The organism is Carnobacterium sp. FSL W8-0810 (assembly GCF_038007125.1).
Taxonomy (GTDB): Bacteria; Bacillota; Bacilli; order Lactobacillales; family Carnobacteriaceae; genus Carnobacterium_B; species Carnobacterium_B inhibens.
In genome coordinates this window covers 989213-1911958 of record NZ_JBBOWO010000001.1, presented here as the reverse complement: position 1 = coordinate 1911958, position 922746 = coordinate 989213, and the positions used below count along the sequence as shown (strand labels likewise).

Annotated in this window: 845 protein-coding genes, 27 tRNA genes, 6 rRNA genes, 11 pseudogenes, 1 riboswitch and 3 other annotated features (2 of these 893 only partly in view); of the genes and pseudogenes, 255 read left to right on the top strand and 634 right to left on the bottom strand. The window is 34.9% G+C overall.

Annotated features, from left to right (window positions below; all coding sequences use genetic code 11):
- The 3 genes from deoC to dtd form a co-directional block, all read left to right on the top strand.
- Nucleotides 1-167 carry the final stretch of a deoxyribose-phosphate aldolase gene (gene deoC / locus NST49_RS09260; RefSeq protein WP_023177867.1) on the top strand. The gene continues 484 nt to the left of window position 1, outside the view, so the window shows 167 of its 651 coding nt (coding positions 485-651); its start codon lies beyond the left edge, outside the window; its stop codon occupies nucleotides 165-167.
- A gap of 277 nt (nucleotides 168-444) precedes the next feature.
- Nucleotides 445-2655 carry a RelA/SpoT family protein gene (locus tag NST49_RS09255; protein ID WP_034536634.1) on the top strand — a complete coding sequence of 737 codons (2211 nt, stop codon included), beginning with the start codon at nucleotides 445-447 and terminating at the stop codon, nucleotides 2653-2655.
- A 108-nt stretch (nucleotides 2656-2763) separates the two neighbouring features.
- Nucleotides 2764-3210: a D-aminoacyl-tRNA deacylase gene (gene dtd / locus NST49_RS09250; RefSeq protein WP_023177869.1), complete on the top strand. Its 447-nt coding sequence runs from the start codon at nucleotides 2764-2766 to the stop codon at nucleotides 3208-3210.
- Nucleotides 3211-3268: 58 nt separating this feature from the next.
- Here dtd and NST49_RS09245 read toward each other — a convergent pair whose 3' ends face one another.
- On the bottom strand, nucleotides 3269-4585 hold the full coding sequence (locus NST49_RS09245) for an N-acetylmuramoyl-L-alanine amidase (RefSeq protein WP_341048233.1): 1317 nt from the start codon (nucleotides 4583-4585) through the stop codon (nucleotides 3269-3271).
- A 206-nt stretch (nucleotides 4586-4791) separates the two neighbouring features.
- Nucleotides 4792-5003: a binding site (T-box leader), on the top strand.
- A gap of 72 nt (nucleotides 5004-5075) precedes the next feature.
- Between NST49_RS09245 and hisS the strand changes: the two genes are divergently transcribed.
- The 8 genes from hisS to truA all read left to right on the top strand — a co-directional run bounded on the left by hisS (nucleotide 5076) and on the right by truA (nucleotide 13738).
- Entirely contained in the window at nucleotides 5076-6401 is a 1326-nt protein-coding gene (gene hisS / locus NST49_RS09240) for a histidine--tRNA ligase (RefSeq protein ID WP_251166039.1), read from the top strand.
- Between the two features lie 31 nt (nucleotides 6402-6432).
- Entirely contained in the window at nucleotides 6433-8202 is a 1770-nt protein-coding gene (gene aspS, locus NST49_RS09235) for an aspartate--tRNA ligase (RefSeq protein WP_187948595.1), read from the top strand.
- A 157-nt stretch (nucleotides 8203-8359) separates the two neighbouring features.
- Nucleotides 8360-9397: a signal peptide peptidase SppA gene (gene sppA, locus NST49_RS09230; RefSeq protein WP_341048231.1), complete on the top strand. Its 1038-nt coding sequence runs from the start codon at nucleotides 8360-8362 to the stop codon at nucleotides 9395-9397.
- Between the two features lies 1 nt (nucleotide 9398).
- Complete coding sequence (locus tag NST49_RS09225; protein WP_341048229.1) at nucleotides 9399-10172, top strand: RDD family protein; 774 nt, start codon at nucleotides 9399-9401, stop codon at nucleotides 10170-10172.
- Nucleotides 10173-10265: 93 nt separating this feature from the next.
- Nucleotides 10266-11156 carry a deoxyribonuclease IV gene (locus NST49_RS09220; protein WP_341048227.1) on the top strand — a complete coding sequence of 297 codons (891 nt, stop codon included), beginning with the start codon at nucleotides 10266-10268 and terminating at the stop codon, nucleotides 11154-11156.
- 233 nt (nucleotides 11157-11389) lie between these two features.
- Nucleotides 11390-11974 (top strand): LemA family protein, encoded by a 585-nt coding sequence (locus tag NST49_RS09215; RefSeq protein WP_023177876.1) that lies wholly within the window; start codon nucleotides 11390-11392, stop codon nucleotides 11972-11974.
- A 32-nt stretch (nucleotides 11975-12006) separates the two neighbouring features.
- Nucleotides 12007-12846: a TPM domain-containing protein gene (locus tag NST49_RS09210; RefSeq protein WP_341048224.1), complete on the top strand. Its 840-nt coding sequence runs from the start codon at nucleotides 12007-12009 to the stop codon at nucleotides 12844-12846.
- Between the two features lie 151 nt (nucleotides 12847-12997).
- Complete coding sequence (gene truA, locus NST49_RS09205) at nucleotides 12998-13738, top strand: tRNA pseudouridine(38-40) synthase TruA (RefSeq protein WP_341048222.1); 741 nt, start codon at nucleotides 12998-13000, stop codon at nucleotides 13736-13738.
- Nucleotides 13739-13930: 192 nt separating this feature from the next.
- Here the strand turns inward: truA and NST49_RS09200 are convergent, their stop codons facing one another.
- Entirely contained in the window at nucleotides 13931-14764 is an 834-nt protein-coding gene (locus NST49_RS09200; protein WP_023177879.1) for a pyruvate, water dikinase regulatory protein, read from the bottom strand.
- A gap of 171 nt (nucleotides 14765-14935) precedes the next feature.
- Here NST49_RS09200 and NST49_RS09195 point away from each other — a divergent pair, with 171 nt between their 5' ends.
- The 3 genes from NST49_RS09195 to NST49_RS09185 all read left to right on the top strand — a co-directional run bounded on the left by NST49_RS09195 (nucleotide 14936) and on the right by NST49_RS09185 (nucleotide 16179).
- Complete coding sequence (locus tag NST49_RS09195) at nucleotides 14936-15349, top strand: Fur family transcriptional regulator (protein WP_023177881.1); 414 nt, start codon at nucleotides 14936-14938, stop codon at nucleotides 15347-15349.
- Between the two features lie 176 nt (nucleotides 15350-15525).
- Nucleotides 15526-15699, top strand: coding sequence for a 30S ribosomal protein S21 (gene rpsU / locus NST49_RS09190; RefSeq protein ID WP_007725241.1), 174 nt, complete (start codon nucleotides 15526-15528; stop codon nucleotides 15697-15699).
- Nucleotides 15700-15732: 33 nt separating this feature from the next.
- Nucleotides 15733-16179 carry a GatB/YqeY domain-containing protein gene (locus NST49_RS09185; RefSeq protein WP_023177883.1) on the top strand — a complete coding sequence of 149 codons (447 nt, stop codon included), beginning with the start codon at nucleotides 15733-15735 and terminating at the stop codon, nucleotides 16177-16179.
- A gap of 339 nt (nucleotides 16180-16518) precedes the next feature.
- Here the strand turns inward: NST49_RS09185 and NST49_RS09180 are convergent, their stop codons facing one another.
- Nucleotides 16519-17364, bottom strand: a complete 846-nt coding sequence (locus NST49_RS09180) for a hypothetical protein (protein ID WP_341048214.1) — start codon at nucleotides 17362-17364, stop codon at nucleotides 16519-16521.
- A gap of 278 nt (nucleotides 17365-17642) precedes the next feature.
- Between NST49_RS09180 and NST49_RS09175 the strand changes: the two genes are divergently transcribed.
- From NST49_RS09175 to NST49_RS09105, 15 genes are all read left to right on the top strand, one after another.
- The gene (locus tag NST49_RS09175) at nucleotides 17643-18062 is read left to right on the top strand and encodes a MerR family transcriptional regulator (RefSeq protein WP_023177887.1); all 420 of its coding nucleotides are present in this window, start codon (nucleotides 17643-17645) and stop codon (nucleotides 18060-18062) included.
- Nucleotides 18063-18148: 86 nt separating this feature from the next.
- Entirely contained in the window at nucleotides 18149-19000 is an 852-nt protein-coding gene (locus NST49_RS09170; RefSeq protein ID WP_023177889.1) for an aldo/keto reductase, read from the top strand.
- A gap of 347 nt (nucleotides 19001-19347) precedes the next feature.
- Nucleotides 19348-20016 carry a flavodoxin gene (locus NST49_RS09165; RefSeq protein WP_251166033.1) on the top strand — a complete coding sequence of 223 codons (669 nt, stop codon included), beginning with the start codon at nucleotides 19348-19350 and terminating at the stop codon, nucleotides 20014-20016.
- A gap of 137 nt (nucleotides 20017-20153) precedes the next feature.
- Entirely contained in the window at nucleotides 20154-21137 is a 984-nt protein-coding gene (locus tag NST49_RS09160; RefSeq protein WP_023177893.1) for an aldo/keto reductase, read from the top strand.
- Nucleotides 21138-21868: 731 nt separating this feature from the next.
- Nucleotides 21869-22888 carry a PhoH family protein gene (locus tag NST49_RS09155; protein WP_341048209.1) on the top strand — a complete coding sequence of 340 codons (1020 nt, stop codon included), beginning with the start codon at nucleotides 21869-21871 and terminating at the stop codon, nucleotides 22886-22888.
- 11 nt (nucleotides 22889-22899) lie between these two features.
- Entirely contained in the window at nucleotides 22900-25107 is a 2208-nt protein-coding gene (locus NST49_RS09150) for an HD family phosphohydrolase (RefSeq protein WP_034536643.1), read from the top strand.
- 50 nt (nucleotides 25108-25157) lie between these two features.
- Nucleotides 25158-25634, top strand: coding sequence for an rRNA maturation RNase YbeY (ybeY, locus tag NST49_RS09145; protein ID WP_023177898.1), 477 nt, complete (start codon nucleotides 25158-25160; stop codon nucleotides 25632-25634).
- A complete protein-coding gene (locus tag NST49_RS09140) occupies nucleotides 25618-26013 on the top strand; it encodes a diacylglycerol kinase family protein (RefSeq protein ID WP_023177900.1) in 396 nt (131 codons plus the stop codon). The genes ybeY and NST49_RS09140 overlap by 17 nt, the downstream gene beginning before the upstream one ends.
- Nucleotides 26014-26028: 15 nt before the next feature.
- Complete coding sequence (locus NST49_RS09135; RefSeq protein ID WP_023177902.1) at nucleotides 26029-26439, top strand: cytidine deaminase; 411 nt, start codon at nucleotides 26029-26031, stop codon at nucleotides 26437-26439.
- The gene (gene era / locus NST49_RS09130; protein ID WP_023177904.1) at nucleotides 26439-27347 is read left to right on the top strand and encodes a GTPase Era; all 909 of its coding nucleotides are present in this window, start codon (nucleotides 26439-26441) and stop codon (nucleotides 27345-27347) included. The genes NST49_RS09135 and era overlap by 1 nt, the downstream gene beginning before the upstream one ends.
- Nucleotides 27348-27425: 78 nt before the next feature.
- On the top strand, nucleotides 27426-28223 hold the full coding sequence (gene recO / locus NST49_RS09125; protein ID WP_251166030.1) for a DNA repair protein RecO: 798 nt from the start codon (nucleotides 27426-27428) through the stop codon (nucleotides 28221-28223).
- Nucleotides 28224-28289: 66 nt separating this feature from the next.
- Nucleotides 28290-28467: a binding site (T-box leader), on the top strand.
- Between the two features lie 91 nt (nucleotides 28468-28558).
- Nucleotides 28559-29479, top strand: coding sequence for a glycine--tRNA ligase subunit alpha (gene glyQ, locus NST49_RS09120; RefSeq protein ID WP_023177907.1), 921 nt, complete (start codon nucleotides 28559-28561; stop codon nucleotides 29477-29479).
- Complete coding sequence (gene glyS / locus NST49_RS09115; RefSeq protein ID WP_341048204.1) at nucleotides 29472-31556, top strand: glycine--tRNA ligase subunit beta; 2085 nt, start codon at nucleotides 29472-29474, stop codon at nucleotides 31554-31556. Before glyQ ends, glyS begins: the two co-directional genes overlap by 8 nt.
- 93 nt (nucleotides 31557-31649) lie before the next feature.
- On the top strand, nucleotides 31650-32024 hold the full coding sequence (locus NST49_RS09110) for a DUF488 domain-containing protein (RefSeq protein ID WP_341048202.1): 375 nt from the start codon (nucleotides 31650-31652) through the stop codon (nucleotides 32022-32024).
- A gap of 41 nt (nucleotides 32025-32065) precedes the next feature.
- Nucleotides 32066-33778: an ABC transporter ATP-binding protein gene (locus NST49_RS09105; RefSeq protein ID WP_251166028.1), complete on the top strand. Its 1713-nt coding sequence runs from the start codon at nucleotides 32066-32068 to the stop codon at nucleotides 33776-33778.
- A 62-nt stretch (nucleotides 33779-33840) separates the two neighbouring features.
- Here NST49_RS09105 and NST49_RS09100 read toward each other — a convergent pair whose 3' ends face one another.
- Nucleotides 33841-34677, bottom strand: a complete 837-nt coding sequence (locus NST49_RS09100) for a metallophosphoesterase (RefSeq protein ID WP_341048199.1) — start codon at nucleotides 34675-34677, stop codon at nucleotides 33841-33843.
- A gap of 198 nt (nucleotides 34678-34875) precedes the next feature.
- Here NST49_RS09100 and NST49_RS09095 point away from each other — a divergent pair, with 198 nt between their 5' ends.
- From NST49_RS09095 to addA, 11 genes are all read left to right on the top strand, one after another.
- Nucleotides 34876-35394: a transcription repressor NadR gene (locus NST49_RS09095; protein WP_023177915.1), complete on the top strand. Its 519-nt coding sequence runs from the start codon at nucleotides 34876-34878 to the stop codon at nucleotides 35392-35394.
- A gap of 95 nt (nucleotides 35395-35489) precedes the next feature.
- Nucleotides 35490-36056: a hypothetical protein gene (locus NST49_RS09090; RefSeq protein WP_023177916.1), complete on the top strand. Its 567-nt coding sequence runs from the start codon at nucleotides 35490-35492 to the stop codon at nucleotides 36054-36056.
- 433 nt (nucleotides 36057-36489) lie between these two features.
- Nucleotides 36490-38340 (top strand): DNA primase, encoded by a 1851-nt coding sequence (dnaG, locus tag NST49_RS09085; protein ID WP_236620757.1) that lies wholly within the window; start codon nucleotides 36490-36492, stop codon nucleotides 38338-38340.
- 53 nt (nucleotides 38341-38393) lie between these two features.
- A complete protein-coding gene (gene rpoD, locus NST49_RS09080) occupies nucleotides 38394-39518 on the top strand; it encodes an RNA polymerase sigma factor RpoD (protein ID WP_023177919.1) in 1125 nt (374 codons plus the stop codon).
- Between the two features lie 117 nt (nucleotides 39519-39635).
- A complete protein-coding gene (locus NST49_RS09075; RefSeq protein WP_251166026.1) occupies nucleotides 39636-40103 on the top strand; it encodes a hypothetical protein in 468 nt (155 codons plus the stop codon).
- Between the two features lie 32 nt (nucleotides 40104-40135).
- Entirely contained in the window at nucleotides 40136-40840 is a 705-nt protein-coding gene (locus tag NST49_RS09070) for a tRNA (adenine(22)-N(1))-methyltransferase (RefSeq protein WP_034536659.1), read from the top strand.
- Nucleotides 40837-41961, top strand: coding sequence for a Nif3-like dinuclear metal center hexameric protein (locus NST49_RS09065; RefSeq protein WP_034536660.1), 1125 nt, complete (start codon nucleotides 40837-40839; stop codon nucleotides 41959-41961). The genes NST49_RS09070 and NST49_RS09065 overlap by 4 nt, the downstream gene beginning before the upstream one ends.
- A gap of 28 nt (nucleotides 41962-41989) precedes the next feature.
- On the top strand, nucleotides 41990-43225 hold the full coding sequence (pepT, locus tag NST49_RS09060) for a peptidase T (protein ID WP_301426330.1): 1236 nt from the start codon (nucleotides 41990-41992) through the stop codon (nucleotides 43223-43225).
- Nucleotides 43226-43227: 2 nt separating this feature from the next.
- Nucleotides 43228-43488, top strand: a complete 261-nt coding sequence (locus NST49_RS09055) for a DUF1294 domain-containing protein (RefSeq protein ID WP_023177928.1) — start codon at nucleotides 43228-43230, stop codon at nucleotides 43486-43488.
- Between the two features lie 301 nt (nucleotides 43489-43789).
- Nucleotides 43790-47410 carry a helicase-exonuclease AddAB subunit AddB gene (addB, locus tag NST49_RS09050; protein ID WP_341048191.1) on the top strand — a complete coding sequence of 1207 codons (3621 nt, stop codon included), beginning with the start codon at nucleotides 43790-43792 and terminating at the stop codon, nucleotides 47408-47410.
- Nucleotides 47407-51210, top strand: a complete 3804-nt coding sequence (addA, locus tag NST49_RS09045) for a helicase-exonuclease AddAB subunit AddA (RefSeq protein ID WP_341048190.1) — start codon at nucleotides 47407-47409, stop codon at nucleotides 51208-51210. Before addB ends, addA begins: the two co-directional genes overlap by 4 nt.
- Before the next feature lie 155 nt (nucleotides 51211-51365).
- Here the strand turns inward: addA and NST49_RS09040 are convergent, their stop codons facing one another.
- Nucleotides 51366-52187: an endonuclease/exonuclease/phosphatase family protein gene (locus NST49_RS09040; RefSeq protein ID WP_023177933.1), complete on the bottom strand. Its 822-nt coding sequence runs from the start codon at nucleotides 52185-52187 to the stop codon at nucleotides 51366-51368.
- A gap of 3 nt (nucleotides 52188-52190) precedes the next feature.
- A complete protein-coding gene (locus NST49_RS09035; RefSeq protein WP_023177934.1) occupies nucleotides 52191-53852 on the bottom strand; it encodes a PTS transporter subunit IIBC in 1662 nt (553 codons plus the stop codon).
- 295 nt (nucleotides 53853-54147) lie between these two features.
- Between NST49_RS09035 and NST49_RS09030 the strand changes: the two genes are divergently transcribed.
- The 7 genes from NST49_RS09030 to NST49_RS09000 all read left to right on the top strand — a co-directional run bounded on the left by NST49_RS09030 (nucleotide 54148) and on the right by NST49_RS09000 (nucleotide 61624).
- Complete coding sequence (locus NST49_RS09030; RefSeq protein WP_341048187.1) at nucleotides 54148-56433, top strand: glycoside hydrolase family 65 protein; 2286 nt, start codon at nucleotides 54148-54150, stop codon at nucleotides 56431-56433.
- 22 nt (nucleotides 56434-56455) lie between these two features.
- The gene (gene pgmB / locus NST49_RS09025) at nucleotides 56456-57127 is read left to right on the top strand and encodes a beta-phosphoglucomutase (RefSeq protein WP_341048186.1); all 672 of its coding nucleotides are present in this window, start codon (nucleotides 56456-56458) and stop codon (nucleotides 57125-57127) included.
- A complete protein-coding gene (locus NST49_RS09020; protein WP_023177940.1) occupies nucleotides 57114-58121 on the top strand; it encodes an aldose epimerase family protein in 1008 nt (335 codons plus the stop codon). Before pgmB (NST49_RS09025) ends, NST49_RS09020 begins: the two co-directional genes overlap by 14 nt.
- A gap of 37 nt (nucleotides 58122-58158) precedes the next feature.
- The gene (locus NST49_RS09015; RefSeq protein WP_023177941.1) at nucleotides 58159-59184 is read left to right on the top strand and encodes a LacI family DNA-binding transcriptional regulator; all 1026 of its coding nucleotides are present in this window, start codon (nucleotides 58159-58161) and stop codon (nucleotides 59182-59184) included.
- Between the two features lie 505 nt (nucleotides 59185-59689).
- Nucleotides 59690-59866 carry a hypothetical protein gene (locus NST49_RS09010; RefSeq protein WP_251166016.1) on the top strand — a complete coding sequence of 59 codons (177 nt, stop codon included), beginning with the start codon at nucleotides 59690-59692 and terminating at the stop codon, nucleotides 59864-59866.
- Nucleotides 59867-60125: 259 nt separating this feature from the next.
- Complete coding sequence (locus NST49_RS09005; protein WP_251166015.1) at nucleotides 60126-60617, top strand: hypothetical protein; 492 nt, start codon at nucleotides 60126-60128, stop codon at nucleotides 60615-60617.
- Between the two features lie 650 nt (nucleotides 60618-61267).
- Nucleotides 61268-61624 carry an MmcQ/YjbR family DNA-binding protein gene (locus NST49_RS09000; RefSeq protein ID WP_034536672.1) on the top strand — a complete coding sequence of 119 codons (357 nt, stop codon included), beginning with the start codon at nucleotides 61268-61270 and terminating at the stop codon, nucleotides 61622-61624.
- Between the two features lie 144 nt (nucleotides 61625-61768).
- On the opposite strand, the pseudogene NST49_RS08995 reads toward NST49_RS09000, so the two are convergent.
- Nucleotides 61769-61915 (bottom strand): annotated as a pseudogene (locus NST49_RS08995) (Txe/YoeB family addiction module toxin); the annotation flags it as partial.
- A gap of 359 nt (nucleotides 61916-62274) precedes the next feature.
- On the opposite strand from NST49_RS08995, the pseudogene NST49_RS08990 reads away from it, so the two are divergent.
- A pseudogene (locus NST49_RS08990) lies at nucleotides 62275-63957 on the top strand (IS1182 family transposase); the annotation flags it as partial.
- Between the two features lie 374 nt (nucleotides 63958-64331).
- On the opposite strand, the gene NST49_RS08985 reads toward NST49_RS08990, so the two are convergent.
- The gene (locus NST49_RS08985; RefSeq protein ID WP_251166014.1) at nucleotides 64332-65225 is read right to left on the bottom strand and encodes a LysR family transcriptional regulator; all 894 of its coding nucleotides are present in this window, start codon (nucleotides 65223-65225) and stop codon (nucleotides 64332-64334) included.
- A gap of 440 nt (nucleotides 65226-65665) precedes the next feature.
- On the opposite strand from NST49_RS08985, the gene NST49_RS08980 reads away from it, so the two are divergent.
- Nucleotides 65666-66784 carry a lactate oxidase gene (locus NST49_RS08980; RefSeq protein ID WP_251166013.1) on the top strand — a complete coding sequence of 373 codons (1119 nt, stop codon included), beginning with the start codon at nucleotides 65666-65668 and terminating at the stop codon, nucleotides 66782-66784.
- A gap of 156 nt (nucleotides 66785-66940) precedes the next feature.
- Nucleotides 66941-68488, top strand: coding sequence for an L-lactate permease (locus NST49_RS08975; RefSeq protein WP_251166012.1), 1548 nt, complete (start codon nucleotides 66941-66943; stop codon nucleotides 68486-68488).
- A gap of 278 nt (nucleotides 68489-68766) precedes the next feature.
- Here NST49_RS08975 and NST49_RS08970 read toward each other — a convergent pair whose 3' ends face one another.
- The 3 genes from NST49_RS08970 to NST49_RS08960 form a co-directional block, all read right to left on the bottom strand.
- Complete coding sequence (locus NST49_RS08970; RefSeq protein WP_341048180.1) at nucleotides 68767-68964, bottom strand: hypothetical protein; 198 nt, start codon at nucleotides 68962-68964, stop codon at nucleotides 68767-68769.
- A 165-nt stretch (nucleotides 68965-69129) separates the two neighbouring features.
- On the bottom strand, nucleotides 69130-69954 hold the full coding sequence (locus NST49_RS08965; protein WP_251166011.1) for a hypothetical protein: 825 nt from the start codon (nucleotides 69952-69954) through the stop codon (nucleotides 69130-69132).
- Nucleotides 69947-70279 carry a PadR family transcriptional regulator gene (locus NST49_RS08960; protein ID WP_251166010.1) on the bottom strand — a complete coding sequence of 111 codons (333 nt, stop codon included), beginning with the start codon at nucleotides 70277-70279 and terminating at the stop codon, nucleotides 69947-69949. Before NST49_RS08960 ends, NST49_RS08965 begins: the two co-directional genes overlap by 8 nt.
- Nucleotides 70280-70569: 290 nt before the next feature.
- On the opposite strand from NST49_RS08960, the gene NST49_RS08955 reads away from it, so the two are divergent.
- From NST49_RS08955 to NST49_RS08875, 17 genes are all read left to right on the top strand, one after another.
- Complete coding sequence (locus NST49_RS08955; protein ID WP_341048176.1) at nucleotides 70570-70773, top strand: helix-turn-helix transcriptional regulator; 204 nt, start codon at nucleotides 70570-70572, stop codon at nucleotides 70771-70773.
- A 3-nt stretch (nucleotides 70774-70776) separates the two neighbouring features.
- Entirely contained in the window at nucleotides 70777-71244 is a 468-nt protein-coding gene (locus NST49_RS08950; protein WP_341048174.1) for a hypothetical protein, read from the top strand.
- A 181-nt stretch (nucleotides 71245-71425) separates the two neighbouring features.
- A complete protein-coding gene (locus tag NST49_RS08945) occupies nucleotides 71426-71557 on the top strand; it encodes a helix-turn-helix domain-containing protein (RefSeq protein WP_445662732.1) in 132 nt (43 codons plus the stop codon).
- A gap of 59 nt (nucleotides 71558-71616) precedes the next feature.
- Complete coding sequence (locus tag NST49_RS08940) at nucleotides 71617-72039, top strand: hypothetical protein (protein WP_341048172.1); 423 nt, start codon at nucleotides 71617-71619, stop codon at nucleotides 72037-72039.
- Between the two features lie 197 nt (nucleotides 72040-72236).
- A complete protein-coding gene (locus NST49_RS08935) occupies nucleotides 72237-72557 on the top strand; it encodes a hypothetical protein (RefSeq protein ID WP_341048171.1) in 321 nt (106 codons plus the stop codon).
- A gap of 100 nt (nucleotides 72558-72657) precedes the next feature.
- Nucleotides 72658-73005, top strand: a complete 348-nt coding sequence (locus NST49_RS08930) for a DUF4288 domain-containing protein (RefSeq protein WP_251166006.1) — start codon at nucleotides 72658-72660, stop codon at nucleotides 73003-73005.
- A 758-nt stretch (nucleotides 73006-73763) separates the two neighbouring features.
- Nucleotides 73764-74258, top strand: a complete 495-nt coding sequence (locus NST49_RS08925; RefSeq protein WP_041556326.1) for an RNA polymerase sigma factor — start codon at nucleotides 73764-73766, stop codon at nucleotides 74256-74258.
- Nucleotides 74255-74803 (top strand): zf-HC2 domain-containing protein, encoded by a 549-nt coding sequence (locus tag NST49_RS08920; RefSeq protein WP_341048162.1) that lies wholly within the window; start codon nucleotides 74255-74257, stop codon nucleotides 74801-74803. The genes NST49_RS08925 and NST49_RS08920 overlap by 4 nt, the downstream gene beginning before the upstream one ends.
- Before the next feature lie 2 nt (nucleotides 74804-74805).
- Complete coding sequence (locus NST49_RS08915; protein ID WP_251166004.1) at nucleotides 74806-75489, top strand: YfjL-like protein; 684 nt, start codon at nucleotides 74806-74808, stop codon at nucleotides 75487-75489.
- Between the two features lie 1014 nt (nucleotides 75490-76503).
- Complete coding sequence (locus tag NST49_RS08910; protein ID WP_341048160.1) at nucleotides 76504-77247, top strand: DUF975 family protein; 744 nt, start codon at nucleotides 76504-76506, stop codon at nucleotides 77245-77247.
- A gap of 823 nt (nucleotides 77248-78070) precedes the next feature.
- Nucleotides 78071-78352: a DUF2089 family protein gene (locus NST49_RS08905; protein ID WP_341048158.1), complete on the top strand. Its 282-nt coding sequence runs from the start codon at nucleotides 78071-78073 to the stop codon at nucleotides 78350-78352.
- A 2-nt stretch (nucleotides 78353-78354) separates the two neighbouring features.
- A complete protein-coding gene (locus NST49_RS08900) occupies nucleotides 78355-78654 on the top strand; it encodes a hypothetical protein (protein ID WP_023177955.1) in 300 nt (99 codons plus the stop codon).
- 200 nt (nucleotides 78655-78854) lie between these two features.
- Nucleotides 78855-79757: an ABC transporter ATP-binding protein gene (locus NST49_RS08895; RefSeq protein WP_251166002.1), complete on the top strand. Its 903-nt coding sequence runs from the start codon at nucleotides 78855-78857 to the stop codon at nucleotides 79755-79757.
- Nucleotides 79758-79770: 13 nt separating this feature from the next.
- Entirely contained in the window at nucleotides 79771-80760 is a 990-nt protein-coding gene (locus NST49_RS08890; RefSeq protein WP_023177958.1) for an ABC transporter permease, read from the top strand.
- Nucleotides 80761-81211: 451 nt separating this feature from the next.
- Nucleotides 81212-81400 carry a hypothetical protein gene (locus NST49_RS08885; RefSeq protein WP_023177962.1) on the top strand — a complete coding sequence of 63 codons (189 nt, stop codon included), beginning with the start codon at nucleotides 81212-81214 and terminating at the stop codon, nucleotides 81398-81400.
- Between the two features lie 253 nt (nucleotides 81401-81653).
- Complete coding sequence (locus NST49_RS08880) at nucleotides 81654-81965, top strand: hypothetical protein (RefSeq protein ID WP_023177964.1); 312 nt, start codon at nucleotides 81654-81656, stop codon at nucleotides 81963-81965.
- A gap of 286 nt (nucleotides 81966-82251) precedes the next feature.
- A complete protein-coding gene (locus NST49_RS08875) occupies nucleotides 82252-83859 on the top strand; it encodes a Mur ligase family protein (RefSeq protein WP_341048152.1) in 1608 nt (535 codons plus the stop codon).
- A 137-nt stretch (nucleotides 83860-83996) separates the two neighbouring features.
- On the opposite strand, the gene NST49_RS08870 is transcribed toward NST49_RS08875, so the two are convergent.
- From NST49_RS08870 to NST49_RS08860, 3 genes are read right to left on the bottom strand one after another with little or no spacing between them, the layout of a single operon-like run.
- Nucleotides 83997-85208: a putative glycoside hydrolase gene (locus tag NST49_RS08870; protein WP_341048150.1), complete on the bottom strand. Its 1212-nt coding sequence runs from the start codon at nucleotides 85206-85208 to the stop codon at nucleotides 83997-83999.
- A 6-nt stretch (nucleotides 85209-85214) separates the two neighbouring features.
- Nucleotides 85215-86084, bottom strand: coding sequence for a polysaccharide deacetylase family protein (locus tag NST49_RS08865; protein ID WP_341048148.1), 870 nt, complete (start codon nucleotides 86082-86084; stop codon nucleotides 85215-85217).
- A gap of 26 nt (nucleotides 86085-86110) precedes the next feature.
- A complete protein-coding gene (locus NST49_RS08860; RefSeq protein WP_341048146.1) occupies nucleotides 86111-86752 on the bottom strand; it encodes a YkyA family protein in 642 nt (213 codons plus the stop codon).
- 254 nt (nucleotides 86753-87006) lie between these two features.
- On the opposite strand from NST49_RS08860, the gene lspA reads away from it, so the two are divergent.
- The 10 genes from lspA (at nucleotide 87007) to pyrE (ending at nucleotide 98251) form a co-directional block, all read left to right on the top strand.
- Nucleotides 87007-87468 (top strand): signal peptidase II, encoded by a 462-nt coding sequence (gene lspA, locus NST49_RS08855; protein WP_034536683.1) that lies wholly within the window; start codon nucleotides 87007-87009, stop codon nucleotides 87466-87468.
- Nucleotides 87469-87516: 48 nt separating this feature from the next.
- Nucleotides 87517-88422, top strand: coding sequence for an RluA family pseudouridine synthase (locus NST49_RS08850; protein ID WP_034536686.1), 906 nt, complete (start codon nucleotides 87517-87519; stop codon nucleotides 88420-88422).
- A 232-nt stretch (nucleotides 88423-88654) separates the two neighbouring features.
- On the top strand, nucleotides 88655-89206 hold the full coding sequence (gene pyrR / locus NST49_RS08845; protein ID WP_023177971.1) for a bifunctional pyr operon transcriptional regulator/uracil phosphoribosyltransferase PyrR: 552 nt from the start codon (nucleotides 88655-88657) through the stop codon (nucleotides 89204-89206).
- A gap of 203 nt (nucleotides 89207-89409) precedes the next feature.
- A complete protein-coding gene (locus tag NST49_RS08840) occupies nucleotides 89410-90345 on the top strand; it encodes an aspartate carbamoyltransferase catalytic subunit (protein ID WP_023177972.1) in 936 nt (311 codons plus the stop codon).
- A gap of 41 nt (nucleotides 90346-90386) precedes the next feature.
- Complete coding sequence (locus tag NST49_RS08835) at nucleotides 90387-91679, top strand: dihydroorotase (RefSeq protein WP_341048140.1); 1293 nt, start codon at nucleotides 90387-90389, stop codon at nucleotides 91677-91679.
- Nucleotides 91676-92764 carry a carbamoyl phosphate synthase small subunit gene (locus NST49_RS08830; protein WP_023177974.1) on the top strand — a complete coding sequence of 363 codons (1089 nt, stop codon included), beginning with the start codon at nucleotides 91676-91678 and terminating at the stop codon, nucleotides 92762-92764. Before NST49_RS08835 ends, NST49_RS08830 begins: the two co-directional genes overlap by 4 nt.
- Nucleotides 92757-95936 (top strand): carbamoyl-phosphate synthase large subunit, encoded by a 3180-nt coding sequence (gene carB / locus NST49_RS08825; RefSeq protein ID WP_341048137.1) that lies wholly within the window; start codon nucleotides 92757-92759, stop codon nucleotides 95934-95936. The genes NST49_RS08830 and carB overlap by 8 nt, the downstream gene beginning before the upstream one ends.
- 45 nt (nucleotides 95937-95981) lie before the next feature.
- Complete coding sequence (locus tag NST49_RS08820) at nucleotides 95982-96908, top strand: dihydroorotate dehydrogenase (protein ID WP_341048135.1); 927 nt, start codon at nucleotides 95982-95984, stop codon at nucleotides 96906-96908.
- Nucleotides 96901-97617, top strand: coding sequence for an orotidine-5'-phosphate decarboxylase (pyrF, locus tag NST49_RS08815; protein WP_034536694.1), 717 nt, complete (start codon nucleotides 96901-96903; stop codon nucleotides 97615-97617). Before NST49_RS08820 ends, pyrF begins: the two co-directional genes overlap by 8 nt.
- Nucleotide 97618: 1 nt before the next feature.
- Nucleotides 97619-98251: an orotate phosphoribosyltransferase gene (gene pyrE, locus NST49_RS08810; RefSeq protein WP_043945303.1), complete on the top strand. Its 633-nt coding sequence runs from the start codon at nucleotides 97619-97621 to the stop codon at nucleotides 98249-98251.
- Between the two features lie 76 nt (nucleotides 98252-98327).
- Here the strand turns inward: pyrE and NST49_RS08805 are convergent, their stop codons facing one another.
- Nucleotides 98328-100037 (bottom strand): NFACT RNA binding domain-containing protein, encoded by a 1710-nt coding sequence (locus tag NST49_RS08805; protein ID WP_023177978.1) that lies wholly within the window; start codon nucleotides 100035-100037, stop codon nucleotides 98328-98330.
- Nucleotides 100038-100234: 197 nt separating this feature from the next.
- Between NST49_RS08805 and NST49_RS08800 the strand changes: the two genes are divergently transcribed.
- From NST49_RS08800 to NST49_RS08765, 8 genes are all read left to right on the top strand, one after another.
- A complete protein-coding gene (locus tag NST49_RS08800; protein ID WP_023177980.1) occupies nucleotides 100235-100927 on the top strand; it encodes a carbonic anhydrase family protein in 693 nt (230 codons plus the stop codon).
- Nucleotides 100928-101355: 428 nt separating this feature from the next.
- The gene (trpX, locus tag NST49_RS08795) at nucleotides 101356-102333 is read left to right on the top strand and encodes a tryptophan ABC transporter substrate-binding protein (RefSeq protein WP_341048126.1); all 978 of its coding nucleotides are present in this window, start codon (nucleotides 101356-101358) and stop codon (nucleotides 102331-102333) included.
- 32 nt (nucleotides 102334-102365) lie between these two features.
- The gene (locus NST49_RS08790; protein ID WP_341048124.1) at nucleotides 102366-103256 is read left to right on the top strand and encodes an ABC transporter permease; all 891 of its coding nucleotides are present in this window, start codon (nucleotides 102366-102368) and stop codon (nucleotides 103254-103256) included.
- 1 nt (nucleotide 103257) lies between these two features.
- Complete coding sequence (locus NST49_RS08785; RefSeq protein ID WP_023177986.1) at nucleotides 103258-104082, top strand: ABC transporter ATP-binding protein; 825 nt, start codon at nucleotides 103258-103260, stop codon at nucleotides 104080-104082.
- 142 nt (nucleotides 104083-104224) lie between these two features.
- Nucleotides 104225-104665, top strand: coding sequence for a MarR family winged helix-turn-helix transcriptional regulator (locus tag NST49_RS08780; protein ID WP_023177988.1), 441 nt, complete (start codon nucleotides 104225-104227; stop codon nucleotides 104663-104665).
- A gap of 74 nt (nucleotides 104666-104739) precedes the next feature.
- A complete protein-coding gene (locus NST49_RS08775) occupies nucleotides 104740-105054 on the top strand; it encodes a hypothetical protein (RefSeq protein WP_023177989.1) in 315 nt (104 codons plus the stop codon).
- A gap of 75 nt (nucleotides 105055-105129) precedes the next feature.
- Nucleotides 105130-105648 (top strand): type 1 glutamine amidotransferase domain-containing protein, encoded by a 519-nt coding sequence (locus NST49_RS08770; protein ID WP_023177991.1) that lies wholly within the window; start codon nucleotides 105130-105132, stop codon nucleotides 105646-105648.
- Nucleotides 105649-106007: 359 nt separating this feature from the next.
- The gene (locus tag NST49_RS08765; protein ID WP_187948613.1) at nucleotides 106008-106601 is read left to right on the top strand and encodes an ECF transporter S component; all 594 of its coding nucleotides are present in this window, start codon (nucleotides 106008-106010) and stop codon (nucleotides 106599-106601) included.
- Nucleotides 106602-106647: 46 nt separating this feature from the next.
- On the opposite strand, the gene NST49_RS08760 is transcribed toward NST49_RS08765, so the two are convergent.
- Nucleotides 106648-107625 carry a diaminopimelate dehydrogenase gene (locus NST49_RS08760; protein WP_341048118.1) on the bottom strand — a complete coding sequence of 326 codons (978 nt, stop codon included), beginning with the start codon at nucleotides 107623-107625 and terminating at the stop codon, nucleotides 106648-106650.
- Between the two features lie 630 nt (nucleotides 107626-108255).
- Here NST49_RS08760 and NST49_RS08755 point away from each other — a divergent pair.
- The 3 genes from NST49_RS08755 (at nucleotide 108256) to NST49_RS08745 (ending at nucleotide 111256) form a co-directional block, all read left to right on the top strand.
- Entirely contained in the window at nucleotides 108256-108897 is a 642-nt protein-coding gene (locus NST49_RS08755) for a YrrS family protein (RefSeq protein ID WP_341048116.1), read from the top strand.
- 197 nt (nucleotides 108898-109094) lie between these two features.
- Nucleotides 109095-109964: a KPN_02809 family neutral zinc metallopeptidase gene (gene ypfJ, locus NST49_RS08750; protein ID WP_341048114.1), complete on the top strand. Its 870-nt coding sequence runs from the start codon at nucleotides 109095-109097 to the stop codon at nucleotides 109962-109964.
- A 44-nt stretch (nucleotides 109965-110008) separates the two neighbouring features.
- Nucleotides 110009-111256 carry a GTPase gene (locus tag NST49_RS08745; protein WP_341048111.1) on the top strand — a complete coding sequence of 416 codons (1248 nt, stop codon included), beginning with the start codon at nucleotides 110009-110011 and terminating at the stop codon, nucleotides 111254-111256.
- 653 nt (nucleotides 111257-111909) lie between these two features.
- Here the strand turns inward: NST49_RS08745 and NST49_RS08740 are convergent.
- From NST49_RS08740 to parE, 5 genes are all read right to left on the bottom strand, one after another.
- Nucleotides 111910-112839 carry a manganese-dependent inorganic pyrophosphatase gene (locus tag NST49_RS08740; RefSeq protein ID WP_341048109.1) on the bottom strand — a complete coding sequence of 310 codons (930 nt, stop codon included), beginning with the start codon at nucleotides 112837-112839 and terminating at the stop codon, nucleotides 111910-111912.
- 169 nt (nucleotides 112840-113008) lie between these two features.
- Nucleotides 113009-113770 carry a pyruvate formate-lyase-activating protein gene (pflA, locus tag NST49_RS08735; RefSeq protein ID WP_341048108.1) on the bottom strand — a complete coding sequence of 254 codons (762 nt, stop codon included), beginning with the start codon at nucleotides 113768-113770 and terminating at the stop codon, nucleotides 113009-113011.
- 28 nt (nucleotides 113771-113798) lie between these two features.
- On the bottom strand, nucleotides 113799-116027 hold the full coding sequence (gene pflB, locus NST49_RS08730) for a formate C-acetyltransferase (RefSeq protein ID WP_341048107.1): 2229 nt from the start codon (nucleotides 116025-116027) through the stop codon (nucleotides 113799-113801).
- A gap of 266 nt (nucleotides 116028-116293) precedes the next feature.
- Nucleotides 116294-118747 carry a DNA topoisomerase IV subunit A gene (gene parC, locus NST49_RS08725; RefSeq protein WP_341048105.1) on the bottom strand — a complete coding sequence of 818 codons (2454 nt, stop codon included), beginning with the start codon at nucleotides 118745-118747 and terminating at the stop codon, nucleotides 116294-116296.
- Nucleotides 118737-120737: a DNA topoisomerase IV subunit B gene (gene parE, locus NST49_RS08720; protein WP_023178007.1), complete on the bottom strand. Its 2001-nt coding sequence runs from the start codon at nucleotides 120735-120737 to the stop codon at nucleotides 118737-118739. The genes parC and parE overlap by 11 nt, the downstream gene beginning before the upstream one ends.
- A 476-nt stretch (nucleotides 120738-121213) precedes the next feature.
- Between parE and plsY the strand changes: the two genes are divergently transcribed.
- Nucleotides 121214-121819 carry a glycerol-3-phosphate 1-O-acyltransferase PlsY gene (gene plsY, locus NST49_RS08715; protein ID WP_341048706.1) on the top strand — a complete coding sequence of 202 codons (606 nt, stop codon included), beginning with the start codon at nucleotides 121214-121216 and terminating at the stop codon, nucleotides 121817-121819.
- Between the two features lie 78 nt (nucleotides 121820-121897).
- Here the strand turns inward: plsY and NST49_RS08710 are convergent, their stop codons facing one another.
- The 16 genes and pseudogenes from NST49_RS08710 to obgE form a co-directional block, all read right to left on the bottom strand.
- Nucleotides 121898-122773: an aldose 1-epimerase family protein gene (locus tag NST49_RS08710; RefSeq protein ID WP_301426351.1), complete on the bottom strand. Its 876-nt coding sequence runs from the start codon at nucleotides 122771-122773 to the stop codon at nucleotides 121898-121900.
- A gap of 99 nt (nucleotides 122774-122872) precedes the next feature.
- Nucleotides 122873-123682 (bottom strand): GTP-sensing pleiotropic transcriptional regulator CodY, encoded by an 810-nt coding sequence (gene codY, locus NST49_RS08705; RefSeq protein WP_023178010.1) that lies wholly within the window; start codon nucleotides 123680-123682, stop codon nucleotides 122873-122875.
- Nucleotides 123683-123702: 20 nt separating this feature from the next.
- Nucleotides 123703-125124 carry an ATP-dependent protease ATPase subunit HslU gene (gene hslU / locus NST49_RS08700; RefSeq protein WP_341048704.1) on the bottom strand — a complete coding sequence of 474 codons (1422 nt, stop codon included), beginning with the start codon at nucleotides 125122-125124 and terminating at the stop codon, nucleotides 123703-123705.
- A 15-nt stretch (nucleotides 125125-125139) separates the two neighbouring features.
- Nucleotides 125140-125679 (bottom strand): ATP-dependent protease subunit HslV, encoded by a 540-nt coding sequence (hslV, locus tag NST49_RS08695; protein WP_023178012.1) that lies wholly within the window; start codon nucleotides 125677-125679, stop codon nucleotides 125140-125142.
- A 29-nt stretch (nucleotides 125680-125708) separates the two neighbouring features.
- Complete coding sequence (gene xerC, locus NST49_RS08690; RefSeq protein WP_034536726.1) at nucleotides 125709-126608, bottom strand: tyrosine recombinase XerC; 900 nt, start codon at nucleotides 126606-126608, stop codon at nucleotides 125709-125711.
- Between the two features lie 218 nt (nucleotides 126609-126826).
- Complete coding sequence (gene topA / locus NST49_RS08685) at nucleotides 126827-128905, bottom strand: type I DNA topoisomerase (RefSeq protein WP_023178015.1); 2079 nt, start codon at nucleotides 128903-128905, stop codon at nucleotides 126827-126829.
- A 276-nt stretch (nucleotides 128906-129181) separates the two neighbouring features.
- Nucleotides 129182-130051 (bottom strand): DNA-processing protein DprA, encoded by an 870-nt coding sequence (dprA, locus tag NST49_RS08680; protein ID WP_341048099.1) that lies wholly within the window; start codon nucleotides 130049-130051, stop codon nucleotides 129182-129184.
- Nucleotides 130052-130193: 142 nt separating this feature from the next.
- Nucleotides 130194-130706 carry an adenine phosphoribosyltransferase gene (locus tag NST49_RS08675; protein WP_023178018.1) on the bottom strand — a complete coding sequence of 171 codons (513 nt, stop codon included), beginning with the start codon at nucleotides 130704-130706 and terminating at the stop codon, nucleotides 130194-130196.
- 23 nt (nucleotides 130707-130729) lie between these two features.
- Nucleotides 130730-132781, bottom strand: a pseudogene (gene recJ, locus NST49_RS08670) (single-stranded-DNA-specific exonuclease RecJ); the annotation flags it as partial.
- Nucleotides 132782-133611: 830 nt separating this feature from the next.
- Nucleotides 133612-133932 (bottom strand): single-stranded DNA exonuclease RecJ, encoded by a 321-nt coding sequence (locus NST49_RS08665; protein ID WP_341048091.1) that lies wholly within the window; start codon nucleotides 133930-133932, stop codon nucleotides 133612-133614.
- Between the two features lie 188 nt (nucleotides 133933-134120).
- A complete protein-coding gene (locus NST49_RS08660) occupies nucleotides 134121-134987 on the bottom strand; it encodes a DegV family protein (RefSeq protein WP_251165983.1) in 867 nt (288 codons plus the stop codon).
- Between the two features lie 24 nt (nucleotides 134988-135011).
- A complete protein-coding gene (locus NST49_RS08655) occupies nucleotides 135012-135572 on the bottom strand; it encodes a DUF1836 domain-containing protein (protein ID WP_023178022.1) in 561 nt (186 codons plus the stop codon).
- A 246-nt stretch (nucleotides 135573-135818) separates the two neighbouring features.
- Nucleotides 135819-136232, bottom strand: coding sequence for a LapA family protein (locus NST49_RS08650; protein WP_034536733.1), 414 nt, complete (start codon nucleotides 136230-136232; stop codon nucleotides 135819-135821).
- Nucleotides 136233-136331: 99 nt separating this feature from the next.
- On the bottom strand, nucleotides 136332-137135 hold the full coding sequence (locus NST49_RS08645) for an SDR family NAD(P)-dependent oxidoreductase (protein ID WP_023178025.1): 804 nt from the start codon (nucleotides 137133-137135) through the stop codon (nucleotides 136332-136334).
- 93 nt (nucleotides 137136-137228) lie between these two features.
- Nucleotides 137229-138167, bottom strand: a complete 939-nt coding sequence (rnz, locus tag NST49_RS08640) for a ribonuclease Z (RefSeq protein WP_023178026.1) — start codon at nucleotides 138165-138167, stop codon at nucleotides 137229-137231.
- A gap of 161 nt (nucleotides 138168-138328) precedes the next feature.
- Entirely contained in the window at nucleotides 138329-139642 is a 1314-nt protein-coding gene (gene obgE, locus NST49_RS08635; RefSeq protein ID WP_023178027.1) for a GTPase ObgE, read from the bottom strand.
- A gap of 479 nt (nucleotides 139643-140121) precedes the next feature.
- Between obgE and NST49_RS08630 the strand changes: the two genes are divergently transcribed.
- The 4 genes from NST49_RS08630 to NST49_RS08615 all read left to right on the top strand — a co-directional run bounded on the left by NST49_RS08630 (nucleotide 140122) and on the right by NST49_RS08615 (nucleotide 144720).
- Nucleotides 140122-140829, top strand: a complete 708-nt coding sequence (locus NST49_RS08630) for a peptidylprolyl isomerase (protein WP_445662731.1) — start codon at nucleotides 140122-140124, stop codon at nucleotides 140827-140829.
- Between the two features lie 306 nt (nucleotides 140830-141135).
- Nucleotides 141136-141888, top strand: coding sequence for a DeoR/GlpR family DNA-binding transcription regulator (locus NST49_RS08625; protein ID WP_341048083.1), 753 nt, complete (start codon nucleotides 141136-141138; stop codon nucleotides 141886-141888).
- Nucleotides 141885-142802, top strand: coding sequence for a 1-phosphofructokinase (gene pfkB, locus NST49_RS08620; RefSeq protein ID WP_023178030.1), 918 nt, complete (start codon nucleotides 141885-141887; stop codon nucleotides 142800-142802). The genes NST49_RS08625 and pfkB overlap by 4 nt, the downstream gene beginning before the upstream one ends.
- 22 nt (nucleotides 142803-142824) lie before the next feature.
- The gene (locus NST49_RS08615) at nucleotides 142825-144720 is read left to right on the top strand and encodes a PTS fructose transporter subunit IIABC (protein ID WP_341048079.1); all 1896 of its coding nucleotides are present in this window, start codon (nucleotides 142825-142827) and stop codon (nucleotides 144718-144720) included.
- 199 nt (nucleotides 144721-144919) lie between these two features.
- Here NST49_RS08615 and NST49_RS08610 read toward each other — a convergent pair whose 3' ends face one another.
- Together NST49_RS08610 and NST49_RS08605 are read right to left on the bottom strand one after the other, a co-directional pair.
- A complete protein-coding gene (locus tag NST49_RS08610; protein ID WP_023178034.1) occupies nucleotides 144920-145645 on the bottom strand; it encodes an amino acid ABC transporter ATP-binding protein in 726 nt (241 codons plus the stop codon).
- Complete coding sequence (locus tag NST49_RS08605; RefSeq protein WP_034536738.1) at nucleotides 145638-147119, bottom strand: ABC transporter substrate-binding protein/permease; 1482 nt, start codon at nucleotides 147117-147119, stop codon at nucleotides 145638-145640. The genes NST49_RS08610 and NST49_RS08605 overlap by 8 nt, the downstream gene beginning before the upstream one ends.
- A 227-nt stretch (nucleotides 147120-147346) precedes the next feature.
- On the opposite strand from NST49_RS08605, the gene NST49_RS08600 reads away from it, so the two are divergent.
- Nucleotides 147347-147520 carry an SPJ_0845 family protein gene (locus NST49_RS08600; RefSeq protein WP_341048075.1) on the top strand — a complete coding sequence of 58 codons (174 nt, stop codon included), beginning with the start codon at nucleotides 147347-147349 and terminating at the stop codon, nucleotides 147518-147520.
- A 28-nt stretch (nucleotides 147521-147548) separates the two neighbouring features.
- Here NST49_RS08600 and NST49_RS08595 read toward each other — a convergent pair whose 3' ends face one another.
- From NST49_RS08595 to NST49_RS08565, 7 genes are all read right to left on the bottom strand, one after another.
- The gene (locus tag NST49_RS08595; protein ID WP_023178039.1) at nucleotides 147549-147866 is read right to left on the bottom strand and encodes a nucleoside triphosphate pyrophosphohydrolase family protein; all 318 of its coding nucleotides are present in this window, start codon (nucleotides 147864-147866) and stop codon (nucleotides 147549-147551) included.
- A 23-nt stretch (nucleotides 147867-147889) separates the two neighbouring features.
- Nucleotides 147890-149185: a glutamate-1-semialdehyde 2,1-aminomutase gene (hemL, locus tag NST49_RS08590; protein WP_034536740.1), complete on the bottom strand. Its 1296-nt coding sequence runs from the start codon at nucleotides 149183-149185 to the stop codon at nucleotides 147890-147892.
- Complete coding sequence (gene hemA / locus NST49_RS08585) at nucleotides 149172-150584, bottom strand: glutamyl-tRNA reductase (protein WP_251166127.1); 1413 nt, start codon at nucleotides 150582-150584, stop codon at nucleotides 149172-149174. Before hemA ends, hemL begins: the two co-directional genes overlap by 14 nt.
- Nucleotides 150585-150709: 125 nt before the next feature.
- Nucleotides 150710-151297, bottom strand: coding sequence for a ribosome biogenesis GTP-binding protein YihA/YsxC (gene yihA / locus NST49_RS08580; protein WP_023178044.1), 588 nt, complete (start codon nucleotides 151295-151297; stop codon nucleotides 150710-150712).
- Nucleotides 151298-151654: 357 nt separating this feature from the next.
- The gene (clpX, locus tag NST49_RS08575; RefSeq protein ID WP_341048072.1) at nucleotides 151655-152902 is read right to left on the bottom strand and encodes an ATP-dependent protease ATP-binding subunit ClpX; all 1248 of its coding nucleotides are present in this window, start codon (nucleotides 152900-152902) and stop codon (nucleotides 151655-151657) included.
- 219 nt (nucleotides 152903-153121) lie between these two features.
- Entirely contained in the window at nucleotides 153122-154402 is a 1281-nt protein-coding gene (gene tig, locus NST49_RS08570; RefSeq protein WP_023178046.1) for a trigger factor, read from the bottom strand.
- Between the two features lie 160 nt (nucleotides 154403-154562).
- The gene (locus NST49_RS08565) at nucleotides 154563-155519 is read right to left on the bottom strand and encodes a hydrolase (protein ID WP_341048070.1); all 957 of its coding nucleotides are present in this window, start codon (nucleotides 155517-155519) and stop codon (nucleotides 154563-154565) included.
- Nucleotides 155520-155808: 289 nt separating this feature from the next.
- On the opposite strand from NST49_RS08565, the gene NST49_RS08560 reads away from it, so the two are divergent.
- Nucleotides 155809-156096 carry a hypothetical protein gene (locus NST49_RS08560; protein ID WP_341048068.1) on the top strand — a complete coding sequence of 96 codons (288 nt, stop codon included), beginning with the start codon at nucleotides 155809-155811 and terminating at the stop codon, nucleotides 156094-156096.
- A 63-nt stretch (nucleotides 156097-156159) separates the two neighbouring features.
- On the opposite strand, the gene NST49_RS08555 is transcribed toward NST49_RS08560, so the two are convergent.
- The 26 genes from NST49_RS08555 to NST49_RS08430 all read right to left on the bottom strand — a co-directional run bounded on the left by NST49_RS08555 (nucleotide 156160) and on the right by NST49_RS08430 (nucleotide 178443).
- Complete coding sequence (locus NST49_RS08555; protein ID WP_034538600.1) at nucleotides 156160-156930, bottom strand: acetyl-CoA carboxylase carboxyl transferase subunit alpha; 771 nt, start codon at nucleotides 156928-156930, stop codon at nucleotides 156160-156162.
- A 53-nt stretch (nucleotides 156931-156983) separates the two neighbouring features.
- Nucleotides 156984-157832 (bottom strand): acetyl-CoA carboxylase, carboxyltransferase subunit beta, encoded by an 849-nt coding sequence (gene accD / locus NST49_RS08550; RefSeq protein WP_034536744.1) that lies wholly within the window; start codon nucleotides 157830-157832, stop codon nucleotides 156984-156986.
- A 61-nt stretch (nucleotides 157833-157893) separates the two neighbouring features.
- Nucleotides 157894-159261 (bottom strand): acetyl-CoA carboxylase biotin carboxylase subunit, encoded by a 1368-nt coding sequence (locus NST49_RS08545; protein ID WP_341048067.1) that lies wholly within the window; start codon nucleotides 159259-159261, stop codon nucleotides 157894-157896.
- A gap of 4 nt (nucleotides 159262-159265) precedes the next feature.
- Nucleotides 159266-159688, bottom strand: a complete 423-nt coding sequence (fabZ, locus tag NST49_RS08540; protein WP_176944148.1) for a 3-hydroxyacyl-ACP dehydratase FabZ — start codon at nucleotides 159686-159688, stop codon at nucleotides 159266-159268.
- 21 nt (nucleotides 159689-159709) lie between these two features.
- Complete coding sequence (accB, locus tag NST49_RS08535; RefSeq protein ID WP_023178053.1) at nucleotides 159710-160198, bottom strand: acetyl-CoA carboxylase biotin carboxyl carrier protein; 489 nt, start codon at nucleotides 160196-160198, stop codon at nucleotides 159710-159712.
- Nucleotides 160199-160200: 2 nt separating this feature from the next.
- Entirely contained in the window at nucleotides 160201-161442 is a 1242-nt protein-coding gene (fabF, locus tag NST49_RS08530; protein WP_341048065.1) for a beta-ketoacyl-ACP synthase II, read from the bottom strand.
- A 15-nt stretch (nucleotides 161443-161457) separates the two neighbouring features.
- On the bottom strand, nucleotides 161458-162195 hold the full coding sequence (gene fabG, locus NST49_RS08525; RefSeq protein WP_023178055.1) for a 3-oxoacyl-[acyl-carrier-protein] reductase: 738 nt from the start codon (nucleotides 162193-162195) through the stop codon (nucleotides 161458-161460).
- A 21-nt stretch (nucleotides 162196-162216) separates the two neighbouring features.
- Complete coding sequence (gene fabD / locus NST49_RS08520; protein WP_187948620.1) at nucleotides 162217-163161, bottom strand: ACP S-malonyltransferase; 945 nt, start codon at nucleotides 163159-163161, stop codon at nucleotides 162217-162219.
- Nucleotides 163162-163319: 158 nt separating this feature from the next.
- Nucleotides 163320-164279, bottom strand: a complete 960-nt coding sequence (gene fabK, locus NST49_RS08515; protein WP_034536756.1) for an enoyl-[acyl-carrier-protein] reductase FabK — start codon at nucleotides 164277-164279, stop codon at nucleotides 163320-163322.
- A 25-nt stretch (nucleotides 164280-164304) separates the two neighbouring features.
- Entirely contained in the window at nucleotides 164305-164535 is a 231-nt protein-coding gene (locus NST49_RS08510) for an acyl carrier protein (protein WP_034536759.1), read from the bottom strand.
- Nucleotides 164536-164607: 72 nt separating this feature from the next.
- The gene (locus NST49_RS08505; protein ID WP_341048061.1) at nucleotides 164608-165582 is read right to left on the bottom strand and encodes a beta-ketoacyl-ACP synthase III; all 975 of its coding nucleotides are present in this window, start codon (nucleotides 165580-165582) and stop codon (nucleotides 164608-164610) included.
- A gap of 17 nt (nucleotides 165583-165599) precedes the next feature.
- Nucleotides 165600-166049, bottom strand: a complete 450-nt coding sequence (gene fabT / locus NST49_RS08500; RefSeq protein ID WP_023178060.1) for a fatty acid biosynthesis transcriptional regulator FabT — start codon at nucleotides 166047-166049, stop codon at nucleotides 165600-165602.
- A gap of 275 nt (nucleotides 166050-166324) precedes the next feature.
- Nucleotides 166325-166669: a DUF2187 family protein gene (locus NST49_RS08495; RefSeq protein WP_023178061.1), complete on the bottom strand. Its 345-nt coding sequence runs from the start codon at nucleotides 166667-166669 to the stop codon at nucleotides 166325-166327.
- A 154-nt stretch (nucleotides 166670-166823) separates the two neighbouring features.
- Nucleotides 166824-167261 (bottom strand): MarR family winged helix-turn-helix transcriptional regulator, encoded by a 438-nt coding sequence (locus NST49_RS08490; protein ID WP_023178063.1) that lies wholly within the window; start codon nucleotides 167259-167261, stop codon nucleotides 166824-166826.
- 890 nt (nucleotides 167262-168151) lie between these two features.
- Nucleotides 168152-168718: an NADPH-dependent FMN reductase gene (locus tag NST49_RS08485; RefSeq protein WP_034536764.1), complete on the bottom strand. Its 567-nt coding sequence runs from the start codon at nucleotides 168716-168718 to the stop codon at nucleotides 168152-168154.
- Nucleotides 168719-168908: 190 nt separating this feature from the next.
- On the bottom strand, nucleotides 168909-169466 hold the full coding sequence (locus tag NST49_RS08480) for an AAA family ATPase (RefSeq protein WP_034536766.1): 558 nt from the start codon (nucleotides 169464-169466) through the stop codon (nucleotides 168909-168911).
- A 32-nt stretch (nucleotides 169467-169498) separates the two neighbouring features.
- Nucleotides 169499-170176, bottom strand: a complete 678-nt coding sequence (locus tag NST49_RS08475) for a CBS domain-containing protein (protein ID WP_251165977.1) — start codon at nucleotides 170174-170176, stop codon at nucleotides 169499-169501.
- A 21-nt stretch (nucleotides 170177-170197) separates the two neighbouring features.
- Nucleotides 170198-170752: a CDP-alcohol phosphatidyltransferase family protein gene (locus NST49_RS08470; RefSeq protein WP_251165976.1), complete on the bottom strand. Its 555-nt coding sequence runs from the start codon at nucleotides 170750-170752 to the stop codon at nucleotides 170198-170200.
- 187 nt (nucleotides 170753-170939) lie between these two features.
- A complete protein-coding gene (locus NST49_RS08465; protein WP_341048056.1) occupies nucleotides 170940-171596 on the bottom strand; it encodes a lipoprotein in 657 nt (218 codons plus the stop codon).
- Between the two features lie 73 nt (nucleotides 171597-171669).
- Nucleotides 171670-172827, bottom strand: coding sequence for a hypothetical protein (locus NST49_RS08460; RefSeq protein WP_251165974.1), 1158 nt, complete (start codon nucleotides 172825-172827; stop codon nucleotides 171670-171672).
- A 275-nt stretch (nucleotides 172828-173102) separates the two neighbouring features.
- Entirely contained in the window at nucleotides 173103-174017 is a 915-nt protein-coding gene (locus NST49_RS08455) for a DUF975 family protein (RefSeq protein ID WP_187948624.1), read from the bottom strand.
- 139 nt (nucleotides 174018-174156) lie between these two features.
- On the bottom strand, nucleotides 174157-175119 hold the full coding sequence (nrdF, locus tag NST49_RS08450) for a class 1b ribonucleoside-diphosphate reductase subunit beta (protein ID WP_023178074.1): 963 nt from the start codon (nucleotides 175117-175119) through the stop codon (nucleotides 174157-174159).
- A 15-nt stretch (nucleotides 175120-175134) separates the two neighbouring features.
- Nucleotides 175135-177318 (bottom strand): class 1b ribonucleoside-diphosphate reductase subunit alpha, encoded by a 2184-nt coding sequence (gene nrdE, locus NST49_RS08445; RefSeq protein WP_051932631.1) that lies wholly within the window; start codon nucleotides 177316-177318, stop codon nucleotides 175135-175137.
- The gene (gene nrdI, locus NST49_RS08440) at nucleotides 177305-177670 is read right to left on the bottom strand and encodes a class Ib ribonucleoside-diphosphate reductase assembly flavoprotein NrdI (protein ID WP_023178076.1); all 366 of its coding nucleotides are present in this window, start codon (nucleotides 177668-177670) and stop codon (nucleotides 177305-177307) included. The genes nrdE and nrdI overlap by 14 nt, the downstream gene beginning before the upstream one ends.
- Complete coding sequence (nrdH, locus tag NST49_RS08435; protein WP_023178077.1) at nucleotides 177667-177900, bottom strand: glutaredoxin-like protein NrdH; 234 nt, start codon at nucleotides 177898-177900, stop codon at nucleotides 177667-177669. Before nrdH ends, nrdI begins: the two co-directional genes overlap by 4 nt.
- A 469-nt stretch (nucleotides 177901-178369) precedes the next feature.
- Nucleotides 178370-178443: transfer RNA gene (locus NST49_RS08430), tRNA-Arg, on the bottom strand.
- A 159-nt stretch (nucleotides 178444-178602) separates the two neighbouring features.
- Here NST49_RS08430 and NST49_RS08425 point away from each other — a divergent pair.
- A complete protein-coding gene (locus tag NST49_RS08425) occupies nucleotides 178603-178980 on the top strand; it encodes a PH domain-containing protein (RefSeq protein ID WP_023178078.1) in 378 nt (125 codons plus the stop codon).
- A gap of 198 nt (nucleotides 178981-179178) precedes the next feature.
- Here NST49_RS08425 and glnA (NST49_RS08420) read toward each other — a convergent pair whose 3' ends face one another.
- The 8 genes from glnA (NST49_RS08420) to NST49_RS08385 all read right to left on the bottom strand — a co-directional run bounded on the left by glnA (NST49_RS08420) (nucleotide 179179) and on the right by NST49_RS08385 (nucleotide 187319).
- Entirely contained in the window at nucleotides 179179-180519 is a 1341-nt protein-coding gene (gene glnA, locus NST49_RS08420; protein ID WP_023178079.1) for a type I glutamate--ammonia ligase, read from the bottom strand.
- Between the two features lie 43 nt (nucleotides 180520-180562).
- Nucleotides 180563-180955 (bottom strand): MerR family transcriptional regulator, encoded by a 393-nt coding sequence (locus NST49_RS08415; RefSeq protein ID WP_341048052.1) that lies wholly within the window; start codon nucleotides 180953-180955, stop codon nucleotides 180563-180565.
- Nucleotides 180956-181190: 235 nt separating this feature from the next.
- Nucleotides 181191-182525: a type I glutamate--ammonia ligase gene (gene glnA, locus NST49_RS08410; RefSeq protein ID WP_341048050.1), complete on the bottom strand. Its 1335-nt coding sequence runs from the start codon at nucleotides 182523-182525 to the stop codon at nucleotides 181191-181193.
- 71 nt (nucleotides 182526-182596) lie between these two features.
- A complete protein-coding gene (locus NST49_RS08405; protein ID WP_034536774.1) occupies nucleotides 182597-182962 on the bottom strand; it encodes a MerR family transcriptional regulator in 366 nt (121 codons plus the stop codon).
- A gap of 120 nt (nucleotides 182963-183082) precedes the next feature.
- Nucleotides 183083-184339: a methionine gamma-lyase family protein gene (locus NST49_RS08400; protein ID WP_034536775.1), complete on the bottom strand. Its 1257-nt coding sequence runs from the start codon at nucleotides 184337-184339 to the stop codon at nucleotides 183083-183085.
- Complete coding sequence (gene hflX / locus NST49_RS08395; RefSeq protein WP_034536776.1) at nucleotides 184336-185598, bottom strand: GTPase HflX; 1263 nt, start codon at nucleotides 185596-185598, stop codon at nucleotides 184336-184338. Before hflX ends, NST49_RS08400 begins: the two co-directional genes overlap by 4 nt.
- A gap of 43 nt (nucleotides 185599-185641) precedes the next feature.
- Entirely contained in the window at nucleotides 185642-186595 is a 954-nt protein-coding gene (gene miaA, locus NST49_RS08390) for a tRNA (adenosine(37)-N6)-dimethylallyltransferase MiaA (RefSeq protein WP_341048044.1), read from the bottom strand.
- A complete protein-coding gene (locus NST49_RS08385; RefSeq protein WP_251165971.1) occupies nucleotides 186582-187319 on the bottom strand; it encodes a glycerophosphodiester phosphodiesterase in 738 nt (245 codons plus the stop codon). Before NST49_RS08385 ends, miaA begins: the two co-directional genes overlap by 14 nt.
- A 147-nt stretch (nucleotides 187320-187466) precedes the next feature.
- Here NST49_RS08385 and NST49_RS08380 point away from each other — a divergent pair, with 147 nt between their 5' ends.
- The gene (locus tag NST49_RS08380; RefSeq protein WP_034536779.1) at nucleotides 187467-187697 is read left to right on the top strand and encodes an excisionase family DNA-binding protein; all 231 of its coding nucleotides are present in this window, start codon (nucleotides 187467-187469) and stop codon (nucleotides 187695-187697) included.
- A 137-nt stretch (nucleotides 187698-187834) separates the two neighbouring features.
- Entirely contained in the window at nucleotides 187835-189109 is a 1275-nt protein-coding gene (locus NST49_RS08375) for a Y-family DNA polymerase (RefSeq protein WP_285836206.1), read from the top strand.
- A 54-nt stretch (nucleotides 189110-189163) separates the two neighbouring features.
- Here NST49_RS08375 and NST49_RS08370 read toward each other — a convergent pair whose 3' ends face one another.
- The 7 genes from NST49_RS08370 to NST49_RS08340 form a co-directional block, all read right to left on the bottom strand.
- Nucleotides 189164-189559, bottom strand: a complete 396-nt coding sequence (locus NST49_RS08370) for a rhodanese-like domain-containing protein (RefSeq protein ID WP_023178096.1) — start codon at nucleotides 189557-189559, stop codon at nucleotides 189164-189166.
- A 107-nt stretch (nucleotides 189560-189666) separates the two neighbouring features.
- Nucleotides 189667-189876, bottom strand: a complete 210-nt coding sequence (locus tag NST49_RS08365; protein ID WP_445662725.1) for a hypothetical protein — start codon at nucleotides 189874-189876, stop codon at nucleotides 189667-189669.
- Nucleotides 189857-190777, bottom strand: coding sequence for a YqgU-like beta propeller domain-containing protein (locus NST49_RS08360; RefSeq protein ID WP_341048038.1), 921 nt, complete (start codon nucleotides 190775-190777; stop codon nucleotides 189857-189859). Before NST49_RS08360 ends, NST49_RS08365 begins: the two co-directional genes overlap by 20 nt.
- Before the next feature lie 556 nt (nucleotides 190778-191333).
- Entirely contained in the window at nucleotides 191334-192476 is a 1143-nt protein-coding gene (tnpB, locus tag NST49_RS08355) for an IS200/IS605 family element RNA-guided endonuclease TnpB (RefSeq protein WP_251165969.1), read from the bottom strand.
- A gap of 16 nt (nucleotides 192477-192492) precedes the next feature.
- Nucleotides 192493-192897 (bottom strand): IS200/IS605 family transposase, encoded by a 405-nt coding sequence (tnpA, locus tag NST49_RS08350; protein ID WP_341048695.1) that lies wholly within the window; start codon nucleotides 192895-192897, stop codon nucleotides 192493-192495.
- Nucleotides 192898-193018: 121 nt separating this feature from the next.
- On the bottom strand, nucleotides 193019-193387 hold the full coding sequence (locus tag NST49_RS08345) for a hypothetical protein (protein ID WP_251165968.1): 369 nt from the start codon (nucleotides 193385-193387) through the stop codon (nucleotides 193019-193021).
- A gap of 121 nt (nucleotides 193388-193508) precedes the next feature.
- Nucleotides 193509-193664, bottom strand: a complete 156-nt coding sequence (locus NST49_RS08340) for a hypothetical protein (RefSeq protein ID WP_341048034.1) — start codon at nucleotides 193662-193664, stop codon at nucleotides 193509-193511.
- A gap of 284 nt (nucleotides 193665-193948) precedes the next feature.
- Here NST49_RS08340 and NST49_RS08335 point away from each other — a divergent pair, with 284 nt between their 5' ends.
- The 5 genes from NST49_RS08335 (at nucleotide 193949) to NST49_RS08315 (ending at nucleotide 195435) form a co-directional block, all read left to right on the top strand.
- Entirely contained in the window at nucleotides 193949-194191 is a 243-nt protein-coding gene (locus tag NST49_RS08335; RefSeq protein WP_341048032.1) for a hypothetical protein, read from the top strand.
- Between the two features lie 150 nt (nucleotides 194192-194341).
- Entirely contained in the window at nucleotides 194342-194563 is a 222-nt protein-coding gene (locus NST49_RS08330) for a hypothetical protein (protein ID WP_341048029.1), read from the top strand.
- A 55-nt stretch (nucleotides 194564-194618) separates the two neighbouring features.
- Complete coding sequence (locus tag NST49_RS08325; RefSeq protein WP_341048027.1) at nucleotides 194619-194861, top strand: hypothetical protein; 243 nt, start codon at nucleotides 194619-194621, stop codon at nucleotides 194859-194861.
- A gap of 52 nt (nucleotides 194862-194913) precedes the next feature.
- A complete protein-coding gene (locus tag NST49_RS08320) occupies nucleotides 194914-195156 on the top strand; it encodes a hypothetical protein (protein ID WP_341048025.1) in 243 nt (80 codons plus the stop codon).
- Nucleotides 195157-195258: 102 nt separating this feature from the next.
- Nucleotides 195259-195435: a hypothetical protein gene (locus NST49_RS08315; RefSeq protein WP_023178115.1), complete on the top strand. Its 177-nt coding sequence runs from the start codon at nucleotides 195259-195261 to the stop codon at nucleotides 195433-195435.
- Nucleotides 195436-196102: 667 nt separating this feature from the next.
- Here NST49_RS08315 and NST49_RS08310 read toward each other — a convergent pair.
- The 5 genes from NST49_RS08310 to NST49_RS08290 all read right to left on the bottom strand — a co-directional run bounded on the left by NST49_RS08310 (nucleotide 196103) and on the right by NST49_RS08290 (nucleotide 199456).
- Nucleotides 196103-196261, bottom strand: coding sequence for a hypothetical protein (locus NST49_RS08310; protein ID WP_341048023.1), 159 nt, complete (start codon nucleotides 196259-196261; stop codon nucleotides 196103-196105).
- A gap of 202 nt (nucleotides 196262-196463) precedes the next feature.
- A complete protein-coding gene (locus tag NST49_RS08305) occupies nucleotides 196464-196871 on the bottom strand; it encodes a hypothetical protein (protein WP_341048021.1) in 408 nt (135 codons plus the stop codon).
- A 136-nt stretch (nucleotides 196872-197007) separates the two neighbouring features.
- Nucleotides 197008-197397, bottom strand: a complete 390-nt coding sequence (locus NST49_RS08300; RefSeq protein WP_341048019.1) for a hypothetical protein — start codon at nucleotides 197395-197397, stop codon at nucleotides 197008-197010.
- A 1158-nt stretch (nucleotides 197398-198555) separates the two neighbouring features.
- On the bottom strand, nucleotides 198556-198996 hold the full coding sequence (locus NST49_RS08295) for a hypothetical protein (protein WP_187949193.1): 441 nt from the start codon (nucleotides 198994-198996) through the stop codon (nucleotides 198556-198558).
- 247 nt (nucleotides 198997-199243) lie between these two features.
- Entirely contained in the window at nucleotides 199244-199456 is a 213-nt protein-coding gene (locus NST49_RS08290; RefSeq protein WP_034536790.1) for a hypothetical protein, read from the bottom strand.
- A 351-nt stretch (nucleotides 199457-199807) separates the two neighbouring features.
- Between NST49_RS08290 and NST49_RS08285 the strand changes: the two genes are divergently transcribed.
- Nucleotides 199808-200125 (top strand): helix-turn-helix domain-containing protein, encoded by a 318-nt coding sequence (locus NST49_RS08285; RefSeq protein ID WP_341048014.1) that lies wholly within the window; start codon nucleotides 199808-199810, stop codon nucleotides 200123-200125.
- Between the two features lie 286 nt (nucleotides 200126-200411).
- Here the strand turns inward: NST49_RS08285 and NST49_RS08280 are convergent, their stop codons facing one another.
- From NST49_RS08280 to NST49_RS08240, 9 genes are all read right to left on the bottom strand, one after another.
- Nucleotides 200412-200894: a GNAT family N-acetyltransferase gene (locus NST49_RS08280; protein WP_341048011.1), complete on the bottom strand. Its 483-nt coding sequence runs from the start codon at nucleotides 200892-200894 to the stop codon at nucleotides 200412-200414.
- Nucleotides 200895-201156: 262 nt separating this feature from the next.
- The gene (locus NST49_RS08275; protein ID WP_023178142.1) at nucleotides 201157-202131 is read right to left on the bottom strand and encodes an ROK family glucokinase; all 975 of its coding nucleotides are present in this window, start codon (nucleotides 202129-202131) and stop codon (nucleotides 201157-201159) included.
- A gap of 24 nt (nucleotides 202132-202155) precedes the next feature.
- Nucleotides 202156-202368, bottom strand: coding sequence for a YqgQ family protein (locus NST49_RS08270; protein WP_023178144.1), 213 nt, complete (start codon nucleotides 202366-202368; stop codon nucleotides 202156-202158).
- 11 nt (nucleotides 202369-202379) lie between these two features.
- Nucleotides 202380-203069, bottom strand: a complete 690-nt coding sequence (locus NST49_RS08265; RefSeq protein WP_341048009.1) for a rhomboid family intramembrane serine protease — start codon at nucleotides 203067-203069, stop codon at nucleotides 202380-202382.
- 246 nt (nucleotides 203070-203315) lie between these two features.
- Nucleotides 203316-203618 (bottom strand): hypothetical protein, encoded by a 303-nt coding sequence (locus NST49_RS08260; RefSeq protein WP_034536794.1) that lies wholly within the window; start codon nucleotides 203616-203618, stop codon nucleotides 203316-203318.
- 169 nt (nucleotides 203619-203787) lie between these two features.
- Nucleotides 203788-203937 carry a 50S ribosomal protein L33 gene (gene rpmG, locus NST49_RS08255; protein ID WP_034536796.1) on the bottom strand — a complete coding sequence of 50 codons (150 nt, stop codon included), beginning with the start codon at nucleotides 203935-203937 and terminating at the stop codon, nucleotides 203788-203790.
- Between the two features lie 144 nt (nucleotides 203938-204081).
- On the bottom strand, nucleotides 204082-204594 hold the full coding sequence (locus NST49_RS08250; protein ID WP_023178152.1) for a hypothetical protein: 513 nt from the start codon (nucleotides 204592-204594) through the stop codon (nucleotides 204082-204084).
- 24 nt (nucleotides 204595-204618) lie between these two features.
- Nucleotides 204619-204969, bottom strand: coding sequence for a hypothetical protein (locus NST49_RS08245; RefSeq protein WP_023178155.1), 351 nt, complete (start codon nucleotides 204967-204969; stop codon nucleotides 204619-204621).
- Nucleotides 204970-205179: 210 nt separating this feature from the next.
- A complete protein-coding gene (locus NST49_RS08240) occupies nucleotides 205180-207300 on the bottom strand; it encodes a peptidoglycan D,D-transpeptidase FtsI family protein (RefSeq protein ID WP_341048003.1) in 2121 nt (706 codons plus the stop codon).
- Between the two features lie 153 nt (nucleotides 207301-207453).
- On the opposite strand from NST49_RS08240, the gene NST49_RS08235 reads away from it, so the two are divergent.
- A complete protein-coding gene (locus tag NST49_RS08235; protein WP_341048001.1) occupies nucleotides 207454-210213 on the top strand; it encodes a YfhO family protein in 2760 nt (919 codons plus the stop codon).
- Between the two features lie 12 nt (nucleotides 210214-210225).
- Nucleotides 210226-210864 (top strand): pentapeptide repeat-containing protein, encoded by a 639-nt coding sequence (locus tag NST49_RS08230; RefSeq protein ID WP_341047999.1) that lies wholly within the window; start codon nucleotides 210226-210228, stop codon nucleotides 210862-210864.
- A gap of 48 nt (nucleotides 210865-210912) precedes the next feature.
- Here the strand turns inward: NST49_RS08230 and NST49_RS08225 are convergent, their stop codons facing one another.
- Both NST49_RS08225 and NST49_RS08220 read right to left on the bottom strand, forming a co-directional pair.
- Nucleotides 210913-211449 (bottom strand): hypothetical protein, encoded by a 537-nt coding sequence (locus tag NST49_RS08225; RefSeq protein ID WP_341047996.1) that lies wholly within the window; start codon nucleotides 211447-211449, stop codon nucleotides 210913-210915.
- 148 nt (nucleotides 211450-211597) lie between these two features.
- Nucleotides 211598-212206 (bottom strand): superoxide dismutase, encoded by a 609-nt coding sequence (locus tag NST49_RS08220; protein WP_034536807.1) that lies wholly within the window; start codon nucleotides 212204-212206, stop codon nucleotides 211598-211600.
- Nucleotides 212207-212451: 245 nt separating this feature from the next.
- On the opposite strand from NST49_RS08220, the gene NST49_RS08215 reads away from it, so the two are divergent.
- On the top strand, nucleotides 212452-213222 hold the full coding sequence (locus NST49_RS08215; protein WP_341047994.1) for a DUF1189 domain-containing protein: 771 nt from the start codon (nucleotides 212452-212454) through the stop codon (nucleotides 213220-213222).
- A gap of 72 nt (nucleotides 213223-213294) precedes the next feature.
- Here NST49_RS08215 and NST49_RS08210 read toward each other — a convergent pair whose 3' ends face one another.
- Nucleotides 213295-214644: a DEAD/DEAH box helicase gene (locus NST49_RS08210; protein WP_034536810.1), complete on the bottom strand. Its 1350-nt coding sequence runs from the start codon at nucleotides 214642-214644 to the stop codon at nucleotides 213295-213297.
- Between the two features lie 359 nt (nucleotides 214645-215003).
- Here NST49_RS08210 and zwf point away from each other — a divergent pair, with 359 nt between their 5' ends.
- Nucleotides 215004-216500: a glucose-6-phosphate dehydrogenase gene (gene zwf, locus NST49_RS08205; protein WP_023178173.1), complete on the top strand. Its 1497-nt coding sequence runs from the start codon at nucleotides 215004-215006 to the stop codon at nucleotides 216498-216500.
- Between the two features lie 54 nt (nucleotides 216501-216554).
- On the opposite strand, the gene NST49_RS08200 is transcribed toward zwf, so the two are convergent.
- The 3 genes from NST49_RS08200 to argR form a co-directional block, all read right to left on the bottom strand.
- Entirely contained in the window at nucleotides 216555-217415 is an 861-nt protein-coding gene (locus NST49_RS08200) for an aldo/keto reductase (protein WP_023178175.1), read from the bottom strand.
- 63 nt (nucleotides 217416-217478) lie between these two features.
- The gene (locus NST49_RS08195; RefSeq protein ID WP_034536811.1) at nucleotides 217479-219011 is read right to left on the bottom strand and encodes a phosphoglucomutase; all 1533 of its coding nucleotides are present in this window, start codon (nucleotides 219009-219011) and stop codon (nucleotides 217479-217481) included.
- Nucleotides 219012-219037: 26 nt separating this feature from the next.
- A complete protein-coding gene (gene argR / locus NST49_RS08190) occupies nucleotides 219038-219493 on the bottom strand; it encodes an arginine repressor (RefSeq protein ID WP_023178180.1) in 456 nt (151 codons plus the stop codon).
- Nucleotides 219494-219664: 171 nt separating this feature from the next.
- Nucleotides 219665-219903: a binding site (T-box leader), on the top strand.
- 101 nt (nucleotides 219904-220004) lie between these two features.
- Between argR and argS the strand changes: the two genes are divergently transcribed.
- Nucleotides 220005-221699: an arginine--tRNA ligase gene (gene argS, locus NST49_RS08185; protein WP_341047992.1), complete on the top strand. Its 1695-nt coding sequence runs from the start codon at nucleotides 220005-220007 to the stop codon at nucleotides 221697-221699.
- 132 nt (nucleotides 221700-221831) lie between these two features.
- Here the strand turns inward: argS and NST49_RS08180 are convergent, their stop codons facing one another.
- The 5 genes from NST49_RS08180 to NST49_RS08160 form a co-directional block, all read right to left on the bottom strand.
- Complete coding sequence (locus tag NST49_RS08180) at nucleotides 221832-222365, bottom strand: acyl-CoA thioesterase (RefSeq protein ID WP_341047990.1); 534 nt, start codon at nucleotides 222363-222365, stop codon at nucleotides 221832-221834.
- Nucleotides 222362-223618, bottom strand: a complete 1257-nt coding sequence (locus NST49_RS08175; RefSeq protein WP_341047987.1) for a thiolase family protein — start codon at nucleotides 223616-223618, stop codon at nucleotides 222362-222364. The genes NST49_RS08180 and NST49_RS08175 overlap by 4 nt, the downstream gene beginning before the upstream one ends.
- Before the next feature lie 189 nt (nucleotides 223619-223807).
- Nucleotides 223808-224317 (bottom strand): tRNA (uridine(34)/cytosine(34)/5-carboxymethylaminomethyluridine(34)-2'-O)-methyltransferase TrmL, encoded by a 510-nt coding sequence (trmL, locus tag NST49_RS08170; protein WP_187949201.1) that lies wholly within the window; start codon nucleotides 224315-224317, stop codon nucleotides 223808-223810.
- Nucleotides 224318-224356: 39 nt separating this feature from the next.
- A complete protein-coding gene (queG, locus tag NST49_RS08165) occupies nucleotides 224357-225523 on the bottom strand; it encodes a tRNA epoxyqueuosine(34) reductase QueG (RefSeq protein WP_341047985.1) in 1167 nt (388 codons plus the stop codon).
- A gap of 361 nt (nucleotides 225524-225884) precedes the next feature.
- On the bottom strand, nucleotides 225885-226733 hold the full coding sequence (locus tag NST49_RS08160; RefSeq protein ID WP_341047983.1) for a methyltransferase domain-containing protein: 849 nt from the start codon (nucleotides 226731-226733) through the stop codon (nucleotides 225885-225887).
- 203 nt (nucleotides 226734-226936) lie between these two features.
- On the opposite strand from NST49_RS08160, the gene NST49_RS08155 reads away from it, so the two are divergent.
- Nucleotides 226937-227371 (top strand): DUF2188 domain-containing protein, encoded by a 435-nt coding sequence (locus NST49_RS08155; RefSeq protein WP_341047982.1) that lies wholly within the window; start codon nucleotides 226937-226939, stop codon nucleotides 227369-227371.
- Nucleotides 227372-227431: 60 nt separating this feature from the next.
- Here the strand turns inward: NST49_RS08155 and NST49_RS08150 are convergent, their stop codons facing one another.
- The 21 genes from NST49_RS08150 to NST49_RS08050 form a co-directional block, all read right to left on the bottom strand.
- A complete protein-coding gene (locus NST49_RS08150) occupies nucleotides 227432-227941 on the bottom strand; it encodes a YtxH domain-containing protein (RefSeq protein WP_023178195.1) in 510 nt (169 codons plus the stop codon).
- 141 nt (nucleotides 227942-228082) lie between these two features.
- Nucleotides 228083-229342: an aminotransferase class I/II-fold pyridoxal phosphate-dependent enzyme gene (locus NST49_RS08145; RefSeq protein ID WP_341047980.1), complete on the bottom strand. Its 1260-nt coding sequence runs from the start codon at nucleotides 229340-229342 to the stop codon at nucleotides 228083-228085.
- 321 nt (nucleotides 229343-229663) lie between these two features.
- Nucleotides 229664-229747 (bottom strand) — tRNA-Leu (locus tag NST49_RS08140).
- A 33-nt stretch (nucleotides 229748-229780) separates the two neighbouring features.
- Nucleotides 229781-229851: transfer RNA gene (locus NST49_RS08135), tRNA-Cys, on the bottom strand.
- A 33-nt stretch (nucleotides 229852-229884) separates the two neighbouring features.
- Nucleotides 229885-229956 (bottom strand) — tRNA-Gln (locus NST49_RS08130).
- Between the two features lie 11 nt (nucleotides 229957-229967).
- Nucleotides 229968-230040 (bottom strand) — tRNA-His (locus tag NST49_RS08125).
- Nucleotides 230041-230075: 35 nt separating this feature from the next.
- A tRNA-Trp gene (locus NST49_RS08120) sits at nucleotides 230076-230149 on the bottom strand.
- Nucleotides 230150-230182: 33 nt separating this feature from the next.
- Nucleotides 230183-230266, bottom strand: a tRNA-Tyr gene (locus NST49_RS08115).
- Nucleotides 230267-230271: 5 nt separating this feature from the next.
- Nucleotides 230272-230347: transfer RNA gene (locus NST49_RS08110), tRNA-Phe, on the bottom strand.
- Nucleotides 230348-230386: 39 nt separating this feature from the next.
- Nucleotides 230387-230459, bottom strand: a tRNA-Asp gene (locus NST49_RS08105).
- Nucleotides 230460-230470: 11 nt separating this feature from the next.
- A tRNA-Val gene (locus tag NST49_RS08100) sits at nucleotides 230471-230543 on the bottom strand.
- Nucleotides 230544-230594: 51 nt separating this feature from the next.
- Nucleotides 230595-230666: transfer RNA gene (locus NST49_RS08095), tRNA-Glu, on the bottom strand.
- A gap of 12 nt (nucleotides 230667-230678) precedes the next feature.
- A tRNA-Ser gene (locus NST49_RS08090) sits at nucleotides 230679-230767 on the bottom strand.
- A gap of 60 nt (nucleotides 230768-230827) precedes the next feature.
- Nucleotides 230828-230901, bottom strand: a tRNA-Asn gene (locus tag NST49_RS08085).
- A 16-nt stretch (nucleotides 230902-230917) separates the two neighbouring features.
- Nucleotides 230918-231033, bottom strand: a 5S ribosomal RNA gene (rrf, locus tag NST49_RS08080).
- 91 nt (nucleotides 231034-231124) lie between these two features.
- Nucleotides 231125-234045 (bottom strand): 23S ribosomal RNA (locus NST49_RS08075).
- Nucleotides 234046-234261: 216 nt separating this feature from the next.
- A 16S ribosomal RNA gene (locus tag NST49_RS08070) occupies nucleotides 234262-235823 on the bottom strand.
- The 16S, 23S and 5S rRNA genes sit together here with 12 tRNA genes alongside, the layout of an rRNA operon.
- Nucleotides 235824-236242: 419 nt before the next feature.
- On the bottom strand, nucleotides 236243-236962 hold the full coding sequence (locus NST49_RS08065) for a GntR family transcriptional regulator (RefSeq protein ID WP_034536825.1): 720 nt from the start codon (nucleotides 236960-236962) through the stop codon (nucleotides 236243-236245).
- Between the two features lie 237 nt (nucleotides 236963-237199).
- Nucleotides 237200-238549, bottom strand: coding sequence for a PTS sugar transporter subunit IIC (locus NST49_RS08060; protein WP_251166443.1), 1350 nt, complete (start codon nucleotides 238547-238549; stop codon nucleotides 237200-237202).
- Between the two features lie 213 nt (nucleotides 238550-238762).
- On the bottom strand, nucleotides 238763-240055 hold the full coding sequence (locus NST49_RS08055; RefSeq protein WP_445662724.1) for a PTS sugar transporter subunit IIC: 1293 nt from the start codon (nucleotides 240053-240055) through the stop codon (nucleotides 238763-238765).
- 62 nt (nucleotides 240056-240117) lie between these two features.
- The gene (locus NST49_RS08050) at nucleotides 240118-241017 is read right to left on the bottom strand and encodes a DUF7916 family protein (protein WP_034536829.1); all 900 of its coding nucleotides are present in this window, start codon (nucleotides 241015-241017) and stop codon (nucleotides 240118-240120) included.
- A 363-nt stretch (nucleotides 241018-241380) separates the two neighbouring features.
- Between NST49_RS08050 and NST49_RS08045 the strand changes: the two genes are divergently transcribed.
- Nucleotides 241381-242568 (top strand): ROK family transcriptional regulator, encoded by a 1188-nt coding sequence (locus NST49_RS08045; protein ID WP_341047976.1) that lies wholly within the window; start codon nucleotides 241381-241383, stop codon nucleotides 242566-242568.
- Between the two features lie 204 nt (nucleotides 242569-242772).
- On the opposite strand, the gene NST49_RS08040 is transcribed toward NST49_RS08045, so the two are convergent.
- The 26 genes from NST49_RS08040 to NST49_RS07915 form a co-directional block, all read right to left on the bottom strand.
- A tRNA-Leu gene (locus tag NST49_RS08040) sits at nucleotides 242773-242856 on the bottom strand.
- Nucleotides 242857-242889: 33 nt separating this feature from the next.
- Nucleotides 242890-242960, bottom strand: a tRNA-Cys gene (locus NST49_RS08035).
- A gap of 33 nt (nucleotides 242961-242993) precedes the next feature.
- Nucleotides 242994-243065: transfer RNA gene (locus NST49_RS08030), tRNA-Gln, on the bottom strand.
- 11 nt (nucleotides 243066-243076) lie between these two features.
- A tRNA-His gene (locus NST49_RS08025) sits at nucleotides 243077-243149 on the bottom strand.
- A 35-nt stretch (nucleotides 243150-243184) separates the two neighbouring features.
- A tRNA-Trp gene (locus tag NST49_RS08020) sits at nucleotides 243185-243258 on the bottom strand.
- A gap of 33 nt (nucleotides 243259-243291) precedes the next feature.
- A tRNA-Tyr gene (locus NST49_RS08015) sits at nucleotides 243292-243375 on the bottom strand.
- 5 nt (nucleotides 243376-243380) lie between these two features.
- A tRNA-Phe gene (locus tag NST49_RS08010) sits at nucleotides 243381-243456 on the bottom strand.
- A 39-nt stretch (nucleotides 243457-243495) separates the two neighbouring features.
- Nucleotides 243496-243568 (bottom strand) — tRNA-Asp (locus NST49_RS08005).
- Nucleotides 243569-243579: 11 nt separating this feature from the next.
- A tRNA-Val gene (locus NST49_RS08000) sits at nucleotides 243580-243652 on the bottom strand.
- 51 nt (nucleotides 243653-243703) lie between these two features.
- A tRNA-Glu gene (locus NST49_RS07995) sits at nucleotides 243704-243775 on the bottom strand.
- 12 nt (nucleotides 243776-243787) lie between these two features.
- Nucleotides 243788-243876 (bottom strand) — tRNA-Ser (locus tag NST49_RS07990).
- A gap of 60 nt (nucleotides 243877-243936) precedes the next feature.
- Nucleotides 243937-244010: transfer RNA gene (locus NST49_RS07985), tRNA-Asn, on the bottom strand.
- Between the two features lie 16 nt (nucleotides 244011-244026).
- A 5S ribosomal RNA gene (rrf, locus tag NST49_RS07980) occupies nucleotides 244027-244142 on the bottom strand.
- A 91-nt stretch (nucleotides 244143-244233) separates the two neighbouring features.
- Nucleotides 244234-247154 (bottom strand): 23S ribosomal RNA (locus NST49_RS07975).
- A gap of 216 nt (nucleotides 247155-247370) precedes the next feature.
- Nucleotides 247371-248932, bottom strand: a 16S ribosomal RNA gene (locus tag NST49_RS07970).
- A gap of 549 nt (nucleotides 248933-249481) precedes the next feature.
- Nucleotides 249482-251110, bottom strand: coding sequence for a glycoside hydrolase family 13 protein (locus NST49_RS07965; RefSeq protein WP_341047973.1), 1629 nt, complete (start codon nucleotides 251108-251110; stop codon nucleotides 249482-249484).
- Nucleotides 251111-251122: 12 nt separating this feature from the next.
- Nucleotides 251123-251782, bottom strand: a complete 660-nt coding sequence (gene pgmB / locus NST49_RS07960; protein WP_034536840.1) for a beta-phosphoglucomutase — start codon at nucleotides 251780-251782, stop codon at nucleotides 251123-251125.
- Nucleotides 251783-251893: 111 nt separating this feature from the next.
- On the bottom strand, nucleotides 251894-254173 hold the full coding sequence (locus NST49_RS07955) for a glycoside hydrolase family 65 protein (RefSeq protein ID WP_341047970.1): 2280 nt from the start codon (nucleotides 254171-254173) through the stop codon (nucleotides 251894-251896).
- A complete protein-coding gene (locus tag NST49_RS07950) occupies nucleotides 254166-255026 on the bottom strand; it encodes a DUF1189 domain-containing protein (RefSeq protein WP_341047968.1) in 861 nt (286 codons plus the stop codon). Before NST49_RS07950 ends, NST49_RS07955 begins: the two co-directional genes overlap by 8 nt.
- A gap of 41 nt (nucleotides 255027-255067) precedes the next feature.
- Nucleotides 255068-255919 carry a sugar ABC transporter permease gene (locus NST49_RS07945; protein WP_023178217.1) on the bottom strand — a complete coding sequence of 284 codons (852 nt, stop codon included), beginning with the start codon at nucleotides 255917-255919 and terminating at the stop codon, nucleotides 255068-255070.
- A 1-nt stretch (nucleotide 255920) separates the two neighbouring features.
- Entirely contained in the window at nucleotides 255921-257231 is a 1311-nt protein-coding gene (locus NST49_RS07940) for a sugar ABC transporter permease (RefSeq protein WP_023178219.1), read from the bottom strand.
- 82 nt (nucleotides 257232-257313) lie between these two features.
- Nucleotides 257314-258594, bottom strand: a complete 1281-nt coding sequence (locus tag NST49_RS07935) for an extracellular solute-binding protein (protein ID WP_341047965.1) — start codon at nucleotides 258592-258594, stop codon at nucleotides 257314-257316.
- 196 nt (nucleotides 258595-258790) lie between these two features.
- Nucleotides 258791-260065 (bottom strand): extracellular solute-binding protein, encoded by a 1275-nt coding sequence (locus NST49_RS07930; protein ID WP_341047964.1) that lies wholly within the window; start codon nucleotides 260063-260065, stop codon nucleotides 258791-258793.
- Nucleotides 260066-260190: 125 nt separating this feature from the next.
- A complete protein-coding gene (locus tag NST49_RS07925; protein WP_341047962.1) occupies nucleotides 260191-261972 on the bottom strand; it encodes a glycoside hydrolase family 13 protein in 1782 nt (593 codons plus the stop codon).
- Nucleotides 261973-262029: 57 nt separating this feature from the next.
- The gene (locus tag NST49_RS07920; RefSeq protein ID WP_341047960.1) at nucleotides 262030-263709 is read right to left on the bottom strand and encodes an alpha-glucosidase; all 1680 of its coding nucleotides are present in this window, start codon (nucleotides 263707-263709) and stop codon (nucleotides 262030-262032) included.
- A 123-nt stretch (nucleotides 263710-263832) separates the two neighbouring features.
- Nucleotides 263833-265536, bottom strand: a complete 1704-nt coding sequence (locus NST49_RS07915; protein ID WP_341047958.1) for a glycoside hydrolase family 13 protein — start codon at nucleotides 265534-265536, stop codon at nucleotides 263833-263835.
- A 227-nt stretch (nucleotides 265537-265763) separates the two neighbouring features.
- On the opposite strand from NST49_RS07915, the gene NST49_RS07910 reads away from it, so the two are divergent.
- Complete coding sequence (locus tag NST49_RS07910; RefSeq protein WP_341047956.1) at nucleotides 265764-267143, top strand: D-serine ammonia-lyase; 1380 nt, start codon at nucleotides 265764-265766, stop codon at nucleotides 267141-267143.
- 365 nt (nucleotides 267144-267508) lie between these two features.
- On the opposite strand, the gene NST49_RS07905 is transcribed toward NST49_RS07910, so the two are convergent.
- From NST49_RS07905 to NST49_RS07895, 3 genes are all read right to left on the bottom strand, one after another.
- Complete coding sequence (locus NST49_RS07905) at nucleotides 267509-268399, bottom strand: diacylglycerol/lipid kinase family protein (RefSeq protein WP_341047954.1); 891 nt, start codon at nucleotides 268397-268399, stop codon at nucleotides 267509-267511.
- A 42-nt stretch (nucleotides 268400-268441) separates the two neighbouring features.
- A complete protein-coding gene (locus NST49_RS07900) occupies nucleotides 268442-269395 on the bottom strand; it encodes a LacI family DNA-binding transcriptional regulator (RefSeq protein ID WP_187949081.1) in 954 nt (317 codons plus the stop codon).
- Nucleotides 269396-269564: 169 nt separating this feature from the next.
- Complete coding sequence (locus NST49_RS07895; protein WP_023178235.1) at nucleotides 269565-270029, bottom strand: Fur family transcriptional regulator; 465 nt, start codon at nucleotides 270027-270029, stop codon at nucleotides 269565-269567.
- Nucleotides 270030-270262: 233 nt separating this feature from the next.
- Between NST49_RS07895 and NST49_RS07890 the strand changes: the two genes are divergently transcribed.
- Entirely contained in the window at nucleotides 270263-271555 is a 1293-nt protein-coding gene (locus tag NST49_RS07890; protein WP_341047949.1) for a glutamate-1-semialdehyde 2,1-aminomutase, read from the top strand.
- A 126-nt stretch (nucleotides 271556-271681) separates the two neighbouring features.
- Nucleotides 271682-272779, top strand: a complete 1098-nt coding sequence (locus NST49_RS07885; RefSeq protein WP_301426455.1) for an FUSC family protein — start codon at nucleotides 271682-271684, stop codon at nucleotides 272777-272779.
- Nucleotides 272780-272848: 69 nt separating this feature from the next.
- On the opposite strand, the gene NST49_RS07880 is transcribed toward NST49_RS07885, so the two are convergent.
- The 9 genes from NST49_RS07880 to NST49_RS07840 form a co-directional block, all read right to left on the bottom strand.
- Nucleotides 272849-273691 carry a hypothetical protein gene (locus NST49_RS07880; RefSeq protein ID WP_341047946.1) on the bottom strand — a complete coding sequence of 281 codons (843 nt, stop codon included), beginning with the start codon at nucleotides 273689-273691 and terminating at the stop codon, nucleotides 272849-272851.
- A 193-nt stretch (nucleotides 273692-273884) separates the two neighbouring features.
- Nucleotides 273885-274421: a nucleoside tri-diphosphate phosphatase gene (gene ntdP / locus NST49_RS07875; protein WP_023178240.1), complete on the bottom strand. Its 537-nt coding sequence runs from the start codon at nucleotides 274419-274421 to the stop codon at nucleotides 273885-273887.
- Nucleotides 274422-274667: 246 nt separating this feature from the next.
- Nucleotides 274668-275882, bottom strand: a complete 1215-nt coding sequence (gene mutY / locus NST49_RS07870) for an A/G-specific adenine glycosylase (RefSeq protein WP_034536860.1) — start codon at nucleotides 275880-275882, stop codon at nucleotides 274668-274670.
- Entirely contained in the window at nucleotides 275879-276733 is an 855-nt protein-coding gene (gene recX, locus NST49_RS07865; protein ID WP_051932639.1) for a recombination regulator RecX, read from the bottom strand. Before recX ends, mutY begins: the two co-directional genes overlap by 4 nt.
- A gap of 139 nt (nucleotides 276734-276872) precedes the next feature.
- Nucleotides 276873-277814 (bottom strand): general stress protein, encoded by a 942-nt coding sequence (locus NST49_RS07860; RefSeq protein ID WP_341047944.1) that lies wholly within the window; start codon nucleotides 277812-277814, stop codon nucleotides 276873-276875.
- Between the two features lie 157 nt (nucleotides 277815-277971).
- Complete coding sequence (locus NST49_RS07855; protein WP_034536862.1) at nucleotides 277972-278841, bottom strand: SDR family oxidoreductase; 870 nt, start codon at nucleotides 278839-278841, stop codon at nucleotides 277972-277974.
- Nucleotides 278842-279076: 235 nt separating this feature from the next.
- Nucleotides 279077-280015 carry a general stress protein gene (locus NST49_RS07850; RefSeq protein ID WP_341047941.1) on the bottom strand — a complete coding sequence of 313 codons (939 nt, stop codon included), beginning with the start codon at nucleotides 280013-280015 and terminating at the stop codon, nucleotides 279077-279079.
- A 173-nt stretch (nucleotides 280016-280188) separates the two neighbouring features.
- Nucleotides 280189-281292: a cation diffusion facilitator family transporter gene (locus NST49_RS07845; RefSeq protein WP_341047939.1), complete on the bottom strand. Its 1104-nt coding sequence runs from the start codon at nucleotides 281290-281292 to the stop codon at nucleotides 280189-280191.
- A gap of 125 nt (nucleotides 281293-281417) precedes the next feature.
- A complete protein-coding gene (locus NST49_RS07840) occupies nucleotides 281418-282173 on the bottom strand; it encodes a hypothetical protein (RefSeq protein WP_251165366.1) in 756 nt (251 codons plus the stop codon).
- Nucleotides 282174-282545: 372 nt separating this feature from the next.
- Between NST49_RS07840 and NST49_RS07835 the strand changes: the two genes are divergently transcribed.
- From NST49_RS07835 to NST49_RS07820, 4 genes are all read left to right on the top strand, one after another.
- Nucleotides 282546-282749 (top strand): DUF1659 domain-containing protein, encoded by a 204-nt coding sequence (locus NST49_RS07835; protein ID WP_023178248.1) that lies wholly within the window; start codon nucleotides 282546-282548, stop codon nucleotides 282747-282749.
- Nucleotides 282750-282795: 46 nt separating this feature from the next.
- Nucleotides 282796-283020 (top strand): DUF2922 domain-containing protein, encoded by a 225-nt coding sequence (locus NST49_RS07830; protein ID WP_023178249.1) that lies wholly within the window; start codon nucleotides 282796-282798, stop codon nucleotides 283018-283020.
- Nucleotides 283021-283094: 74 nt separating this feature from the next.
- Complete coding sequence (locus tag NST49_RS07825; protein WP_341047932.1) at nucleotides 283095-284195, top strand: peptidoglycan-binding protein; 1101 nt, start codon at nucleotides 283095-283097, stop codon at nucleotides 284193-284195.
- A gap of 107 nt (nucleotides 284196-284302) precedes the next feature.
- Nucleotides 284303-284971 carry a deoxynucleoside kinase gene (locus NST49_RS07820; RefSeq protein ID WP_341047931.1) on the top strand — a complete coding sequence of 223 codons (669 nt, stop codon included), beginning with the start codon at nucleotides 284303-284305 and terminating at the stop codon, nucleotides 284969-284971.
- A gap of 35 nt (nucleotides 284972-285006) precedes the next feature.
- Here the strand turns inward: NST49_RS07820 and NST49_RS07815 are convergent, their stop codons facing one another.
- The 4 genes from NST49_RS07815 to NST49_RS07800 all read right to left on the bottom strand — a co-directional run bounded on the left by NST49_RS07815 (nucleotide 285007) and on the right by NST49_RS07800 (nucleotide 290271).
- Nucleotides 285007-286155, bottom strand: a complete 1149-nt coding sequence (locus tag NST49_RS07815) for a mannitol-1-phosphate 5-dehydrogenase (RefSeq protein WP_341047929.1) — start codon at nucleotides 286153-286155, stop codon at nucleotides 285007-285009.
- A gap of 1 nt (nucleotide 286156) precedes the next feature.
- Nucleotides 286157-286597 (bottom strand): PTS sugar transporter subunit IIA, encoded by a 441-nt coding sequence (locus tag NST49_RS07810; protein WP_034536877.1) that lies wholly within the window; start codon nucleotides 286595-286597, stop codon nucleotides 286157-286159.
- Nucleotides 286598-286618: 21 nt separating this feature from the next.
- A complete protein-coding gene (locus NST49_RS07805; RefSeq protein ID WP_341047927.1) occupies nucleotides 286619-288712 on the bottom strand; it encodes a BglG family transcription antiterminator in 2094 nt (697 codons plus the stop codon).
- 98 nt (nucleotides 288713-288810) lie between these two features.
- A complete protein-coding gene (locus NST49_RS07800; RefSeq protein ID WP_341047926.1) occupies nucleotides 288811-290271 on the bottom strand; it encodes a PTS mannitol transporter subunit IICB in 1461 nt (486 codons plus the stop codon).
- Between the two features lie 395 nt (nucleotides 290272-290666).
- Between NST49_RS07800 and glmS the strand changes: the two genes are divergently transcribed.
- Nucleotides 290667-292475, top strand: coding sequence for a glutamine--fructose-6-phosphate transaminase (isomerizing) (gene glmS, locus NST49_RS07795; protein ID WP_341047924.1), 1809 nt, complete (start codon nucleotides 290667-290669; stop codon nucleotides 292473-292475).
- A gap of 115 nt (nucleotides 292476-292590) precedes the next feature.
- On the opposite strand, the gene NST49_RS07790 is transcribed toward glmS, so the two are convergent.
- The 10 genes from NST49_RS07790 to NST49_RS07745 all read right to left on the bottom strand — a co-directional run bounded on the left by NST49_RS07790 (nucleotide 292591) and on the right by NST49_RS07745 (nucleotide 302610).
- The gene (locus tag NST49_RS07790; RefSeq protein WP_341047923.1) at nucleotides 292591-293136 is read right to left on the bottom strand and encodes a dihydrolipoamide dehydrogenase; all 546 of its coding nucleotides are present in this window, start codon (nucleotides 293134-293136) and stop codon (nucleotides 292591-292593) included.
- Between the two features lie 151 nt (nucleotides 293137-293287).
- Nucleotides 293288-294679 carry a dihydrolipoyl dehydrogenase gene (gene lpdA / locus NST49_RS07785; protein ID WP_251165372.1) on the bottom strand — a complete coding sequence of 464 codons (1392 nt, stop codon included), beginning with the start codon at nucleotides 294677-294679 and terminating at the stop codon, nucleotides 293288-293290.
- Nucleotides 294680-294871: 192 nt separating this feature from the next.
- Nucleotides 294872-295831, bottom strand: a complete 960-nt coding sequence (locus tag NST49_RS07780; protein WP_251165373.1) for a glycosyltransferase family 2 protein — start codon at nucleotides 295829-295831, stop codon at nucleotides 294872-294874.
- Nucleotides 295832-296187: 356 nt separating this feature from the next.
- Entirely contained in the window at nucleotides 296188-296511 is a 324-nt protein-coding gene (locus NST49_RS07775) for a four-helix bundle copper-binding protein (RefSeq protein ID WP_341047920.1), read from the bottom strand.
- A 320-nt stretch (nucleotides 296512-296831) separates the two neighbouring features.
- Entirely contained in the window at nucleotides 296832-297641 is an 810-nt protein-coding gene (locus NST49_RS07770; RefSeq protein WP_251165375.1) for a Cof-type HAD-IIB family hydrolase, read from the bottom strand.
- Nucleotides 297642-297685: 44 nt separating this feature from the next.
- The gene (locus NST49_RS07765; protein WP_251165376.1) at nucleotides 297686-297943 is read right to left on the bottom strand and encodes a hypothetical protein; all 258 of its coding nucleotides are present in this window, start codon (nucleotides 297941-297943) and stop codon (nucleotides 297686-297688) included.
- A gap of 192 nt (nucleotides 297944-298135) precedes the next feature.
- A complete protein-coding gene (locus tag NST49_RS07760) occupies nucleotides 298136-298993 on the bottom strand; it encodes a MurR/RpiR family transcriptional regulator (protein ID WP_034536892.1) in 858 nt (285 codons plus the stop codon).
- A 127-nt stretch (nucleotides 298994-299120) separates the two neighbouring features.
- A complete protein-coding gene (locus NST49_RS07755) occupies nucleotides 299121-300620 on the bottom strand; it encodes a PTS transporter subunit EIIC (protein ID WP_034536894.1) in 1500 nt (499 codons plus the stop codon).
- 18 nt (nucleotides 300621-300638) lie between these two features.
- A complete protein-coding gene (murQ, locus tag NST49_RS07750; protein WP_034536896.1) occupies nucleotides 300639-301529 on the bottom strand; it encodes an N-acetylmuramic acid 6-phosphate etherase in 891 nt (296 codons plus the stop codon).
- Between the two features lie 4 nt (nucleotides 301530-301533).
- Entirely contained in the window at nucleotides 301534-302610 is a 1077-nt protein-coding gene (locus tag NST49_RS07745) for a DUF871 domain-containing protein (RefSeq protein WP_341047914.1), read from the bottom strand.
- A 280-nt stretch (nucleotides 302611-302890) separates the two neighbouring features.
- Here NST49_RS07745 and NST49_RS07740 point away from each other — a divergent pair, with 280 nt between their 5' ends.
- A complete protein-coding gene (locus tag NST49_RS07740) occupies nucleotides 302891-303514 on the top strand; it encodes a histidine phosphatase family protein (protein WP_341047912.1) in 624 nt (207 codons plus the stop codon).
- A gap of 63 nt (nucleotides 303515-303577) precedes the next feature.
- Here NST49_RS07740 and NST49_RS07735 read toward each other — a convergent pair whose 3' ends face one another.
- The 10 genes from NST49_RS07735 to NST49_RS07690 form a co-directional block, all read right to left on the bottom strand.
- Nucleotides 303578-304198, bottom strand: coding sequence for a VanZ family protein (locus NST49_RS07735; protein WP_341047910.1), 621 nt, complete (start codon nucleotides 304196-304198; stop codon nucleotides 303578-303580).
- A gap of 618 nt (nucleotides 304199-304816) precedes the next feature.
- On the bottom strand, nucleotides 304817-305578 hold the full coding sequence (locus NST49_RS07730) for an alpha/beta hydrolase (RefSeq protein WP_341047909.1): 762 nt from the start codon (nucleotides 305576-305578) through the stop codon (nucleotides 304817-304819).
- Nucleotides 305579-305891: 313 nt separating this feature from the next.
- Nucleotides 305892-306830 carry a D-ribose ABC transporter substrate-binding protein gene (locus NST49_RS07725; RefSeq protein ID WP_034536905.1) on the bottom strand — a complete coding sequence of 313 codons (939 nt, stop codon included), beginning with the start codon at nucleotides 306828-306830 and terminating at the stop codon, nucleotides 305892-305894.
- A 14-nt stretch (nucleotides 306831-306844) separates the two neighbouring features.
- Entirely contained in the window at nucleotides 306845-307816 is a 972-nt protein-coding gene (locus NST49_RS07720) for an ABC transporter permease (RefSeq protein WP_251165381.1), read from the bottom strand.
- Between the two features lies 1 nt (nucleotide 307817).
- Nucleotides 307818-309299 (bottom strand): sugar ABC transporter ATP-binding protein, encoded by a 1482-nt coding sequence (locus NST49_RS07715; protein ID WP_341047906.1) that lies wholly within the window; start codon nucleotides 309297-309299, stop codon nucleotides 307818-307820.
- Between the two features lie 12 nt (nucleotides 309300-309311).
- Nucleotides 309312-309710 carry a D-ribose pyranase gene (gene rbsD, locus NST49_RS07710; RefSeq protein WP_023178303.1) on the bottom strand — a complete coding sequence of 133 codons (399 nt, stop codon included), beginning with the start codon at nucleotides 309708-309710 and terminating at the stop codon, nucleotides 309312-309314.
- Nucleotides 309685-310590, bottom strand: a complete 906-nt coding sequence (gene rbsK, locus NST49_RS07705; protein WP_341047904.1) for a ribokinase — start codon at nucleotides 310588-310590, stop codon at nucleotides 309685-309687. The genes rbsD and rbsK overlap by 26 nt, the downstream gene beginning before the upstream one ends.
- On the bottom strand, nucleotides 310583-311566 hold the full coding sequence (locus NST49_RS07700; protein WP_341047902.1) for a LacI family DNA-binding transcriptional regulator: 984 nt from the start codon (nucleotides 311564-311566) through the stop codon (nucleotides 310583-310585). The genes rbsK and NST49_RS07700 overlap by 8 nt, the downstream gene beginning before the upstream one ends.
- Nucleotides 311567-311822: 256 nt before the next feature.
- The gene (locus NST49_RS07695; protein ID WP_341047898.1) at nucleotides 311823-312344 is read right to left on the bottom strand and encodes a dihydrofolate reductase family protein; all 522 of its coding nucleotides are present in this window, start codon (nucleotides 312342-312344) and stop codon (nucleotides 311823-311825) included.
- A gap of 58 nt (nucleotides 312345-312402) precedes the next feature.
- On the bottom strand, nucleotides 312403-313284 hold the full coding sequence (locus NST49_RS07690; RefSeq protein WP_341047896.1) for a VOC family protein: 882 nt from the start codon (nucleotides 313282-313284) through the stop codon (nucleotides 312403-312405).
- Between the two features lie 283 nt (nucleotides 313285-313567).
- Here NST49_RS07690 and NST49_RS07685 point away from each other — a divergent pair, with 283 nt between their 5' ends.
- Nucleotides 313568-314500 (top strand): competence protein ComK, encoded by a 933-nt coding sequence (locus tag NST49_RS07685; protein WP_341047895.1) that lies wholly within the window; start codon nucleotides 313568-313570, stop codon nucleotides 314498-314500.
- 41 nt (nucleotides 314501-314541) lie between these two features.
- Here the strand turns inward: NST49_RS07685 and NST49_RS07680 are convergent, their stop codons facing one another.
- From NST49_RS07680 to NST49_RS07665, 4 genes are all read right to left on the bottom strand, one after another.
- Nucleotides 314542-315087 carry a sigma-70 family RNA polymerase sigma factor gene (locus NST49_RS07680; RefSeq protein WP_341047893.1) on the bottom strand — a complete coding sequence of 182 codons (546 nt, stop codon included), beginning with the start codon at nucleotides 315085-315087 and terminating at the stop codon, nucleotides 314542-314544.
- 145 nt (nucleotides 315088-315232) lie between these two features.
- The gene (locus NST49_RS07675; protein WP_341047892.1) at nucleotides 315233-316624 is read right to left on the bottom strand and encodes a hypothetical protein; all 1392 of its coding nucleotides are present in this window, start codon (nucleotides 316622-316624) and stop codon (nucleotides 315233-315235) included.
- Between the two features lie 141 nt (nucleotides 316625-316765).
- Complete coding sequence (locus tag NST49_RS07670) at nucleotides 316766-318211, bottom strand: amidase (protein WP_445662730.1); 1446 nt, start codon at nucleotides 318209-318211, stop codon at nucleotides 316766-316768.
- A 462-nt stretch (nucleotides 318212-318673) separates the two neighbouring features.
- A complete protein-coding gene (locus NST49_RS07665) occupies nucleotides 318674-318898 on the bottom strand; it encodes a hypothetical protein (RefSeq protein ID WP_023178320.1) in 225 nt (74 codons plus the stop codon).
- A gap of 229 nt (nucleotides 318899-319127) precedes the next feature.
- Between NST49_RS07665 and NST49_RS07660 the strand changes: the two genes are divergently transcribed.
- A complete protein-coding gene (locus NST49_RS07660; RefSeq protein ID WP_341047887.1) occupies nucleotides 319128-320048 on the top strand; it encodes a helix-turn-helix domain-containing protein in 921 nt (306 codons plus the stop codon).
- Between the two features lie 261 nt (nucleotides 320049-320309).
- Nucleotides 320310-322028, top strand: coding sequence for an IS1182 family transposase (locus NST49_RS07655; protein ID WP_341047884.1), 1719 nt, complete (start codon nucleotides 320310-320312; stop codon nucleotides 322026-322028).
- Between the two features lie 45 nt (nucleotides 322029-322073).
- Here NST49_RS07655 and NST49_RS07650 read toward each other — a convergent pair whose 3' ends face one another.
- The 10 genes from NST49_RS07650 to gnd form a co-directional block, all read right to left on the bottom strand.
- Nucleotides 322074-322355, bottom strand: a complete 282-nt coding sequence (locus NST49_RS07650) for a hypothetical protein (protein ID WP_341047882.1) — start codon at nucleotides 322353-322355, stop codon at nucleotides 322074-322076.
- A 326-nt stretch (nucleotides 322356-322681) separates the two neighbouring features.
- On the bottom strand, nucleotides 322682-323602 hold the full coding sequence (locus NST49_RS07645; protein WP_341047881.1) for a nuclease-related domain-containing protein: 921 nt from the start codon (nucleotides 323600-323602) through the stop codon (nucleotides 322682-322684).
- Between the two features lie 493 nt (nucleotides 323603-324095).
- Nucleotides 324096-324545, bottom strand: a complete 450-nt coding sequence (locus NST49_RS07640) for a PTS sugar transporter subunit IIA (protein ID WP_341047879.1) — start codon at nucleotides 324543-324545, stop codon at nucleotides 324096-324098.
- Nucleotides 324542-325444 (bottom strand): hypothetical protein, encoded by a 903-nt coding sequence (locus NST49_RS07635; protein ID WP_341047877.1) that lies wholly within the window; start codon nucleotides 325442-325444, stop codon nucleotides 324542-324544. The genes NST49_RS07640 and NST49_RS07635 overlap by 4 nt, the downstream gene beginning before the upstream one ends.
- Before the next feature lie 19 nt (nucleotides 325445-325463).
- Nucleotides 325464-325967, bottom strand: coding sequence for a PTS system mannose/fructose/N-acetylgalactosamine-transporter subunit IIB (locus tag NST49_RS07630; RefSeq protein ID WP_341047875.1), 504 nt, complete (start codon nucleotides 325965-325967; stop codon nucleotides 325464-325466).
- A 44-nt stretch (nucleotides 325968-326011) separates the two neighbouring features.
- Complete coding sequence (locus tag NST49_RS07625) at nucleotides 326012-326890, bottom strand: PTS system mannose/fructose/sorbose family transporter subunit IID (RefSeq protein WP_341047874.1); 879 nt, start codon at nucleotides 326888-326890, stop codon at nucleotides 326012-326014.
- 29 nt (nucleotides 326891-326919) lie between these two features.
- Complete coding sequence (locus NST49_RS07620) at nucleotides 326920-327750, bottom strand: PTS mannose/fructose/sorbose/N-acetylgalactosamine transporter subunit IIC (protein ID WP_341047873.1); 831 nt, start codon at nucleotides 327748-327750, stop codon at nucleotides 326920-326922.
- A gap of 14 nt (nucleotides 327751-327764) precedes the next feature.
- The gene (locus NST49_RS07615) at nucleotides 327765-328865 is read right to left on the bottom strand and encodes an iron-containing alcohol dehydrogenase family protein (protein ID WP_341047871.1); all 1101 of its coding nucleotides are present in this window, start codon (nucleotides 328863-328865) and stop codon (nucleotides 327765-327767) included.
- A gap of 15 nt (nucleotides 328866-328880) precedes the next feature.
- Nucleotides 328881-329882, bottom strand: coding sequence for a D-isomer specific 2-hydroxyacid dehydrogenase family protein (locus NST49_RS07610; RefSeq protein WP_341047869.1), 1002 nt, complete (start codon nucleotides 329880-329882; stop codon nucleotides 328881-328883).
- A gap of 2 nt (nucleotides 329883-329884) precedes the next feature.
- Nucleotides 329885-330790 carry a phosphogluconate dehydrogenase (NAD(+)-dependent, decarboxylating) gene (gene gnd, locus NST49_RS07605; RefSeq protein ID WP_341047868.1) on the bottom strand — a complete coding sequence of 302 codons (906 nt, stop codon included), beginning with the start codon at nucleotides 330788-330790 and terminating at the stop codon, nucleotides 329885-329887.
- A 131-nt stretch (nucleotides 330791-330921) separates the two neighbouring features.
- Between gnd and NST49_RS07600 the strand changes: the two genes are divergently transcribed.
- Nucleotides 330922-331800: a MurR/RpiR family transcriptional regulator gene (locus NST49_RS07600; protein WP_341047867.1), complete on the top strand. Its 879-nt coding sequence runs from the start codon at nucleotides 330922-330924 to the stop codon at nucleotides 331798-331800.
- A complete protein-coding gene (locus NST49_RS07595; protein ID WP_341047865.1) occupies nucleotides 331797-332690 on the top strand; it encodes a Cof-type HAD-IIB family hydrolase in 894 nt (297 codons plus the stop codon). Before NST49_RS07600 ends, NST49_RS07595 begins: the two co-directional genes overlap by 4 nt.
- Before the next feature lie 207 nt (nucleotides 332691-332897).
- On the opposite strand, the gene NST49_RS07590 is transcribed toward NST49_RS07595, so the two are convergent.
- The 3 genes from NST49_RS07590 to NST49_RS07580 form a co-directional block, all read right to left on the bottom strand.
- Nucleotides 332898-334100: a MalY/PatB family protein gene (locus NST49_RS07590; RefSeq protein WP_341047863.1), complete on the bottom strand. Its 1203-nt coding sequence runs from the start codon at nucleotides 334098-334100 to the stop codon at nucleotides 332898-332900.
- A 19-nt stretch (nucleotides 334101-334119) separates the two neighbouring features.
- Nucleotides 334120-335682 carry a maltose/glucose-specific PTS transporter subunit IIBC gene (malX, locus tag NST49_RS07585; protein WP_341047861.1) on the bottom strand — a complete coding sequence of 521 codons (1563 nt, stop codon included), beginning with the start codon at nucleotides 335680-335682 and terminating at the stop codon, nucleotides 334120-334122.
- 121 nt (nucleotides 335683-335803) lie between these two features.
- Nucleotides 335804-336586, bottom strand: a complete 783-nt coding sequence (locus NST49_RS07580) for a MurR/RpiR family transcriptional regulator (RefSeq protein WP_034536926.1) — start codon at nucleotides 336584-336586, stop codon at nucleotides 335804-335806.
- Nucleotides 336587-336740: 154 nt separating this feature from the next.
- Between NST49_RS07580 and NST49_RS07575 the strand changes: the two genes are divergently transcribed.
- Complete coding sequence (locus tag NST49_RS07575) at nucleotides 336741-337136, top strand: PTS transporter subunit EIIC (RefSeq protein ID WP_341047857.1); 396 nt, start codon at nucleotides 336741-336743, stop codon at nucleotides 337134-337136.
- 408 nt (nucleotides 337137-337544) lie between these two features.
- Here NST49_RS07575 and NST49_RS07570 read toward each other — a convergent pair whose 3' ends face one another.
- From NST49_RS07570 to NST49_RS07560, 3 genes are read right to left on the bottom strand one after another with little or no spacing between them, the layout of a single operon-like run.
- The gene (locus NST49_RS07570; protein WP_341047855.1) at nucleotides 337545-338558 is read right to left on the bottom strand and encodes a sugar kinase; all 1014 of its coding nucleotides are present in this window, start codon (nucleotides 338556-338558) and stop codon (nucleotides 337545-337547) included.
- A gap of 1 nt (nucleotide 338559) precedes the next feature.
- The gene (locus NST49_RS07565; RefSeq protein WP_341047853.1) at nucleotides 338560-339210 is read right to left on the bottom strand and encodes a bifunctional 4-hydroxy-2-oxoglutarate aldolase/2-dehydro-3-deoxy-phosphogluconate aldolase; all 651 of its coding nucleotides are present in this window, start codon (nucleotides 339208-339210) and stop codon (nucleotides 338560-338562) included.
- Between the two features lie 35 nt (nucleotides 339211-339245).
- Nucleotides 339246-341075, bottom strand: a complete 1830-nt coding sequence (locus NST49_RS07560) for a glucose PTS transporter subunit IIA (protein ID WP_341047852.1) — start codon at nucleotides 341073-341075, stop codon at nucleotides 339246-339248.
- A 264-nt stretch (nucleotides 341076-341339) separates the two neighbouring features.
- Between NST49_RS07560 and NST49_RS07555 the strand changes: the two genes are divergently transcribed.
- The gene (locus tag NST49_RS07555; protein ID WP_341047850.1) at nucleotides 341340-342539 is read left to right on the top strand and encodes an enolase C-terminal domain-like protein; all 1200 of its coding nucleotides are present in this window, start codon (nucleotides 341340-341342) and stop codon (nucleotides 342537-342539) included.
- 59 nt (nucleotides 342540-342598) lie between these two features.
- On the opposite strand, the gene NST49_RS07550 is transcribed toward NST49_RS07555, so the two are convergent.
- The 9 genes from NST49_RS07550 to NST49_RS07510 form a co-directional block, all read right to left on the bottom strand.
- Entirely contained in the window at nucleotides 342599-343309 is a 711-nt protein-coding gene (locus tag NST49_RS07550) for a GntR family transcriptional regulator (RefSeq protein ID WP_341047849.1), read from the bottom strand.
- A gap of 223 nt (nucleotides 343310-343532) precedes the next feature.
- Entirely contained in the window at nucleotides 343533-344384 is an 852-nt protein-coding gene (locus NST49_RS07545; protein WP_341047847.1) for a MurR/RpiR family transcriptional regulator, read from the bottom strand.
- Nucleotides 344385-344437: 53 nt separating this feature from the next.
- Nucleotides 344438-345574, bottom strand: coding sequence for an anhydro-N-acetylmuramic acid kinase AnmK (anmK, locus tag NST49_RS07540; protein WP_341047846.1), 1137 nt, complete (start codon nucleotides 345572-345574; stop codon nucleotides 344438-344440).
- Nucleotides 345575-345587: 13 nt separating this feature from the next.
- Nucleotides 345588-345908 carry a PTS lactose/cellobiose transporter subunit IIA gene (locus tag NST49_RS07535; RefSeq protein WP_341047844.1) on the bottom strand — a complete coding sequence of 107 codons (321 nt, stop codon included), beginning with the start codon at nucleotides 345906-345908 and terminating at the stop codon, nucleotides 345588-345590.
- Nucleotides 345909-345922: 14 nt separating this feature from the next.
- Nucleotides 345923-347017: a DUF871 domain-containing protein gene (locus NST49_RS07530; RefSeq protein ID WP_341047842.1), complete on the bottom strand. Its 1095-nt coding sequence runs from the start codon at nucleotides 347015-347017 to the stop codon at nucleotides 345923-345925.
- Between the two features lie 24 nt (nucleotides 347018-347041).
- Nucleotides 347042-348217: a GNAT family N-acetyltransferase gene (locus NST49_RS07525; protein WP_341047841.1), complete on the bottom strand. Its 1176-nt coding sequence runs from the start codon at nucleotides 348215-348217 to the stop codon at nucleotides 347042-347044.
- Nucleotides 348218-348263: 46 nt separating this feature from the next.
- Nucleotides 348264-348566 carry a hypothetical protein gene (locus NST49_RS07520; RefSeq protein WP_034536950.1) on the bottom strand — a complete coding sequence of 101 codons (303 nt, stop codon included), beginning with the start codon at nucleotides 348564-348566 and terminating at the stop codon, nucleotides 348264-348266.
- An 89-nt stretch (nucleotides 348567-348655) separates the two neighbouring features.
- Entirely contained in the window at nucleotides 348656-349978 is a 1323-nt protein-coding gene (locus tag NST49_RS07515) for a PTS sugar transporter subunit IIC (RefSeq protein ID WP_341047837.1), read from the bottom strand.
- A 58-nt stretch (nucleotides 349979-350036) separates the two neighbouring features.
- On the bottom strand, nucleotides 350037-350342 hold the full coding sequence (locus NST49_RS07510; protein ID WP_341047835.1) for a PTS sugar transporter subunit IIB: 306 nt from the start codon (nucleotides 350340-350342) through the stop codon (nucleotides 350037-350039).
- 365 nt (nucleotides 350343-350707) lie between these two features.
- Here NST49_RS07510 and NST49_RS07505 point away from each other — a divergent pair, with 365 nt between their 5' ends.
- The gene (locus NST49_RS07505; protein WP_341047833.1) at nucleotides 350708-350857 is read left to right on the top strand and encodes a hypothetical protein; all 150 of its coding nucleotides are present in this window, start codon (nucleotides 350708-350710) and stop codon (nucleotides 350855-350857) included.
- Between the two features lie 60 nt (nucleotides 350858-350917).
- Here NST49_RS07505 and NST49_RS07500 read toward each other — a convergent pair whose 3' ends face one another.
- The 4 genes from NST49_RS07500 to glpK all read right to left on the bottom strand — a co-directional run bounded on the left by NST49_RS07500 (nucleotide 350918) and on the right by glpK (nucleotide 356180).
- Complete coding sequence (locus tag NST49_RS07500; protein ID WP_341047831.1) at nucleotides 350918-351733, bottom strand: SGNH/GDSL hydrolase family protein; 816 nt, start codon at nucleotides 351731-351733, stop codon at nucleotides 350918-350920.
- Between the two features lie 372 nt (nucleotides 351734-352105).
- A complete protein-coding gene (locus NST49_RS07495; RefSeq protein WP_341047829.1) occupies nucleotides 352106-352822 on the bottom strand; it encodes an MIP/aquaporin family protein in 717 nt (238 codons plus the stop codon).
- Nucleotides 352819-354657, bottom strand: coding sequence for a type 1 glycerol-3-phosphate oxidase (gene glpO / locus NST49_RS07490; RefSeq protein ID WP_341047827.1), 1839 nt, complete (start codon nucleotides 354655-354657; stop codon nucleotides 352819-352821). The genes NST49_RS07495 and glpO overlap by 4 nt, the downstream gene beginning before the upstream one ends.
- A gap of 17 nt (nucleotides 354658-354674) precedes the next feature.
- The gene (gene glpK / locus NST49_RS07485; RefSeq protein ID WP_341047826.1) at nucleotides 354675-356180 is read right to left on the bottom strand and encodes a glycerol kinase GlpK; all 1506 of its coding nucleotides are present in this window, start codon (nucleotides 356178-356180) and stop codon (nucleotides 354675-354677) included.
- A 472-nt stretch (nucleotides 356181-356652) separates the two neighbouring features.
- On the opposite strand from glpK, the gene NST49_RS07480 reads away from it, so the two are divergent.
- A complete protein-coding gene (locus tag NST49_RS07480) occupies nucleotides 356653-357570 on the top strand; it encodes a nuclease-related domain-containing protein (protein ID WP_341047825.1) in 918 nt (305 codons plus the stop codon).
- 270 nt (nucleotides 357571-357840) lie between these two features.
- Here the strand turns inward: NST49_RS07480 and NST49_RS07475 are convergent, their stop codons facing one another.
- The 15 genes and pseudogenes from NST49_RS07475 to rfbB form a co-directional block, all read right to left on the bottom strand.
- The gene (locus tag NST49_RS07475) at nucleotides 357841-359310 is read right to left on the bottom strand and encodes a helix-turn-helix domain-containing protein (protein WP_341047823.1); all 1470 of its coding nucleotides are present in this window, start codon (nucleotides 359308-359310) and stop codon (nucleotides 357841-357843) included.
- Nucleotides 359300-360640, bottom strand: a complete 1341-nt coding sequence (locus NST49_RS07470) for an FAD-dependent oxidoreductase (RefSeq protein ID WP_341047820.1) — start codon at nucleotides 360638-360640, stop codon at nucleotides 359300-359302. Before NST49_RS07470 ends, NST49_RS07475 begins: the two co-directional genes overlap by 11 nt.
- Nucleotides 360641-360897: 257 nt before the next feature.
- On the bottom strand, nucleotides 360898-361074 hold the full coding sequence (locus NST49_RS07465; RefSeq protein WP_341047818.1) for a hypothetical protein: 177 nt from the start codon (nucleotides 361072-361074) through the stop codon (nucleotides 360898-360900).
- On the bottom strand, nucleotides 361059-361346 hold the full coding sequence (locus NST49_RS07460; RefSeq protein WP_341047816.1) for a hypothetical protein: 288 nt from the start codon (nucleotides 361344-361346) through the stop codon (nucleotides 361059-361061). Before NST49_RS07460 ends, NST49_RS07465 begins: the two co-directional genes overlap by 16 nt.
- 380 nt (nucleotides 361347-361726) lie before the next feature.
- On the bottom strand, nucleotides 361727-361855 hold the full coding sequence (locus NST49_RS07455; RefSeq protein WP_341048691.1) for a type II toxin-antitoxin system PemK/MazF family toxin: 129 nt from the start codon (nucleotides 361853-361855) through the stop codon (nucleotides 361727-361729).
- Nucleotides 361856-362316: 461 nt separating this feature from the next.
- A complete protein-coding gene (locus NST49_RS07450) occupies nucleotides 362317-363003 on the bottom strand; it encodes an SIR2 family protein (RefSeq protein ID WP_341048689.1) in 687 nt (228 codons plus the stop codon).
- A gap of 46 nt (nucleotides 363004-363049) precedes the next feature.
- Nucleotides 363050-363238 carry a hypothetical protein gene (locus NST49_RS07445; protein WP_341047815.1) on the bottom strand — a complete coding sequence of 63 codons (189 nt, stop codon included), beginning with the start codon at nucleotides 363236-363238 and terminating at the stop codon, nucleotides 363050-363052.
- Nucleotides 363239-363474: 236 nt separating this feature from the next.
- Complete coding sequence (locus NST49_RS07440; protein WP_341047812.1) at nucleotides 363475-364557, bottom strand: hypothetical protein; 1083 nt, start codon at nucleotides 364555-364557, stop codon at nucleotides 363475-363477.
- 267 nt (nucleotides 364558-364824) lie between these two features.
- The gene (locus tag NST49_RS07435; protein WP_341047810.1) at nucleotides 364825-366723 is read right to left on the bottom strand and encodes an ATP-binding protein; all 1899 of its coding nucleotides are present in this window, start codon (nucleotides 366721-366723) and stop codon (nucleotides 364825-364827) included.
- Nucleotides 366724-366799: 76 nt separating this feature from the next.
- On the bottom strand, nucleotides 366800-367870 hold the full coding sequence (locus NST49_RS07430) for a DUF4062 domain-containing protein (RefSeq protein ID WP_341047808.1): 1071 nt from the start codon (nucleotides 367868-367870) through the stop codon (nucleotides 366800-366802).
- A 352-nt stretch (nucleotides 367871-368222) separates the two neighbouring features.
- Nucleotides 368223-368639, bottom strand: coding sequence for a hypothetical protein (locus NST49_RS07425; protein WP_341047806.1), 417 nt, complete (start codon nucleotides 368637-368639; stop codon nucleotides 368223-368225).
- 491 nt (nucleotides 368640-369130) lie between these two features.
- Nucleotides 369131-369712 carry a hypothetical protein gene (locus NST49_RS07420; RefSeq protein ID WP_341047804.1) on the bottom strand — a complete coding sequence of 194 codons (582 nt, stop codon included), beginning with the start codon at nucleotides 369710-369712 and terminating at the stop codon, nucleotides 369131-369133.
- A gap of 156 nt (nucleotides 369713-369868) precedes the next feature.
- Nucleotides 369869-372301, bottom strand: a complete 2433-nt coding sequence (lexA, locus tag NST49_RS07415; RefSeq protein ID WP_341047802.1) for a transcriptional repressor LexA — start codon at nucleotides 372299-372301, stop codon at nucleotides 369869-369871.
- 195 nt (nucleotides 372302-372496) lie between these two features.
- The gene (locus NST49_RS07410) at nucleotides 372497-374554 is read right to left on the bottom strand and encodes a hypothetical protein (RefSeq protein WP_341047800.1); all 2058 of its coding nucleotides are present in this window, start codon (nucleotides 374552-374554) and stop codon (nucleotides 372497-372499) included.
- Nucleotides 374555-374722: 168 nt separating this feature from the next.
- Nucleotides 374723-375642 (bottom strand): annotated as a pseudogene (gene rfbB / locus NST49_RS07405) (dTDP-glucose 4,6-dehydratase).
- 859 nt (nucleotides 375643-376501) lie between these two features.
- Between rfbB and NST49_RS07400 the strand changes: the two are divergent.
- A complete protein-coding gene (locus tag NST49_RS07400) occupies nucleotides 376502-376726 on the top strand; it encodes a transposase (protein ID WP_341047797.1) in 225 nt (74 codons plus the stop codon).
- A gap of 222 nt (nucleotides 376727-376948) precedes the next feature.
- Nucleotides 376949-377083, top strand: a complete 135-nt coding sequence (locus NST49_RS12685; protein ID WP_445662723.1) for a transposase — start codon at nucleotides 376949-376951, stop codon at nucleotides 377081-377083.
- Between the two features lie 932 nt (nucleotides 377084-378015).
- On the opposite strand, the gene NST49_RS07395 is transcribed toward NST49_RS12685, so the two are convergent.
- From NST49_RS07395 to NST49_RS07290, 22 genes and pseudogenes are all read right to left on the bottom strand, one after another.
- Complete coding sequence (locus tag NST49_RS07395) at nucleotides 378016-378333, bottom strand: hypothetical protein (protein ID WP_341047795.1); 318 nt, start codon at nucleotides 378331-378333, stop codon at nucleotides 378016-378018.
- Between the two features lie 77 nt (nucleotides 378334-378410).
- Nucleotides 378411-379937 carry a lipopolysaccharide biosynthesis protein gene (locus tag NST49_RS07390; RefSeq protein WP_341047793.1) on the bottom strand — a complete coding sequence of 509 codons (1527 nt, stop codon included), beginning with the start codon at nucleotides 379935-379937 and terminating at the stop codon, nucleotides 378411-378413.
- Between the two features lie 1472 nt (nucleotides 379938-381409).
- Nucleotides 381410-382414 (bottom strand): glycosyltransferase, encoded by a 1005-nt coding sequence (locus tag NST49_RS07385; protein ID WP_341047791.1) that lies wholly within the window; start codon nucleotides 382412-382414, stop codon nucleotides 381410-381412.
- A gap of 414 nt (nucleotides 382415-382828) precedes the next feature.
- Nucleotides 382829-384052 (bottom strand): annotated as a pseudogene (locus NST49_RS07380) (IS1380 family transposase).
- Nucleotides 384053-384216: 164 nt separating this feature from the next.
- Nucleotides 384217-385527 carry an O-antigen polymerase gene (locus NST49_RS07375; protein ID WP_341047789.1) on the bottom strand — a complete coding sequence of 437 codons (1311 nt, stop codon included), beginning with the start codon at nucleotides 385525-385527 and terminating at the stop codon, nucleotides 384217-384219.
- Nucleotides 385528-385609: 82 nt separating this feature from the next.
- Complete coding sequence (locus NST49_RS07370; protein WP_341047787.1) at nucleotides 385610-386797, bottom strand: glycosyltransferase family 4 protein; 1188 nt, start codon at nucleotides 386795-386797, stop codon at nucleotides 385610-385612.
- A gap of 60 nt (nucleotides 386798-386857) precedes the next feature.
- Nucleotides 386858-387832 (bottom strand): SDR family oxidoreductase, encoded by a 975-nt coding sequence (locus tag NST49_RS07365; RefSeq protein WP_341047786.1) that lies wholly within the window; start codon nucleotides 387830-387832, stop codon nucleotides 386858-386860.
- Nucleotides 387833-387834: 2 nt separating this feature from the next.
- Nucleotides 387835-389148, bottom strand: coding sequence for a nucleotide sugar dehydrogenase (locus tag NST49_RS07360; protein WP_341047785.1), 1314 nt, complete (start codon nucleotides 389146-389148; stop codon nucleotides 387835-387837).
- Entirely contained in the window at nucleotides 389141-390244 is a 1104-nt protein-coding gene (locus NST49_RS07355) for a glycosyltransferase family 4 protein (protein WP_341047783.1), read from the bottom strand. The genes NST49_RS07360 and NST49_RS07355 overlap by 8 nt, the downstream gene beginning before the upstream one ends.
- 10 nt (nucleotides 390245-390254) lie before the next feature.
- Complete coding sequence (locus tag NST49_RS07350) at nucleotides 390255-391406, bottom strand: DegT/DnrJ/EryC1/StrS family aminotransferase (RefSeq protein WP_341047781.1); 1152 nt, start codon at nucleotides 391404-391406, stop codon at nucleotides 390255-390257.
- Between the two features lie 19 nt (nucleotides 391407-391425).
- Complete coding sequence (locus NST49_RS07345) at nucleotides 391426-392043, bottom strand: acetyltransferase (protein ID WP_341047779.1); 618 nt, start codon at nucleotides 392041-392043, stop codon at nucleotides 391426-391428.
- A gap of 18 nt (nucleotides 392044-392061) precedes the next feature.
- Nucleotides 392062-392664 carry a sugar transferase gene (locus NST49_RS07340; RefSeq protein ID WP_341047777.1) on the bottom strand — a complete coding sequence of 201 codons (603 nt, stop codon included), beginning with the start codon at nucleotides 392662-392664 and terminating at the stop codon, nucleotides 392062-392064.
- Nucleotides 392665-392784: 120 nt separating this feature from the next.
- Nucleotides 392785-393489 carry a CpsD/CapB family tyrosine-protein kinase gene (locus tag NST49_RS07335; protein WP_341047776.1) on the bottom strand — a complete coding sequence of 235 codons (705 nt, stop codon included), beginning with the start codon at nucleotides 393487-393489 and terminating at the stop codon, nucleotides 392785-392787.
- Between the two features lie 21 nt (nucleotides 393490-393510).
- Nucleotides 393511-394248 carry a YveK family protein gene (locus NST49_RS07330; protein ID WP_341047774.1) on the bottom strand — a complete coding sequence of 246 codons (738 nt, stop codon included), beginning with the start codon at nucleotides 394246-394248 and terminating at the stop codon, nucleotides 393511-393513.
- Between the two features lie 108 nt (nucleotides 394249-394356).
- A complete protein-coding gene (locus NST49_RS07325; RefSeq protein WP_341047773.1) occupies nucleotides 394357-396273 on the bottom strand; it encodes a polysaccharide biosynthesis protein in 1917 nt (638 codons plus the stop codon).
- Between the two features lie 16 nt (nucleotides 396274-396289).
- The gene (locus tag NST49_RS07320) at nucleotides 396290-397057 is read right to left on the bottom strand and encodes a tyrosine-protein phosphatase (RefSeq protein WP_341047771.1); all 768 of its coding nucleotides are present in this window, start codon (nucleotides 397055-397057) and stop codon (nucleotides 396290-396292) included.
- A gap of 312 nt (nucleotides 397058-397369) precedes the next feature.
- Nucleotides 397370-397876, bottom strand: a complete 507-nt coding sequence (locus NST49_RS07315; protein ID WP_341047769.1) for a hypothetical protein — start codon at nucleotides 397874-397876, stop codon at nucleotides 397370-397372.
- A 56-nt stretch (nucleotides 397877-397932) separates the two neighbouring features.
- On the bottom strand, nucleotides 397933-398844 hold the full coding sequence (locus tag NST49_RS07310) for a hypothetical protein (RefSeq protein WP_341047767.1): 912 nt from the start codon (nucleotides 398842-398844) through the stop codon (nucleotides 397933-397935).
- 17 nt (nucleotides 398845-398861) lie between these two features.
- Nucleotides 398862-399521, bottom strand: coding sequence for a class D sortase (locus NST49_RS07305; RefSeq protein WP_341047765.1), 660 nt, complete (start codon nucleotides 399519-399521; stop codon nucleotides 398862-398864).
- A 500-nt stretch (nucleotides 399522-400021) separates the two neighbouring features.
- Nucleotides 400022-400906, bottom strand: coding sequence for a UTP--glucose-1-phosphate uridylyltransferase GalU (gene galU / locus NST49_RS07300; protein ID WP_341047764.1), 885 nt, complete (start codon nucleotides 400904-400906; stop codon nucleotides 400022-400024).
- A 67-nt stretch (nucleotides 400907-400973) separates the two neighbouring features.
- Nucleotides 400974-401388 (bottom strand): annotated as a pseudogene (locus NST49_RS07295) (UDP-glucose 6-dehydrogenase); the annotation flags it as partial.
- Between the two features lie 305 nt (nucleotides 401389-401693).
- Complete coding sequence (locus NST49_RS07290; protein ID WP_341047761.1) at nucleotides 401694-401996, bottom strand: LCP family glycopolymer transferase; 303 nt, start codon at nucleotides 401994-401996, stop codon at nucleotides 401694-401696.
- A 23-nt stretch (nucleotides 401997-402019) separates the two neighbouring features.
- On the opposite strand from NST49_RS07290, the pseudogene NST49_RS07285 reads away from it, so the two are divergent.
- Nucleotides 402020-402535, top strand: a pseudogene (locus tag NST49_RS07285) (NAD-dependent epimerase/dehydratase family protein); the annotation flags it as partial.
- A gap of 102 nt (nucleotides 402536-402637) precedes the next feature.
- Here the strand turns inward: NST49_RS07285 and wecB are convergent.
- The 15 genes from wecB to map form a co-directional block, all read right to left on the bottom strand.
- Entirely contained in the window at nucleotides 402638-403780 is a 1143-nt protein-coding gene (gene wecB / locus NST49_RS07280; protein ID WP_341047759.1) for a non-hydrolyzing UDP-N-acetylglucosamine 2-epimerase, read from the bottom strand.
- 203 nt (nucleotides 403781-403983) lie between these two features.
- Nucleotides 403984-404916: a glycosyltransferase family 2 protein gene (locus tag NST49_RS07275; RefSeq protein ID WP_341048687.1), complete on the bottom strand. Its 933-nt coding sequence runs from the start codon at nucleotides 404914-404916 to the stop codon at nucleotides 403984-403986.
- A gap of 11 nt (nucleotides 404917-404927) precedes the next feature.
- Nucleotides 404928-406619 carry a DUF6541 family protein gene (locus tag NST49_RS07270; protein WP_341047757.1) on the bottom strand — a complete coding sequence of 564 codons (1692 nt, stop codon included), beginning with the start codon at nucleotides 406617-406619 and terminating at the stop codon, nucleotides 404928-404930.
- Between the two features lie 192 nt (nucleotides 406620-406811).
- On the bottom strand, nucleotides 406812-407978 hold the full coding sequence (locus NST49_RS07265) for a glycosyltransferase family 4 protein (RefSeq protein ID WP_341047755.1): 1167 nt from the start codon (nucleotides 407976-407978) through the stop codon (nucleotides 406812-406814).
- Between the two features lies 1 nt (nucleotide 407979).
- A complete protein-coding gene (locus NST49_RS07260; protein ID WP_341047753.1) occupies nucleotides 407980-411477 on the bottom strand; it encodes a CDP-glycerol glycerophosphotransferase family protein in 3498 nt (1165 codons plus the stop codon).
- A 101-nt stretch (nucleotides 411478-411578) separates the two neighbouring features.
- The gene (locus tag NST49_RS07255; RefSeq protein WP_341047751.1) at nucleotides 411579-414236 is read right to left on the bottom strand and encodes a CDP-glycerol glycerophosphotransferase family protein; all 2658 of its coding nucleotides are present in this window, start codon (nucleotides 414234-414236) and stop codon (nucleotides 411579-411581) included.
- 202 nt (nucleotides 414237-414438) lie between these two features.
- Nucleotides 414439-417825, bottom strand: a complete 3387-nt coding sequence (locus tag NST49_RS07250) for a GW dipeptide domain-containing protein (RefSeq protein ID WP_341047749.1) — start codon at nucleotides 417823-417825, stop codon at nucleotides 414439-414441.
- A 160-nt stretch (nucleotides 417826-417985) separates the two neighbouring features.
- Nucleotides 417986-419164 carry a CDP-glycerol glycerophosphotransferase family protein gene (locus NST49_RS07245; RefSeq protein ID WP_341047748.1) on the bottom strand — a complete coding sequence of 393 codons (1179 nt, stop codon included), beginning with the start codon at nucleotides 419162-419164 and terminating at the stop codon, nucleotides 417986-417988.
- A gap of 22 nt (nucleotides 419165-419186) precedes the next feature.
- A complete protein-coding gene (gene tagD / locus NST49_RS07240; protein WP_341047746.1) occupies nucleotides 419187-419633 on the bottom strand; it encodes a glycerol-3-phosphate cytidylyltransferase in 447 nt (148 codons plus the stop codon).
- A 38-nt stretch (nucleotides 419634-419671) separates the two neighbouring features.
- Nucleotides 419672-420481 carry an ABC transporter permease gene (locus NST49_RS07235; RefSeq protein ID WP_341047744.1) on the bottom strand — a complete coding sequence of 270 codons (810 nt, stop codon included), beginning with the start codon at nucleotides 420479-420481 and terminating at the stop codon, nucleotides 419672-419674.
- A 16-nt stretch (nucleotides 420482-420497) separates the two neighbouring features.
- Nucleotides 420498-421667 (bottom strand): CDP-glycerol glycerophosphotransferase family protein, encoded by a 1170-nt coding sequence (locus NST49_RS07230; RefSeq protein WP_341047742.1) that lies wholly within the window; start codon nucleotides 421665-421667, stop codon nucleotides 420498-420500.
- A gap of 22 nt (nucleotides 421668-421689) precedes the next feature.
- Nucleotides 421690-422799, bottom strand: coding sequence for an ABC transporter ATP-binding protein (locus tag NST49_RS07225; RefSeq protein WP_341047740.1), 1110 nt, complete (start codon nucleotides 422797-422799; stop codon nucleotides 421690-421692).
- Nucleotides 422800-422972: 173 nt separating this feature from the next.
- Complete coding sequence (locus tag NST49_RS07220) at nucleotides 422973-423914, bottom strand: YihY/virulence factor BrkB family protein (protein WP_341047739.1); 942 nt, start codon at nucleotides 423912-423914, stop codon at nucleotides 422973-422975.
- Between the two features lie 83 nt (nucleotides 423915-423997).
- Nucleotides 423998-425041 carry an acyltransferase gene (locus tag NST49_RS07215; protein WP_341047737.1) on the bottom strand — a complete coding sequence of 348 codons (1044 nt, stop codon included), beginning with the start codon at nucleotides 425039-425041 and terminating at the stop codon, nucleotides 423998-424000.
- Nucleotides 425042-425174: 133 nt separating this feature from the next.
- Nucleotides 425175-425930 (bottom strand): type I methionyl aminopeptidase, encoded by a 756-nt coding sequence (map, locus tag NST49_RS07210; protein WP_341047735.1) that lies wholly within the window; start codon nucleotides 425928-425930, stop codon nucleotides 425175-425177.
- A gap of 230 nt (nucleotides 425931-426160) precedes the next feature.
- Here map and NST49_RS07205 point away from each other — a divergent pair, with 230 nt between their 5' ends.
- From NST49_RS07205 to NST49_RS07195, 3 genes are all read left to right on the top strand, one after another.
- Nucleotides 426161-427090 (top strand): RluA family pseudouridine synthase, encoded by a 930-nt coding sequence (locus NST49_RS07205; RefSeq protein WP_341047734.1) that lies wholly within the window; start codon nucleotides 426161-426163, stop codon nucleotides 427088-427090.
- A 51-nt stretch (nucleotides 427091-427141) separates the two neighbouring features.
- Entirely contained in the window at nucleotides 427142-427876 is a 735-nt protein-coding gene (locus tag NST49_RS07200; protein WP_341047732.1) for a WecB/TagA/CpsF family glycosyltransferase, read from the top strand.
- Nucleotides 427877-427983: 107 nt separating this feature from the next.
- The gene (locus NST49_RS07195; protein ID WP_034537042.1) at nucleotides 427984-428439 is read left to right on the top strand and encodes a flavodoxin; all 456 of its coding nucleotides are present in this window, start codon (nucleotides 427984-427986) and stop codon (nucleotides 428437-428439) included.
- Between the two features lie 40 nt (nucleotides 428440-428479).
- Here NST49_RS07195 and NST49_RS07190 read toward each other — a convergent pair whose 3' ends face one another.
- Complete coding sequence (locus tag NST49_RS07190) at nucleotides 428480-429037, bottom strand: TetR/AcrR family transcriptional regulator (protein WP_341047729.1); 558 nt, start codon at nucleotides 429035-429037, stop codon at nucleotides 428480-428482.
- A gap of 543 nt (nucleotides 429038-429580) precedes the next feature.
- Between NST49_RS07190 and NST49_RS07185 the strand changes: the two genes are divergently transcribed.
- A complete protein-coding gene (locus tag NST49_RS07185) occupies nucleotides 429581-430819 on the top strand; it encodes an aminopeptidase (RefSeq protein WP_341047727.1) in 1239 nt (412 codons plus the stop codon).
- Nucleotides 430820-431270: 451 nt separating this feature from the next.
- Here NST49_RS07185 and NST49_RS07180 read toward each other — a convergent pair whose 3' ends face one another.
- Nucleotides 431271-432158: a hypothetical protein gene (locus NST49_RS07180; protein WP_341047725.1), complete on the bottom strand. Its 888-nt coding sequence runs from the start codon at nucleotides 432156-432158 to the stop codon at nucleotides 431271-431273.
- A 337-nt stretch (nucleotides 432159-432495) separates the two neighbouring features.
- Between NST49_RS07180 and NST49_RS07175 the strand changes: the two genes are divergently transcribed.
- Nucleotides 432496-433119, top strand: coding sequence for a TetR/AcrR family transcriptional regulator (locus NST49_RS07175; protein ID WP_341047724.1), 624 nt, complete (start codon nucleotides 432496-432498; stop codon nucleotides 433117-433119).
- A gap of 88 nt (nucleotides 433120-433207) precedes the next feature.
- Nucleotides 433208-433281, top strand: a tRNA-Arg gene (locus tag NST49_RS07170).
- Nucleotides 433282-433365: 84 nt separating this feature from the next.
- On the opposite strand, the gene NST49_RS07165 is transcribed toward NST49_RS07170, so the two are convergent.
- Genes NST49_RS07165 through NST49_RS07150 form a run of 4 tightly spaced genes read right to left on the bottom strand, consistent with a single transcriptional unit; the run spans nucleotide 433366 to nucleotide 436551 of the window.
- Nucleotides 433366-434625 (bottom strand): hypothetical protein, encoded by a 1260-nt coding sequence (locus NST49_RS07165; RefSeq protein WP_341047723.1) that lies wholly within the window; start codon nucleotides 434623-434625, stop codon nucleotides 433366-433368.
- Between the two features lie 18 nt (nucleotides 434626-434643).
- Complete coding sequence (locus NST49_RS07160; RefSeq protein ID WP_034537052.1) at nucleotides 434644-435477, bottom strand: hypothetical protein; 834 nt, start codon at nucleotides 435475-435477, stop codon at nucleotides 434644-434646.
- The gene (locus NST49_RS07155) at nucleotides 435474-436163 is read right to left on the bottom strand and encodes an ABC transporter ATP-binding protein (RefSeq protein ID WP_301426513.1); all 690 of its coding nucleotides are present in this window, start codon (nucleotides 436161-436163) and stop codon (nucleotides 435474-435476) included. The genes NST49_RS07160 and NST49_RS07155 overlap by 4 nt, the downstream gene beginning before the upstream one ends.
- The gene (locus tag NST49_RS07150) at nucleotides 436156-436551 is read right to left on the bottom strand and encodes a GntR family transcriptional regulator (protein ID WP_341047720.1); all 396 of its coding nucleotides are present in this window, start codon (nucleotides 436549-436551) and stop codon (nucleotides 436156-436158) included. The genes NST49_RS07155 and NST49_RS07150 overlap by 8 nt, the downstream gene beginning before the upstream one ends.
- Nucleotides 436552-436756: 205 nt before the next feature.
- Between NST49_RS07150 and NST49_RS07145 the strand changes: the two genes are divergently transcribed.
- Nucleotides 436757-437179 (top strand): hypothetical protein, encoded by a 423-nt coding sequence (locus tag NST49_RS07145; protein ID WP_301426514.1) that lies wholly within the window; start codon nucleotides 436757-436759, stop codon nucleotides 437177-437179.
- Between the two features lie 48 nt (nucleotides 437180-437227).
- Here the strand turns inward: NST49_RS07145 and NST49_RS07140 are convergent, their stop codons facing one another.
- A complete protein-coding gene (locus tag NST49_RS07140; protein WP_341047718.1) occupies nucleotides 437228-437698 on the bottom strand; it encodes an SRPBCC family protein in 471 nt (156 codons plus the stop codon).
- A gap of 47 nt (nucleotides 437699-437745) precedes the next feature.
- The gene (locus NST49_RS07135; RefSeq protein WP_023178450.1) at nucleotides 437746-437907 is read right to left on the bottom strand and encodes a hypothetical protein; all 162 of its coding nucleotides are present in this window, start codon (nucleotides 437905-437907) and stop codon (nucleotides 437746-437748) included.
- 303 nt (nucleotides 437908-438210) lie between these two features.
- Between NST49_RS07135 and NST49_RS07130 the strand changes: the two genes are divergently transcribed.
- A complete protein-coding gene (locus NST49_RS07130) occupies nucleotides 438211-438804 on the top strand; it encodes a hypothetical protein (protein ID WP_341047715.1) in 594 nt (197 codons plus the stop codon).
- A 196-nt stretch (nucleotides 438805-439000) separates the two neighbouring features.
- Here the strand turns inward: NST49_RS07130 and NST49_RS07125 are convergent, their stop codons facing one another.
- The 12 genes from NST49_RS07125 to NST49_RS07070 all read right to left on the bottom strand — a co-directional run bounded on the left by NST49_RS07125 (nucleotide 439001) and on the right by NST49_RS07070 (nucleotide 454219).
- Complete coding sequence (locus NST49_RS07125) at nucleotides 439001-440311, bottom strand: DEAD/DEAH box helicase (RefSeq protein ID WP_341047714.1); 1311 nt, start codon at nucleotides 440309-440311, stop codon at nucleotides 439001-439003.
- Nucleotides 440312-440515: 204 nt separating this feature from the next.
- Nucleotides 440516-441517, bottom strand: a complete 1002-nt coding sequence (locus NST49_RS07120; protein ID WP_341048685.1) for a Gfo/Idh/MocA family protein — start codon at nucleotides 441515-441517, stop codon at nucleotides 440516-440518.
- A 425-nt stretch (nucleotides 441518-441942) separates the two neighbouring features.
- Nucleotides 441943-442833, bottom strand: coding sequence for an aldo/keto reductase (locus NST49_RS07115; RefSeq protein ID WP_341047713.1), 891 nt, complete (start codon nucleotides 442831-442833; stop codon nucleotides 441943-441945).
- A gap of 152 nt (nucleotides 442834-442985) precedes the next feature.
- Nucleotides 442986-443831 carry a metallophosphoesterase gene (locus tag NST49_RS07110; protein WP_341047711.1) on the bottom strand — a complete coding sequence of 282 codons (846 nt, stop codon included), beginning with the start codon at nucleotides 443829-443831 and terminating at the stop codon, nucleotides 442986-442988.
- A 168-nt stretch (nucleotides 443832-443999) separates the two neighbouring features.
- Nucleotides 444000-444692 carry a hypothetical protein gene (locus NST49_RS07105; RefSeq protein ID WP_341047710.1) on the bottom strand — a complete coding sequence of 231 codons (693 nt, stop codon included), beginning with the start codon at nucleotides 444690-444692 and terminating at the stop codon, nucleotides 444000-444002.
- Nucleotides 444693-445012: 320 nt separating this feature from the next.
- Nucleotides 445013-446803 (bottom strand): hypothetical protein, encoded by a 1791-nt coding sequence (locus NST49_RS07100; RefSeq protein ID WP_341047708.1) that lies wholly within the window; start codon nucleotides 446801-446803, stop codon nucleotides 445013-445015.
- A 117-nt stretch (nucleotides 446804-446920) separates the two neighbouring features.
- Nucleotides 446921-447595 carry a hypothetical protein gene (locus NST49_RS07095; RefSeq protein ID WP_341047707.1) on the bottom strand — a complete coding sequence of 225 codons (675 nt, stop codon included), beginning with the start codon at nucleotides 447593-447595 and terminating at the stop codon, nucleotides 446921-446923.
- A gap of 603 nt (nucleotides 447596-448198) precedes the next feature.
- The gene (locus tag NST49_RS07090) at nucleotides 448199-448699 is read right to left on the bottom strand and encodes a signal peptidase I (RefSeq protein ID WP_341047705.1); all 501 of its coding nucleotides are present in this window, start codon (nucleotides 448697-448699) and stop codon (nucleotides 448199-448201) included.
- Between the two features lie 99 nt (nucleotides 448700-448798).
- The gene (locus NST49_RS07085) at nucleotides 448799-449923 is read right to left on the bottom strand and encodes a carbohydrate kinase (protein ID WP_341047703.1); all 1125 of its coding nucleotides are present in this window, start codon (nucleotides 449921-449923) and stop codon (nucleotides 448799-448801) included.
- Nucleotides 449924-450493: 570 nt separating this feature from the next.
- Entirely contained in the window at nucleotides 450494-451162 is a 669-nt protein-coding gene (locus NST49_RS07080; RefSeq protein WP_341047701.1) for a P-II family nitrogen regulator, read from the bottom strand.
- Nucleotides 451155-452645: a DUF1538 domain-containing protein gene (locus NST49_RS07075; RefSeq protein ID WP_341047700.1), complete on the bottom strand. Its 1491-nt coding sequence runs from the start codon at nucleotides 452643-452645 to the stop codon at nucleotides 451155-451157. Before NST49_RS07075 ends, NST49_RS07080 begins: the two co-directional genes overlap by 8 nt.
- A 338-nt stretch (nucleotides 452646-452983) precedes the next feature.
- A complete protein-coding gene (locus tag NST49_RS07070) occupies nucleotides 452984-454219 on the bottom strand; it encodes a mechanosensitive ion channel (RefSeq protein WP_341047699.1) in 1236 nt (411 codons plus the stop codon).
- 228 nt (nucleotides 454220-454447) lie between these two features.
- On the opposite strand from NST49_RS07070, the gene NST49_RS07065 reads away from it, so the two are divergent.
- Nucleotides 454448-455797, top strand: coding sequence for an MATE family efflux transporter (locus NST49_RS07065; protein WP_341047698.1), 1350 nt, complete (start codon nucleotides 454448-454450; stop codon nucleotides 455795-455797).
- Nucleotides 455798-455847: 50 nt separating this feature from the next.
- On the opposite strand, the gene NST49_RS07060 is transcribed toward NST49_RS07065, so the two are convergent.
- The 4 genes from NST49_RS07060 to NST49_RS07045 all read right to left on the bottom strand — a co-directional run bounded on the left by NST49_RS07060 (nucleotide 455848) and on the right by NST49_RS07045 (nucleotide 458355).
- Nucleotides 455848-456717: a DegV family protein gene (locus NST49_RS07060; RefSeq protein WP_341047697.1), complete on the bottom strand. Its 870-nt coding sequence runs from the start codon at nucleotides 456715-456717 to the stop codon at nucleotides 455848-455850.
- Between the two features lie 60 nt (nucleotides 456718-456777).
- Nucleotides 456778-457206, bottom strand: coding sequence for a DUF1801 domain-containing protein (locus NST49_RS07055; RefSeq protein WP_341047696.1), 429 nt, complete (start codon nucleotides 457204-457206; stop codon nucleotides 456778-456780).
- A gap of 42 nt (nucleotides 457207-457248) precedes the next feature.
- Nucleotides 457249-457815, bottom strand: coding sequence for a hypothetical protein (locus tag NST49_RS07050; protein ID WP_341047695.1), 567 nt, complete (start codon nucleotides 457813-457815; stop codon nucleotides 457249-457251).
- A gap of 117 nt (nucleotides 457816-457932) precedes the next feature.
- Entirely contained in the window at nucleotides 457933-458355 is a 423-nt protein-coding gene (locus tag NST49_RS07045; RefSeq protein ID WP_341047694.1) for a VOC family protein, read from the bottom strand.
- Nucleotides 458356-458623: 268 nt separating this feature from the next.
- Between NST49_RS07045 and NST49_RS07040 the strand changes: the two genes are divergently transcribed.
- On the top strand, nucleotides 458624-459463 hold the full coding sequence (locus tag NST49_RS07040; RefSeq protein WP_341047693.1) for a glycosyltransferase family 8 protein: 840 nt from the start codon (nucleotides 458624-458626) through the stop codon (nucleotides 459461-459463).
- Between the two features lie 46 nt (nucleotides 459464-459509).
- Here the strand turns inward: NST49_RS07040 and NST49_RS07035 are convergent, their stop codons facing one another.
- The 3 genes from NST49_RS07035 to NST49_RS07025 all read right to left on the bottom strand — a co-directional run bounded on the left by NST49_RS07035 (nucleotide 459510) and on the right by NST49_RS07025 (nucleotide 461820).
- The gene (locus NST49_RS07035) at nucleotides 459510-459791 is read right to left on the bottom strand and encodes a DUF503 domain-containing protein (RefSeq protein WP_023178487.1); all 282 of its coding nucleotides are present in this window, start codon (nucleotides 459789-459791) and stop codon (nucleotides 459510-459512) included.
- 117 nt (nucleotides 459792-459908) lie between these two features.
- Nucleotides 459909-460628 (bottom strand): pseudouridine synthase, encoded by a 720-nt coding sequence (locus NST49_RS07030; protein WP_187948964.1) that lies wholly within the window; start codon nucleotides 460626-460628, stop codon nucleotides 459909-459911.
- A gap of 109 nt (nucleotides 460629-460737) precedes the next feature.
- Nucleotides 460738-461820: a S66 family peptidase gene (locus NST49_RS07025; RefSeq protein WP_341047691.1), complete on the bottom strand. Its 1083-nt coding sequence runs from the start codon at nucleotides 461818-461820 to the stop codon at nucleotides 460738-460740.
- A 340-nt stretch (nucleotides 461821-462160) separates the two neighbouring features.
- Between NST49_RS07025 and NST49_RS07020 the strand changes: the two genes are divergently transcribed.
- Complete coding sequence (locus tag NST49_RS07020) at nucleotides 462161-463342, top strand: hypothetical protein (RefSeq protein WP_341047690.1); 1182 nt, start codon at nucleotides 462161-462163, stop codon at nucleotides 463340-463342.
- Nucleotides 463343-463528: 186 nt separating this feature from the next.
- Here the strand turns inward: NST49_RS07020 and NST49_RS07015 are convergent, their stop codons facing one another.
- From NST49_RS07015 to NST49_RS07005, 3 genes are all read right to left on the bottom strand, one after another.
- Nucleotides 463529-463720, bottom strand: a complete 192-nt coding sequence (locus NST49_RS07015; protein WP_034537087.1) for a hypothetical protein — start codon at nucleotides 463718-463720, stop codon at nucleotides 463529-463531.
- A gap of 96 nt (nucleotides 463721-463816) precedes the next feature.
- Nucleotides 463817-464203, bottom strand: a complete 387-nt coding sequence (locus NST49_RS07010) for a hypothetical protein (protein ID WP_341047689.1) — start codon at nucleotides 464201-464203, stop codon at nucleotides 463817-463819.
- A gap of 22 nt (nucleotides 464204-464225) precedes the next feature.
- Nucleotides 464226-464381, bottom strand: coding sequence for a hypothetical protein (locus NST49_RS07005; protein ID WP_187948962.1), 156 nt, complete (start codon nucleotides 464379-464381; stop codon nucleotides 464226-464228).
- Nucleotides 464382-464788: 407 nt separating this feature from the next.
- On the opposite strand from NST49_RS07005, the gene NST49_RS07000 reads away from it, so the two are divergent.
- Nucleotides 464789-465046 (top strand): hypothetical protein, encoded by a 258-nt coding sequence (locus NST49_RS07000; protein ID WP_341047687.1) that lies wholly within the window; start codon nucleotides 464789-464791, stop codon nucleotides 465044-465046.
- Here the strand turns inward: NST49_RS07000 and NST49_RS06995 are convergent.
- The gene (locus NST49_RS06995; protein ID WP_341047685.1) at nucleotides 465036-465209 is read right to left on the bottom strand and encodes a hypothetical protein; all 174 of its coding nucleotides are present in this window, start codon (nucleotides 465207-465209) and stop codon (nucleotides 465036-465038) included. The genes NST49_RS07000 and NST49_RS06995 overlap by 11 nt on opposite strands.
- A 241-nt stretch (nucleotides 465210-465450) precedes the next feature.
- Here NST49_RS06995 and NST49_RS06990 point away from each other — a divergent pair, with 241 nt between their 5' ends.
- On the top strand, nucleotides 465451-465864 hold the full coding sequence (locus NST49_RS06990) for a hypothetical protein (RefSeq protein WP_341047684.1): 414 nt from the start codon (nucleotides 465451-465453) through the stop codon (nucleotides 465862-465864).
- Between the two features lie 256 nt (nucleotides 465865-466120).
- On the opposite strand, the gene rlmD is transcribed toward NST49_RS06990, so the two are convergent.
- From rlmD to gatC, 5 genes are all read right to left on the bottom strand, one after another.
- The gene (gene rlmD, locus NST49_RS06985; RefSeq protein WP_341047681.1) at nucleotides 466121-467497 is read right to left on the bottom strand and encodes a 23S rRNA (uracil(1939)-C(5))-methyltransferase RlmD; all 1377 of its coding nucleotides are present in this window, start codon (nucleotides 467495-467497) and stop codon (nucleotides 466121-466123) included.
- Nucleotides 467498-467863: 366 nt separating this feature from the next.
- Nucleotides 467864-468919 carry a diacylglycerol kinase gene (locus NST49_RS06980; RefSeq protein ID WP_341047679.1) on the bottom strand — a complete coding sequence of 352 codons (1056 nt, stop codon included), beginning with the start codon at nucleotides 468917-468919 and terminating at the stop codon, nucleotides 467864-467866.
- 30 nt (nucleotides 468920-468949) lie between these two features.
- On the bottom strand, nucleotides 468950-470380 hold the full coding sequence (gatB, locus tag NST49_RS06975) for an Asp-tRNA(Asn)/Glu-tRNA(Gln) amidotransferase subunit GatB (protein ID WP_301426634.1): 1431 nt from the start codon (nucleotides 470378-470380) through the stop codon (nucleotides 468950-468952).
- A 15-nt stretch (nucleotides 470381-470395) separates the two neighbouring features.
- Nucleotides 470396-471850: an Asp-tRNA(Asn)/Glu-tRNA(Gln) amidotransferase subunit GatA gene (gene gatA, locus NST49_RS06970; RefSeq protein WP_341047677.1), complete on the bottom strand. Its 1455-nt coding sequence runs from the start codon at nucleotides 471848-471850 to the stop codon at nucleotides 470396-470398.
- A gap of 1 nt (nucleotide 471851) precedes the next feature.
- Complete coding sequence (gene gatC, locus NST49_RS06965) at nucleotides 471852-472157, bottom strand: Asp-tRNA(Asn)/Glu-tRNA(Gln) amidotransferase subunit GatC (protein ID WP_023178511.1); 306 nt, start codon at nucleotides 472155-472157, stop codon at nucleotides 471852-471854.
- Between the two features lie 154 nt (nucleotides 472158-472311).
- Between gatC and NST49_RS06960 the strand changes: the two genes are divergently transcribed.
- Nucleotides 472312-473052, top strand: a complete 741-nt coding sequence (locus tag NST49_RS06960) for an alpha/beta fold hydrolase (protein ID WP_341047676.1) — start codon at nucleotides 472312-472314, stop codon at nucleotides 473050-473052.
- A 524-nt stretch (nucleotides 473053-473576) separates the two neighbouring features.
- On the opposite strand, the gene NST49_RS06955 is transcribed toward NST49_RS06960, so the two are convergent.
- The 9 genes from NST49_RS06955 to NST49_RS06915 all read right to left on the bottom strand — a co-directional run bounded on the left by NST49_RS06955 (nucleotide 473577) and on the right by NST49_RS06915 (nucleotide 485519).
- Nucleotides 473577-474683, bottom strand: a complete 1107-nt coding sequence (locus tag NST49_RS06955; RefSeq protein WP_023178517.1) for a CamS family sex pheromone protein — start codon at nucleotides 474681-474683, stop codon at nucleotides 473577-473579.
- Between the two features lie 4 nt (nucleotides 474684-474687).
- Nucleotides 474688-476709 (bottom strand): NAD-dependent DNA ligase LigA, encoded by a 2022-nt coding sequence (gene ligA / locus NST49_RS06950; protein WP_341047675.1) that lies wholly within the window; start codon nucleotides 476707-476709, stop codon nucleotides 474688-474690.
- Nucleotides 476710-477210: 501 nt separating this feature from the next.
- Entirely contained in the window at nucleotides 477211-479478 is a 2268-nt protein-coding gene (gene pcrA, locus NST49_RS06945; RefSeq protein ID WP_445662722.1) for a DNA helicase PcrA, read from the bottom strand.
- Nucleotides 479479-479668: 190 nt separating this feature from the next.
- Entirely contained in the window at nucleotides 479669-480319 is a 651-nt protein-coding gene (locus tag NST49_RS06940; RefSeq protein ID WP_341047672.1) for a GntR family transcriptional regulator, read from the bottom strand.
- A 319-nt stretch (nucleotides 480320-480638) separates the two neighbouring features.
- Nucleotides 480639-481532: a DMT family transporter gene (locus NST49_RS06935; RefSeq protein ID WP_187948955.1), complete on the bottom strand. Its 894-nt coding sequence runs from the start codon at nucleotides 481530-481532 to the stop codon at nucleotides 480639-480641.
- Between the two features lie 108 nt (nucleotides 481533-481640).
- Complete coding sequence (gene purB, locus NST49_RS06930) at nucleotides 481641-482936, bottom strand: adenylosuccinate lyase (RefSeq protein ID WP_023178526.1); 1296 nt, start codon at nucleotides 482934-482936, stop codon at nucleotides 481641-481643.
- Nucleotides 482937-482951: 15 nt separating this feature from the next.
- Entirely contained in the window at nucleotides 482952-484073 is a 1122-nt protein-coding gene (purK, locus tag NST49_RS06925; protein ID WP_023178528.1) for a 5-(carboxyamino)imidazole ribonucleotide synthase, read from the bottom strand.
- Between the two features lie 150 nt (nucleotides 484074-484223).
- Nucleotides 484224-484784, bottom strand: coding sequence for a DUF2179 domain-containing protein (locus NST49_RS06920; protein WP_023178529.1), 561 nt, complete (start codon nucleotides 484782-484784; stop codon nucleotides 484224-484226).
- Between the two features lie 156 nt (nucleotides 484785-484940).
- Entirely contained in the window at nucleotides 484941-485519 is a 579-nt protein-coding gene (locus tag NST49_RS06915; protein WP_341047669.1) for a xanthine phosphoribosyltransferase, read from the bottom strand.
- Between the two features lie 334 nt (nucleotides 485520-485853).
- On the opposite strand from NST49_RS06915, the gene NST49_RS06910 reads away from it, so the two are divergent.
- On the top strand, nucleotides 485854-486525 hold the full coding sequence (locus NST49_RS06910) for a hypothetical protein (protein WP_341047667.1): 672 nt from the start codon (nucleotides 485854-485856) through the stop codon (nucleotides 486523-486525).
- A 317-nt stretch (nucleotides 486526-486842) separates the two neighbouring features.
- Here the strand turns inward: NST49_RS06910 and NST49_RS06905 are convergent, their stop codons facing one another.
- From NST49_RS06905 to NST49_RS06885, 5 genes are all read right to left on the bottom strand, one after another.
- Nucleotides 486843-488189, bottom strand: a complete 1347-nt coding sequence (locus NST49_RS06905; protein WP_301425935.1) for a hemolysin family protein — start codon at nucleotides 488187-488189, stop codon at nucleotides 486843-486845.
- A gap of 88 nt (nucleotides 488190-488277) precedes the next feature.
- Nucleotides 488278-490329 carry a penicillin-binding protein PBP4(5) gene (gene pbp4, locus NST49_RS06900; RefSeq protein ID WP_341047664.1) on the bottom strand — a complete coding sequence of 684 codons (2052 nt, stop codon included), beginning with the start codon at nucleotides 490327-490329 and terminating at the stop codon, nucleotides 488278-488280.
- A gap of 15 nt (nucleotides 490330-490344) precedes the next feature.
- The gene (locus tag NST49_RS06895; RefSeq protein ID WP_187948951.1) at nucleotides 490345-491067 is read right to left on the bottom strand and encodes a hydrolase; all 723 of its coding nucleotides are present in this window, start codon (nucleotides 491065-491067) and stop codon (nucleotides 490345-490347) included.
- A gap of 343 nt (nucleotides 491068-491410) precedes the next feature.
- Complete coding sequence (locus NST49_RS06890) at nucleotides 491411-492043, bottom strand: glycoside hydrolase family 73 protein (RefSeq protein ID WP_023178540.1); 633 nt, start codon at nucleotides 492041-492043, stop codon at nucleotides 491411-491413.
- A gap of 29 nt (nucleotides 492044-492072) precedes the next feature.
- The gene (locus tag NST49_RS06885; RefSeq protein ID WP_341047663.1) at nucleotides 492073-492885 is read right to left on the bottom strand and encodes a M15 family metallopeptidase; all 813 of its coding nucleotides are present in this window, start codon (nucleotides 492883-492885) and stop codon (nucleotides 492073-492075) included.
- A gap of 140 nt (nucleotides 492886-493025) precedes the next feature.
- Here NST49_RS06885 and NST49_RS06880 point away from each other — a divergent pair, with 140 nt between their 5' ends.
- Nucleotides 493026-494039: a PTS sugar transporter subunit IIC gene (locus tag NST49_RS06880; protein ID WP_023178543.1), complete on the top strand. Its 1014-nt coding sequence runs from the start codon at nucleotides 493026-493028 to the stop codon at nucleotides 494037-494039.
- Between the two features lie 250 nt (nucleotides 494040-494289).
- On the opposite strand, the gene NST49_RS06875 is transcribed toward NST49_RS06880, so the two are convergent.
- Nucleotides 494290-494808, bottom strand: coding sequence for a hypothetical protein (locus tag NST49_RS06875; protein WP_341047661.1), 519 nt, complete (start codon nucleotides 494806-494808; stop codon nucleotides 494290-494292).
- A 195-nt stretch (nucleotides 494809-495003) separates the two neighbouring features.
- Between NST49_RS06875 and NST49_RS06870 the strand changes: the two genes are divergently transcribed.
- Complete coding sequence (locus NST49_RS06870; RefSeq protein WP_341047660.1) at nucleotides 495004-495972, top strand: Gfo/Idh/MocA family protein; 969 nt, start codon at nucleotides 495004-495006, stop codon at nucleotides 495970-495972.
- 82 nt (nucleotides 495973-496054) lie between these two features.
- Here NST49_RS06870 and NST49_RS06865 read toward each other — a convergent pair whose 3' ends face one another.
- The 8 genes from NST49_RS06865 to NST49_RS06830 form a co-directional block, all read right to left on the bottom strand.
- A complete protein-coding gene (locus NST49_RS06865) occupies nucleotides 496055-497032 on the bottom strand; it encodes a DUF1002 domain-containing protein (RefSeq protein ID WP_034537117.1) in 978 nt (325 codons plus the stop codon).
- A gap of 675 nt (nucleotides 497033-497707) precedes the next feature.
- The gene (locus tag NST49_RS06860) at nucleotides 497708-498367 is read right to left on the bottom strand and encodes a CBS and ACT domain-containing protein (RefSeq protein WP_187948949.1); all 660 of its coding nucleotides are present in this window, start codon (nucleotides 498365-498367) and stop codon (nucleotides 497708-497710) included.
- A 3-nt stretch (nucleotides 498368-498370) separates the two neighbouring features.
- The gene (locus NST49_RS06855) at nucleotides 498371-499075 is read right to left on the bottom strand and encodes an ABC transporter ATP-binding protein (protein WP_187948948.1); all 705 of its coding nucleotides are present in this window, start codon (nucleotides 499073-499075) and stop codon (nucleotides 498371-498373) included.
- Between the two features lie 2 nt (nucleotides 499076-499077).
- Nucleotides 499078-499851: an ABC transporter ATP-binding protein gene (locus tag NST49_RS06850; RefSeq protein WP_187948947.1), complete on the bottom strand. Its 774-nt coding sequence runs from the start codon at nucleotides 499849-499851 to the stop codon at nucleotides 499078-499080.
- A complete protein-coding gene (locus tag NST49_RS06845; RefSeq protein ID WP_341047658.1) occupies nucleotides 499848-500822 on the bottom strand; it encodes a branched-chain amino acid ABC transporter permease in 975 nt (324 codons plus the stop codon). The genes NST49_RS06850 and NST49_RS06845 overlap by 4 nt, the downstream gene beginning before the upstream one ends.
- Nucleotides 500823-500831: 9 nt before the next feature.
- Nucleotides 500832-501710 (bottom strand): branched-chain amino acid ABC transporter permease, encoded by an 879-nt coding sequence (locus tag NST49_RS06840; RefSeq protein ID WP_023178556.1) that lies wholly within the window; start codon nucleotides 501708-501710, stop codon nucleotides 500832-500834.
- Nucleotides 501711-501792: 82 nt separating this feature from the next.
- Nucleotides 501793-502941, bottom strand: coding sequence for an ABC transporter substrate-binding protein (locus NST49_RS06835; protein ID WP_341047657.1), 1149 nt, complete (start codon nucleotides 502939-502941; stop codon nucleotides 501793-501795).
- Nucleotides 502942-503260: 319 nt separating this feature from the next.
- Nucleotides 503261-504214 (bottom strand): aromatic acid exporter family protein, encoded by a 954-nt coding sequence (locus NST49_RS06830; RefSeq protein WP_341047656.1) that lies wholly within the window; start codon nucleotides 504212-504214, stop codon nucleotides 503261-503263.
- 156 nt (nucleotides 504215-504370) lie between these two features.
- Here NST49_RS06830 and NST49_RS06825 point away from each other — a divergent pair, with 156 nt between their 5' ends.
- Nucleotides 504371-504874, top strand: a complete 504-nt coding sequence (locus NST49_RS06825; RefSeq protein ID WP_187948944.1) for an FUSC family protein — start codon at nucleotides 504371-504373, stop codon at nucleotides 504872-504874.
- An 879-nt stretch (nucleotides 504875-505753) separates the two neighbouring features.
- On the opposite strand, the gene NST49_RS06820 is transcribed toward NST49_RS06825, so the two are convergent.
- From NST49_RS06820 to NST49_RS06805, 4 genes are all read right to left on the bottom strand, one after another.
- Nucleotides 505754-509065 carry an FtsX-like permease family protein gene (locus NST49_RS06820; RefSeq protein WP_341047655.1) on the bottom strand — a complete coding sequence of 1104 codons (3312 nt, stop codon included), beginning with the start codon at nucleotides 509063-509065 and terminating at the stop codon, nucleotides 505754-505756.
- A 13-nt stretch (nucleotides 509066-509078) separates the two neighbouring features.
- The gene (locus tag NST49_RS06815) at nucleotides 509079-509780 is read right to left on the bottom strand and encodes an ABC transporter ATP-binding protein (RefSeq protein ID WP_251165479.1); all 702 of its coding nucleotides are present in this window, start codon (nucleotides 509778-509780) and stop codon (nucleotides 509079-509081) included.
- Between the two features lie 153 nt (nucleotides 509781-509933).
- A complete protein-coding gene (locus tag NST49_RS06810; RefSeq protein WP_341047654.1) occupies nucleotides 509934-511310 on the bottom strand; it encodes an amino acid permease in 1377 nt (458 codons plus the stop codon).
- 32 nt (nucleotides 511311-511342) lie between these two features.
- Nucleotides 511343-512200 carry a GRP family sugar transporter gene (locus tag NST49_RS06805; protein ID WP_034537131.1) on the bottom strand — a complete coding sequence of 286 codons (858 nt, stop codon included), beginning with the start codon at nucleotides 512198-512200 and terminating at the stop codon, nucleotides 511343-511345.
- A 168-nt stretch (nucleotides 512201-512368) separates the two neighbouring features.
- Here NST49_RS06805 and NST49_RS06800 point away from each other — a divergent pair, with 168 nt between their 5' ends.
- The 3 genes from NST49_RS06800 (at nucleotide 512369) to NST49_RS06790 (ending at nucleotide 514990) form a co-directional block, all read left to right on the top strand.
- A complete protein-coding gene (locus tag NST49_RS06800) occupies nucleotides 512369-513664 on the top strand; it encodes a BaiN/RdsA family NAD(P)/FAD-dependent oxidoreductase (RefSeq protein ID WP_341048683.1) in 1296 nt (431 codons plus the stop codon).
- A gap of 21 nt (nucleotides 513665-513685) precedes the next feature.
- Nucleotides 513686-514234, top strand: a complete 549-nt coding sequence (locus NST49_RS06795; protein WP_187948940.1) for a 5' nucleotidase, NT5C type — start codon at nucleotides 513686-513688, stop codon at nucleotides 514232-514234.
- Between the two features lie 306 nt (nucleotides 514235-514540).
- The gene (locus NST49_RS06790) at nucleotides 514541-514990 is read left to right on the top strand and encodes a VanZ family protein (RefSeq protein WP_341047653.1); all 450 of its coding nucleotides are present in this window, start codon (nucleotides 514541-514543) and stop codon (nucleotides 514988-514990) included.
- Between the two features lie 100 nt (nucleotides 514991-515090).
- Here the strand turns inward: NST49_RS06790 and NST49_RS06785 are convergent, their stop codons facing one another.
- The 8 genes from NST49_RS06785 to NST49_RS06750 all read right to left on the bottom strand — a co-directional run bounded on the left by NST49_RS06785 (nucleotide 515091) and on the right by NST49_RS06750 (nucleotide 522962).
- A complete protein-coding gene (locus tag NST49_RS06785) occupies nucleotides 515091-515657 on the bottom strand; it encodes an NADPH-dependent FMN reductase (RefSeq protein ID WP_341047651.1) in 567 nt (188 codons plus the stop codon).
- Nucleotides 515658-515830: 173 nt separating this feature from the next.
- A complete protein-coding gene (locus tag NST49_RS06780) occupies nucleotides 515831-516886 on the bottom strand; it encodes an LLM class flavin-dependent oxidoreductase (RefSeq protein ID WP_023178577.1) in 1056 nt (351 codons plus the stop codon).
- A gap of 48 nt (nucleotides 516887-516934) precedes the next feature.
- Nucleotides 516935-517378, bottom strand: a complete 444-nt coding sequence (locus NST49_RS06775; RefSeq protein ID WP_034537136.1) for a MarR family winged helix-turn-helix transcriptional regulator — start codon at nucleotides 517376-517378, stop codon at nucleotides 516935-516937.
- Nucleotides 517379-517518: 140 nt separating this feature from the next.
- Nucleotides 517519-518007, bottom strand: a complete 489-nt coding sequence (gene ybaK / locus NST49_RS06770; protein ID WP_034537138.1) for a Cys-tRNA(Pro) deacylase — start codon at nucleotides 518005-518007, stop codon at nucleotides 517519-517521.
- 39 nt (nucleotides 518008-518046) lie between these two features.
- Nucleotides 518047-519228, bottom strand: a complete 1182-nt coding sequence (locus tag NST49_RS06765; RefSeq protein WP_034537139.1) for a class I SAM-dependent rRNA methyltransferase — start codon at nucleotides 519226-519228, stop codon at nucleotides 518047-518049.
- Between the two features lie 277 nt (nucleotides 519229-519505).
- Nucleotides 519506-520072, bottom strand: coding sequence for a DUF488 domain-containing protein (locus tag NST49_RS06760; RefSeq protein WP_081901356.1), 567 nt, complete (start codon nucleotides 520070-520072; stop codon nucleotides 519506-519508).
- 72 nt (nucleotides 520073-520144) lie between these two features.
- The gene (locus NST49_RS06755) at nucleotides 520145-521056 is read right to left on the bottom strand and encodes an EamA family transporter (RefSeq protein ID WP_187948937.1); all 912 of its coding nucleotides are present in this window, start codon (nucleotides 521054-521056) and stop codon (nucleotides 520145-520147) included.
- A gap of 313 nt (nucleotides 521057-521369) precedes the next feature.
- A complete protein-coding gene (locus NST49_RS06750) occupies nucleotides 521370-522962 on the bottom strand; it encodes an ABC transporter ATP-binding protein (RefSeq protein WP_341047646.1) in 1593 nt (530 codons plus the stop codon).
- Between the two features lie 185 nt (nucleotides 522963-523147).
- Here NST49_RS06750 and NST49_RS06745 point away from each other — a divergent pair, with 185 nt between their 5' ends.
- Nucleotides 523148-524044: an Rgg/GadR/MutR family transcriptional regulator gene (locus tag NST49_RS06745; RefSeq protein WP_341047645.1), complete on the top strand. Its 897-nt coding sequence runs from the start codon at nucleotides 523148-523150 to the stop codon at nucleotides 524042-524044.
- 216 nt (nucleotides 524045-524260) lie between these two features.
- Complete coding sequence (locus tag NST49_RS06740; protein ID WP_251165488.1) at nucleotides 524261-524848, top strand: GNAT family N-acetyltransferase; 588 nt, start codon at nucleotides 524261-524263, stop codon at nucleotides 524846-524848.
- A gap of 260 nt (nucleotides 524849-525108) precedes the next feature.
- Here the strand turns inward: NST49_RS06740 and NST49_RS06735 are convergent, their stop codons facing one another.
- Entirely contained in the window at nucleotides 525109-525951 is an 843-nt protein-coding gene (locus NST49_RS06735; protein ID WP_341047644.1) for a peptide transporter, read from the bottom strand.
- A gap of 4 nt (nucleotides 525952-525955) precedes the next feature.
- Nucleotides 525956-526846 carry a peptide ABC transporter permease gene (locus tag NST49_RS06730; protein WP_238336954.1) on the bottom strand — a complete coding sequence of 297 codons (891 nt, stop codon included), beginning with the start codon at nucleotides 526844-526846 and terminating at the stop codon, nucleotides 525956-525958.
- 367 nt (nucleotides 526847-527213) lie between these two features.
- On the opposite strand from NST49_RS06730, the gene NST49_RS06725 reads away from it, so the two are divergent.
- The gene (locus NST49_RS06725) at nucleotides 527214-527627 is read left to right on the top strand and encodes a hypothetical protein (protein WP_301425920.1); all 414 of its coding nucleotides are present in this window, start codon (nucleotides 527214-527216) and stop codon (nucleotides 527625-527627) included.
- A 160-nt stretch (nucleotides 527628-527787) separates the two neighbouring features.
- Here NST49_RS06725 and NST49_RS06720 read toward each other — a convergent pair whose 3' ends face one another.
- The 4 genes from NST49_RS06720 to NST49_RS06705 form a co-directional block, all read right to left on the bottom strand.
- Nucleotides 527788-527952 (bottom strand): hypothetical protein, encoded by a 165-nt coding sequence (locus tag NST49_RS06720; protein ID WP_023178590.1) that lies wholly within the window; start codon nucleotides 527950-527952, stop codon nucleotides 527788-527790.
- Between the two features lie 85 nt (nucleotides 527953-528037).
- Nucleotides 528038-528541 carry a DinB family protein gene (locus tag NST49_RS06715; protein ID WP_081701921.1) on the bottom strand — a complete coding sequence of 168 codons (504 nt, stop codon included), beginning with the start codon at nucleotides 528539-528541 and terminating at the stop codon, nucleotides 528038-528040.
- A gap of 568 nt (nucleotides 528542-529109) precedes the next feature.
- Nucleotides 529110-529388: a hypothetical protein gene (locus tag NST49_RS06710; RefSeq protein ID WP_023178593.1), complete on the bottom strand. Its 279-nt coding sequence runs from the start codon at nucleotides 529386-529388 to the stop codon at nucleotides 529110-529112.
- 453 nt (nucleotides 529389-529841) lie between these two features.
- Nucleotides 529842-531038, bottom strand: coding sequence for an MFS transporter (locus NST49_RS06705; protein ID WP_341047643.1), 1197 nt, complete (start codon nucleotides 531036-531038; stop codon nucleotides 529842-529844).
- A 465-nt stretch (nucleotides 531039-531503) separates the two neighbouring features.
- Here NST49_RS06705 and NST49_RS06700 point away from each other — a divergent pair.
- A pseudogene (locus NST49_RS06700) lies at nucleotides 531504-531755 on the top strand (tyrosine-type recombinase/integrase); the annotation flags it as partial.
- A 28-nt stretch (nucleotides 531756-531783) separates the two neighbouring features.
- On the opposite strand, the gene NST49_RS06695 reads toward NST49_RS06700, so the two are convergent.
- Complete coding sequence (locus NST49_RS06695) at nucleotides 531784-532122, bottom strand: hypothetical protein (RefSeq protein ID WP_034537169.1); 339 nt, start codon at nucleotides 532120-532122, stop codon at nucleotides 531784-531786.
- A gap of 906 nt (nucleotides 532123-533028) precedes the next feature.
- Here NST49_RS06695 and NST49_RS06690 point away from each other — a divergent pair.
- Nucleotides 533029-533343, top strand: coding sequence for a helix-turn-helix domain-containing protein (locus tag NST49_RS06690; RefSeq protein ID WP_023178598.1), 315 nt, complete (start codon nucleotides 533029-533031; stop codon nucleotides 533341-533343).
- A 393-nt stretch (nucleotides 533344-533736) separates the two neighbouring features.
- Here the strand turns inward: NST49_RS06690 and NST49_RS06685 are convergent, their stop codons facing one another.
- Nucleotides 533737-534384: a VanZ family protein gene (locus tag NST49_RS06685; protein WP_023178600.1), complete on the bottom strand. Its 648-nt coding sequence runs from the start codon at nucleotides 534382-534384 to the stop codon at nucleotides 533737-533739.
- Between the two features lie 321 nt (nucleotides 534385-534705).
- On the opposite strand from NST49_RS06685, the gene NST49_RS06680 reads away from it, so the two are divergent.
- From NST49_RS06680 to NST49_RS06670, 3 genes are all read left to right on the top strand, one after another.
- Entirely contained in the window at nucleotides 534706-536832 is a 2127-nt protein-coding gene (locus tag NST49_RS06680) for an LTA synthase family protein (RefSeq protein ID WP_251165941.1), read from the top strand.
- A gap of 173 nt (nucleotides 536833-537005) precedes the next feature.
- A complete protein-coding gene (locus tag NST49_RS06675; RefSeq protein WP_341047642.1) occupies nucleotides 537006-537770 on the top strand; it encodes a hypothetical protein in 765 nt (254 codons plus the stop codon).
- Nucleotides 537771-537802: 32 nt separating this feature from the next.
- Nucleotides 537803-538345 (top strand): hypothetical protein, encoded by a 543-nt coding sequence (locus NST49_RS06670; protein ID WP_023178605.1) that lies wholly within the window; start codon nucleotides 537803-537805, stop codon nucleotides 538343-538345.
- Between the two features lie 47 nt (nucleotides 538346-538392).
- On the opposite strand, the gene NST49_RS06665 is transcribed toward NST49_RS06670, so the two are convergent.
- From NST49_RS06665 to NST49_RS06555, 23 genes are all read right to left on the bottom strand, one after another.
- Nucleotides 538393-539802 carry a sensor histidine kinase gene (locus tag NST49_RS06665; RefSeq protein ID WP_023178606.1) on the bottom strand — a complete coding sequence of 470 codons (1410 nt, stop codon included), beginning with the start codon at nucleotides 539800-539802 and terminating at the stop codon, nucleotides 538393-538395.
- The gene (locus NST49_RS06660; protein WP_023178608.1) at nucleotides 539799-540515 is read right to left on the bottom strand and encodes a response regulator transcription factor; all 717 of its coding nucleotides are present in this window, start codon (nucleotides 540513-540515) and stop codon (nucleotides 539799-539801) included. The genes NST49_RS06665 and NST49_RS06660 overlap by 4 nt, the downstream gene beginning before the upstream one ends.
- Nucleotides 540516-540700: 185 nt before the next feature.
- Nucleotides 540701-541573, bottom strand: coding sequence for a 3D domain-containing protein (locus NST49_RS06655; protein WP_341047641.1), 873 nt, complete (start codon nucleotides 541571-541573; stop codon nucleotides 540701-540703).
- A 391-nt stretch (nucleotides 541574-541964) separates the two neighbouring features.
- Nucleotides 541965-542300, bottom strand: coding sequence for a single-stranded DNA-binding protein (locus NST49_RS06650; RefSeq protein ID WP_301425912.1), 336 nt, complete (start codon nucleotides 542298-542300; stop codon nucleotides 541965-541967).
- A 188-nt stretch (nucleotides 542301-542488) separates the two neighbouring features.
- The gene (locus NST49_RS06645; RefSeq protein WP_341047640.1) at nucleotides 542489-542881 is read right to left on the bottom strand and encodes a hypothetical protein; all 393 of its coding nucleotides are present in this window, start codon (nucleotides 542879-542881) and stop codon (nucleotides 542489-542491) included.
- 122 nt (nucleotides 542882-543003) lie between these two features.
- Complete coding sequence (locus tag NST49_RS06640) at nucleotides 543004-543207, bottom strand: DNA-directed RNA polymerase subunit beta (RefSeq protein ID WP_023178616.1); 204 nt, start codon at nucleotides 543205-543207, stop codon at nucleotides 543004-543006.
- An 18-nt stretch (nucleotides 543208-543225) separates the two neighbouring features.
- Nucleotides 543226-544218, bottom strand: coding sequence for a rod shape-determining protein MreB (gene mreB / locus NST49_RS06635; RefSeq protein ID WP_023178617.1), 993 nt, complete (start codon nucleotides 544216-544218; stop codon nucleotides 543226-543228).
- A 414-nt stretch (nucleotides 544219-544632) separates the two neighbouring features.
- Entirely contained in the window at nucleotides 544633-545943 is a 1311-nt protein-coding gene (gene murA, locus NST49_RS06630; RefSeq protein WP_023178619.1) for a UDP-N-acetylglucosamine 1-carboxyvinyltransferase, read from the bottom strand.
- A gap of 139 nt (nucleotides 545944-546082) precedes the next feature.
- Entirely contained in the window at nucleotides 546083-546316 is a 234-nt protein-coding gene (locus tag NST49_RS06625) for a DUF1146 family protein (protein ID WP_341047639.1), read from the bottom strand.
- A 162-nt stretch (nucleotides 546317-546478) separates the two neighbouring features.
- Nucleotides 546479-546901, bottom strand: a complete 423-nt coding sequence (locus NST49_RS06620; protein WP_023178622.1) for a F0F1 ATP synthase subunit epsilon — start codon at nucleotides 546899-546901, stop codon at nucleotides 546479-546481.
- A 12-nt stretch (nucleotides 546902-546913) separates the two neighbouring features.
- Nucleotides 546914-548320: a F0F1 ATP synthase subunit beta gene (gene atpD / locus NST49_RS06615; protein WP_023178624.1), complete on the bottom strand. Its 1407-nt coding sequence runs from the start codon at nucleotides 548318-548320 to the stop codon at nucleotides 546914-546916.
- Between the two features lie 20 nt (nucleotides 548321-548340).
- Nucleotides 548341-549255, bottom strand: a complete 915-nt coding sequence (locus NST49_RS06610; protein WP_034537181.1) for a F0F1 ATP synthase subunit gamma — start codon at nucleotides 549253-549255, stop codon at nucleotides 548341-548343.
- 15 nt (nucleotides 549256-549270) lie between these two features.
- A complete protein-coding gene (gene atpA / locus NST49_RS06605; RefSeq protein ID WP_023178627.1) occupies nucleotides 549271-550818 on the bottom strand; it encodes a F0F1 ATP synthase subunit alpha in 1548 nt (515 codons plus the stop codon).
- Between the two features lie 24 nt (nucleotides 550819-550842).
- Nucleotides 550843-551385, bottom strand: a complete 543-nt coding sequence (gene atpH, locus NST49_RS06600; RefSeq protein ID WP_023178629.1) for an ATP synthase F1 subunit delta — start codon at nucleotides 551383-551385, stop codon at nucleotides 550843-550845.
- Nucleotides 551372-551887, bottom strand: a complete 516-nt coding sequence (gene atpF / locus NST49_RS06595; RefSeq protein WP_023178631.1) for a F0F1 ATP synthase subunit B — start codon at nucleotides 551885-551887, stop codon at nucleotides 551372-551374. Before atpF ends, atpH begins: the two co-directional genes overlap by 14 nt.
- 110 nt (nucleotides 551888-551997) lie before the next feature.
- Nucleotides 551998-552210, bottom strand: coding sequence for a F0F1 ATP synthase subunit C (gene atpE / locus NST49_RS06590; protein WP_007720713.1), 213 nt, complete (start codon nucleotides 552208-552210; stop codon nucleotides 551998-552000).
- Between the two features lie 78 nt (nucleotides 552211-552288).
- On the bottom strand, nucleotides 552289-553032 hold the full coding sequence (gene atpB / locus NST49_RS06585; RefSeq protein WP_341047633.1) for a F0F1 ATP synthase subunit A: 744 nt from the start codon (nucleotides 553030-553032) through the stop codon (nucleotides 552289-552291).
- A 794-nt stretch (nucleotides 553033-553826) separates the two neighbouring features.
- Nucleotides 553827-554456 (bottom strand): uracil phosphoribosyltransferase, encoded by a 630-nt coding sequence (gene upp, locus NST49_RS06580; RefSeq protein ID WP_023178635.1) that lies wholly within the window; start codon nucleotides 554454-554456, stop codon nucleotides 553827-553829.
- Nucleotides 554457-554590: 134 nt separating this feature from the next.
- Nucleotides 554591-555832, bottom strand: coding sequence for a serine hydroxymethyltransferase (gene glyA / locus NST49_RS06575; protein ID WP_269465133.1), 1242 nt, complete (start codon nucleotides 555830-555832; stop codon nucleotides 554591-554593).
- A 49-nt stretch (nucleotides 555833-555881) separates the two neighbouring features.
- Nucleotides 555882-556901 carry an L-threonylcarbamoyladenylate synthase gene (locus NST49_RS06570; RefSeq protein WP_445662721.1) on the bottom strand — a complete coding sequence of 340 codons (1020 nt, stop codon included), beginning with the start codon at nucleotides 556899-556901 and terminating at the stop codon, nucleotides 555882-555884.
- Between the two features lie 58 nt (nucleotides 556902-556959).
- Complete coding sequence (gene prmC / locus NST49_RS06565; protein ID WP_341047630.1) at nucleotides 556960-557808, bottom strand: peptide chain release factor N(5)-glutamine methyltransferase; 849 nt, start codon at nucleotides 557806-557808, stop codon at nucleotides 556960-556962.
- Entirely contained in the window at nucleotides 557798-558874 is a 1077-nt protein-coding gene (gene prfA / locus NST49_RS06560; protein ID WP_023178641.1) for a peptide chain release factor 1, read from the bottom strand. Before prfA ends, prmC begins: the two co-directional genes overlap by 11 nt.
- A gap of 67 nt (nucleotides 558875-558941) precedes the next feature.
- Nucleotides 558942-559523, bottom strand: coding sequence for a thymidine kinase (locus tag NST49_RS06555; RefSeq protein WP_023178642.1), 582 nt, complete (start codon nucleotides 559521-559523; stop codon nucleotides 558942-558944).
- A 237-nt stretch (nucleotides 559524-559760) separates the two neighbouring features.
- On the opposite strand from NST49_RS06555, the gene NST49_RS06550 reads away from it, so the two are divergent.
- Together NST49_RS06550 and NST49_RS06545 are read left to right on the top strand one after the other, a co-directional pair.
- Complete coding sequence (locus NST49_RS06550) at nucleotides 559761-561110, top strand: Mur ligase family protein (protein WP_043945393.1); 1350 nt, start codon at nucleotides 559761-559763, stop codon at nucleotides 561108-561110.
- Nucleotide 561111: 1 nt separating this feature from the next.
- Nucleotides 561112-561789, top strand: coding sequence for a type 1 glutamine amidotransferase (locus NST49_RS06545; RefSeq protein WP_251165502.1), 678 nt, complete (start codon nucleotides 561112-561114; stop codon nucleotides 561787-561789).
- A gap of 974 nt (nucleotides 561790-562763) precedes the next feature.
- On the opposite strand, the gene manA is transcribed toward NST49_RS06545, so the two are convergent.
- From manA to NST49_RS06510, 6 genes and pseudogenes are all read right to left on the bottom strand, one after another.
- Nucleotides 562764-563708 (bottom strand): mannose-6-phosphate isomerase, class I, encoded by a 945-nt coding sequence (gene manA, locus NST49_RS06540; protein WP_301425939.1) that lies wholly within the window; start codon nucleotides 563706-563708, stop codon nucleotides 562764-562766.
- A 28-nt stretch (nucleotides 563709-563736) separates the two neighbouring features.
- Nucleotides 563737-564756 (bottom strand): serine hydrolase domain-containing protein, encoded by a 1020-nt coding sequence (locus NST49_RS06535; protein ID WP_301425903.1) that lies wholly within the window; start codon nucleotides 564754-564756, stop codon nucleotides 563737-563739.
- Nucleotides 564757-564920: 164 nt separating this feature from the next.
- Nucleotides 564921-565788: pseudogene (locus NST49_RS06530) on the bottom strand (VOC family protein).
- A 389-nt stretch (nucleotides 565789-566177) separates the two neighbouring features.
- Nucleotides 566178-566792: an MBL fold metallo-hydrolase gene (locus NST49_RS06520; RefSeq protein ID WP_251165504.1), complete on the bottom strand. Its 615-nt coding sequence runs from the start codon at nucleotides 566790-566792 to the stop codon at nucleotides 566178-566180.
- A 107-nt stretch (nucleotides 566793-566899) separates the two neighbouring features.
- Nucleotides 566900-568759 (bottom strand): ABC transporter ATP-binding protein, encoded by a 1860-nt coding sequence (locus NST49_RS06515; protein WP_341047625.1) that lies wholly within the window; start codon nucleotides 568757-568759, stop codon nucleotides 566900-566902.
- On the bottom strand, nucleotides 568759-570480 hold the full coding sequence (locus tag NST49_RS06510) for an ABC transporter ATP-binding protein (RefSeq protein ID WP_341047623.1): 1722 nt from the start codon (nucleotides 570478-570480) through the stop codon (nucleotides 568759-568761). The genes NST49_RS06515 and NST49_RS06510 overlap by 1 nt, the downstream gene beginning before the upstream one ends.
- Before the next feature lie 255 nt (nucleotides 570481-570735).
- Here NST49_RS06510 and NST49_RS06505 point away from each other — a divergent pair, with 255 nt between their 5' ends.
- The 3 genes from NST49_RS06505 (at nucleotide 570736) to NST49_RS06495 (ending at nucleotide 572748) form a co-directional block, all read left to right on the top strand.
- The gene (locus NST49_RS06505; RefSeq protein WP_034537203.1) at nucleotides 570736-571359 is read left to right on the top strand and encodes an NAD(P)H-dependent oxidoreductase; all 624 of its coding nucleotides are present in this window, start codon (nucleotides 570736-570738) and stop codon (nucleotides 571357-571359) included.
- Between the two features lie 203 nt (nucleotides 571360-571562).
- A complete protein-coding gene (locus tag NST49_RS06500; protein WP_341047621.1) occupies nucleotides 571563-571883 on the top strand; it encodes a hypothetical protein in 321 nt (106 codons plus the stop codon).
- The gene (locus tag NST49_RS06495) at nucleotides 571864-572748 is read left to right on the top strand and encodes an amidohydrolase (RefSeq protein WP_341047619.1); all 885 of its coding nucleotides are present in this window, start codon (nucleotides 571864-571866) and stop codon (nucleotides 572746-572748) included. Before NST49_RS06500 ends, NST49_RS06495 begins: the two co-directional genes overlap by 20 nt.
- 256 nt (nucleotides 572749-573004) lie before the next feature.
- On the opposite strand, the gene NST49_RS06490 is transcribed toward NST49_RS06495, so the two are convergent.
- The 3 genes from NST49_RS06490 to NST49_RS06480 all read right to left on the bottom strand — a co-directional run bounded on the left by NST49_RS06490 (nucleotide 573005) and on the right by NST49_RS06480 (nucleotide 575278).
- On the bottom strand, nucleotides 573005-573517 hold the full coding sequence (locus tag NST49_RS06490) for a hypothetical protein (RefSeq protein WP_051932665.1): 513 nt from the start codon (nucleotides 573515-573517) through the stop codon (nucleotides 573005-573007).
- Between the two features lie 158 nt (nucleotides 573518-573675).
- Nucleotides 573676-574881 carry an AI-2E family transporter gene (locus NST49_RS06485; protein WP_023178656.1) on the bottom strand — a complete coding sequence of 402 codons (1206 nt, stop codon included), beginning with the start codon at nucleotides 574879-574881 and terminating at the stop codon, nucleotides 573676-573678.
- Nucleotides 574882-574909: 28 nt separating this feature from the next.
- The gene (locus NST49_RS06480) at nucleotides 574910-575278 is read right to left on the bottom strand and encodes a PTS glucitol/sorbitol transporter subunit IIA (RefSeq protein WP_023178657.1); all 369 of its coding nucleotides are present in this window, start codon (nucleotides 575276-575278) and stop codon (nucleotides 574910-574912) included.
- Between the two features lie 201 nt (nucleotides 575279-575479).
- Between NST49_RS06480 and NST49_RS06475 the strand changes: the two genes are divergently transcribed.
- From NST49_RS06475 to NST49_RS06455, 5 genes are all read left to right on the top strand, one after another.
- On the top strand, nucleotides 575480-577585 hold the full coding sequence (locus NST49_RS06475) for a CDP-glycerol glycerophosphotransferase family protein (RefSeq protein ID WP_301425898.1): 2106 nt from the start codon (nucleotides 575480-575482) through the stop codon (nucleotides 577583-577585).
- 142 nt (nucleotides 577586-577727) lie between these two features.
- Nucleotides 577728-578786 (top strand): lactonase family protein, encoded by a 1059-nt coding sequence (locus tag NST49_RS06470; protein ID WP_301425897.1) that lies wholly within the window; start codon nucleotides 577728-577730, stop codon nucleotides 578784-578786.
- A gap of 147 nt (nucleotides 578787-578933) precedes the next feature.
- A complete protein-coding gene (locus NST49_RS06465) occupies nucleotides 578934-579839 on the top strand; it encodes a VOC family protein (protein ID WP_034537210.1) in 906 nt (301 codons plus the stop codon).
- 82 nt (nucleotides 579840-579921) lie between these two features.
- Nucleotides 579922-580191 carry a hypothetical protein gene (locus NST49_RS06460; RefSeq protein ID WP_341047612.1) on the top strand — a complete coding sequence of 90 codons (270 nt, stop codon included), beginning with the start codon at nucleotides 579922-579924 and terminating at the stop codon, nucleotides 580189-580191.
- Nucleotides 580192-580371: 180 nt separating this feature from the next.
- A complete protein-coding gene (locus NST49_RS06455) occupies nucleotides 580372-580992 on the top strand; it encodes a flavin reductase family protein (RefSeq protein WP_023178667.1) in 621 nt (206 codons plus the stop codon).
- 56 nt (nucleotides 580993-581048) lie between these two features.
- Here the strand turns inward: NST49_RS06455 and NST49_RS06450 are convergent, their stop codons facing one another.
- The 4 genes from NST49_RS06450 to NST49_RS06435 all read right to left on the bottom strand — a co-directional run bounded on the left by NST49_RS06450 (nucleotide 581049) and on the right by NST49_RS06435 (nucleotide 586603).
- The gene (locus NST49_RS06450) at nucleotides 581049-582704 is read right to left on the bottom strand and encodes a hypothetical protein (protein WP_341047610.1); all 1656 of its coding nucleotides are present in this window, start codon (nucleotides 582702-582704) and stop codon (nucleotides 581049-581051) included.
- Nucleotides 582705-582731: 27 nt separating this feature from the next.
- The gene (locus NST49_RS06445) at nucleotides 582732-583454 is read right to left on the bottom strand and encodes an ABC transporter ATP-binding protein (protein WP_034537215.1); all 723 of its coding nucleotides are present in this window, start codon (nucleotides 583452-583454) and stop codon (nucleotides 582732-582734) included.
- Nucleotides 583455-583789: 335 nt separating this feature from the next.
- The gene (locus NST49_RS06440; RefSeq protein ID WP_023178672.1) at nucleotides 583790-584299 is read right to left on the bottom strand and encodes a PTS sugar transporter subunit IIA; all 510 of its coding nucleotides are present in this window, start codon (nucleotides 584297-584299) and stop codon (nucleotides 583790-583792) included.
- A 123-nt stretch (nucleotides 584300-584422) separates the two neighbouring features.
- The gene (locus NST49_RS06435) at nucleotides 584423-586603 is read right to left on the bottom strand and encodes a glycoside hydrolase family 3 N-terminal domain-containing protein (RefSeq protein ID WP_341047607.1); all 2181 of its coding nucleotides are present in this window, start codon (nucleotides 586601-586603) and stop codon (nucleotides 584423-584425) included.
- Nucleotides 586604-586779: 176 nt separating this feature from the next.
- Between NST49_RS06435 and NST49_RS06430 the strand changes: the two genes are divergently transcribed.
- Together NST49_RS06430 and NST49_RS06425 are read left to right on the top strand one after the other, a co-directional pair.
- Nucleotides 586780-587763, top strand: a complete 984-nt coding sequence (locus NST49_RS06430) for a YeiH family protein (RefSeq protein WP_341047606.1) — start codon at nucleotides 586780-586782, stop codon at nucleotides 587761-587763.
- A 123-nt stretch (nucleotides 587764-587886) separates the two neighbouring features.
- Complete coding sequence (locus tag NST49_RS06425; protein WP_341047604.1) at nucleotides 587887-588711, top strand: undecaprenyl-diphosphate phosphatase; 825 nt, start codon at nucleotides 587887-587889, stop codon at nucleotides 588709-588711.
- Between the two features lie 383 nt (nucleotides 588712-589094).
- Here the strand turns inward: NST49_RS06425 and NST49_RS06420 are convergent, their stop codons facing one another.
- Entirely contained in the window at nucleotides 589095-590450 is a 1356-nt protein-coding gene (locus NST49_RS06420) for an aspartate kinase (protein ID WP_341047603.1), read from the bottom strand.
- A gap of 317 nt (nucleotides 590451-590767) precedes the next feature.
- Here NST49_RS06420 and NST49_RS06415 point away from each other — a divergent pair, with 317 nt between their 5' ends.
- The gene (locus NST49_RS06415; protein ID WP_023178681.1) at nucleotides 590768-591136 is read left to right on the top strand and encodes a DUF4828 domain-containing protein; all 369 of its coding nucleotides are present in this window, start codon (nucleotides 590768-590770) and stop codon (nucleotides 591134-591136) included.
- Between the two features lie 139 nt (nucleotides 591137-591275).
- A complete protein-coding gene (locus tag NST49_RS06410; RefSeq protein WP_023178683.1) occupies nucleotides 591276-591632 on the top strand; it encodes a hypothetical protein in 357 nt (118 codons plus the stop codon).
- 70 nt (nucleotides 591633-591702) lie between these two features.
- On the opposite strand, the gene NST49_RS06405 is transcribed toward NST49_RS06410, so the two are convergent.
- Nucleotides 591703-593376, bottom strand: coding sequence for a peptide ABC transporter substrate-binding protein (locus tag NST49_RS06405; protein WP_187948383.1), 1674 nt, complete (start codon nucleotides 593374-593376; stop codon nucleotides 591703-591705).
- Between the two features lie 201 nt (nucleotides 593377-593577).
- Between NST49_RS06405 and NST49_RS06400 the strand changes: the two genes are divergently transcribed.
- Both NST49_RS06400 and NST49_RS06395 read left to right on the top strand, forming a co-directional pair.
- Nucleotides 593578-594210: a DsbA family oxidoreductase gene (locus tag NST49_RS06400; RefSeq protein ID WP_341047600.1), complete on the top strand. Its 633-nt coding sequence runs from the start codon at nucleotides 593578-593580 to the stop codon at nucleotides 594208-594210.
- Nucleotides 594211-594338: 128 nt separating this feature from the next.
- Nucleotides 594339-595067 (top strand): hypothetical protein, encoded by a 729-nt coding sequence (locus tag NST49_RS06395; protein WP_238336904.1) that lies wholly within the window; start codon nucleotides 594339-594341, stop codon nucleotides 595065-595067.
- An 85-nt stretch (nucleotides 595068-595152) separates the two neighbouring features.
- Here the strand turns inward: NST49_RS06395 and NST49_RS06390 are convergent, their stop codons facing one another.
- From NST49_RS06390 to glgB, 7 genes are all read right to left on the bottom strand, one after another.
- Nucleotides 595153-596430, bottom strand: a complete 1278-nt coding sequence (locus NST49_RS06390; protein WP_034537230.1) for an NCS2 family permease — start codon at nucleotides 596428-596430, stop codon at nucleotides 595153-595155.
- A gap of 244 nt (nucleotides 596431-596674) precedes the next feature.
- Nucleotides 596675-598531 carry a glycoside hydrolase family 13 protein gene (locus tag NST49_RS06385; protein ID WP_341047598.1) on the bottom strand — a complete coding sequence of 619 codons (1857 nt, stop codon included), beginning with the start codon at nucleotides 598529-598531 and terminating at the stop codon, nucleotides 596675-596677.
- Nucleotides 598532-598572: 41 nt separating this feature from the next.
- Complete coding sequence (locus NST49_RS06380; RefSeq protein WP_341047596.1) at nucleotides 598573-601008, bottom strand: glycogen/starch/alpha-glucan phosphorylase; 2436 nt, start codon at nucleotides 601006-601008, stop codon at nucleotides 598573-598575.
- A gap of 123 nt (nucleotides 601009-601131) precedes the next feature.
- Nucleotides 601132-602568 carry a glycogen synthase GlgA gene (gene glgA / locus NST49_RS06375; protein ID WP_023178696.1) on the bottom strand — a complete coding sequence of 479 codons (1437 nt, stop codon included), beginning with the start codon at nucleotides 602566-602568 and terminating at the stop codon, nucleotides 601132-601134.
- Between the two features lie 4 nt (nucleotides 602569-602572).
- Nucleotides 602573-603745 (bottom strand): glucose-1-phosphate adenylyltransferase subunit GlgD, encoded by a 1173-nt coding sequence (gene glgD, locus NST49_RS06370; protein ID WP_023178698.1) that lies wholly within the window; start codon nucleotides 603743-603745, stop codon nucleotides 602573-602575.
- Nucleotides 603735-604883, bottom strand: coding sequence for a glucose-1-phosphate adenylyltransferase (locus NST49_RS06365; RefSeq protein WP_034538640.1), 1149 nt, complete (start codon nucleotides 604881-604883; stop codon nucleotides 603735-603737). The genes glgD and NST49_RS06365 overlap by 11 nt, the downstream gene beginning before the upstream one ends.
- A 54-nt stretch (nucleotides 604884-604937) precedes the next feature.
- Nucleotides 604938-606848 carry a 1,4-alpha-glucan branching protein GlgB gene (gene glgB / locus NST49_RS06360; protein WP_034538641.1) on the bottom strand — a complete coding sequence of 637 codons (1911 nt, stop codon included), beginning with the start codon at nucleotides 606846-606848 and terminating at the stop codon, nucleotides 604938-604940.
- 448 nt (nucleotides 606849-607296) lie between these two features.
- Between glgB and NST49_RS06355 the strand changes: the two genes are divergently transcribed.
- The 3 genes from NST49_RS06355 to NST49_RS06345 are packed head-to-tail and all read left to right on the top strand — an operon-like array spanning nucleotide 607297 to nucleotide 609490.
- A complete protein-coding gene (locus tag NST49_RS06355) occupies nucleotides 607297-607905 on the top strand; it encodes an NfeD family protein (protein ID WP_236620715.1) in 609 nt (202 codons plus the stop codon).
- Between the two features lie 2 nt (nucleotides 607906-607907).
- Nucleotides 607908-608909, top strand: a complete 1002-nt coding sequence (floA, locus tag NST49_RS06350; protein ID WP_023178705.1) for a flotillin-like protein FloA — start codon at nucleotides 607908-607910, stop codon at nucleotides 608907-608909.
- Nucleotides 608909-609490 carry a hypothetical protein gene (locus NST49_RS06345; RefSeq protein ID WP_023178706.1) on the top strand — a complete coding sequence of 194 codons (582 nt, stop codon included), beginning with the start codon at nucleotides 608909-608911 and terminating at the stop codon, nucleotides 609488-609490. Before floA ends, NST49_RS06345 begins: the two co-directional genes overlap by 1 nt.
- Before the next feature lie 49 nt (nucleotides 609491-609539).
- Here NST49_RS06345 and NST49_RS06340 read toward each other — a convergent pair whose 3' ends face one another.
- Nucleotides 609540-611321, bottom strand: coding sequence for an ammonium transporter (locus NST49_RS06340; RefSeq protein WP_285836176.1), 1782 nt, complete (start codon nucleotides 611319-611321; stop codon nucleotides 609540-609542).
- A 147-nt stretch (nucleotides 611322-611468) separates the two neighbouring features.
- Nucleotides 611469-612368 carry an ROK family protein gene (locus NST49_RS06335; protein ID WP_187948389.1) on the bottom strand — a complete coding sequence of 300 codons (900 nt, stop codon included), beginning with the start codon at nucleotides 612366-612368 and terminating at the stop codon, nucleotides 611469-611471.
- A 262-nt stretch (nucleotides 612369-612630) separates the two neighbouring features.
- Here NST49_RS06335 and NST49_RS06330 point away from each other — a divergent pair, with 262 nt between their 5' ends.
- Complete coding sequence (locus NST49_RS06330) at nucleotides 612631-614085, top strand: peptidoglycan DD-metalloendopeptidase family protein (RefSeq protein WP_341047589.1); 1455 nt, start codon at nucleotides 612631-612633, stop codon at nucleotides 614083-614085.
- Nucleotides 614086-614181: 96 nt separating this feature from the next.
- On the opposite strand, the gene NST49_RS06325 is transcribed toward NST49_RS06330, so the two are convergent.
- The 4 genes from NST49_RS06325 to NST49_RS06310 form a co-directional block, all read right to left on the bottom strand.
- Complete coding sequence (locus tag NST49_RS06325; RefSeq protein WP_023178716.1) at nucleotides 614182-614727, bottom strand: hypothetical protein; 546 nt, start codon at nucleotides 614725-614727, stop codon at nucleotides 614182-614184.
- Complete coding sequence (locus tag NST49_RS06320) at nucleotides 614714-615133, bottom strand: DUF4430 domain-containing protein (protein WP_251165520.1); 420 nt, start codon at nucleotides 615131-615133, stop codon at nucleotides 614714-614716. Before NST49_RS06320 ends, NST49_RS06325 begins: the two co-directional genes overlap by 14 nt.
- 227 nt (nucleotides 615134-615360) lie before the next feature.
- On the bottom strand, nucleotides 615361-616011 hold the full coding sequence (locus tag NST49_RS06315) for a CAP domain-containing protein (protein ID WP_251165521.1): 651 nt from the start codon (nucleotides 616009-616011) through the stop codon (nucleotides 615361-615363).
- A 223-nt stretch (nucleotides 616012-616234) separates the two neighbouring features.
- Complete coding sequence (locus NST49_RS06310) at nucleotides 616235-616564, bottom strand: DUF6054 family protein (protein WP_251165522.1); 330 nt, start codon at nucleotides 616562-616564, stop codon at nucleotides 616235-616237.
- A 124-nt stretch (nucleotides 616565-616688) separates the two neighbouring features.
- Here NST49_RS06310 and NST49_RS06305 point away from each other — a divergent pair, with 124 nt between their 5' ends.
- Both NST49_RS06305 and NST49_RS06300 read left to right on the top strand, forming a co-directional pair.
- A complete protein-coding gene (locus tag NST49_RS06305; RefSeq protein ID WP_341047587.1) occupies nucleotides 616689-617423 on the top strand; it encodes a YjjG family noncanonical pyrimidine nucleotidase in 735 nt (244 codons plus the stop codon).
- A gap of 259 nt (nucleotides 617424-617682) precedes the next feature.
- Nucleotides 617683-619047 (top strand): FAD-binding oxidoreductase, encoded by a 1365-nt coding sequence (locus NST49_RS06300; protein ID WP_341047586.1) that lies wholly within the window; start codon nucleotides 617683-617685, stop codon nucleotides 619045-619047.
- Between the two features lie 79 nt (nucleotides 619048-619126).
- Here NST49_RS06300 and gcvPB read toward each other — a convergent pair whose 3' ends face one another.
- The 4 genes from gcvPB to gcvT are packed head-to-tail and all read right to left on the bottom strand — an operon-like array spanning nucleotide 619127 to nucleotide 623483.
- A complete protein-coding gene (gene gcvPB, locus NST49_RS06295) occupies nucleotides 619127-620593 on the bottom strand; it encodes an aminomethyl-transferring glycine dehydrogenase subunit GcvPB (protein WP_023178726.1) in 1467 nt (488 codons plus the stop codon).
- Nucleotides 620590-621936: an aminomethyl-transferring glycine dehydrogenase subunit GcvPA gene (gene gcvPA, locus NST49_RS06290; protein ID WP_023178728.1), complete on the bottom strand. Its 1347-nt coding sequence runs from the start codon at nucleotides 621934-621936 to the stop codon at nucleotides 620590-620592. Before gcvPA ends, gcvPB begins: the two co-directional genes overlap by 4 nt.
- Before the next feature lie 4 nt (nucleotides 621937-621940).
- On the bottom strand, nucleotides 621941-622339 hold the full coding sequence (gene gcvH, locus NST49_RS06285) for a glycine cleavage system protein GcvH (RefSeq protein WP_023178730.1): 399 nt from the start codon (nucleotides 622337-622339) through the stop codon (nucleotides 621941-621943).
- A gap of 34 nt (nucleotides 622340-622373) precedes the next feature.
- Nucleotides 622374-623483: a glycine cleavage system aminomethyltransferase GcvT gene (gene gcvT / locus NST49_RS06280; protein ID WP_202881937.1), complete on the bottom strand. Its 1110-nt coding sequence runs from the start codon at nucleotides 623481-623483 to the stop codon at nucleotides 622374-622376.
- A 276-nt stretch (nucleotides 623484-623759) separates the two neighbouring features.
- Here gcvT and spxA (NST49_RS06275) point away from each other — a divergent pair, with 276 nt between their 5' ends.
- On the top strand, nucleotides 623760-624164 hold the full coding sequence (gene spxA, locus NST49_RS06275) for a transcriptional regulator SpxA (protein ID WP_187948394.1): 405 nt from the start codon (nucleotides 623760-623762) through the stop codon (nucleotides 624162-624164).
- 216 nt (nucleotides 624165-624380) lie between these two features.
- Here the strand turns inward: spxA (NST49_RS06275) and NST49_RS06270 are convergent, their stop codons facing one another.
- Nucleotides 624381-625703 carry an FAD-dependent oxidoreductase gene (locus tag NST49_RS06270; protein WP_341047584.1) on the bottom strand — a complete coding sequence of 441 codons (1323 nt, stop codon included), beginning with the start codon at nucleotides 625701-625703 and terminating at the stop codon, nucleotides 624381-624383.
- A gap of 759 nt (nucleotides 625704-626462) precedes the next feature.
- Here NST49_RS06270 and NST49_RS06265 point away from each other — a divergent pair.
- Nucleotides 626463-627269 carry a MurR/RpiR family transcriptional regulator gene (locus NST49_RS06265; protein WP_023178736.1) on the top strand — a complete coding sequence of 269 codons (807 nt, stop codon included), beginning with the start codon at nucleotides 626463-626465 and terminating at the stop codon, nucleotides 627267-627269.
- 62 nt (nucleotides 627270-627331) lie between these two features.
- On the opposite strand, the gene NST49_RS06260 is transcribed toward NST49_RS06265, so the two are convergent.
- The 3 genes and pseudogenes from NST49_RS06260 to NST49_RS06250 form a co-directional block, all read right to left on the bottom strand.
- The gene (locus NST49_RS06260; RefSeq protein ID WP_301425882.1) at nucleotides 627332-628024 is read right to left on the bottom strand and encodes an N-acetylmannosamine-6-phosphate 2-epimerase; all 693 of its coding nucleotides are present in this window, start codon (nucleotides 628022-628024) and stop codon (nucleotides 627332-627334) included.
- Between the two features lie 3 nt (nucleotides 628025-628027).
- Nucleotides 628028-629566 carry a glucose-specific PTS transporter subunit IIBC gene (gene ptsG / locus NST49_RS06255; RefSeq protein WP_341047581.1) on the bottom strand — a complete coding sequence of 513 codons (1539 nt, stop codon included), beginning with the start codon at nucleotides 629564-629566 and terminating at the stop codon, nucleotides 628028-628030.
- Between the two features lie 646 nt (nucleotides 629567-630212).
- Nucleotides 630213-630527, bottom strand: a pseudogene (locus tag NST49_RS06250) (YrhK family protein); the annotation flags it as partial.
- 199 nt (nucleotides 630528-630726) lie between these two features.
- Here NST49_RS06250 and NST49_RS06245 point away from each other — a divergent pair.
- Nucleotides 630727-632388, top strand: a complete 1662-nt coding sequence (locus NST49_RS06245; RefSeq protein WP_251165528.1) for a peptide ABC transporter substrate-binding protein — start codon at nucleotides 630727-630729, stop codon at nucleotides 632386-632388.
- A gap of 68 nt (nucleotides 632389-632456) precedes the next feature.
- On the opposite strand, the gene NST49_RS06240 is transcribed toward NST49_RS06245, so the two are convergent.
- From NST49_RS06240 to NST49_RS06230, 3 genes are all read right to left on the bottom strand, one after another.
- Nucleotides 632457-633392, bottom strand: a complete 936-nt coding sequence (locus tag NST49_RS06240; protein WP_023178746.1) for a dipeptidase — start codon at nucleotides 633390-633392, stop codon at nucleotides 632457-632459.
- A gap of 132 nt (nucleotides 633393-633524) precedes the next feature.
- Nucleotides 633525-634790 carry an MFS transporter gene (locus tag NST49_RS06235; RefSeq protein ID WP_341047576.1) on the bottom strand — a complete coding sequence of 422 codons (1266 nt, stop codon included), beginning with the start codon at nucleotides 634788-634790 and terminating at the stop codon, nucleotides 633525-633527.
- Between the two features lie 20 nt (nucleotides 634791-634810).
- Nucleotides 634811-636088, bottom strand: a complete 1278-nt coding sequence (locus NST49_RS06230) for an alkaline phosphatase family protein (protein WP_341047574.1) — start codon at nucleotides 636086-636088, stop codon at nucleotides 634811-634813.
- A gap of 578 nt (nucleotides 636089-636666) precedes the next feature.
- Between NST49_RS06230 and NST49_RS06225 the strand changes: the two genes are divergently transcribed.
- Entirely contained in the window at nucleotides 636667-637092 is a 426-nt protein-coding gene (locus NST49_RS06225; protein WP_023178752.1) for a hypothetical protein, read from the top strand.
- A gap of 92 nt (nucleotides 637093-637184) precedes the next feature.
- Here NST49_RS06225 and gloA read toward each other — a convergent pair whose 3' ends face one another.
- The 3 genes from gloA to NST49_RS06210 form a co-directional block, all read right to left on the bottom strand.
- Nucleotides 637185-637565: a lactoylglutathione lyase gene (gloA, locus tag NST49_RS06220; protein WP_023178754.1), complete on the bottom strand. Its 381-nt coding sequence runs from the start codon at nucleotides 637563-637565 to the stop codon at nucleotides 637185-637187.
- 77 nt (nucleotides 637566-637642) lie between these two features.
- Nucleotides 637643-638023 (bottom strand): SMU1112c/YaeR family gloxylase I-like metalloprotein, encoded by a 381-nt coding sequence (gene gloA2 / locus NST49_RS06215; RefSeq protein WP_187948398.1) that lies wholly within the window; start codon nucleotides 638021-638023, stop codon nucleotides 637643-637645.
- 22 nt (nucleotides 638024-638045) lie between these two features.
- Nucleotides 638046-638582 carry a GNAT family N-acetyltransferase gene (locus NST49_RS06210; protein WP_341047573.1) on the bottom strand — a complete coding sequence of 179 codons (537 nt, stop codon included), beginning with the start codon at nucleotides 638580-638582 and terminating at the stop codon, nucleotides 638046-638048.
- A gap of 208 nt (nucleotides 638583-638790) precedes the next feature.
- On the opposite strand from NST49_RS06210, the gene NST49_RS06205 reads away from it, so the two are divergent.
- Nucleotides 638791-639714 (top strand): AEC family transporter, encoded by a 924-nt coding sequence (locus NST49_RS06205; protein ID WP_341047571.1) that lies wholly within the window; start codon nucleotides 638791-638793, stop codon nucleotides 639712-639714.
- Between the two features lie 76 nt (nucleotides 639715-639790).
- Here the strand turns inward: NST49_RS06205 and NST49_RS06200 are convergent.
- Nucleotides 639791-639874: transfer RNA gene (locus NST49_RS06200), tRNA-Leu, on the bottom strand.
- Between the two features lie 212 nt (nucleotides 639875-640086).
- Nucleotides 640087-640998 carry a nuclease-related domain-containing protein gene (locus tag NST49_RS06195; protein ID WP_034537267.1) on the bottom strand — a complete coding sequence of 304 codons (912 nt, stop codon included), beginning with the start codon at nucleotides 640996-640998 and terminating at the stop codon, nucleotides 640087-640089.
- A 1022-nt stretch (nucleotides 640999-642020) separates the two neighbouring features.
- Here NST49_RS06195 and NST49_RS06190 point away from each other — a divergent pair.
- Complete coding sequence (locus tag NST49_RS06190; protein WP_023178762.1) at nucleotides 642021-642332, top strand: hypothetical protein; 312 nt, start codon at nucleotides 642021-642023, stop codon at nucleotides 642330-642332.
- A 103-nt stretch (nucleotides 642333-642435) separates the two neighbouring features.
- On the opposite strand, the gene groL is transcribed toward NST49_RS06190, so the two are convergent.
- On the bottom strand, nucleotides 642436-644061 hold the full coding sequence (gene groL / locus NST49_RS06185; protein WP_023178764.1) for a chaperonin GroEL: 1626 nt from the start codon (nucleotides 644059-644061) through the stop codon (nucleotides 642436-642438).
- Nucleotides 644062-644114: 53 nt separating this feature from the next.
- Nucleotides 644115-644399, bottom strand: coding sequence for a co-chaperone GroES (gene groES / locus NST49_RS06180; RefSeq protein WP_023178766.1), 285 nt, complete (start codon nucleotides 644397-644399; stop codon nucleotides 644115-644117).
- Between the two features lie 355 nt (nucleotides 644400-644754).
- Here groES and NST49_RS06175 point away from each other — a divergent pair, with 355 nt between their 5' ends.
- Nucleotides 644755-645408, top strand: a complete 654-nt coding sequence (locus NST49_RS06175) for a CPBP family intramembrane glutamic endopeptidase (RefSeq protein ID WP_023178768.1) — start codon at nucleotides 644755-644757, stop codon at nucleotides 645406-645408.
- 57 nt (nucleotides 645409-645465) lie between these two features.
- On the top strand, nucleotides 645466-645648 hold the full coding sequence (locus NST49_RS06170; protein ID WP_201768294.1) for a DUF4305 domain-containing protein: 183 nt from the start codon (nucleotides 645466-645468) through the stop codon (nucleotides 645646-645648).
- 22 nt (nucleotides 645649-645670) lie between these two features.
- Here the strand turns inward: NST49_RS06170 and NST49_RS06165 are convergent, their stop codons facing one another.
- On the bottom strand, nucleotides 645671-646312 hold the full coding sequence (locus NST49_RS06165; protein ID WP_034537268.1) for a redox-sensing transcriptional repressor Rex: 642 nt from the start codon (nucleotides 646310-646312) through the stop codon (nucleotides 645671-645673).
- A gap of 310 nt (nucleotides 646313-646622) precedes the next feature.
- On the opposite strand from NST49_RS06165, the gene NST49_RS06160 reads away from it, so the two are divergent.
- Together NST49_RS06160 and NST49_RS06155 are read left to right on the top strand one after the other, a co-directional pair.
- Complete coding sequence (locus tag NST49_RS06160) at nucleotides 646623-648569, top strand: ABC-F family ATP-binding cassette domain-containing protein (protein ID WP_251165588.1); 1947 nt, start codon at nucleotides 646623-646625, stop codon at nucleotides 648567-648569.
- Between the two features lie 69 nt (nucleotides 648570-648638).
- Nucleotides 648639-649181, top strand: a complete 543-nt coding sequence (locus tag NST49_RS06155) for an SF0329 family protein (protein WP_023178773.1) — start codon at nucleotides 648639-648641, stop codon at nucleotides 649179-649181.
- A 141-nt stretch (nucleotides 649182-649322) separates the two neighbouring features.
- Here the strand turns inward: NST49_RS06155 and tsaD are convergent, their stop codons facing one another.
- Genes tsaD through tsaB form a run of 4 tightly spaced genes read right to left on the bottom strand, consistent with a single transcriptional unit; the run spans nucleotide 649323 to nucleotide 652140 of the window.
- Entirely contained in the window at nucleotides 649323-650342 is a 1020-nt protein-coding gene (gene tsaD, locus NST49_RS06150; protein ID WP_034537270.1) for a tRNA (adenosine(37)-N6)-threonylcarbamoyltransferase complex transferase subunit TsaD, read from the bottom strand.
- A 46-nt stretch (nucleotides 650343-650388) separates the two neighbouring features.
- Nucleotides 650389-650853, bottom strand: a complete 465-nt coding sequence (rimI, locus tag NST49_RS06145; RefSeq protein WP_187948402.1) for a ribosomal protein S18-alanine N-acetyltransferase — start codon at nucleotides 650851-650853, stop codon at nucleotides 650389-650391.
- Nucleotides 650854-650864: 11 nt separating this feature from the next.
- Entirely contained in the window at nucleotides 650865-651434 is a 570-nt protein-coding gene (rimI, locus tag NST49_RS06140; protein WP_034537274.1) for a ribosomal protein S18-alanine N-acetyltransferase, read from the bottom strand.
- Nucleotides 651418-652140: a tRNA (adenosine(37)-N6)-threonylcarbamoyltransferase complex dimerization subunit type 1 TsaB gene (gene tsaB / locus NST49_RS06135; protein WP_034537275.1), complete on the bottom strand. Its 723-nt coding sequence runs from the start codon at nucleotides 652138-652140 to the stop codon at nucleotides 651418-651420. The genes rimI (NST49_RS06140) and tsaB overlap by 17 nt, the downstream gene beginning before the upstream one ends.
- Before the next feature lie 230 nt (nucleotides 652141-652370).
- Between tsaB and NST49_RS06130 the strand changes: the two genes are divergently transcribed.
- Both NST49_RS06130 and NST49_RS06125 read left to right on the top strand, forming a co-directional pair.
- Complete coding sequence (locus tag NST49_RS06130) at nucleotides 652371-652568, top strand: CsbD family protein (protein WP_341047567.1); 198 nt, start codon at nucleotides 652371-652373, stop codon at nucleotides 652566-652568.
- Nucleotides 652569-652651: 83 nt separating this feature from the next.
- On the top strand, nucleotides 652652-653401 hold the full coding sequence (locus tag NST49_RS06125; RefSeq protein ID WP_023178784.1) for an NAD-dependent epimerase/dehydratase family protein: 750 nt from the start codon (nucleotides 652652-652654) through the stop codon (nucleotides 653399-653401).
- Between the two features lie 56 nt (nucleotides 653402-653457).
- Here the strand turns inward: NST49_RS06125 and NST49_RS06120 are convergent, their stop codons facing one another.
- Nucleotides 653458-653940, bottom strand: coding sequence for an AI-2E family transporter (locus tag NST49_RS06120; RefSeq protein WP_034537277.1), 483 nt, complete (start codon nucleotides 653938-653940; stop codon nucleotides 653458-653460).
- 178 nt (nucleotides 653941-654118) lie between these two features.
- The gene (locus NST49_RS06115; RefSeq protein ID WP_187948403.1) at nucleotides 654119-655579 is read right to left on the bottom strand and encodes an NCS2 family permease; all 1461 of its coding nucleotides are present in this window, start codon (nucleotides 655577-655579) and stop codon (nucleotides 654119-654121) included.
- Between the two features lie 163 nt (nucleotides 655580-655742).
- A riboswitch (purine riboswitch) is annotated at nucleotides 655743-655843 on the bottom strand.
- 286 nt (nucleotides 655844-656129) lie between these two features.
- On the opposite strand from NST49_RS06115, the gene NST49_RS06110 reads away from it, so the two are divergent.
- Nucleotides 656130-656357 carry a hypothetical protein gene (locus NST49_RS06110; RefSeq protein ID WP_023178789.1) on the top strand — a complete coding sequence of 76 codons (228 nt, stop codon included), beginning with the start codon at nucleotides 656130-656132 and terminating at the stop codon, nucleotides 656355-656357.
- A gap of 423 nt (nucleotides 656358-656780) precedes the next feature.
- Here the strand turns inward: NST49_RS06110 and gorA are convergent, their stop codons facing one another.
- Nucleotides 656781-658133: a glutathione-disulfide reductase gene (gene gorA / locus NST49_RS06105; protein ID WP_023178792.1), complete on the bottom strand. Its 1353-nt coding sequence runs from the start codon at nucleotides 658131-658133 to the stop codon at nucleotides 656781-656783.
- Nucleotides 658134-658191: 58 nt separating this feature from the next.
- Complete coding sequence (locus tag NST49_RS06100) at nucleotides 658192-659046, bottom strand: glycosyltransferase family 8 protein (protein ID WP_341047562.1); 855 nt, start codon at nucleotides 659044-659046, stop codon at nucleotides 658192-658194.
- Between the two features lie 276 nt (nucleotides 659047-659322).
- Between NST49_RS06100 and NST49_RS06095 the strand changes: the two genes are divergently transcribed.
- From NST49_RS06095 to NST49_RS06085, 3 genes are all read left to right on the top strand, one after another.
- Nucleotides 659323-659901, top strand: a complete 579-nt coding sequence (locus NST49_RS06095; protein ID WP_251165591.1) for a chromate transporter — start codon at nucleotides 659323-659325, stop codon at nucleotides 659899-659901.
- The gene (locus NST49_RS06090) at nucleotides 659898-660464 is read left to right on the top strand and encodes a chromate transporter (RefSeq protein ID WP_023178795.1); all 567 of its coding nucleotides are present in this window, start codon (nucleotides 659898-659900) and stop codon (nucleotides 660462-660464) included. Before NST49_RS06095 ends, NST49_RS06090 begins: the two co-directional genes overlap by 4 nt.
- Before the next feature lie 77 nt (nucleotides 660465-660541).
- Nucleotides 660542-661249 carry an MgtC/SapB family protein gene (locus tag NST49_RS06085; RefSeq protein WP_034537286.1) on the top strand — a complete coding sequence of 236 codons (708 nt, stop codon included), beginning with the start codon at nucleotides 660542-660544 and terminating at the stop codon, nucleotides 661247-661249.
- Nucleotides 661250-661290: 41 nt separating this feature from the next.
- On the opposite strand, the gene NST49_RS06080 is transcribed toward NST49_RS06085, so the two are convergent.
- The 4 genes from NST49_RS06080 to NST49_RS06065 all read right to left on the bottom strand — a co-directional run bounded on the left by NST49_RS06080 (nucleotide 661291) and on the right by NST49_RS06065 (nucleotide 666871).
- Nucleotides 661291-664047, bottom strand: coding sequence for a YfhO family protein (locus tag NST49_RS06080; RefSeq protein WP_341047559.1), 2757 nt, complete (start codon nucleotides 664045-664047; stop codon nucleotides 661291-661293).
- 5 nt (nucleotides 664048-664052) lie between these two features.
- Complete coding sequence (locus NST49_RS06075; protein WP_269465134.1) at nucleotides 664053-664460, bottom strand: GtrA family protein; 408 nt, start codon at nucleotides 664458-664460, stop codon at nucleotides 664053-664055.
- Nucleotides 664456-665454 carry a glycosyltransferase family 2 protein gene (locus NST49_RS06070; RefSeq protein ID WP_251165593.1) on the bottom strand — a complete coding sequence of 333 codons (999 nt, stop codon included), beginning with the start codon at nucleotides 665452-665454 and terminating at the stop codon, nucleotides 664456-664458. Before NST49_RS06070 ends, NST49_RS06075 begins: the two co-directional genes overlap by 5 nt.
- A 631-nt stretch (nucleotides 665455-666085) precedes the next feature.
- Complete coding sequence (locus NST49_RS06065) at nucleotides 666086-666871, bottom strand: glucose-1-dehydrogenase (protein ID WP_187948406.1); 786 nt, start codon at nucleotides 666869-666871, stop codon at nucleotides 666086-666088.
- A gap of 228 nt (nucleotides 666872-667099) precedes the next feature.
- Between NST49_RS06065 and gpmA the strand changes: the two genes are divergently transcribed.
- Nucleotides 667100-667786: a 2,3-diphosphoglycerate-dependent phosphoglycerate mutase gene (gene gpmA, locus NST49_RS06060; protein WP_301425863.1), complete on the top strand. Its 687-nt coding sequence runs from the start codon at nucleotides 667100-667102 to the stop codon at nucleotides 667784-667786.
- Nucleotides 667787-667839: 53 nt separating this feature from the next.
- Here gpmA and NST49_RS06055 read toward each other — a convergent pair whose 3' ends face one another.
- Nucleotides 667840-668292: a hypothetical protein gene (locus NST49_RS06055; protein ID WP_034537294.1), complete on the bottom strand. Its 453-nt coding sequence runs from the start codon at nucleotides 668290-668292 to the stop codon at nucleotides 667840-667842.
- 198 nt (nucleotides 668293-668490) lie between these two features.
- Here NST49_RS06055 and NST49_RS06050 point away from each other — a divergent pair, with 198 nt between their 5' ends.
- Together NST49_RS06050 and ndk are read left to right on the top strand one after the other, a co-directional pair.
- Nucleotides 668491-668874, top strand: coding sequence for a hypothetical protein (locus tag NST49_RS06050; protein WP_023178803.1), 384 nt, complete (start codon nucleotides 668491-668493; stop codon nucleotides 668872-668874).
- A 116-nt stretch (nucleotides 668875-668990) separates the two neighbouring features.
- Nucleotides 668991-669392, top strand: a complete 402-nt coding sequence (gene ndk / locus NST49_RS06045) for a nucleoside-diphosphate kinase (protein ID WP_301425861.1) — start codon at nucleotides 668991-668993, stop codon at nucleotides 669390-669392.
- Nucleotides 669393-669479: 87 nt separating this feature from the next.
- Here the strand turns inward: ndk and NST49_RS06040 are convergent, their stop codons facing one another.
- Nucleotides 669480-670277: a nucleotidyltransferase domain-containing protein gene (locus NST49_RS06040; RefSeq protein WP_341047555.1), complete on the bottom strand. Its 798-nt coding sequence runs from the start codon at nucleotides 670275-670277 to the stop codon at nucleotides 669480-669482.
- 349 nt (nucleotides 670278-670626) lie between these two features.
- On the opposite strand from NST49_RS06040, the gene NST49_RS06035 reads away from it, so the two are divergent.
- Nucleotides 670627-672150 (top strand): GIY-YIG nuclease family protein, encoded by a 1524-nt coding sequence (locus tag NST49_RS06035; protein ID WP_341047554.1) that lies wholly within the window; start codon nucleotides 670627-670629, stop codon nucleotides 672148-672150.
- Between the two features lie 325 nt (nucleotides 672151-672475).
- Nucleotides 672476-672796 carry a DUF898 family protein gene (locus tag NST49_RS06030; RefSeq protein WP_341047552.1) on the top strand — a complete coding sequence of 107 codons (321 nt, stop codon included), beginning with the start codon at nucleotides 672476-672478 and terminating at the stop codon, nucleotides 672794-672796.
- Nucleotides 672797-672909: 113 nt separating this feature from the next.
- Here NST49_RS06030 and NST49_RS06025 read toward each other — a convergent pair whose 3' ends face one another.
- From NST49_RS06025 to NST49_RS06000, 6 genes are all read right to left on the bottom strand, one after another.
- Complete coding sequence (locus NST49_RS06025; protein WP_341047551.1) at nucleotides 672910-674448, bottom strand: ABC-F family ATP-binding cassette domain-containing protein; 1539 nt, start codon at nucleotides 674446-674448, stop codon at nucleotides 672910-672912.
- Nucleotides 674449-675000: 552 nt separating this feature from the next.
- Nucleotides 675001-676011 carry a tryptophan--tRNA ligase gene (gene trpS / locus NST49_RS06020; protein ID WP_034537301.1) on the bottom strand — a complete coding sequence of 337 codons (1011 nt, stop codon included), beginning with the start codon at nucleotides 676009-676011 and terminating at the stop codon, nucleotides 675001-675003.
- A gap of 648 nt (nucleotides 676012-676659) precedes the next feature.
- Nucleotides 676660-677028, bottom strand: a complete 369-nt coding sequence (locus tag NST49_RS06015) for a site-specific integrase (protein ID WP_034537304.1) — start codon at nucleotides 677026-677028, stop codon at nucleotides 676660-676662.
- Nucleotides 677029-677067: 39 nt separating this feature from the next.
- The gene (locus NST49_RS06010; protein WP_445662729.1) at nucleotides 677068-677499 is read right to left on the bottom strand and encodes a DUF6933 domain-containing protein; all 432 of its coding nucleotides are present in this window, start codon (nucleotides 677497-677499) and stop codon (nucleotides 677068-677070) included.
- Between the two features lie 31 nt (nucleotides 677500-677530).
- Nucleotides 677531-677695 carry a DUF6933 domain-containing protein gene (locus NST49_RS06005; RefSeq protein WP_156098850.1) on the bottom strand — a complete coding sequence of 55 codons (165 nt, stop codon included), beginning with the start codon at nucleotides 677693-677695 and terminating at the stop codon, nucleotides 677531-677533.
- 37 nt (nucleotides 677696-677732) lie between these two features.
- On the bottom strand, nucleotides 677733-678260 hold the full coding sequence (locus NST49_RS06000; RefSeq protein WP_341047547.1) for a hypothetical protein: 528 nt from the start codon (nucleotides 678258-678260) through the stop codon (nucleotides 677733-677735).
- Between the two features lie 177 nt (nucleotides 678261-678437).
- Between NST49_RS06000 and NST49_RS05995 the strand changes: the two genes are divergently transcribed.
- From NST49_RS05995 to NST49_RS05985, 3 genes are all read left to right on the top strand, one after another.
- Nucleotides 678438-678947: a phosphoribosylanthranilate isomerase gene (locus tag NST49_RS05995; RefSeq protein WP_432803430.1), complete on the top strand. Its 510-nt coding sequence runs from the start codon at nucleotides 678438-678440 to the stop codon at nucleotides 678945-678947.
- Between the two features lie 314 nt (nucleotides 678948-679261).
- Nucleotides 679262-679612, top strand: a complete 351-nt coding sequence (locus NST49_RS05990; protein WP_341047545.1) for a hypothetical protein — start codon at nucleotides 679262-679264, stop codon at nucleotides 679610-679612.
- Nucleotides 679613-679658: 46 nt separating this feature from the next.
- Nucleotides 679659-680156 carry a toll/interleukin-1 receptor domain-containing protein gene (locus tag NST49_RS05985; protein ID WP_341047543.1) on the top strand — a complete coding sequence of 166 codons (498 nt, stop codon included), beginning with the start codon at nucleotides 679659-679661 and terminating at the stop codon, nucleotides 680154-680156.
- Between the two features lie 105 nt (nucleotides 680157-680261).
- Here NST49_RS05985 and guaA read toward each other — a convergent pair whose 3' ends face one another.
- Together guaA and coaA are read right to left on the bottom strand one after the other, a co-directional pair.
- Nucleotides 680262-681812: a glutamine-hydrolyzing GMP synthase gene (gene guaA, locus NST49_RS05980; protein WP_034537308.1), complete on the bottom strand. Its 1551-nt coding sequence runs from the start codon at nucleotides 681810-681812 to the stop codon at nucleotides 680262-680264.
- 110 nt (nucleotides 681813-681922) lie between these two features.
- A complete protein-coding gene (coaA, locus tag NST49_RS05975; protein ID WP_034537309.1) occupies nucleotides 681923-682846 on the bottom strand; it encodes a type I pantothenate kinase in 924 nt (307 codons plus the stop codon).
- Nucleotides 682847-683058: 212 nt separating this feature from the next.
- On the opposite strand from coaA, the gene NST49_RS05970 reads away from it, so the two are divergent.
- The 6 genes from NST49_RS05970 to fni are packed head-to-tail and all read left to right on the top strand — an operon-like array spanning nucleotide 683059 to nucleotide 688886.
- On the top strand, nucleotides 683059-683301 hold the full coding sequence (locus NST49_RS05970; protein ID WP_023178818.1) for a hypothetical protein: 243 nt from the start codon (nucleotides 683059-683061) through the stop codon (nucleotides 683299-683301).
- A 35-nt stretch (nucleotides 683302-683336) separates the two neighbouring features.
- On the top strand, nucleotides 683337-684695 hold the full coding sequence (locus NST49_RS05965) for a tripartite tricarboxylate transporter permease (RefSeq protein WP_034537312.1): 1359 nt from the start codon (nucleotides 683337-683339) through the stop codon (nucleotides 684693-684695).
- 36 nt (nucleotides 684696-684731) lie between these two features.
- The gene (mvk, locus tag NST49_RS05960; RefSeq protein ID WP_251165605.1) at nucleotides 684732-685676 is read left to right on the top strand and encodes a mevalonate kinase; all 945 of its coding nucleotides are present in this window, start codon (nucleotides 684732-684734) and stop codon (nucleotides 685674-685676) included.
- Nucleotides 685669-686655, top strand: coding sequence for a diphosphomevalonate decarboxylase (gene mvaD / locus NST49_RS05955; protein ID WP_341047537.1), 987 nt, complete (start codon nucleotides 685669-685671; stop codon nucleotides 686653-686655). The genes mvk and mvaD overlap by 8 nt, the downstream gene beginning before the upstream one ends.
- Before the next feature lie 44 nt (nucleotides 686656-686699).
- A complete protein-coding gene (locus NST49_RS05950) occupies nucleotides 686700-687776 on the top strand; it encodes a phosphomevalonate kinase (RefSeq protein WP_251165607.1) in 1077 nt (358 codons plus the stop codon).
- A gap of 42 nt (nucleotides 687777-687818) precedes the next feature.
- On the top strand, nucleotides 687819-688886 hold the full coding sequence (gene fni, locus NST49_RS05945; RefSeq protein ID WP_251165608.1) for a type 2 isopentenyl-diphosphate Delta-isomerase: 1068 nt from the start codon (nucleotides 687819-687821) through the stop codon (nucleotides 688884-688886).
- Between the two features lie 72 nt (nucleotides 688887-688958).
- Here fni and NST49_RS05940 read toward each other — a convergent pair whose 3' ends face one another.
- The 3 genes from NST49_RS05940 to NST49_RS05930 form a co-directional block, all read right to left on the bottom strand.
- Nucleotides 688959-689741 carry a GNAT family N-acetyltransferase gene (locus NST49_RS05940; protein ID WP_034537319.1) on the bottom strand — a complete coding sequence of 261 codons (783 nt, stop codon included), beginning with the start codon at nucleotides 689739-689741 and terminating at the stop codon, nucleotides 688959-688961.
- A gap of 105 nt (nucleotides 689742-689846) precedes the next feature.
- Entirely contained in the window at nucleotides 689847-690170 is a 324-nt protein-coding gene (locus NST49_RS05935; RefSeq protein WP_034537320.1) for an AzlD domain-containing protein, read from the bottom strand.
- Entirely contained in the window at nucleotides 690163-690882 is a 720-nt protein-coding gene (locus NST49_RS05930) for an AzlC family ABC transporter permease (RefSeq protein ID WP_341047535.1), read from the bottom strand. Before NST49_RS05930 ends, NST49_RS05935 begins: the two co-directional genes overlap by 8 nt.
- A 178-nt stretch (nucleotides 690883-691060) precedes the next feature.
- Between NST49_RS05930 and NST49_RS05925 the strand changes: the two genes are divergently transcribed.
- Nucleotides 691061-691270 carry a hypothetical protein gene (locus NST49_RS05925; protein WP_023178829.1) on the top strand — a complete coding sequence of 70 codons (210 nt, stop codon included), beginning with the start codon at nucleotides 691061-691063 and terminating at the stop codon, nucleotides 691268-691270.
- Between the two features lie 54 nt (nucleotides 691271-691324).
- On the opposite strand, the gene NST49_RS05920 is transcribed toward NST49_RS05925, so the two are convergent.
- The 11 genes from NST49_RS05920 to NST49_RS05870 form a co-directional block, all read right to left on the bottom strand.
- Nucleotides 691325-692626, bottom strand: coding sequence for a pyrimidine-nucleoside phosphorylase (locus tag NST49_RS05920; protein WP_341047533.1), 1302 nt, complete (start codon nucleotides 692624-692626; stop codon nucleotides 691325-691327).
- A gap of 181 nt (nucleotides 692627-692807) precedes the next feature.
- The gene (gene rpiA / locus NST49_RS05915; RefSeq protein ID WP_341047531.1) at nucleotides 692808-693479 is read right to left on the bottom strand and encodes a ribose-5-phosphate isomerase RpiA; all 672 of its coding nucleotides are present in this window, start codon (nucleotides 693477-693479) and stop codon (nucleotides 692808-692810) included.
- Nucleotides 693480-693908: 429 nt separating this feature from the next.
- On the bottom strand, nucleotides 693909-694982 hold the full coding sequence (locus NST49_RS05910; RefSeq protein ID WP_341047530.1) for an ABC transporter substrate-binding protein: 1074 nt from the start codon (nucleotides 694980-694982) through the stop codon (nucleotides 693909-693911).
- Nucleotides 694979-695812 carry an ABC transporter permease gene (locus NST49_RS05905; protein ID WP_023178834.1) on the bottom strand — a complete coding sequence of 278 codons (834 nt, stop codon included), beginning with the start codon at nucleotides 695810-695812 and terminating at the stop codon, nucleotides 694979-694981. The genes NST49_RS05910 and NST49_RS05905 overlap by 4 nt, the downstream gene beginning before the upstream one ends.
- Entirely contained in the window at nucleotides 695809-696624 is an 816-nt protein-coding gene (locus NST49_RS05900) for an ABC transporter permease (RefSeq protein ID WP_034537326.1), read from the bottom strand. Before NST49_RS05900 ends, NST49_RS05905 begins: the two co-directional genes overlap by 4 nt.
- A gap of 10 nt (nucleotides 696625-696634) precedes the next feature.
- On the bottom strand, nucleotides 696635-697729 hold the full coding sequence (locus NST49_RS05895; RefSeq protein WP_341047527.1) for an ABC transporter ATP-binding protein: 1095 nt from the start codon (nucleotides 697727-697729) through the stop codon (nucleotides 696635-696637).
- A gap of 60 nt (nucleotides 697730-697789) precedes the next feature.
- The gene (locus NST49_RS05890) at nucleotides 697790-698332 is read right to left on the bottom strand and encodes a helix-turn-helix domain-containing protein (RefSeq protein ID WP_301425841.1); all 543 of its coding nucleotides are present in this window, start codon (nucleotides 698330-698332) and stop codon (nucleotides 697790-697792) included.
- Nucleotides 698333-698945: 613 nt separating this feature from the next.
- Nucleotides 698946-699848 (bottom strand): UDP-N-acetylmuramate dehydrogenase, encoded by a 903-nt coding sequence (murB, locus tag NST49_RS05885; RefSeq protein WP_341047524.1) that lies wholly within the window; start codon nucleotides 699846-699848, stop codon nucleotides 698946-698948.
- 273 nt (nucleotides 699849-700121) lie between these two features.
- Entirely contained in the window at nucleotides 700122-700793 is a 672-nt protein-coding gene (locus NST49_RS05880) for a potassium channel family protein (RefSeq protein WP_023178840.1), read from the bottom strand.
- Between the two features lie 12 nt (nucleotides 700794-700805).
- Complete coding sequence (locus NST49_RS05875; protein WP_341047523.1) at nucleotides 700806-702185, bottom strand: TrkH family potassium uptake protein; 1380 nt, start codon at nucleotides 702183-702185, stop codon at nucleotides 700806-700808.
- 141 nt (nucleotides 702186-702326) lie between these two features.
- The gene (locus NST49_RS05870; RefSeq protein WP_341047521.1) at nucleotides 702327-703226 is read right to left on the bottom strand and encodes a Gfo/Idh/MocA family protein; all 900 of its coding nucleotides are present in this window, start codon (nucleotides 703224-703226) and stop codon (nucleotides 702327-702329) included.
- Between the two features lie 150 nt (nucleotides 703227-703376).
- Here NST49_RS05870 and NST49_RS05865 point away from each other — a divergent pair, with 150 nt between their 5' ends.
- The 5 genes from NST49_RS05865 to NST49_RS05845 all read left to right on the top strand — a co-directional run bounded on the left by NST49_RS05865 (nucleotide 703377) and on the right by NST49_RS05845 (nucleotide 710351).
- Nucleotides 703377-704141 (top strand): exodeoxyribonuclease III, encoded by a 765-nt coding sequence (locus NST49_RS05865; protein WP_341047519.1) that lies wholly within the window; start codon nucleotides 703377-703379, stop codon nucleotides 704139-704141.
- A 524-nt stretch (nucleotides 704142-704665) separates the two neighbouring features.
- Complete coding sequence (locus NST49_RS05860) at nucleotides 704666-707302, top strand: cation-translocating P-type ATPase (RefSeq protein ID WP_023178848.1); 2637 nt, start codon at nucleotides 704666-704668, stop codon at nucleotides 707300-707302.
- A gap of 149 nt (nucleotides 707303-707451) precedes the next feature.
- Nucleotides 707452-707985 (top strand): 3'-5' exonuclease, encoded by a 534-nt coding sequence (locus NST49_RS05855; RefSeq protein WP_023178850.1) that lies wholly within the window; start codon nucleotides 707452-707454, stop codon nucleotides 707983-707985.
- A gap of 184 nt (nucleotides 707986-708169) precedes the next feature.
- Nucleotides 708170-709627, top strand: a complete 1458-nt coding sequence (locus NST49_RS05850; RefSeq protein WP_023178851.1) for an amino acid ABC transporter substrate-binding protein/permease — start codon at nucleotides 708170-708172, stop codon at nucleotides 709625-709627.
- Nucleotides 709620-710351: an amino acid ABC transporter ATP-binding protein gene (locus NST49_RS05845; RefSeq protein ID WP_341047515.1), complete on the top strand. Its 732-nt coding sequence runs from the start codon at nucleotides 709620-709622 to the stop codon at nucleotides 710349-710351. The genes NST49_RS05850 and NST49_RS05845 overlap by 8 nt, the downstream gene beginning before the upstream one ends.
- Before the next feature lie 38 nt (nucleotides 710352-710389).
- Here the strand turns inward: NST49_RS05845 and NST49_RS05840 are convergent, their stop codons facing one another.
- The 5 genes from NST49_RS05840 to NST49_RS05820 all read right to left on the bottom strand — a co-directional run bounded on the left by NST49_RS05840 (nucleotide 710390) and on the right by NST49_RS05820 (nucleotide 714127).
- Nucleotides 710390-710914: a GNAT family N-acetyltransferase gene (locus NST49_RS05840; protein ID WP_251165619.1), complete on the bottom strand. Its 525-nt coding sequence runs from the start codon at nucleotides 710912-710914 to the stop codon at nucleotides 710390-710392.
- Between the two features lie 11 nt (nucleotides 710915-710925).
- On the bottom strand, nucleotides 710926-711390 hold the full coding sequence (gene tsaE, locus NST49_RS05835; protein WP_341047513.1) for a tRNA (adenosine(37)-N6)-threonylcarbamoyltransferase complex ATPase subunit type 1 TsaE: 465 nt from the start codon (nucleotides 711388-711390) through the stop codon (nucleotides 710926-710928).
- Between the two features lie 205 nt (nucleotides 711391-711595).
- Nucleotides 711596-712234, bottom strand: a complete 639-nt coding sequence (locus NST49_RS05830; RefSeq protein ID WP_301426739.1) for an NAD(P)-dependent oxidoreductase — start codon at nucleotides 712232-712234, stop codon at nucleotides 711596-711598.
- Nucleotides 712235-712361: 127 nt separating this feature from the next.
- A complete protein-coding gene (gene pta, locus NST49_RS05825; RefSeq protein WP_251165620.1) occupies nucleotides 712362-713342 on the bottom strand; it encodes a phosphate acetyltransferase in 981 nt (326 codons plus the stop codon).
- Between the two features lie 101 nt (nucleotides 713343-713443).
- Nucleotides 713444-714127, bottom strand: coding sequence for a uracil-DNA glycosylase (locus NST49_RS05820; protein WP_301426738.1), 684 nt, complete (start codon nucleotides 714125-714127; stop codon nucleotides 713444-713446).
- Nucleotides 714128-714320: 193 nt separating this feature from the next.
- Between NST49_RS05820 and NST49_RS05815 the strand changes: the two genes are divergently transcribed.
- From NST49_RS05815 to NST49_RS05805, 3 genes are all read left to right on the top strand, one after another.
- Nucleotides 714321-715232 carry a Cof-type HAD-IIB family hydrolase gene (locus NST49_RS05815; RefSeq protein WP_023178858.1) on the top strand — a complete coding sequence of 304 codons (912 nt, stop codon included), beginning with the start codon at nucleotides 714321-714323 and terminating at the stop codon, nucleotides 715230-715232.
- 101 nt (nucleotides 715233-715333) lie between these two features.
- Nucleotides 715334-715498, top strand: a complete 165-nt coding sequence (locus tag NST49_RS05810; RefSeq protein ID WP_169727077.1) for a YvrJ family protein — start codon at nucleotides 715334-715336, stop codon at nucleotides 715496-715498.
- A 124-nt stretch (nucleotides 715499-715622) separates the two neighbouring features.
- Complete coding sequence (locus NST49_RS05805; protein ID WP_023178862.1) at nucleotides 715623-716141, top strand: LURP-one-related/scramblase family protein; 519 nt, start codon at nucleotides 715623-715625, stop codon at nucleotides 716139-716141.
- A 54-nt stretch (nucleotides 716142-716195) separates the two neighbouring features.
- On the opposite strand, the gene NST49_RS05800 is transcribed toward NST49_RS05805, so the two are convergent.
- Nucleotides 716196-716756, bottom strand: a complete 561-nt coding sequence (locus tag NST49_RS05800) for a GNAT family N-acetyltransferase (protein WP_034537339.1) — start codon at nucleotides 716754-716756, stop codon at nucleotides 716196-716198.
- 187 nt (nucleotides 716757-716943) lie between these two features.
- Here NST49_RS05800 and NST49_RS05795 point away from each other — a divergent pair, with 187 nt between their 5' ends.
- Together NST49_RS05795 and NST49_RS05790 are read left to right on the top strand one after the other, a co-directional pair.
- Nucleotides 716944-718395 carry an amino acid ABC transporter substrate-binding protein/permease gene (locus NST49_RS05795; RefSeq protein WP_341047506.1) on the top strand — a complete coding sequence of 484 codons (1452 nt, stop codon included), beginning with the start codon at nucleotides 716944-716946 and terminating at the stop codon, nucleotides 718393-718395.
- Nucleotides 718388-719119: an amino acid ABC transporter ATP-binding protein gene (locus NST49_RS05790; protein ID WP_251165622.1), complete on the top strand. Its 732-nt coding sequence runs from the start codon at nucleotides 718388-718390 to the stop codon at nucleotides 719117-719119. The genes NST49_RS05795 and NST49_RS05790 overlap by 8 nt, the downstream gene beginning before the upstream one ends.
- Before the next feature lie 54 nt (nucleotides 719120-719173).
- Here the strand turns inward: NST49_RS05790 and NST49_RS05785 are convergent, their stop codons facing one another.
- Both NST49_RS05785 and NST49_RS05780 read right to left on the bottom strand, forming a co-directional pair.
- Nucleotides 719174-721987: a YhgE/Pip domain-containing protein gene (locus NST49_RS05785; protein ID WP_341047503.1), complete on the bottom strand. Its 2814-nt coding sequence runs from the start codon at nucleotides 721985-721987 to the stop codon at nucleotides 719174-719176.
- Between the two features lie 33 nt (nucleotides 721988-722020).
- Entirely contained in the window at nucleotides 722021-722491 is a 471-nt protein-coding gene (locus NST49_RS05780; protein WP_023178869.1) for an Rrf2 family transcriptional regulator, read from the bottom strand.
- A 196-nt stretch (nucleotides 722492-722687) separates the two neighbouring features.
- Here NST49_RS05780 and NST49_RS05775 point away from each other — a divergent pair, with 196 nt between their 5' ends.
- Both NST49_RS05775 and NST49_RS05770 read left to right on the top strand, forming a co-directional pair.
- On the top strand, nucleotides 722688-723032 hold the full coding sequence (locus NST49_RS05775; RefSeq protein WP_341047501.1) for an iron-sulfur cluster biosynthesis family protein: 345 nt from the start codon (nucleotides 722688-722690) through the stop codon (nucleotides 723030-723032).
- Nucleotides 723033-723114: 82 nt separating this feature from the next.
- Entirely contained in the window at nucleotides 723115-723462 is a 348-nt protein-coding gene (locus NST49_RS05770) for an iron-sulfur cluster biosynthesis family protein (protein WP_023178871.1), read from the top strand.
- A gap of 191 nt (nucleotides 723463-723653) precedes the next feature.
- On the opposite strand, the gene uvrC is transcribed toward NST49_RS05770, so the two are convergent.
- The 3 genes from uvrC to NST49_RS05755 all read right to left on the bottom strand — a co-directional run bounded on the left by uvrC (nucleotide 723654) and on the right by NST49_RS05755 (nucleotide 727189).
- A complete protein-coding gene (gene uvrC, locus NST49_RS05765; protein ID WP_341047498.1) occupies nucleotides 723654-725426 on the bottom strand; it encodes an excinuclease ABC subunit UvrC in 1773 nt (590 codons plus the stop codon).
- A gap of 345 nt (nucleotides 725427-725771) precedes the next feature.
- A complete protein-coding gene (locus NST49_RS05760) occupies nucleotides 725772-726032 on the bottom strand; it encodes a hypothetical protein (protein ID WP_023178873.1) in 261 nt (86 codons plus the stop codon).
- 26 nt (nucleotides 726033-726058) lie between these two features.
- On the bottom strand, nucleotides 726059-727189 hold the full coding sequence (locus NST49_RS05755; protein ID WP_023178874.1) for a 3D domain-containing protein: 1131 nt from the start codon (nucleotides 727187-727189) through the stop codon (nucleotides 726059-726061).
- A gap of 150 nt (nucleotides 727190-727339) precedes the next feature.
- Between NST49_RS05755 and NST49_RS05750 the strand changes: the two genes are divergently transcribed.
- Complete coding sequence (locus tag NST49_RS05750; RefSeq protein ID WP_023178876.1) at nucleotides 727340-727819, top strand: nucleoside 2-deoxyribosyltransferase; 480 nt, start codon at nucleotides 727340-727342, stop codon at nucleotides 727817-727819.
- 92 nt (nucleotides 727820-727911) lie between these two features.
- Here the strand turns inward: NST49_RS05750 and brnQ are convergent, their stop codons facing one another.
- From brnQ to NST49_RS05730, 4 genes are all read right to left on the bottom strand, one after another.
- Nucleotides 727912-729270, bottom strand: coding sequence for a branched-chain amino acid transport system II carrier protein (brnQ, locus tag NST49_RS05745; protein ID WP_023178877.1), 1359 nt, complete (start codon nucleotides 729268-729270; stop codon nucleotides 727912-727914).
- A 150-nt stretch (nucleotides 729271-729420) separates the two neighbouring features.
- Nucleotides 729421-730101, bottom strand: a complete 681-nt coding sequence (locus tag NST49_RS05740) for an amino acid ABC transporter permease (RefSeq protein WP_023178879.1) — start codon at nucleotides 730099-730101, stop codon at nucleotides 729421-729423.
- A gap of 17 nt (nucleotides 730102-730118) precedes the next feature.
- Nucleotides 730119-730988 (bottom strand): transporter substrate-binding domain-containing protein, encoded by an 870-nt coding sequence (locus NST49_RS05735; RefSeq protein ID WP_251165626.1) that lies wholly within the window; start codon nucleotides 730986-730988, stop codon nucleotides 730119-730121.
- 287 nt (nucleotides 730989-731275) lie between these two features.
- Nucleotides 731276-732238, bottom strand: coding sequence for a phosphoglycerate dehydrogenase (locus NST49_RS05730; protein WP_023178882.1), 963 nt, complete (start codon nucleotides 732236-732238; stop codon nucleotides 731276-731278).
- Nucleotides 732239-732387: 149 nt separating this feature from the next.
- Here NST49_RS05730 and NST49_RS05725 point away from each other — a divergent pair, with 149 nt between their 5' ends.
- Nucleotides 732388-733431: a hypothetical protein gene (locus NST49_RS05725; protein ID WP_023178884.1), complete on the top strand. Its 1044-nt coding sequence runs from the start codon at nucleotides 732388-732390 to the stop codon at nucleotides 733429-733431.
- A 39-nt stretch (nucleotides 733432-733470) separates the two neighbouring features.
- Here the strand turns inward: NST49_RS05725 and NST49_RS05720 are convergent, their stop codons facing one another.
- The gene (locus tag NST49_RS05720) at nucleotides 733471-733938 is read right to left on the bottom strand and encodes a Dps family protein (RefSeq protein WP_023178886.1); all 468 of its coding nucleotides are present in this window, start codon (nucleotides 733936-733938) and stop codon (nucleotides 733471-733473) included.
- Nucleotides 733939-734204: 266 nt separating this feature from the next.
- On the opposite strand from NST49_RS05720, the gene NST49_RS05715 reads away from it, so the two are divergent.
- The gene (locus NST49_RS05715; RefSeq protein WP_023178888.1) at nucleotides 734205-735833 is read left to right on the top strand and encodes an ABC-F family ATP-binding cassette domain-containing protein; all 1629 of its coding nucleotides are present in this window, start codon (nucleotides 734205-734207) and stop codon (nucleotides 735831-735833) included.
- Between the two features lie 204 nt (nucleotides 735834-736037).
- Here NST49_RS05715 and NST49_RS05710 read toward each other — a convergent pair whose 3' ends face one another.
- Nucleotides 736038-737489, bottom strand: coding sequence for a DEAD/DEAH box helicase (locus NST49_RS05710; protein ID WP_023178889.1), 1452 nt, complete (start codon nucleotides 737487-737489; stop codon nucleotides 736038-736040).
- 229 nt (nucleotides 737490-737718) lie between these two features.
- Between NST49_RS05710 and NST49_RS05705 the strand changes: the two genes are divergently transcribed.
- Complete coding sequence (locus NST49_RS05705) at nucleotides 737719-738684, top strand: asparaginase (protein ID WP_034537358.1); 966 nt, start codon at nucleotides 737719-737721, stop codon at nucleotides 738682-738684.
- A 51-nt stretch (nucleotides 738685-738735) separates the two neighbouring features.
- Here the strand turns inward: NST49_RS05705 and NST49_RS05700 are convergent, their stop codons facing one another.
- The 5 genes from NST49_RS05700 to NST49_RS05680 all read right to left on the bottom strand — a co-directional run bounded on the left by NST49_RS05700 (nucleotide 738736) and on the right by NST49_RS05680 (nucleotide 745434).
- Nucleotides 738736-739488, bottom strand: a complete 753-nt coding sequence (locus tag NST49_RS05700) for an acyl-[acyl-carrier-protein] thioesterase (RefSeq protein ID WP_023178892.1) — start codon at nucleotides 739486-739488, stop codon at nucleotides 738736-738738.
- A 196-nt stretch (nucleotides 739489-739684) separates the two neighbouring features.
- Nucleotides 739685-741466: an ABC transporter ATP-binding protein gene (locus tag NST49_RS05695; RefSeq protein WP_034537363.1), complete on the bottom strand. Its 1782-nt coding sequence runs from the start codon at nucleotides 741464-741466 to the stop codon at nucleotides 739685-739687.
- Nucleotides 741453-743213: an ABC transporter ATP-binding protein gene (locus tag NST49_RS05690; protein ID WP_341047493.1), complete on the bottom strand. Its 1761-nt coding sequence runs from the start codon at nucleotides 743211-743213 to the stop codon at nucleotides 741453-741455. The genes NST49_RS05695 and NST49_RS05690 overlap by 14 nt, the downstream gene beginning before the upstream one ends.
- Nucleotides 743214-743587: 374 nt before the next feature.
- Nucleotides 743588-744436, bottom strand: coding sequence for a glycosyltransferase family 8 protein (locus NST49_RS05685; protein WP_023178897.1), 849 nt, complete (start codon nucleotides 744434-744436; stop codon nucleotides 743588-743590).
- Nucleotides 744437-744567: 131 nt separating this feature from the next.
- Entirely contained in the window at nucleotides 744568-745434 is an 867-nt protein-coding gene (locus tag NST49_RS05680) for a glycosyltransferase family 8 protein (RefSeq protein ID WP_341047490.1), read from the bottom strand.
- A 377-nt stretch (nucleotides 745435-745811) separates the two neighbouring features.
- Here NST49_RS05680 and NST49_RS05675 point away from each other — a divergent pair, with 377 nt between their 5' ends.
- Nucleotides 745812-746366 carry a hypothetical protein gene (locus tag NST49_RS05675; protein WP_023178899.1) on the top strand — a complete coding sequence of 185 codons (555 nt, stop codon included), beginning with the start codon at nucleotides 745812-745814 and terminating at the stop codon, nucleotides 746364-746366.
- Between the two features lie 57 nt (nucleotides 746367-746423).
- On the opposite strand, the gene NST49_RS05670 is transcribed toward NST49_RS05675, so the two are convergent.
- Nucleotides 746424-749483, bottom strand: coding sequence for an SMC family ATPase (locus NST49_RS05670; RefSeq protein WP_341047487.1), 3060 nt, complete (start codon nucleotides 749481-749483; stop codon nucleotides 746424-746426).
- Nucleotide 749484: 1 nt separating this feature from the next.
- Nucleotides 749485-750615 (bottom strand): exonuclease SbcCD subunit D, encoded by a 1131-nt coding sequence (locus NST49_RS05665; RefSeq protein ID WP_341047485.1) that lies wholly within the window; start codon nucleotides 750613-750615, stop codon nucleotides 749485-749487.
- A 202-nt stretch (nucleotides 750616-750817) separates the two neighbouring features.
- On the opposite strand from NST49_RS05665, the gene NST49_RS05660 reads away from it, so the two are divergent.
- Nucleotides 750818-751261, top strand: coding sequence for an acyl-CoA thioesterase (locus NST49_RS05660; protein WP_034537373.1), 444 nt, complete (start codon nucleotides 750818-750820; stop codon nucleotides 751259-751261).
- Between the two features lie 65 nt (nucleotides 751262-751326).
- Here NST49_RS05660 and NST49_RS05655 read toward each other — a convergent pair whose 3' ends face one another.
- The 22 genes from NST49_RS05655 to NST49_RS05550 all read right to left on the bottom strand — a co-directional run bounded on the left by NST49_RS05655 (nucleotide 751327) and on the right by NST49_RS05550 (nucleotide 774555).
- The gene (locus NST49_RS05655; RefSeq protein WP_023178906.1) at nucleotides 751327-751887 is read right to left on the bottom strand and encodes a 5-formyltetrahydrofolate cyclo-ligase; all 561 of its coding nucleotides are present in this window, start codon (nucleotides 751885-751887) and stop codon (nucleotides 751327-751329) included.
- A gap of 38 nt (nucleotides 751888-751925) precedes the next feature.
- Nucleotides 751926-752549 carry a cyclodeaminase/cyclohydrolase family protein gene (locus NST49_RS05650; RefSeq protein WP_301426162.1) on the bottom strand — a complete coding sequence of 208 codons (624 nt, stop codon included), beginning with the start codon at nucleotides 752547-752549 and terminating at the stop codon, nucleotides 751926-751928.
- A gap of 34 nt (nucleotides 752550-752583) precedes the next feature.
- Nucleotides 752584-754260 (bottom strand): formate--tetrahydrofolate ligase, encoded by a 1677-nt coding sequence (locus NST49_RS05645; protein ID WP_341047482.1) that lies wholly within the window; start codon nucleotides 754258-754260, stop codon nucleotides 752584-752586.
- Between the two features lie 162 nt (nucleotides 754261-754422).
- Nucleotides 754423-755622, bottom strand: coding sequence for a dicarboxylate/amino acid:cation symporter (locus NST49_RS05640; RefSeq protein ID WP_341047480.1), 1200 nt, complete (start codon nucleotides 755620-755622; stop codon nucleotides 754423-754425).
- Between the two features lie 238 nt (nucleotides 755623-755860).
- Nucleotides 755861-756544 (bottom strand): ABC transporter ATP-binding protein, encoded by a 684-nt coding sequence (locus NST49_RS05635; protein ID WP_187948426.1) that lies wholly within the window; start codon nucleotides 756542-756544, stop codon nucleotides 755861-755863.
- Nucleotides 756544-757668, bottom strand: a complete 1125-nt coding sequence (locus NST49_RS05630) for an ABC transporter permease (protein ID WP_341047478.1) — start codon at nucleotides 757666-757668, stop codon at nucleotides 756544-756546. Before NST49_RS05630 ends, NST49_RS05635 begins: the two co-directional genes overlap by 1 nt.
- A gap of 68 nt (nucleotides 757669-757736) precedes the next feature.
- Nucleotides 757737-758315, bottom strand: a complete 579-nt coding sequence (locus tag NST49_RS05625; RefSeq protein WP_341047477.1) for a TetR/AcrR family transcriptional regulator — start codon at nucleotides 758313-758315, stop codon at nucleotides 757737-757739.
- Nucleotides 758316-758428: 113 nt separating this feature from the next.
- Nucleotides 758429-759766, bottom strand: coding sequence for a C1 family peptidase (locus NST49_RS05620; RefSeq protein WP_023178918.1), 1338 nt, complete (start codon nucleotides 759764-759766; stop codon nucleotides 758429-758431).
- Between the two features lie 372 nt (nucleotides 759767-760138).
- Nucleotides 760139-760348, bottom strand: a complete 210-nt coding sequence (locus tag NST49_RS05615; RefSeq protein ID WP_023178920.1) for a heavy-metal-associated domain-containing protein — start codon at nucleotides 760346-760348, stop codon at nucleotides 760139-760141.
- A 42-nt stretch (nucleotides 760349-760390) separates the two neighbouring features.
- Entirely contained in the window at nucleotides 760391-762850 is a 2460-nt protein-coding gene (locus NST49_RS05610; protein ID WP_341047473.1) for a heavy metal translocating P-type ATPase, read from the bottom strand.
- 21 nt (nucleotides 762851-762871) lie between these two features.
- Nucleotides 762872-763318 carry a CopY/TcrY family copper transport repressor gene (locus NST49_RS05605; protein ID WP_023178922.1) on the bottom strand — a complete coding sequence of 149 codons (447 nt, stop codon included), beginning with the start codon at nucleotides 763316-763318 and terminating at the stop codon, nucleotides 762872-762874.
- A 180-nt stretch (nucleotides 763319-763498) separates the two neighbouring features.
- Entirely contained in the window at nucleotides 763499-764245 is a 747-nt protein-coding gene (locus NST49_RS05600; protein ID WP_034537383.1) for an OmpA/MotB family protein, read from the bottom strand.
- Nucleotides 764242-765048, bottom strand: coding sequence for a motility protein A (locus tag NST49_RS05595; RefSeq protein ID WP_023178924.1), 807 nt, complete (start codon nucleotides 765046-765048; stop codon nucleotides 764242-764244). The genes NST49_RS05600 and NST49_RS05595 overlap by 4 nt, the downstream gene beginning before the upstream one ends.
- Before the next feature lie 129 nt (nucleotides 765049-765177).
- Nucleotides 765178-765672: a glycosyl-4,4'-diaponeurosporenoate acyltransferase CrtO family protein gene (locus NST49_RS05590; protein ID WP_023178925.1), complete on the bottom strand. Its 495-nt coding sequence runs from the start codon at nucleotides 765670-765672 to the stop codon at nucleotides 765178-765180.
- 15 nt (nucleotides 765673-765687) lie between these two features.
- Nucleotides 765688-766743 carry a glycosyltransferase gene (locus NST49_RS05585; RefSeq protein WP_244877153.1) on the bottom strand — a complete coding sequence of 352 codons (1056 nt, stop codon included), beginning with the start codon at nucleotides 766741-766743 and terminating at the stop codon, nucleotides 765688-765690.
- A gap of 65 nt (nucleotides 766744-766808) precedes the next feature.
- A complete protein-coding gene (locus tag NST49_RS05580) occupies nucleotides 766809-768221 on the bottom strand; it encodes an aldehyde dehydrogenase family protein (protein ID WP_034537388.1) in 1413 nt (470 codons plus the stop codon).
- Complete coding sequence (locus NST49_RS05575; protein ID WP_023178928.1) at nucleotides 768214-769716, bottom strand: phytoene desaturase family protein; 1503 nt, start codon at nucleotides 769714-769716, stop codon at nucleotides 768214-768216. Before NST49_RS05575 ends, NST49_RS05580 begins: the two co-directional genes overlap by 8 nt.
- Before the next feature lie 91 nt (nucleotides 769717-769807).
- On the bottom strand, nucleotides 769808-770668 hold the full coding sequence (locus NST49_RS05570) for a phytoene/squalene synthase family protein (protein ID WP_023178929.1): 861 nt from the start codon (nucleotides 770666-770668) through the stop codon (nucleotides 769808-769810).
- Between the two features lie 44 nt (nucleotides 770669-770712).
- Entirely contained in the window at nucleotides 770713-772224 is a 1512-nt protein-coding gene (locus NST49_RS05565; protein ID WP_023178930.1) for a phytoene desaturase family protein, read from the bottom strand.
- A gap of 56 nt (nucleotides 772225-772280) precedes the next feature.
- Nucleotides 772281-772736, bottom strand: coding sequence for a MarR family winged helix-turn-helix transcriptional regulator (locus tag NST49_RS05560; protein ID WP_023178931.1), 456 nt, complete (start codon nucleotides 772734-772736; stop codon nucleotides 772281-772283).
- A 40-nt stretch (nucleotides 772737-772776) separates the two neighbouring features.
- Nucleotides 772777-773448 (bottom strand): ABC transporter ATP-binding protein, encoded by a 672-nt coding sequence (locus NST49_RS05555; RefSeq protein ID WP_023178932.1) that lies wholly within the window; start codon nucleotides 773446-773448, stop codon nucleotides 772777-772779.
- A gap of 15 nt (nucleotides 773449-773463) precedes the next feature.
- Nucleotides 773464-774555, bottom strand: a complete 1092-nt coding sequence (locus NST49_RS05550; RefSeq protein WP_341047466.1) for an ABC transporter permease — start codon at nucleotides 774553-774555, stop codon at nucleotides 773464-773466.
- A gap of 244 nt (nucleotides 774556-774799) precedes the next feature.
- On the opposite strand from NST49_RS05550, the gene NST49_RS05545 reads away from it, so the two are divergent.
- A complete protein-coding gene (locus NST49_RS05545) occupies nucleotides 774800-775624 on the top strand; it encodes an aminotransferase class IV (RefSeq protein WP_341047464.1) in 825 nt (274 codons plus the stop codon).
- Between the two features lie 106 nt (nucleotides 775625-775730).
- Here NST49_RS05545 and NST49_RS05540 read toward each other — a convergent pair whose 3' ends face one another.
- From NST49_RS05540 to NST49_RS05515, 6 genes are all read right to left on the bottom strand, one after another.
- Nucleotides 775731-776174 carry a threonine/serine exporter family protein gene (locus tag NST49_RS05540; RefSeq protein WP_034537400.1) on the bottom strand — a complete coding sequence of 148 codons (444 nt, stop codon included), beginning with the start codon at nucleotides 776172-776174 and terminating at the stop codon, nucleotides 775731-775733.
- Complete coding sequence (locus NST49_RS05535; RefSeq protein WP_341047462.1) at nucleotides 776171-776959, bottom strand: threonine/serine exporter family protein; 789 nt, start codon at nucleotides 776957-776959, stop codon at nucleotides 776171-776173. Before NST49_RS05535 ends, NST49_RS05540 begins: the two co-directional genes overlap by 4 nt.
- 206 nt (nucleotides 776960-777165) lie before the next feature.
- Nucleotides 777166-778716, bottom strand: a complete 1551-nt coding sequence (locus NST49_RS05530) for a gluconokinase (protein ID WP_341047460.1) — start codon at nucleotides 778714-778716, stop codon at nucleotides 777166-777168.
- 508 nt (nucleotides 778717-779224) lie between these two features.
- Nucleotides 779225-780550 carry a 6-phospho-alpha-glucosidase gene (locus NST49_RS05525; RefSeq protein ID WP_023178943.1) on the bottom strand — a complete coding sequence of 442 codons (1326 nt, stop codon included), beginning with the start codon at nucleotides 780548-780550 and terminating at the stop codon, nucleotides 779225-779227.
- Between the two features lie 31 nt (nucleotides 780551-780581).
- Nucleotides 780582-782189, bottom strand: a complete 1608-nt coding sequence (locus NST49_RS05520) for a PTS transporter subunit EIIC (RefSeq protein WP_341047456.1) — start codon at nucleotides 782187-782189, stop codon at nucleotides 780582-780584.
- A 126-nt stretch (nucleotides 782190-782315) separates the two neighbouring features.
- On the bottom strand, nucleotides 782316-783083 hold the full coding sequence (locus NST49_RS05515) for a MurR/RpiR family transcriptional regulator (RefSeq protein WP_023178946.1): 768 nt from the start codon (nucleotides 783081-783083) through the stop codon (nucleotides 782316-782318).
- A 444-nt stretch (nucleotides 783084-783527) separates the two neighbouring features.
- Here NST49_RS05515 and NST49_RS05510 point away from each other — a divergent pair, with 444 nt between their 5' ends.
- Entirely contained in the window at nucleotides 783528-784133 is a 606-nt protein-coding gene (locus NST49_RS05510) for a 50S ribosomal protein L25 (RefSeq protein ID WP_341047454.1), read from the top strand.
- A gap of 293 nt (nucleotides 784134-784426) precedes the next feature.
- A complete protein-coding gene (locus tag NST49_RS05505; RefSeq protein ID WP_034537402.1) occupies nucleotides 784427-785722 on the top strand; it encodes a hydroxymethylglutaryl-CoA reductase, degradative in 1296 nt (431 codons plus the stop codon).
- A 230-nt stretch (nucleotides 785723-785952) separates the two neighbouring features.
- On the opposite strand, the gene NST49_RS05500 is transcribed toward NST49_RS05505, so the two are convergent.
- The 21 genes and pseudogenes from NST49_RS05500 to arcA all read right to left on the bottom strand — a co-directional run bounded on the left by NST49_RS05500 (nucleotide 785953) and on the right by arcA (nucleotide 810136).
- Nucleotides 785953-787125: a hydroxymethylglutaryl-CoA synthase gene (locus NST49_RS05500; RefSeq protein ID WP_341047452.1), complete on the bottom strand. Its 1173-nt coding sequence runs from the start codon at nucleotides 787123-787125 to the stop codon at nucleotides 785953-785955.
- A 198-nt stretch (nucleotides 787126-787323) separates the two neighbouring features.
- A complete protein-coding gene (locus NST49_RS05495; RefSeq protein ID WP_341047451.1) occupies nucleotides 787324-787749 on the bottom strand; it encodes a hypothetical protein in 426 nt (141 codons plus the stop codon).
- On the bottom strand, nucleotides 787746-788102 hold the full coding sequence (locus NST49_RS05490; RefSeq protein WP_341047450.1) for a hypothetical protein: 357 nt from the start codon (nucleotides 788100-788102) through the stop codon (nucleotides 787746-787748). Before NST49_RS05490 ends, NST49_RS05495 begins: the two co-directional genes overlap by 4 nt.
- A 141-nt stretch (nucleotides 788103-788243) precedes the next feature.
- A complete protein-coding gene (locus NST49_RS05485) occupies nucleotides 788244-789662 on the bottom strand; it encodes a glycoside hydrolase family 1 protein (protein ID WP_251165639.1) in 1419 nt (472 codons plus the stop codon).
- Between the two features lie 147 nt (nucleotides 789663-789809).
- Nucleotides 789810-790109 (bottom strand): PTS lactose/cellobiose transporter subunit IIA, encoded by a 300-nt coding sequence (locus NST49_RS05480; protein WP_285836196.1) that lies wholly within the window; start codon nucleotides 790107-790109, stop codon nucleotides 789810-789812.
- 61 nt (nucleotides 790110-790170) lie between these two features.
- Entirely contained in the window at nucleotides 790171-790488 is a 318-nt protein-coding gene (locus NST49_RS05475; protein WP_023178958.1) for a PTS sugar transporter subunit IIB, read from the bottom strand.
- 157 nt (nucleotides 790489-790645) lie between these two features.
- On the bottom strand, nucleotides 790646-793333 hold the full coding sequence (locus NST49_RS05470; protein WP_341047449.1) for a sigma 54-interacting transcriptional regulator: 2688 nt from the start codon (nucleotides 793331-793333) through the stop codon (nucleotides 790646-790648).
- Between the two features lie 34 nt (nucleotides 793334-793367).
- Nucleotides 793368-794084: a GntR family transcriptional regulator gene (locus tag NST49_RS05465; protein ID WP_023178961.1), complete on the bottom strand. Its 717-nt coding sequence runs from the start codon at nucleotides 794082-794084 to the stop codon at nucleotides 793368-793370.
- A gap of 169 nt (nucleotides 794085-794253) precedes the next feature.
- Nucleotides 794254-795534, bottom strand: a complete 1281-nt coding sequence (gene celB / locus NST49_RS05460) for a PTS cellobiose transporter subunit IIC (RefSeq protein WP_034537411.1) — start codon at nucleotides 795532-795534, stop codon at nucleotides 794254-794256.
- 228 nt (nucleotides 795535-795762) lie between these two features.
- Nucleotides 795763-797154, bottom strand: coding sequence for a glycoside hydrolase family 1 protein (locus tag NST49_RS05455; protein ID WP_341047447.1), 1392 nt, complete (start codon nucleotides 797152-797154; stop codon nucleotides 795763-795765).
- A gap of 161 nt (nucleotides 797155-797315) precedes the next feature.
- Nucleotides 797316-798113 carry a histidinol-phosphatase HisJ family protein gene (locus tag NST49_RS05450; protein WP_023178966.1) on the bottom strand — a complete coding sequence of 266 codons (798 nt, stop codon included), beginning with the start codon at nucleotides 798111-798113 and terminating at the stop codon, nucleotides 797316-797318.
- A gap of 216 nt (nucleotides 798114-798329) precedes the next feature.
- Complete coding sequence (locus NST49_RS05445) at nucleotides 798330-798989, bottom strand: undecaprenyl diphosphate synthase family protein (protein WP_341047445.1); 660 nt, start codon at nucleotides 798987-798989, stop codon at nucleotides 798330-798332.
- 124 nt (nucleotides 798990-799113) lie between these two features.
- Nucleotides 799114-800514, bottom strand: a complete 1401-nt coding sequence (locus tag NST49_RS05440; protein ID WP_341047443.1) for a glycoside hydrolase family 32 protein — start codon at nucleotides 800512-800514, stop codon at nucleotides 799114-799116.
- A gap of 40 nt (nucleotides 800515-800554) precedes the next feature.
- Nucleotides 800555-801934: pseudogene (locus tag NST49_RS05435) on the bottom strand (sucrose-specific PTS transporter subunit IIBC); the annotation flags it as partial.
- Between the two features lie 431 nt (nucleotides 801935-802365).
- Nucleotides 802366-803361: a LacI family DNA-binding transcriptional regulator gene (locus tag NST49_RS05430; protein WP_034537420.1), complete on the bottom strand. Its 996-nt coding sequence runs from the start codon at nucleotides 803359-803361 to the stop codon at nucleotides 802366-802368.
- A gap of 34 nt (nucleotides 803362-803395) precedes the next feature.
- Nucleotides 803396-804253 carry an ROK family protein gene (locus NST49_RS05425; protein WP_034537422.1) on the bottom strand — a complete coding sequence of 286 codons (858 nt, stop codon included), beginning with the start codon at nucleotides 804251-804253 and terminating at the stop codon, nucleotides 803396-803398.
- A 211-nt stretch (nucleotides 804254-804464) separates the two neighbouring features.
- Nucleotides 804465-805169 (bottom strand): Crp/Fnr family transcriptional regulator, encoded by a 705-nt coding sequence (locus NST49_RS05420; RefSeq protein ID WP_051932679.1) that lies wholly within the window; start codon nucleotides 805167-805169, stop codon nucleotides 804465-804467.
- 143 nt (nucleotides 805170-805312) lie between these two features.
- Nucleotides 805313-806254: a carbamate kinase gene (gene arcC / locus NST49_RS05415; RefSeq protein WP_034537424.1), complete on the bottom strand. Its 942-nt coding sequence runs from the start codon at nucleotides 806252-806254 to the stop codon at nucleotides 805313-805315.
- 15 nt (nucleotides 806255-806269) lie between these two features.
- Entirely contained in the window at nucleotides 806270-807697 is a 1428-nt protein-coding gene (gene arcD, locus NST49_RS05410) for an arginine-ornithine antiporter (protein WP_341047437.1), read from the bottom strand.
- Nucleotides 807698-807824: 127 nt separating this feature from the next.
- On the bottom strand, nucleotides 807825-808841 hold the full coding sequence (gene argF, locus NST49_RS05405) for an ornithine carbamoyltransferase (RefSeq protein ID WP_034537426.1): 1017 nt from the start codon (nucleotides 808839-808841) through the stop codon (nucleotides 807825-807827).
- Between the two features lie 53 nt (nucleotides 808842-808894).
- The gene (gene arcA / locus NST49_RS05400) at nucleotides 808895-810136 is read right to left on the bottom strand and encodes an arginine deiminase (RefSeq protein WP_034537429.1); all 1242 of its coding nucleotides are present in this window, start codon (nucleotides 810134-810136) and stop codon (nucleotides 808895-808897) included.
- 240 nt (nucleotides 810137-810376) lie between these two features.
- Here arcA and NST49_RS05395 point away from each other — a divergent pair, with 240 nt between their 5' ends.
- Nucleotides 810377-810880 carry an arginine repressor gene (locus tag NST49_RS05395; RefSeq protein ID WP_023178986.1) on the top strand — a complete coding sequence of 168 codons (504 nt, stop codon included), beginning with the start codon at nucleotides 810377-810379 and terminating at the stop codon, nucleotides 810878-810880.
- A gap of 113 nt (nucleotides 810881-810993) precedes the next feature.
- Here the strand turns inward: NST49_RS05395 and NST49_RS05390 are convergent, their stop codons facing one another.
- From NST49_RS05390 to NST49_RS05380, 3 genes are all read right to left on the bottom strand, one after another.
- Complete coding sequence (locus tag NST49_RS05390) at nucleotides 810994-811425, bottom strand: organic hydroperoxide resistance protein (RefSeq protein WP_023178988.1); 432 nt, start codon at nucleotides 811423-811425, stop codon at nucleotides 810994-810996.
- Nucleotides 811418-811861 carry a MarR family winged helix-turn-helix transcriptional regulator gene (locus NST49_RS05385; protein WP_023178989.1) on the bottom strand — a complete coding sequence of 148 codons (444 nt, stop codon included), beginning with the start codon at nucleotides 811859-811861 and terminating at the stop codon, nucleotides 811418-811420. Before NST49_RS05385 ends, NST49_RS05390 begins: the two co-directional genes overlap by 8 nt.
- Before the next feature lie 93 nt (nucleotides 811862-811954).
- Nucleotides 811955-812362: a secondary thiamine-phosphate synthase enzyme YjbQ gene (locus tag NST49_RS05380; RefSeq protein WP_023178991.1), complete on the bottom strand. Its 408-nt coding sequence runs from the start codon at nucleotides 812360-812362 to the stop codon at nucleotides 811955-811957.
- Nucleotides 812363-812483: 121 nt separating this feature from the next.
- Between NST49_RS05380 and NST49_RS05375 the strand changes: the two genes are divergently transcribed.
- Nucleotides 812484-812927 (top strand): YaiI/YqxD family protein, encoded by a 444-nt coding sequence (locus NST49_RS05375; RefSeq protein WP_023178993.1) that lies wholly within the window; start codon nucleotides 812484-812486, stop codon nucleotides 812925-812927.
- 269 nt (nucleotides 812928-813196) lie between these two features.
- Here the strand turns inward: NST49_RS05375 and NST49_RS05370 are convergent, their stop codons facing one another.
- From NST49_RS05370 to NST49_RS05120, 51 genes are all read right to left on the bottom strand, one after another.
- A complete protein-coding gene (locus tag NST49_RS05370) occupies nucleotides 813197-814891 on the bottom strand; it encodes a methyl-accepting chemotaxis protein (protein ID WP_023178995.1) in 1695 nt (564 codons plus the stop codon).
- 235 nt (nucleotides 814892-815126) lie between these two features.
- The gene (locus NST49_RS05365) at nucleotides 815127-816896 is read right to left on the bottom strand and encodes a methyl-accepting chemotaxis protein (RefSeq protein WP_341047432.1); all 1770 of its coding nucleotides are present in this window, start codon (nucleotides 816894-816896) and stop codon (nucleotides 815127-815129) included.
- A 207-nt stretch (nucleotides 816897-817103) separates the two neighbouring features.
- The gene (gene ftsE / locus NST49_RS05360; RefSeq protein WP_023179000.1) at nucleotides 817104-817820 is read right to left on the bottom strand and encodes a cell division ATP-binding protein FtsE; all 717 of its coding nucleotides are present in this window, start codon (nucleotides 817818-817820) and stop codon (nucleotides 817104-817106) included.
- Nucleotides 817821-817935: 115 nt separating this feature from the next.
- The gene (locus NST49_RS05355; RefSeq protein ID WP_341047430.1) at nucleotides 817936-818691 is read right to left on the bottom strand and encodes a flagellar hook-basal body protein; all 756 of its coding nucleotides are present in this window, start codon (nucleotides 818689-818691) and stop codon (nucleotides 817936-817938) included.
- Nucleotides 818692-818703: 12 nt separating this feature from the next.
- Nucleotides 818704-819462: a flagellar hook-basal body protein gene (locus tag NST49_RS05350; protein WP_341047429.1), complete on the bottom strand. Its 759-nt coding sequence runs from the start codon at nucleotides 819460-819462 to the stop codon at nucleotides 818704-818706.
- Nucleotides 819455-820171: a sigma-70 family RNA polymerase sigma factor gene (locus NST49_RS05345; protein ID WP_023179006.1), complete on the bottom strand. Its 717-nt coding sequence runs from the start codon at nucleotides 820169-820171 to the stop codon at nucleotides 819455-819457. Before NST49_RS05345 ends, NST49_RS05350 begins: the two co-directional genes overlap by 8 nt.
- 73 nt (nucleotides 820172-820244) lie before the next feature.
- On the bottom strand, nucleotides 820245-822326 hold the full coding sequence (flhA, locus tag NST49_RS05340; RefSeq protein ID WP_341047428.1) for a flagellar biosynthesis protein FlhA: 2082 nt from the start codon (nucleotides 822324-822326) through the stop codon (nucleotides 820245-820247).
- A gap of 28 nt (nucleotides 822327-822354) precedes the next feature.
- Entirely contained in the window at nucleotides 822355-823422 is a 1068-nt protein-coding gene (flhB, locus tag NST49_RS05335; protein WP_341047427.1) for a flagellar biosynthesis protein FlhB, read from the bottom strand.
- Nucleotides 823423-823442: 20 nt separating this feature from the next.
- The gene (fliR, locus tag NST49_RS05330) at nucleotides 823443-824195 is read right to left on the bottom strand and encodes a flagellar biosynthetic protein FliR (protein ID WP_341047425.1); all 753 of its coding nucleotides are present in this window, start codon (nucleotides 824193-824195) and stop codon (nucleotides 823443-823445) included.
- Between the two features lie 10 nt (nucleotides 824196-824205).
- Nucleotides 824206-824469: a flagellar biosynthesis protein FliQ gene (gene fliQ / locus NST49_RS05325; protein WP_023179012.1), complete on the bottom strand. Its 264-nt coding sequence runs from the start codon at nucleotides 824467-824469 to the stop codon at nucleotides 824206-824208.
- A gap of 11 nt (nucleotides 824470-824480) precedes the next feature.
- Nucleotides 824481-825251 carry a flagellar type III secretion system pore protein FliP gene (gene fliP / locus NST49_RS05320; RefSeq protein WP_034537450.1) on the bottom strand — a complete coding sequence of 257 codons (771 nt, stop codon included), beginning with the start codon at nucleotides 825249-825251 and terminating at the stop codon, nucleotides 824481-824483.
- Nucleotides 825248-825640, bottom strand: a complete 393-nt coding sequence (locus NST49_RS05315) for a flagellar biosynthetic protein FliO (protein WP_034537452.1) — start codon at nucleotides 825638-825640, stop codon at nucleotides 825248-825250. Before NST49_RS05315 ends, fliP begins: the two co-directional genes overlap by 4 nt.
- A 27-nt stretch (nucleotides 825641-825667) precedes the next feature.
- On the bottom strand, nucleotides 825668-826135 hold the full coding sequence (locus tag NST49_RS05310; protein ID WP_034537454.1) for a flagellar basal body-associated FliL family protein: 468 nt from the start codon (nucleotides 826133-826135) through the stop codon (nucleotides 825668-825670).
- Nucleotides 826136-826142: 7 nt separating this feature from the next.
- Nucleotides 826143-826871 carry an OmpA/MotB family protein gene (locus NST49_RS05305; RefSeq protein ID WP_034537455.1) on the bottom strand — a complete coding sequence of 243 codons (729 nt, stop codon included), beginning with the start codon at nucleotides 826869-826871 and terminating at the stop codon, nucleotides 826143-826145.
- A complete protein-coding gene (locus NST49_RS05300) occupies nucleotides 826864-827673 on the bottom strand; it encodes a motility protein A (RefSeq protein ID WP_034537457.1) in 810 nt (269 codons plus the stop codon). Before NST49_RS05300 ends, NST49_RS05305 begins: the two co-directional genes overlap by 8 nt.
- Nucleotides 827670-827933 carry a flagellar FlbD family protein gene (locus tag NST49_RS05295; protein WP_341047419.1) on the bottom strand — a complete coding sequence of 88 codons (264 nt, stop codon included), beginning with the start codon at nucleotides 827931-827933 and terminating at the stop codon, nucleotides 827670-827672. Before NST49_RS05295 ends, NST49_RS05300 begins: the two co-directional genes overlap by 4 nt.
- A gap of 24 nt (nucleotides 827934-827957) precedes the next feature.
- Nucleotides 827958-828827, bottom strand: a complete 870-nt coding sequence (locus NST49_RS05290; protein WP_341047417.1) for a flagellar hook-basal body complex protein — start codon at nucleotides 828825-828827, stop codon at nucleotides 827958-827960.
- A gap of 72 nt (nucleotides 828828-828899) precedes the next feature.
- A complete protein-coding gene (locus NST49_RS05285) occupies nucleotides 828900-829274 on the bottom strand; it encodes a TIGR02530 family flagellar biosynthesis protein (RefSeq protein ID WP_034537462.1) in 375 nt (124 codons plus the stop codon).
- On the bottom strand, nucleotides 829274-829705 hold the full coding sequence (locus tag NST49_RS05280) for a flagellar hook assembly protein (protein WP_341047415.1): 432 nt from the start codon (nucleotides 829703-829705) through the stop codon (nucleotides 829274-829276). Before NST49_RS05280 ends, NST49_RS05285 begins: the two co-directional genes overlap by 1 nt.
- 13 nt (nucleotides 829706-829718) lie before the next feature.
- The gene (locus NST49_RS05275) at nucleotides 829719-831134 is read right to left on the bottom strand and encodes a flagellar hook-length control protein FliK (protein WP_341047413.1); all 1416 of its coding nucleotides are present in this window, start codon (nucleotides 831132-831134) and stop codon (nucleotides 829719-829721) included.
- Nucleotides 831135-831194: 60 nt separating this feature from the next.
- Entirely contained in the window at nucleotides 831195-831629 is a 435-nt protein-coding gene (gene fliJ, locus NST49_RS05270; RefSeq protein ID WP_251165661.1) for a flagellar export protein FliJ, read from the bottom strand.
- Between the two features lie 217 nt (nucleotides 831630-831846).
- Nucleotides 831847-833178 (bottom strand): flagellar protein export ATPase FliI, encoded by a 1332-nt coding sequence (fliI, locus tag NST49_RS05265; RefSeq protein ID WP_445662720.1) that lies wholly within the window; start codon nucleotides 833176-833178, stop codon nucleotides 831847-831849.
- Between the two features lie 2 nt (nucleotides 833179-833180).
- Nucleotides 833181-833939 carry a FliH/SctL family protein gene (locus NST49_RS05260; protein WP_341047412.1) on the bottom strand — a complete coding sequence of 253 codons (759 nt, stop codon included), beginning with the start codon at nucleotides 833937-833939 and terminating at the stop codon, nucleotides 833181-833183.
- Entirely contained in the window at nucleotides 833923-834927 is a 1005-nt protein-coding gene (gene fliG / locus NST49_RS05255) for a flagellar motor switch protein FliG (RefSeq protein WP_023179027.1), read from the bottom strand. The genes NST49_RS05260 and fliG overlap by 17 nt, the downstream gene beginning before the upstream one ends.
- An 8-nt stretch (nucleotides 834928-834935) precedes the next feature.
- Nucleotides 834936-836510: a flagellar basal-body MS-ring/collar protein FliF gene (gene fliF / locus NST49_RS05250; RefSeq protein ID WP_341047410.1), complete on the bottom strand. Its 1575-nt coding sequence runs from the start codon at nucleotides 836508-836510 to the stop codon at nucleotides 834936-834938.
- A gap of 27 nt (nucleotides 836511-836537) precedes the next feature.
- Nucleotides 836538-836858, bottom strand: a complete 321-nt coding sequence (fliE, locus tag NST49_RS05245) for a flagellar hook-basal body complex protein FliE (RefSeq protein WP_341047408.1) — start codon at nucleotides 836856-836858, stop codon at nucleotides 836538-836540.
- A gap of 27 nt (nucleotides 836859-836885) precedes the next feature.
- Entirely contained in the window at nucleotides 836886-837323 is a 438-nt protein-coding gene (gene flgC / locus NST49_RS05240) for a flagellar basal body rod protein FlgC (protein ID WP_023179032.1), read from the bottom strand.
- Nucleotides 837324-837350: 27 nt separating this feature from the next.
- Nucleotides 837351-837728, bottom strand: a complete 378-nt coding sequence (flgB, locus tag NST49_RS05235) for a flagellar basal body rod protein FlgB (RefSeq protein ID WP_341047405.1) — start codon at nucleotides 837726-837728, stop codon at nucleotides 837351-837353.
- Nucleotides 837729-838151: 423 nt separating this feature from the next.
- Nucleotides 838152-838517, bottom strand: coding sequence for a flagellar export chaperone FliS (gene fliS, locus NST49_RS05230; RefSeq protein WP_341047404.1), 366 nt, complete (start codon nucleotides 838515-838517; stop codon nucleotides 838152-838154).
- A gap of 34 nt (nucleotides 838518-838551) precedes the next feature.
- Nucleotides 838552-838917 carry a flagellar cap protein gene (locus NST49_RS05225; RefSeq protein WP_341047402.1) on the bottom strand — a complete coding sequence of 122 codons (366 nt, stop codon included), beginning with the start codon at nucleotides 838915-838917 and terminating at the stop codon, nucleotides 838552-838554.
- Nucleotides 838918-838952: 35 nt separating this feature from the next.
- On the bottom strand, nucleotides 838953-840419 hold the full coding sequence (gene fliD, locus NST49_RS05220) for a flagellar filament capping protein FliD (protein ID WP_341047401.1): 1467 nt from the start codon (nucleotides 840417-840419) through the stop codon (nucleotides 838953-838955).
- A 4-nt stretch (nucleotides 840420-840423) separates the two neighbouring features.
- Complete coding sequence (locus tag NST49_RS05215; RefSeq protein WP_341047400.1) at nucleotides 840424-840795, bottom strand: flagellar protein FlaG; 372 nt, start codon at nucleotides 840793-840795, stop codon at nucleotides 840424-840426.
- Nucleotides 840796-840989: 194 nt separating this feature from the next.
- Nucleotides 840990-841997, bottom strand: a complete 1008-nt coding sequence (locus tag NST49_RS05210; RefSeq protein ID WP_341047399.1) for a flagellin N-terminal helical domain-containing protein — start codon at nucleotides 841995-841997, stop codon at nucleotides 840990-840992.
- A 214-nt stretch (nucleotides 841998-842211) separates the two neighbouring features.
- Nucleotides 842212-843135, bottom strand: coding sequence for a flagellar hook-associated protein FlgL (flgL, locus tag NST49_RS05205; RefSeq protein ID WP_341047398.1), 924 nt, complete (start codon nucleotides 843133-843135; stop codon nucleotides 842212-842214).
- A gap of 3 nt (nucleotides 843136-843138) precedes the next feature.
- Nucleotides 843139-844560, bottom strand: a complete 1422-nt coding sequence (gene flgK / locus NST49_RS05200; RefSeq protein WP_341047396.1) for a flagellar hook-associated protein FlgK — start codon at nucleotides 844558-844560, stop codon at nucleotides 843139-843141.
- A gap of 12 nt (nucleotides 844561-844572) precedes the next feature.
- The gene (locus tag NST49_RS05195; protein ID WP_341047394.1) at nucleotides 844573-844941 is read right to left on the bottom strand and encodes a flagellar motor switch protein; all 369 of its coding nucleotides are present in this window, start codon (nucleotides 844939-844941) and stop codon (nucleotides 844573-844575) included.
- Entirely contained in the window at nucleotides 844941-845246 is a 306-nt protein-coding gene (gene flgM / locus NST49_RS05190) for a flagellar biosynthesis anti-sigma factor FlgM (RefSeq protein ID WP_251165674.1), read from the bottom strand. Before flgM ends, NST49_RS05195 begins: the two co-directional genes overlap by 1 nt.
- Nucleotides 845247-845658: 412 nt before the next feature.
- Complete coding sequence (gene fliY / locus NST49_RS05185; RefSeq protein WP_341047392.1) at nucleotides 845659-846744, bottom strand: flagellar motor switch phosphatase FliY; 1086 nt, start codon at nucleotides 846742-846744, stop codon at nucleotides 845659-845661.
- Nucleotides 846741-847742 carry a flagellar motor switch protein FliM gene (fliM, locus tag NST49_RS05180; protein WP_023179054.1) on the bottom strand — a complete coding sequence of 334 codons (1002 nt, stop codon included), beginning with the start codon at nucleotides 847740-847742 and terminating at the stop codon, nucleotides 846741-846743. The genes fliY and fliM overlap by 4 nt, the downstream gene beginning before the upstream one ends.
- Nucleotides 847743-847758: 16 nt before the next feature.
- Nucleotides 847759-848160: a chemotaxis protein CheW gene (locus NST49_RS05175; protein ID WP_341047390.1), complete on the bottom strand. Its 402-nt coding sequence runs from the start codon at nucleotides 848158-848160 to the stop codon at nucleotides 847759-847761.
- A gap of 13 nt (nucleotides 848161-848173) precedes the next feature.
- Entirely contained in the window at nucleotides 848174-848536 is a 363-nt protein-coding gene (locus tag NST49_RS05170) for a response regulator (protein WP_023179056.1), read from the bottom strand.
- A 14-nt stretch (nucleotides 848537-848550) separates the two neighbouring features.
- Entirely contained in the window at nucleotides 848551-849147 is a 597-nt protein-coding gene (locus tag NST49_RS05165) for a chemotaxis protein CheC (protein ID WP_341047389.1), read from the bottom strand.
- Nucleotides 849137-851212, bottom strand: coding sequence for a chemotaxis protein CheA (locus NST49_RS05160; protein WP_187948476.1), 2076 nt, complete (start codon nucleotides 851210-851212; stop codon nucleotides 849137-849139). The genes NST49_RS05165 and NST49_RS05160 overlap by 11 nt, the downstream gene beginning before the upstream one ends.
- A 41-nt stretch (nucleotides 851213-851253) precedes the next feature.
- Nucleotides 851254-852024, bottom strand: coding sequence for a CheR family methyltransferase (locus NST49_RS05155; protein ID WP_034537509.1), 771 nt, complete (start codon nucleotides 852022-852024; stop codon nucleotides 851254-851256).
- The gene (locus NST49_RS05150) at nucleotides 852025-853047 is read right to left on the bottom strand and encodes a protein-glutamate methylesterase/protein-glutamine glutaminase (protein WP_341047388.1); all 1023 of its coding nucleotides are present in this window, start codon (nucleotides 853045-853047) and stop codon (nucleotides 852025-852027) included.
- A 24-nt stretch (nucleotides 853048-853071) separates the two neighbouring features.
- Nucleotides 853072-853554, bottom strand: a complete 483-nt coding sequence (locus tag NST49_RS05145) for a chemotaxis protein CheD (RefSeq protein ID WP_341047387.1) — start codon at nucleotides 853552-853554, stop codon at nucleotides 853072-853074.
- 28 nt (nucleotides 853555-853582) lie between these two features.
- Nucleotides 853583-854032, bottom strand: a complete 450-nt coding sequence (locus NST49_RS05140) for a chemotaxis protein CheW (RefSeq protein WP_341047385.1) — start codon at nucleotides 854030-854032, stop codon at nucleotides 853583-853585.
- A gap of 89 nt (nucleotides 854033-854121) precedes the next feature.
- Entirely contained in the window at nucleotides 854122-856194 is a 2073-nt protein-coding gene (locus NST49_RS05135; RefSeq protein ID WP_341047384.1) for a methyl-accepting chemotaxis protein, read from the bottom strand.
- Nucleotides 856195-856520: 326 nt separating this feature from the next.
- Nucleotides 856521-857432 (bottom strand): aldo/keto reductase, encoded by a 912-nt coding sequence (locus NST49_RS05130; protein WP_341047382.1) that lies wholly within the window; start codon nucleotides 857430-857432, stop codon nucleotides 856521-856523.
- A 282-nt stretch (nucleotides 857433-857714) separates the two neighbouring features.
- On the bottom strand, nucleotides 857715-859121 hold the full coding sequence (locus NST49_RS05125; RefSeq protein ID WP_156098854.1) for a uracil-xanthine permease family protein: 1407 nt from the start codon (nucleotides 859119-859121) through the stop codon (nucleotides 857715-857717).
- A 222-nt stretch (nucleotides 859122-859343) separates the two neighbouring features.
- Nucleotides 859344-860462, bottom strand: a complete 1119-nt coding sequence (locus NST49_RS05120) for an NADH-dependent flavin oxidoreductase (RefSeq protein ID WP_341047380.1) — start codon at nucleotides 860460-860462, stop codon at nucleotides 859344-859346.
- Between the two features lie 183 nt (nucleotides 860463-860645).
- Here NST49_RS05120 and NST49_RS05115 point away from each other — a divergent pair, with 183 nt between their 5' ends.
- Nucleotides 860646-861059, top strand: a complete 414-nt coding sequence (locus NST49_RS05115; RefSeq protein ID WP_023179074.1) for a bis(5'-nucleosyl)-tetraphosphatase — start codon at nucleotides 860646-860648, stop codon at nucleotides 861057-861059.
- A gap of 65 nt (nucleotides 861060-861124) precedes the next feature.
- On the opposite strand, the gene NST49_RS05110 is transcribed toward NST49_RS05115, so the two are convergent.
- Complete coding sequence (locus NST49_RS05110; RefSeq protein WP_341047378.1) at nucleotides 861125-861544, bottom strand: Hsp20/alpha crystallin family protein; 420 nt, start codon at nucleotides 861542-861544, stop codon at nucleotides 861125-861127.
- Nucleotides 861545-861754: 210 nt separating this feature from the next.
- Here NST49_RS05110 and NST49_RS05105 point away from each other — a divergent pair, with 210 nt between their 5' ends.
- The 6 genes from NST49_RS05105 to NST49_RS05080 all read left to right on the top strand — a co-directional run bounded on the left by NST49_RS05105 (nucleotide 861755) and on the right by NST49_RS05080 (nucleotide 865303).
- Nucleotides 861755-861934 (top strand): hypothetical protein, encoded by a 180-nt coding sequence (locus NST49_RS05105; protein ID WP_187948573.1) that lies wholly within the window; start codon nucleotides 861755-861757, stop codon nucleotides 861932-861934.
- 467 nt (nucleotides 861935-862401) lie between these two features.
- Complete coding sequence (locus NST49_RS05100; protein ID WP_187948485.1) at nucleotides 862402-862737, top strand: hypothetical protein; 336 nt, start codon at nucleotides 862402-862404, stop codon at nucleotides 862735-862737.
- A gap of 76 nt (nucleotides 862738-862813) precedes the next feature.
- Nucleotides 862814-863320 (top strand): hypothetical protein, encoded by a 507-nt coding sequence (locus NST49_RS05095; protein WP_341047377.1) that lies wholly within the window; start codon nucleotides 862814-862816, stop codon nucleotides 863318-863320.
- Nucleotides 863321-863521: 201 nt separating this feature from the next.
- The gene (locus NST49_RS05090) at nucleotides 863522-863848 is read left to right on the top strand and encodes a PadR family transcriptional regulator (protein ID WP_341047376.1); all 327 of its coding nucleotides are present in this window, start codon (nucleotides 863522-863524) and stop codon (nucleotides 863846-863848) included.
- 5 nt (nucleotides 863849-863853) lie between these two features.
- Nucleotides 863854-864837: a permease prefix domain 1-containing protein gene (locus NST49_RS05085; protein WP_341047375.1), complete on the top strand. Its 984-nt coding sequence runs from the start codon at nucleotides 863854-863856 to the stop codon at nucleotides 864835-864837.
- 187 nt (nucleotides 864838-865024) lie between these two features.
- Nucleotides 865025-865303 (top strand): hypothetical protein, encoded by a 279-nt coding sequence (locus NST49_RS05080; RefSeq protein ID WP_034537522.1) that lies wholly within the window; start codon nucleotides 865025-865027, stop codon nucleotides 865301-865303.
- A gap of 351 nt (nucleotides 865304-865654) precedes the next feature.
- On the opposite strand, the gene pepF is transcribed toward NST49_RS05080, so the two are convergent.
- The 3 genes from pepF to NST49_RS05065 all read right to left on the bottom strand — a co-directional run bounded on the left by pepF (nucleotide 865655) and on the right by NST49_RS05065 (nucleotide 870681).
- Nucleotides 865655-867466 carry an oligoendopeptidase F gene (gene pepF, locus NST49_RS05075; RefSeq protein WP_341047373.1) on the bottom strand — a complete coding sequence of 604 codons (1812 nt, stop codon included), beginning with the start codon at nucleotides 867464-867466 and terminating at the stop codon, nucleotides 865655-865657.
- Between the two features lie 299 nt (nucleotides 867467-867765).
- The gene (gene pepT / locus NST49_RS05070; protein ID WP_023179088.1) at nucleotides 867766-868995 is read right to left on the bottom strand and encodes a peptidase T; all 1230 of its coding nucleotides are present in this window, start codon (nucleotides 868993-868995) and stop codon (nucleotides 867766-867768) included.
- 12 nt (nucleotides 868996-869007) lie between these two features.
- Complete coding sequence (locus NST49_RS05065; RefSeq protein ID WP_341047369.1) at nucleotides 869008-870681, bottom strand: peptide ABC transporter substrate-binding protein; 1674 nt, start codon at nucleotides 870679-870681, stop codon at nucleotides 869008-869010.
- A gap of 114 nt (nucleotides 870682-870795) precedes the next feature.
- Between NST49_RS05065 and helD the strand changes: the two genes are divergently transcribed.
- Complete coding sequence (gene helD, locus NST49_RS05060) at nucleotides 870796-873198, top strand: RNA polymerase recycling motor HelD (RefSeq protein WP_341047367.1); 2403 nt, start codon at nucleotides 870796-870798, stop codon at nucleotides 873196-873198.
- 55 nt (nucleotides 873199-873253) lie between these two features.
- On the opposite strand, the gene NST49_RS05055 is transcribed toward helD, so the two are convergent.
- The gene (locus NST49_RS05055) at nucleotides 873254-873673 is read right to left on the bottom strand and encodes a pyridoxamine 5'-phosphate oxidase family protein (protein WP_034537528.1); all 420 of its coding nucleotides are present in this window, start codon (nucleotides 873671-873673) and stop codon (nucleotides 873254-873256) included.
- A gap of 194 nt (nucleotides 873674-873867) precedes the next feature.
- On the opposite strand from NST49_RS05055, the gene NST49_RS05050 reads away from it, so the two are divergent.
- Entirely contained in the window at nucleotides 873868-874731 is an 864-nt protein-coding gene (locus NST49_RS05050; protein WP_341047366.1) for a PPK2 family polyphosphate kinase, read from the top strand.
- Nucleotides 874732-875214: 483 nt separating this feature from the next.
- Here the strand turns inward: NST49_RS05050 and NST49_RS05045 are convergent, their stop codons facing one another.
- Nucleotides 875215-875862, bottom strand: coding sequence for an NAD(P)-dependent oxidoreductase (locus tag NST49_RS05045; protein ID WP_034537529.1), 648 nt, complete (start codon nucleotides 875860-875862; stop codon nucleotides 875215-875217).
- Nucleotides 875863-876124: 262 nt separating this feature from the next.
- Between NST49_RS05045 and spxA (NST49_RS05040) the strand changes: the two genes are divergently transcribed.
- Complete coding sequence (gene spxA / locus NST49_RS05040) at nucleotides 876125-876529, top strand: transcriptional regulator SpxA (RefSeq protein WP_023179095.1); 405 nt, start codon at nucleotides 876125-876127, stop codon at nucleotides 876527-876529.
- Between the two features lie 206 nt (nucleotides 876530-876735).
- On the opposite strand, the gene NST49_RS05035 is transcribed toward spxA (NST49_RS05040), so the two are convergent.
- From NST49_RS05035 to NST49_RS04975, 13 genes are all read right to left on the bottom strand, one after another.
- Entirely contained in the window at nucleotides 876736-877557 is an 822-nt protein-coding gene (locus tag NST49_RS05035; RefSeq protein ID WP_034537531.1) for a manganese catalase family protein, read from the bottom strand.
- A 249-nt stretch (nucleotides 877558-877806) separates the two neighbouring features.
- Nucleotides 877807-878472: a DUF6320 domain-containing protein gene (locus NST49_RS05030; RefSeq protein WP_034537532.1), complete on the bottom strand. Its 666-nt coding sequence runs from the start codon at nucleotides 878470-878472 to the stop codon at nucleotides 877807-877809.
- Entirely contained in the window at nucleotides 878469-879878 is a 1410-nt protein-coding gene (locus tag NST49_RS05025) for a hypothetical protein (protein ID WP_023179099.1), read from the bottom strand. The genes NST49_RS05030 and NST49_RS05025 overlap by 4 nt, the downstream gene beginning before the upstream one ends.
- Before the next feature lie 18 nt (nucleotides 879879-879896).
- Complete coding sequence (locus NST49_RS05020) at nucleotides 879897-880820, bottom strand: alpha/beta hydrolase (RefSeq protein ID WP_023179100.1); 924 nt, start codon at nucleotides 880818-880820, stop codon at nucleotides 879897-879899.
- A 555-nt stretch (nucleotides 880821-881375) separates the two neighbouring features.
- Nucleotides 881376-881741: a DUF2512 family protein gene (locus tag NST49_RS05015; RefSeq protein WP_034537535.1), complete on the bottom strand. Its 366-nt coding sequence runs from the start codon at nucleotides 881739-881741 to the stop codon at nucleotides 881376-881378.
- A 149-nt stretch (nucleotides 881742-881890) separates the two neighbouring features.
- The gene (locus NST49_RS05010) at nucleotides 881891-882103 is read right to left on the bottom strand and encodes a GNAT family N-acetyltransferase (protein WP_341048673.1); all 213 of its coding nucleotides are present in this window, start codon (nucleotides 882101-882103) and stop codon (nucleotides 881891-881893) included.
- A 313-nt stretch (nucleotides 882104-882416) separates the two neighbouring features.
- Nucleotides 882417-883085 (bottom strand): DUF421 domain-containing protein, encoded by a 669-nt coding sequence (locus NST49_RS05005; RefSeq protein ID WP_341048671.1) that lies wholly within the window; start codon nucleotides 883083-883085, stop codon nucleotides 882417-882419.
- Between the two features lie 198 nt (nucleotides 883086-883283).
- A complete protein-coding gene (locus NST49_RS05000) occupies nucleotides 883284-883907 on the bottom strand; it encodes a YesL family protein (protein ID WP_187948493.1) in 624 nt (207 codons plus the stop codon).
- A 53-nt stretch (nucleotides 883908-883960) separates the two neighbouring features.
- Nucleotides 883961-884779, bottom strand: a complete 819-nt coding sequence (locus NST49_RS04995) for a carbohydrate ABC transporter permease (protein WP_301426173.1) — start codon at nucleotides 884777-884779, stop codon at nucleotides 883961-883963.
- Nucleotides 884780-884853: 74 nt separating this feature from the next.
- A complete protein-coding gene (locus NST49_RS04990) occupies nucleotides 884854-885783 on the bottom strand; it encodes a carbohydrate ABC transporter permease (protein ID WP_034537540.1) in 930 nt (309 codons plus the stop codon).
- 142 nt (nucleotides 885784-885925) lie between these two features.
- Nucleotides 885926-887254 carry an ABC transporter substrate-binding protein gene (locus tag NST49_RS04985; RefSeq protein ID WP_341047354.1) on the bottom strand — a complete coding sequence of 443 codons (1329 nt, stop codon included), beginning with the start codon at nucleotides 887252-887254 and terminating at the stop codon, nucleotides 885926-885928.
- 199 nt (nucleotides 887255-887453) lie between these two features.
- Nucleotides 887454-887960: a cysteine hydrolase family protein gene (locus tag NST49_RS04980; protein WP_301426113.1), complete on the bottom strand. Its 507-nt coding sequence runs from the start codon at nucleotides 887958-887960 to the stop codon at nucleotides 887454-887456.
- A 106-nt stretch (nucleotides 887961-888066) separates the two neighbouring features.
- The gene (locus NST49_RS04975; protein ID WP_341047352.1) at nucleotides 888067-888585 is read right to left on the bottom strand and encodes a general stress protein; all 519 of its coding nucleotides are present in this window, start codon (nucleotides 888583-888585) and stop codon (nucleotides 888067-888069) included.
- Between the two features lie 228 nt (nucleotides 888586-888813).
- Between NST49_RS04975 and NST49_RS04970 the strand changes: the two genes are divergently transcribed.
- Both NST49_RS04970 and NST49_RS04965 read left to right on the top strand, forming a co-directional pair.
- Nucleotides 888814-890457: a peptide ABC transporter substrate-binding protein gene (locus NST49_RS04970; RefSeq protein ID WP_251165698.1), complete on the top strand. Its 1644-nt coding sequence runs from the start codon at nucleotides 888814-888816 to the stop codon at nucleotides 890455-890457.
- Between the two features lie 151 nt (nucleotides 890458-890608).
- Complete coding sequence (locus tag NST49_RS04965; RefSeq protein WP_023179113.1) at nucleotides 890609-891454, top strand: DegV family protein; 846 nt, start codon at nucleotides 890609-890611, stop codon at nucleotides 891452-891454.
- Between the two features lie 301 nt (nucleotides 891455-891755).
- On the opposite strand, the gene NST49_RS04960 is transcribed toward NST49_RS04965, so the two are convergent.
- From NST49_RS04960 to NST49_RS04915, 10 genes are all read right to left on the bottom strand, one after another.
- Complete coding sequence (locus NST49_RS04960) at nucleotides 891756-892385, bottom strand: PepSY domain-containing protein (RefSeq protein ID WP_251165699.1); 630 nt, start codon at nucleotides 892383-892385, stop codon at nucleotides 891756-891758.
- A gap of 168 nt (nucleotides 892386-892553) precedes the next feature.
- Nucleotides 892554-893471: an ATP-grasp domain-containing protein gene (locus NST49_RS04955; protein ID WP_341048670.1), complete on the bottom strand. Its 918-nt coding sequence runs from the start codon at nucleotides 893469-893471 to the stop codon at nucleotides 892554-892556.
- Nucleotides 893472-893514: 43 nt separating this feature from the next.
- Complete coding sequence (locus NST49_RS04950) at nucleotides 893515-894768, bottom strand: dicarboxylate/amino acid:cation symporter (RefSeq protein WP_187948504.1); 1254 nt, start codon at nucleotides 894766-894768, stop codon at nucleotides 893515-893517.
- 400 nt (nucleotides 894769-895168) lie between these two features.
- Nucleotides 895169-896092, bottom strand: coding sequence for a 1-phosphofructokinase family hexose kinase (locus NST49_RS04945; RefSeq protein WP_023179121.1), 924 nt, complete (start codon nucleotides 896090-896092; stop codon nucleotides 895169-895171).
- Nucleotides 896093-896548: 456 nt separating this feature from the next.
- Nucleotides 896549-897016, bottom strand: coding sequence for a hypothetical protein (locus tag NST49_RS04940; RefSeq protein WP_023179123.1), 468 nt, complete (start codon nucleotides 897014-897016; stop codon nucleotides 896549-896551).
- Nucleotide 897017: 1 nt separating this feature from the next.
- Entirely contained in the window at nucleotides 897018-897533 is a 516-nt protein-coding gene (locus NST49_RS04935; RefSeq protein ID WP_341047350.1) for a MurR/RpiR family transcriptional regulator, read from the bottom strand.
- Nucleotides 897534-897606: 73 nt separating this feature from the next.
- The gene (locus NST49_RS04930) at nucleotides 897607-897798 is read right to left on the bottom strand and encodes a hypothetical protein (RefSeq protein ID WP_341047349.1); all 192 of its coding nucleotides are present in this window, start codon (nucleotides 897796-897798) and stop codon (nucleotides 897607-897609) included.
- Nucleotides 897799-897885: 87 nt separating this feature from the next.
- On the bottom strand, nucleotides 897886-899229 hold the full coding sequence (locus NST49_RS04925) for a 6-phospho-alpha-glucosidase (protein ID WP_251165701.1): 1344 nt from the start codon (nucleotides 899227-899229) through the stop codon (nucleotides 897886-897888).
- 29 nt (nucleotides 899230-899258) lie between these two features.
- Nucleotides 899259-900881: an alpha-glucoside-specific PTS transporter subunit IIBC gene (locus NST49_RS04920; RefSeq protein ID WP_023179126.1), complete on the bottom strand. Its 1623-nt coding sequence runs from the start codon at nucleotides 900879-900881 to the stop codon at nucleotides 899259-899261.
- A 263-nt stretch (nucleotides 900882-901144) separates the two neighbouring features.
- A complete protein-coding gene (locus NST49_RS04915; protein WP_034537565.1) occupies nucleotides 901145-901783 on the bottom strand; it encodes a YdhK family protein in 639 nt (212 codons plus the stop codon).
- A 457-nt stretch (nucleotides 901784-902240) separates the two neighbouring features.
- Between NST49_RS04915 and NST49_RS04910 the strand changes: the two genes are divergently transcribed.
- From NST49_RS04910 to NST49_RS04890, 5 genes are all read left to right on the top strand, one after another.
- Nucleotides 902241-903299, top strand: coding sequence for a phosphate/phosphite/phosphonate ABC transporter substrate-binding protein (locus tag NST49_RS04910; protein ID WP_341047347.1), 1059 nt, complete (start codon nucleotides 902241-902243; stop codon nucleotides 903297-903299).
- Nucleotides 903300-903539: 240 nt separating this feature from the next.
- Nucleotides 903540-904325, top strand: a complete 786-nt coding sequence (phnC, locus tag NST49_RS04905) for a phosphonate ABC transporter ATP-binding protein (protein ID WP_341048668.1) — start codon at nucleotides 903540-903542, stop codon at nucleotides 904323-904325.
- Between the two features lie 14 nt (nucleotides 904326-904339).
- Entirely contained in the window at nucleotides 904340-905161 is an 822-nt protein-coding gene (gene phnE / locus NST49_RS04900) for a phosphonate ABC transporter, permease protein PhnE (RefSeq protein WP_051932691.1), read from the top strand.
- A gap of 12 nt (nucleotides 905162-905173) precedes the next feature.
- Nucleotides 905174-905983, top strand: a complete 810-nt coding sequence (phnE, locus tag NST49_RS04895) for a phosphonate ABC transporter, permease protein PhnE (RefSeq protein WP_034537569.1) — start codon at nucleotides 905174-905176, stop codon at nucleotides 905981-905983.
- A gap of 29 nt (nucleotides 905984-906012) precedes the next feature.
- Nucleotides 906013-907590 carry a bifunctional metallophosphatase/5'-nucleotidase gene (locus NST49_RS04890; protein WP_341047345.1) on the top strand — a complete coding sequence of 526 codons (1578 nt, stop codon included), beginning with the start codon at nucleotides 906013-906015 and terminating at the stop codon, nucleotides 907588-907590.
- A 545-nt stretch (nucleotides 907591-908135) separates the two neighbouring features.
- On the opposite strand, the gene NST49_RS04885 is transcribed toward NST49_RS04890, so the two are convergent.
- The 4 genes from NST49_RS04885 to NST49_RS04870 all read right to left on the bottom strand — a co-directional run bounded on the left by NST49_RS04885 (nucleotide 908136) and on the right by NST49_RS04870 (nucleotide 912904).
- Complete coding sequence (locus NST49_RS04885) at nucleotides 908136-908630, bottom strand: Dps family protein (protein ID WP_341047344.1); 495 nt, start codon at nucleotides 908628-908630, stop codon at nucleotides 908136-908138.
- Between the two features lie 93 nt (nucleotides 908631-908723).
- Nucleotides 908724-910631 (bottom strand): heavy metal translocating P-type ATPase, encoded by a 1908-nt coding sequence (locus tag NST49_RS04880; RefSeq protein WP_023179138.1) that lies wholly within the window; start codon nucleotides 910629-910631, stop codon nucleotides 908724-908726.
- Nucleotides 910632-911063: 432 nt separating this feature from the next.
- Nucleotides 911064-911285, bottom strand: a complete 222-nt coding sequence (locus NST49_RS04875) for a heavy-metal-associated domain-containing protein (protein ID WP_023179139.1) — start codon at nucleotides 911283-911285, stop codon at nucleotides 911064-911066.
- A 182-nt stretch (nucleotides 911286-911467) separates the two neighbouring features.
- Complete coding sequence (locus NST49_RS04870; RefSeq protein WP_341047342.1) at nucleotides 911468-912904, bottom strand: MDR family MFS transporter; 1437 nt, start codon at nucleotides 912902-912904, stop codon at nucleotides 911468-911470.
- Nucleotides 912905-913107: 203 nt separating this feature from the next.
- Between NST49_RS04870 and NST49_RS04865 the strand changes: the two genes are divergently transcribed.
- Nucleotides 913108-913995 (top strand): fructose bisphosphate aldolase, encoded by an 888-nt coding sequence (locus tag NST49_RS04865; RefSeq protein WP_034537577.1) that lies wholly within the window; start codon nucleotides 913108-913110, stop codon nucleotides 913993-913995.
- A gap of 139 nt (nucleotides 913996-914134) precedes the next feature.
- Here the strand turns inward: NST49_RS04865 and NST49_RS04860 are convergent, their stop codons facing one another.
- The 9 genes from NST49_RS04860 to NST49_RS04820 all read right to left on the bottom strand — a co-directional run.
- Nucleotides 914135-914578: a class A sortase gene (locus tag NST49_RS04860; RefSeq protein WP_341047339.1), complete on the bottom strand. Its 444-nt coding sequence runs from the start codon at nucleotides 914576-914578 to the stop codon at nucleotides 914135-914137.
- Between the two features lie 39 nt (nucleotides 914579-914617).
- Nucleotides 914618-914848 carry a hypothetical protein gene (locus NST49_RS04855; protein WP_187948515.1) on the bottom strand — a complete coding sequence of 77 codons (231 nt, stop codon included), beginning with the start codon at nucleotides 914846-914848 and terminating at the stop codon, nucleotides 914618-914620.
- A gap of 33 nt (nucleotides 914849-914881) precedes the next feature.
- On the bottom strand, nucleotides 914882-916573 hold the full coding sequence (locus NST49_RS04850; protein WP_341047338.1) for an IS1182 family transposase: 1692 nt from the start codon (nucleotides 916571-916573) through the stop codon (nucleotides 914882-914884).
- A gap of 183 nt (nucleotides 916574-916756) precedes the next feature.
- A complete protein-coding gene (locus NST49_RS04845; protein ID WP_187948517.1) occupies nucleotides 916757-917683 on the bottom strand; it encodes a metallophosphoesterase in 927 nt (308 codons plus the stop codon).
- Nucleotides 917684-918086: 403 nt separating this feature from the next.
- Nucleotides 918087-918398 (bottom strand): hypothetical protein, encoded by a 312-nt coding sequence (locus tag NST49_RS04840; protein WP_251165709.1) that lies wholly within the window; start codon nucleotides 918396-918398, stop codon nucleotides 918087-918089.
- A gap of 30 nt (nucleotides 918399-918428) precedes the next feature.
- Entirely contained in the window at nucleotides 918429-918665 is a 237-nt protein-coding gene (locus NST49_RS04835; RefSeq protein ID WP_023179144.1) for a hypothetical protein, read from the bottom strand.
- A gap of 223 nt (nucleotides 918666-918888) precedes the next feature.
- Nucleotides 918889-919332, bottom strand: coding sequence for a PTS sugar transporter subunit IIA (locus tag NST49_RS04830; RefSeq protein ID WP_251165710.1), 444 nt, complete (start codon nucleotides 919330-919332; stop codon nucleotides 918889-918891).
- Between the two features lie 20 nt (nucleotides 919333-919352).
- Nucleotides 919353-921458 carry a BglG family transcription antiterminator gene (locus tag NST49_RS04825; RefSeq protein ID WP_341047335.1) on the bottom strand — a complete coding sequence of 702 codons (2106 nt, stop codon included), beginning with the start codon at nucleotides 921456-921458 and terminating at the stop codon, nucleotides 919353-919355.
- A 50-nt stretch (nucleotides 921459-921508) separates the two neighbouring features.
- Nucleotides 921509-922746: the 3' portion of a PTS mannitol transporter subunit IICB gene (locus NST49_RS04820; protein WP_341047334.1), read on the bottom strand. 229 nt of this gene lie beyond the right edge of the window; only the last 1238 of its 1467 coding nucleotides appear in the window; the start codon falls outside the window, past its right edge; its stop codon occupies nucleotides 921509-921511.

Here is a 922746-nt window from a genome sequence, read left to right as displayed (position 1 = left end):
GTGGAGCAACACTTGAAGACATTAAATTAATGCGTGCAACTGTTGGACCAGAAATGGGCGTTAAAGCGAGCGGCGGCGTTCGTACAACTGAAGATGCACACCAATTTATTGAAGCAGGAGCTACACGTTTAGGTTCTTCAAATGGTTTAGCAATCGTAGAAGGATAATCTGATAGCAGTTAGATGAATAAAAAAGTGAATAGACTATTTGATAGAATACGAGTCTCAAGTACGGCTCGTATTCTATTTTTCTAATTAAAAAAATAAAGACTGTTTTATTTGATTTTTGTGTTTATATTGAAATAAGCGTGTATTATGAGTATAATGTACTGTAAATACATGTGGTAAAGCACTCATTTGGAGTGCTTATTTTGTATTAATCTAGTTATATGAAAAGCAAGATTAGTACTTATAAACTAGTGATAAACGAAAAGAAGGTGGCAAGATGCCCAAAAGTAAAGATTATACTGCACAAGAAGTAATTGCTCTAACCGTTACTTATATGAATAGCAATCATGTAGCTTTTGTCAAAAAGGCATGCGACTTTGCCACAAATGCTCATAAAGATCAGTATAGAAAATCTGGTGAACCGTATATTATTCATCCAATACAAGTTGCAGGGATTTTAGCAGAATTAAAAATGGATCCAGTAACGGTAGCGACTGGATTTCTTCACGATGTTGTTGAAGATACTGAATATACTTTTGAAGATATTTCAAGAGAATTTTCTCCTGAAGTGGCTATGCTTGTAGATGGTGTAACGAAATTAGGAAAAATAAAATATAAATCACATGAAGAACAACAAGCAGAAAACCATCGTAAAATGTTGTTGGCAATGGCTAAAGATTTAAGAGTGATCATGGTTAAACTAGCTGACCGATTGCATAATTTGCGTACGCTAAAGTTTCATAGACCAGAAAAACAACGACGCATCGCAAATGAAACGCTTGAAGTTTATGCTCCGCTTGCTCATCGTTTAGGGATCAATTTAATCAAATGGGAATTAGAAGATACTTCTTTGCGTTATTTGAATCCTCAACAATATTACCGGATTGTTCATTTAATGAATTCTAAAAGAGAAGAAAGAGAAACGTATATTTCTGATTCAATCTCAAAAATTCAAGATTCTATTGACGAATTGAGCATTACTGCAGATATTACGGGTCGACCAAAACACATTTACTCTATTTATCGTAAAATGCGAGATCAAAAGAAACAATTCGATCAAATTTATGATTTGTTGGCTATCCGTGTTATTGTAGATTCAATTAAAGACTGTTATGCCGTATTAGGAGCAATCCATACGCGATGGAAACCTATGCCTGGTAGATTTAAAGATTATATTGCTATGCCAAAATCCAATATGTACCAATCGATCCATACTACGGTTATTGGAGAACACGGTAAACCCGTTGAAGTTCAAATTCGTACTAAAGAAATGCATGAAATAGCTGAATATGGTGTTGCGGCTCACTGGGCATATAAAGAAGGTATCACTAAAAAAGTTGAAGACGATTCTGATGGTAAAAAAATCTCTTGGTTTAGAGACATCATTGAATTACAAGATGAATCCAGCGATGCAAGCGACTTTATGGAAAGTGTAAAAGAAGATATTTTTAAAGATAAAGTCTATGTTTTCACACCAAAAGGAGACGTTAGTGAATTGCCTTCTGGTGCTGGGCCATTAGATTTTGCGTTTAATATTCATACAGAAATTGGCAATAAAACCATTGGGGCTAAAGTGAATGGGAAAATAGTTCCTTTGAATTATAGATTGAAGACAGGAGATATCATTGAAATTTTGACTTCTCCTAATTCATACGGTCCGAGTCGTGACTGGATCAATTTAGTCTCAACGAGTAAGGCTAAAAATAAGATCAAGCGTTTCTTTAAATTACAAGACCGTGAAGTCAATATTGTCAAAGGTCGGGATATGCTTGAGAAGCAATTAATTGACATGCAATTTCAACCTAAAGCGTTTCTTACCAAGAATCATATCAAATTGCTTTTGGAGCGCTTCAATTTCACTTCAGAAGACGACTTATATGCGGCTATTGGTTATGGTGAGTTAACAGCATTAGTAGTAGCCAACCGATTAACTGAAAAAGAACGAAGAGACCGAGACAATGAAAAGAAAATTCAAGATATCGCTTCGATCGAACTTAAAACTAAAAAAGAACCAGAAAAAATCAAAATAAAACATGAAGGCGGCATTGTCATTCAAGGAATCGATAACTTACTGATTCGTATTAGCCGTTGTTGTAACCCCGTACCAGGCGATGAAATTGTTGGATATATAACCAAAGGCAGAGGCGTTTCGATTCATCGGAAAAACTGTCCTAACGTTATCGCAGCAAAAGATGCTGAAAATCGACTAATTGATGTTGAATGGGAAGATACAACTTCTAAAAGCCAAGAGTATAATGCTGAATTGCAAATTGTTGGGTATAATCGTTCTGGGTTGTTGAATGAAGTCCTGCAAGTTGTCAACAGTATGACGAAAAATTTAAATAATGTAATGGGAAAAGTAGACAATAATAAAATGGCCACAATTACGTTAACAGTGGGTATCCAGAATATCCACCAGTTGGATAAAATTATTGATAAAATAAAATCTATTCCTGATGTTTATGGTGTAAAAAGAATGTCTTCTTAAGCACATTAATCAAGTAGAAAACAGAAAATTGCCCGTCCTTGTGGGCGAATTTCTGTTTTCTTATTTTTTTGATCAAAAAATATTAACAATTCAAAAGGTGGTTTAAAAATGAAAGTAGTCATTCAGCGTTCAAAGCAAGCAAGCGTACGTATTGAAGAAACAGTTATAGGAGAAATATCGCATGGGTTTGTTTTGTTAGTCGGTATAGAGGAAGAAGATCAGCAAGAAGATATTGATTATATGGTACGTAAAATCAGCAAAATGCGTATTTTTGAAGATTCTCAAGGGAAAATGAATTTAAGCCTAGCAGAAGTCAATGGAGAAATATTGTCGATTTCTCAGTTTACACTTTATGCAGATACAAAAAAAGGAAATCGCCCCAGTTTCACTAAAGCCGCAAGACCTCAAATTGCTATTCCACTGTATGAAGCCTTTAATGCTGGTTTAAGAGAAACTGGAGTAACGGTTCAAACGGGTGAATTTGGTGCAGATATGCAAGTCTCAATCTTAAATGATGGCCCAGTGACCATTATTATTGATAGCAAACAGCGTTGAGTTAAAGAAAAGAGCTAACAACGATAGGAATATTTCCTCCGTTGTTAGCTCTTTTTATTTATGGGATAAAGTATTGATTTAAAGATTGATAAATGATTTCAGCAATGGATGTTTGGTAGGATGAAGTATTGACAGTAATTTGATCCACATCACTATTTAAATACCCTAATTCAATTAAGATAGCAGGCTGGGTATTTTCTCTCGTAACATAGAAATCTCCAAAACGAACACCATTATTAGGTAGGATCCCATTTTGTTTTAAGTTTCCATTTACGATTTCAGCTAAAGGCATATCTTTGTCATGGTAGTAATAAGTTGTCGTACCACTGATTTCATTAGCGTGTTCCGTTGAATCATAATGTAAACTGATAAAAACATCGGCATTAGCCTGATTGCTGATAACTGTTCGTTCATCTAAGCTAACAAACGTATCATCAGAACGAGTCAATATCACATTTGCTCCCGCATCGCGTAATCGATTAGCAACAAGTTGAGCTGTGTCTAACGTTACTTCTTTTTCATAGAATGTATTGGCTAAAGCACCAGGATCGTTTCCGCCATGTCCTGCATCAATCACGATCGTTGCTTCAGCTAATGAAGTGACATTAGCTGTAGGCGCTGGTTGTTGATCAGCTGATAAGTCTACTACCCAATTGGCTACATAGCCGGTTTGTCCATCTGCTAATGTGATTTTGTACCAATCTCCTTCAGTAGAGAGGTAGGTAAAGCTTTCTCCTTTGTCAACTGTTGTGACAACTGTACTTTCAACTGAAGGACCACTTCGAATATTTGTTCCGGAGCTACGTGTGGTCACTGTTTGAATAGGAGCTGAATTATCTTCGGCACTAGCGACCGTCGTTGTAGCTAATGGTGTTTCATTGATTTTAATCAAATCTGAACTGATCCAAGCGACTTGGCCGTAATATTGAATTTGAGTCCAACCTTCTTGTTGGAATAATACGGTAAGTTCTGTTCCATTGGCTACTTTACCAAGAATTTCAGAATCCAGATTGCTTTCGCTTCGGATATTTACTTCTTCACCGGTTACAATACCTATTTTATTGGTTGCGGCACTTACTTCCGTATTTTCAATCAACCAGCTAGCGATCCATCCAATCTGATCGTTGCTTAGGCGTACTTTGTACCATTCATTTTCTTCGGTAAGCATCGTTACTTTTTCGCCACCAGTGACCTGTGTCATGATATCATAGGAAAGACCTGGCCCTGTACGAACATTGACCACAGTAGCATCAACTTTGATCGTTCCTTGATTAGCAAGAACAACTGTAGCAAATGCAGTTAGTCCAATGAATAGTGTAATGATAAGCAATGAAACCATTTTTTTTATTTTTTTTAATGTCAATTTATTTTCCATTAGAAGTTCACTACTTTCTTAATTACGAAAACGCAATCAATTATAAAATATATGTACTATTTGATTATAGCAATGTTACACTTTAATATGCAATTAAATCCTTATATTCATCAACTTTTTTTAGAATGAGAAAAAAAGTAAGCAAGGATTAAACTTTCTGTCCTTGACAATGTTTAGACTTTCTTGTAATCTTACATTATTATATCAATCACCCAATGAAAGAAAAAGTAAGTAATTCTAGCGTGTGAATAGAGAGGGTTTCCTTAGGCTGAAAGAAATCCCCGTAGACTTAACTGAAAGACATTCTGGAGGGTTAGCAGTGAAAAGCTGCTACGTTACGAGCGTTAATCGTTGAGGAAAACTTAGGTTTTCAAACAAAGGTGGTACCACGTATAATGAACAGTCATTCGTCCTTATTCTATTTAGAATAAGGGCGTTTTTTTGTATTTTTTAATAAAAAGATTTGTAGAAACTAAAGGAGTGTTGAATAATGGCAATTCAAAAACCAAAAGGAACAGCTGATTTATTACCAGAAGAGTCAAGAAAATGGCAATATGTTGAAGAAATTTTAAATATGGTGTTGGCTGACTATCAATTTGGAGAAATCAGAACACCTATTTTTGAAAGTTATGATTTATTTTCTCGTGGAGTAGGCGAAACAAGTGATATCGTTTCAAAAGAAATGTACGATTTTTATGATAAAGGCGAACGTCATATGTCGCTTCGTCCTGAAGGAACAGCACCAGTTGTTCGTGCGTTTGTTGAAAATAAATTATTTGGACCGGAACATGCGAAACCTTATAAAGTTTATTACAAAGGCCCAATGTTTCGTTATGAACGTCCTCAAGGCGGAAGAATGAGACAGTTCCATCAATTAGGTGTGGAAGTATTCGGAAGTACGAATCCTGCAACTGATGTAGAGTCAATGGCTCTTGCAATGGCTTTATTTAAAGAACTTGGGTTAGAAAAGTTGACATTAGTCATCAACTCTTTAGGTGATGCTCAAAGCCGGATTGATTATAAAGAAGCACTTGTTGCTTATTTAGAACCTCATTTTGAAGAACTAAGCAAAGATTCTCAAACACGTTTGCACAAAAATCCATTACGTGTATTAGATAGTAAAGATACAAAAGATAAAGAAATTGTGAAAAATGCGCCTTCTATTTTAGATTACCTCAGTGAAGATTCAAAACAACATTTTGAAGTGGTCAAAGAAATGTTAACGGCACTAGATATTCCTTTTGTGGTAGACAGCAACATGGTAAGAGGATTAGATTATTATACGCATACAATTTTTGAGGTCATGAGTGATGCTCCTGGATTTGGCGCAATCACAACAATTTGTGCTGGCGGACGTTATGACGGATTGGTAGAAGAAGTAGGCGGACCGGCTACACCTGGATTTGGTTTCGCACTAGGCTTGGAACGTTTGATGATGACGTTAGAAGCAGAAGAAATCGAGATTCCAGATCTTCATGAAGTAGACGTTTATGTTGTTGGTTTAGGGGATGCAACGAATATTGAGACTCTTAAAATTGTTCAAGCCGTTCGTGAAGCTGGGTTATCTGGTGAGCGTGATTATATGTACCGCAAAATCAAAGGGCAATTTAAAACAGCGTCAAAAATGAACGCTAAGGTGGTCATTACACTAGGCGATGCAGAGTTAGAAAATAAAGAAGTCAATTTTAAAGTTATGAAGACAGGGAAAGAATTTAAAGTTTCATTAGCAGAAATTTATAAAGACTTTGAAAAATTATTTAATTTAAAACTAGCAGATATGACAGCTTTTAATGATTTTTTCAATAAAGAAGACTAAAACGATTAATTAGTGATAGGAGCTGGAATAAATGGGAAAAAGAACAGAATATTGCGGGAAAATTTCTCGCGATTTATTAGGACAAGAAATAGTGTTAAAAGGATGGGTACAAAAAAGACGAGACTTGGGCGATTTGATTTTCATCGATTTACGAGATCGTGAAGGAATCGTTCAAATCGTTTTTAATCCAACTTTTTCAAAAGAAGCATTAGCTATTGCTGAAGACATTCGCAGTGAATTTGTACTGGAAGTAAAAGGGAAAGTGGTTGAAAGAAAAGAAGCTGTTATCAATAAAAACATTTCAACAGGAGAACTTGAAGTAGAAGTATATGAAGTGACTGTTTTAAACACTTCAAAAACAACGCCTTTTTATATCGAAGATGGTGTAGCAGTATCGGACGATAAAAGAATGCAATACAGATACTTGGATCTAAGACGTCCTGAAATGACACAAAACATGATTCTACGTCACCAAATGACAAAATCAATTCGTCATTATTTGGATGATCATAACTTTATTGACACTGAAACACCTTATTTAACAAAATCAACTCCAGAAGGAGCGCGAGACTATTTGGTACCATCTCGAGTTCATCCAGGTCATTTTTATGCATTGCCTCAATCACCACAATTATTCAAACAACTCTTGATGGGTGCAGGATTTGATCGTTATTACCAAATTGTTCGCTGTTTTAGAGATGAAGATCTGCGCGGGGATCGTCAACCTGAATTTACCCAAGTGGATATTGAAACAAGCTTTTTAGAACCAGAAGAAATTCAATCATTTACTGAAGAATTATTAGCTAAAGTACTAAAAGATACAAAAGGTATTGAATTAACTTTACCATTCCCACGTATGGGATATGACGAAGCAATCAGTCGTTACGGTAGTGATAAACCCGATGTTCGTTTCGGGCTAGAATTAGTAGACGTTAGTGAGTTAGTTAAAGAATCTAGTTTCAAGGTATTTAGTGGAGCAGTAGAAAATGGCGGAGCTGTTAAGGCTATTAATGCTAAAGGCGCTGCAAGCAATTATTCTCGAAAAGACATTGATGCTTTAGGTGAATTTGTCTCTGTTTATGGAGCAAAAGGCCTAGCTTGGTTGAAAGTTGAAGACGATGGCTTAAAAGGACCAATCGCTAAATTCTTTAAAGAAGATGCTGAAGCATTGATTGAAAAAATGGATGCTGAAGCAGGCGATCTATTGTTGTTTGTGGCTGATAAAAAATCAGTTGTCCATGATTCATTAGGTGCGTTGCGTTCAAAATTAGGGAAAGAACTAAAATTGATCGATGAATCAGTTTATGCCTTTATGTGGATCGTCGACTGGCCATTACTAGAGTACGATGAAGAAGCAGGACGCTATTCAGCTGCTCATCACCCGTTCACAATGCCGAAAGAATCGGACATCGAATTGCTTGAAACAGATCCTGGGAAAGTATACGCTCAAGCTTATGATATTGTATTAAATGGATATGAATTAGGTGGAGGATCACTTAGAATCCATACTCGTGAATTACAAGAAAAAATGTTTGCTGCATTAGGTTTCTCAAAAGAAGAAGCAGAAGAACAATTTGGTTTCTTATTAGAAGCATTAGAATATGGTTTCCCTCCTCATGGTGGAATTGCATTAGGTCTTGATCGGTTTGCTATGCTGCTTGCTGGCAAAGAAAATATTCGTGAAGTGATCGCTTTCCCTAAAAACGGAAAAGCAACAGATCCATTAACGGAAGCACCAAGCTTAGTTAGTGAAGCTCAACTTGATGAATTATCGATTACAACAACTAAAATTGAAGATTAAGAGTCAATAAATCGGCTTTGATAGTTAGAAGACGCGAGTACATTAGTTTGCTCGCGTCTTTATTTTTTAAAGAATAGATTAAATAAAAATTTTGCTTGTTATTCATAGGCAGTTTTGACAAAATAGAATCAGAAAACTATTTTATGGAGGTTTATACATGAACGCAAAAAGATGGAGTGCAATCGGGATTGCATTAGGTATATTTATATTCTCATTCTTTTTCAGCAATTATTTTTCTTACGTTGCACAAAAACAAGAAACATCTGAATCCTTAAGTGATAGCTTAGTAGGTTTATTGGGTACAGAAGCGCTTGAAGAAAGAGTGATAGAAGCGGGAGACAGTTCAAATCGTATTGTAGTTCTAACTGTAGATGGAACCATTTTAGCTGGCCAATCGTCTGGTTTAACAGGAGACATTACATATAGTCATGATTATTTTATGCAACAATTGGAACAAGTCTTATTAGATGATACGATCAGTGGGATCGTTTTATCCGTTAATTCTCCAGGTGGCGGAACCTATGAAAGCGCTCAGATAAAAGATAAATTAGTTGCAATCCAAAAAAATACCAATAAACCCATGTATGTTTCAATGGGGAGTATGGCTGCTAGTGGTGGTTATTATATTTCAGCATCAGCTGAAAAAATATTTGCTGCTGAAGAAACGATGACAGGATCTATCGGAGTCATTATGTCTGGTATGAATGTTAGTGAGTTACTGGAAAAACTTGGTGTGGATGATACCACGGTCAAGAGCGGCGAATTTAAAGATATTGGATCTTCTACAAGAGCAATGACTGAAGAAGATACCGAAATATTACAAACAATGGTCAATACTTCCTACGATCGTTTTGTAGAGGTTATTGTCGAAGGTCGTGGGATGTCAGAAGAAGAAGTCAGAAAAATAGCAGATGGTCGTATATATGATGGAGTTCAAGCCGTTGATAATGGATTAGTAGACGAGATTGGCTACCAAGAAGATGCTATTAAAGCCATTCAAAAAGATTATACACTAGAAGATGCAGAGATTTTTAGTTATCAAGTCCCTACATTATCCTTTTCATCATTATTTAGTTCGAAATTAAGCGGATTATTTCAATCAACTAGCACCCAAGAATCAGAGCTTACTGAATTGATCTCCGCTATTGGAGCAGTAGATTCTCCGAAGATGATGTATTATTACGGAGGTGAATAATATGACCACAACTCTTGAAAACAAAGAGCAGGATAAAGCAAAAAAAGGAGATACAAAAGAGTTAGATCTAAATGAGTTGAAAAAATCATTAGCTCAGGAAGAAGCAGAACTTGAAAGATTAAAACGACTAAAACGCTTAAAACAACAAGAAGAAAAAACATCCGAAATAAGTCCAACAGAAGATCAACCAATGGATGATTCTAAAATTGAGACAGATAAGCATGAAAGAAAAAATATGAGTCCTCAAGAACTTAGAGATGCAAGGAGATATTATTGGCAACAAAAGCAAAAAGAAGAAGAACGCAAGAAAAAGCCTTATAATCATTTTCCGTCATTTTTTTATGCGGGTTTTTGGTTCCGTTTATTTGCTTTCATTATTGATATGATTTTGATCTGGAGTATCAATCGATTAGTTGTCCAAACGATCTTTCTATTGTTGCGTTTACCACTTAACGATAATGATTTTTCAGCTTATTCATTAAGTAAATTAGTTGTTTATCTTTTATACTTTGTACTTTTAACAAAAGCTACAAATGGTCAAACAGTTGGAAAGATTATTTTTGGACTTCGATTGATCAGTTTTAAAGAAGAACAGTTAAGTTGGGGAACGGTTCTCATTCGGGAATGTTTTGGCCGCTATATTTTAAAAACATTTCCATTTATCTATTTAATGGTATTGTTTACTCAAGAGAAGCAACACTTAGCTGATTTTTTCAGTGATACAGCCGTTGTTTCTGAAAATCTGATTCGAGCGAGTAAATTATCTTTAGAGTAACAACCTAAATGAAACTAATCTAATCTGGGTTGTTCTTTCGATAAAACTAGCTTAGAATAAAAGAAAATGTACTTAACGTTAGGAGAAAAAAAGATGGTTTTATTAGGTTCACATGTTTCAATGGGTGGAAAAAAGATGCTGCTTGGCTCTGCTGAGGATGCTGCAAGTTATGGTGCTACAACATTCATGATTTATACAGGTGCCCCTCAAAATACAAGACGAAAAGCAATTGAAGATATGAATATTCCTACAGGAACAGCTTTCATGAAAGAAAACAACTTATCAAATATTGTTGTACATGCGCCTTATATCATAAATTTAGGCAATACGATCAAACCTGAAAATTTCAGTTTTGCTATTGAGTTTTTAAGAGCAGAAATTTTAAGAGCTGAAGCTTTAGGTGCAAGACAGATCACAATGCATCCAGGTGCACATGTTGGAGCTGGAGCGGATGCAGGAATCGCGCAAATTATTAAAGGGCTAAATGAAGTCTTGCATAAAAATCAACTAGCTCATATCGCACTTGAAACAATGGCTGGTAAAGGAACTGAAGTAGGCAGAACGTTTGATGAATTGGCAAAAATAATGGATGGTGTGACATTAAATGAAAAATTATCCGTCACACTGGATACTTGTCATCTAAACGATGCAGGCTATAATGTAAAAGAAGATTTTGACGGTGTTTTAAATGAGTTTGATAAAATTATAGGATTAGACCGTCTAAAAGTTGTCCATGTGAACGACTCGAAAAATCCCCAAGGCAGTCATAAAGATAGACATGCAAACATTGGATTTGGAACGATCGGGTTTGAAGCTTTGAATAAAGTGGTTCATCACCCACAATTAGAATTGTTACCTAAAATATTGGAAACACCTTTTGTAGGAGAAGATAAGAAAACTAAAAAAGCACCTTATGCACATGAAATCAAAATGCTAAAAGAGCAAATTTTTAATCCAAAATTATTAGAAGATTGTTTAAATTAAAGAACTAAAGAGTCAGCATAGTATGCTTGCTGAAAAAAGGGAAAAATAAATTTTGTTTTTCTTTTTTTCTTACGCTATTATTTCCTAAAATAAGCATTTTATGTCATACTTAACTTAAAAGGACAGCTTATAAAAAAGGACAGCAATTTCTTTTCATCCTTAAGTCGGATGTGTTGATTTAGGAATTAAAGTATACTTAGTCTATTAAATAACGAAAGAAAGAAGGATGACAAATGAAAAATATGAAGAGTGGAACAAAAGTAATTATAGGGATTATTATAGCTGTCGTTATCATTGCGATACCTCTGATTAGTTCATATAATGGATTGATCAATGAAGAAAGTAAAGTAGATTTAGCTTGGTCACAAGTTGAATCACAATTACAACGTAGAAATGATTTGATACCTAACCTAGTTAATTCAGTTCAAGGAGCTATGGATCAAGAAGAGGATGTGTTTACTGCAATCGCAGATGCACGTGCTTCACTGAGCAGTGCTGGATCAATGGAAGAAGAAGTAGAAGCGAATAATGAAATGAACTCTGCTTTATCTAGATTATTAGTTGTAGTAGAGAGCTATCCAGAATTGAAATCTAATGACAACGTAACCGCATTGATGGATGAACTTGCTGGAACAGAAAATCGAATTGCTGTTGAAAGACAACGTTACAATGAATCTGTACAAGGTTATAATAACAAAGTGAAACGTTTCCCTGGATCTATTATTGCCGGCATAACTGGATTCTCAGAAAAACCTTATTTTGAAGCCGTTGAAGGTGCAGAAATCGCGCCTGAAGTTAACTTTGATGATGAAGAATAATCGTTATGTCTTATGCACGAGGAGGAAATCTAGTGAAAAAAATTAAGCGTATTTCATTTTTGAGCACCTTGTCGCTACTTTTCAGCTTATTGCTTTTAAGTTTATTTCCTCTAACGGTTAAGGCTGCTGTTGATTATCCTGAACCCTCTAATGAATTTTATGTTTTTGATGAAGCAGATTTACTTTCAGAGGAAACTGAAAAATTTATAATAGATGTAAATAAACACTATGAAGATACTCAAGAAAAACCACAGATAGTAGTGGCTACCGTAAATAGTTTACAGGATGTTACGATTGAAGAATATACCGTTGAATTGTTTGAAAAATGGAAAATTGGTGGGGCTGATTTAGATAATGGAGTCTTGATTCTATTATCTGCTGAAGAACGTGAAATCCGATTTGAAATTGGATATGGTTTAGAAGGCGCTCTTACTGACAGTGGAACTGGAGCCATATTAGATCGAAATATCGATGCTTTATCGAACAATGATTTTGATGCTGCTTTGAAAAGTATTTTTACTGAAACAGCTGTAAAAGTTAATGAAGAGTATCAATATGATGATGACACGATTTTTTCTGGTTATAATGTAGATACTTCAGAGTACAATGATGATGATGGAGGTTTTTCATCCATTATTGTTGTGGTGATCATCTTTTTTGTTATCAGCAGCTTCTTTGGCGGTGGCGGATCTGGTGGCGGAAGAAGACGAGGCGGCATGTGGCCTTTATTACTAGGAATGTCTGGTGGAAGTCGTTACCGTGGCGGTGGCGGTTTTGGCGGCGGAGGTTTCGGTGGCGGCGGCTTCGGCGGCGGTGGAGGATTTGGTGGTGGCGGAAGTTCCGGTGGCGGAGGTTCCAGTCGTGGATTTTAAACCATAGCCAAATTCCTTTAACTTAAATCATTAAAATCAAAGATTTAGACTGCGCCCTGTCAAATAGACAGGGCCATGAGAAACTAGAGAACTAATAGTGAAGTATACGGTATGAAAGTAGAAACCGAATCAGATGATTAAGAGGGATAAAATGAGAAATATTAAAATGACAATTGAGTACGATGGTGCCAGATATTTGGGTTGGCAAAGGCTCAGTGATTCAGACAAAACCATTCAAGGAAAAATAGAGAATGTTTTGACGTCAATGACAGGAACTAAAATTGAAATAATCGGATCAGGACGTACGGATGCCGGGGCTCATGCTAAGGGACAGGTGGCCAATTTTAAAACTGAGTCTACCATGGAACTTCAAGCGATGTTGGACCATTTAAATCGTTATCTTCCACGTGATATTGTTGTGAAGAAAATTGAAGAAGTACCAGAAAGATTCCATGCTAGATACAATGCTAGCGGTAAAAAATATAGCTACTATGTTTGGAATAATAATGTGCCTTCTGCATTTGAGCGCAACTACAGCTACCATCTTCCTGTAGAACTTGATATTGACAAAATGAACGAGGCTTGCAGCAAACTTGTCGGAACCCACGACTTTATTGGTTTCTCTTCTCTTAAAAAGTCGAAAAAATCAACTGTTAGAACTATCAATGAAATCACGATCCAAAAGGAAGGCGACTTATTGCACTTTACGTTTATAGGAGAAGGTTTCTTATATAAAATGATTAGAATCATTATGGGAACAATTTTAGAAATCGGTGCTGGAACGACGGAGATAGCATCTATTGATGCTATTTTCAAGAGTGGAATCAGAAGCGAGGCAGGTATGACCGTGCCTTCTCAAGGACTATTCTTAGATGAAGTTTATTACAATTAACAAAGCCGAGATGGTCATCTGTATGAAAGTATACTTCTAAGTAAGCTGCAAAAATATTTACCAAGAAAAATAAAAGAACTTGAAGAATAAAGCTGCTAGGCTATTATTCTTCAAGTTCTTTATTTTAGTGTGCGGGTTGGGTAGAGGAATGTAAAAAATCATAACTTATTGAGTAAACTTTTTTGGCCATGATTAGTTTTGTTCATACTTCTTGTGTTCGATTTGAAGAGTATTGATAATGATGGCAGCCGTTTCTTCAATAGATTTCTTAGAAACATTAATGACCAAACAACCTAATTTTTCGTATAATTCTTTTGCAAAATCTAATTCTCTATCAATGCGATCTAATTTAGAGTACTCTGTATCGGGGTTCATTCCATACGTTAACATTCTTTCTCGACGTATAGAGTTTAAGGCTTCTCTATCACTTGTTAAACCGACTATTTTTTTAGGATCAACTTGCCAAATTTGTTCTGGAATATGCGCTTCTGGGATAAGAGGCAAATTAGCTACTTTATAATTTTGGTTCGCTAAAAACATGCTTAATGGCGTTTTAGATGTTCTTGAAATCCCAAGCAATACGATGTCTGCTTCTAAAAAGCCTTTGGGATCTCGTCCATCATCAAATTTTACCGCAAATTCAATTGCCTTTATTCGATTGAAATAGGTTTCATCTAAAAGATGCAAAGCTCCTGGCTTTTGTATAGGAACCATTTCAGAACGTTTTTCAAGTTCGCTTATGATTGGAGAGAGTGGGTCAAAACAAACCAACTCATGTTTTTCACAAAACGTTTTAGCTGTCTTATTTAATTTTTCATCTACCAATGTATGAAGGACGATCGCATTATCGATTTCTGCTTTTTCTAGAATAGATAAAAGGGTGTCCGATCCGCGAATGAAAGGGTAGGCTGAAACTTTAATATCTGCATCAGGAAACTGAGTCATAGCAGCTTGTCCAAGTTGACTAGCTGTCCCGCCTACTGAATCGGAGATAATATAAAAATTAATAGTTGATTTTGAAGACATGTTTTTCCTCCTTGTAGTTCTGTCTGTATACTTATTAGTATACAGGAACTCTCAACTAAACGACAATGAATCACTTAAATAACTCTCAGATTTACAGCTTGATTATACACCAATAAATACGTTATACTACTTGTTGGTAAATGGATCATGTAAAAGGAGGCGATCACTTATATGACAGCAGTAGAACAAGCCATTGAAACGTTAAAAGAACATGGTTACAAATATACAGATAAAAGAGAAAATATGTTATCTGTATTTGCAGCTGAAAATCGATATTTAACAGCTAAAGAAGTACAGCTTGGATTAAAAGAAAGATATCCTTCTATTAGTTATGATACGATTTATCGAAATATCTATACGTTTGTAGAATTAAATGTGCTAGAAGAAACAGAATTAAATGGTGAAAAAATGTTCCGTTTTGGATGTAAACATACTGGACATCATCATCATTTTATCTGTACAAGCTGTGGGAAAACAAAACAAATTGAAATGTGTCCCATGAATTTTTTTGAAAATCAGCTAAATGGATGTAAAATCGAGTCTCATCGATTTGAAATTTTTGGGAAATGTGAAAAATGTTCTTAAAAAAACAACTGAAAATGCAATAAACTGGTTATTTTTATTAAAATAATGAAATGTTGTATTGACGTGAAAAAATACATTCGATATAATAAGGAAGGACAGTGTTTATGAATACGCTAATAAATTAGTGTGTTCTAAATAACGGTTACTTTTTAAAGCACGGAGGGAGGGAATTTAATATGTCAAAAACAGTTATTAAGAAAAATGAATCTCTTGATGATGCTCTTCGTCGCTTCAAACGTTCCGTTTCAAAAACAGGTACTTTACAAGAAGCTCGTAAACGCGAATTCTATGAAAAACCAAGTGTGAAACGTAAGAAAAAATCTGAAGCAGCTAGAAAACGTAAATTCTAGTAAATTGCTTTTAGGATTGAGGGTGGGAAAGTCTTGTCACTTTTAGAAACCATTAATGAAGACATTAAAACTGCGATGAAAGCCAAAGATAAAGAAACTTTAGCTATTCTACGTATGTTAAAAGCTGCATTGCAAAATGATCAAATCAGCAAAGGTAATGATTTAAGTGAGGATGAAGAGTTAACAGTTCTTTCTCGCGAAATGAAGCAACGTCGTGAATCGCTTGCAGAGTTTAAAGATGCTGGTCGAGAAGACTTGGTTGATCAAACAGAAGCTGCTATTCATACCGTTGAAAAATATTTACCTCAACAACTTTCTGAAAACGAACTTAAAGCGATTATTCAAGATGCTGCTACGAAAGTAGATGCTAAATCTATGAAAGATTTTGGCAAAGTTATGGGAGTTGTTATGCCTTTAACAAAAGGTAAAGCAGACGGTAATGAAGTCAATCGTTTAGTAAAAGAGCAATTGAATGCATAAAGGGTAAGTTATTACCTTTTATAAAAAGAGGAGGTGAGACAATTGTCTCATCTCCTCTTTTTTACATAGTGTACTAAACTATATACGTGACAATAATGAAAGAGTCAGTTTAAGAATCATTCGCCGATTCTATAAAAGAATGCTAGGAACATCTAAATGACTTTAGCTAATATACTCAAAATATTAACATTTAATCAATAAATGAAATTAGATAAAATCATGTATCGAAAAGGAGAAAAAAGCTACCCTGGAAAAGAGTAGCTTTTTTTGCTTTATTCAAATGGATACAATAATTCTATCTATCCACTTTATTATTTTTTGACTGAATATTGAAATAAATTATTCACTTGGCTGTTTCAAGGAGGCTGTTACCTCTAAAGCTTCTAGAGAAGATCTAGTCGTTTTTACTTGATAGACCATCTCTTCATCCTGCCAACGAATAACCATGACTACATCTTCACCACCTGGTTCATAATCCAAATAGACTATTCCTTTACTACGCGGAACTGGAAGTGGATTATCATACAAAAATGTAATCATATCTCTTGCTTCTACTCGCTTACTTAGCTGTTCACCTGCAAAGGAATGAATATTAAAAACCCATTCCTCATCTTCCCATATAAGCCACTTTTGATCTCCTTTTTCGATATCGTATCCCGTAATTCCACTCATTAAATCTTCTCCGCCTTCTGGGACATCCGCTGTCTCAAAAAATCTATTTGGTAACCCAACTGTTAAATCCCCTTCGGCTGCTTCAGGACTACCATAACGAGTTCCAGAAACTTCATCTAAGATTTCGCCTTGATTATTTATATAGGAGACAGTATAGGTGTTTTTTTCATTAGTTTTTATATTTTCAGTAACAGTTTCTGGGGAAAAAGTGGGTAATAAAATTTTTTCTTTATCCATTTGTAATTCAGTAGAAATGGATCCTTCGTTGCTGGAAGAATCCGAGCTACTTTCTTCTGGAATAAGAGAAGATTCAGTGGATTCTCCGCTTTCCGAGTTGCTGCTTTCTTCAGAAGTCGCTGAACTACTTTCACTGTTGATGTAACTACTACTTTGAGTCTCTTCTGATGGTACGGTTGATGTGTTCGTATCCATATTTTCATTAGATGAGCACCCTATCAGTAGTGCTCCGCAAAGGCCAATCATAGTTATCGTGCGATAAGATGGGCGTTTCATAAAAAACCTCCTTTTTCGGTTACCTTTAGAATACCGCTTCCTTTTTTTGAGGTAAACTCAAAAGACTTATCGGTGAAAAAACAAAAGAACTAATTGATACATGAAATTCCATAAAGTCAGGTATCCAGAACCTTGTTAATTCAAGGTTCTTTTTTAAGAAAAAGAGATATGAATACTAGGAACTTTATTAGTGAAAATTATCCAAAATAATTGCTTTGGAGTCAACTTTATGGTTTATAGTAAGTATGTAAGCTGATAAAGAGATGGAGTGGTATTTTATGAATATTAAAAAAGCAGCTGATATGTTTGAATTGACAGTAGATACTTTGCGATACTATGAAAGAGTGGGTGTGATTCCTCCTGTTCACCGTAATAATAGTGGTTATCGGGATTATGCTACAAATGATTTAAACTGGATTTACTTAGTTAAAAGCTTACGTAAGGCTGGTCTTTCTATTGAGTCATTGATTGAATTTTCCACGTTAGCTCAGCTTCGTGAAAAACAAAATGTTGAAGAAGCTCAAAAGAGAGTTTTAGGAGATCAGTTACAGCAACTTGATAATAAAATAGCTGAAATGAACGAGGTACGAGATTTATTAGAGTATAAAATTAACACTTATGATGAACATATTAAGAAGTTTAAAGCAGGAGAAGTAGATCCCGAGAATATAGAAAAGCTATGGGAAAGAAAAAAATAAATTAAAAGATTTGCTATGGAGTGTACTCCATAGTTTATAGTAATCATGTAATCGAAAATAGTTTATCAAAACTGGAGGAATGTTAAATGAAAACTGTAAAGCTGAATAACGGTGTGGAAGTACCTATTTTAGGATTTGGAACGTTTCAAATTACTGATCCAGAAGAAGCTGAAAAAGCTGTAAAAGATGCGATTGAAGCTGGTTATCGTCATATTGATACTGCACAAAGCTATATGAATGAAGAATCCGTTGGTCGTGGAATCGCTAATTCTGGTGTGCCTCGTGAAGATCTTTTTGTTACTACAAAAGTATGGGTAGAGAATGTTAGTTATAATGGTGTAATAGCTTCTGTGGAACGGTCATTAAACCGTTTAAGATTAGAATATATTGATATGTTGTTGATTCACCAACCATATAATGATGTTTATGGTGCATGGCGCGCAATGGAAGAACTTCAAAAGCAAGGAAAAGTTCGATCAATTGGCGTATCAAATTTTGGAGTTGACCGTGCTGTTGATCTAGCTGAATTTAATGAAGTGGTTCCACAAGTAAATCAAATTGAAATTAATCCTTTTCAACAACAAACAAAAAATATTGAAGCGTTAAAAGAAGAAGGAATTATTCCAGAAGCATGGGCACCATTTGCTGAAGGAAAAAACGATATTTTTACTAATCCAATTTTAGAAAAAATCGGAAATAAATATGGTAAATCAGTAGCGCAAGTCATTATCCGGTGGTTAGTTGAGCAAGATATTATTGTATTAGCTAAGTCAGTAAAACCAGAACGTATGGCACAAAATCTAAATGTTTTTGATTTTGAGTTGACTAAAGATGACAAAGCACAAATTGCTACTTTAAATAAGGGTGAAAGCCAGTTCTTTTCTCATTCTGATCCAGAAATGATTAAATGGATGGCAAGTAGAAAAATGAATATTTAAGAAAATAGAGTTATTAAAACGACTTTTGACTTAGAGATTGGTATGACTTTCATAGATAAGTTTGAAGCTAGTAATAAAATTCATGATGATTAAATTTTCCATTACTTAAAAGAAATATTAGATTACTAAATGAGTAATCTAATATTTCTTTTAATATAATTTTTTTGTGCTTCGATTTTAGGTATCTACTGATGAAGTCATTGGAGTATTTAATAAATGGAATGATGGATAAAACTTCTTTTATTAAAAATAACTTATGATTGAACTATCACTCTGTCCAATGAAAATAGTAGTGATTACGGACTTTTTACGAAGAGACTTAATTAAAATTGTGAAAGGAGAACGCAATGATTAAAAAAGTTTTTGGTGCTCTATCCGTTATCGTTGTATTATCAGGCTGCCAAATGAACAACCAAAATGAAGAAAGCACAACAGAAAGCTCAGCTACTACAAGTGAATCAGATAATTTTGGTCGTGGAGCCATATCAGACGGAAAAGATACGAATGCAAATGAAGTCTCCACTAAGAAATTGTCAAACTCAGCAAAATCAATTGTTATTTATTTTTCAAGAAGTGGTCATACAGAAGAGTTGGCAAAAGAAATTAGTGAAACAACAAATTCAGATATTTTGGAGCTACAAGTCAAAGATCCCTATCCTAGCAACTATGAGGAGACGGTGGATCGGGCAACCTACGAAAGAGAAAATGAACTGTACCCAGAATTATCTACTGATATTCCCGATTTAACACAATACCAGACAGTTATTTTGGGTCATCCAATATGGGCAATGACCCTTGCTAATCCTATGGTGACATTTATTCAAAAATACGAAGAAGAACTTGAAGGAAAAGTCATAACTTCTTTTTCAACTAACGCTGGATATGGTTCAGGAAATACGTTTGAAAGGTTATCAGAACTACTTCCACAATCCAAAATAGAGGAAGTTTATACGGTTGAAGATAGAAATGCAGAGAAAGACAAAGATAATCTTAAAAAATGGCTTTCAGACCTATAATACTTTGAAAAAATTTAAGAACTAAGAAATATTTTTAGGAAAACGTAGATTTGACAAGGTGTTTAAAATTGTTTTGTCCAAAGGCAGTATCATTTTATACCTTTTTAAAAACTTTTTTAATGAAAGGAAGATAAACAATGCAAAAGCGTAAATTAGGAAAAAATGGGCTAGAAGTCTCGGCTATGGGACTTGGTTGTATGGGAATGAGTCATGGGTATGGGCCAGCATCAGACAAAAAAGAGATGATTTCGTTGATTCACGCGGCAATTGATCGTGGAGTTACTTTTTTTGACACAGCTGAAGTGTATGGCCCATATGTGAATGAAGAGTTGTTAGGCGAAGCACTTGCCCCATTCAAAGGAAAGGTAGTTATCGCAACCAAATTTGGTATTCAAATGGCAGGCAATAAACAAGTGCTAGACAGTAGTCCAGAACAAATCAGGAAATCTGTCGAAGGATCACTTAAACGTCTTAAAGTTGATACTATTGATCTTTACTATCAACATCGTGTAGACCCAAATGTTCAAATTGAAGAAGTAGCTAGAGTTTTACAAGAGTTAATTAAGGAAGGAAAGGTAAAACATTGGGGGCTTTCCGAATCAGGCATAGAAACAATTCGTCGTGCACATGCAGTTCAACCAGTTGCAGCCGTTCAAAGTGAATACTCCATGATGTGGAGAAGTCCTGAAAAAGAACTATTGCCTACCCTTGAAGAGCTAGGAATTGGTTTTGTACCGTTCAGCCCATTAGGAAAGGGATTTCTTACAGGGAAAATTGATAAAAAAGCAACATTTGATAATTCTGATTTTCGTAGCATTGTTCCCCGGTTTAAAGCAGATAACATGGAAGCAAACCAAGTGTTAATTGAGCTTATAGAAAAGGTTGCTGCGAGAAAAGACGTAACATCGGCTCAAATTGCTCTTGCATGGGTGCTTGCTCAAAAGCCGTGGATTGTTCCAATTCCTGGAACGAGGAAACTAGAACGCTTGGAAGAAAATCTTGGTGCTGCTGAAATTAAGCTAACCCAGATAGAACTGAATGATTTGAACAATGCCCTTTCAAAAATCGAAATTTCAGGGAATCGCTATCCTGAAGAATATGCTAAAAGAGTGGGGAAATAACAAGCGTATCTTTTTATTTCAAGCATCATAACTTTCATTCTTAAATTTTTATACAATAAAGTGATATTGTATAAAAAAATCTATTTTCGTATTTCTATAAATACTATAAGTACGAATACATGAAATTCCATAAAATCACGTGACAAGAATCCTAATAGATTAGAGTTATTTTTTATTAAGGGCTCTAATATACAATTATGAGGTATGCTAAACAAATTCGCGTATCGCTTTTGTGATAGGAAGGGGATTTTATAGTAACCACGAATGTTAGACTTTTTTTGGAGTGGAGAAATCCACTTCTTTTTTTATACATTATTATCCGCAAAGAACCTATCGTTCTAAGAAATGTTTTCAGACGTTTCACTATAGTCGATTGGACTTAACCAATGAGTTTCTGCTTGATTCTTCTGTTATTGTAATAGTCGATAAAGGGAATGAGTGTCCGTCCTATTTCTTCATAGCTATGAAAGACTTATCCATAATCTACTTATTAATTCAAAAATAGGTGTGAATGAATTTCTTCTTTCACATTAAAAATTATACAGCCGTTTATTCCGGAAGAAAATTCAGAAGTAGATGTTAGAGATTAAAATTTAAACACTCTTTTAACTTCCATTTTACCAGTTTTCCTTTTTTTAATTGGTTTTCTACCTAAAGAAGGAAAGCTTCATTTTATACGAAAAATGTGCTATTCTTTAAAGTATAGAAAGATAAAGGAGAGTGTTGTTTGTTTGACTAATTTAACGAACGAAACACGTTTGGTAGACTTGAAAAATGAAAATCATACATCTTTATTATTTGGTGCCCAAGATAAGCATTTAGCTTTATTAGAAGACGCAATGGATGTTGTTATCAACAGTCGTGGAAGTCATCTAGAAATTATTGGCACAGAAGAAAATACAGCTACAGTTGAAGAAATCTTTAATCATTTAGAAGAATTAATTAAACGTTCGATCCAAGTAGGGCCTTCCGACGTTGTAACGGCCATCAAAATGGCAAAAAATAACACTCTACATTTTTTTATTAGTATGTATGAGGAAGAAATTGGAAAAGATCATGCTGGAAAACCGATTCGAGCAAAAACGTTTGGTCAACGTCAATATATCCAATCGATTAAAAAAAATGATGTTACCTTTGGTGTTGGTCCAGCCGGAACTGGTAAAACTTATTTAGCAGTAGTAATGGCCGTGTCAGCAATGAAAAAAGGGGAAGTAAAAAAAATTATATTAACTCGTCCAGCAGTTGAAGCAGGAGAAAATCTTGGGTTTTTACCGGGTGATTTAAAAGAAAAAGTGGATCCTTATCTACGTCCGATTTATGATGCTTTATATAATGTGTTTGGTTTAGAGCATACCACTCGTCTAATGGATAGAAACGTAATTGAAATCGCACCCTTAGCTTATATGAGAGGACGTACACTAGAAGACGCTTTTGTTATTCTTGATGAAGCACAAAATACAACAAAAGCTCAAATGAAAATGTTTCTTACGCGACTTGGTTTTGGTTCAAAAATGATCGTCAATGGTGATGTTACGCAAATTGACTTGCCAAAAGGGGCAATGAGCGGATTAGTCCATGCGGAGAAAGTCTTGAACCAAGTTAAAGGAATCAATTTTGTTCAATTTGATTCAAATGATGTTGTGCGTCATCCAGTAGTAGCAAATATTATAAATGCATACAGCCAAGAAAAAACAATGACTGAAAGTAAAAAATCGGATACTGAAAAAGTGAGTACTGAAAAAAACAATTAGGAAGTGAATGAATGAGAAGAAATTTACGACGCCTCCAGAAAAAAATGGGCAATTTTTATATTCCTTCTATTCTATTACTTTCATCTGTGGCGTTGTTTTTTATTATGTATAGTACGGTTAAACCAAAAGCCTTAGATATTAAATTATTTCAGGTGGCAGAAGAGACCATACGAGCAAATGCAACAGTTGAAGATACAGAAAAAACAGAAGAAAATAAAGAAACGATTGCTGCAACCGTTTCTCCTGTATATACGTACAACTCAGATTTAAAAGACTTGCAAACGTCTAAAATAGAAATACTATTTGCTACAATTGATGAAATAAAACAAGACGCTGATAAGAAATATCAAGATGACCTAAAAGAAGCGAGGAAAAAAGCTTCTGAAAATAATTCATCTATAACCTCTCAAGAACTAGCAGAAATAAAAGTAAATAAACTAACGAATGAGGAATTACTGGGCTTATTTAAAGAAAAATTAAATAACTTAGAAGATTCGACTAAAGAGTTTATTGAAATGCTTCCAGATTGGGCTGTTTTAGATTTAATAGAAATTGATCAATCCGTTTTAACAAGTATGAAAGAATCAATAACTTCAGTAGTTTCAGAGTTTATGTCTCAGCCTATCAAAAATGAAGAATTAAATGACATTAAATTAGAAGCAAATAATAATTTAGATTATTCAGACTTAGATTCTAACAATCAAAGGATAGCTAGTTTGATCATTGATAATGCGATCGTAGAAAACAACATCTACAATGCTAATGCTACTGAACAAAAGAAAGAAGAAGAGAAAGCGAATGTTCAACCTGCTTTGATCTTACAAGGGCAAGTGATTGTTCAAGAAGGCCATGTTGTGGATAGCAATGATATGCATCAACTTGAATTGTTGGGTATGCTGGATGATACTTCATCAAGACAATCCTTATATGGTTTGATCGTATTGATTTTTACACAAGCCTTGTTATTATTTTACTTAGGAAAATTCAAGAAAGAAGACGAAGTTGATCACGGCAGTCAAGTCACATTTTATTCTTTGATTATGATTGCTTCTTTATTATTGATGAAAAGTTTGCAATTGATTCAAGATACTGACTTAGAATATATTGGTTTATTGTTTCCAGCTGCCTTGGGTTCCATGCTACTAACAGCATTTGGATCTCGCAGGTTTGGAATATTGGCGAATGGATTTACTGCAGTATTTTCAATTTTTATTTTTAGCCCAGATTCTGGAACAAGTTTTAGTATTGTCTTAGTGCTATTTTATCTGCTAAGCGGTATGATGGGTACCATGATCACACGAAAAAAGATCACGACTCAGTTTTGGACGAGTTTCATTTGGGTCACTGTATTTAATGCTTTGTTTATCCTTTCATTTATTTTATACTTAAACATACACATCTGGTCGCACCAAGTTTTTCTGATGATCATATATGCACTTTCAAGCGGGATTATTTCATATTTATTGGCTATTCTATTAACACCTTATGTTGAAGTATTATTTAAAGATAATGCTGTATTAACATTGACAGAATTATCCAATCCGAATAGTCCGTTGTTAAAAGAATTGCTGACGAAAGCACCTGGAACCTATCACCATAGTTTAATGGTAGCGAATTTAAGTGCAAATGCAGTTGGAGCTATTGGCGGAGATTCATTATTTGCGCGTGTGGCTTGTTATTATCATGATGTTGGCAAATTACGTCATTCGCTCTTCTTTGTAGAAAATCTACCGCCTGGAATGGAGAATCCACATAATTTATTAACTCCTTTTGAGAGCAAAGAAATTATTTTTGGACATGTTTCTGAAGGCGTAAAGATGTTGGAAAAAGCTAAATTTCCTCAATCTATTATTGATATTTGTGCTCAGCATCATGGAACAACCCTCATGAAATATTTTTATGTTACAGCTAAAGAACAGGATGACACAGTAACAGAAAGTGATTTTAGGTATCCAGGACCAAAACCTCAAACAAAAGAAGCAGCTGTTATTAATATTGCGGATAGTGCTGAAGCGGCCACTAGGGCAATGTCACATCCAACAAAAGAAACTATTGAAAAATTCGTTCATGATTTAATCAATAGTAGGATTACGGATGGTCAGTTTGATGAGTGTTCTATATCATTGCAAGAGTTGAAAATCGTTGAAAAGGCAATTTGTGAAGGGCTGAATGGAACATTCCATTCAAGGATTGAATACCCGGCTTTAAAAAAAGAATAATTAGCTGAATTTGATTATAGTGGAGTAAAAAAGGAGTGAGGAAGTTACTTATGGAATTAGATTTGTATGATGAAACAAACCAGGTTACGCTGGAACAAAAAAAATTAGTGAATTCTTTACTAGCATTCGCAGGGGATCATCTACAGTTGCCGGCAGATACTGAAATGTCGGTAACATTCGTAGACGATGAAAATATTCAAAAAATCAATAAAACATATCGTGGCAAAGATCAACCAACCGACGTGATCAGTTTTGCTATGGAAGATGAAGTTGAAGATGAATTAATGATCAACTTTGATAATTTAGATGAACCCATTCCGAGAAATATTGGGGATATTATTATTTCAGTTGATAAAACAGCAACCCAAGCCGAAGAATATGGACATTCTTTTGATCGTGAATTAGGATTTCTTGCTTTACATGGTTTCTTACATTTAAATGGATATGATCATATGAATCCTGAGGATGAAAAAGAAATGTTTGGGTTGCAGAAAGAGATATTAGAAGCCTATGGACTTAAAAGATAAAGATCAGGTCGGTAAAAACTCAAGCTTCTTTGACTCTTTTAAGTATGCATTTAAAGGAGTTTTAACGGCCTTTCAAGAAGAAAGAAATATGCGATCACATATTTTAATTGGGTCTATTGTCTTAATTTTATGTGCATTCCTTGATCTGACTGTCAATGAATGGTTATGGGTTCTTTTCAGTATTTTTTTAGTAGTAATAATGGAAATTTGGAATACTGTTATAGAGAATGTAGTTGATTTGGTGACTGGTGATATTTTTCATCCTCTGGCAAAAAAGGCAAAAGATATGGCAGCATCGGCTGTACTACTAACAGCTGGTTTTTCAATTATTGTAGCATTGATTATCATTTTACCAAAATTATGGCAAATACTATTCTAAAGGAGATCACTTGTTATGCACTCTACGGATCAAAAAGTAGAAGAACTAATTACAAAAGCAACGGATATGTTAGAAAAGGCGTATGTTCCTTATTCTCATTTTCCAGTTGGAGCAGCACTTTTAACAAAAGACGGGGAAATTTTTTCAGGTTGCAACATTGAAAATGCCTCTTTTGGTTTAACTAATTGTGCCGAACGTACAGCTATTTTCAAAGCAGTGTCTGAAGGGAAAAAGGTGTTCGACTATTTAGTTGTAACAGGCGACACAGATGGCCCAATCTCACCTTGTGGAGCCTGTAGGCAAGTACTCGCAGAATTTTGCGGACCAGACATGCCTGTCTTATTAACGAATAATAAAGGAAATAAACAACTAACAACGGTTAGCGAATTGCTACCCGGAGCGTTTAAATCGGAGGATATGGTTTAATGAAAAATACGAATGAGCACAAATCAGGTTTTGTTTCTATTGTTGGGCGTCCAAACGTTGGTAAATCAACATTATTAAATAGAATTGTAGGACAAAAAATAGCAATAATGAGTGATAAAGCTCAAACAACAAGAAATAAAATACAAGGTATCTATACTACGCCAGAATCACAAATTGTATTTATCGATACTCCTGGTATCCATAAACCTAAACACCGTCTAGGAGACTTTATGGTAGACTCGGCTTTTAGTGCTTTTAGAGAAGTAGATGTTATTTTGTTCATGGTAAATATTGCAGAAAAACGCGGTCCTGGAGATAACTTCATTATCGAAAGATTAAAAACAGTCAAAAGCCCAGTATTTTTAGTGCTGAATAAAATTGATAAAATTCATCCTGATCAATTGCTGCCGATTATTGAAGATTACCGTTCATTAGTAGATTTTGAACAAATCATTCCAATTTCTGCTTCAGAAGGCAATAATGTTGATACATTATTATCAGAAGTAACAAAATACTTGCCTGAAGGACCTCAATTTTATCCAGAAGACCAAGTAACCGATCACCCAGAATACTTTATCGTTTCTGAATTAATCCGTGAAAAAGTTCTGGAATTAACGAGAGAAGAAGTTCCACATTCTGTTGCTGTTGTTGTTGAAAGTATGCAACGAAATGAACTTGGAAAAGTTCAAGTACATGCAGCGATCATTGTTGAGCGTTCAAGTCAAAAAGGAATTATTATTGGAAAAGGCGGGAAAATGTTAAAAGACATTGGTATCCGTGCTCGAAAAGATATTGAAGTTTTATTAGGAGATAAAATTTATTTAGATCTTTGGGTAAAAGTTCAAAAAGATTGGCGTGATCGCCAAACGAATTTACAAGATTATGGTTACCGTAAAGACGATTATTAAAAAAATAGATAAAAAATAAAACCATAAATTTTTGTGGTTTTATTTTTTAAGCGCGGATCGTGTGTAGGAGGTTTTTTTATGGCTCAGGTAGAAGAAGTAGAAGGCATCGTGTTATCTGTGCGAAATCATCGCGAAAATGATCAATTGGTTAAGTTGTTTACAAATCGTTTTGGTAAACGCATGTTTTTTGTTAAAGGAACCAGAAAGCAAGCAAACAAACTAAAAACAGCTGTATTGCCTTTTACAAAAGCGACTTATATCGCTGACATCCGTGACACTGGACTTTGTTTTATCAGAGATGCAAAAGAGGTAGAACAGTATAAAAGCATGCAAACGGATATCTTCTTGAACGCCTATGCTACTTATATCTTAAGTTTAGCAGATTCGGCCTTAGAAGATGGCATAGTGGATAGTACACTCTTTCACAGAATTGATCGCTGTTTGACTGAGATCGATGAAAAAACAGATCCAGAAATTGTGGTAAACATATTCGAAATTCAAATTTTGCCTTATTTTGGAGTTGCACCAGAATTTAGAGGTTGTCGTGTGTGTGGAATAACTGAAGGTGTATTTGATTACTCCGGCAGTTATGGTGGACTGCTATGTCAGAATCATTGGCATTTAGATAAACACCGTTATCATGCCAGTAGGAGAGCCGTTCATTTTGTACGTTTATTTTCAGTCGTTTCTTTAGACCAATTAGGGTCTATCAATGTTAAAGAAGAGACAAAGCGCGAAATTAGAACATTGATCGATATGATCTACGAAGAATCAGTTGGAATCAAGTTGAAAAGCAAAAAGTTTATTGATCAGATGTATTCCTGGGGTGATCTTTTAGTGGATAAAAGAGTTCCACCTGAGGAAACCACAGACTAGGATATAGGATAAGAAAGTAACTATTGACAATAGTTAATAGTGAAGGTTATTATAGGTTTAAGTAAATAACCAGCGATGAAAGAAAAAAGTAAAGACTTTACCTCTATAGGAGCGAATTTGGGATAGTGTGAGCCAAATATAGACAAAGTTTTGAAAGGCATTCTGGAGCTGTTCGATAAAAGAGATGCTAGTTTTTATTAAACTAGAATTAGGGTGGAACCGCGATTGTACTATCGTCCCTATGCTGACACACTTGTTAGCATAGGGACTTTTTTGTATTGTTTTTAATAAAGTCGTTACTAGACGATCTAAAAATTTAAGAGGAGAATGACATTATGAAAGAGAATAGCTTAACATTTCAAGAAATTATCATGACTTTACAGAAATATTGGTCTGATCAGGGTTGTCTACTTCTTCAATCATATGATACAGAAAAAGGAGCAGGAACAATGAGTCCGTACACATTTTTACGCGCTATTGGACCAGAACCTTGGAACGCGGCCTATGTAGAACCTTCAAGACGTCCAGCAGATGGTCGTTATGGTGAAAATCCTAATCGTTTATTCCAACACCATCAATTCCAAGTAGTTATGAAACCTTCTCCAGATAATATTCAAGAACTTTATTTAGAAAGTCTTCGCTTACTAGGAATCGATCCTCTTGAACATGACATCCGCTTTGTAGAAGACAACTGGGAAAATCCTTCAATGGGTTGTGCAGGTCTTGGATGGGAAGTATGGTTAGACGGTATGGAAATTACTCAATTTACTTACTTCCAACAAGTTGGGGGATTAGAATGCAATCCTGTAACCAGTGAGATTACTTTTGGATTAGAACGATTAGCTTCTTATATTCAAGATGTTGACAGTGTTTATGATATTGAATGGACTAAAGGGGTTAAATATGGTGAGATCTTTATTCAACCTGAATACGAACACTCTAAGTATGCTTTTGAAAACAGCAATCAAGAATTGCTTTTAATGTTGTTTAATGAATATGAAAAAGAAGCAACTGCACAAATTGAAGCTGGATTAGTTCATCCTGCTTATGACTACGTGTTGAAATGTAGCCATACATTTAATTTGCTGGATGCTAGAGGTGCCGTTTCCGTTACGGAACGTGCTGGATACTTAGCTCGTATTCGTAACATGGCTCGTGCGATCGCAAAAGCTTTTGTTATTGAACGCGAAAAATTAGGTTTCCCTTTGCTTCAAGCTCAATCTGCTGAAAATAAGGAGGCAAAAGAAAATGACTAAAAATTTATTATTAGAAATTGGTTTAGAAGAAATTCCAGCTCACATCGTAACTCCAAGCAGCAAACAGTTAGTCCAAAAATTAACAGCTTTTCTAAAAGAAAACCGCTTAGAACATGGAGAAGTGATCCCGTATTCTACTCCCAGAAGATTAGCGGTGGTTGTTAAAGATATCGCGGAAAAACAAGAAGATATTCAAGAATCTGTTAAAGGACCTGCTAAAAAAATCGCTCAGGATGCTGAAGGGAACTGGAGTAAAGCTGCTATTGGTTTTGCTCGCGGACAAGGAGCTACTACAGAAGATATCTACTTTAAAGAAATCAAAGACGTTTCTTATGTTTATGTTGATAAATTTATTTCAGGTAAAACCGTTAATGAAATCCTTATTGGTTTAGGTGAAGTGATTGCATCAATGACATTCCCTGTAAGCATGCACTGGGCAAATCATTCATTTAAATACATTCGCCCGTTCCACTGGTTAACAGCTATGTTAGATGAAAAAGTGATTCCATTCGAATTATTAGATATCAAAACGTCTAATACCTCTCGGGGACACCGCTTTTTAGGCACAGATGTCACTTTTGCTAGTGCTTTAGATTATGAAAAAAAATTAGAAGCGGTCTTTGTTATTGCAGATAGCGAAAAACGCAAACAGATGATTGTTACGCAAATCGAAAAATTAGCGAAAGATAATAAGTGGTCTGTTTCTTTAGATGAAGAATTACTTGAAGAAGTAACGAATTTGATTGAATACCCTACTGCTTTTTATGGCACATTTGATAAAAAATATTTAGATTTACCAGAAGAAGTATTGATTACTTCAATGAAAGATCATCAACGTTATTTCGGAGTAAAAAACAATGAAGGAGCTATTTTACCTTACTTTATCTCTGTACGTAATGGAAATGCTGAACACCTTGATATGGTTGCTAAAGGAAATGAAAAAGTGCTGACAGCTCGTTTAGATGATGGTCAATTCTTCTATGAAGAAGATCAAAAATTAACGATTGCTGCTTGTGTTGACCGCCTGAAACAAGTAACTTTTCATGAAAAAATTGGTTCGATTTATGAAAAAATGAACCGAGTGAAAGCAATTGCTCAACTTATCGGGAAAAATGTAGGGTTAAATGATACTGAATTAAAAGATTTGAACCGTGCTTCTGAAATATACAAATTTGATTTAGTAACCAATATGGTTGGCGAATTTCCTGAACTACAAGGAATTATGGGTGAAAAATATGCTATGATGCAAGGTGAAAATCCAGCAGTCGCTGCCGCTATTAGAGAACATTATATGCCTACTTCAAGTGAAGGGGAACTTCCTGAAACGGCTGTTGGAGCGGTATTAGCTATTGCAGATAAATTAGAAAGTGTTCTTAGCTTCTTTGCAGTTGGTATGATCCCGACTGGCTCGAATGATCCTTACGCGTTGAGACGTCAAACATATGGTATCGTGCGTATTATTGAATCAAAAAATTGGAGTTTCCCTATGGAATCTCTTAAAAAAGATATCTTAGCTGCAACGGTTATCGAACAAAGTGCATTAGCCCAAGGGTATGCTTCAAGTAACTTAGAAGTGATCGACTTTATTAAAGCTCGTATTCGTCAGTTGCTAGTTGGGAAAAATATCCGTCATGATGTGATTGATGCTGCATTGCATTCTCGTCAGGAAGATATGATCAAATTGATAGAAGCTGGACGTGAAATCAACCGTCATTTATCAGATACGGTCTTTAAACCAACTATAGAAGCGTTGACTCGTGTATTGAATCTAGCTGCTAAAGGGAAAGAATTGCTTAACCAAACAGAATTAACTGTAAATACCGATTTATTTGAAACAAAATCTGAACATGAATTATATGAAGCATTTAGTGCAATCGAAAAAACTGCTCATGATAGTACTAGCGATCAAAACTATCAAGCGTTTGAACAACTACAACCGTTGATTGATACCTTTTTCAATGAAAACATGGTCATGGCAGATGATGAAGCTGTTCGTAATAATCGTTTAACTTTATTAATGAAAATTTCTAAATTTGTTTTATCTTTTGCAAGTGTAGATAAGTTAGTCGTTAAATAAATTTCCGCAAATAAGTTTACTTTGTGCTCCATTAAGGATAGAATTTTCCTTAGTGGAGTTTTTTTTTAGTCAGCCTTATAAAGGAGTGGAAAAATGGATGATTATCAGTTAAATATGAAGCGAGTCTATGAAAAACCTGAGAAGGAAGACGGTTACCGCATTTTAGTTGATCGAATATGGCCTAGAGGGGTATCAAAAGATAAAGCAGCTATCAATGAATGGGCAAAAGAGATCACTCCAACTTCAACCATTCGCAAAGAGTTTGATCATCAACCTCAAAAGTTTGAATGGTTTAAACAAGCTTACTGGACGGAATTAACAGATAATCCTAGATTAGAGTCATTTCTAATTCATGTATTTGAGCAATTAGAACAGACACCTGTAACATTTGTCTATGCCGCAAAAGATGAAGAATTCAATCATGTGGTTGTTTTGATGGATCACATTAAGACAATAAAAGCGACATGATTTTTTATTATGAAAGTATATAAGCACGTTTGGAGGTCCTTATGTTAAAACGTTTTTTAAGTTATTATAAGCCGTATAAAAATTTATTTATTTTGGATTTTGGATGTGCTATTGTAGCAGCTATCTTAGAGCTGTCATTTCCACTAGTTGTTAATCGAGTCATTGATGATTTACTGCCTTCAGAAAACTGGACACTTATTGTGACTGCATCGTTGTCTTTGCTATTTTTATACATTGTAAATACATCACTGCAATATGTAGTCGTTTATTTTGGTCATAAATTAGGAGTAAACATTGAAACGGATATGCGTCGAGAACTATATGGACATCTACAGAAACAGCCTTTCAGTTATTACGACAATCAGAAAACAGGTAAACTGATGACACGCTTGACGACTGATTTGTTCGAAATATCAGAAGTGGCTCACCATGGTCCAGAAGATGTATTTATCACATTTATTACTTTAGGCGGTGCCTTCGCCCTTATGCTGACGGTACATGTCCAATTAGCTTTAGCTACATTCGTGATGATTCCTTTTATCACGATTGCTTTAGTTTTTTTCAACAAACGAATGACCAAGATCAATACAAAAATCTTTAATGACTTAGGTGAATTTAGTGCTGGAATTGAAGCCTCTGTCAGCGGAATACGTGTTGTACAAGCTTTTGCAAATGAAGAACATGAAGCTGGCAGATTTGAGATTCTGAACCAAGCTTACCGAAAATCAAAAATCTTATTTTATAAAATGATGGGGATCAGTTCTTCATATAATTACTTGCTCATCCGTCTGATTAATTTATTTGCTTTATTTTTTGGGGCATATTACACGATACAAGGTGAAATTACTTATGGTGATTTTGTAGGATTTATTTTATTGTCCAATATTTTTGTTCGACCGATTGAAAAAGTAAATACAATGATTGAAAGTTATCCTAAAGGAATTGCCGGATTTAAACGTTTAACAGAAGAGTTGGATAAAGAACCGGCGATTCAAGATAAAGAAGATGCCATTGAAGTGAAACGATTGAATGGAGATATTGACTATAAGAGCGTTTCTTTTTGGTATGATTCTTCCAAAAAAGTTTTAGATGGAATTGATTTATCCATTCAAGCTGGTGAAACAGTGGCCTTTGTGGGTCCTAGTGGAGCAGGCAAGACAACAATTTGTAATTTATTGCCCCGTTTTTATGAAGTTAATGAAGGTGAGATAACGATTGATGGCATCAATATCCAAGATATGTCGATGCATTCACTGAGAGAACAAGTTGGTGTAGTGCAACAAGACGTGTATCTTTTTCCTGGTAGTATCAGAGAAAATGTCGCTTATGGAAAATTGGATGCAAGTGAAGAAGAGATACGACGTGCTGTTCAATTGGCTCATTTGGAAAAAGTAGTTGCTGATATGCCTGAGGGACTAGATACGATCATCGGTGAGAGAGGCGTTAAATTATCCGGTGGTCAAAAACAACGTCTATCTATTGCTCGGATGTTTTTAAAGAATCCGCCTATTTTGATCTTAGATGAGGCTACTTCTGCTTTAGATACTGAAACAGAACAAGTCATTCAAGAATCCTTAAACTCATTAGCAAAAGGTCGTACCACATTGATCATTGCTCATCGTTTAGCGACAATCAAGCATGCTACACGGATTATCGTTGTCAATGAAGAAGGAATTGCTGAACAAGGCAGCCATGATGAGTTATTAGCAAAAAATGGCGCATACAAAAAGCTGCATGACGCGCAATTTAGTTAATCTACTTCAAAAAAAGAAACCACTAAAGGGAATTTTAATTTTCCTTGTAATAGTGGTTTTTCTTATTTCGTGCGTTCAAGAGTAATGACTAACAAATGAGGTTTGTTGTTGATTCGAAATGGGAATAGGCTATTTCCAATTCCTCGGCTTACCACTAGTTTTTTTGAAGCATCTTGTTCGCTGTCGTAAATGCCAGTTGTATACTTAGGGGAAAATCCTTGGCCAGGAGCGTATAAAGGACCGACAAGGGGTACTCTTATTTGACCACCGTGTGCATGACCGCTGAATGTGATATCTGGCTGAATCAAAGGATTAGAAGTTAAATACTGTTCGAAGTACTCAGGATGATGAGCGAGTAAAAGTATTGGCATATCGTCTAGTGGACCTTGTACAGGTACTTCGCTAGGATAACGTTCATCTCTAACGCCCACTAAAGCTAGTTGAGTACCTTTTAAGTCTAAGGTGATTTGTGTATTGTTTAATAATAGGACACCGCTTTGGCTAATTTCTTTTTCCCATTCTGCCAATTGTCCGCTGCTTGTCTCATGATTTCCTGAAACAGCATAAGTTGGTGCGATAGCCATTAAAGAACTGCCGAATTCCGCTAGAGGGATATTTTTCAAATCAGCTGTACGATCCATTAAATCACCCGTTAGAAAAATTAGATCCGGTTGTACTTTTTCAATTTCAGAAAGTAACGTCTCAATTGAAATGCGATTTCTTTCAAAATGAGTATCTGATAGATGAACAATTTTTAATTGGTTTAATTCTTGAGGAAGGTCCTCTAGTGCAATAGTTTGGTATTCAATGTCTAATGAACGATTCTGGTAATAACCATAGACACAAAAAGAAATAGTTGGAATTATGAGTAAAAATAAAATAAGTTTAAATTTCTTCATTTGGTCTCCTTAGTGAAAACGTTTTTTAAAGTATAGCATATTACGTATTCTTCCTTGTTAATTAAATTAAAAAAAGTTATGGTTGTAAAGATGAAAAATAGTTTTAATAATAAGATGGCTGGTTTTAAAGCTTAAAATTAAATTGACTAAGGTATAATGAACGTAAGAAGAATTCAACAATTGAAAAGGACTGATTTTATGGATGCAACTAAAAGAAGAAACAGTATCGTTTCTATTTTATCACAAGAGAATAGAGCTGTAAGTGCGAGAAAATTAGCGTCAGAACTGAATGTGAGTCGTCAGATCATAGTTGGGGATGTGGCTTTATTGAGAGCAAGCGGAATGGATGTAATCGCTACACCAAAAGGATATGTTTTGGAATCAGAATCTATGACGAATAAATATATTGGCAAATTGGCCAGCCAACATAATGCTGCTGAAACCAAAGACGAGCTGTATGACATAGTAGATAATGGTGGAGAAATAGTAGATGTTATAGTGGAACACCCGGTTTACGGAGAATTGAAAGGACGATTAGCCATTTCTTCTCGTTATGATGCAGATAAATTTTTAGAAGCCATTGAAAATAAACAGGCTAATTTATTATCTGAATTAACAGATGGAGTACACTTGCATACTATTGCTTGTGCAGACAAAAAAGCCTTTGAAAGAATCAAAGATACCCTTGAGAATCATGGGTTTATCTATAAAAATTAAAAGGTGTCTTGACATCTTTTGATAAACGCCTATAATTAAGTTTGCCAACGTGTCAAGACACGTGTAAAGCACATCTGAAATTAGGAGTTGTCAAAATGAAAACAAGTAAAGTTCATAAGTTAACCATAGCAGCACTATTAGTAGCTGTTGGTATTTTAATACCGATGATTTCACCAATCAAAATTGTTTTAGAACCCGCTTCTTTTACATTAGCTAGTCACGTATCCATTTTTATAGCCATGTTTATCTCTCCAATCATTGCTATAACGGTAGCATTAGGAACAGCTGTTGGATTTTTATTGGGTGGTTTTCCCATTATTATCACTTTAAGAGCATTGACGCATGTCGTATTTGCAGGTGTTGGATCTTATATTCTGCTCAAAAAACCTGAGATACTCCAATCAGCCGTAAAAACGCAACTCTTTTCTTTGTTTATCGGCTTCCTTCATGCTGTTTGTGAAGTAATCGTGGTTTCAGCTTTTTATTTTGGTGGAGAAATGACAACTGCTTACTATGTTCAAGGGTTTCTTCAATCGGTCTTCTTATTAGTCGGAGTAGGTACCATTATACATAGCATGATTGATTTTATGCTGGCACATATTGTATGGAAAGCATTAATCAGTCGTAAAACATTTGCAGCAACTGTTGCAAAGTTAAAATAAACAACTCATTCTGTTCAACTAACCCTTATTCTTTAGAAACTTTCTTCGGTTTACTAAAGGATAAGAGTTTTTTATTTTCAGAAAAGTAACTTGATTGATTCAACAAATAAAAAGGGGCGGTAAGGTTGAAATGATATCTTGCAATGAAGAATCTAAAATGTAGATTCTAGAAAAACAGTTATAGGATAAGAAAGCAATAACCATATAAATCCTAACGACTGTTATAAATACTAAATTGACTTTTGTGCATCAATTTTAAAATTTGTTTTATTGTACTAGATGTGCTAATATAAAACATGTATATTTCTGTCTGAGAATAGATTTTGTGAGTAGAGTCGCACTTGTTTTTTTGGTGCGGCTTTTAGAGACTTAATGTTATTTAGGATTAGGCGTAGCGTTCTTTATTTTTTAGTAAGAGGTGAACGAATTGGCAATGATGATTCCAGAAGAAACGGTCAATAAAATACGACAAGAAACCAATATAGCGGATGTTGTCAGTCAATATGTTCAGTTGAAAAAGAAAGGAAAAAACCTATTTGGCTTTTGTCCATTTCATGAAGAACGAACTCCTTCCTTTTCAGTTACAGAAGAAAAACAAATTTTCCACTGTTTTAGTTGTGGACGAGGCGGAAACGTCTTCACTTTTCTAATGGAAGTTGATGGATTAACTTTTCCAGAGGCTGTTATTAAAACAGCTGAAATGAGTCAAGTACAACTAGATGATTCTTTGGTGCAAAACCACGATCATAACAATCAAGCGACTGACTCAACAAAAGAAAAACTTATCCGCGTTCACGAAGATAGTGCTGAATTGTTTCATCACATTTTATTGAATACTAAAATTGGAGAAGATGCTCTAGACTATTTGACTCAAAGAGGATTGACTAGAGACATAATTGATACCTTTAATATTGGTTTTGCTCCACAAGAAAGAACTATGTTGCATCAGTATTTAATTGGAAAAAATAATGAGCAAGAGTTATTGCAAAAAACAGGTTTGTTTGTTGAAAAAGATAATGGAGATCTAATTGACCGATTTTACAATCGAATCATGTTTCCTATTCGAAATCAGCAAGGAAAAACGGTTGGATTCTCTGGCCGGATTTTTCAACAAGACACTGAAGGAGCACCAAAATATTTAAATAGTCCTGAAACTCAGTTGTTTAACAAGCGAAATATTCTTTTTAACTTTGATCTTGCACGAGCCTCTATCAGACGAGAAAAAGAAGTTATCTTATTTGAGGGTTTTATGGATGTAATCGGTGCTTGGCAAGCAGGGGTGACCAATGGAATTGCTTCAATGGGAACCAGTCTGACAAATGAGCAGATTCATTTGATCGATCGAGTAACGGATCACGTATTGATTGCTTATGATGGAGATTCTGCAGGGATAGAAGCCACCAAAAGGGCTAGTGAACTTTTAGCGACAGAGACCAATTTTGACATTGAGATTATTCGTTTCTCTGAAGGTATGGATCCTGATGAATATATCAAAAAAAATGGGTCAGATGCTTTTAAAGAATTGATTGCTCACGGAAGAGATACACTATTTAGTTTCAAGATGGCTTATTACCGCAGATCGCTCAACTTATCAAATGAAAGTGAACGGTTAGGGTATATCGAAAAGATATTAACAGAACTGCTTAGTGTAACATCAGCTGTTGAAAGAGAACTTTATTTCAAGCAATTAGCGAATGAGTTTGAGCTTTCAATGGATTCTTTAAAAGAGCAATTTCAACAAAAGTTTCATGATTCTCGTAAAGAACGAACAAAAGAGAAGCATCAGCAAATGCAACAACGTTCTTCAATCGAGGTAACTGTTCCTCAAGTACAAAGGCAAAAAAGAAAGCCGGATAACATTGAATATGCAGAGCGTTTATTGTTAAATCGCCTATTTCATTTTGAAGAAGCATGGATAATCGTAAAAAACGCTGCAGATGAATTCCACTTTGCACACGATGAGTATCAAATGGTGTTTATTTTGTATGAGAGCTTCCGTGAACATACAAATCATGAAGGTTCGATTGATGCATTCATTGATTTTGTTAAAGAACCGGAGTTGAAAAATTTAATTGTTGAAATTGAACTGTTATCTATCAGTGATGAAATTTCTACCAGAGAAGTTGAAGATTATTTAGATGTGATTTCAAGAAAATCCGTTCTTCAGACGCAGTTAAAGGAAAAACAAGAAGCCTTAACAGAAGCATCACGAAGAGGCGATAAAGAACAACTTCGAGTATTAATGATTGAAGTAGTCAATTTATCTCGATTATTGAAAAATTAATAAAATGAAATTTAATCATAAGTACTAGTAAGATTGAAAGAGGAGGCTTTTTAATGGCTGATAAAAAACCGAAAACAACAAAAAAAGCGTACGATAGTGAAGTAAAAGTGTTAATTAAAGAGTATAAAGCAGCAGGAACGATTCATTACGATGAGTTAACAAATAAAATAGTAACTCCTTTTTCTTTAAGTGTAGATGAAATGGATGAACTTATCCAAACTGTTGAAGATGCAGGCGTTGGGGTAGTTGGAGACGATGGTGGCCCAACAGCTCGTCAATTGAAACTGAAAGAATTAAAAGCAGAAAAAGATGCAGAGAAACCTGAAGACCTAACAGCTCCTCCTGGTGTGAAAATCAATGATCCGGTTAGAATGTATTTGAAAGAAATCGGACGAGTTAACTTATTAACAGCTTCTGAAGAAGTTGAATTAGCAATTAAAATCGAAGAAGGCGACCAAGAAGCTCGTCAACGTCTTGCGGAAGCTAACTTACGTTTAGTTGTTAGTATTGCCAAGCGTTATGTTGGACGCGGAATGCAATTCCTAGATTTGATCCAAGAAGGTAACATGGGATTAATGAAAGCTGTTGAAAAATTTGATTACAAAAAAGGATTTAAATTTTCAACGTATGCAACTTGGTGGATTCGTCAAGCCATTACGCGTGCAATTGCCGACCAAGCTCGTACAATCCGTATTCCAGTTCATATGGTTGAAACAATCAACAAATTGATTCGTATCCAACGTCAATTGTTGCAAGATTTAGGCCGCGAACCAACTCCAGAAGAAATTGGAGCAGAAATGGATCTGCCAACTGAAAAAGTTCGTGAAATTCTAAAAATTGCTCAAGAACCTGTTTCTTTAGAAACACCTATTGGGGAAGAAGACGATTCTCATTTAGGCGATTTTATCGAAGACCACGATGCAACTAGTCCAGCTGAAAATGCTGCTTATGAGTTGTTAAAAGAACAATTAGAAGATGTACTAGATACTCTGACAGACCGTGAAGAAAATGTATTACGTTTACGTTTTGGTCTTGATGATGGACGTAATCGTACTCTTGAAGATGTGGGCAAAGTATTTGGCGTTACGCGCGAACGTATTCGTCAAATCGAAGCTAAAGCTCTTCGTAAATTACGTCACCCTAGTCGTTCTAAACAATTAAAAGACTTTTTAGAATAAAATGAGTGAAGGCCGCCTAAATAAGTTCGTTTATTAGGTGGCCTTTTTCTATGGGAACAGATAAATTGTACGTTTAATAAGAAAAACTGGTATAATAAACGATGTAGGAATGAAGGGATGAATGACATGTTATCATTTGAAGAAAAAAAGGCTATCTTTGATAGTTACGAGGAATTAACGGCAACAAAAGTATCGATGAATCGATTGAACTACCATTTTAAAGACAGTGCAGTACCTAAAACAATGGCGATACGTTTCCTTCACCCGAATGGAAATGCGCTGATTTATGCAGGTTATTTGCCTAAAGAGGAAACAGATAAAGGATATGTTTCTGTTAGAGACGAAACGGAAGAAACGATTCGTTCTATGGTGGATCAAGCAATTGCTCACTTAAAGAAAACAGCTGATGGATATGAAGAAGGCTATACTGAATTATGGTTTGACAATAGAGGCGACATTTTACGGTTGGTTTATGATAATCCGACATGGGTGGTTGCCTTACCAAATGATCAAGTTGAAGGAGTTTTTAATACTAAAGATGCCGCAGAAGGCTATTTGATGGATGAGGAATTCTTCGAAGGATAAAGAAAAATCACTAAATGAAAGAAGTGTTGAGTATGGACGAAAGTCAACTATCCTTGCGTTTAAGTAGTGCTGCGGCTTATGTTGAACCAGGAGATCGTTTAGCGGATATCGGTTCTGATCATGCTTATCTACCTTGCGCTATCGTTAGCAAAGACCCTACTGTTTTTGCCATAGCAGGTGAAGTTGTGGATGGACCATTTCAAGCAGCGAAAAATCAAGTTCAGCGTCTTGGATTAACAGATCAAATCAGCGTTCGGTTGGGAGACGGTTTAGAAGTTCTCTCTTCAAAAGATGAAGTGAGTGTGATTACGATTTGTGGTATGGGAGGATCGTTAATTGCTTCTATCTTAGATAATGGGTTCAATAAAGGTCATTTAACAGGGGCCGAACGCTTGGTCTTGCAGCCTAACGTAGGAGAAAGAACCTTGCGTGAGTGGTTAGTAAACCATCAATATTCCGTCATATCTGAAGAGATCATTGAAGAAAATGATAAGATTTATGAGTTGATGGTTGCCAAAAAAGTACCTTCAAAAAAAATAACCGCAACAGAAACTGATTTAACATTTGGCTTTTATTTAAAAGATGAACAGTCAGCTGTTTTTAAAAAGAAATGGCAACGGGAACTTGAAAAAAACCAATATATTTTAAATAGTTTAACAAAATCAAGTACAGATCAACAAGCTAAAATAAAACAGTTCCAAGCAGAAATTCAAAAAATAGAAGAGGTGCTAAAATGACCGAGACCTATGGAAATGAGTTTGTTCAAAAATTTGAATCATTTGCTCCAAAACAACTAGCTGAATCTGGAGATCCAGTTGGACTAGCTGTCGGAACATTAAATAAACCGATAAAAAAAATGATGATCACATTGGATGTACGTCCTGAAGTGGTGCAAGAAGCGATCGAACAACATGTCGATTTTATCTTTGCTCATCATCCGCCTATTTTTAGACCTTTAAAAAACTTAGCAACTGATGATGCACAAAATAAAATGCTTGCTGATTTACTTAAAAATGATATAACGGTTTATTCCGCGCATACAAATTTAGATGTGGCAACAAATGGTATGAATACATGGTTAGCTGATGAAATTGGGTTAAAAGAAACAGAAATCATGCACGTAACAAAAAGACTTTCTTATAAAAAAATTGCAGTATTCGTCCCGAAAGAAAATGAAGAAGAAGTTCGAAAAGCATTAACAGCTGCTGGAGCGGGTCAAATTGGGCCGAATTACAAAGATTGCACGTATACATTTGAAGGTATTGGACGATTTACACCAATCAATCACGCTAATCCGACTATTGGCGAAATCGATCAAGTTGAACAAGTATCTGAAGCTCGTATTGAAGTCGTTTTTCCAGAACATTTGACACAAACAATTGAGAAAGCTTTATTTGAGGCTCATCCTTATGAAGAACCACCTTACGATTTGTATACCATTGAGAACTTTGTCGATGAATACGGATTAGGAAGGGTCGGAAATCTAGCAGAACCGATTTCAGTTCAGGAATTTGCTCAAAAGGTAAAAGATGTTTTTGGTGTGACTGGTTTGCGCTACATTACACCGGATAATCAAAAATTGATCCAACGCGTAGCAGTTTGTGGGGGAGACGCTGGGAAATATTATCCAGAGGCTCTTAGAAAAAAAGCAGATGTCTTCATTACTGGAGATGTTTATTACCACACGGCACACGATATGTTAGCGGATGGTTTGACGGTTATCGATCCTGGGCATCACATTGAAAGTATTTGCAAGCCAAGATTAGCTGACTTGTTTACACAATGGAAAACCGAAGCAAATTGGAATTTTGATATTATTCAGTCATCAATAAATACTAATCCTTATGAGTTCATTTAAAAACAATGTTGAAAGGAAGTTAATTCTTATGTATGAAAATTTAGTCCCTCGTTTTATTCGTTATGTAAAAACAGAAACACGTTCTGATGAAAATAGCACAACCATTCCATCTACGCAAAGCCAAGTCGCATTTGCTAAAACGTTAATGGAAGAATTAAAAGACCTTGGTTTAAGCGATATTGCCTATAATGAAGCCAATGGTTACGTTACGGCAACTTTGCCTAGCAATACAGAAAAAACAGTTCCCACAGTAGGCTTTATTGCTCATATGGATACGGCCGATTTTAATGCTGAAAATGTGAATCCACAATTTCATGAAAACTATAATGGAGCAGCAATCGTTTTAAACGAAGAACAACAAGTTGTTTTAGATCCAAAAGATTTTCCTAATCTGAAAAATTACGTTGGGCAAACATTGATCACGACAGATGGAACAACGTTATTAGGAGCCGATGACAAAGCAGGAATCGCTGAAATTATGACAGCTATGGAAGTATTGATCAATGATGATTCAATTGAGCATGGTGATATTCGTGTTGGGTTTGGACCAGATGAAGAAATTGGGATCGGGGCAGATCGTTTTGATGTTCCGGGTTTTAATGCAACATTTGCGTACACAATGGATGGCGGACCTGTTGGCGAATTAGAATTTGAAAGTTTTAATGCAGCTTCAGCTATTGTAAAGATTCAAGGTAAAAATGTTCACCCTGGAACGGCTAAAAATACAATGGTCAATGCAGTAAAAATTGGAATGGCTTTTGATGCTTTATTGCCTCAAGATGAAGTACCAGAGAAAACAGATGGACGTGAAGGATTCTATCACTTAGTTGGAATCACTGGTGAAGTAGACGAAGCGACTTTGACTTATATTATTCGCGACCATGACCGTGAGCAATTTGAAGCGCGTAAAGCCTTTATGTTGGAACAAGTTGCAACATTAAATAAAGAATATGGCAGTGAACGAATCACGATCGAATTAAATGATTCTTACTACAACATGGGTGAGATCATCGAAAAAGATATGACTGTAGTTGATATAGCTGAAGAAGCGATGAAAAATCTTTCTATCGAGCCGATCATTGAACCGATTCGTGGCGGTACAGATGGATCTAAGATTTCATTCATGGGTCTTCCGACACCAAATATTTTTGCCGGTGGAGAAAACTTCCATGGTCGCTATGAATTTGTAGCAGTGGAAAGCATGGAAAAAGCGACTGCTGTTATTGTTGAGATCGCTCGTTTGAACGCTTTAAAAGGAGCATAAAGATGATTTTTTTATGGATCTATCTGCTTTTGTGCAATAGTTTATTATTTGTACTGATGCGTGTAGATAAACAAAAAGCCATAAAACATCAATGGAGAATCCCTGAAAAAACACTTTTATTTTTAGGCCTCATTGGTGGTGGAATAGGCGGTATCTTAGGGATGCGACTGTTTCGACATAAAACGACAAAAATTTCTTTTAAGTTTACATTTGCTTTAGGAACGCTTTTAGCTGTTTTAATGTTGGTGTATGTTAATTATTAATAGTAGTGGGGTTGAGACACAAGTCTCAACCTCTTTTTGCTGTGTTATGAATCATTAGCCTAAAACGTGCTCATTTTTATGTGGAATGCCCATCACGTAAAAGTGGGCTTCAAAACTAACGTCACTCTTTCGTCAACTGTAGTTTCACAAAAAAAGTTGAATTGTCTTATTTTTGAAGAGAACTTAATTTTCTGATTCATAAATTAAAGAATGGAAATGATACCTATTTCTCTCCTCATTATTATTTTGCGTATGTTAAAATAAGAGAGAATTGAGTTGAATGAGAGGATGTGTGAATACAATGGGATTGCAATTTGTATTAGGCCGTGCGAACCGAGATAAACGATCTGTACTATTGGATGAAATAGCAGAAAGTCTGACAAAAAATAGTGAAGAGTCTATCTTTTATTTAGTTCCGGACCATATTAAATTCCAAGCGGAAATGACTGTTTTGGAAAATTTAAGTCAATATCCTTATTTTAAAAAGAAACCCATAATGGGTATGATGCATTTACAAGTATTCAGTTTTACACGTTTAGCTTGGTATTGGTTAAAAGATACAGATATTTATGCTAAACCACAATTGACGAACACTGGATTATCGATGCTGATCCGTAAATTGTTGATCGAACATGAAGAAAAAATGACCATTTACCGTGGTGAAGTTCGAAAAGAAGGCTTTGTGCAACAGATGACAGATCTGTTTTTAGAGTTGCGTGGTGGACGCATTAGACAAGAAGATTTGGATCAAATGATGATTAATTTAGGGAATACACCTAAAGAAGCGGATTTTAAATTAAAATTGCAAGATTTATCTTTGATTTATCAAGCATTTGATGCAGCTTTATTGAATAAATATATTGAATCGGAAGACATTGTTTCTGCTTTGATCCAAAAAGTGGAAGAATTGGATTTATCTCAAACGACTATTTATATTGAAAGTTACTATCAATTTACAGCTCAAGAACAAAGTCTTGTGTTAGCTTTAATGAAAGCTGCTAAAAACGTGACAATAGCCTTGACCATAGATAAGGCGTATGCCGTTGAAAGACCTGAAATGTATAATTTGTTCCAGACGACAGGTATGACTTATTATAAATTGTATCAATTAGCTCGCCAGAATAATGTTCCAGTCTATAAAGACAAAATTATTCAAGTAAAAGACCAAGCTTATTGTGAGGAATTGAATCAACTGGAAGAGTTTTGGGTTGAGTCAAGTCAACTTACACCGACGAATACGGATGCTATTAACTCAACTCACTCGATGGGCAACTGTATTGAGGTATGGGCAGCAGAAAATAGACAAGCTGAAGTAACACATGTGGCTAAAGAAATTCGTAAATTAGTCGCATCTGGCAACTATCGCTATAGGGATATTCTTGTTCTTACTCGAAATATGGATGATTATTTATCTATTATAGAACCCATCTTTACGAATCATGCAATTGAGCTTTTTATTGATAGTGCAGAATTGATGAATCAACATCCGTTAATAGAAGTTATTGATGCTTTAGTCAATATTTATAAACGGAATTGGCGGTATGCAGATGTTATGAGACTGCTCAGAACAGAGCTGGTCATTCCAATAACTGAAGGGAAAGAATCACTTTCTAAAGAACGAAGTCAACGAGTGAGTCAATTGGTATACCATACGCAAAAATTTAGAGAACGCGTAGACATAACTGAGAATGTTCTATTGGCGTATGGATATGAAGGCTACCAGTGGACGAAAACCGATCCATGGCATTACACACGCTATTTCTATGAAGATGCAGAATTTCAATCGGATAATGATCAACGTATTGAGCAAATAGCTAACTCCGTCAAAACAGATCTTACAGCATTAATTGTTCCCTTTTTTAAACGTTTAGAAAAAGCTCAAACGAGTAGAGAAGCCGCTAAAGAGCTGTATTTATTTATGGAAAAAGTTGGTATAAAAGATCAAATAGGTTTTTGGAGAGATCAAGCAATTGAAAATAATGATCTTGAAGAAGCACGTAAACATGAACAGACATGGCAGACATTTTTACAGTTGCTAGATGAATATGTGGAAGTATTAGGGGATGAACCTTTCGATTTAGATAGTTTCCATGCCATATTGATGACTGGGTTCGATAATGCTACTTATAGTATGGTTCCGCCAAGTATCGATCAAGTTACATTTTCTGGGATCGAAGGAACTCGTATTGGAACGGCTAAAGTTACCTTTATGTTGGGGGTTACAGATGCTCATTTACCTGCTAAAACAGAAAATAAAAGTATTTTAACGGAAGAGGACCGTGATTTCTTTTCACTTTTCTTAGATGAAACGCAGTATTTAAAACCAACTGTTGAAGCTGTTATGGCATCAGAACCATTTATTGCTTATCAAGCATTTTTAGATTCTTCAGAAAAACTAATATTCAGTTACCCAACGAGCGACGAAACAAAAAATGGACCGAAATTATCGCCTTATGTGGATCGAATTGCTAAAGCATTTGCTCTGCCGATCCAATCGAAATTAATGGATGTTACGTCAGTAGAAACGCCTAGTGAGCGAGACTTAATGGATTTTGTTGGGACAAAGAAAACAACAATGAGTCAGCTCTTAATGGTCTTACGCAAAGAGCAAGATCAAAGAGGCCAATTAACTGCTTTTTGGCAACACTTGTACTATGAGTTTAAAAGAGATAAACAAGTTGCCCGAACGTTTAATCATTTGCTGGTCAGTTTAGTCAAAAAGAATTTGCCAAAACCGCTTAAACCCGAAATCGCAACGGATCTATATGGAAAAGATCTGTATTTATCGGTTTCACGTTTAGAAGCTTTTTATGCAGATCATTACGGACATTTTTTAACTTATGGATTGAAATTGAAAGATCGAGATGTCTTTGAACTTTCTCCAGCAGGTACAGGAGAATTTTTCCATGATGCCCTGGACCATCTTTTTAAAATAGTCATTCAAAAAAATCTAACTCTAGATCAGTTAAACGAAGAAACCCTTGAACAACTGACAACAGAGGTTTTAAATGAACTTTACGGCAAACCAAAGTTCTCAATTCTAACGGCGTCTAACCGTATGAAATACATTCGCGATCAATTAGGCGCAACCATCAAAAAAATGGTGTGGGTCATTGGAAATCAAAGCCGGCGTACCAATATGAAAAATATTCAAACAGAAGTATTGTTTGGACAAGTTGCGAATCAACAAGGGATCAAAGGATTGTCTTTTCCGCTGAACAATGGCGGGACTCTTCATTTGCGTGGGAAAATAGATCGTGTAGACGCTATGACATTAGGCGATGATCATTATTTAAGCATCGTTGATTATAAATCAAGTGCGCATAAATTCAATTATCAAGATGCTTATTATGGCTTAGCTATGCAAATGATCACGTACCTAGATACAGCCCTTCAAAATGCCGTTGATCTGATCGGTCATAAAGCTAAACCTGCTGGAGCTTTTTATCTGCATGTATCGAATCCTTTTATGAAAAAAGGAACGTTCTTAGATGAAACAGCTTATATCAATGAGTTATTAAAATCCTATAAAATGGATGGCCTGCTGCTTGAAGATGAAGAAATGCTGCTTTCATTGGATCCGACAATCGAGCCGACAAAGGCTTCATTGGTTTATCCATTCAATCAATTGAAAAGTGAAGCTTTAAAGTCAAATAAATTTGTTACATTAGATGAAATGACTGCTTTGCGTCAGCACAATCAAAAACTGATTATAGAGGCAGGAAATAAAATAGTGGACGGTGTGACTACATTAAACCCGTTCTATGAAAAAAGACAGTTTATTCCTACTGTGAATGGTCCGTTACGGGCGGTTTCTCAATTCGATGCCATGTTGCCTGAAAATAACTACCGACGAATGGATGCTTTAAAAAGAGAAGATATTCTTAAAAAAATGCAAGAAGAGGAGGAAGATGAAGAATGATGAGCCCACTTCCGCTTAAACCTGATAATAGTCGTTTTACAGATGGACAATGGCAAGCAATCTATGAAGCAGGTCATAATATCTTAGTCTCTGCTTCAGCTGGTTCTGGTAAAACGACCGTTCTTGTCCAACGTGTGATCGAAAAAATAAAATCTGGGACAAATGTTGATGAAATGTTGATCGTGACGTATACCGAAGCTGCAGCAAAAGAAATGAAAGCTCGTATCCAGACTGCTATCCAGGAATCTGTTACTTCTGAAAGCGATATGGAACTGAAGAAACATCTCACCAGACAAGTGACTTTGATCCATCAAGCGTCTATCAGTACGCTGCATGCTTTTTGTCTGCAAGTGATCCGTCGTTACTACTATTTGATTAATCTAGATCCAATTTTCAGATTACTGACAGATGAGACAGAAATACTGCTGTTGAAAGAAAGTGTTTGGGAAGAAGTACGAGAAGAACTATATGGTGAAGAAGAAAGCTTATTCAAATCTTTGACAGCCTCTTATTCGAACGATCGAAGTGATGCCGGTCTAACCGACTTGATTTTCTCATTATACGAATTTTCAAGAGCCAATCCTAGACCAGCTGTATGGTTGGAACAGCTTTCTTATTTGTATCAGGTAGAAGACAATGATCTGACAAAAGGAGTTCTATACAAAGAACTGTTAAAACCGCAAATAATATCGGTGTTAGATAGTCTGGTAGAATTGTCACAAACGGCTGGTCAACTTGGAGAAGGCACTGATGAACTCGACAAACAAACGGAATTAGTAAAAAATGAATGGACCGCGTTACAAGAGATCCAAAATCACATTCAACAAGACAACTATCAAGCTGCGTACAATTGCTGCAAGTCTATTGAATTTGTTCGTTGGAAAGCTGTAAAAAAAGGTACTGATGAAGCAATCAAAGAAACGGCCGAAGAAATGAAGTTGTTGAGAGATGAGTACAAAAATCGGTTCAAAGAATTGATCAATGATTATTTTTCAGCCTCGCCTCAAGAACAAATTGATCTTATGCTGAGTGCTGCTCCGCTGGTAGAGGAAATGGCGCGTGTTGCTCAACTCTTTACGGATGCTTACCGTCAACGTAAAGATGAACGTAATCTACTAGATTTTAACGATTTAGAACATTTGACCCTTCAAATCCTTGCTCAAATCAAAGACGAAGAATGGGTTCCTACAGAAGCTTCTATGCATTACCGAGATAAATTTAAAGAAGTCATGGTTGATGAATACCAAGACATCAACCAGCTGCAAGAAAATATCTTACGTTGGTTAGCTCATGATCAATCCGACCAAGGAAACCTATTTATGGTAGGAGACGTGAAACAATCCATTTATTCTTTCAGGTTAGCTGATCCAGGATTGTTTTTACAGAAATACGAACAGTATGAGCATCATCAATCGGGTGAACGGATTATTTTAGCCGAAAATTTCCGTTCAAGGGGTGAAGTTCTACAATTTACGAACTTGATTTTTGAACAATTGATGGATAAAGCAGTGGGGCAAATGGACTATGATGAAGCTGCTCAGCTCATTCAAGGTTTTACTGATTTTCCAGAGCTGCAAAAGCATCAACCTGAAATTTTGATTTATGAGAAAGGCACTAATGACCGAGAAGATGAGGAAGAAAACACAGAATCGGTCAATTGGGATATGCGGATCGAAGACAAAACGGAAGGCGAATTGTTGATGGTAGGGCAAAAAATACAAGAACTCATCCAATCACAATTCCCGATTTATGATAAACGGTCTAAAACGACTCGACCAATCAGCTATCGTGATATCGTGCTGTTGACTCCTACCAAGAAAAACAATCTGGTGTTGATGGAAATGTTCAAGCGTTTGTCGATTCCACTTCAGGTAAATGACACGCAGAATTATTTCCAAACAACAGAGATCACGATTATGATGTCTTTACTAAAAGTAATCGATAATCCTTATCAAGATATTCCTTTAGCTGCTGTTTTGCGTTCTCCAATAGTTGGATTGGATGAAAATGAATTGGCTTCAATCAGGATCAGCCAAAAAACGGGTGATTATTATGAAGCACTCAAAACTTTTTATCAAACGTATGCCGGTGAAGAAAAAGCCAGTCGATTTACTTCCCACTTATATAAGAAAGTCGATGTCTTTTTGAATCTATTAAATAAGTGGCGCGAACTTGCACGCAGAGACCATCTGGTTGCACTTATTTGGACGATTTATGATGATACAGGGTTTTTAGACTATGTTGGAGGAATGAGTTCAGGGAAACAACGAAAAGCTAATTTACATGCGTTATATGAGCGTGCAGCGAGTTACGAAAAAACGAGTTTTAAAGGATTGTTTCAATTTGTCCGTTTTATTGAAAAGATGCAAGAAAAAGATAAAGACTTAGCCGAACCGACTGCCATCTCTGAAGATGAAAACGCTGTTCGTGTCATGACGATTCATGCGAGTAAAGGATTAGAGTTTCCAGTTGTGTTTGTTCTTGATTTAACGAAGAAATTCAATTTACAAGATATCAAAAAAAGCTATGTGTTTAATGAACAATATGGAGTAGGAACGGATTTTAAAGATCTAGACCGCCGTATCCGATATCCATCTTTACCCGAAACGGCATTAAAAGTAGAAAAGAAAACAAAATTATTATCTGAAGAAATGCGAAAATTATACGTGGCTTTAACTAGAGCAGAAGAAAAACTGTTCTTAGTGGGTTCGTATAAAGATGAGGAAACGGCTTGGAAAGAATGGGGTGTTGTTACTGCGCATGCCTCTACTGTTTTACCAGCCGATATCCGGTTTACAGCAAGCAGTTTAATGAAATGGATCGGATTATCTCTTGTCCGCCATCCTTCAAGCAAAAACGACTATACCTCATTTACAGCCAGAAACGGATCTATTACCAACCATTCAGCACATTTCAGTATTCAATTTTATAATGAGACTGCGATTCAAGAACAAATGCATTCAACAGACACTGAACCAGATGAAGATTGGTTGGAAAAGTTAGATCAGCAGCAGGAGAAGGTAACCGCAAATGATGTTGCTACGCAGACCATCAAACAAGCTGTTGAATTGATGAATTATACCTATGAACATGAAGGAGCAACACACACGACCAGTTACCAATCGGTTTCAGAAATCAAACGGTTATTTGAAGAACCAGGTAGTGATCAAATGGTTAAAATTGATGTTAATCAACCGCGCAGCCGCAATCGGTATGTCGAAGAAACATTAGATAGACCTTTGTTTATGGCTGAACTGACCGCTCCTTCAAGCGCTGAAATAGGGACTGCTACTCACTCAGTTATGCAAGCAGTTGATTTGACTACTTTACCTACGAGAGAGTCACTTGAAACGTTGATTGCTTCATTGATTAAAATGGGTGTGTTAAAAGAAGACGTTGCTTCAAAAATCAAAATAGAACAATTGGTTCAATTTTTTACCACACCGTTAGGAAAAATGATTTTGGCCAATTCAAAAGTGGTTCATCGTGAAGAACCGTTCTCACTTTTACTAGAGGCTGAAAAAATATTTACCGATATGAACGGGGACGCGAATGATAAAATCTTAATCCACGGAATCATAGATGGGTATATTGAGTTGGAAGACCACATTGTTTTGTTTGACTACAAAACAGATAGGGTCAGCCCTTATGGAGCACAAGCTGGAGAAAAGATGTTAGAGAAGTACAAAGGGCAATTAAATTTATACCGCTCTGCATTAGAATCTATTCTAGATAAAAAAGTTACTGAAACGTATCTTTGTTTACTTGAAACAGGAGAGATCGTATCCGTTCCATCATAAAAAACATTCAGTTGTCTTTTTAAGTCTCCGGAAAGAACTATCCAGAGAAAATTAAGCTGACTCCACATGAACAATTAAAAAAAGACTGATTCAAAAATCGAGGAATACTCGAATATTGAGTCAGTCTTTTTTATAGTTATTCAACGAAACACTTTTTAAGTATACGACGCTATTTCGACGACAACGCCAAAGTGATCAGAAACGATCGGTTCATTGATGTTATTAAAAATCACTTGAGAAGAAGTTGTTTTTACCGGTTGATTGGCAAAAATATAATCGATCCTTAACCCACTTTGATTTTCTGCCCATCCATCGATAGCCTCTGCAACTGTCAAACCGTTGTCTTTTTGTTCTGCTAAATGATAGGTATCGAACCAATTTTGTGTGACTAGTTCATAACCTTCGTGTCTGATATGAGCTGGGTTATTGAAATCACCCAATAAAAAAATTGGTCCTTTTAAAGTATCGAAAAGTGCAGTGCATTTTTCCCATTGACCTGGAAAAGAATCGTGTTCATCTTGCCACCAACCCAAATGCAAGTTAAAGAACCACTGATTTTCTGATTTGATGCCAATAACTTTTCGGCTCTTATAGTCAGTATAAGCCGTATTTTCGGAAGCGAAGAAAGAGCGAGTTTCTTGAATAGGCTTCAAACTCAAAACAGCCACACCTTCATCATACCGATCATAACCGATATGTGAAGGTTCCCACGTCCAGTAGTACTCCAATCCATTCTTCTGCAGTTCTTGTTGCAACAAGAATGCGAAGTTATCTTCTTTGATAGGGTGCTCATTGTTCGTAGGTGAAAAAGTAATCAATAATGATTGATCTACTATAGGAGAAGTCATAAGTTGATTGACTTCTTGCAGTGCAATCACATCAAATGAATAGCGAGTAATCGCATCACATAAGTTGTTCAATTTTATTAAAGGATCCTCTTCCATCCAACTGTGTGTGTTTAACGTTAAAAATTTCAAAAATTACACTCCTAATACATCATTGATATCTGATTTTAAAACATCAGCTTTTGGTCCATAAATCGCTTGAATACCAGTTCCTTTTTTTACTAATCCTAAAGCGCCAAGTCTTTTCCAAGCAGATTCGTCTTTAACTGCCTCAGGATCTTTAACCGTTACACGCAAGCGTGTCATACAAGCATCTACATCCGAAATGTTTTCTCTTCCACCTAAAGCTTCGATAATCCCATTAACTTGTGCATCTGCAGTACTCATTGCAACTGCAGGAATTCCTTCAGTTGCAACACCATCTTCGGTAGCACTTTCTTCAATATAATTACCTAAACGACCTGGAGTAGCAATTTTGAATTTGCCGATCATCCAGTAAGAAATAAAGTAAGCTAAGAAGAAGAAGACCACACAAGAGATAATAAAGTTGACAACATCCCAGACTAATCCGGCATTGATAGACATCGGAATACGCGTCAAGAATTCAAGGGTACCGAATGAGTGAACACGTAAAGCAATCACATCTGCCAGCGCAAATGAAATTCCTTGAAGAACAGCATATACTCCGTATAAAGCAGGAGCAGCAAACATAAACATAAATTCAAGAGGTTCAGTAACACCAGTTAAGAAAACAGCTATACCAGCAGATAGAAACATTGATTTGTATTTTGAACGTTTGTCTTTATCTGTACGACGATACATAGCAAATGCGATACCTAATAAAGTACCTGCTGCACCGATCATCTGTCCAACTTTGAAACGAGCAGGAGTAATAGAAGTCAATAATTCATTGTAAGCAGCAGTATCGCCAGCGTTTTTCAAGTTCACTAAGTCGCTGACCCAAGCTAACCACAATGGATCTTGTCCGAATACTTGTCCACCAGCACCAGAGCCTGTTAAGACAGTATAAGTACCACCAAGAGCAGTATAGTTTATTGGAATCGTCAACATATGGTGTAAACCAAATGGAAGCAATAGACGTTCTAATGTTCCGTAAATAAATGGTGCGAATACGGGTGCAGTTTCGCTAGAAGTTGCGATCCATTGCCCAAAGTTGTTGATTCCTGTTTGAATGACCGGCCATACAAGAGCCAATCCTACTGAAATAATTACAGACCATAAAATAACTACGAAAGGTACAAAACGCTTTCCATTAAAGAAAGAAAGGGCTTCCGGTAATTTGCGGTAGTTATAATACTTGTTAAAAATAACCGCTCCCACAAATCCAGAAATAATTCCGACGAATACACCCATATTCAAAGCAGGTGAGCCTAGAACAGAAGTGAAGTAACCATCTACAGGGATTACTTGTCCAAATAGAGTGGATGTTGTAGCGCCTTCAGTTACTAACATATCTGAGGTTACTCCGAAGACAGCACCTGAAGTCATATTAATTAAGATAAAAGCTAAAAGAGCAGCGAAGGCTCCACCGGCACGTTCTTTAGCCCAAGAACCACCAATAGCAACCGCAAACAAGATATGTAGATTGCTAATAACAGCCCAACCTAGATTTTCCATCACACTACCAATGGTCAACACAAGAGTGATATCCCCGCTGAACATGGCAATCATTTTTCCAATACTAATCATTAATCCGGCAGCAGGCATAACAGCCACAACGACCATTAACGCTTTACCTAGTTTCTGCCAAAAATCAAATGAAAAAAATTTTTTCATTTTTTAAATCCTCCTTATGAATCTAAATTCGTTTATGCAAACGATTGCTTTAAATATACGACTTACTTTAAAAAAATGCAAGCGTTTTTAGTGTTCGAAAAATTGTTATCGGTAACATTTCTTTGAAAGTCCTTTATATCAAGCTTTTTTTACTATTGATCTCTTGGAGACAGAGAAATAAACCATTTCAAATTGACAATGCAATCGTTTGCGTTTAAACTTGCGTTAGCCAATAAAGAAAGCAGGAATTGCACTAAGATATTTTTACGCAATCCCTGCGTCAGGAGGAAAAAAAGTGTCACATACACGATTATTTGAAATAGATGAATGGAAAGTTAAAACAACTGATTTGAACAAAGAGGAGCGCCGATTACAAGAAAGTTTAACCAGTATTGGAAATGGTTATATGGGGATGCGTGGTAACTTTGAAGAAACTTATTCAGGAGATCACCATCAAGGTAGTTATATTGGAGGCGTTTGGTATCCAGACAAAACACGTGTCGGTTGGTGGAAAAACGGTTATCCAGAATATTTTGGTAAAGTGATCAACACGATGAACTTTATTCAATTAGATCTATTGATTGATGGAGAAAAAGTTGATTTGTATACGGATAAGGTATCTGATTTTGAAATGGAATTGGACATGCAGCACGGAATTTTGAAGAGAAGTTATGTAGTAGAAAAAGTCGGTAAAGAAGTGCAAGTTGTTGTAGAGCGATTTGTCAGCTTGGATCAAAAAGAACTGTGTGCCATCAAAATGGAAGTTACTAGTCTATCAGATGAAGTGAAAGTAGAATTGATCCCGACTCTTGATGGGAATGTGACTAATGAAGATTCAAATTATGATGAACAATTCTGGCTTTCAGTTTCTCAAGGAACGAATTGTTTAGTGATTGAAACAAAACCAAATGATTTTGGGATTGATCAATTTACAGTAAGCGCTGTTATGTCGAACCACGTTACAAACGTTGAGAAAATATCTGATAAAGTGTCTGAGATGACAGTTGCGGAAACTTATGCTGGAATCTTAGCAGCTGGAGAAAAAGCAGTCATTGAAAAACGTATCGTATTAACGACTTCACGTGATTACAGCAAAACAGATGTGGAGAAGCGAAGTCAGACAATCAGTGAACTAGTTGATCAATTATCATTTGAAGAATTGCGTATGCGCCATGAATCTCTTTGGGTGGAACGGTGGAAAAAGGCGGATATTGAAATTGGTGGCGATCCTGCAGCTCAACAAGGTATTCGTTTCAACTTATTCCAATTGTTTTCTACTTATTATGGCGAAGATACTCGTTTGAACATTGGACCTAAAGGCTTTACGGGCGAAAAATATGGTGGAGCAACCTATTGGGATACCGAAGCTTATGCTGTGCCGTTATACTTAGCATTGGCGGATCCAAAAGTAACGGAAAACCTATTGACGTATCGTCACAATCAATTACCTCAAGCAGAACACAATGCAAGACAGCAAGGGTTGAAAGGTGCTTTATATCCAATGGTGACTTTCACAGGAGTGGAGTGCCACAATGAATGGGAAATCACTTTTGAAGAGATCCACCGGAATGGTGCGATGGCTTATGCCATTTACAACTATACAAACTACACAGGCGACGAAAGCTACCTAAAAGAAAAAGGATTGGATGTTCTAGTTGGCATCAGCCGTTTCTGGGCAGACCGCGTACATTACAACCGCAGAAAAGACCAATATATGATGCATGGTGTGACCGGTCCGAATGAATACGAAAATAATGTCAATAACAACTGGTATACAAATAAGTTAGCAATTTGGACATTGAAGTATACTTTAGAATCTTTGCTGTTGTCAGCAGATAAAAAAGAGAGTTTACAAGTAACCGATGAAGAAACAGCAAAATGGCAAGATATCATTGAGAAAATGTACTATCCTTATGATGAAGAAGAGCAAGTTTTTGTTCAACACGATACCTTCCTAGACAAAGAATTGCGTCCAGTTTCTGAATTGGATCCAGCTGATCTACCATTGAACCAAAAATGGTCATGGGATAAAATTCTACGTTCGCCATTTATCAAACAGGCAGATGTCTTACAAGGAATCTACTTCTTTAAGGAAATGTACTCGATAGAAGAAATTGAACGCAATTTCGACTTTTACGAACCGATGACGGTACATGAATCTAGTTTGTCTCCAAGTATTCATGCGATTTTAGCAGCTGATATCGGTAAAATGGACAAAGCAGTAGAGTTTTATGCTCGCACGGCTCGTTTAGATTTGGACAACTACAATAATGACACAGAAGATGGATTGCACATCACATCTATGACAGGCAGTTGGTTGACGATTGTTCAAGGATTTGCCGGTATGCAGACCGTTAACGGACAGTTATCGTTTAGACCTTATTTGCCAGAAAACTGGACAAATTATGCTTTCCATATCAACTACCGCGGACGTTTACTGAAGATCTCTGTAACAAGTGAAGAAGTATCGATCGTGTTGCTTGAAGGCGAAGCATTGGAATTATCTGTTTATGATGAATCAATCGTATTGAACGATGTTTATACTTCTACAACTAAAACACCCAAAAAAGCTACTAACTAACAAACAGAGAGGAAGATAAAGTATGAAAGCAGTACTATTTGATTTAGACGGTGTTATCACAGATACAGCTGTTTACCACTATGAAGCATGGAAAGCATTAGGAACTAAGATTGGTATCGACATCGACGAAGAGTTCAATGAACAATTAAAAGGTGTTAGCCGGACAGACTCATTGAACCTTATCTTAGAAAAAGGGAACAAACAAAATGCTTATACAGAAGCAGAAAAAACAGCTATGGCTACTGAAAAAAATGATCTGTACAAAACATTGATTGAAAAAATGTCTCCAGCGGATTTGTTACCCGGGATCAAAAACTTGCTAGACGAACTAAAAGCAAAGGATACCTTGATCGGGCTAGCTTCTGCTAGTCAAAACGGACCTGTGATCTTAGATAAATTACAAATTAACGACTACTTTAATGAAATTGTTGATCCAGCCAAATTAAAAGCGGGCAAACCAGATCCGGAAATTTTTGTGACTGGTGCTCAACAACTAGGTGTTGCTGTGAGCGAATGTGTGGGCGTAGAAGATGCGGCTGCTGGTGTGGATTCTATCAATGCTGCCAATATGGTTTCCATTGGTGTTGGTGAAGCTAAGAATCTAGGCAAAGCTACAAAAGTTGTACCAAGTACTGCTGATTTGACAGCAGGATTATTAGAAGATGTATGGAGTGAAACTATTGGACGCGCGTAAACAACATTACGGTTGGTATGAAGAACAAGAAGTTTTTGAATACGTCCTTACCAATGATCACCATGCTGTTTTTCGTTGTATCGATTATGGAGCAGTAGTAACAGGGATCGAAGTGCCTGATCAGTTTGGAAAAATAGAAAATGTTGTGCTTGGCTTTAAACAGTTTGAAGATTATGTAAATGATTCGCCTTATTTTGGTGCTTTTGTCGGAAGAGTAGCAGGGCGTATCGCTGATGGTGCATGGTCTGATTATCAACTAACTAAAAACGAAGGACAACACCATATTCATGGCGGAAATCATACCTTCAGTCAACGTGTTTGGGAAAGTCGAGTGGTGAAAGAACAAGATAAAATCGGTGTTGCTTTTTTGTTGGTCAGTCCAGACGGAGACAATGGATATCCAGGTAATCTCAATGTGACGGTGACTTATTACTGGACTAATGATAATGTTTGGGAGATGCTAGTTACTGCCGAATCGGACCAAAAAACACTGTTTAACCCGACCAATCATACGTATTTTAATTTGAGCGGACACACAAAACGAGACATATTGAACCATACGCTTCAAATGGATGCACAAAATTATGCGGAAACGAATGAGTCTAAATTACCGACCGGGCGCTTACTGCCGGTTGCGAATACAGCTTTCGATTTTAGAAGGGCTAAAAAAATGACAACAGCGATCAAAGAACGGCCTGAAGGATTTGATACACCCTTCAAATTAACAGGAGGTAAAACGATTCAACTTCATGATCCAGACAATGGCCGTACTTTAGTGGTGGAAACCGACCGAGAAGCGGTAGTGGTTTTTTCAACGACGGGTATGGAAGAAGATTACTTGGTGGATGGTGAGAAAATGAGCAGTCATCGAGGAATAGCATTGGAAACACAAGAATTACCTGATGCAATAAATCATCCTGAGTTTCGCACTATTGTCATCGAACCCGAAAAGACATATCGTTATTGGACAAAGTACATGTTTACAACTCAATAGGTATAGCTTAAAATGAAGGCAGAAAGGATGTGCGTAGATGTCAGTCACAATCAAAGATGTAGCCAAAAAAGCTGGAGTAGCCACTTCAACTGTATCGCGTACCATCCAAGATTCTCCCAGTATAAGTGAAAAAACAAAACAAAATGTTCGGCGTGTGATGAAAGAAATCGGATACCGTCCAAATTTAACGGCACGCGGGTTGGTTAATCAGGCTACTCAAACGATTGGAGTCATTTTACCAGTATCTCAAGGGCAAGGTTTTCAAAACACCTTTTTCCTCAGTATGATTCGTGGAATCAGCAAAGCGTGCAACGAAAAGAAATATATGGTGTCGCTTGCTTCTGGAACTACAGAAGCAGAGTTGCTGGAAAGTATCCAAACGATGGCTGAAGGTGGTCGTGTTGATGGGTTTATCGTCTTGTATTCCAAGAAAGACGATCCGATCATTGAATACCTGCATCAAGAGAAAGTGCCTTATGCTATGATCGGAAAACCGTATAAATACGAAAATGAGATGCTTTATGTAGACAATGACAATGTTATTGCTGGAAAAGATGCTGCAAATTATTTGTTGCAATTGGGACATAAAAAAATTGCGTTCATAGGGGAAGATGCCCATCAAATGGTGATTCGAGAGCGTTTAAAAGGCTACACGCAAGCTTTAGAAGATGCTGGAATTCAAGTAGACCAAGATTTGATTCTGGATGTCACTCTCCCCGAAGCAGCTTATCGAAGAAAAATGGAGCAGCTTTTTGGGAACAATGATTTTCCAACGGGCATCGTTGCCAGTGATGATTTGATTGCTTTGAATATGAGTTATTTACTTAGTGGATTTGGTTTGAAAATACCAACAGATGTTTCGATCATCGGATTCAACAATTCGATTTTTGCTGAAAAATCCCGACCAGAATTGACCTCAATCGATCTGCATACAGATTCATTAACTTCTCAGACCGTCTATCAATTGATTGAATTGATGGTAGGTAAACAAACGTTAGCAGTCAAAATCATTTTGCCTCACCAAATCATTGAACGACAATCTTGTATAAGAAACGATAACTAGAAAAATCTCCTACACTCCTTTGTTGAAAAGGAGTGTGAGAGATTTTTTTAATAGGATCTCCTCTCTTTTTCAGTAAGTGATATTGACATGGTAAAAAATTCAATTACAATACATAAAATTGGATAAAGTCGTGCGTGCACTAAATGTAAACCAATGGTTGCTAGATGTAAATCAAATGGTGCGTTACTTTTCAATTAAAATAAGAGATAATAGTATTCGTAAGTATTATATCCGGTATTTTTTTCACTAACTAAAATAATAAGATCTGCTTAAATTATTTTAAAAGGGAATAGGAGAAAATCAATATGAAAACAATGAAAATACTAGTTCATTTGTTTGCAATTGCAATGCTAATCTTCCTTGGATTTTTGTATGCCGCATATGTCAAACGTGATGGTAGCTTATTGTGGATTCCAGGTATTTTATACTTTTTTGGTATTTGTTTTAATTGGTACATCTATTCTAGGTTATTTAATAGATTGAGTAAGCATAAGGGGGTATAACAATGAAAATAACAAAAATATCCATAATAATAGCTATTCTTATTGGAATAGTATTCTTATTTATTATTCCTTCTGCTAAACAAACCCTTTATTTTTTGCCGCTAATAATTATTGTTAATGTAATTAGGATTTGGGAAATGGCTGTAAAAAAAGATACTAACGATCAAACTAAGGATTGATTGTTAGTATTTTAAAACGTATGAATCCTAGTAGTTAACCTTAAGATTAATACAAGAAATTATGTAAATTAACGTATTTAATAATTGAATTAGGAGAAAAAATTATGTTTGAATTTTTTGATTATAAATATTATGTATCAGATAAACTGAAAGTCTATTTAGATCCTGATTCGCTGTTCGCAATTTTAACTAAAAAAGACGATGACATACAAAATACTCTTTTAAAAGAGTGAAATCTTAATTCATGGGAGGTTTTAAAATGAAAACTAGAAAGAGTTTAATTATTTTTTTTATAGGATGTGCAGTAGGATGTATTTTTTACTTAATTGGCAATAATAACACCATATCCAATAACCCATCAGAAGCTAGTGATAACCCTAACAGCATCTCAACAGGAACTTTCTCTGTTAGTGAAGCAAGTAACTCACTTGAAACAGATATAAATTCCGAATTAGATAATACCGCGGATAGTAATACTGAAGTAAACAGCTCATCAGTTAATCCAACAGAATCCACTAGTATATCAGAATTTAGTGATACAACTACTAGTTCTATAGAAAATAAAAGAAAAGATCTTCAACCGAATTGGAAAATTTTTTTTGAAAAAGAACTTAAAGAATCTTACAATGTTACGGTTAAGAAGTATGAAGATCTAGGAGACGGATTGTATGGTGTTTATGTAAATGAAATTGATACTGGCAAGATGCCTTATGTTACAGTGGATTCTCAAACTGGTAATTTTCATGGATAAAAAAGTTACACCAACTGCTGAATAGGGTAGTTGCTTTTGGTTTAAAGATTGACATATATAAAATTAAAATTTAAGGCTTGTTTTTTTTCTTGGGTTATTCCTGTTTTTAATATTATACGACGTAAGAAAAGAGGAATTAATAATTCAATCATAGCATTATTAAGTATGGGAGCTTGTATAATTGCTGTATGATTTCAAATTTCTTATACTAATTATTTAGTTAAAATAAACGATTGGTCTGCACTTATGGATACAACAAATGCTTTAACTTGGGTCGCAGCCATACTTATTTTCGTAACGATTATTTTGAATATCATAAGCTTAACTTTAAATAAAACTGTATAATTAACTTAATTCTCTTAGTTTGAATAATGTACCTATAGCAGAAACAGTAGCTTTTCAGGTTATCAAACTACTTATAAAAGTGCATAATAGATAAAAAATAATCTTGATTTAGCAAGGTTATTAATACACGTTTTTAGATAGAACCGTGTGTTGCTTTAGTAATTACTTTTTTAAGATATACTGGTTAGTATAGAGATTATTTGTGCAGAGGTTGATTGGTTTTTCTATGTTAAAATTTATTGAATACTTTTCCATTTTGTCAAACTGAGATATAGTACATAATTAAATTTGTGGGAGGTAATTGTATGGTCAATCGTTCAGATGTTTTAAGATATGCAGAAGAAATCTATAAAACTATTTCAGAGCATTTGTGGGATAAATATCCAAGTTATGAAGTGTTACGACATAAGCATAATGAAAAATGGTATGCGATTATCATGAATGTGCCTAAAAATAAAGTTGGCTTAGAAGGCGATGAAGTTATTGATATATTAGACATAAAGTGTGAACCTGAAATGGTTGCGCCTTTGTCATCACGAGAAGGATTTTCCCGTGCATACCATATGAATAAGGAACACTGGTTAACGGTTATTTTAAACGGAACTGTTTCGGATGAAGAAATATATAGTTTGATTGGTACAAGTTATAAAATGACAAAATAACCACTTAACTTCGTAAAAGCAATATAAGAAAGCGACACATGCAATTTCATAAAGTTCTGTATTAAGGACCATTTTTGACCAGAGCTTTTTGTCTCATTATTTTAGATAAAAAAGATAGAAACTTACTTTGAAAAAAATAAGTTTCTATCTGTCATCATGTGTCCAAGCAGACCACATGATGACTTTTTTTGCGTCAGTATCAGCAGAGTAAACTACCCGATGCTGGATATTTAAACGGCGTGAATACTTATCTTTTAAATTTCCAACTAACTTATCATAAGACGGTGGATTTTGAAAAGGTTTTTTTTATTACTTCCATTAATCTTTAAATTCGTGATCTAAATAATTCTCTTTTAAATGTCACAGGTCTTTTGTAGTTGATCTTGGCTAAGGTTTACGATCGACATAAGTTATACCTTCTTTTAATTCCGTTTATTAAAACGTACTTATTTAGGTACGTCAAAATTTTGTAAATACACTGAATTGCTTAAAACGTGTATCGGGGCTGGGAAAAAACTCAGTCTCTGAATAAAGAAAATCCCCAACTCTTTCATTTTGAAGGAGTTGGGGATTTTTATCGTTTTAAAAGACACAGTGAGCCAAATACCTTATAATTTAAGTACGACCAAAAACCAAAGGAGTGACTCACCATGTATCAAAATTATAACACAATGGAAACGGCCTTAACACTACAATTGGATTTTACAATCCCGAATGATCATGAAGCCCGCCTCATTAGCCGTTTTGTCGATTCTATTCCTTCGGAATTTCTTCTTGAAGAGACGTCTCATACGGGACGCCCTGCCTTTCATCCCGCCATGCTTTTAAAGATGTGTTTGTTTGCCTATAGTCGCACAACCTTTTCTGGACGCAAAATGGAACGGATGAATGAAGAATCCATTCCTATGAAGTGGTTAACGGGCGATACTTCTGTTAGCTACAAGACAATCAACAACTTCCGTTCAAGCGAGCACGCATCAAAACTCATCAAGTATGCATTCATTCTTTTCACAACACTCTTAAGTGACAACGGCTTGATTCACGAAGACGCGCTCTATATCGATGGTACAAAGATACAAGCCGATGCAAATATTTATAGTTTCACTTGGAAGAAAGCAATCGAACGCTATGAAGCAAAACTCAATGCCAACGTTTCGGAATTGTATGATGAACTCATCCAGGCAAAAGTAAACCTCGCTTTATCGGAAGAGACATTAAAAACGTCGGAAGGCATTGAAGAAATAATCGTTTCCCTGGACAAAGAACTTGTGGCCGTTGAAGCTGCGATTACAGAAGAAAAAGTGATTCCCAAAGGTGGTTCGGAACAGAAGCGACGTCGTCGCATCCTCAAGAAACATCGGAATAAATGCGAAAAAGATTTCTTGCCGCGTAAGCAACGCTATGAAGAAGCAAACGCCACATTTGAAGGCCGCAACAGTTTCTCAAAAACAGATACAGACGCAACGTTCATGTGCATGAAAGAAGATCCGATGAAGAACCGTGAGTTAAAACCGGGTTATAATCTTCAAGTCGCATCGAGCAATCAGTTTGTCATTGCCTATGATATTTTTTCCAATCCGACGGATACACGCACGTTTATCCCTTTTTTAGAATCCATTCAAACGTTAGACTTATTTAAATACATCGCCGCAGACGCCGGTTATGGCAGTGAAGAAAATTACGAGGCGGTTATGGATACCTTTCAGAAAGTACCGCTCATCCCATACGGCATGTATCATAAAGAGAACAGTAAAGCCTATCGCTCGAATCCTAAACACCGCGCCAACTGGGATTATGACGAGATTGAAGATGCTTATACGGATTTAGACGACGTCCGTTTTAGTTTCTCACATTATAGTACGCAAAATGATAAGAATGGTTTCCGCAGACAATTTAAAGTATACAAGGCTGATGTGGAACAACTGGACGAGACACGCAAGCAACTAGCCAAGACACCGAAAGGTGCCCAACGCCAGACAGCGGTCAACTATAACTGGGAATACTTCAAGCAGCATGCAAAAGAGAACCTTGAAAGCGATCGTGGCAAAGCCATCTACGCACAACGAAAAGTTGACGTAGAAACTGTTTTTGGTCGTATGAAAGGTGTATTTGGCATGCGCAGAACCCATGTCAGAGGCAAGCAAGCCGTTCACAATGACATCGGGATCATGCTTATGAGCATGAATCTTACAAAACTAGCCCTTGAGGCTAGAAGAAAAGCGGATGCTTTTTACAAAAAATCAGTCAAAAATAAAAATCGCAATGAAACAATCAGAATTTTGATTATTTCATTACGATTTTTTTATTTGAGGCTAGTTTTTTCCCAGCCCCTTTATTCTAACGGTTATTTAAATTATATACAAAAGCCAAATAAAAATTATAATCATTTTTTATTTATGGTTACTATTGGTTTTAACATTACCACTGTACTAAAAATCAATGTTCAAAATCAATACGTAGTAATTTTTTGTTAGGAATTATTTCCAATTTTTTGGTGAGAAAATAGTAAAAAGTTCCTTTCTATATTTTTTAAAAGATTCTAAGGAAAATATTTTTAAATTAATTATATTAACAGTAGTTATATTCTTTTCAGGAAATTTTATTTCTGATAATAAACGTGATAGCGTTCATAAAATAGACTACTATGTGAATAGCTAAAATACTTGTGCAAAAATTAAGTAGAACTTTTTGCTACATAAATTTAAATTCAACGATTATTGAAGGTCTTAGCGATTTCAATCATTACTTCATTAAATTCCTTTTGGAAATAGGTGATGTTGTTGTGGTCCTTATTCACGATGAGGCTAATGTAAAAGCGCGGCGCATTTTCAATGGGAACTCTGACTAGCCGTGGGCGATCATCTACTAAAATATCGCTCATAAAAGCAACCATGTTAGTGGAAGAAGCAATGGACAATGCTGTTTGGATTTCTTTGGTATAAAGAGTTTGTGGCTGTTTAATTTGGTTGTCTTTAGTCCACTCCTCAAAAATACGTTGGTGGGTGTAACCTTGTGCTAAGGAGATAAAAAGCTCATCTTGAAGCTCCGATGCCATGATAATGCTTTTTTGGGCTAAGGGATTGTCAGGTGATACCCAAAGCGCTATTTCTTCTGTTCGCAAAGGAATTTGCAATAAATTTTCTGCTGAAAAAGTAGGGCAGTCGCTTCCAATAATGGCCAATGGAACTTGACCTTTACATACCAAATCCAACATCGCATCGGAACTTTCTTTTTCAATGAGCTTCATAGAGGCCGAAAACTTTGTTAAGCGTGGCATTAATTGTGCCATAAAATGGCCGCCAATGGTTGGCAAGAAGCCAAAGTATACGACTTGATTTTTTAAATCATGAATTTCTTCTTTAACTTGTTCGACTGTTTGTAAAATATGAGTTGAATGCTTAACTAAAATTTCACCGGTTTCTGTCAAACGTAATTGTTTGTGAAGTCTTTTTCTATCTATTAATACCGTTTCAAGTTCCTTTTCAAGGCGTTGTAAAGCCATCGAAATGGAAGGCTGAGAGACGTAAAAATGTTCTGCTGTTGCAGTAAAGTTCAAGGTTTCAGCCAATTGATTAAAGTAAACTAAATCTTGTAGGTTCATCGTGTCCTCCTGTAGGCTTTTGTGAATTTAATAACATAAGTAAAACGTATACTAAACTATCTTTCCATAAATATTATTTATCATACCATAAAAAAACGATATTTTCTAAGTGTAAAGGAACGTGATAAAGTAATACATGTACCGAAGCACTGAAGCGCTTCCAAAATAATTGTGAAAGGTGTGACATTTTTAAAGTGATTAAACAGTTTAAAAAGTATTCAACATTGGATGACTTAGTTGCTCAAGAGACGCTTTAGGAAGCTCCTCTCATAAATTAAAATGGGGGGATAATCAAGTCGCTATGTCTAGATTACTCTTTAGTAATGGCGAATTGTAGCTAAAATTATAGTTCCGTTAATTGTAATGATCGCCAAATAGCTGTTTTAAACTTAGGTATAAAATTTTTAAACTCATTATATAAAAAGGATGGTTGACAATTTATGGAAATTGAACAAACGATTAAATACGATGCACCAACAGTAGAGCAAGAAATCGAAGTAGTAAGCACTTACCGACTTGAAGACAGAGCTCGTGAAGTCGTTCCAGCTGGCGGATTTGATTATATGTCAGGTGCTTCAGGAGATGAATTCACATTAAAACAAAATAATGAAGCTTGGTCACACAAAGGGATTCTGCCTCGTGTATTAGCTGATGTAGAAAATCCGGATACATCGACTTCTATTTTAGGACATGACATTAAAGTACCTTTTATTATGGCGCCTATTGCAGCTCATGGGTTAGCTCATGAAACAAAAGAAGCAGGAACAGCTAAAGGAATCGCTGAATTTGGCGGTACGATTATGTCTATCAGTGCTTATTCAGGAGCTACATTTGAAGAAATCGAAGATGGCTTGAAAGGCAATCCTCGTTGGTTCCAAATTTATATGAGTAAAGATGATGAAATGAATAGAAATATTCTTGATGAAGCTAAATCTGATGGTGCGACAGCGATCATCTTAACAGCAGACTCAACGTTAAGTGGTAATCGTGAGAAGGATATGCTGAATAAATTTGTTTACCCATTCGGTATGCCAATTGTCTCTCGTTACTTGACTGGATCAGGAAAGAATATGTCTTTGAACAATATCTATGCTCAATCCAAACAAAAAATCACACCAAGAGATGTGAAGTTCATTTCAGATTACTCTGGCTTGCCAGTATTTGTTAAAGGAATTCAAACGCCTGAAGATGCTTCATTAGCGATTGGTGCAGGAGCAGCTGGTATTTGGGTATCCAACCATGGTGGGCGTCAATTAGATGGTGCACCTGGTTCATTTGATACTTTGGAAAGCATTTCTAAAGTTGTTGCTGGTCGCGTTCCAATCGTATTTGACAGTGGTATTCGTCGTGGAGAACACATCTTCAAAGCTTTAGCAAGCGGTGCAGATATCGTGGCTGTAGGTCGTCCAGTATTATACGGATTAGCTTTAGGCGGATGGAAAGGCGTTAAATCTGTTTTAGATTACTTCGAAACAGACCTGAAACGTGTTATGCAATTAGCTGGAACCCAAACGATTGAAGACGTTAAAAATGCTCGTTTGTTTGATATGAAAAAATAAATTTATGTGAATTTGAGGGAGCGGTGCAGACTAAACGGCACCGCTACATATTAAGTGGAGCAGAGGATTTATGGAAGATGAAAAAAATGCACTTATACAAAAGAATCAACTCTGAAACTCACTTAATAAAAAACGGATAATGGAAGGAAAAAAATTATGATATTACAGACATTACTTGCAGTACTGCCTATTGCATGGTTGATCATCTCACTTGGCGTATTAAAGATGCCAGGTACAAAAGCCTGCTTGATCGGACTGCTTCTTACACTTGGAATCAGCATCGTTGGTTTTGATTTCCCAATCATAGATGCATTTACAGCAACATTAGAAGGCGTTATTAATGGCATTTGGCCAATCGTTTATATTATTGTAGCCGCTTTATTTACGTATAATTTAGCTACTTATTCTGGAAGTATGAAAATTATCAACCAAATGTTGACAGGAGTCTCCAAAGATATGCGAGTATTAGTTTTACTGATTGCTTGGGGATTTGGTGGGTTTTTGGAATCAATTGCTGGATTCGGCACGGCAGTTGCAATCCCGGCTGGAATTTTAGCTTCATTAGGTGTAAGCCCAGTTATGGCAGCTGTTATTTGTTTGATTGCGAATACTACTCCAACAGCATTTGGAGCAATAGGATTGCCTGTGACATCATTAGCTCAAGCAGGAGGGCTAGAGGTTATGCAAACATCTTATATAGTCTCATTGCAGTTATTTTTGCTTATTCTAATCGTTCCTTTTATTTTAATTATGCTATCAGGCGAAAGTATAAAAGCATTAAAAGGTGTTACTCTCATTACTCTACTATCAGGGCTTGCATTTGGTTTGCCTCAGATTTTTGTGGCTCGCTACATTGGCCCTGAGTTGCCGGCTGTTATTGGTTCTTTAATTTGTATTTTGGTCACAGTCTTGGCGGCCCGTTTTGTAAAAACGTCAGAAAATTCTCCTTACTTGATCAAAGATAATAATCACGTAGGGAAGTCATCAATTACCTTCTCGGTAGCCTTTAGGGCTTGTCTGCCTTATATTTTTGTTTTTCTATTTATCATTTTATCTTCATCTTTATTCCCGGCCATCAGTGGTACATTGGGTAAAGTACAGTCTTCATTTGTAATCTATTCTGGAGAAGGTGCAAAACCTTATGTGATCAAGTGGTTGACTACTCCAGGGACATTGATTATCTTAGCTACTTATTTAGGTGGATTGATTCAAGGAGTTTCCTTTGGCAAAGTTACTGGTATATTGTGGAGTACGATCAAACAGCTTAAAAATACCGCTGTGACTGTGAGCGCAATTGTAGCCCTTTCTAAATTAATGGGATATAGTGGTATGATCAGTGTGCTATCAACCTCGCTTGTTACATTTACAGGATCTTTATTCCCATTGATATCTCCTCTAATTGGAGCCGTTGGTACATTTATTACGGGTAGCGATACGAATGCTAACGTTCTCTTTGGATCGTTGCAAGTTAATGCTGCTCAATCGTTAGGTGCGAATGAATATTGGTTAGCTTCAGCTAATATGGCAGGAGCAACAGCCGGTAAGATGATTTCTCCTCAAAGTATAGCTGTAGCAACTGCAGCTACAGGTTTGATTGGACAAGAAGGTGCAATCACTAAAAAAGTATTTAAATACTTTGCCTTGTATTTAGGTGTTATTTGTTTGATTGTATTCTTCTTAGGCAAACTGTTAGGTATGATTTAATTTTAAAATCAGGGAGTACTCTTATAAAAAATTTTTAAAATCAAGCTGTTATACATTTTAGAGATGTATAACAGCTTGATTTTTTGTTCTTTCTCAATATATGATGATGTAAGCAATAGTAATCGCGGTAAAGATGTGTTTTTCATCCCTCAAGACTCACAATGAGAAGGCTGATTAATATTATTTCTTACTCTTCTTGGAAAAAAGGAAAAAAGTTATCCGGATTTACAAAGAATTTTTACTTTTAGACGATCATTTTACTATTTCCTTGGACGAATTTATTTTTTTTTCAGGAATAAATTTTTCCATGAATAGAAAAACAATAGAATACCTGTCAACATATTTAAGTTGAAAATGTTGTCTTCAAATAAAACGGCAAATAAAATATTTAAAAAAATAATGATAATACTGCATAAAAAAGTAATGAAATATAGCACAGAATCTTTCTGGTATTCTTTTCCAAATATTCTCATCATTTCAATCCTCCTATTTTTGTATCTTATTTCTGAATCATCAAAAAACAGTGTGTGACGAATAACTTTATAAAAAACACATTTAATTAGATTTTTATTGAAAACAATACATATTTTTATCTTTTCTTAAAATTAGTGATTTACAGTTATTTAAAAATAATTAGAAAATTATTTATTTACCTGTTTACTAGTTAAAAAAATGAATGCGTATTGAAGGAGAAGTAAGATCCCTAAAATAATACCTATACCTATTTTACCTTCTTTTGAACTTAATAATTCTGAAAAAACGCCTATTCTAGTAAGAATTCCTAAAATAGCAGAGGTAACTATAATTGGAAGAAAAGGTGCCCATAATTTTTTATCTTTTTCTTTATAAAACAGATAAAGTACTATTGCAGATATAAGAATGATGGTAGCTATGCCTAAATTTCCACTAAGATTTACTTTTAATGGTGTAGAGACTAAAAAACTAAGATAAAATCCAAATGAGACTCCTAACCCAACTAATAAAAGTAAAACTAGTTTAGATAGTTTGTCTTTAAATCGATATAAGCTAATCCCTAAAAGCCATAGAGCAAAAATAGCCATAACAGTCAAATAGGATCCGTGTATTAATAAGCTTCCAATATCCAAGCCTTCATCTGGAAAAATAAGTTCAGGTAAAATACTAAGAATAATATAAATTGCTAAAGCAGTTAGGACTATTTTTACAGTATCTAAAAGATTAATAGGCAGCTGTTTAATAATGTCGTCAGCAACTTCTTTTGGATTTTCTCCAAAATATTCTTCTGCGGAAAGACCTTGTTCCTGGGCATCTAAAATATCTCTTAAAACTTCTAATAATAATTCTTCACTTTTTTTCACATCTCTGAAAAAAACCATTATTCTAATATAAATAAGTAAGTTTCCATAGTATTTGTCGTTTTCTTTTGTCAACGATTTTTGTAATACAGCATTTGTCTCAATCAATTCATTTTTTTCCAACTCATTCACTTCCTTCTACTAGATTATCAACACTTTTTTTCAACTTATTCCATTGCAATGTAAATTCATTTTTTTCTGTTAGTCCTTTTTCAGTAAGAGAATAATATTTTCTTTTTGGCCCTGTATCAGAGTCTCTCAACGTCCCTTTAATTAATTCTTTTTTTTCCAGTGAGAGCAAAAGAGGATAGATCGTTCCTTTAGGAATATCAGTAAAACCAAACTGTGTAAGCTTTTCGCTCAGTTTATAACCGTATAATTCTTCTTGGTAAAGTAAAAGCAAAATACTACCTGATAAAATTCCTTTCAACATTTGAGAGTTTATTTTATTGTCCATGCTATCCCACCTCTATTATGTTTTACAAGTTAGTTATACCAAATACAAACTAGCTTGTAAAGCATAATAGTTATTTTTATACATATTTTATTTTGATATGAGATAAAAAAACAGCCCAATAATTTAAATTAATAGGTTGTTATTAATACATGAAGTTACATAAAATCATATATCAAGCACCTAAGAAGATTCTATAATGGATTCATATACATCGAAAAGAGTAGTTGACTACACATTTTAAGTGAAGTATATTAAGAATATAGATTGTAAGTAACGTAAGGAGGCTTATTTTGGCAACAATTATAAATAAAGTGAAAGAAAAAAGAAAAGAACAACATTTAACACAGAAAGATCTTGCAAATAAAGTAGGAGTCACAAGAAAAACAATATTATCATTGGAAAAAGGAAGTTATATCCCATCATTACTACTTGCCATGGATTTAGCAAGTGCATTAAATATTAAAATTGATCAATTATTTTTTAAAGGAGAATAACGAATGAAAAAAATTATATTTGAAGCTATTGGAAATTTAATATTCGTCTTATTATTCGCTGCTGTAATTATTGAAGTTTTCGTAACGAATGTTAAATACACAACTGATGGGATCCAGTTTACAACAGGCACTATTTCAAGCATATTTTTGATCTACTTGATTGTTTTTCTAATTAGTAGATTGGTACTTAGCAAAAAAGATAAAAGTTATTCATTGAAGCAAGGTGAGTTTAGTGCTGCTGATGAAAGAGAGAAAAATAATGCTTATTTTGCAAGTATCGTCTCTTATAAGTCTACGATTATTAGTTTATTTATTGCTTTAGGTATTTTTGTATTTATAAATAATCTCCTTAATCCACCGTTTGATATTGAACTAAATTTATTTGTTTCAGGAGTAGTATTATTTACACTTGTAATTTGTATAGGTTTTCTTTCATATGCAATTGCTTGGGTTTTTCAAGATACAAGATGATTATAAATTCACTTAGTTTAAAATCTATTTTTAGAAATATTAATATATGAAATTCTATAAAGTTATGTATCTAGAATCTCGTTAAATTATGGCTTTTTTTTCATAAATATGTTGCTTTTATTTTCAAATATGTAAAGGTATCTTTACTTTAATTGGGAGGTTCAATTAATGAAGGTAATTAATTATATTCGAGAAATCAGACAAAAAAAGGGTAACTCAAATAAAAATGGCTGAGGATTTACAAATTACGAGCCAAACTATAAATGCAATTGAAAAGAGCCAGTATAAGCCTAGTCCAGAATTAGCGCTATAATTAATAGCCTATTTTGATATGCCAATCAAAGAACAATTTATTTTAAAGGAGGATAACAAATGAGTTTAAAAGACAGAAAATCGGTTGATAAACTAATAACAAAGTGGAGTACTTATTTTATTATCAGCTCTACACTTATAGGTTCAATTTTAGGTTCGTTTCTTATTTACTACTTTCAAGGCGAATTTCCATATGAAGTGCTTAATGGTGGTCTAATAGCAACTATCATTTTGACAGTAGTTGAAGTGATTAAACAGAAACGAAAAAAAAATAATTTACCTGAAGTAGATGAACGAGTGATTAGAAATATTTTTCGTTTTTTTACATACTTATCCCATATTTTTTTAGGCCTCTTATTTATAACTTTAGGAATATTCACACTTCTAGGTATTGAATCTATTTCAATTTTTTATTTATGGTTATTTTTCATATCCTATATTTGGATTTCCGGGATAGGTTCTTTTATTATTATGAGAAAGTAATAACATATAGTAAAAATAAATTTTTAACTGATAAAAAAGAATGTTTATTATTTTTGCATATACATAAAATGTTATAAAATCCTGTATCAGGAATCCTATTTCTATAGGGTTCTTTTTTTATATTGATTATCAATACATGATTATATGGTATAGTAAAAAAAATTAGGTATTCAAATTAAAATTATGGGGGATTTAATTTGAAGGAAAAAACAAAAGAAATTTTACTAACAATTGTAACAATTATTTTGGCTATTTTTTTAACCTTTCTCACTCAAAATCAGTTACCTATGCTAGATTTTTTAACTTTAGGGAATAGTTTAGTTCGTTGGGGATACTTTTTAATCTTCTATGTAATTTACTTTTACGTCGTATCTAAAATTATTTTTTTGTTAAAAGTAAGAGGGGGTATCATAATGAGTTGTAACATCCAAGTATTATCTGATGAGTCTAATTGGACTGCAGATCAAATAATCTCTAAAAAGGAAGTATTAGAAGAGGATTTCCTAGTGAATATTTAGGGAAAACGTTAAAATAAATTGATAAGGAAGCAAAGAAAGGAAATATTAGTGCTATAAAGCTAAAAAATTACTACAAGCTACAAGATGGTAGATTTAAAAAATGATTGGTAAATTTTCTATAAATATTTTATTACAGTCATTTGTTCAAACTGATGACACACCTAGAGAAAGTTTTGAAAATAAAATAGTTCTATACGATTTAGAAGAAGAAATTAGTGATAGCGGTCTAAAAGAGCTTATTTATAAAAGTAATTATGAACCAGCATACAAAGCTGCAGATGAGGCAGTCGTGTATTGGCAAGTAGTAAAAATTATTGATCTCTTTGAGATTGATTCAGAAATTACATTTACAAATAATACTGAAGTTTATAGTCGTTTTTTCATTGATCAAGGATCTAAAAAAGAAATTTTAAATAAATTTTTTTCAGATTATATATGGGAAGATTAAAAAATATGAGTGCAAGAGTGACTACTCTTACACTCATATTTTACTAATAACTTTATTTGCTAGTTTTATTGGTATTTCAATAGAGTATCTAGTAAATAAAGACTTCATTGGTATAGGACTATATGGCTCTCTAGGGATTGCTTTAATTGAAATGTTAAGAGTCAGAAGAAAAAAATAATTATTTTTTAATTGTTATTTATAGGAAATACTAATGTAAAATAAATTGACAAAAGAGATAAGCGTCTAAATAATGGCTATATAAATTTTTACTAGTTAAGAAGTGGTATCATTGAAATATATTTTTATAATTATCTGGATTTTCTTAGTTAGTTATATCGGGGATGTATCTAGCCTAAACCAAGAAATATATTATTTTATTATCACAAGAATTTTTAAATTTAGTGGAGCGTTTTTTATACCATATGTTTTTGAAAATAAGAATAACCATTAGGAACTGACTATCAGTTAGTTCTTAAAATAGCATTTTTATCCCAGTATACATAATCTAATCCCGAATTATCAGAAGCTGTTTAAACACGAAGAAAGAGAACTTTGGTACTAGACCGAAGTTCTCTTTTTTACTAAATTAAGGGCGTTTCTTATTAACCTTTGATTGGGGTTCATAAGACATTCTTAAAATTCTAGTTAAGAAAAAAATATGGAATGATAGATAAAAGATAAATTATTTTTAAAAAATTTGTAACGAAGTAGTCAGTCAAGGTATTAATACTATGAACAGCAAGAAAGAGAGGGCAGTTATGAATAGGCTTGAGGAAGAATACGAAAAGATCTATCCAAAAATATATGCGTTTTTCTATGCTAAGACAGGAAATCAGGCGACTGCTCAAGATCTTTGCCAGGACACCTTTTATGAGGCGTGTAAAAATATAACATCTTTTAATAGTCATTCCACCTTATCGACATGGATATTTTCAATTGCCATTAATTTGTTGAAAAAGTATTACCGCAAAAATAAGTATCAGCAAAGCTTAATGCAAAAACTCGCACTAATTCCAGAAACTGAAATTCATTCATTAGAAGGATTGACGGAAATCAATGAAGATACAAAAATACTTTTGCACCATATTTCAAAATTGGATGACGTTGCAAGAGAAATCGTATTGTTGCGTATATATGGAGAGCTGAGTTTTTTAGAGATCGGCGCATTGATCGGTAAATCAGAAAACTACGCGCGTGTGACATTTCATCGCTTGAAATTAAAAATTCAAAAATTAATGGAGGTGACATTATGAACAAGGATTGTGCAATTTTGCAAGATCTTTTACCATTATACGAAGAAAAATTATTGCATCCAGAGACGGAAGATTTTATCGAAGAGCATTTGAAAAGTTGTAAAGAATGCCGCCATATCGCAAAAAATTCCCATATCCCTCTTCCTGCTGAAGTGAAGCCAGGTGAGCCTTCCAAAAAGATGATTCAAAAAATAACCTTACGGTTGACGACGATACAAATATTCTTTGTAACAATTGCGTTTGTATTAGCGCTCGGTACAACAGTTATGAATAATAGCTCAGGATTTATCTTGTCCTATACTATTTTAGGGGCAGTAACCTATCTGTTTTACCGTTCGGCCCTCGTTGCTGTATTACTTGCTGTCGTGCCGACATTCATCTGGAATTGCCTGATATATATGACACATTCGTTGGGTAAATTCTATACTGAAAGTTTTTCGGATGGAGTTCTGATAGTCCTGGTATCACTGTCCATGTATCTAGTGTTTACAATCATCGGAGTCTTCATCGGTTATTGTATTCTTAAAATAAAGGAGGAAAATTAATCATGAAAAAGAAAATAATATACAGTGTGGTGGCAATCTCATTAATTGCTATCGTAGGGTTCGCCTATATACAAATGAGCGGAAATCCAATTGAGAAAAACAAATCAAAGGAGAGCCTAGAGGAGTTTTTAGAACAGACGTATCCGGACATGGACTATGAGATTAAGCGGTCGGCAGATTATGGATGGGTTGATGACACTTTTCGGTTTAATGTAGTGGCAAAGGATTCGATAGGAGTTGAAACCACCTATCCATTCGATGTCTCCGCTTTCGAACCGTATGAAATCCTTGGCGATACGATCCACGTATCCAACATAGACAAAGAGGCGTCAAATAAATTAAATCAAGAGGCAGAGCAGTATATCCTAGCGCTTCTTCAGGAAAAAGTTCCAGAAATCGATGGAGTCTCAACAGATGTAGAGGTTTATGGCAATGTTGCCGAGGAATGGACACCACAATTGCAAACACCGAAGCCCATTCTCATTATGGCTGAAGTAGAAAAAGGTGATTTGACAAAAGAGCAAATGTTGGAACAAAGTAAGGCAATCCAACAACAATTGAATGATGAATCCATTGATTATTATCTAACGGAAATAGGATATCACAGCATTGTTGAAGGTGAAGAAATTTATGCTTATATTAGCTTTACGCCAGAACAAAAACTAACGCTAAAGGATGTCAATTAATAGAAAAGAATAAAATCTCTTAGTTAAACGGCATCTTGAAATAAGATAATTACCTACTCAACATAAAAAAAACATTATATAAGCTAGAGACGTAAATGTACTTATTTGAAGTTTTCGACACACCAGTGAGAAAATCGTGGAACGCTATAGTGAAGTACTATTGGATTTTAGATTTGAAATTCAATAGTAAAATCCATTATCTACTAGATAATATTTAGGGAGAAACTAAGGAAATTAATAGTACGTTGAAAAAGAAAAGAATTAACTTTAACGCAAGAACAAGTTTCCAAAAAATAGCTGTTTCTCAAAAGCCAATTTCAAATTGGGAGGAATAGAAAACATTTCCTGATATTTATAGTTTAATTAGATTAGCTCAATAATAGGACTTATCTTTTGATCATTTATTATTGGAGGAATCAGCTATTGGTGAAGATCGACTTTATTTTTAGCAATGTATGGTTCTCTAACATTTGGGGGCTTTATTTACATATTAATAATCAATACTGTTTTTAATGAACAGGTTATAATTGTACATGTTATACTTGGACTGATTATTTTTAGTGCATCTTATTTCTTTGATAAATACTCAAAGTCAACAAACCATAACTATCTTTTTAATATATTAGTTGCTATTAGTATAAGTGCGTAACTACCGGTGTTATGGAGTTGGATTCGTGGACAGTTATTTCGGATTTGTAAAATTCCCACTTAAATATGGCTATAAAATATTGGTTTACCTAGTAGCAACCACTGGTTGCTACTAGGTAAACCAATAAGTTCTTTTAAAGAGTGAGTAATAAATAGATAATAAGGTAACGCTTAAAAGGAGGATATAATCTAGTTTGAGAAACTACTATTAATCGATTGAATAAAATATAAAAGAGATAAGACGAAGGGTTATTCTTGGTTGCTATTCATAGTAAATAATTAAATCCTTCAAGAAAATATCTTATACCTAGTGCAGTTTAAATAAGAGGCTGTAGTTAAAACAAGTAGTGAGAGGAATGATTTTTTTTGGAAAGATACAAAAGTAGAAAAGAATTAAAAACAGAAGCAAAAGAGTTATTACGTGGTAACTGGAAAGAAGCTATTTTATTAAATGCTATACCAGTAATCTTAACGATAATAGGGGTGGTAATTACTTTAATCTCCTTTTTTATTATTCAACAAAGAACAGATACGTTTTACGATATAGGAATTAACTATAATAGTTACGAAACATCATATACTGAAGATCTTTGGTCTACGATTATTGGTGTCATTTCTACTCTTCTTACTGTGGGTATTTCGTATACTTTCTTAGATTGGTTAAGAAATCCAGCAATGCGTATTGAACCATTTAAACAAGCTTTTCAAGCATTTACCAGAAAATACTTTTTAGGTACGTTACTTATTTATATTTTCACAGGTTTTTTTGTCTTCTTATGGACAATTCTTCTTGTCGTACCAGGAATGATAAAAGCAATTTCTTACTCTCAAGCCTATTTCATTTATAAAGATCGTAAAACACTATCTGAAAATGGAAAAGTATCTTCTCTCGATTGCATAACAGAAAGCAGAAAAATGATGAAGGGATACAAATGGGAATACTTTATACTACAGTTAAGCTTTATAGGATGGGGAATTTTAAGTATTCTATCTTTAGGAATCGGATTTTTATGGTTAAATCCATACGCAAATGCTACGTATGCAGCATTTTATGATAATTTAACTGAAAATAGTACTTTTGATGAATCAGTTGAAAATTTACTAGTTTAACTGACTAAGAGTATGTAGTTATGAAAATCTTTATAATTTGGTATTTGAGTAGCTTTTTTAGGTAGTTCAGCAAATGAAATTTATGTTTAACATTAAGTAATAAAGGGCTAAAAAAGGAGAATACTTATGTACTTAATTTCTGGAACTTTATTTTTCATAACGTCATTTTTTATTTTTATATTTAATTATGTATCGTATAACGATAAATTAAATGGGTTTATTTCATTTTTAGCTTTTATTTCTTTAATTATGGGTGTGGTTTTTTACTATATTCAGTACTCTGAAAATAATACCAAAAAATAGAAAAGTCTCTGCATTAATGGTATGGTAAAAGATACCAAAGTTTAGATATAATTATGATTAAACAAAATTGAGCTCCTATAATTAGGTGCTCAATTTTTTTTGAATAATTCTCACTGCCTATTCGTTATATTCTTAGCAGAAATATATTGATATAAATATAATCAATTTATGCTTTAGTTATATTTTTAACTATGTTAATATATAATTGAATTATGTTTAATAAATGGCATTTTTGTATACGATTAATATTCGGTTAGTTTACTTGGGAAAAGAGTTTATTAGAGAACTTATCTTATCATTGGGTTCGTTAAAAAATCATCAGATTGTATGATGTTAGTTATTTAATAGTAAGAATAAAATTAAATGGAGAAATTAAAAAATTAAATTATATTCTGAATAAGAAAATAATTTATTTGCTAGCTCAAGTATGCAAATAGTTATCGAAGATAAGTCAGTTTAAATGCTGCAAATGAAATTATATAGATTCATGTATTGAAACAATGTTAAAGGAGGTTTTTTTATGGAAAGTAATCCATGGTTTGATTACTTAGAAAACGAAGAAAAAGAATTCATTAGGCAGCTTATATTAGCTTCTGGTTCGTTAAAAGAATTAGCAAAAGTTTATGATGTCAGTTATCCAACAGTAAGACTTAGATTAGATCGAGTAATCAATAAAGTTAAGTTGTATTCTGATCAAGAAAATAATCCTTTTATTAGCTCAGTTATGCAAATGGTTATCGAAGATAAAATCAGCTTAGATAGTGCTAATGAAATTATAAACAACTATAAGAAAGAGGTGTAAGTATGGATTGGGTATATATTAGTAGTTTTGTTACTTTAGTAATGTTAGGGTGTTTCCAATACTATTTTGGGTATAGAGATTATAAAAAATTAGGATGGGTTCTTCCTTTAATTTTTATGGGCCTTGTTATTTATTTTATAATAAAAGGAACAATGGAGTTTTCTGTAAGAGATATTTTAATGCCTTTTTCGGTCTTATTTATGCTTGCTGGCGTGTGGAGTAATGGCTATGAAAGAAAACAAAAGAAAATAAATAAAGAACTAGATAAAATGAAAGCAAAAGATCAGCAAAGTATACAGTAGTGGCAGATACATGAAATTAGTTTGTTTAAGGTATCAATAGGTTAAATAATAGTGGCAACTAGTGGTTGCTACTATGTAAACCAATAAGTTCTTTCAAATAATGACTAAGCATTAGATAATAATGTAACACTTATTAAGAGGAAAATCTTTAATCCTGAAGAACGATAACTAGTCAATTAATAAACTATAAAGGAGATACTATGGAATTTAATGTGGAAATAAATCATTTAAATAAAACAATCGGTAAAAAAAAGATTATTAAGGATTTATCTCTTAATATAAAAAAAGGAGAAGTATTTGGACTTCTTGGACCTAATGGAGCAGGAAAAACGACGACTATAAGAATGATCGTTGGCCTTATTGAAATAACTGCTGGCAGCGTAAAAATCTGTGGTCATGATGTGAAAACTAATCATAAAGAGGCATTGGAAAATGTAGGTGCAATTGTAGAAAACCCTGAAATGTATCCTTTTTTATCAGGTTTAGAAAATTTAAAATATTTTAGCAGAATGCATAAAGATATTTCAACTGAAAAAATAGAGGAAATAGTTAAGTTTGTAAATTTAGAAGGCAGGATAAAGGATAAAGTTAAGACGTATTCTTTAGGAATGAGACAACGATTAGGTATTGCTCAATCTTTATTAAACAATCCAAAAGTTTTAATATTGGATGAGCCAACTAACGGGTTGGACCCAGCAGGTATAAAAGAGTTGAGACAATATATTCAAACGTTAGCTCATGAAAAAGGAGTTACGGTAATTGTATCGAGTCATTTGCTCAGTGAAATAGAGTTAATGTGCGATCGAGTAGCAATTATTAAAGAAGGTGAGTTAATAGCTATTGAAAATTTAAAAGAAAAAACGAGCCATAGAAATTACCAACTCAAGGTATCACCTAATGATAAAGCTCGAGAATTATTAGTAAAAGAATATCAAGTACATAGCCAAGTAACAAATGGATTACTTGAATTTCAATTGTCAGCACCAAATTTAGAAATGCCAGACATTGTTAAGTTATTTGTTGGAAATAATATAGCTATTTACAGTATTGAACCAAAAGAGAATTCGTTGGAAGATAAATTTATGAACCTGACAATGAAATAAAAGGGAGTAAAGTATGTTAAATCTAGTGATTAATGAATGGAATAAAGTTTTTATTAGAAAAAGTAACTACGTAACGTTGTTCATTATTTTAGGGACATCTGCCTTGTTAAGCCTAATGCCATTATTGTTTAATGATGAGTCAGCGTTTGAGGATATTTCGTATGGTAAGGACTGGCAAGATCAGGCAGCAAATCAAATTACTACCTTAGAGGAAGAAAATACCAAACTATTGACTAGTGAATCAAAGGTATCATTTGTCAATGAAATTACAGCCAGCGATAATCAAGATGAAATAGAACGATTAAACTATCACTTAAAAGAAGGCATTAAGCCACCAGCTAACAACAATCTTTATAAATCTTTAGTAGATACATCTGATTTGAATTTATTGGTAGGTATTTTTGTTACGATTATAGCAAGTGCTATGGTTTCGAAAGAATTTTCGATGGGGACGATAAAACTATTGCTTATACGGTCGTACTCTCGATCAAAAATATTAACTTCTAAGTATATTGCTACACTGCTAATAACCGTGACTTACTATATGAGTTTATACATAGGAACAATTGTAGTTGCACTGTTTACTTCGGAAATCAACTCGACTACTGAATATGTCTATCTATCATCAGATTGGACTTATATGCATTCTAATTTTTGGTTCTATTTTTTAGGAATACTAGCAAGTAATTTAATTTATCTCATTATCATTGCGACTATTGCTTTTTCTCTTTCGACGATTAGTAGAAATACATCATTATCTTTAGGTACAACATTAGGAATATTATTTTTAGGACCACTATTAACGCTCTATTTATCCTCAAAAACAGAGTTAGCAAAATATTTATTAATGGCTAATTGGAATTTAACAAACTATTTGCCCGGAAATAATCCTTCAATAGAAGGTATGACGTTTACGTTTTCTATGATAATAAATAGTCTTTATCTATTTTTATTGTTATTTGCAGCCTATTATTCATTTAACAAAAAAGATATATTGGCTTAGGTTTGATTATAAGAACTAATTTATCCTAGTGCGTCTCGTGCACTAGGATAAGATTCAAATAGACAATAACATTAGATAAATTAAATTGATTTCTAGATATTTAAGAGGGGGATTAAATATGAATCGAAGTTTTTCTAATTTTATAACAAGTTTTTTTGATAAAGCGACTCAACTTATGGCGTACCTTTTATTTTTGGTAATCATATATAAATATGCCTTTGTAAGTAACGATTCAATAATGATTATTACGTACAAAGAATTTTATATTATTGAATTTGTAAGCATTATATCCGCCATTTTGTTATCACTATCTAAAAAAGAAAAGAGTAATCTCTAAGCTTATTCTGGATACATAAACTTAGAGAAAGGTTAATTAAAAACGTACCAATGTTTCTATGGTAGATAATACATTTTCAATTGATAAGATCCAAATTAAAAGGAGGGCTCATAAATGGAAGTAAAGCTTACTGTTCAAACAATATTAAATTTTTTTGCGCTTGATTTAATTTTTAATCCTATCGTTAATTTTATCTTACCAATTAATGGTTTAGGAGTTTTTTTAAGTTTCATATATTGGGGTTTACTTTTGGGCCTGTCATATCTTCTATCTGTTTTTTTGAGAAAAGAAAAAAATACATAAAATTTAGTAAGAGTGTGTAGTTAGAATCCTGTCTTAATAAGAATCTTTTTAACTTTTTTTAAAGATTTTAAAGATGTATAGTTCTTTCAAAATAAATAGTATAATGATGAAAATATTTTCGAATTTAAGAGTATAGGAGAGGAAAAATGAAAAAAAAACACATGATTTACAGCTTGATTCTAGGTGTTATTATTGTTGGAATAATGTTCAACACCAACTTGATCTAACAAAGCCAGCAAGTCCAATCGATACATTGCGGGGTAATTTTGCAACTGAACCCGAGGAGTACAACGTATTATTTTCATTTGAAAGTGAAGATCATTCTTTTATTCAATACCATGAAAGTACATTAGTTGACGAGGGAACTTACGTAAAAATAAATGATAACGCTTATTTACTAAAAAGCGATTTGCAAGATACTTATTTTGTACTACAAGAGGATAATTCATTTTACTATTACGACACTATTCTATCTGAACCACGTTTTATAAAAATGATTTACGGGTCATCTGCAACTGTCTATTTTGACCAAACTTATTATGATAAAGACAGTTTAAATGATTAACAACTTGTGAAAAAAGTACAGAGACAACCGCTATAACTATTAAAAAACCTCTTACACAAAATGGTGTACAATTATGAAAAAGATCAATAATAGCAGATAACACTGTCTTCAAATAATGTATGAAATGTATTTAGTAGCATAAAAGGAAAGTGATTCATTCCCAGTGAGCAAATGATATGACATAAAACAGATAAGATAGTAAACTAACTATTAGTAATAGACTTATCTGTTCAAAAATATCACTTATCAGCTATTGCACAAAAACACTGGAGGAGTCACGATCATTATGAAACTAACTGACTTATTGAAATCGGTAGAGATCGACTCTAGCCGTCATAATCAGCTTGAAACAGCATTAGATAAAATCGAGATTAAAAAAATTACTTATCACTCAAAAGAAGTAAAGGCAGATACTTTATTTGTCTGTATTAAAGGACAACAAACAGATGGACATAACTACGCAAAACATGCTGTAAGTCAGGGTGCAACGGTTATTATCGTTGAACAATTTATTGAAGACCTAGATACACTTCAACTTAAAGTCTCAGATAGTCGTGAAACTTTGGCTGTTTTATCGAGTAATTTTTTTGATCATCCTTCTAAGTCTATGAGCCTATTCGGAGTAACTGCTACTAATGGGAAAACGACGATTACCTATATGACTGAAGAGATTTTCAAAGCTTATCAATTGAAATCTGGATTAATAGGAACTATTCTAGTTAAAATCGATAAAGAGATTGAAATGAGTCTATTAACTACTCCGGAATCTTATGATTTACAGCAATACTTTGCGAAGATGAGAGATCGTGAAATCACACATGTTTCTATGGAAGTTTCTTCTTCAGCACTGGAACTTAAACGCGTTTATAATACTGATTTTGATGTTGTAGCCTTTACGAATATCAGTCCAGAACATATCAAACTGCATGAATCATTTGATGCTTACTTTGATGCTAAAGCTTCTTTGATAAGAAAAGCATCTAAAATGAGTACAGCTGTTTTGAATCTTGATGAACCCTTGCTTATCCCTTTAGAAGAAGAGACAGAAGCTCAGGTCGTTACTTTTGGAATAGAAAATAAGACTGGTACGATCACCGCCTCAGATATTCGATTTTCGTCAGGCATCCCATCGTTTAAAGTGACGATTTGTAAACCCTTTAACACCTTGAGCGGAAAAAGAATTGAGACAACAAGTTTCGATTTAGAACTGTCGATTCCAGGCTATCATTCTATCTATAATGCAATTACAGCACTAGTTACTGGATTGGTCAATGATATACCGATTGAGGATGTCCAGCGCGGAATTAAAAATTTCCGAGGTGTAGAGAGGCGATTCCAGATACTCTATGATAAAGAATTTAAAGTGATAGACGATTTGTTATTGAATCAAAATAACATTGATTCATGTATGGAAACCATCAGTCATTTAGATTACAACGAGCTGCACCTTGTACATGCAATCAGAGGAAGCAATGGTCCAGCGCATAGTACAGAAATTGCGGAAACTTTAGCAAAATGGTTCCATAAAATGAAAGTTGCTGAGATTATTTTGACGACGGCGTCATCACATGTAGATAAAAAAGATGAAGTCACAGATGAAGAATTAGCCGCTTTCCTGAAAGTGATGAAACTAAATAAAATTGAAGTTACATTTTTTAAAGAACTTGAAGACGCATTGCGACTTAGCGTTGAAAAATTGAATGCAGAGGACATATTACTGATTTCAGGAGCGCATTCGATGGATCAAGGTGCAAGAAAGACACTAGAACTATTAAAAGAAATCCATCCTAACGTTGATTATGAAATGATTGATCAAGTGTTGGAGAATAAGCTGATTGGATTGAACTCTTTAAAAACAGCTGAAAAAATTAAAAATTTTAATTTAGGAGTTTAAAAACAATCGGTTGTATGTATAAAAAAATCAAAGAACCCTCTTTGTAATTAGAGAGGGTTCTTTGATTACATAGTGTTATTTTCTGATAAGACTTGTTTTTCCAGTTTGATTCAGTATTAAAATTTTTGCCTTATAGGCTATTCCATATTGTAATTTACGCCTGTTGTATAACTATTAGAAGCATCCCAAAGTAAAAATTCATTTACTCCAGCATCGTGCAACGCTCTTACTTGATCTTCAACTTGTGCTGCACCGTATTGTTGGTAATTTCCAGCCCCTAAGTATGAGGCGGTGAAATCTTGCAACCAAGGTCTTGATTTCGGAGGCGTTTCTAAACCTGAAAGTAATTTATTTTCTACTTTCATATACTCAGCGACTAATTTATAAGGTTCTAAGTCTGGCTTACTGATACCGAAGTAAGAGTTCCAATGACTTGGGTAGATCATAGAAGAAATAACATCAACATTTTCAGAGATTTTAGAGAAGTTTTGACCGATTCCGGGGGCTTCTGGAACAGTTGCTGAATACCCAAAGATATCAACAGAAACCTCTACATCATAAGCTTTTAGTTGTTCTCGGGCATAGGCTACAAAGTCACTAACTGCTGAAACTCGTTGTTGAACGTCATCAAGATCGCTTGTTTCGTAATCATCAAGAGTGTAATCTAACGATTTGCTTTCGTTCTCAAAACCTTCGGGGAAACGAACATAGTCAAATTGAATTTCTTTGAAGCCCATTTTTGCCGCTTGTTTAGCAACTTCTATATTGTAATCCCACACTTCTTTAGAAAAAGGATTAACAAACGCATCGCCATTTCCATTTTTCCAAACGGATCCGTCAGCTTTTTTAAAGGACAATTCAGGTCTAGCTTCAGCTAGTAAGGTATCTTTAAAGACCACCACACGGGCAATAGGGTAGATTTCATTTTCTTCAAGTTGTTTCATCATAGCAGTTGGATCAGTTACATAATCATTTGTGCTATCTTGGACGATCTTGTTTTCAGATTTCAAATCCATTGTCATATTTCCAACATCATCTTTGACATCGATAACCATTGAATTTAAACCACTAGAATTGACAAAATTAATCAGTTCTTTCATTTTATCTGTTCCGCCGGCTGAATAGGCTGTAACGTAAATACCTTTTACGCCATTTTCAGGATACTCAATATTAATTCCACTATCGTAAGTAAATTTTGAAGGGAATTCGGCTGGTGTACTTAGAATAGGTTCTGTATTGATCTCTAGTAAAGTTGGTTCAGGATTCTCTTCAGCTGATACAGCAAGAGGGGAGAAACCGATACATGCTGTTGCTAATAATCCTAGCCAGAATGCTGTTTTATTTTTCATACTTGTTTAGTCCTCTCTTTCAGGTGTTTCAATAAGTTTAGGGTCAACTAATGTATACCCTTTGTCAATCAAGCCTTCAGCAATTGGTAAGACGGCTTCATTAGTCCATGTGCGATCATGCATCAATAAATTAGCCCCATCATTCAAATATTCTGTATTTAACATAATATCTGTTAAGGCTTCGCTAGTTTGGTAATCTGCTTCCCAATCGTATCCATAAGTCCAGTTCATTGAAACCATTCCTTCTTCAGACATAATAGCATCTGATGTTTCAGTTGTTACACCATGTGGTGCGCGGAAGAAGTGTGGCTTTTCACCTGTGACTTCATAAATCAATTCATTGGTTTTCAAAATTTCTTCTCGTTGTTCTTCAGAGCTGATCGTACTTAAATTGGGATGCGTTTGAGTATGGTTTCCAATTTCAAATCCCATATCATAAATTTGTTTCAATTTGTCTTTTCCTTCATCTGATTCTATGTACATACCGTTTACAAAGAAGATGGCAGGGGCATTAATAGATTTTAATTGTTCAGCTATATCTACTGCATGTTGATCAGGAGAATCATCAAAAGTTAATAGGGCTACTTTTGACTCAGTTTCTGCATCAATTGGTTCTACAACTGAGGTAACTGGGTTTATTTTATACTGAAATTCTTGTTGTTCATCAGGTGTTTCTTCTGTAGATTCCATTGAACTTTGAGCTGAGCTGCTTGCTTCGCTGGTTTCTGTTTCATCTGTACTACTAGATTGACTTTCAGTTACCTCAGAATTAAGTGAACTGCTAGTGTCGTTATCAGATTCAGATGATGCGGAAGGTTGACAGCCGCTTAAGACAAGTGCACTCATAAGGGATACACCAAGTAAGATAGTTTTCATGTTTTAAGTACTCCTTTACTGTAAGCTTATTTTGATGAGTCGTTTAATTTGTTCAAAGACTCGGTTGTAGCAGTTTGAGAATTTTGTACTTCCACTAGCTCTTTGTCTAATTGTAAAAGCAATTCTTTGGTTTTTGTATCGTGTTCAATGATAGTTTCCATACCTTCAGTAAGCGTATCATACGTTGCTTCTTCTTTACCTAATTCCGTAAAGTAAGTTTTTTGTTCTTCTAGTACTGTTTCATAATGAGTGACATATTCATCTAATGAAGCAGTTAAAGTTTCTATACTAGTGGTTAATTGATCCAATTCATCTTGTGGTAATTCATCACTCGTTTTTTCGTCTAAAAGGGTTTGTTCTTCTTTCATAGCAGTAGTTGCTTCTTTCAGTTCAGAAAGCGAAGTGGAACGTGCATCAACATTTTCAAAAACAGCAGAAGTTCCGTCTGCTAATGTGCTTAATGATTCATCTTCAGAAAGCGTAGTTTCAAAAGTTCCTTGTAAATTCTTTTCTTGCTCTGTAATGGCATTTAAGTCACTCACGATCTGTTCTTCTTGTGTCTTAACAGATGTAGTTGATTCTAAAGCTTCCGCTACGTCATCATTTCCACAAGCGGTTAAGAACAATGATACTGCAAATAGATTTGTTGCTAGATATCTTTTTTTCATTTTTTGCAAAACTCCTTTTTTGATTTAACTAAAATCAATTTAACGATTGAATAACAATACACACTTTCATCCAATCGTAAATAGATAAGCCCTTTACATTATAACAAACATTTACTAGTTTCTAAAACATTACGGTTGGTTATTTAATAAACCAAGAGACAAGACGAGGAAAATAAAAAACTATCTCTTAACTGGAGAATCATGTAAAATGGTAGAGTAAGTGTAAAACAGAATGAAATAAAGAGAGGGCTAATATGTTCATATATTATATCTTAGCTGCTATCATAGTAGCCGTTGATCAGTTTACTAAATTTTTAACCGTGCAAAACATTGACTTATATGAAATAGTTGAAGTTATACCAAATATCTTATCTTGGATGTATATTCAAAATGATGGAGCTGCTTGGAGTATTTTAGAAGGACAAATGTGGTTCTTTTATATTATAACCATTGTAGTCGTAGGTGTGGTTGTTTATTACTTGCAAAAATTCGGCAAACAAAGTCGCTTATTTTCAACTGCTTTGGCCCTTATTTTAGCTGGTTCACTGGGAAATTTTATTGACCGTATTCGATTTGAATACGTTATCGACATGGTTCGCTTGGAATTTATCAATTTTCCAATTTTTAATGTAGCCGATATGTCTTTGAGCATCGGCGTTGTCTTAATGATTATTTTTGTTTTCATGGACGAAAGAAATGAAAAAAAGAAACACTAAACCACCGTTTTATAACTAAAAAGGCGGTTTAAAAAAAGGAGACCCAACATGGTACAGGAACATAATTTTACGATCAAAGAAAAAACAGGCCGTTTAGACAAAGTGTTGTCTGAATTGATGCCGTCCGTTACTCGCTCACACATCCAACAATGGATCAAAGAAGGACATGTGACTGTAAATGGAGAAACGTTAAAAGCCAATTACAAAGTACAAACAGAAGACCACATCCATATCATCGAACCCGAACTTGTTTCTTTAGAAGTCCTTGCTGAAGATATTCCCATTGAAATTGTTTATCAAGATGAAGACGTTGTAGTGGTAAATAAACCTCAAGGAATGGTCGTTCATCCATCAGCTGGTCACCAAACAGGAACATTAGTTAATGCGTTGATGTATCATATCAATGATTTGTCTGGTATTAATGGAACCATTCGTCCAGGAATCGTTCACCGTATCGATAAAGATACATCTGGATTATTGATGGTTGCTAAAAATGACGCTGCTCATGAAAAATTAGCTGCTCAATTAAAAGACAAGACTTCTTTAAGAGAATATGTTGCACTTGTTCATGGTGTGATTCCACATGAAAAAGGAACCATCGATGCTCCTCTTGGACGCTCAAAACAAGATCGTAAAAAACAAGATATTATTGATGACGGTCGTGCAGCGGTGACTCATTTTAGAGTACTTGAACGCTTTAAAGATTTTACATTGGTTTCTTTGAAATTAGAAACTGGAAGAACCCATCAAATTAGAGTTCATATGAAATATATCGGTTATCCTTTAGCTGGTGATCCTGTCTATGGACCAAGAAAAACGTTAGAAGGCAAGGGTCAATTCTTACATGCTAAAACACTAGGCTTTAAACACCCAACAACAGAAGAATTCTTGACGTTTGAAGCACCGTTGCCAAAATTATTTGAAGATACATTAACGAAACTAAGACAGGATTAATTTTTTTATTTGACTTTTATAATCCAGCTCTGTATAGTCATTAATGACAGAAAAATAAACTATCCTTTAATCCTAGTCCTGTGAGACTAAGAAGGAGCATATTAAGAAAGGTGACCGCACCTTTTCTTAAACTTACTCAACGGTAATGTATGCCCTCTTTGACCATTAAAGGTTAGGAGGGCATTTTTTTTGCCAATCCTATTAAAGCGATATGAAAAGTGGAGGGGAAAACATGTCAATCAAATCAGAAGTAGAAGTAGTCGATCAAGCTGCTGTAAAACGTGCTTTAACTCGTATCACCTACGAAATCATCGAGAGAAACAAAGGAATCGATGACTTGATTTTAGTTGGAATCAAAACACGAGGCATTTATCTGGCTCGAAGAATTGCTGAACGTATGAAACAACTTGAAAATGTTGAGATTCCAGTAGGTGAATTAGACATTTCGCTTTATAGAGATGATGTTCATTCAAGTGAGGGAAATAATGACCCTACGATAAATGGATCAGATATTCCAGTATCTATTGAAGGCAAACAAGTGATATTAGTGGATGACGTTTTATTCACTGGGCGGACCATTCGTGCTGCGCTAGATGCTCTGATGGACATCGGTCGCCCGAGAAAAATTTCTGTAGCCGTATTAGTTGATCGAGGACATCGAGAACTCCCTATCCGTGCTGACTTTGTGGGGAAAAACATCCCTACTTCACTAGAAGAACAAATCAAGGTCGGTGTAGCAGAATTAGATGGAGAAGACCATGTGCTGATTCAAAAAATAAATTAAATAACTATTTAAGTGAAACTTTAAATTAGCCCTGTGAGACTAATAAGGTCACTACTATAATTGTACCCTGAATCACTACTGGTGAGTGCAGCCAGCAGAAGGGGGATTATTCTAGAACCTAAAGTTCTCATAAAACTTTAGGTTCTTTTTTTGTACCATTCGCTAAATGAATTAAACTAACCTTGATAAGGGAGGAACAAGAAATGACGGATATGTCTACATCCATTCTTTTAGACCATTTTGTTTCTGTGGAGGATCTAACAAACGACGAGGTTTTACAATTGATTAAACGGGCATCACAATTAAAAAAGGGTTCCGTTTCTCCGAAAGCAAATCCAAACCTATACGCTGTCAATTTATTCTTTGAAAACAGCACACGAACACATAAGAGTTTTGAAATGGCTGAAAAAAAATTAGGGATAGACATCATTGACTTTGAACCTTCAACTAGCAGCATCAAAAAAGGTGAAAGTCTCTACGACACTGTATTGACCATGTCAGCTATCGGTACAGATATCGCAGTTATTCGCGACAGTAAAGAATCTTTCTATACTGAACTCATCAACAGTCCATCCATTAACTGCTCAATTATCAACGGAGGAGACGGAACTGGTCAACATCCCAGTCAATGTTTGCTTGATCTGATGACGATCTATGAAGAATATGGTTATTTTAAAGGCTTGAAAATAGCCATTGTAGGAGATTTAAAGCATTCAAGAGTAGCCAAATCAAATATGCATATGCTGAAACGGCTAGGCGCAGAAGTTCTTCTCTCTGGCCCCGCAGAATGGATGGAAGAGACTTTTGATCAATATGGACAGTATGTCGAAATGGATGATTTAGTTACGCAAGTCGATGTCATCATGCTTTTGCGCGTCCAACACGAACGTCATCAGTCAACCCATGCGTCTCTAATTGATACTTATCTTGATAAATACGGACTTAACGAAACACGTGAAAAGAAAATGAAGCCAACAGCTATTTTGATGCACCCGGCTCCAGTAAACCGAGATGTCGAGTTGCAAAGCTCACTTGTGGAATGCGACCGATCACGCATTGTGACACAAATGTCTAATGGTGTATACGCCAGGATGGCAATTTTAGAAGCTATTATTGCTGGAAGGAACAAAGCTGGATAAAAAAATAAACCGACAATACTGTTACCTCAGGAGATGAAACCATGACGATCTGGATAAAAAATGCCCGAATAGTGAACCATAAAGAAGAGTTGCAGCCAATCGAACTGCTGATCCATCAAGATACCATTCAAGCCATAGGAGAAAACCTTGCATCTTTAAGTTTAAAAGCATATGAGGTCATTGATGCTGGTGGAGCATTGGTAACTCCAGGACTGATCGATGTCCATGTTCATTTAAGAGAACCTGGGTTTTCTTATAAAGAAACGATCAAAACAGGCACGATGGCAGCAGCCCGTGGCGGATTTACGACTGTATGTGCAATGCCGAATGTTGATCCAGAACCGGATACGGCTGAAAAAATGAAACAGCTTCAAGAAAAAATAGCACGAGATGCCGTGGTTAATGTCAAACAGTATGCTCCAATTACGATGGGGTTACGCAGCGAAATGCTCACCAATCAAACAGAATTGTTAGCAGCTGGAGCTTTTGCATTTACCAATGATGGAGTAGGGGTGCAATCAGCAGGTACGATGTACTTGGCAATGAAAGAAGCGGCTAAAAACAAAACAACGATCGTTGCTCATACTGAAGATGACTCTTTGTTATTTGGCGGTGTGATGCATGAAGGAAAACGCAATAAAGAATTAGGACTGCCAGGAATTCTAGCGCTAACAGAAGCCAGTCAAATTGCTCGTGATGTTCTTATCAGCGAAGCAACAGGTGCTCATTACCATGTCTGCCATGTGTCAACGAAAGAAAGTGTACGGGTCATTCGAGATGCAAAACGTGCGGGAATATTGGTTACTGCGGAAGTAACACCACATCATCTCCTATTAACGGAGGATGATATTCCTAATGATTCAAGTATCTATAAAATGAATCCACCACTAAGAGGGGAAGAAGATCGACAATCACTGATTGAGGGATTATTAGATGGCACAATCGACATGATTGCGACAGATCATGCACCGCATAGCAAAACAGAAAAAATGGGTGGCATGATTGGTTCTCCATTTGGAATCGTGGGCAGCGAAACAGCTTTTTCATTACTATACACGTCTTTAGTTGAGCCGGGAGTCGTAACTCTTAGACAGCTTATTGATTGGATGACGATCAAACCAGCCACTGTTTTTAAATTAGAAGGCGGAGCAGTAGAAATTGGACAAAAAGCAGACTTAGCTTTCTTTGACTTAGCAACGACCAAAGAAATCTTGGCTGAAGAGTTTCTTTCTTTAGCAACGAATACACCATTTATAGGGTGGAACGTTAAAGGGACAACGACAATGACGTTTGTCGGTGGGAAATTAGTGTATAAGGAGGGACCAATAAAATGAAACGTTTATTGCTATTAGAAGATGGAAGTATTTTTAAAGGGACTGGATTTGGTTCGGCAAATGATGCAACTGGAGAAGTTGTTTTCTCAACGGGCATGACGGGTTACCAAGAATCGATTACGGATCAGTCATACAATGGTCAAATGCTGGTGTTTACTTATCCATTGATTGGAAATGCAGGGATCAACCGTGATGATTATGAGTCGATTGATCCTACAACAAAAGCCGTTATCGTCAAAGAATTTGCACGGGTTCCTTCAAATTGGAGGAGCCAAATGAGTTTAGATGCATTTTTAAAACATAAAAACATCCCAGGAATAGCTGGTGTGGATACACGTAAACTAACACGGACGATTCGTGAACATGGAACTATGCGAGGGATGATCATTGATGCAGAGGACGACATCAAACATGCTTTTGACCAATTAAAAGCCATCGTTTTACCAACGAATCAAGTTGCACAAGTCTCCACAACGCGTTCATACGTGAGTCCTGGAAAAGGGAAAAATGTCGTCGTGATCGATTTTGGGTTAAAACACAGTATCTTAAACGAATTAAACAAAAGAGATTGTCATGTGACTGTATTGCCTTATCATACGACTGCAGAAACCATCTTAAGTTTAAATCCTGATGGCGTGATGTTGACTAATGGACCTGGAGACCCCTCATCATTACCAGATGTGCTAACGATGATTCAAGGGATACAAGATAAGCTGCCTGTCTTTGGTATTTGTTTAGGGCATCAATTGATTGCTTTAGCAAATGGAGCAAGTACCTTTAAAATGAAATTTGGTCACCGCGGGTTTAATCATCCGGTAAAAGAAATCGCAACAGGAAGAATCGACTTTACATCGCAAAATCATGGTTATGCAGTAGAAGCTGGTTCTGTCGATAAAGATAAATTGATCATCACTCATATCGAATTGAATGACGAAACAGTAGAGGGACTAAAACACCGCTATCTTCCAGTGTTTAGTGTCCAATATCATCCGGATGCTGCACCTGGACCGCACGATGCAGATCACTTGTTTGATCAATTTATGGAATTAATGGATGCTTGGAAGGAGACAAAAAAGAATGCCTAAACGGACAGATTTAACGAAGATTATGGTCATAGGATCAGGCCCAATTGTTATTGGACAAGCTGCTGAATTTGATTACGCAGGAACACAAGCGTGTCTTGCATTAAAAGAAGAAGGTTATGAAGTCGTACTGGTCAACTCAAACCCGGCTACCATTATGACCGATAAAGAAATTGCGGATAAAGTCTACATTGAGCCGATTACATTAGAATTTGTCTCACGCATATTACGTAAGGAACGACCAGATGCCATTGTTCCAACACTAGGCGGACAAACAGGTTTGAATATGGCAATGGAATTATCTAACTCAGGCATTCTTAAAGAATTAGACATTGAATTATTAGGAACAAAATTAAGTGCAATCGATCAAGCGGAAGACAGAGATTTATTTCGGAAATTGATGAATAAACTAAATGAACCTGTCCCAGAAAGCGAGATTGTTCATTCGGTTGAAGAAGCTTTGTCCTTCGCAGAACAAATTGGATTCCCCTTGATCGTTCGTCCGGCATTTACAATGGGCGGGACTGGTGGAGGAATTTGTGATAACGAGGAAGAGCTGAAAGAAATCGTTAAGAATGGATTGAAATTATCACCAGTGAACCAGTGTCTAGTCGAGATCAGTATTGCAGGGTACAAAGAAATCGAGTACGAAGTGATGCGTGATAAACATGATAATGCGATTGTTGTCTGCAATATGGAAAACTTTGACCCTGTTGGGATTCATACAGGAGATTCGATCGTGTTTGCTCCGACACAGACCTTAACGGATAAGGAACATCAACTGTTGCGTGATGCATCATTAAAAATCATCAGAGCGTTAGGTATCGAAGGAGGGTGCAATGTTCAACTAGCGCTTGATCCAGACAGTTTCAACTACTACATCATCGAAGTGAATCCTCGTGTTAGTCGGTCCTCAGCGTTAGCGAGTAAAGCAACAGGCTACCCGATTGCTAAATTAGCCGCAAAAATCGCAGTAGGACTTACACTCGATGAAATGAAGAATCCAGTAACTGGAACAACGTATGCTGAATTTGAACCAGCTTTAGACTATGTTGTTGCAAAAATCCCTCGATGGCCATTTGATAAGTTTGAACAAGGCGACCGCAAGCTAGGGACGCAAATGAAAGCCACCGGAGAAGTGATGGCAATTGGACGGACAATTGAAGAATCTTTATTAAAAGCGGTTCGTTCATTAGAAATAGGGGTATCTCATGTCTTATTAGAAGAAGCTACTTTAGCTACGGATGAAGACTTGATTGAAAAAATGATCAAAGCCGAAGATGATCGCTTATTTTATGTGGTAGAAGGCATCCGTCGCGGATATACGATAGAAGATTTAGCCAACTTAACCAAAATCGATTTATTTTTCTTAGATAAACTGCTCCATATCGTAGAACTAGAAGACGAACTAAAAGAAAATAAAGAAGATATTGATGTGCTGACTACAGCTAAACAATATGGTTTCTCAGATAAAGCTGTTGCGCAGTTATGGGACACCAATGAACAAGCTGTATCTACCTTACGTTATGAACATGACATTGTTCCAGTTTACAAAACTGTTGATACGTGTGCTGCAGAATTTGACTCTAATACACCTTATTTCTACAGTACCTATGAGGAAGAAAATGAAAGCATCGTTTCACCTAAACCTTCCGTCTTAGTTTTAGGATCAGGGCCGATTCGAATTGGACAAGGGGTTGAATTTGATTATGCTACGGTCCATTCTGTAAAAGCGATCCAACAAGCGGGTTACGAAGCCATTATCATGAACAGCAACCCTGAGACGGTTTCAACAGACTTCTCTATTTCGGATAAGTTGTACTTTGAACCGTTGACCTTAGAAGATGTGATGCATGTCGTTCGTCTAGAACAACCGATTGGAGTGATTGTCCAATTTGGTGGACAGACAGCCATTAATTTGGCCGAACCGTTGACTAAAATGGGAGTAACCTTACTCGGGACGAGCGTAGAAGATTTGGATAGAGCAGAAAATCGTGATTTGTTCGAACAAGCGTTGAATGAACTTGAAGTCCCTCAACCTTTAGGAGATACGGCTACCAATGAAAAAGATGCGGTAGTGATTGCCGATCGAATCGGTTACCCTGTGTTGGTTCGTCCCAGCTATGTTTTAGGCGGACGCGGTATGCAAATCGTAGACACGCAACCCGATTTAGAAAGCTACATGCGTAATGCTGTGAAAGCTTCTCCAGAACACCCAGTATTGATCGACCGCTACTTAGTTGGGAAAGAAGTTGAAGTAGATGCAATCTGTGACGGAGAGACCGTTCTGATTCCTGGCATTATGGAACACATCGAACGTTCAGGCGTCCATTCAGGTGATTCAATGGCGGTTTATCCCCCACAATCATTGTCAAAAGAACTGCAAGAGACGATTGTCGATTACACCACACGTTTGGCGCTCGGATTAAATTGTATGGGAATGATGAATGTCCAGTTTGTTATCCATGACAATACAGTTTATGTCATCGAAGTCAATCCTCGTGCCAGTCGGACAGTGCCATTCTTAAGCAAAGTAACCGGTATTCCGATGGCTCAAGTTGCAACTAAAGCCATTTTAGGCCAGTCACTCAAAGATCAAGGATATGGTAATGGTCTGTTTAAAGAATCAAAATTGATTCATGTCAAAGCTCCCGTATTCTCTTTCACGAAGCTGCAAAAAGTAGACGCACTCTTAGGACCAGAAATGAAATCCACTGGAGAAGTGATGGGAAGCGATGTTACACTAGAAAAAGCTCTTTATAAAGCCTTTGAAGGAAGTCATATGCACTTATACGATCATGGAACTGTCCTGTTTACCATTTCTGATGAGGACAAAGAAGAGGCGCTCACATTAGCCAAACGCTTTTATATGATCGGCTATAATGTGGTGACTACTGAAGGAACCGGAGATTATTTTGCAGAGCATCACATTCCAGTAACAAAAGTTGCAAAAATTCAACAACAAACATCTGAGACTGTCTTAGATGTGATTCAAGGAAATACCGTTCAAATGGTCATCAATACTATGACCACAGGAATCGGTGTAGTAAACGATGGAGAACTCATTCGGAAAACAGCGATTGAACAAGGCATTCCTTTGCTGACGTCGCTTGATACGGTATCAGCCATCCTGAATGTACTTGAATCACGTAACTTTATGACTAATCCGCTGTAATAAAATAAGTGACTAGTAAGAATAGAACTAAATGGGGGTTAATAAATGAATCGCTTAGCAGTAAAACTACCAGGATTAAACTTAAAAAATCCTATTATGCCAGCCAGTGGAACTTTTGGCTTTGGTGAACTCTATATGGATCAATATGATTATTCTATCTTAGGAGCTATCATCATTAAATCTACTACTATTGATGCAAAGGTAGGAAATGCTGATCCACGTTACCATCATTTAGATACAGGGGTTTTAAATGCTGTAGGATTGAAAAATCCTGGAGTGGACGTTATTGTAACTGAAAAGCTTCCGCCACTTGCTCAGTACGCTACACCTGTGATAGCAAGCGTTGCCGGAGCAACCATTGAAGACTATTGTGCAGTAGCAAAAAAATTGTGTCAGTCCCCTGTAGTCAAAGCACTCGAAATCAATGTTTCTTGTCCGAATGTGAAAGAAGGCGGCTTAACTTTTGGAGCTGATCCAGAATCAGTTTACGAAATGACAAAAGCGGTAAAAGCAGTTGCAATTGTGCCTATTTATATTAAGTTAACCCCAAACGTAACCAACATTGTAGAAATAGCACAAGCTGCCCAAAGAGGCGGAGCGGATGGAATCAGCATGATCAATACGTTATTAGGAATGAGTATTGATCTAAATACCAAAAGACCTATCTTAGCAAACAAAACAGGCGGTCTTTCAGGTACAGCGATAAAACCGATTGCTATCCGTATGGTCTATCAAGTATCTCGTGCAGTCTCCATTCCGATTATCGGCATGGGTGGCATTTCAACAGTTGATGATGTACTTGAAATGTTTATGGCTGGAGCCAACGCAGTAGCGATTGGAACGGCTAATTATGCTAATCCAATGATTTGTAAAGAGCTCATTGAAGCATTACCTAAGCGAATGGATGAATTAGGGATTGAATCGATTGAAGCATTAATAAAAGAAGTCAAGGAGGGTCAAAGGAATGACTAACAAGCCGATTATTGCATTAGACTTTCCAACTGTCCTTGAAGCTAAAGACTTTCTAAGTCATTTTGACAATGAGCCTTTGTTTGTAAAAGTAGGAATGGAATTATTTTATCAAAATGGGCCAGAGATCGTTACAATGATCAAAAACTCAGGTCATGACGTTTTCTTAGATTTAAAATTACACGATATCCCAAATACGGTTTACCGTTCAATGAAAGGATTAGCTTCACTAGGAATTGATATGGTAAATGTTCATGCAGCTGGTGGACAAATTATGATGGAAGCTGCGCTGGAAGGCCTTATTGCAGGAACAAATGAAGGAAAGAAACGCCCTAAATTAATCGCCGTTACCCAACTGACTTCTACCACAGAAGTCAGTATGCAACAAGAACAACTCATTTCTGCTTCATTAATGGAGAGTGTCGTTCACTACGCAAAATTAACACATATGGCTGGTTTAGATGGCGTTGTTTGCTCGGCATTGGAAGCCTTAACGATCAAACAACAAACCTCGAATAATTTCTTATGTGTGACACCGGGGATACGTCCAGAGGGAACAGATAGTGGAGATCAAAAAAGAGTTGCGACTCCAGCTGTTGCAAAAAAAGAAGGAGCTTCTTATATTGTCGTCGGACGACCTATCACCCAAGCAGAAGACCCCGTTCATATGTACCATGCTATAAAAGAACAATGGAATGGAGTGGGAAAGTAACATGATTAGTGAAAGAAAAATTGCTGAACAATTATTAACTATTAAAGCAGTCAGTCTAAACCCCACTCAACCGTTTACATGGGCCAGCGGAATAAAGAGTCCTATTTATTGCGATAACCGCATTACGATGAGCTATCCGGCCATACGTCGAGATATAGCAAAAGGGCTCGCAAATAAGATCAAACAGCACTACCCAGACGTTGAAGTCATTGCAGGGACAGCTACTGCCGGGATTCCACATGCTGCGTGGGTAGCAGAATTGTTAGACTTGCCGATGGTTTACATTAGAAGCAAAGCAAAAGATCATGGTAAAGGGAATCAAATTGAGGGTCGCATACAAGACCATCAAAAAATGGTTTTGATTGAAGACTTGATCTCTACTGGCGGTAGTGTTCTTGAAGCAGCACAAGCTGCTTCAAACGAAGGTGCACAAGTTTTAGGAGTTGCGGCCATTTTTACTTATGAATTGCCAATAGGGATCAAAAAATTTAAAGAAAATCAAATCGAGTTAACAACCTTAACCAACTATACGACCTTAATTGAAACTGCTTTAGACAAACAATTTATTACAGCAAAAGAGAGAGATTCTTTAGAAGAATGGAAAAAAGACCCTACACAATGGTCAATAAACTAACAAAAAAAGAAACACCAGCCTCTTTAATTTCAAGGGCAAGTGTTTCTTTTTAATTCAATAGATCCATGATCAGATCTTATACTTTTAAACGGTTCACTAATTCTTTATCTGGGGTAACATAGACTGTACGTTGACCTTCATAAATAACAAAACCAGGCTTTGCACCATTTGGTTTTCGTATTTTTTTCACTTCAACATAATCTACTGGAACAGATGCAGACAGCTGAGACTTAGAAAAATAAGCAGCAATATTAGCCGCTTCTAAAAGCGTTTCTTCACTTGGGTCAGCATCTTGAATAATAACATGTGATCCTGGAATGTTTTTTGTATGCAGCCAAATATCTGATTTCCGAGCCGTTTTTAAGGTTAGTTGATCATTTTGCAAATTATTTTTCCCAACTAAGATAGTTGTTCCGTCTGTAGCTTGATAGTGATCAGGTTGATTCAATTTCGCTTGTTTTTGTTTTTTCTTTGTTTTCTTTTTCTTCATATATCCTTGTTGGATCAATTCTTCTTTAATTTCAGCGATATCTTTTGGAGTAGCAAGTTCTAATTGAGTGGATACTGATTCTAAATAATTAATTTCCGCTTCAGTTAAACGCATTTGTTCATGAACGAATGCAATAGCATTTTTTAATTTTTGGTATTTCGAAAAATATTTTTGAGCGTTTTGAGAAGGTGTTTTTCTAGGGTCAAGCGGAATAGTCATCGGCGTTTCATCATCATAAAAATTTGTTAAGGTAACTTCTTTTTGTCCCTTAGTCATTTTATAAAGATAAGCCGTTAACAGTTCACCTCTAACTCTATAATCATCTGCTAATTCTGTTTCGTCTAAAGTATTTTTAAGTTTTTTCATTTTTTTCTTATTCCGTTGGAGCTCGGTTTGAATCAAATGAATAAGGTCTGACCCTTGTTGTTGAACACGATCTCTGTCAGCCTTACTTTCATAATAAGTATCCAATAATTCGCTTAAAGAAGGTTGGCTGACATGTTCTCCTTCGATACTTAAATAGGGAAGGGGAGTAAAAAATTCTTTTTTAGGTCCGATCGTTAACGTAGGATCGATATTTCCATTTCGAACGTTTTCCATAAATGAATCAAATAGGACCGATAAATTTTGAACATTGTTTTCACTACGGTGCATTAATTCTTTAGCTGTATCTGCACCAATACCTTGATACACGTGTTGAAGTCTCTTTTCATAAGACAATTCAGGATCTTCAAATGAGGTTAACAGCTCCTCTAATTCTGAACTGCTTGTTTCAAAAGGATTTAATTTATCTTGGTGTGGCGGTGCTTGATACGTTGCACCAGGCATAATAAAACGATACGAATTTTGACTGGCAGGAACGTGTTTGATCGTGTCTAGAATACGTTGAGTATCTTGTTCAATCAATAAAATGTTACTATGGCGTCCCATTAACTCGACAATTAAAATAACGTTTTGTACATCTCCAATCTCATCTCGGCTTTTGAACCTAAAATGGATGACACGATCATTTCCGACTTGTTGAATGTCTTCTAAGATAGCTCCTTCAAGATGTTTTCTGGTGATCATGCAAAAGTTTGGAGGTGAGCTAGGATTTTCGTAAGGAATCTCTGTTAACTGAATACGTGCGTAACTCGGATGAGCGGATAAGAGCAACTTATGATTTTTTCCATTTGCACGCATAATTATAATGAGTTCATTTGGATAAGGTTGATGGATTTTTGATACTCGTCCATTTTTTAGTGCTTTACTTAATTCATCTACCATCGCATGGGTAAAAATACCATCAAATGACATTTGTTTCCCTTCTTTCCTAATCAATTGGTTCGATTGATTCTAGAGTATTAATAGAGTCAATTCATACTAATAGTGCTGTATTTATCATTATACCATTTTTTAGATAAAAATAGTTGGGAGAAAATTCAGGTCAATTAGTTGCAATCATTTAATAAAAAAAGCTACAATATATTTTGGGAGCTTTAGGAGGGAAACTTATGGAATGGAATTATGAAGGAGATAGAGGACCAGATAAGTGGAAAAATATTTGTTCAGCTTTTTATCAAGCAGAAACAGGAAGTTTGCAATCGCCAATAGCGCTCAATGACGATCCGCAACTATTATCTATCAGTCAGGATCTATTAACTTTTAACTACAGTAAAACGGTTTTTGAAACGTCTTTTTTTAATCACACAGTTCATTTGTCACCAAAAACAAAAGAAAAAACAAATATTATTGAATTTAATCATAAAAAATATTTTTTAGAAGACCTACATTTTCATTTGCCAAGTGAACACGAAATCAATCAAAAATCATTTCCACTTGAATTTCATCTTGTTCATCGTTCGGTACATAATGAGCTTCTTGTTGTTGGAGTAACCGTGTTGCCTTCTGAACGGCCTATAAACACAACTTTAGCAGCATTAGATGACAAAGCTTTAAATGCTGGTGGAGGTTTGAGCGTTCCAATTGATTTAGATCGTTTGTTACCTGAAAACAAACAGTTCTATCACTACACAGGATCGTTAACAACGCCGCCAACTTCAGGTCCAGTTGAATGGATCGTATTCCGTCAGCAATCTTTTATGAGGCAAGGATTGCTTCAAGCTTTCAAGAAGAATATCGGAAAAACAAACCGACCATTACAGCCAATAAAGAATAGACCTATTTATTTATCGATTGACGAATAGTTAGCAAAAGTTTGTATTTCTCTTGACACAAAAGCAATCAACTAGTAAGATTGCTTTAATAGAAAAACGACAAAGGAGTTCTGATGATGCGTATCCACCTATCTAATCGTGTACAAATGAATAGCAGTTGGCAAAGCCAAGATAGATAGGTTGATCCATGAGAACGCTCATAGATACAACCTTCAGTATACTGAATGTATGTATCTATGTTGGTTTATTTGAAGATATATTTTACTTCCGATCCACATAGAGAGAATAGTTATTCTATTTCTATGTGGTTTTTGTTTGCTAAAACAGCTACCACGCATTTTGTGGCAGCTGTTTTTTTTATAATCTACTTTTGGGGTGATGATTAGAATGGAAAAGAAACGATGGCGATTTTGTTGAGCATAATCATATAAGAATGAATAACTACTGGAGGATAAAAAATGAAAAAAATGTTTGGTTTTATTATTTGTTTGACGGCACTTCTAACGGTTGCTTTTTTTACTACTTCAAATGAAACAACAACTCCTGATAATGATGTACCAATGGTTGGGATTTTACAATTAACGAGTCACCCGGCTCTAGATCTTATTTATCAAGGAACGGTAGACGCTTTAAATGAAGCAGGTTATATCGACGGAGAAACAGTGCTATTGGATTTTCAAAATGCTCAAGGAGATCAAAGTAATTTAAATTCTATGAGTACCCGTTTTGTTAGCCGAGGGGCAGATGTTATGGTGGGTATTGCTACTCCATCAGCACAAGCCTTAGCTAATAGTTCAAAAGAAATACCAATTGTTCTTGGAGCTGTTACCGATCCTGAAGGTTCTGGGTTAGTTGAAAGCAATGAAGCGCCTGGTGGAAATATCACGGGTGTTAGTGACCTTACTCCGATTAAAGAACAATTTTCTTTGATCAAAGAAATTTTACCTGATGCTCAAACAATTGGAATTTTATATTCATCTAGCGAAGATAATTCTATTGTTCAAGCCGAACAAGCAATAGATATCGCGACAGAGATGGGTCTTGAAACCCAAATTATGACAGTATCTTCTACAAATGATGTTGCTCAAGTCGGTGCAACTCTAGCTTCTCAAGTAGATGCTATCTGGGTGCCAACAGATAACACGATAGCCAGTGCAATGAATACATTGGTAACGGCTGCCGATTCAAACACGATTCCTATTTTTCCAGCTGTAGATACTATGGTGGAAGAAGGCGGTCTAGCTACTGTAGGATTAGATCAATATGAATTAGGGCGTTTGACTGGGGAAATGGTTGTAGCTATTTTAAATGGCGAATCCGATCCATCGACTACACCCATTCAATATTTAGACCAAGGTGATATTATTATCAACGAAGAAAAAGCTAAGGAATTAGGTATTAAGATACCCACTCATTTATTAGAACAAATGAAATAAACTAGATCACTTATTAGAGCGGAGGAAAGTAAATGGATTTAATCGTTACTGCAACAGCACAAGGGCTATTATGGGGAATGATGGCTTTAGGTATTTTTATTACTTACCGGATTTTAGATTTGCCAGATATGACAGCAGAAGGATCATTTCCTTTAGGAGCAGCTGTATGTGCTCAACTAATCATTTCAGGTATCCATCCTTTAGCTGCAACGGCTGTGGCTTTCTTAATAGGGTCTTTGGCTGGAGCTGTTACTGGTTTCTTAATTACAAAAGCTCATATACCTGGTTTGCTAGCTGGGATTTTGACAATGACCGGGTTATATTCTATTAATTTGCGAATTATGAAGCGTGCCAATTTAAGTTTACTTGGAAAAGCCAAATTAACAGACTTTTTTAATCGATTAAACTTGCCAAATCAATTTGATACAATTTTTATGGGGCTCATTCTTGTGGTGCTTATCATCACATTACTTGTTTTATTCTTTAAAACAGAAATTGGTCAAGCCGTTATTGCTACAGGAGACAATGAAAAAATGGCCCGTTCGCTCGGTATCTCTACTAACCAAACAAAAATGATAGGACTGATGCTTTCTAATGGTTTGGTTGCTGCTGCTGGGGCACTTATTGCTCAAGACAATGGTTATGCGGATATCAGTATGGGAATCGGTACAATAGTGATTGGCTTAGCTTCAGTTATCATTGGTGAAGTTGTTTTTGGAAATCTCTCTTTTGTACATCGACTTATCTGTGTGATCTTAGGCGCTATTATTTATCGTTTTATCATCATGTTTGTCTTGTTGATCGGTTTACAGCCAAATGATTTAAAACTCATCTCAGCGTTTATTTTAGCTATTTGTCTGGCATTACCGAGCATACGTACGAGATTTAATTTGAATTTCTTTCAAAAAAAGGAGCTGATGTAAAATGACCGTCAAACCAGTCTTATCATTAAGGGAAATTACGAAACAATTCAATAAGGGTACAGCTAATCAAAATACTGTATTAAACAAGTTGAATTTAGAAGTGAAAAAAGGCGATTTTATTACAATCATAGGTGGAAACGGTGCTGGTAAGTCTACTTTACTAAATAGTATTGCTGGAAATTTTATGATCGACAATGGAAAAATCTTGTTAGGCGATAAAGAACTAACTACAGTAAAAGAAGAAAAAAGAGCTGGTTTTATCGGACGCGTCTTCCAAGATCCAGTAATGGGAACTGCTCCTCGAATGACAGTTGGAGAAAATCTAGCTATTGCTTATAGAAGAGGCAAGAAGAGATCTTTACGAAAAGGTACAACGGATAAAGAGCGGGAGTATTTTAAAAGCATTTTATTTGAATTAGGTCTAGGCTTAGAAAATAGGTTAGATAGTGAAATGGGCTTATTATCAGGTGGGCAAAGACAAGCTATTGCATTATTAATGGCTACCATGAATAAACCGGAACTTTTATTGTTAGATGAACATACAGCAGCTTTAGATCCAAAAACAGCTAAAGTAGTCTTACAACTTACTAAAAAACGAGTAGAACAAGAACAGTTAACAACTTTAATGATTACTCATAATATGAATGACGCTTTAACGTATGGAAATCGATTGATTATGTTAGATGAAGGACAAGTCATTGTTGATCTTTCTGGTGAAGAAAAAATAAATCTGACGGTTGCTGATGTGTTGGTTCTTTTCCAAAAGGCTACGGATAAAAATAATTCTTCAAGTCAATTAACAGATGAACTTTTATTAAGTCGATAACGCAAGATGAGTTTAATTTATAGAAGAGATTGAGACTGCTGTCTCAGTCTTTTTTTGTATAACTATACTTTTTAATTAGATAGTTGTATAATACATATAAATTAATTGTATATTGCAACGATGTTGAGAAAGGTGGCTTTTAATGGAATCCCAACAAGAAACACCGATTTTTTTATTAATTCAACGTTTTACAGAATTTAACCAGAATTATTCGAAATTGGAAAAAGAGTTGCTCCGAAAACACAACCTTACAAAGTCTGGTTATTCAATTATGACAGTTATTAAAGATGAAAAAATAACGTTAAAAGAGTTAGTAAATCTATCTGAGTTGGATAAATCGACTTTAAGCAGACAAGTGAAAAGTTTAGAAAAAAAAGAGCTGCTTATCAAAGAACTAGGCACTGACAAACGGTATAGTTTTCTTTCTTTAACTTCAGAAGCTCGTCAACTTATATTAACTGTCTCATTTGAACTTGAAAATGCTTATAGTCAAATTTTTAAAAGCTGGCCAGCAGATGAAAAACAACTTTTACTAGTGCTGATGGGCAGAGTTAATCGAAGCATTCAATCTTTTAATAGTTGAAGCAGAAGTATTTTACAAGACAGTTTAAAATCTTTACAATTAAAGAGAGAAAATGGATAAAAGGTGGTTAAGAGATGGATTCGAAAACGCTTAATAATTTATCGAAAGAAGAGTTAATAGAACTTGTCATCAGTCAAAGTGAAGAATTAAAAGAACAAGATGTTCATTTAGAGGCTGAAGTTGAAGAAAATCGGTTTATAAAAAGCCTTGGGTTTGTAGATGGATACAAAGATTACCAATCTTATTTTATCCGTTTTTTTGAAGACGAGAGTGAAGGAACAGCAAAAAAAGGCAGCATTTTCTTAGGCATTTTAGAAGATTTCATTAATGACTATGGTGGTGAACCCGTTCGTGAACTAATCGAGGAATTTACCGAAGATCATATTTGATTTTACAGATGTTTGCACTCTTTTAGCAGAATTGATAGACTGCTAGTAAGAATTAAAAATTTAGGAGGAATAAATGTGCCTTTAGAAAATAAGAAAATCATTGCGTTAGTTAGTGACGATTTTGAAGATTTAGAATTATGGTATCCTGTTTTACGTTTAAGAGAAGCTGGAGCAACCGTTCATTTAGTAGCTGAGAAAAAAGAAACTGTTTATCACGGAAAATATGGTGTACCAGTGACATCGGATTATAGTTTTGACGAAGTGACTAAAGAAGAATATGACGGAATCTTAGTACCAGGGGGCTGGTCACCAGATAAATTAAGACGCTTCCCGAAAGTAATTGAATTTGTTCAATATTTTAATCAACAAAAGAAACCGATTGGACAAATTTGCCATGCTGGTTGGGTGTTGATTTCAGCTGGAATCCTTAATGGTGTAAATGTTACGAGTACACCAGGCATTAAAGACGATATGACGAACGCAGGAGCTATTTGGCATGATATCCCAGCTATAACAGATGGACACATCATTTCAAGTCGCAGACCTCCAGATCTTCCTGAATATATGAAACAATACATTGCTGCATTTGAATAGACCTGCTTTTTGGAGCACTCTTTAGAAACAACATTTATATATATTAGAAGAGGCTGGGATTTTTGTCCTAGCTTTTCTTTTTTTTTTAAATTTTTTTAAAATTAATACATTACATAAGATGTGAAAAAAAGCGATACTATTGGTTTCATTTACTGTTCATTGGTATCGTCTTATACAAACAAATACGAAATACCCTTACTAAAAAAAACAAATCATAGTTACCTTTCAAGGAACAGCATACTTTTTCCAATAGAAAAATCTCTGTCTTTTCGTTAAGAAGAAAAAGAATTATAATGATATTCTTAATCAAATAATGTAAAATAACAATGTATACATTTAGATAGAAAGAAGGGATTAAGGTGTACCAAAAAAATAAAAGCGCTTATAGAACCGCTATTTTAGGTATTCTTACAGCTATCATTATTATTCAAAATTTTGTTCCATTACTGGGGTATATTCCTATTCCTCCTTTAAATCCTACTATCATCCATATTACAGTTATTGTTGTTTCTCTTACACTTGGAACAAAAGATGGTATGATTATTGGTTCTGTTTGGGGTATCACACGAATGGTCAAAGCCTTTACAATGCCTGCTTCGCCATTTGACTATTTTTTATGGCGAAACCCGATTATAGCTGTTATTCCTCGCATTATGGTAGGTTTCGTAGCTGGATATGTTTATAATATATGTAAAAAAAGAATGAAAAATGATTCAACCGCTATGATTATTTCTTCTGTTTTGGCGTCACTAACGAATACTATTATGGTGCTCGGACTGATTTATATTATTTACGGTGAGACTTATGCATCGCTTTTAGAAGTTGATTTTTCAAATCTTTTAGGTGTGTTAGGAACCGTTGTTTTAACGAGTGGAATAGGCGAGGCGATAGCCGCTGCCATTATCGCACCGATCATCGCACGTCCATTAAAGAAATTTAGGCCTCAAAAATAAAAAAGTATCCCATTAGAAGCAGTTGATCTTCTAATGGGATTTTCTTTTATAATAATTCTTTTCTTAGTTGTTCAGGAGATTTATCTGATAAGTAAGCCATAGGGACATCTAATACACTAAATGCACCTGTTTTTGCTTCATTTTTAAGCTTGACTACTGCTCGTGCATAAGCCACTAGAATAGAAGACGTAAATTCTGGATTACTTTCTAATTCAAGTTGGAATTCAGCTTTTTGTTTGCTTCCAGTTTCTGATTCTCCCGTACGGATAACGAATCCACCATGAGGCATTTGTTGGTGATCTGTTTCAAATTGTTCTTCGTCAATAAAATGAACGACTGTTTCATAAGGTTCAAAATAATTTGGCATTGATTTGATTGTTTGTTCAATTTCTGTTTGATTTGCGCCTTCTTCAGAAACAACGTAGCAAATACGCATGTGTTTTTCGCGAGTAGATAGCTCAGGGTTCAGACCTGTACGAACTTCTTCTAAAGCTTTATCCAATGGCACAGTGTATTGAACACCTTTTTTCACTCCAGTTACACGTCGAATAGCATCAGAGTGACCTTGGCTCAATCCTTTGCCCCAAAAAGTATATGTTTGTCCTACAGGAAGAACAGCTTCAAATAATGCTCGGTTGATTGAGAATAAACCTGGATCCCAACCTACAGAGATAATACTGACGTTTTGGCCAATTTTAGCTGAACTATCCATACTTGCAAAGTAGTCCGGTATTTTTCCATGGTTGTCATAACTATCAATGGTTGAAAAATGTTTTGCTAGTTCTGGCCCTTGCTCTGGCAAGTCAGTAGCTGATCCACCACATAATAGTAAAACGTCAATAGCATCTTTGTAATCTAAAATATCGTCTATACTAACTGTAGGCAAGTTTGAGTCTACAGTTGCAGGATTACGTCTAGTAAAGACTGCAACACCTTGCATATCTTTAAATTGTTTAATTGCTAGTTCGACACCTTTGCCAATATTGCCGTAGCCAACTAAACCGATTCTAATTTTTTGAGTCATTTTATTTATCTCCAATCTATAGTTGAAATGTCATCGTTCACTTTTAGTATAATCGATATTAGAACAGATTCCAATAAAGGGATAAAAAAGAACAAACGTTTCATCTTCATTTCTTTTTTGTTTTCACATATGGTATAATTTAAAGCGTAGAAAAGTTTAAGGCGGTGGCTAACTCTTGTAAAATGGGGTGATGCCAATGTTTTTTGTTTGGGCTTTCCCTAGAAAGGAAAACTCATGAGCATTTATGAGGCACTGATGTTTGCATTAGCTTTTGCAACTCTTGTTTTAAAAATCTCGTCAAACAAAAAAAAGTAACCGTCTAAGCTTTAGCGAGTAGGACGATTACTTTTTGTATTAAGTTCTATAGTAGCTGCCGTCTTTAACGGTTCTATTCTAAAGAGGGGTATGTTGACGCATATCTCTCTTTTCATATCTAGTTTAGCATGGATCTTTGGCTTTTTCAAATAAAATCACTATTTTAACCGTATGACAAACAAAAAGAAAAAAATAAAAACGAAACAGAATAGTAATACTAGTTTAACGTTTTTAATCTATTTCAATGTTATACTGGTTAAGAAGTTTTTCAGTAACAAAACTAAGTCAATGACCTTTATAGATTGGAGCATGAACATGAAAGATTCTAAAGATAATAAAAAGAATACTCGTTCAAACAAATACGATAAAGAAAGAAAAACGATAAAGATATTAACCGTAGCAGTGATTATTGCAGCATTAGTTGTAATCGGATTGGTAGTTATGTCACTTTTTAGTGGTGGAGATGAGCCACAAGAGGTAACAAAAGAAAGTTCAAGTGTGATAATAAAAGATACAGAAAGCTCAAAACAAAGTGAATTGACAAGTTCTGAAGCTAGTTCTGAATCATCTGAAAGCGAGTCAAGCGAGTCCGAAGAAAGTCAAGAATCAGAATCTGTTGAAACAAAAGAAACAGAACCAACTGACGAAAATGTAACAGAAGCATATACTGGTGACTGGAAACCAGTTGAAACAGAGCAAGAAGGGGAACACACCACAAATTTTAATGATGGATCTCAAGATCGTATTGAAATCAAAAAAGCTGCTTCAGTTGCAACAGGCTTAAATGAGTCAGATATGATTGAATGGTGGGTCGAAAATAGTGGGGAAGGACAGGTAGTAGCTACTGTTTCAGATAGTGCCCAAACCAAAAATTATCGTGTTTATTTAAAATGGGTAGATGATCAAGGATGGCAACCAACGAAAGTCGAACAGTTAAAAGAAAATGATAAACAATAAACTTAAAAATTAAATTCAAAAACTGGTATTAAAGCGAATGATGGCTTAGTACCAGTTTTTTTCGTGTATTTTAATCTGATTTATTGAATAGGGATAATAAGTAGCTTAACAAGCGCTTTTCATTTCTGTTCTGAGTAGAAAAGATGATATGATAGTCTTAAGTATCAATAACTTAAATGTATGTGGGGAATGAGACTATGCGTTGGAAAGATAGAAGAAAAAGTAATCATGTAGAAGATCGCAGAGGAAAAAGTACTAGTGGTAAGACGTTAGTTGGGGGTGGAATAGGCGGGGTCCTTATTCTGTTGGCGTTCACTTTTTTAAGTGGCGGAAATTTTGGTGATTTTTTAAACTCCGTTGTATCAGATCCTGGTGGAAATACAGCGACTGGTTCCTATCAAGAAACCGAAACAGAATCTGAGCGAGCTGATTTTGTTTCGGTAGTCCTAGCAGATACAGAAGATGTTTGGACGGATGTTTTTCAAGAGTATGGATATGAGTATCAAGAACCAACTTTAGTGCTTTTTTCTGGATCAGTTCAGTCAGCATGTGGTGTCGCAGGTTCTTCAACAGGTCCGTTTTATTGTCCAGGAGATGCTAATTTGTATATTGATTTAAGCTTTTATGATGAATTAAGCCAACAGTTCAATGCTCCAGGAGATTTTGCAATGGCATATGTCATTGCTCATGAAGTAGGTCATCATGTTCAAACTCAGTTAGGACTGACAGAGCAACTAAATATCTTACGGAACGAGCTAAGTGAAACAGAATTTAATAAATACCAAGTTCGGTTTGAGCTACAAGCAGATTATTTTGCAGGTGTTTGGGCAAACTATGCTCAAGGGTTAGGCTACTTAGAAGAAGGAGACTACGAAGAAGCTATCAATGCTGCAGGTGCAGTAGGAGATGATCGTCTTCAACAACAAGCACAAGGATACGTTGTTCCTGAAAGTTTTACTCATGGTACTTCTGAGCAAAGAATGTATTGGTTTGAACGCGGATTTGAATCTGGTAATTTAGAAGATGGAGATACATTTGACGGAAATGCAAAATTTAAACTTCCATAAAAAGTTTCTAGATTTCAGTGTAAAGTCAAACTACGGAGGTTAAGATGAAAAATTTAGATAAGAACTTTAATATGGTACAAGACATCTTAAATAAAACAGAAGAAGAATTAAAAAAAATGAACCCAGTCAATATCATGGTAGTAGGAAAGACAGGGGTAGGTAAGAGTACCTTGATCAATAATTTATTTAGAGAAAATCTTGCCTTAACCGGTATCGGAAGACCGATTACGAAACACTTAAGGCGTATTTCTAAAGAAGGAGTCCCATTAGTGTTATATGATACTAGAGGACTGGAATTAAGTCTTGAAGTACAAAAAGAAATCAAAAGTGAGATTTTTGACACGATCAAAGAAAATAAAAAACTAGGTATTCAAGGAGAAATACACCTTGCTTACTACTGTATTAATGCAAATTCTTCACGAATAGAGCCAACAGAACTTGAACTCATAAGAGAATTGAGTGAAAAACTTCCAGTTGTGATCGTTTTGACTCAATCAATTGGTGAACCGGCAGCAACATTTAAAACGTATATTGAAAATCTTAATTTACCGATTTATGGTGTAGTATCTCTTATGGCTGAAAATTTCAAATTAACGGAAGAAATGTCGATTCCAGCGTTCGGATTAAAAGAATTACTTGAATTAAGTTTTGAAATCATACCTGAAGAAGCAAAAAAGGCTTTTAACAACGCCCAACAAGTAGATATTGCACGAAAAGCGAACTCTGCTCGTAGTTGGGCGACAAGATATATCGCTACTTCATTTGGAGTAGGATTTTTACCGATTCCTTTTTCTGACGCATCCGTTCTTGTACCCATGCAGGTAACGTTATTGGCTCATATTACGGCTATCTTTGGTATTTCAATGGACAAAGCCACTATTGCAAGTCTTGTAGCAGCAATAGGAGGGACTGGGGGAGCTACTTTTGCGGGAAGGTATATCGTTTCAAATGTGATAAAATTTATTCCTGGAGCAGGTACAGTTGTTGGAGGTCTCATTAGCGGTACAACAGCTTCAATCATCACAACGGCGCTTTCTATGAGCTATATTGAAGTGTTAGCAATCATAGCAGCCGGAGAAAAAGATGGAAAATATCCGGATTTAAAAAATATTGAACAGTTAATGAAAGCAAAATTTCAAGAACGTCTTAAAAAAGGCGCTAAAATCAACAAAAACCTTGATTTAACAACAGATTTACCTAAAGAAACAAATGAATTAAAAAAACAATCTAAAAAAGATCAACTTATGAGTAAATTCAAAAAGTTAACTCAACGAAAAAAATCAGATAAATAATGATAAATCGACTAATTTTAAACTCAAAACAAATTAGCTAAACATTGAACCGAAATAATTGTTTATTTCGGTTTTTTTACGAAATTTTTTAATTTGCAGAATTTTTATATCTGACGCTAAAATTAAATCAAAAAATACTTTTTACATTTCATTTAAACCAGTTTGAAAAAATAGTTTCTTAAAGAATGCATTCAGCAATAAAATCAACTGATTAAAATTTAAGTACAAGCGAAAAAAAGAATGAATATAAATAAAAAAATATAAACACACAAAACGAAGAAAAAGAATAAAGAAAAAGATAAAAATCAATATATCTAATAAAAAAGTAAGACCAATCTAAAAAGAGAGGAAATAGACAAAAATAGCTGTCTTTAATAAAAGTGTCTTTTTATCATTTTTCCTAGTTTACATAATATATATTATACAAAGTAGTTATAAAGTGTAGTTTTCCTGTTTCTTATCTTTTTACGTCGATTTTGGACACTTTTAAGCTCAGTTAGCATTTCTTTGGTGATTAACTATCTATTAAATGCTTTTAATAGAGTTTTGAATCTACTATTATTCAATTCGACTATTTTAATCGTGTTTATTTACTTAACTATAAAAAAACAACATTCGCAACTCTGTATTCGTTGTGAATGTTGTTTTGATTATTATTTTGTTAATGCTTCAGTTAATTGTGGTACAACTTGTTTCTTTCTAGAAACAACGCCTTTTAATAATGCACGGTTATTTTCTAAAGCTACATTAAAAGCTTCTTCTACTGCATTGATTGGATTTCCTAATGCTAGGATAACTGAATCGCTGTCTAAGATGTTTGTAACGATTAATACGAATAAATCATAATTTTTAGAATGATTTTCATTTAGCATCTCTTGTTCTAATTCAGCTTGTATAGAAAGTACATCATTTACGTCTACAACATTGATTTGTGCTACACGGACATTTTTATCTCCCATTGGAAAACTTTTAGCATCCATGTCTAATAATTCAGCAGCTGACTTATTGCTTAAATCAGTTCCAGCTTTTAACATTTCAAGACCATATGAATCAATATCAACATCAGCGATTGCAGCAAGTTCTTTTGCAATTGCAACGTCTTCATCGGTACAAGTTGGAGATTTAAATAATAACGTATCTGAAACGATTGCTGATAACATTAATCCTGCAATCTCTTTAGGTATTGCCACTTCTTTTTCTTTATATAATTTAGCTATGATCGTATTTGTACATCCTACAGGTTCTGCACGGTAATACAATGGATTAGCTGTTTCAAAGTTAGAAACACGATGGTGATCGACTACAGATAAAACTTCAACATCTGCAATGTCATTTACGCTTTGTTGAAATTCATTGTGATCCACTAGCATAACTTTATCTGTTTCGTTAGCTACTGTTTCTACTACACGTGGTGCAGGAACACTAAAGTGATCTAAAGCATATTGTGTTTCCTCTCCTACTTCTCCTAATGCAACAGCTTCAGCTTCAAATCCTAATTGATTTTGAAGGTAAGCGTACGAAATGGCAGATGTAATGGCATCTGTATCCGGATTTTTATGACCAAAAACTAATACTTTACTCATGACTGTTATCTCTCCTTTTAAAACTATAACTACTATAAAATTTTATCTCAAATGAGCTTGTTTAGCTAGTATTATGTTAGATTTCACAAAAAATTGAATAAAAAAAGAAGAAATAGCGCTTGAAAAGCATTTGTACCCTCTTTTCAGCTTATTTCTTCTTTAGTCTATATTAGTTTGTTTGATAATCTTTATAATCTTGTACCTTCAATAGCCGATTGGCGTTCTCTACACGTTCAAGAGTTGGCGGTTCAATATCCTTTAGTTTATACGGAATGTTCAAAGCTGCATATTTGTAAACACCAAGTTTATGATACGGTAATATTTCGACTTTGTAAACATTTCCTAGTGATTGAATAAAGTCACTTAATCGCATTAAATCATTATCATCATCAGAACGCTCTGGAACCAATACGTGTCGGATCCAAACAGGTTTATTGATTTTAGATAAATACATGGACATATTCAAAATGTTTTCATTGCCATGCATCGTTAATCGCTTATGTTTTTCATTATCAATGTGTTTGATATCAAATAACAGCAAGTCCGTATACTCCATCAGTTTCTCAAAGCGACTAAAAAAGGGCTCTTCATAAGTGAATGGTTGACCACACGTATCTAAAGTTGTGTGGACTCCCTCTTCTTTCGCCTTTTTAAAGTATTCAATCAAAAAGTCGATATGCAGTAAAGGTTCTCCTCCACTCACTGTAATGCCGCCTTTACTACCCCAGTAATCACGATAAGATAAAGCTTCAGCTAGCAATTCATCAGCAGTATAAGGTGTTCCGCCTCCCATGTTCCAGGTATCAGGGTTATGGCAAAATTCACAACGCATACGACACCCTTGCATGAATGTAACAAAACGAATACCTGGTCCATCTACTGATCCAAAACTTTCGGTTGAATGAACATATCCAATTGCTGGTGTAGTCATATTGACGGCTCCTTTATTTTTCATATTTCTACATACTTTCGTGCATTGTACGATTAATGACATCTAACTGTTGTTCACGTGTTAATTTGATAAAGTTAACGGCATAACCAGATACACGAATTGTCAATTGAGGATAGTTTTCAGGATGGTCCATTGCGTCAACCAATGTTTCTCGGTTAAAGACATTCACATTCAAATGATGTCCACCTTTTTTTGCGTACCCATCTAATAAGCTTGCTAAGTTTTCTTGTTGAATGTCATCTTCTTTACCTAATGCTTTAGGAATAATAGAAAATGTATTTGAAATACCATCCAATGAGTATTTGTAGGGTATTTTAGCTACTGAAGTTAAACTAGCTAATGCTCCGTGAGTGTCTCTGCCGTGCATTGGATTAGCCCCGGGTGCAAATGGCTCGCCAGAACGACGTCCATCAGGTGTATTCCCTGTTTTTTTACCATAAACAACATTAGAAGTAATCGTCAAAATAGATGTTGTATGAACTGCATTACGGTAAGCAGGATGTTTCTTAACTTTTGACATAAATGTCTTCAATAACCAAATCCCAATATCATCTGCACGATCGTCGTTATTACCATATTTAGGATAATCTCCTTCAATCGCATAATCAACTACTAATCCATCTTCATCACGAATTGTCTTTACTTTTGCATATTTGATAGCTGCTAATGAATCGATTGCTACTGAAAAACCTGCGATACCGGTTGCCATCGTTCTCATAATGTCACTATCATGTAGAGCCATTTCAATGCGTTCATATGAGTACTTATCATGCATAAAATGAATAATGTTTAACGTATTTAAATATAAGCCAGCAATCCATTCTAGCATAACATCATATTTTTCCATTACTTCATCATAATCCAAGTATTCAGAAGTAATTGGTTGATATTTTGGAGCAACTTGAGCCTTTGATTTTTCATCTACTCCACCATTAATTGCATATAAAAGAGCTTTAGCTACGTTAGCTCGTGCTCCGAAGAACTGCATTTGTTTTCCAATACGCATAGCAGATACACAACATGCGATTCCATAGTCGTCTCCCCATTCTAAACGCATGATATCGTCATTTTCATATTGGATAGCACTTGAAGCGATAGATGCTTTAGCGCAGAATTTTTTGAAGTTTTCTGGTAAACGTGTAGACCATAGTACAGTTAAGTTAGGTTCTGGAGCTGGGCCAAGATTAGATAAAGTGTGCAAGAAGCGGTAGCTGTTTTTCGTTACCATATGACGTCCATCGTCACCTACCCCGGCGATAGCTTCTGTTACCCAAGTTGGATCACCTGAAAATAGATCATTGTAATCAGGAGTACGTGCGAATTTTACTAAGCGCAGTTTCATAATAAAATGGTCTGTGATTTCTTGTGCCTCAACTTCAGTCAATAACCCTTTGGCTAGATCACGCTCGATATAGATATCTAAGAAAGTAGATGTGCGCCCTAAAGACATAGCAGCTCCATTCTGTTCTTTTACTGCTGCTAAATAACCTAGATACAACCATTGGAAAGCTTCTTGAGCTGTTTGGGCTGGTTGAGAAATATCGAAGCCGTAAATTCTGCCTAACTCATTTAATTCATTTAAAGCACGGATCTGTTCATTTAGCTCTTCACGATCACGTATAATTTCTTCACTCATCGTACCGTAACCTTTATTTGCTAGATCATTATTCTTTTCTTGGATCAAGCGATCTACACCATATAAAGCTACGCGTCTATAGTCACCTATGATACGTCCACGACCGTATGCATCTGGTAGACCTGTGATTACTCCGCTACGTCTTGCAGCTCTAATTTCAGGCGTATAAGCGTCAAAGACTCCTTGATTATGTGTTTTACGGTAGTCTCTAAAAATATGAGATACTTCTGGATCAATTTCATAACCATATGATTCAGCAGCTAGTTCACTCATTCGAATACCACCAAAAGGCTGTAGACCACGTTTAAATGGTTTATCAGTTTGGAATCCTGCGATACGTTCCAATTCTTTATTTAAATAACCGGCTTCATGTGAAGTGATAGAAGAGACTACTTTCGTATCCATATCTAATACGCCACCAGCTTCACGTTCCTTTGTGTTTAATTCCATAACTTGTTTCCATAGTTCTTTTGTTGCGTCTGTAGGTCCTTCTAGAAATTCATCTGTACCATCATAAGGTTTGTAATTTTGTTGAATAAAATCCCGCACATTGATTTCTTCTTGCCACATTTTCCCTTTAAAGCCCTTCCATTGTTCCATAAACTAAATTCCTCCTTTTATCATGTCAAGCAATCTAACAGTTTCTTCATGCTCATTATAACACTAACTTTGTATAAATCAATTGTTTTCCGTCTTTTAAAATGATGGTTTTTAGTTTAATCGCCTTTATTCAAATGATTTTATTCAAAGTTAATAAAAAGGATAAAAATAATGTTTGAACTATTTTTCACATAGTTAGTTGTGAATTTGTTAATTTTAATAAAAAGAACAAAAAAGTGCAACCCGTAAGTTGCACTTCTACTCATTTACTTGTTTTCATTAGATAATAAATCTTTTTTCACTTCAATTGGTGTCCCATCTTCAACTTCATCTACGATAAATGATCCATTTGAATAGCGATCACTTATTGAATAAGAAGCACTAGATAAAGGAATTTCTTTTCCTTTAGACGTTAGGATAGTATAGACATCTTCTTTAGAAGCTTCAAAAGCAAATGCTACACGATGAGGATTTTTCTTCAACTCTCTCAAAATGAGCAATCCTCTTTTAGCTCTTCCTAATGTTTCAAAATCACGAAGATTCATTTTTTTGATTGAACCGCGGTGAGTTAAGATCATTAATTCTGTTTTACCAGTTTCAATGTCAAGCAAGACTCCATTGACGACATAATCGCCTTCTTTAAGGTTAATTGATTTTACACCAGCAGCTTTTGAACCCACAACCGGGACCTCTTCTAAAGAATAGCGCAACCCAAACCCTCGATGAGTCACTAAAAATACGTCTTTCAATAAAGGATTTTCTGTATAAACAATATTTACTAATTCATCAGTAGCCGTTTTTAGCTTGATAGCAGAAAAAGATTTATTTTTATAATTGCGTCCAATGACATAATCTGAAACAGACGTTTGTTTAATATAGCCTTCTCTGGTGATAAATGTGAAGGTTGCATCCGGTGATTGCTTCTCAATGCCAAAGACTTTTATTACTTTTTCATCTGCTTCAAAAGCAATATTTTGAGATAAATGATCTCCCATATCTTTCCATCTCAAGTCAGACAATTCATGAACTGGACGATAGATAATATTTCCCTTGCTGGTAAACAACAATAAATGATTCAACGTATTTAGCTGTTGAATATAAATTGGGTAATCTCCTTCTTTGATGCCGATTTCATTAGGTTTAGATGCACTGTACGAACGTAAACTTGTTCGTTTGATGTAACCTTCTTTAGTAACAGATACAAAGACTTCTTCAGAAGCAATCAAGACTTCAGTATCGATCTTCAACTCTTCAATTTCATCTTGAATAATAGTTAGTCTGGGAGAAGCGTAGTTTTTCTTCACTTCAACTAACTCTTTTTTCATGACTTTATCAAGCTCTTTAGGGCTAGATAAGATTTTTTTGTAACTTGTAATATCCTTATCTAATGAAGCTGCTTCAAGCTCTAATGCCGTGATATCGGTATTTGTTAATCGATAAAGTTGCAAAGAAACAATAGCTTCTGCTTGGATTTCAGTGAAATCAAATTGTTCTACTAAATTCTCTTTTGCGTTTTTCTTATCTTTACTGCTTCGAATGGCATTGATTACTTGATCTAGAATAGATAAAGCTTTAATTAGACCAGAAACGATGTGTTGTCTGCTTTCAGCTTTTCGCAAATTGAATTTTGTTCTTCTGGTAATGACTTCTCTTTTATGCTCTAAGTAGGCTTCTAACATTCTAACGATACCGGATTGCTTAGGGCGTTTCTTATCAATAGCAACCATATTAAAATTATAAGCTACTTGTAAATCAGTATTTTTCAATAAATAATTTAAAATTCCTTGTGCATTTGCTTCTTTTTTTAACTCAATTACGATTTGAAGCCCATTACGGTCAGACTCATCACGTACTTCAGCAATTCCATCGATTTTTTTATTCAACCGAATTTCATCCATTTTGCGAACTAAAACAGCTTTATTTACTTCGTAAGGAATTTCATTGATCACGATTTGTTCTTTTCCGCCTCTAACTTCTTCAATTCTAGTCTTTGAGCGAACAATAATTTTTCCTCTTCCTGTTTCATAAGCTTTCTGAATGCCATCTACACCTTGTACAATAGCTCCAGTCGGAAAATCAGGACCTTTAATGTGTTTCATTAAATCAGTTACATCTGCAGATGGGTGATCAATTAAATGAACGGTTGCATCAATCACCTCTCCTAAATTATGAGGTGGGATATCTGTTGCGTAACCGGCTGATATCCCTGTAGCTCCATTAACCATTAGGTTAGGATAGCTAGCTGGGAATACTGTAGGTTCTTCATCAGTATCATCAAAGTTTAAAATGAAGTCAACCGTTTCTTTATCGATATCTCGCACAAGTTCAGCAGAAATCTTTGATAAACGAGCTTCGGTATACCGCATAGCTGCTGGAGGATCTCCATCCATGCTCCCATTGTTCCCGTGCATTTCAATCAAGACCTCACGTTGTTTCCAATCTTGACTTAATCGTACCATGGCCTCATAGACACTGGTGTCTCCATGAGGGTGGTAATTCCCAATCACATTACCGACTGTTTTTGCAGATTTTCTAAAGCCTTTATCTGCCGTGTTGCCTTCTACGTTCATCGCATATAAGATTCGGCGTTGAACTGGTTTTAAACCGTCACGAATGTCTGGTAAAGCTCGTTCTTGAATAATATATTTTGAATAGCGTCCAAAACGATCTCCCATTACTTCTTCCAGGGTTAATTCCTGAATATCCGCTCTATTCTCCATCTTCGACACTTCCTTCATCTACTGTTTCAATTTGATCCATAATTTGACTATTTTCTAAAATGCTGCCGCCTTCTTCAAACGTAAACTCTACGTGAGACTCGATCCATTTCCGTCTAGGTTCTACTTTATCGCCCATTAAGACAGACACACGTTTTTCAGCTTGAGCTGCATTATCTATTTTTACTCGGATCAATGTTCTGGTCTCTGGATTCATAGTTGTATCCCATAACTGATCAGCGTTCATTTCACCAAGACCTTTGTATCGTTGCAAGATATAATTTTTACCAAAATCCTTGGTGACTTGAACCAATTCATCATCTGTCCATGCATAAGCAATTTTTTCTTTTTTGCCAGTACCTTTTGATAGCTTATACAGTGGCGGCAATGCTAAGTAAACTTTACCTGCTTCAAAAAGAGGTTTCATGTAACGATAAAAGAACGTCAATAATAAGGTTTGAATATGAGCACCATCGGTATCCGCATCGGTCATGATGATGATCTTATCGTAATTGCAATCGGCAATATCAAATTCAGGTCCTACACCAGCACCGATCGTATAGATCATAGTACTGATTTCTTCATTTTTCATTACATCTTGTAATTTAGCTTTTTCAGTATTAATAACTTTCCCACGAAGAGGCAATATGGCTTGGAACTTACGGTCTCGGCCTTGTTTAGCAGAACCCCCCGCAGAATCTCCCTCCACTAAATAAAGTTCATTACGTTTGGCATTTTTACTTTGAGCTGGTGTTAATTTACCAGATAAAAGAGTGTCATTTTTTTTACGTTTTTTCCCGTTACGGCTTTCTTCACGTGCTTTTCGAGCAGCATCTCTGGCTTCACGTGCTTTAAGAGCTTTACGGATCAATTGTTGGCTTAAATCACCGTTTTCGACTAAATAAAAACTAAGTTGGTCACTTACAACGGTCTCTACCGCTGATCTTGCTTGAGGAGTTCCTAGTTTACTCTTCGTTTGGCCTTCAAATTGCAAAAGATTCTCTGGTATCCGAATTGAAATAACAGCTGCTAAACCTTCTCTAAAATCGGTACCTTCTAAATTTTTGTCTTTTTCTTTTAACAGGCTTACTTTACGTGCATATTCATTGAACGTTTTGGTAATGGCTGTTTTCATACCTGATTCATGAGTACCGCCGTCTTTTGTCCGTACGTTGTTAACAAACGATAAAATCGTTTCTGAATAACCATCATTGTATTGAAAAGCAAATTCAACTTCGATCTCATTGGTTTCGCCTTCAAAGTAAGCTACAGGGGTTAATAAATCTTTGTCTTCATTTAAATACCCGACAAATTCCTTAATCCCTTCTTCATAATAAAAAACTTCGGCTTGGTCATTTCGTTCATCTTTTAATTCGATGCGTAATCCTTTTAAAAGAAACGCAGATTCTCTTAAACGTTCTGCTAAGATATCATAAGACAAATTAGTCGTCGTAAAAATAGTCGCATCAGGTTTGAAGTGAACAATGGTTCCATTTTTTTCATTATTCGTTTTTATTTTCTTTAATGATCCTTTAGGTTTTCCACCCTCTACGAATTTTTGTTGGTAATGAACCCCTTCGCGGATGATTGTAACAGTAAGCCATTCAGAAAGAGCGTTAACGACACTGGCACCTACACCATGTAATCCACCGGAAGTCTTATAGCCACCTTGTCCAAACTTCCCACCAGCATGCAGTACTGTAAAAATAACTTGTACAGTAGGGATCCCAGATGAATGCATCCCAATCGGCATTCCGCGTCCGTTATCTTTCACACTAATGCTGTTGTCTTTATGCAAAGTCACACTGATCTCAGTTCCAAAGCCCGATAAAGCCTCATCGACTGAATTATCAACTATTTCATAGACTAAATGGTGTAATCCTCGTGCATCAGTGGATCCAATATACATACCCGGTCTTTTTCGTACCGCTTCTAATCCTTCTAAGACCTGGATCGACTCATCGTTGTAATCTTTATTTAATTCTTTTGGCATACTAAAACTCCTTAATGCATTAAAATAAAGTGATTCCTGCTTACCTATCCACCAAAACAATGCTCATTCTTGTTTGAATGGAACCAAAGGAGGTTCTTTCTTCATTCTAAAGTTTTTCTGATCTCTTTTATTAGTTTGCAATTATGAGTAAAGTCACAAATAGACTCATTGATTGCTTCAGTTTCATAAGCACCTGTTTAATCATACTCTATCTTTTAAGGAATAGAAAGCACTAAACAACAGATTTTTAACAAAAACCGAAAATATGTTCGCCTTAAAATAATAAGTTTTTCTTTTTTATTAAACTATTTATTTTTTTGAAATGCAAGTTTGTTAGAAAAATAATGTCCCTTTCCCCACCTGCTGGAGCGACAGATAAAACGCTTTTTTTCTAGCCTTCTATTACGATAAGTGTTAAAATGATGAATACGTTAGTGTATCTATGTATACTGCAAGTCAAGGAGAGAAGTTTGTTGATTAAAATCATAATTATGTTCATTATTGCTTATTTATTAGGTTCGATTCCTTCAGGTGTTTGGATAGGAACGAAATTTTATGGAAAAGATATTCGTCAATTTGGTAGCGGAAACTCTGGGACGACAAATACATTTAGAGTTTTAGGGAAAACTGCTGGAACCACCGTACTGTTAGCAGATGTATTAAAAGGTACACTGGCTGCAAGCTTGCCTTTGCTGTTCAATATACCCATTAATCCTATGATCATCGGTTTAGGCGCTATCCTTGGTCATACTTATCCTATTTTTGCTGGATTTAAGGGCGGGAAAGCTGTTGCCACTAGTGCTGGAGTACTATTAGCATATAACCCTGTATTCTTTGTTTACAGCGTCTGTATATTTATAGTCATTTTATTTTTATCTCGAATGGTAAGCTTTTCGAGTATGATCTCATTACCCATTATTACTCTTTCATCGTTGTTTATTGGAGATTGGATCTTAACGATCATTGCATTTCTATTAACGATTTTTATTATTTACAGACATAGAGAAAACATCAAACGAATCCGCAATGGTACAGAAAGCAAAGTTCCATTCGGATTAGGCTACAAAAAAGACAAAAAGTAACAATTCAAAACAAAAAACAAGAGGGTTTGAGACGATGATCTCAGGCCCTTTTGTTTTGTTTGCTTGTACTAGAAATATTTAAGTCAGTGAAATCGTGTAATGTGCAGCAAATGTTTCCATTCCCTTTAAGTGTTGAATCCCTAATTTTTCGCTTAACTCACCACTGGCATTTTGGGTATCTGCTATTCCGAACCATGGCTCGATACATACAAATGGTGCTTCTTTTTTAGGTGGTGACCAAATACCTGTATAGGGGAAGCCTTCAAAAGTTAACGCTACTGAACGAGCCGTTTTTTCAGAAGAAATCGAAAAAATATTTTTTCCTTTTGTTTCATAGATGAGTGCGTCATGATCAAATAACGGTCTTTTTAAATCGATTTCCGTATTGGTTTGACTCAGTGTCTTATTTTCTAGATCCAAATAAGAACCGATTAACGGAATCTTTTTACGTGTTTCTCTAGGTAAAAAAGTTAAATAATAATCTTCGAATGTTGTATCGCTTGTCATAGGCACGTTAAACCCTGGGTGTCCGCCAATTGAAAAATACATATCTTCTATTGGGTGAGTGTTGTAGACGCCGTAACTGACCTTAATATCGTTTTTATCCAACGTGTACGTAACGGTCAATTTAAAGTCAAATGGGTAACTCACTTTTGTTTCTGGAGTAGACGATAAAGTGAAACAAACAGATACATCTGTTTGTTCTTCAACTTGGAATACAAGGTCTCTAGCAAATCCATGTTGATTTAATGAATAGGTTTTTCCTTGATAGACATATTCATCATTTTTCAATCGACCAACAATGGGAAATAAAACAGGAGCTTTTCTGCCCCAAAAAGTTGGATCACCTTGCCATAAGTACTCTACTTCTTCGCTATTACTTTTAATGCTTTGCAACTCAGCACCTTTTTGGGAAATATGAACAGTTAATGCGTCATTTTTTAATGTAATCATTGTTAATAGCCTCCTAGTTTATTCAAATGCACGATGTGCTTAAAAAAATAATCCTTTAAGTATACAAACTAAAGGATTATTTCTATGACGAATGACGCATCAATAAATCGATTCTTTTTCTAGTACATCAATAAACTTTGTATTTTGTATTTTGATGTATGTTCCTTTCATGCCTAATGACCGTGATTCAATGATCCCGCCTGATTCTAACTTACGTAAAGCATTAACAATGACAGAACGAGTGATTCCCACTTTATCCGCTACATTGGAAGCAGTAATCCGACCTTCTGTACCGTCTAATTCTTCAAAAATAGCCTTTATCGCCTTTAGTTCACTATAAGACAACGTCTTGATCGCCATTTGAACAGTAGCCATACTTCGAGCTGATTCTGCGATCTGTGTAGACTTTTTATACAAGACTTCTATTCCAACAACAGTTGCGGCATGTTCGCCGAGTATGAGATCATTGTCATCGAATACTTGGTTCAAGCGTGCAAGCAACAAAGTCCCTAACCGTTCTCCTGCCACAAAAACAGGGATAACCGTAGTTAAGCCTTCTACAAACATATCTCTTGTTTCGATAGGAAAGACGGTATAATCGCTTTCGATGCCAATATTTGTTCTGGTCTCATAGATTTCTAGCATGCTGCGGGTATACTTCATAGGAAATTTTTCATCAATAAGCATTTGTTTAACACGCTCGTTATTGATTTCGTGTTTCTCATGGTAGCCTAAAAGTGTCCCAGCGTCGTCGATCAGATACGTGTTGGCATTAAGAATATCCCCTAACACGATTGCCATATCATTAAACGCTAATACTCCTTCGGGTGAAGACTCGGATTTTACTACGCCGCCTTTAGTTTGTAACAAATAATTAATTTTACGCATTTTTTGCAGTAAATCATTCATGTGAAGCCTCCATCGATCTTTTATAAAATGTAGCGACTTAAATCTTTGTCTGCTACAATGTGTTCAATTTTTTCATTTACATAGCTTTCTGTGATGGTGATTTCTCCCATTTGCATATCTGGAGCTTCAAACAATAAATCTTCTAATAATTTTTCTAAAATTGTATGCAAGCGTCTTGCCCCAATATTATCTGTTTCATGATTAACTCGATAAGCTATCTCTGCTAATCGTTCAATGGACTCATACGTAAAAGTGATAGTAACATTCTCAGTTCCCAACATGGCAATATACTGTTTTAACAACGCATTATTCGGTTCGGTTAAAATTTTGACAAAATCTTCTTTTGTTAAATCATCTAACTCTACACGAATCGGGAATCTTCCTTGTAATTCAGGAATCAAATCACTTGGTTTAGCGACATGAAAAGCACCGGAAGCAATAAACAAGATATGATCTGTTTGAATAGGACCGTATTTTGTAGCCACTTGAGAACCTTCTACAATCGGTAAAATGTCACGTTGAACACCTTCTCTAGAAACGGTTCCGCTATTTTCATTTTTAGACGTAATTTTATCAAATTCATCAATAAAAATGATTCCTGCGTTTTGAGCTAAATCAACAGCCATGGATTGAATATCTTCTGGATTGACTAATTTTGAAGATTCTTCTTGAATAAAGAGTTCAATCGCTTTTTTCACGGTAACGGTACGTTTGGTTTTTTGTTTTGGACGTAAAGCACCTAATGTTTCATTCAAGTCAATACCCATTTGTTCCAATCCGGCTCCCATAGGAGAATTCATTGGTTTCTTTTGACTTTCTACTTGAACAGTCAATTCTCTATCATCCAATAGACCATTACGAATTTGTTGTTTCATTTTTTCACGGTCGGTAGAAATAGTTTCGGTTACTTCTTCTTCCTCTTCTTCTGCTTGTGGGTTAACTTGGTTAGGATCAATACCCATATTTTTAAACATGCTTTCAAAAGGATTAGCACTAGTACTTTGTTTCTTTTCTTTTTTGATCCCTGGTATCAATAGTTTTACAATCCGTTCGATGGCGTTTCGTTCTGCTTGAGTGTAGACATTAGAGTATTGTTGTTTTTCTACGATTTGAATAGACGCTTCCACTAGATCACGAACCATAGATTCAACATCTCTTCCGATATACCCGACTTCTGTAAATTTAGTTGCTTCAACTTTTACAAAAGGTGCTTGAACGATCGTTGCTAAACGACGTGCAATTTCTGTTTTTCCTACACCCGTTGCTCCAATCATCAATAAGTTTTTAGGTGTGATTTCTTTTTGCATATCTTCATTTAGTTTTAGGCGTCTTTGACGATTGCGCAAAGCTACAGCAACCGATTTTTTAGCGGTTGCCTGTCCAATAATGAATTTATCTAGCTCGGCTACAATTTCTTTTGGAGTCATATTCTCTTTAGTCATCATTTCGTTCACTCCTTATAATTCTTCCACAATAATATTATGATTCGTGAAAACACAAATGTCAGCAGCTGTGTTTAAGCTCTCTTCAGCAATTTGGGCTGCTGTTAGGTCTTTACCGTGTTTTTTTAACGCTCTTCCAGCTGCAAGTGCAAAGTTTCCGCCTGAACCGATCGCAAGTATTCCATCGTCTGGCTGAATAACTTCACCGCCACCCGAAACCATTAACATTTCTTCTTTATTCATCACGATTAATAAAGCTTCCAATTTTTGCATTGCACGATCTGAACGCCACTCTTGAGCCAATTCTACTGCAGCGCGAGTGAGGTTCCCTTTATATTCATGTAATTTGCTTTCAAATTTTTCTTCTAACGTAAAGGCATCCGCTACACTACCAGCAAATCCAACAAGTACTTCATCATTGTAAATGCGGCGAACTTTGCGTGCCGTGCCTTTCATGATGACCTGTTCACCCATGGTTACTTGGCCATCTCCTGCCATTGCACTTTTTCCATTATGTTGAATCGCGAAAATAGTTGTTGCATGAAATTCTGTCATTATTTTTTCCTCCAGTCAGTTATCCATTCCTAAGCTCTTGGATGAAATTGACGATAATTTTTTTGTAATCGTTCCTTTGTTACGTGAGCGTATATTTGAGTTGACGATAAACTAGCATGACCAAGCAATTCTTGAACGGTTCGCATGTCTGCTCCATTGTTTAATAAATGGGTCGCAAAAGAATGACGCAGCATATGCGGATGAATATCAGATGTTAAACTGCTTTTTTTAATCACTTGATTTAATATATATTCAATTCCAGTAGACGTTATTGGATCGCCATGATGATTCACAAATAAAAAGGAATGATCCTTTTGGTATTTTGCCATTAATGGAGTACGGCTCTTTTCCATATACTCACGTATAGCAACCGCTGCATAATGTCCAAAAGGTACATATCGTTCTTTATTCCCTTTTCCATGGATCAATAGCACACTTAAATCAAAATCAATATCTTTCAATGTGATCCCGCTGCATTCACTCACACGTATTCCTGTTCCATAAAGGACCTCGAGGATGGCTTCATTCCTAAAATCAAGCGGCCTTTCTCCTTTTACAGCTTCAAAAAGAGCATCCATTTCTTTTTCATAAAAGAATTTAGGCAAACGAAGCGTTTTCTTTTTTAAATGAATATAAGAAAATGGATTATCTTGAGTCAATTGGTTTTTTAATAAAAACTGATAAAATGCTCGTAAACTAGAAATTTTTCTTGAAACACTATTGCGGCTTAATCCTTGTTCGTTTAATTCACCTAAATAGATCCGGACATCTTGAAGAGTTACGCTACTAAAATCAGCATCTCCCGTTTGATTTAAAAACAATTCAAAGTGAGTGATATCTTCCTCATAAGCTTTTTTTGTCAGCTCAGAATAATGTCTTTCGGTAATCAAATATTGCAAAAAAGTTTTTTTAATTGTTTGATCTACCAAAAATAATCCCTCCACTCTTACAACAAAGCTACTTTATCATACAAATATTTAGATTACAATCGATAAAGAATTAAATTAATTGAATTTTAAAACAATTCATTTCTGCTTTAATCTTTGCTGTTAAATGAATAATCTTTTATTTTCACATTTAAATATAACTAAAAACTAGTTAAGCAAGAGGAGGTTTACTCTGCCTAACTAGTTCTTTTATGCTTTGGTTATTTTTGCAGTTCTTCTTTATAATCACAATGACTGCAGACCACTTGTTTGCTGCCTTTTGCTTTCTTTTCAACTAAATAATGCTCACATTTAGGACAGTTCCGACCGACCGGTTTATCCCATGAAACGAATTCGCATGTTGGGTAACGATCACATCCGTAAAAAATACGGTTTTTCTTAGATTTTCGTTCAATGACATGCCCTTCACCACATACAGGACAAGTAACACCGATTTCTTTTACGATTGGTTTGGTATTACGACAATCCGGAAAATTGCTGCAGGCATAGAATTTTCCATATCGTCCAAGTTTGATTACCATTGGATGGCCACAAAGATCACAATCAAATCCAGCAGGTTCATCTTTGATTTGGACTTTTTCCATATTTTCTTCCGCTTTTTCAACTTCAACCGCAAAGGGTTTGTAGAATTGATCGATAACTTTAGGCCATTCCTTATTCCCTTCTTCAACTTCATCCAGATCTTTTTCCATATCTGCTGTAAAGTGAACATCAACAATCTGAGGGAAGAATTCATTAATGAGTCCATTAACGATCTCGCCTAATTCCGTTACTTCGAACCGTTTGCTTTGTAGTTTAACATAGTATCTACGTTGAATCGTTTCTAAAGTCGGAGCATAAGTAGAGGGTCTACCTACACCATTTTCTTCTAACACACGAATCAAAGTCGACTCGGAAAAACGAGCAGGCGGTTGAGTGAAGTGTTGTTTTGGTTCAATATCTACTGATTTAACTTGATCACCTTTTTTCATATCAGGTAAAAGATTCTCTTTTTCCTCTTTTCCTTCATCGTTACCTTCAATGTAAACTTTTTGGTAACCAGGAAATTTGATTTTCGAACCATTTGCTCTGAAATACACATCATTTTGTGCAATATCTACTTTCATAGTATCAAATACGGCTGGTGTCATTTGACTAGCTACTAATCGCGACCAAATAAGATTGTATAATTTGTATTGATCTTTTGTCAGGAATTTTTCAATTTCCTTTGGTGTCCTTAACACACTAGATGGTCGAATACCTTCATGGGCGTCTTGATCACCTTCAGCTTTTTTTCCTGTTCGGGGTTTAGAAGCTGCGTATTCAGGTCCAAATTCTTTTATAATGTATTCTGCAACTTCACTTTTTGCGGAAGCAGCGATTCGAGTAGAGTCCGTACGCATATAAGTGATCAGTCCGACAGCACCACCGCGCCCCATTGAGATACCTTCATAGAGTTGTTGTGCAACCATCATCGTTTTACGCGTTCTGAAATTTAATTTTCTTGCTGCTTCTTGTTGCAAACTACTTGTTTTAAAAGGAAGAGCTGGGTTTCTCATCCGTTCTTTTTTAGTAACAGATAGCACTTCGAACTGATCGCCATCTAGTTGTTTGATAATTTCTTGTACATCTTGGGCATTCTTTAAATCCTTTTTCTTGCCTTTTAGTCCATAGAAATTGGCTTTAAATTTCTTTTTGTCTTTTTTAAAGTTGGCACCGATTGACCAATATTCTTCAGGTTTAAATTGATTGATTTCATTTTCTCGATCACAAATCAATTTTAGCGCTACGGATTGAACTCTTCCAGCACTTAATCCTTTTTTTACTTTTTTCCATAAAATAGGACTGATGGTATATCCGACAAGTCGATCTAATATTCTTCGAGCTTGTTGTGAATTGACTAAATCCATATCAATGGAACGTGGTTCTTTAAATGCATTTTTAACGGCATCTTTAGTAATTTCATTAAACACTACACGGTTCTTATCTGTTACATCTAGCCCTAGTAAAAAACTCAAATGCCAAGCAATAGCTTCCCCTTCTCTATCCGGGTCAGCTGCGAGAAAAACTTTTTCAGCTTTTTTTGCATATTTTTTTAACTCTTTGATTAATGGGCCTTTTCCTCGAATAGAAATATATTCAGGTTGGTAGTTATTTTCAACATCCACTGCCATCCGACTTTTAGGAAGATCGCGGATATGTCCTAAGCTGGCGACCACTTTATAATTTCGACCTAAATATTTTTCAATTGTTTTTGCTTTAGCAGGCGATTCAACAATCACCAGGTATTTATATGCCAATGAAATGCTCCTCTCAAATGAGCGTAATTTTTACTGATTCGTTTATTTTCTAAGCTAGAATAGAAATCGTTAATCATCTTATTCCATCTTTAGGTACTTTGTCAACTCTCCTTATTTATTTTTAGTGAGAAAAGGAGTATATAATAGAAGAAAAAGATCGTTTTTTTTATTGAAAACCTTTACTTTACTAGTGGTTAAGGCTCTTTTTTTGTGGCATACAAAAAAACTTTGAAAAAACAGTTCCAATTCTTTCAAAGTTTCTCTTTTTAATTCGTTTTAGTTCATCAATTCTTCTAAAATATGGTTTGCATTTAACACACATTTTGCACCATTTAAAATCAAATCATTGGTTCCTTCATAATAGGGTTTTGTAATATCTCCAGGAATCGCAAAAACTTCTCTTCCTTCTTGAAGCGCCAAATTAGCAGTAATCAAGCTTCCGCTTCGGTATTTTGCTTCTATGACCAGAGTACCTAAGGATACGCCTGCGATAATCCGATTCCGCATGGGAAAATGTTGTTTTAGCGGCTTTGTTCCTAAAGGATATTCTGATAGAAGCAAATGGTTTCGTCCCATTTCCTTTTGCAGTTTTTCATTTTCAAATGGATAATATTGATCTAGTCCTGTTCCAATTATTCCGATTGTTTGGCCACCTAATGCTATAGTCTGTTTATGAACTTCCTGATCGATTCCTTTTGCTAACCCACTCACAGTAACAAAATTTTGACGAATTAAGTCTGGTAATAATAGCGACAATACTTTTGTTCCATAAACACTATTCTGTCGAGAGCCTACAACCGCTAACAAATTGCGGTTTAGTAAATTAAGGTCTCCTTGATAAAATAAAAGTGCGGGTGGGTTATAGGTGTGTTTAAGATATTCTGGATAGTTTGAATCTAAAATAGTGACCCATTTGATGTGTCTATTTTTGTATTCGATTAGTTTTTCTTCTAGGCAGATTGCTGAAAAACTATTCATAAATAATTTTGTATTAGCAGCATTTAACTGCGCACAGTGGGCTAAATCATAGGGGGTCAAATAAGGATTGTCTATTAAAGATGAGAGCATCCGGATGCGACTTGTAGCACCTATCCCTTTACATAATGTTAAATGAAATAACGTTTGATTGAGTTTTGTTGTTTGCATCCTATACGCTCCTTTGTCATTGCAAGATCGTTAACTCTTCTAATGGTAACTTCCGCAAAACAAAGAAAAAAATTTTAATAAAAAACTCTAGAAGAAAATCTTCTAGAGTTCATTGTATATAAATGTGATAGTAGATGAACGATTAATACTCCATTAAAGCTAAAATATCGTAACCTTTAATCTTCTCACGGCCATTCAAGTCTTTTAATTCAACTAGAAAAGCAGTTCCAACAACTATTCCACCAAGTTTTTCAATCAGCTCGATCGTTGCGGCAATTGTTCCGCCTGTTGCTAATAAATCATCACAAACCAAGACTTTTTGACCAGGTTTAATAGAATCTTGATGAATTTGCAACGTATCTTTTCCGTATTCTAAACCATACGTAACTTCGATAGTTTCGCGAGGTAGTTTTCCTTTTTTACGTGCAGGAGCGAATCCAATACCCATTTCATAAGCTACTGGACAGCCTACGATAAATCCACGTGCTTCAGGTCCTACAATCATTTCAACGCCTTTATCTTGTGCATATTTTACAATTTCACTTGTCGCAAAGCGATAGGCTTCTCCATCAGCCATTAAAGGTGAAATGTCACGAAAGACAATGCCTTTTTCCGGGAAATCAGGAACATCTGCAATATAATTTTTTAAATCCATTAAAAGTTTTCCTCCATTCAAAATTAAAGTGATGCGTTTACTTGTTGTTTCATCCAATTCTCCAACTCAGAAAAATGACTGTAAACAAAAAAGTTTTCAGACTGAATTTGTTTTAATCTTTTTTGATAAGCTGCTGCTTGTTCTAATTCTTTCTTATGAACATCTTTAACAACGTTCATTACACCATCTTTTATTGTAACAAATCCGATCTCTAAAAACACTGAAATAATAAAAATTAAATTATTTTCTTTTATATTTAAGTGGGTTGCCAATAACTTTAACTTATTTCTAATATCAATATTAACATGAGTCGCTGTGTATTTAAAAACTTGGCCAAATTGATTGCGACTTGGCATACCATTTAAATACAATTCTTCTCGACTGTAAAAACAAGCGATGATTTTTTCTGGACTAGATCCACTTAACAGATCTTTTACCCAGTCAACATCAGAAGGACAATCGACGAAAATAAGTTGATTGGTTTTCATCGTAAATTGTTCCAATGCATCTATATTAGTCAATTGGTGAGCATAGCTGGTAGTAGGCACATTGCTTACAAATTTTTCGAAGTTTTTTGAATCAAAAAAGACAAAATCAGCCTGTTCTGTGGTCCATAAAGCTGCCGGAATATTGGTACTTCTTGAATCAAAGACTTGAATGCCTTCAATGGCTAAATCTTCTAACATCAATTGCGTTTTTCGAGAACCATTCCATTCATTTATCGCTAATTTTCCAACTACAGAGACTTCAGAATGCAAGCCTATCTCATCAGCAATTGGACCAAATTGAAAACCTATCACATCTAAAAAGGCATTTTCTTCAGCAAGCTTCATTTTCAAATGCGCTTGATCTCCTCCAATACGTCGCACTTCTTGAGACTCAACGTTTTTGAATAGAAAAATAGGTTTAGTATTATCTGTACCAAACGGTGCCAAAAGGTGCAATTCTTCTACTACTTCAACCGTAGCTTCTTCAATTTTCAGTTGCCCATCTATAAGTGTTTCTTCACCTAATTCTTCAGATAGACCATTCGCTACAGCATATTGATTCAGCTCATTTTGAATGTGTTCGATATTTTCTATTGGAATAGTTAGACCAGCAGCCATATGATGTCCGCCAAAAGTAGTCGTAAGATGACGAACATTGTCCAAAGCATTATATAAATGGTATGCTGGTATGCTTCTGCCAGACCCTTTTGCCAGACCTTTGTTTTTGTCAATATTCATGACTATAGCAGGTTTACCAGTTTTGCCAACAATTTTACTGGCAACAATACCTAATACGCCTTCATGCCACTCTTCTTTTGCTAAAACATAAACATCCATTGCGGTATCCATTTTGTCAATCATCTCAAAAGCTTCGTTAGTGATAGTCGATACATAACCTTGGCGTTCTATATTTTTTTCTTGTACCATTTGTGCTAAAGAAGCGGCTTCTTCATCATCAAAAGTTGTTAGTAATTCTACTGCAGGAGAAGCATCGCCTAATCGACCTACAGCATTTAAACGAGGAGCAATAATAAACCCAATCGTTTCCTCATCGATTTCTTCACGTTTTATTTTTGCTAATTTAAACAAAGCAGATAAACCGATACGCTGAGTACTCTTCAATATGACTAAACCTTGCATGACTAAAGCTCTATTTTCATCTGTTAGAGAAACGAGATCGGCTATGGTTCCTATGGCAACTAAATCTAATAACTCAATGGGAATTTCTCCTAATAACGCTGTCGCTAATTTAAAGGCTACTCCCACACCAGATAAATCGCCAAAAGGGTAAGAACCTTGTGGGTGTCTAGGATGAATCACTGCATAAGCATCAGGCAGTTTATCTGGTAATTCGTGATGATCCGACACGATTACGTCTACGCCTAACTCATTTGCTCGATCTATAGCAGCATGCCCTGCTACACCATTATCACAAGTCACAATCAATTGTGTACCTTCTTCAATCAATCGTTCAAAAGCAGCTGTGTTTGGTCCATAACCATCGTTAAATCGATTAGGGATGTAATAGTTAACTTCTCCTCCGATCATTTCAATGGTTTCTTTTAAAACGGCCGTACTTGTTACACCATATAGTGATAGGTAACCCTTTGAGATTCTCTCCGAGTTTTCCCCCACTCCACACCGTGCGTGAGACTTTCATCTCACACGGCGTTCCATCGTTTTTTATTTAAGCATTTTAGATAACGAATAAGGATAGCGGCAAATAAAATAATGGCTATTCTCTATTTTAATAGGATTCATTCACCCATCTCATTCGAATCTACACTTTAAAAGCATATAAGCTTTCCAAAAACGACTTGAGCCCCTCCCTCCACTGCTTATTATCACAGTTTCACTGGTACTATAGCTCTACTTTCACTTAGACAAATTAGCTTATTGTACTCTCTTGAGCTTTTCGACTAAACTGCTTCATCTGCCGGCAAAGGCATCAACATTCTAAGCTTCATACGTTCCAATAAAATTATCTTGTTCTATATACCCTTAGATTTCTTCTATGAGCCGTTGCACTTGATTATCCCTGTAAGATAATATGGTATTTCATAACGCCAGATTCTTACTCTACCACATGCAAAAAGATTGATTTTAGGTGCAATCTCACACTGCATTTCTACACCGTCTATGTGTCGACTCGTACATTCAAAGATTCGTCAGTTCCATTATTAGGAACATTCTAACCATAGGTAATTTATAAGACCCCCAGCCTATGGGATGCGAGATCCACCTCTGGACCTTTTTCGTATAAGAACGTGTCTTATTTACGGCACCTTTCAGCTGACTTCACCGAGCTTTATACTTTTGATCATCTGCCTTATTAAAAGCATATCGGAGGATTAGGGAAGCCGTTTCAAAACGTTACTTTATCATTCCAGCTTTCATTTTATCAGTTCTTCATTTCTTTAAAGAGATGAGCACAAGCTTTTCACTTGTGAACGTATCGCACCTGCATCATAATCACCATAAATTGTGATTTGTTCTCCTCGTTCAACAGATTCAGTAATACGAGAAACAGCTCGCTCCATGTCATGCATCAAGTAAGGATCATAGATCCAAGTTTGATCAGGCAGCAAAAAGCGCTCGATTTTATCTTTTGAATCCAGTCCTCTTTGTAAACACAGTTCAATAAACAAAGGCGACAATTTTAATGCTTCACTTAATTCAGTTACTTTTTCGGTATTCTTTACAGGTGCATTTAATTTCCATTTTGTCCGTGATTTCAACAAATCATATCACTCCTAACTGTACCATTATATCAAAATTGGTCTTGTAGATATAGTTTTTCTTCCTTTATCTATGAACAAAATCAGGAAAATAATGGGCTCATTCACTAGTTTGAGCAGACGTTAAAACACAAAAAAAGGAATCAAAGCTGTTACGCCTCAATTCCTTTCACTCTTTATTTATTTTTTTAATCCTCGATAATCTGTACACCGATTCCGATTAATCCTGGCCCTGTATGGACTCCTAAAGCTGGACTGATTTGATCTTCAAATATTTTAACGAAATTTGGTAGTTTCTTTTTAAGTTCTACTCGAATAGCTTCAACTTGTACTTCGGCCGTTTTTCCGCCAAAAGCAATAGCTAAGTGGTACTTTTTAGCGTTTCCTGCAAATTCAGCTGCCAAATCAATAGCTCTTTGAATACTCTTTTTATTTCCTCGAACTTTAGCCACAGTATGATAGATCCCATTATCGTTACAAGAAATAACCGGTTTTAAATTTAAAACATTTCCTAAAATAGAAGACACTAAACCAATACGTCCTCCTTTTTGCAAATATTCTAATGTTGGAACATGAAAAAATATTTTGGATTTTTTAACGTCCGCTTGTAGTTTCTCTTTGATCGTGTTCCATTCTAGGTCTTTTTCAACATATTCTGCAGCTTTAATAGCTAAAAATCCGCTTCCGATACCAATATTTTTCGTGTCAAGAGTGAAAACGTCTAACCCATCAACATTTTCAGCCATCAAACGGACCATGTTATTTGTACCGCTTAATCCACTAGAAATAGTTACAGCTATCACTTTTTCATAGCCTTCATCTTTAAATTCTTGCAGCATTTCACTAATAACTTCTCCACTTGGTAAAGAAGTTTTTGGAATCTCCTGCTCTAAACGATCGTAAACATCTTGAGCATGAATATCTACTTTATCAGTATACTCTTTATCAGAATAAATGATTTTTAAAGGAATGACTTTCATATTTGCTTTAGTGATGGTTTCTAAGGGGACATCTGATCCAGAGTCAACTAAGAAACCTATTTTTTGTTTGTTCATAATAATGCCTCCAACTTTATGGTTTTATTTCTTTTTTTCATCATGTTTCTGTGTTTCAGCTAAAAATAACAATTTTTCAGTTACAATTTTTGTTGCAACTGCTATCGTAGCTGTACGCACGATAAACGTCGTATTATCCGTGCTATCGGGTAATAAGGGCTTTCTGTCTTTTTGCTGAATATGTGAAGCAACCGCTCTTAAAGCGTATTCTTGCTCAGTACAAAATAAATCATATGCTTCTCTGATCCCACTTATTGAAGCTTGGTAAAGAATGCCTTCTTTTACTTCAGAAATCGTCACTACTTGTTTCAAAATAGAGATAGCAATTAAATAAGCCAAATGTTTTTTAGTATATCTTTTTTTTACAGGAGGAGGAATCAAACCTAATTTTACATAGTTATTGATCATAGAAGAAGTAATGATGTGTTTTTGATCGCTAACTTTAAAAATAGCTAAGTATCGTTCAATTAAGTTTAAAACTTGATCCATATAAAGGTCAAAATCAGGTAGTTCTTTCCATCTTGGAAAGGTATACTGGCTGATTTCATTTGACCATGCTACCAAATCTTCTTCAAGTTTATCCATTAGATCACCTTTTTTCACTCATTTCTGTTAAAAATAGTGTAACACAATTTCACTTACTAGACAATCTAGTTTCTTAGACTAGATTGTTAGACGGCAATAATCTATATGATTATAATAGAAAACGAATACATTTACGCAAAAAAAAGAAAGAATAAACCATATAGTTTGTTCTTCTTTTTGCAACTTTTACTGAGAATCAAGTTACTTTAACACCAGTGTACCATTTTTTTGTATTCATAGAATAAATTATTTGATTTGTTCAGTAGAATTGGCTGGTGTTTGTGTCATTCTGCTAATCAATTCTTTTTCTAAACTACTGATTTTATCTGCCTTTTCACTAATTATTTGGTCTTTTTCGGATAATTTTTCAGCGTAATCTGCTCTAAGTTGTGCTAACGCTTCTTCTTTTCTTTTTTCAGCATTTTCAAGTTCTTTTTGACTATTTTTTAAATCTTTTTTATTTTTATACGTTGTACTCACAGAAATCAGTACAGTAGTTAGAGCTCCAATAAATAAAGATCCTAAAATAATCATAATCAAAGGCCAAGCAACTTCTGTAAAGCCAAAACTAACTGGAACGGATTCAACATTTAAAACAGCAAAGAATGCAACGATAACGATTAAAATAAGTGCTACGATTGTTCCCCATTGTTTTTTCATATACCTTAATCTCCCTTCAACAAACCAAATTTCCTCAATTTTTACTACAGTTATTTTAACACAGAGTTGTGAAAAAACACTATAAAAATGCCTAATCTTCTATTTGTTGTTAAATAGATCTCCAGCTAAATAATCACCAATTCTAGGGAAAAGAGTATACAATTTACCAGCGATTTCTATCATAGCAGGCATATTTAATTCTCTTCGAGGTGTTCCCATTAAGCTCACAATACGATTAGCCACAACTTCAGCATTTAATACATAGCGTCCTATATTATCAAGATAAGTTCCACTTTCATCCGCAATATCAAAAAAGTTTGTCTCTATCGGACCCGGATTTACGGTTGTAACATAAATATTTAATGGCTTCAACTCTAGACGAAGAGCGTTTGAATAGCCAAGTACTGCAAATTTGCTTGCGGAATAAACAGTTGATTTAGGAGTAGCTATTTTTCCAGCTTGAGAAGCAATATTGATGATATGACCTTGTTTTCTTTCTGCCATTTCGATAGCTACTAATTGAGTGACATACATTAAACCTAAAACATTTACACGAAACATGCTTTCAGCTATATCCATTTTAAATGAAAGAGCTTCTTCAAAATGTCCAAATCCAGCATTGTTAACTAGAACGTCCACAACACCAACAGTTTGATAAATTTCTTTAATAACTTTTTTTATTTGATCAGGTTTCGACACATCCAAAGTGAAAGCAAAAGCTTCCTTACCGGAAAATTTTTCACAATTTTCTTTAACTTGCAACAGCATGTCTTCTCTTCGAGCACTTACAATGACGACAGCTCCTTTTTTTGCTGCTTCATAAGCTATTTTTTCTCCTAATCCCGTTGAAGCACCAGTAATAAAAACAACTTTATCTTTAAGTGTAGTTAACTTCTTTTTCATGATAAGCTCCTTTAGTTGAGTTATTGGACGAGCAATAATTGTGTTGATGATTCAATTTTACCAAGGTTAAACAGTACAAAAAAATTTGATTATTTATTTATCTGTTCGAATCAGAGGGACATCGATTTCATCGAAATCATTGGCAATTCGAGTATTAGGAAATACTTTTTGAGCTTCTTTTTCTAATAAGTAAGCATCACGGCCTAAATAACGGGCACTGATATGAGTCAACAATAATTTATCGACGTTCGCTTCTTTAGCTACTTCTGCAGCATCTAAATTAGTAGAATGATTGTAATCTCTAGCCATTTTACGATTTGATCCATCAAATGTACTTTCGTGGACCAATACAGAAGCATTCTCAGCAAGAAGAATGTTGTTTTGCGTCTTTTTTGTATCTCCTAAAATCGTTACTATGCGACCTTTTTGACTTTCCCCAATAAAATCCATTCCATTGAATACACGTCCATCTTCAAGTTTAATGGTTTCGCCTTGTTTTAATTTTCCGAATAAAGGTCCAAATGGAATACCCGCTTCCTTAACCTTATCTGCTTGTAACATTCCTTGGTGGTCTGCTTCTTCGACTCTGTACCCAAAAGATTGGATTCCATGTTTTAATTTACGACAAAATACTTTGAACTGATGATCTTCAAATAAAAGTCCTTCTTCAGTAATTTCATGAAAATTCAACGTATACTTTAAACCGGTTCCTGAGGTTTTTAAGCAAGTCAGAACATAATTTTTTATCCCAACAGGGCCGTATATTGTTAACGGACCATCGCCTCCTTGAAAAGATCGACTACTTAAAAAACCAGGTAAACCAAAAATATGGTCTCCATGTAAGTGAGTAATGAAAATTTTATCTACTTTTCGAGGTTTTAAAGTAGTGTGTAAAATTTGATGCTGTGTCGCTTCTCCACAATCAAAGAGCCAAATACTGTTGCGTTCCTCTAATAGTTTCAAAGCAATACTAGTTACATTTCTATGCTTAGCTGGAACGCCTGCACCTGTTCCTAAAAATAATAATTCCATTTTATCCTGTCCTAACCATTAAGTTAACATCCGTACACTCATTATTTGCGTACACGTGTTTTGTTTATTTTAACAAATATTTCTTAAATAAGCGATAATGAGATGAAACAAAAAAACCAAGCAATTTAATTATTCATTGCTTGGAGTTTCTGATTTATTTTTTATTCAACAAATTCAAATTCATATTTCATTATGCGGACCAAGTCGCCGTCTTTAGCTCCCCGTTCGCGCATTTCTTCGTCTATACCCATTGTTCGTAATTGACGAGCAAATCTTAATACAGAAGCATCGTGATCGAAATTCGTCATCTTGAATAATTTTTCGAGTTTTTCTCCACTCAATACCCATGTAGCATCTGGGTCTCTTGTAATTGCATAACCTTTATCTTCAGCAGTATGTTTGTACAGAACAGTATCTTCTTCTTGATCCAATTCATAGATTGGAAACTCAGAAGTCACATCTAATACGTCAGCTGTTGCATTCAATAGATTAGCAGTACCTTGATGAGTAATAGCTGAGATTGCAAAGATTTGGATGTCTTCTTCAAATTCATTCTCTTTAAGAGCTTGAATTTTTTCTTTGAAGGCAACAAGATTTGCTTCAGCATCCGGCATATCCATTTTATTGGCCACAATAATTTGAGGACGTTCCAATAAACGTAGATTATGCGTTTCTAATTCTTTATTGATAGCCACATAATCCTCAAAAGGATCACGTCCTTCGCTTCCGCTCATATCAATGACATGCAAGATAACACGAGTACGCTCAATATGACGTAAGAACTGTGTTCCTAAACCAATTCCTTGAGATGCCCCTTCAATCAATCCTGGCAAGTCAGCCATAACGAAACTGCGGCCATCTGGTGTTTGAACCATACCTAAATTAGGCACTAAAGTCGTAAAATGATAAGCACCAATTTTAGGACGAGCAGCAGAAACAACTGAAAGCAAGGTTGATTTTCCTACTGAAGGAAAGCCAACTAATCCAACGTCAGCTAGAACTTTTAATTCCATTTCAATTTTATGTTCTTCTCCGGGTTCACCATTTTCAGCAATTTCTGGAGCTGGATTTCTAGGTGTCGCAAAACGGCTGTTTCCTCGACCACCACGTCCTCCTTTAGCCACAACCAGTTTATGTCCATGATGAACTAAATCACCTAATACTTTACCTGTTTCAGAATCGATAACGGTAGTGCCTGGCGGAACTTTGATAACATTGTCTCCAGCTCCACGGCCATGCATGTTTTTACTCATACCGTTTTCGCCGTCTTCAGCTTTAAAGTGACGGTTAAATCGGAAATCCATTAACGTACGAAGACCTTCGTCTACGATAAAAACGACATCTCCACCTTTTCCACCATCTCCACCAGCTGGGCCACCATCTGGTACGAATTTTTCGCGACGGAAAGCGACCATTCCATTTCCGCCATCTCCCGCTTTTACATTGATTGACACTTGATCTAAAAACATTGACATTTATATTTTCCTCCTCATTTTTGAGTGTATGAGATTCAACTATTTTCTAGGTTACTTAATGGATCTGGCACTTTATTTTCATATTACATTTGTTCCAAGATGTAAACAAGAAAGCCAAATTATCACATATCCTCTAAAAATGACATACGTTCAGTATACCCCATTTTAGTCCATTATCTATTGTACGTCTATTTGATGTATTTGTCTATTTTTTTAAGAGGATAATGTCACTTTTATAAGAGTATGATTTTAAATAGTCAATAAATTCCTTTCACTCATTATACCATCATTTCATTTTAACTATTTAATTATTTTCTCATTTGTAGTATAATTTACAAGGAACTTTTTCTATTAAGTTATACAATAACGTAGAAAAATGAATGATAATAATTAAGCAATATTGCTTATAAATTACAAGGACGTGCACCGTGAAAAGAAAGAAAAATATTGTTATTGGCAGTATATTATTTTTTATAGCTATGGGATTAATGATTTTTGGCGTTCATTTATTATCAAAAAGTACTGGAGCAAGCCTCAGTACAGTGTTTACTCCTGAAAGTTCTTTAATTCAATCTTCTACTCTTGATGAGGAACCAACAAATTTACCACAGCTGGCTAAAGAAGTGAAGGAAAATGAAAAAGAAGTTAGAATAACGACTTCTTTAGGAACGATTCGTGCGAAAGTTTTTCCTGAATTGGCACCTAAAGCTGTTGAAAATTTCCTCACTCATGGGAGTGAAGGCTACTATAATGGAACTGTCTTTCATCGTGTTATTCCTAATTTCATGATACAAGCTGGTGACCCTGAAGGCGATGGCACTGGAGGCGAAAGTATTTGGGGTGAACCATTTGAAACTGAGATCTCAAATCAACTGTTCCATATACGCGGCGCAATCGCTATGGCTAAAACAAATGCACCTGTTTCAGTCGGAAGTCAATTTTACATTGTCCAGAACCCTGCAGATATGAGTGAAACTGCAGACCCTACTATTACTCCAAAAGAGATCATCGAAGCGTACAAAAACGGCGGATACCCTTCTCTAGACCAAAACTATACGGTCTTTGGCCAAGTTATTGAAGGGATGGATATTGTAGATGCTATTAGTAAAACAGAAACTGACCAAAACAATAAACCATTACAAGAGATTACAATAGAATCAATAGAAGTAATCAACTCATCTTATTAGTTTACCTAACGATTAATAAAAATAAGAAAGAAGTCAAAATGACTTCTTTCTTATTTTTATTTAATCTACTTTTTTTTAATGGAAACCCTTTTGTATCTTGTATCTGTTAGAGTGAAAAGTGGTATAGCACCTACTTTTTTGCAAATAAAGAACTTTTATTTTCCTTGAATAAATTGGTACAGTCCATTTCGTTTTTTTATTCTCTTTTATCTCTTTTCTCATGCAATTAAAAAACGATGAAATCGGTTTACTTTTGATTGCTTTTGACCGTTTTTGGTGGTAAAGTAGCGTTAATGGAGGGATGGTATGCTTACTGAAGAACGCTATAATTTCATATTAGAACAGTTAACTACTAATGGTGTAATCAAATCCCAAGAACTTATGCTAGAAATGAATTGTTCAGAATCCACTATCAGACGTGATTTAGCAACTTTAGAAGAACAAGGAAAACTTGTTCGTGTCCATGGCGGCGCTAAACGAGTTTATACAATTGAACAGGAACAAACCCTTAGTGAGAAATCAGTCAAAAACGTTCACTATAAGAAAAAAGTCGCAGAATTAGCAGCATCTTTAGTTAAAGCAGATGATGTCATTTTCTTAGATGCAGGGTCTACTACCTTTTTTATGGTCCCTTTCTTAAAAGGTAAGAATGTACGCATTGTAACAAATGCTGTACAGCATGCTCTTTTACTTGCTGATCAAGATAATGACGTTTTATTAATAGGTGGAAAGTTGAAAAATACAACTCAAGCTATTGTAGGCGCTACAAGTTTAGAGCAATTATCCCGTTATCGTTTTACGAAAGCCTTTCTAGGTATGAACGGTATTGATCGAGAGTATGGATTTACCACTCCTGATCCAGAAGAAGCGACAGTTAAGCAACAAGCTTTTGCAAATAGTTCAAAAGTTTATGTATTAGCTGATGAAACAAAATTTAATAAAGTCACTTTTGTAAAGGTATGTAATATAGAAGATGCTGTTATTATTACAGATCATCTAAATCCTAAAAATTATGAAAGCTATTTTACTAAAACAACAATATTGGAGGCAAAAAAATGATTTACACGGTAACATTAAATCCATCAATCGACTATATTGTACACGTTTCATCCGTACAACTAGGTGAATTGAATCGGATGAATAAAGATATTAAACTTCCAGGTGGTAAAGGCATTAACGTTTCTCGTGTTCTAAACCATATCGGTCAGCCTTCTACAGCTTTAGGTTTTCTAGGTGGTTTTACTGGAAACTTTATCTCTGATTGGTTGGAAAAAGAAGGTGTTCATACACAATTTGTCTCAATTAAAGGCGACACACGAATCAATGTAAAATTGAAATCTGATTCAGAAACTGAAATAAATGGCCAAGGCCCTGCTATTACAGATGTTGAAGCAAATCAATTAATGAAACAAATGGATTTAATGACAGATGAGGATATTGTAGTTCTTTCTGGAAACAAGCCCCCTTCTCTACCTGAAGATTTTTATCAAAATATGATTGGAAAAATTGTTTCACGTAATGCTGACTTCGTGATCGATACAACTGGACCAGAATTGAAGAACGCTTTAGTTCATAAACCATTATTGGTTAAACCAAACCATCATGAATTAGCTGAACTTTTCGATGCAACATTCGAGTCTGTTGAAGATATTATTCCTTATGGTAAAAAACTTATTGCTTTAGGCGCTCAACATGCACTTGTTTCAATGGCTGGTGATGGAGCTCTATTCTTTACAGGCGAAAAAGTTTATCAAGCTACTGTTCCTAAAGGTACTGTGAAAAATTCAGTAGGAGCTGGTGACTCAATGATCGCTGGTTTTATCGGTGCTCTAGTCGATACTAAAGATCCGTTAAAAGCTTTCCAAAAAAGTGTAGCTACTGGAAGTGCCACGGCTTTTTCTGACGATTTAGCAACTCAAGCCGAAATCAACGCATTATTAAAAGAAGTTATCGTAACTGAAATAGCTTTATAAAATCGTATTAGGAGGAAAGATAATGAATATTAATGATTTATTGGTTAAAGAAGTCATGATCATGGATTTAAAATCAACAACTAAAGAAGGCGTTATTGATGAAATGATCGCTAGTTTAAAAGAAAACGATCGTATTAACGATGCTGCTTTATTTAAAGAAGGTATTATGCATCGCGAATCGCTTACTTCTACAGGTTTAGGCGATGGAATTGCGATGCCGCATTCTAAAACAACTGCAGTCAACCACCCTACTGTTTTATTTGCTAAAAGTGCAAAAGGTGTCGACTATGATTCATTAGATGGACAACCTGCTTTCCTATTCTTTATGATCGCTGCTCCAGAAGGCGCAAATGACACACATTTACAAGCTTTGGCAAACCTTTCTCGCTTATTGATCCATCCTGATTTTGTTTTATCTTTAAATGAGGCTAAAACACCTGAAGAAGTTCGTTCGCTTTTTGCAGCTGCTCAAGAAGTACAAGAAAAAGAGGCTGAAGAAGAAAACAAAACGAATGCAACTGTAGAAAGTTCAACTGATCATTCCGATAGACCTTTTGTTATCGCAGTCACAGCTTGTCCTACAGGTATTGCCCACACTTACATGGCTGAAGATTCATTAAAGAAAAAAGCAGCTGAAATGGGTGTTGATATAAAAGTTGAAACTAATGGTTCTGACGGAATCAAAAACCGTTTAACTGCTGATGATATTAAAAGAGCAAGCGGCGTTATTATAGCTGCCGACAAAAAAGTCGAACTAGCTCGTTTTGATGGAAAACCTATGTTGCAACGCCCTGTTAGTGACGGTATCCGTAAATCTGAAGAACTCATTACAAAAGCAATGAACAAACAAGCACCTATTTACTCATCAGATGGACAAAAAGACGAATCAGCTGATAATGATGAATCTGGTTCATGGATTAATCGAGTTTATAAAGACTTAATGAATGGTATTTCAACTATGTTGCCTTTTGTTGTAGGTGGCGGAATATTAATGGCTATTTCTTTCCTATTAGAAAGAACGTTAGGTGATACAAATGCCATTTATCTATTTTTAAATACTGTCGGAAATAACGCATTTAATTTCTTAATCCCTATTTTAGCTGGTTACATTGCGTTAAGTATTGCTGATCGTCCTGGTTTAATGCCTGGTATGGTTGGTGGACTCATTGCTGTAAACAGCAACGCCGGTTTCCTTGGTGGTCTTGCAGCTGGTTTCTTAGCTGGTTACACGATTCTAGCATTGAAAAAAGGCTTAAAAGGATTGCCTCAATCACTTAACGGTTTAAAATCTATTCTACTTTATCCTATTCTTGGTTTATTAGTTACTGGTGCATTGATGTTCTTTATTGTTGGACCAATCTTCGCAACAATCAACCTTGCAATGATTACTTTCTTAGAAAATCTTGGTACAGGTAATGCAGTCCTTTTAGGTGCATTATTAGGTGGAATGATGTCTATTGATATGGGTGGTCCTTTTAATAAAGCGGCTTATGCCTTTTCAATTGGGATCTTTACTGATACAGGTGATGGTAGCTTGATGGCTGCTGTTATGGCCGGTGGTATGATTCCGCCATTAGCAATCGCATTAGCTAGCACATTCTTCAAAAATAAATTTAATGAAGATGAAAGAAAATCGGCTATTACGAACTATGTTATGGGATTATCGTTTATTACTGAAGGAGCTATTCCTTTCGCTGCTGCTGATCCTCTTCGTACAATTGGATCTTCAGTCGTTGGAGCTGCTATAGCTGGTGGATTAACTCAATTATGGGATGTTACGATTCCTGCTCCACATGGCGGTATTTTCGTTGTAACACTCTCAAATCATCCTTTCTTGTTCTTAGGAGCATTAGCTATCGGTGCTGTCATCTCAGCTGTTATTCTTGGTCTTTGGAGAAAACCAGTTACAAATGACTAATTGATCTACTAATCAAAAAAGCTTATGGGATTTATTACTTCCATAAGCTTTTTTTGTATCTAAATAACTAACTACTGGTTAGTTAAATGGATTATAGATAAACTAGATTCTATTCTTATTATGAAAAGGACCTACAGAAAATACTGTAGGCCCTTCTTTTTTAATAAGTTAGGTTATATGAACTAATCCCAATACTTTATTATAATATTTTTGCTAAAAAATCTTGCGTTCTTTCGTGTTGAGGATTATCAAAAACAGCTTCTGGTTCGCCTTCTTCAACAATATAGCCACCATCCATAAAAATCACACGATCAGCCACTTCTTTTGCAAATCCCATTTCATGTGTTACGACAACCATCGTCATACCAATTTCAGCTAAATCTTGCATAACTTTAAGCACCTCTCCCACCATTTCAGGATCCAAGGCAGAAGTAGGTTCATCAAACAACATAACATCAGGATTCATAGCTAAAGCACGAGCAATTGCAACCCGTTGTTGTTGACCGCCTGATAAATTAGAAGGATAAGCTTCCGCTTTGTCAGATAAACCAACTTGTTCTAATAATTTGATAGCTGTTTGATGCGCTTCAGATTCTGGAATACCTTTAACTTTTATAGGTGCTACTTTTAAATTTTCTAACACTGTCATATGAGGAAACAAATTAAAGTTTTGGAAAACCATTCCCATTTTTTCACGCAATTGATTCATTTTTGTTTCATTTAAACCAGTTAAAGCAGTTCCTTCAAAAATAATTTCACCACTCGTTGGTGTTTCCAATAAGTTTAAGCAGCGAAGCAATGTACTTTTTCCAGATCCCGATGGACCTATGATCACCACTACTTCTCCTTTTTTAACTTCTTGATTGATATCTGTTAAAACTTCATTAGTGCCAAATGTTTTCTTTAAATGATTGATTTTAATCATGATTCATCTTCCCTTCATAATGATTTAATAGCTTAGTTAAACTAAATGTTAAAATAAAGTAGATGATCATTGTAACCACTAAAGGAGCAATTCCTCTATATGAAACAGAAGTCACAACTCTTGTTTGGAAGATTAAATCACTTACACCAACAATTGAAACAATTGAACTTTCTTTAATAACCGTTATAAATTCATTTCCTAATGCTGGCCAAATGTTCTTAAGTGCTTGAGGGAAAATAATTTGACGCATAGCGATATTTTTACTCATTCCTAAACTTCTTGCTGCCTCAGCTTGGCCTTTAGGTACTGAATTTAAACCTGAACGAATAATTTCACAAATATAAGCTGCACTATTTAGTGAAACGGCAATAATACCAGATGCTAAAGCTGGAATATTAACTAAGTAACCCACTGCAAAGTAAATGAACATGACTTGAATCATCATAGGTGTTCCACGAACAAATTCAACATAAGCGGTAGAAGCATAATGCATAATTTTATTTTTGCTCATTCTCATAAAGGATAATCCAACTCCAAGTATTGACCCAAAGAAGACACTCACAACTGAAATCAGAATCGTATATCCTGTCCCATTTAAAAAGTATTTCCAATAATTAAAAATACTGTTGCTGCTCTCAGTTTCTTCATCTGTTCCAGTTTGCGCAGCTTTCAAATGAGATCCAGCTTCTTCTAGATAACTAGGAATTAAATCTTGCTCATTAATCTCTGTTAAAGAAGCATTTACCACTTCTACTAAAGACTGTGTGTCTTTTTTAAAAGCAATGGCACTACCTTGTTCTCCTTCTTCTAAAAGAAAACCACCATCAAACGTTACGATTTGATTGTCATTTCCTACGTAAGCTTCTGCACTAGGTTTTTCCATTAAGATAGCTTCAATTTTATTTGTCTTTAAAGCTAAAAGCAGATCGGTTGTTTTTGTCAAACTCAATATCTCTGAATCAGGCATTTGTTCTTGAGCGAGTGTTTCTTGTAATGAACCTGTTTGGACGCCAACTTTCAGACCTGTTAAATCATCCGTATTTGTATAAATTTCTTTGTCTGTTTCTCTTACAACGATATTTTGACCACCTGTATAGTAAACATCGGAAAAATCAACACTTTGTCTACGTTCTTCAGTAGGGCTCATACCAGAAATAACCATATCAACTTTTTCTGATTCTAAAGCTGGCAGAAGACTGTCAAAACCGATGTCTTCAATTTTTAATTCTACTCCTAAATCTTCAGCGATTTTTTGAGCAATAGAAATATCCATTCCCACTATAGTATCTTTACCGTTTACTGTACTATGAAATTCATAAGGCGGAAAATCTGCGCTCGTACCAATCACTAGTGTTCCTTTTTCTTGAATATCCTCTAAAGCTGTATCAGCTGCAAATACCGAATCTATTGGTATAAACAAACTAAGTACAGTTACTAAACTTAATACAATCAAATAAAATGATTTCTTTCTCATACTTCTTCCCCTTTTCTAGTCAACGCTACTTTTTTACTTATAAAATATCATAACAGATTAAGAATATTTATACAATATATTTCAGTAATATTAATTAAATTAGTCTTTTGCTCCCCTTTTATGCATTTTAAATGTATATATGAATATTAAAAATATTTTTTTCGAGAAAGTCTTGTTTTCTTTGTCTATTCAGTCTACTATTGGATTACATAAAAAGGAGGTTGAGTATGGGACAAATTCATAAAACGGAGACAAGCTTGGACGATTTATTTAGCCAGTTTGCTATTGATCCTGAAGAAGAAACTCTTTTTCCTGACCCTGAAGAAAAATTTTTTAAAGATGAAGATGAAAAAGAAGCTCTTTTAGCTAAAAATAATAAAAAAAATAGAAACGTTGAATAGCTAATCAGCATTCAGCGTTTCTATTTTTTTATTCGATTCGATTACGACTTCTTTCAGCAGAAAACCCGTCTGGATAACGTCGTTTTAACTTCTCTATATTTTGTACTGCTGCTTCTTCAAAAGGAATGTCAGCCCATTCCGCAATTTGAGATAAGTACCAAAGGACATCCCCAAGTTCTTTGGTTAATTCCTTTTTATCTAAATCATGACCATGAAAAGTATATTTTTTAATTAGATCCACTAACTCACCGGATTCACTAGCTAATCCTAATGCGCAATTAGTCAAAACTTGTTCATTTCCGTATAAAGTACGGCTGGCTAATTTTTGATATTCATTAAATTCCATTTTGAAAATAACTCCTTTAGTCTCTATTCTCTATTTCTCAAGGCATTAAAACTAGCTTCCATAGCATCTAAAGTACGCTCAACATCTTCTAGGGTATGAGTAGTGGATAAGAAGATTCCTTCAAATTGAGAAGGAGGCAACAATATGCCATGATTGATCATTTCTTTATAATACTCAGCAAAAAAAGCTGTATCACTTGCCTTACTTTGTTGGTAATTGGTTACCGGTCCTTCATTAAAGAATAAGCCAATCATACTGCCAGCTCGATTGATTGTAATTGGGATATCAAATAAGGCACTTAATGAAAGAATCCCTTTTTCTAATTCATCACCTAAAGCTTCAAAATGAGCGTAATGCTTTTCAGTCAATTGAGATAGTGTAGCAATTCCAGCGGACATGGCAATAGGATTTCCAGATAACGTACCTGCCTGATAGACACTGCCAGCTGGAGCAATATTTTCCATGATCTCTCTTCTTCCGCCATAAGCTCCTACGGGAACACCGCCCCCGATAACTTTACCTAGACAAGTTAAATCAGGCATGACATTATAGTGACCTTGAGCACTATAGTAGCCAACTCTAAATCCAGACATAACTTCATCAAATATCAATAAAGCTCCATCTTTTTCAGTCAACGTCCGTACTCCTTCTAAAAATCCTTTCAATGGCGGTATAACGCCCATATTTCCTGCTACAGGTTCCATAATCACGGCTGCAATCTCGCCTGGGAATTTTCGGAATAGCTCTTGAATGGCTTCTAAATCGTTATAAGGAGCAACTAAAGTATTAGATGTTGTACTTTTCGGAACGCCTGGTGAATCAGGTAATCCTAAAGTCGCAACTCCAGATCCTACTTTTACTAACAATGCATCATCATGACCATGATAACTTCCTTCTAATTTTATGATCTTATCTCTACCCGTAAACCCTCTTGCTAAACGCAATGCACTCATGGTAGCTTCGGTACCCGAGTTTACAAAACGAACCATTTCTACAGATGGTACACGTTGGATTACTAGTTCAGCTAATTGATTCTCCATAAGAGTTGGCATACCAAAACTCGTGCCTAAACTAGCCGTACTTTGGATATCGTGGATCACTACATCATTAGCATGACCTAGAATTAAAGGGCCCCATCCTAAAACATAGTCAATGTATTCATTTCCGTCAATATCATATACGTGGCTGCCTTTTCCTTTTTGAATAAATACAGGAGGCACATCTACCGATTTAAAGGCCCTTACAGGACTATTTACTCCTCCAGGCATTAATTGCTGTGCTTTTTCAAAAGCTTGTTCAGATTGTCTAGTTTCTCTCAATGCTGATCTCCTCACTTTCGATTGCAAGTACTTCTGGAGATTCTTCTGTATTTTCTATTTCAACAGAAAAACCTAAAGCTCGTGCAAATGACTTCAGTTCATTTTTCGTGTCTTTTGGATCGTTTGAACTTTTTTTCCGGGCAAACTCTTTTAATGAATCAATTGGTTTTCGTTTCATTTGATTAATGACACTTTGCAAGTGTTTATCAATTAAAAGAAGTTGATGTTCCGTTAATTCAGGCAATTTCCTCTCTAAGCTAGCTAGAGTATCTTCTTTGATTTCTATCGTTTGAAGAGCCAATTCTTGCAAATACGGAACAGCTTTTCTTTCTTGGTACCACTGTTTAAAGTCTGCAACTTCTTCACTCAAATCTGCTAAGATTTTTTTCACGATTTTATCTTTGTCAGCATCTACCTCATCTAGTCTGAAACTAATTTGATCCATATCAAAAACTTGGATATCTTCCCTATATTGAATACTAGGTTCAATATTTCTTGGAACAGCTAGATCCATAAACAATTGTCTTTTCTTCGTTAAACGAATCGTAGCTACTTCCTCAATTATTCTCTCCGTTACAAGATAGTGCTGTGCTTTTGTAGCTGCAATAATTCCATCAGCCACTGCCAAGGACATTGGCAAGTGATTAAAATCAGCTGTAAAGAAATAACGAGTCAATTGATCCGCTTTTTTCGCATTCTGTGCCCATAGATTTAGTTCATGTGCCAGATCATTCACTTTTTGTTCATTGCGGCCCGTTAAAGTAATATGGGTAACTCCTTGATAAAATAAGGTTTTAGCTGTTAAACGGATCATTTTTCCGGTCCCTATTAAAAGGAATCGCTTATCTGTTATCGTTTCCCATTCCTCTTTACATAGTTTAACCGCAGCAGTTCCGGGATTATAAGACAATTGATCTAAATTCGTTTTCGTATGCATTTTTTTAGAAAAAGAAATGGCTTTATTAAATAACGAGTTTAGGATCGGTCCGGATGTTTTTTGCTCAATTGCTAACGCAAAGGCTTGTTTAACTTGGCTTAAGATCTGTGTCTCTCCAATGATCAATGAATCAAGTCCAGTAGCCACTTTAAAAAGGTGATCAACAGCATCCTGATTTGATTTTCCGTAGCTTGTTGAGATAACTTCAGAAATCTCGTATCCTGTATGTTTTGAAAGGTAATGAAGCATATCCCCATGCTTAAATTCATCTTGATCAATGTAAAGATAATATTCAGTTCGATTGCAAGTCGAAAGAATGACTGCTTCTTCAACTCCCGAAAAGGATTTGATCACAGCGAGCTGTTCAGGTACTTTTTGTTCTTCAATTGTATAATTCTCTCTAATTTCTATCGGTGTCGTTTTATGACTTACCCCATATAATAAGATTTTCACTACTACCATCCTCTTATTTTCATCATTATAATTGTAAATAAATAGAAAAAAGATAGAATCCATCGTTCTTCTACCCTTTCTATTCTTTAAATCTATCAATTATTCTTGATTTACTCATTTATTCTAAAAAGAAGTTAGTTTTTAATGTAAGACTCAATCAATTTCCATGCTTGTTCTTTTCCTTCGCCAGTTTCGGAAGAAAAAAGAACGAAATCATCTTCTTCTCTTAAATTCAACTTATCTTTTACAATTTTTATGTGTTTATTCCATTTACCTCGTGGGATTTTATCTGCTTTTGTAGCAATAACAATTACAGGAATAGAATGATATTTTAAAAACTCATACATTTGTACATCATCTTCTGTTGGCGGATGTCTTAGATCTACTACAGAAAGAGCTACTTTTAATGTTTCTCTTTGAGTAAAATACGTTTCAAGCATTTGACCCCATTTTGCGCGTTCAGTTTTTGATACCTTAGCATAACCGTATCCTGGAACATCTACAAAATAAAAAGTATCTTCGATAATGTAATAATTTAACGTTTGTGTTTTTCCTGGTTTTCCTGAAGTTCTAGCTAGTCCGTTTCGATTGATCATCGTATTGATAAAAGATGATTTCCCTACATTTGAGCGTCCTGCTAAAGCTATCTCAGGGAGTCCAGTACTTGGATATTGAGCAGGCGAAACCGCACTGATCACAATATCAGCTTTATTTACTTTCATACTTTAATCTCCATCTCTAATTATAAATTCTTTTACCATTCTAACATATTAAAGCAACCAATAACATTCCAATTTTAAAACCTTCTTTAGTTTATTCTTAAGGTCTAATGAAACTATTACATAATTATTACTCAAATAAGCTAAAAAGAGAGTTAAAGCCGCAAGAGCTAGGGCAACTGGAACGAATAAGCGCAGTATGGTCATCGACCATCGAGCATTGAATAAATGCACTTAGGCGTTAGGTCTGCTTTTTGGAGCACGTTTTAGAATAAATATTCGTATAAAAAGAAGAGGCTGGGATTTTTGTCCCAGCCTCCTATCGTTTACTTATTCTATTAAGACTATTGTTATCTCACTCTAGCTGATTTTATTACCTTTAGTATCAAAGAATTCTGGTAACCCTAAGCCGCTTACGGTTTCTTTTGTAATCAAGCACTTAGCGATCTCTGGACGGCTTGGCAAATCAAACATGATTTCTAACATAATAGATTCTATGATAGAACGTAATCCACGTGCACCAGTATTGCGTTCTATTGCTTTCTTTGCAATCTCTGTTAAAGATTCATCTTCAAATTCTAATTCAACTTCATCTAATGCTAATAATTTTTTGTATTGTTTTACAAGAGCATTTTTAGGTTTCGTTAAAATATGAACCAAATCATCTTCAGTTAATTTTTCTAAAGCAGCCATAACCGGAAGACGTCCGATGAATTCTGGGATCAATCCAAATTTCAATAAGTCTTCAGGAATGATTTGTTGCATAATGCTTTGGCCTTCTTCTATTTTTTTCTTAGCAGAACCAAAACCAATGACTTTTTCGCCCATACGATTCTTAACGATCGTTTCGATTCCATCAAAAGCTCCACCAACGATAAAAAGAATATTGCTTGTATCTAATTGGATAAATTCTTGATGTGGGTGCTTTCTTCCACCTTGTGGAGGAACATTAGCAACAGTACCTTCTAAAATCTTAAGCAAGGCTTGTTGAACCCCTTCTCCACTAACATCACGTGTAATGGAAACATTCTCACCTTTGCGAGCGATTTTATCGATCTCATCGATATAAATAATTCCTTTTTGAGCACGTTCTACATCGTAATCAGCTGCTTGCATTAGTTTTAGAAGGATATTTTCAACATCTTCTCCAACATATCCAGCTTCTGTTAAGCTTGTAGCGTCAGCAATAGCAAATGGAACATTTAGAATACGAGCCAAACTTTGAGCAAGGAACGTTTTCCCAGATCCTGTTGGTCCAATTAAACAAATATTACTTTTTTGCAATTCGACACCGTCTTTTTCTTCGCCACCAATTTGATTTACACGTTTATAATGGTTATATACGGCTACAGATAAAGATTTTTTAGCTTGTTCTTGTCCAATGACGTAATCATTTAAGATGCCTCTAATTTCTTGAGGTTTAGGCACTTCTAAAAACTCGCCATATCCCGCATCACTAAATTCTTCGTCAATAATCTCTTTACATAAATCGATACATTCATTACATATATATACACCTGGACCAGCAACAATTTTTTTCACTTGGTCTTGAGACTTGCCGCAAAAAGAGCAGCTCACAGGTCCTTTTGTTTCTTCATCATTAAACATTCCTGTCCACCTCTATTCTCATTCGTACCACTTATAATAGTAGCAGATTTGCCGCTCATATTACAATGAGAATCGTTCAAATCTTAAATAGCATAGCATAATTTATGCTCTAAAGCTAGAATTTAAACCGCTTCTCATTTAGCCAAAAAAGGACTCCAAAAAGAATAACTTTTGAAGTCCTTTTTTGTTTGTTTTAATTTATGCTTAACAAATCAGCAATTATTGTTCTTTAGCTGTTTCAGTAATTAGATCAATTGCTTTTTTCATTGAAATGTCATGTTTCAACATTTCTGGAGTCAATGCAGCACGAACAGCTTTTTCGTCCATACCATATTGTTCTGCTAAGTTTTTGATTTCTTCATTAACTTCATCTTCAGAAGTTTCAAAAGATTCAGCTTCAACGATAGCTTCAAGAACTAAGTTTGTACGTGTTCTTAAGTCAGCATCAGCTTCCATTTGTTTGTGTAAGTCTTGTTCTGTTGTACCAGTAATTTGGTAGTACATTTCAGGAGAAACACCTTGACGTTGCATATCATTTAAGAATACATCCATTTGACGGTGAACTTCGTCGTGAACCATTGCCCATGGAAGATCTTCGATTTTAGCATTATCTACCGCTTGACGGATAGCTGCTTCTTCAACCGCTTCTTCAGCAGATGCAACTTTAGCATCTGTTAATTGAGTTTTGATTTTTTCTTTTAATTCAGCTAATGTTTCAACTTCTTCATCAACGTCTTTAGCGAATTCATCATCTAATGCTGGTAATTCTTTAGCTTTAACTTCGTGTACTTTTACTTTAAATGTAACAGCAGCACCTTTTAAGTCTTCAGCATGGTAATCTTCAGGGAAAGTTAAATCAACGTCTAATTCATCTTCAGCTTTAACGCCAACAAGTTTTTCTTCGAAACCTGGGATGAATGAGTTTGAACCTAATTCTAATGAATGGTTTTCGCCTTTTCCGCCTTCGAAAGCAACGCCATCTTTAAATCCTTCATAATCGATAACAACTGTGTCGCCTTCAACTGCAGCATCTTCTTTCAATACTAATTCAGCTTGTGCAGCACGTTTTTCTTCAATATTTTTTTCAACATCTTCATCTGTTACTTCACGGTCTTGTTTTTCAACTGTTAAGCCTTTGTATTCCCCTAGTTCAACTTCAGGTTTTACAGTAACTTCAGCTTCAATAACCCAAGCTTCGCCTTTTTCCATAGATTTAACGTCAATTTTTGGTTGAGCAACTGGATCGATTCCAGCTTCTACTACTGCAGCGTCATATGCTTCAGGTAATACAGCATTCAATGCATCTTCATATAAAGCTTCTTCACCAAATTGTTTGTTGAAAATAGCACGAGGAACTTTTCCTTTACGGAATCCTGGTACGCTTAGTGTAGATTTCACTTTGTTAAAAGCAGTATCTAAACCTTCTTTAATTTTTTCTTCTGAAATTTCAAATGTTAAGACACCATCATTTGTGCCTTTTTTTTCCCAATTAGCAGTCATGTTATATTTCCCTCCGAAACACTCTATTTTTCGCAATAAAAAAGCAATTGCATACTAATTAATAGTACACTAAAGGCATAAATTTGTAAATAAAAACAACGAATTAAAGGTAAAACAGATTGTCTTTCACTTCATTTTATATTAAGTAACGAATGAACATTTAAGTTAGATCAATCAATTCTTGTTCAACTTTTTGCATCCATCGATTCATTTCATTGGTCTCATAATCAGATTCTTCTATCTGATTGGATTCACTATAACGTTTTTGATAAAGACCAACCCACTCTGTTGGAGAAGTGATAACTTCTTCAATAAAAGGATATAACATAAAGAAATGAAGCGAAACTTCTTGTACCATTGCTTGATATAATGAAGGATTTGTTTGTTCAATGCGTTCAGATAGCAAAAACATGACTTCTTGAACAATTTTATGCTTCTTAATAGAAGTAAGGGTGCAAGGTTGGATAGATCTTTTTTCTTTCATCCAATAAATATCGAAAGACCCCTGTACTTTCTCAAACGCTAAACGTTCGATAGCAGTTGCTTTAACGATCCCGTTTACATATGGATTTGCCAATATGGGTCTTACTGCTTCTATGAATAGTTCTAATGGAATTTCTTCTAGTTCTTTCATAATAGCCGATTGCTTAGCAAAACTTTTGTCGCCTAAGGAATAAGACTCTTTTAAAAGATATTGAATCCTTTGTTGTTTTTCTAATTCAATTTTAGCTTGTTCTTCTTCTAACAACGATTGAACAGCTGTCCAATTTGCTTCAGATGTATCTGTTTGTGGATATTTCTTCTTGCGGAACAATAAAGCTTGCTCAGCCTGAAGAAATAGATGGCACTTTATCAAAATTGCGGTATAAAAAAGGGCTAACGATTCTTCACTTTCATAAAAAGAGTATTTATCATCTGCAATCTCTTTAGCTTTTTCATACTCCCCAATTTGGTATAAAGCAGTTGTATAATTTGTATTAAGCAACTCATCTTGTTCCAATCGGTAAGCTTCCTCAAAAAACGGAATGGAGTCTTCCATTCTACCGGATAGAAAACATTCCATCGCTTCTTTTTTGTACCACTCATAATTTTTTGGAAAGGGTACTGTTTCTCCCATGGTGTCACTCTCCTGCATTCATGTCGTTCAACGTTAACTAGTCCATTCTTTTTTTGTGCTCGGTATCTATTTTAGCATACATTTATTTATTAAAGTCTATCAAAATAGAGAATACGCTTTCCTTTTTAACTTAAAGAAGATTCAAAACTAAAAAATTAATTTATACAATAAACGGCATAAATAATCACGATTCAAAAAAAATTTTGCATTAGATTATACAAACATATGGTAAACTATTTTTGTTATGTTTAATTTAAAACAATCGTTGACTATTTAAGGAGGATCCGTAATGAACCAAGGTTATGTAAAAGATCTTACAACTGAAGAACAAACTGAATTACAATCTATAGCAAATATTATTTTTGTGGAAACTATAGCCAATGGTTTCTATGAATTAAAAAAAGTAACTGCCGCTTTGCCGGACAAATTTCCATTGGGCCGGATCTATTCTAGAGAAATGTTAGGAGCGCTACTTTTAGATGCACATCGCTATAATATTTTAATTGAAACAAATGACAGCAAATATCTTTATCAATCTTCTACAGTTAAGATACCTGAAATCAATTTACCTAAATAAAAAAAGATAGGAAAGCTTTAGATGTAAAAAATCTAGCTGCTTTTCTATCTTTTTTAATAACATTTAGAATTTTCTAAAGCGTTGATAGCGTTCTTCAACAAGTTGTTCAGGTGTTTTTTTTGAGAGTTCTTTTATTGTCGAACCGATATTTTTTTTCAACTCTTCCAAGATGTGCTCATGAGAGAGTAATCCTTCTGAATTTGTTTCTGGTAGGATGTAATCAATCACATCAAGCCCAAATAAATCTTGCGCAGTTAATTTCATCAGTTCTGCGGCTTCTTTCGCTCTCGAAGCATCTTTCCACAAAATAGAAGAAAAACCTTCAGGTGAAAGAACAGAATACATGGTGTGTTCCATCATCCAGACTTGGTTTCCCATAGCTAAAGCTAATGCTCCACCACTACCGCCTTCTCCTATAATGATAGAAAGAATAGGTACTTTTAACTTGCTCATTTCTATTAGGTTGCGTGCAATAGCTTCACCTTGTCCTCTATTTTCAGCCTCTACGCCACAATAAGCACCAGAAGTATTGACAAAGGTTATTACAGGCCTATGAAATTTTTCTGCTTGTTTCATTAAACGCAATGCTTTTCGGTACCCTTCTGGATGAGGAGAACCAAAATTACGAAGAACATTTTCTTGTACTTCGTGTCCTTTTTGATTCCCTATAACCGTTACAGGTTGTCCATTTAAGGTTGCTATTCCACCTACAATAGCTTTGTCATCATGAAAAGATCGATCGCCATGGAATTCAATAAAACCGTCAAAAACAGATTCCATTATTTCTAAAGTTGATAATCGTGATGTTTTTCTTGATAAAGCAACGATTTCCATAGCTTCTTTCAACTTGTTCACCTTCTTTATAAAAATACTTACCTGCCTGTTTTTTACTGATGAATGCGTAAGATATGACTCAGTGTCTGTTTCAATTCTTTTCTTGAAACGATCTTATCGATAAATCCATTTTCTAAAACAGACTCAGCAAGTTGAAAATCATCAGGCAACTTTTCATTAATAGTTTGTTCGATAACCCGTCTGCCTGCAAATCCAACTAAAGCTTGAGGTTCAGATAAGATAATATCCCCTTGCATGGCAAAACTGGCTGTTACACCACCAGTTGTTGGATCGGTTAATACGGTAATGTACAATAGACCAGCGTCACTATGACGAGCAACAGCTCCACTGATTTTAGCCATTTGCATAAGCGATAAAATACTTTCATGCATGCGAGCTCCACCTGAGGCAGTAAAAATAATGACAGGTAGTTTTTCTTCAATTGCTTTTTCAAATGTTCTGGTAATTTTTTCACCGACTACTTTTCCCATGCTTCCCATAATAAAATGAGAGTCCATCACACAAATAGCTGTTTCTAGTCCATCAATTAATCCTTTTCCAGTTAAAACAGCTTCATGAAGGTTTGTTTTCTTCTTAGCTTGTTCTATTTTTTTATCATAATCTGGAAAGTTCAAAGGATTTTCAAAAGGAATATCTTGATTCCATTCTTCAAAGCTGCCTTCATCAACCGTTAATTCAATCCGCTTTTGTGCTCGTATTCTAAATGAATAGCCGCATTGAGGACAGATTTTTTCCGCTCCTAAATCTTTGGTATAAATAGCCTTTTTACAACTTGGACATTGTGCAAACATGCCATCTGGTACCATAGGGGCATCATTTTCTTCATTAATATGTGTGTGTTTGGTAATGGGTATATACGCTCTTTTTTTAAATAACTGCACCTTGTCACCTCTTTTATTTGCGGCTTTTTTAGTGAGATGTTTTTGTTAATCCAAAACAAACTTATTCAACACGTGGTTTCCATTCTTTAAGAAAAACATCTTGTAAAAAGCTTGTATCGTATTCACCATTAACAAATCGTTTATCCATTAATAAATCTTCTTGGAAAAATTGATTGCTAATGATACCATCAATAACCATTTCACCTAAAGCACGCTGCATTTTAGCGATTGCTTCAGCACGATTAGTGCCTTTTGTAATAATCTTCGCAATCATCGCATCATAATAAGGCGGAATATCCGCTCCAGCAAACATCGCACTATCTACTCGTAATCCATTTCCTCCGCTAGGCATCAATAAATAATTAATGGTTCCAGGTGAAGGCGCAAAATTAAAAGCAGGATTTTCAGCGTTTATTCGGCATTCGATCGTGTGTCCAGTTAAACGAACATCACTTTGTTTAATAGATAACTTTTCTCCACTTGCAATTAACAATTGTTCTTTTACGATATCAAACTCCGTAGCCATCTCCGTTACTGGATGTTCAACTTGAATACGCGTATTCATTTCCATAAAATAAAACTGTCCATTTTGATCCAATAAAAATTCAATCGTACCTGCATTTTTATATCCAACATACTTTGCTGCACGTACGGCTGTTTCTCCAAGCGCTTTGCGTTGTTCTTCATTGATGGCAACTGAAGGAGATTCTTCAATAACTTTTTGGTTATTTCGTTGTAAAGAACAATCACGTTCTCCCAAATGGATAACATTTCCATAGTGATCACCTAGTAATTGTACTTCAATGTGTCGTGCATGTTCAATGATTTTTTCCATATACATTTGGTCATCGCCAAAAGCCGCTTTAGCTTCACTTTTGGCGCTGTTGAATGCAGCAACTAAATCGTCGCTTTTAAGAACTTTTCGCATTCCTTTTCCGCCTCCGCCAGCTGAGGCTTTAACCATGACTGGATAACCTAATTTATCTGCCAGTTGTTTAGCTTCATTAGTATCGGTAATAAAGCCTTCACTTCCCGGAATAACTGGTACGTTTGCTTCAATCATAAGAGCACGTGCATTCGCTTTATTTCCCATTTGATCAATAGTATCCGCATCTGGTCCTATGAAAGTAACATTCATTTCTTTACACATAGTGGCAAACGTACTATTTTCAGATAAGAAACCAAAACCTGGGTGAATAGCTTGTGCATTCGTCACAACGGCTGCACTTAAAATACTTTGCATATTCAAATAAGAATCTGTAGCTTTTGCCGGGCCAATACAAATGGCCTCATCAGCTAATTGCATATGCAACGCATCACGATCCGCTTCAGAATAAACAGCAACTGTTTTGATTCCCATCTCACGACAAGCTCGAATAATGCGAACAGCGATTTCTCCTCGATTGGCAATTAATATCTTATTAAACATAGGCTTATCTACCAATGATGAAAGTTAATTCAGCTTCACAAACTTTTTTTCCATCTACGTAAGCTACGCCTTTTCCGATACCAGCATAATCTTTTAATTTAACAATATCAACTTGTAACATTAATTGGTCACCAGGAACAACTTTTTTACGGAATTTCACCTTATTCATTCCACCTAAATAAGCTGTTTGCCCTTTAAAACGGTCTAGCGTCAATAAAGGAATCGATCCTGCTTGAGCTAAAGCCTCTAGAATGTATACTCCGGGCAATACGGGTTCTCCTGGGAAGTGACCTTGGAATACTTCTTCGTTGATTGTTACATTTTTAAGTGCTACAACATGTTCACCAGGAATCATTTCGTCTACACGATCAATAAAGTAGATTGGGTAGCGATTCGGGATCAATTCTTGAATTTCTTTAATATTCATTTTTGTCATTGGTGTTTCCTCCTAGGCAATTCTGAACAACGGTTGATTAAATTCAACGACTTGTTCATCTTCTATTAGTATTTCAGTAATCGTTCCATCTACTTCACTTTTAATTTCATTCATCAATTTCATGGCTTCTACAATACAAAGTGTTTCTCCAACCGTTACTTTATCGCCAACTTTTTTGAAGGCAGGTTGATCTGGTGAAGGCGAAGTGTAGATTACTCCCACAATTGGAGAGTGAACTAATGCACCATCGGCAACAGTTTCAGCAATTGGAGCTGAATTGGAAATTTCTTCGAAAACAGGAGAAGAAGTTTGTAGATTCTCTTTACGAACAGGTTCGTTAAATCTTGTATCTGAATCAGTAAGAACAGTTTGATTGCTGATTTGTTGGCTAGATGTATTTTTACTCATTCGTAAATTAACATTATCCATTTGCAAATCGAATTCAGTTAATTCTGATTTATTTACTAGATCTAGAATTTCCTTAACTTGATTGAAATCCATTATTACTGACCCTCCCATTTCTTAAAGCAGGTTACGGCATTGTGTCCGCCAAAACCTAAAGAATTGTTTAGTGTGTATTTAATATCTGCTTTACGTCCAACATTTGGAATGTAATCTAAATCGCACGCTTCATCCGGTACTTGAAGGCCAATAGTAGGTGGTAAAAATCCGTCTTGAAGAGCTTTCACACATGCTACTGCTTCAATTGCTCCTGCAGCACCTAATAAGTGTCCTGTCATACTTTTCGTACTTGAAATCGCAACGTTTTTAGCTTCATCACCAAATGCATATTTAATTGCCATTGTTTCAGCAGAATCGTTTGCTCCAGTACTTGTTCCATGAGCATTGATATAGCCCACATCAGCAGGTGTTATACCAGCTTCAGCCATTGCGTCTTGCATTGCACGACCTGCCCCACTACCATCTGGTGTTGGCGCAGTCATATGATAACCGTCACCTGTAGAACCGTAACCAACTATTTCAGCGTAGATTGTTGCTCCACGTTCTAATGCATGGTTTAGACTTTCAAGCATTAATACAGCTGCGCCTTCACCCATAACAAAACCAGTACGTTCTTTGTCGAAAGGAATTGAAGCACGGTCAGGATCTGTACTCGTTGATAGAGCCGTTAATGCAGCAAAACCAGAAATACCGATCTCATTGATCGTACCTTCTGCTCCTCCAGCAAGAATCACATCTGAATATCCATGTTTGATGTTACGGTATGCTTCACCAATAGAATTATTTCCAGAAGCACAAGCTGTTACGATAGACGTATTGATCCCTTTAGTTCCAATCGCAATTGAAATATTTCCAGCGGCCATATTTCCGATCGCCATTGGCACGAAGAAAGGTGCTACACGTTGAGGTCCTTTTGTGTTCATCTTAATGATTTGTTCTTGCATAGCATTCAATCCACCAATACCAGAACCAACGATGACACCAAAACGGTTCATGTCTGTTTTTTCACGATCAATGCCGCTTTCTTCTACAGCTTGAACAGCTGCTGCAACACCATATCTTGAAAATTCGTCCATTCGTTTTGAAATTTTACGTTGCATATAGTTTGTTGCATCAAAATCTTTCAATTCACCAGCAACAGTAATGCCAGTTTCAGTTGCATCAAATTTTGTAATAGGAGCAATACCGTTTTTTCCAGCTTTAAGCCCATCCCAAAATTCGTCTACTGTATTTCCTAAAGGCGTAACTGCACCCATTCCAGTAATAACTACACGATTCGTCATTGTTTTTCCTCCTTTTTAACCATTCATAACCATTCCGCCATCTACATTGATGACTTGACCTGTAATGTATTTATTTTCGCTTAAGAAAACTGCTGCTCTTGCAACATCTTCTACGTTACCTAAATGTTTCAAAGGTATCTGACTAACCGCTTGTTCTTTCATCTTATCAGATAACACATCTGTCATTTCTGTATCGATAAATCCTGGAGCAATCGCATTGACTGTTATACCTCTAGCAGCTAATTCTCTAGCTGCGGATTTTGTTAACCCAACAACACCAGCCTTACTAGCTGCATAGTTGGCTTGTCCGACGTTTCCAACAAGACCGACCACACTGGCCATATTAATAATAGTGCCACTTTTTTGTTTTAACATAACTTTAGATGCATGACGGATCGTATTAAAGGTTCCTTTTAGATTAACTGAAATCGTTTGATCAAAGTCTTCTTCCGACATCCGCATTAAAAGCATGTCATTTGTGATACCGGCATTGTTCACTAAGATATCGACGCTTCCAAAAACTTCTTTTGATTCTTCGATCAATTGTTTGGCAAAGTCAAAATCACTAACATCGCCTAAAATAGTGTGCGTTTTAACTCCGTAACCTTCTAATTCACTAATAAGCTCATCTGAAAAAGGTTTACGAGCATTTAAAATGATATTCGCACCAGCTTTTGCAAATTCTACAGCAACCGCTTTTCCAATACCTCTTGAACTCCCTGTGACAATAACCGTTTGATTTTTTAAAGTCATGTGCTCATTCCTTTTAATGTATTAGGCTAAAGCTTTTAGCTCTGCCAGTTTTTTTAATGTTTTTTTTAAAGTTTTTTCATTTTCAACATTTAAAGTGGTAACTGTTTTATCGATTTTTTTGATAAAACTACTTAATGTCTTTCCAGGACCAACTTCAATAAATGTATCCACACCTAAATCAACCATTGTTCGTACACTGTCTTCCCAATACACGGGAGACATCACTTGTTTGACCATCATATTTTTGATCTGTTCTTTGTCTTTGAACACCTCTGCAATTGTGTTGCTCACAACTGGTAATGAAGGTTCATTAACTGAAACAAATTTCAGTGCTTCTTCTAATTGAAGAGAAGCAGGTTCTAATAACTGTGTATGAAACGGTCCACTAACTTGCAATGGAACAACTCGTTTAGCTCCTCTTTCGAGTAAAAGCTCTCCTGCTTTTTCAACAGCCTCTTTGACACCTGCGATTGCAATCTGTCCAGGCATATTATAATTAGCTGGAGAAACGACACCTAATACACTAGCTTCATCACATGCTGCTTTAATTGTTTGACGATCTAATCCCATTACCGCACTCATAGCGCCTTCACCTAAAGGAACAGCATCTGTCATGTACTGTCCGCGTTTTTTAACTAATCTAACCGCATCTTTAAAAGAAAGAACATCAGCTTTAACAAATGCACTGTATTCACCTAAGCTCAAACCAGCTACAATATCAGGTTGAATCCCTTTTTCTTTTAGCAATGCATCAATAGCTAGGCTAACCGTTAAGATAGCAGGCTGAGTGTAGGTTGTTTGATGCAATAAGTCATTTTCTTCAAAACATAGTTTAGTCATATCTAAATCTAGAGACTCACCAGCTTGATTAAAAATGTCTCGGACCACACTGTAATTTTCATACAGTTCTTGTCCCATACCAAAGTATTGAGCTCCTTGTCCACTATACACAAAGGCTATTTTCATACACATTCAATCTCCTTTATACCGGTAATATGGCTATTAAAAAAACCATCCATTTAATAAACATAAATAAGAGAAATAATCGAAAAAATAACTAGAAAACCATTTGAAGCAAAAAGAACTCCTTTTAGCTTTCTAGTTATTTTTCACTTAAGTTCACCTTATTTTGACATTAGGTTGGCTTGTTCTGTAATTACTTCTTTGTATTCATGCATTAATTCTTGGATGATCTCATGACAACTTTGTTCTTTATAAACTAAACCGGCACTTTGGCCAGACATAAATGATCCAGTTTCTTTATCGCCATCTATGACAGCTCGTCTCAAAGCACCTTTTCCAAGTTCTTCTAAACGATTAAAATCTGGGTTTTCGTCACTTGTGATGTCTTTTTCAACTTTTAAGTATTGACGAGTTAGTTTGTTACGTAGGACACGTACTGGATGACCAGTAATCTGACCAGTAACTACAGTATCAATATCTTTTGCTTTTAATATGGCATCTTTGAAATTTTGATGAACAGTACTTTCGTGTGCAACAACAAAACGTGTTCCTAATTGGACAGCTGAAGCGCCTAACATAAACGCAGCTGCAACACCACGTCCATCAGCAATACCTCCTGCAGCAATAACGGGAACAGAAACAGCATCGACAACTTGCGGCACTAAGTTCATAGTGGTCGTTTTTCCGATGTGTCCTCCAGCTTCCATACCTTCACAAATAATCGCATCTGCGCCTTCATTTTCCATTCTTCGAGCTAATGCTACTGAAGCCACAACTGGAATAACGACTGTACCGACACTTTTAAATTGATTCATGTATCTTCCTGGACTACCCGCACCAGTAGTTACTACTTTTACTTTTTCTTCACAGACAACTTTTACAACATCATCTACGTTAGGAGATGTTAATAGAACGTTGATACCGAAAGGTTTATCTGTTAAACTTTTCGTTTCTCTAATCAGTTCTCGCACAATTTCACTTGAAGCATATCCACAAGCTAATATTCCTAGACCGCCAGCATTTGAAACTGCACTCACTAAACTAGGATTAGCAACCCAAGACATTGCGCCTTGTATAATTGGGTATTTGATTCCAAGTTTTTTAATTAATTCAGACTGCATACAGTACCTGCTTTCTTATGAGTGCTTATTTTTTAGCTAATTCAACTTCAACAAAAGTTACGATATCTTGAACAGTTGTTAAACCTTCTTCAGATTCAATTTTAATATCAAATTCGTCTTCAATATCATTGATGATTTGGAATAAGTCTAAGCTGTCTGCTTCTAGATCTTCACGGAAGTTTGTTTCTAATTGTACTTCTTCTTCCTCTTTGTCTAATTGTTCCACGATAATTGCTTGAATTTTTTCGAATGTCATTTTGTATTTCCTCCATTATAGTTGTTTTTTTTGCTTATTTTTTTAAGCCTAAGCGAAGCTGGTATAACCTCATTAAAGTTGAATGAGCATGGAGCCCCATGTGAGTCCTCCACCAAATCCAGTTAGAACGATTTTTTTCTTGCTGCCTAAAACTAACTCTCCGTTTGTTAAAAGTTCATCTAACAAAATCGGAATACTGGCAGCAGAAGTGTTTCCGTATTCGGCAATATTGGTTGCAAATTTTTCAACTGGAATTTTCAGTTTTTTTGCAATAGCCTTTAATATACGGTAATTGGCTTGATGTGCGACGATACAGTTAATTTCTTCTAACGTGCTGTTTGAAGATGCTATAACTGTTCGAATGCTTTCAGGGACACTACGAATGGCAAAATCAAAAATTGACCTTCCGTCCATTTGTAGATAACTATCTTTCATTTCATTTTCTATTTGAAAATTTGAAACGAATCGGCTGCCAGCTGTAAGCGATTCTCCACGACTTCCGTCAGAATGGATATCTTCTCCTAAAAAGCTGCTTTCAGTTTCTGATGCACCTAGCAAGACACCGCCAGCTCCATCACCAAACAAAACAGCAGTACTACGATCTTGCCAATCAATGATTTTTGACATGACCTCTCCGCCAAGAACTAATCCATAGTTAAACGAACCGCTTTGGATTAATTTTTCCGCAATCGATAATGCATAAATGAAACCAGAACATGCTGCATTTACATCAAAAGCCATTACAGGATTTGCTCCGATATAGTCTTGAACTAAACAAGCCGTTGAAGGACTTAATCCATCTGGGGTCATTGTAGCAACAATGATGAAATCAATTTCTTTAGCAGAAATCCCAGCCTTTTCAAGAATATCTAGTGCAGCTTTGCCACATAAAACGGAGGTGTTTTCACCTTCACTAATGCGTCGTGTTTTTATACCGGTACGTGTTCTGATCCATTCATCATTAGTATCCATCATTTTCTCTAACATAGCGTTGGAAACTTTTTTTGATGGAGTATAACTTCCAGCACCCATAATTTTAGCTTTCATTGTATCCAACCCTGTTCTTATAAGTTATTTTTCGTGCGGTCCAAGAAAACATGTAAATTTTGTAACCCTTTGATCAGCATTTCTGCTTCTTCTTTATTTAATCCCTCAAGTGTTTCTTTAACCATGTCTCGGTGAAATTTATTATGGAGACGATACAATAATCGACCTTTTTTCGTTAATCCTAACTTAACTACTCGACGATCATCATCGTTACGAATACGTTCAACATAACCTTTTTTGACTAAATTATTAACAGAAACCGTTAATGTTCCTACAGTCACCGAAAGTTTTTTTGAAACTTCCGTTGTCGTATGAACTCCATACATTCCAATAGCTTCAATCGTATGCATTTCTTTTATTGAGATATCTTTAAATGTGCTGCTTTGAAGAGCACCTTCTTCAATTGTCATAATTTCATTAAATATCGTTACTAAGTAAGAATTAATTTCAGGAATTAATTCGTCCACATCAACTCCTCCGTTCTTTCAAATTAACAAACAACTAATTAGTTTGACCATCAAATTGTTTGACCATCAAACTATATTATTTTTTATAGGAAGTGTCAAGAAAAAATATGCACTGTTTTTTGATTTTTTTATAATAATCCTTTTATATCAGTCTTTTCAATGCAAAAAAATATTTTGATTATCAAAGTAACTCTTAATTAGAAAACGTTTTCTTTTTTTGTATAAAAAAAGAGTTAAGACACTTTTATGTCTCAACTCTCTTTTTATATTTTCTATTAGTCAGCTTCAGCAGATATAAATTCTTCTATATCTTTAAAGTTAACTATAGTTTTACTTTCCATTATGTCTTTCATTTTGTCAGAAGACTTATCCCAATAGATTTCTACAACTGCACTATTATTCAATAACTTGATAATCGTTCCAGCCATTTTTTCGTCTCGGAATGAAAAAATAATTCTATCTCCTACATCTGGTCTAAATGAAGCTTTTATTTCGTCAATAATGACGATTGCTTCGTCATATGGTACGCCTAAAAGGGTCGCAATTCTTGATTTGCTGGCACCTTTTCGAAGTTCAACCTCCACTAAAGATTGAATTTCTTCGGTAATGATTTTCCCCATGTAAATCCCCTCATTTCTTTGGTTCTTATTTGAGCGTATTCCAGTGAATTCTTTTACTAAAGACCATTGTACCACATTTTGGCAATAAAATGAAGCACAAGAAAAACAGAACACATACATAGCTTATACTTCTGGAATGTGTGCATGTCTCTAATTAGTTAAATGAACTAGCATGATACCCTACTTTTTTTAATAATTCTGTTAATGTAGTCATTTCTTCTTGATTAAGGACATTGAACAACTCTGAAATCAATAGTTCATGTTTTGGAAAAGCTTCTTGCATAAACGCTGTCCCTTTTTCAGAGATGGAAATATTGGTTACACGTCTATCCGTAGCTGAAGGGCAACGTTTTATGAACCCCTTTTTTTCCAATTTATCTACGACATACGTAATACTGCTGCTGGCTAATAAAATTTTCTTACCAATATATTGGATAGGTTGATCGCCTTTATTGTATAAAAGTTCTAAAACTGAAAACTCTGTTGAATTTAGACCATATTTTATCATGTCTTTTTTCACAACATCTTGGACACTTGAAGAAGATTTTAATAATACCGTCAAAGTTTTTAATGCTTTAGTTGAATCCGTCATTGTATTTATCACCTTTCCTATTTACTTCTAAATTATCCTTAATTTACTTTTAAAAATAATATTCTTATTTCGAGATAAATATACCATTAAGAGCAGGTAACTGTCAATATTCAGAGATAAATATTCCTGCAAAAAAAAGAAAAACGTTCTCTTAATCAGAACGTTTTTCTTTAATCTTACAGCATGGTTCTAATAAATCTTTGATATCAGCTTCTATCTAGGCCGATCATTTCGATTTGCTCATTAGAACAACATGCTTACTGGATAGGTTCAAACATTTAGTAAATCTGATTGATTTTCTTTTTGATGGGCAATACTTTAACAATCAACTAAATGAATGAACTTGGACAAAGTAGCTTTACTCGGCTACCGTCCTGAAAGCTACTTTCACTAGCTTCCTAAAAGAGCACCATGCTCTCTTTCTTTGCATGTTCTCTTTACACTGTAAATATATCATGCAAGCGTTAACAAGTCAATAGAATTAGCTTAATTCACTCTACTAAAACAAAAAAGAGAGTCTCTCAATAAACAGAGACCCTCTTCCTCATTTTGTAGCTAGTTCCTTTATGATGTTCCTTTATTCTAACACTTTTTTTCTAATCTCTTGATTTACTAGATTGTCATTTTGCACATGAATTCTTTTTCCATCATGTGGGTTTTGGATACTTCAATCTTGACTTATTCTATTTTCAGGAACTTAGCCACGCTATGAAGTTGAGTTAATAGTACTAAAACTACTATTAACTTTAGAGTCGATTGTTACACTGACTCTAGCAAAGAAGACATTGTACCTTGTCCTTCTTTACACCATTATAATAACAACAAATCGCTAAAATTTCAATTTTAAAGATTGGAAATATGTTGTCTCATAAGTTAATTTAATTTTTAGTTTAACCCTTATTTCTTAATGGTTGTAATGTTGTCGACCATGCAACAACTTGATCTAACAACGTACTTACAGTAGCTGCGTGTAAGTCGGCTGGTTTGAATTCATTCATATTCACAAAATCTGTAAATAAAGACATTGCTGGGTGTGTACGGACATCTGCAACTTGCAATTCGGCTAAAACTACACGTAAAGCCTCAGCAGCTCTTACACCACCTGATGACCCATAACTTACGATACCTGCTGCTTTATTATTCCATTCTGGATAAAGATAATCGATTGCATTTTTTAAAGCTGAAGTTATACCATGATTGTATTCAGGAGTAATAAAAACATAGCCATCTAACTCAGCTATTTTTTTAGACCAAGGAATAGCCTCTGGGGTAACATAGTTTTGACTATATGCTGCTGAGATTGGTTCATTGTATAGTGGTAAATGGTATTCTGCAATGTCTACAATTTCGTATTCTGCGTCTCCACGTTTATCCGCTAACTCTTTTACCCATTGTGCTACTTGCAAGCTGTTACGTCCCGGACGTGTACTACCTGTAATTATTCCAATTTTTGTCATGTATTTCTTCCTCCTTCTGATTATCTAAAAATATGAATATATGATTGAGCAGCTAATGAAACCGTTCCATTAACTGACTTAAAATAAGTATAGTGCATACATTTTCAGGTTGCAACTAATTCAATTTCTAACCGTAACCTTGTTTTCTATCCATTCCATTTCCTTTTGTACGCTAGCTTTCCTTACTCTATTATAAATTAAATGTACTCGATATGATTTTTGCTGTTTCTTCAGCACTTAAATTGGTATTTGTTATTCTTGTATAATTTTCTTTTTTTATTTCACCTTCAAAGGAATTCAGTCTGTGTTCTTTCATCGTTGATTTCAGTTCGTTATCTGACCATTCAACGTTTCTCTTCGTCGGTTTATGTTTAAGACGGTTTGCACTTTTATTTCGATCAAGTCTTTCGCTAACATCCGCTTCAAGTTCGACCAAATAAGTCGTTGCGTCTTTAGATTCAAAAATTCCACAGATAGTATCTACAAAATCCCAGTCCGCTTGTTGATCAAATGCCCAAACATACGTAAATATTATTCCTTCTTGATCACTCTCTGATATGGCTTTAAAAATTTCCATTCTAAATAAGTCAGATAACTCCCACATCTTAGGACTAAAATTAAAAAATGGCTCAAGCAATTCGATTGTCATATGATTGTGAAAAAGTTTTAATCCAGATATTTTTTCTAATTCTTGACCTACAGTCATTTTTCCAACAGCTTGAGGGCCAAATATAAGTACAAACTTCATACATTTCCTCCCATACTAATTTCTATATTTGATTATAAATCTGAAGGTGTGATAATTCCCAAAGGAGATTCAGTTACTTTACCATTTTCTGTAATGAATAAGGCTTCTAGCCGACGATCATTTTTCATTAGATCTGCAGCAACTTCAACTGACATAGTTGTCTTAATAAATAAATAATTATTTCTATTTTTATCTTCTGCTACAATTTCTTCTATCAAAATATTTTTCATATTAAGGGGTTCATCTTTTACATGATTTGCCAACCAAACAGCGATTCCTTTTTCCGTTAGCAATCCTACGAGACCTTTATTTTTATAAATAGGGAAATGGGTGAATTTTTTTTCGTTGATCGTTTTTAGAACGTTAGTAAACAAATCACTAGAATTGAAATGGATGACATCTCTTTTGAATAAGGGATAAACTTTCTCAGGACTTTTTAGTTCTTCTTCAATTTGCTCGATATGTTTAACTACTTTAGCTGTCGGTTCAGCAATATAGGTGTTAGGAACTAACTTCTTGTGCACCATAACGTTTCTAAGATCGGCAAAAATCTGCAAATCATTTTTATATTTTTTTACCGCTGGATTACGGTATTCATTTTCATCTAGTAGTCGATAGAAAGGTTTTTTATGTTCATCTTCATTATCTAAAAAACTAAGATAGTTATGAATCCTATTGAAGCTTGCTATAAAACGTTCTGCATTATTCATTGTTCTCTCCTTTGAATAGCATTATTTCCGGTACATATTAAAGAACTCACGTCCATATAATACGAAGGATAACGTTAAGAAAAAGCCGGTAATGATCATTAAACTAATGGCTGCAGGCTGTCCAATTGAAGGAAACGCCACCATAAATGTCATACATGCATAAAAAGCAGCTGTAGATATTTTGCCAAACCATTTTGCTCCATCAAGTTTTTTACCTTGTCGATAGAGAAGAATGTCATTTATCGCCATGAAAAGTTCTTTTGCTACGAAAAGAGTAACAATGATCCACATTTTTTCATAGCGAAACATTAAACAAATGATAACAGCGACTTGAGTAAGTTTATCAGCAATAGGATCAAGCAGTTTTCCTACTTCTGTTATTTGATTAAATTTTCGCGCAATTATTCCGTCCAACAGATCTGTTAATCCCGAAAAAACAATAATCATACCAGATATAAGATAATCTCTCTCATCAGTTGCTGTAAGGTAGTGGACCATAAAAACAGGAATGAGCAGCAACCGTACATAAGATAAAATATTAGGGAGCGTAAAAAAATCTTTACCTCGTAATTTCAATTAACCTCACACCTCTCATCTAAGAATCTATCTAGTGGTTAAGTTAATCCTATCATTCTTACCACTACTTGGACTACTTTTATGTATTATTTTAAACCATTCTTGTAAAAAAAGACAACCTATTTACTGCTTTCATTCAGCGGCAAATAGATTGTCTTTTATCTGTTATCCATTTAAAAAAACTATTTTACTTCTCATCAAAATCGAATTCATCAATCGTATAAACCAAGTCTTCCATGTTTGAAGTGCTGAAGAAATTTTCTTCATTTTCTGGTGGGATATCCAAATAGATTGGCATTGCTGTGTCTGGTTCTAGAATACCAAAAGAGTCTTCGGTTAGGTTGTATTTAGCTTTGTCTAAAATAACGTCACCGTTTACAGTGCTAAAACTGATTGTAACATCAATATTAGTCATTGCTACATCCATTCTGTTTACGATAATAAAGATAGCTTGCATTGCACCTGTTTCACCTAGATACATGCCAGTAAAGTGAATGGCAACATCATTTTCAATACCGATTTCTTCTGATTCAGCCATTCTCATTTCTATTTCTTGCAATACCGAATCATTTTCTAATGTAAGATTTTGATCTAATTCCATTTTTTGCGGTACAAGTGGAATATCCATTTCTGTAGTTGTTGCACCTGAGTTGCTAGAATCTGTAATTGTTTCTTGTGTACTCATAATACTTGATGATTGAGAAGACATTTCTGAACTCATCATTTCACTTGATGCACTAGTTGAACTCACCTCAGTAGAGGAACTTGTCTCACTTTCTCCTCCCATCAAATCACAACCTGCCAATACAACAACTGCTCCTAAAAGCGTCAATATTTTCTTCATTTTAATCATCCTTCCCTTTTTTTATCCTTAATTATCAGATAAAGCCCTTTTTATTTTTCTTATAGATTTTTACTTATAATTCCTCATAAGTAAAATCATCTAACCAAATAGATAAATTCTCATTTGTAATTGAAAAGAATAGATCCACTTTGTCTTTTGGAACAGTCATCGTGAGAGGAAGAACAGCATTTGGTTCTAAAGGACCAAAAATTTCTTCTGCCACTAACGATTCATTTTGATCCCATACCATTTCCCCATCTTTATTGCCGTAACTTAATTTGTAATGTATATTTTTTAACGTTAATTCTGTTTTATTTATGACAAAGAAGTAAGCCAATGTATTCCCATCAACTTCATCATACACACCAGAATACATCACGGTTACGTCGTTATTAAATCCCATGTCAGGATTTTCTGAAACCAATTGTTCAAATTGAGCCATTAATGGATTATTGTCTAATGTTTGACCTTTATCAGCATTCTCTTTAGGAATAACAAATGATAAATCAGCGCCTTCTGTTTGCTTTTGTTCTGTAGACGTGTCAGAAGAAATCGATGTTTCAGATTTATTAGCCTCTTCGTAATCAAATGAGTTGATCTCTTCTACCACTTGAGTAGATTCCATATTTTTCAAGAGATCTTCTTTAGTAGAATCAACCACTAAATACATCGGCATAACTGTATTTGGTTCTAAGATTCCAAAACTTTCTTCGGTCAACTTAAATGCATGTTCATCAAAAACCAATTCATTTTCCGATTTTCCAAAGGTATACGTAAATCGAATATTTTTCATTGCGGTATCTGTTCGATTAATAATAAAAAATATACCTGCAAGATTAGGAGATTCACCAAAAGTTTCCCCAGTATAGATAACGGTTACATCATCCTCGTAACCCATATCTGGATTTTGTTTTACATAATCATCTAGCAATGCCAGAGTAGCGTCTGTTTCAACAGTTAACTCATTTTTAATCTCATCTGCTTGCGGGACTAATCTCAGCTCATCCGAGACAGTCTCCTTCATTTCTTCTGAAGACGATTGTATGGATATAGAAGTTTCTTTTTCTCCAATAGAACTTTCGGGTTCACTTGATTCTTCTCCACTAGAAACAATGGAACCAGCACTTTCAGAAGTAGACGTAATTCCTTCAGTTATTTTTTCAGCTAATTGTCCAACATCACACCCTGCCAATACAACAACAAAAACGAGTAGAAATCCCAACTTTTTCATCTTTCTCTACTCCTTTCTTAAGTACTTATTAGCAACATAAACTAGCTTTTTGCTAAAAACACATACCCTCCGTTTCATTTAAATTTTTAACTCAAAAATATAGAAAGAGTTATACTGCATCTTTATACCTTATTATTGCTACTTTTATTGTATCCTATAAACCTGTATTCACAAAAAGATATACCTTGAATAGGTTATTTTATAAAAAAGGATTAGAAAATAACTGAGTTTATCTTCAACTCCTTTATTTTCTAATCCTTTAGTTTTATAGATAATTAAAAGTCAACATCATCTAATTGTCTGCCTTCGTAATCTTCATTATACTTTTCATCTTGATTATCCTTTTCATGATAGTCAGGATGAAAAGGATCGAAGGTATCTCCATCCGTCAATGTACGATAAAAAACTTGTTGAGCTGTTCTTCGATAAGGTTCGATGTAAAATGACAGTACAAGAGCTAGAAATACGAATACTAAAAACAATAAAAGAAAACCAATAATAATGGCAATTCCTTCATTCGGTCCAGCATCTAGTCTAGCTTCAATCGTTTGGACACTCCCAAACAGGATTAATGCATATACAAGAAATGGAACAATATACAGCCAAATAAATGAAAGCTGCAGTAAAAAGAACGACCATTTTTTGCCTTTCATCATTTTGCGGCTTTGATCTAATGCATCCATGATGCTAATTGTAGGGTTGTCTCTCATGATGTTCAATGCTTGACTATAACTATAACTTTTAATGATTCCTGGTATAATAAATAATAAAGACCACAGCATGATTAAAATAGACATAACAATAATCAAGCCTGTCGTTTTAAAAATACGTTCTTTTCTAAATGTTTGAAACATTCCCTCAATAGATAGTTTAACACCGTCTATTCTATCTAAGATATTCCATGCATACCCAGCATACATCAAAGATGAAATTAACCCTACAAGGGTACTGATAAGTAGGGACAATAAACTGGCTGTAATAGTTGGTTCTGCCATTACTGTTGAGTCATAAACATTTCCTTCTATAACAGATTCAATCATTGTAAACGAGCTGCCTGCTCCTATTACAGTTAATATACCTTGACTAATGACACTTGTTAAAACAGAAATAATAATTAAATTTAAAATAGCAACTTTCCAATTTCCTTTTAACAGCTTTTTTGCTGTTTTTTTTATTTCACGTCTCTTCATACTAAACTCCTCCTTTTTTAACCTGACCCTTAACTTATCATAACCGAAAGTAAGCTTCTTAACAATAATTATCCATTTAACGGCAAGTTAATTTCTCGAAAAAAAAGGTTGATCAGAAGATCTGATCAACCTTTTTTCTTTATACAGTCCATTTTTCGTAATCGTCATTTTCCATTGACTCAACCATTCCAAGTAAATAGCCATTTCCCACCTGTGAGAAAAAATCATGGTTAGATGTACCAGTAGAGATTCCATTCATAATAACTGGATCCACATCATTAGCCGTATCAGGGAATAAAGGATCAAAACCTAAATTTTGAAGAGCTTTGTTAGCGTTGTATCTCAGAAAAACTTTTACACGTTCCGTCCAACCGATTTCATCATACAGATACTCTGCGTATTTCACTTCATTTTGATACAACTTAAACAATAAGTCATATGTCCAATTTTTCAACTCTTCTTTTTCATTATCGGGTAATTGATTATACGCAATTTGAAATTTATATCCGATATATGTTCCATGAACAGATTCATCGCGTAAAATCAATTTAATGATTTCAGCCACATTTGGCAATTTATTGTTTCCTAAATAATGCAACGGAGCAAAAAATCCTGAGTAGAATAAGAAAGACTCCAACATTACGCTGGCAACTTTTCGTTGCAAGTCAGTTCCAGTATGGTAAATCTCATTGATCGTACCAGCTTTTATTTGCAGCAATTCATTCGTATTTGTCCATTGAAAAATTTCATCGATTTCCATTTTGCTATTTAACGTACTAAAAATCGCGCTGTAACTTTTCGCATGCATGGATTCCATAAATTGGATATTGTTGTAAACAGCTTCTTCGTGTTGTGTTCGAATCGATTGTTTCAAAGATTGAACACCATCTTGTGATTGAAGAGTGTCTAGCAGGGTTAAGCCTCCAAAAACTTTCCCTACCATATCTTTTTCATTTTTTGGAAGTCGAGCCCAATCATCTAAGTCATTTGATAACGGAATTCGAGTATCAGTCCAAAATTGCTCAACTAATTTTTCCCATGTTAGTTTGTCGATCATGTCTTCGATATTATTCCAGTTAATTGCTTTATAGTTCGTTGTCATTCTTGTTCTCTCCTTTTAAATGGTGCAGCTTTCACAAGCATTTGAACCAATTTCTTCTGAATTTTCCGTAAACGTACGAACGTAATAAATAGATTTAACACCTTTTTTCCAAGCATAATGACGTAAAATATTTAAGTCACGTGTTGTTTGTTTGGTTGTGCGTCCATTTTTCCATTCATACAACCCTTCAGGAATTTCAGAGCGTAAGAAGAGAGTTAAACTCATACCTTGATCGATATGCTTTTGAGCTGCTGCATAAACATCAATAACTTTACGCATGTCCATATCATAAGCAGACAAGTAGTAAGGCATCGTTTCATTGGATAAGAAAGGAGCAGGATAATAGGTTTTACCAGTCTTTTTCTCTTGACGTTCTTCAATTAAACGTGTAATTGGGTGTAAACTAGATGATGTTTCATTTACATAACTAATTGAACCCGTTGGCGCTACAGCTAAACGATTTTGGTGGTATAACCCATCTTTCATCACTGCTTCTCTTAAAGCTGCCCAGTCTTCTACAGAAGGTACATGTATCCCTTCAAATAACTGTTGAACTTTTTTACTCGTAAAGGCAAAATTTTCGTTAATATAGTGATCAAAATAAGTGCCATCTGCATAAGCAGATTTTTCAAAGTTATAAAAAGTTGTCCCTCTTTCTTTAGCAACTTTATTACTAGAAGCCAAAGTATAATAATTTAATAACTTAAAGTACACATCTGTAAATTCAACGGATTCTGGTGAGCCATAATGAATTTGATTCAAAGCTAAGAAAGTGTGTAATCCCATTGCTCCTAATCCAATCGTATGGTATTTATCGTTCCCATTTTTAATGGAAGGTACTGCATCAATGCTGGATTGATCCGTAACCATGGTTAATGCACGCACCATCGTATCGATCGATTGTCCAAAATTAGGCGATTTCATTAGGTTCACAATATTAGTTGAACCAAGGTTACAGCTGATATCCGTTCCTAAATGCTCATAAGTTTGATCATTATTAATTAATGATGGTTCTTGGATTTGTAAAATTTCACTACACAAGTTACTCATTGTAATAGTTCCGTATACTGGGTTTGCACGATTCGCAGTATCGATATTAATGATATAAGGATAACCAGATTCCTGTTGAAGTTTAGAAATCTCATTTTCTAATTCACGAGCACTGATTTTTGATTTACGGATTTCTTCATTATTCACCATATTATCGTACTCTTTAGTAATATCAATATAAGCAAATGGTTCTCCGTAAATTCGTTCTACATCATATGGACTAAAAAGATACATTTGTTCATCATGAGCAGCTAATTCATAAAATTTATCCGGTACGACTAAACCAAGAGAAAGTGTTTTTACACGAATTTTTTCATCCGCATTCTCTTTCTTTGTCGAAAGGAATGATACGATATCTGGATGAAAAACATTTAAATAGACCGCTCCTGCTCCATTTCGTTGTCCAAGCTGATTAGAATAACTAAAACTGTCTTCTAATAATTTCATTACAGGTACAACTCCGCTTGAAGCATTGTCGATTTTTTTGATTGGATCTCCAGAAGCACGTAAATTAGATAAATTCACACCAACTCCGCCACCGATACGAGACAATTGCAACGCACTGTTCACTACACGGCCAATACTGTTCATATCATCCGTTGCTTGGATCAAGAAACAAGAAACCAGTTCTCCACGTCTCTTACGACCTGCATTCAGGAATGTTGGCGTAGCAGGTTGATAACGTTGATTTACGATTTCATCCGCAAGTTTGCGAGCTAATTCAGTATCCCCATCAGCTAAATATAACGCATTGAATACGATTCGATCTTCATAGCGTTCTAAGAAACGTTGTCCATCATTCGTTTTCAAAGCATATTGTGTATAAAATTTAAAAGCTGACATAAATGAGCGGAATCTAAATTTCCGACTGTAAATATCATCAAATAATGAATGGATGAATTCTCTTTCGTATTTCAATAAAAACTCTTCTTCTATATACTCTTCTTTAATTAGATAGTTCAATTTTTCTTCAAGTGTATAAAAGAAAACGGTATTTGGATTAACATGCTCCAAAAAGTAAGCTCGTACCGCTTCACGATCTTTATTTAAAGGAATCTTTCCATCCACAGGTCTATTCAATTCATTGTTTAATTTAAAATACGTAACCTCTTTTGGTTTTGAGGCTAATTTAGGTTTATCCAATATCATTCACCACTTTCTTTAATTGTGCAACATCTTCCTCATTGCCTTGAAACTCAAAGGTATGTAATAAGGGTACTTGATAATCGTGAGCCAGATCTTTTGCCGTAAAAGCGAATAATTTACCAAAATTCAAATTCCCACCACCAGCTACCCCTTTTAAATACCTTTTATTATCAGCTGTTTCAATAAAATCGTTTAATAATTCAGTTGCTTCTTTATCATACGTTGGTGCAACAATAATGAACGGTTCTTCTAAAACAATATATGGATTCGTTGGCGTCAATTCCAACAAATCCATACTGAGTTTGTTAACAAACTTTCTAGTCTGGCCGGTTAAACTAATATAAACGACTTTCATGCTAATTGATCAAGGAGATCAGGGCGGAATCCATTAAAGGCTTCATGTCCTTCTATAGAAATAACAGGAACAGAGCTAAACCCAAGTTCTTTAACTTCATTTAAAGCTTCTTCTGATTCAAAGATATCTTTTACCTCGTAAGAAATACCTTTATCTTCTAAATATTTTTTAGTGAAATTACATTGCATACAGTTTGGTTTAGAGTAAACAATAATCGTTTTTTGCGTCATAGGTCATTCTCCTTAATAATTCATTTTTAAGTTCGTTTTCATCTATTTCTCTATTCGTATTCTACACTTATTCTCTCTCACTGGCAAATAAAAAAACCACTATATCTAGTGGTTTTCCTATTGACATATTCGTTTTTTCCTATATGTGGTATTTGTCATTCATGCTTGTGAACAATAAACAGTTGAGAAACCTACAGTTATTTGTCTCCAAACCTTTCTTCGTGTAATTTTCACATTTGAAAAAAATCTAAAAAAACTTTTTTTATTTTTTTAATCCTCACGAAATCAATTTATTAAAGATTTTAGAATATTTTTACATTTTTTTGAATAATACTGTATACATCTTTATTTGTTTCATTCGCTTATAATTAATTTTCCTTTTCTGAAAAGAAAAGAAAAATTTTCTATTTTCAACATTAAAAAAAAGTTAGAAAAGCTGAGTAGTCAACTTTTCTAACTTATCAATTTATGTCTCAGGAGAGATTCGAACTCCCGACCGTCCGCTTAGAAGGCGGATGCTCTATCCAACTGAGCTACTGAGACATGTCCTAGCAACAAAATTAATTATATGTAATAATGAATAAAAAGTCAACACTTTTTGCCAATAAATTTTAAATTTAAGAAAGAATGTTATTTTAATCAGTTGAATTTAATAAATACACCCTTTACAATAATTATTAAACAAGTTAGGGAGGTTTTAAAATGGGGTTAATTGGTGGTCTTTTAGGAAACGCCGGGAACATCAGCGAGAATGAGGCTCGAAAAAAACTATCAGGTGTCATTTTGGATACTGAAGAAATCGATTTAGCGTTTAAATTGGTTCGTGATTTAATTATTTTTACCAATAAGCGTTTAATTGTCATTGATAAACAAGGTGTCACAGGTAAAAAAACGACTTATCATTCTTTGCCATATAAGTCGATCAGTCGCTTTTTGGTTGAAACAACCGGCCATTTTGACTTAGATGCTGAATTGAAGATCTTTATTTCCAGTGCTGTTGAACCAGCTATTACGTTGCAGTTTACAAATGATAAACACATTACAGCAATTCAACAAGCTTTGGCACTAGCTGTACTCTAAACCAAGTAAAAAAGAAGAGAGTGAGACAAAAAGCGTTTAGAGCCGAATCACTGGAACGAATAAGCGCAGTATGGTCATCGACCATCGAGCATTGTTCGCGAAGTGGACGTCGGGTCTGCTTTTTGGAGCACGTTTTAGAATGAATATTCGTATAAAAAGAGGAGGCTAGGATTTTTGTCCCGGCCTCTTCTTTTCTTTTTAATACAATTTCAAGTATTGTTCTCTTTCCCATTCAGTCACTTGCTCACGAAAAGCAGCCCATTCGATTTTTTTAGCATTGACAAAGTTTTCATAAATATGATCACCCAAACCAGCTTTAATCGTATTGTCTTTTGCTAAGTATCCTAAAGCTTCATGCAATGTTCCAGGTAAATCATAAATCCCATTTTCATAACGATCTTTTTCGCTCATTACATAAATATTGCGGTTGATAGGTACTGGAGCTTCCATTTTATTTTTCACACCATCTAACCCAGCTTTCAAAAGAACAGCCATCGCTAAATATGGATTTGCGCTAGGGTCGACACTACGTAATTCAACACGAGTAGACATTCCCCTTGATTGCGGTACACGAATTAGTGGTGAGCGATTACGGCCGCTCCATGCAATGTATACAGGCGCTTCATATCCGGGTACAAGACGTTTGTATGAATTTACAGTAGGGTTAACGATTGCTGTAAATGCTTTTGCGTGATCTAAAATACCAGCTAAAAATTGACGTGCTGTATCACTTAGTTCCATATCCCCATCTTTATCGTAAAAAGCATTACCTTCTTTTGTAAATAAAGATAAGTTGAAATGCATTCCAGATCCATTGACTCCATATAATGGTTTAGGCATAAACGTAGCATGTAAACCATGTTTACGAGCGACAGTTTTTACAATCAATTTAAATGTTTGAATGTTATCGCATGCTTCGATCGCACTTGCATATTTCCAGTCGATCTCATGTTGTCCTGGTGCAACTTCATGGTGACTAGCCTCGATTTCAAAACCAAGATCTTCTAATTGCAATACGATATCGCGACGGCAATTTTCACCTAAATCTGTTGGAGCTAAATCAAAATAGCCTCCATCGTCATTCAACTCTAAAGTGGGCTCATTTTTTTCGTCTAATTTAAAAAGGAAAAATTCAGGTTCAGGTCCTAAATTAAACTCAGTAAACCCAAGTTCTTCCATTTCTTTCAAAGTACGCTTCAAGTTAGAACGAGGATCTCCAGCAAATGGTGTACCATCTGGATTGTATACGTCACAAATCAGACGAGCGATTTTACCAGAACCTTCAGTCGTTTCCCATGGGAAAATCAACCAAGTATCTAAATCCGGTCTCAAATACATATCGCTTTCTTCTATCCGTACAAATCCTTCGATTGAAGAGCCATCAAACATTAACTCATTATCCAATACTTTTTTCAGTTGACTAATGGGTACCTCAACATTTTTAATTACACCTAAAATATCAGTAAACATTAATCGCAAGAAACGGACATTTCCTTTTTTTGACGCCTCTTCAATTTCTTTTCTCATAAACTTAGCCATACATTTTTTTCTTCCCTTCTCTTAGCAACTTTTTAGTTTGTTATTACCCTATTCGATTTTGATTAAGAAACGAATTTGCCGTTTTAGCACTTAATCCACTTACCGCTAGAAATTCATCATGCAAGATTTTTCGTACGTCATCATCTGTCATAACTTTATTTACTTCTTGTTCTCTAGCTTTTTCTCTATTCTCCTGCAGCTCATAAATGCGTTTGATACCCGCCATATTGATTCCATCTGATAAATAATCTTTAATCTCAAGAAGAACATCAATATCATTTAAAGAATACATTCGGCGATTTCCTTCATTCCGCAAAGGATGGATTAGATCCTGTTCTTCATAGTAGCGAATCTGTCGTGCAGTTAAATCTGTTAGTTTCATAACTGTACCAATCGGAAAAACCGACCTTGAACGTCTAAGTTCTTTCTCACTCATTTAAGTCCTCCTTTCGATTACTTTTATAGAATAGCAGTCTTTTTTTTCTCTGTCAACAAAAAAATGCATCTTATGTCAGAAAATCTAACACGTCAAAACGAACGTTTCATTTTTTAATCATTCATTTGTTCCGATTAAAAACTCAAAATTGAACTATACCAATTGTATTAGAACGAAAAAAAACCCCAATGGACAGTAAAATTGTCCATTGGGGTTTTTCATTTTGGTCTATTTTTTAATATAAGGTTAGATATTTTTCTTTTTCCCATTCAGAAACTTGTTCACGATAAGCAGCCCACTCTACATGTTTAGCACTGACAAAACTTCTATAGATATGTTCACCCAAAGCTTCTTGAACGACTTTATCTTCTTGCAAGTATTTAACAGCATTATGCAAAGTAGATGGAAGATCTTTGATGCCTTTTTTGTATCGTTCTTCTGAAGACATACGATAGATATTGCGATCTATTGGTTTAGGTACTTCCATTTCTTTTTTCACTCCATCTAGTCCTGAATACAACAATGTTGCAACGGCTAAATAAGGATTAGCACTAGGATCAACACTCCGCAATTCAATACGAGTAGAAACTCCTCTTGAGCTTGGAATACGCACAAGTGGTGAGCGATTACGAGCACTCCATGCGATATAAACAGGTGCTTCGTATCCTGGAATCAATCGTTTATAAGAGTTTACAGTCGGATTACAGATAGCCGTATATCCTAAAGCATGATCCAATATACCTGCTAAGAAATGATAAGCCGTTTTACTTAAACCAAGTTCATCTTCTTCATTACAAAGAACATTGCCCTGATTGTTAAATAAAGACATGTTAAAATGCATTCCAGATCCACTTACACCAAACATTGGTTTAGGCATGAATGTCGCATGCAAACCATGTTTGCGGGCAACTGTTTTTACGATTAGTTTAAACGTTTGGATATTGTCACATGCTTCTATGGCACTTGCATATTTCCAGTCTATCTCATGCTGACCGGGAGCTGTTTCATGATGACTAGCTTCAATTTCAAAACCTAATTCTTCTAGTTGCAACACAATATCACGGCGACAGTTTTCGCCTAAATCCGTTGGAGCAAAATCGAAATACCCGCCATTATCATTTAATTCAGTCGTTGGTTTTCCATTTTCGTCTAATTTAAATAAGAAAAATTCGGGTTCGGGTCCTAAATTAAACTCTGTAAAGCCTTGTTCTTCCATTTGTTTTAGAACACGCTTCAAGTTGTTTCTAGGATCTCCAGCAAATGGTGTACCGTCCGGATTATAAATATCACAAATCAAACGAGCAACTTTTCCGTTTTCAGATTCCCAAGGGAAAATTAACCACGTTGATAAATCTGGGCACAAAATCATGTCGCTTTCTTCAATTCTTACAAAACCATCAATGGAAGAGCCATCAAACATCATTTTATTGTCCATGACTTTTTCTAGTTGACTGATAGGCACCTCAACATTTTTAATGATTCCATCTATATCCGTAAACATCAATCGTAAATACCGAACATTTTCTTCTTTTGCACTTATTTCGATTTCTTTCCTTGTAAATTTTTTCATTTTGTATTTATTTTCTCCCTTTTATTAGACATTTTTTTAGTAATCATTACCTTATTTTAATATAAAAAAGTTTAAAAGAAACGCGAAGGGCCTTTTGTATCAATTCCTCTTAAAGCTAGAAACTCGTCTTGTAAGATTCGCCGGACGTCATCGTCTGTCAAAGCAGAACGCTCATCGTTTTCCTCTTCATTTTCTTTCAATTCATAAATACGCTTAATACCTGCCATATTGATTCCTTCGGCTAAGTAATCTTTTATTTCAAGCAGCACGTCTATGTCATTTAACGAGTACATTCTTCTATTTCCTTCATTCCGTTCAGGACAAATCAGCTTCTGTTCTTCATAATAACGAATTTGACGGGCTGTTAGATCGGTCAAAGTCATTACTGTTCCAATTGGAAATACAGACATGGAACGCCTTAGCTCTTTCTCGTTCATGAGGGTCCTCCCATCCAGCTCTATTACTACAGTAACAAGGTCAATTAAAATTGTCAAAAATCTTACATCATTTAGTGAATATTCTAATGTGCTTCACTGCACAGCTGGTTTTCTTTTTTTCTATCCTTGAAAAAACAGTTCTTCTACAGCTGAACTCACTGCTAACTTAACATGCTCATACGTTAGCCCGCCTTGAACATACAGCGTGTATGGGGGACGGATCGGACCATCTGCTGTTAATTCCATGCTGGAACCTTGTATAAATGTTCCTGCCGCCATAATCACATCATCTTCATAACCAGGCATGTAAGCACCTATTGGAGAAACATGTGCATTAATTGGAGAATATTTTTGGATCGTTTGTGCAAATTTAATCATTTTTTCTTTATCATTCAAAGAAATCATTTGAATAAGGTCTGTTCGCTCATCATCCCACTTGGGTGTACTTTCTATGCCACAAGCTTCTAAAAGAGCAGCTGTGTATACAGCGCCTTTTACTGCTTCTCCAACCGTATGCGGAGACATGAAAAAGCCCTGATACATTTCTTGAAGGCTGTATAAAGAAGCACCTGCCTCTCTTCCTATTCCTGGTGTTGTTAACCGGTAGCCGCAAGCTTCAATCAATTCTAATTTCCCAACAATGTAACCACCTGTTTTAGCCAATCCGCCACCTGGATTTTTGATTAATGATCCTGCCATCAAATCCGCCCCAACTTCAATCGGTTCTTGTTCTTCAACAAACTCGCCATAACAATTATCGACAAAAATGATGACCTCAGGATTGACTGCTTTGACAAATTGAATCATTTCTTTTATTTGACGAATCGTAAATGAAGGTCTGCTTGCGTATCCTCTAGAACGTTGGATAGCGACCATTTTAGTTTTTGCCGTCATTTTTTCTTTTATGGCATCAAAATCTGGTTTTCCGTCTGCCAATAAATCAACTTGATCAAAACCCATTTGGTATTCTTTAAATGAGCCAATGCCGTTTCCAGTCACTCCAACAATTTCAAGCAACGTGTCATAAGGAGCACCAGAGATGTACAATAAATCATCTCCAGGGCGCATAACACCAAATAAGGCTGTTGAGATAGCATGTGTTCCAGAAATAATTTGAGGGCGGACTAATCCTGCTTCTGCTCCAAAAACTTCTGCATATACTTCTTCTAATGTATCTCTCCCGAAATCATCGTATCCGTATCCAGTCGTAGGATTAAAATGTTGTTCCGTAACTTTTTTATTTCTAAAGCTTTGCATGACCTTATTTTGATTGAATAAGGCTATTTCATGTATGCGGTCATGAATCGGTTTTATTTTTTCTTCCACTACTTTTATTTTTTCAATTAATTCTGGTGCATAATGACTGTTCCAACTCATGACGTTTGATTCTCTCCATTCCATTTAGACTCTGCTTTCGCGTAGCCTTTAACAATATAAACATTTTTTTCTTCATCGTATTCTTCTGAGATCACTAATGTTTCTCTTTTCAAGCGCACCAATTTTTCTCCTTGATCTACGTTGATTTCAAGACGATAAGAAACCATCAATTCCTTCATTTTATCCATGATAACGGACAGTAAGTGATCAATGTCTTCAGGATCATTCGCTGAAATCACCACATTAGGAAAAAGAGAGGGGTAAAAAGCATCTTCGACTAGATCTTTTTTATTATATACCGTTAACATCGGTATTTTTGCCATGTCCAGTTCTTTCAACAATTGCATAACCGTTTGTTCATGTCCTGACAAGTTCTCCGCAGAAGCATCAACGACATGCAAGAGAAGATCAACACCTTTTGTTTCTTCTAGAGTCGATTTGAACGATTCAATTAGTTGTGTAGGCAAATCTTGTATAAAACCAACGGTATCGGTAAGCGTCACTGTCATTCCGCTAGGCAGCAGCAATTGACGCGTCAAAGGATCTAGTGTTGCAAATAATTGATTTTCTTCATACGTATCTGCTTGAGTTAACTTATTTAATAACGTTGATTTCCCAGCATTTGTATATCCCATTAAACCAATTTGAAACGTGCCGCTTTCTTTACGCTGTTCACGAGTTCGACTGCGGTGCTTTTCTGTTTCTGTTAAATCACGTTTAATATCTGTGATTTGATCACGGATATGTCGACGATCGGTTTCTAATTTTGTTTCTCCTGGACCACGTGTTCCAATTCCCCCACCTAGTCGAGACAAGTTAACCCCTTGACCAGCTAAACGAGGCAGCAAATACTGCAACTGAGCTAATTCAACTTGTAATTTACCTTCTTTACTTTTAGCACGCATGGCAAAGATGTCTAAAATCAATTGGATTCGGTCAATGACTTTCACTTCATCCATTAAAACTTTTTGAATATTTCTTGTTTGTCCAGGTGTCAGCCCTTGGTTGAAAATAACCGTATCTGCTTCTAACTCATCTACTAAAGCAACCAATTCTTCCATCTTGCCTTTACCTAAAAAGGTACGTGAATCTACTCGTTCTCTTTTTTGAGTTAGTTCTCCAACTACTTCACCTAGAGCCGTTTCCGTCAATTGTTCTAATTCTCTCAAAGAATATTCAAAATCCAGGTTACTTTCATTAGTTTGAACTCCTACAAGGATAACGCGTTCGACTGTTTCAGCGGTTTCTTTTGTTTCCATTACGTTCACCTTCTATTCTAGTATTTTAAACACATTGTACACACTATTTTTCTAAAAATGCTTGGACTTCTTCTACTACTTGTTGTTCTTTCTCAGGATGACTCACTAAATCAACCCACTCCACATTTTCCAATCGGTTTTTAAACCAAGTAAGTTGGCGTTTAGCATACCGTCTTGAATTTTGCTGGATGGCCTCTTTTGCTTCTTGTAAGGTAATCTTATTTTCAAGATATGGAAACAATTCTTTATAACCGATTCCTTTTGCAGCTTGTGCATCGGGCAATTGTTGTTCATATAACCATTTTACTTCTTCAATCAAACCCTTTTCAAACATTTGCTCTACACGAAGGTTGATTCGACTATATAACTCTTCTCGATCAGTTGTTAGACCAATAATTTTCGCATCATAAAGGAGCTCTTTTTCCTTACGTTCACTTTGATAACTAGAAAAAAGTTGACCGGTCACCTGATACACTTCAAGTGCTCGGATAATACGTCTGCGATTGTTAAAATGAATTTTTTCTGCAGCAGCTGGATCTATTTGATTTAATTGTTCCCACAAATAGCGATTTCCTTTTTCTACGGCTATCGCTTCTTGAGCTTCACGAAAAGCCTCATCATTTTCTCCGCTTCCACCAAACGTCACATCATACAATAAGGATTCGATGTATAAACCTGTACCCCCTACAATAATTGGTACTTTCCCTTTAACTGAAATATCTTCAATTAAAGACCGAGCTCTCTTTTGGAAATCAGAAACAGCATAAGGAGTCGTTACATCCACTTCATCAATGAGATGATGCGGTATTTCTCCTTGTTCTTCCTTAGATACTTTAGCTGTTCCAATAGTTAGATTGCGGTAAATTTGCATAGAATCTCCACTGATAATTTCTCCATTTAATTCCCGCGCTAAGGAGAGACTTAAACTTGTTTTCCCAACAGCTGTTGGTCCTACAATGATAATAATTTTTTTCTTTTCCACATTATTCTCCTTCATACTGCCATTTATTTCTTATGTGAAGAGCTCTCTCAGGATAATCTGTGATAATACCTGCTACTTGTTTTTGTAAACAATATTGGATGTCCTCATTCTTATTAACTGTCCAAATGCGTACTGGAATTTCGGAGTTACGAATACCTTTAAACCAGCTTAGTTTCGGATGCCACATTCTAACAGGAATAGTTGGACTTAGAGAAGTAACATTTTCACCATTATTTTCAAATAGTAGCGCTATTTTACAAGTAGGATCTACTTCTTTGAGTTGAACTAATGTTTCATAGTTAAAACTGGAATATTCTACACTAAATGACCAATCCTTTTCAGTTACAAAAGCCCATACTTTTTCTACGATTCCTGGGTAAGAATAATTATCTGTTTTTAATTCGATATTTACAAGGCCTTGATAGTCTACTTCTTCAAGTAAATTAAAAACTTCTCGAAGTGTTGGAATACAGCAATGACTGAATTCAGGAGAATACCAACTTCCGGCATCTAGTTGTTTTAGTTCGGTTAATGTTAAATTTTGAACGTTTCCTTTTCCATTCGTTGTACGTTCTACTGATTCATCATGGATAACAATTAGTTCATTGTCTAAACTTAAATGAATATCTAGCTCAATGCCATCGCTTCCCACTCGAACAGCTTCTCGAAATGCTTCTAATGTGTTCTCTGGATGTGTGCCTTTACTTCCTCGGTGAGCAATAATCTTTGTACGGTCCATAACTTACAATCCCTCCATCGCTTACATTCCTAATAATTATAGCATATTTCTATAATAAGCCCTATAGTCAGCTTTCTTCTCACATGAAACTGTCGTCTTTTCTCAAAAAGTAACGTACAATAGAAACTGTAGTAAGGAGGCAGATAAATGTATTTAACCATCGAAGAAACCGCAGACTATTTAGAACTTTCAACGACTGATATTGTACGTCTTATTCGTGAAAAACAGATTCGTACTTTATCTGATGGCGAAACTATCTTGATTTATAAAGAACAATTCAATTTGTATTTGCGCGAAATTGAAAAATACAAAAAAGAATTACAAGAGTATTTAGATGAACCCATTCCAGAGGATATTGATATAAAGGATGAAGATTAACATAAAACAAGCTTAAGAGAAGTAGACCAAATGGCTATTTCTTGAGCTTGTTTTATTTTTTTCTTATTATTTTCTTTACTAAAGGAACGTATGTTCGTATAATAAGGGTAAGCTTATACGAAAGGATGCCGTTTGGTATGATCAAAATGGATTACTCAAAGGAACCTAGAAGAGATATCTTATGCATTGATGTGACCTCTTTTTTTGCTTCTGTCGAGTCCGTTAGACTTGGCCTCCACCCTTTAGCTTCATATGTTGTTGTGATGAGTAAAGCTGATCAAGATGGCGGACTAGTTTTAGCTGCTGCTCCTAGAGTAAAGAAAGAATATGGTATTAAAACAGGATCAAGACGATATGAGATTCCTAAACATTCCTTTATTCAGATCGTTGAACCTCACATGACTTTGTATTTAAAAGTCAATGCTATGATTAACGCTATCTTTTTGGAATTCGTAGCAGAAACAGATTTGCATCTTTATAGTATTGATGAGTCTTTTTTAGATGTCACCGCTTCGCATGCCTTATATGGTTCTACAAAAGAGATTGCTTTAAAGATCCAAACGACGATCTGGCAACGACTTCGTTTGTTTGTGACGATTGGCATCGGAGATAATCCGCTCATGGCAAAATTAGCCTTAGATAATGCTGCAAAAAAAGAAAAAAACGGCATTGCAGAATGGCATTATAAAGATGTTCCCGAAACCCTTTGGAAAATTCAACCTATTACAGAAATGTGGGGTATTGGATCGCGCACGGCTTCAAATCTTTACCGTTTGGGGATTGATTCTGTTTATGACCTTTCACAATACTCTGTTCATTCCTTAAAAAAAATACATGGAACTATTGGAGAACAACTTTTTTATCATGCTCATGGTATTGATCAAAGTATTATCTCTCAGAAATACACTCCTCTATCTCGTTCATTTGGCAAGAGTCAAATATTAGATCGTGATTACATAGATGCATACGAAATTGAAGTAGTTATTCGAGAAATGGCTGATCAAGTAGCTGCTCGCCTGAGAAACCATCATGCTCAAACGGGTATGATCCATTTAACGATTCGTTTTTCTGGAGAAATTCTGGATAAAGGGTTCAATCAGCAACTAAAAATTTTCCCTACTTCTTCCAGTCAAAAAATCATTGAGACGTGTTTATTTCTTTTTAGAAAACACTACAATAATGAACCTGTTCGTCAATTAGCCATTAGTTGCGGAAAAATACACTACCAATCAGATTTACAATTGGATTTATTCGAATCAGCTGAACAGACCATTAGCCGTGAAGAACTAGAAAAAGTGATTGATCGCATTCGGTTTAAATATGGTTACACTTCCCTTGTACATGCTAGTAGTTTAACCTCAGGAGGAACAGCTATTAAACGCAGTGGCTTAGTCAGCGGACACCAGGGTTAAGTCATATTATAAGAAAAAGAGTTGAGACAAAATGTCTCAACTCTTTTTTACTCATTAATGAGCTGTTTTAGTTTTTCCAGTCCAATCACGGTATCCACCTTTAAGGTGATAAATATCTGTATGGCCCTCTTTACGTAAACGAAGCGCAGCACGTAAACTTAGCGCTTTATTATGATCATAAAGATAAATAGGTTGATCTTTTCTTATTTCAACGCTGCGTGTTTTAAAAGTTGAAAAAGGAATGTTTCTAGCTCCTAAAATGTGCCCTGCATCAAAGTCCTTCTTTTCGCGGACATCAATTAATTGAACTTTACGCATTTCTTTTTTAAACTCTTCTTCTGTTAGTTCCACAGATGCGTTTTTACGTTTGAAATAACTGTAAATTTCGTAACCTGCCCATACTATAATAATAATCCATAAAACTGCATTAATAATTTGACCTATATTCACTTCTTGTGTACCCCTTTCAACTTGTTCTACAGGGATAATTGTACACAAGAATCGTTTGTTTTACTAGCTTTTTTTATATAAGACCTTTTTAACTCTCGTTACTGACTCTAATTAGGCATACTAATTAAGGAATAGATTTTTTGTTGTTCAATATCTATAATACTTTCAAATCGCCAACCATATAAACTATATTTCCCATTATGAGCCATTGAGATTGGCGCATTGTCTGGGAGATCAATAATCGGCTTAATGGTCTTATTCTCAAAATCCAACTCTCCAAACTCAAATTCCCCAGTTTCAAGTTCCAATTGTGCCACTTCTTTTGCAAATACTCCATAGACAGGTGTGTTTCTTGCAGCCTGACTTAAGTAAGGAAAAACAAGACGATTTATTCATGGTCACTTTGGGAATAGACATGAAAGATTGATCAACCATAAATGGATACTGATAACTTAGAAGCAACTCATCTTCAGCAAAGTCTGAAGGTGTAAATGTAATGAATGTATCATCATGTATAAAAAAGCTTGAAACTTGACTCTTTAATCGCAGTGTTTCGTTTGTCCGAATATCTCCCATGTAAAGCTCACCCGTTTCAAGAGAGAAATCCTCTTTATTATCTACATATAAATATAGATTAGCTGAATACCACAAGGGCGTTAATGAAGCAGATGGTATAGAAACAATCTCGTTAGTCTCTGTATTCCAATCACCAACTACCATATTAGAATCGGATTGGTAGTATGAAATAAAGATATGGTGTTGATCTGCTGGATTCCAGTTCACATTAACAAAGCCTTTCGTTTCTAAAGGCAATGTTTGAACAACTGCACCGCTCCTATCAATTACTCTTAACTCCCCACCATTTTCGCTAGCAACTTGAATCACTATCTGTTGTTGATTTTCTGAAATAATAGCTGTTAAAATAATCGATCCGGCTTCATAAATAGGCTCAGTTTCTCCTGTGAAGATATTAAAAAGAGATAATGTATCATTATTTACTTCGCCTGAATGAATCAATACTTCTTCATCAGACATCCATCCAATCACTTTTCTAAAACTTTCATATTCAATAGGAATCTCTTTATAAGACAATGGCTTTTTTTCAGACACAGTTGGTTTATTATCTTGATTTTTGTTGCAACTCAATAAAAATAAGGAAGCAGAAAAAAGCAAAACAGCTAAACTAAACATCATATATTTTTTCTTTTTCCTTTTCATCTCATCACCTTATTTTTTTGATTAATTGACATCGTATGGTTACTTGCTAGTACCATTCCAAAAACTTTCATCTAAAGTATAGCATATGCTACGCCGTTTCACACTTTATTAGCCTACCTCACATTACTAGAGATAACTAAATGAAAACATTTGGAACACTAAAAAAAGAACTACGATACTATTTTAAAAATGGTACCGTAGTTCTTTTTTGCACTCATCTTGAGCAATAAATACTTCTTTTTAAATTGGTATGTAAGTGCGCCTTTTAAATTAAATAGTTAATACCAATCAAATGCTACTTTTCTTTCCAATTCTAAGTTAATATTCTTTGCTTTCATTTCCTTTGAAAATTGTTCTAGTGAATCATATTCGACAACTTCTCTGGTGTCTCTGATAACTAGTGAACTACTCACCACTTAGCTAAACCTAATGATTCTTAGCGCTTGAAGTGGGAGCTTCTTGGGAATAGAGCATACTTGCAAGTGTATTTCTTTACTCACAGCGGTTCCTCTTATTTACCAAGCTATCCCCGTAGTTCCTACGGTTCTTTTTTTAGCTAAACTAATACTTTTATTCTCAGACCTTCGGTCAGAATATTGATACTAGCATTTATGTCTCGGTCATGATAAGCCTGGCAAATAGGACAAGTCCAGTCGCGGATTTCGAGCATTTTCTTGCCATCTTTATGACCACATCTTGAACAAATTTGACTAGATGGAAACCACTTATCTATCTTGATGATTTCCCGACCGTACCAATCAGCCTTGTACTGTAATTTAGTTACAAAACTAGACCACGAAACGTCAGAAATACTTTTTGCTAGCTTATGGTTACGCAACATCCCTTTTGTGTTTAAGTCCTCAATACAGATGTTATCGTGACTTTTGATAATTTCTGTACTCAACTTATTCAAAAAGTCGTTACGTTGATTCCTTACTTTTTCATGCAGTCTAGCAACTTTTCGTTTTTGTTTTTGGTAATTACTTGCCTCAAAAAGATTAATCCCTTTCTTTTTAGCTAAAAGTGCACGTCTTGACAACTTACGTTGTTCACGCTTTAGTTTCTTTTCCATTTTAGAAGTGAATTTATTATTATCAATTTTTTGACCATCAGAAAGAATCGCAAAGTCTGTAATACCAAGGTCTATTCCAATAGCAGTAGTTAGTTTAGGTAATTCAGCTATTTCTTCTTTGCACAACAAAGAAATAAAGTATTTCCCACTTGACTGACGAGATACTGTAGCCGATTTGATCATTCCTTTTGGTTGTCTGTGCAGCTTGATTCTAACGAATGTTTTCACTTTAGGTAATTTGATGAACTTATGATCCACTAAAGCGACTGTTCCATTTTGATTATTGGTTGTATAACTTTGAACAGGATTCTTCTTGCTTTTGAATCGAGGAAATCCAACGGATTTATCACGAAAGAAATTTTTGTACGCCTTATCTAGATTTAGTTGTGCATTCGCTAAAGCGAGGCTATCTACTTCTTTCAAAAACGGGAATTCGCTTTTGTATTTAGCTGGGGTCGGAAAATTCATTTTCTTAGAAGAATCATTTTTTGAGTCTTCATAAGCTTTCATTCGATCATCCAACATGAGATTATAGACCTTACGAACACAACCGAAAGACTTAGCAAAGAAAATTTCCTGTTCTTCTGTTGGATAAATTCTAAATTTATATGCTTTTAGTCGTTCCATAAGGTTCACCTACTCTCTATTTATGGTTAGTGACTTGATTTTGAATATAGTTCTTGATGACCTCAATTGGTGCGCCACCAGTTGTCAAAAGACAAAAACTTTTCGACCAAAACATTTCTTTCCAAAGAAATTGTTTTATTCTAGGATAATCCCGTTTTATTAAGCGTGAACTAGCGCTTTTGTATGCATTGATAAATTTTGTCAATTCTGTTTTTGGTTGAGCTTTGAACAGGATGTGAACATGGTCTTTATCATGATTCCACTTAACTAATGTAATGTGGTACGGTTCAGCAATTCGCTCAAAAGTACTTTTAGCGAATTTGGATAGTTCATCATCGATCACTTGTCTACGATACTTAGTCACTAAGACAAGGTGATCATGCAGTAGAAATACCGAATGATTATTTGTAGCTAATTCTATTGTTATATCATTTCATTCTTTTATAGACAGATTATATCATAAGAATAAAATAAAAAGGCAATAAGCCTGATAAGTCGATTTTCAAGTTACCAAAGGTAACCCTTAGACCAAACGGCATTCATCACCCACCTATGGAGGATGGGCGATGAATGCCTAATTTAGTTAAATAATACACATCTGAATAAACATCCAGATCATCTTTTTTGCTAGAAGCAATAATATAATCATTATTCCAATTTAATTTAACAATACTGTCCGCAAATTCAATATGTATTTCTTCATTTTCATATTGGAGTACTGAAAATGATGCAGACATTGATTGAACACTATAATAGTCATCTATCCCTATTTCATGAGCAGTAGAGGAAGTTCCAGATGCACGATAACGATTGTCAGGGTTTGTTGAAAGTAATTCCCGACCGAAGATCAAAATAAAAGGCAATAAGATTACTAAAAGAAATACTACTGACAATAAACTTTTTTTGGTCATTTTACTTTCTCTTCGAATTTAAGGATAGGCTTAGCTCTTTTTTTTGACATCATTACATAACCTCTATTCATTAGTTTATATATCTTAACCATTATTCAATTTAAAAGATTCATTAGATTGTTTAGCCTTCTAAATCTGATTTGCGAAGAAGACAATAACCTAGAATAATTAAAGTATAGCCAAAAATGATTTCTTTGTTTAATACCGCCAAAATAGCACCACAAAAAGTAAAGTTCGATACAATCTGATAACAATTTTTTTTACTTATTTTTTTCATTATACTATCTCCCATAGCCATTCTTCTAACCAAATAATTCATAATCAAATTATCTATCTCATCTCATAAAATTAAAAGAACGTGTTGGTTTACATAGTAGCAACCAATGGGTGCTACTATGCAACTAATGGTTTATAGCCAACACTCTTCCCTTTTCGTATGATAGAGATAAGAAATAAATAAGGAAGAAGGCAATTGGCATTAGGAGAAAAGTTGAAGGAAAGCAGAACCAATAATTTAAACAAAATAGAACTAATTGAATGATAAAAGGAGTTACTATAAAAATGGAAAAAACTAAATTAATTCGGTTTAAAGAAGGATTTTTATATGCGTTACTCTTTATGGGATTTAATGGACTAAAAGAACTTATTTTTGATTATGTAGAAACGAGTCAGCTTTTTCGTGAATTCAGCCACGCACCCAAGGAAGTAATTGGAGTAGTTGCCATTACTATTTTAGGATTATGGATAGTGCTTGGTTTACTAATTGGATTCGGTTTAATTGTTTCAGATGCCTTGAAAAGATGACGGTCTTAAACTTTTACACAACTATTGTTTCACGCTGCATTGATGTTAAAAACGAGTTAATAGAGAATGAATTATCCCAATCTCCACATGTATTTTACTCATGTCAAGACTGCCTAGCTCTTTTAATTTAGCAGAAAGAAGGAAATCAAATTGTCAGATAAAATTAAAAAATTTCTTAAAACACTTGGTCAATCCTATTTATTATTTGCGGGAATGCTTATAGGCACTAAATTTATTATTATGTTGAACAATAAAGACACTATAAAAAATACATTTACTTCAGAATTTTTTTATAGTTTCATTTGGGCTATTCCATTATTAACTATCATTGTAATGATTAAAGTAGTTGTTAAGAACTACATAAAAAAATAAACTATTTACTTTCTACTAAACAATGTTTTATCAATATATAATAGGAGTTTTGCTGATGATCTATTTATTAATGACAGTAGTGCTAGTTTTAGGAGGACTAACGTATCTTCAAGCGACAGAAATAAACAAATTAAAGAGTCTCTTTTCATATAATCAATCTAAAATGATTAAAGATGCCTTAGAATATTTAAAAGTAATGAATGAAATACAAACTATTAAAAATATTAGACAGGACTATTATCCTATCGATTTAGTTCAAGCGAAAAAAATAGTTGAAAAAGCTAAATCACGTAAATAAACAATGCTTAAAGTATTTCCATTGAAAATAAACTAAAAATAGGAGAACAACAATGAAAAAATTACTAATTACATTTCAATTTTTATCTTTTATAGTTCTAGGAATATCATTAATAGGATTTCTATTAGTTTCCCCCTCTATACTTGCAGTTGGTACAGATAAGTTTGATTTAGGCAGATGGTTAGACGCCGATATCTTTTTAGTTAAGTTTGGGTTAATCTTTTTTGTAATTGGTTTGCTCTTCCATCTAATTGCGCTTATTTTCAGTTTACGGTTAAAAAGTAATTATGATTAAATATAAGGTTGAGCGTGTTACCTATATTAATTACTATAGAAGCAATAAAAAAAGAATTAATTTATACTATATACAAGAATTCACTAATTTAGGAGGGGTTTTTTGAATAAAGAAATTTTTAAACAACCAAATTTTTACCTAGCTCTATTTAACTTTTTTATAGGACTTTTATTTATTTTTCAAGAAGGATCTGTTGCAAGAACAGCTAGTTATATTTTCCAACTAAACTTTATATTCAATATGTATATTATAAATAGTACAAAAAAAAATAAACACTAATATTTCAAAAAGGGTGAAGAAATCAATAATGGTTGGACGTTGCAACTCATTTAAAGGCCCTCTTCTCTCATAAAAATGATATATGATTTTATGGAAACTACTTTGTTTAGTTCTATGTACTATTATAAATAAACAATTAAGTATCAGGAGGAGATAAAATGTTAATAATGCTTTTAGCAGTCATTGGTCTCGTTATCGTTGGTTGGAGTTGGTCTAAATTGGGTGGTATTACCGATTATTGGGTTGATCAAGGAAAAAAATGACAAATAATAAATCTTTTATTAGAACATATAAAAATTTATGCAACACCTGTCACAAAAAAGAGTTAGGATTAGTATCCTACTCTTTTTTTATAAACATGCCCTTCTCTATGTTCCCTAGTTCATCCTATGTCCATTTAAATTCCCCCTTGACAGACAGTTGTCGGTATTTATTTTATTACTTTTATGTTGTCTCTTATATGTGTGTATTAATTTATATAAAATTTATTAGCTGGAAAGCGACTAATCTTATCGAGTAAACATTCTTTAATTCACTCTAAGAGATAAATGGTCAAAAACATTTTCAAACAAACTTTTTCATAATATTTGTCCTCTTTTTGTACCATTCACTAAAACGATTAGATTTTATTAAATCTATCTTGGATTGAAATAAAGAAGAATACAGATCATTGTTTACTTTTTATTGCATTCATGAATTGAATTTTTAGTGAAATTCCTGCTTCTCTCTTAATCTTTATCATATTCCCAAATATATTGACACCTATTTCTAATAAAACAAATAGGGCACTAAGAGCAATACCACTAGCGACTATATATTTTAACATTGGATTATCTCTCCTTATTGTCGAGATTAGAAATAAACACTTCACTCCACAATTATTTTGACACTATTGTAATTTTTTTATTTTGTTTCTTTTTATAAGAACTGGAAGAACCTAAACGGTGTTAGGAAACACATCTATACAATTGCATATATCAATGTGTGATTTTATCTCTAAAACAATTCATGTATTTTTTATCAAGAGATCAATTTTTTATTTTATTATCCAATATCTTTAGATGATATGTATTTACTAAAAAGAAACTACCAAAGAATATGACGAAGCCAAAAACAAGAAAGGTTATATACATTGTAAATGTAAGTGAAGTTGAATGTGCACTAAAATTCAGGATAAGAGTAAAAACAAGTAAGGAGTAATAAAGTATATAACTCCATTTTGCTGATGTTATTTCAACTGTATCCCCGTCTGTAACTTCTGTTTTATTGTTTCTAGATCCGAATTGGGTTACTTGCAAAAGTGCTTTGTCATTTTGAATAATGATTTCTGTTTTTTGAGAATCTGCAATCTTCAATACTTTTTCTCCATTTAATTTTACTGAAATTCTCGAACCCTTACCGAACCAACCAGTGTTACGCTTTATTGTGACAGTCATGCCTTCATTCCTTTCCTCAAAGCGATGAATCTTAACACCTTAGATACAAACATTTTAAAATGTATAATTGAAAATTATGATTGCTTAGCACGTAATTTATCCGCTTTAATATCTAAAGACATTATTTTATCTAATTTCATCTATCTTCTTTTAAAAATATAATGTCAAAAAAAGCAATACAAAAAGATAGACCTGCGCTAGTAGAAAAAATGCTGAATAAATCTATTTTAGAGGGCCTAATGATGTACTCAAAAACATAATTCAAAATACTTAATAAAATAAATAAGGCAATAAATTTAAAGATACTTTTTCTTATATAAACCCATTTATACTTCCTTGTATTCACAATGGCTATAAGAGGAACGTATGCTAGCATGAAGAAAGCAAGAAATAAATATCCTACTAAAAATTTAAAAGAAAGTTCATTGTCGCTATTTTTATAAACAATAAAAAGCGATAGTATAGTCATTATTGTAAATAAACTATAAAGAATTTTTGTGAAAATCAATTGCTTAGATTTTTTCATTTTGTACCTCTCTCAAATAATTACATATCTGACTTTATTATCTAATATTTTTTAAATGAATTATATCATTAAGCGCATTAGTTAACTGGACAATAATGACACATATACTCCTCAAAGTGTGTGTGTTTATTTACATGAATAAGCGGCAGTTAACCAGCCTACAAGTAAGAAATATTTTTTTATCTATATATTTATGGACTTTAACTTTCTAATATAATAATAAACACGCACAAAACCAATCAAAATGAATAGAATTTTAAATAGTAAGTTGTCAGTGTATCCATTTAAAAATTCATTTCCCCACATAATAATAAGGATAATCATACTCATCATATCCGTCGCAGCAACAATTTTTAATAATGTTGGAAGACCCATTCAATCTCTAACTCCTATTAAATTTATTTTTTAAGATCTTGATTTTATTTAACAACAGACAAATTGCTGAACAAATAAAACCAAAGAACCCAATATAGAGCATATTTTTCCCAACTGTATAATTCAATGCTAGCTCTTTTTGTGTTCTTAATAGTTCTTCTCTATCTATATTGAATAGGAATAAGTATGGCCCATAAAAATAACCAATAATGATTGTTACTATAGATAAGAGGAGACATGAAACTAGGATTTAAGTTAAACTAAATTTCATCAATAGTTATTCCTTTCTTATCAGCTTTTATCATTTCATAAATACATGAAATAACAAGATTTTGTATACGTATCAATTCAACTATAAACTAAGTATAAAAGTACAGGAGCAAACATAAGTATAGCCAATATTATCAATGCAACTATCAGGAATTTTTGATATTTTTTCATCTTAACACCTCCGTAAAATAATTAAACACTATTAAAAGTTAATGCTTTATTTATATTGCAGTTGATTAGGAATTATATCCAAATATGACTGTTATAAGTAAAATGTATAAAGAAATTAACGTAAGCAGGCTTCCAGTAATCACACAAATTAAAGCTATTATTCTGTTTTTTTTTTGCAATTTTATTCCGCTAATTAAGAGGAGAATTCCTCCAATCAAGAAAAAAAATTCAACTAGCAATATAGGCCATTTAAGTTCTACTGTTCTTTGTATAAACTTCACTATAAGCCTCCTTTCCCCTTAATATAAACCTTATTTAACATAATTCTTAGCTTGAAGGTCACTACTGGTCTTTATTTCTTTTACTATCTATTCTGTTCCTTATAAAATAGGTTAGTGGAATAGAAACAAACATAAGACCTGAAAATAATTGAATAGCTCCTCTGCCTATCTCCCCATTTATGATTAGTTCTTCAGGAGAAATTAAATAAGTTTGATAAGTTGTATATAAGCCGATTCCACCTATTATTAAAAATAACCAAGAGTAGCTCTTTTTATCATCATTTTTATGAAAGTAAGCATTTTGGTAGACACAGGCATTTGCAAAAAATATTCCTACTACAAACAGTATAATCATGGTTTCTAGCTCTTTAGTTGCTCCCCACTTCAAATTAAAAAATAATCCAAGTAAATAATTTAATACTAATAAGCTATTTAAAAATAGAAAGGAAAAATAGCCATACTTATATCTTATAGATTTTTGATAGTCATCATACTTTTTCATTACTCTGCCTCCTAGTTACTATAAATTAAGAATGGAAAGACTTCATTTATAGCTCTTATTGTCTCTCACTTTGATTGGAAAGTAACGCACACAATGGTTTACATCTAGCAACCAGTGGTTTACATTTATCAAAAATCATAAATAAATACAAATAAGAGCTTTAGCACTTAATCAAAAATGCTAAAGCTCTTATTCTTGCAATACATGATTCTAAGCACTTTTATGTATAAGCAAATAAAAATTCTATCTAATTCTTAAATGCAAGTTTTATACCTAAAACAAAAGAGAATATGGAAAGAACAACATACCTTACTATGTTTAAAACCGCTTCTAGGATATAGAGGTTAATATCCATTCCATCCTCATCAGGCATTGGATAGACCATATTGGGTAAACGAACTAATAGTAATACAGCTACTAAAATTAAAACATAGCCTAAAATCTTTTTATAATTTTTCATAACTACTTCCTTTCAGTTTTCTAATTCATAAAAAAATCTATAGTGACTTTATTTATAAGTAAATTTTTTCTTGCTGACCCAGTACCCGTTTCTGACCTCTTAAAACATTCCAAGCCATTTTTTCTATATTTATAAATTTATTTTAACAAAAAACAGTGGTATAATACATTATTTTATAGAATTTAATGTATTTTAGTGAATGATATGTAATGAACCGATGATGAATCAAACCTACAGCATGTATGCACCAATTCGTTGCGGGTTTGCAACAATTCATTGCTTGCAGAACTAGTTATTTTAAGCGAAACTATTAAATATAGATCTAACTTAACAAACTAGGAGGCTCAATTTATGGAGTTAGCAGAACGATTAAAATATGAACGTGAAGAAAGAAAAATGTCTCAGTCTTTTGTCGCTAAAGAGTTAAATATCTCTAGACAGGTATTATCTAAATGGGAGTTAGGTAAAAGTATCCCCGATTTGGAAATGATCCAACTACTTAGTGAATTTTATAATTTTTCCATAGATGAGTTACTCAATAAAACGCCACCGAAAAAAACAACTAGTAGTATTTTAGAAACCATTTCTAAGATGGAGCCAGAAGATATTATTGAACTACTTATTTTAGGATTTGGTCTACCACTTATTCTTTTTGCTGTCTTTTTTTAACGTATTAGTGAATAAAAAAAGAATTTTACCACAAGGTTCTTTTTTTCATTGAAATTATATTAAAATATAGAATGGAAAATTGTTCCAACTAAATCAAAAAAAGATTCAATTTGCTTTTTTAATGAATACGTTAGCTTTTTTTTCATTATTTATTCCTCTCCCATTGTTTTATTAAATCTCTATTATCATAACTACTTAAAAGCTAGAGTTTGTTATACCAGATCCTTATATATACTCACATAGGAACATAAAAGGATCGGTACAAAAAGCCTTATGGATAACTTAACTATAGATTATTCCATTCTTCACGAAGAATTCCGTACTTGATAGAATCCCAATATTGATTTTGCCAATAACGAACCTTTCTTATTCTTCCTTCTAACGTCATGCCTACTTTTTCACCTACACGCATCATTCCGTTATTTCCAGACCAAGTAGTAAAACCGATGTGAGGTAAATTCGTTACATTTTCAAATAAATGATCAATCCATAACTTTAAAGCAATAGTAGAAATTCCTTTGTTCCAATATTCAGGATTGTATATACAAATTCCAGCTTCAAGCCATTTATTTAAATTTCCATCACCATAATAATAAGAAACTGTTCCAATAATTTCGTTATTATATGTAATGCTCCAAGTATTGTCTTCCGCTATCCATTTTTCCCCAACTTGATTAATAAATGCTGCTTTTTCATAAATAGGATTATTAAAATATGGTCCATTCCAATTCATCCAACTATTTTTTTCTGCCCATAAGCTATTTTCCAAATAACTTCCAAATCTTTTGGCTTAATAGGATAAATGTTTATTTTATGATTAGTTAAATTTTTATTCATAATTCACTCCTATAAACTAATTTTTTCGTTCTTTTGAGGTCCTGAATATACGATCTTTCTCAAAATCATGTATTTTCTTTATTCTCTGTATTTTAGTATATAAAAAAACGATTAACGAAGCCTACCTAAGAAGCCTCGTCAATCGTCTTAAACTAGTGACTTTTTTTAACGCTATTTATTCAATTTTTTAAGTTTTATAATGTACCATTTAAATGTTCTTTAATTAAAGAACTTGCACCAATAACGCCTGCATTATTGCCTAATTCAGCTAATCTGATTTTTGTTGTTTTGCGAATCGTAGGATAAGTAAATTGATCAAAATACGTTTTAATTTGATCAGTTAAAAATACTCCTGCATGCGATACTCCGCCACCAATTACAATAGTAGAAGGATTTAATACATTTGCGACGCTGCCGCAAGCCATACCTAAGTAATAAGCCACTTTATCAATGACTGATACTGCCAATTTATCATTCTCTTTTGCTAAATCAAACACATCTTTAGCCGTGATCAATTGACCATCATCAATACTGTATTTTAATTTAGAATCGCCAGAATACTCATTTGAAAGGTCTCTTGCTAAACGGACAACTCCTGTAGCACTTGCTACTGTTTCGAGACAGCCTTTTTTCCCACATGTACAGTCATATCCTTCTGGGTCAACTGTAATATGGCCTAATTCTCCTGCAGCACCTGCAATACCATGGACCAAACGTCCTCCAGCGATAATTCCTCCACCAACACCGGTTCCTAGAGTAATAAAGACAACATCATCTTCATTTTCTCCAGCCCCTCTCCAACGCTCACCAAGAGCGGCTACATTTGCATCGTTATCGATAGCAAATGGAATACCTGTGCCTTCTTCGATCAATTGTTTAACAGGCTGGCTTGTAGTCCAATTCAGGTTATAAGCACCAATGACGGTTCCCTCAGTACGATCGACCGTACCTGGTGATCCCATGCCGATTCCTATAAAATCTTCAGGAGATAATTGATATTTTTCAAGTTGTTCATTAATAGAGTCCACGATGGCAGGTACAATATGAGTACCTTTATCGGTAATATCCGTTACTATACTCCATTTTTGTTGAATCTCTCCTTCATTTGTTAAAATAGCAAATTTAGCAGTTGTACCGCCTAAATCGATTCCAATAATTTTCTTTGACATTCTAATTCCTCCACATTCAAGTTTCTAATCATTTTTTGTTTCTGATTCTACTTCTTTTCGATGTTCTCGTTTTAAAACAAGTAAAGCGGGTAAATATTCATCATTTTCTATTAAACCATTTTCATGCAATTTCTTTATCTCAACCATCATTAATTCAATATCCCATATCCGTTTTCCGATATAGACAAAAATACCAAATCGCTTCAATAGCTGTTGTACATCATATAATGTTCTCATTAGTTCACTTCCTAAAGTCCAAAGATTGCGGTAGATGCAGAGAGGTATCCTATAAGAGTCAAGATAATAATTATCACAACAAAAAGGCTGCCATAAATTATTCGCTTTTTCCTCCAATGTTTCATTGGATTAGGTACACTGATGGCATGCGCAATCAAAAAACCTCCTGCTAACCCGCCGAGATGCCCAGCCATATCAATAGAAGAACTAAATACCCCAAATACGATATTAATAATGATCAAGGTACCAAAGCTTTTAGCAATTTGCTGGATTGCCGGATTGTTTTTAAATGTTTGACCAAGCATAATAGCTGTTCCAAATAATCCAAACAAAGAAGTACTAGCACCAGCAGATATAGAATCACTGAAGGCAAAACTCGCAAGATTTCCCGCTATTCCACTGAGTAAATAAATACCAGCAAAACGTAAATGACCAAATACACTCTCGAGCTGTTCACCTAAATAATAGAGGGTAACTGAATTCATGAGCAAATGCATAAATCCTATGTGCAAGAATATTGGGGTGATCAATCTCCACCATTCTCCAAATAAAATATAAGGATTAAACTTAGCTCCGTACTTCACTAAAGTAGCAGTATTTGTGCTTCCGCCATCCAAAGTCATCAAAATAAAAGCTAGAATTTGAATAAATAAAAAAGCATACGTTACCACGGGTTTTCTAAAAAAACGCTTTATTTTCATTTTGGTATGATACTCCAAAAAAGTCAACTCCATTCTATTCACTAAAATCATCTACCTAATCGATTTTACATATCTGATAATCAGCAAACTTTACCATTTATTATAACATAAAGGATCTTATTCTTGGCAAAAATACGTAAGTTCCTTTTTAAAACGATAAACTAAAAAATACTGCTCAAGTTTAGCATTTGTATCTAAACTTGAGCAGTATTTTTTCCATTACCTTATTCAGTTGTTTATAAGTTGTTACTCCATGTTTCCAATATCTTTACTTAAGTTTTGGATTGCATCTAAATTTTCTTCTGTATGTTCTCCTTCAGACTCTTCTTTTGAATTGTTCGTATCTTGTTCTGATTCTGATTGAGAAACTGAAACGGTTACAATTTGGTTTGGGTTTAAATAACAAGAAGCTCCGCTTTCTTCTTCTATTAAAACAAGATTCTCTAATAATTCTCCATCTTTATCTGTTACTTTATTCAGCAATTGTTCAGTAGAACAAGTGACTAGTATTGATTTTCCATTACTTAAAAATACTTCACATTTATCCATTCTTAAAACCACCTTTTCATTTTGTTACTTTCAGTATAGCAAATACTCAACATTGAACCTAATACAATGATCTTTTTGTAAAAAATTGGATATAAAAAAAGACTTGAGTTAAAAACTCAAGTCTTAATCTATTTAATCTCATTTTTTGCGAATTGAAATAACAAAAATGTTATTTTGTTTCACGATGTAAAGTTACAACACGTTCGCGCGGGCAGTATTTTTTGAATTCAACACGGTCCGGATTGTTACGTTTGTTTTTCTTTGAGATGTAATTACGTTCTTTACATTCTGTACATTCCAATGTGATGTTTACACGCATGATTTTCCCTCCAAGCATTAAACAGTATTTGAAGACATATTTTCATTGTCTTCCGACTTAAATATCATATCACTTTTTATTTAAACATGCCAGCATTTTTTTAGAGGTTGTAAAGTTTTTTTACTTTACGCTCTTCTTTTTAATTTAATTATTCTCCATCAGCACATTAGCCAACTCATCATAGGTCATTTCACTTGAAACTTCATATGACCCAGGACGGATAAGTGATGCATAGCTGTTAGTTTCTAAAAATTTATCAAAATCAAAGGCATCATCAATCAGGCCTTGTTCAGCTAATTGTTGACTAGCTACGCTGCTTGGATCTCCATCATTGATTACAACCGTAATTTTCTTTTCACTAGGCTCTTCAACCTCAGATTCTGCACTTTCAGCTGACTCACTAGTTGCTTCTTCTTCCACAACTTCAGATTCACTTGTTGTAGATTCTTTTTCTAAATTAGCAACTTCTGTTTCAGCAAGCAATGCTTCATACTTATCTTTATAGGATGCTTCTTCTTTAGTTAATACAACCTCTTGCGTTTCTTCACCTTTTGAAGCAACAGCTGGAGCATCATAAAGGAAAAGTCGATAGCCTGCAAGAACAATCGCCGAGACTAAAAATCCTAATGATAAGTAACGTAATGCCGGTTTACTCATTCTGTCATTCTCCTTCATTAAAGATTAATTACTTTTTACATATTCATCAATAACAACCTTTACAGTTGCTTCAGATAAACGTGTTTGCATAACAATATCTTCTACTGCTACACCTTGGGTATACAAACTGATGACATGTTTTTTTAGAACATCGTGAATTTTAGCTGAAGTAGGAGTTTCTTTGGTTTGAATATTTAACTCTTCTTCTAAAATTGAAACACGTTTTTTCAAACTATAGATATCTTGTAACAATTGCAATGATAATTCTTCAAATTCTTCTTTAATTTTCTCGCCATTGTCTTTTTTATAAAATGACCAGCCCATTAATGCAATTGCAATGACTAATAAGATAATCACTATTATCCATAAGTCCATTAACTTCACCTCTTCTTCTTATTCTCAAAATCAAGTTTAACATACCTAAGTTTAAAAAAATACTCTGTAAAATAAACTTAATAATTTAATCCTTTTAGTTAATTATACCTAAAGGAATAGTGTCCTTGTAAAGGACTCGTTAAATTTGAACCATGTACGTATAAAAAAGGTTTTGCCTATTTGATAGGGCAAAACCTTTTTACATGTTGGTTATTCTGTATCCGACTCATTTTCATCAGCAATTTCTTTTGAAAGATCAGCATAATCGCCAACTTGGAAATAAGCATCAAGAACTTTACGAGCAACAATCGTATTTTCGTGATTACTATTGGTATTTGGCAGATAAGGAATAATGACAAATATCGCAATTTCAGGATCATCATATGGAGCATATCCTACAAAAGTCCTGTTAGTTGTCAGTTCTCCTATTCTGCTTGTTATATCCCCATAGTAAGGAGCTTCAGCTGTTCCGGTTTTACCGGCAATTGTATATTCAGCGCCAGTGAAGTAACTTGTAGCTGAACCGTTAGCGCCATTAGCTACTTGGTACATCCCTTGGTGAACACGGTCCATTTCTTCTTCTCCAACATCGACAATATTCAAAACCTCTGTTTCTAATTGGGTTTGAATAGCGCCTAAATTTCCATCTGCATCTGTTCCTCTAATTTCATCAACTAGACGAGGAGCAATGCGTTTCCCGCCATTTGCAATGGTTGAAACGTATTGCAGCATTTGAATCGGTGTATACGTATCATATTGACCAAAAGAAAACTGTAAAGCCAATCCTGGATTATCAGCTGTTCCTATAAAGCCTGAACCTTCCCCTGGCAAGTCAATTCCCGTTTTCACACCTAATCCAAATTGAGCATAATAATTTCTCATTTTTTTAATAACTGCCTTGTAATCAATGTCTAAGGTCATATTTTTATAATAATCGTATTCTCCACCCATACGCAAAGCTATTTTTGACATGTAAACATTGGAAGAGCGCTCCAACGCTGTAATATCATTTAATGCAATGCTGCCCGAGCGATTAAATACAGAACTGATTGGTTTAGAACTTTTAATTTGTAAAGGTTCATCAACTAATACATTATCCGATAATGTAATGGCTCCATCCATATATCCAGCTAATACGGTTGCTGGTTTTACGACTGATCCCATTTGAAAACTCGAATTAATAATATCTAAAGTGTGATCTTCAATTTTTCCGGTTTTTGAATTCCTTTTTTGACCAGTCATCGCTAAAATTTCACCATTATTTGGATCAGCTGCGACAACATATATGCTATCATTCAGCCCTTCACTCTCGGTAGCTAAAGATTGTTTAGCGATGTCTTGCACAATTTTTTGAAAATCCATGTCAGTCGTTAAGACAAGGTTATCGCCTTTTTCGCCAGCATAACTTTGGATAGTATTGACGATATCCCCATTTTGATTGGTTTCTGTTTCCGATTTTGATTTTGACCCGCTTAACACTTCTTCATATTGCAATTCAAGGTAACTTTTTCCTACCCGATCATTTCGCGCGTATCCTTGTGCTAAATAAGTGGCTGCTTTATTCTCTGGCAGACCTTCAGACTCGCTTGTAACGTCTCCAAGGATACTTTTGAGCATATTCTCTTCTGGATAAGTTCTGACCCAATCCGTACCAGTATCAACACCAGGTAAAGTTAAAAGATTTTCACTCACTTTTGCAATTTCATCATTGGTTACATCTTCACTTTTAATATTAATAGTAGACAAAGCGTATGCGCTATTCATTCGTTTAAAAATAGCTGCCGCTTCTTGTTCTTCTTCAGTAAATTGAATATCCTCATCGGTAACTTTATCCACCTGAACTTGGTACAATTCTGAACCGCTTAATGATTCTTTTTGTTTATCCGAGATACGCTTATTTACTTTTTCTTCATTCAAAGAGATCCAAAAATCTTTTAAGTCTCTTTTCGATAAATCAAAATCACTGTCTTGTTCAAATTCAGTAATATTTGGCATTTCAATATACTTGGCCAAATTCAAAGCAATCTTAGCCATATCTTCACCAGAAACGCCAGTTCCTCTTGTATACGTAATAGCTTGAAGCGCCTCATTGCCAACTAACTTTCGGTGTTGACGATCATAGATTTCGCCCCGTGGCACAGTTCCGGTTGCTAAAGTCGTTTCTGTTCTCTGAACTTCTGTTTCAAATTCCTCACCTTTTACAATCTGCAAATATCCCAATCGTAGGATCAACATAGCAAATAATAAAAATACCGTAAAGAATAAAAAATTCAACCGAAAAGGAATATGTGACTTTTTCTTTTTATTATTGTTCTTTTTATTTGTTTTCAAAAATGACACCTTCCTGTTCAAATTAACTTGTCTCATTGTATCAAATTTGTTCTGAATTAACTACTGATTAAAGAAAACTTTAATTATTTCGCTTCATTCTATGCTATTCTAATACATGTAAGAATTACAAGTTCGTTAATGGAGTTGAAAATTATGCAAAAAACAATGCCGACCTTTATCAAAAAACAATGGCCCTTATTGTTATCTTTTTTTGTCCCCTTTATAATCATGTCGATTATTTATATTTTTCAAGGTGTCTACCCTTTCGGAAATGATTCCTTGCTAACGGTCGACTTAGGACAACAATACATTGATTTTTATTCCTATTACAGACAAACCTTTTTTGAAGATCCTAGTACTTTCTTCTATTCATTTTCTAAAGCTATAGGCGGAGATATGGTAGGGTTATGGGCTTATTATCTGACTAGTCCGTTTAATTTACTGTTTTTACTATTTCCACATACTCAAATCACATTAGCAGTCACCTGCATCACTTTATTAAAAATTAGTCTTTCGGGGCTAAGCTTTGGTTATCTATTAAAAAAAGCATTTAATGGTACAGGTTTTATCTTAGCAGCTTTTTCGATCAGCTATGCTTTGATGGGCTATACTATCGTCAATCAATTAAACATCATGTGGTTAGACGGTCTGATTTTTCTTCCGCTTATTGTATTAGGACTGGAACGCTTAGTCGATAAAAAGAAAGGCTTACTTTATTCTATTTTTCTTGGTATCATGTTGTTCGCAAATTATTATATTGCTTATATGATTTGTTTGTTTTTAATTTGTTATTTTATTTTTCGCTTAGTGAGCGTTTCTTATCCAAAAGAGACTAAATGGAAAACTAAATTAAAAGAAAGTTTTATTACCGTTGGCTTATTCATCTGGCATTCTTTATTAGGAGCTGGACTAGCTGGAATTTTATTGCTTCCAACTTTTCATTCACTTATGGAAAGCAAAGCTAGTTATACAAAATTTGAATTTGAATGGGAGTTAGCTTATCCCTTTCCAGAGATGCTGTCAAAACTATTTATTGGTGCTTTTAATTTTGATCAAATGCCTTCTGGTTACCCCAATCTATTTATTGGAAGTTTAGCATTAGTATCTTTCTTCTGTTACTTCTTTAACCGTTCTTTTTCCAAACGAGAACGGATAACAGCCTTAGCCGTAATGGTGTTTTTTGTAGTTTCGATGAATTTAGAAGCCTTCAATAAAATATGGCATGCCATGCAGTACCCTATTTGGTATCCTTACCGTTTTTCTTTTGTAGTTTGTTTCTTCATGTTGCTAACTGGTTTTCGTAACTTTATGCATTATGAAGGCATGCGGCCAATCAGTACATTTGTTAGTATGGTTGTCACAGCCTCGATTGGCTTTTATGTCTATAATGCAGAATTCGATTTTATCTATACGGAACAAGTCATTTTATCGGTGCTTTTCACTTTTATTATTACCTTTTTATTGATTATCAAGCCGCAAAAATATACGTGGATACCAATTGCTTTCTTTATTTTGACTACAGTAGAAATGGGCTTAAATGCTCAAATCGACTTATCCCGTTTAAGTTATGTCGATCAAGATAATTTTACACTATACCAAACAGGATTAGATACAGATATTGACGCAATTCAGGATATGGATGACCAATTTTATCGTATTGAAAAAAATTATTTACGAACAAAGAATGATAGTTTCCAAGCTGATTATCCAGGAGTCACTCATTTTAGTTCAACTTTCGAACGAACGATACCTGCATTATTTGGCAGTCTTGGATTTCCAGTAGGCGATGGATTCTTGGCTTACTCTAATGGGACATTAGTAACGGATGCACTATTTTCGATTCGTTATTATATAAGTGAAAAAGATAATCTTTATCTTGCTCAAAAAAATCAATCTCTAGGGGCTAAAAGTACATCTTTGAAAGAATCATTTAACCGAACAATGAGAAATTCTACTTTATTAGACCCACTATTGATTCCAATGGTTTCAGAGGAGCAAAAAGCAGTATTCGAGTTAAATGCTATGCAAACGAAACCTGATTTACGCTCTTATGCACAGCTTGGAGAAACAGATAAAACAATTATCTATGAAAATCCAAATGCTCTATCTCTTGCATTTGGCAGCTCTTCTGCTATCTTAGATGTCTCACTATTAGAAGATCAGCCTATAGCATTGCAAGAAAACATCCTCCAGGCTTTAACTGGTAATCAACTTGCAGAAGAATTTTTTGTCCCTACTGAATTTGATAGTACAGTTTATCAAAACGTGACTAGTTCTAACTCAGGTAATGAGTCATTGTATCAAAAACAAGTCTTAAATAATGATGCTTCAGTCAGTTTTCAATTTACACCAGAAACAGATGATTCCTTTTATATAACGTTAAGTCCTAACATTAAAGATGAAGATGTTGAATTATTTTTAAACGGTGAGCCCTTTACGCAATATGAAACTTACCGCGATCAATTAGTATTAAATATTGCTAGCCAAAATAAAGGAGATACCATTACATTTAAAATCGGCTTGAAAGAATCAACGATACGTCTAAAAGATTTTCAACTGTACCGTTTAGATTCCTCTACATTTGACTCAGCCGTTCAATCTTTACAAGCTGGCGGCATGACAATTGAAGATTACAGCAGCACTTACTTCAATGGCAGCGTAGATATCCAAAAAGGACAAGATGTCTTAATGACGACCATACCTTACAGTAAAGGCTGGTCTGTTAAAATCGATGGAATTCCAGTCCAAACGAAAGAAGCATTAGAAGGATTATTAGCTGTTCCTATTAGCGAAGGAACACATAGAATTGAAATGAACTATACGACACCTTTATTTTTAGAGGGTGCGATTCTAACCATTCTTTCTATACTATCGCTGATTGTAAGTGCCGTATTTTTAAAAAAATATTACTAAAGGGGATTGTTTATGAACTCAACAATAAAAATTGCTCAACCTAGGATTCCTAATGAATTAACTCCTTCTCACTTTGATGATATTGAGCATGAATCATACTATACAAATTGTCAGTTTAAAGATTGTACCCTTTCCAATAAACAACTAGAAAATGTGTGTTTTCAACATGTTGTTTTCAGCAATGTTACTTTTGAAGAGTGTCAGTTTACTCGTTTTGAATGTATAGACGTCGTATTTGAAGGATGCAACATGAGCAATAATGAATGGATTGGAGCTACTTTCCATCGTACGACTTTCAAAGAAACCAAACTTCTAGGTTCTAACTTTGCTGAAGCATCAATTGTAGATACCTTTTTTGATCATTGTATTGGAAATTACAGTTCTTTCAATTATGCTTCTATAAAACAAGTACGCTTCCAAGATTGTTCACTTATTGAGAGTAAATTTTTTGAAGTTAATTGGAAAAAACTCGATTTTGTTCGTTGCCAATTAAATAGCATATCCATTATGCGTACCCCTCTTAAGGGTTTAAATTTTAGTGATTCTGAATTTGAAATAATTTCAGTATCGCTTGAGTTGTTAAAAGGCAGCACATTTAATGCAGGACAAGCAATAACTATTGCAAAAAGTTTAGGTATTTTAATCGACTAAATGCTTACTAAAAGAACCTTTAGAACATTTCTGTTCTAAAGGTTCTTTTTAATATTTAGTTGCATTTCTATCTGAACTAGGTTCTAACCAAGGTTGATTAGTGTAGGTGCCGTTGAACCTTGGACTGCTAATATCACTATTAGCTGATCCTGAGTTAATAAAATCGGACTGATGATTAAACTCTTTATTTCCTTCAAGATCTGTAATAGATTGCCCTAACCGTTTCTTTGGATACCAGTAATCGCTATCTGTGGTTTGCCCAAATAACAATACATAGTTCAGTTCAGCCATAGCACGGTTGTATTGTTCTTGTTCTTCCTTTTCGTTCAAATGAAACTTTTCAAATGCAAAAATTTCATCTGCTTCTACATGATGAACTAACCAAGTAACTTTTTCTAAAAGAAGTGGATCATTACCGTAAAGAGCATCCCTATTTGCTGTCTCAAATTCTCTTAAAACCTCTTGTTTGTCCTTATTTGTAACGAGCGTCTGTTGATCGATAGCCAAATTCTTTCCCAGCAACTGTTGCACTTTCTCTAATACTGATTCGATTGATGGATAAATACCTTCAAGCTGTTTGTCCATTCTCTCCACTCCTAACGGATTAAAATGCACCTTCTTCTTATCTCAAAAACTATTTCACCACAAAAGAAAACGATTACATAATATTGACAATATTATTTCATGCTAAAAAAGGCAAGCCATAAAGGCTTGCCTTGAACTATAATAATTATTATTTAGCTGCTTCGTAACGTTTTGCTACTTCTTCCCAGTTAACAACATTCCATACTGCTTTTAAGTAAGCAGGACGTTTGTTTTGGTAGTTCAAGTAGTAAGCATGTTCCCAAACATCTACTCCGAAAAGAGGAGTTTTTCCATCTGTTAATGGTGAATCTTGATTAGCAGTTGCAGTCACTTCTAATTTTCCATTGTTAAGAACTAACCAAGCCCAACCTGAACCAAATTGACCAGCTCCAGCAGTTTCAATTTCTTCTTTGAATTTGTCAAAGCTTCCAAAAGTAGCATCAATATCTTCTTTTAAAGCTCCAGTTGGTTCTCCGCCACCATTTGGTGAAAGAATTTCCCAGAAGAAACTGTGGTTAGCATGTCCGCCACCATTGTTACGGATAGCTGTACGGATCTCTTCAGGAACTGAATTTAAACCCGCTACTAATTCTTCGATTGATTTTTCTGCTAGCTCAGGGTATTTTTCAAGAGCAGCATTTGTTTTTTCAACATAGGTTGCATGATGTTTATCATGATGGAACTCCATTGTTGCTTGATCGATATGTGGTTCTAATGCATCATATGCATAAGGTAATTTTGGTAATTCGTATGTCATTATCCATTCCTCCAATTAACTTTATTAACTTTCCATAATAAATGTAACACCTTTCAATAAAAAATACAAAGTATTCGAGTATATTTTCTATGAAAAAATAACAGAATCGTTTTTTTGTATTCTTTTATCCTATTGAGTTTATCAAATTTAACCGCTACAATAAAACAAAGAGATTCGTTTATAAAAAAAGAACGGTTAAAAAATCAGTTAGTTTAATCAAGTCAGGAGAGATTATTATTCAATTATTGAGTTTATTTAAAAATTCACTGCTTCACCCAGAAAAATTAGTACAGGCTTTATCTTTAAAAAAAGGGAAAATCATTCTGTATTTATTAGTTATCGCAACTATTGCAGCTATTCCAACATGGGTTCAAGGAAGCACTCTTATCAGTGAGTTTGGCCGTGACGGTCAAATTATTGCAGGTAGTATTCCAGAATTCACGATTGAAAATGAACAGCTGGTGACAAAAGAACCCGTAAAAAGTTTTATCTATAAGACTAATTCGATTATTTTTACCTTTGACCCAAATGGAGAAAGAACAGTTGAAGATGTTAACCTAGATCAAATTGGAAATATCGTCGCTATTGCATTATTAGAAGATCGTCTTCATGTTAATCTGCCAGGCTACCCTATTCAATTAACTTATGCTCAATTAAATGGTTTAACAAGCGCAACGTTCATTGATATTCTTTTTAACATTCAGTCCTTTAGTGGAACGGCTGTAATTTTCACTTTTCTTATTTTATGGTTAGCAACTCTTTTTGTTACTGTTCTCTATACTTTGTTGTATACATTATTTGCCAACTGTATTGCTCTGATTACCGGAAAAGCATTGAAATTTGGTGATAATTTCAAAATCATCTTGTTTGCTTCAACATTACCAACATTGTTTATCGCTTTATTGAACACTTTTGGTTTGGTTCCTTCTTTCCAATTGGAGATCAAAGCAATCATGACATTGTTTATTTATTATTTAGCTGTACGAACGATTCCTAAAATTGAACGTTTACCTTAACAAAATGGCATAAAAAAGATCTTGGGATGCTAGTATCCCCAAGATCTTTTTTTGTACTTAACTACTATACACTTATTTTTTCTTATTTGCTTTTTTGATTGCGTTAGCTTGACTACGACGTTCAACACGACGTTTTTTCTCGCTGCTCTCTTTGATAGCCCGTGACATTTTTTTCTTATAGCCCGGTTTTACTTTTTTCTTCGTTTGGCTGATCTTACTTTTCAGTCTAGGGTCAACTACATCTGTAGCCGTGTTTTCACGAGTCGTACGACGTTTTCGGTCATACGTTTCTACAATTTCACCTTTTTGAATCATTTTTGGTTCAAATGTAATCCCTAATTTTTCGATATCAACAATTACATTTTCATCACTTGGAGCATACAGTGTAATAGCTGTTCCTTTAAGATTGTTTCTTCCTGTTCTCCCAACACGGTGAATAAAGAAACTTAAATCTTTAGGTATTTCAGCATTAATAACGTGAGAAACACCTTCAATATCAATACCACGTGCAGCTAGATCTGTTGCTACGACAAATTGATACTCTAAGTTTTGTACTTGTTTCATGACACGTTTTCTTTCACGAGGAGGAATATCTCCATGAATTTTAGCCACTTTGATCCCTCTAGACTTAAGTCCATCAGCTAATTCATCTACTTTAGATTTAGTGTTGGCAAAAATCATCACTAAATACGGTTGGCCAATGTTTAGCAGCTCATAAATAACATCAATTCTATCTTTTCCTTTTGTAGAGATCAGCCAATTTTCAATAGAGGGTGAAATGATTTCTTTCGGCTGGATTTGTTCAAATAATGGATTAGACATGTATTTTTTCAAAAATGGTTGCAATTTTATTGGTATCGTAGCTGAGAAAACCAACATTTGTAATTTTTCTGGCAGTTTACTTGCAATTTTATCGACATCTGTTAAAAATCCCATATCTAATGTCATATCCGCTTCGTCAATAACTAACACTGGAGCAGTATAAATCAATAAAGAATTTTCATTTACTAAGTCTAAAATTCTACCTGGTGTTCCGATAACAATGTGTGGTTGGATACCTACTAATTTAGCCATTTGTCTTTTTTTATCTGTTCCACCTACAAAATTTTGTACAATAATTTTTTCAGGTGCTTTATCAACTAATTGAAGTGCTGCTTGATAAATTTGTTCTGCTAATTCTCTACTTGGTGTAGTGATCACCACTTGCACTTCTTTGCGTGATGGATCTATTTTATTTACTAATGGAAGTAAAAATGTATGGGTTTTTCCCGAACCAGTTTGTGATTGACCAATTACACTTCTCCCGTTTTGGATAGCCGGTATAAGTCTTTCTTGTACTTCTGTTGGTTTTGTAAAACCAATGTCGTTTATTGCGTCAATTAAAAAAGATTGTAACCCAAACTTTTCAAAGGTATGTTCCATTTTATCGCCTCATTTCTCTTGATACTCTTTTGCATCTTTTGTATTATACCATAAACTGAAGGGATACGTTACTTAAATCTGTTTATATAGATCAGCAAAGTAGTCATTTCGTCTCTTCCACTGTATAATGAAGTCTGACAAAAAGTGATAGAAGCATTAAGTATAATTCATACAGTGGACGCTGAACCTGATTTTTGGATCATATTTCAGTAAAAGATTATTAAACTCTACAAGATGAACGATATCTCTTACTTTTTAATAGAAAGAAACAATGAAAGATTGATTCCAAAGGCAGAAACCAGTACAATAGTTTTAGAAAAGATGAACGTCTTTGTTCTAGAAGAGGGGTATTAAGATAGATGACAACTGAACAGAATGTTTTATTTACAATCTTTGGGGGAACTGGAGATTTGGCAAAGAGAAAATTGTATCCGTCTCTTTATCGCCTATATAAAAAAGGCTTTTTAAAGGAACATTTTGCAGTAATTGGTACTGCTAGAAGAGAATGGACAAATGACTATTATCGAGAAATCGTTAAAGAAACACTTACAGATTTGATTATTTCGGAAGAAGATGCGACAGAATTTGCAAACCACTTCTACTATCAATCCCATAATGTAAATGATGCAGAACATTATGTTAATCTTAAAGTATTAGCTGAAAAATTGGATGATCACTATCAAATTAACGGCAATCGTTTATTCTATTTAGCGATGTCCCCTAATTTCTTTGGGACTATTACACAGCAATTGGATCAACAAGGTTTAGTAACGGATAATGGTTTTAATCGTTTGATTATTGAAAAACCTTTTGGACATGACTACGAAAGTGCAGCTATTTTAAATGAACAACTTCGTGAAGTATTCGATGAAAGTCAAATCTTCCGTATCGATCATTATCTTGGAAAAGAAATGGTCCAAAATATTTCTACTGTTCGTTTTGCGAATACTATGATTGAATCCATGTGGAATAATCGTTACATCGATAATATTCAAATTACGTTAAGTGAATCTCTTGGTGTAGAAGAACGTGGCGGTTACTATGATAAAAGTGGTGCTTTAAGAGATATGGTCCAAAACCATATTTTACAAATTGTTTCGCTTTTAGCGATGGAACCCCCAGCACGATTAAAAGATAAAGATATTCGAAATGAAAAAATTAAGGCGTTGCGAGCTGTTCGTCTTTACAAACCTGAAGAAGTAAAAGATTATTTTGTACGTGCTCAATACGGTATAGGATCAACTGAATCTGGTCTATTAAATAATTATCGTAATGAAATGAATGTTGCTGAAGATTCTCAAACGGAAACGTTTGTTGCAGGTAAAGTCTTAATTGATACATTCCGTTGGAAAGGCGTTCCATTTTATATCCGTACTGGAAAACGGATGGGTGAAAAAGGAACTCAAATTAATGTTGTCTTTAAAAATGTACCTCTAAACTTATTTAGTGAAGATGTTGAAGAAGAATTACCACCAAATGTATTGAGTATTTTCATCCAACCTACTGAAGGTTTCTCATTACAGTTAAATACCAAAAAAGCTGGAATTGGATTAGAAACTGATACATTTAATCTTAAACACAAGCATTCAGCTGAAACTGTTGCAAACAGTCCAGAAGCTTATGAAAAATTGATTTTTGACTGTTTAAACGGCGATGCAACAAACTTTACGCATTGGGATGAAGTAGCTTCTTCTTGGAAATTCGTTGATGTTATTCGTCAAGCATGGGATCAAGATCAATCAGAACTTCCTAGCTATCAAAGTGGTTCTATGGGTCCCACAGAAAGCGATGACTTGTTAGCAAAAGATGGCTTTAATTGGCATTGGAATCCAGCACTGCCAAATGATGAAATTTAGTTCGTTAAGAAAACAAAAAAAAGTAGAAAAGCACAATGTGCTTTTCTACTTTTTTTATTCAGGTTTAATAGATGTTTTTTGTAATCTTTCTTGATCATCAGGATCGCTGCCATATCTTGTTCCAGTTTCTAATGAATCAATTTGTTTCATCTCTTCTTCTGTTAAAGAAAAGTTGAATACATCACTATTTTCTAAAATACGGTTATCATGAATTGATTTTGGAATAACTACTTCTCCACGTTCTAAATGCCAGCGGATAATGATTTGTGCTGGAGTTTTGAAGTATTTTTGGCCAATTTCCATCAAGATTGGGTGGTTCAATAATTCAGATTTCCCTTGACCTAATGGTCCCCAAGCTTCATGAATGATACCATTTTCTTTCATGTATTCATGCAATTCATTTTGTGGGAATTCAGGATGTGTTTCAATTTGGTTGATCATTGGTTGCATCAATCCTTGGTTTTTAAGTTCTTCAAGGTGATGAATTTGGAAGTTAGAAACCCCAATTGCTTTGATTTTTCCTTCTTCATATAATTCTACAATTGCTTTCCAAGTTTCAACAAATTTTGGAGCAGCCCAATGAATTAAGTATAAATCTAAGTAGTCTGTGTTTAAACGATCCAAACTTTCTTGAAATGCAACTTTTGTTTGGTCATATCCTTGGTCATAATTCCATACTTTAGAGGTAATGAAAACTTCTTCTCTCTTGATTCCTGCTTCTTTCAAACCGCGAGCTAAGTATTCTTCATTGCCATAGATGGTAGCTGTATCAAAATGACGGTAACCTACTTCAACTGCATATTTCACAGCATTTACCAATTCATCTTCATCTTTCATTAAAAATAAACCTAGTCCTAATTTAGGAATTTTCACTCCATTATATAATTCAATGCTTTCTACTAACGGTTCACCCATTTTAATACACTTCCTTCGCTATCTTTTTTTACATTACTTAGTTTAAACCATTTCTCTTGTTTTTTACAAGCGAGACGAATCTAAGACAGATTGATCATAGAAAAAAGTTTTTAGCTTTTCTCTCACTAATTTTATAGAACCCTCTTGATCGCTTTCAAGATTTAGAACAAGTAAAGGCTCATGCAAACTCATACGCAACAACATCCAACCAATACCATACTGTCCCGAAGTATTAACTCGGACCCCTTCCAAATTAGCGGGTTCAACAGTTAAGTCTGTTGCTGTTTCTATATAAGCTTGAAAATTCTCCATGACTCTTTGTCCAGTTGCTTGTACATCCTGAGATAAGATCTTAAATCGTACTTCATCCGTTTCAACAGGCTGCTTTAGAGAAGTGATCAAATCAGAAAAGTTCTTTCCTTCTTTTTTAAGACCAGCATCTGCCATTAGTATTTTTGCAACTAAATAAGCTCCGTCATCTAAAAAGTAATTTTCTGACAAAGCAGCGTGTCCGCTGGTCTCAATTGCTAAACTGGTAGGTGTTCCCTCTTTGTTTAATTGAATACCACGATTGATTACATTCCGATAGCCGGTGATGTATCGATCCTGTTTGCCACCTAAAGAAGTGATAAACGTTTTGAGGTGTTCTGATGTTGCCGAACTTGTCACAATTGTCGTACCCGGGTTTTCTTTAATCAAAATTGCTGAGATCACTGCGATCAAATTATTTCGATTCAACGTATCCCCGTTACTGTCAACTAATGCTGATCGATCTACATCGGTATCAAAAATAACACCCATGTCTGCATGATGTCTAATTACGGCATCTTGAATGCTTCTCATCGCCTCTTTGTTATCCGGATTGGGAATATGATTTGGAAAATGACCATCTGGATTTAAATATTGGCTTCCGCTGATATCTGCTCCTAATGGGACCAAAACTTTTTCAGCAAAAAACCCTCCTGCGCCATTCCCAGCGTCTACCACAATATGACGACCGGTCAACGGTTGGTCATATTGTTTTGCATCATTGATTCCAAGTCGAATCTTGTTTACCAAATCTTTTGCATATTCATTCAAAAGAGAAGCTTTCGTAACGTTCCCTTCTTTATTCTTCCATGTGATATTTTCCTCATCTGCTTGTTGCAAAATAAAGTCAATATCTTCGTGTTCTGCTCCGCCATCTTTTGTAAAAAATTTTAATCCATTGTACTCAAAAGGCAGATGACTAGCTGTGATCATAACAGCACCGTCACACTTGTAGGCTTCATATTGAGTAGACATAAACATAGCTGGAGTAGTAGACAACCCGACATCTATCACGTCGATTCCTGCCTTCGTCAAACCTTTTATAAAAATAGATTTGATGCGATCCGCTGAAAGCCGGCTATCGTGACCAACAGAAACTTTTGCAGGAGCGTGTTCATCTTCTACTACTATTTTTTTTACTTCTTTCAACCATACCGCAAACCCATAAGCAATTTTTTCAACACGTTCATCGGTCAACGTTACTTCGTGCTCTGGTGTTTCCAAAGCTATTCCACGAATATCTGATCCATTTTGCAAGGATGCTAAATCAAACTCAGGCACATACATACCTCCTATACAGTATTATGCTATTTTTATAATTCAATCCATTTGTTTAAGTAATCATTCATTTTTTTTGCATCTTCTTCATCTTTTGAAATAATTAGACAAGTATCATTTCCGCCTACAGTACCAACCATTTCTGGAAAATCAATGGCATCCAACAATGCAGCCACAACGTGAGCATTACCAGGTATTGTCATCAATACATTCGTAAACTGCACTTGGGTCAACCGAATCACAACGTCTCCTAATGTTGATTGTAATTTTTCTTCATTAGACATACGATTATTTTGGAATATCGTGTACTTAACATTCCCATTTGATGAAGTAGTTTTCACTAAATGCATCTCTTTGATATCTCTTGAAATGGTTGCTTGAGTCGCCTCAACCCCTTCTTCTTTGAGATAATGCAATAGTTCCTCTTGAGTAGCAATATCATGATTTGTAATAATTTGTTTGATTGCTAATTGTCGATTAGATTTTTTCATACTGCAAGGCCTCCTTCTAATTAAACGATTCTTCTTTTTTAGTATAACAAATAATTGATGTATACGCTTATATTTTGCGATATTTTTACTAAAATATGAATAAAAATTCTATTTTCTAAAAACAATGGCATTCTTGTGAGCAATTTGCTATAATAAATAAAGTTCAATTATATAGACTCTATGACGAAGAGAGTACTGATAGAAAACATTTTTAGCGAGTTGGAACGGTGTAAGCCAACAATGGATGCTTTCAGGAACCGCACTTCGGAGAGATTTAAGCTATGATCCTCGTTCATGCAATTTTAGTGAATACTAGCTTATTCGGTTTTGTTTGCCGTTATCTAAAAACAAGTGGTTTCGTCATTTGACAAACAACAAGAGTGGTACCGCGGGAAAACCTCGTCTCTTTTTTGATTAGCATAGAATCAAAAATAGGCGTTTTTTTTATGCCTAAAATACTTAAATATAAAATTTTCGAGCGCAATCAGACGCTCACATAGGAGGAAAAAGAATGGATTACAAATTAACAGTTGCTCAAGCTTTAAACGAGCAAATCGGTGAAGCTTTGTCGATAGAACAAATCGTCAACTTATTAGAAAAACCAAAATCAGTTGAACACGGAGATATCGCTTTTCCTGCATTCGCTCTAGCAAAGGCCTATCGTAAAGCCCCTCAACAAATTGCTGCTGAATTAGGAGAATCGGTTACCTCTCCTATCGTTGAAAAAATTGAAGTTGTTGGACCTTACCTTAATTTCTTTTTAAATAAACAAGGAGTTAGTGCTGCCGTCTTAAAAGAAGTTTTAGAACAAGGCGCTCACTACGGAGACTCTATGATCGGTGAAAATAAAAATGTTCCTATCGATATGTCTTCTCCAAATATCGCAAAACCAATTTCTATGGGTCATTTGCGTTCAACTGTAATCGGAAATGCTTTAGCGAACATCTTAACTAAAGTTGGATTTAACCCAATCAAAATTAATCATCTTGGCGACTGGGGTACTCAATTTGGTAAATTAATCGTCGGTTACAAACTTTGGGGCAGCGAAGAAGCTGTAAAAGAAAACCCTATTGGTGAATTATTGCGTTTATATGTTCAATTCCATGAAGAAGCAGAAGAAAAACCAGAGTTAGATGATGCTGCTCGTGAGTGGTTCAAAAAATTAGAAGATGGCGACGAAGAAGCCTTAGGTTTATGGAAATGGTTCCGTGATGAATCTCTAAAAGAATTTAACCATGTTTATGAACGTTTAGACATTACATTTGATTCATTTAATGGCGAAGCTTTCTATAACGATAAAATGCAAGAAGTTGTAGACTTACTTGAAGAAAAAAATGTGTTAACAGTTAATGATGGAGCTACGATTGTTGATTTAGAAAAATACAATTTAAATTCGGCTTTGATCAAAAAATCTGATGGTGCAACATTGTACATTACTCGTGATTTAGCTGCTGCTATCTATCGTAAACGTACGTATGATTTTGCTTTATCTTTATACGCTGTTGGAAATGAACAAAGCAATCACTTTAAACAATTAAAAGCTGTTTTAAAAGAGATGGGTTATAACTGGGCAGATGATATGTACCATATTCCATTTGGCTTAATTACTCAAGGCGGTAAAAAATTATCTACTCGTAAAGGAAAAATCGTTTTACTTGAAGAAGTTTTAGATGATGCTGTAGCCTCTGCTCTTGAACAAATCGAAGAAAAAAATACGGATCTACCAAATAAAGAAGTCGTTGCAGATCAAGTGGGTATCGGCGCTGTTATCTTCCATGACTTAAAAAATGATCGTTTAAACAACTTTGACTTTACTATTGAAGAAGTTGTTCGTTTCGAAGGTGAAACAGGTCCATACGTACAATACACAAGAGCTCGTGCAATGAGTATTCTTAGAAAATCTGGTATAGCCGGTATCGATACGACTGTGAACTACCATTTGGATGATGCTTACAGCTGGGAAATTGTTAAATTATTGCAAAGCTATCCAACAGATGTCTTGCGTGCTTATGAAAAATTTGAGCCATCGGTTATTGCTAAACATGCAATCCACTTAGCTCAAGCTTTCAATAAATACTATGCAAATAGTAAAGTACTTGCTGATGATGCACAAAGACCTGCACGTTTAGCTCTTGTCCAAGCTGTTGCAACAATCTTAAAAGAAGACTTAAGATTATTAGGTGTAAAAGCTCCAGATCAAATGTAATCCTTTCTCTTCCTAACTGAAAAAAAAGATCAAGACGATAGCCTAATCGTCTTGATCTTTTTTGTATTTATACTCTTTAGTTTTAGTAAAATAGTCCATTTGCATTCATGTAGAGGATTCAATGCAAATTCGTTAGTCTTCATCAAACAATGAGCTCGTTAAAGTAATCTTATCGGCAAATTGCTGATTAAATATACGCTTGATCGAACGATTTTTCTTACGTTCTTCATAGCCGCTACAGACAAATATCTCTTCTTCAGTTTCAGGTTCGATCAACGGTACAATCGCCTTACTCTTATCTGTATTGAATGCAACAAAAGTTAAAAAGGCTGTGACCGCTAAATATTGTTCTCCAGTCAGCAGATTTTCTCCGATAACTTTACAGAATACTTCTACAGATGAGCTGCCTACACCAGATACATAGGTTTCAATTGTGATAGCATCATTTCTTTGGATCGGATGCAAAAAATCTACTGAGTCTGTTGAAGCCGTTACAGATTGTGTACGTGCATGCCTCGTAACAGCTATAGAAGCTGCTACATCTAACATACTCATCAGCTCTCCCCCAAATAACGTTCCGTGATTATTTAATTGATTGGGAAAAATACTATGTGTCTGAATCACTAATGATTCATGACAATTTTTTACAGGTCTTTTTTCTTTCATTCATTAACAGATCCATTCTCTAATAGTAATGCGATTCCTTGACCGCCGCCAATGCATGCTGATGCAATGGCATATTTTTTTTCAGGGTGGTTCTTAAATTCATAACAAAGTGAAGTGATGATACGCGCGCCTGACATTCCTAATGGATGACCCAATGCAATTGCTCCACCATTTGGATTCAATCGTTCATATAACTCAGTTCCAGGATCGATACCTAACTCTTTCATACATCCTAATGTTTGAGCCGCAAATGCTTCATTGATCTCTAAAATATCAATGTCTTCAAGAGTTAGTTTGTTTTGACTTAAAACCTTATTGATTGCATAAACCGGTCCTAAACCCATTACATTAGGATCACAACCAGCTATAGCAAAATCAACGATTTTAGCCATTACATCAAGTCCTCGTTCTTTAGCAACAGATGCTTTCGTAAATACCTCAAAAGCTGCTCCATCATTTAGTCCTGATGCATTTCCAGCAGTAATCGTCCCTTTACCATCTTTACGAAAGGCAGGTTTTAAACGTGCTAAACTTTCCATATTCGTGCCGGGTCTAGGATGTTCATCTTTATCGACTACTGTTACAACGCCTTTTCGACCGATCACTTCTACTGGAACGATTTCTTGATCAAACCGACCGCTTTTTATAGCAGAAGAGGCCTTTCGTTGACTATCAACTGCAAATGTATCTTGTTCTTCACGAGTGATCGCATATCTTTCTGCAACTTTTTCTGCTGTATCCCCCATGTGAGTGATCTCAGAGTAATCCGGATTCGGTTGAGCATGTTTATGAAGTGCTAAGTTTGCATCGATAACAGTGAAGTTACCTGCTTTAAACCCTTCCCATCTTGATTCTAATGGTAAGTAGTACTCCGAACGAGAAAGACTTTCTACTCCTCCAGCTGCAATAAAATCAACGTCCATTGTCATCAATTCTTGTGTTGCTGAAATAGCCGACTGGATACCAGAACCACAGATACGATTGACAGTCATCCCAGTCGATTGCTTCTTTAATCCAGCTTTCAATCCAATGACACGCCCGATATTACTTTCTTCCTGTGTACCCATTGCTTGACCGGCTATCACTTCTTCTATTTCTTCACTCTTTATACCAGCCCGTTTAATGGCTTCATTTAACGCAATAGCACCTAACTCTCCAGCAGGAACTGTTTTTAATCCTCCTAAGTAAGTCCCAATTGGTGTGCGTGCTGCCCCAACAATTACAATTGGATCATCCATTCTCATTCTTGGCATAATAAACCTCTCCTTAACTTATAGGGATGCATTCTTATTCATTATAATTCTTGTAAATAAGATTATCAAATAACATTTCTATGTTTCAGCAATATTAAGAAAAGCTTTACATTTAAGCTGGCCCTCGTCTTTTATCCAGTCCATAAAAAAACAAACTAGTATTTATTGTCCACTAGTTTGTTTTTAGGATTAGTCAAGTTTATCGTTTTCGTAGTGATGCGCTAATTCCATACCACTAAATTCTTGTTGGCGAAGAGCTTCATAGATCAAAATAGCTGCTGTATTAGATAAATTCAACGAACGAACATGCTCATCATTCATCGGAATGCGCAAGCAATCTTCTTCGTGTTCTCTCATGAATTCCTCTGGCAATCCAGTTGTTTCTTTACCGAATAGGAAATAATGATCTCCCGGTGTCGTTGCGTAATCGATATCGCTATACACACGATGACCAAATTTAGTGATCAAATGCAATTGTCCGTTTTGTGCCACTTCCATAAAAGCTTCTAAGTTTTTATGGTAGGTGATGTTCACATCATTCCAATAATCTAAGCCTGCACGTTTCAAATGTTTATCATCTGTTTTGAATCCTAAAGGTTCAATTAAATGCAAGTGAGTATTTGTTGCTGCACATGTACGTGCTATGTTACCTGTGTTAGCAGGGATTTGAGGTTCAAATAAAGCAATATGGTTTGTCATGTTAAGTCATTTCCTCCTAAATAATACAAAAATCGATTATCATTTTCGTTCTTTTTTATTCTTAATCGTTTCTATTGCCTGATTTATCTCATGGTAAGCTTCTTTGTCTTCTTCTTTTGCTAAAGCTTCTTCTAAAAATTCAATCACCATTTCATCTCTAGCAGAAATGATTTTTGCTAAAGACCATGCAGCTGTGCCTCTGATCACAGGTCTACTATCCTCTTCAATGCACCGTAAGAGATCTGGCAAAGCCGATTTATCACGGTAATTACCTAAAGCAATAATCGCATTACGCTGCAAAGGTTTCTTTCCACGCCAAGAACCAGACATGTGACCAAAATTTTCTTTAAACTCACGATTGCTGATGGTGAGTAACGGTTTTAGTTTTGGCATAACACTTTCAGGTTCAGGTTCCATTTCAGGATGAAAATGGAAATTTTTTTCTTTGTTATATGGACAAACAACCTGACAAATATCACAACCATAGATAACATGGCCCATTTTCCGCCTAAATTGTTCGTCCATCATCCCTTTGGTCTGAGTCTGATAAGAAAGGCAGAGTTGAGCGTTCATTCGTCCATCGCCTAGTAACGCTCCCGTAGGGCATGCATCAATACAACGTGTGCATTCTCCACAACCAAAAGGAACAGGTATATCCGATTTAAAATCTAGATTTGTAATGATCTCAGCTAAATAAACATATGAACCAAATTCTTCTGTGATCAATAAGCCATTTCTGCCAATAAAACCTAGACCTGCTCGTTGAGCTACAGCTACGTCAACTAGTTCCCCAGTGTCTACCATTGGTTTGTAGGTGACCGCTTCTCCAGCCTCAGCTTTAATATACTCGATTAACTGATTCATTTTATCTCGTAAGATATCATGGTAATCAGTTCCCCAAGACGCTCGGGAAAATTCTCCACGTCGTTCCCCTTTTACTCTAGGCGGAGGATTTTCTATTTTAGTTGGATAAGCTAAAGCGATTGAAATAATGGAGCGAGGATTTTGAAAAATCATTTCAGGATAAATCCGTTCTTCGATTACTTTATGTTCAAAACCAGAATGATGGCCCAACTCTTTTTGCTGCTTTAACTTCTCTTCAAGATCATCAAAAGGATCAGCAGTTGTAAACCCGATTTTATCAATCCCAATTCGCTTGCTTTCTTCAATGATCTTTTCTTTTAATGAAGTTGCTTCTCCAACCATAAGCTTCACTCCCATAAGATAAATCTTCTTATCTATTTTAGCGCATTTATGCTATGAAAACAAAAAATCTTTAGTCTCTATCTTAAAAAGAACTATCTCTCAACGGTTTAAATAAAAAAGTGCGCAAAAAAAACGCATCGCTTCGGTGTCCAGCACTGCGAAACAATACGTTAGTTAAGACTTTTACAATTCATTAACTTTTATCAAAATCTGATGGATTCCTGATAAAAACGAATGACGTTTAATATCTTATAGGTAATATAACATCGTCATGGTATTGATGCAAGTGTATCAGGCTGAGTTTTTTCATGAAAACGGTATATCAAAGAAAAAAAGTTCACAATTCGTTCACAAACCTGCCTTATTTTTGCCCAATTAAGACACAAACATCAATTGTTACCCTTTTCAAAGGGTGAGTTAATGCGTACTCTTTAGAATCTATACTGGCACCCCAACTTAGCGGTGTCATCTTCATCACGTCATTAAATAGCGCTGGCGTTAGTTCAAATGAGTAATTAACTCGTTTGATTTCCAACTTCGGGAAATGCTCTTTAAATTTAGCAATAACGACATCATTTGAATAGGTTTGTTTTTCTTCTTGATCACGGTAAAATAATTTTCTCAATTCAATCAGATAATCTTTTTCAGGAACGACCTTGATCACCTGTCCGCCCTCTTTTAATAGACGATCAAATTCTTTGTAATTGGAAGGAGAAAAAATATTCAATATTGTATCGTATTGAGCTGAAGCAAAAGGAGACTGCGCCAAATCAGCTACACACCAAAAAGCGCTTGAAAAATGAGTAGCTGCCAATTGAATCGCATCTTTTGAAATATCAAAACCTATTTTTTGTCCTTCCAAACCTAAAGTAGTTAAGTAATCAAGTTGAGAGCCTTCTCCACAACCGACGTCTAAAGTATGTCCGGTTTGTTTTTCAGCTATACTAATATAAAGCTCATCGAGCAAAGGATGAAATAACCCCGCAGTTGCTATGTTAAACCTTGAAGAAAGCATGTCCTTATCGTACTCGTTTTTTGTTCCTTTTAATAAAAAATAAAGAGTCCCTTTTTTTGAAATATCAAAAAGATGACCATTTATACAACTTAAGCTATTGCCATCTACTTGATCAAATGAATCTTTACATATTGGGCACTGAAACAGCTCACTATGCTCTTTCATAAATCCTGCAGCTTTTTCTATTTTTTTCATAATCAACCTTCTTTCAATTCATCTAACTTGAGTGCTTTATATTGTGTATCCTGTTTACATACTCCGCTTAACAATATACCACTATTCAGAAATTATTTCATAAATTCTCTCAAAAAAGCTTCTAAGAACCTTTTTATTTGTTTGAATAGTCTATGAATGGTATAACATAATTAACAAAAGTATCTGAGAGAGGATGATAATTTATGCCATGGGATATGAAAGATTACCCGGCTTCATTAAAGAATTTTGACCCACTGTTGCGCAAAAAGACGATTGAAATTGCAAATGCTCTTTTAGCCAATGGATACGAAGATGATCGTGCGATTCCAATTGCTATTTCACAAGCTAAAGAATGGGTGAATGATGCTTCAAAGGAAGAAAAAGAAGCATTTGATAAAGAAAAAAATCCTAAAAAATCAGATAAACATGATACATCAAGTTCAAATCCAAAACTATTAGACAATGCTGTTGAAGTTTTTTATGAAGACGATCATTGGGTAGTAAAAACAAAAGAAGCTAAACGGGCAAGTGATACATTCGATAAAAAATCGGATGCAGTAGATCGAGCTCATGAAATTGCTGAAAATAAAGATTCTGAGGTCATCATTTACAAAAAAGATGGCTCACGTCAAAACTAAATAAGACACTAACGATAAAAGTTTCTCTTATCGTTAGTGTCTTATTTTATCCAATTATGGTTAAAAATTATCTAATGGTTTATTTTCAGCAGTTGTTTCATCGATTTCCATTTTCGCTTCATCAATAACGGCACGTGAAATGTCTTTTGCTTCAACAGTTGTTTGAGCTACTTGATCTTTTAAACTTGTAGCAGTATATTTTGCTTCATTCAATGCATCACTCAAGTTTGCTTTTAAATTTTCCTTACTTCCTGGTACGCCATCTTTGACGTCTTGCAAGTCAGATTTTAGAATTTGAGAATCCATTTTAATTTGTTCTGATAATTGTTTTGAAACCAATTTCATGTCTGTTTTTAATCCAGCTGCAGCATCTGTTGCAATAGCTTTAAAATCTCCACCGCGTTCTTTTGCAATAGACATATAATCGCTCGATGATTCTTTAAGCATTTCAGCTTTATCTTTCAGCTCTCTTTGGTATTCTTCTCCAGATTTAGGTGCAAACAAGTATGCTGCTGCATAAGCTGCTGCTCCTCCTATTGCTGCTCCTAACCAAAATGTTCCTTTTGACATCTATTCATCTTCCTCTCTATGATAAAACTAACGTTGCTCATATTTATTAAATCCATTTAACTTTTTGCTACTATCCCTATTCTACACTTTTTATACTCAAATGAACAAAGTTAGCCTTTTATTTTCTAAAATTTTCTCTATTTATAAAGATAGTTGTTTTTTTAACGTAATGTATTCAATACACAAACAAATCGCATCCATGGCTGCATCTAAGTCTTCTAACGATACCGGTGTCGGAGCTAAACGAATACTGTTGTCAGAAGGATTTTTACCGTATGGATAGGTGGCTCCCGCATCAGTAACGGCTACTCCTATTTTAGCAAGTGCTCCAACAATCTCTGTTGCGCAACCTGGTTGTGTAGTTAAATGAACAAAATAGCCACCTTTTGGTTCTGTCCATTCGACACAATCTTTACCAGTAAAGTAATGCATTAATTTTTGATTGATCAAATCAAATTTGGGTTTTAAAATAGCAGCGTGCTTATCCATATGTTGAGAAATATGATTTTTATCTTTTAAAAATTTTACGTGCCGCATCTGATTGATTTTATCGAATCCTATCGTTTGATACGAAAGTTCTTTTGCAATGAAATCAATATTCTTTTTGCTTGCTCCTAAAGCCGCTACACCTGCTCCAGGAAAAGTAACTTTTGAGGTTGAACAAAACATCCAAGAACGCTCTGGATTTCCTGCTGCTTTACAAGCTGTTAATATATTTTTAACGGCTTTCTTTTCATTCGTCAAATGATGAACAAGATAAGCATTATCCCATAGAATCATAAAATCATCTGCTTTTGTTTCCATACTAGCCAATTGATCGACTACTTCATCTGAATAGGTTACCCCAGTTGGATTGCTGTACGTAGGAACACACCAGATACCTTTTATAGCAGGATCGTTCGCCACAAGCTTTTTAACTTCATCCATATCAGGTCCGTCATTGTTTAATCCAATGGGAATCATTTCTATTCCTAATTTTTCAGTCATGGCAAAATGACGATCGTAACCTGGACTTGGACATAAAAATTTAACCGGTTTTTTATTGGTTTGATTTTTTATTTCTGTAAATAAGTTTGATGTAATGACTAAGTACATCAAGTTTAAACTGGAATTCCCACCAATCAAGATCTCATCTCGTTCAGTTTCTAATAATTCTGAAAATAACTCTTTAGCTTCATATATGCCGGTTAATTCTCCATAATTGCGAATATCTATTGTACCTTGGCTTAAAAAATCAGTTGGAGAAGATAATACATTTAGCATTGGTTCAGACAACTGTAATTGTTCTTTACTAGGTATTCCTCTTTTTATATTTAAGTTTAACGGATGTTTTAAATAGTCAGTGTATTTTATTTTTAAGTGTTCCAGATGATTCATTGATTCTTGTATCGTTTGTGTCAATTTACTAACTCCTCTCAAGATACTCTTCTAGTAAAAAGTATAGCGAAGAATAATTAAGAAAGCAAAACAAACTTAACGATTCAATTCTTGGCCTACCTGTTATTTTTTCTCAAAGTCCCCATTTGACTAAAAGTGTAGCAGCTAATAAAAATGGTTACCTCTTGAATCTTAATAAAGAACGCTCACAATGAATCGTAAAACTCTTTTTTACACCTTTATCATAACAGATCGTCTTACTATAATGAATGAATCCCTGTAGGGATACTTTATTTTTAGACAAAAAAAGAAACCAACGTTTTATATACGTTGATTTCTTTAGTATACCGGCGGCCGGAATCGAACCGGCACGCCCTCGCGGGCACAGGATTTTGAGTCCAGCGCGTCTACCAGTTCCGCCACGCCGGCATATGGACTGCTTATTTTTCATCTTTAGGCATAAGGCGGTAACCGGATTTGAACCGGTGATGAAGGTTTTGCAGACCTCTGCCTTACCACTTGGCTATACCGCCATCTTTTTAGTTGAATGTATAGATTCAATTAAACTGGGCTAGCTGGATTCGAACCAACGCATGAGGGAGTCAAAGTCCCTTGCCTTACCGCTTGGCTATAGCCCAATAAAAAAAAAGGCGACTGATGGGGTTCGAACCCACGCATGCCGGAACCACAATCCGGTGTGTTAACCACTTCACCACAATCGCCATGGTATTACTTGTTTTATCCACTTCTTAAAAAATGGCAGGGGTAGTAGGAATTGAACCCACACTGATGGTTTTGGAGACCATAGTTCTACCTTTAAACTATACCCCTATCTAAATAATAAGGTTGTTCTTTTTAAAAAAATGGTGGAGGGGGGCAGATTCGAACTGCCGAACCCGAAGGAGCGGATTTACAGTCCGCCGCGTTTAGCCACTTCGCTACCCCTCCATTAATGGTGGCCTGGGACAGAATCGAACTGCCGACACCTTGAGCTTCAATCAAGTGCTCTACCAACTGAGCTACCAGGCCATTATAAGAATGGTTTTTTTATTTTATTTATCAAACCAACGGTCTCGACGGGAATCGAACCCGCGATCTTCTGCGTGACAGGCAGACATGTTAACCCCTACACCACGAGACCTTTTGAAACAATGGAGGTTGACGGGATCGAACCGCCGACCCTCTGCTTGTAAGGCAGATGCTCTCCCAGCTGAGCTAAACCTCCTGAGGATTACTTAGTCACTTCTAGTTAATGAATCAGTAACGTCGTTACTGATGACCCGTACGGGAATCGAACCCGTGATACCGCCGTGAAAGGGCGGTGTCTTAACCGCTTGACCAACGGGCCTTCATGTTCAAACGGAGAGTAAGGGATTCGAACCCTTGAGACAGTGTTCACCGCCTACATGATTTCCAATCATGCTCCTTCGGCCGCTCGGACAACTCTCCAGATTCGGTTCACCACGATATTCTCGTTTGTTTTTTTATTTACATAGATGGACTATGGTACTCCGCAAGTAGGACTCGAACCTACGACATCATGATTAACAGTCATGCGCTACTACCAACTGAGCTATTGCGGAATAATTAATTGAATCTGCGTGGCAGCGTCCTACTCTCACAAAGGGAAACCCTTCACTACCATCGGCGCTAAGAAGCTTAACTGCTGTGTTCGGCATGGGAACAGGTGTGACCTTCTTGCCATCGCCACCACACAAATTTCAATCTAGAGAACGTTGTTCTCTCAAAACTGGATAAGTTAAAAGTTTGTTCTTCGTTTAGAAACCGTCGTACACCGTTTATTCTTTGGTTAAGTCCTCGACCGATTAGTATTGGTCCGCTCCATCTATCGCTAGACTTCCACTTCCAACCTATCAACCTGATCATCTCTCAGGGGTCTTACTCACTTACGTGATGGGAAATCTCATCTTGAGGGGGGCTTCACGCTTAGATGCTTTCAGCGTTTATCCCGTCCACACATAGCTACCCAGCAATGCCCTTGGCAGAACAACTGGTACACCAGAGGTGTGTCCATCCCGGTCCTCTCGTACTAAGGACAGCTCCTCTCAAATTTCCTACGCCCGCGACGGATAGGGACCGAACTGTCTCACGACGTTCTGAACCCAGCTCGCGTACCGCTTTAATGGGCGAACAGCCCAACCCTTGGGACCGACTACAGCCCCAGGATGCGATGAGCCGACATCGAGGTGCCAAACCTCCCCGTCGATGTGGACTCTTGGGGGAGATAAGCCTGTTATCCCCAGGGTAGCTTTTATCCGTTGAGCGATGGCCCTTCCATGCGGAACCACCGGATCACTAAGCCCGACTTTCGTCCCTGCTCGACTTGTAGGTCTCGCAGTCAAGCTCCCTTATGCCTTTACACTCTGCGAATGATTTCCAACCATTCTGAGGGAACCTTTGGGCGCCTCCGTTACACTTTAGGAGGCGACCGCCCCAGTCAAACTGCCCGTCAGACACTGTCTCCCAGCCCGATAAGGGCTGTGGGTTAGAGTGGTCATACAGCAAGGGTAGTATCCCACCAACGCCTCCACCAAGACTGGCGTCCTGGCTTCAATGGCTCCTACCTATCCTGTACAAGCTGTACAAACACTCAATATCAAACTGCAGTAAAGCTCCATGGGGTCTTTCCGTCCTGTCGCGGGTAACCTGCATCTTCACAGGTACTATAATTTCACCGAGTCTCTCGTTGAGACAGTGCCCAGATCGTTACGCCTTTCGTGCGGGTCGGAACTTACCCGACAAGGAATTTCGCTACCTTAGGACCGTTATAGTTACGGCCGCCGTTTACTGGGGCTTCAATTCTGAGCTTCGCCCGAGAGCTAACCCATCCTCTTAACCTTCCAGCACCGGGCAGGCGTCAGCCCCTATACGTCATCTTACGATTTTGCAGAGACCTGTGTTTTTGATAAACAGTCGCCTGGGCCTATTCACTGCGGCTGACCAATTGGTCAGCACCCCTTCTCCCGAAGTTACGGGGTCATTTTGCCGAGTTCCTTAACGAGAGTTCTCTCGCACACCTTAGGATTCTCTCCTCGACTACCTGTGTCGGTTTGCGGTACGGGCAGTTTGTTTCTAACTAGAAGCTTTTCTTGACAGTGTGACATCGGGAACTTCGGTACTTAATTTCCCTCCCCATCACAACTTGTTCTTAAAGAAGCAAGCATTTGACTCACTTCAAAACTTGTTGCTTGGACGCGCATATCCAACAGCGCGTATTCCTTAGCCTACTGTGTCCCTCCATTGTTCAAACAAAACAAACTGGTACAGGAATCTCAACCTGTTGTCCATCGTCTACGCCATTCGGCCTCGACTTAGGTCCCGACTAACCCTGGGAGGACGAGCCTTCCCCAGGAAACCTTAGTCATTCGGTGGACGGGATTCTCACCCGTCTTTCGCTACTCATACCGGCATTCTCACTTCTAAGCGCTCCACTAGTCCTCACGATCTAGCTTCAACGCCCTTAGAACGCTCTCCTACCATAGAACCAATGGTTCTATCCACAGCTTCGGTGTTATGTTTAGCCCCGGTAAATTTTCGGCGCAGGGTCACTCGACTAGTGAGCTATTACGCACTCTTTAAATGATGGCTGCTTCTGAGCCAACATCCTAGTTGTCTAAGCAACTCCACATCCTTTTCCACTTAACATAAACTTTGGGACCTTAGCTGGTGGTCTGGGCTGTTTCCCTTTCGACTACGGATCTTATCACTCGCAGTCTGACTCCCGGATATAAATCAATGGCATTCGGAGTTTATCTGAATTCGGTAACCCGAGAAGGGCCCCTAGTCCAAACAGTTGCTCTACCTCCATGATTCTAATTCCGAGGCTAGCCCTAAAGCTATTTCGGAGAGAACCAGCTATCTCCAAGTTCGATTGGAATTTCTCCGCTACCCACACCTCATCCCCGCATTTTTCAACATACGTGGGTTCGGTCCTCCAGTGCGTATTACCGCACCTTCAACCTGGACATGGGTAGATCACTTGGTTTCGGGTCTACGACCACATACTCATTCGCCCTATTCAGACTCGCTTTCGCTACGGCTCCGTCTCATCAACTTAACCTCGCATGGGATCGTAACTCGCCGGTTCATTCTACAAAAGGCACGCTATCACCCATTAACGGGCTTTAACTATTTGTAGGCACACGGTTTCAGGGGCTATTTCACTCCTCTTCCGAGGTTCTTTTCACCTTTCCCTCACGGTACTGGTTCACTATCGGTCACTAGGGAGTATTTAGCCTTGGGAGATGGTCCTCCCGGATTCCGACGGAATTTCTCGTGTTCCGCCGTACTCAGGATACTGATCAGAGTGGATGTGGTTTCGGATACAGGGCTTTTACCTTCTTCGGCAGACCTTTCCAGGTCGCTTCTCCTACCAAATCCATTTATGACTCTATGTGTTCAGTCCTACAACCCCAGAAAGCAAGCTTTCTGGTTTGGGCTATTCCCGTTTCGCTCGCCGCTACTCAGGGAATCGATTTTTCTTTCTCTTCCTGCAGGTACTTAGATGTTTCAGTTCTCTGCGTCTACCTCTACTAACCTATGTATTCAGTTAGCAGTAACATCCTATCAAAGATGCTGGGTTCCCCCATTCGGAAATCTTTGGATCAAAGCTTACTTACAGCTCCCCAAAGCATATCGGCGTTAGTCCCGTCCTTCATCGGCTCCTAGTGCCAAGGCATTCACCGTGCGCCCTTATTAACTTAACCTATGGTTAATCGTTAATGTTCAATACTCATCTTACGATGAGAACCTTAAAAAACTCATTTTTAAAACTTTTCGGTGTGTTTCTGGTTTCTTACTTGAATTACAATTTTTAACTTTATCCAGTTTTCAAAGAACAACATCTATCTATTGAGAAGATTAGACCTCTCAAAACTAAACAAAGTAAGTACGAATGTGTGGGTTTCCGTTATATTCCTTAGAAAGGAGGTGATCCAGCCGCACCTTCCGATACGGCTACCTTGTTACGACTTCACCCCAATTATCTGTCCCACCTTAGGCGGCTGGCTCCCAAAAGGGTTACCTCACCGACTTCGGGTGTTACAAACTCTCGTGGTGTGACGGGCGGTGTGTACAAGACCCGGGAACGTATTCACCGCGGCGTGCTGATCCGCGATTACTAGCGATTCCGGCTTCATGCAGGCGAGTTGCAGCCTGCAATCCGAACTGAGAATGGCTTTAAGAGATTAGCTTGGCCTCGCGACCTTGCGACTCGTTGTACCATCCATTGTAGCACGTGTGTAGCCCAGGTCATAAGGGGCATGATGATTTGACGTCATCCCCACCTTCCTCCGGTTTATCACCGGCAGTCTCACTAGAGTGCCCAACTGAATGCTGGCAACTAATAATAGGGGTTGCGCTCGTTGCGGGACTTAACCCAACATCTCACGACACGAGCTGACGACAACCATGCACCACCTGTCACTTTGTCCCCGAAGGGAAAGCTCTATCTCTAGAGTGGTCAAAGGATGTCAAGACCTGGTAAGGTTCTTCGCGTTGCTTCGAATTAAACCACATGCTCCACCGCTTGTGCGGGTCCCCGTCAATTCCTTTGAGTTTCAACCTTGCGGTCGTACTCCCCAGGCGGAGTGCTTAATGCGTTAGCTGCAGCACTGAAGGGCGGAAACCCTCCAACACTTAGCACTCATCGTTTACGGCGTGGACTACCAGGGTATCTAATCCTGTTTGCTCCCCACGCTTTCGAGCCTCAGCGTCAGTTACAGACCAGAGAGTCGCCTTCGCCACTGGTGTTCCTCCACATATCTACGCATTTCACCGCTACACGTGGAATTCCACTCTCCTCTTCTGCACTCAAGTTCTCCAGTTTCCAATGACCCTCCCCGGTTGAGCCGGGGGCTTTCACATCAGACTTAAAGAACCGCCTGCGCTCGCTTTACGCCCAATAAATCCGGACAACGCTTGCCACCTACGTATTACCGCGGCTGCTGGCACGTAGTTAGCCGTGGCTTTCTGGTTAGATACCGTCAGGGGATGAGCAGTTACTCTCATCCTTGTTCTTCTCTAACAACAGAGTTTTACGATCCGAAAACCTTCTTCACTCACGCGGCATTGCTCCGTCAGACTTTCGTCCATTGCGGAAGATTCCCTACTGCTGCCTCCCGTAGGAGTCTGGGCCGTGTCTCAGTCCCAGTGTGGCCGATCACCCTCTCAGGTCGGCTACGTATCATCGCCTTGGTGAGCCATTACCTCACCAACTAGCTAATACGCCGCGGGTCCATCCATAAGCGGTAGCCGAAGCCACCTTTTTTCCATCTGTCAGGAGACAATTGGAAATATGCGGTATTAGCATCCGTTTCCGGATGTTATCCCCCTCTTATGGGCAGGTTACCCACGTGTTACTCACCCGTCCGCCACTCTTTTGTCTCGGTGGGTGCAAGCACCCGGTGAAACAAAAGCGTTCGACTTGCATGTATTAGGCATGCCGCCAGCGTTCGTCCTGAGCCAGGATCAAACTCTCATATAAAATGATGCTTGAAGCTCATTATTGATTGCTAGCGAATAATTATTCACTATATTTGTTACTGTTGACTCAGCACTGCTGAGTCACCCTCACATTTGGTTCGTCTTACTTTGTTTAGTTTTCAAAGGTCTAAAGCTTGTTGCACCTGTTCGTGACAACTTCTATATAATAACAAGTTATTTTTAAATTGTCAATATCTTTTTAATAAAAAATTTATAAAAATTGTTTTAATAGAATTTTTATTCATTCTTTTTTCGAACAAGCTGTCTAACAACTCCTATTACTTTACATGGTTTAAATAAAATTGTCAACTCTTTTTAATGGTAAATAGTCAAATAAACGGACGAAAATAAAATAATTGTTTTTTTATTCATTAAATTTACCGCTTTGTTTGAGATACTCAAGTAAAATCAAGACACCATTTAATCTTGTTGCGTATTGTTAAAACACATTTCAACCATATCAAAACGATGTTTTACTTTAGAGTATTCAAACGGTCTGCCGTTTTCTAAAAACATCACTTTTGTAACAACTAGTACCGGTTCAGTGTCTTTACATTTTAAATATTTTTTATCTTCTTCATTAGGAGGAGAAGCTTTTATAAACTGTTGATTGCCTCCAAATACTAGACCTAAGTCTTGACGTATATAATCATACACTGAATGTTCTAATATATCAGCAGTAATATTTGGCACTAATTTTACTGGGAGTAGCGAATACTCTATCGAATACGGTTTATTATTGATAATTCTCAACCTTTTAATTTCATAGACAGGTGTTTCTTGTTTGATCATCAATTGCTCGCATTCTTCATCATTTGGAAAACGTACGTTGAAAGCTAACACTTTATTGACCAATGATGTCTGTTCATCTATTTGATGTGTTAAACCAATATTTTGTCCAATCTTAATTCCTGTATTAGAAAGTTGCATCACATTTTTTTTAACATACGTTCCAGATCCTTGAATTGTAAATATCAAACCTTCAATAGATAACAAATCTAAAGCTTTCTTTATTGTTACCCGGCTTGTATTAAAAGCTATTGCTAATTCATTTTGGTTTGCTAATTGACCGCTTTTAGGGTAGTCACCTTGTTTGATTTGTTTGCGCAGCTCTTCTGCAACTTGTTTGTATTTTGCCATTTCCCTTCACTCGCTTCTTCTTATTCTATATTGTAGTTATCGTATTAATTTTTTATATCTTAGTATAACATACCTGCTAATACCCTTTGTATTCAAATAAAAACTTGAAAAACCCCGTTTTTTTTATAGGGATTTTTCAAGTTTAATCGTTCAACTGATCATTTTTTAACCAGCTTATCGGTATCAAAAAAAATTTGAAACTAGCAAATGCATATTTAGATTATTTCCCTATAGAACTTAATCATGCACAATAACGCCATCCACTTCTTTAGTTTCATTTTCTCGAGTTGGGTCTTCAACCAACTGACGACTGTTAGAGATTTTTACAAATGGTAAATAAATGAGCGTTGATACCACAATACAAATCAATTGAGTTGCAACTGCTCCCAAACTACCTGCTGTTGCTAGATAAGCACTAATAATCGGCGGAGTAGTCCAAGGTATCATAACAACTGCTTTTCCTGCAAAACCAATATAAGTTGCTACATAACCAATAACCCCAGTAATTAATGGTGTGATAATAAATGGAATAGCTAAAATAGGATTTAACATAATCGGCATTCCGAATATAACAGGTTCGTTAATATTGAATATACTTGGTCCCATTGATAACTTAGCAATTTGTTTCATATCGTCTCGTTTTCCAATGATAAAAATAGCAAATAGCAATCCAATCGTTACACCCGAACCACCAATATTCATGTACATATCCCAGAAAGGCATATTAATGATATTTGGTATTTCTTTTCCAGCATTAAATGCATCTGTATTTACTGCTATTGAAGCTAACAATAATGGTTCACGGATTGGTTTGATCATTTGATTTCCATGGATCCCGATCACCCAGAAGAATTGTGCAACAAACATTAGAATAAGCACACCAGGTAAACCTTGCATAACATTTTCTAGAGGTGCTTGAACAATTGTATAGATAATGTCATATAGATACATACCAGACAAACGGTAAACTGCAAATCCAGCTGTTGCAATGATCGTAAACGTTAAGACTGTTGGAATCAATGCTGAAAAACTTCTCGATACATTAGATGGTACACTATCAGGCATTTTAATATTTAATTTATCTTGTTTGCCTAGCCAAGTAAATAATTCAACAGATAAAATAGCGATAAACATACCCAAGAATAATCCTTTGGTATCAGTATAATTTCGTGATAAAACATTTTCAACTACGCGCATTTTATCATCCACTAATAATTCTACAGTGGTAGGATTTACAGATATGTAACTGATAACAGCTAGCAATCCAGGAAAGTACCCGCTCTCCTTATTTAGGTTCCCAACTTCTAAACCAATTAAAAATACTGCACTTATGGTCAACATATTCATTGTCGCGTAATTAATCGACTGAGAAATAGGTTTCAATTGTTCCAAAAATGATAAAGCATCTATTTGTGCCAGACCATTTGTTGAATCAAATACCATATTAGAAAACAGTGTAGCAAAAGCCCCTGTAATAATGATCGGTATTAAAGCAGTAAAAGCATTCTTAATGGCAATAATGTATTTGTAACTGTTGATTTTACTTGCCATATTCCCCAACATTGCAATCCACTTATTATCTTCCATTCTTTTCTCCTCCTTTAGGTATGTTTAATACAAATAAATTGTAACCCTTTTCATTATAAATGTAAAGACAAAATATAAATTTGTATTTACAACTTTATAAAACATGGTAATCTTTAGTTTTATAAAAAATAGGCTCAATTTCTGTCTTAGACAAAAATTGAGCCTGAAAATATACTGAGCATTTTTATTACACTCTTCTATCTCTTATAGTGATTATTTTTGAACCGGTAATTCTCCTAATTCTTCAGCTTTAAATTGTTTCTCTACAGCTAAGAAAAACGGTAGATAAAGCAAGACATCTATAATTATGAGTAAAATTTGCAAGACTGAACCACTCATACTACCTGTTGTTAAGAAACCACTAATTATTGGAGGCATCGTCCACGAAGCAACAGTTCGAGTCAGCGGAACAAGCCCAGACACCATAGCAAGATATGCAACGACCACATTAACCATTGGTGCAAGAATAAACGGTACAAGTAACATTACGTTCAATACTACTGGTAATCCAAACATAGTTGGTTCATTAATATTAAAAATACCTGGTACAACAGTAATTGGAGCTAATACTTTTGTTTGTTGACTTGTTTTTTTCTTGCGGGCTAAATACCCTAATATTAGTACTAACCCGATCGTTGCACCGCCACCACCGATATAGACAAAATTATCCATAAAAGAGATAGTAAAAATATGTTGCAATTCCGCACCAGCTTGATATGCTGCACGATTTTCATCTAAGTTAGCTATCCATAACGGTTGCATCACAGAGTTAACAACATTTCCGCCGTGAATACCAACAAACCAGAATAAACTGTTTAGAGCAACTACAATAACTGTACCAAAAACATTATTGCCTAACAATCCTAATGGCACCCCTAAGACAACTTGGGCAATATCATGAAGATTTGGCAAGTTTAACATAGTTAATACTGCATAAATGATCAACCAGAAAGTAATAATAAAAGCTCCTGGTATAATGGCACTAAAACTTTTTGCGACTGCAGGTGGTACAGTTTCTGGCAACTTAATCTGAATATTATGGTTGATAAACCATTGATAGATATACCCGCTCAATAACCCAATAATAATAGCAATAAATAACCCTTTTGCTGCCATATAAGTTGTGGGCATACCTGCACCAGCTTCAGAAGAAACGAATGGAGTAACTACGATAAAAGAAGATAATGATATAATACCAGATGGAACTCCATCCACTCCAAATTGATTAGTCAAACTGTAGGCAATTCCAAAACTAGCTATTAACCCGATCAAACCGAAACTGCTATCTGTACCTTTCCAAAGAAAGTCTGCAACACCAATCTCACCAAGCCATTGTTCCCAACCCGGAACCGGAAAGCTAGCTACAACCATAAATAAAGAACCAATAATAATCAATGGCATTGACAATGTTATTCCATCACGGATAGCAACAAGTAATTTGTTATTTCCTACTTTTGAAGCAATAGGTAGTAATTTTTCTTCTAAAAACCCATTAATGTTATTCAAACAATTTTCCTCCTCTTTCAACTCATATTTATATTTACTTACTCAAAAGCAACTTATAGAGTCTATCTTTGAATAGATCTTGCCATCATTGAAGCAGTGTGACGCATACCACGTATCGCTTTACTCAAAGCAAAAATATTTTCAACTGGCGCAAGCCCAGCATAACCGGCGTCACCGATATGTTGAATGTCTACACCGCAAATTTTATTTGCTATAGCAATTTGTTTGATTGTATCTTCATCTGAACTTTCTTGACTCGTCCCTATAGCAGATAATACAAGTGCTCCTTCATTATGCACTAACTGAACAATTTCCTTTAAGTCTTTTTCATCAAAACCAGGAACAGTTCCAACTGCAGGAACCAAAATGATATCTGCTCCAGCCTCAATAAATGATTTAACCGTATCTGAATCAACAATACTCTCTGATACTCCTGCTCCGTGCATTTTACCGGCGATAATCAATCCTGAAAATCTCTCTCTGGTAATACGAATCGTTTTTTCAATTTGTGCATTCGTAACACCTGTTCCAGGGTTTCCTGTCAAACAAACAAAATCTAGACCTAAAGCTTCTATTTTAGTAATTGTCTCTAAATTTGCTTGTCTTCCTTGTGCAATAGTCAAACGATCTTCTGCCATAGATGCATCTTGATCAACTGGTTCTAGATTCACTCCAATTGGACGTCCAACTAATTTATGTAGTTGATCCACAAAAGATTCTTCACTTTCGTCTAACCCTGAAACTTTAGGATTCAATACATCTATTCCATTTAATAAAATTAAGTCCGCTCCAAAAGCTCTAGCAATTTCAGCATTTGTAATGTCTTCTATAAACGGTTCTCTTGTTACTACATTTTCAGACATAACAATTCTTCCTTCACTTGCTCGAATACTTTGTTTGAGTTCACTAGCTGTCATTTCTAATATTTCCGAGCTATTTGCACTAATAAATCTTTTTGTCATAATACAACTCCCTAACCTTTATAGTCATTTTTTATATATTTGTCTTCAAATATTGTTACCGCTATCATATTGTTAAAAATAGATCATCCCTAATTTGTAAATGCTCTATCCACTTTATTCTAGATTTATTTATTTTATATTACTTAATAAACCTCACCTTCTCTTTTCTATAATCAATTGATTATATATTATAAATAATGAAACACAAAAACAGTGTTTATTAATTAAATTGATAATAAATTATTATCAATAAACTTATAGTAATCGATTATAATAGCCTTGTCAAACATAATTTGTTGTTTTATTATTTATAAATAATAATTAACGTAGTATAATACTCTTTGTAAAGCAAAGGAGGATTTTATGGGAATTTCAAAAAGACAACTAGAGCTGCAATTTAAAATTTTGGATACTATTTATACAAAAGGGCCGATATCAAGAATTGACATTTCAAAAGAGACAGGGATTACTCCCGCAACGGTAACTGAAATTGCCCGGAAGCTAATCAGTGATCAACTTATCCATGAGTCCGGGGAATTAAGTACTGAACTAAATAAGTCAGGTAGAAAAAAAATTCTGGTGGATATTTCTCCCAATCATAGTTTTTACGTTGGTGTAGAGTTATCTGAAAAATTCTTTTGTTATTGCCTTATAGATAATAAAGGGAATTTACTTAAAGAAAAGATTATACAGCATAACCCATTACTACCAGAAACTAATCTTACTGAATCACTTTTCATTACAGAATTGCATTTATTTATAGACCAAAGTTCTAAGTATTCCCCTCAAGCTATAGGTATCGCAGTACCTGGACATTTTAATGAAGAAACACAGACTATTTTAACTAATAACTTATTCTGGAAAAAGTTCAATTTAACTCAGTTATTATCTACTATTGACCTACCAGTTTATTTTAAAAATAATGTCCAATGTATGGCTTTATTCGAACGATTGTTTAGTCTTAGTAATAAGGATGACAATTTAACTTTTTTACACGTAGGACGTGGTATGTTTTGTTCCTCTATTTACCAAAGTAAGCTATACGGTAGCAATAACCGATTAGTAGGTGAAGTCGGACATATTGTTGTTCATCCTGATGGTGAACTTTGCGAATGTGGCAAAAGAGGCTGTCTACAAACTTATGCTAGTGAATCATGGATCATTAAAAAATCCCAAATTCTTTTTGATAACTCTGATAGCACTTATTTAAGGCAGCTCGTATCTAATCGATCTCACTTAACTATTGATACTATTTTACAAGCTTATAAGTTAGGTGATGAAGGTGTAATAAATATCTTGCATAATGCTATTAAATATCTCTCAATTACAATCAATAATTTATCTATGATGATTGATACCAACAAAATGATCATTCATGGTGAACTATTTAAAGAAGTACAACTCTCAGAGTTAATAAAAGATTATTTGGAAAAAAACGTGACTTTATTGGCAACCGAAAAAAAAATTCCAGTAAAAATAAAAAACTATTCAACTATCAACGGTGCCTTATCAGCTGCTGGTCTTTGCGTAGCCAAACAATTGCTTAATTGATTTTTTGTTAATTAATCAATTTAGAGTTTTTATTAATTTACTAAATTTTATGAACAAGTCACCCTATGAAATGTAGTACTGATCACACGATAGGCGAACTGATGAAAGCTTATAGTAACTTTCTCTACTTAAATGAAGATTTATTGAGCTGATTAAACAAAAAAAAGAGCTTCAAGAACGAAATGTTCTTGAAGCTCTTTAGTATACCGGCGGCCGGAATCGAACCGGCACGCCCTCGCGGGCACAGGATTTTGAGTCCAGCGCGTCTACCAGTTCCGCCACGCCGGCATATGGACTGCTTATTTTTCATCTTTAGGCATAAGGCGGTAACCGGATTTGAACCGGTGATGAAGGTTTTGCAGACCTCTGCCTTACCACTTGGCTATACCGCCATCTTTTTAGTTGAATGTATAGATTCAATTAAACTGGGCTAGCTGGATTCGAACCAACGCATGAGGGAGTCAAAGTCCCTTGCCTTACCGCTTGGCTATAGCCCAATAAAAAAAAAGGCGACTGATGGGGTTCGAACCCACGCATGCCGGAACCACAATCCGGTGTGTTAACCACTTCACCACAATCGCCATGGTATTACTTGTTTTATCCACTTTTTAAAAAATGGCAGGGGTAGTAGGAATTGAACCCACACTGATGGTTTTGGAGACCATAGTTCTACCTTTAAACTATACCCCTATCTAAATAATAAGGTCGTTCTTTTTAAAAAAATGGTGGAGGGGGGCAGATTCGAACTGCCGAACCCGAAGGAGCGGATTTACAGTCCGCCGCGTTTAGCCACTTCGCTACCCCTCCATTAATGGTGGCCTGGGACAGAATCGAACTGCCGACACCTTGAGCTTCAATCAAGTGCTCTACCAACTGAGCTACCAGGCCATTATAAGAATGGTTTTTTTATTTTATTTATCAAACCAACGGTCTCGACGGGAATCGAACCCGCGATCTTCTGCGTGACAGGCAGACATGTTAACCCCTACACCACGAGACCTTTTGAAACAATGGAGGTTGACGGGATCGAACCGCCGACCCTCTGCTTGTAAGGCAGATGCTCTCCCAGCTGAGCTAAACCTCCTGAGGATTACTTAGTCACTTCTAGTTAATGAATCAGTAACGTCGTTACTGATGACCCGTACGGGAATCGAACCCGTGATACCGCCGTGAAAGGGCGGTGTCTTAACCGCTTGACCAACGGGCCTTCATGTTCAAACGGAGAGTAAGGGATTCGAACCCTTGAGACAGTGTTCACCGCCTACATGATTTCCAATCATGCTCCTTCGGCCGCTCGGACAACTCTCCAGATTCGGTTCACCACGATATTCTCGTTTGTTTTTTTATTTACATAGATGGACTATGGTACTCCGCAAGTAGGACTCGAACCTACGACATCATGATTAACAGTCATGCGCTACTACCAACTGAGCTATTGCGGAATAATTAATTGAATCTGCGTGGCAGCGTCCTACTCTCACAAAGGGAAACCCTTCACTACCATCGGCGCTAAGAAGCTTAACTGCTGTGTTCGGCATGGGAACAGGTGTGACCTTCTTGCCATCGCCACCACACAAATTTCAATCTAGAGAACGTTGTTCTCTCAAAACTGGATAAGTTAAAAGTTTGTTCTTCGTTTAGAAACCGTCGTACACCGTTTATTCTTTGGTTAAGTCCTCGACCGATTAGTATTGGTCCGCTCCATCTATCGCTAGACTTCCACTTCCAACCTATCAACCTGATCATCTCTCAGGGGTCTTACTCACTTACGTGATGGGAAATCTCATCTTGAGGGGGGCTTCACGCTTAGATGCTTTCAGCGTTTATCCCGTCCACACATAGCTACCCAGCAATGCCCTTGGCAGAACAACTGGTACACCAGAGGTGTGTCCATCCCGGTCCTCTCGTACTAAGGACAGCTCCTCTCAAATTTCCTACGCCCGCGACGGATAGGGACCGAACTGTCTCACGACGTTCTGAACCCAGCTCGCGTACCGCTTTAATGGGCGAACAGCCCAACCCTTGGGACCGACTACAGCCCCAGGATGCGATGAGCCGACATCGAGGTGCCAAACCTCCCCGTCGATGTGGACTCTTGGGGGAGATAAGCCTGTTATCCCCAGGGTAGCTTTTATCCGTTGAGCGATGGCCCTTCCATGCGGAACCACCGGATCACTAAGCCCGACTTTCGTCCCTGCTCGACTTGTAGGTCTCGCAGTCAAGCTCCCTTATGCCTTTACACTCTGCGAATGATTTCCAACCATTCTGAGGGAACCTTTGGGCGCCTCCGTTACACTTTAGGAGGCGACCGCCCCAGTCAAACTGCCCGTCAGACACTGTCTCCCAGCCCGATAAGGGCTGTGGGTTAGAGTGGTCATACAGCAAGGGTAGTATCCCACCAACGCCTCCACCAAGACTGGCGTCCTGGCTTCAATGGCTCCTACCTATCCTGTACAAGCTGTACAAACACTCAATATCAAACTGCAGTAAAGCTCCATGGGGTCTTTCCGTCCTGTCGCGGGTAACCTGCATCTTCACAGGTACTATAATTTCACCGAGTCTCTCGTTGAGACAGTGCCCAGATCGTTACGCCTTTCGTGCGGGTCGGAACTTACCCGACAAGGAATTTCGCTACCTTAGGACCGTTATAGTTACGGCCGCCGTTTACTGGGGCTTCAATTCTGAGCTTCGCCCGAGAGCTAACCCATCCTCTTAACCTTCCAGCACCGGGCAGGCGTCAGCCCCTATACGTCATCTTACGATTTTGCAGAGACCTGTGTTTTTGATAAACAGTCGCCTGGGCCTATTCACTGCGGCTGACCAATTGGTCAGCACCCCTTCTCCCGAAGTTACGGGGTCATTTTGCCGAGTTCCTTAACGAGAGTTCTCTCGCACACCTTAGGATTCTCTCCTCGACTACCTGTGTCGGTTTGCGGTACGGGCAGTTTGTTTCTAACTAGAAGCTTTTCTTGACAGTGTGACATCGGGAACTTCGGTACTTAATTTCCCTCCCCATCACAACTTGTTCTTAAAGAAGCAAGCATTTGACTCACTTCAAAACTTGTTGCTTGGACGCGCATATCCAACAGCGCGTATTCCTTAGCCTACTGTGTCCCTCCATTGTTCAAACAAAACAAACTGGTACAGGAATCTCAACCTGTTGTCCATCGTCTACGCCATTCGGCCTCGACTTAGGTCCCGACTAACCCTGGGAGGACGAGCCTTCCCCAGGAAACCTTAGTCATTCGGTGGACGGGATTCTCACCCGTCTTTCGCTACTCATACCGGCATTCTCACTTCTAAGCGCTCCACTAGTCCTCACGATCTAGCTTCAACGCCCTTAGAACGCTCTCCTACCATAGAACCAATGGTTCTATCCACAGCTTCGGTGTTATGTTTAGCCCCGGTAAATTTTCGGCGCAGGGTCACTCGACTAGTGAGCTATTACGCACTCTTTAAATGATGGCTGCTTCTGAGCCAACATCCTAGTTGTCTAAGCAACTCCACATCCTTTTCCACTTAACATAAACTTTGGGACCTTAGCTGGTGGTCTGGGCTGTTTCCCTTTCGACTACGGATCTTATCACTCGCAGTCTGACTCCCGGATATAAATCAATGGCATTCGGAGTTTATCTGAATTCGGTAACCCGAGAAGGGCCCCTAGTCCAAACAGTTGCTCTACCTCCATGATTCTAATTCCGAGGCTAGCCCTAAAGCTATTTCGGAGAGAACCAGCTATCTCCAAGTTCGATTGGAATTTCTCCGCTACCCACACCTCATCCCCGCATTTTTCAACATACGTGGGTTCGGTCCTCCAGTGCGTATTACCGCACCTTCAACCTGGACATGGGTAGATCACTTGGTTTCGGGTCTACGACCACATACTCATTCGCCCTATTCAGACTCGCTTTCGCTACGGCTCCGTCTCATCAACTTAACCTCGCATGGGATCGTAACTCGCCGGTTCATTCTACAAAAGGCACGCTATCACCCATTAACGGGCTTTAACTATTTGTAGGCACACGGTTTCAGGGGCTATTTCACTCCTCTTCCGAGGTTCTTTTCACCTTTCCCTCACGGTACTGGTTCACTATCGGTCACTAGGGAGTATTTAGCCTTGGGAGATGGTCCTCCCGGATTCCGACGGAATTTCTCGTGTTCCGCCGTACTCAGGATACTGATCAGAGTGGATGTGGTTTCGGATACAGGGCTTTTACCTTCTTCGGCAGACCTTTCCAGGTCGCTTCTCCTACCAAATCCATTTATGACTCTATGTGTTCAGTCCTACAACCCCAGAAAGCAAGCTTTCTGGTTTGGGCTATTCCCGTTTCGCTCGCCGCTACTCAGGGAATCGATTTTTCTTTCTCTTCCTGCAGGTACTTAGATGTTTCAGTTCTCTGCGTCTACCTCTACTAACCTATGTATTCAGTTAGCAGTAACATCCTATCAAAGATGCTGGGTTCCCCCATTCGGAAATCTTTGGATCAAAGCTTACTTACAGCTCCCCAAAGCATATCGGCGTTAGTCCCGTCCTTCATCGGCTCCTAGTGCCAAGGCATTCACCGTGCGCCCTTATTAACTTAACCTATGGTTAATCGTTAATGTTCAATACTCATCTTACGATGAGAACCTTAAAAAACTCATTTTTAAAACTTTTCGGTGTGTTTCTGGTTTCTTACTTGAATTACAATTTTTAACTTTATCCAGTTTTCAAAGAACAACATCTATCTATTGAGAAGATTAGACCTCTCAAAACTAAACAAAGTAAGTACGAATGTGTGGGTTTCCGTTATATTCCTTAGAAAGGAGGTGATCCAGCCGCACCTTCCGATACGGCTACCTTGTTACGACTTCACCCCAATTATCTGTCCCACCTTAGGCGGCTGGCTCCCAAAAGGGTTACCTCACCGACTTCGGGTGTTACAAACTCTCGTGGTGTGACGGGCGGTGTGTACAAGACCCGGGAACGTATTCACCGCGGCGTGCTGATCCGCGATTACTAGCGATTCCGGCTTCATGCAGGCGAGTTGCAGCCTGCAATCCGAACTGAGAATGGCTTTAAGAGATTAGCTTGGCCTCGCGACCTTGCGACTCGTTGTACCATCCATTGTAGCACGTGTGTAGCCCAGGTCATAAGGGGCATGATGATTTGACGTCATCCCCACCTTCCTCCGGTTTATCACCGGCAGTCTCACTAGAGTGCCCAACTGAATGCTGGCAACTAATAATAGGGGTTGCGCTCGTTGCGGGACTTAACCCAACATCTCACGACACGAGCTGACGACAACCATGCACCACCTGTCACTTTGTCCCCGAAGGGAAAGCTCTATCTCTAGAGTGGTCAAAGGATGTCAAGACCTGGTAAGGTTCTTCGCGTTGCTTCGAATTAAACCACATGCTCCACCGCTTGTGCGGGTCCCCGTCAATTCCTTTGAGTTTCAACCTTGCGGTCGTACTCCCCAGGCGGAGTGCTTAATGCGTTAGCTGCAGCACTGAAGGGCGGAAACCCTCCAACACTTAGCACTCATCGTTTACGGCGTGGACTACCAGGGTATCTAATCCTGTTTGCTCCCCACGCTTTCGAGCCTCAGCGTCAGTTACAGACCAGAGAGTCGCCTTCGCCACTGGTGTTCCTCCACATATCTACGCATTTCACCGCTACACGTGGAATTCCACTCTCCTCTTCTGCACTCAAGTTCTCCAGTTTCCAATGACCCTCCCCGGTTGAGCCGGGGGCTTTCACATCAGACTTAAAGAACCGCCTGCGCTCGCTTTACGCCCAATAAATCCGGACAACGCTTGCCACCTACGTATTACCGCGGCTGCTGGCACGTAGTTAGCCGTGGCTTTCTGGTTAGATACCGTCAGGGGATGAGCAGTTACTCTCATCCTTGTTCTTCTCTAACAACAGAGTTTTACGATCCGAAAACCTTCTTCACTCACGCGGCATTGCTCCGTCAGACTTTCGTCCATTGCGGAAGATTCCCTACTGCTGCCTCCCGTAGGAGTCTGGGCCGTGTCTCAGTCCCAGTGTGGCCGATCACCCTCTCAGGTCGGCTACGTATCATCGCCTTGGTGAGCCATTACCTCACCAACTAGCTAATACGCCGCGGGTCCATCCATAAGCGGTAGCCGAAGCCACCTTTTTTCCATCTGTCAGGAGACAATTGGAAATATGCGGTATTAGCATCCGTTTCCGGATGTTATCCCCCTCTTATGGGCAGGTTACCCACGTGTTACTCACCCGTCCGCCACTCTTTTGTCTCGGTGGGTGCAAGCACCCGGTGAAACAAAAGCGTTCGACTTGCATGTATTAGGCATGCCGCCAGCGTTCGTCCTGAGCCAGGATCAAACTCTCATATAAAATGATGCTTGAAGCTCATTATTGATTGCTAGCGAATAATTATTCACTATATTTGTTACTGTTGACTCAGCACTGCTGAGTCACCCTCACATTTGGTTCGTCTTACTTTGTTTAGTTTTCAAAGGTCTAAAGCTTGTTGCAACTGTTCGTGACAACTTCTATATCTTACAACAGTTTTTTTTGTTCGTCAAGCTTTTTTTTTAAATAAATTGAATATTTATTCAATTTATTACTTTTCACATCGCCTTAGCGACATCTAATAGATTAACACAATTTGTCATATGCTGTCAAACAAATTATTTAATTATTTTTCGGAAAATTGTTAGCATCGTTACTACGATGATGCTTTCAACACCATTTACTATAACAAGTCTATTTGTTTTGGTCAACCATAATCTTTACATTCTTTACATAAAAAACAAAAAAGCGAACATTTTTTTATTTACGAAAAAACAAAATACGTATATATATTCATAACGATCTTAAGTTCGGAACTTTCATAAATAAAAAAGTATTTTCGTTCGCTTTTTTCATTCACCTTTTATGTTCTTAGTCCAATTTATACACCACTGATTCAAATGGTCTTAGACTTAACTGTTCTAAATTCTTTCCGCTATCCGAATAATTACTAATAATAATCGTATCAACTTTCTGATCTTGATTCTTATAAATTGTTGCTTTCTCATAAAAATTAATAATAATCAGCCAAGTTTCATCTTGGTAACTTCTTTCATAAACGAAAAGTTGAGGATCATTCGGCAATAATTCTTTATATGAACCCCATACAATAAGGTCATGTTCTTTTCTTAAACGAATAAGTTCTTTGTAATAGTTGAAAATAGATTCTTTGTTTTGTCGATCTTCTTTTACATTCAATTCTTTATAGTTAGGGTTGAGCTCCAACCATGGCGTCCCTGTGGTAAATCCGCCATTCAAAGAATCATCCCATGGTATAGGACGTCTCGCATTATCGCGACCTTTTTTGTTAATAGATTGGATAATATCTTTTTTATTGTATCCTTCGTTCAATCGTTCTTTATACATATTGAGACTTTCAATATCATTTGCTTCATCTATAGAAGAAATCGGTGTATTCGTTAACCCAATTTCTTCTCCTTGATAGATATAAGGCGTTCCTTTTAGAAAATGTAAAAACGTTGCAAACATTTTTGCAGATACTCTTCGATATTGAGGGCTATCATTGCCCCAACTAGATACGATTCGTGGAATATCGTGATTGTTCCAAAACAAACTATTCCAACCATCTCCATCAAGAGCCAATTGCCATTTGGTAAAAACTTGCTTTAATTTAATGAAATCTAATGGTTGAGTGTCCCATTTTGGTTTTCCCGGTTGTTCATCAAGACTTATGTGTTCGAATTGGAACACCATTGACAACTCATTTCTTTCAGAAGCTGAATACAATTTAGCATCCTCAGTTGTTACTCCCCATGTTTCTCCAACAGTCAAAACATCTAATTTCCCAAAGGTTTCCTGATGCATTTCTTGAAGATAAGTATGAAGCATAGGACCGTTACCCGTAATCAGTTCATCTGGAACTTTTCCAATTAGGTCAATCACGTCCATTCGGAATCCGCCGATACCCTTATCCAACCAAAAATTCATCATTTCCCAAATTTCATTACGGACTTTTGGGTTCTCCCAATTTAAATCTGGTTGTTTCTTACTATAAAGATGCAGATAATATTGATTCGTTTGCTCGTCTAATTCCCAAGCTGAACCGCTGAAAATAGATTTCAACTCATTGGGAACATCATTATTTTGAGCATCGCGCCAAATATAGTAATCGCGGTAGTCATTATCTTTACTTTTAGATGATTCAATAAACCAAGCGTGTTCATCTGATGTATGATTGACCACTAAGTCCATAACAATACGGATATTCAATTTATTTGCTTCGTTAATCAGTTCTTCCATATCGTCCATCGTTCCCAATTCTGAAGAAATAGCCTGATAATCACTAATGTCGTATCCATTATCGTCATTTGGCGATTGATAAACGGGACTCAACCATATAGCATCAATACCTAAATCGGCTAAATAATCCAATCGTTGGATTATACCTTGAATGTCGCCTACTCCATCTCCATTGCTATCTTGAAAACTTCTTGGATAAATTTGATAAACTACTGAACTATGCCACCATTTTTTTTCCAAATTGAATCCTCCTTATTGATTTGCTCTTTTTAGTATTTCTTCCAATTTCAATTCTTGGGTACTCGTTACTGCATAATCGGCTTCTTTCATCATTTCTTTTGTTCCAACTCCGACTGAAAAGATTCCTGCTGCATTGATTGATTCTATTCCAGCTTGAGCATCTTCTACTCCAACACATTCGATTGGTTTTAACTTTAACTGTTGGGCACCTTTAATAAAAATTTCCGGGTCTGGTTTTCCCTTTGCCAAAGTTGCAGGATCGACCACAGTATCAAACATATCCGCAATACCTAATCTTTCCATTATGACAGGACCATTTTTACTAGCAGATGCTAATGCTAATCGGATATCTTTCGCTCTTAGATCCGCTAATAAATTCGCTATTCCAGGCAATAGATCATTTGGCGTGACCTCTAATATCAGTTCTTTATAATCCTCATTTTTTTCATCTGCCAGCTTTTCTTTTTCTTCAAGCGTGTAACGATCCATTTGATTGCCTATCGCTAAAATGCGATCAAGCGAATCCATTCGACTGATTCCTTTTAATTGCTCATTCATTTTACGATCTAATTGAATACCTAATCTATCAGCCAACTTTTTCCAGGCTAGGTAATGGTATTCCGCTGTATCTGTTAGCACACCGTCTAAATCAAATATAAATCCTTTAATCATAGTAACCTTCTCCTTTTTTAGCAATAAGAAAAGCTATCAAATGAATTTATCGATTTGATAGCTTCCTCCTATTCATAGTCATTTAAACTCACTGTTCATTTATTTAATTGTTTAAGAAAAAGAAAGTGAACTGTGAACTTCATTGGTCAACACCATTTCTTTATCATATAGTATCAATTCAATTGGTTCGCCTTCTTCTAAACGTACACTTACAGATACTTGAGTTACACAGACATGCAACAGACGTCCACGATATTTAATCATGAAAGTATACCCATCCCAGTTTTCTGGACAGAATGGATTAAAGGATAAGCGGTTATTAACCGTACGCATACCTGCAAAACCTTGAACGATAGCTAACCATCCGCCACTCATAGAAGTAATGTGTAACCCGTCTTCTGTGTCATTGTTGTAGTTGTCTAAATCTAAACGAGCCGTACGTGCATACAATTCAACTGCTTTTTCTTTTTTGCCAAGTTCTGCTGCTAAAATAGCGTGGATGGATGCAGAAAGTGAAGATTCATGAACCGTCATTGGTTCATAGAAATTAAAATTGGCTTCTTTTTCTTCTAACGTATACTCATCGTTCAAATAGTATATACCTTGCAAAACATCCGCTTGTTTGATAAAACAAGAACGTAAAATCTTATCCCAAGACCAGTTTTGATTTATTGGTCTTTCAGCTGGATCAAGATCATCAGTTGTCAGGATTTCTTTATCTAAAAATGTATCATGTTGAACAAAGACATTTAATTCTTCATCGTGAGGGTAGTACATCTTTTCAACGATGTCTCTCCACTTATTCTTTTCTTCATCTGTTACATATAATTCATTTGCCACTATAGATGAGATTTTTTCAAGACTTTCCAAAGTATAACGCAACGTCCAAGCTGCCATAGTATTTGTATACCAGTTATTATTGATATTATTCTCATATTCATTTGGACCAGTAACGCCATGGATCATATATTGACCGTTGCGTTTAGAATAATGCACGCGATCAGCCCAGAAACGTGATATAGCTACTAACATCTCAATACCTTTTGTGCTTAGGAAAGCTTCATCACCGGTATAGTTTGTGTAATTATAGATAGCATAAGCAATCGTACCATTACGGTGAATTTCCTCAAATGTAATTTCCCATTCATTATGGCTTTCGATTCCGTTAAACGTAACCATCGGATACAAGGCTCCTTGAAGGCCTTGTTGTTTAGCATTATGAAATGCACCTGGAAGCTGATTATGTCGGTAAGTCAACAATTGCTCTGAAACAGATTCATCTGCTATAGATAGATACATCGGCAAAATAAATGCCTCTGTATCCCAATAGGTTGCTCCGCCATATTTCTCCCCAGTAAATCCTTTTGGTCCAATATTTAAACGATTATCTTCTCCATAATAAGTAGAAAACAATTGGAAGATATTAAAACGGATACCTTGTTGGCTTTCAGCATCTCCTTCAATCACTACATCCGCTTTGCGCCAGCGTTCTTCCCAAAGAGCTACATGCTGTGCTTCTACTTGTTCTGCACCTAGTTCAATCGCTTGATCTAAGATAGCCGCAGCCATTGCTTCCTGATTTTCCGGTTGAACATCACGACTGGTCAATACGCTGACAAATTTAGTGACTTTCGCTTTTTCACCAGCTTTCAACGCATAGGTGATTTTTTCTTCAACTTGCATAAAGCCTTCAGAAAACTCTTTATTTTTATAGTTTTCAGTTACATTTTGCATCATAGTGGTTACAGTAAATTGTTCTACACCAAACGGATTTTCAATCGTTTTAGTCGTTAAACTACTCTTTTCTCCTGAAACACGTTTCATTTCCAGCCAAAAATTTTCTTCATAATTGCTGTCTTCATTTGTCACGTTTCCATCCATTTTAGGGATAAATACAATGACAGCGTCACCTTTTATAACTTCAGCGGTGACTTCGATAACGGCCAATTCTTTTAATGCTATACTAACAAAACGTTTAAAAGTGAAACGAACCTCTGTTTCTCCTTCAACCCAAGTATATGAACGATACAAAATCCCTTTTTTCATATCTAATTCAATTTCATACTCTTTTACCTCATCTAGTGCGAGATCAACTTTGCGGTCATTAACCATTAATTCGACTGGAATGAAGTTTGTTGCATTGATCACTTTTCCGAAGTATTCTGGATAGCCGTTTTTCCACCAACCGACTCTAGTTTTGTCTGGAAACCAGACACCTGCTAGATACGTTCCTAGGTGAGAATCCCCTGAATATCCCTCTTCAAAGTTTCCACGCATCCCCATATACCCATTTCCAATAGAAGTTAAACTTTCTTGTAATCTTTTATCAGCTTTATCTAATTTCGTTGATTTTACTTTCCAAGGATCAACATCGAATAAACGCTTAATCATGTACCCTTACCCCCAGTGACTTTTTTACTTTAAACTTTTTTGCTTCATCGTTGTATCTTGTTTGATAGAAGGCAAGCAATAACATGACTACTAATCCTACTGATTGGATCATCAGCATCACAACAATATCGAATTGAATCAACCCAATGATTAAAGCGATTAAAGTTGGTAGTCCCATACAATTCGATATAAAGTTAACTGATTCTTTGTATGTTTTAATAGAAGAATAGTCACTTTTTTTTGTTAAATAGAGGAAGACAGCAGATCCAAAAGTTAGAAAGATCGTACTAACAAATGTAATGCTGAATACTAAAAACATCAACGTAGCAACTACATATCCTCTATTTTTTATAAACCATTGTCTTGAAAGAGATTCTTTTACATCATTGACGTTAGTTACTTTTGATAAATCAAAATCTTTCGTGTAAGGAACAGTGCTTACTGTTTGATCGCCTTCTTTAATGATCACTGCATCTTTTTGGAAAACCAATGCGTTTTCCGCATCCAATGCTTGTTCCATCTCTGTATCTGACAATAAGCCAGCAACCGTTCCTTTATCAGAAGTACGGACAAACGAAGACGGTAAATCTAACGTACCGTTCTCGTATGTGCCTTCTTGCAGATTTAATACGTCAGTCTCATCAATTAAACCAAACGAGTTTGGCAATGTTCCTTCTACAGGGTAAGTATCCATTTCCATGTAATTTAATGACACGGGTATCATCAATAAACTATTAACAAATAGCAAAACAATAAAAATTTGAAACCAGTTTAATTGATGACGATTTTTGAAACTTTTTGTTGGCGACCAAATACTTTTAAAATAATTTAACGGAAATGCATCTGTTTTCATAGGTTCACTTCTTTTCTTTAACTAATTTTAGCTTTTTATGCTTATCCTTTTGTTCCTCCAGTGGTTAAGCCAGAGACAAAATTCTTTTGCAACAAGAAGAATAAGATTGAAATTGGAACTGCAATCAAGATTGCGCCTGCTGCGAATAAAGCAACTTTTTGGTCTTGCGGATTGCTGATAAATGTTTGCAACCCTACAGCAACCGTAATTTTTTCAGGGCTTCTTAATAAGAATCTAGCTAGCATGTAATCACCAAATGGTGTCATAAATGCCCATAGTGCTTGAACCGCAATCATAGGTCTGACAAGTGGAAGAACGATTTGCCAGAAAATTCTAAAATGTCCTGCTCCATCTAATTTAGCTGATTCATCCAAATCTTTTGGTACTGTATCAAAATATCCTTTCATTAACCAAGTGTTCATTGGAATTCCACCACCAATATATAACATGGTCAAGAACCAAAATTGGTCTAAAGCGCCTAATAATAAGGCCATAACATAAAATGCTGTTAAAGCTGCCATAGTAGGAACCATTTGGATAACTAAGAAAAACATCAAACTTTTCTTTCGTCCCATAAAATTGTAACGGCTATAAGCATATCCAGCGATTGTAACAATGCCTACTTGGATCACCATTGTAGCTACAGCGACAATTAAAGTATTTTTATACCAAGTGCCGTAAAGTGTCTCTTGAAATAAACGAGTAAAGTTTGCTAACGTCCATTCCGCATTTAAGTCTAAAGAAAAGGCCGTTATGTTTCCTGATTTAAAGGCTGAACTAGCTGTGATCAGCAATGGATAAATAATAATGATCGACAATAAGATCATGTAGACATACGTAAAGAATTGACTAAAGAAACGAGAAGTTTTTTGTGATTTAACAAATTTCCCCATATTATGCATCCTCCATATTAAATGCATTTGTTTTCTTGAAGATTAACAAGGAAACAGTGATAACCAAAGCTGAAATGATCAACGTGATCGCAGCTGCCATAGAATATTGCGGTGAAGTTCCAGTCGTTAATTTATAGATCCATGAAATCAAGATATCCGTAGCTCCTGCTCCACCACCTACACTTCCCGGCCCACCATTATTGAAGAGGTAGATCATTGAAAAGTTGTTAAAGTTTCCGGTGTATTGCGTAATAAAGGTTGGAGCAGCTACCATGAATACCATTGGCATGGTAATTTCTCTGAACCGTTGAAATGCACTAGCACCATCAATTTTTGCAGCTTCGTATAAGTCTTCAGGAATAGATTGTAAGATACTCGTTGTCATGACGTAGATATACGGGAACCCTAACCAACCTTGGATCATAATGATCGCTGTCTTAGACCAAAATGCATTTGTTTTCCACGCAATTCGCCCGATTTCTACAAATGGAATATTATTCAATAACGGAATAACTTGAGTATTAATGGCTCCGATACTGTCATTAAAAATATTTGAGAACGATAAAATAGTAATAAATGCTGGAACAGCCCATGGTAATAAGAAAATAACTCCAAAGAATCGTTTTCCTTTAATAAATGACTGGTTAGCGATAACAGCTGTAAAGATTCCAATAATAATTTGCAGTGTTGTCGCACTAAATGTCCAAATGATTGTCCAACTGAAAACAGATGTAAATGCATCACGGTATGTGCTCAAGAAGAAAATATTCACGAAGTTTTTTAATCCAATCCAGTCAATTAAATTAGCTGGAGGAATATGGTAAAAGTCGTAATTTGTAAAAGCCATAAATAATGTAACCAACACTGGGAAAATAATCGTAAAGGCCATCATTAAGTATGCTGGTATGATCAGCAGATAAGGAAATCCTGCATTATAGACATTCCACATCACTTCTTTAAGTGTAGTATTAACTTTTTGCCCTCTATTCCAAATGGTTGCTACGCGCTTAGCGTCATAGATATTTAAACCGTAAAAGGCTAAGAAAATGACTGTTATAATGAGTTGGAGTGTGCCTTCAATCATAATAAATAGTGAATGGTCTTCAATAGGAGTACTTCCTAAAGTTATTAGTCCGTTAAACGCATCAAAACCAAAAACAATCATCTCGACAACAAATGCGACTAAGATAGCTAAAAAGACGATCCCTTTGAACCGTTGTCCGTTATAAAATTGACCTAGTCCTGGGATAATTGAATACAGCATTGCTTTTTTTTCATTTTTAATATTCTGAGGTTTTGTCTGAGAAGACATTTTAAACTCCTCCCTTTTCTTTTAACATTTTTCGGCAGAGAACAACTACATTCTCTGCCGAAATCTGTTCATTTTTTAGTAATTAATTTGTGTATTTTTGTTCGATTGATTCTTTGATCAATTTAGCAGAATCATCAGCTGATTCTTTAGGTGTTTTGTTTCCTGATGCTGCATCGAATAACATGTTTTCAGCACCTGTCCAAACTTCAGCCATTTCAGGAATGTTTGGCATTGGTTGTGCATCTTTGTATTGATTGATTACAGCTGTTGTCAATTCATCATCTTGCTCAGTAGCATAGACACGTGAGTCTTGGTTTGCAGGAACTTCATTTGTATCGTCATAGAATTTGTTTTGGTTTTCAGTATTTGTCACATAGTCTAACCATTCTTGAGCAACATCTTTGTTTTCAGAATAGTTGCTGACAACCCATCCTTTTCCGCCGCCAAATGCTTCATATGCTTCGCCATTGTTCAATGTTGGGATAGTTGTAACGCCGTAATTTACACCCGCATCTTTTAAGCTAGCTGCTTGCCAAGGTCCGCCAATGAATGCGCCAACTTTACCGTTTAAGTATTGATCTGTGATAAAAGCATCAGAACTTGTTACATCTTGCATACCTTGTGGCCATGTATTTTTGAACCAATCAGTAGCATATTCAATAGCTTCAACAGCACCTTCATTGTTTAGTCCAATATCAGTTGGGTCAGTTCCATCTTCACCAAAGATGTATCCGCCATAACCCGAAACTAAACCATACGTAAAGTAAAAGTCAGTCCATTTAGCTAAGAATCCTGTATTTTTTCCTTCTTCTCCATCAAAAGCAAAACGTTCATCTTTAGCTAATTCTTCCAAATCTGCAAAAGTAGTTGGAGCTTCTTCTAATAGATCTGTATTGTAATACAATACTAATGTTTCAATAACAGCAGGTGCTCCATAAATTTTTCCATCTAAAGTAACTTGAGCTTTATCTGTTTCATTATATTGAGCATCATTTCCTAATGTTACTTCAGCGATATGTCCTTGTTGTCCTAAAGAACCCATTCGGTCATAAGCTGACATCATGATATCTGGAGCATTTCCAGATGGACCATCAAGTGGCAATGCTTCTAATTGTTCAAACATATCACGTTCTGTTACTTCAATCTTAACCCCGTGTTCTTCTTCAAAAGCCCCTTTGATCTCTTCTACATAGTCAACGTAGCCTTGATCAACAGAAATTTGTAAAGTTGAACTTTCAGCTTCATCTCCACCAGATGTTGAACTGCTGTCTGTCGCTTCTTCCCCACTTCCACAAGCTGCAAGAACCAACGCACTAGCAGACACCAAACCTAAAAGATATTTTTTCCAACCGGTCTTCTTCATTTTATGTATCCCCCTCAAATATGAGTTATTTTTGATTACATCCTTATTATCAGGCATAAGAACGCTTTCTGCAAACGTTTTCCGTATGTTACCGGTAACAGGATTCATTCAAGGGATTTATCCAACCATTTAAAAAAAATGCCGTTCATAATTATTTCTTATAAACGGCATTTTTTATTTTCAATTAGAAGACTTTTTAATTTTGATACTTCTGTTCAATATTTTCTTCAATAAATTGAACAGCATCATCTGCCGCTTGTTGAGGAGATTTATTACCTGAAGCTGCATCAAAAATCATCGTTTCTGCTCCAGTCCACACTTCAGTCATCTCTGGGATATTCGGCATTGGAACAGCTGAATCAAATTGTTCAATCACGGCTTTAGACAATTCACTTCCAGTTTCACTGACCGTTGTTCTAGCTTCTTGATTAGCTGGAATCTCCGAAGTCAATTCATACAATGTTTCACTGTTTTCGGCATTTGTTACATAATCCAACCACTCTTGAGCTAACTCAGGATTTTTGGAATATTTACTGATGACCCATGCTACCCCACCAGCAAAGGGTTCATACTCTTCTCCGTTTGGTAATGTAGGGATCGTTGAAACACCATAATTTATACCGGCTTCTTCATAACCACTCGCGCCCCATGGTCCATTGATGACCGCTGCTGTTTTTCCACTGGTAAACAATTCATTCATAAAGTTCTCTGAACTCGTTGCATCCAACATTCCTTGCGGCCAAACATTTTGGTACCAATCGGTGATATATGTGATGCCTTCAACTGATTCAGGTGAATTCAGTCCGATATCTGACGGATCTGTTCCATTCTCACCAAATACATATCCACCATAACCAGATAGCAGACCTATATATTGATAAGCCGTTGTCCAGTTAGCTAAAAATGCGGTGTTCTTTCCTTCTTCATTTTCAAATGCATATGTGTCATCTTCAGATAAGGCTTCAAGATCCTCAAATGTTTCTGGTGCTTGTTCAATTAAGTCTTTGTTGTAATACATCACTAAGGACTCGATGACAAATGGTGCACCATAAACTTTTCCATCAAGAGTCACTTGTCGTTGATCCATTTCATCATAACGCCCATCATCAGGCAAGGTGACTTCCGCTAAATGTCCTTGCTGACTCAAAGTACCTACTCTATCATAAGGAGCAATAAGTATATCCGAACCGATCTCAGCGGGACCGTCTAATGGCAAAGCGTCCATTCCATCAAACATATCACGCTCAGAAATTTCAATCGTTACATTGTGCTCTTCTTCAAAAGCTGGAATAATTTCATTAACATAATCGCTATACCTTGGATCCACATCAATAGTTAATGTGGTTGATTCTCCATCATCACTGGTCGACCCTGTTTCGTTCGACTCTTCTCCATTTCCACAAGCTGCCAACAACAGGGCACTCATAGATACCAAACCAATAAACCCTCTTTTCCACTCTTTCTTTTCCACACGATCTCCTCCTTATTCTGATGTAACTTTATTATCATACAACCAGCATTCTTTTGCAAACGTTACCATTTGATAACAAAAAAAGACGCTCAATCTTCTCAGATAAGCGCCTGTATCATTTTTAGTTAAGCTTTGTAGATAGCAAATCCATTTTGTTTGATCGATAATAATTTATTATCTGAATAAGCTAAATTTTTAAGCAAGCTTTCTGGTTTTTGTTCTAAAACTAACTCTAAGTCTTTTTCCCCTTGGTTAAAGTAGCAAATAATCTCTTCATTGCCAAATTTCCTTTTGAAACCAACTACTTTTTCATCATCACGAATATCAAACCAGTCAATTTCCCCATAACTTAGCAGACCTTGATTGTTCTTTCTAAAAGCAATCAAATCTTTAGTGAAATCAATCATATTGCTGTCTTGTTTTTCCTCTTCCCAGATCATGCATTTACGGCAATCAGGATCATTGTGTCCATCCATCCCGATTTCAGTACCGTAATAAATACATGGCGAACCATGTTGAGTGAAGACAAATGCTAGCCCTGCTTTGGCTAACTGTTTATTATTATTGCTGATTGTCAATAAACGTGCTGTATCATGAGAATCTAGCATGTTGAACATCACTTCATTGGTTTGTTTGCGGTACAACATTAATTGTTCATTCAATCCGGCCACCATTTTACTTGCAGATATATTTTCTTTCATAAAGAAGTTTTGAATGGTTTCAGTATACGCATAGTTCATGACCGCGTGGAACTCATCACCTTGCAGCCAACTTTGCGAAGAATGCCAAATTTCACCTAAAATATAAAAGTCCTCTTTTAAATCAATAGAAGCTTGATGGAATTTCTTCCAAAAATGATGATCGACTTCATTTGCAACATCTAACCGCCATGCATCAATATCAAACTCTTTGATCCAATATGTGGTAACATCTAATAAAAATTCTTGAACTTCAGGATTACGAGTATTTAATTTTGGCATATGTCCTGTAAATGCAAAAGTGTCATAACTTAGCTCGTCCACATTTTCTAGTTCTTCAAATGATAGATCTGCTAATGATTGAACAGGAAATTCATTGATATGGAACCAGTCTTTGTAACGAGAGTTTTCTTGGTTTTCTAAAACATCTTGCCACTGCATGGAATCCATTCCTAGATGATTAAAGACAGCATCCAGCATGACTCGAATACCACGTTTATGTGCTTCTTGAACCAATGTTTTAAAAAGTTCTTTATCTCCAAAATCAGGATCGATATCCAAATAATCAATCGTATCGTATTTATGATTTGATTTAGCTTTAAAAAGTGGGCAGAAATAAATACCATTGATTCCTAAATCAACTAAATAATCCAAATGATCGATGACACCTTGTAAGTCCCCGCCATAAAAATCATCACGACCTGGATTTTCTTTACTGCCCCATGGCAATGTACCTTCTGGATCATTTTTCTTATCCCCATTAGCAAAACGTTCCGGAAAGATCTGGTACCATACCGTTTCTTTTACCCATTCAGGAGTTTTAACTCGATCGATCTCATGGAAGTACGGCATTCTAAAAAAGGTATTTGCGTCTTCTAAGTATTCATTTGTAAATGGGAATACTCCGCGATCGCCATAAAGTACTTCGCTTTCATCAAAACCTTCTACATGGAAGCAATAAGCAATGCGCTTTGTTTTTTCGTATGTTTCAATTATCCAATAATCATGGATATCCGTACTCGCTGTTAATTTCATAGGTTTGTCCTTCTTAAACCATTTTTCTGTTCCATGAGAATAAGGATCTCCACTGATCAAACTAACTTGTTTTGCATCTCCCTTTTTTGTTCTTAGACGGATATGAAAGTTATCAGCCTCATATAAATAAGCATACTCGCTATCAGGTCTGTGGTAAATTGCTGCTGTTTCCATGTTGTTTTTCCTCTTTTCATTAATTGTTGTCTTCATTTATTATAGTAATAAACATTACTACATAGAGATAACCATTGTTCCATATGGGCTTAAGTTTAGATTTTCCTCTTGTATACTATTTCCTTCATTTGTTAATTTAATGGTATAAGGTTGTGTGATCAGGTCTTTTATAGAAACGACTTGATTTTTCTCTGTCATATTGCAGCAAACGACTGCTTTAGATTTCCCTAACGTGCGTTCGTAGCAATACGTTTCAACACTGCTTTCTAAAAGTTTGTATTTCCCTTCAATAAATAGCGGTTCTCGCTTCAACTTTAATACAGCTCTGTAATACTGCAAAATGCTGGTTTCATCAATTTCTTGATCCATCACATTGTATTTTTCTTCTTGATTAACACCACTCCAAGGAAACTGTTTTGAGAATCCCGCATAAGTTGAATCGTCCCATTGCATGACTCCTCTACTTACATCTTTGCTTCGCGCATTTAAGTGTTCTAAAGCAAATTCTTTTGAGTAACCTAATTCAAGTGCCGTTTCATAAAATAAATCTGCTCCAGGTAAAGCAAATTGTTCTATTGTTTCAATGACTAAATTTTTCATTCCAATTTCTTCGCCATTTAGCAAGAAAGGAATCCCTTTTTGTAAATACATCAACGTGGCTAACATTTTACTGCTATTGTCCCGGTACTGTTTATCATCTCCAAAACGTGAAACGGCACGAGCCATATCATGATTGTTCCAATACAACACAGGTCCGCCAACTGTTGCTAGTTCTTCTTGCCATTGCGCCATAGTCTGTTTGAATTTTATTAGATCGAGCTTTCCATGTTGCAAATTTAATGGCAGCCGTTTATCTTTTGTCTGTTCTGTTTCTGGAAAGTAACGAAAAGTGATAACACTGTCACAAACTTCATTGATAGGATCTGTATAGTTTTTTGCCAATTCAATACTTGCGGATGCCGCTTCTCCTACTAGAAACACATCTGGATGATCTTTGCGAATACGCTGACTAAACTCTTTCATGTAATCCATCGTTTTTGGCAAATTAGCGTAATAGTTCTCTGCCAAAACAATATCATTAGGATTTGCTATATCTACATCAGGAAAACCGGCTTGTTTGTCAACATGAATAAAGGCATCCAATCTCAAAGCATCGATTCCTTTTTTTAGCCAAAAATCAGCACAATCAGCCATTGCCAATCGGACTTCAGGATTTTCCCAGTTTAGATCCGGCATTTCTTTTGCAAACAAATGAAAGTAAAAAGAGTCACCAAGCGGTTCTTTTTCCCAAACAGAACCACCAAAAAAAGAACCCCAATTATTGGGTACTGAACGATTTTTTACTGGTTCATGCCAAATATAATAATCTCGGTATAAGTTATCTGGTCCTTTTAAAGCTTCTTGAAACCAAGGATGTTGATCTGAGGTATGATTCAATACAAAATCAAGCATGACTTTGATGCCTCGTTTATGAGCTTCTTCAATCAACATTTCCATATCCAACATCGTGCCAAACTGGTCATCAATAGCATAATAATTTGCAACATCATATCCGTTATCCACCTGAGGGGAAACAAAAATTGGATTCAACCAAATCATATTTACTCCAATTGATTGGATATAATCCAATCGTTGAATGATTCCTATTAAATCACCGACTCCATCGTCGTTTGTATCTTGAAAACTTTTAGGGTATACCTGATACACAACTGTGTTCTCCCACCACTTTTCTTGCATTTTACTCAACCCACCTTTAATTGTGCTAAATTCCTTTTCACTCAATAGCTTACAGAATCCAGAAAGCACTTACAATTAAAAATCGGTTGTTACCGGTAACAACTTCATTGATCACCTTTTTTATCATTCATTTTCAGGCTGGGCATCATAAGCAAATACAATGGTCCCATATGGAGCAAATGTGATCGCATCTTTATCAATTGAATTGCCTTCATTCTGCAGTATGACTTTCCAACCAGATTTTGAAATTCCATCCTCTTGAATGTGTTCTTCGGTGTCCGATAAATTACAACAAACAATCGCACGCTGACCTTCATAAGTTCTTTCATAAACATAAAGGGTATCTTTGGTCTCATGTAAAGTAAATGAGCCATTTATAAATAAAGGTGTTTTTTTCAATTTCAGTAATGTTTGATAATACATTAAGATACTTTTTGGATCTTTTTGTTGAGCTGCTACATTGTACTTTTCTTCCACATTTACTCCGCTCCATGGTTCGACAGTTGAAAAACCAGCAAATGTTGCATTATCCCATTGCATAGCTCCTCGACTAACATCTCGTCCAGTATGATTTAATTCTTTTAGAATGTGTTCTTCAGAATAGCCTAATTGCTTTGCTTTCTCGTAAAAAGGAACAGCTCCTGGCGTGTCAAAATGATTCCGATCGTTATAGTGCAAATTGCGCATACCAATCTCTTCGCCATTGAAAATAAATGGAATTCCTTTTTGTAGATACATTAAAGTTGCCAGCATTTTACTGCTATTGTCTCTAAACTGTTCGACATTTCCAAAGCGCGAAACTACTCTAGGCATATCGTGGTTGTTCCAATACAATACAGGACCACCAAACGGATCCATTTTATCTTGCCAAGCTGACATTACCTCTTTAAAAGCCTTTTTATTTAATCGACTTGATTGCATATTGAATGGCAATCGCGGATCTTTCATCGTCTCATCTTCAGGAAAAATAAGAAAGGAAACCACGGCATTGCACATATCATTTTCAGGATGCGTGTATTGGAATGCTAGGTCTACATCTGCTGAAGCCGCTTCGCCTAAAATAAAAATATCCTTTTTTACTTTTCGCAGATCCATTGATAAATTTTGAACGTAGTTTTTGATATTAGGCAAAAAAGCATTGATTTTTTGAGCAGATACTAATTCTTGTCCATTTTCCATTTCTACTTGAGAAAAATCATCAGCCTTATCCATATGAATAAATGCATCTAGACGAAAACCATCTACTCCATGGTCCAACCAAAATTTCCCAACATCTAAGATTGCTTTTTCAACTTCTGGATTATCCCAATTTAAATCCGGCATTTCTTTTTTAAATAGATGAAAATAATACTGATCTCCAACCGGTTCCTTTTCCCATACTGAACCTCCAAAAACAGAGACCCAGTTATTTGGCAAATGACCACCTTTTCGTGCATCTTCCCAAATATAAAAATCACGATACGGATTTTCTGGTCCTTTTAACGCTTCTTGGAACCAAACATGCTGATCAGAAGTATGATTGACCACTAAATCAAAAATAACTTTCAGCTCTCTTTTATGTGCTTGTTCAATCAATTCAATAGCATCTTCTACTGTTCCAAAAATTGGATCGATCGTATAATAGTCTGATACATCGTATCCATTATCAACTTGTGGAGATGTAAAAATTGGGTTAAGCCAAATGGCGGTAACGCCTAATTGTTGAATGTAATCTAATTGTTGAATCAGCCCTTTAAGATCTCCAAGGCCATCTCCATTTGTGTCTTTAAAACTCCTTGGGTAAACTTGATAAAAAATTGATTCTTTCCACCAATCTGTTTCTTTCATTACACTCACTCCTCTATTCATTTATAGAAGCTGATCACCATTATTGTATGGAAACAAAAAAAAGATTGCCACTTTTATGATTATTACTTTGTTTTAAGAAAGCATTAAAGTTAGCCTATTCTAATAAACATCTTAGAAATAAGAATGAATCTAGATTTTAACCATTAAAAATGGTAATCTTTGAGTAATTACAATAGGCGTACGCCTATATAGAAAGAGGTAGGATAATGACAAGTATGAGTATTGCAGGTAAAACTGTTGATGCATGGGAAAAAGAAATTCCCCAATTAAAAGACATTCTTTCATTAAAAGAAATCTTTTGGATTAACTCGGCTAAATTGCCTTTTGAAGAGGCTTCAAAATTAGTACCCTATACAAAAGAGAATATCAATGATGCAGAAGCACGCTTAAACCGATTTGCTGCTTATTTAAGAATTGATTTTCCAGAAACTGAAGTATCTAAAGGGATCATTGAATCACCTTTATCCTCTATTCCTTCTATGAAAGAGTACCTTGAAACGGTTTACCATTCTTCAATACCTGGTACCTTTTTATTAAAAAGAGACGATACCTTACCGATTGCTGGAACAATAAAAGCTCGTGGAGCGATCTATGAAGTATTGAAACATGCTGAAACATTAGCTTTAGAACATGGCTTATTGAAAAGCTGGAATGAGGACTATTCACTATTTGCAACGGAAGCCTTTAAAACCTTTTTTTCAAATTACAAAATTGCTGTAGGAACGACTGGAAATCTCGGCATCAGTGTAGGAACAGTTGGCGCTATGTTAGGCTTTGACGTGACAGTACATATGTCTGTAGAAGCCAAACAGTGGAAAAAAGATTTATTGCGTTTTCGTGGGGTAACAGTTATTGAGCACGAATCAGATTTTACAAACGCAGTAAAAAAAGGACGCGAACAATCCGATTTAGATCCAATGAGTTATTATGTTGATGATGAACATTCCATTGAATTGTTTTTAGGTTATACAGTTGCAGCCAATCGTTTGCAAAAACAATTAGAGCAAGAAAATATCCTTGTAGATGAAAACCATCCTTTATTTGTTTATTTGCCTTGTGGCATCGGTGGTTCACCAGGCGGAATTAGTTTCGGATTAAAACAGATCTATGGTGATAATGTGCATTGTTTCTTTGCTGAGCCAACTCACGTTCCGTCCATGACAATGGGTTTGATGACTGGAAAACTCGATCAAGTATCTGTTAAAGATTTTGGTTTAGATGGACTAACTGTTGCTGATGGTTTAGCCGTTCCTCGAACTTCTAAACTAGTAGCGAATATAATGAAACACTTCTTTAGCGGTTCTTATACTATTGATGACTTTGAAACAAATCGCTTGTTGAGTGCTCTCATTGACAAAGAAAAAATTTATCTAGAGCCTGCAGCTTTAGCTGGTGTACCGGGTGCTTTACGATTATGCCAATCTGAAGAAGGCAAATCTTATTTAGAAAAACATGATTTAACAGACAAAATGGATCAAGCTACACATATTGCTTGGGCAACCGGGGGAAGTATGGTTCCTAAAGACGATATGGATCAATTTTATGAAGTTGGCTTACAATCTCACACAATCGCAACATCTAGATAAAGAGCTTTTCTAATAATAAATAGCACTAAAAAAACCTCCAGAATTTTTATACTTCTGGAGGTTTTAAGGTTCTACATAAAGAAGATCGGAGACTTTTCGTTACCGAAAAGTTTTCCATACTTTACTAAATAGTGTTTGCTGCTATCGCAAAGCTGCCTAGTTCATAATTCGGTAAAAAAATGGCGTGAAATGGTGAATAGACACTCTATAGTTCAGGTTCTTTAACAAAATTTGACGAAGAATGTCAGATAGAAAGAGAGATCCGTCTTCTTAACGCTCCCCCAGAATAAAACAAAACAAATAACCCTATAATAGTTTAGGAATAACATTATTCCCACCAACTGCTATAGGGCTATTATTAATAATTAGGCAAAAACAGATAAAGCTTGTGGCAATACTTCTATTTCTAGAGGGAAGGTCTGGCCTTTGTCGCCGTCAACTGTACAATTTATTTCCTTATCTATATCTTCTACTAACCGTATTCTTGCTTTTTTAAAAGAGCGATGTTCTAATTGATCTTTCGTGTACTCTTTATTTTGGAACAATTCAGGCACTAAGCTTAATTTTTCTTTAGCAGTCGTTTCCTTTAATGTAACTAAATGAATCAAGCCGTCATCGATAGCTGCTTCAGGAATGATTGTACCTACACCACCTACAAAATTACTCATAGCAATCAAGAGCAGGCTGTACTCGGCTGTCCATTTTTCTCCGTCAATATCTAATTCAAAAGTATAGGTTTCATCATTTTTTAATGCCTTGATACCTTCTATCAAATAAGCAAATACGCCAAATTTTGTTTTCATATCGACATCTACTTCTTGAACGGACTCAGGTATAGGACCAACGGAAGTCGAACTGATAAAAAATCGATCATTCAACTTTCCTACATCGATTTGCTGAACGGTTAATTGTTCTAATGAATCGATAGCCTTTTCCGGATTCATTGGAATACCTACAGCTCGAGCAACATTATTGACCGTTCCAAGCGGAATGATTCCTAATGGCAGTTTAGACTCATGCAACATCAAACCATTCACTGCCTCACTAACAGTCCCATCTCCTCCCAAAACAAAAACGGCTTCATAATCATTTAAAGCTGCTTCTTCAGCAAATTCTTTAGCATCTCCTGATTTCTTGGTTTTTTTGATGACAAATTCAGAAGCAACTGCTTTTAATTGTTCTTTTAATTGTTCAGTATAGTTCTCAGACTCTTCTGCACCTGAAGAAGGATTTACGATAATCATAGCTTTAGTCATGGTGATCCTACTCTCATATCTAAATTTTAATATCAACAAGATTTATTGTTCAGTGGTTGTTCCTCTTACAATAAGCTCAGGTGTGAAAAACAATTCCCCTTGAGAAGCATTTTTCTTTTCAATTTTGTTTAGTATCATTTTAGCACAAGCTTCACCCATCTTGATAACAGGTTGCTTTACAGTAGTCAATTGCGGAAATGCAATTTGATCCAAAAACACACCATCATGTCCAATGATCCCAAAATCAGAAGGGATTTCTCCGCCCATACTAAGGATCCCTCGTTGTATCCCTATAGCTAAGCGATCTGAGCTGCAAATAAATAGTGTGCTAGGTTCAAAAATATTCCAGTTTTCTTTAATAAAATCAGCTGCATAGCGTGAGCGGTTTTCAAATCGTCGAATCTCTGGATCCAATTTATTTTTTTGAATTGTAGATATGTATCCATTCTCTCTTGAATATTCAAAAGGTTCTTTTACATCGATTCCAATATAAATAATCTTTTTATAACCTAAATCGATTCCATATTGAGTAGCACATGCGATACCTTCTTTATTATTTGAATCTACAAAATCATATCCGTGTCGATTTTCACCAAATAATACAACCGGTTTTGTGGCTCCACTGATCCATTCGTAATCGCTTTCTCGCATGCCGCACATAATGTACCCATCACAGGATCCAATGTCAAAGTTGTTTTTAGTGACCAATTGTAAAGAATAATGTCGATTGTCTAGCTCTCTCGCGATTCCAGTTAGTAAATGCATATAATACGGTTCAGTTGTGTCCATTTCTTCAAGGATAAATAGTTTAATAACTTGCGTGCGATTGTTTACTAATGCTTTCGCAGCAACATTTGGTCGATAGTTGAGTTCTTCCATCGCTTCAAATACAAGTACTTTCAACTCATCTGTAACCTGCTCAGGATGATTGATTACTCTTGATACAGTCATTTTTGATACATTTGCTTTTTTAGCAACATCATTGAGGGTTGACATTACATGCTCCTTTCACATAATTTATATACTTTATAACTTCTAGTTCGTACACTTTAATATCCATAGTATAGAGAATCTATTTTTGTGTCAATATAGCTCCTATTTTTAAAAACTTTATGCGAATAAAAAACCACCCTTATCAGGTGATTTTCCAGTAACTATTCTATCCTTATACAGGAAATGTAGAATGAGTTGTTTCATCTCTCTTTTGTTGACATTCAGGGCAAATTCCATAAATTTCTAATCTATGACGCTTCACTTCAAAACCCGTTAAATTCGTTGTTACTTCACCGATATCTTCTAATCCAGGGTAATAAAGATCTTCGATTCTACCACAAATCTCACAGATTGCATGGTAATGTTGTGCAGATGTAAAATCAAATCGGCTTGAAGCATCGCCATAATTCATCTCGTCTACAAAACCAACTTTAGTAAATAAGCGTAAATTATTATAAACGGTAGCAACACTCATATTAGGAAATCTTGAGGCTAAAGCCTGATAGATTTCATCAGCTGTTGGATGATTATCATTTTCAATTAGATATTCTAATATTCCATAACGTTGTGGTGTGATACGGATATGGGCTCTTTTTAATTTTTCAATCGACTGGGCTACTAAATGATTTGAAGTCATCTTTCTCCTCCTCTCAAAATCAATTAGCTAAACTTTGTTTATAAACTGATATAAAATTTAATTATCACTTAATACTTATTATCATCTTATAATAAGTGTTTACATTTTAATAATAACTTTTCTGTTCAAACTTTGCAAATAAATCCTAGTCCTTTCCTTACAGGAAAGATTGCACTTATAAGATAAGAGTTTTACAATAGTAATGATTTTACTTTTTAAGGAGGCAATTATTTATGTTAAACCATACTCAAAGTGACCGCTTAGCTTTAGAAGCAAATAAAGTCATTGTAGGAGGAGTCAATAGTCCCAGTCGTTCATTTAAAGGTGTTGGCGGAGGAAATCCTGTCACGATGGATCATGGAGATGGAGCTTATTTATATGATGTTGACGGAAATCGTTACATCGATTACTTAGCCGCATATGGTCCTATTATTACAGGATTCAATCATCCACATATTGTAAAAGCGATTAAACATGCTGCAGATACAGGTGTTTTATTCGGGACTCCTACAGAACATGAAGTCACTTTTGCAAAAATGCTGACGGAAGCTATTCCCTCAATGGATAAAGTGCGTTTTACCAATTCTGGAACTGAAGCCGTTATGACAACGGTTCGAGTCGCACGAGCGTATACAGAACGTGAATTGATTGTAAAATTCACAGGTCAATACCATGGTCACTTCGACCTTGTATTGGTTGAAGCAGGCAGCGGACCAGCTACTTTAGGAACCACAGATTCTGGCGGCATCACAAAAGGAACATCTAAAGAAGTCATTACTGTACCGTACAATGACGTTGAATCCTATAAAGCGGTTATGGAAAAATGGGGAGATCAAGTAGCAGCTGTTTTGGTTGAACCGATTGTCGGAAACTTCGGGATGGTTGCTCCAAAACCAGGATTTTTAGAAGCAGTCAATGACATTACACATGAATATGGAGCTTTGGTGATTTACGATGAAGTAATCACGAATTTTCGTTTCCATTATGGTGCGGCTCAAGATATGTTAGGTGTCGTTCCTGATTTAACTGCCTTTGGCAAATCAATTGGTGGAGGATTGCCTATCGGAGCATATGGTGGACCAACTCGTATTATGGATACTGTAGCTCCTCTTGGACCCGCTTACCAAGCCGGAACAATGGCTGGAAATCCTCTTTCCATGCAAGCTGGAATTGCCTGTCTAGAGGTTTTACAAGAACCTGGTATTTACGAAAGAATGGCTGATTTTGCTGTTCAGTTAAAAGAAGCTTTATTAGAAGCGGGAGAAAAATACGATATTCCTACTGTGGTTAACCAAATTGGCGGATCATTGACAGTCTACTTTTCAGAACATCCAATCGAGGATTATGCTGATGCAGAAAATACAGATACCGAGCGTTTCGGAAAATTCTTTAAAGCGATGTTAGATGAAGGTATCAATTTAGCTCCAAGTAAATATGAAGCTTGGTTTTTGACTATCATGCATACTCAAGAGGACATAGATGAAACAAAATGTGCTATAGATAGAGCATTTTCTAAATTAGTTTAATCCTTAAAGTTGCCCTTTTTCTTATTCTCTCAATTTTCAGACTATTTACGCTAAACTCTTTGCTTATTCTAGGCAAAGAGTTTATCATTGAAGTACAACTATCAATAAACGGAGTGAACTTAATTTATGAGAATCGGAGCACGAACGCTCAAAACAGGGATAGCGGTAGCTCTTTCCTTAGCTATTCCTTTATTATTCAATTTTCCATCAGGCAGTGTTTTAGCTGCGATTTCAGCAATTTTTGCTTTGCAGCCTTCTGTCAAGCGATCTATAAAAACACTGAAAGATCGTATTATAGCTAACTTGATTGGTGCATTAGTTGCGATCTGCATAACACTGACATTGGGAAATCATTTTATCATTGTAGGAGTTGCCGCTTGTGTCTTGATCGCTATATTAAACAAGATGAATCTCAGCAGTGTGATTGGCTTAGCTACAGTTACGTTGATTGTTATCATGCAGACGACTGAAGATAACTTTATTCTTTATGCCACTATAAGGGTGGCTGCTACAATTATGGGAGTTTTTATCGCATTTTTGGTGAATACTATTTTGTTCCCGCCTAAATACGAAGAAAAATTGTACCACGTTACAGACTATTCAACTACTGAGATCATGAAATTTCTACGTGCCAGTGTTCGGAAAAACAGCCAATATCCTGTTCTAAAAAAGGACCTGAAATGGATCAAGTCAGAGTTGAATCGTATGGATGTATACCTTTCCTTGTTTAAAGATGAAGGTCTGCTCACAAAAAAAAAAGACCGTGTACAAAAATTGCGTAAAGTTGTTGTTTACAGACAAATTATTGAGACTACGAAAGAAGCTTATAATTTATCGCACACATTTCATAGTTACGAAAACTCATTCAACCATTTTCCAAAAGATTTGCGTATTCTGATACGTGAACGTCTAGAAACATTGTTAACGGCGCACGAACAAATATTGCTAAAATTTAATGGACGTGTTTCACCTGACAGCGTAAATTTCATTTCATATAAAGCACCACTTCGAAAAGAGTTTATGCAATCTTTCTTTGATGAAGCAAGTTTAGAAGAATACATGCATGACGATTATGGCCAAAGCAATGCCGTTATTCATATCATGTCTAGTATTTTAAAATATGAAGAACATTTAGAGCACTTAAATATCTTAGTCAGCAGCTATAAAGGAAACGATTGGAATCCTGATACTGAAATTTCAAATATTGAGCACGTTGAACAATAATAGTACTCAATCCAAACAAAAAAGAGAAGCAATGATTGAATTCATTGCTTCTCTTTTTTTGCAGTTTTTTTACATTCCGCTCGTAGTATCTATTTTTTGATCGAGCGACTCTTCGAATAATGTACTATATAGATCCGTTCCCTCAGTATTCAATGTTCTTCCATTTTCTAATAATGTGCTTTCTAAAGCTACACCATCCGCTTCTAATTTTTCCAGATAACGTTCATGAAGATCAAAACTGATCCATTCATTGTCTTGAATGGTCGACATCATTTCATTTAAATAAGAAGTGTAATCAAGTGTTCTTGAATTATTGTTCCCTTTTTCGCTGCTGCTTGGATTTGGAGAAATAAACACAACTAAAGATTCAGGTAAAGCATCTTTAATAGCTTCATAATTCATAGTTAAATATTCACTAGAGTCAACCAAACTAATGTCTAACTTTTGATCAGCATACGCTGGTAATTGAAAGAAAATAACATCAGGTTTTGTTTCTGCAAGTTTCACTACTTTATTTTCACTGATCAGTTTATAAGAATCATAATCAGGATTTACTAAACGATTTACTTTTATCGTTTTATTCGTTTGTTCATTTATGTATTGTTCTGCTTCAGAGATCCATTGTTCTTCTTCAGCGATATCTCCATAAAAACTTAGTGAAACTTCTTCTTCTTTTACCAAGCTGACATACTTTATGTAATCCAATGCAGACATCTCTTGACGACTATTTTCATAGTTAGCCAATTGTTCTGTTGTATCTTCTTTCGTACTTCCTAGTTCTTGTTGGTCTGTTTGTTCTGAAACAGCCATTAATTCTTTTTGCTGCTTTTTAGAATAATTCATTCCGAAAAGGATCACTCCAGATGCTAAAATAACCAGCAGAACAATAGCAAATCCGCCTTTTTTAGACATATTTATTCACTCCTTAAAATCAAACTTTGTTTTTTATTGACTTCTTCTGTACGTCATCTTTCAACAGTTTACCATATATTCGATAAGATTCACTACCCTTTTTAGTAAAGAATAAAGAGGCTCCAAAGATTTGGAACCTCTTACCCCTTTTACTCATTCAAGAGAACTTGCTCTCATCTTATCCAGTATAAGCTCATTGCTTAAGTGATAACTGTTGATAGCGTTTGTACCATATGTCAACATACTCTTTTGAGAAAGGACCTTTTTCTTCATTGATCCAATCTACTAAGATTTTCACGTTTTCTTTTAATATATGGTCAATATCATCAGGGTAACTCCACTTTTTGCTATGATCTTCATACTCATCTACATCCAATAAGCGTTTTTCGCCATCAGGAAAGACTTTGATATCTAAATCATAATCAATATACTTCAAACCTTCTTCATCTAGTGTGTAAGGCGAAGCAAGATTACAATAGTAAGAAACACCATTATCTCTTATCATTGCAATGATATTGAACCAATAATGCTTATGGAAATAAACAATCGCTGGTTCTCGAGTTAGCCATCTTCGGCCATCCGATTCCGTTACTAGAGTATGATCATTTACTCCGATTAACGATTGATCACTTGTCTTAAGTACCATTGTATCTCTCCACGTGCGATGTAAACTGCCATCATGTTTATAGCTTTGGATCGTGATGTATTCTCCTTCTTTTGGAATATGCATCCCTAACCCAACTTTCTTTTTCTCGCATAAAATCGCAAGAAATTAGTAAATAATAAACCAGAGAATGCCTAAGCACTCGACTCGTATTTATTATATCACAACTCTTAATCTTTATAGTATAAAACCAAATAAATAATGAAAAAAAAATGAGAAAAAATTGATTTAAGAGCAAGATTCCTTTATTCACACAAAAACCCATTCATTTTTTCAATAAATACTGAAAAAATGAATGGGTACTTTTTCGAATTAGTTGTGATTAAACTTAGAAAGATAACTTTGCCACATTTTTGTTTGTGGACCGGGAAATGTATAGTGGTCAAAATCAGAAGGATGCACCCAATAACAATTTTCAGGAATGAACATAGGCTCTTCTTCTTTTACTACCTGTCCATAATAGACAGCTACAAACCATTTTAAATGACTAAAAATATGTTGAACTTCATCAAATGGTTGCTCCATTAACGTTGGCTTGACGGCATATTTTGCCTCTAGCTCAGCCATTACATTTTTTATAACCTGTTCTGTTTTATTTTCATCAGTTACTCCAGTTAAGGTTCCCTTTTTAATTTCTGCTTCATGAGTGACAGATTCTTCTTCAATTAAAGGAAAGGTCCACATATTAGCCAGCAATCCATTTTCTGGCCTCTTTTCTAGCAAAAATGCACCCTCTGCATTTTTAATGATCGCCCCTACATAATAAACTGGTTTGGCTTTTTTCTTTTTACTTTTTACAGGGTATTTATCCCATGTTCCATTTTGATACGATTGATTAAATTCTTTAACCGGGCTTAATTCAGGATGGTAATTTTTAGGTGTACAAATACTTGAACCCAAGTCCATAAATGCTTGATTAAAATCGCCTGGTTTATAGGGATCAATCAGTTCTCGCATAATAGCTTCAAAAATTTTGCGGTTGCCCGGTTTAGCAATATCGGCATCAATTTCAAATAAGCGACTCAATACGCGCATAACATTTCCGTCAACTGCAGGTTCTGGCAAACCAAAAGCCATACTTGCGATTGCTCCAGTAGTATAGGGTCCGATTCCTTTTAATTTACTGATTTCTTTAGGGTCTTTAGGCATTTCGCCATCGTAATCTTCCATGATTTGTTGGGCTGCTTTTTGCATATTACGAACTCGTGAATAATAGCCTAACCCTTCCCAAGCTTTTAACAACACATCTTCATGCGCATTTGCTAATGCTTCTATCGTTGGGAAATTATTCATGAAATTCAAGTAATAAGGGATAACCGTATCTACCCTTGTTTGTTGCAGCATGATCTCAGAAACCCAAATACGGTAAGGATCATTATTTTTACGCCAAGGCAGATCTCGTTTTTCAATATCATACCAACTTAAAAGCGTTTCTCTAAACCGATTGATTTTTTCTTGTGGCCACATGGGTATACCATGAAGTATTTTTTGCTCTTTTTCATCTATCTTCGATTCTATTTCTGTCATTCGTCCTCTTCTTCCATTTCTTTTTCATTGATATACTGCGTGATTAAATCTCCTGCAAAACCTTTTTGAAACAAGGCACTTTTAACTTTTTGAATCTTTTTAGATCCCGTTAATTTGGATTGTTTACGCCAAATTTTATCACCTTGTGTTTTTAATGCATCATATTCATCGTCATCTTCTTTTTCGGTTGTGATCTGCTCCAATACTTGAGTGATCACATCTGATTGAAATCCTTTTTGCATCAAATTTTGACGGATTTTATTGCTTGTCTCTCTTGAAGAATGTTGTGAGGAGCGACGCATAACTTTTTCTGCTAGCGCAACACCATTTTCCACCATTTGATCAAATGGATACTGTTCCATCGCTTCTTCGATTGTTTCCTCTTTAACTCCACGTTTTTTCAATTCTCTTTTTATCACGTAAGGCCCCTTTCCGCTAACATTTGCAGCGGTTCTTGTATAACTTTCAGCATACATTAAATCATTTAAGTAGCCTTGTTCTTTTAATTGTTCAATCACTTGATCAGCTGTTTCACCAGTAAACTCATGGGCAATCAAATCATCTTTAATTTCTTTTATTGAGCGCAAAGAATAATTCAGATATACTAGTGCTCTCGTATAAGCTTTACGGTAGCCATCTTCTATTTCTAATTGCTGCCGGAAGGTCTTTGAAATTTCCATCCCTTTGTGCAAAATATGTTTAATTAAAATAGCTTCATCAACAGGAAAAGCATATTCTTCATCTAAATAAATATTGTAGCGTCCTTTTCGTTTCTGCGCTTCAATTTTTGTAATCTTAGGCAATGTTGATGTTGAAGATGCCTGCTTTTTACTCTCTTTTCCATTTATCATAGACTCACACTCCTGCCTCAGTCTTTCTATTATAGCATAAACCGGATACAAACACACGTTCGAAAAACCAGTATTACATAAGTAGATGCATAACAAAAGCGGCACTGACCTAAGTCGGAGCCGCTTCTTTTTTTATTTTTTAATTTGGAAAATCTCTTTTTGGATCATTTCTTGGTTGGCCAGATAATGTGCTACCATCAAAATTAGGTAAATCTAACTCTTCTTGGTTTTGTGAACTTGGCCCAGTTGGTTCATCTTTTGGTACTGAACCTGTTGGAGGCGTTCCTTGTAATGGATTGTCATTAGGATCGTACTCTTGATGATTTAATGGATCAATAGGAGGAGTCACCACGTCTCTAGTATCGTCTCTTCGATCTTGTTCTTTGCTAAAAGCACCATTCGTAAAGTCGTCCTCTTGATTGTCTTGCAATCTAGGATTTTCTTCATTTCTAATCGAGTCTACCATTAAATCATCCTCCTCAATCGTTTCAGGTACAATCGTTTCTGTTAAACCTGATTGTACTTTTGTATCTTCGTTTAAACTTTCCGTATCTGGAAAATTAGTTTCTAGTGGTACTTCTGCATTATTTAAGCGATCATCGCCATCATTAGCTAAAGTATCATCATCTGTTGGTTGAGAAGCATTTTTTACTACACGTACTCCCTCACCAGCTTGTCCCACAACTTGGTTTGATGTTTCCTTAGGTTCTTGTGTCACTTGATTACTTGAATTTGATCCGGTGGTTTCATCTGAAAGTACAATGTATTCTCCAGCTTTCAAAGAATCAGCATATTGAGCTGCACTAGTCGAATCAACTCCGAATTTTTCTAATTGTGCATTATCGTCTGCGTCTGTATCAGCAAACATATCTTTAAGTTTGTCCCAAGCAGATTTTTCATCATCTTGTTCAGTTGAAACTTTGTTTACTTCTACACCTGATTGCTCTTTAATTGCTGAAAAGTTTTGATTAGTTGTAACAATTTTTATACTGTCACTAGAATGACCTTCTGCTAATAATTGTTCTACACAGGCTGATGTTTCTTGTACATTTGAAAATGAACCAACGACTACTTTACTCATACTTAACACTCCCTTTTATGATTATCGACTTTACATAACGATTTACTATTTCTTATAACTAACTTTAACAAATGAAAAATAAGTTATCAAAATAGACGACTTGAAATGAACTCTAAAGCTCATTTAGTTGCAATTTAACGAAAGTTAAGAATCAATTTTAGCCATTTATGACTACTCCGCCATTAACATGTAAAACTTGACCAGATACATAACTAGAATCTGTACTTGCTAGATAGACATATGTTGGTGCCAATTCGTAGGCTTGACCGGCACGTTCAATTGCTCCGCCTTTGCCCCAACTCTCTAATTGTTCCTCTGTAAATGTTGCGGGTATAAGTGGAGTCCATATTGGACCTGGTGCTACCCCGTTTACACGAATTTTTTTATCGATTACTTCACTATTTTGTGAAAGTGACCTTGTAAAAGCAGTAATTGCCCCTTTAGTAGCTGAGTAATCAAGTAAATGTTCACTTCCACGGTAAGCAGTAATAGATGTCGTATTGATGATAGCCGCTCCTTGAGACAAGTGTGGCATTGCTGCCTTAACAAAATAGAATTGGCTAAAAATATTGGTTCTAAATGTCCGGTCCAATTGCTCCTCTGTTATATCGCCAATTTTTTCTTGAACGTGTTGTTCTCCTGCATTATTGACGAGAATATCTAAATGACCCCATTCTTCCATTACTTTAGAAACAACTTCTTGTGCATATGATTCTTGACCTACATCACCTTTGAATACTAAAGCTTTGCGCCCGATCTTTTCAATTCGATTTTTCGTGTAATTCGCATCGTCCTCAGATTCCAAATAGCCGATAGCTACATCTGCACCTTCTTTTGCAAAAGCAATGGCTACAGCTTGACCGATTCCACTGTCCCCGCCTGTAATAATAGCAGTCTTGCCTTCCAACTTACCCGCTGCTTTATAATTAGGATCTTCCGTTTGCGGTTCAGGATTCATGTTCCCACTATCATCATTGATCAAGTAATCTTTTTTAGGCTTTTGAGTTTCATTTTCATTAGTTGTCATGGTTATTCCCTCCTTGATTTTTTCTACACAACTAGCATATCAACTTAAGAAAACGAATACAAATAAGAAGCCTTGTCCTAGTTTGGATTACAGCGTAGAACTTGCTTCCAATTAACGCTTGTTACCTGATCTGAAACTTAGGCAAAGCTCACGTTAAATACGTAGTTAAAAAAGGGTCAGAACACAAAACAGAGGCTGGAACTATTGTCCCAATCTCTGTTTTGCGTTATTTCGATTATTTTTCTTCCTCATCTTTTTGAATAGACTTTCCGCCTGCTTCTTCATAGTTATCACTATAATAAGCATCACTTTCAGGTTGTTCAGAATTTTTCTCTGGCTTCGTTTCTTCTGATTTTCCAGACCCATTTATATGAGTTGGATCAAGTGAAGAACTTCCGCCATCCACTACACCTTTACTGATATTGTCAGGATATACATGTCCTTCATTTTCAGCAATGACTGTCGATTCATCTCCAGTTAACTCAGGATCTGATTCAAGAGAAGAGCCGTTTACTTCATTCGATGTTGGAGCGTTTTTACTATCTGTTTGCTCTTCGTTTACTGTATTAGGACTAATTGATCCTTCTGTAGCTGTATCCATATTTTCCTTATCTGGAGCTGTAACAGGATTTCCTTCAATGTCTTCCCTTGAAGATTGAGCCTTAGTTGGGTCAAATTGTTCTCCTTCACCAGGAACAGCATCCATTTTTTCTTTAGTTGGAGCTTTAACCGGGTCTTTTGCTATGTTTGATTCTGCTGCACTTTCATCAGTGTTTGTTCCATTTAGAACTTCTTGATTTACTTGAGATAGCTGTTGAGAATTTGATGGACCAGCACTGTTAACTAAAATAACAATTTCGCCATTTTCTAATGCTTCTGTGTAGTGTTCTCCAGAATCTTCTGCGATACCGTATTCTTCAAATGGGCTAGAAGCTTCTTCAGAATTGTAACGACCAAAACTAAATGATTCTTTTAATTTTTCCCAAAGTGACATTCCTTCTCCTGGATCAACCGAATCGACTTCAACCATCGTTAGATCTTCTAATTCATTTTCATGTTTTTCATTTGTTACAATAACAATCTCTTCGGCCACGTAACCTTCATTGATTAATCGCTCTACTGCACTTACTGTTTCTTCTTTTGTTGTGTAAGTTCCTTCAACTCTTCTATCCATTTGAATTCACGCTCCATTTCGTATTAGTAATGCTGAAAGTCATCCTCTTATCTTCAAAGTTGCTAGTGTTAAGATTATTTCATACATCCTTAATGTATCTTTATGATAGCAAAATTTAATATCTCAAGCAAAGAAGAAGCCTTTATTCACGGTATGAATTGAGTTTTTCCATTTTATTGGATAAAAAATTCTTCGTCTACAACAATTTCAATAGTCGAATGTGTTACATTGGCATCCTTTATTAAATAACGTATCTCTTCTTTGATTCGTTCCTGTTCTTTGCTGTCTTTTGTATCACTGTATACTGTAATGGCTAATGCGTTTTCTTCTCCATCTATTGACCATATATGAAAATGAGAAACAGCATGTACATTTGACAGTTGTTTTATTTTTCTTTCTAATTCTTTTATATCTACTCCTCTTGGTACAGCTTCTAAAAAGATAGAGGCATTTTCAAGTAGATTGGGAATAGCTTTTGATAAAATGTATCCAGCAATCAAAATAGATAAGATTGGATCTAAAATAAACCAGTTGCTAAAAGTCAAAACAATACTAACCATTAACACACCAACCCAACCTAATACATCTTCAAGCATATGCAAATTTAGAACTTTTTCATTTTTTGAAGTCCCTTTGCTAATCAACCAGGCAGCATAGCCATTGATTGCGATTGCTACAATTGACAGCCAAAACATTCCCCGCGAATTAACCGGTTGAGGATTGATCAGTAATGGAACACTGTTAACAATGACTAAAATAGAACCGCCTATTAAGATGACCGAAGTAATTAGAGCCCCTAATAGTGAGAATCGTCTATGCCCAAAACTATACCGTTCATTTGCTTCTTTAACGGAGACTTTTTGAAATACCAATGCTAATCCTATAGATAAAGAATCACCTAAGTCGTGTACAGCATCTGATAAAATCGCTGCACTATTAAATAACACTCCAAAAATAAATTCAGCTAATGAAAAAGTTAAGTTTAAAATAAAAACGGTTTTTATATTCTTTATTGCTCCATTACTTCCCGTGAGATCCGCAACGTGATGATGGTCTGATTTGTTTTCAATCAACTCCTGTTTCTCTGACAAGATTTGAATCTTATCTGCTAATAAAATTCTTTTTACTACATCTAGATCCATTTCATCTGGGAGATAAATTCGATTGGTAGAATAATTCAATCGAATCGTCTCGCCATTTTTTAATTGCTGCAGTTGAGCTTCTAACTTTTTAGCGCAATTGGCACAATGTAATCCTTTCACTGCGTACTGTTTCATTTTTTAGTCCTCCTATCTTAAGACGTAAATCAATTTCGTTTTCATATGAATATTTTATCATGTGTTAATGTATAAGAAAAGCCAGAAGATTTTCTGGCTTTTCTTATCTACTATTCTTTACCATTTTACTCACTTTCAGATACCTCTTTTGCGATGGATTCACTGATTTCTTTTGGATTTATAGTATCTATTGTAATAATGATTCCTTCTTTTTGTTCATCTAAGTAGACTTTGTTGCTGATAAAATCCGCTACTTTAAGAACAACTTTTTGACTATAGTACTCTACAGCTAACGCCACCAGCTTAGCTTCCTCTAGTAGGTATTTATTCATAAAGTGGCTAAGTGCATATTCATACTGCAAATTGCTTCCCTTTGCCAAATCATTTTTGATAAGGTCTAACACTTGTAAGTATCGAAAATTTTCAGTTGAAACTGTTGTAGGAGGATTGATCAATTTAAAGTTTATATCCTCTATTTCACAGATTGCATTTCTTTTTGCATTAGTAGCAATAACGACCTCACTTGGTCTATCTGCCAGTAACTTTATTTGATACATGAAAATTTCACCGGTTAAATAGCCAAACACCAACCCTTTTTTATCTTTTATATACGTTCGTTTAATCAATTCCATACTATCTATCCCGTTTTTTTCTGTATTAATAACTTCATCACGATAGTATACACCCGCTCCAAAACGCTTTAAGCATTTGCCTTCATTTACCATTCTCATCAAAATAACATTCACATTTTTCCTTATTTGAGTACAAGGTTTTTGTTCATCATTATATTGAGAAATGTGGTCCATGATATCAGAAATAAAAATTGGACTACCAACTTTTTGATTTAAAATATAGGCTTGGACAAGTTTCCTAAGATTCATAATAAACTCCTTTTTATCATTAATATAATCCTTAGCTGGTTTTTTTTAAAGCCTTTTAATTAAAAAACACTATTTATTTTTATTCTACAGAAACTGCTTTCATCCTGCAAGAGAAACTATTTTTTATTTTGAACTTACTTTTCAGTTTGGTCATTATACCTATAGTAAAATTTATTCCATCATCATCTATTGTATGGCTGTTTAAATTTATCTTCTAACCTTTAGAATTCAAATTGGTCTAGATGGCTATTTTATCATTATTCTATTTAAATTTTTATGGGTAACACTCTTTTACTGCTCAACGTTATTAGAGGTGTAAGATGTCATGACAAAAACTTACACAACAACTTATTTCATAAGGAGGAATATAGAATGCAAAAAGAATGGACAAAGGGGTCAATTGAAGTACATTTTGAAGATGCTGCAAACGAAAAGACACTGAAACGCAGTTATTCTAACACGATTAACAACGTTACACCTGAGCAAGTAGAAGGCTTTACCCTTGCATTAGAATCTCTAACTAATTTCCCTTATCTACAAACGGTTATGGTTGAAGAGTATACCTATACTCGTTAAAAAAAATTGATCTTTCACAACTTATCTACTAAAGGAGGAAAATAATATGGCAAAATCATTGGAATTAAGGTTCGGTACAAGTTTAGGAAAGACAAAAGCAATGAGCGTAAAAGACCCCATTCTTAATTTAACGACTGAAAAAGCTCAGCAAGCAATGAATTCCATCATTTCATTGAATATGTTTCAACTAGAAGGAGCCAACCCATACGCAACTGTTGTAGGAGCTCGTTATGTTGAACGCGTTGTAGAAGACATTTTTGAAGTAGAATAAAAGACCATTCATTGAAAAAGAAGCGGCGCAGTATTTCTGCTCCGCTTCTTTCATTTTTCTATAGGAGGAAAAAAATGAACTATTTGATTGAAAAACAACTCATCCCTCTTTCACAAAAAAAGTTAACCAGCCAAAGTATTGTTATTGCTCACGAGTCAGGAAACGCCAACAATACCGGTCCACTTTCTTTAGAAAATGAGATTGCTTATATGACGCGACAAGCGGCTAACAATGGAGCTTTTACGAGTCATTGGATCGGAGGCGGAGGCCGAATCATCCAAATTGCTCAAGTAGGAAAAATGCAATATGGTGCTGGTAAATATGCTAATCCTCATGCTTATGCTCAAGTCGAATTGGCTCGAACGTCAAATCCAGACTGTTTCCAAAAAGATTACCAAGCTTATATCTGGCTTTTGCGAAAGTTAGCTGGTGAAGCGGGAATCCCTTGTAGATTAAATACGGGCACAGATCTTAATGCGAAAGGCATAAAAACACATCATTGGGTTTCAAAAAATTTAGGCGGCACAACTCACTCTGACCCAGATGCTTACCTAATGCACTATGGTGTCTCTCTAGATCAATTTTCTAAAGACTTATCTTCAAGCCCTACAAAAACGGACATACCTCCCCTTCCTGCTAACGAAAGCGGTCTCTACTATACTGTTGTGAAAGGAGATTCTTTATGGAGTATTTCAAAAAAATACCAGACCACTCTTACGTGGTTAAAAACTGCTAATCGCTTATCATCTGAGACAATAAAAATTGGCCAAAAACTCATTATTTCATTAGATAATAACAAAGGATTAATATTCACTCAAACTGATCGAATAAAAGCAGTCCAACACACTATTGGCATTCCACAGACTGGATTATTTGACACTTTAACCAAAAGAGAATTAATTAAGTGGATTCAAAAAACAACGGGTTCTGAAGTAGATGGTTATTGGGGTCCTAAAACGGCTAGTAAACTACGAACACTAAAAATCAATTCGATTGGATGGGATGTTTATGTGGTCCAAGCTTTCTTATTAGGAAAAAATTTCTTGATCGTTGGCACACCCGATCAGTCTTTTGGACCTAAAACGGTACAAGCAACTAAAGAATTTCAAACCAGCTCTAAACTTTTATCTGATGGCATCGTTGGTCCACTAACCTATCAAAAGTTATTTAACTAATTCTCTCCATTTTCATTTAAAAATAAATTATTTAGTCATTCCAAATATGGTATACTAGAATTCGCAAAAGAAGAAGACATCGGTCTTTGATAGGAGTGTGGCCGTTCATGAAAGGGGAAAATAAAGCTGTGATCGTTTTAGCTGGTATGATTGGTGCTGGTAAAAGTACCTACACAAAATTTATTTCAGAAGCATTAGGAAGTGAGGCTTTCTACGAAAGTGTGGATGACAATCGGATTTTGGAAAAATTTTATAAAGATCCAGAACGTTGGGCTTTTTCATTACAAATTTATTTTTTAAATACACGATTCAGAAGTATAAAAGCAGCTTTCAAACATGAGAACAATGTATTGGATCGTTCTATTTATGAAGATGCCTTGTTTACTCGCATCAATTATGAAGAAGGAAATATGAGTGATGCTGAGATGGATACTTACTTGGATTTATTAGACAATATGATGGAAGAACTTGACAATATGCCTAAAAAATCTCCAGATCTTTTGATTTACTTACGCGGTTCTTTGGATACTGTATTAAATAGAATTGAAAAACGCGGTCGTACCTTTGAACAAGTCGAAGGAAACAATGGGTTACTAGACTATTACACCCATCTTCATAGTCAATATGATAACTGGTTCAATTCTTACGATAAAAGTGCAACTCTAGTTATTGATATTAACCAATATGATTTAGAAAATTTAGCAGATGCTGAAAAAGTCATGGAAATGATTACAGAAAAATTAGCCGAAGTTCGAAATGAAAAATGCGTTGGATAAAAAAATCAGCTGAGCAAATGCTCAACTGATTTTTTTTATTGTGCTAACTGTTTGTATTCTTTAGCAATTCTATCAATCACTGTCTCGTCTTTTAATTGTGTTACTTCACGAATTACTTCTTCAACTGATTTATTTTGTAACAATTTTTCTAATTGTTGGCTTTCCTCATCATTCGAATCTCGATACAAGAGAGCTTTGGCAACTGTTTTGACTAAATATGTTGTTTCAAGTCCTCTTTCATTTGCTTCTCTGATTGGACGTATGAATCGTTCATCATAATCAAGTTTACGTATTGGGGTTCTCGCTACACGAGTTATATCGTCTGATATATAAGGATTGACAAAGCGAGATAGAATTTTAGTGATATATGCTTTATGATCTTCAGCATTGAATTGCCATTTTTCGACCATCAAAGCTCCTGTTTCAGCTAAAACATTTTCAACTTGTTCTTTTACTTTATCATCTTTTAAAGCTTCATCGATCGTTTTGTATCCTTCAAATTTCCCTACATAGGCTGTAGTTGCGTGCCCAGTGTTTACGGTAAATAATTTTCTTTCAATAAAAGGTTCTAAGTTAGGTGCATAATGGACGCCTTTTAAACGCAAATCAGTATTTTTCAATTTAGACTCATCAATGACCCACTCTTTGTACCCTTCAACAGATACAAATAACTTATCTTCATGAGACTGTAAAGGAACGATACGATCAACTGCAGCATCAGGAAATCCAATGTATTGTTCAACGTAGTCCATGTCTTCTTTTTCTAAATGTTTTAACACTTCTTCTTTAAGGAATGTACTTCCCCCAATCATATTTTCACACGCAACAACATCAATCGGCTGAGTTGATTGAGCAGCTTTTCTTTTTTGAATTCCTTTAGCGATTAATGATGCAATATAGGGTAGAATTTTAGGACCGATAGCCGTTGTTATAAGTTCAGCCTTTTCAAATGACGCTACTACTTCTTCTGGATGAGTTCCATTATTGATTCCATAGACATTGTTTACTTTTATTTGAGGTGTGCCTTCTTGAGCCAATTCAATCGTATATTCGTGTTTATCATTTAATGCATCGATAATTTCTTTATTTACATCAACAAAAGCAATTTCAAAGCCATTTTTATTCAAAACTTCTCCGATAAATCCTCGACCAATATTTCCTCCACCAAAATGAATGGCTAACATATTATTCAATCCCTTCTAATAATTCTTTGATTTCTCGTTCAGATGAAGCATCTGCCAACTTAACAACATTCTCAACTTCTGAACAATAAACTGCTATTTTTGAAAGGATATCAAGATGTTCATCGCCTACCCCTGCAATTCCAAAAACAACGGTTACCAATTTTTCTTCTTCAGGAGTACCAAAATCTATCCCTCCAGGAATTTGAATAACTGAAATGCCTGATTGATTGATTAAATCTTTTGAATTTTCTGTACCATGTGGGATAGCAATAAAATTTCCCATATACGTTGATACATTCTCTTCACGCTTCAACATTTCAGCAATATATCCTTCTTCTACATATTGGCCTCCTACTAATACTTGACCAGCCGCACGAATTGCTTCTTCTTTTGTGTTAAATGCTTGATTTAATTTAATGCTGTTTTCTTCTAGAATACCCATAAATGATTCTCTCCTTGATTTTTATTTTTTTAATTTTTCTAAAAAGATGCTGCTTAAATAATTGTTTAACAATTGCTTCGAACCTGAATTAAAGATTTCCATTGTCAAATCACTTTCAACAATGGCTGAACTGATCGAACCTAAAATTTCTTGCGAGTTCTCGCTTAATGGATCTGGACCCAACATCATTAAAATTCGCTGCATCTGTATTGGATTCCGATCGATCCCAAGTACTTCAATAGGTTTTGGCAATTCATAAATTGAAAAAAACGATTGTTTAATAGTTGGATCGATACAATGAAACAATGCCATATTTGTATTAGGAAGTCCAATAGGAGCTAATTCCATTCGATCCATCAATTTATAAACTATATGGTCACTATCTATTAAAATATCGTCTTCCAAACTTTTGCAGATAGCTGAAATAATGGGTTTTAATTCCTTTGTTCCAACCGTTTGATGCACATTGAAATTTTCCAAGATCTCATTTGCAATCGACATTTTTTGATAGAATTCTTTGAATTCTGATTTATCTTTTTGATTTGTAAGAATGTTCTTTTCTTTTTTCTCTTTTATCTTTTTCTTTTCAGAAATAATTTGACGAACGTACAATTGGATACTCTTGATTTCGTTATCCATCAACAATGGGGTCACAACTTTGTATTCTGTTTCAAATCCTTGTAAAAAGATCGTAGATAAAATCAAATCGTATTCATCAAAATCGATCCGATGCAGCTTAGATATTCTAGAAATTTCAATGACGGTTATCTCTGGAATATATTTGCGAATGCGGCTTTCCAATATTTTTGCCGTTCCCACTCCACTTGAACAAATAACCAAAGCTTTTAATTCTTGTACTTTAGGTTGTCTTTCATATGCTGAAGCGAAATGAATCACAATATAAACAATTTCATTCGGTAAAAAATGAATCGTTGGAAAAACATGTGTTAAATTTTCTTTAACAGAAAAGCTCAACTCGCTATAATGAGTCAGAATTTTATCTAACAAAGGGTTGTTACTTTCGGGCATAGGTGCGATTGCTCGTTTAATAGCAGCTGCAATATGCGCCAAAAGGTCATGAAAAAGAGTTTCATCTTGATTGAAGTTCCAATCCAATTCATTCGAAACCAGACGAATTAACTCTCTTACTTTATAGCCTAAGTCTGTATCATACTCTTCTGAGAGAAATTCATTACGCAGTGGGACATTCAGACCTTGGATTTGGAGTCCCAAAAATTGAATCTCTTCCTTCGTTATGGCTATCCCATATAATTTTTGCATAAAATCATAAATAGCGGTTGCCGTTTCGATACTTTTCGTTTGATCGCTATCCGCTAACAAAGTAGAGACTTTAAAAGAATGAATTTGATGTCCTTCACGTAACCTCATAATCGAAACACATAGCAAAATAACTAAACGCTGCAATTGACTATCTGTCACTTCTTCAAAATAATGCTGACCGAATCGCTTAACCACGGCATATACATGGTATAGATCTTCTTTATTTAATTGTTTCAAAAATGGATTTTGACCAGTCTCCCACTCTTTAGCGTCGTTTTTAGTTTCGCTTTCCATTAGTTGAAAGAAATCATATTCATTGATTTCACTATGAATCAATCCACTAATAATCAAGCGACGGCTGCTTTCAGTAGCAATTGCTTGTATGCCTTTAGCTTTTTTTCGCTCGATATCAATTTTGTACGCTTTAAACACTTCTTCAATAGAAACTAAATCTGCTTGAATCGTACTAATACTGACTTGAAGATCCATGGCAAGGGATTCCATTTTAACTTCTTTTTCTTGCATCAATAGCTTGATCACTAAAGCACTTTGCCGTTGTTGAGCCGTTAACTCTTCTGGAGAAGCAGACATTTGCTGCTGTAATTCTTTAAATGAAGCCGGCTTTCCAACAAGACGGTAGCCAATATCTGCTTCTCGTATCAATTTGATTTGATACTTAGCTAACGTGCTTTCAAGACTGGAAAGTTCTCTGTAAATCGTCCGATTGCTAACCTTTAACTCATCACTTAAATAATCTAAAGTGACGCCGTTTTTTTGTTCAAGCAAGATTTCAATAATCTCTTTTTCCCTTTTGGAAATATACAATTCTTTCATCTCGTTTCTAGACAAAATTTAAACAGATAAAAGCAGTGAATCAGCACTCACCGCTTTTATCCCTTTGTTATGTGCATCTTATTGTCTAGATAAGATGCTTATGATTGGTTTCTTAATGTTTCAACAATTTCTTCATATTTAGGACTATTCAAAAAATTATCAACTGAAACTTGTGTTGCATTTGGTGTTTTTTGTTTTGCACGAGGTGTTAATTCTTTTTGCGTAATAACTAATAAGCCGTCTTCATCCGTTAAATTATTGATAGCTGAGTTGGTTACTGAAATATCCAATCCAGCATCTTTTACTTTTTTACGCATAATGGAAGCTCCCATCGCACTAGATCCCATACCTGCATCACAAGCAAAGATAATTTTTTTAACGTCTTTTTGACCTACAACTGCAGTATCATCTGTTACAACTGCTTGAGTTGTTGGAGCTGTTGTTTCTTTGTTTGCTCCTTTTGATTCAGCTTTTAGTGATTGTGTTTCTTGAACTTTTGCTGAGAAGTTGTCCTCTTCAATTGCAACTTCTGATTTATCTGATTTAAGAATCACCATAGCAACTAAGAAGGAAACTGCTGCTGCAACGATAACCCCTAAGATAACACTGATATAACTTCCTCTTGGTGTCATTGCTAAGATAGCAAGAATAGATCCTGGAGAAGCTGCTGCTACTAAACCTGAATTTAAAATCGTATTAGTAAAAGTACCAGCAATCCCACCTGCTATTACAGAAAGAAACAACATAGGTTTCATTAATACGTATGGGAAGTAAATTTCATGAATCCCACCAATCAAATGAATCAGAACTGCACCTGGAGCAGATGATTTAGCAGCTCCTTTTCCAAAGAATGAATAAGCTAGCAATAAACCTAAACCAGGTCCTGGATTAGCTTCAAGTAAGAAAAGAATTGATTTCCCAGCTTCGGCAGCCTGTTCAGTCCCTAATGGTGTCAATATACCATGATTAATAGCGTTATTCAAAAATAGGATTTTTGCAGGTTCGATAAAAATATTTGCTAGAGGTAATAGTCCGGCATTAACGACCCAGTCAACTCCACTTGCAAGAGCGTTTGTTAAAGTTGTTACAAAAGGTCCTACCGCATAAAATGCAAAAATAGCTAAAATAAATCCAATAATTCCACTTGAAAAGTTGTTAACTAACATTTCAAATCCAGCTCTGATTTTATCTCTAAAGATATCATCAAATTTCTTCACTAAGTATCCGCCTAAAGGCCCTAAAGCCATAGCTCCAATAAACATTGGAACACTTGATCCTACGATAACTCCCATCGTTGCAATTGCACCAACAACAGCTCCACGTTGTCCATATACCATGCTTCCGCCTGTATATCCGATCAATGTTGGCAACAAATATTTCAGCATGGGATCGACCATTGTAGCTAAATCAGCATTTGGAAACCAGCCTTTCTCAATGAACAATGCCGTAATAATTCCCCAAGCAATAAAAGCACCAATATTTGGCATAACCATACCACTAAGATAACTTCCTATGCGTTGAATGGCAGCTTTCGCTCCCTTTTTTTCTGTTTGTTCCACGGTAACTCCTCCTCTTACTTTTTTGTTAAATTAAGTTTACCGCGGGTTGTATCCGATTACAATAAAGTGTAGTGATGAGTTTGTCACGACACTTTGTGTCAAAGTCACTCTTACCGAAAAACTTATGTACCCGCTAATAAATCTCGCTCTGATTAAGGCATATATCCCAACTGATATAGACCAATATACCACTTTTCAAAAAAACGTTGACTTTATTTTTTCAATCCTTTATTATTAACCTGCGTAACTGATTATCAACTTTTTTATTGTATATACCAATTTTGATTATACGCAAAGAAATGTATCTAAGTAAGAAATTTTCATCCTAATACTTAAACTAAAAAAGTTAACGTTTCAATGAAATTTATTAAGAAAAAGAAAGTGGGAATTTAAACATGTGTGGAATCGTAGGCTATATTGGAAGACAAGATGCAAAAGATATTTTATTACAAGGACTTGAAATGTTAGAATACCGCGGATATGATTCAGCTGGTATTTACGTAATGGATGATCAAGATAAAGGTCATTTATTTAAAGAAAAAGGACGTATCGCTGCTTTAAGAGAAAAAGTAGACCATAACGTTCCTGCAAAAACAGGTATTGGGCACACACGTTGGGCAACTCATGGAGTTCCAAGTGTAGAAAACGCACATCCTCATCAATCAAACAGCGGTCGTTTTAACCTCGTTCACAATGGCGTAATCGAAAACTACAATGCTGTAAGAGATGCTTTTTTAACAGATACAACTTTGCATAGCGATACTGATACTGAGATCATTGTTCAATTGATCGCTTGGTATGTTGAAGAAGAAGGTTTAGAAACAATCGATGCTTTTAAAAAAGCAATCGTTGCATTAAAAGGATCTTACGCTTTAGCTTTGATCGACAATGAAAACCCTGATGTTGTGTATGCAGCAAAAAATAAAAGTCCCCTACTTTTAGGTAGAGGTGATGGTTTTAATGTTATCTGTAGCGATGCCATGGCAATGATTAAAGAAACAAATCAATTTGTCGAACTGATGGATGGCGAAATTGCTACTTTAACAGTGGATGATATTAAAATTGAAACATTAGCTGGTGATGTGATCACTCGCGCTTCATACACTGCATTATTAGATGCAAATGATTTAAGCAAAGGTACTTACCCTCACTACATGGCAAAAGAAATTGATGAACAGCCAGCTGTTATGCGTAAAATTGTTCAAAACTACCAAAATGACGATGGCGAACTAGAAATCGATTCTACTATTCTTGAAGAAATGATAGCTAGTGACCGTATTTACATCATTGCTTGTGGAACAAGTTACAACGCTGGATGGGTCGGAAAACAAATTATTGAAAACTTGACAAACATTCCAACTGAAGTGCATTTATCTAGTGAGTTCGGCTACAATACTCCAGTACTAACTGCAAAACCATTCTTCATTTTCTTATCTCAAAGTGGTGAAACAGCTGACAGCCGTCAAGTATTGGTTAAAGTTAATGACTTGAAATACCCTTCTCTAACATTAACTAACGTACCAGGTTCTACTCTTTCAAGAGAAGCAAAATATACTTTATTATTACATGCTGGTCCAGAAATCGCTGTTGCGTCAACAAAAGCTTACACAGCACAAATTGCGGTTCTTGCTATCCTGGGTGAACTTGTAGGACGCAAAAAAGGTCTTGAACTAAATGTAGATATGGCACATGAATTAGGTATTGCAGCTTCAGCAATTGAATCGATTATTGATGAAAAAGAAATATTCGAACAATTATCTGTTACGCACTTAAGCATCAGTCGTAATGCCTTTTACATCGGACGCAGCATTGATTACTATGTTGTAATGGAAGCTGCACTTAAATTGAAAGAGGTCTCTTATGTTCAAACAGAAGGCTTTGCAGCCGGTGAATTAAAACATGGTACGATTGCCTTGATCGAAGAAGGCACTCCAGTTATTTCTATCATTACTGATGAAGCAACTGCTGGACATACTCGTGGAAATGCACAAGAAGTAATCTCTCGTGGTGCACACAGCATGATCATCTCTTTAGATGGACTTAACCAACCTGGAGATGCTTATGTTTTACCAAAAGTACACAACTTGTTAACACCTTTGGTTAGTGTGATCCCAACTCAATTGATTGCTTACTACACTAGCTTACACCGCGGAAACGACGTTGATAAACCAAGAAACCTAGCTAAAAGTGTTACTGTTGAATAAAACTTCATTAAAAAAACAATCATTGCAATTTTCGCAATGATTGTTTTTTGTATTTAAATTACATAATACAACAGATCTCCTTATTCTACTCTTCATCGAATGATCCAGTACAACTTTAGACTGTTTCTATCCATACGCATCCGATCGTTTGAGAAGCCGGCAAAATAGCGGTGTATCGCCCATGATTATCATAGGCTTTAAAAAACAATTTATTTTCCTCATTATATCCATAGCCATAGACAACCACCCAGTGATTCTTATAAGAACTTCCAAACAATTTTGTTGTTCCCACTGCAATTGGAATCGGATTTTTTCTATCTAATAAAGAAACAACTTTGCGTTCCGGAATAAGATGCATCTTGACTTTAAAATCAGCATTGTCTTTTAACACCCATTTCAACCCATACCATAAATCCCAAACATAGGTCCCTTTATAAGCAAATGTATCCTCAACAAGGTTTTGTAATCCATTGACCACATTTTCTTTCGGCAAATCGATAGTATACTTTTGATTGAAAGCATCATGAAGTAAAACAGCACTGACATAAGTACCGCAAATTCCAGGCTTAACTGAATTGATCCAATATTTGTATTTACGAAAACGCGCTGGTTTTAAGCCGGTCCATTTTACAGGATAAGCCATTTTTGGTTTTTCAGACATCATATCCCCCTTAATCTTCTCCGATCGATTTTTATTTCTTTTGAAGCGTCAATACTACTCGTCATGTACCTTTTAATCTTATAATTATTTAAATACAAAAAAGCTTGAAAGTAAAGGAAATCCTTTACCTTCAAGCTCTTAGTTTATCATTTTACATGTGGATAGGTAATCCCATAGCTAATTCAGCTGTATCCATTACGGCTTCTCCAAGAGATGGATGCGCATGGATCGTTAATGAAATATCTTCAGCAACCATACCTAATTCGATAGCTAATGCTAATTCAGCAATAACGTCCCCAGCACTTACTCCAATAACTTGAGCTCCAACAACTTTGCCTGTTTTTTCTTCAGTGATCATACGAACAAATCCTTCATTCGCATCTAATGACAAAGCACGACCATTCCCAGCTAATGAGAATTTGCTTACTTTGTACTCTTTGTTGCCTTTTACTTCATCAGCAGCTAATCCTACTGTCGCAACTTCAGGCTCTGTATAAGCAGCAACTGGCATCGTCTTGTAATTCACAATAGAGTCTTTACCAGAAATAACTTCTGCTACGATTTTTGCGTCATGGCTAGCTTTATGAGCAAATGCTGGTCCTGGAGTAATATCTCCGATAGCATAAACCCCTTCAACGCCTGTTCTTAATGATTCATCAACATCGATTCTGCCGTTTTCTAATAATTTAACGCCAACAGCTTCTAAATTCAATTTAGATGTGTTAGGTACACGACCTGCTGAAACTAAAACGTAGTCAGATTCAATTGTTTCTTCTTTGCCATTTTTTTCATAAGTGATTGTTACAGTATCATCTGTTTGAGTAGATTTAGTAATATTTACGCCTTCGATAACGTCAACGCCTTTTTCTGCATAACTTTTCTTAACTAATTTAACCATATCTTTGTCAAAGAAGTTGATGATGCTGTCTTCTTTTTCAAGAATCGTTACTTTAGAACCAAAGTTGTTAAATGCAAATGCTAATTGAGTCGCAACATATCCGCCGCCTACAATCACTAAACGTTTTGGAAGTTCAGTAATGTTCAATCCGCCAGTTGTATCCACAACACGTCCGCCAAATGGGACTTCTGGAACGGCTAATGGTGAACTACCTGTTGCAATAACAACATTTTTAAATTCAAGATCTTGAGATCCATCTTTAGTTTCAACTGTTAAATGTTTTTTATCCGTAAAAGTAGCTGTTCCACGAATGATTTCTACTTTATTTTTTTTCAATAAACCTTCAACTCCGCGAGTCAACATGCTTACTACCTTAGTATCTTTCCATTCTTGCATTTTTGTGATATCCAACGTAACATTTGAAGTTGTAATCCCAAAAGTTTCAGAATGTTGTGCATTATGAAAATGATGTCCAGCAGTGATCAATGCTTTAGAAGGGATACATCCGACATTCAAACAAACTCCACCGATGTATTCTTTTTCAATAATTGTTACTTTTTGTCCTAATTGTGATGCTCTGATTGCTGCAACATAGCCTCCTGGACCTGCTCCAATTATAACGGTTTCTTTTTGATTAGTTGCCAAAATAGGTCAACTCCTTTTCATTTTTATCTACACACTTTTTTAAAGCTAATAGATAGCTTCACATTCCTATTTTACTTGAAACGTAAGAATATTCCAAGTGAAAATACTAAAGTATGTGAATTTAATTCAAAGAGAACACATTTTAAAACCGTTAAATTGGAAAGGAATGCGAAAACTTAGTGTATAATTTAATTAATTTAGTTTAGCGTGCTTTAATTTCCAAAAATAAAAATAGATAAAAGTCATTTTCCGAGCCATCATACATGAGAATATAATTTTATAATTTGTAAGTTCATTCAAGGAAAAGTGATAGAGATTTTGTTTTGCTTCTTTGAGGTGGCGTGTATTTTTCTCCTGTTCGTTTAGAAGATGCATTAGCAGCTGGATGGAGTAATTGATGTAAAGATCTTTTATAACTGAAACATTGAAACGACTCATTTCTTCTGTCAAATCAATGATTTTAAGCAGTGCTTTAGGTCCGGAAAGCTTTTCTTTTGTGAGGTCATTAAAAAAAGAGGCATGTTTATAAGCTAAATAATGGTAATGTAAATTGGGATCATACATAATTTTTTCACTTTTCAAAATACATTGGACCGCCATTAAGTAATCTCCAAATAGATCAAAATTCAAGTCAAATTCTAGAACTGGATTGCTTCTGAATAATTCTATTGAATAAAGTTTGTTACATAAAAAACTTTTGAGCTGAAATTGTTCCGTAATCTTTCGTAAAGCAGTCTCTTTTGTCCAGACGACCGCTTGAGCAGTATTGAATAAATCTATATCTTTTTCAATCAATTCTTCTCCATGATTTGCAATGACCATATCTGCATTATTCCGAATAATAGTCAAAAGTAATTTTTCAAACATCAGACCATCAATACGATCAACTGGATCTACAAAGCTGATATATTCTCCTTTGGCAGAAAGCAACCCTATATTTAATGCTTCGCAAAGACCTCTTGCCTTTTTATTAAGTACTTTAAACCGTGAGTCGATCCGAGCAAAACGTTCACATATAGCAGCACTCATATCTGTAGATTCACCATTAACTAATATAATTTCAATATTACGATAAGATTGAAACCTCAAACTATTCAAACAATGCCTTAATACTTTATCAACGTTATATACAGGAACAACAATTGATAGCATAACGAGTCCTCCTTTCTTCAAAGCGTTATGGTTTTCCTTCTTCATTTATATTTTACCTTAAATGTCCAAAACCTTCACTTTTTAAGCCGCTGTTTGATGTGTTTTAAAAAGGTTAAATTCATTTGTCTTTTTATTAATACTTCCTTATCTCCATCCACTGTTTTCAGAAATAATGGAACAACTTCCAACGACCTTCTGCCAGTTTTCCTTCTGGACGAATACCTGTTACAGGACCGCCTAATTTGAACGGGTACTTAACTTTATGTAAAAAAATATGCACAGCTCTCTTTAAATTACCTATAGTATAGGTAATTAGAGCTGCACAAATTGCTAAACTGATATAGAAAATATTTGGATTACGCATAGCTGCGACAAAGGTCTGCACATTCTAAACAAACTTTTGCACATCGTTGACAGTGATCATGATCGTGTTTTTCACATTCTTTTCCGCAAGCTTGACAGATTGTTGCACATAAAGCAATTAAATCAGCAGATAAAGAACTTTCTCGGGTAATAGACGTTCCAGCAAAAGCACAGATGTCTGCACACTCTCTATCTAAACGAATGCATTCGGCCATCATTTGAACATGATCTTCCTTTAGGCACGCATCAAAACATTCATTACATACACGTTGGCACTCAAACATTTTTTCTGAAATCTTTACTAATTGTTCTTGCATATTATCCCTCCTAAGATTTTTGATCCACATTTAGTATAAGGCTTTTAGAAAGCCCTATCAAATGATACGATCAATCAGTACGTTCCTGAAGCTACGATCCAATTTAGAAATGTACAGCTCTTATAGATTGATTTATTGTAGACGAACGTATATAAAAATGGCTACAAAACTTTTGGTGCAGACAAAAAGTTGTTCACGTCTTTTTTTGCGCAAAAAAAGAAACATATGAACTTTTCAGTTAGAGTAAAGTCGCCACAACTTACTAGAAAGGAAAATCCATATGTTTCTTCCACTACTGTAGAAAAAGTTTTATATACGGCTTATTTCAAGGCCCATTCGTAAATAGCGTGCGCTACTCCGTCTTCTTGATTTGATTTTGATACGTGTTTGGCAATTTGTTTAATAGAATCTACTGCATTTCCCATTGCGACACTTGTACCTGCTGCTTTCATCATATCAATATCATTTTCTCCGTCGCCAATAGCCATTACTTCCTCTTTTGTAAATCCAAGTTTAGTGGCTAATCCTGTCAAAGCTTCGCCTTTATTTGCTCCTTGAGGCAATAATTCAAAAACATAAGACAAACTCCTGATTGGATAAAAGTTTTCAGCAATAAATGCTGGCATAGAAGCAGACAAATGATTTAATTCAGCTTCCTCTGCTACATACATAGCTTTAAAAATCGTTAATTCTGGTGGCAACTCTTCTAATGGCAAATGAATAGCTTCCATTCCCAATAAATCAGCATCAAATTGCAACATTTCAGTTGCTTCGCCAGTATAATAATAATTTTTTTCATCAAAATAAGTAAAATTCATTTTAAACGGTTCAATAAGCTTCTCTGCTCTTTTCAGTTGACTATGATCTAATTGATGTGAGTAAACAATTTCCCAATCGGTTGTTTTCTGAACAACCGTCCCATTTAATGAAATCACATAATCCTCTTCATCTTGCGGTAAATCCAATTCTTTAAAGTAATCATAAACAGCATGCACCGGTCTGCCAGTACATAAAACGATTTTGATTCCTGCTTCACTAGCTTTTTTAATGGCTTGTTTAACTTTTTCTGTTACCAAATGATGTTCATTTAATAATGTACCATCCATATCGATTGCGATTAACTTGATCAAATCTTTCTCCTCCAATTACCTATTCCTTCTCAACAGATACGTCATCAATACTCAACGTATTCGTAATCTACGTCTTTCAATGTTTGTTTTACCCATTGATTGTGTGTGATTTCTTGTTTAGACGCTGACAAATTTTCAATTGATTTTTCAATATCTAAACAAGACTGATAAAATCGCTCTGCATCTTCTTCTAGTTTAAATAAAAACTCTTGAGCAAGTTCTTTTGTGTTCGCATAGTGGATGACGACTTCTTTTTCATTTATATAAACGCTGAAATAAGTTGAGATTTTTCTTTTCTTCACTATAGACACACTCCCTATGTTGCAATTACATACAAACGACCTATCTGCTTTTATCATACCACGATTTCTGAAAAATCAGTAGTGTTGTTCCATTGTATATTTTCCCTATAGAACTTATACACTAGAACAACACTAAAAAGAATAAAAACCTTCTATGTTAGCTACAGGTTTTCATTCTTCTTTATCCAGCTTTTAATCAAATTTTTTATTGTACTGAACTATAGCCGTTTTTGATTTTTCTAAGTTCGATACAGTTAGATCGTAGTGCTTAGAAGCATAATCATAAAATAAGATATCGACAGCATACATTTGAGTTAATAATGAAATTGTTGCGCCACTTCTTAAAGGAGCTTCATGGGCAAAAGCTGTTTTCAATGCAACATCCGCTTCAAGACTTAGAGCATTTTCAGTATTACTTGTGAGCGACACTGTATGCAATCCAAGTTCTTTAGCCATGATCATTAAAGCCAGAACTTCTTTTTTTTCACCACTGTTTGAAACACCAAAAAACACCGCGTTCTTGCCAGCAACTGCCATTGACGTGACCAACAAATGTTGATCAAGCGAACAAACGACCATTTTACCCATTCGACTAAATTTTTGTTGAATATCAGATGCCACAATATGAGAAGCACCTAAACCATATAGATAGATAACAGAACTTTCATGCAGCAATTCAGACACGCGTTCAATTTGTTTTGTATCCAATACGTTATTGGTTTCTTTAAAAAGATGGTTTGTATTGATCAGCATTTTCTTTTTTACTTGCTCCAAATTTTCTTCTGACAAAATATCCGTATATAAATTATCTTTGATGCCTTGCGAATCTGCCGATAATTGTAATTTCAATTCCGTAAAACCTTTCACACCAATTGATCGGCAAAAACGAATCACCGCTGCTGAACTAGATCCAGCTTCAGCTGCCAGATCAGTTGCACTCATTTGGATAACCATTACCGGGTCTTTAAGAATCGTTTCAGCTATCTTTTTTTCTGATTGCGGCAAAGCAGCCATTTTTTCTCTGATAATTAGTAAGACATTGTTCTGCATAACATGCAACCTCCATAGTTATTAAAAATGATTCGATTTTTTTCTTTATAGATAAAAAAGGCATGCAAATCGTTAGACTCACATGCCTTTTTAAATGCTACTGTTATTTTACAATGTATAAATCGAATTAGCCAACAATACTGTCAGCATCAAATTCATCTGAATCATAACCAACTAATTCAGTTGGTTCCATTGCTGATTTCGGAACACCAAAGAAGTAAGTAGCTAAGAATCCACCAGCATAAGCTGCTAATAATCCTACTACATAGCCCCACCATTTGCCGTTAGCAATTAATGGAATCAAAGCTAATCCACTTGGTCCAATAGCTGTTGCGCCAATTCCACCAAATAATCCGATAACAGCACCACCGATACCGCCACCAATACAAGCAGTAATGAATGGGCGACCTAAAGGTAATGTTACTGCATAAATCAATGGTTCACCAATTCCTAAAATACCTACTGGCAATGAACCTTTGATCATGTTTGTTAATTGTTTGTTTTTACGACATTTAACCCACAATGCAATCGAAGCTCCAACTTGTCCAGCTCCAGCCATTGCTAAAATTGGTAATAATAATGTCATACCTTGAGAAGCAATCATTTCAATATGAATTGGTGTTAAGACTTGGTGTAAACCAAACATAACCATTGGTAAGAACAATGCGCCTAAAACAAATCCAGCAAATGCTCCACCGACATTTAGTACCCAAGTAATAGCTCCAACTAAACTAGTTGAGATTGCACCTGCAATTGGCATGATCAAGAAGATAGTGATCAATCCAATCACTAATAAAGAGATTGTTGGTGTCACAATAATATCAATTGAATCTGGAATAACTTTGCGTAAGTTCTTTTCTACTAATGACAATAGGTAAACCGCTAAGATAACGCCGATAATTCCGCCTTGTCCAGCAGACAATGGGTCACCCGTAAAGATATTTGTTAATGGTGCGTCAACCAACATACCTGGAAGATAAATCACACCAGCAATAACCCCACCAAGACCTTCAGTAGCACCAAATACTTTAGCAGCATTGATCCCTACATATACGTTCAGGTAAGCAAACAATCCACTTTTAATGATGTTCAAGACTAAAACGATTGTTACCCAGTTTTCTCCAGTAATCGTTCCAGCAGTAATCATATTTTGGAAAATTGATGCGATCCCACCGATAATTCCTGCTCCAACAAATGCAGGGATCAGTGGAACAAAGATATTTGCAATGTCTTTCAATAAACGTTTGAATGGTGTATTGTTTTTCTTTTTCAATTCAGCTTTATTTGCAGCTGCTTGTTTTTCCGCTTCAGAACGACCAGAATTTGATGCAGTTGCCGTTGATTTTCCAGCTGGAATTTTATCGCCTAAACGAACACCTGCCATGCTTACCATTTGGTTCGCAACTTTGTTTACTGTACCAGGTCCAACAACGACTTGTAAGGTATCATCTTCTACAACACCCATAACTCCGTCAATCTTTTTCAAGCCATCAAAGTTTACTTTATCGTTATCTTTGATATCCATACGAACACGAGTCATACAGTGAATAACAGAATCAACGTTACCCATACCTCCAACTTGTTCATATATCTGTCTAGCCATGCGTTGCTCTTTTGTTTCAGCCATCTTTTTACCCTCCTAGTTTTATGCTAAAGTTTCACGAATGAACCCTTTAGCTTCTGTTAATTTTTGAGTTGCTGTTTCTTTATTTGAATGCGTTAAGATCATAACGATTGCCAATTTTACTTGGTGATCAGCAGCTTCAAATGTTTCACTAGCTTCTTCATACGTACAATCTGTTGCTTGCATGATAATGCGTTTTGAACGTTCTTCTAATTTTTCATTTGATGGTTTAACATCCACCATTAAGTTTTGATACACTTTTCCAGAACCGATCATAGCCCCAGTTGACAGCATATTTAAAATCAATTTTTGAGCAGTTCCAGCTTTTAATCTTGTAGAACCTGTCAATACTTCAGGACCAGCATCTACTTCAATGGGCATTTGGGCAAATTGACTGATTTTAGCATCTTTGTTGCATGAGATAGTCGCTGTTTTTGCTCCAACGCTTGTTGCGTATTCTAATCCGCCAATAACGTAAGGTGTACGTCCGCTTGCTGCGATTCCTACAACCACATCTTTATCTGTTAATTGGATGGCTTCTAGATCTTCTGCTCCAAGTGTTTTTGAATCTTCTGCTCCTTCAACTGCAACGGTCATAGCTTTCATTCCGCCTGCAATCAATCCTTGTACCATACTTGGATCCACACTAAATGTTGGTACACACTCAGCTGCATCTAAAACTCCTAAACGTCCGCTTGTTCCAGCACCCATATAAATTAAACGGCCGCCTTTACTGAATGATTCCGTGATCGTTTCTACAACTTTTGTGATCATAGGCAATTCTTTTTCAACTGCTATTGCAACTTTTTGATCTTCTTGATTCATTAAAGTCATCACTTCGCTTGCTGAAAGCTCGTCTAAGTTCATTGTTTGCGTATTTCTTGTTTCGGTTGTTAATTTGTCTAAATTCATTTTCTTAACCTCTTTCATTGTCTTGTATCGGTTGAAGTTCAAATAATTGACCTTCTTGGCACCAGTCGATCAAAGTAAGATCTTCCGGGATAACATGTGCCACAACAGTTACTTTTTCATCTTTAGGTAACGATTGTTTGACCACTTGGATTTCTCCCATATAACGTCCGTATAGACGATTATCTACTGTAACGCTTCCTTTTACTCGTTCTTGAATGTGTTGTGGTTCGATAGTCGGAATCGTTCTAAAACGTGCATCAGCACTGCGGATCACGTCTCTAGCAGCATCCCAACGATTTTGGTGTTTTCCTACGATGACAGGTAAATAATCAGAACCTTGTATTTCTTTAATTGAAAATAATAACGTTTTCTTTTTAATATAATAAAAAAATTGCTGTTTCGTTCTGTCATCGATCGTTGGATCCCCAATGTAAACATCGTCTACTTCACACTCATTTAATAATTCAATTGCACTAGCTAAAGGATGAACACCACGCTGTTTTTCTAACGTTGGCAGCTGACAAAATAATGGGCCACGTAATATTTCATTTCCTGGAACAAAAGCCATTACGTTAAATCCTAGTGATTTCAACCAGTGATTTTTACGAATAAACAACTCTTTATCCAATCCAGTTTCAGGACGCGGATAATAATTATGCCACGCTTCCATTTGCTGGAAATTTGCATTGTATTGCTTTAATTCATCGATATCTTCTTGAGTAATGGTACTCGCATTAAGAGCAACTGTCATTGAACGACTAACTTTAGCACTAATTTGATTTGTTATATGATAGTCCATTCTTAAGCCTGTAATTCCAATAGCCAGCATTTCTTCAGGCCGGTCAAATGAAAAACCAATTTTATTCAAAGCTTCCCCTGAAATATCGACCATTAATTGCATACCTAGTTCTTGCGTCCATTGACCTAACGTCTTCACTCTAGTTACGTATTGAGACGCATCGTCTTCTGGAATATGCATAGAAGTAAATACTCCTTCAAATCCGCTGTCTTTCATCGTCTGCAGATAGTTTTTTGTTTCAATTGTTAACTCATCTCCAAGAAAGACAGATATACCAAACATATCACCACTCCTTTGAAATCGTTTTAATGACATGACTAATCATAACATGTTAAAATAAAATTTCAATACTTTCTTTAATTTTTATTAAAATTAGACCAATCAACTGAAAACACAGCCAACAGACTTATGTAAAAAGGAAAAATTGTGTATACCTTTACAAAACCTAATATTTTTTCAGCTAATTTATTTTATTTTCCCCAAAAAACTATTCCAAATACATCCGTTTCCAACACTTTATTTGTGTTAAAATGAAATTATATTTTAATACAGGAGGTCTTATATGCAACGTTTATTTTTTGTCCGCCATGGTATGACTGAATTTAATTTAGCTAATCGTGTTCAAGGGGGAGATATTGATTCTCCATTATTGCCACAAAGTTTGGAAGATGCGAAAAAAACAGGTCAACACCTTAAAAAATATAACCTTAAACAGATTATCGCTAGTCCACAAGAACGGGTCGTGGAAACTACTCGATTGATTACTTCTCAATTCGAGCAAGACTTTCAGGTTCAATACACAGATGATTTAAAAGAATTCGGTTATGGTGCTTGGGAAGGAGCATTTATTCCACATTGGCAAAAAACTTCTCCCGATACTTTTTACAATTTACGTCAACGTCCAGATTTATACGATCCTAGTGCATTTAAAGGAGAGACCTACCAAGAAATGATTGCTAGAGGAAGCAGAGCGATCTTTCGTTCTATAGAACAATTTCCTGAACATGATCTTTTATTTGTGGGACACAGCATCACCTGGACGACTACACTTTTGTCATTGATCGGAACTGACTTAAAGGAGCTTCGTTCAAAAGAGCCGTTGGCTAACACAAGTATCTCTGAATTAGGGTATGAAAATGGTCAATTTACTTTAAATAATTGGAACCAAATTGATCATTTACTGTAAAGTAGACTAACCCTCAAAAAAATAAGCTTGGCATCTAGCCGAGCTTATTTTTTATACCTATTTTTAATTATTTTCTGGACCCTTGTTTTGATTTCTTTTTAATAGCAATTTAACGAATAAAACCTGCAACACCATTCCTAGCCCTGCACCGCAACTGTCGATCACTACATCACTTAACTGACCGCCTCTGCCTGGTACTATTAATTGATGGATCTCGTCTGAAAAAGCGTAACCGACACAAATGGCTAACCCAATTCCAATTGCTTTAAAACCCGTTATACCACTATTCATTAAAGCTACTTTCACTAAAACGCCTAATACCAAATAAATAAAAAAGTGAGCATTTTTTCGGATAACATGATGCAAATCTGGTGGAACAAGCATATGTCGCAGTCCAATTGACAATGTATACAACAAATAAGCTGCGATGAGAATAAGCAATAATTCTTTTATACCAATCGTTATACCTCTTTTTTTTAATTTTATAAGAACAAAACCAGCCAAACCGATCACTATGAGAACTTGAGCAATTTTAATAACTTTTACACTGATACCCATTACTGTGTGACTTAAATCCCAGGATTGTTGTTGAACTTGATGAGAAAAATAAAAAATCAAACCCATCCATAACAATACGGCCAACCAAGACAAGCCTTTTTTTAATTTTTTATTTTCAAGAATCATTTCCACACATCCTTTATGTCCAACAGGTATTCCATACCTTTTTTCGCCTAATATGATTTTTCAAGTATACAGATAAGCACTATGAAATTCAATCAAATAATGCTTTCAGTTAGGACATGTTTGGAAACTGATGACTACCCAAATTTTTTAGTATAATAAAAGAAAAGCGGTTTTGAATTAGTCGAATTAAGACTTATTGTTTCAACACAAACGAAAATTGAGTTTGAGTTAAACGAATAAGCGCTCATTGTATCTACTCAAATGGAAATCAGTTCTGAGTTAAACGAATGAACGCTCTTTGTATCTACTCGAATGAAAATTGGTTCTGAGTTAAACGAATGAACGCTCTTTGTACCTACTCAAACGGAAAACGGGTTTGAGTTAGTCAAATTACGGCTAATTCTGTCTACTCAAATGGAAAACGGTTCTGAGTTAAACGAATTAGCGCTCATTCTATCTACTCAAACGGAAAACAGTTCTGAGTTAAACGAATGAACGCTCTTTGTATCTACTCAAATGAAAATCTACGTTGAACCGGTACTTTCCTCTCGGAGAACTAATTTTACAACACCTCTTAATAAAATTCTATATGCAGCAAAAAAAGAAGTTGAGAAAATCTCAGCTTCTTTTTTTTGCTATTATTTCTTGAATCCATTTCAATACAACTTGTATTTCTTGGTCCCAAAATGCCCAATTATGGTCTCCAGGTTTTTCAATAAACGCATAGTCGATAGAGGTTTCTTGGAGAGCCTCTTCAAATTTTAAATTATCTGCATAAAGAGAATCTTCCGTACCGCAAATTTGTAAAATGGTCGGTTGATTAGTTTCTTTTTTTACTTGTTTTAGCAAAGCGTATAAGTCATTTTCGGATCCTACAAACGACTCTTTTGATCCAAATGCCGGTTTAAAAAGCTTGTCTCTACCCGGGTCATCTTGCCATATCCTATAAGGATCTACAGCAGCTGACAGAGCAGCAACTCCCCCTACTTCATCTGGATACGTTAATCCCCATTTTATTGCGCCGTAGCCACCCATTGACAGCCCGGCAACAAAGGTCTCTTCACTATTATGAGAGATATTAAATAAATTTTTCATTTTCCGAGGAAATTCTTTTGTTAAAAAACTCCAGTAATTCGGACCCATATGCATGTCAGTATAGTAGCTCACATGAACTTCAGGCATGAAAATAGCCAAATTGTATTGCGATGCATAACGTGCTATTGAAGAGTTATACAGCCAACTGGAATCATTGTCTGATAATCCATGTAAGAGGTACAAAACGGGATATGGTCCTGTTCGTTCCTCTGGCAGAATAGCTTTATAAGAAATCGTGAATCCTAATTCTGAAGAATTGATTTGACCAGAAATAACACCCATCATTGTACCTCCCACTATTTAATAAGCTTGACTTTTCACTCTCTAGTTCTTTAATAGTATCAATCATTTTATAAAAAAGCTAGGCCTATCTTCCATTATAATTAAATAGCGATAGGATTATTTTCTGCTTTTCAACTTCTTCCTTTGGCTACTGCAAAACCTTATGAACGATACCGATTCGAGTAGTCATCTGCGAAATCCACAACGAGTCATGAAATCTTATCCGTTCATTGAAGTAATCGCAATTGTGACTTAAGGACGAGCATTTTAAAAAGAAAAAGCTTTGAGACAATAGCCTCAAAACTTTTCCTTTATCCTACTCTTCGTTTGTAACTAATTCTAATGGTGAAGCAATGTATTCTTCAATCGTTTCGCCAGAGAAGTAATCGAAGGCAGCTTGCATAGCAAGTTTACCCATTTCTTCTGGTTGTTGAGCAACTGTTGCACTTAATTTGCCATCTTCAACAGCTTTGATGCCATCTTCTGTCCCATCAAAACCGACAACTTGGATCTCACCTGTTTTTCCAGCAGATTGAATCGCTTCAATTGCTCCTAAAGCCATTTCATCGTTTTGGGCAAAAACAGCTTGGATGTCTGGATTAGATTGCAACATATTTTCCATAACGGTTAATCCTTCTGCGCGGTCAAAGTTAGCTGTTTGACTATCTAATACCGTCAATGACTCTTCTGCTATATTCGTGAACCCTTCGCCACGTTCTCGCGTAGCTGATGCTCCTGGTACACCTTCTAATTGAACCGTGTTTGCATCAGTTCCTGAAATTTTTTCGATGTATTCAGCAGCCATTTCTCCACCTTCAACATTATCTGAAGCCACTAATGTAACCACTTCTCCGCCATCACTTGAACGGTCGATCGTAATAACGGGGATACCTGCAGCATTTGCTGATTCAACGGCTGGTGTAATCGCAGCTGAATCCACTGGGTTGATCAATAAAATATCTACGCCTTGTTGGATCAAATCATCCACGTCATTTGTTTGTTTTGCTGTATCATCTTGAGCGTCAACACTTTTCACTTTAGTGCCTTGTTCATCTGCCAAATCAGTAATTCCTTGTTCTAGTGAAACAAAAAACGGATTATTCAGTGTAGAAATCGAGACACCTACGACCAATTCTGAGGTTTCTTTTTCTTCAACTGGGCCACTTTCAGTAGTATTTTCGCCTTCTAAAGTTGCTGCCCCACATCCTGCTAAAAATAACACTGCTGCTGTTGCTAATCCAACCATTTTTTTCATAATTGTAATTCCTCCTATTTTTTGTTTTTTCTGTCTAGTAAAACGGCAATAATGATTACAATACCCTTAACGACTTGTTGGTAGAAACTTGATATACCTAATAAATTCATTCCATTATTCAATGTACCAATAATCAAAGCCCCAATCAGGGTTCCAACTAATCTTCCGCGTCCACCAGATAAACTTGTTCCACCTAATACTACAGAAGCAATGGCATCCATTTCATAAGATGTACCAGCTGTTGGTTGTGCAGAGTCCAATCGAGAGGTAATAATGATCCCTGCTAGAGAAGCCATCAAACCAGATAAAGCATAGATACCTATTTTGATGCGATCATTTTTGATACCCGCAATAAATGATGCTTTTTCGTTCCCTCCTATCGCAAAAGTTTTTCTACCAAACGTCATTTTGTGTAACAGGATATACAGTAAGATAAAACTCACAATCATCAAGACAACTGGGAATGGGATACCAAATAAATAGCCACGTCCAACAAATTTGAAAATAAAGCTGTCACCAATTCCAGTAATTGGATTTCCGTTTGTATAAACCAATGTCAACCCACGGTAAATCGTCATTGTTGCAAGTGTTGCGATAAATGGAGCCATGTTTCCTTTGGTGATCAACAAACCGTTGACTGCTCCAAAAACCGTTCCAACTACTAAACTTAAAATCATTGCCAACAATGGATCCATTCCTGCAGCGATCGTTCCAGCCATTAATGCACTGCTTAACGCTAATGTTGACCCAACAGATAAATCGATTCCGCCTGTAATAATGACAAATGTCATCCCAAAAGCAATCAATGCATTCGTTGATACTTGTCTTAATAAGTTTAATAAATTAGTTGGAGCGATGAAACTTGGATTTACGATACTAACTAAGATGACTAATACGATAAGTGCCAATAATGGTCCTAATTTACCGAGATAATCTTTCGGGCTTCCTTTTTTCTTTTCTGCTTTAATTGCATTCGTTTCTAACATATTAGTACCCTCCCGTTGCGAGTTTCATTATTTTTTCTTCGGTTGCTTCTGTTTTGCTTAATTCTCCTGCGATATGTCCTTCATGAACCACAATGATTCGATCACTTACCCCAAGAATTTCAGGTAAATCACTTGAAACCATGATGATGGCTACGCCTCTATCAGCTAATTCATTCATCAATTGATAAATTTCACGTTTCGCTCCGACGTCCACACCTCGAGTTGGTTCATCCAAGATCAAGACTTTTGATCCGATACCGATCCATTTTGCTAATACCACTTTTTGTTGATTTCCGCCTGACAAACTAGAGACACTGTCAAATTGGTCTTCTGCTTTAACGTGCAAACGTTCCATTAACAGTTGTGCAAAATCTGCTTCTGCTTTTGTATCGATCAAACCTTTTTTACTAAATCCGTCGATCGAAGGTAAGCTGATGTTGTCACGAATTGAATAATCTAAAATCAACCCTTCTTCTTTTCGGTTTTCTGTTAAGAAACCGATGCCTTGTTGAATAGCCATACTTGGATTCTTAATAGTTATTTTTTCACCTTCAAGATAAATTTCACCTTGTTCTAGTTCATCGATTCCAAACAGGCTACGCATGATTTCTGTTCTTCCAGCACCCATTAAACCTGAAAAACCAACGATTTCGCCTGATTTCACAGTAAAGGAAATATTTTCAAATCGATTTTCTTGCGACAAACCTTTTGTTTCAAATACAACTTCTCCAATTTTAGAATGCTTGGATGGGTAATAATCTTCCAAATCACGACCAACCATTTTGCGTACCACTTCATCATTGGTAGTTTTTTTAGTCATGGACGTGTCAATCGATACTCCATCGCGCATAACGGTGATACGGTCACTAATTTTAAAAATCTCTTCCATTCGGTGAGAGATATAAATAATGGCTACTTTCTTCTTTTTCAATGTCGCTATAATACCGAACAACACATCGATCTCTCTTTCAGTTAACGCAGCTGTTGGTTCATCCATAATGATGACTTGCGCATTGGTCATCAATGATTTGGCAATTTCGATCATTTGCTGTTGACCAACTGAGAGTGTTTTGACATCTGTATCTAAATCAATATGGACCCCCAACTCTTCGAACGTCGCGTCAGCAAGCGCTCTCATTTCTTTGGTTTTGATCCATCCCATTTTATTTTTAAGCTCTTTCCCAATAAATAAATTCTCCAATACCGTCATTTCTGGCCAAGTATTCATTTCTTGGTGAATAAAACTTACTCCATGTTCTTCTGCTTCTTTAGGATTCTCAAAGCGTTTGTTTTCTCCATTGATTCTAATTTCACCAGCATCTGCTTTATGCAGTCCAGTCAAAATATTCATTAGTGTAGATTTACCGGCCCCATTTTCTCCCATCAGTGCATGAACTTCGCCAGCTTGAATATCGAAGTACACTCCTCTTAGAACTGAATTGTTGCCAAAACTTTTTTTTATGCCTGTCATTTTCACTTCCATCTGACACACCTCCTAAAATAAAACACCCGATTGCAAGATTATATTGGAATAAGGTGTTGCCTCACCTGTGCGAATAACTGCTTTTACATCTTTTAATTGTTCTTTAAACTCTTCATGGCTAACGTAAGAAATACGTTCATTTTCCGTTAACTCTGCTTTTACTGCTGCAAGTTGGCCGGCATTTTGTTCTTTGATCTCTTCCGCTAATACGACCGCTTCTACTTTCATATCACTTAAGACAACTTGTAAGACAGAGATAAAAGCAGGTTCAGACAACGTCAATGCTAAATCAATTTTTTTCACGCCATCCGGTACAGGTAAACCCGCATCTCCAATCGCGATTTTATCCGTGTGACCTAAGTCTGTTAATACTTTTGCAATCTCACTATTCAATATGCCATGTTTTTTCATAATGTTCACTCTCTTTCATTTCTATTAGTGAAGGCATTCCACCTTGAGCACCAAATTTTTGGATGGATAATGATGCCGCTAAATTTCCGAATCGAATACTGGATTCCAAATCCAGCCCTGCTGTAAGCGCCACTGCAAATGCGCCGTTAAATGTGTCTCCGGCACCTGTTGTGTCGACTGGTGTAACGGTATAAGAAGAAATCTGTTTTTCACTCGTACCATCATGATAATAGACACCCTTAGATCCCATCGTTATGATCAACTGATTCGGATATTTTGCTAGTCCTTCAGAAATCGTTAGTTCTGGGAAAAGCAATTTAAATTCACTTTCATTAGGTGTTAGATACGTTGCTTTTTCTAATACACTTTGGTTAACTTTTCTAGCAGGAGCTGGATTATAGATTACCTTTACGCTAAATTCGTAGCACATTTCAATAATTTGGTCTACCACTTCTTGCGGCAATTCATTTTGAACGACAACGATCGTGCTTGTTTTAATCAGTTCGCTTAGCCCTTCAATTCTTTTGGTACCGATGGCATTATTCGCTCCAGGAATGTACACGATGCTGTTATCTCCATCAACGATCGTGATATGAGCTGATCCAGATGGAACATGTGTAACGGGTTCCACATAGTCTACATGAATATTATTTGTTGAAAGATTTGCCAATAGTTCGGTTGCAAAAATATCTGTTCCAACGGTTCCCGCCATATAAACGTCTCCACCTAAACGAGCACTTGCAACTGCTTGGTTAGCTCCTTTACCGCCAAAGGTCGTATTAAATTCCTTTCCGGTGATGGTTTCCCCAACTTCTGGTCTTTTATCAGCTGTCACTACAAAATCTGTAGAGATGCTTCCGATTACGGTAATTTTACTCATCTTCATCCTTCTTTCTTACTGATTCTCTAATTTTTAATGTTACAGGTAATTGGATACGACTCACTTCAACAAATCCTTTTTCAAGAATATCACATAAAAGCTTTGCACCTCTATACCCAATTTCATAAGCCGGTTGAGCAATAGTAGCCAATCCCGGATACATCATTCTGCTAAAAGGCATATCATCATACCCAATGATTTGAACATCTTCGGGAATACGACGGCCTCTCTTTAAAGCTTCTTTCATCACAGCTATAGCATAAACATCATTAGAAGCAATGACGCTATCAACGTTTGGGTATGTGTCAAAAAATTGTTCAGCAGTCTGTTCGGCTAATTCAAACTTGAAACTAGACGTTTGAAATATCTGATAGTCCAATTGATGGTCTTTTAAAACTTTTTGATTTCCAGCTAAACGAGCAGCTGAACTCGGTACTTCTTTTGGCCCAACCATAATGACGATTTCTTTGGGATCTCTGGAAACAATTGCTTCTGCAGCCATCATTCCGCCTGTATAATCATCTGAATGAACTGAAAAATTTTGATCACTTTCTACTCTGTCTAATAACACAAAAGGCATATTTTGGAGATCTTTTATATCACCTTGAACGGCTGAAATAACTCCCGCTATATTGTTTTGTGCGAAGATCTTTAAGTAATCTTTTTCTTTTTCAAGGTCATCTTCGACATTGCCTAACAATAAGCTATAACCTCGTTGATTAACGCCATCTTCTACCCCTTTAGCAATCAAAGGAAAAAATGGGTTAGCAATATCCGGTAACAATAAGCCTATTAATTTTGATTTCTTTTGGTACAACGACCGTGCCACTTCATTAGGATAAAAGTTCAGCTCTTTTACAGCTGATTCTACTTTTTTTCGAGCTTCTTCACTGACATAGCCACTATTATTCAATGCTCTTGAAACAGTCGCTACCGATACGCCGGCCAATTTGGCTACTTCTTTTATCGTTGTCATGTTTTCACTCACCCTTCTGAACTAATGTGGAACCGATTACATACAAATAATAGCACCTCAATAAAAATTATGCAAGCGTTTTACATAAAAGAATTTTGTTTTTTAATCTATTCCCATTATTATACCTAATTTACCCATTATTGGAAGGTTCTATTTTCTAAACCGATTAAATAAGTCAGTCATTCGACTTTTAACATGAACGGCAGCAAAAAGACATTCAATTACTCTTTTGAATGTCTTTTCATATCTATTAACTTCACCTGTTCACATACTTTAAAATAACAATTCCATTATCTATCATATACTCTTCTAATTTAAGTTCAATTGGAGGGTGGCCGCCATAAAATAAAGGCCTGCCTTTTCCTAAAATCACTGGTATCACCCCAATAATATATTCATCAATACAATCCACTTTTAAAAATGCATTGATCAGTTGACCACCGCCAAATAACATAATATCTTTTCCTAGCTTTTGCTGTTCTTCTTTTATTACTTCAACGATTTCACTGCTGCAAAACTTGAGGTTGTCGTAATCAGAAATACTCGAATGGGTTGCTATATAAACCGTTTTATCTGCAAATTCCAAATGCATATCTTGCTCATAGCATCTTTTTCCCATTACTACAATGTCAATATCCTCTAAAAGCATTTCATAATTATAAGGATTATCTGTGTTTAATGAACTGTCCTCATATCCTTTTATCCAATCGAAGCTGCCATCTTCATTAGCGATAAAACCATCTAGGCTCATTGCTAAATTCATAATGATTTTTCTCATTAGTTCCAACTCCTTTTTAACCACTATCTAATCTCATGTTTTAAATTAGGATGATTTATTACTCTTCGGACGCTCTTTTTAATTCAGCGATATCAAATTTTTTCATTTTAAGAAAAGCCTGTGTTACACGATTCAGTTGCTCCGTATCTTTTGTGCTCATCAACTCATTCATATTAGCTGGGACAATTTGCCACGATACACCAAATTTATCCTTTAACCATCCACATTGCTCCGCCTCAGGTACATAAGATAGTTTGTCCCAATAGTAATCAATTTCTTCTTGAGTCTCGCAGTTTACAATAAACGAAACGGATTCGTTAAATTTATAGTCATGTGTTATTCCGCTATCCATTGCGACGAAATTTTGTCCTTCAAGATTAAATAAGCCATATTGGACTTTTCCGCCTTGCCCTTGCGGATCATCCTCAGCATAGTAGTCAAATCCATCAATCGCAGCATTAGGAAATACAGAGGTATAAAATTCCATGGCTGCTTTAGCTTTTCCATATTGTTCGTCTGTAAACAATATGGAAGGAGTGATTTTTTGCGCTATGGGTTGATCGGGCAAATAAATAATTTGCCATGAAAGACCATATTTATCTTCTGTCCAGCCATATTTTTCACTAAAAGGATAGGCTTCCAGTGGCATAAGAACGTTGCCGCCCTTTGACAATTGTTGCCATAACCGATTGACTTCTGCTAGCGTGCTGCACATTACTTGAAGGGATATCAACGGTGTAAATTTAAAAAATGGTCCAGCTGATATAGACATAAAGGATTGGCCAGCAATTGTCATCGTTACTGTTTCCGCAGTTCCTGAAGGAGTATCGTAAATTTTTGTCTTACTATCAATCGAAGACTGTTCGAATAAAGACGTGTAGAGTTCTGCTGCTTCTCCAGCCTCTTTGTCATACCAAAAATGAGAAACAATTTTTTGCATAAATAAAGCCTCCTTGTATCTATAGTTATGTAGCAACCAAATTTTACTTTTGCATCAACCTAGTTTGATTGAGTATACGGTACATAGAAAAATTTGTAAAAATATCTTTCTTGTTCATTTTAAATCGTTTTCATTTTTAAACAGGAATTAAAGGAAAGGAATTAAAAAACGATAATAATTTAATTATAAAGATGAGAATCTAAGTGCTGCACGATATGAAAACGATTACAATATCAGTATGTTAGTTTTTTAACAAATAGCTTAATGGAATGGGGACAGAAGAATGAAAGAAGATTTTGAACGCAATCAATATCTAACGTATTACAGCAAGTGGCGAAACGGTTATTTTCAACTTAATGATACCATACCCTCAAAGAAACCTGCTTATTATTTAGACGAAGTTTGTGAATCACAGTACTCTTACAAAACGACTTGGTATCGAAATACAATCAATCCATTATCCATTACAGATCATAGTCTTTCATCTTCACTCGCCATTGCTTTTGAGCAAACACATATCTTATTAAATTCAAAATCATTTTACATAAAAGATATTCGAGACGTTCAAGAAACGCCGTTTAATACTATCGTTTTCCAACTAGATGAGCCTCCTTTAAAAACAAAAGAAGAATCACGCACCATCATGAACCGATACTTCAGTCAAAAGCCCTTAGATTACACCTATATTCAGCATATTGGAAAAAGTTTAGGCTTTCATCACCGCTGTCCGTTTGTTTCTGGTGACGAAATATTTGTGCCTGAAAAAGGAGCCGCCAATGTCTCAACCAGTTGGTATGGACTGCACCACGTTCTCACAGCTGTTGAAAATAAAAAAGAAAATTGTATGCAAGTAACTTTTAGAAATCATCATGAATTGCAGCTTATCGTTTCAGCTCATAGTTTTTATGATCAAGTAGAGCGTTCAGCTGTCCTTTCGCATCTTCTGCATGCAGTAGTCGATGAACTGCTCAGCAATTACGGTCATACCCTTGCGCCTTACTTTTCACAAGAACTAAATGTTGTCCAGAGACGCCTGAAGAACCCTACTTTTGCTTCCGTCTTTTTTTCATTAGATAAAGTTATGGTCTTTTTATCCAATTACAAGGCACAAGATATTCTCGTTAAAGTTCTGGGAGAAGAAAATCCTTACCTTGATGAAGTTAGAGATCATTTTAGAGGTACCCTAACAAACAATCCATCCTTTCCTAAAGATTAAACAAAAACGCTTAGACCAAAAATTTGGTCTAAGCGTTTTTTTCAGTCTTTTAAAATAAGTAAAAAGTGGGACAGCTTTTCCGCCACTCTTTTCTTCCATTGGTAGACCGTTTTGCGGCTAACACCTTGTTTTTTTGCGATCTCTGTAACCGATAAACGATAGACGACCGCGTCTAATAAATAAGCTTGTTCATTTTTGGTTAATAACGGCAGCATTTCTTTCAATAGATCCATTTCTTGGTAAGCTTGTTCAAAAGGCGTATGCATATCCGGTTGATTTTTTTCTAGATCTTCTGGCCAAGACATTTCATTTGCCCACTTTCGCTGCTGTTTTCTTAACAAATCGAGCATATGCCACTGTACTTTTTTATAAGCAAATCCGGTAAATTGATACAAAAATTCTGCTTGTTCCAAATCTTGTGGAAACGTTTCATAAGCTTCCATCAACTTTAATAGACCTTGCTGCACAAAATCATCGTAGTCCGAGTGCATTCGACTTACTCCTAATTTCTTCAAAACTCCATGTACGATTCCGGCATGTTGATCGAAAAAAGCTCTTTCGTTGTCTTCGCTTAATGTTCTAATCATTAATTTCAAACCCTTCAAATGGTGTTACAAGGCCTTGTACACGTACAGCTTACCCAGTTTGTGTAAAATCAGCAATGAAACAAACACGACAAAAAAACCTTCAAACTTTCTTTTCTCAGAAAGTTTGAAGGCAAAAGAGCTCGGTTTAAAATTTAAAGATAAATCCATTGATCAGAACAAAAGCTGCAACTACTATCAGCAACGTTCCATTGGAAAAGATCGTCGATTCTGACTCTTCTTGACTGTTTTTTTCTTCGGCTTTAGGAGAAGATTCCATTGATTGGATTGATTCATTTGCTGCTGTCTTTTTTTCACTATTATCGTTTGGCTTCTGTTCTTTTTTTAATACATCATCTAGCACATTTGTTTCTAATAAATCATCTCTTTGCTTCTTGGGTGCAAATGGTTTTACCAATGGAAGGTCTGAATCTTTTTTTCCTACTTGTTCTTCTTGATTCTTTACTGGAACTTCTTCCTCAATGGGTCTAGTGTCTTCTTCTATCGGTTGTTCTACCACTGTAAAGTCTCCAAGTGAAAGATCGGCTTGAAGTAACTTCTCTTTACTGTCCTTTGACTTTTCCAACTGCTGGATGTTTTCAGTTAATTGATTAATTTGTTTTTGTTGTTCAAGCTCATCCAATTCATCTACACTTTGTGCTTCAGCTAGTTGTTTTTTCAGTTCATCAATTTGGACTTGTACGTTCGCTCTATCGTGTTCGATTACAAATTGATTGTATAATATGAACGGATTACCTTTGCCATCTGTGGCTTGAATAGAATCAATCACCCACTCACCTATCATTTCATTGGTGAAGCTGGAAGATTCACCTTCATAAGCTTTCGTTTCTTCGTTATACATTAATTGAAGCGTGAGTTGCGCATGATTGCCTTCTTCATCTATAGAAGCTATTGAGCGAAAAACGACAGCCCCATTTGTCACTACTGTATTTTCATTTGTCTTTAAACTAAACTGGAGCTTCTCACCAACTTTAACGTCTTTTGGTTCAAATTTGATTGAGGAAAGATCCAGTAAGGCAGAAGGGTGCGCAAGAACTTCAAAATCACTTTGCTTTAGCTCTTGATCCTCATTCATTAAAGGAATCGTTTCTAAAATGAGTGGTTCACTCTCTTGATTCATCCCGATCGCTTGTATCAACTGCCATTGACCGACAGATGTTGAGCCACTTTCTAATTGACCTGTATAACGCTGTGTTTCACTATCATAAGTTAACGTTACTTCTTTTTCAGCTTTTGTTTCATTCGAGTAATAGTTTAATACAATCGTTTCAAAAGCTGGTTCTTCCAAAAGAGTTAAGCTGAAAGTCACTTGTTCTCCAAATCGTGCTTTTTTTGGTTCAACTATGACCTTGTCACTCACAATAAGTGTGTTTTCTGTACCTGCTTCTTCTTTTTCAGTTTCCATTGCTGGAGTGCTTTCTATCTCTTCAGACGGAGCAGCCCAAACAGTTTGGTTGCCATAGTTCACCAGTAGCATTAAGCCTAATACTAAAAGTATGTGCACGAACCTTTTTTTCATTTTTTAAGTATCTTCCATTCTTTATGTAGTCTCTTGATCCCTTAGCTAGTTTAACGCATTCAAAAAGTTAATCAATCATTTTGACGCATTTGACACCAAATAGACAAAGAAAAACTGAGACTTTCATCTCAGTTTCATTCATCAAATAAATTGCCCATCTGCTTCTAATGCTTGCCCAATCATTAACAACCAGTCTTCTCTGCCTTTAGGAGCGGTAAATTGCACACCTAATGGTAAACTAGTCTTGGTTAAATGGACTGGCAGACTAATCGAAGGCTGCCCCGTTAAATTAGCTTGCATGCCAAACGGCGTAATCGGCAGACTTTTGTCAAACATGTCCCAAACAATTTGCTGTTGTTGGCCTGTTGAGAATTCGTGAATGCGACGCATCTGGTCAAGAGTGGCTTCGTCTTGCCATTGAACACCAACTTTTGGAGCAGCTTCTGCAGTAGCTGGAGTCAAGTACAAATCATAGGATTCATTGAAGTTTGCCATCACTTCAGCTGCTTGATCCCAAGTCGTTAAGGTATTAGAATAGCTGGCGGCTGAAATAGATTTCCCGGCATTATACAGTACCCATGTTACCAATTCCATGTCATCAATCGTCAATGGCCGCTGCAAACTTTTTTCAATCCCTTCCATCATCGCTGTTGTTTCACCTGAATTCATCATGTAATACGATTCCATCAATTGAATTCCGTCAATTTCTGGCGTTTTCTCGATTACTTGATGCCCATTCGCTTCTAGCCACTTAACTGTTTTTAACACGGCTTGTTTAGCTTCTTGACTTACAGCAGAATGGATCGGAGATTCAAGCGAAAAAGCTATGCGAAAGGTTTTCGGTTGCGCGTTATGAAGTATTTTTAAATACCCGGCTTCAAATAAAGGCGTTTGAAAAGCTGCAGCTGGTTGAATAACTTGTAAAGCGTCTAACATCGCTGCTGTATCACGCATCGATTTTGTTAAAGCAAAACTGATTGAAGCTCCTTGCCAGCTTCTGCCAACTCCCGGCCCAATCGTTGTACGGCCGCGAGTCGGTTTCAAACCAATTAATCCAGTGAAAGACGCTGGGATGCGAATCGATCCCCCGCCATCACTTGCCCCAGCAATCGGGACCATTCCAGCAGCCACACTTGCTGAAGCACCACCGCTCGAACCGCCTGGAGTATGATCAGGATTCCATGGATTGCGGGCTGGTCCGTACAGTTCGGGCTCCGTAATATTTTTAAAAGCAAATTCAGGGACATTCGTTTGACCAATCACCACAAATCCTGCTTTTTGCAATGCCGTTACATAATGACTTGTAGTTTGAGCGACCGTGTTTTTTAATAACTTTGATCCAGATGTATTGGGCTCCCCTACTAACGATTGACCCAATCCTTTTAATAAAATCGGTACGCCGCCATACACTTGATTGGAAAAATTACGTGACTCTGCTTCAGCCAACGCTTTTTCTTTTCTCGTATGTGTCACAGCGTTCAACAACGGATTTTCTTTTTCAATGATTCGAAAAGATTCTTCAATTAATTCTTTAGAAGACAGTTTTTTCTCGCGTAATTGTTGTGCATAATACAAGCCGTCTTTTATTCGATTTATAGTTTCCACTTTGCTCCCTCATTTCTGTTAATGCTCCTTTTCTACTGTAGCATCGCAAAAAGAGAAAAAGAATAGCTGACAGAACAAACGATTAAAAAAGAGCAACATTCTTCTATTCTTTTAATTTCTATCACCTTAAAAAAACAATTTTGCATTTACAAAAAAAAAGAGCGTTCCTAAAACTAGAACAGCCCTCTCTTTGTCAGATTCTTCAATTAATTACATTCCTTACTGCTTATGATGAGCTCCTTATTTTATGCATAATTATTCACTTACCCTTAAAAAATATTTATTACAGCATTGTTTTTTAACAGACAAATAACGCTTTTAATTTTAGAAAGAGCAACCTTTTTTCATTTGTCATAAATTGTTCATATTTACAAATTCCCAATCATATTTTATGAATTTTTAATCTTATTTGTGTTTATTTATGCTAGAATAACTTGAAATCATTCAGAGATTCATATTTAAAGAAATACGATGAATAATCTGCTCCACATCATTTTTAATCATAATAAATTGTATTTCTTTAGCTAGCCAACTATTTAAATCATCAAACGTATAGTTATTTTTGCGCAATACAGTATCTATGGGACAGTCCAAGACGCCATCAGCGTTGACTAGAACATCCGATTCCTCTACATCTAGTTGAATCGTTTCGTCTCTTCCTATAACCACATAAATATATTTTACTTGTTGATGGACTGCTAGTTTGTCTAGCTGATTTTCATTTGTAATATTCTTTCCCTACTTCCCGGTTCTTTTATAAAAATTAACCGTTTTTAATTATTTATACGCTTATATCTTTAGTTAAACGAGTTTGTTTACTGCTTTATTATACCTGTTACAAACTGGTTTATTACAAAAGGTTATCATAATAACTATGCTATTATTAGGAGGCTGTCAAATGTCTGACATACATGTTCCAATTGGTTCGACTTTAAAAAAAATCAGAGAAAATAAGGGGTATACCCAAAAAGAGATTTCGGATGATACTATGGCTCGTTCAACTTACACAAAGTTTGAAAATGATGATATCACACCTACTCTTTCCAAGTATCTTGCTATACTGGATCATATGGATATGACACACGACGAATTTATCTATATCTTAAATGATTGTGAATTAGGACAAAAAGAAACCATTCTCTATTTATTTAAACAATTAGAAAAAAAACCAACTCGTGAATTGCTCGATGAGATTATTGAAAAGGGCGAAGAATTAGTACGGAAGCGTTACGACCAATTGACAATGGATATTCTTGACGCTTGTCGTGGGTACATTGTTTTATTAGATGAACACGACTTAACAAAAGCGAAGGATTATGCAAAGCAAGTCTGGAAACGCATGGAGACGTTGGATAATTGGTACTTAGCAGAATTGCATATCATGAATAGCATTTTGTATTTATTTGACAGTGAAACTGCCTCTCGCTTAACAGATCGGGCCTTGTCAAATTTAGCTCAATACCCAAATATTGAAGAAACGATCACTTTAAAAATCAGTTTTTTACTGCATGTGACCAATTTGCTGATGATAGATAAAAAATACGAACAAGCTTTATTCTATATTAAGCAAATGGAGACAGAAAGCTCACAAAACGACTGCTCGGTCATGTTGGCTATTTCGTTGGTCCGAAAAGAAGTTTGTATGACTAAAACCGGTGATACATCTGAACCAGGACTCATTGACAGAGCCATTCATATTTTAGATAGTTTGAATAAACATGATTTAAAAGCATTGCTTGAAAAAGACCCAGAGAACTTCTTTAATCTCTATTCAAGCTACCCCAAAGATAAAGTAAAAACTGGGATTTTAATAAGTTGAGACTGGTTTGGAATAAAAAATGAACTTAATTTACACTATTAGCGGTACTGGACAAGTTAGCGAGTAAATCCGCAGAACTTGTCCAGTCTTGTGCTTTTTTGGACAGTAAAAAGGGGCTGGGAAAAAACTCAGTCTCTGAATAAAGAAAATCCCCAACTCTTTCATTTTGAAGGAGTTGGGGATTTTTATCGTTTTAAAAGACACAGTGAGCCAAATACCTTATAATTTAAGTACGACCAAAAACCAAAGGAGTGACTCACCATGTATCAAAATTATAACACAATGGAAACGGCCTTAACACTACAATTGGATTTTACAATCCCGAATGATCATGAAGCCCGCCTCATTAGCCGTTTTGTCGATTCTATTCCTTCGGAATTTCTTCTTGAAGAGACGTCTCATACGGGACGCCCTGCCTTTCATCCCGCCATGCTTTTAAAGATGTGTTTGTTTGCCTATAGTCGCACAACCTTTTCTGGACGCAAAATGGAACGGATGAATGAAGAATCCATTCCTATGAAGTGGTTAACGGGCGATACTTCTGTTAGCTACAAGACAATCAACAACTTCCGTTCAAGCGAGCACGCATCAAAACTCATCAAGTATGCATTCATTCTTTTCACAACACTCTTAAGTGACAACGGCTTGATTCACGAAGACGCGCTCTATATCGATGGTACAAAGATACAAGCCGATGCAAATATTTATAGTTTCACTTGGAAGAAAGCAATCGAACGCTATGAAGCAAAACTCAATGCCAACGTTTCGGAATTGTATGATGAACTCATCCAGGCAAAAGTAAACCTCGCTTTATCGGAAGAGACATTAAAAACGTCGGAAGGCATTGAAGAAATAATCGTTTCCCTGGACAAAGAACTTGTGGCCGTTGAAGCTGCGATTACAGAAGAAAAAGTGATTCCCAAAGGTGGTTCGAAACAGAAGCGACGTCGTCGCATCCTCAAGAAACATCGAAATAAATGCGAAAAAGATTTCTTGCCGCGTAAGCAACGCTATGAAGAAGCAAACGCCACGTTTGAAGGCCGCAACAGTTTCTCAAAAACAGATACAGACGCAACATTCATGTGCATGAAAGAAGATCCGATGAAGAACCGTGAGTTAAAACCGGGTTATAATCTTCAAGTCGCATCGAGCAATCAGTTTGTCATTGCCTATGATATTTTTTCCAATCCGACGGATACACGCACGTTTATCCCTTTTTTAGAATCCATTCAAACGTTAGACTTATTTAAATACATCGCCGCAGACGCCGGTTATGGCAGTGAAGAAAATTACGAGGCGGTTATGGATACCTTTCAGAAAGTACCGCTCATCCCATACGGCATGTATCAGAAAGAGAACAGTAAAGCCTATCGCTCGAATCCTAAACACCGCGCCAACTGGGATTATGACGAGATTGAAGATGCTTATACGGATTTAGACGACGTCCGTTTTAGTTTCTCACATTATAGTACGCAAAATGATAAGAATGGTTTCCGCAGACAATTTAAAGTATACAAGGCTGATGTGGAACAACTGGACGAGACACGCAAGCAACTAGCCAAGACACCGAAAGGTGCCCAACGCCAGACAGCGGTCAACTATAACTGGGAATACTTCAAGCAGCATGCAAAAGAGAACCTTGAAAGCGATCGTGGCAAAGCCATCTACGCACAACGAAAAGTTGACGTAGAAACTGTTTTTGGTCGTATGAAAGGTGTATTTGGCATGCGCAGAACCCATGTCAGAGGCAAGCAAGCCGTTCACAATGACATCGGGATCATGCTTATGAGCATGAATCTTACAAAACTAGCCCTTGAGGCTAGAAGAAAAGCGGATGCTTTTTACAAAAAATCAGTCAAAAATAAAAATCGCAATGAAACAATCAGAATTTTGATTATTTCATTACGATTTTTTTATTTGAGGCTAGTTTTTTCCCAGCCCCTCCGGCTTTTCTATAGCAATAAAAATTCAGGTAAATGAAAAAGGCTGAACTAACTTTGAGTTAGGCAGCCTTTATTTCATTTTTTAATAAGAATCACTTTCCCAGCCATTTGCTTTATATGCATTTACCATATTCTTATTGTGTTCATCGGTTGCATAACTAATTTCTACTGGCCTCAAATGAATATCATACGTATCTTCATTTTTATCAACTGAAATCACTTCAATTTTAGCTGGATCCACAAACATTGAATCTTTAATCAAATCGCCTTTTTGAGGAACGTCCTTTGATTCATAAGGCTTTTTCAACGTAATGATTTTTTCAGGGCTTTTTACATTGATTGTACGATATAGTATCATTTCCATTGTCTTTCCTCCAATAGTTCTGTCTTCAAGTAAATCATATCACAACTTTGGGATTGGTACGAATGGAACACTCATCGAATAGATTACTCCCATAGACAAAGCATTTTTAATTCTTCCTACTGTTGGGAGATCAATTAAAGATTACTCTTAAAATCCGTTTCATCCATTTTCATAAACATACCCTTTGATTTCAACTAGTCACAAAAGAAATAAAATTTTGAATGTTTAACTTATGGTTTATTTTGTACATTTATATTTAACGAGTTTATTATTAAAGATGCTTTATTTGTATGTAACTTATCAATTATTTCATATTAAAAATTCGACTAATTTTTTAATTCGTAATATCTCCATCTACCTGTTCCTTTAGCTGTTAAATGTTGGTTGAAAATATATCTAATTCGGCAAGTAGATAACTGGTTATCACACCATTTACAAATAGCTACTGTAGTAATTTTTTGCTCTGGAAATAATCGTATAAATTCTTGTGCATGTCGAATAACAGTTTGTGAGACGACCTCTTCTTTGCTACAGTATTTACATATACACGTCCTATTTTTTGTGAATATTTCTATAAAAGAACCACAATAAAAACAAGTAACTCCTTTCTTTAACAACTCATATTCATAGTAAGGTACATTATGTAAAGAAAAATCTTCCATATGCATAGGTTTGATTTCTTCGGCAAAACGGTAATGTTTCTGATTTAATCTTCCCGAAATTTCATTAACTGTTGAAAAGTGTGATTTCAACATTCCCGGCAGCACTATTCCACTATCTCTTGGAGCTTGAAACAAAGTAAAGTCGCTATTCACAAAGATAACGAACTTTTTAATAATCCAATTATATCCCATTTGTTCCACTAGTTGACGCAATGCTGATTCCGCATTTTTAATTTGATATTGAGGATCAAATACCTCCTTTTTAGTTCGTTCAAAATACATCTTTTCATTTTCGTAATAATATTCACCTTCAAAATTTTTCACTTCATATACAAAAAGACACTTTGCAGTAATTACCAAAGTATCAAGTTGAAATCTCTTCCCTCTCACCGTTAAATACAAATCATTTAGAACTAGACTCTCGCATTTCAATAGTTTTGTTATAGAATCAAACTTTACTTCCCCTTTGTATCCTTTTACCCAGTTCGCATATTTATTACGGTCATCTCTTGACAAATTCATTCGATTTGCCAAAGACTCCATGACTAATAATCGAAATGGTTTTTCTCTCTCTTTAAAAGCCATCTATCCACAACTCCTATTTTTTAATTTTATTTTTCATAGATACTATACGTAATTCAAGCTACTTTTCGATTAAATAACAAATTACCTCATAATGTAAACCCGTTTTCGAGTCCGTTTATGAGGTAAACCGCCTCTAGCTACTAATCAATGCCAGTTTCTAGTAGCACTTATAAGCTAGATAGGCTCTAGCTTATAAATTCCTTTCAAACTCTTATCCAATTATGAACTAAGACACTGCTACTTCGTAATTTACTTAGATTACTATCTCAACTTATGAAGTAGCACGCTTCTAGTAAACAGTTCACACGGATTTTCGTATTCTATTGCGAGGAAGAACCTCTATAGCTCAAAATAGACATCACTTTTCCGTTAACTTTGTACGGTAGGTTAGCCTTTATTCCAAATGTTGCTCTGAAAGGTATCACATGCAAGATAACCTAAAACAAAAAAAACAAACCTTCTATACAGTTTGTATAAAAGATTTGCTTTTGATTTAGAACTCTTCGTCGTCTTCTTCATCATCTGTATTAGAATCTTCAGCTGACCAGGATACAATTCCTTGCTGAGCTTCGTTGATTACCGAAGCAACCGCATCTTGTATGGAAGAACCAATCATTCGTTGATTGATAGCATCAATGACCATTGGTAGATTGACACCTGCGATAACGTGAATTTTCTTTTGTTGTTCATCTGTAAGTGAATTTACAGCTAAAACGGCTTGATTATACAGACTAGCGCCCGCTAAATCTACAAAAATAATAACACCTTCATTTTGATCGATCGCTTTGATTTCTTTTAAAAATTTTTTATTTAATTCTTGAACATCATCCTCTTGAAACAAGTTTAACGTTTTAATATTATCTGTACTGCCAATAATCAAATCTGCTGCGCTGACTATACCATTACTCATCTTTCCATGAGTAGCGATAATGATTCCAATCATTTACTATTCCTCCCAACTAGTTGTTCCAAAAAATGTAATACCTCATTCATATTCGTATCACTCAGTTGATTTTGCTGTAACTCTTTTTTACTCAATATAAAGTGATCTTTTTCTTTGCTGCCGCTGATGACATACAGTAAGCGATCATTTGTGATATCAGTAGTGACAACTGCCTCTACTGAATTACTAGAGATGGCTAATTTGCGATTACTCATCACTTGGTACAAGTCTTTTTCTGAACCAATACTATCTAACATACAAATAACTGCATCACTTTGTCCCATAACTTTTTCTAAGCCAGCATTATTCGTACAACCTGCGTCTAAAAAAGCAAAGGCTAGCTTTTTATTTTTAAACTGTTTTGTACAATAGAGTTGCGCTAAAACGGAAGATGTATTTCGAATCAAATTATGTTTATTCGGCCATCCTCTAGCTACGCTCTTTAAAAAGTAAAAATAGAGAACATAAAATAAAATACAAAGCAGAGAAAGAATGCTTACTAATGTATTTGTTTGAAATACCGGAACAGCCACTTTCCATGTGAAAAATAACCCGAAAATAATGTATAGAGCAGAAGAAAGAAAAATGAACATCATCGTATTCTTTGCTCGATTTTCTACGTTGAAGAATTGATACGGACCAAGATGAGCTGCTGGAGTATCATAATAGGTGCAAATAATCGTATTTGCTTTTTTTATATCACCAACATAAAGATTTTTATATTCTACTATATCTTTTTCATTCAATTTAAAGGTATCTAGCTCAACATCTGATCGAAATTGGCGTATATCAGCTGATAAACTTTCTAAAAAACGATCTTTTCGTTTTCGTGTATAGCGCTTACCAAAAATTGAATGATAGCGAACATACCAATCTTCTAATTGTTCATCTTGTTCCATCAATTATCATCCTTACTTATTATAAATTAAATTTTGCTAAAACTTCTTTTAAATTAGTTTTTGGGGCAGACGGTGTTGCTTGGAAATAGATATTTTCCACATTATACTTTTCATTCAACTCTTTTAATTTTAAAGCGTCTTCTTTATTTAAATAGACGGATTTTGTAACTAATAGATCACTCTCATCTTTTTGAGCAATACCTCCAATATTTACTTCTTTCATTGGAATACCATACTTCACCAACTCATATATAACATTTACTGTTTTTGAAACCAAAATACAACTGTATTCTTTGAACTCAAATTCGTCCCAATAATATTTGCATTTATCTAGAGTCATAACAATCGTTTTCTGTCCTGTACGCCCTCCAGCACTTTTATATAACCCTTTCATAAATTTATCCTTTGCTACAACATCATCTACAACAAACAATGAATTTACTCCATCGCGTCCAGAAAGTGTTAGCATTACTTGTCCATGAATTAAACGCTCATCTATACGTGCTAAGTTTACTACTCCCATTAATTTCATCTTCCTTTCTTATACTTGTTTCTTTTCTTATCTTATTACAAAATTCCAACTGCAGCTAATACAACTAAGATCAAGGTTAGCCATAGCAATGCTCTAGTAACTTTTAATCCCTTCTTGACATAGTACCAATAGACACCCATCACGGTTGCAAGGGGTAGTAAACCTGGCAAGATAGTATCCAGCGTTTCTTGAAGTATAAATGGCCTTCCAGATATCGCAAATTCCAAAGAGGATGAGACAGTTACATAATTTCCAGCTAGAATTCCCATCATAAACAATCCTAAAATAGATAATAATTCAATAGCATTTTGGACTCCTGCACTTTGCATTAATCCTGTTGCACTTCTACCCATGACAAATCCTTGTCGTGCGAAGAATAAACCGATGAATAATTGATATAGGGCAAAGGCGACAAACGGGAATATGGCTCCTAAAGCTAACCCATTTTGAGCCCAAGGAATAGCAATCGCAATAAAGATATATTGGACCGTTCCTGAGTCAATGGAGTCACCAATACCAGATAATGCTCCCATTAGACCCGCTTTGGTATTGTACATTAAGTCATCTGTCATCGTTATTTCTTCGTTATTGTACTCTTGTTTTGCACGTTCTTGTTCCATTGAAGACATTAGACCAGTTATGATCCCACCACCCCATGTTAATTGGGTATTAAAGAATAATAATTGTCTTTTATATGCTGCACGTAAAGCATCATCTTCTTTGTATAATTTTCTCAAAACTGGCATCATACCATATAGTAACGATGGTGCAAGGTAACGTTCAAACGAATGTGGAATTTCATTAGCAAAATGCCATCTTAGGTAGGCTTTAGAAACATCCTTTTTTGAAATTTCTCCCGGTACTGTTTCTTTATTATTTTCAATAGCAGTTGATTTTTGTGTGTCAGTAGTCATTTTTAGTTCTCCTTTCACTTATTGTTTTTTTAGAAATCATCGTCATCATCATCGTCAAATCCATCAGCAGAAGTTGAGTCAGCTGCCGAAGATTTAGTTGCAGTGTTATTACGACTAAGTACAAATATTGCCGCAACCAATGTACCTAAGATAGCATAAGTCACCATTGTGATACCTAAATCTTTGAAGATCACACTTATGAAGTAAGCTAATAAGAAAAATACCATATAATCGCGACGTCCAATAACATAAATAGTTGTAGCAATACCAATAGCTGCTAGTCCGCCACCTACAACTTCAAGAATGTGTAAGAACACAGTACCTTCCAAAGTTACGATTACATCTGCAATTACTGGAGCTCCCCAATACAAAGCAATAAACACTAGTGGGACGAATAAGATGAAAGAAGCAATTGTTGGATAAAGAACAACTGAGCGAGAAATTGCACTGTGATTCAAGCTTTCAACTGCTCTATCCGTAGCTTTCCCAAGAAAAGTATTGATAAAGAAACGGAATTGATAAAGATAAGATCCTAATAAGCCTACTGGAACGGCAACAGCGATTGCTGCCTCAGGCGTAAGTTCTCCCAATAAAGCCACTGACACTGCGATTGCTGCAGCAATTGATGGTTCAGAAGGCATCGTACCACCTGGAGAGAATACCCCCATATAAATCAACTGAATAGCTGCGGTTATAACCATGGCTCCTGCAATATCTCCCATTACGACCCCAACTACTAAACCGGTCATTAATGGAGAAAAACGTAGAGTTAATGTAGCCCCACCTAGAAATGATCTTGACATTATTGCAGCGACCCATAGTGCAATAATCAGACTTTGCCATATTGATAATGTGTCCATTTTTTATTACCTCCTTATTTAGTCAAATAATTTTCTAAATCAATTAGTGCTGTTGTTAATGTTTCTTCATTTACTTGCAACGGCAGCAAATGAACTTTTTTCTTGTTATCAATTAATTTTACAATGTTTTTCAACGTACTTTCAGGCATAGGATAGACACCCATCTCTGTTAATGATTTTGGTAAATGCAACGATTCATAAAACGGAATTAATTCATCAATTGTAGACCATTTTTTTTCTAAAGCTAGCTGATAAAAAATACCATAAGCCACTTTTTCACCATGCAAGTACACATGTACCTCTGGCAGATATGCGGATATAGCGTCATGGATAGAATGCGCAGCAGTGTTTCGTGCATATTTATCACCCAAACCGCCCACTAAACCAGCTATAGCAAAAATAATTTCTGAAATATGAACAAATTCATCTGAAACATTCCCTGCTTTCATGTCCTCAATTGCTTTTTCAGATTCCGTCAACACTTTTTCTTTGCACATACGAGCAGCATAACGCGCCATTTGTAAAAACAGTTCATCACTAAACTCTTCTTGTTCCAAAATTAAATCCGACTCATACCATTTTGCTAAAGTATCTGCAATTCCAGCAATAAAGTAATTAACGGGTGAATCAATCACTAGTGCCGGGTCAGTAATAAGGAAAGCAGCTTGTCGTTTGACATGTTCTGTTTTTCCTTCTGCTAAACCATTGTCTTTATACATAACAGAAAGCGGTGCCCATGGTGCACAATTACTTGCCAGTGTCGGAATAATTCCAAACTGAGTATTGGTTAAATGACTGGCATGTAATACTAAATCGGATAATTTACCTCCACCGACTCCGATGACAAAATCAATCTTATTTTTTTTAATAATTTCTGCAATACGGTAACACTCGTTATAACTGCATTCTCCCTTATATTGCTCATAGATAATTTTTTTATCTAAATTTATCACTTTAGTTAAGAAAGGTTTTGCTTTTTCCCAAGAAATACCTCCATGTACAATTAAGATACGACTTGCAGCATGTTCTTGAAGTAGTTCTGGAATGATGTCTATTGCTCCTTCACTATATCGATAAAACTGTGGTCCAACTTTCACATTTAAGTCTTTAATCATTTATACACCTCCTCTCTATTTTAAATAAGAGCTAATCTTTTGCACTGATCTTTTTGGAAGAAGGCCTTCTGCACTCCTTTCACAATCAGTGGCACATTTATCTCCCATACCTTCAAGACATTCCATTGTATATGCCGAAGTGTGAGGAGTGATGATAACGTTTTCAAATTCAAGGAAAGGATGATCTGCATTTCCTGGTTCAACTTCTAGTACATCTGTTGCAAAACCAGCAATTTTGCCAGCTTCCAATTCATGTATCAGTGCATCCTCCTCAATCAATGCTCCTCTAGCAGTATTAGATAAATAGATATTGTCTTTCATTTTAGAGAACTCTTCTTTAGAGAGCATATGATAGTTATCGTCTGTTAAACTTGCACATATACAGATGACATCAGCTTTTTCTAACAACTCATCCAGCTCCACTTTTTTTGCACCAAATGCTTCAATCTCCACTTTGTCTTTATTGGGGTCATATCCAAGCACTTCACAACGAAAACCATAATGAAGAATTTCAGCAACTCGACTTCCAATGTTCCCTATCCCAATAACTCCTGCCGTTTTCCCTCCAAGAGCATGACCAACAAATTGAGCTCTTTCTTCCCATTTGTCTTGTACAACACTTTGGTAAGATAAGTTTGTTTGTCTCATGACATTTAATAAGTTGGTTATATTATTTTCAGCAACCGCATCTCGTTCAATTAAAGCTGGTACGATAGATACAATGGTGTTGTGTTTCTTGGCTGCTTCTAAATCAATATTATTGTACCCAATTCCATGTCTCGTAATTAACTTTAATTCATCTTTATGGTCAAAAAACTCTTGTGTAAAAAAAGGTGTTACGCTAGCAATGATCATGTTAAAGCCTTTCAATTCTTCTGCTAACGTTTTTCCATCTATATCACCATCAAAAGTAAAGCTTTGTACCTCTCCTAATCGTTGCAAACGCTCTAAATGATCTGGGAAGACTTTTCCAAAACTACTTGAATTTACAATTGCAATTTTATTCTTTCCACTCATCTTTATTGTCCCTCATTTCTCGTAACATCATGGCCACCAAATTGATTACGCATAGTTGCCACAACTTTTGCAGAAAAGCTGTCATCAATTTTTGATGCGTTGCGAGCAAATAATGAACTTGAAATAACTGGGACAGGCACATTTAAATCGAGTGCCTCAGCTACTGTCCATTTTCCTTCTCCACTTGCATCTATGATACCTTTGATATCGTCCAATTTAGGATCACTCTCAAAACTTTCTTCTGCCAATTCCATCAACCATGAACGGATAACTGAACCGTGATTCCATACAGAAGCCACTTTTTCGAAGTTGTAGTCATAGCCACCTGCATTTAAAATATCAAATCCTTCACCAATAGCTTGCATCATTCCATATTCAATACCATTATGGATCATTTTTAAATAATGTCCGCTACCAGATTCTCCTGTATACAGATACCCTTTATGACAAGCTAGCGCAGCAAAAACTTCCTCAGCTTGGTTAAAAACTTCCGCATCTCCTCCAATCATTAGACATGCTCCTTCTTGTGCGCCTTCCATTCCTCCTGACGTACCACAATCTAGAAAACCAATACCTTTTTCTTTAGCTAGTTCATAATTTTTCACACTATCCTTGAAATACGAATTTCCTCCGTCTATCAAAATATCATTTGATTGCAATTCATTAGTAAGCGTTCTCACTAATGTGTTAGTGATTTCTCCTGAAGGTGTACTTAAGAAGATGATTTTTTTATCTTCTAATTTTTGTAGCAACTCTTCTTGTGAATTTACGATAGATAAATGACTCTCAGAAGCTTTTTGGCGTGCTAGGATTGAAACATCATAACCAATAACATCGATATTATTTTCTTGCAAATTCAATGCTAAGTTTAAACCCATCTTTCCTAAACCTATAATGCCTACTTTCAAGACCTCTCCTCCTCTATGACTTTTATAGTTCCAAGTATAACAAATATTTTTTATTTGTAAAGGCTTACTATAAAAAATATTTTTTATTACTCAAAAATGTAGTATACTGTTTTTAAAGGAGTTGAAGCTATATGCCTTACAATTATTTAGAAAAACTACTACGACCGCATATGAAAAGTTTTAATGATACGGAGAAAGTCATAGCAGACCATTTCATTGCACTTGGAAATGATGTCGTGAATAAAACTCTATCCAATTTAGCATCTGACACTGGACTATCTGAAGCTACCATTTTCAAATTTGTTAAAAAAATTGGTTATGACGGCTTCCCTAATTTTAAAATTTCAGTGGCTTCTAATTTCCAAGCAATAGAAGGACGAAAAAACGAATTAACCGTTTTTTCTGACATTAGTAAAGAAGATTCTTCCTACGCTATTGCACAAAAATTAGTTCATTCGAATAAACTCGCCTTAGACAATTTGATTGCATCACTAGATGAAAAGAGAATTAATCAGGCATTAAATTTAATATACGATTCAAAGACCCTTCACTTTTTTGGACAAGGGGCTTCATCAGTAATCGCCTTAGACAGCTACCACAAATTTTTGCGGACAAGGTTTCACTGCAATTACATTTCTGATTACCACATGCAACTAAGCTATGCGACAAAGCTTGGTCCTAATGATTGTGTTTTTTTATTTTCACACTCAGGAGAGACTATCGAAACGATTGAAGTGGCAAAAATTTTGCGAAATAATCAAGTCAAAATTATTATCTTAACAGGCAATCACCACACTGATTTAGTTAAACTTTCGAGCATATCATTTGTTGTAGATTCAGAAGAATCAGCTTTTCAATCAGAAACACTCACTTCACGAATTCTTTATTTAACGATTATTGATATTCTATATGTAGCAATGATGTATCATGATGAAGCAAAAAATAAAGAATCCCTAGAAAAAATCCGAAAAGCATTGGCTGTTACAAAAAAAGGAGGGAAAAAGCGTTGACAATTAAAGCAATCGTATGTGATATGGACGGAACTCTGCTTACTTCTGATAATAACATAGCACCCAAAACGTTCAGTAAATTGATGGAATTACAAACTAAAGGTATCAAATTGATTTTGGCTAGTGGGCGTAGTTATATCCGCTTGTTGCCAGATGCTTTAAAGTTGCGTATGGATGAACATGCTGGTTTGATGATTGATGTTAATGGTACTTCCATTTATCATGTACAAACAGCTAAACGCGACAGAATTGGTCTATTAGAACGGTCTTTTATTAATGAGATCAATCATTTCTTTTCTCTCTTTACGGTAGAATTGCAATACAGTCAAGATGATACAATCTATACTTATTTACCCGATGAAATTTACACCATTAAACGGAATATCCGCGGAGAGATGCGTCTTCCAGATGATTACCCGTGGATGGGTGGAATGCACGGATGGTTATGTGATACTCGTGATGGCTACCCAAATCAATATATGATTCGCAACTTGGCAGATACACCAAGTTCTTGCAATAAAATATCCGTAGTTCAAGAACCAGCTTATATGTCCTTCGTTCGAGATACTTTAAAAAATCATCCTATTTATGACCAGTATGAATATGTATTTTCAGACAAACGTAAAATGGAAATCACAAATAAGAACATTACAAAAGGAAATGCTTTAGATCTCATTATGGAAAAACAAAACTTCCAACAGGATGAAGTAGTGGTATTTGGTGATAGTGAAAATGACATTTCTATGTTCAAAAATAAAAAGTATTCGGTTGCCATGGGTAATGCACTTAATTACGCAAAACAGCAAGCTAATTACACGACCGATAGCCATAACCATGAAGGGATATACAATATGTTAGTTCATTTAGAAAACCAAGGACTCTTCGAATAAGAGAGTATAATATGGCATAAATTGCTACTTCCAATAATTCAATTTTGTTTTTCGTATCCTGTTTCCAAGAAAATATTCATTTCAGAAAGACTAAATTAATTATAATCACTATATTTACTTCTCAATCAAAAAGTACAGTAAAGCACCTACCATAACTTTGTATGTGGTAGGTGCTTTTTACTAATTTTTCTGTTTACTTCTGTCTATTCATAATTGATTTTTATTCATTTTCAAATAATCCACAGCTTTTTTTAACCCTTCTAATCCATCCATTACTTTCTTTCGCGGACAACCGATATTCATCCGAAGGAAGTCTTTTCCTTGTACTCCATAGATTGATCCGTCCATAATAGCAACTTCTCCAATTTCGATAAGAGCCTGTTGCAGATCTTCCATCTCGAAAGGCAATCCACTGATATCGATCCAGGCTAAGAATGTTGATTCTGGGATGGTAAACTTAATTTCTGGAATCTGTAATTTTAAGTAATTAGCTACGACAGTTAGATTACTTGAAATATACTCATTCAATTCGTCTACCCAATTTTGCCCACTGCTATAACCTGCCATGATGCTTTCAATACCCATAATGCTCGCAGATGACAAACCATCTCTATTTTTCAATATTTCTAAAAAATCTTCTTGCAATCTTTTATCTGGTATCAATGCATAGGAACCTATCAGACCCGAAGTATTAAACGTTTTACTTGTGGAAGAACAGATAGCTATTTGTTCAAATTTTGTTGCCACTGAAACAACTGGAAGATGTTGATAAGTTTCTCGAACAATATCCATATGAATCTCATCGGAAATCAAAAATACATCGTAACGATCACATAACTCAATCATTCTAGTTAACTCTTCTTTTGTCCAAACTCTACCTGTTGGATTCTGGGGGCTGCACAATAAGAAAATCGTAGTTTTTTCATCAGCTAATTTTTGCTCTAAATCGTCAAAATCTATTGAATAAATTCCGTTAATATAGTGAAGTGGATTTTCTGCTATCTCTCGTTTATTCGTGCGAATCGTTTTAAAAAAAGCATCATAGGATGGAGTTTGAATGACCACTTGATCTCCTACATCCGATTTTAATTCAATTAAACGTGAGATAGTATAAATGACAGAAGGTGAATAGACGATCCAATCTAAATCAATTTGGGTTGCAAATCGTTCTTTATACCATGAGACAATTGATTGTTTAAAGTCACTATGGTTCCATCTAGTATAGCCGTATATTGGATGAGCCTCTCTCTTTTTTAGCGCGTCATTAATAACGTCAGGGACAGCAAAATCCATATCAGAAATAGTAAAGGGCAATAAATCATTTACCCCAAAACGGTCTTCTATATAATCCCACTGTGTACAGTACGTTCCTTTCCTGTCAATTATTTCATCAAATACATTTTTTCCCAACACTACCGCACCCTTTTCGTTAGATTAATCGTTCTAATTGATTTTTTAATGAAGCTACTTGTGTTCCGATGATGACTTGAAGATTCTGGTCGTCTAATTTCATCACTCCCAATGCTCCATTAGCCTTTAATACTTCTTCATCAACTTCATCCATATTATGAACCACTAACCTTAATCGAGTAACGCAATTGTCCAATGAAGCAATATTTTCGGTACCACCTAAAGCAGATAGAATAACGGGAGCATCATATTTCCCTTTTTTCTTATGACCTAACTCTTTTTCTGAATAATTTGTGTCATCTTTATTAACGAGTTCTCTTCCTGGTGTTTTTAAGTTAAATCTCTCAATAGCAAATTTAAAGACGAAATAATAGATAGCAAACCAAGCTGCTCCTACTAATAAAACTAAATACCATTTTGTTTGGTTTCCTTGTAATACACCAAAAATAAGGAAGTCTAAAATTCCTCCATCGGTATTTCCGATTTTAACATTCAGTAAAGCCATTACCATAAAACCTAATCCAGTCATAATCACATGGAATAAGTACAATAATGGAGAAACAAATAAGAATAAGAATTCAATCGGTTCGGTAATCCCGGTTACAAAAGTTGCTAAAACACCAGAAATCAATAATCCTTTAATTGCAGCTCTATTTTCAGGTCTAGCTGTTTTATACATGGCTAATGCGGCAGCAGGCAGACCGAACATAAAGGTCGGCATTTTCCCTTGTGATAGAAAAGCGGTAGCATCGGCACTGATCGGAAGTCCTTCTTGCAGTTGAGCATAAAAAATATTTAATGCACCTGAGACAGTATTGCCATCTACGATTTGTGTTCCACCAGCTTCTGTAAAACGAATCATCGATACTAGAATATGATGTAATCCAGTTGGTAATAACAGTCTTTCTCCAGCACCAAACAAGAATGGGCCAAAGCTCCCAGCACTTTGAATTAAATTTCCAATACCTGTAATTGCTGCTCCAAATATTGGCCAGATCATTGGCAACAGCAGACCAACTATACTTAAAACTAAAGATGTAATGATTGGCACAAACCTAGCTCCACCAAAAAATGCGAATGCATCTGGCAATTGAATCTCAGAGAACCGTTTATGTAGCGATGAAACAACAATACCTACAATAATCCCACCTAGAACACCCATTTCAATCGTTTGGATGCCCATTACCATTCCTTGCCCTGCTTCTCTCAAAAATTCTGGATCAGCCAAGATATTGGCTTCAGTTAGATAAAAATTAATGGATAAGTTCATGATGATGTATCCAACTAGTCCAGAAAATGCTGCTACTCCTTTATCATAGCGGGCTAGTCCTAAAGGAATCGCCATTGCAAACAAGACAGGTAAATACGTAAAAGCAAATCCGCCTATAGTAGATAAAAAACGGAAGAATAATTGCAAATACTCATTGTTAAGAAAAGGCATGATTTCAAGAGTCGTTGCACTTGTAAATGAGCTGCCTATTCCCAACATCAATCCCATAAACGCTAATAAAGCGACCGGCAACATGAATGTTTTGCCTAAGCCTTGAAAAAACTCCCAAAAACTTCCCTTACCCTTTTTCATTATTTTCTCTCCCTTACTCTTTTGTATCTTCAAGATACCTTTTCGACACGCCTCTAGCAAGCGTTTACATAATTTTTGAAAAGTGTTACAAGAAATGTAAGGATATACAAAAAGCAACTATTTATTTGTTGTGTTGCTTGATGTACTCAATGATTACTAGATCCATTAACAAGTTAAGAGTAAATCTAGAACTCATATCAATTTCATCGTAATAATGACTTTCTGAATAAGCCATAAGGGTTAAATCAGCAAAAGATTCTATTTGACTACCTTGCGTACCTGTTAAAAGAATCAATGGTACACGCCTCTGTTTTAAAATAGTAGCATATTCTATCAGGTGTAGGGTTTCACCACTATGAGATATTAAAATAGCAATATCTGTTGGCTTTAAATGATTAGCAACCGCTCTTAACTCATCCCAGTCATTTCTAGCAGAAGCTATTTTCCCTGCAAATGTCAGCTTTCTTGCAGCCTCACTGCAAAATGAAAAAGACGCTCCTACACCAAAAAACTCCACTAATTGGCTAGCATTTAATAAATCAACTGCTTGTATTATATTTTCTGTATTTAAAGCATTCACCGTTTGATTCATTTCGTTTTTAAAACGGCTAATGTGTCTAGCTATTTCTCCAACTCCTTGTTTTTCCTGATGTTTCTCTTCTTTTGTTCCTTTGTACTGATCTAAAGCATATTTTAATTGTTGGTAACCTTTAAAACCTAATTTCTTACATGTACGGCTAACAGTAGCAGTCGATACATAGATAGTGTTAGCAAAGTCCTCTATGTTTAGTTCTGATACTTTATTTGGGTATTTCAACATGTATTCTAATACTTGAGATTCTAATGTACTCAATTCTTTTCGTTTAACCAATAATTTCTTAAAAAAGAGATTAGCCTCTGACAAACTTTCTCACTCTCCTATGTTTAATTTACTTATTAGTAAAAATAATTTCCTATCTTAATGAAGCCTACATAACATTTATATAACTATTCTATCTAACTCATCATAACTTAAAATAATAAAAATAAAAAATGATAGATTATAAAAAAGAATTTCTTTGATTTCTATTGGACTTCATCATGTATTAAACACGTACATCTATTTTGGTATGGATTCCTACACTACCGCTTCTGGTGAAGTAGTTCATGGTGAAATTACACGTTTCTTAAATGGAGATCCAACAGTGGATTACTTCATTGGCGGATTCTACTTAGTAATGATGTTCGGAGTTCCAGCTATTAAATTTGCAATTTACAAGGCTGCTAGATATGACAAAAACCAAACTAAAACAGTGATGAGTTCTGGAGCTGGTACTTCCTTTTTAACTGGTTTAGCAGGTGCTATTCTTTATTTGTTTAATATACGTCTTAAATTTTCATGGCGCGCAAGTGTGATTGATTATCTTGCAAAATTCGGAATAGCTGATAATCCACTATGGGTCATCCCAATTTGAATTATATTTTTCATACTCTTTTATTTCACATTTTTCTTTGTGATCAAATATAGAAAAGACTCTTCAAACAGAAGTTAAAGGAGTTTTGATGAACGGAAACCATGTTCAAACAATCAAACTAAAGAAACTCAAAAAAGCAGTCAAAAGTGACTGCCTTTTTGAGTTTCTTTATAATATGAGTGTAACATTTTCAGCGGAAACACTCAGTCGTTCATTTATCAGTTCAATTCAAATGCTATAATTTAAGCTACCTAGATGGTTATAATTATTTTGTATCAAATGAGAGGTGTCAATAAGTGACCATTGCTGTGTAAGGCAAACTCAACAATGACCATTTATTATTTACACTTTCTTAGAACTAAAATTTTTGTATTACTTATTAATCTATCCTCTAACTAAATTTAGTCTTCAACGATTTATTTTCCCAGTTCCTGTTTCCAAAAAATTGTTTACTTCAGAAACACTAAATTGATTACAGTCACCATAGACTGTATGTTTCAATGCAGATGCTGCTGTTGCAAAATTTATAATCGTTTGAGGATCATGTTGACATAGAAGTCCATGTAAAACGCCACCAGAAAAGGCGTCTCCGCCTCCTATACGGTCAACAATAGGATTTATATTATGACAATCAGACTCATAATATTTTTTATCCATCCATAAATTACCGGTTAAATCATTTTCAGTTGCTGAATGAATCATTCTTTTGGTTGAGTAAAAAACTTCAATATTAGGGAACAGTCTCTGCATTTCTTGATAGTAATAAACCATTTCATTTTTATCATCTGTATTTCCACTATACGTAGGAATATTTAAAATATATCTGGCATCCATATCTCCAGCTGAACAGTAATCTACATATGGTAGAATTAATTTAATTGTCTCTCTTGCCTCTTCTAAACTCCACATCTTAGAACGGTAGTTGATATCAAAACTGATCTTAACTCCAGCTTTTTTAGCAATTTTGATTAAATCTAATGTCAGATTCTTCCATTCTTTCGAAAGTGCAGGAGTAATTCCAGAAATGTGGAATAAATCAACATCTTCAAAGAGCGCATTTATATCCCATTCAATCTTTTTCATATCGCCAAAACTGGAACCCACTCGATCATAAATCACATTTGCTGATCGCTTTCCTACTCCTGCTTCCAAGTAATACAATCCTAGACGCTGACCACCAAAAAGTAACTGTGTAGTCGATACTCCATAACTATTCAGAAATTTTTTAACGGATTGACCTAAAGCATTATTGGGAACTTTGCTGGCAAAAGATACTTCATGACCATAGTTAGCAAGCGAAATAGCAACATTCGCTTCCCCACCTCCATAACAAACCTCAAATTGTTGAGCATGTGCAAGACGTTCTCCAGGATTTGTTGAGAGTCGCAGCATGATTTCACCCAGTGTTACAACTTTCTCCATATTATTTTAGTCCTTTTATTTCGCGGTATTTATCCATATATTGTGCTGCTAACTCTGTTACTTTATCAAAATCTCCAGTTTTTACTGGCTCTAATAAATTTCCACCAACTCCGACAGCCACTACGCCTTCATTGAACCACTCTGCCATATTGTCTATGCTGACACCACCTGTAGGCATGATATTTAGATAAGGCAACGGAGCTTTAAACGCCTTGACCACACTAGGACCATAGACACTTCCAGGGAATAATTTGACAATATCAACACCGCTTTTAAGAGCTGTTTCCATCTCAGTAATGGTCATACAACCTGGTAAGTATGGAATTTGATAAAGATTACACATTTCCGCAGTAGCTGGATTAAAACTCGGACTCACAATATATTGAGCACCAGCCATAATAGCTAAGCGTGCTGTTGTTGCATCCAGTACAGTCCCAGCGCCTATGACCACATCATCATGGCCTTTATAATAATCAGCCAATTCTTTTATGATTTCATTAGCTTCTGGAACAGTAAAGGTTAATTCTATGCTCCTAATTCCGCCTTTAATAACGGCATGACTCGTTTTTAAAACTTCTTCTTTCGTCTCACCTCTAAGAACAGCTATGACTCCCGCTTCTTCTATTCGTTGCAAAATATTCACTTTTTTCATTCTTTAAACTCCTTTAAAAATTATTATCTCAGTTTTTAAGATAAGGTAGCATTTCCTAATGTACTTCCTGCAAGATGTTCACCTTCAAGATTATTTTCACCTGATAACTTTTGAACTTTGTCCATATTAGTGACAACAACAATGATCGTATCATCTTTTTGAGCTTGTTTAATTTTTTCTAAACTAATATGAGCAATTTTTGTCTTAGGTGTTACGGACTCTCCTACTTTGACAAAAATATCAAACGCTTCTCCATTTAAACTCACTGTATCAATTCCCATATGAACAAGAATTTCAAGTCCATTTTCTGTCACTAGCCCAATCGCATGTTTCGTTGGAAAAATTGTTTTAACTGTACCAGAAACAGGTGAATAAATATCTCCTGAAGTAGATTTCATAGCATAACCGTCACCAATCATTTTTGTTGAAAATACATCATCATTTACATCTTCTAAAGGAACGTACAGGCCATCCGTAACGGCACTCAATTGAACTTCGTTTGAACTTTCCTCTACTATTTGTTTTGGTACTAAAAAACTAGTAATGGCAAACGAAACTCCGATTGCAATGATAATTCCTAATACTGCATAAATAAAATATTGACCAATATAAGCTGGTAGACTGAAAATACTTGATAAAATGTACCCATAAATTCTTACGCCAAAGAAACTTATGAAAGCAGAAGAAACTGCGCTACCAATAGTTGCTGCAAGAAATGCTTTTTTATACTTTGTTAGTACCCCGAATAATGCAGGTTCAGTTATACCTAGCAGTCCTGAAAATGCTGCTGATAAGATAATCGATTTTTCTTCTTTTGTTTGAACTTTTTTATATAAAGCAACCGTTGCACCGGTTATAGCCATATTAGCCATAAACATCATCGGCATTAACATGTCGTAACCTTGATTAGCAAAGTTTTGCAACGCAATTGGCGTCATAGCATGATGTAAGCCTGTAAGGATAGCGATTGGTCTGATCAACCCAACTACCACACCGGCTAAAATTGGCGAAATAGTAAACAACCAACTCACTCCAGCAGCAAGCAGATTACCAGCATGGATTCCGATAGGCCCTATTACCGTTAAAGCAATTAATCCTCCAACAAATAATGAAATCGTTGGTGTAAATACAGTACGCAATATTTCTGGTAAAACTTTGTCAACCCATCGGTAAATATAACTTAATGCTAAAACTGCAAAGATAATAGGAATTACCGTTCCGGCATAGTTAAATACAGGTACAGGAAGAATGCCGAAAAGCATAAAGCTTGAGATTTCGCCTGCTGCTGCAGCTGCAGTCATCGTTGGAAATTGTAATGTTGCAGCAATTGCAATAGCGAGATACTGATTCGTTTTAAAAATGCGTGCTGCAGATGCTGCTACAAAAAATGGCAAGAACGTAAAGACTCCACTAGCTAACATGTCAATTACTTGAAAAGTTGGAGTTTCATTAGAAATAACATTCAAAGCAACCAGACCAGCCATCAATCCTTTTATCATACCAGCACCTGCAATGGCCGGTACTATCGGTCCAAAAACGCCAGAAACCGTGTCCATAAATAAAGAAACTAATCCTTTTTTCTCACTTTGTTGATTATTGTTGCTATCTGATTCATTTTCGATACCTAATTCTTTAGCTAATACTTCATAATAATCCGCTACATTTGTCCCGATAACAATTTGCAATTGATCACTTTGAAATTTTGTCCCTACTACACCAGGTATCTTTTCTAATTCTTTATAGTTTACCTTTTCTTTATCTTTAAGATTAAATCTTAAACGAGTCATACAATGCCAAGCATTATTTATATTTGATTCGCCGCCGACATGTTGAATGATTTGTTTTGCAACGTCTTCTTTTTTCATTTGATTCCCCACCCTTTTTCTCTGTTTATTTTTTGTTTCCGTTTACAACTTGAATAATAGCACAATATGCTAAATTATAAAAACAGTCCTAAATACAGAAAAATTAGAGAAATCCTTTGATATAACAGCTTTTTTAGGTTTTTATTTTATTATTGGTCTGGTTTTTATTCATATACCTCTATCTTTTCATACCAAATTGACAGTCGCTCCTATTACATGTTTCAATATACATGTAGTCTTAAAAAAAGGAAAAGAGGTTTGAACATGAAACCAACGTTAATCACAGATATCAAAAGCTATACCATCAAACCAGATCGCCATAATTTAGTAGTAGTAAAAGTAGAAACAAATAGAGGGGTTACTGGTTATGGTTGTGCAACTTTCCAACAACGCCCATTAGCGGTTAAGGGCATGGTTGACGAGTATTTAAAACCTCTACTAATCGGTAAAGATGCTAATAATATTGAAGATTTGTGGCAAATGATGACGGTTAACTCTTATTGGAGAAACGGACCAGTAATTAATAATGCCATTTCAGGAATAGATATGGCTCTTTGGGATATTAAAGGAAAATTATGTGATATGCCACTTTATCAATTATTAGGTGGAAAATCTAGAGATGCTATTGCCAGTTATACACATGCAGTGGCAGACAATTTAGATGATCTATACGGAGAAATCGACAGTATCCTTTCAGAAGGTTACCAATACATCCGTTGTCAACTAGGTTTTTATGGCGGGCCAGCTACTGAATTGAATACACCTAAAAACACCTCTGAAGGTTCTTATTTTGATCAATACCAATACATGGATACAACCTTGAAAATGTTTGCTGCTATTCGAAATAAATATGGCAACTCTTTCCAAATGCTCCATGATGTCCATGAACGTCTTTATCCAAATCAAGCAGTTCAATTTGCTAAAAAATCTGAAGAATTTAATTTATTTTTCTTAGAAGATCTATTACCACCTGATCAAAATGAATGGTTAAAACAAATTCGTTCTCAATCATCTACTCCAATTGCTACCGGCGAATTATTTAATAACCCAATGGAATGGCAGTCTCTCGTTAAGAACCGTGAAATAGATTATATGCGTGCACATGTCTCACAATTAGGTGGAATCACACCTGCTATTAAGTTGGCACATTTTTGTGATGCTATGGGAATTCGGATGGCTTGGCATACTCCATCTGATATTACGCCAATTGGTATTGCTGTAAATACGCACTTAAACATCCATCTTCATAATGCTGCTGTACAAGAAAATATAGTAGTTCCTGAAAATACAGCTAGCCTCTTTTCACATGTACCAGTAGCTGAAAAAGGCTACTTTTATCCTATTGATAAACCTGGGATTGGTGTTGATTTCAATGAAGAATTAGCTGAAGAGTATCCAATTGTCTATCGACCTCATGAATGGACACAAAGTCGTACACCTGATGGCACAATCGTTACTCCTTAATCAAAAACTAGAAAAGACCCTACTACATATACAAAAATATGTGGCAGGGTCTTTTTCAGTCAATCATTTTGTCTAGTCTGATGGCTTTCCTTATTAAAGGGAATAATATAAGTGCATATATAATCAATAGCTGTTACTTCACTGTATTCATAAACTTGTCCAGTTTTCAAAATACCGCGATTAATAATTTTCATTGCTGGAGTACCTTTCTTGCAAAGCAATAATTCAGATTGTTTCTTAGTGATTAAAACGGGAGTGTAACTCGTTATATAATGTGAAATATCATATCCTGATTGCTGTACATATTTTTGGATAGAGTCTTCAACAATGCTAGAAGTTAAATCAGGAAAAAGTGAAACCGGTAATTTTGATGTTTCAATTTGTGTTATTTTATAGTTTACTATTCGAATACGCTGAAAGACCCAAACAAATTGTTCGTCATCTAATTCAAAAATTTGTCGGTCTTCTTCTAAAGCAGGTTGCTTTTCCAAAAAAACTATTTTTGAACTGATTCTATCATAGGAATTTCTTGTCAAAGAGTTATAAATCAAAGGATTTTGTTTAGCATCTTTGCGGATAAATGTTCCTGACCCTTGAACGACTTGAACGACACCAATATCACTTAAGCTATTGATAGCTTCTTGTATCGTATATCGTGAAACTTCATATTGAATAGCTAAACTTCTTTGCGTAGGCAACTTACCATCTGAATAATGTTCTTGATAAATTTTACTTAATATATCTTGGACTACAAATTCACGTTTTTTCATAACAAATCTCCTATTTCCATGTTTTTTTACGCATTAATACTACCGTTTAGACTGTTTTTAATACTAGTATAACTTACCCTCTAAGAAAGACAAATCCCAAACTAATAGATTACTTAAATTAACTGTATGCTCTAAGCTAAACGATTTAAATTTAACCAAAAAAAGAATACCTAAGAATTTCTCTTAAGTATCTTCCAACTAATCTTATGAAATTACTAACACCCTATCTCTTCTTATACTGATCCATTTCTTCTCTTGATTGTTTGATTCTCTCAGTACTAGTTATATAGTTTTTAGACAGAAACGCGTAAAACAGAACATCAATCGCAATGAGTTGTGCATGTAGCGAGCTCGAAATAAACTGATTGTCTGTCTCAATTGTTTTTACAGTTTGTATCGTATAGTCAGCTTTATTCGCTAGGCTATTTTGTCCAAATTGAGTCAGTCCAATAGTTTTCATGAAACTTTTTTTGGCTAGTTTAATCAGTTCGATAATTTCTCTCGTTTCTCCTGAATTGGAGATGCCAAAAAACAGTGCATTTTTTGGAGCTGCTCCTAGCATGGATACCAATTGATGATTATCGGTAGGGCAGACAACTATTTTGCCTACTCTACTCCACTTCTGAACCATATTTTCAGCAATAATACGCGAATTCCCCACACCATATACATAAACAATAGAAGCTGCTTCAATCAGTTCAACGACACGCTCAATGTCAAATTCATTCATCAATGCACTAGTTTCTTCCATTGATTTAAAGGCATTAGCCAATAGTTTACTTTTAATATCGCTGATAGTTTCTTCCGCTTCTATTTCTGCATAACCCGATTCATCTATCGATACGATTTCTGCGGATAAATCGACTTTTAGTTTGGTAAACCCATTAACTCCAATACGGTTGCACAATCGAATAACAGCGGTCGAATTCGATTCTGCGGCTGTTCCCAGTTGAGCGGTTGTCATTTTGATTGTTTCTTCAGGATTTGTAAGAATGTACTCACCGATTTTCCTCTCAGAATTGGGAAGATCATCAAGGACACTTTTAATTCGACCTAAAATATTATTTCTAATCATGCTGTTTCACCTCGTATAATCAAAAGATACAGGAATTTTCAAAAGAAAGCAATCTAATGAACATACGTTATCTTTCCTAATATAACAGGTTTCGTTGCGCCTGTAGCACTTGGAACATTGCTTGGCAAATGATGAATGGTCTGGTTCGCTAATACGGTCATGGCAATCGCTTCTTTCGCTTCTGAGGAAAACCCGACTTCTTCCTGGATAAGGACCGTTCTTCCCGGCAATTGTTCTTTGATCATCTGAACCAAAACAGGATTGTAACTTCCTCCTCCACCAATAATCAAATCCGACTGGTGATCCATAAAGTCACGAATATTTACGGCAATGGACTGCGCAGTAAATTGAGTAGCTGTTGCAATAAAATCATCTTGCACTACTGTATTTTTCCATTTTTCAATCAAAGCACCAGTATACTCCACACCAAAATCTTCTCGTCCGGTTGTTTTAGGGTATGGTCTTTCAATATACGGATGAGCCATCATTTCACTTAGTAAGGCTTGATCTACTTTTCCAATAGCCGCATGTTCACCATTTTTATCGTACGCTTCTTGATAGAACTGTTGACACAATTCATCAATGATCATATTCCCTGGGCCTGTATCAAACGCAAGAACATCTTCCATTTGTGCTCCAGCAGGTATTACCGTCACGTTGCCGATGCCGCCAACATTTTGCAATAAACGCGTTCGTTTTTCATCTCGGTATAAGACAAATTCAGAATATGGCACAATAGGAGCGCCTTGACCTTTTACTGCCATATCTCGCGTTCTAAAATCAGAGACGACAGTCGTTTGTGTTTCTTCTGCAATAATTGCTGATTCGCCAATTTGCAATGTTGAGGCTAATTGATGATCACCGGGTACTGGCAAATGGTAAATGGTTTGTCCATGAGAAGCGACAAAATCAACTTTTTCAAGTGGGAAGTCTGCTTTCTCACAAACAGCTTTAACGGCTTCACTAAAGACATACCCTAATTCCACATTCAAACTGCAGATTTTATCGACTGAAGACGTTTCAATCGATAAGACTTCTTTGATTTTTTTAACAATTTCAGTGCCTAATGGAAGTGTTGCAAATTCCATCAATTGAACAGTTGTATCGGTATTCGTTCCATGAATCTCCACGAGTGCTGCATCGACTCCATCTAATGATGTGCCTGACATGATTCCGACTGCAAAGGCCATTTTATCACCTCGATTATTTTTTTAGAGCATTCAATTCTTTTTGCATCTCGATCATTTGCATGATTAAGGTTTGTTCCGCCATTGATGTCATCAATTGGTCTTGCGCATGGATCAACAGTAAACTAATTTTGATATCTTCTCCGCGAATCTCGTCTTGAACCAATTTCGTTTGGGTATTGTGAGCCAGATTCATTTCTTTTTTGCACTCTTCCATCAATTGATCACATTCTTCGTATACCCCAGCACGAGCTTTTTCTAAAGCTTCATACGCTAAAGCACGAGCATTTCCTCCATGCCCAATAATGTCAAAAATAATCATTTCCAAATCTTCCATTTTTATTTTCTCCTTTAGCTGTTTATTTTTAGTTTAAATTGAAATTTTTGCCACGGTTTTAAGTAATCCAGTAAAAATTGTTCTTCTTCTACAACATGTCCGACAACATTGGATTTGCCAGAGTTTTTCATTGACTTCAAGGCTACTTGTAATTCACCGGCATAATGCGCGTATAAAGACGTTTCGATAATAATATCGCCTTTTTTCATATCCGGTGTGTTGAATGGAGCAAATTCATGCCCTTTATATTTCACACGACTTTGCGTTGAACGAACCACATAATCCGATACGTCTCCACGGTTAAAGTGAAATTCTTCTGTAACAATTTTTGTTTCCAATTCAGGAACATCTGCTTCTAATTCGCATGTCAGTGTTAATTGGTAAGGATTCAATTCACTCAACGCTTTAAGTTCTGCTTCACTGGCAAAAGCATTGGCAATGATTACATCATCGATCACTTCAGTAGCCCATAGATGTTTGGCTTGAACCTCAATCGGCCATTCTCGGTGCATCTCCAATGTACATAACCCTTCATCCACCGGCCAAGGACCGATATGAGCAGATGGCGAATTGACAAAAGCAGCCGTTACTAGCCCATGTTCTTTGTATTGCTTACTCGTTTCGATAAAATGATCATAATTCAAACCCGTGTAGCGGTGTGGGTAAAAATTGTGACATCCCATTAAATTAGCCGCATTGGCTTGATAGCTCATAATATTGTCTAAGTACTTTGTTCCGCTGCTGATATTTAATTCAATTTTCAAGTCTTGCGGATTAAAGGTCATAATCGATTCTTCATTTCCGGTAAATCCCATGTCTAAACGGATACCATCCGCACCAATTTCTTTAAAAAACGTTAAGTCATTGTAACTAATTCCGAGTTCGCCAAATACTTTTGGACTGACATCCGCAATCACTTCCATGCCTTTTTCTTTTGCATGCATGATCACATCTGTGAACTCTTGGACGATCGTATCTTTATCTCCTTCTACCGATAACAAACACGTGAACACTCGTTTAAAATTGTAACGTGCTGCCAAGTCAATATACTCTCTGATTTCTGGAACTGAACTATGGTTTGGATAAACTGAAATGCCTAATCTTCTCATTCTTATTTCCTCTTTTCTTTAAAGTTAAAAATGCCCATAAAATTGCGGCTGCTCTTTGGGAACAACTCGACCCCATTCGTTTAAAACACACTCTGAAACGATAGCTTTTTCGTGATAATGGTACCAGTTCAATTCATGGTAGCCTGCTAGATAAGAGGACAGACTTGCAATATCCATCTCTAGGCAGTCTTCTTGTGCAACCTCTTGCTCATTTACCTTAACAACGCTTTGAGAATCAATGGCATAAATCCCTTGGTTCCATGGAGCAAAAGCATCCGTCACTTTTAGATACAGTCGCTTGGTTAACGCTTGAAAAGGGTAAGCGGCTAAAAAGCGCTCTACGTCTACAATCCGAATCATTGTATCGTGCACGACTTCTTTTTTGAATTGGGGTTCATCCCATTGACTGCCAAATGATTGATGAACAGCTGCTGTACCGATGACTTCTGTAAAATTTGAACGATGGACTCGGATGAATTCCCATAAAGCTTGTTCGGCTGACACATTAAGAGCAATCTGATCCAATACTTCAAAAGTCAAGTCGTTCATCACGTAACGGATAAAGCCTTGAGGCTGTCCATTCTGGTCGATACTTAAGGCAAATGAAGCATCCGGCTGTCTCATTTCAAGACGTTTCCACCATTCTTCATTGCGAATCATCAGCCCATTCGTTTTAAGAGCATATGTTTGGTACACTTCTTTTACACGAGCCAGTTGTTCCCGGTTCTCATTATAATTGAAGCGTTCAATGTTACCCATATCGCTTTTTTTCATTGAAAATAGATGAGAGGGGAACCTGTACTGCACTTTATCAAAAAAAAGATCCCAGCCAAAATGACGGTAAAAGGAAACGGAAAACGGTCCTAAAACGGATACCAATTGTCCTTGAGCACGCATCTCTTCTAATACTCGCATCAATAATTGTTTCATCACACCCTCATTCCGATACTCAGGATAAGTAGCTACAAAAGAAATGCCACCCATAGGGAACAGCTGTCCATGGATAGCCATTTCTAGTGGAAACGCCATGACTTGCCCAGCTAATGATTCTCCATTAAATGCTCCAATAGAGTTGCTGACTTTAGCCCAGTGAAGAAAGTCTTCCAATGTTTGTCCAGTATAATGATTGCGAAAACAGTAATCTCTGATAGCAACCATTTGATTGATTTCATCTTCTCGTATCTTACGGTAGTCTAGCATTTCTGTTCACCTTCTTTAACTATTGATAAATGAAAATTCAATAAGCTTATTTCGTTTTCTTTTTTGGAAATTGACTGGCACGAATGACACCTTTTACTTGGTTCTTTTCAATCATAATGCGCCCTGTTTCAAAAAACATGATTGCGCAAAGTCCTGATAACAAATACAATCCGTAATTTACTGCTGTTGGCAAATTTTGAAAGAGAATCGTTGGAATCAAAACGACTAAGAAAGCCGAAAATCCAAAAATCCATCGATTGATATAAATATTTTTTTTCTGTAAGAAACCGACCAACTTAACGCCTGCTAATACAAAAATAATTAGAAAAATAATGAGTGCAATTCTCACTTATGGTTCCTCCTTTTATTAAACTAAGAAAGGGCTGAGACAAAAGTCCCAACCACATTTCTACTAGTTTATCCTTATTCTAAAACCTATTAACTCGCTACTGTATCTGTTTGCAGATTATCTTTTTCTGCCATTTCTGAATGTTCTTCTTCTACCATTTTCTTATCGTAAACTTTAACGAATGGATAGTAAATCAAAGCAGCAATCGTCATATTGATCATAACTAAAGCGGCAGCTTTCCAGTCATTTCCAGCTGATAAAAACGCACCAATTGGAGCTGGCAAAGTCCACGGAGCATTTACTGAGAAACCGTTAATGACCCCGAATTTCACTGCGAAATAACTGATCGTTGTTGTGACAGATGGTGCAACTACGAATGGAATCGCTAAGATCGGATTCATTACAATCGGTGTTCCAAAAATCAGTGGTTCATTGATGTTAAAGATAGACGGAATAATTGAAAAACGTCCAACTTGTTTTAAATAAGCTGATTTGGTAAACAACAATAAAATACATAACGATAGTGTCGCACCAGATCCACCGATCCATACTAACCATTGGTAGAATTGTTCAGGTGCGATATAAGGCAATTCATTACCAGGTGTTCCACTAACCAATGCTTGACCATTTGCTTCAAGCATAACTAGCCACATTGGGCGTACGATTGAACCAATAACACTTACACCATGCACTCCAGCTGCCCATAACATGGTAATCAAGACTACCGGAAGCAAGACGCCTAATAAATTATTTCCTAAAATATTGTTTAATGGTGTAAAGATATTGATTAGGATTTGATTGATGTCAAAGCCAAGCAAAACACGAATGATCCAAACAAAGACAATGACAAATGTACCTGGAATCAAGGCTTCAAAACTTCTGGCAACCGATTCTGGTACTTGTTCTGGCATTTTAAGCATTAAGTTTTTTTGCTTAAATAAACGTAGCACTTCAACTGCAAAAATCATGGCTAAAATAGCTGAAAACATTCCTGATCCACCAAGATTTCCCATTGGCAGAACCCAACCAATTGCTTCGCCTTCAGGAAGGGAGGCATCAACGTTCACTGGAACCGTTAACATTAAAAAGGTTGCTAACGAAAGAACCCCACCGGAAACTCCATCTAACTTATAAGATTTTGATAAACTATACCCCATACCATAAGCTGCATATAATGACATTAGACCAGTTGTGATACGGAACGGAATCGCAATTTGTGCTGCATACGGTGCAATTGCTTCAGCCCAAGACGCGATTGGTGGATTTCCAATAACTAAGAAGAAACACCCAATAATAATTAAAGATAATGTCGAGATAACCCCATCACGGATGGCTTTTAAATGTTTTTGTTCCGATAACTTAGCTAAAGGCGGCATGAATTTTGTTTCAAGCCAATTCAGAAAATTCGTCATATTTACTCTCCTTTTACAATCTATAATAATAAACAAATGCATGAATCAAGTAAAAAAATTAACGGTACTTTTTAATCAACTCTAACGTTTTTGGCGCTCCAATTGGTGTATAGCCCATCGGTTCAACTTTAGCAATTGGGACACCGTTTTCATTTGCATATTTTTCAAATGTCGCAAATTGGTGTTTTACTTGAGGTGCTACCAATAACAATTTGTAATCACCATCTTTTAATTCATCTTCTACTGCTCCAGACCCTACTGCGATCATATCCAAATCAAAATCCTGTTTTGCAGCTTCCGCTTTAATTGCTTTAACCACGATTGCACTTGACATTCCACCAGAACAAACCATAATAACTTTCATCTTTTTTCCTCCTATTATCGAATTGAATTGAATTTTTGTTAAGGATACTTTAGTATTTATCTATCTAGCTTCAAATTTATTTCATCTTATTCTTGTATTGCTACCCTCCTTATCAAAGCCTCTATATTAAATATGTATCCCCTTTCAATAGAGTATAGCTTAATCGGAATTTTATTTCAATATAAATAATAATATAATGAAATAAAAAACCAAAATAACCAATTTACTTTACAATTATTAAAAAATAGAAGATATACCTTGATAAATTAAGTCCACATACAGATTCACTATCTAGTTTTAGTTTATGAACCCTTGAATTGTCCTCTTATTTTTTGCGTACTTTAAATAAAGAGGAGGCGAACTTTATGATAGTAATCAAAAAGCGGAACAAATCAAACTATTTACGTGCCATAGAAGCTTTGGACAAACGGATGGCGTTGCCTGATGAAGAAGCAGTTCATTTGATGAAGATGCAATTGATCATACTACACATAACTGGTGCTAGAAATAAATGAACGCTCAAACTAAAAAAGCAGCCATAAAAATGGCTGCCTCTTTGCGTTACTCTTTTATTCTTAATGAAGTTCCTTCACCGGCATATTCAATCTCTCTTTCAGCAATTCAAACCACAAGCCATAGCCAACTCCATTGGGATGGACATTATCATCCAAAATTTCTTCAAGTGCTAGATTTTGGTCTTCCATTTTGGTTTGCATCAAATGATAAGTATCAATAAATGGCCATTGTTGTACTTTAACGTATTCAGCGATCTCATTATTGTATTCATCATAAGTTACTTTACCATCTTCCAAGAATACATCATTGTAAATAGTAGGATTTGCTGTTTGCAGTATAACTAAAGTATCGGGCAATTCCTCACTGAAACGATCCATGATCCATTGAATATCTAGTTTTGTTTGATTGATATCATTTTGCGGATAGCGATTATTATTGATCAAACACAATTCAAAAATAACGATATCCGGTTTATCTTTAATAACTGCATCAATTTTTTTCCTTGAAATCAGATCAGCAGTACTGTAACCGCTGTAGCCATGATTGATTACTTTAGCATTAATTCCATCCATCCCATTTAAATCAACTTCCAGTAAATCACCCCACACAGGTTGATCTTCAGTAGCACCTTTCCCAAGCGTTACACTGCTGCCTAGGACAGCGATTGTTACCTCGTCATCTCGTTCAGTTACAAATGTTGACCTCTCTAAGAAACTTTCTTGTTTAAATGTATCGGATAATTTATAGGTTTCATTCATTTGCGCTAAAGTTCTATTTTCATAGATATTGTTAAAAACCAGGATCAAAAGGGTTATCAAAAAAATAACCAGCACGACTTTAAATTTTTTTCGCTTTGACTTACTTTTTTGTTCCATAAAGATCCCCCTTACTGTTTGTTTATGCAGTATACCATGTTTTCCAACAGTAAAATAAGGCGAAATTTCGACTATTTCGACGGTTGAATCTTTAAGAAACAAGCTATTTTTTTACTATAAGTGATTTACTTTATTCTCTTTCGTGGAGACCTATTACAAGGAAGAGTACACTTCATCTAGAACCTCACTCTTTCATGCAACACCATTTCACGAAAGAGTGAGACAAATTATTAACAATTCATTTTTCTCAAGGAATATTTCAGCTCATCAAGACTATCATAAAACTTTCAATCCATAAAAAAATTAGCCAAAAAAAATAACCTCTTATTTATACAAATTTGTACAAACAAGAGGTTACCTATTTAGTAACTATTAGACAATTACAATGTAAAGTAATGCTGCGATAGCTCCACCAATCATTGGTGCTACTATTGGAATCCAAGAGTAACCCCAGTCAGAGTTTCCTTTGTTTGCGATAGGTAACAATTGATGCGCAATACGTGGACCTAAGTCACGTGCAGGGTTGATTGCGTACCCTGTTGATCCTCCAAGAGAAAGACCAATTGAAAGAATTAAGACACCAACTACTAATGGGTTTAATCCATCAGTAAATGTGTTTTTACCAAACATCATAAGAGCAAATACTAATACGAATGTACCAATAACTTCTGACATTACGTTACCAACAGTGTTGCGAATAGCTGGACCAGTTGCAAAAGTTCCTAAAATACTAGCTTGGTCTTTTGTTTCTTTAAAGTGTGGCATATAAGTTAACCATACTAGAACAGCTCCCAAAATACCTCCAAGTACTTGTGCAATAATAAACGGCAATACTAATGCCCAATCAAAATTACCAATAATAGCCATACCAAGTGTTACAGCTGGGTTTAAATGTGCTGGTCCCATAGATCCTGCAACATATACTGCAATCGTTACGGCTGCTCCCCATCCAAGTGCAATAACAACCCATCCTGATGCTTCAGCTTTACTTTTTTTCAAGTTAACGGCAGCACATACTCCGTCTCCAAGCAACACTAGCATCATCGTTCCTAAGAACTCGCTGAAAATTTGTAACATATCTCCACTCATCTATTTCCATCTCCTTTTAATTTTTTTAAATCAGACTCTGCAATTGCAGTGTTTAATTTCACAGTGTGAGCAGCTTTTGCTTCATCTGTCCAGCCATAATAGCGGGCCATTTCAGCAATCACTGGTTCTATTATACCATCTAAAGTGTCGCGCATAAACAACATGTGATTTGTGCGACGGATTAAAAAGTCCGCTGGTGTTAACGCCATCTCTTCATCCATAGCATACCGTAAACTTACGGTATCTGCCAATGTTAATCCTTCGATTTGTTCTACTTCTTCAATTAAAGCAAATACTTTCGGAGCGTTTGAACCGTATAAGTGAGCAAGGTAAGTTGCTTCGGATTCGCTTAAGCCTTTTTCAATACCTAGTTCTGCTAATTTATCTGTTTCTTCATCCACTTCTTGCGGGTTGATTTCTCCACCAGATACTGAATATTTAGCAGAATCAATCAATTCATAAGACAAATTGAAGTTGTTTTCTAAGATTTCAATAACAGCTTTCATAGCCCCAATCGCCATTTTACGGTAATCGGTTAATTTACCACCAGCTACTGTAATCAAGCCATCTTCATCAATATCCAAAGCACTTCCACGGGAAATCGCTGAAGGATTATCTTCTGATTCTGAATTGCCGGTTTCGATGTTTTTCAAAACGTCTTCTACGGTATAACGGTCAACTTCACCTTTTTGGAATTGCTCGATCGTAGAAATGACTTTATCAAAACTTTCGTCTTTGATTGGTTTACTGTTCCCACCATTGTAGTCAGATCCGCCATTTGAAGAGATCAATGGACGCAATCCTGCCCAACTTGACTCGATATCGTTAAGCTTAATATCAGCTGATGGGTAACGGTTATTAACGACTTCCAATAGGTAATCCACATCTTCTTGAGTAACAGTCGGATGTGCAAAGTCGCCTGTGTAGTCTGTATCCGTTGTTCCAAAGTAAGTTTTTTCTTCACGAGGAATCACAAATACCATACGGCCATCATTTTTTCCTGTATCGAAATAAGTCGGTTGGGGAACGTGTAATTTATCACGGTCTACTACCAAATGAACCCCTTTAGTTGGACGCATTTGTGGAACAGCGTCAAGTTTATCATCCATTTGACGAATCGTATCAGACCAAGGTCCAGTTGAATTTAAGACAACACGAGCTTTGATGTCAAATGTTTCACCCGTTAGCAAGTCTTCTACTGTTGCTCCACTAGCTTTATTGTTTTCGTCATGTAGGATACCGACAACTTTCATACGGCTGACCATATGTCCGCCATCTGCAACAGCACGTTTGATGTTTTCAATCACTAAACGAGCGTCATTGTTACGGTAGTCCAAGTAAACTCCAGCACCTAATAAGCCGTCACTTTTTAGTTGTGGTTCGCGTTCTAGAACTTCCTCTTTTGTTAATGTGTAGTTCGCATATTTTGTTCCAGTAACACTAGCTAATTGATCGTACAGATCCATCGCTACTTTTAGAGAGAACATAGAAAAAGTTGAACCTGGTTCGTCATAGATCGGCAAAATCATTGGGTCTGCTTTTGGAATGTGAGGTGCGATTCCTTGTACGACAGCACGTTCTTGAACAGTATCCGCTACAACTTCAACATCGAAGTTTTTTAAATAGCGCAATCCACCGTGAACTAATTTAGTCGAACGAGAAGAGGTTCCTTCTGCAAAGTCTTGCATTTCAACAAGTCCTGTTTTAAGACCAGAGGCGCTGGCTTGCAAAGCAGTTCCAGCACCTGTAATCCCTCCACCAATAATTAAAACGTCCAATGTTTCTTCTTTTAATGCTTTTATATCTTGTTTTCTTCGTTCAATAGAAAACACCATAATTCGTTTTCCTCCTTTTATGCTTCAGGCTTAAATACTTGAGTCGCTTTAACCGCTAGCTTCCAGTTTTTGTATAATTTTTCGCGCTCTTCTTCTGCTATTTGCGGTTCAAAGATACCACCTTCTTCATACATGTCTTTGATTTCATCCATGCTTTCCCAGAATCCTACAGCTAAACCAGCTAAGTAAGCTGCTCCTAAAGCAGTCGTTTCTAGGTTAGATGCGCGTTGAACTTTTGTGCCTAAGATGTCTGCTTGGAATTGCAATAACCAGTCATTATTGGCTGCTCCCCCATCTACTTTCAATAGTGGAATGTCGATGCCAGCGTCTTTATTCATGGTATCTACAACGTCACGCGATTGATAAGCAATGGATTGTAAAGTAGCTTTAACAAAGTCTTCTTTAGTTGTTCCACGTGTCAATCCGAAAACAGATCCTCGTGCATCTGAATCCCAGTAAGGTGCGCCCAGTCCAGTAAAGGCTGGTACAACAAATACTTCATTGTCGCTTTTAGAAGCTTTAGCTAATGCTTCTGAGTCAGCAGAATTTTCAATCATTTTAAGTCCGTCACGCAACCATTGTATTGAAGATCCGGCTACAAAAATACTTCCTTCTAATGCATAGTATACCTTATCATTGATTCCATATCCAATAGTAGTCAATAAATTATTTTCAGATAATTGTGGTTTTTCACCAGTGTTCATAACGATAAACGAACCTGTTCCATAAGTGTTTTTCACCATTCCTGGTTCAAAAGCCATTTGTCCGAATAAAGCGGCTTGTTGGTCTCCAGCCATTCCTGAGATAGGAATATTAGCACCATAAAAATGATAGTTCGTTGTGTGTCCGTAAACTTCTGAATTGGATTTAACTTCCGGCATCATAGCACGTGGAATATTTAATAAGTCTAAAATGTCTTGATCCCATTCTAAGTCATGAATGTTGAATAACATCGTACGGCTGGCATTTGAATAGTCGGTAACAAATGATTCTCCACCTGTTAATTTCCATACCAACCAAGTATCAACTGTTCCAAACATCAACTCGCCTTTTTCAGCACGTTCTTGAGCGCCTTCTACGTGGTCAAGAATCCAACGAATTTTAGTAGCTGAGAAATAAGAGTCAATAATCAACCCAGTTTTTTCATGAATCATTTCAGAATGCCCAGCTTCATGGAGTTTAGTTGCAATAGGTGCTGATTGACGTGATTGCCATACAACCGCATTGTAAATAGGGCGACCTGTTTCTTTATCCCAGATAATCGTCGTTTCACGTTGGTTTGTGATTCCAATTGCAGCGATTTCTTCTGGTTTGACACCGGATTCAATAAACGCCCCAGCAATTACAGATTGTACAGAATTCCAGATTTCATTCGGGTTATGTTCTACCCATCCGCTTTGTGGGAAAATTTGAGTGAACTCTTTTTGTGAGCTCCCAATTGTGTTCGTTTTTTTATCGTAAATAATTGCTCTTGAGCTAGTAGTCCCTTGATCAATTGCCATAATATATTTTTTCTCTGTCATTTTAATTTCCTCCTTGTTTTTGCAAGCGATTTCTTAATAAACTTATTGTAACCGTTTTTCTTCGTGAAAAAATGTCATCTTTTTTTGGCTTTTGCAATTTTTTGAGAGGTTTTTAAATTTTGTGCTTTTTAGCTTGATTGGATTAGGTTGAGTAAATCTGGTTAAGAACCTTATCTAACCTAAAATAACGAACTTATGGTCCTTAACTGCAGGGTATGCACCTTACCTATCAGTCAAATTAACAAATAAAGTCCATAAACCCCTTTTTAAGACCATAACAATAGAAATATCCCATCGTTATGGTTCATAAATCCATTTATTGAGATTGTTTTACATTATGTGCATTTCGGCTGCGCCCGAAATGATCTAATCAGTATGTATATGTCAATTTAATAAACGGAATTACATTTGCAGGCACAAGAAACAAGAAAGTAATTTTTTGCGGACATTTATATAAAAAGGAGTGTGCAAAATGATTTATAAAAAACGTGTGAAATCTGACAAGTTACTTATGTTGGAGCATTTGAAAAATCGGATTAATTTTTCTCAAGAAAGCTGCAGTGAGTACCAAAACCAAGTAAAAGGTTATCAAGGTGAATGCTACTTCGATACACTGACAGCTAGATTAAATTGTAATTGTCTTGTTTTGAATGATTTACCGCTAGCAATCGGCAGCACTGAATTTCAAATTGATGCATTGATCATCACTGCGCAAGAAATTTTGCTTTATGAAATAAAAAATTATGGTGGAGAGTATACGTACAACGATGGATTTCTGATATCTAACCTATCTGGGAACTCCTTCCACAGCCCTACAGAAAGAATCAATCGGCATACTTCGTTATTGCAAAGCTTATTGGAAATCCACCAAATGAAACTGCCTATCAAACCTTTTGTAGCGTTTGTGCATCCTGAATTTATGTTATACGACGTAAAAAATATACAAAAAACTTTGGTACGGGCAACTTTCCCAAAGCATTTCAGAAATTTAACTGCACGGTTAGAACCTCTTCCATCAAAACACTTTCTTCTCGCTAAAACATTATGCGAACTGACTGCTCAAACAAAGCCATATTTAAATGGCGTGCCAGAATACAATTATGAGAAATGTAAAAAAGGCATTATTTGCTTAGCATGCGAGCAATTCATATCAGAGATTGAGCCTAGAAGTAAATTTTGCACATGCAAAGCCTGCGGACATACTGAACAAGTTTCAACTCTAATTTCAAGGCACGTTTTAGAGTATAAACGATTATTTCCAGATAAAAAACTGACGACATCTGCCATCTATGATTGGTGCGGCGGTGTTTGTGCTGCAAGGAGGATTCGTTCTGTCTTGCAAAAAGACTACACGACAGCAAGTACAGGCAAAGGTTCCTATTATATCTAAGCAAAAATAACCATCCATAGTGAGCATATCACTTTTAGATGGTTATTTTTTGATTTAGGACGTTACGTACCACAAGTCATTATAAAAAGTAACGTTAAGGTACATAAAATGGATTTACCTACTATAATTGAGGAAATTTTTGAGAGATAAGGTACATAAACCTATTTTAAGAACCTCAAACTCTTTTGCAGATCACGTTTAAGGTAGGAAATTGCTTTTTTTCCGCTTTTAAGCCTTTATCCAATCCCCTGACCGATTTAATAACTTATTCTAGCCATTTAACTGTTGCACAATTCTTTGAATATTTTTCATATCGAAGGATGACAAGATTTCAGAGAGGACGTACACTTTGGCTTCACCGTAGTGGGCCTTTTGGGCTGGTTGCTGATTGGTAAGGATGAGACCATACGTTTTACTCGACTGATAGGCTTCTACGTGTATACCATTGATATGGCGCATATTCAGTATCAATAACTGATCTAGCGTTTCCGTATAAATGGTTTCCATTTTCAAATCGATACCAACTTGCAAAATGTTCGTCATCTTAAAGGTCACAATAGCCAGTAAACTGATGTATTTCATCAGCCCTACTTTTAACAAACTATTGTCTTCTATATTTTTTATCCCAAATTTACTGGTGCTGACTTCTAGCAATGTATGGGCAAATGAAACGAGGTTCCTGCCGGTAAACTGTTTCTCCTTAGCTATTATTTCTTCGTAATCATAGATTTCAATATCACCTTGGAAGAAATAGAGTTTTGTATGAATATGAGAAAGGTGATAAAACATTTCGCGTTCCAACATATAAGGCAATCTACGGAACTTATAATGGATAATAATGGTTTCCACAATATACGTATCAATCGTTGCAATCGGTGCGCGACGGTCCCGTTCCAATGTATATTCGTGAAAATCGTGTTCGTTTAAAATAGGAAAAGCTAACAAAAATGCAAAGTGCAGCATAGCTTCTTCTTCATCAACTTCAATTGAATAACGACTGAAGTAGCGCAAAACCATAATCCGGATTTTTTGGTACAACGTGTCTTCTAAGTATGGTTGCATTTGTTCGCGCAAGCGTGAGTATTTCTTCTCTTTGTGCTTGACGCGGTTTTTACTTATGAGCATCCAAACGTCAAGGCGTTGCCTGCTTTCTGGTTCAATCGTGACGTGCAGAAAACTTTCTACGGCTTGTACCATTTGAGTAATTTGTTTATCAGAGTGCGAAGCGATAAGGGCTTCTTTGTCTTCGATATAGCTATAAAATTGAAAGTAAAAATACCGAATGTTCAACTCTTCTCCGTGCAACTGCCCATTACGTATTTTGATACCAAACTCTTTCAAATAGCTGTTCAATTCTTTGATTTTGCGAAATAAAGATGAATCGCTAATCATCAGCTTTTGTGCCAACTGAATAATTGAGAACTCTTGATGCTCAAATAAAAAACTGATTAGCTTTACTTTGACCGACTGATTCAAATAAAGTTGATAAATATGCTGCAATGAAAATTCATCCCCCATGGTTAAAGAAATGTACTGTCCGTCATAGTTGATGTGCACCTGATCAGCAAGAGATTGTATCCGGAAAGAAATGGATTCCAAATCTTTATCGAGTGAAGCCTTAGCAACGGCCAAATAGTCCAACATATCCGTATAAGAGATTTTGCCACCATTCAATACGAGTTGTTTAAAAATCGTGACTTCTCTGATTTCATTTTTCTCAAGGAAGTGTTCAATTTTCATTTCCGTCATCCCTCACTTCTTGCCACAAGTTAAAATTGGTGGCCGAAATTATTTGGGAATATGCGGGATGGAAGAAATAATCTTTTTGCTGCAACTCTTCCAAAGTTTGTTTCGTTTGAATGGCCAATGCCAATGTATTGATTTTTTCTAAAATATTTGAAGTCGAAATCATTTGAGCGCCAAGTAAGACGTGGCTGGTTTCATCGTAGACCCATTTGATCGTTACGGTACCGGCTTCCGGTAGACTGTTTAAACGCACTTCTTGACGATAGGCTTTAACCTTTTGACCCGTAAACAAACTTTCGGTTTCGGTCACACCGGTGCTGGCAATGTAGTACCCAAATATAGAAGTCCCAATCGTGCGTAAGGACCCTTTGAAAGCCATTTTTGGTTCAATCAAATTAGCAGCTGCCACGATTCCTGTCCGAACAGCATTGTTCACTAGTGGAATATACACTGTCTCATCGTTTTCTCCAAAAGTCAGTTGAATGCAATCTCCAACTGCAAAGACATCCTCTACCGATGTACGCATATAGCGGTCAACTGCGATGGTTTGGTCCATATGGAGCTTGATGTGTTCATCTAAAAAGTGCAAGTCTGGTCTCACATTCACCCCTAAAATAACGGTATCAATCTTAACTGTTTCATTTCCAAATCGAATCGTTGACTGTTGGTCCGCTTCAGCTTCCTCAATTGAAGAAACCGTTTGATTCAAGCGCAAATCAATTCCCTGATCCAACATTTTCTGTTGCAAAGGTTGGATCATTTCTTTGTCAAAGTATTTAAATAATACATAATCCATATTTTCAATCAGTGTGACTTGCTTTTTCTGCTTGCTTAATAAATCGGCTGCTTCTACTCCGACTTGACCAGCTCCAATAATGGCTACACTTTGGCTAGCTTCAATTTTAGCTAAAGCAGTTTTGGCTTCATGGTGCCGTTTGTACTTCAAGACACTTTCACCATCACTGCCGCTGATTTTTTGCGACAACTGGCTCGAACCTGTTGCGATAATCAACTTGTCATAAGTGATCGTCGCTTCCTTCTCGTCAACTAAATAGTCGACTGTTTTATGTACCGTGTGGATTTTTTCAACAGATGCTTCTAAATAACAGTGAATGTTTTGCTCTTTCAACTGCTCTTTAGTAATAAAGTAGGCTGCATCTAAGTCAGCAATTTTATTTTCCCAGTACAAATGCAGACCATTTGGAATGTAACCTAAGGTAGCTTGCTTTTCCAACAAAATAATTTCTGCATTAGAATGTTTTTTTCGTGCTTCTAAAGCTACTGCTACCCCAGCAAAAGAAGCTCCTATAATCACTACTTTCATGCTATTACTCCTCGTCAATGTGTTTTTAGTTAGTATAACATAGAAAGGAAAACTTTCTCACAGACGAATAGTATTGATTGGAAGGTTTAGTGTGTGTAAAAAATAGGGTATTCTTTAGATTCTATAGATATACCTGGCAATTGAACATCTTCTGTTTCGTTTGGTGTTATGTAACTTACTTTCTTCATTTATTTATCAGATGTCTTCTTTTACAACTGCTTTAATGCGATTATTTATATCCAAATAAGAACTTTGCACTAAAAAGACCTTGGAACTTTTTTAGGCTCGTCCAAATCCCCATCAAAAGACAATGCTTCTTCAATAGCTGGTTCTTCTGGGAAATCAGCTATTTTTAATATCGTTCGGATATCTTTTTCACCTACTTCAAAAAATGTAATTTGACTGACTGTATCATTTTCTACATCAGCTGACACTGTGAAAATTTCAGGATACACATAATTTTTTCCTGCTCTTGCTCAAATTCATTAGAATATATTTCCATTTGTGCACCGTAATAAGCTCTGAAAAGCTCTGCCATTTCTTCTCCATTTCCAGGATTATAAGTGGCATTTTTTTCATCGCCTACTGCACTTTCCAAAGACTCCTCTGCTGATTCTGAAGATACAAATATGCTGATCTCTTGCTCAATAGGAGTTTCTTCATTACTTTCTTCTGAACAACTAACTAAAGCTAATGCTATTATCATGAAACTAAAATACCTTTTAATAAAACCCTCTCCTTATTCTATGACATATTTCTTAACCACATTAAGCAATACTTTGTAACCTTCTTTATTTCTCTTTTGTTAAATTTTGTTAGACAAACGAAATAATATAAAACCTGTTATAATATTGATTTAAATGGAGTTGGTGATTTTCTAATATAATAATTTTATCTTCGCAGAACACTTTTCAATTAATTTCTGTGGTGCTTTTTCTACAAATTTAAATTCTCTTAACTCCAAATCAATTATACAGTGGTGTTCGAGTAAAACTTCGCCTTTAATAGTTAGTTGTTCAGGTAAGGGTATATGAAATGGGAATTCTTTTGCTTTAGAAGTTATTGTCGCTATCCCATACATATAATTTAAATAGCTAATTTTTTTGTTAGTACAATACAAGGTCGGTATCCTCTTTGTTCATATCCTTTTGTAGGATTAAGACTGACAAAAATAATATCGTCTTGCTCTAACTCTTGATAACTTATACCCTTCATTGCCAACTAAAGAAACTCCCTTCCTACTGATTCTCCCCAATCGAATTTATCTTTAGAATCTAATGGACTTTCGTCATAATCAGCAAACAACTCTTCAAGAGTATCAGGGTATTTCTTTTTAGGAGTTAAAATAATTTGACCTTTATCTCTGCTCTAATATTTTCTGGCATTGCCGCAGCCCCACCCTGAGTTACTATGCCATAAAGGTTTACGTATCCCAAAGGAATCCTAACAAATGATCCAATTTGTCCTATTCGATACACCGTACCATCAATTATTGGCATATTAGATTTGACATTATTCGCCATCTGAATGGAGATAATATTTCCTGATACCTGATAACTTCTCCAATTTCTGTATTCCTTTTTTTATCCATAGATAGTCTACTACACACTCATCATTATTTTTAAAAAATTAGTGAACTTGCAAAAGTCAATAATCGTAAGCTACCCTTCGCCATTCTATTGTTCTTTTTCTTGTACTTCTTGATTCAACGGCTCTTCTGGACAACTATATACGTCTTTTTCAAAAAATTGGTTTAAAATAATAGTTTCATTATGCCCTAGTTTCTCTGGTATTGCCCATTTATCATACTGTGAACCTATTACAGCATTTCGCGAACTAAAAATAGATAGTTGTGTATTATCCTTGGCTAGTTTAGCTAAGCTAGAATCCTCAGTTAATGTATGACAGACTTGCCCATTTTCCCACTCTTTATCATAAAGCAAAACAAATACATGAGCATTCTGATTCGACCTCATTGCTGTGATAATTCGTTCATTAATGTGCTCATCTCCAAATGAATAACCACAAACAAATAGCACAGAATCTTCTTGTCTTAAATTGTTTGAAAGCCTATCTATAAGTGCAATGTAGGGTTGCTTTAGCGAATAATCATACTTAAGTATTGAAGGATATATTAAAATATCATCTCTACCAGTAGCACTTCGAATTACTTTCCTGCCATCACGATGGAATTGCCAACCCAAAAAACCATGAATTTTCCAAAGTTTAACATCATTTTGCAGATAACGTAAGTTGTCTACCGTCTCTGGATTAAAAAAGGGCTCAAAACTACCACTAAACCCATCATAATATGGGATATTCTTACTTTCTAACCCTATTTCAAATAAATAATCATAATTTATGGTAAATATTTCTATTGGGTACTTTCTAGCTGCTCTTCCAACTCATTCATCGCAAACGTGTTTCCATCACGATTAAAAACTTATCCTGGCTACTCCATTTGTCGCTAGTTTTATTATTGCCTGGAATTGCGACACCAGCCACGCGTGATTCCTTACGCCAGTTGTACAATGTCACTTCTGTAATGTCTTCTTCTTTACTCAGCTTTGCCACTGATTCATTCTGTGGTGACATCATATGTTGAATCATTTCGGCTTTTCTTTCTTACGTATAACGTACGCCGTTTTTATTTGCCATATCGATCGACCTCCGTGTCATTTACTTAATCATATCACGTTAGCCTCGTACGACTTCTACCCTAACAGAGGAGGTCTAGCTACAACTCAACCTTTTACTTCCGTATATATTTCTGTGAACTAAAGATACTCTTGATTAAGAACTGTATTTTTAAAGCATTTAAAACTGTTAAACATTTACTTAACTAGGTTTAAATTTTCGTAAACTGTATTTTTTATCATTTCGTATTTTATCTCTTCAATTAATTCAACAATTAGCTCTATCTTCATTTTTATTTGCTCAAAATTTATAAGAAGTTCTTTACCTTTCTGATCTAAATGGCCAAATTTCACTTCCATTTCTTCATGTACCTTTTGCATTACTATATCCATAGTAGCATCAGTATTTCCATCATCTATTTTATAAAATAAATCCATCGTTCTACTATCATAAGTATCTAAATATTCTGAAAAAAGATCTAACTCACTAATAAATAAAGTTAAATGACGATTAATGTCATCTTTCAAGTTTTCTGCTTTGTTATTGTTAAATATATAATCATATTCGTCACCTATTTTATTAAAAATTTCGAATAAATTTTCATCAAGTTCTTTAAACCGAGCCCATTCCTTTTTAGGAAAATTTGCATTTTCTATAGTAAATACTTCATATTCAGGAGTATAAGGTGGATCTCCTACAAATGTAAAAAGATTATAACGCAACTCATCAAAAACATCTTGCATATAGATAGATATTTCTTCCATTACTATTATATAATCCGAAGTTGCATATCGTATAGAGTCACTTTTAATAATTTCAAATATTTCATCTCTGATTTTTTCTACATCATTATTATCATGAACTAAAACACCTAATTCCAAATTATTAGAGCTTGCATCCGAAAAATTTTGTGATCCTATATAAGCTTTATTGTTTGTCATGATAAGTTTTGCATGATTTGAAAAATTGAAGTAGACGTTTAGATCATTAAACTTCTCTCTTTCTAAAGTTTTCAAATAGTAATATATTTGCTTCGAGGCATCATCACTTCGGTATGATTTTTTTGGAATATTTAATACAATATTAACTGGAGTATCAATAGGAATACCTTTAAGTACATTAAGTAATCCCGAATTTTCAAAAGGTGTAATATTATAAGTAATAATATTAATATATTTTGCAGTATTAAAACCATCTATTATATGTTGAAAACCATATTCTCCTTTTGTTAAAATTACAGACCCAGTAATATCCTCTAATACTTTAACCATTTCTTTCAATATAAACCATACTCCTTTATTATATATATACCGATTGTAAAATTATGCTAGCCTGATAAAAAAAGACATTCACGGTACTCAAACTGTAATTCCGATTAAAATGAATAAGCTACACTTAACTGGGGAAAAATATAAGGTATCTAACATTAGTATCAATAGAAAACAAATAGTTATTACTTAGTTTGCAATGCTTACTCTTCTTCAATTCATTTATTGTGTAGAATATTAAAAAATGTAGTACTAGAAACTATTCGTAATGTCTAATTTCTATACAAGATATTGAACTTTATTTTCTACATTTTTCCTTAAGCTTCCTTGAGAATATAGCTGCGAAATGTCCATAAACCATGATTCTATCTCTTCATAGCAACCTAAATCTTCCAATAATTCTTTAGTCATCATTTTAGAGGCTCTTTTATTTAGCATTCCTTTTATGCCGTTTTCTCTTTCGTCTGTTTTCTGTATATGTAACATTACCTTATCTAATAAGTATTTTGGAATATCTTTACTAGGCCACTCTTCAATGAACTTTTCCATTTCTAAATTTGCATCAGGAAAAATACTATTTATTACTTTTGGATGAAGATAGTTTTCCATTTCAAAAAAATTAGTTATCACACCGAATCTTCTTCCATCATTTTTTTCATTCATTTCTCTAACAGTCTCTCCATATTTTTGGACATCAGAGTCATAAAGATGATATTCAATTATATTTGAATCTTCTAAATAATCTTTATTTATCCAATCTATTAAACGTGAGCCTGATAAAGGAATAATATTTATATTCTCTTCTTCAAAATCAATAATATTTTTCATTTCAGGAACATGCTGATTAATTGTTCTCAAAAAATTCACATCATGTTTTCCTTCCACACAAATAACTACTCTAGAACTTACAGTTGGAAGTATACCCAATGTTTCTGAAATTTCTTTAATTTTTATTTCCTCGTCTATAACTATTAATGGCTCTTCATTTTCTTTTTTGATAAAAATGGTATTTGAAGGATTAACTAATTTGGCTATTTCTGGAGTGTGAGTAGTAACAAAGACTTGATGCTTTTCATCTTCTGCTATCGTATTAAAAGAATCTAAAATCATTTTTTGATAATCAGGATGTTGAGATGTTTCTGGTTCTTCTATCGCATAAATTATATTTTTCCGAGACAATCTCGAAGAAACTCTTTCAGCTTCAGCTCTGAAATAACTTAATAAGATCAAGCGTCTTACTCCACTACCTCTTTTGTTCATTGGAATACCATTGTCACTGTTTAAATCAAACGAGAATAAAGAATCCCAGTTTTTTAATTTCATATTAGTGTCTAAGTCTTTAGCAATATTTTCATCAAAGTCTTTTAATTTTTCAATAGTTTCTTTTCCTATTTCAGATACAGTTGACTCTACATATTTCTTTATTTCTTCTAATTTTTCTTCAATTTCTGATAAAGCTTTTTTTGTAGCAATTTTCATTGGATTTTGCACTTCGCTATCAGTATCTGAATTTGTACGATCAGATTGAAATAAAAAGAACAACGGCAAGTTACTTTTTAATTTTCCCCAAACATCTTTTTCATCTGTTTCTGTTTCCAACTTCTTTATTTCAATACTCTGTTCTGCAAAAACTGTATCTTTAACTACAAAATGTTTAAATAAAGCACGTCTCATGTTTGAATTTATATTCTTATTTACATCTTCTTCTATTACTTCTATTTCCTTTTGTAGTTCTTTTCTTTTAAGTAATATGTATGGCTTTTCACTAATAGAGGGATAAAAACAATTGATATAGACTTTTAAACTACTTCCAATCAGTGTACTTCCGCTACAATTCCACTCTTTTTTTATTTCGAGTAATCCATCTTTATTTAATAGATATTCGCTTCTCAAATCTGTAGAATGTGAAGAATCCATATACACAACTTCACTGTTATTTAATTCAAAATAAGTAGTTATAGACATTTTTCTTTCATCAGCATAAACATTACAATCACCAACATCTGCTTTTACTAATGCATCTCTATCTTCTCCATTAAAAAATATCTCTAAAGCATCCATGATTGTAGATTTCCCCACATCATTTTTCCCAATAATTAAGTTAATATCTTTAGAAAAATCAATATCACAGTATTTGTATCCGCGAAAGTTTTCTAAATGAAGTTTCTTCAGTTGCATTAAATTTCCTCCTAATAATTATATTCACAATGTTATTATATCGCTTTCAAATGTTTTTTTCGTTTTTTTTCACAAATTACTTTTTATCAATTTTTTTCTTCATTACTTTTTTCTTTTTATAGTATAGATTAAGAGTCTTATTCAAATAATCAATAGATAAAGTTTCCTTAAAATTTTCACTTATTAAAATATTATCATGAACCATTAGTCTATCTACAGTCTCATATAACCCAGGATCTGCTAAAGCTACTTTAACATCAATAATTCCTTGATCATAGTCAGCTATGTATGTAATGGAGTCTGGATCTAATCTAAATAGTACAGTATCTTTTTTATTAACATCATATCCAAGTGCAATACTGCCTCTGTGATTAACAATTTTCGTCTTCAATTGTTTGACTTTCTCCTCTACAAATTCTTTTATATAAACTATGCCATCTTCAATAATTGAATCCGTTGAATTAGGTTGAAATTTCTGCGTTAGCAAATTATCAAAATCATCATTGTCAGGTAATTTAGAAAGATTATTTTTTTCTGTCTGTGCATTAGCTAATTTTACTTGAAGTTGACTTCTTGTCTGCCTTAATCGTTCCAATTCATCTTGAGCCATATTCAAATCTTCGAGAGCAGTAGCAGAAACCCAACCAATCATATTACTTTTATAATCTTTTACTAATTGTAATATACCCGCTTCACTCATACTTTTAACTTGTTCGTTATTATCTATAAAATCAGCTAATCTTCCCTTAGCCTTGTTAATAAAAGCTTTATACTCCATTTTAGAAGTTTCAATATCTTTTATCGATATTTTCCCACTATGGACTCTTGACTCTATAAACTTCTCAGATAAAATCATAGTATATATTGGCAAACCTTTTTCAACAGCAAAATCATATTCCCACTCTGTATAACTCAAACTTGTATCTGAATCAATAGTGCCATATTTACTGCCAATTATTACCATATAGGCATCACATGATTCAATTTTTTTTGTAATCATTTCTTTTTGAGTTGCTGTAGCCGAAAAGCCTTCCATCGTCACAGGTAAATGACCGGCTTTTAATATTCCTAGAATAGCTTTATTTCTAACATCTTCAAGATCCGTATAGGTTGAAGATACAAATACTTTAAATATTTTTTCAGTCATGTTAAATTCCCCTACTCATTTTCTAGTATTTTTATTTTTTAAAACATCTTTTCCTGTTTTTTCTCGTACTCAACTTAATCAGGCAGCGGTAACGATTCATTACTTGCGGCTTTATCTACACCCACAAAACCAATACAATCTCTTGCCATTACATTGCTTAGGCTAAGTCTTTTCCTTGCGTCCTGTGCAGTATCCATTTATCAATTCTTCTCTTATTTTTAATTGTGAGTTTCTTTATAAAACCTAATTAAAACTAGTAACTTATTATTTTTGGTTCATTACATAAATATTTGGCTGTTACAATTTTAAGTTTATTTCTTTAAGTAAGTCACAACTTTTTCTAAACAGGAAATCAACTAAATGTTATAAGATTTAATTCTGAAGGATGGTCTTTTACTTTTCGTTTTCCATATAAATCTATTCTCATTGATTTTATTAATTTAGAGTATACTTCTTCTTGAGATTGATTAGTTATTTCTTCTGAAAATAGGCTCATTAAATTTTTTGTTTGAATAATTACATCATCACTACCTATTAAATACATCATTTGAATTGTTTCAGATAATTCTTGACGGACTCTAGCATACTCACTTTCTATGAAGTTTCCTTTTAAAACTATAATTAACTTCAAAAAAGCAATATATTGTTTTTCTTTTAAAGCAACTCTTTTAGATTTCATTTCATTCCACCCAGTAAAAAAGTTAGTCAAAAAAACTGTTATAATCGTAGAAGCTGCAGCTATTAAAGCAATTACTAATTCACTATTCATTTGATTATTCCTTTCTTTTATAAAAGCACCATTTTTTATAGCTGTTCTTATAGAGCAACCAATTTTAAAACAATCGTAATTAATTATTTCTTGTATTCATTAATTTAAAACTATTATCCATTTTTCATGAGTATATACGTCTTGAAACATCCGTAATAAACCTATATTATCATCATAACTATTTATGTTTGATAACAGTATTTAGTTAATTTTTTTCGGAATAATTTATTTAAATAACTAACACATATTTTTTTAAATTTATCTTTGAATGCTCTTAGTGAGAAAATTTCAATTGTAGATAAGACTACTAGAGTACCACCTCAAAAAAACAAATAGTTTATAAGTTTAACAGATACCCCTTACCATAATGTCTTAGTATTATAGTAAAAGGTATTTAAAAAAATTATTAAGCTTATATATTACTTGGTAAGTAGTATCACTCAGCCCATTTTAAAGTTACTCATTATTGATCCTTGCTAAGTATAGATTAATCATCCCGCATATTTATCATAAGCTTTCTTGTCATAGAATAACGTCAAACTATATGGCTTTTCTTCTTCATCGCCCCATATGGTTCCTTTTATAGTTATATTTGCACCTAATCCTAGATCGTCATAATATTCTGTCGAGTAAAAATCCCCAGAAGTTGGATTTTTCAATTCACCTTCGAAAGACAACGCTTCTTCAATAACGGGGTTCTCTGGAAAATCAGCTATTTTTAATATATCTCGAACTTCTTCTTTATCTAATGCAAAGAAGGTGATCTGCTCGACTGCATCACTCGCACTATCAGCTGATAGTGTAAAAATCTCGGAATACATATAATTTGTTTCCTGCTCATCTTCAAAATCATAAATAGATACTTCCATTTGTGTACCAAAATAATCACTGAAAAATTCTGCCGTTTCTTCTCCACTTTCAAGATTATATGTGGCCCTTTTTTCATTGACCGATTCACTTTCTATGGATTCTACTGCTAATTCTGAAGATACAGAGCTGCCACTATCTTGCTCAATAGAGGCTTCTTCACCGTTATTTTTTGCTGAACAACCAACTAAAGCTAATGATGCCACTATAATGACCCCAAAACACCTTTTAATAAAAATCCCTCCTAATTCTATGACATCTCATTCAATCTCATAAATTCAAGCTTTTCATTTTTTTATTTAAATGGAATCCATCAACCAAATAATCTTCTAGTAATTTTATATTAGCAGAATACACTTCAACTATTTCTTCAACACGCCAATCACTTTTCCGTTAATCACGACATCCTCGGCGTTCATCTGGATGGGTTCGTAATTCGGGTTTTCTGAGATGAGCAGTACGGAGCTGCCCATCAACATAAATTTCTTCATGGTTGCTTCTTGGTCAATCAGCGCGATGACAATATCGCCATTGCTGACGGATTCCTGCTTATGGACAATGACTAGGTCACCTTTGTCGATGCCAGCGCCAATCATACTATCTCCAGTCACTTTCAGGGCAAATGTGTGCTGAGGTTGGATGACCCAGTTTTCCATCAGTAAAACAGAATCTTCATACTGCTCAATAGCCGTTGTCGGAATGCCCGCCGCCACATCTCCAATAATGGGAATTCGGAGATCCACCGCACCTTCCAGTGTTAGATTCGTAGTAGGGTCGACAACTTCAACTATTGTTTCATCTTCTTTATCTTTGAGATAGCGGTACGAAACTTGATGACGCAAATCCATGTACGTATGCTGCTTTTTGGTAGCTGGCAGGAATTGTGGCTGACAAGGCGGAACATCACTAACTCTTTCTCCATTGCGGTCAATAATTTTGACTTCGATGCCGTTGGTCACTATGCCGTATCGTACATGTGTACTGGCCATCATGTACGATTTCAGTTGTTCCATAGCCACATCAATGGGACTCGCAAATGATTTAATTTCCGCAAAGATGTACGGAATCTTCTCACCTTTATGCTCGATTGTGACCGCAATATCTACATAACCTCTCTTGGAGAACTGTTGGACAGGATATTCCAATTGCAGAAGTTCAAGCGGGTAACCAAATGTCTCATTCAATTCTTTCATCATCCACTGACGGACGACTTCTTCTTTGGCGTTGACATCTACAACCTTATCAGTCAATTTATAATCCTGAATCGCTATCGACTGGAACGGGTGAAATGAAGCATCTTTTATCATTCTGAGTGCCTGGTTATCGATTTCTTTGATAAATTTGGAAGGTCGTTTCACAGAAGTCATATACAATAGTTCATTAGCTCGAGTCATTCCAACATATAAGAGTTTCCGTTCTTCTGAATCGAGAGAGTCATCATTATCCAACCGGTGACGGGTGTTCGGAATGACATCTTCATCCAAATGAATAAGGAAAACTACTTTGAATTCCAGTCCTTTTATCGAATGCATAGTGGTTAGTTTTACAGTATCTTGTTCGAAATGCGGTTCATTTTGTGCTAACAGTTCGCAAGGAATACCTGCCTTATCTAAGGCCACAGCAGCACTTTCAATCAATCGCTTTTCTTTAGCGACGATACAGATGTCCCTTAAGGCATAGTCATTGGTCAGTTCCTTGATTTCATTCACATAGTATTCAGCATGTTGTTGGAAATTAGCGAAAAATCGATAGATAGGCGCGTGTCCATGCCGGTCAATTAGGGACGGCTTAACAAAATCTACATTTCCTTTAATTTGCTCGTCATTCTCAATCAGTCCATAGGCGGCTTTAGAAATCTCAGTTGTCGTCCGGTAGTTTTTGGACAGTGTCCGGGACTTCCCACTCATGTCATACCCTAGCGTAGTGTATGGTCGTCCCTTACCAAGCCAAGAATGAGAATAAATACTCTGGGTATTATCCGCCACAAACATGATAGACGCATAACTCTTTTCGGCATGCAACTGCTTAATGAACTTCAATTGCACTTTCGATAGATCTTGACTTTCATCGATAATGATATGAGTATAACGTGGATGGTCATGCTCAGCTGCTTCCTGAAGAGACAGCTTATTCATTGTCTTAAAGTCTACCATTTTTTTATTCAACAATAGCTGACTGTACAATTCCATCAAATCATAAATGGCAGCTCGTGTCTGGGAATTTTTATTTAACTTCTGCGGACTGTTTGCTTGCGAACCACTGGCTCGGCCGATACGATCTATTTCTTGATACGTTTCCAAGTCAGGGATATCACATGACTGGATCCAGTCAATCTCATCTAACAGAAAACTACTATACTTAGGCGAGAGCAACTTAATATCGGGGTATGTCTCTTTTAATTTGAGAATAGCACGCTGCAGTGCATTTATTTGATCAGAAAACGCAGCTATCTGGTAATGTACTTTGTTCCTCTTTTGGTAGTCCTTAAAAAAGGCAAACATCAATTTATCAATATTTTGCATATGTACTTTTCCGTTAGTACTGAATAATCCTAGCAATTCTTCACTTTCCGTTGATTCCAAATGATAATATTGGTACTTGATGAAGTTCAGCAAGGTTTTGTTAAAAGTCACCAGTAAAATGCTATCCTCTTCTTCAGGACAATAATACTCCTGAAGAAACGACAGACGGTGAATAGCAACAGTCGTTTTTCCTGATCCGGCAACACCTTTGATGAGGGAATGACCGCTTGGTTCCAGTTCGATAATTTTACGCTGTTCAATATTTAGTTTCACTATAATGCTCCTTCTTTGTCTATTATGAGTAGCCACGGAAAATACTTGGCTATCAAACACCTCATAAGTGTTTTGCGAATGTACTTCGCTCCTTGTCACCAGTGTCCTAGCACGATAGTACTTGATAATCATATATACCATCTTCTTTTAAACAATTAAACCAGTAATTATTAAGACAAAATTTGCGATCCAACATCACTTTTCCTTTTTCTGAAGAAAATATAATCCCATCATAACTTTTAAAATTACGTGCATTTGAAAATCTTCTTCTTTTTTATTTATTAGATGCTTGCTGAAATTAAATTTATTAAAAAGCTTAGCTAAAGAATTACTTTTGTTATTGGAATCATTTTTAAATTTTCTAATGTTAAATCTAACCGTTCTCCTATGTTGACGCACATCTTTATTAGAAATCCATTTATTAAATAATACAGCAAGATATAATAAAATAATTATAATTTCAAAATAATCCGTTACTCCCAATGAAGCGATATCTGCATTATTTTTTTTATTTATAAAATTAATCAACATCGATATACTTAGAATTGAAAATGACATAATTCCGCTATGGTTGTATGCAAATCCACTTATTTTTTCTATAGAATGCTTTAAAAATTCTTTCCAATCTTTATATAAATTAAGCCTTATTCCTTCTATTAAACTATTTTCAAATTTTTCTGTAACATTTTCATGATTAGTATACACCTCTTCAAAGCTAGAGTAACTTTTATTATAAGTCAATACATTGAAGTGCATTCTTCGCTTACTCACTTTTGAAGCATTTTCAAAAGTTTTTCCATCGGACTCCGCGTCATTTTTTTCATTATTTATGCTTAAATAAGATACTCCATAATACTGCCAATCTTGTTCAAACATAGAAATCCCTAATTCAGCAATAGTTTCTCTCTGTATTTCATTATTTAAATCTAATCTTTTTTTCGAATTAAAATCTAATGTTGGCAAATCTTCATATACCGAGTCTTGATAGAATGAAACATTCTCATCATTAAATTCTGACTGACCATTGACCGAACAATAGTACTCTCCAACATCTATAGTACCTTTTCCTCTTTTACCAACTAATAAATACTGGTCAGCTGTTTCTATATTCGCTGAGACAGCTACAGTGTGGGTATTGAATGACCTTTTTAGATACTTATTTATATTTTTAATTTCGTTGTTTTCGTATCCAGTTTGAAGGTTAGTTTTATTTTCTTTTTGATTATACAAATGTGTCGATTGCATTTCATCTTCATATCTATCAAAATCTAATAAGAAATCATATAAAAGCCTTCCCTTATATACTTCGCCAAAAAAGGGATGCAACATAATCATAGGATTATCCATACAATCAACTGTAGCAAATGTGGTACGTTCAACATACATAATCAGGTATTTAATTTGTTCTGATGAAGGGTGATCTGTATCATATTTTATTTCTGTAACACGTGGCATTGTACCAGAATAATAAATATTTCCATCTCTTAATTTGAACTTATCTTCTGAAAATAAATTGGTAGATTCATTACTCATTCCATAAAGTTCACTTAAAGTTATATAATTTCCTGATTTTGGTGTATTTTCCATTATCTTTTCTAGAACTAATTCAGAAGATTCAAGGTCACTATCCATATTTATATGTATTTTTTCATCTAATTTATCAATAATTTCTTTTGGCCAAACGCCTAAAAAATCTATGTATATACCTTTTTGATTTTTACCTGATTGGAAAAAAAACGTCTTTTCTTTAGAAAAATAATCTCTATTGAAATTATAGTTTGATTTTTCAGTCTCTTCTCTCCACAACCTTGCAATTATTTTCTTTAATTCATCTGCCACTGTTTTTTTACATTGAAACCTAAATCCAAAGTGTGAGGCCATTTGTAAAATAGATTTTCCAAATAAAAGAGTTTCTAACTCACTTTGATTAAGATCAAAACCAGTATCCAAACCACTAACATCACTTACTTTAAACCAGCTATTCTTAGTTTGTTCTTTAGAAATAATCTTGCAAAAATCATTATTACTTATCCCGTTTCTTTTGAATAACAAATCAATCATTTTTTCACTTGAAAAGGATGGATGTAATCCATGGTAAAAGTCTTTATCTTTCGATGGTCTTAAAACTACTGATAGTTTAGCCTCATCAGTAGCTGCGAACAATTTGATATTATTAACGGCTTCATCTTTTATTAATCCACTAATATCTTTATTAAATTGGTTTAAGCTGTAATCTTTAAAAATATCTTTCAAAGTGCTACCTCTTTTCTAAAGGAACTTTCCATTATCCATTAAATTGAAGAAAGGATATAGAATAACATTAGTGTACCATCTTTTTAAACTACATAGAATAGATAATTAAACTACTCTATGCCACTTAAATATTATATAATAACAAATTTTTTCACTTTAGCTTAAATGTTATTTTAGCGGGCGCCACCATTCTTCTTGGTTTTGATACCATTCAATCGTTTCATTAATACCTGTCTTGAAAGTATAATTAGGTTTTCAGCCTAATTCAGTTTCTAATTTATCGGAATCAATCGCATAACGTTTATCATGACCTAAACGATCATCAACGTATTTGATCAATTCACGTGATAAACCCAGTTTGTCACAATATTATAGACTTCTCCTTTACATCCTTTATGTAAAACTAAATCAATCGCCTGACAGTGATCATGTACATGCAGCCAATCACGTATATTCAAACCATCTCCATAAATTGGTAAATCTTTGCCAATCATTCCATTTGTGATCATTAACGGAATCAATTTTTCTGGAAATTGATATGGGCCATAGTTATTTGAACAACGAGTAATGTTTATATTTATTCCATAAGTTTCATAATATGATTGAACCAATAGATCCGCTCCCGCTTTACTTGCAGAATAGGGGATGTTTGGTGCCAGTGGTGTTTCTTCTGTAAAGTAGCCTTCAGCTCCTAATGATCCATAGACTTCATCAGTTGAAATTTGTAAATGTTTTTCAACGTTCATTTCTTTAGCCACATTCAATAAAGCTAATGTATCTTGAATATTAGTCTCTCTAAAAATTTCTGGATTTAAAATACTGTGGTCAACATGTGACTCCGCCGCAAAATTGACAAACTGAGTGATACCCTGTTCGGTTACTAAATTACACACCAATTTTTTATTAGTGATGATTCCTTTGACAACTACATAATTGGGATTATCCATCACGTCATCTAAGTTATGGATGTTGCCTGCATAAGTTAATAAATCCAAGTTAATTACTTTATAATCTGGATGATTCTGCGACATATAGTGTACAAAATTACTGCCGAAAAAAGTGGCACCTCCAGTTACTAATAAATTCATTATTACTTTTCCTCCCAAAAAAACAGATTATCGAATTGAGCTAACGTAGTATACTAAGTATCTTTTTTAGATAATACTAACTTCTTTATCTACATTAGCCATTTGAGATTTAGTCTATATAGTTTTTGGTGTGAAAAAAAGAAACACATGAACTTTCCAGTTAGAATAAAGTCACCACAACTCACTAGAAAGAAAAATTCATATGTCTCACAATAATTGTATCCAAACTGCACTCGATTTAAAAGATAAGAACATCTTTTTTGATGAAAATTTTTTCGTGGAGAAACGAATAAAAGAATTCAGATCAAAAGTTTTCTATGCCACTTTAACGTACCAACCTACTCACTGTGAGTGTTGCGTGTTGCGGGATGAAGAACTAATCCCACTCTATTGTAAAGAATGGGTATTTAACCTCTAGGATTAAATGGGTCAGCTCTACTCATTATTCAACGTATATTTGGTTAAAGAAGCAGTGGTTTCTTTGTAGAGCATGTGGGGTTACCTTTGTTGCACGTTCCTCTCAAATTGAACAAGGCTATTTAACCGCTACCCGGGTCAACCAGGCTATCGCGGTTGAATTAGCCGACACCATTTCTGTAAAAGATCTGTCTAAAAGACGTTTTGTTTCTCCTACCTCTGCAGAAAGAGTCTTGAAACAACTCAATCAGTCTCTTAAAAATAATTTCAACTCACTGCCTCAACACCTCTCTTTCGATAAATTTAAATCGGTTAAAACTGTCGAAAGAAAAATGAGCTTTATTTATTCGGATGCAGATACGCATGAACCAATCGATATCTTGCCAAATTGGCAGCTAACAGCTTTACGCAATCATTTTCTGGCTATCCATACAAAACGAGGATGAACGTAAAAACGATTGTCGTAGACATGAACGTGGCCTACTTTACACTAGCTAAAGAACTCTTTACTAATGCTAAAGTGATCATTGACCGTTTCCATATCGTTCAACTGATTTCACGCTCATTAAATCAAACCAGAATCCATACAATGAAACGATTTCATACGTCTCGTTCAAAAGATTTAGAGAACTACAGAAAGTTTAAAAATACTGGCAACTCCTTTTAAAAGATTCAGATGACCTAAATTTTAAGGACTACCGCTATCAACGATTGTTTAAAAAGCCTTTACCGAATACAAAAATCATCGACTACATACTTACGCTCGACGAGACTCTTAAAGCAACGTATGATTTATATCAAAATCTTCTTTATTATTCTAAAAAAAATGATTACAGTGGGTTTAAAGACCTTGTACTGAAGGCTTCTCCTAAGAATCTTGTCTCCTTTTATGCAAACAGCTCTTAAAACCCTACATAAACACTTGTCTAGGGTCAAACATACTTTCATGTATCCCTATTCTAACGGTTCTTTAGAAGGGTCGATTAATAAAATAACAATCATCAAACGGGTTAGTTATGGTTAACGAAATTTCCAGAATTTTAGATGCCACATTTTAATTAGTTTTAAAGCGAAAAAAAACAGCGTGAGTCATTTATCTCACGCTGTTTAAACTAGATTTTATTTTAACAAAATTCAACTCATTCACACCATTTGACGAAGAGCCAAATTAAGATGCAAATCTTTATTTTAAGGTTTAAATTCATTTGCCTTATAGCTGCTAAATTTGATGTTATTAGAAATCAGGTCTATAAGAGCTTAATTTCTCTCATATTTGATTCAAAAATTATTTTCTAACTTCTATATTTTATTCGTCATTGTTTTCACTTTTACTTTCGTTCTCTTTTATACTATCAGATTCAATTTCTTCTTTATCTTTATTGGCTTCACCAGGATTTGAAGACCGGCGACTATTTTGATAATTACTATTGGAACAACTGCCGAGCATGAAGTTGTATATACTTTGTTTAATACTTTAAAGGTATCCATAGTAACATTATATTCAAATACATCCCACGCATTACCATCTATATTAGGAACATAAAAGATAAAAGGATTAACTTGATCAGAGAAATAGACATTTACCATTACTCCTGAATTTTTCAATTCTTGTTTATTCCCATCTGTATAGTTAAAAACTGAGAATGTATACTTACTTACCATCTACAAGGGGACTCAAAGTCGTTGTTTCCGGTCCAAATTGGCTTGTATCATCTACATCTAGCTTATAATATGATCTCTCGTTAATCATTTTTGTTTTTATTACGGAAATAAATCTGGTACTGTTCGTTATTATCTAACTCAGCTGTTAAGTGTGGATCTAAATCTCTAGGAGTTTCTCCCAAAGTTAATACTACTCGGATTTGATCTTTTTCTAAGATAGAGGTTACTTTTCCATTTTGATTCTCTATAATCTTGTTTCCTAAAACTTTAATAAAGAATGTATCTGCTTGATATTTAACTCCATTTGATGTTAATGGGGTTGCATATACTTGTATAAAAGCCGGCAGGTAATTCTATATTATATTCAGCTGAATTAGTTACAATTTCTTTAATAGGCTCTGCATTCTCATAATTATATCCTTCATGGAATTCAAGTTTAAAATCACCTAGAGCAGTTTCACCTGTAAAAGCATCTGTACTTTCACCACTTACTGTTCCAATTCCAGCATCTTCATTAGAAATAGCTTCCATTACATAATTGGATACTTTTGTTAATTCTGTAATCCCAACAACTACCATACCTTTTGTTTCAAGGAATCCTTCTTTATTCATCGTTAATCCATAAATACCAAGTGTTAAGTTTAAAATATATATTCTCTATTTTCATTTGTTTGAACAGTTAATAATACTTAGTGTGATTTTACCCTTCTTAAGTAAAATTTGCTTAACAAATTATATAAATATCTAAATTCTTCTGTTCTATAAAACATTAATCCGAAAATTATATTTGGAATGACTATACAACTTAACATCTGGAATATAAAATTAATTATTGTTTCATCTTTAAAAACATTAGTTACACTCATTGTTAAAAAACAAGTTAAAATTGTAACTATAGTGTATAAAGCATATCTCTTAAAATAAGGAAAAACAGATGATTTGAATCCATATTTATAAAGAACATATGGTTCAACCCAAAAAGAAGTAGTGATAGTACTAATAAATGTACCAATAAACACACCAATCATGCCAAACTTTTGCACCAGTAATAATGAAAAAAGCAAATTAATTAATGATTCAAAGATTGGTTTATACCTATCGTACCAATACAAGCCTAAAGCATCTCGGAAAGTAAGTACACTCTTCCTCATACCTGTCAAATAGAAGTTGATAATGATTAAAAATACAACCCCAGTTCCAAGAACAAATTTTTCACCGATCCATAACCTTATAAATGGATTAAGAAGAACTACTAAACAAATAGACATAAAGCCAAAAATCCAAAAATTAAGAAATAACACAACATTAAATATTGATTTTTTTTTCTCATTTGTTTCAGTTGCACCTAAGTTTCCCACACTAGCTGTAATAGAGGTAAATATCTGTGCTGTAACCATATCTAATGCATTTATTATCAATAAGTAATTAGAGTATAAACCAACTCCTACTAATCCTATAAATCTAGATATTATAAGGCTATCTGTTGATTTTACAATCACGCCGCCAATTTTATGTACAATTACCGCACTCACATTTTTCTTAATCTGAATGATTGTCAGCTTATCTACTTTTTGTGTATCATTATCTTTTAAATATGGATAAAGCTTATCTGCTTTCTTGGAAACCAAAACATTTTCAGTAAAGGTAATAACAACCTGACAAATTAAAAAAAACACAAAATTGTGAGTTATATAGAGTACAACTATTTGAACAATATTTAAAATAATAAAGAAAGAATATCTATACACTGTAGCTATATAACGCTTTTGGTCAGAAATAATTAGTGAACGTTTATAAGAATAAAAATAGGATAATGCTGCATTCATTACATAAAGTAAAAATATTAAATGAATGTGGTCTATGCTTGGAATTTCTTTAACAAAAACCTTTAAAAATGGAGTAAAACAAAAACCTATTATCAAAATTATTGTGCCTATGCCTCTATAAGCTTTCTGATATAATCTCATTAATGATTTAACTTTCTCTGTATCATGGTCAGCCAAAGGTTTATATAAACTATATATAATTGCAGGCCCTATACCAAGTTCGACTAAAGAAAGTATACTAAGAATATTTGTAAATAACCCATTTATTCCTAAATATTCAGTACCTAAAACTCGAATAAAAACAATTCTTGAAAAAAAACTAACAAAAATCCCTAAACTTTGCCCTATCATAGCAACAGTAAAATTTAATATTGAACTTTTTATACGCATTATTTACCTCCTTTAATCTACTTCATTAGTGTTATATAAAAATTAGAACAAATTGGTTTGCTCTTAAAACACTTTATAATAAATGATATGATAATTTATTTAAGACCAATATAAAGACTGGTCACTCTAATTAAGTATAGTTCAAAAGTTAGTCTTCCACTTTTTAAATTACCTTTTTGATTTTTATTCAAAGTAATAGTTTATATTCTAATAGAAGTAAACTTTCGTACACGAATCAATATGAATTAGACTTTATTTCATTAGTATCTCACATAATTCCAAAAAATTCATATTATCAATTTAACAATTTTTTATTAAAATAGTAGCTAGGTTACACTTAACTGACAAAATATTGACTAAAATATTCAAGATCTCTAACGTTATAATCATAGAAACTAAAAAGGTGATTTTGATTTTTATCATGTCCAGAAGACAAAGAAGAACCTGTTCAAATGAATTTAATAAGCAAATTATTTCACTTCACAATACTTGAAAACCCAGAAAAAATTTAAACATGGTACGAGTTAATGCCTTTAGCCTTCGATGAGAAAATATAAAGAAAAGAAACGGAAAATGGTATTTCAAGAAATATCTATTACTATTGTTTAAAAAATAATCAAGAAAAAGGAAAGATTCTTATACTGAAACTGTTATAATGTTTTTCAAGGTAACTAATAAAATTATGAAACCAGAAAGATTAAAGTTTAATTTTTTAAAAAAATTCTTATTATCCAGATATAGAATCGGTAGTATTATGAAAGAAAATAGTTTAGTATCTCCTTGTACAATTCTACAGTTTAAACCATAAAAAAAACCAATAAATAAAGCAAAAATTACTAACCTTTTGGACTGCAAATTCAATCAAATAGAGTCATTATGAGTAGTGATTAACGACTTAATTTATTTCAGAAACGGCTACGAATAGAACTATGTTTGCTTATTCTTAAATTTATTTAAACTTGAAATATTTGGCTATAGTGCAAGCAATAGAAAGGAGCCCCAACTTGTTTATCAAGCATTAACAACAATAATGACCTATTTAACGAAAACCAATGTATTGCATACAAATCGTGGCAATGAATTCGATAATCAGTTAATTGTCACTGTTTAAGTACCTTTACTATTTCACGATCCTTAAGCAATGAAGAATGCCTTATGATAACATCATTACAGAATCGCTTTTTAAAGTTTTTTATAATATAATTTATCAGAAACCAGAATTATAAGCATATTTCAAACAGCTAAAATAACAGATCATGATTAAAAATGTCTACAGCAAAATATAGTTAAACTCAAAAATTATTTTTATCTGATTTTTGAGATCAGTTCCTCTCTTATACAATCAAAATAGAAACAAAATCAACTTATTCTATTTTGGAAATAACACAGTATCCCCGAGCTTCTGTGGAACAGTAAAATAAAATCTAGCTAAAATATATTTACGAAAAATTTTCCTTTTTCTTTATACTGGTTCAATGGGAGCCTCTATATAATTTTTTTATATACGAAACAATTAATACATAAGTTTTAAATCCCAATACTTTGTATATAATATTAAATTTTTTGTATTTACCGCTATCTAGATATTTGAGCATATAAGCATATTTTGATAATTCTTTTATTCTTTGCTCCGATTCAACACCTTTATATAAATATTGATTAGAAACAAGCCCAACATAAATATTAGATAAATAATCCCAAAAGTAATCAGCATTTTTTTTACTTTTAAATACGGTTAAACTTTCTTTTTGCTTATACCAAGTGTCTATTATTTTAGCGCAATCCAAATCGCGTTTCAGATTTGCTTTATAAGTAACTTGTCCTGGTCGGTTTTGTCTTCTGCAGTAAACAAACTCATCTAAAGTAGCAACTTTAGTAGCAACCATAAATACTTTTGGAGTCCAATCTATATCCTCACTATATATTCCTTCAATAAAATAAATTTCATTATCTACTAACATTTGTCGTTTTATAAAATACGAATAGACACTTACAACCATGTGCCCATTCTCACATAAATTTAACATTGCATCTACACCATTTAAGCCATTAATAGTTGTTATATCCTTATAATCATAAACTTCATAGAACGTTTCAGATTGATTCTTAAAAGCTATTTGTTTTACCTTTATAATATCCACATTTTTATTGTTTAGAATGGTATTCCTTATTTTTTCAAATACTTCTCTATGAGTTAAATAATCATCGCTATCAATAAAATATACATACTTTCCTTCCGCTTCCCTTAACCCTCTATTTCTTGCTTTAGAGGCTCCCCCATTGGATTGATGTATCACTTTTACACGTTTATCTTTCAGCGAATACTCATCACAAATTTTGCCACTATTATCTTTTGAGCCATCATCAACTAATATTAATTCAAAGTCCATAAAGCTTTGCTCTAATATACTATCAACACATTGCTTAATATAGTCTTCAACATTATAAATTGGAACTATAATACTAAATAAAATCATTTTTCTCCTCCAGTAAGCACAGTAAATCACTTTAATTTTCATCATATTATTTCTAGTTTTTCTAAACACATAATAAAAGAATGATTAGAAACTCACTATATGTTACCTTTTAATAATACTATCAAATAAAAAAAGAACAACTTATTGACGTCATATTTATTAATTACGAGGAACATAAATCTAATTTTTTTTAATTTATCTTCATTTCACCTGAATGATTCATACTTTAAAAAAAACAATAAATAGTCTGTTTTTTACTTCATTCAATTAAATAGTTTGTTCTTTTTACTATTTGAGTTTCAAATTCCTAAGCCACTAATTTTTTTGCCGAAAATCGAGTTTTTTGGACACACTAATCCCGTGAACCTAGCCTATTTTAAAAATTTTGAAATAGTTATAAGGACTATCACCACCTTAGACGCTGGATATTCTGTAAATTTTTATGAAAGAGTTCTTGATGAACATGGAACGAACAAATTTACCAGCTATTTCAAACAAGAACAACCGAATAGTTGAAACCTGAAGACCTTTGGTTTCTTTTGTAAAACAAAGAGTCCGCATGAAATTGACGATGTTATAAGCCAGTAATCTCATCATCATCCGAGCATGGTTTTCTAAAAAAAGTGGGCTGTCAGTTTTATCAAAATAAAATCCATTTTTAGCTTTCTTAATGTGATTTTCTATAATGCCTCTTTTAGAGTAGGTTTGAAAGATCGTTTCTACAGTCGTATCCTCTGACAAATTGGTTAGGATGAATTCATGTCGAGCTGTCAGCTCATTTTCTTCACGAGTGGATTTAATACAAAAGTCTTTTTGGGTGTGTCCAACTCTTCGCTTGATACGTTGTAGAAGCATAACGGGCTTCCTTTTTACCCCAATTGTGCTGATCGTTGACGAGTATAAATTGTTCAGCGATTTTCCTCAAGTTGTGATTTGATTTCAATCGAACAACATAAAAACTTTGAAATTCTTCACACAACTCATACAGTTCAGGAGTTGCAAAGTCACTATCCGCACGCACTAGAATAGTGCTTATGGGTATGATTTCTTGGTAGTGGTCAAAAAGTGGGCGGATAAAATCTGCAACACCATTGGATGTATAGACATTACCAAAATGCAGTTCTGCTTGTAGGAAGTCGCCTGTTAAGCCTTCAAAGGCAATAAGCGATAACCATTGGTTTGATAGAGGGCTATATAGTGCGAGTTTTCTTGCTTCCCAATTATATCCGAATGTGTTGAGTCCAAATCAAAGATCATTTCAGATGTATTGCGTACAGTACGTACTTTATCAATCAATAGTTGATTCACTTCTTGCAATTGGAGAATATTTTCTTGACTTAGTCGATTTCATAAACGAGAAATCGACGATTGGGAAGCAAGCTGATCTTTGGCTAACACGTCTGCCGAAGAATCCGTTTGATAGTCAGCAATCAACTAAAAAATGACTTGTTCAATAATTGAATGGTTAGCATGTTTATAGTAAAAACGATTATCTTTGATAGAGAGAGTTTCTTTAAATGTCTTCGTAAAATTGATTTTATGCATGAATTCTTTAGCCAGTATCAACCCAGAATCAGTTGAAAGATTACCTCCAGTGTTTGAATTGAAATCTAAGTGATTTTCGTGTAAAGTTGCCAATGAGATAACCCCTTTCATGGTTGTAGTTTAGTCACTTTAACCATAACAGATTGGGGTTCTTTTTGTACTCCCAAAGGGTGCTGAGAAAATAAAATAAAAATGGCGATATAATCGTTTTTTTAGAGAGTTTCAGAAAAAGTATGAATTATTCAGGATTTCATTGTTCATATTAATTCTTTTTTCTTCTTTTTGTATAGAAGAGGTGTTTTTAGCAAAATGAGAAATATAAGGATGTATTGAACGTTAAGAGTCATAGGAACAAAAAATCTTTCTGAACCTGTGTATGAGAGTATATAAGTTAAGGAAAAAGCGTATAATAAGTTCCAAAACCCAATTTTTTCTTCATTTTTACTTTTATAATATAATAATGAATAGAAGATACCAATAAATGTATTTCCTATAATTACGCCTGCATAACCGAAATCTGCCATATATGGTAAGTTTACTGTAAATACATTAGTTACAAAGTTATTTCCCATATACAGACTCTCATTAATTGTCTCAGTGGGAAAGTTTACTCCTGGAATAAAATTTAATATTTCATAAAATATTCTCAATATATTTTGTCCAAAAATAGTACTTGAAAGAGAATAATACTCATATACTTTATCAAAAGAAATAATTCCTCCTGATAGATAAACGGCAAATGTATCAAATAAATTTGTTCCTTCATCACCTGCTTTTAAGAATAACTTACCTACAGTTACAAAAAATAAAAAGAAACCACTAAAAAGAACTATAATCCAATATAAAAATTTAAATTGAAATTTAAGTGGAATTGTTTTGTATTTTCGAAGTATATACTCATAAGTTATTATTAAAAATATTAGTATTATATTTAACAAAAACGATCTTCTTCCTGTCATAAAAAATAATATAAACGTTACGATAACAGGTAGACTAAATATAAGCACTCTTTTACTAAATCCATTTTCTAACCATTCTTCAATACAAACATATGTGTAGACGATTCCTATTATGGTACAAGCTGTTATTGCATACTGTAAAAGGCCTAAACCCGGAACTACTCCATCTCTTCGAGCTACTTTTAGCATTATTAAAGATTGTGAAAACTTTTCAATTCCGCTTCCTAATTGTATATTTGACTTGCCATTATTTAAAAAAATTATTACTGTCAATATCATAAAAAAAAGTATTACCAGCGTCCCTATGACGCTAAATTGCTGATTTTGGTTATCCCTTAAATCTTTCTTTATTCTTACTCCTTTTCCTTTCTTATTATAAATCATTGCAAAAATAAAAAAACCAAAATCTACCCAAATAAGTCCAGTAATAAATATTATTACGGTATCCAAGGATATATATAGACCCCAGATTTCCGAATAAAATATTAATACAAATGCGCTTAATGCACAGAACATTTTTAGTATTATTATAGGGTGAATTAGAGACTTTAACACGATTAACGCGAACATAAGTTGTAATAAAATTAATAAAAATAATAAAAGTTCCATTTAATCCTCCTTTCATGTAGAACTATTCTATATTGTATTAATATTAAATAATCCTCTTGATACATACTATAATTTTTATTTATTATTTTTGGGATACAAACTTTCTTAAAAATAGTTGTCGACGAGACTCAATCAAACTCTGATCATATTCCTTAGCAACGTTAAAATTACGTCTAGCTTGTTCTAACAATTTATCTTTATTAATTTCTATTAAAATATTACAGATTTCTTCTTCATTATTTGACTTATTAAATATATACTCTTCATCCAGTAATTCGGGAATTCCGCCAACATTAGATCCCATTGCAAAGAGTCCGCGACTCATTGCTTCTATTAAGCCACGTGGAAGCCCTTCTGTTTTACTTGGTTGTGCATAAATATCTATTGAATCAAGCCAATTAAGAACATCTTTATGAGGCATAGCTCCTAAAAATTTGACTTGCTCAGTAACAGCATATTTTTCAGCTATTAGTCTTAAAGACTTTTGTTCTCCACTACCAACAAGCTGATATTCAAAATTTGTTATTCCTCTTTCCTTTAATTTACCTAAAGCTTTAATAACTGATCTCTGTCCTTTATATTTTACATCTACTGCAGCAGTAGTTCCTATGACTAATGTACTTTCTAGGTTCCTGCATTTAACTTTTTCAGTACGGTTTATCAATATAGAGTCATCAAAATTTGATAATAGTACATTAGAACAATTAATACTGTCACCTCTTGTAGGGTAACGCTTCTGTAAAAAATTACTCGTTACGTATATAGCATACTCACTTTCACTAATTGCTCTTTTTTGTTTAAGATAATTAAGAGGTGCAAGTAATTTTCCTTTACTATTATAGTTCCATAGCGCATCCCACGAACAACCTACTACCTCAACCAAATACGGTTTGTTAATTTTTTTTGCAAAGTCTACTGCAATATTTCCATTAGTACTTGGCAACCTAGCAATTAAAAAATCGGTTCTTAAAACTGCATTTTTTATAATATCATTTACTTTCTTTTGCTCTTTAAAATTCAAGAAGTTCTTTAATGATGAATTTAAATTTGGCGTTTCAATAAAATTAATTTTTTCTTTATCAAAGTAATTAAACTTTTTTTTTGCATCTTCAATGCTATATATATACGGCTCTTTTCGTGCAATTACACTTAATTCTGAACTTATAGATAAATACCTATTCCATATTTTTTCACTATAGCTACCACCAGTATAATATGTCCCAGTAATATCTTCCTTAAACTTCGTATCATGGACAAACAGCAATTTCATTCGTCTTCTCCCTATTAATGTATTAATTGATAAATCAACTTTTCCAAAAATTTATAACTTTTAAAGGTTTTCCTTATACCAGCCTATAGCTTCTTTTATACCACTTTCAAAATTCCAATCTGGATTATAACCAATCATCTCTTTTGCTTTAGTAATATCTGCATTACTATGCTTGATATCACCTTTACGTTCTGGACCAAATATAGGTTGAATAGTTTTTCCTAACGCTTGACTTAAATCTTGATAGATATCAATTAAATATTCTCTACCGCCATACGCAATATTAAAAGCTTCTCCGGCAACTTCATTAGATGCTTGGCAAGCTTTAAGATTTGCTTCAATTACGTTTTCAATGTAAGTAAAATCTCTACTTTGCTTTCCATCGCCATTAATTATAGGTTGCTCATTATTTAATAATTGCGTAATGAATTTAGGTAGGACAGCTGCATAGGCCCCATTTGGGTCTTGTCTTTTTCCAAACACATTAAAATATCTTAAACCATATGTGTCCAAACCATATAGTTTAGTGTATAATTTTGCGTACTCTTCGTCTACTCGTTTAGTTAAAGCGTAAGGAGAAAGTACATTTCCTTCTCTTCCTTCTTGTTTAGGTAAGTTAGGTTCGTCTCCATAAACAGATGAGCTAGATGCATAGACAAATTTCTTCACGCTATTTTGTCTAGCAGCTTCCATCATATTTAAAGTTCCTTTAATATTTACTTCTTCATAGAATAAAGGCATTTCAATACTCCTTGGAACACTTCCCCATGCTGCTTGATGTAGTACATAATCTACATCTTTTGTAGATTCAAGACATGTGTCTAAGTTACGTATATCTCCATTAATAAAGGTGTAGTTTAAATTGTCTATAAATAAATCTACATTTTTTTGTTTTCCAGTTGAAAGATTATCTAAACAGCGAACTTTATGTCCTTTTTCTAGTATAGTTTCACAAAGATTTGACCCAATAAAACCTGCCCCTCCCGTTACTAAAAAAATAGACTCTTTTGGAAATTTAACATCTTTGTATCCCATTTCTATAACCCCCAATAAATAAAGCCAGAATTCATTGCTTCATTTTTATTAACTACACCTTTAATATCTAATAAGACTTTATCTTTTCCATTGATATAAAAATTTGACCATTTTTCAATATTATATTCTTTGAATTCGTTATGATTTACAGCAATAATGATAGCATCTAATTTAGTCATTTCCTCTATATTATTAAATTCAAGTCCGTATTCACTCAAACCTTCTTTTTGATCAGCTACTGGATCAAATATTAATGGCTGAATACCAAATTCATTTAACTCTTTGACAATATCAATCACTCGAGTATTTCTTGTATCGGGAGTGTTTTCTTTAAATGTAAATCCAAATATTCCAACCTTTGCTCCCTTAACCTTTCGATCTGCTTTAATCAATTGTTTTATAGCATTTTCAGCTACATATTTCCCCATATCATCATTAATACGACGTCCTGCTAAAATAATTTGTGAATGATATCCTGTTTGTTCTGCTTTATATGTTAAATAGTATGGATCTACTCCAATACAATGACCTCCAACAAGCCCTGGTTTAAAGTCTAAGAAATTCCATTTTGTTCCTGCTGCTTTTAGAACAGCGTTTGTATCAATATCTAAGCGATCAAAGATAATAGAAAGTTCATTCATAAAAGCAATATTAATATCACGCTGTGAATTTTCTATTACTTTAGCAGATTCGGCAACTTTTATACTTTCTGCACGGTAAACACCTGCATCTACAACTAATTCATATACTTTTGCTATAGTATCTAAAGATTCTTCATCCATTCCAGATACTACTTTCACAATTGTCTCTAAGCGATGAATTTTATCGCCTGGATTAATGCGTTCTGGAGAATAGCCTACTTTAAAATCTACTCCACATATTAATCCAGAATATTTTTCTAATATTGGAATACAAATATCTTCAGTTACGCCAGGATAGACTGTTGATTCATACACCACAATAGAACCTTTCGTTAAATTAGAGCCTAAAGTTTTGCTTACGGATTCTAAAGGAAATAAATTAGGGGTCTTGTCTTCTTTAATTGGTGTCGGTACAGCTACGATATGAAATTTAGCTTTTTTTAAATCTTCTGGATTTGATGTAAATTCTACTGTAGTATTCTTGATTGCTTCATCACCAACTTCTCTGGTTGGATCAATTCCATTTTTATATGTATCAATTTTTTCTGCATTAATATCAAATCCAATTACATTTACTTTCTTTGCAAATGCTACTGCAATTGGCATCCCAACATAGCCTAATCCTACTAATGAAACACTTTCATTTCTACTTATAATATCTTCTATTTTAAGCATTTATATTTCCTCCAATTATATTATTAGCAAAATTTATATATAATTCTGTAATATTATTTCTATTAAATTCTGCTTCAATTTTCTTTCTAGATGCTTTAGACATTTTTTTTATTTCATCATTTGTTAATTCAGTAAATTTTTTTACAACTTTTAATAAACTTTCTCCATCTTTTACATCAAATAAGTAACCATTAATAGAATCATCAATAATTTCTTTGCAACCACTAATATTAGATGCAATTAACGGCCTTCCCATAGAACCTGCTTCCAATAAAACATTAGACATGCCTTCATGATAACTTGGATTGATTAAACAATCACATTTTTCAATATACTTTTTTACATCTTTATGAAACCCATGATAATCAATAATTTTTTCTGTATTATATTGGTAAACAATTTTTTTCAGATTAGGATCTTCTATCTCACCCACAACATGGAATTTAACCTTTTCATACTGCATTTCTTTAGCAACATATAAAAACTCATTAATTCCTTTTTCTACCATAATTCTTCCAACAAATAGAAAATTAACCTCTTCGTTATTCCTTAAATTAGTATAAGGAAAATCCAATAAATTTACACCTGATCCTGGAACTAAAGTGGCATTTTTACCTTTAATTTTATTATTTTTAAAAACAGAAAGGTTATCCGTATTTTGAAAAATAAGAGTTTCTGCATTTTTAAGACTAAATTGATAAAGTATCACGATAATTTTTTTTAGAAAACTTTCTTTTTGGAACACTGTCCCAATTCCGGTTATATTTGCTATATATTTTATATTTAATATTCTTGAAACTAAACCACCATATAGATTAGGTTTAATTGTGTAAGTCAAAACTAAATTAGGCTGAATATTTCTAATTAATTTAATGTAGTTAATAATTAATTTTAAATCTATTAAGGGATTTACCCCTCTTCTATCTACTGACGTTTCATGAAAAATGCACCCTAAATCAATAAGTTTTTTAACGTGAGGTCCGTTTGGCAAAGAAATATGAACTTCATAATTTTCTTCAACAAATCCTTGTATTATTTCTTTCCTGAAATTATATAAACCAATATCACTATTAGCTAAAATTAATATTTTTTTCATTTATTTACTCTCATCCTACAATTTTTTTAAACGCTTCTATAACGTGCTCTACTTCGCTTTCTTTCAAGTTTGAACCCGAAGGCAAACACAATCCTTTCGCAAATAAACTATCTGATATTGCTTCTTTGCTTTCGTTATGCTTATAAAATGTTGCTTCTTTAAATAGGGGTTGAGCATGGAGTGGTTTCCACAACGCTCGTGTTTCTATGTTCACTTCATTCATTTTATCCATAATTTCATATGGTGTTAACTTGATAATATCTGGATTAATTGTTAATGTAGTCAACCATCTATTTGATTTTGTGCCCTCTAATTCTGGCATAAAATTAATACCAGGTATATTAGATAGTTCTTTCTTATAGGTATCAAAAACAACGCGCCTGCTATTAACTCGATCCTCTAAAACTTCTAATTGCGCTCTACCTATTCCTGCCACAATATTACTCATCCGGTAATTATACCCAACTACTGAATGCTGATAGTGCGGAGCTTGATCACGGGCTTGCGTAGCTAAAAAACGAGACTTATATAAAATTTCCTCATCATTTGAAACTAATGCTCCACCACCAGAAGTAGTGATTATTTTATTCCCATTAAATGAATAAATACCAATTTTTCCAAATGAACCACTTTTTTTATTCTTATATTCTGCTCCAAGTGATTCAGCAGCATCTTCAACTATTGGAACTCCATATACATTAGCAATGTCTAATAATTCATCCATTTTTGATGGTTGACCATACAAATTCACAACAACTATTGCCTTAGGTAGTTTATTTTCTTTGTTAGCAACATATAAAGCTCTTTCAAGTGCTTGCGGTGACATGTTCCATGTTTCCGGTTCCGAATCAATAAATGTTAATTGAGCTCCTAAATATAAAGCTGGATTTGCACTAGCAATAAAGGTAAATGACGAACAAAACACTGTGTCTCCCCTTCTAACATCTAATATATCTAAAGCTAGATGTATTGCCGCAGTTCCAGAACTAGTAACAGATGCACCTTTTGTTCCAGCATAATTAGCAATATCTTTTTCAAATTGATCTACATTTGGCCCTAAAGGTGCAATCCAATTCGTATCAAACGCTTCTTTAATATATTTTTGCTCATTTCCTGACATATGCGGTGATGATAATAATATTCTTTTATTTGTTTCTGACATAATACCTCTCACTCCCAACTTATCTATTTAATTCATGTATAGGATTTCCTATCATTATACTATCTGTAGAAACGTCTTTTGTAACTACCGATCCTGCACCAATTATAGAATTATCTCCAATTTTTACACCTGGTAATATAGTCGCATTTGCACCAATGTGTACTGATTTTCCTATTGTAATTCCCCCTGTTAATACTGCTCCTGGAGAAATATGACTATAGTCCCCTATTATACAGTCATGTTCCACTATTGAACCAGTATTAATAATACAATGATTCCCAATTTTAACTGAAGGGTTAATGACACTTTTGGGCATTACTACTGTTCCTGATCCAATACTGACATCTTCTGCAACAATTGCCGTAGTATCAATAACCTTGGCAAAATTATAGTTTGAATATTGTTCTACCAGCTCTTTTCTAATGTCATTAGATCCGATGGCTATAATCATACTATCAAAGTCCTCTTGAAAAGAAGAAATTTGACTTGAATGTATAACATTTAAGTCCAGTTGAGTGCTTATTTGCTTTTTATCATCATCAGTAATTATACTAAGAGTTTGATGTGAATTGTTATTTATCATCATTCGAATAACCTTACTATGCCCACCTAAACCATATAGCAATATTCTATTCATAAACTCATCTCCAAATTTTTAATTACCTTTAAATTTTTCCATCGTAACATACGTATCACTTGATATATCTGACCTTTTAAGTAATTTCTTTATTGTTAGCCACACAATTTTTATATCCAATACTAAACTAATATTCTCTACATAATACTTATCAAATATGAATTTTTCTTTCCACGAGATTGCATTTCGTCCATTAACCTGAGCCCAACCTGTAATTCCTGGTCGAACATTATGCCTTTTCCTTTGTTCGGCATCGTACAAGGTTAAATATTCTTTCAATAAAGGACGTGGTCCTATAAAACTCATATCACCTTTTAATACATTAAAAAATTGTGGCAATTCGTCTAAACTTAACTTTCGAATAATTTTCCCGAAAGTAGTTAACCTAATATCGTCAGGTAATAACACACCATTAATATCTTTTCTACTATTCATTGTTTTAAATTTATAAATCACGAAATTATTTTCATTTAATCCTGGTCGCTCTTGCTTAAAAACGGCTGATTCTTTTAAAGATATCCTTACTAAAATGTATGTACATATAATTACTGGACTAAGGATAATTATTAAACTTAATGAAAAAAATATATCCAATAACCTTTTAATGTATTTTTTATACATTTAACAACACACCTTCACTTATATGATAATTATAAAATTTTATAGTAGAAAATATTCCCCTTAATCATAAGCTTCTTAACAAAATAAAGACTAATAAAATTAGTCATTATTACATCAATATTATATATACTCATAATAATAACAATCATCATCACTTGGTTCTATACGATTATAAATAGCTCCAAGAACGTTAGCATTGACTGATTCCATACGTTCATTCGCACTCTGAATTTGCACTTTTGTATCTACACCTTTACGCAGAATGAATAACGTACCATCGACTTTACCAGCCATAATTTGAGAGTCAGCTACAGCCAAAACAGGAGGAGTATCAAAAATGACCAAATCAAATGCTTGTTCCATTTCTTCAATCAACTGTTCCATGCGTTTAGAAGAGATCAATTCTGCTGGATTAGGCGGTGTTGCACCACTTGTAAGAACATACATGTTTTCAAATTCTGTTTTTTCTATATATTCAAAAATAGTCGCTTCTTTTGAAGTAATAAGAGTTGATAAACCTTCGTTATTTCTCATTTTTAAAATTTTATGAATCGTTGGTTTTCTCATATCTGTATCTACTAGCAGTACTTTTTTCCCTTGTGTTGCAAAAGTCGCAGCTAGGTTAGTCGAAATCGTTGATTTTCCAGCACTGGGGGCAAGAGAAGTAACCAGAAAAGACTTCAGGTCTTTATCCACGATTGAAAATTCTAAATTTGTTCTAACCATCCGAAATTGTTCCGCTACAATTGATTTAGGGTTGATCATAGAAACAAGTCCTGGTGAATTAAGTGGGTTTTCTGATTTTTCTTTTTTTCGTTTGAACACTAAACTTTTCCTCCTCTAAACTTATACTCTACTTTTCTTATTTTGTCGTTGTACAATTTGTGACCTTCCTTGTACAACTAAGTCTTCATCTTTAATTTCATGGATTTCTCCTAGATTATTCCAATTGGTTATTTGATAAACAGTTGCTGCATCTTTGATTGTTTTATCCATAAATTCTTTTACAAAAGTAATAACAATACCGATTATAATCCCAATCAATAATCCTATAATAATATTTAATGGAATATTTGGTGAAATTGGATCAACATTTGGAACGGCTTTATAGGTGATTGCAACATTATCGACTGAATTCATAATTGTTCCAATTTCATTTTGGAACGTCTCTGCAACTGCATTAGTGATTTCGGCGGCCTTATAAGGATCCGAATCAGTCACAGTAACTAAAAATACTAATGCTCCTTCTGGTGAAGTAATGGAAATCTTATCCGCTAATTGGTCAGTCGTTAGATCTGTTTCTAAAGCTTCTTGTACACCATTCAATATCGCAGGTCCTTTGATCAATTCTGTATATGTACTGATCATTTGAAGGTTTTTAGTGATATCGGTTGCTTCAATAGAAGAACCTTCACTGTTTTTTTCATTGACCAGCAATTGAGTTGAAGCATTATATTGAGGCGTCACTATAAATAATGTATATGCAGAGGCTAAAATTAACCCTATTAAACCTAGACTAATAATCATCACTATATTTTTCTTTAATACTTTTAATAATTCTGAGATATCGTACTCTTCTTCCATGGCTTCCTCCTATAAAAACGATAAAAACAAATACCTATTCAGTATAATACTCCTATCATTATTTCTCAATTAAATAGTTGACTTACATTATTTTTACTCATACATTTTTCAAATCCTAAAGTCCGTTTGAATTTGTCTATTTTTTGGAACATCACTAATTATTTCATCTTTCTTAGATGAATGTAGAATTTGCACATCAACTTCTGGGTCAATTCCCATTTTTTCATTCGCAAATTCAATCAGTTTACCTTTCAACTGACTTCCTTGGCAATTATCTAGTGTGTGAACAAATTGCATAACAGATTCTAATTCAATTTGATTTACTTTACCTACAAATATTTTGTCGTATACTTTTTGATCAGTTATTTCACTATCGACAAGTAATTCTTCATATAATTTTTCTCCAGGTCGTATGCCTGTTTCAATGATAGGAATTTCTGATTCTGTATAACCGCTTAATTTCACTACCTTCTTAGCTAAATCGTAAATTTTAACAGGTTCTCCCATATCTAATATAAAGATTTCTCCACCTTTTGCTAACGACCCAGCTTGAATAACCAATCTACTGGCTTCAGGAATCGTCATAAAGTAGCGAGTCATTCGATAATCCGTTACAGTTACTGGTCCGCCTTTCTTAATTTGTTCTTTAAATAATGGGACAACACTTCCACGGCTTCCAAGTACGTTACCAAAACGCACAGCTGCAAATTTTGTTTTCCCAACTTCATTTAAACCTGTCACAATCATCTCAGCCACACGTTTCGTTGCTCCCATGACATTAGGGGGGTTTACCGCTTTATCGGTTGAAATCATAATAAAACTACCGACACCTGCCTCTTTTGCTCCTTCAGCCATGTTTTTTGTGCCGTAAATATTATTTTTAACAGCTTCTTTTGGGTTATATTCCATCATTGGTACATGTTTGTGTGCCGCAGCGTGGTAAACTCTATCCGGTTTGTACTGCTCCATTACTTGAAAAATTCGTTTTCTATCTTGAATATCAGCAATTACTGGAATAACTTCTATGCTTTCACCATAAGTATTTTTTAGTTCTTTATCAATTAAATAAATGGAATTTTCTCCATGCCCTAACAAGATCAGTTTCTCTGGTGAAAAACGAGCAATTTGACGACAGATTTCTGAACCAATTGATCCTCCAGCACCACTGACTAAGACGGTTTTTCCACTTAATTTTCCTGCAATTTGTTGCATATCTAATTTTACTTCATCTCGGCCAAGTAAATCAACAACATCAATCTCACGAAACTGATTAACAGTTAACTTACCTTGTAAAACATCTTCTATAGAAGGCATTTGGTTGACACTGACATCCGCATGATTGCATATATCTAGAATGCGTTCATATTCTGTTGGCTCTAATGAAGGAATCGCAATCGTAATTTGCTCGATTTGATATTTCCTCACTAATTCAGGAATATCTTTAACTGTTCCTAAAACAGGAACATCATAGAGAAACATTTTTTGCTTTGTTAGATCATCATCAATAAAGCCGATAACTTTAACTTCACTTATATTCTTTTTCAAACTACGAATAAACACACTTCCACCATTACCGGCGCCTACGACTAATGTCCTAATTTGCGTCTCAATAGACTTGCCATGCATTTTTCGATAATAATGTTCATGATAAATTCGCCAAATAATTCTGCTTCCTGTAATCAATGCAACCGAAAAAGCATAGGTAAGAATGATGAATCGGATACTGACAGTAATTGTACTCAGTAGAGAAATAATTGCTGAAAAAATAAACGCAGCCGTTACGCAGCCGAAAATAGTTGCCGATTCTTTAATGCTTGTATAGCGATTGATTTTTGAATACATTTTAAACTTAGTAGCTAAGGTAAGATAACCTATTATGGCTGAGCCAATGATAACAGTAAGGGATTCGGCAGATAATGCAATATAGGGATCTAAAAATATGTAAGCAACCTGACTTGAAAACAATAGGGCTACTAAATCAAAACTAACCAAGATGATTTTTTTTCTACTTCTACTTCTACTCATAAACATTTCCTTCCTTTTAAAATAACCCTAAGAATTTAGTTTTTTGCACTTGTTTAGGTGGATTTGTCACAATTAGTTCTCCATTAATCAAGTCTTTGGTTATTTGATCAAATTGATTCACTTTTTGTTTGCCAAATTCTTTTTCCAACTTCTCATACGCTTCCTTCATATAAAAATCACGTGAATGAACGTTATGTGCATCTGAAGCAATGAAATGGACTAAATTACTTTGTATTAGCTGATAGCTTAGTTTTTGGATTTTTTTCCCGAAAGAGCCTACATAACTTCCAGCAGTCAATTGAGCCAACGCTCCTCTTTCTACCAGATACAACAATTCATTGGGATCGTTTAAGATAGTATGATTTCTTTCCGGATGAACAATAATTGGAGTGATACCTTTTGTCTGCAATTCAAAAAACAACTGGTCAGTAAAATGCGGGATAGATGCTGTTGGAAATTCAATCAACAAATATTGGCTGTCTTCATCTATAAATTGGATTTTATTAGCTGTTATATCTTCTATCAATTCTCCAACAATTCGAACTTCTTGTCCAGGAAATAGTTTTAATGGAATATCTCTTTGATCTAACTCTATTTGTAATTTATTTACATCATTCAAAATATCCTCTTTTTCATTATCCCATCGACCGTTTTTGTAATGCGGTGAAGCTAGAATATGTGTGATTCCTTGCGATACTGCTCTTCTTGCCATATCTAAAGCATCTTCCACTGTTTTTGCTCCATCATCAATTCCTGGCAATATATGACAATGTAAATCAATCATTTGAATTATTCCCTTCTACTATCTAATTGTTATTTTCTTTACCAAAAGTCTAATGAAATAATTATTTTCTGCTTTTTTTAAACACTTATTTTGATCTATACCAATATAAAATAAGTTTCTAAAAAAAACAACTTTAACTATAAATCACTTCTACCCTTTTTTTGTTTTAATCATCTGATTATCATTGGAACTTACAACTCCAAACAGCAACTTTCAACAATGATAAAATACAACGTTATTTTTATTGAAAAAAACGCTCATTATTCAGAGAAGTTTATACAACCATCTGAATGAATGAGCATCTTCTATTCATTACGCTACTGCAAGAGACTTTCTTTTAAGTAGAACAACTGAACCAGCTGCTGCTACTAAAAGTACTAGTCCACTTACCAAATAAGTGTAGCTTGAACCAGTTTGTTTCACTTCGTTACCACTCAAAGAGAATTGAGCAACTACGCTTCCGTCAGCATTATAGAATGTTGCAACGCCATCTACAGCAGTTACAGTCAAACCAAGTACTGATGCTGCAGATGTTACTTCTGCAATAATCGCATTTCTTTGTGCTTGAGTTAATTGACTTGGATCAGTAACTCCGTTTGCGATTGCTGCCGCATTATTGATATTCATGATGATTTGGTCAGCTTCTGCTTCAGATACATCAGTAGTTCTCAAGTAGTTTTCTGCTTGAGTAACGTATACTGCTGGTACTCCTGCATTACTTAAAGCAGTGATGATGTCATTTTCAGACGCTGCAGATACAGAAGTGCTAGCACCAAAAAAGAAAAACGCGATTGCTAAAACCGATAGGATCTTTTTCATATATTTCACCTCCTTTCAATAAAACAACTTGTGATTATTTTTTGAATACATTACCATTAATTATTTGAGGTGTGTTTAGCTGTTCTTGAATTCCTTTCACTTTCTGATTTTGAACTAAAGTAAAAGTAAAGGAAGAGTGAAAGCAGTCCAATAACTAACGCTATTATACCAGCTGTTAAAAAGTAATAACTATAACCAATTGCTAGATTCTGAATAGCTGTATTGATATAAGGAGCTGAAATTTGGATACGTTGTGGTAATTTCATGATTAAAGCTAATGCACTGGGAACGATAACAAAAATTGAACCTGCACTTATACTGCTTCCTATCCAAAATAACAATCTGTATCTTCTACGACGGTAAAGAAGTGTTAAGCTGATGATTATAAGTGTTAGTACAATTAATATAGGAATAAAACTATTATAAGCGATATTCACTATTTTTCTTACTGATTGGAATTGAGGGATATCGATTACATTCTTTAGATTGAATAAGGTGACTCTATTTTCGGTTATTTCAGTTGCAGAATCAACTATTGCAGTCGTTCTTTTTTGTAGTTCTTCATCAAAAGGAATATTGTTTTCTTCTGCATAAGACTCAACATATGTAGTTACTGGTTCTAAAAAGATGTTTCTATCCATGACAACTGCAGATTCATCAGTTTTAGAAGTCATATAATCAACCATTAAATTAACATTTTCTCTGGTCAACTTTTGGATATCATAATCTTCTAAAACAGCAGTCGTAAATACTTCTTCAGGAATAGAAGATTCTAAACTTAGCGTTGCGTATTTGGTATTTAAATTCTCAGTTAATTGTGAATAATAGTCTCTCTCTTCAAGCTTATCTCCAATATAATTTCCGTTTAACAAAACAAAACGGATAAAAATAGAAGCTATACAGAGAACAACACCGAACATCAATATAAAACTTAACAACATTCTCAATGCTTTTTTTATTTTTTTCACTTATTGTCGCTCCTTTTTTAAAAATCAACTTCGGATAATGGTGTTCCTTCTACTAATTTTGCAATTACAGAATACCTATCCGGACTATGACCAATATAATCAAAAGGATAACAAGTATAGACTGTCAACATAGCTTCATCTGTTTGTGCAAGTATAGATTGATCTGTACCTGTAGTTATTTTAGTATCAACAATTTCGTAAACATAATCTCCATAAGTCGTTTCCATTATAATCTCATCGCCAATTTTAGCTTGTCCAAGTGTTTTAAAAACAGAGTTTCTATGTCCAACTAAAACTGTATTGCCTTGTTCCCCAGGAAAAACGGATCCATAATACTGTCCAGTTCCTTGCAACAATATCTCTTCACTATCACCAACATAGATTGGGGATACGATACCAGCTGATTCGATTTTAAGTTCTGCATACTTATCACCAAATTCTGGAAAAGTATTTCCATCTGTCTCATCTAGGGAAGTGTCACCAGAGATATCAACAGCATCCACTACCACTTCTTGAGTGATAAATAATTGTGATATGTAATAAGCATGTTTTAAAGTGTCAAAAAATGCTAATGAAATTAACACTACCCCTAAAACTAACATTCCGATTGGAAACAGAAAAAGAAAATTATTTTTCGAGCGATGTTTTTTTCTTTTAGTCTTTTTATTTTTATCCATAAGATCCTCCCCTATAAAAATCAAGCGTTATAAAAACCGCTTTAGTTATTCTTAATCCTTTTATGTTGTTTTCATTTTTATAATGTACCGCATACATTATAAAAAATTATTCAAAAAATATGTATTTAAATTTAATTATCAATTTGTATTCAATAATAAAAATAATTCTCATCAATTTATATGACTAATTTCATTTTTTGGCAACTTTTATCCTTATTACTTTCTAATTGTAAAACATTTCTTATGAAATGTCTAATCTTTCCTTAAGAAATAGTAATAATTGTTCAGTATTTTCAATATAAAGAAAACGGGATATCCTTAATTCAACTCTCCAAAAACCTATCTTAAAGTATTTAAAACAAACTATAGTCTGCAAAGTACGGATATTTTTTGTATACAAGTGTTTTTTTATTGTAGCAATCTAGTATTGCTTCCTCATTTCTATATAAAAAACCTCCAGAATTCAATCCGTCTGGAGGTCAAAACAAACATTTTTGTATTTAATTTCTTCCATCCAATTCTTTGCTTAACTGAATGATATATTTTTTCAAGTCATCTTTAACTTCGTTATGCTCTAGACCGTATTCAATATTGGTCATCATATAACCGAACTTGTCTCCAACATCATACCTTTTTCCTTTAAACTCATGAGCTAAAACCTGTTGTGTTTTATTTAACGTTTCAATTGCATCAGTTAGTTGAATTTCATTACCAGCACCTGGCTCTTGGTTTTCTAGGATTTCAAAAATCTCTGGTGTTAATAAGTAACGACCAATGATTGCTAAATCACTAGGTGCTTCTTCTGGATTAGGTTTCTCAACAAAATGATTCACTTTGTACAAATCTTTAGAAACTTCTCCGTCAATGTCAACAATTCCATATTTAGACGTATCTTTATGTGGCACACGCATTGTAGCGAGAACTGATGATTGTGTTTCATCATAGTGATCTATTAATTGTTTTGTTAATGGGACTTCGTCAACCATTAAATCATCGCCAAGTAACACAATAAAGGGTTCGTTCCCAATAAAACTCTTTCCATGTAAAACAGCATCACCAAGTCCATTGGGATAAGATTGACGTATAAAATGCAATTTGATTTTTGTCGTACTTTCAACTAATTTTAGCAATTTAAATTTTTCTTTTTCTTGAAGATTTTGCTCCAATTCAAAATTAGAATCAAAATGGTCTTCAATCGAACGTTTACTTCTTCCAGTAACGATGATAATTTCTTCAATTCCTGAATCAATTGCTTCTTCAACAATAAATTGAATTGTTGGTTTGTCCACTATTGGTAACATTTCTTTTGCAGTAGCTTTCGTAGCTGGTAAAAACCGTGTTCCTAATCCAGCTGCTGGAATAACGGCTTTTCTTACTTTTGACATATCTTTTTCCTCCTATAGTATCATCCATTTATTAATCTTTATGGAATAAATCTCTTGTATAAATTTTTTATTGCAGATCCATTAATACTTTGGCTAAACGATTTGAAACAATTACATCTGATACTTCTTTTAATTCCTAAAAATCGCCAGTAACTTTTGAATTGAAAAATCTCTAAAATTATCAGAGTTTACTTTTATTGTTAGACGATAGATGCCCACTAATTTTGGATCACGCTTTCATCAACAATGTCTCTATTAATATTATTTGGTACATCTTCGTAGTTGGCAAGCAATTGTTTCGTATCTTTAGGTAAGCAGTAACCGCTATAACAAAATGAAGGGTTGTTATAATGAGTACCGATTCTTGGATCCATTCCTATACTTTCAACGATTGATTTTGTATCCAATTCTCTAACTCCAGCATACGTATTTATTTCGTTAAAGTAAGCTACCCGTAATGTTAAGTACATTTTTAAAAATAATAAAAAATTCAACTACCAAAATAATAATAGCAGATTACTGAAACAAAAACAATTAGTCCGCTACTACTTCTAAATTATAAGAATTATTTTTTTTAAAAAAGACACTATAAAAAAACATAGTGTCTACCTTGCTAATTTAATTCCAATTGTTCTTTCAGTAACCCAAAGACCCTGCTCATTTCTTCATCTGATACAATGCCATAGTAAATCCCTTCAATCAATGTACCTGATGTTTCTAATTGCTCTTGCTAGATATTTCCTGCTGCTGAACGATAATTATTAAAAAATTTATCATATCATTGAATTCAAGATTTGCCTGCATGTTGTTTTCTAAAGAACTTAAGACTTAAGACATCTTGATAATTTGAAATGGTAGAGAAAGAGGCTACTTTTTCTCTAGTCGCTTGAATGACTTGCCGTTGTCTTTCTTGACGACCAGAATCTCCATCTGGATCATCATAACGCATCCTAGCATAAGCAAGTGTAGTTTCTCCGTCTATTAAAGTAGAACTACCTTCTGTAAAACTATACCCTTCAAAAGAGAACGTTAAAGGGCTAGTTACTTGAATTCCACCCACTACATTGATAATATCTTGCAACCCTTGCATATTCACCTCGACATAATAATCGATATAGTATGAAATATGTAGCTTTACGTTATTTTAATGTAGCAGGAGCAAAATTAAATGGTTCAATTGGTGAGAATCATACTCCCGAAACACATCTAATTCCACTCATATTACAAACTGTTTTAGGAAAAAGAGAAAAAATTTCTATTTTTGGAGATGATTATACTACTCCTGATGGAACGTGTATTCCTGACTATATCCATGTGGTTGACTTAATTGAAGCTCATATTTTAGCTTTAGAATATTTAAAAACTGGAAAAGAAAGTAATACTTTCAATTTGGGCAGTAGTACTGGATTTTCCGTTACGGAAATAATAGAAACAGCTAGAGAAGTAACAGGTAAAGATATATTATCTTTAGTTAAGCCCCGTCGTGCTGGAGATCCGAGCACGCTCATTGCTAGTAGCGATAAAGCAAAAGAAATATTAGGTTGGGATCCACAATATACCGACATAAAAGATATCATTGATTCAGCCTGGAAGTGGCATGTAAATCATACTAATGGATATAAAAAATAATTTTGATACAAAGCAAAAACAGATATACTATTGCGTTACAAGACGTAATAGTATATCTGCTTTTTTATTTCTTGTAATTGCGCTTTATAGTCAGTATTAACTTTATTTAAAAGAATTTGGTCTTTCATTAATTACACCAAATTCATATGCTATAGATTCTAATATACGCTTTGAAGCTAAACCGTCACCATAAGGATTTAAAGCTTCTGACATTTCTTTATATTTTTCTTTGTTCTCTAGCAATTCATTCAATGATACCAAAATTTCTTCTGTTTGAGTTCCAACTAATTTCAACGTACCAGCAGCTATTCCTTCTGGTCGTTCTGTAGTATCACGTAACACCAGTACTGGAACTCCTAGTGAAGGAGCTTCTTCTTGTACTCCACCAGAATCAGACATAATCAAGTAGCTTCTGCCAGCAATATTATGGAAATCTATAACATCCAGCGGTTTAATTAAATGTATCCGTTCATGGCCGCCTAAAATATTATTAGCAATATCTTGAACTACAGGATTTAAATGAACTGGAAAAGCCACTTCTACATCAACATGTTCCTCAACTATTTTTCTAATGGCTCTAAAAACACACTTCATAGGTTCACCTTGATTTTCACGACGATGCATCGTCATTAAGATTAATTTGTTATTTTCATTTATCTTATCAAGTAAATCATGATGATAATCCTCTTTCACTGTTTCTTTTAACGCATCTATTGCTGTATTCCCTGTAATAAAAATATATTTTTCAGGATGATTTTCTTTTAATAGATTAGCTTTACTTTCAGCCGTTGGAGCAAAATACAAATCAGCTAATACATCTGTTACTTGACGATTCATTTCTTCCGGATACGGAGAAAATTTATTCCACGTACGTAGCCCTGCTTCCACATGACCTATTTTTATTTGGTTATAAAAAGCTGCAAGACTTGCAGCAAATGTAGTCGTTGTATCTCCATGAACTAATATAATATCTGGTTTTTCTTTTTTTATAACTTCTTCTAATCCTGTAAGTACATTTGAAGTAATATAAGCTAAAGATTGTTTGTCTTTCATAATATCTAAATCATAATCTGGTTGTATCTTAAAAATATTCAATACTTGATCGAGCATCTGACGATGTTGTGCTGTTACGACTATTGTTGATTCAAATCTATTAGACTGTTTTTCTAATTCCAAAATAATAGGAGCCATTTTTATAGCTTCTGGTCTTGTACCAAATATAGTCATTACTTTTATTTTCTTCATTTCTCTCCCAACCTTCAATTTTCTAATAGTTTTATTTTATCATACTTCAGTATTTACTCCAAAACTACTAAGAACTATATTTTGTTTTCTTATACTTTCTCAAAGGAAAAAGTCATTAGAAGAATTATTCCTCTAATGACTTTTTATTATTTAAAATAGTCAACTATTTTCATAATGTTATTTGACTTAGTTCCATAAACACATTACTTTATATCATTCTCTGTCTCCTTTACTATATAAATAGGTCTTTTCTTCGTTTCTAAATAAGTTTTCCCTAGATATTTTCCGATAATTCCCATACAAAACAATTGTAGACCTCCAATTCCTAATATTATAACTACCAAAGAGGTCCAACCAGAAGTAGGATCATCAAATAAAAGAGTCCTAATTGCAACAACAAACATCATGATAATTGCTAGTAAAAATGAGAAGATACCAACAAGTGCAGCAAAAGATAACGGGGCCTCAGAAAATGCTATAATCCCATCTAATGAATATTTGAATAGCGACCAGAAAGACCATGTAGTTTCCCCTTTTATTCTTTCAATATTTTTATATTCTAAATATTTGGTTTTAAAACCTATCCAACTAAAAATACCCTTAGAAAAGCGGTTATACTCTGTAATTTCTAAGATAGCATTCACCATTTGCCTTGTCATTAACCGATAATCTCTTGCTCCATCAACTATTTCAGTATCTGAAATACGATTAATGATTCGATAAAACTGCTTTGCAAAAAGTGAACGTAATAAAGGTTCTCCTTCTCTACTAACACGCCTTGTGCCTATACAGTCATATTCTTCTTCTCTGATTAAACGTAACATTTCAGGAAGCAACTCGGGAGGATCTTGAAGATCAACATCCATTACTGTGACATAACTTCCAGTAGAAAATTTTAAACCAGCATACAGGGCCGATTCTTTTCCAAAGTTTCTAGAAAAGGAGATATATCTCACCTGATCATTATCTTTTTTTGCCAAGTCTCTTAAGATAGACAATGTTTTATCTTTAGAACCATCATTTATAAAAATATATTCAAAATCCACAAAAATTTTTTTTCGTATTTTTTCCATTTCTTTATAAAAAAGCATAATTGATTCTTCTTCATTATAACAAGGTACTACGATTGATATCATATCGTTTTTTGTCATCTGTTCTCCCTCTTTTGCTTACTAATAATATAGTATTTATACATTTCTTTCCTAAAAATAAGGAAAACACAAAGAAAAATCCAACTAAAAATTGAAACAATTAAAGATATATTTTGAGCAAATGTATTTTTATATTGAATCGTTACAGTTCCTTTTCCCTCTACTGCAATAGACGCCAAACCTTCTTCTGTTTCATTTAAATAAGGTTTACTTACTTGCCCGTTACCCATAAATTCAGAGGTGTATCCTTTATAATAGACTAATGGTAAAGTAACAATTTGCTTGCTAGATGTATCAAAATCAAATGTAATAGTACTCCTAAATTTTGTATAATTTTGTATATCTATATTCTCAGTATCATACCCTAAATTCAAGTTTTTAGTTTTCAATTTATCGTAATCAGTATTTCCAGGCAAATACTCTAATCCCGATCCTATTATATAAGAATCAACTTTATTAAACTCATTATATGTTACCATCTTTTTTTCATCCGTTTGATAACGAAGATTTATTGTATAAGAAAAAGAAAACAATACACAAGCTATTAAAACAGTAGCTTTAAATACTTTATTATTAAAAAAATTAAGAGAATCTTCAGCAATAAACCAACAAGTTAATAAAGTGACGAAAGTAAAAAATCTCCATGGAAATTGAATAGTATTAAAAAATGTTTGTTCTAAGACTCTCCAAGGAATCAAATCAGTAGTAAGTATTAAAAAAAATGTGCTTAATAAGATAAAGTGCTTTGAACTGTTCGATGTTATTTTTTTTAATGAAAAAACATACACAAACATAAAAACAATCAACAAAATCCCCATATTTGGACGTGGATTATTAGATAAAGCATCGAATATAATATCTCCTAGTTTCAAAGCTTTCTCAGAAATATAAACAACTGGATTACTTTTTACTTTAAAAGTTTGAGAAGCCATTTGTTCTAAAATAGGAACAAAATAACCTATAACTAATGGAATAGTTATTCCAACTGCTTTCATAAAGCTGGTTATTCTATTTTTATTTTTTAGCAATTCTTTGCTATTGACTAATAAAAATACTAAAATTAAAAAAGCTAACATAATTGCAGATAATATATGTGCATAAATAATTAGCGCCATCCCGATAGAAAGGTAGTACCATCTATTGGGTTTTCCATAGATAATGTGGTAAAGTCCCATAAAAGCTATAGGTAAAAAGCATAAAGCTAATACCTCACCAATTGCGCCACGTCTAGTTATATCAAGCAGACGATAAGTAGACAATGTATACAACAATGAAAACACTAAGCTATTTTTTTGTTTCATTGTTACATTAAAAAAGGAAATATAAGCTATTATAAATGTTAAAAAATTGATTGCTATAATAAATAAGATATAGGTCTCCGAAATAGATAATCCAATAACTCTTAATATTGCGGGAAAATAGAGAAATAAGTCTGAATAAAATATGCTTGATGCATAGCCCATTGTATTTATAAAAACCATATTTACTTTCGGAAAATATTCATGATTTCTTAAAGCTTCGGCTAAGCCTTCAATTCTATTTTTATGAAACTGAAGATCATCACCTAGCATTATCTCTCCATTGTGAAAAATAGTGAAATACAGAACAAAAATACTCAAAAAAACGAAAAGAGCAATAATTGCTAAATTTAATCCACTTTTACTTGCTGTTCTTTTTTTAAAATTCATTTTTAAACTCCTAATTCTATAATTTTTTTAATTACATAGTATAGCATGTATATATTAACATAAATATTTTTTTTAATAAAAAATTCCCCTTTTAAATAATAAAAACTAAAAGAGTCCTAAACCAAATATTAGCTTAGAACCCTTTTAGTTAAAAAATATCTAGAAGTATAGAATACTTGTAATACAATTTTATTATTTAGTTTTATTATTCTTTAACTGTAAAAATGATTCTTCCCAAATTTTTCCAATTGTATTCTCAGAATAATAATCTGCTTTATTAATGGCTTCTTCTCCCATTTTCTTCCTTAATTTTTTATTTTCGATTAATTGACTGATTTTATTTTTAAGCTCCTTTTCATTATCCATTTCAACTATAAATCCATCTTTTCCATCTTCTATGATTTTAGCAGGACCATAACTATCATAAGAAACAATAGGTAATCCTACAGACATTGCTTCTATCACAACCATTCCAAATGGTTCAAAACGAGATGGTAAAACAAAAATAGAAGCTTTTCCAAATTCATGGAGTATATTTTTACTACTAGGAAATAAGAATACATGATTATATAAATTATATCTATTAATAGTTTCACGCATTAACTCATAATCATAACCAGAACCATAAATTCTCAAAGTCCAATCAGGATATTTTTTAGCAATAGGTACATATGATTTGATGAGTCTTTCAAAGCCTTTTTGGTATACAAAACGACCAGCAGTTACTATCATTTTATTATTGTAATTAACTCTAATATCAGTTTTTTGTGTTGCATTAGGTATTTCTATGATATTTAATTTGTTATCAAATAATGCTTTGTAGGCTTCATTTTCTTTTTTTGTTAAAACTGTCAATGCATCTAATTTAGCGTAATTTTTCTTGATTTTTCTTTTTAGCGATCTTCCATGAACAGAAAATTGTGCATGTTCTTGCCCAATTCGAATGATTTTTGAATCAGCATATTTAATCGCTAATAAATTAAAACTTGGAACTGTTGTAATTAAAACATCCGTTTTTAATTGTTTCAGTGCAGTACGTATCAAAAAATCTGTATACATAGTAAACATTTTATAAAGATCTTCATTTTTATCAATTAAAATACTTGGCATTTTGTTTAAAAAATCAGCAATAAATCCTTTTATTCCGGATTTTGAAATTCCCTTCTTTACATTTAATAGAGGTTTTAATTTTATTTTTTTGTCTATTCGAAAAGTAGGTTTAGTTCGAGTCTTCCGAACACTAATAATTTCTACTTCATAGCCAGCAGAAGCTAAATAGTTAGCCGTATTAACAACAGTTCTAACAGTACCTCCTATTCCGTAGATATTGTATACTAAAAATGTTACTTTCATAGCCATTCTACCCCTTTGGATTAAACTTTCTTATTCTTTTGTACGTACGTTTAAAATTATTTTTATCTTTATGGTCAAAATGGCGCGAAGATTTTCTAATATATTCTTCTTTCGTAATAAAATTCTCATTTTGAATTTCTTTAATTTTTATTTTCAAATCATCATATTGATAAGCAACTGGACCAAATAAGTCTGTATAGAGATTTACAAATGAACCTCTATTAATTAAATAGTCTTCTAAGTCAAAGTGATAGAATAAGACCGGTTTATTTAAATATACAAAATCCAAAGCGACACTAGAGTAATCAGTTATTAGTAATGAACTTTTCTTTATTAATTCTTGGACTGTTTCTTTTTCCGTGTCTATTACTTGAATATAATCATATTTACTTGAAAAATATTTCATGTACTTCAGTCTAATTTCTATATGAGGTACGATTTTAATAACAAGATTATTTTCTTTTAGATAATCATTGAGCTCTTTATCATTTAATAGTTCGCTATAGCTTTTATAAAAATCAGATTGTAAAAAAGTTTCTTCATCCTTAATTATCCATTCTCGCCATGTAGGCATTACAAAAATAATTTTTTTCTCCTGATTTTGGGATTCATCATTTAAATAGTCATATCTAACCAAACCGCTATTCATAATTTGTTGTGGAGACATCTTCATTTTTTCGATAAAAATTTGTTTTTCGAAATCTGAACTCACTACCATTTTACGGACTTTGCCATTATATGAATTTTTGTGAAAAAATACTTTTTTCATTGCTACGATACCATGTTGAAGATGTATTATTTTCTTTTTATTTTTAGTTGTATCATGGTAAATTGTTGGCAATACATCTCTCACTCCATGAGAAACAATTAAAAAATCTGATTTAAAATATACAAAGAAATGTTTAAATGAGTCGTATTTTATCATACCTTTTTCTTTATTCAAAGAATTTTTTTCAAGAAATTCATCCCTATAAACAAAATAAGTTTTTTCTTTAACTTTTTTTTCCTTAGCAGCTTTAAAGAAAAAATACCCATTATCTTGAGCACTATATCCTAAGTTTTCTCCAACAATCCAATATCTTTTTCTTCTTATAACTAGTTTAGCTAAAATAAAAGCAAGATAAAATCTGATTAAGTAAAATAAATTAGGCTTATATGCTTGTTTTATTAATTCTACTTTCAATTCTCGTGAACGTCTCTTATAACAAAGGCTATAAGGGTTCTTATTTATATTCAGCTTTTTCCGTATTGGAATATCTTTAGCTAGTTGATCATCTGTAAAATCAATTGGTATGTACCTCTTATGATTATTAGAAACTACACAACAAATAACTGGATATAAACCATTTTGAAAATCTTCTAGCTCATCACCGGTTACTTTAGCTTTTACTTTCAATATAAATTGATTATTTTGTTCGATTGAAAATTCAGAGGCTGTTTCAGTAAGTCTTAACTCCTCATCATTATCTTTCTTAATAATCAAAAATGCCTCATCAATTTTTTTGTGTTCCAGCTCATTGATTTCTACTTTAATCGTATTTTTTGTAGCAGCTATCAACTTCACTTTTCCTAAATAAGATAGTTTCAAAGTCAATGTATTTCTATAAAAACGTGGATGCATACTATACTTACTACCATTTTGCTGGAAAATAAAATTTGGATAAATTAAATATTTTGAACTTATATAATCTTCTTCAACATTAGTAATATTTTGATAATATGAATAGTTGCCAATATTAAAAACAAGTCTTGGTTCTAATATAGTGTCTATTAGGTTCTCAGTTACAGGTATAAGATCTGTATTTAATTTCATATTAAAGTAACATACATTATCTTGAAACGAACAATCTTTAAGTTCTTGTTCAATGATTACTTTGTCTTCATTAAGAAGTTGCATTTTAGTAGTAATTTCAGGCGAATGACGGCTAAATAGTCGGTTATTTATTGTACCACTCACATTTAAAACGTTTTGTTCAAAGTTTACATTACTTACTACCATTTTACTCTCAGAAACTTTAAGTGATAATTCATCATCAACAGTAGAGTATGCTGTAAAATCAACAATATTTTGATTAGGAAAAAATAAATTGTCCGATAGAATTTTATAGACTCTTTTAGTTTTAAATTTCACTCTTTCATATCTATGTTCTTCATTTGGTGTTGTTAATTCGTAGTAAATATCCCAAATCCCCAGAGCTTTAAATGGATTTTTTTCTTCAAGGTCTAAGTATGCATAATATAAATAGGGATTTATTCTATTTAAAGTTAATGAAATTTGTATATCAGTTTTTCTATGTTTAATAATTACATTAGTAGGTTCATCAAAAAAATAGTCAGTTTCTAACAGTAAATTTAATTTGTTTCCTACAGTAACACCTTTACAGATCACAGAATTTTGACTGATATCTTGGATAGAAATAAGAGCATTATCTTCTTCTGATGATAATGCATAGATATCAAAAAAATTATTTTCATCATAAATATTAACTTTTTCACTTTGCTTTATTGATGATTGTATCCTAACTTGGTACACATCATTTTGCTCAGTATAGCATTCAGCAAATATATCCCAAATACCTTTTGAAAACATAGAAAGTAACTCACTATTTAATTCAATATCAAAAGCGAATTCTTCTTGATTACAAAGTTCAAAAATATATTCTTTATCTTTCTTAATATTTTTAAAAATAATTGACTTAATGTTATCTTTAATTGACTTCTTATTAAATCTTATAGATAATTGGTTATCCTTATTAGAGATAGTTTCTAATAATACTTTTACATCATTATCTATTTTTAAAGCTACGCAATTTCCGTCCCGTAGCAAAGTATTAATAGTGTAATTTTGATTGTTACTTTTTTCGTTATGAGTATGAATTGTTTCAATTCTATTATCTTTGTTATAATAGGATACCTTTTCAATTTCTTTCTTATTCTCTTCATTTAGGTAAGAAAGAAACATATCCCAAATCGTATCACTTTTCAAAAAGTTTTTTTTGTCAAATTTTATATTAACAGCTAGCTCATCTTTACTAAATTTAAACTTGAGAACACTTTTTGTTTTTCGATTTCTTAACAATAAGTGAGTATACTTCTTTTGATTCTGTGCTATATTTTTAAAATACAGTGTTAGTTGTTTTTTATCTGAAGCAATAGTTTCTAACGAAAGTAACGATTTAGGATATAGAGTCACAAAAACCGCTTCATTTTCTTCTATATTAAACGAAATAAGATATTGATTTTGATTAACTTTAATACTACTTTTTTTATGGAAATCTATACTTTTATTTTTTAGGATAAATGGATAATAAGTAGTTTCATTTTTTTTCTTATACAACATTTTCCAATCACTAACTTCATTCTGTTCAAAAATTGTTGGTAAAATTTCAATATATAATTTACCAGTTTCTATCGTTATTTTGCTGTTATATGTTTTATTGTATTTTTTATTAATTAGAATTACATCTACTATATCATTAAGTTCACTATTATCAGAACTAATCATTATAACGTTATTCTCCAAATATAAATTACTAATTCTCATCTTTTACACCCTTTATTACTAAATTTAGAACATATTAAACTCTTCTTTTAAATAACTAGCTATTAATCCATTAAATAACTTTTCAATATTTTTATTATTTTAATTGTCTTAATTCTTCTCCAAATAGTTCTAAAATAAATATTACTTTTCAGACTAAATATTATCTCATTTTCCAAAGAATTATTTTCTTCAGTTTCTAAAATTCCTTGATATATCCGTTTAGAATTATCTTTATCTACATATTTAAAATAACGATTTTTATCTTCTAAATACTTTTCATTATTAATACTAGAGAAATCTGAAGTAATTAGTTTATCTATTTTTTCAATAAGTTCTTTAGAATCAAAAGCACACTCTCCAAATAAATCTGTTTCTAAATCCATATAACTACCTTGTAATTGTTCATACTTTTCTCTATCAAATTGATAAAAGAGAACTGTTTTATCTTGATAATAAGCTTCCCAAGCTACACTAGAGTAATCTGTAATTAACAATGAACAATCATAAACAAGTTCATTAATCGTCTTTTCCCCAAATCCCACAATATTTATTCTTTTATCTAATGATTCAAAATATTTAGTAAAGGGCATAAATTTAGGATGCAGGTAAAAATTCAAATTTACTTCTTTCTTATTCAAAATAATTGATAAGTCATCTGATTGTAAAAACTCACTATATTCTTTAAAATATTCAGATTGTAAAAAAACATCATCACTAACTTCTTCTAACCAATTTCTCCAAGTAGGCATAAAAAATATTTCTTGTTTAAAATAATTTTTTCTTTGCTTAAAATTATCCCAGCGTGCTAAACCAGATACTAAAACTTCTGAATCTTTATAACCAAAATGCTTCATGATAATATCTTTTTCAAAATCAGAAGAAGCGATAAATAAATCAGCATGATTTACACCATGAGCTTTAAACGTATTATCAATCTGCTTTAATCCTAATACTCCATGCTGTAAAAATATATAATGCTTTCTATTCATAACTGGTTTAATTAACCCACCTGAAACTCTCCATGCATATCCATGTCCTTTTGCTTCAGAAGAAACAATCTTATTACAAGTTAGTAAATATAGTAGATGTTTAATACTCATAAAATAGATAACACGATCTTTATAAGGTTCTAAATACTTTAAATCATCAGAGTCTTTTTTTATTACATAATAAACTTTTTTTTCATAATGTTTTTCATAGCAGTATTTGAAAAAATAAAAAGAATTATCTTGAGCAGTATTACTAAATTTTTCATGAATTAACCATTTTTTTTCTCTTTTGTAAAATAATCCTATAATTAAATACAAGAAATAAGCTATTTTTTCATTACGTTTATATTTAGGATCTTCATATTCACCATTTAGTCTGTAATTAAGACTAAATTCTTCTGAAGCAGTAATATAAGGATATACTTTATATTCACTATCAGGATAGTAATAACTATATTTTTTTTCACAGAGCTGTAAAGCCATTTTTATTTTCAAACTATCATTTTTTACTCTTAAATGAACTTCTTGCCCTTGTTGATTATTTATAACTAAGAAAAAATCCCAATAAAACTGACTAAATTCGTATTTTTTTAAATCTAAACTAAAATTAAATTTGTTTAATGAATTTTTTTTAGTGATGGGTATAATAAAGTTCTCCCCATTTTCACTTTTTCTAAGTTTTACTATAATAGATTTTTCTTCAAAAAATTCATCTGTTTGGAGTTCAATTTCACCATTTAATACACCATTTTTATTTTTTGAAATTTTCTTCAAAATAACTTTTCCAGAAAATGAATCACTAATTAATTTGCTTTTTTCACTCATAAATATTGAAATATTTTGATTTTTTGTAACATACGGTACTAGACCGAAGTTATCATCTAGAACAATAATTTTTTGATAAGGCTGTTTTTTTTCTTCATAATTTCGAAAATAAAAAGTGATCTTTCGTTCAAAAATAAAATCTCCCGGATTTTCTTCTAAATATAAATCTAATCGTGTACTTTTATTGAAATACAAAAATAATTGTTCCAAATTTATTTTTAAAATCAATTGAGAACTTTTTTCTTCTTCGTAATAACTAAGATAAAATTTTTGTTCTTCTTTTCTTTTTTTCACAAAAAAGGAACTAATCTTTCCTTTTAATTCTTTTGAAATCTTTAGTACCAGAAAATTATTTTCTATCTCTAAAGATTGAACATTAACATTTTCTGTTTTCAAGATTGTTTTCTCTTTATGATTAATGTCATAGCCTTGTATAGGAAATTTATTTAAAACTTCTTCCTTTGTATTAATATACAAATTCAATTGGTAATTATTTAAATTAATATAGGATACTACTGATAAAGAATTATTATTTAATAAACGTCCAATGACAAAATCTTTTTTTGTTAGAACCTCTTTCTTAGAGGTATAAAGGAAATGAATTGTTTTTTGCTCTCTGTTTACATAAACAACTTCCCAATTTCCAGAAATTTCATCACTTAGATTTTTCAAATCAATTGCAACTTTATTTTGTATTATAGTAACCGATAATTTAATTAACCTTTTTGTTCTTTTGTCCAAAAGACAAATCATACTTTTTTCAATATCTAAATCAATGGACTCAATATTAAAAAATAAAAAAGACTCATTTATATATATATGAGAAATAATTTCCTTGCTTAGTTTATATTTTTTATACTCATCATAAATCAAACTATTTCTATCTAATTTTTTTTGATTATTCATATCAACATTCCTTTTGTATTAAACCAAATTGGGAGTAACTAAATTACCTTATATTTACACAACAATATTATTATAGCATATCCAAAATCAATATAGAATAGCTTAGTTTCTACACAAGATATGTAAAAAAAAAGATACACATAGAATAAAAAGACAGTAAAAACCTTATAGATAGGTTCTTACTGTCTTTTGTTATTGGATATTATTTAAAATAATTATCTATTCCTTGTACAATACCATTTGCCAATTTTTCTTGGTAGTTATTCGTATTAAGTTTAAGGCTTTCTGCCTTATTATCAACAAAACCTAATTCCAATAAAACTGCTGGCATATTCGTTTGTCTTATAACATGGAAATTATCTTTTTTAGCTCCACGATTAAATGCCCCTGTTTGACTGACCATTTTCCCCTGAATACTTGTAGCTAATTTAGTACTTTCATTTAGTCGAAATAAATTATTGGATAACGGGTTTGTTGATGTTCCTTTTGCATTATATGAATAAGACTCGATTCCATATGCAGTTCCATTTCCCGTTGTATTACCAATTGCATTATGATGAATACTCACAAAAATATTTGCTCTTGAATTATTAGCTTTCTGAGCAATTTCTGAAAGTTCTAAAAATACATCTGTAGTTCTAGACATTACAACATTATATCCTTTTGCTTCTAATTTATTTCTTACTTTTAATGCTACGGATAAATTAAGTTTCTTCTCTTGAAGTCCATTTGAAACAGCCCCTGGATCTTTTCCACCGTGGCCAGCATCAATAAAGATCGTTTTTTTACCTTGTTTTATAGGTTTTAGCCCATTAACATCAATCCACCCCAATTCTATACCATTAGACGTAATTAATGCCCATGTTGCTCTATTTGTTTTTGTTTCTTTTATTACTGTCACTTGACCACCAAGATATGCTGAAGATTTACTTGTAGTAACATATCCATTAGTTCCCCATGGTTTTGTGTTTATTGAATCTGTAGAACGGTTGATAATCGCTTGATATGAAGTCGTTTTTGTCGAAACAATAGTATCAACTTCTAAACCTCTTTTATCAACCCATCCAATTTCTTTTCCATTAACTGAAATCAATACCCATGTTGCTCTATTGGTTACTTTTTCTTGACTAACAATTACTGTTTTTCCTTTATATGCAGTTGTTCGTGCTATAACTTTATAACCCTCTGTCCCCCAAGGTTTACTACTAATGCTATTATCTGAATTATTAATTTTTCCAGCATAAGTTACTTTTTTTGTGGAGAGCACTTTATCTAAAGTTAAAGCACGTTTGTCTACCCAACCTATCTCTTTTCCGTTAACTGATATCAATGACCAAGTTGCTCGGTTCGTTACTTTTTCTTGACTGACAGTTACTGTTTTTCCTTTGTATGCAGATGTTCGTGCTATAACTTTATAGCCTTCTGTTCCCCAAGGTATAGAACTTATACTATCTCCTGTTGTATTAACTACTCCTGCATAAGTTACTTTTTTTGTAGACAGCACTTTATCTAAAGTTAAAGCACGTTTATCTACCCAACCTATCTCTTTTCCGTTAACTGATATCAATGACCAAGTTGCTCGGTTCGTTACTTTTTCTTGACTGATAATTACTGTTTTTCCTTTATATGCAGTTGTTCGTGCTATAACTTTATAACCCTCTGTCCCCCAAGGTTTACTACTAATGCTATTATCTGAATTATTAATTTTTCCAGCATAAGTTACTTTTTTTGTGGAGAGCACTTTATCTAAAGTTAAAGCACGTTTGTCTACCCAACCTATCTCTTTTCCGTTAACTGATATCAATGACCAAGTTGCTCGGTTCGTTACTTTTTCTTGACTGACAGTTACTGTTTTTCCTTTGTATGCAGTTGTTCGTTTTATGATTTTATAGCCCTCTGTTCCCCAAGGTACAGAACTGATACTATCATCAGTTGTACTAATTACTCCTGCATAAGTCGTATTTTTTGTGGACAATACTTTATCTACAGTTAAAGCACGTTTGTCTACCCAGCCAATCTCTTTTCCATTAACTGAAATCAATGCCCAAGTTGCTCGATTTGTTACTTTTTCTTGACTGACAGTTACAGTCTTATTTAAATACTTTGAAGAGCGATCTACCAATTTATATCCAGCTACACCATAAGGTTGAGTATTGATACTATCTGTTCCTCTTTTAATTACAGCAGCGTAAACTATATTAGTTGTTTTTAAAACAGATTCAGTTTGAGTTAAACCAGCTTTATCAATCCAACCTATTTCTTTTCCATTAACTGAAATTAAAGCCCATGTTGCTTTACTGGTTACTTTTTCTTGACTGACAGTTACGGTTGAACCTACAATCTCAGATGATCTCATAACTGTTACGAATCCTGGAACGCCCCAAGGTTTTGTATTGATACTATCCTTGCCTCTGTTTATTGTTGCTGTATAAGATACATTTTTTGAAGATAGTACTGTGTGATAAAGTTCTTCATCATATTTTGTTAAATTTTCTCTTTCAATAATAGTATTAATTTTTTCTGTATATTCAGGATCTGTAGCATATAACTTTGTTTTCCAAGAATTTGTAGCTGATTTATAATTTTCAGCATTTTCTACCCACATTCCTGAATAATAAGATTTATCTGCTGTTGTATCATTGCTTCTAATTTTTTTTGCATAATCTTCCAAAGATTCTTTATAGGAAGGGTATTTTCTAAAACTAGTTTCAATAGTAATAAAAGAATTCGTTTTTTTATCAAACTCTTTAGTCTTTACAATCACTGAATTTCCATTATAATTTCCTTTTACTCCGAATAAATTATAATTAGGCGGCAAACTCAGCACATAATCTTTAGGAAGAGCAGGAGAATTTCCACCCCAACCACTCTCTAAAGCAGCCTGAGCAATCATAACTGATGGGTACAAACCGTATAGCTCAGATAATTCCATAACATAAGGAGCTATTGAATTGATAAATTGAGTTGTATATGGCATTGCTCTACTATTAAACGATTGAGAGCTTTTTTTAAAATCAGAAAAGGCTGCTTCTCTAATATCTTCTTGCGAAAAGTACCAATTTTCTTCTGTTTCTTCTGTTTCTTCTGTTGCCTCAGATTCTTTTACTGCTTCTGATTCTTTTGTTACCTCTGATTCTTTTGTTGCTTCTGATTCTTTTGTTGCTTCTGATTCTTTTGTTGCTTCTGATTCTTTTGTTGCTTCTGATTCTTTTGTTGCTTCTGATTCTTTTGTTGCTTCTGATTCTTTTGTTACTTCTGATTCTTTTGTTGCCTCTGACTCTTTTACTGCTTCTGATTCAGCTTCACTAACATCTTCAGAAGAATCAATTTCTTTATTGGTCTCCATTTCTTCTAGTGAATTACTTGAATCAATAGAAATATTATCAGTTGAATTTGAACTTTTATCATTATGTACTTCCAAGTCTATATTATTTTCAGCATACACGGTATTCGAAAATACTAGAGCGACAGGATTTAGCAAGAAAAAGACTATAAGTATAACTGAAACAATTTTATTTTTATTAAATTTTTGTTGTTTTCCTCTTATATTTTTCTTGATAAATTCACCAAATTTTAAAACATTTTTCATTAAAACCCTCCATTATATTTTTTGTTACAAATTAATTATATCAAAAAAAAAGAAATTAACTATAAAAAACACACAATTAGGATAATTAATCATCACAATTGTGTGTTTTTCACAGTATATTCTTACTAATTCACTTTATAGTTTAAACATTTTTAAACTTCTAACTTAGTATTTTGATTTCTTTTAAAACTTTTTGAGAAGCATTCCCATCTTCCCAATCACAATAAGTTTCATGGAATTTGTTTAACTGAGTTTTATAATCACTAAATTCGCCTTTCCCCATATACTCTCTCAAATATAAATAGAATTCTTCTTGTTTAGTAACAAAAGGCCCTGGAGATTCTTTTTCAATATCAAAGTAAAAACCTCTTAAATTATCACGGTAATGTTCATAATCATAAGCATAGAATAACATTGGTCTTTTCAAATTAGCATAATCAAAAAATACAGAAGAGTAATCTGTTATCATCATGTCCGATACCAAATATAGATCACTAATATCTTCCTTCATTGAAAAATTATAAAAATTAGGCCTTCCTTTTATACTATCAAGGCTTTCAGAGACCAAATAATGCGCTCTAAAAATAAGTACAGCTTCGTCATTTAAAATATGTGAAACTTTTTCTAAGTCAAATGGCATTTTAAACCGATATTTCCCTCTAGATAAGTAGTAATCGTCTCTCCAAGTAGGAGCATATAAAATAATTTTTTTATCTAAAGGCAATCCAAGTTTTCTTTTAATTTCATTGATATCGTTAGAATTATTTTTTTGAAAAAGAATATCATTTCTTGGGTACCCACTATCAATGAATGTCTTATTAAATGCAAAACAAGACTTAAATATATCTTTTGAATATTGATTGGGTGCTATTAAATAATCCCATTTTTTAGTTTCTTGTAAAAAGCTTTCTTTATATGCTACTAAGCTATTCCCAGGCATACCTATTGTATCCATATCAAGAGCTAATTTCTTCAAAGGAGTCCCGTGCCACGTTTGTACATAATTTGTTCCTTTTCTTTTTGGTAACCATTTTGGCAATCTTGCATTAATAATCCAATATTTTGATCTTGCCATATAATACAACCATCTAATCGAAAATCTATATAGAACTTTGACATTTTCATCACCAACTATATGACGATTACGATAATTAATACTCCAAAATAGTTTGTATTGTTCGGAATTTGTTTGTTTCATATAATTATAGATTGCTTTTGGGTTATCATCAAATTTACCACCATATTGCGATTCAAAAATGATAACATCTTGTTTAACAGGTAAAAAGGTAAATGTTTTAAAGATTATTAAAAGCAATGAAGAGATTATTTTTTCTTTCATAACATCTACTCCTTTAAGTGTTTCAATATTCTCTATTAATATCTTCTTCCAATTTTTTACTTAAACGATCAACGTCTTTTTTAATAGCTTTCAGATCTTCTTTTATTTTACTCGTCGATATTCCCTCAGTTCTTGGAAGATAAACAACTTGACAATACTCATTTAAAAAATCAAATTTTCCTTTCCAGTCATCTCCCATAACAAAAATATCAATTTCATTATTTTTTACATCATCTATTTTTTGTTCCCAACTATTTTCGGGAATAACTTTGTCAACACAAGATAAAGCTTCTAAAATAAGTTTTCTGTCTTCCCAAGAAGTATAAGCTTTTTTTCCTTTTATTGAATTAAATTCATCTGTAGACATTACAACTGTTAAGTGATCACCAAGTTCTCGTGCTCTTTGAAGCAACAAAACATGTCCTTTATGCAGTAAATCAAATGTTCCATATGTGATAACTTTTTTCATGAAAATTTCACCTCCAAAAATGTTTGTATTCAAATTTTTTAGATAAAATCGATAAAGCGTGCTCTAAACTTCAAATGAATATGAGATCCAACAATTAATAAAAATAAAACTATTCCCCAAAAGATAAGTGTGAGTGTTGGTTTTTCCCAAAACCATTGTCTTGATAGAAAAGAATCTCTAAAACCATCTATAAAATAATAAATAGGATTTAATTGTAGTAATCTAACTAACCAGTCTGGGAATCCACGTGATTCAATATCCCAAATTGCACCTGACAAATAAAATAGTAACCGAATAATAGACTGTAGCATTATATGATAATCACGAATTAAAATAGTGATTGTTGCATTTAATATGCTAAATGCAAATAAGAAAGCTATCATACAGATAAGATAATAAAAGTATTGTAACCAATATATAGTAGGATAAATGCCAAATAAAGGTAGTGCCAATAATAAGATGACCATCATCCATCCATATGAAATCAAATTGCTCGTTATGTTAATTGAAGGTAAAATACTGACAGGGAATTTCATTTTTGAAACCATTGATACTTTTTGATAAATACTGTTAGACCCACCTATTATACTTGCATTAACAAAAAACCAAGCAATAACACCTATTAACATCCATGGAAGAAAAGGCACACCACCAATGCTACGGCCACGTTGAACCCCTAATCCGAAAACTAAGTAATAGATACCTATTTGAATTAATGGATTTAGAAATTGCCAAATCAATCCTAAATAATGACTTTGATAAGTAGCTTTTTCTTCATATTTTGATACTCGAGATATAATTCCAACATTATTAATTTGTTCTTTTATAATCATTAGGACACTGTTCATGCTAAAACTCCTCTAACTAAAATTCATTGAATTTATTTTTTATGTGTTGAATAACTCTTAATTTTGCATTTCCATCATTATACGTGTTCCATTGTTCATTAAACTTTGCAAAGTTTGTATTATTTTTCTTATTTATACTTTCCAATAATTCATCTATTGTGTATACAATGTCCCCTGGTGCCCAATTTGAAAAATCTTTTTGTAGTCCTGTAGTTTCACTATAATATTTTTTGTCATAACAATAAAAAATAATTTTTTTAGCATTTTCTAATAAGCTATATTCAAATGGAATTGAGGAATAATCTGTCACTAAACAATCAGTTATTGCTAAAATTTCTTCCATTTTAAATTCAGTTATATCATCATATACAAAACCCGAGAATTCTTCACTTTTATATAAATGAACATCATGCGGATGTTTTTTTATAAGCAACGCATAGCTATTACCCAATTCTTCATGCATTCTTTTAATATCTAAAGCAAAAAAATCAGAGTTGTTTTCTCTATATGTTGGGGCATATAATATAATCTTTTTGTTAGTTAATTCTGGGAATTTTCCATAAATTTTTTCTTTTTTACTATTGAGATAATTTTTGTCAAAAAAAACATCAGAACGTGGAAAGCCTAAATATAATATTTTATCTTCTGTGGCTAAATAGCTTCTTTGAAAAACTTCTCCCATCATTTTAGAACCAACAATATATTCATCAAATCTTTTGTATACTTGTTTAAATCTCAGTCTATCAAAAAAGCTTCTAGACATCGTAGAAGGATCTTCAAGTCCAAAACATTTGATTGCTCCATTTGCATGCCATAACTGTATAATAGAAGTTTCTTTATGAGGGGAAAAACCTGCTAAAATAGGGAAGTAATTATCGCAGAGGATTACACGAGATTGAATCATTTCTGAAATAACTTTTTTAATCAAAACAGGCGATTGATCAAAAAGAAAAATAGTTGCTCCTAGAGATTGGAATTTTTCTGCTTCCTTTTTACAGTTTTTTGTATAAAATATAACAATTTCGATATCAGAATTTTGTTCCATAAAAGTTTTTAATAAACCATTTTCATTATTTGTAAAACTCATCAAGTAAGTTAATCGATTTCTAATAGCTAATCTTTTATAAAGAAGAGAAAAAATCCTAACAAGCCATACATATATTAATTTAGCAACTTGCTGTTTCATTTTTTTCACTTCCCTCTTTTTCTTAAATTATAGTTTTTTTATTTTCAGTTTGGATATCTTTTAATTTATATTCTAAATTGGAAGATACATCAATAGTCTTCACAATTTCACTCTTTGCAGTTGAATCATTAAACAAAAAGCTAGATAAAGATCTACCACTTAAATGAACAGTAGCCAGCGTTATTAAAGCCACAGTAACTAAGACTAAAAGTATTCTAGTAGCCCAGCTCATTCGATCAGTAATTTTTTCTTCACTAAATTGCTGTTTTAATTCTTTTTTCTGTTTTGAAGAGGTCGTTTGCTCTAATTTTTTTTGTAAATATTGACGTACATCAAACGTTTTTTGTTCTTCTTTATGTTTATTTTGATATGCTTTTTTTTCTTTTGCGCTCATCGCTTTAAATTCTTTTATAAATTTTTGATATTCATTTGCTACCTCTTCAGAAGGCCCTATCATACGAACTTCACCATAATGCATCCAGATAATTTTGTCACAAAGCATTTTAACTTGATTTAGTGAATGGCTAACGAAAAAAATTGTTTTTCCTTGAGCCTTAAATTCCAACATCTTATCGACACATTTTTGATAGAATGTTTCATCTCCTACAGACAATGCTTCATCAATAATCAAAATGTCTGGATCAGTGTGAACAGCTATTGCAAAACCCAAACGAGATTTCATCCCACTAGAATAACTTTTTACAGGCTGATGTACAAAATCGCCGATATCAGCAAAGTCAATAATACTGTCTATCACTTCATCGATTTCTTTGTTCGTTTTACCAGTCATTAAAGCTTTTAACCTAATATTTTCTATACCAGACAATTGATTTTTTAATCCAGCAGAAATTGCAATTATAGACGTTTCACCATTTAATACTGCTTCTCCAGTAGTTGGTGGAATAATACCTGCTAGAATATTCGATAGCGTAGATTTTCCTGATCCATTAATACCGATTAATCCAATCGTTTCCCCATCATAAACGTCAAAAGAAACACCTCTTAATGCCCAGAATGTTGGTATATTCTTTTTGGAAAACTTAAATAGTGCTTTTACTTTATCAGATTTTTGTTTATATAAATCATACTGTTTCGTTACATTGCTAACACGTACTTTTAATTTTTTTTCCACGATTTCACCTTAATTCTATATAATTATTTATTCCTATAAATTTTATATGCTTATTCTTACAGCCTATTGATATACAACTTTTATGATTATAGCATAAATCAACGTGTAATTCATTTTAACCTATTAATATTAAACTTTTCTTATCTATTTAGAACCTTCAATAAACTACTATTCTATTTCTTTAATCTGTTAATATATTGCCTTAGCCTTCTTGAATCTGTTTCCTCAAATTCTCCATTTTGATAAACTTCAACTGCTGCATTGATAACAGCACCCACTGTTAATAACGCTCCAATAACTTGCAGCCAGATCAATAGAATCATGAAAGTTCCAATTGCACCGTAGCTTTTTGCTCCGAATGCAAAATATTCAACATAGATAGCAAAAACTTGAGATACCAACATCCAACCAATCGTTGAAAAAATGGCTCCTGGAAGTACACGTCTAAATGAAAGTTTTGCATGTGGCACAAAATAATACAATAAACAGAATACAATAAACAACACACTCATTGTAACCGGCCACCTTAGATTTTGAAATGTCTCACTGATTCTCAACGGCAGTTCAAACACTGGTGTGATGTATTCTAAAATCAATTGCCCAAATCCAAAAACAATAACCATCGCAATAAGGCTTAAAATCATCAGCGTCGTTACAATGATAGAAAATAACCTGATGATAACTACATTTCTTCTCGGTTTTACCCCATAAGCTTTATTCATACTAATTTGCATTGCCGTCATCCCTCGACTAGCTGACCAAAATGCTCCAAAAACCGCTAGTGATAATATTCCATTATTTGTTCTAGTAAACAATTGAATGATAATAGATTCAAGCTGGTCAAAGAAATACTTTGGTACAGCTTTTTCGATGTATGGCACAATTTCGGCTATATCTAAATGCAAGTGTGGCAACAGACTACCAATGACCACTATAATTGGGAAAACAGATAGTAAAAAGTAATAGGCGATGATAGCTCCAGAATTCCAGACTTCAGCTTCTTGATACTTTTTGACTAAAATTTCAAAAAAACTTTTTAATATATCCTTTATTTTTAATCTTTTTTTAGATAATTCCTTTATTTTAACTTTATTAATCGTTTTTATTTCAAACATTACCTGACTCCCTTTTCAAAGCTACCCACCATTATACCGATTTAACTAAAAAAAACAATTCTATCTCACACTATTAGTGTGCTTTATAAGATAAACCGTTTTACAAGTGGTAACTGAGCCATCCCTTTCACACAAAGATAACTAATACCAAAGACAACAAGGGTCAAAAGAGGGACCGATAGGATTGGAGTAATAAATAATGTATTTAATCTTGCTTTCCATATTAGGAAAATAATCAGCACATGAACCAAATAAATTCCAAATGAATAGGTTGAAAGTTCTGAAAGAACACGTTTAAATTTAGCTGAAAAATTCTTACTTTGCAATTTTTCTTTTGCCAATAAAAAAGCTGCTAAACTAGTAAAAAATACATTTAGAGTTAGGTACTCATAAGGAACATCATAATGTTCGCCTTGCTTAAGCGACTCAACACTTGTGATCATGATCGTACTGATCAGCCCAGCCGCTCCTAATAAATAAATACCTGCCTTTACCCACTTTTCCAGATCATAATGAGCTAAATAATAGCCGATAAAAAAGTACCCAACATAGCCAAATGTAATATCTAAATTAATGCCTCTCTCCATAAAAGTGACCGTAGAACTAACTGGAAATTCATGATATGACGGCAGAATAAAACCGATATAGAGACAAAAAGCGATAAGGTAAAGAATGATTTTTTTCTCTTCAGCAATCTTCCTTAAAAAAGGTATCATCACATAAATTTCAATCATTCGGAAAAGAAACCACAGATGAAAGTGTCCTTCTTTAAACGCTTCAACCATTACTCCCCATACTTCTGCATTGAATGTCCGGTATTCATTCCATGTAAAAATCACTGCATACAAGGCTGACCAGAAGATAAAAGCTGTTACTAATCGAAAAAGATTTTTTTTATATAACTTTTTTATCGAAAATTCTCGCTTAGGATCTAAAAAAAAGACTCCACTCAGCATAAAAAACAACGGTACACTCATACGAGCAAAGCTGTCAAAAACATTTAACACTTGCCATTGATAGGAATCCATTTTATATAGACCAAAATCACGTGAAGCAATATGAATGGTAATTACTAAAAAAGTAGCTGCTACACGCAGAATATCAGCATATAAAACTCTTTCTTTCATAGACTTCCTCCTTTTCATGAACTAATTTTCTCTTATTAGTATACCATTAAAAAAAGTAGGTTGAACACCAACCAATACATTGTTGGTGTTCAACCTACTTTTTAATTTTTAAGTTCACTCAATTCACTTTCAATTAAGCTTTTTGTTCTGTTAAGATTCTTGGACCCTCTTTAGTAATCGCTAATGTATGTTCAAATTGGCAACTGATTCCACCGTCTTTAGTACGAGCCGTCCAACCGTTGTCGTCCATCTTAGATTTCCACGTTCCCGTGTTTACCATAGGTTCAATCGTGATAACCATACCTTCTTTTAAGCGAAGACCTTTTCCAGCTTCTCCATAATGCGGAACAGATGGTGCTTCATGCATGGTCGGTCCAATACCATGTCCGATAAATTCACGAACAACTGAGAAACCTTCTCCTTCAACATAGGTTTGGATCGCATGACCGATATCCCCAATACGATTTCCCACTTGTGCTTGTTCGATTCCTAAATAAAGAGCTTTTTTAGTGACTTCCATCAATTTTTCGGTTTCAGGAGTTCCTTCACCAACAATATAACTCCAGCAAGAATCTGACATTGCGCCTTTTAAATTAACAACCGTATCAACTTTAATCAAGTCGCCGTTCTTCAATACTTCTTTTTTACTAGGGAATCCATGACAAATTTCATCATTGACACTGACGCAAGTCGCATATTCATAGCCTTCAAAACCAATTTGTTCAGCAATTCCACCATGCTCTTCAATATAGTTATGCATAAATTCATTGATTTCCCAACTCGTGACACCCGGTTTGATAATCTCTCTCAAGGCAATATGTGCATTTGCCAGTAATGTTCCTGATTCATCCATTGCATCAATTTCACGTTGTGATTTTAGTGTGATCAATTTTGTTCCTCTTTTCTATTTAGTCTTACTCATTTATTATTCACTCTTCTTTTCTATTATAAGCTTAATTCATCCATTTGTGAACCATTCTTCCTATTGATTAAAATGGGAGCCTTTTCTCTCATAATTAAGTGAGTTGGAAACGACCTATAGGCTATTCTATTCGAAAAATTGTGACTTTAGGGTTATTTTTCTTTCGTTTTCCGTTATACTTCACTAGAGAACAACTAATGAGAGCGAGTGGTTTAATGAATAATAAAACGAAGTATACCCAAAAAAAAAATACCAATAACAATCTTTATACCGTAACTGAACCAATAGAATTATTGCCTTTTTTATTAAGTGTCATGAAAAACTCAAGTCGTAATTCTGTGAAATCTATTTTAACGAGAGGTCAAGTGATGGTCGATGGAAAGATGGTGAAGCAACACAATCATGCTTTGCTTCCCGGTCAAGTTGTGGCGATCCAATCTAACAAAGCGGCAATCAAAGAAACTGCATTGATTGGAATGACTATTGTATATGAAGATGATGCGATCATTGTCATTGATAAAGAAGCTGGTCTATTATCGATTGCAGCTAAATTTGCTCAAGAATTAACTGCTCATCGTCAGTTGATCAACTATGTCAAACAAGACAATCCTAATAATCGTATCTACATTGTTCACCGTTTAGACCGCGACACTTCAGGTGTAATGGTTTTTGCAAAAACTGAAAAAATCAAAGATGCTATGCAAGAAAATTGGAAAGACATCGTTAAAGAACGCATTTATACTGTCTTAGTTGAAGGCGTTGTTGCTGAGGAAAAAGGCACCATCAAAACTTGGTTAGTGGAAAGTAGCAAAGCAATGAAAGTTCATTCAAGTACGTATGATAATGGTGGAAAGTTAGCTATCACCCATTTCAAAAAAATTCGTTCTAACGATGAATTTACTTTATTAGAAGCTCAATTAGAAACAGGACGTAAAAATCAAATTCGCGTACACATGGAATCAATTGGTCATCCTGTAGCTGGTGATAAAAAATACGGTGCTTCTACGAACCCGTTAAAACGCTTGGGCCTTCATGCCACTACTTTAGCTTTGATCCACCCTACTAGCGGTGAATTGGTCCGTTTCCACTCTAAAGTACCTAAAGTATTTTTGATGCATTCAAAATAAAACGTTCTTTCAGTAAATATCAAATATAAGGTTTTAAGGATGGTTAGCACTATGAATCATGAAAAAGTATCTATATTAGGAGTCGATTTTGACAATAAAACAAAAGAAGTCTTTCTCGAAAAATTAATGGAGCGAGTTAACAGCCAGCAAAAAACATTTGTGGTGACAGCTAATCCAGAAATTGTGATGTATGCCAATTCTGATGCCGCTTATATGTCTCTTTTAAAAGAAGCTGACTACATTGCTGCGGATGGAATCGGCATCGTTAAAGGTGCTCAAATTCTGGAAACACCTATTGTTGAAAGAGTGGCTGGTTTCGATTTACTGACAGATTTGCTGGAGAAAGCAAATCAACAAGGAAGTCGTGTGTATTTTTTAGGTGCGAAAGAAGAAGTTTTGCAACAGGCTGTCCAAAATGTTCAAAAGAAATATCCTGCTATTCAACTAGTCGGATCAAGAAATGGGTACTTTGATTTCTCTGATTCCTCCATTATTGAAGCGGTTCAAGCTACTCAACCCGACATGATCTTTGTTGCTTTAGGTTTTCCGAAACAAGAACAATGGATCCATCAGTACCTGAATAGCGCTTCAAAAGGATTATTGATGGGCGTTGGAGGAAGCTTTGATGTGCTTTCTGGACAATCAAAACGAGCACCGAAAATCTTTATTGATTTGAACATTGAATGGTTGTACCGTCTGATCAAACAACCGACTCGCTTGAAACGGATGATGGTTTTGCCGAAATTTTTACTTGAAGTGAAGCGAGAAAAAAAGAAACATGTATAGAAGAAAGCTTTATTGAATTGAAAGCTTCCTTCCATTGCAGAACTTACCTTTCCTTTGGTATACTTTGCTAAGGAAACACACACGCACAGAAAAGGATGAGATGTAAAATGACAAAAGCCTTAATTGTCTTTGCAAGTTTAACCGGCAACACAGAAGAATGTGCAGATATTGTAGAAAAAGCTTTAGTAGATTTAGATGTGGACGTTGAAACAGTTGAGTGTATGCAAGCTGAACCAGAGGATTTTCTTGATGTAGATATCTGTATTATAGGTACTTACACTTATGGAAATGATGCTAATTTGCCAGATGAATTCGTTGATTTTTATGAAGAACTCAGTGAAATTGATTTAACTGGAAAAGTTTTTGGTACATTCGGTTCAGGAGACCATTTTTACGATAAGTTCTGTCAATCCGTGGATGATTTTTCTGATAAATTGGCTTCAATCGGTGCTATAGAAGGTACTGAAAGCGTAAAAGTCGATTTAGATGCTAATGATGAAGACATAGAAAACTTTAAAGCTTTTGCAAAAGCATTAGTTGAAAAAGTTGAATCTCTAGCTTAGACAATAAAAAAACCCTTATCAGGAGATAAGGGCTTTTTTATTATGCTTTGTAATTAGGCATGTGCTGTTTTAATGTTTGTTCGATGTAATCCATTACATCTTTTTCATGAAACTTCAAGAACCCTTGGGCAATCAATACAGCTGTACCGTGAACCGTGATCCAAATATTTTTAAACAGTTTTGTTTTTTCAGCTTTTGACAACTCTTTCGTTCCTTCAAGTTCTTTAAAAATTCCCATCATCATGTCTAATGAAATCTTATGCATTTGATCAGAGTCTAATTGAGACTCAAAGAAAAGTGCTTTAAAAAAGATGGGTTCATTTTTTGCAAAATAAACATAATTTAAACACATATTGAGCAATGGATCTTCTGTGCGTTCTTTTGTATAAATAGTCTCATCGATATAGTTTTTAACTTTCACAACGAGTTCTTGTTTTAAGTCATCCATGTTTTTAAATTCTAGATATATCGGCTGCGTTGAGCAATCCATTTCTTTAGCAATATTGCGTGCTGTAAAACCTTCAAACCCTTCTGTTTTAACAACTTGATAAGCCGTTTCAAGAATTTGTGATTTTAAAATTGTTTTTTTTCTGGCCATTTCAACTCACCTCTTCGGTCTCTTTTACCATCGATTAGGATAGGACATCTTTATCTCCTGAAATCTTTTATCATAACAACCAACAGTTTTTGATTTCTTTTTTACGAATAACTGGCCATCCTCATTTAGAAATTGATTCCACTATCAAGTAATATTATTTTTTTCTTACCCTTTAAAAACAATACTGCTTTTATGTTATTTGGATTCTCTCTCCAATGTTCCTTAATTTATTTTATCACTATTGTGATTAAAAGAGAACTCGTTTGTCTTACAAAAATTACTGCGTATATATTAAGTGTTTCCCGAACAAAATTGGTCTAGTTGTTCTTTATCTTCAGAAAAAAGATAAGAGACACGCAGCCAAACTATTGTCAATTATTTTTTTATTTTTAATTTAAAAAAGACTTTTAGTAAAATTGTTTCTCTTTCTTTCGTATGCTATTATTGTTTAGTAAGAGTTTGAAACCAAACTAACTAGACAACTCGTTTTCTGTTTTAGTTCCTTTTGTTCCAACCTCATTTCGTATATTAGGAGGAAAAAATATGGTATTGCCAAACTTTGAAGAAAATTTACAAAAATACGCTCATTTGCTCGTTAAATCGGGGATAAATGTGACAGAAGGACACACGGTCGTCTTACAAATCGATGTAGACCAAGCACCCTTGGCACGTTTAATTACAAAAGAAGCTTATGCTTTAGGCGCTACAGAAGTTATTGTGAAATGGGCAGATGATATAGTGAACCGCGAACAGTTTATCGGAACGCCTCAAGATCGTTTAACTGCTATTCCACAATATAAAATTGATGAATCATTAGATCAAATTGCTAAGGGAGCTAGTCGTATCAGCGTTCGTTCTTCAGATCCAGATGCATTATCTGGTGTAGATAGCGATAAAATCGCTGCTTATCAATCTGCAGCTGGAAAAGCATTAAGTGAACAACGCAAAGCGACTCAAGCGAATAAAGTGAGTTGGACAGTGGCTGCAGCTGCTGGTGCTAAATGGGCAGCTAAAGTTTTCCCTGATTTACCAACTGAAGAAGAACAAGTGGATGCATTATGGGACGCTATCTTCAAAGCTGTTAGTCTTTATGATGCTGATCCTGTTGAATCATGGGCTAAAAAAGATATCACATTAAATGAAAAAGCTGATGAATTAAACAAAGAACAATTTGTAGCCTTGCATTACACAGCTCCTGGTACTGATTTAACGGTTGGTTTACCTGAAAGTCACCGTTGGGAAGGCGCCGGCAGTGATAACGTTCGTGGCGAACGTTTCATGGCAAATATGCCCACTGAAGAAGTCTTCACGGCCCCTGACGCTAATCGTGTCGATGGTGTAGTTCGCAGTACTAAACCATTAAGCTATGCTGGAAATACGATCTTAAATATGGAATTTACGTTTAAAGACGGAAAAGTTGTAAATGTAACTGCTGAACAAGGCGAAGCTGTTTTGAAAAACTTAGTCGCAACAGATGAAGGCTCTGCACGTTTAGGTGAAGTTGCTTTAGTTCCAGATCCTTCTCCTATTTCTCAATCAGGTATCGTATTCTATAACACTTTATTCGACGAAAATGCATCAAATCACTTAGCTTTAGGTTCTGCGTATGCCTTTAGCTTAATTGGCGGAACAGAAATGACTGAAGAAGAATTAAAAGCAGCTGGATTAAATCGTTCAACTGTCCATGTCGACTTCATGATTGGTTCTGACAAAATGGATGTAGATGGAATTCGTAAAGATGGTACTAAAGTTCCTGTTTTCCGTAATGGTGATTGGGCTTAATATCATAGTTTAGTGTGAATTAACTTTTAGTCATGCCAACTATGATGAGTATTTAGACAAAGTAAAAAAAATTAAACTCACTCAGCCATATTCTTTTGATTATGGTTGAGTGAGCTTTTTTCTTACTTGGTTTTTTGTCTAAAATGATGGGTTCACTTCATTTTAGATCTCACTCTTTCGTGAAGACCCAGTTCATGGAAAAGTGACAAGACTTTCAAGTCCCAGTCATTCGTAGAGACCCAGTTCATGAAAGACTGGTATAGTTTTTAAATGTCACTCTTTCGTGTAGAGTCCATTCACGAAAGAGTGACAACAATTTTGTCGCCAATGCTGCTTTTATTCCTTTAAAAATATTTATCAGGACTATATTTAAGAATACATTTCAAATGAACAGAAAAATAGAGGCGATAAGACAACATAGTCTCACCTCCTCTATTTTATTATGTATTTTTTAATCTTTTTTTATTAAACGAACGATTTTTCCACGGACTCGTTTTTCTTCTTTTAACACTTGTGTGATTCTAAAAGATACTTTATCGCCTTCTCTTACTGCTAGATGAGAAGGAATTGAGCACAACGCATCTAAATTTGGTGCAATTCTTACAAATATCCCCCATTTTTTTACACTTCTAACCGTTCCTAATACCACTTGGTTTGGTTCCAGTTCGGTTAATGAAACAGATACTCCGTTTTTGTATCTTACAAGAGGTTCGACTCTTAAATTTTTATTTTCAGTAATTCGATTGAATCGCACATCGATGGCATCCCCTATTTCTAAAACATCACCGATTGTGGTGTGGTCTTCAGCAAAGTCTTTATTCAACATTTGAACAGAGATATCTCCAATCACACAATACGCACCATAACGCAAAATCTTAGTCACTTTCGCTTGAAATTGTTTTCCATCTTTAAGCTCATGATAGAGTTTGTCGAATTCTTTCTCTTTTATCTTTTTAGCAGAACCCATCACCATCCCATTTGCTTCATTGGCTTCGATTAGTTGGAATTGAATCGTTTCACCCACGTAACGCATCAAAGGAAGATTATGTGGCGTACAACCTAACTCTTCACGAGTAATGACAACCGGAATGCCACTTACTTCTACTTTAACCACATCACTAGCCAATTCTTCATCATATTGGGAAGCTAATACGATACCAGTCAATGCAACTTCTTGTTGGATCATGTTAAAGATCGCAGCATACTCTATTTGCTCATTAAGCTTTTTATCCTTCTCTAAAAAAACGGTTTCACTTTTTTCCAGAACTGCTACATCCGTTGAAGTCGTTTCCTTGTCTTGGACCCCGATCCATTTTTTAACTAGACTCTTTATACCCATACGTTCCTTTCAACCCCTTAAAAATATTAACCGCTTTATTTATTCCACCTAATTATAGCACATGTTTTTTTATTTCTATGTACTTTTTTGCAATTTTTTCTCTCTTGGTTCATTTATAACCATTTCAGTTCAATTTCGGATAAAATACGCCTCTTCAACAGACTTTTTTTGAACAAATAGTGACATATCACCTAATTGTCACCAATTGTTCACTTATTATTTCAACCCCTTTTCGCTTTTAGCTTTTCATTTACTGTATACTATTTGTAAATACAAGTTGCCGGATTTTTTCACTATCTATCCATTGATTTTGGGCTTAATTGCAGGAGGAACCATTATGTCAGAAAAAGAAGTAGTCGATATACGCATTATGCGAAGTAAAAAGGCTATATCTGAAGCGTTTATTGAATTGTTAAAAGAAAATGATTTTAAAACGATCACAATTACCGAAATCGTCAATAAAGCTGGAGTCAATAGAGGTACTTTTTATAAACACTATGCCTATAAAGAAGATATTCTAAAAGAATTACAAGACCAGTTCTTAGATTACTTAGCGGTTGTATTACAAGATAACTACCGACAAATCGACTACTCTCAGTTACAAACCGTTCCTTTATCTGATGCTCTGTTTGCCGTTATTTATGAGCATCGCCAGTTTTTCCATTTAGCCATTCATTCAGTTGGCTTCTTAAATTTCCAAATGCATTTCTCTGCTCTTTTAAAAGATTTTTTAATTAACAACTTTTTGTCGACTACACCGTACTCTCCAAAGTATCAAGATCTTCTTGGTGCCTATGTTGCGAATGGGATATATGGTTATCTAGTTGAATGGGATGCAACATCCTATGTTTCAACGCCTGCTGAAATGGCACAACAATTGACTGATATCTTCGTGTTGGATCGTAATGTTTTTAAATTACCCGTATCTGGCCGTATACCTAAAGATGAACTTTTTGATTAAGGATTGTGGTCCACAACAAACCATTTACTTTTTTATTCCTCCTAGACATTTATTTTAAATTATGAGAAAATAGAACCTGTGTTAAAAAGGTCCTATAGCTCAGGTGGATAGAGCAAACGTTTCCTAAACGTTAGGTCGGGAGTTCAAATCTCTCTAGGATCATTTTATTAGTACAATCAAATATAAAAAGAATGGCCTCTTTTCCAAAGTTGAACTTGGAAAAGAGGCCATTCTTTTTAGTGTCTATTATTCTTGAAAATTCACTTCATAAAGGTACAGTTCCGAATTTGTAGCGGATTGTTTTTTGGTTTCTATTAAAGATCCTTCAAAAACGGCTTTACCTGATTCAAGGTCAAAAGCCATAATGTGCTGATCTTTTCCTTTTATTTTATCATTGTTCACGAAGAAAGCTGCCCCGTTATAAACAGACAATGTTACTTCTTCTTTTAAAGCCGTTTTTTGAGCTTCAGATAATTCGGCTGTTTCCATTTCTCTTAATTCTTTTTGCTCTAAAGAGTAAGTATAGATCGTTATGGTTTCTTTATTTTTTTTGTAAAAGTAAAGGATATCCTTTTCTATTGAAAAAGCACTACTTAATGCTTGGTTTCCTACTTCATCTGACAGGTCAATCAAAAACTGTTCGCCAGTTTCTATATTTACACCAATCAATTCGTAAGTAGTTTCATAGATCTCTTGATCTTCATACAGTTCTGTTTCTGATTGTTCATCACCGATTTCTACACGGTACACCAAAAATTTTGATGTCTGAACCGTGTTCATTCCGCTCAATAATTCAACATATTGAATTTGTTTACCGTCTAGATTTACTAGGTCCAGTTGCAGACTTTCATCTTTTTCAATTTTTTCGTTCGGCAGACTGATAGAATAAAAGTGGTGTTCATCCTGCTCGTTTTCGTTGTTTAAAGAATACCCGTTTGTGACAATAATCAATTGGTTATTCGCTACTTCTATATCTTCTATATACATATAAGAATAGTTTGTGCCTTTAGGAAGGTCTACTGAAAATGATGATTCTTTATTTGTTTTCTTGTTTAGCACTTCGATTTTAAACTCTTCATCTTCTGTGACAGAAGAATAATTATTGGTGGTCAATTCTGCATAAGCTAATAGTGTGTCATCTTCAAAAAAGTTTGCTAAATTCGGTTCCTTACCGCGCATAAATCTTCGGTAATCCTCTTGCAATTGATTTATTTTTTCATAGTCACTTTCACTGGTCTGTGATTGAAAACTATTCGTACTCTCTGAATAATAGGTGGTCCCTTTTGATGTGATTTTTAGGTCATCCCCGATTCCCATTCCTAACATCACATTCTCTGAGTAATAACCCTTTAAGACCATATTTTCACTCAATGTTTCATCCCCGCTATTCGCTATGATCTTGAATTCGGGTCTCTCATCCGCACTGAACATAGGTTGAATATAATAGACTCCAATGGATAATAAAATGACTATTGCAATAATGATTAATTTTACATAACGTTTCATAGTTTTTTTCGCCTCCTTTTATACGGTTACTTTTTTATTCAATAAGTAGCGGCTCGTCCAACAGCTTATTGCTATGACAAGTATTCCTAAAATAAATTCTAGGAACATGATTTCATTTGGATAAAGCTTATTAAAATTAAATAAGTCTCTAGCCATAACGGGTGCTAAAAAGATAAAGAATAAACCAATACCATAGCCAATACCGATTGCTGCTCCTTTAAATCGAAAGCTTCTTTCGAATAAAATAGCGGTAAATAGTAAAAAGAGTAAAATAAATCCAATACCATAGTAAGTCAGAAAGTCCAAAAATGTTTTTGGCATAAGAACGGAAAGGTAAAAGGATAATTGGCTTATTTTTTGGATCGATAAATCAATTCTAAACTCATCTGAGATCAATGCCTTTAATAGCTGACTTTCCGCTACCAATAAAATCAATTGAACGGAAACCAATCCAAAAATCATTAAAGCAATTGTTGTTAATTTAGACCAAAAAATAGCCATTCGTGATGTTGGAAGAGTCAATAAGCGATAGATAAAAGAATTCTTACCCATCCACTCAACATACCAAATATAGAAACTATAAAATAAAATCGCTGAGATACAAATAAGAATCGGTACTAAAAACAAACCATTATTTACTACCCAAAACATGCTCATTCCACCCGTTTCGCTTAAAAAAGCTTCTTTGGGAATTTTATTTAGATAGACTTCTTGATTCACCATGCTCAAATATTGTCTCGACTCCACAAAAACAGCAATGATCTGCGATACAATAGTCAACCCGATTAAGACGGAATAAAGTTTAATACAACGGTTAAATTCAAAGTTTACCAATTTTAAATAATTTTTCATGGTTGGAACACCTCTCTCATTACATCCACAACGGACTTACCTTCTTCTTCACGGACTTGCTCTGCATTAAATTCTCTCAATACTTGTCCTTCATTGATCAAGACCACTTTATCAATCAAATGTTCAATATCATTGATTTCATGTGTCGTGATAATCACTCCGCGGTCTTCAATCAAATGACTACTAAAGACATTTGCTATTTGTTCTCTGCTAAAGATATCAATTCCTGAAAAAGGCTCATCCATTAATAAGTAGTCAACATCCAAAGCTAAGCCCAACATCAAGTTAACTTTAGCTGTGTTTCCTTTAGATAGTGAAGAGATTTTATCTTCTTTGGTTAATTTGAAAAAGCCTAATAGTTCATCAGCTCGTTCTTGGTTCCATGACTGATAAAAATCTTGCATGAATTGCATAGCTTGTTCGATTCTGAATCCTGGCAACATTGTCATTGTATCAGGGATAAATGTGATTTTTTCATAACTTTTCTTATTTATTTTCTCTCCATCGATCAAAATCTCGCCGCTATTCATCGGTGTCAGATTCATGATTCCGTTCAAAATCGTCGTTTTCCCAACACCATTAATTCCTATAATGCAGGTGATTTCCCCTTTATTAGCAGTAAACGAGATCCCTTTCAACACTTTTTTTCGGCCAAATTTTTTCGTTATCCCTCTTACTTCAATCATTTTTCTCCTCCTTTTCTTCAAGTACACTATCTTCATATTTTTCTTTTAGCAATCCAATAACTTTATCAAGCGACAGTTGAATTGGACGAATAGCAGATATAAAAGAAGAAACAGCTTCTTCCAATAATTCATTTTGGACCTTTTCTAATATACATGGGTCTTCTGTAATTTTGCTTGGCAAATTGCTTTCTGTATAAATCAACTTTTGTTCCTCCATTTCTTTATATGCCCGTTGAGCTGTATTTGGATTAATAGTTAATTGACTTGCTAGTTCTCGTCTAGATGGAACTTCTTGACCTGGGATTAAATTTCCTGCTGCAATTTCTTCTTTAAAGTGACGCACAACTTGTTCATAAAGTGGGTCTCGCTTATTGAAATTTACCTTCATAACAGCCTCCTAATTTTATTTTCCAAACTGTACTACCTGCTTAATACGCTATAAATAAAAAAGTGTATGAGCCGATTAATACACCACTCCTGTATTATATGGTTCATACACTTTGCTGTCAATAACTTTTTTATTGATCTGTTCGCCTTTACTAAAAGAACATTTGTTCGTATAATAAAAAGAAACACTATAGGAGTTGGTAGACATGGTAAAAGACTTTCAAGAACAGCCTGAAAAAGGATTCATTCCTGCTCAACAAGGCTATCAAGATCGAAAAATGGCCAAGTGGCAGGGATTCATCCTCTCCGATCATGCAGAGTTACAAAAGAAACATGCGGCTATTCGCCACAAGGTTAATGAGCCAAAGGTAAAACAAACAGTAGAAGATATCTCTGAATGTTTGAGCCATGCTTTTTCAAAAAAGCTGTCTGTGACGCTCCAAACAGATATTCTAGAAAACGGTCTTTACAAAGATGATATTACTGGCACCGTGAGTGGATTTGAAGACAACTTGATTTATATTCGAACAGATTCTGACTATGTGGTTGTAGAACTAGAATCGATTCGTCATATTTCTATTTTATCTACACCTAAATGGTTCAAAAGTGATGATTGTTCTGAAACCTAAAAAAAGTCCCTAAAAAGGGACCTTTCTTTTCTCAAAGATTTTCGTTTGCTAGGCTTCCAGTTTCTTTTTATATTCAGGATAGACTTTATCCCACTCTTCTTTTCGGTTCTGAACTGGCTCATCTTTTAATACCTTTTCTATCACATCTAAACAAACATGCCAGCCAGCAACGTCACGTGCCGTATGCTCTGTCACATCTTTAATATATTCTTTTAAAACTAAATGGGTTCCGTTTGGATTTTCACTTAAATTAAAACGAACCAAACTTTTATCCCATGTAAATTCCCATACAGTTGGGACCTTCACTTCAGTAATCGTCATCTCTTCGTATGTCACGTTTCCCATATCAAATACTAGTTTTCCGCCTTCAGTTAACTCTTGTATCTTTAGTTCACTGAACCATTTTACTAACTGGTCATTATCCGTTAATATTCTCCATACTTTTGAGACAGGATAGGAAAAGTCACGATGAAACTCAACCACCGTTTCATCATTTAATTGCTGTATTTCTGCCAACATTCTATCCGCACCCCCGCATATTCTTTAGTTGACGTTCTTTTTGCTAACTAATCTTCTTTCTTTTCAGCTGTATTGTATAAAATAAATCCTAAGACAATTAGCAAGATACCGATACCTAAAATAATGATACGGTGTTCATCTAAACTTGTCAGGCCTAGTATCACAGCAATAAACCCAATTGTCATCATAAACAATCCGTTTTTCAGCATGCTTTCTCATCCTCACTTTATTTGATCCTACAACTAGTGTGTAACTATTTTTGTAATCCTTTACAATTCTATTTTCAACAAAATAAAAACGACTGTCAACTTTTTACACTTATTTCGATAGTTATTTAACGATAATGCTTCTTCTTTATTCCAGAGTGTGTTATTCTACAAAAAATAATGATTCGATACCCCAGTCGCTACTAAACAGAAAGCTTTGTTCACCAGCATATTCCTTTGTTTCTTAATTAAATCTTGTTACACTTACACTATACTATTGGTTCAAAACGAAATGAGGTCTATTTAATGAATAAATTAAAAATGAGCCATTATCCTCTGTTATTCCACTCTGGCTTTCTGTTCACGCTCTTATTATTCTTATTGATTATCACAGGCTGCGGGAAAGAGACAGCATCACCAACTGCAGACATCTCTAGTTCGGATCAAAAAGAAAAGTCTTCTTCTCTATCAAGTTCTGCCTTAGCTATGCCGATTGAGTCATCCGACGAAAAAAAAGATGATGGAATAATCACTTTTGATGATTTCAAAGGGTACTGGGCTACTTTTGATTCTAAAGAATCAGAACCGATTCAATCCGATATCGGCAAATATACTGTCGCCATTACGGATGATTTATTTGTTCCTGGCGAGTGGGGAACGACTCTGGGAGCCAGTGAGATTAAAGACTATACGATTGAAGGCTCTACCTTAACTTTAAAACTGTACACCCCTAATTCCAACCTTGAAAGTACGGATGAAACGTACCAATTAACATTAGAGCTTGTTAAAAAAAATGGATTATACATTTTAAAATCTACCAATAGCACGGTTGTTTTTTACCCCGTTACCTCTCAAGAATACTTAGATGCTGGTTGGAAAATACCAAGTGATATCTTATAAACCTAAACTATAAAAAGAGTAGGCTGTGACAAAAATCCCAGCCTACTCTTTTTATACGAATGTTTATTCTAAAACGTGCTCCAAAAAGTAGACCCGACGTCCACTTCGCGAACAATGCTCGATGGTCGATGACCATACTGAGCTTATTCGTTCCAGTGATTCGGGTCTAAACGCTTTTTGTCTCACTCTCGTTTTTCTAGTCTATTTCTTTATTTTTTGTTTTTCTTCGTGCGCCTTTATTTTTATCCACTTTTTTGTGGTGCTTTTTCTTTTTCTTAACTGGTTCTTCAATTACTTTACTTAGTTTTTCTGTCTGAGGTTTAACTGTTTTTTTTGGTTTATTAGTCGGTTTTTCAGCTTCAGTTTTCACGGGGGATTCTTCTGCTAAAGGACGTTCTTTAACAATATCTCCTCCGTACAGATACACTGGTGTCAATGTAATTTCTAATGAAGAAATCAATTTTTTAAACTCTCTCAATTCTCGTTCATTTACTAAAGTCAAAACAGTACCAGTTTTCCCCATACGAGCAGTACGGCCCGAACGATGAATATAACTTTCTTTCGTTTGCGGAACATCGTATTGAATAACGTAGGGTAGATCTTGGATATCTAAACCTCTAGATCCAACATCGGTCGTTAACAACAACTTGATTTTGCCATCACGAAACTGCTGCAAAGCTTGTCGACGTTCGGTTTTGTATTTTTCTCCATGCAATACAGCTACTGAGATACCTTCATAAGTCAATTTTTCAAATGCCAATGTCAAGTTGGCTACATTGTTAACAAAAACTAATCCTCTAAAGTCTTTCATGTGGGTCAATCGTCTAAGTGTCTCTACTCGTTTACGTGTAGGAGTCTCAATGTAGGCATGAAGAACTTCACCTTTAGAACGGTCTTCCTCTGTTGCATCGATCCATAATGGTTCTACATTAAACCATTTAGCTAGATCTTGCATCAATTCATTGCTCGTTGCTGAAAAGAATCCCATTTGACGTTGGCCAGGCATTTTATTGACTAACTTTCTTACCGTTGCTAATTGTTCCTGTTGCAATAATTGATCCGCTTCATCTAAAACAACTGTTTTTACAGCATGTAATTTTAGTTTTTTGGTTTCCGAAATTTCAAAGATTCGACCTGGAGTACCGACAATAATCTCAGGTTTTTCTTTTAATTTATCGATTTGACGCTTTAAATTTGCTCCACCAATAATGGTTTGACTAGTTAGTCCGATTTGGCTTGCCCATTCTTGCACGACTTCCCCGACTTGGATCGATAATTCTTGTGAGGGTGTCAAAATAACAAGTTGTAAACCTGCTTTTGGCTCAACTTGTTCGAGTGCTGGAAGAGTATACGCGACTGTTTTACCAGTTCCAGTTGGCGAAATACCCACCACATCTTTGGCTGTTTTTAAAGGTTCATATACTTTTTCTTGAATAGCAGAAGGTTCTGAATAAGCTAATTCTTCCCAATGCTGTTTAAATGCGGGTAAACTACTTTCTATTAACATAATTAAGTCCTCGTTTCTTTTGGTACAGGTTGCTTGCTGTCATCGTCTATCATAACAAATTTATCTTGTTTCAGCTAACTTTTCCGTTACCACGTGTCTTATTTAATCAAAAAATAAAAGAATTTTTTTATTGTGAATGGTAGAACTCTCTTATACGACTAAAAAAGAGCTGAGACTTTTATCTCAACTCTAGTTTTGTTCCGTTTATTTTTCATCTGCTGCAAAAACAATACCGGCATCTTTACGCAAATCGGTCATGACTTGGTTTACTTGTTGGCTTAGCGTCAACCATTCTTTGTATTCTGCTTGTTTAGCTGCATCATCAGGAAAATTGATAACATCTGCAAAATCTTTCGCTTCATCCTCCATTGGATTTTCAGAAGCACTTTGAGCAATACTTTCTTTCAATTTTGTTTTGCGATCAATCACTTCAATTGTATTGATAGATTCAATGCTGTCCATCGACAACGTTTTGTTTAATCCATAAATCTCAGCTGGCAAGTAAGAGTTAACAATTTTCCCAGCAAGAATAGTGACGTCAAACCCTTTATAGCGTAAGATGATCGTCCCTTTCCCATCTACTCCTGTAGCAATTTTTGTACAGAAATAATGGCTGCTTTCTGGCACACCAAACCATGAGATAGCGGCATATAGTGGATAAATCCCTAAATCAGCTAAAGCTCCACCAGAAAAGTTTAGTGAGAAAATATTAGGTTCTTCGCCATTTAAAACAGCATCATAACGAGACGAATATTTCATATAAGCAAAAGTTGCACCTTGTAGGTTTTCAATCGATTTAACTTCTTCTTTTACAATTTTGAAGTTCTCTTCGTGAACATGACGAGCTGCTTCAAAAATAAAGACATTATTTTTTTCAGCTACTTTAATTGCCGCAGTCCATTCGCGTGGATTGGAGAAAATAGGTTTTTCAACAATAACATGTTTACCGGCTTCCATTAAAGTCACCGCTTGTTCGTAATGCATGCTATTTGGAGAAGCAATATATACGACATCAATATCTGTGTTGGTTGCAAAAGCTTCCAGACTTGTTTCAAAAACAGTTGCATGATACGGTTCGCCAAAAGCTTTTGCTTTTTCAATCGATCTAGAATAAACCCCTACCATTTGATATTCTTGTGTAGCTATTGCAGCATCCACAAATTGGTTTGTGATCCAATTTGTTCCAATTATTCCTAAGTTTAACACCATTTCAACCCCACCTAATAAATCGTTTACACTTTTAGTGCAACCGTTTTTTCTTTTATCATACCATATTCCTTTCTCTAATTGAAACAAGAATACGTATTTAGCAAGTTGCTTCTTTCGATTGATGTTACTTTGGTATCCATCTTTTATATTTGCAAAAAAACCAAATAGGCTGGGGGAAAAAATCTCAGCCTATTCTTTATATACGAATCTCTATTCTAAAACGTGTTCCAAAAAGTAGACCCGACGTCCACTTCGCGAACAATGCTCGATGGTCGATGACCATACTGCGCTTATTCGTTCCAGTGATTCGGGTCTAAACACTTTTTGTCTCACTCTCATTGGTTTAAAAGTTATTCACACTATATGGTGTCAGTTATTCTTTTATTTAGTTAATTATTTTGTAATGGTTGGCCTTTTACTTTTTACCGACGTCCTTGTCTGTTTTCGCGACTTGTCCGTCCTTTTACATCTCCAGAACGAACCATCCCATTCGGATTTCGGTCTCTATTTTGTTTATCTAAACCATTAATCGTATTCATATCTTCATCTGATAATACGAAGTCAAAGACTTCAGCATTTTCTTGCATCCGATCTTTGTTACTAGATTTTGGAATTGGAATAACGTCTCGTTGGATATCCCAGCGTAAAGCTACTTGCGAAGGCGTCTTGCCATACTTTTCGCCAATCGTTGTTAAATGGCGTTCTTTGCTGACATTTCCTCTTTTCAATGGGCTGTATGCCATCGTTACAATATTTTCAGAATCACAATAGTCGTTTAAGTCTTGATTTGGGTTACCTGGATAAACTTCAAACTGGTTAATTGCTGGACGTACTTTTGCTTCTTTTAATAGTTCAGCCAAATCGCCTCTGCTAAAGTTTGATACACCAATTGATCTTGCTCTGTTAGATTCATAGATATCTTCTAAAGCTCTCCATGTATCTAAGTTTACAGCGTCATCTTTATCCGGCCAATGAATCAACAATAAGTCTACATAGGGTTGATTTAACCGTTCTAAACTTGCTTCAAAAGATTGGATAGCATTATCAAACCCAGCATCCGTTTTCCAGATTTTGGTTACAACGAAAATTTCATCTCGTGAAACGCCTGAGCTGACAGCACGATTAATTCCGCGTCCTACATCTTCTTCATTATCATACATTGAAGCTGTGTCTATCAAACGATAACCTTTCATAATAGCTGAGAAAACTGCATCTTCAGCTTCTTGGCCTTTCATTCCACTTGTTCCTAAACCAATTCCTGGAATCGTGTATCCGTTGTTTAATGCCATTCTGTCTAATAAGCTTACTACCATAGTTATCCGCCTCCTAAACTTTGTTACCTTTAGTTTAAACAAGAGCGACCTAAACTTCAAAAGAAAACACTTACAAAAATAAAAAAACAAGATTGGAAGGACCTATTACAGTCCTTCCGATCTTGTCTTCTATTTGATCATTACTTTATTTATTAATGTAAAATAATGACGATCATTTCTGGACGATTATTGACCCGAAATGGGAAAGTCGAGTTTCCAATTCCACGACTGACCATCATACGATAAGCAGGCATTTCAGGATCATAATAAATTCCGCTGGTATAGGTCGGAAATTTGCCTTGTCCTGGGGCAAACAAGCCGCCTAAGAAAGGTACTCTCACTTGCCCACCGTGAGCATGCCCGCTAAGTGTAAGGGCAGGAACACGTGTTAAATCCATTAAATACTCTTCAAACAATTCTGGACGATGCGCCAATAAGATACGTGGTTTTGTTCGCAAAGGTTCAGGGATCGTAACTCCTCTTAAAATTGGTTTTGGAGTAGCCTCAAAGTCTTCTTTTTCGGATAATCCCATAACAACTATCCCATCATCACCGACTGGCAACCACTCCGCTTCATCAATCAATACTCTGACCCCAACAGAAGTTAGAGTTGTTTCCCACTTTTGCAAATGACCCGAACCAAGGTCATGATTTCCTGTGACCGAAAAAGTTGGCGCGATATCGACTAAAGCACGACACAAAGACTCCAACTGTTCTTGAGGAAAGTCATCTCGTACGTCAATTAAATCACCTGTTAATGCAATCATATCTGGTTTCTCATTTGCAACTTTTTCAATTAGTCTCTTGATAGACACTCCTTGACGTGGCAGGTGAAAATCAGATAAGTGAATAATTTTCGTGCCACTTAGTTTTTTTTCTGTAAAGGGTAATTTTATTTCGATCTCTGTTCGTTGTAGTTGTGTGTTTTGTAAGTATAAATAAAGAATGATGACACATACAATTGCTACGATTACACCAACTATTGCCCATCCTGACATGTGTATTCCTCCTTGACCAAACTAAATCTAATTGTTTCTATGCGTTCCTTTTAATAATCTAGCCTTATTGTATCATAGTTTTCTTATTAAAACGGTTACCAACGAAAGGAACTTCTCAAAAAAAACCAGTTCTATTTTTACAGAACTAGTTTTTTAATTTTATTGTATTTAGTTTGTATATACCATCTTTGTACTTACTAATGTGTCTATTTCCTTAGAATCAAACGAATAATTTTCCTTACCACTTTTCATTTCAAGTTCAATAGAGTGGATCTCTTTCTCAGCATTATACGCCATAAGTAATTCAATCAATCCTCTTGATTGAGCTATAATCGATTCTGGACTTAATTTTTCTTCAATTATTAATTCAATTCTAAGAACACCACTGACTAAATCAAAAGTATTCTCGCTAACATCCCATTGACTAGATAACGTCGTATCCGGAGCCACACTTTTATTAGAATAAAAGTTCTTAATTTTTACTCCCTTATCAGTTGTTTCAGCTTTATATTTTATTTGTCTTGCAGAATTGGATTCTTCAGAAGGTAAATTAGAATCATAATAGGTTAAAATTGTCACTTCTTGGTGCTTTTCTTGTTTCAAAGCTTTTGCTTCTTCTACTATCTCTTTTTCAGAGCTGGCAGAATCACCGATAACCTTAAGTGAATCTTTCTTCTCCATTTGTTCTGATGGAAAAGTAGTACGATAGGTGCTGATTACATCATCTAATATTCTAGTATAAGCAGGACGAAGAATGTAAATGAGTAATAATAAGGCTAAACCAAAAAGGGCAACTGAATTTAAACGAGGATGCGTTGCGTTCTTTTTAGTTGTATGAGGTTGAACAGTTGGATTTCTCATAAAAAACACCACTTCCTATTATTCAATTTTAATCTATTTTCATACAATAAATTTACTACTTTTCGTTGCTTTTGTCACGTTTTGTTTGTGTAAATGTTGTATAAAGATTTTGTTTTTGTTATATAAAGCCCTTACATTTTAATTTTATCATTTAAACTAATCTTTCAAAAAAATTGTCTTCTTATATAATTAATCGGCATAAAATTTCATTAGTTAAGGAATATTTTAAAAAAAGGCAAAAAAAAGAGAACTAGTTTCCTAGTTCTCTTAGATGAAGTTCTTATCTTTGTTTTAAAGGTAAGGACTTATTGTATTTTATTTTATTCGTTTATCTGTTCATCACTTATTTTTTCTTCAGATGTAGATTGATCCGAATTTTCAATTGGTACAGTTTCTTCCTTTATTTCAGCATCGCTGTCAGCTGATGAAGAATCAACAACTTCTTCTACTTCTTCTACTTCTTCTTGATCATCTCCATCAATAGGTTCTTCAATAACTTGACCATTTGGCACGGTGCTGTCAATCATTGAACTGGGTTCTTTTATCTTTTCTTCAGAATTTGTTTGTTGTTTAGTTTCTTCAGTTGTTGAAGATATCTTAGCTGACTTTATTTTCACTAAATAATTCTGCAATTCTAATTTTCTGGAAATGATCAATGTATTTTTTGTATCCCCAGTAATTTTTACATTTAAGGTAGCCTCATTACTATTTCCATCCGGTTTTAACCTTAGAGAAAATGCATTCTTAGAAATTAAAGAATAGTCCACTAGTTTAGAATCTTTCTCTTTCACTTCAAATTCGAGAGTTTCTTCAGTAAATCGAACGTCTTTAAATTCACTTTTGTATACCCAATTTGAATTTTTATTTAATTGTTGTATGGTAATAGTTTTTTCCGCCGCTGATAACGGAATTATTTTTTGTTCATAATTCCATCCTTCTGTTTCATTCAGAATATCACTACTTAGAACTAATCGGCTAGCATAATTGTCATTATCAATACCTATATCAGCATAATTATCATAATATCCATCATTATAACCATTAAAAGTATATTTTTCCAATCCGAATTGTTGATGTAATTGATAATTAAGTTTATTCGTATATTCCTGCACCTTATTAGGATCAGAAGAATCATAAGAATCTAATAGACTAAAAGTCACTTTATAACCATGATTTTTTTCATCTAGTTCTATACTTTCAACATTAACTTTACCTGTGGCATTTGGAGTTCTGCTATAAAACTTAAAAGTATCAATTTGTTTCCCTGTTTTATAATCTGTTGTTTTTAATTCTTCTTCAATTGGTAACTGTATATATAATACTGCTTTATTTAAATTTTTTATTTCTTTAATAGGATAATTTTTTGGATTGTAAACTTCGCTAAATACCATTTCCATTTTTTCTAAGCTATAAGTAACTTTATTGTTACTAGTTTTATTAGTAAATGTACTTTTATCTGGCCAATAACTTTTTTCTTCAATAACTTTCGGAACTAACAAAATACTATTTTCTAACATTATTTCATCCAAAAACATATTAGCATCCGCATTTGAAGCATTCAATTGGATCAATCTAAATGTAGCTTTAATTTTCAACTTTTCTTGTTTAGTAGAAGTACTATTTTTGTAGGAAACAGTTACTGGAACTTTACCTACAGAATCAGGTTCAATAACGACATCACTACCGCTCGAATTTTTTACAAAAGTAAAACTATTAGTATTTAAAGTTGTTGCAGTTGCTTCTACTTTATTCGCTAGGGTTCCAAAATTAATTGAAATTTCCGTATCATTTAATTCATCGGCTGTCAGTGGCTTATTCTCTTTTGTCACATCAATCTTATAAGCAAGTTTCCCAGACAGATTACCATCATTTACCAATTTACTTGAAGCGATTAAGATGGGACCACCTTCAGTGAAACTCACAGGGTTAATAATATTGGTATCCTCTGCAGCTAAACTTACTGTTCCCAGCTCTAGTTTGATACCCATGTTTATATTAGCCGTATCACTAAAAACGGCTTGTACCTGTAATGAAGGGAATAGCACAAAGAAAGCAAAACAAAGTAAACTAATTTTGGTTAACATACATAATATCGTTTTTAGTTTTCCCATTACTATCCCCTTCACACAATTTATTTTATATAGTAAAAAATTCTGAAGCAAACGATTAGACGTCGTGCCTAATAGTTTGCTTCAAAATATATTTTTTCTAATATTATTCGCTAACTATTAATCTACTAATGTAGCATTATCCGCATTTGTTTGAACAGCTTTTATACTTAGCGTTTCTTCAAGAAAATCAGATGTGAATTTATCTAAGTCAGCTGATTTTTTGTTATTAATATTAAAATCGTTATTTGCCTGTTCATCTACAGTGATTGTAACAGTATATTTTTCTGTTCCTTTTGGTTTAAGAGTAAAGTTTGTTTGTAGTCCACTAATAGAAATTAGGAAAGGTGTATCTTCAACCTTAATATTAGATACATTTATCTCTGCTCCTTCTAACTTAATAGGTAGAGGAGATTGTACTAATTGACCACTGTACTCCAATCCTACTTTAACATCTAGAGACCCTGTATTTTCAATAACATACTCTCTTGTAAATGAATCCCCTGGACGTACATTAGTATAAACCACGTTAGCGTCTTGTTTTGATTTACCTAATTTTTTATTTTTAGCTTCTGTTGCATCTAAATTAATTCCAGTTTCTAAAGGAGTATATTTCCACTCTTTTGTTTTATCTGTTGAAATTTCTACGTCTCCTAATTCCAATTCAATGTTTGCTTGTTGTTTAGCACTATCTGAAAAGTAAGCTCGTGTCCCGTATGCTGCCACACTGATGATTAATAAGGCTCCTAGTAATAAAGGTAACTTTTTCCTTCTGCTTGCCGATTCTTTTTTCATTTTATATTCTCCTCCATTATTTTTTTATTTTTTAATTTGCTTCCAACAACCGTAACTATAGTCTTAGAAAAAAAAGAAGTCAAATTATATCATTTTTATTCAAAGCAATAAATATACATCTGCCAAGATGTAACATTTGTTCATATTTTAATACCTTTAAGATAAGGTTTGATAATCAAACAAATTGCATTAAAATGGCATTTATAATTATGTTGTTATCTTTATGTATAAGAACAAATGTGATTTTAAACAATAAAGCAACATTTGTTTTAAGATAAAAAGTATATAGCGAATATTTATTGCATAAAAAAGGTCGATTGCGTATCTTTTGAGATTTAAAAATGTCTTTTTATAAAAAAAAAGCTATTTTTAGTATTATTTATAAATTCTGATGCAATTCTATTTTCTTTTTAGTTGAATTAATGACTAATTTTTTCTTATCAAACCAAAAAAGCATTAAAAAAAACAAAAAAATAAATAGATAGCAGACTATTTTATCCACTATCTATTTATTAATTACGCTTTCTAATGCATAAATATTTTTTTGTCTAATTTGTGACAATTTGCTGATATACCCTTAAATAAACACTTGTTTATTTAAAATTACTCTTTTGTTTCTTCCTCTTTTGTCGGATGGAGATAAAGATAAATAAGATACACGCCCATTAAAGCAACAACAAGAGCAAAAGCAATCGGTTTTTGTAAGAAAGTGATAACGTATCCAAAATAAGGAATAAGCAATTTTTGAATCCCAATATAAGATTCTTCTGCTACAAAGCCTTGATCTTGGATATTATTTGCATCCCCTTTTGTAACTAATCCTTCTTCTGTCTTATCCATTACTCTATGTGTAACGATTTCTGTATTGTATTGGAAAGTTACAACATCTCCGGTTTCAATAGCATCATAGGGCTCTATTTCAACGATAATGAAATCTCCAACTGATATCTTTGGCTCCATACTTCCACTTACTACAGTGTAGCCTTTATACCCAAATAACCCGCTACTATCTGGTGCAGAAAAGAAGCTAATTCCGGCGATTACGACAAAAATAAGAACTGCAACTAACACTATTGTATTTCCAATATATTTTACTATCTTCATTTTTAAATTTCCTCGCTATCTTCACGTTTTCATTAAAGATAGCATATCTCACTTATTAAATCTATCGTATTTTCTTTATGGCCAAACAAAAATCATGAATTAATCATAAAAAGTTTTATCTACTAAACATGCATTATATTCATTTTGTAATTGATTCTTGGATAAATTAGGTCGGACAACATAAATGGATTGAGATGTTTGAAAAGCATTCGTTAAGCCAACAGTGATACTCTCAGGAATCGACTTGCCTTGGAGACGACTATAAACCACCCCTGCACAAAAGGCTTCATTCATTCCCCAATTATAGCGATCATCTTGTTCACTTGAATAATTAAAAATATGAACGCCGTCATCTTGACTTCCGTAAGCAATTTTAGCGTTCCCTTTAGAAATAAAAACGTGTTCTGGGCCCTTATCTAGCCATTTTTTCACAGCGTTTTTTAGATCCTCATCCGTTTCGACTTCCATATCAAAGTAAGCTGCTGTTTCATTGTGTTTCGTAACCAACACCTTTATCCCACCTAAATAATCTGGCAAATTGTTTAGGCGCTGGACAGAGACGGTCATTAATGCGATCGGAATATTGTATTTAATAGCAAAACTATTTAAAAACTCTATGGTATCTTTTGGGCAATTCAAATCCACAATGATATATTTTGAGCGCTTTAACACAGAAAGGTGCTTACTGAGCCATTCTGGCGTCATTTTATCAAAAATATCCACTTCAGCTAAGCCTAAAACCATTTCTCCATTCATATCTATGACTTCCATAAACGTTCCAGTAGGACAGCCTTCAATTCTATCAACAGCTTTAAGATTCATAAAATGTTCCGATTGATTTTCAATCATCTTCCATTCTGTATCATTTCCCGTAACAGAAAACAGCATCACTTTTTCTTCTAACCGTCCTAAATTTTCTGCAACATTACGTGCTACACCACCAACGTTAGTACGTGATTGCACATTATGAGATGTCCCTTGAATCATCTTATCTTTTACCAGATAACGACGATCAATATTTGCTCCGCCAATACAAATGATTGGTTCTTCTTCATTTAATACATACGCTTTTCCTAATAAATAATCTTTTTTTACAAGCCCTGAAATAAGATTAGCTGTAGCTGAACGAGATAGACCAATAGTATCAGCCAATTCTTGTTGTGGTATAAAAGGGTTATCACGAATAGATTCTAAAATTAACTTTTCTTTTTCATTAATGCTCATGAGTGTGTATTCCTTTCTTGTTGCATCTTGCTACATTTACTTTAGCATTCGTTTGAATCAACTGATTTTCCCCATTTGTTGCTTGCAACTTATGTTCTGTTACGTTACTAATAGCTGTAGTAATTAAAACCTCTAAAGTATCAGATCCATGAGCATAAACGATGCAAATTGTTCCTTCATTGTTTAATTTATAAATCCTCCTACAATTATTGTAAGCCTTCTTATATAAGTAATGATTATTACAAGATGCCTTTATTTGTAGTGACTTATCCATTGTCTATTTTTTGATTATCAATTCGATTGATATTCATTATTTTAACGTAGATAAAGCTTAATTTCAATTTACTTACCTTTTACATGGTAAAAGAGCAAAAGAATTATTTTAATCATCAAATTAAATTGCTGCTAACTGGTTTATTGTTAATGAACAAACATCTTCTAAATTTGCTCTTGGTTATCCACTGTTTAGTAAAAATGACAGAAATAGACTAAAAAAGATAAAATTCCACTTTCAGCCTTGGCTGTTTAAGGAATCTTATCTTTTTTGGATTAACAAGAGGATAGCAATCTTTAGAATAATCCTCTTGTGTTTGATACGTCAATTGTGAAGAGTACACCGTTTCCGGGTTGTTCGATTTTCATGGCATTGCTGATGGATGCTACTACAGCATCTGTGGTGTGTTGCTCAGTAAGGATCATGACAACCTCTTTTTCTGGTTCAATATCCATTGAAAACAATCTACTTGTTTCATGGCTGCCGGAACCACGAGCGTTGATAACGGTTCCTCCTTGAGATCCAGCTGCAACAGCAGCATCGATCACTTCTTCTGCTTGGCCACGATCGACAATCGTAAATATAGCTTGATGCATAATATCCTCAACCTTTCTGCTGTGAGCATCTTGATTATAGACGCAATTTCGGTTTCCTAATAAATTTGCTAATGGAATCGTAAAGGCGATTCCGCGATTTCTTTTTTTCAATTGTAATTTTTCAGTTAAAATATCTAATGCTTCTTCAGCAGTTTCTTTGCGCGCTGCCATAATCAATATTTCTTTTTTGACATCTTCTACTCCAAAGAACTTCAATGCTGAATTAGAGGCTGTTCCCAATCCTCGAAAAACAGTTCCGCCTGATATACCGCATTTTTTTGCAATTTGAAGGGCTCTGCTCCCTGTTCCGTTATTGACTACTAAGAACAGTATGTCAAAGTCCATTCCTTCTATAATCGTATTACTCATTCGATTGGAGTCCTCCTTTACGAGATTTGATTTTGAATAACAAACCAAGTATTTCTAATGTAATAATCGGCATCATAGCCACCATTGCGATCATACCAAATCCGTCTAACAAGACGTTAGCACCTTCAATCGATTCAGCTGCTCCTTGAACAAATGCTAAAATGAACGTGGCTGTCATTGGTCCAGAAGCTACACCACCGGCATCAAATGCCATTCCGACAAACATTTTAGGCGTGACATACATTAATCCAATAGCCACAATGTAGCCTGGTAAGATAAAGTGCCATAGTTGTAAACCAGGAACTAAGATACGAATCATTGATAAAAGAACGGCTAAACCGACACCAATAGATAGAGCTGTTAGTACAACTTTTCTCTTAACATATCCATTTGTTACATCTTCAATTTGATGCGTCAACACATATACAGCTGGTTCAGCTAATATGGTTACGATTCCTAGTACAAAAGCAACTATCAAGACATATAAGCTATTGTCCAATGCCGCTACAGTATATCCTACCACACTTCCAACTTCCATGAAACCAGCATTTACTCCAACTAAGAAAATAACTAAACCAATGAAAACATATAAGGCACCTTTTAAAATCTTAGCTAACTTTCTTTTCGATAATTTCAAGAAAAAGACTTGGTATAGTAAGAAAATGGAAATAATTGGCACTAAAGCAATCAAGATTTCTTTTGTAATCGTAGGAAAATGATGAAGAAATGGTGCGATAACCGATTCAGAACCGGTTAAATCGACTGCTAAACTTCCTGAAAGTTCATCTTGTCCGCCAAGTATGTTCATCATCATAACTGCAATAATGGCTCCTGAAGAAGAAATGGCTACTAATCCAAAACTGTCTTTTTCAGATGCTTTTCCGTTTTTTTTCAAATTCGATACACCTAAAGCTAAAGCTAACATAAACGGAACGGTCAAAGCACCTGTAGTCGCTCCAGAAGCGTCAAAGGCGATGGCTAAAAATTCATTTGATGTAAATAATGAAAGGATAAAAATAACAAAATAAATTCCTGTTAATAATTTGTATAAAGGAATATTAAACACGATACGTAACAAACCAATGGTCATCATAATTGCAATCCCGATCGAAACATAAATCAGTATACTTGAGTTATTGATGAGTCCTCCTGTTACGTCTGAGATTTGATTTGCTAAAATGTGCAGATCAGGTTCAGCTATTGAGATAAAGAAGCCTAATACGATCCCAGCCACAGCAACAATCCAAACCTTATTACTCTTAGCAATGCCTTTTCCTAGATTGGTCCCGATTGGGGTGATTCCTATATCCGTTCCTAATAAGAAAATTGCTAGTCCTATTACTACAAATAAAGCGCCTAATAAGAAACGCAGTAATAAACTCGTTTCAAGCGGCGCTATGGTAAAATGCAATATCAAAACAATTGCAACAATTGGTAAAACTGAGAGCAACACTTCTTTAAATTTTTCTGTAAGTATATTCAAATAAAGACACATCCTTCCTAATTTTGGTAGTTCCGTCTTTACTTAATGAGAATTGCTGAAGAAAACAAAAAGATGATTTACCGTCCTTTTATCTATTCGTTTAACATGAAAGTTTTTTGCTTTCATCAACCACTCATGCAAGCACCCACTTTACTATCCATAATAAATTGTACCATAAAATTGACTAAAAATAAAATCTGTATTCCTACACGTTGAATCTATATATTGAAAAAGAGTGGCTGTAGACTAGATAAATAGACAAAAAAAGCCGGACTTCTTAAGTTAGAAGCCCGACTTTTTTCATTAAGGTCTTATAAAGTAGGACCTTGATTATTTGTTTATTTATTTTCTTTATCCATTTTTTTATCTAATTTAGCCAATTGGCTTTTAGCAAAGTCACGTCCACCGACACCAAATGCAATAGCAAAGGCAACAGACAAAGCACCTAAGATCAAGATAAAGGCTAAGTTAACAATACTTGTAGCAAATTTTAATTGATCTAATGCCATAAAGACAGATAAAACAATTAAAATGTATTTCAACGTTTCACCGGCAAATTTATTACCAGTTGATTTTGAAATAAATCCTCCAAGTACCGTTCCACCTACAACACCAATTCCTAAAATAACTAATGCACTAAGGACTAACGGCAAGTAAGCGATGATTGCTGAACCAATAGTGTTTAAGACTTCTAAGTTTAAAACATTTAATGCTTCAACTAGGAAGAACACACCAATAACTACAGCAACGATTTGACCAATAATTTTAGCTAAGTCAAAGTTCATATTACCTAAGTTTTTAACGTATTTTGTTAAATTATTGATACCTGAGCTTGAAAGTAAGTCAGTCAACATTTCACCAACAAATTTAGCAATAACGATTCCTACAGCTAATAAGATGATCGCTACAATAATATTTGGAATAGCAGCTAAAATTTGGTTCAATACTTCTACGATTGGACGAGAAATGGAATCAATATTTAATGTTTCTAAAGCAATCGTTACGATTGGAATCAAGATAACAATGTAAACAATGTTTCCTAATACTTTAGCCATTGTACTCTTTTGTCCTGCAGAAGGTGCAGCTGGTTTTTCTGAACTAGAACTTGTAAATTTCGATACCCATTTATCGATATCTAAAGTTACAGCTAAATTGTAAACTAAATTTTTAACAAAACGAGCAACGAATACGCCAATAGCAATAATCACTACTGCAGCGAATAAGTTAGGCAAGAAATTCAACGCTGTGTCAAACATATTAGAAATTGGTCGAGCGACCGCATCTAATCCCAACATACCTAAAATACCAGGTAAGAATAATAACCATACTAAGAAATAAAGGACTTGTGATAGGGAGTCGATGGTTTTGTCAGCTTGTTCTTGTGAATTCGTTACACCCCATTTGGTTAATAGTCTGCCAAATCCAGCTGCTTTCAATCCTTTTTGAACAGCTTTCTTAACTAATGTAGCGACAATCCAAGCTAGAAATAATAGCAAGACAGCTCCTAGTAACGTCGGCAAAAAATCAAAAAATGAATGTAGTCCCGAATTAAATGAATCTGATACATTGTTCATACTTAACATCTCCTCTTTTTTATAATGTTTTGCTTTACAATTACTAGTATAGCGGATGTCTATTTTTTAACAAAATAATATGCATTATCTAATTCATTCCTTCTTGAGAAAACAAGTTCGAATACCTATTCTATCAGTATCTATAAGGTTTTAAACATTGACTTCACTAAACAACATTGTTATATTTTAACAAGTAACGTTTCTACTATAATAGATAAAAAGAGGTGTATGATTATTAAAAAAAATCGGCTTGAAACAGAGTCTATTCCTAAATTATTAGCAGAATTTTCAATACCTGCAATCATAGGAATGTTGGTTAATGCTATTTACAATATTGTGGATCGCATATTTATTGGGAACGATCCCGAATTGGGTTCATTAGGGTTAGCGGCTGTTTCCATAACTTATCCTGTCACCTTAGTCTTACTTGCCTTTGCATTAATGGTAGGTGTTGGAGGATCCACACGTTTCTCGATTAGTTTAGGCAGAAAGGAAAATGAAAAAGCCAAATTCTTTTTAGGTAACGGTGTAACTTTAGCTATTATTGCGGGACTTCTTTTTATGATTTTGGGCAATATTTTTATTGAACCTATTTTACGTATACTTGGTGCGAGTAATGCTGTTCTTCCCTACGCTACTGATTATTTAAGTGTTATTTTATTTGGAGCAGTTTTCCAAAGTGTCGCTATGGCATTGAATAATTTCTCGAGAGCAGATGGAAACCCACGTAATTCGATGATCAGTATGATGATTGGTGCCGGCTTCAACATTGTCTTTGACTACATCTTTATTGTTCAACTTGGTTGGGGAATGAAAGGAGCAGCTTACGCTACAATCGGAGGTCAGTTTCTTTCAATGGTGTGGCAGCTTGTTTATTTCTTAGGGCCAAAAGCAAATATTCAATTGGTTGTTAAAAATATGAAACTAAAAGCTACATACGTAAAGGAAATTTTGACTACCGGCATACCGGCTTTCTTGTTACAGATTGCGAATAGTGTACTAAATATTGTTATCAACGCAAGTTTAGTGGCTTACGGAGGAGATATTGCTATCTCAGTTGCCGGTATTATAACAAGCGCAACAACTTTGATCATTATGATGGTTTCCGGGTTAGTTCAAGGATTGCAACCGATTATCAGTTACAATACCGGAGCAGAACGCATAGATCGTGTAAAAGAAGCATTAAAAACAGGAAGCATCATTGGCGGAATCATCAGCACAACTGGTTTCCTTCTCTTTCAATTTTTCCCTGTATTTGTTATTTCCTTATTTAATCAAGAACCAGAAGTCGTCTCATTGGGAATAAAAGCCATTCGAATCTGGACCATTGCATTCCCACTGGTAGGAATCCAAATTGTTTGGGCGAGTTACTTTCAAGCAGTTGGAAAAGTGCAGTTGGCCAGCTTCTTAAATTTAGCCCGTCAAATCATCTTTTTAATTCCTTTAGTTCTTATTTTGTCTCCTATTTTTGGACTCTATGGCATCTACTCAGCTGTCCCAATAGCTGAATTTTTAGCCTTTATTGTAACTTTTATCTTCTTGAAGAGTCAGTTCAAACGCTCACAGCATATACTTTAAAACAAAAGAAAAAGGATGCGAGATTTTTTATCTCACATCCTTTTTCTTTTTTAATTTTGGTACCAGTCTGGTCGTTCATCAAAATAAAAGACACCAATTCCACCGACGCCGATATGAGAACCAAGTACCGCGCCAATCCTAAAGACTTGGGTTTGGCAATTTGGTAAGGCTTCTTTGATCATGTCTTCTATTTTTTTTGCTGTCTCTTCATCATCCCCGTGGCTAATGCCAATGGTTTGATCAGTAAAATCTCCTACACCATTCTTTACCTCTTCAATCAACTTTTTATAGATTTTTTTCTCTCCACGAACAAGTTTGCTTAATTGGATAAACCCATCATTGATAATCAAAAAAGGTTTGATATTCAATGCTGTTCCAACATAACCTGTCGTTTTATTAACACGCCCACCTTTTACCAGCCAATTAAGATCTCTTAGTGTGAATCGATAAAAGACGTGATCAATGTTCCATTCCATTTGTTGCACGATCTCTTCAAAGGGTCTTCCAGCTTCAATCATTTTTAACGCTTGTAACGCAATAAGTGCTCCTCCACCGGCTCCGCCTCTTGAATCAATCAACTTAATTTTTCGCTCAGGGTATTTTTCTTTATAGTCTTCAATAATCTGATAAGCAAATTGATAGGTACCAGACATTTTTGATGAAAAAGACATATAGATCATATCTTCATTTTCTTGGATTCCTTTATCTAATATTTTTGTTAAGGATCCATATGAAATTTGAGAAGTTTTTGGTACTTTTCCTGACCGCATCGCTTCATAAACAGCATCAACAGTGATTTCTTCACCATCCAAATAAGTTTTGTCATCTAATGTTATGCTAAGTGGAATAACCTCAAAATCGTATTGCTGTTCCATTTCTAAATTACGATCACAGGTTGTATCAATAATTAATTTCGTCACTTTATCTCACCTTATCTAATTGAATTTACCAAACTGACCTTCTCTTCCTTACTATCCTGCTTATTTTAAATCCGGATAAGTTTCTTTAATGTAGTTTACACTATCCTGGACTAGTTCTTTTAATACGGATTCATCAATATCATCTAGCTTTTTAATGTACAAACAGCCTTTTCCCATTTTGTGTTTGCCTAATCTTGTTAACTGACTAGCTCTTTTTTCATTATCAGGTTGTGAGAGATAAATACTGAACTGCGCTTTTCTAGGAGAAAAACCAACTGGAGCTGCATCCCCTTCATGGCCACTAGCGTATTTATAACGGTAACGGCCAAAACCGATAATAGTTGTTCCCCACATTTTAGGTGCGTTTCCTGTTTCTTCGCTGAATAACTGAATCAACCGATGCACATCTTGACGTTTTTTATCGTCTTCGATTTTTTCTACAAAATCAATCACATTCTCTGTTGTTTCTTGCATTTTATTTTCAGCCATTCTAACTCCCCCAATCGATCATTTTAACTTCATTAGTCCATTCTACTGAATGGTTTCAATCAATAGCGTCGCTTCTTCAATAGTCATTGTTTGAGCAAAATAAGAATTCCATACTGAAACCAAATGATGGACATCATATGTGCCATAGATTTTTTGGGCACTTTTCATTTGTCTTAAAAATAGTGGTTGCGTTTCTGCTTGCGGATAATTTATAACTGGTTTTGTATCTTGTTTAATAGAAGAAACAAGTTCATTTGGCAAGATAAGCGTTATTGTACCATTTGCTAAATAAGCAAATACATAGCCTGATTCAATACTCGATTGAAACTGCATGACTGTTTCGTTAGAGACAACTGTTGCTGACCCCTTTGCTAAATCAATTAATTTTTCCTTTTTATGACCATCTAATTGTGCAAAAAAATCTACGGCCTGCTTAACTATAACCGGTTTTAATTGTTCTACAATCTTCATTTTTGTGTAACTTTTTCTAATGGGTAGTTGCTGTTGCACAGCGATTTGAAGCAACTGTTCTTTTTTATAAGCAAGCAAACTTTTTTCTAAATCTGTTTGAGGCTTCCCTTTGATTAGCATGTTATGTAATTCTGTCATTAGTCAAACTCCTATGTTTTTACTATTCGTTACTCTTATTCTACCCTATTTATACCTATTCGTAAAATAGACAAAAAAGACATAAGAAACATCGTTCTCATGTCTTTACTCAAATCTTTAGGCTCCCATTGCACTCATATCCATATACATGACTTCCCATAAGTGACCATCTAAATCTTTAAAGCGACGGTAATACATCATAGCCTCTTCTTCTTCACTCAATTTCGTTGTCTTGTCTTTTGCGCCATTTTCAATTGCTTTGTTTACTAGTTCATCTACTGCATCTTTCGATTCAACCTGTAAAGCAGTGATCACTTCATTTTCCATTGATGTGTCCGTAATTTTTTGGTGGGTAAAACTAGAGAAAAATTCTTCAGTAAGCAGCATTACGTAAATGGATTCGGTGATAATCAGGCTTGCTCCCTTATCGTCTTTAAACTGTTCATCAAAATCAAAACCAAGTGCTTTGAAAAATTCAATAGACTTTGTTAGATCCTTAACCGGTAAATTTATAAAAATTGATTGTACTCCAACAGCCATTATCCACACCTCCTTTTTATGTAAAAAAACTTCTTTTTGTTATCCGCTTTAGTCTTTTTCACCATCAGTATACTAGCATTCAAAATCTTTTACCACACACTAGTTTTCAAAATAGCTTATTTATTTTTGATTATCCCAAATACGCCTTTAGGCTTTTTGTTTGATTCTTTACTAGCAAAAGATTATGATTAAGTCACTTATTACACATCAACCAGTACAAAAAAAGACAGTTATTTAGTCATTTTGTATATAGAAGGAGAAAACCAACATGATTGATCCAGAAATTACAATTGTTTCAGCTACAGATGATGGCTTTGTTCCTCACTTAGCTACATTATTCTTATCTATTTTAAAAACTAAAAAAGACGAAACAAAAATTAACTTTTATGTTATTGATGACAATATTTCATTAACTTCTAAAGATAGTTTAAACCGTATGATAAATGAGTACAATGCTTCAATCAGTTATTTGCAGATTGATACAGTTAAATTTGAAGATATGGTAGAAAGTGATCGGATTCCTACAACAGCTTACTTTAGAATTGCGATTCCTAATTATTTTAAACACACAGATATCAAGCGAGTCATTTATTTAGATTGCGATATTATTGCTAAAGAAGATATCGAGAACATCTGGAATATCGATTTAGGCGATAACTTGTTAGCAGCCGTTGAAGATGCTGGGTTCCATGCACGTTTAGATGCAATGGAAATTGATGCCGAATCGAATACTTACTTCAATTCTGGTATGATGATTATTGATATTGAAAAATGGCGAGCAGAAAAAATATCGGAGCAAGTGTTGAAATTTGCTACTGAAAATTCAGATGAGTTAAAATTCCATGACCAAGATGCATTGAATGCTATTTTGCATGACCGCTGGTTGGTGCTCCATCCTAGATGGAATGCCCAAGCCTATATCATTACGAAGGAAAAAAAACACCCAACAAAAATTGGTAACCTAGAATACACTGAAGCACGTAATGAACCAGCTTTGATTCACTATAGTGGACATGTCAAACCATGGCAAAGTGAGTCAGACCATCCTTTCCGTGATGAGTACTTAAACGTACGAGCAGAAACACCGTTTCCAATGGAAGAAGACTAAATAAAAAAAACCAGACAAGCTCTAATGGCTTCTCTGGTTTATTTTTTTACAGTTCTTCTCGTTCAATGGAGTGAATCTCTACTTCACCATTGTCTTCGATTTCTTTCAAAACTAGGTCTAATGTCTGTTGGCACAGTTTACGATTATTGCTCACAACAGCAATCCCTAGTACTCCTTGGTTTAACGTATCATGAGCACCAACTTCAGAGATACTCACGTTGAATTTGTTATGCGTTTTTTTAATGATACTTTTTAGCACATTGCGCTTATCTTTTAAAGAGTAGGAATTGTAAATGAGAAATGATACTTTCATGCCTAAGATAACCATAATTCATCTCCTTTAAACCCGTTTTATTCTGAAAGTAAGTAATTCAGTCAAACTTATTCTAATAGTAGACAAACTGTTGTTGAAATCAGGTTTGTTTGTCCAAACTAGACTAAAATCTCATTTGAAATACGGTCTTAATGCTGTTAGTTCTTCTAAATGCAAAGGTCGATAAGATCCTACAGGTAATGTTTCATCGAGTTCTAACGGCCCCATCGACAATCTCTTAAGATAAGTGACTTTCTTCCCTACCGATAAAAACATTTTCTTTACTTGATGAAATTTACCTTCACTAATCTCTAACAGCACTCTACTTTCATTATTGCTACTACTTAGTATGGTTAGTTTAGCTGGCTTGCATTTTATGCCTCCATCAAAAACAATTCCTTTTGCAAATGCTACTTGGTCTTCACTTGTGACCCTTTCGTTTACAATCGCTTCATAACTTTTTGTGACTTCTTTTTTAGGAATCAACAATTGATACCCTAGTTGACCATTATTTGTCAGCAACAATAATCCCTCTGTATCTTTATCTAAACGCCCTACTGGAAACAATCCCGCAACACGTTGAGAAGGATCAATCAAATCGATAACAGTTTGATTGTTATCATCTGTTACGGCACTTACTACACCATTTGGCTTATGCAACATATAATAGACATGGGGTTGATAGTGGATTCGTTCTCCAGCTACTTTCACTTCTTGGAGTTCTGGGTCCACATTCAAATTATCAACCAGTATGGTTTTTCCATTCACTTCAACTTGCTTGCTTTTAATCAATCGTTTTACTGTTCGACGTGAACCAAATCCTGTTTCAAACAATAATTTATCTAACCGCATCCTCTAGCTCCTTCTTCGTAACGCTCCACTTTTTTATAGTTCTAGGATACGGTATAATTCTTTAATTTGTCAATCTTAGCTTCAATACTGTACTTTTTAGCCGTTTTGTTTATTCAACAGTTTGAAAAGGTGATTCATCTATAAAAATCATTTTTTCATCTAAATCAATTGTCGCTTTTGTCCCATAAGGCAAAGCACATCTAGGGTACGCGTGACCAAAATTAACATTATATAAAATTGGCAATTCCACATCATCAATCACTTCTGAGTAAATGGTTTTATATTCTTCGTAATAAACTTCGTCTTGGGGTTTCCCAATGATCAGACCATTAACAACAGAAAAAATACCTGTTTCCTTTAATGTTTCCAACATTTTTTTTAATATATCAGGAGCTGGTTTTTCTTCACTTGTTTCTAAAAATACTATTTTTCCTTCCCATTCATTTAATGAAGGAAATAATTGATATTTTTTACAAATCTCTGCTTCATCTGGATAAAGCTCTCCAACCAATATATCATAAAGACTTTCTACGCAACCACCAAGTAATGGGCCTGAAACTATTCCTGTTCCTTGCAAAACTTCATAACCGCGCGTTTCATCATGCTGCATACGATCTTGTCCTAAGGCTTGTTTAGAAAAATCGGTGCGTTCTTCATACCATAACTTACTAGAACGAATTTCTCGCTGTTCATACCCTTCTAGATAATCTTGTAAAAACTCTTTTGTGTAAGGCAGCAAACCATTAGCTAATTCAGCGATATCCGTAATAAAACTAGGGCCATAAAAGGAAACCATTCCTAATTTATAAAACATTAAATGGTTTATTGTCGTATCAGAAAATCCGGTAAATAATTTAGGGTTTTCTTGTACATTGGTTATAAAATTTTCATCCTCCAATAAATAAGGCAGCAAACGATAAGTATCATCGCCTCCAATTGCTGCTATTATTCCTTTAATCGTTGGATCTTGAAAAGCATCTTTTAAATCTTGTGCTCGTGCTTCAGGATGGTCACTAAGGTAGTCTAATCCTTTAAGCGCATTCGGCATAAAGACAGGTTTCAGTCCTAGTGATTCCAAACGTTTTTCACCCAATTCTAGTTGGTGTGCACAAGTTTCTTCACCTAAAATCCCTCTTGATAGACTGACGATAGCTACTCTATCTCCATTTTTTAAAGCAAACGGTTTAATCATACTTTAGCTCCCTTTTTATTCATCTACATTATGTTTACTATCTACTTTAACAATATACCAAAATTTTTTACCATTAGCCTAATTATTCATTAGATAACTTTTTTAACTTCTTCGTATTGAATTAATCTAACCAACTAATTGGTCTATATTTCAACTCTATATGTATTCATTTATTTTAAATACTATTTCCTGCTAAAAAAGCTGGTACAAATGTCTATATAATAATTTTTATGGTTTTTTAAATCAATTTGTGACTTTTTGCGTATATACTTACATTTTTATGATTCCGTTTCCTATTTTTATTTGGTATACTTTAATTATATTTTGGAGGAGGAGAAAAATGGAAATATTATTATTACTTGGTTTTTTAGGATTTATAGTTGGCGTAGTAACACTTTTAGTTAACTCGATTAGAAAACGATCGAAAAAGAAAGCAACCATTCTTACTGGAGGAAGTTTAATTGTTTTTTTAGTAGCAAGCTTTTTCATTTCACCCACAGCAACATTAGATATTGAGGCAACCAGTATTGAAACCAACGAGAAAGGTTTTGCTTTAATTGAAGGTACAACCAATACAAAAGCTACTTTAACGGTTGATGGAAAAGATTTGGAAAATAAAGAAGGAGATTTTTCTTATAAAGTTCAATTAGACGATCAAAAAGAAAAAACAATTACCTTTATTGCATCTATTGAAGATTCTGAAGCTGAACAAATTGTTAAAATTACACCATCAGAAGAATACATAGCCTTTTTAAACGAACAAAAGATTGAAGAAGAAAATCTTAAAAAAGTTGAAACGGCTTTAGCTTTAGCTGAAAAAGACCCTAATCAAGAAAATTATGATAAGGCAGCTACTCTAGTTTCTACTTTAACAAAAGAATACCATGATATCGATGATCGATTAACTAGCATAGATGATTACATAAAAGCTGAGAAAGCTGTTGCTCTTGCTGAAAAAGAATTGACATCTGATAGCTTAGAAGATGCTCAATCTCTTATAAAAAAAGTTACATTAAATAAAGATAGCTTTTCTGATCGATTAAAAACGATTCAAACGAAAGTAACTGAAAGAGAAGAACAGTTAGCTTCAGCTAGAGAAGCAGTTGATCTAGCTGAACAAACTCCAACTGATGATACTTATAGTTATGCAGTTGAATTGATAGAAGCACTTCCTAATCAGGAACCTTCTTTAAACAATAGACTAGTCACTATAAAAACAACTATTGAAAAAGATAAAGAGGAAAAAGCTGCCGTTATTGCTGCTGAAAAGGCACAACATGAAAAAATAGCTAGCGAAAACGCGGCAAAAGAAAAGGCAGCCACAGAACAAGCTGCACAAACTACAACCGTACAAACTATACCTACTGTTGATGCGGACAACCACAAAAATGAACAGACAGTATTAGTAACCCCTACTGGTGAAAAATACCATACTCATAAATGCGGGAATGGCACATATACTGAAGCATCTTTAAGCACCGCACTAGCTAGAGGTTTAACTCCATGTTCTAAATGTTACTAGAAAAAGAACGTATACTACATGACATAGTATACGTTCTTTTTAATTATTTATATGAATAATTTCAATAGCAAATCTAAGCTGCAACCCACATCATAATGCCAAGTAGCCCAAGCAATACCATCACTATAGCTCCAATTATCCCTACCCAAATTATCAACCTTAACATTGTCCGTTCAAATTTGTTAATCATAATTTCTTCTCTTTTAGCTCTTTCTTATTTATGTAATCTTTTGTAAACATAACTCCCATTAAAAAAATAGGAAAACCAAAGGGCCGTAGAGGATTTAAAAGCGAATAATGATTGCTTAAACTATCAAATGCAAAAATTATTACCATCCATATAAAAAGTGCTAGGAATTTCTTTTTTCTTATTGTCATACGTCTACTCTCCTAGATAAATATGTTTATCCTGCTATCTTAAAAAACATTCCATCTTTATGTAAAAGTACCTTAACTCTATTTATTTCTAACTGCTTATTGTAATATAAGGCTATTTAACACAGCATCTTCGCCATTAACTAATACAATCAAATATTCATGCTGATATTCTGGATCAACTTCAACTTTATAATATAGCGGTGTAGACTTATCTTCTGTTTCTTCAAGTAGAGCTGTATCTGTAAATGAAATTGTTAATTTATCTCCAGCTTCATATATTTCAGCTTTAGCTGTTGAACTAACCGAATTAAAAATAGCATAAGTTAGTTCCGAAACTTCACTCACCACAGTTACCTCTCCTGGCCGATCCGAAATTGGTTCGATGGATGACACAGGATCAATTTCTTGAATATTTGTGTCTTTTTTAATTCCACAGCCCATCAAAATAACTAAACAAAAAGGAATAATTAGCATTTTTTTCATTTTTTTCTCCTTAAGAAATCTTTTATTTTTCAAAATCAGATTTTCGAAGCAAACAGTATCCAATAAAAATTAGTACATACCCTAAGGCAATTTTCTGATGTACTATTTCAAAAATCGCAATGCCAAAAACTACTGTAGATAACAATTGATAACTAGCAGATTTCTTAATTTTCTTCATTTTAAACTCCCCCATAGAACATTCCGTAAAAGCATATTACTCTTTGAATTATCTATGAAAAGTCTTTTCTATAAAAGAACGTACTAGTTTACATCGTAGCAACTAGTAGTTGCGTTACTGTCATTATAAGGTTTATGGACATTATTTTAAATTTGTTCTTCATAAAATCGAAAAACTATTCCTTCAAATAATAGTATAGATAAAAAACCTATTTTTTTGTTTTTCTGCTTTTTTATATTTAGTTCAACTGACTAAATAATAATTGTTTGCAACCACTAGTTGCTAATTGTAAATGAATACGTTCTATTATTTTAGGTGAAAACAAGAGATAATTAGCTTATTCAGAAATTGAAAAACTACTAATGTTATTTACCCACACAGCCTCTGAAGGAGGGAAATTCAAAAATGTGAAAAATTATAAACGAATAACTTTTTTCCTTATTCTTATCAATATCTATATTACATACGTCTTTTTATCCGGTAGTTATGAAAGTGACGTCAATCCACTTATTTTTATTTTTGCAGTTACAACAGGTCTTTATGATTTGAAGCAGAATAAAGAAGACTATCCTGATTTTTACTTATTTGCTAGATATTTTTTATTATTCTTATTTTCTATAGGATTAGTCATTGATTTAATAACATTCGCTAAAATTATTTTTTAAAGTGTCTTTCTCTAAAATCAGAGATATGAAAAATAAGGATCAACGAATTGATTATTGTCCATAAGATTCCTCCAATTTTTGGAGAGACTACTTCATTTAAGGTAAGATAAGCTACTACAATTATTCCTACTAAACCGATTAAAATCTGAATTTTTGTTAACATGTCGGCCTCCAATGATTTATATGTGCTTATTTTATTTAGCTATAGTATACATTATTTTAAGGTACCGTTTACACTTTATTTTGATTATCACTAAATTAGTTAAAATCAGGTATTTTTCTACTTAAATTGATTCATTATATACTAACTTTTAAAAAAACGGAGGTACACCTATGAAAAAAGACAACTTCTAAATCCTTTACTTGTTCTGCTCTTTCCTGCATTCACGATTGTTTTCATTCCCATGTTCATCAACTATGCTTTAACTTTTACTGCTCGAACCTATAATATACAAGCATTTTGGTTCATTAGTTTAAGCTGGGTTTTAGTTGGTTTTGCTATGGCGATGATTGCTTATCGTTTAACGGTATACTCGGATAAATCAGATACATTTACCAAATGGATCTCGATTATCTGGACAGTGATATTAATTGTACTTTTGGCAGGTTTTCACATCGGATATAGCTATTCAATTTATGCAACTTTACATCTCTATGGCACTTTTTTTGTAGAGTTAACAACTGGATTCTACTTAAGTTTGACTGCTATCGTTCATATTAGAAAAATAAAATTAGCTGATTCTCGTCTAATTCTAAAACCTTACGAAAGCGTGAGACCTTTTTATGTTCACTCTTTCGTGATTGCTCCTTTGACGTAAAAGTGACGACATTTTTGAAGCTCACTCTTTCGCGAATGCTCCTTTGGCGTAAAAGTGACAACTTTTTTGAAGCTCACTCTTTCGTGAATGCTCCTTTGACGTAAAAGTGACGACATTTTTGAAGCTCACTCTTACGTATAACACTATTACACGAAAGAGTGGTTCTCTTCATGGACCCTCTAGATTAGAAATGGAACCTTATAGTGCAAAAAAACAACCCATCCGTTAGAATGGGTTGTTTGGTTTCTAATAATGTTTAGTTGCGAACGAGTAAAGCAACACTTTCCACATGAGTGGTTTGAGGGAAAAGGTCAACGGGTTGAACTTTTTTAACTGTATAGCCACCTTCTGTAAGTAAAGCTAAGTCACGTGCTAATGTTGCAGGGTTACAACTAACGTAAACCATTTTTGTTGGTTGCATTGCAATAACTGCCTCAGTAAATTCTTTTTCAAGACCTTTACGTGGAGGGTCAACAACTAGTAAGTCAGCTGTGCGTCCTTCTTCACTCCATTGGACCATAACTTCTTCAGCAGCTCCTGCTTCAAATGTTACATTTTCAATATTGTTTAGTTCCGCATTTGCTTTAGCATTTTCTACTGCTGGTTCAATTATTTCAATTCCATAAACATGTTTAGCATTTTTAGCTAATGTTAATGCAATCGTACCAATTCCACTATAAGCATCGATAACAGTTTCTTCACCTGTTAATTCAGCAAAATCTAAAACTGTTTGATACAATTTCTCTGTTTGTTGTGGGTTCACTTGGTAGAATGAACGATGAGAGATCTCAAAAGTGTTGCCTAGCAATGTATCTCTGTATTTGTCTTCGCCATATAAAACAATAGCATCGTCACCCATAATTACGTTTGTACGTTTAGGGTTAACATTTTGTACAATGCTGACAACTTCTGGAATTGCTTCAAGAATGTCTGGAATGATCTTACTTGTTGGGAATAATTTAGCTGTTCTCGTTACTAATACGATCATAATTTCTCCAGTGTAATAGCCGCGACGAACAATAATGTGACGCAAGTTCCCAGTGTTTTCATTTTCGTTGTATGGTTTAACGCCATATTCACGCATGATATCACGGACAGCGATAATCGTTTCATCAATTTTAGGATCTTGGATGTAGAAGTTTTCCATTGGGATCACTTCATGGCTATTTTTACGGAAAAATCCGGTTGTCAATTTGTCATTGATTTTACGTACAGGTATTTGCGCTTTGTTACGGTAACCTGATGGATTAGCCATTCCAATCGTGTCGTATACTGGTACTTCTGGTAATTTTGCGATGCGTTGCATACTGTTCATAACTTGTTGTTTTTTAAAGTTTAATTGTGCTGGGTATCTCATGTGTTGCAATGGCGTAATGCCTACACGTGTATAATTTTCATCTTGGATGACTACACGGTCTTCACTTGAGTTCAAACGGTTCAATACTTTTGCATAACCAAAAGATTTCCCTGTTTTATGAATTTTAACTTCTACTTGTTCACCAGGTAAGGCATTTTCAATAAATAGTGAGTAGCCTTGGATTCTTGCTACCCCCATACCCTCATGTGTTAAGTCTTCAATTTTAACGGTGTGTTTTTCATTCTTTTTAACTGGTACTACTTTATCTGCTTTCATAAAAAAGCTCCCTTCGTTGACCTTGTTTCATGTCATTTGTTTATCAGTTAAACGTATTTCAAAAAGCGCAACCGTCATTCTTTTTACAGAATATTCGGTTCTAATAACTTTTTGTCACACTCCTTGTCAGTTAGTACGCCAGATATTTGATACTTTCTATCATCCACTTAACTGGGAGTGTTCCTGACTCAACCGGCTAAACGGGATGGGATTAAAAAGACGTTATTATCTAATGATTCTAATCTACACTATTAGTATGAACCTTTTTCATTTCAATGAATTGGTTCCTTCCAAATCTTAAAACTAAAAGATTGGGTACTGACTCTTTATTATACAGAAAATCTTACTCATTTCAAAGTTTTCTCATTATTTCTCATGAGCTTCTTTTTTTGAAGAATGAATTTCACCGTCACCATTGATATCGGTGTTCGTCAATTCTTCCACTTCTTTGATAAAGGCATCCTCTACATTTTCGGCATTTTCATCTTTTTTATCAACAGCTTTTTGAATATCATCCGTTGACGCAATGATTTCGATGTGTTGATGCAAGTTTGTAAAAGTAACAGGTGCATCGCCACCATATTCCCCATCCAAATTGATCATCATTTTAGATGTATTGCCTGGACGTGCGAAAATTTTACTTGTTTTTTTGTATAAAATTTTTGAATTCGTAATGTGTTTTCCACCATTCAAGACTTGCGCCACTAAATACATCATATCCGCCAAATTGGAGGTTTTTACGATGATTAACGTGAATTTGCCATCGTCCAATAAAGCGTCAGGTGCAATTTGCTCAAATCCACCAATGGAATTGGTAAGAGCCACTAAAAACATAGTGGCTTCTCCTTCAAATATTCCATCATCGTATTCAATGTGCATCGGGATTGGCTTCATACGCGGCAACACTTCTGCCCCTTTAACAAAATAAGCTAAGTAACCAAATACTGATTTTAATTGTGACGGCACGTCATAGGTTAATTCTGTTAACTGTCCGCCACCGCCGATATTAATGAAATAAGACAAGTCTTCTCCCATTATAGCTTCTCCAACATCCATGAAAAAAGACTGCTCTTTTTGAATCACTTTTGCTGCTTCGACTAAATTATTTCTCGGGATGTGTAATGCTCTAGCATAATCATTCGTTGTTCCAGCAGGGATGATTGCCAGTTTGGGTCTTTTTTCCAAACCAGCAATTCCATTTACGACTTCATTGATCGTTCCATCTCCACCAGCAGCTACAATCAAATCAAATCCAGCTTTTGCTGCTCTTTCTGCTTCATTTCGAGCAGAATTGGGTTCTGGAGTTGTCGCATAGGCACTCGTTTCATATCCTGCTTCTTCATAAATTTGAAAGATTTCTACTAGATGTTTTTTTACGATTTCACGACCCGAAGTGGGATTATAAATCACTCTTGCTCGCATAAAACTACTCCTTTACTTTCACACCAACTCTTAGCGTTTACTCAACTCATCATTTAATAGTTTATTTACGATTCCTGGATTAGCTTGTCCTTTTGTTGCTTTCATAATTTGTCCAACTAAGAAACCAACAGCACGATCTTTTCCGTTTTTGAAATCTTCAATGGATTGTGCATTTTTATCTAAGATATCATTGATGATCGGTAATAATTTAGCCGGATCGCTTAATTGAACCCACCCGTTTGCTTCAACGACTCCTTGAGCGTCTCCACCATTTAGGATCAATTCGCGGAATACTTTTTTAGCCATTTTTGAACTGATTGTTCCATCTGCTATTAATTTGATCATACCCGCAAGGTTTTCAGGAGTCAGTTTAGTCTCATGCAATTCTAGTTTTTCACTGTTCAAATAAGCTGAAACTTCACCCATCAACCAGTTAGATGCTTGTTTTGCATCTGCTCCATTGGCTAATGTGCCTTCAAAGAAATCAGACATTTCTTTTGTAGCAGTCAAGACCATTGCATCATATTCCGGCAATCCTAATTCGCTGATGTAACGGATACGGCGATCTTTAGGCATTTCTGGAATAGTAGCTTTCACGCGTTCGATCCAAGCTTCATCAATTACGATATTTGGCAGATCCGGTTCAGGGAAATAACGATAATCGCTTGAACCTTCTTTGACACGCATCAAAAGAGTGTCTCCAGTTGCTTCATCGTAACGTCTTGTTTCTTGTTGGATTACTCCGCCAGATAAAAGAACTTTTTCTTGGCGTTTTTCTTCAAATGCCAATCCGCGACGGACAAAGTTAAATGAATTTAAGTTTTTCAATTCTGTTTTTGTTCCAAATTTTTCTTGTCCGATTGGACGGATAGAAATATTAGCATCACAACGCATTGAGCCTTCTTCCATTTTCACATCACTAACGCCTGTGTATTGAACGATTTGCTTAATAGCTTCTAAATAAGCATATGCTTCTTCAGGTGAACGCATATCTGCTTCTGATACGATTTCGATCAATGGCGTTCCTTGACGGTTCAAGTCAACGTAAGAATAACCATCTGTTCCGTGGGTATTTTTCCCAGCGTCTTCTTCTAAATGAACACGTTCGATGCGGATTTTCTTTTTCTTGCCATCCACTTCGATTTCGATCCAGCCATCATGTCCGATTGGTTGGTCAAATTGTGAAATTTGGTAAGCTTTTGGATTATCCGGATAAAAATAGTTTTTACGGTCAAATTTAGTATCTTGTGAAATTTCACAATTCAAAGCCATAGCAGCTTTCATCCCAAATTCAATCGCGCCTTTATTGATAACGGGTAAAACGCCTGGGTAACCCCAGTCGATAACGTTTGTATTTGTGTTTGGTTCTGCACCAAAGTGAGCTGGAGCAGGTGAGAACATTTTTGAGTCGGTTTTTAATTCTACGTGGACTTCTAGTCCGATTACTGTTTCAAAGTTCATATCGATTCTCTCCTCCTACAAATTTGGTTTTTCTTTATGAAAGTCAGTTGCTTGTTCAAAAGCGTAAGCCGCTTTATAAATCGTTTGCTCATCGAAATGTTTTCCGATCAATTGCAGACCAACTGGCAGATCATTTGAGAAACCGCAAGGAATAGAGATAGCCGGTACGCCTGCTAAATTAACGGGTACTGTTAAAATATCGCTTAGGTACATTGCAATTGGATCATCGATTTGCTCGCCAATTCCAAAGGCTGTAGTTGGTGTTGTTGGTCCTAAAATTAAATCGTACTCTTTAAACACGTTATCAAAGTCTTGTCTGATCAACGTTCTAGTTTGTCCAGCTTTTTTAAAGTGAGCATCATAAAATCCTGAACTTAATGAGAACGTTCCAAGCATGATACGTCGTTTGACTTCCATTCCAAAACCTTCTGTACGTGATTTCACGAAAACTTCTTCAAGTGTTTTAGCTTCTGGAGAACGGTAACCATAGCGAACGCCGTCAAAACGTTGCAAGTTTGAAGAAGCTTCAGAAGACGCGATGATATAGTAAGCCGGTACACCGTATTTTGAATGCGGCAAGCTGACTTCTTCAACAGTAGCTCCTAATGATTTAAAGGTCTCGATAGCCTTAAGAACAGCTTCTTTCACGCCTTCTTCCAAGCCTTTTTCATTCAAGTATTCTGTTGGAACACCGATTTTCATTCCTTTAACGCCAGATTCGATATCAGAAGCAAAGTCTGGAACTTCTCCTTCATAACTCATAGAGTCATTCACATCATGTCCGCTGATGGCATTTAATACTAATGCATTATCTTTAACAGTACGTGTAAATGGTCCAATTTGGTCCAAACTTGATCCAAAAGCAATCAAACCAAAACGTGACACACGGCCGTAAGTTGGTTTCATCCCAACGATTCCGTTAAATGCTGCCGGTTGACGGATTGATCCACCCGTATCTGTACCTAAAGAGACAGGGATTTGACCTGCTGCTACTGCTGCTGCAGAACCGCCTGAAGAACCACCTGGTACTTTATCAAGATTCCATGGGTTGTGAGTTAATTTGTAATAAGAAGTTTCTGTACTTCCTCCCATAGCGAATTCATCCATGTTTAGTTTCCCAACTGAGATCATGTTTGCTTCTTTTACTTTTTTCGTCACTGTTGCGTCATAAATTGGCACAAAGTCTTCCAAAATTTTACTAGCTGCTGTTGTGCGTGTACCTTCAGTTACGATATTATCTTTGATCCCGATTGGAATTCCTGAAAGAATATTTGCAGGATCAATACCTTCTTCATCTACTTTACGCGCTTGTTCAAGAGCTTCTTCTTCGGTCAATGTAATGAAAGCTCCAATTTTTTCTTCTGTTTCATTGATGCGTTCAAATACAGCTTTTACTACTTCTTGAGCGGTTACTTCTTTTTTTACAAGTAACTCATGCAATTCTTCTACTGAGTAATCTGCTATTTTCATATTATGCTCCTGCCTCCCCATTGTCCATTATTGCAGGAACTTTAATTAAGCCGTCTTTTTCTTCTTTAACGTTCTTAAACAACAAGTCACGATCTGTTCCTTGAACGGCTTTATCTTCACGCATCACATTGTAAGTACGCAAGCCATGAACCATTACTGGTACATTTTCAGTATCTAACTCATCTAAATGTTCAACCATATCTATGATTGCATCCATTTGCTCTGTGAAATGGGCAATACCTTTATCACTAATTTCTAGTTTTGCTAATTTTGCGACGTGTTTTACGTCCTCTTCAGTAATAGCCATCGGTTTGTTCACTCGCTTTCTTTGAATAAATTCTCTTAGTTCAAACTCCCTTACTATAATACCATAAACCACTTATATGCTGTATCTTAAATCTAATTTAAATTCGCTTCACTTCGTAACAATAGTTTGATAGGATAGCTTTGAGGTGGATAAAATGGAAATAACCATTCGAAAAAGAACATTAGGAACTATACCGTTACTGGAAGTCGTACCAAGGAAACAGCGAAACGATCTATTGCCGTTGGTCATTTATTATCATGGTTGGCAATCATCAAAAGAATTGAATTTGACTCAAGCACGCTATTTAGCACACCAAGGGTTTCGGGTACTGTTACCTGATGCCATGAACCATGGGGCGAGAAAGCAGCCAGTTTCAAAAATCCCTTCTTTAACTTTTTGGCAAAGTATTCAAACGAATTTATTTGAATTTGGGTTTATCATTGATTACTTTCGTAAGATTGGTTTTGTGGATGACGTGATTGGGGTTGGTGGAACATCGATGGGTGGCATAACGACATGTGCCTTATTGACCCATCATCCTGAAATTAAAGCAGCAGCTTGCTTGATGGGTTCGCCCAAATTACTAGCTTATCAAGAACGCATTGTAGAACATGCCGAAAGGTTAAACCGATACTTGCCGCAGGACTATTATGAATTATTGAACTGGATCCCAAATTATGATTTGTCGTTACACCCAGAAACTTTAAAAGGCCGACCATTATTTATCTGGCATGGGAAACAAGATAAAATTGTGCCGTATCAACACGCTGCTGATTTTGCAGAAGAACAAAAGGATTTGTCCAATATTCACTTTACGGACGAAGACGAAGTGCATTTGGTAAAAACAAACACGATGCGAGAAGTAACATCATTTTTTGTTAACGAACTAATGTAAAAAAATGCGGCTAAGGAAATATTATCCTAGCCGCATTTTTTTTATTTTGTTAATTTATTAACCACACATGTAGCTTTTAACGGGTCAACCAAAGCTGTACTATTAGGCTTTAATAACGAACGAACTTTTATCCAATCTAAATTCACTTCTATCCCTCCACAAAATTCATCATTTTGTGTAAGCGCTTATATAAACTTATCATAACAGGTCTTTTTTTATTTGTCTAATAGTATTTTATTTTTATAATATTAATCTATAAGATATTCACACTAATAAAATTTTTGATTACTAATCAATACAAAACGATTGAGGTAAATCTCTCCAAGAAAAATAAAAGCCTCCCAAAAAAATGGAAGACTTCGACTTTTATTTTCTTAATAACGATAAACGAGCCACTTGGCAGCCTGTTTAGTTGAGTTGCGTGTCTCATCTTCTAGGAAAAAAGATGAAATTATCCTCGAGGTTTTGACCTCTTGCGGGAATTTCTTGTTTTTCTGTCAAGTCTAAACGGCGTGCTCCGCATCCTAATCAAATACATGTGTGTAGAATTGGGTTTCTCCTGCTTCTCGAGCTAAGAAAGCTTCGGTTCCGTTAATCGATTTTATCGTGATCTCAATTGGAATATTTGGCAATAGATAAGAAGATGCTTTCTCAGAAACATGCTGAGTAAAAGCAATAATTTCACTTTCTCCATAAAATTGTGTATTGATGGATACTTTCATATTCATAATTTGATCGTCTGTGTAAAGTGCTTCTGCCGTTACTCCGCTTAAATTAGGGAAGAAACTTTCAATCTCAGCTTTAAAGTTTTCAAAACTGGATAATTCGTTGCTTTCTCCGCTGGTTGGAAAAATAACTTTCTTTTGATTGATGGTTTCCCAATCTGTTAAACTCGTCGATCCGTCATCACTTTGAGCTTGAGTAATGTAAACACCACCAGCTAAATTATCTTTTGTAGACTGTTCAAAGATTCCTACAACGATTGGAATATCGCCAACACCTTCTGTTTCGCGCAAATGTTGAACGATCTTATCAGCCATTTTTTTGCCTTCTTCTACTAACTTATCTTGAGAGATTTTTGTTTCAGATTCGGCACCAAATTGTACTTTTTTATAATAATCGACACTATTCATTGCTAGACCGATAGAGATACCACCTAGTTTAAAACCATCATCTGTTTGAACCATGTAATCCTGCTCTAACAATGAGTTTAAATAAATGGGGTTTCGTTCATCGGGTTCTACTTTTCCATTATCTTCAGGATTCAACCCATCTGGATTATCTTCGCTTACACGATTCAACCAATTATTAGTTGTTTCAGTAGTAATATACTGTCCCTCTTGAAAGTAATAAGAATCTGGTGAAAAATGCTCTTGCGACAATTCCATCAAGCCTGTTTCAAATGCTTTCAAGTTTACTGTTGAATTTAACCCTAATGTGACCCCTCTATTTAAACTAGTTTTATACGTTCCATCCGTAATAATCGCACTATAATAGTCACCTGATAATTGGCTTGTTGTTTCTGTTTCCTCACCAACTGATTCTGTTTCTTTTGTTTCAGGCTCATCTGATTGACAAGCACTCAACAAAAATGCACAAGCAGCCATTAAAGCAATTGCTTTTTTGTTCATTTAGTTATTCCTCTCCTTCTAATGTTTCCAATAACTGATCTTCATCCCAAATGGGGATATTCAATGATTCTGCTTTTGTTAATTTACTACCAGCTTCTTCTCCAGCAACGATAAAATCTGTTTTCTTAGAAACGCTTCCTGTAACATTTCCCCCAAGATTTTCAATGCGTTCTTTAGCTTCTTCTCGCGTAAAATGAGTCAATTTACCTGTTAACACGACTGTTTTTCCATTGAAGTAAGAATCGACTGTCGCTACTTCTTCTTTTTTCTTTCCTAAATACGTCATATTGACTTGACTGCTTTTCAATTCTTGGATCAATTCTGTTACTTCCGGCAAGCTAAAGTAGGCTACCACACTTTCGGCAATAATTTCTCCGATACCTTCTATAGAAATGATAGCTTCTTTTTCTGCTTGTTGTACAGCTTCAATCGTCTCAAATCGTTCGGCAATTAATTTAGCCGCTTTTGCTCCTACATGTCGGATGCCTAGGCCAAACAATAATCTTTCTAATGAATTGCTACGGCTAGCATCAATGGCTGTTAGTAAATTATTAGCTGACTTTTCTTTAATTTTATCTAATGTAACGAGTTGATTGAACGTTAATGTGTAAAGATCAGCTACATCATGCACCATTTCTTTTTCAAACATTTGCAATAAAACCTTGATGCCTAATCCATCAATATTCATAGCATTTCGAGAAACAAAATGAGAAAGTCCTTCTGTAATTTGAGCCGGGCATTTAGGGTTCATGCAACGCAAAGCTACTTCTTCTTCTAAATGGATCAGTTCACTGTCACAAGCTGGGCAATGAGTAGGAATTTCGTAGGGTTGGCTGTCTGAAGGACGTTCATCCAACACGACACGAGTCACTTCTGGAATAATGTCTCCAGCTTTATGAACGACAACAGTATCTAGCAATCGAATGTCTCGTTCATGTATCAAATCTTCGTTATGCAAACTTGCGCGTTGAACGGTTGTCCCAGCTAACTGAACTGGGTCCATGATAGCGGTTGGTGTAACGACACCTGTTCGTCCAACTGACCATTCAATATCGCGTATGATAGTATGAGCTTCTTCAGCAGGAAATTTATAGGCAATCGCCCATCGTGGAGCTTTTACTGTAAACCCAACTTTTTCTTGAACTTCAAACTCATTTACTTTAATCACAATTCCATCGATCTCATAAGGCAAAGCAGATCTTTTTTCTTGAAATTCTTGCGTGTACTGCCATACTTCTTCAATCGTTTGGAATACTCTACGGTCGTGATTGGTACGAAGCCCTAAGCCATCTAATTGATTGAGTGCATCTTCTTGACTGGCCGCAGTCAGTTCACCAAAATCGCCTACCGTATATAAAAAGGTATTTAAATTCCGTTTGGCTGTTTGTTTTGGATCAAGATTACGCAACCCGCCTGCTGCGGCATTACGTGGATTTGCAAAAATAGCTTCTCCGTTTTCTTCTCGTTCTTGATTCAATTTGATAAAGGAATCTTTAGGCATATAGCATTCGCCTCGAACTTCAATAGAATAAGGTTGCTTCAAACGTAAAGGAACAGATTTGATCGTACGTACATTTTGGGTCACGTTTTCTCCAACAGTTCCGTCTCCACGTGTTGCTGCACGTACAAGTTTTCCATTTTCGTACTTTAACGACACTGCTAATCCATCAATTTTCAATTCACAAATATAGCTGAAGGGTTGATCCGTTAGTTTTTTGATGCGTCGATCAAAATCAAGTAAATCTCCTTCGTTAAAGGCATTTCCTAAGCTTAACATAGGTGCTTCATGAACAACTTTTTCAAATCCAGGTAAAATCGTTCCTCCAACACGCTGAGTGGGAGAGTCATTGCTGACTAAGTCTGGAAATTCTTCTTCCAAAGCTACGAGTTCATGATACAGCTTGTCATAGTCTGAGTCTGGAATAGATGGATTATCCTTTACATAATATTCATAACTGTATTTATCTAATAACGTTCGCAAATCAAATACCCTTTGTTTCGCAGATTCAAAATCTTGTGTAGGCATACCCCTAATTCCTTTCCTCTGATCATTTTGTATTTTCTTATTAGTAGATTAACGGGAAGTTCCGCATCCTGTTTTAATTGGGGTGCAAACGACAGTCTCTCGGAAAAAACAGAATCTCTGCGAGGATGTGACATCCTCTACGAAATTATTAGAACGTCGCTACGCTTCTCTCTTGAAGTCGCTGTAAAGTTGAAACATCCAACAGCGACTAAATGTTTTTCTTGTGAGCCTAAACGTCGTTTTTCGCACCTTGTAGTTGAGCTACGAGCCCCAGACACTGTGTAAAAAAGATGAATCCCTCCGAAGATGAAACATCTTCTCTGTGATTCCCTGTTTTTACTGGGTGTCTTTCAGGGTGTCTTTCAGTGTCTTTCAGTGTCTTTACGCATCCTGTAAGTTGAGCTGAACTTCCCAGACACTGGGCTATTCCAAAAATTGACGCAATGCGCGAGATGCTCTTGCTTTCAATTTTTTAAAATCGCTGCGTGTCTTTCAGGGTCTCTACGCATCCTGTTTTTCTATTGGTGCAAATGCTGCTAGTAGGCGTTTGATGCCTTGTTCTTTAAAGGCTATATCAAGTTGGAGGTCATTTGCTGTACCGGTAACCTTGACGACTGTACCAACGCCCCATTTTTTATGAACGGCTTTATCTCCGACATTCCATCCTAATTTGTCAGCTCCACTTGACGTTTTACTTGTCACTGGAGCTTTGTAAACTTGGCTAGTAGCACGAGTTGCTTGATTACGTTGCATAGAACTGGTTGTTGAACGGCTAAATGGTGTATTAATATTTTGTTGATTACCTAGTTCTAAAACTTCATCCGTGATTTCATTGATAAATCGAGAGGCAGAGTTGCTTTGAGTACGGCCATATAAAACCCGTGAATAAGCATTTGTAATATATAATTTTTTCTCTGCACGTGTGATCCCAACATAGGCTAAACGGCGTTCTTCTTCTAGTTGGTCTTCTTCCATCATCGAACGAGACAACGGGAAAATACCTTCTTCCAGACCAATCAAGAAAACAATTGGAAATTCTAGTCCTTTTGCTGCGTGAAGAGTCATCAAGGTCACTTCACTTTGAGGTTCTTCTTCTAAATTATCCAAATCAGAAACCAATGCCAAGTCTGTTAAGAATGTCAATAAGGTTTTGTCTTCTGTGTTTTCTTTTTCAAATTGTTGAGTTACGGTTAAGAATTCTTGAATGTTTTCTAGTCGTGTTTCAGATTCGATTGTGCGTTCTAATTCTAATGCTTTTTGATAGCCGCTGCGTTTTAATACTTCTTGAACTAGTTCTGTAACTGGCACAAATTCCTGCATTTGACGCAGATCTTTCATCATGAAAGCAAATCCTTCAAGTTCATTAGCTGCTTTACCAGAAATTGGTGTAATTGAAACGTTCAAAGCTGTTTCTAAAAGAGACCATTCGTATTGATTAGAAGAAGCTCTTAATTTTTCAATCGTTCCTGGACCAATGCCTCGTTTGGGCACATTGACGATTCGTTCAAAACTCATATTGTCTTCAGGATTGGCAATTAAGCGAAGATACGCCAGTACATCTCTAATTTCTTTACGATCATAGAATTTGTGTCCGCCAACCATTTTATAGGGAATGTTTGATTTTAGTAAACTATCTTCAATCACACGAGATTGAGCGTTAGTGCGGTAAAGAACTGCAAAATCACCATAATTGTAGTTACTTTCTTTCATTTCTTCTTGTATCTTAGAAATAACGTAACGTGATTCATCGCCTTCAGATTGCCCACGATAATAAGTGATTTTTTCACCATCATGGTTATCTGTCCAAAGTTTTTTCACTTTACGGTTGGAATTATTCCCGATCACATCATTAGCGGCTTGTAAAATCAGCTTAGTCGAACGATAATTTTGTTCCAATAAGACTGTATTCGCATCTGGGTAATCTTTTTCGAAGTTCAAAATATTCTCCATATTTGCACCACGCCATCCGTAAATACTTTGGTCAGCATCTCCGACAACGCATAGATTTTTAAAGCGTTCAGCTAATAGATTTACTAAAGTGTATTGCGCTTCATTTGTATCTTGGTATTCATCGACATGGATATAGTGAAATTTATTTTGGTAGTACTCTAATGTTTCAGGACTTTCTTTGAATAAGCGAATCGTCAACATGATCAAGTCATCAAAATCGACTGATTGGTTTCTTCGCAACTCTCTTTGATAATCGTCGTAACAATCTGCCACGATTTTTTCAAAAAAGCTTGCAGCTTCTTTACGGTAATCTTCTGGAGTCTGCAATTCATTTTTTGCATTGCTGATTTCTCCTAGGATAGCTCTTGGATTATATTTTTTAGGATCGATATTTCGTTCTTTTAAGATGCGTTTCATTAATGTTTGCTGCTCACTTGGATCACTGATCGTAAATGCTCGCGTATAACCGATGCGATCGATGTCACGACGTAAAATACGCACACACATTGAGTGGAAAGTTGAGACCCAAACATCGCTTCCGCCTTCTTTCATAAGACGTGTTACCCGTTCTTTCATTTCTTTAGCAGCTTTATTTGTAAATGTAATGGCTAAAATATTCCAAGGATTCACATTTTTTTCTTCAATCAAATAGGCAATACGGTGTGTTAAGACACGAGTTTTTCCACTACCTGCTCCAGCCATGATCAAAAGAGGGCCTTGTGTGCATACAACTGCATCTTTTTGTCTTGGATTCATTCCATTTAATAAATCATCTCGTAATACCAATTTTTTACATCCTCTCTTCTTGTAACATCCCATTTCATACGAAAAAAATAGGATTTGGACTCCACTAGTCTATCAAAACTTTTTAAAGTTTTGCATAATTTCTCAAGAATAATTCTACCATAAAAAGTGGCTCCTCGAGTACTAAATGAACAGTTTCAAATGAAGAATAATAAAAACAAAAAAAGACTCTTAAAAAGGAATCTTTTTTGTCTGGTTAATTCACTTAAATCCCTTGGATAGCAATCAAACTAAGTTGATTGATCAGAATCCGTACTTCTTTTCTGGCTAGGGCATAATTATTACTTTTTAATAAACTTAGGATGTTGTTAAAATGTTTTACTTTTGTTGCTTGACTAATTTGTAAAAAGCCTTTTATTTCTTCATTGGTCTGACCGTTTATACTGCGTATCATTTCCATAAATAAGGAAGTTGTGTAAGTGTTTTTGGCATACCGATAAAGACTTTTCCAATACTCAAATTCGATCGATGAAAATACTTCAAACTCTCTTACATAAGCTTGCTTTTTTAATCGATCTACTATCTCTTCTAAGGTAGTTGCATCAAATTGAATTTCTTTTATTTGTAAAAAATGTAGATAATCAATAAGTATTAACTCCATAAACTCTAATCTTTCTTGAAATCCTTGCAAAGAAATTTGATTTTCACAAATTCTGATTCCTTTATTGGGCTCAATTGCTATGTATCCTTCTTCTTCTAACCTTAAAAAAGCTTGTCGAATCGGCGTTCGACTAATCCCTAATTTTTTAGACAGTCCAATTTCTGTAATATGTGTTTGAGGTAGCCATTGTTTGGTTAGTATCTGATCTTTACTGTACTGATAAACTGTCTCTACTAGCTTTTTAGGTTTAGACAATTTTTTCCACCTACCTGTTTTAAATTTTTCCTATACCAACGTAATACATATACCAATTATAGAATGGATCTTGTTTAACTTCAAGTTTGTTTCTCTTTCTATTCTACAACAAATTTTTTATGAGTTCCTATTTATTAGAAAAATTTACTCAACTTATATTAAACATTTACATAGAATTCATATAGGGTTGGTATACTAACGGTGTACCAAACAGAAACTATTTTCTTTACGTTTTATACTGTAAAGATCCCCCATCCTAAGGTCCGCTTTATTTTAAGCGGACCTTAAATAATTGAATAGATAAAAAAACACTGTCATTCTATTTTTCTTTTATCACAGCTGTTTCTTTTTTAGGCCATTTTAGCCCACCAATAACAGTTGAGCCTAATATTAATACTCCTCCAATGATTTGTACTCCGTTCATTGCTTCTCCTAAGAAAAGCGCAGACAATATTACCGCTGAAACAGGATCAATATAGCTTAAAAGAGCAACTGTTTGACTCTTCAAAGTTTGCATTGCTGAAAAATACAACACATAAGCTAATCCAGTATGAACGATTCCTAAAATGATGAGATAAGGGATAGATTGAATCGCGATTGCTCCTAAGTTAAATCCTCTTGTAAAAAGGACATAAGGCGCTAACGTGATAGATGCTACCATCAGTTGAATCATGGTACTTTCTAAACTACTTAAATTTTTCAAAAATTTGTTTATCAAGATCACGCTCGCATATAAGATAGCTGCTCCTAAGCCATATACGATTCCTACTGTGTGATTGTAAGTTTCAGTTGTTTGTGCACCAGTTCCTACGATCAAAAACATCCCAGACATAGCCACCAAAATACTAACAACTTTGCTTGGAAGTAACTTTTCCTTCAATAAAAACGGCGAAACGATCATTACGATAACTGGTGCAAAATAATAACTTAATGTAGCATTAGCAATCGTCGTATAGTTATACGCTTCAAATAATAAAATCCAATTTAGCCCAATAGCAGCCCCCGAAACGAGCAGTGGTACCGCATTACTTTTTAATACTGCAATTGAAATCTTTTTTTTCTTGAAGAGAGAGAATATCAACAGAAATAAACTCCCAAGAACTCCCCGATAAAGTGCAATTTCGCTTGAAGTCAACTCAATATTTTTTACCATCAATCCAATCGATCCAAATAACAACATGGCAATCACAACTTTCAATTTTCCAATTCCCATTTTCTCCCTCCTGTTCATTTTTTAGAGTATAAAAATAGCATAGGATTCAAACAAAGCCTCCTATGCTGTTTCTACTTATTTATTTTATTTTCCAAAGTTATAAAAAGTCTAGTCTAATCCAACTCTTTGGAAAATTTCGTCTACGTTTTTCAAATGATAATGATAATCAAAAGCATCATCTAAGTCTTCTGTAGTTAATACAGACATGATTTCCGCATCTTCTTCAAGCAACGGACGGAATAATACTTGTTCATCCCATGAAATAGCTGTTTTCGGTTGAATAAGATCATAAGCGGCTTCACGGCTCAGTCCTTTATCAATCAGTTTAAGCAATACACGTTGGCTGTAAATCAGACCAAAAGTAGCATCCATATTGCGTTTCATATTCTCTGGAAAAACGGTTAGATTTTTAACGATTGTTCCAAAACGGTTTAACATATAATTCAACAAAATAGTTGAATCAGGTAAAATAATGCGTTCTGCTGATGAATGAGAAATATCTCGTTCATGCCATAATGTAACGTTTTCGTATGCTGTCATCATATGACCTCTAATCACACGAGCCAATCCTGTTACATTTTCAGACCCAATGGGATTGCGCTTATGCGGCATAGCAGAAGATCCTTTTTGACCTTTTGCAAAGAATTCTTCAACTTCGCGTGTTTCAGATTTTTGCAGTCCACGAATTTCAGTAGCAAATTTTTCGATACTAGTTGCTATCAATGACATTGCAGCGACATATTCAGCATGCAAGTCCCGAGGAAGAACTTGAGTCGATATTTCTTGAGCTCTCGTTCCTAATTGTTCACAGACATACTTTTCAACAAAAGTTGGGACATTAGCGAATGTTCCTACTGCTCCGCTGATTTTTCCTGCTTCCACGCCTTTTGCTGCATGTTCAAAACGTTCAATATTGCGTTTCATTTCTGAATACCAAAGAGCTAGCTTCAAACCAAATGTTGTTGGTTCAGCATGTACCCCATGTGTTCTACCCATCATGACAGTATTTTTATGTTCTTTAGCTTTTTCACCAATGATTTCTAAAAAGTTTTGAAGATCTTGACGCAATACGTCATTAACCTGTTTCAATTGGTATCCATAAGCTGTATCTACAACATCTGTACTAGTCAATCCATAATGAACCCACTTGCGTTCTTCTCCTAAAGATTCAGAAACAGCACGCGTAAAGGCTACGACGTCGTGGCGTGTTTCTTTTTCTATCTCTAAAATACGATCTACTTCAAATGAAGCATGCTCACGAATTTTTTCAACATCTTTTTTAGGAATATCTCCTAGTTCAGCCCAAGCTTCAACTGCTAAGATTTCAACTTCCAACCATGTATTGTAGCGATTCTCATCTGACCAGATGGCCGCCATTTCGGGTCTTGTGTAACGTTCTATCATAATTTTATAAACTCCTTATTTCCAAATTCCTGTATCTGCTATAATGGCTAATGTTTTTTCAATATCTTTTGTTAATACTGTAAAATGGCCTATCTTTTGGCTTTCGCCCGGATTTTCTTTACCATAATAATAAAAGTTCCAATTCGGTTTCAATTGGATTTGAACATTGGCTGCCTCCTGATGTTCCGTTAATACTGTTACCATAACTGCAGGAGAAATCAGTTCGGTTTTAGGCAAAGGCAAACCACAAATAGCACGGATATGAGCGTCATATTGTGACAATGTACAAGCTTCATTGCTGTAATTTCCTGAATGATTGGGTCTTGGGATCAATTCATTCACATAAAGTGTCCCACTTGAAGTGATGAACATCTCAATTCCTAAAGTCCCTACTAGTTCAAGTTTCTCAGCAACTGCACGAGCGATCCGTTCTACTTCTTCTTCTACATACTGATTGATGCGAGCTGGAACGATGCTTTCATGTAAAATAGTATTGCGATGGATATTTTCAGATATTGGAAAAACCACGATATCATTCGCTTGGTTTCTAGCTACCATAACAGAAAGTTCACGTTCAAATGGTATCCATGCTTCCAATACGCAAGTACCCATTTTCAATAAGTAAGCAGCCTTTGGAATGTCTTCTTCACTTTGAAGAATATAGCGATCTTTACCATTGTGGCGTTCACTGATCGTCTTCAACACACAAGGAAACCCAATACCATCTAGCGCTCCTTTAATGTCCTCAATTGTAACGATCGTGGCATAAGGAGCCAAGTTAATATTGCTGGCTTCTAAGTAAGCTTTCTCTAACAATCGATCTTGTGTAATGGATAACAAATCAGCACCTTGTGGAACAGAAACTGTCTTTTTCATTTTTACTATTAAATCTGAATCAATATTGTCGTATTCATACGTTACTACATCACATTTCATAGCAAAATCCATTAAAGCTTCTTGATTATTATATTGAGCAATTATTTGCCAATCTGAAACTTGAGCTGCTGGACAATCTTTTTCGGGATCCAGTATACCAATACGATAGCCCATTTTTTTAGCAGATAAAGCCATCATTCGAGCTATTTCTCCGCCACCAATGATTCCAATCATTTTTCCTGGACTAATTAGATCAGACAAAATTATCACTACCTTCTAAAACAATTTGTATTCTTTTTTATTCATTCATTCTTAGTTTAGCAGTTATCTTGTCATCTGTCATTGAGAACATCCTAAAATTTCTGCCTATTCTAATATTCAAAAATTCCTCTCAAACAACCCTGTCTCCATTTAATTCATTTGTTCCTCGTCTCTAATTTCTTTGCGACGTTTTTTTACTTTTCTTGTCCAAAATCCACCATTGATGTACTTGGGTTCATAAGAAATAATAAATGTTTTAGGTTCAATTTCACTAATTTGTTTGTATAATTTGCGTTCTGTTTTTCTAGGTGTCAAAATTTCTAAGACCATACGATCTCCTTCTCGACCAAATGCTAGACTGGTTGTCACTCCATACCCCAAATCACGTAATTCTTCAGGCATTTTAGTTTCTACATTTGGAACAATGGCCGTGACCATAATATATCCAAGAGCTAAAAACTCTTCAATTTTTATCCCAAGAGCAATTCCGACTCCATATCCTAAAGCATATACGGCAAGATTAATGTAATTATCTAAACTGTCTAACACCAATCCTAAACCTACAACATAAATAGTTACTTCTACCATAGATACGAGTGAAGCTGCAAGACGGTAACTTTTCATTGTCAGCATAAAACGAATGGTGTTTAGTGAAATATAAACGACATTAATAATAAAGATCAATAGTAAAAAAGGCAAATCAACTTCCATTTTTTCCTCTCCTAACTCCTGTTCAAAAATTTTATTCTTCTCTAAGATTATCAAAATTCATTTAAATAGCAAGAAAAACAACTAGGATCTTCATTCTTAAGGAGATAAAACTGCTCTAAAAGCAGTCATCCTACTTTTAGAGCAGCTTGTGTTTATTTACTGTTCTTCTACAAATTTCACTTGTCCATCTTCAAATGCACGAATACGAGCTAAGGAGTATACGTCATAGTTTTCTTCTTCAAGCAATTGGCGTCCAATTTGGAAAGATTTTTCAATAACAATCCCAATTCCAACTACAGTAGCTTGTGCTTCATCACATAATTTTATTAATCCTTTAGCTGCTTGTCCGTTAGCTAGAAAATCATCAATCAATAATATTCGATCTGTTTTTTCTAGAAACTTTTTAGAAATGACGATCGTGCTCGTTGATTTTTTAGTAAATGAATATACATCTGTCGAATACAAATCATCTTTTAAAGTTAGACTTTTTTGTTTACGTGCAAATACCACTGGAACACCTAAAGCCAATCCAGCGAAAACAGCCGGTGCAATACCTGAAGATTCAATTGTCACAATTCTGGTGATACCTTTATCAGCATAATGTTTGGCAAATTCAGCCCCCATAGATTGCATAAGTTTAGGATCGATTTGGTGATTTAAAAAGTTATCGACTTTTAATACTTCTCCTTCTAAAACATCACCGTCTTTTAAAATGCGTTCTTCTAATTCTTTCATAAAGTCCTACCTTTCTTTCAATTGTTAGTTTGAGTACAAAATAAAAAAGTTCTTCAGTACTTATTGATTCGTAAGCACAGGAAAAGAACTAAAAATGAATGCCCAATAAAATTCAATATACGCTTTACCATATAAGAGGTCAATCTATTTTAAATAAATTATTATAATTGTTATTTTATACGAACGATACTTATAAATCAAACTTTATATTTCGTTTTATTTTCAAATACCTTTTTATCTTATGCTATCAGAGTTTCAATCTTCATAATAAACTGGAATTCCTAAAAAGAATGTTATACTATTAAACTAAAGCGATTTCGGAGAGGAGTTTAACATGCGTAATAAAAGTTTTCTAGAACTTATTAAACGCTATTGGTATCTAGGTATTTTATTCGGAATTTTTATTGTAGTGCTTGTTATTGGTACAAATCAAGAAAAACCATGGTCAGAAAGCCTTGCTATTACTGAATCTAAATCATCTATTGCAGAAGTTGATTCTTCTATTGTCGAATCAAAAGATAGTTCTGCTGAACTAGAAGATAAAAACAATGTCTCTCGAATTGATTCAGAATTATTTATCTTAAGTGATCATCAAACAAAACTTGAAAAAACCGAAGATGTGGCTGAATCTGAAGAATCAGTTGAAAACGAGCATTCTTCTGAGGAAATTGAGAGTAGCGAACCAACTGATTCTAGCAGCTATACTCCTACCTATTCTAATGAAAATAACACACCTAAAAGTTCAAGTTCGTCATCCAATAGCAATTCATCCAAATCAACCACTCCTAAACAACCTGCTAAAAAGCCAGTACCTGAGTCAGGTAAATCAGAACCTATTCCTGAATCAAATCCAGAACCTGTAGAAACACCAGAACCTGAACCAACCCCTGATGAACAAGACCCGCCAGAACAACCGGAAGATTCTTCTTCTGATCCAGAAATCATTGAGTCAGAAAACCCAGCTGAGGAAACTTCTTCAACTCATTCTTCCATTAGTGAAGAATAGAAAATACTTTTTACAACACAAAAGGTACGTTGTCATTTAGACAATGTATCTTTTTGTGAATTTCAACTGAAATTATATGTCATGTAACTCTTTTGGCTAGGAAATGGTGCTTTAGTAGCTTCTATTCGACATTCTTTGCCTATTTCGCTTAGTGAGTATAAATTAAGCAGTTTTTCTGTAACAATATATATTTAATATAGAGGATTTTTCGTTACCGAAAAATCTCCGATTGAAAAATCACTGATCATTAGTCTATACAACTCAACTATGGCTGCACGAAAAAAAACCTCCAGAAATTTACCTTCTGGAGGTCAATCTTAATCTTCATTTAATTCGTCTTTTTCATTATCAGTAGCTGTGTTTAAGCGTTCTACATAAAGACTAACTAAACGTGAACCTTCTACTTTATTGGCTTTTAACAAGTAATTGCGATATTCAACATTTGCATTGTCATCTGGCTGAGGAATATTCCCATATTGTGTAATGAAATAACCGGCAATTGAATCCACATCATTTGATTCAATCTCAGTTCCAAAGTATTCATTGAATTTTGATAATTGAGTCGAACCATCTACTAAATAAATACTTTCAGATACTTTTTCAATCATATTGTACGTTTCGTCGTATTCATCATCAATATCACCGACTATTTCTTCTAATAAATCTTCTAAAGTAACAATTCCGACTACTCCACCATATTCATCATTTAAAACAGCTAATTGATTACGCGTCCGTTTTAATTCATATAACAAATCGTCAATGTTGATTGTTTCAGGGACAAATAAAGGTTTATTCAAAATATCTTTTAGATCGATCTCATCTAGATTATGTGTAAGAGAAGCTTTCAGTAAGTTTTTAACATGGATGATCCCTATAATGCTATCTTTATCCTCAACGTAAACTGGTACACGTGAATAAGGGATATCCAACAGTTGAGGGATGTTTACTGCACTTCCATCTTCATAATCGATCATAAATGTATCCGTACGAGGAACCATGATCTCTCTTGCCATTTTAGTATCCATTGATAAGATACCTTTTAACATAGTGAATTCATCTGGATCTATTGCACCAGCTATTTGGCTGTTTTCCAGATAAGCTCGAAATTCATCACGTGTCATTTTTTCTTTTTCTTCCGTAAAATCTATCGGAGTAAGTCTTTTTAAAATATTTGTTGAAAATGAAAGCAATTTTACAAATGGTTTAAAAATGATTTGAACGACTGAAATTGTACCAGAAGTAGCACGAGCAACTTCTTCGGCTTTTTGTAAGGCTACTTGTTTTGGATATAACTCCCCAAACACAAGGGTAATATAAGATAGAGCAATCGTCACAACAAATGTTGCTATTTGTGTCCCACCTGGAATACTTGCTAAATAAGGTTCGAGGCGAGTTGCAAAACTTGTTGCAGCTGATGCACTTGAAAAGAATCCTGCTAAAGTAATGGCTACTTGTATAGTCGCTAAGAAATTATCTGAATTACTCAACAGCTTCAAGATAGTTATCGATTTTTTATCACCTTTGGCTGCTTTTTCTCTTATTTTTCCTTGATCTATTGATACAAATGCCATTTCCGCTGATGCGAAAAATGCATTGATTGCGGTCAATATAACGATAATTAATATCTGTCCTATCATCGACTGACTATCGGGGTCTGAATTCATTTATCATTGTCTCCTTCAAATTTTTCTGTTTTTTTACAAAGTAGAAATAATATACCATTTTTCAAAACAATTTTCAACTGTTGTTTTTTTACTGGTATGCTTCCATTTTTTCCAGTACCGGTAACATCTTATCAATCACCGCACCGCTTGATTCTCCTTCAATCATAGCTACCATCAAGTAACTGCTGTTTTCGGCATCAAAAGCCATTAAGAAACCATTTGTTTCAGCATCTTCGCCTTCTGTTTCTGATTCTCTTGTTTCAGCTGTACCTGTTTTGGCTGCTGTTTTTTGATCAATAACAGCTAGTTTATGTGAAGAACCGTATTCTTTTTGCACCGTTTGAACTAAGTCTTCTTTAACAATTGCAGCTGATTCTGGAGTGACCGGTTGTTTTGTTTCTGCCGTTTCTTGATCAGCAGTCAATTTAGGGTATACGAGTTTGCCGTTATTAGCAAAAGGAGTATACGTTACTGCTTGTTGAATTGGGCTAAGCAACAATTCCCCTTGGCCAAATGCTGTATCTGCCAACATGCCTTCTGAATCTAATGTGCCGCTATTGGATATTTGTGCTGGATTCATTGCAATTGGCAACTTCAAATCTTCACCAAATATATACTGCTTCAACCCTGCTTCATAGGTGTCTCTTCCCATATCTAATGCTTGTCGTGCAAAATAAATATTATCTGAATACGCAAAAGCATCCGCTAAATTCACACTTGCAACATCTTTTACACGCGTAACTTTATAATCTGCCCATGATTCATCTTTTTGCCAAGATAATCCACTAATTTCTTGTGTTTCTTCTGGAATAATGGTCCCTGCATCTAAACCAATTCCTGCTGTAACAACTTTAAAAGTTGAACCTGGTGCATATCCAGCAGCATAACGCGCTAAAAATGGACTCATTGGATCATTTACATAAGCTTGATACTGTTCTGAACTGATGCCGCTTGACATTAAGTTTGCATCATAAGACGGAGTGCTGACTAACGCTAATAAACTTCCGTCTGTTGGATTCATAAATACAGCAGATCCACTTTGACCCGTTAATTGGTCATATGCAGCTTGTTGTATTTCAGCATTGATCGTTAATGTGATGTCTTCCCCATTTTGTACTTCTGTTTCTTGTAGGACCATTTTCAGCTCACCATCATCTGTCAATATCTCAATGCGTCCGCCTTTTTGTCCTCTTAATCTTTCATCATAAGTCGCTTCTAGTCCAGATTTACCAATAACATCTCCAGTTCTTAAGGTTGGATCTTTTTCGATATCTTCAGCAGAAACTTCTCCAACATACCCAATCAAATGAGCTGCTGCTTCATTTAAAGGATAAGTACGTGCCGTTACTTCTTGATAAACCACACCAGTAACTTGCGGCAATTCAGCATCTTGAGGCATTCCTTTAAAAGGTACAAAGCTATCTGGCGTTACCCACCCTTGCTCTAATAAACTTTCTAATTCTTCCACTGTAACATCGTATGTTTCTGCAATTTTTTCTAAATTTGTTGTCCGTTGATCGCCTTCACCTAAAGCAGAAGGTTGCATTCCAGCTTGCCAAGAAGTGCCTTCTGTTGCAAGTGGTGAGCCGTTTTTATCTAAAATATCGCCTCTTTCACCTACAGTTGTTGTAAGGGAGACTTTATCTGTTGGTTCCATATCTGGAAATATAAGGTGTGTGTTCCAGTCTACTTTGTAGCCATCGTCAGTTTTAGAAAGTGTCGTTTCGTATTTTTTTTCGTCTAAAGTTCCTAACGCTGTCTCCATATTCACCGTGTAAGAGAGGTCATAGTGATCAGCGCCCTCTTCTTGTGTGACTGTTGTATTATCTGATACGTTTAATTCTGCAGCTCCTACGCCGCCATAGACTGTCTCATAACGCTCTGCCATAGATTCTTTTGTGTAGTCAATAACTGTAAGCGATTCTTCAGAAACCAATTGGCTCATAGCTGTATAGTCTTGTTTTTCTAAAGCTGTAATAAACGAAGCAGCCACTTCCATAGCTGCTTTTTCGTCTCTTGCTTCAGCCCAAATTGAATAGCCGATGATCCCTACACCGATTAGGGCAAGGACAGCAACAATTATTGCAATTAAAAGCCACAATGGACGCTTTTTCTCACTCTTTTTCCTTGTATTTTTCATTTTAGCACCTGCTTTTTAATTATTATTTTTCTCTTCTTCTAAGTCTTGTCGTTCTTCATACTTGGTTTCTTCTTGACCGCGGTATTTTTTCATTAATTCACTGAATAATTTCCCGTTACTTGGTGGTGTATAAGTAATCGCATTGGCACCAGCAGCGATTGTTTCCTTAATACTTTCTTCTGTGGGTCCACCCGTTGCAATGATCGGTACTTTCGGAAATTCTTTGCGTATCTCACGCACAATATGAGCTGTTCGTGCAGCTCCACTGACATTCAAGATATCTGCTCCAGCATCCAGTTTTTCTTGAATATCTGTGTATTCTGAAACGATAGTTGATATGATTGGTACATCAACCATCGTATCAACCACACGAATTGTTTCTTTTGGTGTAGGAGAGTTTAATACAACTCCAATACAACCATGTGATTCAGCAAATAAAGCAATGTTAGCTGAACGATGTCCATTCGTAATACCTCCGCCAACTCCCGCAATAACTGGCATACTGGCTACAGTAGTGATCCCTTGAATGATCGCTGGATGAGGTGAAAATGGATAGACAGCAATAACAGCATCCGCATCGTTATTCATAATAATCGCAATATCGGTTGTAAAAATAAGTGATCGAAATCGTTTGCCATTTATAATAATACCGCTGGCCGTATCGATTATTTCCGGGACGGAGACATAATGCTTTCTTAAATCAGTCGTAATGCTTGGAGAACCTTTTTTCTCTTCCATATTTTCACCTCTTCATTTAATTGTACATCATTCATTTTAACGAATGTTTCCTGCAAATGCTATCGTTCTGCAAAAAAATAAAGCGATTTCTTTTAATTAAAGTAAAGGAGGCCGGGACAAAAGTCCTAGCCTCCTCTTTTTATACGAATATTCATTCTAAAACGTGCTCCGAAAAGCAGACCCGACGTCCACTTCGCGAATAATGCTCGATGGTCTATGACCATACTGCGCTTATTCGTTCCAGTGATTCGGGTCTAAACGCTTTTTGTCTCACTCTCTCATTTTGTCTATCGAATTGACGCATCCTTTAAAAAGCTTTAAATTCGTTTTTATTCTTCACGGTTTAATCATATTGATCTAATTGGTATTGTTCGATCAATCGAATCAATTTCCCAGGATAATCTGGATCTGTTGCATAGCCGCTTTCTTGTAAAGCATATGCAGCTTCTTTGTAATCATTGGCTGTTAAAACTTTAGCGTACTGGTTTTCATTCCAAGTCGTTCCTTTCGCAAACAATTCAGAATGGTCTTCCATAGATTCTTGCCAAGAGGCGTATTTTCTAAAGTCTGCTTTAACTTCGATCCATTCCCCATCAACAAATTCTTTGGTCGTCATCGTAACAGTCGGCTCTGTTCCGCCGCCTTTGATGCCGTAATAGTTGTTGTTTTTTATTGACAGCTCACTAGTGCCCCAATCTGATTCGAGTATTGCTTGAGCAATACTGATACTAGGTAAGATACCATATTTATCTTGCAGTACTTTTGCATAATCGGCAATTTGGACAATAAATTCTTGTTCTTCTAATGGTTCATATTGAGTCACTTGATCTTCCGTTATCTCTTGCGCTAAGAAATAAAGCGTTCCAAGAAAGATAAATACAAAACTAAATAGCACAATCATGACATAACTAGGCGTTATTCTTCTGTTCAGCTTTTTCTTTTTGTATTTCTTTTTTGATTGATTCTTAAGTGGCACATTTTTCTTCCTCTCATAAAAAAACCAAATTATTTTCCTGCTTCTTTCAGCAAAGCAATATACTCTTCTAAAGCTAAATCATATTTCTTCATATAGGCTGCATTTTCTTTTCCAACATACCGAAAATGCCATGACTCATATTCAATACCCGTCTCCGCTTCTTTTCCTTTAGGGAATCGAAGAACAAATCCGTAATCTGCAGCATGCTCAACTAACCAGTGCTGAGATTCTTGTACATCAAATTCGGCTATTAGTCCTTTTCCGGAATTTAACCATTCAGTGTCCATGACATCAATCGCAAGACCAGTGTGGTGTTCGCTTCCGCCTGGAATAGCAATATAATCTTCTGTCAATTTTACGGCCTCTTCTTGAGAGTGTCCTTCATCAATATACTTTTGAATACTATTGTTGTAATTTGTTGTTTGCAATTCAACAGAACGATATGTGGATACCGCAATAATTTCGTGACCAGCTTTTTTCCCAGCTTCAGTCAACGCAGTATAATCCTCAATAATTCGTTCGTCAACTAGTAAAGGTGAAGCATTGGGTAAGACACTTAAAGGTCTTTCAATAGACTCATCTATTTTTGTCCAGTTATTGACCAATTCCAGGTTCCAATCATTTGTTGAAACATTTGGCAATTCATCTAACATTGCTTGATGTTCTGCTTCTTCTGCTAATTTTTCCTCTTCTTCTGGAGTGAAGGACTCTACTGAAGAACTAGAACTTGTGTCAGAAGTTTTGCTGGATGTACTAGACTGGAAAATTGATTCGGGATTGAATTGTTCACACCCTCCTAATATACCAGTTGCTATCAGTAGTAGTGCTATTTTTTTTTTCATTTTTTAAAGACTCCATTCTTAATTTGCATTGCATGTAAAGGTAGCTGTCCTTTAAGATAGTGTACTTTTACTTTTACTCCTTTATAATAACATTAATACACTATAATTTTAATAGGAAATCGACTTTTGGAGGTTTAGAAATGAAAAAGGAAACACTAACCGATCAACTTTACAAAGTGTCTCAAGGGATCGCTGCAGCAGTTGTCGTAACACTAGGTATTGGTTTATTGATCCAGAGTATTGGCGATCTAGTAGGGTTTACAGTTCTAAGTGTTATTGGTGCAGTTACAAAAACACTGTTGATTCCAGGTTTAGGAATTGGAATCAGTTATTACTTAAAGACAGATATTTTAACTATGCTGAGTGCAACTGCAGCGGGAGTCATTGGTGGTCGTGCTTATGCTTTTTCAGAAGGTATACTTTCTTTAAAAAGTGGTGAGCCAGTGGGAGCTTTAGTTGCTATTGGAATCGCAATTTTTGTTGGCAAATTTTTATTTAATAAAACACGATTCAATATGGTCCTTGTTCCATTTGCCAGTATATTGATCAGTGGATTAGCAGGTTATGCCTTATCCGCTCCTATTGCCTTTATCTTAAATGAGGTTTCTTTGTTGATTACTTCCTCTGTTGCTGGCTTCCCGCTTCTATCTTCAATGATTTTAGGATTAGGATTTGGCATGCTGATCTTATCGCCAGCTTCATCAGCTGCTATTGCTCTTGCTTTACAATTAGATGGATCTGCTGGAGCTGCTGCGTTGATTGGATGCAGTGTCCAATTCACAGTATTTGCATTCCTTAGTCTTAAAGATAATGATGCTGGAACTTTTTTAGGCCAATTGATCATTACGCCTAAACTTCAAACGGGAAACATTATTCGACAACCTAAGCTTGCATTATTTCCACTGTTATTAGGAACTCTTTTAGCTCCTATAGGGGTCTTAGTTTTCAACTTGGAGGCTTCAGCTGAAATCGCAGGTATGGGATTGTGTGCCTTTGTTTCAATTTTCGGATTGGCATCTTCTCAAGGAATGACTGCTACTTTAGCTTATCTGTTTATCGTCATTGTGTTGCCAGCTCTGTTAAGTCTTTTATTCAAGCCTTTTTTGATCAAATTAAAGCTTCTCAAACCCGGTGATTTAAAAATCACCATATAAACTAAGAACAGAAAAATTAGCCTAGATCAGAATTTCAACAACAAAAAAACGTTCATTTGCGAAAAATGAACGTTTTTTTGTTTGTATAGTAGATTTCCTGGCTAAACTGCCTTTATTTTTTCACTTGAGTTTAAAATAGCTCCCATCATGACGAAAAAGTGAAGCAAGAAAAAGTACTCACTCTTACATGAACGATCGAAAAAAATTGAAAGACTAAACTACCTGTTTTTCTACGGAGTTAAACGGAACATTACGCATCCTGTATATTTTGATTAAACCATTCTAACAAGTTTAGCTTGTCTGTTTTAATTTGTTGCTGGATGACTCCTGGCAAGCGCAATTCAATAATATCTTTGTAGCTCCAAAAGTCATAACCAATTTCAATTCTAAGAATCGTCGTATTTTGTTTTCGATGATGCTCAGTTAATTGATCTTCATTTTCTCTTTTGAATTCTAGTTTAGCCATACCACTGTTTACCCAAGTTTGTGCAACATGAAATTTAATGGCCAGATATTCATTAACGGGATTAGCTTTAACTTCTGGAAAAAATGTAGCATTTCGACAAACTTTTTGGACCAACATCCATTCATAATCGGTAAATAAACGCGAAATCTTATTCATATTTTCAGGTTTTAACCCTTGATTGCCTTTCTTCCAGCGATCCCAACTTTGTGGTGAAATCCCTAATTGGGAGGTGTAAAAAGCTTTTTCGCTGACAAACTGTTCTTTGATGGCTCTTAAAACAATTTCTACTAATGATTCGTGCATATCCATCATTCTCCTTTCAATAATAAATAAATTCGAATAAGTGCTACTTTCATTTTACACCTACTACGTTAACTTTCAAATTTAACGCTTTCATTTCCTGAAAAAAAAAACATTCATCCATTCTTCTTTCACTAATTTGTTTTTCAATGGTAAAATACAATTGACAGCGTTTAAATATAGATTAGGAGGCTTTTTATGAAAAAATTAAATTGGGGTATTTTAGGTTTAGGCCAAATTGCGAATGAATTTGCAGAAGTATTTGATGTGGAAAATGCCGTTCTTTATGCGGCTGGTTCACGGAATGACGAAAAAGCAGCTGAATTTGCTGGGAAATATGGAATTGAAAAATCGTATGGTTCTTACGATGCACTATTAGCTGATCCAGCTATCGATGTGGTATACATTGCTACACCACATAGCCACCATGCTGATTTGATCATACAAAGTTTAGAACAAGGAAAGCATGTTTTATCAGAAAAAGCTATCACTATGAATAATGATCAGTTAACTCAAGCAATGACATTAGCAAAAGAAAAAAAGCTAGTCTTAGCTGAAGCTATGGTTATTTACCATATGCCGCTTTATCGCAAGCTAAAAGAAATTTCTCAAAATGGTTCTCTTGGCAAATTAAAAATGATTCAAGTCTCTTTTGGAAGCTTAAAAGAAGAAAATCCAACCAACCGCTTTTTCAATAAAGATTTAGCTGGAGGAGCCTTATTGGATATAGGAATTTATGCTTTATCCTTTGCTCGCTTTTTCTTAACAAGTCAACCACATGAAGTTTTAACAACTATGAATTTTTACGAAACAGGTGTTGATGAACAATCAGGAATTTTATTAAAAAATGATCAAAATGAAATTGCATCAATTTCGCTTACCTTTAGAGCTAAGATGCCAAAATTGGGCATTGTGGCATTCGAAAATGGTTTTATTACGGTTAATGATTTCCCACGAGCAGATAAAGCAACCCTAACTAAACCTGATGGATCCGTAGAAATCATTGAAGCAGGCGATACTAACCAAGCTATGAATTATGAGATAGCGGATATAACCAATATGATCATATCCGATAGTTCTGATGCTTCACTTGCTCTTACTCATGATGTCATGGAGATCATGGATACTTTAAGAAAAGATTGGGGTCTGCATTACGACTTTGAATAATCCTTATTTTAACCTTTACACAAAAAAAGCTAATGACCTGTCCTGTTTGGACAGTGCCATTAGCTTTTTACTCTTCTCTTTATTAGTTAAACAGCCCTACGATAGCATTCCATATTTGACTAAAGAAATTGCCAACTTTATCTACCAATCCACTATCTTCAGCTTGTTGCAAAGCGTCGCCAAACTTATCTTGGACTGTATTGGACAAGTTCTTCAACTGTTCTTTTACTTCAGCAGAATCAATTGCACTTGTTTGTTGGTATTTTTCAAATAAAGCCATCAATTGATCGATCTGATCTTGAGTAACTGCATTTTGTAAGTTGTTTTTTTCTAGCGCTTCATTAATAATGCGTTCAACATCTTCTTTTGTAGCCAATTCACCTTGTTGCTCTTTTAAATCAGCTAAGCTTTGTTTGATTTCAATGATTGCTTGGTCAAATTTTGCTGTATCAAATTCTTCGTTCCCAGCATTTTCTTGAGCGATCTCATTAGTTGTTTCTAATTCATCTTGCGCTACTTCCATACGCTCTTGATCTAATTCTTCGCCATTCACGTCAAATGCTTTATAGATACCTGACAAAGCACTTTCGCCCGTTACTTTACTGATACTGGCTACTACGATTTTCACATCTTTGACCCCAGCGGTAATTGCTGCATTTGCGTACTGATCTTGCGTAATTTGACTAATATTTTCTGGAGTAACGATTTCAACATCTACTCCTTCTCCAGAATCTTGTTTTTGCACTAAAACAGAAGAAATCATACTAGAAGTATTGCCTGATCCATCACCCAAATAGTTGATCAAATCTTGTCCTGTTACACTTCCTGCAGCCACATTTTCAGGATTTTCAATTCCTAATAATTTTTCCGTTTCTGTTATCTGGCTTTCAGATAGTCCTCCACCATAGATAACAGTAGGTTTGCCCCATTTTTCATCCACTACCGTTGTATCGATCCCATTTGTGGTTGCACTAGCAGATTGCGGCAAGACTGCTAAAGATGCTCCTATCAAACTCATTGCTGTTAAAGTAGTTATGCTTATTTTTTTGAATTGATTCATTTCCAAATCCTCCATTACAAGTTTTTTCTGACTTATCTGTTTTTATTTTTATTCTTTCTTAACTCCAGTATAGTATACCTGATTGTTTTTAAGAAATAACTAAGCCTTTAGACCTAAATAATGAAATAAAAAAAATGATTCAGGAGATTACCCTAAATCATTTCACAACCAACAAACTATGTGCAAGCATTACCCCTCCAAAGCAATTTTATGAAAGAAAGTGAATAATTGCTGATCAAAAAATTGTAGGTTTATTTGCTCTGTGTAATTACTATGTACCTTTAGAATAGCAAACTCTTTTAAAGTTGTCCAAACAAACTTTAATACTTTCTTAATTTTTCCGAAAAAAGCTGTCTAATTGGTTTTTGTAAACGATCTTTTCCAAAATTGAATTTGGCTAAAAGTAGCTTAATACTAGTCTTTTCATACCTATTCCAATTTGAAATCTAATTAGACAAATTTCTGTCACTTTTAAAAAATCGTTCAAAATAAACCGTATTCATTTTACCTGTAAACAATAATCATTAACTACAAATTAGCAGACACTTATGTAAAAATATTGTTTCTTTACTGGAGAATAAACCGCCACTTAGAAAAACAAACTACACCCAAAAATCAGATCTGATTTTTGGTGTAGTTTGTTATATATGAATTAGTTAGATCATTTTCTCACGATTAATCGGGCTTTTTTCCTTCTTTAAAAATAGCTGAACTTACAGTATAGCCACTTGTGGTCAGAATCTCTTTTACCGCTTTTAAATCCGGGCTATCCATTTGGATAATAATTTGAGTGAAATGATTTTTTCTATATACAGCAATTTGATTGATGCTCACTTGAGCTTCGGCTAAAATATTCGTGATATCTTCTAAAATTCCTGGGTGATCTTCTGGAATATCGATTACGATTCGACTACCTCTGTTGTTGTACCCCATAACATCAATAAAAGCACTAAAAATATCTTTATCGGTGATAATACCGACAATATTATTTTCTTCTTCCACTACAGGCAATACGCTAACTTCTTGATCACGCATGCGAGCTGCTGCTTCTTCCAACAAATCATCGGCATGAATGGTAACAACTTTTTTTTGCATGATATCTCCAACAGTTGTCTTTGTGAGTAAGTAATTCATTTCATGAATGCTTAAACTGGTCGCTGTAGATGGAGAATTTTCTTGAATGATCTCTTGTGTGACTAACCCAACCATCCGTCCATCTCTCACTACTGGCAAACGGTGAAAGTCGTTTTCTTTCATGATATCCAATGCTTCTAACACTTTTGTTTTTTCTGTAACGGTCACTACATGTGATGTCATATAACTTTTTACATCCATTTCTTAACCTCCCAAATAAGCTTTCTGTACTTCATCACTTGCTAGTAATTCTTTTCCTGTACCTGTTTGAACAACTTTTCCTGTTTCCAATACGTACCCGCGATTAGCAATCTCTAGAGCTACTTTTGCATTTTGTTCAATCAATAATACAGTTGTTCCTTGTGTGTTGATCATTTTAATGATGTTGAAAATTTCTTTGATAAATATAGGTGCTAGGCCCATTGAAGGTTCATCCAATAATAATAGCTTCGGTCTAGACATTAAGGCTCTTCCCATGGCGACCATTTGTTGTTCTCCACCAGATAACGTGGCTGTATCTTGCTTTTTTCGTTCTTCTAATATTGGAAAACGATCAAATACCATTTTCAAGTCTTTTTGGATCTCATTTTTATCTTTTCTTAGAAAAGCGCCCATTTCTAAATTCTCTATTACAGTCATACCTTTGAAGACATGTCTGCCTTCAGGGACTTGAGAGATACCCAATTGGACGATTTTCCGCGTAGTATCTTTATGGATCGGACGATCTTTAAAGAGTATTTCACCCGATTTTGGACGATGCAAACCTGATATTGCTTTTAATACCGTTGATTTCCCAGCACCATTAGCTCCAATAAGAGAAACGATCTCCCCTTCGTTAACTTCAAAATTTATTTCCTTTGTCGCTTGAATAACACCATAATAAACGGATAAATCTTTTACTGTTAACATGTCTACTCACCACCTAAATAAGCTTTGATAACTGCTTCGTTATTTTTGATTTCCTCAGGTGATCCATGAGCAATCATTCTACCGTATTCTAATACATAAATACGTTCGCACACATCCATGACTAAAGACATGTCATGTTCAATCAATAAAATCGTAAGCTTAAAATCTTTATGGACTTGTCGAATTAACGAAGTCAAATTAGCTGTCTCTTGAGGATTCATCCCTGCTGCTGGTTCATCTAAAAACAAGATTTTTGGTTTAGTTGCCAATGCACGAACGATCTCTAGACGCCTTTGTTCCCCATATGGCAAGTTTTTTGCTAATTCTTCTACTTTAGTTTCTAAATTAAACAGTTTTAAAAGTTCAAGAGCTTCTTTGCGCATGCTTTCTTCTGCTGCATAATATTGTGGAGTTCTGAAGATACTCGCTATTGTGCCAACTTTATTTTTTTCATGCATCCCGATCAAGACATTTTCTAAAACCGTCAAATCTTTAAATAAGCGGATATTTTGAAATGTTCTTCCTAACCCCATGGCTGTGATGTTATACGTTTTTTGTTTAATTAAAGAAGTTTTTTCTCCGTCCACTTCCAGATCAATAACCCCTTCAGTCGGCTCATAGACTCCTGTCAGCAAGTTAAAAAGGGTTGTTTTGCCTGCTCCATTTGGTCCAATCAGTCCGACTAATTCATTGTCACCTAATTCCATATTTACCATAGATACAGCGGAAAGACCGCCGAAATTTTTAGTCAACTGTTTTACTTCTAATAAACTCATTCTGCTTCCCCCTCTTTCACAGAACTTTTTTTGTTTTTGCGGTCTAATAATCCAGAGATGGTAAATTCTTTTGTTCCCAATAATCCGGAAGGTTTAAATACCATAATCGCAACTAGGGCAACTGAGTAGATGATCATTCTCAACTGTCCAAAAGGCTGCAAATAAATATTTAAAATACCAAGTACGATAGCAGCCACTACACTCCCTGTCATACTTCCTAATCCGCCAAACACAACAATGATTAAAATATCAACAGATTTCATAAAGGTAAAATCGGATGGTCGGATAACGCTGAAATAAGAAGCGTGCAATCCGCCAGCTATTGCTGCAGATGCTGCCCCTAGAACAAAAGCGATGATTTTATATTTCGTCGTATTGATCCCCATAGATTCCGCTGCGATCTCATCTTCACGAATAGAAATCGTGGCTCTTCCTGGACTGCTTTTAATATAATTCATAATAACGATTAAAGAAATCACGATAAAAGCAAAAGTGATCTGCCAATTAGCAATAAATGGGATCCCACTTAATCCAGCAGCTCCGTTTGTCAGGTCATTCATATTCAAAATGACAATACGAATAATTTCTGCAACACCTAAAGTGGCAATCGCTAGATAATCTCCTTTTAAACGCAACGTAGGAATGCCCACTAATAAAGCAACCAAGCTGGCTATAATGATCCCTAATAAGATTCCACCAATAAGACCTAATACAGTCGGGTATTTGATACTGACAATACCAGTACAATAAGCCCCAATAGCCATAAAACCAGCATGCCCTAGTGAAAATTGTCCTGAAAAACCAATAATTAAATTTAAACCTGTAGCTAAAATCACATTGATCAAAATCGTCATCAAAGTGATTTCATAAAAAGCATTAATAATGCCTAATCTTGTACCTAGTTGAATGAGAATATAAATGGCTGCAATAAAAATGAGCCAACCAAGATTTTTCTTATTAAATTGTTTCATTTTTATCACCTACACTTTCTCTTTTACATTTTTGCCAAGCAATCCTGATGGTTTAAAGATAAGAATAACAATCAAGATCAAGTAAACTACGGCATCTTTTATCAATGAACCGCCATATCCACTGACGAGTGTTTCAATGATACCAATTGTAAATCCTCCAAACATCGCTCCAGGTATAATACCTATTCCACCTAATACGGCAGCTATAAAGGCTTTCAACCCTGGAGCATATCCCATCATCGGTTCGATCGAGTTGTAATACAACCCGACTAAAACTCCTGCTGCTCCTGCTAATGAAGAACCCAATGCAAACGTAAATGAAATCACGTTATCGACATTGATACCCATCAAACGAGCTGCATCTGCATCCGTACTGACAGCTCGCATTGCTTTGCCCATTTTTGTTTTTTGAACAATAAGCTGTAGAGCTAACATGAGGATAATTGTTGTAGCAAAAATCAGAATCTGTGTTTGACTAACTTGTAATCCCATAAATTCATATATTTTATTTTTAATCACTTGCGGGAAAGCTCTTGTTTCTGAACCAACTAAATAAATCATGCCATTTTGCAATAAATAAGACATTCCGATAGCTGTAATCAAAGCAGCCACACGAGTAGCATTACGTAAAGGTTTGTAGGCAATTCTCTCAATTGCTACTCCCAAAACGGCACAAAAAACCATGGAGAGGATCAATGCCGGGAAAAAACTAAGATGTAAAGAATTGATCGCTGTATACCCAACAAATGCTCCTACCATATAAATATCTCCATGAGCAAAGTTTATTAATTTAATAATGCCATATACCATGGTGTATCCTAATGCTATTAAGGCGTAAATACTTCCTAAAGAAAGTCCGTTAATCAGTTGTTGTAAAAATGCTTCCATAATATGGCACCTCTTTTCATTTTTTAAATATTAAAAGGTGCTAAGCAAAAACTCGCTTTGCACCTTTTAGTTTGATTCTTCATTAAGGAGTAACTTCTGTATTTCCTACTTCGACTCCATCTTGTAATTCAATCACTAAAGTTGATTTTACAGGATTGTGATCTTCATCAAATGAAAATGTACCTGTCACACCATCAAATTCAGCAATATCTTCCAATGCTTTAGTGATTGCTTCTGTAGATGTTTCTCCAGATTCTTCAATCGCTTGAGCTACTAGATAAACAGTATCATAGGCAAGAGCTGCAAACATGTCTGGTTCAACATCGTACTCTTCTTTATAAGCTGCAATAAAATCTGTTACTTGAGAGTCATCACTATTTGGTGAATAATGTGCTGAGTAATAAACGTTATCGACATTATCTACTCCAGCTAATTCAAGCAATGCTTGGTTCCCAAAACCATCTGCACCTAAGATAGGTTGCGTGATTCCCATTTCACGAGCTTGCTTGATGATCAACCCTGCTTGGTTGTAGTAACCCGGCAAGTAAATGAATTCAAAATCAAGATCCTTGATACGCGTTAAGATTGCATTGAAATCTGTATCATCAGCAGTGAAGTTTTCTTCCGCAACGATTTCCCCTTCAAAAGCCCCTTTAAAGGCTTTAGTTAGTCCTAATGCATAATCACTTGAGCTATCTCCAATGATTACCGCTTTTTCAGCATCTAATTCGTTTGTGGCAAATTCTGCTAAGGCAATTCCTTGGAAAGAATCTTGGAATGATGTACGGAAAATATTTGGCTGCACGTTACCATTCTCATCAAGGGTTAAGCTGTCATCTGTCCCAGAAGGAGTGACCAGACTTACACCAGCTCTTGTTACAGCAGGAGTTGAAGCCTTAACAGCACCAGTTGTTGCTGGTCCCACAATTACAGCTACTTCGTCTTGAGTTGCTAATTTCGTTGCTACACTAGCTGCCTCAGTATTATCTGATTTTGTATCGTATTCAATTAGATCAATTTCTTTATCTAAGATCCCGCCATTTTCATTAATCTCTTTAACTGCCAAATTCACTGCATTTGCTTCAGCAGTTCCATAGGCTGAAACCTCACCTGTTTTTTCAAACATTGACCCAATTTTGATTTTATCTGTATCACTTCCGCTTCCAGTAGTGCTACACGCCGTAGCCAATAACGAAAGAGCTGCAATCCCCATTACTAATCTTTTTTTCATTTTCTTTTCCCCCAATTTACGCCCTTGCGTTAGTTTTGTTAAATTCATGATGTTCGTCCATTTATTAAAATGCGATAACAAAATGATTTGTTAATAATTAGTATAGAATATTCTGAATATTTAATCAATAAAAACTTTACTAATTTTAAAGATGACATTTCTTATTGCATTCTGACGTTACAAACTATGAGCTATTCTTTGTTATTGCACCTATTTGTCTATGAAAAAAGACACCAAAAGATTTCTCTTTTAGTGCCTTTACTTGTATTTTGACTGATCTATCTCTAATGAACATTATTGAGTTCAGAAAAACATCAGTCTATTGTTGTTCAAAAAAATCTTTTTTGATTTGAATAAATCGAGTGAAATCATTTAACAGAACAAATAAAGCAGCTCTATTTTCAAATTCTTCTCGCGTTTTTGGCAACTCACTGTCTCTAAAATCTGATAACAATGAAGTAATATCTTTCGTTAAGTCTATTACTGGATTACTTTCATGCAATTGTTCTGCAGTCTGTTGAAATAATCTCGCTAAAATTTGGTTTTGTTTGGTTGGTAAAGAACAGACACTTAAATCGACAGACATTTCTGCCAGTACTTTTACCTGTTGTTGCCGCATATCAAAATAGTGAATCATATAGTCACTTGTTTGGCTAAGCAATTGATTATTCGCTTCCATATAAGCTATTTTTTCTGCTTTTATTAACTCCTTAGAAAGTTCTTTGAGTAAAAGTTCTACTTTTTCATTTGACTGTCCTTTGCTCAATACTAAAGAAAAATTCAATAGAACAAGTTTCATTTTTTCTTCAATTTCATCTTTCAGATGTATGAGTTGAGATTCTTTTGAAGGCATATATAAATTAAAAATAATTGCAATTCCTGCTCCTATCACCATTAATAAAAATTCATTTGTAATCCAACTAATAGAGGTACTTTGCTCTAATAATAAATGAGAAACCAATACAGAACACGGTGCGATGCCTACTTCTACTTTTAATTTATACGCCAAAGGAATGTAGATGAGAAGGTAGACACCAAATACGATCGTATTAAATCCAATTAATTGAAAAAGTATGGTTGCCACACCTAATGCTAAAATCGTAGAACCCACTCTTTGCAAAGCTGTCGTCACTGAAGATTTTTTTGTATCCAACACACTTAAAATAGCAACAACCCCAGCAGAAACACTATATTCCAAATTCAAGGCTTGAGCTAACAAGATAGCAATAGTTGTTGCGAAAGCAATTTTTACTGCTCTTAAAGAAATTGACATGCGTACACTCCTTTATTGTGAAATCCACTCTAATCTTACTCTACTTCTGTAAAAACTAAAAATTTTTCTTTGCTTTTTATTTGCTAACCCCTATTATTGATAGTATATCATGTACGTCAGAAACCACATGCTACTTATAGAAAGTGATGAATACAAATGAAAATTGGAAATTACCGAATCGGCATGCGAACACTAAAAACAGGAATAGCCGTTGGACTATGCATTCTTTTATTTCATATTCTTGATAGAGAACCGCCAATGATTGCCGCATTGGCAGCTGTTTTTGGTTTACGAGAAGATTGGCAGACAAGCTTGAAGTTTGGAAAAACTAGAATTCTTGGAAATTCAATTGGCGCTATTTTCGCTGCTATGTTAGTAGTGATTCAACAATTCGCCGGTTGGCCTTTTTGGATAGAGTTAATTGGCGTCCCACTTGGGGTCATTCTTATTATTATTTTTTGTGATCTCACAAATTACAATGCAGGAATTATAGGAGCAAACGCTGCTTTTCTAATTATTTACTTCACCATACCAATGGATGAAACTGTCATTTATGCATTGGCACGAGTTCTTGATACTTTTATTGGAACTTTTATTGCTATCTTAGTCAATCGACTGATACCTGGCGGACCAAAGCCAAGCGATAAGCTGCAGCCCTAGTTTTTAAAAGAGGAGTCCATTTTTGGATTCCTCTTTTCTTATTTATAGTTCTTTATAGTTCCCATTCTTTGCCCTTTCTTGCTCACAAATATCGCATAGAGCGACTCTACTTCAGATTACTTGCGCTTTTTCTCTCGCAAATGTCGCTTAGAGCGACTCTACTTCAGATTCCTTGTCCTTTTTCATCGCAAATGTTGCATAGAGTATCTCTACTTCAGATTACTAGTCCTTTTTCTCTCGTAAATGTCGCTTAGAGTGCCTCTACTTCAGACTTCTTTCCCTTTTTTACTCGCAAATGTCGCATACACTGCTAATAATGTCGAAGTACTCACTCTATAGAAGCAGAATGTTCAATATAGAAAACTTTTCGGTACCGAAAAGTCTCCGATCCAAAAATTACTAACAAAATCTTTCAAACACTATTAATGTAGGAAAAAAAATAAAGCATTTTGCTCTTAAATCAATGAGCAGAATGCTTTATTTTTTGTACGGAGATAAACGGGATACTTCGCATCCTATAGTTGAGCTGTGCTCCCCAGACACTTTGTAAAAAAGATAAATCCCACCGAAGATGAAACATCTTCTCTGAGATTTCTTTTTTTCACTGTGTATCTACCGGGGTCGCTCCGCATCCTGTTTTAGTTGAGCTGCGCTCCCCAGACACTTTGTAAAAAAGATAAATCCCGCCGAAGATGAAACATCTTCTCTGGGATTTCCTTTTTTTACTGTGTGTCTTTCAGAGTTTCTCCGCATCCTGTTTTAGTTGAGCTGCGTTCGACAGGCTCTCGGAAAAAACGTAATTTCTCCGAGGATGAAACATCCTCTGCGAGATTACTTGTTTTTCTGCCGAGCCTAGACGTCGAACTCCGCATCCTGTTTTTAATCTACTGATTTTAGGGCTTCGATCATGTCGACTTCCTTGAGTTTGTAATGCATGGCGATCATGACGATTCCTGAAAACACGAGAGTAATGATCCCTGAGTAAAGGTAGCTTAACGGTTGGATAGTTGGGCTGAACATTAATTGATCCATTTCTGCTGTACCTAGTACAAAACTATGAAGCAGAACGCCTAATAATGAACCTACTACGATTCCCATTAAAGTAAGGATAATATTTTCGCGATAAATGTACATGGTTACTTCTTTATCGAAAAAGCCTAGTACCTTGATAGTGGATAATTCTCTTATACGTTCAGAGACGTTGATATTGGTCAAGTTGTACAATACCACAAAGGCTAATAGACCAGCTGAAACAATCAGCACCAAGGTAACAATGCCTAAGCTTCCCATTGTCTCTTCAAATGACTCACTAACATCACTGACAAAGTTGACGGATAAGACACTTGGCTGTTCTGTTAAAGTAGTTCCTAAAGTTTCTTCATCTACTTTTTCACTGCCATAGTTCACCAGTTCGGTTGTATACTCTGGTGCCTTGCCAAATGTTGTTTCATAATACTCTTTCGTCATATAGACATAATGACCGGTATAATTTTCAACAACTTCATTTATTTTTACTTCTGCTTGTTTATTGTCTGAATCGGTTAAAGTCAAGGTATCGCCTTTTTCTACACCGAGCAGCTCTGCAAGTTTTTCATTAATAATCGTTCCTTCTTCAGGAAGTGAATAAGTTTCTCCAGAGGTACGATCATTTAATAAAACATAATCCTCAAAATTTTCGGTTGTTTCAGGAGCAAATACTGTAACATCTTGTGTATTGACGTCTTCTGCATCAATAGTGAAATTTTCTTGATTGACTTTTAATGACTCACTAATGCCTGTTTGTTTGGCTAATTCTTCATCGTAATCAGCTTTTTCAGAATCACTTGCATCTGTATTTAATGCAACGATAGCGTCATATTTCATGACTTTGCCATACTGAAGACTGGATACATCTGAAATAGAATCTGATATTCCAAATCCAGTTAAAATCAATGCCGTACAACCTGCGACACCAAGAACCGTCATTAGCATACGCTGTTTATAACGGAAAAGATTTCGTGCAGTTACTTTTTGAATAAATCCAAAGCGATTCCAAATAAACGGCATACGTTCTAATAAAATACGTTTCCCTATTTTAGGAGACTTTGGACGCATCAATGTAGCTGGTGTACTTTGTAAAGCTACTCGGACTGCAAGATAAGCTGACATTACCGTACAAAGCAACGCAACGATAAAGGAGATCGCTCCATAACTGAAGTAATGCGTTATCCGAACGGATGGCAAATTATACATTGACCCATAAGCATTAAATATGACTTGTGGGAACAATTGATACCCGATAATCAATCCTATAATCGTTCCTAAAATACTGGCTACTGAAGCATAGACTAAAAACTTCTTAGAGATATCCCAATTTGAATACCCTAAAGCTTTTAACGTCCCAATTTGCAATCGTTCTTCTTCTACCATACGAGTCATTGTTGTTAAACTGACTAAAGCTGCAATAAGGAAAAAGAATACGGGAAACACTTGTGCAATAGCCGAAATACGTTCTGCATTATCGCTGAACTCGCCATATCCTGGATTCGTTGAACGGTCGAGCACGTAATATTCGGGCATTTCCAAGTCTTCAAGTTCTTGTTTAGCATCAGCAAGATCTGCTTCGCCATCTGCTATTTTTTTCTCAGCATCAGCAGATTCTGTTTCAAATTCAGCCAAACCTTCTTCATAATTAGCTTGACCTGTTTCTAGTTCTTCAAGAGCTGCAGCTAATTCTGCTTCTCCATTGGCTTTTTCTTGATTCAATTCTTCTTGGCCTTCAACTAGTTGCGCTTCACCATTTGCAAGAGTAGTTTTTGCAGCTTCAATATCAGCTAGACCTTGATTGACACTTTCTTCATTAGCTGCTATCTCAGCTTCTGCCGCACTCATTTGTGCTCTTGTTTCTTCAAAAGTTGCAGTTATACTATCTAAAGCAGCTGAAACCGTACTGCTTGGAACCACTCCAGCAAAGTAACCTGTAAAAGCTTCTCCAAGTGAAGAATCAATAGCTGTTGCTGCCTGAGTGATACTTGTTTGAGTTTCAACAGGAACACTTTCAACTGGAACAGCTAAGATGGCTCTGGCATTTTCAACAAATGTTTCTCCATTAGCTAAATTTTGGTCAGCAGTTGCTTTTTGTGCTTCAAAATTATTTCGAGCATCAATGAGCTGAGTTTGAGCTGTTTGTAGATCTGCTTCATTTGCAGCTACTTCAGCTTTTCCATTTTCTAGTTCTTGACGTTTTTGATCGATTGTAGCTTGAGCATCGGTTGTTTTGGACTCTAAAGTGGCCATTCCTTCATTGTAATCTGCCCATCCTTGATCCAAGGTAGTTTTAGCATCCTCTAACTCTTTTTGACCGTCTGCCAATTGTTGCTTGGCATCATCAATTTCAGCTTGTCCGTCGTCGATCTCAGTTTGAGCTTCTGAACGAATTTCAGCTAATCGTTCTTCTGGTCTTTGTTCAACTACTTTTTCGATTTGATCCATTTGCTTCTCAACGGCATCTTCATACTCTGAAGAATAGGAAACAAGTGAATCGTTCTTTTCAAAAGATAAATAGGATTCTGTATAAAATTCTGAGTTGAAATCTTCTTGAGGAATCACTGCAAAACCATCTAAAGTTCCTTTGCCCACCGTGCTCGTTCCTCTTGCAGAGTTTTCAATGAATTGCGGACTGTTCACAAAACCAACGACTTCATAGGTTGTCGTAGCAAAGGAATCGTTCAAATCGGTCTCTTCATCTTCTGAAGAAATAGTAATCGTGTCGCCGTTTTTATAAGCCTCAGTCATATTGCTGTTATTGTCTAAAGCAATTTCGCCAGACTTTTCCGGTAACCGTCCTGATGCCACAACATAGTTGTTTTGTTTAGCAGCTTCATCTGAAGAATAAGCCATTAATTTTGTGACCAAACTACTATCCTCAAAAATAACATCTTGGCTGTAACTCATGGTTACATCAGCGCCTTCAACGCTCTCCAATAATTTTTTATCATCATCATTAAGCCCATAGGTAGATATTACTTTTGTATCCATTAGTTTTGTTTCCTTGTAATAGTGGTCTGCGGTATCAATCATATCCGGGCCAGTTGCTTTAATTCCGGCAAAAAAAGCTACTCCTAATGTAATTATGGCAAAGATAGACAAAAAACGTGCTTTTGATTGCCCTATCTCTTTGAAAATGTCTTTCCATAGTGCTTTCTTTTTCACCTTTTTTCACCTCTTACCATTCGATATCTGCTACAGACATAGGGTTGTCATTCATTGTCACCTTGCGTACTTTTGCATTGTTTATTTCAATCATTCGATCAGCCATCGGTGCAATTGCTTTGTTATGTGTAATGACAATAACGGTTGTGCCCGTATTTTTACATGTATCTTGCAATAATTTTAATACTTGTTTCCCAGTCTCATAGTCTAAAGCTCCAGTGGGCTCATCACATAAAAGAAGTTTGGGCTGTTTGGCTAAAGCTCTAGCAATTGCTACCCGTTGTTGTTCTCCTCCAGATAGTTGTGCTGGAAAATTATCTAACCGATCACCTAATCCAACATCTTTTAAAACTTGTTGAGCATCTAAAGCTTTGCTGGAAATTTCAGCTGCTAATTCTACATTTTCTGTAGCCGTTAAATTGGGTACTAAATTATAGAATTGAAAAACAAAACCAACATCATCGCGGCGGTACTGCGTGAGTTGTTTTGTATTAAACTTAGCAATATCTGTTCCATCAACCAGTATCTGACCTTCATCTGCTGAATCCATTCCGCCTAAAATATTTAGAACTGTGGATTTTCCTGCACCACTTGGTCCAACGATCACTGCAAATTCACCTTGTTCAATCTCAAAAGAGATGCCGTCATTTGCGGCAATCATGGTTTCACCCATTTTGTATCGTTTGAATTCATTTTTTATCTCTACAAAAGACATGTTTGCACCTTCATTCCCTTAAAATAGTTCTTTACAAGTGTAACATAAAGTAAGTAAAAAGCATTTATAGTAAATACTCAATTCATATGATTTTACAGCAATTAAGTAAAAATTACTAGAATAAAAGCTAGGAGGTTGCTCCTAGCTTTTAACTTACTTATTCAATTCACTGTTCTTATACCCATAAGAAAGATAAACAAGTATCCCTAAAACTAACCAGATAACGAATGCTATCCATACGGATAATGAAAGTTGTATCATAAGGTACAAACAAACGACAATCGAAACTATCGGGAAAATAGGTACAAAAGGTACTTTAAATTCGCCTTCTGTTGGTTCACCAAAATCTTTGCGCAATTTAATGATCCCTAAAGCAATAATTACAAATATCATTAGGGTTACGATATTCGTTAATTCTGCTAACTTATTGAGCGGCACTATTCCTGCTAAAACAGCTGAAACCACACCAACTATTTGAGTTGCAAATTTAGGACCTTTTGTCTTTATATCAACTTGACTCAATTTCTTTGGCAGTAAACCGTCTCTTCCAATTGCATAAATTAAACGTCCTAGTCCATATGTCATTGAAATCAATACGGTTAATAAAGTTACTATTGCTCCTACAGAGATGATACCGGCAATGAAATCTTGCCCAATAAAACGGATGGCAAAAGCAACAGGATCTTTCACATTCAGCTGTGCATATGGGACTATACCTGTCAGTACTAAAGTCACTGCGATATACAAAACTGTTGCAATACCAAGCGAACCGATGATCCCTCTTGGAACATCTCTACGTGGGTTCTTCGTTTCTTCTGCAGCTGTACTGACTGCGTCAAATCCTAAGAAAGCGAAAAATACAACAGCCGCTCCCGAAGCTACTCCTTTTAAGCCAAATGGTGCAAAAGGTGTCCAGTTTTCTGGTTTCACATAGAAAACACCAACCACAATAAATAAAGCAATCAAAGCAAATTTTACGATGACCATAATGTTATTTAAGCGTAAAGCTTTTTTCGCTCCTTGTATCACGATATACGTCACCACGAATGTAATCAATATGGCAATTAAATCAATATACGTACCAGCCTCTGCATTATATGAAGAACGTAACGCAATGGGCAATCCAAGACCAATACCATCTAAAAAGCCATTCATATAGCCCGACCAGCCTGAAGCTACTGAAGCATTTGCCAGTAGGTATTCACAGATCATCAGCCACCCGACTAGCCAGCCAAGTAATTCGCCAAAAACAGTATAGGCGTAAGAGTAAGCTCCGCCTGAAACGGGAATGCGAGAAGCAAATTCTGCATAACATAAAGCGGATAAAATACATGAAAAAGCCGCAATAACAAAAGATAAAATCAAAGCCGGCCCAGCAGTTACTGCAGCAGCTGTTCCTGTGATCACAAAAATCCCTGTTCCGACGATTGCACCTAGACCTAATAAAATTAGATCCATGGTTTTTAACTCTCTTTTTAAATTAGATGGTTTTTCACTTGTTTCTAAAGGCTTCTTTCTAAAATAATTCATTTACTACCATCCTATTCATTCATCGAATTTACTTATGATTTAACATAGCCTAATAAAACACCACCAACGATAACTAAAATACATCCTAGTAAGATATAACGGAATTCTCGTTTTGTTTTAGTTTCTCCTAAGAACCAGATGCTACCTAAAGTAGAAATAATGATTCCTGTTTGAGAAAGAGAGAAACTGATTGCTAATCCGATTTTTTCCATTGAAATCAGCATAAAGATATTTCCCAGTGCCCATAACAACCCAGTTAATAAATTACGGAGTGTGTATTTGCTCTTTATGTCTTGTTTTACTGAGAATAAAAGTGAACCGATCAGCATACCTACTGCTTGAGGTAAAATAACCGCTATGGCATCTACTCCAGCCGCATTTATCGTAATTGTATACAATCCATATCCTAGAGTAGAAAAAAGCAAAGCTCTTGCTCCAGATTTTTTTTGGCCATTGGAGTCGTCTGTTTTTTCTTTAGTATCCGATACGGTCGTAAAGGTTACACCAAAAATCAAAACAATAATAGCAATAATTCCTAAAATAATGTCTCTTGTACTTGTCCATTCTCTAAACAAAAGTACGCCGGCAAGTGTATTTACAATTAATTGTAATCCTGTTGAAATAGGGAGCGTATTTGATACCCCTATAAACTTCATGCTTTGGAACTGTTGCATTTGACCTAGAGACCACAAAGCTCCTGATAACAATCCAACTAAAACAATTTTCATATCAATTGTTGGCTGATAAACAAAATAAGCACCTATTGCAAAAAGAACTGCCCCAGCTGACATTCCTACTGTTTGTTGGTACGAGTTTCCACCTAATTTATTGCTCACTAATCCAATGCTGCCCCAAGCTATGGCAGGTATTAGTGCAATTAAAATTTCCATATTTTCCATCTTCCTCTTCAGTTTATTTCACCACATTCTACATCATAACAGCTACGACACTATCTTAACAAGAAAAGTTCTTACAACTTTAAAACAGTTTACAGGTTTATGGAAGAAACTGCTAGAATATGATAAAGTAAGGAAAGAAAATTTGAACGTTTACGATCAATAGAAATGAGGAAAATGAAAGAAATGGCAAAATATGATGTACTAGTAGTCGGCGGAGGAACCAGCGGCATGATGGCTGCGATCTCCGCTGCAGAACATGGCGCAACTGTAGCTGTAGTTGAAAAAAACAAAACACTTGGGCGCAAACTACTTGTAACTGGTGGTGGTCGATGCAATGTGACCAATAATCGTGACAAAGAAGAAATTATCGCACATATCCCTGGAAATGGACGCTTTTTATATAGTGCTTTCCACCAATACGATAATTACGATATTATGGACTTCTTCAGATCGAATGGTGTGGCGTTAAAAGAAGAAGATCATGGAAGAATGTTTCCTACAACTGATAAATCCAGAACTATTTTGGAAGCTTTAATCGCGATCATGGATCGTCTAGAAATCGCCATTTATACAGAAGCTCCTGTCGAAACCTTACTATTTGATGAAGGAAAAGTTACAGGAGTTGAATTAGAAGATGGACGTACTTTAACAGCATCTTGCGTCATTGTTTCAACGGGCGGTCGCGCTATGCCAAGAACGGGTTCAACTGGCGATGGCTACAAATGGGCTAAAAAAGCTGGGCATACCATCAAGCCTCTTTACCCTACCGAAGCTCCTGTTCTTTCTGATGAAGCCTTTATAAAAGACACAACTTTACAAGGTCTTTCTTTGAGAGATGTTGCTCTAAGTGTTTTGAATAAAAAAAATAAAAAAGTGATCACACACCAAATGGATATGATTTTTACTCACTTTGGCATTTCTGGCCCAGCTGTACTACGTTGTTCGATGTTTGTTCATCAAACCATGAAACGTGATAAAACAGATGAAGTCACTATGAGTTTAGATGCCCTTCCAAATGTATCAAAAGGTGAATTGACCCAACAACTCCAAAAATTGATCAAAGATGACGGAGATAAAAGTACCAAAAATGCTTTAAAAGGTCTCGTTCCAGAACGGTATTTATTATTTGCACTGTCTAGAGCTGGATTAGATGAAAATGCTCCTTTAAAACAAGCCTCACCTGAAAAAATAGCTCAATTTATTGAATTTATCAAAGATTTTCGCTTTACTGCCAACGGTACTTTACCAATTGAAAAAGCTTTTGTTACTGGTGGTGGAATCAATACTAAAGAAGTGAATCCGAAAACAATGGAAAGTAAATTTACCAGTGGTCTCTTTTTCACAGGCGAAATATTGGACTACAATGGCTATACAGGCGGCTACAATATTACTGGTGCTTTTATAACTGGGCGTATTGCTGGAATGCATGCTGCTGAGTTAGCTTTAACAAAGTAATGAGTTCTAACATGTGAAAGGATGTTTTTTGTGAAAAAGAAAATTGCGATTGATATGGATCAAGTTATTGCGGATATAGAAATTAGTTTTATCGAATTATTCAAAAAGGAATACAATCTTTCTTTTGATAGTGTTGAAGACTATTTAAAAGAGAATCCAAATTTTGATCTGGTTACGACCATTAAAGAACTTTATCCTTTAATTAATACGTATGCTTTTTTCAGAAATCCTCCGGTAATGAAAGACAGTCAGGCTGTCTTACGTGAATTAGCAGAAGATTATGATTTATATATTGCAACTGCTGCTATGGATGTGCCTAAAACGTTTACTGCAAAGTACGAATGGCTGCAAGAACATTTTGATTTTATAGATCCTCAGCATTTTATTTTTTGTGGCGATAAGAGCATCGTTCATACAGATTATTTGATTGATGATTCTATTCGTCAATTAGAACGTTTTTCTGGAACGGGCATTTTGTTTGTCAATTCATTAAACGAAACAGAGGATCGTTACATTCGTGCGAATAACTGGAAAGACATCCGCGATTACTTTTTATCTATTAAAGATTAACGGTACTTCAGTTTAGGATTCTTATTTAAAAACCAAGTATTTTTCAATCGAAAAATACCTGGTTTTTTTGAATCATTTTACTTTCTTATTTTTAAATTAGAGAAATAGCCCCCTGTCCTTTCTTACTGATGGATAGGTCTTAGTATAAACTACTGCTATAGCCTGATTTTATTAGCCAAAAAGCATAGTATAATTTAACTAACTTAAATATGAAAGAAGGTTTTTATCATGCAATTAACCATATCAGGTCTATTTCTCCTCCCATTAGTTCTTTTAACGCTATTTTTCGTTATGAGGTCTGCTAAAGTGAAATCATTTACCGTGCATCAAAAAATCACAGTCCTTTCTTTTATTGCCTACATATTTTCCGTCATTTACTTAACTTTTTTTCCTTTTCAGATTCAAACAGGAATGTATGCAAATCAAACTCCCTGGTTGAGCCGAATCAATTTTGACCCCGTTCTTGATTTATCTGCTTTGCCCAACCTCTTGATGTTGGCTCCTTTATCCGTTTATTATTATTTATTTAAAAAAGAGTCAACTCTTTTTAAAGCCGTTGGTCTAGGATTCTGTATTAGTTTTGGTATTGAATTCTTCCAATTTTTAACTAATTACTTTTTAGGCGGCTGGCGTGGTGCTGATATCGCTGATATAGTAGTGAATACAATGGGAGCTGCTTTAGGATATCTACTGGTTAAAACACTATTTACTAATGAAACTTCTTCTTTATTTCAGAAGTTTAAACTCTATTCTTAAAAATATAACCCCCCTTACCGTCCCAAGAATATTGGAAGGTAAGGGGGGTTATTTTCTTAAGGGAATTCAACCATTAAAAAATCTTCTTAACGCTGGTATCTTAAAACCCGTATTCTTCATCTTTCTTTTTACGTATTTCCTCAAACGCGTCATTGATCGTAATTGTATCTTCAACCAACCGTTCAATTCGGAAAAGAATGTCTTCATTGATGATTTTATTTCTATAGAAATCTTTTTCTTCAATAAATACATACGTTGGAACGATCGTTGCTTTCATGTAAGCTAAAATAGGTTTTAGCTGTTGCTCCAGCATTAGAAAATGTTTGGGTGTTCCAGCAGTACCGATCATACTTACTACTTTGTCGCGAAACGCATTAACCGGCAATAGATCAAATAGATTTTTTAAAGAGGCTGGAATAGAAGCTTGGAAGGTCGGTGTCCCAATAATAAGCGCATCTGCAGCCATAATCTTTTCAGAAACGTATTTGGTATCCCCTTCATACTCCCAATAATTTCTTCCATCACTAAAAACCATTTCATACTCCACTAAATCGATTAATTCAAACTCTACTTCTGAGTATTTTTCTTTTAAGATGGCTTCTACATAATTCATTGCTGTTTTTGTTTTCGTTCCAACATTCGAACCTGAAATTCCTACTATTTTCATTTATACTCACCTCTTACTTAGTTTTCTAACGTGCCTAGACGAAATTTGCAACCTTTAGTTGAGCTTCACTCCCCAGACACTTTGTAAAAAAAGATAAATCCCGCCGAAGATGGACCATCTTCTCTGTGATTTTCTGTTTTTACTGCATGTCTTTCAGGGTCGTTCAGCATCCTTTATTTAGTTGTATATTTTTTTATGGCTGGGAGGATTTGGGTGGCGATGAGTTCGATATTTTTTTGGATTTTATCATAAGGGACTCCGCCGAAATCGATTTGGGCCATGAAGCGTTGTTGGCCGTATAGTTCGTATTGGTAAATCATCTTTTCAATGATTTGTTGCGGGCTGCCTACCATTAAAGCATCTCTGTAATCGGTAGATTGAGCAAATTGTTGTTTTGGATAGCCAGCACCATTGATCGCTTGCATACCATAATTTATGTGCGGATAATATTCTCGAAGGGCATCTTGAGAATTTTCAGCTGTATAAAAAAGACTTGTTGTACCAATTGGCAAGGTACTCGGATCAAATCCGCTTCTTTGAGCAGCTTCACGGTAAACATCAACCGAAACTTTAAAACTTGATGCTGGTCCTCCTAGGGTTGTCAACATCATTGGTACACCTGCGTATCCAGCTTTTATTGCACTAGCTGGCGGGCCACCTACAGCACGCCAAATTGGTAATTTTCCATTTTTTGGTTGCGGAAGAATCTGTGCATTTTTTAATGGTGCACGATATTGCCCTTCCCATGTTACGCTTTCTTCATTATTGATCTGCATTAATAACTCTAATTTTTCTTCAAATAATTCTTCGTAATCTCGAACATCATAACCTAATAAGCTATATGCACCTAAACGTGATCCTCTACCGGCAACGATCTCTGCTCTTCCATGAGAAATTAAGTCTAATGTAGCAAAATCTTCGTACACACGCACAGGATCAGAAACGCTTAAGACTGTTGCAGAACTAGCTATTTTGATTTTGCTGGTAGCTTGAGCTATTGCACCTAAAATAACTGTATGAGCTTGCGAGGTAAAATGTTCTTGATGGCTTTCACCAAGTGCAAAAACATCTAGCCCAGCTTGCTCGGATAATTTAGCGGCTTCAATAAAATTTTCTATGCGTTGCTCAGCAGATATCATTTTTCCAGTATGGGGATTTCCCATGTGATCTCCAAGAGAGTACAATCCAAATTCCATTCCTTTGGTTTCATCGATACGATATTCTTTCATTTCTCATTTCTCCTTTTTAGTTGACTAGTCAATTGATTAGTAAAAAAATTATTTTGGCGGCAATTCTTTTGTTTCACTACTTTTATGCAATCGTGTCAACATGGCATAAAGACTTTTTAATTCTTCTTTAGTTAGAGTATCCTCAAATAAAGAAGTTTGGAACGCCAACTGCTCGGGCATTGCTTTTTCCAATACTTGTGTTCCTTTTGACGAAAGACTGATGGTTTTTTGTTTCCATTCCTGCGTTCTCGTAACGTATCCTTCTTTTTCCAACCGAGATAACATTCTGGAGATCCCTCCTTGAGTAACGGTAACTCTTTTGGCTAATTCCATTTGTGTTAAGGGTTGATAAGTCTGGATTTGTACAAGTACATCAAACTGAGCACTTGTCAGACCAAATCGGTTTAAAAATTCATTGGATAATTGATTGCTTTGATTAGCGAAACGAATGAGTCTTAACCAAGTTAATGAAGCGAGTGTGTTATTTCTCATAGTGTTTCCCCTTCCTACTTTATATACTCACTTTACACCTCAAGTGATCATAAGTCAACTTACTTTCTAAAAGTAAGCTAAAAAAGCTCTAACAAAAGATTAAACATCTTTGTTAGAGCTTTTTTCTATTTATTCAATTTTTATTTTGCTTCAATAAGTACAAATTCAGCTTTGACCAACTTCTGCAAATCAATTGGATCTACTTCGATTTGCATACCTCTTTTTCCTGCTGAAACAATGATTTTTTCCATCGTTTCAGCTTGGACAGAGATAAAGGTTGGAAAATCTTTTTTCATTCCAATTGGTGAACAGCCCCCACGAACGTAACCAGTTGTTTTTTCTAGTTTCGTTAATGGCAGCAATTCAACTTTTTTATTGCCGCTAACTTTAGCTAATGCTTTTAAATCAAGTTCGCTGGTACCCGGTATACAAGCTACTATTACACCTGTTTTGTCACCTGTGATAACCAAAGTTTTGTATATTCGTTCTTTAGCCACATCTAAGTGTTCAGAGACTGCTTCAGCCCCTAAATGATCATCACTCCATGGAAATTCATAAAGTTTATAAAAAATATTTTTTTTTTCTAACTGTCTGACCGCATTTGTTTTTTGCACTTTATTTTTTTTCATTTTTTCTCAGGCTTTCTTTTTTTAAATAAGTTGATTAAATTAATACCCTTTTCTTATCACATAGACTTTTAAATAGTCACTTTGTGGATAATGAGGATTGATTTTAAAATCTTCAGGAAGTGTATGTTTTTCTAAGATTTGATATGTCATACCTTTATTGTTAAATGCATTTTCGATGAATTGCTCAAACTTCTCAGTTGAAATATTCGCTGCATTCGTTGAAGCTATGATTACACCATCTTCATTTGTAATATCAATGATATCTTCAAGTAAAGCTGTGTAATCTTTAGCTACACTAAACGTTCTCTTTTTCGAACGAGCAAAACTTGGTGGATCTACGACGATCGTATCAAAAGTTAATTGTTTACGGATCGCATATCTGAAGTAATCAAAGACATCCATTACTCGAATAGTTTGTAATTCGGGGTCTAAACCATTTACTTCAAATTGTTCTTTTGTTTTTTCTAGACTTCTGTTAGCTAAATCTACACTAGTGGTGTGACTAGCCCCACCCATTGCTGCAGCAACTGAAAAAGCTCCAGTATAGCTAAATGTATTTAAGACTGTTTTATCCATAGAATACTGTTCAAGAATACTGTGACGGACATTGCGTTGATCTAAGAAAATCCCAGTCATCAATCCATCATTTAAATAAGTAGCAAATGTTAGGCCATTTTCTTTGATTAAAAGTGGTTCTGGTGCTTCTTCGCCGTAAATATGGTCCGTTTCCGGTTTTCTTTTCGTTTGGTATCTTATTTTCTCATATACTCCTTTAACATCTGGAACAGCTGAAAGAAATGCTTTTAAGATTGTTTGTTGGTGTTTATAAATACCAGCACTGTACCATGAGAATACATAGTAATCCGCATAAACATCAATCGTTAAACCACCAAGTCCATCTCCTTCACCATTGAAGAAACGGTAAGCAGTTGTTTGTTCATTTGCTTTTAGACTAGCTCGTTCTGCTAAGGCTTCTTTGAATAAGCGTTCAAAGAAAGTTTGATCGATTTTTTCGTTTTCATTTAACGTTAAGATCCATCCATCACCTTTATTTTGTTTCGCAAGATATGCCCGTGCAACAAATTTTTTATTATCATCTAGTAATTCAACGATCGTTCCTTCAGACTCAATCGGTTCTTTGACGAAATCTTCTTTTAAGAGTACAGGATAACCATCCCGCACCATTTGAGTTGCTCGTCTTTTTAATTTGTATTTTTCCACTATTTTATATACCCCTTTTTTGTTTTTATTTTATTTAGTATACCATAAGTATGGTTCAAATAAGCTGTGAGACCAATAAGAAAACCACTTGATTCACTTCTTTTCAAGCATTTTCCGGTTCCATTTTGTCCATTTATTCAGATTCGTTATGGCTGCGGATGTTTCGTTATTGACTTTCGCTTGTTTTGGTTAGTATGAATGAACCACTAAGCAAGCTGTCAACATTACTCCACTACATATAGCAGCCTTCTATTTGTTTAGTATAGGTTCAAATTATTTATCTTTTACCTTCTTCATTGTCATTATCTACTGATTGCTTTGGATAAATGAGTGTGGATCCTTCTATAACCGGTTTTGCACCATACATACCAATTTCATGTAAAGTAGTTTTTTTCTCTGTCATAATATGGTGAACATGTAGTCCTTTTAGTGCCAAAGTATTCGAAATAATCAAGCGGTGGCATCTCCAAGGAACACTTTCAGAGCACATGTAACAAACTCGTTTCTTACTTTGAAGGTCTAATAAATCACTGATTGCTTTTTCATATTCATCCGTTAGACTGTACGCTGCGTAGTTCTGGAAAGACGTATTTCTCCATCCATTCACTAATGATTCATCAATTTCATGATTTTTCTTTCTTCTACCGCCTAATGAAGGCATATGAAGATAACTAATCCCACTTTCTGGTAACCATTTTTCTATATTTTCTTTATTAAATTGAGGCATATGATTACTACCAGGGTAAGAACGTACATCAACTAGCGCTTCTATACCATATGATTTCAGCAAAGAACTAAACTCATCACTACTATGAGTAGAATGACCTATTGTGTAAATATTCATTTAAAATCCTACCTCCTTTAATTTAACAAACTATCGCATAAAGATTTACTACGTAGTTACGGGTTTTTTTATTTATACATTAATAAGCACAAGAGCTACTACAGTCAAAACGATTGCAACTTGATTCTTTTTAGTGATTTTTTCTTTAAAGATTAAAAATCCACCTATGTTGATCAGCACAATACTCCCCGCACTATAAATTGGAAATACTACAGAAGTTTTCAAAGTAGCTAATGACAGGATTAAAAAATAGGAAGAGAATAAGTTGGGTATCCCTACTGCAAAGCCAGTTAAAATATCCTTCTTCGTTATTATTCCTTTTTCTCTAAACGTATAGAAAATGCTCAATAAGAATGCCACGAAAAATAATGCAAAGAGGAATACATCTTTATACTCATTTAATGCGTATTTTTGATAGATCTTACTTGAAAACTCTGCCATACCTCCAAAGAAAAACAAAAATATAAGGGTAGGTTTAATATCAAATTTTTCGAGAGACTTCTGTGATAGATTAACAATTAATATAGAGACTAGGGATAGTCCAATTCCCACCCATTGAATAGAAGAAGGAAATTCTTTCCATATAACGATTGAAAAAATCATTGGAATCAATATCCCAAGTTTAGCAAACGTGCCTGAAATTCCTACACCATTTTCCTTTATACTTTTTTGGTAGTATACAAATGAAAGGAAAAAGAAACAACCAAATATGCCCCCAATGATTAATCCCCAAAGAATACTGGAATACGGAGATAACATATGGTCATTATTACTGGATAGTAGTGAAAAATCCTTAGCAAAAGATAGCTCACGAGTAATACCAGTTAATAACCTTCTAGAAAAAATCATAAACAGACTGATAACAACTGCGATAAAGTAGTTGGCACTTGTTATGACATATCTGTTTGCATTTGAATTTTCTGTACATTTAAAAATTAGAGCAATAGATGCACTACATATAATAGCTAACGTTAAATAAAACATTCTGACTCCTCTTCAAATTGTGGCATATTTTAATACATAACTGGGATTCCTTTTATTCTCTATCATTCATTATTTTGTTGGAATTAAATCTCTATATGCCACTGGTTCATATGAATGAAGTGAGGTTCTTTAAAGGTAGTGTCATGGGCAATTAAAGTCCACTTTTTCAATCAACCTTTAATTAGTCTTCCCTGTAGTTTGCTTAATCAAAATTATACAGATATTTATTATAGTAGCATAACTATTTAAAAAAGATTATTGATATTAGATACATGTTTATATCTAGCCTATTTAGTTACTAGGTTAAATAGGTTTATGAAAGCAATATGACTTGATTTAATTGTTTCTGAATCGATTCACGTAGTTGATGAGTAATCATCAGTACAGTTAGTTCCTCATTTTCTATCAATTGTTTTTCGATTTCTAACGCACTCTTTTCATCTAAGCTAGAGGTTCCCTCGTCTAGTAGGATAATTTTTTTGCCACGAACCAAACCACGAGCGAGTGCTAAGCGTTGTCGTTGTCCACCAGAAAGTAGACGACCAGCATCGCCAATATCTGTATCAATTCCTTGAGGTAGATTTCTTACCACTTCATCTAAATTGCTAGCCTTTAATGCCTGTTGGATTTGTTCATTGGAAAAATCTTCATCTAAAGTGATATTTTCTCGGACTGTTCCTTCAAATAGATACGGGATTTGATCCATGTATAAAATATGTTCACGCAATTCTCTTCCAGATAATACACTCAATTCTTTTCCTGCAAATTGGACTGAACCATCGTAATCCATTAATTTACCATTTAGAATATTTAATAGTGTTGTCTTTCCGCTACCACTTGCACCAACGATGGCATATTTTCCACCTAACTGAAATGAAAAGTCTAAATTATTCAGAACCAATTTGTCATCATATGCATAACTTAAATTATCTAAAACAATTCCTGAGTCAATTATTTTAATTTTTTCAGTGGATTTCTCAACAGAAGGTTCAATTGTTTCTAACTTTTTAAAAACAGGTTCAACTGAGCGGATGGCAGCAATTTGTTGACTGATATTTCCTACAGTATTAAAGATAGTGCCTGCTAACTCTCCCGTTGCCAAGATTGAACCTACGGACACTATCGATTGAGAGACTAAGTACCCGGTTAGCCCCATAATCGACAGTTGACCCACAATATTTCCAAAAGTACCTAACAAGGCTACTTTTGCAATTACTTTAGCTTGTTTATTTTTAACGTCAGCTAGTTTGAGGGATGCTTCTTCCATATCTTTTGTTATTTTTTCTAGTAAATTAAAGGAAAAAAACGTATCAAAACCATTGAGAGTGTCTGTGACTTTGCTTAAGAACCGTTCGCTTTCTTCAGTTACTAATAAAGAGACCAAGCTAAGCACTTTCTGGTACAACATTGGTAATAGAATGGTTACAATAGTAACAGCTAGGGTCAATAAAACAATGGACCAATGAAATATAAACATAGCAATAATTGAACTAACAGCACTAATTATTCCTCCTAAGACGGTATAAAATTGATCAAAAGCAACCGTTTCAATCGTATTTAAGTCATTGCTGAGCCAGGAAGCATATGTTCCAACTGGTTTTGTATGAAAATTTGAGTAGCTCGTCTGTTCCATTCGCTTTGTAACGTCCGTTCGAATAGCAGTAGCCATTTTTTGTTTTGTTTGGCTTTTTTTATTGATTAGAATATACGAAAAGAATAAATATATCATAAAAATTACCGCATTAGCTAAAAGTGTCTCAAAAAATAATGTAAAATTAAGATCAACTAATGCATTTAAAGATGATGCCATGATTACACTCACTAAAGTTAGACAAACATTCGTGATGACTAATATGCCAAAAATCAACAAGTTAGGCTTCCAAAAACGTAATATATATTTTTTCATTTGTTTTCCCCCTATTTATTCTTTCTCTTAAAACAAATTATTTGGCCATAATGATGCATAAATCTAGTTTTAAATGAAAGGATATTGTGTTGAATGTACAATTATTTTGTTTGTATCTAAAGTATAAACGAACTATACTTAATCAAAATAAAAAATTGCATATATGCAATAAGTTAGGAGAAAGTATGAATTATAGCAAAACATTTAAGAAAATACGGATAGCAAAAGGCATGAAGCTAAAAGAAGCTGCTGGAAATACATTATCAATTTCCCAATTATCACGTTTTGAAAATGAACAATCAATGATCTCAATTGATTCATTTATTGAATTGCTAACGAATGTGAACACCTCACCAGAAGAATATTTTTACTTATTGAGACAAGAAGAAAATGAATTAAAGAACTATTTTAATAGAGTAAAGAATTTGGTCAATAATAAAAAATATGACAAACTTGAAGAGTTGGTCATTGATTTAAAAAATCAAAAACCTGCATCGAATAGTTGGATGAGTTTCATAGTTTTGTTTGTGGAGAGCATTATTGTTCTAGACAAAGAAAAAAAACCACTAAATCAACCGAGAGTTCTTTCTTACTTGATACAAGTGGAAGACTGGGGAGAAATGGAATTATATATTTACGCGATTTTTGGTTTTGTATTTGATGTAGAAACAACCTATCTTTTAATGAAAACAGCAATAAAAAAAAGCCGATTATACCAATCGATTCCACAAGATATGAACTTACTATTTAGTATTTTGTCAAATAATTTTTCTGCATTTCTTCTACATAAACGCTACGATTATGCAGAAGAAACTCTTGCTATTTACGAAAAAAAACTATTAGAGAATACCCTATTAATTGAACCTCATTTAGATTTTTTATTTAATAAGGGGATTTTTGCTTTTACGCAAAAAAGAGAAGAAGAGGCAAAAGTGTACTGTGAACAAGTATTTGAACTTTGCCGTTTATTCAAGCTAACTGAACAAGAAGAAAATTACAAAAAGCGCTATCTTATTTGGTCAAAAAGCTACCTAGATCCAGATTTTCAAGAACTAATAATTAAAATTGGATTCATAAGTTAAGCGATGGGCATAAATAATGAATAAAGGCGTCTACCTGTTAATGAAATATAGACGAAAAATCGAGACCGCTGTAAGTTTTCAATATCAATCTTATATTCAATTTTAAATCCAAGTATATCTATACATTCTCTTATAAGGATTACACAACTGTGATAAAATTTAAAAATAACATTACCCTATTGATAAACTAAATAAATACCAGATGAAGGAGAAATTATGACAAGTCAAAAAAGTCGCATTTTATTACTAGCTGAAAATTCTATTTTAGAAACAGAGCGTTTGATTTTAAGGCCTCTAACTTTGGAAGATACCGCAGATTTTTTTGAATATGCTAGCGATGAAGAAACGATGAGATATATTTTCAATCCACATACGTCTTTGCATCAAACAAAAGAGTTTATTGCGAATTATTACTTAACATCACCATTAGGTTTTTATGCGTTAGAACATAAAGAAGATCATAAAATGATTGGCGTGATAGAGTTTAGAGTAGATGATAAAAAGCATGAAGGCGAAATTGGATACATGTTGAACAAAAAATATTGGAGACAAGGCTTAACAACAGAAGCCTGCTTACGAATATTATCTCTTGGTTTCAACACTCTCCTTTTAGAACATATTACTTCTGGCCATGATACTGGCCATATAGCTTCAGGAAGTGTATTGAAAAAAGTGGGCATGTCTTTCGAACATATCACTAAAGATGCGCATGAATTAAAAGGTAAAATGGTAGATACCTTTTTTTATGGAATAACTAGAGATAATTATTTAACTAGCCACCATGAAAATACCTATTCAAATTAAATAACAAACAGGTATTTCAGTTTATTTCTTACCTGAATGATTGAACATATACTTATAAGTTTCAAATCCTATAAAGAAATTGGATTTTTCCCAACACATGAAATTAGATGAAATAGTCTGTCCATAACCTTTTTAAATAAAGGAAAAAACAATCGATCTCATAAGAGCTCGATTGTTTTTTTGTACCTGATTTTTTTAGTTCAAAGTATCGAATGATAGATACCATTAATCGCATAAAGATATTTGAAATTATGATAAAGTTACTTATTTGAATTGAAGAACTTGATTATTTTAAACAAAATACTCATAAGAAAATACGGAATCAGTAATAAAATCAAATAATTGATAACCGTTACTTGCGGGCTAGTAGTGTTAGAAGGTATCAACTGTGTATCTCTTAGACCCGTTAATAGTCCTCCTGTATTGAATTGAATTTCAATAAAAAGCATCACGGTGATCATCTCTAAATAAATAAATTTCATAATGTTTTCTAAAAATGGTAATACGTTAGGAATGACATAAGAAAAGAATAGTTTATATTTAGGATACCCCAGCGATTTTGCGAAGACAAAATAATTGGATTGATAAACATCTTTGATATACGGAGTCATATATTTAATCAGAAAAACAATAGGAAAAATACTTAATATGATTAAGGGGACAACTATCGCGGGCTCTCTTGGGGTACCCACTGTTTTAAATAAATAGATGGAAGTCTCTTTATAGATAACTACGCTAAGCCAGTGGATAAAAAACACGATACCAAGCACAGGTAAATTCTCAATATCTTCTAAGTACCTAATAAATTTTGTTATCGTTTTATTCTTAAATTTTGGAAAATAGTAACTATATAACATAAGCGAAACTAACGTTATTACTAAACTAGCACTGATCAATTTAAACGTGTATTCACCGTTGGTCTGGTGATAAATAATGACTAATTCAGATAAATAGCGATATGTAAAAATCTGTGCAAAGGTTTCTTTAATCGTATCCACTAATAAACCTGTATCTTTCATAGTTAAGGGTAACGAATAACTCAAACAAACGAGTAAAATAATACCAATTGGCAGTGTAATAAGTGAAATAGATTGCTTTATCATTTTTCTAAATGGATTGATTTTGCAGCCCTCCAGTTAAAGATCGCTTGATTCCATTGAGCAAGAAAATAAGTCCGCCATAAAAAGCTAACGGTGTGAGTACTGTCCAAGGTGTGCTAGCTAGTCGATTAATATTTTGCCCAATCAACCCGCTCCATTCGTTAGATATTGTTGCTGTATATGTAGTACTTGCATCTAACTGCGTTACTAGTGAGCCTCCTAGATACAATTGAAAATAAGCTAAGTAGATAAAAAGAGATAAATTTTGTATGAGGATTTTGAAAAATAAATTTAATGTAAGCTCCGTTAATTGGGGTTTAAAAGAATACTTAACGGTTCTAAATTTAGAACTACCTAATGTTTGGCTGGCCAGGAAAAAATCTTGTTTGAAAAGAAAAGCTAATTCAGCATGATAAAGTTTAACCAAATTAGGGAGTCCTATAAGAAACAAAATGAACAATTGAATCATCACAAACATCCAATTAGCCTCCGGTTGAACGTTATCTGTATTAAATAATAATGCATCAGAATAAGGTCCTATTAATAGCAGCAATAAAAAAGGTTTAGGAATCAATGTAAAAAGCTTATCAAAATATGAAAAGACAGGCAGTAAAAACGTTGTTCCTACTTTATAAAGAATCAGAATGTTTAAAAATAAGCTACTTAAGATTTGAGCGATACTTAATAATAACCCAATAAAAAAAGTATACTTAAATCCTTGAATAATTTTAGCAAAGATAGTAAACCCAATGATATCCGTACCAAATGGCGGAACTTCAAGAGGGGTAAAAGGCGGATACTTTATTTCTCCATTTATTAGTGTTTTTTCTACTCGAAGGGTTAAAATATTTGATAATAAAGGCTCATATAAACAACTAAGCAGTAAAAAAAATAACAAGATTGAACACAATATCCATAACGTTCTCTTACTTTTTAATGCACTTATAAAAATAATGATCTCCTCCTTTATTTTAATAAGTATATCTTACTTATGAATATTAACCAATGTCATAACAAAAAAAGACTTGCAAGTGTAGTTACTTGAATACATGAAATTACATAGATTCATGTATTCGTAAAAATAAATCAAAAAAGTAATCATTAAATTATATGGTTACTTTTTGATGAATGTAAACCAATAGTTGCGTCATGTAAACTGTTGGCAGCTATTTATAAAGTATTTTTTGTTATATAATTAATTCAAATATAAAAAAATTCATGTTTAGAGGGATCAACCATTTCTAGATATGACAAGGAGAATCCACATGCTGTTTCCATTAAATATTGTCGTTGCAGTCGTAATCTCTGCAATACACGTTTTAATCTCTTTTGGCCTTAAATTACCTAGTAAATACAAAAAAAAGCTTCGTATTTACTCTGTTGTAGTCAATTTAATCTTTATTGTATTCCTATTAGGCTTTTCTCTATTTTTCAAAACATCTTTGCCTAATCAAGGAATAAACATTTACTTTAATGGTTTATCTACATTGTATTTTTTGTTATTTATCCCTTTGGGAGCAGTTTTGATACTGCTGTTTAGGAAATTAATAATGAACGCAGATATCTATTTAGTTTTTTTGAAATATGTGATAATTATTGGAGCTATCGTTATATTTACAGGACTAATTACTATAGGATATATCCTTTTCATCTTAACTTTTTACGGTTTCGCTCCTTAATTTACATAAAAAAAGTAAACTTAAAGAAAATGGTCAAGAAGTATTAGAAAAAATAACTAAAGATGTTTACCAAATTGCAACACATGAAATTACACAAAGTCATGTATTGTAAAACAAGAGCTCTAACACTTTTCATTATAGTGTTAGAGCTCTTGTTTAGTTAATTTATACGATTTTCAGCGATTTTATAGACGGTTTCTTTATCTCTTTTTCCAATAACAACAACTTGAATCACTTCAAATTTACCTTGTATTTCTCTAAAAATAACACGAAGTCCCATTTTTTTATTTTTCAGTTTATTACATTGAGCTAAAGAGCCATGCAACGAATAGGCCTTCTGATGTACCGCAACTAAATGCACAACGAATAAGCTGTGATTAAGCGAGAAAGTTAATTAATCGCACTTTCTATTATTCATTAATCACCAAACGACGTGTATAAACGGCTTGTCCTGAATGCATAACGGCATCATCAATAATAGAAATAAGTCGAGCTTGATGAGTTACTGGTGGAGACCAATTTTCATCAACGATTTTATCTAAAGTATCTTCATTTAAATTATCTAGATAATCCTTTGCTAATTTGATACTGACATCTAAATAATCACTTAAGAGATTTTTGTCAGAAACGGTGACTTGTTCAGCTTCCTCTGATGTATGTTTGTATTCGGGCGTATCATCTGGGAGTGGCAAATCAAAACGTTTATTCCACCCATTACTTGTATACATTGCTTCTTCGCCTTTTAGATCAGAAATCTGCATATCAATTTCACGAGCAGTATGCCAAAAGAGCCAAGTTACTGATTTAAGTAAAGGATGTGGCATTTTATTGGCCTCTTCTACCGTCATTTTGTCCAAAGTTTCTTCAAAACGTTCTTGAACACGATCTAATAGTTCTACTTGTATAGTTGTCATCTCTATCACTCCTTGAAGTGATTTTACCACCAACCAAAAAATTTGTTAATTAAAACGCTAGAAAGCAAAAAGTGAATTTTTCTCTATTATCAAATAATTTAAAGGGCAAAAGCCGTTCTCAATTGAAGTGTTCCTCTCTTCTTTATATAAAGTTAATTTAATTGAAATTTTAGTGCAACAATTGCATTTTCAATAATATCTTGTTGAGTAGCCAGAATTAGAAATTTCGTTTCTAGACATTCTTTCATTTCTTCACCAAGTACTAAAAATGAATTATTAATGGGCACATAGATGTTTGCTGATGATATGATATTCATCACCTATTTGTTATAAGTGATAACGAATAGGTGATGAACAGTGTTACCTAGACTTCTTTCAATACATGAAATTGCTTAAAGTCGTGTATATAAAACCTTATTAGCTCAAGGGAATATATACACGTTTTTTTAAGTAAGGAAACCTGAATATTTTAATCGACACTTATAATAGACAGCGAAAAATCAATCAGATCAATACCTAGTAAGTGTTGATTTTAGTAGACTCATATCAGATAGTTGATTAGTTTTAATTATTTTTTTTGCTCTAAAAGGATCGGAATTATATTTAATAAAATCGATACAATCGTTAAACCCCATAGGACTGTTGTCATAGTAGGTACTACATCTAATAAAGCAGCCCAATCTTTTACCTTTACCCAACCGGATATCATGCTGTACCCTGCAACAAGCGTCAGTGCTGTGAATGACAATCCCATTGCCATTGCTAATTTATAATCTTTGCCTACTTTATATAAATAAAGATTTAAAACAGTTGCTACTATAGCAATAATTCCTAATATTAGAAACATAATAAGTCCTCCAATTTTTTTGATTTGCATTCAGTATCATAAGTATCTTATTCTAGATATTATGACGTATCAATACATTAAACTAGATAGAATCAAGTAAGCTGAACTCAGATTTAACAATGTTCTGTTTACTTTTGATATTTGTCCTTATTCTTGGATATAACAATAATTATAAACAAGAAACATACTAAAGTTAAAGCCATATAAAGTGCACTCCTTATGTTATATTTTGTTTAAAGATAACATATTTAAATTTTTATTTTTTAAACAAGAATTTATGATACATGAAATTAGATAAAATCATGTATTAAGAAATAAGAGCTCTAGCACTTTTTGTTATAGTGTTAGAGCTCTTATTTCTGTTTTTTTCAAGTGGATTATAGCCAATTTGTTATTTTATTCAACACGTGTATTTCCTTAACTATCAAAAAGAGAAAATTATTAGTTTGATTCTTATATAGAAAAACGATGATGACGTACCATAGCATAAATTGCGGACAGCCCTAATAACATTGCTGAAATAATAAATATAATTTGCACACCCCATATTTCTGATAAAAAACCAAAAAGTAAGGAAGAAACTGCGAACAATAACGATCCTAATGAGCTTTGTACAGCATAAATTTTAGGTAGTTCTTCAGTGCTAGCTGATTTTTGAAGAATTGTATTTGAAGCAATTTCTTTTAATTGTTGAAAAATTCCAATAAATCCTACAAAAAATAGGGATAACCAAGCAATTTTTGTTAAACCAAAAATAAATGTCAGGATACAGATTACAAAGGAAAAACTAATTAAAGCATACTTAAGGTTCTTTTCGAAGACTCTAGCAAAACGTGAGCATATAATTCCGCCAACGACCATTCCAATAAAAAATGAAGTGTTTATATAGCCCCAATAAGCTTCAGTTTCTCCAAGAACTTCAGCAACAAAAATGTAAATTATAGAAGCAATCCATACAACATCTGCAATAGTATCAAGTACCATAAGCAAAAAGAGGCTCTTGTACATCGGATTACTCCATATGATTTGCCAACCTTCTTTTAATTCATCACTACGATGACCTTTGGAATTTTTTTTATGAAATTCCGTTGGATCAATAATTTTTGTCATCATAAAGGTAGCTATTGAAGATAATACTAATGTAAGCAGAATAACTTTTTGACCACCTATAAAAGCAACCAATATACCTCCCAATGCCCATCCACCTAAATTTACTGTTTGGTTGATAATGGAAAAAAAGGTATTAGCTTTCACAATCTCATTTTTCGAAACGAGACGAGGTAACATTGATTGACTTGCTGGTGCTGCCCATCTATCTAAAAATGCAATTGTAAATACAAAACATATTATAACAAGTACGCTCGAAATTATATTAATTTCTAAGATAAGCGCTAAAAATAGTAATAATAGAGTTTTGCTTATTTGTGAATAAACAAGTAGCGTCTTTAATGGATATCTATTTAACAATAGTGGAGAAATCATTCCACTAATAAACCGTCCAAACATATTAAAAAATGGGACCAACGCTAATATAAATGACGATTCTGTCAAAGTGTACAAAATTGAGATAAGCCCTACAATATAAAAAATATCACCTAGATTAGCCATTGATTGACCAACCCAAAGAAAACGGAACGATTTACTCTTCATTCTTACTACCCCTTTATAAAAAAATTAAGTTACATTCGTAAAGGGGATTTTTTACATTGGTATTATACCTCCTAAAATCAATTGTTTTTCTTTGAAAAATCAACTATAAACAACAATAAAGATAATTAACTGCTTAAAAGAAAAAAAATATTTTGGGGTAGTAAGAATGAACTATTTATAAATAGTATACGTTAATCCAAATTACAAGTCATATTCTTTTCGCTTAACTATTAAAAAAGATAAAAATATAGTTTTCAATACATGAAATTGGATAAAATCATGTATCTAGAATACTATTAAATCAGGGTTATTTTTTTATGCAACCTTTCAATATATGATTTTGTTGTATACTAATCGAAATCATGTATCACTTTTGTAAGAAGAGAGGGATTTTAAATGAGTTACACCGTTTAACCAGTACGCACCCAACAAGAAATAAACAATTTTTTTGAGAGCATCACCATCAAAGGCAATCACTTAGAAGTGAATACCGTCTATCAAATGTTTCTGAAGGTCGCTAAGCTGTTAGGAAGAGACAATATCGGCACGCACACGCTGCGAAAGACGTTTGTTTACCACAATTATGAGAAAACCAAAGACGCAGCCAATCTATTGGAAATATTCGTTCACAGCAACGGAAAAATTACGAAACGCTACATTGGGATCAATGAAGATGAAATAAGTGAGACTTTGCTTAATTTTAGGTTAGATTTTTGAATTATTATAATAGTAAGCAACAAGCTTTCTATTTTCCAGCTATATTTTCTCTTGCCACATATAATCCATCATCTAGTTTGTAAAAAATTATAGATTCAGTTTCTTCTTTTGGTAGGTAAATCTCTGTATCTACGTCTAAAAAGTTAGATTCTAAGCTGTTTTTTGGATAACTGTATCGATTTACCTTTTTTTGAACAACATAGACTACGTCAGCGTTTACGGATTTTTTATATGGTTCATGTGTCAAAACATAGCTAATGCCTGACAAATTAACTAAAGTGGGGATTTTTTTCTGTTCCGATTTATTTACAAGAAAAACCACTAACAAAATTAAAATTATTATGAGTATAGATATTCTTTTCTTCATACAACAACCTCCCTCTATTTGTTTTAAATTTTAATATATTGATTAGTAACGCTACCAGTATATTTTGTATCGGTTCGTTGATAGATATTAGCTCCAATATAGTACTTTACTAACCACTTTATCTTATTTTTATTTCCCTAAATAGCTAGTTTAGTTGTTTTATTTTCATTTTTTGAATAAAAGGCTCCAGAGGCTCCTCCTTTTGCTATTCCTATAGATACAGCCCCTTAACCAAAGCTAATACTATATAGTTTCTGCGATATCTTCTGTATCTTTAACTTTATTACTTGAGTAAATAAAGAATATTGAACGCAATAAATAATAGCATCTTTTTCTTCATATAAATTACTTATACTCTATTATGTAAATATTAGACTTTTAATAAAATAATAATTTACATCCTCCTTAACTTGTTACCTTTACTATATTTAATTTTAATTAAAAAGTAACGAACGCATTGGTTTACATAGCAGCAACTATTAGGTGCTGCTATGTAAACCAATGCGTTTTTTTAGTTTTAATAGATAAAATAGATAATTAGATTATGAATTAGTCGATGAGTAGATCAGCTATGGCAGACATCATAATGAAAAAAATAAGTAAAAGAAACGGTTATCTATTTTTAGTCTTACTGTTTTTTGTGTACTAAAAATCTTAATAATTAACATAACTCTCATTTTAAGAAAACCACAAAATGCTATTTTGGAGTCAATGAAAATGAATACAGCGAAATGTTGTTAAATTTTTGATTATGTTTTTAGATTTTAATTCAATTTTTTATACTTTCTATCCACTCTAATTGAGATGTAAAATACTTTTATCAGTATAATTGCAGTATTATAAATACTTTTGATAGTGAAACTTCTAGAAATTCACTAAAGTAAATGAAAGGAGATTATATGAAATATGAAATTAGCAACTAGATTAAAACAAAGAAGAAACACTCTAAAAATGACACAAGAAGAAGTGGCAGAAAAAATACATGTGTCACGGCAAACTATTTCAAATTGGGAAAATGGCCGGAACTTACCTGATATCAATAGTCTTATTTTAATTAGTGAGATCTATGCTATTTCCTTAGATGAATTAATGAAAGGAGATCCTAAAATGGTTAAACAATTAGATAAAAAAATAAAAAAAGGCAAATTTTTTTATTTTTTAGTTGTCGTAATTGCAGTACTTATTTTATTGAATATTTTGCATTTAATCAGTGTTGGATAAATCACTGTGACTATATTATTTTTTGAATAATGACGGTCTTTACAATAGCTATCTTGCTAATTTTATGTAGAGTAACAGTTATAAAAAATAAGCTAAGCAACGTATGATTGTTGCTTAGCTTATTTTTTATATTTGAGTTGTCATACTATACTTAATATAAAAAAATAACAAAATTATCTATCATTAAAGAAAGTAAATTTTTCACCATAAGATAAACATCTGAAAATCATTATATGATATGGAAAAGTTGTGAGAATACTTCGAGAAAAACGGTCTACCTTTTTTAGGGGAGCTATTGTATCATTCTATATTCGTTTCTGACGGGATATAGGTACCTAGTCAAGGTATATTAAAAAAATTATAATCTAGTTTCCAAGAAGCCCAAAAAGGTCCTCACTCCTTTTCAAGCGGTTTTCCTATTTGTCTTTTTTTATATATCCAATGACTTATTTTAAATAAACCAATACCAATGATCGTTCCAATTGTATTAAAGATAACATCGTCTATATCTGAAACTCCTGTATAGAATATAAACTGCAGAGATTCTATTAAAACAGATACAGCTATTCCAATTAATAGAGATCTTAAAACAAAGTGGTTTCTTTTCATTAAATAAGCTGCTCCAAAACCCATTGGAATAAACCAAATAATATTCCCATATAAGTTATAGTAATAATCAAATAAAGTTGTTCCTTGAGTTAATTTAGCTGTTTCTACAAATGGGATCCAGTTGATTTCACTTAAAGGGCGCATCACTATGGATACATTATTAATTGAATTTTCTGCACGAAAGACCGTTAAATGAATCAAAAGAAGAATATAAAAAATAAATAGATTTAAAACAACTTCTCTTCGCCATTTTATTGGTTTTTTCTTCTTCTTTTTGAGACCCAGCACTATTCCTCTGCCAATAAGCCAAAAAATAAAATAAAACAAGGTTTGGTCGATGCTATAAAAGATTAATTCTACTAACGGAAAGTGATTGATTGTTTCGCCAAATTTCGATTCAATTAATTCAAAGAGGGGTTGCAAAAATACCATTAAAAAATCCTCCTCATTTATCCTTGCAAATTATTATACCGCATTCGCTTAAATTTATTTGTTTAAAAAGTCTAAATTTTACTTAATTTTTACTTTTCTTAATCTTTCCTTGGTATAATAGCTATTAGCATGATCAGCATAAGCAGTTATAAGTGAGTAAAATTGACTATACTGTAAATTAATTGTAAAATACTGAATGATGTACTAATATGGACTATTTTCATACAATTGGAAATTTAACCCATTAACTTAAACAAACTGTGGCCATTTATTAAGGAGGATTCAACAGTGACTAACATAAAAAAAATATTACACACGAGAATGGGGTTCTTTTCTCTCGCTGTTATCCTATTTTGGATCAAGACATATATAGGGTATCAATCAGAATTTTCTCTTGGCGTCGAAGGTATCATGCAGCAATTCATCTTATTGATCAATCCAATTGCTACAACAATCATTCTACTTTCTATCGCGCTATACTTTAAAAGTTCCAAAAAAGCCTATATTGCTTTAGTAGTTGTTTATGCTTTAATGTCAATTTTATTCTTTTCAAATATTCTCTATTATAGAGAATTTTCTGATTTTCTTTCTGTCAGCACGATTTTAGGCGCTGGTAATGTGGCTGGTGGATTGGGCGCAAGTACCTTTGCTTTATTGCACACGACAGATTTTCTTTATTTAATCGATATCATTTTATTAATTGCATTATTAGCCTCTAAGAAAGTGATGATCGATAATCGTCCATTCAAGAAACGGTACGCTTTTGCAGCTACGATTGTTGGATTTACACTTTTCGCTGCGAACTTAACGTTAGCAGAAAGTGATCGACCTCAACTGTTGGCTCGTACATTTGACCGTAACTACATTGTTAAATACCTTGGTTTGAATTTCTTTACAGCCTATGATGGCTATCAAACTGCGCAAGCAAATCAAGTAAAAGCAAATGCTGATGAATCTGATATTGAAGGTGTCATGAACTACATTGATGAACACTTTGCTGAAGCGAATCCTGAAATGTTTGGTATTGCTGAAGACCGTAATGTCATTTACTTGCATTTAGAAAGTTTCCAACAATTTTTAATTGACTACCAATTAGAAACTGAAACTGGCGAATCTCTTGAAGTTACACCATTTATCAACAGTATTTACCATGATAATGATACTCAAAGTTTCAGCAACTTCTTCCACCAAGTCGGACAAGGAAAAACTTCAGATTCAGAAATGCTGCTTGAAAATTCCCTATTCGGTTTATCTCAAGGTGGAGCCTTTACACAAGTTGGTGAAAGCAATACGTTCCAATCCGCTTCACAAATTTTAGGCTCTGAAAAGAATTATACAAGTGCTATGTTCCATGGTAATGTTGGATCTTTTTGGAATCGTGATAACACGTATAAATCAATGGGCATAGATTACTTCTTCGATGATGAGTACTACTCTTTCACTGAAGAAAATACATTGGAATATGGAATGAAAGATAAAATATTCTTTAAAGAATCTGTTCAATATTTAGAACAATTGCCTCAACCGTTTTATTCTAAATTTATTACAGTATCTAATCACTTCCCTTACCCATTAGATGAAGCAAATGTGGACTTCCCAGCTGCAACTACTGGTGATAGTACTATTGATAACTATTTTGTAACAGCTCATTATTTAGACCAAGCTATTGAAGAATTCTTTGCTTACCTGAAAGACGCTGGATTATATGATAATTCGATCATTGTTCTTTATGGTGACCATTATGGTATTTCTAATTCTAGAAATGAAACATTAGCTCCTTTATTAGATAAAGATCCTGAAACATGGTCAAGTTATGACAATGCAATGTTACAAAAAGTTCCTTATATGATTCATATTCCAGGAACAGGTAATGGAAAAATCAATACTCAATACGGTGGCCAAGTTGATAGCCTGCCTACTCTTCTCCACTTATTAGGTGTTGAAACAAAAGATAATATCTTACTTGGAACAGATTTATTCTCAGAAAACCATGATCAAACAGTAGCCTTCCGTGATGGAAACTTCGTCAGTCCTAAATATACCGTTGATGGTTCAAGTATCTATGATACCGAGACGGGTGAATTAATAGAAGATCCGGCTGAAGAAGTTCTTGCTGAAGTTGAACAGTTAAGAGAAGATGTCAGCACACAACTAAGTTTATCTGATAGTATTCTAACAAGTGATTTATTACGTTTCTATACTCCAGAAGGAATGATTACGACTGATCCGGCTGATTATGACTACCGTGATCAATTAGCTCGTATGAAAGCTATAAATGAAGGTTCAGGAACAGAAGCTACAAGTATATATAGTCAGAATGGTAACCAGTCTACTGTTGATCTATATAATACAAATGCACCAGAACTACTACAGGATTCTTCTGGTGTAGTTGATGAAACACAACCAGCTGAGACAGAGAATCCAGCAGAAACTGAATTAACTGAATAAAGAGTGACTAAAGAGCTGAGACAATTGTCTCAGCTCTTTTTATGTATCTAAGCTTTTAAATTATGATCGAAATAAATAAAGTATTGAACTAACATATCCTCTTACTAATTGCTTCACATTTTTTTCATATTTACTCGATACAATAAAGAAAATGAACCGTTGAGTTGAAGGGAGTGTTGACCTTGCCAATTGTTAAACGAGCTTATCGCCACTTGCAAAACCATCCTTACTTTTTGATTTCTATGCTTAGTTTCTATTTGCTCTATTTTATTCTTGTTTTTGCCGTTGTTTTGTTGATAAAGCAATTTTCTGACTCTTCCATTCAGTTAACGACCATTGTAAATTCTTTGCAATCCCAGCAACTATCATTAGACGTCCAAACCTTTCAACTCTTAGAATCTATTACAAAAAACTATCTAGTAAAATACCAATCTATTTTTTTAGCTATCGCTAGCGTAGGTACAATCAGTCTCGTGTTGATTCAGCTGTTTGTGAGTAAGATCAGACATAAAGAATACAACACCTATCTTTTGATGGGAGAAAGAGTTTATAAACTGACCGCACAATTGATCATTGAACACCTGATTTTAATAAATAGTGTTGTGTTGTTTTTATTTGTACTTTACAGTTTCTTTGCTCCTCCGATAGTCCAACAAGCCTCACAATTTGAAGCAGAGACTCTACAAATGGAAGTAAAAGCCAATCCACCTGATAGTACTAGTCAAAAAGACTCTTCTTTATCAGAATCTAAAAATGAAAATTTCACGCGTTTTAATGTTAAACCTTTCTTAAAAGGTGATTCAATCAATAACAAATTTGGTGAAAATAACACGCTTCAAGCTGTATTTCTGGTAGTGTTTATCAACTTATATAGTTGTATGGTTATTGGTATACCTACCTATATTGTCTTATCCTTAACTAAAGGCAAACTCTCTTAATCTATTTCATAAGTAACCAAGGAGGATTTTAGATGTTTAATCAATCTGAAGTTGTTGGAAAAGATCTTTTTCTACTAAGCCCGAAAACCATTTATACGGTTTCAACTGAACAAATGAGTTTACCTTCTTTAATGAAACAAGTAAAAGCACAAACTGGAACTTTTCCTGGCCTAATAACTACTGATGATGTGTTTATTGACTATTTAACGGTTAAAGAAAACATGTTGGTTGCATTATCCTTAGCACCAAATCAGCCTAAGCGAACAACAGCTTTTCTTGTAAATGAACTGTTAGAAGAACTAAACATATCTGAATCTTTAGCTAAACAGTCCTTTACTGCATTGTCGATGAAACAATACATCCAACTTCAATTACAGATAGCACTTATGAGCCAAAAAAAAGTGATCGTCATAGACGATTGGTTGAAGCATGAAACTACATTCGATAGACAAGAATGGCTGCTCTTATTTCGCCATTTTGCAAGAACAACAGAGTGCTCTTTTATTTTTGCTACTTCTGATGAAAAAATTTTAAGCTTAGGAAAACCACTAAAAATAACTACAGCAGCAGTTTAACTAAAATAAGACGGAAGTGAAGCCGCGTGGCTCACTTCCGTCTTATTTTATTCTAGTGGAAAAACTAAGGTAAAGGTTGTTCCTTCTCCGGCAATACTTTCTACTGAAACTCTTGCACCATGTAAATTAACGAGTTGTTGGACAATAGCTAACCCTAGTCCAGACTCACCATATTTTGTATTTTTTCTAGAGATATCAGCTTTATAGTAACGTTCCCATATATTTTCAACTTCTTCAGCCGTCATTCCTATACCAGAATCAGCGATTTTTATAATACTTTCATTATTTTCGCCAAATTCCCCTGTAACCTTGATTTTTCCGTTCTCTGTAAATTGAATAGCATTTTGAACAATATTTACAACAATCTGAGAAAAACGATCATAATCTGCAAACAAAGTCAGATCTTTTGGACAATTTAAGAGCAATTCATTACCAGAAGCTTCTGCTTTCCCTTTTAATTGTTCAATAATCATTTCTAATGCATCAAAAGCATTAAACGTTTGTTTTTGTAAGTTAATTTGATTGGAACGAATTTTTTCGTAATCTAAATTTTCATTCACTAAACGAATCAACCGACGTGTTTCATTTTGCATCAATTGAACACTGCGTTGCTTTTGATTTTCTGGAATCATATCATGCTCGATTCCTTCTAGCAGTCCATTAATCGTTGTTAAAGGTGTGCGCATTTCATGAGCAGCATCCGCCATAAATTGTCTTCGCCGATTTTCTAGACGCTCGATTTCTTCTTGAGAACTTTTTAAAGAATCGACCATAGTGTTGAAATCAGCTGCTAAATCATCAAATTCATCCATTTCTTTATTTTCAAGGTGAACATTAAAATCACCTTTTGCTATTTTATGTGTTGCACTCCGAATACGGTTGATACGGTTTACTTGAAACTTAGCAAAGAAATAACTTGCCACTGTAGCGCCTAGAACAGAAAAAATAAACGCACTAAACAGGTTATTTCGAATATCTTTTAGATTAGCTTCAATTGTGCTAATAGGTGCGCTTACAGCTATAAATCCATAAAAATCACCTGTACTTTGGGTAAAAAAAGGCTGATAAACAATAGCCGTGTTGATTTGATTACCAAAGAAGTCTGTATTTCTTTGCGTTAATGTAATAGGTTCGCCATTTTTCAATTTTTCTAGGTCACTATCTGAAATACCACTTATATAATTTTGAGTTGTACTAGGATAAGTCATCGTATCCGTATGATCAAATACAAAAATCGATACACCTTGATTTTTTAAAATAACTTGTCCATTTTCTATTTTATCCGTTTGTAGGTCCTCATCTATTAAAGCTTCAGCATAACCGAATAATTGTTTTTCCGTACTGCGATAAGCAGTACTTCGAGCAAATTGCAAAAATGAAAACCCAAGTATGATCAAAACTGTCATCACTACTGCAAAAAAAGCTAACATCTGTTGATAAAAATAATTTATTCTCATGAGGTAACTCCAGAATCATCGTATTTATACCCTACTCCCCAAACAGTTTGAATGATTTGTGGACCTGTTTTATCGATTTTTTGACGCAATTTTTTTATATGAGCATCTACTGTTCGCTCATCACCAAAATATTCATAATCCCATACAATAGTCAAAAGTTGTTCTCTTGAAAAGACTTGTCTAGGACTCTTAGCCATCGTGTATAACAACTCAAATTCCTTAGGTGTTAAATTTTCAATTGGTTTGTCATATAGAATAGCTTCACGTGTTCTCTTATCCATTTTAAGGTACTTGGTTTCAACTTCATAAGCTTTAACGTCTACTTTATCGGATTCATCATGCAACAAGTCTGCGCGACGATATAAAGCTTTTATGCGTGCAATCAGTGTTAATGGACTAAAAGGCTTTGTTACATAATCATCGGCTCCAATTTCGAGACCGATCACTTGGTCGCTTTCAGAGTCTTTGGCCGTCAACATGATAATCGGAATCATTTTAGAAACTTTGCGCATTTCACGACAAATCTGCATGCCATCCATGCTTGGTAAATTCAAGTCAAGCGTAATCAAGTCCCAGCTTTGAGGATCCTTTAAAAAAGTATCTAATCCTTCTTTACCGTCTTGGATAAAAGTTGCTTTCCATTCTTCTTTCATGAAAAACATTTCCATCATTTCGCATACGGATTGATTGTCTTCAATCATTAATATATTCATGAAATGCCTTCTTTCTTTTTAAAATTTCTCTCTTTTATTATACCCTTTTTACCCTTGCAACTAAAGCAACTTACAAAATCATCTTTGATTCTTCATCTTTTATTCAAAAAGAACAATACTTATTTTAAACTAGAAGTTTAGATAAAAAAATAGAATCAAGGCAACTGCCGCGATTCTATTCACTCTTAATTTAAAATAGTTAATTCAACTTCTTGAATACCCCATGCAAATGATTGATCCATGCTTTCCATGTGCAAGTCAATTCGGTTTCCAATAATGGCACTTCCAGTATCTCCAGCAATCGCTTCTCCATAACCTTCTACATAAACTTTAGACCCTAAAGGGATCACATTAGGATCAACAGCAATGACTTGAGAATTTTCTCTTAGATCTATTCCTGTAGCTGTAATATTCGTTAATGAAGGTTGGTTTCGGCTATATGCTGTAGCTACTACTGTTATTGTTTCTTCACCATTACTGGTGTTAAGGGCTGACCCTTCCATGTTCTCTTCAGTAGCTGGTGATTCCGGAAGTATGATTTCTTCTTTTACTTGTTCTTCACTTTCCCATACAACTTTTTGCGGATCAATTGTTTCAGGATCTAAATCAGTTTCTATATTAATTTCATCACCAATCTGTAAATGAGTTTCTTCAGATAAAGATTCATTCCATCCTACCAATTCTTCCACTTTTACTTCAAAAGCAGTTGCGATGTTCTCAAGTGTATCACCAGATTTTATGGTGTAATGAACAGTATCGATTACGTCGTGACTTTCTGTCCTCTCTTCTAAACTAATGGGCTTTACCATCTTTTCTTCAAATGGTAGAGTCGTTGCTAAAGTTTCTACAGCTGTTTGACTGTCACTCCTGTCAGCAATTAACTCATCTGTTCCATTTTGCATCTGAACGTTGGTTGCTTTTTTAGTTCCATTTATTAAATCTATTCCATTAGATGTGTTGGATGTCACTTCATTTTGAGCAGCTAACGCACTAGTAATATGTGTCGTTCCCACTGCCAATCCAAATAAGGCAATAATTACTACAACTGTTTTCTTCATTAGATAATTTCCTCCTAATTCAATACGGATGTTATCGTATCACGTACGAAATAGAGGCAGGTTACTTGAGAATTAAACAACTGTAACACACCATTTTTTAAAATCGTTTCCATTGATAAAAAAGTAATTGTTCTGAATATTCAACTAACTTATTTATACAGAATTCTTCTCATAATCTTTCAACTTATTAGAATGAACCCCTTTAATACAACGTTTCATTTTTTACGATTTTCTAATTTCTTATTCATTTAATAGACTAGTTTGTTTTTCTAATGGTAGATTTTATTAATGTTATATTACAAGGCCGAATTCTTTTATGCGTTTACTTTTTTGTTTTTCAGTAGTTCAACCCTAATTGTTACAGCTATGTGACATCATATGTTCCATTTTTTTATCCTGTAATGGGTTCTGCTTTTTTATTTTGTAAGAAATAAACTTCCTCTACAACCATTTCTACAATAAAAATGGTCTCTTCTTCTTTATTGATATATGATCTTGATTGAATTCTTCCCGTAACACCGATCATATGTCCTTTCTCACAGTAAAGCTGCATTAATTTTGCCACGTTTCCCCATGCAACAATAGGAATAAAATCAGCTTGAGGACCATTCTCTTTTTTGCTCCTTTTAGCTACTGCTAAAGTATTGTTGATGACAACTCTATCTTCTCCTATCTTTTTAAGTTCTACTTCTCTTACTAAACGTCCAACCAAACCTATTTGATTCATTTTTTTCCTCCTTTTTAGTGTATTCTTTTTTACTATCTGCACTTTTTATTGATTTGCTTTTTTGTTTATTCATCAAAAATAAAAAAAAGTCTCCTTTATACTAAACAGTTTTATTTCTTAAGCTGTTTAGTATAAAAGAGAACTTTTTTATTATTAGATTAAAAACTATCTATTTCAAAGGGTTTCCACTAAATCGTTGTTTCATCATCTAAAATGGTCAGTTGAAAAGCATTTACAATAAACAACAAAATAAAACCTAACAGTAAGATTACTAATAAAGCAATAGATTTATATAATGAATTCGAAGTAAATAGACCGGTAATAAAAATAATATAATATAAAACATAGATTCTATTACTCCATTTATTGGACTTTATTTGAACTCGTTCACCATCTTTAACTTCTATGGTATTACTTTTAACTCCGGATTGCGTGACACATATTTGCACAACATTATTAGGAATAACCATTTCCAACTTCTGACCATTTGCTATTTTTGCAACTCTTTCACCATTTATTTTTATCGTCATTTTTAGTATGGTACCTATTAAACCAGTACGACGTACAACTGTAATGGACATATGTAGACTCCCCCTAAAAAAATAGCTGCTTCATCATAATTCTTGAAAAAAAAACACCCTAAAAATAGAATTTAATTCAATTTTTAGGGTGTTTAGTATTTTATTTCGTACAAGGGATGGAACTAGTTGACTATTGTAGGTTTCGTAAAGTAACTGAAAATGTGTACCCATGTTTCTTTTTCAAAAACAGCAAATGGGTTACCATCGCCTAATACTCCATAACCAATCATCGCTCCAACAACAAAAGCAAGAGCAATCAAGATAATCACAAGTAGAATCTTTAATACAAATGTGACTATTTGAAGTACTATTTTTTCCTTAGTCATGGGTTTACCTCACTTTTTCTAAAATTTACGGTTCTTTTTAGTCATATTTTCCAATAAGATACCCGTTCCTAAAGCAACAGAATCTAATGGTTGTTCAGCAGCAAAGACAGGAACTTTCAATTGTTCAGCGAATAATTGATCAATACCATCCAATAAAGCACCACCACCAGTTAAAATGACCCCACGGTCGATGATATCTGCTGATAATTCAGGAGGAGTTTGTTCCAATACATCTTTAGCTTGTTGAACGATCATCATCATTGATTCAGCTGTTGCTTTTTGGACTTCATCAGATGTGATAGTAATGGTTCTAGGTAAACCAGTAATCATATCGCGGCCTCTAACCTCCATTGAATCGTCTCTTTTACCAGGGAAAACTGTTCCGATCTCTTTTTTGATTGTTTCAGCTGTACGTTCACCAATCAATAATTTATGTGTTTTTTTGACAAATTGTGTAATTTCATTATCTAGTTGATCTCCGGCAACTTTTAGAGAGCGGCTAGTTACAATTCCACCCATTGAAAGAACGGCAATATCACTTGTACCGCCACCAATATCAATAACCATATTTCCACTTGGTTGGAAGATATCCATTCCAGCACCAATTGCAGCTACTTTAGGTTCTTCTTCAAGAAAGACATTTTTTCCACCGCTTTTTTCAGCAGCTTCGATAATCGCTTTTTGTTCAATTGTTGTTATATTTGTAGGGCAGCAAATCAAAATATTTGGTTTTGATAAAAAGCCTTTAACATTTAATTTATTAATAAAGTGAGTCAGCATTGCTTCTGTTATATCAAAGTCAGCAATAACTCCTCCTTGTAATGGACGAATTGCACGAATGTTTCCGGGTGTACGTCCAACCATTAAGTAGGCTTCTTCTCCGACTGCTAAAACACGTTTTGTAGTGGTATCAATTGCAACGACTGAAGGCTCATTTAAAACTATGCCTTTTCCTTTTACATGAATCAATACATTGGCTGTACCTAAATCTATCCCTATATCTCTAGCCATTACTTGTTTCTCCTCTCAAGCTCTTGTTCGTTCATCATAGGCATACTTGTCTTATAAAATAAAGTAGCCATCTAATTTCCTATTATAGCATAAGTCGTTTCATTCTTAAACGCTGAATTAAAGACATTTAAATAAATTTAACGTTTCAAAGATTACTTCAATTGGTGTTCAGTTATATAAGAGTGAAAAAAAATAGTCGTATGATCTAGTTTGTTGATGTTTCAAGTGAATTTTTTTCTAGAATAAATAAATTGTATGTAAAAAAGCTATCGAAACGTCTAGACTTTGCAGTTTTTTGACTCGCAAGACTGAAAATAATAAAATAAAAAACTAAGTCTTATAAAGTACCACTTTTAAGTGTTTGCTTTATAAGACTTAGTTTTTTAATAATAGCATAATGTTAGAAACGATTTTTTAAGAAAATAATCCTTCAAACTCAGTTTCGGTCATTGTACTTTCTACTGCTTCATCAATTCTTTCTACATCTGCGCCTAAAGCTTGTAATTTTTTATGGAATTCATAGTATCCACGATCTAGGTATTCTAGATGTGTTACTCTTGTATATCCTTTTGAAACTAAACCAGCTATGATCAAAGCAGCTGCTGCTCTAAGATCTGTTGCTGCTACTTCAGCACCTTGTAATTCTGTTGGTCCGTAAATAACTAGTGTTTGCCCTTCAACTTTAAACTCCGCATTCATGCGACGCAATTCTTCCATGTGCATATAACGGTTTTCAAATACTGTTTCTTTCATTGTACTTGTTCCTTCAGCAAAAACTTGCGCAATCGTCATTTGTGCTTGCATGTCAGTTGGAAAACCGGGATGTGGCATTGTTTTTACATCTGTAGCTTTTAATTTATCAGGACCGATAACACGTAATCCGTTATCTTCGTCTTCAAATTGAACACCCATTTCTTTTAATTTCGAAATTAAAGGTTTGTTGTGTTCAGCAACAGCATCTTCAATAAAGACATTTCCTTTAGTAACTGCAGCGGCAATCATAAAGGTACCCGCTTCAATACGGTCTGGTATAATGCTATGTTCTGCACCTGTTAATTCAGTTACACCTTCGATACGAATACTTTCAGTACCAGCACCAACGACCTTAGCTCCCATACGATTTAAGAAGTTTGCTAAATCAACGATTTCTGGTTCCCGAGCAACGTTTTCAATTGTAGTAGTTCCTTCAGCTAGTGTAGCAGCCATCATAATGTTTTGTGTAGCTCCAACACTTGGAAAATCTAAGTATATGTGAGCTCCTTTTAATCTATCCGCAAATGCTTCGATATATCCATTTTCGATATGTACCTCAGCACCCATTGCTTCAAATCCTTTTAAATGGAGATCTATTGGACGTGTCCCAATTGCACAACCACCTGGAAGAGCAACCTTTGCATGACCTAAACGAGCTAATAAAGGTCCCATTACTACGATAGATGCACGCATTTTACTTACGTATTCAAACGGAGCTTCAAAATGTAATTCTTTTGTAGCGTCTATTTCAATTTCTTTTTTAGTTTGATCAAAGTTTACAGTTAAATTTAAATGGCTTAAGACTTGATTAATAGTAAATACATCAGATAATATTGGAACATTAGTTAATTTACTTTGTCCCTTACTTGCTAATATTGTAGCAGCTAAAATAGGCAATACGGCATTTTTTGCCCCTTCTACTTTAACTGTTCCGGTTAGGTGCTTTCCACCTCGAACGACAATCTTTTCCATGTAGTATCCCTCCAAAATTTTCATTGCCTTTATCACAACTGTGTGAGGTAAATAGTACAAGACAACATTTAATATTATAGCATGAAGTTATGTGAAGGTACAAACTTAACATTTGATTTGTTCTAAATTTATTTAATTCTTAATAAAATAAAAAGATAAGATTTTGTGAAGATAGAATAAATTCAATGAAAAACGTACTCACTGTATACCCAATAGCTATAGACACAAATAAATAAAGGACTCGAGCCTGCCCAATATTATTTTTTTTCATCATATTTTCGATGCGTATTCCTTTTAATGCCCAAAAGGTAAGCAAAATAAAAAACAAATGAGATATAATAGCAATTAAAGATTGAACACCTAAAAAGTTCATTTACTGATCCATCTCCCTTTCTAATTCATTATAATACTAACATAAAAGAAGAAAAAAAAATATTTATAGTGTCTTTAAATTGTAATATAGTATAATTTTTAATTCTTAAACAAAAAAAGTTGAAATAAATACAGCGCAGCTGCTTTATTTCAACTTTTTTTATTAGCGTTTATTGTGTTTAGATACAGTAATTCGATTGACAGCTTTTCTTAACGAAATCTCTGCACGTTTCGAATGACTATTATTTTCAATGGCTTCTGTTTTGTGCAATTCTTCTTCTGCACGTTGTTTAGCTTCAAAAGCCCTTTCCACATCAATATCTCTTGCACGTTCAGCACTATCTGCAATAATGGAACAAACATTGTCTCTAACTTCCATTACACCGCCATTTACAGCAATCCAGTCTTCAGTATCCACTGAAACCCGTTGAACACGAACAGCATGGATAGTAAGAGGTACAATGATTGGTATATGATTTGCTAAAATACCAATTTCTCCATCCACCGCTTTTGCAATTACACTTTTTGCACGGTGATTGTAGACGATTCCAGCAGGTGTAACAATGTTCACTTGCATTTCGCTCATCTCATTTACCTCCTAGTAACCCATAGACTCTGCTTTAGCCACAACTTCTTCGATTCTTCCTACATTACGGAAAGCATCTTCTGGTAAATGGTCGTAACGTCCATCAATGATTTCTTTAAATCCACGTACTGTTTCTTCAACCGGAACATATGAACCAGGCAAACCAGTAAAGGCTTCAGCCACATGGAAATTTTGAGATAAGAAAAATTGGATACGTCTAGCTCTAGATACAACGATTTTTTCATCTGAAGATAATTCATCCATCCCCAGAATCGCAATAATATCTTGCAATTCACGGTAACGTTGCAACAATTGTTGAACTTCTGTAGCTACTTTATAATGTTCTTCCCCAACAATTTCAGGTGATAGAGCACTAGAAGTTGATGCTAAAGGATCTACCGCTGGATAAATACCTTGTTCAGTTAATTTACGTTCCAAGTTGGTTGTTGCATCTAAATGGGCGAAAACAGTTGCTGGCGCTGGGTCAGTATAGTCATCCGCTGGTACATAGATCGCTTGGATAGAAGTAATTGATCCTTTACTTGTTGAGGTGATTCGTTCTTGTAATTGACCCATTTCAGTTGCCAAAGTTGGTTGGTACCCTACTGCTGATGGCATACGGCCAAGCAATGCAGATACTTCAGAACCAGCTTGTGTAAATCGGAAAATGTTATCAATAAACAATAGAACATCTTGCCCAACTTCATCACGGAAGTATTCAGCAATCGTTAATCCTGTTAATGCTACACGCATTCTAGCACCAGGCGGCTCATTCATTTGACCGAATACCATTGCTGTACGTTTGATAACTCCAGAATCTTGCATTTCGAAATACAAGTCATTCCCTTCACGAGTACGTTCACCAACACCGGTAAATACTGAGATCCCACCATGTTCTTCTGCAATGTTATGAATCAACTCTTGGATCAAAACGGTTTTACCTACTCCGGCACCACCGAACAATCCAATTTTCCCACCTTTTAAATAAGGTGCTAGTAAATCAATAACTTTAATTCCAGTTTCTAGAATAGCAGTATTGCTGCTTAATTCATCAAATACTGGAGCATTACGGTGAATAGGGTGACGTTGTGCATCCTCTGGAAACGGTTCTTTTTCATCGATTGTTTCTCCCAAGACATTAAACATACGCCCTAATGTTTCTTCTCCTACTGGTACTGAGATAGCTTTTTCAGTATCAACAACGCTCATTCCACGTTGCAAGCCATCAGTCGATTGCATTGCAATCGTTCTGATAACACCATTTCCTAGTAATAAAGCCGTTTCTAAGACAACTGTTTCATTCTTACTCTTGTTTTTTTCAACAATGAGAGCATTATTAATTTCAGGCATAGTATCGTTTACTGGAAATTCTACATCCACAACAGGTCCTATAACTTGAACAATATGACCAATACTCATTCGATTTTCCTCCCATTAACTTACTTAGACGCTGAAGCACCACTTATGATTTCCGTAATTTCTTCCGTTATAGCGGCTTGACGTGCACGATTATAACGAATCGTTAAATCATCAATAATGTTTTTTGCGTTATCTGTTGCGCCTTTCATAGCTGTCATACGGGCTGCATGTTCAGCAGCTTTAGCATCTAGAATAGCTCCGTATATTAGACTTTCAGCATATTGAGGCAATATGATATCTAAAATTTCTTCTTTAGAAGGTTCATAGATATAATCTTTTTCATAATCTTTTGTTTCTGTTACATCTAAGTCTGATAGAGGCAGCATTTTTTCAGCTCTGTATGTGAACATGATCGTGTTCACATGATGATTGTAGCAAACGTACAACTCATCAAAGACTTCATTTTTATACATTTCAGTTGCTGTTCTCGCAATTGAACGTACTTCTTCAAATGTAGGCTGATCACTAATATCATTCAGCTCATATGCTACATTCATTCCTCTGGCTTTAAAAAAATCAGCAGCTGTTGCTCCCACAGCCATAAATACATACTCATCTGGAGATGAGTGGTCTTTAGTGATCATATCAACTGTAGATTTGATTACTGAGCTGTTGTACCCGCCAGCTAATCCTTTATCTGAGCTGATAACGATGTAGCCCGTTTTCTTAATGGGACGTTCTACTAACATATCGTGAAAGTCGATATTTGATGGAGAATTGGTTCCAATCATTTCATTTTCTATTAAAGCAAGTTGATTATGCGCTAGGTGAGTGACGATCTCTCGTACTTTTTCAGAATAAACTTGAAAGCCAGCAGCTGTATCTTCCGCTTTAGACAATTTAGCACCGGATACCATTTGCATGGCATTCGTGATTTGACTGGTCTTTTTTGTGGAACTTATTTTTTTTGTAATTTCATTTAAAGAGGCTGTCATTATTCTTCACCGCCTTTAATTGGTTTGTTCGCTGTTTGCATCAGCTGAAGAGTCAATATAATTAGTGAAAAAATTAGTAATGAATTCATTGATGACAGCATCCAATTTTTCAGTTCTTGGCAAATCCTTTGTTTCTACTATTTCTTCTAAAATTTCATTATGCTGATTATCTAAGAAATCATAGAATTGAGCTTCAAAACGGCCTAATTCACTTACTGGAACTGTATCTATGAAACCATGTGTTAAAGCATATAAAATCATGACTTGTTTTTCAACAGCAATTGTTTCATGCAAGCCTTGTTTTAGAATTTCAACTGTACGGTGTCCACGGTTTAATTTAGCTTGAGTTGCAGCATCTAGATCTGAACCGAATTGTGTAAATGCTTCTAATTCACGGAAACTTGCTAAATCTAAACGCAAAGTTCCTGAAACTTTTTTCATTGCTTTGATTTGAGCAGATCCCCCAACACGGGAAACAGATAATCCAGCTGCAATTGCAGGTCGGATACCAGAGTAGAACAAATCGCTTTCTAAGAAGATTTGTCCATCTGTAATAGAAATAACGTTTGTAGGGATATACGCAGAGATATCTCCTGCTTGAGTTTCAACAAATGGAATAGCAGTCATTGAACCGCCACCTAATTTATCACTCAATTTAGCAGCACGTTCTAATAAGCGAGAATGCAAATAGAATACGTCTCCTGGATAAGCTTCACGGCCTGGCGGACGACGCAATAAGAGCGACAGTTCACGGTAAGCTGCTGCTTGTTTCGTTAAGTCATCAAAGATAATCAAAACGTGTTTTCCATTGTACATGAATTCTTCTCCCAGAGCTGATCCAGCATAAGGAGCAATGTATAGCAATGGAGCAGGTTGAGATGCGCTTGCTGTCATAACGATCGTATAATCCATAGCGCCATGTCTTCTTAATGTTTCTACTTGATTACGGACAGTTGATTCTTTTTGACCAATTGCTACATAAATACAAATCGTATCTTGGCCTTTTTGATTTAAAATCGTGTCGATTGCTAAGCTGGTTTTCCCTGTTTTACGGTCACCAATAACTAATTCACGTTGTCCACGACCAATTGGTACCAATGCATCGATTGCTTTGATCCCTGTTTGTAAAGGTTCATTAACCGAATGACGATCCATAACTCCTGGAGCTTCTGCTTCAATTGGTCGAGTTTTAGTCGTAATAATCTCTCCCAAACCATCAATAGGTTGTCCAAGAGGATTTACTACACGTCCAATCATTGCTTCTCCAACTGGAACTTGCATAATTCGACCAGTACGTTTAACGATATCGCCTTCACGTATACCAGTAAATTCTCCTAGGATGATGATCCCTACATCATTTACTTCTAAATTTTGTGCCATACCAAAAGTACCATCAGCAAATTCCAATAGTTCTCCTGACATTGCGTTTTCTAATCCATAAGCACGAGCGATTCCATCACCTACGTAACTAACTGTACCTACTTCATCTATTACTAATTCACTTTGATAACTTGCAATTTGCTTTTTAATTAGTGAACTAATTTCTTCTGCTTTTACGCCCATAAATAACTCACCTCATAACTTCCTTTATCGAATCAGTTGCTTTTCTAATGCCTCGAAATTAGATCGAATGCTCCCGTCATACACTTGGCTTTCAGCTTCTATAACTACTCCGCCTAGAACATGCTTATCAACGATCGTATGCAACAATACTTTTTTTGCATCTAATTTTAATTTCATAACGTCTATTAAACGTGCCTCTTGATCATCGGTTAGTTGAACTGCCGTAATGACTTTAGCAACTACCGTCCTATTTTTATAATCATAGATTTTTTCAAATTCATTTACAATATCTCGAATATCACTAATCAAATTATAGTCATACAGCATATGGAAAAAGCTTTGAGTATTAATTGAAAACTGTTTGATCAAATCTGAAAGAAGATGATCCCGTTTGTATTTTTCTAACCTCGGGTCTACTAAAATGCTTCCTAAATTAGGAACTTCTTCTAAAACTTGGCGAACATCCATCATGTTATCAAATGCAACGTCAACGGTTCCTTTTTCTTTAGAATCTTGATAAAAGACATCTGCAATTTGGCGATTATTCATATTTCTATTTAATTTCATTACTATTCGCCAACCTTTCAATGTACTCTTCTATTAATTCAGCATGCCCTTCTTTAGATAATTCTTTTCCAATTAATTTCTCAGCAATATCCATAGATAGACGGCTGATATCATTTTGTGCACCAGCTAATGCTTGTTTTCTTTCTAATTCTATTGATTTCTTAGCTTCTTCTTTCAAACGAGCTATTTCTACTTTAGCAGCTGCTAATTGTTCTCGTTCCACTTTATCAGCTGTATCTCTAGCTTGTTCAATAATTGCACTTGCTTTAGTTCTTGTATCTTCTAATTGTTGTTGTTGTTCTTTAAGTAATCGGTCTGCTTCTAATTTAGCTAACTCAGAATCGTCAATATTCCCTGCTATCAATTGTTCACGTTTTTCCATCATTGCCATTAAAGGTTTCCAAGCAACCATCTTTAATGCCACCATTAATAGTAAAAACGAGACCAACGTAACGATTGAATCACCAGCTGTTATTTGACCTACAACTAATAGACTAACCATTTTTCACACTCCTTCATCCATACTTCACTGACCCTCTAAAAGAACAGGTAGAGAGGTTTTTAGCTATCTCTACCTGTTAATTTTTAAAGTTTCATTTTAATTGGTGTTTTTTATTGGAAAACTAAGATAAAGGCGATAACAACAGCCATGATAGGAATTGCTTCTACTAAACCAACCCCAATATACATTAATGTTTGTAATTGACCTTTCATTTCTGGTTGACGTGCGATTGATTCGATTGTTTTTGCTACAACTTTACTTGATCCAAGTGCTGCTCCAATAGCTGCTCCTGCTACTGCGATTGCTGCTCCTATTAAACCCATAATTTATTTTCCTCCTATTAAATATAATGCTGTATTTTTTTATTATTCCATTTAGGTACCTATATTAATTTAACGAACTTATGATGCTTCTTTAATGTGACCTGTGCTTTCTTCATGTTCAACTTTATGAGAAAGATATACCATCGTCAGTGTTGTAAAAACAAAAGCTTGGATACTTCCGATAAATATGGAGAAGGCTTGCCATGCCATTTCTAAAGGAATACCAATTACCCAAGTAAAGACTCCTTTACTTTGAGCTAAAGAGGCAATCAATCCTAATAAGATCTCCCCGGCATAAATATTTCCATAAAGACGAAGAGCTAAAGTTAACGTGTTTGTAAACTCTTCAAAAATCTTAATTGGAAATAAGAATGGAACTGGTCTAACAAAGCTATTCATAAAGTAATTCTTGACCCCTTGTTCTTGTACACCAAAATAATGTGTCATAACAATAACCATTGCTGCTAACGTCAACGTAATAACTGGATCAGCAGTTGGACTTTTCCACATTTGATAATGGTCAACAGTAAGAATTAACGGCAGCCCCATCATATTTGACACAAATACAAAGGTTAAAATTGTAAAACCTAATAACTTAAACCTCTCACCTTGTTGTTTAGACATTGCACTTGTCGCAATGTTTCCAACAAAATCAACTACCCACTCTATAAAGTTCTGCTTACCTGTTGGCTTAATTTGTAAATTTCTCGTACAAATAAACGCAATCAAGAATACAATCACGCACGCTGATACTGTTACAATCATATTGGTGACATTAAAATCTAACCCCAAAAATGTAACAATCGGATTTTCGTGATCCACAACGTTCACCTCTTTCCATATTAAAATCTATAATAGCAAACAGGAAAATTTGAAAAACACGTCTTGCGAAAAAATGTGATCTTCACTAATTTCACATGCCTATTTTAGCATAGAACAGTTTTCTTTCCTATTTAAATGGATTAGGCCTAAACTCACTTCCATTTATCTAGCGATGTAAAAAATACTGACTATATCCAAAAATAATTTCTCTTTTTTTCACTGGCATTCGTTATCATACCACCATTCGATTTAAAATACAAAAGAAAATGAAAAACAATTCTATTTTTCAACAATCCGTTGAATCTATGCGGTTTCAAAAGGGTTTTCAAAAAATACCATTACCTATTCTGCATCTTATGATTAAAAAGTTCAATACCGAATTTTATCTTTACGTTATTCTCATTTTTTTATAATGACAATTTTCAGGTGCTCATTTATGTCTTTAATTTTTAAATTGGTTAATCTTTTACTTTATTTTCCATTTAATCCTCATTTTATCTCTTTTTTTTGATTTCATTCCTCTATCTTTCACTGTTCTTTTTAAGAGCGCAAAATACAGCAGCCTCATTTTTGTCTTTTTTCAGTCTTCTAAAGGAATTTTTTTATGCTTTTTCTTTTCAAAAATGAGATGAGTTTTATCCTTATTATTTATTTTTCACTAGAATTACTAAAAAAATCTTTGCTGTACAAAAAAAGAACGTAAACAGAGAAGACACTTAGTCTTTTGTTTACGTTCTTTTAGCTGCATTATTTAATAAAAACAGCAGAAAAAATGGATCTTCGTACTTTATTGATTAAAGAGTTCCAAATAATCGATCTCCAGCGTCACCTAGTCCTGGTATAATGTATCCATTTTCGTCTAAGCGTTCATCTAATGCTGCTGTATAAATTTCTACATCAGGGTGTGCTTGTTCTAAAGCTTCCACACCTTCTGGAGCTGCAACTAGACAGACAAATTTGATGGTTGAAGCACCACGTTTTTTCAATGAATCAATAGCAGCAATAGCTGATCCGCCTGTAGCAAGCATTGGGTCAACCACTAGTAATTGACGTTCATTGATATCCGATGGTAATTTCACAAAATACTCTACCGGTTCTAAAGTTTCATGATCACGGTACATTCCTACGTGTCCAACTTTTGCTGCAGGAATTAAATCTAACATTCCATCGACCATACCTAATCCAGCTCTTAGAATTGGGATAATCGCAACCTTTTTACCAGCTAATTCTTTTTGAATAGATTTTACTAAAGGCGTTTCAATTTCCACATCTTGTAAAGGCATATCTCTTGAGACCTCAAATGCCATTAAACGTGCAATTTCGTTAACTGCTTCTCTAAAATCTTTCGTACCAGTATTCTTATCGCGAAGAATGGTTAATTTATGTTGGATTAATGGATGATCCATAACTTGAACTTTCGACATTTTATTCAGCCCTCATTTACTATTATTTTTCAAACATTTCTATTGTAAAGGATATTAGCCGATTGTGCTACCTTTTTAGTGTTTTTTCTTTATTTTTAGCGCACTTTATTTGCTGAATGAGTTGCTTTGTAACTTTAGTTGGTTTGGTGTAGAGGGTGATCAGCTGTTAACTGATAAACTTGCGTTTGAATATCTCTCATCTTGTCTTCTTCTCCATTGGCCGTTAATGTTTCAATGATCAATTCTGCAACCTTTTTAGAATCAGCTTCATCAAAGCCTCGAGTTGTGATAGCAGGTGTTCCAATTCGAATACCACTCGTTTTAAACGGGCTTAACGTTTCAAATGGAATCGTATTTTTATTTACCGTGATTCCTACTTTATCTAATAGAACTTCTGCTTCTTTTCCATTCAAGCCAAAATTTGTTACATCAAACAACAATAAATGATTATCTGTTCCGCCACTGATTAAATGACCTTTTGACGAACCCAACACTTGTTCCATTGCTTTAGCATTTTTAATGATTTGAGCAGCATACTCTTTAAACTCTGGAGCAGCAGCTTCTTTAAATGCAACAGCTTTGGCTGCAATAACATGTTCTAATGGGCCACCTTGAATACCCGGGAAAATAGCACTGTTTAAAGCTTTACGGTATTCTTCTTTAGCCAAAATCATCCCACCTCGTGGGCCTCTTAGTGTTTTATGCGTTGTCGTTGTCACAACATCTGCAAAAGGGACTGGGTTTTGGTGTAGTCCAGCAGCAACTAATCCTGCGATATGAGCCATGTCGACCATTAAATAAGCTCCTATTTCATCTGCAATAGCTCTAAAACGTGCAAAATCGATTTTACGAGAATAAGCACTCGCTCCAGCTACGATTAATTTTGGTTTATGTTCAACTGCCAAGTTACGCACAACTTCGTAATCGATTTCTTCCGATTGTTTATCTACACCATATGAAACAAAATGATACGTTTTCCCACTAAAGTTTACCGGAGAACCATGAGTCAAGTGACCACCGTGCGTTAAATCCATACCTAATACTTTATCTCCCGGGGTCAATAAAGCATTGAAAGCTGCCATATTTGCACTAGAACCTGAATGTGGTTGAACATTTACATACTCTGCTCCAAATAGTTCTTGCGCACGTTGAATGGCCAAGTTTTCTATCACATCAATAAATTCACATCCACCATAGTATCGTTTACCAGGGTAACCTTCTGCATATTTGTTTGTTAAAATGCTTCCTTGAGCTGCAAGTACCGCTTCAGATACGAAATTTTCTGAGGCAATCAATTCAATATTTCGCTCTTGGCGAGTGCTTTCTTTTTCAATTGCATCAAATAACTCTTTATCAAAATTTTTGTTGTTCATAATGGCCACATCCCTCAATAGTTTTTATAAATATTTACGGATAACTTAAAGTTTATTCAAAAAAATGATTACCGGCTGCTTTTTTAAGTCGATTCATATAAGCCTCACCTAAGCCTATTTGTTCATACGCTTCAGCTAAAATCAATGTAGCATCTGTAGATTCAAAATACCTTAATCCTGAGTACAACCCTTTTGAAGCTTCTTGGATACTATTTTTTTCACCCAATGAATAGACAGCACTTACTTCATCTTTAAGCTCAGCTAAAATGGCCTCGTTCGCTAAAAGACCAATTTTTTCTCCTTGTTCTTTATAGGTCTTAATAGCTTTTTCCCATAAATTACGTTCTCCATCAACAATGACCACAGGCTCATTAGGACTATAGTGTTTGTATTTCATGCCTGGAGCCTTGGGTACTTCATCACTTGAAACCAAATGTCTATCTATAAAAACTGGTCCAATGACGCTCTCTAGATCTTCCTTAGTCATTGCTCCCGGTCTCAATATCATTGGCCTATCAGCATCTGTCATATCCAAAACAGTCGACTCTAATCCCACTCCTGTTTCCCCATCATCCAACACTCCTGCTATTTTTCCTTTTAAATCATGAAAAACATGTTTTGCTGTTGTCGGACTTGGTTTTCCAGAAGTATTCGCACTCGGTCCAACGAGCGGCTTTCCAGTTTCACGAATCAATTGTAACGTTAATTCATTATTAGGCATGCGCATTGCCACACTCTCTAATCCAGCCGTAACGGTGGGTCCAAAAGCATCTTCTTTAACTTTAAAAATTATTGTTAATGGTCCTGGCCAAAAAGCGTTCATTAATTTCATAGCCTTTTCTGGCATTTCTTTTATATATTGTTCAACTTCATCTATTGCTGCAACATGTACGATCAAAGGATTGTCACTTGGTCTCCCTTTTGCTGAGTAGACTTTTTTCACTGCTGCTTCATTCGTTGCATCTGCCCCTAATCCATAAACGGTTTCTGTAGGAAAAGAAATCAGTTCACCTTTTTTTAGTTTAAGAGCTGCTTTAAGCACTTCTGAGGGTTGATAGATAATAGTCTCCACAGTCATTCCTCCGTTCATTTCAAAAAAATCATTTGATGGTGTAATTAACTATTTTTATTTAGTTTGTTTTAACTCTGATTAGTCGATCATTGCCGCTCATATCTTTTTCAATTGTCACATTAGCTGTTGGAAAAGCTGACTGGAACAGTTCTTGAACTTTTTTTCCTTGCTTAAAGCCAATCTCTAATAAAATTTTACCGCCTGGATTTAAAATAGCAGGCGTCTCTTTAGCTAATCTTTGATAAATAGCTAACCCATTGTTTTCAGCAAATAAAGCAAGATGTGGTTCATAGTGCAAAACACTTTCATCCATATAACGAACTTCATCATTTGAAATATAAGGCGGATTCGAGATAATGACATCGAATGTTTCTGATTTTACAGGTTCTGTTAAATCACCTTCCAACAACCGAACATCTGCATCTAGAACCTCCGCATTTTCTTTAGCTACTTTCAATGCTTTAGAAGACAGATCGGTTGCAGTTACATCAAAAAGCGGACGTTCCTTTTTAATTGTAATGCCAATGATCCCTGTTCCCGTTCCAATATCCAAAACCGATAATTTTTGATTTGCTCTGGTTTCCTTTAAAAAAATATCCACGATTTCTTCCGTTTCAGGTCGTGGAATTAACGTGTCTTTTGTCACTTTAAACTTACGATCGTAAAACCATCCATATCCTACTATCTGCTGGACCGGAATTCCCGAGCCATGATCGGATACATCTTTTAACAATTGATGCTTCACATCAGAGGGGATTTCATCATTTAAATGCATCATGATGTCTGTTTTAGACCAGTCTTGGCGTTCTCTTAGTAAAAGTTCTGCAGCAATGGTCTCTCTCTTACAAGTTTCTAAAAAAGAAGAAGCCCATTTCAGGACTTCTCTATAAGTTGTCTTACTCTTCATGTTGCAATTGCTCCATTTTGGCTGTTTGATCATTCAAAATCAAAGCATCAATAATTTCATCTAATTTACCAGATAAAATTTGATCTAATTTTTGAATCGTCAATCCAATACGGTGATCAGTTACGCGGCTTTGCGGGAAATTGTACGTACGGATTCGTTCTGAACGATCTCCTGTTCCAATAGCTGATTTCCGTTCAGCATCGTATTCACTTTGAGCCGCTTGTTGTATATGATCGTATACTCTGGCACGCAATACTTTCATCGCTTTCTCGCGGTTTTTGATTTGCGAACGTTCATCTTGCATCGCTACAGCAATTCCTGTAGGTAAGTGAGTCAAACGTACAGCAGAGGCTGTTTTATTAACATGCTGTCCGCCGGCTCCACTTGCGTGATAGATATCTGTCCGAATATCTTTGTCTGGCAAATCTAATTCAACTTCTTCAGCTTCCGGCATAACAACTACGGTTGCTGTTGAAGTATGGATACGGCCTTGCGATTCTGTTGCAGGGACACGTTGTACTCGGTGAGCACCATTTTCATACTTCAACTTAGAATAAACATTGTCTCCAGTGATCATTAAGGTAATTTCTTTGTATCCGCCAATGCCCGTAATGTTGGCATCTAAGACTTCAGTTTTCCAACCTTGTGCGTCAGCATATTTTTGATACATATTAAATAGGGTCCCAGCAAATAATTGTGCTTCATCTCCACCAGCTGCTCCTCTGATTTCCATAATGATATTACGGTCATCATTTTCATCTTTTGGCAACATCAAAATTTTCATTTTTTCTTCGATTTCTATTTTTTCATTTTTTAGGTCGCCTAATTCTTCTTTCGCCATTTCTGCCATTTCGGCATCTAGTTTTTCCCCAAGCATTTCTTCAGTGTCTGCAATATCTCGACTGACTTCTTTGTAACGACGATAAGTAGCTACCGTTTCACGAATAGCTGCTTCTTCTTTCGTTAATTTCATTAGTCGTTTTGTATCGCTGACAACCTCTGGGTCACTTAATAATTCATTTAATTCTTCATAACGTCCTTCAACGCTTTCTAATCTATCAAACATGGGTTATTCTCCTTTTCTTCTAAGCCTGATGCATCATTGTGTCGTTTGTTTTACAACACCAAGAACGCTATAAGTCGTCCTTTATTATTGGATTGAAGTAATGTTTACGACATACAGGGAAATAACTTTCATTTCCCCCTATTTGAATTTGTTCTCCTGCATAAACGGGCTTTCCATCGATCATACGCATATTCATGGTTGCTTTTTTATGGCAATACCAACAAATAGTTTTCATTTCTTCTATTTTGTCCGCGTATAGTAACAGATACTGTGATCCTTCAAATAATTCATTTTTAAAATCATTTTTCAAGCCAAATGCCATAACTGGAATATCTAATTCATCCACGATATGAGCCAACTGAAGCACGTGTTCTTTCTTTAGAAATTGTGATTCATCAATCAACACACAAGCGGGAACGTAGTCCAACGCTTGAATGGTTTCAAAAACATTCGTTTCTTCGAATATAGCAATTCCCTCGCGTCTCAATCCGATTCGACTGGATACCACACCAATCTCGTCACGATCATCTAATCCGCTAGTCATAATTGCTACTGGTTTGTTTTGTTCTTCATAATTATATGCTACTTTTAGAATTTCAATCGTCTTTCCACTGTTCATTGCACCGTATTTAAAAAAAAGTTGAGCCATCTCGTTTTTCCTCATTTCTCTTGTAGGAATCCATTATGAATTATACGTTAAAAAAAAGTAAAAGTGAAGCCTCTCTTCCTATTAATGAACGATGCTCTTTACATCGAATGATAGAAAAGAGATTAAATTTGCCTTTAAAAATGAACAAGTTAGGCAATTTTAACAATTTCACAAGAAATATGTGCTAGAATATCAAAGTAGCAAAAAAAGTATTTTTAGTAATTGGAGGAAACTCAATTGAGTATACGTAGCGCATTTGCCATTGCAGTAGGAAAAACAACTAAATGGGGGCTTCATACGTTCTTTAAAGGCGGAAGTAGTTATCCTGGTCAACTGACACAAAAATTAGATCCTACCGTATTAGGCACTTTATCAAGAAATTATGACGTGGTTATCGTAACGGGAACAAACGGTAAAACATTGACAACGGCTTTGACTTATCAAGTTTTAAAACAAAAATATCCTGAAATCATTACAAATCCTACTGGCGCAAATATGCTGCAAGGAATCATCTCAACTTTTCTTGAACACCATTCTTATACAAACAACAATAAGAAAAAAGCTGCTGTTCTTGAAGTAGATGAAGCTAGTTTGATCCATGTAACAAAATACATCAAACCGAAAGCCATTGTTTTTACAAATGTTTTCCGTGATCAAATGGATCGATATGGTGAAATTTATACTACTTATCAAATGATGCTGAATGGTGCAGCGTTAGCTCCTGATGCTTTGATTGTGAGCAATGGGGACGCTCCAATTTTCAATTCAAAAGAAACCGTCAATAAACGTGTTTACTTTGGTTTTGATCATCTCCCAGATGGAGAATTAAAAGCTCATTACAATACGGATGGCGTATTATGCCCTCACTGCAATAATATTTTGCATTATAAATTCTTAACTTATAGCAACTTAGGAAAGTATTATTGTCCGAATTGTGATTTTAAACGTCCTGACCTAACATATCGCTTAACAGACTTAACGCACATGGATCACGAGTCTTCTCGTTTTGAAATTGAAGGAGAAGACTTCGAAATTAAAATCGGCGGACAATACAATATTTATAATGCTTTAGCTGCTTATAGTGTTGGCCGTATATTGGATGTTTCTACTGATCAAATTCGTGCTGGATTTGCTGCATCAAAACGCGTTTTTGGACGTCAAGAAGTCATCCAGATCGATGATAAAGAAATTACGATCAACTTAGTTAAAAATCCTGTTGGGTTGAATCAAGTTTTAGATATGATCAAACTAACTCCTGAACCTTTCTCGCTTGTTTCTATTCTAAATGCTAATTATGCAGATGGAACAGATGTCAGTTGGATCTGGGATGCCAATTATGAGATCGTAACAGAAATGGATATCAAACAAGTCACTGTTGGTGGTGAGCGTGTAGAAGATATTACAGCACGTTTAGAAGTAGCGGGCATTCCAGAAGAAGAGCTTCAAGTTATTCCGACTATACCTGAAATCATCAAAAACTTTAAAAATGCTCCAACAAAAAAAATATACGTCCTAGCTACTTATACAGCTGTCTTACAATTGCGCAAAGAGTTAGCAAACCAAGGCTATATTGAGGGAGGTATGTAATATGATTGAATTAAATGTTTGTCATCTTTATGGAGATTTATTAAATACTTATGGGGATAACGGCAACTTATTAATGTTAAAACACCGTGCTAAAAAAAGAGGTATCAACTTTAATATTGAAATCGTTAGTTTAAATGACCCTTTTGATGCAGATAAATATGATTTGGTTTTCTTCGGTGGTGGACAAGACTTTGAACAACGGATTGTTTCAAAAGATATCCAAGCTAAAAAAGAGGCTATTACTGAATACATCGAAAATGATGGTGTTACAGTCGGCATTTGTGGCGGCTTCCAGTTATTGGGTCACTATTACGTAGATGCTGCTGGAAATAGAATCAACGGTATCGGTGCTTTGAACCACTACACCTTGAATCAAGATGACAATCGCTTTATTGGTGATATTGTTATCAAAAATGATGAGTTTGGCGAAACCTATAAAGGTTTTGAAAACCATAATGGCCGTACTTTTCTTGGTGAAGGCGTTAAACCTTTGGGTGTTGTTGAAATGGGTTATGGCAATAATGGCGAAGATAAAACAGAAGGTGCTCACTATAAACAAACCTACTGTTCATACTTCCATGGTCCCTTATTAGTTAGAAATACAACATTAACTGATCGTATTTTGAAAGAAGCAGTAAAAAAACGATTCCCTAAAGAAGCAGAAGAATTATTTGATTAAACAATAAGAGCAGAAAAAATGGATGTATCATTTTTTCTGCTTCTTTTTTTAATATTCACCTTCTAGTGTTAATAAAACATTTCCTTTAGCCTATGTGTTGCTTATGAGATACCTCTAGATCAGATTCCGCAGCTCTTTTCTTCCTAGAATGTCGGATAGAACACCTCTAGTTCAGATTCCGCGACTCTTTTCTCTCTGGAATGTTAGATAGAACGTCTCTACTTCAGATTCTCCAATCTTTTTCTTTCTAAAATGTTTTATAGAATGCCCTTACTCGCTATTCTTTGTCTTTTCTCTCTGGAATATAGAGTACAACTCTATTAACTTAAGTTCTCTCACATATCTATATGAATAATGATGAAGTGGACATAAAATAACAGCGGAGTATTCAAATAGAAAGAGTCTGGGAAATATGTATGTCCTTCCAAAAATTTTAAAAGCCCGTAGATTTGCAGTTTCCATGCAAATCTACGGACTTTTTAAGTTTGTTTTGCTGGACGTTCAAAAAAATACGCTTTTCCTATACTGTAAATATCGACAAATCCATTTGAAAGAGGTGCTTCTAATGAATACTAACTATACTTACGATCCAGGTTAACGCTAATCACTATCAATGTCCTAGCTCTATTACTAGAATTTCTCTTCTCTTTTAAAGTTACTGTAAAGATGAAACATCTAACAGCGACTAACTATTTTTCTGCCGAGCCTAGACGTCGAATTCCACATCCTATTTTTAGTTGAGCTGCTTTCCCCAAACACTAGGCATTTTCTATAATTGGCGCAATGCGCAGGGATGCTCTTGCTCTCAATTTTTGAAAATCGCTACGTGTCTAACCGGGGAACTCCACATCCTATTTTTAGTTGAGCTGCTTTCCCCAAACACTAGGCATTTTCTATAATTGGCGCAATGCGCGGGATGCTCTTGCTCTCAATTTTTGAAAATCGCTGCGTGTCTAACCGGGGAACTCCGCATCCTATGAATTTGATGCGATGATTTCTAATTTGCCTTCAATAGTCCATTCTTTAATGTCGTTTGGCAAAATCAAGTGTGTACCTTTTGTTAATGAGTACTCTCCTGCTTCGACAATTAATTTGCCGTTTCCTTCCAGAACGCTTACAAGAGTGTATGGTGCAGTTGCATGGAAGTCTGCTTTACCGTTTACTTCCCATTTATAAACGTCAAAAAAGTCTGTTTGGATAAATGTCGTCACATTAGCTTCTTTTTGTTTTGTTGTTTTTGTTTCAGGAGTTGCATCAACATGCGGAACAGTTGTCACATCAACGGATTGTTTAACGTGTAATTCTCTTAAATTACCTTGATCATCTTTTCGATCATAATCATACACACGATATGTCGTATCACTCGATTGCTGCGTTTCAAGAATCGTTATCCCACCGCCAATTGCATGGATTGTTCCACTTGGTACATAGAAAAAGTCGCCTTTTTTCACTTTGATACGGCGTAATAGATCGTCCCATTTCCCATCAAGAATCATTTGTTCTAACTCTTCTTTTGTTTGAGCATGATGCCCATAAATGATTTCAGCACCTTCGTCAGCATCAATGACATACCAGCACTCTGTTTTGCCTAGTTCTCCTTCATGTTCCATACCGTAACGGTCATCTGGATGAACTTGGACCGACAAGTCTTCAGCAGCGTCTAATATTTTTGTTAACAAAGGAAAGACATCTCCTTCTTCGTTTCCGAATACTTCCCGATGCTGGTCCCATACTTCGGCTAAAGTCAGGCCTTTATAGACTCCATTTTTTACTACACTTGGTCCATTGGGATGAGCACTAATTGCCCAAGCTTCACCAGTTTTGTCGCTCGGCAAATCATAACCAAATACTTCATTCAGCTTTTTTCCACCCCAAATTTTTTCTTGTAAAACAGGTTCTAAGATCAATGGTTCATTCATCACTTATTATTCCTCCTAAAATTATCCATTACTTTTGTTTTTCTTTTTCCGTTAAATAGCACTCTACTAGTTTATCTCGTTGCTCAAGGTATTCTGCTTTATTCTCATTGGTAGGATGGACGCGATTAGATAAAAAAACAAACGCTTCCTTTTCCAAGATATCCAATAAGATAAAGGTTCCTGTAAAACCAGTATGAAACAAATAGTCTTTATTGCCTTTTGATTTGATATCCCATCCTAAAGACCGATTCAAGGAGCCATTAGGAGTCCAATCACTTAATAATGATAGCACAGTTGTTTCATTAAGAATACGTTTTCCATTTAATTTCCCTTTATTCAACATCATTTGACTAAAGGTCAAACAATCGTTTAGTGTTGAAAATAATCCAGCACTGCCGCAATGGTCACCTAACGTATTGGCCTTTGGATCATGGACTTCTCCTTTTATTAATCCTCTTTTTGGATCAAGTTCAGTTGGTGCACATCTTTGTTTGTCGCTAGGATGGTAAGAGGAATCCATTAAATTTAACGGTCCGCTTACTCGCTTAGAAAACACATTGACTAAGCTGTCTTTTTCAATAGTTTCAATGATAAACCCTAATAAAATAAAACCAATATCCGTGTAATGCACTTCTTTTTCGAAGTTACTTCCAACAGGCAAATGCAAAATGGCTTGTTTCAATTCGCTAGCCGATAAAGTATCTCTATTAGGAATATATCCTTCTATTCCAGAAGTATGTGTCAGTAGATGTTTGAGTGTTATCTCTTGAGCTGAAAAGTCTGGCAAATAACGGCTAACTTTGTCATTTGGATTTAGCTTTCCTTCCTCCCATAACTGCAGAATGATCGTTGTCGTTAAGAAAACTTTAGTTAGAGAGGCAATATCATAAATTTGATCCTCTTGGATAGTTTCTGCATAAGGCACAACTGCAGTTAACCCATCCCGATAGTCAAATCGTTCATCATTTTTGATAAAACCAAAACTTGCGCCTGGCAATAATTTATCTTCTATTAGTTGGTGAATAAACATGCTTGTTTTGGGATACATTTTCTTATCCTTTCTAATTTTTCTGTTTTTCTTTTAAACAATTTTATATTTATTTCTTAATTATAATCGAATAAAGCATTTTCTTCTATACTGAGTTCAATTATCTAGCGGCTCATAAACGACAAAAAACCGGCAAACCCATTGCCGGTTTAACTTATTATTTATTATGAAGCCACCATAATTTTGATTGCTATGCCATTTGTATCTTTCAACGAAATGGCTTGTGTTGTTTCATCTAATACATAGCTATAATTTTTTGCATCTAGCTTTTCTTTTACTTGTGCTAATTCATCCGCAGATGAAACTAGGATCGTAAAGTAATTTAGCCCTCTTATACCTTCTTGTGCTGCAGGAATATTTCTTCCAGCCCATACATTCGCTCCAATTTGATGATGGTATTCGCCTGCTGCAAAGAATTTTGCTTGAGGACCGAATTTGAATTTTAAATCAAATCCTAAAATATCTTTGTAAAAAGCTTCTGTTTCTTCTAATTCTGCAACGAATAAATGAACATGTCCCATATAGCTTCCTTTAGGCATTCCTTGGAATTCTTGCTTAGCTTCTCCAATCACAGCTTCTGCATCCATTGGTTCTGTTACACCAGCAATTTGTCCATCTTCTCGAATATCCCACATGGATTTAGGCTTATCTGTATAAATTTCAATGCCATTGCCTTCTGGATCGTCTAGATAAAGAGCTTCGCTATATCCATGGTCACTTGCACCAGTTAATGGGTATTTTGATACTAAAAGGTGATACAAAATTTCTCCCAGGTCTTTACGAGTTGGCAATAAAAAGGCCATATGGTATAACCCAGTAGCAGCTGGCTTTTCTCCAAATGGTACAACATGGTACAACTGGTTTTAATTCCAATAAGACTTGTTCATCATCGAACGCACCCAATTGAACAATTTGTTCTGTTTCGTTTTTTAGCTCTAATCCTATAATGGATGTATAGAAATTTTTCATGTTATCTATATTTTCAACATTCAATACTACTTTTCCAATAATCGTTTTCTCTGATAACGGCATATTCTTATTCCTCTTTTCGTTTCTAATTTAATTAATTTCATCATTCAATTAACTTACTTTTAATAAGTATAAAGGAAATTCCATCTCTTTACAAGACTTTCACCTAATTCTTTCTTCATCTCATCGTAATAAGAGGATATATTCTACCAAAAAGAAAAATTTCACTTATTTTCTATTTTTTCGTCACACTTTTTTCATATTTAGATTCTATACTATATTTATACCAAAACAACAAACCAACTTTTTCATACTTTCTTTTTTACTCCTCCAAAGTAAAAAGAAACCTTACCCTTTCCACCTTAGCATTCCCTGCTAAGGTGGTTTTTTTATACACACAAAAAGGTTGAGATCAAATCTCAACCTTTTTGTGTGTATGTTATTATTCTTCATTAAAAGAACGGATTAGTTCTTTTTTCATCGCCAATCGTTGTGCCATCTCCATGTCCAGGATAAACCAGCATGTCATCGGACAGAGTAAAGAGTTGTTCTTTGATCCCTTTTAGCAATGCTTCTGAATCACTACCCGTTAGATCGGTTCTTCCTACACTACCTTTGAATAAAGCATCCCCTGAAACCACAAAATCATCAAATATAAAACTTACACCACCCGGCGAATGTCCAGGAGTAGATACTACTTTAAACTGAAATCCTTCGATATCATACGTCTTAAACAATTCAAATTCATATTCAGCAGGTTCTGCTGTAAATGGATGTCCTGTATGAATAGAAAGATTCAAGACCGGATTCGCAAGCCAAGCTTGTTCTAGATCACTAACATAAACAGGAACACTGTAGGTTTTTCTTACTTCTTCCAGTGCGCCAATGTGATCATAATGGGTATGTGTCAACAAGATAGCTACTGGAGTAACTTCCAATTCGTCTAACACTTTTTTTATAGAAACAAATTCATCTCCAGGATCAACGATCAGTGCTTTTTTCTCTTGATAAAGAATATAGCAATTTTCTTCAATCGTCCCTGTAATGATTCTTTTAATTTGGGTCATTTTTAGATCTCCTCTTCTTAATACCTATAGTGTTAGTTTAGCAGAATCTCTTAAAAAGAAAAGTATTGTACGTCGATTTCAACGGTTCTTCGTAGATAAAAAGAACCTCAACTTACTTCTTGCTGAACAAACTGACTATTATATAAATCAGCATAGAATCCATTTTGTGCCATCAATTCGTCATGTGTACCGGTCTCAATAACATCTCCATGATCCATTACAATAATATTGTCAGCATCACGAATAGTGGACAGACGGTGAGCAACTACGAAACTGGTTCTGCCCTTCAACAATTTTCTCATCGCTTTTTGAATCAGTACTTCTGTTCTCGTATCTACACTTGAAGTAGCTTCATCTAGAATCAATATTTCTGGATCAGCCAAGAAAGCACGTGCGATCGTAATCAACTGTCTTTGGCCTGACGAGATGTTGCTCGCTTCTTCATTAAGAATCGTTTCGTACCCATGTGGCAGTTTGCGTACAAAGTCATCCACGTGAGCGGCTATAGCTGAATTGTAAACACGTTCATCATCTTGACCATATTCAGCACTCCCGTAACGAATATTATCAAGTATCGTTCCATTAAATAACCATGTGTCTTGTAAAACCATAGCAAAATGAGAACGAACGTCTTCTCTTGAATAGTCTCGGATATCGACTCCATCTATTTTGATACTGCCGCTGCTTACATCATAAAAACGTTCTAGAAGATTGATCAATGTAGATTTCCCGGCACCAGTAGGCCCTACAATCGCGACCATTTGGCCTTCCGTAACGTTTAAATTAAAATCTTTCATTAGTAAAGGTGCATCTTCTCCACCGTAACCAAATTGGACATGATCAAATTGAACTTTATAAGGTGAATTTACAATAGGTTCAATTGCAGATGGTTCATCAGTCATTTCTTCTTCATCCAACACTTCAAAAACACGTTCAGCTGAAGCAATCGTTGCTTGAATCATATTAATCAAATTAGCCATTTCTCGAATTGGCTGATTGAATTGATTAGAATATTGCAGCATAGCTTGTACATTTCCTAACGTCACTGTACCATTAGCAACAAAAATTCCACCTACAACTGCAACAACTAGATACCCTAGGTTACGGATAAAAGCCATCAAGGGCATGATGAGACCAGATAAAAACTGAGCTTTTCGTGAAGCTTGATAAAGTTGATCATTTTTTTCTTCAAATGTTAAAATTTCTGTTTCTTCGTGATTATAAGTTTTTACTACAATATGTCCAGCATACGTTTCTTCAACTTGATTATTTAAAATACCTAAACGTTTTTGTTGAGCTGCAAATGATTTTTGTGAGCGTGGAGCAATCAATACAATGACTACCGCGCTTATCGGAACAGTAATCATGGTGACTAATGTCAAGGTACTGTTAATGGTCAGCATCATGTATAAGACAGCAAAAAATGTAACCACACTATTTACAAATTGAGTCAGTGTTTGCTGTAAAGTATTGGCAATTTGATCCATATCATTTACTGCACGAGACATAATATCTCCGTTTGAATGCGTATCGTAGTAATTCATAGGAACCCGATTCATCTTATCTTTTAAATCTTTTCGTAAGTCATATACGGTTCGTTGCGCTACACGAGTCATCGTAAATTGCTGGAAGTATCTGAAAATGGCAGATAGAATATAAAAAACAGCAACCGTTGCTAATATACCCGCAATCAACTCAAAATCGATCGGCAAAACATCAACAGGTTGTCCAGCTTGCTTTGATTTCGTGCCTTCTACTACACCTTTAAAGATTTCTGTAGTTGCTTCTCCTAGAATTTTTGGCGTCTGTGTCTGTAATACGATTGCTATAATTGCTAAAATAAATACAGTAATTATAGCGATTAACCGAGTAGACATGTATCCTAACAATCTTTTCAATGTCCCCCAAAAGTTTTTCGGCTTAATTTTGCGAAGAGATTCAGTAGAAGCATTACTATTCTTACTCATTACATCTCCTCCTCTTTCATTTGCGACCTCATGATCTCTTGGTAGGTTTCATTTGTATGTTTCAATTCTTTATGTGTTCCTTTACCAACCATTTTTCCCGCTTCTAAAACAATGATAGTGTCTGCTTCTATCACGGAACTAATGCGTTGAGCAATGATGACCACTACTGAATTTCTCGTTTCCGGAATCAAGGCTTTTCTTAAAGCAACATCGGTTTTGAAATCAAGTGCAGAGAAAGAATCATCAAAAATTAAAATATCTGCCTTTGTTACTAAGGCTCTAGCAATATTTAATCGTTGCTTTTGTCCACCAGAGAAGTTCCCTCCACCCTGTTCCACTACCGCATCTAAACCTTTTGGCAATGCTGAGACAAAATCATCTGCTTGAGCAATTTTTAATGCATGCCAGATTTCTTCATCGGTTGCAGTTGGTTTCCCATACTTTAGATTTTCACGAATCGTGCCTGTAAATAATAATGCTTTTTGTGGGGCATAACCTGTAAAACTACGCAAATCTGTTTGTTTCATCTCACGGATATCTACACCGTTGATCTTGATACTTCCTGATTCAATATCGTAAAAGCGGGTAATTAAATTTGCAATGGTCGATTTTCCAGAACCCGTTCCTCCAATAATTGCGATCACTTCACCTTTTTTTCCTTCAAAATCAATACCTTCCAATGCTAATTTTTCTGCTCCTGAATACCGGTAAGAAACGTCCTCAAAGGATAATGAACCGACATTTTCTTTTTGGATCTTGAGTGGATTTTCTGGATCTTTTATGATAGTTTCCATAGCTAAAACTTCATTGATACGTGCTGCGGAAACTTGACCACGAGGAATAAATACAAATACCATTGCCAAAATCATGACACTCATTAAGATTTGCATAGCATAGGTCATGAAGGTAACTAAATTTCCAACTTCCATACCTCCGACACTAATATACTGTCCACCAAACCAAATGATCGATATATTAGTGGCACTGATAATCAATGTCATAATTGGCAGCATAAAGCTCATGATCGTTTGGGCTTTGATAGAAGTATCTGCATAGTCTTTATTGGCTTCATCAAAGCGTTTTGTTTCAGAATCATTTCGATTAAATGCACGAATCACACGAATACCCGTTAGTCCTTCGCGAAAAACCAAATTAAGGCGATCCGTTTTCTTTTGCAGTGATTTAAAATAAGGCACAGCAAAATACATAATAATTCCAATAAAAATAGCCAATGCTGGAATTACATAAATAAAAATTTCTGCTAGTTTCGGCTCGCGATTGTAAGCTAGTATTCCTGCTCCAATTAGCATGATTGGAGACATAATCATCATTCTTAACATCATCATAGTGACCAATTGAATCTGCTCAACATCATTCGTTGTTCTGGTAAGCAAAGAAGACGTCCCTAGCTTATCTATTTCATCATTTGAAAAATAAGTGACTTTTCGGTAAATCTCACTACGTAATTTTTTGCCTAATTGTTGCGATTGCTGTGCAGCAAAATAAACATTTGCAATTGCTGCTAAGATACTAAGAAAAGAAAAGCCCAGCATCTTTACTCCTACAGAAATAATGTATTCTACATTTCCTATGGCTACTCCATTATCAATAATATCTGCTGTTAACGTTGGAAGATACAAATCGCCAATAACTTGAATGATCATGAAGATGACAGCACCCAAAACAGCCCAATAATTTAGTTTCCTCATTAATTTGAGCATTTGTTGTCCTCCTTTGGTCATTATTCTCATACTGTATTCAATTTAATACGCTTTATTTATTAAAATGGTTCTTTTGTAACCGTTTATCAATTATATGTGACCACCTGTTTTTTTTCAAATTTCTGATACCTTTATTACTAACACAAGTTATATTAACTAGTTTTGTTTCTTGCTGTTTAAGAATAACTTTAGTAAAATTGCTACAGAGGCCAGTAAGAAAAGGCTCTCAAAAAAATCGAAAGAAGGATTTTATTTATGACAAAATTATTAGTGGTTCGTGCTCATCCATTAGACGGAGAAATCTCTCGTTCAATGCAAGTTACAAATGCTTTCGTAAAATCATATATTGAAAGCCACTCAGAAGACACTATTGAAGATATTAATTTATATGATCTAGCTGTTCCAGACATCGACCGTGACTTATTACAAGCTTGGTCAGAACTTGGCAGTGGCACAGCATTTGATGAATTATCTGAAGTTAAACAACAAAAAATCACCTTGTTTAATGGTTATACGGATGGCTTTTTGAACGCTGATAAAGTTGTTATAGCAAATCCTTTATGGAATTTAAATGTTCCTGCTCGTTTAAAGGCTTGGGTGGATACAATCACTGTTGGTGGAAAAACGTTTAAATACAATGAAAAAGGCGAAGCTGTAGGGCTAGCTGGCGATAAAAAAGTTTTACATATTCAAGCAAATGGCGGCGTTTATGGCGGAAAAGATCCAGCCAACCAATATTTGAAAACAATTCTGAATTACATCGGTATTACTGATTTCCAAGAATTATTTGTTGAAGGTATGGATTACGCTCCTGATAAAGCAGCAGATATTATGGCTGAAGGAATAGAAAAAGCTACTGCTTTAGGAAAAACATTCTAATAAATTAAATCCTTATTCTTATAAACATACACAAGAAGAAAGGCCATAATGGTCTTTCTTTTTTTTGTTAATTGGCAAACGGTGTTGGTACAACAAATTAACACTTCTTTTTCATTAATGCCTTTCTTTTGAAGCAGCTGTTGAAAAGGAATACACTGAAGACAAATGGGATTAAACTAAAATAAAGAAAGAAGGCAAAGATTATGAAAGAAACGGCATTAGAACAAACCGCAAAAATAGAAACAGAATTAATTGCTTTTCGCAGATTACTTCACTCAGAACCAGAGTTAAGTGAGAATGAATTCAAAACACAAGATAAAGTTATTGTTAAATTAGAAGAATATGGTATTCCTTATAGAAAAGTTGGAAAAACCTCAACCATTGCTACTATCAAAGGGAAAAATCCTGGAAAGACAGTCGCCTTACGTGCCGATATTGATGCATTGCCAATCAATGAAGATTTGAATTTAGACTTTCAATCCAATAATCCTGGTGCCTGGTGTCATGCATGCTTGTGGTCATGATGCTCACACAACAATGGCTATGGGAGCAGCAAAAATATTAAATGAATCCAAAGAAAATTTCGATGGAGAAATACGTATCTTCTTCCAAGAAGCAGAGGAAACCTTTGAAGGAGCTAAAAAAATTGTAGCTGATGGTGGAATGGTCGGAGTTGATGCTGTATTCGGCATGCACAATTACAACACTATTCCGACTGGGTCCTTTTATTCAGGAGCTGGTGACTTATTTTCTGGCTGTGATACCGTTTATGTAACTTTTACTGGTAAATCAGGCCACGGCGGAACTCCACAATTAGGAAAAGATTCCTTCACTCCTGCTGCTCAATTTGCACTTGATTTGCAAGAGATCATTGCTAAAAATGTTGATTCCAGAAATCCCGTTGTTCTAAATGTTGGACGCTTTGCAAGCGGAAAAAAAGCCAATATTGTTCCAAAAGAAACAACAATGGACATTTCAATGCGCTACTTTGATGAAGAGAGTCGTGATCTTACTCATGCAGCCATTAAGCGCCATGCTAAGGCTTTTGCAGACATGTATGAAATTACTGTTGATGTAACAATCGAGCCGAGCACACCTCCAACAAAAAATGATGCTGCTTTAGCAAAAATAGCTACTAATGCTGGCACGAAAGTATTTGGTTCAAATAAGGTTTCAGAGTTCCCAAGAGCAATGAATTCTGAAGATTTCTCTTATTATCTGAAAGAAGCTCCCGGTGTCTACGGCATCATTGGGATATACAATGAAGAAAAAAATACCATTCATGCTCCTCATGATGATCACTATGAACTTGACGAAGATATCTTAAAGCTAGGCGTCGCTTGGCATGTTGAATTTGCTTTAGAATTTTTAGGAACCGAATCCAATTAAAAGCAACAACTTGCTCTACAAGTATCTAGTAAGAAAATGATATAGAATCAGCAAACAGTTTTGTTCTTTTTTGACTAGTACTCGCATTCTCTACCTTAATGAACACTATAAAAAAAACAACTTTTTTCCTCATGATTGAGGAAAAAGGTTGTTTTTCATTTTATGTAACAGAAAATCTCACAATAGGTGCAACATCTCAATTAGGATTAGAAAAAAGTTCCCTTTGTTTAAAACTGGTTTTATTGCTTTCATCCAGTTAGCTGTCATACTCAAAATAATATAACTTTTTATTTTTACTATCGTATATTCCTGCTGTATAGTTTTTAGCAGACTCAGAAAATAGCTCTTCGCCTTCAGTAATTCGATCTTCACCATCATATCTGTCGATAAATATCCAATAACCCTCTGTAATTTCAGGCATATTATTTTTCTCTGCTAAATCAGATATATAATAAACATCGTTTTTTTCGCCGCCATAAAATTCTAGTTCGATATTCTCCGAAAGAGGAGTAGGTTTCCAATCTTTGTTGTTCTGAATCTGAGATAAAATAGTTTCTGCCTCATCTTCTTCAAACTGGACATTAGCAACAGTGACTCCATCTCCATGAAAACCTCCATGATCATCTTCGTAATTGATTTCTGATTCTGATGGCAATTGAATCGCTAAAGAATTGGAGATTTCTTTACTGATAGACGTTGAAAAGCATCCTGTCAAAAAACAACTAAGAATTGTTAGTAAGAAAAAATCACGAAAAAATTTCCTTTTCATTTCACATTCCCTCTCCTTCTATCCTAATGGTCAAATAAATAGAAAACTGGCTGGTATGAGTCCGGTTGAATCCCGTCTTCATACCAGCCAGTTGGTAGTTTAATTCATTTAACTGTAGGTGTTTAACACCTCAGCTGCTAACAGTTTTCTTATCAAGATTAGCTTTTTTTACTTTTATTTACAATAATAACCGGTGGAGGAGCTGGATTTTCATCACTCTCATAAAGTCCAGTATAATCTTTATACCATTTAAAGAAATGGACAACAATTACTTTTAAGACAGCGTACCCTGGAATCCCCAGAATAACTCCTGGAATCCCAAAAATCTTTCCTGCAGAAAGTAAAACTATGATAATCGTAAGCGGATGAATTTCTAGATTGCTTCCCAATATTTGCGGTTGGATCACTCTTCCTTCAATCATTTGTTCAATAGCAAATACGATCAGTACTTTGATCAGCATGCTTGGAGAATCCACTAAAGCAATGACAATAGCTGGGATAGTTGCTAAAAATGATCCAAGGTAAGGAATCAAGTTTAAAAAACCGGCCAATACACCTAAAGTCACAGCGTATTCTAAACCAATGATAGCAAACCCAATCCAAAACATTAACCCTACAAAAAAGGCTACTACTAGTTGGCCGCGTATATATTGACTGATTTGTGTATTGATCTCAGTTAACAAGTTATACGTACTTAGCCTCATCTTTGAAGGAATTACTTTCATTACATGATACGGTAGACTCTTGCCATCTTTTAACAAGTAAAAAAGAATAAATGGCATCGTGATAATAGCAATCACTATATTTGTTACTGCTCCAACGACACTTCCGATACTCTCAAAAGTTGAATCCAAAACCCCATTAGCTTGTTCTGATACATTGGATAATAGATTTGTATTGAAATCGGACAATCGTGTTTGAAATTCAGATAACACATCGCTTCGTAACCAACTATCTATTTGGGTCACGATATTATCCCAATAAATAGGCCAATTTTTTATAATACTGAAAGTTTGTTCTTGAATGATTGGAATCAATGTTGTAATTCCCCAAACAATCAGTGCACCGATAATAATAAAAATCCAAGCTATCCCGAGCATCCGAGGAATTTTTTTTCGTTCCATCCAATCTACTAATGGATTAACAAGGTAATACAGTACTCCTGCTAAAATAACCGGAAGTCCAATAATACTTATAAAATCTCTGATGGGTGAAAATAAATGAGCGACTTTTGAAAATAAAAATAGATTTAGAAAGATTAAAAGTGAAACAATTAAAATGGAAACTACTTTATTATTTAAAACCCATTTCCAAAACCAGGTAACTGTTTCTCTGGTTTTTACTTTTAGTTTTTCTTCCCCCATAACCTTTGCTCCAATCTATATAGTCTTTTTAATTGTTATAGGTAATTTTGGTACCAATCGATACTTCTGGTAATTCATAAGGTGATAAGTAAACGCCGCTCTCGATTCGATCATCTTCTGGAACTTCTGAAAAAGAAAGGGTAACGTGACCAATAGTATTTAAATTTTCATTGGCTAAACTTCCAACAGTTTCAATAACGTATTTTTTTTCACCGAAAGAAATTGTACTGCCTGGTTTTAATTTAGTCGTTTCTTTATCTTCTTCGAAAGACTGAATAATAGCTACGGTACGAATATCATCTGTAGCTTGCTCTCCAAATAAAATTATCATAGGATCTTTTTTGCTGATAGCATTTTCTCCAATTGCCGTTACTGTTCCAACTAACATATTATCCATTCCTTTCTCATTCCTTTATTCTTTTTTATTTTACCATATTCTTGCTTTTAAAGGTTAATAAAAGCTAATCCATTCCAGTAAGATGCTAAAAACAAAAAAAGTTACTCATTGCTTTAAAAATTCCTTTTTAGTGTTTGCTACCTGTTGGAGAGACTGGTATGATAAATTGAGATAAACTACCCAATAATGGAGGTGGATTTTATGAATTCTACTACTAATGAGCAGAACTTAAAAATAGAACAAGCAGAAAAACAAATCAAAGAGATTCATCATCCCTCATTTGTTTTAAAAAAACAAGACGATGATTTACTAACTACTGTCACATTAACAAATGAACTTTCAGCTGAATTAATAGAGTTTTTTATTTTACATAGAGAAACAGGAGAAAAATATCCTTTTAAAGCACAGTTCGCTAATGGGGCCCACTCTTTCTCAGTTAATATCCGTTCCTTTATTAAGCAATACGCACCTGTAGATCCAAAAGAACATTTTGAATTTTATTTTACTATTCGTTATACAATAGATGGTCACTCAATTTTTAAAGATGAACCTCTATCTCTTAATCGCTTTGATCATTATGAATCCTATGGTCTGACTGAAGTTCAAGATAGCGGCCACCGTCTTTACCCTTACTTTAGCCGAAAAACCCAAGGCTTTTGCTTTACGATCAACATTCCAGTACGAAGTGTGCGTTATATCAAACAGTCAACTATAGATTCTGTACAATTAAAAAAAGATACTTTAACACTTACTGGCACAATTATGACGAAAGCAAATCCAATTAATCGAATCGATACAATTTTGGTAGGAAGAAAATTTGGCCATCGTCAAACAATCCATTCAGACCATCAGCTGATTCAGTCAGAAGACATCACACATCTTTATTCTTACAACTATCAGATCAACTTAGACTTAGCTGATTGTGCACATGAGTTCTTTCTGAACAAAACCGGCGATGAAGATTTTGATTTATACTTTGAATTATACTTAAATGGACTTTTTGAACCGACTGTTATCCGTGTTTCCAATCCTAGTGATGCCAATGCGAAAAAAAATTACACTTATTTTTCACATAGTTATGGAAAGAAAACTATGGTGTTAGCTCCTAATTTCACTGGTCAATCAAATAATTTTATTCTTTCAGTAACGAACTTTCAAAAGGAATCATTTGAATACATGAAAGAACTCCTTCCATTTATCCCAGTTTTGCGCCCATTTTACAGTAATCGAAGCATTTGGATCATTGGGGAAACACCCATGGAAGCTAGAAATAATGGATGGAATTTTTATCGTTATATGAGACAGAATTACCCCGAAAAAGAGGTTTACTATGTGATCGATAGCCATTCTCCAGATTATGCTAAAGCAGCAGAATTAGGTGAAGATCATCTTTTGATCTATAAATCAAAAAAATATATTTGGACTTTAGCAATGGCTCAATTGCTGGTGACTACTGAAGAACCTTATGCTATTTTGCCAACACGCAATCCGTTATGGTTAGATGTGTTAAGTGCTAAAAAGGTTCTTTTGCCAAAGAATGTACTCGGCTTACACAATGCAAAATCAACTTTTGAATACAATACCAAACGCTTTAAAGCAGATTTAATTTTGGTAAGTTCTAAAACTGAAAAAAGATACGCTATTGAAACATTCAACTTCCCTGAAGAAAAAATTTCACTTACCGGTTTACCGCGTTTTGATAAGTTATTAACTGTAGAAACAAGTTCAGCAACAAAACAACAAATTCTTTTATTTCCGATGAATCAAGAATCTGGTTTGCACTATCAATCTGACGTCATTACCCATATGGCATTGTGTTTCCTTTCTTTATTAAAAAATCCAGCTTTCCTAGATTTCGTTGACCATTACCATCTTGATGTCGTAGTAGCTCTTCCTCCCTCGATGCTGCATTATTTATCAGCATTTACAGAAAATAATTGTACGGTTGTGCTACAAAGTCAAGAAGATGTTCAGCAATTAATCAAAGATAGCAAACTATTCATAACGGATGCCGATCCTATTGCTTTTGATTTTAGCTTTCTTTTAAAACCGGTTTTATTTTATCAACCGGATATCAAAACACACTCTTCAGAAGAACCATTTGATTCCAGCTGTACGTACTTAAATGAGTTGCCTGGTGAAATTACAACATCAGAAGAAAGCCTCATTCATCTATTGGATCAAATCGGCCAAAACCAATTTCAAGTTACTCGTAAGAATCAACAAAAAGTAGATGCCTTGCTTTATTATCATGATACACAATCCGCTCAACGTATCTACGAAGCTATTTCTGCCCTACTTCACTAACCAACTAACAATTGTATCGTTCGTCCATTAAGTTTAAAAAGACACTTTTTGTAAAAAAAGTGTCTTTTTACTTTAAATCTTTAATCAGCTAGTGCTATACTTGAAATTGAAAACTGTTACATAAAACCAAGGAGGCTTTACAATGAAAGAAACCATCTATCTAGGAACGTATACTAAAGGAAATAGTGAAGGTATTTATGAAATCGCATTAAACACTGAAACGAAACGCTTAGAGGAAGCTAAACTTGTAGCCAAGGTAGGCAATCCAACTTATTTAACTTTATCAAATGGAAAAGATATCATCTATTCTGTTAGTAAAACAGATCAAGGTGGCGGAATCGCTGCTTTCAAGAAAAAACCTGCTACAACATATGAAAATACGACTACTTTTTTTGAAAAAACGAGTGAATTAATTGAAGAAAATGCTGCTCCGCCTTGTTACGTTGCTTATGATGCGGATCGTTCGCTTGTTTATACAACAAGTTACCATGATGGATTTGTTTCTGTATATAAAACAAACAATAAAGGCTCATTGACGTTAACTGATGTCAAACAACATGAAGGCTCAAGCGTTCATGAAAATCAAGAAAAAGCTCATGCTCATTACTTAGATCTTACTCCGGATAAAAAGTATGTGGTGGCTTGTGATCTAGGAACAGATAATGTTTTTACTTACCAAGTTTCTGAAGAAGGCAAACTAAATCTAGTTCAGACTTATAAAGCAAATCCAGGTACTGGCCCTCGCCACTTAGTTTTTCATCCAAATGGTAAATTTGCTTACCTTGTAGGAGAACTAACTAGTGAAATTGTTGTCTTAGCTTACAATGCGACAGATGGTTCATTTGAAACGGTTCAAACTGTTTCTTCTATTCCAGAATCTCATACAACATTTAACAGCGGATCAGCTGTACGTGTGACTGAAGATGGACGCTTTTTATACTCTTCAAATCGTGGCCACAACTCAATTGCAGTTTACTCTATAAATGAAACTGGAGATACAATTGAACGAATTCAGTTGATTTCATCTGAAGGAGATACTCCTCGTGACTTTGCACTAGATCCAACTGAACAATTTGTAGTAGTCGGACATCAAAATTCAGATAAACTAACGCTATTTGAAAGAGATGCTGAAACAGGACTGTTATCTCTGCTACAAAAAGATGTTTATGCTCCAGAATGTGTTTGCGTCGCATTTGAATAAGAAACTTAAAAACCTAGTTGGAAGCCGATAACGGTTTCCAACTAGGTTTTTATTTTACCTCTATTTAATTTATCTCTAATTAAACTTATTTATTGTAAGCTTATTTTAGATATGGTATAGTTACTTTGTTGAAAGGAGATGAAACAAGTGATAAAAGGTCTTCACCATATTTCTGCTTTCACTAAATCTGCTAAAACCAATCACTATTTTTATACCGTTGTGCTCGGTTTACGATTTGTAAAAAGCACGGTCAATCAAGAAAATACATCTATTCGCCATTTATTTTATGGAGACTACCAAGGCAACCCTGGTACGTTATTAACCTTTTTTGAGCTAAAAAGAGCTGGTCGTTCTTATAATGAAACCAACTATTTCTCTACTATAACCTTAAAGATTCCAAAAGGTACACTCTCTTATTGGAAAACTCGTTTAGCTCATTTTTCAATCGAGAGTCATGTAGATTTAGAAAACCAACGTTTATTTTTTAAAGATCCTGATCAGATGGAACTTTCATTAATTGAAGTAGATGACATTATTCTTACTGAAAATGCGACTAAGCATTCTGACATTCCACAATCTAATCAAATTATTGGTATTTTTGAAGCCGAACTTACCGTTAAACGTCCGGATGAAACTCTCTCTTTCCTTAAAACGTTTTTAGGTCTAACCCCTACTAATCAGCATTCTCAGTTAAAAGATACACAACAAAGTGCACTTACATTTGTTGGTTCTAACAAGAAATCATCATTATCTCGCATGGGAAGAGGCTCCATAGATCATATTGCTTACACAGTCTCTTCCGCTAAAGAACTTGAGGAATTGTATCAAAAAGCAGTACATCACCACATCGTCATTGAACAATATATTGAACGTGGTTATTTTAAAAGCTTGTATGTAAAAGAGCCAAATGGGTTACGCATTGAGATAGCCACTGAGACTCCTGGTTTTACCTTGGACGAACCCATTGAAGCATTGGGAAATAAACTTGCACTACCTATTTTTTTAGAGAATAAAAGAGCCGTAATCGAAGCTCAATTGGAGGATTTTCAATAGGAACGAATTAAAAAGAATTCACCATATTACAGCCATTACAGGTTTAGATCCTATCTTTTTGCGTGTTAAAAACTTTGATTTTATGAAAGAATTATTGGAAAAAGTTCTCTTATTTAAATTTAAAGAAATAAAGAAAGAAAATCAATTCCACCTGTTCGAAGTCGGTGAAGGTGGAATTGGCGCACAAGTAATCGTTGAACACAATGAACTCCTTCCTGATACCCAATCTCAGGATATGTTGATCTTTTTTATTTTGAATCGCTATATGCTCGTATTTCACCAGGTATTTTATTTGATTTCGCAACAGATGGTCCTGGTTTTATTGATGATGAAGAAAGTTATGAGACGTTAGGAGAGACATTAGCTTTGCCTCCTAAATCTAGAGACCGACGTGAAAAAATTGAAAAACTTGTTCGACCAATTGATACAATTCGCAGCACAAAAGTATTCGAAAAAGAATACTTAAATGAACAAAAGCATGAGGTACTTTACTGTATCTTGTGTACATTAACTAATTAGGAAGTGGCACATAATGATTCATTATAAAGCAGAACAATTATCTAAAAAACAACAATATAAATTTGTAAGCGGCAGTGTAATCCCACGTCCGATTGCTTGGGTCACCTCATTATCAAAAGACGGATCTGTAGTAAATGCAGCTCCTTTCAGCTTTTTTAGCGCTGCTTCAAATGAATTGCCTTTGCTGACTGTTGCTATTTTAAGAAAAGATGGCGCAATAAAAGATACCGCTCGCAATATCATTGATCAAAAAGAAGCTGTCATCCATATTGTTGATCAGTCTGTGGTGGAAGAAATGAATCAAACTTCTGCCCCCCTTTCCCCAGATGAAAGTGAAATTGATCAAACGGGTTTAACATTAGTCGATAGTGTAACAGTAAAGGTTCCTTCTATTGTAGAAGCTAAAATACGTTTTGAAGGCGTCTTGCATCAATATGTACCGATTAAAAATGAAAATGAGGAAATCGTAACGGATTTCTTTTTCATCCGAGTAACAGATTTCTTTTTTGACGAGAAAGTGTTTGATCAAGAAAAAGAATACATTTTAAATGACCAATTAAACCCTGTTGCGAGACTTGCGGGTAATCAATACGCTACATTAAATGAAGAATTTACTATTGTACGCCCAAAGTAAGCTAAAAAGAGACACTCAAGAAGAAAAAATTCTTGAGTGTCTCTTTTTTTTGGATTTTATTGTTTTATTGGACGATTGCATTCATGTAAATACAATAGGACTGCAAAAATTAAAATGACTAGATTTATACTAACTGTAATAGTTTTGATTTCGAATGGAAGGACACCTATATTAGCTATTAATCCGAACAATAGAATGATTATCATGCCTCCTAACATTCCTATTAGGTTCATCATGCTCTGCTTAATAAGTTGCGTTTCATCCTGCCAGTCATAATAGGCCATCCTATTTCCAATAAAAATACCGGCTACTGCAGTAAATAATGAAAAAATAAGTGGTGTGATTATTATCAAAATCGTTTCAATAAAGCTAGTATTCAAGGCGATGCTAAACAATATTGAACAGACGATCGATGTTGGAATGGTAAAAGTCAGATTGGATAACAAATAACTATCATATAGTGTTTTTGGAGAAATTGGCAATGATTTAATCAACCAGATGTTTTTTCCTTCTAATGCAAGTGAAATAGCAGCCGTATTGGACATAGAAACCATAGCTGCAATGACATAACCGGCAACATTTTTTACGATAGGAAAATAGTCAACTAAATCAAGGCTCTGCAGTATTTTCTCTGGTCCAGCAGTTAAGACCATAACGGCTAATAAAATTGCAAGAACACAACCAACCAGCAAATTTGTGGCACATACTGTTGACTTTAAGATACGCATAATTGTTTTTTTATACAATGCCAAGAGCATCCCACTTTGTCGCAGCACTCCAAGTTTGTAATTTCCCCTGCTTATATGTGAAGTCAAAGCTGTATTGATTTGTTTGTACTTTATAGGTAACAGCAATAACAACAACATGTATAAACCTATAGAAATGCCTGCAAAAATCAGAAAAGAAAGGATTTTCCCATCTACTATTGCTTCCTTGAAAAGTTTTGTAGGTAGATAGAACTGGTTCAATCGATCAGAAATATAAGGAGCTAATGTTGAAAATGCGTCAGCATTTATCGTTCCTGTTTGAAAATCAAAAAGTTCTCCAAAACCAATATCCGATGTTGCAACACTCATGGAAAGTAACATGAACACTATTAATAACGCTATGGAAAGGAATGTAGCTACTGCACTTGTGTATTTAAATTTAACTGAGATTGCTGTAACCATCGCACCAAAAATAGCCGCAACAGCTGTAGGAATCAAGCTGACTAAAAAGATGCTAATAAACCACATAAGATAAGATATAAAAGCAGGCTGTTCAAACAAAATATAGATGATCCCCATTGGAAACATCACAATAAATGCAATAAGTGTGTTCCAAATATACATATTTAAAAAACGGCTGTTAATAATTGTTCTTACCGTCAACGGCAGAGACATGACTTGATCATAATCATAAAAGCCAAAAAGTTCTCCATTTGATTTAAACAATGAAAACGATAAAGTGAACAGGCTGCTAATGAATAAAGCGATACTTGGAATCAAATCTATCATTCCTAAGTAAACATATCCGTAAGCCATTCCACCACAATACGCAATAAGCATAATCAAAATAATACCAATAGATACTGTCAGTGCAATTTTACTGTTTCTTTTACGTTTATCCTTTTCATAACGAAAAACATTGATTCCAAGCTGCTCTATTAATCTATTCTTCGTAAGAAGCCAACATAAATTTTTTCGTTTTGTTTTTACATCCATAGTATTCATAACTTAACGTGTGCTCCTCTTTTTTGATTATTCATGATCCAAAATATCTATGAAGATTTCTTCTAATGAATTGCCTTTTTTCTCTTTCAACATATCTTCCATAGTGCCTGAAAAAACAAGTTTTCCCTGGTTGATCATAGCTATTTTATTGCAAAGTTTTTCTGCAGTATCCAGTACATGTGTTGAAAAGAAAACGGAACTTCCGTGTGCACAAAGTTCATGCATGATTTTTTTTAGGACAACAGCAGCTTTAGGATCCAGACCAACAAAAGGTTCATCTAATACAAGTAGCTTTGGCTCATGAATTACAGCGGAGATTATGGCAAGTTTTTGTTTCATGCCGTGCGAATACGAAGAAATTAGGTCTCCGAGATTTCCGGTGATTTCAAATGATTCTGCATATTTTTTTATTTTCTCTTCTCGAACAGTTGAAGAAACACCAAAAATATCTGCTATAAAATTCAAATACTGGATACCTGTCATATGTTCATATAAATCTGGATTATCTGGTATATAGGCAGTAACTTGCTTACATAAAATCGGGTCTGTTCTCAGCGAATGACCGTCAATGAAAATTTCTCCTTCTTCATAATCAAGAATACCAACTATCGATTTGATTGTGGTACTTTTCCCTGCTCCATTATGACCAATGAAACCAAAAATATCTCCTTCCTCTACTATAAGACTTATATTGTCTACTACTTTTTTATCTCCTTTATAGGTTTTACTAAAATTTTTGATTGTTAACATTTCATACTTCCTCTCTCGTTTTACGAGCTTGTTTATCAATTTTTATTTGGATAGTCAATTATAAATAAGCATACCCTTTTTCATTCTATTTTACAGCCATTTTTATGTTGTATTTAGTAAAATAATTTTTTCAGCACATAGTAACAGTAAGAAACCCAGATTTTTATAGATAGATTAAGCTAGCAAATTATTTTAGACTAAAAGATGTATTAGTTAGGTTTTCATCACTCTATTTAACTACACAAATACACCCCAAAAGTTAGAGTCTACTCTAGCTTTCGGGGTGCAGTTCAACTATCAACTTTAATTCTCTAAAACTTTTTTTGCAAATAGATTTATGCTTTTGCTGTAAGGGTTCCAATTTCTGCTGAAGCAGAAGCTTGTCCTTTACCACTTAAAGTGAAATCAGCTACTTTATCCATGTTTGTTAATACAACAACCATAGCGTTATCTTTTCCAGCAGCTTCTAGAGCAGCTAAGTCAACTGTAGAAATCAATGTTTCAGGTGTTACTTGATCTCCTTCTGAAACAGCTGTAGTGAAAGGTCCACCGTTTAATTCAACAGTATCTAATCCCATGTGCAATAAGATTTCTACTCCATTAGGAAGTTCAATTCCAACTGCATGTTTCGTTGGAAATACGCTAACAACTTTACCAGTAACTGGTGAATAAATTTTTCCATCTGTTGGAATAACTGCATATCCATCACCCATCATTTTTTGTGAGAAAACTGGATCAGCTACTTCTTCGATAGATACAACCGTCCCATTTGCAGGTGCAAATAATTTTGCTGCAGCACTTTCATCTTTTTTACTATCCTTTTTTAAAAAATCAAACATACCCATATTCAATTCCTACTTTCTTTATTTTATAGTCTACTTCCTATCGTGAACAATAAGAAGTTTGCACTTAATGATACCATAAACGTGCTGTTAAAGAGAAGATAAAAGGTTGTCTAATTGCTCATTTTATGCATTTTTATTCATTTTTTTTAATTCTAAATAAACTGTAGTGGTTTCTACCTCTTCACTATTCGATCCGATCATCAAATCAAATTCTCCTGATTCAACGGAGACAGATAAATCTTGGTGTACATATTCAAGATCTTGTTGATTTAATTCAAATAGAACAGTTGCAACTTCACTAGGTTCTAACAAAATTTTTTTAAATCTTTTTAATTCTTTTATTGGACGAACGACTTGTCCAACTTTATCTCGAATATACAACTGGACAACTTCAGATCCTGTTACTTTTCCACTATTTGTAATCGTGGTTTCTACAATGATTTTATCTGTCTGTTCTCTTTCAGATTTAGATAAAGTAACTTTCATTGGACTGTAACTGAATTGAGTATAACTTAATCCATACCCAAATGGAAAAAGAGGCCGATTATCAACATCTAAATATCTTGAAAGATACTTGTCTTCTTGGTTGTAAGCCGTTAAAGGCCGTCCTGTATTGTCTTGATTATAATAAAGCGGAACTTGCCCCACAGCTCTTGGAAATGACATGGTTAGTTTCCCACTTGGATTTTTAGTACCATATAAAATATTTCCTATAGCAGTTCCAGCCTCTGTTCCTGGAAACCATGCTTCAAGAATACTATCCACATCTTGCACAACGTCTGTTAAATCTAATGGTCTGCCATTGAATAAAATTAAAACGATTGGTTTATTTAAGGTACGCAATTCCTTAATCACTTGAATCTGTTCTGCCGGCAATTTAATGTTACTCCGACTAGCTCCTTCTCCACTCATATATGAAGATTCGCCAAGTGCTGCTACTATAACGTCAGCAGTACTTACGTCATCTAGCCAGTCTTTTGGTCTGTCATTTTTTGAATGGTCTATTGTTTTTACTACAATAGCTTCTTTTGAGATATGGTTTAACAAACCTTCATATACCGATACACTTTCACTAGGTTCTCCTTTCCAAGACCAAGGACCTAAAACGTCTTTTGATTGATCTTTCGGAACGATTAAAGCGACCTTTTGATGGTGAGTTAATGGAAGGACCTGTTTTTCATTTTTTAATAAAACAATTGATTCTTCAGCAACGATTCTAGCTTTTTCTCGATGTTCTTTACTGAACACCAAGTTATTTTCAAGTTCACTGTTTGCACCACGGTAAGGATTTTCAAATAAACCCAATTCATTTTTCAAGGTCAAGATACGCCAGACTGCTTCATTCAAAAGTTCTTCAGAAACTTTGCCTTCATCAATCAATTCATTTAAATAATTTAAATAGCCGCCTGTCATCATCTCAATGTCTACTCCAGCTTGTATAGCTAGTTCTCCGGCTTGTTTTAAGTCTTTAGCTATTCCATGTGGAATCAATTCACCAACTGAAGCCCAATCTGAAATCAAAACTCCTTCAAAACCTAATTCTTTTCGAAGAGTCTCCCGCATTAAAGGCTTATTAGCGGTAGCTGGGACACCTTCTAGTGAATTAAAAGCCGTCATTACTAATTTGCTTCCTTCACTGATTCCAGCTTGATAAGCTGGAAGATACATTTCCTTCAATGTCCTTTCTGAAAGTTCTACTGTATTGTATTCTCGCCCAGCTACAGGTGCACCATAACCAGCAAAGTGCTTGACACAGGCTGCAACAGAGAATGGATCATTTTTTAAATCCTGCCCTTGGTACCCTCTAACAAAAGCACGTGCATAAAGTTGATTTAAGTATGGGTCTTCTCCCGTTGATTCCATTACTCTACCCCAACGGGCATCACGAACTAAGTCGACCATTGGTGCAAAAGTAACATGCAACCCTGAAACGGCTGCTTCTGTTGCGCTAACATTAGCACTTTCTTCAACCAATTCGGGTTGCCATGTACTAGCCATAGCCAACGGGACAGGGAAAATCGTTCGATATCCATGTACCACATCAGCCATAAATAACAGCGGAATTCCTAATCGACTTTTTGCTAAATGTTCCTTTTGAATATTTATCAGCGTTTCTGCTCCAGAAATACCCAGTACTGAACCACTAACTGTCATCTTTTTAGGAGTCATATTCATTTCATGCATAGGACCAGTATTTTCGCTGTCTTCTTCTTTATAGAATTCGCCTGCAAGTTGGACCATTTGACCAATTTTTTCAGCTCTTGTCATTTCTCCTAGCAAGTGCTTAAGTTGAGTAGTATCCATAAGAACCTATCCTCCTTGTCAAAATTAAACCGTTTTCTTACTGCAACTGTATCATCTAATTTTTTGTTTCTCAAATGATACCTCTGAAAACTAAAAACAGACCACTCTTTTTTTAATTTTTCTAAAAAAATATGCTATAGTTGAACAGTATCAAATAGAAAGGACGATAAAAATCAATGAAAAAAATAAGCAAAGGACTTTTTCTTTCAATAGCTCTTGCTCTTATTGCTACATTATTAGGAACTGTTTTTCCAATTATTGGCAGTGCTGTATTTGCTATTGTTCTAGGGCTGCTACTAAATAATACCCTTGGCATTCCAGCTGATTTCCAACCGGGCATCAAATTTTCTTCAAAAAAAATCTTACAAGCCTCCATCATTTTGCTAGGCTTTAGTTTATCCATTCAAGATATTGGAACGACTGGGCTCTCATCTTTAAGTGTTACGCTGATTACGATCGCTGTAGCCTTTATTAGTGCTTTTTTAATGGGAAAATGGTTAAAAATACCCCTCAACACTAAAACTTTGATAGCTGTTGGAACAGCTATCTGTGGTGGTTCAGCAATTGCAGCTGTTTCACCGATCATCGAGGCCGAAGAGGATGAAGTGGCTTTATCTATTTCCACGATTTTTTTATTTAATGTTGTAGCTGTTTTTCTTTTTCCATTTTTAGGTCATTTGATGAACTTATCTGATGCTGGATTTGGTTTATGGGCTGGTACAGCTATTAATGATACTTCTTCAGTTGTCGCAGCTGGTTATAGTTACAGTGAAACAGCTGGAGATTACGCTACGATCGTAAAACTGACCAGAGCTACATTGATCATCCCTGTTTCATTGATCATAGCTGGTATCCAAATTTACAAAAAAAAGCACCATGCTGATAAAGTACCATTAAAACAATTATTTCCTTGGTTTATTTTATGGTTTGTCGTGGCTTCTTTGATCAGTAGTACTGGTATTTTACCAGAAGCTTTTATTTCAGTAGCTAAGTGGCTTTCACGTTTTATGATCGCAATGGCGTTAGGGTCTATCGGCTTATCAGCTAACTTGAAAGATCTCTTACGAACAGGGAAAAAACCTGTTCTGCTAGGTTTAATTACCTGGTTCTTTGTTGCTGCCAGCAGTTTACTTATCCAATTTTTCCAAGGTTTGCTGTAACGGTTGAATGTTATCTAAAAAAATCTTAATTTTATTTAAATACTATAGGATATTCTAATAGAGTTAGGTATACTTAATTTTGTGTATTTTGCATATCTGTTTTTGATTTGAAAGGAGAACAACATGATTTTTATTGAATTATTGAAAGCTGCTTTTTTAGGAGTTATCGAAGGTGTTACTGAATGGCTGCCGATTAGCAGCACAGGTCATATGATTTTGGTAGAGGAATTTATTAACTTAGATGCTTCTGCAGCGTTCAAAGAAATGTTTTTTGTCGTCATCCAATTAGGTGCCATTTTGGCAGTAGTGTTGATTTTCTTCCATAAGCTAAACCCCTTTTCACCAAAGAAAACAACTCAAGAAAAGAAAGATACTATGTCTATCTGGTACAAAGTAATTGTAGGAGTTCTTCCTGCAGCCGTATTAGGCTTTCTGTTTGATGACTGGTTAAATGATCATTTATACAATTATTGGACAGTTGCTATTATGTTGATTGTTTATGGGTTTTTATTTATCGTTATTGAAAATCGGAATAAAGGCAAGGAAAGTTCTGTCAACTCTTTTAAAGACTTAACTTACAAAACCGCCTTTTTAATTGGGATGTTCCAAGTTCTTTCATTAATTCCAGGTACTTCTCGTTCAGGAGCAACAATTTTAGGTGCTATTCTAATTGGGACTTCTCGTTTTGTTGCTACGGAGTATTCATTTTTCCTTTCTATCCCAATTATGTTTGGAGCAAGTTTCCTTAAACTCTTTAAGTTTGGTTTTAACTTTACAGGAATAGAAATAGGCATTCTTTTAACAGGTATGATTGTTGCGTTCGTTGTATCTGTTATCGCTATTAAATTCTTAATGGGATACATTAAAAATAATGACTTTAAAGCTTTTGGCTGGTATAGAATTATTTTAGGTATACTTGTTATTGCTTATTTCCTTTTATTTGGTTAAAACATTAGCTGAATCAGGACAAATGCCCTACTCCAAAGCTCATTCTCGTTTTTGATGATCTATTCATCAGAAGTGAGCATGAGTTTTTTGATTTGCGGGCGTCACTTTTTCATGAAATGGCCATTGACGGAAAAGTAGAGTGGAAAATTCGGTTCACTCTTTCATGAGACGGCTTTTCACGAAGGAGTGAGACAAAAAAAGAAGGTCACTTGTTCATCAAACTGAGTTACACGTAACAGCTATACAACAAAAAAATCTCACTCTTCCATGAAAAAAGAGTGAGTTTGAAAGTTGGTATGAGGCTAGTTTTTTTCCTAACTTTTTTATATCAGAATACCTAGGTTAGAACATGAATGTATCCAAAAGTGCTTTTGGTCGTACGTTTATTTTTTTTCAAAAAAAGCTTCATATAATGCTTTCACTGCTAAGTCTTCATGTTTTGCTTGAATCCCAAACATCACACTTACTTCTGATGCCCCTTGGTTAATCATGTCAATGTTGATGTTGTTTTCAGAAAAAGCTGTAGCTGCTTTAGACATTGTAAACATCCTTTCACGCATGCCTTCTCCAACGATCATGATCAGAGCAATATCGTGTTCAACTTTCACACTATCTGCACCCAATTCCTCTTTTAGTTGAACCAATAATGATTGTTCTTCTTCTGAAGACATTTGGTCACTGTGTAAAATAATGGTCAAGTTATCAATTCCGGAAGGCATATGTTCATAACTGATTCCTCTTGACTCTAATATTTCTAATACCTTACGCCCAAAACCGATTTCACGGTTCATCAAATATTTATCAATATAAATACTGCTAAATCCACTTGAACTAGCAATCCCTATTACACCTTGATCAGATAGTTGGCGTTCTTTCATGATACGTGTACCTGAAGCAGAAGGGTTATTTGTATTTTTAATTTGAACCGGAATCCCTAATTTAAAAGCGGGTTGTAAAGCTTCATCATGCAAAACTGAAAAACCACCATACGAAAGTTCGCGCATTTCACGGTAAGTCAATTCTTTGATTCCAATTGGATTTTCAACAACATTAGGATTTGCAGTAAAAATAGCATCTACATCTGTAAAATTCTCATATAAATCAGCATGAATTCCATTTGCTAAAATAGATCCAGTAATATCTGATCCGCCTCTTGAAAAAGTACAAACTTTCCCATCACGTGTGTATCCAAAAAAACCTGGAAAAACGATAACTTCCTCACTGTCGCGCATTTTTGCCAATTCTTCATAGCTTTCTGATAATACTTGTGCATTTCCTGGCTCATTTGTTACAAGTAACCCAGCTTCTTTAGGGTTCATATACCTTGCTGGTACACCTTCTTTATTAAAATAAGCCGCTACTAGTTTTGCATTATTGTTTTCTCCACTTGCTTTAAAAGCATCTAAATAATAATCTGGTTCATCTTTATTTCCATTTATTAAATCATCTAGATTTTGTCTTATTTCACCAATAATTTCTGTTCCCAAACTTAATTCTTCTGCAATTGTTTGGTACCGGTTTACGATTTTACTCAATACAGAACTATAATCGTGACCAGCGAGAGCTTTCATACCAAAACCGATTAAGAGATCTGTCACTTTTTCGTCCTCTGCTGAACGCTTACCAGGAGCCGATACTACAACTATTTTTCGAGCAGCATCATCTTTCACAATTTGTACTACTTTTTTTAACTGACTTCCTGAAGCTAAAGAGCTTCCACCAAATTTAATCACGTTCATCAAAGTAACATCCTTTTTCATTTCAATTTGTAGGTATGAAAAAAATAGCTTTCTTCTCATACGTCTTCTTACATTTTGGACTGTTTTTAAATAAGAATCAAGTTTTTATAGTAAATTAAGAGAAAAACCTTCTCCTTTTTGTAAATCCATTCTTTTTATCTTTTTAGTAATCTATTTAACATCATTTTGACATCAAAATAATACTTTAGTCCCTATTTAATTCGGCAAAATAAGCTTATAATATAGAGGTTGTTGTTTAACAACTTATTTATTGAATCGCACTTATTCTATTACTTATTTATGGGAGAAATCAAATTATGAAATTGCATAGATATATTAACTATCTTTTAGGTTTTTCTGTAGCAGCAGGTCTCTTAGGTAAATCTGTTTCTAAGAAAAAAAATACCCGTTCTATTCCTACTCAGAATCCATTAACCCTTTATATTGGTACTTGGACCAGTCAGGAAAAAGATCAGTCACATACGTTTTTAAAAATAACAATAGAAGGAAAGCTTTTTATTAATGACCTGCCTATTGATGGGAGTATCACATCTGTTTCGAATCAGAAACTTGTCTTTACTGATCACTTTGGCTATGAATTAATTGCTAAACGTGAGGCTAATAACACACTGTCCTTTTATGACGATGCTGACGAAAAAGATTATTTGTTTGTTTTAACAGAATAAAAACCATCCATGAAAGTAATCTCATGGATGGTTTTTTAATATTCTATCCGAATAGCCTACGGATTAAAAATCATTTTTTTTACCATTATGCTATACTAAATACTAAACTAGTTTCATTGTCTAGAAAGGGGCACTTCATTTGTTTCAATACCTTTTAATTGGATTGATTTTCTTTTATGTGATGGGTAATTTATTGGCTTTGCGCTATTTTGGCGCTTATGATTTTGATAATCAATTTGTCCGTATTTTCCTCGTTAATGATCGCAGAATTATAAAAAATATCAGAGAAAAAAATTCTTTTCCATTAATAAAGAAATTAAAACGGGTATTCGGCTTGCAACTTATTGCAAAAATTATAATCTATTCTTTATTTGTTCACTTTTATCTTGGAAACGACACTTCTACAAGCATTTTTGTTTTAGCTATTCTATTTGTCTGCAATATTCTTTTTGATTTCCAAACAAATAAAATTGTTTCTACGTATTCTATCCCGTGAATAAAGGAGTTAAAAAAAGAGTTCTAAACTAAAGATTTAGTAATCTTAGTTTAGAACTTTTTTTTATATTTTAGTGTGCTTCAATATAAGCATTTTTGTAAGTGTATTTAGCTCCAACTTGGTGGTTGTAAATATCTTTAACATATTCTTTTTGTAATGTTGCTGCTGCTCTTTGGAAAAGAGGGGCTACACCTGCTTCATCTAATAAGATTTTTTCTGCATCAAGCAAGTTTGTCCAACGTGCATCTACATCCGTTGCATTTTCGCCTTTAGATAAAGCTACCAATTCATCAAATTCAGCATTGCTGTAGCTAGAACGGTTATAAGGACTTTCTGATGTCATTAAATCAATGAAGTTTACTGGATCAGCAAAGTCAGCTCCCCATCCACCTAAAGCTAGATCATAATCTTGTTTTGTTTGCAATTCTAAACGAGATTTAAATGGTACATTTTTCAATGTGATCTTCACGCCTGGTAGATTCGTTTCAATTTGATCTTTCATGTAAGCACCAATTTTTTTATTCGATTCATCATCATCACCAAGTAACTCTAACGTTATAGTATCAGTTCCTAGCTCAGTTTTAGCTGCTTCCCAGTATTCTTTAGCTGCATCTGCATCAAAGGCTAGGTAGTCTCCTGATTCTGCACGGAAGTCTTCTCCAGATGTTGGATTTGACGCTAATTCAGAAGGCACTAACCCTCCTACTGTTTGAGAACCATTAGCCAAGATTTCATTAACAAGCAATTCATGATCATAAGAAGTTGCAATTGCTTTACGTAAGTTTTCATTTGCTAATAATGTTTCTTTCCCATCTCGTTCTTGATTTAATTGAAGATAAGAGGTTCTTGCTTCTGTTTCAACTGTGTAATCTGCATTATCTTTATATTGTTTAGCAAATTCACCAGTTAAATTAACGCGATCAATTTGGCCAGAATCGTATAAGTTTAATGCTGTTGATGTTTCTTTAATAACTTCCACATTGATTTGTTCTAAGAATACATTTTCAGCATCCCAATAATCATCATTTTTTTCATAAGTCCAGTTTAGATTTGTACCATCCCACTCCGTAAATGTGAACGGCCCGTTAAAGACCATTGTTTCAGCAGATGTTCCATATTTGTCTCCTTGCTCTTCTACAAATGCTTCATTTTGAGGAAAGAATGTAGGAAATGCCATTAATGATACGAAATAAGGTACTGGAGTTTCCATTGTAACTTTTAATTCATAATCGCTTATGGCTTCTACTCCTAAAGTTTCAGGATCTGCGCCTTCAGAAATAATAGCTGTCGCATTTTTAATTCCTTCAAATAAGTATGAATAAGAAGCAGCAGTTGCAGGATCAACAACTCTTTTCCAAGCATAAACAAAATCTTTAGCCGTTACAGGATCACCATTTGACCAAGTTGCATCTTCACGTAATTTAAAGGTGTATTCTAATCCATCTTCACTAACGGTAGCTTCTTCTTGAGCTAATGCTGGAACTGGTTGACTGTCCTTGTCAAGACGGTATAAGCCTTCGTTTACATTATTAAAAACAGTAAAACTTACTGTATCTGTAGCTAATGCTGTATCTCCTGTAGGCAGTTCAGCAATTTCAACTAAATTTAATACTTGTTCTTCTGCTAAGTTCCCTTCACTTGAGCTTGAACTACTCGTTTCACTTTCTGCTTCATTTCCGCAGGCAACTAATATACCTGCTGTTAATAATAATGCCCCTGATTTCCACCACTTCTTCTTTTCCATCATTAATTCCCCCTGATCACTCATCTTATTCTAATTATTCTTTAATCATATTAGAACTTGTTAATAAATATACACATTCTAAATCTTGTTTGCAAGCTTTTTATGAAGCTTTTTTAAAAAAAAAGCTTCATTATTTGACAATTAATCTCGTTTAGCATTAAGCTAATCATTAGTAAGCAGTCATCATAGGGAGTGGTAAAGATGAAAATAGAAGTATGGTCAGATTTTGTATGTCCCTTTTGTTATATTGGAAAACGCCATTTAGAAGAAGCGATTAAAGATCGCTCAGATATAGAAATTGAATTTCACAGTTACGAACTTGATGCTACAGCACCTGAAAAATATGAAGGTAAAATGAAAGACTATTTTGCTGACCATAAAGGAATGGGTACAGAACAAGCACATGCTATGATTCATCAAGTAACACAAATGGCTAATGATGCTGGTCTAAACTACCATTATGATGCTATTCAACATGGTAATACGTTAAAGCCTCATCGCTTATTTCAATTTGCTAAAGAGCAAGGCAAAGGAAATGAATTTATGGAATTAGCAAAAAAAGCTTATTTTATTGAAGGAAAATGGTTAAATGATGATGACTTTTTAGTTCATTTAGCTACCACAATTGGTTTAAATGAAGAACGTACACGAGAGGTCTTAGCTTCAGATGCTTATTTAGACGCTGTTCGTTCAGATCAAACTCAAGCTGCTCAAATCGGTATTCAAGGAGTCCCTTTTTTTATTTTTGATGAGCAATATGGTGTCAGCGGAGCGCAACCTGTTGAATTATTCAAACAAGTATTAGCAGAAGTGGATGCTAAAAAATTAGATTAAGCTAAAAACAATGGATTCAAATCTCCTTACTAAAAGAGATTTGAATCTTTTTTGTCCTAGAAATGTGACAAAGCAATTCTTTTTTATAAATTTCTATAATACGTTAAACTAAAGGAGAAAGGAGGTTTATGATGTATATTTGGTTAAGTTTTATCTGTGCAATAGGATTTGCACTAATTCACTTTTTTTCTAAGTCTATGCGTTTTGCGGATAAAGTTCCTCGAAGTAAATTTTTGTCTTTTTCAGCTGGAGTAGCTGTTTCTTATGTCTTTGTGATGTTACTTCCAGAATTGAAAGATTATCAACAAGTCTTATCTAAAGAATTAGAAAATAGTCCTTGGCAATATCTTGAAAATCATATTTATATCATTGCTTTAGTAGGTTTGGTTTTATTCTATTCTCTAGAACGTTTAGTAAAAGCTTCTCAAAAAGACAGTCAATTTGAAAATACTAGTTCAGGTGTATTTTGGATTCATATGAGTTCCTTTTTTGTCTATAACGCTATTATTGGATACTTGTTAGTACAAGAAGAATTCACTACTTTTTTCGGTTTGCTTTTTTATTTTATCGCTTTAGGAGTTCATTTCGTTACCAATGATTGGAGTTTACGCAGAGATCATAAACAGATCTATGATCAATATGGCAGGATTCTTTTAACTGCAGCGATTCTTTTAGGCTGGCTTCTCGGAGTATTGACCGAAGTTAATGAACTTGTCCTTTCCATTTTACAAGCTTTTATAGCTGGCGGTATTATTTTAAATGTGCTGAAAGAAGAATTGCCTCAAGAGCAAGAAAGCAGTATTGGCAGTTTTTTGATTGGGTCATTTGGATATGCTTTTCTGTTATTATTCGTTTAAAAATAAAACTAACACCTTTGACATTTTCAATGCTAAAGGTGTTAGTTTATTTTTTTATTTCATTCAACATCTACTTGTCTGACTCTTAAATCAAGGAGATGGCAATCATAGTTAATAAGAATAGAAACGAAACAACGTGCATTGCTTTCTTCACTGCAAAGAATTCTCCCTTTGCCAATTTAAAAATAGGATAAGCTACAAAACCGAAAGCTAATCCATCAACAATACTTGATGTTAAGGGAATCATGACTATAATCAAAAACGCTGGGAACCACTCACTGAAATCATCAAACGGGATATGTTTTAGATTTTCCATCATGATTGCTCCAGTAATAACGATAACTGGAGACAATGCCGCATTCGGAATATAAGATAATAAAGGTGTAAATACTAACGAAAGTAAAAATAAGACTCCAGCAGTCACAGCCGTTAAGCCTGTTTTCCCACCAGCTTTAATGCCAGATGCACTTTCAGCTGCTGGTATAGTTGGACTTGTTCCAAACAAACTAGATACCAGAGTCATGATTCCACTAACTCTAAAAGCACTTGTAAAACGTGTCTTGTCTTCCAACATCCCCTCAAAAAGACCAATTGATTCAAAAATCAGAATCATTGTTAATGAAAATACAGCTAATATAAAAGGGATACTAAAGAGCACTGAAAAATCGAAGGCTCCTACGATCGCTGGAAATTCTGTAAGGTTGCTTAATGAAAAGGAAGAATCCCCCACCTCATGAATGCCGGTTATTAAAGAAATGATCGTAATCACAGCGATTCCGATAAAGAAGCTACCTGGTACATTTCTTAAATATAATACACCAGATAAGAAGATACCTATTACGGCTATCAATACGATTGGTTGAGAAAGATCACCTAAAGCAATAAATGAATTAGCTCCTCCATCAACAAGGATTCCTCCATTTTCTAAACCAATGACAACTAAAAACAAACCAATACCAGCTGTGATTCCATGTTTTAATGAATCAGGAATAGCATCTACCAACATTTTACTAATCGATGTATATCCCACTCCAATAAAAATCAAACTAGAAACAAATACAACTGCTAACGCTTGTTGCCAAGACAGCCCCATTGAACCAACGATCGTGTACGTAAAGAATGCATTCACTCCCATACCTGGAGTTAGGACTAATGGAGCATTTCCCCACAATCCCATTAAAATACTTCCAATTGCCGAAACAAGAATGGTACCGAAAACACTTAATTCAGCTGGAATACCTGCCTCAGCTAGTATCAATGGATTCACTATTATGATGTAAGATAATGCGAAAAACGATGTAGCCCCTGCAATCATCTCTTGCTTCACACTTGTTTGCTTTTCTTTCAATTTAAAATAATTCACTATTTCTTCTCCTTTTTAATGTGCTTTTCAAGCACAAGTAATCTGGAGACATGGGCTTGCATACTTTTAGAAAGCTTGCATAGCAAAAAAGAAAGGTTTCTTTCTTTACACGCCCCAACATTCCATTATAGCATCCACAGAATCAAAAGTCATGGACTAAATTTCAGAATAAGCTTCATTCTCTTTAGTAAACTATGTAAAAAGAAACAGTCATTAGCTCTAATTAGCTAATGACTGTTTCTTTTTACATGGATATGGCAGATAACTCTTGTTCGAGTTCTTTTTTCAAAAGAATGATTCCTTCTGGTTCTATTAACAAGCGATCCAATTCATTTTCTTTTAGAAATTCCTTGATATCTAAATCATAGCATTCTGAAATAGCAGAAGTTTCAAGTGTTATTCTTTCATCCGAAGTATTTAAAAGCACAATAACAAATTCTTTTTTACTTATTAGTCTAATGATGCCCATTAAGTGTCCTTGTGAAAAAGGAAAGAATTCCCCTGATTTTAAACTAGTTGTTTTATTGCGCATCGCAATTAACTCTTTTACAACTGTTTGAATACCCAGATTTTCTTTTCCCCAAGGATACATTCTTCGATTATCAGGATCTTCTTTTCCTTCAACTCCCACTTCGTCCCCATAATAAAGACACGGAACTCCAGGCAAGGTAAAGAGTAAGGTCATTGCTTGTTTTAATTTTGCTTTATTCTGATTTAACGCTGTCAAAATACGCTTAGTATCATGAGTTCCTATATTATTAAAATTACTTTTAAAAGCTTCTACTGGATAATTTTCTTTTAAACTCATCCATTTTTCAGCTGCTGCTTTAGGTGTCAGAGTATGTTGTAAAAGACCTAATATAATATCACGAAATGGATAATTCATAGCTCCATGTAACCTATCTCCTTCAATATAATGTCTACGTTTATCATAAGCGATCTTATTAGAAGCATCTTCCCAAACTTCTCCAATCAATACAGCATCTTGGGCCGTTTCCTCTAATGCCTGACGAATTCCTTTTAGTACATCATCTGATAGTTCATCTGCTACATCTAGACGCCAGCCTCCTAAACCTAATTTTGTCCAGTTTCTAATCACACTGTTCTCGTCTTCATAAATAAAGGAACGTACATCTGGATGTTCAGTATTTAATTTTGGCAGATCTTTAACACCCCACCAAGACTGATAACTTTCCGGGAAATTTTCAAACGTGTACCAATTAGAATAAGGACTTTCCATAGACTGATAGGCACCTTTGTCAGAATACGTTCCAAATTTATTGAAATAACGGCTATCTGCTCCTGAATGGTTGAATACACCATCCAATATAATGTGCATCCCATTACACTCAGCTTCTTTTATCAGTTTTTTAAATGTCTCTTCATCACCAAACATAGGATCGATTTTCATAAAATCCCCTGTATCATATTTATGATTACTACGTGCTTCGAATAATGGGCTAAGATACAAAATAGTTATCCCTAACTCTTTTAAATAAGGCAACTTTTGAATAATCCCTTTTAGGTTTCCGCCATAAAATTCCCAACGGATAATTTCTCCATCTTTGTCTTTGATATACATAGGTAAATCTTCTTGACTCGCATAAAGAAATGAGTTTTTCTTTGGATTTATTACGTTTCCATCTTTGTTTCCATTATAAAAGCGGTCTACAAAAATATGGTAGGCTACTCCTTCACGGTACCATTTAGGCGAACGATCCTCATATAAATAACTCGTTAATTGATACGGTTTTAGTTCTTTTTTCTCTTCATAAGTCTGTCCTTCTCCGCCCCTACTCCGTTGATTATTCCCATAATAAATGGTTTTCAGTTGGTGTTCTTCTTGATAAATCACTTTGAAATAATAATAATACAATCCCTGTTCCTCTGATAGCTGGAACGATTCTTGGTAATGATTGGAACTCATTGTGTGCATCTTTACTTCAAAAGTAGCTCCAAAATCTTTTTGTACGATAAGAAAAACAGATTCAACGACCATTCCTTCACACACAATAGTGAACGTCACTGTCTCATCAATAGGTACTGCTCCGAATGGTTTTTTGTATCCTGTTAACCATGAATTGTAATAAATAGATTTCATTATTTTACTTCCTCAGTTCTATAATAGTTACTCAATTACAGTTAGATCGGTTGGTTCCCTTTTAGAAATGATCTGTTTTTTATGGCTTTTCCTTTAACATTCCATATCTCGTCAGCATATCTCATAATAGTGAAATCAGCAGAAAATGGTCCAGAACTGGCAATATTGATCAATGCCTTTTGATTCCAAGCTTCTTTATCCTGGTATAATTTATCTGCTCTTTCTTGCGCTGCAACAAAACTCTCGAAATCTTTTAAAACATAATATTCATCATTATATCGGATCAATGAATCGTAAATCACTCTGCCTTCTTCTTCAATATCTGGAATCATCCCATTGATCAGGCACTCCAACACTCTATTTAATCGTTCATTTTCATCCAAAACTCGCTTAGCTGAATAGGTACCTTCTCTGTTTAATTGATTGACTTCTTCATTCGTCAGACCAAACAAGAAAATATTCTCTTCTCCAACTAAATCTTTGATCTCAATATTTGCGCCATCTAAGGTTGCCAATGTCAATGCACCATTCAGCATCAATTTCATGTTGCTTGTTCCAGAAGCTTCTTTTCCTGCTAAAGAAATTTGTTCACTAATATCTGCAGCTGGTATGATCAATTCTGCTAAGGAAACTCCATAATTTTCTACAAATACGATTTTCATTTTATCGCCTACATCTGGATCATTATTTACCAAATGAGCTAAAGCATTAATAAATTTAATGATTTGTTTTGCGTAAATGTAACTAGGTGCTGCTTTTGCTCCAAAAATAAAAACTCTCGGCTGCAATTCAAGCGAAGGGTCATCTTTGATTTTCAAATAGCGATCCAAAATATGCAAAGCATTTAATAATTGACGTTTATATGCGTGCAGTCGTTTAATTTGTACGTCAAATAATGCTGTAGGATCGAGTTCAATCGCATATTTTTCTTTTGCATAGGCTGCAAAACGCTGTTTATTTTCTAACTTGATATCAGCTAAACAACTAAGGGTGTCTTTATCTTTTGAGTAAGCTTTAAACTGTCTAAGTTCAGCTGGATTTGTCTTCCACTCTTTGCCAATTTTTTCATCAATCAGATGAGTCAATTTCTCATTAGCCAAATGAAGCCAACGTCTTTGCGTAATCCCATTTGTTTTATTGTTAAATTTAGAAGGATACATTTCATAAAAATCACGCAATGTTTCTTCTTTTAAGATATCGGTATGCAATTGAGCGACCCCATTTACACTATGGCTCCCTATAATCGCTAAATTAGCCATTTTAATGTATCCGTCTGAAATAATAGTTGTACGATATGTTAGTTCTTCCCCGTACAATGGAACTTTTTTATCGATATGACGTTGATTGATGGCTTCAATAATTTGATAAATACGAGGCAGTAATTCTTGAACCATCTGAACAGGCCATTTCTCCATTGCTTCTTGCATAATCGTATGATTGGTATAACTGATAGATCGTTTTGTAATATTCCAAGCTTGTTCCCAACCTAAACCTTCTTCATCTAATAAAATACGCATCAATTCAGGTACACACAAAGCTGGGTGGGTGTCGTTTACATGAATGGCTATTTTATTGGAAAATTCACTCCATGGCAGTTGCTGCTTTTTAAAGAAGCGAACAATGCTTTGGATCCCAGCAGATGTAAAGAAATATTCTTGTCTCAATCGAAGCAGTTGCCCCTCATAATTAGAATCATCTGGGTAAAGTACTTCTGTGATTTGGTTTACTACTTCACGATCCGCGACTGTTTTATAGTTTATTTCTTCTTCAACTGGAATTTCTGCTGACCATAATCGAAGATTGTTGACGACATCATTTTCATAACCAATCATTCCTGTATCATAAGGTACAGCTAAAATATTTTGAGTATTAGAATAAATCGGACGCAGTTTATTTTTGCCATCCTCTTTCAAATACACTTCACCACCAAAACGGACAGTAACAGCTTTATTTTCTTTTCGAACTTCCCAAACATTTCCATTTCGCAACCAGTTTTCAGGCAACTCCACTTGGTAACCATCTACAAACTTTTGTTGGAATAATCCATAACGGTAACGGATACCATTTCCGTTTCCCGGTATTCCAAGAGAAGCAATCGAATCCATAAAACAAGAAGCTAGACGGCCTAATCCGCCATTACCTAAGGCAGGATCTACTTCAGATCCTACAATTTCTTCAAAGTCTAATCCCATTTCCTTGATTCCAGTTCGAACTGTGTCTAAAATACCTAAATTTAGTAAATTGCTTTTCAACATACGTCCCGGTAAAAATTCCATTGAAAAATAGTAGACTTGTTTGACTTGATTATCCAGATACAGTTGGTTCGTTTGATTCCAGTTCTCAGAAGAATACACTTTTATGAAATTGCCTAAAGCATTGTATTGTTGAACAGAAGAGGCGTCCTTTATATTCGAGGCATAAAGTGCTTCAAAGACTTTCGTAAACTCTGTTTTAAATTCAGTAGTCGTTAATGTCATTTTTTTCTCCCCATATTCTTTTATCATTTAGTGTTGAGACCAGATTATGCATGAATAAAAGAAACTTCAACAGTCAAAATAAGAATAGTTGCCTATTTTTATACTCTTGTTGAAGTTCTTTCATTATGACTTAAGTAATGTTGTGTATACTTGTTTATATTCTTTTGTGGACTTTTCCCAACTAAAATCTTTTTTCATAGCTTGTTTTACTACTGATGTCCATTTTTTAGGTTCATCATAATAGAGCGTTAGTGCACGATCAATTGTTTCTACCATAACCGTTGAACGGAAGTCATAAAAACTGAATCCAGTTCCTTCACCTGTAACTGGATTATAGGATTGGACTGTATCTTTTAATCCTCCTGTCTCGTGGACGATCGGCAATGTGCCATAGCGTAGGGAATTGAGTTGTGACAATCCACACGGTTCAAATGCTGAAGGCATAATAAATAAGTCACTTCCGGCATAGATGTGTTGAGCTAAGGCCACATCAAAATCAATAATCATTTTAAATTTTTCCGGATATTTCCAAGCAAAATAACTGAAACTATCTTCGTATTCTTTTTCTCCAGTACCCAATATAAGAATTTGTAGATTCCGGTGCATCAATTCTTCTATTTTATCTCGCAATAAATCGCAGCCTTTTTGAGTGGTTAATCGACTTACCATAGACATTAATGCTACTTTTTCATTCACCGGTAATCCCACACGCTCTTGCAATGTTGTTTTATTGAGGGTCTTTCCTTTTAAATCAGTAATAGAAAAGTGAGCTGGAATGACATCATCTTGTTCAGGATCAAAGACTTCGTAATCAATTCCATTTAAAATACCGCTCAATTTATAATTGTTGTAGCGCAATACACCATCCAAATTCTCACCAAATTCAGGTGTTTGGATTTCTTTTGCATAGGTTGGGCTAACGGTTGTAATCTGATCGGCGTAAAACATGCCACCTTTTAAACAATTGATTTTATCATAGTATTTGAGCCCGTGTTCATGAAACGCATCATAACCAATTCCATACAAATCAGACAAGACTAACTGGTCATAAATGCCTTGGAATTGTAAATTATGGATTGTTAAAATTGTTTTGATAGAGCGATAGTTTTCGATCCATTGGTATTTGTCTTTTAACAAAACCGGAATAATAGAAGTGTGCCAATCATTTACATGTAAAACATCTGGAATAAAATCTACTTTTTCTAACATCTCACAGATGGCCTGGGAAAAATAAGCAAAGCGTTCTCCATCATCATCGAAACCGTAAATACTCTCACGGTCAAAATAATATAGATTATCAATAAAATAATAGATAACGTCATCTTTTTTTAATTTTTTCACGCCGCAATATTGGTTTCTCCAACCAACCTTCACTTCAAACTGCACAACATCTTCTAATTGGTCTTTAAATTTTTTCGGCATTGTCCCGTATAGCGGTAAAACCACACGTATATCTACGCCTTGTTTTTTCAATTCTTTGGGTAAGGCCCCTGCGACATCCCCTAACCCTCCTGTTTTAAAAAAAGGAGCGCATTCTGCCGCAGCAAATAAAACTTTCATTTTTTCAGCTCTCCTTTTCTACTGTGATCTCTCTTCCTTTTTCAATCACTAATGGTTCATCTTTAGTTCCACTTAATTTAACTCCAGGACCGATTTTTACACCTTTATCTAAGATAACGTAATCTAATTCTGCTCCTGCAGCAACTTTACTGCCTTGCATGATCAAAGAACGTTTAATGACTGCATTTTTTTCAATCACAACTTTTCGGAAAACAACTGAATCTTCAACAGTTCCATTGATTACGCAGTCACTAGCAAACTGTGAATTACTGATAGTAGCTTCTTTTGAATAATAAGTCGGTGCACCATTTTTCACTTTTGTGATAACTGGCTGGCTGCGGTAGAATAACGCATTGTAGTTGTCTTCATCTAACAAGTCCATGTTTGCATCATAATAACTTGAGACCGTTTCAATATTTTTCAAATACCCTGTATATTCATATCCATGCACAGTGTATTTTTTTAAATTATATCTAATTAAAACATTGATGTCTCCTTTGATTCGATTGTTAGCTGCTTCTGTAGTCAATTCAATAAAGGTTTCACTGCTCATAATAGCAATACCCATGCCAATTGCCATCTTTGTTTCTTCTTTTGGAAGCTCATTAGCCGGAAGCAAATCAGTGATTTTACTGTCACCTTCTACTTCAAAAGATAAACAATTATCAATAGAATCTGGTAAGCAAAACCCTCTTGAAACATTTTTATAGACGACGGTGATGTCTGCCTGACTTTCAATATGACTTCTTAAAACACCTTTAATATCTACATTACAAAGCATTTTACTGCCCATGACTACAACATACCCTTTTTGAGAATGTTTAACAAAGTCTATTTGATCTTGATAGTAACTACTGATTTGTCCTGGTTCTAAACGTTCCAAAGCTTCTTTTATTTCTGCTCCAGAATGAATAAACAATCCGCCACCCACAGTCGATTCCATTCCCCAAGGATAGCCGCTTCGAACATGATCCATTAAAGCTCTTGCACTGCCGCGTACGAACATTGCAACAGAATTGACCTCAGCACTATATAAACTGGAAAGTGGAAAATCAATCAGCCGGTACCGTGAACCAAATGGTAAAGCTGCTACTGCTCTTATTTTTGTTAGAGGCATCAGTTGCGGTTCTGATTCATCCAAATTTAATACTGCACATAATTGTTGATTAGTCTTCATCTTTTAACCCTCCTACCTCTTCAGCGTATCCCACTACGTTAATATTTTTTTCATCTCCAATAATTTGTGCCCCATCATGAATTTTTGCGTTTTCTCCAACAATGGCACAATTGATGGTCACATTTTCGCCTATCGTTACGTTAGCCATAATCAAGCTATCTTTAATAATAGAATTTTTTCCTACTTTAACATTAGATGATAAAATTGAATGTTTGATCTCACCCGCAATATAGCAGCCATCTGCAATCATAGAATCCGCAACCTTAGAGGTTTTGGTTAAAAATTGAGGTGGAGCAGATGGATTTTGTGTATAAACTCTCCATGAAGAGTCCCTTATATTTAATGCATGATTCGGGTCTAAAAATTCCATATTTGCTTCCCAAAGGCTTTCGATCGTTCCAACATCTTTCCAGTAATTTTTAAAGGCATAAGCAAATACATTTTCACTATTTCTCAAATAAGTTGGAATAACATCTTTCCCAAAGTCTTCCATTGTACGATTCTTAGCATGATTATCCACTAGATACCGTTTCAGCGTTGGCCAGTCAAAAATGTAAATCCCCATTGAAGCTAAATTACTCTTAGGTTCTGCTGGTTTTTCTTCAAATTCAATAATTCGGTCTGTCTGATCAGTATTCATGATTCCAAAGCGAGGGGCTTCATCAAGCGGAACAGGAATAACGCCTACAGTTAAAGCTGCTTTTTTAGCTTTATGGAATTCAATCATATTTTGATAATTCATTTTATAGATGTGGTCTCCTGAAAGAACTAAAAGATAGTCTGGATTATACCGATCAATAAAATCAATGTTTTGGTAAATGGCATGTGCCGTTCCTTTAAACCATTTTTCTCCATCCACGCTAGAATAAGGTTGCAAAATAGTAGCTCCGCCATCATGAGTATTCAATCCCCAGCTTTCGCCGTTTCCTACATGGGTATTTAATTCAAGAGGTTGATATTGAGTCACTACACCTACATTTTTGATCCCAGAATTAGCACAATTACTTAACGCAAAATCAATGATTCTGTACTTACCTCCAAAAGGTACTGCTGGTTTAGCAATATCTTTAGTTAATTTTCCAAGCCTTGTTCCTTGTCCTCCTGCTAAAATCATTGCTAAAGTTTCTGTTTTTTTCATTGTACTGCCGGAAGAATCTTCTTGCCATCCTTCCTCTACCCTCCTTTTCATCGATTAATTTTTTGGAACTCCAAAAATTCTTTTTGGTCGTAAAATTAAAACGCTCATTGCCGGTACAATCAATTCAATCGTATGGACCTGCTGGTTAGTGGTTTCTTTAACCGTTTTTAAAGGTCCTTGATTTTTTGTCCAGACCCCGCCATATTCGCTCAATTCAGTATTTAAACACTCTTCATAAATGCCTTCATAAGGAACTCCTACCTTATACCCCTTTCGCTCAACTGGTACAAAATTACAAATAACGACTACGAAATCACGCGGCTTTTTACCTTTTCGAATAAACGTTAAAAGAGTTTCAGAAGCATTATCTGCATCTAAAATTTGGATTCCATCTGCTTGATGATCTACTTCCCATAAAGCTCTTTCTTTTTTATACAGTAAATTTAACGATTCCATAAAGTGCAAATGTTTAGCATTCATTTCGTCATTCACACTTTGCCATTCCAATCCTTCATGTATGCGCCATTCTAGAAATTGACCATAATCATTCCCCATGAAGTTCAGCTTTTTACCTGGGTGAACCATCATATAAGCTTCTAATGTACGCAAGCTGGCAAATTGGTTGTAGCGATCACCTGGCATTTTATGCATCAATGATTTTTTTCCATGTACCACTTCATCATGCGAGAATGGCAAAATAAAGTTTTCATTGAATGCATACATAAAAGAAAAAGTAATTAAATTGAAATGATGTTTACGGGATAATGGATCCATTTCAAAAAATTTCAATGTGTCATTCATCCACCCCATATTCCACTTATAGTTGAAACCTAGCCCTCCCATATGAACTGGTTTCGTAACTTTTGACCACGCCGTACTTTCTTCGGCGATCATCAAGGTGTAAGGATGTCGTTCAAATACTTTTTTATTAAGTTTTTGAATAAATTCAACACCTACTTTATTGTGATTGCTTCCATCTTCATTAGGCGTCCACTCACCAATATCGTAATCAAGGTACAACATACTGGATACGGCATCGACTCTTAACCCATCTAAATGAAATTGTTCGATCCAATATAGTGCATTAGAAGTCAAGAAGCTTTGGACTTGAGCTTTCCCTAAATCAAAGTTCATTGTTCCCCATCGATTATTTTGAGCTTTATTTTTATCTGTGTATTCAAATTGAGGGGTCCCATCAAAATGAACCATCCCATAATCATTTCGATTAAAGTGGCCTGGTACCCAATCCATGATTACTCCAATATTTGCTAGGTGTGCCGCTTCTACTAAGTCTTGAAACTCTTCCATCGTGCCAAATTTAGAAGATAACGCATAGTATCCGGTCAACTGATACCCCCAAGAAGCGTCTAGAGGATGTTCCATTAAAGGCATGAATTCAATATGTGTGTACCCCATTTTTTTAACATAAGGAATCAATTCGTTTTTTAATTCAGGAATTGTATACCACGATCCATCATCGTGGTGTTTCCAAGAACTAAGATGTACTTCATAGATGTTTAGTGGGCGTTCATAGATAGAAAATCGTTTTTTATTTGCAGACCATAACCCATCTTTCCATTTCTTTTCGGGTAAACCCTTTACAATCGAAGCGTCTTTTGGTCTTACTTCAAATTCAAATGCATAAGGATCAATTTTCAACTTTACCGTTCCATCAGGTTGTTCTATACGGTATTTATAACATTGTCCTTCTATAGCTTTGTCGCTAAAGGCTGTCCAACAACCCGTTTTGCCAATTTTCTCCATTTCGATTCCTAAATCCCAATCGGAAAAATCTCCTACTACAGCCATACTTATCGCATTAGGAGCCCAAACAGTAAAACGAAATCCTGAGTTCCCTTCATAGGTATCCCTATTGCATCCTAGCGTTAAATAACTGTCGAAATATTCCCCGGTATTAAATAAAAACAATTCTTCTTCAAGTTTTTTTTTTACTTCTTCACTCATTGATAGATGTGTCACTCGATTCACTCCCAACTAACTAGCATTCATTTTTCATTTTATTTTAATCATATTTTCATTTTACAATGTATGCACTGATTAATCGACCTAATTTTTTATCTTTTAAAAAAATAGTCCATTTATTCTTCTAATCGTATTATACCACCTAACTGCGATAACGCTTACTGTTATGCTGTTAGTGGCTTCTAAAAAATATTAAACTTGAAAAAAAGTTTTTAATCTTTTTTTCAAGTTTAATCTAAATACTGAATTGTTTTTATTTTTTATAACATGCAAAAAGCTTCATAAAAATACAGCCGTTTTTCTGATAAAACACTAAAAATTCAATAAACTTTGAGTTAAAAGTGCGTAACCTTGTTACTAATGGTAAAATAAGAGTAACTAAAATCAACGAGGATTTAGTTAGGGAAAAGGAACAGCTCTTAAAGAGGAGGTGAATGTATTGGAAATAATTTTATTAACTGTTGGATTTATTGGTTTAGTCATAGCGGCTTTAACACCTAAATCTACTTTAGGAGGACTTTTGGCATTAGCAAGTTTTGGAGGATATTTTTATATAAATAGTCTTGAAAATTGGGTTCCGATTATAATTTTTATTCTAGGAATTTGTTTGTTGATATTTGAAGTCTTTGTACCTGACTTTGGTGTAGCAGGTATCATTGGTTTTCTTTTAATTATCGGCGGTGTCTATTTAACGAATAATGATCTTAGTACAGCTTTACGTGATTTAAGTATTGCGGTGGTTGCTGCTTCATTTTTATTTATTATGCTCATCCGCAGAGGGTACTCGTTAACTCATTTACAAAAACTTGTCCTTCAAAATAATTTAGATAAAGAAAGCGGGTTTTCAAGCAACACTGACGCTTCAGCTTATTTAGGAAAAACTGGAAAAACAACTACGCCACTTAGGCCATCTGGAAAAGTACAATTTGAAGACACTGAGTTAGATGTCGTAAGTACTGGAGAGCATATAGACACAAATGTTTCCGTTATTGTCACAAAAGTAGAAGGATACAAAATTATTGTTAGGAGAGTGGATTAAATATGACAACAGTTGCAGAGAGCCCCACAAATTGGATTGGCTTTTTATTCATAGCCATTATCGTTATTATCGTTATCAGCTTATTTTTCCGTTTCGTACCCGTTGGATTATGGGTTACTGCTTATTTCTCAGGTGTTAAAGTTAACATAGGAACACTTGTTGGAATGCGTTTAAGACGAGTTGCTCCACAAGATATCATTCGTCCATTGATCAAAGCCACTAAAGCTGGATTAGATATCGACATCAATGAATTAGAAGCTCATTATTTAGCTGGTGGAGATATCAACCAAGTTATTGATGCTTTAATTGCCGCACAACGTGCAAATATTGATTTAGTATTTAAACAAGCTGCTGCAATCGACTTAGCCGGAAGAAATGTTTTTGAAGCCGTACAAGTCAGTGTTAATCCTAAAGTTATCGAAACACCTCAAATTGCTGCAATGGCAATGAACGGTATTGAAGTTAAAGCACGTGCAAAAGTAACGGTTCGTGCGAATATTGAACGCCTAGTCGGTGGTGCTGGTGAAGAAACAATCATCGCTCGTGTTGGTGAAGGTATTGTAACAACAGTTGGTAGTGCAGCAAGACATACAGATGTTTTAGAAAATCCAGACTCTATCTCAAAAACTGTTTTAAGAAAAGGATTAGATTCTGGTACTGCTTTTGAAATTCTTTCCATTGATATTGCGGATATTGATGTTGGACGTAACATTGGTGCCAGCTTACAAATGGAACAAGCCCAAGCAGATAAAAATATTGCCCAAGCTAAAGCTGAGGAAAGACGCTCAATGGCGATTGCTCAAGAACAAGAAATGATCGCTGAAGTTCAAAAAATGCGTGCTCGCGTGGTTGAAGCTGAAGCTGAAGTACCTTTAGCATTAGCTGAAGCTTTAAAATCTGGAAACTTAGGTGCAATGGATTATTACAATATGAACAATGTTAATGCCGATACTAAAATGAGAAACTCTATTTCAGATACTACTGAGAGAGAAAGTGATAGATAATGAATACTTTAATAGCCCTTGTCGTTTTATTTCTTATAGGGACTACCGTTTTTTCATTTATCGCTGCTATATATCGCTTCTTTATTGCAATGATTGGAAACAATTCCACTTCATCGCAAAGTAGACAAAGAGACCTTCAACAAAGAACAGATTTAAGAAATAAAGATTCTGTATCTTTAAAAGATGCTTTTATAGCAAATAACACGACTAGACAAAAATATGCTAGCAAATCATCTACTGCTTCTTCTCAAAAAAGAAATCAACAGGTGCAATCGAAACAATTGTCTCGTCGTATGCAACAAGAAGCTGCAAAAAGAAGAGCGGAACCTGTACGATCTTCTTCTGCTCCAAAAACAACTTTATTTAATGAAAATGACGTTAAGAAAAGTAAAAGTCAGACGCTTTTTGATAGGAATGATTTAACTTCATTAACCCCTATTGATAAGGTAACTTCTACTAAAAAATCAAGTTATCAGGCTGTGGTTAAAACTAAGAAAACTCATTTCCAAAACGATTATGTAAAAGGGATCATCTACAAAGAAATTTTAGATAAACCTGTTAGTTTAAGACGTACTAAATAAACCATCAAGAAAGTTCCTATTTGGAACTTTCTTGATGGTTTTCTTTATATCAAGCTTTTACTTCTTCTTTATCCACATCATCATACTCCAGAGCTTTTGTTCCTTGATCTCCTGAACTTACTCGAATGACATTTTCTACGTTATAGACAAATATTTTTCCGTCACCGACAGCACCGGTATACAAAGATTTTCGAGCTGTCTCAGTCACTAGAGAAACCGGTACCTTGCTCACAACTATTTCTAGTCGTATTTTAGGCAGCAAGTCTGCTTCGATTTCTACCCCTCTGTAGTAAGCTGTATGCCCTTTTTGCATACCATAACCTTGTACTTTTGTCACCGTCATGCCTGTAATACCAATCGTATTTAAATCTTTTTTCAAGTCATCAAATTTTGATTCATTCGTTATAATATCGACTTTCATTAATGGGGTAATTTCGCCCTCTTTACTCTTATTTGTACTCAAAGGGTTAACGGAATGTCTGTGAAATTCAAGGACTGGATCAGTATCATCATTATCTATAGAAACTGATTCTATTCCGGCTAAAGCTAAGGCAGGTTCTTGATTTTCAAATTTCAATCCTCCAAATACAGGTTTTTGACCAAATGGAACCGTCACGAAGTCACCGTAGCTTGATTCTAATCCATGTTCTGAAATATCCATCCCTGCAATTTCTTCTTCTTCTGTTACTCGTAACCCAATTGTTTTATCAATGAGTTTAAATGTAATAACCATTGTGACCGTTACCCAAGCAACAACTGAACCTACTCCTAATAATTGAATCCCTAAAAGGTTGACTCCACCTCCATACAGCAATCCTCCATCAGTTGCAAAAACACCTACTAGGATAGTTCCTAATGCACCTGATATCCCGTGAACACCGAAAGCACCTACTGGATCATCAATTTTAGCTTTCTTTTCGACAAATTCGATTCCATAGACTAACGCGCTAGCAGAAATTGCCCCTATCGCTACAGCTCCAAATGGTGAAACTATCGCACATCCAGCTGTAATTCCTACTAAACCAGCTAGCGAACCATTTAGCGTCATAGAAATATCTGGTTTGCCATATTTTGTCCATGTAATCATCATAGCAACTAAAGTAGCCGTTACTGCGGATAAATTTGTATTTAAAAAGATTGTTCCAATAAGAGATAATGTTTCATCACCCGTGGCAGAGACCGTTGAAGCTCCATTAAATCCAAACCAAGCAAACCAAAGAATGAAAACACCTAAAGCTCCTAATGTTAGACTATGTCCTGGAATAGCTTTTGCTTTTCCATCTTTGTCGTATTTTCCAATTCTAGCCCCAACAAGCTTTGCTCCGATTAGAGCTGTTACTCCACCAACCATATGAACAGCTGTCGAACCAGCAAAATCGACAAATCCTAATTGCGCTAACCATCCTCCACCCCAGATCCAATGTCCAGAAATAGGATAAACAACTGTAGAAATAACCAATGTGTAAACTAAGTATGCACTAAACTTCGTTCTTTCTGCCATTGAACCAGAAACAATCGTAGCCGCAGTTGCCGCAAATACCGTTTGAAACATCAAAAATATATATCCTGGTATCGTTGTATCGTAATTTCCTTGTACAAATAAGTCCGGTGTTCCAATCAAACCTGCTATACTTGGTCCAAACATTACTCCAAATCCAATGATCCAGTACATTAAAGACCCTAATACAAAATCCATTAAATTTTTCATAATAATATTTCCTGCATTTTTTGCTCTTGTAAATCCCGTTTCAACCATCGCAAAACCCGCTTGCATAAAAAATACTAAAACAGTTCCAACCAATACCCATAATGTATCTGCTGATGAAAACATATTGTATCCCCCTTTTCATTTATGTTATAAAATCTAACATTACAAAAAGGCTATATCAAGGGTTTTAGCTTTTAAATTCAAAATAAATAAAAAAAACTATCAATACATGTTATATCTTATAACATGTATTGATAGTTTTTAAACTTCTTATTCCTCATTTAATTTGTAATTGTATAATGCTCCAATAATATTTCCGTTATTTCCGAGTTTACTTTTCATGATTGTAGGCACAATAAATAACTGTTCTCCTAATTCTTCTTCATATACTTTCTTTACATTCTCTTTGATCATTTGAATCAACAATGGATTTCCACTGATTCCGCCACTGATAATAATTCTTTCTGGATCTACTATCGTCTGTAAATTAAACAATTGAATAGCTAATGTGTAACAATATTCATCTAGACATGCAGCGGCTTTTTTATTTCCAGCTTCAATCAATTCAAACATCTTAAATCCATTTATTGATTCTGACGGTAATTCACACTGCTCTCCTATTTTTTGATACAGTTTTTTTATGCCGTTTTGAAATCCAAACATATAATCTGCATCTTTACTTTTATCTGAATTTGTTTTAATAAAAGAAAATTCACCTGCCGAGAAGTGCTGACCTTTTAAAACTTCACCATTCACTACTATTCCACCACCAATGCCAGTACCTAAATTAAGCATGATGCCATATTGGATACCTTTTAAATTTCCTTTCCACAACTCCCCAAGTGTCGCTGCCTTCCCGTCATTTTCTACATGAATAGTCGTTTGACATCTTGTTTCCAACATTTCTATCATATTCAAATTCTTAATATACTTTAACGAACCTCCATGCACTGCATACCCGGTTTTCGAATGGATAATACCTGGCATGCTAATAGCCATACCTTCAACTTGATCAGCATATTCATTGTAGATTTTTTCCATCAAATCCAAAAATTCTGTTAATGAACCCATAGGCGTTTTTTTAGTTTTTATTTCACCTAGTTCGCCTTGATCATTAATTAATCCATAATTTGTTTCAGTTCCGCCGATATCCACACCTAAATAATCCACTATTATCCTCCTTTATTTTCCAAATTTTACTTAATCACTACCTCTAGTTTACCACTTCCATCTATTAAATAGAACGTTTACAATTCAGCAGCTCATTTCTCCTTATTCTTTAAAAGCGAAACGCTATCTTTTATTTCACTGTACAGCCTTTCTGTAATACTATTGCTATTTTTTGTTACACAACTAACACCACAATTGTTCATTATCTATGCTATACTTTTTAGGTACGTAAAAAGCATGGGGATTTAATGGGGGTATACTATTGAAAAAGAGAGCAATCATAGGAATTATAGCTACGGTGATGTTTGCTGGACCATTCTTACCAACTATCGCTCAAGCCGATACACTGGAAGAAATGGAACAGAAAAAAAATGAACTTGAATCACAATCATCAGAGCTTAATAATAGAATCAAAGAACAAGATGAAACCTTAAATGGGCTAGAAACAGAAAAAAGCAGTTTAGATTCAGATATTACTACACTACAATCTCAAATCGATGATACAGTTCTAAAATTACATGCGCAAGAAATAAAGTTAGAAGACTCTAAAGCAAAAGTTGAACAATTGAAAATAGAAATTGAAGCTTTAAAAAAACTAATTGCCCAACGAACAGGTAAACTTGAAAATCAAGCTCGCTCTGTACAAACGGATGGAAGTGCTTCTAATTTAATAGGCCTTATATTAACTGCTGAAAGTTTTACAGATTTAGTTGGCCGTATAGGTATCGTCAATCAATTGGTTACTGCCAATAAAACTATTGTGATTGAACAAGAAAAAGATCAAACTACATTAGAAATGAACGAAACAAAAGCTAAAGCTGAAAAAATGGCCATTGAAGAAATAAAAATTGATATTGAATTATCTAAAAACAATCTAGTTGCTCAAAAAGCTGAACTCGATGATAAAATCGTTCAAGTTGCCATTCAATACGATATGACGGAAGAAGAGAAAAATACATTTGTTGAAGAGCAGCAAGTCATTGCTACTCAAACAAGTACACTCTCTGAAGAAATGCAAAAAGAACGTCAACGTATTATTGAAGAAGAACAAGCCAGACAACTAGCCATACAAAAAGCTGCTGAACAAGAAGCTGCAAAAGCCGCTGCAGAGGAAGAAGCTAGATTAGCTGCTGTTGAAGCTCAAGAAAAAGCTAACCAAGAAGAAACGGCTAAAAAAGCTGCTGAAGAAAAAACAACAATTGCCAGCTCTTCTATTAAAAAATCAACAAATACTAATAAGTCCAGCAGTTCAACTACTAACCCTAGTTCTTCTAGCAACACAAGTCCTTCAAAAGAACCGGTCGTCCAAGAATCAAAACCATCATCTAATTCAGGTTTCATACGACCTAGTGGCGGATATTCAACCTCATCTTATGGTTACCGAGTGCACCCGATTACAGGTGATTACAAATTGCATGGCGGCATTGATTTTGGTGGCGGTGGAGCAATTGTTGCTTCTAAAAGCGGTACAGTTGTGATTGCTGGATATGATTCAGGATGGGGATATTATGTGAAAATTGATCACGGCAATGGTTTCCAAACGCTTTATGCACATATGGTTGCTGGAAGTTTGCTTGTTTCTCCAGGACAGCAAGTTTCTCAAGGGCAACAAATTGGAACAATGGGAACGACTGGTTCTTCTACGGGCGTACACTTGCATTTTGAAATGTACAAAAACGGAAGTCGAGTTAACCCAGCTCCTTATTTAGGAATGTAACAATACATTTTAACGTAAAAGACAGATGGATCATTTTTACCAATGACCCATCTGTCTTTTTATGTTGTTTGACACTTGCTCCCTATTGCCTTTTATTTATTGTTCATTCTTATAGTACTTATTAAGAAATTTCTCTAATAAAGGAAACAGAACTGGCGCTAATACTAGATAAAACCCACTATTTCCTATTGCATGTAAGGTATCAAAAGGGATTCCAGAAGCATAATAAATCCAAAAATTTTGAATACCAAAAAATGGAGCTTGAATTAAAGAAATCAAAAAACCATACAAATATCCTGTAAAACCGGCATAACAAAGCATAAACACAAAAGGAATTTTATTAAAAAAGGGTTTGATGATAAGTCCTGTAACTAAAACAACTCCACAAAATGAAACGATTTGAGCAATCGTCCAGACACCCATACCAAGTGTCACATTTGATAGAATAATCGATAAGACCGCTACAATCAAAGTGTCATTTACACCTAATGTTAACGTTAAAATAATTAAAATAACGGTTACTGGCTGGATATTTGGTAGAAACTGAAACAATTGCCGACTAACTTGACAAAGCGCAGTCATAAAAGCAAGTAAGGTTATTTTTTGAATAGATACTTTTCTATTCAGTTTATTGTAAAGCATTTAACAACCACTTCACTTGATCTCCATCTTTTATTTCGCATTCTGCGGCTCCTACAGTTGGTTGTTCACCATTTACTTCATACAACCAGTATTTCCCCGCATCTTCATCTTGTTCCATTCCATCGATTGAAAGAATCAATCCATCTTCTTCGATTACTTCATACTGTCCTTTAAGTGCTTCTAAGACAGTAGTACCTTCTTCTACTTCTAGTTCTTGCGTTGCACCTTCAACTTCTTTTCCATCTTGTTCTAATGACATGACGACAGAAAGTGTCTCTTTTGCTTGCTGTTCAACTAAGGTACTGCTTTTTGCTGCAGAAGAATCTGAGTCTTGCACAGTCGTGTTCCCACAAGCTGCCAAACTAAATGTTGCTGCTACTATAAATCCCAATTTAAAAACTTTCATTCTATTTATTCCTCCAATTATGTCACTCTTTTAAGATAGACATTTTACCATATGTATAAAGTTTAAAAAATTTCTTTACTCTATTCCCTTCCTAAAACTACTATATAACAGACGTAATCGTTTTTCAACCACAACATGTTGTGGTTACAAAAAAAGATTGAGTCGTTTGACCCAACCTTATGTTTGCTTATTCGACTAGTTATTTCAAATCATATTCGCGAGCAGTTTCATAACGGCGTTCCAAATAATTGTACAATATAAAGATTTTCGCCATCATAATGAACACCAATGCCTACCTCTTCGAAATCCTTATTAACCATATTTTCATAATGTCCTGGACTATTTTTTAATCCATCAAATAACCATTCAGACATTCCATTTTCGTCTAAGTAATAGGTTCCCATTGCTAAATTTTCTCCTGCTAATTGATAAGAGTATTCACTATCTGGTTCTTCTAAAACAGTAAAGGTAGCTTTCCCATCAGGGCGTGTATGAGAAAAAGATTCTTCTGTTTCAATTGCTCGTTTGTTAGCTGCTTTTTTTAATTGATCATTAGAAGTTAATTGAGGAACACCTACTTCTTTTCTCAAGTCATTCAGTAATTCTAAAACTCGTTTTTCAACAACTTCATTATTTAGTTTATCTGTTTCAGTTGCATCATCACTAGTACTGGATACTTCTACACTCGTTGATGCTTCTTGACTATGATCACTTGAGGATTCTTCTATAACAACTATTTTTGCACTTGATGCTTTATCAGCAATTAAAGAAATCGTATCGCCAAGTTTTGTATTCTCTAGAATAGACGAATTTGCAAGCCAATAACCAAACCCGATTAAGACAATTACCATTACACAATATGAGAAAAATTTTCTCATTCCATCAAACCTTTCTTTTGTTCTATCTGACTTACAGCTTGTAGTATACCAAAAATTAGTGAATACAAAAATAAGATAAAAAGAAAACATTCGTTCTCTTTTATCTTATTTAGTCTTATTCATCTTTGAGCGAAACTTGTTTTTCCAGCAGAAGTAATAAAAAAAACAAAGTTAAACAATAGAAATTTCCAGCAAAAATATCTTTTAGAAAAGATTTTTTTAGCTATTTGAATTCCTCTATCAGCTTATCCATTGTTTTTAAAATAGATTTACCTATCCACCAATCTATTTTAAAAATCCCAGTTCCACTGCCTGAAACGATCATTATTAATTCAACTTGTTCATTTTCTAAAGGATGTATATGAAGGGTCAAACTTGCCACGCTGTCATTTCTAGTAAAGTATTTTTCAAATACAGTTAGATATCCTTTTCCATATTCAAAATCAAATCCATAAGTAATCGATTGTTCATAATTTTCAAATTTTAAATTCTTTTTAAAATATTCTAAAATCTCAAAACTATTTCCATTCAATATAACTTGTTTTTCCTTCATATCATCCCATCCTTTAAGGTTACTATCTATAATTTTATTATGCAAAACTTTCTAACTTTGTACAAGAAAAATGGTATACTTTTAAAGAGTAGTGCGAACAATTAACTGAAGGAGGCTTATTCATTTGAAACAGTACCAGACCCTTTTATTTGATGTTGATGATACCTTACTTGATTTTAAAGCAGCTGAAAGGTACGCTTTACAAGAATTGTTTAAAGAACATGATGTTGCATTAACAGATGACATTAAGCAGTTCTACCAAAAAATGAACCAACAATTATGGGCTTCTTTTGAAAAAGGAGAAATTAAACGGGAAGAATTATTACATACACGTTTTTCTACTTTATTTCAAAAACTTGGCCTAACTTTAGATGGGATTCATTTAGATAACTTGTACAGACAATACTTAGAACAAAGTGCTGTCTTGATTGATGGGGCAGAACAACTGCTTCAAAAGTTAGCTAACTATTATGATCTTTATGTGGTAACGAATGGAGTTGCTCGTACCCAAATCATCCGTCTAAACAACTCAGGTCTGACCACTTATTTCAAAGACATCTTCATTTCTGAAGAAATTGGCTATCAAAAACCCAAGAAAGAATTCTTTCATCATGTTTTTGAAAAGATTCCTCAAATCACAGCTGACAAGACCTTGATCATTGGCGATTCCTTGACTTCCGATATCCAAGGAGGAATCAATGCTGGAATTGATACGTGTTGGTTTAATCCCAAAGGTTCTATAAATGGAACACACCCTACAACTTATGAAATTCATCAACTTCAATTATTAGAAGATATGCTCTTATCTCCTACAGTTACCGCGAGGGAAATTGAACAACATTCTACCGTTACTCTTTAAGTACGCAAAAAAAGGATTTGAGTCTTTTAACTCTAATCCTTTTTATTTGTTTTGCTGTTTATTTCAGAATTTTTCCCAATAAGAATTCACTATATTTTTCTTTTAATTGACCTATACCAATTTCGAAATCGTTGATTTAACAACGTTTTCGAACGGTTTTATTCCATAATTTCATTGCTTTTGCTATCCGTTAAGTGCTACACTAATGAACGTAAGAAACTAAAAACTTATCCATTTTATATAAAAAGGAGATTTTTTCATGTTATTAAAAGAGATCATTACCGACTCAAATCGCATTTTTCAAGGTGAAGAAGTGCCCGAAAAATACTTATTCGATGAATATGTAGGACATGCAAAAAGCGTTTATGGTGTTGCATTGCCTAAAACAAAAGCCGAAGTCGTTGCATTAGTAAAATTTGCTAATCAAGAAAATTTATCCATTATTGCTCGTGGTGCAGGCACAGGTTTATCTGGAGCAACTGCTCCTGTTCAAAATGAATTAATTATTGATTTACATCTAATGAACCAAATTATTGATTTAGATTTAGAAACAATGACTTTGACAGTTGAACCAGGCGTATTACTTCATGAGATCCAAGAGTATGTAGAAAGTAAAGGCTTCTTCTACCCACCTGATCCAGGTTCTAAAAATTCTTCTATCGGTGGAAATATTGCTACAAATGCTGGTGGTATGCGAGCTGTTAAATACGGTGTAACAAGAGATTATGTACGTCAATTAGATGTTGTCTTAGCCACTGGTGAAGAATTAACTTTAGGCAGCGTCAACATCAAAAATAGTTCTGGTTATGATTTGAAAGATCTATTTATCGGTTCTGAAGGAACTTTAGGTATTACTACTCAAATCAAATTAAAAGTGATTCCTTTACCAAAAGCTAGCCTATCACTAGTTCTTGCTTTTCCAACACTTAAAGAATCAACAGATGCTGTATTAACTATTTTACAAAATGGAGTAGATCCAACAGCACTTGAATTTTTCGAAAGAGAAACCATCCAATTAAGTGAAAAAGAAAATGGTGTACTTTTCCCTAGTCAACTTGGTGAATCTTACCTTTTGATGACATTAGATGGCGATAATATGGAAGTTATCCAGCATCGGATTGAATTATTAAAACAAAGCGTTCAAGCTCATAACGTTCTAGAAATCATTAGTTTAGACACTCCTGAATTGGAAAAAACAGCTTGGTCATTACGTGATTCTCTATTAACAGCTGTCGTAAATTACACAGAACAAGTAACCATGGATGAAACAGTTCCTATCAATCAACTTTCTACTCTATACCAATATACAAAGCAATTAGAAGCTGAAAGTGGATTAAGTATGATCAGTTTTGGACATGCTGGTGATGGAAATCTTCATACCTGTGTTGCGCGTGGATCAATCACGGATCAACAAGAATGGGATACAAAACGTGATGATGTTTTAACTAAAATGTATGGAAAAATCAAAGCATTAGGTGGTCTTCCCTCAGCAGAACATGGTATTGGAATTATCAAAAAACCTTATCTTGCTAAAATGACGGATCCAAATTATCTAACTTATATGCGTAAAATCAAACAAGTTTTTGATCCGGATGGTCGCTTAAATCCAACAAAAGTAATGTAATACCTCACTTTATTGATACCATTTTTACCATAAAAATAAAAGAAGACCAACCTCGTAACTTTTCGAGGTTGGTCTTCTTTTACTCTATTTCTTTCGTATACTTAACGATCAATTGTCTTGCAGCTTTTACTTCATCTAATCTTTTTACAAAAGTTGTATGAGGAGCATTAAGAACTATTTCTGGTGTCTCCACTACTTCTTTGGCAATTTGGATCAACGCATCAGCAAAAGCATCAAGTGTTTCTTTTGTTTCCGTATCTGTTGGCTCAATCATTAAGGCTTCCTCCACGATCAGCGGGAAATAAACAGTTGGTGCATAATAACCAAAGTCTAAAATACGCTTTGCAATACTGGTTGTGGGTACCCCTAATTTTTTCTGTCTAGACCCTGATAAAACAAATTCATGCTTGCTGTATTGAGTATAAGGTGTCTCAAAATACGGTTCCAATTTTTTTCTTAAGTAGTTAGCATGTATTACGGCACTCTCAGAAACTTGACGGAGCCCTTTTGGACCCATTGTTCGAATGTAAGTGTACGCACGAACATTTACGCCAAAATTACCGTAGTAACCCTTAACACGCCCAATGGAATCTGGGAAGTCTGTATTCAATACGTAACTGTCTTCTTGTTTTTCAATTCTTGGAATCGGCAAATAAGGAATCAAAAATTCTTTTACGCCTACTGGTCCTGAACCCGGTCCTCCGCCACCATGTGGTGTGCTAAAAGATTTATGTAGATTCAAATGAACAATATCGAATCCCATTTTACCCGGCGTTGTTTGACCTAAAATAGCGTTTAAGTTAGCTCCATCATAGTAAACAAGTCCACCGGATTGATGTACGATTTCAGCCATTTCCACAATATCTTTTTCAAAAATACCTAATGTGTTTGGATTCGTCAACATCAATCCTGCAGTATCCGGCCCAACTTTTTCTTTTAAGGCTGTTAGATCAACTGTTCCATTGGCATTAGATGGAATTTCAACTACATCAAAACCGGCTGCATGTGCACTAGCAGGATTAGTTCCATGAGCAGAATCAGGCACTAATACTTTTGTTCTAGTGGATCTATCGCCATTTTTGGTATGATAAGCTTTCATCATCATTAAACCGGTCCATTCCCCTTGAGCTCCAGCAGCTGGTTGCAAAGTAATTGCATCCATCCCGGATATAACTTGAAGATCTTCTTGTAATTCATACAGTAATTGAAACGCTCCTTGAACTGTTTCAATCGGTTGAAATGGGTGAATCGCTGCAAATCCATCATAACGAGCAACGTCTTCATTGATTTTAGGATTATACTTCATCGTACAAGAGCCTAATGGATAAAATCCATTATCGACACCAAAATTTTTGCTAGATAAAGAAGTATAATGACGCATCAATTGCGGTTCAGATACTTCTGGCAATACAGCTGGTTCTTTGCGAATCAAGTGTTGTGAAAACTTATCCGTTAAAACAATTGAGGGAACGTCACTTTCAGGAAGTGAATATGCTGTACGTCCTGGTTGACTTATTTCAAAAATCAATTCATTGTATTCAGTCATTTATCCAGTCCCTCCAATACCTCAATAAAGTGCTCAATTTCTTCTTTGGTTCGTTGTTCAGTAACCGCAATTAACATGGTATTTTCAAATCCATACTCGGGTTCTAGATCATAACCACCGATATAGCCTTTTTTCAGCAACTGCTGGTTGATCTTGCTTACAGGTTGATGCAATTGCACAACAAACTCATTGAAAAAAGGAGCTTTATTGGTTACGACAAACCCTTTTTTTTCCAATTGTTTAGCCATATAATCTGCTTTTTCAATATTAAGCTGAGCCATATTTTGCAATCCTTCTTTGCCTAAAGCGGACATAAAAACAGAGGATGCTAGTGCATTTAAAGCTTGATTAGAACTCATATAAGAAGTCGCTTTTTCACGACGGATGTGTTGCTCTCGAGCTTGTAACGTTAATACAAAACCTCTTTTACCTTCAGTATCAGTGGTTTGTCCTACAATACGGCCAGGAATTTTTCGGATATATTTTTTCTTGACTGCAAAATAACCACAATGTGGACCGCCAAAATTCATGGCTAATCCCAATGGTTGCATATCACCTACTACAATATCCGCTCCTAAATTACCAGGTGACTCCAATAGTGCTAGAGCTAAAGGATTGGCCATTACAATAAGCAATGCTTTTTGTGTTGCAACAAGTTCTTTAATGGCTGCTAAATCCTCAACCGAACCTAAAAAGTTAGGGTACTGGATAATAACAGCTGCTGTTTCGTTGTCTAGCTGTTCTTCTAATAAGGTTAAATTAGTACTGTCATTTGTTAGATCAATTTCTACTAATTGATACTCTTGTCCATTTGCAACTGTTTGAACGACTTGTCTTCCTTGAGGATGAACAGCTTTAGAAATCAAAATTTTAGAACGCTTTGTTGCTCCTACAGCTAAAGTAGCTGCTTCACCAAGTGAAGTAAACCCATCGTACAAAGAAGAGTTTGCCGCATCCATTCCTGTCAATTCACACACCATGGATTGAAATTCAAACAATGCCTGCAGCTCTCCTTGACTAGCTTCTGCTTGATAAGGCGTATAAGCCGTATAAAACTCTGAACGAGAGATGACATGATCTACTACACTTGGAATATAATGATCATATGTACCAGCTCCTAAAAAGAAAGAATACTCATGGGCCGTTTTATTTTTTACTGCTAACTGTCTCATTTTTTTTGTCAATGCTGATTCATGTATAGCTTGAGGAATAGGTAAATCTTCGGTTAGCCTTATCTCTGCTGGGATATCTGAAAACAATTCATCAACTGAATCGATTCCCATAGCTTCTAACATATCTAATTGGTCTTGCTCCGTATCGGGAAGGTATCTGAATTCGTTCAATCGCTTATGCCTCCTCTTCAACTGTCAATTCTGCAACATAAGCTTGATAACTTTCTTCATTTAATAATCCTTCTAGTTCTACTGAATTTTCTAACTGAATCTCAGCAAACCAGCCTTCTTCATAAGGAGATTCATTGACCAACTCAGGTCCATCTTCTAATTCTGTATTAACAGCAATAATTATTCCTGTAACCGGTGCAAAAATTTCAGAAGCTGATTTAATGGACTCCACTGTTCCCATTTCACTTCCAATCGAAACTTCTGCATCCATTTCAGGAACTTCTACATATACGACATCCCCCAGCTGTTTAACAGCATAATCTGTAATTCCTACTCGTACTGCATTTTCTCCTAATGGCAATATCCACTCGTGTTCTTTACTATATAATCTATCCTCTGTCATTGTTAAACACTCCTCATCTTTAATGTATTAAGTTTTATTTTTTCTTTTTATAAAAGGGCAGGGCCACGATTTCAGCCTCTACTAACTTATTGCGTATCTCGATTTTCACAGTTTTTCCTATCTCAGTCTCTTTCGAAGACAAAAGAGCCAAAGCAATACTATTTCCTAGCGTTGGTGATTTTGTTCCCGAAGTAACAACTCCGATTTTTGATCCAGCTTCATCAAAAACAGAATATCCATGACGCGGGATTCCTTTTCCAATTAACTGAATGCCTTTGATTTTTTTATCGACGCCGTCTTTCAATTGATTTTCTAAGGCTGTTTTACCAATAAATTCAGCTTCTTTTTTAGTTTTAACCGCAAAACCAATACCACCTTGAAGAGGTGTGATCTCATCTGAAAGTTCATTTCCATATAAAGAAAGACTGGCTTCTAGACGCAACGTATCACGGGCACCTAAACCACAAGGCTGTAACTTTTCTTCTTTGCCTTTTTCAAGCAAGGTATTCCATAATTTTTCCGTTTCTTTTGCTTTTACATATAATTCAAAACCATCTTCACCAGTATACCCTGTTCTTGAAATAAGGACTGAAGAAAAACCTTTTAAAGTAATCTGTTGAGAAAAATGAAAAGACTTCAGTTTACTTAAGTTATCATCTGTTAGTTTTTGTAAAATCTGTTCTGCATAAGGACCTTGAAGAGCCAATAAACCAATATCGTTTGATTTATTTTCCAAAACAACATCTTCCATTTTATGCTCATTCATCCATTGAAAGACTTTATCACTATTTGAAGCATTTGGTGTCACTAAATATTCTTGATCCTTTAATTTAAAGATAATCAAATCATCAATGGTCCCACCATGTTCATAGACCATAGCGTTGTATTGAGCTTGGCCAATAGTGACTTTTGAAATATCATTTGTTAATACATAATCTAAAAATTTCCCAGCATTTTTTCCACTTACAACAATCTCTCCCATGTGAGAAACATCAAATAAACCAGCGTTCATACGTACGCCTTTATGCTCTTCTGCTATACTTGAAAACTGAATTGGTAAAGCCCATCCTCCAAAATCCATTAGTTTAACAGTATTCTTTTTATAATAACCGAACAAAGGTGTTTGTTTTAATTCATTATCCAATTTTGCATCCCTCATTCTTTCCTATTTTAAAAGTAAAAACAACTTTATTGTCTTCTTTTTTTCGCTTAATCTATTATGTTAAATTTAACATTTTACCCAACATTTTCATAGACAATAACCAACTTTATTGAAAAAATTATTTATCCTTCTACTCTTTTTCCTTTAAGCATAATAATTGATTTTTATCTTTGTTTCTTTTAAGCTTTCTATTGAAAACGTTTGCGTTTACTGATATAGTATACTACTATTTAATAACCTTTAGAAGGAGGGCTTTATATGATTACATTGTATTCATCTGCTAGTTGCACTTCTTGTCGCAAAGCCAAATCATGGTTAGAAGAACATGACATTCCCTTTACTGAAAAAAATGTATTTACTGAAAAGATAACCGATGAAGAACTGAAATCTATCTTACAACTGACTGAAAATGGAACAAAAGAAATCATTTCACAGCGTTCACAAGCATTTAGAGAGTTAGATATTGATATAGAAGATATGTCTTTAGGAAAAGTTTTAAAGCTGATACAGCGGCATCCAGGAATTATGCGTCGTCCTATTCTTGTAGACGATAAAAGACTGTTAGTCGGCTATAACGAAGAAGATATTCGCTGCTTCTTACCTAGAGATATACGCAAATTAGAACTCTTAAAACTACATGATCAATTACCGATTAACTTCTAATAACATTAACCATAAAATAATTTTTAATCCCATTTTCTCTTTAGTGGACAAGTCTACGAGTAAATTCGCAGAACTTGTCCACTTTTGCTCGCCTTTTGGATAAACTTTTGGTTTTTTCGTTGCTGTTTGTCCAAAAGAGAGTTACAAAAATTTTATAGTTGCTTCTACATGTAAAAAAACTTCTCTCCACTATTTAAAGTGAAAAGAAGCCTTTTTTTACATATCAAATAATGTAGAAAAAATCTCAGACATAACAGGATGTGTCACGACTTGATCTCTCAAATAAGTGTAAGGGATATGGTTGTCCATGGCCATCTTCACTTGATTCACCAATTCATGAGCTTGATCACCGAAAAGAGTGACTCCTAAAATCTCATCTGTTTCCTTATTTACAACAGCTTTATACAATCCTCTAGTATCATTAATAACATCTGAGCGAGTTGTCCCGCTAACGGGAGCAGTGTTGGTAATCACTTGGTACCCTTGCTCTTTTGCCTCTGCTTCGGTTAAACCAACTCGAGCAAATGACGGCTCTATAAAAATAGAATAAGGGACATGCAGGCGCTCTGAGCGTTTACGATTGCCTTTGCCTAATACATAATCAGCAATTAACTTAGCATCATTAATCGTGATGTATGTAAATTGATAACCTCCCTTAACATCTCCTAAAGCAAAAACATGTTCAACAGCGGTTTCCAAATAATCATTCACTTCGATTCCGCCTTTTTCATCAACAACAATCTCTGTATTCTCCAAATTTAAATAAGCAGTATTGGGTTTGCGACCGGTAGCGACTAAAACAGCATCAAATAAAAATTCCTTATTGTCCTCTGTTTCAAGCTTAACTTGGTCTTTCTCATTTGAGACTTTATTCGTTCTTGCATTTAGCTGAATCGTGATCTCTTTGTCTTCCAGAACTTGTTGAACAGCTTCTGCTACTTCTCGCTCTTCTTTTGGCATAAACTGTTCGCCCGTTTCAAAAAGAGTGACCTTTGAACCAAACATTTCATAAATAGAAGCAAATTCTAACCCGATATTCCCTGCACCAATAATGCCTAAAGTTTTAGGTACTTCAGGCAGTGACTGAAGTTCTGTACTATTGTAGATACCTTTTGTTTCTTTTAATCCTTCAATTGGTGGATAATTACTTTCTGAACCAGTATCAATGAAAATATATTCTGCTTCAAGTTCTTCCGTTTGATCGCCTAAATCGACGATTATGACATGGTTTAATTTAAATGAACCTGTCCCAGTGTACAAATCAACCTGTTCACTTTTTTGCATACTTGTAAATTCTGTATTTCGATTTCTTTGAGTTACCTCATTTTTGCGCTTTAATGCCGTAGCATAATCTATTTGTTCCCTTGCATCATGTTCTAAGATCTTAGTAGGAATACAGCCGATATTTACACAAGAACCGCCATACATCAATTCATTTTTTTCAATCAATGCTACTTTCCATTTATTCGCTGTTAACTTAGTTGCTAAGGTACGAGCACCTTGACCAAATCCAATAATAATCGCATCATACTTTTTCAAAATAACACCGTTCCTTTCTAAATTAAGTTGAAATCGTTTTTTCTAATACAAATTTAGTATACCATTTCAATGCTGCAAGAAAGAATGATTTGTTTATAAACTTTCTCTGCATTATCTCTTAGGTCGTGTTTGAAAACTGATGACTAACCTGATTTTTGGTATATCTGGAGTAATAAAAGAAAATAGGAGTGATCAGGATGAGCATTGAACGTTATGAAATGTCTGCCTAAAGATTGATATACTCAAGGAAACGGTTTATATCAGCTTTTATTTATGGCGCGATACGGGTTCATTTAGTCAACAAGTATCACCCAATCCAGACCTTTCTAGTAGATTCTTTTGGCCTTGTCCCTTAAATTCGGTCAATTCATTAGGATTCTGTTCTTAGCTGCTCGAACTGACGCCAATTACGCCTACTCAAATAGAAAGCGACTATGAGTTAATCGAATTAAGGCTTATTGCGCCTACTCAAATGAGATTCTACATTAAGCCAACATACTTTTTCCTTCTCACTATCGAATCGGACCATTTTCGAAACAATGTCGGCCTATCGCAACACAGTACGATAAACTCGCAACATTTTATTTAGCCTTTGTTTATCTAACGGCGACTTCCCTCTTGACAAACTAGTTTTAAAACACGCCTAAGATGAAATAATAAAAGACTTCTATTTGACTTTTTTTATTTATTTCTCTTTTGTAAACATCTGCTATACATGGTATCCTTAAAAAAAGGACTTAGAGGCAGGTTATCTTACTTATGACAAACAATCTTAATCTTTCTAATCGGATCAACCAAACATACCCTTTATTATCAAAGAAAGAAAAACAAGTAGCTGCATTTATACTTGAACACAAAGAAGACATTGATTCGTGGAATATCAAGGATCTTTCACGTTTAACGGAGACCTCAAACGCTACCATTTCTCGTTTTTGTGCGAAATTAAATTACCGAAATTTTAGTGAATTTAAAACATTTGTGTCTCAGGAACTAGGTGGTACTCCTGCTCCTTTACAAGTACCCGTTAAAATTGCCAGCTACTACACACAGTTGATTAATTCTGCGTCTCAATTAATTGAAACGCAACAAATTGCGGATTTCGTAGAAGCAATCCATCATTCCCATAAGATCTTGATTTGTGGCGTTGGAAATTCAGGATTAAGCGCCATGGAATTGAAATACCGCTTAGTCAGAATGGGTCTGATAGTTGACGTGGTGACCGATCCGCATATGATGTTGATGGATGCTGTTCTATTAAAAAAATATGACTTAATGATTGCTATTTCAAACTATGGAAAAACGCAAGCTGTCATCGATGCCTGCACCATAGCAAAAAAAGAAGAAGCCACTGTTTTCGTGATCACCAATCAGAATCATACACCTTTAACAAAAATTGCAGATCAAGTATTATTTGCATCTGGTAGAACGTCTATTCCTGATGAGCAATTCATTAACAGCCAATTGCCGATTCATTTTATTTTGGATGTATTGTGCTATGTATTGTTAGAAGATGAATCGTATAAAGACAACCGGAAAAAAACATTGACTGCTTTAGACTTGAACTAGAAAAAAAGCTAGTAAGAAGAGGGAATTATACCCTTTTTCTTACTAGCTTTTTTAGTTTTATTTTATTTTACTTCTTTCATTTTTTCAACAAAACCAGCTGTAATCAATTGAGGACGTGTAATCGCGCTGCCTACTACGATTGAATGAACACCTAATTCTTTACACCTTTTAGCTTTCTCAGGTGTATCAATGTGACCTTCAACAATAACAGGAACGTTGACAGTATCTAGAATGATTTTCAAGCGTTCAAAATCATTGTCTGCAATATTTTGACCTTCAGATTTTTTTGTGTATCCCATTAAAGTAGTAGAAACACAGTCAAAACCGATTTTTTCTGCTTCTATTACTTCTTCTACAGTTGATGCATCAGCCATTAATAAAATGGAAGGATACTTAGAACGGATCGCTTGAACAAATGCCTCTAGTGTTTCTCCATTTGGTCTGATACGGTCAGTAGCGTCTAGTGCAATCATATCACATTTAGACTCAGCCAACTCATCGATTTCTTTCATCGTTGCCGTAATAAAAACTTCTGAATCTTCATAGTCTCTTTTCACGATTCCAATAACCGGTAAGTCTGTGTTTTTTTTAATTTCAATGATGTCTTCTTTAGAGTTTGAACGGATCCCTTTCGCTCCACCTTCTTCAGCAGCTATGGCCATTCTTCCCATAATATATGAACTATGCAAAGGTTCATTATCCAACGCTTGGCAAGAAACAACTAATTCTGATTTTACTTTATCCAACATATTCATTTTTTATTCGTCTCCTAACAATTCTTCAATTTCATTTTTTATAACAGATACTTGCGGACCATAAACAACTTGGATCCCATTTCCTCTTTTGATAAGTCCTTGGCTTCCAGTTTCTTTTAATAAAGCTTCATCTACTAAAGAATCATCTTTAACCGTCACACGAAGTCTTGTTGCACAGTTATCAACATTCACTAAGTTTTCTTCGCCACCTAAACCATTAATGATATCTAGTGCGCGACCTTCAACTTTAGTTTTATTGCCAGCAACTTCTACTTTATCCGTTCTACCTGGTGTTTGGAAGTTGAATTTTGTAATTAGGAACGTGAATGTGAAGTAATATAAGAAGAACCAAACTACTCCTATCACTAATACCATTATCCAATTTGTTCGTTCGTTTCCTTGTAAGATTCCGAATAGAATAAAGTCTATAAATCCACCAGAAAATGTTTGCCCGATCGTTAACTCAAAGATATGAGCCAACATGAATGCAAGCCCATCAAAAACAGCATGTACAACATATAGAGCTGGTGCTATAAATAAGAACGAGAATTCAAGCGGTTCTGTGATTCCTGTTAAAAATGAGGTTAAGGCAGCTGATAACATCAACCCACCCACAACTTTTTTATTTTCTGGTTTAGCTGTTTTATAGATCGCAAATGCGGCTCCAACTAGCCCAAACATCATAGTGATAAAACGTCCTGACATGAAACGTGCTGTTCCACTGAAGAACTCTTGTGTTGCTGGATCAGCTAATTGAGCAAAGAAGATATTTTGTGTTCCTTGAACAAGTTCTCCTCCAACTTCCAATGTTCCACCAACAGCTGTTTGCCAAAAAGGAAGATAGAAAATATGGTGTAGTCCAACTGGCCCAAGCATACGTAAGATAAATCCGTATAAAAAGGTCCCTAAATATCCAGTAGCATTAACCACATCTCCTACATTTGTAATCAAGCCTTGGAATACTGGCCATATAAAGTACATTACAACACCTAAAAGGATAGCTGAAAAAGAAGTAATGATAGGAACAAAACGTGAACCACCAAAGAAACCTAGATAAGCTGGCAATTCAATTTTATTAAAGCGATTGTGTAAGTAGCTTGCTAATATACCAACAATGATCCCACCAAAAACTCCTGTTTCAAGTGTTTGGATTCCCACTGTACTTCCTTGACCAACTGCGGCAAGATTATCCACGACTAACTCTCCAGTAATGGTTAGTATAGCATTTATTGTCGAATGCATCACTAAGTAACCAATGAGAGCCGCTAATGCTGCAGTACCTTTATCAGATTTTGCTAAACCAATAGCAACCCCAATAGCAAATATAATCGGTAAATTACTAAAAACAATATTTCCGGCGCTACTCATGATGGTAAAGATCGCTTGTAACCATGCGACATCTAAAACAGGATACGCGCTTACGGTGTTGGGATTAGATAACGATCCTCCAATTCCTAAAAGTAATCCTGCAGCAGGTAAAATTGCGATTGGCAGCATAAACGACTTACCAAATTGTTGAGCTTTCTCAAAAAACGTTTTCATTTTCTTCAGTCCCCTTTTCCTTTTTCTAATTTATCTCATTCTATATCATGAAAATGTTTTCGTCAACTTTTTTAAAAAGAAAATATTTCCAATTAAAAATAAATAAAACATAATAATGTCAAATATCACTTAAAAAAGGTTCTATAATTTTTAGTGTAGGTAGATTAGAACGTGTTTGAAAACTGAGGATGAACCTGATTTACGGTTTAACTTAAAGCCTTTATGTCTTATTTCAATACGGTATAATAAACTCGCAAAGTCTTGCAGGAACTTTAGGATCTACTCTTAGTTTGACCCATTCAATTAGACGTTTATTCTAAGGTGGTTGTACTAAGTTTCGGCTACTCAAACGGAAAGCGACTCTGAGCTAGTCAAAAAACATAAAAAAAGTCGAACATTGTTGTTTAATAGCAACAAACGCTCGACTTTTTCTTTGACTTTATTTACTTTTTTCTTCTTGTTCTTCTTCTTTTTTTTCGTACTCTTCATCATTATCTTTGCCATAATACTCTTCATTATATTCGTTATCTTCTTCATCTGAATCTTTATTGCCTTCTTTAGTGTCGCTTTGTTCTTCTTGTTCTTCTTGTTCTTCTTGTTCTTCTTGTTCTTCTTGTTCTTCTTGTTCTTCTTGTTCTTCTTGTTCTTCTTGTTCTTCTTGTTCTTGTTTTGCTAGTTTTTCATCATCGTAGATAAAGATATTATGAAAAATTTTCAGAATAGGACGAGCCGTTAGAAAAACCCCACCAACTAAATAAAGATAAGTACCATAAATATCTGGAATATCCGTGAGTGTGGCTAAACTACCAATAATATAAAAAATCCCAGTTAATATATCATTCGTCAATGAAATCAATGTATAACGGTTCTGAAAATACAAACGAAAACGTCCACTCTTTATTTCAATATCTTCTTCTTTACCTGGATTAATATCGTGCTCTTTGCGTTCAATTTTCGGCATTCTGATTACCTCCGATTTTTAATTCTCTATAAGTTAGTATACAAGTTTCTTTTTTCACTTTCCAAGAATTGAATCTAAACTTAGCTTTATTAAAAAATACCTGCTTTTTTATTAGAACTTGCACGTTTTTACTTCTCATACTAGAATTGACAAGTTAAGATAAAAATTATCTAAGATGATTTTTTTGGAGGGAATAAGGATGAATAAAAAAGGAGTAACATCTGGTTTAGTATTTTTTAGTTTAGTGGCTCTATTAAGTGCTTGTGGATCAAAAAAAGAAACAGCTAACGAATCAAAAGACGTTCAAGAAGATGTACTTGCTTCAGAGCAAGTCATGCACCTTACGGTCGAAAGTGAATTAGCTACAACTGACAGTGTCTTAGTAGCTGAAAATATTACATTTGCGGGTGTAAATCAATTTATCGAAGGACTTTATCGCTTAGGGGAAAACAATGATCCAATTCCTGCTTTAGCTAAAAGTGAAGATATTTCTGATGATGGGTTAACGTACACATTTCATTTAAGAGAAGATGCTTTGTGGTCTAACGGAGATCCAGTCACAGCTCATGACTTTGTATTTTCGTGGCGTAGAAATGTAGATCCAACTTCTGGAGCAGCCTATTCTTATTTATTTGAAGATATCAAAAATGCTTCTGAAATCATCGCTGGTGAACGGCCACTTGAAGAACTGGGAGTTAAGGCTTTGGATGATACAACACTTGAAGTCACACTTGAAACACCTATTGCTTACTTCCCTTCTCTTATGTCATTTGTTTCATTCTTTCCGCAAAATGAAGCTTTTGTTTTAGAAGCAGGAGATCAATATGGTACAAGCAGTGAAACGACTCTTTCAAATGGGCCTTTTCTTTTAACCGATTGGGATAATGGGTTGGATGAAAATTGGAGCTACGAGAAGAATCCTACTTACTGGGATGCTGAAAATGTTGATTTAACAAAAATTACAAACCAAGTTATAAAAGAAGTTGCTACCGGAGTAAACTTATATGAAAAAGGCGATGTAGACAATGCCTTATTATCTGGTGAATATGCTAAACAATATCAAGAAGATCCCAGCTATACCGTTGAATATTTTTCTAGAACCAATTATTTAGAAGTTAATCAAACTGATAATCCTTATTTAAAAAATGAATCATTAAGAAAAGCTCTTGCATTGGCTATCAATCGTGAAGAATTGACTTCTAGTATTTTAAACAACGGCTCTTTACCTATCACTGGATTGGTTCCAGATCATTTTGTTCAACATCCTGAAACTGGTGTAGAATTTGCTGAAGAAGCTGGTGATTTTTATACCTATAACTTAACTGAAGCTCAACGCTTAGTTGAAGAAGCTAAACAAGAGTTAGGTGTAGACACGATTGAACTTGAGTTGCTTGGAGATGACGATGAAACAAGTAAACGTGTCATGGAATATTTACAAGGAGAATTGCAAAATAATTTAGATGGCGTAAAAATCAAGCTGTTAAATGTTCCTTTCAGTGCAAGATTAGCTAAAGCAGCAGCAGGGGATTTTGATTTGATCTCTTCTGGTTGGAGCGGCTATGTATCCGATCCAATGATCATGTTAGATGTTCTATACAGTACGTCATCTTATAATAACGGAGGATACGCTAATGACAAAGTTGATCAATTGATCAATGACGCTAAAGAAATCCACGCTAACGATCCTCTTTTGAGATGGGACGATATGTTAGAAGCTCATCAAATCGCTTTAGAAGATGCAGCGCTTATTCCAATCTACCAAAAAGGTGAAGCCATGTTACGCAATCCCAAAATTAAAGGAATCGGAATCAACTCTGTTGGCGCTCGGTACACTTATAAAGATGCTTATATCGTAGAATAATTGTGAGGATAACACATCATAACCAATAAAAAGAGTCCAACAGCATAAAAATGGCTGTTGGACTCTTTTTATTTTGGCAAATGATCCATAAAATTCTGATAAGCAAACCCTTCAACTTCTTCAGTAGTAAATATTTCAAGAAGCGACTGAATTAGGTTTTGGGTTTCTCCCGCATGCGCTAATTGTTTGATATGGGTACTTATCCCATCGAAGTCTGAGCCAAATCCAATATTTCGCATTGCTCCTAATTCAACTAATCGTTCAATATGAGGAATTAAATCGGCTATCGTTACTTCTTTGTATTTGCCTTCTTCAAGAGTAAAGGTTGGATTAAAAATAACATGGATCATAGCGTCATGTTCGATCATCGCTTTGATTTGATCGTCGTTTAAATTCCGTACATGACTGCAGAGCGACAAAACATTCGAATGCGTTGCAATAGGGTAACTAGCAGATTTCATCACATCCCAAAAACCCTTCACACTTAAATGCGAAACATCTGTAAAAACTTTTCGTTCGTTCAATCGTTTGACGATTTCGAAACCAAATACCGTTAATCCAGCGCCTCTTGGTTCTTCGACGCCATCAGCAGCAAGATTGGCTGGATTCCACGTCAATCCTACAGACAAAACGCCCGCATCTAGCAATTCATCTAACTTACTTAGATCATTTCCAATAGCTGACACACCTTCTAAGGTCAAAAATGAGCCAATTTCATTATCTTTCAGCTCTTGGATTTCTTCCCATTTCCAGATTTGTTTTATCTCAGGATTTTTTCCTAAAATATCTTTTTGGTAATAATCAATTTGTTCTAAAACAGCTGCATATTGTTTATCTGAAGGAAGGTCCGGCTCAATAAAAATGGCAAATGCTTGTACTTTAACTTCTCCTTCTTTTAAGCGTTTCAAATTAACATCTAATTCATCTGAATCCTTAAAGTCTAACGTACCTTTGCTATTTTGCATCTTATATAGTACATCACAATGCATATCAATACTCTTCACTTTTTCTCCTACTTTCTGCTTCTACGCCCTTAATCCCTATTTTCTCATCATACTTTAATCACCCTAGAAGTGCAATACTAAAAAAGGTTCTGATTCAGTACAATTAACTGAATCAGAACCTTTTATTTAACTTTATTCTTTGATTAAAGGCGTTTCTTCCACAAAGTATAGTGCTATTCCTCCAATAATGAAAAGAATAATCAAAGCGAAAACCCCATTTAATGAATTCCCTGTTATTTGAGAAGTAATCCCTACTAAAAGCGGACCAATAACTGCTGCAAATTTGCCGAAGATATTGTAGAAACCAAAAAACTCATTTGCATTTTCCTTAGGAATCAACTGCCCAAATAGCGAACGACTAAGTGATTGAACTCCTCCTTGAGCTGTTCCTACTAAAACGGCTAATACAATAAACGTCAGTAATGAATCTAAACTTAAAGCGAAATTACAAATAAAGGTATAGGTCGCTATCCCAACGTAAATCATTTTTTTATTACCAAATTGACCAGCTAGTATTCCATACAAAATAGAGAAAGGAAAAGCCACTAATTGAGTAATCATCATGACAATGATCAAATCATTTGTTGAAAGTCCGACATCTGAACCAATAGAGGTTGCCATTTTGAAGATGGTTCCTACCCCATCAATATAGAAGAAATACGCGATTAAAAATAAGAATACATTACGATGTTGACGAACATTTTTAATGGTTTTCCATAGTCTTAAAAAACTGTTTTTAATGACATGAGGCTGCTTTTCGATGTATGTTTTCTGTTTTACATTTTTCCAATAAGGAATAGTGAAGACAAACCACCATAGAGCTGTGGCAACAAACCCACCTTTAATAAGAGCAATTTGCGAAATAGGCAAAATACCTGTTAATTGGAAGATAATAAAAATAACAAACGGAATGGAACTGCCAATATAACCCCATCCGTAACCAGCACTTGATATACGATCCATTCGGTTTGGCGTTGTGGAGTCTACTAATGAGGCATCATAAAAAATATTTGCCGCACTAAATCCAATCGATGAGAATGCATAAAGGATCAATAACAACTGCCAATTTTCATCTGAAATGAATGCAAAACTAATTGTCGCAATAATTCCCAATCCTGTCGCTAAAGTGAACATCGGATTCCGATATCCTTTATAATCAGCTATAGCTCCTAATATAGGCGCCAACATTGAAACGACCAATGTCCCAATTGAATTGGCGTACCCCAGATAAGCCGTTGAATTAGCCGCACTAACATCAGCACCTGTAGCTACAGCTTTAAAAAACAAAGGAAAAACAGCTGTGGTAATCATGATAGAATAAGCTGAGTTAGCCCAATCTTGTAAAATCCAACTTTTTTCAATTTTTGTATAGTTAAATTTCCTTTTTTCTTTTCCCATTATTCGCTCACTTCTTTCACTCAATTAAATAATCCTTTTAAAACCTCTCCATCAACAGATTGTGGGAATGTTAATCCCATTGCGTGTAAAAAGGTCGGTCCTTCGTCAATCAATCGTGCTGATGGGATGCGTGCGTTTGAATTGATTCCTGGACCTGAAATGAATAATGTCGTTTCGTAGTTCTCTTTTTGAGGACTATATCCATGTGTTCCTTTGTGAAAAGTCGTTTCTTCATTATCCTTAATCTCTTCTAAGAAAGGACCATTGCTGTCATTGATAAAGTAATACCCTTTTTTTGCTTCAACTAAAAAGCTGCAATTATCATCGGCTCCTAAATGACCAGCTTCTTCTTGAGTATAGATCGTTTCAATTTGTTCAGGATATTGTGCCAAACTATGTTTCACTTCTGCTAAATCTACTCCAGGTTTTGTATAGATGTAACAAGACCCATCTGCTCCTTTAGCTAAAACATCCCACTCTTTGATCATTCCATCTTTAGTTTCTTTTAACCACCCTTTTGTTTTAAACAATTGATTCAATCTGACTACTGTATGGGTATCTAATTGATAGTGGTCTCCGAATAGTGCCAATACGGTTTCTTCAAAGATACCTTGTTCTTTCATTGCTGTAACGATTTGGCTCAAATGCTCATCCATCCGTCTAATAGCCGCTTTAGATTCTTGCGTATCCACTCCGTAATGGTGTCTTGTACTGTCTAAATCAACTAGGTGAATTGCCATTAAATCAGGATTTTTAGTCTTAATCGTATCAACAATTCCAGCTGTCAAAAAATGATCCAGTTCGGGTTGATTGATTCCATTACGCATTTTGCCAAATTTCCGATCCAGATCAAAGATAAACTTTGGTGAAGAAGACCATAATGAGATAAGAGTTTGTGATTGCCAAGGTCGATTAGCAAATATCTCAGTAAGGTTATAGTTAATTGCTTTGCTTCGACCTGTCACTGGCCATAAAAAAGAAGCCGTTTTATATCCAGCTTTGTGAGCAACATCAAAAAGTGTTGGTACTTTAATATCTTTAGCATACCAATGCCAATCTGGTGACTGACGTTTTGGTTGTGTATATGTATTATTCGTAATACCATGTTTATTTGGGTATACTCCTGTTACGATCGAAGTATGCGCCATATACGTTAAGGATGGGTAAACGGTTTCTACTTTCTCTACTAGTGCACTTCGGTTCAATAGATAGTTAAACGTTGGCAATGTGCGTGCATACTCTAAATCTCTTGTTCCAAAGGCATCTAAAGAAATCATATATAAGCGTTGTTTCTTCATGTATTCTTCCTCCTTATCCCTTCTGTTATCTCATATACTTACTTTTGAGAAAGGATAATACTGATATTTTTTGTGTAACATATTCTTTATCATTTTTAATTTTGTACAAAAAAAAAGTACTGATAAAATCAGTACTTTTTCCGACAGTATTCATTTGCATAAATAGGTCCCTTGAATTCCACAAAACAGAGGGGTCCAAACACCTGCATCTTGCAGTTGTACATAAGTACGGTTGTGCCCTGTCTAAAGTTCCAATCACTTGTCGCCGCAGCGAAATGACCGAAGTCACCTGATTGGAGGTCAACTCATCGCATGAATATACTTTACCATGAGTAATAATTAAACACAAGTCTTTTTCTATTATTTATATTTAATCGCACTACCAGTACCTTCATTCACTTTTATTTGACACGATTAAGTTCGAACTTTTTCACTGTACTCCTTAATTTAAATGCCTTCTTTTCACTTTCCATGCGTATCATTGGTACTAACAAATGAGCTGTTCTATAATGAAGTTGACTCATTAGAATAGTTGATCTCATTACTAGGCAAAGCTTGAATGTTAAGGAGGTCTTTTTATGAAAGAAGAAGTTATTGTAGACTATTTAAAGCGTCATGGTTTGGAAGCAAAGAGCGGAAAGACTATTTTGGTTGAAAGAAAAACGCGCAAACGAAAATGGTATGCTGCTTTGCTAGGAAAAAATGAAACAGAAAAAATCTTTCTCAATTTTGCAGAAAGAGAGTTCGTTATTCTCCCAATCGCTCAAGATGCTATGACCCTTATTGAAGGCGACTATGCTCAGGTTCCCTTGATCGAAGTTAAATCTATTTATTTTAAAAAACAACCTAGCTTCTATTCTCTAATGATTCAATACAACAACGCTACTGAAACCGATGATCGGATAAAAAAATACAAAGTCCCTAAAGAAGTCCCTGATTCCCCTTGGCATGCAAAGAATCTTGAAAATTTAATTGACCGTTTTGGTTTAACAGAACCCAAATAAACAGTCTAAAAAAAGAGGCTAGGACTTTTGTCCTAGTCTCTTTTTCGTTTTCTGGTCGTTCTTCTTAACTACTTTATGTCTTTATTTATTTTTTAATTTTGGATGACTTCGATTTTATAACCATCTGGATCCGTAACGAAAAAATAATTAGCCGCATTATTAGGAAGCTCTTTTAGATCTGTCACTTCATAACCACTAGCTTTATATTCTTCTTGAGTTGCTCCTAGATCATCGACTCCCATTGCAATATGTCCGTAACCATTTCCAAGTGTATAAGGTTCTTCTTGGTCATAGTTATAGGTTAATTCTAGTTCATAATCGTCTCCCTCTAAAGCAAGATAGACTAATGTGAATTTAAGTTCTGGAAAATCTAATCGTCGAGCCTCTTTAAACCCTAATACTTTAGTATAAAAGTCCATTGATTTTTCTAAATCTTTCACACGAATACAAGTGTGCAACATTTTTTTAGCCATATATATTTCATCCTTTCATTACCCTAATTTGTACTTCTTTATCTTAATACAATTTCAGTAAGAGTTCAAACCATAAGTTATTCATGTAATTCTAACGGTAAATCATCTGGATCTCTAAAAAAAGTGAATCGCCCGCCTGTGTATTCATCTACTCGTACTGGCTCTGTTTCGATTCCTTTTTGGTTTAACTCTTGAATCGTTTCATCAAAATTGTCTACATAAAAACATAAGTGCCTTAAACCAACCGCTTCTGGTTGTGTTGGTCGTTTTGATGGTTCAGGAAAAGAAAACAATTCAATTTCACTATCTCCTAATTTTAAATCTAACTTATAAGAATCTCTTTCTGAACGATAATTTTCGCGTATAATTTCTAAGCCTAATACTTCCGCATAAAATTGTTTGGATTTTTGATAGTCAGATGCAATAATAGCTACGTGATGAATTTTTTTAATGTTCATAAAGTAATTCCTCCAACTCTTTTTAGATATCTCGAATCATTTCAATACTAGTAAAGTCTGGATTTTCATTATCAATGATATCTTGAAGATAAGTGAATCCCAACGCTTTGTAAAATGCATAATTCTCTTTATTCGATTTAAAGAAACTGACCAATTGAGTACTGTTTCCTAACAATTGCTGCATTTGAGTCAAATGATTGACCAAACGTGTACCAATTCCTTTTCTTATATAGCTGTCATCGACATACAACATAAAAACTTTCCCTACTTTTGAGTCTACAATTCCTCCACCAATTACTCCAATAATTTTTTTATCTAATCGAGCAACGATCCAACCGCTCCATTTAGCCGATACTTCTTCAATTTCACTAAGGATTCTTTGAGGATTGTAATATTCTTCAACCTTTTCTTGTACTTTTTGCTGATCTTTTACAGCCGCAGCCGTGCAAGCATACCCTTGTGTACAAATAGCCACAATTTCATCCACATCTTCAGGTGTAGCCATTTCAATTCGAACCTCTTCAACAGTTGACTGCTCTTCAATCTCTTCATGTTTCATACTTTTGCTCCTCTATTCAAATTCCCAATAAAGCATCTAGCTATTTTACCCTTTTTCAGCTATATTTTCTTGGCTTATTTAAACTAGCATTAAATCATTGATTTGTCACGAGCTTACTGCTTTAAATCAAAAACATTTTTTTGCTGCTTTAGGATCATTTACGGTATACTTCTTATAGTCTATTTTTATAAGGAGGGATACAAGTCAATTGTCTATTAGCAGTATTATTTTGCAACAATTAGGTAGCATGTTCGTCCTGATCTTTTTTGGGTATATCCTTGTAAAAAGAAATGTTTTAAATCCATCTGGCACTAAACAAATTGCTAATATGTTAGCAAACTTTATCACTCCTGTACTTCTATTTATGTCATTTCAGCAACCTTATCAGTCTACTCAATTCAAGTGGTTTTTAGCGACTGTTGGAATTGCGATTTTATTGATGGCTGCACGTATCATAGTTAATTACTTTTTCTTACGTAACGCTTCTCGAACCGACCGTTATGCAACAACATTTACCAATGCAGGATTTATTGGGATTCCATTAGTCCAAGCTGTTCTTGGTTTCGAAGGAGTTTTCTTTGTATCCGCTTATAGTACAGTGACGAATATTTTACAACGGACTTATGGCATTTACATCATTTCTGGTGATAAATCGTTGATTACTCCAAGAAATTCCTTTTTGAACCCGGCCTCTTTAGGCTCACTGATTGGATTGATTTTTTATTTGTTACAAATCGAATTGCCTACTATTCTGAGCGACTCGCTCTATACTATTTCTGATTTAAATACACCTTTAGCTATGATTTTATTAGGCAGTTATGTAGCAGAATCAAAATTAGCAGATGTTTTTACTCATCGACGAGCTTATTGGACCACCTTTTTAGCTTTAATCTTATCTCCGCTTATCAGTATCGCTATATTATGGCTTTTGCCTTTAGATAACTACTTAGTCTTTTTTGTATTAGCGATTGCGACTTCTGCACCTATCGCTGTCAATACAGCTTTGTTCTCACAGCTTTATGGTGGAGACTATGAATACGGCGCTCGCTTAGTGGTCCTATCAACTTTACTTTCACTTATTAGTATGCCGTTAGTTTTAAGTATTGCTGAATTTGCTTTCTCAATGAATTAACGAACCAACTTAAAAAAGAAGTAACACTTGAGAATTTCTTCTCAGAGTTACTTCTTTTTACTATGTACTGTACGTATGCGGCCGAGAAGATTCGAACTTCCACGGGAGAACCTCCCACTAGCCCCTCAAGCTAACGCGTCTACCATTCCGCCACGGCCGCTTATTCATAACAAAGATTATTATAGCAACGTTTTTGAAGATTGTAAAGATGATACATTATCTATTCTCAAAAGAATCGCCACTAATAACTATCCTGTCTAGACGGATGACTAGATAATTAAAAAGTAACTTTGTACCTTTTTTGCAAGAAATTCTTTTTTACTCTTTCTAAGTCAAATTTTTCTATTAATAAACTTTTATAGCTTTGATTACTCACTCAAAATATGTCCATCTACCTTTTCCTTTAGATTGGTAATAGTGATGAAGTATGTTCCAAATTCTCTTAGCAGACAGCTTATTGCCACACCATTTGCAGATCACAGATGTGGTTATTTTTTGATCTGGAAATAACCTCTTATACTCTTCAGCATGACGAATAACGATCCCCGATATTAGTTCCTCGTGACCGCAACATTTACAAGTACAGGTCCAACTTCTAGTGAAATCATCCATAAATACGCCACATTGAGAACATGTTATTCCCCTTTTTAATTTTTCACTTTCATAATTTGGGATATCAGTGAAAATTGAACTCTCCATATGTAATGACTTCAACTCTTCAGCAATACGCCGATGATTTTTGGTCAGCCGAGCTGAGATACCGTTAATTCTTGCAAAATGTTCATTTAACAAAGTTGGAAGCAACAACTCTTCTTGAGGCGGAGCTTGATATAAGGTGAACTGTTGGTTTACAAACACAACAAAAGCATTAACTGAAACATTAAATCCCAATTGCTCCACCAATTGACGAAGCAAAGTCTGACTACGATTTATTTGGATCAACGGACTCATAACTTCTCTCTTAGTCAACAATTTATATAGTTTTTCCGCTTCATAAAAATATTTGCCTTCATAATTTTTCACTTCATATATGCAAATACCATTTGCTGTAATTAGTAAAGAGTCGATTTGAACTACTGTTCCATTTATTTTCAATAGTAAATCATTCAATACAAGACAATCGCATTCAAGCATTTCCGTCCTTCGATCTAAGATTTGTTCTCCTTCCAAACCTTTTACCAAATAAGCATAACGATTGCGCTCATCTTTCGACAGATTCGAGCGATTCATTAAAGATTCCATTATTAATAAACTAGACGATTTTTCTCTTTCTTTATATGCCATTACCTGCACTCCTCGCTTTTGCAAATCTTCTCTATAACTTAGAGTACGTAGAAACAAGGAGGTTCTGCTTATTTTTATCCACCATAAGGAATTTTAAGATAGAGAACTTTTCGACCTCGAAAATTTTCCGATTAAAAACCATCTACTTAAGAATTAATACTAACTTTTGAGGCTATTAAAAGGTAACAGTCCTCTACTTCAGATTCTTAATTAATTTTTGAGAAACTTTCTACTCTATAACCCTTCTATTCGACATTCTTAGCACATTTGGTCGCACAATTCTTCTCTATACCTGCTTTACTTCAGATTCTTAACCATTTTTTGAGAAGCTTTCTACTCTATAACCCTTCTATTCGACATTCTTAGCACATTTAGTCGCTTAATTCTTCTCTATACCTGCTCTACTTCAGATTCTTAACTATTTTTTGAGAAGCTTTCTACTCTATACCCCTTCTATCCGACATTCTTAGCACATTTGGTCGCTCATTTCTTCTCTATACACGCTCTAGTTCAGATTCTTAACCATTTTTTGAGAAGCTTTCTACTCTATACCCCTTCTATCCGACATTCTTAACACATTTGGTCGCTCATTTCTTCTCTATACACGCTCTACTTCAGATTCTTAAGTACTTTTAAGGAATCTTTCTCCTCTATAACCCTTCTATCTGACATTTTCAATACATTTGGTCGCTCATTTCTTCTCTATACACGCTCTACTTCAGATTCTTAACCATTTTCCAGAACAAAATCTCCTCTAAAAATCATTATGCGAAAAACCCATCAATTTCTGGAACTTTTGTCGAATTGTTAGCTCATTTAAAAACATCTTTTTTTAACTCCGTTACCTTTCTATTGCTTTATGCTTTATGGTATGATTAAAGATACCTACTATCCCTTTTAAGAACGTTATAAAGGTTTGAAGAAATTAAACTTAATAAATTCATTTTATAATTAGCTTCTTTGATTTATTGACAGAATTAGGTAGACAGATTTAAAAAACGAGTTGTAGAAAGGTGATAAATTTGACTTTTAAAGAGTTCGAAGAATATCTAGATGCTAATTTAGGAAGCAAAAGAATCTTTTTTGAAAAAGCTATGGATGACCAAATACGAAGAAACGCCAGAAGACAACCTGCAAAAAGGTGGAATGAAGCAAAATTAGAACGTGCTGTCGACCGTATGTGGACAGATATGGCTAGAAGTATTTATGACAAATTCAAAATCACGATCAAAGCTAAATCTTCTGACCCTTATCAAGAATGGGTCGAATTTTTTGAAAAGAATGATGCCATTGAAAACTTAGATGAAATGATGACAGATTTAGAATTCGAATAAAAGTACAGCCCTCTTACACTGCTGTTTTTTTATTCTATAAAAAAAGACGTACACTAAAGGATTCCTTTAATGTACGTCTTTTTTACTTGTCAGGTTTAATGATTTACATCATGCCGCCCATGCCTGGATCCATTCCCATTCCGCCCATTGGAGCATCTGGTTTTGGTTGGTCTGCAACAACAGCTTCAGTTGTTAACAATAGAGCTGCAACACTTGCTGCATTTTGTAAAGCAGAACGTGTTACTTTAGTTGGGTCAATGATTCCAGCTTCGATCATATTTACCCATTCATCAGTAGCCGCGTTATATCCTACGCCTAAATCAACGCTTTTTAATTTTTCAACAATAACAGAACCTTCAAGTCCAGCATTTGTTACGATTTGACGAACAGGTTCTTCAAGAGCACGGATCACGATTTTCACACCTGTTGCTTCATCGCCAGTTGCTTCGATTTCAGAAACTTTACGTTGAACATTGATCAACGCTGTTCCACCACCGGAAACGATTCCTTCTTCAACAGCTGCACGAGCTGCATTTAGAGCATCTTCAATACGTAATTTTCGTTCTTTTAATTCTGTTTCAGTAGCAGCTCCAACTTTGATAACGGCAACACCGCCAGAAAGTTTAGCTAAACGTTCTTGTAATTTTTCTTTATCAAATTCAGAAGTTGTTTCAGCTGCTTGAGCTTTCAATAAAGATACACGGTGTGAAATAGATTCAGCAGAACCGGCACCTTCAACAATTGTTGTTGCATCTTTTGTTACAACAACTTTGCTTGCATGCCCTAATTGGTCAATAGCTGTATCTTTCAATTCTAGACCTAAATCTTCAGTAATAACTGTTCCGCCAGTTAAGATAGCAATATCTTCAAGCATAGCTTTACGACGATCTCCAAATCCTGGAGCTTTAACAGCAACAACATTGAATGTTCCACGTAATTTGTTTAATACTAATGTAGGAAGAGCTTCTCCATCCACATCATCAGCAATAATCAACAATGGACGTCCTTGTTGTAAAATTTGTTCTAATAATGGAAGGATTTCTTGAATATTAGAGATTTTTTTATCCGTAATTAAAATGTATGGATTTTCTAAGTTAGCTTCCATTTTATCGTTGTCTGTTACCATGTATTGAGATAAGTAACCACGATCAAATTGCATACCTTCAACAACGCCTAATTCTGTTTCAATTCCTTTAGATTCTTCAATTGTAATAACGCCATCTGTTCCAACGCGTTCCATTGCTTCAGCAACCAATTCTCCTGTTTCATTGTTGCCTGAAGAAATAGCAGCAATTTGCGCAATTGATTCTTTTGAATCTACTTTTTTAGAGATAGCAAGCAATTCTTCAACAGCCACTTTTGTCGCCATTTCAATCCCGCGTCGAATACCAACAGGGTTAGCTCCAGCAGTTACATTTTTTAATCCTTCGCGAACAATAGCTTGTGTTAAAACAGTTGCTGTTGTTGTACCGTCTCCAGCAATATCATTTGTTTTAGAGGCAACTTCTGAAACAAGTTGTGCTCCCATATTTTCAAAATGATCTTCTAATTCAATTTCTTTAGCAATTGTAACACCATCATTTGTAATAAGTGGTGAACCGAAAGATTTTTCTAAAACAACATTTCTTCCTTTGGGTCCTAATGTTACTTTAACAATATCTGCTAAAATATCTACTCCACGTAACATTGATGCACGTGCGTCTTCAGAAAATTTAATATCTTTTGCCATTTTTCCTTCACCTCATTAATTTAGTTTGTTCAGTAGTTTTGCTTTAGTTTTATTTAATCGATGACTGCAACGATATCGTGCTCTTTTACCACTAAATATTCTTTACCGTCATATTTCACTTCTGTTCCAGTATATTTTTCAAATAACACAGTATCGCCAACGTTAACTGACAATGCTACTCTTGAGCCGTTTTCTAAAATACGACCTTCCCCAACAGCAATAACAGAACCTGTTTGAGGTTTTTCTTGAGCTGAACCTGGTAAAACAATCCCGCTGATTGTTTTTTCCTCTTCCTTAGCAACTTCAATAATGACACGATCTCCTAATGGTTTTAACACGTAAATCCCTCCATCTAAATTATTTCTTCGATTTTAGCACTCAAACAGACCAAGTGCTAAACCACTTCTTAATAATAACAAATATAGAAAAGAATGCAAGAATTTTTATCTCAATTCTTTCTCCTTTTTAAATGAGCTCTTTTCCATTAAAATATAAACTAGCTCATATTATCTGTTGTATTCATTTGCCAACATTTTATGGTATACTGAAAAACGAAGTATTTTTAGTATTATTTAGTATTATATAGAATAAAGTTTCCTCTTCTTACTTTTAGAGGCTTTTATTCGTTGTATTAAACCAATTTACCAAACTGTGGAAACGACAGTTCATCTCGAAAAAAAGAAGGTCTTAGTCATGTTGAAGAAACTTACTCGTCACACATCTGTTTTAATGATCGTATTTTACTTAATTGCTCAATTCTTACCGGCAGTGATTCTTGCGCTAGCTCCAAAAAGTTTACAAACAGAAGCAGCTATTTATGGAACAATTTTCAGCTTTTTTATTGGAGCAATTGCTATGCTACTGCTTAATCGAAAGTCAACCATTCGAAATTCGTTGACTTTAGCTCCCTCTGTGCCTAGAAAAAAAGTGATCTATTGGGGAATTATTGGAATACCCTTAGTCCTTTTGGTTCAGTATCTCGCAAATCTTATTGAAATAGTAGTATTGGGACTTCCAATAGCATCGGAGAATACTCAAAGCATTCTTTTGATCGTCGATAAGTATCCGATTTATCTTATCATTGTTTCTATATTAGGACCAATCATGGAAGAATTTGTTTTTAGAAAAGTTATTTTTGGTTTCTTATATGATCTTACAGGGCCTATAGGCGCTGCAGTAATCAGTGCATTACTCTTTGCTTTTATGCATCTTGATGGACATATTTTACTTTATTCTAGTATGGCTTTTGTTTTCAGTTTTCTCTATAGTAAAACTAAAAATATTGCTGCACCAATGATTACTCATATTGCTATGAACACATTAGTTATGTTAGTAAACTTCATATGAGGGATTACTATATGTTAGAAAGGAATTTTTCATTTGATAAATAAACGTAATTTTATAATGCAAATCATTTTTACTTACTTGATGTCTGGAATATTCATCTGGTTTGCTATTGATTCAGTAGGCAATTCTGGCTGGACATTTTTCTCTATCCTTTATGTATTGTTTTCTACTAGTTATTTTGTTAGAGCTTCAAAAATACTCGAAATTTATTTCAAAATCAAAAAAGGAAACAAACCATAAAAAACGGTTTGTTTCCTTTTTTTTAATCTTTTGTAGGTTTGTAATGATCTAAGAAATAAATCAATGTTTGCAATTCATTTGTTAAATCAACGTTTTGGACTCTTACATCATCCGGTACAGAAATTCTGTATGGGGTGAAATTTAAAATACCTTTTACATTTGCTTCTACTAATCGATCAGCCGTTGCTTGTGCTACAGATGATGGAATGGTAATAATAACAATTTCAATTTGTTGCACTTTAAGTTGTTCAACCATGTCGTCCATGTGATAAATAGGAACACCACTTAAAATAGTGCCAACGATTTCTTGATCGATATCAAAAGCTGCACTGATTCGCATGTTGTTGCTTTGATGGAAGTTATAATTCAATAAAGCATGTCCTAAATTCCCTACTCCAATTAAAGCTACATTTGTCAATCTATCTTGTTTAAGTGTCTTACTGAAGAAGTTCATTAGATCCTCAACATCATATCCGTATCCTCTTTTGCCTAAGGCTCCAAAATAAGAAAAGTCTCTTCGAATTGTAGCACTATCAACTTTAATAGCCTCACTCAATTCAGTTGAAGAAACACGTACTTTTCCGGAATCATGTAAGAATCGCAAATAGCGATAATAAATCGGCAATCGCCTAGCCGTTGCATTGGGTATTTTCTTTTCTACCATTCTTTTATCCTCCATCAGTCTTTAGTCTAATTTCTCCAATTTTTTTGCTAGTTCAATTCACAAGCAAATCATTTTATATTTTACTTCACAATCTTTTTTTAGTGAACGTTCTTATTATATCATTTTTTTTGTATATTACTAGTATTAATTTTTGTCATTCATTCCAATCTCTATTTAACATTAGTGTTAAAATTCACAATAATGCTTGTGAAGCCACTTCTAAAAAGTTAGCTTTTTTGGGTTTGTAATTTCACTCAGCCCAAATCTATGATAAACTACTAATGAGAATGATGAAATGAGGACCAAGACTATGATTCTATTACAAGCACAACACGTTGCCCGCTATTTTGGAGCAGATGTGTTGTTTGAAAATATTTATTTAGAAGTACAAGAACATTCGCGGATTGCCTTAGTTGGAAGAAATGGTACAGGTAAATCTACTCTTTTAAAAATGATCGCGGATATTGAACAACCGGATGCTGGAAAAATCGTCAAAGGAAAGCAAGTCAGTATTGGCTACTTAGCACAAAATACCGGTCTAGCTTCTGAAAGAACGATTTGGGATGAAATGTTGACCGTTTTTGAATTGGTCATTCAACTAGAAAAAGATATGCGTTCGATCGAACAGCAACTTGGTGACCCTGATTTGTTATCTGATGAAGAACTTTATACAGCAACTTTAAATCGCTATGACCACATCCAACATCGTTTTCGTGAGGAAAATGGGTTTGGTTATCAATCTGAGATTCGTTCTGTGCTGCATGGTTTTCGTTTTTACGAAGAAGATTATACTAAACAGATCAGTCAGCTTTCTGGTGGACAAAAAACACGCTTAGCATTAGCAAAATTATTATTAGAAAAAAAAGACTTATTGATTCTTGATGAGCCTACAAACCATTTAGATATTGAAACTCTTAGCTGGCTGGAAACCTATTTGCAATCGTATACTGGTGCCTTGCTGATTGTTTCTCATGACCGCTACTTTTTAGATAAAGTAGTGAATGAAGTTTATGAGATCAGTCGTCAAAAGATTACTCATTATAAAGGTAATTATTCAAAATATTTAGATTTAAAAGCCACTCGTCTTGAACAAGAATGGAAAGAATTTGAGAAACAACAAGGCGAAATTGCTAAGTTAGAAGATTTCGTCAATCGTAATTTAGTCCGTGCGTCAACTACTAAACGTGCTCAAAGCAGGCGCAAACAATTAGAAAAAATGGACCGTATCGATAAACCTCAAGGCGATGAAAAGTCTGCTCGTTTTTCATTTAAAACTGAAAAAGAAAGTGGCAATGTTGTTTTAACTTTATCCAATGGTGCGATTGGGTACGATGGAACCATTCTATCTCGCCCTGTTGAATTAGATGTTCGAAAATACGACTCGATTGCTTTAGTCGGACCAAACGGAATCGGAAAATCAACATTGCTAAAATCACTTATCGATCAACTTCCTTTGATCCAGGGCGAAAAGCATTTGGGTACAAATGTTTCATTGGGCTACTATGATCAAGAACAATCCGACTTAAATTCAACTAAATCTGTTTTGGCAGAACTTTGGGATGAGCACCCTACAACGCCTGAAAAAGATATTCGTTCAATACTTGGCAGTTTCTTATTCTCTGGAGAAGACGTAGAGAAATCAGTATCTTCCTTGAGTGGTGGAGAAAAAGCACGTTTGGCTTTAGCTAAATTAGCTATGAACAAAAATAATTTCTTAATGTTAGATGAACCGACAAACCATTTAGACATTGACAGTAAAGAAGTTTTAGAAAATGCACTAATTGATTTTGATGGAACTCTTTTATTTGTTTCACATGACCGTTACTTTATTAACCGCATTGCAACGACGATCATTGAGCTCTCTGAAGAAGGAAGCACACTTTATTTAGGTGATTATGATTATTACCTTGAAAAGAAAGCTGAACAAGAAGAGTTGCGTTTGCTTGCTGAGACGGAATCAGCTGAAAAAACAAAAGATGAATCTGTTCCAACAGTCAAAGCATCTCGTGAAATCAATAAAGAAGAACAAAAGTTGTTGCGTCAATTAACACGTCGTATCGAGGTCATTGAAAAAGAAATGGAAGAAGTTGAAACAATCATTACTCAGTGCGAAACTCAATTGATCGACCCAGAAGTATTCGGAGATCATGTACATGTGCAAGAACTAAATGAAGAAATTACTGGTGCTCAAGAACGATTGGATAACTTAGTCAGTGAATGGGAAGAAAAAAGTTTACAGTTAGAAGAAATGCAATAAGCCAAATAAAAATAAGCTAAACGTTTAAATAAAAAATTAATTCTACCAAATTATGCGGGAGGCAGTTTAGTGTCTTATCATCCAAAGTGGAGTAAAGCTAAGAAGCATTTAATGAGTTTTGTGTGTGATTCTTTGCATAATAGAATAGATTTTCAAGTTATTAATTATCGAAAAGCACATGACCAGTTAGGCAGAGCTGTCCTAACTGTTGATAAAGTAGAAATGTTAACTATGTGCACCTTAACTGCTGAAAGAGAAGCCTATTATAAAGAAATGGCTATTCGCACTCAATTGAATGATTTTAATGTTGTTGATGTTTTTAAGAACCAAACCTACCAGACAGACGCATACGAACAACAAAAAAAGGAAGGCATCTATGCACAATTTGATTTCTTTTCTGTTCTAGAAGATTATTTCAATTCGCCAATTGAACGTTCTCTAAAGTCGAAGGATATATTAACAAAAATATTATGTATGTTAGATCGCAGAGTAGGTAAAAGAACTTTACGCAACATGCAAGAATCTATTTTAGAAGAACATCCATTGGTTTACGATTTTTATAAACTACGTTGTGCTGCAGAACATATAACGATACACAATGCAGATCAATAGACATAAATTTTCCCAAGTACTAGGACCTCATTTTTTGCATACTGTCACCATTGTTTTTTACAGAATCTAAAAAACTCATTCTCCGAAAAAATTGAGAATGAGTTTTTTTCTATGCAGTTTTGTATGGTCTAATTATTTCTTTTAATTGAATGTCAATCCTGGTTTAGCATTTAATGCGTAATCCGTGAACTGATCTTGTTGATAGTGGACATATGCTGCCGCTCCGATCATAGCTGCATTATCCCCACACAATGATAGCGGTGGAATAGCTAATTCTACATTTGGCAATTCTTCAGCCATCGACTTAGTAAGAGCATCACGTAAGCCTTTATTCGCAGCTACTCCTCCTGCTAAAAGCAATTGTTTTACATCGTATTCCTTAGCAGCTCTAAGTGTTTTTGAAACCAAAACTTCAATCACGCTTGCTTGAAAACTAGCTGCTAAGTTAATGTTGTTTAGTGGTTCGCCTTTTTGGTTCGCATTATGAACTGTATTGATAAAAGAGCTTTTTAAGCCGCTAAAACTAAAATCATAGTTATCTTCTTTTAACATAGCTCTTGGAAAATGATACGTGTCTTCTCCCAAATGTGCCATTTCATCAATTTTCTTTCCGCCGGGATAAGGCAGTCCCAGTACTCGACCAATTTTATCGTAGGCTTCTCCTGCTGCATCGTCTCTGGTTTCACCAATAATCGTGTAGTCTCCATCTTCTTTCATATAAACCAACTCAGTGTGTCCTCCACTAACTACAAGAGCTAAAAGTGGGAAAATAAGTGGTTTTATTAAGCGATTTGCATAGATGTGTCCTGCCATATGATTTACTGCAATCAATGGCAAATGATGCGCATAGGCAACAGCTTTAGCTGCGTTTACTCCGATTAAGAGAGCTCCTACTAAACCAGGTCCTTGCGTAACAGCAACTGCTGAAAGGTCTTCATAACCCACCACTGCTTCTGTTAAAGCTTCTTCGATACATTGTGTGATTTGTTCTACGTGATGACGACTAGCAATTTCAGGCACGACTCCGCCAAAACGCATATGGCTTTTTATTTGTGAAGCAACAATATTGGAATGAACGATTGTCCCGTCTTCAACCACTGCTACACTTGTTTCATCACAACTTGATTCAATCGCTAAAATTAAATTTCTTTCTATAGACATACTTTCACTCTTTCTTTAATAGACTCTTTAACAAGACAATTTTTAACTATTTTATACTTAGTTGCATGATTAAGGCATTTTCTATCGGATCATGGTAATAATTTTTACGTGTAGCAATCGTTTCAAAACCGATTTTTTTGTATACAACAATTGCAGACTTATTCTGCTCTCGAACTTCTAAAAACACTGTCTTGATTTCGTTTTCTTTCAAGTAATCAATAAAAGATCGTAAAAATAGTTGACCAATTCCTTGGTTTTTATAGGCGGATACGATACCGAATGTTGTTATTTCTGCTTCATCAAAAAGCATAGTGTATCCAATAAAACCAACCTTTTCTCCCTCATACAAGGCTATTGCGTATTCATTATGAGTTCCAGTTAATTCCTGTTTATACATTTCAATTGACCATGGACTTCCGTTTACATAGCTGTCTTCAGCTAATTGAAACAATTCATTTTCAGTTACTATTGCACTTTGTTTAAATAAAAAAACAATTTTTGGGTTTTCCATTGTTTCATTCCTTATAAAAACTTACTCATTTCCAGGGCATCTTCTCGATCACCACTGTAGTAGTTCTCTTTTATTTTCCCATTTTCAAATCCCAGCGTACGGTATAAGCTTTGAGCTTTTTTATTTGAAACACGTACTTCTAAACTTACTTTCTGTATGCCTTCTTGCAGGGCTATTTTTTGTAACTCGGTAATCATAAAAGTCGCAATTCCTTGTTTTTGATAATTTGGAATAACAGCAACATTTGTAATGTGTGCTTCCTCTTCTACTAGCCATGCTCCAATGAAACCAACAGGCTTAGTTGATTGCCGGACAATTAGATAAATAGCCCTATTGTTATTTTTGATTTCATGCTGTAAAGCATATTCGTTCCAAGGTATTTTGCCATTATAACAAAGCGACTCAATTTTTAAAATACCTGAAATATCTGATTCTGATCCAATAGACACGGTTAAAAAGGAGCCATCACTCAACTGAACGAAGTCTTTTTCTAATCGTGCACGCTTAGCCAGCTTCTTATTAAGAGGTATTTGGCTAAACGAGGTAGTTTCGCTAAACCATTGCTTAAATTTTTTCAACATAAGCTTCCTCCAGTTGATCTGGATGCTCCTTACGCCAATTTTCCTCCGCTTCTGCCAATTTCAAGTAATCAGGCGTAAATGTATGTGCATCTACAGGTTCTTCATGTAAGCCCAACAGACCTAAAACGCCAGCTTTTGGAAGATGATCTTTTAAAGGCGCTTCGTACACCCGATTCGTTAAATAGTGTTCAAATGTGTCTTTATATAAGAAACGGTCTTCTCCAATCAATTCAAAAGTGCCTTCTTTTTTACTTAAGTATTCAGCCCACTTTTCTGCTGAAATATGGGTATCTGCTTCTACTTGGATTAATTCCCCATTTTGCCATTGATACAAACCGGTATAAATATTTTTACGTCGAGCATCGAATAAAGGCACAAGATAGTGTGGAGACATTTCACAGTTTCCAGCCAACATCTTCAGACTAGAGATCCCTACCAACTCAATTTTTAGCGTCCATGCTAATGTTTTGGCAATCGTTACACCAATACGTAAACCAGTATAAGAACCAGGTCCTTTAGCCACTACGATTCTATCTAACTCACTAGGGTTCCAGTGTACATCATTCATTAGCTCATCAATAGCCGGCATTAATCGTTCGCTATGGTTTCGTTTAATATTTGTAGTCAATTCTCCTATAATTTTACTATCTTCTATTACTGCAATACTCATTGCTTGATTAGAAGTATCTATTGCCAATACTTTCATGAAACGGCTCCTTTTTGTCCAACTTAATTCTAGCTTTATTTTAGCACATATCTCTTAAAAACTTAAATTCCTTCTTTAAGAAAGCGTATTAGTTGATTTTTATTTTTCTAAAAGTTATGCTTCATTTGTAAGATAATTCTTATCTCCAACTGTTGTTGCTGAACGGCAACACATTTGCTGGATAAAAATTATCGCCGTAAAAAAATCTAGTTTCATAGGAGGAATTGAACATGGAAAAAGATAACGGAATGAAAGATAAAGCTAAAGGTATTAAAGACAAGGTTGTTGGTGAAGCTAAAGATTCATATGGTGATGCAACAAACGACCGCAGCAAACAAGCTGAAGGTAAAGCTCAAAAAGCCAAAGGCGAAGTTCAAAAAAAAGTCGGTAAAGTAAAAGACGACTTAAATGATAAGAGCGATAAGTAAGAATTAACTTTGTTTCCCCCTAAAGAGTACTGCTAACGTGGTACTCTTTTTAACTTAACTTAAATTAATCAGGAGGATGGGCAATGGCTAAAATTTTAATTACCGGTGCAACAGGAACGATTGGTGAAGTACTAACCACTCATTTGAAAAAAAACCATGAATTAACCTTAGTAGATATTGATTTTTCTAAATCTGATAAAGAACTTGTTAAAGGAACCACTACAAAAGAATTAGATTTATCTGTTTTAGATAACTGGAAAGGACTGCTAGAGGGTATTGAATATGTTATTCAACTAGCGGGGGATCCAAGTCCTGATGCGGAGTTTTATGATAGTCTTTTAGATTTGAATTACAAGCTTCCACATAATCTCTATATTGAAGCTGCAAAAAGTGATTCGATCAAACGTATTATTTTTGCTAGCTCCATTCATGCTGTCGATGCTTACCCGCAAAATATCCAAGTCGCAACAAATGACCCCGTTCGTCCAGCTGATTTATATGGAGTGTCAAAAGTCTATTTGGAAGGTCTAGCGAGTCATTATGCTTTTACAACCGGGCTAGAGTCGATAGGAATTCGAATTGGCGATTTTAAAGGAGACGAACTTCCAGCATTAGATGCTCCTGAAGCTATGTCTAATTACTTATCAGGCAAGGATATGTGCCACCTTGTAGATTGTTGTTTAACAGCTACATTAAACGAACCATTCATACTCGTTAATGGTATTTCAAATAACACTTTCCCACGTTTAGATATTGATCAGGCTAGAGTAGATATTGGCTATAAACCAAAAGATAACGGCTTTAACCTTCTTGGTTATTTTAACCAAAACTAATTTTCATAAAGAAAAAACGGAGTTGGGATGACCCCAGCTCCGTTTCCTATTCGCTTTTATTCCCATTCACTTGGATCACTATTACGAACCATTTTCACGTCATAAACAGCTTTTATAACGATTGCTACACCTGCTCCTATCAGTGCTCCCAAAGGCCCAAAAATAAGCATACAAACAATTGTCGAGATAAATGTATAAAGCGGTCTTACACCAATTTCTCTACCTGTAACAAACGGTTCAGCAATTTGTCGAACCACATTAATAACGATATATACTAGTCCTAATTGCCAAGCAATCGTTGTATTTCCCATAAAGAAATGGATAAGTGCCCATGGAATCATGATAATCCCGCTTCCTAAAACAGGAATAATATCTATAATAGCAATTCCTAAAGCCTTTATTCCCCAGAAATCAATTCCTATAATATAAAAACCAATACATAAAAGAACAAACGTTAGAGCAGCTAATTTTAGTTCTGCTTTAAAGTAACCTTTGATTCCTTTTAACGATCGATAAAATATGTCTTTTAAATCACTCATTCTTTTATCCAGCTCCGTTTCTCTTAAGTCATTTATTTCTTTTATTATATAAGAATTCAACACTTGTGTGATCCAACTTGAGTAGTATCTTTTAATGATACAAAAAAACCATCTTAAACGCCAACAGTATGCTGCTGTCTAGGTTTAAGATGGTTTACTTAAAGTTGCTATTTTCTTTTTAGATAAACGCCATAATCAAGAAGTTCAATACAAACAATAATGTTGAGATCCATAATACTGGATGAATTTCTTTTGTTTTTCCTTTGACCACTTTAACAATGACATAGAAAATGAATCCAGCAGCGATCCCATATGAAATACTATAAGATAAAGCCATAAAAATAGAAGCAAAGAATGCTGGAATAGCTTCTTCTAAATTATCCCATTTAATTTCTAAGAATGAAGACATCATCATAACTCCTACTAAGATTAAAGATGCAGATGTTGCTTGAGTCGGCACAAGTGCGACTAGGGGTGAGAATAAGCTTGTTAAAAGGAATAATACAGCTACAACAACACTTGTTAAACCTGTTCTTCCGCCGGCACCAATACCAGCTGCACTTTCAACAAAAGTCGTTGTATTAGATGTTCCAAAAATAGCACCTACAGAAGTTGCGATAGCATCTGCGAATAAGGCTTTATCCATTTTTGTTTTAAAACCAGTACTATTGTCTAATGCTACTTCATCTTCAGCACTAAAGATTCCAGTTTTACGACCCGTTCCAATAAATGTTCCAATTGTATCAAATACATCTGATAAACTAAAAGCAAAAATGGTCATAATAACTAATGGCAAACGTGACGCACTGCTGAATAGAGAAATCATCCCTTCACTACCAAACGCAGCACCAAAAGTCGTTCCTAGCTCTGAAAAAGCATTGCCTAATGAATTAGCTGGGTTAGATATCACTGATACGTCTACCACGCCCATCGGAATTCCGATAATCGTTGTAACAATGATCCCAATCAGAATAGCTCCTTTTACATTTTTCACTAATAAAATAACGGTAATAATCAAACCAATCAAAGCTAATAAAGATCCAGGACTTGTAAAGTTAACTAACGCAGGTACAATCCCACCACCAGTTACGACACTCGAAATACCGTCTGAGTAAGAGGCTGTTGCATCAAAAGGAGCATTGTTGATTGTTTCGATATTGCCAGGTTCTGAAGTAAATTGAAGGAAACCTGAATTTTTGATCCCTATATAAGCAACAAATACACCGATACCAGCACTAATAGCGTGTTGCAGACTTTCTGGAATAGAACGAATAATCATTTTACGTATTTTTGTTACGGTGATCAATATATTAAATATTCCACAAAGAAAGACCATTGCTAAAGCTTCTTGCCAAGAAAATCCTAAAGCAAATACGACTGTATACGTAAAGAATGCATTTAATCCCATACCAGGAGCTTGTGCATAAGGAACGTTAGCGAACAGCCCCATTACTAATGTTCCAATAGCAGCAGCTATTAAAGTCGATAAGAAAACTGCTTGTGTAGGCATACCTGTTAAAGAAAGAATTGCCGGGTTGACAAAAATAATATAAGACATTGCGAAGAAAGTCGTTAGCCCTGCTGTAACTTCAGTACCTACCGTCGTTCCATTTTCTTTTAATTTAAAAAACTTTTCCATTTTACTATTTCCCCACTTTTTTTGGATTACAAAGTGAACCTTGATAGTTAAATCTACTGAGTTTCAGTTTTTCTACCTAACTGCTTTATTGAAGATATAATGACAAAAAAATTAATTAATCACAGTTACTCCAATGCATCTAATGTATCTCTAAATAAACCAACTGAGTTTATCTAGAACCAATAGTCTGAACATTTACGGTGTCCGGTAGAAACTTAAAGCCCATATCGCTTAATTATATTCGGTTCTAAACATTGCAAGTTAATTATAGAAGATAAATTTTTATAAAACAACACCAAAGTGGATATTACGTCAAATAAAACATTTCATTGTTCGTGTTTAACATTAATAAAACTGTTATATAAAGGATTATTAACTATTTAATGGGTATTTTCTCTTATTTGTTTTTAATTCTTAACCGCTTTCTCTTTCAGTCTGTATATTCATAATAATTTTGAAAGAGTCTATTTTCTTTTACTAAAGGGTTTTCTTTTTTTATTTTTCTTTAGATACGTTACAATAGATTCAAAAGATACAGGAGGGATTTATTATGGATTTCACACAAGTAAAAGGATACAGTGAATTAGATTCAAATCAAATCAGCTGGTTGACCAACGTTTATGCGCAACACATGGATACATTGGACGATCCTCCTAAATACACTAAAGAAAATATTAAAGAAGTTTTATGGAACAATGATCTTCAAACAATGGATGTTCACTTTGATAATGGTGAGGTCGTTCATTACAGTAGTAACGGTGAGTGGAATTACGAATAGTTTTTAGAACTTCATTCGATTAAGTCTGATAAATAAACAAAGAACAGTGCAGAAATAACTTTTCTGCACTGTTCTTTGTTTATTTTTAATTTTAGTTCCTAGTTTAATAAGTAATAAAGAACAAATTTTTTTGATTTACCTATTTTCTTTTAAGCATCTTCCTTTTTCGATTGTTAAGAACGTCCACTCTTCTATGAAATGGCCTTCAACGAATAAGTGGAGCAGAAAATTAATGTCACTTTTTCATGAAACGGCTCTTCACGTATCAGTGAGTAAAAAATAACTTCAACTTTTCCGTCAAGACAAGGTTCACGTAAAAGTGATACAAAAAAAGATTCACTCTCACTAGGAAGAGCAAAACTTTTTTTGTAACTACTTTTTATTCCGTAACCCAACTTTACTTTCAATACTATTAGTTCTTAACTAAGTCATTGTAACAAATTCTTCGGATCCAGTAGGATGAATCGCTACTGTATTGTCAAAATCAGCTTTTGTTGCGCCCATCTTAATCGCTACTGCGAATCCTTGGACCATTTCGTCCAAACCTTTTCCAAGTCCATGCAAACCAACAATCTTTTCGTTTTCACCTTGGCAAACCAATTTCATATATGTTTTTTGTCGATTAGCCGTTATGGAACTATGCATAGAAGTAAAAATAGACGTATACACTTTGATGTCTTCTTCTCCATACGTTTCTTTTGCTTCTTCTTCCGACATTCCAATTGTTCCAATCGGCGGATGGCTAAAGATAACTGTTGGAATGTTAGTGTAATCCAAAAATGCATTTGGTTTATTATTGAATAAGCGTTCAGAAAGTCGACGTCCAGCAGCTATAGCTACCGGCGTTAATTCAATATGGCCTGTCACATCTCCAATAGCGTAAATATTTTCAGCAGTTGTATTTTGATATTTATCAACCTTAATGTACCCACCAGCATTTAATTCTACATCCGTTACTTCAAGGTTTAAGTCTTTTGTATTTGGTTGACGGCCAATTGCCCATATAAGTGTATCTGTTGTATGAGTAGAACCATCTTCAAAGTGGATCGTTAGGGTGCCATCTTCATTCTTTATTACTTCTTTAGGAACAGAATGGATGTGCAAAGTTGCTCCTTCTCTAGCCATTGTTTCAACCAGTCCTTCAACAATAATTGAATCGAAGTTCCGTAATGGAGCATGCTTTCTAACAAATAAATGTGTATCTGAACCCAAACCATGCAATACACCTGCTAATTCAACAGCAATATAACCTGCACCAATAATCGCTACTCGTTCAGGTAATTCCGTTAATTCAAAGAATCCATCTGAATCAATTCCATATTCTGCACCTGGAATTTTTGGCCACTCAGGACGTCCACCGGTTGCAATCAAAAAGTGATCAGCTGTTAATTGTTCACCATTTACTTCAATCGTATGTGCATCAACAAACTTCGCATATCCATTGATCAATTCAACTTTATTGTTGTTTAAGTTTTTTTGATAGATCGTGTGTAGGCGTGAGATATAGCCTTCTCTATTTTTTACTAATTTTTCAAAATTTAATTGGCGATCTTTAATTGAGATGCCGTAATCTTCTGCATACAATTTCATGTCATCCATTATTTGAGCGCCATGCCACATAACCTTTTTAGGTACGCATCCTACATTGACACATGTTCCGCCAATAGCATTTCCTTCGATCAAAGCAACTTTTGCCCCATGCATTCCCGCACGGTTAGCAGAAGCAATCCCACCGCTTCCTCCGCCAATTGCAATATAATCATAATGTTTACTCATTTTCTAAATCCCTGCTTTCTTTGTAATTTTCTATCTTCACTTCAGTTAATGAAGTGTTTTACTCTTTATTTTCATTTAATCCATCTAAGTTTCCCACTTGTCTTGAAGGCTCTTCAAAGTAAAGATAGTACCCGCCTAATTTGTGACGGTATGATTCTCGTTCTATCCATGGTTTATGCTTGCCACAATAATGGATAAATACCACTTTTTGTTCTACCCACTCCAGAGAAAACTTTCGAGGAAAAACACGATTCAATTGAGAATAAAAACGCGCGTCAAGATTATAGATCTGCCAATCTGCTTCTTTGATTTCGTTCCAGTACAAATGATTGAAAATATCCTGATCTGGCAGTACTAACCGATTCTTATTCACTTTTATGGCAGTAAATATCTCCTCTTGATTTCTTGTTTTTCGGATCAAAGTAAGATTCATCAGAATGACACCCGTATTAAAGTAATCTTCTGATGTTAATGTACCTAAACGTATATTATTAATAGGTTGGATCCATTTGGTTGCATAATCATGAGTCGTCGCTACAAATAACTTGCCTTCAAAATCTTGTTCATAAAATGATGAAAATGAACGTAAATTAATGATATCAGGGTCAAGATACAAAACCCGATCCAATTCTGCTGGCAACACGAATGGAGCTAGTAAGCGATAATACATTTCTATAGAGTAATACCGATTCACAAAAATTTCTTCTGTAAATAGATTCTTACAATCAATCGGGCAAAATGTATGTCCATTTTTAGTGATAAATTGTTGCAAATCTTCCAGTTTTTGTTCCGATATGCTTTGGTGCATAATATATACCGTAAACTTTTCTTTACTATTCGAATAAAAAATCGAACGAAGAACCGTGTACAGAGGAGGCAAATAATTTTCATTAAGTGTAAATAATAGATTCATAACATTTCTCCTACATTCTGCTTCTCTTTTATAGTGTAACTTTTTTTATCACTTTTCTCTACCTTATATTGGTTAGAATCGTTTTTTTCTTACTAAAAAAAAGTAATTAACTTATTAAAGTATGAATGAAACGTCAAAATATTTCAATTAAAGCAGAGCATTCAGCCAAAAATGATTTATAAAATGGAGTTAAACCTGCCTACTATTTCTTTTTCTCTCCTCATTTATTGTATACTTATGATAGATTAGTAAAATTTATAAATAAAGGAGTTTCTTATGAAAAAAGATACATCATTTTATTGGACATTATTTATGTCTACTTTTACTTTGAGTGCTTTTACTTTTGGCGGAGGATATGTCATTGTCCCTCTTATGCAAAAGCGCTTTGTACATGAGTTAAAGTGGATCAATGAAGAAGAGATGTTAGACTTAGTAGCTATTGCTCAATCATCACCGGGACCAATCGCTGTTAATGCCTCTATTATAATCGGTTACCGTATGGCTGGTATTCCAGGTGCTATTATTAGTGTAATAGGAACTTCTTTACCTCCACTGATAATTATTACGATTATTTCCTATTTTTACTTGGCTTTTCGTGATAATTCTATTGTAAATGCTGTTCTACTTGGTATGCAAGCTGGGGTGGCTGCCGTTATTGTAAATGTCGTGATCGGTATGGCAAAAGGAATCACTAAAACCAAAAAAAAACTGCCTATTATTGTTATGATCCTTGCTTTTCTTGTAGCTTCTTTTACTTCTATCAATATCGTCATCATTTTAGTTATTTGTGGTGCGATTGGGGCGTACACGACTTATAAAGAAACGCATCTGACAAAAGGAGGCTTAAAGAAATGATTTACTTGCAATTATTTTGGAGTTTCTTCCAAGTTGGTGCTTTAAGTTTTGGTGGCGGATATGCTGCTTTACCCTTGATACAAGAACAAGTGATTGAAAAAAATCAGTGGCTAACGAGTACAGAATATATTGATATTTTAACCATTTCACAAATGACTCCTGGTCCAATAGCATTAAATGCTTCTACCTTTGTTGGAACTAAAGTAGCTGGAATTCCAGGTTCCCTTATTGCTACTTTAGGGTGTATCACACCATCCGTTATCATTGTATTATCATTGGCAGTCCTATATTATAAATACAAAGGATTGTCGTTGGTTCAAGGAGTGATAAAAGGATTACGCCCAGCAGTTGTTGCTTTGATTGCTTCTGCCGGTTTATCTATCTTACTGACAGCTTTATTTAATAGCGATTCTTTTCCAATTGCATGGGCTGAGATTGATTGGATTTCCTTGATTCTATTTGGTATCGGTTTAGTTTTGTTACAAAAAACAAAAATTGGTCCCATCTATATTATGCTTTTAGCAGGAGTTGCCAGATTGATTATTTCTAGTATCGTGCTTTAAAATGAGATTTTTGTCTTTGATACTTCATAATGACCCTTTTTATTTTACATTTATTTGTCTAGAAAGAAGGTGGTTAAATGTTTGAATTAGATAACGGTGAAATCTTTTTACGCTTAATTTTAGCGGTTTTATTTGGCAGTGCCATTGGTTATGAACGTGAGATCAAAGGACATGATGCTGGTCTCAGAACTCATATATTAGTTTGTCTTGGAGCCTGTATCGTGACACTAGTTCAATTAGAAGTTACTTATAATACCGTTGAGATGGGCTTAAATAATCCAGATTTGACACAACTATTAAATACGGATATGACTCGGATGCCTGCGCAAATTATAAGCGGTATTGGTTTTCTAGGTGCCGGTACGATTATTGTGACGAAAAAAAGTGTTACCGGACTAACTACAGCTGCTTCAATTTGGACAATTGCTGGCTTAGGTATAGCCATTGGAATGGGCAGCTACTTTTTAGCTTTACTCAGCTGTCTCATTATATTACTTGTTTTACTTGTCATTAGACGTATCTTTCGCGTTCAAAGTTCAAAACGAATTGAAATCTATTATGTCAATCGAAAAGAAACGAAGCAATTTTTAAATACTTATTTTGAAAGTATGAGAATCAATGTTCTTGGTTTAGACTATAGTGTGGATACAAATAATAAAGAAAATAACAGTTATGTCAACCTCTACACACTTAGTTTACCAGATACTAAACCAATCGCTTCTGTTGTTGAAGATCTTTCAGAATACGAACACATTCTTCGTGTCCATACGTTAAGAGAAAACTAAAAAGCCTTGGAAGAGAGAACATCCTCTCTTCCAAGGCTTTTTTAAGTTGTTTTTTTACCTGGCTTGTTCCAAAATAATGTATTGAAGATCACCAATACAAGTCCTAGCAAAGAAGCTCCAATTCCTAAACGTAAAAAGGGTGTTTGATACGTAAAGGTTACATTTGACGGGCCAGCCTGTAATGGAATCCCAATAAAACCTTCATTTACTTGGATCGTCTCAACTTTTTCGCCGTTCACTTCTGCTTTCCATCCTTTTGTATAAGGAATAGTGGTTGTTAAAATTGAAGGCACTGATAGGTCTATCGACCCACTTACAGTATGATTATCAAACGTTTCAATCATCAACTGTTGGTCTCTTTTTTCAGCTACTCTGTCAGAATAAGTGGAATCTAGAGGAACAGAAAGCACGGTGATATCCTCAATTTTATATTCACCTGCTTTAGAAAATTGGATGGAAATAGTATCCTCTTGAGCATTTCCTTCTTGATATCCCATATTAAACAACATTTTCGTGCGTTTAAAGTAAGAACTAAAACTTAAAAGATTCGATTGATAAATCGTCTTCTTTTGTTCTCCAAATGCTACTTTAGCAGAATAACTCGTTGGTGTACCTGTCAATGGGTCACTGACTTTAGGCGTAAAATCTAATCCTTCAAGATACACGTATACTTCAGCATTTTGTACTGCACTTGGATCATCAAGAACCAATTCGATGGTCCCATTATTTTCTATTACATGAATTTCATTTTGCTCAACCGTTGCTTTTGTTGAGTCTGCAGAAATAATTTGATGTTCCACTTCATCAACAGACAACTCTTGATTAAAGGCATCTAACTCTTTTACTTTATCGCTTTCTGAATCTAGTATGACACCATAAGATAGAAAAAGTTCTCTCTCAATCGGATTCAGTTTTTTTATTGACTCTTTTGTTAGGTAAGTTGTATTCGCATAAGCAAATGGGAAATAATCTTGCGTCTCTGCAACAATATAATTTGAATCAGTTTCTTTGACCACATCATAACCATACGGCAGGTACTTCTCATTAGCAGCTTTAGTAATGATGTAACGAACGCCTAAAACGTTATTCGCCACCCTGCGATCATCAAAGCCATTTCGCAACGGTTGGATCAATTGAAATTGTCCTGTTTCCATTAATCGGGCAAAGTCCGAAATCGCTCCATTTGTTACTGACAAATATGAATTCAACCCCATTTGGTTTAATCCTACCATCTGATTTTTCACATGATTGTCTTTGCTTGTTACTCCAATACGCGAAATATCCTTACTTTCAGGAAGTTCCTGCTCAAGTTGATCAAAAGTCATTAAATAATCTTCATCAACGGTTCCATAATCCAATGACAAGTCTAGTGTATCTTGCCCCCATGGATAGTAATAATCCATAGCGTTGTATGCTAAGTTCCCCATGATCAAGACTAATAAAGCTGCTGAATAAAGCTGCTTCCCTTTTCTTGTCAACGATTGTGCGGCGCGTTGTTTATTTGCTACTACTAAAAGAACGAAGAGTACTAGAGCAAAAAAGATTGGCATGGCGTATGCTAATCTGAACCCAATGACACTGCCAATCAGAATCATAACTAAACTATACAAAGTAAGCATGCAGCCCATTGCTTTCAACTCTTTTTTTTCCAAATGGAATCGTTGATTGTATAACATAGCTGCACCTAACGAAAAGAACATTGGCAATACGAAGGTCCAACGATTATAGGGTCCTGCAAAGCCGTTCATAACGGATCCAAACGCTGGCAATAATAGCATAATGCTAAATAATGCTAAACTAGATGAAATAAATCCAAATGTTTTTCGTCTTATCCATAATATAGGGATCAACAACAGTACGAAAGCCGAAAACCCAAATAAGGTCCATAAGTACCGTTCCGATACGAATAAATTTGCGATTAAAGAAAAATAGTATTTAACTGGATATAGGGTCAATCCACTGGCAAACTTTCCTGGCTCTCTAGAAGACTGTAAAAAACCCCAAACGATTGGCATAAACAAAAAGCCAGATAATAATAATCCAATCAAATAAGAGTAAACAGATTTCCAGATATAGTGGAAAAGTAGTTTCATTTTTTTCATTCCATAAAGATGGAAATAACGAATGACGGCATAGATAAAAATCAATACACTCAACATGTAGAAAAAATAAAAATTGCTGCACGCACTAATAAAAATCATAAAAATAAATAACAAGTTTGATTCATTGTGCAAGATTTTTTCTATTCCTAGACACAATAATGGGAAAAAGATCATCGGCATCAGGAAAAAGGGATGCCTTGTTACATTTAATATGACATAGAACGTAAAAGTGTACATCATTGTGCCCACCAAAGCTCCTGAGCTGGAAACATTCATGCGACGGCAATAGGTTAAAAAGGCTGCGCCAATACAATAGACGCGCAATAAAACCAGTACATGGAATGCCAATTCAGTCATGCTTACTGGAAACAATAACCCTAAATATACAAAGGGATCACCTAAGACATAATAACCATAAGCCGCAAATAGATCTGAGCCCATCCCAATAGACCAATCCCAAAATTGAAATCCTGCTGAAGGTTGAGCTAAAAAGCTTCTTATCGAACTTAAATAATCTTTAAAAATCAAATAGTGCTGAGAATAGCCATCCCCTTCCCAGATAAACGATTTTTGTAACACAATAAAATAACTATAAATTCCAATAATCATTACTAAAAATAAACCTGTATAGAGAGCAAAAGTTCGTTTTGTGATTTTTCTTTCTTCAAATAAATTATCGCTGAAGGCATTTAACAACTTGATCACTCTCCTTGCTTAAAGATGAAAAATTTGCTAAAGGCATAATTCAGTACCACCACGATAAATTGTGTAATGATTTTTGCGATATTGGTGTTTAGTTCTAATCCATCAACCAATAACCACATGCTCCCCATATCGAATACGGCTGATAATAAGCGAAAAGAAACAAATAAACTAAATTCTTTTAGCCATAATTTCACTGTTGGTGTAGAAGATTTAAACACATACTTTTTATTTGTAAAAAAGGCAAATAAAATTGAAGCAATAATGGCAATAGCATTTGCGAATAAATAATGTACATCCAATATAGAATCAAATAAGTAAAAAACAATAATATTGACGACTGTCGTCAACCCTCCGAAAATCAAATAACTAATCACTTCTGCATACTTATTAACTAATTCTTTAATTTTCATCATGCTTTAAGTCCATCTCTTTCTTCCATTCATCTTGAATTTGATTTTTTTGCTCATTTTCTTTTTCAGAATATTCTTGAATAAAGTATACCGGTCTTTCCTTGGTTTCTACAAACACACGCCCAAGATATTCTCCGATGATTCCAAGTGAAATAAGTTGAATTCCACCTAAAAATAAAATACCTGCAATCAGCGAAGGATACCCAGCAACCTCTGCACCAAATAAAGCTGTTCGAATAATTTCAACAGCCATATAAATAAAGGCAAACATTGAAATAATGAATCCAATAATAGACCAGATTCTCAATGGCATCGTACTGTAAGAAGTAATTCCATTTAATGCTAGATTCAACAATGCAGATAGTTTCCATTTTGTCTCACCAGCTGCTCTAGGTTCTGCTATATAAGAAATTTCTTTCTTTTTGAACCCTATCCATCCGTACATTCCTTTGGTATAGCGCTCATGCTCTCTCAGTTGTCTTAGTGCCACAATGCATTTTTTATCGAGCAATCTAAAATCTCCAGCTTGTGGATAAACTTTCACCTTAGCTACCTTTTGCAAAAGAGTGTAATAGGTATTAGAAGTCCATTTCTTAAACCAAGTTTCTCCTTCGCGTTCTATTCGAACAGCATAGACATCATCATAGCCTTCTTCCCACCAATGAATCATCTCAGCAAACGTTTCTGGCGGTTGTTGCAAGTCGGCATCAATAATAATGACCGCATCTCCCTTAGCATAATCAAACCCTGCTAACATGGCTGTTTCCTTTCCAAAGTTACGTGATAAATCTACGTATTGAACACGAGAATCTCTTCTCTTAAACTCTTTGATATAGTCCATCGTGCGGTCTTTGCTTCCATCATTCACAAATAAAAATTCAAATGAATATTGAGATAATTCTCCACAAACGGCATCTAATTTTTTATACATCTTGTCAATTACTGCCTCTTCATTATAAGCAGGAATCAATATAGTAATTGTCTTCATTTTTATCGAACCTTTCATTTTCGTACATCGAACCCTACATTACATCCGTTCGTCTCTTACCTAGTATATCTTACAGCAAAATAGACGTCTAATTTGTCGCATTTAAAATGAGAAATTTCTCTTAATGTTCTTCATAATGAACGTTAAAAAGACTTAGAATGAGCTACTCTAAGTCTTTTTTATAATCACTTGCGTTTTATTTAATGATGTAAACAGATTATAACCATTATTTTTTTTCATCTACATAATGTTTAAAAAAACAACGAATCGAAATAGCTAGTAGTATGAAGGGGAAAATATACCAAGATACATGATAAGTTGAATAATCACCTAAACGCAACGTGTAAAGCAATATAAACATAAAAAATGAACTAGTTAATGAAATAATACCATTCAGAATTCTCATATATGCTCCTTTTTAAATCTATTTTCAGTAAAATGAAAAATAACTTTTTTCGCAATTTGTAAAGGTATTCATTCTATATAATACTAGAAATAATAAAAAAAGAATATACAATAAAAAGAGCCTTGAACATTTGCTGTTTCTAAACCACTAAACTCCCATTTATTGGCTTAAAAACAACATTATTCAAGGTTCTCTACTAAATTTTAACGAAACAACAAACTATTTTTAACCTTCCCCTTTTTCAAAAGAAGGATATAAGGTCATCCCACCGTCAACGAAAAGTGTTGTTCCAGTTACATAACTTGATTCATCAGAAGCCAGCCAAGCCGCAGCTGCGGCAACTTCTTCCGGTTTTCCGATATAGTTCATTGGGATCATATTCAAGGTCTTTTCTTTTTCTTCTTCATTTTCAAATTTTTCTGCATTGATCGGTGTGTTGATTGCTCCAGGAGCAATACTATTCACTCGAATACCTTTATGCGCGTATTCTAATGCAATTGTTTCATTGAACAATTTTACTCCACCTTTGCTAGCTGAGTAATGTGCAAATGTTGGCCAAGGAATCCGTTCATGAACGGAAGATAAATTGATGATATTTCCTTTTTTATTCTTTTCTAAGAAATGATTTAAAGCTGCTTTAGAGCCAAGAAAGACCCCAGTCAAGTTCACATTAATCACTTTATCCCAATCTTCTAACGTTAACTCATGAGTAGATACTTTATTCTCCATTCCAGCATTGTTGATCCACACATCTAAATCGCCAAAATTAGAAATAGCTGCATCTAGTAAGGCTTTCACTCCATCTTCACTACTGACATCAGCCTCGACTGCCACAGCTTCTCCGCCAGCTTTTTTTAATTCTTCTACCGTTTCTTCAGCGCCTTCTTTATCACTATGGTAGTTAATGACAACTTTCATTTTTTCTTCAGATAACCGTCTGGCAATGGCATTTCCGATTCCTTTAGAACCACCTGTAACCACCGCAACTTTACCTTTTAACCCGTTATACATCTAACCCCTCCTATAGTTTTCATGACTGAATGAATGTCTTATAGTTAGTATAGCTCAATAAAAAACCAGCGTCTATTTTCAGCCCTCGGTGTCAAAAACCTTTATTCCAAAAAAAATACCTTCAATGTTAAACAAAAAGAGTTGCCAACCATATGAATAGCTTTTATAAAAAACAAGAGTAAAATAAAAGTGAGGCTTGTGTTCTATTACAAAAAGGTGGTGTTTAAATTGAAATTAATTTTTGTGCGACATGGATTAAGCGAATGGAATAAATTAAATCAATTTACTGGGTGGATGGATGCTGATTTAAGCGAACAAGGGTATGAAGAAGCACGTAAAGCAGGACAAAAAATCAAAAATGCCGGCATCAATTTTGATTTTGCTTTTACTTCTGTTTTGAAAAGAGCCATCAAAACGTGCCATATCGTCTTAGAAGAATCTGATCAACTATGGGTACCAGAAGTAAAATCATGGCGCTTAAATGAACGTCATTACGGATCTTTACAAGGTTTGAATAAACAAGCGACTATCGAAGAATTTGGTCCGGAACAAGTTCAAATTTGGCGTCGTTCGTATGATACACTGCCTCCTCTATTAAAACCTGATGACCCAAACTCTGCATTAAACGATCGCCGTTATGCTAATCTTCAAAAAAGAACCATTCCAATGGGAGAAAGTCTAAAGGTTACCTTAGAACGTGTGATACCTTTTTGGGAAGATCATATCGCACCCGCTATTTTGGATAATAAAACCGTACTGATCGCTGCTCATGGAAACTCCATTCGGGCTTTGATCAAGTATTTAGAAGAAATATCAGATGACGAAATCATGGCATTAGAAATTCCAACTGGCCAACCTCTCGTTTATGAACTGAATGAAGAATTGATCGTAACCAAAAAATATTATTTAGACTAAACAAAAAGCAATCATTTCCTTTTAGGAATTGATTGCTTTTTCTATCTATCCTTCTACATATTTCTTTGATTCACAGTTGCTTCGCATCTAGCTATTTCAGCTAACGCTTTTTCTAAATGGTCTTTATGCCATTTCGTTCCAGCAGCAACTTTATTTATTTTTAAAGGCATAACTCGTTCGCCCGCTGTAAATGTTACCTTGTGTAATAAAGCATTTTTACCCACTTCGACCGAGTCTAATTCTTCAAATGTCATAATGATTGGTTCTTTTTTTGAATCCATTTTTCCGGTTATTTTATGAACTGGCAATAAAATAACTTTATCTTGTTCCATACATAAAATAAAATAAGACCCTTTTGCCAACTGTGCATATGCTCCAAACAGCACTAAAGATCCTGTGGAAGGCATAATTTGTGCCCACACTGCTGTGCTTTCTGTCATTGGACTCAATAAACCGTTAACTTCTAAGTTAGCTAATATCTCTTTTTCTGATAACATTAATCCCATTTTATTCACTCCTCCATTATTTCTATCCTTACCTTAAAAACAACTATTAAATGTAACGAATTATTGAACAAATTATAACATTTTTATTAAACTATCCCTATTATTAACTATTATTTGGTATATACCTTTACTAAATTAAAATAGTGTTGTACTCTTGTACCGCAATAACTTCATATATAAAACAGGAGGCATTTTAAGATGAACTTAAATTTTACTGATGAAGAATCTCGTGATATAGAAAATATTGTGAATTATCTAACTTTAACAAAAGAAGAATACTTTTTAAATCTCCACAAAAAAAATATTATCACTAAATTAGCTTTACATGACAATAAAAACTTCAGATTGTTTATTGAAGATTATCACCATATGTTGGAGAATTTACATGATTACAACTTCACATTAAAAGATATGCTTGAACACAATCATGATACCAAAGTGAATGATGCTATTCTATATTTTCTGGATACGACTATTAAAGACCCTATGGTACTTGCTCAAATATACGAAATCTATAAAAAACAAAATGAAAAAGGTTCTTCTTCTTTTAGAAAACAAACCAAATCATTGCGTGTAAATTAACAAATAAAAATCAATTGAAATTCAAATTTTCCACTCAATCAAGTGCCCTTTTCTATACTAAAAGAAGCTTAACATGTTAGAATCATGTTAAGTATACTCTAGGGGGATGATTAGTCATGACAGAAAAAACACTTGTATTGATCAAGCCAGATGCAGTAGAGCGAAACCTAATTGGGAATATTTTAATAGAATACGAAAGAAATGGTTTGAAAATTCTTGATATGAAATTAATAAAAGCTTCTATAGAAGTAGCAGAAAAACATTATGCAGAGCATAAAGAAAAACCATTCTTTAGTCGATTGGTTTCTTATCTTACAAGAAGTCCTTTAGTTGTGCTTATATTAGAAGGCGAAAATGCCATCAGTCGAGTTCGATCATTGAACGGGACAACAGATCCTGGTAAATCTCCAGACAATACCATTCGTGCTCTTTATGGACTTAGCCTGTCTGAAAATACCGTTCATGCTTCTGACTCGCAAGAAAATGCCGATCGAGAACGTGCCATTTGGTTTGGTTAAATAAAAAACGGCTCTTAATTTAAAAAGATTCGTCAAGTTTTAAACTTGGCGAATTTTTTTATGTTAAGAAATATTATAGCTTTCTAATTAAATAACTTTTGAAGTTACCTCATTAAACTGCTTTTCATTAAAGTATAGATTGTATTTCTTAGCGATTTGTTTAGCAGACTTTAGTATCTCCCTATTAATAGATTCCATGAAAATCTCAGTTCCACCAACTAAAACTGGTGTCCATTTATCTAAATAGTTCAACTGAAAACTTTTTAGTATAGATCTTTCCCCTTCATATTTACTCCAATCCCCTAATGAATTACATTGATACCCTAATTCAATATACCAGAAAGCAACTAGAATATTCTTTAACATCACTGTACATGACTCACAGTAGTTGTATTCCTTACGTTCTTTTCGTCGATATAGTTCATGAAAAAAAGCAAAATATTTAGAAAGTAATTCGTCAAATTCATTTTGTGTAATATGATAGACTAATTTTTCAGATTTACTTTTCATTGTATTTAGATAACCTTTATTATCAAAAATAATAAGTATATTTTGCATCCAAATACTAGGCGTTAAATCTATTTTATTATAAACAAAAATATCTAATTTTATGAAATTGTTAAAATGAATTACAGCATAAGAACGTGTTTCCGTTTCAATAAATGATATATCGCTAAGTTCATCTATAAAAAGCTGAATAAACTTATCTTTTGAGTATGATTCTTTGAGTAAAATTCTTAAATCTATGTCTGAAAAAGGGTCTTCATTTTGTGCCGCTATAGAGCCTCCAAGAAAAATACCATCTATTCCCGAAAAAATCTGAACCTTTTGAATTAACACTTTTAAAAGTTCATGTCTGCTTCTTATGAGCTCCTCTTTATTCATAATTCACCTTCCTTTTATTTACTTGGTAGTATACTTAAATTTAAGTATACTACCAAGAACTAAGCTTTTAAAAATTCAAGTGTTTTCTACTCACGATTGTAATGCTATATATATAGTCTCAGATACAGTAAAAGGTGGTTATAGATAATAATAAGTGATCTATCCATTTTACTCATTTAATATTTTCAGTCATTTCACTTCTCTACTTCATACTTTACATTTGTTTTCCATTTCTTTTTTTTTATTTTTTTTTATTGTAAAAAAACAACCGATTTATTATATACTAAGGAAGAGTTAAATATTTAAAATAAAAAGCTTTTAATTTATAGAGAAAAGAGGATACATAATAATGGGATTTTTTCAACGTTTTAAAGAATATTCGAATTTAAAAAAGAACATTAGTATCAAAGAATTAGAAATGCAAAACTTGATTTATAGAGAAAATTCTATTCAAGAAGAAATAAACGAAAAACAAAAGTTGTTAAGTGATAAAGAAAAACTCATACAGGAATTTAGAAATGTAGTTGAAGTTGAAAATCATAAAAAAAGAGAAATAATAATTAATGATGCTGAATCTGAAGCAAAAAATATAAAAAATGAAGCAAACGAAGAATTATCATCACTATTAACTACAATTAGTCAGCGTAAAATTGAAAATGAAGAATTACATACTAATAATACTAAACTGCAAAAAGAAATAACTCGTTATATGAATCAAGCACGAAAGTTTAAATCTCAGTTAATGGGATTGAAAAATTTCGAAGAAAGATTTCCTCATACTATTAACTTAGATGGCGTGAACTCAGTAATAAATGAACTAAGCTCTGAATTGGATGATGAGAGTCTTGTTGGTACTATAATACGTCTTCATTTACATTCTGATAACTCTAAAGAATTAAAGAAACTTTCTAATGCCACAAAGAAAGAAATATCAAATTTGTTAGTGACCTATGAAAAAAGATATACTACTAAAGCTAACAAAACAATTTATAATCTAATGATTATCGGCCTTCAATCTGAAATACAAATTCTTTTATATAAACTTACATATGAAAAATTAGACGATACAAAACAATCTGTTAAAGATATAATGACTAAATATTTAGTTATTGCTGCTGAAGGAAATAAAGCTATACTTCCAACTATTACAAAATTCATTTCTGAAATTGAACCATTATATTTAGAATTGGTTGATATTGAATATCGCTATTACATTTATAGACAAAGAGAAAAAGAAGAACAAAAAGCTATTAAAGAACAAATGAAACAGGAAGCTGAAGAAAGAAAAGCATTTGAGGCAGAACGCAAAAAATTAGAACAAGAAGAAAATAAATTCAAATCAGAAATTGAACGAAATAAAGAAATTTTGCAATCTGAGACTGACGAATTAAAAATAAGGCAATTAAATGAACGATTACTTGAATTAGAAAATCAATTAAATAATGTTGAGACCAAAAAAGAAGAAATAGCTAGTTTAGCTTTAGGTAAGGCTGGCTATGTGTATATTATTTCAAATATGGGATCTTTTGGAGTTAACACTTTTAAAATAGGAATGACTAGAAGAATGGAACCTCAGCAACGCGTGGACGAGCTTGGAAGTGCTTCTGTTCCATTCAGATTTGATATACACGCTCTGATATTTAGCGATGATGCAGTAGGGTTAGAAAATGAACTACACAAAAGATTATCAAATCAAAGAGTAAACAAAGTTAATTACAGAAAAGAATTCTTTAGAACAGATATAGCTACCTTAGAATTGCTAGTAGAAGAAATTGATCCTACTGCTGAGTTTAATACTACTATGTTTGCTGAAGAATATAATCAAACCTTAGCATTAGAAGAAAATTTAAAGTCAGAAATACTTTCAGCATAAATATTAATTAAGGTGTTAATCCAGATGCAATAACAAGGAAACTAATTCTCAAATTCTACGTTCCAACATGCAACAGTATTTAATTGAAACATTGGGTTCTGCCATGCACTTTACAACAGATTCCGACAAGTTAATTGAGGATTACAAAGAACAACTCGCTTCCCATTTGATTGCTTACTAATATTTGCCCTTCCTTATAGACATAGTCATTACTGGATTTGTAGAAACCAATAATTCAAATAAATTAAATTTATTTTCTAGAAATGCCAATATTCTCATTTTATATGATAAGCTATTGATATATAGTTTAAGAAGGACATGAAAATTGGAAATACATAATGGTAGAAGCTCTTTTTTTGACGGTAGTCTTTTAAGCCTAATAGGATGGAGCATTTTGGGCGCGGTTATAACGTTAATTACTTTTGGAATCTGTTATCCTTGGGCTTTATGCATGGTCTATGGTTGGAAAATAAACCATACTGTTATTGAAGGTAAACGAATGATATTTAATGGTTCAGCCTTTAATTTGTTTAGTCATTGGATCAAGTGGTTTCTGCTCACAATTATAACGATTGGTATATATAGTTTCTGGGTTACAATCAAGCTAGAAGACTGGAAAGCCCGTAATACAACATTTGTAAACTAAGTAAAAAAAGCCTAAAGAATATTGATTTAACAATATTTTCCAGGCTTTTTTGTTATCTATTACTAATCTAGTAAAATGAAGAAATTCACTGGTTTTACTTCGTTTATAAAAAATCACTCAACCTCTACCCTAACCAATCCATCTTTCTTCAATTCATATACTTGGTCACAAACTTCTTTTAAAAACATCCGGTCATGTGAAATAGTAATGATGGAACCTTTGAAGTTTTTAAATAATTTTCTAAGTTCTGGCTGGGATAACGGTGAGAAGTTTCGTGTAGGCTCATCTAAAAGCAATACATTCTGTCCTGATAAATCAATTTTCAGTAGTAACAATTTGGCTTGCTGTCCTCCTGATAATGACTGGATTGGATGATGCATTTCATCTGTAGTAAACCGCATGCTTCCTAGGTAAGTCATCACTTGAGTGCGTTCTTCACTGTCTCCAGTCTCACTAAGAAATTCAACTGGTGTTTCATCCAATCTTAAATAATCAGCATAGTTTTGCGGCATGTATCCAGCTGAAATATCTGTACGCTGACTTAGTTCTGTCCATAATTGCTTCAGCAATGTGCTTTTACCAACCCCATTTTGCCCAATGATTCCTATTTTTTGAGGAGCTCTAACTAGCAAATTCAATGAGTGAGCTAAAACTTTATCCCCCAATTTCACACTTTCATCTTCCAAATGGAGAATAGTCTTATTTGCAGGAAGAGATTTAGTGTTTGAGAATTTCACTAAGATGGCATCTGCTTTTAGTGGAATATCTTCAAAGTTTTCCTTTTCACGTTCAAAACGTTTCCCCATAGATTTTACTGCATGCATTTTCTTTTTGAGTAAGCGTCCTCCAGCTGGATCCTTCCTTGAAATGGTTCCTTGTGCGTGGTGCACACTACTTTCAACTTGCCGGTATTTTTCCATTTGATTCTGGTGTTCTTCCCGCTGCTTGTTGGCAACTTGAGATTGATGGTCATAGCGTGCTTCTTTTTGTTCAATGTATTCTTTATACGATAACTTGGACACAGTCGCGACGGGTACTGTCTTATGCCTTAACAGCTCGATCTGAATGACTTTGGTTGCTGTTGCTTCAAGCAAAGATTCGTCATGCGAAATGAAAATAATCGTTAGCGGTGTAGACTTTATAAAGTGCTCTAACCATTTGACTGTATCAAGATCCAAGTCGTTAGAAGGCTCATCAAGCAACAATAAATCAGGATCTGTTGAGAGTGCTTTTAGCAGCTGAACTTTAATTTTTTCGCCACCAGATAAACTGCCTAATGTTTGCGAACTTGTTAAGCGGTCAGCATCAAATCCAAGTTGCCCCACTAATTGATAGAGCATTTGGTAGTCGATATCCATAGCATCAGCTTGGCTGAAGAAGTACTGATCAACAGTATATTCCATATATTCTTGAGGTAAGGATTGCGGCAAATAAACGGTGCGACTGAACTGGTTGACCAATTCCCCTTCTGCTTGAATATACGATTCGATACTTTTATCTTCAAGAATCCATTTTAATAATGTTGACTTGCCATTTCCTTCTTCACCGATAATCGCTACCTTTTCTCCAGGATTGACTGTAAAACTCAAGTCCTTGATGATTTCTTTTAAATCCATTAAGTGGTGCAAGGTCAAATTTCTTACTTGTAACATACTGATTCCTCCTATCTAATAAATAAAAACGACCGCCAGCAAGTTTCTGCAGACGGTCGGTCAATTTCAATTAAACAGAGAGAATCCTAGTATGCCTATAGATGGCAACTCTATTACCGATTCAAAACGTTGTTTAAATGATTTATCTAAAAAAACCGTTGCAAAGAAACCCACCCTATTGGCAGAAAAAGTTTCTTCTTCAATTACGATTTGTTTTAGATAGTGTACATTTAAGCACAACCTTTCGATTTGTTAGGTACATTGTAGCAAGGATATGTATTTTGTACAATAATTGTGTCACATTAACCTGGAATTCAATGTACTGCAGTTGTTGTTAATGATATAGTTGTAGGTTAATAAAAGATGTTTGAGAACCTAATAAGCTCTACACTAATAATCATAAAAGGCAATTCTGGAAGTAGAAAAACGATGTTTGCACAATTACTACAAAAGTAATTTGATCGTGGTCAAGCTATGCTTATCTTGTGAAATATCATATAGTCCATATTAAACAGTTAAATTTATTAAATAATTTCTAAAAGTATCTATACTTTATTCTCCAATACTATAGAATCCAATATTCTTTTTCATTTCATCTAATGTTTTTTGGGAAATTTCAGATGCTTTTCTGGCACCTTCTTTTAAAATATTTTCAATTTGATGCTTATCTTCTAATAAAAATTTCACTTTATTTTGTAAAGGTTCCAATTCATTAATTATTGTTTCCGCAACATATTCTTTAAATTCTTTGTATCCTTTTTCTTTAAATAGCTCAACTATCTCAGACGATTCTCTCCCATTTATACAACAAACTAAATCAATTAAATTTTTCACCCCGGGCTGTTCATCAGTATAGTTTACAATTCCAATTGAGTCTGTGACTGCTTTTGATATTTTTTTTCTAATTATATCTGGTGAATCCATAATTAAAATGTATCCATTAGGATTTGAAGTTTCTGATTTAGACATCTTTTTTGTTGGATCTTGTAAATCATATATTTTAGCTGAACCAGTATTCACAAAAGGCTTTGGTATTTTAAATACGTTAGAATATGTATTATTAAATCTATTAGCTAAATCTCTTGTTAATTCAACATGTTGCACCTGATCTTTACCTACGGGAACAACTTCGGCTCCATATAATAATATATCAGCAGCCATTAATAACGGATACGCAAAAATACCTGTAGGAACTGATTCCTTTACACTTTTAGATGACTTTTCCTTGAATTGCGTCATTCTATTTAATTCACCCATATAACTGTTACATGTTAATAACCATGCAGCTTCTGCATGCTGATGTACATGAGATTGGATAAAAACTATATTTTCTTTTGGATCAATTCCTGCTGCAAAATATATTGCTGCAATCTCTATACTTCTTTTCTTCAAATCTTCCGGATTTTGGTGAACTGTAATAGCATGTAAGTCAACAATACTAAAAATTCCTTGATAGGTATTTTGAAGACTTACCCAGTTCTTAATTGCACCTAGATAATTACCTAATGTAGGATCCCCTGTTGGTTTTATTCCTGAAAACATAACTTTTCTATTGTCACTCATTTCTTTCTCTCCTCTTTTTATCCAATATTTTTATTTCATTATAAATGTCTACATTTATTAACTCCAAATTTATATACCGTATGTACTTGAAATTGTTAGATGAAATTAACAATCTTTTTCCGTTTTTCAGAGCTTTCAATACAACTGCATAAGCATCAAACAAATCTATTTCAAAGATCAGTTCAAAAGTCACTGCAACTATATATTTCATTGATATAAATTCATTTAATTTGATTCTTTTAGGTATTAAATACAATTTATACCTAAATTCAACACTCTTATGATTAATTAGCCATGAGTTATAGAATTCATTATCTCTTACAATTGTAGTCCATAATTTTAAAAAAACGGCCCTTAAGTAATCTTCATTTAATTTATTATACTTTGTAAATATCTCAGGTAGAATTTTATTATTCCTAGTGTAACATGTTGATTCTAAATTATTAAATATTTTTATATCATGTACGAATTCTTCAAAAGTATCATTATAATGAACACAATTTTGAATTAATGATTTAGAATATTTTTTTCTTATTATTTTTTCTTCTATTTATTTGATTTGACTAGTTTTTTGAAGATTGTTTCTCTTTTTTCTAATGATTTTCCAATTCCATCTAAAAAAGACCTTTTCATTCTATATTTTGAATTTTAAAACCAAGATTCATCATCAATAAAACTTAAATATTCTTCCCCTTCTTGAAGCCCTGTTCTGATGAACTCATTGATTTCAGTAAATTCAATTTTAGAAATTTCACCAGCATCATATAAAAATTGGTAAAGTTTTTTCAAAGCTGAACCATTTTGTTTAAGGGATGTATGTGAACTCATTAAGTTTTTCCGTACAAAAAAATTACCAAGAAAATTCTCTATTGATTCTACAGAATTTATAGGAGTTACTTTTTCATACTCAGCTAAATAAATATTTAGATAAAAATCAAGATGTTCGATATGACGTTTTACGGTTTTTCCGCTTAAGTCTTTTACATCTATCATATACTTTTTAAAAGCTGCTAACATTTTTTCATTGTTTTCAGTTAGTTTTTCTATATAGTTCTCCTATTGCTGCTCGGATAAAGTTGAAGCATCTAATTGAGAAAGCTCACTGTAATTCCAAGACTTTTCAATAGAATACGGTTCCCCTTCAATAACCTCTTCCAATTTCAACGGTTTGTTTAGAGCATCTCGCAACGCTTCTGCACTATTCCTATATCCTTTTTTGAACAATCTTGTATGAATATAGTTACTATAAAAAACCATCTTTTCTCTATTTATCGTTTGGTTGATATTTAATCTAAGACTAATTAATTCTTCTGCCACCAAATTGATGCTTCCCATCACTGAACGATTAGAAGTAACAGCTACTTGGATACCTCCAGCAAGATTTAAATACTCATCATTTTTTTCATTTGTAATTCCTGCAATATCAAAAGTCATCCGAATAGCTTCAGGTATTAGCTTAGGTAATTGCTTTTTCTTTTGTGCATTGATATCTTGCAGAATAATAGGGTTATAAGTTTGGTCATTGAGCAGAATTATAACTTTTTTTTCGATTTACATTAATATAATTTGCATGCCATGAAAATAATGGATTGACTTGTGCAAACTGTTTCCCATATTCTTTATCATTTATACTTGGCAGGTTCGAAAATAAAGGTTGTGCTTTTTTAGTGGCTCCGATAATCATTTGCATTCCCCTTTCACATTTTTTGTTTGTTCATTTTTTAGTGTCTGTAAATACTCATTACTTTGGGATTCAAATAAGTATTAGTTTCAAAAAAAGCATCTAACTTATCAACTGCAAGTTTTGAACAATTGATTTTTTCATACCCTACTTCATCCATCTCGTATTTATCTAGCCATGTATGCCATAATTCTATTTCTTTATAGTCTGTCTTGATATTATTTAGAAAGTCTTTCATCAATGTTGATAAGGATTCACTATTTAGACTTTCTATCTTATAGATATACTTCTTTTGTGAATAGTATCTAGCAAAAGGATTCTGGTTATCCTCATAAATTTCCAGCTCGTTCTCTTTTTGTTTACTATCAAAAAGAAAAAATTTTTCATCGTCATTAATATTTAAGCCATTCAAAATATTGCCAAAAATGTTATGTATATCTTTTTTAGTATACCCTAGTTTTACCAAATCATTAACTGATTGAATATCATTATTAAAAATAGGCAATTTAAAGTCAGTAGCTAAAAAATTATAGACGCTTATGTTAACTCCTCCTTTATAAAATTTCAAAAAAATTTTTTTAAACTCCAAAAATTTATTATTATGAATACGACTGTTTTTTATTTATAATAATACTATAAAACCACTTAAAGCAATAGACTAGCAAAATAATTTTAACAACAAATATATTTAAATATTGCTACATTCAATTTGAAATTGAATGTTAAAACTAACGGCTTTTATAAAATGGGAGGAAATACTTTGGTGAATAAATTTGATGAGTTTTTAAAAATAACTACTTTGTTAAATGAATCAGGTATAACACCTCTGCTCATGGGATCATTGGGATTAGAGTATGTGACTCAAAAAGATTGGAATGCGCGAGATGTAGATATACACGTTCCTGGTGATCCTAGAGGATGGGAAGCTCCAGATAATGTTCGAATTTACAATTGGACTATTATTTGTACTATCATGAAAAAATTAGGCTATCAGCTGATTGATCTCCATGAACATGAATTTAGTAATGGATTATTTAGTGTTGAGTATGGCGTAATAAATACTTTACCAAACTCAACAGGTATCTCTGTTGATCAGTTAGAATTAAAGACCGAACATGGAGCTAAATTTTTCTTGCCTTCAGAAGAACAGTACTTAAAAATATATACATCTTCTTTCCAAGATAGTTATAGAGCTGAAAAAAATAATTATAAAGATCTCAATAAAATTCAATATTTAAAATCAATAGTATATTAATAAACTCCTTTAGACCTTAATGATATTGATTAAGTTTATTCCTTAATTTTCTTATTGGAGAAACTTTGGAAGATGAAATAAAAAATTTATCCTATATAAATCTCTTTTTTTCAGAACATCGTAATAAACACATTTTGAACTCTCGGTATCAGATTCAACTTTAAAAGAAAGATAATATTTGCCATAATTTCCAATAAGATATGTGGTAATCAGTCAAACCCACCAAAGCATAATTTAGGTAAGATGTAAAACCGTATTCTAGTATCTTCTCATTTGTTATAATGTAAGAAAAGGAATCAATTGGAGGTCAGTAAATGAGCGCAGAACAAGTACAAAGAACAGTAAATCAGTTAAATAAGGATATAGCTTCTTTGGAAAAAAAGATGGCTGACTTGGTTAAGAAAGAAGCCGATAAAACTAAGAAAATTGGAGCAACACAAAAAAGTATCACAAAAAACACATCAGCTTCTACGTTAAGAACAAAAAACCGCCAAATAGAGGGCTATCAGAAAGATGTATCTAAAATCCTTACAGATAAAGCTGACATCAATAAAAAAATAGCTGATAAAAGGAAGAAATTATCCGACGCAACATTAAAACTACAAAAAATAGAAACCACACAAGCAAAGTCTTTAGCTAAACAGCAAGATAAAGTCTTTAGCTAAACAGCAAGATAAAGTCTTTGCTACTTATGAAAAACAAATTTTAGATTTGACAAAACAAGTAACAGAACAATCCGCTATTACAACATCTTCAGAGAATATATTTAATTCTGATGGTGCAGAAGATTTTGATGTTTTTCTATCTCATGCGGCGGAAGATAAAGAAAGTTTCTGTGATGAATTTTCAAATATTCTACAAGAAACTTATGTATTGAAAGTCTGGTATGACAGTATCTCTATAAAATGGGGAGACAGCATTAGAGCAGAGATTGATAAAGGTCTTAAAAAATCTAAATTCGGTGTAGTTATTCTATCTAGAAATTACATTAAAAAGTATTGGACAAACTATGAATTAGAAGCTCTTTTTCAAATAGAATCCAATGGGGGAAAAATAATCTTACCGGTTTGGCATGATATTACAAAGAAAGAAATCCAAGAATTCAGTCCGGCTTTAGCAGGTAAGCTTGCTATGAATACAGGAATTATGACACCTAATGAAATTGCAGAAAAATTGAATGAACTTTTCCAATCTTCTCAAGAAGAATAAATACGTAAAACAAGTGATTGATTTTAATTGCTTGTTTTTCTTTATAAAGTGCAATAAAAAAAAGCTGAAACCCTTTATGTATAAAGGCTTACAGCTCTCCTGTTACTATTCCCACTCGATTGTTGCTGGTGGCTTGCTCGTAATGTCATACACGATGCGGTTAACGTGTTTCACTTCATTTACGATACGAACAGAGATTTTTTGCAAAACATCCCATGGGATACGAGCAAAGTCACTTGTCATACCATCAATTGAAGTAACTGCACGAATTCCGATAGTGTAGTCATACGTGCGTCCATCTCCCATTACTCCGACACTGCGGAATCCAGGAAGAACAGTGAAGTATTGCCAGATGTCACGGTCAAGACCGGCAGCAGCAATTTCTTCTCTTAGAATGTAGTCGCTATCGCGAACGATTTCTAGTTTTTCTTCTGTTATTTCACCAATTACACGAATTCCTAAACCAGGACCTGGGAATGGTTGACGCCATACTAGGCTTTCAGGCATTCCTAATTGGATTCCTAATTCGCGAACTTCATCTTTAAATAAAGTGTTTAATGGTTCAATCAATTTGAATTGCATGTCTTCAGGAAGTCCACCTACATTGTGATGTGATTTAATTGTTTGCGCAGTATCTGTTCCACTTTCGATCACGTCAGTGTAAAGCGTGCCTTGAGCTAAGAAATCAACACCTTCAAGTTTTGTTGCTTCATCATCAAAGACATAAACAAATTCATTTCCGATGATTTTACGTTTTGTTTCTGGATCGCTAACACCAGCTAATTTAGTCATAAAACGTTCTTTCGCATCTACACGAATGATGTTCAAGCCAAATTTACCAACTAAACTTTCCATTACTTGTTCGCTTTCGCCTTTACGCAATAAGCCGTGGTCAACAAAGATACACGTCAATTGATCGCCGATTGCTTTTTGTAATAGAACTCCAACAACACTTGAGTCTACTCCGCCTGATAATCCAAGCAATACTTTCTTATCGCCAACTGTTTCGCGAATAATTGCAATTTCAGATTCAATGAAATCAGCAATGCTCCAGTTTCCTTCACAACCACACACATCAAAAGTAAAGTTTTTCAACATTTCATTTCCGTGTTCTGAATGACGTACTTCAGGGTGAAATTGAACTGCATGGAAATTCTTTTGTGGGTTAAACATTGATGCAATTGGACAATGTGGGCTAGTTGCAGAAACAACAAAACCTTCTGGAACTTGAGTAACTAAATCTCCATGGCTCATCCAAACTGTTTCATTTTCAGCTAATGAGTTAAATAAAGGAGCTTGTTGTTCATTGATATTGATGCTTGCTTTACCATATTCTCTATTTTGACTGCCTTCAACTCTACCGCCTAATGCAGTTGTCATCAATTGCATACCATAACAAATTCCTAAAATAGGAATACCTAAATTAAAGATTTCAGGATCAACTGAGAAAGATCCTTCATCATATACACTCATCGGTCCGCCAGAAAAAATGATTCCTTTTGCATTCATGTCTTTTAATTCTTCAGCTGTCACTTTATGAGACAGTAATTCAGAATAAACTCCCAATTCACGAATACGTCGTGTAATCAGTTGATTATATTGACTTCCAAAATCTAGTACTATCATTTTTTCAACATTTGTTAAATCTGTAACCATTACCACACAGTCCACCCCAAACTATTATTTTCAACTCTTTGTTATATTTTTTCATTCTACCGACTATTTTAAGCAAGGTCAACCGCACTTTTTATGTATCCCTTACCACTCTAATATTTTTTTAATAAAATTTGGTCAATGTAATGATTATCTGTTTTATGAATAATCAATTCTGCTCTATTTTTAGTAGGCAAAATGAACTCTTTTAAATTTTCTAGATTTACTGTTTTCCACACTCCGCGAGCCATCTCGAATGCAGCTTCTCGGTCCCCTTCAGCATAAGAAGAATAATAATTTCCTGGCTGCTTGAATGCTGTACTTAATAGCAGACCAAATCGTTCTAAATACCATTTTTCGATTAATGCAGCTTCAGCATCTACAAAAATAGAGAAATCAAAAAAATCACTGATATAGATTTGTTGATTCGCAGGAAGTTGCAAGACATTTATACCCTCAACGATCAGGATATCCGGTTGTTCTAATACATGCTCTTCCCCTTCAATAATGTCATAAAACTCATGAGAATAGACTGGTGAAACAACCGATGATTTCCCATTTTTCACATCTCCTAAAAAAGAGATCAATTGCTGCATATCATAACTTTCTGGAAATCCTTTACGGTTCATAATATTTTTTTCCACTAACGTTTTATTGGGGTATAAAAAGCCATCTGTCGTGATCAGTTCCACAGATTTTTCTTTATAGACTCTAGACAACATAGTTTGTAACAACCTTGCTGTCGTACTTTTTCCAACAGCCACACTTCCAGCGATTCCAATAATATACGGTTTATGAATCACTTCTTTTTTTAAAAATTTATTTTTTTGAGCTTGCAAGTATTCATAATTTTTCAAGTATGCATCTAAAACATGCACAATCGGTATATAAACCTCTTCAACGTCTGTAATCGAAATTTGGTCATTTAACCCTTTCAACTCTTGTAATTCATTTGAGGATAATGGTGCAATACCATCGCTATTAAGTTTTTTCCATTCGTCACGCTCAATGATATGAAATGTGGCAGACTCTTTCATATATTTATTAGACCCCCGAGTTCCTAGACTTCCGAACTATTGTACCAAATTTACGCTTCTTTTTATAGTTTTTATTCTCCTATAAACGTATAAGCAAGCTATCTTAAAAGAAACTTAACTAGGCATTTAGCTTAAATATAGTGTAGTATATATTTTGGTATAGAATGAAGAATCTTTGTATAAAATAATATTAGACTAAAAAGGAGTACATCATGGAAAAGGGTAAACAACAAAAAATTGAAATTTGGGGAGATGTCGTTGAATTAAAAGAATTGATTATCGCTATTCTTTTATCCAGCGGTTCTACTATGGGAGCTTATTTTTTAGCACCCAGCGATGATAAAACAAAGCAGCTATTTTTTGGTTTAGCTGGAGCCGTTATCGGTTTTATTCTTTCAAGTATTTTTATTAAACCTAAAAGAGTAATTACACTTGAAGACGAAAAAAAAGACTAGTTAATTAAGAACGAAGTATTGGAGAGAACAAAAATATGGAAATGTTATTGTTGGTTCAAATGGTTATAGCTGCTCTTGCAGCCATTGTTTTATATACTTTTATAGGATTTATACCGGGTACAGATGAAACTTCTGTCTTGATGCCCGTCACATTAGCTATTATTTTGGCTGGAACAGAACCCATCATTGTTCTCACTTTTTTTATTTCAGCTATTGTTACGTTAAATCTAACCAATTCAATGCCCACTGCTTTAGTTGGGCTTCCTGGAGGTGTTCTTTCTAGTCCAATGATCGAACATGCGTTATACTTAAAAAACCGAGGCCTGTCTGAGATCACAATTAAGAAAATGGCTTCTGGTGCCTTGATTGGAACAATTATCTCTGTTCCTGTGGCTTTACTAGTAGCTGACCTATTAACACCTTTTGCTGAGATCATTCAGCCTTATTCGTCACTACTATTTGTTATTGGAGCTGTTTTCCTTTCTTTAATAGGAAAAAATAAATTATTATCTTTAATCAGTATTCTTCCCTTAGCTATGCTTTTTCAAGGGTTGCGTCATTTATATTGGGGAATTGGTGTTGTACCAACAGACACCAATATCACCACATCATTCTTTCTAGGAATCACAATCGGTCCTCTCATTATTTCCCTTCTCTCACTGTTTAATAAAGAGAGCCGTGAAAAAATGTTGACCTCTGAATATAAAAAAATTGCACTACCTAAAAGTACATCTGCTCATCAAACAATCAATCCATTCAAAATATTATCTAAAAGTGAGCTTAAGGCAGCATCATTTTCAGCTCTTCTCTCTAACTTTATTTTTGTATTAAGTCCGGTTGGATTAATTATTCTATTTGGTGAATTTGTTTCCAATAAGAAAAAAGATCCGGTTGAAAAAGCTTCTACAGCAATTATTACTATGAGCGCCTTAGCACAATCCACTTATCTTTCTGGGATTATTATTCCTTTGATTGCTTTAGGGATCCCTTTGTCTCCTACCGCTATTGGTCCTGGAAGTCCGTTATTTAACGCCCCGCCAGTGTTTACCGTTGATCATAATTTGCACCATCTATTGAGCAAAGGTGAATTTACTTTGGCTATTTTAATTGGTTCGATTCTAGCTGCTCTTATCAGTTACATTGTGATCAATCGTTATGCTGGAAAAATCTCACAATTTGTTTTACAAAAAATTCCTCATGAAGCTATTTTAGGATTATTTATTTCCTTCATTTTATTATTAGCCTACATGGATGCGGGTTTAATTAATATCTTTGGTGTTCTCTTAATCGGCATCACTAGTGGGACCTTAAACAAAATGGGCATGAATTACGGTATTCAATTTATGACATTATATGCGGCTCCATGGTTAGTCGAAAAAATAGCTCAGTTTTAATTCAGCTCAATATACTAGGAATAAAGGAGTTACAACATGTTAAAAACTAGTCAACCTGCCGTGGGAACTGCAAATGGAAAAATCATTTTAATGGGAGAACACTCCGTCGTTTATGGAGAGCCTGCCATAGCCATTCCTTTTCCTGCCACACATATCGAAGTGACTATTATACCAGCTGAAGGACCGGTTCAATTAGACTGCGTCTATTACCGAGGCAACTTGGCTTCAGTTCCTAAACATTTAGAAAATCTAAAGGCTGTAGTAGAATCTACAGTGAATGAATTACAACAAGAACTAAAGAATTTTAAAGTGATCATTAAAAGTACGATCCCGGTTGAAAGAGGCATGGGTTCGAGTGCTGCTGTAGCCGTTGCGATGGTGCGGGCACTATTTAATTATTTTGCTGTCACTTTAACAGATGACCGCCTCCTATTGTTAGCAAACGTTTCAGAAACGATTGCTCATGGAAATCCAAGCGGCTTAGATGCTGCGATGACAAGTGGCAGACATCCGCTTTACTATATAAAAGGTGAACCATTCGTTCCTTTTCCATTATCTATGCCTGCTTACTTAATTGTGGCAGACACCGGATTAAAAGGCCAAACAAGAGATGCTGTTGCTAGCATTGCTCTATTAAATAAAGAAGACTCTGAAAAAACAATGCTGTCTATTCATCAATTAGGAAATTTAGCCAAACAATCAAAACTTGCAATAGAATCCACTGATCCTGTAACATTAGGCTTGGCTATGAATAAAGCTCATGAAATCCTCTCCTCTTTAGGGGTAAGCAATGACACGTTGAACCATTTAGTGACTACAGCAAGAACACATGGAGCATTAGGTGCAAAATTGACAGGTGGCGGTCGCGGTGGCTGCATGATTTCTTTAGCATCCGACAAAGAAACAGCAATCTGCATTTCAAATGCTTTATTAGAAGCTGGAGCAGTAAATACATGGACACATCAATTAGGAGATGACTAAATTGAGCAACGAAAAAAAAGTACGCGCTTATACAAATATTGCTTTAATTAAATATTGGGGAAAACGGGATGACCAATTGATCTTGCCTACAAGCAGCAGTTTGTCTCTTACTCTGGACGCTTTTTATACAGAAACATCTGTATCTTTTGATGATTCTCTTGAAAAGGATGCATTTTATTTAAATGAAACTGTTCAAGATGAAGCTGCTACTCAAAAAGTTAGCCGCTTCTTAAATTTATTTAGAGAACAATCCGGTATGAAAGCACCTGCTATAATTAAAAGTACAAATTATGTCCCAACAGCAGCTGGATTAGCTTCTTCTGCTTCTGGGATGGCTGCACTAGCCGGGGCTGCTAATTTAGCAACTGGTTTAAACCTCTCTCCGCAAGAACTGTCTATATTTGCAAGACAAGGGTCTGGTTCAGCAACTCGCAGTATCTATGGTGGCTTTGTCGAGTGGCAAAAAGGAACTTCTTCATCCGATTCTTATGCTGTTAAAGTAGACGATGCGAATTGGGATATTGGAATGGTCGTAGTTGTGGTAAATAAGAAACAAAAAGAACTGTCTAGCCGTGAAGGCATGAAACTGACAGTTGCAACTTCTCCTTTTTATCAAGGATGGATCGATAGTACCGCTGTCGATCTTGTGAACATAAAAAATGCCATTAACGATCGTGATTTCGAACAAGTTGGGGCTATTACGGAGAGCAACGGTATGAAAATGCACGGAACAATGCTAGGTGCAAATCCTCCAATCTCTTACTGGGAACCTGATAGTGTGTTGGCAATGCAATTAGTCAGACAATTACGCAAACAAGGAATTCCTTGTTATTTTACGATGGATGCAGGTCCAAACGTCAAAGTCCTTTGTCGTTTATCAGATAGTGAAAAGATCAAAACAGCTTTTTTAGACTACTTCAATGAAGACCAACTCATTATCTCTGGACCAGGAAGTGATTTAAAAGAAATCACACTCTAACAAGCTAAAAAAACAAGGTTTTACTACTTAGGAGGAATTACAGTATGATAGAAGCTTCTGCACCTGGTAAGTTATATATTGCGGGCGAATACGCCGTTGTTGAACCAGGTCATCCAGCTATATTAGTAGCTGTTGATCAATTTATTACCGTATCACTTGAAAAATCTGAACACGTAGGAAGCATTACGTCTTTTCAATATGGAAATCTTCCTGTACTATGGAAACGCGAAAATGATCGTTTAGTGCTTGATAAACGTGAGAACCCTTTTCACTACATTTTAGCAGCTATTCGTTTAACAGAAGAATACGCGAAAGAACAAGGAAAAGAATTGTCTTTCTATCATTTAACTGTCGATAGTGAATTGGACAGCTCACAAGGTAAAAAATATGGGTTAGGCTCAAGCGCCGCTGTGACGGTCGCTACAGTTCAGGCTTTATGCCGTTTTTATGGCATCACAGATAACAAAAATGTTGTATTTAAATTAGCCGCTTTAGCTCATTTATCTGTTAAAAGCAACGGTTCATGTGGTGATGTAGCAGCAAGTGTTTATGGTGGTTGGTTAGCATTTACAACATTCGATCGTGATTGGGTATCCGAACAACAGGAACAAAAAAACGTGAAAGAATTGATTGAAATGGAGTGGCCTCATTTATCGTTTACTCCATTGACTCCTCCAAAAGACTTACGCTTAGTTATTGGATGGACGGGTTCACCGGCATCAACGTCTCATTTAGTAGATGAAGTAACCACTAAACGAAGACAAGATGCAATGGCATATGAAACCTTTTTAGAAGAAAGCAGACGATGTGTCAACACAATGATTCAAGCTTTTCAAGAAGGAAATGTCGAAGAGATCCAACATCAAATAAGAAACAACCGCCAACTCTTGCTTAAAATGAGCCAAGATACTTCTGTGACAATTGAAACACCTGCTTTATCAAGATTATGCAAAATGGCAGAAGAATTTAATGGTGCTGCTAAATCCTCTGGAGCTGGCGGCGGAGATTGTGGCATCGTGATTTTCAATCGAAAAGAAGGTTTATTGTCACTGATTACAGATTGGGAAAAAGAAGGCATCACAAACCTTCCTTTACATGTTTACAAAAAAACGGATGCTTAATTGTCCTTCTTTTTTGGATAAAAATTTTTGGAGGATCACACTATGAAACCAATGAATAACCGGAAAAATGAACATGTTTCTTTAGCAGAAAAATTTGCTAAAGACGCTAGAAAGTCTGATTTTGATTCTTTCCGTTTTGTCCATCATTCTTTTCCTGAAATGAGTGTCGCTGATGCTTCTCTTTCCACTTCATTTGCTACACTAGATATGGAATTTCCTTTTTACATTAATGCTATAACCGGCGGCAGCACTTGGACGAAAAAGGTCAATGAAAAATTAGCTTTAATTGCACGAGAAACGGGTATCGCTATGGCAACAGGTTCCATTAGCGCTGCTCTTAAGGATCCTACTGTTAAAGATAGTTTTACAATCGTTAGAGAAACAAACCCTACTGGTAAGATTTTTGCCAACTTAGGTACTGGACAAACGTTAGAGAATGCTAAAAAGGCAATCGATTTGATTCAAGCTGATGCCCTACAGATTCATGTGAACTCTCCTCAAGAGATTGTTATGCCTGAAGGAGATCGTGATTTTTCTAACTGGTTAACTGAATTAGAAAAAATTGCTCTAAACGTTTCTGTGCCTGTTATTGTTAAGGAAGTAGGCTTTGGTATGAGTCGTGAAACCATAAAGCAGTTGTCATCAATTGGGGTCAAAACGATTGACATCAGCGGTCAAGGTGGAACAAACTTTGCTCAAATCGAAAACTACCGTCGAGAAAGTGAAAAATTAGATTACTTAGAAGGTTGGGGCCAATCTACAGTTATTTCTTTATTAGAAGCGCAACCCTTTATAGACCAAGTTGAATTATTAGCTTCAGGTGGGATTCGTAATCCTTTAGATATTGTTAAATCCTTATCTCTAGGTGCCCGTGCGGTCGGTATCTCAGGTCTTTTCTTGCATATGGCTCTAAGAGAAGGAGTAGAAGCTACTGTTTTAGAAGTGAATGCTTGGAAAAACCAAATTGCCTCTATTATGACTCTGCTTGGAAAAAAATCAATCAGCGAATTGACTAATACTGATATCATCTTATTAGGCGAAGTTAAAGATTGGTGCGATCTTCGCCGTATTGACGCATCAAGCTTTGCAAATCGTTCTTCAATAAATTAATTTAACTACACAAAAAGAAGATGAGACAATCATAAAAATGACTGTTTCATCTTCTTTTTTCAATAGCGTTATTTAATCGTTGTTTTTCAACATGATCCACTTCTGTGTATCTTTAAAACCTAAATGCTGATACATTCGCCCTGCATCAGGATTAGAATAAAAAAGGCAAGCCGTTTTATTATTCCTGATACAGTCATTCACTAAAGCAGCCACTACAGCCGTTGCATACCCTTGTTTACGATAGCTTTCAATTGTTCCTACAGCAATGATCATCGCTGAGAGCTTCGTTTCAACTGCAATTCTTCCTGTTGAAACGATCTTACCTGTATCATCTTTGATAACTTGGATAGCATTTAAGTTACGCTCCAATTCATCAGCAACCTCTTCTGCTGATGGCAGGTTTTCCATCCCTGCTTCTCTTAAACAATTAAGATAAGAATCGATGTCTTCTTTAGATAAAGGCAAAACTTGTTGAAGAAGCGGACTTTCTATCTCCAACTCTTTGCATTCAGCTAAATACGATTCTTCTTTTTCATAATTCTCAAATTCTTCTTCATACTGAGCAATAGCATCCTCACTACCAGATATGTGTACGGGAGTTAAACTCTGGATCAAAGGTATAAAAGTGTCTATTCCTTCAAACTCTTTCCCATGAATAGGCATAACATTATTTTTGTAGCGGACCAGTACTCCACTGATTGTATCTTTACTATCAACATAAGCCCAAACATCTAAATTAAAATGATCAAAACCATATGTTTCAATGTCACCAATAGCAAATAAATTTATACTTGGTTCTTTATATAAAAAATTTAGTAACTCTTCTCGTTGTTTCTCATCGCACTTATAAATCAATCTAGTTCCTCCTCCCAATAACATCCTTATTCCCTTTTAGTATACGTTTTTTACAAAAAAAATGTATCATTATGCACTTCAATTTTAATAATTTTTTTTGAGGAGTTAAACCAAATAGACCATTAAAGCAATGGCTGCAATACCAAGTACCATAGACCATAAAAGACTTTTCGTTTTATAAGCCACTATAAATACAAGAACGGATGGCAGAAGCTTTATATTAACGATTGGATTCACATTGAATTGACTTTCCCAGAAAAAAACATCTGAAAAAATCAACGCTGCAAATATTGATACCGGTACAAATGACATCCATTTAGATATTTTCTCTGGAACGGACCGATTGCTTAACACAAGCATAGGTAAGACACGAGGCAAATAAGTCACTAGAGCCATTCCAAAGATAAGCTGCACTTGTTGACTAGTCATATTCTAATCCTTCTTTCTGTTGATTTTTTTGTTTATTTGCTAAATACTCATCAGCAAAATATCCAATAAAAGAAGCTAGAATTGCAGCAATAACTAATGCAATCGTATGTTGTAACCATACCGTGAAGACAACCGCTAGTACCCCAGCTGCTAGTCCTACAAAAACATATAACTTAGAAACAAATTGGCTGACTAATAAACTAATAAACATAGCAATTAAAACATAATTTATAATGGTCGTATCAATTTTCCAAGCACTTCCGATCATTCCTCCAACAAGCGTACTTAATGACCAAGACAAATAAGCTAATATATTGATGGATAACGCTTTGTTAGCCGTCCATTCATGATTTTTAAATTGATTGTAATTAATAGCAAAGGATTCGTCCGCTAGAGTATGGCTGAAAAACAGTGTAAATAGTAAAGATGGTTTCTTAATAAAACCAGACATGCTTGAACTCATTAATAAGTGACGCAAATTTAAAAAGAACGTCATCGTTATAATAGCTGAAACTGAAGCTCCCATACTTACCATTGAAGCAGCCATAAACTGAGCAGCTCCCCCAAAGACAAGCAAACTCATTGCCAAAATAGTTGGGGCATTAAATCCTGCATCATATAAAACCATACCTCCAGCTAAACCTAATGGTACATAACTAATAATGACTGGATAACTAACTTTAAATCCATCCACCCAATCCTGTTTTTCCATTTTATTCCCTCCTAAACGAACGTGTAAAAATTAGTATATCATATCATTAAATTTTACATGGTTATTTTTGTAGTTAAACTACTATAAAATGATCATTTTTTCTTAAATTAGATTGTAACTCATCTTCACTTTTGATAATGTAAATCTATTGAAGGGCTTATGAAAGGAATGGCTAATTATGTTAAGAAGATTGATTTTCAGTTCGTTTTTTATTAGCATCATTTATTTTTTACTATATTATTTTGTACCTGCACTTAAAAATGCTGTCTATAGTGGCGGATTTTGGGCTGTCTTACATGCTTTGATGGGTGTCATTTTAATCATTGGTGTTTTTGGTATCATCCTTTTTACGCTTCACTATTTATTTTCAGATCCAAATAAAAATTAACGCAAAAAGAGTGTTGAGAAAAAATCTCAACACTCTTTTTATTCATTCAATAGATTAGTCGATGATCACTTCATGAATAAGTGGAATCGGCGTAGCTGAATCCGCTATTGTGATTCCTTCCCAGATCTTTTGTTCTACTTCTGGCACTTCTTCTTGATTCGTGTGGATCGTTAATAATGCTTCGCCTTTTTTAACAGCGTCGCCTACTTTTTTATGCAAGACGATTCCAACAGCTAAATCAATTTCACTTTCTTTTGTAGCACGTCCAGCTCCTAACATCATAGCCGCAATTCCTAATTCATCTGCTATGATTTCAGAAATAAAGCCATCTTTATTTGCTAAAACATCTATTTGATAATCTGCTTTAGGTAATAACTCTGGATCATCAATAACGCTCGTATCTCCACCTTGAGAAGCGATAAACGTTTTGAACTTCTCTAATGCTTTTCCATTTTCAATAGATTCTTTTAACAAACTTCTTGCTTCATCTAAATCTTTTCCAATACCAGCTAAATGAACCATTTGGCTTCCTAAAGTTAAACACAAATCCATTAAATCAGCTGGTCCTTTACCATTTAATGTATCAATAGCTTCTTTAACTTCTAATGCATTTCCGATAGCAAAACCTAGTGGTTGGCTCATATCAGAAATAACAGCCATAGTATTACGTCCTACACGATTTCCGATTTGAACCATTGCATGAGCTAATTTTCTAGCATCTTTAGTTGTTTTCATGAAAGCTCCTGCTCCGGTTTTCACATCTAAAACAATTGCATCTGCTCCAGCAGCAATTTTTTTACTCATAATTGAACTTGCGATCAATGGAATTGAGTCAACTGTACCTGTCACATCTCTTAGAGCATATAATTTTTTATCTGCTGGTGTTAAGTTTCCTGATTGCCCAATAACGGCTACTTTATTTTCATTTACCAATTCAATAAATTTTTCTTGTGTCAATTCTACGTGGAAACCTGGAATAGATTCTAATTTATCAATCGTGCCACCAGTATGACCTAAGCCGCGTCCACTCATTTTAGCAATTGGAACACCTAGACTTGCCACTAAAGGTGCCAAAACAAGCGTTGTAGTATCGCCAACTCCTCCGGTTGAGTGTTTGTCTACTTTTATACCTTTGATAGCTGACAAATCAATTTCTTCACCAGAATGAACAATACTCATTGTCAAATCACTTTTTTCACGATCATCCATATCATTGAAATAAATTGCCATTAACATTGCACTCATTTGGTATTCTGGAATTTCCCCTACAGTATATTCTTTTATCATTGTTTGGATTTCTTCAGTTGTTAATGCTTTACCATGTTGTTTTTTTGTAATTAAATCGACCATTCTCATTTATCGTATACCCCTCTTTATCTAAGTTGATTCATTTATTTTATCACACCTACAGAAAAAACGTTTTCATAACTTGTTCATTCTAACAATTCTCTCATGTATGCCAAATCAATTAGCCATAGAAGATGCTTGATTTGAACTAAAAAAGAAAAGCATTAGTTTCTTCTTTAGTTCAAATGGATTAACGAGCTTCTATAACTTCTAGTCCTGATTCACGCCCCACAATAATGGTGTTAACACGGTTCAAAAACAAGCCATGCTCCATAACCCCTGTTAGGCTATCTAACCAGCCAGCTAATGAATTAGGATCTTCTATCTTATCCATTTGTAAATCGATAATATAATGACCGCCGTCCGTTAAGTAAGTTTCTTCTTTGTCATTTTTTCTCATAGTTGGATGGAATCCTTTTTCTTCAAAAATACGTACTAATTGTTGACTCCCATAAGGCATTACTTCTACCGGTAAAGGAAATGCGCCTAGCGTTTCAACCATTTTGCTTTCATCAACGATCCATATCACTTTATCAGAATAGTCCGCAACGATTTTTTCAAATAAAAGAGCTCCGCCGCCGCCTTTTATTCCTTGATAATGTGCATCAATTTCATCTGCACCGTCAATCGTTAGATCAACTTTTTCTACTTCATCAATAGTCTTTAAAGGAATGCCTAATTTTTCAGCTTGTTCTTTTGTACGAGTAGAAGTAGTTACTCCCGTAATAGATAATCCTTCTTTTACGCTTTTACCAAGAGCCTCTACCATATAATAAGCAGTCGATCCTGTGCCTAATCCAACGACCATACCTTCTTTTACATATTCTGCTGCCTTTTCTCCAACTAATTGTTTTAAGTTCACCTTTCCTACTCCCCTTTTTCATCTGTTTTATTCTCCATAAGTATAGCATAATGCTTGGTTTATTGATCATAGACAACAAAAAAACTGGAATAGAATTACTATTCCAGTTTTACCAATGCGAAAAACAGCTGATTCGGACAAACTTCTATTAAATCGAGACCGTACGTATCTATCGGGGTCGTTCCGCATCCTGTAGTTGAGTTGCACTTCCCAGACACTGGGCTATTTTCAAGATTTGACGCAATGCGCGGGATGCTCTTGCTTTCAATTCTTGAAAATCGCTGTGTGTCTGAACGGGAAGTTCCCCATCCTTTAGTTGAGCTGCGTGTCTCAGCTCCTAGGAAAAAAGATGAAATTTCCCTCGAGGCGTTAGCCTCTTGCGGGAATTCCCCTGTTTTTCTACGGAGCTAGACGAGACACTCCGCATCCTTATTTTCTGTGCATTTTGAATTCTAGGAAGTAGTCATTGTAGATGCCAATGTATTGCGATCCTAGATCTTCGTATACTTCTAGATTTTTCATGGTTTCTTCGTTTGGATAAAATTGTTCATCTTCGGTTATTTCAGCTGGCAAGAGTTCCAATGCTGCTTTATTGGGTGTGGAATACCCAACATATTCTGCATTTTGAGCTGCATTCTCTGGTTCTAACATAAAGTTGATAAACGCATAAGCCGCATCAAAGTTTTTAGCTGTTTTAGGAATAACAAAGTTATCAAACCATAAGTTAGAGCCTTCGCTTGGAATAACGTAATGAAGATTTTCATTTTCCCATAACATTTCTGAAGCTTCGCCAGAAAACGTTACAGCAACTGATGCTTCTTCTTGAATCATATACATTTTGATTTCATCAGCAACAATAGCTTTTACATTAGGAGTCAAACTATCTAACTTTTTAGCTGCTGCAGCTAGTTGTTCGTTATCTTTTGAGTTTAACGAATACCCTTCGCTATTCAATGCCAAACCGATAACTTCACGAGCACCATCAATCAGCATAAGTTCATTTGTTAAATTGGGATTCCATAGATCATCCCAATGTTGGATCGCATCTTCTTCTACAAATTTGTCATTGTAAATGATTCCCAAAGTACCCCAAAAATAAGGAATAGAATATTGGTTGTCTGGATCAAATGGCTGGTCTAAGAATTGAGTATTGATATTCTCAAGGCCTTTTATTTTTGAGTGATCCAATTCAATCACTAAATCTTCATCAATCATCCGTTCAATCATATATTCACTGGGAACGGCAAGATCATAATTCGTCCCGCCTTGTTCAATTTTGGTATACATCGCTTCATTAGAATCAAAAGTTTCGTAAGTCACTCTATATCCCGTTTCATCTTCAAACTTAGTGATCAATTCTGGATCGATGTAATCTCCCCAGTTGTACAAATTCAAATTGTTTTCTCCTGTAATTCCCTGAGCCTTTTCCAGTTGATCAGCACCAAGATATAATCCTGCACAAACTATTAAAATAGCTAAGACCATTAAGACTAATTTTTTCATCGCATGCCCACCGCCTCAGCATGTTGTCGTTTTTTATTTTTTTGTTTTTTTGTCATATTGTGTTGTTGAATAAAGTAGTAACCAACAACTAGAATCAGAGCAAAAATAAACATTAAGGCACTTAAAGCATTGATTTCCAAGCTCACTCCTTGTCGAGCTCTTGAATAGATCTCTACAGCTAATGTTGAAAATCCATTTCCTGTTACAAAGAACGTTACTGCGAAATCATCTAGAGAGTAAGTAAATGCCATAAAATAGCCTGCTAAGATACCAGGAGTGATACTTGGCAAAATAACTTTTATTAGTACTTGCCATGTATTTGCACCTAAATCCCGTGCAGCTTTAATCATCGTATCATTCATTTCTTGTAATTTCGGCAATACCATCAAGACTACAATGGGAATACTGAAAGCTACATGTGACAATAACACAGACATAAAACCTAACCTAAATCCAATAAAGGTAAATAAAATCAAAAAACTTGCTCCAATAATAACATCTGGTGAAACCAGCAAAATGTTATTAAAACCCAATAGTGTATTTCTTGTTTTTCTGGTTTTTAAGAAGTAAATCCCTATTGCCCCAAATGTACCAATGATAGTGGCTAGTAAAGAAGACAATAATGCAATTAAAAACGTATCTAAAACAATCCCAATCAGCCGTGAATCTTCAAATACAGCCTTATAATTATCCCAAGTAAAACCAGTAAAACTATTCATTGTTCCACCATCATTAAAGGAGAAAAAAATCAAATAAGCGATTGGCGCATATAAAACAATGAAGATAAAAATGAGGTAAAGATTTGACCATTTAAACCTTTCTTTTTTCATTTACGAATTGCCCCTTTCTTTTTCTTTTCTCCTGTAAAGAGCATGATCAGAACCATAGCCACAATTAAAACGACTCCAATAGTTGAACCCATGCCCCAGTTTTGTGTAACGAGGAAGTGCTGTTCAATCGCTGTACCCAAAGTGATTACGCGGTTTCCTCCGATTAAACGCGTCAACATGAAGAGCGATAATGATGGAATAAAGACTGCTTGGACTCCGCTTTTCACGCCATTTAATGTCAAAGGAAAAATAACTCTTCTAAAGGTCTCAAAGTTATTGGCACCTAAATCTCGACTAGCTCGAATAAAAGAAGGATTCATTTCTTCAAGAGCATTAAAGATAGGCAAGATCATAAATGGAATCTCTATATAGGTCGCAACCGCTAGAAAGCTAAGATCTGTAAACAAAATTTGCTGTCTTCCTATCCCTATAAAAGAAAGAAAATCATTCACTGTTCCATTTGCACTAAAAATTCCAATAAAAGCATAGGCTTTTAATAATAAATTAATCCATGTTGGTAAAATAATCAGTAAGAGCCATAATTGTTTATGCTTTGTTTTACTCAATAAATAAGCTGTTGGGTAACTAATAAGCAAGGTAAATAAAGTAATCAAAAACGCATACCAAAATGAATTTAGTGTCATTCTTAAGTATGTACCGGATTGAAAATAAGCTTGGTAATTGCTTAAAGTAAATTGTCCTTCCACTGTGAAAAATGATTGATACACAATTAAAACTAAAGGAGCAACAACAAATAAGAGTAACCAAAAAGCATAGGGTATAAAATAAACCACTTTAGATTGTTTTGTCATTTTTCTCCTCCTAGTCTTCTTCGTAGCTTTCAAGACGTGCATCAAATTCTTGTTCCGTTTCATTGAATCGCATAACATGGATGTCTCCTGGTTCGAAGTACAATCCTACTTCATTTCCAACTACAGCTTTTTTAGTCGAATGGACCATCCATTCATTATTGTCGCGATCGTATCCAATAATTTCATAATGCACACCGCGGAATAATTGAGTATCCACTTTAACTGTTAATTTGCCTTTTTCTACTGTTGTTAATGCTAAATCTTCTGGTCGTAATACAATTTCGACTTTTTCATTTGCTTTCATTCCAGCATCTACACATTCAAATGTATGCCCAACAAAAGAAACTTCATAATCTTGAACCATCGTGCCTTTTACAATGTTGCTTTCACCAATAAAATCTGCCACATAGCGGTTGATTGGTTCATCATAAATGTCAACTGGTGTACCACTTTGAATGATCTCTCCGTTTTTCATCACAAAAATTTCATCACTCATGGCTAAAGCTTCTTCTTGATCATGCGTAACAAATACAAAAGTAATTCCTAAACGCTGTTGCAGTTCACGCAATTCATATTGCATTTCTGTTCTCAATTTCAAATCCAATGCAGATAAAGGTTCGTCTAATAATAAAACTTCTGGTTCATTTACTAAAGCACGTGCAATAGCAACTCGTTGACGTTGTCCACCAGACATTTCGCTGATAGCTCGATCCTCATAACCAGATAATTGAACCATTTTTAAAACATTTTCTACTTTATCTTTGATGGTTTTTTTATCTAATTTCTTGATTCTTAATCCAAAAGCTACATTTTCAAATACATTCATATGAGGAAATAGCGCATAATCTTGAAAAACAGTATTTACTTTACGTTTATTAGCAGGAACATCGTTTACTTTTTTTCCATCTAACATAATCGTTCCTTCTGACGTTTCAGTAAAGCCGGCAATTAAATTTAGAATCGTCGTTTTTCCACAACCTGAAGGACCTAGTAACGTATAAAATTTTCCCCGTTCAATCTCAAAATTGATATTTTTTAATACTGGTTCATCATCATCGTATTGTTTTTTTACATTTTCAAATGTAATGATCGCATTTTCTGTCATTTTGTTTGCTCCCTTATAGTAAAATTTGTTTCTCTTTAGCCTGACTATTTATTCATTTAATCAAAGATAAGAATCTGTGACAACTAATAACACTAAACTATCTTTATTGTGCTGGTTACTGATTTGGTGCCTTTGGGTAGCATGAAAGTAAATAGACTCCCCTTTTTTGGCAAAATAACGTTTCAAACCAATTTCTATGCAGACTTCGCCTTCTAATACATAGCCAAAAGTTTCCGATAAAGAAGGGCCAAATTCTTTAAATTGGCCTTTTTCACTTAGTTTTAAAAAGATCGGTTCCATTTCATTTTCATTCGATTCTGGTATGAGCCATTCAATCTTATACCCTTTTTCATCATCTTCAAATTCCGTCATTTCGTCTTTTGTGTAGACAACGCGCTGTTCTTCTTGCTTTTCATCAAAGAAATCTTTAGGACTACAGCCCAATACCTCTAGAATATCAAAAAACACTTCCATTGACGGAACACTTAAATCTCTTTCAACTTGAGAGATATATCCTTTACTTAAATTCGTACGTTCTGCTAATTCTTCTTGTGTTAAATTTTTTTGAATTCTTAAGTTCTTGATTTGATTTCCAATTTCCATACAATTTCTCCTTTTAGCAACTTGTTTACTGGAAGTAAACTAAGACTCACTAATGTTCACTTACGGTAAACTTAATGTTTACTAAGACCTTTTTTATTATAAATTCTTTTTTTCAAAATGCAACTAAAAAATCGTACCCAACTCAACCTAAATACGATTCTTTTCAACCAATTGATGCCCTTAAGTAATAGATCATTTTATATTTATTCGTGTAAGTTCAATTTCGCTAGCAAATCTGAACTATTGTGCCTTTACTGAACATTCTTTGTCATCTTTCATTAACAAATCTACTCTATAGCATCTCTACTGACTATTCCTCGTTACCTTTTGTTAGCAAATCTACTCTAAAGAACCCCTATTGAACATTCCTCGGCACCTTCCGCTAGCAAATTTACTCTATAACTCCTCTATCGAACATTCTTAGCCTTTTTCAACTATTAAATCTACTCTACAAAGTCTCTACACTATATTTCTAAAGCTTTAGTCCAAATTTTTCATGAACTACCTTAAAAAAACTCTAAAAGATTTCTCTTCTAGAGTTTCCGACTTATCTCTTCATCAACTATACTTCATTTTTTTCCTTAATTTGGCATGTCATCTTATCGGATGAACCTTATTGGTCTTCTCCGATGATCCGAACTTCAGGAACAAGCTTTACGCCGTCCTTTTCTAAAATGACTTCTTGGATATGTTGGATCAATTCAATGTAATCTGTTGCTGTCGCGTGATCAATATTTACGATAAACCCGGCATGCTTCATCGATATTTGAGCGCCACCCCATACTTTACCTTGTAAACCAGCTTCTTGAATAAGCTTTCCAGTAAAGTAACCTGTAGGACGTTTAAAAACACTTCCACATGAAGGGTATTCTAAAGGTTGTTTTGATTCTCTTAAAAAAGTTAATTCTTCCATTCTAACTTTTATATCTGTTGAATGCCCTTTTTTCAATTGAAAAACAACTTCTAAAACGATATCTTGAATTTCTTGGATACGACTATGACGGTAACTAAATTCTAATTCATGATTATCCATTGTCTTAATTTCACCATCAAGAGTCAATACAGTAACAGATTCAATCACTTCACTCACTTCGCCATCATATGCTCCAGCATTCATATAAACTGCTCCACCAATACTACCGGGGATTCCACATGCAAATTCCAATCCAGTAAGTTCAGCTTCATAAGCTGCATAAGAAGTATCGATCAAACGTGCCCCGCTTTGAACGATTATTTTTTTCTTTTCAATTTTAATTTGTTTCATTTCCGTTAATATCATGACAACACCGCGTATCCCGCCATCTTTAACAATCAGGTTACTTGCATTGCCTAAAACCGTTAACGGCAGTGATTCTTTTTTTACCCAGCCTACAACCTCTTTTACTTCTTCAGTTGTTTTAGGAAAAACTAATACATCAGCTGGTCCACCTGTTTTTGTGTACGTATATAGAGATAAAGGTTCATTTTCTTTTAGGATCAGTTTTGGAAAGTGCTGTTTAAATTCTTTAATAGACATAGTGTTTAATACCCTCTCGTATTAGTTGAGCCTGCTGCTCTACTTTTATAATAAAACTAACTTTTGCTAAAGACATTTTTTTCTTAACGCACTTAGTTTACCATGCACTGTGGTTTTTTTGTAGTTTGGATTAGTATTTCATTAAAAGATTTGGCGTTATTTTTATTTAAAATGTGTTTCAAAAAAATAGGATTCGGAACGATTGTCCAAATCCTATCTGACTATTTTAATTGATTCCATTAGCACGTGTCTCAAAGGCTAAGATAGCGTTTCTTATTTTAATTTATTCAAATAATCGTAACGTTCAAATACTTCTGATTCTGCTATCCCTACCAGAACTGTTCCTTCTTCGATCCGATAATCGGGGCTGAAAGAAACATCCATTCGTTTTTGATTAACTTTTCTGATTCCAATGATATTGATTTCATATCTTTGTCTTAAATCTAGTTCATCAAATGTTTTTCCGATCCAACGTACTGGAGGCTTGAATTCGATAACAGCGTAATCTTCATCTAAGTCTACAATATCGGTGATATGTCTTCTTAACACATTTTTTGCTACACGAGTTCCAGCCTCTTTTTCAGGGCGAATCACTTTTGTAGCGCCAATTTCGTAAAGAACTTCCATGAACGATTTATTTTTAGCTTTTGCAATAATTGAAGGTATACCTAATTTTTTGCAATTCATTATAGCTAAGACACTTGCTTCTAGACTCGTACCTGTTGCCACAACGGCTACATCACAATTTTCTAAACCAATGCTTCTTAAAAAGTTTAAATCTGTGATATTTCCTTGTATCGCTTGTGTTACATAAGGTTCGACACGTTCAATATTATCTATACTTAAATCGACTGCAATAACCTCACAATCAAATTCATTTAATTCTTTAGCAATTGATGATCCAAAGACACCCAGTCCTAATACACCGATTGTTCTTACTGCCATTTTCAAGTTCTCCTATCCAATTAGAATTGTTGTCTTTGCATACAACTGATCTTTTGTTTTTTTACTCTTTCGACTTAAACTCAATAATATCGTAATCGGCCCAATTCTACCAATAAACATTAAAATCATTAATACAACTTGGCTAATATGTGATAACTCTGGTGTTAAATTCACGCTGACTCCTACTGTTGCTAATGCTGATACAGCTTCAAACAACAAGTACAAGAAAGGCTGGTCTTCAACTAACATCAACACACTTACACCAGCTATTAGAAATAGAGAAAACGTTGCAACAATAACAATCGCGCGTCGAATGATTTCTAGTGGAATCGTATGGTGAGAATAGTTAACATGTTTTTGACCTTTGATTTCACTGATAACCAACAAAGCTACTAGTGCAAAAGTTGTGGTCTTGATACCACCCGCAGCTCCACCAGGGGATCCACCAATAAACATAGTACCGATAAAAAAGAATAACGAAAAAGGTTTAATTAGTTCATAATCAAGTGTAGCAAAACCGGCTGTTCTCATGGTTACTGTTTGGAAAAAGGAAGCCAATACTTTTTCTCCAAACGTGAAATTACCGATCGAATTAGGATTATTCCACTCTACCACTAAGAAAACAAGCGTTCCAATTACAATCAACCCTAGGGTCATATTGATGGCTAAGCGTGTATGAATTTTCAGCATACGATACGAACGTTTCCATCCGCTTTTGCATTTATTTTTTATAATAGATTGAACATTATGTGTAACATCAAACCAAACTGAAAAACCAATTCCACCTAAAATAATTAATGTAGTAATTACTAAGTTTATTAAAGGATCATGAACATATTCTTGCAAACTGTAAGCTCCTAAATTATCAAAACCTGCATTACAAAATGCTGAGACAGCTAAGAATAAAGACACAAAAAGGCCGCTAGCAAAACCGAATTCCGGCACAAATCTAAGCGCTAAAAGAAGCATTCCTGTTCCTTCTATAATGGCAGTATATTTAATAATAGATGCTAGATACGTTTTGAAATCTCCTAGTTCATCTCTGTTAAGAGCTTCTTTCACAGCAATCGTATCTGAAAAACGCATTTTCCTTCCTATTCTCATGATAAAGGTTGCAAGAATAGTCATTAATCCAATTCCACCTATTTGCATGAGCACAATACAGACTATTTGTCCAAACACCGTGAAAGATGTTGCTACGGGTAATGTAAATAAACCCGTTACGCACACCATGGATACTGCTGTAAATAAATTATCAAAATAAGTTGTTTCTGAACTTTCAAGATTGCTGATAGGAAGCGTCAATAATAGCGATCCTATAAAGATAACTATTGCAAAACTAATGACTATTTTAGCAGCTGGAGGTAATCTCCTAAGTCTTTTTAAAAACATTCGTTTTCTCCTCATTCTTTCTTAAATTCTGGCATACGAATGTATTATATTCTTTCTAAAATAAAAGTAAAGCAAATTCGATTTTTCAAAAAAAATAAGATTGGCTTCCGCCAATCTTACGCTTTTAATCATAATATTTTATTATACATAATCTTCTACAATCATTTGACATATGCGGTGGCTTTCAAGAGAAGATTCCATGCTCACAGGATTCTTTTGATTTTCAATACCTTCTATTGTGGCACGGATCAATGGAGCAAACCCTCTTTTTTCAAGCGTTTGATCCCAGTCACCAAAATTGATCACTTGTTTTTGTCCAGCCGTTTCAATTTCGTAATCTGTTAAATTGACCACTCGGTGAGTGCCAGTTGGAGATTGAACTTCTGCAGACTCGAAGTTGGCACCAGAGTTATAATTCATTGTCGCAATACATTCTGTGTGTTCCGTGGTAAGATGTAAAACACAAGTTTTCAACTCACCGTTTTCTTCTTTGATGCTGAAATTTGTTTGGATAACAGGTTCATCCAGTAAAAATAAAGCGGTATCAACTACATGGATAAACAAATCATAAATTGCATATTTTACACTACCTGAACTGTTAGGTTTTGTTTTTTGGACTAAGATCATACTTTTATTTGGAACTTCTTTCACTTTTTGGATCATCGGCGCAAATCTGCGATTAAATCCTGTAACAAGTAAAACGTTTTTTTCTTCGGCTAGATCCATCAATGCTTTTACTTCATCAATATTTTCACTGATTGGTTTATCAACATACACATGGATGCCTTTTTCGATACATTGTCTGATAAGAACTTCATGAATATGCGTAGCTGTATGTATAAAAACTGCTTCGATTCCACTCATAAGTAAATCTTCAACAGAAGAGTATAAATTAGTGATACGATATTTTTTGCCGATTTTTGCTAACTTTTCTTGGTCACGTGTAAATAAATGCCATTCTATTTCTTTATCCATTGCCATCATAACTGGCAAATAAGCTTTTTGAGAAATATTTCCTAAACCAATAATTCCAATTTTCATTTTTTTACCCTTCTCTCTTTTTTCTTTTTCACTACATATCCTATCATATTTTGTACGAGATTACTCTTTTAAAAATGCTCTATAGTTTACTATTTTTTTATCTTTTGTACAATAAAGATAAGATGTTACTTATTTAGGAGGAACTAGCTAATGAAATTTATCTCATGGAATGTTAATGGGTTGCGTGCCATTGTAAAAAAAGGATTTATGGATATTTTTAATGAATTAGACGCTGATTTCTTTTGTCTGCAAGAAACCAAGCTCCAAGAAGGCCAGATTGATCTTGAACTTCCTGGCTATTATGACTATTGGAATTATGCTGAAAAAAAAGGCTATTCAGGAACAGCCATTTTTACCAAACATAAACCAACGGCTGTTTACTACGGAATCGGAAAACAAGAACACGATGATGAAGGACGAGTAATCACACTAGATTACCCTGATTATTATGTTGTTACTTGTTATACACCTAATTCTAAAAGCGAACTGAAACGTTTGGACTATAGAATACAATGGGAAGATGCTTTTCTAAATTATTTAAAAATACTGGATACTGAAAAACCTGTTATCCTTTGTGGCGATTTAAATGTGGCTCACCAAAATATCGATTTGAAAAATTGGAAAACAAACCAGCAAAGTGCCGGCTTTAGTAAAGAAGAACGCATGAAATTTTCCAATTTACTAGATAATGGATTTATTGACACATTCCGTTACTTCTACCCTGATGAAGAAGGTGCTTATACTTGGTGGAATTATCGTTTTAATGCACGTAAAAATAATGCTGGTTGGCGAATCGATTACTTTTGTGTATCTGAACGGTTAAAAGATCAATTACAAGACGCCAAAATTCTTAACGACATTATAGGATCCGATCATTGCCCTGTAGAATTAACCTTGAAAGATACGATTAAATAAATAAAATGAAACAAAAATCGCTAGAACCTAGTCTATTCTAATCATTAGCCTAAATTGCGTTCGCTATTCTGTTATTTTTTTGTTGCAAAATTATTTTAGAAACTATATACTAGTTAAGATGAAATCGATAGTTTTTCATAAGGGAGTAACTGGCAGCAATAGCTGTGGCAACGTCACCAACAAGTAGATTCGCAACAATCTTCTGGTGTTGTCTTAAATAGTGAGACTTATGCACATTGTTCTCCATAAGGACAATCCTGCATAAGTCTCTTTTTTTATCGATTTTAATGACCATAAAAAGGAGGATATCAAACGAACAACACAAGCTTAGAGAATGATCAACCTCATTCCCAATCAGTACAAAACTTGTTTGGCGATAATGAATATGCTACTATTTTGGGCAACTGTGTTATAATTGGCATTATTTTTTTATTCTTATTAACGACCGATTCTACCCATACTAATCCATTACTTGATTAGTTGTTAGGAACCGGCTAAATTTTTTTTATGAAAGGGTGTATCACTTGGAAAATTACCAAAAAGACCAAGAAACAGTTTTATCAGAATTACAAACTTCACCTGAAGGTTTGCAGGAAAGTGAAGTTAAGAAACGCCAAGAACGTGACGGTTTAAATGAATTAAAGCAAAAAGAAAAAGACTCCGTTCTTAAATTATTTTTAGCAACCTTTAAAGATGCAATGGTTATTGTGTTGTTAATCGTAGCCGTAATCCAAATGGCATTAGGTTCAGTCGTAGAATCATTAATTATCTTTGCGGTTTTAATGATCAACTCAATTATCAGTGTGATCCAAACTAAAAAAGCAGAAAGTTCGCTAGATGCTTTATCCAGTCTTTCGGCTCCTGAGTCAAAAGTGATTCGTAATGGAGTTAAAGTAACGATCCCTGCAAAAGAACTTGTTGTAGGTGATATTGTCCTTTTAGATGCTGGGGATTATGTTCCAGCTGATGGACGTCTATTAGAAGCAGGATCTCTTCAAATCAATGAAGGAATGTTGACTGGTGAATCTGTTCCAGCGGATAAAAGTATTGATGTTGTTGAAAAAGAAGTACCCGTTGGGGACCGTTCAAACATGGTTCATAGTGGAACATTAGTAACCTATGGACGTGGGCTTGTAGTTGTCACAGGTACCGGAAACAATACTGAAATTGGTCAAGTTGCCAGCTTGATCGATAATGCTGTAGCTAAACAAACGCCACTACAAAGAAAATTAGATGACTTTAGTAAAAAACTAGGTTTTGGTATTCTAATTCTTTCGGTTCTTATTTTTGCTATCCAAGCTGCTCGTATCTTCTTTGGTGGAGCAACAGATGTAAATACTGAATTGTTGAATGCATTTATGTTCGCAGTTGCAGTAGCCGTTGCAGCCATTCCAGAAGCGCTGCAATCGATCGTTACAATCGTTCTTTCTACAGGAACAGGCAAGATGGCTAAGAAGCATGCGATTATTCGTAAACTTCCAGCTGTTGAAACTTTAGGTTCGACAAGTGTTATTTGTACTGATAAAACAGGTACATTAACTCAAAATAAAATGACGATCGTTGATTATTTCTTACCAAATGGACAGACTGGTGACTTCAATGCTAAACCAGAAACTTGGAGTGCTGATGAAGCTCGTTTAATGCAAATTGCTGTATTAGCAAATGATTCTAACATCAATGAACAAGGTCAAGAACTTGGTGATCCTACTGAAGTTGCTATGATTGCTTTCAGCAACAAAGTAAACAAGCCTTACCATGAATTACGTAATGCTTACCCAAGATTAGCTGAGTTGCCGTTTGACTCAGATCGTAAATTAATGTCTACTGTTCATACTATTGATGGCGAACAATTGATGCTGACAAAAGGTGGACCAGATGTTGTTTTCAATCGCAGTTCAAAAATTTTGCTTGATGGACAAGTTGTTCCTTTAACAGATGAAAACTTAAAAGCTTTAGCTGATCAAAATGAAGCTTTCTCAGACCGTGCTCTTCGCGTTTTAGCTTTTGCTTATAAACCAATCACAGAAGGTCAAACGATTACTTTTGAAGATGAAAATGATTTGATCTTAGTTGGTTTAGTGGCTATGATCGATCCTCCTCGTGAAGCTGTTTACGGAGCTGTTGAACAAGCTAAAAAAGCGGGTATCAAAACAGTTATGATCACAGGTGACCATAAAACTACTGCACGTGCTATTGCTCGTGACATCGGTATTTCTGAACCAGATGATATCGCGTTAACTGGTCAAGAACTAGATGCTTTAAGTGAAGATGAATTAAATGCTAAATTAGAAAAAATTTCTGTTTACGCTCGTGTTTCTCCAGAAAACAAGATCAGAATCGTTCGTGCTTGGCAAAATAAAGACAAGATCTCTGCTATGACAGGTGATGGTGTGAATGACGCTCCAGCATTGAAACAAGCAGATATCGGTATCGCAATGGGTAGTGGAACAGACGTAGCTAAAGATGCTGCTGCAATGGTGCTTACGGATGATAATTTCGTTTCAATCATTAGCGCAGTTGAAGTTGGTCGTAATGTTTTTGATAACATAAAAAAAGCTGTCGCTTATTTGTTTGCTGGTAACCTTGGTGCCATTATTGCTATCGTAGCCGCTTTATTAATGGACTGGGTAAACCCATTTACAGCTCTTCAATTGTTGTTTATCAACTTAGTAAATGATTCTATTCCTGCCATTGCTTTAGGAATGGAAAAAGGCGAACCAAACGTGATGGAACGTAAACCAAGAGATCCTAACGAAGGAATTTTTGCTGGTGCTACACTAAGATCAGTTGCTTTCCGTGGTACGCTTATCGGGATTGCTGTTATCATTTCGCAATATATTGGATTAGGTTATTCAGATGAAATGAGTATTGCTATGGCCTTTACAACACTTATCCTTGCTCGTACATTACAAACATTCCCAGCACGTTCAAATACGCAAACATCTATTGGAGCTGGTTTCTTCTCTAATAAATTTGCTATCTATGCTGTTCTATTCTGTTCTGTATTATACGGAGTAACCGTTCTTCCAGGAATCCGTTCAATCTTTGCTATTCCAGCAAACTTTGGTTGGGAACAATGGGGAATTGCTGCAGGTTTAGCACTAGTTGCTGTAATCTTAATGGAATTAGCTAAATTTATTCCTTTTAAAAACGAAGCTTAATTTCTTGTAATTTGCATAATAAAAGACGCCAATTCGTTAATGAAATCTATTAGCGAATTGGTGTCTTCTTTTTATTGGATTTTTTCACTAGTAAATAGCAATAAAATCCTTTATACTATTAACCGAATACTTGTTCGAGGAGGAAAAAAATGAACTTTGTCGCATTAGACTTTGAAACAGCCAGTAACCAGCGTCATAGTGCTTGCTCAGTTGCTTTGACCGTTGTACGCAAAAGTAAAATTGTTGATCACTATTACTCGTTGATCAAACCAGAAACTGAATTTTTTTGGCGTAATATCCAAGTTCACGGTATTACCCAAAGAGATGTTCATAATGCTCCCTCTTTCCCAGAAGTCTGGGAAGAAATAAAACCGTTCTTCACAGAAAACAAACTCGTTGTCGCACATAATCTGCCTTTTGACCGAGGTGTTTTACAAGGCTGTCTTGATTATTACAACTTAGAGCAACCTCATTTTCAAACACTTTGTACGGTCCAATCTAGTCGAAAACTAATGACAGAACTTCCTAACCACAAACTAAACACCGTTTGTGATCATTTAGGCATCCGTTTAGATAACCATCATAACGCACTTGAAGATAGTAACGCTTGTGCTGCTATTCTGCTTTATTTAGAAGATCACTTTGGGACAGACCCTTTAAAAAAATTAGTTAAACATATTTAACTCATGTATTTAATTTGAATAAAAGTGCATAAAACAAATGGTCTTTTAGTTTTTTTAAAGACCGTTTGTTTTTTTGTCTTACCTTTCCTCAGGTGCAATTAGTTGAATTGACATGGGAATTCCCGTATTTTTATTATACTAGCTCTGTTTAAAAACATAGCAAAAATACTTTGGAGGAGTTTACATGATTAAAAAACAAAAACAGTTTTTAGGAGCTGTCTTTATACTTATGCTAGGTTTATTCATAAATTTAGCAACACCACTATCCGCTTCAGCTGAAAAAGGAACAGAAAGCGATCCTTATGTTATCACGACAGATGTTACTTATGCACCTTTCGAGTTCAAAAATGCTGACAATGAATATGTTGGTATTGATGTAGAAATTCTGGATGCTATTGCTGAAGATCAAGGTTTCACTTACGAGTTACGTCCTTTAGCATTTAGTGCAGGGTTGCAAGCTTTAGAATCCAATCAAGTTGATGGAATGATTGCAGCAATGAGTATTACAGACGAACGTAAAGAATCATTTGACTTTTCTGATCCTTATTTTGAAGCCGGTACAGTTATGGCTATTTCAGAAAATAATGATGAAATTTCTTCTTATGAAGATTTAGATGGAAAAACAGTCGCTGTTAAAGTTGGTACAACAGGTGCTGCATTTGTTGAAGAATTAAAAAAAGAATTTGATATCAAAGTGAACCAATTCGAAGATTCAGCTACGATGTATGATGATGTTGTTGCAGGGCATTCTGATGCTGTATTTGATGACTATCCTGTTATGGCCTATGCCGTTCAGCAAGGTCTTCAGCTAAAATTCCCACTTGATCCAGAAGCAGGAGATGTTTATGGATTTGCTGTTAATAAAGGTCAAAATCCAGAATTGCTGGAAAAATTTAATGCCGGGTTAGCAAATATCAAAGAAAATGGCATTCATGAAGACATTACAACTAAGTATACTGGTGAAGATGCAGAATCTGTAACGACTAGTAATGGCTTCTTTTCCTTAATCAAAAACAATTATAAAGAATTACTAACTGGACTTGGCCGAACACTAGTATTGACCCTTGTTTCTTTTGCAATTGCATTAGTAGTCGGAGTTATTTTAGGATTGTTTAGTGCTACTTCAAACAAACTGTTGACTGGTATTTCAACGATTTATGTAACGATTATGCGAGGTATCCCTTTGATTGTTTTAGCCTTTTTCGTTTATTTCTCTATTCCTCAATTCTTAAATATTCAATTATCTGCTTATATAGCAGGTGTGATCACCTTAAGTTTGAATACAACGGCTTATATTGCTGAATTGGTCCGTGGAGGAATTCAAGCCGTAGCCGGTGGACAATTAGAAGCTGCGAGAAGTTTAGGATTGCCTTACCCAACATCTATGCGTAAAATTGTTTTACCGCAAGCTATTAAAATTATGATTCCATCCTTTATCAATCAATTTGTCATTACACTGAAAGATACATCAATCTTATCCGTGATCGGTATTGTTGAATTGACTCAAACAGGTAAAATCATTATTGCACGTACCTACTCTTCTGGTAATATGTGGTTGATCATTGGAATCATGTACATTATTTTAATCACTATTTTAACTAAGTTATCAAATGTACTTGAAAGGAAAATGTCAAATGACTAAACTAAAAGTGGAACATCTAAAGAAAAATTTTGGAGATTTAGAAGTGTTAAAAGATTTGTCTATCGAAGTTCAAGAAGGTGAAGTAGTTTGTATTATCGGTCCATCAGGATCTGGTAAAAGTACTTTCCTTCGTTGTATGAATGCTTTAGAAGAAATTACCGGTGGAAAAGTCATTATCGATGACTTTGATTTAACGGATCCAAAACAAGACATCAACAAAGTTCGAGAAAATATTGGAATGGTTTTCCAGCAGTTCAACCTATTTCCTCACTTGACGGTTTTAGAGAATATTACATTAGCTCCTAAAGAATTAAAAAAAGAATCTAACGAATCAAGTCAAAAACGTGCATTAGAATTGCTGGAAACGGTTGGACTTTCTGAAAAAGCCAATGATTACCCTAAATCATTATCCGGCGGACAAAAGCAACGTGTGGCTATTGCACGAGCTTTAGCGATGGATCCAGATATTATGCTGTTCGATGAGCCTACCAGCGCACTTGATCCAGAGATGGTTGGAGATGTACTTGAAGTCATGCAGAAGCTAGCAGATCAAGGAATGACGATGTTGGTCGTGACACATGAAATGGGCTTCGCCAAAGAAGTAGCAGATCGCGTGATTTTCATGGATGGCGGCTATATCGTTGAAGAAGGAAAACCTGAGGATGTCTTTAATAACCCTCAAAATGAACGAACAAAGAATTTCTTAGAAAAAGTTTTAATCTAATAAAAAGGCGTTGCAAAAGAATTCTTTTGCAGCGCTTTTTATATTTCTCCAATCATCATACTCATTAAACAAACATCTAAATACATTCCTTCATCTTTGACTCCTCTTGGCATGATTGCTTCAAGATTAAAGCCCATTTTTTCATAAAGGCGGCGTGCACGTTCGTTTCGAGCTTGGACAGTTAATTCTAATCGTTTTAAGCTGCTTGACGGACCATTTGCCCACTCAATCAACTTTTCCATCATCATTGTGCCTAAACGCATTCCCCAATAATCCTTTGCGATTGAAATGCTGATATCCCCTATATGTCTAACTTTCGGTCTGTTCGTTCCATGAATTTCGGCAATTCCGATAATTTCTTCTTTATCTAAAGCCACTAACATAACCGTTACATCTGAGGCTACAATGGCTTCAATTTCCTGTGTTTCAGTTTCAATTGATTTTCCTGGTCCTTCAATTCCCATGGTCATAAAACCTGTTTCAATTGCAATTTTTTTTAAGTGATTCAATAATTTTTCTGCATCACTTGGAATCGCTTCTCGTATTTGTATCGTATCGATCATCTAGTCCCACCTTACTTTGCTTCAAATTTTTGCATCAGTTCTTCATATCTTTTCCCAATTGGATAAAAAGTTAATTCGCGTTCCATTAACTCTTCCCCAACAGGCATTAGTTTAATCTGTAAGTATTCTTGAGGCAAATCTTCTGGAATAAAAGTTGCCCACTCAATAATCGATACTCCATCACCTTCAAAATACTCTTCTAACCCTAAATCCATTCCACCCGTTTCTTCTAAACGATAGACATCCATATGATATAAAGGCAGTCTTCCATCTAAGTATTCTCTGATAATAGTATAAGTTGGACTCTTGATGACTCTCTTGATTCCTAACCCTTCAGCTAACCCTTTAGTAAAAGTCGTTTTTCCAGCCCCAAGATTTCCTTCTAGTAAAATCACATCTCCAGGCTCTAACCATTTTGCTAAATCAGCAGCCACTGTTTTTGTTTCTTCTTCATTACGTGTTCTTAGTGGTTTCATTTTTTTCTCCTTTACTCTTGTATACTTATCTCTTATTTATTGTAATTCAAGTTTTTACAAATAGCCAAACAAAAATACAGTCTAATTTGCGAAGAAAACGTTTGTGGGGTTTATTTCTAACCTGCACATTAAAAAGTAATCGTAAAAAAGGGTCTAGACTTTTTCTCTAAACCCTAAATAATCGATTGATTTGATTAATATTTTTTTATTCACTACATACTGTGATTCGTTGATGAATAAATTGTTGATTTTCAATTTCATCTACTAATGCAAGGGCAAAATCGGCATAACTGATTTCACTTTCCCCACTACTATTGACCAATAAACGATCCTGTCCAAGTTGATAACTCCCTGTCCGTTTTCCTTCAGGATTAAAAAAAGCTGAAGGACTGATATAAGTCCAATTGACACTTTCTGCCAGCTGCAGTTGTTCAAAGGCTTTTGCCATATTTAAAGCTGTAGGTTTAGCAGCTTCAGGAAAATCCGGAGTGTCCATCAAACGTGTTGTCATTTTGTCGTCCACAAATAAACTTCCTGCTCCACCAACAACAACTAGACGAGGCACTTCATATCCTTGTAACAAAGACACTAAATACGCTAAACTCGTTTGATGCAAGGTTTCTTTTCCTGGTGGCGCATTGAATGCATCAACTACTGCATCTAAATCTTTTATGTCTTCATATGTCAAATCGTATAGATCTTTTTCAATGAAATGATTCCCCTGTTGGTCTACTAATTTTGAAGCATTTCGTACTAGTGGAATAACATCATGTCCTCTCATTAAAGCCTCTGCAGAAATTTTTGAGCCTGCTTTACCTGTTGCTCCGACAATTCCAATTTTCATGTGGTTTCCTCCTTTTTAGTCTTCACCCTTTTTTCATTATAATGAGTACACCTTCAAATGAGCAACTATTCTAAACTTTACTTAAACAAAAAAGCTGACTCATGTGAGTCAGCTTTTAAGAACAATCTTAATTCATTAACGTTTGGTTTGCTGTAATAATCGCTAATTTGTAAACATCTTCTTCGTTACAACCACGAGATAAATCTGAGATTGGTTTGTTTAGACCTTGTAAGATAGGTCCGATTGCTTCAAAGTTACCAAAACGTTGCGCAATTTTGTAACCAATGTTTCCTGATTGCAATTCTGGGAATACAAATACACTTGCTTGTCCAGCAACTTTTGAATCTGGAGCTTTTTGTTCAGCAACAGAAGCTACAAATGCAGCATCAAATTGCATTTCACCATCGATATCGTATTGAGGAGCAAGTTCTTGAGCAATCTTAGTTGCTTCTGCTACTTTAGTTGCTTCTTCAGCAACGGCTGATCCTTTAGTTGAAAAGCTTAACATAGCAACTTTTGGTTCAATGCCAAACATTTCAGCAGTTTTAGCACTTTCTACAGCGATTTCAGCTAATTCTTGAGCATTTGGATTTACATTGATAGCACAATCTGAGAACAAGTATTTTTCTTGTCCACGTCCACGCATCATGATAAATGCTCCACTTGTACGGCTAACGCCTGGTTTAGTTTTAATAATTTGTAATGCAGGACGAACCGTGTCTCCTGTTGAGTGGATTGCTCCACTTACCAAACCATCAACTAGTCCCATGTATGTTAACATTGTACCAAAGTAATTTTCATCTTTTAATAATTGAATCGCTTTTTCTTCAGTAACTTTTCCTTTACGGCGTTCTACAAAAGAAGCAACCATTTCATCTAATTTATCATAATTAGATGGATCAATGATTTCAATATTTTCTACATCAAAACCACGATTTTTTGCAGCTTCTTTAACGGCTTCAGGATTTCCGATCAATACTGGTTGAATCAAATCTTCAGATGCCAAACGAACTACAGCACCAAGAATACGAGGTTCAGAACCTTCCGGAAATACAATACGTACTTTTCTACCTTTAATTTTTTCTGATAAACTTTCAATTAGTTCCACACTAACGACCTCCACAATTTGTGATTTAACATACAACTTTATCATACTATTATTTGCTTAAAAATGACAGCCTTTTGAGGTTCAAATCCTACAAGTATTACTTATTGAACTGACTCAGGCAACTGCCAGTTTATAGGTTCTTCACCAAATCTAATCAAGGCTTCATTTGTCTTAGAAAAAGGTTTTGATCCGAAAAAGCCTCGGTAAGCAGATAACGGGCTAGGATGAACTGAGGTCAACACAACATGTTTTGTTTCATCAATCAAAGCTCTCTTTTTAATTGAAGGACTCCCCCATAAAATAAATACCATAGGTTTATCTCGATCACTCAATTTTTTAATAACAGCGTCTGTCAACTCTTCCCAGCCTTTGCCTTTATGTGAATGAGCCTGGCCTTTACGAACAGTTAAAACTGTGTTCAACAATAAAACCCCTTGTTTAGCCCACGATTCTAAATAACCATGATTAACAGGTTGAATCCCAAGATCACTTTGCAGTTCTTTATAAATATTGGCTAATGATGGAGGGATTTTTACATTTGGCAATACAGAAAAACTTAAGCCATGTGCTTGATTTGGTCCATGATAAGGATCTTGTCCCAGAATAACCACTTTTACTTCATTATAAGGTGTCCATTCAAAAGCTTGCCAGATATGATGCATCTCAGGATAAACCGTTGTTTCTTGATAGTCATGTACAAGAAATGCTTTCAATGATTGATAAGACGGTGTATTCATTTGTTCGTTCAAAATAGGCAGCCAGTCGTTTTTTACTGGTAATGTCAATACAATTCCTCCTTGTTTATCTTAACTTCTCTTCTATCCTACAAGATTTATTATTTTCTCACAAGCGATAGTGTTGACCCTTTTTAGCTACATTCCATTTATGATAAATGAGAGTGAAAAAAGCATTATGCGTTTATTTTTTTTATTTTAATGGTAGACTTAGTAATACAAAGAATCTTGGGAGGAACCAAAAATGATAGAGCTTATTGTATCTGATATGGATGGGACACTACTAAATGAAAAAATGAAAGTTTCTGAGACAAATGCTAAAGCCATAAAAGCGGCTATTGATAAAGGTATCCACTTTATGGTTGCCACCGGAAGAGGATTTACTGAAGCACAACCTTTGCTTCAAGAAGTAGGCATCAATTGTTCGTTCATTACTTTAAATGGCGCTCAAGTCTACAATGAAGAAGGCAAAGTTATCCAAAATATTGGTATCGATAAAAAAACAGTCCATGAAGTGGTTGCTGAAATAAAGAAAAGAAACCTTTATTGTGAGATGACCACATCTAATGGAATCTATTCCGATAATAAAGCGAAACGTATTGAATCTGTTGCTTCTTTACTATATGAAACAAATCCAGACACTACTTATAAAATGGCTGTCGTTTTAGCAGCTGCCCGTTTAGAAATAATGAACATCAATTATGTTGAGGATTATGAACAACTTGTACACGATGACTCGATTGAAGTTTTAAAGATTATCGCTTTTAGTGATGATGGTCGCAAAGTGCTTGGCCCTCTTACAAAAGAACTTGAAAAAACTGGAAATCTTGCTATCACAGCATCTTTTGTTAATAACATTGAAATCAACAATATAAATGCTCAAAAAGGGATCGCCCTTGAAGCTGCTGCAAAAAAACTGAATATTCCACTTGAAAATATTATGACACTTGGAGATAATTTCAATGATGTTTCGATGCTAGAAGTTGCTGGATACAGCTTTGCTATGGAAAATGCAGAGGAAGAAGTCAAAACCTATGCTAAATACCGTACTACCAGCAATAATGCTAGTGGTGTTGCACATGCAATATCCCTTGCTTTAAATGACAATTTAGAATCCGCACGAGCTCCAGAGATTTTGAAAAGTGCTGAAGAATAGAATAAACTAGCAAGCAGAGTAACAATCTTACTTTCCTTTTCGTTGTTATGTATAGGTAAATGATTTGTTTACCTATCTACTAAGTGAAGGGAGAAAACATCATGGATGCAAGTACACAATGGCTATCCGCAGTAATGGAAATTATCGGTAATGTAGGTTTTCCCATCTTTATCGCATTATTTCTGCTTCAGCGTATGGAAACAAAACTTGATGACGTGGTAAAAGCTCTAAACGAACTCAGCCAAGTGATCAAATCAGCTGCATAAAGAAAAACCGCCTCTAGTTTGGCGGTTTTTCTTTATGCAATTTTATATTTTATTTTAGCTTCATTTTTGATATACTAAAAATAGATATGTATACGCTTAATCCACTATTAGAGGAGCGTTTAATATGGTAGTTCTTTATATGAAGCAAGAATATGTTTCAAAGCAAGAAAAGATTCTTGTCAAAGATGAATATGGTAAAGACCTGTACCTTATTACAGGAAAATGGGGCAGAGTTGGAGACCGAATATCTTTATATAGCATGGATGGCTCTTTGCTTATAGAAGTTAAACAAACCGTATTGTCACTATTGCCTAAATTCGACATTTATATCCAAGGTAAAAAATATGGCTCTATTACAAAGCATCGCAACTTGGCTGGCTTGTATTTTAAGGTTACTCCATTAAATTGGCTAGTAACAGGTGATTTCTATAATCATTACTATACGGCGTACTGTAAAGAACAACTGATCATGGAACTAAACAAAGCCTATACTTCAGCAGGAGATTATTACACGCTATTCGTACCTGAAATTCAACACGCCCCCCTTTGCCTCTGCATTGCTTTGATTGTTGACAACCTTACCTTAACACGCTTACCCGAGCTGAAAAAGAAAAAAACAAGTCGTGCTATTCAATTGATTTAACTACTAAAAGAAGCATTAATCAGATTTTGATACAATCGATTAATGCTTCTTTTTTTAATTGATTTTTAACTGCATATGATCATATAAGTGATCGCCTAACTTACAGTCCCATACTTTTTCAAAGCCCATTTTCAAGTAAAGTTTTTGTGCTTTTTGATTTTCTTTATCACAATTCAACCCAATAAATGGTTCATTTTCTGCTTTTGCAATAGTTGGTAAAGCCTCTAATAATTCAGTTGCGACGCCTTTGCCTCTAAATTTTTTATCTGTTACTAAGGAATCTAAATACCATTCTCCGGAAACTGTTTCAGAATCTTTAAATAGCTCTTCTTCAATTCCCGCTTCGCTTAACAGTTTATTAAATGGATCATCGATTACAGGTTCTAATTCACCCTTATATCCAAAACAAGCTCCCGCCATTTCCCCATCGCGAATACAAACTAAAGCTCTCTGATAACTATATCGGTAATCTTTGCTTTCCATTGCTTTTTTTATCATAGTTTTCAGCGTCTCAGTATCCATTGTTTTCAATAAAGATAATTCCATATCTTCTAAAATAATCCAGACCCATTCCACTAATTGTTCTATATCTGAAATTTCTGCTGTTCGTATCATGTTGTCACCTGCTTAAATAGATTTTGTTTCCTTATTAATCATAACGAACAACCAACAGCTATTCAACTCCTTAGAGATTAGAAATAAAACAAATCTATGTTAGATTTTATTACATACTCAGATTACATTAAGGTTGCAATTGATTTAAAGTTAAATTAGACTATTATCTTAGACAAGGAGGATTTTTATGAAATTACAAAAACATTCATTCATTATACTTATGACAACCCTATTATTTACATTAATTTCCACTCTATTCCTGCCAGTGAGCGCTTCTGCGCAAGAAACCGATAAAACATATATTATTGGTACAGATATTACTTTTGCTCCATTTGAATACAAAGATGCTGAAGGCGACTACAAAGGTATCGATGTTGATTTGCTAGATGCCATTGCTAAAGATCAAGGTTTTAATTATGAATTAAGACCCTTGGGGTTTAGTGCTGCATTACAAGCTTTAGAAACAAATCAAGTTGATGGCATGATTGCTGGTATGAGCATTACACCAGAACGTCAAGAGTCCTTTGATTTCTCTGAACCTTACTTTGAGAGCGGTGTCGTTATGGCTGTTTCAAAAAGCAATGATGACATTACTTCTTACGAAGACTTAGAAGGAAAAACAGTAGCTATCAAAGTCGGAACAACTGGTGCTGCTTTTGCACAATCCATTCAAGAAGAATATGGTTTTGAAGTAAATACATTTGAAGATTCTGCTAATATGTATGAAGATGTTCAAACTGGTAACTCAGATGCTGCATTTGAAGATTACCCTGTAATGGCTTATGCTATTCAATCAGGATTAGAATTAAAAATCCCGACAGATCCTGAACCAGGTGACAATTATGGTTTTGCAGTAAATAAAGAACAAAATGCCGAGCTATTGGAAATGTTTAATAACGGTTTGATCAATATTCGTGCAAATGGTACTTATGATGACATTATTAATAGTTATCTTGGAGATACAACTCAAAAAGAAACGGCTAATCTTGGTTTCTTTGGTTTGATCCAACAAAATGGTGGGGAATTATTAAAAGGTCTTGGGAGAACACTCTTATTGACCATCACTGCTTTTGTTATCGCTACGATTTTAGGTGTCATTTTTGGTTTATTTAGTGCTACACCTAATAGAGCCTTAAATTGGATAGCAACTATTTATGTGGATATTCTACGTGGTATTCCTTTAATTGTTTTAGCCTTTTTCATTTATTTCTCCATTCCGCAATTCTTAGGTATCCAAATTCCTGCCTATATTGCTGGAGTGATCACACTAAGTTTTAACACTACAGCTTATATTGCTGAATTGGTTCGTGGAGGAATCCAAGCCGTAGACCCTGGTCAATTGGAAGCTTCTAGAAGTTTAGGACTTACTTACAATACCTCTATGCGCAAAGTTGTCTTACCACAAGCGGTTAAAATCATGATTCCGTCTTTCATCAATCAATTTGTCATTACACTGAAAGATACATCGATCTTGTCGGTTATCGGTATTGTTGAATTGACACAAACTGGGAAGATTATCATTGCACGTACCTATTCTTCTGGTAATATGTGGCTGATCGTTGGTTTGATGTACATCATCATTATTACCATTCTTACGAAATTTTCAAATTATCTTGAAAGGAGACTATCAAATGACTAAATTAAAAGTGGAACACTTAAAGAAAAATTTTGGAGATTTAGAAGTATTAAAAGATTTATCTGTTGAAGTTCAAGAAGGTGAAGTGGTTTGTATTATCGGCCCTTCAGGATCTGGTAAAAGTACTTTTCTTCGTTGTATGAATGCATTAGAAGAAATTACTGGCGGAAAAGTCATTATCGATGACTTTGATTTGACCGATCCAAAACAAGATATCAACAAAGTCCGAGAAAACATTGGAATGGTTTTCCAGCAGTTCAACCTCTTTCCTCACTTGACGGTTTTAGAGAATATTACATTAGCTCCTAAAGAATTAAAAAAAGAATCTAACGAATCAAGTCAAAAACGTGCATTAGAATTGCTGGAAACGGTTGGACTTTCTGAAAAAGCCAATGATTACCCTAAATCATTATCCGGTGGACAAAAACAACGTGTGGCTATTGCACGAGCACTAGCTATGGATCCTGACATTATGTTGTTTGATGAACCTACCAGCGCACTTGACCCAGAGATGGTTGGCGATGTACTGGAAGTTATGCAAAAGCTAGCAGACCAAGGAATGACGATGTTGGTCGTGACTCATGAGATGGGCTTCGCCAAAGAAGTAGCAGATCGCGTGATTTTCATGGATGGCGGCTATATCGTTGAAGAAGGAAGACCAGAGGATGTCTTTAACAACCCTCAAAATGAACGGACAAAGAACTTCTTAGAAAAAGTTTTAATCTAAAAAAAAGTTCTGCCATACGAGAATTTCACTCGTATGGCAGAACTTTTTTTATTTTTACGCTTTAACTGTTTCGTCTACTTCATTATTTTGGTTCTTTTTTTGTAAGAAGTGCATAGTTAAAATCAGTAATCCATTAAAAACAATGATGATCCCGATCATAACAAAGTTAGCTTGCCAATAAATATCATTTCCTAAACCGCTGCTGATGGCTTGTCTAAACCCATAAACTGAGTATGTCATCGGCAACCATAAATGAATCGTTTGGAAGAAGCTATTCGTCAGCGGAATTGGGAATGTTCCACCTGAACCGCCTAATTGTAAGACTAACAATACCATTGCCACGAAGCGCCCAACATTATCGAATGCTACCACTAACGTTAAGACAATAGACATGAAAGCTAATGACGTAAGCACGGCTAGTAAGAAGAATTTCCCAACAAATAACACATCTAATCCAATCATCAATAAAATACCACATTCAATGACAGCCATTAAAGCAGCAACAATCATCGCTACTGAGGCTTTACTTTGCCACCAAGCTAGACTTGATTTTCCTTGAGTGGATCTCTTACGTACAGGATAAATGGTTGTAAAAACAACTGCTCCAATGTACAAAGACATGGACATGATATAAGGAGCTAGTGCTGCTCCGTAATTTGGAACTTTACTATATTTTTCTTGTTTTAATGTTATAGGACTTGAAAACATATCCGTAGTTTTATTCGTAGCATTTACGTCATTGACTTCTTCAGAACCATCTAACAAACTCGTTGCTAATTGACTGGTTCCATCTTTTAAGGTTTCAATTCCGCTTCCTAATGTTTCAGACCCTTCACTTAAGGCTTGAGAACCATCACTGATTTTTGTTGACCCGTCAGCTAGACTCGTTGCACCCTTTATGAGAGTTCCAGATTTCCCATCTAGAAGAGTTGTTCCTTGAACTAGTTGGTTTGACCCATTATTCAATTGAGTGACTCCCTCAACAAGATTAGGCAATTGACCTGCTAATTGTCCTATTCCATTCTTTAGTTGTTGAGATCCTGCAGTTAAAGCTGGTGAATTTGTATTTAATTCGTCTGCTCCAGACTGTAATGTGTTCACTCCATTTGTGTAATTGGTTACACCATTTACTAAACCATCTTGTCCAGATAATCCATTTTGAATAGTTGCTAGACCTTGATTTAGTTCGGTCACTCCTTGAATGATCCCTTTATTAGAACCTGTTCCTTGTTGTTCCAAAGCTGTTTGAATCTTAGTTAAACCATTCGTCAACTCCTCTATTGTTTGAGTCGTTGCTGGCAACAAAGCGTTTGAAGCTTGTGCCAAAGTTCCTACTTGTGTTTTCAATTCTGTTAATTGACCGGCTAATTCACTGGTTACCGCTAATTCTGACTGTAGATCATTTAGTGAAGCAGCAGTTGTTGTTGTATTATCCGTTGCATTACTAATAGTCGTATTTGCACCATTTAATTGATCTTTAATGGTCGTCAAACTAGCTAGTTCCGCATCTTTTTGATCCGCTATTGCACTAAGCAACTCTTCTTGCTGGTCATTAGAAAGACTTTGAAACGTTGCTGTTTTCTCTATTGCTGAAGCATTAGAGTCAGCATCTGCTTGTATCGTTTTTTCAAGATCTTCAACTGAAGTTTCTGCATCTGCCAACTCAGTTGAAGCCTGTGTTATATCTCCTATAAGATTCAACAAACTTGATCCTGTTTGTTGCAGGCTAGCTTCAACACCGCCAGAACCAGCGGTACTTGACTGTCCATTAAGGAGAGTATTTAACTTTTGAATATTTTCGTTCATTGAATCTAAATTCCCCATTAAATAGCTTAACTTGTCTGCATTTTCTTGTGATAAACTCTGATCTAATTCTGAGGAAAGTTGGTTCAATCCTGTTAGTAATTGATCACTGCCTGTTTTCACTTGGTCAACACCATTACTGATTTCAACCGTTCCGTTTTTTACTGCTGCAGAATTTTCATTTAAGATTTTTGTTCCATCAGCTAATTTTGATACACCGTTTGTGTAAGTTTCTAATCCATTCGTTAAATCATTTGATCCTTTTTCTAAAAGAGCTCCACCATCTTCTAGCGGTCCTACTTTTGAGTACAATTGATTGATTCCATTCGTTAATTGTTGTGCTCCATCGTTTACTTGTGATACTCCAGCTGCGTATTCTTTTACGCCAACTTCAAATGTTTCAGCACCCTCTTTAAAAGTCAACGTACTTGACGATAAGGTCTCTAAATTATCTGTTAGTTGCTGAGATCCATCTGCTAATTTTCCAGTTCCACCATCAATTTCTTCCGCCCCATCTGCTGCTTTAGCAAAGCCGTTTCCAATGGTACTGATTTGCTCAAATACAGATTCTGTATAAGCTTTTGTTACATTATTAGATACTTCAGATTTCAAATCTTTAGCAGCCGATTTGCTGATAACTTCTCCGATATAATTTAGTGATCCATTCGTTTCATATTCAATGGTCATTTTTTCTGGATTCACATCCATCAATGTAGAAGCATCTTTTGAAAAATCAGCTGGCAATGTCATTACCATATAATACTCACGGTTTTTCAAACCTTCTTGAGCTTCTTCTTGAGACACAAAATGCCAATCTAATGCATCATTTTCTTTTAGTTTATCGACAACGTCTGAGCCTATATCCAATTTCTTTCCTTGATAGTCTACAGAGTGATCTAGATTAACAACTGCTACAGATAATTTATCCGTATTTCCGTAAGGATCCCAGTTAGATTTTAAAAAACCTCCCGCATACATTATGGGGATAAACAATATTACAATACAAGAAATGAGCAGCATCTTATTAGATACCAATTTCTTCCATTCATTCTTTAACATTTCCATCTTATCTGTACATCCCTTTCAATTTAACGCTTCCTATTTTTCATTCCAATCAATAGCAGGTAATTCAGTTCTACCGATCGTTGACCAGATCAGTTGATCCAGTGTTTGTTGTTTAAGAAAACTTGTATATTGATTATCTGCTTCTTCAAAAACCATTGTTAACATTTTTTCTCCATTACTAGCCGTTTCTCCAAGATCTGAGAACACTTGATTGATCATTCCTGAATTCGGATAAGTAACAATTTCACCTTCTAATGCTTCAACAATCTCCAACAAATTTATTTTTTCGGGTTGTTTAGCTAATCTAAAGCCACCGCTACTTCCAGGAATGGATGTTGCTAATCCACTGACTACTAATTTTCGAATAATTTTTCGAATATAAGAATGTGACGTCCCATTTAGTCGACTATTTAGCACACGTGAAGTAATCGGTATATGATTATCTTGAGTTGAAAGCATAGCTAAAATACATATCGCTTGCTCCAAACCTTTAGTTAACTTCATTATTTCCCCTCTTTCGTCAGTTAATTTCGTGATTGTGGACTTTCAATGTCCACGATGAATAATATACTCCTTTTTATATAGAATTACAATTATTTTTTCTTTTTTTTTGTCAAAAAGAAATTGCTATGAGTTTGGCTAGACAAGACACGTGATACAAGATATCATAAATGTGAAGAAATGAAGGAGGTTCATTAAAATGTATCTAACCATAACGGAGAGTGCACAAAAGAAAATAGAAACGACTTGTTCTCGTCATCCTGGACAACTCGTGTTTTACTATGAATCAAGAATTGGTTGTACGTGTGGAAATAATGGGATTTTCTTATTAAAAATCATTCAACAAAATGATCCAGAACTTGATGCAACTGTTTCTTCTTCATTAGGTGATCTTCCAGTTCAAGGATGGAGCCTGCCTTTTTTAGATGATGAAATGAAATTAGATTACAATGAAACAAAAAGCACCCTTGTTTTACGCAGCAATAGTGGTCTGATTAATGACAATCTCTTAATTCTTAATGATGCTAATCAAGCTGTCTTTTAGTTTATTAAACAGGATATTGGACATTTTTCTAAATTTCCGCTACAATTAGCTTACTAATTGAAAGTGAAACTGGAGGAATTTTATGTTTTTAACTATCACAGAACCTGCTATTGACCGTTTAAAAATGATTCAAGAACAACATTCAGGTGATTTAGCTTTATATTACAACCGCATTGTAGGTGGCTATGCTTGTGGAATAGTCGGTACATTTTCACTGAAATTATTAACTAGCCCTAATGAGGAATTAGATGCAACAATTGATTCTACTATTGGAAAAATTCCAGTTCAAAGCGAACGATTGGATGATTTATCAGAAAACGTAGTATTGGATTATAAAAAATCACTGAATAGCTTGATCTTAAGAAGCGATGCTGGATTGATAAATGATGATGTTACGATTTTAGATAATGACAACAATAAACTTTTTTAGTTCAGTATTCGAATGCATTATTATAAAAAAAAGCCGAGATGAAGGAAATTAATTCTTCATCTCGGCTTTTTTAAATTTTTAAACACTAGGGTATGGATGCAACAAAATAAAATTTATGGAACGTAAACTAGCTTTATTCTCCCAGAAGTTCTGACTAAGTTGGCCTGCACTTTTACCCACATTAAAATAACTTACTCGAGTCCTTCTTTGATTTTCACAGCCGTTTTTAGAGGAATGCCTAGTCCTTTGATTTCTTCCACACTTGCATCTTTTACTTTTTTGACTGATTTAAAATGTTTTAATATTTTTGTTCGTGTCTTTGGTCCCACGCCTTCAATACGATCCAATTTAGAAGATAAACTATTTTTACCACGTAATTGTCTATGGAATGTAATGGCAAAACGGTGAACTTCGTCTTGAATGCGTTGCACAAGATAAAAAGCTTGGCTGGTTGGCTTAAGAGAAACTCTCTGAAGACCTTCTCCAAAAATAAGAGAAGACGTTCTATGTTTTTCATCTTTCACCATACCTGCTACAGGAATAGATAAACCAAGCTCATTTTCAAGAATGTTGATTGCACCATTTACTTGAATTTTACCCCCATCCATTAAAATCAAGTCAGGCAGTGGTTTGCCTTCTTTCAACAGTCGCTCGTATCGTCTTCTTATGACTTCTTCAGTAGTAGCAAGTTCATTGCTGCCCGTTACACTTTTGATTTTATATTTTCGGTAATTGCTTTTATCTGGTTTTCCGTCTAAAAAAGAGACCATAGCTGAAACAGGATTGGTTCCTTGAATATTGGAATGGTCAAATGCCTCAATGCGCTTGATTAGCGGCAGGTCTAATGCTTCTGATAGTTCTTTCATAGCCCCTACCGTTTTTCGATCATCCATCTCAATCAGTTGGAATTTTTCATTCAACGAAATTTCACTATTTTTTGTTGCAAGATCCAACATGTCTTTTTTACGTCCTTGAATCGGTACCTTGACTGGTATTTCTAGCACCTCAGATAAAATTTTAGTATCTAAACCACTCGGAACTAAGATTTCTTTTGGCAACAAATGGTTTGCCTCTTGATAAAATTGCACAATGTAAGAGGCTAATTCTTCTTGGGGTGTATCATAACACGGGAAGATAGTTGCTTCACGTTTAATTAACGTAGCTTGTCGAATAAAGAATACTTGAATAGAGATCCATCCTTTATTCATATAAAAACTAAACACATCTCTTGTAGTGAAATCATTGGTAATAATATTTTGCCTTTCTACTGTTGTTTCAATGTATTGAATTTGATTACGGTATTCTGCTGCTCGTTCAAAAGCCAGCTCATCAGCTGCTTGCATCATTTTGCTTTTCAATATTTTTTTTATTTCTTTTACATCACCGTTTAAAAAACGTCTAATTTTATCTATTTGAGCATCGTACTCTTCTTGAGGAACTTCATGATCGCAAGGTCCGATACATTGTCCGAGATGATAGTATAAACAAGCCCTTTTCTGGTGCCCGTTACATTTTCTTAAAGGATATACTTTTTGGATAAACTGCTGTGTTTCACTTGCTGCATAGACATTAGGATACGGGCCAAAGTAATGCCCGCCATCTCTTTTTACTTCAGAAGTAATAATTAATTGAGGGTCTTTTTCATTTGTGATCTTCAAATAAGGGTAACTGGTTCCTTGTTTTAATTTAATATTGTATTTTGGTTGGTGTTTTTTGATCAGTGTAATCTCAAGGAGCAAACACTCTTTATCTGTTGACGTAATAATGGTTTCAAAGTCCACTATTTCTTCAACCAACAATTGAGTTTTCCCTTCATGTGTTCCTCTAAAGTAAGAACGAACCCGATTTTTTAAATTTTTAGCTTTTCCAATATAAATGATTTCTTTTTCTTTATTTTTCATCAAATAGCATCCTGGCAAATCAGGAAGCAACATCAATTTATTATTAATATGAGTACTTACCATATTCATGATTCCCCTTATAGTCATTCATTACTTTTAATTTTACTTATTCGTTTATTCGTTTGGCTCTATAATTTTTGATGTTGATAGATTAGATAAATTGATTACGAGATATTTCTGGAGGAATAAGGGTTGCTTGTAGTCCTATCTAAGGATTAAAAGTCTGAAAATTACAAGTTTCAGACGGTCACATGGCTTTCCACAAGCAAATCCGTCTATTCCAGAAGAAATTTTATTTTGTTGTACCAACACCAATTACCAAATAAGCATTTATTTAACCTTATTTAGTTTACCACTAAACAGCAAAACAACGACAGAAATTACTCTCCGTCGCTGTTTTTCTATTTATTATTTTTTTGAAGAACTAAACAAGAACCAATTATTAAACGTACTATAATCTGAATAGCCTACTGCAATCTCTTTATAAGAAAATAATTTTCCAAGCTGATGCTCACCAGATTTGTATTTTAATTCGATATCTTGTGCAATTTCTTGGTATAATTCTTCTATTTGTTCATCATTAAGTTCACCATATTTATTTTCCCATGCCTCTAAAAAAGTATCCTCATCTTTATCAAGATAAAAATCAATTTCTGCTTGTTCTGTCATTTGATTCACCTTTTTCTAAAAAGCTCTTAATTTAAAATTGTGATCGTAATTGTTTTTCTTCCAAAGTTATTGGCTTGTTGAACACTTGAAAAATGTACATCGATTTTATTTCCTTTTATTGCTCCACCAGTGTCACCAGCGATAAAAGTTCCATAACCAGGGACTTCAACGATAGATCCTAAAGGAATGACACGAGGATCTACTGCAATAACCATAGGGTTGCTTTCTAAATTAATTCCAGTAGCAGTATGTGTACTTAAATTAGCTTCTTTTGTAGAGTACCCTGTTGCGGATACAACCATTGTTTTTCCTTTTGAAGCTGTTTCAGTAGATTTAGTCGTTTCAGCTTCAACTGTTGTACTTTGTTTTTCAGGCTCTGCTTGCTCATTTGAAGCTGTCGTTTTAGTTACTGTTGCTTCATTTTCTGAAGTTTTTACAAGAGTTGCGGCAGTTTTTTCTTTTGCTGCTTTTTCAGCCGCTATTTTTTCTTCTTCCGCCTTAGCTTCTGCAAGTCTTGTTTCTTCTGTTGCACGTTGTTCATCTAATTCATTTAAAATCTCTTGATTTTCATCCATTGTTTTTTGTAGATTTGCTATTTGTGTATCTAATTCTGCTTTTTGTTCTTTAGCTTCTTCTGTTTGATTTTCTAATAATGCCAAATCATTTTTCAATTCTGCTTGTAATTCAGCTAATTCTGCTCTTTCATTCTCTGCTAATTCCAACTGATCATTTCCGGCTGATTGTAAAGTAACTAAAACATACGCACGATTAAAGAAATCTGTTATACTTTCAGATTCAAATAATGACAATACGACGTTTTGATTTACTTCTGTTGTTTGCATAGATAAGATACGTTCTTTTGCTTGATCCAAACGCTCTTTAACAACTTCTTCTTGTTCTGATATTGTTTCGTTTGTTGCTTGAACAGTTTCATTTAGCACTTCAATTTGAGTAGTTAATTCTCCTAGCTCACTATTTTTTTCATTCACCTTTGTTAATGCTTTATTGATTTGACTATCCATTTCTGCCATTTCTTTTTCTTTTGTATTTTGTTGCGATTCAATTTCATCTAATGTCGCTGCGAAACTAACCGTTGGCACAACGTTAACCAATAATAAAGCCATCATAAGGCTGGAAACTAGCTTTTTAATTCTCACAAATTGACAACACCCTTCTTTTTGACTTATAAGCTCTTCAATGATTATAACGAAAAAGATGTCTCACTATATTTCTTTACGATTACTTTTTGTTACAAAACCTTTTTATAGTATGCTAAAATTGTAATAATCGTATTAGGAGGCCAAAAAATGTCAAAAAAAATCTATTTTGCTAGCCCACTATTTTCAGAGATGGAAAGAGTTTATAATGAAAATCTTGTACAAAGTATTCGTGAAACGTACCCTGATGTTGAAATTTATGTCCCTCAAGAGCAAGGTGAAATCAACGACAAAAATGCTTATGCTGATTCTGTTGCTATTGCTAAATATGATACAGATGCCTTATTAGACAGCGAATTAATGGTTGCAGTTTTAGATGGCTCAACTATTGATGTTGGAGTTGCTACCGAAATTGGGGTCGCTTATCAAGCTGGAATTCCTATTATTGGTTTATACACGGATTCACGTCAACAAGGCGCTGAAAACAAACAAAAATTAGCCGCTTTACAAGAAGTTGCAGAATCTCAATTCTCATATATCAATCTTTACACTGTTGGCATTATAAAAATGAATGGAGCTATTTACAGTACTTCAAAAGACTTTATTACAGCTATTAACGATTATTTGTAATATTTCTACAACAAAAGAGCAATGGAAACGTGTCGTTTCCATTGCTCTTTTGTATTTTTTGTTTCGTTATCTTCTATTATATAGCATACACTTTACAGGCTACGAGGAGTTGGCTTAGTAAACCAACTGATCAACAATCCAACTACAAAACCAATTGTAGCTGGTAAAATCCATCCCATCCCAATAGAGAATAAAGGAAGATATTCCGTACAAAATGCTAAGAACGTTTTTACTCCGCTAACACCTTGAATATCTTTAGGCAATGCTTTGAATAGATCCGCCACACTTACCACAAGAGTAAATAATGTTGTTGTGACATAGACAACTTGTCGATCTTTGAACAACGGTGATAATAATGCTAATAAAATCAACGTAATGGCTAGAGGGTACAAAAACATTAATACAGGTAATGAGTATGCAATAATGTTTGTTAATCCAACATTAGCAACTAATGTTGTCAATACACTAAAAACAACGACATACGCTTTATAACTGATCGTGCGAGGAAACATTTCTTTAAACGTTTCTGCACAGGCTGTTATTAAACCAATAGCTGTTTTTAAACAAGCAATCGTTACAATTACAGCTAACAATACACTCCCAAATGATCCGAAGTAATATTGGGAAATCTGTGTTAAAGCGATTCCGCCATTTTTTGAAATTGGAAACTGTCCAACGCTCATTGTCCCTAAATAAGAAAGACTAGCGTAGATGATTCCCATTAAAATGATGCTGATCAATCCAGATTTAATGGTATCTTTTGCGATCTCACTTGGTTTAGTCACACCTAAGCTTTTAATGGTTTGAACCACGACTATCCCAAATGCAAGAGATGCTAATGCATCCATCGTGTTGTAACCTTCAAGAAAACCACTAACAAAAGGCTCATTGATGTAATTACCAGTAACTGGTATTTCAGCGATTCCTCCCATTGGACGAATAAATGCCGTTACAATTAAGACACCTAAAAAAACTAAGAAAATAGGATTTAATACTTTCCCAACATAGACCAAAATCTTTGTCGGTTTTAAAGAAAGAAATAATGCTGCTCCATAAAATAAAATAGAAAAAATTGCTAACCCTATTGTTTGATATTCTGGATTGATATAAGGTGTCAAACCAATTTCATAAGAAACGGTGCTTAATCTTGGAAGTGCAAAAAAGGGCCCAATCGTTAAGTATAATGCAACAGTCATAAAATAACCATATAATGGATGGATGCGACTGGCTAAATCAAATAATCCATTACTTTTTGAAATTCCGATTGCAATAACTCCTAAAAACGGCAATCCAATACCTGTTACTAAAAAACCTAGTGTAGCCCAACTTACGTTAGCTCCTGCTACTTGCCCCATGTGAACGGGAAATATTAAATTTCCTGCTCCAAAAAACAGTCCAAATAACATTGATCCTATATAAAGGTAGGAAGACAATGTCAGTCCTTTTTTCATAAAAAAACGTCCTTTCTAACTTAGCTATGTGATGCGTAACTTAAATAATAGCTTTTTTAGCTTTCAGCTTCAAGTAAAACTCTTGTTTACTCCTGTTTTTCACTATAAAAAGATACCTCTGTCAAAATCTGACAGAAATATCTTTTATGTTTAGTCTATATAAAGAGACGTTTTTTTCTCGAGATAGTTTTGAAAAATAGTAAATACACTACAAATAGCCCAATAAATTAAAGCAACTAAAATATACATTGTCATATAATCGAATTCACGCCCGCCAACAATTTTAGCCTGCTGGAAAATTTCTGGAACAGTTATCATTGCGGCCAGAGATGTGCCTTTAATGAGATCAAGTAGCACATTGCTCATTGGCGGTACTGCAATTCTCATTGCTTGAGGTATGATGACTTTTCGCATAATAAAAGTCCATTTTAATCCCAAAGCATAAGCGGCTTCCCATTGTCCGTGATCAACAGAATGCAACGAAGATCGAATGATTTCTGCACTATAAGCTGCTGAACTTAAACTAAAACCGATAATAGCTGCGTTTACAGCTTTAAACTGGATGCCAATAAAAGGGAAACCAAAATACAAAATAAATAAAAATACTAACGTTGGTGTTCCACGCATAAAGGAAATATACGTACGCGCAATCATACTCAAAATTTTACTATTTGACATACGCATAATGGCTAATAAAAATCCTAGGATCGTTCCAAAAATCATACTGGCTAATGAAATGCCCAAAGTGTACCCTAATCCTTTTAAAATATATCCAAAGCTGTCAATAGCTAAAGCAGGATCAAAAATATAGTGCCATTGAATCTCAGACATATTCTGTCACCTACTTTCTATTCGCCTTCCTCAAATTCGATTTCAGGAAACTCATAATCAATCTGTTCCGATACATCCTCGCCGTCATAAAATTGTTTAGACAATTCTGTCAAAGTTCCATCAGCTTTCATTTCTTCTAAGGTCGTGTTGATTTTTTCAGTTAACAGATCATTTCCTTTTTTAATCGCATAATTTGTTTCACTAGGATTATAAAAAATGTCATGGACTTTTACTGGTATCTCCGGTAAAGCAGCAACAGCCATTTTTTGTGAATAAAAGTCATTCAATATAACATCTGTACGTCCATTCGCTACATCTTGAAGATATTGGTCATTTGTTGCATTATCATAGATCACTTCTTCAGCTCCATAATGTCTTGCAACTTTCATATAGCTCGTCGTAGCTGCTCCAGCTGCTTTTTTACCTTTTAAATCTTCTAACGTTTCAATACCCGAATTATCTGATTCACGTACAACCATTGCTCCAAAAGAATATTTATATGGAATCGTATAATTGTATTTATCAGCATTTTCCCCATCACGGTCTATGCCCATAGCAGCGACGTCAATTGCTCCACTATTAACAGAAGTCAACATACCGTCTACACCCATTTCTGTAAAATCGACATCTAAATCTAATCGAGTAGCAACTTCACGAATAATTTCTACCTCGTATCCTGTTAACTTATCTGTCTCTGATTCATGGAAAGAACTTGGATAAAGCGTTCCGGATGTAGCTACATTTAAAGTTCCTCTTTCTTCGATTTCACTCCACATTGTGTCTGAAGTATTTTTTGATGAAGCAGAAGATGATTCATTTGATCCACAAGCTGCTAAAGTCATTGACACAAAAGTTATTAACCCAAAACTCATTATTTTTTTTAACACGTTACTATCCCCTTTACCCTCTTTTTAAATTCCTCAATTAGAATAACAGCGCTTAACTGTGTAGTCAAACTTATCCTAAAAAGATTTTATTTCTTTTAATACTTTTCTTGTCAGCTAAACAAAAATACCATTAAATCAACATCACGAAAGGATGATTAACAAACAATTTTGTTTTTATTCAAAATGAAACACAGAAAAAAACTGTTATATTAATGTCTCTTTTTTGACAATAAGAAAACACCTCCTAGTTGAAGCGAGGTGTTCTCTTATTACTTTTAATCAAACTTTTAGTATTGTTGATCATAGTCGATTAAGTTTCTAGGTAAATCTTCTCCAGCTAAGTAAGCTTTTAAATTTTCTTCAAAGATAGCAAATAATCTTTTTTTGAAATGTTCTGCAATCCCGGTAATATGAGGAGTAATCAAAACATCTTCTCTACCCCATAATTCACTATTTTCTGGCAAAGGTTCTGTTTCAAAAACATCTAAACCGGCAAAAGCTAATTTTCCATTATCTAGAGCTTTTATTAAATCATCCGTTTTAACCGTTGGGCCTCTTCCTACATTAATAAAGAGCGTTCCTTCTTTCATTTGCGAGAAAATATCTTCATTAAAGAAATAATGTGTTTGATCTGTATGCGGTAAGATATTTACCACAATATCTGCTTGTTTCACTTGTTCTTTTAGTTCTGGCTGTTTAATTAACAGATCCATGTAATCTACATCTCTTCCACTACGGTTTACACCGATCGTCTTCATATTAAATGCTTTAGCTAATCGTCCAATTTCAACTCCAATTTTACCGGTCCCAACAATCAAAATCGTTTTTCCATGCAATTCCATTAACTTATTTACTTGATCCCATGTTTTTGTCTGCTGATTTTTAACAGCTTGTTGAATCCCTCTAGCGTGAGCTAACAGCATACCAAAAACTGATTCTGCAATAGGAATACTATGTATCCCACTTCCATTTGTAAGTAAAATCTTATTTCTTTCAAGCTTTTCTAAATCAAGAAAGTCAACACCAGCTGCTTTTCCTTGTACCCATTTTAATGTGTGTTTATCATCTGTTAATAGTTCCTCTGATCGTTGTCCAGTCCACCCATATATAATTTCCACAGATTTTAAAGGAATTTCTTTTTCATCCATCTCCCAACCTTTAATCAACTTATAGCCTGGAGCTAATTCTTTTAACGTCTGAAGTTGTTCTTTAGTTGTTTCTTGCATAAGTAAAATACTTTTTTCAGTCATTTTATCACCTTTTCATTGTTTTCTTCTATTATCTCATTACAAAATAAGATATCAAAGAATATCCCTTATCTATTTTCATTTTCTGTTATTTTTAAAGCTATAAATGGTACAATAGAGTGAAAGACAGGGGTTTAGAATGGGGTGTTTTGATGGATAAAGAACATTTATTAACAACTAAGTTGATTATTGATGGTCAATTTCATGATTTTCAACTTTATAGCGGAAAGTTTTATTTATGGACTAATAAAAAAGAACTAAAAATATACAATTGGAATAAGTGGTTGACCCAACTTGCTTATGTAGATCGCCCAATTTACCTTGAACCACAGCCAACGGAACAGTTGCATGTGTCCGTTGATGATTTAGCTCCTTTTTTAGAACGGACTCTTTCTTTTTCTGAAACGATTTATGATAGTGCTCTTTTCAATCATACGTTGTACTTCTCTGATTACACTGGTTTTTATCGTCTTTCTTTAACAAAAAAAGACACTGAAAGGATACGTATTTGGGAGCAACCGGTTTATTCTATCTCTTTATCTACTGCAGGAAGAATGGCTTTGTCTGCTGGAGATGCTGGGCTTTATGAATATCTGCTTTCTACTCAATACTATTATGAGCAACTCGAGAGGCAAAAAGTTGTTCGCATCTTTCAACTAAGTTCTCACTTTGCGTCTCACGCAACTTGGGACCATCATAATCTTATTCAATATGGTAAAGATCCTGTTCATCCTGCTTATTTTATCCAATTTAATGAACGAAAAGGACAATTACATGTACTTGATTGCGCGCCCATTGATTCATTGGCGAAAAATAACCTTCATGAACAACTACAAGAATATCCATTACCACTATCATTAGACAAACCTTCTATGCAAGATGGCTATTTATTTTCTTTTGAAATGGATCGCACAAAAATAAAGAAAAATGCTTTATATCGGTCAAAATCTATTCGTTTAGAATTAAAATCAGCAGCTGCAAATGATCAACGAATGGATTTTTCCTCATCTTTGATCGTAGATGCTTCATCTCCCAATTTTAAAGTGACGTTACAAAACAAAAAATTATTAGAGCTTCCAGCTCAAGATGTACTAAAATTTAGAATCTACACTCGAACCAGAAATTATCGAAATCAGTTGCATATTCTTAAAGAACAGTCCTTGGAACTCTACATTTTTTCTGAAATCAAAAGATAAAAAAAGGAAGTGAGAATTTATCTCACTTCCTTTTTTATATTAATCTTCTAATGGGTCTTTACCTAAGAAAGCTTGTAACATCCAAATCGTTTTATCCACTCCAGCTTTATAACCAATCAGTAGATCTTGAGTGGCATCATCCCCAGCTTCACCTGTAAGAACAATCCCTTTTTGTAATTTTTCATCAATAATTTTATAGTCTACAACAGTTGAATGAACCATTTCTTCAGCCGTTTCTTTGCTGTCATAAGGTGATTCTTTAACCACAGAGTGTTCTAAAAATTCTCCTAAAGTAGCGTAAGGCTTTCCACCGATTGCAATCAATCGCTCAGCTAATTCATCAAATTGTTCTGTTACTCCATCATAAAGTTCTTCGAATTCTTCATGTAGTTTGAAGAAATGAGGTCCCTTGACATAAAAATGATGTTGATACAATTTAATATTGAATACACCAAAAGTTGCAACTAATTCATTTAGCAATTCTTGTACTTCTGTTTGTTTTTCCATTCTGCTATTCCTCCTATTGGTTAATTGTTTTATTTATTACTTTATACTTATTATAATCTAACTAGAAATAATAGTCTAGTAAAAGGTCTTTTTTTTTAGCTCAATTATTAAACCCCGATTAGCTCATTACTAATTAAGCGCTCTCTTGTAATCTTCTTCTATAGAATGTTACTAAATAATAATAAAAAATCTCCTACCATCGCATTTAACAATTATTTGTGCTAAAATGGTCAAGATATATAAAAGAATAGGGGTAACTAAATTAAATGATTACAGTAACTAACGTAAGTTTACAATTTTCAGATAGAAAATTGTTCGATGATGTAAATATAAAATTCATTCCCGGCAATTGTTATGGTCTCATAGGTGCAAATGGTGCAGGTAAGTCAACTTTCCTAAAAATACTAGCTGGTGATATCCAACCTTCAACAGGAAATGTTTCAATGGGTCCTGACGAACGTTTGACTACTTTAAGTCAAAATCACTATGGCTTTGAAGAATATACTGTTTTAGAAACAGTTATTATGGGACACAAACGTTTGTATGACATTATGAAAGAAAAAGATGCTATCTACATGAAAGAAGATTTTACTGATGCAGATGGTCTATTAGCTGCCGAATTAGAAGGTGAATTCGCTGAATTAGATGGTTGGGAAGCTGAACCTCAAGCTGCAGTTATGCTTCAAGGATTAGGCATTACAGAAGATATGCTTGATAAAAAAATGAGCGAATTAACAGAGTCATTAAAAGTAAAAGTATTACTGGCACAAGCTTTATTCGGCAAACCAGATGTTCTTTTACTGGATGAGCCTACCAATGGTTTAGACAAACAATCAATTGAATGGTTGGAAGAATTCTTAATTGATTTCCCTAATACCGTTATTGTTGTTTCCCATGACCGTCATTTCTTGAATAAAGTATGTACTCATATGGCTGACGTTGATTTTAGTAAAATCAAGTTATATGTTGGAAACTATGATTTCTGGTTGGAATCAAGTCAATTGGCTACTAAATTACAAGGTAACGTAAATGCTAAAAAAGAAGAGCAAATCAAAGAATTACAAGCCTTTATTGCTCGATTTAGTGCAAATGCGTCTAAGTCGAAACAAGCGACTTCTCGTAAGAAAATGTTAGAAAAAATTACTTTAGATGATATTCAACCTTCTTCTCGTCGTTACCCATTTGTTGGATTTACTCCTGAACGCGAAATTGGAAATGACCTTTTGCGTGTTGAAAATATTTCTAAAACAATTGACGGCAAAAAAATATTAGATAATATTACTTTTACGTTAAATAAGGACGACAAAGTTGCCTTTTCAAGTAAAAATGATATTGCTATTACTGTTTTATTCAAAATTTTGACGGGCGAAATGGAACCAGATTCTGGTACATTTAAGTGGGGAGTAACGACTTCTCAATCTTACTTACCAAAAGATACTACTGACGAATTTACTGATGCAAAGTTAACCGTTGTAGATTGGTTGCGTCAATTTGCTTCTGCTGAAGAAAATGACAATACATTCTTACGTAGTTTCTTAGGTCGTATGCTCTTCTCTGGTGAAGATGTACTAAAAGAAGTATCCGTTCTTTCAGGTGGAGAAAAGGTTCGTTGTATGTTATCTAAAATGATGTTGAGTAAATCGAACGTTTTAGTAATGGACGATCCTACAAATCACTTGGACTTAGAATCTATTACCGCTTTAAATGATGGTTTGATTGCTTTTAAAGGCTCAATATTGTTTGGTTCACATGACCACCAATTTATCCAAACCATTGCAAACCGCATTATCGAAATTTCTCCAAATGGAGTCGTTGATCGCGCTGAAACAACTTATGATGAATTCCTAGACAACAAATCAGTTAAAGAACAAATTGCTGCTTTGTACGCTAACTAATAAAAAATAGAGTTGAGACTTTTGTCTCAACTCTATTTTTTATCCAATACCTCTTTTCGCAACAATTTGCTCAAAAATCAATCCGGATTATCATTTCTTTACGGTTTAAGCTATGAAACATCATTTCATGGTTAAGTGAAGCAAAATTAAAATATGCCCCTAAAAGTGATCAAATAATGATCAGCTTTTAGAGGCATTCTTTTTTTATTTTCTAGCTTTGTGTACTTTTAATTTTTTACCTTTAACAGTACGACTTTGCATTTCTTCGATGACCAGAGGACCTTTACCATTTAAGATATCAATATACGTCACATTTTCTTGAATCGTAATGATTCCAATGTCATCTGCATTGATTCCAGGAATTTTAGCGATTGTTCCAACAAAATCAACTGCCCGTATCTTCTTCTTTTTACCGCCGTTAAAATAAACTTTAGTAATACCACGATTTAGTTCTTTTGAACGAACTTGTTTCAATGGCGGACGTTCTTGTAATTTCTTTTCAAAAGCCGATTTATGACTTTGTACCGTACGAGCACTTGGCAGTGAGATTTCGATAACAGATTGTTTAGCGTAATCCTTAACTTCATTCCACCATTTTTCTTCTCTAGGTGTAACAAGAGTCAATGCCATTCCTGTTTTTCCAGCTCTACCTGTACGGCCAGTACGATGGACAAAACTTTCTTTCTCCACAGGAACATCATAGTTCACAACGTGAGTGATGTTATCAATATCAATTCCTCGAGCAGCAACATCCGTAGCTACTAAATAACGGAATCTTCCTTGTCTAAAATCATCCATTACAGAAAACCGATCTTCTTGGACCATTCCGCCATGGATCTTATCTATTGGCAAACCAGCTTTATTTAAAAATGTATATAAGTTGTTCACAGCTTCTTGTGTATTACAAAAAATGATGCATGAGTCTGCGTTTTCCACAGTTAATAAATCTAGCAACTGTTGTTCTTTCTTGTCTTCTTGTACCTTAACACTCGATTGAATAATCTTTGGTTTAGATAACTCAGTTGTTTGAATTTGAATCGATTGTTTGTCAGGTTTCATATAGAAACTTGCTATACGTTCAATTTCTTTTGGCATAGTTGCTGAAAACAATAATGTTTGGCGTTCTTCTGGTAAAAAGTTAATAATGGCTTCTACCTGATCGGCAAATCCCATATTTAACATTTCATCAGCCTCGTCTAGGACTAAGCAGTTTATTTTCTCTACTTTAAACGTTCCCTTTTGCAAATGATCTAATACTCGACCAGGTGTTCCTACAACAATATGGCTTTTTTGTTTTAATTCAGATTTTTGAGTATCAAACGAAGCTTTACCATATACTGCTGTAGCTTTTACTCTCTTTAAACGACCGATATTCATAATGTCTTCTTTTACTTGAATAGCTAATTCTCTTGTGGGTACTAAGACAAGTGCTTGTGGTTTATTTTCTTCCCAATCAACAGTTTCACATAGTGGTAAACCATAACTAACCGTTTTTCCACTTCCCGTTTGTGATTCAACAATAACGTCTTTTCCTTCTAACGCTACAGGAATCACTTCTTCTTGAACTTTAGTAGGATGGAAATAACGTAAACTTGTTAATGCAACAATAATTTCATCACTAATAGCAAATTCTTCAAATGTATTCTTTTTATTCATAATAACCTCTTTCAATTGTTCCTTTTCTATTAGTATAACAGCATATTCACTAAATTACTGTTTTTTAAAGCGATAATTTGGTAAAATCCCTTACATAGTGGCAAAACTCTCATCCTTTCATTTGTCTTTTCTTTATTGAAGCCCATGTAAGATATCCACAAAACGTGGTATACTACTTAACGAAAATGATTTATGGATGATTTTTTTTGTTCTTATAGGAGGGTTCAATGTGAAAACTATTCTTGTATTACATACCGGTGGAACTATTTCCATGAGTGAGGATCAAACAACTGGAAAAGTTTCTCCCACCTCAGAAAATCCGTTAAAAAAGCGTGGTCATTTATTTGATAATGTCGCGAATATGATTGTGGAAGACTTTTTCCATTTGCCGTCTCCGCATATGACACCTGATAAAATGCTTATTTTAAAAAATCGAATCGAACAAGCAATTGCTGCTCATGAAGCAGATGGCGTTGTCATTACTCACGGGACTGACACATTGGAAGAAACAGCCTACTTCTTGGATCTCACACTTGAAACATCTATTCCCATTGTCGTAACTGGAGCTATGCGATCAATAAATGAGGTCGGTTCAGATGGATTATATAACTTTCAAAGTGCCATTTGGGTGGCTTTAGCTGAAGAAGCTAAAGAAAAAGGCGTTTTAGTAGTAATGAATGATGAGATCCACACTGCACGTTATGTAACCAAAACGCATACAAGCAATGTGGCCACTTTCCGAACACCAACATTTGGCCCTATCGGTTTAATCTCAAAAAACAAAGTTTTATTCTTCCAAAAACTAATTGAAGAAGAAATTTATTCGATCAACACTGTAAATAAAAAAGTTTACCTGCTAAAAGTTTATGCAGGTATGGATGGAACCTTATTCGATGCTGTAAATCAACCTACTACTGATGGACTCGTTATTGAAGCGCTAGGTGCAGGTAACTTACCGCCTGCTACTTTGCCTGCTCTTAAACGAGTCTTAGCCAATAATATTCCAGTCGTTCTTGTCTCACGTTCATTTAACGGTATTGCACAGGATGTCTATGACTATATGGGTGGCGGTAAACAGTTGAAAGAAGATGGCGTTATTTTTGCTACTGGTTTATCCGGACCTAAAGCCCGTATTAAATTACAAGTAGTATTGAGTCAAGCTACCTTGACTCATTCACTTGAAAATTACTTTTAACTAAAAAAAAACCGTTCATATGAAATGAACGGTTTTTTTTGGTCTTCTTAATTAACGAGCCTTTTTCCACAGAATGCTTGCTTCACAGTTGATGATACCTTCTGTCACGATACGATGAGCAGTAAGAACTTTACCCTCTTCTTGTTTCGTCAAGCTCATTTCACTATGGATCAATTGACCATAATGAACTTCTTTTTCAAACTTGATTGTCATATTTTCTATTTCGTGGGACGTCAAGAACTCAAGGTCTAATGTATCCATGACCCACTCCACGTATTTCGAGTTGTTCACATGACGGTTACTATCAATATCCAAGTATCTGACACGATACTCTTTAGAAAGCATTGTTTCTTCATCAACTTTTTCTGGTTTTGGACTCCGAATCAATTTTTTAGAGAACTCTGATCCATAAGGTGCTACAATTTCATCAGGTACACGAGCCATTTTCCGCTCTTTTATATTCATTAAAGCAAATGTACTGTTGACTGTCACACATAAATTGCCTTCTTCATCATAAACTTTAAACGTACGGTAACAAAATAACTTGTTATAAGAAGTGGCTTGTGTTGTAATGTTGATGGTTTCGTAAAAAGCCGGCATCCGGTCAACGTTTACTTCATATTGAAGAATTATCCAAGCTAATCCTTTTTCTGCTAAAACTTCATCTCCTACGCCTAATGAATAACTTTGTTCACCAGATACATGTAACATAATGTTTAGTAACATGGAGACTGTCATTTTTTGTGTTGTATCACATTCATAATATTTGATTTGGTGTTCTTTTTTATATACTTTTCCGCTCATTTAAAAGCCTCATTTCCTTATAAAAAATCCTTCTTTTAGAATAGCATATTTTTATTAAAAATACCTGAAAATAAAGATGAGTATTTATTTACTAAATCATTATAAACCTAAGAAAAAATACTATTTTTGAAATCATAGAAAAAGGCCAAAGACAGTTGTCTAAGACCTTTTTCTATTTAATATCACTTGCTTAAAACTACATTTTTTTCAGCAATTCAGCTTGTGTAGAATATAGGTTGTAATACAACCCTTTTTGAGCCATCAATTCGTTATGGCTTCCTGATTCTTGAATTTTTTTATCTGCGATATAAAAAATACGCGAACTATTTTTTATGGTAGATAATCTATGTGCGATAATAAACGCTGTTCTTCCTTCTAGCAATCGATCCAAACCTTCTTGCAGCAAAATTTCTGTTTGTGTATCAATACTAGAAGTTGCTTCATCAAGTATCAACACTTTAGGATCAGCCAGCAAGGTACGAGCAAAGGAAATCAATTGTCTTTGCCCAGCAGATAAGGTGCTTCCGCGTTCTTTAACAACTGTACGGTAACCATCTTTTAAACTGATGATAAAATCATGGGCTCGGACTATTTTTGCAGCTTGTATAATTTCTTCTTCAGTTGCATCCAATTTCCCTAAACGAATGTTTTCCATGATCGTTCCTGAGAAAATAAATGTCTCTTGCAACATGACCCCTATTTCATTTCTTAAAGAATTCAAGGTTACTTTTCGAATATCTATACCATCAACTAAAATTTCTCCATCATCTACATCATAAAATCGAGTCATTAAGTTAATAATCGTTGATTTACCGGCGCCTGTAGGCCCCACAAGTGCGATTGTTTCACCAGAACGGACCCTGAAAGAAAGGTGTTCAAAAATAGGTTGATCTTTTTTATAGCCAAATTTCACATCATTAAACACAACATAACCTTGTATTGGGGGCATAACAAAAGCATTAGGTGCATCTTGGATTTCTGGTTCAATATCCAAGATTTCAAAAATACGTTCCAAGTAAACCATACCAGTCACTAAACTATTATAAAAGTTTCCGATATTGATCATTGGGTTCCAAAAGTTATTCACATAACCAATAAAGGCTATCAATACCCCTGTAGAAACATCCACACCAAAACCACTCAAACCAATAAAATAAATAATTGAGATAGTGATCGTTGCGATGTTTTGGATAAATGGAGCTAGTAAAAATTGAATTTTGACTGCATGCATCCAGGTTGTTCGTTGTCCTTCACTAACTTCTGCAAAAATATCTTTATTCACATTTTCTCTTGTATAAGACTGAGTAACTTTTATTCCAGCAACACTTTCATGAATATAAGCATTTAATTCTGCCTGTTTGCTACTGACTTCTTCATATGCTTTACGCTGTTCTCTTTGAATGACAAGTGTCACAACGAATAAAACAGGCAATAGGATAAAACTGTAAAGCGTCAACCGCACATCCATAGCAAACATAATGATTAAGGTAACCACTAAACTGAAGACATCTGATAGAACATTGATCAAACCATTAGAAAGAAGATCACTTAATGAATTGATGTAGTTCACTACTCGTGTAACGATTTTCCCATGCGGACGACTATCAAAGAATGAGAATGGAAGTTTTTGCAAATGTACAAAGACATCCGTACGCATATCTTTTAATACGTCTTGTCCTAATAATGTAATATTTTTGATCCGATACCTTGAAGACCACCCGCCAAATAACTGAGCCGCCGAAAATAACACAATGATCCATATTAGTTGAGTCGTATCTTTGTTTGGAATACTTTCATCAATGACGATACTGGTAAAGTATGGCCCAAGGACTAAAACAATGTTGGATACTAAAATTGCAAAAAGGAGTTTTAAGAAGCCGCTCTTATAAGGAGCTAAGTATCCCCCTACTCTTTTCAACATATTTGTGCTGTTCTTTTGGGTATTTTTTTCTTCAATGGATTGATTAGTCTGTTCCATTTGTTTCTACCTCCTCTTCATCAGCTTGGCCTAATTGCTTCTGATAAATTCTATAGTAGTACCCTTTTTTGTCTAATAAAGAAGCGTGATTTCCTCTTTCGATAATCTCCCCTTTAGACATGATAATGATTTCATCAGCAGATTTCACAGAAGAAATACGATTGGCAATGATAAAGGTCGTTTTTTCTTTCATGATTTCACCTAATTCACGCTGAATTTTCACTTCTGTTTCCATATCTACAGCTGAAGTTGTATCATCTAAGATCAATATTGAAGGATCTTTCATTAATCCTCTGGCCAAGGATATCCTTTGACGCTGACCACCAGACAAACCACTGCCTCGTTCGCCTAAATACGTATTGTATTGATCCGGCATGTTTTGAATAAACGGATCAGCATCAGCCACTCGTGCGCTTTTTTGAACATTTTCCATATCTGCTCCAGGAGTTCCGAATGAAATATTTTGTTGAATCGTATCTGAAAATAGAAAAACGTCTTGCATAACAATCGCAATATGACTTCTTAATTCTCTTACGTTCCATTGTTTTGCGTCAATTCCATCAATCAATATTTTACCTTCCGTAGGATCAAAGAAACGCGAGATCATATTGACTAAGGTTGATTTACCAGAACCTGTTTCCCCTAAAATCCCAATTGTCATACCAGGCTTAGCTTTTAAAGAAATATGACTTAATACAGGTGTTTCAGGAGCATCTGCAAATGAGAATGAAACATCTTGAAATTCAACGATCCCTTGGATTGTTTGTGCAGATTCTTTTTCTTCAATCGGAATCATTGGTTTAGCCGCTAACATTTCTCTGATTTTATAAGAAGAAGCAATAAACCGTTGTAAATCATTTACATACCAACCGACATTTCGCATTGGCAAGTTTAACATCCATATGAATCCATTAAAAGTAACCAAATCGCCTAAACTCATTGATCCGTTAATAACCAAAAATCCTCCATAACCAATTGTAATAACCGATAAAAAGCCTGCTAATGTTTCTAATGGTGGTAAATAAGTTCTTGTTACGTTAGCAGAATCCATATTGCGTTGCTTGTAATCATCATTATACTTATCAAATTTTTCTTTTTCATAATCTTCTCTGGCAAAGGCTTTTATTACCTTATTTCCACTGACATTTTCTTCTACCATTGAATTTAATCTTGAAAAACTTTCCCGAATCTCATAATAAACGGCATTTGCTTTTCCTGATAATAAAATTGTTAATACCCCAATAAAAGGTGTAACAACTAATAAAGCTAACATTAAACGCCATTCTATAAATCCCATAACTAAAATAGCTGAAACCAATAATAAAATATTGTCTAATACATTATAGGTTAACCATGAAATAGCATGGCGAATTGCATCTGTATCACCAGACATGCGGGCCATAATATCTCCTACTCGCGTATTGTTAAAAAAAGCAAAATCGAGTTCTTGTAGTTTTTTATAAAGATCTTCTCTCATTTGATAAATAGCATCCTGCCCTATGTGTTCAAACATAATCTGGTATACATACCTCATGACTGTCCTCAATACGGTAGCACCGATCATTAAAGCTAATAAAGGAACAAGCATATTCCTTTGATTGTCCACAATAACCTTATCGACAATTTCTCCACCGATCAACGGGGAAACAATATTCAATACAGCTACTATTATAACCATAATCGTTCCTACTAAAGCTTTTACCTTATTCGATTGAATGTATTGAGAAACCCATTTAATACTGCTCATACAACAATGCCTCCTTATCTTAGCTTTTCATTGCTACACTACTCTATGAAAAATGCTGAATTAACAAATAAATTGCTGACAAGCATTCCACTAATTTTTTTGTGTAGCAATAAAAAAATAAGAAAATTTGTTTTTTATTTATACTAGTTTACATGATTCATTCATGCTTACTTATTTATTATATTTGATAAAGAAAATGAATACACTTATTCTGCTCACTAGAATAAATCAGCGGGTCGCTTTTCTTTCTAAACTATTTATACTACCATTAACTTTCAAACTTCACCTTAAGACTTCAACCTGTACGATGCAAAAGGGCTGGGATAAGCATCCCAGCCCTTCTTATTACCATTAATGAACAGTCTGTTCAGACTTTAGAGCAATTTCGTTTCCTTCTTCATTGGGAAAAATGTTTTTTCACGAATGTCAAAGTAATTATCTCTGAATGGATGATTTGAATCTGCATTCCATGGTTTAGCATGGCCACAGAAGTGAATGACAGCAGGGTTCTCTCTAGCTTCATCCCATTTTAATTGTCCTTGAATCGTTGGATGTTCTTTTTCATTTAACATCATATAGGTTTGTGCATTCCAACGAGGATCTAATTCTAACCATCTATCATGTAAGATGGCATTTAACGCATCTTGATCATGGAATCTTAATTTTTCTGGATTACCTTTAATGAAAGACAAAACTTGTTCTGTTATTTGTTGTTCACGCCATTTTTCTAGATCCATAACCATTAAACCAGAGTTAAAGTAAAGGTCGGACTCACTTTCGATTCCCATATTTTCTAAACGATTATGGAAACCTGCATCTTCAACTGCAGCCAGTAAATTTTCGCCTAGATCAACTTCCCAAAGTGCTTCAATATCTTCTAAGGTTATCATATCGCAATCCATATAAATGGCACGTTTACTTTCTTTCAATAGATTAGGTATTGAAATACGGTAATAAGCCGTTTGTGGAATACGATCACTTTCTACAGCGCCTGAGAAATCCGTTGGGTCAATTGTGACATAACTGATTCTTGCATTGTATTCTCCTACTGTACGATTCAATAAAAATTTTGAGCGTAGTGAAATGTTGTCATCAATCACATGAAAGTGAAAAGTTGTATTTGTTTGTTTTGTTGTTAGTAGTGAAAGAAAGAGCGTAGCCAAATGCGGGACAAACGCTTCATTGCTTGATGAAACAATTGAGATACTTTTTTGTTCAACCATTGGTAATTCCTCCTTAAGATTTGTAAACCATTTTAGTTATTGCCTTACTTGTTTTGTACTAAAAACAAGATAAGCTAATTTTCACTTTAGAAGAGTTTCTCCTCTAACCTGTATCGATCTTATTTACTATTCTAGTTAACTGCGTTTTGTTTTACAGCTGTATCGCTAAAAGGCGTTTGACTCAATTCTTTTAAATACTGATCAGTATAAGGATGGAATTCATCTGAATTCCATGGTTTATCATGACCGGTAAAATGAACGATGGATGGTTGGCTAACGGCTTCTTTATACCATTTAGCATACTCATCATTTGGAGGCTGATGCCGTTCAAATACTAAAGAAGTTTGTGCATTCCATTTAGGATGAAGAGCATACCATTTTTCATAAAGCGTTCCATTCAAAGCATCTTGATCATGGTAAATAATTTTATCCATTTGATTTTCAAGAAAAGCTAGGGTTTTTTCAGTAATCTGCGCTTTACGCCAGTTATCTAAATCAATGATCATTAACCCAGAATTAAAGTAGTAGTCTTCTGTTTCGATTCCTAATCTTGGATGAACAACTGCTTGTCCAGGATCAACAACAGCCCCAACTACTTTGTCGCCAATATTTGTTTCATACAATTTGGATACATCATCCAATACTAAAACATCACTGTCTATATACAATACTTTTTTGTAATGTTTGTCTTCCAACAAATCTGGTAAAGAGATTCTATAGTAAGCTGTTTGAGTGATATGATCACTTTCCATTACATTTGCGTACAACTCGGAATCAACCTCTAAATAGTCAAGTGTTGCCGTATGAGCCGTATGATTGGAAATAACTTGCTTTAATTTATTTTTACTTTCCGTAGATATATGATCATCAATAATGTAAAACGCTACATCATATTCAGAATTAAGATGATCTAAAATCGTTTTTAGGGTGACACCTAAATAAGGTGCATAGTTATTATCTGCAGCACTTACAATTGGAATCAGTTTTTTTTCTCCCATTTCCAATCATCCTTTCTATTTATTTGTCTATTAATTAAAAATAAATGAATAAATAATTAAAATTTGGTTTCTATTATATACAAAATTCTACCTCTTTCTTCCTTTTTTTACAAACGATACGCCTTGGTATAACAACGTTTACTTTATAATTTTTAAAAAGGCAGTCTATATCAAAGCGCTTACACCCTCTATTCACTTGCTTTCTTCTACTATTTAAAAATGAATTTTATTTCTTAAGTTCCATAGAATTTTTTTTGATTTCATGTATACTAAAAAAGAACTGGTATAATTACCCATACTTTTTATTTTTTAGCTATTAAACATTTAGGTCATTTAATTGGATAGAATAACTAAGTAAAAGAAATGAAGGTCTTGTAATGAAAATTTACTTAATGCTAACGGATACGAATACTGTTCTTTCTAGAACAATCAAACTATATACTAAAGCAAAATACAATCATGCTTCTCTTGCATTAGAACCAGGATTACTAAAACCTTATAGTTTTGGACGAAAACATGCTTACAATCCCTTTTCAGGTGGATTTATAGAGGAAGATTTATCACGCCATTATTTTTTAAGAGCACAATGTGCTATTTATTCTTGTGAAGTATCTGAACAGCAATACGACCGTTTAGTCGATGTTTTATCGTTTTACAATCAAACGAAAGATCTTTACCGCTTTAACTTAATTGGGTTAGTTACTTTAGCTTTAAATATTGATTTTGATCGAAGTGATGCTTTCTTTTGTTCTCAATTTGTTGCCTCTGTTCTTAAAGAAAGTGACATCTATCAATTTGAAAAAGAATCCTACTTTGTTACACCAGAAGATTTAAGCAAAGTCCCATTATTTGAACAAATTTATTCTGGCTCATTATTGGATTATCTTTTAACGACTTCTGAAGAACAAACTAAAACTCAGATGTCTTACTGAACGAATGAATTTATTTGAATAGACAAAAAAGGATCGAGAAAAATCTCGATCCTTTTTTTACACTTTAATTTCAGCATAACTGCCTTTTGATGATTTAGTCACTTTAATATGAACCGGGATTCTTGTTTTTAGTTCTTCTACATGAGAAATAATTCCAACCAAACGACCTCTTTGGTTTAATTCAACCAATGTTTCAATTGCACTATCTAATGAATCTGTATCTAATGTTCCGAAACCTTCATCAATAAATAAAGTGTCTACGCTCACTCCACCGCTATGATTTTGAATCACATCACTTAGACCTAAAGCCAGTGCTAAAGAAGCTTTAAAACTTTCCCCGCCAGACAAAGTTTTCACACTTCTTTTCATCCCTGTATAATTATCAAAGACATCTAGATCTAAGCCTTTAGGACCCGCTCCTTTTGTTTTTTCTTTATTGCGAATAAGCGAATAACGACTATTAGTCATTTGTGTAAATCGACTATTTGCAGCTTCAATAATTTCTTCAAAATAAATCCCTAATACATATCGTTCGAATGAAATATACTCTGTTTCTTTAGATCCATTAGCAATCTCAGCTAACTCTTTGTACATGAGGTATTCTTCTTGTTGCCCTTTTTTTGTCTGATAGTTCAATTGAATTTGAGAAAGAATAGATTGAACCGTTTTTTCCGTTCCAATCAGCTCATGTTGTTGTGTTTTTAATGTTCTGCTGTGGTTTTCTATTTCTTGATTGTGAGATTGATACACTTCAATAGAGTGACTACTTCCTTCTTTTTCAAGTTTTCTTTTTTGCTCCAAAATAGCGTCTTGATTCGCCCAACTTTTCTTATCAAATGATTCTATTTCCTCAATCATTTGTTCTTTTAGTTCTTTTTTCACTACATATTTTTCAAACGTATCATCTAATTGATTTATTTTTAACTGTTGATGGAACAATTCTTTCAAATCTGCCTCACGTTCAAGTAATAAACTTAGCTGCTTTTCAAAAGATGTTGTACTTGTTTGATACTGAGTTTGTTGTCTTTCTAATGTACTTTTCTGTTCTTGAGCTTCTTCGTATTCCTGCTCAATCGTTGTTATTTCCTTTATTCTATTGTCGATTTGTGCTTGGATTTCAGACAGACTACTAGATTTTGTTCTTATTTTTAGAGTATCGATGTCTTTTTTTAATTCATCTATCCGTTTCACATTGTGTTGTATCGTAGATCGAAGTACTTGGATTTTCGATTCTTTTTCTCTTATTTGTTGTAAAATTTCTTGTTTTTGCTCTTCTACTTGCTCTTCCTTGTCCATTATTTTTTGCAAAGCAGCGATTTCTTTTGTAATCCTGTCTTGTTTTATACGATTCTCAGACACTAGCTCATCAAGTTTAGCTCGTTTCTCATATACCTCGCTTCGTTGAATAGACAGCTTTTCTTCACTTGTTTGAATCACTTCATTCAAACCTTGAAGTTCAATAGATAGTCGATCAAATTGCTTTCCAAGTTCGTTTTTCTCTACTTCTAACGTTTCTAAGGCTTCTTTTGAGATTGTATCGTTCGCTAATTTTGCAGGAGAAGGATGATGAAGAGAACCACATACCGGGCATGCTTCATTTTCTGCCAACTCCTCAGCTAATATACCCGCAAGATTTCGATTGTATACTACTCTTTTTTCTTGGTATTTTTTTTCAATTTGAGTAAAGACATATTCAATTTCTTGAAACGCTTCTACTTTAACGGTTTGTTTTTCTAGATTTTCACAAAAATCGATTACCGCTTCTTGTTCTTTTATCTGTTGGTGTTCTTCTTGCTGCAGTCTAGCTGCCTCACGTTGTTTATCCATAATGCTTACTTTAGCTAGTTGGATTTCTTTTAATTCATAATCTATTTTATCTAGCTGTTCATTTTCCCTTATAACTTGATCGGTAAGCAAGACAATTAGTTGTTGCGTTTCTTCATTTTCATTTTCTAATGAGACCTTTGCCTGTTCTTTAGTCACTTGTTCATTGAGTTGTTTTTCTTGCTCTTTTAAATCGGTCAAAGATTCACGTTTAGCAGGCAGGTCTTTGTATTCAGTCTGTAAAATTTCATAACGGTTTTTTGCTTCTATGAATTGCTCTGAAATATCAACCAATTGTTTTTGTTCTTCCAGTAATTCTTTTTCAATAGACATTCTTTGTTGGGTTAAGGATTCAACTTGTTTTTTTGCTTCCAAACAAGTTTCGACTTTTTTTGCCAACTCTATCTCTAATCGTTTTGCTTCTATCAACTCTTTAGTTGATTCTAAAGAGTTTTTTTCCTGTTCAAGAAACTCTAATCTCGTTAACCATTCGATTTTTTGTTGATTTGTCTGATATTTTCCATTTAAGGCTGACAACTCGTTTTCTAATGTACCAATCTTTGTTTGGTAATCTTCTACTAAAGTCGTTAATTCTTTTAAAATTGTTGGAACATCAAAAAAGGCAATCGCTTCTTTTAATGTTTCATTAACGTCTTTATTGATCATTCCTACAAATTGTTGCAGCGTATTTTCACTTTGATCTATTTCACGTTTCAGATTATTTGCTTGGTCTTTTAAAATCGATTGAAATTCCTTGATGGTGTCAGTTTGAAAAATATTTCGAAAAATCTTTTCTTTATCGGCACTATTAGACTCCAGCATTTTTTTGAATTCACCTTGCGGCAGCATTACTATTTGTTTGAATTGTTCATATGACAATGAAAGCAATTCTTGAATCTCTTTATTTGCTTCATTAATTTTAGTAGTAACAGTACCATTATGGTGAAATTCAACTTCTGAAGACCAATTCTTTAATTTCCCATTCTTTCCTGGTCCTTTTTGTGCTGGGCTTCTTTTTATAAAATACTTTTTCCCAGCTATTTCAAATTCCAGCTCTACAAAACAGAGTATGTCATCAGAAGCAAATTGTGACTTAAAAGAATCCTTTCCTCGGCTTGTCCCACTAGCATCATCGTATAGTGCATATGCAATGGCATCAAAAATGGTGGTCTTGCCTGCTCCTGTTGGCCCACTTACTAAAAAGAGCGTTTCTTGTTGGAATTGAGTAAAATCAATTACCACTTTTTCTTTATAAGGGCCAAAAGCATTCATAACTAACTTTAATGGTCTCACTTTATTCTCCTCTTTCCATTTGATGCAATATATTGTCAATAATGTCTTTGCGCTCATCTGTTAAATTTTTTTCTTTATAATGTGTATAAAAATCAGCAAAAATATCTTGAATAGATAATTTTTCCAATTGTTCTTGATGCTTTATGGATGAATTTTCTTCTCGTTCTTTCTTAGCAACGTATTCCAAACCCATTGCATTTGGGTAACGACGCTTCAATTGATTCATTGCATCAATGACAAAATTTCCATCTAGCAATTCAAAAAATAGATAATCTTCTGATTGTTGTTCCATTATCTCATCAAATAATCCTTTAACAATACGCATATCTCTTTTTGGTTTAATATAGATCGGTTCAATCTCCACATGGTCTTTTTCTAACGTAACAAGTGACAATTGCTTTTTATGTCGAGCTTCTGATTTAGAATATTTTAATAATGACCCACTATAGCGAACTCGATCGTATTTTACTTTTTGAGCTTTATGCAAGTGTCCCAAAGCAACGTAATCAAAATCTTCAAATAACTCAACACTAACATATTCTGCGGTTCCAATACTTAAGGGTCTTTCAGAATCTGTCGTTTCAGAAGTATCATCGCTTAAGTTTATAACATAGCCATGTGCAATAAGCACATTTATTTCTTCAGGATCCATCTCTTTTTTTATCGTTTCAATTTGGACTCTAGTAGCGTCTTCTAAGCTTTTAATCGTTTCAACTTGTAACAATTCTCTAGTGTATGCATAGTCAGCAAATGGCAGTAAATAAAAGTTGACTCCTTTAATGGTTACTTTGCGTGTCACTTCTTTTACTGTTCCTTCAATATACAAACGATTAGTGGCTAAAAGGTCTGCTCCATATTCCACTCGTTCACTGCTATCATGATTCCCTGCTATGACTAAGACCGGTACATTGACTTCTTGAATCAGTCTTGTTAACACTTTATTAGCTAAAGACACTGCTTCTTTTGAGGGCATAGAACGATCATATAAATCGCCAGCCATAATCAATGCATCTAATTCTATTGTTTTTAACTTTTTAATCATTTGATCTAGAAAATATTCCTGGTCTTCCAACATAGAAAATTCATTGACGATCTTTCCAATGTGCCAGTCTGCTGTATGTAATAATCGCATAGGTACTCTCCTTTAGTGACATTGTTATAAAAACAGCATCCATTTTTAACGTTCTTCTACCAAGAAGTATACTACGAAAAATCCTTTGAAAACACCAGCTAGCGAAAACAAATTCTGATCTTTCTCGTTTTATTTTATTGAAAAAAATCCATTCATTTATGCTATCCTATTATTAACTAGTACTAAGGAATGAGGCATAAACATGGAAAGACATTTTGACTTATATGAACACCAAGCTCAATATTATGAAACGGATCAAATGGGAATTATTCATCACTCAAATTATATTCGCTGGTTTGAAGAAGCCAGAACAAATTTATTAGACCAGATGGGTTTTGGCTATGCTAAAATGGAAGAATCAGGTGTTATCGTACCCGTTCTAGCGATAAATTGCATTTACAAATCAATGGTTCGTTACAATGATCGAGTGTACATCATTCCTAAAATCGAAGAGTTCAATGGGATTAGACTGACTATTTCGTATCGTATAGTGGATAAAGCTACAGGTGAATTACGAACAACTGGAGAAAGCAAACACTGTTTCTTAAACAAAGAAAACCGCCCTTTTTCATTGAAAAAAGAACAGCCTAAATTATATGATTTATTCGATTCTTATTTAAAAGTTGATTTATCTATTCCAAAATAGACATCTAAAAAAATCAAATAAGCCCAAGAAGACAGGTTGCTTTTGTCTTCTTGGGCTTATTTATCTTATCCTTTTTCAGTAATTAAATTTTGAACAGGTATATCAAAAGGTTCAATAGGCAATTTTGAAGTTAACTGTCTTGAATATATAAGCGCAGCAGTTCGATTGGGAAAATTGCTTAAAAAACGATCATAATACCCACCACCAAAACCGATTCGATAACCTTTTTCATCAAAAATCAGTCCTGGTACTAAAACTAAATCAATTTCTTTTTTAGACACTTCTGTAGTCTCAAGAGGTTTTGGTTCAATGAGATTGTAAAAGCCTTTTTCCAGTTGTTCTCTATTTGTGAAATCATAAAAAGTCATCGCTTTTTCCTTTGGAATACATTTTGGAGCACAAACGATTTTACCTTCTTGCCAAGCTCGGTCGATAATACCGAATGTATTCCATTCAAATCCTTGAGAAAGCGTAACCCCAACTCTTTTAGCCTCTTTCCATTCTTCAGATTCAAATAAATTTTTTTCCAATTTTCTTTCGATTGCTACTTTTTCTTCTGAAGAAATGCTCTTCAAAAAAGAAATCATTTGCTGACGCAATAGTTGCTTATCTATTTTTTTTGTCATTGCTGCCTCTTTCTGTCCATTTATTTTGATTAATGGGGTTATTTATAAGAAAGTTTGATTTTTTTGTATACTTTATCCGCAAGAAAAGATCCTTCCTCTACTAAAAGATCGGCCTTTTGGTTTAAAGCCTCTTTCTTTTGCATGTTTTTCATTTCAGCAGTATTGACGTAGACACTAAGACTAGCCCCTTCTAAAGCCGCTTTGCAGAAAAGTATTCCGGTTCCTGCATCTGCTATCAGCATCGTATTTCCAATTTTTGATAAGCTTCCAAGAATCTCGATTGCTCGTACCGCTTTCTCCATAATTTCAATTGGCACAGTTGTTGCTCCAACCAAAGCCTTTTCTATAACATTCTCTTTGTATTCTACTTCTGCAGAAGTTGACTTTGGCAGTTTATAAGCTTGTGCTAAAGGGTAAAAAGCGTCCGCATCTTTTTGGATCAAATCTTCTAAGTCCATCTTTATCTTTTCCAGTTCATGTACACATTCCTGAACTTCAAGTTGAACAGATTCATACTTCTTTTTTCCGATGGTAAAGTTGCCCACCATACTGCCTAAAGCAGATCCTATGGCTGCTACTAACGCTGCTGCACCGCCTGCTCCAGGAGTGGATTTTTTTGCTGACAAATCTGTTAAAAATTGTTCAATAGATTGTTCTTTCATTGCTATGACCACCTTTCATTCTTATAATAAGAAATTAAAATAATCCAATGACTCTTCCATCAGACAGAACATCAATCGATTCTGCTGCAGGTACTTTTGGTAATCCCGGCATCGTCATAATATCACCCGTTAAAACAACAATAAAACCTGCTCCAGCAGAAGCTTTTACCTTTTTGATCGTAACTGTAAAGTCTTCTGGACGCCCTAATTTATTTTTATCATCTGAAAACGAATATTGCGTTTTTGCCATACATATAGGTAAATCCCCAAATCCAAGAGTTTCTAAACGACTGATTTCTTTTTTTACTCCAGGAGCTAATACAATCCCTTCACCGCCATATACTTTTTGAACAACTTTAGTCATTTTATCTATTAACGAATCTTCTAATTCATAGGCATATGTTAAAGTACTTTCTTGATCTGCAAGTTTCACGACCGCTTGAGCTAAAGCTTGACCACCATTCCCACCATTTTCCCAAACATCTGATAAAACAACATTTACCCCTAATTGTTTGCATTTTTCTTCTACCAAAGCTAATTCTTGAGCTGTATCCGTTGGAAATTTATTGATGGCTACAACGGTTGGCATTCCAAAAACAGTTTGCATGTTTTCAATATGCTTCATTAAATTAGGTAATCCTTTTTCAAGGGCTGAAAGATTTTCTTTATTCAATTCTTTTTTAGACATGCCGCCATGCATCTTTAAAGCTCTAACTGTTGCGACAACAACGACTGCTGATGGTTCCAATCCTGATAACCGGCATTTAATATCCATGAATTTTTCTGCTCCTAGATCAGCTCCAAAACCGGCTTCCGTTACGACATAATCAGCATATTTCAAAGCCAATTTCGTTGCTTTGATGCTATTGCAGCCATGTGCAATATTGGCAAATGGACCGCCATGAACAAAAGCAGGCGTATGTTCTAATGTTTGGACCAAATTCGGTTTCAGTGCGTCTTTTAATAGTGCAGCCATTGCTCCATGTGCTTTTAAATCACCAGCTGTAACGGGCTGTCCTGCATGAGTGTACCCTACGATGATTCTTTTCAGTTTATCTTTCATTTCTTCCATATCTGTGGATAAACATAAGATTGCCATGATCTCAGAAGCAACTGTAATATCAAATCCATCTTCACGCGGAACACCATTTGTTTTGCCGTTTAAACCATCAACGATAAAACGCAATTGGCGATCATTCATATCTACTACTCGTTTCCACGTAATGTTTCGTGTATCGATAGCTAGTGAATTGCCATGATGAATATGGTTATCCAGCATAGCAGCTAGTAAATTGTTAGCTGCACTGATGGCATGAAAGTCACCTGTAAAATGTAAATTTAAATCTTCCATCGGCACGACTTGAGCATACCCGCCTCCAGCTGCACCGCCTTTCATCCCAAATACAGGACCTAATGAAGGCTCTCTTAAAGCAATTGCTGCTTTCTTGCCTATTTTTTGAAGTCCGTCTCCTAAGCCTACGACAGTAGTTGTTTTGCCTTCCCCAGCTGGTGTAGGCGTAATAGCCGTTACCAAGATCAATTTTCCTTCTTTTCTGGTATCTAAATCAGCAATTTCTATTTCATTGATCTTTGCTTTGTATTTCCCATACTGTTCAATCGATTCACTGTCTATTCCTAATTTTTCAGCCACTTCTACTATTGGTTCCATGATGGCTTCTTGTGCAATCGTTACATCGTTTTTAAATTCCATAGGTAATCCCTCCGCCTAGTCTTAAACTCAATATTCTTATCTCTATACTATCATTTTTCTGGTTTTATTCCTTATAGTATTGTAAAATCTCTCAATATTTTTTGATTTTTATTGTTTACATAAAAAGACGAATGTACTTAAGAGAAGTACATTCGCCTGTCTTTAATTGGATTTTTTTAAAATGTGTCTATAGTATACTTTATCTACGATTACAGCAATGGCATTATCTCCAGAAATATTTGCAGCTGTTCCAAAGCTATCTTGTGTTAAATACAATGTAATCAATAGATTTCCCAACACCCCCGTTGGATCAATACCAACCATCGTCATAAACGGTAAAGCGCTCATGATGCCTCCACCTGGTGCGCCGGGTGCTGCTATCATAGCTACTCCCAACATCGCAATAAATCCTGCCATCATTCCAAAATGTACCGGCATATTGTAAATCAATAATACAGCTGTTACACATGATGTTACTGTCACAATACTTCCTAATAAATGAATCGTAGCACATAAAGGAATAACAAACTCACGAATTTGAGCTGATACACCATTCTTTTTAGCAACTTCTAAATTTACTGGAATCGTAGCCGCAGATGATTGCGTTCCAATAGCTGTCACATATCCTGGAATTTGATTCTTAATCATTGTAAAAGGATTTTTTTTCGCGTATAACCCTGCAATAACAAAGAAGAGCGATACTAAAATCAGTTGTAAACCAATAACTATCGCAAAGACTTTCCAGAAAATAGAAAGAATTGAAAACACACTTCCTGTATAACTCAAATTTACAAAATTACCAAATATAAAAAATGGCAATCCGGGAATAATAAATGAATTAAGCAGTTTGCTGATAATCAAACTAAATTCACTAAAAAAGTTGTACATCGTTTCCCCTTTGCCTTGTCCTTTTAACCAAGAAATACAAATACCGAACATAAATGAAAAAACAATAGCCGAAGTCACATCCAGCATAGGTTCAATAGGAATAGAGAATAACGGTTCAAGACTTGGTTGATCCCCAACTACAGCCTTACTTAAGCTAGCATCAATAAATAAAGGAAATAGATTTACAGCAACAAAGTATGCAATCATCCCAGCAATTAACGTTGAAGCATAAGCCAACACTGTTGTTAAACCTAATAATTTACCCGCTCCTTGTGTCAAATCGGCAATTCCTACTACTACAAAACCAATGATCATTAATGGGATAATAAAACTTAATACACTGCTAAATAGTGAAGAAATCGTAACGGGTATTTGAATAATAAAATCTGGCAAAAAATCCAACTGTCCAAAAATAATACCTAAAATAATAGCTATTAGCAACTTAGTTACTAATCCTAATTTGATTCTTTTCATTCTTATTTACACTCCTTTTATAAAAAAAAAAAAGAATTTACTTTTTACAATAAAATCTTCCTTCATTATCCTAACATACATTTTTATTCCTAACCATTTTTTAATTAAAAATAGTTCTTTTATCCTAAAAATAATAGTTGCTTATTTATTAAAGCATGAAAATTAGCTGGTATCTATTCAGAATACTACCGAATGGATGCCAGCTAATGGTTAACTATCTACTTTTCGAATTTATTCCTTATACATTTTTTTCTTCTTTCAGTACACCGTCTTCAATACGGTATACTCGATCACAATCTTTCAGCATACGCTCATCATGCGTTACCATGATAGCTGCTTTATTACGAGATCTTACTTCTTTTGCAATCAATTGGACCACTTCATAAGCACGCGCCGTATCTAAATTAGCTGTAGGTTCATCTGCTAAAATAACATCTGGATCATTCATAAAGGAACGTGCAATAGCCACTCGTTGTCTTTCACCACCGGATAATTCGTTAGGGAATTTTTTCAGTTTGTTTCCTAATCCCAAATCTGTCAGCAATTCACTAGCGGTTTGTTTCAATTCTTCAGTGATCGCACCTTTCATTTTAACAACTACTAAGAGTTGATCTAACACTGTTAAATAAGGGATTAAGTTAGATGTTTGGAGTATAAAGCCAATTTGTTCTAAGCGAACGTGTGCTAATTCTTTTTCACTTAAAGTTGAAATAGCTCTGTCTTTTATAAACACTTCTCCTTCAGAAGGCTGCAATAAAGCTCCAGCAATGGATAAAAAGGTACTTTTTCCTGAACCAGACGGTCCAATAATCGCCACAAACTCTCCTTTATTTACAGTCAACGAAACATGATCTAAAGCAATGGTTTCACTTTCACTATCTTTATAACGTTTTGTTACATTTTTCAACTGAATACCAGACATTATTCCACCCTCCCTAAGGCTGTTAACGGATCAATTTTTGAAATTTTCATTACAGAAAATAACGAACTTAATACACTTATCGCTAGTAAAACAACACTATAGATAATAACCATAGGAAGTTGCAAATTAAACGGCATTCCTTCTGGCAGTACTGCTGCAGTCATATATGTCAGTCCAATCCCTACTAAGATGCTGACCGCTGATAAAATAAAAACTTGTGAAATAACTGTTTTAATAACAAACCAGTTGCTTCCTCCAATAGCCTTTAATACACCAAACTGTTGTGTTTTTTGGTTGGTCAAAACATAGAAAAATACACCTATGATAAACGCCGAAATAATGATTAAAAACCAAAGCATCATCATGATCGTTCCATTCTCAGCTGTATAGCCAGGAACTGCATTCACTGCTTCATCTTTTGTACCGATTTCAATCCCATCGATTGTTTCATTTACGACTTCCACATCTATATCCGTTCCTTGAACTAGAATTCCATTAACTGGATTTTCTATTCCATTATCTGAACCAGGTGCAGCATACTTGATAGCACGAAATTTATCTAGCTGACTAAAAATAACCGGTTGATGGTTTAAAGTCTCATTTTCAACAAAACCAATGATCTCCAACTCTTCAGTAGATCCATTGATTGCTAATGTATCACCTAATGAAAATCCATCTTCTTTCAATGATTCATCTACGATTACACCATTTAAATTACTTGACGCCAATGGTTCACCAGAACGAACGCTTGGCTCCATGAACGATCCGGGTTGAATGCCTGCTATAAGAACATCAACTTTTGTTGCATTTTCTTCATTACTGCCAGCTGAACGAATCGAAGCTGAAACAGTCCCCATAGAAGCAACAGACTCTACACCTTTTTGTTCTGCTATTTCTTTCTCTAACGATTCGGGAAGAATCGATTTAGAAAAGCTAAAATCTGTTTCATCTTCAAAAACAACATAATCTGCCTCAGAATATTTTAACGTCGAAGTTGCTAAATCAGATAATCCTGTTCCAAGACCAGATAATACAAACACGAGCCACGAAATAAATACGATAATTAAACCAATCATCATAAATTTTCCTTTGGAGTGCTTTAATTCTTTTAATGCTAAAAACATTTATCCTACCCCATTTCTTTGAATATTTATCCTTACAATGAGTAGTATACACCAAAGTTACACTCGTGTCACTTTGGTGTATCAAAAATACCATTTTTTATGATCATCTTAATAAAATAAGCTTTTTCTTGCAAACTTAATTGAGAACGATCAGGTATATTAATGCTATGAAAAATAATACCCACAATTAAACTATCGGGTATTTCTTTTTTTATCTGTCCATTTTTTTTACCCGTCTGGATAAATTGTTGTATATAATTTAAAAAATGGCCATGCACTTCTTTAGAAATCGCCTCTTTTTGTAGTTGTTTTTCAGAACTAATTAGGGTTTTCTTTGGTATATCATTTGAGATCAAATGCGTATCTCGATAATTGAATATCAGCTCGAATAATTGGTCAAATTGATTGGAATAGTCTACAGACCATGTTAGTTGATTAAAATCCCGCATCATCTGTTCCATTTGCTTTATTAAATAGTCCGTAATAAGTTCATCTTTATTCGTATAGTACTTATAAATAGCCGCTCTTGAAACATTTAATGACTTAGCTAGCAGACTAAAAGAAAATTTTTCATATCCTTCCTTTATCAGAAGATTATGAGTCTGTACGTAAATATCTTCTGTTGAAAATTTCTTTTCTCTTACCATCCAAAATCATCCTTTCATTTTCTCTTTTCTACTATAGATTATACCATGTTCTCATCTGCTAAAAAGCAAAAATACCAAGAGCTGAGACAAATCCCTCAACTCTTGGTATCCATTTATTTAACTAATGCTAAAGCACCCATTGGATCCCAAGGTTCTAATTCGATAATGGGTTCATCTAAGGCTTTTAACCATTTTTCAGGAATGTATTTCTTGTCTACTGCAATTTGATAATTAAATTCTTCAAACCATTTATCACTCATAGAAAAAATCCCTTTTTTACCAGACTTATCTCCCCAACTGTTTTCGACTTTCCAAGTCTGTGGTTGACCTTGTTCATCTAAATCTACTCCAACAAAAACCATCGCATGGGTCAATAAGCTGTCTCCGTAATCTAAGCGTTGAGCTTTTGACAAACCGCTATCTTCACCCAATGTCAACTCATAATTGTAACTGTGTTCATCCATAATCCCAACATCTCTTATCGACATTTTGCCCACATCACAGCCAAACCACACAGGTTGTCCGTCTTTAATTGAAGCAACTGCTGCTTCTTTTAGTACTTGGATCGGAACATTGATGTATTGAATCGGTTTAGCTTCTTTAACGGTTCCTAAATACTTAACGGTGTAAGCTCTTCCATATGGTTTATCTTCTGTTGGTGCATTCAACAAACTGACTAAACTAGTTAAGTCCCAACCTACATACTCTTTGAAAAAAGCTTGTGGTGTAATATCTTTGATGCGACAGTATTCATCATCTTTGTTTCGATACGTATAAGTGAATGTTTCAGGAACTTCTCCTAAAGCTTTCACTAAAACTGTATAGATAAAATACAACATATCTTCTTTTTTAGCCGTTAGTTCATTTTGTGTTGATCCTGCTTGGTAACCTTCACGTAATTGACAAGCAAATTCTCTTAATTTAGATGTCAGTATTGAATTTAATTTTCTTGTATTAGAAGAATGAAAGGTTTCCGGCATAACTGATTTAGGAACAGCTCCATATTTTTCTAACAGACCTGAAAACATATCCCACTGTCCTCCATCTTGAACTGGATCCATCAATAGATGAGAAATAATTCTAGAATCTTGGGCTTCGTCAAGTGTTTCCAAAATGCTGTCTAAGAAATAATTTGCTTTTTCTAATTTATCCCAAAATAATGTATAGTTTTGTGAAAACTCAAAACTTTCCATATTTAACTTATTCATTGTATCTACACGAGCTGTATTTAATGCTGCAAACATCCAACAGCGTCCACTAGATTTTTGATTTGTTATTGTGCCGCGTTTTGTTTCATTTGAAAACTCAAAAGAGTGCTTTCTTAAAACATTATTGTCTAAAGAAGCATCATCAATACCAACTTTTGCAATTGCACCTTTGATCACTTGGTTACTGCTATTGTCATCAAATTGGTCTTTAAATTTCGTTAATAATTCGTTATTGATTCCCATCTTCATTCCTCCCCTAAATAATAATTAATAGGTTACTCTTCTTTGGCTTATTTAGCAAGTTGCTTCATTTAGAGTACTAATTAAACTTGTCCTTATTTTAATGGTCTATTTCATCAAAATATAATTGTTTTCCCTTTTAATTCAACTTTTTTTCCTAGCCTTTCTTGATTACATATCATACAACGGGTACTACTCTTACATGAAACGACCTTTGACGTAAAAGTAGAGCTCAAAATGTGAGCTACTTTTCTATGAAACAGCTCTTCACGTAGAAGTTGAATAAAAAAAATTCTCACTTATTCGTCAAAGCGGGGTCCACGTAAAAGTGAACAAAAAAACTCACTCTTCCGTAGAAAAGTGAGTTTTTAAACTTTAGTTACTGCTTACTACATCATAATTTGTATCGCTTAATGCTTGATTAAAAACCGCTTCATCAATGTCTGTTTGGCTTTCCACAATAGCTTGTTTAGTAGCTAAATCAACTGCTACACGTTCAACTCCTTCAACAGCTTGAATTTTTTCAACTACTGTGCTGGCACAACCTTCACATTTCATACCTTCAATGGTCAATTCTTTTTTCATTAGTAATCGCTCCATTTCTATTTTTATTTTTTTACCTCTTTTCTATTTATTAGAAGAGGGTTTGAACCTTTTTAAGCGCAAGGCGTTAATCAATACAGATACTGAGCTGAAACTCATTGCCGCTCCAGCTAGCATAGGATTTAATAATGGTCCACCAAAAACATGCAATAGACCCATCGCAATTGGAATACCTAATACATTGTATCCAAATGCCCAAAATAAGTTTTCTTTGATATTTTTGATGGTTGCTTTACTTAATTCAACGGCTGTTGATACGTCCATTAAATCACTTCTCATCAACACAATATCAGCAGATTCCATAGCTACATCTGTACCTGATCCAATAGCAATTCCGATATCTGCTTGAGCTAAAGCTGGAGCATCATTGATTCCATCACCAACCATCGCAACGATTTTTCCTTCAGCTTGCAATTTTTTCACTTCGTTTGCTTTTTCTTCTGGAAGTACTTCACTTAATACACGATCAATACCGACTTGTTTTGCAATTGCTTGGGCTGTACGTTTATTATCACCAGTGATCATCGCTACTTCTAATCCCATCTTATGCAATTTCTCAATAGCTTTCAAACTATTTGCTTTTACTGTATCAGCAACGGCAATAATCCCAACAATTTGACCATCTTTAGCAATGTACATTGGTGTTTTCCCTTCACCAGCCAACGTATCGGAAACTGTTTCTACTGTATCTATCGAAATTCCACGGTCTATCATTAGTTTTTTATTTCCTAATAATAGCGATTGATTCTCAATCGTTACTTCAATTCCATGTCCTGGCAGTGCATTAAACGTTTGAGTTTTAAAAAGAGACAAGTCTTTCTTTTCTGCCCCATGAACAATCGCTTCTCCTAATGGATGTTCTGATCCTCTTTCAGCAGAAGCTGCAAGGATCAGCAGTTCTTCTTCGGACATTCCATTCACTGCTAAAATGTCTGTTACTTCAGGTTTTCCTTCTGTGATTGTACCTGTTTTGTCAAAAATAATTGTTTGGATCTTGTGCGTTTTTTCTAATGCTCCACCACTTTTAATCAAAACTCCATGTTCTGCACCTTTCCCTGTTCCAACCATAATAGCAGTTGGAGTTGCTAAACCAAGTGCACAAGGACAAGCAATAACTAATACAGAAATAGCAATCGTTAAAGCAAATACACCTGACTCACCTGCTATATACCAAGCTAAACCTGATATAACAGCTAATACAATAACGATAGGTACAAAATATCCAGAAATAATATCAGCCAATTTTGCAATGGGAGCTTTCGAACCTTGGGCATCTTCAACCAATTTAATGATTTGAGATAAGGCTGTATCTTTCCCTACTTTAGTGGCTTTATATTTAATGGTCCCATTTTGATTGATACTTGCCCCAATTACAGCATCGCCGGCTGTTTTTTCAACCGGTATACTTTCTCCGGTCAACATTGCTTCATCAACTGAAGTATTTCCTTCAACAACGATTCCATCGACCGGCATTTTTTCACCAGGTTTAACAATGATGAGGTCATTTACTTGAACTTCATCAATTGCTACATCGACTTCTTGTCCATTACGCATTATTCTAGCTTGTTTTGGAGCTAGACCCATTAATTTCTTTATTGCTTCAGATGTTTTTCCCTTTGAAAGAGCTTCAAAGTATTTTCCAAGCGTAATCAACGTCAAAATAACTGCCGCAGATTCATAATAAAGATCCATCGCTAAATGAGTATTTCCCATTCCTATCGCTACAGTTGAAATCAAACTGTACAGGAATGCAGCACTCGTTCCTAAAGCAACCAGCGAATCCATGTTGGGATGCCCTTTAACTAAAGCCTTAAACCCCACTTTAAAGAATTCTCTTCCTAAAATGATTACGGGAATAGTTAAAACCAATTGAGCTAGAGCAAATGTCACAGCGTTTGCCATAGGATCAATGAATTCTGGTAAAGGCATTCCTAGCATATGCCCCATTGAAATATACAATAAAGGCACAGTGAAAAGGGCTGAAATCCAAAAACGTTGCCACATATCTTTTATGTGCTGTGCTTTTTTTTCACGAGTTCTATCTACTTCATCCCCTGTTTCAACTTCTTCATGTGCTGTATACCCAACTTCTTCAACAGCTTTCGTAACTTCTGCTAAAACTAATTGATCAGGGTCATATTCGATACTCATTTTTTCAGTTGCTAAATTAACATTTACCATTTGTACAGCAGCTAATTTCCCTACTGCTTTTTCAATTGTTTGTGCACAAGATGCGCACGTCATGCCTTCAATCACATAATTTTTTTGTTTTGTGTTTGTTACTGCTTTATATCCTGACTGATTGACAGCCTCTTGAATATCTTTATCCGTAAGTTTTGCCTCATCATAGGTGATATGCATTTTTTCAGTAGCTAGATTAACCGTTGATTCTTGGACTCCTGACAATTTTTTAGTTGCTTTTTCAACAGTCTGAGCACAAGAAGCACAACTCATCCCTTCAATTGTAAAGTTTTTTTCAATCATTTTCATTCACTCCTTTTTAAATTAATGATGATAGTGTTGACAGTCACATTGGCCCGGCGTGCAATTACACGATACAACATCCACTGCTTCCATTTTTTTTCGTTGTATTATTTCTTCTAATAGCTGTACATCCGAATGACTTAACGTGGCTTCACTAAGCAATTCTGCTAGCGTTGCCCCAACTTTTCGATTGCAAAGGTGTTCAAAAAAATCGGATGTTTTGCTTTTCAAACTTTCTTCTTCAGTAACTGAAGGACTGTACAAATATTTATTTCCGATTGCTTCTGTCTTCAACATTCCCTTTTCAACTAACCGACCAATCAATGTTTTAATCGTCGCTTGTTTCCAATTCATTTTTTCTTTTATTATTTCTGTAATATCTTTACTAGTCACCGTGTGATTAGTCCAAACTACCCGCATAATTTCCCATTCCGCATCTGAAATGGTTGGCTGAGTTTTGTTTGTCATTTATCTCGTCCTCCTATTCGATTACATTCGTAAACGTTTCTTATATTTATAGTTTACATCTGTAAACGTTTCTTGTCAATAGTTATGTCTAGGATTTACAATTGGTATCCAATTTTTCATTCTTAGTACTGTTTCTTTCTTTTATTATAGAAAAAAGAAGCGAGAAAATTCTCTCACTCCTTATTGTGCTACTTGTTCAGCGTTATTAAATTCACTATTCAAAATCAAAATATCAACTCTTCTGTTCTCATTCCGTCCTTCTTCGGTTTTATTATCTGCTTTTGGCCGGTATTCCCCATATCCTATGACAGAAACCCTGTTAGGCTGAATCCCAGCATCATTTATAATAATTTGAGCAACATTACTCGCTCTTAATGCAGAAAGATCCCAGTTTGATTTATACTTTGGATTTGAGACAGGAATAGAGTCCGTATGTCCTTCCACTCGAATAAAACTCTCTTTTAAAGCAGGCTGATTCAACAATCTTCCAATATCTGCAAATTTATTTTTTTGATCTTCCTTAATTTCTGCATCTCCACTATCAAAAAATAAGGCATCATTAAAACTGAGAACTAATCCTCTTTCTTCAATAGATGTTGTTACACTATCGTTTAATCCACTGGTATCAATATATTGATCAACAGCTTCTTTAACCTCTAGTTGTTTTTCTTCTTCCGTTAATTCTCCTTCTGCTCCAGTATCCGCATTTCCAGTTCCGTTTCCACCTTCAACGATACTTGCATCTCCGCCACCCATTTCAACATTGAAAACAGAAGCCAGAGCATTGTATTTTGATTTATCCATTTCACTCATAGAATACATAATGATAAAAAATATCATTAAGAGTGTGATGAAATCTGCATAGGAGAGTAACCATCTTTCATGGTTTTCTGGTTCTTCTTCATGTTTCTTGTTTCGTCTGCTCATAGTTCAGGAACTGCCTTTCCTTCTTCTATATTGCTGCTGTCTACTAGAATTTCTGTACCATTTAGAAAACCGGTTAATTTTTCAGTTATTAGATTAGGGCGCACGCCTTGTTGGAGCATTAAAATACCTTCTAATATTAGTTCCTTTTCCATTTCTTCTTTTTGAGCGATTTTTTTTAATCGAGTAGCAATAGGCAGGAAGACTAAGTTTGCACTAGCCAGTCCATAAAGAGTTGCTAAAAATGCAGAAGAGATACTTGCACCCAGTTGAGACATATCTGCATCTGCTAAGCCACCTAATACATGGACCAAACCTAATACTGTTCCAACAATTCCCATTGTAGGAGCAGTACCGCCAGCTGAATTAAAAATAGCTGCTCCAGTCTTATGACGCTCTGCTATAGCATCCATTTCAAGTTCTAATGTGTCTCGTATCATTTCATAGGATTCGCCGTCTACTATTAATTGAATGCCTTTTTTTATAAATGGATCAACATCAGAACTATCTGCAGCTTCAGATTCAATACTCAATACGCCTTCTCTTTTTACTTTAGCAGCTATCGTACTGAAGTAAACAATGATAGTCGTTAAGTCTTTTGACTTTGCAGTAAATGACACTTTAAGAATTTTCCCAATATTTTTTATATATTCTAAAGGAAATGCTAACAAGACACTTCCAAGAGTACCTCCGAAAACGATCACAGCTGGCGTCCAAGAAATAAGTGCACCTACATGTCCTCCTTCTCCCATAAAGCCTATGATCATAGATCCAAATCCAATAATTAATGCAATCAATGCTCCCACTATAATTCCTCCAAGTTTTTAATATCAACGGAACAATACCTATATCTTCATTACTTATATCGGTTTTTTTCTTTCGTTATTAAGTCTCTAATGAGGATGAAAACCAAAAAAATTCCCATTCATTGAATCTTAGAATGGGAATTTTTTTTTACGAGCAAGTATTTTTTCAAGCCGCGGTCGATTATATCGTTGAACTATTATAATAGGAATATTGAATAGTAAAGCGTAACTAACCATTACCCAGCCTGCCCAAGCTGGATTCCATAAAAAAAAGAGAAATGAAGGAAGAATTGAAAGCCAATGTGTCAATTCTGCTCTTTTTGTTTCGAGTATAAAGGTTTCTAAATAAGTCGTTTCTTTATGCTTTAACCTTCTTTTATAAAAACCACTTCCTAAAATACGAGAGCCTTCAGGAATGATCTTTGCATATTTCTTAACGTTAAAATGTGTTTGCCAAAATTGTCCTTCCGCTTCCCATTCTCTAGTCCGATAAAGAAAGTTAGTGGTTAGGAAAAAATGTTTCGGTAAATGCAACGTAAAAATAGAAATAGCTAAATGAAAAAAAAGCCATGCTGCACTATCAGTAATGATGGTCCAGAAAACGGATAATTCTATGAGCTGCATTGAGTTTTCCCTCCATTATACTTCTATATTACGCCCTCGCCACTTCACTCTATGAAAAACTTTTGTCAAAACAAGTGACCAAGCAAACAATCCAATAAAAAATAAAAATTGGAACGGATAGAGAACGAGTGCATAAAACTTAAAGTTTCCTACTCGTCTAGCTAGCCAATAAAACTGCATAAGATACAGGATACACAAAAGGCTAGTTGATAGTACTAAGTTAAAGTGGCCTATATTCAAAGCTCCTATTAAAGCAAAAACAGAGAAAAAACTTCCGCTGATCCAACTTGAAATGATTGATGTGACTAATGGATGAGTAGATTGCACAGCAGTTCCAAAGCTTTTTGTCCACCCTTCCACTAATGCTTTTATTCCTTCTGGATACATCTGGAAAGAAATGGTTTCTTTTCCGCTATAACAACGAACAGGAAATCCGTTTTTGTCGAATAACTCCCCTAATGCTAAATCATCCATGATTGCTCCTTGTATTTCTTTATGACCGCCAACATTAAAATAGTCTTCTCTTGTACACAAAATACATGGACCAAAAGATCCAGCTGCTTTAAGTTTATCCCCTATAGGTGTAAAAGTATTCATTCCAGCCATTAAAATAATATTAAAAACTGCAGATAAATTTTCATATAGGTGGGCTATTTTGTGATAAGGCTGAAAAGATAAAATGCCATTTTCACCAACCGATTGATAGGTGTTTAGTAAATGCTGTAAACTAAATTGATCATCAAAGTACGTATCTGCATCTAAAAAAAGCAACCAATCTCCATCGGACTTTTGGGCTCCACGCCAGCAAGCTGCGGATTTTCCGAGACCCTCCTCAGTACTGTTTCTTTCTATTACTTGAACGCCATAACGTTTAGCAATAGCAACCGTTTGATCTTTTGAATCATCATCGACTACTATTATTTCTACGTTATAGGTTGATTGTTCTTTTAATGAGTTTAGTAGTTTTGGTAAACGATTTGCTTCATTTCTAGCAGGTATAATAATCGATAACGTTTTCCCTTCACTTAGCCGTTTGTCTTTTTTTAATGCTAAAGGAATTTTCCAAAGCATCAGAAAGCCACTGACTAGTGCTATTCCTGTAAGAAAACAAAAAATAGTGATGATATTTTCTACTTCTAAAATAACCAACGCCTCCATTTACGAAGAAGGTTTATATCATTAGATTGATACGGAGGATATTGTTTCTGTATATTGAAAGGCAAGAGATTCTCATAATCCATCCTCAAATAACTAAAGGTATCCAAACTAGCCATTCCATGATAGCGTCCAAAACCACTAGCTCCGACCCCACCAAAAGGACTATGCGAGCTGACAGCATGTAAAATCACTTGATTTAAACTGAACGCTCCTGAACGCAATTCGCTTTTCAAAAACTGAATGGATTTTTTATCTTTACTAAACACATATACAGCTAGCGGATCAGGAAAAGATTTCAATTGATGAACTAAAGTTGCTAAATCAGTGTAAGGAATGACTGGCAAAATTGGACCGAATATTTCTTCTTGCAGAATTGAACTATCAACTGGGATATCTGTTAATAGTGTCGGTTCAATAAATCGATTAGCAGTGTCCGTGTGTCCACCATAATAGATTTTTCCTTGTTTCAAATAGCCCATTAATTTTTCAACTTGTTTATCATGAGCAATACGACCGAAACGTGAAGGGTGAATCGGTTGAGATCCATAAAATGCTTTAATTTGGTCAGCCGCTAGTTGAAGAAATTTAGCGTAAACAGATTCATGAACATACATCGTATCAGGAGCGATACAGGTTTGTCCTGCATTTAAAAATTTCCCCCAAATGATTCGCTGAACAACTGACGGAGTTAGATTCGTTTCGTCAACAATACAAGGATTCTTTCCCCCTAATTCGAGTACAATCGGAATTTGCTTTGCAGCTGCGGCTTCGTAAACAATTGAACCCACTTTTTTACTTCCAGTAAAAAAAATGAAATCCCATGGCAATTCTAATAAGTCACTAGCCACTGAGGCATCTCCGGTGACAACCACTAAATTATCCGGTGAAAAATAATTCTCAACTAATTCTGCTAATAACTTTGCTGTTGCAGGAGCATACTCAGAAGGTTTAATAAAACAACTATTCCCGGCAGCTATTGCCCCTATTGCAGGAAGAAGTGCTAGATGTAAAGGGTAATTCCAAGGACTAATAATCAATACCGATCCATAAGGGTGATGTTGAATACTTGTTTTGCTAAATGAACTTAATCTAACGTGACGTTTCCTTTTAGGTCTTTGCCACTTAGTTAGTTTACGTTTCATAAAGTCGATTTCTTGAAGCAATACAGCAATTTCAGAAACGTAAGCTTCTTCAGGTGACTTCCCTAAATCTTCATAAAGCGCATTCAGCAACTCATCTTGATTATTCTCTAACATTAACTTAAAAGTAGCCAATTGTTGTTTGCGGTAACGGATATCTGAAAGATTTGTTTCTGTCATCCTACTTTTTTGACGTTGTTGAATAATAAACCAGTTTATCTTTTGGTTATTGACTCTTGTTGTATCACTCATTTTCTTGGTCTCGTTGCACGATTTTATCTCTAACTTGTTGACCACTCATAGTAACCATCGGCATACCTCCACCTGGATTTACGGTTCCACCAACAAAATAAAGATTATCATATTTTTCACTGTGTTTAGCATGCTTAAATCCATGATTTTTTTTACGATTAGAAACGGTTCCATAAATTGAACCTTTATGCGATCCATAGGTTTTCTCAATATCATCCGGTGTCCACATATCTTCTGTCACAATATGTTGACGCAAATCTGTTAATCCCATTTTTTCTAATTTGGTTAAGACTCGTTCACGAAATTGCAGATAATCTTCTTGAGTAAAGGGTTTGTCTTGAATATATGGAATATGAGGCAATATTTTAATATTTTCATGTCCTGGTTTAGTTTGAGTTTCATCTGTTTTATTCACGTTTACTAAGTAAATAGTAGGATCTTCTGGAAGTTCATGTTTATTAAATACAGTATCAAAGTGATTAGCTGGATCAGCTGAGAAAAAGAAATTATGGTGAGCAAGCTGTGGATATTCTTTATTTACACCCAAATGCAAAACTAATCCAGAACTTGAAGGCTCAAATCTTTTTTCTAATTTTTCAATAAAGTCAGTTTCCTCGTTTAATAATTTTTTATAAGCTGGGATGACTTCCATATTTGAAACATAATAATCGGCCTTTTTTAGAGAGCCGTCCGCAAATTGTACACCATTAATTTGACTTTGATTATCTTTAACAAAAGAAGTAACGGCTTTACCTGTATTCAATTCTACGCCCAACTCGCCAGCCAGCTTAACGAGTCCCTCAGCGATTTTATGCATCCCCCCAGGAACATACCAAACGCCTTGAGCATGCTGCATATAAATCATCATATTTAATACCGCTGGGGCATCATATGGTGAAGAACCGACGTACTTGATAAAGTAAGCCAGCATGTCTCTGACTTTTTGATTGCTGATTCTTTTTTCAATAGCATCATACATAGATGAAAAATAATCAAAATCTTTCATCGAACCTATTAACCCATGCTCCCGAAAAATTTCTCCTGTTTTATCTAATCCCTTTTCAAAATAACCTTTTTCAGTTGCATCATATAATTTTTTAGCGTAAGACAAGAACTCTGTATATTCTTTCATATCCTTTTCACTTAACGCTTGATTTTCCCTAGCCATTTTATCTAAATCGCCATATAGGTCAATAACCGTACCATCTGGAAAGAAAGATCTCCATTGTTGATCTAATTGAATGATCGAAAGATAATCTTCCATCTTACGTCCACTGTCTGTAAATAGTTTTTCGAATACGTGAGGCATTGTTAAAATTGATGGGCCTAAATCAAAACCAAAACCATCTTGTTCTAAACGGTTTAACTTACCTCCAAGATGATTATTTTGTTCAAAAAGAGATACCTTATATCCACTCTGAGCTAGTGAAATAGCTACTGAAAGCCCACCTAATCCTCCGCCAATGACAATTACTGATTTTTTCTGAGATGACATATTCAAACACTCCTCATGTACTGTATTCTCATTTATTGTATAAGAAAAGTCCCAGACTCAAGCATCGTGCTCATTCGTCAAGGACAATTCCTTATTTTATTGCTTGGTAAATACGCTGCATCTCCATTTTAGAAACATAATTGCGTTTTGTAAAACAATCGTACTTATTTTTTCGTACCGCATTTAACAGCCCTTTATAGACATTAGCTGATAATTCAACCGGTAAACGGCTATCTTCATCAAAATAACGATAGTCAGGTTGAACTTTATCATATAATTCTTCAGCACGTTGAGCTAATCTTTCCCAGATACGGATAAATTTATCAGTAACTTCTTTTTTCCCCAACTCTCGAACAGAATAATTTTCCTTTTCTAATTCTGAAACCGGGAGATACACACGTCCAATATTTTGAAAATCTTCGCCAACGTCTCTCAATATATTGGTCAGCTGCATGGCTACTCCTAGATCGATCGCTGTTTGAGTAAGATCTTTATTTGTTTCAGAAGCTAAAACAGGCAATAACATAAGCCCAACTGAGCCGGCTACATAAAAACAATACTTTTCTAATCCTGACATCGTTTCAGGCATGCTAAATTGCACATCCATTTTTTGACCAGTTAATTGATAATAAAACGGCTGAATATCCATATCGTATCGTTCAAACACATCTGCTAAAGCTCTCCAAGCAGGGTGATCAATTGGTTTTCCACTTTCAAATAAGGCCAATTCTTTTTCAAGTGCATCAACTGCAGCTAACTGTTCTTGGGTTGTTTCTGCTAAATCTACATCATCATCGGCCCGCCTGCAAAAGGCGTAAATAGCAAATATGGCTTGTGCCTTAGCCTTAGGCAAACGTGAGAAAGCATAATAAAAACTTTTGGAGTGCTGTTTAATAATGTTTTCACAGTACTGATAATCTTGTTTTATGGTTTCTTGTTTGTTTAATTCCATATTCCGACCCTCCTAACTTTTGATAATCTACTTTTTTTAAACCATCATGCTTTAACTCCACGATCATCTAACAATAATTCTTCTACAGCTATTTTGGCAGACAACAATACGATAGGAACTCCTGCTCCTGGATGGGTACTACTTCCGGCAAAATAAAGATTTTCACAATTCTTTGCTTTTGCTTGTGGACGAAAATGATTGCTTTGCAGCAAATTAGGTCTTAAACCAAAACAAGCCCCATTATACGCATTGAATTTTTCTTCAAAATCTAAAGGTGTCATATACGTTTCCGATACGATCTCATTTTCAACATTTTCAAAACCTTTTAATGTTTTAAGTGAATTTAAGACTTGCGAACGATAATACTGAACCGTTTCTTCATTCCATTCGTAATCTGCTGTTGATAGATCCGAAACTGGAACCAACAGATACAAACCTTCTTTGCCTTCTGGTGCCATAGATTGATCCATTTTTGAAGCCATATATAAATAGTAAGAAGGTTTATCTAATAATTTCCCATCAAAAATATCTTCAAGATTTTTATCTAGATCTTCTGTAAACACAAAATTATGCAATTGTTCAACCTGATCATATTTACGATCCATACCTAGGTACAGGATAAAACAAGAACAAGAATACTTCATACTGTCAATTTTTTTATCAGTATATTTGCCTTTTGCAGCTTTGTCTTGAACCAAATTTTTGATAGCATAAGGGAAATCCGCGTTACATAAAACAAAATCAGTTAGAACCTTTTTATTTTGCAGTTGGATTCCATAAGCTTTTTTATCTTGGATCAAAATACGTTCTACAGGCGTATTATAATTCACTTTTCCGCCTAATTCTAAAAATAAACGTTCCATTGACTTAGCCATTGTGTACATACCGCCTTTAATAAACCAAACACCGTAAAGGAATTCAATCATTGGAATGATCGAATAAAGAGAAGGTCCATTATTGGGTGAAACGCCTATATATAAAGTTTGAAAGCTCAACATTTGCTGCATTCGTTTATCCTTTACGAATTTACCGATAGAATGACTGGCAGTATCAAATGTTTTCAACTTCAGCGCTTGCTTGATCATAAATGGATTATAAAAATCTAACGCACTTCTGAAAGGTCGTTGCAAAAAGTGATCTTTTGCTACGATAAAACGTCCATAAATATCTTGCAAGTAACTTAAAAATCCTTTAGCATCTTCATCACTAAGATTTTCCAGTGAAGCTATCAATGTAACGAGATCTGAGGATACATCATATCTATCTTTTTCATCTGGGCCAAAGAAGGCAGAATACATAGGATCTAGTCTTGTCATAGGAATATAATCATCTGGATCTCTTCCCGCCAATTCGAAAACTTCTTTATAAATCTCCGGCATCATCACGAGGCTTGGACCTAGATCAAATGTATAACCATCTTTTTCAATACGATTCATTTTCCCACCTGGAATGGCTTCTTTTTCAAATAACTCTACTTCATATCCTTCATGTTGCAACCGAATAGCACTAGCTAAACCGGCTACACCAGCTCCAATAACGGCTACCTTTTTTGTCAAATAATCCCTCTTTTCTTCTCCAGCATCGCTAAAAAGATCTTATCCCCTAAATCAGTTTATTCACTGTCCTCTTCTAAATGATCAAATTCTCTATTTAATGCTTTTAATCCATTTAAGAAAGCATCATTATTGATGTCTGTCATATCACAATTAATGATCTCATTTAAGATTGCTTTTGAGATTGCTTTTTTTTCGTTCTGACTCTTTTCAGTCAATGTAACCACTACTGCACGCTTATCAATATCAGATGTTACTTTTTCGATCCATCCTTGAGTGGCTAAACGATTAAGAATTGGATTCATTGTTCCAATACTCATCCCAATACGGTCACTGATATTTTTTATAAAGACATGGTCTTCATCCCATAGGGCCAATAGTACAAGATACTGCGGAAATGTTAACCCAAATGGTTTTAATGCTCTTCCGTACATTCTTGAAAAACCATTTGAAGCTCTATATACTTCAAAACATAACTGTTCTTCTAAAGAGCGAACAAATATTGTTTCATCCATTTATCAACGCCAACCTTCTTAATCTGTAATAGATTTATTTTTATTCTCTTAACGTTAATACGCCGTCTTTCATAACATATACTTTGTCACAATGGTCAATCAATCGTTCATCATGGGTTACCATAATGGTTGCTTTTTTCTTATTTTTTGTTTCTCGTGCTAAAATTTCAACTACTTCAAATGCCTTTTCAGAATCCAGACTAGCCGTTGGTTCATCTGCTAAAATAACTGAAGGTTCATGATACAATGCACGAGCAATTGCTACACGTTGACGTTCCCCACCGGACAAATCACTTGGGTATTTATCTTTCAAATCATAAATCCCTAACTCATCTAATAGTTTTTTTTGTTTTTCTTTCTGCACTTTTGATTTTTCAACTTTATTTACCAAATTAAGTTGATCTTTAACCGTCAAGAATGGAACCAAGTTTGACGCTTGCAAGATAAAGCCAATTTCTTTAAAACGTAATGCTGCACGTTTTTTTTCACTAACATCACTAAATGGTTTTTCGTTGATTTCTACAGTCCCTTTTGAAGGTGTTTGTAAGCCCCCAATAATCGTCAACAAGGTACTCTTTCCTGATCCACTAGGACCGATAATAGCAACAAACTCGCCCTCTTCTACAGAGAAACTAGTATTCTTTAGTGCTTCAATTTTTGTATGTCCTTCACCGAATGAACGGCTGACATTATCTAATTCAATTAATTTCATTTCTCATTCCTCCTATTATCCGATTGCTTCTAATGGATCGATTTTAACAACTGTTCGTACTGAGAATAAAGCTCCTAAAACAGCAACAATAATCAATAAGGCTGTTATACTAATGAAGAATACCCAGTTTGTGCTGTAAGGGACGGTTGCAGGCAATACGAAGGATGTAACAACAGTCAATAGTAAACCAAGACCAACTCCAATAGCTGAAAGTAAGAATGTCTGAGCTACTACTGATTTAGCAATATAACCTGAAGATATCCCTTGAGCTTTCATCACACCAAACATGCTTGTTTTTTGTAGCGTTAATACGTATATAAAGATACCAATAACAACTGCTGCAATAACGATCAAGAATCCAATCATCAATCCAAAGGTTAATACTTGTGCACTATATCCTGGAATATTGTTAATATAATCGCCAATAGAATATGATACTAAATCTTCTGAATCTCCAACTATTTCATCAAAATCTGCAGTTGAATCTCTTACTACGACTGCACTGATTCGTCCATCTTCAGAATCATCAGCAGCCTCAAAACGAACTTCTTGATAAGAAGCGATCGTTGTATATAAGACAGGAGCTACATTAAACTTAGCATTTTCTGTAAAACCTACCACTTCTACTTCTTTATCACTCCCAGCAAGTTGGACTGTGTCGCCCAGTTCAATGCCTTCTTCTTCTTTCAAACTGATATCTGCAACTACTTCATCATCATTTTCAAAAGGCTTACCTTCTATTACTTCCGGCATAATAAACTCATCAGGATCAATCCCAAAAAAAGTTACATTCGTTTTAGCGTCTTCTCCAGTTTCGCCTTCTTTACGAATAACGCTTGAAGCCAAACCAAGTAATGCTGTTTCATCTGCGGAAATATCTTCTGTTTCTCCAATCGTCATCATAGACATATTGATATTTTGGTTGGACTCATCTGTTAAAACAATAGCATCTGCTTCCCATTTATCAACACTTGTACGATTATCTTGCGCTAAACCGTAAGCTAAACCTGTTAAAAAATACACTAGATAAGATACTAAAACCATAACCCCAATAATTAATGCAAATCTTGTTTTTGAATGTTTAATCTCTTTCCATGCTAAAAACATTTTATCTCCTCCTATTTATGTAACGTTCATTACATACCTCAACAATTTCAAAAAATACATCTTACACGATATACAATACAGAGAACCCTTTTCAAAGTAAAGTCTTATGTCTCATACTTTTTAATTTTTTTTATTCATTCTATTTATTAGCTAAATGATAAAAAATCTTGCTAACTCTCTTATTAGTTGATTACAATAGAAAAGACATCTGTTAACAAAAGGTTTATACAAAAAGGAGATTATTATGGAACAAGTAGAACAAGCTTTTTATTTTATAAATAACGATCTAAAATCCACAGCCGATGCTAGGGTTTTTAGCCAGTTGGATGGAAAAAACATTTACGAAGTGATACGTGTCCAACAAAGTATTCCTCTTTTTTTAGAAGACCATTTAGATCGATTTAAAAAGTCAGCTGCTGCGACCGGGTTGAATTTAACAGATTTTGATAAAGCATTAACTGACCGTATTTACCAGTTGATATCTGTTAATCAAGTTAGCAATCAAAATATTAAAATGATTTTAAATCAATCGGCCGGGCTGTTAATTTTCTTCACTCGTTCTATTTATCCGCCCCAAGATTATTATATAAATGGTATGCACACAACGCTATTAAAGCTCGAACGACCTGATCCAAATATTAAAGTTTTGAGAACAGAATATCAGCAATTTGTTTTAGATGAACGGGAAAAACAACACGCTTACGAAGTTTTACTTGTTGACCAACAAGATCATGTAACAGAAGGCAGTCGTTCAAATTTATTTATTGTCCATAACAAAAAAATCTACACTTCTCCTGCTAACGATGTTTTACTTGGGATCGTTAGAAAAAAAACGTTACTGTTATGTAACATATTAGGAATTGATGTAGTAGAAGAAACCATACCGGTCAAAAAACTAAATGAGATCGACGGTGCTTTTATTACAGGGACAGGCAACAATATTTTACCGATTCGTTCCATTGGAGATAGGGTCTTAAACTCTACGTCCGACCCCGTTATTCAAGCTTTAATGATTGAATATGATCAACTGGTTGAAACCTATATCAAAGAACACAAACTTACTCGATAGTCTTCCATAAATTCAAAATAAATTTGCTTATTGCTCTATCAATGATAAAAATGATAAAACGCTATAATTAATTTAGCCCTGAGCGCAATTTGCGTTCAGGGCTTTTTTATGTGACTCGTTCTGCTTTTAGTTGTTGAACTTTTTTTATTACTTTAAAGACTGTATCAATCGTAAAAATAGCTAAAGCAATCATTCCTGCAATTTGAATCGTGTTTTGAAGATGTTCTTGAGCTGTATTAGTATTGCCCTGGATAAATTCATAAACGGTCAAATACATACCTGACCCTGGAACTAGAGGAAAAAAACCAGGTAAAAAGAAGATGGTTACAGGAACTTTAAAAATACGCGAATAAATATGTGACAGGATAGAAATCACCAAACCTGAAATATAAGTAGCCGAAACAGATCCAAATGGTTCCAGACATACGAGATAGATTCCCCATCCTACAGCTCCCACAGAAGCTGCTGTAAAGACGTATCTTTTAGGTGATTCTAAAATAACAGCAGCTGAAACTACTGCTAAGAAGGCACCAATAATCTGACTAATCAAAAGATTGCACCCCCAATAAGAATTAATCCGATTGCAACACCTAAAGCAATAGACAACGCAATAACAAAAGCTTCTAAGGCCTTAGCTCCACCAGACATGTAATCTCCTTGTAGCGTATCTCGAATGGCATTTGTAATTGCTGTTCCGGGTACCAATGGCATAATAGTTCCTATAATAACTAAGTTGATACTCAGAGTAGAAAAGACAAATGCTTGCATCAAACCTGCAACTACCGATATAACGGCAGAAGATAAAACATTACGCACAAAAGGCCCCATATCCAACTTTTTTTCTCCTTTTAATACAAGTGCCAAAAAACTGCCGTTGATTCCAGCAGCTATGATTTCAAAAATACCCCCGCCTAACAATAAAGCAAATGAAGCCGCTAAAGCAGAAATAGCGAAATCTTTATACAGTTGCTTATACTGTTCTCCGCCTATTTTTTGTAGAGCTTCATAAGCTTCTGAAAGCTTAATTTCTTTGCTCGTCAACTGCCGTGAGATAGTATTTACATTAGCAATTTTATTTAAATTTGTGTCTCGCGAATTTATCCGTTTAACAATTGTAATAGGATCTTCAATACTAGGATCATCTAACGTTGCTACTAAGCCAGTGGCAATTGCGAAGGCTTCAGTCGTTTCAAATTTGGACGTTTTTAAAATATGGTTCATTGTATCTTCTACACGATACGTTTCAGCATTGCTTTCCAACATAATTTTCCCTGCAAGAATAGCCACATCCATTAGTGTTTTATAATCCATATCGTGTCCCTTATCTTTTTCCACTTAGCTATCACCCCCAATTTAGTCCTATATTTCATTCCCATTTTTAATTTAGTATAGCATATTTTTTATTATCCCCAAGAACCTTTATAGTCCTAGTTTTTAGGTAATTGAACGCAAACGCAAAAAACAGAGCAAGAAATCTCGCTCTGTTTTTTGCGTTTGCGCTGTTAAAATGAATTGTACTGTTTAAGATAATGAGGAATAACCTAATTCGTTTCACTTAAAACTTTGCGAACATTGCTCATCTCTTTAGCCAATTTTTGATAGGTTGGAATAATTTTTTGATATTTTTCTACTATAGGTTGATTTGGTTGCATCCATATTTTCGATTCGGTTATGCCTTCTACCAACACTCTATTTTCTTGCAGCAAAGTTTGTTCAGCAGTTTCTTCGCTATCTTTCCCAATCAAGACTGCACCTAGACAAGAGCTTTCAAAACTGGTTGGCTGTTGCATTGGCCTGCCAAATATATCTGCAATCATTTGTTTCCATAAAGGAGAGTTTAAAAAACCACCAGTTACCTTGATTGTTTTAGAAAGTCCTCCTACTTCCTGAATGATTTGCCAGACATCATGCAGGTTAAATAATACGCCTTCCATTGCAGCACGAACCATGTGACCAGTCGTATGGTGAGCTGCTAAACCGATGTAACTACCTGTTGCTTGGGATTCCCACAACGGTGCGCGTTCGCCATTTAAATAAGGTAAGAAGTACAATCCTTCTGCTCCAGGCTGAATGATTTCAGCCAATCGATTAAGTTGTTCTAATCTTGTTTCTACGCCGTTATCTACTAAAAGACTTCCTTCTGGGTAAAGCACCGCAGTAAGCCAAGCCATTACATTCCCGCCGTTATTGACAGCACCTCCGATTACCCAACGTCCCTTAGATAGATAATAACAAAATGTTCTGCCCTCAGTATCTAAAACAATATGATTGGTGACCATTCGAATGGCTCCACTAGTACCAATGGTGATTGCTGTCTCGCCCGGATTCATTGCTCCTACTCCAAGGTTAGATAAACACCCATCGCTTGCTCCAATAACTAAGTCCGTTGCTGCACTAATACTCATTTCGTCTGCATACTTTTCTTGGATCGCTGGCCATCTATATGTAACGTCTACAGGTTCAGATAAAATAGATGCTTCTATTCCAAACAGCTTTAGAATATCTTGATCCCATGCTAATTCATGGATATTAAATAACCCTGTAGCTGAAGCAAGTGAGTAATCAATTTTATATTCGCCAGTTAATTTATAGAGAATGTATTCTTTTATACCAATAATTTTTTTAGCTTTTTTTAAAATAGCAGGATGGTATTCCTTTAACCAGATGATCTTGCTAAGTGGCGTCATGGAATGAATAGGCGTACCTGTTTTTTGGTACAATGCTTTCCAGTCTGTATTGGCTTTTAACTGTGTAACTAATTCAGTTGAACGGTTATCTGCCCACGTTAGACAATTTGTTAAAAGCTCATTTTTTTCGTCTATAACGATTACACTGTGCATAGCACTGGAGAAAGAAATAAAATCAACTTTCTCTTTAATACTAGTATCTTTTTCCATTAATGTTCGAATAACCGATAGTACAGCCTGAAAAATGGCCTTTGGGTCTTGTTCTGCCATCCCAGGTTCAGTTTGAATAATGTCATATCCAACATATGTACTATCTACTACTTGAAGATCTTCTTGGTACAAAACGGCTTTCGTACTTGTAGTACCAATATCAACTCCAATGGTATACCTTTGCTGATTTATCATTTCTTAATCCTCCTTGCTTTGAACCGAATATTCTTCGAATTCATTGCACAATGATGCGACTATTTTTTCTCAAAAAAAATCTTAAGTTGTTGCGTTAAAACGGACTATTAACGATTGTGCAATTACAGGAACAGGCAATTGAAGAGCCTTTACAACGGTCCATTGTCTTTCTCAAAAGCCGATTGAGTCCATTCCATTAATCAACTTCAGATAACTGAACTATTACTATTGTTCCCTTCCTTTTGCTACATTCGTTAAATCATACTCATAGTTAGAATGATACAACACATCAAATCCTTCTGCAATCGATTTCATCACACCCCATAAATTGCTGATTTGAAGTCGCTAAATGTCCTGCTAACTTCATTCCATTTTTCCTGATCCAATCCCCCTCTTCTATACTGATTCTTCCCCATTAGTAAAAATATTTTCGTTAGTTAATTCTCAGTAAAAAAGCAAGAAAAGGGAACAAGTTCCACATTTTCTTGCCATACTTTATTATACCTAGTTAACTTAATTCTGGCCAGAAACCTTTATTGGCTACGATTAAATCATCCAATACATTTTTAGCAACTTCCGCACTTGGAATTATTTTTGAAAGTGTTAAAGCTTGCCATAATGTTTGATAACTTCCAGTAATGTAAGCTTCTACAACTAATTTTTCTACTGTTACTTGTTGATGCATCAAAGCTTTTTCGAATGCTGGAATTTTCCCTTGAGCTAATGGTTCTGGACCATCACTGCCTACGATACAAGGTACTTCTACCATTGCGTCATCATCAAAGTTTGCAATGGCACCATTATTTTCTACGATCATCAACATTCTTTCATGTGTATTGAATGCAATGGCACGTGCTAAATCAACAATAAACGATGCATGACTGTCAATGGTAAAGCCACTGTTTTCAGCAGTACCTTTTTCAACAATTTTTTTAGCTGCTGTGAAGACTGTTTTCTCTCTGCCGTCCATTACTTCATTCGCACGTGAATACGTACAGCTTGAATGGTTTACTTCATAGTCTGGAAACAAGTAGTATTTTAAATACGTATTTGGTAAATATCTAGGATTAACTGCTAATAAATCCTTAGCTTTTTTGTGGGTTTCTTGCCAGCTTTGATCCATATGTTGTGTGTCAACTTCAACTTTTGTTAAATAACCATTCTCAGCAACATATTCGCGGATTTGCGGCAAATATTCATGACCTTCTTTATCTTTAACACTTGTCCACCAGCCAAAGTGGTTTAGTCCAAAGTAACGAACTTCTAAGTCTTTTGGTTCTTTATCAATGATCTGAGACATTCTTCTTAACGTACCTACTGGCATGTCGCAAATATTCAATACTTTAGCGTTTGGGCGCATCACGCGGCAAGCTTCAGCCACAATTGCAGCTGGATTAGAATAGTTTAACATCCAGCAGTCAGGAGAATATTTTTCCATGTAGTCAATAATTTCCATCATGCCGCCAATACTTCTCATCCCATAAGCGATTCCGCCTGGTCCGCAAGTTTCTTGTCCAACTACACCATGATTTAATGGAATTTTTTCATCTTGTTCACGCATAGCGTATTTTCCAACACGAATATGAGCCATACAAAAATCAACATCCGTAAATGCGGTTTCTGGATCAGTGGTATAAGAAAAATCAATATCAGGAGCTTGTTCTTTCAATAAGATTTCTAAAGCTTCTCCTAGGATCGCTTGCCGTTCTCCATCATTGTCATATAGTTTTAACGTCCGAATTGGAAAACGGTCGATATTATCCAACATCATCATAACGATTCCTGGCGTAAACGTACTTCCGCCTCCTGCAATCACAATTGAGAATTTTTTCATTTTTAATTACTTCCTTTCAGTTTATCCAATTTTATTCTTCTTCTGATTCTCTTCCTAGATACTGATCGACAGCTTTTCTGACGCTATTCACTTGCAAACCATATATGACTTGTACATTGTGATCTTTAATGATTACTCCGCTTGCTCCAGTGTCATTTTTTAACGCTAACTCATCGACTTTATCCGGCTTGTCTAAAGTTAACCTCAAACGGGTATAACAATTGGTTACCGTATTGATATTGTCTGGCCCGCCAAGAGCTGCAACGATCGTGCTGGCTAAACCAGTCTCTGCTTGAGGTTGAGCTTCATTAGTAGTTGCTTTTTTACCTTTGCTTTCATTGTATTCACTCTTAGAATAAAGTTTTGTTTCTTGACCAGTCTCTTCACGCCCAATGGTTTTATACTTAAATTTAGTAATCAAGAAACGGAATGTGAAGTAATAAATAACAAAGAATACCAGTCCGACTAAGATATACATTGGCCAGCCTGTTTTTTCAATTCCTAGTGGTACATTGTACAATAAGAAATCGATAAAGCCGTTGGGTCCGATAGCTCTTACACTTAATAAATTTAAAACAACCATGCTCAGTCCACTTAATGCCGCATGAACCACAAATAGCAACGGTGCTACAAACATAAATGAAAATTCGATTGGCTCTGTCACACCCGCTACAAATGAAGTAACGACTGCTGGGATCAAAATAGCTTTTGCTTTCCCTTTATTTTCTGGGCTGGCTGTATGATACATAGCTAAACATGCCCCGATTAGTCCAAACATTTTAGAAATTCCACGTGCGTCCCAGATAACACTTGGAGACAAGATACTAACTGAAGGATCTGCAATTTCTGCAAAGTAGATATTTCTAGCTCCTTCAAAAAGTTGTCCTCCAACTTCTTGGATGCCACCTAATGAGGTATACAAGAAAGGTGTGTAAACTAAGTGATGCAATCCTGTTGGAATCAATAAGCGCTCCAATGTTCCATATAGGAAGATACCGAAGTTTCCACTTTGATTGATCAATGTTCCTAAACTATTGATGCCGCTTTGGAAGAACGGCCAAATGTACGTAAATGCAATTGCCAATAAAACCACTACTGGAATCAACATGATGAATACGAATCGTGTTCCGCCATAAATTTGAAAAGCATTGTTAAATTCTTTTTCACAGAATTTATTGTGTACGATTGCTGTTACAATTCCTAAAATAATACCAAGAAAAACACCCATATCGAGTACTTGGACGCCTAATACCATTGTTTGTCCAGTACCTTGTAACGATTCTCCTTCAAACAGTATTCCACTAAGCTCCATAAATTTGTTCATTGCGTTAATAAAAACTAAATAACCCAATACAGCAGTAAATCCTGCCTCTGATTTTTTCTTCTTAGCTAAACCAACTGCTAACCCCATACAAAAAACTAAACCAAGGTTACTTAAAATTGAAACCAATGATCCAGATAAAATTGCGCCAAACCCCATCGTAATAGGATTATTCAAAAAGGGAACGGTTTCAATCAACTTTGCATTTGTGAATAAATTCCCGATCGCAATCAGAATCCCTGCAATTGGTAAAATTAATACTGGTATAAACATGGCTTTTGAAAACCGCTGCATACCATCCATCAATTTCTCTTTCATATTTTTACCTCCTATTTTTATTGTTTCATTTCTTTTGATAATGCTAGTTTATCTTGAAAGCGATTTATTGTATACGATTTTGGGTATATAAAAAACGTGTTTCGCTTTTTTGAAACACGTTTCGGTCTATTGATTGATTTTTTGTTGCATATCATCAAGATACGTTTTAAAAATGAATTCTACCAACATTAGTAATCTAGGGAAGAAACTATTGGGCAGCATATTTCGGTCATCCAATTTGTTGTTATCAATAATTTTAAAGTTCAAATCAGATATTTCTGCTGCTCGATTTGTGGTTTCTTTTGTAAAGGTGACTGTAAAAATGTTTTGTTCTTTTGCTACAAGTAATTTATCAATAACCAGCTGTGTTTCGCCAGATTTTGAAATGACAATAAGAGCTCCGATATCTTCCAAATTATTTTCAAAAACACCAATTGAATCTGTTCCAGTAGCAATGATTGTTTTCTTACCTAATACCAATAATTTCTTATACAAATACTCCGCTGCTATTGCAGAAAATCCCGTTGCATAAATAAAAAGGTATTTTTGTTTCAAATACAAAACTTGCTGAATAAACTGTTCAATATCTTCTCTGCTGTTCTCTTTAAAAAAGTCTTCCTGACTAATACGTAAAAAGTCTTCATCATTATCTGCTTGGCTACCTTCTACTTTCTTGACCATTGGAAGAATCTGATAATATAAATCAATAAATCCTGTGTAGCCAAGTTTCTTAGCTAAGCGGATAATGGTAGAAGGTGATGTGTAGTTATCTTTTGCTACGCCACGCACCCCTTTTTCTAAAATATCATCAATGTGTTCAATAATGTAATGGACAATTTTTTCATCTAGCTCTGATAAGTTTTTTCCCTGAATTAATTTACTAATATCATTCACTTCTATTCACTCCTATTAGCTGAGGCTGTCAACTATTTTTAATAGTATTGAGCTATGATCTTGCACTTACCTTATATTCTACTGATGCAGGATGAACGCTATTTTATCTAGTCAAATAAATCCCTATTTGATTCCAGCAGCATTTAATAATCCGACAAATGGAATAAGACCTGTTTTGTTTCATTTCATATAGACTAATTTTTTTCTATTCTTATTAAGTTTAGTTTACCTTTATTCCTTAAAACCAGCAATTCCAACTTTCAATAGTTTAGTAAAAAAATAAAAAGTCATCCTATGATCTGTTTGATAAAGTCTTTACATTAGCTTCTTTTGAGTTTCTTTGTTACACTAATAGATGTAAGGGTTTTAAAAAATGTATTCTAATTTAATTAGAATTCGTTTATTTTAACCACTATTCACGTTAGTTGAAAGGGGAAAATATTTATGAAAATCAATGCTACTTTAAGAACAGAGGTCGGATCTTCAGCAGCAAACCGCGACAGAAGAGAAAAGAAAGTTACAGCTGTTATCAATGGTAAGGGTCTTGAAAGCACCCCAGTACTATTAGACAGTAAAGACTTGGATAACGTTTTAAAAACTTTAGGTAAAAATGCTATCTTTGATGTTGCCGTTCCAAATGGTGAAAGTCATCAAGTTATTATTAAAGAAATTCAAAGTGCAACTTTAGTAAATCAAATTTTAGATGTTGAATTACAAGTTGTTAAAAAAGGTGAAAAATTAGTAGTTACTGTTCCAATTAGTGTAGTAAATGCTGAAAATGTTAAACGAGGCATTGTTTCTCAAACTTTAAACGAATTAGAAATTGAAACTCTTCCAACAAATATCCCAACTGAATTCACTGTTGATGCTGGTGAATTAGAAATTGGAGATGCATTAACGGTTTCTGATATTAAAGTTGATAAAGATATCACTGTATTAAGTGATGCTGAACAATCTGTTGTTAGTGTTTTACCACCATCAGTTGAAGAACCAGAAACTACAGAAGAAGCTTCAGAACCTAGTCTAGTTGGAGAAACTGAAGAAGTATAATTTAATAAACATCCAGCGACCTCTTTTATCTTTTGCTTAATGGCATTAGATAGAAGAGGTTTTTTATTTATTTCATGTCACAAACCAATATTATTGGATAGTAGCCGGATAGTTCAGTTTTCTTGCATTTAGTACCAAAGATTCTACTGTAGAGACCTGTTAGTTCAGTCTTCTTAGCTAAATTTGCAGCAAGAATGGTGAATAATGATTGAGCTAATAAATATTTACTAACGAAATTAAGGAAAGATTATGGTAAACTTTTGTTATTAGGAATTCACAAGGAGCATACAATTATGGACAAAGCCTATTTAGATAAATTTTATAAAAAAAGCCTTACTGAAAGAATGGATGCTCTTGTAGACGCAAATATCCTCTCTTCTGATGACTTGCTTCTAAACGAAGGTCTGCTTTTATCAGATGAACTTGCTGACAATATGATTGAAAATTACTTAATTACTTACCAACTTCCATTAGGAGCCGCTTTAAATTTTTTAATTGATGGAAAAGATTATGTTGTTCCGATGGCAATCGAAGAACCTTCTGTTATTGCAGCAGCCAGTGCCGGAGCAAAAATTATCGCTCAAGCTGGCGGATTCAAAACAACTATTTCAGAACGGATTATGATTGGGCAAGTAGCCTTAAAAAACATTCCTGATATCTCTCTTGCCAAAATCAACTTGACTAACCATAAGAAAGATATTCTCAAAAAAGCCAACGCCGCTCACCCTTCTATCGTTAATCGTGGCGGAGGAGCAAAAGATCTTTCAATTCGCGTTATTGAGCAGGATGAAGAAGCCGCAACACCTGAATTTTTAATCGTGCATATACACATAGCGACTATGGAGGCAATGGGAGCTAATATCATTAATACAATGATGGAAGGCATTACGGGGTATCTTGAAACTTTGACCGGTGGTACCGCTTTGATGAGCATTCTTTCTAACTATGCAACAGAGTGTTTGGCAACAGCTACTTGTCAGATTTCAGTTGATTTGCTAAAAAGAAACGATTTTTCGGGCGAAGACATACGCGACCGTTTAATTGAAGCCGGACAACTAGCTTATGTTGACCCTTACCGTGCAGTTACTCATAATAAAGGCATCATGAATGGTATCGATGCTGTTGTTTTAGCTTCTGGAAATGACTGGCGGGCTATTTCTGCTGGAGTTCATGCTTATGCCTCACGCAGTGGACAATATCGTGCTCTTTCTTCTTGGAAAAAAGCTGAGAACGGTGATTTGATTGGTGAATTGACGTTGCCTTTGCCTGTAGGATCAGTTGGCGGTTCGATTTCGATTCATCCTGCTGCTCAGTTCAGCAAACGCTTGTTAGGATACCAATCGGCCAAAGAATTAGAAGCGGTGATTGTTTCAGTTGGATTGGCTCAAAACTTTTCAGCACTTAAAGCATTAGTGACTGAAGGAATCCAAAAAGGGCATATGGGCTTGCAAGCTCGCTCTTTAGCCATCAGTGCAGGAGCTACTGGAAAAGCGATTGAACAAGTCTCAGAACAATTAAAACACGCTAAAAACATGAACTTAGCAACTGCAAAAGAATTGCTTCAAGAAATTTTATCTTTAGAAGAATAAAAAGTAGTTAGCCTTGCATACCTTCTCCCTAAAGAAACTAAATGAAATTAAAGTCCGGGATATAACCTAACTTCATATCAACTCTTGTTCTCACTTTTCCATAAGAAGAGTGAGAATTTTTTTACTTCACTGTAACGCAAAAACGCAAAAAAAACTTACGCTCACTTCTGATGAAGGATATCATCAAAAATGGGAATAAGTTTCTTGATAGGGGTTTATATCCCCTACTTTTAGTTGGATTTATTTACATATTGACGCATGTTGTCTTTTATACCGGCTAAATAAATAGCTGCTGTATCTTTTGTAGCATCAAATTCTACTGTAGATCCATCAACTGGAACGGTTTCTTGGAAAACAGCTTCATACTCTTCAATAGAGACCTCTGTTCTAGCAGCAAACAATTCAGCATGACTTTTTGCTTGCAGATATTCGCGGTAGTTTGGTTGCAAAATACCCGTAAAGAATTCGCCTACTGCACCTGATCCGTAACTATACAACCCAATTCGAGCGCCATCTTTTAACTGGTCACTTTGTTCAAGTAAAGAAACTAAGCTCAAGTACAGTGAACCAGTATAGATATTTCCAACATTGCGATTATACATTGTGCTTGATTTGTAGTTAGCCAATAATCGTTCTTGATCAGCTTCATCTGCTTCTTCTAATACTGTTCTCAAAGCTTTAAGTCCCATTTTAGTGTACGGTAAATGGAAACAGATGGCTTCGAAATCATTTAAACCTAAATCAGATTTAGCTTTGTATTGTTCCCAAACTGTATTGAAAAAGTGAATGTATTGTTCATTTGAAAATTTTCCGTCAACAAAGGCTTTGTCTGAATAAACAGGGCGCCAAAAGTCCATAATATCCGCAGTTAGATAGGCACTTTTATCTTCTAATGCCAATATCTTAGGATCTGCACTGATAACCATAGCAACAGCACCGGCTCCTTGAGTAGACTCTCCTGAAGTATTTAATCCATAACGTGCAATATCAGAACCTAATACTAAAACTCTGCTTTCTGGATTTAAGGCAATATGACCTTTTGCCATTTGAATCCCTGCAGTAGCTCCGTAACAAGCTTGTTTGACTTCGATCGATCGAGCATTCGGGTTTAAACCCAATAACTGATGGACGTAGACAGCTGCAGATTTAGAATTATCAATACCTGACTCAGTACCAAAAATAACGAAATCGATTTTTTCTTTGTCTTCATCATCTAGAATCGTTAAAGCTGCATTGGCTGCTAACGTTACTGGATCTTGTGTAATAGGAGCAACTGCCATCTTTTCTTGACCAATACCAATAGTGAATTTTTCTGGTTCTACATTTCTAGCTACCGCCAATTTATTCATGTCCACATATAAATGTGGTGCATAAAAACCAATCTTGTCTACTCCAATTTTCAAAGAAAGGACCCCTTTTTTATTTAATGACTTCTCTTATACAACTGTAAGTTCAGTGTATACCTGCCTAATGGCCTCTTCTACTAAGCTTTCTAATAAATCATAATTTATTCCCAATAAAAAAACAACTGTTTGCACTAAATCTAAAGAGAAGCTTAATAAAATAATTTGTCTCAAAGTGAAGTACACAAATTTATTTTTTTATCTTAATTTTTCTATCGCTTCTTTAATAGCTGTTAGTTTATCTATTTCTTTTTTTAATACGTCTAACGGATCATGTCCAAATGGGTATTCAATTGCTGTATTGATATCGCTTGGAAATGCTTTAAGTACTTCTGCTATAGAAATATCGCCTTCATTTAACAGGGTCATTTCTAATGTACCTGCTTTGATATCTTTCAAATGGACATACGTTACATTGGTTTTTAAAAGCTTTGCGTTTTTAACTGGATCTTCATGAACATACATGAAATTCCCAGTATCAAATGTTAGAGAAACAGCTGCCCCTTTTTCAATTAATTGAATACTTATTTGGTTTAGTTTATCCGCTGTGGAATAACTTTCCTGACCATTTTCAATCGTAAAATGATTGATTTCGTATTCATTTAATACATTATTTAAAATCACAACATCTTCTGTCGAAACTTCTTTAACACTTCTTTAACGTATCCAGCTCCAAATTTCAAATGTTTAGCCCCTAACGCATACGCTTCTTTTGCATATAATCTTAGTTCTGTCTCTGTCATCATTTGATCTGTATAAAGCAATTCTGGAACAGAATACAACAATTCAAAACCGTATTTTTTTGCTGCTTCATTAAGGTCTTTAAATTCAGACTCCTCTTTGATGTAATCTCTTCTAATTTCTATTTTTTTTATCGCTAATTGAGAGAGACCTTCAAAAAAATCTAATTGTCTCTTTCCTTCTTTAACTAATTCATCAAAAACCAACATATTTACTACAATTGTTTCAGTTGTCATTTTTATCCTCCTTAATAAATCCATCTACATTATTCCTATTCAAAATAAAAATGGCAATCCATTAAGAATAGATTACCATTTTTATCTTATTTATTCTTATCAACTTTTTTAAGACGTTCCGTTTTTACTTGATTTCCGTTTTTACTTGATTTCCGTTTTATCCGGAACATCAAATTCACCTTTTTCAATTAAATCTTTATACCAAAAGGCTGATTTCTTTAATGAACGGTCTCGGTTATTGTCTAAATCGATTCTAACCAAGCCATACCGGTTTTTAAATGCATTCATAGGAGATACACAATCTGTAAAGGCCCAAAGCATATAGCCTTTGCAATTTGATCCTGCTTCAGTAACTTCTATTAAACTATTCAAATGTTCTGTAATGAACTCAATGCGGTAATCGTCTTGCACGACTCCATTACTATCCATAAATCGTTCTTCTTCTTCAATACCCATTCCATTTTCTGTGACCATCCATGGAATATTGCCATACTCATTTTTTATGCGCATCCCAAAATCAAACATCATTTGAGGATAAATTTCCCATCCTCTTGATTTGTTCATTTTGCGTCCAGGCAATTCAAAATGATCATAATAATACGCTGGGTGGAATGGAGTTTGTTCATTCCATTGATGACTTGGTGCCTTCACACGATTAGGGTAATACAAATTGATCCCTAGATAATCTACAGTATTTTGTGCAATAATATCCAGTTCGTCTTTTGTATAGTCAAATAGGATATCGTGCTTTTCTAAAAGCGGGAACAATTCTTCAGGGTAAGTTCCTTTAACCAACGGATCTAAATAAATTCGATTGAAAAATAGATCATACATTTCTGCTGCTTTTTTATCTGCTTCTGAGGAAGATCTTGGATAGGTTACTTCTGGATTAAGCACAACACCGATCTGTCCATCGTAGTTATTTCTATGGTACACTTCAACAACTTTTGCTGTTGCCAAAACTTTATGGTAATTCCATTGCATCCATTTTTTAGTATTTTGCTCATGTGGATAACGGATAGCATCTAAGTAGGTCCGTGTTTGGATAACCACTGGTTCATTAAATGTAAACCAATATTTCACGCGGTCTGCATAACGATCAAATACAATTTCCGCATATTGCGTAAACAATTCTACAACTTTTTTAGAACTCCAACCCTCATACTTATCTAGCAAATAAGTAGGAAGTTCATAATGTTCTAAACAAAGCATAGGTACAACCCCTGCTTCAATCAAACTGTCTACAAAACGGTCAATGAATGAAGCGTAGTCTTCATCTACTTCTAACGTTTCATAGTTCGTAAAGAATCTCGACCAATTGATAGACGTTCTAAAATGAGTTAAGCCAATTTCTTTCATTAAATCAATATCATCTTGGTAACGTTCATAAAAATTTGTTGCAACACCGGGTCCATACCCTTCATGCCAGACATGGCGTTCGTTTTTATACCATGTATCAAGATACGAATCTTGTCCTTCTTTTTTGCCTTTCCATCCTTCTGTTTGCCATGCTGAAGACCCAGCACCGATAATAAAATTCTCTGGAATAGTTTTTTTCAATTTATACGCTCCTTCATTTACATTTTCATCTAAAAACCGATAGTCATCTAATTTAAAATGATAAGTATTATTCTTCGAGCTTACTAGACAATAAAAAGTCATAAAATAAAGTTTTATGACTTTTTATGAACACATATGAACTTACATTTAGTCGATTGCTACTCCTGCAAGTTTTTTGTATACGTCTACAACTTCAGATGCTAGATCTTTAAATGTAATAGCATTCATCAAATGATCTTGGCTGTGCACAGCTAATAAAGAAACTGTCATTGCTTCACCAGAAGCTTCTTGTGTTAACAAACTCGTTTGAGCATGATGAGCTTCAACTAATGATTTATCTGACGATTCCAATTTTTCAGCTGCTAATGCAAAATCATCTTTTTTTGCAGCATGAATAGCTTCCATTGCATCACTTTTAGCATTTCCTCCATGAATAATCAAACCCATGATTGTTTCTATATCTATTGCTTGTCCCACTTCAAAACTTCCTTTCCATAACCGTAACTAATTATTTCATTAATTCAAGAGCTTGGTTTAATACATTTTCACCGTTCATTTTACCGTAATCTTGCATGTTGATAATATCTAAAGGAATATTCTTGTCAGCTAATTTCTTTTCAAATTGGCCTTTCATAAATCGAACTTGAGGTCCTAATAACAGAACGTCGATGTTTTTACTTGCAATGTGTTTATCAGCTTCTGCTGCAGATACTGCGAAAATTTCTGTATCCATTTCACGAGCTTTTGAAGCTGCTTGCATTTTAGTCACCAATAAACTTGTACTCATACCTGCTGAACATACTAACATAATTGTTTTTTCTGCCATTATTTATCACTCCAATGTTTTATTTGCTTTACACTTATTATATTGCAATAAGCGTGCCAACTTTTATAAATGAAAACCTATTCAGAAAGCCTTTTCTTTCAATCGTTTTCATTACACACTTGAACAAAAAAAGTACACACTATTTTAGTGTGTACTTTTAAAGATGAAATTTAACTTTATTTTCAATAATCATCTGAGCAATATAAGCTATTTCATCTTCTGGAATAGCGATCTGATATTGTTTTTCTAATGGAATCAAGGTTACTTTGATAACATCCATGGTCATTCGATTTTTCTTAGCGTATTCATCTAAATCAGAAAACTTGCGCAAGATTGTTCCGGTTTTCAGTCCTTCTATCAAAAATGCAATATGCAACATCATTCCTGTTTCAACACCTGCTGGAATCATAATATTCAACTCATTCTTTAACTGTTGCATCAATTTTTGTAAGAAATGCATCAATTGTTGAACCGATCCTACTTTTTCTAATGTTCCCGTTAAAGATTGGATCATTTCATTGATTGGAAGCTCTTCTTCAACTTGGTTTTTTAACAATTGTAATTTTTCATCATTAAAAATATCATAGGCTGTATAAAAAGGAATATTTTGGTAGTCAAATTCTACCGTTCCTACTATTGCTTTAATGTCATACGTTTCCATTAATTGGTCAATTCGTTGATTAAACGCTTCACGATGTAAAAATTGCAACGGAATGATGCTGACATTGTCAGTGTCCAATATTGGACGAATGCGTTGCTCTAATTTTTTAGCCACTCCTTCACCGGTAAAACAAGTAACCAATATGGCTTTCTTTTTCTTTGTGTCCATTAACGTCAGTTGTTTTGTACTGCTCTTCAATACGGTTTGACAACTTTGGTAAATATCTTCTAGTGTGCGTCCAATGCTAGCCATTCTCACTGCCTCTAAAACAACTGGAGTACTCACCATCGGCAATGTCTTTATTCTTAACCCTAAATCTTCTGCCAGCATATTTCCAAATGTATTTAAAGAACCCATGTCGGTCAATATCAATAAACCTTGTTGGTACACTTCTTTGTCTTCCATAATCGTTTGACGCACACGATTGTACATTGCTTGAACTTTCATAGACAATGGCATATTAATAGCAATACCCACCGATGTTTCTAATAGTTCTTTTACCGTTTCCAACATACTGCTGGCCGTTGTTTTTCCATGCATCAAAACCATAATAGCTGTTGTTTTTTCTTGTTTTTGACTGATCTCTGTTTCTTCTTGTTTAGTTAAAAATAACGTGATAAAACCGATTTCTTCAAAAGGGATCTCAATGGAATACATTTCTTCGATCATAGCAGACAAATCAATGGCCACCTGAAATTCTTTAGGGTAATTCTTTCGAATTTCATTTAAATTAGGAAAGTCGATTAGTTGGTTCTCTTCAATCCGTTCCAATGCACTTTGTAAATGCAAAGCAAATGCAAACTCAATTTTAGTTGAATAATAACGATCAAGTCGCTTTTTCGCCACTTCATACATCTGTTTAATGAGTTCTTTTAAAATTGGATCAATCATATGATGACGTATATCTGATGTTGCCGATAAGTTTTTTACATATTCATTAAAATACGTCTTTTGTTCTTTATGACCTTGACCTTCCATTTGATAGTTTCCCAACACATTCTTATTCGTTTTTTTCACAAGACTCTTTGCAGTTGTGGAATCCATAGCTGTTTCAACTTGCTGCTCAGTTCCTTCATTTAAAGGTTGATACGTAAATTCTGCTTTATCTTGTTGTATCAATCGTTCCATAGGTTTGGGCATCTCTTTTATGGACAGCAATCCTTTTTGAACTTGAAGTGGCAGATCTTTTTGGTCTATTTTTAAAACTAAACTTTTTTTTGTTCTAAAATTCAAAAAGGCTTTAGCACAAACAAGTTTTAAATCTCTTTGAAATTGTCCAATATTGCCTTCTGGTTGGTACAACATAAAAGCTAGTAAGACTTCTCTTTCAATCGTTATCTTTTGGTTGAGACGTTGAGATTCTTGTTTTAAAAAACTATCGATCAATTCATATCGCTCTTCAATGGTCCGTTCAGCTAACTCAGGTAGCGTGATTGCCATCGGTATCCTACGAGTAAAGGTTGACAACAAAACATCTGATTTTTCTGTTGTTGCTCCAATGATCAATACATTTGCATGATACGTTTCATTGCTTTCACCTAGTGGACGATAAATGCCTTTATCAATAAATGTAAATAACATCTCTTGACCTTCAGGCGGTAATCGATGAATTTCATCTAGAAATAAAATGCCATTATTTGCTTGGTGAAGCAATCCTGTTCGGTCTTGAGTAGCACCAGTATAAGAACCTTTTTTCACACCAAAAATGTGCCCAAATAGTAATTGTGGGTTTTGAGCATAATCAGCACAATTATAAGTAATAAAAGGAGCATCTGTAGATAATGCATTTGATTCCACAGCATATTGATACATACATTCTGCAAATAATGATTTCCCAGTACCCGTTTGTCCAAAAATAATCGTATGCAACCCATTAGGGGGATATAAAATAGCCGCTTTTGCTTGCTGCACCATTTCTTTTAAAGAGGCTTCATAACCAATCAGACGAGAAAAAGCTATTTGATCCATTTTTTCTTTTTGATGTACTTCGTTTAGTGGAAATGCTTGATACAAAACTGGACGACCTGGTATCTTATTAATTTGGTTTTCTTTATACAATTCATTTAAGTAACGACTGATATTTGCCCGATCTAAAGATAATGCCAGTGCAATATCTTTGGCTGTGACAGCTTTATTTAATTCATTTAAGTAATCTAGCACTACTTTTTTACGATTGTTTGTCACTTTGCCTCCCCCTTACTTTGATTAATGTTTTCTTTTAAAATTTTTGGTTCATATCTATAAACGTAAAGCTACGGGTATCATAGCGATGACGACTTCGTGAATGCTCAAAAGGACGTCCATCTTTTAAATAAACAATTTGTTCAACTTCTAATACGGGGTCATGGACACCGCAATTTAAATATTCTTGATCATACTTAGAAGATTTATCAGCCCTAATTTTACGATAAGCTCCACTAAATTTTATATTTAATTCATCATGAATATATTTATAAATAGAACCTTTAATGATATCTTCTGTTAATCCTATTGCCAAATCGGTTGGCATGTAAGTATGCTCTAAAACATACGCTTTATCATCAAGTATTCTTAATCTAATTAGGTTATAGACCGGCATATTTTTTTCAATCATCAAATGCTCCATAATCTCTTCGTTTGGAAATTCAACTGTAAATTTAATGATCTTACTTTCTAACTTATGGCCTTGCATTTGTTTAGTTAGTCCATCGTATTCATTAACTGCAGCATTTTCTTCATTTAATGGAGAGTTTTTCATAACAAAAGTACCAGAACCACGCTGCCGGTAAATCAATCCTTCCATTGCCAAGATATCTAACGCTTTTTTTATAGTCATTCTGCTAACACTAAATTCTTCTGATAATGTCACTTGATCGGGAATAAGAGATTCCACTTTATAAATTCCATTTGTAATGCGATTCCTTATTTCATTTGCTATCGCTTCATACTTTACCATTTTGGCACCTCCTTGTTATTACACTCACGATCATCATAGCCTAATTAAAAAAATAAGACTAGCCTTTTAATATAAAAAAACTCATTTTCAATTATATTTTCTAACAAAAAGGAACTTACCCCGAAGAGGCAAGTTCCTTTTTCAATCACTATTTCTTTTAAGCGTAAACTTAATCAGCCATAGAAACAGCATTTAGATTTACTTTATCTACTAATTTAAGGAATGGGAACCAAATCAATCCGATAATGGCCATATCAATTACTTGAAGTAATCCACCCATTAATGAGTTGGTAGCCATGAATCCATTAATAATAACAGGTATTGTCCAAGGAACTGTAACCCCTGTTGGGATCGGGAATATTCCTGCAGCCATAACCGCATAATTGAATGCTGTTGTTACTAAAGGAGCAATTAACCAAGGAATAAAGATTGAAGCATTTAATACTAAAGGCATACCGAAAATCAATGGTTCATTTACGTTAAAGATTGCAGGTCCTAAAGCTAAGCGACCAATATCTTTATTTTGTCTGCTTTTCATAACAAATGCAAGGAGTAATACAACAACTAAAGTGCTTCCTGATCCACCCATACCAACAGTGTAAATTTCCATAAATGGTTTAGTTACGATATGTGGTAAAGCATCGCCGGCTTTGAAAGCATCAAGGTTTTCTAAAGCTAAAGTGTTCCAGATTGGGTCCATTACTGAGTTAACAATAATTTGTCCATGTAATCCAAAGAACCATAAGAATTGAACGAAGAACACGGCAATCAGTGTAGCAGGTAATCCACTACCAAGAGCTGTTAATGGTTGTTGGATTGCTGTATAGACAACATCATGCAAGTTTGTATCAAAGAAACCAGAAACTGCTGCATTTAGTAATAAGAAAGTTGCTAATGTAATAATAGCAGGTAATAAGGCTGCAAATGAATTTGCAACTGCTGGTGGAACACCATCAGGCATTTTGATAACAATTCCTTTTTTAACGATACGTGTGTATATCTCAGCTGCAATAAATGCTGCGATCATACCGATGAACATACCTTTTGCACCTAAACGATCTAATGATAACACGCCTGTTACTGCTTCTCCAGATTCAGTTACCATTGAGAAAGGTGTTAAAATTAAGTACGAAGCTAATGATACAGCCCCACCAAAGACGCCTTCAACATCATAGGATTTGCTTAAATAATAACCAATACCGAACGTTACAAAAATGGTCATGATCGACATTGTCGCATTTTGCCCATTTCCAAATAAATTTCCTAAGTTACCTTTTAATGTATCGCTGAAAAATGGCAAGTTATTTAATACAACTACAATTGATCCAAACATGGTAATTGGAAAAGCAAGCATAAATGCATCACGTAAAACTTTAAGATAACGATTTTCGCCAAGTTTCCCGGCAATAGGAAGTAATTTCTCCCCTAATTTATCAATAAATCCATTCACGGGTATTCCTCTTTTCTATTCTTATTTTCTAAGTAAAGTTAAATAGGTAAGAATTTGTAAAGCAACTAAAAATAGGCCTCTTTTTAGTTTTCATCAATTATTTGAAATCGATTACATATGAATAATAGCATGTACATTTTTATATGTCTAGTCTTTTATTTAAAAAAACTGAACTTATTTAAAAAATATTGGATTTTCCATTTGGAAAATCCAATACTGAATTACTTTTTAGTTAAACCCGTTAGCGTCAGATACTTCTTTGAACCAACGACCACTTTTCTTAACTGTTCTTTTTCCTTCATTGTTGATGTCTACTGCAATAAAACCATAACGGTTTTTATAAGCATTTGTCCATGACCAGTTATCCATACATGTCCACATATGGTACCCTTGTACATTGCTGCCTTCTTGAATGGCTTGATGCATATAAGTTAAATGATCTTTTACAAATTCGATACGGTAATCATCTTCTATACTTCCATCAGGATTAATATAGGCTTCTTCACCTTCTACACCCATTCCATTTTCAGAAATGTAGCAACGAATATTGCCATAGTTTTCTCTAAGGTTTGTTAAAATATCATAAACGCCTTTTTCGTAAATTTCCCATCCACGGTAAGGATTCATTTTACGGTCAGGTTTGATATAATTGTCAAAATAATCATCTGGCATAGGACCATCAGCTAATTTTTCTGATGATTCTTTCGCTTTGATACGACGAGGTTGGTAGTAATTAACTCCCAACAAATCGACAGTATTATTTTTTATAATTTCTAAATCGTCATCTTCAATAGTAGGCAAATGATCGATTTCTTTCAATAACTCAACTAAATCTGTTGGAAATTCACCTTTAACTGAAGGGTCTAGGAATGAGCGGTTAAAGAATGCATCGGCAAGTTGTGCTGCTTTTACATCTTCAGGATTTGTTTCGTCTCTTGGGTAGCTTGGAGTTAAGTTTAAAATAATTCCAATTTCTCCATCTAAATCCATTTCATGGTAAACTTTTATCGCTTTAGCACTTGAAAGAACTTCATGGTAAGCAACTTGAACAGCTTTTTTCATATTCACTTCATTTGGATAATGGAATTGATATAAGTATCCACCTTCAACTGGTACAATAGGTTCATTATGTGTAAACCATCTCTTAATGCGGTCGCCAAATAATTCAAAACATGTTTGAGCAAATACTACATAAGCATCTACTGTTTCACGATTTAACCAACCGCCTTTTTCTTGTAATTTCATAGGCATATCAAAGTGGTATAAGTTAATAAATGGTTCAATATCATTTGCAAGCAATTCATTGATCACATCATTATAAAACTCAACAGCTTTTTGATTCACTTCTCCTGTACCATTAGGAATCAAACGACTCCATTGAATAGAAGTTCTAAATGTTGTGTGACCTGTTTCTTTCATTAGTTGGATATCTTCTTTATATTTTTCATAGAAGTAAGAAGTTTTTTCTGGTCCTACTCCATTAAAGAATTTTTCTGGTTCTTCACGGTACCAATGATCCCAAATGTTATCCCCTTTGTTATCGCCTTCAAAAACGCCTTCTGTTTGCGGTCCACTAGCTGCAGATCCCCACCAGAATCCTTCTGGAAATTCATATTTCATCCTACTAAACACTCCTTTTTTTAACTTAACCTCTAGACTAAAAGTCTAGTCATTTGTATAAAACAATTATACATTTATAAAGAACAGATTACAAGATGTTAGCGCTATATTTTTAATTAAACAGGAATCCAATCATTTATGAGCGTTTTTCCTTTTATATTTTACTCAAGATTGATTGTACTCGGCGTTCTTCTTTCAAATACATATACCTTATCAAAACCTGCTTCTTTTGCCATTTTTATTGCTATTTCTTGATTAGATCCTACTGTTTCTGAGCGATGCGAATCAGAACCAATCGTTAAAATTTTTCCACCCAATGAATGATACAATCGCAAAACATCCATTGATGGAAAAGTTTCTTTTAATCCTTTTTTTGACAATCCTGATGTATTGATTTCAATTCCAATACCTCGTTTTATTGCTTTGCGTAAAATCTTTTCAATAATAGGTCTATAAATTATAAAATCGTAGTTGCCTACTGTTTCTACAGCATAGCGTTTGATTAAATCTAAATGTGCGATCACATCAATATCAGCGTCGCTTACCATTGCGTAAACTTCTTCAAAATAATTTTGGTAAATTTCTTTCTTCGTTTTATTTGCCATAAACATTCGCAATTTTTCTTCTTTGATGTTATGAACAGACCCTAGGATAAAATCTATTTCCAAATTTGCTAAAGCTTCTTTATAGTCTTCTTTCATCAAATGCGGCTCGCATAGTTCAATTCCAGCTTTAATCACTAGTTGATTTTTGACTAATTCACGGCACTTGTTAATCTGAGAAAAATAACGGTCAAATTCCATGTGACCATAAGTAGGAACTTTAGGGTTAACAGAAAAGTGCTCCGTAAAACAAACTTCATTCACCCCTCTTCTTATCGCTTGTTCGCATACTTCTTTCATCTGTGCTTGAGAATCAAATGAATTATCTGTGTGATGATGGTAATCAGCAAGATACATGATTCTACACTCCTTTGTCTTAATTTATCCTCCAAAATAAGGTTCTCTCTATTGAATTAGATGACTTTATTCAGTTTAATCCAGATGCAGTTTCTTTTCATCTTTTATCTAGCAAAAAAAGATGGACACCTATGAGTGAAGTGTCCACCTTTTTTAGTCTCGTGTCTTTTATTTAGCTTTTACTTCGTTGTTTACGATCGTTTTTTAGTTAATGTTTTAGCCGCCTAATGTTACATCTTGATCTTGATACCATTGCAAAGCTGCATGTACTTGATCAATAGTATAATCTGGCCACATTTCTTCAGCGACATAAAAATCAGAATAGATTGATTGAATCGGTAAAAATCCACTTAATCTTCTTCTACCGCCCCATCGGATGATAAGATCCATTCTTGAGATATCTGAAGAGGCAATCATTTTTGTACTATCTTGCTTAGGGTCAAAATCGATTTGTTTAATACCGTAATTCAAATCCCAATTCCAGCCATAATTCACTAGAAAGTTGATTTTCATTAGTCCATTGCCAAATTTAGTTCTCTTAGTATAAGGAAGCAATTCTTTTGGAAATAATGGGGAATTTGTATTTCCGACAACCAACAAATCTGCATCTCTATCTTTCAACTTATTCACAGCATCTACACAGGCTTTTTGAAAAGCTTGTGTCTGTTCTGCTGGGCGTTTAGTATTGTCCATTGTGAAGCCATAAAACGTCATTTCTTTAATACCTAATTCTAAACAAAGGTGATATAATTCTAGACCAGGTTCTATACCAAATTTATATCCTTCTTGCTTTTCAAGCCCATTTTCTTGAGCCCATCGTCTATTGCCATCTGGAATGATTCCAATATGTTTAGGCAGACGTTTATATCCGTTCATCAAATTCCCCCCTTAAATACCCACCTTATTATTGTAACCGAATTCTGAAAAAATAAGTAATAAATAGCTTTTCTCAAAAAAAATTTCCCGAGATAGCCTCTCGAGAAATTTTTAAGTTGATTCATTATTTTTCTACTACAAACGAATCTAAAGAATAAAGCGTTAGTGTTTTTTCTGTAGTTTCATTTAAATCATTAAATCTCAATAGAGAATCATCTTCATCTACAAAATAGCGTAGGGTGAAAACCTCTTCTCCCCTATTTAAAAATAATTCAATCAATGAGCTTTCAACCATTATCCGCAATTCCATCAGGTCACGTTTTAAAAAGACACTTCGTACTTCTTTAACCTTTGTTTTCCAATTGGTCCGTATTACGGTTAATTTTTTACTATTAGCTTGATAATTGATTTCCACTTCACTTCTTACTGTTAAAACAAAGTCTGTTGCAGCTTTACTCCATTCAATCAAAATGTCTTGTTGAAGGGAAGTCATTTTAACTGCCTCATTTCCAACACTTTTGATGACTGCAGGATTTTCTTTTCTTAAATTCGCCAGTTCAGCAATTGGGTACTGAATGAGCTTTCCATTCTCATAACGCATTTCTCTAGGTATAGTCAAAGCATGTATCCACCCTTGCTGCCTAGTTGGGACAGCCGCTTCAACTTCAGGCTCCATAACTCCAACCCAGCCATATAAAATCGTACGACCAGCATCATCTACAAAAGTTTGCGGAGCATAAAATTCAAATCCACGATCCAATTCTTCAAATGGTTGACCATCCTTTACAAAGGTACCATTCTCTAAAAATTCTCCTGTAAAATAGCCGCTTTGATAAATGTTGTTGTATTTTTCTCCTTCATCTTCTAAACCTTGAGGCGAAAATACAAAGATATCTCTGTCAGCAAATTTTAGAAGATCCGGACATTCCCACATAAATCCTAAAGAAATAGATTCTTCTAACATAGACCCTACTAAGGTCCAATCAACTAAATTAGCTGATTGATAGATTAATGCGTCTCCTGTTAGATTTTCTTTTTGTGCACCCAGTATCATCCACCAGTTGCCCTCTTTGCCTTGCCAAACTTTAGGATCTCTAACGTGTGCTGTGTATCCTTTTATTGGATGCTCTAGAATTGGCCCCTTCTTTTCAAAATGAATGCCGTCTTCTGAAACAGCTAAGCATTGATAGCTTTTACGTTCACCGTTCTCGCTTCTAACATTTCCAGTGTAGAATAAATAAATTTCCCCCTCGAAAACAACGGCGCTTCCGGAGTAGCATCCATCTTTATCATACCAATCAACAGGCTCCAATGCTGGTTTATAAGTCTTCCAATGGATAAAATCCTTCGTTGTTATATGTCCCCAGCTTTTTGATTGGTGTGTCGTGTCTGCTTGATTCCATTGATAGAAGACATGATATACTCCTTTATAGTAAACAAGACCATTTGGATCATTTAATAATCCCTTAGGTGACCGAATATGGTAACCTAGATCGTATTGCTTCAATTTATTGGTTTGTTCCATCGTTCTAAACGTCCTTTCAGCCTTCTATTTCTTCTCTCATTTTGTCACTGTAACCAAATAGATAAGTTAATGTGAATGCCACAGCGATCGCGATAACGTTACCCAAAATATAAAGAAGAATTTGGTCATTCAAGTAAAGCAATGTTCCTGGAATAACGGTTAGAGACATACCGGTTGCTTCCAATCCAACTAAGTCTCCAAAGAAACCACCTACTCCACCACCAACTAGTCCAAAGACAAATGGCTTAACGTAACGTAAATTTACCCCGAATACAGCTGGCTCCGTTATCCCTAAGAAAGCAGATAATGTTGAAGGATAAGCTAATGCTTTTAATTTTTTAGATTTTGTTTTCATCGCTACTGCCAGTGTTGCTCCACCTTGTGCTGCAACACTGGCTGTAATAATTCCGTTATACGGATTCACACCCGTGTTTGCTAATAATTGGATTTCTAAGAAATTGAAGAGGTGATGAATTCCGGTTACAACAATCAATTGATTTATTGCACCTAGGACTAAACCAGCCAAACCAAATGGCAATCCTAATATCCAAATGGTTGCATTTAGTACAACTTCTTCTAAAGAATGGAAGACCGGTCCGATAACAAATAACGATAAGATACTCATGATCAATAATGTCGCAAATGGCGTAATCAATAAATCCAATGTTTCAGGTACATATTTCCGAAGCCATCTTTCCAACTTTGCACCTACAAAACCAGCAATAAAGGCCGGCAATACTGTTCCTTGATAACCAACGACTGGAATAAACCCAAACATCGTAATAGGATCAGCTGTTCCTCCTGCTACAGCATAAGCATTTGGCAATACAGGATTAACAAGCATTAATCCTAATACAATACCAATAACGGGAGAACCACCGAATACTTTAAATGAAGACCAAGCAACTAGTGCTGGCAAGAACGCAAATGCTGTATCCGTTAACACTTCAGTGTATAATAAAAAATTAGGGCTAATATCTGCTGGTACCATTCCAAAAACGGCTAATACTTGCTCTTGAGTCAACAATCCTCGTAATCCCATAAACAATCCGGTTGCAACTAAGACAGGAACAATAGGAACAAATACATCACCAAATGTCCGAATCATACGTTGAAATACATTTCCTTGCTTCTTTGCTTCTGTTTTCATTTCACCAGTTGATCCTTCATTCACTCCTAAACCAATCACTTCTTCATAAATTTTATTTACGGTACCGGTTCCAAAAATGATTTGAAATTGTCCTGAGTTGTAAAATGCACCTTTTACTTTTTCAATGCCTTCTACTTCATTTTTATCGATTTTACTTTCATCCTTTACCATAATACGTAATCGAGTGGCACAATGAGCTACCGAACGAATATTTTTTTCTCCTCCAACGGCTGCAATGACTTCTTTTGCAATTTCTTTATTATTCGACATAACTTTCTCCTCCTTCAGTTTTTGGAACCGGTTTCTATTTTTATTCTAACTTATTTTTTTTACTCTGTCTACTCAAACCATATTATTTTTTTTACGTATTTTTATTTATATACGTAAAATAAAACATATGGCAGTTATACCTACCATATAGGGTTGATTGCGTTGATGAAAACCGTACATAAAAGCATTATACGTACCATTTTCAAAAAAATCAAAGCATACAGTACGTATGAACACTACATCTACTGTATGGGATTAGTTGTCGTAACGAATAAAGTACATATGTACACTATAAAATAAAATAGCCGAGTAATAGCACTCTTTCGCGAGTCTTTCACTTGGCTATTTTTATTTTTTAAATTTACTGTATGTGTTTTGACACTGGTGAATTGATTTCATCGACAATGCATTACTAGTAAAATCAATAAAATTTATATCGAAGGGTTTTCATAAGCAATAGTTGATTCTCTTTTAACTAAAATATTAGGCAACTCTAAATTACTTATGCTATCTTCGCCTTCAATCAGTTTAATTAAATTGGTAACTGAAAGAGTACCCAATTGTTTATAGGGATACTTTACTGTTGTAATAGTTGGTGTAACGATAGAAGTAACTTCATATCCACCAAAACCCGATAATGAAAAGTCAGTCGGAATACTAAGACCTAATGTGTGCGCAGCTTTCATAACAGCTAACGCTATATTATCTGTAGCACAAAGTACGTAGGTAGCCGATGTTGTGGCTAACACATTCATCGCTTTTTCATACGCTTTTGAAAAAGAAAAATTTGCTTCAACAATCTCAATAGTTGTATCTGAATTTTTTTTAAGAGCTTCTAAAACACCTTTTGATCTTAATTGGCCTACTGCTTGATCTTCTTCAAGAACGGTAAAATACAGAAAATCCTTATGCCCTAATTCTGTTGCGTAACTCCCCAACTTATATCCTGCCTCATACTCTTGATGGACGATCGTATTCAGTCCTTCTGCAGATTGGCCAAGCAGCAATACGGGAATGTTGACTTCTGCTATAGCTTTTCGATGAGCTGGGGTTACAACTGTAGCCAAAAGGATGATCCCATCTACTTTTTGTTTTGCCAATGTATAAATATTTTCTACTTCACGTTTAACATTTTGGTTTGTATTCGTAATAATTAATTGATATTGTTTATTCCTTAGTTCTTCATCAATACTTGCTAAAATAGTATTGGTCGCAAATGAATCCAATCTAGGAATGATGGTTCCAATCATATTTGTTTTTTTCGCTTTTAAACTTTGCGCAAACGTATTCGGTGCATAGCCAGTTTCATTCACAATTTCATCTAATTTGGCTTTGGTTTTCTTACTAACGGATCCGCCATTCAAATACCTGGAAACCGTACTTTTGGCTACTCCAGCTTTATGAGCGATATCTTTTATGGTTACCATCTTATCACCTTACGTTTCTATGATCTTTGCTTTTTTATTTCTCTTCCATAGCCATCAATAGGCAACCTGTAATACCAGCATTATCTTCAAGCTCAGGCGTGACGATGTACTCATCTAATGCTGGCGTATTGACGTAGTCAGCCATTAAATTGGCAAATTCTTTTTTGATTAAATCAAGTAGTTGCGTTTGTTTCATAACGCCTCCACCTAAGATAATCTTTTCTGGACTAAGAATCAAGGTATAGTTGACTAATGCTTGTGCTAAATAAAAAGCTTCTATTTCCCAAACTTTTTTATCATCAGCTAAGTCCATTCCTTTTTTTCCATAACGCTTTTCAATGGCTGGACCTGCAGCTACACCTTCCAAGCAATTGCCATGGTACGGGCAAACGCCTTCAAAATCATCTTCAGGGTGCATACTGACTAAAAGGTGTCCCATTTCAGGATGTCCAAATCCGCTTAATACTTTCCCGTCAACAACTGCTCCACCCCCGATACCGGTTCCAATTGTCAAGTAAAGACAGCTATTAGTTCCTTGTGCACTTCCTCTTTTAAGTTCACCATAAGCAGCAGCGTTCACATCTGTCGTCCAAGCTACTGGAATACCATATCTCTTTTTAACAGAACCTAAAAAGTCATAGTTTTTCCAAGCTGTTTTGGGGGTCGATGTTACATACCCGTATGTAGCTGATTTTTCATTAACATCAATTGGTCCGAAAGATCCAATTCCAATAGATGTTAACGTATATTGGTCAAAAAAACCAAAGACTTGTTTAAGGGTTTCTTCAGGTGTAGTAGTTGGGATACTCACTCGTTCTTTTATTTCCAATTGTTCATCACTGACTGCACATACAAATTTTGTTCCGCCTGCTTCTATTGCACCATACATCATTCTACTTCCTCCTACTGGTCTGCTTTAATTATTTTAGAAAAGGGTTTCTTAGCCCTAATATTACCACAGAATTTTTACAACTACTAGATAGCCAACTAGCTTTTTATACGGGAAAACACTAAAATAAAAAGCTCTTTAAAGAAAGATTTTCTTTAAGAACTTTTTTAGCTGTTTCTTATTTTCTTTACCCGTTTTATTATCAAACCCATCTTCACTCTGTATAGGAGTTAAAATAAACCAGATCTTTAAAAATAAAGAGCTTATGCTCATACTCCAACTTATTCATTTCTTTTAACTTTTTGATGGTATTTCCAACGGTTTCTCTTGAACAGCCACTAATATCTGCTATTTCATTGATCGTAATAGGGTAAGGAATATTAACCATCGTTGGATTAGTATAATCCCCTAACTCTTTCATTAAATAATTTAAAGCTTTGATGATTCGATTTGTAGCACTTGAAACGACCATATACTGCACTCTGGTTTCGTGGTTTTCAAGAATTTTAGACAGCTTATGATAAAAGTACATCATTTGTTTAGGATTCTCTGCAATTAGACTTTCAAAGAGACCTGTAGGCATATAGTAAAGTTCAATATTGGTCACTGCATACGCAGAATAATGATAAGCATCATCTGAAAACAGACCACCATAAGGAAATAACGTTTCTTTTTTAACATAATCTGTATACGTATAAGACGCACTTTCATCATATCTTTCAAGTCTGACCAATCCATTTAACAAATAAAATACTTTGTCTCGGATGTCTCCTTCATCAAACAAAACTTGTCCTTTTTTGTATTTACGTAAATACATATTTTTTCGGAGATGATTAAATTCTGAATCAGTAAATTCTGAAAAGACTGGTCTGTAACGAAGCTCATATAAATTCGTCATCTTTTTTTGAATAATGGTCATCAAAAACACTCCTTCATTTACGTACACTATATCATCCCACAAGATAATTTCTTCACAAGATCAGTTTAACACAAAAGCAAGAAAAAACCTCTTTTAAAAAGGCTTTTCTTGCTTTTTATGGGCATTTTTTAATAGCGCTTACACTATTTTGTAATGATTGTTCCAGCTCCTTCTGTTAATACTTGCTCTATATTTTCTAAGGATGTAATAATAGCTTTTCCTTTTTTCGCATTTTCAACAAATGCAATTGCTGCTTCTACTTTTGGCAGCATGCTTCCGGCAGCAAATTGATTCTCAGTAATATAGGTTTTCATTTCTTCAACCGATACTTGATTTAATTGTTTTTGATTTGGTTTATTAAAATTGACATACACATTATTTACACCCGTCAGAATAATCAGTAAATCTGCTTGAATCAATTCAGCCAACTTCTGAGATGCAAAATCTTTATCAATGACTGCTTCTATCCCTTTTAATTCCTTCCCCCTTTTCACAACAGGAATACCACCTCCGCCAACGGTAATAGGAATGATTCCATTTTCGACCAATTGATTGATGACTTTGTGTTCTTTAATACTGATTGGCTTTGGAGAGGGAACAACTTTACGCCAACCTCTTCCTGCATCTTCTTTAAAAACGGCTTTTGTTCGTTCCATTTCAATTTCAGCTTCTGCTCCAGATAAAAACGGACCGATGGGTTTGCTTGGATTTCTAAAAGCAGGATCAGTTTCATCTACGATTACTTGAGTAATCAGCGAGACAACTGATTTATCTAAATTTCTTTTTTCTAAAGCACGTGTAAGAGCATTTTGCATCCAATACCCAATACTTCCTTGAGTCATTGCGACACAGGTATCTAATGGCATTGCTGGATTCTTAGGGCTATTTATGGCAATTTGTTGTAACAATAGATTGCCAACTTGAGGGCCGTTTCCATGGGAGATAACCAGATCATCTCCATTTTCAATAAATTTAACCAAATATTCCGCTGTTTTTTCAAGAGCTTGTTGTTGAGCTTGCGCACTTGCATCATTTGATAATATTGCATTTCCGCCTAACGCTACGACAATTTTCCTTTTCCCCATGTTTTTCACCTTCCTCTACATATTACTAATATCGATTGAACCGTTGATTATTTGAACGATAGCGAGTAAAAAGAGTGCCACAACGACTGCTGCTGCAATCCATTCACTTTTAGTAAAGAGCTTTTCTTTATTTTCTTTTTGTACCCAAGCGTAAATAATAATTCCTGGTGCATACAACAACATGGTTAACAACAAGTAGTCTACTCCACCTGCATAAATTAACCAGATAGCATACACACTAGCTACTACCCCAATAATAATATTTTGATTATGGCGTTTAGTTCCATTCGATTCCAATAAAGACAATTTCAACTGGTAAAATGCTGTAAACGCATATGGAATCAAGATTGCTGATGATGCTAATGAAAAAGCAAAATTGTACGCACGTGAACTGATCAAGAATGTGAATAAGAACAGTTGGATCAATACGTTTGTAAATAGTAATGAATTGACTGGAGCACCATTCTTATTTTCTTTAACAAAAAATTTTGGGAATGCCCCTTGTTTCGCAGCTTGATAAGGCAGTTCAGCTGCAAACATTGTCCATGCCAACCAAGCACCTGAAACAGATATGATAACCCCTATATTGATCAGTATTGCACCCCACTTACCAACTACACTTTCTAATAAATAAGCCATTGCAGGTTGAGGCAATTCTGCTAGTTCTGGTCTTGTTAAGACAGCCATAGATAGAATCGTTGTCAACAAATAGATTGCAATAACAGTTACTAATCCAATAATCGTTGCTTTTCCGACATCTGATTTTACTTTGGCACGTCCAGAGAACACTACCGCACCTTCAATACCAATAAACACCCAAACCGTTACTAACATCGTTCCTTGAACTTGATCCATTACTTCTTTAAATGTGAAGTTCCCTGAGATGGTTCCCCAAAAATCAGCAGTAAATACATCTAATTTAAAGGCTACAAACATGGCTACAAAAAAGATTGCCAAAGGAATCAATTTAGCAGCAGTAACAATCGCATTGATAAATGAAGCTGTTTCGACTCCCTTTAATATAAGTGCGTGAACCAACCAAAGCATAATGGATGCCCCGATGACAGAAGCAAGATTCTGTCCGTCTTCAAAGATTGGGAAAAAGTATCCAATCGAGCTGAAGAGTAATGTTCCGTAAGCAACATTCCCTAAGAAAGCAGATAACCAATAGCCCCAAGCAGAATTGAATCCCATGTATTTTCCAAAACCTTCTTTTGCATAACTATAAATACCGGCATCCAAATCAGGGCGTTTAGCAGATAAATTTTGAAAACAAAATGCTAAAAATCCCATTCCAATACCGGCAATGATCCAACCGATGATTACAGGACCCACTGAAGCTTCAACTGCCATATCTGACATTAAGTTAAAAATTCCGCCACCAATAATGGACCCGACAACTAGAGCAATTAAAGGAATTAAGCCTACTTTTTTTTCTTCCACTGTTCTTCCTCCTTCATTTTAATAATGAACGGTATAGCTGAAATGAAAAGGTCTCATACTTTGATTCCTATGAACAAAAGTATGAGAAATGAAATTCCTCATACTTTATTGTTCATACTGCATATCACTAAACTTTAGGAATAAATAAGTTTCCTAATGTTGCAGCCATAATGGCTTTGATAGAATGCATTCGGTTTTCAGCTTGATCAAATTGTCGTGCGTGTTTGCTTCTAAAAGCTTCATCTGTAATTTCCATAGCATCAATATGATACTTTTCTTTTACATCATGCCCATAGTCGGTCTTTGTATCATGGAAAGCTGGCAGACAATGCAGAATGATCATGTCTTCTTTACCTGTTGCACGAACCATATCCATATTTAATTGATAAGGAGTCAACAATTCGATTCGTTCAGCAAACTTATCTTCTTCTCCCATTGATACCCAAACATCTGTATATAATACGTCTGCTCCTTTAACGCCTTCTGCCACATCTTTTGTGATCCTAATTTTGCTGCCAGATTGATCTGCAAAGGATTGAGCCATATCGATTAAGTCTTTTTCTGGGAACAGTGATTCAGGAGATACAATATGAATGTTCACACCTAAAATCGCTCCAGTAATCAGTAAGCTGTTTGCTACATTGTTGCGGCCATCTCCGACGTAAGCTAAGGTAAGTCCTTCAAGATGTCCAAAGTTTTCTTTAACCGTTAAAAAGTCAGCTATCATTTGTGTCGGATGCCATTCATCAGTCAATCCATTCCAGACAGGAACGCCTGAAAATTCAGCTAATTGTTCCACTGTATTTTGTTTGAACCCGCGGAATTCAATCCCATCAAACATGCTTCCTAAAACGCGAGCAGTATCTTCAACGGATTCTTTCTTTCCTAATTGAATATCATTTTTTCCAAGGTATTCTGGATGCGCACCTAAATCGATGGCTGCAGTAGTGAACGCAGCGCGGGTACGAGTAGATGCTTTTTCAAATAACAATGCGATATTCTTTCCTTCTAAATAGTGATGGGGAATGCCTCTTTTTTTCAAATCTTTTAAGTGTGCAGATAAGTCGATTAAATACATCAATTCTTCTTTTGTAAAATCTTTTTCAGCTAATAAACTGCGTCCTTGAAATACTTGTTTTATCATTACTTATTCCTCCATATACTGTTTAGTTGTTGTAAGTTTTATCGGTTTAGCATTTAATGTTTGGGTAGATCTTCGCGAATCAGTGGCATACTCATACAACGCGGACCACCACGACCTCTAGATAATTCACTCGAAGCAATTTCGATTACTTCAACTCCATGGCTGCGTAACAGCTCGTTAGAGACATAGTTGCGGTCATAAGTGACAACTACCCCTGGAGCAATGGCCAGTGTATTTGATCCATCATTCCATTGCTCACGTGGAGCAGCAATCGCATCTCCTCCACCACATGGAATCAACGTCAATTTTGGTACATTTAAAGCTTCACGTAAAATTTCTTGCAGATCTGAGCGGTGTGTCATTTTAACTGTGCCAGCTTCTTCTCCTTTTTCCAAAATATACGTATCTACTTCACCGCCATTTTTTTGGATTCCAGGATGGATCGTAAATTTATCATAATCCACCATTGTAAATACCGTATCTAAATGCATCATGGCACGGACATTTGGAATTTTTATTGCCAGTACTTTCTCAAAATTAGAATTGCGCTCAAATAACTCTAGTGTTAACTGTTCAATTGCTTTCGCTGATGTCCGCTGCGAAATTCCAATGGCTAAAACTTTGTCATTTAAAACCAGTTCATCTCCGCCTTCAATCCGAGCTGTATGATTTCGATCACGCCATATCTCCACTTGCTGATCAGCAAATCGTGGGTGGTATTTCATAATGGCTTCGATAAAGAGAGATTCTCTGTTTCGGGCTTCAAATGCCATATGATTGATCGTCAAACCATTTCCAATAGATGCAGCTGGATCTCTAGTGAAATAAAGATTCGGCATAGGATCCATATAAAAAGGGTAAACTTCTTCACTTGAAACATCTGCTAGATGATGGCTTTCAATAGTAACGTCTTTTTTTCGAATGCCAGCCATAATACGATCTACCATTTCTTGTGTATCAAAACTTAAAAGGTATTTCTTTAACCCTTCTTTGACTCCATCTGTTTCAAGATTTGATTCATCTAACATTCGATCAACAAACTTTTCTTTACACTCTCCAGCATCAATCGCTTCTGCGGTTAATTTTTCTAAATACAATACTTCTACTCCACGATCTATTAATGCTTGAGCAAAAGCATCGTGTTCTTTTTGAATAACCGGTAAGTGAGGAATATCGTCAAATAACAAACGTTCCATGATCTCAGGTGTTAAATTTTCTACTTCTTTACCTGGTCTTTTTAGCAATACAGTCTTCAATTTTCCAATTTCGGACATTACATGAATAGGTGTTGTCATCTTCTATCTTCCTTCCTTTCATACTGTTTCTATTGATTACATTCCTATCATACCGTTTACATTTATTTGAAGAAAGTTTAAAACCTACACCCAAAATGTCGATTTCATCACATTATTCTTTTACTTTTTCATATATATTCTTTTTATAGAATATTCATTATAAAACGAATCTTTATACTGTATATGAGTTGCATTTATACATTTTTTATCAATTTATTTTTTTTAGAAAAGAGGGAAATTATGAAGAAAGAAGATCGTTTATTTGCTATAAAAAAATTAGTTCTCAATCATGATATTGCTACACAACAAGAATTAATGGATCATTTGCAAAAAGAAGATATTTATACTACCCAAGCAACACTGTCTAGAGATATAAAAGAATTAAACTTAATTAAACTAACTCACTCCAACAAAACAACAAAGTATGTTTTTTATCATGATACTTTCCGTGATAAAAGTCTTTACTATCGTTTAGAAAAATCTTTGATCAATTACGTCAAAACGGTTACTTGTGTTCAATTTTTCGTTATCCTTCTAGTTGTTCCTACTCATCCAAACATTGTGGCTTCTTTAATCGATGAGTTAAAAATACCCGAAATTGCTGGGACGATCGCCAGCTTTGATACTTGTTTGATTATCTTAAAGACCGAAACGGATGCTGGTTTATTGGCTGATTGTTTTTCTGATATTCTTAAAAACCAATCTGAAGTTACATTTGAACAAGCATTGTCGCAATTATTCTAAAAAAACATCTTATTGAGGTATTGTTTTCACTACATAAAAAAGAAACTAACCTGATAAAAGTGGTTGTTAGACCACAATTTTTCAGGTTAGTTTCTTTTAATTTATGATTTAGTTTATTTGTATTCTACAGCTTTTACTTCAACATCAATATTGTTGCGAGTAGCTTTAGAGTAAGGACAGAAAGCATGAGCTTTTTCAGCTAACTCTTGTGTTTCTTCAAGACTTTGTCCTTCAATAGCAACAGTTAACACAACAGAAAGTTTAAATCCGTTGTCTGTTGGGTCTGAATTTAATGAAACTTCAGCCGTAACTTCAGATTCAGCTTGGATTTTAGCTTGTTTAAGCATAATTTCAAGTGCTGAATTGAAACAAGCACTGTAACCTAAAGCAAATAATTGTTCCGGGTTGGTACCTTGTCCAGGTCCGCCCATTTGTTTTGGTGTAGAAACTTTTACAGAAAAAGAACCATCCGGCAAACGACTTTCTCCATTACGTCCACCTGTGTTGATTGCTGTTGTTTGGTACATTACTTTTGATTCAGTCATTTAAAATTCCTCCTAATGTTTTTGATAAATCATCTATTTTTGCCAATAAATCAAAATAATCTTTTTCATTCATATTTAACAGGTTGAGACAGGCAGAAACTTTTCTCAATAACTCATCCTTTAAATCATCAGCTTTTTGAGTTGTTGCAAGGATTACTTTTCTTTCGTCTTCCGGATGACGATTTCGAGTAATAAACCCATTTAACTCCATGCGCTTCAACATCGGTGTTAACGTTCCGCTATCCAGTCCAAGTCTCGTTCCTAATGATTGAACACTCAGATCAGATTCTTCCCACAATACAAGCAAAGCTACATATTGAGTATATGTAAGAGAATAGGGTTCTAAGACCGGGCGATAAAGCTTTGTAAACTGCTTAGATAAAGTATAAGTAGAAAAACATAACTGTTCTTCTAATAAAAAGTTGTTTCCTTCCATTCTTGTTCCTCCTAAATAGGTTGTGTACAATTAAATTGTACATCATCTATTTTTTTATTACAATCTTTTTTAGCTTATTTTTTAATTTTATTTTTATCCTTCAATAATTTTCACGAAAAAGGTTCGTTTTCTAGGTCCGTCAAATTCACAGAAATAAACACTCTGCCAAGTCCCAAGAATCAATTGTCCTTTTGAAACAATGAGCGTTTCACTAGCTCCAATGACAGACGATTTCATGTGTCCATCTGAATTGCCTTCCATATGCACATATTCTTTCTTATTAGGAAACGTTTGATCTAGGCCTAGGCTTAGATCTTTTTTCACATCAGGATCTGCATTTTCATTAATCGTAATGCCCGCAGTTGTATGTGGACAAAATACTAGCATAAGACCATTTTTAACTCCGCTTTTGCATAAAACTTGCTGTAGATACTCATCAATATTGACAAAAGTCTGCTTTTCTTCCGTTAAAAGTTCAAACGAATAAAGATTACTAGTCATGTCTTCAGCTCCTTTTCTTCTTCTCTTCTATCATACCGTATTTCAAAGTATTCCTAAACATATAAGCTGGCAACTGGTATACTATTATTAATAGACAACTGTTTAGAAAGTCGGTGAATTTATGCGTGTTTATGTTGATGCAGATGCATGTCCAGTAAAAAATATTATTATAGAGGAAGCTTTAGCGAAAAGTATTCCAGTGACACTTGTAACAAGTATTTCTCATTTTTCTACAAAAGAACAACCTTCAGGAGTAGAAACTGTTTACGTTGATACCGGTGCTGAAGCTGCAGATTACCGTATCATTAAACTTATCAAAAAAGGTGAAATTTTGATCACACAAGATTATGGATTAGCTTCATTAGGATTAGGAAAAGGATGTCTTGTTCTTCATCATACTGGCTATAGATATACTTCTGAAAATATTGATCAATTGTTGCAATCCCGTTATTTGAGCGCCATGGTTCGAAAAAGTGGTAAACGTACAAAAGGCCCGAAGCCTTTTACTGAAGAGAATCGCAAGGAGTTTAGACAGAGATTTAAAGAAATTCTTGCTAGTAATTGATTGATATCATGCAACAAAATGTGGATGGACGAAAAGTAATTCGTCTCAAATCTTCTTTTGTGGGCACATGCTAGTATGAACGGTTGAACAACGTAATGAAAAACTAAAAAGTTGCTTACACTTTTGTTCATGGAAAAGTGAATAATCTTTTTTGCTTCACTTTTCCATGAAACCTAGGTTGACGGAAAAGTAAAGACAAAAAAACGTTCATTGCGAAATTGCAATGAACGTTTTTTTAAGTTCCCGTAACCTTTGTCTCAGCGTTTTGTTTAAAGTTTAAATTCGTTGACTGTATTGGATAATTTTTCTGCAAGATCTGCTAATTGTTCAGAATTGCCAGCGACTTCTTCCATTGAACTTGTAATTTCTTGAGAAGCAGCAGAAGTTTCTTCTACTCCAGCAGCTGATTCTTCAGACACGGAAGCAATTTCTTCAATTGAGCTATTCATGATCTCACTATTAACTTTAATACTCTCCAAGTTCTCAGAAATGCCTTTGATACCTTCTACCATAGTGGAAACAGAAGCATTGATTTTATTAAATGTTTGCTCTGTTTTGTTGATTTGTTTGGTTCCTTCTTCAACTTCTGTGTATCCAGATTGCAAAGATTCGCTAACTTTTTCAGATTCTGTTTGGATTTTTTCAACAAAACCGGTGATATCCGCAATTGATACAGCAACTTGTTCAGCTAGTTTACGGACTTCATCTGCTACTACAGCAAATCCTCTACCGTGTTCGCCAGCTCGTGCGGCTTCGATAGCAGCGTTTAAAGCCAGCAGATTCGTTTGATCCGCAATTTTTTGAATGATGACAACAAGGCTATTGATTTCTTTTGTTTGAAGATCCAGTGTAGCCATTTTTGCTACAGCATCTTGAACGATGTGATCGATTTTTCCCATTTGTCGACTAGTGTCTTCCATAAACTGTTTGCCTTCAGTGGTCATAGATAAAACATCAAGTGAAGATTCCTTGATTTGTTCTCCATTTTTATTCGTATTTTGAACTTTTTTCGTGAAGTTTCCCATTACTAGGGCTAAATTACTTGCCGTTGTGGCTTGCGTTTCAGAACCAGTTGCTAATTCTTGCATCGTTGTTGCAACTTGCTCAGAACCTGATTTTACTTCGCTTGCTGATTGTGTTAAATCATTACTGTTACTCGTCAACATTTCTGAAGCATTGACGATGTTATTGACCATATTTCTTAACGTTTCTTGCATTTCATTCATGGATTGGCTCAGACGACCAGTTTCATCTCTTTCAGTGATTTCTAAAGGCTCTTGGCTAAGGTCTCCTTCAGAAATAGATTCCATACGGTTCATCACAATTTTCATAGGTTTTGTGATAGTAGCAGAAGTTAAGTAGGCAATAACGATTGATAATATCGATGTAACCAGTAAAACGATAATACTGATGACTCGTACTTGTTCTCCATTGTCTATTACTTGTTGTCCGATTACTTGGATTTCCTTTTCCCGTTCTTCAGCTAATTTAGAGAACCCGGCAACTAATTCATTTTCGATTGGCTGAGCTTGCTCAATCATTATTTCTTGTGCATTTTCTGTATCTCCCTCATCATAGGCTGCCAAAGCCTCATTTGTCAGAGTGCCCCATTCGATTTTTTTACTAATTAAATCATCTAGTTCTTCAGAATTGCTTAATTCAAGAGCTTGATTTTCCAATGCAATACTTACATCAGTTTCATCTTCGAATTGTTGTCTATACGACTCTTCTTCATAAAACATGAATCCTCTTAGTAAACTGGTTCGCTTGTTCATATTCGTTGCAAGCTTTTCATCTACTACTAAAAGTTCTACTTCTTCTTCTAGAATTTTTTTTAAGGATTGATTTGTTTTACTTATAGATGAAATTGTATAGTAGCTGAGTACCAACATTAGTAATAGTGTTATTGCAAAACCGGTTATAATTCTTGCGCGGATATTTTTAAACTTAAACTTCTTTTTCATTTCATTTTCTCCTCTTATTTGTTAGCAAGTCTATCATTATTACTTAAACAGCTTAAAAAAAACTGCTAACTCCCTTTTTTATTCTTAAAGAATTATTCTTAGACCTTTTTTTCTTTTACCTTCCTTAGAAGGTAATCCTGTCATGCTTATTTTTTCATTAAGTGCTTCATTCAAACAAGAAGACTGGAAAAATTCCACCCTTTTTGTTTGACTATTTTCTAGCTTCTTTTTCAAACTACACTTTAAATTCTCCTACCATTTCTGCTAGCCCTTTAGCTAAATCAGAAAGTTGTTCGGAATTCTCAGCAACCTCATCCATAGAACTAGTGATCTGTTGAGATGCAGCAGATGTTTGTTCGACGCCTGCAGCTGATTCTTCTGACACTGATGCAATTTCTTCAATAGAACTATTCATGATCTCACTGTTTGTTTGGATACTTTCCAAGTTTTCTGAAATGCCTTTGATTCCCTCTACCATTTTAGTAACGGAAGCATTGATTTTGTTAAATGTCTCTCCGGTTTTACTGATTTGACTGGTTCCTTGTTCTACTTCTTTATAACCGACTTGTAAAGAATCGCTCACGCGCTTAGATTCTGTTTGGATTTTCCCAACGAACCCAGTAATATCAGTAATAGAAACAGCTACTTGTTCCGCTAATTTACGAACTTCATCTGCAACAACAGCAAATCCTCTTCCATGTTCTCCAGCTCGAGCTGCTTCAATAGCAGCATTTAAAGCCAATAAATTAGTTTGATCAGCAATTTTTTGGATAATCACAACTAAGTTATTGATTTCATTTGTTTGTTGGTCCAAAACAGACATTTTGAATACTGCATCTAGAACGATTTCATCGATCTTAGACATTTGGCGACTCGAATCTTCCATGTATTGCTTCCCTTCGGTTGTCATAGACAATACACCTTCAGAAGAGTCTTTGATTTTTTCTCCATTTTTATTGGTCATTTGGACTTTTTTCGTAAAATTATCCATGACAACTGCTAAATTACTCGCAGTAGTTGCTTGTGATTCAGATCCAGTTGCTAATTCTTGCATTGTTATAGCGACTTGTTCAGAACCTGATTTAACTTCATTTGCTGCTTGATTCAATTCGTTACTGTGATTCGTTAGCATTTCAGAAGCCATTTGAATGCCTTCCATAACTTCTTTTTCCATCACTTGCATTTGATTTATCGCTATAGCCAGTTCACCTATCTCGTCTTTTGAGGTTACTTCTAATGGATCAGAAGTAAGATCTCCAAATGCAATTATTTTCATTCGTTCAACTACTTTATTGATTGGTTTAATAATCGAATTTGAGGTTATTAAACCAATGACGATGCCTAATATAATAATAATGATGCTGATACTAAATATGGATATCAATGAACGGTTTCCTGAACTCGTTACGGACTGGGCATTTGCATTAATAGAATCCATTCGTTTAGTGGACAATTTTTCAAACTCATTGATTAAGTCATTTGAGTAAGGTTCTACAGAGGATCTCAAATAACTGGCTGCACTAGCCGTATCGCCGTTATCGTATCGTTCAAATACTTCTGTAAGCACCATCTGTTCCCAGTCATTGCTTCGTGCGATCACTTCTTTTGATGCTTTTGAATCAGTCAGAGTGAAAAGTGTCTTTTCATACTCATGGCTTTTTTCAGTATATTGATTGAACAAATTTTTATACATTTGGTCTCCAAATAATATGTATCCTCGCGCTGCAGCAATTCTTTGTGACAGACTAAATGTCAAATTATCATTAACAATCAAAAGTGCTAGTTCTTCATCGACCATTTGTTCTGTACTATCATTCGCTCTCGAAATGGTTACAACAGTTATTGAAGATAAGATAATAACCAATACAATGATGGTCATAAAAGATAATAGAATTTTCGTTTTTAAACTTTTAAACCGCAATACATTAGTGAATCTTGATGTATCCCAATTTTTGATACTCCACTTATTCGCATTTACGGCTTTCTTTTCAATATTATTTTCCAACTATTTTACTCCCTTTCTTTCCCAATTCTTGATAAATATATTTTTATTTCTGTATGTCTTTTACTATATCGGTTGTTTTTTTAAGAACTTTAGCTTAATTACATGATTCTTCTTAACTAATTTGCAAAAAAAAAAGATCAGTCCAGTATCTTCTGATACTTCAACTCATCTTTTCGTTCATTCTTTCCTACTATTATTGTTTATTGACTAAACAGCTACGTATTCTCCTAATGAAACATCGTATTGAATCACATCTTCATCTTTATTCTCGTCCCACACGACCTTACCTTGTTCAATCTCTACTACACGATTGCGGATCTTATCTACTATGCCGCGATTATGTGTAACCATAAGAATCGTTGTTCCTTTTTGATTGATCCGATAAAATAACCGCATAATCTCTAAAGCTGTTTGAGGATCTAAGTTTCCGGTTGGTTCATCTGCAATAATGAGTTTAGGGGAATTAACGATTGCTCGTGCAATAGATACACGTTGTTGTTCTCCACCAGACAAATCCGTTGGCTTATCATTTGCTTTGCTTTCAAGCTCTACATAACGCAGTGCCTGCATCACCAATGGTTCGATTTCTTCCGGTTCTGTGCCGATTACTTCTAATGCATAAGCAATATTTTCGTACACTGTACGATCCATCAATAATTTAAAATCTTGAAAAACAATCCCAATTTGTCTTCTAAGTTTTGGAATATCTCTTTCTTTCATTTTAGAAATCAAGTGACCACAAACTTCGATTTGTCCTTTAGTTGCTTTCTCTTCTCTGTAAAGCAACTTAGCTAACGTTGATTTTCCAGAACCACTTGCTCCGACTAAATAGACAAACTCTCCGTCTTCAATTGTAAGATTGATGCCTCGAAGAGCTTTTACTCCTTTAGAGTAATTTTTAACGACATTTTTCATTCTAATCATCTATTGTCACCTGTCTTACCTCAAATTCTTCCCTGACGCTTACTTTACGTCAACCCAAATCCGATAAATTGCACTTGCCTAAAAGGGTCATCCTTTTTCCTATTTTGTCTACTAATTACTGTTTAAATTGATTGATAACAGAAGCCATTTCATCTGTTCCTTGTGCGACTTTAAGATTTAGTGAATACGAACGCTGTGCCAACATCATTTCTGTAATAGAAGAAGCTAAATCAACATTGGATGCTTCTAAATAATGCTGTTGAATCGAACCTTCTCCCGTAGCAAACGCTCCCTCATAACGGTATTTATTCTCTCCTACAGGGATCATTTCATTCAATTGAGCAGGTTGAAACAAGGGAATCGTTCCCACTAACACACTGCCATTGGCTGAATTGATTGTCACTTCGCCATTTTCAGCGATAGTCACATCCCCTTCAGGCCATTGATCAGTTGGAATAATCGTTTGTATCTCCAACGTGTCCCCATTATCATTTGTAATGGATTTATCCCCATTTACATGAAAAGCACCATCTCTCGTTAAGTAACGCTCTCCATTTTCTCCCGTGACACCAAAAAATCCTTCTCCAGCAATCGCCAAGTGGTAATCATTAGGGTCCGAAACAAGTGAACCTTGGGCAAAATTCGTAGATGTTACTCCGCTTTTCGTTCCTATCGCTATTCCTGAACCTTGAGCATCCTCCGATAAGTACGCTGCTCCATCATTCATGTCATTTAATAGCAATTCATTAAAACTAATATTTTTCGATTTGTACCCAGTCGTATTGATATTCGCAATATCGTTTGATATAGCATCCATTTGATTTTGGATCGCATTCATGCCGCTTTTACTGATGCTTAAAGGTATACTCACTTTCTCTTCCTCCTAAACTTTTCCAACTTCATTGACAGCTTTTCTTAACGTTTCATCCGCTGCACTGAGTGCTTTTTGATTCGCTTCAAATTCTCTTGAGACTTGCATCAAATTTGTGATTTCATCTACGGTCGTTACATTTGATGTTTCCAAATAGTTTTGTTGTACTACTGTACCGCCAGTTTGTACCGTTCCACCTTGTCCAGTAAACAGTGTGTCCCCCACTCTTGTTAATCCAGCTGTATCATTAAATTCAGTGATCATCAAACTCATTCCAGTTCCTGCCAGATTTCCTCTGTTGTCAATAGAAAAATCTGAACTGTTGACTTGAATCGGAGCGGATTGGCCATTCCCAGTTGTCCCAAGAACACGGTATCCTTCTTGAGTAACGAGCTGTCCAGCATCATTTACCGTGAAATTCCCATTACGAGTATAGTAGTTTCCTCCATCTGGTGATTCAACTGTAAAAAAGCCATCGCCTTGAATCGCTACATCTGTTGCCGAAGCCGTTGCTTTTAATTCACCTTGACTAAAATTTTGAACAATCTCATCAATTTGATTGCTGAATACAAACCCACCAATGTCTTGTTGTTGATTTAATAATGGGCCATCTAAGTGATTAGACATAACTTCTGAAGCACGAGTGCTTTGAATGATCTCTTGCGATTTATAGCCAGAGGTATTGATATTCGCCACATTGGCACTGATATTCTCTTGTCTCTTTTGCAGAATATTAAAATTGTTGTTGAGCGTTGTTAAACTTCTAATCATCGTATTCTCTCCTCATCGATTCTTTTAACTTTAAAATCGTTTTGCCATGTATTTGTGAAACTCTTGGAACGGAGATGTCAAAAATATACGCGATCTCTTTAAGTGACAACTCTTCAACGTAATACAAGTTTAAAATAGTCTGTTCTCTTTCACTCAGCGTACTGACATGTTTTGTAAGCAATTGTTGGCGTTCTTTATCTAATAAACGATCTTCGGAACCTGTTTCATGTGTATCTTCCAAAAAGTCCAACAATTCAATTGAATTTCCGTCATCACTGAACATGACTTTTTCTAATGAGACAGCCGCAAGATGATGAACTGTTTCATGAATTTTAGACAAAGCTTTCTCATCGATTTTTAGCTCTTCACAAATTTCGTGTTCAGTAGGTGTCCGCATCAGATCTGCTTCTAATTTTTCTTTAGCACGATAATACTCATTCAGTTTTCCCATCCGTGATCGAGATACTGGAGCTGTTTTCCTAATTTCATCAATGATCGAACCTTTTATTCTAATGTACGCATACCCTTCAAAAGGAACTTTTTTAGCCTTATCAAATTTCTCAAGAGCATCCATCAAACCAATGACACCTATATTGTATAGATCCTCTCGATCATATTCACTCCGTTTGATATCTATTCGATTGACGATCTTTTCTACTAAGGGAAGGTATTTAATGATTTCCTTTTCCCTATCATTTTCGTAATACATTTGCACCCCTCCCTCTTAAACAGACTGCCTTAAAATGAATAGACTGTTTCCAATTCCAATCATTTCTTCATTCTTATCCCTCAATCATACCTACTGTTTCAATAGGTACATCGTTTGGTACTTCGTTTAATGATACGACCGCTAAATCAGGAAAATTATACGTTAATAGATTTTTCAAAGCGGGTCTAACTTTTGGTGAGGCTAATAAAACATGCGGAATGCCTCTTGCTGAGAGTTGATTATGAATAGCTGTGATGCTATCAAAAATTTTCGTTACTGTATCTGGTTGTAAAATTGGAATAGATCCAGCAGAAGATTTTTGGATGCTTCTTGTGATCAGCTCTTCTGTATCCGGTAAAATCGTGACAACTTGTAAAACATCTTGTTCATTTAAGTAAGGTTTAACAACCGTTCGTTTTAACGCTTGACGAACATATTCTGTCAGCATTTCACTATCTTTTGTTGTATTTCCATAATCAGCCAATGTTTCTAAAATAGTTACCAAGTCATTGATTGGAATATTTTCTTTCAATAAATTTTGCAAGACTTTTTGGACTTCGCCTAATCGAAGAATATCTGGGATCAGCTCATCAATCACTACACCGTATTTATCTTTGATGCCTTCCAGCAATTGTTTCACTTCTTGTCTACCTAATAATTCATAACTTGATTTGTAGATGGTCTCTTTCAAATGAGTCACTAAAACGGTTATCGGATCGACTACTGTATAGCCTCTTAAATCAGCTACTTCACGATCGCTTTCATTCACCCACATAGCGTCCAGTCCAAAAGCCGGTTCTTTTGTAGGAATCCCATCAAAGTCAAACTCTGTTTCACCAGGATCAACGATCATATACTTATCTAAATACAATTCTCCACGAGCAATGACATTGCCTTTGATTTTTATCACATAATCATTGGCTTTCAATTGCAAGTTATCTCGGATACGAATCGGACTCAATAGAATACCTAATTCATGAGCACTTTGTTTCCGTATGGTTGTGATATGGCTCATTAAATTATTGTCTTGGTTTTCATCCGCAATAGGAATTAATCCGTAACCGATCTCAATGGATATAGGATCCACTTGAAACGATGCGACAGATTCATCAACAGTCTTTTCACTTTTGGTTCGTTGTGCAGCCATTGACCGCATTTCTTTAGCTTTTTGATTGGTTTTCTGAGATTTTTCGTTTTCCATCAATAAATAACCAGCTGCTCCACTCAAAACACCCAATAATAAAAATGGAATCGTTGGGAAGCCAGGCATGATAGCAAATAAAAGTAAAATCACTGACAGCATCATCATTACTTTTGACGAACCGAATAATTCTTCACCCATCGAGCTCCCAAAGCCTTTAAGGCTTCCAGAACGCGTCACTAATATCCCAGACGCTACCGAGATCAATAATGAAGGGATTTGACTGACCAGTCCATCCCCAATCGTTAACTTCCCAAAAGTCATCAACGCTTCCATAATAGGCATGCCGTTTTGCAGTGAATGAATAGCTACTCCGCCGATCAAGTTGATCACGGTGATAATGATACCGGCCATGGCATCCCCTTTTACGAATTTACTCGCTCCATCCATCGCACCAAAAAATTGAGTTTCTCTTTCAAGATCTGATCGTCTTTTTTTAGCTTGTTCTTCATTGATTAATCCTGAGTTCAAATCCGCATCGATTGCCATTTGTTTACCGGGCATAGCGTCTAATGTAAAGCGGGCAGAAACTTCAGAAACACGGCTGGAACCATTCGTTACGACCATCATCTGAATGATTACGATAATGATGAAAATAACCGCTCCAACAACGAAATTGCTTCCTGCTACAAAATTAGCAAATGTTTCAATCACAGCTCCGGCTTCTCCTTCAGTCAAGATCAGTCGTGTAGAAGAGATGTTCAGTGCTAAACGAAACATCGTCGTGATCAATAAAATCGTAGGAAAAGTTGAGAACTCCAACACATTTTTTGTGAACAGTGTCAGTAATAATATGGTGATCGACAACGCTATGTTGATCACTAACATCAGATCGAGTAATCCAGATGGTAAAGGGATAATGATCATCGCTAGGATAGCCATTACAAAAAAAGCTACGATAACATCTAAAGAACCGGTTATTTTTTCTAATTTCCCCCAAAAAGCAGTAGACATGTTTTGAACTCCTTATCTTAAATCAGCATTAAATCTTGTTTTTATTTATTTCTTCCATTTGGTATACCAATGCTAGTATTTCAGCAATAGCTTGGTAAAGATCTATTGGTACCGGCTGGCCGATTTCGACCGTTTTATACATGGCTCTAGCGACCGGTTTATTTTCAATAATCGGAACATCGTATGCTTTAGCCCGTTCTCTAATTTTTGCAGCTTGGTGATCTGCTCCTTTAGCCACAATGATTGGAACCTCATCTTTGCCTTTTTCGTAGCGAATGGCTATAGCTAGATGCGTAGGGTTTGTAATAATAGCTGTTGCCGTTTCTACATCTTTCAACGCTCCTTTTGTCAACTGACGGTAGCGTTGTCTCCTTTGAGACTTGATCTGAGGATCCCCTTCAGATTCCTTGTACTCATCTTTCAATTCTTGCTTGGACATCTTCAAATTCTTGCGATAGTCATAAACTTGATAAATGTAATCAACTAATCCTAAAATAAGAAGCAATATCCCTAGTTGTGTACCTAGTTCCATCACAAGATCAGACATCAAGAAAAATAATTTTTCAGTTCCAACATTTCCGGAATTTAAGATCAAATAGATAGATGTTTCTAGCGTCTTATACGCCATCCAAAAGACTAGTGTCAACTTGGCAACGTTTTTGACCATCGTAAATAGTGTTTTCTTGCTGAACATGTTCTTAAAACCGCTAATCGGATTTATTTTGTTTAATTTAAATTTGATTGGCTCCGCTGAAAATAAAAATCCAGTCTGGACAATACTGGCGACAAATGCTGCCACAAATGCAATGGCTAGAAAAGGTCCAGCCAATACTAATACAAAAACGATCGACTTCATCCCAATACTTGCCAAATCATTTTCTATTCCGTTCACTGAGAAACCTGCTGATAAGTAATTTTGTAAATAAAGTAAACTATATTTCAATATGTAATTCCCTAAAAACGTTGCTGCAAGGATAAAGACGATAAATGTAACAGCGGAAGTTAAATCCGGACTTTTAGGAATTTCCCCTTTTTTCCTTGTATCCCTTAATTTCTTGGGACTGGCTTTTTCAGTTTTACCATCTTTTTCCGCCATACACTCTCACCTCACATTCGTTACAACGATTGAAGAAACTCGTTCATGTATTTCACCATTAACGGCAATATTTCTTGGATATTTTTGACTAAAGTCGGCAGTAGTATCAACATGATCACAAAGCTGGCCACGATCTTCAAAGGCATCCCTAAGATCAGCACATTGATTTGAGGAACCGAACGCGAAATCAACCCTAAAATCACTTCTGTCAGTAAAGCCACAATGATCATAGGTGCTGCTAAATTAAAAGCTAATTCAAAAATAATGCCCAAGAGCTTCATCATTCCTTCTACGCCAAAACTGCCTATATTTGTACTGGAAATCGGCATATATTGAAAGGATTGAACCAAGCTTTTGATGACAATGTGATGCAGATTAGTCATGTAAAACACACACATAGACAACCAATAATAAATTTTCCCATAATAGGAAACGTTTATCCCCATACTTGGATCGTAAACAGCTCCCATAGAAAAGCCAACTTGGAAATCCACAAGATTCCCAGCAATCTCTACTCCAGAAAAGAACAGTTTTGTGATAAAACCAATTGCGATCCCCACTAATACTTCTTTCACGACCAGCAGTGCAAAAAAAAGTGTAGCTGCTTCTTGCTCCATTACAGGTACTGCTGAATAAGCTGCGAGTGTGATTCCCATAGATAAAGCGATTTTGGCAACACTGGGCAATCCTTTAATGGAAAATCCCGGGCTAACTACGATAAAAGCGGTTATACGTATAAATATTAAAATAATGGTTTGCAGTTGTATAGTCATGATTACCCTCTCAGAGTTCCGCGATCATTTCAAAAATTTTCTGCGTAAACCCAACTAAGCTATTCAGCATAAAATTTCCAAAAACAATCAACGAAACGATTACCGCTAAAATCTTAGGCACAAAGCTTAACGTTTGTTCTTGAAGTTGTGTGGTTGCTTGGATGATACTGATGATCAACCCTACTACTAGTGCAATAATCAAGGTCGGCCCAGCTACAGTGATCATAACCATAAAGGCTTCTCTTATAACATCTAAAACTTTTACTATTGTCATTTTCTACACCTCTACTGAAATCCTGTAACTAACGATTCAACAACTAAATACCATCCATCGACTAAAACAAATAATAATAGTTTGAATGGCAATGAAATCATAACGGGTGATAGCATAAACATCCCCATCGACATTAAAATACTCGCTACTACAATATCAATCACCAAAAATGGAATAAAAATCAAAAATCCAATACTGAATGCCGTTCTTAATTCACTGATAATAAACGCAGGAATCGCCACAGTTAAAGGCAAGTCATTCACATCTGCCGGTTTTTCCGTTTTAGAAATATCTAAAAATAATTGAATGTCTTCATCTCTTGTTTGCTTGTACATAAATTCTTTGATCGGCAGCTCTGCTGATTCAAAAGCTTGTTGTCCAGAAATTTCTTCGTTTATGTAAGGTGTAATAGCATCATTCATAACGTCTGTGTAAACAGGTTGCATGATAAACAGAGATAAGAAAAGCGCTATTCCCATCAATACTATATTCGGTGGATTTTGTTGCGTTCCTAACGAACTTCTAACAAAAGACAAGACAACAATAATCCTAGTGAAACAAGTTGTCAGCACCAAAAATGTTGGTGCTAAACTTAACGCAGTCGTTAAAAGAAACAATTGGACAACTTCTGACGTTCCACCTGATTGATTCCCTATAGCTTCTGTTAATCCACTTAATCCGTCTGTTATTTCAGTAGCTGAAACAACTTGTGGAAAGAGTACGAAAGTAGTGAAAAAGAGGGATAAAGCTAAAACTAAGATTTTTTTCTTTTGCAACTCTATTTCCTCTTTTCATAAAAAGATTGGTACTGAGACTGTAATGTTTTAAAGGTCTGACTCGTTTTTTTCCCAGAATAGGTATTTTTAGCCTTCATTGGAACAACTTGTTTTGTTTCTTCTATATTAGCGGTGATTTTTTCTTTTTCTTCTGTAGTTAGTTCTCTTAATATCTCATTGCGAGTATCGGTAAAACTCATTAAGTAATACGTATCTGCAATCTCTACGATACTCAGTGCTGAACTTTTACTGATTGGCGTTCTTTCAATCACCTTGATCACTTGATTTCTTTTTGTCATAAAGGTACTTAAATATTTCAGTCCATAATTAGCCGCAAGTATGATCACAATTAATGCTACGACACTTTTCACTACATAACTTAATCCCAGTTCCAACTTTCTACTCCTCCTTCTTCCGTTCTCTTATTGCGTAACGATATTGGTAATAAAGATATCGTCTACTATCTCTTCATCTAATTGAGCGTTGATAGCCTCTTTTAATTCTTGCTTAAGAAGCAAGTTGTTCTCTTCTTCTTTAAAAACAGTAGCTTCTGTTTTCTTACGTAAAACTGAGATAACCGTATCTCTAATTTGATCAACATTCGCAGTTAACAGTTCCCCAGCGCCTTCTCTTGAACTATGTAAAGAAAGTTCAATTTTCAGAAAGTTCTTCTTAACGGATGTACCAGAATCTAAGTTGATCAAAAATTCCTCTAATGGCACAGTCGTTTCCACCACTTCTTCTTTAGCTAAATTTGAAATAATATCTTGTGCTTTGCCAGAAGTAAAACCAAAACTAACCAAAGCTCCTATTACTACTGCAACGAGAATAATAATGATCCATAACCATTTTTTCTTCCCCTTAGTTGCTTTACCTTTTTCAGCTTCCATAATCTATTTAGCCTCCTTGCCGATCATAAACAAGTACTATGTTTACTCTTCTGTTTTTTGCTTTATTACTTTCTGAATCATTTGGAACAATTGGATGATACTCACCGTATCCCTTAGCTGCCAATCTCGTTGGATCAACATTTCTTTCTTCACTTAAATACCGCAAGACGGATAATGCTCTTCCTGTGGATAATTCCCAGTTGCTGCTAAAATTATTATTATTCATCGGCACATTATCCGTGTAGCCTTCTATCACCACAGCATTGTCAAATTGTTGAATCAATTCGCCCAGATCATTTAATGTATTCTTTCCAGAATCAGCGATAATAGCACTTCCGCTTCCAAATAAAATTGATTCTTGAATGTTTACATAAATCCCATCTTGATCGTATTCAACGCTAGCTTGAGAAGTCATCTCTTTCATTTCTAAAAAGGCGACAACTTCGTTATACATTTTGACCAGTTCTGGATCAATCGTTTCTTCACTTTTTTCTGTTATTTTTTCTGTTTCAATATCTACTACTGTACTTCCTTCAATCATCGATTCTCCACCGCCAAATGCTGATTGCATAGACTTAGCTGCAGCTTCAAATTTTTCCGCACTGACGCTTGACATGGAATACAGTAAAATAAAGAAAGTCAGCAACAACGACATCAAGTCTGAAAAAGTCGTCATCCATCCTCCACCACTACTTGAATTGTTTTTGGTTTCTTTTTTCTTCCGTCTTCTAGCCATAATTCTGTTCCTCTTGTTGAAGTTTCGCTGCAGCTTTCATAGCTTCTTCTTTATTTTCAAAAGGCAGATAGCCTTTTAATTTTTGTTCAATGACACGTGGATTTTCACCAGCTTGCAAGGATAAGACACCTTCAATGATCATTTCACAGGTCTGTACCTCTTCAATGGTTTGCATTTGCAAGTTGCTGGCAATCGGAATAAAGACTAAATTTGCCAAGAAACTTCCATAGAAAGTAGTGATTAAGGCTGTAGCCATTCCCACACCAATGGTACTAGGGTCATCTAACTCTCCCAGCATTATGATCAATCCAATCAATGTTCCAATCATCCCATAAGCCGGAGCCATTTCGCCCCACTTTAAAAAGATATCTTGCCCAACGCTATGTCTTTTTTCAATATTCTCTGTCGTAATTTCCATAATGTCTCTAATGGTTTCTGGTTCCAGACCATCTACAACCATTTGCAATCCGCTTACCATCAATTCATTGTCTTGTTCTTCTATATCCCCTTCGATTGCTAAGATCCCTTGGCTCCTTGCTTTTCTAGATAATGCCGCAAAAGTTTCAATCAATTTAGCGTAATCAGTATTAGGGTTAAGCAATAATGTTTTCAAAATAGACGGCAATGTTTTGATCGATTTTAGTGGAAAACTGATCAGTATGGCACTGAACGAACCGCCAAGTGTGATCACTAACGAAGGTGTATCAATAAAACTGGCAATATTGCCGCTAGAAGTGATCGACCAAATAATCAACCCCAATCCTAAGACTAAACCAACTATTGGTACAATGTTTTTTTTCATATTTCTCCTTCTGTAAAACCGTTGTATATTTTTCTTTTGTATTGAATGACTTTTTCTACTATTTCTTTTTCAGTTTCGGTGACTCTTACCGTTTTCCCGTCAGTCAATGTAATAATAGTGTCAAAAGAACGGTCTACTCTATAAATCAATTCACAATTTAAATAAAATTTTTTTCCTGAAACAGCTGTTAAAGCAATCATACTTAAACTCCATTCTGTTATCGGTCTTTTAACAAGATGGAAGGTTCTTTGGACTGCCAAAAAACCTCCTTATCTAGTTCCTACTTATCTTTTCAGATTGATCAATTCTTCTAACATCGTGTCTGAAGTTGTAATGCTTCTTGAGTTGGCTTGGTAAGATCTGCTGGTTACGATCATTTCAGTAAATTCATTAGCTAAATCCACGTTAGACATTTCTAAGAATCCTGAACGAACACTGCCGTACCCTGTATCTCCTGGATTACCTGCTACTGGATCGCCTGAGTTCGCAGAAGCTGTGTATAAGTTTCCACCGCTTTTTTCTAGTCCATCTGGATTAGAAAATGACGTTAGACCCATGCGTCCTAAGACCATTGATTTTCCGCCGCTGTATGATCCAACAATAAATCCATCATTATCTACGCTATAACTTTGTAATTCAAGCGTACCTGTTCCATCTGCATTTGGAATCGTTTTAGGGATGTTAATAGGTGACATGTTTGTTCCTAAACTATCTATTTCAAAAGTATCATCGTTTGCTGCAGGTGTTCCTTGTGTGTATCCTTGTACTTTCAATCCGCTGCTTGTGACTAAATTGCCTTCGGGATCTGCATAGAAACCGCCATCTCTAGTATAAAAAGTGTTTGTGCCATCTGTTACAGTAAAGAACGAACTGTCGCCATTTTCAATCCCAAAGTCTAATGCTCTTCCGGTCGATTGCAATGATCCACCTGACATAACAGTATCAATAGAACCAACTTGAACCCCTAAACCAACTTGTTGAGCATTAATTCCTGCTTGAGCTGAGGCATTTGTTTGGCTCAACATATCTTCAAAACGCACTCTTCCTGTTTTAAATGCCGTTGTATTTACATTGGCAATATTATTTGAGATAACGTCCATTTTCGTTTGAATATTTTTCATTCCGGTAACACCTGAGTATAGTGATTTTAACATTTCTTTTCCTCCATTCGATTATCTCACTTCAGTCAGTCCGTGAGAGCGTAGCTTCTTTTAAGTCCAGCTAATTTAATTGTTAATCTTTTTCATGCTATCTATATTGGTAATAGTTTCCATTTCATCGGTATGCATTGCCGTGATAATGGTGCGGTTATTGATACTTGTAATAAATGCCATATCTTTATACACAATCACCGAATTCTTTGACCCTTTTTGATTCAATTCTTCTATTGCCCCTTCAATCGAGGTTAAATCGGATTGATTCAGTTCAATCCCTCTTTCTTCCATTCGTTTCTGTGCATGATTTGAAATTTTCATTTCTGTAGAAGGTGTTTGCAATGATTCATTAAAAAAGGATTGGAAGGAACGATCAATTTTTTGATTGATCGAATTCGGTTTGTTCTCTACTAATTGGTTTGTTGTACTTTCAATGCGAAAAGACATTAAGCCTGTTCACCAACTTCTAAAATATCATTTAACGTGTAATCTTTACCGTCAATTTGGATCGTTGCATACCCTTGGTCAAATTTCACTTTATCCACAGTTCCTGTCACAAAACCTGACTCTGCACCAGCCACCTTGACTTCTTTATTTAATAAACTTAACGCTTGCTGTTGTTGTGTCATTAAGACATTCATATTTAGCGTTTCTGAAACCGTAGTTAACTGATCCAATGTATTAAATTGAGCTAATTGTGCTAGATAATCGGTTTCTCCACCACCACTGCTTCCACCACTTTCGCCTGGCATAGAAGGCATTTTTATGGATGCTGCCATGATTTGTAGAAAATCTTCTGTCGCAAGCTCATTATTTTTCTTTTCAGTAGACGAAACATTATTGATTGATCCCATCATAAAACCTGTTGGAAAATCCATATTTTACTTCCTCTCATATTAATATACTGAGTCTTCTTGAACCTGTCTCACTTTTTTCTTCAACTTGAATAGCTTCTGGTTCATTGCCTGAAACAGCTATTTGCTGTCCAAAAGAACTTTTTTGCTCTTCACCTTGTCTTTCTTGAGAAGTAAAATCTGCTGTTCCATTTTCATTCAATTGAATCGTTAATTCGCTTAGACGAATATTTTGACGATCCAAGTTATCTGTTAATTGGTGCATGCCGGTTGTTAATAACTCTCTTGTTTCTAAGTTATCCACAACGATTTTGGTTACGAGCACATTGTTTATCATTTCTACTCTAATGTTTATGTTTCCCATTCGCTCCGGGTTTAAACTCACACGCGCAACTGATTGTTTGCCACTTGATACCGTTTCAACTTGTTCTAGCAAGACATCGTTTACCATTTGGACCATTGTTTGTCTTACCGGTTCAGCTGTACTTAACGGTTTGATTGATGAAGTCTCAACGATCGATTGTTGTTGAACAGATTGAACAGGCGTCTCGATTTCAGCGACTTGTGTATAAGTCCCTTGACGCTCAGCAGTCTTTTTAGTCAAAGCAACTTCTTTAATGATTGGTTCAATTGTATTTAATTCTGCCAATTTATTCGTTTGGGTTTCAGTTGTCTCTTGCTCTAATGGACTGACGACTTTGCCTACTCGATCTACTGGTTCAGTCAGTTCGATTGTTTCAACTGGAATAACAACAGCTTCACTTAACTGTTTTTGCTTCTCATTTAATGAAAGATCTGTCATTCCGTCTGTTTCAGTACTATTTTGTTCAGTACTGCGTCCACTTTTCCATTCTGCAGTTAGAAATCGGCCATTAGCTACTACTGAGTCGGTCATGAGGACTTCTTTTTTTACAGCAGATATAACTGGATCGGTTTCTAGTACAATTGTTTCAGCTAATGCTGGATTATCAGAACTTTTAACCGATTGCTCTTCCATTACTTCCATCGAATGAATCGGATTTTTTGTCGCCGTACTTACATCTATTTTTGGTGAGGACAATTTTTCATTTTTGTTCATTGACTCGATCTCTTGATCTTCCATACCCAATTGTGTCAAGAATAGGGAGTCATTGCTCTTTATCATTTGATTTTCTTCATTTATAGATTGTTCACTTAGATTGTCATTTGCTGGTGGGGTTGCTTGTTGCTGATTTTGCCATCCCATGTAAAGCAGTGGTGTTTCTACGCTAAGACTTTCGTCTGTTGATTCTTCTGGAGTTTCTTCTTCAGCTGTTTCTTTAGAATTAGATTTTTCTTTATGTATCGTGTTTGGCTTCTCTTTTTCTAAGTACCCTGCAAGCTGAGCTTCAAATTCTTCAGGTTTCACTTCTTGTCGCTGATCAAGCGATTTTTGTACTCCATTACTCATTGGTGCAACAGGAGTTGGGTTCATTTATCTTTTCACCTCCTTTCAATGAAGGTATCTATCTCTATTTAATTCACTCTATGTATCTTAAAAATAGGATTTCCCAAAACTTAAGGTAGCCATTTCATCTAGCTGTTTTTGTTCCTCATGTTTTTCTTGTTCCATTAAAAAGCTGTATTCTTTTTCCTTTAACTTCTCCATGACTTTTCGATCTTTATGGGCTTCCATTAATTCAAGACGAGCATTTTCTACTTCTTTTTCAGCTTTAGCAACAACATTTTTTTGCTGAATGATCTTTTCATCAATCATAGTCTTATAAAGATGTTGACGTCTCAATACATCAATTCGTGTCGATGTTAAACTGTCATTTTTGATTTTAATATTTTCCCGTATCAACCGTTGTAAGGTATTTTCTTGTTGTTCTTTTTGTTGTTGAACATGTCCCAAATTCTTTTTTTTCTCTTCTTCAGTATCGGATCTCCAATCCAATACTTTTTCCATTGAAAATTGATAGTTTGCCACTTTCTTTGCTCCTTACTTTAATCGACTGAGACACTTGTCCTCATTACTTCTATATACTCCATTCAGTCCTCTAGAACATTTTCCAAAAAGCAGAACCGACAGCCTTTTATTCACGAAAAGACACTAAAATGAGCGTTGACGTAAAAGTGGAGCGAGATAATCAGTTCACTGTTACGTGAAGCAAGATTTTTGCCACACTTTTCAATTTGTTTCCTTTTTAATTGCCAAATTGCTGCACTTCAAAAAGAGTCTTCAATTGGTCCACTACTTCGTCAAAGGCATAGCGTTCATCCACCCGCTGTTTCAAAAAGTTCTTGATCGGTGTATTTAATTGAACGGCTCGATCGACCAGTGGATTGCTTCCTTTACGGTAAGCACCTACGTCAATCAAATCTTTTGAGTCGGCATATACAGCCATATTTTCTTTTACCTTACCAGCTGTTGCTGAATGACTTTCGGCTGTGATGTCTTTCATTAACCGGCTGATGCTGTTTTGAATATCAATAGCGGGGTAATGGTTTTCCGAAGCAATCTTCCGTGACAACACGATGTGTCCATCCAAGATCCCACGCACAGAATCGGCGATCGGTTCGTTCATATCGTCCCCTTCAACTAAAACAGTATAAAAGGCCGTTATCGAACCATTTTCCGACATCCCGCTTCGTTCTAACAACTTAGGTAATGTCGTGAAAACAGAAGGCGTATACCCTTTGGTCGTTGGTGGTTCGCCGGTTGCTAATCCGATCTCGCGTTGAGCCATCGCCACACGCGTTACAGAGTCCATCATCAACACGACTTTTTTACCTTGATCTCTAAAATATTCTGCAATAGTTGTAGCTACAGAAGCACCTTTTAGTCGTACAAGCGGCGGCATATCAGAAGTGGCACAAACCACGACTGATTTTCGATACCCTTCTTCTCCTAAGTCTTTTTCGATAAATTCCAAGACTTCTCTGCCACGCTCACCTATCAAGCCAATCACGATCACATCGGCTTCAATGTAGCGAGCCATCATTCCAAGTAAAGTACTCTTTCCGACTCCACTACCCGCAAAAATCCCGACCCTTTGGCCTTCTCCGACTGTTAAAGTGCCGTCGATTGCTTTGATCCCAGTCGGCATAACATCTTGGATTTTTTTTCGTTTAAATGGGTTTGGAGAGCTTCGGTTTACATCATAAAACACGCCATCCACTTCTAGCGAGGTGTCCATTGGTCGGCCTAAACCATCCAACGTGTTCCCCAGCAATTTTTCACTGATTTCGACTTTTAGTGTTTTACCAGTTGGTTTAACTAAACAACCTGGTCCAATACCTTCTAGTTCATCTAAGGGCATCAATAAAACCATTTCGTCTACAAATCCAACAACTTCACTCAAAGCTACTCTGCCGGATGACTTGATGTGGATCTCGCATACTTCTCCTACAAACGCATCTAAACCTTCTACTTTAATGATTAATCCAGTCACTTGACTGACTTTTCCCATTTTTAAGTAGTAGCTTTTTCTATTCAATTGGTTGTGGTAAGTATCAAAAGGGATATCAAACATCATCGTCACTCCGCATTCTTCATTTCCTCTATCATGGCATCTAACTGTTTTCTAACTTGCAAATCAATAATGGCATGGGCATTTTCAACAACGCAGCCATTTTTATCCAATGTATTGTCTGTCAGTACAGCAAAGCGAATATCTTGGTTTTCTTTTTCAAACTCTTTGACTTTTTCTTTCACGAGTTCCTTTTGTTCCGGTCTGACCATCAAGGTAATGAATTGGTCTTCTCGTTTTAAACGATGCAGCACAGGATTGATCAAATCCATCACTTGATCCGACGAAACATCAATGCTTTTGTGCACAATGGTTTCAGCCATATGCCCAGCTAATTCTAAAAATTCATTTTTCTTCGCTTGGTAATAATTCTCCACGGTTTCTTTAGCTTCATCCAACATCTGTTGAATCGTATCTCTCATAACTTGGCTTTCTGCTTCAGCTTGTTTCATGCCAGTTGTATAGCCGGTTGTGTAACCCGTTTCGTACCCTTGTTTCTTACCTTGTTCAAAGCCAGATTTTTCAGCTGCTTCTTTCAGTTGCTCTGCTTCTTTTTCAGCTTTTGAGAGAATCGCTTGTTTCTTTTGCTGTGTCTCATTTAACAGGGCTCGGGCTTGAATCGCTTCAATAGGTTCTTCTTCGACCTGATCTGTTTCATTTAAATAGTCTTCAGAGGGTTTTGCAGGTGCCATGTCTGTTTGGATAAAAGTCCGGTTCTCTTCGGTAAAGGATTGTCCTTGCTTAATGATCCTATGAGATAATGGCATCAGAATCGCCTCTTCTCAAATAGATCTCGCCTTTTTCGTCTAAGCGACGAATCACGGTCACAATGCGTTGTTGAGCTTCTTCAACGGCAGATAAGCGAATAGGTCCCATGAATTGAAGATCTTCTTTAAGTGTGTCCACTGCACGAGTAGATAAGTTGGTGTAAATGAAGTTCTTGATTTCATCCGATACTCCTTTAAGAGCCAATGCCAAGTCGTCATTTTTAACATCTCTAAGAACTTTTTGTACATCGCCTTTTTCAAGCGTGATGATATCTTCAAACGTAAATAGACTTGCTTTAATTTCTTCAGCCAATTCGGGTTGTTTTTCTTCCAACACCTTAATAATATTTTTCTCAGTGCTTCGTCCAACTGAATTCAAGATTTCAACTAAGGTACGAACGCCACCGACTGTTTCCAGATCATTTTCAATGTAATTAGAAAATTTATTTTCGATTACTTTTTCAATCTTCTCAATAATGGCAGGAGATGTGCTGGTGATCGTTCCGATTCTTTCAGCAATTTCTGACTGCAATTCAATTGGAAATTCAGATAAAATTATGGCTGCTTTTTCAGGTTGCATATAACATAAGATCAAAGCAACGGTTTGAGGTTGCTCATTTAGCAATAAATTTGTCAATTGTTGAGGATCTGCTTTACGTGCAATGTTGAATGGGCGTTCACGCAATTGGATCTGATTCAACATGTCGATTACTTCTTTTGCACGCTGAGGACCGATTGCCATATTTAACAAGTTCTTTGCATAATCGATCCCTCCATCGATCACGTATTCTCTTGCTTGAGACATTTCGATAAATTCATTGATAACTGCATCCCGTTCTTCTGGATTCACATAATCAATGTTGGCTATTTCATAACTTACTTTTTGAATGTAGCTGTCCGGCAGATTTTTCATGATCTTGGCTGATGTTTCTGAGCCTAACGATATCAGCAATATAGCCGCTTTTTTTAATCCGTCTACTTCTTTCATACCTTCACCTACTCATCTTTCATCCAAATTTTGATCAAGTCAGCCGCACCTTCTGGACTTTCTTTCGCATAATCTCTTACAGTGCTTTCTTTTTCAGACATATTTTTATTTAATTCTCGCTTTAAATCTGCTTTTTCTTTCGCTTTTCTTTCCTCATCTAGTGGTTTGACTGGTCTTTGTGGCGCTACGATTGGCTCTGGTTCTTCCTCATCAAAGAAATCCAATTCATCGTCAGCAGTTGATCGTCTGCGTAACAACGTTAGTAATAAGATTAAGATCACAACGATCGCTAATCCCCCAACAAGATATGGCCAATACCGCATCATAACATCCTTGATATTGCTCTTTAATTGTTCTGGTGCTGTTGTTTCAATTGCATCAGTAGTGGTTGCAAAATCGATCCCTTGTATAGAAATCACATCTCGTTCTTCAACCGAACCAACTGTTGTAGCCACGATTGCTTCAAGAGCTTCTTTGTCAGCTGGGCTTAAATTGCCGTCAAAAATAACCGAAGTGCTTAACCGCTCTACTTCTCCGGGTGCTTTGACCGTATTGGTTGTTTCCGAATTCAACTCATAATTCGTCGTACGATTATAGGTAGAGTTTCCGCCTTCTTCGCCACTCTCGATTTGATTGATACTGTTTTCGAACCCTTCGCCTTCTTCTACATCAATGGTTCCACCACCGGCAGAAACTGTTTCGCTGCGGACAGAAGAATCGCCATAATTGATGATTTCACTTTCGCTTGAGTCAAAATTCATCTCAGCAGTCACTGCAACCGTCAATTTTTCGATGCCGTAAATCGGACCTAACGTTTGAATTAGTTTTTGTTCCAACTCTTGTTCATAGCTGCGCGTGATAGCTTGGTATTTACTAACTAAGTCTGTTGCATTCAAATTGCCTTCATCTTCTAATGCTGTACTCAATAAATTACCAGCTGTATCGACGATCTTAATGTTCTCTTTAGGCAGATTGTCTACAGCTCCTGAAATCAATGAAGCGATACCTTGTACAGCAGAAACAGGAATTTGTGACCCGCTGATTGGCGTCAAAACAACAGAAGCAGAAGCTTTTGACACATTTTCTTCGCTAGTAAAGACACTGTCTTCAGGTAATGACAACAGCACCTTTGCTTGTTCAATCGAATCCAATGCCGAAATCGAGCGTTCTAATTCACCTGTGACCGCTCTTTGGTACATGATTTTACGATCTTCATCTGTCGCCATCATGCTGGTCTCGTCAAAGATCTCAAATCCTGTGTTGCTTTTTGGCAACATATCATTTACGGCCAATTCAATTCTATATGTATCTACTTGAGCTTGATCAATTAAAATCGTTGTCCCATTGTCTTCTAACTTATAATCGATCCCTTTAGCTTTGATATCATTTACAATTGTCCCTGCATCGGCTTCTTCTAAATTAGAAAATAATGTAGCATACTCTACTTTTTGCGTATAGAAGGTCAAAGCCGTTACAATCGTAATGACAAGTACTAGAACCACACCTAATCCAATTCGTTTGCTTTTGCCAAGATTCGTCCAACCGTCTTTGATGCCAGTCCAGATTTTCTTAATTCCATTCATAATTAGCGTAACTCCCTCAAAAACTCATTAAAATTGCATATTTTTTATTTCGTTGTAAGCTTCTAGGCCTTTATTTCTTAATTGCAAAGCTAGTTCTAGTGACAATTGAGCCTCAGAAGTTTGAATCATCACATTATGTAAATTATCTGTATTGCCAGATACCAGGTCTTGTACACCTTGATCCGCTGATACTTGTTGTTCATTTAGCGAACTCATTGCATTTTCTAACATACCAGAAAATGACGATAGTCCGTTTGTTTCTTCGCTCGTTTGGGTATTCATTCCACTCGTTAGCCCTGTTTGTGATGGACCATTAACTAAACTATTAAAAAGTGTATCTACATTCATTTTAACTTCTCCTCTAAACCTTATTTATTAACCAATCGTGATTTGCAACGCTTTTGAGAGCATTTCTTTGCTGGCATTCATAGCTGTTACATTAGCGTCATACGTACGCAGTGTCGTCATCATATCGATCATTTCATCCGCCATATTGACGTTCGATTGCTGAACGTATCCTTCTTCATTTGCATCTGGGTTTGTTGGATCATACTCCATCACGATATCTTCTGTATTTTCTCTAATTTCAGTAGGTTTTACGCCAAAACTTTTTTCAGTTCCTTGACCAGCCATAGATGATTCAACTTGTTTCAAACTTTCTTCAAATACGACTTCTTTTTTTAAGTAAGGACCTTCTCCATCTTCTGTACGTGTAGTATTGACGTTCGCAATATTTGTTGAGATCGTATCTAGTTTTAGTCGTTCTAAACTTAATCCACTTGCATTTATCTGCATGGAATCAAAAATCGACATGAATACACCTTCTTCTTTTTCTATTTACTACTTCGTAATTACACTCCGCAACATAGAGTACTTAGCGTTTAATTGCGTTATCATTGCATTATAATAAATACTGTTGCTGGCTTCTTCCGCCATTTCGATATCAATGTCGACATTGTTGCCATTTTCTTTCACTGTTGTATCTGTTCTTTTAGATACCACTGGTGAAACATCTTCTAAACTTCCAAAACCTATATGTAAATCGTTCGTTTTATTCATCGCTGTCCCATTTGATACGTTGTCTAAAATTGTTTCAAAATCGACTTTGTTCACTTTGTAATCCGCTGTATTCACATTTGCAACATTGCTTGAAATCATTTCTTGCCTCATAGATGCAGCATCTAATGCATTTTTCATCAAATTATAGGTAGAGTCCACTTTTTTTTCACTCCCATATACTCATTTTTTATCTTGCTCTATTATGATCATTGCTCTCGTTTTACCGCCTTTAAATAAAACACACACGTTATTAATTATTATACATTTCTGAGTCGCCTTTTTGGCAAACTATGCAGTACTATCAACCTAAGAAAGTATATCTCATTTGTTTTTATTCAGCAATATACTTTCTTTGCTCGAATTGCTCAAAATAACACAAATAATTTTTTTTGAAAAAAATTTATTTTTTTCTTGATTTTTTTATTTAGTTTGATAATCAAATAAACTGCTGCTATTCTTAATTTTCTACGCAAAAAAACCTTACTTTTTTTAAGTAAGGAGAGCTCATTTCATTTAATTGATTATGTTATTTTACTGCACAAAAAGAATGTGTCAAAAAATCAACACTTGTTGTTTAAACTCTTATTCTATTTCAATCCAAGCATCACGCAGTTCTTCTACTAATTTACGGCTGCGCTTCACATCTTCTGCATTTTTTGACACATTTGCTTTGATTAATTCACTAGCGATATATTCATACATGCGGTAAAGGTTTTCAGCAACTTCTCCGCCTTTTTCAAAGTCTAACGTATTCATCAATTCAGCAATGATATCTTGGGCTTTGATCAATACTTGATTCGTTTTTTCGATATTCTTTTCAGCAATATGCAATTCAGCTAATTTCAAATTTTTGATGCAGCCTTCGTATAGCAATACGATCAATTTTTTAGGCGATGCTGTTAAAATTTGATTCTCTTTATAGATCGCTGATCCATTTTTTTGATACATTTTTTTTACCTCCTACTATTCAATTTAATTGTTACTAAATACCTCTGTCAACAAATACTGAATCACGTTTTACCGAAACGTAATTGTCTCTGACCTGATTTTTTTTGTTGATTTGGCGCATTTTATCCATTAATTCGTTTTTTTCAGTGCGAATCACCGCCATCATTTGTTGTTGCTGAGGAATGATCACCGTAAGAAGTTGTCTTTCAGTTGATGTGTACTGAAAGGCCTCATCTTCACTAAGCTTCTGTTCAATGACTTTTAGCTGATCCATATGATGTTGATTGTCAGCTATAATCGTTACAGCCTCTTCAGCACTGCCATTCCAAGAGTTCATTAAACTCATAATGTTTTCCAATACATTCGTTCGCAATTCAGTCCATTTCGTATCGGTCGTCATGATGAACACTCCTCTCCATATTTATTATCACTATATTATGATTCGTTTGTACTAAATTGGCTTTGTAGATAAGCCAATTGTGATTCAGCTTGCATCATAGCTGTATCTAAACGAGTGAACATCGCTACATAATTCTCGCGTTTTTTCTCTAATCGTTCATTGAACTTCGTAATGCTCTTAGAAATATCTTCTGATAATTTATCATATGTTGCTGACTTAGTCGCGATAATACCGGTTTTTTCTGAAATATACGTATCGACTAACGAACGCATTTTTTGAGCCATGCCGACTTCTTTTTCCGTTTTTACAGTCGTTGGTTCACCTTTTTCATCGATTCCCGGTGTTTCGGTTGTCGTTGTTTGGAACAATATCTTTTTCACAGCCGTTGGATCATCTGCTAAAGCGGTCTTTAACTTAGCTGAATCAAGAGTGGCTTTTCCATAACGGTCAACTGAAATCCCAACTGCTTCTAAATTATTATAAGACGGATTTCCACTATTCACGCTTTGAGTCATTAACGAACGCAATTCAGATTCCAAGCGTATTAAAGAACTGTCTCCAACTAACGCTCCTGTTTTATTGCTTTCCGCTGAAGGATCACCAACATCTAATTGATCACCAACAAATGTTAGTGTTGAATTGTATTGATCCACAAAAGATTGGAACGCTTTAACCGTAGTGTCAGTGTCTTCTTTGATTCCAATAGTAACAGGTTTTGAAGCTTCCGTTACACCTTTCAACTCAATGGTTAGACCTTCTACAGCATCTGTAATGCTATTGGTGTCACGCGTTACTGTAATACCATCTATTGTAAGCTCAGCTGTCTGTCCAACTTTATAATTTTCTTCAGGTATAGCTTCAAAACCTAAATCTTTAACGATCGTACCTGTACCACTAAATGATATATCACGTTTGCCCATTTTACTATCGGTCATAACTATCCGATTATCAACGATTTTTGCTTGAATGCCTGATTCTTTTGATTTTTCATTAATCTTTCCAACAATGTCTTTCAAGCTGTCCTCTTTTGAGATTTCAATCTTAAAGCCACCCGTAGTTGGCTTACCATCTACTTCTGGACCAGCATTTTCATGATTGATTATTGTGAATGTACCACTTAAATCTAAACTATCTTTAATTGTTTTATTTTCAGCTGACTCAATTACACCCGATGTTACTTGAGTTGAAGTTGCTAATTTAGTTACTTCAATACTATAATTACTTGCTGCTGAATCTGTACCAGCTGTAATCGCTACTTTAGTTGCATCACTTGAAGTGGTTGTTTTCGATTGAAAAGTTTTATCTTCTCCAAGAGTACCTAACTTGGTAAATAGACTATCTAACCGTGTATTGATGTCTTTCCAAGCATTTTTTTCTGCTGTAATACTTGTTTGTTTATTTGTATACTGAACAACTTTTCCTGACTCTGCTTCGATCATTGCGTCAATTGTTGCTGAATCGATACCTGAATAGGATCCTAAAAAATTAATACTGCTAGCCATACTTTCACTCCTTACGATCTACTAAAATTCCTGCCGAATCCCAAATACTTGCTAGTACATCTAGCATTTTTTCTGGCGGTATTTCTTTCACTACTTCTTCTGTTTGTTTATCGATCAATCTGACCACAGTTCTGCCAGTACCTTCATGGACTTTGAAATCAAATTGAGTTTTTAATCCCAACAAAAATTGATTGGCTTTTTCTACCGTTTGTTCCAATTCTTCTTTGGTTATTTCAGAAACAATAACTGTTTCTTGTTTATCTTCTGTATTTAAAGTTTTCTTTATGTATGATTGTTCTTTATCGGGTTGATAAATTGCATTCGATTCAACAGGACGAATTTGAAGAGATTTAGCAATAGCTTGTACGATATCCATATCTAACAACTCCATTTCTCAACATCGTATAGTTTACAATAAAATAAACGCCGACACAACGCTACCTTTTTTGTACTTATTGTGTATATCGACAACTTCATAAATAAATTAATAGAAAATACCTGGATTATTCATATTTTAAAAATAATGAATAAGCCAGGTATTGAGTTTAACTATTTAACTGGATAAAAATATTATTGTAATAGTTGTAGTACGCCTTGAGGCATTTGATTTGCTTGAGCCAACATTGCTGTTGAAGCTTGAGAAAGAATATTTGATTTCGTAAAGCTCATCATTTCTTCAGCCATGTCTACGTCAGTAATACGAGAGTTAGCTTCGGATAAGTTTTCTTTAGTAGTAGCTAAGTTAGAAACTGTGTGATCTAAACGGTTTTGAACAGCTCCTAAGTTAGCACGTTCTTCTGAAACAGATTTAATAGCATTATCAATTATTTTTAATGAAGCATCGAAAGTTGAAATTTTACCAGTATTATTAGTTTCTGAAGCTTCTGCAAGTGTGTCTATTCCTTCTTCTACTGGTGGAGTTGTTTCTTCTTCTACTGGTGGAGTTGTTCCTCCTTCTACTGGTGGAGTTGTTCCTCCTTCTACTAGTGCTGGATCATCAACTAACGTGTCTGTATTACTAGATACATTAATCAAAGAAGTACCCTCCGCAGTTGCAATCTTCAATCCAACAGATGACATATCTTTAATACTTAAGTCTATTTTTTGTCCAGCATTTGCTCCAATTTGGAAACTGAATTTAGTGCTTCCATCCGTTTCAGTTCCTTCTGTTAATAGTGTTTTAGTATTGAATTGTGTATCTCCTGCAATTCGTCCAACTTCCTTAGTTAATGAATCTATTTCTTTTTGGATAGCTTCTCTATCCGCAGTAGTATTTGTATCATTTGAAGCTTGAACAGTTAAGTCACGCATACGGTTTAAAATACTGTGTGTTTCGCTTAGAGCACCTTCAGCTGTTTGAATCAATGAAATACCATCTTGTGCATTACGTGAAGCTTGAGTCATACCTGAGATTTGGTTCTTCATTTTTTCTGAGATTGCTAAACCTGCTGCGTCGTCTCCAGCTTTGTTGATACGTAGACCTGATGATAATTTAGCTAATGAGCTGCTTTTTGAAGCATTAGCTGATGTTAATTGAGAGTAAGTATTCATTGCTGCTGTATTTGTATTAATTCTCATGATTGTATTTCCTCCTAAAGTCTATTTGTGAAGGTGTTGCCTTCTACCTCTTATATCGGCAAGTTTCATTATCAGTTAAGGATTTTTTTTATTTTTTTGTAATTATTAAACGTTCATCATTATCCGAAGAAGCTTGCCTTATACACCTTATATCGGCACAGTTAAATAGGAGTTAAGTCTTTTTAACAAAAAAAATAAAAAAAACTGGGCTATCTTAAAGATAGTCCAGTATGCTTGTTTGTAATATTTTAGTCCCCATTGATAAAGACGCTTGGTAAGCTGATTTTTCCATCGTAAATTGCATATATTTTTCAGCTAAATCAATATCTTGATTTTCGGATAACAATGTTTTAAGGTTTAGATTCTCACTATCATTGCGCTCTAATGTGGCACTTAGACGATTAAAGATTGCTCCGGTTTTAGAACGATTTGATACGACATTTTCAATTTCTTGATCCGCTCTGTCTAATAAACCTGATAATTTTTCTGTGTCATCTGCGTCTAAAGCGGTTAATACCTCAGAAAAGAAAGAACCCAAATTATCTGTTCCGTCCGCATTTTGTGCATTCATAAAATTACGGCCATCTGTACTCAATTCGACCGAAACACCTGGCGCAATTTCACGTGACAGGTTTCCATTACCTTCAGCTGTTCCACTATAAGTAATCCCAGTAATTTCCCCAGCTTCATTTTTTTGTACTTCAAATGGTTTCTCTGTGGTGTTTTTTCCTGCAAAAACATAGCGTCCACCAAAGTTTGTATTCAAAGCATCAACAGTTCCTTTAATTTCAGATTCAATTTCCGCTTTATTCGCTTGGCGGTCTTCGTGGCTTAGTGTGCCATTGGCTGAATATTGAATCAAGGTTTTAATACGTTGCATCGATTCTGTGGCACTGCTTAAAGCAGAATCTTGCACATTGGTCCACTGAATCGCATCATTGATCGTTGTTTTGTATTGGTCATTTTGAATAATTGAATTGTTCAAATCCAAAATTTTAGATACTTTTAATGGGTCATCAGAAGGTTTACTGACTTCTTTTAACGTTGATAATTGATTTTGGTATTTCATGACATTTTCTGTATTAGCCGAAAGATTACGTAAAAAACTTTTCGACATTAACGAATCGGTTACTCTCATTTACTATACCCCCGTCCGATTGATCAGTGTGTCCAACATTTCTGAAACGACTGAAATAATGCGAGAGTTGGCTTCAAAAGCACTTTGGTACGTAATGGTGTTAGTTACTTCTTCATTAATTGAAACACCTGAAACAGAATCTCTGCGGGCTTCAAGTAGACTAACTAAACTTCCTTGACTGTCTACCATGTTATCAGCTTGCTGCTTCACAATTCCCATTTGCGTAACACTGTCATTGTAAGCACCGGAAACCGTTAATCCACCTACTTGATTTTTGATTGTCATCGTATCTGAATCGTATTCGATTCCAATTGGATCAACTGGATAACCTAACTTCGTATTTTGCAATCCCGCAATGGCTTGAGCCCGTGTTCCGTCTCCACCAACAACGGATTCAATGTTTTTACCGGCATTGATTTTTGAGACGTCTGCTAGAATTTCTTTGTTTACTTGAATCGAAGCAGCATAATTTCCATCTGTTCCCAACTCAAAGAAGTTTAGTCCTTCTCCACCATCACTATGTACGGTATTCACTGCTGTCGCAAAAGTGAACGCCAACTCATTTAGTTCTTGTTTTTTAGTATCGATCTCGCTTAAAGCTTCTTGAGAACCTTTAATATTACCAGATGTGATATCGACAGTTTTGTCATTGACGGTTAATTGACCAGCCGGATCTGTTGCAACACTCATTTTAGCGATCGAATCTTCTGTTAGAACGGATTCCCCACCAACTGTGATGCTTACTCGGTTAAATTTATCGTAGCTTGCTTCAACTCCAGCAATCCCTGTCAATTCGCCTAAAAGTTTATCTTGTTGGTCTAATAGATCATTAGGTGCTTGACCTTGTGAAGTCATATTAAAAATTTGTTGGTTCAATGAATCCAATTGTTGAACTTTAGCATTAAAATCAATCACATTTTTTTCAATATCTTGAACCGTATCTTCATGTAAGCTGTCAATTTGATTCGACATGTGATGCAAAGTATCCGTAAAGGTTTCTGCATTTTGAGCAACCATTGTTTTAGCAGTCGCAAGTTCTGGGTTAGACCCTAAGTATGTCCAAGAAGCAAAGACTTTGCTTAAATTGTTATTCAATCCTGTTGTTGATGGCTCATTAAAGATTCCCTCTAATTGACCTAAAACTTCAGACTTTTTGTTATACATTTCTAGAGAAGAGTTCTCATTTCTTAATTGATTGTTCACATAAGGATCCACGATACGATCAATCGAAGCGATTCGGACACCTGTACCCAATTGACCGATTCCTCCAAGTGTATAAGGATTATCGGATACCATGTTTACTTTTTGTCTAGAATAGCCTTCTGTATTGGCATTGGAGATATTGTGACTGGTTGTTTGCAAAGCTGATTGCTGTACATTCAAGCCTTTTGTTGCATTGTTTAGAGTTCCAAATAAACCTGACATTCTTTCACCTCTTTATAGGGATTGATCAATGATATTTGCTTGTTGTACGGTACTGTAGTCTCCCTGTTTGGAGTATGTAGAACCGCCGGCGTTAACCCCTTTAGTAATAGCTTCCATCATTGTTTCTTGATAATTTAAAGCTTGTTCTGTTAGGGTTAAATTGGTTTGTTGTAAATTTTTGATTTCTTCTGCTAATTTGACAAGGTCTTCTTTTTTTGATCCTTCAGCTGTTAGTGTAGGAAGAAGATCTAAAAATTGTTGTTTTTGTTCAATAAGAGCTTTTACTTTAGCACTATCGTTTTGAATCAACGCTTGTTGTTCATCCATCAACAGTGTTTTAAATTGAACTAGAGTGTCGAGTGCGTTCACTTTTTTGTTCATTAATCCGTATACTCCCTTTGATTGTTCATTGCTTGCATCATTCCACTGGAAATTTTTTCAGGCGATACGCTATATGTGCCATTCAACACAGCTTTTTTAATTGCTTCTACATTTGGTGACATTGTTGGTGCATTTTCAGCTGCCTTTGTTTTAGCTAATTGCTTAGCTGCTTCAGAAATATCAACGGTTACTGATTCTTCATTTACTGACTCAGTATTTTTTTGTAGTCCTTTACTGTGGGCATTCTCTTGATTTTGACGGACAGTATTGATGTATTGGTTGTATCCATTATTTCCTATTTTCATCGTTGGTGCTCCTTTCTTCTCCCAAGTTTCGTTTTTTTTTCGTTAGTTTAAGTTTTTGAGTTTAGTTCCTTAGCAATTATCGGCAATTTTTTGCCTTACACATCTACTATCGGCACCTTTTCAGGATAATTAAGTCTTTCATTAAAAAAAGCAGTCTTCCATTCATTCTTTTTTATGTACATCTGTTTTATATCTTGACTCTTCTATACTAGCGTCTGACTTTCTATTATTCAAGCAGAAACTAAAAAAGCCAGAACAATTTGTTCTGACTTTTTTCCCTTTTTGTTCTAAATCGTGTTCTCAAAGCAGACCCGACATCCACTTCACAAACAATGCTCGATGGTCTATGACCACACTGCGCTTGTTTGCTCCAGTGCTTCGGGTCTAACCGCTTTTTACCACACTCCAAAATTTAATTTAAATGTTGAATGCGTTGTTCTTTGCTTAAAATGTTGGTGATTCGAATTCCGAAGCTTTCATTAATCACGACAACTTCGCCTTCAGCGATCAATTTTCCATTTACATAAATTTCTAAAGGTTCATCAGTCATTTTGTTTAGTTCAACAACTGATCCGGTTCCTAAAGACAAAATGTCTTTGATGGTTTTTTTGCTTTCGCCCAGCATAACGCTGAATTGCAGTGGTACATCCATAATTAAATCTAAATTTCTTGGAGTCTTCAAACTGCCAGCATGTGTCAATTCTTGGAACTCAGGTTTTTGAATTGCGATTTTACCTTCTGTGCTTTGCGGTACTTGGCTAGTAGCCGGTTCGACTGGAGCAGTAGGGGCTTCAGGTTGTGGCGGCAATTCACGGTCTTGAATCACTTCACCTTCATCTGCTAACACAATTTTCGAGATGTTTCTCACCGTCTCAAGAGTAAAGATCTGCATGATTTCACTTTGAATCAAGTCATCTACTGTCATCTGAAAAGCAATTTTGCATACTGTCGTATCTCCACTGATTTTGTCGTAGTTGGTGTGTTCTTGGTCTTTCCATACTTCAACATCTGGCGGGAAAATATCTACAATGCGTTCCAGCATGGTCGCCATAGCAGTTGCAGCAGAACCCATCATTTGGTTCATGGCTTCTCCTACAGCGCTTAATTCAAGCTCCGTAAATTCTTTTCCTTCAGCATCGCCGTTTCCGTCCATCATGAGATCCGCAATAATAATCGCATCTTTTTCATTCATCATTAACAGATTGCTGCCAGCTAACCCTTTTTTAAATTTAATGGTTGTGACTACTTTTGGTACAATACTTTCGTCAATGATTTCTTGGAATTTCAAGCAAGACACAACAGGCGTCGTGATCGTTACTCGATGATTCAAGATCGAAGACAATGTCGTAGCGGCTTGAGACATGGAAATATTTCCAATTTCTCCAATAATATCTACTTGTGTTTGGTCAAGTGTGTCAGTTGTTTGTGGCTCAGGGGTAGGGGCATTTCCATTCAACATTGCATCAATTTCTTCTTGCGTTAATTTTTCACTGCTCATTCGTCTGTCTCTCCTCCAATATACTGTAATACTTCAACCGCCATGTTTTTTCCTTTTAATCCTGGCTTAACAAAATAGCGTGGAAGTTTTTCCACAGATAAGATCAACGGATCAGATGTTTTACCATCTAAAGGAATGATGTCTCCCAATTCTAATTGTAGAAAGTTTTCCAACGTCATGACTGTTTCACCTAAAAGTACTTCTAGGTTTACTGGGGCAGAATGCAGACTTTTTTCTAATTTCCCACTATCTGAATGGTCGGTTTCTTTTTCAGAATGGAACCAATTGCGTAAACTTAATTTATCTAATATCCCTTCAAAAAAGATATAAGGAATACATAAATTAATAAATGTTCGAACATTAAACAATTCAACTGTGAATGTGACCAAAACGACTGGTTCGTTTGGAGACATGGCTTGCATCATTTGAGGGTTGGTTTCTGTTGAATCCATTGTCCCTTTAATTTCTACCACATCACGCCAAGCCAATTCAAAAGAATGAACAAAATTCGTTAATACTTCTTCTAAAATCGCCATCTCAATATCGGTAAAACTTTCTTTCGTCATTTCCTCTGCGTTGTCTCGAATTTCCACACTGCCGCATAACAAATCAACCAATTGCAAACAAAGTTGTGGACTGATTTCGATGATCTGCGTTCCTTCTAATGGTGCAGAATGGAATAATCCCATTAACGTAAAGCGCGGAACCGAGTGCACAAACTCATCAAAACTGACTTGTTCAATTGAAGCTAGCTGCACATCTACATTAGTTCTGACTTGAGTAGAAAGAATATTGCCGATTATTTTAGTGAATTCTTCGAAAACCATATTTAATGTACTTATGTATTCTTTTGACAGACGAACTGGACGTCTAAAGTCATAGCTTTTGACCTTGTTTTTTTCCTGTTCTTGTTCGTCTAAACCTTTAGCATCAATTTCTCCACTTTCTACCGCTTGCAATAACGAATCAATCTCTTGCTGTGATAAAACTTGCTTCACTAGTTATCCCTCATTTTTATAAAAATAGTTTCTCCATGTTGATGACACTCACTATTTGGTCTTTTACTTGAATCACGCTAGACACTAGCTCATCAGTTTTATCATCCAACTGTTGAATAGCAGACGGTTCAATATCCAAAACCCATGCGACTTCATCTACCATGAATGCTATCTTTTCCTCATCATTTTTCACAATGATGATGTTATTGTAACACATTTCTTCGGTTTCATCCGTGGGAGAAAGCAATTTATAAAAATTTATCAAAGTGATCACATTTCCGCGAAGATTAACAAGCCCTTGAACCCAAGATGGAGATTGAGGGACTGGGGTCCAAGGCATTTTATTTGTTATCTCTTCAACGTTTTCAGATGAAAAGGCATAATAATTTTCGTTTAAAGTAAAAATAATCATCTGCATATTTTTGTCACCTTTACAGACTTGCTTTGTCTAAAGCTTTGATTACACGATCACTATCGAATGGTTTTACGATAAAATCGACTGCTCCAGAACGAATAGCATCCATAACCATTCCTTGTTGTCCCATAGCACTACACATAACCACACGAGCAGCAGGGTCAAAAGCTTTGATTTCTTTTAACGCATCTACCCCATCCATTTCAGGCATAGTAATATCCATAGTTACTAGGTTTGGTTTTTCAGCTTTATATTTTTCAACGGCTTCAATCCCATTTTGTGCTTCTGCTACTACGTTATACCCATTCTTTTCTAAAATATCTTTCAATTTCATCCTCATAAAAGCTGCATCGTCTACGATCATTACATTTTTTGTCATTTGTTTTTCTCCTCTCAAACTGTTAGTGCTGTTAACATCTTTTCTATTATCCCTGGTTTTGGGACGAAATACAATGAAGATTCTAATCGATCTCCTAAATAATAAAATTCATTTTTAATGATCATGATAGAATCGTCGTATTGGTTTTGTTCTAAATACACACTGCTCATAATGGCGCCGAACATATCTTCAATAACGATTGGCACTGACGTGATCAAATTAGCGTCCATTAGTTTCATTACTGCATTCAAAAATGAATTAACGAGTATGTTTACCAACTCTTGCAAGGCTGAGTTAGCCATTGCTTCTGAGTAAGGTGTATTTTCTGGCAACATCATAGCAACGATTGTCTCTGAGACTTGTTGATCGACTGTGAAAAGAAAGACACCTTCTGCATCTCCCATCATCTTAATGATGACGGCTTTTATCACAGCTTCTTCCGGCATGATCTGCTCATAAACATCTGCATATTCCATCATTTCAATAACCGGAACCGTCATGTGGACCGGTTTTTCAATCAATTGGGATAAACTCGTTGCTGCATGTCCGCCACCGATATTGATCACTTCTTTTAGTACATCTAATTCCACCGCTGAGTAGTTAGACTTCACTGTACTCACCAATTCTTTCATTGCAAATAGCCGTTACATCTAAGATCAAAATGATGCTTCCATCTCCTAGAATTGTTGCGCCTAAGTATTTCTTCAGCATACTCAATTCTTGGCCTAGTTTTTTGATCACAATTTCTTGTTGTCTGACTAAATCGTCTACGACCAAGGCATTGTAGCTGTCTCCTTGTTTTACCAATACCAAGTGCAGATTGGTTTCTTCTATCGGTTCAATACCGAGTGATTGGTTCAAGCGAACGACCGGAACAGCTAACCCTTCATATTTATAGACTTCACGGTTATGAATACGGATAATGTCTTCTTCGGTTACTTTAACAATCGTTTTGATGATCCCTAATGGAATTGCAAAAGAATCTTGTCCCACTTTTACAAGCAAGGATTGAATAATCGATAACGTTAAAGGCAAATTGATTTTGAAAACTGTTCCTTGGTTGACTACACTTTCTAATTCAACTGTTCCGCCTAGTTCAGTGATTTTTTGTTTAACAGCATCCATTCCTACACCACGGCCAGAAATACTGGTCACTTCTTTAGCTGTTGAAAATCCTGGATGGAAAATCAATTGTTGGATCTCTTTGTCGCTCATTCCTTCAGTTGAGATCCCTTTTCGTTCAGCACTTTCTTTAATAATGGTAGGATTAACACCTTTTCCATCATCGCTCAACGTCAATACTACTCGATTGCCTTCTTGATAAGCAGTAATTTTAATGGTTCCTTTTGGATCTTTGCCTAATTTTACACGATCAGCGGGCATTTCTACTCCATGATCAGCTGAATTACGCAACAAATGCACTAAGGGTTCACTTAGTTCAGAAACAACGGTACGATCTAATTCCGTATCTTCACCTTCGATAACCAACTCAAACTCTTTACCTAAATCGTTTGCTAAGTCTCGGATCATGCGAGGAAAACGAGTCATTACCGTACTGACCGGCTGCATTCTGATTTTCAAAACCAAATCTTGTAATTCAGAACTGATCCTTGCTACGTGGTCCAGTGGTTCTTTCATTTCAGACACTTGCATTTGGTCGCTTAAGTCTTCTAATCGCGTACGGTAGATCACCAATTCTGACACTAAATTCATAAAGGAATCTAGTTTTCCGATGTCTACTCTGATGGATTGATTCATTGCATGACTTTGGCCTTTTGCTTTAGTTGTCTTTTCAACTTGAACCGGTTCAGCAGCACCTTCAAGGGTTGTAATTGCTGTTTGTTCCACTTGATTTTCTTGCGGTTCAGGTTTAGATAGAGTCGTTTCGGGTTCTTTCACGATTAAGTCTTCTGCTTGTTGAACCGTTTGAATCAATACTTCTTCAATTTCACTATTGTCTAACGCCAAGTTGAAAACTGTTTCTTCATCCAATTTGCTGACATAGATCAGTTTAAACACACTGCCGAAATCGTCATTTTCAAGAACTTCTGTGCCTGGTTCAGAATATAACACATCTCCATGTTGTTCCAACTTACTCATCACAAGATACACGCGGGCATTTTTCATTGAACTATCTTCATCAATTCGGATAGCCAATACATAAGCATTGTAGCCATCTTCTTTCGCTGCTTCAATGATCATTAAGTCTGAGTCTTCTACGTTTTCTAAGGCTAGATTAAGTGATGAACTTGTTTCTTGTTCCATTATCACTGTTCCTTGTGCTGTAGAACTATCACCGGAAGCCACATTATCCAACCGTTGAATCAAATTTTTGATATCGCGTTCTGCTTCATTTCCTTCTCTTAAATCTTCCACTAAGTCAGACAAGGTATCTAAACAATCAAATATTAGAGCGATAGAAGTTGCATCGGCTGGAATGATCTTTTGCTTCAATAAATCAAATACGTTTTCCATTTTGTGGGTCAATTTAGCCATTGTATCGTAGCCCATTGTTGCAGCCATTCCTTTAATCGTATGAGCTGATCGAAACATAACGTCTACAATACTGGAATCTTCAGGATTGTTTTCTAATTCAAGTACTTGTTCATTCAAACTTTGTAAATGTTCGTCCGTTTCTTCAAAAAATAAATCGAGGTATTTACTATTTTCGTCCATAGTGTCCCTCCCTTTCATTGTTTCTTGTAGTTTCTTGTGTGTTATATTTTTTCATAAATGAAAGAAGCTCGTTTAATAAGACCGTACTTCTCTGGGCTATAAATGGTTTCTGTCGCTCCTGTGAAAAACAAGCCGCCAGGAACCAATGCATCACTGAATTTTTGGTACAATTCTTCTTTTACTTCATTTTTAAAATAAATGGTCACATTGCGACATACGATCACGTTGTATCCTGTTCCAAAGCGGTCCCCAATTAAATCGTGCTTTTTAAAAGCTACTTTATTCTTGATTTGTTCAGATAAATAAAACGCATTATCTTCTTGAGTAAAGTAGTTCTGGCGATTCTTTTCATCAACATTTTTGATTTCTACACTTGAGTAGATTCCTTTTTTAGCTTTTGCTAAAATCGTTTCATCAATATCTGTAGCCGTTATTTTTTCCGCATGCTTAATGTTATGATTAGTCATGATCATAGCCAACGAATAAGCTTCTGCTCCGGTAGAACAAGCTGCACTCCAGATTTTTAAAGCACCAAACTTTGGCTCTAAATACGATACCATCAATTCTTCGAATTCATCAAACACTTCTTTATTACGGAAAAAATCCGTTACATTAATGGTAATGTAATTCAAAAAGTTCTTTTTCACTATAGGATCTGATTGTATTTTAACCGCATATTCTTCCAACGTTGCTGCTCCGGTATTCTTCATGATCGTTCCAATCCGTCTTTGAAGCTGTTTTTCTTTGTATCCTTCTAGATTAATATTTAAATGTTCTTTTGTCCACGCGTAAAAAAAATCGAAATTCAACATTTAGCTTCGCATCCTTATCATCCAATTGATCAATTCTGATATTTCATCTAAACTGGCGATCTCGTCAATAACACCTTTTTGTACCGCATTACCTGGCATCCCATAAACAATTGATGTCTCTCTGTTTTGAGCCACTGTAAAACCGCCTATTTTTTTGATTTTAGCTAACCCACGAGCTCCGTCATGTCCCATTCCGGTTAAAATAAAGCTGACTAAATCACTGCCATAAACTTCAGCAGCAGCTTCAAACAAATAATCGACAGCTGGTCTCACACCATGTAGCTTATCTGCTTCATTTAGTTTGATGGAGTTATCTTTAATAATCATATGGTATCCACCTGGAGCAACATAAACGACGCCGCCTTTGATTGGCATACCATCTTCGGCTTCTACTACAGTTGCTGCAGATTCTTTGTCCAACCGTTTAGAAAATGAAGTTGTAAATCCTTTCGGCATGTGTTGAACAATAAAAATAGGAAAACTTAAGTTGTCTGGCAATGATCGAATAATCGAAAATAACGCTTTAGGTCCGCCAGTTGAAGCGCCTATCGTAATGGCTTTTACTTTCTTTGGCAATCTTTTTTCTAATTCATTTGCCTGCAACAGTGATGTTTCTAGTGGTCGTTCACTTTTTTTCTGTTCAAATAAAGGTTTGATTTTATCTGCTACTTCGTTTTTGAATCCATCTGTTTGATTTCTGATATCATGTGGCTTTTCAATAAAATCCATTGCTCCCAAGTCCAAAGCAGCGATTGTATTGTCTTCTCCGCTAAACGAACTCATCATGATAACCGGTATAGAGTAATCTTTCTTTATGATCTCAAGTGTTTCTAGCCCATTTAATCCCGGCATTTCAATATCCAATGTGATCACATCAGGTTGAAGCTGCGGAATTGCCTTTAGTGCATCTCGACCATTTCTAGCCGTCCCGATAACTTCCAATCCCTCAATACTCGCTATCGTTTCACTGATAACTTTTCTCATGAAAGGAGAATCATCCACAACCAGTACTTTTATATTCACTCTTTATTACTCCCCTATCCCTGTTTACAGTACAATTATTTCTCTATTCACCATTCGAATATTCACTGTAAAGGTGGCTAAGTCTACGCTCATTGTTCTGCCCATGCTTCCTCCAGTATGATTGGCTAATAAAGGAATCCCTAGTTGTTTCAAAACTTCTTCAACCGCAAGTACATTTCGATCTCCGATACTTCCATGCGGAAGATCTTTAGAAAATTGAAACATGCTTGCGCCACCTGCTATTTTAGCAACAAGCGGATTATTGTTGGTTCGTTTATTTATTTCTGATACCATGTGAGGAATAGCTAAATCAGCAAATTTTTCAACTTTGCTGGCATCTTTGAACGCACTGCTCTCAGGCAGCATGATGTGGCTCAATCCGCCGATTTTTGTTTTAGGATCATAGAGCGCAATGCCCACACAAGATCCCAACCCTACTGTTATTAACGTTTGAGGTTGTTGTGCCACTTTATAGTCTGAGATCCCAACCCTTAATTCATCTGCCATACATCTTTCACCATTCCTCTAACCATTCTTATCGATTCATCAATGACAGCAATTCATGTTCGCCATATTCTGAAAAAATGCTATTCACATCTAATTGTAAAATGATGCCCTCTTCTGTTCTGATAAAAGCCATCACATAACTAGCTGCTTCTTGATTTGTTTTCTCTGATACTTCATGATCGCCACTGTCAAAAGAACGAATAGTGGTTACTTTATCTACTGCTAAACCAATCTTTTTCTCTTGCCAACTTACAACGATCACTTTAGTTTCATCAGTCACTTCTGTTTTACGTTGGAAGAACCGTTCACTTAAATCAATAATTGGTAAAATACCGTCCCCGTAATCTATCGCCCCCAATACATAGACCGATGTATCTGGAATCTTTGTCAATTCTTCGACATGAATGATTTTTTCAGTTACTTCGATTGGAACGGCAAAACTTTGACCCCCACTATTAAATACAACAAACTTTTCCATTATTCTACTCCTCCATTTTATTTATAGGATAATGAACGTGTACCAACTTTGTGAGCACACGCCACATTCCATTCCCATTGATTTATTTTCTAATCCAACTTAAATTGATTCGTTTCTTCTTTTAATTCATTCGCAATAGATTCTAATTTAGCGATACTTGAAGAAAATTCTTCCATTGTAGCTAAGATTTCTTCCGCATTTGCAGACACTTCCTCAGTTCCAGCTGAGTTTTCTTCTGCTGAAGCAGCAATATTTTCAATCGCTATTACTGTTTCATCTTTTTTAGCTGAGATAACAAAGCCTAAGCTAGCTACATTCATAATACTTTCAACCAATTTATCCATTTGATCCGTTACTTTATTTGATGAATCGATTGCTTCATTAATCGTTTTCGTTTGGACTTCACTTTCTGCATGGGATTGTTCTACTTTGTTGACCATTTCATTTGATTTTTCTTGGATTGTTTTGATAATTGCTGCAATATCTTTTGTTGATTCGTCACTCTTCTCAGCTAATTTTCTGATTTCATTAGCAACAACTGCAAATCCTCGACCACTTTCTCCTGCACGAGCAGCTTCAATAGAAGCATTCAATGCTAACAGATTAGTCTGGTCAGATATTCCATCAATAACTTTAACAATTTTTTCAATATTTTGAATATCTTCATTTACATCGTGAATACTATCGCCTAATTTATTCATTGTCTCAATCGTGGTTTCCCAATTCTCATGAACGACAGCCATCATTTGAGAGTTTTTACCATTTGCAATCGTCGTGTCATCAGTATGTTGACCCATTTTTTGAATATTTTGATCAATTTCACCTAATGTTTTAGATAATTCTTCCATTTTTCCTACTGTATCCTCTGTATCTTGTGTTTGGATACTTGTTGCTTGAGCAATACCTGTGATTGTTTCAGATACTTCTTCTGTTGCGGAAGTGGTTTGTTTAGAAATATCGTTCAATGTTTGGGTCATATCCGTTAAATGATTGCTTTTTTGTTGAATGCCTCCTACCATTTCTCTGAATTGATGCATCATTTTATTAAAAGCAAATCCAATTCTTCCGATTTCATCACTATTTTCATTAATTGTTTTTCGTTTTCTAAACGCTTTAAAGTAAGGTTTATTTGGTAGAATATTAAAATCTTCGCTGGTAATTTCTGCAGTCAAATCTCCAGCTTCAACTTTACTGAAAGCTTTAGTCAATGCTTTGGCAATCGTCATAACATATTTTGAAGCCATCAATGCACTTAGTATGGCGATAATGATGCCGATAACTAAACCAATAAGAGCTGATCGTTTTGTAGCATTTACTTCATTAGCCATTTCGTCCTCGCCAACTACTCCATACACAGTCATTCCTAATCGGCTGGCTTTAGCATAGTAGCTGTCAATTTCTTGATTATTATTTTCATCATAAATATAACCTGTTTGGTCTGTTGCCTCTTTGACTAAGGTACTGTCACTAATATTCGTTCCAATTTTCTTAGGATCATTATCCATCAAATAATCCCCTGATTCAGAAAGAACAAAAAAGTGTCCAGTATTGCCGTTTTGTATAGAAGTTAAGTAGGTATTCATTCTCTCTAAGTTTAAATCAATTGCTAAAACACCATAAAAAGTGTCATCTACAATGATTGCTCTAGAAAGAGTCATCGCCATAGACCCTGTCTTTGCATCACGATAGGGCTCACTCCAAATCATTGCGCCATTACGTTTGACTGCTCTTTGGTACCAAGTTGTTGCACTTGCATCAAAGTCTGAGGCTAAATCTTCAACTGTTCCCATGACTTCTTGATTTTCAGGTGCATAATAAGCATTTCCTATGTACATACTATTTTTCAAAACAAATTGTAATTCTTCTTGAACGAAGGCCTGAGCATCTTCATCCTCAGCAACTTCTTGAAATTCTGGCTTTTCGGCTAAAGAATTAATGGTATTTTCTAATTCTTGACCAATCCAGTCTAGTTGCGTTGTGAATTGTGTGGCTAGATTTTTTTCACTTTGTTCAATACGCTGAGATAACAAATTTTGTGTGCTGTAATAATTCATGACCAACACAATAATGATCGGTAGTGTGATCATTACTATCAAAGTAGGGATGATCATCAATCTAATACTTTTTTTCCTTTGACTCTTCTTTTCACGTAGCTTCTTCACCAACAAGCTCCTCCTTATGTAAAACTTCTCTAAAAACAATATTTTTTTACTAACTGTATTTTATTAAAGTTCTCATTGCTCTTTTTATTTAAACGTTTATTAAATAGCATATCGGTATTTTCCTTTCTTTCTTAAGTGTTTAAGTTTCTTTTTTTATTTGTTCTTAATGTTGTCACACCTTATCCATCGAAATAAAGGGTGCTTGATTATTTTTAACATTGCGTACAAACACTAAAAATCAAAAAATAAGCACCCTTTTGTCTGAAAAGTAAAAGGATGCTTAGTTTTGTTTTATTCAATTTATTGAGTCTTGTTACTTTTATCTCTTAAGGCAATTTATTTCCAGCTGCTCGATAAATGTCATACCATTCTTCATGTGTGATGCGCACCTCAGAAGCTTTTGCATAATCTGTCAAACGCTCTGGAGTCATTGTTCCAACAATTGCTTGTATATGTGCTGGATGGCGTAAGATCCAAGCAATAGCTGTTGCTGAATTAGATAAGCCGTAACGTTCGCCAACTTCTTTCAACTTTGCATTTATCTCAGGGAAGTTTTCGTTATCCACAAAAATATCTCCACCGCTTTTGATCGGTGACCAAGCTTGCAATGTCATATCTTCTAAACGACTATAATCCAATATTCCACCATCTCGATTTATCCCATTATCAAATTCAGTATTCACATTTATTCCAGCATCCACCATACCAGTATGCATCGTACTAAACTGCATTTGGTTCGCGACTAAAGGTTGCTTTACATATTTTTTCAATAATTCAATCTGGTAAGGATTGTGGTTGCTGACACCAAAATTGCGGACTTTTCCGCTTTTTTCTAATTCTTCAAAAACTTCAGCTACGATCTCTGGTTCAACCAATGCATCTGGACGGTGCAATAACAACGCATCTAAGTAATCTGTATTTAAGCGTTTCAAGATACCGTCTACACTCGTTACTAAATGTTCTTTTGAAAAATCGTAGCTCCCTTTTCGAATGCCTACTTTAGATTGGATCAGCATTCTTTCTCGTAGAGAAGGATCCATTTCAATTACTTTTCCTAACGTTTCTTCGGCTTTTCCACCACCATAGATATCGGCTAAATCAAAAAAATCAACTTCTAAGTCTAAAGCATTTCTCACTACTTTATCAGCTTCTTCTGGTGATAATTTCCCCATTGACATACAGCCTAATGCAATATTTGGTACCATTAATTCACTTTTCCCTAAAAACATTCTTTTCATATTCATTAACCTTCTTTCTTTTATATAAGAAATCGTTTTCAGTATACCACTTTTGACTATTTTTTACTAAAGATAGAATGTTCATTACCTTCGTTCAATTTGCATATTAGACTGCTTTTTTTGCTCAGTGTATGTTAGTTGACGTAAGAGTGAGTGCATTTTGTTAGTTCACTTTTACGTCAAGTACCTAATGACGTAAAAGTGATGCTTCTTACAAGCAACCAGGCGACAAAAAAACGTTCAGCACCTATAAGTTAGAATACTGAACGTTTTGCTGTTTAATTAAACTGTTTCGCTTTCCATCACCGGAGTTTCTTTAAGAATAATATTTAAAACTAAGGTAACGATCGTTCCAGCTGAAATCCCAGATGAGAATAATCCACCAAGAATTCCTGGTAGCCCAGCGACAATTTCAGGTCTGAATGATACACCAAGGCCCACACCCAAACCAGCAGCGACAATGACCAAATTGCGGTTGTCAAAATTGACACGTGATAATGATTTAACACCAGAAGCAGCTACATTTCCAAACATCAATACTCCAGCTCCACCAAGTACAGCCATAGGCATAATTGAAACTAACGTCGCAAATTTAGGTAAAAAGCTCATCGCCATTAAAAGGACACCAGCTGTTATCGCTACTGAACGAGAAGCATTGCGAGTTAAGGGAATTAAACCAGCATTTTGGCTAAATGTAGCTACTGGACCTGATCCCATTGCAGGTCCGATAAATGAACCGACTCCATCTGCACGAACACCATTTGCAATGTCTTCATCCGTTAATTCTGTTTCTGTTACGGCTCCAATTGTTTGCATAACACCCACTGTTTCAATAACGGTTACTAGATAGCCTGAGATAAACGGAATAGCAAATTTCAAATCAAAATTGACACCATATTTGAACAATTGAGGCATAGCAAACCAGTTAGCTTGAGCAACTTGATTAAAATCAACCATTCCAAGCGGAATACACATGACATAACCAGCAACGATCCCAATCAGAACAGCTGCAGGTCCAATTTTGACACTGCCATAATGATTTAATAAAACAATCAATAAGAAGACAATTGTTGCAATTGCTAAATTAAGAGGTGATCCATAATTAGCGGCACCTACTCCACCAGCTACCCAATCAAATGCAACAGGCATCAACGTTAATCCCATCAGTGAAATAACGGTACCTGTTACGACTGGAGGAAAGAATTTCATTAACGGTTTGATAAAATAACTCAAGATGATTTCTAAAACGGCTCCCATCATCGTTCCACCAAAATAACCAGCAATGCCGCCACCCATTGTATTGATAACCGCATTTGCTGGACCAACAAATCCAAAATCGGTTCCCATAATCGTTGGAAGACCGGCTCCTACACGAAACCATTTTGGGCCAATTCCTTTAGATTGAATAATTGAAACAACACCCGAGCCTAACAATGCTGCACTAATCATATATGAAGTGTCCGCGACTCCAAACCCTGCCATACCTGAAATTACTAAAGGTACAGCTACGATTCCTCCAAAGGCTGTCAATATGTTTTGAAATCCTAAAAGGGTCATCAATACAAATCCTGGCTTATCGTCTACTTGATAAATAAGAGTGGATTCAGGTTTCGGTGTGACCTTCGCTTGTTTTCTTTCTCTTTTCGGCAATACGATTGTTCCTGCTGGACGTTTCATTCTCTCTTCCAAAATAACCCTCCTATTAAATACGAACATTAATTTTAATAACACATTTATATTTCGTTAATGATTAACACTTTTATAGTATAACTTCAAATAAGAGTTAAGTAAAGACCTAAAAACGAATTATTTTACCTTTATCCGGATTGTAATGTTCGTGTTTTCATCAAAAAAAAGAACCTCTCACATGAAGTGAAAAGTTCTTTTCAAGCTTACTATTTATTGTTCTTACTAAACGATTGGGAACCAACCCGGTCTACTTTCAATATACTCCCACATAGCGTCAGGCAAAGTAAGATCTTCCCGATATTCTGGTTTTATTTTTTTACGAATAGCCATTTCATTTCCTAGTTTTACTTTTTGGACCCAGTCTGGTTCAATCACTAATTCACGACCGATAGCCACAAGCGGTAATCCTAATTCCATTGCTGCTACAGCATCGTCTGGTGTGATGATCGATCCAACTCCTATAATCGGGAAATCCTTTCCGACTGATTCTTGGATACGTTGAACAACAGGTTTGGTTACTTTTGGATCACGAACTGAAGCTTGCGTCCATTCATTGGTTGAAACATGGATGTAATCCAGTCCTTGTTCTTTTAATTTAGCAATCAATTGTAAAGTATCTTCAATAGTGATGCCGGGCTCCTTTATTTCTTCTGGAGAAATGCGGTACCCAAAAATAAACGGTTTATCTGCATAGGTTTGGATTGCTTCTTTTGCAGCTTGAACGACCGCTAAAGGAAAGTTCATGCGTTTTTCAAGTGATCCACCCCACTGATCTTCTCGGCGATTGGAATGCGGAGAGAAGAATTGTTGAATCAGATAATTGTTTGCTCCATGCAATTCAATCCCATCAAATCCTGCTTGGATCGCGCGTCTTGTCGCTTGTCCAAAAGCATCAATCAATTCATGCACTTCTTTATCCGATAGTTCTCTGGGTACTTCTGCACCTTCAACATCAAGTGGCACAGCACTTGCACTGACTGGCTGTTCCCCTCTTAATGTCCTTTTTGATCCAAGTCGACCTACGTGAAAAATTTGCAAAATAGCTTTAGGACCTTCATTTTGAATCGTTTTTGCTAGTTTTGATAAACTATCGATTCGGTTGTCAGATGCAGCACTTAGTGAACCGGCGAAACGTCCGTTTTCCATTACTTGAGCACAGGAAGTCACGACAGCTCCAAGGCCAGCAACCCGTCTTTTATAGTACTCTTTTTCTTCAGTTGTAACCATTCCATTTTCGAAAGAGGAATTAGTCGTCATCGGTGCCATAACCAACCGATTATCCACTTTGACTCCTGATGCAAATGTAAAAGGCTGAAACAAGGGATTGTATTTTGAATTCATTCGTTTTCTCCTACTTCTTATTTATTTATTTTTAGTATATGTCTAACTATTCTTCTAATAATATAAGATTTTTCTTCTTTTTTCAATTTATCTTACTTATTAGAAGTAAATCATTCTCTCTAAACTTTTAGCCTTGATTTTGGTATACTGAACAAAAGACGTTATCTCATTGGAGGAATCACGATGAAACAAGAAAAATCATGTGGAGCTGTAATTGTTACAAAAGAAACAGAAGAACCTAAATTTTTATTGATCAAACACCATAATGGAGGACACTGGGCTTTTCCTAAAGGTCATGTAGAAGGCAATGAAACAGAAGAAGAAACAGCTTTAAGAGAAATTATGGAAGAAACACACCTAACAGTTGAACTGGACACTCAATTCAGACATGTTGTCCGTTATTCTCCTTATGAAGGCACCGTAAAAGATGTGATTTATTTTATGGCCTATACTTCTGAACAAGAAATCCATAAACAAGATGAAGAAGTTCTAGATAGCTCTTGGTCAAACTTTGAAGAAGCATTAGCTTTAGTTACTTATGAAAATGATCGAACGATTCTTCAAGCAGCCAAGGATTACTTAACTAAAAAGAACTAGTAGATGATAAATTAAAAAGAAGGTGTTGAGACACAAATCTCAACACCTTCTTTTTTTTAGTTTTTTTATTTGATCTCAATTTGTTTAGGTGTTGTGCCTTCAGGATCTTTCTTAGGCAATGTTACGGTTAAAACACCATTATCAAATGTTGCTGAGATTTTTTCTTCGTTGACGTTTTTCAATAAAAATTGGCGATTGAAAGATTTAGTTGAACGCTCTCTACGGATATAGTTGCCTTCTTCATCTTTTTCATCTTTACCGTCTTCTTGAGTTGCCCCAATTGACAATACATTGTCTTCATATTTTAACTGAATACTGTCTTTAGGCATACCTGGCAAATCAGCTTCTACAATATAAGCATTCTCTTCTTCTCGAATGTCTACATTAAAATTAGCCGTGTGTGCTAATAAATGGTCAAAAGGATCCTCGAAAAAGTTTTTGCCAAAATTCATGAAATCACGTCCTACTGGAAATAAATTACTCATAAATTTAACCCTCTTTCTAAAATTTTTTTAACCTCTTGAGCAAGTATTTCCTTTGCTCATGTATAATATAATAAAATTTAGCACTCTTGTCAACAGAGTGCTAAAAAATTTTTGAAGTTTTTTTTACTAGCTAGCCTACTAGTCATATTAGTATTCTCTTTCGCTATTGTTTGCTATACTAATTAAATAAAGACTGTACTGGAGGTAGGTATGATGTTTAATCTATTAGGAAAGATTTTATTGGTAGTGGGTATCATTATCATAGTATTTGGATACTTTGGTCCTGTAAGATCTGGTGATCCCATTATTGGAACCTTATTTATTATAATCGGTTTAGCCATCGCAGCATTAGCCTTTTTCTTAGGCAGAACCCAAACACCAAGAAGGTAGCTCATCCAACATCAAAAGAATGGCATTATTTCCCTGAAACCAAAAGGAAATAATGTCATTCTTTTTTATCTATTAATATAAAACAATTTTAAATAAGCTATTTAAGCTGTTAGAACTAGCAAAAGACGCCTTATTTCTCTTCTAAAACTCCCGTGTAATCTCACTTCTATCATTTCTAATCAATAATCATTCTCTTATACATTTTACTTTATAATTATTTATGAACAAATGTTGCAAAAAAAGCCCCACGTTTTCACAGGATTCTGGACTATTTTTTTAGAGAAACGTAGGCTCTATAACATTTGTTTAATTATCATATGACTTTTTTTAGTATGCAATATGTACGTTATAGTACAGATGTTCATTTACTCTGGTATTGAGAACGCATACGGAGTAAGCTTTACCCATGAAAGAAACAGCTGTGGGGAGTTGTTCTTTAACATACAATAAGAAAGAGGTCGGAAATAATGAAAAAATTATTAGCATCAGCACTATTGGCCGGATTAATGTTAGGAACAACAACTCAAGTTTTTGCAGCAACTGTTACAAATTTAACTCTAAATGGTGAAGCTACAAGTGATCCGAAAAAACAACTACCTACTACGATTGCAGTCGAAGGAGATAGTGATCCGTCAGACCAATCGAGCGCATTCAAACTTTCAAATGGAACTTCATTAGAAACTATTACAGTTGCAACAGATGCAGATAGTAAAGACAAATTCTCTGGATTATATACAGGTGCCGTTAACTTTACATTTGACTATGCAAATCCTGTTGACGCTGAAGTACCAGTAGCAGAATAATACTCGAATATTATTATCTAAAATCAATTACAGTGATTAGAGCCCCACGCTCTAATTTTAAATCAAAGGAGTTCCTATGAAAAAAGAGAACAGAACTAAAAATCCTATCGTTACATTTCTATTAAAAGGAATACTATTTATTGCTGTTGTGGCTGGAACCATAATAGCAATAAATTATTTTACAAATGACGAAGCAAAAGATAGCGTTGGTGACCTTTTAGGACTTGATCCTAATGCAACTAACGAACAAGCACAAGAAGAAAGTGTCGAAAGTGCAGCTGGGATTTCTATTCCAGGATTTGAAAAATTAGTTTTTCAAGCAGACAGTTTAACTCAAGATGTTGCTTTTGAAAATCCTGAACAAAACGACGTTTATTTTATCATTTATTTGACCATAAACGATGAAATTGTTTATGAATCTAAATTAATTGAGCCAGGAAAAGGCATTTATTCTATCGAATTACCTACTAGTTATGCGGCAGGAGAATATCCCGGCAAACTAACTTATGAAACAAGAAGTATGAGCGATTCGAATGAGCAAAAAAACGGAGCTGAAATTAACGTTCCGATTATTTTTGAATAAGTAAGATAGATTAATCTTAATGATTGATCTATCTTTTTTTGTGCAGTCAATTCTATTAGGTATATCTATCTAATCGGTTCAATTTGAGATAACTTAATCGCTTATTTGATCATAAAGCAGTTCAAATTACTTTACCTGTCGTAGTAAAAGAAGTATACTGTAATTACTACGATAGATGAAGTAAAAAAATGAGGTGATTAAGTGATATCAAGTGATGTCATGCGCGGGTTCAATAGTTTGATCCTATTATCTATTTTGATGAAAGAAGATTCTTATGGTTACAAAATTTCAAATACTATTAAAAAAATAACTCATGATAAATACGTCATGAAAGAAACCACTCTCTACTCTGCGTTTAACCGTTTAGAAAAAAGCGACCTTATTCAATCTTATTCAAGTACTGAAACCAATGGAAAACCTCGGACCTATTATAGAATTACTGATTTAGGCAGACAGACCTACCATGATAAAGTAACCGAATGGCTGGATACAAAAAAAGTGATCGATCAATTTATAAAGGAGGAATAATAACTATGGATACTATTAAAAACTATGTCGATTCAGTTTTCATTAATCTCCCGCGTACTTCTGAAATGCTGCAACTGAAAGAGGATATGCTCACCAATATGGAAGATAAATACCTTCAATTAAAGTCAGAAGGAAAAAGTGAAAATGAAGCTATTGGGACTGTCTTATCCGAGTTTGGGAATATTGATGAAATCATTGAGGAGTATAATTTAGACATTGATTCTGAAGAAGACAATGAGCAGAACGTTCCAATGTCAGAAGCTGAAGTGGAAGATTTTATGCAACATCGGACAAAATTTGGAATGGCGATTGCTACAGGTGTTGCACTTTGCATTCTCGCTCCTGCTATGATGCTTTTATTTCGAGAAGTTGCTCTATTGTTTTCTTTTACATCCCCTGTAGCTATGGAAAGAGTTGATTTGTTGTCCATCATTCCTCTTTTCTTCTTTATCGCAATCGCCGTTGGATTGTTCATTATTTTTGGTTTAAAAGAAGAACAATACAATCTTGATGGAAAAGTGGTCCTTCTTGATGCTCCTACACATATCAAATTAGATCATGAATTCAAGGAATTCAAACCTAGTTTTGCAAAAGCCATTGCTTCTGGCGTTATTCTTTGTATTCTAGCTCCTATTTCTTTATTGCTGGCCATTGTTCTTTTAGGCGAAGATAATGCTTGGTCTGTGATTTTTCTGTTAGGGTTTGTTGCTGTTGGTGTTTTCCTATTTGTTTTTTATGGTGTTTTGTATTCAACTTATGAAAAACTTCTTTCACTTGGTGATTACAGACCTGAAAAAGTTATCGCAGGCAAGTTGACGGATAAAATTGCCGGAGTTGTCTTTCCTTTAGTAACTGCTGTTTATCTATTTTTCGGCTTTTTATACGATGCTTGGGGAACAGCTTGGATCATTTTCCCAATAACTGGGATCCTTTTCGCCGCTTTCTCTTCCCTTTATCAAAGCCAAATCAAAATGAAACGAAAAAAATAAATATAGAGTATCCAAAGCTGCTACTTGTCTATAAGTAGTGGTTTTTTTTACTTTTAACTTTATCAAATTTCATTACTATTCTTACAAAAATAAGTCATCTTTTAGAAAACTATTGTTATGAAGAATCGCTACTTGTATACTTAAGATTACTGGAAACGCATCTAAAAAAAGACTGGAGTTTTAACTTATGTATAACACTAAAAAAAATACTCAAAAATGGCCAACAATTTTAATTTTGATCTCATTTGTATTAACTATCGCTTCTATTTTTATTCAAAGTCAATTTTCTTTGTTCACCTTCCCTATCTTTCTTGGTGTTCTCATTGTTGCTATCTTATTAAATACTTTATCAATTGCTTTATCTTTAAAAGCAAGAAATCAAATGTATACAATTATCTTATTTATTCTTAATTTGCTAATTATTGCTTTTCTAGCATTCACTCTCTATACTCTTTTAATGGCTTAAATCAATTAGGAACTCGTCTTCCAAAAATCTTCACATTTTCTTTTATTTAAGATCATAAAAAAGAACAAGATTACCGTTAATTTTTCATATTTAGCGTCTATACTAAAGACATACCAAACCTAAAACTTTTTCTTTTCTACTTATTTATCCCCATAAATAAGTAACCCCCTTTTTTAAGCCTTTGCTTTCATTAGCAAAGGCTTTTTTCATATAAGAGTAATTTTTTTACTCCACTCTTTCGTAAGAGACCGTTTGACGGAAGAATGGCGCCTTCTGAAAGCAAAAAAAACTCATTCTTACTTTTGATGAAAGTATCAAAAGTAAAAATAAGTTTTCTGCTGTGAATGGTGTTTATTTAGTTATTTCGCTGGTTAAAGCAATAATTGTATCCACTGTTTCATCTAAATAATGAATCGTATCTGATAATGGTTTATTTGTTGTAATATCCACGCCAGCAATTTTAGCAGCTTCAGCTGGACGATCTTGGTCTCCAAGAGCCAAGAATTCTAACCACTCATCTACTGCTGGTTGTCCCAATTCTTTGATGCGCAAGAACGCTTGAGTCGCAATCGTCAATCCTGCAGAATAAGTGTAAGAGTATAAACCCATGTAATAATGGCTTTGGCGCATCCAAGTTAATTCTGCTCCTGGATTGATCTCAACTGCATCTCCCCAGAATTTATTCAAAACAGAACGTTTGATTTCACTTAATTGAGCAGCATCAAAGCTTTTGCCTTCATCAATCAATTGGTAAACTTCACGTTGATAAGCAGCTTCCAATAAATGAGTAATAAAGTTATGGAAATACGTATTTGAGATCATGTTTGATAAAGCATAACGTTTTTCACGTGGGTTGTCGCTTTTACGTTTTAACGATTCTGTCAATAATAATTCGTTAAATGTAGAAGGTGCTTCAATCAAGTAAAGTGATGGCTCTGCACCTAAAATAGCATTGTTTTCGTTAGACATAATGCCTTGACCAGCATGTCCCAATTCATGGATAAATGTATAAACATCTGACAACTGGTTGTTCCAAGACATCAAAATATAAGGATGTTTGCCATAAGGAGATGTACAGAATCCGCCGGTTGATTTCCCTTTATTTTGGACGAAATCCACCCAACGTTCTGGATAAGCTTTCATGATTCGATCAACATACTCTTGACCTAAAACACTTACTGCATCAGCAACCAGTTCTTTTGATTTTTCTATCGTAACTTCTGATGAATAATCAGCATCTAAATCGATTTTCAAATCAGCGTAGGTCATTTTGTTCAGTCCATTGACTTCTTTAACATGTGTAATGTATTTTTGCATCACAGGTGCTAAATCAGTCATAATGCTATCAATTTGACGATTGTATAATGAACGATCAACTTCTTGATCATATAAAAGATAATCAATAACCGAATCAAATCCGCGCATCGTAGCAATTGTTTTTTCTTTTTGAACTTGTGTATAATAAGCAGCTGCCACAACGTTTTGATAGTTGCTCAATACAGCTGAAAATTTATCAAATGCCGCACGACGAATGGCTGTGTCCGCATGATACATATAATGTTCTTCATAGAGTACAAAACTTAGTGGGTACTCTTTTCCATCTACACTAAAGGTTCCAAAGTCCATATCTGCTAATCGTGCTTGTTCGTATATCGCTTCTGGAGCATTAAGGACGGGCGACAGTTGAGCAAATGCTTTTTCAACTTTAGGATCTAATTGAATCTTTTTGTCTTCTTTGATGTGACGAATAAATGAAGCAAATTGAGGTTCTTCTGTTTCTACTTGATCTAAGACAACTGTGTCAGCTGCTTTTAATTCTGAATCAAAGAAAGATAATTGAGCACTCACTTCTGCTAATACATTTTCTATTGAACGAGACCGTTGCGTATTTTCAGGATTTGTTAAATCAGTAGCCGTCGGTAAAAATGCATAATGATTTATCCAATCTGCGTTTTGTGTAATTTCACTGTATTCTTTTAAAGCTGTTTGGATCGTTTGAGCATCTGTTAAATTTCCTTCATAAGCTGTGCAGAATTGTTTAACTGCTGATTGCATATCGGCTACTGCCGTTTCGAAAGCTTCTTTAGTAGGATATAAGCCAGTAAGATCCCATGTTAATGCTTCAGGGACATCTGCTCTATTTTTCAATTCTTCTTGTGTCATTTTATCGCGCTCCTTCATCCATTCCATTTAGGTGGTTAGTCAAAATCTCTTCTTCTCTAGTATAGCACTAACTGATTTGCAGGTTGAAAACTTCTTTATCTCAGGCAAAAAAAACTCCATAAGAGATAAGCCTTTTTTTAAGTACCATAAGATTAAACTAATTTATTCTTGTGGTACGTACTCTGCCTTTGTATACCATAAAGATTTAAAAAAATACCTTTATGGTGTGTAAACTGCTTTTGAGTACCATAAGATTAAAAATAATCTATCCTTATGGTACACAAACCGACTTTATATACTTATTTTTTTGAATTTAATCGAGCGATTTCGATCACGACTTGAGCGGCTTGTTGCATACCTTCGAGCGAAACGAATTCATATTTGCCATGCAAATTCTCGGCACCTGTAAAAATGTTTGGTGTAGGCAAACCTTTATACGTAATAATACTGCCATCCGTTCCACCTCTAAATGGCTTCACATCAGGTTCAATACCGATTGAGCGGTAAGCCTCTAAAGCTAGCTCTACTATCGAAAAATCTTTTTCAATGATGTCGCGCATATTGTAGTATTGATCGTATAAATGTAATGCAATACGAGGGTGGTCAAATGATTGATTGAACTGATCAACTAATGCGGCAAACTGTTTCTTGCGTTTCTCAAAAGTAGCTTTATCGTGATCTCGAATGATATACGTTGCTTTTACTTCATCGATTGTTCCAACTTGGCTGGACAACATGTAAAAACCTTCATATCCTGCTGTTTTTTCTGGAACTTCTTCTTGCGGCAATGCCGTTGCAAATTGAGCCGCTACTAACAAGGCATTAACCATACTGTCTTTAGCTGATCCAGGGTGCACACTCGTTCCTTTAATCGTTAATTCAGCTTGAGCTGCATTAAATGTCTCGTATTCAAATTTTCCAACTACACCACTATCTAGTGTATACGCAAAATCGGCTTGAAAATGGTCGACATCAAATAATAACGCTCCGCGCCCGATTTCTTCATCTGGGCCAAAAGCTACTCGTATTTTTCCGTGTGGAAGTTCTGGATGTTGAATCAATTCTTCCATTGCGGTAACAATCGAAGCCATCCCCGCCTTATCATCTGCTCCCAGCAATGTTGTGCCATCTGTCGTGACCAAGGTTTTGCCAATATAATTTACTAGTTGAGGAAATTCAGTCGTCGTCATCACAATTTCAAGATCTTCATTAAGTAAAATATCTTTCCCATCATAATTCTTGTGTATTTGAGGTTGAATATTTTCCGCATTAAAATCAGCTGTATCAATATGAGCGATAAATCCGATTACCGGAACATCAACCGTTAAATTGCTCGGCAATGTCGCTGTTACAAATCCATTAGCTTCATTATATTCGACTTCTTCCATTCCTATTTCTTTTAATTCTTCAGCTAACGTCAACGCAAATTCAACTTGCGTATAAGTAGTTGGTACGGTCTGACTGTTCATGTCAGACCGTGTATTGACTTTGGCATAGTTTACAAATCGTTCAAGTAAGTGTTCATCCATTTTTTCATTCTCCTATTCTTCAACATAAGCATTGCGGTAATCATAACGAGAACTGACGGAATGAACTTCAACGCCTTTCAGTTTTGGATTACGTAAATGTACTTCAGCAGTGTGGTACAAAGGGATAAAGCCCTTTTCTTTTAGCATGATAGCTTGAGCGTCAAGCATATCTTTCCATCGTGCTTCTATATCGTTTGCATTGATCGTTTCTGCATCATTTAATAATTGATCTACTTTTTCATTTTTGTAAGGTCCATTATTGAATGTTGTCTCGCTATTCATGATGTCTAGCAAGTTGATAGCATCTGGTAAAATTGCTCCCCAGCCCCCTAGAATTATATCAAAATCACCTGATTGACCTTTTTCGATTCGATTATTTTTGGGTACATTTGTCAGATTGATTGTTAGTCCGTCAAAATTATTTTGCAATTCACCTTGAACATATTGGCCTACTAACTTACTGGTTTCATCATCATCTGCCAGCAAGGCCAATTCAATCGTATCGACGCCTAATTCTTCTTTTGCTTCTTCATATAGTTGTTTCGCTTTTTCTGTGTCATACGTCAAGAAATCCCCTGCATCATCAGCAAAGTCGTTCCCAGTAACGGGATTCGTTACAAAGTCATGTGGAACCAATGCTTTAGCTGGAAGTGATCCGTTTCCTAAAATGGTATTAGCTAGTTCTTCACGATTTAGAACTAATGAAAAGGCCTCTCTCAATTTTTCATTAGAAATCGTCGGTACATCTGTATAATTAAATTGCAGAAAATTTGTACGAGCTTCGGGCTCTACTACATAAGCCTCATGATCTACATATTGTTTTGCGATTTCTCCTGAAAGAATAGCATCATCTAATCCCCCTGATTCAAATAAGTTGAGTGCTGTTGAAACTTCCTTGATCACTTGAACATCAATGCTCTCTAATGCCACATTTTCTGCATCCCAATAGTCTGAATTTTTTTCATAGCTCCAAGCTTGGTTCGTTCCATCCCATCCGGTTAAAATAAATGGTCCGTTTGATAAAGTAGTATCACTACTTGTTCCATAATTTGAGCCCATTTCCTCTACAAACGTTTGATTTTGTGGAAAAAACGGCATAAAGGCCATTTCACCTAAGAAATAAGACACCGGTACATTCAATTCTACTTTTAATTCATAATCGTCAACAGCTTCTATACCGAGTTCTTCAGGTTTCATCTCACCATTGATGATTTCTTCTGCATTTACAACAGAAGTAAACATATACGAATAAGGAGCAGCCTTTTCAGGATTGACCGCTTGTCTCCAAGCATAAACAAAATCATGTGCTGTGACGGGGTCGCCATTTGACCATTTTGCATCTTCCCTAAGTTTGAAGGTATAAGTTAATCCATCTTCTGAAATATTCGTCTCTTCAGCTAATGCTGGAACCGGCTGATTGTCCTCATCTAGTCGATACAAACCTTCTAAGTATTGGTTCATAGCTGTATTTGTTCCAATATCAGATACCAGCAATGTATCTCCTGTGGATAACTCATTTAATACTCCTACAGAAATTGTTTGATCTGATGCATGATTCTTTCCTTCATTAGATCCTTCTGCGTTTGTTGATTTTGTATCACCATTAGATCCACCACATGCTGCAAGTACAGCAGCTATTAGTGCCAGCCCTATAGATAATGATGCGCCTTGTTTGTTTATTTCCATGACCCTACCCCCAAAAATTAAAGTATTATTATTCTAACACAAAACTATTCTAATTTTAATCTTTTACTCATTTCACATTCGTTTTTTTTAATAATAACTAAATAAGGCCTGTCAATGGTGTATATTCTTCCAGATTCTATTTTCTTTAAAAATAGAATCCATCCCTATATAGCAATCGACTTGTTTGGGTGGTATACTGCTAATTGCGTTAAAATTCAGTTGAAAGAAATTCCTTTTATTTTTTCAACATTCAAAAAGGAGATTAGCCAATTGAAAGACAGCCTATCTACGGAACAACAACGTGTCCATGCCGTTGTCAAAAAAATCCAAACAGAATTAGAAGAACTCAAAGAAACAGTTGCACAAGACAGTGCTGAACAAAAAAGACGGTTAAAAGAATCCGGTGAGATTAAAATCAATCAAGGTTCAAGTGAAAGTATGTGGGAATCAGCCGGGGAATTACGTGCAGTGGAACAAGATTTATTGATCCGCAGCAAAACATTAGCAAAAAATCAAAACCGTGTTATTGCTTTAGAAAAAATGGTAGATGATCCTTATTTTGGTCGTATTGATTATGAAGACGAATACGGTCAAGAAACAATTTACATTGGTATAAGCTCTGTATTTGATGAATACGATAATTTAGTCGTTGATTGGCGATCACCTATCGCTTCACTTTATTACGAAGGAAATGTAGGGGATACGATCCCATTGACTATTAGAGAGCAACGACTATCTCTTTCAATCGAGTTGAAACGACAATTTTTGATTCGCCAAGCTAAGATCATTCAAATGTTGGATACAGATAATGTTATGGGTGACCCTTATTTATTGGAAGTTTTAGAAGACCGCTCTTCTTACCAAATGGGAGCCGTCGTTTCAACGTTGCAAAAAGAGCAAAATCAAATTATTCGAGATACTTCCGCTAAAGTAACTTTAATCGAAGGCGTAGCAGGATCTGGAAAAACAGTTGTGTTGATGCAAAAAATTGCTTATCTACTCTATACGTTCAGAGACCAATTAAAAGCTTCTGAAATTATTCTATTTTCACCAAATAAAATTTTCCAAACGTATATTTCTCAAGTATTACCTGAATTAGGTGAACTGAACGTGACGAGCCATACTTTCCCAGAATTTATGAAATCGCGAGTGCCAAAATTCAATCTCATTACGAACCAAGACGAAAAATTGTCGGACATCACATTATTGAAAGGCAGTTTGCAATTTTCTGCTGCTTTGAAACGCTATACTAATCGATTAAAAACGAATTATATACGCTTTTCTTCGATCTCTTTTCAAGGTGAGATCATCATCTCTAAAGAAGAAATCAAAGAATTATTTTACAGTATCGAAAGCAAAGGGACTTTAGCCAGCAAATTAGGATTGCTCCAAAGAATGCTTACTCAAAAAGCAGAACAGTTAAAAGGGTCTCAACGAACGGCTAAATGGGTAGAAGATGTACTGCTTTCAATGTCAGACGCTGAATTACGTCAACATGAAAGTGATGCGAAAGATGAACAAAAAGCTGAAGAAACGTTGATCGATTCGATTTTAGAGACTGCTTATGCTCCAGTGATTAAGAGAATAAAAAGATTGGCTTTTATTCGTTACCAACATCAATATATTCATTTCTTAAAAGCTATTCCAAAATTGATTTCACTAGAAGACTTTTCGATCACTGAAGAGATCTGGACTGAACACATCCAACAAGTCTTGACGAATATGGCACACAAAAAATTAGCCTTGGAAGATATGGATGCCTTTTACAGCTTATTCCAATTAATGAATGGTCCAATCAGTACAACTAAATTCAAATACATTTGTCTTGATGAGGTACAAGATTTCTCTCCATTCCAATTGCAAATGCTAAAAGACTTCTATCCAACAGCCCATTTTGTGATGAGTGGCGATTTAAATCAAAATATTTTGATGAAAAGAGTCTCTTTTAATGATTTAGAGACCATTTTTAGTGAAAGTTCTTTCCAACGCTACCAGTTGTTGACCAGTTACCGTTCTACAAATGAAATTATTCGATTCTCAAATCATTTCTTAGGAGAAAAACCGGCTGTAGAAACGACTTTTCGTGAAGGAAAAAAAACAGAAGTGATTGTAGCCAATGAGTCCATTCCTTATATGGATTATGTACAGAAAAAAGTTGCTGGAAGTAAAAAAGCTAGTACTCGTGTAGCTTTTATTACTAAAAATTATGCAGAAGCGGAACGTTTTTATCAAGAACTGACCAATGCTGGTATTGAAAGCAACTTAGTCTTAAAAGATACAGATAATAGCCATTATCCCGTTATTGTCATTCCTGTACAGTTAGCTAAAGGGTTGGAATTTGATGTTGTTTTTGCTCTTTTCCACTATTCGACTCACTCTTCTTCTAACGATCTATCTACTGCTTATACCATTTGTAGTAGAGCAATGCATGAGCTGTATTTCTTGGCATCTAGCATTGAAGATCCTTTTGTACAAAGAGTCGAACCAACTGATTACCACTTAGTAGAATTAAATTAAACCTAAAAGGAAGATAAAAAGCAGCAGCTTTTTATCTTCCTTTTCATTTTTCTAATTAGTTTAAATCAACCGAGATAACTTCAGTATCTTTTGTGCCTCGAAGCGTTACTGTATCAGGTTGAATTTTTAAAATAACAATATTAGGATCATCTTTTCCATCAAAAATAAGATTCATGTATGGGCTCCACAAATGCTCGATCAGCGATTGATCCTCCGTAATCGTAACTTGTCCCGCAATTTCAACGTATTTATTATTCAGCAGTCCTGTATCGTATCCTAATAAAATAAACGCATTAGGGTTTTCTTCTAAATCTTCTACTTTGTCTGTTCGTTTATCGGTTAACGTGTAAAGAATAAAACCTTCATTAAAAAAAGTCATGTAACGAGATACGGGTTTATTACCTGAGATAGTCGACAGAGTTCCTATATTATTCTTTTCAATAATTTTTAAAGCTTTTTCGCGTTCATCAGCCATAATTGCATCCCTCCATTTTTCATTTATTATGTCATAACCTGAGTTCTTATTCAAAGAATACGCTTTCTTAAATTAAGAATCCATATCCTTTTACACTATTTTTTACATATGTCATACTATGGATAACTTTCATTTGAACTAAGTTTCTATATTGTTGCCTAAACTATTCTGAACTACAATGAGGAGGAATTAAGATGGATCTAGCAAACTACCGTATTACTCCAAACCAGACACCAATAAAGTTATCTGATTATCCTACTAGTGACAACAAACACTTTAACGAAGAAGAGTTGAAAGAAAAATTGATTCCTGAGAGCATAAAAAAATTACAAGAGTTGCATTTAAAACTTCATGCGGAAGAACAAAAAGGCATTATGGTCGTTCTGCAAGCGATCGATGCCGGTGGGAAAGATGAAGCCATCAGTTTTATTTTTTCGAACTTAACAGCTCAAGGTTTAAAAACGACTTCTGTAAAAAAGCCTTCTGAAACTGAGGTAAAACACGATTACCTTTGGAGGATTCACGAAGGAAAACCTGCCAGAGGAGAAATCAGTATTTTAAATCGATCTTATTATGAAGAAGTGATCGCCCCGCGTATTCATGATGTATTGGATCAGGATCCTCTTCCAGACCATTTGATTGATGACGATATTTGGGTAACTCGTTTTCGTCAATTAAATGATTTTGAACGTTACATGACAGAAAATGGATTTCCGGTCATTAAGTTTTTCTTTCATGTTTCGAAAGATGTCCAAAAAGAACGATTACTTGAACGAATGAAAGATCCCAAGAAAAATTGGGAGTTTTCTTTTAGTGACATTGAAGAACGAAAACATTGGGACACGTACCAAGAAGTTTTCGAAGATATGCTGACGCATACTTCGACAGAATATGCGCCTTGGTATATCCTTCCCGCTGATGACGATTGGTATGCACGCTACATTATTTCTGAAGCTATGATAGATGTGTTGGAAAACCTTGATCCACAATTTCCGGAAATTTCTGGCGAAGACCAAAAAGAACTTGATGAAAGTATCGAAATGCTTGAAAAAGAATAGCCAAATGGTCTTAGTACTTCAACTAACGTTTATTCTGGAATAGACGGATTTACTTGTAAAACCTACTTCTCCTGAAATGTCGGGTCTTTAATTGAACTCAGTAACCCGCACTAAAAAGTATAGTCTCTGGATTGCAGCCAAGTCCCATTGGCTGCTTTTTTGATTCGTATGCTACACTAACTTTCAAAAACAATGTGGCACAGTACAACTTAAAATTAGAATTGAGACACAAAGAAGAATGACAGATGACTTTTTCGGTCACCGAATGAAATTTTTAGTATGGCACAACAAACCTGAAGCGATGATCACCGATGCAGAAAAAGCCAGTATTGAATAAACTACTTTGTTAAAATTGTTTTTAAAAATTAGTACAAGCAGATTTTACTTAAAGATTCTTTGCTATTTTGTAAAAAAAAGCAATAATCCAAAAAGGACTTTACTGAATTTTGTATTCTCCAGTAAAGCCCTTGTTTATATTCATTATTATTCAGACTCGGAAATAACGGTAAAACGTTCATTTTTATGTGTTGCTTGTTCAATTTCATCTACAATAGCAATCGCAAAGTCTGCATAACTGATGTAACTTTGATTTTTTGAATTTACTATAACTTGATCGGTTCCAACTTGATAGGAACCCGTACGTTTTCCTGTTGCATCAAAGTCTAAAGCGGGACTGACAAATGTCCATGTTATCTCATCAGTTTCTTCTAAATCTTCTAAGTTTTTAGCTTGATTAATAGCTGTCGGTTGAAAAAAAGTGGGCAGATCTGGTGTATCCATTACTCGAATAGTTCGATCTTCATTTACAAACAAGCTGCCTGCTCCACCTACAACGATCAATCTTGTATCAGAGGCTTCTTTTAGTGCTTCAATTAAAATTTTACCAAATTGAACATGCTTAACCGCTTGTTCTTGTTCCATACCCGTACCAAATGCATTAATTACTACGTCATAATTCTTTATATCCTTTGCAGTTAATGTAAACAAATCTTTTTCGACTACTCTTAAATCTTTATCTTTTACTTTTTCCGCATTTCTTACGATTGCCGTAACTTGGTGCCCTCTATCTTTTGCTTCTTTTGCAATTAAACTTCCTGCTCTTCCACTTGCTGCAATAACGGCAACTTTCACTGTCTTATCCCCCTTTAGTTTAGTTACTTCTCTTTCTAATAGATTAACATATGGCTCCATTCATTCAAAATTTCTTACTCTATTATGCTTTATTTACATATCTTTACACTAAATTTGTCTAATTGTCACAAAGTTGTGAACGATTTGTGACAAAAAGTGTTGCATTATTGTCACATTCATAGTAATATATTCCTTGTAGACGATTTCCAATCAAATCGATCAATTATTAATTAGTTTAATTATAAATAGGAGAGTGAAAAAAATGATTACATTGTATACAACACCTAGCTCAGCTTCATGTCGTAAAGCAAAATCATGGTTAGAGGAAAATAACCTACCTTTTATTGAAAAAAATATTTTCAACGAAAGCTTAACTATTTCAGAACTGAAAGCAATTTTACGTTTGACAGAAAATGGAACAGAAGATATTATCTCATACCGTTCACAAGCCTTTCAAAATTTAAACGTACCATTAGATGAGCTTTCTTTGTCTGAAGTATTGGAATTGATCCAAGAAGAACCAAGTTTGATTCGCCGCCCTATTCTAATTGATGAAAAAAGATTGCAAATTGGGTTCAATGACGATGATATCCGTCGTTTCTTACCAAGAGAAGTTCGTCGCATTGATTTGTTAGAAATGCAAAAACAACTTTCTCATATTTCTTAGAACGCCATTATACTTAGCAGGAAAAAGACCAATCTTTCTTCTTGTAAACTAGTATTTTAATCACATAATAATAGAACCCGTTACATTAATGTCTGATGGTCAACCGTTAATGTAAGGGGTTCTTTGCTTTTTAGTTATAAAAGCAGCTTCTTTTAACAAAGGCCTTAGTAAGACCCTGTTAAAAGAAGCTGCTTATTTGTAATCAATTATTTTTTAGCATCCATATCAACTGTATTGTGTAAGCTAGGTGGAGCTGGTTTTAAAACTGGTTTTTCTCCCATCACTTCTGGCACATCTTTATAGATAAATTTCCCGCCATCTGGAGCTTCTCCTGTTGCGAATAGTTTGCTGTCTTCACCTTCAGAAAAGTTGTATAAGATATGGTTAATATCTTGGATTTCCCATTCTGAAACGCCTGAAGGAACAATGATTCCTTCTACTGCTTCAAGCTCTCTAGCAGCTTTGATCCATTGGTTTTGATGCATTGTATCACGAGCTAATAAAAATCCTAGCATATCTCTTACACCAGCATCATTTGTCATATGATACAGTCTAGCTACTTGAAGACGTCCTTGAGATTCTGCATTAATATTTGAACGGAAATCAGCCAGCAAGTTTCCACTTGCAGTAATATAAGAACCACTCCAAGGAACACCGTTTGAATCTTTTGCAGTGGGTCCAAGGCCCGTTACGATCGCATGTTGTAAATCCATGCCTCCCATAACCGCTGCAATAGCTGGATCGCTTTCAAATGCATTTTCTTGTGCATCTACTGGGGCATCATCAAGTAATTGAGCGATCATTGTAGCAATCATTTCAACGTGTCCAATTTCTTCCGCACCGGTATCTAAAATAAGGTCTTTGTATTTTCCATTTCCACGCGTATTCCATCCTTGGAACATATATTGCATAGCTACTGAAATTTCACCATACTGTCCTCCTAGGATCTCTTGCATTTTTCGAGCCATAAGTGGATCGGACTTGTCAGGTTTTGCATGATATTGTAATTCTTTTTTATGAATAAACATCTTTTATTTCCTTCCATTCTTCTCCAATATCTTATTTTTTATTACAACAGTAATTTACCACATAGACCATTTTCCTCGCAAAGAATACGCTCTCAATTTTTAGTTTATTTTATACCTCTTAACAGATTATAAATCAGGGAATTCAGCACTTTCTGTAGTAATAAAAATGGTAGATTCATCTTAAGGTAAAATAAAAAAACACGCTCCTTTTTAAAGCCAGGAAACGTGCAAAAATCAACTTTTTAACTATTAAATCATCATTCTTTTTTCTAATTCATTCAAAACTTCTCTTCTATAAAAAATAATAGTAATAATCAGCATAAACGTACTCAATCCAATCGACAGCCACGCTGGGAATGGATTCAACACCATGTCGAAAAAAAGGAAGACAAGCGGGATCAATCCTATCAATGCAGCACTCAGCAAGTACAAAATATAATCTCCGACTTCTACTTTTACTAAGCGAACAGCGACATACATAGCAACGAGGGAAAAACTACAAATAATTGGTACTGCATAAGTAGTTGACCAAGCTGCCCAACCCTCTACGTAATCCCAATAGATACTTAATAATGACAATGAAACAATTAGATAAACAATGCTTTTAGCAATACTTCGGCGTTTGCGAATGATGATCAAGATTACTAACCACATACTCACAATACCGAATAAAATGATGTTAAGACCTTTCATTGAGTGCAACCAGAATAATTCAATCAACAACGTTAGACTGATAGTCACAATAGAAATGCTCATTAAAATCCGTAAAACTTGTTCCTTATTAAAGCGTAAAGGAATATCTGGATAAGGATTAGGATCCTTCCCTTTTGAAATTCGTTCCAATGGCTGGTGACAAAGAGGGCAATTTAACCAATCGCCTTTAACCGATACATTACAATGCTGGCAATGACTCATGCTTCCTCACTCCTCATATCTGTATCAGTTATTTTGTTGGCCGCAATTGTCACAGGTACTCCAAGAGCCGTTAAATCTCTAACAAATTGTTTATATAATGTTGTCTCAACAAATGGAGAATTCAGGCAAATTGATAGATGTTCTCCGTGACTGATCACACAAAACTGTGGTCTTACAGCAGACGTTTGAAAATAAAACTGATGTACTTGTTCATCGATTGATTTAGGTAATGTTACACTTCCTAAATTAGACATCGCAAATGTTAGATTACGATTATTAAAGTAATTGATCACTTTTAAAATGACGTCTTTGATAGGTCTAATGATCACTCGCGTAAACGGATTGAACTCATAGGCAATCAATTTATTTAATCGTTGCTCTAAACTAACTGGATTAAGCTGCTGTTGCAGTTGTTCTTTAAGTGTTTTGCAAATAACTGCTAAATTTGTTTTTTCTTCAGGATCATACGTGTATTCCAAACGTGTAGTGCTAAAAAAATTTCGTGCAGAGTCTGAATAATAAAATTGTCTTAAATTGACAGGGACCGATACCGCTATTGTCATTCCTTTTTGTACAGCTGGATTCGTTTTTCGAATCGCTTCAATGAACAATGCTATTAAATAAATCGTAAGAGAAGCGTTCTGTTCATGTGCTAATGTCAAAAGATGTTGAATCGGCATATTTAGTTCAACGACATGTGTCCGATTATCAATAGTTCGTTTGCCTTTTATTTGATAAACTTTCTTTTTTTTCTCTTTTTTCTGTTGTGTAGAGGTTTCATATTGCAAGGCTATTTTCCCGTAACGGAGGGCGAATTTTCCAACCGTTTTACTTGCACCCGTTAATTTTCGGATAGCTGATTGTGTAGCTTCTGTATAATTGCGCTGTCCTTTATGGCGAAAGTAATGAATAAAACTATCGGCATTCGTATTTTCTATTGGACGCTTTAATCGGTAACTTTCTTTATTCCATTCAGATGAGTTGTCAGCGTATCGAAGGAAAGCATATTCACTAATTAAATCTTCAAAGAACCACAATGCACCAGTTCCATCTGATAATGCATGAAAGACTTCTAAATGAATACGATTTTGATAATAAACTACTCGAAACAACAATTCCTTGCGGTCATAATGATACAATTGCGCACAAGGGGTTTGTTCGTCTAACGTTACTTTTGGCTTAAGATCGCTTTCTTCTAAGTAATACCAAAAGATACCTCTGCGTAGTACACTATGGTATAAAACATAGGACTCAAACGTATTGTCTAGCGCTTGCTGCAACAGTTCGGGATCAACGGGATCTTCCATGGCTGCACTCAGACGGAAAACTTTAGTATCAAAATCAGTCATGGCTGCGAGAAAAATATTAGACGCATTATCCAAACGGACCCATGTTTTCCTCTTCATATTTCTCCCCCTTCCAGCTTAAGTTTCATTTAAAAAATCATTTATTGCTTGATAAGCTGCTGTCACTGGAGTTGCAAATTTAGGATACGTAATGAACCCATGTACCGCTCCTCCAATACGTTGAATTACGACATCGTTCCCTGCTTCTCTTAGAGCAATTCCATACATTTCACCTTCATCACGCAATGGATCAAATTCTGCTGTAATAACCAATGTTTTAGGTTGATTGGTTAAATCTTTTGTCAGCAATGGTGCTATATAAGGATTTTTACGATTAGCCTTATTTGATTCATACATTTCCATGTATTCTTGAATTTTTTTAGCTGTCAGCCCATATTTATAGCCATTTGTACGAATCGATTTAAATGGAGAATTTTTCGTATGATCCCAATAAGTAACCGGGTAAAGTAAAATTTGTTTAGTTGGTATGGCTTTTCCTCTATCTCTCAATAATAAAGAAACGGCTGCCGCTAAATTTCCACCGGCTGAATCCCCAATTAAGGTGATTTGTGAAGCATCCATTAATCCACTTAGTTCCAAATGTGTCATTAAGGTTTCTGCAACTCGATAGCAATCTTCCAACCCGGATGGGAAGGGAAACTCAGGAGCTAAACGATAATCAACGGAATAGACCATTCTTCCAGTTAAATCAGCCATGTTCTTACAGGCACTCGTATAGGTATCAATATCGCCTATTACCCAACCGCCTCCATGAAAAAACACTAATGCATCTTCATTTAATGGCTCCTTTGGAAAGAAGATACGCACTGGAATATCATGCGATCGATCTTGCGAATAAATTTTCTTATCCATGATGCGGTATCCGTTTCTTGGTTTCTTTGAAAAAAATTGTTGTAATTTCCGTATCCAAACATAATCTTCTTGCATATTGATTTTTGGTGAAGATATTAATTTTAAGATAAATCTAACGAATGGATTCATTGTTTTTTTCCCTTTCACACAAACCATTTCTTTTGTTTAGCATGAATTATCCTATTAAGATTGTCAAGCCAAATTAGTCTTCTATTGTTGATCCATTTATAAAATAATTTGGTTCTATAATTTTTAGTATCGGTAATTAAATTAATTAGTTTAAATTTCTACATTAGTACTGCTTGAACAAAAAAATTGACTGCTTCTATAGAACATTATCTTTTAAAGGGGACTGTTCAGTTAGATGGTTTTGAACACCTTATGAAGAATGGTATGGCCGTCACAAGGTACAGAAACTCATGTTATAGACCATAGGAGTGAAATAAAACTAATCATAGGGTATTCAAGGTCGGTTTACGGACCTTATGTGTGTGATAAAGCTAATCATATGGTCCATAAACCCTTTTAAGAACAGTGAGGACAAAAACTCCATCCAATTAGCAGATAAGAACATATTATTTATTGAATAACTAGTGATTTCGACTCAAGTCGCTTATTCAGGCATACAAAAAGGTTTGAGATATCACTACTATCCCAAACCTTCTATTATAATTTTAATTAAGTTTATTTCATTTTTCTTTCATCTGGTACAACATCACTTTTTAATAACCATTTATGGAAGAACCATTCTCCTCCACCAATTAAAACGGCTGGAATCAATACCATCATCCATAAATCATTTGTATAATCCATAGAAGTAAGGTAAATCCATAAAATAATTGCAGCTGCTCCTGAGTCGGCAATCGTAGCAGCGACATTACCTATTTTTCTCAAAATAACCAAGTCACCTAAAATATAGATCATGACTACAATGATAACTCCAACAATAGTAGAATCCATGAAACTTACATCATATATTCCTGTCAATACGATCCATAAAATAGCCCAAATCATAATGGCTTTTATTACTAAAGCTTTTACATGTTTCATTTTCCCATCACTCCTTTTTCTTATTTTTATTGCACAAAACAATTGGTAAATAAAATACCAATTGTTTTGCTTTGTCTAATGAAAGTTTACCTTACTGCTTATTCAAAATCAAAAAAATAACGACCTGTCGTTTTGTAATCCTACATTCATCAATAAATCGATGTAACAAAAGCTTCGGTTTCTTCAGTTGTCATCATTTTAAGGCCGCTGTACATTTTTTGAATTTCATTTACTATTGCTTTTCCTACTCCTTCTCCTCTGAAGGAAGGCAAGACTGCTAAATGTTGAATAACAAATTCTTGTTTTTGTACTTCAATACCAATAATGCCAATATATTTTCCTTCTTCTTGCCAAAAATACATTCCCAATTTTTATTCTGCTGGTACCGTAGCATTGTTTGTTGGAGGTGCTTTAATTCATGTCCTTTTGGCATGAGTGATAGCAAACCTAAAGCCACTTTATTCTGGCTATTTCTATACTTAACTAACACTAGATATCTTGCTCCTTTTTACTCATCCTTATTTGTAAAAAAAGATTACCATATCCTCAGCTTCTATACTATTAAAATAACCTTCTTTTTAACTCCTTTTTAAAAGTAAATAAGACAAAAAACTTTGCCAATTTTGCAGCGAAGCTTTTTATCTTATTTAGAATTTTCAAGCAACTAACAAATGATCAATTCTCTAGTTTAATTTGTTTTTTTTCTGATTGTTGGTAAGTCTTTACATATAAACCTTGTTTAGAAGACCATTCAGCATAAACAATCTCTTCAAGGTTTTGATATCCTTCTTCTTTTAAATTTTCAATCAACCACTTTTTGTCTTTCCCAATAGACTGTAATGTTTTTATTTCTATGACACTTTCATCAACTAATAAATAAGAAAATTCTTCGTCTTCTTCTGACTTATTCATTACACTGATAGAGCCGCCTATTTCTAAAACAGCATATTTAACGGTTCTCAAAGAAAAACAATTTTGACTTCTCAGCATAGATCTTAATTGTTCCATTTCAATATGATTGTTCTTAATTTCTAATAAATTCAGTTCTCCATCATAGATCAAAACAGAAGGGGTTCCTTTTATGAATGTATTTATTTTATCCTTTTTTTGTACAACCGATTCCAAGAAATAAATCATTATTCCCCATAACGCAACTGCGAATAAAAAATGCAAAATATTTATTTTATCGTCATATAGTGATTCTTCTAAGATTCCGCCAAGAACGAGAGTATAAATCAAATCAAACGGAGTAATTTCTGACAACGTTTTTTTTCCTAAAAGACGTGTAACTAATAGTAACCCTATTAAACCAACGACCAACTTGGACGCTATTTGCAGAAACATCATCTCTTATTCCCTCCTATGTTTTTTTAAGTACTGTATCTACTTTTCAACTTTTTTAATCTCTAGCGGACCTTTTCTACTCTTGTTCATCGGCTTCATTCTAATTCTATCGTACTTAATTTAATTGTCCATTTTATTGATTAGTTAACCTTAGCACAAAATAAAAAGCCTAAAACAGTTTTTAGACTTTTTATTTTTTTACTCTTTAACTGTATTATTTGCTGTTTTTTTGTACGCTTTTTCCATTGCAAGCGTCGCTAGCCAAGCTAGTACGCTGACTGAAAAAAAGAAAGCTAGTGCTGGCCATTTCAATAAGACTATTGCCATAACAATGATACTGATCAGCAATAATAAGCTGATCAGTGGTTGACTGACCATTAGTACCATACCTGTTAAAAAAAGGCGAGATACAGATACATTCACTTTTTTTGATAATGGACAGCTGTATAAAGAAGTTAATCCAAATAATATGCCAAAAGTATAAAGAGCGTATTTATAGATTTGTATGCCTGCTGTAGCGGTCATCTGGGTATTTAAAAACCAACTATCTAAAAATAAAATAAACATAATGATGCAAACTGGCAATCCAATCTTAAAACTGCTCCAAAAGTTTTGTTTAAAATAGTACATAAACGTACGAAACAGTGATTTGTTTGTTTTTCCGTTAGACCAGTCATTTGTTACTTGAAATAACGCGTCAGTTGCTGGAATGAGTGTAATAATAGGTAGGGAAAACAAAAGCCATATCAAATTCACAATAGCTAAGCGTGAAAACCATTCTGTTCCTTCAACTACACTATTTGTTAAATCAAATTTTTTCATTCTTAACTACCTTTCTTTTCATCCCTATTAAGATGTACTGTTGTTTTAAATTTTCACCCTTTTGTTCCACCTGTTAAATCCATTCCTTGAATAAAGTACTTTTGAGCAAAGAAGAATAATAATACCGTTGGAATCATTACCAATGTTGCACCGGCCATTAAATAGTTCCATTGAGTAGACGACTGGCTTTGGAAAGACTTCAACCCGATTTGCAATGTGTACATATCTTCATCATGAATATATAGCAATGGACCAAGAAAGTCATTCCAAGCTCCATTAAACGAAGTGATGCCAATCGTAATCAATGCAGGTTTAGTTAAAGGCACCATCAAACGGCTCCATATAAATAAATGATTAGCTCCATCTATTTGAGCAGCTTCAATCAATTCGTCACTGATAGACAGATAAAACTGACGCATTAAAAAGATGTTAAATGCACTTCCGAAAAATGATGGGACAATAAGCGGCAAGTAAGTTCCTACCCATCCAATTTTTGTGAACAAGATGTATTGGGGGATCATAGTCACAAATCCTGGAATCATCATAGTAGCCAATACTAAAGAAAACAAGAATTTTTTCCCAGGGAAAGAAATTTTAGCAAATCCATATGCAATAAATGAGTTAGATACAACATTTCCAAGAACTACAAAAAAGGTAATAAATAAAGTGTTTTTCATGTATTGAAAAAATGGAAAAGCCTGAATCGTATCGGTATAATTCGACCATTGAAATGTTTCAGGGAAAAAAGTCGGTGGAAATTGTACCACTTCTTCCATCGGTTTCAATGAAGTAAAGACCATCCATAGCAGGGGAGCTAGTAAAATAATACTTATTCCAATCAAAAGAATGTATGTGATGATTTTTCCAATCATTTTTTGTCTTTTTCTGCTTCGAAAATGCTTCTTTTTAGGTACTGCTTCAGCTTCTTTTAAAGATGTTGACTCAATCATTCGCTTCGCCCTCCTCCATAATGTACCCAACGAGGGGCTAATTTCATATTGATAAACGTTAAGCTCAATACAATTACAAAAAGAATCATCGACATAGCCATCGCGTAACCCATATCAAAAGCTACAAAGGCTTTATTCCACATGTGTAAATTATAGAACAGTAAGGAATTTGCTGGACCATTTGTTCCACTTTCTGACATAACATAGGCTTCTTGAAAGATTTGAAAAGCTCCAATTGTCGAAGTAACCACATCATAAAAAATAATTGGTGTGATCATTGGTAATGTAATATGACGGAAACGTGCAAATGCACTAGCTCCATCTATTTCTGCTGATTCATATAACTGATTCGGAACATTTTGCAGAGTAGCCAAGTAAAGCAGCATTGCTCCACCTACACTCCACAGTTTCATTAAAATCAGTGCCGGTTTTGTCCAATTCGGATCAAACAACCATGCAGGTCCATCGATACTGAACCAAGACAATACCACATTGACTAATCCTGATGAAGGAGAAAGCATCTGCATCCATAAAACATACACTGCTACTCCGGATAAAATAGCTGGCAAGTAAAAAATTGTTCTAAAAATAGAGATTCCACGGACTCTTTGGTTTAATAATACTGCTAATAAAACACTTCCTATAGCTGTAAGAGGCACGTTAAATAGCACATAATAGCCCGTATTATAAAGTGATTTCCAAAAAAGGTCATCTTGGGTAAACATTCTTTTAAAATTATCCATTCCAATATAATCCATTTTGGAGGTTAAATTATAATTGGTAAAACTTCCGATGAAAGAAAACAGCATGGGTCCAAGCATAAAAATAGCAAAACCAATAATGAATGGTGAAACAAAAAGGAATCCCCACAACGCTTCTTTTTTCTGCTTCTTTGACCATTTATTTTTCTTTTTTAACCTTTCCATTGTGTCACCTCTTCCTTATAAAAATAAACAAAAGGCTGGGACAAATATCCCAGCCCCCTTTACATATCGAAATGATTTTTCTAGAATAGAAGCCAAAAAAGCTGACTTGCTTTTTTGAATAGTTATTTTATCTTTTTATCCATTATTTATTTTGTTCAACAAGGCTTTCAACAGACTTTTGAGCATCATTTAAGGCTTCTTCAGCCGTTTTATTTCCAAGCAAAGCCTCATCGATTTGTTCATTTACTAATGAAGAAAAATCTGGAGCTGTTAATGGAACTGGTGTAATAACAGTCTGTTCAAGGCTCTTATCTGCCAATTCATAAATCATTTGGCCTTCTTCATCTAAATCTGGATGTGTTGTTAAATTTTCATTGGCATTTTTATTTGCCATGATATCAAAACTATTCAGCCCAAACTCTTCTTGTACTTCATCTGAAGTCAAGTATTTCATAAACTCATAAGAAGCCTCAGGATTTTCTGCTCCATATGGAATTTCTAATCCAAATCCACCGCCCCATGACCAATTGCCAGAACCTTCTTCATGTTCAGGTAAAGCCACTACACCAAAATTAAAATCTTCTGGTGCATTTTCAAGTAATTCAGTATAATAATTGATGTTTTGTGCTCGAATACCTACTAATCCAGAAATGAATGGATCTGAGACTCCCGAGCCAAATTCTGCTTCATACGTATTGATAGTATCTTGGCCATAATAATCTTGCCACTCCATAACCCACTCAAGAGCTTCGACTTTTTCAGGAGTATTGATGGCTACGTTTCCTTTGTCATCAAACCAACTAGTCCCGTTATCAGCATTTAATGCCCATACATCTGTACCTAGGTTCCATAAAGGATAGAACCCAATTCGTTCCCATGAATCGCCGTTTTTCTTATCTAATGCTCTTGCATATTCTTCTAAATCTTCCCAAGTTTTAGGAGGATTCTCTGGATCTAAGCCAACTTCTTCAAATAAGTCTTTATTGTAGAACAGGACTTGTGTATCTGTATTGAATGGCAACGCATAAGCTTCGTCTTCATAAAGGACTGTGTCCCATAATTGAGGGTAAAAACGTGATTGAATATCTTCATCTTCTTTATCTAAGTACCCTTGAATATTGATTGCTTGCTGTGCATCAGCTCGTTGTTCAATTGAATTAATGTCTTGAACAATAACATCAGGAGGATCTCCAGCGGCAATCGACGCTAATGATTTTGTCCATATGTCTCCCCAAGGTTGGTAAACATGCTCGACTTCGATTTCATCTTGCGAAGCATTGAAGTCTTCAATAATTGCTTCAATTTTTTCACGACGAGGACCAGATCCCCAAAATGACCAAAATTCTAAAGTCGTTTTCCCATCACTATTTTCTGTTGTTGATCCTTCATTTCCATTACCACATGCTGCTAATATAAGTGCAGTTCCTGCTATCAAACTTAGTGATAGCCATGATCGTTTTCTTTTCTTCATCCCTTACCAACCTTCCTTTACATTCTGTCCTTTTTTTGCCAAATGATACTGACTAACGCAACCGTTATCAACACTTATATAACAGCGCCTCTCCACAAATAATATACTATAGTTTCGAAGTATTCAACTAATAGCCTTTTTTGAAAGTTTTATTCATAGACTCCAAACCTGTTCTATTTTTACCCCTATTTCTAGAAAATCAATGGACCTCTATTTTTAAGCTTTTTAATACATCTAGCGTTTCCTTATGCAATTCTTCAGTAGATCCTACACACACATTTTCCAATACACTGATGGTAGCAAGTGGGAAAGAATTGTGTAACATAATGGCATTAGACAATACACACACATTCGTTTCAACACCGACAAATTCAATGATTCGATCAGGATCATCTTCATATTGATTTCTTAATTCTTCTGCATCTTCAGGCGAAATGGAATGAAATTTCTTTTTAAGCGCATGATGTTTTTTTAAAGCTTCTTTTAAAGGCCCGAAAAGTTCTAGACCCCATTTTTTTTCTTCATCTGAACGATTATCATCTTCTAGCTCATGTTGATTTAGTGTGTAATAAATTGGTTCACCTTTTTTTTCTTGATCTTTTATTTCTTGGATTATCTTGGGTACTAACTTTTCAGCATTTTTCACTGAAAGGACCCCTTTTTTTTCGTCTACAAAATCATTTTGCATATCGATTACAAAAAGCATGTTATCTCCTCCTTTTTTACTTGAACACTAAAAAAGCTACACATTTCGTGTAACTTTTTTAGCGACTTAATCTACCATTTTTTCGCTCTATTGCTGGATCAATTCATTACTTAGGATGATCCTCTATATTTGGTAAATGAGGATCTGCAAGTGTATCACCATTAGAGTCATTATTTGCTGATCCAGGTGTTGGTCCTACTCCTGGAATAATCGGATTTACCCCAAAACCTGGAGCCGTAGTATTCGCATTTGGAGCAACAAAGATTGGTTGAGCTTTTTGATCATCATCTACTTGCTGAGTATCATCATCGATAAGTACCACAAATTCATCGTTTTTAATGGCATCAGTGTATTTTTGTGTTGTTTCCTTATCAAAACCATATTTTCCAAGTGGACTGTCTTCCTCATTTGAAAAAACATTTTTCACTTTATCCCATACCGAAGTTGACTGTTCTTCAGTTGTAACAGCTTCAACTTCTGCTAAGGTCTGTCCTTGAATCGCTTCTATATTTTCTTTACTTGCAACTACAGTAATGTTATCTGATCGATAACCTTCTTTTAAAAGTTGTTCAACTTTTGTGGTTGTTTCTTCAATCGTAGGATATGCACCTTGAATTTTTTTCATTTGTCTATTCACGCCTTTCAATTTTTATTTGTCTTTATCATAACAAATAAAACAAACGCTTCCAAAGATAATGCTTTTTGCTCTTCATAAAATTTTCTTTCGAAACTCTATTGGGCGGGTCTAGGATAAATTCCTATTCAAAAAACAGTTTAAAGTGATACAATATAAAGGAAACGATGAAATTGGTATAGAAAAATTAGACGATGCTTTTTAAGGGAGAGAAACGATATGAAACAGAACTTTAATAAACTTGGATTGCTAACCCTTGCTTCTTTTGCCGTATTAAGTGCCTGTGGAAACAATAATGAGAGTGACAGCCAGAACACTGACGAAGAAAAGCAAGTTTTAAATTTATCAGCTGAATCAGAAATGGATACAATGGATACGACAATATCTACTACTAACTTTACGCCGATGAATAATGTTTTTGAGGGACTGATGACCTACGACCTTGATGGAAATCTAGTGCCAGGAAATGCAATGGAGATGCCGGCAGTTTCAGAAGATGGATTGACCTACACTTTTACGATTCGTGACGATGCAAACTGGTCAAATGGTGATACGGTTACTGCAGATGATTTTGTGTTTGCTTGGAAAAGAATGGTGGACCCGGAAAATGGTTCTGGGTATGCTTACTTATTTTCAGGAATCGTTAACAATGCTGAAGCTATTTTAAATGGTGAAAATGCTGTTGCTGATCTTGGAGTTGAAGCAGTTGATGAAAAGACCCTGCAAGTAACGTTAGAAAAACCTGTACCCTATTTCCTTGATGTTTTAACGATTCCATGTTATTTCCCACAAAATGAAGCTTTTGTAATGGAACAAGGTGAAAATTATGGCTTGAATGCTGAGAACGCTATTTATAATGGTCCTTTTACTTTAGCTGAATGGGATTCTGCCTCAGGCGATTCTTGGAAATACCTAAAAAACAATGAATATTGGGACAAAGATACTGTTCAGTTAGACGAAATTGATACACAAGTCGTCAAAGAAGTTGGAACCGGACTTAATCTATATGAATCTGGCGAACTAGATTCTATTTCCCTTTCTGGTGATTTTGTTGCTCAATATACTGAAAATACAGATTTTAAAACAAATGATAAGGCTTGGATCTACTACATTGAAGTGAATCATGAAGTTCCCGAATTAGCGAATGAAAATATCCGCAAAGCGCTAACTTATGCCATTAATCGTCAAGGATTCACAGATAATGTTCTCTTAAATGGTTCTCATCCAATTTTCGGCCACGTCCCTAATGGATTATCTAAAAATCCCGAGACAGGTGTTGACTTTCGTGAGGATGCAGGTGATGTAGTCGAGTACAATGTCGCAATAGCTCAAGAAGCTTGGCAAGCAGGGCTAGATGAATTAGGAACAGATAGCTTTTCATTGGAGTTGACGACATCTGATTCTGAAGACAGCAAAAAATTAGCCGAATTCTTACAAAGTGAATTGCAAAATAATCTGCCAGGATTAACGATCGATATTCGACAAATGCCTGATAACTCTAGATTAGATAATATCAAGTCTGGAAATTACCAAATCGCTACTTCTTATTGGTTAGCTGACTTTGCTGATCCAATAAACTTTGTTGAACGTTTTGATACCGATATTAATCGTGGTAATTATTCATTTGAAGACATTGACGCACTTGTTGATCAAAGCAACCAAGAATACGATGATGCTTTAGCAAGATGGAACACGTTAATTGAAATTGAAAAAGTAGCTTTGGGTGAACATTATGTTGATGTCCCAATATACCAAACAGCGGAAGCTTATCTTGAAAAACCTTTTGTAAAAGACATTTACCGTCCGGTTTTCGGTAGCCGCAGCTTCAAATATGCTTCTATCGATGAAGCACAAAAAGACTAGTTTAACTATTAAATCAGTCTAAAAAAACAACCTTCTTTCATAATGAAAAAGGTTGTTTTTTTGCATAGATAGTGTGATTATTGATAATTTATACTTTTCTTAAGGGTTTTCCTTTATACTAAATGAATAACTTATTTAAGGAGCTTATTTGATGAAATTAAAAGTTGTAACCGATTCAACAGTTGAATTAACTAATGAAGAAATAACTCGTTATGGTATTACGATAGTTCCATTATCTTCTATGATCAATAACGTAACCTACCATGATGATATTGAATTATCAAACGAAGAGTTCTTACTAAAAATGAAACAATCCCCTGAATTGCCAAAATCTTCTCAACCGCCTGTTGGGAAATTTTTAGATGCTTATAACCAGTTAACGGCTGATGGAAGTGAAGTGTTATCTATACATGTAACCGAAACCATAAGTGGAACCGTCCACTCTGCTCATCAAGCTGCCGGTTTAGCTAATGGAAAAGTAACTGTTATCGACTCTGAATTTTGTGCTCGCGGACAAGCGTTTCAAGTGCTTGCTGCAGCTGAATTTGCTAGCAATGCTTCTTCAATGGAAGAACTATTAAATCATTTAGAAGATATACGATCAAGAACTGTTCTTTATATCAGTATTGCCAACCTTGAAAATATGATAAAAGGCGGTCGAATTGGTAAAACTATGGGCAAATTTACTTCGTTAATGAATATCAAAGCTACTTTAGAAATGACTGATGGAAAACTTCATTCAGATTCTAAAGGACGTGGAACGAAGTCCATTGTGAAGCGCTATAAAGAAATCTGTCACACACTTCATGATGCACCTAAAAAAGTCATGTCGATTGGTTTTACTCATGTGGGTATGAGCGACTATTCGACTACCATTTTAAACATGTTAAAAACGACCTTTCCACATGTTGAACCAATGGTTTCTTATGCCAGTCCTAGTGTTATGACGCATGCTGGTCCAGAAGCTATTTCTGTTCAGTTCTTATTAGAAAAGTAACTGACATTCAGTCCTATAATAAAAGCCAATCCATTCCTAAAGTAATAGGAATGGATTGGCTTTTTAATGTAGAAAAAGAGTCGAAAATTTGCTTCTTAATTATTAAGCGAATGAAATTCATTGACTCATTTTATATATAGCATCTGCTGTTTCTGTCCAAATATAATCAAAAAAATGAATCTTTGAAAGACACCTTAAAATAAATATGGAACCTCAAAAAAGCTGGTATGTTTCATTCAGCGTTTTTGAGATTTTATTAAAATTGTTTTTACATTTTTATTGGAACACATTTTTTTAACTTTTAGTCATTTTCTACAGATAAGAATTCTCCAGTTTCAGCATTTAAATGCACATCTACTTCATTATTTCCTTCTTCAAATTCACCGATAAATAACGGAATTTTTGTATCATCATCTGCCTCTATATTCCAAGAAACCATCGTAGCATTAGGTGCTTCTTCCTCAGCTTTTGCAATCAATTCATCAATAGCCATTACATCATCAGTCATTAACTCTTGATCATCAAAGTCTGAATCTTTCTTTTCTGTGTTGTTTTTTGTTTCTTCCCCGGTTTCTGCATTGACTTCCCATTCAATTTCTTGAGTATCATCAAATCCGTTGATTTCAAATGTATATTCACCAAAATCTTTGTCAAAATCAACTGAAGAGATTGCTGCATCCGGATAAGCTTTTTGGAAATCAGCAACTGCTTGTTCATAGGTTACTGAAAAACTCTTTCCTTCAAAATTTTCTGAAGATGCTACAGAACTAGAGCTTTCAGACTCCATCATTGAAGAACTTTCCATTGAACTAGTTGCCTCAGATTCAGATGTCGAAGCAGGTGCTTCCTCATTTGGTGTTTCTGTACTACATGCGGCTAACAATATTAATGCACTTCCACTAACCAATCCTAATTTTAATTTAGTTAACATATCATCATCTCCTTACTGATATAATAACAAATTAAAAGAAATCTTCCTAAAATTCTGCCTCTTAAAAACTAAAAATCAGGCTTAAGGCGTAGTTTGTACCCTAATTTAAGTTGGTATTTTTGAACACAATTCTTATTTACCTTACTCTAAAAAAGATCCTTATAGGCTTTATCTTTTTTCTAATTCTGATTTCAAGAAATTTGCCAACTCCAACATAGCATATTTTCCTGCTGCTTTTTCAGCATCAGCGTTATAGTTGGTGTTTGTATTGACATCGTAAGCCTGAGCTTGTCCGTTAACATCAAAAATGAATTCAATGGCTGCTACATCAATGTGTTGTCCTTTAAGGAATTGTTCATATTGTTCAATCTGTTCATTTGGCAATGAATCAATGATCGTAAATTTATTCGCTACTGGCACATCACCAATTTGGCAGCTGTCTGCTGGACATAATTCAAACCCATCACTTGAGTCGACTTTTACAGCATAAAAGAACTTTCCGCCAATGAATTCGGAACGGACGATCGTCCCATCAGCTGGTTTAACGTATGCTTGTATCAGACTGATGCCATCAATTGAGTCTTCAAATTCAGGACCCTCAACGTAAGCTTTTAGCTCTTCTATAGAGTTCAACAATCGAACTCCAAGACCTTTTCCAGCACGATTGTGTTTAATGATAAAAGGAAATTGATTTAACTTTTCAGCTGCTTTAAGAATGTTTTCTTTCCCTACAGCTCCATAAGTCTCTGGTGTCTTGATTCCATATTTTTGTAAGGCTAAATGTTGTTTCAATTTGCTTACTTCTAACTCGATGGCTTTAGTCCCATTAAAGACCACCGCATGATGGCTTTCCAACCACGTTAAAAGATTATCCGTTAATTCAGGAGCGTATCGATGTCCGCGAGTATGCGAGGAAGCACTCATTCGATTATAAAAAATTCCTTCTGGAGGTTCTTCTTGAATATCAATCATGCCATCAGATAAATCCCATAATTCATAAGGAGCCTTTAGCTCATCTAATCGTGCTGTTAAATGTCTTGTCCAATCATTATTTTCATGTATAATATAAATTTTTTTCACGTTTATCTGCTCCCTGTGCTAGTTTATTTTTTTCTTGTTAGTTAGCTGTCTATTTCAGTTCTTTTGCCATTTGTACCCGTGTTTTACCGTAAGCCAATTCTTTTTCTGTCTGAGCAATAATAACTGGCGCTAATGCATTTCCAATCACGTTAACTGCAGAACGACCCATATTGATAAAGAAATCTACTGAAACCATCAAAGCCACTCCTTCAGCCGGCAAGCCAAGTTGCGTCGCTGCCGCTAGTAACACTACGACCGCTCCTGATGGAACAGTTGCGATCCCTTTGGTAACAATCGTTAAGAATAAGACTAATGCAATAATTTCTCCTAACCCTAACGTTACATCATACATATTAACAATAAACATAGTTGCTAAGCTAATATAGACACATGCTCCATTTAAATTAAATGAATAGCCTAGTGGTGTAACAAATGAAGAAACTGCTGGCGACACCCCATATTTCTTTAGTCGATCAATCAAAGAAGGCAAAACGACACTTGAACTTCCAGTCGTAAATACGACTAGGACAAGATCTCCAATAGTTTTTAATAAAGCAAAGTAAGGTATATGGAATAGCCAAGCTATAATGGGAAAAATCACAAAAACGACAACTGCAAATGCTACATACGTAAATAGGACAAATTGGCCTAATGAAAATAAGTTTCCGATTCCATAAGCTGCTATATCGTAAGCTAGAAAGCCGAATACTCCAATAGGCGCAAAGGAAATCGCATAGTCAATCATTTTAAACATGGCTTGAGACCATGATTCAAAGAACGAAATAACAGGTTGAGCTTTTTCTCCTATTGAGACTAAAGCCAATCCGAGTAAGACGCCAAAAAAGAGGATCGGCAATAGGTTGCCATCTGCGAAAGCTTGAAATAGATTACTGGGTACAATACTCAAGAAAAAGGTTTGAAAATCAATCCCGCTGGCAATACCGTCAAGCGATTCAGTCGTCATGTTTCCCGCTTCAAAATGACTGCCGATAGCTGTCCATTTTCCGGCTAAGATACTCAGAATAATCAACCCTGTAGTGACCGAAAAAAAGTACACAAAAGATTTTCCCGCTACTTTCCCAAAACTTTTAGTATCACTGATGTTGACGATAGCTAAAATAATGACTGGGAAAATAAGCGGTATAATGATCATTTGAATTAAATTCATAAAAATCGTTCCAAAAATTTCCAATTGAAGTCCTACCGTTTTGCTAAAATAACCTACCACTATACCAGCCATAGCCCCTATCAGGACTTGTATCGTTAAACTGGGCTTTTTGATCCATTTTTTCTTCGTTTTCATGGTCTTCTATTCCTCCGATTCTATTAAAAAGTACAAAAAAAGTGCATGAGCAACTTACACTCATGCACAGACGATCCATCTTTATTATTATTGACAAAAATCCCTAAACAACCTAAACAGGCACTTAGTTCTTTTGGAATAAACTATAGAGCTGACCCTTACTTATTTAGTCAGAAAGAAGCCCTACGAAAAGATGATTGCTGATAACATGAGTGGTTCATACAACATGGACAACACAACACGTTTAGACAATTCATCTTTTTCATATTCGCTTCCTCCTTCTTGTTTTAGTTTGTTTTTCTCTAACGGTGAGCGCTCACGCGTTTAAAGTAAGCTCATTGTAACAATGTACTTTTTCACTGTCAACGTTTTCTTTCAAAAGTTCTTTCTTGCATGTTGATTATCCTACTTTTTCTACCGTTACTTTCTTTTGTAAATTTTGTGCATCTCTGACGTTAAATGAAGTACTGTCTTTGTGTTGGACTTTACTAGCTGAACAAGCTGTGGCTAAGGTCAACGCGTCAACAAATGATTTCTTTTGTGCCAAACTTGCTAAAAATGAACCTACAAAACAATCACCAGCACCGGTATCATTTACGACAACAACTGTAGGAACGCCAATTTGATAGAACTCATTTCCATGACCGCACAAACTGCCTTTTCCACCTTGAGAAACGATCACATACTCGATCGTCTTCGTTAATTCTTTAACGGTATCTACTAAAGATTCTCCTTGGGTTGAAAGTTCTTGGATCTCAAATCGATTCGGTTTAATAAAATTCACGCCTGCTTTTACTGCTGTCTTCAACGCTTCACCTGAAAGATCGCAAGCAATAAAGCAGCCAATACCTTTCAATAGTTCTAACAATTTTTCTAAATCAGTGATCTCAAAACCAGGCGGCATTGAACCTGCAATCAACACCGTATCCTCAGCTTCAACTTTTTCTTCAATTTTATCAAACAATAGAGACTTGTCATAACTCGAAACAGCGTATCCCCGCTCTGTGATCAAGATACTGCCGCTGATGTTTTTTTCTAATATTACATAACTTTCTCTAGTGGGTTTACCATAAATGTCCACAAAGTCATGATTAATGCCCTTTTCTTCTAATATCTTTTCAAGTTTACTTTTATTTGTGGTTCCGCAAAATCCTAATGCCAGATTTTCTACTCCTAACTTACTCATAGCGTAGGAACCGTGGTGGCCTTTTCCGCCTAAATCATAAGCAATACTTTCCAAACGATTGTTTTTTTCTTTTGTTAATTCGTCTTCAAGATACAACAATCGATCAATTGTTGGATTTAACGTAATCGTATAAATCATGTGATATCCTCCTCTTATAGAAGCCGCTAATGTACTACGAATACTTGTTACATTATTCATTATAGCACTTAACTAAATCGTTTACACAACCAAGCTTTTTATTAACGATTTCAAGAAAAAAAGCACATTCCTATCCCCGCTCCCATCGTGCTTGGAGGAGTGAGTTCTTTTTTCTGCTTCACTTTAACGTGAACGTGCAAATTGCTTTGACGAAACAGTGACGATCTTTTTGGTTATCACTGTTCCAACCAGAACAGTTGCACGAAAGTGTGAGAAAGCTTTTTATCCTCCATTTATTCGTGCAGCGTCGTTTAGTTGTCGTGAAAGGAATGAAAGGACCTCTTATATCCAAAATTGTGCTTGATTACTTGTATAAAGACAAAAAAGTTCATTGCATTTTCACAATGAACTTTCTTAAATCGCTAAATTGTTGTCTTAGTCTTTTTTCTATGACACTTAAATCAGTGACAGTCTAATAAAAGCAAAACAAACGAATGCAGATAACAATGCTAAAAACCCGCTGATAGTAAAAAGTATGACTGCTAAATGAGGTGTCGTTCCTTCTTTAGCAACTGTCAGCTCCACATTTTGTTTTATAGTCATCAAGCCTAAAATAATAGACACGATATTTCCAGTCAGTAAATTGCTGAAGATAAAAATTAGCACTGTTCCCTTCCAAACTTTCTGGCTAATTTGGTTTTGTGCAGCTGATAAAACAACAAACCAAAATAGTGAAAGCAATGCGATCAACAACATTACAGGGTTCATAGGCTGACTAGTTAAATAAACTGAAAAAGTTTCTCCGCTTAAACTAGCGTTTACAGCAAAGTAAACAAAAAAGATAACCGGTGCTAAAATTAAATAACCGCGTAAAAAGAAAAATGGCTCAAACTTACTTTGCAAGCTGGATAAACTTTGTTTCATCTTAGTGTTCCTGCCTTTCAATTTTATTTTGTTGGTAATAATCCAGATACGCTCTAAATAAAGAATCGGTGACTTGAAAAAGCGATAAGAAAGAAAAGATATCTTCTCCATTCAATACGATTGGTGTTGCTTGAAAATAAAGGTTATGGGTCGCCATAGAAGCTAAATTATTGTTTCTTAAGTTAGTGATCGATAAAATGGGAATCCCTTTCAGTTTAAGCATGTTCATCTCGTCTTTAACTTCTTGGATATCGCCACTTAATGATAAAACAATCAATAAATCGTCTTCTGTGATAGTCGACGCTGCGGCCATTTGCAACTCTCTTTGAGCAGAAAGAAGAATGAAAAACTTTTCTAATGGTACAAAATTTCGTCTGAAATCAGATAGAACATCTCTTTGTCCCCAACCTGTGCCATAACAAAAAATACGTTTAGCAGCATGGATTTCTTTTAAAATAGGTGATAAATCGGTTTGATTGAATAACTTTAAAGTTGCTTGACTATCTACACTTTGCATTGAGCTGAAACTCACTTGTTCCTCATTTATTTTCAATTGTTCGGAACCGTTTTTTAAACTGTATTTGAATTCACTAAACCCTGAAAAACCTAATTTTTTTTGCCAACCTTACAATGGATGATTTCGAAGTAAGTGTTTTTTTTGCCAATTCAACAATAGGCATCGTTTGGCATTTATTTTTATGTTTCATAACGTATGATATAATTTGTAAATCATTTTCATTTAGTTCTTGGTAATGTTGATTAACGAGTACTTCTAGGTCCAAATAAATCTCTCCCTGCTATTAACAATGTACAAAAAAATGGAGCCATTTATCTCTCCATTTTTTCGTATACATTATTATAGCATATGATTATTTTAATTCAGGCCAGTAACCTTTGTTAGCTACAATTAAGTCATCTAATATTTGTCGAGCTACACGAGCATTTGGCACAATTTTAGAGACAGTCAGTGCTTGCCATAATTTTTGGTATGATTCTTCTTCCCATGCTTCAACGACTAATTTTTCAACGGCTACTTGTTGTTCCATCAATCCTTTTTGGAAACGAGGAATTTCTCCTTGGTTGATCATTTCAGGACCATTTGAACCAACGATACAAGGAATCTCTACCATAGCTGTTGGATCAAAGTTAGCGATTGCTCCATTATTCGGTACGATCAGCAACATTCTTTCACGTGTGTTATACGCAATCGCTCTAGCTAAATCAACGATATAAGAAGCATGGTCATCTGTAACTAACTTTGCATCTTCGGCTGTTTTGATATTTGCAATACGGTTGCATTCAGAGAATACTTGTTTTTCACGGTGATCCATTACTTCATTTGCACGAGTGTATTCAGGATTGGCTTTTTCAGCTTCATCTTGCGGGAACAAGTAGTACTTCAAGTACGTATTTGGTAAAGTATTTGGATCCAAAGCAAATGTTTCTTTTGCTTTGCCATATGTGTGCATCCAGCTCGGTTCAATGTCTTCACCTGGAATACCTTCTAATTCACCTGGAGTAACATATCCATGTTCTGCAACGTATTTTTTGATAGCGGGCATTAAATCATTGCCGTCTTTATCGCGAATATCTGTCCACCAGCCAAAATGGTTTAGTCCATAATAACGAACAGTCATTTCTTTACGGCTCTTCAATCCTAAAATTTCAGCCATACGATGTTCGATCCCAACCGGCATATCACAAATATTGATGATTTTGCTGTTTGGTCTTAATTTGCGTGTAGCTTCCGCAACGATTGCTGCTGGATTTGAATAATTCAACATCCACGCATTTGGTGAGTATTGTTCCATATAGTCAATCAATTCTAATACTCCGCCGATTGAACGCATCCCATAAGAAATTCCGCCTGGTCCACATGTTTCTTGACCAATAACACCATATTTCAAAGGAATTTTTTCATCTTGCTCACGCATCGCGTATTTCCCTACACGAATATGAGCCATTACAAAGTCGATATCAGTAAAAGCTGTTTCTGGATCAGTAGTAGCTAAAAATTCAATTTCTGGAGCACGTTCTTTCAAAACAATTTCTACAGCATCTGCAATTTGTTTTTGTCTTTCCTCATCATTATCGTAAAACTTGATTTGGCGAATCGGAAATATTTCTAAGTTTTCTAATAACATCATAATGATCCCCGGTGTAAATGTGCTTCCGCCACCTGCTACTAAAATTGATTGTTTTTTTAAAGTCATATTTATCTTCTCCTCTAATTTTCTTATTATTAAACCATTGGTTCTGTTTGACTATCAGTATCTGCTAAAACTTCATTCCTTTTCATTTCATCTTCAAAAGCATCTCTTACTTGAGGGACATCCAGTCCAACGATAATTTGGAATGCTTTTCCTTTACGAACGACTCCATGAGCACCTGCTGCTTTAAAGAAACTATCCTCTTTGACAAGGTTTTCGTCTTTTACGGATACTCTTAATCTTGTAGCACAATTATTCACATCGGCTATATTGGCTGTACCGCCAAGTCCTTCTAAATAATGAGCTGCACTGCTTGCATAGGCTCCGCCTGCTGAAGCTGTTTTTCCATTTGCTTGTCTTTCACGGTAGTCTTTTTTAGAATACATTTTAACGTCTTCTTCTAGTTCTCTACCTGGCGTTTTGATATCAAATTTTAAAATAGCAAAACGGAATACAAAGAAGTAAATGACACTGAACGCTAAACCTGTTCCAATCAACGTTAATACTGTTCCGAGATGATTAATCGACATTGGTATAATAAATTGTGTCAACATCGTAATTAACCCACTACCTACATCACCTACAACACCAAATGCATAAACAGTTGCTCCTAAAGTGGCTGCTAAAGCTGCATGTATTAAGAACAATTGCGGTGCAATAAATAAGAATGTAAATTCAAACGGCTCCGTAATACCCGCAAGAACGGCAGTTAAAGCTGTTGGAATCAATAAAGCCAATGTTTTTTTCTTTTTAGCCGGATCTGCTGTTGCGTAAAATGCTGCTGCTATTCCAAGAGGAGCAAAGATTTTCGAAACATTGTGCAATCCGAATCCACCAGCTGGGAATAATTCCTTAAGCGGAGCTGTTGATGAAGCAAATTCACTTAAGTTATTCAACCAATATGCTGTAATTCCGCCTTCTACAACTGCTGGTCCATAAATGAATGGTTGATAAATGAAATGATGCATCCCAGTCGGTATCAACAGTCTTTCCAAGAATACGTATAACCATACACCTAGAGTTCCTGATGAAGCTAAGAAACCTTGCATTGAACTAATTAAACCTTGGATGATAGGCCAACCCCAAGCTGTTAAAAAGGCTAAAGGAAGCATAAGGAAAAATCCTATCATAACAACTAATGAAGATCCTTGGAAAATACCTAAGAAATCTGGTAGTTTAGTTTCAAAGAAACGGTTATGCAACCAAACAACAATTGCAGCAACTAAGATAGCACCAATTAAATTGGTATCCAATGTTTTAATTCCAGCAATCAATTTTATCCCGCTGTCTCCGCCGGCTTCTTGAGTGAAATCTACACCAAATGTTGGACCCATCAGATCAAGAATTTTTCCAACAAAGTTGTTAAATGTCATATAAACAACTACAGATTCTAAAGCTGCTCTTCCACTAGCTTTTTTAGCCAATCCAAGAGGTAGACCAATCACAAATAGCAATTCCATCTGATTGAATACAGTCCAACCGCCTGATTCAACAATTGACCAAAAGTTCGCCCACATGGTACCTGCAGTTGCGATATCTCCAACAATTAATGTATTTTGAAGCATAATAGCAATAGCTAATATAATACCTGAGAAAGCAAATAATAAAACTGGAGTAAACATCGCACCGCCAAACCGCTGTAATTTTTGCATCATTTTCTTTTCATCTCCTTATTCTTTTTATGAAATCGCTTCCATATACAGACTATACCATCCTCTTTTTTTCAGTTCAATATTCAACCCTTCAAAAAAATCAGCGTTCCTTAATAGGTATTTTTTCCATTTCTCGGGAAATTTCCCACCTAATTTTATAAGGTGGCAGTCTCTTATTTCAATAATATAACTCAAAAAAAGAGCTTTAAATCAAGATGAATCATCATTGATCTAAAGCTCTAATTCTATTTTTAATTTTTCACTGTCTATTCTTCAGAAAGTTCATCTTCTGTTACCCATTTGTGATTTTTAACTGTATCACCGCCCGTTGTGGGTTCGTAATCAATCATATAAATCGTTGTTGTTTTTGAAGCTTCAATAGTTGCTGGCGCATCGTCCATTCCTTCCATGTGATCAGCTTCTAAAGTTACTTCAGTACCATTTGCAATAACTGACTCTCCTGCCTCTTCAATTTCTTCTTGAGTGACCCATTTATGATTTTCAACTCTTTCTGCGCCAGTCGTTGGTTGATAGGAAACTTCATAAACAGTTGTGTCAAAAGCTCCTACAATCGTCGCTTCAGCACCTTTCATTCCTTCCATGTGATCGGCTTGAATAATGGCTGTACTCCCTACTTCATATTTTGGGTTTTCAGCTTTTTTAAGACCATCTGGTAACTCACCAGAATCGTCATGCATCATACTCTCCATATCCATGCCAGATTCGGAACTCATCATACTAGAATCAGAACTCATCATCATACTTGAGTCATCCATGTTCATGCTTGTTGAACTGCTTGATTCTGAAGAAGCTGTATCAGTTTCTTCATTTCCTGTTCCACATGCTGCTAAGGTTAAAGTTGTAGCTAAAGTTGCCACCATTAAATAAATTTTTCTATTCTTCATTCATTCCCCATCCTTTCAAGTTTTCAAACTATCTTGCTAAAGTACTAAACGATCAGTCTATTTCTACGCATTCAGTGTAAAAGTAACAACATTTAAAAACAATTATTTTAACTTCAAAAAAAAATACTACTATTCTACTGTATGCCTTTATGCCCTTGCTATAAAGGTGTCAAGAATATCACTCGCATACTAAGATCGCACCACAATCGTTTACATAAACAATACAAAAAATCTATTTTAAATTAACGTTCGTATTTTATACTGACTTTAACGTTAAATGTTAAATCATTATTTGAAATTCATTTACTTGATATCTTCTCATAAAATAATCAAATAACCGAACGATTTTATTTTATATATTTCAAAAAAAGGATATCTTTTAAATAATACGAATGATATAATACTAAACGTGTTAAACGTTTGTACAAAATACAAAATCACAGGAGGATTTAATTACATGCACAAGAAGTTTGGTAAGTACATAGGAGTAGCTTTACTAGCGGGACTATTGGTTGGATGTGGAAATGAAGCTGCCAGCAGCGAAACGGCAGCTTCAAATACAGATGGAACAATTAAACTCGATACACTTTCAGTTGGCTTTGTTCCTTCACGAGATCCTGAAGAAATCGTTACTGCAACAGAACCATTAAAAGATTTGTTGATTGACGAAATGGCCAATCAAGGTTATGACATCGGAGAAGTTGACATCACAGTTGGAACCAACTATGAAGCTGTTGGAGAATCTCTTTCAGCTGGGACGTTAGATGTTGGATTTATACCAGGCGGAACTTATGTATTATACGATGACGGTGCTGAGGTAATTTTAACTTCTACTAGAGCTGGATTAAGCATTGACTCTGATAATCCAGCTGATTGGAATGAAAATGCTCCTACTGAACCAACGGATGAGCAAGTAACCTCTTACCGTTCATTGATTATCGCAGGCCCTTCTGAAAAAGGACAAGAGTTAGCTGCTAAAATCAATAATGGCGAGGAATTAACTTTTGAAGATATGAACAGTGCTTCTTGGAGTGTAATGTCTTCTTCTTCTTCAGCAGGTTATATTTACCCAACATTATGGTTAAATGAAAATTTTGGAAAATCAATTACAGACTTAGACAAAGTAGTTCAAGCTGATTCATACGGAAGTTCATTTGCACGTCTTGCTTCTGAACAAGTTGACCTTTTGGTTACCTTTGCTGATGGCAGAAGAGATTATGAAGATACATGGACTTCAGAATACGGAAGAACAGAAAATATTTGGGACGAAACAGCCGTAGTCGGCGTTACTCCTGGCATTTACAATGACACGATAAGTGTCAGCAAAAACTCTGAGAAAATGGATGAAGAGTTAAAAGCTGCTTTACAAGAAGCCTTTATCAACATCTCTGAAACCGAAGAAGGAAAAGAAGTGATCTCCGTTTATAGTCACGAAGGTTACCAAGTAACGGAAGATGCCGATTACGATGATGAAAGAGCCGCTCAAAAAATCGTACAAGATCTAGGGATTCAATAATTCAACATTAATTTAAAATAAACCAAATGAAGCTGTGAAGGGGGCTGAGACAAAAGTCTTAGTCCCTTCCTATATGATTATTTTAGAACGTGTTCCAAAAAGCAGACCCGACGTCCACTTCACGAATAATGCTCGATGGTCAGTGACCATGCTGCGCTTATTCGCTCCAGTGATTCGGGTCTAAACGCTTTTTGTCACACTCCTTCATAGTTTTATTTTTGGAAAGGACTAATGACAACAGTGATAGAATTTATTGATGTAAATAAAACGTACCCAAATGGAGTAACTGCATTGAGCAATGTAAACTTAAAAATTAAACAAGGAGAGTTTGTAGCGATTATTGGTTTATCCGGTGCCGGAAAATCGACTCTTATTCGTTGCGTCAATCGTATGCATGACATCAATAGCGGTAAATTGATCGTCAACAATATCGATGTCAGTGCCTTAAAAGGAAAAGAAATCCGACAATACCGCAGAAGAGTTGGAATGATTTTTCAATCATTTAATTTAGTGACAAGAACAACAGTTTTAAACAATGTATTGATGTCATCTGTTCCTGAATTGCCCTATTGGAGAAAAGTATTGGGTATTTTTCCTAAAGAAACTAAAATCACTGCTTTGACCGCTTTAGATAAAGTCGGTATTTTAGACAAAGCGTATATGCGTGTCGATCAACTTTCTGGCGGTCAACAGCAACGGGTAGCTTTAGCGCGTACACTTGCTCAGTCACCAGAAATTATTTTAGCAGATGAACCTGTTGCATCATTAGACCCCGTGACCGCTAAACAAGTAATGGATGATTTTAAAAAAATAAATAACGATACGAACATGTCGATTCTTTTAAATATCCATCATGTTGAACTGGCTTTGGAATACGCTGATCGAGTAATTGGTATTCGACAAGGACAAGTGGTTTATGATGGCAAAGCAAGTGAAGTTACTCAGCCTATTTTAGATGTCATTTATGGAGATGTCCAAGCTCAAGATGAGTTAAACATAAATCCAACTTTACAACCACAATCTTAGGAGGGACATAAAAAATGACGATTTATGATAAATTATTTCCACCTAAAAAAATTATGCTGGCTAACAATAAAGTCGTTGAAGAAAAAAGAACTAAAACACCTGTTATCCTTATTTTGATCATAATCGGTTTTGTTATTTCGGTAAATGTGACTGGTTTTAGCTTTAGTGTTCTTTTAAATCGCTGGCAAGAATTTTTTGTTATTCTAAATGACATGATCCCGCCTAACATCGATTACTTACCTAATATATGGAAACCATTATTAGATACGATCAAAATGTCTTTAGTGGGTTCATTACTTGGTTCGCTAGTTGCTGTTGTTTTTGCTTTGCTGGCTTCCTCAAATATTATCAAAAGCAAATTTACAGCTGGTATTTTCAAATTCATTTTGAGTGTTTTGAGAACGTTGCCTACTCTAGTAACAGCTTTGATTGCTACCTTTGTTTTTGGGTTAGGTACCCTGGCTGGAACGATTGCAATTTTCTTATTCACTTTATCGTATATTGGAAAACTATTGTACGAACAAATTGAAAATATCGATATGGGTTCTTTTGAAGCACTAGAATCTATGGGCCTAACTAGGCTTCAGTCTTTTCGCTACGCTATCGTTCCGGAAATTTTGCCAACTTATCTTTCAACTTCTTTATTTTGTTTCGAGGGAAATGTTCGCTATGCTTCCATACTAGGCTATGTTGGAGCCGGCGGACTTGGCTTGCTTTTAAATGAAAGACTTGGATGGCGTGATTATTCCAGCGTAGGCATGATTTTAGTGATTTTAGCTATTACTGTCTTTATTATTGAACGAACTAGTGAACATTTTAGAAAGAAATTACAATAAGGAGTGCAGCCGATGTCTGAAATGATTGAAAATCAATTTGAAAAGGAACCTAAAAAAGGCTTCTACTTAATGAGTATAGCCACTATCTTACTGGCAGCTTTTATTTGGTCCGTTTCTTCTATTGAAGTACAAAGTTTGAATGAGAGTGGCTTAACCATTGCATCAAATATTTTTAAAGGTCTTATGAATCCAGATCTTGAATTATTATTCGGCTTAACCACTAGCGGTGTCCTTTATTTATTATTTGAAACTATTTGTATTGCTTTTTTAGGCACTATTTTCGGGGCAATTCTAGCTATCCCGATTGCCTTTCTTATGGCTCCAAGCGTAGTACCAGCACCAGTTGCTTATGTTGTTCGTTTAGTTGTCATTGTTATTCGTACTGTTCCAGCTTTAGTCTATGGGCTGATGTTTATCCGCATTACTGGCCCAGGCCCATTTGCTGGTGTATTGACGATGTCTATTACTTCTATCGGTATGGTTTCAAAACTATATGTAGATATCATCGAAGATTTAGATACTAGCATTTTAGAATCGTTGACGTCAATGGGATGTACGACCTTTGAAAAAATCCGCTTCGGGATCATTCCTCAGCTCTTTTCTAATTTCTTATCCATTACCATTTATCGTTTTGATATGAACTTACGTGATGCTACAATATTAGGGTTGGTTGGAGCTGGAGGAATTGGCGCACCTTTGATCTTTGCGATGAATTCTTATCGTTGGAATGAAGTAGGTTCCATCCTCATTGGCTTGATTGTACTTATTCTGCTAGTTGAGTTCTTCTCAAATAAAATGAGAGCTAGACTTATTAAGGGTTGACCCATTTATTTTTTAAAGGAGTTTTAGATGTGAAATTAACCATATTATCCACAAGTGATATTCATGGGTATATTTACCCCACAGATTACAAAAAAAGAAAGCAAGACTTGCCTTTTGGTTTATTAAAAATTAGTTCACTGATCAATGAAATCAAAGCCGCAGAAACGGACCCCGTTCTTGTGATCGATAATGGCGACTTTTTGCAAGGCTCCCCTTTGACTTACTACACAGCCAAACAAAAACAACAACCATTGATTTATACTTCTCTCCTAAACCAGATTGGATTCGATGCAGGTATCATAGGCAATCATGAATTCAACTATGGAAAAGAGTATTTGGACGAATCAGTTGAGGCACTTGATTATCCTGTTTTATGCGCCAATATCTTAAATGACCAAGGACAGCCTGCATTTGGAAAAGCCTATGAGTTGTTCGCATTTGATGACCTAACTGTAGCCTTACTCGGTCTAACTACCCAATACATTCCAAATTGGGAACAACCTGCGTCTATCAACGGTTTAACGTTTCAATCCGCCACAGCATGTGCAAAAGAATATGTACCTAAATTGCGGGAACTGGCTGATGTTGTCATCGTGAGTTACCACGGAGGTTTTGAAAAAGACTTAACTACCGGTGAACCGACTGAAGCTTTAACTGGTGAAAACGAAGGATACGAACTTTTGAATAAGGTTTCAGGTATAGACGTCTTACTAACAGGACACCAACACCGAGAAATCGCAACAGTCGATTCTTCTGTTGCTATTACTCAACCTGGAGACAAAGGTCATAAACTAGGAAAAGTCTGTCTGACGGTAGAAAAACAAGACGGAAAATCTGTTATTCTTTCGAAAAAAGCTGAACTTCTTTCCGTTAATGAGACTAAGGCTAACCCCACTATGGAAGAAACATTCAATACCTTTCAAGAAGAAATTGAAGATTGGTTAGACCAAAATATTGGAACGATTGATGGGAATATGTGGATTGGGGACCCTTTTCAAGTTCGTTTAGCTGGCCATCCTTATATTGATTTCATTCATAAAGTTCAAATGGAGGCCACTGGAACAACGATTTCTGGAACTGCCCTTTTTACAAATGACAGCAAAGGTTTTGGACCGACTGTAACCATGCGTGATATCGTCACTAATTATATTTACCCTAATACTCTTGCAGTCGTACGAGTAACTGGATCTGATTTGCGACAAGCTCTAGAAAAATCAGCCAGTTACTTTAGCTTATCGCCAAGTGGGCAATATGAAGTCAGTTCAGATTTTATGTATCCGAAAGCTCAGCAATACAATTACGATATGTATGCTGGGATCGATTATATCATCGACGTTTCGTTTCCAGTCGGCAAACGAATTAGCCAATTCACTTACAGTGGCAAGCCCATTCAAGAGAATGATGAGTTAGAGGTCGTCATCAACCAATATCGGGCAGTCGGCGGCGGAAATTACGATATGTTTAGCGCTGATAAAATCATACGTGAAATAACAGTTGATATGACTGAACTAATTGCAGATTACTTTAAAAAACACGATAGGATCACTCCAGATACGTTTAATAATTTCCAAGTCATACAATCAAAAAAAGAACTGCATGTCAATTAACACAAAAGGAATGGGATAATTATCCTATTCCTTTTGTGTTAATAAAATTAGAATACTATTCTGAGCTAGTCAAAACAGGGCTTATTGCGTCTGCTCAAACGAAAAACAGTTTTGAGTTGATTGAATTAAGGCTCATTACGTCAACTCAAATAGAAAACGACTCTGAGTTAATCGAATTAAGGCTCATTACGTTAACTCAAATAGAAAATGGCTCTGAGTTAATCGAATTAAGGCTTGTTGCATCAACTCAAATAGAAAATGACTCTGAGTTGATCGAATTAAAGCTTATTACGTCAACTCAAATAGAAAATGGCTCTGAGTTAATCGAATTAAGCCTCGTTACATCAACTCAAATAGAAAATGACTCTGAGTTAGTCGAATTAAGGGTCGTTATGCCAACTCAAATAAAATTCTACGTTGAACCTGTCAGTAATTTTCCTTCTCACTATCGAATAAGCAATGGAGAGACCTATTGCAATATTTTATTTAGTCTTTGTCTATTTAGCAACTATTTTCCTCTTGATGAATTAGTTTTAAAATACACTCTAGTCATCCTCTTCGCCGTCAAGAGCATTTTTTCCAAGGAATGCTTGCAGCATCCAAATTGTTTTATCTAAATAGCTTTTGTAGTCAATTAACAGATCTTCCAATACAGTATCATTTTCATTTTGTGTCAACGTAATGGCACGACCGGCGACATCACGGGTTGTACGATAATCATCAACTAAGTTTTCCACCATTTCTTCTGCGGACAAGTATTTTCCTGAAGCAGCTTCTTGTACAAATGAATATTGAATGTATTGTTCTGCTGTTGAAAATGGTTTTGCTCCTGATGCAATTAAACGTTCAGCAATTTTATCATAATACTGAGTATTTTCAGTGTATAATTCTTCAAATTTTTCATGCAAGGTAAAGAAGTTTGGTCCTTTTACATACCAATGATATTGATGTAGCTTGATTTGTAGTATACCTTGGTTGGCAATGATATGATTCGTCATTGCTGCTGAAGTTGGATTGTGATGGCCATGTTCTTCTGACATTGTTTATTCCTCCTAAAATAAATATTGTTTTTATTCTTCCTGCCTAACTTCTTTACCTCATCACTCCTTTCAAATGAAAATCCTTTAAACAAATTAAACATGGACAGGAACTGTGCTCATTTCCTTGGCTGCTTGCATCTTTTTACGGTTAAAGTGGATCAAACGCATTGCATTTAAAATAACCACCAGTACACTTGCTTCATGGATAAACATTCCGGATGCTAGATGAACACTTCCCATTAAAACACCGGTTAGTAGAATAGCTACAACTCCCACAGCAATAAAAATGTTTTGTTTCATATTACGAGTTGTTGCTTTAGCTAATGAATAAGCATGCGAGAATTGCATCAATTTGTCTGCCATTAAAACCACATCTGCGGTCTCCATAGAAATATCTGTTCCGCCTTCACCCATTGCTAATCCAATATCGGCAGTAGCGATTGCCGGAGCGTCGTTGATTCCATCTCCTGCCATAGCAACAATATGGCCAGATTCTTTCAGTTGTTTCACATATTCTACTTTGTTTTCCGGCAACAATTCAGCATGAAATTCATCTAATCCTAATGCTTTAGCAACAGCTTCTGCAGTGTGTTTGTTGTCTCCCGTTAACATAACGATTTTTTTAATGCCATTTTCTCTCATTTGAGCTAAAGCTATTTCTGCATCGTCACGAATTTGATCGGCAATGGAGACTATTCCTGCTAGTTGTCCTTCTAGTGCAATAAAGACAGCTGAATTGCCGGCTTTTTCACGTTTGACTGCGTACGTTTCAGCACTTGTTGGAATAGTAATATTTTCTGTTTTCATTAATTTACGGTTCCCAGCTATAACGTACTGGTTATTTACAACAGCTTTAATTCCATTTCCTTTAATCGCTTCACCGTCTTTAATTTCCATAGCCGAAAAGTCTAAGCCGCGAGATTGAGCTTCTTTCACGATTGTTTGTCCTAAGTGGTGTTCTGAAATCGTTTCGGCTTTAGCAACCAATTCTAATAATTTTTTGGCATTAGTGTTATTGAATGTATGAATATCGGTTACTTCCGGTTTCCCTTTGGTTAATGTACCGGTTTTATCAAATACCAGCGTATCTACTTTAGAGAATTTATCCATAATTTCTCCGCCTTTGATCAATACACCGTTTTTTGCACCATTTCCGATACCCGCAACATTTGACACTGGAGCTCCAATAACTAAAGCACCCGGACAAGCAATCACCAAGAAAGTGATAGCCAAATGCAAATCACTCGTAATGACATAAACAAGTATGGATAACACCACAACTGCCGGTGTGTAAATATTGGCAAATTTATCTAAAAATTTTTCTGCTTTGGATTTTGATTCTTGCGCTTCTTCCACGAGTTCAATGATTTTAGCAAATGTTGTATCATCCCCAACTCTTTCAGCAATTATTTCGAGGTAGCCAGTATCTATAATGGTTCCACTAAAAACTTTATCATTCATTGATTTTGAAACTGGTACAGATTCTCCCGTGATTGCGGCTTCATTGATTGAAGCTTTGCCAGATACGATTTTACCGTCAACAGGAATTTTTCCTCCTGGATGAATAACGACACGATCACCTTCTTCAACATCTTCAACGGGAATCGTTTCTATTTTGCCGTCTATACGCAGAATAGATGCTTCTTGAGGAGCCATATCAACTAGTTCTCTTAATGAAGAACGGGTTTTCTCCAAAGTTCTCATTTCTAAATAATCTCCAAACAAGAACAAAAAAGTTACAATAGAAGATTCTGTATATTCTCCAATATATAATGCTCCTATAACGGCAATGCTTACAAGTAAGTCAATGCTAAAAGCTTTCATGCGCAGTGCTTGAATGGCTTTGATGAAGATAGGAACACTAGCAACAAGGGTAGCTATAATTAAAGCACTATCTTTAAAATTGATGTTTCCCATGAATCCAATAATAAACCCAGAAGCGATTAGAATACCTGAAACTAAAGTAATGTGGTTTTTGTGCTTATTTATATGGGCAATCATTTTAATTCCTCCTATTTTTTATGGTAAAGTACTGTCTGATTAAGTCATAACTTTTAACGTGTAGTTAACTCCTTTCTTTTCGTTTGTTCCTTATGCACTTACTTTACTATTACTTTGAAAAAGTTAAATTGACCGTCATCAAGAAATCAACTAAATGATAAAAAGATTATCCGAACCAAGCCATATCAATAATAACGTCTTTCTCTTATCCTTTCTTTTTTGCTTATTTGGAACTTAAAGAAATGGCTATGAAGATGGCTGCAGCAATAATCACTTCCTACCAATGAATTCGAATAGGCCCAATTTCTAAAGCGTGCGGATTAATGGTTCCTACTATCATTTTCATGCTATTCTCCTTTATTTCATTATTTTTTACCAAAATAATTCCAACTTATAGAAGACAGAATTCTTTTGTCATGATCTCATTCATCCTTAAGATGTTTTTGTAGACAATACTGAATAACCTAGTTTCACAATGATTCTCTGTATTCTATCGCCTTCAATTTTAGTTTCATCAAATTGCGTTTTTACTTTACTTGAATTAAATAACACCTTAGCTGACTCTACACCTTCAGTTTTATTTAAAGTACTCTCAATTTTTTTGATACAGCTTGGGCAAGTTAATGGCTCCAATTGGTAAATAGCTTTATTCATCAGTTAATTCCTCCTTTTGATTTGTTACACATAGTATAGTACCTTCCCAAAGTAAAAAATTTGACTCTTATCAAGTTTTAAAAAAAATTCCAATTTAACTACATGAGCAGTTACCATTTCATTGCCCAATAGAAAAAGCCCAAGAAATCATCATGATGATTTCTTGGGCTTTTTAGTAAGATTTAATTATTTTCGACTAGTTCTCTTTTAGGTAAATATGGTTTCTCTTTGATAAACAATGTCATAATGAAAGCTACTAATGATAGTAGTCCAACTAATTTAAAGACCATTTGAAAACCAGCTAAATCAGCTATTTGTCCTGTAACATGTTCTGCTAGTTTATTTTGAGAAACAAGCATCATCACAACAACAAACAAAGCTGTTCCCATTGATCCAGCTAATTGGCGTTGAGTATTAAACATTGCTGCAGCATGTGAAGCTAATTCTAGAGGGACAGCATTGAACGCTGCTGTTTGAATTGGCATCAACGTTAACGCAAAACCTAACGTACGAACCATTTGCAGTATTACAATAATATAGATAGGTGTATTAATATTTATTAAACCAATAACAAAAGTTCCAACTGTTACCAATATTAATCCACTCATAGCTAATTTTTTAGAACCATATTTATCAAACATTCTACCAGTGATAGGGCTCATAGCAGCCATAACGAGTGAACCTGGCAAAAGAATCATTCCTGATTCCATCGGTGTCATTCCGCGTATTGTTTGAAAGTAAATTGGCAATAAGATTATAGCTCCGTACATTCCAGCAGTCAATACGAATGAAATAATAATATTCAAGCGGTATCCTCTATATTTAAAAATACTAAAGTTTAATAAAGGTTCTTCTGAATGATTACAGCGGTTAACCAGTAGAATTAAAGCAACAATTCCAACAATTAAAGGCAAAGCTACATTAATACTCATGAAATCATGTGAAGATGCATTGCTAAGACCGAATAATAGACCGCCAAAACCTAATGTTGAATAGATGACACTGATCAAATCTAATTTAGGGCGACCTACTTCACCAACATTCTTCAAGACGAAGAAGGCAACGACAACATCTAAAATGGCGAATGGTAAGATAAAGTAGAACAACATATTCCAGTGGTAATTTTGCACTACCCATCCAGAGAATGTTGGCCCAATTGCTGGAGCGAAGTTCATTGCTAAACCAATCAACCCCATTGCTGAACCTCTTTTTTCAATTGGAAAAAGATACAACACGACAATCATTTGTAATGGTAAAATAATTCCTGCTCCTATTGCCTGAATCATGCGTCCAGTAATCAATACTCCATAAACGCTGGAAATAGCCGCCACGAGTGTACCGATTGAAAACACGATCATTGAAAAAAGATACAATTGCCGTGTTGTAAATCGGTTTACAAGGTACGCCGTAATAGGTACCATGATTCCATTAATCAACATATAAGCAGTTGTTAACCATTGACCTTGAGTAGCAGTAATCGAAAATTCTTTCATAATACTGGGTAAAGCCGTACTCATAAGTGTTTGATTTAATATGGTCACGAATGACCCCATCAAAATAACACCTAAAATAGATATAATCTGGGTAAATGACATATTTTTATTTTCTTCTTGAATCATTTAGTTCTCTCCTTTATTTATCTTTATAACCTATTGCTTTTCCTCTATTAACCAATCATTCGAAAGAAAAGTGCCCTATAATAGCTTATTTTTTCAATTTAAAACATTGAGTGCTATACTAATTAATGAAAGGTTCATTGCCCATTCAATGGGTTGAGCTTTCCTATTTATTGTTCTAAAAAATAATCTAAGGAGCTGAAATTATGCAAAAAGAACAATTTGAACGAATGAAAAATGAACAAGGTTTTATTGCAGCACTGGACCAAAGCGGTGGAAGTACACCAACAGCTTTACAACTTTACGGCATTGCACCAGATGCCTATTCAGGTGAAGATGAAATGTTTGACCTGGTTCACGAAATGCGAACTCGTCTTATGACTTCTCCTGCTTTTAATTCTGATTCAATCTTAGGGGCTATTTTATTTGAACAAACAATGGATCGCAAAGTCGAAGACCTTTATACAGCCGATTATTTATGGGAGAAGAAAGGCGTTGTCCCTTTCTTAAAAGTCGATAAAGGATTAGCAGAAGAAACTGACGGTGTTCAGTTAATGAAACCTAACCCTGACTTAGATGAATTATTGAAAAGAGCAAATGAACGCCATATTTTTGGAACAAAAATGCGTTCATTAATTAAAGAAGCCAATCCTGAAGCTATAAAAAAAGTTGTTGACCAACAATTTGAAGTCGGCAAACAAATTATCTCAGCAGGACTTGTGCCAATTATTGAACCAGAAGTGGATATTAACAGTAAAGATAAGGAAAAATCTGAAGCTCTTTTAAAAGATGCAATTTTGACTCAACTAGATAACTTAAGTGAATCAGATAATGTTATGTTAAAACTCTCTATTCCGACAATTGATAATTTCTATAAAGAATTGATCAATCATCCTAGAGTGATAAGAGTAGTTGCTCTCTCTGGTGGTTATACACGTGAAAAAGCTAATGAAGCTTTAACACATAATCACGGACTAATTGCTAGTTTTTCAAGAGCTTTATCTGAAGGGTTAAGTGCTAGTCAATCAGATGATGAATACAACGACTTACTAAAAGAGTCCATTAAACAAATCTACGATGCCTCAATCGCTTAGTATCAAGTGGTATGAGACAATATAATAAACACAACGTATAATAAGGAGAAGCTCTCCCTCTTATACGTTGTGTTTTCACTTATAATAGTGTACTCCTATTTATATGAAAAATCAAAAAAATTTTATTCTACTACTATTACTAATTATTTATTTTTAAGTCGAAAGCTTCTGTCATCTCTGCAGATGCTTTTTCTACAGGAACTTTATTGATAAATTCGGCTTTTGTTAATAATCTGGTTACTCCATCATCATCACAAGTAATCAGTGTTAAGGTCGTTTCACCTGGAATATCATCTAATACACTGACTTTGGTTGCTTCAATCGTCCGTTGTTCTATCACTTCATACTCATAAACTGACTTTAAGTCTGTTAAATAAATTGTATCTCCTAATTCAACTTTATATAACGGGCTAAACAGTAATTCTGACCGCTTCATGTGGTGGCCGGCCAATGCATAATTTCGTTCTCCCATTATTTGATCTTCTTTCATGGTTCCAGCTGTCAAAGCTAACGTATACTCAGACGTCCCTTTTCCAACTGGTAAGTTCAAATTGACACTAGGTATACTAATACCGCCTATCACATTTATTTGATCGCTATTAAAACGGGCTAAAGCTACTGTTTAAAGATCCAACAGTTGGACTTCTTCAAATTCGAAAGAAGCCTTTTTTTGTTGATTTTTTTCGATCGTAGTTGCGTCCATAGCATTGATCGTTAAGTTTTCTGAGTCCATCGCTACTAACCAATTTTTGATAGGATCACTAAATACTAACAGTAAGCCGATGACAAGAAGTATACCCCATAATAAATTGAGTCCTATCTTCTTTTTTCCTCTTGTTTCTCTCTTTTTCATATTTACCCTTATCTGCTTTTTCTTCTATGCTAATCAATTAAAAAGGGGCTGGGAAAAAACTAGCCTCAAATAAAAAAATCGTAATGAAATAATCAAAATTCTGATTGTTTCATTGCGATTTTTATTTTTGACTGATTTTTTGTAAAAAGCATCCGCTTTTCTTCTAGCCTCAAGGGCTAGTTTTGTAAGATTCATGCTCATAAGCATGATCCCGATGTCATTGTGAACGGCTTGCTTGCCTCTGACATGGGTTCTGCGCATGCCAAATACACCTTTCATACGACCAAAAACAGTTTCTACGTCAACTTTTCGTTGTGCGTAGATGGCTTTGCCACGATCGCTTTCAAGGTTCTCTTTTGCATGCTGCTTGAAGTATTCCCAGTTATAGTTGACCGCTGTCTGGCGTTGGGCACCTTTGGGTGTCTTGGCTAGTTGCTTGCGTGTCTCGTCCAGTTGTTCCACATCAGCCTTGTATACTTTAAATTGTCTGCGGAAACCATTCTTATCATTTTGCGTACTATAATGTGAGAAACTAAAACGGACGTCGTCTAAATCCGTATAAGCATCTTCAATCTCGTCATAATCCCAGTTGGCGCGGTGTTTAGGATTCGAGCGATAGGCTTTACTGTTCTCTTTCTGATACATGCCGTATGGGATGAGCGGTACTTTCTGAAAGGTATCCATAACCGCCTCGTAATTTTCTTCACTGCCATAACCGGCGTCTGCGGCGATGTATTTAAATAAGTCTAACGTTTGAATGGATTCTAAAAAAGGGATAAACGTGCGTGTATCCGTCGGATTGGAAAAAATATCATAGGCAATAACAAACTGATTGCTCGATGCGACTTGAAAATTATAACCCGGTTTTAACTCACGGTTCTTCATCGGATCTTCTTTCATGCACATGAACGTTGCGTCTGTATCTGTTTTTGAGAAACTGTTGCGGCCTTCAAATGTGGCGTTTGCTTCTTCATAGCGTTGCTTACGCGGCAAGAAATCTTTTTCGCATTTATTCCGATGTTTCTTGAGGATGCGACGACGTCGCTTCTGTTCCGAACCACCTTTGGGAATCATTTTTTCTTCTGTAATCGCAGCTTCAACGGCCACAAGTTCTTTGTCCAGGGAAACGATTATTTCTTCAATGCCTTCCGACGTTTTTAATGTCTCTTCCGATAAAGCGAGGTTTACTTTTGCCTGGATGAGTTCATCATACAATTCCGAAACGTTGGCATTGAGTTTTGCTTCATAGCGTTCGATTGCTTTCTTCCAAGTGAAACTATAAATATTTGCATCGGCTTGTATCTTTGTACCATCGATATAGAGCGCGTCTTCGTGAATCAAGCCGTTGTCACTTAAGAGTGTTGTGAAAAGAATGAATGCATACTTGATGAGTTTTGATGCGTGCTCGCTTGAACGGAAGTTGTTGATTGTCTTGTAGCTAACAGAAGTATCGCCCGTTAACCACTTCATAGGAATGGATTCTTCATTCATCCGTTCCATTTTGCGTCCAGAAAAGGTTGTGCGACTATAGGCAAACAAACACATCTTTAAAAGCATGGCGGGATGAAAGGCAGGGCGTCCCGTATGAGACGTCTCTTCAAGAAGAAATTCCGAAGGAATAGAATCGACAAAACGGCTAATGAGGCGGGCTTCATGATCATTCGGGATTGTAAAATCCAATTGTAGTGTTAAGGCCGTTTCCATTGTGTTATAATTTTGATACATGGTGAGTCACTCCTTTGGTTTTTGGTCGTACTTAAATTATAAGGTATTTGGCTCACTGTGTCTTTTAAAACGATAAAAATCCCCAACTCCTTCAAAATGAAAGAGTTGGGGATTTTCTTTATTCAGAGACTGAGTTTTTCCCCAGCCCCTTTACTATGGATGTAATTTTTAAATTAATTAGATTTATATCGTACTATTATTTTTATTCCAGCCTTCCAATCGCATATCAAATTCCTCGATTGGTTCTGGTCCTCTCATTGTATCTTTTTCAATCGTTAAAACCCCTTTTTTACTCACCTTAGTCTCCCAACGTACGAGCCGGACTTGCCCTTCAGATATTTCAATTCCTGTAATAATTGTTGGATAAACGCAACAACCAGTATTAAAATACGGAAGCTCTTTATCTTTCGGATATTTAAATCGGTGAGTATGGCCGCAAATAAGCATGATTTTATTTTTGCGAATCCATTTATTGAAGTTTTTCTCAATTTTATGTCTTTTAGTGACATTTTTTACTGGACTTGATGGGTTTCGAATCCCAAATCCATGTAGAAAACGCCAAAAGAATTTCAAAGATAACATCGTAAAAAAGGCAAATTGATCATTCGGTGCATCACCTTGATGACCGTGTACGGTTAAAATTTCTTGTCCTGTTTTTTTATATCTCAGTACGAGTGCCTCAATGGGCTGAAGACCTTTTAAAAAATCAAAAAATTCTTCTGTGTATTCATCGTAATTTGTATAATAGTTCTTTTCAACAAATTCAGGATTTTTTAAAGCAATATCGTGATTGCCATACAATTTTATTAAACGATCATCATCAAAAAATTTTTTGATCATATCGAACACTTCATCATGTGCATTTTTGGTATAAGTAAAATCAGAGTATTCTAACAGTTCATCTCCATCGCCAGCTTCCACATAAGTAAAACCGTTTTTATAGTAATGCTTTAAAGCGTGAAGAAAGATATTGCGGTTTCGAGTGAATTCATCTGAGATATTTCCATTGCCTCGATGGACATCACTAAAGAAAATATATTTTGAATTTTCGTCAAATTCTTCTACTCTAGCCTTCTTGTATGCTTCGGTTAAACGTTTGTCTGTGAACATCTTTTCACCCCATAATTAATTGACAATTTTTTGCATAAGCAACTGAATAGTTATTCTTATTATCAGTATACTTTATCTGGTCTAGTTTAAAAAATAATTGCTTTCTACTTTCTGTTCACCATCAATTACATTATTTAAAAATCAATAAGTTGAAAATTTGGGACAAAAAGCATTTAGTATCACGTATTCTTTTTGGATATATTTTAGTATGAATAATCGAGTATAGATATAAAATAACATACTCCAATTAATCGACAAAAGTAATTTAACTGAAAAGTTACTTTATTACTTACTATAAAGACAAAAAAGCGTTCATTTTTCACAAATGAACGCTTTTTTTATTGCTGAAACTTTTATTCTAGCCTCGTACCTTTCTTTTCTCCCTCTTTACTTCTACTATATCTCAAAAACCAATTTGCTTAAATAGCACGGAATCTTGTTCTTTTATTTTTCCTGTTTCTATGTACTGTTTAAAGTGGGTTACTTCAAATGTATCGCCTTTTTCTAATAAAAAAAAATGCAATGGATAAGGAAACAGTTTACCCTTTGCTAGAATATGATTTTTATCTTGATAGGAATACCACCAAATTTCATACAATCGTCCACCCGTTTTTATATTGTCTTCCAGCAATGTAAAATTGTCGCATCCTTTTCTTTCCAATAAATCTGCTGCTTCTAATGGTCTCTTCCACATACCTTCTTTTAAAACTTTCATTCTTATCCCCTTCTTTCTGAAGTATGAGTTTTATACTATGTGGTATTTTTGTACAACAAATTGATTCCGTTTATTTCTCTTGCCAAATAGGACGATTGTTTTTCCTTCGGTGACCAAATAAAGAAAATTAAGAGCATTTGACTTAATCAGACAGTTTTCCTTACATGCCTCGTTTACGGTTAATGTAAACCGTACCAAAGGAGCCTCTTCTAATTTTAAAACTTTAATTTTTTCTACTGAACCTTTTAAGCACATTCCTTTTTCCATATTGATCACCTCATCTCTCTCAAATTATACGAACATATGTTCAGTTAGTCAACTACAAGTATTCTTTTAAGCTCCTTTATTTTAAATTTTATACTCTCGACAACCGTTTAAACTCTACAAAAAAACTATGAGGTAAGTTTTAAATAAACTCGTCTCATAGCTTTTTATGTCCTATTTTTCTCAATTACTGAATGTTTATTCCCTTACTCTTTTCGATTAAACCTTATTCATTTGCTGTTTTCAATAATTCAATCACTTCTTCTGGTGTATCAGCTTCAATCAATTTTTGCACATTTTCAATTTCTGAACAAAAGATAGCAATAGACGACAATAAGTCTAAGTGTTCGTCGCCTTTACCTGCGATTCCAAATAAAACAAAGACTTTGTTTTCATCGCTTGTTTCACTAAAATCGATCCCATCTGGGAAGGTTGCTACCGAAATGGCTGTTTTGTAGATATCTTTTTTTGAACTATCAGTCCCATGGGGAATAGCGATAAAATTTCCCATGTAAGTAGATACAGTCTTTTCTCTTTCCAACATGCTCTCAATATAATCTTTATTTACTGCTCCGCTTTCAACCAATAAATTACCTACTAAACGAATAGCTTCTTCTTTGTTTTTTGCTGTTGCTCCTAATTCAATCAACTCTTTTGTTAATTCTGCCATTTCCATTCACTCCTCTATTTTTAATGAGTCTTTTTTAATACATAGGCTTTAAATTCCTTTTCAATCTTCTTTCGTACCGCTTCTTCCTCGCCCTTGTCAAATAAAGCTGTGGTACTGTCATTTTCGATTACCATACTACTAACCAAGCCTAACAATTCACGTTCAATTACATTTAACGGGTAAGGTGCGACCATTATCAATATTCTTTTCAAGACCATATCTTTCCTGTCGATTCCTACGATGGGTACCTCTTGTTCTAATTCATAGATCCCAAAATAACTGGAAGCAACATCAATATTTCTCACATGAAAAAGTCCCATTTGAGTCCCAGGTATTCCTACCGGAGCAATATTTACTCGTTCAATTAACTTTTGTTGCACATTTTCAGCTTCTATTAAAACGCCAATATCTTGTAGTTGGCGGCAAATCCATAAAAGTGTTTCTTCTAACGGCTGATTTCCCACAACAGGCTCAATGGAGAAATAATTTAAAATACCTAATGCTGTTTTGGATAGATGATGAATTTCCTTTAATGTTCTTTCTGCGGGCAACGTTTCGTTACTCTGTTTGTTTATTTCTTTTATTGAATCGGTTAATGTATAATGCTTTTTTTGATCAATACATTCATCTATTAATCCTTTAATCTTAACTAATTCTTCACTCAAAAGCATCGGCGTGATCAAGTGGTAACGTACCGAAAATTGCGGCAAGAAAATAGTTGAAAAGATAAAATCAAAGTCTTTTAACTCATAGTCATTCACCTCAGAAAGAGAAACAACTGTTACTTCTTTCAACTCAGAAAAATTTTTGTTCAATCGGTTTTCTAATATCCTCGAGGTTCCGATTCCGCTGGAACAAATGACCATCGCTTTTAATCCGTATATTTTTTTGTCATTTTCCCAGGAAGAAGCAAAGTGAATAACCAGATAAATATAATCATTTTCTGAAAAACGTTTATTTGGAAAGACACCGGCTAACCCTGTTACTACACCTTTATAAATTTCGGGATAGCGTTCCCGAATAGTTGCATACAAACTATCTTCTACTTGAAGAACTTGCGTAATCGTACGATTCAGTAAAGATTCCATATGTGACAACAAACCAGAAAAAAGTGTATGATCTTTGCTAAATTTCCAATGAACTTCTGTTTCAACTAGGTGAATAAAATCTTTAACTTGATAAGTTAGTTCCATATTATAGTCTGCCGAAAACAAATCTTGTTTTTGAAAAAAACGCACACCATTTACAGCCTTTTTTAAAAAGCTTCGTTCTAATCTTGAAAATTGCAACTCTGTTTCTTGAAAAATATCTTCAATCACATAATCCGTTATGTCTTTAGTGAGAATAGAATTTTCTTTTTCTTCAAAATGAATGTCATTCAGCTGATTCTCTTCTGACAAACGCATAATAATCAATGTTAAAATAACGATAAATTGCATTAGTCCACTATTTGATATATCTTCAAAAAAGTGTTGCTTCATCCGAAAGGTAACTTGAGTTGCTATTTTAAAATACCGATAGGTTAGAAATGATAAAAAAGGCATTCTAGTCTTCTTTACTCTCTCAAAATGCTCCTCATTGTACTCGTTTTGAAAAAAATTAAGAAACTCATATTCATTCAACTTGCTAGTAATGATGCTACTAACTATCAGTCTCAAAGATTCTTCATCGCTTTTAATGGAAACAGATTTGCCTTTTCCTCGTTGCAAAGTCATTTGAAATCCTTCAATGATTTCAGCTATTTTGGTTAAATCATTGTTAATTGTTCCTAGACTGACATTAAAATCTTGTGCCAATCCTATTAATTTAACGTTGTCTTTTGTCAGCAGCAACTGGCAAATCAGGTAACTCTGACGATCTTTCGAGTCAAAGATAAGATCTGTATTCAATAAATCTTTTTTCAATCGCTTTAATTCTTCTCTTTCACCACTTAAATAAAAACCAGTACCTAACTTTTTATTAAGAGCAATCTGATAAAGAGACAACGTGTCTTCAGCTATGGACAGTTCGCGGTAAATTGTTCGACTGCTCACTTCCATTTCTCTAGCCAAGACCTCCAAAGAAATTCCTGTTTTATTCAGTAAAAGCAATTCCAATAGCTGCTTTTCCTTTATTGAAAAATACATTTCTTTCCCTCGTTCCTACTCTCTTTTTTCCTTACTCTGCTATTATATCATCAAGAACGGAGTAAACTTTCAATAACTTGATCGTATTTAGGACTACTTAAGAAGTTATCAACTGTTTCATGCACTCCGCTTGGTGTTTGTTGTTTTGCTCTGGCATTTAATTCTATTTGCGTAATAATTAACGTTCCTTCTTCATCTTCTAAATCACTGATTGCTGAATTCGTAACCGGTATTTCTAGACCGGCTTTTTTTGCTTTATTTCTCAAAATCGATGCTCCCATTGCACTGGAACCCATTCCAGCATCACAAGCAAAAATAATCCGCTTAACATTTGTTGAAGAAATCGTTTGTCCAACACTTTCAGATTCAACTATGGGATTATCAGAAGCTGTATTTAGAACTATACCGTTTGACTCTGCTTTCATTCCTTGCATTTTAGTTACATTACTTTCAAAGTCTTCATTTTCGGAACGGTCTGCTTTTAGAATAAGCATCGCAACAACAAAGGACGCAACAATTGACGCTAAAACGCCAGCTAAGATTTGTAAATATTCTCCTTTAGGCGTCATCGCAATAACTGAAAGAATTGAGCCAGGAGATGCAGTAGCAACTAAGCCTGTATCAAATAATGTGAACGTTAAAGTTCCCGCTACTCCACCGGCCATGACTGCTAAAATCATTAAAGGCTTCATCAATACGTAAGGAAAATACAGTTCATGTATGCCTCCAATAAATTGGATGATCGCAGCACCAGGTGCAGAAGCTTTGGCAGTTCCTTTACCAAACAACATATACGCTAATAAAACACCAAAACCAGGACCTGGATTTCCAGATAGAATAAATAATATTGATTTTCCTGTCTCAGCTGCCTGTTCAACCCCAAGTGGCCCTAAAATTCCGTGATTGATTGCATTATTTAAAAAGATGACTTTACCAGGTTCAGTGAATAAATTAACCAATGGCAGTAAGTTTGCATTGATCATGAATTCGATTCCATTTCCTAAAAAAGCCATGATGTTTGAAACGATGGGTCCAATTCCTAAATACCCTATAATAGCTAAGATAAAACCAATGATCCCACTAGAAAAGTTATTGACCAACATTTCAAAACCAGCTTTTATCTTAGATTGAAAAATATCGTCAAACTTTTTAATAGCCCAACCACCGAACGGGCCCATAATCATTGCACCAATAAACATAGGTACATCAGTCCCAACGATAACACCGATTGAAGCAACTGCTCCTACTACCCCTCCACGGTGACCCGAAATCATTTTCCCACCAGAGT

Excerpts from the sequence above, each read along its gene's own strand:
- NST49_RS05010 (WP_341048673.1), bottom strand. The coding sequence starts at position 882,103 with ATGTATTTTTGGCAAGAAGAAGGAAAATATATTGGCATTATTGGTATT.
- NST49_RS06670 (WP_023178605.1), top strand. The coding sequence starts at position 537,803 with ATGTTTAATCAATCTGAAGTTGTTGGAAAAGATCTTTTTCTACTAAGC.
- NST49_RS05715 (WP_023178888.1), top strand. The coding sequence starts at position 734,205 with ATGATTACAGTAACTAACGTAAGTTTACAATTTTCAGATAGAAAATTG.
- NST49_RS07700 (WP_341047902.1), bottom strand. The coding sequence starts at position 311,566 with ATGACAACGATAAAAGAAGTAGCCAAATTGGCCGGCGTATCGGTAGCG.
- NST49_RS08405 (WP_034536774.1), bottom strand. The coding sequence starts at position 182,962 with ATGAACGAGAAAGAGCTAAGGCGTTCCATGTCTGTATTTCCAATTGGA.
- NST49_RS07155 (WP_301426513.1), bottom strand. The coding sequence starts at position 436,163 with ATGATTGAAGTAAGAGGGATAACGAAAAAATTTGGCCGAAAAAAAGTG.
- NST49_RS09160 (WP_023177893.1), top strand. The coding sequence starts at position 20,154 with ATGCAAAAGCGTAAATTAGGAAAAAATGGGCTAGAAGTCTCGGCTATG.
- NST49_RS06655 (WP_341047641.1), bottom strand. The coding sequence starts at position 541,573 with ATGAAGAAAACAGTTGTAGTAATTATTGCCTTATTTGGATTGGCAGTG.
- rimI (WP_187948402.1), bottom strand. The coding sequence starts at position 650,853 with ATGGAAAACCCAAAAATTGTTTTTTTATTTAAACAAAGTGCAATAGTA.
- NST49_RS05605 (WP_023178922.1), bottom strand. The coding sequence starts at position 763,318 with ATGACAAACAAAACTCAGCCAACCATTTCAGATGCGGAATGGGAAATT.
- NST49_RS05895 (WP_341047527.1), bottom strand. The coding sequence starts at position 697,729 with ATGACAGAAAATGCGATCATTACATTTGAAAATGTAAAAAAACAATAC.
- gatA (WP_341047677.1), bottom strand. The coding sequence starts at position 471,850 with ATGAAAATAGCAGATTACTCAGTAGAAGAATTGCATGAGTTACTTGTA.
- NST49_RS07100 (WP_341047708.1), bottom strand. The coding sequence starts at position 446,803 with ATGGGAAAACTAAAAACGATATTATGTATGTTAACCAAAATTAGTTTA.
- NST49_RS08065 (WP_034536825.1), bottom strand. The coding sequence starts at position 236,962 with ATGGCAAAATACAAACAAGTTGCAGAAGAGCTGCGCAAACAAATCAAA.
- prfA (WP_023178641.1), bottom strand. The coding sequence starts at position 558,874 with ATGTTTGATAGATTAGAAAGCGTTGAAGGACGTTATGAAGAATTAAAT.
- NST49_RS07445 (WP_341047815.1), bottom strand. The coding sequence starts at position 363,238 with ATGATGTCACCACAGAATGAATCAGTGGCAAAGCTGAGTAAAGAAGAA.
- NST49_RS05525 (WP_023178943.1), bottom strand. The coding sequence starts at position 780,550 with ATGAAAAAATTCTCAATTGTGATTGCAGGAGGCGGAAGTACGTTTACG.
- NST49_RS05430 (WP_034537420.1), bottom strand. The coding sequence starts at position 803,361 with ATGGTAACCATAAAAGATATCGCTCATAAAGCTGGAGTAGCCAAAAGT.
- flgM (WP_251165674.1), bottom strand. The coding sequence starts at position 845,246 with ATGAAAATAGGAAATAATGGATACAACCAATACATCAATACTGTCCGT.
- nrdF (WP_023178074.1), bottom strand. The coding sequence starts at position 175,119 with ATGACAACGAACTATAAAGCAATTAACTGGAATAATATCGAAGACATG.
- NST49_RS05155 (WP_034537509.1), bottom strand. The coding sequence starts at position 852,024 with ATGTTGAATTTCGATTTTTTTTACGCGTGGACAAAAGAACATTTAAAT.
- NST49_RS05870 (WP_341047521.1), bottom strand. The coding sequence starts at position 703,226 with ATGAAAATTGGAATTATTGGTTTAGGAAATATTTCTCAAAAAGCTTAT.
- NST49_RS07325 (WP_341047773.1), bottom strand. The coding sequence starts at position 396,273 with ATGAGTAGAAGTAGAAGTAGAAAAAAAATCATCTTGGTTAGTTTTGAT.
- NST49_RS07775 (WP_341047920.1), bottom strand. The coding sequence starts at position 296,511 with ATGCAAGAACAATTAGTAAAGATTTCAGAAAAAATGTTTGAGTGCCAA.
- NST49_RS08050 (WP_034536829.1), bottom strand. The coding sequence starts at position 241,017 with ATGACAAAAAGATTTATTAGTGCAAATAGCTCGGAAATATTAGAAATG.
- NST49_RS07675 (WP_341047892.1), bottom strand. The coding sequence starts at position 316,624 with ATGAAAAAAAGGTTCGTGCACATACTTTTAGTATTAGGCTTAATGCTA.
- NST49_RS09195 (WP_023177881.1), top strand. The coding sequence starts at position 14,936 with ATGACAGCAGTAGAACAAGCCATTGAAACGTTAAAAGAACATGGTTAC.
- NST49_RS06380 (WP_341047596.1), bottom strand. The coding sequence starts at position 601,008 with ATGACATTAACGACTACTGAATTTAAAACAGAGTTTACGAAAGTCTTT.
- brnQ (WP_023178877.1), bottom strand. The coding sequence starts at position 729,270 with ATGAAAAAAGGACTGACATTGTCTTCCTACCTTTATATAGGATCAATG.
- NST49_RS06995 (WP_341047685.1), bottom strand. The coding sequence starts at position 465,209 with ATGTTAACAAAAATTCAGATTTTAATCGGTTTAGTAGGAATAATTGTA.
- NST49_RS08345 (WP_251165968.1), bottom strand. The coding sequence starts at position 193,387 with ATGACCAAAAAAAGTTTATTGTCAGTAGTATTTCTTTTAGTAATCTTA.
- fliF (WP_341047410.1), bottom strand. The coding sequence starts at position 836,510 with ATGAATGGAATTAAGAAAATCTGGACTGGCATCAAAGACGGTTGGACG.
- NST49_RS07055 (WP_341047696.1), bottom strand. The coding sequence starts at position 457,206 with ATGGCTGAAAATAAAATGCAAGAAACAACAGAGAATGTGATTGATTTT.
- NST49_RS08565 (WP_341048070.1), bottom strand. The coding sequence starts at position 155,519 with ATGGGAGAAACAGTACCCTTTCCAAAAAATTATGAGTGGTACAAAAAA.
- NST49_RS07720 (WP_251165381.1), bottom strand. The coding sequence starts at position 307,816 with ATGTTAGAAACGAATGCAATTAAAGCAGAAAAGAAAAAAGGAAGCCCG.
- NST49_RS07830 (WP_023178249.1), top strand. The coding sequence starts at position 282,796 with ATGGCAAAATCATTGGAATTAAGGTTCGGTACAAGTTTAGGAAAGACA.
- NST49_RS05215 (WP_341047400.1), bottom strand. The coding sequence starts at position 840,795 with ATGGATATCGTACAAGCTATTGCTAAATCTCTTCAAATTCGTCCTGTT.
- glpO (WP_341047827.1), bottom strand. The coding sequence starts at position 354,657 with ATGGTGTTTTCTATTGAACGAAGAAAACAAGATATAAAAGCATTAAAA.
- flhB (WP_341047427.1), bottom strand. The coding sequence starts at position 823,422 with ATGGCGGAAAAAGATGGTAAAACTGAAAAAGCCAGTCCCAAGAAATTA.
- manA (WP_301425939.1), bottom strand. The coding sequence starts at position 563,708 with ATGAATGAACCATTGATCTTAGAACCTGTTTTACAAGAAAAAATTTGG.
- NST49_RS06880 (WP_023178543.1), top strand. The coding sequence starts at position 493,026 with ATGAAAAAGGAAACACTAACCGATCAACTTTACAAAGTGTCTCAAGGG.
- NST49_RS05170 (WP_023179056.1), bottom strand. The coding sequence starts at position 848,536 with ATGACAAAAAATGTAATGATCGTAGACGATGCAGCTTTTATGAGGATG.
- ybeY (WP_023177898.1), top strand. The coding sequence starts at position 25,158 with ATGGAATTAGATTTGTATGATGAAACAAACCAGGTTACGCTGGAACAA.
- NST49_RS07040 (WP_341047693.1), top strand. The coding sequence starts at position 458,624 with ATGATTGATCCAGAAATTACAATTGTTTCAGCTACAGATGATGGCTTT.
- NST49_RS05830 (WP_301426739.1), bottom strand. The coding sequence starts at position 712,234 with ATGAAAATTGGAATTGTCGGAGCAACAGGTAAAGCAGGCTCAAAAATT.
- NST49_RS07115 (WP_341047713.1), bottom strand. The coding sequence starts at position 442,833 with ATGGTAGTAAGCTTATTAGACAGAATGGCATTAAACAACGGATACACG.
- NST49_RS05120 (WP_341047380.1), bottom strand. The coding sequence starts at position 860,462 with ATGAATTCAAAATACAATCCCTTGTTTCAGCCTTTTACATTTGCATCA.
- NST49_RS05030 (WP_034537532.1), bottom strand. The coding sequence starts at position 878,472 with ATGAGTCATTGCCAGCATTGTAATGTATCGGTTAAAGGCGATTGGTTA.
- NST49_RS05395 (WP_023178986.1), top strand. The coding sequence starts at position 810,377 with ATGAAGAAAGAAGATCGTTTATTTGCTATAAAAAAATTAGTTCTCAAT.
- NST49_RS08655 (WP_023178022.1), bottom strand. The coding sequence starts at position 135,572 with ATGGATAAACTTGAAGAAGATTTGGTAGCATGGTCAAATGAAATCAGC.
- NST49_RS08375 (WP_285836206.1), top strand. The coding sequence starts at position 187,835 with ATGATCAAAATGGATTACTCAAAGGAACCTAGAAGAGATATCTTATGC.
- NST49_RS07255 (WP_341047751.1), bottom strand. The coding sequence starts at position 414,236 with ATGAATAATCAAAAAAAATTAGATAGAAATAGTTTGATTTATGATGAG.
- NST49_RS05900 (WP_034537326.1), bottom strand. The coding sequence starts at position 696,624 with ATGACAAAACAATCTAAAGTGGTTTATTTTATACCCTATGCTTTTTGG.
- NST49_RS06835 (WP_341047657.1), bottom strand. The coding sequence starts at position 502,941 with ATGAAAAAAAGATTAGTAATGGGGATTGCAGCTCTTTCGTTATTGGCT.
- NST49_RS07725 (WP_034536905.1), bottom strand. The coding sequence starts at position 306,830 with ATGAAAAAAATGGTTGGATTAGCAACAGCAGCAGTGTTATTTTTAGCA.
- NST49_RS05930 (WP_341047535.1), bottom strand. The coding sequence starts at position 690,882 with ATGGAAAAACAGGATTGGGTGGATGGATTTAAAGTTAGTTATCCAGTC.
- NST49_RS05730 (WP_023178882.1), bottom strand. The coding sequence starts at position 732,238 with ATGACTGAAAAAAGTATTTTACTTATGCAAGAAACAACTAAAGAACAA.
- NST49_RS06840 (WP_023178556.1), bottom strand. The coding sequence starts at position 501,710 with ATGGAAGCATTTTTACAACAACTGATTAACGGACTTTCTTTAGGAAGT.
- hisS (WP_251166039.1), top strand. The coding sequence starts at position 5,076 with ATGGCAATTCAAAAACCAAAAGGAACAGCTGATTTATTACCAGAAGAG.
- NST49_RS05450 (WP_023178966.1), bottom strand. The coding sequence starts at position 798,113 with ATGTATCTTGCTGATTACCATCATCACACAGATAATTCATTTGATTCT.
- spxA (WP_187948394.1), top strand. The coding sequence starts at position 623,760 with ATGATTACATTGTATTCATCTGCTAGTTGCACTTCTTGTCGCAAAGCC.
- NST49_RS08060 (WP_251166443.1), bottom strand. The coding sequence starts at position 238,549 with ATGGAAGATAATAAGTGGATTGCAATGTTGGGGAATATGGCAAGTAAA.
- NST49_RS05545 (WP_341047464.1), top strand. The coding sequence starts at position 774,800 with ATGGAACAAGTAGAACAAGCTTTTTATTTTATAAATAACGATCTAAAA.
- parE (WP_023178007.1), bottom strand. The coding sequence starts at position 120,737 with ATGCCAAAAGAATTAAATAAAGATTACAACGATGAGTCGATCCAGGTC.
- NST49_RS06660 (WP_023178608.1), bottom strand. The coding sequence starts at position 540,515 with ATGAATATATTAATGATTGAAGACAATCAATCCGTATGCGAAATGATG.
- NST49_RS05760 (WP_023178873.1), bottom strand. The coding sequence starts at position 726,032 with ATGACAGAACAAGCAGAAATTGATTTTTATCTTGATAAAGATGAGGAT.
- NST49_RS07690 (WP_341047896.1), bottom strand. The coding sequence starts at position 313,284 with ATGCAAAAAATTGTTTCTCATTTTTGGTATGACAAAGAGGCTGGAGAA.
- NST49_RS05590 (WP_023178925.1), bottom strand. The coding sequence starts at position 765,672 with ATGCAGCTCATAGAATTATCCGTTTTCTGGACCATCATTACTGATAGT.
- glgA (WP_023178696.1), bottom strand. The coding sequence starts at position 602,568 with ATGAAAGTTTTATTTGCTGCGGCAGAATGCGCTCCTTTTTTTAAAACA.
- rimI (WP_034537274.1), bottom strand. The coding sequence starts at position 651,434 with ATGTTGAAAAAATTTAAGCAATGGTTTAGCGAAACTACCTCGTTTAGC.
- NST49_RS07850 (WP_341047941.1), bottom strand. The coding sequence starts at position 280,015 with ATGGATAGAAGAGTTGAAGGAACTTACACAACAAAAGAAGAAACAGTA.
- NST49_RS07650 (WP_341047882.1), bottom strand. The coding sequence starts at position 322,355 with ATGGAAATGATACTATATCGTACAATCAATGTAAAAAGCCCTGAAAAA.
- NST49_RS08600 (WP_341048075.1), top strand. The coding sequence starts at position 147,347 with ATGGGACAAATTCATAAAACGGAGACAAGCTTGGACGATTTATTTAGC.
- rnz (WP_023178026.1), bottom strand. The coding sequence starts at position 138,167 with ATGGAATTATTATTTTTAGGAACAGGTGCAGGCGTTCCAGCTAAGCAT.
- NST49_RS08210 (WP_034536810.1), bottom strand. The coding sequence starts at position 214,644 with ATGGAACATACCTTTGAAAAGTTTGGGTTACAATCTTTTTTAATTGAC.
- NST49_RS06310 (WP_251165522.1), bottom strand. The coding sequence starts at position 616,564 with ATGAAGGAAAAACAAGTTATATTGAATGGAAATAGTTTTGAGATTTTA.
- NST49_RS07340 (WP_341047777.1), bottom strand. The coding sequence starts at position 392,664 with ATGTATAAAAAATACATTAAAAGGTTATTGGATATATTTTTTTCATTA.
- NST49_RS04825 (WP_341047335.1), bottom strand. The coding sequence starts at position 921,458 with ATGTATTTTTCAATAAAGGAAAAGCAGCTATTGGAATTGCTTTTACTG.
- NST49_RS08455 (WP_187948624.1), bottom strand. The coding sequence starts at position 174,017 with ATGAAGAGACGTGAAATAAAAAAAACAGCAAAAAAGCTGTTAAAAGGA.
- NST49_RS06860 (WP_187948949.1), bottom strand. The coding sequence starts at position 498,367 with ATGGATGTAAAAAGTTATATGACATCACATGTAGTGACCGTTACAGAA.
- NST49_RS06050 (WP_023178803.1), top strand. The coding sequence starts at position 668,491 with ATGAACTTAAATTTTACTGATGAAGAATCTCGTGATATAGAAAATATT.
- NST49_RS06960 (WP_341047676.1), top strand. The coding sequence starts at position 472,312 with ATGGAAATAACCATTCGAAAAAGAACATTAGGAACTATACCGTTACTG.
- NST49_RS05560 (WP_023178931.1), bottom strand. The coding sequence starts at position 772,736 with ATGGATGAAACAATATTTGTTCGCTCTTTAGAAGAACAGTTATGTTTT.
- NST49_RS08920 (WP_341048162.1), top strand. The coding sequence starts at position 74,255 with ATGAACAAGGATTGTGCAATTTTGCAAGATCTTTTACCATTATACGAA.
- clpX (WP_341048072.1), bottom strand. The coding sequence starts at position 152,902 with ATGTTTAATGATGAAGAAACAAAAGGACCTGTGAGCTGCTCTTTTTGC.
- NST49_RS08175 (WP_341047987.1), bottom strand. The coding sequence starts at position 223,618 with ATGCCAAGAATGAGAATGGATGATCCAATTGTAATTGTTGGGGCAGCA.
- NST49_RS06555 (WP_023178642.1), bottom strand. The coding sequence starts at position 559,523 with ATGGCTCAACTTTTTTTTAAATACGGTGCAATGAACAGTGGAAAGACG.
- NST49_RS07260 (WP_341047753.1), bottom strand. The coding sequence starts at position 411,477 with ATGATTAGTTCTGATAATAGTGAACTTAATGATATAGTAGATGTAATT.
- NST49_RS07020 (WP_341047690.1), top strand. The coding sequence starts at position 462,161 with ATGGAAATATTATTATTACTTGGTTTTTTAGGATTTATAGTTGGCGTA.
- aspS (WP_187948595.1), top strand. The coding sequence starts at position 6,433 with ATGGGAAAAAGAACAGAATATTGCGGGAAAATTTCTCGCGATTTATTA.
- NST49_RS04875 (WP_023179139.1), bottom strand. The coding sequence starts at position 911,285 with ATGAATAAAGCTATTTACCAATTGGAGCCATTAACTTGCCCAAGCTGT.
- NST49_RS09225 (WP_341048229.1), top strand. The coding sequence starts at position 9,399 with ATGACCACAACTCTTGAAAACAAAGAGCAGGATAAAGCAAAAAAAGGA.
- NST49_RS07050 (WP_341047695.1), bottom strand. The coding sequence starts at position 457,815 with ATGACAGAATTACATAACATGCTAATCAAAGGGAAGCCTCAAACAGAT.
- NST49_RS08290 (WP_034536790.1), bottom strand. The coding sequence starts at position 199,456 with ATGAAAAATTATAAAAAGATTTTAGGCTATGTTTTAATTTTAGTAGCT.
- NST49_RS06320 (WP_251165520.1), bottom strand. The coding sequence starts at position 615,133 with ATGAAAGTTTTTAAATTGGGATTTATAGTAGCAGCAACATTTAGTTTG.
- NST49_RS06515 (WP_341047625.1), bottom strand. The coding sequence starts at position 568,759 with ATGAGTAAGAATAGTAATGCTTCTACTGAATCTCTTCGCAAAATTAAG.
- NST49_RS09135 (WP_023177902.1), top strand. The coding sequence starts at position 26,029 with ATGCACTCTACGGATCAAAAAGTAGAAGAACTAATTACAAAAGCAACG.
- rpsU (WP_007725241.1), top strand. The coding sequence starts at position 15,526 with ATGTCAAAAACAGTTATTAAGAAAAATGAATCTCTTGATGATGCTCTT.
- NST49_RS09070 (WP_034536659.1), top strand. The coding sequence starts at position 40,136 with ATGGACGAAAGTCAACTATCCTTGCGTTTAAGTAGTGCTGCGGCTTAT.
- carB (WP_341048137.1), top strand. The coding sequence starts at position 92,757 with ATGCCTAAACGGACAGATTTAACGAAGATTATGGTCATAGGATCAGGC.
- NST49_RS06100 (WP_341047562.1), bottom strand. The coding sequence starts at position 659,046 with ATGAATCTATTATTTACACTTAATGAAAATTATTTGCCTCCTCTGTAC.
- NST49_RS08605 (WP_034536738.1), bottom strand. The coding sequence starts at position 147,119 with ATGAGAAAGAAATCATTTTATTTGATTGTATTAAGTTTAGTAACTGTA.
- NST49_RS06040 (WP_341047555.1), bottom strand. The coding sequence starts at position 670,277 with ATGAATAAAGAGGAGCTCATAAGAAGCAGACATGAACTTTTAAAAGTG.
- NST49_RS06300 (WP_341047586.1), top strand. The coding sequence starts at position 617,683 with ATGTTATTAAAAGAGATCATTACCGACTCAAATCGCATTTTTCAAGGT.
- NST49_RS05630 (WP_341047478.1), bottom strand. The coding sequence starts at position 757,668 with ATGTTTTTAGCATTAAAAGAATTAAAGCACTCCAAAGGAAAATTTATG.
- fliI (WP_445662720.1), bottom strand. The coding sequence starts at position 833,178 with ATGATGTTTGATATCCCTTTTGATACTTACCACAACCAATTGAATAGA.
- NST49_RS06785 (WP_341047651.1), bottom strand. The coding sequence starts at position 515,657 with ATGAAAATAGTAGGAATTTCAGGTTCGAATGTTGGAACGAAAACAAAA.
- glnA (WP_023178079.1), bottom strand. The coding sequence starts at position 180,519 with ATGGCTAAGTTTATGAGAAAAGAAATTGAAGAGGCGTCAAAAAAAGGA.
- NST49_RS08230 (WP_341047999.1), top strand. The coding sequence starts at position 210,226 with ATGAACTCAACAATAAAAATTGCTCAACCTAGGATTCCTAATGAATTA.
- NST49_RS08875 (WP_341048152.1), top strand. The coding sequence starts at position 82,252 with ATGAAACTAACTGACTTATTGAAATCGGTAGAGATCGACTCTAGCCGT.
- NST49_RS05275 (WP_341047413.1), bottom strand. The coding sequence starts at position 831,134 with ATGAACCCAACTCCTGTTGCACCAATGAGTAATGGAGTACAAAAATCG.
- NST49_RS05625 (WP_341047477.1), bottom strand. The coding sequence starts at position 758,315 with ATGGTAAGAGAAAAGAAATTTTCAACAGAAGATATTTACGTACAGACT.
- NST49_RS09110 (WP_341048202.1), top strand. The coding sequence starts at position 31,650 with ATGGATGATTATCAGTTAAATATGAAGCGAGTCTATGAAAAACCTGAG.
- NST49_RS06855 (WP_187948948.1), bottom strand. The coding sequence starts at position 499,075 with ATGTTAACAGTAAAAGATTTATCCGTTTATTATGGTGTTATTCAAGCG.
- NST49_RS07885 (WP_301426455.1), top strand. The coding sequence starts at position 271,682 with ATGAGAATCGGAGCACGAACGCTCAAAACAGGGATAGCGGTAGCTCTT.
- dprA (WP_341048099.1), bottom strand. The coding sequence starts at position 130,051 with ATGCAAACAACAAAACTCAATCAAACGTTATTTCATTTAACATTATGT.
- argS (WP_341047992.1), top strand. The coding sequence starts at position 220,005 with ATGGATTACAAATTAACAGTTGCTCAAGCTTTAAACGAGCAAATCGGT.
- NST49_RS05425 (WP_034537422.1), bottom strand. The coding sequence starts at position 804,253 with ATGATGTATGGTGCAATAGAAGCAGGCGGAACAAAATTTGTATGTGCA.
- NST49_RS07070 (WP_341047699.1), bottom strand. The coding sequence starts at position 454,219 with ATGAACAATGTATCAGATTCATTTAATTCGGGACTACATTCATTTTTT.
- NST49_RS07535 (WP_341047844.1), bottom strand. The coding sequence starts at position 345,908 with ATGGAAGATTTGGAAATGATTATTTTTGACATTATTGGGCATGGAGGA.
- NST49_RS07140 (WP_341047718.1), bottom strand. The coding sequence starts at position 437,698 with ATGTTGGCAGAAATACAGCAATTAAATGATGAAACGGTGGTTGAGTTT.
- argF (WP_034537426.1), bottom strand. The coding sequence starts at position 808,841 with ATGATAAAACAAGTATTTCAAGGACGCAGTTTATTAGCTGAAAAAGAT.
- NST49_RS05390 (WP_023178988.1), bottom strand. The coding sequence starts at position 811,425 with ATGACTGAATCAAAAGTAATGTACCAAACAACAGCAATCAACACAGGT.
- NST49_RS08780 (WP_023177988.1), top strand. The coding sequence starts at position 104,225 with ATGGAATCCCAACAAGAAACACCGATTTTTTTATTAATTCAACGTTTT.
- NST49_RS06825 (WP_187948944.1), top strand. The coding sequence starts at position 504,371 with ATGAAAATTGGAAATTACCGAATCGGCATGCGAACACTAAAAACAGGA.
- NST49_RS04840 (WP_251165709.1), bottom strand. The coding sequence starts at position 918,398 with ATGAAAGTTTTAAAAGAAGGTATGTGGAAGAGACCATTAGAAGCAGCA.
- pgmB (WP_034536840.1), bottom strand. The coding sequence starts at position 251,782 with ATGATTAAAGGATTTATATTTGATTTAGACGGTGTGCTAACAGATACA.
- NST49_RS07740 (WP_341047912.1), top strand. The coding sequence starts at position 302,891 with ATGCAACGTTTATTTTTTGTCCGCCATGGTATGACTGAATTTAATTTA.
- zwf (WP_023178173.1), top strand. The coding sequence starts at position 215,004 with ATGACAACTGAACAGAATGTTTTATTTACAATCTTTGGGGGAACTGGA.
- NST49_RS09165 (WP_251166033.1), top strand. The coding sequence starts at position 19,348 with ATGATTAAAAAAGTTTTTGGTGCTCTATCCGTTATCGTTGTATTATCA.
- NST49_RS04940 (WP_023179123.1), bottom strand. The coding sequence starts at position 897,016 with ATGAAACAAAGTTTATCCAGCTTGCAAAGTAAGTTTGAGCCATTTTTC.
- hslU (WP_341048704.1), bottom strand. The coding sequence starts at position 125,124 with ATGACTAAAGAGAATATGACTCCAAAAGAAATTGTAGCCGAGCTAGAT.
- NST49_RS04995 (WP_301426173.1), bottom strand. The coding sequence starts at position 884,779 with ATGATTGGAAAAATCATCACATACATTCTTTTGATTGGAATAAGTATT.
- NST49_RS05350 (WP_341047429.1), bottom strand. The coding sequence starts at position 819,462 with ATGATTAGAAGTTTAACAACGCTCAACAACAATTTTAATATTCTGCAA.
- NST49_RS05110 (WP_341047378.1), bottom strand. The coding sequence starts at position 861,544 with ATGAGTAATTTATTTCCAGTAGGACGTGATTTCATGAATTTTGGCAAA.
- NST49_RS06850 (WP_187948947.1), bottom strand. The coding sequence starts at position 499,851 with ATGAGTTTATTAGAAGTAAAACAGTTGACTAAAAATTTCGGCGGTCTT.
- NST49_RS06365 (WP_034538640.1), bottom strand. The coding sequence starts at position 604,883 with ATGAAAAAAACAGAAACTTTAGCAATGATTTTAGCAGGAGGACAAGGA.
- NST49_RS09035 (WP_023177934.1), bottom strand. The coding sequence starts at position 53,852 with ATGAAAAAATTTTTTTCATTTGATTTTTGGCAGAAACTAGGTAAAGCG.
- NST49_RS08510 (WP_034536759.1), bottom strand. The coding sequence starts at position 164,535 with ATGACATTCGAAAAAATTCAAGCAATTATCGTGGAACAATTAGACAAA.
- NST49_RS08970 (WP_341048180.1), bottom strand. The coding sequence starts at position 68,964 with ATGATGAGAATATTTGGAAAAGAATACCAGAAAGATTCTGTGCTATAT.
- NST49_RS06070 (WP_251165593.1), bottom strand. The coding sequence starts at position 665,454 with ATGAAGACAATTACTATATTGATTCCTGCTTATAATGAAGAGGCAGTA.
- fabG (WP_023178055.1), bottom strand. The coding sequence starts at position 162,195 with ATGACTTTAAAAAATCAAACGGTTATTGTCACAGGGAGTTCAAGAGGT.
- NST49_RS07005 (WP_187948962.1), bottom strand. The coding sequence starts at position 464,381 with ATGAAGAAAATTAAGAAATCTGCTAGTTATCAATTGTTATCTACAGTA.
- NST49_RS06095 (WP_251165591.1), top strand. The coding sequence starts at position 659,323 with ATGAAAAAAGATACATCATTTTATTGGACATTATTTATGTCTACTTTT.
- NST49_RS08610 (WP_023178034.1), bottom strand. The coding sequence starts at position 145,645 with ATGATTAAAATCAATCATTTAAAGAAAACATTTGGCACTAATGAAGTT.
- NST49_RS05935 (WP_034537320.1), bottom strand. The coding sequence starts at position 690,170 with ATGACTAGTCAACAAGTGCAGCTTATCTTTGGAATGGCTCTAGTGACT.
- NST49_RS06780 (WP_023178577.1), bottom strand. The coding sequence starts at position 516,886 with ATGAAAGAATATCGTATCGATGAAACCAAAGGAATGGAATTTGGATTG.
- NST49_RS04950 (WP_187948504.1), bottom strand. The coding sequence starts at position 894,768 with ATGAAAACGAAGAAAAAATGGATCAAAAAGCCCAGTTTAACGATACAA.
- NST49_RS06725 (WP_301425920.1), top strand. The coding sequence starts at position 527,214 with ATGCTGTTTCCATTAAATATTGTCGTTGCAGTCGTAATCTCTGCAATA.
- NST49_RS08775 (WP_023177989.1), top strand. The coding sequence starts at position 104,740 with ATGGATTCGAAAACGCTTAATAATTTATCGAAAGAAGAGTTAATAGAA.
- NST49_RS07825 (WP_341047932.1), top strand. The coding sequence starts at position 283,095 with ATGAACTATTTGATTGAAAAACAACTCATCCCTCTTTCACAAAAAAAG.
- NST49_RS09105 (WP_251166028.1), top strand. The coding sequence starts at position 32,066 with ATGTTAAAACGTTTTTTAAGTTATTATAAGCCGTATAAAAATTTATTT.
- NST49_RS05950 (WP_251165607.1), top strand. The coding sequence starts at position 686,700 with ATGATAGAAGCTTCTGCACCTGGTAAGTTATATATTGCGGGCGAATAC.
- mvaD (WP_341047537.1), top strand. The coding sequence starts at position 685,669 with ATGACTAAATTGAGCAACGAAAAAAAAGTACGCGCTTATACAAATATT.
- NST49_RS05020 (WP_023179100.1), bottom strand. The coding sequence starts at position 880,820 with ATGAATCCATTCGTTAGATTTATCTTAAAATTAATATCTTCACCAAAA.
- arcA (WP_034537429.1), bottom strand. The coding sequence starts at position 810,136 with ATGACAACACCTATTCATGTAATGTCCGAAATTGGAAAATTGAAGACT.
- NST49_RS07715 (WP_341047906.1), bottom strand. The coding sequence starts at position 309,299 with ATGGAAGTGAAAATGACAGGCATAAAAAAAAGTTTTGGCAACAATTCA.
- yihA (WP_023178044.1), bottom strand. The coding sequence starts at position 151,297 with ATGAAAGTAAATAAAGCTGATATTGTGATCAGTGCGGTTTCGCCTGCT.
- glmS (WP_341047924.1), top strand. The coding sequence starts at position 290,667 with ATGTGTGGAATCGTAGGCTATATTGGAAGACAAGATGCAAAAGATATT.
- NST49_RS05800 (WP_034537339.1), bottom strand. The coding sequence starts at position 716,756 with ATGATACGAACAGCAGAAATTTCAGATATAGAACAATTAGTGGAATGG.
- NST49_RS08905 (WP_341048158.1), top strand. The coding sequence starts at position 78,071 with ATGGAAAGTAATCCATGGTTTGATTACTTAGAAAACGAAGAAAAAGAA.
- NST49_RS08160 (WP_341047983.1), bottom strand. The coding sequence starts at position 226,733 with ATGAAAAAAATAGAAAAAGCTGCAGGATTTATGAAAGAGCATAGTGAG.
- accB (WP_023178053.1), bottom strand. The coding sequence starts at position 160,198 with ATGGATTTCAATCAAGTTAAGGAAATTCTAGATCTAGTAAATAAATCA.
- NST49_RS07610 (WP_341047869.1), bottom strand. The coding sequence starts at position 329,882 with ATGAGTGGAAAGAATAAAATTGCAATTGTAAATTCAAGTAGTTTTGGA.
- NST49_RS04970 (WP_251165698.1), top strand. The coding sequence starts at position 888,814 with ATGAAACAGAACTTTAATAAACTTGGATTGCTAACCCTTGCTTCTTTT.
- NST49_RS06090 (WP_023178795.1), top strand. The coding sequence starts at position 659,898 with ATGATTTACTTGCAATTATTTTGGAGTTTCTTCCAAGTTGGTGCTTTA.
- NST49_RS05795 (WP_341047506.1), top strand. The coding sequence starts at position 716,944 with ATGAAATTACAAAAACATTCATTCATTATACTTATGACAACCCTATTA.
- NST49_RS07205 (WP_341047734.1), top strand. The coding sequence starts at position 426,161 with ATGAGAGCGAGTGGTTTAATGAATAATAAAACGAAGTATACCCAAAAA.
- NST49_RS06125 (WP_023178784.1), top strand. The coding sequence starts at position 652,652 with ATGGCTAAAATTTTAATTACCGGTGCAACAGGAACGATTGGTGAAGTA.
- phnE (WP_034537569.1), top strand. The coding sequence starts at position 905,174 with ATGTCTGAAATGATTGAAAATCAATTTGAAAAGGAACCTAAAAAAGGC.
- NST49_RS06715 (WP_081701921.1), bottom strand. The coding sequence starts at position 528,541 with ATGACAACTATACAAGTAGAACTATTAGATCGTGTTCAAGAACGTTTT.
- NST49_RS09200 (WP_023177879.1), bottom strand. The coding sequence starts at position 14,764 with ATGTCTTCAAAATCAACTATTAATTTTTATATTATCTCCGATTCAGTA.
- NST49_RS08615 (WP_341048079.1), top strand. The coding sequence starts at position 142,825 with ATGAATATTAATGATTTATTGGTTAAAGAAGTCATGATCATGGATTTA.
- NST49_RS07925 (WP_341047962.1), bottom strand. The coding sequence starts at position 261,972 with ATGGAAACAGCAGCAATTTACCACAGACCTGATAGCGAGTATGCTTAT.
- hflX (WP_034536776.1), bottom strand. The coding sequence starts at position 185,598 with ATGGAAACAAAAGAAACCGCTGAAACAGTCGAACGCGTTATCCTTGTA.
- NST49_RS06165 (WP_034537268.1), bottom strand. The coding sequence starts at position 646,312 with ATGGTAGAAAAGAAAATACCCAATGCAACGGCTAGGCGATTGCCGATT.
- NST49_RS06895 (WP_187948951.1), bottom strand. The coding sequence starts at position 491,067 with ATGGAAGAGAAAAAAGGTTCTCCAAGCATTACGACTGATTTAAGAAAG.
- NST49_RS07685 (WP_341047895.1), top strand. The coding sequence starts at position 313,568 with ATGAAAGAAGATTTTGAACGCAATCAATATCTAACGTATTACAGCAAG.
- NST49_RS09215 (WP_023177876.1), top strand. The coding sequence starts at position 11,390 with ATGAAAAATATGAAGAGTGGAACAAAAGTAATTATAGGGATTATTATA.
- NST49_RS06865 (WP_034537117.1), bottom strand. The coding sequence starts at position 497,032 with ATGAATCAATTCAAAAAAATAAGCATAACTACTTTAACAGCAATGAGT.
- NST49_RS05145 (WP_341047387.1), bottom strand. The coding sequence starts at position 853,554 with ATGGCAGATGAATTAAGGGTTGGGATCTCAGACTATAAAGTGGCACAA.
- NST49_RS06805 (WP_034537131.1), bottom strand. The coding sequence starts at position 512,200 with ATGGAAATTTTAATTGCACTAATACCTGCCATAGCTTGGGGCAGCATT.
- NST49_RS05920 (WP_341047533.1), bottom strand. The coding sequence starts at position 692,626 with ATGAGAATGGTCGATTTAATTACAAAAAAACAACATGGTAAAGCATTA.
- NST49_RS06690 (WP_023178598.1), top strand. The coding sequence starts at position 533,029 with ATGAAATTAGCAACTAGATTAAAACAAAGAAGAAACACTCTAAAAATG.
- NST49_RS06935 (WP_187948955.1), bottom strand. The coding sequence starts at position 481,532 with ATGGGAATTGGAAAATTGAAAGTTGTGATTGCCATGTTGTTATTTGGA.
- NST49_RS07920 (WP_341047960.1), bottom strand. The coding sequence starts at position 263,709 with ATGCAAGAAAAGTGGTGGGAGAACACAGTTGTGTATCAGGTATACCCT.
- floA (WP_023178705.1), top strand. The coding sequence starts at position 607,908 with ATGACAACAGTTGCAGAGAGCCCCACAAATTGGATTGGCTTTTTATTC.
- NST49_RS08915 (WP_251166004.1), top strand. The coding sequence starts at position 74,806 with ATGAAAAAGAAAATAATATACAGTGTGGTGGCAATCTCATTAATTGCT.
- NST49_RS06400 (WP_341047600.1), top strand. The coding sequence starts at position 593,578 with ATGAAAATAGAAGTATGGTCAGATTTTGTATGTCCCTTTTGTTATATT.
- NST49_RS06915 (WP_341047669.1), bottom strand. The coding sequence starts at position 485,519 with ATGAAAGAATTAGAAGAACGCATTTTAAAAGACGGTGATGTTTTAGAA.
- NST49_RS06810 (WP_341047654.1), bottom strand. The coding sequence starts at position 511,310 with ATGAATTATTTTAGAAAGAAGCCTTTAGAAACAAGTGAAAAACCATCT.
- NST49_RS07560 (WP_341047852.1), bottom strand. The coding sequence starts at position 341,075 with ATGAAAAAAGAAGACGTTGCAAAACAAATCATTCAACATGTCGGCGGC.
- NST49_RS09010 (WP_251166016.1), top strand. The coding sequence starts at position 59,690 with ATGAAAATAACAAAAATATCCATAATAATAGCTATTCTTATTGGAATA.
- NST49_RS08325 (WP_341048027.1), top strand. The coding sequence starts at position 194,619 with ATGATCTATTTATTAATGACAGTAGTGCTAGTTTTAGGAGGACTAACG.
- NST49_RS06435 (WP_341047607.1), bottom strand. The coding sequence starts at position 586,603 with ATGGATACTACTCAACTTAAGCACTTGCTAGGAGAAATGACAAGAGCT.
- NST49_RS05370 (WP_023178995.1), bottom strand. The coding sequence starts at position 814,891 with ATGAAAAAGAAGTTTAAGTTTAAAAATATCCGCGCAAGAATTATAACC.
- NST49_RS08475 (WP_251165977.1), bottom strand. The coding sequence starts at position 170,176 with ATGAATAATGCAGAACGTTTTATAGCAAGCTTCAATAGGATTCATAAC.
- NST49_RS08505 (WP_341048061.1), bottom strand. The coding sequence starts at position 165,582 with ATGAAAGCTAAAATTATGGGTGCTGGAAGTTATACTCCATCAAAAAAA.
- tagD (WP_341047746.1), bottom strand. The coding sequence starts at position 419,633 with ATGAAAAAAGTTATCACATATGGAACATTTGATTTACTGCATAAAGGA.
- NST49_RS05580 (WP_034537388.1), bottom strand. The coding sequence starts at position 768,221 with ATGAGTGATACAACAAGAGTCAATAACCAAAAGATAAACTGGTTTATT.
- mreB (WP_023178617.1), bottom strand. The coding sequence starts at position 544,218 with ATGGCTAGAGATATAGGGATAGATTTAGGTACAGCCAATGTATTGATT.
- NST49_RS06385 (WP_341047598.1), bottom strand. The coding sequence starts at position 598,531 with ATGAAATCTATTTATTACAATTCATGGTTAACAGGATACAAAAAACCA.
- gatB (WP_301426634.1), bottom strand. The coding sequence starts at position 470,380 with ATGAACTTTGAAACAGTAATCGGACTAGAAGTCCACGTAGAATTAAAA.
- NST49_RS04910 (WP_341047347.1), top strand. The coding sequence starts at position 902,241 with ATGCACAAGAAGTTTGGTAAGTACATAGGAGTAGCTTTACTAGCGGGA.
- NST49_RS05805 (WP_023178862.1), top strand. The coding sequence starts at position 715,623 with ATGGTAGTTCTTTATATGAAGCAAGAATATGTTTCAAAGCAAGAAAAG.
- NST49_RS07820 (WP_341047931.1), top strand. The coding sequence starts at position 284,303 with ATGAAAGGGGAAAATAAAGCTGTGATCGTTTTAGCTGGTATGATTGGT.
- NST49_RS06990 (WP_341047684.1), top strand. The coding sequence starts at position 465,451 with ATGTTCATCAACTATGCTTTAACTTTTACTGCTCGAACCTATAATATA.
- NST49_RS07385 (WP_341047791.1), bottom strand. The coding sequence starts at position 382,414 with ATGATTTTATTTAGTATTATAGTTCCAATTTATAATGTTGAAGACTAT.
- NST49_RS07085 (WP_341047703.1), bottom strand. The coding sequence starts at position 449,923 with ATGAGCATTAATGAAAAAGAAAAGTTAATTTTAGAATCTATTCGTGAT.
- NST49_RS08740 (WP_341048109.1), bottom strand. The coding sequence starts at position 112,839 with ATGAGTAAAGTATTAGTTTTTGGTCATAAAAATCCGGATACAGATGCC.
- ntdP (WP_023178240.1), bottom strand. The coding sequence starts at position 274,421 with ATGCATATTCCAAAAGAAGGAGAATACATCACGATCCAAAGCTATAAA.
- pflB (WP_341048107.1), bottom strand. The coding sequence starts at position 116,027 with ATGGAACAATGGAAGGGCTTTAAAGGGAAAATGTGGCAAGAAGAAATC.
- NST49_RS07315 (WP_341047769.1), bottom strand. The coding sequence starts at position 397,876 with ATGAAAAAGATCCTATCGGTTTTAGCAATCGCGTTTTTCTTTTTTGGT.
- ypfJ (WP_341048114.1), top strand. The coding sequence starts at position 109,095 with ATGCGTTGGAAAGATAGAAGAAAAAGTAATCATGTAGAAGATCGCAGA.
- lspA (WP_034536683.1), top strand. The coding sequence starts at position 87,007 with ATGTTCATATATTATATCTTAGCTGCTATCATAGTAGCCGTTGATCAG.
- NST49_RS05620 (WP_023178918.1), bottom strand. The coding sequence starts at position 759,766 with ATGGGAATCAATAACGAATTATTAACGAAATTTAAAGACCAATTTGAT.
- NST49_RS06750 (WP_341047646.1), bottom strand. The coding sequence starts at position 522,962 with ATGAAAAAATATATATTACGTTTTTGGAAGCCTAACTTGTTGATTTTT.
- NST49_RS06235 (WP_341047576.1), bottom strand. The coding sequence starts at position 634,790 with ATGGGAAAAGAAAAAAGGAAATTTAACTATACAAAAATTGAAAAAAGT.
- NST49_RS05575 (WP_023178928.1), bottom strand. The coding sequence starts at position 769,716 with ATGTCATCTCAGAAAAAATCAGTAATTGTCATTGGCGGAGGATTAGGT.
- gcvPB (WP_023178726.1), bottom strand. The coding sequence starts at position 620,593 with ATGACTGAATACAATGAATTGATTTTTGAAATAAGTCAACCAGGACGT.
- ptsG (WP_341047581.1), bottom strand. The coding sequence starts at position 629,566 with ATGAAAACGTTTTTTGAGAAAGCTCAACAATTTGGTAAGTCGTTTATG.
- NST49_RS05725 (WP_023178884.1), top strand. The coding sequence starts at position 732,388 with ATGGATAAAGAACATTTATTAACAACTAAGTTGATTATTGATGGTCAA.
- uvrC (WP_341047498.1), bottom strand. The coding sequence starts at position 725,426 with ATGGTAAGTACTCATATTAATAATAAATTGATGTTGCTTCCTGATTTG.
- NST49_RS07495 (WP_341047829.1), bottom strand. The coding sequence starts at position 352,822 with ATGAGTGGAGATATGTTACAAATTTTCAGCGAGTTCTTAGGAACGATG.
- NST49_RS09015 (WP_023177941.1), top strand. The coding sequence starts at position 58,159 with ATGTCAGTCACAATCAAAGATGTAGCCAAAAAAGCTGGAGTAGCCACT.
- rbsK (WP_341047904.1), bottom strand. The coding sequence starts at position 310,590 with ATGAGTAAAATTACCGTAATCGGAAGCATCTCTACAGATTTTGTAGTG.
- NST49_RS08400 (WP_034536775.1), bottom strand. The coding sequence starts at position 184,339 with ATGAGTTGGAACAGTCATTATGCACCAGAATTAATTGAAAAAATAAAA.
- NST49_RS05750 (WP_023178876.1), top strand. The coding sequence starts at position 727,340 with ATGTCAAAAAAAATCTATTTTGCTAGCCCACTATTTTCAGAGATGGAA.
- NST49_RS05840 (WP_251165619.1), bottom strand. The coding sequence starts at position 710,914 with ATGATCGATACGATACAAATACGAGAAGCGATTCCAAGTGATGCAGAA.
- NST49_RS08285 (WP_341048014.1), top strand. The coding sequence starts at position 199,808 with ATGGAGTTAGCAGAACGATTAAAATATGAACGTGAAGAAAGAAAAATG.
- NST49_RS08560 (WP_341048068.1), top strand. The coding sequence starts at position 155,809 with ATGAACCAAGGTTATGTAAAAGATCTTACAACTGAAGAACAAACTGAA.
- miaA (WP_341048044.1), bottom strand. The coding sequence starts at position 186,595 with ATGAAGGAGAATAATGTGGAAAAGAAAAAAATTATTATCATTGTAGGA.
- NST49_RS06610 (WP_034537181.1), bottom strand. The coding sequence starts at position 549,255 with ATGACAGCCTCTTTAAATGAAATTACAAAAAAAATAAGTTCCACAAAA.
- NST49_RS06395 (WP_238336904.1), top strand. The coding sequence starts at position 594,339 with ATGATGTATATTTGGTTAAGTTTTATCTGTGCAATAGGATTTGCACTA.
- NST49_RS06455 (WP_023178667.1), top strand. The coding sequence starts at position 580,372 with ATGATTCATTATAAAGCAGAACAATTATCTAAAAAACAACAATATAAA.
- NST49_RS06740 (WP_251165488.1), top strand. The coding sequence starts at position 524,261 with ATGACAAGTCAAAAAAGTCGCATTTTATTACTAGCTGAAAATTCTATT.
- gatC (WP_023178511.1), bottom strand. The coding sequence starts at position 472,157 with ATGGCTATTACTGAAGAGGACGTAAAACACGTCGCAAAATTAGCAAAA.
- addA (WP_341048190.1), top strand. The coding sequence starts at position 47,407 with ATGATGAGCCCACTTCCGCTTAAACCTGATAATAGTCGTTTTACAGAT.
- NST49_RS06015 (WP_034537304.1), bottom strand. The coding sequence starts at position 677,028 with ATGTTAGCAGCTTTTAAAAAGTATATGATAGATGTAAAAGACTTAAGC.
- NST49_RS06545 (WP_251165502.1), top strand. The coding sequence starts at position 561,112 with ATGATTGAATTAAATGTTTGTCATCTTTATGGAGATTTATTAAATACT.
- flgL (WP_341047398.1), bottom strand. The coding sequence starts at position 843,135 with ATGAGAGTAACCGATTCGTTAATGTCGAAAAGTTTTTTACGTAATCTT.
- fabK (WP_034536756.1), bottom strand. The coding sequence starts at position 164,279 with ATGCAGTCTGAATTAATTAAAAAACTTGGAATCAAATACCCAATTATA.
- NST49_RS05465 (WP_023178961.1), bottom strand. The coding sequence starts at position 794,084 with ATGGTAAAGTATGAAGCGATAGCAAATGAAATAAGGAATCGCATTACA.
- NST49_RS07815 (WP_341047929.1), bottom strand. The coding sequence starts at position 286,155 with ATGTTAGCCATTCATTTTGGTGGAGGAAATATTGGTCGAGGATTTATC.
- NST49_RS06505 (WP_034537203.1), top strand. The coding sequence starts at position 570,736 with ATGACAAAATTATTAGTGGTTCGTGCTCATCCATTAGACGGAGAAATC.
- NST49_RS07320 (WP_341047771.1), bottom strand. The coding sequence starts at position 397,057 with ATGATTGATTTACATTGTCATATATTGCCAGGAATTGATGATGGAGCA.
- mutY (WP_034536860.1), bottom strand. The coding sequence starts at position 275,882 with ATGACAGAAATAGAATCGAAGATAGATGAAAAAGAGCAAAAAATACTT.
- NST49_RS08650 (WP_034536733.1), bottom strand. The coding sequence starts at position 136,232 with ATGAAAAAACAATGGGGAACAATCGTAGCACTTATTTTAATCGTTATC.
- NST49_RS07945 (WP_023178217.1), bottom strand. The coding sequence starts at position 255,919 with ATGGGGAAATTTGTTAAATCACAAAAAACTTCTCGTTTCTTTAGTCAA.
- NST49_RS07360 (WP_341047785.1), bottom strand. The coding sequence starts at position 389,148 with ATGCTTAAAATAGAAGATATTATAAGTAGAAATGAAAGTGTTTCATTA.
- NST49_RS08045 (WP_341047976.1), top strand. The coding sequence starts at position 241,381 with ATGGGAATTTCAAAAAGACAACTAGAGCTGCAATTTAAAATTTTGGAT.
- NST49_RS06885 (WP_341047663.1), bottom strand. The coding sequence starts at position 492,885 with ATGAAAAAAAAAATAGCACTACTACTGATAGCAACTGGTATATTAGGA.
- NST49_RS07525 (WP_341047841.1), bottom strand. The coding sequence starts at position 348,217 with ATGCTAGACTACCGTAAGATACGAGAAGATGAAATCAATCAAATGGTT.
- NST49_RS05650 (WP_301426162.1), bottom strand. The coding sequence starts at position 752,549 with ATGAAAGAACAATCTATTGAACAATTTTTAACAGATTTGTCAGCAAAA.
- NST49_RS07235 (WP_341047744.1), bottom strand. The coding sequence starts at position 420,481 with ATGAACAGTGTCCTAATGATTATAAAAGAACAAATTAATAATGTTGGA.
- NST49_RS07395 (WP_341047795.1), bottom strand. The coding sequence starts at position 378,333 with ATGAATAAAGAAGGATTCCTTGAAACAAAAGGTATGGTAGTTGTTGGG.
- atpE (WP_007720713.1), bottom strand. The coding sequence starts at position 552,210 with ATGGGTTTAATAGGAGCAGCAATCGCAGTAGCAGGAGCAGCTATTGGA.
- NST49_RS04845 (WP_187948517.1), bottom strand. The coding sequence starts at position 917,683 with ATGTTCACAGACAAACGTTTAACCGAAGCATACAAGAAGGCTAGAGTA.
- pflA (WP_341048108.1), bottom strand. The coding sequence starts at position 113,770 with ATGACTACACCAGCAATTGGATATGTTCATTCAACCGAAAGTTTTGGA.
- NST49_RS08200 (WP_023178175.1), bottom strand. The coding sequence starts at position 217,415 with ATGGGTGAACCGTTAGTAGAAAGCATTGAATTATATAATGGAGTGAAA.
- NST49_RS05970 (WP_023178818.1), top strand. The coding sequence starts at position 683,059 with ATGGAAAAGGGTAAACAACAAAAAATTGAAATTTGGGGAGATGTCGTT.
- NST49_RS08335 (WP_341048032.1), top strand. The coding sequence starts at position 193,949 with ATGGAAAAAACTAAATTAATTCGGTTTAAAGAAGGATTTTTATATGCG.
- NST49_RS06450 (WP_341047610.1), bottom strand. The coding sequence starts at position 582,704 with ATGAATACTATGGATGTAAAAACAAAACGAAAAAATTTATGTTGGCTT.
- NST49_RS06920 (WP_023178529.1), bottom strand. The coding sequence starts at position 484,784 with ATGGAAGTTGATTTGCCTTTTTTACTATTGATCTTTATTATTAATGTC.
- trmL (WP_187949201.1), bottom strand. The coding sequence starts at position 224,317 with ATGACAAACCATATTGCTTTATTTGAACCTCAAATCCCTGCTAACACA.
- NST49_RS05640 (WP_341047480.1), bottom strand. The coding sequence starts at position 755,622 with ATGAAAAGAATCAAATTAGGATTAGTAACTAAGTTGCTAATAGCTATT.
- NST49_RS07500 (WP_341047831.1), bottom strand. The coding sequence starts at position 351,733 with ATGGAACAAAAAAGTAAGTCAAAGCGAAAAAAATTTAAAGTCGTGCTG.
- NST49_RS05115 (WP_023179074.1), top strand. The coding sequence starts at position 860,646 with ATGAAACAAGAAAAATCATGTGGAGCTGTAATTGTTACAAAAGAAACA.
- NST49_RS06160 (WP_251165588.1), top strand. The coding sequence starts at position 646,623 with ATGATTCTATTACAAGCACAACACGTTGCCCGCTATTTTGGAGCAGAT.
- pgmB (WP_341048186.1), top strand. The coding sequence starts at position 56,456 with ATGAAAGCAGTACTATTTGATTTAGACGGTGTTATCACAGATACAGCT.
- NST49_RS08865 (WP_341048148.1), bottom strand. The coding sequence starts at position 86,084 with ATGAAAACTATCTTACTTGGTGTATCCCTTATGAGTGCACTTGTCTTA.
- pyrF (WP_034536694.1), top strand. The coding sequence starts at position 96,901 with ATGACTAACAAGCCGATTATTGCATTAGACTTTCCAACTGTCCTTGAA.
- NST49_RS05905 (WP_023178834.1), bottom strand. The coding sequence starts at position 695,812 with ATGAAAAAAGAAAGGTTTAAATGGTCAAATCTTTACCTCATTTTTATC.
- NST49_RS05520 (WP_341047456.1), bottom strand. The coding sequence starts at position 782,189 with ATGAAAGAGAAATTGATGGATGGTATGCAGCGGTTTTCAAAAGCCATG.
- NST49_RS05160 (WP_187948476.1), bottom strand. The coding sequence starts at position 851,212 with ATGGACGAAAATAGTAAATACCTCGATTTATTTTTTGAAGAAACGGAC.
- NST49_RS06830 (WP_341047656.1), bottom strand. The coding sequence starts at position 504,214 with ATGTCAATTTCTTTAAGAGCAGTAAAAATTGCTTTCGCAACAACTATT.
- glyS (WP_341048204.1), top strand. The coding sequence starts at position 29,472 with ATGACTAAAAATTTATTATTAGAAATTGGTTTAGAAGAAATTCCAGCT.
- fliR (WP_341047425.1), bottom strand. The coding sequence starts at position 824,195 with ATGACTATACAACTGCAAACCATTATTTTAATATTTATACGTATAACC.
- NST49_RS08950 (WP_341048174.1), top strand. The coding sequence starts at position 70,777 with ATGAAAAAAATTATATTTGAAGCTATTGGAAATTTAATATTCGTCTTA.
- NST49_RS08930 (WP_251166006.1), top strand. The coding sequence starts at position 72,658 with ATGATTGGTAAATTTTCTATAAATATTTTATTACAGTCATTTGTTCAA.
- NST49_RS06110 (WP_023178789.1), top strand. The coding sequence starts at position 656,130 with ATGGATTTCACACAAGTAAAAGGATACAGTGAATTAGATTCAAATCAA.
- NST49_RS09065 (WP_034536660.1), top strand. The coding sequence starts at position 40,837 with ATGACCGAGACCTATGGAAATGAGTTTGTTCAAAAATTTGAATCATTT.
- NST49_RS07220 (WP_341047739.1), bottom strand. The coding sequence starts at position 423,914 with ATGTTTGAAATAAAAACGATTAATAAAGTTAAAATAAAGGAATTATCT.
- NST49_RS05490 (WP_341047450.1), bottom strand. The coding sequence starts at position 788,102 with ATGACAACTGAAACAATTGTAGTAAATATGTTGGTTTTTGATGAATTA.
- pepT (WP_301426330.1), top strand. The coding sequence starts at position 41,990 with ATGTATGAAAATTTAGTCCCTCGTTTTATTCGTTATGTAAAAACAGAA.
- NST49_RS07375 (WP_341047789.1), bottom strand. The coding sequence starts at position 385,527 with ATGGAACTTTTATTATTTTTATTAATTTTATTACAACTTATGTTCGCG.
- NST49_RS08310 (WP_341048023.1), bottom strand. The coding sequence starts at position 196,261 with ATGTTAAAATATATAGTCGCTAGTGGTATTGCTCTTAGTGCCCTATTT.
- hemA (WP_251166127.1), bottom strand. The coding sequence starts at position 150,584 with ATGGTAGTAGTGAAAATCTTATTATATGGGGTAAGTCATAAAACGACA.
- NST49_RS04880 (WP_023179138.1), bottom strand. The coding sequence starts at position 910,631 with ATGATTGCCCATATAAATAAGCACAAAAACCACATTACTTTAGTTTCA.
- NST49_RS07305 (WP_341047765.1), bottom strand. The coding sequence starts at position 399,521 with ATGGATAAAAATAAAAAGACTAAAAGAAAAAAACATCGCTCGAAAAAT.
- NST49_RS07370 (WP_341047787.1), bottom strand. The coding sequence starts at position 386,797 with ATGAAATTGCTGTTTGTCCATGATACGAAGTTTAAGGAAGATATTACT.
- gcvH (WP_023178730.1), bottom strand. The coding sequence starts at position 622,339 with ATGACAGAGGATAGATTATATAGTAAAGAACACGAGTGGATATTGCCA.
- NST49_RS04870 (WP_341047342.1), bottom strand. The coding sequence starts at position 912,904 with ATGATTCAAGAAGAAAATAAAAATATGTCATTTACCCAGATTATATCT.
- NST49_RS05570 (WP_023178929.1), bottom strand. The coding sequence starts at position 770,668 with ATGGAATTAAACAAACAAGAAACCATAAAACAAGATTATCAGTACTGT.
- NST49_RS08840 (WP_023177972.1), top strand. The coding sequence starts at position 89,410 with ATGACGGATATGTCTACATCCATTCTTTTAGACCATTTTGTTTCTGTG.
- NST49_RS08850 (WP_034536686.1), top strand. The coding sequence starts at position 87,517 with ATGGTACAGGAACATAATTTTACGATCAAAGAAAAAACAGGCCGTTTA.
- NST49_RS05130 (WP_341047382.1), bottom strand. The coding sequence starts at position 857,432 with ATGAAAAGAATGTTTTTAGGGAAAAGTGAATTAATGGTACCAAATATT.
- pepT (WP_023179088.1), bottom strand. The coding sequence starts at position 868,995 with ATGGATGAACACTTACTTGAACGATTTGTAAACTATGCCAAAGTCAAT.
- NST49_RS04935 (WP_341047350.1), bottom strand. The coding sequence starts at position 897,533 with ATGCAAAGTGTAGATAGTCAAGCAACTTTAAAGTTATTCAATCAAACC.
- NST49_RS04830 (WP_251165710.1), bottom strand. The coding sequence starts at position 919,332 with ATGGCAGAATTAACAAAAGAGTTGATTGAATTAGGAGCAACAGCAAAA.
- NST49_RS07160 (WP_034537052.1), bottom strand. The coding sequence starts at position 435,477 with ATGAAAAATTATTTAAAATTGGTAAACTTTGAATTTAACCGTTGTATT.
- NST49_RS06315 (WP_251165521.1), bottom strand. The coding sequence starts at position 616,011 with ATGAGAAAATTTTTCTCATATTGTGTAATGGTAATTGTCTTAATCGGG.
- NST49_RS07130 (WP_341047715.1), top strand. The coding sequence starts at position 438,211 with ATGAATAAATTAAAAATGAGCCATTATCCTCTGTTATTCCACTCTGGC.
- NST49_RS05055 (WP_034537528.1), bottom strand. The coding sequence starts at position 873,673 with ATGGCTGATGAACGCGAAAAAGCTTTAAAAATTATTGAAAAGAATAAT.
- NST49_RS05380 (WP_023178991.1), bottom strand. The coding sequence starts at position 812,362 with ATGACTAGTAATCTTTATTCGTTTGAACTTTTAACGGAAGAAAAGCAG.
- NST49_RS06510 (WP_341047623.1), bottom strand. The coding sequence starts at position 570,480 with ATGCTCAAATTAATGAGGAAACTAAATTATTGGGCTGTTTTGGGTGCT.
- NST49_RS06705 (WP_341047643.1), bottom strand. The coding sequence starts at position 531,038 with ATGAAGAGTAAATCGTTCCGTTTTCTTTGGGTTGGTCAATCAATGGCT.
- rbsD (WP_023178303.1), bottom strand. The coding sequence starts at position 309,710 with ATGAAAAAACATGGCATATTGAATAGTGAGATTGCAAAAGTATTAACA.
- NST49_RS05005 (WP_341048671.1), bottom strand. The coding sequence starts at position 883,085 with ATGTTTCTGCAAATAGCGTCCAAGTTGGTCGTTGGTTTAATAGGGTTA.
- NST49_RS06460 (WP_341047612.1), top strand. The coding sequence starts at position 579,922 with ATGAAAGAATTATTGGAAAAAGTTCTCTTATTTAAATTTAAAGAAATA.
- NST49_RS05720 (WP_023178886.1), bottom strand. The coding sequence starts at position 733,938 with ATGGAAAAACAAACAGAAGTACAAGAATTGCTAAATGAATTAGTTGCA.
- NST49_RS08155 (WP_341047982.1), top strand. The coding sequence starts at position 226,937 with ATGCCATGGGATATGAAAGATTACCCGGCTTCATTAAAGAATTTTGAC.
- NST49_RS08225 (WP_341047996.1), bottom strand. The coding sequence starts at position 211,449 with ATGGACAAACAGCTTGAAGGTATTTATCCATCAATCGAATCAGTATTA.
- NST49_RS05695 (WP_034537363.1), bottom strand. The coding sequence starts at position 741,466 with ATGGAACAGACTAATCAATCCATTGAAGAAAAAAATACCCAAAAGAAC.
- NST49_RS06260 (WP_301425882.1), bottom strand. The coding sequence starts at position 628,024 with ATGAATATGTTGGATAAAGTAAAATCAGAATTAGTTGTTTCTTGCCAA.
- NST49_RS07200 (WP_341047732.1), top strand. The coding sequence starts at position 427,142 with ATGAATCATGAAAAAGTATCTATATTAGGAGTCGATTTTGACAATAAA.
- recO (WP_251166030.1), top strand. The coding sequence starts at position 27,426 with ATGGCTCAGGTAGAAGAAGTAGAAGGCATCGTGTTATCTGTGCGAAAT.
- NST49_RS08835 (WP_341048140.1), top strand. The coding sequence starts at position 90,387 with ATGACGATCTGGATAAAAAATGCCCGAATAGTGAACCATAAAGAAGAG.
- NST49_RS07090 (WP_341047705.1), bottom strand. The coding sequence starts at position 448,699 with ATGAAGATAGTAAAATATATTGGAAATACAATAGTGTTAGTTGCAGTT.
- NST49_RS07555 (WP_341047850.1), top strand. The coding sequence starts at position 341,340 with ATGAAACCAACGTTAATCACAGATATCAAAAGCTATACCATCAAACCA.
- NST49_RS07895 (WP_023178235.1), bottom strand. The coding sequence starts at position 270,029 with ATGACTTCAAATCATTTAGTAGCCCAGTCGATTGAAAAATTAAAAAGA.
- NST49_RS07190 (WP_341047729.1), bottom strand. The coding sequence starts at position 429,037 with ATGGCCAGAAAAAAAACAATTTTAAAATCACAAATTCTTGAAACGGCT.
- fliE (WP_341047408.1), bottom strand. The coding sequence starts at position 836,858 with ATGAATGTAGATACACTTTTTAATAGTTTAGTTAATGGTCCATCACAA.
- NST49_RS06085 (WP_034537286.1), top strand. The coding sequence starts at position 660,542 with ATGTTTGAATTAGATAACGGTGAAATCTTTTTACGCTTAATTTTAGCG.
- fliD (WP_341047401.1), bottom strand. The coding sequence starts at position 840,419 with ATGGCTAGCAGTATTAATTTTTTAGGATCCTATTCAGGTATCGATTCA.
- NST49_RS04850 (WP_341047338.1), bottom strand. The coding sequence starts at position 916,573 with ATGTATCAAAATTATAACACAATGGAAACGGCCTTAACACTACAATTG.
- NST49_RS05785 (WP_341047503.1), bottom strand. The coding sequence starts at position 721,987 with ATGGAAATGTTAAAGAATGAATGGAAGAAATTGGTATCTAATAAGATG.
- NST49_RS06845 (WP_341047658.1), bottom strand. The coding sequence starts at position 500,822 with ATGAAACAATTTAATAAGAAAAATCTTGGTTGGCTCATTTTTATTGCA.
- parC (WP_341048105.1), bottom strand. The coding sequence starts at position 118,747 with ATGGAGAATAGAGCGGATATTCAGGAATTAACCCTGGAAGAAGTAATG.
- NST49_RS07275 (WP_341048687.1), bottom strand. The coding sequence starts at position 404,916 with ATGATATCAATCGTAGTACCTTGTTATAATGAAGAAGAATCAATTATG.
- NST49_RS07890 (WP_341047949.1), top strand. The coding sequence starts at position 270,263 with ATGTTAAACCATACTCAAAGTGACCGCTTAGCTTTAGAAGCAAATAAA.
- pbp4 (WP_341047664.1), bottom strand. The coding sequence starts at position 490,329 with ATGAAAAATACAAGGAAAAAGAGTGAGAAAAAGCGTCCATTGTGGCTT.
- NST49_RS05710 (WP_023178889.1), bottom strand. The coding sequence starts at position 737,489 with ATGAATAAAAAGAATACATTTGAAGAATTTGCTATTAGTGATGAAATT.
- glnA (WP_341048050.1), bottom strand. The coding sequence starts at position 182,525 with ATGAAAAAATTTACAAGGAAAGAAATCGAAATAAGTGCAAAAGAAGAA.
- NST49_RS08860 (WP_341048146.1), bottom strand. The coding sequence starts at position 86,752 with ATGAAAAAAAGATATCTAGCAACAAATCTATTTGCAGTATCATTGTTC.
- NST49_RS07640 (WP_341047879.1), bottom strand. The coding sequence starts at position 324,545 with ATGATTGGAATCATTATCGCTACTCATGGAAAGATGAGTAATGGTATA.
- pfkB (WP_023178030.1), top strand. The coding sequence starts at position 141,885 with ATGATTTACACGGTAACATTAAATCCATCAATCGACTATATTGTACAC.
- NST49_RS05420 (WP_051932679.1), bottom strand. The coding sequence starts at position 805,169 with ATGACCATTATTCAAAAAAAGATGACGAATTTATATGAGCTTCGTTAC.
- NST49_RS05285 (WP_034537462.1), bottom strand. The coding sequence starts at position 829,274 with ATGTCTTTTCGCATTGAAAGTACAACAAACCAATTAGTAGAGAACAAA.
- NST49_RS06980 (WP_341047679.1), bottom strand. The coding sequence starts at position 468,919 with ATGCGAGCAAGAGTGATTTATAATCCCACTTCGGGTCGTGAAATCGTA.
- NST49_RS07530 (WP_341047842.1), bottom strand. The coding sequence starts at position 347,017 with ATGAGAAGATTAGGCATTTCAGTTTATCCAAACCATAGTTCAGTTCCA.
- NST49_RS07565 (WP_341047853.1), bottom strand. The coding sequence starts at position 339,210 with ATGAAAAAAGTGAATATTTTGCAACGAATAGAAGAAGCGGGAGTCATA.
- NST49_RS06685 (WP_023178600.1), bottom strand. The coding sequence starts at position 534,384 with ATGGTATTTTTGCAACCCCTCTTTGAATTAATTGAATCGAAATTTGGC.
- NST49_RS07695 (WP_341047898.1), bottom strand. The coding sequence starts at position 312,344 with ATGAGAAAAATCATTATGAATTTAGCAATGAGCCTAGATGGTTTTATC.
- NST49_RS08595 (WP_023178039.1), bottom strand. The coding sequence starts at position 147,866 with ATGGAATTTAATGAATATCAAAAATTAGCCAGCCGTACTTTATACGGA.
- NST49_RS06535 (WP_301425903.1), bottom strand. The coding sequence starts at position 564,756 with ATGTATCCCAAAACAAGCATGTTTATTCACCAACTAATAGAAGATAAA.
- NST49_RS05300 (WP_034537457.1), bottom strand. The coding sequence starts at position 827,673 with ATGAAAAAAAACATTGTACCAATAGTTGGTTTAGTCTTAGGATTGGGG.
- NST49_RS07355 (WP_341047783.1), bottom strand. The coding sequence starts at position 390,244 with ATGAAAAAAATATTAATTTTAGCTAATAGTGATATTGGTTTATATAAT.
- NST49_RS05385 (WP_023178989.1), bottom strand. The coding sequence starts at position 811,861 with ATGGAAGGAAACAACTTTTTATTAGAAGAACAGTTATGTTTTTCTACT.
- NST49_RS07460 (WP_341047816.1), bottom strand. The coding sequence starts at position 361,346 with ATGATAATAGCATTAGCTTTAGTTAGTTGTTCAGAAGAAAGTAATGAA.
- NST49_RS07035 (WP_023178487.1), bottom strand. The coding sequence starts at position 459,791 with ATGGTTATCTTAGGCATGAAAGTATCATTTCTCATTTACAATTCCTAC.
- NST49_RS08320 (WP_341048025.1), top strand. The coding sequence starts at position 194,914 with ATGAAAAAATTACTAATTACATTTCAATTTTTATCTTTTATAGTTCTA.
- NST49_RS07015 (WP_034537087.1), bottom strand. The coding sequence starts at position 463,720 with ATGACAATAAGAAAAAAGAAATTCCTAGCACTTTTTATATGGATGGTA.
- NST49_RS05290 (WP_341047417.1), bottom strand. The coding sequence starts at position 828,827 with ATGTTAAAATCACTATACTCAGGTGTTACCGGAATGAAAAATATTCAA.
- NST49_RS09005 (WP_251166015.1), top strand. The coding sequence starts at position 60,126 with ATGAAAACTAGAAAGAGTTTAATTATTTTTTTTATAGGATGTGCAGTA.
- NST49_RS08305 (WP_341048021.1), bottom strand. The coding sequence starts at position 196,871 with ATGACTGTCACAATAAAGCGTAACACTGGTTGGTTCGGTAAGGGTTCG.
- NST49_RS08545 (WP_341048067.1), bottom strand. The coding sequence starts at position 159,261 with ATGTTTAATAAGATATTAATTGCCAATCGAGGAGAAATCGCTGTTCGC.
- NST49_RS07615 (WP_341047871.1), bottom strand. The coding sequence starts at position 328,865 with ATGATTAAAGACTTAAATGTGAAAGTTGGACCACAGTTTTATCGATAT.
- NST49_RS06475 (WP_301425898.1), top strand. The coding sequence starts at position 575,480 with ATGAATTCTACTACTAATGAGCAGAACTTAAAAATAGAACAAGCAGAA.
- NST49_RS08925 (WP_041556326.1), top strand. The coding sequence starts at position 73,764 with ATGAATAGGCTTGAGGAAGAATACGAAAAGATCTATCCAAAAATATAT.
- NST49_RS07030 (WP_187948964.1), bottom strand. The coding sequence starts at position 460,628 with ATGCGGTTAGATAAATTATTGTTTGAAACAGGATTTGGTTCACGTCGA.
- fliG (WP_023179027.1), bottom strand. The coding sequence starts at position 834,927 with ATGAAAGAAGTAGACGGATTAAAAAAAGCGGCTATATTGCTGATATCG.
- NST49_RS06640 (WP_023178616.1), bottom strand. The coding sequence starts at position 543,207 with ATGACTAAGGAAAAAATAGTACTTCAAATAGTCACATTTGTATTAAAG.
- NST49_RS06210 (WP_341047573.1), bottom strand. The coding sequence starts at position 638,582 with ATGAAACATGAAGAGATTGAAGAGCAGTCAACTGTTGAAGAGGTTCGA.
- NST49_RS07915 (WP_341047958.1), bottom strand. The coding sequence starts at position 265,536 with ATGAAAGAAACAGATTGGTGGAAAGAATCAATTTTTTATCAAGTTTAC.
- NST49_RS07855 (WP_034536862.1), bottom strand. The coding sequence starts at position 278,841 with ATGACAACTAATGAAAATGAAACTCAAAAGCCTAAAAAAGATTACTTG.
- NST49_RS06445 (WP_034537215.1), bottom strand. The coding sequence starts at position 583,454 with ATGTTAACAATCAAAAATTTTAGTAAAACCTATAAAGGAGATAAAAAA.
- NST49_RS07345 (WP_341047779.1), bottom strand. The coding sequence starts at position 392,043 with ATGAATAGAATATTGCTATATGGTTTAGGTGGGCATAGTAAGGTTATT.
- tsaB (WP_034537275.1), bottom strand. The coding sequence starts at position 652,140 with ATGAAAGTATTGGCAATAGATACTTCTAATCAAGCAATGAGTATTGCA.
- NST49_RS08270 (WP_023178144.1), bottom strand. The coding sequence starts at position 202,368 with ATGAGAACATTATATGATGTACAACAGCTATTGAAGCGATTTGGTATT.
- NST49_RS05660 (WP_034537373.1), top strand. The coding sequence starts at position 750,818 with ATGGAAAGACATTTTGACTTATATGAACACCAAGCTCAATATTATGAA.
- ndk (WP_301425861.1), top strand. The coding sequence starts at position 668,991 with ATGACAGAAAAAACACTTGTATTGATCAAGCCAGATGCAGTAGAGCGA.
- NST49_RS05815 (WP_023178858.1), top strand. The coding sequence starts at position 714,321 with ATGATAGAGCTTATTGTATCTGATATGGATGGGACACTACTAAATGAA.
- NST49_RS07955 (WP_341047970.1), bottom strand. The coding sequence starts at position 254,173 with ATGATTAAGCGTTTATTCGATGTTGATCCTTGGAAAGTAAAATCAACG.
- tnpB (WP_251165969.1), bottom strand. The coding sequence starts at position 192,476 with ATGGAACGACTAAAAGCATATAAATTTAGAATTTATCCAACAGAAGAA.
- mvk (WP_251165605.1), top strand. The coding sequence starts at position 684,732 with ATGTTAAAAACTAGTCAACCTGCCGTGGGAACTGCAAATGGAAAAATC.
- upp (WP_023178635.1), bottom strand. The coding sequence starts at position 554,456 with ATGTCGAAAGTTCAAGTTATGGATCATCCATTAATCCAACATAAATTA.
- NST49_RS08675 (WP_023178018.1), bottom strand. The coding sequence starts at position 130,706 with ATGGATTTAAAAAATTATATTGCAGATGTTCCTGATTTCCCGGAAAAA.
- NST49_RS07350 (WP_341047781.1), bottom strand. The coding sequence starts at position 391,406 with ATGTCAGAAACAAATAAAAGAATATTATTATCATCACCGCATATGTCA.
- NST49_RS04960 (WP_251165699.1), bottom strand. The coding sequence starts at position 892,385 with ATGTTAACTAAATTAAAATTAGGATTGGTTAGTGGAAGTGCATTAATA.
- NST49_RS12685 (WP_445662723.1), top strand. The coding sequence starts at position 376,949 with ATGCAAACAGCTCTTAAAACCCTACATAAACACTTGTCTAGGGTCAAA.
- NST49_RS08265 (WP_341048009.1), bottom strand. The coding sequence starts at position 203,069 with ATGAAAATAAAGCGTTTTTTTAGAAAACCCGTGGTAACGTATGCTTTT.
- NST49_RS07045 (WP_341047694.1), bottom strand. The coding sequence starts at position 458,355 with ATGGCTGTTGGAGTACAATCAATTTTTATAAATTTACCGGTTAAGGAT.
- NST49_RS08940 (WP_341048172.1), top strand. The coding sequence starts at position 71,617 with ATGAGTTTAAAAGACAGAAAATCGGTTGATAAACTAATAACAAAGTGG.
- NST49_RS08295 (WP_187949193.1), bottom strand. The coding sequence starts at position 198,996 with ATGAAAAAGTATGATGACTATCAAAAATCTATAAGATATAAGTATGGC.
- glgD (WP_023178698.1), bottom strand. The coding sequence starts at position 603,745 with ATGAAGACTAATCAACAATTATGTGCAGTATTAAATTTGGATGAATCA.
- NST49_RS05280 (WP_341047415.1), bottom strand. The coding sequence starts at position 829,705 with ATGGATTTTCCAACAGGTTTTATGATGGGATCAATCAATAATGTTTCG.
- sppA (WP_341048231.1), top strand. The coding sequence starts at position 8,360 with ATGAACGCAAAAAGATGGAGTGCAATCGGGATTGCATTAGGTATATTT.
- NST49_RS07570 (WP_341047855.1), bottom strand. The coding sequence starts at position 338,558 with ATGGAGAAAGTTGTAACACTGGGTGAAATCATGCTGCGACTCTCAACA.
- NST49_RS06430 (WP_341047606.1), top strand. The coding sequence starts at position 586,780 with ATGAAAAAAATAAGCAAAGGACTTTTTCTTTCAATAGCTCTTGCTCTT.
- NST49_RS06225 (WP_023178752.1), top strand. The coding sequence starts at position 636,667 with ATGAAAGAAGAAGTTATTGTAGACTATTTAAAGCGTCATGGTTTGGAA.
- groL (WP_023178764.1), bottom strand. The coding sequence starts at position 644,061 with ATGGCAAAAGATATTAAATTTTCTGAAGACGCACGTGCATCAATGTTA.
- NST49_RS08480 (WP_034536766.1), bottom strand. The coding sequence starts at position 169,466 with ATGAAGTTTGTACTTATATTTGGCCCTCAAGCTGTTGGAAAAATGACT.
- flgK (WP_341047396.1), bottom strand. The coding sequence starts at position 844,560 with ATGTCAGGTTTATTTGGAACTCTAAACAATGCAACAAAAGGCTTGAAT.
- NST49_RS04985 (WP_341047354.1), bottom strand. The coding sequence starts at position 887,254 with ATGAAGAAAAGAAAACGATCATGGCTATCACTAAGTTTGATAGCAGGA.
- NST49_RS06065 (WP_187948406.1), bottom strand. The coding sequence starts at position 666,871 with ATGTATAACGGGTTAAAAGGTAAAGTTGCGGTGGTTACAGGTGGTTCT.
- rpmG (WP_034536796.1), bottom strand. The coding sequence starts at position 203,937 with ATGCGTGTAAACATCACATTGGAATGTACAGAATGTAAAGAACGTAAT.
- NST49_RS07645 (WP_341047881.1), bottom strand. The coding sequence starts at position 323,602 with ATGGCTTTTAAAGAGAGAGAAAAACCATTTCGATTATTAGTCATGGAG.
- wecB (WP_341047759.1), bottom strand. The coding sequence starts at position 403,780 with ATGAAGAAAATAAAAGTAATGACTATATTTGGTACAAGACCAGAAGCT.
- NST49_RS08745 (WP_341048111.1), top strand. The coding sequence starts at position 110,009 with ATGAAAAATTTAGATAAGAACTTTAATATGGTACAAGACATCTTAAAT.
- fabD (WP_187948620.1), bottom strand. The coding sequence starts at position 163,161 with ATGAAAATAGCCTTTGTGTATAGTGGACAAGGAGCTCAATACTTTGGT.
- NST49_RS05100 (WP_187948485.1), top strand. The coding sequence starts at position 862,402 with ATGAAAAAATTATTAGCATCAGCACTATTGGCCGGATTAATGTTAGGA.
- NST49_RS06645 (WP_341047640.1), bottom strand. The coding sequence starts at position 542,881 with ATGTCCATTACAGTTGTACGTCGTACTGGTTTAATAGGTACCATACTA.
- NST49_RS06170 (WP_201768294.1), top strand. The coding sequence starts at position 645,466 with ATGCAAATCATTTTTACTTACTTGATGTCTGGAATATTCATCTGGTTT.
- NST49_RS07215 (WP_341047737.1), bottom strand. The coding sequence starts at position 425,041 with ATGAAAGAAAGAGTTTTATATGCTGATATTCTGCGTGTAGCAGCTACT.
- NST49_RS07330 (WP_341047774.1), bottom strand. The coding sequence starts at position 394,248 with ATGGAAGAAGAGTACGATATCTCAGAATTATTAAAAGTATTAAAGAAA.
- NST49_RS09000 (WP_034536672.1), top strand. The coding sequence starts at position 61,268 with ATGGTCAATCGTTCAGATGTTTTAAGATATGCAGAAGAAATCTATAAA.
- NST49_RS07600 (WP_341047867.1), top strand. The coding sequence starts at position 330,922 with ATGCCTTACAATTATTTAGAAAAACTACTACGACCGCATATGAAAAGT.
- glpK (WP_341047826.1), bottom strand. The coding sequence starts at position 356,180 with ATGACAGAGAAAAAATATATTATGGCAATTGATCAAGGGACTACTAGC.
- recX (WP_051932639.1), bottom strand. The coding sequence starts at position 276,733 with ATGATAAATGGAAAAGAGAGTAAAAAGCAGGCATCTTCAACATCAACA.
- trpX (WP_341048126.1), top strand. The coding sequence starts at position 101,356 with ATGAAAAAAATGTTTGGTTTTATTATTTGTTTGACGGCACTTCTAACG.
- NST49_RS06130 (WP_341047567.1), top strand. The coding sequence starts at position 652,371 with ATGGAAAAAGATAACGGAATGAAAGATAAAGCTAAAGGTATTAAAGAC.
- NST49_RS07145 (WP_301426514.1), top strand. The coding sequence starts at position 436,757 with ATGGTAAAAGACTTTCAAGAACAGCCTGAAAAAGGATTCATTCCTGCT.
- NST49_RS08630 (WP_445662731.1), top strand. The coding sequence starts at position 140,122 with ATGGGATTAATGATTTTTGGCGTTCATTTATTATCAAAAAGTACTGGA.
- NST49_RS07835 (WP_023178248.1), top strand. The coding sequence starts at position 282,546 with ATGCAAAAAGAATGGACAAAGGGGTCAATTGAAGTACATTTTGAAGAT.
- NST49_RS06175 (WP_023178768.1), top strand. The coding sequence starts at position 644,755 with ATGTTGAAGAAACTTACTCGTCACACATCTGTTTTAATGATCGTATTT.
- atpH (WP_023178629.1), bottom strand. The coding sequence starts at position 551,385 with ATGAAATTAAATAGAAATATGAATAATCGCCAAATTGCAGATGTCTTT.
- NST49_RS07505 (WP_341047833.1), top strand. The coding sequence starts at position 350,708 with ATGATAGTAATCAAAAAGCGGAACAAATCAAACTATTTACGTGCCATA.
- NST49_RS07735 (WP_341047910.1), bottom strand. The coding sequence starts at position 304,198 with ATGATTCTTGAAAATAAAAAATTAAAAAAAGGCTTGTCTTGGTTGGCC.
- NST49_RS08790 (WP_341048124.1), top strand. The coding sequence starts at position 102,366 with ATGGATTTAATCGTTACTGCAACAGCACAAGGGCTATTATGGGGAATG.
- NST49_RS05850 (WP_023178851.1), top strand. The coding sequence starts at position 708,170 with ATGATTAAAAAACAAAAACAGTTTTTAGGAGCTGTCTTTATACTTATG.
- NST49_RS05375 (WP_023178993.1), top strand. The coding sequence starts at position 812,484 with ATGCGTGTTTATGTTGATGCAGATGCATGTCCAGTAAAAAATATTATT.
- NST49_RS08275 (WP_023178142.1), bottom strand. The coding sequence starts at position 202,131 with ATGTCAAAGAAAATTATTGGAATCGATTTAGGCGGTACAACTGCTAAA.
- NST49_RS07195 (WP_034537042.1), top strand. The coding sequence starts at position 427,984 with ATGACAAAAGCCTTAATTGTCTTTGCAAGTTTAACCGGCAACACAGAA.
- atpD (WP_023178624.1), bottom strand. The coding sequence starts at position 548,320 with ATGAGTATTGGTCATATTGTTCAAGTTATAGGACCTGTTGTGGATGTA.
- NST49_RS08460 (WP_251165974.1), bottom strand. The coding sequence starts at position 172,827 with ATGAAAAAGTTGGGATTTCTACTCGTTTTTGTTGTTGTATTGGCAGGG.
- NST49_RS06025 (WP_341047551.1), bottom strand. The coding sequence starts at position 674,448 with ATGTTACAAGTAAGAAATTTGACCTTGCACCACTTAATGGATTTAAAA.
- NST49_RS05195 (WP_341047394.1), bottom strand. The coding sequence starts at position 844,941 with ATGAACAAAAAAGTGAACGCACTCGACACTCTAGTTCAATTTAAAACA.
- NST49_RS07025 (WP_341047691.1), bottom strand. The coding sequence starts at position 461,820 with ATGATTAAACCGTTTGCTTTAAAAAATGGAGATAGAGTAGCTATCGTC.
- dnaG (WP_236620757.1), top strand. The coding sequence starts at position 36,490 with ATGATGATTCCAGAAGAAACGGTCAATAAAATACGACAAGAAACCAAT.
- NST49_RS08235 (WP_341048001.1), top strand. The coding sequence starts at position 207,454 with ATGCAAAAAACAATGCCGACCTTTATCAAAAAACAATGGCCCTTATTG.
- NST49_RS06955 (WP_023178517.1), bottom strand. The coding sequence starts at position 474,683 with ATGAACAAAAAAGCAATTGCTTTAATGGCTGCTTGTGCATTTTTGTTG.
- NST49_RS05700 (WP_023178892.1), bottom strand. The coding sequence starts at position 739,488 with ATGAGCGGAAAAGTATATAAAAAAGAACACCAAATCAAATATTATGAA.
- NST49_RS05440 (WP_341047443.1), bottom strand. The coding sequence starts at position 800,514 with ATGGAACAAACCAATAAATTGAAGCAATACGATCTAGGTTACCATATT.
- NST49_RS05990 (WP_341047545.1), top strand. The coding sequence starts at position 679,262 with ATGAGCGCAGAACAAGTACAAAGAACAGTAAATCAGTTAAATAAGGAT.
- NST49_RS06665 (WP_023178606.1), bottom strand. The coding sequence starts at position 539,802 with ATGAGAATAAATTATTTTTATCAACAGATGTTAGCTTTTTTTGCAGTA.
- NST49_RS07620 (WP_341047873.1), bottom strand. The coding sequence starts at position 327,750 with ATGGACACATTATCAATATGGCAAAGTCTGATTATTGCACTATGGGTC.
- atpF (WP_023178631.1), bottom strand. The coding sequence starts at position 551,887 with ATGGTTAGTCTATTAGTTGTAGGTCAAATAACAGCTGGTGATTCAATC.
- NST49_RS04980 (WP_301426113.1), bottom strand. The coding sequence starts at position 887,960 with ATGCTTTTTGTAATCGATATGCAAAATGATTTTGTAGACGAAAAAAAA.
- NST49_RS07635 (WP_341047877.1), bottom strand. The coding sequence starts at position 325,444 with ATGGAACAAGATGAACAATTAGAAGATTGGTATGTTCGCTATCATTCA.
- NST49_RS05875 (WP_341047523.1), bottom strand. The coding sequence starts at position 702,185 with ATGTTTTTAAAAAGACTTAGGAGATTACCTCCAGCTGCTAAAATAGTC.
- NST49_RS05775 (WP_341047501.1), top strand. The coding sequence starts at position 722,688 with ATGTATCTAACCATAACGGAGAGTGCACAAAAGAAAATAGAAACGACT.
- NST49_RS06230 (WP_341047574.1), bottom strand. The coding sequence starts at position 636,088 with ATGAAGAAACAACGCTTATATATGATTTCTTTAGATGCCTTTGGAACA.
- NST49_RS07365 (WP_341047786.1), bottom strand. The coding sequence starts at position 387,832 with ATGGGATACAAAGATGTTAAATTTCCAAAAGAGTCTATTTTTTTAGTA.
- NST49_RS09150 (WP_034536643.1), top strand. The coding sequence starts at position 22,900 with ATGAGAAGAAATTTACGACGCCTCCAGAAAAAAATGGGCAATTTTTAT.
- NST49_RS08980 (WP_251166013.1), top strand. The coding sequence starts at position 65,666 with ATGGAAATTGAACAAACGATTAAATACGATGCACCAACAGTAGAGCAA.
- ftsE (WP_023179000.1), bottom strand. The coding sequence starts at position 817,820 with ATGATTAGAATGAAAAATGTCGTTAAAAATTACTCTAAAGGAGTAAAA.
- NST49_RS08260 (WP_034536794.1), bottom strand. The coding sequence starts at position 203,618 with ATGGATAAATGTGAAGTATTTTTAAGTAATGGAAAATCAATACTAGTC.
- NST49_RS05225 (WP_341047402.1), bottom strand. The coding sequence starts at position 838,917 with ATGACGACCGATACGAAATGGACTGAATTGCGAACGAATGTATTGGAA.
- NST49_RS05210 (WP_341047399.1), bottom strand. The coding sequence starts at position 841,997 with ATGAGAATTAATACAAATACAGCAGCAATGAATACTTACTCTCAATTA.
- NST49_RS05600 (WP_034537383.1), bottom strand. The coding sequence starts at position 764,245 with ATGAGCAGACGAAACAAGAAACATGAAGAAGAACCAGAAAACCATGAA.
- NST49_RS07880 (WP_341047946.1), bottom strand. The coding sequence starts at position 273,691 with ATGTCTAAAAAAGGCGGATTTGCTATTGTTCTGCTGGTTATTTTAGCA.
- NST49_RS06755 (WP_187948937.1), bottom strand. The coding sequence starts at position 521,056 with ATGTTTTATTTAACGTTAGCTATTATATGTAGTGCATCTATTGCTCTA.
- fliY (WP_341047392.1), bottom strand. The coding sequence starts at position 846,744 with ATGAGCAGTGAAAAATTAACGCAAGAAGAAATTGATGCAATGTTGAAT.
- NST49_RS07150 (WP_341047720.1), bottom strand. The coding sequence starts at position 436,551 with ATGAAGGTAAATTTCAATAAGCGAGACCCACTTTATGAACAAGTTGTG.
- NST49_RS07845 (WP_341047939.1), bottom strand. The coding sequence starts at position 281,292 with ATGAAACAGTACGCAGTGAAAGGATTACATTGTGCCAATTGCGCTAAA.
- NST49_RS08755 (WP_341048116.1), top strand. The coding sequence starts at position 108,256 with ATGAAAGATTCTAAAGATAATAAAAAGAATACTCGTTCAAACAAATAC.
- NST49_RS07425 (WP_341047806.1), bottom strand. The coding sequence starts at position 368,639 with ATGAATAGTGAATTAGTAATTGCTTTAATAGCTGCAGCTTCTACGATT.
- NST49_RS07510 (WP_341047835.1), bottom strand. The coding sequence starts at position 350,342 with ATGAAAGTTATTATGGTTTGTTCTGGTGGAATGTCAAGTGCAATCGTG.
- guaA (WP_034537308.1), bottom strand. The coding sequence starts at position 681,812 with ATGGTTACAGATTTAACAAATGTTGAAAAAATGATAGTACTAGATTTT.
- NST49_RS06115 (WP_187948403.1), bottom strand. The coding sequence starts at position 655,579 with ATGGAAAAGTTTTTTAAATTAAAAGAAAATGGAACGACGGTAGGTACT.
- NST49_RS04975 (WP_341047352.1), bottom strand. The coding sequence starts at position 888,585 with ATGAAAAAAATTCAAGGTGCATATCCTACGATTGAAGAAACAACCACA.
- NST49_RS06815 (WP_251165479.1), bottom strand. The coding sequence starts at position 509,780 with ATGTCTTTTGTAGAGATAAAAAATGAATTCAAACGATACAAAATGGGT.
- NST49_RS05685 (WP_023178897.1), bottom strand. The coding sequence starts at position 744,436 with ATGGTTGAACAAAAAAGTATCTCAATTGTTTCATCAAGCAATGAAGCG.
- NST49_RS08150 (WP_023178195.1), bottom strand. The coding sequence starts at position 227,941 with ATGTCAAAAGGAACATTTTGGTTAGGAGCAGCAATAGGAGGAGCAGCA.
- NST49_RS09180 (WP_341048214.1), bottom strand. The coding sequence starts at position 17,364 with ATGAAACGCCCATCTTATCGCACGATAACTATGATTGGCCTTTGCGGA.
- gloA2 (WP_187948398.1), bottom strand. The coding sequence starts at position 638,023 with ATGAACATTAAAAAAATTCATCACGTAGCTATTATTGCATCTGACTAT.
- NST49_RS06415 (WP_023178681.1), top strand. The coding sequence starts at position 590,768 with ATGAAATTGCATAGATATATTAACTATCTTTTAGGTTTTTCTGTAGCA.
- NST49_RS06680 (WP_251165941.1), top strand. The coding sequence starts at position 534,706 with ATGGGGTTCTTTTCTCTCGCTGTTATCCTATTTTGGATCAAGACATAT.
- gorA (WP_023178792.1), bottom strand. The coding sequence starts at position 658,133 with ATGAGTAAACATTATGATTATATTGCAATTGGCGGAGGAAGCGGTGGG.
- NST49_RS06650 (WP_301425912.1), bottom strand. The coding sequence starts at position 542,300 with ATGAATCAAATAGGTTTGGTTGGACGTTTAGTAAGAGAAGTAGAACTT.
- NST49_RS05740 (WP_023178879.1), bottom strand. The coding sequence starts at position 730,101 with ATGTCTGAGATTCAATGGCACTATATTTTTGATCCTGCTTTAGCTATT.
- NST49_RS06245 (WP_251165528.1), top strand. The coding sequence starts at position 630,727 with ATGAATAAAAAAGGAGTAACATCTGGTTTAGTATTTTTTAGTTTAGTG.
- NST49_RS06425 (WP_341047604.1), top strand. The coding sequence starts at position 587,887 with ATGATTTTTATTGAATTATTGAAAGCTGCTTTTTTAGGAGTTATCGAA.
- NST49_RS05655 (WP_023178906.1), bottom strand. The coding sequence starts at position 751,887 with ATGACAAAAAAAATAGATAAGCAACTATTGCGTCAGCAAATGATTTCT.
- NST49_RS04990 (WP_034537540.1), bottom strand. The coding sequence starts at position 885,783 with ATGGAAAGGTTAAAAAAGAAAAATAAATGGTCAAAGAAGCAGAAAAAA.
- NST49_RS06405 (WP_187948383.1), bottom strand. The coding sequence starts at position 593,376 with ATGGAAAAGAAGAAGTGGTGGAAATCAGGGGCATTATTATTAACAGCA.
- pyrR (WP_023177971.1), top strand. The coding sequence starts at position 88,655 with ATGTCAATCAAATCAGAAGTAGAAGTAGTCGATCAAGCTGCTGTAAAA.
- NST49_RS08975 (WP_251166012.1), top strand. The coding sequence starts at position 66,941 with ATGATATTACAGACATTACTTGCAGTACTGCCTATTGCATGGTTGATC.
- NST49_RS06760 (WP_081901356.1), bottom strand. The coding sequence starts at position 520,072 with ATGAATATTTACACAATAGGTCATTCTACTCATAGTAGTGATGAGTTT.
- NST49_RS08885 (WP_023177962.1), top strand. The coding sequence starts at position 81,212 with ATGGAAGTAAAGCTTACTGTTCAAACAATATTAAATTTTTTTGCGCTT.
- NST49_RS06485 (WP_023178656.1), bottom strand. The coding sequence starts at position 574,881 with ATGGGGGAAGAAAAACTAAAAGTAAAAACCAGAGAAACAGTTACCTGG.
- gloA (WP_023178754.1), bottom strand. The coding sequence starts at position 637,565 with ATGGCTAAAAAAATGTTGCACACTTGTATTCGTGTGAAAGATTTAGAA.
- NST49_RS05780 (WP_023178869.1), bottom strand. The coding sequence starts at position 722,491 with ATGAAGTTAACTAAAGGTTTGGAGCAAGCGATATGTATTTTAGCTATG.
- NST49_RS06480 (WP_023178657.1), bottom strand. The coding sequence starts at position 575,278 with ATGGATAATATGTTAGTTGGAACAGTAACGGCAATTGGAGAAAATGCT.
- NST49_RS06195 (WP_034537267.1), bottom strand. The coding sequence starts at position 640,998 with ATGGCATATAAAGAAAGAGAAAAATCGTCTAGTTTATTAATAATGGAA.
- NST49_RS07010 (WP_341047689.1), bottom strand. The coding sequence starts at position 464,203 with ATGAAAAAAATGCTAATTATTCCTTTTTGTTTAGTTATTTTGATGGGC.
- NST49_RS05035 (WP_034537531.1), bottom strand. The coding sequence starts at position 877,557 with ATGTTTATTCATAAAAAAGAATTACAATATCATGCAAAACCTGACAAG.
- NST49_RS07940 (WP_023178219.1), bottom strand. The coding sequence starts at position 257,231 with ATGTCTTCTCAGACAAAACCTCAGAATATTAAAAATGAAAAAAAAGCA.
- NST49_RS07900 (WP_187949081.1), bottom strand. The coding sequence starts at position 269,395 with ATGTCAACCCTCAATGATGTTGCTAAAAAAGCAAATGTATCAAAAATG.
- NST49_RS07165 (WP_341047723.1), bottom strand. The coding sequence starts at position 434,625 with ATGAAACGTTATGTAAAATTAATCATTATTGCAATAGTCATTTTATTA.
- NST49_RS05855 (WP_023178850.1), top strand. The coding sequence starts at position 707,452 with ATGAACTTTGTCGCATTAGACTTTGAAACAGCCAGTAACCAGCGTCAT.
- NST49_RS05690 (WP_341047493.1), bottom strand. The coding sequence starts at position 743,213 with ATGAGCAGTATTAAATGGGTTTCTCAATACATTCAATCGAATAAGGTA.
- NST49_RS08960 (WP_251166010.1), bottom strand. The coding sequence starts at position 70,279 with ATGGACAATAAAATAAACTCTCAAATGTTGAAAGGAATTTTATCAGGT.
- nrdE (WP_051932631.1), bottom strand. The coding sequence starts at position 177,318 with ATGATATTGGATAAACCTAAATTAGCCTCAAAACCAAAAGAGGTTACG.
- NST49_RS07810 (WP_034536877.1), bottom strand. The coding sequence starts at position 286,597 with ATGGGTATTCTAGAAGAAAACAGCATTAAATTAAATCAAGCATTTAAC.
- NST49_RS07950 (WP_341047968.1), bottom strand. The coding sequence starts at position 255,026 with ATGAAAACAGATGCATTTCCGTTAAATTATTTTAAAAGTATTTGGTCG.
- NST49_RS07435 (WP_341047810.1), bottom strand. The coding sequence starts at position 366,723 with ATGCAACTGAAGAAACTTCATTTAGAAAACTTTCGCGGATACAAATAC.
- NST49_RS07680 (WP_341047893.1), bottom strand. The coding sequence starts at position 315,087 with ATGATTAGAACATTAAGCGAAGACAACGAAAGAGCTTTTTTCGATCAA.
- NST49_RS07270 (WP_341047757.1), bottom strand. The coding sequence starts at position 406,619 with ATGAATTTTAAAAAAAGAACAGCAAGTAAAAGTGGATTAAATTTAGCA.
- tsaD (WP_034537270.1), bottom strand. The coding sequence starts at position 650,342 with ATGTCTATAGAAAGAAATTTAATTTTAGCGATTGAATCAAGTTGTGAT.
- queG (WP_341047985.1), bottom strand. The coding sequence starts at position 225,523 with ATGGTTGGAGAAGCAACTTCATTAAAAGAAAAGATCATTGAAGAAAGC.
- NST49_RS06875 (WP_341047661.1), bottom strand. The coding sequence starts at position 494,808 with ATGCACGAATCATTAGTAGAAATTGTTTTAAGAGCCATCAAAGAACAG.
- glgB (WP_034538641.1), bottom strand. The coding sequence starts at position 606,848 with ATGAGTGAAGAAGTAAAAAAAAAACTTGAAGAAGAATTGTTTTTATTT.
- NST49_RS04865 (WP_034537577.1), top strand. The coding sequence starts at position 913,108 with ATGCAAAAAGAACAATTTGAACGAATGAAAAATGAACAAGGTTTTATT.
- NST49_RS05175 (WP_341047390.1), bottom strand. The coding sequence starts at position 848,160 with ATGCAGATGATTATTTTTACTTTAAACGAAAATTATTATGCCTTTTCA.
- NST49_RS08495 (WP_023178061.1), bottom strand. The coding sequence starts at position 166,669 with ATGGGGAAAATCATTACCGAAGAAATTCAATCTTTAGTGGAGGTTGAA.
- dtd (WP_023177869.1), top strand. The coding sequence starts at position 2,764 with ATGAAAGTAGTCATTCAGCGTTCAAAGCAAGCAAGCGTACGTATTGAA.
- NST49_RS08415 (WP_341048052.1), bottom strand. The coding sequence starts at position 180,955 with ATGAGTGAGAAAGAACTTAGACGTTCAAGGTCGGTTTTTCCGATTGGT.
- NST49_RS06735 (WP_341047644.1), bottom strand. The coding sequence starts at position 525,951 with ATGATAAAGCAATCTATTTCACTTATTACACTGCCAATTGGTATTATT.
- NST49_RS07790 (WP_341047923.1), bottom strand. The coding sequence starts at position 293,136 with ATGTCTGAAAAACCAAAAATGGCTTATCCTGTAAAATGGACCGGCTTA.
- NST49_RS07760 (WP_034536892.1), bottom strand. The coding sequence starts at position 298,993 with ATGCAGAACAATGTCTTACTAATTATCAGAGAAAAAATGGCTGCTTTG.
- NST49_RS08800 (WP_023177980.1), top strand. The coding sequence starts at position 100,235 with ATGGAATGGAATTATGAAGGAGATAGAGGACCAGATAAGTGGAAAAAT.
- NST49_RS06500 (WP_341047621.1), top strand. The coding sequence starts at position 571,563 with ATGAAAGAAACGGCATTAGAACAAACCGCAAAAATAGAAACAGAATTA.
- murB (WP_341047524.1), bottom strand. The coding sequence starts at position 699,848 with ATGTCTATTAAAGAATTTAAACAGCACTTTCCAAAACTGATCCTAAAA.
- NST49_RS04920 (WP_023179126.1), bottom strand. The coding sequence starts at position 900,881 with ATGATGCAAAAATTACAGCGGTTTGGCGGTGCGATGTTTACTCCAGTT.
- NST49_RS07550 (WP_341047849.1), bottom strand. The coding sequence starts at position 343,309 with ATGAAAAAACGTGAATTTGTAGTCCAAGATATATTAAGTAAAATTTAT.
- anmK (WP_341047846.1), bottom strand. The coding sequence starts at position 345,574 with ATGGCCTTTGCAGTCGGAATCATGTCAGGCACATCATTAGATGGAGTC.
- NST49_RS06695 (WP_034537169.1), bottom strand. The coding sequence starts at position 532,122 with ATGAAGAAAAGAATATCTATACTCATAATAATTTTAATTTTGTTAGTG.
- NST49_RS05680 (WP_341047490.1), bottom strand. The coding sequence starts at position 745,434 with ATGGGAGAAAAAAAACTGATTCCAATTGTAAGTGCTGCAGATAATAAC.
- NST49_RS07250 (WP_341047749.1), bottom strand. The coding sequence starts at position 417,825 with ATGAAAAATGTTTTAAAATTTGGTGAATTTATCAAGAAAAATATAAGA.
- NST49_RS05550 (WP_341047466.1), bottom strand. The coding sequence starts at position 774,555 with ATGTTTTTAGCATGGAAAGAGATTAAACATTCAAAAACAAGATTTGCA.
- NST49_RS08490 (WP_023178063.1), bottom strand. The coding sequence starts at position 167,261 with ATGACGGATTCAACTAAAGCATTAAAAACTTTGACGGTATTATTAAAA.
- NST49_RS09255 (WP_034536634.1), top strand. The coding sequence starts at position 445 with ATGCCCAAAAGTAAAGATTATACTGCACAAGAAGTAATTGCTCTAACC.
- NST49_RS05675 (WP_023178899.1), top strand. The coding sequence starts at position 745,812 with ATGAAAATTTACTTAATGCTAACGGATACGAATACTGTTCTTTCTAGA.
- tig (WP_023178046.1), bottom strand. The coding sequence starts at position 154,402 with ATGACTGCTAATTGGGAAAAAAAAGGCACAAATGATGGTGTCTTAACA.
- NST49_RS09245 (WP_341048233.1), bottom strand. The coding sequence starts at position 4,585 with ATGGAAAATAAATTGACATTAAAAAAAATAAAAAAAATGGTTTCATTG.
- NST49_RS08625 (WP_341048083.1), top strand. The coding sequence starts at position 141,136 with ATGCTTACTGAAGAACGCTATAATTTCATATTAGAACAGTTAACTACT.
- NST49_RS08250 (WP_023178152.1), bottom strand. The coding sequence starts at position 204,594 with ATGAGTAAACCGGCATTACGTTACTTATCATTAGGATTTTTAGTCTCG.
- NST49_RS05025 (WP_023179099.1), bottom strand. The coding sequence starts at position 879,878 with ATGAAGAGGAAAACATGGGTCCGTTTGGATAATGCGTCTAATATTTTT.
- NST49_RS09175 (WP_023177887.1), top strand. The coding sequence starts at position 17,643 with ATGAATATTAAAAAAGCAGCTGATATGTTTGAATTGACAGTAGATACT.
- truA (WP_341048222.1), top strand. The coding sequence starts at position 12,998 with ATGAGAAATATTAAAATGACAATTGAGTACGATGGTGCCAGATATTTG.
- NST49_RS08660 (WP_251165983.1), bottom strand. The coding sequence starts at position 134,987 with ATGAACAAACAAAAAATAGGTTTCTTAGTTGACTCTGGATCAGATGTC.
- NST49_RS07400 (WP_341047797.1), top strand. The coding sequence starts at position 376,502 with ATGAACGTAAAAACGATTGTCGTAGACATGAACGTGGCCTACTTTACA.
- NST49_RS07905 (WP_341047954.1), bottom strand. The coding sequence starts at position 268,399 with ATGACTAAAGCTATGATTATCGTAAATCCTTCTTCAGGTGCAGAAGAG.
- NST49_RS05260 (WP_341047412.1), bottom strand. The coding sequence starts at position 833,939 with ATGCCATTATCTCATAGGATCATTAAGCAAGGACAATCCTTTACCGAA.
- NST49_RS07840 (WP_251165366.1), bottom strand. The coding sequence starts at position 282,173 with ATGAATCTTAGGAAACTTGTCCAAGCCTATATTTTAAATCAAAAAGTT.
- NST49_RS08555 (WP_034538600.1), bottom strand. The coding sequence starts at position 156,930 with ATGGAAATCGTTGCTTTATCAAGAAAAACATCACGATTATCAACTTTA.
- NST49_RS04915 (WP_034537565.1), bottom strand. The coding sequence starts at position 901,783 with ATGAAGAATAGAAAAATTTATTTAATGGTGGCAACTTTAGCTACAACT.
- NST49_RS07730 (WP_341047909.1), bottom strand. The coding sequence starts at position 305,578 with ATGATGGGTGTTATTTCTGGTCAAATCAATTCTTCAGAATTAGGATTC.
- NST49_RS08300 (WP_341048019.1), bottom strand. The coding sequence starts at position 197,397 with ATGAAAAAATCTAAGCAATTGATTTTCACAAAAATTCTTTATAGTTTA.
- NST49_RS09095 (WP_023177915.1), top strand. The coding sequence starts at position 34,876 with ATGGATGCAACTAAAAGAAGAAACAGTATCGTTTCTATTTTATCACAA.
- NST49_RS08710 (WP_301426351.1), bottom strand. The coding sequence starts at position 122,773 with ATGATTACATTAAAAAATGACGCATTAACTGTTCATATTTCCCAAAAA.
- NST49_RS07245 (WP_341047748.1), bottom strand. The coding sequence starts at position 419,164 with ATGAAAGAAAAAATAATCTCTTCATTGCTTTTAATAATCTTTAAAACA.
- NST49_RS06620 (WP_023178622.1), bottom strand. The coding sequence starts at position 546,901 with ATGAGCGAAATGCAAGTGAACATTGTTACACCTGCTGGAATCGTCTAC.
- NST49_RS08380 (WP_034536779.1), top strand. The coding sequence starts at position 187,467 with ATGTATTTAACCATCGAAGAAACCGCAGACTATTTAGAACTTTCAACG.
- NST49_RS05095 (WP_341047377.1), top strand. The coding sequence starts at position 862,814 with ATGAAAAAAGAGAACAGAACTAAAAATCCTATCGTTACATTTCTATTA.
- NST49_RS09075 (WP_251166026.1), top strand. The coding sequence starts at position 39,636 with ATGAATGACATGTTATCATTTGAAGAAAAAAAGGCTATCTTTGATAGT.
- purB (WP_023178526.1), bottom strand. The coding sequence starts at position 482,936 with ATGATAGAACGTTACACAAGACCCGAAATGGCGGCCATCTGGTCAGAT.
- fabZ (WP_176944148.1), bottom strand. The coding sequence starts at position 159,688 with ATGAATATTAAAGAAATTCAAGAATTGATCCCGAATCGCTACCCAATC.
- obgE (WP_023178027.1), bottom strand. The coding sequence starts at position 139,642 with ATGTCAATGTTTTTAGATCAAGTGTCAATCAATGTAAAAGCGGGAGAT.
- NST49_RS05910 (WP_341047530.1), bottom strand. The coding sequence starts at position 694,982 with ATGAAAAAATTAGTCTTAATGGTCTTAGCTATTTTAATAGTTTGTGCA.
- NST49_RS07065 (WP_341047698.1), top strand. The coding sequence starts at position 454,448 with ATGATTATTAAAAAAAATCGGCTTGAAACAGAGTCTATTCCTAAATTA.
- pyrE (WP_043945303.1), top strand. The coding sequence starts at position 97,619 with ATGATTAGTGAAAGAAAAATTGCTGAACAATTATTAACTATTAAAGCA.
- NST49_RS07470 (WP_341047820.1), bottom strand. The coding sequence starts at position 360,640 with ATGAAAGTAGTGATTATAGGAGCTTCTTTTGCTGGGGTAGCAGTAGCT.
- NST49_RS07545 (WP_341047847.1), bottom strand. The coding sequence starts at position 344,384 with ATGATTAGAAATAATATTTTAGGTCGAATTAAAAGTGTCCTTGATGAT.
- tsaE (WP_341047513.1), bottom strand. The coding sequence starts at position 711,390 with ATGAAACCACTAAGAACACGTAATGAAGAAGAAACAAAAACAGTGGCT.
- NST49_RS05635 (WP_187948426.1), bottom strand. The coding sequence starts at position 756,544 with ATGTCTGGTATTCAGTTGAAAAATGTAACAAAACGTTATAAAGATAGT.
- NST49_RS06035 (WP_341047554.1), top strand. The coding sequence starts at position 670,627 with ATGGGATTTTTTCAACGTTTTAAAGAATATTCGAATTTAAAAAAGAAC.
- helD (WP_341047367.1), top strand. The coding sequence starts at position 870,796 with ATGGTGTATATTCTTCCAGATTCTATTTTCTTTAAAAATAGAATCCAT.
- NST49_RS04855 (WP_187948515.1), bottom strand. The coding sequence starts at position 914,848 with ATGAAAAAGAGAGAAACAAGAGGAAAAAAGAAGATAGGACTCAATTTA.
- NST49_RS05530 (WP_341047460.1), bottom strand. The coding sequence starts at position 778,716 with ATGATAAATCAGCAAAGGTATACCATTGGAGTTGATATTGGTACTACA.
- NST49_RS06420 (WP_341047603.1), bottom strand. The coding sequence starts at position 590,450 with ATGAACGTGATTAAATTTGGTGGAAGCTCTTTAGCTTCAGGAAGTCAG.
- NST49_RS07480 (WP_341047825.1), top strand. The coding sequence starts at position 356,653 with ATGATTTATAAAAAACGTGTGAAATCTGACAAGTTACTTATGTTGGAG.
- NST49_RS05080 (WP_034537522.1), top strand. The coding sequence starts at position 865,025 with ATGTATAACACTAAAAAAAATACTCAAAAATGGCCAACAATTTTAATT.
- NST49_RS09170 (WP_023177889.1), top strand. The coding sequence starts at position 18,149 with ATGAAAACTGTAAAGCTGAATAACGGTGTGGAAGTACCTATTTTAGGA.
- NST49_RS07455 (WP_341048691.1), bottom strand. The coding sequence starts at position 361,855 with ATGAAGGGTATAAGTTATCAAGAGTTAGAGCAAGACGATATTATTTTT.
- ligA (WP_341047675.1), bottom strand. The coding sequence starts at position 476,709 with ATGCCTACACAAGATTTTGAATCTGCGAAACAAAGGGTATTTGATTTG.
- NST49_RS05015 (WP_034537535.1), bottom strand. The coding sequence starts at position 881,741 with ATGAAACATGTAAAAGCTTTAGTAATAAAAGCCATTATGATTTGGGCT.
- NST49_RS08465 (WP_341048056.1), bottom strand. The coding sequence starts at position 171,596 with ATGAAGAAAATATTGACGCTTTTAGGAGCAGTTGTTGTATTGGCAGGT.
- spxA (WP_023179095.1), top strand. The coding sequence starts at position 876,125 with ATGATTACATTGTATACAACACCTAGCTCAGCTTCATGTCGTAAAGCA.
- NST49_RS08340 (WP_341048034.1), bottom strand. The coding sequence starts at position 193,664 with ATGAAAAAAATAAGTAAAAAAAATTGTTATCAGATTGTATCGAACTTT.
- codY (WP_023178010.1), bottom strand. The coding sequence starts at position 123,682 with ATGAATGATTTACTGCAAAAAATGCGTAAAATTAATTATTTGTTACAA.
- NST49_RS06495 (WP_341047619.1), top strand. The coding sequence starts at position 571,864 with ATGCATGCTTGTGGTCATGATGCTCACACAACAATGGCTATGGGAGCA.
- NST49_RS05965 (WP_034537312.1), top strand. The coding sequence starts at position 683,337 with ATGGAAATGTTATTGTTGGTTCAAATGGTTATAGCTGCTCTTGCAGCC.
- NST49_RS08805 (WP_023177978.1), bottom strand. The coding sequence starts at position 100,037 with ATGTCATTTGATGGTATTTTTACCCATGCGATGGTAGATGAATTAAGT.
- NST49_RS06340 (WP_285836176.1), bottom strand. The coding sequence starts at position 611,321 with ATGTTTTCATCAGCAGATACATTATGGGTATTGGTTGGAACTGTTTTA.
- NST49_RS05890 (WP_301425841.1), bottom strand. The coding sequence starts at position 698,332 with ATGGAAATTGGAAATCAAATCAAGAACTTAAGAATTCAAAAAAATTTA.
- trpS (WP_034537301.1), bottom strand. The coding sequence starts at position 676,011 with ATGAGTGACAATAGAAAAGTTATGTTTTCAGGAATAAAACCAACAGGG.
- NST49_RS05085 (WP_341047375.1), top strand. The coding sequence starts at position 863,854 with ATGGATACTATTAAAAACTATGTCGATTCAGTTTTCATTAATCTCCCG.
- arcC (WP_034537424.1), bottom strand. The coding sequence starts at position 806,254 with ATGGGGAAAAGGAAAATTGTCGTAGCGTTAGGCGGAAATGCAATATTA.
- NST49_RS05510 (WP_341047454.1), top strand. The coding sequence starts at position 783,528 with ATGAAAATCAATGCTACTTTAAGAACAGAGGTCGGATCTTCAGCAGCA.
- NST49_RS05925 (WP_023178829.1), top strand. The coding sequence starts at position 691,061 with ATGTTAAGAAGATTGATTTTCAGTTCGTTTTTTATTAGCATCATTTAT.
- flgC (WP_023179032.1), bottom strand. The coding sequence starts at position 837,323 with ATGTCGATTTTTGATTCCATGCAGATAAATGCAAGTGGATTAAGTTTA.
- NST49_RS06470 (WP_301425897.1), top strand. The coding sequence starts at position 577,728 with ATGAAAGAAACCATCTATCTAGGAACGTATACTAAAGGAAATAGTGAA.
- NST49_RS09140 (WP_023177900.1), top strand. The coding sequence starts at position 25,618 with ATGGACTTAAAAGATAAAGATCAGGTCGGTAAAAACTCAAGCTTCTTT.
- NST49_RS07745 (WP_341047914.1), bottom strand. The coding sequence starts at position 302,610 with ATGTTTGGTATATCTGTCTTTCTTGGAGATGAGTTAACAATTGAAACA.
- NST49_RS09100 (WP_341048199.1), bottom strand. The coding sequence starts at position 34,677 with ATGAAGAAATTTAAACTTATTTTATTTTTACTCATAATTCCAACTATT.
- NST49_RS05615 (WP_023178920.1), bottom strand. The coding sequence starts at position 760,348 with ATGAAAAAAGAATTGACCATTGAAGGTATGAAATGTGAAGGTTGTGCC.
- NST49_RS05345 (WP_023179006.1), bottom strand. The coding sequence starts at position 820,171 with ATGTATTACGAAAATGATAGGGAAAAGGAAATCATTAAATACCTTCCC.
- NST49_RS07910 (WP_341047956.1), top strand. The coding sequence starts at position 265,764 with ATGACAAGTATGAGTATTGCAGGTAAAACTGTTGATGCATGGGAAAAA.
- NST49_RS07805 (WP_341047927.1), bottom strand. The coding sequence starts at position 288,712 with ATGAAAGAATTGTATATTTCCAAAAGGGAAAAAGAGATTATTGAAATC.
- pepF (WP_341047373.1), bottom strand. The coding sequence starts at position 867,466 with ATGACACAAGAAGAATTGAAAAATAGAGCAGATGTCCCTGAAGCATTA.
- NST49_RS08245 (WP_023178155.1), bottom strand. The coding sequence starts at position 204,969 with ATGGACTTATGGATAATAGTGATTATCTTATTAGTCATTGCAATTGCA.
- NST49_RS07860 (WP_341047944.1), bottom strand. The coding sequence starts at position 277,814 with ATGAGTAAAGTAGTCGTTGGTTCATTTTCAAATGTACAAGAAACATCA.
- NST49_RS08870 (WP_341048150.1), bottom strand. The coding sequence starts at position 85,208 with ATGAAAAATAAAACAGCATTCTGGCTAGGATTATTAGCAACAGCATGT.
- NST49_RS07475 (WP_341047823.1), bottom strand. The coding sequence starts at position 359,310 with ATGAAAATTGAACACTTCCTTGAGAAAAATGAAATCAGAGAAGTCACG.
- NST49_RS05480 (WP_285836196.1), bottom strand. The coding sequence starts at position 790,109 with ATGGGTTTGATTATTCATGGAGGAAATGCTAAAAGTGATGCAATGGAA.
- NST49_RS07290 (WP_341047761.1), bottom strand. The coding sequence starts at position 401,996 with ATGCAAGGGTTGCAAGATATTATCAATGTAGTGGGTGGAATTCAAGTA.
- flhA (WP_341047428.1), bottom strand. The coding sequence starts at position 822,326 with ATGTCTACTGCTTTTTGGGGGAAATTAGAAAAAATAACCGGTTCTTTA.
- NST49_RS06520 (WP_251165504.1), bottom strand. The coding sequence starts at position 566,792 with ATGACCCAAATTAAAAGAATCATTACAGGGACGATTGAAGAAAATTGC.
- murA (WP_023178619.1), bottom strand. The coding sequence starts at position 545,943 with ATGGAAAAGATTGTCGTTCGAGGTGGAAAGCACCTAACCGGAACAGTT.
- NST49_RS08645 (WP_023178025.1), bottom strand. The coding sequence starts at position 137,135 with ATGAAAAAGAAGTTAACTACACTTAAAGATAAAGTTGTTTTTATTACT.
- NST49_RS07430 (WP_341047808.1), bottom strand. The coding sequence starts at position 367,870 with ATGACTGAAAAAATATTTAAAGTATTTGTATCTTCAACCTATACGGAT.
- NST49_RS06795 (WP_187948940.1), top strand. The coding sequence starts at position 513,686 with ATGTTTTTTGTGAAAAAGAAAATTGCGATTGATATGGATCAAGTTATT.
- NST49_RS08890 (WP_023177958.1), top strand. The coding sequence starts at position 79,771 with ATGTTAAATCTAGTGATTAATGAATGGAATAAAGTTTTTATTAGAAAA.
- NST49_RS09055 (WP_023177928.1), top strand. The coding sequence starts at position 43,228 with ATGATTTTTTTATGGATCTATCTGCTTTTGTGCAATAGTTTATTATTT.
- NST49_RS05305 (WP_034537455.1), bottom strand. The coding sequence starts at position 826,871 with ATGGCTAGAAGACGGAAGAAAAAAGAAACCAAAAACAATTCAAGTAGT.
- glyQ (WP_023177907.1), top strand. The coding sequence starts at position 28,559 with ATGAAAGAGAATAGCTTAACATTTCAAGAAATTATCATGACTTTACAG.
- NST49_RS07755 (WP_034536894.1), bottom strand. The coding sequence starts at position 300,620 with ATGGCTGAAACAAAAGAGCAACGCATGGCTAGACAGATATATGAACAA.
- NST49_RS06710 (WP_023178593.1), bottom strand. The coding sequence starts at position 529,388 with ATGTTTCTAATATTAGGAATTATTGCTATAGTAGCAACTGTTTTAAAT.
- NST49_RS05790 (WP_251165622.1), top strand. The coding sequence starts at position 718,388 with ATGACTAAATTAAAAGTGGAACACTTAAAGAAAAATTTTGGAGATTTA.
- NST49_RS05445 (WP_341047445.1), bottom strand. The coding sequence starts at position 798,989 with ATGAACGGATATAAACGTCTGCCTAAACATATTGGAATCATTCCAGAT.
- atpA (WP_023178627.1), bottom strand. The coding sequence starts at position 550,818 with ATGGGCGTAAAAGCAGAAGAAATTAGTTCACTAATTAAAAAGCAAATT.
- NST49_RS07660 (WP_341047887.1), top strand. The coding sequence starts at position 319,128 with ATGTCTGACATACATGTTCCAATTGGTTCGACTTTAAAAAAAATCAGA.
- NST49_RS07935 (WP_341047965.1), bottom strand. The coding sequence starts at position 258,594 with ATGAAGAAGACCGGTTGGAAAAAATATCTTTTAGGTTTGGTGTCTGCT.
- pcrA (WP_445662722.1), bottom strand. The coding sequence starts at position 479,478 with ATGGGATGTTACAAGAAGAGAGGATGTAAAAAATTGGTATTACGAGAT.
- galU (WP_341047764.1), bottom strand. The coding sequence starts at position 400,906 with ATGTCAAAAGTAAGAAAAGCCGTTATTCCAGCAGCTGGATTAGGAACA.
- NST49_RS07265 (WP_341047755.1), bottom strand. The coding sequence starts at position 407,978 with ATGGCTATGAAAGTAACATTTTTAGTATACAATATCTACGGAATAGGA.
- nrdI (WP_023178076.1), bottom strand. The coding sequence starts at position 177,670 with ATGAAAGTCGTTTATATTAGTTTAACCGGCCAGACTAGAAAGTTTGTT.
- NST49_RS08985 (WP_251166014.1), bottom strand. The coding sequence starts at position 65,225 with ATGAACCTACAAGATTTAGTTTACTTTAATCAATTGGCTGAAACCTTG.
- NST49_RS04925 (WP_251165701.1), bottom strand. The coding sequence starts at position 899,229 with ATGACTTTAAAAAAACAATCAATTTTAGTAGCAGGTGGCGGAAGCACA.
- NST49_RS07390 (WP_341047793.1), bottom strand. The coding sequence starts at position 379,937 with ATGCGTATAAAAAGTTCAATATTAAATTTTACTGTTGCTATGATAGGG.
- coaA (WP_034537309.1), bottom strand. The coding sequence starts at position 682,846 with ATGAAAGAGTCTGCCACATTTCATATCATTGAGCGTGACGAATGGAAA.
- NST49_RS05865 (WP_341047519.1), top strand. The coding sequence starts at position 703,377 with ATGAAATTTATCTCATGGAATGTTAATGGGTTGCGTGCCATTGTAAAA.
- NST49_RS05555 (WP_023178932.1), bottom strand. The coding sequence starts at position 773,448 with ATGAAATTAATTGAATTAGATAATGTCAGCCGTTCATTCGGTGAAGGA.
- NST49_RS06625 (WP_341047639.1), bottom strand. The coding sequence starts at position 546,316 with ATGAACTTTTTAGGTGTTCAATCTTTAATTGCTATTATATCTCATTTG.
- NST49_RS08785 (WP_023177986.1), top strand. The coding sequence starts at position 103,258 with ATGACCGTCAAACCAGTCTTATCATTAAGGGAAATTACGAAACAATTC.
- NST49_RS05585 (WP_244877153.1), bottom strand. The coding sequence starts at position 766,743 with ATGCTTTGGAAAATTCCTTTAGCATTAAAAAAAGACAAACGGCTAAGT.
- NST49_RS05880 (WP_023178840.1), bottom strand. The coding sequence starts at position 700,793 with ATGGCAGTAAGAACAATCGGTGTATTAGGACTGGGTGTCTTTGGATCA.
- NST49_RS05105 (WP_187948573.1), top strand. The coding sequence starts at position 861,755 with ATGATGTTTAATCTATTAGGAAAGATTTTATTGGTAGTGGGTATCATT.
- prmC (WP_341047630.1), bottom strand. The coding sequence starts at position 557,808 with ATGAAGAGTAAGACAACTTATAGAGAAGTCCTGAAATGGGCTTCTTCT.
- NST49_RS08180 (WP_341047990.1), bottom strand. The coding sequence starts at position 222,365 with ATGAAAGAAAAAAGACCTGTAAAAAATTGTCATGAATCATTAGTGATT.
- NST49_RS06120 (WP_034537277.1), bottom strand. The coding sequence starts at position 653,940 with ATGAGTGATTTAAAAGACATATTTTATCGATCGTTAAAAGGAATCAAA.
- NST49_RS06265 (WP_023178736.1), top strand. The coding sequence starts at position 626,463 with ATGACAAACAATCTTAATCTTTCTAATCGGATCAACCAAACATACCCT.
- NST49_RS08485 (WP_034536764.1), bottom strand. The coding sequence starts at position 168,718 with ATGACAAAAATTGGAATAATTACAGGTAGTACACGTCCGGGACGTAAC.
- NST49_RS06775 (WP_034537136.1), bottom strand. The coding sequence starts at position 517,378 with ATGAGAAATAACACACTCGCTTCATTAACTTGGTTAAGACTCATTCGT.
- NST49_RS06345 (WP_023178706.1), top strand. The coding sequence starts at position 608,909 with ATGAATACTTTAATAGCCCTTGTCGTTTTATTTCTTATAGGGACTACC.
- NST49_RS09090 (WP_023177916.1), top strand. The coding sequence starts at position 35,490 with ATGAAAACAAGTAAAGTTCATAAGTTAACCATAGCAGCACTATTAGTA.
- rpoD (WP_023177919.1), top strand. The coding sequence starts at position 38,394 with ATGGCTGATAAAAAACCGAAAACAACAAAAAAAGCGTACGATAGTGAA.
- NST49_RS05995 (WP_432803430.1), top strand. The coding sequence starts at position 678,438 with ATGGGAGGAAATACTTTGGTGAATAAATTTGATGAGTTTTTAAAAATA.
- NST49_RS06905 (WP_301425935.1), bottom strand. The coding sequence starts at position 488,189 with ATGAATTCAGACCCCGATAGTCAGTCGATGATAGGACAGATATTAATT.
- NST49_RS07655 (WP_341047884.1), top strand. The coding sequence starts at position 320,310 with ATGTATCAAAATTATAACACAATGGAAACGGCCTTAACACTACAATTG.
- NST49_RS05770 (WP_023178871.1), top strand. The coding sequence starts at position 723,115 with ATGTTTTTAACTATCACAGAACCTGCTATTGACCGTTTAAAAATGATT.
- NST49_RS06870 (WP_341047660.1), top strand. The coding sequence starts at position 495,004 with ATGAAAAAATTAAATTGGGGTATTTTAGGTTTAGGCCAAATTGCGAAT.
- NST49_RS06490 (WP_051932665.1), bottom strand. The coding sequence starts at position 573,517 with ATGAAAAGGAAATTTTTTCGTGATTTTTTCTTACTAACAATTCTTAGT.
- fliQ (WP_023179012.1), bottom strand. The coding sequence starts at position 824,469 with ATGACAATAGTAAAAGTTTTAGATGTTATAAGAGAAGCCTTTATGGTT.
- NST49_RS07080 (WP_341047701.1), bottom strand. The coding sequence starts at position 451,162 with ATGAGTAATACGATTATAGAAGGAATGGACTTTGACATACTGTTCTTA.
- NST49_RS08195 (WP_034536811.1), bottom strand. The coding sequence starts at position 219,011 with ATGTATGTGCCTGAGTTTGATTTAGCATCCTTGCAAAATGGATCAGAT.
- fabF (WP_341048065.1), bottom strand. The coding sequence starts at position 161,442 with ATGACGAATCGTGTAGTTATTACTGGAATGGGTGCAGTTACGCCTTTA.
- nrdH (WP_023178077.1), bottom strand. The coding sequence starts at position 177,900 with ATGACGCAAAAAACGATTATTGTTTACTCTAAACCAAACTGTATGCAA.
- NST49_RS07105 (WP_341047710.1), bottom strand. The coding sequence starts at position 444,692 with ATGAGAAATCCAACTGTTCAACCTCATACAACTAAAAAGAACGCAACG.
- NST49_RS05455 (WP_341047447.1), bottom strand. The coding sequence starts at position 797,154 with ATGAAATATGAATTTCCAGAAGGATTCTGGTGGGGATCTGCAGCTAGT.
- NST49_RS08425 (WP_023178078.1), top strand. The coding sequence starts at position 178,603 with ATGGGGTTAATTGGTGGTCTTTTAGGAAACGCCGGGAACATCAGCGAG.
- NST49_RS07135 (WP_023178450.1), bottom strand. The coding sequence starts at position 437,907 with ATGCTGAAAAACGGATTGTTTATGATGACAATTGGGTTTATTGCTGTG.
- NST49_RS05140 (WP_341047385.1), bottom strand. The coding sequence starts at position 854,032 with ATGGAAAAGTTTGTTGTATTTAATAGTGGGGGTCAAAGTTTTGCCGTT.
- NST49_RS07095 (WP_341047707.1), bottom strand. The coding sequence starts at position 447,595 with ATGAAAAAAGAATCGGCAAGCAGAAGGAAAAAGTTACCTTTATTACTA.
- NST49_RS09220 (WP_341048227.1), top strand. The coding sequence starts at position 10,266 with ATGGTTTTATTAGGTTCACATGTTTCAATGGGTGGAAAAAAGATGCTG.
- NST49_RS05645 (WP_341047482.1), bottom strand. The coding sequence starts at position 754,260 with ATGGAATTTAAAAACGATGTAACGATTGCACAAGAAGCCATCATGGAA.
- NST49_RS06055 (WP_034537294.1), bottom strand. The coding sequence starts at position 668,292 with ATGGGATTAATGTTATCAGAAAAAGAGATATTAGCTAACTTAGAAGTT.
- NST49_RS06325 (WP_023178716.1), bottom strand. The coding sequence starts at position 614,727 with ATGCTTTACAATAAACTGAATAGAAAAGTATCTATTCAAAAAATAACC.
- NST49_RS05000 (WP_187948493.1), bottom strand. The coding sequence starts at position 883,907 with ATGAAAAAATTTGATTTAACAAATAGTGTAGTTGAAGGAACAGAATGG.
- NST49_RS07185 (WP_341047727.1), top strand. The coding sequence starts at position 429,581 with ATGGTATTGCCAAACTTTGAAGAAAATTTACAAAAATACGCTCATTTG.
- NST49_RS05050 (WP_341047366.1), top strand. The coding sequence starts at position 873,868 with ATGGATCTAGCAAACTACCGTATTACTCCAAACCAGACACCAATAAAG.
- addB (WP_341048191.1), top strand. The coding sequence starts at position 43,790 with ATGGGATTGCAATTTGTATTAGGCCGTGCGAACCGAGATAAACGATCT.
- NST49_RS07630 (WP_341047875.1), bottom strand. The coding sequence starts at position 325,967 with ATGGGAGTAGTAAACTTAGCACGTATAGATGAGCGTTTAATTCATGGA.
- rlmD (WP_341047681.1), bottom strand. The coding sequence starts at position 467,497 with ATGAAAGCAGATAAAGTAGTACCAGTTAAAAAGAATGAAAAACACACC.
- NST49_RS05310 (WP_034537454.1), bottom strand. The coding sequence starts at position 826,135 with ATGGAAGCTGAAAAAGGTAAAGCAACTAAGGGGAAGAAAAAATGGTTA.
- hslV (WP_023178012.1), bottom strand. The coding sequence starts at position 125,679 with ATGACAGAATTTCATGCAACAACTATTTTCGCGATTCAACATAATGGA.
- NST49_RS07175 (WP_341047724.1), top strand. The coding sequence starts at position 432,496 with ATGTCAGAAAAAGAAGTAGTCGATATACGCATTATGCGAAGTAAAAAG.
- argR (WP_023178180.1), bottom strand. The coding sequence starts at position 219,493 with ATGAAAAAATCTAATCGACAATTAGCAATCAAACAAATTATTACAAAT.
- NST49_RS08385 (WP_251165971.1), bottom strand. The coding sequence starts at position 187,319 with ATGGACCGTACAAAGATTATTGCTCACCGAGGAAGTAAAGGCACACAT.
- NST49_RS08820 (WP_341048135.1), top strand. The coding sequence starts at position 95,982 with ATGAATCGCTTAGCAGTAAAACTACCAGGATTAAACTTAAAAAATCCT.
- NST49_RS08220 (WP_034536807.1), bottom strand. The coding sequence starts at position 212,206 with ATGACATACGAATTACCAAAATTACCTTATGCATATGATGCATTAGAA.
- NST49_RS05810 (WP_169727077.1), top strand. The coding sequence starts at position 715,334 with ATGGATGCAAGTACACAATGGCTATCCGCAGTAATGGAAATTATCGGT.
- NST49_RS08895 (WP_251166002.1), top strand. The coding sequence starts at position 78,855 with ATGGAATTTAATGTGGAAATAAATCATTTAAATAAAACAATCGGTAAA.
- NST49_RS06005 (WP_156098850.1), bottom strand. The coding sequence starts at position 677,695 with ATGATTATCGGAGCCACTAAAAAAGCACAACCTTTATTTTCGAACCTG.
- phnE (WP_051932691.1), top strand. The coding sequence starts at position 904,340 with ATGACGATTTATGATAAATTATTTCCACCTAAAAAAATTATGCTGGCT.
- NST49_RS06745 (WP_341047645.1), top strand. The coding sequence starts at position 523,148 with ATGAATTATAGCAAAACATTTAAGAAAATACGGATAGCAAAAGGCATG.
- fni (WP_251165608.1), top strand. The coding sequence starts at position 687,819 with ATGAAACCAATGAATAACCGGAAAAATGAACATGTTTCTTTAGCAGAA.
- NST49_RS04885 (WP_341047344.1), bottom strand. The coding sequence starts at position 908,630 with ATGTCAGAAGAACATGGCCATCACAATCCAACTTCAGCAGCAATGACG.
- NST49_RS04945 (WP_023179121.1), bottom strand. The coding sequence starts at position 896,092 with ATGATTTATACGATTACGTTAAATCCAACAATTGATCGATTGTTGTAT.
- NST49_RS07125 (WP_341047714.1), bottom strand. The coding sequence starts at position 440,311 with ATGTTAATAGAAAGTAGTTTACCCGCATTTAAACAGCATTGGGAAGAA.
- NST49_RS04965 (WP_023179113.1), top strand. The coding sequence starts at position 890,609 with ATGAAATTAAAAGTTGTAACCGATTCAACAGTTGAATTAACTAATGAA.
- fliS (WP_341047404.1), bottom strand. The coding sequence starts at position 838,517 with ATGTATCAAAAAAATGGATCAGCGATCTATAAAGAGAATCAAATTTTA.
- NST49_RS08900 (WP_023177955.1), top strand. The coding sequence starts at position 78,355 with ATGGATTGGGTATATATTAGTAGTTTTGTTACTTTAGTAATGTTAGGG.
- NST49_RS06440 (WP_023178672.1), bottom strand. The coding sequence starts at position 584,299 with ATGGGTATGTTTGATTTTTTAAAAAAGGATAGTAAAAAAGATGAAAGT.
- NST49_RS07230 (WP_341047742.1), bottom strand. The coding sequence starts at position 421,667 with ATGAAACAGCAAGTTGCTAAATTAATATATGTATGGCTTGTTAGGATT.
- NST49_RS07625 (WP_341047874.1), bottom strand. The coding sequence starts at position 326,890 with ATGACTACTGACACACAAAAATCAACTGCTATTGAAAATAATAAAGAA.
- ybaK (WP_034537138.1), bottom strand. The coding sequence starts at position 518,007 with ATGAAAAAAAATAAAGTGCAAAAAACAAATGCGGTCAGACAGTTAGAA.
- NST49_RS04835 (WP_023179144.1), bottom strand. The coding sequence starts at position 918,665 with ATGGAAAAAGGAATGTGCTTAAAAGGTTCAGTAGAAAAAATTAAAGTT.
- NST49_RS08760 (WP_341048118.1), bottom strand. The coding sequence starts at position 107,625 with ATGACTCAAAAAATTAGAATCGGTTTAGTTGGCTACGGCAATATTGGC.
- malX (WP_341047861.1), bottom strand. The coding sequence starts at position 335,682 with ATGAAAAAGGGTAAGGGAAGTTTTTGGGAGTTTTTTCAAGGCTTAGGC.
- NST49_RS05610 (WP_341047473.1), bottom strand. The coding sequence starts at position 762,850 with ATGATTGAAAAAAACTTTACAATTGAAGGGATGAGTTGTGCTTCTTGT.
- NST49_RS08360 (WP_341048038.1), bottom strand. The coding sequence starts at position 190,777 with ATGAAAAGGAAAAAGAAAAAATATATGATGTTTAGTTTAGCTGTTTTG.
- NST49_RS05505 (WP_034537402.1), top strand. The coding sequence starts at position 784,427 with ATGGACAAAGCCTATTTAGATAAATTTTATAAAAAAAGCCTTACTGAA.
- NST49_RS05665 (WP_341047485.1), bottom strand. The coding sequence starts at position 750,615 with ATGCGATTATTACATACAGCAGACTGGCACATTGGAAAGATCGTCAAT.
- NST49_RS07110 (WP_341047711.1), bottom strand. The coding sequence starts at position 443,831 with ATGTCAGGATGGGCAATAGTTGGTGTAATCGTAGCAATTGTATGTGTC.
- NST49_RS08830 (WP_023177974.1), top strand. The coding sequence starts at position 91,676 with ATGAAACGTTTATTGCTATTAGAAGATGGAAGTATTTTTAAAGGGACT.
- NST49_RS07180 (WP_341047725.1), bottom strand. The coding sequence starts at position 432,158 with ATGGGTATAAAGAGTCTAGTTAAAAAATGGATCGGGGTCCAAGACAAG.
- NST49_RS06910 (WP_341047667.1), top strand. The coding sequence starts at position 485,854 with ATGCGTAATAAAAGTTTTCTAGAACTTATTAAACGCTATTGGTATCTA.
- murQ (WP_034536896.1), bottom strand. The coding sequence starts at position 301,529 with ATGAATTTAGACAAATTAACAACCGAAACAAGAAATACGCAAACAATG.
- NST49_RS05475 (WP_023178958.1), bottom strand. The coding sequence starts at position 790,488 with ATGGCAGAAAAAACAATTATGTTAGTATGTTCAGCAGGTATGAGTACA.
- NST49_RS07515 (WP_341047837.1), bottom strand. The coding sequence starts at position 349,978 with ATGACGAATTTTCTGAATTGGCTTGAAACAAAATTCATGCCGCCTTTA.
- era (WP_023177904.1), top strand. The coding sequence starts at position 26,439 with ATGAAAAATACGAATGAGCACAAATCAGGTTTTGTTTCTATTGTTGGG.
- NST49_RS05065 (WP_341047369.1), bottom strand. The coding sequence starts at position 870,681 with ATGGAAATAAACAAACAAGGCGCATCATTATCTATAGGGCTGGCACTA.
- NST49_RS05845 (WP_341047515.1), top strand. The coding sequence starts at position 709,620 with ATGACTAAACTAAAAGTGGAACATCTAAAGAAAAATTTTGGAGATTTA.
- NST49_RS07780 (WP_251165373.1), bottom strand. The coding sequence starts at position 295,831 with ATGCTATCAATTGTTGTTCCTGTATATAACGTTGATAAAGTATTAAGG.